Below are 768,666 nucleotides of genomic sequence, written 5' to 3'. Positions count from 1 at the left end.
CTCAAGCGCTACATCGCCCGCGACCTCTACCGCCTACTTGAGCACCCGTGGACTACTTGACACCCATAGGAGCGTCGTCACCGACGGGGCCGGGGGTGGGCGCGTCCGCGTCTAGGATCGTCTCTCGTGAGCAGTGTGTTGATCGTCGACGACCAGCGGCTGATCCGCGACGGCCTGAAGATGCTGCTCACCGCCGCCCCCGACTTCACCGTCGCGGGCGAGGCGACCAACGGCGACGAGGCCGCCCGCGCCTACCGCGAGCTCGCACCCGACGTCGTGCTCATGGACCTGCGGATGCCCGGTGCCGACGGGGTGCACGGCATCGAGCGGATCATCGCCGCGGACCCGTCCGCCCGGATCGTCGTGCTGACCACCTTCGACGACGACGATCACATGTATCCGGCGCTCGCCGCGGGCGCCGTGGGCTTCCTGGTCAAGGACATCGCCCCAGAAGCGCTGCTCGACGGCCTGCGGCGGGCGCTCGGCGGCGAGGTACCCATGTCGCCCGGCCCCGCGCGCCGGGTGCTCGACGAGGCCCTGCGCGCCCGCTCCGCCGCCGCGGAACCGTCGGGGGCGGAGCCCGCGGTGCCGCTCACCGACCGCGAGCGCGACGTGCTCGCGCTGGTCGCCGACGGGTTGGGCAACGCGGCCATCGCCGGTCGGCTGCACGTCGCCGAGTCGACGGTGAAGGCGCACATCGCGAACCTGCGGCAGAAGACGGGCGCGCGGTCCCGGGTCGAGCTGGCGCGCTTCGCCTCCGGGTAGCCGCAGCCTCCGTCGCGTCAGGCGGCGCGGATCGGCACGGACAGCGCGACCACCCACCGGTCACCGTCGGGTCCGGTGGTGATGGTGCCGCCGGCGAGCTCCGCGCGTTCGGCCATCCCGGTGAGCCCGTAGCCGTGCCCGCGGTGCCCGTGCGCGGGAAGCGGACTCGTCACCCGGGCCTCCCAGGCACCGTCGGCCGCGCCCACGTCGACGGTGACCGTCGCGCCGCGGGGCGCGTGCTTCATGACGTTCGTCAGCGCCTCCTGCACGACCCGCACCAGCGTCAGGGCGTCGATCGCGGCGGGGCCGGCCTCGCCCAGATCGATGCGCGCGCGGACGTCGAAGCCAGCGTCGACGGTGCGCTCCACCGCCCGCCGCAGTTCGGCGTCGGTGTCGTCGATCGTCCGGTCCTGCACGGGCTCCCGTGCCCGCATCGCGGCCAGCAGCCGCCGGATGTCGGCGAGGGAGTCCGTCGCCGTGCCGTGGATGTCCGCGAGGACCTCGTCGAGGCCGGGGTCGATGCCCGCGTAGACGGTGCGCGCGACGCCGACGCGCAGCGAGATCGCCGACATGTGGTGGGCGATCAGGTCGTGCAGCTCGCGGGCGAGGGCGGCGCGCTCGTCGCGGCGGGCCTGGAGCGCCTCCTCCGCGAGAGCTCGCCGCTCGCGTTCCGCCTGCGCGAACCGCTCCCGCATGTACAGCCCGCCCACGACGGGGAGCCCGACGAAGCTGAGCGTCTCGGCCAGCACCCGGATCAGCGTGTGCTGCTCGTTGTCGAACAGCGATCCGGTGATGTAGCAGGCCGCCCACACGAGCGTCGCCGTGACCACCTGCCACCGAGGCCGCTGCGAGGCCGCGAGCTCGGCGAGGGCGAGCGCGGCGAGGTAGGGCACGAGGCCCGCCGGCCCCCAGGCCTCCGCCGAGAGGAGGCCGCCGCACAGCACCGACAGGGCGAGCGAGACGGCGAACGGCGCGCGGCCCCCGAGGGCGAACAGCGCGGCGGCGAGCATCGATCCCGCGATGTACGCGGGCGAGGCGTGGAAGCGCCCGGGGTACACGCTCACCGCGAGCAGCACGGGCACCACCACGAGGGGAGCGACCCGCACCCCGACGGTCCATCTGGTGCGCGACATGGCAGCACCGTACGGCACCGCGGGGCCGGGGAGAAGCCGTGACCTGCGCACGTAGCGTCGGGTTGGGGGATTGTCAACCCCCTCCCGGCTAGTCCCGCGCCCGGTTTCCGTGTCCGAAGGGCGGAGTCGCGCGCGGGCGCCGCCGACGACGCTGGAGAGCATGATCACCGATACCGCCGCGCGGCCACGAGCCGTCGCCGGCACCAACCGCCGCCGCTTCCTCACCGCCCTGATCGCCGCCCCACTCGCGGGCGCCGCGGTCGCCGGATGCCGTGCGACGGCGGCACCGTCGGGCCCCGGCGCGCCCGTCCTGCCGGGCGGCCGCCGGGCCCTGCCGATCCCGCCGCTCGCGCGGTCCGTCGTGGGCGCCGACGGCGTGCGACGGTTCGATCTCGCCACGCAGGCCGGATCGACGGAGATCGTCGCCGGCCGCCGCAGCGCGACGTGGGGATTCAACGGCGACATCCTCGGCCCCACGCTGCGCGCCCGGGACGGCGAGAAGGTCGCGGTGACGGTGCGGAACGGTCTCGCCGAGGCGACCAGCGTGCACTGGCACGGCATGCACGTCCCCGCCCGCGCCGACGGCGGCCCGCACCAGATGGTCGAGCCGGGCGCCACGTGGAAGGCGGAATGGACGGTGCGGCAGCGCGCCTCGACGCTGTGGTACCACCCGCATCCGCACGGCGTCACCGAGAAGCACGTCTACCGCGGGCTCTCCGGCTTCTTCCTCGTCGACGACGATGCGCAGGACGCGCTGGGCCTGCCGTCCGACTACGGCGTCGACGACGTCCCCGTCGTCGTGCAGGACCGGAAGTTCACGCCCGCGGGCGAACTGGACGAAACGGCACCGGGCGAGACCGGGCTCATCGGCCCGACCGTCATCACCAACGGCATCGCCGGCGCGAGCCTCGTGGCGCGCCGCGACCGGATGCGGCTGCGCCTGCTCAACGGCGCGTCCGCGCGCTGCTTCGAGTTCGGCTTCGCGGACGGCCGCCGGTTCGAGATGATCGCCTCCGACGGCGGGCTGCTCGCCGCGCCGGTGTCCCTGGACCGCCTCATGCTCAGCCCGGGTGAGCGCGCCGAGATCGTGGTCCGCGTCGCCGCCGGCGAGCGCACGATGCTGCGCTCGTACCCGATCACGCAGCGCGGCAGGATCTCCGGCGAGACGGCGCGCGAGTACGGGCAGGAGGACACCCTCGACGTGCTCGAGCTGGTCGGGTCCGAGACCCTCGCCGCCGGGGCCGGCGCCGTGCCCCGCGACCTCGGCGCCATCGCGCCGCTCGCCGCGGGCGCGACGGCACCGTCGCCGGCGGCGCGGGCCTTCGACCTGCAGTGGTACATGATCAACGGCGAGCGGATGGACATGAGCCGCATCGATCTCGCGCCCGTCGTCGACACGACCGAGGTGTGGACGGTGCGCAACAAGGACAACTGGCCGCACAATTTCCACATCCACGACGTGCAGTTCCAGGTCGCGTCGTTCAACGGGAGGACCCCGCCCGCGCACCTGCGCGGCTGGAAGGACACCGTCTACCTCGCGCCCGGTGACAGCTGCGCCCTCGCCATGCGCTTCACCGACTACACCGACCTGACGATGCCGTACATGTACCACTGCCACCTGCTCTACCACGAGGACCGCGGCATGATGGGCCAGTTCGTGGTGGCGGGGAAGGGCCAGACCGCGCCCACCCGGCTGGAGATGGCGGGGATGCCGGGCATGTCGACGCCCTCGTCGTCGGCGGGGGGCTCCGCTCCCTCCGCGTCCGCGGGAGCGCACGGCGGGCATTGACCGGCGGGGCGCACGGCGACACCCGGTGTAACGATCGCAAGGACGGTGCCGACCTCACCGGTGAGGAACCCTCCGTGCCGCAACCCCCTGTGGCACGGACGAGTCGGAGGAGGACGCTCATGCTGAAGAAGACGCTCGTCACCGGAATCGCCACCGCGGGCCTGGTCGCCGGAATCGGCGCCGTGCCCGCGCAGGCCGCACCGCTCGCCGTGCCGCAGGTACCGCTGGCCGCCACCCAGGTCGCGGGCCTGGGCATCCCGCAGCCCTTCACCACCCGGATCGGCGCCGACACGACGGGCCGGCCGGGCGAGGTGCGCCTCGCCGCGCACAGCTCCGTCGGCTACAACTCGTACGGCTCGCTCGTGCGGATCGACTTCCGCAACGTGCGCACCGGCGCGCGGGGCTCGGTCACCGTCAAGCCCTTCGCCAACGGACAGGTGCCCACCACGGCCGTCGCGCACACGGGGACCGGCAGGGTCACCTACGCCGCCCGATTCGTCAGTTCCGGCACCGTGGCGGTCGTGCTGGCACCGACGCCGGGCAGCGGCTCCTTCGACGTCCGCTGAGTAGCGATCACGGCGCCAGCGCGGCGAGCGCGAGGTCGAGCACGGCGTCGAGCTCCGACGGCGGCGGCACCTCGCCGACGATCAGCCACCGGTAGACGGCTGGGCCGAACAACAGGTCGCGCACCTGCGCGTCGGAGACCCCGCCCCGGATCGCTCCCGCTTCCCGCGCCCGCGTGATGGCGTCCGCGAGGACCGCCGCGCGGGGTGCGAGGTAAGTCTCCTGCAGGGCCGCCCGAAGGTCCGGGCGGTGCGCCCCAGCGGCGTGCACCGCGAGCACGGCTCGGGCGGCGGGGGAGTGCGCGATCCCGGCGACGAAGGTCGCTGCGAGGCTCCGGAGGTCGGCGACCGGATCGTCGGTCGTCGGCGCCCGCAGCGGCGGCACCGTCGCGATCAGGGCGCCGACGACGAGGGCGTCGCGATCCGGCCACCGACGGTAGATCGTCGGCCTGCCCACGCCGGCGCGTTTCGCGACGGTCTCGATGGTCAGGCCCTGGTACCCGACGTCCTCGAGCTCGGCGAGCACGGCGTCGATGATGGCGCGTTCGGCCGCGGCGCTGCGCGGTCGTCCGGGGGTTGCTGCGGGCATGCGCCCAGTATAGTTTCGTTACATGACGGAACGTAATACAACGGTGCCGGTATCCGCGACGGCGGGCCTGTTCGCGGTCTGGGCGATCCACGACGCTGAGGAATGGGTCATGAACGGTCCGTGGGCGCGCGAGCGTGGACTACCGGTCTCGGACGAGCTGGCGCACACGGCGATCGGTGTCATGGGAGTCGTCGTCGGCGCGGCTGCGATCGACGGCCTTCGCAGCGGAGGTCGCTCAGCCTGGTACCAGACGGCGCTGCTGGCCTACGGCCTGCACGGCTTCTCGCACCTCGCGCTGGCGGCGCGGTTCGGCGGCTACGCGCCCGGCGTCGTCACCACGCCGATCACGGTGTTGCCCTTCTGGTGGTGGGCCTCGTCGCGGCTCGCACGCGCGGGGGTGCGGCGGTCCGCCGCCGGGCTGCTGCCTGGCGCCGTGGCGATGTTCGTCGGAGGCGTCGCGGGCTCCTACGGCATTGCGGCGCTAGTGCGTCGCGCCGGACACGACCGCGGATTCTGAACGGTTCGGGGCAGTTCTGCGGCCTTTCCGAGGTGGTGGCAGGACCTACGATGGGCGGAGCCGTGGGGCCCGGACGGGCGCCGCGGGCGACACGTCGAGGAGTTCAGATGGCCACCTCCGAGCTTTGTGAACCGCCGATCGCGACCGGAATGCGATGATGGCCGACCACGACGGCGAGTCTCCGCGCCTCGCGCTGGCATCGGCTTCCGGGCGCTGGCTGATCGCGGCCGCGGCCCTCGGCTCGGGCGTCGCCTTCCTCGACGGGTCCGTCGTGAACGTGGCCCTACCGGCGATCGGGCGGGACCTCGGCGGCGGACTGTCGGTGCTGCAGTGGGTGCTCGACGGCTACCTCCTCACCCTGAGCGCGCTGCTCCTGCTCGGCGGCGCGCTGGGAGACCGGTACGACCGGCGCTTCGTCTTCCTCGCCGGGCTGGTGGTGTTCACGATCGCCTCCGTCGGGTGCGGGCTCGCGCCGACCGGCGAGGTCCTGATCCTCGCGCGCATCGTCCAGGGCATCGGCGGCGCGCTGCTGGTGCCCAGCAGCCTCGCCATGATCGAGACGGTCATCCGCCCGGAGGATCGCGGCCGCGCGATCGGGCTGTGGGCCGGGCTCAGCGGCGTCTCGTCCGCGATCGGGCCCTTCGTCGGCGGCTGGCTGGTCGACGCCGCCTCGTGGCGCTGGGTGTTCCTCATCAACGTGCCCCTCGCCGCGGCGGCCCTGATCCTCACCGTCCACCACGTCCCGAGTATCCGCGACGCCCGGGTGCGGGGGCCGCTCGACGTGGCCGGCGCGGCCGCCGTGACGATCGGCCTCGGCGGGGTGACGTTCGCGCTGATCGAGGCGCCGGTCCAGGGCTGGACGCCCACCGTCGTGGGGGCGCTCGTCGTCGGGGTGCTCGCGGTCGCGGCCTTCCCGGTCATCGAGCACCGCGCCGCGGATCCGCTCGTCCCGCTGCGCCTGTTCCGCTCGCCGCAGTTCAGCGGCACGAACATCGTGACTCTCGCGGTGTACACCGGGCTCGGCGGCGCGCTGTTCCTGCTGTCGCTGCACCTGCAGGCGAACCTGGGCTACACGGCGCTGGAGGCCGGGCTGGCCTTCGCGCCGTTCACGGTCGTCATGCTGGTCCTGTCCGGACGGATGGGGGCGCTCGCGCAGCGGACCGGTCCCCGCGCCCTGATGACGCTGGGGCCCCTGGTCGCGGGCATCGGCCTCGCGCTCCTCGTCCGGGTGGTCCCCGGCGCGGGCTACTGGGACGGGGTGCTCCCCGGGATCCTCGTCTTCGGGCTGGGCATGGCCATGACGGTCGCGCCGCTCACGGCGACGGTGCTCGCGGCCGTGCCCGCCGAGTACGTCGGCGCCGCGTCGGGCGCGAACAACGCGATCTCGCGGTTCGCGAGCCTGCTCGCCGTGGCCGTCCTCCCACTCGCGGTGGGGATCACCGATCCGAGCGGGCCGTCGCTCGAGAGCGGCTTCGCCCGGGCGATGCTCGTCTCCGCCGCGCTGTGCGTGATCGGCGGCGCGGTGGCCTTCGCCACTGTGCGGAATCCGTCCGACTCGACTCAGGCCCGCGCGTAATCGGCACCGTCGGAGACGAACTCGGGGTGGCCGTAGGTGGCGAGGCGCCGCCGGACGAGGGCGGTGAGATAGCGGTCGATCGCGTCCCGCAGGAACGGGATCTTCCCGCCGCGCTCGCAGACGAGGAGTCGTCCCGCGAGGAACGGGTAGGTGAGCCCGACGATGCCGACGTCGACCGCCGAGAAGTCGACGCCCAGGCGGGCGGCCTCGGAGGGCTTGAAGTCGCAGAAGGCGATCGCGAAGGCGGTCTTGCTCCACGCCTTCTCCACGCGTTCCGCGACCCGGTCGAACGGGGTGTGCCCCGGCCGGAGGTAGGCCTCCATCGACGACCGGACCAGGGCGCCGCAGGTCTCGTCGTCGAAGTCGTCGCGCAGCAGGGCGGCCCGGCCGTTGAAGACGGCGACGATGCCCTCGGGGGTGGTCGGCAGCAGCTCCTCCGGGAGCCCGAGGAGGAAGCAGCGGTAGCGGTTGAATTCGACGATCGCGCGCTCGCCGGGGCCGAAGCCGCGCTTCGCGCGGAGCGCCTTGATCGCGATGAGGTAGCTGCCGACGGTGCCCGCCGGCATCTGGTCCACCTGCGGGATGGGGATGCCGTAGACCTCCCGGTTCCAGGCGCCCGGCCTGGTCAGCGCGTGGAAGCGCACCATCGAGTGCATGAGGCGCACCATCGCGGCGGCCTCGAAGCCCTCCCGGTGGCGCTGCAGGGCGCCGGGCAGCGTGGTCACGGCGAAGAAGTTCGAGGTCTCGTTGATCCGGCGCGCCGCGCGGGCGCCGGAGAGGGCGCCGGTGAGCGCCATCGGCAGCGCCGCGTAGGTGTTGAGGAAGGTGGCGAGGAAGACGCCGCGGGTGATGAACGGCGCGGTCAGGGCGGAGCCGATCCGCGCGAGGCGCGCGCCCTCCTCGACGAGGTCCATGTCGACCCAGGCGGGTGTGTCCTCCATCGCGGCGAGGAAGGCGCGGAGCTCCTCCGGGGCGTCCGGCACGGCGTCGATCCCGTCGTGGCAGGCGCGACGCAGCATCGCGACCAGCGTCCTCGTGCCGTAGCGCGGCTCGAGCGAGGCGTACGGATCGGCGACCACGTCGCCGAGGAGCGTGGTGGTCGCGATGAGTTCGACGGTTCGCTCGTCGTCGAGGGTCCGCGCGCGCCGCCCCAGCCGCGGGCGCAGGGTGGACCGGACCTCGGGGTCCGCGGTGTGGCGGAAGGGCGCCGCGGTGAAATCGATCGCGCCGTACAGGCCGGGCTGCAGGGCCGCCTGGGAACGCACCCGTTCGGCGAGTCCGGGGTAGTGCCGCATGGGAACGCTCCTTAACTTTCATTCCGTAAGTACGACGATGACAGGGTGTAAGTTATCCTGTCAAGGGAATGACGCGAACTCGTATGAGCGCCACCGAGCGGCGCGAGCAGATCCTCGACGTGGCGCACGACATCGTCGCCGCGGAGGGCTTCCACGCGGCCACGCCCAAGCGCATCGCCGACGAGGCCGGCGTCACGCGGACGGTGCTCTACCAACAGTTCGGTGATCTCGCGGGGCTGTTCGTCGCCCTCATAGACCGCGAGGCCGATCGGATCGGCGAGCAGTACCTCCGCGCCGTCGCCGAGGTGGCGCCCGACTCGGGCAATGATCCCTTCGTCTCGGCCTTCGAGGGTGCGGTGCGCGCCATCGACGAGAACCCCGCCGGCTGGCGGCTGTTCCTCCTGCCTCCCGAGGGGGCGCCGCCCGCCCTGCACGAGCGCCTCGCCGAATCGCGGGACGCGGTGGTCGCTTTCATGGAGCTGAGCCTGCGCAGCACTTTCCCGGGGATCGAGGATCCCGAGTATCTGGCGCGCGTGGTGCACGCGACCGCGCGGGAGCTGCTGTGCCTGCACCTGACCGATCCGGACAACGCCACCGTCGAGCGGCTCACCGGCCTCATCCGCCGGCTCCGCACCTTCGCGCCGCCGCCCGCGTAGCGGGCGTCCGGCTACTCCGGCTGGAGCCGGGCGAGCAGGCGGCGGAGCGTCGCGGCCTCCTCGTCGGACAGTCGGGCGGCGAGGAGTTCGTCCTCCGCGGCGCGGATCCGCTGCTTCGCCCGGGCCTGGACCGCCGCGCCGTCGGCGGTCGCCGCCACGGTGCGGCGGCGCGCGTCGTCCGCCTGTTCGCGCGCGACGAGGCCGCGCGATTCGAGGTCGCCCAGGTGCTTGCCGAGGCGGGTGGTGTCGCGGCCGGTCCGCCGCGACAGCTCGACCTGGGAGACCGCGCCGCCCCGGAGCAGCGTGGTGAGGATGGCGTACTCCCACATGGATACCCCGGTGTCGCGCAGGATCGGCTCCTCCAGCGCCAGCAGGCGGTGCCCGAGGACGCCGACCGCTTCGGCGAGGTCGGGTCCGGGGGTGGGGTCGTCTGTGACCACGATTCCTCCATGTCCTCTACCGCGGTGCACGAATATCGTCTACCGTGGTGCACGGTGCAGCTGCACCGTCGATCATTCGAACCTACGTGGAGGCCACATGGACACCGCGGATCTGGACCGCGCCGCGCGGGAGTACGCGGCCCTCCTTTCGGAGGCCGCGGCGGCGGACCTCGCCGCGTCCGTCGGGAAGAGCACCGTCGGCGGGCTGACCGACGACCTGATCGGCCGGGCCGCGCTCCTGGCCACGGCCCTCGGCGCGGGCCCGCCGCCGACGCCCGACGGCGCGGTCGGAGCGGAGTCCGGCGATGCGGGACCGCCGGACCTCTACGGCGGAGGCTTCGAGCTCCCCTTCCGCCGCGCGATCCGGCGCCTCGGCAGTGCCGCCCGCGGCGCACCGTCGGACCCGCGCGCGGCGGCGGACCTCGCGGCCCTGACCCGGGACATCGACGCCGGCGCGCGGGCGCTCGGGCGGGCACTGGGGCTCGCCTGAATCGGCCCGACCGAACCGGACATCGGCGCGGACGGGTCGGATACGGTGAGCGAATGTCTTCGAACATCGAATCTCCCGCGGCGCCGCCCCAGCCGAAGGACGCGGCCACCGTCGTCCTGGTCCGCGACGGGGCGGACGGCATCGAGGTCTTCCTGCAGCGCCGCGTGCAGCAGATGGCCTTCGCCGGCGGGATGACGGTCTTCCCCGGCGGGGGCGTGGACCCCCGGGACGGCGAGGCCGACCTCGCCTGCCAGGGGCCGGCCGCCCCGTGGTGGGCCGAACGCTTCGGCGCCACGGAGCGCGATGCGCGCCAGCTGGTCTGCGCCGCCGTGCGCGAGACCTTCGAGGAGTGCGGCGTCCTCCTCGTCTCCGCGGCCGACGGCGGCGCGCCCGACGTGGCGGCCCTCGCGCCCGCCCGCGCCCGGCTCGAGGCCAAGGAGCTCTCCCTCGCGCAGTTCCTCCGCGACGAGGGGCTCGTGCTGCGCGCCGACCTGCTGCGGCCGTTCGCGCACTGGATCACGCCGAAGAACGAGAAGCGCCGCTACGACACCCGGTTCTTCCTCGCGGCGCTGCCCGCCGGGCAGCGGGCCGACGACCGGACCAGCGAGGTGGAGGAGGCCGGCTGGCGGACCGCCGCGCAGGCGCTCGCGGACTGGTCCGCGGGCCGGTGCTTCCTGCTGCCGCCCACCTGGTCCCAGCTGCGGGCCGTGGCCGAGCACCGCACCGTCGCCGAGTTGCTCGCCGCCGAGCGGGCGATCGAACCCGTGGAGCCCGAGCTGCCGCTCGGCGGCGCGATCGACTCCCTGCAGTTCGCGGAGGCCGCCGAGTACGTCGCGTCGATGCCGTCGAACATCCCGCGCCCGACGCTGTGACGACGGGGCGCGGCACCGGGGCGTAGCCCGCTATTCACCCGCGTTCTCACAGGATTCACCGACCCGCTCGGTCGCGGTTCACCGGCAGGTCGCCTGACCGGCCCACTGTGAGGTCATGAGTACACCGGGAACACTGCTCATCGGCCGGACCCCCGCACGCGAGACCCTGATCCACGGCGCCGAGTACGAGGTGGTGCTCACCACCCGCGCCGACGACGTCGACACGGTGCAGCGGCTGCGCTACGAGGTCTTCGGCTCCGAGCCGGGCTTCGAGGCCTCGATGGCCGGGGTCTCCGACGGCCGCGACGCCGACCGCTTCGACGAGTTCTGCGACCACCTCGTGATCCGGCACAAGCCGAGCGACGCGATCGTCGGCTGCTACCGGATCCTCCCGCCGCCCGGCGCGATCGCCGCCGGCGGCCTCTACCTGGCCACCGAGTTCGAGCTCGGCGCCCTCGACCACATCCGGCCGGAGACGCTCGAGATGGGGCGGGCCTGCGTGCGCGCCGACCACCGCACCGGCGGCGTCCTATGCCTGATGTGGGCCGGCCTGCTCGCCTACAGCGACCTGCGCGGCATCCGCTACGCGATGGGCGCGGTCAGCGTCCCGATGCAGTACGAGGGGTACGGCCGCGGCGCGACGGTGCGTGCGGTCCGCGAGCTGGTCGACGCGAAGCACCGCGCTCAGTGGGTCGTCACCCCGCGCACCACGGTCGAGGAGATCACCGCGGAGCCCGCCTCCCGCCGGACCTTCCCGCCGCTCGTCACCGGCTACCTTCGGATGAACGCGGAGATCCTCGGCGCCCCGAGCTTCGACCCGGTCTTCGACGTCGCCGACTTCCCGATGATCATCGACCGCACCCGGTTCAACGTGCGGTACCTCGAACGCCTGCAGCAGGCGGCGGGAAGCCTCTAGCCGTGATCCCCGTCGCGGAACTGACCAGGCATCCCTGGCAGCAGGTCGCACCCTGCGACGCGGGCTGCTCCGCCGACGAGCCGCAGGAGGCCGCGGCCTGGCTGCGGGCGGTGCGGTGGGCCGCGCTCGTCACGGTGATGGTGATGGGCCTCCTCGCGCTCGGGCTCACCTACCCGTGCGGCGCCACCACGCGCCGTGTCGTGATCCGCGGCGGTGCGCGGGCGATGCTGTGGTCGCTCGGGATGCGCGTCGAGCCGGTCGGCAACGTGCCGCTGCGCGCCCTCGTGGCCGCGAACCATCAGTCGCTGCTCGACATCGTCGCCATCGCGTCGATCGCGCCCGCCGCGTTCGTGGCCAAGGCCGACATCTTCGACGTCCGCCCCGTCGCGGTGCTGATGCGCGCGTTCGGCGCGATCCCGCTGCGCCGCGAGCGCCTGCGCGAGCTCCCCGCCACCGTCGACCACGTCGCGGACCTGCTCCGCCGGGGCCACACCGTCGCCCTCTTCCCCGAGGGCACCACCTACTGCGGGGTCCACCGCGGCGACTTCCGCCCCGCCTTCTTCCAGGCCGCGATCGACGCCCATGCCGACGTGGTCCCCGTCTCGCTGCGCTACTCGATCCGGCTGCCCGGCCCCGCGCGCGGCGCGCGGCAGAGCACCGTCGCCGCCTACGTCGGCGCCGACACCGAGATCAGCACGCTCTCCCGCGTGATCGCCGCGCGCGGCGTCGCGGTGCGGGTGCACGCGACCGAGGTGATCGACGCCGGTCAGTGGGCCGCCGCGGGCCGCGGGGCGCTCGCGGCGCGGGCCGAGGCGGCCGTCTTCGCCGATGCCGAGTTCCTCGACGCCGCCGCACCGCTGCCGCTCGCGGCCTGAGCGCGGAAACGGGGAGGACCGCCGATATCGGCGGCGCCGCCGTCGCGCGTATTCTTGGGACGCGATGACTCCCGACCGCGAGAACCCCGTCTACCTCGACCACGCCGCGGACACCCCGATGGTGCCCGAGGCGCTGGCGGCGATGGCGCAGGCCGCGGCCCGCCCGGGCAACGCCTCCTCGCAGCACGGCTCCGGCCGTCGGGCCCGCCGCATCCTGGAGGAATCGCGCGAGTCCATCGCCCGCGACCTGGGCGCCCGCCCCTCCGAGGTGATCTTCACCGGCGGCGGCACCGAGGCGGTCAACCTCGCGGTCAAGGGCCTGTACTGGGCCCGCCGCGCCGAGAACCCCGCCGCGGTCACCGTGATCGCCTCCGCTATCGAGCACCACGCCGTGCTCGACGCGATCGAGTGGCTCGGCGAGCACGAGGGTGCCGTGGTGCGCCTGCTGCCCGTCGACCAGCGCGGGCTGGTCGACCCCGCCGACCTGCGCACCGCGCTCGACGAGGCCGCCGGCACCGTCGCGCTGGTCAGCGTGATGTGGGCCAACAACGAGGTCGGCACGCTGCAGCCGATCGAGGAACTGGCCGCCGAGTGCGCCCGCGACGGCGTGCCGATGCACTCCGACGCCACCCAGGCCACGGGCCACGTGGCCATCGACTTCGACGCCAGCGGCCTCGCCGTGCTGACCAATGCTGCGCACAAGTTCGGTGGGCCGCAGGGCGTGGGCACCATGCTCATCGGCCGCACCGTCGCCCTCGTGCCGCTGGCGCACGGCGGCGGCCACGAGCGGGACCTGCGTTCCGGCACGCCCAACGTCGCGGGCGCCGCCGGCATGGCGGCCGCGCTCACGGTGGCGATCAGCCGGATGGACGAGGAGTCGCCCCGCCGCGCCGCGCTGCGCGACCGTCTCATCGCGGGCGTCCGCGGCTTCGAGGGCGCCGTCATCAACGGCGGCGCCGCACACGGCATCCCCGCGCTGCCGGGCATCGCCCACGTCTCCTTCGCGGGCTGCGAGGGCGATTCGCTGCTCATGCTTCTCGACGCCCGCGGCATCGAGTGCGCCACCGGCTCCGCGTGCAGCGCAGGCGTCGCGCGGGTCAGCCACGTCCTCGAGGCCATGGGCGCGGATCCCGGCGTCGCGCGCGGCTCGCTGCGCTTCTCCTTCGGTCCCGAGAACACGGAGGCCGACGTCGACGCGGTGCTCGACGCGCTGGCCCAGGTCGTCGATCGCGCCCGCGCTGCGGGACTCAGCTTCACGGGGGCCCGCTGATGCGCGTACTGGCCGCGATGAGTGGCGGCGTCGACTCCGCCGTCGCCGCGGCGCGGGCCGTCGAGGCCGGGCACGACGTGGTCGGCGTGCACCTCGCGCTGTCCGAGGCCCCGGGCACCCTGCGCACCGGCTCGCGCGGCTGCTGCTCCAAGGAGGACGCGGGCGACGCCCGCCGCGCCGCCGACGTGCTGGGCATCCCGTTCTACGTCTGGGACTTCGCCGACCGCTTCCGCGAGGACGTGATCGACGACTTCGTCGCCGCCTACGCCGCGGGGGAGACGCCGAACCCGTGCCTGCGCTGCAACGAGAAGATCAAGTTCTCCGCGCTCGCGGAGCGGGCCTACGCCCTGGGCTTCGACGCCGTCGCCACGGGCCACTACGCGCGCCTTTCCGGCGGCGAGCTGCGCCGCGCCGTCGACGCCGACAAGGACCAGTCCTACGTGCTCGCGGTGCTCACCGCCGAGCAGCTCTCCCGCGCGCTGTTCCCGGTCGGCGACACCCCGAAGCCGCTGATCCGCGAGGAGGCCGCCCGCCGCGGCCTCGCCCTGGCGGACAAGCCCGACAGCCACGACATCTGCTTCATCCCGTCCGGCGACACCCAGGCCTTCCTCGGCGCCCGCATCGGCGTGCGGCCCGGTGCCGTCGTCGACGGCGAGACCGGCGAGCGCCTCGGCGAGCACGCCGGCGTCCACGAGTTCACCATCGGCCAGCGCAAGGGCCTCGGCCTGCCCGGGCCCGCCCGCGACGGCGAGCCGCGCTACGTGACCGGGATCGACGCCGCCACCGGCGAGGTCACGGTCGGGCGCGGCGAGCGCCTCGACGTCACGCGCATCGTCGCCGACGGTGCCGTGTGGACGTCCGGGAGCGCACCGTCGGGCCCGGTCGAGGCGATGGTGCAGGTCCGCGCGCACGGCGGGCTCGCCCCCGTCACCGTGTCCGCCGACGGCGACCGGCTGGTCATGGACCTGGCGACGCCGCTCCGCGGCGTGGCCCCCGGGCAGGCCGCGGTGCTGTACGCGCCGGACGCCGCGCGCGGCGACCTGGTCCTTGGGTCGGGCACGATCCGCTCGACCGCGCACGACGCCGCGCATGTCTGATCCCCTCGCGCCGCTGGTCGGGGGGGTGACGGGGATCGGCTCGGTCCCGGGCACGGACCCGCGCGAGGCGGCCGCCACCGTCGTGGGCGAGCTCGAGGTGCCCTTCCTGCCCGAGCTCCCGAACCGGGGGATCGGCGCCGACATGATCGGCCGCGCCGCCGGACTGCTCGTCGACATCGGGTTCGACGTCTCCACCACCGGCTACCGGATCGGCGTCCCCGACGGGCGCGTCGCGCGGCACACTGCCGACTACCTGGAACGGGACCTGGACGCCTTCGAAGAGGCCTACGAGATCGCTCGCAGGCGGGGTGGCGGCCTGGTCAAGGCCCAGGTCGCGGGCCCGCTGACCCTCGCGGCCGGGCTGGAGCTGCCGAACGGGCACCGCGTGGCCCGCGACCGCGGGGCGATGCGCGACGTCGCCGCCTCGCTCGCGGAGGGCCTGGTCCGGCATGTCGCCGACCTGCGTCGCCGCCTCGGCGCCGACGTCGTGCTGCAGCTCGACGAGCCCTCGCTGTGGTCCGTCGTGCACGGCACGGTCCCCGCGCTCACTAAGCTCGACCCGGTGCGCGCCGTCCCCGCGCCCGAGGCGGCCGAGATCCTCGCATCCGTCGTCGAGGCGGTCGACGCGCCCGTCCTTCTGCACCTGTGCGGCCCGATCGACTGGGGCGTCGTGCGGCGCGTCCCCGTCGAGGGTGCGCTGCTCGACGCGACCCGCCTGACGGTGGCCGACTACGAGGGCTTCGGCGAGCTGGCCGAGTCGCGCACCGTCGTGGGACTCGGCCTGGCACCCGCGGTGCCGGTGCCGCGGCGTCGCCCGCCCGCCGACCTGGCCGCCCCGGCGATCCGCCTCTACGACGAGGTCGGCTTGCCGCGCCGCGATCTGGCCCGCGCCACCGTCACTCCCGTGTGCGGTTCGCCCGGTTCGCCCGGAATTCGACCGATTCTCGACGCCTGCAAGGAGATTCGCGCCGTCTTGGCGGAGGCGTCGGCGGAGTAGCCCGCTACACTTCGGCGATGTTCCCGACCACCGGGGCAGTCGATGGTGCAGATACCGCCTGGCTGCTCGCCGCGTTCGCGCTCGTGCTGTTGATGACGCCGGGGCTCGCCCTGTTCTACGGCGGCATGGTCCGAAGCAAGAGCGTCCTCAACATGATGATGATGTGCCTCACCGCCATCCCGGTGGTGTGGCTCCTGTGGGTGGCCTTCGGCTACTCGATGACCTTCGGGCCCGACCGGGGCGGCGTCGTGGGCGACCCGACCATGTTCGCGGGCCTGCGCGGGCTGCTCGGCGCGTTCGGCGCCGACGGCTCGGACGCGGGCGCGGTGCCGCTGGTCGGGCAGGTTCCCGCGCTCCTGTTCGTCGCGTTCCAGGCGGGCTTCGCCATGGTCACCGTCGCCCTGATCGCCGGCGCGGTCGCGGACCGCATGCGGTTCGTCTCCTGGCTCGTCTTCGCCGCCCTCTGGGCGACGCTGGTCTACTTCCCGGTCGCGCACTGGGTGTTCTCGGTGCCGGGGCTGACCGCCGAGCACGGCGGCTGGATCGTCGAGAACCTCAAGGCGATCGACTTCGCGGGAGGTACCGCGGTCGAGATCAACTCCGGCGCGTCCGCGCTGGTCATGGCGCTCCTACTGGGGCGCCGCGCGGGCTGGCCGCGGGATCCGATGCGGCCGCACAACCTGCCCTTCGTCATGCTCGGGGCTGGTCTGCTGTGGTTCGGGTGGTTCGGCTTCAACGCCGGCTCGACGCTGGCGGCGAACGGCTCGGCGGCGCTGATCGTGGTGAACACCCTCGGGGCCGGCGCGGTGTCGATGGTCTCGTGGCTGATCGTCGAGAAGGTGCGGCATGGCAAGCCGACGTCCTTCGGCGCCGCGTCCGGCGTGGTGGCCGGGCTGGTGGCGATCACGCCGTCGTGCTCGGCGGTGACGCCGATCGGCGCGCTCGCGGTGGGCGCCGCCGCGGGCGCGATCAGCTCGTACGCGATCGAACTCAAGTACCGCTGGCGCTACGACGACTCGCTCGACGTGGTCGGCGTGCACCTGGTCAGTGGCGTCGTGGGCATGCTCATGATCGGTCTGGTCGGCAGCGCCTCCGCCCCGGCCGGGCGCGACGGCCTGCTATACGGCGGCGGCGTCGATCAGCTGTGGCGGCAGGCCGTGGCGGTGGTCGCGGTCCTCGGCTACGCCATGGTGGTCACGCTGGTCATCGGCCTGGTCCTCAAGGCGACCATCGGGCTGCGGGCCGATCCGCAGCACGAGGCCGACGGCCTCGACGACGGGCAGCACGCCGAATCCGCCTACGACCTGCACGTGCGCGGCGGACGGCTCGAACCCGGACGCTGATGCGGCCGCAAAGGTATCGTGCCGCTATGACCGGATCGCACCGTTTCTCCGCCCTCGTCGTCGCCCTGATCGCCGCGGGCGCGCTCGCCGGATGCTCGTCGAACTCGGGCTCGGACGCGGCCTCCACCCCGGCCCCCGCGTCCTCCTCCACCTCGGCGCCCCCGCAGTCGGCCGCGGCGATCCCCGCGCACGTCCCCGGCACGTACGCGAACGGCGACTGGGTCGTCCGGCTCGCCGCCGACGGGACGTGGGAGGAGGACCTGCGCGGCCAGGTCAACGCCTACGGCGGCACGTACACCGTCACCGGCGACCAGGTCCTGCTCCGCGATCGGGGCGGTTCGAGCGAAACCGCCACCCTGCAGGGCGACGAGCTGCGCCTGCCCTCGATCACCCTCACGCGCCGGTAGGCGCCTTCCGCTCTCGGCGATATCTCTCGACAGCCCCCGCGTCCTGCGTAATCATGTAATCATGTAATCAGGACCGACTGAGGAGGTCTCCCATGATGGCAGGACGAGGGCCGCGCGGAGCGGCGCCGGACGCGAAGGATGCGGGCGAATGGTTCGCCGGACGGCTCCCGGAGGGCTGGTTCGACGGTCCGCCGACGGTCACCGTCGACCGCGAGGAGATCGTCGTGGTCGGCGCGCTGCCGGCCGGCGGCGAGGATTCCACCGCGCAGCGGGAGGGCCGCGCCGCGCGGTTCCGCGAGGAGACGCGCGACGAGCGGATGCGGATCGCCGACGAGGCGCAGGAGCGGTACCAGCGGCGCGTCTCCTGGGGCGTGGACACCGGATCCGAGACGATCCTCTACACCCACCAGGCGGTGCCGGTGATGACCCGCCTGCGCCAGCCCGAGCGGCTGGTGCTGGACACGCTCGTCGACGCAGGGGTGGCGCGTTCGCGCGCCGACGCGCTGGCCTGGTGCGTGCGGCTCGTCGGCGAGCACACGGAGGACTGGCTCGGGCAGCTGCGGCAGGCCATGAAGGACGTCGACGACCTGCGGGAGCAGGGCCCGCAGCTCTGACCAGGGCTCAGGCCCTGTCGAGGGCGGCGATCGCGCGCTGCGGCGCGATCTGCCGGAAGCTGGCGTCCACCAGCTCGCGCACCTCGTCCCAGTCGACGACACCGATCGTCAGGTCCAGGCCGAGCCAGCCCGCGGACGCCATGTACGCGGGGAGGTAGAAGCGCTCGTCCTGTTCGAGCGCGGTGCGTTCGGCCGGATCGGCGATGAACAGCACGCTGGTGTTGCGCTGCTCGTGCGGCCGCGTGGCGGTCTTCTTGGTGCCGCCGCCGTACATCGCGAACATCTTGCCGCAGCGGAAGGTCGGGCGGCCGTGGGCGATCTTCTCGGTCGCCTCCGGGAACGCGAGCGCGATGTCCCGCACCCGGGCGAGCGCCGGATCGTCGTCGGAGAACATGATCGGATGGGGCATGCTCCCAACCTAACCGGGATCAGATGCCGAAGCGGTCCGTGAGTCGATCGACGGCCCATCCCGCCTCGAAGACCGGGGTGCTGAGAACGAAGGAGGGCAGGCGCGGCGGCCTGGAGCGCCACAGCGTCTGCAGGTCGTCGTGCGGGTGGTCCCCGGCGAGCCGATCGGCGAGGAGGGTGCCGAGGTACGGGGACTGGGCGAGGCCGTGGCCGTTGCAGCTGACGCCGTAGAAGACGTTCTTCGCGACCTCTCCCGCCACCGGGAGGAACGAGGTCATCGCGATCCACCCGCCCCACGCCCGCTGGGGTGCCAGGTAGTTCAGCGTGGGGAAGCGCTGGTGGAAGCCCTTGGTCAAGTCGTCGACGACCGCCGTGTCGGGAGCCTGCGCTCCCAGCGGACCGGCCGGTGCGCCGCGCAGGCGGCGCGTGCCGTACAGGAGCGTGCCGCGCGGGGTACGCCGGTAGTTCTCCAGGATCTGATGCGGGGTCACGATCCCGGCGCGGGTCGTCCACCCGATCGCTTCGAGCGCCTCGGGGTCGACGGGGTCGGTCTCGACGACGCTGGTGTACACCGGGCCGACTCCCGAGGGGCCGATCGCGAGCTCTCGCGTGTTCGCGTTCGTGGCGAGGACGACCCGCTCGGCGTCGACGCGACCGCTCGGTACCTCGACGGTGACGCGGGCTCCCGTCGGCTCCACGGAGCGCACCGTCGTCCGCTCGAAGACCCGCGCAGTGGACCTCAGGAGTGCGCTGCGGAAGCCGGCGCTGAACTTGCCGGGGTTCATCAGGCCGCCGCCGCGGATGGAGATGCCGCCGAGGAAGGTGCTGGGCAGGCCGAGGTCCGCGCCGTCGCCGAACTCGATGTTCGAGCCCGCCTCGCGCAGGATCTCCGCGTTCTTGCGCAGTCGCTTGAGCTGGGCCTGGCTGATCGCGGCCTTGATGTTGCCGGTGGCCTCGTAGTCGCAGTCGATGCCGAGCTGCTCGATGAGCCCCTCGGTGAACTGCGCGGAGTTCTCCGCGAACCGCGTCAGATTCTTCAGCTTGTTCCGGTAGAGGAACTGCAGGACCTCCGCCTCGCCCGCGAGCTCGTTCGACAGGTAGCCGGCGTTGCGCGAACTGGCGCCCCAACCGCAGTACCCCGCCTCGAGCAGGGCCACGTCGACCCCGCGTTCAGCGAGTCGCAGCGCGGTCGCCATGCCGGCGAGGCCGCCGCCCACCACCGCCACGTCGCACCGGATGTCACCCCGGAGCGGGGCGGCGATGTCCGTGGGCTCGTCGCTCCACCCGGTGAACGCCGAATAGGTCACTCCTGCAGATGCTTTCATGGGATGACGCCCTCCTTGGTCGTCCGGAGCCGCCCGCCGGGCAACATGGTCATATGACCAACTGTACGGGAGGCGATGCGGTCACGCGACCGTATTCGTGACTAACTCCTGCGCGCGACCTATGGAACATGTTCTACTTCGGGGGTGATCACGCAGGAAGTACGGGTCGGCATCGTCCAGTTCACCTCCGACCGGGGCCTGCCGCCCCAGCGGCTCGCGCCGCTGATCGAGGCGGCTGGTTTCGCCTCGTACTTCGTGCCGGAGCACGGGCACATCCCCACCCGGCGCGACGCGGCGCACCCGGGGACCGGTACGGCGGAGCTCCCCGACGACCGCTACCTCCGCACCCTCGATCCGTGGACCACCTTGGCGGCGGCCGCCGCGGTGACCGAGCGGATCGAGCTCGCGACCGCGGTCGCGCTGCCGGTGCAGGCCGACCCGATCACCCTGGCGAAGACGATCGCCACCGTCGACCACCTCTCCGGCGGGCGCGTCACGCTCGGCGTCGGTTTCGGCTGGAACCTCGACGAACTGGCCGACCACGGCGTCCCCGCGGGGCGCCGCCGGACGATGCTCCGCGAGTACCTCGAGTCGATGCGGGCGCTGTGGCGCGACGAGGAGGCGCAGTACGACGGCGAGTTCGTCTCCTTCGGCCCGAGCTGGGCATGGCCCAAGCCGCCGGGCGCGGTGCCGGTTCTGGTCGGCGCCGGCGGCACGGACAAGAACTTCACCTGGATCGCGAAGAACGCCGACGGCTGGATCACCACCCCGCAGGACCGGGGTATCACCGACGCCGCACGCCGGCTCGCCGAGGTCTGGCGGGACCACGGGCGCGACGGTGCGCCCCGCATCGTCGCGCTCGACGGACGCCCCGACCGGGACCGGCTGGCCCGCTGGGGCGAGGCCGGTGTCACCGACGTCCTGTACCCGGCGGTCGATTCCGACGAGGCCGCCGCCGGCGAGTACCTCCGACGGCTGGCCGACACCGTCGCGCCCGCGGACGCCTGACGACGGCGACCGACAGGGGGCGGATCGACGACCGGCGTGGAGCCGCCGCGACTCGTCAGTGCCAGCGACTAATCTTCAGGGCATGTCGAAGGAGCTGACCGAGGACGACCGCCGCGCGTGGCAGGAACTCGCGGAGGAGGTGCGCGGGCACCAGTTCCGGTACTACGTGCAGGACGCGCCCGTGCTCTCCGACGGGGAGTTCGACGCGCTGCTGCGCCGCCTGCAGGAGATGGAGACGGCGTTCCCGGAGCTCGCCGTCGCGGATTCGCCCACCAAGCTGGTGGGCGGCGGCTTCTCCACCGAGTTCACCGCGGTCGACCACCTCGAGCGGATGATGAGCCTCGACAACGTCTTCGACGAGGGCGAGCTGCGCGACTGGGTCGCGCGGGTGCAGAAGGACGTCGGTGGCGAGGTCGTCTTCCTCACCGAGCTCAAGATCGACGGCGTCGCCCTCAACCTGGTGTACGAGAATGGTTCCCTGGTGCGCGGGGCCACCCGTGGCGACGGCCGCACCGGCGAGGACGTCACGCTCAACGCGCGCACCCTGCGGGACGTGCCGCACGTGCTCACCCCGTCGGACGAGTTCCCGATCCCCGAGGTGCTCGAGGTGCGCGGGGAGGTCTTCTTCCGCCTCGCCGATTTCGAGGAGCTCAACGCCGGTCTCGTCGCGGAGGGCAAGGCGCCCTTCGCCAATCCCCGCAACTCCGCCGCCGGATCGCTGCGCCAGAAGAACCCGCAGATCACCTCCCGGCGCCGGCTCGGGATGATCTGCCACGGGCTGGGCCGGATCCAGGGGGAGTGGTCGCCGTCGTCGCTGCACGACGCCTACCGAGCGCTCGCGGCCTGGGGGCTGCCCGTCTCCGCCCATACGAAGCAGGTATCGGGGGCCGACGCGGTGGTGGACCGCGTCTTCTACTGGGGCGAGCACCGGCACGACCCGGAGCACGAGATCGACGGCCTCGTGGTGAAGGTCGACGAGATCACCCTGCAGCGCCGCCTCGGCGCCACCTCGCGCGCGCCGCGGTGGGCCATCGCCTACAAGTACCCGCCGGAGGAGGTGACCACGAAACTGCTCGACATCCGGGTCAACGTCGGGCGCACCGGCCGGGTCACGCCGTACGCCTACATGGCGCCGGTCACGGTCGCCGGCTCGACGGTCGAGTTCGCGACGCTGCACAACCCCTCCGAGGTCGAGCGCAAGGGCGTGCTCATCGGCGACACGGTCACCATCCGCAAGGCGGGCGACGTGATCCCCGAGGTCCTCGGCCCGGTCGTGGACCTGCGCGACGGCACGGAGCGGGCCTTCGTCATGCCCGTCACCTGCCCGGAGTGCGGGGCTACCCTCGCCCCGTCGAAGGAGGGCGACGCCGACATCCGCTGCCCCAACACGGAGACCTGCCCGGCCCAGCTCCGCGAGCGGCTCTTCTACCTCGCCGGGCGCACGTGCTTCGACATCGAGGGCCTGGGCTACGAGGCCGCCTCCGCGCTCACCGCCTCGCCGGTGCTGCACAACGAGGGCGACGTCTTCTCCCTCACGGAGACGGACCTGCTGCAGGTCCCGCTGTTCACGAACGACGGCGGCACGCTGTCGGCGAACGCGCTGCGCCTGCTCACCAATCTCGATGTGGCCAAGAACAAGCCGCTGTGGCGCGTCCTCGTGGGCCTGTCCATCCGGCACGTCGGGCCGTCGGCCGCCCGGGCCCTCGCGCAGGAGTTCGGCAGCCTCGACGCGATCGCTGAGGCCGACGTCGACCGGCTGGCGGAGGTCGACGGGGTGGGGCGCACGATCGCCGAGGCCGTGATCGACTGGTTCACCGTCGACTGGCACCGCGACATCGTCGAGAAGTGGCGCGCCGCCGGCGTGCGCCTCGAGGACGAGCGGGACGAGTCGGTGCAGCGCACCCTCGAGGGCCTGTCCATCGTGGTCACCGGGTCGCTCCAGAACTACTCGCGAGACGAGGCCAAAGAGGCGATCCTGGTGCGCGGCGGCAAGGCCGCGGGCAGCGTCTCGAAGAAGACGGCCTTCGTCGTGATCGGCGACGCGCCCGGTTCCAAGGCCGACAAGGCGGAGCAGCTGGGCGTGCAGATCCTCGACGAGGACGGCTTCACGACGCTCCTGGCGGAGGGCCCGGACGCGGTCCGACCGCCGGCGGCTGAGCCGGTCGCCGAGGAGCCGGCGGCCGAGTGAGCGCCGGGGCATGAGCGCCTCGCCCGCGGTGGGCCGCGCCCTCGACATCCTGCTGCTTCTGGCCGGGAAGCCGGGGCCGGTGTCGGCGGCCGTGCTGGCGCGGGAGCTCGACCTGCCGCGGTCGTCGGTGTACCACATCCTCACGGTCCTGCAGGACCGCGGTTTCGTGGTGCACCTGCCCGAGCAGCAGGGCTACGGCCTGGGCGTGACCGCCTTCGAGATCGGCTCGGCCTACCTGCGGCACGCGCCGCTGGAACGGCTCGCGCAGCCGATCCTGCACCGGCTGGCGATCCAGCTGGGGCAGGCCGTCCACCTCGGCGTGCTGCACGGCAACGAGACCCTGTACCTGCTCAAGGAGCGGCCCTCGTCCGGCCCGGCGGCCGAGGTCTCGCTCATCACCGACGTGGGTGTACGGCTGCCGGCGCACCTCACCGCCAACGGCCGCGCGATCCTCGCCGCCCTTCCGGACGCGCAGGTGGCGGCCCTGTACACCCGGTCGTCGGCGCTGGTGAGCCGCACCGGCCGCGGCCCCCGCACGCTCGCGGAGCTGCGCCGCCTCCTCGCGGAGACGGCGGAGCGCGGCTGGGCCGACGAGGTCGAGGACGTGACCGTGGGGCTGCGGTCGGTGGGCGCGGCGGTCTTCGACCACAGCGGGCACCCCGTCGCGGCGCTCTCGACCACGTGGCGACGGCACCTCGCGCTGCCCGAGCCCGGCACCGTCGGGCAGATCCTGCGCGACGGTGCCGCCCGCCTCACGGCCCGGATCTCCGGCCGCGCACCGGAATAGCCACTACGCGTCGAAGACGCCCTCGAGCCGGTACCGCGTTCCGGGGTGCAGGAGCCGGGCGACCGAGACGACGCGGTCGCGGGACCAGGTGCGCCGCCGGATCATCAGGCCCGCCTCGTTCTCGCCGAGCTGCAGCAGGCGGCGCTGTTCCGCGGTCGGCGTGACCGCCTCGACGACGTGCTCGCCGCGCATGAGCGGGGCGATCTCCATGAGGTAGTCGTGCGGGGTGCGGCGGGTGAAGTCCTGACGCAGGTAGTCGGGGGCCTCCGCGGCGACCACGAGGCGGTCCTCGAGCTGGATCGCGCGGTCGTCCTCGAAGTGCACCAGGACCGAGTGGAAGACGTCGGCGCCCTCGGGGACGTCGAGATCCGCCGCGGCGCGGGGATCCGCGGACTCCGCTGTCAGGGTGCGTACCTCGGCGCGGTGCCGGTGCCCGCGCGCCGCCACCTCGTCGGCGATCGAGTGCACCTCGAAGAGCGCGGAACTGGCCTTCGGTTTCGCCACGAAGGACCCGACGCCGGCGGTGCGCACCACGAGGCCCTCGGCCGTCAGCTCGCGCAGCGCGCGGTTCACCGTCATCCGGGACAGGCCGAGCGACGTGGCGAGCAGGGTCTCCGCGGGCAGCTGCTGGCCCTCGGTCCAGTGCCCGCTGGCGATCTGCTCCACGACGAGCTCCTTGAGGCGGCGGTACGCCGGTCCGGGGAGCCGCTGCGCACGATAGAGCGAAGCGACCTCCGTGTCCGCAATCGTCACCGTCGAACCTCCTCGGTGAGCACACTACCCGGCGGGCCACCCCGCAAATGATGTCTCGGATACGAGACATCACGGTGCCGTACCTGGCCGCAGCGGGTGGATGCCGTGTGTCATGGATCACGACAGCACTTCCGTCCCCTCGAGAGGACTCGCCCCATGACCCACGACTTCTCCGCCGGCGCCCGTCCCGTGCGCGCCCCGCACGGCCTCGAGCTCTCCTGCCGCGGCTGGCAGCAGGAGGGCGCGATGCGCATGCTCATGAACAACCTCGACCCCGAGGTGGCGGAGCGCCCGGACGATCTCGTGGTCTACGGCGGCACCGGCCGCGCCGCCCGCAGCTGGGCCGCCTACGACGCCATCGTCCGCACGCTGCAGACCCTCGCCGACGACGAGACCCTGCTCGTCCAGTCCGGCAAGCCCGTCGGCGTCTTCCGCACCAACGAGTGGGCGCCGCGCGTGCTGCTCGCGAACTCGAACCTGGTGGGCGACTGGGCGAATTGGGAGCACTTCCGGCACCTCGAGGCCGAGGGCCTGATGATGTACGGCCAGATGACGGCCGGCTCGTGGATCTACATCGGCAGCCAGGGCATCCTGCAGGGCACCTACGAGACGTTCGGCGCCGTCGCGAGGAAGCGCTTCGGCGGCACCCTCGCGGGCACCATCACCCTCACCGCCGGCGTGGGCGGCATGGGCGGCGCGCAGCCCCTCGCGGTCACCATGAACGACGGTGTCGCGATCTGCGTCGACGTCGACGAGTCGCGCATCGACCGCCGCATCGCCCACGGCTACCTCGATACCAAGGCCGCCACTCTGGACGAGGCGCTGGAGCTGGCGATCGCCAAGCGCGACGCCCGCGAGCCGCTGTCGATCGGCCTGGTGGGCAACGCCGCCGAGGTCTTCCCGGAGCTGCTCGCGCGCAAGGCCCCGATCGACATCGTCACCGACCAGACCTCGGCGCACGACCCGCTGTCCTACCTGCCCGTCGGCATCGCCGTCGAGGACTGGAAGAAGATGGCGGAGAAGGACGCGGCGTACTTCACCGAGGAGTCGCAGAAGTCGATGGCCGCGCACGTGGAGGCCATGGTGGGCTTCCAGGACGCCGGCGCCGAGGTCTTCGACTACGGCAACTCGATCCGCGACGAGGCCCGCAAGGGCGGGTATGACCGTGCTTTCGAGTTCCCCGGCTTCGTGCCCGCCTACATCCGCCCGCTGTTCGAGGAGGGCCTCGGGCCGTTCCGCTGGGCCGCGCTCTCGGGCGATCCGGAGGACATCGCCAAGACCGACAAGGCGATCCTCGAGCTCTTCCCCGAGAACGAGCACCTCAAGCGGTGGATCACGATGGCCGGCGAGAAGGTGCACTTCGAGGGCCTGCCCGCCCGCATCTGTTGGCTCGGCTACGGCGAGCGGCACCGTGCCGGCGTGAAGTTCAACGAGATGGTCGCCGCGGGCGAGATCGGCCCCCTGGCGATCGGCCGCGACCACCTCGACTCCGGCTCCGTCGCCTCGCCCTATCGCGAGACCGAGGCGATGGCCGACGGCACCGACGCGGTCGCCGACTGGCCGCTGCTGAACGCGCTGGTCAACACCTCGTCGGGCGCGTCGTGGGTGTCGATCCATCATGGCGGCGGCGTCGGCATGGGCCGCTCGATCCACGCCGGCCAGGTGTGCATCGCCGACGGCACCGAGCTCGCGGCGCGGAAGCTGGAGCGCGTGCTCACCAACGATCCGGGCATGGGCGTGATCCGTCACGCCGACGCGGGCTACGAGTACGCGAACGAGGTCGCCCGCGAGCGCGGCGTCCGCATCCCCATGCGGGAGAGCTGATGTCGGCCGACTGGACCCTCATCGACGGCATCGGCTCCCTCGTCACCAACGACCCCGAGGCGGGGGAGGGACGGCTCGGGCTGATCCGGGATGCCGCCGTCGTCATCGGCGACGGTGCCGTCCAGTGGGTCGGCCCGTCGGCCAGCGTCCCCGACGGTGCCGCCGGCGCGCGCATCGACGTCGAGGGTCGTGCCGTGCTGCCGGGATTCGTGGACAGTCACTCGCACACCGTCTTCGGCGGCGACCGTGCGGAGGAGTTCGCGGCGCGGATGACCGGTGCCGCGTACGGCGCCGGCGGCATCCGCACCACGATCGCCGCGACGCGCGCCGCCTCCGACGAGGCGCTGTCGGCCAACGCCGCCCGGCTCGCGGCAGAGGCGCGGGCGCAGGGCACGACCACGCTGGAGATCAAGACCGGGTACGGGCAGACGGTGCGCGACGAGTCCCGCAGCCTGGACGTCGCCGCGGGCGTCTCCGATGAGGTGACCCTGCTCGCCGCGCACGTCGCGCCGCCCGAATACGCCGGTCGGCAGGACGATTACGTCGCGATGGTCATCGACGAGATGATCCCCGCGTGCGCGCCGCGGGCGAAGTGGATCGACGTCTTCTGCGAAGAGGGCGCCTTCACGGAGGAGCAGTCCCGCGCGGTGCTCACGGCCGGCATGGCCGCGGGACTTGTGCCGCGCGTGCACGGCAACCAGCTCTCCTACGGCGCGGGCGTTCGGCTCGCGGTCGAGCTGGGCGCCGCCTCGGTGGACCACGTCACGTACACCACCGATGCCGATGTCGAGGCGCTCGCGAGCGGGAGCACCGTCGCCACGCTGTTGCCGGGCGCGGACTTCAGCACCCGCAACAAGTACCCCGACGCGCGGGCGCTGCTCGATGCGGGCGTCACCGTCGCCCTGGCGGCCGACTGCAACCCGGGCACGAGCTACACCACGAGCATCCCGTTCTGCATCGCGCTCGCGGTGCGGGAGATGCACATGAGCCCCGACGAGGCCGTGTGGGCCGCGACCGCCGGCGGCGCTGCGGCGTTGCGGCGCAGTGACGTCGGCGCGCTGCGCGTCGGTATGCGGGCCGACTTGGCGGTCCTCGACGCGCCGTCGCACCTGCACCTGGCCTACCGGCCCGGCGTGCCGCTGGTGTCCCGGGTGTTCTCGGCCGGAGTCGAGCGATGACGGATCGGGCACCGTCGGCCTGGACGGGGCGCGACGACGGTCCCGGCCCGGAGCACCTGCGCTGGCACTCCGCGATGTTTTCGGGCCCGGTCCCGGGCGCGACGGCGCTGATCGGCTTCGCGAGCGACGCCGGCGTGGTCCGCAACCTCGGCCGGCCCGGTGCCGCCGCGGGGCCGACCGCGCTGCGCGGCGCCCTCGGAACGCTGGCGCTCGCAGCCGATCTCGAGGTCACGGACCTCGGCGACGTCGTCGTGGCAGGAGACGAGGATCTCGAGGCGGGCCAGGAGCGGCTCGGCGCGGCCGTCACGGCCGTGCTCGACGCCGGCGGCCTTCCTGTGGTCCTCGGCGGCGGCCACGAGGTCGCCTACGGCAGCTACCTGGGCATCGCGGACTCGCGGCTCGTCGCCGACGGCGCGCGCCTCGGCGTCCTGAACCTGGATGCGCACTTCGACCTCCGCGTCGCGCCGCGCCCCAGCTCCGGCACGCCGTTCCGGCAGATGGCGGAGCGGGAGACGTTCCTCGGGCGACGGCTGGACTACGCCGTCGTGGGCATCTCGCAGCCGGGCAACACCCGCGCGCTGTTCGACGAGGCCGAGCGCCTCGGCGTGCGCTACCTCCTCGACGACGAGTGCGGCGTGTTGTCGATGCCCGCCGTGGAGCGGTTCGTGCAGGACTTCCTCGGCGGCGTCGACGCGCTGTACCTGACCATCGACCTCGACGTCCTGCCCGCGGCCGTCGCGCCCGGCGTCTCCGCGCCCGCGGGCCTGGGCGTGCCGCTCGAGGTGATCTCGCGGGTGTGCGACGTGGTGGCGGCGAGCGGCAAGCTCCGCGTCCTCGACATCGCCGAGCTGAACCCGTCCCTGGACATCGACAACCGCACCGCCCGTACCGCGGCACGCCTCATCCACCGCATCGTCACCCGCCGCTGAGAGCGGGGCTTCATTCAGGGCGCTGTCGCGCTCCGTGCTGGTGTGGTGGTCGATCGCGACAGCCATGCGTCGCGCGCGCATGGCGTGAAAGGTGCTGTTCAAAGGCCATTTCACCGAGTGAGGCTATGCGCCAGGCGCATAGCCTCACTCGAGCGTGCCGCGGATCTCGCCCGCAGCGGTAGTCGTCCCCCGCGCCGCACCGATTCCCCCGTGCGGCGTTTCGTCCCCCGCCGCACGACGCGCGTCCGGTGGGGGCTCGGCCGTCCCCCGCGCGGCGCCGATTCCCCCATCGAACGCCGGCCCTCCCACGCTGGACGCCGGATCCCTCGACGTACGCCTGCTCGCGCGGGGCGGCGGTGCCTCGCCGCAGACGAAGGGGGCCATGCGCCGCGCGCATGGCCCCACCCTCACATCATGGATCTCACCAGCGGGGACGCGGTCATGCGTGGCACGCATGACCGCCGCTAGCGACTACACCTTCATGCCGCCCGACACTCGCCGGTCAAGCGAGTTCGCCCGCGACCTGCTCCGCGGCGGCCACGAGCGCGCCGGACGCGGCGAGTTCGACGACGGCCTCGATCTCCGGGGCGAGGTAGCGGTCCGTACCGGGACCCTCGACGCGGCTGCGGATGAGGTCGCGGACGGCGCCGGTCGCGGCGGCGGGCTGCAGCGGCGCGCGCATGTCGATGGCACGGGCCGCGGTCAGCGCCTCGATCGCCAGGACGCGGGTCAGGCCGTCGATCGCGCGGCGCAGCTTGCGCGCACCGGACCAGCCCATCGACACGTGGTCCTCCTGCATCGCGGAGGAGGGGATCGAGTCCACCGACGACGGCGCCGCGAGCCGCTTGAGCTCGGAGACGATCGCCGCCTGCGTGTACTGGGCGATCATGTGGCCGGAGTCGACGCCCGGGTCGTCCGCGAGGAACGGGTTCAGCCCGTGGTTGCGGGCCTTGTCCAGGAACCGGTCCGTGCGCCGCTCGCTCATGGACGCCACGTCCGCGGCGACGATGGCGAGGAAGTCGAGCACGTAGGCGACCGGCGCGCCGTGGAAGTTGCCGTTCGACTCCACCCGGCCGTCGAGGGTGATGACGGGGTTGTCCACCGCGGCGGCCAGCTCGTACCCGGCCACGGTCTCCGCGTGCGCGACGGTGTCGCGGGCGGCGCCGGTGACGATCGGGGCGCAGCGCAGCGAGTAGGCGTCTTGCACCACGGTGGTGTCCTCGCGGTGGCTCGCGACGATCGGCGAGCCGTCGAGCAGGCGGGTCATGTTCGCGGCCGCGACGGCCTGGCCGGGCTGGGGCCGCAGGGCCTGCAGGTCGGCGGCGAAGACGCGGTTGGTGCCCATGAGGCCCTCGACGCTCATCGCCGCGCTGATGTCGGCGAGCTTGAGCAGGCCGCGCAGGTCGTGGCAGGCCATGACGAGCATCCCGAGCATGCCGTCGGTGCCGTTGATGAGAGCGAGGCCCTCCTTCTCCTCCAGCACCACGGGCTCGATCCCGGCGGCGGCCAGGGCCTCCGCGGCCGGGACGAGCGCACCGTCGGCCGTGCGGACCGTGCCCTCGCCGATGACGGCGAGCGCGCAGTGCGCCAGCGGCGCGAGGTCGCCCGAGCAGCCCAGGCTGCCGTACTCGTGCACGACCGGGGTGATGCCGGCGGTGAGCAGCGCGGCGTAGGCCTTCGCGACCTCCGGGCGGACGCCGGTGCGGGCGGTGGCCAGCGTCGAGAGGCGCAGCAGCATGAGGCCGCGGATGACCTCGCGCTCGACCTCGGGTCCGGAGCCGGCGGCGTGGGAGCGGATCAGGCTGCGCTGCAGCTGCTTGCGCAGTTCGGTGGGGATGTGTCGGGTGGCGAGCGCGCCGAATCCTGTGGACACCCCGTACACGGGCTCCGGGCTGTCGGCGAGCGCGCGGATGTGCGCGCGGGTCGCGGCCATCGCGTCGAGCGACTCCTGCGACAGCTCCACGGCGGCGCCCTCGCGGGCGACCCGCAGGACGTCCTCGGGGCTGACGGGGCCGAGGCCGACGGTGACGGTGCTCATCAGATCTTCTCCATTTCGATCTTCGGGGTGCGGGGGAGGAGGCGGAACGCGACGGCGAGGATGACCAGCCAGGCGGCGCCGACGTAGAGGGCCACGCGGGTGTCCGCGTGGAAGGCGAGCAGGACGGTGACGAAGACGAGGAAGGCCATCGTGATCAGCTGGCCGTAGGGCCACAGCGGTACGGGGAACTTCAGGCCCGCTTCCTGTTCGGGCGTCATCGAGCGGCGCGCCTTGTACTGTGCGGCCAGGATCATCAGCCAGACGAAGATGGTGGCGAAGGTGGCGATCGAGGCGATCACCGCGAAGACGTTCTCCGGGATCAGCCAGTTCAGGACGACGCCCACCAGCAGCGCGCCGGCCATGATGACCACGGTGAGATAGGGGACGCCGTTCCGCGAGACCTTGGTCAGTGCCTGCGGCGCCTGTCCGCGCTGCGCCATGCCGTAGAGCATGCGGCCGGCGCCGAAGACGTCGCTGTTGATCGCGGAGAGTGCCGCGGTGATGACGACGACGTTGAGCACCGCCGCCGCGGGGCCGACGCCCAGGGCCTCGAAGATCTGCACGAACGGGCTGCGGTCCTTGGTGATCTCGTTCCACGGGATGATCGCCATGATCACCGCGAGGGTGAGCACGTAGAACAGCAGGATGCGGATCGGCACCGTGTTCACCGCGCGGGGGATGGTCTTCTCCGGATCCTTCGCCTCACCTGCGGTGATGCCGATGATCTCGCTGCCGCCGAAGGCGAAGATGACGATCGCGAAACAGCCCAGGAAGCCGCCGAGTCCCGTGGCGAAGAAGCCGCCGTTCGACCAGAGGTTGGACACGCCCTGCGAGGTGTCGTGCAAGCCGAAGCCGAAGACGAGGACAGCGATGCCGCCGGCGATCATCGCGATGATCGCCGCGATCTTGATCAGGGTGAACCAGAACTCGAGCTCGCCGAACGTCTTGACGCCCACCAGGTTCACGGCGGCGATGAAGAAGATGATGGACAACACCCAGATCCAGCGCGGTACGTCGGGGAACCAGAAGCCCATGTACACGCCGAACGCGGTGACGTCGGCGAGCGCCACGACGATCATCTCGAAGATGTAGGTCCACCCCGTCATGAAGCCCGCGAGCGGGCCGAGGTTCGCGGAGGCGAACTCGCCGAACGAACCGGCGACGGGGTTGCGGACGGCCAGCTCGCCCAGGGCGCGCAACACGATGTAGATCGCGGCGCCACCGATGATGTACGCGACGAGGACCGCGGGACCGGCGGACTGGATGGCCGAGGCGGAGCCGTAGAACAGCCCGGTGCCGATCGCGGAGCCGAGTGCGATGAAGCGGATGTGGCGCGCGGACAGGCCGCGGACCAGAGTGGAGCCGAGATCGCTCACGGGGGACTCCTTAGCGGGCGGACGAAGGTGTGCGGCGGGTCACACCCGATATGTATAGCGCTGTCTATACAAATGCGCAAGACCTGCTCCGGTCGAATCCGGCACCGCGGGACTTAGCGGACCAGGACCGTCGCGACGATGCCCGCGAGATAGCCCAGCCGGGCCACCTCGGATGGGCGGAAGTCGGGGCCGCCGGGGCGCCCGACCAGCACGACCTTGCCGATCGCGCCCAGCGGGGCCGCGGCCAACTTGGTGTCGAGCTGCTGCCAGGCGTCCGGCACCCAGTCCGCCTCGGCGTCGAGGGCGACGGAGCCGCTGAGCGGCAGGAAGTCGAGGTGTGCAGGTGGCGTCTCCGGAAGGCCCGACGAGCCGAAGACCGGCCACTGCGTCTCCGGGGTGTTGCCCAGCACTGCGCACCAGCCCACCCGCAGCACCCGCGGCACCTGGTCCGCCAACATCTGCAGCTGGTCGTGGCCCGCCGCGGCGACGTGATCGATGAGCTCGAGCTCGCGGTGGGTGTCCAGCACGTCCGCGTACGGGCGGATCGAATCGACGGTGATCCCGTCCAGCGACTCCGCTGCGGTGATCAGGGTGTCCGGGAGCGACTGCGGACCCAGGTCCACGACGATGTCGTCCACTGCGAAGCCGTCGCCGCGCTCCACGACGTCGAGCGAGAGGATGTCGGCGCCCACCGAGCCGAGGGCCACGGCCAGGGAGCCGAGGCTGCCGGGACGGTCGGTGAGGCGGACGCGCAGGAGGTAGGACACGCTCCGATTGTGGCACCCGGCCCCGCGGCGCGCTGATCCTGCCCGGCCCCTGGGCGGTCGTCCCGAGCACCCCGAGCCGGACGTCGGCAAGATCACACCGTCCCGGTTGGTGTCCCGCGCTCTCGGCCCCGACACTGGTACGCATGCCCCACACCGAGACCCGGTCGGAGGCAGGAGCGGCCCACAAGGCCTCGCTGACCTCCGTCGCCCGACGTATCGCCCCCGGCCGCGAACACGAATTCCTGGCCTGGACCGACGCGGGGATCGCGCTGGCCCGTACCTACCGCGGCTTCCTGGGCGGCGGGTGGGTCCGTTCGGCGGACGACCCCGAGCTGTACTTCGTGATCTACCGCTTCGCCTCCGACGACGAGCTCGCGGAGTGGCAGGGCTCCCGGGTCCGCAAGCACTGGTTGGAGCGGTGCGAGGGCCTCGCCGTCGAGACCGCCACGCACCGGCTGTCCGGGATCGAGGGCTGGTTCGACCCGCAGGCCGACGGTGCCGGCCCCGTCGCGTCCCCGGTGACGGCCGTGCCGCCGCGCTGGAAGCAGGCCGTCGCCATCTGGCTCGGCTTCTTCCCGCTGTCGCTGCTCATCAACTTCCTGGTGTTGCCGCACCTGACGTTCCTGCCCGCGCACGGCTGGGGCCTCGTGGGCCGCACCCTGATCGCGACGCTGATCAACACCCCGCTCATGGTGTTCCTGGTCCTGCCGTGGGTGACGGCCAGGATCAAGCCGTGGCTGGAGCGGCGGTAGATCCGAGCTCGGCCAGCACCGCGAGGCCCGCCCGCTCGCCGGACGCGGCAGCGTCGGCCAGCGACGGGAGGTCCAGCTGGTAGTCGCCGGCGAAGTGGATCGCGCCCAGCGGGTCCCGGAGCACGGGCAGCGAGGTGCGCCGGCCCGGCGCCCAGAACGGGACCACGCGGCGGTGCCTGCGGAGAACGGGGTCCGCGCCGAGTTTGTCGCGCAGCTCGGGGAACACCGAGAGCAGGTCCTCGGAGAACCGCGCGATGATCTCCTCGTCCGGCAAGTCGAACAATGCGTCCGCCCGGGCTCCACCGGCGAAGCACGCGAGCGCACCGCCGGATGTACGAGGGCCATTGCGGCGTAGCGCCGCCGCGTGGTTGAACATCGCTTGGAAGGACAGCTGCGGCGCCGAGACGCCGAAGAAGTCGTCCCACCGCTGCGGCCCCTCCTCTTCGGTGAAGAATCCCACGATCACGTAGCGGCCGTACGTGATGTCGTTCAGGGCGTTCAACTGCTGTTGCGGCAGGCCGTCGACGATGCGTTCGGTGATGTCGGCGGGGGTGCTCACGATCGCCCGGCGGGCGCGCAGCCGACCCGGACGGTCACCGTCGAGGTAGTCGGCGACCACTCCGTCGCCGTCCTGCCGAACCTGCTGCACAACAGCGTTCAGACGGATCCGGTCGCCGAGGTCCTCGGTGAGCACGTCGGTGAGGGCCTGGTTACCGCCGTGCGGCAGCGTGAAGTTGGGGATCTTCTCCGGATCGGCGAGCGCGAGTCCCACCGAGGTGACGAACTGGGTTGCAGCGGTCTCCTCGGGCTCGCAGCCCATCCACTGAGCCGACCAGGATCGGACGATCTGGTCGGCCAGTTCGGAGTCCACGCCCTTGAGCAGGTACGAAGCCAAGCGCGTCTCCATCGTCGCGCGGACCTTCTGCGCGATCGCGCTCTGCGACTCGAGGAAGGGCATGGCTGCGATGATCCGGCTGCCGACCAGGGCCATGCCGAGCCGGTCTTTCATCGTCATCCTGGTCTTGAACATGAGCGCCAACGGGTTCGAGGTGTCGACCATGGAGCCGTTGAGATACAGCCCGAGGCTCGTGCCGGCGAGGGACCCCATCTCGATGCCGTGCCTGTTCAGCGCGTCGATGAGCGTGCCGTTGCCCTCGGTGAACTGCGTGCCCACGTTGACCCAGTAGTCGCCGCGGCGCACCGTCTCGACCCGGCCGCCGGCCCGGTCGGACGATTCGAGGACGACCACATCGGCCTCGGGTGCGAGGGTGGTGGCAGCCATCAGGCCGGACATGCCGGCGCCGATGACGACGACGTCGTGGACGGTCCCGTTCGTGCTCATGCGTGGGCTCCTGTCGTGTGCTGGCCGTTCTCCGCGTCGACGCGCTTGTTGTGGGCGTCGAACGCGTCGTAGGCGCGGTAGAAGACGAACATTTGCAGGCCCCAGGCCGCGAGAGCCAGGGTGTAGAAGATCGTGTGCTCGGCGTCGTCACCGGGGATGTGGACGAAGTCGTAGATCGCTGCGATGAGGAAGCTGCAGAAGGTCGAGATTCCCGCCCAGACGGCGTGCTTCTGCTCGCCGATCTGCCACAGTCGCATGCTGAAGTAGATCAGGAAGATGCTGGTCAGCACGTTGGCAACGATGAAGAAGATCGCGATGGGGGTCGCGTAGGCCGATTCCTGGTAGCCGACCAGGAGGGAGCCGACGACCGCGGCGAGCGCGAACGAGCCGATCTCGACCGCGAGGGTCGGCTTGTAGCGGTGGGTGACCTGGAGCAGACCGAGGACCAGGATCAGGGTGATGCCGACGGAGCGGGAGAACGCGTCGAAGAAGGAGGCGATGGTGTACAGCAGGCTGTCGTGACTCGACTTGGTGGCGGCGAAGATGAAGAAGTTGGTGCACGAGGTGGCGACCACGATCCACTCGAGCCCGAGCAGGTAGTTGTGGTGCTTCCGGATGAACTTGATGCCGTAGGTGAAGCCGACGACGATCGCCCAGAGATCGGCGATCAGGAACAGTATTTCTTTCATGATTCTTCCTTCGGATCAGTGAGTATCGGTTGCCGAGCGATGTCCGCTATGCGTCCTTGGGCAGCACGCCGGTGCCGCGGGCGCGGACGGCGATGATGGGTTCGTCGAGAACCCGGGAGCGCCCGGTGTCGTCGGCCGCGCGGCACGTGACCCGCAGCTCGAAATCGATGGTCCGGCTTCGGTTTCCCTTCGTGACGAGAGTCGCCTGGGCCTCGACGACATCGCCGCCGCGGATGGGAGCGAGGAACTCCACGGATGAATAGCCGGCGAACAGGCCCTCGTGGCCGTCCACCTCGATCGAGAGGTTCGTGCCCACGTCGCCGAACAGCTTGAGCGCGAAGGCGCCATCCACGAGGTTGCCCGCGTAGTGGGCGTCCGAGAACGCGACGTAGCGCCGGTGCACGACGGTGGCGTTCGTGGGGGTGTCGATGTTGGGGGTGGGGTTCATGGTGCTTTCCCGTGGTGGTTTCGAGTGAGATGACGGTCAATCGTCATGATCATGTGACAAACTGTGACGGTATGCGTGATCCCCATCACAGTCAAGAGGGGTGGGGGGTTTGCCTGGTTCTGCCCTGATCACATGGGGAGATCGGGCGAATCGACGCCGACCACACGGTCGCCGCAGAAGACGCGCACGGACTCGGCGGGGCCGTGGCCGCCGATCCCGGATGTGCCCCAGAAGCTCTGCGCCGAGCCGTCGGCGAGGTCCGCGACCTTCGCGCCGTTGATCCGCACCTCGCCGGACATCACCTTCGAGCCGATGTCGACGGCGCGGGTCAGGTCGGTGCCGAACACGTACGCGTCCAGGCCCGACGGTGCCGCGTTCGCGGCGCGCAGCGCGTCCTCGTCGGAGTCGACGGCGTGCACGCTGATGACGGGACCGAAGAGCTCCGCGTTCGCGTCGGCGGCGTCGAGGCCGGAGGCGACGGTGGGGGAGAGGAAGAAGCCGCTCAGGTCGGGTAGGACGCCGGGCTGGTGGATCGTGGCACCCTTGCCGCGCAGTTCGTCGATCCGCGCCGTCAAGGTGGCGAAGTGCGGCGCGTTGGAGATCGGGCCCACGTCGGCGGCCTCGTCGAGCGAGTGCCCGATCGTCAGAGCCGCGATCCGGTCGACGAGAGCGTCGATCAGCGGTGCCACCAGGTTGCGGTGCGCGAGCACCTTGCCCGGGCCCTCGCACCACTGCCCGTTGAGCTTGGTCATGCCCTCGATAAGTCCGTCGGCGGCCACGTCGACGTCGGCGTCCTCGAGCACGAGCGCGGGGTTGTTGCCGCCCAGTTCCAGTTGGATGGTCGTGAAGTTGTCCGCCGCCGCGTGCGCGATCGCACGCCCCGCGCCGGGGCCTCCCGTGAAGGAGATCGCCTTGATGCGGTGGTCGCCGGTGAGCGCGGCGCCCACGTCTCCCAGGCCGTGCACGAGTTGGAGTGCTCCCGTGGGCAGCCCGGCCTCGACGAAGGCCTCGACCACGATCTGGGCGCTGGTCGGTGCGTGTTCGGAGGGCTTGAGGATCACCGGGCAGCCGGCGGCCAGTGCGCTGACCGTCTTCGCGGCGGGAATGAAGCTCGGCCCGTTCCACGGTGTGAGGATCGCAGTGGGACCCAGCGGAACCTTGTACAGGCGGACGTCCCGCCCGTCGGCATCGAGCGGGGTGCGGCGCGGAATCGATCGGAGCTCGGCTGCGGCTCCGCGGATCCGGTGCGGAAGGAACGCGGCCACCTTGCGCGTGTTCGCGATGGTGGTGCCGCTGGTGAGGGCATCGGTACGGGCGATGTCCTCCAGGCGGGTCTCCAGGACGTCCGCCGCGCGGTCGATCACCTGCGCGCGCTCCTCGGCCGCGGCGTCCTCCCAGCGGTTGAAGCCGTACGACTTCTCGGCGTGAACGAGGGCGCGCTCGACATCGTCGGGACGCGTGGTGACGGTGCGGTGGATCGGCTCGCGGGTGTTGGGATCGAGGTTCCAGACGTCGGGGACGACCTCGGCCGCGACCCATTCGTCGGCGATGTAGTTGATCGGTTGGGGCAGTGTCGGGTTCGGCATGGCAGTGTCTCCTTGCGGGTGGTTGTCAGACGGTGAGGTCGGCGACGATGCGGGTCACGTCGCCCGACTTCATCGCCTCGAAGCCCTCGTTGATCTCGGCGAACGGGATGACCTTGGTGACCATCTCGTCGAGCAGCAAGCGGCCCTGCAGGTAGAGGCGGGCGAACTCGGCGATGTCCTCCTGCGCCTGGCCGGATCCCATGTAGGAGCCGATGAGCTTCTTCTCGCCGAAGAAGAAGTCCGACGCGGGGATCTGCAGGTCGGTGCCGTCGGGCGCGATGCCGACGAGCACCGCGGTGCCGGTGGCGCGGAGCGCGGCGAAGGCCGTCTGCGCGGTCCGCGCCGAGCCGACCGCCTCGAAGGCGTAGTCCACGCCGTCGCCGAGGATCTCGCGGATCGCCGCCGGAATGTCGGTGGCGCCGTTCACGACGTGGGTCGCGCCGTAGACCCGGGACGCCTCGAGGCGGGCGTCGTCGAGGTCGACGGCGATGATCGCCGAAGCGCCGGCCATGCGCGCGCCCTGGATGATCGCGGAACCGACGCCGCCGCAGCCGATCACGGCCACCGTCGAACCGGGGCGGATCTGCGCGCCGCGGAAGACCGCGCCCACGCCGGTGATGATGCAGCAGGACAGCAGGCAGCCCACGTGCAGGCCGACCTCGTCGGGCATCTTAACGAGAGTGTTCTCGCGCATGAGGATGTGCTTGGAGAAGGCGCCGACGCTGCCCAGGCGATCTACGACCGTCCCGTTGGGGAGCGTGAAGGCGGGCCTCTGCCGCACCCGGACCTCCGCCTGTCGTTGACACTGCGTCGAGTGGCCGGCCGCGCAGTTGCGGCACTTCCCGCACGACGGGGTCAGCGCGCCGACGACGCGGTCGCCGGGCGCGAAATCGGTCACCGCGGAGCCGACGGACTCGACGATGCCGGCGACCTCGTGGCCGACGACGACGGGGAGGTCCGCGCCGACGGTGCCGGTCATGTAGTGCAGGTCGCTGTGGCACAGGCCGACATGGGTGACGGCGAGTCGTACCTCGTGGGGCTCGGAGTCGTCGACCTGGATGTCCGTGAGGACGAGTGGCTCGTTGATAGCGGTGAGTACGGCGGCTTGCGTGGTGATCATCGTGGATGTCCTTCGTCGATGGGTGTTATCAGTTCGTCGTTGCGGTGTCGGTCGCGCGGCTCGCCCAGAAGCCCTCGACGCCGTCGGTGAATGCACCGGAGTCCCAGGCCTCCTGGGCGGCCTCGTCCTCGCGGGCGAACGCGGCCTCGATGTCCTCGGGGCGCGGGCGCAGTAGGCGAAGGTGGAGGCCCGTGATACGCGGGTCGGAGTTCCACTCGCGGGCGAGGGCGGTGGCGCGCTCGACGAGCGACTCGGCGGGAACGATCTCATCGAGCAGGCCGATGCGGAGGGCATCGTCGGCGTCGATCCGCTGGGAACCCAACACGATCCGCATCGCGTGGTTCCGCACCAGCCGGGTCATCAGGAAGCTCGAGGCGTTGGAGATGATGATGCCGCGATGGTTCTCGGGCTGGTAGTACTGGGTGTTCGGGGTCCCGATGCGGCCGTCGCAGCAGAGCGTGATCTCGGACGCGCCGCCCACCGCGATGCCGTTGACGGCGGCGATCACGGGAACCCTGGTCTCGAGGATCGCACGGGTGATGTCGTGGAAGGTGGCGAAGGCCTCGAGGATCTCGTCGTACGTGGTCGGCACAGCCGCGAGATCCTCGCCGGCGGAGAAGGCGCGCCCGGTGCCCGTGAGCACGATGCCGCGGACCAGGTCACCGGTGCCGAAGCGCCGGATCTCCTGTGCCAGCAGCACCCTGGTGGGCACGTTCATCACGTTGAGCTTCTCGGGACGGTTCAGCGTGAGGACGGCGACGTCGTCGTCGATGCGGACGTCGAGGTGGGTGTCGGTCATGGCTTCTCGTTCACTTTCCGGGCGCGGCGACGCGCGCCGGCTGCAGGTCGTAGGTGGTACCGGGGTGTTCCGCGGCGCGGGCCTTGAGGGCGGGCTTGGCGATTCGCTCCGACGGGGTGCGGGGGAAGTCCGCGACGAACTCGACGTAGCGGGGCACCTTGAACTTCGCCAACTGGGCTCGGGCACCGTCGACGAGGCGTTCCGCGGTGGCGCGGTCGGCGGCGACCCCGGGGGCGAGCTGGACGAAGGCCTTGACCTCCTCGCCGAACAGCTCGTCGGGTTCGGCGACGACGGCCGCGGCGACCACGGCCTCGTCGCGCTCGAGCGCCCGCTCGACCTCGCTGCTCGCGATGTTCTCGCCGCCGCGGCGGACCATGTCCTTGATGCGCCCGACGATGCGGTACGAGCCGTTCTCCCGGACGGCGACGTCGCCGGTGTGCAGCCAGCCGTCCACGATCGTCTCCGCCGTGGCGTCGGGGCGGTTCCAATAGCCCAGCATCATCGGCCGGCCGGAGGTGATCAGCTCGCCGGGCTCGCCGTCGGTCACGTCGGTGCCGTCGGGAGCGACGACGCGGACCGTCTTCCCGGGGACGGGGCGGCCCAGGCGCCCGCTGCCGACGTCGGCGGTGTCCGCGGGCAGGCTGGCCAGATCTGCACCGGATTCGGTCATCCCGAAGATCTCACGCCACGGTGCGCCCCAGCGCTCCTCGAGCTGGACGTGGAGGCCGGCGGGGATCGCCGAACACAGGATCAGGCGGAGTCGGTTGTCGCGGTCCTCGGCCGTCGGCGGCTGCTTGAACAGCAGCGTGGGCATGGAGCCGAGGACGTAGCAGAACGTGACGCCGTGGCGGCGCACGTCGGCCATGAAGCCGGAGGCGGAGAAGCGGGGGAGGACGACGAGCGGGGCGCCGATCGTCAACGCCAGCGCGGTGTTCCACTGCGGGTCCATATAGGAGTACGGCTGCGAGGTGAGGATCACGTCGCCGGCGCCGAGGCCCGCCGTCTCCGCGCAGATGGCGCCCAGACGGGTCCAGTAGTCGTGAGTCAGCATGCAGGCCTTGGGGAAACCGGTGGTCCCGGAGGTGTACTGCAGGTTCGCGAGGGTGTCGGAGCTGACGGTGACCTCCGGAGCGCTCGCGCGGAAGGCCGCGAGGGTCTCGGGCGTGCCGGCATCGATCACGCGGACGTCGAGTGGATCGCTTCCGGCCGAGGCGACTTCGGTGACGAGGGGCGCGTGCTCGTCGTCGGTCACCATCAGCCGGGCGCCGGAGTCTCGCAGCACGAAATCGAGGTCGGCGTGCTGGTACGACGAGTTGACGGGAACCACGACACCGCCGGCCTTGAGTACCGCGAGCCAGGAGATCGGCCAGGAGACGGTGTTGGGCAGCATGATCGCGACGCGATCGCCGGGGCGTACACGGTCGACCGTGATCAGCCGGTGCGCGAGGCGAGACGTCCAGTCGTCGACCTCGCCGAAGGTCCAGGAGCGCTCGGCGAACCGGAGGAACTCGCGGTCGCCGGCGTCTGTGGCGCGGAGCGCGAGAAGGTCGACGAGGGTGGGCTGGGCCATGGGATTCCCTTCGATGGCGATGTGATCCTGGTCATAGACGGTAGCCGAACATGATCAAACGATCAAGGCGTGTGACCAAGAAATCGTGATGGGTCCTGAACTGCGATCAAGCGCGTCACATGTCTGAATCCGCTGGTATCGTTCGCAGTGACTTGATCAGGCGTCAGGATCGGACTCAGGAGGTGTCAGGTGGCCCGGATCTCCGCGGTGGAGCGTCGGCAGGAGTTGATCGATGCGGCTGTGCTCGTGATCGCCGAGAACGGTGTGGACGGCGCGACGACGCGACGGATCGCGGATCGCGCGGGAGCACCCCTGGCGACGTTGCACTACTGCTTCGCGTCCAAGGAACTGCTGTTCGGCGCGGTGTACGAGCACATCGCCGGCCGGTACCGCGAGGTGATCACGGAGAGCGATGTGCACGGCGACGTCGCGACCACCGCGCGCGGGCTGATGCGCGGCCTGCTGACGTGGTACGTCGAGAACCCCGAGACCGCCTCAGCGATCTTCGAACTGATCAGCTGGGCGCAGCGGCAGGACGGCGCGAAGGCGACCGGGGTCTACGACGAGGCCATCAGCACCGTCCGGTCGATCCTCATCGCGGACGCCGCCGCGGCCGGCCAGTCGATCGACGAGGCCACCCTCGATCGGCTCGCCTACGTGGTCACAGTGATCTCCGACGGCTTCGCGATCAACTGGATGGTCTACCGGACCGCGGGCATGGAGCCCGAGATCGAATTGACCATCGGCCTCCTGGACTCCTGGCTCGCCGCCAACCTTCCGGGAGGGGAGCCGGTGCCACCGGCCGCGGCGGAACTCCGCTCGCGGCCGGAGGCGGCTGCGTCATCCGACCCGATCGCGGGCCTCGTCTCGTGGGTGGACGTGAGCTGAAGCCGCCCGCACGACCCACTCGAGCGCACCGTCAGGCGTCTCCATCCACTCGGGATGCCACTGCACCCCGAGCGCGTCGGCGCCCGGCAACTCGACGGCCTCGGCGACCCCGTCCGCGGTGCGGCCGGTGACCACGAGGTCGCGTCCGCACGTGTCGACGGCCTGGTGATGCCACGAATTGGTGCGCAGCCGGTCGCCGAACACGCTGTGCGCCAGGGTTCCCGGATCGAAGCGGACCTCGTGGTCGGCGTCGCCATCGGAGAGTGGACCGGTCTCCATCAGATGCCGGATCCCGTCGGTGGGAAGGTCGGGGACCAGGGTGCCGCCGAGAGTGACGTTGAGGACCTGCAGGCCCCGGCACACGCCGAGCAGGGGTAGGCCGGCGTCCAGGGCGGCTCGCACCATCGCCGTCTCGAACTCGTCGCGATGGGGGTCGTGGACGTTCGGGTCGGACTCGGGGGCGATGTCCTGCACAACGGATTCGTCGCCGCCCCAGTAACTCGGGTGCACGTCCTGGCCGCCAGTGATGACCACGCCGGAGAGCCATTTGCAGAGATCCGTCGGTTCGGAGTCATAGGGAAGCATCACCGGCACGCCCCCCGCACGGGTGATCCGGGAGGCGAAGTCCGTGAAGAAGCTATCGGTGAGGCGCTCTCCGTAGCCGGGGTGAGCGCCTTCGATCAGGCCCATCCGGAATCGCCGGCCGGTGAGGCCGATCAGTGGCTTGCGGGGTGAGTCCTCGACGAGTGCGCCGATTCGTTCGCCGGTCATGTCGATCCTTCTGTTCATGCTGGGGCAGATTGTCTAGGTCATGTGATCATGATCATGGGGGACGAGGTCTCGCCTGTCAATCGTCGTAACGGTGCACGTCGACCGGCTGCCGCAGGCGTGATCGGCCCCCTGGGAAGTGGGCGGCTGTGATGTGGTGCACTGTGCACCGCTAGGTGGCGAAGGTCGGAGCACTGTGATGTTGATCATATGACCGACTGTCGGGCAGTGTTGGGGCATATCACACGGCGACACCGAAAGGCCCCCCCCGATGAATGCACAGACCCCCCAGCCCGAAGAGTTCGACATCGTCATCATCGGGGCCGGCATCGCCGGCATCGGCGCCGCGAAGTACATCACCGAAGCCTTCCCGGGCAAGCGCGTGGTCGTCCTCGAGGGACGCCAGAACATCGGTGGTACGTGGGACCTGTTCAAGTACCCCGGGATCCGCTCCGACAACGGCCTGCACACCTACGGGTACGAGTTCAAGCCGTGGACGGACCCCGACGCCATCGCCGAGGCCCCGAAGATCCTGAACTACCTCCAGGAGACCGTCGACGAGTACGACCTGGGCCGGCTCATCCGGTTCGAGCACGCCGTGCAGCACGCCTCGTGGTCGTCCGCCGACGCGCGCTGGACCCTCGACCTGCAGACCCCTGACGGCGAGAAGAAGATCACGACCAGCTGGATCTTCGCCGGCACCGGCTACTACCGCTACGACGAGGGCTACACCCCGCACTTCGAGGGACGCGAGGACTTCGCCGGCGACATCCTGCATCCCCAGCACTGGCCCGAGGACTACGACTACGCCGGCAAGAAGGTCGTGGTTATCGGCAGTGGCGCCACCGCCGTGACGATGATCCCGTCGATGCTGAACCATGCGGCCGCCGCCTCGCACGTCACCATGCTCCAGCGCACTCCCACGTACGTGGTCGCCTGGCCGAAGGTCGATTCCACGGCGCTCCTCTTCACCAAGTGGTTCGGTGAGAAGCGGGGCTACGCCATCACCAGGTTCGCCAGCATCTGGGCCGAGCGCGGCCAGGTGAAGTTCATGCGCGCCTTCCCGAAGATCGCGCGGGCACTGGTCCGCAAGCAGAACACGTCGCGGCTGCCGGAGGGCTACGCCGTGGACACCCACTTCAACCCGCCGTACGACCCGTGGGACCAGCGCCTGTGCCTGTCGCCCGACGGTGACTTCTTCGAGGCGCTGAGCAGCGGTAACGCCTCCATCACGACCGACAGGATCGAGCGGTTCACCGAGACCGGTATCGCGCTCGAATCGGGTGCGCACCTCGATGCGGACATCATCGTCACCGCGACGGGCCTGAACATGCGGCTCCTCGGCGGGATCGAGTTCGATGTCGACGGCGAGCCGGTGAACATCCCGGACACCACCGCCTATCGTGGCACCCTGCTCACGGGGCTCCCCAACGTGTCCATCGCGATCGGCTACACCACGTCGGCGTGGACGCTGAAGATCGGCATCGTCGCCCGGTACCTCTGCAACCTCATCGATCACATGGACGCCTTCGGCTACGACAGCGTCCGGGTCGAAGCCGACCCCACGATGGAGCGCCGGCCGATCCTGGACCTCAGCTCGGGCTACGCCCAGCGCGCCAAGGACGTCATCCCGAAGCAGGGCACGGGCATGTTCCAGATGTCGATGTCCTACCAGCAGGACGCGAAGATCCTGCGCGGGCCGTTGCTCGACGACGCGCTGCAGTTCGGTTCCACCCGCGACGACGTGCGCGGCGCCGGGGCACAGGCGAAGGAGCGGGTCGATGCCTGAGGATCTGGACCGGTTCGCCGTGCTCCCCGGCGGCACGCGCGTCTGCTACCGGGTGGACGGTCCCGTCGACGGTGTCCCCGTCCTGCTCGTCGCAGGGCTCGCGGAGGACCTGACGACGTGGTCTGAGCGGTTCGTCTCGGCCCTGACGGCCACCGGATACCGGGTGATCCGGATGGACAATCGGGACTGCGGCCGGTCGACCTACGCCACGACCCCGGCGCCGAACACGCTGCGCCAGCTGCTCGCCCGACCCCGCAAGGACGCCTACACGCTCGCCGACATGGCGGCGGACACGGCGCAGCTGATCGAGCACCTGGGCATCGGGCCAGTGCACCTGGTCGGGCGGTCCATGGGCGGCATGATCGCCCAGACCGTGGCCGCCCGGTACCCGCACCTGGTCACGACGCTGACCTCGCTGTACTCCACGACGGGGGACACGAAGGTGGGGCAGCCGGCACCATCGACCTGGGTTCTGATCTCGGCGCCCCCGCCGAAGGACCGGGTGGGCGCCGTCCGCTCCCACCTGCGGATGACGGCGCACCTGTCCGGCACCGCGTACCCGATCGACGAGGCCGAGGAGTCCGCGCACGCCGTCGCCACCTACGAGCGCACCGCGGGCGACGCCGTCGCCGGCACCTCCCGGCAGCTCCAGGCCATCCAGGCCTCGGGGGACCGCACCGCCGAGATCGCCGGGATCACGGCGCCCACCCTCGTGATCAACGGCGATCGTGATCTCATCGTGGCGCCGTCCGGCGGCGACGCCACTGCGGCGGCCATCCCCGGCGCGCGCCACGTCGTCATCCCCGGTATGGGGCACCACCTTCCGGACGCCCTCGCGCTGCGCATCGCCGATCTCGTCGTCGGTCATCTCGAGCGGGCGGTCGCGCGATGACCACCGCCGAGGCACCGTCGACCGGGACCGGGCTGGAGCGGACCCTCGGGGTCCCGCAGATCGTCTTCATGGTCGTGGCGGTCGCGGCGCCCCTCACGGTGTTCGCCGGGCTGATCCCGCTCATGCTCGGGACCGGCAACGGCATCGGCACGCCCGTCGACTTCCTCATCGTGGGTGCGGTGCTCCTGCTGTTCACCGTCGGCTACTCGGCGATGACGCCCGAGGTCCGCAGCGCCGGCGCCTTCTACTCCTACGTCCAGCGCGGCCTCGGCACGACCGCGGGCCTGGGCGCGGCGGCGCTGGCGCTGGTCACCTACTCGGTCCTCATGATCGCGGTCACCGCGTACCTGGGCGCCGCGGCGGCCACCGTGGTCGAGAACTTCACCGGCGTCGCCATCCCGTGGTGGGTGCTCTCCGCGGTGGGGCTGGTGCTGATCGGTGTCCTCGGCTACCGCAATGTGGAGGTCAGCGCTCGCGTGCTGGGCGTGCTGCTCGTCGCCGAGATCGGCATCGTCGTCGTGGTCGACGCCGCGATCGTGGTGCACGGAGGCGCCGCCGGCCTGTCGGCGCAGCCACTCTCGTGGAGCGCCTTCACGAGCGGCGCGGTCGGCACCGGGATCATGTTCGCCGTCTTCGGTTTCGTCGGTTTCGAGGCGACGGCGGTGTTCCGGTCGGAGGCCGAGGATCCCGACCGCACGATCCCGCGGGCCACGTACATCGCTGTGCTCGTGATCGCGGTCGTCTACGCCGTCTCGTCGTGGGCCATGATCATCGGCCTGGGCGTCGACCGCGCCCCGGGCCTCGCCGCCGAGGACCCCGAGGGGCTCGCACCCGGGCTCGCGACGCGCTACATCTCGAGCGTCGCGCACGACGTGGTGCAGGTGCTGCTGGTCACCAGCTTCTTCGCCTGCATCCTCACCGCCCACAACGTGGTCTCGCGCTACCTGTTCGCCCTCGGGCGACAGGAGGCCGTGCCGAGCCGGCTCGGTGCCGTGCATCCGGTGCACCGGTCGCCGCACGCCGCATCGGTGCTGACCTCCGTGGTGATCGGGACTCTCGTCGCGTTCACCGCCCTCGCCGGGCTCCACCCCGTCACCGAGGTCTACGCCTGGTTCGGCGGCGCCGGGACCCTCGGCCTGGTCGCGCTGCTCACGCTGACCTCCGCCGCGGTGCTCGTGCACTTCGCGCGGCAGCGCACCGCGAGCCTGTGGCGCGGCACCGTCGCACCGGCTCTCGCCCTGCTGGCGCTCGGGGCGATCCTCGGGCTCGTCGTGAGCAACTTCGAGCTGCTGGTCGGCTCGCGGTCGCTGGCGAACGTCTTCCTCGGCGTGATCGCTGCCGCGTTCGTCACGGGCTTGCTCTGGGCCGCGGCGCTGCGCCGCCGCCGGCCCGACGTGTACGCCGCCTTCGAATGACACCCCGTCCGTGAACCCCCTGAAACAAGGAATTCCCATGAACACCACCACACTTGCGGCGACGGACGCCGCGACGCAGATCCGGATCGCGATCGACGACGATGCCACGCCCATCGTCCGGCTGATCGGCCGCACCCTCCGCGACGCGGACGGTTTCGGCCACGCCCCCGACGTCCTCGGGCGCGCCAGCGGCACCGTCGCCGTGCGCTCGCACGCCACGCCGCAGGCCGCCACCGTCACCTTCTCGGGCGGCGCCGTGACCGTCACGGGCGGCGTGTTCACCCCGACCGACGCGACCGTCGTCGTCGACCTCGACAACCGCCTCGCGTCCACGGGATCCGACGGTGACCCCGAGCTCGCCGACGCGATGCTCCGGGTGCTGCAGGTCCCGCTGCCCGAGTGGCGGGAGGCGGCCGCCCGGTTCTGGGACCTCACCCGCGGCGTCCCGGGCGTACCGGACGTGCTCGTCGCCGTGGCGACGGGACCGGACGGGCGGGAGGAGGCCCGGTTCGGATCGGGCCCCTCGGCCTACCGCATCGTCGGCACCCCCGACGCGCTCGCCGGTCTGTTCACCGGTACCGACTTCCTCCTCACCGCCCTGGAGCGCGGCCTGCGCGTCCAGGGGAGCATGGCCCAGCTCTCGACCATGACCGCCGCATCCTGGAAGGCCCGTTACGATGTCTGATCCCACCCGCGCCGTCACCCCCGCCGGCCCGCCGGTCAAGGCCTACCGCGTCGAGGCCACCAACCACGACGGCAGCTTCATGGGCAAGAACGTCACCCCCGCGAAGTTCGACTCCGGGTGCAAGTCCGGCTTCGCCTTCGCCGACGTGCTCTTCGCCATCGACATGGGCACCGACATCGTCTTCGGCGATCCCTACCCGGAGTGGCGGGGCAACCTCTACGACATCTCACTGCAGCCCGACATGAACACCCTGGTCGAGTGGAAGCCCGGCGTGCAGTCCGTGATCGGCGACTTCTGGCTCCGGGACGGCAGCCCCAACCCGATCTGCCCGCGGAACCTGATGCGCCGGCAGATCGACCGCCTCGCGGAGCTCGGGTACACCGCCACCGTCGCGGTGGAGATCGAGACCACCCTGTTCGAGGAGTCCATCCAGGAGGCTCGGGCGCGCGGTTACCGCGACCTCACGCCGCTGGGTGGCGAGACCGGCGCCACCTACAACCTCGCACGGTCGTCGGACTGGATCGACTACATGGAGGCCGTGACGGACCGGCTCGACGAGCTCGGCATCGTCTGGGAGGCATGGACGGACGAGGCCGCCCCGGGCCAGACCGAGCTGAACATCGCGCCCACCGACCCCCTCACGGTCGCCGATTCGTGGGTGCGCACCAAGCAGGTCATGCGTGAGATCGCCTGCGAGAAGGGGAAATCGGTCACGTTCATGGCCAAGCCGACCGCCGGTTTCGGACAGGGCGCACACCTGAACGTCTCGCTGCAGCGCGAGGGCGAGAATCAGTTCTACGCGCCAGACGGCCCCTCCGAGCTCATGCTCAACGCCGTCGGCGGACTCATGGCCACGATGGCGGGCAATACTCTCCTCGCGCTGCCCCAGATCACCTCGTACCGCCGCCTCGTCGATGTCTCCGGGCCGCCCACCACCATCACCTGGGGCGTGAACAACAAGACCGCGGCGCTGCGCGCCATCGCGGGCCACCCCAAGTACTCCCGGCTCGAGTACCGGGTTCCCGGCTCGGACGTCAATCCGTACTACGCGCTCGCCGGGCTGCTCGCCGGCATCGTGGCGGGGATCGAGAAGAAGCTGCAGGCGCCGCCGCAGGTCGATGAGATGGCGTGGTGCCTGCCCGACGACTGCGGTGTCGAGCGGATCCCCGATTCGATGACGAAGGCGATCGAGGCGCTGGATGCTGACTCGTTGCTGCGCGAGTACCTCGGCGACGAGTTCGTCGACTTCTGGACGGCGTCGCGACGATGGGAGTGGATGCAGTTCCACACCACCGGAGGCGACCCGTACGTGGACCTCTCCGAGTGGGAGTCCCGCCGGTACTTCGAGTTCTCCTGAACCTCAGTCGCGCAACTGCACCAGCATGAGCGCGGCGACGATGGAGGTGGCGTTGTCGGCCAGCGGTGCGGGCAGCAGCTGACCGGCGCGGGAGAGGCGCCGTTCGACCGTGTTGCGGTGCGTGTACAGGCGCTCCGCCGTGGCCGAGGCGTTGAACCGCTCCTGGACGTAGGTGAGCACGGTCTCCCGCAGCACCGCATCGGCGGCGGCGAAGTCGCCGAGGGTGTCGGTCACGAACTTGTCCGCCTGCGTCATGTCGGCGGTGAGTACGGAGACCAGCGCCACGTCCTCGTAGCGCACCACGGCTCGGGCGGAACCGACCCTCGCGAGCACGCGTTGTGCGGCAGCGGCATCGACATGGGTCCGGCGGAACCCCTCGATGTCGGTTCCCGGTCTGCCGAAGGCCACCCGGATCCCGGGCCGGTCGGCGAGCGCGATCCGCACCGCGTCCGCCTCGGGTACCGTCTCCGCCGGCATCCAGACCCACAGGGCGGAGGCGCTCGCGTTCAACGTGAGCCGCCGCCCCGCGCTGCAGACGCGCATGACCGTCTCGGCGGCCGCGTCGAGTTCCGCGGCCGTCTCGGCCGGCTCGCTCCAGATGATCGCCGCCACATGACTGCCGGTCAGCGAGTACCCCAGCTGGGCCTCGGCCCGCGCGCGACCTATCGGTGCACCCTCGAGGAGCAGCTGAACGGTCGCGTGCCGCTCGGCACTGGCGCCGCGAGCGAGTTCCGCACGCTCCTGTTCCACGTAGGCGTCGAGCGCCGCGATCGAATCGTCGATGAAGGTCGACATCGACCGCTCGGACACCTTCATGAGCTCGCGCAACTCGCCGAGATCGTCGGTGGCTCCGAAGCACTCGTCGACCCACGCCTCCCAGGCGCCGTGCTGCGCGCCCCGCCACGAGCCGAGGTCGTGCATGTCGAGGCCGCGGCGCACCACGTCGCGGGCGAACTGGAGGATCTCCGGGGCGAGGTTCGGCGGTACCCGAGTGCCGGGGGACTGGACGTTGGACATCAGCCAGTGCAGCATGTTGGCCCGGTTCATCTGCCGGTCGGCGGCGGCCAGCTGCGGATCCTCGATCAGGGTTCGGTAGTCCGCCGACTGCTGCGCGACCGCCGTCAGCTCCTCCACGGCCGCATCGGTGGAGAGCAGGAGGTGTTCCGCGACTTCCCGCATCAGGGCAGCGGTGCGCCCGTCCACGCGCGGCCACGACGATTCCACTGTCGGACTATAGCGCCGCGGGTGGAGCGCACTGCAACGAATCATCCCTGAACGACCGGCCCCACGTCCTGCGCAGACCGAGCAAGAACGGTCAAGCGGCGGCCGACCCGCACGGTCGATACTGGATCCATGTCCGAACCCGCCGACCCCCTGCGCCGACTCCTCGAGGCCGTCCTCGCCGACCCGCACGACGATCTCGACGCCATGGCCGTAGCTGCGCACAGCTCGCTGCATCACTTCGCCCGCCAGGTGCGAGCCGGAGCCGGCGAGTCGCCCGTCGCGCTGCGGCGACGCGTCCTGCTCGAGCGCGCAGCCTGGCAGTTGCAGCGCGGATCGACGGTGACCGACGCCGCCTTCGGCGCGGGGTACGAGTCCGTCGAGGGGTTCATCCGGGCCTTCGCCCGCGCCTACGGGCATTCGCCCTCGCAGCTCCCGGCCACCGTCGGGCACTGGCTGCCCTCGCCCAACGGCCTGCACTTCCATTCTCCGACGGTGCTGTACGTCGAGGACGGGCACGAGGAATCGACGGGTGACGTGCTCGCGCTGCAGGTGCAGCACGACGCCGCCGACATCGGCGCGCTCCTGGAGGCGGTCGCGGGACTCTCGCTCGAGGCGTACAGGAAGGTACGGCTCCCCGGATCGATACCGCGGCACTGGGACGGACCGGACGAGTCCCTCGCGCAGGTGATGTGGCACCTCGTGCACAGCACCGAGCCGTGGCTCGCGACGGTCGCAGGCGACCCGGAGCCCCAGCGTGACCCCGACGACGCGCCCGATGTCCTTCGCGCCTATCACGAGCGGCTCTCACCGCGGTGGCTCGGCCTGATCCGCGACATCGAGCGCCGCGGCGCATGGGGCGACCGGGTGATCGACGCGCTCTGCGACCCGCCCGAGTCCTTCCTGCTCTCGCAGATCGTGGTGCACGAGTTGACCTTCTCGGCGCACCGTCGACTGCTGGCGCGCTGGATGCTGGCCGGCGCCGGCGTCGCCGTCGACACCCCTGCACTGGACCCCGACCCCATCATCTGGCACCGACGCATCACCGGAGGACTCGCATGACCGCCTACTCGTACTACACCGCGTCCACCCTCGACGGCTTCCTCGCCGACGAGAACGACAGCCTGGACTGGTTGCTCAGTCAGCCGATCGACGACGGCGGGCCGATGAACATCGAGGAGTACATGGCGGGCGTGGGCGCGATCGTGATGGGCTACACCACCTACCAGTGGGTGGTCGATCGCGTCGAGGCCGGCGACGAACCGTGGTACTACGCCGACTACCCGGTGTTCGTGTTCACCCACCGGGAGCCGGCCCGGATCCATCCCGGCGTGCGCTTCGTCGCGGGCACCCCGGCCGAGCTCCGCGCGACGATCGAGGAGGCCGCGGGGGAGAAGGGTGTGTGGGTGGTGGGCGGTGGCGACCTGGCGGCGCAGTTCGCCGAGGCGGGAATGCTCGACGAGGTGGTCATCAGCTACGCGCCCGCCACCGTCGGGTCGGGGCGGCCGTTGTTCCCGCGTGCCTTCGACTTCGAGTTGGTCGAGTGGGCGCGCAACAAGGCCTTCCTCTGCGGCCGCTACCGCGTGGTGGGCGCGAGGGGCCGGGCGTCGTGACCGGCGCGGGGCCGGGCGCTCGCGGCCACGTCGTGACGGTGCCGTGACCGCCGTGTGCGGCCGGCGATCCGCGCCGCCTAGGATCTAGGGTATGTCTGCCATCTCCCGGGACGAGGTCGCCCACCTGGCGCGCCTGTCGCGCCTCGCCGTCACCGACGAAGAGCTCGACGTCTTCGCCACGCAGCTCGATTCGATCCTCGAGCACGTCAAGGTGGTGACGGAGGTCGGCGACGCGGACGTCGCGCCGCTCACCCTGCCGGAGGGCAACGTGAACGTGAACCGGGCGGACAGCCCCGTCGGGAGCCTGACCCCGGAGGAGGCGCTCTCGGGCGCCCCGAACCGCGAGGGCGACCGGTTCGCCGTGCCGCGCATCCTGGGGGAGGAGTGACCGTGACCGATCTGCGTGCATCGAACGAGATCACCGGCGCGAACGCCGCCGACCTGGCCGCGAAGATCGCTTCGGGCGACCTGAGCTCCGTCGAGGTCACCCAGGCCCACCTCGACCGGATCGCCGAGGTCGACGGCGAGCTGGGCGCCTTCCTGCACGTGTCCGGCGAGGAGGCCCTCGCGGCCGCCCGCGCCGTCGACGAGGCCCGCGCCAGCGGAGAGTGGCCCGCGTCCGCGCTCGCCGGCGTGCCGCTGGCGCTCAAGGACGTCTTCACCACGACCGATGCGCCCACCACCTGCGGCTCGAAGATCCTCGAGGGCTGGACCGCGCCGTACGACGCGACCGTCACCGCGAAGCTCCGTGCCGCGGGCATCCCGATCCTCGGCAAGACCAACATGGATGAGTTCGCCATGGGCTCGTCGACGGAGAACTCGGCGTACGGCGTCACCCGCAACCCGTGGGCGGCCGACCGCACTCCGGGCGGCTCCGGCGGCGGCAGCGCCGCGGCGCTCGCCTCCCACGAGGCGCCGCTCGCCATCGGCACGGACACCGGCGGGTCCATCCGCCAGCCCGCGTCGCTGACGGCCACGGTCGGCGTGCGCCCGACGTACGGCGCCGTCAGCCGGTACGGCCTGGTGGCCTGCGCCTCGTCGCTGGACCAGGGCGGGCCCTGCGCGCGCACCGTCCTCGACACCGCGCTCCTGCACGAGGTGATCGCCGGGCACGATCCGCGCGACTCGACGTCTCTCGACGCCCCGGTGCCCGACGTCGTGGCCGCCGCCCGCGCGGGCGCCTCCGGCGACCTCACGGGCGTCCGGGTGGGCCTGGTCAAGGAGTTCGGCGCCGACGGCACCGAGGCCGGCGTCCAGGCGTCCTTCGAGAAGGCCGTGCAGCAGCTGCGGGACCTGGGCGCCGAGACCGTCGAGGTCTCGCTGCCCACGCTCCAGTACTCGCTGGCCGCGTACTACCTGATCCTCCCGTCGGAGGTCTCGTCGAACCTCGCCCGGTTCGACGCCATGCGCTACGGCCTCCGGTCGGGCGATGACGGCACGCACTCCGCGGAGGAGGTCATGGCGCTCACCCGTGAGGCCGGCTTCGGCGCGGAGGTCAAGCGGCGCATCATGATCGGCACCTACGCGCTGAGCTCGGGCTACTACGACGCCTACTACGGCAGCGCGCAGAAGGTCCGCACCCTGCTCGCCGCGGACTTCGCGAAGGCCTACGAGCAGGTGGACGTCATCGTCTCGCCCACCACCCCCACCACGGCGTTCAAACTGGGGGAGAAGGTCGGCGATCCGCTGGCGATGTACCTGTTCGACCTGTTCACGCTGCCGACGAACCTCGCCGGTCACTGCGGCATGTCGGTGCCCTCGGGTCTGTCGACGGACGACGGTCTCCCCGTCGGCCTGCAGATCCTGGCGCCCGCGCAGGCGGACGACCGGCTGTACAAGGTCGGCGCCGCGTACGAGGCCGCCCGCGGCCCCGTCGCCTGACGTTCGGTCACCCGGTCGACTACGAGGCCGGGTGGAGGTGGGTGGTGATGCCCAGCATGTTCCAGGTGTTGATGGTGCCGACGGCGACGAGCAGGTCGGTGCGGCGCTCCTCGCCGAGGAGGCGGCCTGCCTCGTCCCACAGGGCGTCGTCGACCGCGTCGATGCCGCCGGTGAGGCGCTCCACGAAGGCCAGCGCCACGCGCTGCGTCTCGTCGAAGAAGGGGCTCTCCTCCCACGCGGCGACGCCGTAGATGGTGCGGGTCGGCGTGCCCAGCCGCTCGAGATCGCTCGCGTGCATGTCGACGCAGTAGGCGCAGCCGTTGATCTGCGAGGCGCGCAGCTTGACGATGTCGTACAGGACCTTGCCGAGCGACTTCGCCAGCCGGCCGTCCAGCGCGACCAGCGCCTTGTAAGTCTCGGGCGACGACGTGGCTCCAGGGGTGCGGCTCATGGGCGGATTCCTCTCAATGAATGGATATTGCATGTCCAGGTTTTGGGCCTGGGGTCTCGGGGCGGTTGCGAAGAGGCTTCAGGCGCCGCCGAAGTGGCGGCGGGCCGCGTCGGCGACCCGCCGCGGTGTTGCGTCCGACAGGTCGGCGATGGAGGTCGCGGCGAGCTCGCGCCGCCATGCCAGCTCGGCGCCGCGCATGGCGTGAGCGATGCCGCACGGTTGCGCGAACTCGCTGCGCGGCCTGCCCTCGTTCATGCCGCGCTGCCGGATCTCGGTGCATGCGAAGGCCGACGTGCCCCCCTCGATGGCCGCGACGACGTCCATCAGGGTGATCTCGGACGCGGGGCGGGCCAGCCGGATCCCGCCCCGACGGCCGGGGAGGGATTCGGTGATTCCGTTGCGCGCCAGGGCCTGCAGCTGCTTGCCGAGGTAGGCGGCGGGCAGGTCGTAGGATTCGGCGAGTCGCGAGGCCGGGACGGGGGTGATGCCGCCCTCGTCGAGCCAGTGCAGCAGCACGCACGCGTGCGCCGCCCACTCGACGCCTTCGCTCATCCGCATGCCGGCCTCCTTAACCTGGACACAAGATATCCGGTTAAGCTGCGGTGGGCAAGCCTTCCGGCGCGACGAGGTCCGCGACCAGCTCCGATCCCTGCCGCTCGTCGTAGCGGTGCCCCAGCCCGGGCGGCGGGGCGGTGGCGCCCAGCAGGTCGACGGTGGCCTGAACGAAGGAGATCACCGGTAGCCACGGCGGGCGCGGCGTGGCGCGGCCGGATCCGGAAGGGCCCCGAGCCGGGGGAGTCACGAGCAGTCGCGAAGACCAGATGCCCACCGGATCGGAGGCGTTGAGTTGTGCGGGACCTGTGACCGCGACGCCGGCGGGCGTGCCCACCTGGAGTGTCGCCGCGATCGGGGCGCGGAGCTCCGCCGCTCGCCGCTGCGCGGCGAGGACGCCCACGGTCCCGAGGCTCTGCCCGTACACCCGGACCGGTGTCGACGGTGCCCGCCGGTGCAGCTCGTCGATCAGCGCGGCCGTGCTCGCGGCGGCGGCGTCGCGGTGCAGGACGAAGGACTGCCAGCTCGGCATCTCCGTGTACTGCACCGCCAGGATCGCGCTGTCGCCGTGCAGCGACTCCTCGACGCCGCGCACGAAATGCGGGTCCACCCAGCCGGACCCGGTCGGCACCGCGATCACCACGGCCCGTCGGGCGAGGCCGCCGGCGGCGATGAGCCGGTCCACCGCCACTGCGGCCCGGGCGGCGGGGGAGGCGCCGTCGGCGAGCGAGGCGTACGCCCGCACCCCCGGCGACGACGACGAGATGCCGGCGAAGCGTTCCGCGTACGACGCGGTCTCCGCGGACGTCGCCGTCGCGGGCCAGGCGATCCCGGCGACGACCGCGACCGCCGCAAGGGCTCCCGCGGCGGCCCGCGCCCGGACGGGCCACAGCGCAGCGACCGCCACCGGCGCGGCCGCCACCGCGACCGCGAGCGCGGCGAAGGCCATCGGCCCCACGGGATCCGCGCCGGCGGCAGCCCTGAGGTGGTTCTGCCACAGCACCCATCCGACCAGCGCCGCCGACCCGAGGTACAGCGCGACGCGGACGCCACCGTCGGACACCGCACGCCGGCGGACGACCGCCCACCCGACCGATGCCCCGATCGCGCCGAACACCAGGCACACCACGAGTTGCACGACGACGATGCGCGGCAACTGGTTCGGGAACAGCGCGCACGCCACCCCGACCGCGTAGCCCGTGAGCACCCCGCCTCGGATGCGCGGCGGCGCGATCACAGCCGTTCCCCGCCCGTGAGCCAACTGGTGACGAGCTCGCCCGCGGACTCGGCGCGCGGCGGACCGTCGTGCTGGCGCCAGGTATTGGCCCGCACCGCCATCACCGTCAGCCCGGCGACCTCGGTGCAGTGGCGGCGCTGCGCGACGGGGCGTGCCGCGCACGCGGCGGCGAGCCGGTCGGCGAAGGCGTCATCGATCAGGCGACGCGCCCAGCCGTCCAGGGGCCGCCCGGCGGCGTCGGCGTGCCGTAGCAGGTCGTAGCCCAGGTCGTGCCCCTTGCACGGCGCGTCGAAGTCGGCCGGCAGGCGGACCACCGACGAGCAGTCGCCGTGCGGGTTCACCGCGTATCCCGGCCCGACGGCCGCCGCGTATCCCAGCGTGCGGGGAACGGTGCGTACTTGGTCGGCGGGGTCCAGCGCGGGATCGGTGATCGCGCGGACGGCGACGGCGGTCGCGGCGTCCTCGCGCTCGGCGGTGTCACCTGCGGCGGCGGGGAGGGAGATCCCGAACGAGAGGGGGACGGCGAGGACGGCTGCGGCGGCGAGCATGCGGCGGTTCATGACAGCGACGCTAGGAACGCCGAACGGACGCGCGGATCGGCTGCGCGAGGGGTCCGATATCACCCGGAAGTATGAGGACGCCGAGCGCGCGGTGCCCCTAGCGTTGTCTTCCATGAGAACGACGACGAAGAGGATCGAGCGGGTCGGACGCGCCACGGTGCGCGCCGGCCGGTACCTGGATCAGCAGAGCGCGCTGCACATCGCGGACCCGAACGGCTCCCTGCACGACACTCCGCTGGGGAACTTCCTGCGGCGCAAGATCAACTGGCTGTTCCTGGTGATCGCGCTCATCATGTGGGCGGTCGCCTGGCCCACGTTGAACGAGCAGTTCAACGTCCCCGCGATCTTCCTGCCCATCATCAGTGGGCTGTCGGTGCTGCCGCTGGCCCTGGTGTGGGCGCACCCGCGCGCTGCCTGGGCGATCATCGCCGCCACGGCCGCGGTCTTCCCGCTGTTCTTCTGGTTCACGCCGAAGAACGACTGGGAGTGGAACTGGCAGGTCTCGCTCATCATCGCCATGCTCGTCTCCACTGTCATGGTCTTCCTGCGGGCGAAGCCGCTCGACGCCATCGCGGTGTGGGTGGCCTCGTCGCTGTTGTTCTGGGTCAACGCGATTCCCGGAACGGGCGGCGGCTGGGTCGCGGGGCTCGGCGTCGCCCTGGCCGTGAGCCTGTTGCTGCGCCTGGCCCTGCAGTCCCGCTCGCAGCTGGAGGAGCAGACCGAGGTCAGTGAGCTCGAGCGCGGCCGCCGCGCCATCCTCGAGGAGCGCACCCGCATCGCCCGCGACCTGCACGACATCGTCGCGCACCGGATGTCGCTCGTGGTCGTGCAGGCCCAGACCGCGCAGTACCGCGTGCCCGACGTCTCCGAGCGCGCCCGCGCCGAGTTCGACGGGATCGCCGTCTCCGCCCGCGAGGCGCTCAACGAGGTCCGTGCGCTGCTCGGCGTGCTGCGGCTCGACGACGCCTCCGCCGATCTCGCTCCGGCGCCCGGCCTCGGCGGGGTCGACGAGCTCATCGACGGTGCCCGCGCGGCCGGGGTCGTGGTCGAATACCTGCCGCTGCCCGATCCGTCGGCGATCGGCGAGAGCACGGCCCTCGTCGCCTACCGCATCGTGCAGGAGTCGATCGCCAACGCCACCCGGCACGCGCAGGGCGCCGCGATCACCGTCGCGCTGACGCTCGACGCCGGCACGCTCAACCTGAGCATCGAGAACGGCCCGCGCACCTCCGACGCCGATCTCGGGGGACCGGGCCTGGGCCAGGGCATCCCCGGCATGACCGAGCGGGCCCGCACCGTCGGTGGCTCCCTGTCGGCCACGCCGACGGCGGGCGGCGGGTTCGCGGTGCGCGCCTCGTTCCCCGCCTGCCCCGACGGCGCCACCGCCTAGGCTGGGCGCGTGCCCATCACCGTGTTCATCGCCGACGATCAGGCCATGGTCCGGCAGGGCTTCGGCGCCCTGCTGGGCGCGCAGCCGGACATCTCCGTGCTCGGGGACGCCCCCGACGGGAAGGCCGCGGTGGCGGAGGTCGCGCGACTGCTGCCCGACGTGGTGCTCATGGACGTCCGCATGCCCGAGATGAACGGACTGCAGGCGGCCGCCGAGATCCTGCGCCGCCACGACGGCGTGCGGGTGCTCATGCTCACCACCTTCGACATCGACGACTACGTCTACGAGGCGCTGCGCGTCGGGGCGTCCGGCTTCATGCTCAAGGACGCGCCTGCGGAGGAACTCGTCCGCGCCGTCCGAGTGGTGCACGAGGGCCAGTCGCTGCTCGCCCCGTCGGTCACCCGGCGCATGATCGCCGAGGTCACCGCGGCCCGGGCGCACCGTCGAACCGCGCCGCCGGAACTCGCGACGCTCACGCCCCGCGAGCGCGAGGTGCTCGAGGCCGTCGCCGCCGGGCGGTCCAACGCCGAGATCGCCGCGGCCCTGTTCGTCTCCGACCAGACCGTGAAGACGCACGTCAGCAAGGTCCTGCAGAAGCTCGGCCTGCGCGACCGGGCGCAGGCCGTGGTCTACGCCTACGAGACCGGTGTCGTCACGCCCGGGTGAACTCCTCGCTGGTTGTCGGGACGGGCGCGCGCCCAGGCGGCAAGATCGACGCCATGAGCCTGCGCATCGGAGTGTTGACCGGTGGTGGTGACTGCCCGGGCCTGAACGCGGTGATCCGCGCGGTGGTCCGCACCAGCGACTCCCGCTACGGATCCGCCGTCGTCGGATTCCAGGACGGCTGGCGCGGCCTCCTCGAGGACCGCCGGATCCACCTGTCCAACGACGACCGCAACGACCGCCTGCTCACCAAGGGCGGCACGATGCTCGGCACCGCCCGCACCCACCCCGACGTCCTCAAAGCCGGCCTCGACCGCATCAAGGCCACCCTCGACGACAACGGCATCGACGTCCTCATCCCCATCGGCGGCGAAGGCACCCTCACCGCCGCCTCCTGGCTCGCCGACGAAGGTGTCCCCGTCGTCGGGGTCCCGAAGACCATCGACAACGACATCGACTGCACCGACGTCACCTTCGGCTTCGACACCGCCCTCACCATCGCCACCGACGCCATCGACCGCCTCCACTCCACCGCCGAATCACACCAACGCGTCATGATCGTCGAAGTCATGGGCCGCCACGCCGGCTGGATCGCTCTGAACTCCGGCCTCGCCTCCGGCGCCCACGCCGTCCTCATCCCCGAAGTCCCCTTCGACGTCGAAGAACTCTGCACCATGATCAAACGCCGCTTCCAACGCGGCCACGCCAGCTTCATCGTCGTCGTCGCCGAAGGCGCCAAACCCGCCGACGGCACCATGGAACTACGCCTCGGCGGCACCGACGAATTCGGCCACGAACGCTTCACCGGCGTCGCCCACCAACTCGGCGTCGAAATCGAAAAACGCATCAACAAAGAAGTCCGCACCACCGTCCTCGGCCACGTCCAACGCGGCGGCACCCCCACCCCCGCCGACCGGGTCCTCGCCACCCGCTACGGCGTCAACGCCGCCGACGCCGCCCACGCCGGCAAAACCGGACAGATGGTCTCCCTCCGCGGAACCCAGATCGGCCTCGTCCCCCTCGCCGAAGCAGTCAAACAACTCAAACGCGTCCCCCGCGACCGCTACGACGACGCCGCCGAATTCTTCGGCTGAACCGGCGAACCGCGTACAGGATTGGCCACCCTGAAGCGAACCTTAAGAGGCGTGGGACAGAATCCCCGGTATGAATCCGAATCCTCCCTCGAACCCGGGCGGCTACCCGGGCCAGGATCCGTCGAACCCGAACGAGCAGACCCAGTTGCGCCCCACCTGGCAGCCCGAGACCCCGATCGGCGGCGCGCCGTCGTACCCGCAGCAGGGCGGCGCACCGTCGTACCCCCAGTACCCCGCGGCGCAGGGCTTCCCCGCCCCCGGCCCGCAGGGTGGCGTGCCCCCGTTCCCGCCGGCACCCGGAGCGCCCGGGGCGCCCGGCGGGCCCGGTGCGCCGAAGAAGCCGCGCCCGGCCTGGCTGATCCCCGCCCTCATCGGCGGCGGCGCCATCGCCCTGGTGATCGTGTTGATCGCGGGCATCGCCATCGCCAAGAGCGTCGGCGGAGGGGGCGACACCGGCTCGCCCGGCGCTACCGTCAAGGCCTACTTCGCGGCCCTGCAGGCGGGCGACGCCAAGAAGGCGCTGAGCTACGGCAAGGAGGGTCCCGCCTCCACCGAGCTGCTCACCGACGAGATGCTGCGCAAGCAGCGCGAGCTCGCACCGATCAAGGACGTGAAGATCGTCAGCGAGACCGACGGCTTCATGGGCTCGGTGCACCTGACGGTGACGATCGGCGAGGTGTCCTACGACGAGAACCTCAACCTCGAGAAGGTCGGCGACGAGTGGAAGCTGCAGACCGCGGCGGTCCAGCTCAAGCCGTACTCGTCGTATGACTCGGACAAGAAGAACATCACCATTCTCGGCAAGCCCCTGCCCGCGTCGGGTGTCGTCTACGTCTTCCCCGGCGCGCTGGACCTCGGCTCCGCCAATAAGAACCTGGTGCCGCAGCAGGAGAAGATCAGCGTCGGCGACAACAAGGGGCAGGCCCCGGTCGACGGCCTGTCGCGCTACAGCGTGGGCAGCACGTTCAGCATCGCCTTCGGCCTGAGCGACGCCGCCAAGACCTCCGCGCGCGAGCAGATCGCGGCGAAGTACTCCGCCTGCGCCGCCTCGAAGGACCGGTACCCGTCCGGTTGCCCGCAGTCCGACTTCTCCGGCGAGAACGGCACCTACACCTGGACCGCGCCGAACGTCCAGGACATCGACCTCGGCGACACCGTCCGCGACGGGGAGGTCTCTTTCCGCGACAACCGTCCGTGGACCTTCACGGCGACCGGGCGCGACGGTGCGCCGCTCAGGGGATCCGATTCGGGCTACGTCTCGGGCACCGTCACTGTGACCGCCGACGCGGTGGCCGTCTCGGTCCGCTGACCGGCGCCCATTAGGCTGGGGGCATGAGTGCCGAGCTTGCCGATATCGACCTTCCCGAGTACGCGGACGTCGTCGCCCGCTACGAGCCCGTCATGGGCATGGAGGTCCACGTCGAGCTCGGCACGGCCACCAAGATGTTCTGCGGCTGCCGCACCGAGTTCGGCGCGGAGCCGAACACCCAGGTGTGCCCCACGTGCCTCGGCATGCCGGGCGCGCTGCCCGTGGTCAACAGCGAGGCGGTGCGCTCGGCCATCCGCATCGGCCTGGCCCTGAACTGCTCGATCCGGCCGAGCTCGGTGTTCGCGCGGAAGAACTACTTCTACCCGGACCAGCCGAAGAACTACCAGATCAGCCAGTACGAGGACCCGATCGCGTACGACGGCCACCTCGACGTCCCGCTGGAGGACGGCACCGTCTGGCGCGTGGAGATCGAGCGCGCGCACATGGAGGAGGACACCGGCAAGTCGACGCACATCGGGTCCGCGACCGGCCGGATCCACGGCGCCTCGCACTCGCTGCTCGACTTCAACCGCGCGGGTGTGCCGCTGGTGGAGATCGTCTCGCGCCCCATCGAGGGGGCGGGGGAGCGCGCGCCCGAGATCGCGCGGGCCTACGTGAGCGCGCTGCGCGACCTGCTCGCCTCGCTCGACGTCTCCGACGTCCGCATGGACCAGGGCTCCATGCGCTGCGATTCGAACGTCTCGCTCAAGCCCGTCGGTGCCACGGAGTTCGGCACCCGCACCGAGACCAAGAACGTCAACTCGCTGCGCTCGGTCGAGGTGGCCGTGCGCTACGAGATGCGGCGCCAGGCCGCGGTGCTCGACGCCGGCGGCGAGGTCGTCCTCGAGACGCGGCACTTCCAGGAGGGCGACGGCACCACCACCGCCGGCCGGCCCAAGGAGACCGCTGACGACTACCGGTACTTCCCGGATCCGGACCTCGGCCCCGTCGCGCCGCCGGCGGAGCTCGTCGAGGAACTGCGGGCGACGATCCCCGAGCTGCCGTGGCTGCGCCGCGCCCGGATCCAGTCCGATTGGGGCCTGTCCGACGAGGTCATGCGCGACCTGGTCAACCTCGGCGCCATCGACAAGATCATCGCCACCGTCGATGCCGGGGCCACCCCCGACGCGGCGCGGTCGTGGTGGGGCAGCTTCCTGCCGCAGCAGGCCAACACCCGCGACGTCGAGCTGGAGGCGCTGGCGATCTCGCCCGCGCAGGTCGCCCGCGTGATCGCGCTCGTCGACGAGGGCAAGCTCACCAGCAAGCTGGCGCAGCAGGTCATCGTCGGCGTGCTGGACGGGGAGGGCGAGCCCGACGAGGTCGTCGCCGCCCGCGGGCTCGAGGTGGTCCGCGACGACGGCGCGCTGCAGAAGGCCGTCGACGAGGCGCTCGCCGCCAACCCCGACATCGTCGACAAGATCAAGGCCGGCAAGGTCCAGGCCGCCGGCAAGATCGTCGGCGATGTCATGAAGGCGACCCGCGGCCAGGCCGACGCCGCCCGCGTCCGGGAGCTAGTCCTCGCCGCCTGCGAGTGACGTCGAACCGGTTCGCCGTATCGCGCCGGCGTCGCTGATCACGACGCCCCGGTCGATCGCGCGCTTCGCCGTGTACATCGCCCCGTCCGCCCGGGCGAGCAGCACGTCGACCGCGGTGCGGTCGTGGGCCGTCACCGTCGCGGTGGCGACGCCGATGCTCGCGGTCACGACGGCGCCCCCGGTGACGGGTATCGCCTCGATCGCGCGCCGGAAGCGGTCCGCCGTCGCGCGGTGCTCGGGGGCCGTCCCGCCCACTACCGCGACGGCGAACTCGTCGCCGCCGATCCGGGCGACGACCGCACCGTCGGACACCGTGCGCAGGACGTCGGCGACGCGGACGAGGACGGCATCGCCGGTGTCGTGACCGAGCTCGTCGTTGACCACCTTGAACTCGTCCACATCGATCAGCATGACGGCGATCGGGACGGGGCCGCGTCCCGTCGCGTGGTCGACGACGCGCCGCCGGCTCGCGCGGCCGAAACCCCGCCGGTTCAGTGCACCCGTCAGAGGGTCGGTGTCCGAATCGGCGGCGTCCTGGGACAGGAAAGCGATGCCGATCTGCACGCAGGCGGGCACCCAGACGGTGACGACCGCGAGCATCACCGCCTTGACCACGGCCATCACCCAGCCGTACTCGGCGACGATCGGCGGCACGAACAGAGCTATCGCCGCGGCGGACACGATCGAGTGGGCGACGAAGTGCCCGGGCGAGAGCATGAACGCTGTGAACACGGCGACCAGGACGATGGCGCTGAGCCCGGCCGCGCCCGCCATGGTCTCGGCATCGGTCCAGGAGACGGCGGCGATCGAGATCGTGGAACTGAGCACGAAGGCGAGTGCGGCATTCTCGCTCGGCGCTGCGCCGAGCTGCCAGCGGACGGCCCAGTACAGGCCCAGGACCGCGCCGGTCACGAGGATGGCCGCCGGTGCCGCGGGAAAGGCAGCGAACTCCCGGGTCTGGTCGTTGAGGAGGAGGGCTGCGGAGATCGATCCGAGCAGCGCGGCGCACACACTGACGACCACGCGGAAGCCGCGGAGCAGGCTTCGACTGGCGAAGTAGTCGATCCGGTCGTCGTAGTCGGGCCCGGAGCGCCACCACGTCGCGCGGACGTACGCGATCCACCGGGCCAGATCCCGCACGGCGACAGCCGTGCGCACCCCGCGGGGCGGCGATGTCTTCACCCAGTGCTCCTGCCGACCGAACGACCGATACCGAAGGGGTGATCGCGGAACAGGGGTTTTCGTTACCGGACGTTCGCGGCGCTCACGGAACTCAGTCGTCGGTGGCGTTCGGCTCGCCGTTCGGCGATCGCCGTCAGTCCGGTCCTTCGCTGGTCGAAGCGGGATCTGGGGGCGTTAGCAGCACTACTCGATCGTCGGTGGGGGAGGGCGCGCCCACCGACTTATTGATGGTGCCGGCGAGAACGGTCGTGGGGTCGGAGCCTCCCCCGATCCGGCCGAACGATCCGAAGGTCCGCCCCTGTTCGACGCTCATGCGGACGGGATCCTGCTCGGCGGTCGCAGATCCGGGCTTGATCTTGACCCAGTACACGTTGTCCGCGCCGCGCTGCGACACTCCGACCCAGTCGCCGGCGACTCCGCAGCCCAGAGCCCCCGGGCGGTCCGCCCACGTCCAGACGGTTTCAGCCGGACGCGCCGGGTATACCACCCGCAGGGTGTCGCCGGACCGACCGTTGTCATCCGCGACGTACAGCGGAGCATCGGAATCGCCCCACTGTTGGCAGAGTGAGGAGCGGACGCCGCCATTGTTGGCGAGGACCCGCGCTGTAGCGGGTTGGCTCGCCCCGTGGCCTTCGAGAAGGAAGACCTTCCCGGCGAGCGAGTTCGGATCCGCGGCGGCAGCCGGGTCGCCGGCATTGCCGGACGCCACCACCAGCCCTTGACGTGTCCACAGGAGTGATCCCATGTTGCCTGTGCGCCCCTTGGGAATGCCGGTGAAAATGACCTTCGGGACATCGCCCTGGGCGACGCGGACGACGCGGTTGTCGGTGGGGGTCGAGATGAGCGCGAAGATCAGTCGGTCCTCGTCGTACGTCGGGGACAACGCGATCGATGCGAGGCCGCCGTCGCCGGAGGTGTCCACCTCCAAGCGGAGCATTTCGCGGCTCGGCTGATCCGTCGTCGTGTACGTGATGAGGCCGTTCCTCTGGGCCACGATCGAGTGTTCAGCCGTATCGGTGGGAATGACGGTGGTCGGTGTGTCGAGGCACGTGGCCGTGACGGCCCGATCCATGTCGACGCACGGTCCGGGGAACTTCGGCTTCTGGCTCGGCGTCGTCGGGCGCTTCGTGGTGACCTGGCCCGTGGGCGGGCCGGTGAAGGGCGCGGCCTCGCTGCCGGAGAAGTCGGCGCACCCCGCCAGCAGCGCCGCGGCCGTCGCGACCACGACGGCACGACGCGCGCCGGAACGCGCGCGCCCGGTCCCCACACTCATGCCGCCACCCTACCGATCGGCCCCGGGCCGCGGTTCGCTCCCGGCCCGCGGCGCGTTCGCACTCTAGGGTGGATTCCGTGAGTGACAAGGACGGAACCGAGAACGCGACCAGCGAGGGTGCGGGCGAATCCCCTTTCGACTTCCGGCCGACGGGCGAGCTGCCCCGGTTCGGTGAGAAGCACCCCACCGGAGGGTTCATCCTGGACCCCCACGACGATTCGGACACGGGCATCGGGCCGGTGCTGCCGCGCTACCGCGACGAGCCGGTGGGCGCGACGCCCGCTTCCGAGCCCGCGGAGGCCCCGGCCGCCGCGGCGAGTGCGCCCACCGCGGCGGTGACCCCGGCACCGTCGGGCGCCGACGAGCCCACCACCTCCGTGCCGGACACCAGCGATCTCGCGGCCGCGATCGCCGCCGCGAACGCGGCCACCGCGGCGATCTCCACGTCCGGGACCCCGGACGCGGCGACGGAGCGCGCCGACCTCTCGAGCGACGAGCGGGACGAGTTCGGCAAGCGCTACAACCGCCGACGGGGCCGCGAGCGCGCCGCACAGGCCCGCGCCGAGGCCGAGGGCATCCCGCTGGACACCGCGGCCACCGAGCCGATCGCGCCGCCGCCCGGCCGCCGGTTCGGCAAGCCCGTCGCCGACGTCCCCGCCGAGCTGGAGGAGGCGCGCAAGGCCGCGCGCCGCGGCACCACCGACCTCGGGCTCCTCGTCCTGCGCGTGGCGGTCGGCGTGATCCTCGCCGCGCACGGCATCCAGAAGCTCTTCGGTATCTGGGGCGGCCCCGGTATCGACGGCTTCGCCTCCTACCTGCAGAACGGCAACGACCCGTCGCTCGGCTTCGAGCGCTTCACCAAGGTCATCTCCATCGCGACCGGCGTCGTCGAGCTGGGCGGCGGCGCGATGCTGGTCCTCGGCCTGCTCACCCCGATCGCGGCCGCCGGCGCGGTGGGCGTGATGCTCTCGGCGATCCTGTTCAAGCTGACCACCGCGGGCAACGGCTTCGTCTTCTTCGCCCAGGACAAGGGCGTCGAGTTCGAGCTCCTCCTCCTGTTCGCGTCGGTGGCGATCATCCTCACCGGCCCGGGCAAGATCTCGCTGGACTTCAACCGGGGGTGGGCACGGCGCCCGCACATCGGCTCGGTCGTGTGGCTGATCGTCGCGGTCGCCGCGGCGGTCACCGTGTGGATCCTGCTCAACGGCGCGAATCCGCTGGTCAAGCAATAGCCGCTCGAACGCCGAACGCCCGGCACTCCCTGAGGGGAGGCCGGGCGTTCGACGTTGCGACGGTGCTTACGGCACGTACCGGACCGCACCCTTGTCGGCAGACGTGGCCAGGGCCGCGTACGCCCGCAGCGCCGTGGTGACGGTGCGCTGACGATCCTTGGGCTGCCAGGGGCGCTCCGAGGCGTCCATCTTCGCGCGACGACGCGCCAGTTCCTCGTCGTCGACGAGCAGCTCGAGGGCGCGCGTGTGCACGTCGATGCGGATCCGGTCGCCGTCCTCGATCAGGCCGATGGCGCCGCCGGCCGCGGCCTCGGGGGAGATGTGGCCGATGGACAGGCCCGAGGTGCCGCCGGAGAACCGGCCATCGGTGATCAGGGCGCACACCTTGCCCAGGCCGCGGCCCTTGAGGAAGGACGTGGGGTGCAGCATCTCCTGCATGCCCGGCCCGCCCTTGGGACCCTCGTAGCGGATGACGACCACGTCGCCGGCCTTGATCTGCTTGCCCAGGATCTTCGAGACCGCGTCCTCCTGGGACTCGACCACCACGGCCGGGCCCTCGAAGGTGAACAGTTCCTCGTCGATGCCCGCGGTCTTGAGGATGGCACCGTCGACGGCGATGTTCCCGCGCAGCACGCAGAGCCCGCCCTCCACGGTGTAGGCGTGCTCGATGTCGCGGATGCAGCCGCCCGCCTGGTCGGTGTCGAGGCTCTCCCACTGGTTCTTGGTGGAGAAGGGCTGCGTGGTGCGGACGCCGCCGGGCGCCGCGTGGAAGAGCTCGAGCGCCTCGTCGGTGGCCTTGCCGGAGCGGATGTCCCAGTCGTCGAGCCACTTGTCGAAGGACTGCTCGTGCACGGTGTGCACGTCGGTCTCCAGCAGGCCGCCGCGACGCAGCTCGCCCAGGATGGCGGGGATGCCGCCGGCCCGGTGCACGTCCTCCATGTGGTAGTCGCTGTTCGGCGACACCTTGGACAGGCAGGGCACCTTGCGGCTGATCGCGTCGATGGTGCTGAGGTCGAAGTCGACCTCGCCCTCCTGCGCGGCGGCCAGCGTGTGCAGCACGGTGTTGGTGGAGCCGCCCATGGCCACGTCGAGCGCCATCGCGTTGCGGAACGCGGCGGGGGTGGCGACGTTGCGGGGGAGCACAGACTCGTCGCCGTCGCGGTAGTACCGCAGCGCGGCCTCGACGACGACGGTGCCCGCCCGCTCGAAGAGCGCGCGGCGGGCGGCGTGGGTCGCCAGCGTCGAACCGTTGCCCGGCAGCGCGAGGCCCAGGGCCTCGGTGAGGCAGTTCATGGAGTTGGCGGTGAACATGCCGGAACAGGAGCCGCAGGTGGGGCACGCGGAGCGCTCGACCTCGCTCAGGCCCGCCTCGTCGATCGCGTCGTTCGCGGACGCCGAGATCGCGGTGATGAGGTCGGTCGGGGCCTTGGCGACACCGTCGACGATGACCGCCTTGCCGGCCTCCATCGGGCCGCCGGAGACGAACACCGTGGGGATGTTCAGGCGCATCGCGGCGTTGAGCATGCCGGGCGTGATCTTGTCGCAGTTGGAGATGCACACCAGCGCGTCGGCGGTGTGGGCGTTCGCCATGTACTCCACGGAGTCGGCGATGATCTCGCGGCTGGGCAGGCTGTAGAGCATGCCGCCGTGGCCCATGGCGATGCCGTCGTCGACGGCGATGGTGTGGAACTCGCGGGCGACGCCGCCCGCGGCGCGCACGGACTCGGCGACGATCTCGCCCATGTCCTTGAGGTGCACGTGGCCGGGCACGAACTGCGTGTAGGAGTTCGCGATGGCCACGATCGGCTTGCCGAAATCGCTGTCCGTGAGGCCGGTGGCGCGCCAGAGCGAACGGGCGCCTGCGGCGTTACGGCCGACGGTGGTGGTGCGTGAGCGGAGCGGTGGCATGAGCTTCTCGCCTCGGATCTTCGTATCGTGCGGGCTGGTGGGAGACATGCTCCCCGTGAACAGGAGAAGGCCTGTTCGGCGGGATTTATTCCGCCGTGACGTCGGGGATCCGGCCGCCGGAGGCGACCGCGACGCGGGGGAGCTGGCTGATGGTGACGGCGGGTAGTCGCACCTCGGAACCGTCGGTGCGGACTGCGTACACCGCACCGTTGCGTCCGATTCTAATGCCTGCCAGTTCGTCCCAGCCGATCGTGGTGGCACTGAGGACCCGCACGGAGCGCACGCCGTCGGGTCCGATGACGGTGCGCACGCGCAGGATCCACAGCGCGAGCAGGATCGGGACGATCAGCAGCAGCCACCCGAGGATCGCGGCGCCGGTGCCGGCGGCGCTGCCGTCGATGGACCGGCCCACGGTCCAGGGGCCGACGATGGGCGCGAGACACACGGCGAACAGGGCGACGCCGAGCAGCGCGATGCGGGGATGCTTGAAGACGACCCGGTCGCCGGCCTCGATCGGCACGGAGGTGTCCGAGGTGTGGTCGGTGGTCACGGTGCGGGTCGTGCCCGTCGTGCTCGGCTGCTTCGCAGGGCTCTCGCTCATAACACGCATTGTCGCACGCGGCAGCAGAATCCCATCCTGTGAGACGGCGGTGCTCACTGGTTTGACGCGAATGCACACCGGGGCCTAGTTTCACTGGTGTGAAACACAGCAACCAGCTTCTCGTAATCGGTCGGCGCGTCAACGCCTGAACCGGTTATCACCGTTTCGCACCAGCATCGACGCGCTACCCTCGCTCAGCTACCGCTGACGGGGGTTTTTTGTTGCCCGGATAGTCTTCGGACGACGTACGCACGTCGATATGTCCATTGAGTAGAGCACCGCTAGAGCACGAGAAGGTCACGTCGTGAGCGCACCTACAGCCCGGCCCCACCCGGGGCAGAAGCCCGGGGCCCGCAAGCCCGGCGCCGGCATCCCCGGCCCGCATTCCGCCGCATCGAAGCAGCACGTCGCCGACGTCGCGCACAGCGCCCTCGAGGGCGCCCGTGTCGTGGCCCCCGAGCGGGTCACCGGCGCGCAGTCGGTGGTCCGGTCGCTCGAGGAGATCGGTGTGGACACGGTCTTCGGCATTCCCGGCGGTTGCATCCTCCCGGTCTACGACCCGCTCCTCGACTCCAAGAAGGTCCGCCACGTCCTGGTGCGCCACGAGCAGGGCGCCGGCCACGCCGCCACCGGCTACGCCCAGGCCACCGGCAAGGTCGGCGTGTGCATGGCGACGTCGGGCCCCGGCGCGACCAACCTGGTCACGCCCCTGGCCGACGCGCAGATGGACTCGGTCCCGATCGTCGCGATCACCGGCCAGGTCGGCCGCCCGCTGATCGGCACCGACGCCTTCCAGGAGGCCGACATCTCGGGCATCACGATGCCCGTGACCAAGCACAACTTCCTCGTCTACGACGCGGCCGACATCCCGCGCGTCATCGCCGAGGCCTTCTACCTGGCCCAGAGCGGCCGCCCCGGTGCCGTGCTCGTCGACATCCCCAAGGACGTGCTGCAGGAGGACACCGTCTTCTCGTGGCCGCCGCAGATCGACCTGCCCGGCTACCGGCCCGTCACCAAGCCGCACGGCAAGCAGATCCGGGAGGCCGCGCGCCTCATCGCCGCGGCCAAGTCGCCCGTGCTCTACGTCGGCGGCGGCGTGCTCAAGGCCGAGGCCTCGGACGAGTTGCTCAAGCTGGCCGAGCTGACCGGCATCCCGGTCGTGACCACCCTGATGGCGCGCGGCGTCTTCCCCGACAGCCACCAGCAGCACATGGGCATGCCCGGCATGCACGGCACCGTCGGCGCCGTCGCCGCGCTGCAGCGCTCCGACCTGCTCGTGACCCTGGGCGCGCGGTTCGACGACCGCGTGACCGGCAAGCTGGACTCCTTCGCGCCCGACGCGAAGGTCATCCACGCCGACATCGACCCGGCGGAGATCGGCAAGAACCGGTTCGCGGACGTCCCGATCGTGGGCGACTGCAAGGAGGTCATCGCCGAGCTCATCGCCGCGATCTCCGAGGACCGCGCCACCATCGCCGCCCCGGACCTCACCACGTGGTGGGAGTACCTGAACGGTATCCGCGCGACCTACCCGCTGGCCTACAACACCCCGTCCGACGGTGCGCTGAGCCCGGAGTACGTGATCGAGCGCCTCGGCGTCGCCGCGGGCCCGGACGCGGTCTACTGCGCGGGCGTCGGCCAGCACCAGATGTGGGCCGCGCAGTTCGTCAAGTACGAGAAGCCGCGCACCTGGCTGAACTCGGGCGGTCTCGGCACGATGGGCTACGCGGTCCCCGCGGCCCTCGGCGCCAAGATGGGCGCGCCCGAGAAGGAGGTCTGGGCGATCGACGGTGACGGCTGCTTCCAGATGACCAATCAGGAGCTCGCCACCGCCGCGATCGAGGGCGCGCCGATCAAGGTCGCCATCATCAACAACGGCAACCTGGGCATGGTCCGCCAGTGGCAGACGCTGTTCTACGACCAGCGCTACTCCAGCACCGACCTGTCCACGCACTCGATGCGGATCCCGGACTTCGTCAAGCTCGGTGAGGCGATGGGCTGCGTGTCCTTCCGCTGCGAGCGCGCCGAGGACGTCGACGCGATCATCGCGCAGGCGCGGGAGATCAACGACCGTCCGGTGGTCATCGACTTCATCGTGGGCGCCGACGCCCAGGTGTGGCCGATGGTCGCCGCCGGCACCAGCAACGACGAGATCATGGCGGCGCGGGACATCCGTCCGCTGTTCGACGAGGACGACGCGGCCGACGAGCCGGCCGTCATCCACGCCGCGATGGAGCGTTCGGAGGAGCAGAAGTGAGCACCACGCATACGCTGAGCGTCCTGGTCGAGGACCGCCCGGGCGTGCTCGCCCGCGTCTCGTCGCTGTTCTCCCGCCGCGGCTTCAACATCGAGTCGCTCGCGGTGGGCGGCACCGAGCTCAAGGGCGTCAGCCGCATGACGATCGTGGTCACGGTCGACGAGCTGCCCCTCGAGCAGGTCACCAAGCAGCTGAACAAGCTGGTCTCCGTGCTCAAGATCGTCGAACAGGATTCGACGACCTCCGTGGCGCGCGAGCTCATGCTCATCAAGGTGCGCGCGGACGCCACCTCGCGGGGCCAGGTCACCGACACCGTCGACCTGTTCCGTGCCAAGATCGTGGACGTCTCGCCCGACTCGGTGACCATCGAGGCCACCGGCACGCCGGACAAGCTCGACGCGCTGCTCGCCGTCCTGGATCCCTTCGGGATCCGTGAGATCGCGCAGTCCGGCGTCATCGCGCTGGGACGCGGTCCGAAGTCGATCACCGCGACCCGCTAACTTCACTACTGCAGAAAACCAAGAAGGGACACCGAACCACAGTGGCAATCGAACTGTTCTACGACGAGGACGCCGACCTCTCCATCATCCAGGGCAAGAAGGTCGCCGTCATCGGCTACGGCTCGCAGGGGCACGCGCACTCGCTGAGCCTGCGCGACTCCGGCGTCGACGTGCGGATCGGCCTCAAGGAGGGCTCGAAGTCGCGCGCCAAGGCCGAGGAGCAGGGCCTGACGGTCGGCACGCCCGCCGAGGTCGCCGCGTGGGCCGACGTGATCATGCTGCTCGCGCCCGACACCGCGCAGGCCGAGATCTTCAAGGCCGACATTGAGCCGAACCTCAAGGACGGCGACGCGCTGTTCTTCGGCCACGGCCTCAACATCCACTTCAAGCTGATCGAGGCCCCGGCCAACGTCACCGTCGCGATGGTCGCCCCGAAGGGCCCCGGCCACCTGGTGCGTCGTCAGTTCGTCGACGGCAAGGGCGTCCCCGCCCTCATCGCCGTGGACCAGGATCCGACCGGCAACGGCCAGGCGCTCGCCCTGAGCTACGCCGCCGCGATCGGTGGCGCCCGCGCCGGCGTCATCAAGACCACGTTCAAGGAGGAGACCGAGACGGATCTCTTCGGTGAGCAGGCCGTGCTCTGCGGCGGCACCGAGGAGCTCGTCAAGGTGGGCTTCGAGGTGCTGGTCGAGGCGGGCTACGCCCCCGAGATGGCCTACTTCGAGTGCCTGCACGAGCTCAAGCTCATCGTGGACCTCATGTACGAGGGCGGCATCGCCCGCATGAACTACTCGGTGTCCGACACCGCGGAGTTCGGCGGCTACCTCTCGGGCCCGCGCGTCATCGACGCCGACACCAAGAAGCGCATGCAGGACATCCTCACGGACATCCAGGACGGCACCTTCGTCAAGCGCCTCGTCGCGAACGTCGAGGGCGGCAACAAGGAGCTCGAGGCCCTCCGCAAGGAGAACGCCGAGCACCCGATCGAGGTCACCGGCAAGAAGCTGCGCGACCTGATGAGCTGGGTCGATCGCCCGATCACCGAGACCGCCTAGGTCTCACCCGCGTCACGTCGAGAGCCCCGTCGGACCCCGAGTCCGACGGGGCTCTTGCATGTCCGGAGATCCCGCGCTATCGTACTGAACATGTTCAATGAACACGTTCAGTCGAGGGCGGAGGCGAAGGCCGGCACCCGGGCGCGGGTACTCGCCGCGGCGGACCGGTCCTTTCGGGAGCACGGCTTCGCGGGCACGACGGTGCGCGGGATCGCCGCCGACGCCGGCGTCAGTATCGGCACGGTGATGGCGGTCGGCGACAAGGATGCGCTGCTCATCGCGATCGTCGACGACTGGATCGCGGCTGTGCACGCGCAGCGCGAGCCCTCGGAGCAACTGTCGCCGCTGACGCCGGGCGAGGCGACGGTGCGCCTCGTCGAGGTCGTCCGGCCGTTCGTCACCTACTTCAACGCCGACGGTGACCTCTCCCGCGAGTACGCCGCCGTCCTCGCGCGGGGCGAGCACCGCTCCCGCACCTTCGGCGACCTCGGCGACGAGCTGCAGGCCGACTTCGAGCAGGTCTTCGCCGCAGCCGGGTGCGCCGATCCCGGTGCGGCGGCCCGCTCCCTCTACTTCGTCTACATCGGCCTGCTGTTCGCCACCTCGGGCGGCGCGATCACACGTGAGGCCGCGGCGGAGCGCCTCGTCGAGGCGATCGGACAGATCCTCGGAGAAGGAGTTTCGCAATGACCACCGGTTTCATCGATACGCCGCACTGGCCGTGGCTCACCGTCGCGCTCGCCGCCGTGCTGCTGGGCGACGCGCTGATGTCCGTGCGCCCGCCCGCCTTCATCCGCGACTGCCTCGACGGTGTCCGGTTCCCGCGGGACTGGTGGTGGGCCCTCGTCGTGATCAAGCTGGTCGCGGTCGCGGGGCTGCTCGCCGGCCTGCACTATCCGGGCGTGGGGATCGCCGCCAACGCCGGCGTCGTCGCCTACTTCGTGTGCGCGGCGGTCGCGCACGTCCGGGCGGGTTTCCTCGGCTCGACCTTCTGGGTGAACTGCCTCGGCATGCTCGCCTTCTCGACGGGCGTGCTGATCCTGTCCTACGTCTAGCTCGTCGCCGAAGAAACCAGCACTGCTGATTGATAGTGATAGGGTAGGCCCGAACGGCTATCACGAAGGCGATGGCTGCGGACGGAAGCGAGACGTGGATGCGACTGGCCCTCACGCACATGGGACGCACGCAGGGGAACCCGTTCCCCGGCCAGGCCGAGTACGAGCAGGCGCTGACGGACCTCTCCGAGGCGTCGGTGCGCCGGAACTTCGACCCGTACATCGACATCGAGTGGGACGACCCGGAGCTGGCGATCGTCCCCGACGATCCGCGCTGGGTGTGCGACTCCCGCTTCGATCCGATCGGCCGGCATCCCTGGTATCAGGCGCAGCCGCTGGCGAAGCAGATCGAGATCGGCATGTGGCGCCAGGCGAACGTCGCGAAGGTGGGACTGCAGTTCGAGTCCATGTTGATCCGGGGCATCATGCAGTACACGGCGGCCCTGCCGAACAACTCGCCGGAGTTCCGCTACGCCACGCACGAGGCGAAGGAGGAGTGCCAGCACACGCTGATGTTCCAGGAGTTCGTCAATCGTGTGGGCATGGACGTCCCGGGCGGGAGCTGGTTCCTGCGCCGCATCTCACCGATCGTGCCGCTCTTCGCGACCATGACGCCGCTGTACTTCTACATGATGGTGCTGGGCGGTGAGGAGCCGATCGATCACCTGCAGAAGCAGTTCCTGCGCTCGGGCTCCGAGCAGCACCCGGCCATGAGCTCGATCATGCAGATCCACGTGGCGGAGGAGGCCCGGCACATCGGCTTCGCGCACCAGCTGCTCGAGCACCGGATCCCCGCCCGCGGCGCCTTCCCGCGGCTCGTGCTCTCGCTCATGCTGCCGATCACCATGCGCGTGATGGTCACGATGATCATGATGCCGCCCAAGGAGTTCTGGGAGACCTTCGACGTGCCGCGGTCGGTGAAGAAGGACATCTTCTGGCGCTCGCCCGAGTCGCAGCAGATGAAGCGCGACGTCTTCGGCGACGTGCGGATGATGGCGGAGAAGTGCGGCCTCATGAACCCGCTGAGCAAGCTCATGTGGCGGATCTGCGGCATCGACGGCCGCATCTCCCGGTTCCGCAGCGAGCCGGCCTACGCCGCGCAGTAGGCCGGTCGCCGCGGAGCGCTACGCCGGGCGGTAGAACAGGATCTCGGGCCGCGCGATGGTCCGGCTCATGTCCAGCGTGCCGTCGGTGAGCGCCGCGCCGAGCGCGGCCGCCGAGGCCGCGGGATCGTCGGTCTCGATGCGGTACTCGGCCAGGTAGGCGACGGGCAGCTTCTCCGCCGGGGTGAGCTGCGCGTCGGCGAGGCGGTAGCGCCGCGCCGAGGTCACGCCGGGCACGCGCTCGAGGATCTGCGGCACGTGCACCTCGTCGTACCAGGCGTTGTACTCGGCCTCCACTTCGGGCGACGCGGCGGCGGACCGCACCAGCAGCAGGATCTCGGTCATGTGATCTCCGTTCCGGGGCGACGGTGCCCCGATCGTAGGGACTTCTTGGCGCTCAGCGGCCGAGCCGGTCGAGCGCTCGCGACGCGGCGTGGTGCCCGCACATGCCGTGGGCGGCGGGGCCGGGCGGCGTGGCGGCGGAGCAGATGTACATGCCGGGCACGCCGAGGTCGTAGGGCTGCAGCGTGATGCGCGGCCCGAAGACGAGCTGGAGCGGGTCCTTGGAGCCGGTGTTGATGTCGCCGCCGACGAAGTTGGCGTTGTAGCGGGACATCTCGGTGGTGGAGCAGACGGCGGTGCCGACGATCCGGTCGCGGAAGCCGGGGGCGAAGCGTTCGATCTGCGCGATGATCGCCTCGGTGGCGTCGCCGGTGTAGCCGCTCGGCACGTGGGCGTAGGACCAGACGGGGTGGACGTCGCCGACGCTGCGCGAGGGGTCGGCGAGGTACTGCTGGCCGACCAGGACGAAGGGGTGCTCGGGCATCCGTCCCGCAGCGATGGCCTTCTCCGTCGCGGCGATCTCCGCGAACTCGCCGCCGAGGTGGACGGTGCTGGAGCGGCGGGCGTCGGGGTTGGTCCAGGGCACGCCGCGCTGGACGGCGAAGTCCACCTTGAACGCGCCCGGCCCGTACCGGAAGCGCCCGAAGGCGCGACGCACCCGGGTGGGCAGCCGGTCGCCGAGGACCGCCGCCACCTGGCGCGGGTCCAGGTCGAACAGCGTCACGTCGGTGGCGGGCAGGTTCGCCGCGGTCACCCGCACGCCGGTCTCCACCCGGCCGCCCAGGTCCTCGAACTCGGCGAGCAGCGCGGCGGCGATCGCTCCCGATCCGCCCTCGGCCACCTGCCAGCCGAAGGCGTGACCGGCCGTGAGCATGCCCTTCCCGATCGCCGAGCTCATCGGCTCGTGTAGCGGCCGGAAGGCGTGCGCCGCCACCCCGCCCCACAGTCCGCGCGCCTGCGGAGTGCGGAAGGCGCGGGCCAGCGCCGCCGCGGGCAGGGGAGTGGGTGCACCGAATCCGGCCAGCGCCACCGGGTGCCGCGGCACCCGCAGCAGTGGCCCCAGCATCGCCGGTCCGATCTTGTCGAAGTTCCGCACCGGCCGGCCGAACAGGGCCCGCCAGGCGGCACCGTCGGGCCCGAGCCCCTCGGCAGTGTCCCCGACGGTGCGCCGCAGCACCCCGGCCGTCCCGTCGTCGAGCGGGTGCACGCACTCGAGTTCGGCGGAGCGCCAGCGCAAGCCGCGCCGGACGAGATCGATCGTCGCGAGGAACGGGGAGCCGACGGCCATGGGGTGGATCGCCGCGCAGTGGTCGTGGATCAGGCCGGGCACGATGGCCTCGAAGGAGCGCAGGCCGCCGCCGACGGTGTCGCCGGCCTCCAGCAGCGTGGTCTCGACGCCCGCGCGGGCGAGGGTGATCGCGGCGGCGAGCCCGTTGGGTCCGCCGCCGACGACGGTGCCGGTGGTCATGCCCGCGAGCCTAGCCCGGTGCCGAGCGGGAAGCGGTCGTGGTCCGCTGACCAGGTGATCTCGCAGGCGACGGGGCCGTCCGGCAACCAGGGCTGCGTCGTGACGCACTCCGTCACGCTCCACCTGCCGCGCGCCACCACACCCAGGGCCGCGTCGATGATCTTGAAGTCCTGACTGAACCGGGTGATGGGCTGGGACTCGGCCCAGACCACGATCAGCTCGCCGGGCTCGAAGCCCGCCTGCTCCTGCACCGCGGCGATGAGCGTCTCGTCGTGCAGGTGGCCGTCGCCGAAGTTGAAGCCGATCATGGTGTTGCACACCAGCTCGCCCTCACGCAGCGTGCGCTGCTCGACGTCGGGCACGTGGCTCAGCAGCGTCGAGAACAGGCCGCGACCGTTGCTGTGCAGGGCCCGCCAGCCGAGGCCCATGTTCATGAGCGTCTCGGCCCACTCGCGGGTGACGCCGGTGGCGACGAACTGGTCGACGGTGTTCGTCGTCTGCCGCTGTACGCGGTTCAGCTTCTCCTCGGCGCCGGGCGCGAAGGCCCACATGCCCGTCGCCCAGTTGCCGGCGTACTGCCGGAGGGAGGGCAGGAACGACACCTTGTCGGGCCGGATGTTGCCGAGCACGGGGAAGAACAGGAGCGCCGCCAGCACGACGAGGATCAGCCACGACGGGGACATGTCGAGCACCGAATAGCCGTCCTCCGCAGGAAATCCGACGAACAGGAACAGCGCCGTGTAGGCGAAGAGCAGGTTCCACTCCAGCGGCACCGCCAGCGGGAAGGTGGAGATGATGAACAGGTGGTAGCAGACCATGAACACGGCGCACACCACGGTGAGCGTCCGATTCATCGAGAACAGAAGGATGAGCGGCGCGACGATCTCCACGAACGTGCCCAGCCCCTCCGCCATGAACCTGGCGAGCCGCGACGGCAGCAGGTCGTGCGGGGCGTTGCGGTAGTGGGCGCGCCGCAGGCCCGTGAAGGGCATGCAGGGGGAGTTGGACACCATGACGGGGATGACATTGATGAAGTGCTTGCCGATCTTCGACATCCCGGCGCCCACCCAGACCACGACGATGAGCAGCTTCAGTCCGACGATCATCGTGGCGAAGGAGAGCAGCGGCAGGAGCCCGAACATGATCAGCGCGGGCATGTACTGCTCGCCGCGCGCGGCCAGGAAGATCGTCTTGTCCCGCAGGCCGATCAGGACCAGCAGGGCGACGGGGGCGATCATCAGCCAGGGCGCCACCAGCTCGTACGGCGACGAGTCGGTCACGATCACGCCGGGGAGCGCGATGCCCAGCACCAGCGAGGCGAGCAGCAGCCAGTACAGGCCGACGTCGAGCGCGGTGCGCCGCGTCCCGGTGGTGCCCGGGACCCAGGTGTAGGGGCGCAGCCGGATCGTTCCGGTGCGGGCCCAGAACCGGATTCCACCGGTCATCGGCTTGATCTTGAAGGTCAGCGGGCCCCACGCGCCGGCGACGCCGATGGCCTCGAGCAGGGTGGTCCACAGCACCAGCTTCTGGTACACGATGGGCTGGTTCCACCAGGTCGAGACCTCCCAGAAGTGCAGGCCCGAGGTGGCGGTGGCGAAGAGCACGCCGCCGAAGGCGTACAGCACCAGCAGCTTCACGACGTAGATGACGAAGGCGACCTTCTGGGTGCCGAAGCCGTGGTCCACCCAGCGCTGGGTGGCGAAGCGGAGGCGGTCCTGGAGCGGGCGGGTGATGAACTCCGCCGGATCGACCTCGGGGAGGTCGGGTTTCATGAATCCCATGAGAGAAGTCCTTCCGGGGGAATCGGATCAGGCGGTGGGGGCGGCGGCGTCGAGGCGACGCAGGGCGGGCTTGTCGATCTTGCCGACGGGGTTCTTCGGCAGCGCGTCGAGCACGGTGATCGCGACGGGCTGCTTGTACTTCGCGAGCTGCTCGCGGGCGTGCGCGGCGAGGGCGTCGATGTCGAGCCGCACGCCCGGCGCGGCCGAGACGTAGAGCACGGGCAGTTCGCCGTACTTGGCGTCCGGCCGGCCGATCACCGCGGCCTCGGCGACTCCGGTCACGCCGTACACCGCGGTCTCGATCTCCTTGGGGTAGATGTTCTCCCCGCCGCGGATGATCATGTCCTTCGCTCGGTCCACGAGACGGAGGTAGCCGTCCTCGTCGAGGATGCCCACGTCGCCGGTGTGCAGCCACCCGTCGACGATCGTCTTCGCGGTCTCCTCGGGCCGGCCGAGGTAGCCGCGCATGATGTTCGGTCCCGCGAGCAGCACCTCGCCCGGCTCGCCGACGGGGACGTCGGCACCGTCGGGCCCGGCGATCCGGACCCGCTGGCCGGGCAGCGCCACCCCCACGCTGCCCACTTTGCGCACCCCGTCGAGCGGGTTGCACGTCGCGGCGCAGGTGCACTCGGACAGGCCGTAGCCCTCGATCAGGGGGAAGCCGAAGCGGGCCTCGAAGCCCTCCAACAGTTCCCGGCTCGCGGGCGCGGCCCCGCACACGCCGAAGCGCACCTTTGACAGGTCGGGCCGCACCTCGGGCGGCAGTCCCGCCAGCATCGTGTAGATCGTGGGAACCGCGGAGAAGTACGTCGCGCCGGTCTCCTCGAGAACCTGGAAGAAGGTGCGCGGGTCGAATCGGCCCGCGATGGTCACGCGACCGCCGCCGCGGAGGGGATTGAGCGTCGAGACCACGATGGCGTTGACGTGGAACAGCGGCAGGATCAGCAGGCTGTGATCGTCGGCGTCGAAGTCGAAGGCCGCGGAGGACATCTCGCTCATCGCGACCAGGTTCGCGTGGTCGAGCATCACGCCCTTCGGGCGCCCCGTCGTGCCGGAGGTGTAGATCAGCAGCGCGAGGTCCGACGGCGCGGCCACAGGCTCCGTGGTGTCGGGCGCGTGCCCGAGCAGCGCGTCGGCGGCGATCACCGCGACCCCGGCCGGCGCGCCGGTATCGGTGACCAGGACCGCCGCGCCCGCATCCTGCACCTGGTACTCGACCTCGGGCTGCGCGAGGTACGGATTGATCGGGGTCGCGGCCGCGCCCAGGTACCAGGACGCGAACAGCGTGACCACGAGCAGCGCCGTGTTCGGCAGCTTCACCGCGACCACGTCCCCGGGGCCGACGCCGGCCGCGCGCAGGGCGGCGGCGGCGCTCCGCACGGCACCGTCGAAGGCGGCGTTGTCGAGGTCGACGGCGTCGTCGGCGACCGCGGGCGCGTGCGGGCCCGCGGCGGCACGCGCCGCGGGCAGGTGGGCGAAGGTGGTGAAGTCGTGCGTCACGGTGGCTCCTAGTCCGGTGGGTGCATCCACGGTAGGTCGCCCGTGACCGGGGTCACATCGTCCACCGGCGACGAGATGTGACCGCACATTCGTCCTCACAGGACGAATTCGTCGATGACCGGGCCGGAATCGTCGCTAGGATTTGGTGATGGAACCCGACGCGCCGCGCAGGCTGATCGCCCGGCTGCTGAGCGCGGCGTCCCGGCGCGCGGTGTCGGACGCCATGACCGAGAGGATCGCCGCGGACCTCCCCGACCTGCGAGCCGACGACGCGATCCTCGGCGCGTTGGCCGCGAGCGTCGAGGCCAACGTCGAGAACGTGACCCACGCCATCGTGCTCGACGTCCCGGTGGAGCGGGTCGAGGTCCCGCTGGCCGCGCTCGAGTACCCGCGCCGCGTGGCGCAGCGCGGCATGGCCGCGACGTCTCTCGTCCGCGCCTACTACCTGGGCCAGCAGACGATGATCGCCCTCATCGGCGACGCCGTCGACGCGGAGGCCGGGGTGGAGCAGGACCTGCGTGAGGCAGCGATGCGCTGGCTGGTGGGTTGGTCCTTCGACTACAACGACGTCGTCACCCGCCGCGTCCTCGACGAGTACGAGACCGAGCGCGCGGCGTGGGTGGACGCCCGCAGCGGTGCGCGGACGGTGCGCGTCCTCGAGGTTCTCGACGGCGAGGTGCCGAGCGTGGCCGCGGCGTCCGCGAGCATCCGGTACCCCCTGCGCGCCACCCACATCGGGATGGTCGTCTGGTACGCCGAGGGCGTCGACGAGGTCGAGCGGATCGAGCGCTTCCTCCGCGAGCTCGGGGCGGCGGCGGGCGCCGCCGCGCCGCCGCTCACGGTCGCGGTCGACCGGCTCACCGCGTGGGCGTGGCTGCCGGTCGCCGACGGCGAGGCGGCGATCGGCGCCGCCCGGGCGTACGCCGCCGCCGATCCGGAGGCGCCGCGCGTCGTGTTCGGGCCGCCGCGGGAAGGGCTCGAGGGCTTCCGCGCGACGAACCGGGCGGCGCGCGAGGTGCGGCGGGTGGCGGACGCGACGGACGCGCGGCTGCTGGTCGCGACGGATCCCGGGGTCGGCCTGGCGGCCCTCGTCGCACACGACGTCGCCGCGGCGCGGGCCTGGGCCGACGGCGTGCTCGGGGAGCTGACCGGGGTGTCCGCCGCCGACGAGCGCCTGCGCAGCACGCTCGAGATCTTCCTGCGCACCGGCGGTAGCTTCAAGGCCACCGCAGAACAGCAGCTCCTGCACGCCAACTCGGTGAAGTACCGGGTGCGCCGCGCGGTGGCGCGGCGGGGCCGCGAGATCGGCGACGACCGGCTCGACGTCGAGGTGGCGCTCGCGGTGCGTCGGATCTTCGGAGCGGGCTAGGTGCGCGCCTGCACTCGGCGGTGCGGCACCGGGAGCCCCAGGTTGTCGCGCAGCGTGCTCGCCTCGGCGTAGTCGGCCCGCAGGACCCCGCGGTCCTGCAGCAGCGGCACGACGCGATCGACGAACTCGTCGAGCCCGGTCGGCACCAGGTGCGAGCCGAGGATGAAGCCGTCGGACCCGTCCTGCTGGACGAAATCGTCGATCTGCGCGGCGACCTGCTCCGGCGTGCCGATCAGCGGCCCGCGCTCGAACTGGTCGATCACCACCTCGCGCAGCGACAGCTTCTTCGCCTCGCCGACCTCGCGCAGCCGCTGCGCGGTCGCGAACCGGTCCTGGTGCACGAAGGCGCGCCCCTGGATGATCGGCGGCGCCTCCGGGTCGGGATCGATGGCGGGGACCGGGCCGTCGGGGTCGACGTCCGACAGGTCGCGGTTCCAGATCTGCTCCAACAGGATCAGGGCCGTCTGCCCGGTCACCTGACCGTGCACCACCTCGCGGTGCTTCTCGGCGGCGTCCGCCGGGGTGTCGCCGAGGACGAAGCTCGCGGACGGCAGGATCTTGATGTCGTCGGCGTTGCGGCCCGCGGCCACCGCGCGGGACTTGATGTCGCGGTAGAAATCCGCGGCCTCGGGGAGCTTGCCGTAGGGGGAGAAGATCGCGTCGGCGTTCGCGGCGGCGAACTGCCGGCCCTGCGGCGAGACGCCCGCCTGCAGGACCACCGGGCGGCCCTGCGGGCTGCGCGGCACGGTGAACGTGCCCTCGATGTCGAACTGCTCGCCGCGGATGCCGAAGTCGCCGGTGCCCGGATCGGCGACGAAGCGGCCGCCGGTCTTGTCCGCCAGGGGCTCGGCCTCGCCCCAGCTGTCCCACAGCGCCCGGACCGCCTCGAGGGTCTCCTCGGCGCGCACGTACCGGTCGGCCGGGTCCAGGTAGCCGCCGCGCCGGAAGTTCTGGCCGGTGAACGCGTCGAAGGAGGTCACCACGTTCCACGCGGCGCGGCCGCCGGAGAGCTGGTCCAGGCTCGCGAACCGGCGCGCCAGCTCATAGGGCTCGTTGAACGTCGCGTTGACGGTGCCGGCGAGGCCCAGGTGCTGCGTGACGGCGGCCAGCGACGCCAGCACGGTGAAGGTGTCGGGGCGTCCGATGATGTCCTGGTCGAAGACCTGCCCGGCGCGCTCGCGCAGGATCAGGCCCTCGGCGAGGAAGAAGAAGTCGAACCGGCCCCGCTCGGCGGTGCGCGCCGTGTGTTCGAAGCTGCTGAAGTCGATCTGGCTTCCCGCGTCCGGGTGCCACCACGCCGTGTGGTGGTTCACCCCGCCCAGGTAGGCGCCCAGGATGACGTGCTTCTTGTTCTCGCTCATGGCGTCTCCTCAGACGGTCGCGTAGCGGTTGGGGACGGTCGACGGCAGGCCCAGCAGGGCGCGGAGCGGACCGTCGGGGTACTCCGTGCGGAATCGGCCGCGCGCCTGCAGCGCGGGGACCAGGCGGCGGGTGATCGCGGTGAGGTCGTCGGGCAGCGCGCCGGGGCGCAGGCGCACCCCGTCCACGCCGGCTTCCGACCAGTCGAGGAGCAGGTCGGCGAGGTCGTCCGCGGAGCCGGCGAAGATCGCGGCGTCGGAGGTGAACGGGGATCCGGCGTCCGCGTCGAGCCGGGCCAGGCGCTCGGTGCCGGATTCGGTTCCGCTGTCGAGGAACACGACCACATCGGCGTACACCCGCAGCCGCTCCCCGTCGCGCCCCACGCGCCGGGCGGCCTCGTCGACCAGGGCGAGGACGGGGGCGGGCCCGTCCGCGAGGGTGGGGGTCACGAACAGTAGATCGGCGGCGCGGGCGGCGAACTCGTACGGAACCGGAGCGTGTCCCAGCGCCGCTACCACCGGCTGCCCCTGGGGCGGTCGCGGCGTGATCGACGGCCCGCGGACCGAGAAGAAGCGCCCGGAGAAGTCCGCGCGGTGCAGCTTGTCCCGGTCGATGAAGCGGCGCGTCGCGACGTCGCGGATCTCCGCGTCGTCCTCCCAGCTGTCCCACAGGCGGCGGGCGACCTCGACGGCGTCGGCGGCCTCGTCGAACAGGTCGACGAGGGCCTGCGACGGCTGCGATCCGGCGAGCTCGGCGGGCGTCGGGTCCGCGATGGTCCGGCGCCCGAAATGCGCCGCCTCGGCCGCGGTCGGCGAGATGCGCGGCTGCCAGCCCGCGCGGCCGCGCGAGGTGTAGTCGAGGGTCGCGATCGCGGTGGAGACGTGGAAGGGCTCGGTGTGCGTGGTCGTCACAGTCGGTATCAGGCCGATGTGGGAGGTCGACGGGGCGATCAGCGCGGCGATGAGGTGCGCGTCGACGCGACTGCGGACCCGGCCGACGTCGTGCGACGGCACGCGCAGGGTGTCCTCGATCGACACGAAGTCGAGCAGCCCGGTCTCCGCCTCGGTCGCGAGGTCGGTCCAGTACGCCGCCGAGCCGAGTTCCCGCGGCCGCGCATTGGGTTCGCGCCAGGCCGCCGGGTGCCATCCGGCGCCGTCCAGCGCGACGCCGAGATGCAGCTCCGGCGCCCCTCCCGTCGGCCGGTCCGCGGAGGAGGATGCGTTCTGCGCCATGTGGTTCCCGTCTCGTGGTGATCGGATCTGGACACTCACGTTCGTCCCGTGCCCGTCCGGCGTCAACGATTCGGATCATCCCGATCCGGGGGAAATGTCCACGGCCACCACGGGTTTGCATCCGTCGTGGAGACGTTGCGAAACGGGGGATCCGTGCGGGCGAGGCCGCGGGGCCGCTCCCGGTGGGAGGTACTGGTGTGCTGCCTCGCGGGGTTCGCGACGCTGCTCGATTCGGGTGCGGTGGCGGTCTCCCTCCCCGCGCTGCGCGCGCAGCTCGACGCCACCCCCGGGCAGACCCAATGGGTGCTCGCCGCCTACTCCCTGGGTTTCGGGCTGGCACTGGTTCCGGCGGGCCGACTCGGCGACGTGCTGGGCCGGCGCAGGCTGTTCCTGGGCGGGGTCGCGGTGTTCTCGTCGTCGGCGCTGGTCTCCGCCCTCGCGGACGGGGCCTGGCAGGTCGTCGCCGCGCGCATGCTGCAGGGCGTCGCCGCCGGCGTCATCAGCTCGCAGGTGCTGGGCATCATCGCCGATCGGTTCACCGGGGTGCTCCGGGCCCGCGCGCTCGCCGCCTACGGCGTGGCGATCGGGCTGGCGGGCGTGGCCGGGCCGGTGACCGGGGGCCTGGTGCTCGGCCTGGCGGGGGAGGAGACCGGCTGGCGGTGGGCGCTCGCGCTCAACGTCCCGTTCGGGGTGCTCGCGCTGGTGGGTGCCGCGGTGTTCCTGCGGCGCGACGGTGCGCCGCGCGGCGCGGCCCGGTTCGACCTCGTCGGGCTCGCGCTGCTGGCCGTCGCGGTGCTGCTGGTGCTGATCCCGCTCGTCGCCCGCCTCGGAGCGGCCGGAACGGGCGCCTGCGTCGTCGCGGCCGGAGCGGTCGTCGTGCTCCTCGTGCGCTGGGAGCGCGGCTACGCGCGCCGCGGCGGTACCCCGGTGCTCGTCCCCGAGCTCCTGGCCGCGCGCGGCTTCACCCTCGGTGCCGGTGTGGCGACCTTCTACTTCGGTGCGGCGCTGTCCGCGAACACCGTCCTCACGATGTACCTCATCGAGCGCGAGGGGCTCAGCGCGCTGCAGGCGGCCCTGGTGCTGGTGGGAGGCGGTCTGGCCATGGCGGCGTCCTCCGGGATCGGGTGGCGGGTCGCCGCGCGGTTAGGCCGGGCGACGGTGGTCTGGGCGCTGGTCGCCGAGGCCGTGATCGTCGTCGCCTACGTGAGCGCAGTCGGCGTGCTCAGCGGCCCGGGCGTGCTGATCGTGGTCGCGGCCCTGTCGACCGCCTTGGGCGTGGCGTCGGGCCTCGTCGACGCCCCCAACCGGGCCCTGACGCTGGAGTACGCCCCGCCCGCGGCGAACGGCGTGGCGGCGGGCTTCCTCCAGCTGGTCCAGCGGCTGTCGGCGACAGTGGCGCTCACCGCGACGTCGGGCCTGTACCTGGCCCGCCCGCACGACGCGGGCGGACTGGTTCTCGCGCTGGCGTTGTGCCTCGCGATGTTCGTCGCGGGGCTCGGCTGCGCGGTGCTCGATGCGCGGCGCCGCGCGACCCGCCCGAGTTCCGCCGAGCACCAGGTCACTAAGCTGACGGTGCAACCGGCACCGTGAATGAGGAGCGCAAGTGACCCGTCCCGTGGTATTGATCGCCGACAAGCTGGCACCGTCGACAGTGGAGGCGCTCGGTGACGACGTCGAGGTGAAGTGGGTCGACGGCCCCGACCGCCCCGCGCTGCTCGCCGCGGTCCCCGAGGCCGACGCGCTGCTCGTGCGCTCCGCGACCACCGTCGACGCGGAGGTCCTCGCCGCCGCCACCAAGCTCAAGATCGTCGCCCGCGCGGGCGTCGGTCTCGACAACGTGGACGTGCCCGCCGCCACCGAGCGCGGCGTCCTCGTGGTCAACGCGCCCACGTCGAACATCCACACCGCGGCCGAGCACGCCGTCGCGCTGATGCTCGCCACCGCCCGCCAGATCCCCGCCGCGGACAAGACCCTGCGCGAGCACACCTGGAAGCGCAGCGCCTTCAACGGCGTCGAGATCCTCGGCAAGACCGTCGGCGTCGTCGGCATGGGCCGCATCGGCCAGCTCGTCGCGCAGCGCCTCGCCGCCTTCGAGACCAAGATCGTGGCGTACGACCCCTACGTCAGCCCGGCCCGCGCCGCGCAGCTCGGCATCGAGCTGCTCACGCTGGACGAGCTGCTCGAGCGCGCCGACTTCATCTCGGTGCACCTCCCGAAGACCCCCGAGACCAAGGGCCTGATCGGCCGCGAGGCCCTCGCCCGGACCAAGAAGGGCGTCGTCATCGTCAACGCGGCCCGCGGCGGCCTCATCGACGAGCAGGCCCTCGCGGACGCCATCACCTCGGGTCACGTCTTCGGCGCCGGCCTCGACGTCTTCGAGACCGAGCCCTGCACCGACAGCCCGCTGTTCGAGCTGCCGCAGGTCGTCGTGACCCCGCACCTCGGCGCCTCGACCTCGGAGGCCCAGGACCGCGCCGGCACCGACGTCGCCAAGAGCGTCCGCCTGGCACTGGCCGGCGAGTTCGTCCCGGACGCCGTCAACGTCAAGGGCGGTGCCGTCGACGAGGAGGTCGCGCCCTGGCTCGAGCTCACCCGCAAGCTGGGTGTGCTGCTGGGCGGCCTGCCCGGGCAGCTGCCGGAGAAGATCGGCGTCACCGTCCGCGGCGAGCTGGCCAGCGAGAACGTCGACATCCTGCAGCTCTCGGCGCTGCGCGGCCTGTTCTCGGCCGTCATCGAGGACGCCGTCACCTTCGTCAACGCCCCCGCCCTCGCGGAGGAGCGCGGCGTCACCGTCGAGCTGGAGAAGGTCTCGGAGAGCCCCAACCACCGCAGCCTGGTCGACGTGCGCGCCGTGTACGGCGACGGCACCGTCCAGAACGTCGCGGGCACGCTCTCGGGCCTGAGCCGCGTCGAGAAGGTCACCAACATCAACGGCCGCAACTTCGACCTGCGCGCCGAGGGCCTGAACCTGTTCATCGCCTACGGCGATCAGCCGGGCTCGCTGGGCAAGATCGGCACGCTGCTCGGCGACGCCGGCATCGACATCCAGGCCGCGGCGCTGAGCCAAGACGCCGAGGGTGCGGGCGCGACGGTGCTGCTGCGCGTCAGCCAGCCCGTCTCGGCCGAGGTGCAGCAGGCCATCGGCGACGCGGTCGCCGCCACCACCATCGCGCAGGTGGACCTGTCGTGAAGCTCGCGGTGATCGGCGGGGACGGCATCGGCCCCGACGTGACGGCGGAGGCGCTCAAGGTGCTGCGCGCGGTGGTCGGCGAGATCGAGACCACCGACTACGACCTGGGCGCGCGCCGCTACGAGCGCAACGGCGAGCTGCTCACCGACGAGGACCTGGCGTCGCTGCGCGAGCACGACGCGATCCTGCTCGGCGCCATCGGCGACCCGCGCAAGGTCCCGCCGGGCGTGCTCGAGCGCGGCCTGCTGCTGAAGATGCGGTTCGCGCTGGATCACCACGTGAACCTGCGCCCGTCGAAGCTCTTCCCGGGCGTCGAGTCGCCGCTGAAGAACCCGGGCGAGATCGACTTCGTCGTGGTCCGCGAAGGCACCGAGGGCGCGTACACCGGTAACGGCGGCGCGATCCGCGTCGGCACCCCGCAGGAGGTCGCCAACGAGACCTCGGTCAACACCCGGTTCGGCGCGGAGCGCGTGGTGCGCTTCGCCTTCGAGCTGGCGCGCACCCGGCGGAAGAAGCTGACGCTGGTGCACAAGACCAACGTGCTCGTCTTCGGCGGCTCGCTGTGGCAGCGCACCGTCGACGAGGTGGCGACCGAGTTCCCCGACGTCGCCGTGGATTACAGCCACATCGACGCCGCCACGATCTACCTGGTCACGGACCCGTCGCGGTTCGACGTGATCGTCACCGACAACCTCTTCGGCGACATCCTCACCGACGAGGCCGGCGCGATCTCCGGCGGCATCGGCCTGGCGGCGTCGGGCAACATCGACGCGACGGGCACCAACCCGTCGATGTTCGAGCCCGTGCACGGCAGCGCCCCGGACATCGTCGGCCAGGGCGTCGCGGATCCCACCGCGGCCATCCTGTCGGCCGCGATGCTCCTGCGGCACCTCGGGAACGAGGACGGCGCGCAGCGCATCGAGGCCGCCGTGACGGCCGACCTCGCAGCCCGCGGCGACGCCCCGATCCGCACCACCGAGGTCGGCGACCGCATCGCCGCCGCGCTCACCGCGTAACCCGGCGGCCGCCTCCGCCGGGGGCATCGTCGCGCCCATCCCCGACGTAACAGCGTTAGCTGCAGGCGTTTCCCCAGGAAACGTCCTGGGCTAACGCTGTTAAGTCATTTCTGGGGCAACGACGGTGCTTCCGCCGGGAGTTCCGGCACGTCCGCGGGCTTCGCGTCGGAGGGGACGAGCGGATAGGCCAGCAGCGGGGCCAGGGCGACGATGGCGAAGGCGGCGCCGAAGCTCGTCGCGTGGATCAGGGCGCCGAGGATCGGCCCGGCCGCGGTCGTGGCGGCGAACTGGCCCGTGTTCTGGATCCCGAGGGCGCGCCCGCTGTAGAACGGCCCCGCCCTCTCGGCGATCGCGGTGAACGCGAGGCCGTTGTCGGCGACGGTGACCACCGAGGCGATCAGCAGGACGACGACGGCGAGGGGCGAGCCGATCGCGGCGAGCGCGCCGAGTCCGGCCATCGACGCTGCGGCGGCGAGGGCGATCCAGGTGATCGGCGCGGTCCGCGAGCCCAGCCGGTCCGACCACGCGCCCGCCGCGATCCGCCCGCCCGCGCCCAGCAGCTGGCTCGCCGAGATCAGGAGCCCCGCCGTCGCGGGCGCCCAGTGCAGTCCGACGATCAGCCACGTGATGCCCCAGGTCCAGATCGCGCCCTGCGGCAGCACCAGCAGCAGCGAGACCGCGTGGATGCGGACCAGGAAGGAGTCCTCGCGGTAGGGGTTCGACCGGGCGTCCGCGGCCGCGGGGCCGGTCTCGGGCCGGGGCGGATCGACGATGAACGCCCACACCAGCACCACGGAGACCACGGCGACGGCGAGCGGGACGAGCATCGCGGCGGTGAGTCCGGCGCGGCTCGCCAGCAGTGGCATCGTCAGCGACAGGAGCGCGATGCCCAGGGGCTGCGAGGTCTGCCGGATCCCCATCGCCGTCCCGCGACTGGACGCCGGGAACCAGCCGACGACGATGCGGCCGCTCGCTCCGTTGCCGCTCGCCGCCATGGCGGAGGCGCCGAAGAGCGCGACGGCCGCGACGTACAACGGGGCGTGCGCCGCGAACGCCGCGACGGCCGCCGCCAGGCCGACCACGGCTCCGGCCATGCTGATCAGCAGGACGCGGCGCTCGCCGTAGCGATCGATCATGACGCCCCACAGGATCGTGGTGAGCAGCAGGCCGGCGGGCGCGGCGGCCGCGAACAGCCCGGCGCGCTGCGGGCTCAGGCCGCCCTGGATGAGCTGGGGGAGGAGGAACGCGGTGCAGTTCACGGCGGCGGTGGTGGTGATCGCGGCGGTCATCGAGACCACCAGGATCCACCAGCGGCGGGCGGCGGACATCTCCATCGCTACTCCCAACTAGTGAGACGACATGCTTACTATTTGAGACGAAGCCTAGTGGATCGAAGTATCGGAGTCGAACGGTAGGCTCGCGACATGCGCCTTGCACGAATCGCCAGCAGTGACGGGGTCGCGTTCGCGGCCATCGAGGGTGACCCGGAGCACGGGGCCCGGGCCCGCGAGATCTCCGAGCACCCTTTCGGCACACCGGAGTTCACCGGCCGCAGTTGGGCGCTCGACGACGTGCGCCTGCTGGCGCCGATCCTCGCCAGCAAGGTGGTCTGCATCGGCAAGAACTATGCGGCGCACGCGGCGGAGATGGGCGGCGAGGCGCCCAAGGATCCCGTGATCTTCATCAAGCCCAACACGTCGATCATCGGCCCGCTGGCGCCGATCAAGCTGCCGCGCAGCTCCGAGCAGGTGGACTACGAGGGCGAGTTGGCCGTGGTCATCGGCCAGCCCTGCCGCGACGTCCCCGCCGCCCGCGCGAAGGACGTCATCCTCGGCTACACCGTGGCGAACGACGTGACCGCCCGCGATCAGCAGCGCCACGACGGCCAGTGGACCCGCGGTAAGGGCTACGACACCTTCTGCCCGCTCGGCCCGTGGATCGAGACGGAGTTCGACCCGTCGGACGCGCGGATCTACACCGAGCTCGACGGCCAGATCAAGCAGGACTCGCGCACGTCGCTGATGATCCACTCCATCGGCGACATCGTCGAGTGGATCTCGTCCGTGATGACTCTGCTGCCGGGCGACGTCATCCTCACCGGGACCCCGGAGGGCGTCGGCCCCATCACCGCCGGCCAGCACGTCGCCGTCACCGTCGAGGGCATCGGCACGCTGACCAGCCTCGCCGAGGACCGCTGACGCCGTTCAGTCGGCCTTGACGGCGAGCACGGGGATCGGCGAGTTCAGGATCAGCCGCTGACTGACGCTGCCGAGAACGGCCTTGCTCACCAGCGATCGGCGGCGGACCGCGATCACGAGGCGGGTCGCGCCGCGCTCGTCGATCTCGTCGAGCACGGCGTCGACGGGGTCGCGGTCGCCGCGCCCCGTCCGCTCCACGACGGTGATGGCGACGTCCCCGTCGACGCCCGAGACGTCGAGCTTGGCGATGCCGAGGTTTACGGCCACGAGATCGGTGCCGAGGGATCTCGCCTCCTCGATGCCGGCGCGCAGGGCGACGGGGCCTTCGGTGGTGCCGGGGACCGCGACGATGATGGTCATGATGCTCCTCGTGTCGAGAACGATCCGGTCAGCGGAAGTCGCCGCCGGAGAAGGACTCCTCCAAGTCCTCCAGGGAGCGGCCGCTGGTGTTGGGCAGGGTCTTGTAGATCAGGACGCCGAACAGGGCGCACACCACGAAGAACGTGCCGTACGTACCGACGATGCCACCGACCTTGATCAGGGTGGGGAAGAGCTGCCCGACGAGGGCGTTCGTCAGCCACAGGACCAGTACTGACAGGCCCATGCCGAAGCCGCGCAGCCGCAGCGGGAAGAGCTCGGACAGGCATACCCACACGGGCACGTTCAGCGCCGTCTGCATGGCGAGCACGAACAGGGCGACGAAGATCAGGACGGCGTAGGCCTGCACTTTGCCGTCGGGCAGGATCAGCGCCGACAGCACGGTGAGGCCGTGGCAGACGGTCACGCCGATCATGCCCGCGATGATGAGCGTGCGACGGGGGACGCGGTCGATGAGGAAGAACAGGCAGACCGCGCTGCCGACGACCGCGGAGACGCCCATGAAGATGTTCGCGATCGGCGCCGCGCTGTCGCTGAAGCCGGCGGTCTTGAGCATCTCGGTCCCGTAGTACATCACCGAGTTGATGCCGGTGAGCTGCTGGGCGATCGCGAGGATCACGGCGGCGAGCATGATGCGGCGGACCCACGGGATCGCCAGGTCGGCCCAGCCGCCGGTCTGCGCGGCCTCCTCCTCGCGGGCGAGCTCCTCGACCTCCGCCATCTCGGCCCGCGCGCGGTCCTCGGTGCGGACCTGCATGAGCACGGCGAGCGCCTCGTCGTCGCGGCCCTTCGAGATGTACCAGCGGGGCGATTCCGGCATCCGCAGCATGCCGAGGAACAGGAAGACGGCGGGCACGGCGCACACCGCGAGCATGATCCGCCACACCCCGGGATGGCCGTCGGGGTTGGCGTCGGTGAGCGGGGGCCACACGCGGGCGATGATCGCGTTGATCACGAAGGCCAGCAGCTGGCCGATCACGATGGCCAGCTCGTTGCGGCCGCCGAGGGTGCCGCGTCGCTCCGTGGGCGCCAGTTCCGACAGGTAGACGGGGACGACGACCGAGGCGCCGCCGACCGCGAGGCCGAGGACGAACCGGGCCGGCAGCATCACCGCCAGGTCGTTCGCGAAGACGGCGCCGAGCGTGCCGACGAAGAAGACCACCGCGAGGATGATCATGGTCTTCCTGCGCCCGATGGCGTCGGCGAGCCGGCCGCAGACCAGCGCCCCGACGGCGGCCCCGATGAGCAGGGTGCTGACCACCAGGCCCTCGGTCGTCGTGGTCAGCCCCAGGTCGTGCTTCATCGGCTCCAGCGCGCCGTTGAGCACGCCGGTGTCGTAGCCGAAGAGCAGCCCGCCGAAGGTCGCGACGACCGCGACCAGGTCCATCCGCCGCTGGTGGGGGCCGGGTCTGAGGGCCGGCAGGGCTGTTCGGTCCTCCGGCGTGCTGGTGCGTCCGTCCGTCATTCTGGAGTCCTTCCCGCTGTCCGCGTGAGGAACATCACAGCAGACCGCGAGCCTGTTTGACAAGTAATTCGACAAGATTGAAAGAATGTCATGACATGACTATCGAGCGTGTGGCATCCTGAAACCGTTCGCACGGCTGGAAACGACGGAGGTGGCACACGATGCACGACGGTACGCAGCAGGATCCGACCCCGGTGCGGGTGGCCGTGATCGGCATGGGCTGGATGGGCCGGGTGCACGCGCAGGCGTACGCCCGTGTGCCGCACCACTACCCGGACGGCGTCGCGGTGCCCGTCCTGGCCGCGGTGGCGGACGACGTCCCCGGGCGCGCGGAGGCCTTCGCCGCCCGGTTCGGGGCGGCCTCCGCGTACACCGACTGGCGCGACGTCCTCGGCGATCCGTCGATCGACGCCGTCTCGGTGACGGTGCCCAACTTCCTCCACCGCGAGATCGGCGTCGCGGTGCTCGACGCCGGCAAGCATCTGTGGATCGAGAAGCCCGTGGGCCTGACCGAGGCCGACGCGGCCGCGGTCGCGGAGGCCGCCGCTCGCAATGATCGCCGCACTGCCGTCGGCTTCAACTACCGCAACGCCCCCGCGGTGCAGGCGGCCCGGGCCATGGTCGCCGACGGCCGGCTCGGCACCGTCACGCACGCCCGGTTCCGGTTGTTCAGCGACTACGCCGCCCATCCCGACGGTGCCCTCACGTGGCGCTACCAGCGGGACCGCGGCGGCAACGGCGTCCTCGGCGACCTCGGCTCGCACGGCGTGGACCTGGTCTCCTACCTGCTCGGCGACATCGACGCGCTGGTCGCCGACACCGCGATCTTCATCCCCGAGCGGTCGGAGCCGACGGGTGCCACGTCGGGACACCAGCTCGCCACCTCGGGCGCGCGGGGCCCCGTCGAGAACGAGGACTACCTGTCGGCGCAACTGCGCCTGACGTCCGGGGCGCGCTGCGTTCTCGAGGCGAGCCGGGTCGCGGTGGGGGAGCAGAACTCCTACGGCTTCGAGATCCACGGCACGTCCGGCATGGTGCGCTGGGACTACCGGCGCATGGGCGAACTCGAGGCGTCGCTCGGCGATTCCTTCCAGGACCAGCCGGTGTCGACGGTGCACGTCGGGCCCGGTAGCGGCGACTACGCCGCCTTCCAGCCCGGCGCGGCGAATCCCATGGGTTACGACGACCTCAAGGTGATCGAGGCCCAGCACTTCCTGCGTTCCATCGTCACCGGCGTCCCGGAGGGTGCGACGGCCCTGGACGCCGTGCGCAGCGCCCGAGCGCTGGACGCCATGACCCGCTCGGTCGACGAGGGGCGCTGGGTGACGCTCGCGTGAACCCGCGCGCGGCGACGGTGCCGGCGGACCGCCGGCACCGTCGTCCGTCACGCGCTTGCGGACTCCGCGAGCAGGGACTCGGCCAGGGCGGCGTCGGCGGCGAGCAGGACCTCCGCCGCGACGGCGACGCCCTCCTCCCGTCCCAGCTCGGTGTCCTCGTGCTCGATGTTGACGAGCATGTCCGGATCCACGTCGTGCAGGGCGCGCAGGAACTCGGTCCAGTACGCGACGTCGTGGCCCTTGCCCAGCGCGACGAAGTCCCAGGCGGACTCCGTCGGCCACTCGTTGGCCCACTCGTCGCCGCCGAGGTTGGTGCGGGCCTCGTCGGGGCCCAGGCGGCGGAACGAGTTGTCCAGAACCCCGTTCAGCGCCGCGTACTCCGGGTTGATGCGGACGTCCTTGGCTGCGGCGTGCACCACCAGTTCGCCGAGGTGCCGGACCACCGCCACCGGGTCCATCTGCTGCCAGAACAGGTGCGAGGCGTCGAGCTCCACGCCGAGGTGTGTCGAGCCGGTGCGCTCGACCAGCTCGTGCACGGTCGCGCTGTTGAAGACGATGTTCTGCGGGTGCAGCTCGAGCGCGACCTTGACGCCGTGGTCGCGGGCGATGCGGTCGGTCTCGCGCCAGAAGTCGGTGGCGATCTCCCACTGGTGGTCCAGGACGTCGAGCGCGGCGGAGTTCCAGGCGTTGACCACCCAGTTCTGGTGCAGTGCACCGGGGTCACCGCCGGGCAGGCCCGACATGGTGACGACGCGGTCCTGGCCCAGGCGGGCCGCGAGCCGGATCGAGCGGCGGACGTCGTCGGCGTGCTTGCCGCCGATCGCGCGGTTCGGATGCAGCGGGTTGCCGTTGCAGTTGAGGCCGGCGATGGCGACGCCGGTGCCTTCGAAGATCCCGAGGTAGTCGTCGCGGGCCGTGTCGCTGACGAGTATGTCGGCGATGTTCGGCACGTGCACCGGCGGCAGGAAGCCACCGGTGTTGAGCTCGATTCCGGTGAGGCCCACCGCGGCGATGGCGCGGAGCGCGTCGGGCAGGGGGCGGTCGTGGTAGATGGCGTTGTACAGACCGAGTTTCATGGAGGCTCCGTCGGAGTTGGTCGGGACTGGGGTGATCAGGACTGGGGGAGGAGGGACGGCACGTCGACCGGCGTGCCACCCGCCACGGCGGATCGGGCGACGGCGTCGATGAGTTCCATGTTGTGCAGCCCGTCGACGAAGTCGGCGTTCCGCGGCAGCGATTCGTCCACAGGTAGGCCCGCGACCTCCTCGAGCATCGCGCGGGCCTGGAAGACGAAGCCGTCGTTCTGGCCGATCCCCACGCCGGGCGCGTCCATCGCGAGGCCGCCTCGCCAGTACGGGTGGTCGGGGCCGAGCGTCACCGTGCGCGGGCCGCCGAGCGCATGGCCCTCGTCGGTGAACAGGACCTGGACCCGGCCCGGGTTGCGGAAGTCGAACGCCGCCGATCCGCGCTCGCAGAAGACCTCGAACTTCAGGGTGTTGGGGTGCCCCGCGGCGACGCGGGAGACCTGCAGCGCCCCGGTCCCGCCGCCGGCGAAGTCGACGAAGAAGCCCGCCACGTCGTCGTTCTCGACGGTGTCGCGCTCGTCGCTGACGGCGCCGTGCTCGTGACCGATCACGCGGCCCAACGGCTTCGGCCGCGTCGGGAACGCGGTGTGCAGCGTCGCGCCGCGCACGGTGGCGACGGGGCCGCCGAAGAGCTCGGCGATGTAGGTGAGGTGGCTGCCGACGTCGGCGAGCGCGCCCGAACCCGCGGGGCCCTTGAAGCGCCAACTGATGGGACCGTCGGGGTCGCAGGCGTAGTCGGTCCAGTACGCGCCGTCGAAGTTGATGAGCCGGCCGAGGCGGCCGCTGCGCACCAGGTCGCCGAGCAGGGCGATCCCGGGGGAGCGGAGGTAGGTGAGGCCGATCCGGCCCAGGACGCCGCGCTCGGCCGCCGTGTCCGCGGCGGACACCATGGCGCGCGCGTCGTCGATGGTGTCGGACAGCGGCTTCTCGCAGAGCACGTGCTTGCCCGCGGCCAGAAGGGATTCGACGATCTCGCGGTGCAGCGCGTTGGCCACGACGACGCTCACCACGTCGATGTCGTCGGCGGCGACGATCGCCTGCCAGGAGGTGTCGTGCCGCACGAAGCCGAACCGACGGGCGGTGTCGTGCGCCAGCGGCTCGTACGCGTCGGCGATGGAGACCAGCCGCACGTCCGGCAGTCCGGGGCCGTAGACGGCGGTGGCGGCTCGATAGCCCGCGGCGTGCGCCTTGCCCGCCATGCCGGCGCCGATCACGGCGACGCCGATGCTGTTCCCGCTCATGTTCCCTCCTTCAGGTTGCTGTGCGCTCCATCTCGACCTAGTGTCGATGTGAATTGGAGCGCTCCAACAAGCATGAGCAATGTTCGTATGTCCTGTCAAGAGGGTGGCGCATGGAAGGTAAGCGACCGACGATCTACGACGTCGCGAGGCGGGCGGGGGTGTCGAAATCCCTGGTATCACTGGTCCTGCAGGGATCCCCGCGGGTCGGCGAGGCGTCTCGCCGGGCGGTGGAGGAGGCGATCGCGGACCTCGGGTACCGCCCCAGCCGGGCGGCGGCGAACCTCGCCGCGCGGCGCACGCGCACCGTCGGGGTGCTGATCGACGACTACACGAACCTGTGGTTCGTCGACCTCGTGCGCGGCCTGCACGCCGCGCTCGGCCCGGCCGGCTACCGGCTGGCGGTCGTGGACGTCGCGACCGCGGATCAGGCTGAGGATCCGGTCGAGTCCATGCTCGCCATGCGGGTCGACGGGCTCGTGCTCGGCATGGATCCACCGCAATCGCTGCTGGCCCGAGACGGTGCCGCGCTGCCGCCGGTCGTGGTCGCGGGCACGCGGGCGGCGCACGACGCGCGGTTCGACGCGGTCGCCAACGACGACGCCGAGGGGGCGCGCCTCGCCGCCCGGCACCTCGTCGAACTGGGGCATCGCACCCTCGGTCAGGTGTGCGCCGGCGGCGGCGCGGGTGAGGTGCGGCGCGCGGCGTTCTCCGTCGAGGCCTCGCGCCTCGGCGCGACCGTGGTGGACGCCTCCTGGCGCGGCGAGGCGTCGGACGAGGCCGGGTTCCGCGCCGCCGCCGAGCTGTTCGCCGCCGATCCCGGGGTCACCGCGGTGTTCGCGGCGAACGACGTGATGGCCGTCGGCGTGCTCGGAGCGGCGCGCGAACACGGGCGGGACGTTCCGCGCGATCTCTCCGTCGTCGGCTACGACGACACTTCGCTGGCGTCGACCCGGTTGGTGGGGCTGACGACGGTCGACGACCGCAGCTTCGACGTGGGGAACCGGGCGGGTGCGCTCCTGCGCGACCGGATGGGGGCGGACGGCGGCGCATCGTCGTCGGCGCGCGACAGCGAGAGGGATGTTCTCGCACCGCGACTGGTCGTCCGGGGGACCACGGGAGCACCCAGTTGAGCCACAAGATCGCGGCAATGTGCGTATGTCTGAACAAACACTAGGCAAGCGCTATGATCTGTACTACATTCAGCTCAGCGAGTGGGTCGTCTCACTCGGTGAGGTCGAAGGGACACAGCATGAAGAAGACCACGCAGCGGCCGCGAAGGCTCCGTACCCTGCTCGCCGCGACCGCGGCCGGCACGGCGGCGCTCATCACGGTGGTGGGTTGCTCGAGCACGGGCGGCGCTCCGCGGGACACCGGGGACGGTGGTGCCGGCGTCGGCTCGGCGGGCACGAAGCGCCTGACCATCGCCATGGTCACGCACCAGCAGCCCGGCGACACCTTCTGGGATCTCATCCGCAAGGGCGCGGAGATGGCGGCGAAGAAGGACAACGTCACCCTCCGGTACTCCAACGACCCGCAGGCGCCCAACCAGGCGAACCTGGTGCAGGCCGCGATCGACAGCAAGGTCGACGGGATCGCGCTCACGCTGTCCACACCCAATGCCTTCCAGGCCGTGGTGCAGAACGCGCAGAAGGCGGGGATCCCGGTCTCCGCGTTCAACGCCGGCTACAACGACTACGCGCGCATGGGGATCCAGCAGTACTTCGGCCAGGACGAGACCACCGCGGGCGTCGCGGTGGGCGAGCGCCTCTCCAAGGAGGGCGCGAAGAAGGCCATCTGCATCATCCAGCAGCAGGGCCAGGTCCAGCTCGAGTCGCGGTGCGCGGGGGTCCGGACCGGCCTTGCGGGCGGCACCGTCGAGAACCTCAACGTCAACGGCGAGGACATGACCGATGTGCAGTCCAAGGTCAACGCCAAGCTGCAGCAGGATCCGAGCATCGACACCGTCGTGGCTCTGGGTGCGCCGTTCGCGCTGACGGCGAGCAAGGCCCTGGAGGGCTCCGCGAGCAAACCCCGCATCGTCACCTTCGACACCAACGCGGCACTGGTCGGCGCGATCCAGAACGGGAAGGTCGCGTGGGCCGTCGACCAGCAGCCCTACCTCCAGGGCTACCTCGCCATCGACTCGCTCTGGCTGCAGATCATCAACGGCAACACCATCGGCGGCGGCCAGGCCGTGTTCACCGGTCCGGCGTTCATCGACAAGACCAACGTCGACAAGGTCGCCGAGCTCGCCAAGGGCGGTACCCGCTGATGACCACCGACGAGGCCCTCGACCTCAGCACGCACACGCCCGTCACCGACGAGCGCGTCAAGAAGCAGAAGCCCCTGCAGCGGTTGATCCTGCGCCCCGAGATGGGCGCGCTGATCGGCGCGATCGCGATCCTGATCTTCTTCCTGATCGTGGCGCCGCCCTTCCGCAGCCCGGAGGCCTTCGCCACCGTGCTGTACGCCAGTTCGACGATCGGCATCATGGCCTGCGGCGTCGCCGTGCTCATGATCGGCGGCGAGTTCGACCTGTCGACCGGTGTGGCCGTGACCTTCTCCTCGCTCGCGGCGTCGATGCTCGCCTACAACCTGCACCTGAACACGTGGGTGGGATCCCTGCTCGCCCTGGGGCTGTCGCTCACGGTAGGCGCCTTCAACGGCTACATGGTGATGCGCACCAAGATCCCCAGCTTCCTCATCACGCTGGCCACGTTCCTCATGCTCACCGGCATCAACCTCGCGGTCACCAAGATGGTCACCGGTCAGGTCGCCACCCCCACGATCGCGGACATGGAGGGCTTCCCGTCGGCGCAGGCCGTCTTCTCCTCGACGATCCACATCTTCGGCGTCGGCCTCAAGGTGACGGTCCTGTGGTGGATCCTGTTCACCGCGGTAGCCACGTACGTCCTCATGCGCACCCGCGTCGGCAACTGGATCTTCGCCGTCGGCGGCAACCAGGATTCCGCACGCGCCGTGGGCGTTCCCGTCACCAAGGTCAAGATCGGCCTGTTCATGTTCGTGGCCTTCTGCGCCTGGTTCGTCGGCCAGCACCTGCTGTACGCCTACGACACCGTCCAGTCCGGGCAGGGTGTCGGCAACGAGTTCCTGTACATCATCGGCGCCGTCATCGGCGGCTGCCTCCTCACGGGCGGCTACGGCACCGCGGTCGGGGCCATGATCGGCGCCTTCATCTTCGGCATGGTCAACCAGTGCATCGTCTACGCCGGCTGGAACCCCGACTGGTTCAAGTTCTTCCTCGGCATCATGCTGCTGTTCGCCGTGATCGCCAACAACGCATTCCGCAACTTCGCCGCGAAGAGGTGACCCGATGACCACGGACGATATCCAGGCCGAGACGCCCGAGACCGGCGACGACAAGGTCGCGCTGATCGAGTTCAAGGACGTCGGCAAGCAGTACGGCAACATCATCGCGCTCCAGGGGATCAACCTCCGCGTGTTCCCCGGCGAGGTCACCTGCGTGCTCGGCGACAACGGCGCGGGCAAGTCGACGCTGATCAAGACGATGGCGGGGCTGCACAAGCCCAGCGAGGGCGAGGTCCTCGTCGACGGCGAGGTCATCACCCTCGACTCGCCCAAGGACGCGCTCGAGAAGGGCGTCGCCACCGTCTACCAGGACCTCGCCGTCGTGGGGCTGATGCCGGTGTGGCGCAACTTCTTCCTCGGGCAGGAGCTGCGCTCGGGCTTCCTCAAGAGCCTCGACGTGCAGACCATGCGCGCCACGACGAAGGAGGAGCTGTTCAAGATGGGCATCGACCTCCCGGACGTGGACGCCCCGATCAGCTCCTTGTCGGGCGGCCAGCGGCAATGCGTCGCCATCGCCCGGGCGATCTACTTCGGGGCGCGCGTGCTCATCCTCGACGAGCCGACGGCCGCGCTGGGCGTCAAGCAGTCCGGCATGGTGCTGCGGTACATCACCGCGGCCCGGGACCAGGGCTTCGGCGTCGTTTTCATCACCCACAACCCGCACCACGCGTACATGGTGGGCGACCATTTCGTGCTGCTCAACCGCGGCCGGCAGAAGCTCGACTGCACGTACGACGAGATCAGCCTCGAGGAGCTGACCTCGCAGATGGCGGGCGGCGACGAGCTCGAGACCCTCAGCCACGAACTGCGCAGGTGATCCGGTGGCGGCGACCCTCTTCGAACGCTTCGGGCGCCGGCTTCGGGTCGCGATGGTCGGCGGCGGGATCGGCAGCTACATCGGCGAGACCCACGCCATCGCGCTCCGCGCCGACGGGCTGTGGGACCTCGTCGCGGGAGCCTTCTCCCGGAATCCGGAGACCAACGCGGCCACCGGGCGGTCGTGGCTCGTGCCACCGGACCGCACCTACGCCGATCACCGCGCCCTCATCGCGGGGGAGGCCGCGCGGGCGGACCCCGTCGACGCCGTGATCGTGGCGACCCGGCCGTCGAGCCACGCCGAGATCGCCTGCGACCTCCTCGAAGCCGGTTTCCACGTGATCTGCGAGAAGCCGCTCACCGATACCGCCGCCGACGCCCGCCGGGTCGCGGCGGCGGTCGCGGAGTCGGGCCGGCGGCTCATGCTGACGCACTGCTACAGCGGCTATCCCATGGTCCGGCAGGCCCGGGAGATGGTCGCTCGGGGCGACCTCGGGCGGATCACCCTGGTCGAGAGCAGGTTCGCGGGCGGGATGTACGCGGCGAACACACCGCCCGGCTCGTGGCGCGTGGACGGCACGGAGGGCGGCGTGACCGCGCTGATCGCCGATCTCGGCACGCACGCGCTGCACCTCTCGGAGTTCGTCGCCGGCAGGCGGATCACGACGGTCGCCGCGGACCTCGCACGGGTCGCCCCCGAGCACGTGGCCTTCGACAACGCCTACCTCGGCCTCGGATTCGAGGGCGGTGCCCGCGGCCGCTGCTGGAGCACGTCCCAGGCCGCCGGGGCCACGCACGGCGTCGCGGTCACCGTCTACGGCGACCGCGGCAGCGTGGCCTGGGACCACGACACCCCGGAGACGCTGTGGTGGCGTGCGGACGGCGAGCCCGATCGTCTGCTCACCATGGCCAGCCCCGGGGCGACACCGGCAGCGATCGCCGCGTCCCGGTTCACCGCAGGGCACCCGGACGGCTACGCGCTCGCGTTCGCGAACCTCTACCGCGACTTCGCCCGTGCGCTGGTCGCCGATGCGTTGGGCGAGGACCCCGTTCCGTACCTGGTTGATCTCCCCGACGTCGCCGACGGCGTCCGCACCCTCGCCGTCGTCGAGGCCGCCGTCCGGTCCGACGAGGCCGGTCGCCCCGTCTCCGTCGACACCTGACCACCACCGACCCGAATCGAGCACCGCATGACCGAGCCGATCCGCGTGGCCCTCGTGGGCTGCGGCAACATCGCCCTGGGTTTCCACATCCCCGCCTACCTCGCCGCGGACGACCGGTTCCGCATCGTCGGCATCGCCGATCCGACACCGGAACGGCTCGAGCTGGGGCGCGTCGCGGCCGGGCTCACGCCGGAGCAGGTACATGCGGACGTCGCCGACCTGCTGGCGCGCGACGACGTCGACGCGCTCGACCTGTGCACCCCGCAGCACCTGCATCGCGACGTCGCGAGCGCCGCGGCCCGCGCCGGCAAGCACGTGCTGTGCGAGAAGCCGATCGCCGCCGTCCCCGCGGACGCCGAGGCCATGCGCGTCGCGGCCGAGGAGGCGGGAACCGTCCTCGCCGTGGTCGCCAACTACCTGTTCTTCCCGGAGGTGGTGGCGCTCAAGGCGATCATCGACTCGGGCGAGCTCGGCGAGATCCGCACGGCGCGCGTCGACATGCTGGGTGTCCTGGACCTGCCGGGCGCGGCGGGCTATCGGCCCACGTGGCGGCACGATCCCGCGCAGGCGGGCGGGGGCGTCCTGGTCGACATGCTGCACGGGGTGTATCTCGCCGAGGCCCTCCTCGGCGCCCGCGCGGAGCGGGTCTCCGCGTTCGTGGACAGCGCGAGCGACGGCGACGCCGTCGACGGAATCGCATTGTGCCGCCTCGAGGCCGGCCGCCGCGTCGCGATGGTGAACATCGCGTGGGGCATGGGCCAGGGCGGTGTCGCGGTCGAGGGGGACCGGGGCCGCGCCGTCGCGCACTACCGCGCGGACGGGACGATGCCGTGGGCGCCGTTCGAATCCCTCACCGTCACCACGGAGTCCGGGACGCGCACCGTCGACCTCCCGGCGGGCGCCGAACTGGAGTCCCTCATCGCCGCGTCGATGCGCGACACGGTGCTCGACTTCGCCGATGCGATCGGCGGCGGCCGTGCGCCCGCCGTCGATGCCGCGACGGCCCGGCACATCCTCGAGATCACCGTGGCCGCGTACGCGTCGGGCGCCCTCGGCGCGACAGTGCCGCTGCCACTCGACGGCGCTCTGTTCACCTCCGGGGTCGCCGGTCTCGCGGAGATCGGCGTGCCCGACGACTCCTTCGTCCGTCGTCGTGGGCTGTTCGGTCTGACGGTGCCTGCGGCGTCCGGGATCGAGGGCTGACGTGCAGATCGGACTGCTCACCGACAGCCTCTCCGAGCTCACCCGCGCCGAGGCCCTCGACACGGCCGTGGACCTCGGCGTCGAGACCGTCGAGATCGGCCTGGGCGGTGTGCACGGCGGGTGGTCGCCCGCCCCGCACGCCGATCTGGCGGAACTGCTGGACGACGGTGCCGCCCGGGCCGCGCTGGCCCGGGACATCGGATCGCGCGGGCTGCGGCTCGAGGCCTTCAACGCCGCCGGGAATCCGCTCCATCCCCGGCACGGGGAGCGCGACGCCGCGGTCCTGCGCGGCGCGCTGCGGCTCGCGGAGGAGTTCGAGATCGGCACGGTCGTCACCATGTCCGGCCTTCCCGGCTATCCGGGCGATACCGTGCCCCCGTGGATCACGACGGTCTGGCCGCCCGAGAACCTGGAACTCCTGGATTACCAGTGGGAACGGGCCATCGACTGGTGGGGGCCGATCGCGGACGAGGCTCGCGCTCGCGGCGTACGGATCGCCGTCGAGATGCACGCCAACCAGCTCGTCTACAACGTGCCCGGTCTCCTGCGGCTGCGCGCCACCGTGGGTGATGTCGTGGGCGCGAACTTCCACCCCAGCCACCTCATCTGGATGGGCGCCGACCCGCTCGCCGCGATCCGCGCCCTGGACGGCGCGATCCATCACGTGCACGCCAAGGACACCCGCATCGAGGACCGGGCGGCGGTCGCCTCGCGGCTCGAGACCGTCCCGAATCCGCGCACCGGCGAGCGGGCGTGGAACTACGTCGCGGTCGGCACCGGCCACCCGGACGGGGTCGACTTCTGGGTGCGGTTCATCGCCGCGCTCCGGCACGCCGGGTACGACGGCCCGCTGTCCATCGAGAACGAGGACTACACGCTCGGCCAGCACGAATCCGTCGCCCTGGCCGTCGAGACGCTGCGCGCCGCGCAGAACCTGGAGGAGGTGCGGTGAGCAGGATCAGGATCGCGGTGCTGGGTTGCGGCCGGATCGGGCGCGTGCACGCCGATTCGGTCGCGGTGAGCGAGCGCGCCGAGCTGGCATGGGTCTTCGACCCGATCGAGGCGGCGGCGTCGGAGGTCGGCGAGCGCTTCGGCGCCGCATGGACGACCGACGTCGAGGAGGTCCTCGAGGCCCGTGACGTGGACGCCGTCGTGGTCGCCTCGCCGACGCCGACGCACGTCGATCTGCTCACCCGCGCCGTGCGAACGGGACGGACCGTGCTGTGTGAGAAGCCCATCGACCTCGACATCGCCCGGGTCGACGCCTGCCGCGCCGATCTGGGCGACCTCACCGACAGGGTGATGCTCGGCTTCAACCGCCGGTTCGACTCCTCCTTCGCCGAGGTCCGCCGTCGCGTCGACGCGGGCGAGATCGGCCCGCTGGAGCAGCTGACCATCGTCAGCCGCGATCCCGCGCCGCCGCCGGCGGACTACGTCGCTTCTTCGGGCGGGTTGTTCCGGGACATGATGATCCACGATCTCGATCTCGCCCGGTTCTTCCTCGGCGAGGTGGTGGCGGTGTCGGCGCTGGGATCGAACCTGGTCTCCGCGGAGATCCGCGCGGCCGGCGACATCGACGGCGCCATGGTCGTGCTGCGCGGCGCCGGCGGGCAGCTGGCGACCATCACCAACTCCCGGCGCTGCGCCTACGGTTACGACCAGCGGCTCGAGGCCTTCGGCGCGTTGGGTTCGCTCACCGCCGCCAACCAGCACGCGACGTCGGTGGCCTTCTCGGGCGCGGCTCACACCGGCGCCGCGGGGCCGGTCCTGAACTTCTTCCTGGATCGGTACACCCCGGCCTATCGCGCCGAGCTCGACGCCTTCGTGACGATGACGGAGACCGGCGGCGCGGCATCGCCCGGGTTCGTCGACGGCCGCGCGGCCCTGGTGCTCGCCGACGCCGCCGCCGAGTCCCTCCGCACCGGAGCCGTGGTCGAGGTCCGGGCGTGACGGTGCGTTGGGGCCTACTCGCCACCTCGGGGATCGGTCGCGTCGCCGCCCGCGCGATCGCCGCCGCTGGCGGCGCCGAGCTCGCCGCCGTCGCGGGTCGTGACACGGGGCGCGCCGCCGCCTACGCGGCCGAGGTGGGATCGCCCGCCGCGTACGGGAGTTACGAGGAGCTGCTCGCCGACAGCGGCATCGACGCGGTCTACGTGCCGCTGCCGATCACGCTCCACGGTGAGTGGGCGATCCGGGCGCTGGAGGCGGGAAAGCACGTGCTGTGCGAGAAGCCGCTCACCCTGGACCCGGACGAAGCGACGGCCGTCTTCGACGCCGCGGAGCGCGCGGGGCGGCACGCGATCGAGGGCTTCATGTGGCGGCTGCACCCGCAGACGCTGCTGGTCCGTCGACTGCTCGCGGAGGGCGCGATCGGTGAGCTCGCGCTCGTCCGCGCCGCGCTCAGCGTGAGCGCCCCCGCCGGCGACATCCGGCGCACGACCGATCTCGGCGGCGGCGCGTTGGCGGACCTCGGCGGGTACTGCGTCAGCGCGGTGCGGCTGTTCGGCGGCGAACCGGCGACGGTGCGCGCCGTGCGGGTCGCGGATCCGGCCGGTACCGGCGCGGGCCACGATCTGCGTGCCTCCGCGGTCCTCGAACTGGAGGGCGGCGTCCTCGGGCTGATCGACGTCGGACTGGACCTGGACCGGCGCGACCAGCTCGAGCTCGTCGGTACGGAGGGACGGATCGTCGTCGACGATCCGTGGCTGTGCCGGTTCGGCGCCGTCGAGCTGATCCGCGGGGAACGGGCGGAGCGGTTGCCGGCGGATCCGGGCGGCGCCTTCGGCCTGACGCCACCCGGGCCCGACAACGAGGACGCCTACCGGATCGAGTTCGAGGCGGCGAGCGCCGCCTTCGCCGGCGGGGCGGAGCCGGCCTTCGGCCGGAACGACGCGATCGCGCAGGCCCGTGCCCTCGCCGCCGCGCGGCGGTCCGCCGCGGAGGGCGTCACGATAGTCCTGTAGCCGCCTCCGATACCACCCGCCCGACGGTGCCCGTCACCGTCGGGCGGTGGCGTGTCCGCCGGCGTTCGCCGGGAGGCGCAGCGCTCCGAGGAGGGGGAGCAGGAGCAGCGCGGCGAAGGGGACGAACGCGACCCGGTAGCCCAGTTCGACCGGATCCGGCCCGGCCCATGACGTGCCGAGGCTCGCGGCTGCGGCGGCCGCAGCGATGCCGAGGGCGGTGCCCACCTGCTGCAGGGTGGCGGACAGACCGTTCGCGGCGGGGAGCAGGTCGCGGGGGACATCGGCGAACATGACGGTGTTGTAGGCGCTGAAGCCGATGGACCGGACCACCCCGGAGAACACCAGGAGCGCGGCGATCACCGGCGCGGGCGTCGACGCGTGCACCCACCCGAAGGCGAGCAGCGTCGCCGCGCCCGCGACGATCGACCAGACGAGGGTGCGTCGGAACCCCAGCACCCGGATGATCGGGGAGGTCAGCGGTTTGATCGCGAGGTTGCCGACGAAGACCGCCGTCACCATCGCGCCCGCCGCGGCCGCGCTCCATCCGAACCCGGCCTGGAAGAGCAGCACGAAGAGGAAAGGCGCGCCCGTGATCACGAGGCGGTAGATCGAACCGCTCACGTTGCCCACGCGGAAGGTCTGGATGCGCATGACCGCCGGATCGAACAGCGGGTGGGGGTGATGCGCCATCCCTCGTGCGGCCACCCAGGCGAGGAGCGTTGCGGCCACCAGCAGCGCGGCCACGACCCACGGCCGTCCGCCCCGCAGCAGTTCCACGCCACCCGTGAGGCAGACGACCGCACCCGCGGTGAGCAGGTGGCCCCAGCGGTCGAGCGGCGTTCGGAAGCTCGTGTCGTTCCGCGGGATCAGGAGTGCTCCGCTGATCGCCAGTGCGACGCCGATCGGAACGTTGAGCACGAAGATCCACCGCCACCCCGCGACGTCGGTGATGACGCCGCCGAGGAACGGAGCGACCACCGGCGCGACGAGGGACGGCCAGGTCAGGTAGGCCATCGCAGCGAGGAGGTCGACCGGCCGCACCGAGCGCAGCACAGCGATCCGTCCCACCGGGATCATCATGGCTCCGGCGGCGCCCTGGACGACGCGGAAGAGGCACAGCCACAGGAGGTCCGGTGCCAGCGCGCACGCGGCCGACGCCATCGTGAAACCGGCGACCGCCCACAGGAAGACGCGTCGCGTGCCGTACCGCTCCGCGACCCAGCCCGCGACGGGGACGGCCACCGCCACTGCGAGGAGGTAGCCGACGATGGCCGGACTCACGCCCGCCGGGGCGACCCCGAAGTCGCGGGCCACCGCCGGCGCTGCCGTCTGCAGCACCGCACCGTCGAGGTTCTCGAGGAACAGTGCTCCCGCGACGAGGAGCGCGAGCGGTCGGCTGAAGCTCGCGGCCTCGCGCGTGCGGATCAGCGCAGCGATGCGCGACATGTCGTTATGTTCGGTCAAATGGGCTCAAGGTGCAAGTCTTCAGTCGTAGGCGCCGCAGACCTGCTGGTCCCAGTCGATGATCGAGCCGGTGACCACGCCACTGCGGTCCGACAGCAGGAACACCACCGCCGCAGCCGCGTCCGCAGCGGAGGCGAGGCGGCCCGCGGGCAGCTCGCGCCCGGCGCGCTCGGCCCAGTCGTCAGGGGCGTCGTGGAACCGCTTCTGCACCAGGGCCTCGCCCTCCGTCTCGGTCCAGCCGATGTTGAGGCCGTTGATCCGGATCCGGTCGAACCGGTGCGCGTGGGCCGCGTTCTTCGTGAGCCCGATCAGCCCGGCCTTCGCGGCGACGTACGGCGCCAGGTAGGGCTGTCCGCCGTGTGCCGACATCGAGATGATGTTGACGACGGTTCCGGGGGCACGCCGTGCGCGCATGTCACGCACCGCGGCGGCCATCGTGAAGAAGGGCGCCCGGAGATTGATCGCGACGTGCTCGTCGAACAGCGCCGGCGTGGTCTCGGTGAGGGTGCCACGAGACGTGAGGCCCGCCGCGTTGCACAGGCAGTCGACCCGGCCGAGGGCCTCGACCACCGCCTCCACCGACCCCGTCGCCTGCGCGGGATCGGCGACGTCGGCCCGAACGAACAGCGCCTCCGTCCCCTCCGCCGCTAGGGCGGACCGCAACGTCTCCCCGGCGGCGGCATCCCGTCCGGAGAAGGCGACGCGGGCTCCGGCCGCGGCGGCCGCGCGGACGACGGCGGCGCCCACGCCCCGGCTGCCGCCCGACACGAACACGACCCTGTCCGCGAGATCGGCGGGCCGCCCGGTCACGGGCGGTGCCGCTCGTCGAGGGCGGCCAGTTCGGCGGCGAAGGCCTCCGGAGCCAGGCCGGACGCGAGCGCGCGGCGCGTCAGGTCCGCCTGGGTCTCGCCGTGCATGCCGCCGAGCGGCTGGTCCCGGTCCAGGTTCGACGGGAACGCGTACCCCTCGGCCGAGGCGGCGACGAGGTTCTCCACGGCGCGAGCGTCTCCGGCGGCGGCGAGCCCCTGCAGCTCGGGGTAGACGGCGCGGAGGATCGCGGACCGGTCCACCGCGTCCATCGCGCGTCCGAACGCCGAACTGATCTGCAGCAGGTTCGCCATCCGGCGGATGCCCGCCGATCGATTCGAGCCCGCGGCGTGGAACAGTGCCGGGTTGAAGAAGACGGCGTCTCCGGCGCGCAGCGGGAGCTGAACGTGGTTCGCCTCGAAGTAGTCCCGGAAGTCGGGGAGGTTGAAGGCGAGGTAGCCGGGCTCGTACCGCTGGGAGTACGGCAGGTACAGGGTGGGACCCGATGAGACGGGCATGTCGACCTGTGCGACGGCGCCCTGCAGCGTGAGCGCGGGGGAGAGCAGGTGCGTGTGCCGGGGGAAACGCTGCGCCGTCTCCGGCTCCATGAAGCCGAGGTGGTAGTCGCGGTGCGGGGACTGCGCCGTCCCGCCGGGGTTCACCACGTTGATCGCGGATGTCACCTGATACATCGGCCCCAGCCAGGCGGTCGCGACCAGCGCGAGCACGTCATTGGCGTAGTACCGGGCGAACGATGCCGGATCGCGCAGCGCGTGCTTGCTCAGGGCGTTCCAGATCCGGTCGTTCGCGCCCGGCGCGGCGAAGTGGTCGCCGCCGCCGGAGCCGTTCGCGCGCTGCTCGGCGATCATGGCGGTGAACAGCGCCGTCGACTCGTCGAGGCCGTGCCGGTCGTCGAAGGCACCGTCGAAGACGACGATGCCCGGGCCGGTCAGGAGCGCCCGCGCCAGCTCGTCGGACAGCTGCCCGCGCCTGTCCGGATCGGCCGCGGCCTCCGTGGCCGCGGCGCCGTAGAACAGGACCCCGCGTACCGCCCGATCCGCGTAGGGGTACCTGGTCAGGTCGGTCTCGAACTCGAGCTGCGCCGTGAAGTCCTCGAGGCGGCAGTCGGCCTCGCTGATCCGGCCCGTGCGGTCCGGCGCCCCGGTCCGGGCCGAGAAGGTGGTGGGCATATCGCTTTCCTGACGTCGATGCGAAGCGGGAGTGGGGAATCGGTGTCCGCCCCCGCATTCATCGTGGCAAGCTGTCGAGGTCCCGGGTAGCCCGGAAACCCTCAAGAATCCCTCAGCACGAGGAGGCCCGCGGTGGCGCACTCCCATCCGATCCGCGAGATCGCGCAGCAGGCGGGCGTCAGCGAGGCCACCGTCGACCGCGTGCTCCACGGCCGCGTCGGGGTGCGCGAGGGAACGGCGGCACAGGTCCGGCAGGCGATCGCCGATCTCGACCGGCAGCGCTCCCAACTGCGGCTGTCGGGTCGCCGGTTCATGGTCGATCTCGTCATGGAGACTCCGCGCCGCTTCTCGGACCTGACCCGGGCCGCGCTGGAGGCCGAGCTCCCCACTCTGCGCCCGGCGGTCTTCCGCGCGCGCTACCACGTGCGGGAGGCGTGGGAGCCGGAGGAACTGATCGCGGAGCTCGACGGCATCGCGCGCCGCGGTAGCCACGGCGTCGTCCTCAAGGCTCCGGATACGCCCGCAGTCGCGGCGGCGATCGCGCGCCTGACCGCGCGCCGCATCCCCGTCGTCACCGTGGTCACCGACGTTCCGCAGAGCGCCCGGATCGCGTACGTGGGCATGGACAACCGCGCCGCGGGCGTGACCGCGGCGCACCTCGTCACCCAGTGGGTCAGTGAGTCGCGCGGAGCCCTGCTCGTCGTCACCAGCGGCCGGCTCTTCCGGGGCGAGGAGGAACGGGAGACGGGGTTCCGCAGCGAGATCCACCGGTCCGATCCGGAGCGGCGGATCGTCGGCGTCGCCGATACGGGTGGCCTCGACGCGGTGTGCCGCCGGGAGGTCGCCGCGGTGCTCGCGAGCGACCCGGACATCGCCGCGGTCTACTCGCCGGGTGGCGGCAACCGGGGGATCATCGCGGCGTTCGACGAGGCGGGGAGGAGGTATCGCGGCTACATCGCACACGATCTCGCCGAATCGAACCGCGAACTGTTGCTGGCGGGTCGGATCTCGGCGGTGCTGCACCACGACCTGCGGGCGGATCTGCGCGGCGCCGCCCACGCGATCATGGCCTTCCACGGCGCGATCGACGGTCCGCACCGGCCGCGGCCCACCGCGATCCAGATCGTGGTGCCGCCGAACCTGGCCGGGGTCGACGGCTAGCGGCTGAACACCGAGACGTCGAAGAAGTACCGCGACGCCCGGTACACGTGGCGGCCCAGCTCGATCGCCGTGCCGGACTCGTTCAAGGCCACGCGCTGCATGGTGAGCACGGCGCCGCCCGCGGGCTCGTCGAGCAGCCGGGACTCCTCGTCGTCGGAGATGCGGGCGCCGATCCGCTGCTGCGCCTGGGCGATCGTGATGCCCCGCCCGCGCAGGCACTGGTACAGGCCCTTGCTCTGCAGCTCGTCGGGGGCGGGGGCGAGCTCGGCGGGGATGTAGTTGGTGAGGATCGCCAGCGGCACGTCGTCCGCGCTGCGCAGGCGCCGGATCGACACCACCTGGGCGTCGTGCTCGATGCCCAGCTCGTCTGCGATCTCCTCATCGGGCCGGCCGAGCCGGTAGTCGAGCAGCTCCGTCGACGGGGTCTGGCCCGCGGCGATCAGGTCCTCGTACAGGCTGGTGAGCTCGACCGCGCGGTGCACCTCGTTGCGCACCACCTGGGTGCCGACGCCGCGCTTGCGCACCAGGAGGCCCTTGTCCACGAGCGCCTGGATCGCCTGCCGCGCAGTCGGACGAGACAGGGTGAGCCGCTTGGCGAGGTCGATCTCGTTCTCGATCCGGTCGCCGGGCACCAGCTCGCCGTTCAGGATGGAACGTTCGAGGGCCTGCGCCAGCTGGTAGTACAGCGGCACTGGGCTGGTGCGGTCCAGTTCGACCGAGACCGGGGCGGGAGACATGCGATGCAGTCTAGTGCACCGAAGCGGGAAATGCGGGCGCTGATCAGCGTTTGTTCGTACAATCGCCCCTTGCGGCGCGATCAGGTCTATGTCCGCACATACGGCGCCCATGTCAGCCGGTCGCCGACGGCTCTATCGGATTCGCGATGCTGCGATGGGGTGGATCTCTGCAGCTAGGAGCCTATTGAAGAATGTCGCCCCCTTCTGTTAGATTGACAGGACAAACGAGCGGGAGTGATCCACGTCTCGTCCGGGACCAGGCTAAGGAGGGCCTCCCACATGACTGACGCCGGTACCCACGGTGCCCCGTTCGACCTGATCACCATCGGGCGGGTCGGGGTCGACATCTACCCCCTGCAGGACGGTGTCGGACTCGATCGCGTCGAGACCTTCGGCAAGTACCTCGGGGGCAGCGCGACCAACGTCGCCGTCGCCGCGGCCCGTCACGGCCGACGGTCCGCGGTCATCACGGCGACCGGCGCGGATCCGTTCGGGCGCTTCGTTCATCAGGAGCTGGTGCGCCTCGGCGTCGACGACCGGTACGTGGGCGAGGTCCGCGGCCTGAACACCCCCGTCACCTTCTGCGAGATCTTCCCGCCGGACGACTTCCCGCTCTACTTCTACCGCGACCCGATCGCGCCGGACCTCATGCTGGACGACGACGCGCTCGACCTCGACGCGATCCGCTCCGCGAAGATCTTCTGGGCCACCGTCACCGGGCTCTCCCGCGAGCCCAGCCGCTCCGCGCACCACACGGCGTGGAACGCCCGCGGCCGCGCCCCGCTGACCGTCCTCGACCTCGACTACCGGCCCATGTTCTGGGAGTCCGCCGAGGTCGCGAGCCAGGAGGTGGGCAAGGCCCTCGAGCACGTCACCGTCGCCATCGGCAACCGCGAGGAGTGCGAGGTCGCGGTCGGCGAGACAGAGCCCGGCCGCGCCGCCGACGCCCTGCTGGAGCGCGGCGTCGACCTCGCCGTGGTGAAGCAGGGCCCCAAGGGCGTCCTCGCGAAGACCCGGGACGAGAGTGTCGAGGTCGCACCGCACTTCGTCGACGTGATCAACGGTCTCGGCGCCGGTGACGGCTTCGGCGGCGCCGTCTGCCACGGCCTGCTCGCGGGCTGGCCGCTCGAGCGGGTTCTGCGCTTCGCCAACGTCGCCGGGGCCATCGTCGCCTCGCGCCGCGAATGCTCGACCGCCATGCCCACCACCGACGAGGTGGAGTCCGTCATCGAGGAACGGGACAACAACCATGTCTGACATTGCCCGCACCACCGGCCCGCTCACGGCGGGCGATTTCGACCGGCTGCGCGCCGCCCGGCACGAGAACCCCGACGCCATCGCCGATGTGCTCGGCGCACGGATCCGCCGCCCCCTCGTCCGCGGCGACCGCCGGCTGCTCATCGTGGCGGCGGACCACCCCGCCCGCGGCGCGCTCGGCGTCGGTTCCGACGCGATGGCCATGGCCGACCGGTACGACCTGCTGCAGCGGATGGCGCTCGCCCTCTCCCGCCCCGGGGTCGACGGGGTGCTCGGCACCCCCGACGTCATCGAGGACCTCGCGCTGCTGGGCCTACTCGACGACAAGATCGTGGTCGGCTCCATGAACCGCGGCGGCCTGCGCGGCGCGGCGTTCGAGATGGACGACCGGTACACCGCCTACGACGTTCCCTCGATGCGGCGCGGCGGCCTGGACTTCGGCAAGCTGCTCGTGCGCGTCGACCTCGAGGACCCCGGCACCGTCGTCACGCTCGAGGCCACGGCCCGCGCCGTCGACGCCGCGGCGGCCGCGAAGCTGCCGATCATGCTGGAGCCCTTCATGAGCCGCCGCACCGACGGGAGGATCGGCAACGACCTCTCGACGGAGGCCGTCATCAACTCGGTCGCCATCGCCTCCGGCCTCGGCAACACCTCCGCCTACAGCTGGCTCAAACTCCCCGTCGTCGACGACATGGAACGCGTCATGGCGGCGACCACGCTGCCCACGCTGCTCCTCGGCGGCGACCCGGGCGGCGACCCCGCTGCCGTCTACGCCTCGTGGGCCAAGGCGCTCGCCCTGCCCGGCGTGCACGGCCTCGTCGTCGGCCGCACTCTGCTCTATCCCCGCGACGGCGACGTGACCGCCGCCGTCGACACCGCCGCCGGCCTCGTGCACGGCGCCTGACCACCCGCATCCACCTCCGCGAAGGAGCCGCTCCATGACCACCACCGAGACCCTCACCGTCGTCCCGCACTGGATCGACGGCGCCGAGTACCCGTCCACCAGCGGCCGCACCGCCGACGTCTACGACCCCGCGCTCGGCGTCGTGACCAAGCGGGTCGCGCTCGCCGATCGCGCCGAGATCGACGCGGCCGTGGCCTCCGCCAAGAAGGCGTCGGAGGTCTGGGGGGACCTTTCCCTCGCCAAGCGCCAGTCGGTGCTGTTCGCCTTCCGCGAGCTGCTCAACACCCGCAAGGGGGAGCTCGCCGAGATCATCACGAGCGAGCACGGCAAGGTGCTCTCCGACGCGCTCGGCGAGATCAGCCGCGGCCAGGAGGTCGTCGAGTTCGCCTGCGGGATGGCGCATCACCTCAAGGGCGAGTACAGCGAGCAGGTCTCGTCCGGGATCGACGTCTACTCCACGCGCCAGCCGCTCGGCGTGGTCGCGGTGATCAGCCCGTTCAACTTCCCGGCGATGGTGCCCGCCTGGTTCTTCCCGATCGCGATCGCCGCCGGCAACGCCGTGGTGCTCAAGCCCAGCGAGAAGGACCCGTCGGCCGCGATCTGGATGGCGGAGCTGTGGCGCGAGGCGGGCCTGCCCGAAGGCGTGTTCACCGTGCTCAACGGCGACAAGGAGGCCGTCGACGGCCTGCTGACCCATCCGGACGTCGCCGCCGTCTCCTTCGTCGGTTCGACGCCCATCGCCCGGTACGTCTACGAGACCGCCACCGCGCACGGCAAGCGGGTCCAGGCCCTCGGCGGCGCCAAGAACCACATGCTGGTGCTGCCCGACGCCGACCTCGCTCTTACGGCCGACGCCGCGATCAACGCCGGGTTCGGTTCGGCCGGCGAGCGGTGCATGGCCATCTCGGTCGTCGTCGCCGTCGAGCCCGTCGCGGACGCGCTGATCGCGGAGATCACCGATCGCATGGCCGGGCTGCGCATCGGCGACGGCCGCCGCGGCTGCGACATGGGGCCGCTCGTCACGCAGGCGCACCGCGACAAGGTCGCCTCCTACATCGACGTCGCCGTCGCGGACGGCGCGAGCGTGGTCGTCGACGGTCGCGACGTGACCCCGGACGGCGATGCGGCGGGCTTCTGGCTCGGTCCGACCCTGATCGACCGCGTGCCCACCACCTCCCGGGTGTACACCGAGGAGATCTTCGGCCCCGTGCTCGCGATCGTGCGCGTCGCCTCGTACGAGGAGGGGGTCGATCTCATCAACGCCGGCGCCTTCGGCAACGGCACCGCGATCTTCACCAACGACGGCGGCGCCGCACGCCGGTTCCAGAAGGACATCCGCGTGGGCATGGTCGGCATCAACGTGCCGATCCCGGTCCCCGTGGCCACCTTCAGCTTCGGCGGCTGGAAGGACTCGATGTTCGGCGACACCAAGGCGCACGGCGCCGAGGGCGTGAAGTTCTTCACCCAGCTCAAGGCGATCACGAGCCGGTGGCTCGACCCCAGCCACGGCGGCGTCGACCTGGGATTCCCCCAGAACGACTGACGCGGACTTCATTCCGGCAGCACCATCGTCCGCGAGGACGGAAACAGGAGAGGACGGCGATGGCGACGACGCCCAACGAATGGTTCCACGCCCGAGGCGCGCTGGCGCGCGACGGGTGGGAATCGGTGGTCGACGGCTCCCTGCCCGGCTGGGCGCACACCGGGATCCGCGTCGCGGACCTCGGCGACGCGCCGGTCGTGCTGCCCGGCGGTGACATCGAGCGCATCGTCGTGCCGCTCTCGGGCGGGTGCCACGTCGAGCTCGACGGCGCCGCCGCCGCGAGCTTCGATGGTGCGCCGTCCGTGGCCCTCGCGGGCCGCGCGTCGGTCTTCGACGGGCCCACCGACGTCCTGTACGTCGGCGCCGGTGGGGGATTCACCGTGCGCGGAACCGCGCGCATCGCCATCGCCGAGGCGCCCACGTCGCAGCGCCGGCCCACGCGGTACATCCCCGCCACGGCGGTGCCCGTCGAGGTGCGCGGCGCCGGCCGGGACACCCGGCAGGTGCACAACTTCGGCACGCCCGGCGCGCTCGACGCAGCCGCCCTCATCGTGTGCGAGGTGATCACCCCCGGCGGCAATTGGAGCAGCCACCCCGCCCATAAGCACGACGAGCACATCGACGGCCACGAATCCCGGCTCGAGGAGATCTACTACTTCGAGGCGGCGCCCGCCCGCGGACTACCAGCAGGGACCGTGCCCGAGACGACCGACGCCTTCGGGAGTTTCGTCACCTACTCGTCCGCGGCGGGGGAGATCGACACCAACGCCCTCGTCCGCACCGGCGACATCGCCCTCGTGCCCTTCGGCTACCACGGCCCCGCGATGGCCGCCCCCGAGTACGACCTCTACTACCTCAACGTCATGGCGGGCCCCGACCCCGAACGGGTCTGGCTGATCAGCGACGACCCGCGCCAGGCCTGGCTGCGGGACACCTGGCCCACGCAGGCCACCGACCCGCGGCTGCCCTACGCGGCCGCACCGACCGAAGGAGACGAGCGATGAGCACCCGGCGGATGACCGTGGGCCAGGCCCTCATCGAGTTCCTGGCGCACCAGTGGACCGTGGACGAGATCGTCCTCGCCGACGGCACGGTGAGCACCGTGCGCGAGCGCACCGTCCCCGCGACCTTCGGCATCTTCGGCCACGGCAACGTCGCCGGCGTGGGCCAGGCCCTGCTGCAGTACGCGACCACCGATGCCGGGCTCATGCCCTACCACCAGGCCCGCAACGAGCAGGCCATGGTGCACCAGGCCGTCGGCTACGCCCGCATGCACCGCCGGCGCGGCACCTACGCGTGCACCGCCTCCGTGGGCCCGGGCGCCGCCAACATGCTGACGGGCGCCGCGCTCGCGACCGCCAATCGCCTGCCCGCACTGCTCCTGGTCTCCGACACCTTCGCCACCCGCGTTGCGGATCCGGTGCTGCAGCAGCTCGAGCACCCGCACGACATCGGGCTGCAGGTCTCCGACGCCTTCCGGCCCCTCTCGAAGTTCTTCGACCGCGTGCAGAGGCCGGAGCAGTTGTTCTCCATCGCGCTGGCCGCGATGCGGGTGCTGACCGACCCGGCGGAGACCGGTGCCGTGACCATCGCGCTGCCCGAGGACGTCCAGGCCGAGGCCGTCGACGTCCCCGAGGAGTTCCTCGCGGACCGCGAGTGGCACCTCCGCCGGCCCCTGCCCGAGCGCGGCCCGCTGGCCCGCGCCGTCGCGGCGATCCGGGAGGCGAAGCGCCCCTTCATCGTCGCCGGCGGCGGCGTCCTCTACGCGGGCGCCGAGGACGAGCTGCGCCGGTTCGCGGAGGCCACGTCGATCCCCGTCGGCACCACGCAGGCGGGCGGCGGCGCGCTGGCCTGGGACCACCCGCTGAACCTCGGCGGCGTGGGCGCCACCGGCACCGCGGCGGCGAACGCCATCGCCGCGCAGGCCGACGTGATCATCGGGATCGGCACCCGGTACAGCGATTTCACCACCGCCAGCCGCACGGCCTTCCAGGACGCGGGCGTGCGCTTCGTGAACCTCAACGTCGCCTCGTTCGACGCCTACAAGCACGGCTCGCAGCTGCCGCTCATCGCCGACGCCCGCGAGGGCCTCGCCGCGCTGCGCGCGGAGCTCGCCGACTACCGCGTTCCGCCGGAGTCCGTCGCCGCGGCCGCTGCGGCCAAGGCGGACTGGGACGCGGTCGTCGACGTCGCCCTCGCGCCCACCGGGGCCGACCTGCCGGGCCAGCCCGAGGTGATCGGTGCGGTGCACGCCGCGATGGACCCGGCCGACGTGATCATCCAGGCCGCGGGCTCCCTCCCGGGCGACTTGCAGAAGCTGTGGCGCGTGCGGGACCCGCTCGGCTATCACGTGGAGTACGCCTTCTCCTGCATGGGATACGAGATCGCGGGCGGGCTCGGCGCGAAGCGCGGGCTGCTCGCCCTCGGCGACGACCGCGACGTCGTCGTCATGGTCGGCGACGGCTCCTACCTCATGCTCAACAGCGAGCTCGTCACCGCCGTCGCCGAGGGGATCAAGCTCATCGTCGTCATCGTCGAGAACCAGGGCTACGCCTCGATCGGCCACCTCTCCGAGACCGTCGGCTCGCAGCGTTTCGGCACTCGGTACCGCACCGCGGACGAGTCGGGCGGCGTCCCCGCACCGGAACTCGATCGCGGCGCGTTCCTGCCCGTCGACCTGGCGGCCAACGCCCGCAGCTACGGCGCGCGGGTCATCGACATCGCGCCCGGACCGGACTCCGTCGCGGAGCTCTCCGAGGCCGTCCGCGCCGCCAAGGCGGCGACCGGCCCCACCGTCATCCAGATCCACAACGACCCGTTGGTCTACGCCCCCGAGGGCAACGGCTGGTGGGACGTCCCGGTCGCCGCGGTGTCGACGATCGACAGCACCGTCACCGCGCGCGCCGAGTACCTCGACCAGCAGAAGGCGCAGCGGCCGCTCCTCGGCTGACCTCCGCCCCCATCACTTCCACGATCCGACGTAAGGACCACCGTCATGACCGACACCCTGGGCACGACCGCCTCCACCGCCACCCACACCGAGGGCCTGCGCATCGGCACCGCCCCCGACTCGTGGGGCGTCTGGTTCGCCGAGCACCCGCGCCAGACCCCGTGGGACCGCTTCCTCGACGAGGTGGCCGAAGCCGGCTACCACTACATCGAGCTCGGCCCCTACGGCTACCTGCCGACCGACCCCGAACGCCTGCGCGACGAGCTCGCCGAGCGCGACCTCGAGCTGTCCGGCGGCACCATCTTCACCGGCTTCCACAAGGGCGCCGACCAGTGGGACCGCGCCTGGAAGCAGGTGAGCGACGTCGCCACCCTCGTCGGTGCCCTGGGCGCCGAGCACATCGTCGTCATCCCCGACCTGTGGCGCTCCGATCTCACCGGCGAGGCCCTCGAGTCCCGCACCCTCGACGACGAGCAATGGAAGGCGCTCGCCGCCGGCCACGACCGGCTCGGAAAGGCGCTCACGGAGGAGTACGGGATCAAGCAGCAGTTCCACTCCCACGCCGACAGCCACGTCGGCACCACCGGCGAGGTGGAGCGCCTCCTCGCCGAGACGGACCCGCGCTACGTCAACCTGTGCCTCGACACCGGCCACTTCGCCTACTACGGCGGCGACAACGTGGCCCTCATGCAGCGCCACCCCGAGCGCATCGGCTACCTGCACCTCAAGCAGATCGACCCGGCCCTGATCTGGGAGGTGCTCAAGAACGACACCCCGTTCGCCGACGCCGCCTCCGCCATCATGGTCGAGCCACCCAACGGGATCCCGGACTTCGCCCCCGTCATCGAGGCGGCGCTGCGCATCAACCCGGACCTGTTCGCCATCGTCGAGCAGGACATGCCCGGCTGCGACATCGACCTCCCCGCGGGCATCGCCACCCGGACCCGGCAGCACATCTTCGGCTGCCACCCGCTCACCCGCACCCGCTGATCCCGAACCCGGGCATCGAGCTCGGACCCCGAAGCCCCGCAAGGAGACACCCACAGATGACCAACGACTTCCGCGTCGCCGTGGTCGGCGCCGGCATGATGGGCGCCGACCACGTGCAGCGCATCGCCACCACCACCGCGGGGGCGTCCGTCTCCGCGGTCGTCGAGCCCGACGCGGCCCGCCGGGCCGCCGCCCTCCGACTAGCGCCCGGCGCCGCCGGTTTCGCCGACCTCGACGCCGCGCTCGCCTCGGGCGTCGTCGACGGCGTGCTCGTCGCCACCCCCGGCCAGTTCCACGAGGACGCGCTGCTGAAGGTCCTCGCCGCCGGCCTGCCTGTGCTCTGCGAGAAGCCGCTCACCCAGGATCCCGAGTCCTCCTGGCGCGTCGTCGAGGCCGAGATGGCCGGCGGCCGGCAGCTGATCCAGGTCGGTTTCATGCGCCGCTTCGATCGCGAGTACGAGGAGCTGCGGAAGGTGGTGGCCGCCAAACCCGCCGGCGAGCTCGTCATGCTGCACGCCCGCCACCGCAACGCCTCGGTGCCCGAGAGCTACGTGCAGACGATGCTCATCAACGACTCCGTGGTGCACGAGTTCGACGTCGTGCCGTGGCTGGCGGGCGGCGTCGTCACTTCGGTCGAGGTGAAGTACCCGCGCCGCAATTCGCGGAGCCCGGAGCACCTGCGCGAGCCGATCCTCGTCCTGATGGAGCTCGACAACGGGGTCCTCGTCGACGTCGAGATGAACGTCTCCATCGAGTTCGGCTACCAGGTCGAGACCGAGGCCGTCTTCGAGCAGGGCGTCGCCCGCATCGGCGAGCCCGCGGGCCTGCAGATGTGGCAGCAGGGCCGGTTCTCGGTCGCCGACCACGCCGACTTCACCACCCGGTTCCGCGACGCCTACGACCGCCAGGTGCAGGCCTGGGCCGACGCCGCGAAGGCGGGCACCATCGCCGGACCGTCGGCCTTCGACGGCTACAAGGTGGCCGTGTGCTGCGCCGCCGGCGTCAAGGCACTGGAGACGACCGGCCCCGTGCCCGTCGAGCTCCCCGAGATGCCGGCGTTCTACGCCGAGCGCGCCTAGGGGGCAGCGTGGTCCGCATCGCCCTCGATCCCACGCCGTACCACTCGACGCACGACTTCGAGGACTTCTTCGACGTGGCCGCCAAGGCCGGCTACGAGTGGATCCAGCTGACCCCGCACGCCGACTTCATCCCGTTCTTCGCGCACCCGCGCGTGGACCGGGCGCAGCTCGCGCGCGTGCGCAAGCGCGCCGCCGACGCGGGCGTCGCGATCACGTCGCTGCTCCCGGTGCAGCGCATCTCGTGGCCCGACGAACCGCAGCGCGAGGCGGCCGTGCGGAACTTCCGGCGCATCATCGCGATCGCCGCGGAGCTCGAGGCGCCCGTCATCAACACCGAGTTCAGCGGCCGGCCCGAGCGCGCCGAGGAGTCCGAGGCGGGCTTCTACCGCAGCATGGAGGAGCTCGTCCCGCTCCTCGAGCGGGAGGGCGTCACGCTCAACATCGACCCGCACCCCGACGACTTCGTCGAGGACGGGCTCGAGGCCTGGCGGATCATCCGCGGGCTGGACACCCCGGCCGTCGGCTTCGTGTACGTGGGCAGCCACACCTTCCACTACGGCGACCGCGCGGCCACGCTGATCCCGCAGCTGGGGGAGCGGCTCGGCGCCGTGTACGCCGCGGACAGCTTCGATCACCGGCGCTCGCACGGCCTGCGGTACATCACCAACCCGCCCGGCAACGCGGTCCGCGTGCACCAGCACCTCACCATCGGCGACGGCGATGTGGATTGGGACGAGCTGTTCGGCCACCTCGGCGCTTCCGGGTTCCTCGCCCGCGAGGACGCGATCATCTGCTCCAACGTCTTCGCCGAGGACGAGCGCGCCGACGAGGTGTCCGCGCTGCAACTCGAGAAGATCCGGTCGCTGGTCGCGGCGCACGCGTGAGCGGCCGCGTCGTGCGCGGCGACTACGCTGGACGTCGTGACTGAGTCTTCCGCCGCACCGTCGAACGCCGCCGCGCCCGGGTCCGTCCGCGTGCGCTTCTGCCCGTCGCCCACCGGCACGCCGCACGTCGGCATGGTGCGCACCGCGCTGTTCAACTTCGCTCACGCGCGACACACCGGGGGCACCTTCGTCTTCCGGATCGAGGACACGGACGCCGCCCGCGACAGCGAGGAGAGCTACGCCGCGATCCTCGAGTCGCTGCGCTGGCTCGGACTCGACTGGGACGAGGGGCCCGAGGTGGGCGGACCCTACGGCCCCTACCGCCAGTCCGAGCGCAAGGACCTGCACCTGGACGTCGTGCGCCGCCTCGTCGAGGGCGGCTACGCCTACGAGGCCTTCTCGACCCCGGAGGAGGTGGAGGCGCGGCACGTGGCCGCCGGCCGGAACCCGAAGCTGGGCTACGACAACTTCGACCGCGACCTCACCGACGAGCAGAAGGCCGGGTACGTCGCCGAGGGTCGCAGCCCCGTCGTGCGGCTGAAGATGCCCGACCACGACTTCACCTGGAACGACATGGTGCGCGGCGAGACCACCTTCGCCGCGGGCAGCGTCCCCGACTTCGCCCTCACGCGTGCGAACGGCGACCCGCTGTACACCCTGGTCAACCCCGTCGACGACGCGATGATGAAGATCACGCACGTCCTGCGCGGCGAAGACCTGCTCAGCTCCACCCCGCGGCAGATCGCGCTGTACGAGGCGCTGGAGGCGATCGGCGTCGCCGAGCGCACCCCTGAGTTCGGACACTTGCCCTTCGTGATGGGGGAGGGCAACAAGAAGCTCTCCAAGCGCGACCCCGAGTCCAACCTCTTCCACCACCGCGACCGCGGCTTCATTCCGGAGGGGCTGCTCAACTACCTCGCGCTGCTCGGCTGGGGCATCTCGGCCGACAACGACGTCTTCAGCCTCGACGAGATGATCGCCGCCTTCGACGTGCACCGGGTCAACTCGAACCCCGCGCGCTTCGACCAGAAGAAGGCCGACGCGATCAACGCCGAGCACATCCGCCTCCTCGCCTCCGAGGACTTCGAGGCGCGCCTGCGGGCCTTCCTCGTCGACCGGGGCTTCGTCGACGGTGCGCGCCTCGGCGCGGAGTTCCCGACCGCCGCCGAGCTCGTGCAGACCCGCATCGTGGTCCTCTCGGACGCCTGGGATCTGCTGAAGTTCCTCTACGTCGACGAGGCCGACTTCGAAGTCGATCCCGCGGCCGCCGCGAAGAACATCAAGGCCGACGCCGGCCAGGTGCTCGACGAGAGCATCGCCGCGCTCGACGGGCTCTCGGACTGGACCACCGACGCCATCGAGGGCGCTCTCAAGGGCCGGCTCATCGACGAGCTCGAGCTCAAGCCGCGCAAGGCCTACGCCCCGATCCGCGTGGGCGTCACGGGCTCGCCGATCAGCCCGCCGCTGTTCGAGTCGCTGGAGCTCCTCGGGCGGGAGCGGACGCTGAGCCGGCTCGTGGCCGCCCGCGCCCTGGTGCCCGCCGACGGTGCCGCCCCGCAGTAGGGGATGACCTGGCGATTTGGCGTTCCCAGTGCGGCTGGGTAAGCTGGATCGCGGCTCAAAACGAGGTCGGAAACGACTTCGAACTGAGTCAGTGGCCTATGGTGTAATTGGCAACACGGCTGATTCTGGTTCAGTTGTTCTAGGTTCGAGTCCTGGTAGGCCAGCGTGACAGCGCCCTCCGCGTGCGGAGTGCGCAGTCCTAGCCCCCGTCGTCTAGCGGCCTAGGACGCCGCCCTCTCACGGCGGTAGCGTGGGTTCGAATCCCATCGGGGGTACGTTCGATGCAGGTGTGCTACCTTCATCGACATCGTCGAGGCGCCTCGTGCGCGTCGGCAGCAGTTCTAGCCCCCGTCGTCTAGCGGCCTAGGACGCCGCCCTCTCACGGCGGTAGCGTGGGTTCGAATCCCATCGGGGGTACAACGGAAGGCCCGGATCATGCGATCCGGGCCTTCGTCGTTCCTCCCCGGAGCTATCCCACCGGCACGGCGCGCGGCGCTGCGGTGCGGTTCTCCTCGGCCAGCCCCGACGGCGTGAACGCCGCGGCCAGCCCGATCCCCAGCAGGGACACCACGATGCCGCTGATCGCCGCCCACGTCGCGTCCGTGCCGATGCCGTAGCCCTGCAGCACGGCCTGGAGTGCCGCGGTGGTCAGATAGACGGCGTTGCGCCAGCGGGACTCGCAGTTGACCACCGCGATGAGCAGTGTGACGGCTGCGAGCACCAGCGAGGTCCAGGCCGCGGCCTGGTTCCCCGGGATGAGGCCGCCCGCGGCCAACAGCGTGACGAGCGGGCCCGCGGTGGCGTACAGCGCGCGCCGGACCGATTCGGGGATCCTCCGCGGGAGGATCCGGCTCCTGTTCTCCTCCATGATCTCCACCTCTTCCGGTGTCAGGCGGCCGGCGCCGCGCCGGCCGCATCGGGTGCGCCGGCCGCGCCGACCACCGTGGTTCCGTCGGGCGACCAGTACAGCCGCCCGTGTTCGAAGTCCTGCCGCACGCCGCCGTCGGCGAGCCTCATCTCCGACGAGACGGGCCATCCCAGAGGCCCCTTCTCGTAGCCGTCGCGGGCCCAGCGGGCGCCGATCGTGCCCGCCACGAAGAAGCCCTGCGCCGCGTCGCGGCGCCGGTAGAGCACCCCGCGCTCGAAGGCCTCGACCTGCCCGTCCGGCAGCTCGGTGTGGTCGACCACCGGGTAGCCGAGGGGGCCGTTCTCCCGCTGGTAGGACGTGTAGGACTCCAGCAAGCGGGTCGGCACGGCGTGCGCCCCGGTGAGGGCGGTCCAATAGATCGTGCCGCCCCGGAAGGCCGCGAACCAGCCGCGCTCGTCGGGGCAGGCGACCGCGACGAGGTCCTTCCGCGGGCCGAGCCAGTCGGCGGCCCGGGCAGCGACGGCGCCGATCGCGGCCTCCGCCTGCGCCGCGGCGTCGATCGGCGGCGGGACGGGCACCGGGCCCGCGGCGGCCAGCGCTGCGGGAGCGCCGGCCTTGGCGGCGTCCGCGGGAGCCGCCGCGCCGCTGAACACGGCGACGTCCGCGGCGAAGACGTCCCAGGGGAAGCCGTCGCCCACGTCGGTGTGGTCGCCGATGCCCAGCGCGCGGGTGACGTACCGGTGATCGCTGATGCCGTCGGTGACCCGGTACGGCGGGGCGACGACGGTCGTGGCGAAGCCGTACTTGCGCGCGTCCGCCACCGCGAGCCACGCCGCGATCGTGAGGTCGGCGCGGCGCTCGAGCCAATCGGCGCGCGACCACCCGGCGTGACTGCCCGCGAAGCACAGATTGATCGTGTACGGGTTGGCGCTGAGCACGCTCCACGAGGCGAAGTCGGTGTCGACGACGTCGCACACGACCCCGTCCCGCACGGTGTAGTGGTAGCTGGCGCCGTGCGCCGCGTCGTTGCAGAAGGCGGCGAGGCGCTCGGCGGTGCTGTTCCCCTCCTCGGTGTGCAGGAGGAAGTTCCGGATCACCGCGCCGTTGCGCGACGAGCGGGAACCGCCCATCCGGTCGAGTTCGGTGTAGGCGGGTGCGGGGGACATCGCGACTCCGTTCGCGTCGTCGGGAAAGGGTGACGGGGCGGCCGCGGCCAAGCGGTCGTAGATCGCCTGCGCCTGCGCCATCCGCTCGTCGTAGCGGTCGGGGAAGGCCGAGCGCTGGACCTGCTGGGCGTACCAGCCGGGCGTGTGGGCGGGCGAGTCGAAGGGCTGCGCCTTGAGTGCCGTGTAGAACAGGCGCGAGCTCAGGGTGGGGTCCATGCGCTCCCGCGCGCTCGAGCCCCACCACGGCGCCCGCTGTTGCAGGGGCCCGACGCTGTTCGCGTCCGAGCCGACGGCGTCGTGGGGTTCCTTGAGGGAATCGGGGTCGGCGGCGTTGGCGTAGACGGTGAGGTTCGATTCGACGAGGCCGGTCGCCAGGCAGATCACGATCCCGCGCTCGGAGACGCCGGACCGGCGCCCCTCCGCGATGAACGCGGCTGCGACCGCATCGCGGGTGTACGCGCTCATACCGGCACCACCGACTTCTTCCAGCTGCAGACACGGGCGAGCAGGTCGATCCCGGAGACCGGCCGGTTCGCGCTGTCGCGCCACATGGGGAGGCCGTACGCGGTGGTGTGCTGTCCGCTCGCGAAGCCCGACAGATCTGCCGGCCAGGACCACCACCCCGGGTCGAACCAGTGCCCGACGTTCGCGAGATCGGAGACGACGTCCTCGATCCCGTCGTCGACGAGCTGCGCGATCAGGCGGTTCGGGTCGGTCAGGGTGAATGCCATCACCGGACCGGCGAAGGCGTGCAGGGGCGATACGGCGGGGCAGGAGGTCATCACGTCGCCGGGACTGGCGATCTCGAACAACGGCACCGGCGACCGCTGGTCGTTCGGCACGGTCCCGGTGCCGCCCGTCGCGTAGATGCCGAAGCGGTTCGGCGCGATCGGCAGCCCGTAGGAGACGCCCGCCCGCCGGCTGGGGTCGGCGATGGTGCCGACCATCAGGCAACCCGCCGTGTCAGCACTTGTCTTGAGCCACCGGTTCACGCCGACGGCGCCGAGCGAGTAGCCGAGAACGATGTAACGGTCCCCGGGGTGGAGCGCCGCGGTCCGGCTGCGGAGCCAGTCCACCACCTGCGTCGCGCTGTTGTCGCCCGACGGTGCCAGCGGATCGCGGGCGGCGTTGTCGAGGCTGATCGCGGCGCTGTAGATCACCTGTTCCACGGTGACCTCGCGCAATTGCCGGGTGACGTTGTCCAGCATGTTGCCCGAGACGGGTTCGCCGGTGCCCCGGGCGCAGAAGACGAAAACGGACATTCGCTCGCTCCTTCGGTGCGGAGATCGCCGGGGCGGGAGAGGGATTCCGCTGGTGCGTACGGCGATCTGAAGGAAAGTCTGCGCAGGAGCGACGCCGAGCACACGAGTAGCGCACTACCTGATTTCTCGCCGGCTCCGTGGACGGCGGTGCGAGATCAGCCGCGGCGGATCGCAAACATCGAATTTTCGACCATTAGTACCCGAATCAACGTGCCGGGCAGGAAAACCCGGGAGATTCGACCTGCGCAGTCGGGCCGCACCGGGACTAGGATAGGTGTTCATGCGACAGCAGTTGCGGATCGTCGAGCGGGGGCGCGAGTACGACGACGTCCGCGCGGCGCTCGATGCGGGGTCCGCGGGCTGTGGGGTCATCGTGACGGGGGACGCCGGCGTCGGCAAGACGACGCTCGCGCGGTCGGTCGCGGCGGATTCGAAGCTGCACGTGCAGTGGGTCGCGGGAACGGAATCCGCGCGCGGGATCCCCCTCGGGGTGTTCGCGCATCTCGTCGGCCCGGCCACCTCCACCGATCCGGTCACCTACCTGTCGGCGGCGCGGGAATCGCTGCTCGCGGACGGGCACCTCGTCGTCGGCGTGGACGATGCGCATCTGCTCGACGAGCTCTCGGCGACCCTGCTGCACCAACTCGCCATCGACCGCGCCGTCCACCTCATCGCGACGGTCCGCAGCGGCGAGGCGGTGCCCGACGCCATCACCAGCCTGTGGAAGGACGGCCACGTCGTCCGGATCGCGCTGGATCCCTTCACGCTGGAACAGAGCGTCGAGCTGGTCGAGGCGGCGGTCGGCGGCCGCCTCGAGGGCCTGTCCGCGCGCCTGATGTGGGAGGCCTCCGGTGGGAACGCGCTCTACCTCAAGCACCTCGTGCAGGGGGCGCTGGAATCGGGGGCGCTGCGCGAGGTCGGCGGCGTGTGGCAGATGCGCGGACGGGCGGCGGTGACCTCGGAGTTGGCCTCGCTCCTCGACGGGCGCGTCGATCACCTCGACGACGCCGTGCTGCACGTGCTGAAGCTGCTGACGCTCTGCGAGCCGATCGACCTCGACGTGCTGGCCGACCTCGGTGGGGACGACGCCGTGGAGAAGGCCGAGGCCGAGGGGCTGATCCGGATCGCCCGCGAGGGCCGCGCGCTCTCGGTCCGCTACGCGCATCCGCTCTTCGGCGAGGTGATCCGGGGCCGGCTGGGATTCGCCGCGTCGCGGCGGCTGCGCGGGGACCTCGTCGAGGCACTGGGGCGGCGCGAGGTCTCCTCGGCGTCGGACCGGATCCGGCTCGCGGGACTGGCTCTCGACAGCGACGCCGACCTCGAACCGGGCCTGCTGTGCGATGCCGCCCGCGACGCCCTGATGCTCGCGAACGTCCCGATGGGGGAGCGCTTCGCCCGCGCCGCACTGGACGGCGGGGCCGGGCTGCCCGCCGCGTGCCTCCTGGCGCGCGCGCTGATGTGGCAGGGCGAGGCGGCCGAGTCCGACCGGGTGCTCCGGGCCTTCGACCCCGACGATCTCGACGAGGTCGAGCTCGTGCTGTGGGGCGCGCAGCGGATCGGGAACCTGTTCTGGGCGGTCGGCGACGTGGCCGCCGCGAACGAGGTGCTAGCGCTGCTGGCCGAGCGCGTCGAGGCGCCCGTCCTCGCACTCATCGTGCAGGGCATCGGGGCGGCGTGCGCCGCGTTCACCGACGACCTGCCGCGGGCGCTGGAGCTGGCGGACGGCGTCATCGGGTCGCCCGCGGCAACGCCCTGGGCCGTGGAATGGGCCGTCTTCGCAGGCGGTTTCGCGCGGGCGCTGGCCGGCCGCGGCGACGACGTGGCGGCGCTCGCGGTGCGTGGCCGCGAGGCCGAACCGCACACGGACGGCGTGCTGCGGTTCCCCGCGGGCTACGGGGAGATCCTCGCGCTGACGCTCACCGGGGCCTTCGAGCGCGCCCGCGCCGCGGCGCAGCGCTACGTCGAGTTCCGTTCCGCGGGGCAGTTCCTCGCGTGGGCGCTCTCCGGCATCCATGTCAGCGCGGTCGACCTCGCGGAGGGGAACTACGCGCGGGTCGTCCAGCAGGCGGAGCAGACCCTGGCGACGGTCCGCGACCGCCCCGACGTCTCGTGGGTCTTCCCCGCGCGGTTCCAGCTGGCGCAGGCGTACGCCGCGCTCGGCGAGGCGGAGGCGGCGGCCGCGGCGATGCTCGACGCCCGCCGGCATTTCGGGGACAACGTGGCGGTGTTCGGCCACCAGCTCATGATCGCGCAGGCGTGGCAGGAGGCGGCGGCGGGGACCACGTCCGCGGCGATCGCCACCTCCCGAGCGGCGGCCGACGCCGCGGGGGTGAGCGGGCAGCACGCCCTCGAGGCGGAGGCGCTGCACACCGCCGCGCGGCTCGGTGACGCGGAGCCCGGGATCGCCGACCGCCTCGATGCGCTCGCGGAACGACTGGACGGCGTGCTGGTCCCGGTGTACGCCCGGCACGCCCGCGCGCTGGCCGACCGGGACGGTGCGGGCCTCGACGCCTGCGCGGCGGAGTTCGAGCGGATCGGCGCCCTGCCCTCGGCGGCGGATGCGGCCGCTGCGGCGGCGAGCATGCACGCACTGGCGGACGCACGGAGCGCGATGCACGCCTCCGCGGCCACCGCGGACCGTCTGGCCGCGGCCTGTGGCGGCCTGCGGACGCCCGCACTCGCGGAGTCCGCCCACCCGCTCCCGCTCACCACCCGGGAGCGGGAGATCGCGAATCTCATCGCCGCCGGACTCACGAACAAGGAGATCGCGGACCGGCTGTTCCTGTCGGTCCGGACGGTCGAGGGGCACATCTACCGCGCCTGCGCCAAGGTGGACGCGACCGATCGCGCGGGCCTCGCGTCCGCGCTCGTGCGGGGGCGCCGCGATGCGGCCCGAATCGAGTAGCCCACTACTCGTGACCGCTGTCCGCCCGCTTCGTACGGTCGGACCATGAACGCCATCCGGAAGCCGAAGACCCTGGTGATCTGCTGCGACGGCACGTGGCAGAAGCCCGACAACAAGCACGTCTCGAACGTGGAGAAGATCGCCCGCGGCGTGGCCCCCGTCGGGCACGACGGCGAGCCCCAGATCATCTACTACCAGCGCGGCGTGGGCTCCGCCGGCAGCCGGATCGAGCGCGTTCTCGCGGGTGCCTTCGGGTTCGGGCTCGACGCGAACATCCTCGACTGCTACTGCTTCCTGGCGCTCAACTACGAGCCGGGCGACCGGATCTCGGTGTTCGGCTTCAGCCGCGGCGCCTACACGGCGCGAAGCCTCATCGGGATGATCTCCCACGTCGGCCTGCTGACCCCGGACGGCGTCGCGCAGGACAAGCTGCCCGAGGCGATGTCCGTGTACCGGACGCGGCCGCCGGGCGAGAAGAAGGACCCGAAGCACGACGCGGACCTCGCGAGGCTGCAGCCGTACTGCTACGACGAGGGCGTCGTCACCATCGACAATCTGGGCGTCTTCGACACCGTCGGCGCCCTGGGCCTCCCCGGCATCGCCCGCGAGAAGTACCGGTTCCACGACGTCGAGCTCAGCCCGAAGGTGAACCGCGCCCGACAGGCCCTCGCGCTCGGCGAGCGCCGCCGGCCCTTCGCGCCCTGCCTGTGGGGCGGCGCGCACCGGGACATCCGGCAGGTGTGGTTCGACGGCGTCCACCTCGACGTGGGCGGAGGGTACGAGAACTCCTTCTACTCGGACCGGTCCCTGCTCTGGATGGTCGGCGAGGTGGCGCAACGCGGCCGGCTGCGGGAGTCCGTGCGGCCCAAGGCCGCCGTCCGGCCGGAGGACTACGACGACTATCCGGGGCTGCGCTTCGACTGGTCCATGCTCGGGCCGGGCCTGTGCTCCACAGGCCCCGTCGAGAACGATTCGCTGGGCTTCGGATATCGGATCGCCAACGCCCTCGCGGCGATCCGCGACCTGTGGCGCCGGCCCGGGCCCGGCGTCGTGCCGGTCTTCGCCGGCGGGTGGCGCACCATGGCGCCGACCGCGCCGAGCGTGAACGATCCGGACGGCCGCGCCTACGACGTCCACCTCGAACGCAGCGCCGCCCAGCGCGGGATCAACCCGAACACGGCGATCTGGGTGGCCGAGGTGCGCGGCACCCTCAGCCTGAAGCCCGACGGCTCTACCGGGCCGGCCGACGTGCACGCGCTGGACAATCTCTACACCGAGGTCCCCACCTTCGCGGCCCTCAGCGCGCCGCCCGCGAGTGGGACGCTCAGAGCTGGCTGATCACGTCGAAGTCGCAGCCCTCCGCGCGCGCCAGGTACATCCGCTGATGCGCGTGGCCGTCGCGGAGCGCCATGTTGCCGCGGGCCCCTTCGTAGTGCACGCCGCCGACCCCCGCCATGATGTCCCGGACGTCCGTGCTGCGCACCGTCGACAACAGGGACTCGAGCAGGAGCATGCCCTCGAAGCAGGACTCGCCCATCGACGTCGGGGTGCAGGCGTCGGGGCCGAAGCGGCCGAAGTAGCGGGCGCCGAACTCCATCGACTCGGACGTCACCACGGAGTCGAAGTAGCCCGCCGAGGCGAACAGGTCGCGCGTGGCGTCCGGGCCCGAGGCCATCAGCATGTGCTCGTCCATGAGCGGCGAATAGCGCACGAAGGCACCGTCGAGGCCGGCCGCCGCGAAGGCCCGGTTGAACTCGACCGCGTCCTGCCCGAGGAGGAGCATGAGCACGCCGTCGGCGTCGGAGCGCGCGATGTCGGTGACGACGGACGAGAAGTCCTCGGTGCCGACGGGGACGAAGCGCGCGCCCACGAGATCGTCGCCGAGGCGGCGCGCGAAGCGCACGCACGCCTTCGCGCTGTCGCGGGCCCAGAGGTAGTCGCTGCCGACGATCCACCACCGGCGCAGTCCGCGTTCCCGGCGGAGCCATTCGAGGGCGGGGAGGATCTGCTCCTCGGGCGTCTCGCCCGTGAGGAAGACGCCGGCCGTCGACTCGCCGCCCTCGTAGAGGGCGGTGTAGACGTAGGGCACTCGCAGGTCGAGCCGCGCGGAGAGCGCGCGCCGCACGTCGGAGGTGTGCCAGCCGACGATGGCGTCGATCTCGCCCGCCGCCAGCAGGGATTCGACCTCGCGCGTCACGTTCGCCACGCCGGTGGCGGAGTCGATGGGGCGCACGGTCAACTCGCGCCCGAGGATCCCGCCCCGGGTGTTGATGTCGTCGGCGGCCAGCGTCGTGCAACTGAGGCACGACGGTCCGAACAGCCCCGCGGGGCCACGTCGGGGGTACAACAACCCAACGGTGTACTCGCTCATGGACGTCCGCTCGTCTGAAGTCCTGCCCTACGGACCGGTGTGCAGACGAGCCTACGCGGAGCGCGCCCGCAGCCGGGGAAGAACGCGATACAGTGGTCGTGGATTGCGATGACACAGTCGAGGATCGGGGCGGACATGGACGCGAGCGCGGACCTGCGGGAGGCGCCGGCGCGCACCGCTTTCGCGGCCGTCTGCGAGGCCGACGATCTCGTCATGAACGTCCTCACTCCGGCCCTCGCGGAGCACGACCTCACCGTCGAGCACTTCCGCGCGCTGCGCCTGCTCGCCGCGGTCGAAGGTGCCACCGTCGGCGAGCTGGCGGCCCGGACCGGCACCACTCCGTCGTCCACCACCCGCCTGGTCGACCGCCTGGTCGAGCGCAACCTCGCGTACCGGCGACCCGCTCCGGGCGACCGGCGCAGTGTTCTGCTGACGCTCTCCGACACCGGCCGTGAGGTCTGGGAGTCGCTCGTCCTGCGCCTGTCGTAGCAACCCCTACCTGCGTTTTCACCGATTCCGCTGCGCACATCGAGCTGTCCGCGAATACTACCGATCAGAGATAGTGCCGAATCGGTAATAAATCGGGAGTCGCGATGACCACACTCGGATTGCTCTTCGTCGGAGCCGTTCTGTTCGTCAACGGGGCCTGGTTCCTCGGGGCGATCTCCGCCCGCGAGGCGGGCGTCTTCAACCTCTTCGTCGGGGCGATACAGGTCGTCCTACCGACGCTCGCGGTCGTCGCCGCCGACGGTGACCTCGGCGGGGTCTTCGGGGCGGGGTCGAGCTACCTGTTCGGCCTCACCTACCTCTACGTCGGCGTCAACAACCTCATGGGCAACGACGGCCGCGGCCTCGGCTGGTACTCGCTCTTCGTGTCCGCCATGGCGATCGTCTTCGGCGTCTTCTCCTTCTCGGCGGACCCCGTCTTCGGCGTCATCTGGTTCGTCTGGGCCGTGATGTGGCTGTTGTTCTTCCTCATCCTGGCCGTCGGGAAGACCTCGCTCATGTCCTTCACCGGCTGGCTGATCCTCGTCGGCTCGCACCTGACCGCGACGATCCCCGCGCTGCTGATCTGGCGGGGGAACTGGCCCACCAGTACGTCGGCGGCCCTGTGGGCGGTGGTGATCGCCGTCGCGCTCCTGGTGCTGAGCGCCGTGGCGGCGCGGGTGCTGCCGTCGCTGCCGGCTCCGGCGTCCGCGCTCCAGTCCGTGCCGGCGGCCGCCGCGCCCGAGGCCGCCTGATCCTGCAACCCCTGCCCTGCAACGACATCAACGAAATCAACGAAAGGTCCCACCATGCGTCACGGAGACATCTCCTCCAGCCCGGACACCGTCGGCGTCGCCGTCGTCAACTACAAGATGCCGCGCCTGCACGACCGTGCCGGGGTCATCGAGAACTGTCACAAGATCGCCGAGATGATCGTCGGCATGAAGGCCGGCCTGCCGGGCATGGACCTCGTCGTCTTCCCCGAGTACTCCACGCAGGGCATCATGTACGACCCCGACGAGATGTACGCCACCGCCGCCGCGATCCCCGGCGAGGAGACGAAGATCTTCTCCGACGCCTGCCGCAAGGCCGGCACCTGGGGCGTCTTCTCCATCACCGGTGAGCAGCACGAGGACCACCCGAACAAGCCGCCCTACAACACCCTGATCCTCATCAACGACCAGGGCGAGATCGTCCAGAAGTACCGCAAGATCATCCCGTGGGCCCCCATCGAGGGCTGGTACCCCGGCAGCTCCACCTATGTCGTGGACGGCCCCAAGGGGCTCAAGGTCTCGCTCATCGTCTGCGACGACGGCAATTACCCGGAGATCTGGCGCGACTGCGCCATGAAGGGCGCGGAGCTCGTGGTGCGCTGCCAGGGCTACATGTACCCGTCGAAGGATCAGCAGGTGCTCATGGCCAAGGCCATGGCCTGGGCCAACAACGTCTACGTCGCCGTCGCCAACGCCGCCGGCTTCGACGGCGTCTACTCCTACTTCGGCCACTCGGCGATCATCGGCTTCGACGGCCGCACGCTCGGCGAGACCGGCGAGGAGGAGTACGGCATCCAGTACGCGCAGCTCTCCGTCTCGACGATCCGCGACGCCCGCAAGCACGACCAGTCGCAGAACCACCTCTTCAAGATCCTCCACCGCGGCTACACGGGCATCCACGCCGCGGGCGAGGGCGACAAGGGCGTCGCCGAGTGCCCCTTCGACTTCTACAAGCTGTGGGTCACCGACGCCGAGGCCGCGCGGGAGCAGGTCGAATCCTTCACGCGCGACACGATCGGCGTCGCCGACTGCCCCGTCGGGACCCTGCCCACCGAGAAGACCCGCGAGGCGTAGACCGTGCCCTTCATCACCGATCGCCTGGCCGCCGAGGGCGTCGCCGTCGGCGGCCAGGCGTCCGGCCACTCCGAGTCCCGCCCCACCGACGCCGAGTTCGCCAAGGCGGCGGTCGGGCGGGTCGACGCGGCGCGGATCCTGGCGCAGCTGCGCGCCAACGTCTTCGGACAGGACCACGCGATCGAGTCGATCTTCAAGACCCTTTCGGTGGTGCAGGCGGGCCTCACGGACAAGACCCGTCCGCTCGCCAGTCACCTGCTGGTCGGCCCCACCGGGACCGGCAAGACCGAGATCGTCCGCCAGCTGGCCTCCGCGCTGCGGACGGGGCCGGACGACTTCTGCCAGGTGGACATGTCGGCCATGGCGCAGGAGCACTACGCCGCGTCCTTCGCCGGGGCGCCGCCCGGCTACTCCGGCTCGAAGGAGGGGCTCAGCGTCTTCGACCGCGACCGCATCGAGGGCACCGTCTCCATGCCCGGGATCGTGCTCTTCGACGAGGTGGAGAAGGCCCACACCACGGTGCTGCGGGCCCTGCTGCACGTGCTGGACCGGGGTCAGCTGACCCTGGCGAACGGGCAGCAGCGCTACGACTTCCGCAACTGCCTGGTGTTCATGACCTCCAACCTCGGCAGCCGCGAGCTGCGCGCCGAGCAGGAGCGTCCGTGGCACCGGGCCGGGCGCTCGGTCTCCCGGCTGCTGCCCGCGCCGGCGGGGGAGCGGGTGGACCGCGTCCTGGAGGGGCGCCTCGACCGGATCTCGGAGCAATCGATCGCCCGGTTCTTCGATCCCGAGTTCCTCAACCGGATCGACGAGGTGACGCTCTTCGAGGAGCTCTCCCAGGACACCGCGGTGGAGGTGGCCCGGCACGAGCTGGAGATGTTCGCGGACCGGGCCCGCGAGCGGGGCGTGGACCTGACGATCGACGACGCGGTCGCCGCCCATCTGGTGGAGACCGGCTTCGACCCGGTGTACGGGGCGCGCTCCGTCCGGCGCGCGATCCGGCACGACGTCTGGCCCATTGTGGCCGAGGCCGTGATCGCGCACCGCGCGGCGCGCATGGCGGACACGACGAGCCGCGTCTCCGCGGTCCTCGTGGTCGACGGTGCCGCGGTGCGCTGCCGGGTGGGCGGTCCGGCGGCGTAACGGCTCAGATCCGGCGCTGCAGCGCCTCCGCCGCCTGCAACAGGTCGGCGGCCCACCGGGCGCCGGGCCGCCGGCCCATGCGGTCGGTCGGGCCGGACACGGAGATCGCCGCGATCACCTCGCCGCGCGGATTGCGGACCGGCGCCGAGACGCTGGCGACGCCCGACTCGCGCTCGCCGGCGCTCTGCGCCCAGCCGCGCTTGCGGACCTCGGCGAGCGCGCGGTCGCTGAAGAAGGAGTCGGTCCGGGGATCCGCCCACGCCGCGAGCACCTTCGCGCCCGAGCCGGCGGTCATCGGGAGCCGGGATCCCACCGGTACGGTGTCGCGCAGGCCCGAGGGCGGCTCGGCGGCGGCGACGCACACCCGGTGATCGCCCTCGCGGCGGTAGAGCTGGACCGACTCCCCGGTGATCTCGCGGAGCCGGGGCAGGACCATCGCCGCCGTGTCGACGAGCGCGTCGGCGGTGCTGGCCGCGAGCTCGCGCAGCGCGGACCCGGGCCGCCACAGGCCGTCCCCGTCCCGAGTGAGCAGGCCGTGCAGCTCCAGCCCGACGGCCAGACGGTGCGCCGTCGCCCGCGGCAGGCCGGTGCGGCCGCACAGCTCGGCGAGGCTCGCCGGCTCCTCCGCGGCCGCGCGCAGCACGGCCACCGACTTGTCGAGCACGCCGATGCCGCTCACCGGGGTGAGGCTTTCGGGGGTGTCCGACGGTGCGGTATCATTTCCCATAGTTCGATACTAGGCTCTCGCATGGTGGGATTCAACGCGCAGCCCGCGTCCGCCGGCGGAGCGAAGATCATGGAGCAGGTGGGAAGCATGCAGCCGCGCACAATGGCCGAGAAGGTCTGGGATCAGCACGTCGTCGTCAAGGGGGAGGGCGAGGGCGCCTCGCGCGAGCCCGACCTCATCTACATCGACCTGCACCTCGTGCACGAGGTGACGAGCCCGCAGGCCTTCGACGGCCTGCGCCTGGCCGGCCGGCCGGTGCGGCGCCCCGACCTCACGATCGCCACCGAGGACCACAACGTGCCCACCGACACGCTGGTCCAACCCATCGCCGACGAGGTCTCCCGCACCCAGGTGGAGACCCTGCGCCGCAACTGCGCCGAGTTCGGCGTCCGCCTGCACTCCATGGGCGACGGCGAGCAGGGCATCGTCCACGTGATGGGACCGCAGCTCGGTCTCACCCAGCCGGGCATGACGGTCGTCTGCGGCGACAGCCACACGTCCACGCACGGAGCCTTCGGCGCCATCGCGATGGGTATCGGCACCTCGGAGGTCGAGCACGTGCTGGCCACCCAGACCCTGCCGCTCAAGCCGTTCAAGACCATGGCCATCAACGTCTCCGGCGAGCTGCAGCCCGGCGTCACCTCCAAGGATCTGATCCTGGCGATCATCGCCAAGATCGGCACCGGCGGCGGCCAGGGCTACGTCCTCGAGTACCGCGGCAGCGCCATCGAGAAGCTCTCGATGGAGGCGCGGATGACCATCTGCAACATGTCGATCGAGGCCGGCGCCCGCGCCGGCCTGATCGCGCCCGACCGGATCACCTACGACTATCTCGAGGGGCGCGACCACGCGCCGAAGGGCGCCGACTGGGACGCCGCGATCGAGGCCTGGGACGCCCTTCGCACCGACGAGGGCGCGGTTTTCGACGCCGAGGTCGACATCGACGGCAGCGCGCTCACTCCCTTCGTCACCTGGGGCACGAACCCCGGCCAGGGCCTGCCGTTGAGCGCCTCGGTGCCCGATCCCGAGTCCTTCGGCTCGGACGGCGAGAAGGAGACCGCCGCGAAGGCCCTGCAGTACATGGGCCTCGAGGCGGGCACCCCGCTGCGCGACATCGCCGTGGACGCCGTCTTCGTCGGCTCGTGCACCAACGGCCGGATCGAGGACCTGCGCGCCGTCGCCGAGATCCTCCGCGGCCGCAAGGTGGCAGAGGGCGTCCGCATGCTCGTCGTACCCGGGTCGATGCGCGTGCGCGCCCAGGCCGAGGAGGAGGGCCTGGGGCAGGTCTTCCTCGACGCCGGCGCCGAGTGGCGGCAGGCCGGCTGCTCGATGTGCCTGGGCATGAACCCGGATCAGCTCGCCGCCGGCGAGCGCTCCGCGTCCACGTCGAACCGCAACTTCGAGGGGCGCCAGGGCAAGGGCAGCCGCACGCACCTGGTCTCGCCGGCGGTCGCCGCCGCGACGGCCGTCCGCGGCACCCTCTCCGCCCCGGCCGATCTGGCCCCCGTCGCCGGCGCGTAGCGCCCGCCCGTCCGCATTCCAAGGAGAACGAGCATGGAAGCCATCGTCACCCACACCGGCATCGGCGTGCCGCTGCGCCGCACCAACGTCGACACCGACCAGATCATCCCCGCCGTCTACCTCAAGCGCGTGACCCGCACCGGATTCGAGGACGGGCTGTTCTCGGCCTGGCGCGGCGATCCGAACTTCATCCTCAACACCCCGCCCTACGACCGCGGCTCGGTGCTCGTCGCCGGACCGGATTTCGGCACCGGCAGCTCCCGCGAGCACGCCGTGTGGGCTCTCATGGACTACGGCTTCCGGGTGGTCATCTCGTCGCGGTTCGCGGACATCTTCCGCGGCAATTCGGGCAAGGCGGGTCTCGTGGCCGCTCTGGTCGAGCAGGAGAACGTCGAGCTGCTCTGGAAGGCCCTCGAGAACGATCCCGGGCTGGAGATCACCGTCGACCTCGAGGACAAGACGGTGACCGCCGGGGACTTGGTAGTTCCCTTCACGATCGACGACCCGGTCCGATACCGCTTGATGGCCGGTCTGGACGACATCGGCATCACTCTGCAGCAGGACGAGGCCATCGCCGAGTTTGAAAGCCGCAGGCCCGCATACAAACCCGTGACCCTGTAGGTCGAAAATCCGTCAGTGGCGGCACCGGATCGAACCGGTGCCGCCACTTGTCATTCCGACACATCTTCGATCAAATCTGGCGTGGCTCTTGGATTGAATGCAATTCTGCGTTTACGGTGTCCCTAGTTGGCTCAGCGGTGAGCCTCCGACCACAGAGGGAAGATCGTCCATGAACAAGGCAGAACTGATCGAGGCGCTCACCGAGAAGCTGGGCACCGACCGCCGGACCGCCGGCGCCGCCGTCGAGGCGATCGTGGACACGATCGTCCGTGCCGTCCACTCCGGTGAGTCGGTGACCATCACGGGCTTCGGCGTCTTCGAGCAGCGCAAGCGCGCCGCTCGCGTCGCCCGCAACCCCCGCACCGGCGAGACCGTCAAGGTCAAGCCCACGTCCGTGCCCGCGTTCCGTCCCGGTGCGCAGTTCAAGGCCGTGATCTCCGGCTCGGCCAAGCTGCCGGCCTCGGGTCCCGCCGTCCGCCGCAGCTCGGCCACGGCGGCCGCGCCCGCCAAGAAGACGGCGGCGAAGAAGGCTCCGGCGAAGGCCGCCAAGGCGGCCGCCACCAAGGCGGCCGCGAAGAAGGCTCCGGCGAAGGCGACCAAGGCCGCCCCCGCGAAGAAGGCTCCGGCGAAGACCACGCCGGCCAAGAAGGCCGCGACCAAGGCTCCCGCGAAGAAGGCTCCCGCGAAGACCACGCCGGCCAAGAAGGCCGCGACCAAGGCCCCCGCGAAGAAGGCCGCGACCAAGGCCCCCGCCAAGAAGGCTCCCGCGAAGGCCACCCCGGCCAAGAAGGCCGCGACCAAGGCCCCCGCCAAGAAGGCGCCGGCCAAGAAGGCTCCCGCCAAGAAGGCCGCCAAGAAGTAGACGCCGCCCGTCGAACCCCGCTGCCCCTGGAGCCTCAGTGCTCCAGGGGCAGTGGGCTGTCGATGTGGTCCATGGTCAGCAGGCGCCCGCCCTCGGTGGTGAGCACCCACACGCTGGCCTTGCGGTTGCGGGCCGCGGGCAGGCGCACGTCGTCCGCCCCCGCCCACCACGCGGTGAGGTCGGGGATCACGCCGCCCTGGCTGCACACCACGGGCACAGTGCCCGATTCCTCGCCCATCCGCGCGATCTCGCGGATCCGGCGACGGGCAGCCGCGGGATCGCGGGCGTAGGCCGTCTCCGACATCGTCGGCTCCTCCGCCAGAGGCAGGCCCGTCTCGGCCGCCAGCGGCTCCAGGGTCTGCGTGCACCGCACCGGCGGCGCCGAGAGTAGGCGGCCGGGCCCGAACGCCCCCAGGAGGTCCACGAGGGCCTCCGCCTGGGCCCGCCCGTTCCGGTCCAGGGGCCGCGCCAGGTCGTCGCCCTGATAGCCCTGCTTCCGACCGGCCTTGGCGTGCCGGACGATCAGCATCGTCGCTGTGGACCGCGGCTGCTTGCCGAAGGCCCGCAGGATCCGCCGGTCGATCGGATAGCTCAGCAGGGCGGTGGCGGCCCGCACGGACAGCCAGCGCAGCTCGTCGGTCTCCTCGTTCGGCGCGAAGACACCGGAACCCGCGAGGGCCGACCAGTATCCGACGCGCTTGCGCACCGTCGCCCCGCCCGGGCCGTGCCGTTTGCGCCGGGGCACGTCGTACGAGACCTGGCCGACGGCGCGCACGAACCGGGCGGAGAAGCCCGTCTCCTCGACGACCTCGCGCAGCCCGGCCACGACGGGGTTCTCGTCGGACTCCACATGCCCCTTGGGCAGCGACCAGTCGTCGTACCGCGGCCGGTGCACCACGGCCACTTCCGGACCGTCCGGGGTGGGGCGCCAGAGCACGCCCCCGGAGGCGCGGACGACCGCGCCCTCGCCTCCGCCGCTCACCGCAGGCTCGCGCGGTGCGCGCGCATCAGTTCCCGCTGGTGATCCCGGACGGCCTCGCCCGGGACGGGGGAGGCGTTCCAGTTCCCGTCACCGTCGAGCACCCAGCAGCGGGTGGCGGGATCGAGTGCGGAGTCGAACATCTCGCCCAGCTGCCGCGCGAGGCGAGGGTCCTTCACCTGCGCCATCACCTCGACGCGGCGATCCAGGTTGCGGTGCATCATGTCGGCGCTGCCGATCCAGAACTCGTCCGCGCCGCGGAAGTGCAGGATCCGGGAGTGCTCGAGGAACTGCCCGAGAATCGATCGGACGGTGATGTTCTCGCTCACCCCCGGGACGCCGGGCCGCAGCGCGCAGATGCCCCGGACGACGACCTCGACGGGCACGCCCGCCTGGCTCGCGCGGTACAGCGCGTCGATGATCTGCTCGTCCACCACGGCGTTCGCCTTGAGCTGCACGCCGGCCGGCTTGCCCGCGCGCTGCAGCTCGATCTCGCGATCGATCCGCTCCACGATGCCCGACCGGATGCCGTGCGGCGCCACCATCAGGTTGCGGTACTCCTCCTTGCGGGAGTAGCCCGTGAGCCGGTTGAACAGATCCGTCAGGTCCGCGCCCAGATCGGGATCGGCGGTGAACAGGCCGACGTCCTCGTACAGGCGCGCGGTCTTGGGGTTGTAGTTGCCCGTACCGATGTGGCAGTACCGGCGGATCGTCGAGCCCTCGCGGCGGACCACCAGGCAGGTCTTGCAGTGGGTCTTCAGGCCCACGAGGCCGTAGACCACGTGCACCCCGGCCTGCTCCAGCTTCCTGGCCCACTTGATGTTCGCCTGCTCGTCGAAGCGGGCCTTGATCTCGACCAGGGCCACGACCTGCTTGCCGGCCTCGGCGGCGTCGATCAGCGCGTCGACGATCGGCGAATCGCCCGAGGTGCGGTACAGGGTCTGCTTGATCGCCAGGACGTGCGGATCCGCCGCCGCCTGCTCGATGAACCGCTGCACGCTGGTCGAGAAGGAGTCGTACGGGTGGTGGACCAGGACGTCGCCCTCACGGAGCGTGGAGAAGACGCTCTTGGGCGTCTCCCGCTCGCCGAACGCGGGGTGGGTCACGGGGACGAAGGGCTTCTCCTTCAGGTCCGGACGGTCGACGCCGTACAGCTCGAACATGCAGTTCAGATCGAGCAGGCCGGGAACGGTGATGACGTCGGCCGGGTCCACGTCCATCTCGCGCAGCAGCAGCTCGAGCATGTGCTCGGACATGTCCTCCGCCACTTCGAGGCGGACCGGCGAGCCGAAGCGGCGCCGCGCGAGCTCCCGCTCGAGGGCCTGCAGCAGATCCTCGTCGCGGTCCTCCTCGACCTCGAAATCCGCGTTGCGCGTGATGCGGAAGACGTGATGCTCCGACACCGTCATCCCCGGGAAGAGGACGTCGAGGTGCGCGGAGATCAGGTCCTCGAGAGGGAGCACCGCGTGGTCCATCCGCTCGCTGCGGACCGAGACCATCCGGGCGACGTTGTCCGGCACCTTCACGCGCGCGAAATGCTCGCCGCCCGTGGCCGTGTCGACCACCGCCACTGCCAGGTTGAGCGAGAGGCCCGAGATGTACGGGAAGGGGTGCGCAGGGTCGACGGCGAGCGGCGTGAGCACGGGGAAGACCTGCGTGTGGAAGTACGCGGAGAGGTTCTCGCGTTCTGCGGGCGAGAGATCGGCCCAGCTGACCACCGAGATGCCCTGCGCCGCCAACTCCGGGCGCACGGCGTCGCTGAACACGAGGGCGTGCTTGTGCGAGAGTTCCTGGGTCCGCTGGGAGATCAGGCGCAGTTGCTCGCGGGGCGTGAGGCCGTCGGCGGATCGGACCGAGAGGCCCATCTGGTCGCGGCGCTTGAGCCCGGCCACCCGGACCATGAAGAACTCGTCGAGGTTCGAGGCGAAGATCGCCAGGAACTTCGCGCGGTCCAGCAGCGGCAGCGAGGCGTCCTCCGCCATCGCCAGCACCCGGGCGTTGAAGTCGAGCCAGCTCAGTTCCCGGTTGAGGTAGCGGTCCGCGGGCAGGTCGCTGGGGACCTCGGGCGGCGCTGCGGGCGGCGCCGTCGGGATCGCCGTCGGCCGTCCGGACGGCGGACCGGCCGGCTCGGCCACCGCGGTGCTCGGGACGGGGGTCGGTTCGGCGGAGGGGGCGGGGGGCTCGGTCGTCACCGCTCCATTCTGGCGTATCGGACGCACGCATTCGACGCGAAGTCCCGATCGGCCGCCGCGAGCACCGCCGCGGTGTGCTCCCCGAGGCGCCCAGCCTCGGTCAGGTCCCGCGGCGTATCGACGTCCGTGCGCAGGCCGGGCCAGGGGCCGTCGTGCCGCGCGGCGCCCCCGGACCGGTGCGCCGCCGCGGAATCCGGCCCGAAGGCGGCGCGCAGTTCGGTCCCCGGGGGCGCGTACAGCGCCGCCGTCCCGGTCCCCGCGTGATCGGGCACGAAGCCCCGCCTGCCCGCCGTCGCCGCGAGGAACTCCCCGAGCTCCGTGGCGGTGATCCCCGGTAGGTCCGCCTGCAGGGCCAGGACCGCGACCGCGGGGCCGTGCGCGGCCCGGGCGGCGCGGGCGCCCGCCTCGAGCGCGGCGTTCAGCCCGCCGGGCTCCGGCTCGTCGACGGTGCGCGCCCCGACGGCGATCGCCGCGGCGCGGACCTCGGGATCGGGGGAGACCACGTGCAGCCCGAGGACCCCGGGGGCGGCCGCCGCCGCGGCGAGGGTGTCCAACAGCATCGCCAGCACGAGCCCCGGGACGGCGTCCCGCAGGCCGTCGCCGGGCGCGGCGAAGCGGGACTTGGCGGCGTCGAGCGACTTCACGGCGGTCACCACCACGACGGCGGGGCGCTCGGCGGCCCCCTGCGGTGAGCTCATGGGCACCAATGTAGGCGTGCGGAACCGAACCCGCCGCCTGCGGGCGGGCGATAGGCTCGCCCCGGTGCCCACGAATCCGGTGGGACAGGTGCGATGCGAGGAGGGGCTCGGATGGTCGACGTTGCGGTGATGGGGGCTGGTTCGTTCGGAACCGCGATGGCGAAGGTCTTCGCGGAGGCCACCCGCCCGGAGCCGCACCGGGTGCGGATGTGGTGCCGGCGGCAGGAGGTCGCCGATCAGATCAACGAGACCCGGATCAACGCGCAGTACCTGCCCGAGGGCGTGCTCCCCGAGAACCTCTCCGCGACACACGATCCGGAGGAGGCGATGCGCGGTGCCGGGCTCGTCGTGCTCGCCGTCCCCTCGCAGTCGCTGCGGGCCAACCTGGGCGACTGGGGCCACCTGATCCCGCCGGACGTCACCGTCGTGAACCTGGCCAAGGGCATCGAGATCGGCACGCTCGACCGGATGAGCGAGGTCGTCGTCGACGCCGCGGGGATCGACCGGGATCGGATCGCCGTGCTGACGGGGCCGAACTTCGCGAAGGAGATCGCGAAGGGCCAACCGACCCTCGCCGTGGTCGCCTCGGACAACGCCGATCGCGCTTCCCGGACCCAGTACCTCGCGCGCACCGACTACTTCCGGCCGTACACGAGCGCCGACGTGGTCGGCTGCGAGATCGGCGGTGCCACCAAGAACGTGATCGCCCTGGTCTGCGGGATCGCGTCGGGCATCAACCTCGGCGAGAACTCGCGCGCCGCGATCATCACCCGCGGGCTGGCGGAGACGCTGCGCCTCGGCACGGCGCTCGGCGCGGAGCCGCTCACGCTGGCCGGCCTCGCCGGCGTCGGCGACCTCGTCGCCACGTGCAGCTCGCCGCAGTCCCGCAACTTCAGCTTCGGCGCGCGCCTCGGCCAGGGCATGACCGTCGAGCAGGCGCAGGCCGCCGCGCACGGGCAGGTCGCGGAGGGCGCCAAGTCGTGCATCTCCATCGCCGACCTGGCGCGACGCGTGGGCGTCGAAATGCCGCTCACCGAGGCCGTGCGCGCCGTCTGCTACGACGGGGTCCCCGTCTCCCGCGCCATGGACGACCTGCTCAACCGCGACGTCGGCGGCGAGTGGCGCCCCAAGGACGCCGACTAGTCCCACTGCCTTCCCCGCGGGTAACCGCGTGGCCCTCCGCACGGCCGACACGTAAGGTGGGCGACCGTGACGGAGCGAATCAGGGTGGCAGTGGTCTTCGGCGGGCGCAGCAGCGAGCACGCGGTCTCGTGCGTCTCGGCGGGCAGCATCCTCGCCCACCTCGACCCCGAGCGCTACCAGGTGGTCCCCGTCGGGATCACGCAGGCGGGCGCGTGGGTGCTCTCCGACGGTGACTCCAAGGCGCTGAGGTTCGCCGATCGGGCGCTCCCGAGTGTGGCCGACGCCCCGACGGATCTGGCGCTGTTGCCCGGCGCGGAACTCGTGTCGGTGCACGCGGATAGCGCAGGGGAGCTCCTCGGCGCCGTCGACGTCGTCTTCCCCGTCCTGCACGGCCCGTACGGCGAGGACGGCACCCTGCAGGGGCTGCTGGAGATGGTCGGTGTGCCCTACGTGGGTGCGGGCGTGCTCGCCTCCGCGGCGGGCATGGACAAGGAGTTCGCGAAGAAGCTGCTCGCCGCGGACGGCCTGCCCGTGGGTGACTTCCACGTGCTCCGCCAGCGCGACACCGAGGTCCCGTCGGACGTCCTGCACCGCCTGGGCCTGCCGCTGTTCGTCAAGCCCGCGCGCGGCGGATCGTCGATCGGCATCACCCGGGTCACGGACCTGACCGAGCTGCCCGCGGCGATCGCCGAGGCCCGGAAGTGGGATCCCAAGGTCATCATCGAGGCGGCCGTGATCGGCCGCGAGGTCGAGATCGGCGTGCTCGAGCGGCCCGACGGCAGCGTCGCCGCGTCGGCGATCGCCGAGATCGAGATGGCCGCCGACGCCGAGCACTCCTTCTACGACTTCGAGACCAAGTACCTCGACGACCGCGCGCAGTACACCGTGCCCGCGAACCTCACCGAGGAGCAGTCGGCGGCGATCCGCGACCTCGCGGTGCGCGCCTTCCACGCCTTCGACTGCCAGGGCCTCTCGCGCGTCGACTTCTTCCAGACCCCCGACGGCCCCGTCATCAACGAGGTCAACACCATGCCCGGCTTCACCTCGACGTCGATGTACCCGCGGATGTGGGCCGAGTCCGGCGTCGAGTACGCCGAGCTGCTCACGATCCTCATCGAGACGGCGCTCGCGCGCGGCACCGGCCTCCGGTAACCGCCGGCTACCGGCCCAGGTCGAGCGAGGCCGCCTGCAGGTGCTCCCGGATCGCGTCCGAGGTGGCCTGCACCGCGGAGGTGCCGGCACCGTCGGGCACCCAGAGGGTGACGTACGGGCGGTGGTCGACGGCCGTCCAGTAGCTGCCGCCGTCGGGGGCGGGCGCGCCCGCCGGTGTGGCCTGCAGCCACTGCACCCCGTTGATGATCTGCAGCTTCGCGGTCGCGGTCAGCTCGGCGGGACGGTCGGTGCCGCACCGCACCTCCACTGCGCCGGCCTTCTCGCTGGTCCACCGGGCGAAGCCGCCGGGCTCGGTGTCGTCGGTGCGCCGATAGCCGTCGAGGTCGGCGGGGATCGCGCCGAGGAGCTTCCCGCACGCCGCGTCGCCGGACGACGGTGCCGCCACCGACTTCAGGTGGCCGGCCTCCGCGGCGTCGCGGGCGTCGCCCTGCTTCTGCTGCGCCAGCACGAGGAAGGCGATGAAACACGCGACCACCGCGACCGGCAGGGCCACCGCCGTCGCGAGGAAGGCGGGGCTGCGGCGTTTCCCGGTGTCCGGGGCCGCGGTGGTCTCGTCGTCTGCATCGCTCACGTCCGATACGGTAGCCGCGATGACATCTGAGGAGCCGGAGAGCCCTGCGCAGCCCCGCGTGCGCACCGTGGCGGAGCTGGGGGAGGACGGCGTGATCGCGCTGGCCACCGGCGGTGTGCGGCCGGATCCGCGGATCCCGGTCGGCCCGGGCGACGACGCGGCGGTGGTGCTGGCCCCCGACGGCCGGACGGTGGTCTCGTCCGATGCGATCGTCGAGGGCCGGCACTTCCGGTTCGACCTCACCACCCCCGAGCACGTGGGCCGGCGCGCGATCGCGCAGAACGCGGCGGACGTCGCGGCCATGGGCGCCGTGTGCACCGCCTTCACCGTGACGCTGGGCTGCCCGCCCGAGACCGGCGAGGACGTCATCGCGGGCATCGCGCGCGGCACCACTCGCGGCGCGGCCGAGGCCGGCGGTGCGATCGCCGGCGGTGACGTGGTTCGCACCGATCAGGTACTGCTCGCCGTCACCGTGCTCGGCGACCTGCAGGGCAGGGAGCCGGTCCTGCTGTCCGGCGCGCGGCCGGGCGATCGGGTCGCGGTGTGCGGCACTCTCGGGCATTCGGCCGCGGGCCTGGACGTCCTGCTCGCGGGGCTCGACGGCTTCGACGGCCTGGTCGAGACCTACCGCTGCCCGGTGCCCCCGCTCGCCGCCGGGCCGAGCGCGGCCGACGCCGGCGCGACGGCACTCACCGACGTCTCCGACGGCCTCCTCCGCGACGCGCGGTCACTCGCCCGGGCCTCCGGCGTGACCATCGCGCTCGACGGTGCCCTGCTGGCCCCCGACGCCGAGCTGGTCGCCTGCGCCGAGGCGCTCGGCGCCGACGCCGAGCACTGGGTGCGGACGGGCGGCGAGGATCACGCCCTCCTGGCGACCTTCCCGGCCGCCGCGGAGCTCCCCGGAGGCTGGCGCGCGATCGGGGTGGTGTCCGCCCCGGCCGCGCTGCCCGCGGGCACCGTCACCGTCGACGGCGACGCCGGGCCGGCGGCCGGCGGCTGGAACACCTTCACCGAGACCGAGGAGACCGGGCGATGACGGCGAGACCACTGACCGACAGCGTCGAGGCCGGGTGGGCGCAGGCCCTCGCGCCGGTCGCCGACGAGATCACGGCGCTCGGCGAGTTCCTGCGCGCCGAGAACGCCTCCGGGGACGGATACCTGCCGGCCGGGGCCAACGTGCTGCGCGCCTTCCGGCAGCCCTTCGCCGACGTGCGGGTGCTCATCGTCGGCCAGGATCCGTACCCGACACCGGGGCACGCGGTGGGCCTCTCGTTCTCGGTGGACCCGTCGGTGCGGCCGATCCCGCGGAGTCTGCAGAACATCTACAAGGAGTACTGCGACGACCTCGAGCTGCCGATGCCCGCGAACGGCGATCTGTCGCCGTGGTCCGCGCAGGGCGTGCTCCTGCTGAACCGTGTCCTGACGGTGCGCCCGGGCACGCCCGCCTCACACCGCGGGAAGGGCTGGGAGAAGGTCACCGAGTGCGCCATCGACGCGCTCGTGGCGCGGGACGCGCCGCTCGTGGCGATCCTGTGGGGCCGCGACGCGGCCTCGCTCGGGCCGCGCCTCGGCGACACCCCGCGGATCGAGTCGGTGCATCCGTCGCCGCTGTCCGCGTCGCGCGGCTTCTTCGGCTCCAAGCCCTTCTCGAAGGCCAACGAGGCGCTGGTGGGACTCGGGGCGGAGCCCGTCGACTGGCGCTTGCCGCACCTCGCGCAGGTGCGCTGACGACCGTCGGAGCGAACGCCGAAGGCCCGTGACCTCGGGGAGGTCACGGGCCTTCGGAACAGCTGATGCGTACTAGCCGCGAACGACCTTGCCGGCCTTGATGCACGAGGTGCACACGTTCAGGCGGCGGGTCTGACCGGGCGCGACCTGGGCGCGGACGGTCTGGATGTTCGGGTTCCACCGGCGGTTGGTACGCCGGTGCGAGTGGGAGACCGACTTACCGAAGCCGGGGCCCTTGTCGCAGACGTCGCAGACGGCAGCCATAGTCGTGTACTCCTCGCAATAGTTGAAAACCTGTGCTTCGCCCCGCCGGTCGTAGACGCGAAGGACACGCTCGGACGCGAGGCAACCCTGCAATCATAGACCGATATGGGTCTACCGCCAAACCGCGGCGGGGCTCCTGCGCTGTGCGACGGCCCACTAGGCTGGCAGCTGTGACGGGACCGATTGCGGAGGACGGCCGCGTGGTGGTGGCCTGGCTGGGGCGTGCCGTCCTCGGACTCGAGCGTGCGGTCGACGAGATCAACACCCTCAACGTCTTCCCTGTCGCCGATGCGGACACCGGCACGAACATGCTGGTCACCCTGCGCGCGGCGGCGCGATCCGCCGACGTCGCGGACCGCACCGAGGGGCCGCACGCCGTCGCCCGCGCCACCGTCGCCGGCGCGGTCGCCGGGGCGCGGGGCAACTCGGGCGTCATCGTCTCGCAGATCATGCGCGGCCTCGCCGCGCAGCTCGGCCCCGACGCGGATCTCACGGCCGAGGGGCTCGCGACCGGCCTGCGGAACGCGACGGACCTGGTCACCAGCGCCGTCGCCGATCCGATCGAGGGCACCATCCTCTCCGTCCTGCGTGCCTCCGCCGACGGTGCCGGGGCCGCGCTCGTCGGCGGTGGGAACCTCGCGGCCTGTGCCCGGGCCGCCGCCGACGCGGCCTTCGACGCCCTGCTGCGCACCCGGGACCAGCTCGCCGACAACGCCGCCGCCGGCGTCGTCGACGCGGGCGGCCGCGGCCTCCTCGTCCTGCTCGACGCTCTCGTCGAGGTCACGACCGGGGCGGTGCCGGAGCGCCCGCGGTTCGGCCGGCAGATCGCGCCGCACGTCCAGGTGCACGTCGATCACGGCCACACCCACGATCACGCCGATCCGCCCCGCGGCCCGCACGCCGACTACGAGGTGATGTACCTCCTGCCCGCCGCCACCGAGGCCACGGCGAACAGGCTGCGCGCGGAGCTGCAGGCCTTCGGCGATTCGGTGGTGGTGGTCGCCGCGGCCGATCCCGACCCGGTCGCGACGTGGTCGGTCCACACGCACACCACCGAGCCCGGCGCGGCGATCCAGGCCGGTCTGCGGCACGGCAAGCTGCGCAGCATCGCCGTCAACGTGCTGCAGGAGGCGGGACACGGCGAGACGCCGCTGCAGGCGCTGCTCGACGCGCCGCGCGCCATCGTCGCGCTGGTCTCGGGCGACGGTGCCGCCGAGCTGTTCACGGAGGCGGGCGCGGAGGTGATCCGCTGCGACACGGGGATGACCCACGCCGAGCTGCTCGCCGCCCTGCATCGGTTCGAGGGCCGCGAGGTGCTGCTCATGCCCAACGGCGCGCTGCCCACTCCCGAGCTGCTGGCGGTGGCCGCGCGGTCCCGCGAATCCGGTGTGCTGGTGACGCTGCTGCCGACCTCGTCCATGGTGCAGGCGATCGCGGCACTCGCCGTGCACGAGCCGAACGGTCACGCCGCCGACGACACCTACTCGATGGCCGAGGCCGCGGCCGGAGCGCGGTGCGGATCCGTCGTCGCCGTCACGGAGGACGCGCTGACGATCCTCGGGCCCTGCGGCCCCGGCGACTACCTCGGCATGGTCGGCGGCGAGGTGGTGGTGCTAGAGGAGGACCAGTACTCCGCGGGTGAGGCGCTCGCCGAGCTGCTGTTGGCGACGGGCGGCGACATGGTGACGGTGCTCCTCGGCGAGGCGGGCGACGGCGACTTCCCCGACCGGGTCAGCGCCGCACTGCGGCCGGACCGTCCGGAGGTCGAGGTGGTCGGTTACGTCGGCGGGCAGAACGCGAGCGTGATGGAGATCGGCGTCGAATGACCTCAGCGCGCACCCTCACGCTGCAGACGCCCCTCGCCGAGGCCGTCGACCCCGAGATCGCCGATGCGGCGACCGCCGAACTCGGACTCGCCACCGTCGGGGACCTGCTGCGGCACTTCCCGTTCCGGTACGAAGGTGGGGCCGTCGAGGACGACGGGACCCGGCGGTCCGAGCCCCGCATCGGTGACGACGTGGTGGTGATCGGCACCGTCACCGCGATCACCCCGCCGCGGGCGCACCACCGCGGCAAGAAGATGTTCAAGGTGCAGGTGGTCAACAAGGTCCGCGCCTATGACGTGACCTTCTTCAACTACCTGCCCAAGCCGATCCAGCCCGACCGGCAGCTGCTGCTGATCGGCCGACTCGGCGAGTTCAACGGGAAGCTGCAGCTCACCCACCCCGAGTGGCTGGTCCTGCCGGACACCACGATCACCTCGGCCGAGGCGCTCGCCGCCAACGAGGCGGGCTCGACCAAGGCGGGGTCGAAGCGCCTCAAGTTCGCCGACCTGAGCCTGCTGATGCAGCCCACCGTGCCGATCTACCACGGCACCAAGAACATGCCCACGTGGCTGATCCTCTCGCTGGTGGACAGCGTGCTGAAAAGGCTCGCGCCGGTGCCCGAATCGCTGCCGGCCGACTTCCTCGCGCTCCACGCCCTGATGAGCCTCGACGACGCGGTGCGGGCCGCACACAAGCCCGACGGCCGCGCCCAGGCCGACCGGGCGCGCCGCCGCCTCGCCTTCGACGAGGCCGTCGCGATCGAGACCGCCCTCGCCCGTCGGGCGCACGACGTGGGCATCGTCGGCGCGCCGCCGTTGCGCGCGCCCGACGGTCCGCTGCAGGCGGGACTGCGGGAGCGGCTCCCGTTCTCGCTCACCGCGGGCCAGGAGGACGTGCTCGCCGAGATCCTCGACGACATGGGCCGCGACCACCCGATGACCCGCCTGCTGCAGGGCGAGGTCGGCTCCGGCAAGACGCTGGTCGCGCTGCTGGCGATGCTCGCCGCCGTCGACGCGGGACACCAGGCGGTGCTGCTCGCGCCCACGGAAGTGCTCGCGACGCAGCACCTGCTGTCGATCACCGCGATGCTCGGTGACCTGGCGGAGGCCGGTCAGCTGGGTGCGGCAGAGGCAGCCACGACGGTGACCCTGCTGACGGGCTCGATGACCGTCAAGCAGCGCCGGGCGGCGCTCCTGCGCATCGTGACCGGCGAGGCCGGCATCGTGATCGGAACGCACGCGCTGCTCGAGGACACCGTCGAGTTCTTCCGGCTGGGCCTGGTCGTGGTCGATGAGCAGCACCGGTTCGGCGTGGAGCAGCGCGACCGATTGCGGCGCAAGGGCACCGGCGAGAGCACCGACGACGATTCCATGCCGCACCTGCTCGTGATGACGGCGACGCCGATCCCGCGCACCGTCGCCCTCGCCCAGTTCGGCGACATGGCGACATCCGTGCTGCGGGAGCTGCCACGCGGGCGGCAGCCGATCCAGACCTCGGTGGTCCCCGAGGACCGGGAGGCATGGGTCGCGCGGGCCTGGGCGCGCGTGGACGAGGAGGTCCGCGCGGGGCGGCAGGTCTACGTCGTGTGCCCGCGGATCGGCGACGACGCGACCGGCGAGCAGGCCAAGGCCGGGTTCACCGACGAGGACTACGATTTCGAGGCGCCGGCGACGGAGGCGAAGACATCGGGGCGAGGCGCTTCACGTGGCGAGCCGGTTGCTGACGAGTCCGAGAAGCCGAAGACCGTCTCGGCGATCGAGATGTACGACCAGCTCTCCTCAGGGCCGCTCGGCGAGCACCGGATCGCGCTGCTGCACGGCCGCCTGCCCGCCGACGAGAAGTCCGAGATCATGGCGTCCTTCGCCGCGGGGGAGATCGACGTCCTGGTGGCGACCACGGTGATCGAGGTCGGCGTCGACGTGGCGAACGCCACCACGATGGTCGTACGCGATGCGGACCGGTTCGGCATCAGTCAGCTGCACCAGCTGCGCGGCCGCGTCGGTCGAGGCGGGCTGCCGGGGCTGTGCCTGCTCATCACCGCGACCGGCTCGGAACGCACCCTCGAGCGGCTGCAGAAGGTCGCGGAGACCGTCGACGGCTTCGCCCTCGCCCAGCTCGACCTCGAGTACCGCGGCTTCGGCGACATCCTGGGCGTCGACCAGTCGGGCCTCGCGCGGCGCCTGAGCTTCCTGGACCTCGCGCAGGACGGCGACGTGCTCGCCGCGGCCCGGGACCTCGCCTACGAGATCGTCGGCGAGGACCCGGATCTCGAGCGCCATGCGGCCCTGCGAGCCATGAACGAGGTCATCCTCGGCGGCGACCGCGGCGACTACCTCGACAAGGCATAGTCCGGAGGGAGTCTCGGATCAGCGCGCTGCGAAGACGGACGCCAGCTGCCGGCCCCAGAAGTCGACGACCTGCTCGCGGCGTGTCTCGTCGTCGGACAGCAGGTCGGCGAGGCCGAGGCCGCGGGCGAGGTCGAGTGTCGCCTGTACGGCTCGACGGGCCTCCTCGTCGTCCCGGTCCACGCCGAGCAGGCGCATGGCGAGGGCGAAGACCTCGCGCGAGTGCTTGTTCTCGAAGGGCAGCATGCGCTCGCGGAGCGCGTCGTCGCTCGCGGCGGCGGTCCACACGTGCAGCGCGGCCTTGAACAGGTCGTCCGTGTAGTACTCGACGATGAGCCGCGCCACGGCGTACGGGCGGTCGGGGCCCTCGGGCACCGCCGCGCCCGCCTGCGCCACCTGCGCGAGCCGCTGCTCGCCCATGTACTCGAGCGCGGCGCTGATCAGGTCCTCCCGCGTGGGGAAGTGGTGCTGCGCGGCGCCCCGCGAGACCCCCGCCTGCCGCGCCACGCTGCCCACCGTGGTGGCCGTCCAGCCGCGAGCGGCGAGCGACGCGATGGTGGTCTCCAGCAGGCGCTGCCGGGTCTCCCGGCTGCGGGACTGCTGGGGTGCGCGGATGGGCGGGCGGAGGGGAGTCATCGCGAACAGCCTATTCCGCCGGCACCGGTTCGGCCCAGCTCGGCGCGCGCTTCTGCAGGAACGCGGTGATCCCCTCGACCGACTCGGCGGAGCCGAACAGTCGCGCCGACTGCTCGCCGAGGGCGTCGGCCCGCTCGTCGAAGGAGCGGAGCACGTCGTGCCACAGGATCTGCTTGGTCTCGCGCAGGCCCTGGGGGCTGCACAGCTGAAGTTCGGCGAGCTGCTCCGCGACCGCGGCCGCCAGGTCGCCGACCGCCGCGGTGATCAAGCCGTACCCGGCGGCCTCGGCGGCGTCGAACTTGCGGCCCGTGAGCAGCAGCGTGGAGGCGACCCGCGAGGGCAGGTGCGGCAGCAGCACCAGCGAGACCATCGCCGGCGCGACGCCGATCCGCGTCTCCGTGACCGCGAACGACGCCCCGGGGCCGGCGAAGACGAAGTCGCACGAGCCGATGAGCCCGAAGCCCCCGGCCCGGACGTGCCCGTCGACCTGTGCGATCACCGGCTTGGGGCAGTCGATGATCCCGCGCATGGCGCCGATCATCGCCAGGGTGCGGGACTTCGGGTCCGAGCCGGCGCCGTTCGCCGCCGCCTCCTTGAGATCCGCGCCGGCGCAGAACGTCGTGCCGGCGTGGGTGAGCACCACGGCCCGCGCGGCGTCGTCCGCCGCCGCGCGCTCGAGGCCCGCGCTGAGGTCGGCGAGCAGGCGCTGCGAGATGGCGTTGCGGTTGTGCGGGCTGTCGATCGTGAGATACGCGGCGCCGCCGCGCGTCTCGTAGTGGACCAAGGAGTCGGTCATCGGGTCTCCTAGTAGCTCTTGGGCAGGCCGAGGCTGTGCTCGGAGATGAAGTTGAGCACCATCTCGCGGCTGACCGGGGCGATGCGGAACAGTCGCGAGGCCACCAGCATCTGCGCCAGGCCGTACTCGGTGGTGAGGCCGTTGCCGCCGAGCGAGTGGATCGCTCGGTCCACGGCCTTCGCTCCTGCCTCGCCGCCGGCGAACTTCGCCATGTTCGCGGCCTCGGCGGCGGCGAACTCCTCGCCGGCGTCGTACAGCGTTGCGGCCTTCTGCAGCATCAACTTCGCCAGCTCGGTCTCCACCTTGAGCTCGGCGAGCGGGTGGGCGATGGCCTGGTGCGCGCCGATCGGAACCTTGAAGACGGTGCGCTGCTTGGCGTAGTCCACCGCACGGTCGATCGCGTAGCGGGCCGAGCCCACGGAACCGGCCGCGGCCATGATGCGCTCGGGGTTGAGTCCCGCGAAGAGCTGCGCGATGGCGGCGTCGGGCTCGCCGACCAGTGCCTCGGCGGGCAGCCGGACGTCGTCGAAGAACAGCGTCCACTGCGACTCCGGCAGGCCGACCTCCATGGGGATCTTGGTCTTCTGCAGGCCGGGGGAGTCGGTGGGCATCAGGAACAGCGCGGGCCGCAGCTTGCCGGTCTTGGCGTCCTCGCTGCGGGAGACCACGAGGATCACGTCGGCCAGCTCGATGCCGGAGATGAAGGTCTTCTGGCCCGAGATGATCCAGTCGGAGCCGTCACGGCGGGCGGTGGTGGTGATCCGGTGGCTGTTGGAGCCCGCGTCGGGCTCGGTGATCGCGAAGGCCGCGATGGTCTCGCCCGACGCGATGCCCGGCAGCCAGCGCTGCTTCTGCTCCTCGGTGCCGAACCGGGAGATGATGGTGCCGTTGATCGCCGGGGAGACCACCAGCATGAGCAGCGACGAGCCGACCGCGGCGAGCTCCTCGCCGACGATGCCCAGCTCGTACATGCCGGCGCCGCCGCCGCCGTACTGCTCCGCGATGTTCACGCCGATCAGGCCGAGATCACCCGCGGCCTTCCACAGCTCGGTGGGGCCCTCGCCCGCCGCGATCTTCTCGCGCATGTACTCGGGGCCGAACTTGCGGCCCAGCTCGGAAACGGTCGCGCGGAGCGCCTGGCGCTCCTCGGACTCGATGACGTCCATGGAAATGCTCATGTGGGTTCCTACTCCGTATCTTCCAGCACGGCGACGACGGCGCCGGCATCGATGTTCTGGCCCACCTCGACGGCGATGGTCGTGATGACGCCGTCGGCGGGGGCGGAGATAGCGTGCTCCATCTTCATCGCCTCCATCCACAGGACGGGCTGTCCGACGGTGACCGAATCGCCCTCCTGGGCACCGATCCGGGTGATCACACCGGGCATCGGCGCGAGCAGCGAGCCCGCCGCCGCGGCGGCGTCCGCCGACGGGAGGGGATCGACGAGCGTCAGGGTCGCCGCGCCGCGCGCGGTCTCCACCTCGACGACGGTGCGATCGCCGGGGTACGCCGTCACGGCGACGGTGCGCCGGATACCGTCGCGCTCGACGGCGACGGTCGCCCGGTCACCGTCGTCGACCACGGTGGCGACCTGCCCACCGTCGGCGCGGAACTCGCGCTCGTCGGTGGTCCGGAACTCGGGAACCAGAGTACGCGAGCCGAGGTTGCGCCAGCCCGGCGCGACGTGCGGCAGCGGGCTCGCCGCGACGCCCCGTCGGTCCAGCACGGCGCCGGCGGCGGACGCGGCCTCCGCGAGCTCGGCCTCGTCGAGCAGCGGAGCGGCGAGGCGCTCGAGCCGCTCGCCGGTGAGGAAATCGGTCGCGAAGTCGCCGGCCTTGAAGTCGGCGTCGGCGAGGATCCGCACCAACAGGTCCCGGTTGGTGGTGATGCCGTGGACGACCGCCTTGCGCAGCGCCGCCTCGGTGATCGCGAGGGCCTGCGCGCGGGTCGGGGCGAAACCGATCACCTTCGCGAGCATCGGATCGTAGAAGACCTCGACGACGCTGCCCGCGGGCGCGAGGGCGCTGTCGAGCCGGATGCCCGGGCGGTCGGGCCCGGAGAACTCGCTCACCACGCCGGGCACCTCGAAGCGGTGCACGGTGCCGGCGGCGGGCCGCCAGTCGTTCGCGGGATCCTCGGCGTAGAGGCGGGCCTCGATGGCCCAGCCGCGGGTGGCGGGCGGCTCGGCCGACGGGAGTGGGAGCCCCGCGGCAACGTCGAACTGCAGGCCGACCAGGTCGAGCCCGGTGGTGGCCTCGGTGACCGGGTGCTCCACCTGGAGGCGCGTGTTGACCTCGAGGAAGAAGAACTCGCCGGCGTCGGTCGCGAGGAACTCCACGGTGCCCGCGCCGGTGTAGCCGATGGCCTTGGCGGCGTTGGCGGCCGCCTCGTACAGGGCGGTGCGCATCGCCGGGTGCCGCTCGACGAGGGGCGACGGGGCCTCCTCGAGGACCTTCTGGTGGCGGCGCTGGATCGAGCACTCGCGCTCGCCCACGGCCCAGACTGTGCCCTGGGAGTCGGCCATCACCTGGACCTCGATGTGGCGGCCGCGCTCGAGGTAGCGCTCGCAGAAGACGGTGCCGTCGCCGAAGGCCGACTTGGCCTCGCGCTCAGCGGTCTCCAGGTTCTCCTGCAACTCGGCGCGGGTGCGGACGACGCGCATGCCGCGGCCGCCGCCGCCGGCGGAGGCCTTCACCAGGACGGGGAAGTCGCTGTCGGAGACCTGGTCCGGGGTGAGGTTGGTGAGCATCGGGACACCGGCCTCGGCGAGGCGGGCCTTGGCCGCGACCTTGGAGCCCATCGCGGTGATGGCCTCGGGCGAGGGACCGATCCAGACGATGCCCGCGGCCTGGACCGCGGCGGCGAAGTCGGCGTTCTCGGAGAGGAAGCCGTAGCCGGGGTGGATCGCCTGTGCGCCGGTGGCCTTCGCCGCGGCGATGATCTTCTCGCCCTGCAGGTACGTGTCCGCCGGGGACTCGCCGGGCAGGCGAACGGCCTCGTCGGCCTCGGCGACGTGCGGCGCGTTCGCATCCGGGTCGGAGTAGACGGCTACGGCGCGCAGGCCACGGGCGTGGGCCGCGGCGATGACGCGGCGAGCGATCTCGCCGCGGTTGGCGACGAGGACGGAATCGAATGTCGTCATGGAGTTCCTCACATCCGGAAGACGCCGAAGGCGTCGGTGCCGTGGACGGGGCCGTTGTGGATGGCGGAGAGGGCCATGCCGAGCGCCGTGCGGGTGTCGCGGGGGTCGATGATGCCGTCGTCGTAGAGCATGCCGGACATGAAGGCGGGCAGGGACTCCTTGTCGATCTGCGTCTCGATGGCGGTACGCATGCCGTCGACGAAGGCGGGGTCCATGGCCTGGCCCCGGGAGGCGGCGGAGGCCGCGGCGACCTCGGTGACGACGTCGGCGAGCTGCTTGGCGCCCATGACGGCCGAGCGTGCGCTGGGCCAGGAGAACAGGAACCGCGGGTTGAAGGCGCGGCCCGCCATGCCGTAGTGGCCGGCGCCGTAGGAGGCGCCCGCGATGAGCGAGAGGTGCGGCACCTCCGAGTTGGAGACGGCGTTGATCATCATCGAGCCGTGCTTGATCATGCCGCCGCGCTCGTACTCCGCGCCCACCATGTAGCCGGTGGTGTTGTGGATGAACAGCAGTGGCGTGTCGTAGCGGTTCGCCAACTGGATGAACTGCGTGGCCTTCTGTGCCTCCTCGGAGAACAGGACGCCGCGGGCGTTGGCGAGGATGCCGATGGGGTAGCCGTGCAGGTTCGCCCAGCCCGTGGTGAGCGAGCCGCCGTAGAGGGGCTTGAACTCGTCGTAGTCGGAGTCGTCGACGATGTGGGCGATGATCTCCCGCGGGTCGAAGGGGATCTTGAGATCGTCCGGGACGATGTCGAGCAGGCCCTCGGCGTCGTAGCGCGGGGGCTTGACCACGGCCGACGGGGCCGTGCCCTGCTTGCGCCAGTTGAGCCGCTTGACGATCGATCGGGCGATGCGCGCCGCGTCCAGCTCGTCGCTGGCCATGTAGTCGCCGAGGCCCGAGGTGCGCGAGTGCATCTCGGCGCCGCCGAGGGTCTCGTCGTCGGAGATCTCGCCCGTCGCGGCCTTCACCAGGGGCGGCCCGGCGAGGAAGACCTTGGAGCGCTCCTTGATCATCACGACGTGATCGCTCATGCCGGGGATGTAGGCGCCGCCCGCGGTGGAGTTGCCGTAGACGACGGAGATCGTGGGGATCCCGGCCTTCGACAGCTGCGTGAGATTGCGGAACATCGCGCCGCCGGGGACGAAGACCTCCTTCTGTGTGGGGAGGTCGGCGCCGCCGGACTCGACGAGCGAGAGAACGGGGAGGCGGTTCTCGCGGGCGATGTCGTTGAGACGCAGCGACTTGCGCAGGGTCCACGGGTTGGAGGTACCGCCCTTGACGGTGGGGTCGTTCGCGACCACCATCACCTCGACGCCCTCGACCACGCCGATGCCGCCCACGAGGGAGGCGCCGACCTGGAAGTCGCTGCCCCACGCGGCCAGTGGCATCAGCTCGAGGAAGGGCGAGGCGGGATCCAGCACGCTGTCGATGCGCTCGCGGGCGGTGAGCTTGCCACGCCCCCGGTGCCGCTCGACGTACTTCTCACCGCCGCCGGCCAGGGCCTTGTCGAACTCGATCGTGAGGTCGGCCAGCTTGTCGAGCATGGTCTTGCGGTACGCGGCCGCGTCGGGGGCCGGGGTGCTGCGGAGCACCGTCATGAGTGGAGTCCTTTGCCCTTGTAGGTGTCGGAGTGGGTGCCTGGGTGGGGGATCACTTGTAGCCGAGGCGGTTGGCCGCGAGCGTGGTGAGGATCTGGGTGGTGCCGCCGCCGATGCCGAGGATGCGGACGTCGCGGTAGTGCCGCGACACCTCGTACTCGGACATGTAGCCGTGGCCGCCGAAGAGCTGCACCGCCTCGTTCGCGACCCACTCGCCGCACTCGACGGCGGTGTTCTTCGCGAAGCAGGCCTGGGGCACCAGTTCGGCAGCCGCGGCGGCACCGCCGGATTCCATCGCCTCCGCGTACTGGTCGGCGACGTGCCGGCTGTACACGCGGGCGACCTCGATGCGGCGCCGCATCTCGGTCACGGTGTTCTGCACGGCCTGGCGCTTGATCAGGGGCTGGCCGAAGGTCTCCCGGGTGCGGACCCAGTCGAGCGTGAGGTCGAGGCAGCGCTGCGCGTGCGAGTAGGCCTGCACCGCGAGGGCGAGGCGCTCGGTGACGAAGGCGGCGCCGATCAGCAGGAAGCCGCTGCCCTCGGGGCCGATGAGGTTCTCGGCGGGGACGCGGACGTCGGTGAAGGAGAGCTCGGCCGTGTCCGAGGCGTGCCAGCCCATCTTCTTCAGCGGGGCGCTCACCTCGAAGCCGTCCAGGCCCTTGGGGATCACCAGCAGGCTGATGCCGCTCGCGCCCTCGCCGCCGGTGCGGACGGCGGTCACCACCCAGTCGGCGCGAATGCCCGACGTGATGAAGGTCTTGGCGCCGTTGACGATGTAGTGATCGCCGTCCTTGCGGGCCGTCGTCGTGAGGTGGCTGAGATCCGAGCCGCCGCCGGGCTCGGTGAGTCCGAGGGAGCTGATCTTCTCGCCGGCGAGCACGGGCGCGACCCACCGCGCCTTCTGCTCGTCGGTGCCCGCGAGGATGATGTGCGGCACCGAGATCCCGCAGGTGAACAGCGAGGCGAACAGGCCGCCGGAGCCGCCGGCCTCGTGCATGGCCTCGCACACGATGAGGGCGTCGCGAGGGTCGCCGTCGCCGCCGCCGACCGACCCGGGGAAGGAGACGCCGAGCAGGCCGAGGTCGCCCGCCTTCTTGTGCAGCTCGCGGGGGAGCAGGCCGCCCGCCTCCCAGTCGTCGAGGTTCGGCAGGATCTCGCGCTCGGTGAACGCGGTCACCGTCTTGCGCAGCGCGATCCGCTCCTCGGACTCCCACAGGCTGGTCATGCGATCTCCTTCGTGGTGTGGCCCGCGGGGAGCAGGCCTGCGGGCAGGTCGATGTAGCGGCCCCGCAGCCACTCGCCGACGCCCTTGGCCTGCGGGTCGAACCGGTAGCCGTGGGCGACGCCCTTGCCCAGCAGGTCCTCGACGACGAAGTTGAGGGCCTTGAGGTTGGGCAGCTCGTAGCGGCGGACGGGGAGGTCCGCGGCCTCCGGAAGGAGTTCGCGCAGAGCCTGTTCGGTCAGATTACTGCGCAGCCATTCGAAGGCCGCGTCGGACTCCGCCCAGACGCCGACGTTGGCGCTGCCGCCCTTGTCGCCGCTGCGCGCGCCGAAGACGGTCCCGAGCGGGACGCGGACCGTCGGACCGGTGGGGCGCGGGTCGTCGCCGCCCGGTTGGGACGGATCGGCGGGGAGCTCCTGGACGACCGCCGGCGGGGCGATGTCGACGACGGTGCCGTCGGGCCGGTGGGCGCGGTGCGGGACGTCGCCGTTCGGCACGTACACGGCCTGGTACACCCCGTACGGGCCGCCGCTCGAGGGCGGCGCCATCGGGGAGGCGCCGGGGTAGGTGGCGAGCGCGAGTTCCACGGCGGCGGAGCTGAAGGCGCGGCCGACCCGGTTCGGGTCGGCGTCCCACGCCACCGCGGTGAGGGTGGCCGACGCGGCCGCCTCGGTGGGGGCGTCGGGATGGTCGGTGCGCGCCAGGCGGAACTGCAGGTCCGACGGTGCGCCGCCGCTCCGCTCGAGCGAATCGCGCAGCTGCGCCTCCAGCAGTGCTGCCTTGCGCTCGACGTCGATGCCGGTGAGCAGGAAGGCGATCTCGTTGCGGAAGCCGCCGAGCGTGGTGGTCGCGACCTTGGTGGTGGTCGACGGTGCCTCGCCGCGCACGCCGCTGACGGTGACGCGGTCCGGGCCGTCCTGGGCGAGGGTCATGGAGTCGAGTCGCAGCGTGACATCGGGGTTCGCGTAGCGCTGTCCGGTGACCTCGTAGAGCAGCTGCGCGGTGACGGTGCCCACTTCGACGACGCCGCCGGTGCCGGGCTGCTTGGTGATGGCGAAGGAGCCGTCGGCGGCGATCTCGGCGATGGGGAAACCGGGGTGGAGGAGCTGCTCGATGGGGTGGCGGTCGAAGAAGGCGTAGTTGCCGCCCGTGGCCTGCGTACCGCACTCGATGATGTGCCCCGCGGCGACGGCGCCGGCGAGGGCGTCGAAGTCGGTGCGCTGCCAGCCGAACTCGGCGATGGCGGGCCCCAGGATCACGGAAGCATCGGTGACGCGGCCGGTGATGACGATGTCGGCGCCGGCGGCGAGGCAATCGGCGATGCCGAAGGCGCCGAGGTAGGCGTTGGCGGTCACGGCCTTCGGCACGCCCAGGTCGGCGGACCGGGCGAGGAGATCGTCACCATCGACCCAGCCGACCTTGAGATCGGTGCCGGACTCGGCGACCGCCTTCTCCACGGCGGCGGCGAGGCCGCCCGGGTTGAGGCCACCGGCGTTGACGACGACCTTGGTGCCGCGTTCGGCGAGGAGGCCGAGGTGCGGGGTGAGGTGCCGCAGGAAGGTCTTGGCGTAGCCGAGATCCGCGTCCTTGAGGCGGTCGCGCCCGAGGATGAGCATGGTGAGCTCGGCGAGGTAGTCGCCGGTGATGTAGTCGACGCGGGGCCCGGCGAGCATCTCGCCGATCGCCGCGGCGCGGTCGCCGTAGAAGCCGGAGACGTTGGCGATGCTGATGGTGCGGGTCATGGACGTTCCTCCTGCGGGGCGCGGCCCGTGCCGGGGGCCCCGGCGAAGCACTGCGCGATGGTGAGCCAGTGGGCGGCGTCCTCGCCCGTGGCGACGAGATCGGTGTCGACGAGGTTGACGCGCTGGGTCGCGAGGCGGCAGAAGTCCTCGAGCGAGCCGGTGACGCGCTGTGCGGCGTCGCCGGGCCCGAACGTGATCTCGGCGCCGTCGGCGGCGACGAGGAAGACGTCGAAGGGCTCGGCGGGCGGGGTCTCGCCGTTGACGGTGTAGGCGAAGTCGCGGGTCTTGTAGGCGATCTTGGCGACGTGGGGGAGTGCCTCCGGGGCGTCCAGCTCGGTGCCCGCCGCGTCGGCGATGTCGAGGCCGTGCGCCCAGGTCTCCATGAGGCGGGCGTTGGCCATGGTGGCGGGCCGCATGGGCGGGCCGAACCAGGGGAGCGGCGTGCCGGGATCCGCCTCGCGGAGCGCGACAGCGAGGGCGGCGCGGGCGCGGTCCCAGCGGGCCCGCAGGTCCGGATCGGCGGCGAGCTCGGCGGCTCCGGCGTCGACGAAGCCCATCGGGTCCTGCATCGCGTCCTGGAGGATCGCGGCGAAGCCGTCGGGGTCGGTGGCGGCGACGAGGGAGACCTCGTCCGTCCAGGCCAGGTGGGCGACCTGGTGGGCGACGGTCCAGCCCTCGGCGGGCGTGGAGATCGACCAGTCGGGGAGCGAATCCGCGATGGCGGCGACGGCGTCCGAGGTGGACTCGAGCGCGTCGAACACGGGGGCTGAAGTGGGCACGCCCACACTCTGTCAGCCGGCGACGAAAAAAACAAGCAGCAATGCTTGTTTGCGGCGTCGGGTGGCCCGATGGGAATGCCACCGCGCATCGGGCGTCCCGATGGGAATGCCACCGCGTATCGGGCGTCCCGATTCGCCGTCCGGTCAGCCGAGCCGCGGAAAGACGCGTCGCGCGTTGCCGGCGTGGATAGCGGCCCTCTGCTCGGCCGTGAGGCCGGTGTCGGAGTCGAGGATCCGGTTGAAGCGGCGGGCGCCGGGTTCGGGGGCGTACGGGAAGTCGCTACCGAACAGGATGCGGGTCGGATCGGCGAACTCCTGGAAGCTCGCGAAGGCGAACCTCCCGGAGGAGAGCGCCGTGTCCCAGTAGAACTTCCTGAACGTTCCGAGGAGCTCCTCGGTCGCGGGGCCGCTCGGGTCGAGCGCCGGCTGCAGCTCGCAGAAGCGCAGGACCGAGTACGGGACGAAGCCTCCGGCGTGCGACAGGATGATCGTGACGTCCGGATAGCGGTCGAGTACGCCGTTGAATACCATGTGGACCGCGTTGCGCGTCGTGTCGAACGGGTAGTCCACCAGCGGGCCGGGCACCCCGCGCAGGAGCGGGAGGTTCGGGTGAGCCGGGTGGATGAAGACGACCGCACGATGGGCGTTCAGGGCTTCCCACACCGGGGCGAAGCGGGCGTCGCCCAGGTAGGCGCCGTCGTAGTTGGAGAGCAGCACCACTCCGTCGGCTCCGAGCTCGCCGAGCGCGTACTCGATCTCGGCGACTGCGCCGTCGACGTCCGGGAGGGGAACGGTGGCGAAGTTGCCGAATCGGGTGCCGTTCCTCGATGCGAGGTCGGCGACGTAGCCGTTCACCCGTCGCGCCATCTCCCGCCGCTCGGCGCCCTCCCAGCCGACGACGCTCGGCGCGGTCAGGGACAGCACGCTCGTCGCGATGCCGTTCTCGTCCATGTAGCGCAGGTGATCGCCCGCGCTCCAGGCGGGCAGTGCCCAGCCGGACGGATCGCCGCCGTGCGCCTCGAGCTGCTCGCCCCAGAACGGAGGAACGATGTGGGTGTGAACATCAATCTTGTTGGTATCAATCATGTATTCAGGCTATTTCGGGCGGCGAAGATTCGGCAGGGGAGAGATCGTTGCCCCCTCGCCGGAGTGATCGCGGCATGAGCCGCGATCCCCGGCTACGAGAGCTCGGCGCCTTCCTGCGCGCACGGCGAGGGGAGGTGGCGCCCGCGGCCGACTCCGGCGAGGCCGCCGGCCGTAGGCAGGTCGCGGGCCTCCGACGGGAAGAGGTCGCGGCCCTCGTCCACGTCACGCCGGAGTACTACACCCGGATCGAGCAGGGACGGATGGCGCCCGCGAAGGACCTCGTGCGACGGCTGGCCGTGGCCTTCGGTCTCGACGACGGGCAGCTCCGATACGCGCTCGCGCTGCTCGACGAGGCGGACGGCGTCTCGCCGTCGGAGAGTCCTGCGGTGGAGGGCGCGCTGTGGCGACTTCTGTCCCGGCTCATCGATGTTCCCGCGATCGTGATCGGACCGGGCACGTCGATCGTGTGGTGGAACTCCGCCGCCGCCGAGTGGTTCCTCGACTTCGCGCGGATCCCCGCGGCGGAGCGGACCTTCGTCCGAATGATGTTCTCCGAGCCTGAGTTCGAAGACAGGTTCTGCGACCCCGCGAGCATGCGGGAGACGGTCGTGGGGATCCTCCGTTCGGGTGCCCCGTCTGTTCTCAGCGCCGGCGGGGAGATGGCGCTGCCGCCGGACCTCCTCGGAATCCCGGACTTCCGCGCCATCTGGGAGCGACACGATGTGACTCAACCACGCGGGGCGATCGAGGTGGGCATCCGGCATCCCGCTCGTGGTGACCTGTGCGTGGACCTGATCGCGCTGAGTGTCGCTGACGATCCGACCCATCGGGTGCTCTTCTTCTGCGACCGATGATCGACTTTCGGTGGCGCAATCTCCGCGTCGATTGACGGCAGCGGCGATAATTCAACGTTGATGTTGACAGTGGTCTGGATCACTGCGATGCTTTGACGTGTATGTCGGAGGTTCGACGTGCATGCCAGACGCATCCTGTCTCGAGGAGACCCATGTCCAGTTCGCTTCCCGCCGATGGTCGCCGCCGATACGCGGTCGTCGCTGTCTGTTTCGCCGCGATCGTGTTCGACGGCTACGACCTGATCGTGTACGGATCGACCATCCCCGCGCTGTTGGCGTACGAGCCCTGGGGCCTCAGCCGCGCGGAGGCGGGTGCCATCGGGAGTTACGCGCTGATGGGCATGTTCTTCGGCGCGATCCTCGCCGGCACCCTGACCGATCGGTTCGGGAGGCGGAAGCTCTTCATCGGATGCCTGGTCTGGTACTCGGCGGCGATGATCGCGGTGGCGCTGGCTCCGACGCCGCTGCTCCTTGGGGTGTTCCGGTTCATCGCGGGGCTCGGCTTCGGAGGCGTGGCACCGGTCGCGATCGCGCTCGTCGTCGAGGTGGCGCGGCCGCGGGAGAAGAACCTACTCAACGCGTTGATGCTCGCGGGCCTGCCGGTGGGCGGGATCATCGCCGCCTTGTGCGCGCTGTGGTTCGGGGAGGTGCTCGGGTTCCGCGGACTGTGGGCGATCGGCGCCTCGGCACTGGTGCTCGTCGTGCCGGTGGCCTGGAAGGTGGTCCCGGAGACCACTCCTGCGACTGCCAACTCGGGGCCCGCGGGCGATGGATCGGGGGGAGAGCCCGGCGTGCTGCGGCGGCTCACGTCCGGGCCTGCGGTCGTTGCGCTGATCCTGTTCGCGGTCGCCAACTTCGCGGGTTTCCTGTTGGTGTTCGGGCTCAACACGTGGTTGCCCGAGATGATGCGCAAGGCGGGTTACAGCCTCGGCTCCGCCCTGACCTTCCAGGTGCTGCTCAACGTCGGGGCGGTCGTCGGCGGCGTCATCGGGGCCGTGCTGGCGGACCGGTACGGGAACCGGATCGTGGCCGCCGGGTACTTCGTCGTGGCCGCGTGTGCGATCGGCGGGATGGCGATGACGCCGAGCACCGCCGTGATGTACCTCGTCGTGCTGTTCGCGGGTGCCGGCTCGATCGGCACGCAGATCGTGCTCTTCGGCTATGTCGCCACCTACTACCCCGCGGAGGTGCGCGCTTCCGCGCTCGGGATCAGCACCGGGATCGGCCGGCTCGGCGCGGTGACGGGGCCGCTGGTGGGCGGTGTGCTGCTCACTGCCGGCGTCTCGTTCGCGGGGATCGCGGTCATGTTCGGAGCGGTCGCCGCCGCGGGCGGCGCGGCGTGCCTCCTGGTTCCCCGTCGCGCCGAGGAGGTCGGTGCGCAGGTCGTCCCCGCGCGCGCCGTCGGTGCGTAGGCAGGCGATCTGCCGTACGCGTCAGGAGCAGGTCTTCACGGACTGGTCGACGACGGCGGCGGAGGAGCGGTCGATGGACAGGCCGTACTCGCGGGCGACGAACGAGAACTGGCGGGCGTACTGGCAGTGGAAGCGCTCGTTCGAGGGCATCCACCGACCCGGGGGAGAGTCGCTCTTGTTCTCGTTCGCCGGCCCGTCGACGGCCACGAGGTTGCGCGGATCGTTCGCGAAGGCGGCGCGCTTCGCGTCGTCCCACGACCACGCGCCCATGTCCCAGGCATAGGCCAGCGCGACCACATGGTCGATCTGCACCTTGGCCGAGGTCTTCGCGCCGCGCTCGAAGCGGATGGTCGCGCCGCCGTACGGATCGGTCAGCACGCCCGTCGCGACGGCGCGGGGGCAGGCGGAGGTGCGGACATAGGTCTTGTCCTTGAGGTCCCGGTCCAGCACGTCGTTGCGGGTGTCGCAGCCGTTGTGCCCGAGCGGCGCCGACTGGTCGTCGGTCCACGCCTTCCCGAAGGCCGCGCGGCGGTAGGGCTGCGGGGCTCGCTCGCGCGCGGCGACGATCCGGACCCCGGCGAGCGGCGCACCGTCGGGCATGGTGGCGGTGGGCGCGGCCGAACCGGTGGTGGGCTCGGCCCCGGACCGGTCCCGGTAGGCCCCGATCGCGACGAAGACGGCGGTCGCCGTGACCAGGACGAGCGCGAGCCACGACCGCCGGGACAGGCTGCGGGCGGTTCTCCGGCGGGACACGTCGGCAACCTAGCACCGCGGACCGACAAGTCAGGCCCGCCACGTATTCTCGGACCATGAGCACGCCCACCGCCCAGGACGCCGAACTGCAGGCCGCGACCGCCGCGGTCGAGGAGGCGGCCCGCGCTGCCCGCGCCGCGTCGAAGCAGCTGATCACGCTGACCACCGAGCAGAAGAACGCCGCGCTGCATGCCGCCGCCGACGCGCTATTGGCGAACAAGGACCGGATCCTCGCGGCCAACGCTGAGGACGTCGAGCGGGCCCGCGCCGCCGGCACCGAGGAGTCGCTCATCGACCGGCTCGCGCTCAACGAGGCCCGGGTCGACGGCATCGCCTCAGGCCTGCGCCAGGTTGCCGGCCTGCCGGACCCCGTCGGGAACGTCCTGCGCGGATCGACCCTGCCCAACGGCCTCGAGCTGCGGCAGGTCGCCGTGCCGCTCGGCGTGGTCGGGATCGTCTACGAGGCCCGGCCGAACGTCACCGTCGACGCCTTCGGACTCACCCTCAAGTCGGGCAACGCCGTGCTGCTGCGCGGCTCCAGCTCGGCGGCCTCGTCGAACGCGGCCCTGGTGGCCGTACTGCGCGAGTCCCTGGAAGCGAGCGGCATCACGCCCGACGCGGTCGCGCTCCTCTCGGCCGATTCCCGGGCCAGCGTCACCGCCCTGATCCGCGCCCGCGGCCTCGTCGACGTGGTCATCCCGCGCGGCGGCGCCGGATTGATCGCGGCCGTCGTGCGCGACGCGACCGTGCCCACGATCGAGACCGGCACGGGCAACTGCCACATCTACGTCCACCCCGCGGCCGACCTCGACATGGCCGAGGAGATCGTGCTCAACGCCAAGACCCGCCGGCCCAGCGTGTGCAACACCGTCGAGACCGTGCTCGTGGACCGCGCGCTCGCCGACACCTTCCTGCCCCGCCTGCTCGGCACGTTCCAGGCCGAGGGCGTGGTCGTGCACGGCGACGAGACCGGGATGGTGCCCGCCACCGAGACCGACTGGGCCGACGAGTACCTCAGCCTCGACGTCGCGGTGAAGATCGTCGACGGGCTCGATCAGGCGATCGAGCACATCGACCGCTACGGCACCGGGCACACCGAGGCGATCGTCACCGGCGACCTCGCCGCCGCCCGCGCCTTCACCACCCGCGTCGACGCGGCCGCGGTGATGGTCAACGCCTCCACCGCCTTCACCGACGGCGAGCAGTTCGGGTTCGGCGCCGAGATCGGCATCTCGACGCAGAAACTCCACGCCCGCGGCCCGATGGGACTGCCCGAGCTCACCTCGACCAAGTGGATCGCGTGGGGCGACGGACACGTCCGTCCCCGGTAATCCCGACCCCGCTCATACCCGGCGCGCGGCCCGGTAGGTTGTCGCCATGGCAATCAACGAGTCCCTCGAATTCGACATCGACGCCCCCGTCAAGCTGGTCCTCGACACGCTCGCCGACGTCGACGCCCTGCCGGACTGGTCGTCGGCGCACAGCAACGTCAAGGTCGTCGAGCGCGACGCGAACGGCCGCCCCAGCGTGGTCGACGCCTCCGTCGGGCTGCTGATGTTCAGCGACAATCTCACCTTCGACTACGTCTTCACCGACGTGAGCTGCAAGTGGGACACCCGTAACGAGGGCACCGCCGTGCGCAGTCAGGGCGGCATCTACGAGCTCTCGCCCAAGGGCGACGACCAGACGCACGTCAAGGTCACGATGTACCTCGACCCCAAGGTCAAGGCGCCCGGCTTCGTGGTCAAGAAGGGCATCAAGCTCGCCATGGACATCATCAAGAACGGCCTCACCAAAGAGGTCATGAAGCGCAAGGCCGCAGCCTGACGGTCCGCCGCCGGGTTCCGTTCGGCGGGGCCCGGCGGCACCGCTAGATTGTTGCGATGGCAATCAACGAGAAGGTCGAGTTCGAGATCGACGCCCCCGCGGAGCTCGCCTACGCGACGCTGCTGGACGTCGAATCACTCCCCGCGTGGTCGTCCTCGCACAAGAGCGTGACCGTCGCCGAGCGCGATGCGGCGGGCAACCCCCGCCTCGTCGAGGTCGAGGCCGGCATGGTCGGCATCAGCGACACCATGCGCTTCCGCTACGAGTTCACCCCCGAGACCAGGGTCGCCTGGCAGTCCGAGGGCGAGGGCGTGGCCGTGCGCTCCCAGGGCGGGTACTACCAGCTCACGCCCGTCGGCGACGACAAGGTGCACGTGCTCTGCGACATGAACATCGACCTCAAGATCAAGCTGCCCGGCTTCGTCGTGCGCAAGGGTGTGAAGATGAGTGCAGAGATCGCGTCGAAGGGCTTCTCGAAGGAGGTCCTCAAACGGAAGGCCGCACGCTGAGCACCGACATCACGACCCCCGCTCCCACCGCGTTGTTCACCAGCGTCGACGACGTCGCCGCGGCACTGCGCGAGACCGGCTACATCCCGTCGGTCGCCACCGCAACGGCCGTCTTCCTCGCCGACAAGCTGGGCAAGCCGCTCCTCGTGGAGGGCCCCGCCGGCGTCGGCAAGACCGAGCTGGCCCGTGCCTGCTCGCAGGCCCGCGCCGCGCGCTTCGTCCGCCTGCAGTGCTACGAGGGCATCGACGAGGCCCGCGCCCTGTACGAGTGGAACCACGCCAAGCAGATCCTGCGCATCCAGTCCTCCGGTACCGACGGCGACTGGGACGACACCAAGCAGGACGTCTTCTCCGAGGAGTTCCTCCTGCCGCGGCCCCTCCTGCAGGCCGTGCGGGAGGGCGGACCGTCGGTCCTGCTGATCGACGAGGCCGACAAGGCCGACCTCGAGTTCGAGGGCCTGCTGCTCGAGGTCCTCTCCGACTACGCGGTGACGGTGCCCGAGCTGGGCACGATCACGGCCGTCCGCAAGCCGCTGGTCTTCCTCACCTCCAACGCCACCCGCGAGCTGTCGGAGGCTCTGAAGCGTCGCTGCCTCTACCTGCACATCGACTTCCCCGACGCCGAGCTGGAACTGTCGATCATCCGCAGCCGCGTCCCCGACCTGCCCACCGAGGTCGCGCAGCAGCTGCTCCGCGTCATCTCGACGCTGCGCGGCCTCGACCTGAAGAAGAAGCCGTCGGTCTCGGAGACGCTGGACTGGTGCCGCACCCTGCTCGCGCTCGGCATCACCGGCAGTGCCAGCGGCTCCATCGACAAGGCGGCGCTCCGCTCGACGCTCGGCGTGGTGCTCAAGCACCAGGTCGACATCGAGACCGCCGCCGCGGCGCTGGGCCTGTAAATGACCGCCCCCGTCGGAACCCCGCTCGATCAGCACCTGCACGCCTTCGTGCGGACGCTCCGCGAGCGCGGCATGGCGATCGGCCCGGGCGAGGCGATCACGGCTGCCGAGGTGCTGACGGTGCTCGACCTCACCGACCGCGGCCAGCTCCGCGAGGGCCTCGCCGCCGTGCTCCTGCGCGAGCAGATGCACCGCAAGACCTTCGACGTCATCTTCGACCTGTACTTCCCGGTGCGCGGCGGCTTCGGCGCCGTGACCGACGGTGCCGCGGGCGCCTCCGGCACGGGCGGGCAGGGCTGCTCCGGCGCGCCGGGGGAGCCCGACCCGCTGAAGATGCCCGGGTCCGACACCCCGCCCGATCCGGACGCGGTGCGCGAGGCGCTCCGCCAGGAGGCGATCGCCGCGCTCGTCGCCGGCGGCGACCACGACGGCATCGCCAGCCAGATCGTCGAGCAGCTCGGCGAGTACAACTCCGCCACCGGCACCGCCTTCTCGTCGTACCAGGCGCTCAAGGCCCTCAACCCGCAGACGCTCATCGCCGCCATCGCCAACGGCCTGCTCGCCGCCGCGGGCGAGGACGGCGCCGCGCCGGGCAGCTTCGAGTACGAGTCCGCCCGCCGCGTTGCGCGCTCGCGCGTCGCGGGGCTCACCGAGCGCGTCACCGAGCTCACGTCAGTCGCGATGGCCGCCCGACGGGGACCCGAGGCCGTCGCGCAGTACGCCGCGCCGCAGCTGCCGGAGAACGTCGCCTTCTTCGCCGCCACCCGGACCGAGCTGCACCGCATGGAGCAGACCGTCCGGCCCCTGGCCCGGCAGCTGTCCACGCGGCTGTTGGTGCGGCGGCGCCGCGCCCGTCGCGGCCCCATCGACCTGCGGCGCACGCTCCGCAAGTCGATGTCGACCGGCGGCGTGCCGATCGATCTGGCGCACCGTCGGCCCCGACCCACCAAGCCCGAGCTCGTGCTGCTGTGCGACCTCTCGGGCTCGGTCGCGGGCTTCTCCAACTTCACGCTGCTGCTCACGCACGCGCTCAGCGCCGAGTTCTCCAAGATCCGGGTGTTCGGCTTCGTCGATTCCGTGGACGAGATCACCGACTACATCGACCCGTCGCGCACGCTCACCGTCGACACCGTGGTGGACATGTTCGACCGGGTGATCCGGGAGACCAACGTCGCGCGGTTCGGCGGCTCCGACTACGGCAACATGCTGCGCACCTTCGTCCGCGACTTCCCCGACGCCGTGACCCACCGCGGCACGCTGCTCATCCTCGGCGACGCCCGGTCCAACCACACGGACCCCGCGCTCGCGGAGCTCGACGAGCTCGTCGAGAAAGCCCGGCACGCGTTCTGGCTCAACCCCGAGCGGAAGGCCGCGTGGGGGAGCGGCGACTCGGTCGCCGACAAGTACGGGCGGCTCATCGACATGTACGAGTGCCGCACCGCGGGGCAGCTGGCCGACGTCATCGGGCGACTGCTGCCCGTCTGACCCGGCGGCGGCATGCATAGGATGGTCCGTTATGCGTGAGTCCAGCACCGCCGGGCGCCGTCGCGTCGGCGTCATGGGTGGGACCTTCGACCCGATACACCACGGCCACCTCGTGGCCGCGAGCGAGGTGGCGGACCGGTTCGACCTCGACGAGGTGATCTTCGTCCCCACCGGCCGGCCGTGGCAGAAGAGCGAGGTCACGCCCGCCGAGGACCGGTATCTGATGACGGTGATCGCGACCGCCTCGAACCCGCGCTTCTCCGTCAGCCGCGTCGACATCGACCGCGGCGGCGACACCTACACCGTGGACACGCTGCGCGATCTGCACCGGCAGAATCCCGACACCGACCTGTTCTTCATCACGGGCGCCGACGCCCTCGCGTCGATCCTCAGTTGGCAGGACTGGGAGGAGCTGTTCGGCCTCGCGACCTTCGTGGGTGTCTCCCGTCCCGGCTATCAGCTGGCCGCGGATCACCTGTCGGACGTGCCGAAGGATAGATTGTTCCTCGTGGAGGTGCCCGCGCTGGCCATCTCGTCGACCGAATGTCGCGCGCGCGCCGACGCCGGACGGCCCGTCTGGTACCTCGTGCCCGACGGCGTGGTGCAGTACATCGCCAAGCGCGCTCTGTACCAGAGCCGCCCGGCACCGGACAAGACCGTGAACCCAGGAGGATCATGACCGCATCCGATCAGGCCCGTACCCTCGCCGCCATCGCGGCCCGTGCGGCCGACGACAAGCTCGCCACGAACGTCGTGGTGCTCGACGTCTCGGAGCAGCTCGTGCTGACCGAGGCCTTCGTCATCGCGTCGGCGGGCAACGAGCGGCAGGTGAACGCCATCGTCGAGGAGGTCGAGGACCAGCTCCGCGAGGCCGGCGTCAAGCCCACCCGCCGCGAGGGCGCCCGCGAGGGCCGCTGGGCCCTGCTGGACTTCCTCGACATCGTCGTGCACGTCTTCCACGAGGAGGAGCGGGAGTACTACGCCCTCGAGAAGCTGTGGAAGGACTGCCCGCGCATCGAGGTGGAGGGTCTGGGCGAGCACAGCACGGAGGGCTCGGACGGCACCGACGGGGACCGCGAGGGCGCCTGATGCATGTGGAGGACGGGCTCGACTCGTCGGTCGAGCGCCTGACCCCGACGGTGCGCCGACTCATCCTGCTCCGGCACGGCCAGACCGCGTCGAACGCCGAGGGCCGCATGCAGGGCCAGCTCGACACCGACCTCACCGACCTGGGGCGGCGGCAGGCCGCAGCGGCCGCCGACGCGCTCGGCGATCGCGATCCCATCGCCATCCTCAGCTCCGACCTGCGCCGCGCCCGCGACACCGCGGACGCGCTCGCGGCCGTCACCGGGGGCACCGTCGAGACCGACGTGCGGCTCCGGGAGACCATGCTGGGCGATTGGCAGGGGATGACCCACTACGAGGTCGACGCGTACATGCCCGGCGCACGCCGACGGTGGCGCGACGCCCCCGAGTGGGCGCCGCCCGGCGGCGAGGCCCGGGTGGACGTGGCCGCGCGGTCGTACCCGCTGGTGACGGAGCTCACCGAGCGGCTCGCCGAGTGGGGCTCGAGCGAGCGGCCCGTGATCCTGGTCGCGCACGGCGGACTGATCGCCGCCCTGACCGCCCGGTTGCTGGACCTGCCCGTCGACCACTGGCCGGTCCTCGGCGGCCTCGGCAACTGCAGCTGGGTGCAGCTCTCCGCGCACGGAGACGCGACGCGCTGGCGGCTCGACGTGTGGAACGCCTCGTCGGACGTGGCGCCCGAGGTCCAGTGAGCGATTCCCCGACCGGCACGCTGCTCGTCCTGAGTGACTCCCTGGGCTTCTACGGCCCCGAGGGCGCGCTGCCGACCTCCGACCCGCGGATCTGGCCCAACCTCGTGGCCGCCGAGCTGGGGCTGCGCTGCGAACTCTTCGCCCGCGTCGGGTGGACCACCCGCGACGGCTGGTGGTGCGTGACGCAGGACCCCCGCGTCTGGGCGGCCGTCCCCAGCGTCGAGGCCGCCGTGCTGGCCCTCGGTGGCATGGACTCGCTGCCCTCGCCGCTGCCCACCGCGGTGCGCGAGCAGATCCGCTACCTGCGCCCCGTCTCGCTGCGCGCCCGTGCCCGCGACGGCTACGCCACGATCCAGAAGGTCTTCTCGCCGGTCGGCTGGCCGATGGCGCTCCCGCCGAAGGTCACCGTGGACTACCTCGGCAAGACCTACGACTCGATCCATTCCCTGCGCCCCGCCGCCCCCGTCGCGGTGCTCGAGCCGCCGACGCACCGGGCACTCGCCTACTCCTTCGCGCACCCGGGGTGGGCGCGGACGCGACGGGCGATCCGCGCCTGGTCCGACGACGTCGGCGTGCCCGCCGTCCCCCTGCGTGACCTGTGCGAGTGGTCGTTCGACCTGGGGATCAATAACATCGACGGGATCCACTGGTCGTTCGAGATGCACGAGCAGGTGGCGCAGCGGGTGCTGCGCGCCCTGCGCGGTGAAGGAGGTGCGCGATGACCGTCGTCGTGGTGACCGACGCATCGGCCGCGATCGCGCCCGAGCGGGCCGCCGAGATGGGCATCCGCATCCTGCCCCTGCACGTGCTGTCGGGCGAGAGTGAGTACATCGACTACGGCACCGGCTACCAGGCGGAGCGTTTCGTCAAGGAGGGCGTGACGACGTCCGGCCCGTCCGTCGGCGAGGTCCGCGAGGTGCTCGCCGCCGCGGTCGCGGAGGCCGAGGGCGACGGGGTCGTCGTCATCACGATGAGCTCGCACCTGAGCTCCACCTACTCCACGTCGGTGGCGCAGGCGGGGCTCATGGACGCCGGGATCACGGTGATCGACTCGCGCAGCATCGACATGGCCATGGGCTTCGGCGTGCTGGAGGCGGCCCGTCTGGCCCGCGCCGGGGCGTCCGCCGACGAGGTCGCCGAGGCCGCGCGCCAGGTGCTCGACGGTGCCGAGGGCTTCTTCTGCGTCGCCACGCTCGACCACCTGAGAGCCGGCGGGCGCGTGAGCGCGCTGGCGAAGCTGCTCGGCGGCGCGCTGCAGATCGTGCCCGTGCTGCGGCTGCAGGACGGCCGGATCGTCTCCGAGCGCAAGACCCGCACCGTGTCCCGGGCGCGCGACCAGCTGGCGGCGCTCGCCTCCCAGCACCTCGGGAAACGGCCCGCGCGGGTCGCGGTGCACCACGTCGAGGCGCCCGACGCCGCGGAGCACGTGGCCGCGCTGGTCAAGGAGGAGTTCCCACAGCTCCAGGAGCTGGTGATCGGCCGGTTCGGCGGCACCATCGCCGCTCACCTCGGGCCCGGCGCGGTGGGTGTCGCGGTCGCCCCGGCGCTGGTCGACGAGGCGGATTCGGCCTAGCACACTCCTCCGACCGATTCGGTGCGGCAGGGCCCTTCCTCCACAGGTTCGGGGTTATCCACAGGCGCTCTGTTTCTCGGTTCTCTGCGGGCTTTCCGACGATGCCCGCGACCTAGGTTCGTCGCATGAACGGCGAACGAGAAGCGACGGCCGGGACCGGCGTCGCGGACGAGCAGATCTTCGCGCGGCCGGCGTGGCTGGAGGAGTTCGCGACGGCTCGGCGTGATCGTCCGGATCCGCGCGGCGGAGAGTGGGACGACCTCGGGCCCGACGGAGGGGTCGCTCCGTCGCGCAGGGTGCGCATGGAGGACGACGACTTCTGGGACGAGCAGGAACCCACGGGGTGGCGCTCCACCGTCGAGAGGGTGCGCACGACGCCCCGGGCCGCGGTGGCCCTCGTCGTGGTGGGGGTGATCGCCGCCGTCGTAGCGGCAGTGGCGGTGCTCGGACCGTCGCGCGAGGGCGGGGCAGGCGAGTACCCGGTGGTGGACTTCGCGGGGTCGTCGACGTCGGTGGAGCCGTCGGCGGCCGCGCCGTCGGCTGGGGCCGGCGCGGCGCCGAGTTCTGCGCCGGGCGCGACGCCGACGGAGCTGGTGGTGGCGGTCGTGGGGCTGGTCCGCGCGCCGGGGCTGCATCGCCTGCGGCCCGGCGCGCGGGTGGCCGACGCGCTGACCGCCGCCCGCGGCGCGCTCGGCGGCGCCGACACCGCGAGCCTGAACCTGGCCCAGCCGCTGCGCGACGGCGATCAGGTGGTCGTCGGCGTGGTCGATCCCAAGGCCGGCGTGACGCTGCGCAGCTCCGTGCGCTCGGGATCCGCGGTGGCCGCAGTGCCGTCGGGTACGCCAGGAGGGGCGGCGAGTGGCACCGGGGCTGCCGCGGCAGGTGCGGTGAACATCAACACCGCGAACGCCACCGAGCTCGACCGGCTGCCCGGGGTGGGCGCGGCGACCGCGGCGGCGATCATCGCCTACCGCGACAAGAACGGCCCATTCCGCACCGTCGACGACCTCGGGAAGGTCAGCGGAATCGGCGACGCGAAGCTCGCCAAAATCAAGCCGATGGCCACGGTGTGACGTGCGTGAGCGGCTGGACCTGCGCCTGCTCCCGGCGGCGATCGTCTGCTGGGCGGCGGCCGCGGTCGCCCTGATCTCGGCCGCGGCGGCGTGGTGGACGACGGCGGGCCTGGCGGTGGCGGCGGCGGGAGCGGTGGGGCTCCGACGGCGGGATCCGAGGCCCGTGGTTCAAATGGTCTGTGTCGCGGTAGCCGCGGCTGCCGGCCTGGGCGCGGGCGTGGCCGCCTCGGTGGCCGTGCGGGTGCACGACCGCGAGCGCGCGGCGATCGCGGATTTCGACGGCGCCGGAGCGGTCGAGGTCGTGCTCGAGATCGACGAGTGGCCGCGGCAGCGCTCCGGTGATCCCGGCGGGCACCTCGACGCGTCACGGGTCCTGGTGCCGGCGACGGCTCTGGCGGTCCGCACCGATGCCACGACGCCGGTCCGCGGGGGAGTGCTGCTGCTCGGTGCGACGCACGACCTCGGCGCGCTGGTCCCCGGCGAGCGCGTCGCGATCCGCGCGACAGTGCTGCGAAGCACGCGGCCGGGCCTGGTGGCTGCGGTCCTCGTCGGTTCGGGGGATCCGACGGTGCTCGGGCGCGCGCCGCCGTACTTCCGCGCCGCCGCCGCGGTCCGTCGCGCGCTCGCGGCGGTGGCCGCCGAGGCGCTGCCCGTGGACGCCGCCGGGCTCCTGCCGGCACTCGTGCTGGGCGACGAGTCCGCCACGCTGCCGACGGTGCGCGGCGACTTCCAGGACTCCGGCCTCACCCACCTGACGGCCGTCAGCGGCGCCAACTTCGCGATCATCGCGCTGTGCGTCCTCGGACTGTGCGCGGCGGCGGGCCTGCCGCTCGCGGCGCGGGCCGCGGTCACGACGGTGGCGATCGTCGCCTTCGTCGGGCTGGTGGGGCCCACCGGGTCCGTGGTGCGGGCCGCCGTGATGGGACTGGTCGGAGTGGCTGCGCTGGCGCTGCGTCGCGGCCGACAGCCGCTCGTCGCACTGTTCGCGGCGGTCATCGTCCTCATGCTGGTGCGGCCGGCGCTGGCGCGCGACATCGGCTTCGCTCTCTCGGTGGCGGCGACCGCCGGGCTGGTGCTGTGGTCGCCCGTCGTGCGCGACCGACTCGTGACCGCACGGGTGCCGGACACCCTCGCCGGGCTGCTCGCCGTGACGCTCGTGGCGCAGGTGGTCACGCTGCCGCTCGTCGTGGCCTTCTCGGGTCGCGTGCCGCTGGGCGGGGTGGTCGCGAATCTGCTGGCGGGCCCGGTGATCCCGATCATCACCGTGGTCGGAACACTCGCGGCCGTGGCTGCGCCGATCGCGGCGCCCGTGGCCGCGCTAGCGGTGCGGGCGACCGGCCCGGAGCTGTGGTGGGTGATCGCGGTCGCGCGATGGTGCGCGCGGATCGGCGTCGTCGAGGTGCCGGGCGGCGCGTTCACGAGTGTCGTGCTCGTCGTGGCGTGCGTCGTCGTCGGTGGGGTCTGGAAGTATGGGAGTCGTGGTGGACAGCGCGCGCGTACACGTGGTGGTGGGGACCGAGGGCCTCCTGGTGGAGCGGGCGGTCTCGGCGATCGTCGACTCGGCGCGCGCGGCGGCGGGCGACGGCGGGATGGGCCTCCCGGGCGGCGCAGGTGACGCCGTGCCGGTCACCCGGATCCGCGCCGGTGACGTCGACCAGTCCGAGCTGGTGGAGCTGCTGAGCCCGTCGCTGTTCGCCGAGGAGCGCATCGTCGTCCTCGAGTCCGCGGGTGAGGCGGGCAAGGCCCCCGTCGACCTCATCGTCGAGGCGGCGAAGAGCCCGCCGGACGGCATCACCCTGGTGATCGAGCACAGCGGCGGCGGCCGGGCGAAGTCCATGGTCGCCGCGCTGAAGAAGGCCGGCGCGGAGCTGGTCGAGGTGCCCACGATCACGTCCGCGCGCGACCGGGCGGATTTCGCCAAGTCGGAGTTCCGGGCGCAGAAGGTGCGCGTCTCCGACGAGCTGGTGGACCTGCTGGTGGATTCCGTCGGCAAGGACCTGCGGGAGCTCGCCGCGGCGATCGCGCAGCTCGTCTCGGACACGGGCGGTCGGGTGGACCTGGCCGCGGTGCACCGCTACTACGCGGGTCGCGCTGAGGTCACCGGCTTCGAGATCGCCGACAAGGCCGTCGCCGGGCAGGTCGCGGCCGCACTGGAGGCGCTGCGCTGGGCCCAGCACCGCGGCACGCCGCACGTGCTCATCGCCGACGCGCTCGCGGACGCGGTGCACTCCGTCGCGCGGATCCGCGGCCTGGGGCGCACCCCCGACCAGTACCGGGACGCGGGGGAGCTGGGCATGGCGCCGTGGAAGGTGAAGAAGATGACGCAGGTGGCGCGACGGTGGCGCGCCGAGAACGTGGCAGGAGCGCTGCAGGCCGTGGCCGCCGCGAACGCGGACGTGAAGGGCCAGGCCGCGGACCCGGACTACGCGCTGGAGATCGCGGTCCGCAAGGTCGCCACCCTCGCGGGCTGAACCCGGCGCCTGAGCGGCGGGGCGGGAGGAAGGCACCGTCGAACGGTGCCCGCACCCGGATACGCGAAAACCGCGCCGTACCAGTCCCGGCCCGCGTGGTGCCGGGGGGTGGTGCGGCGCGGTGATACGCGCGTCTAGCGGAAGATCAGAGCTTGTTCAGAGCGAGCGAGAGCGCCGACTTCTTGTTGGCGGCCTGGTTGGCGTGGATGACGCCGGCGCTGGCGGCCTTGTCGAGCTGGCGGCTGGTGCTCACGAGGAGCTCGCCGGCCTTGGCCTTGTCCCCGGAGTCGATGGCCTCGCGGAAGTGGCGGATGGCGGTACGCAGCGACGACTTCGCCGACTGGTTGCGCAGACGGTTGCGCTCGTTGGTCTTGATCCGCTTGATCTGGGACTTGATGTTGGCCACGCGTTCAAACTCTCTTGTCTCGAAAGGGCAGCCGGTGATGACTGCCGACGTACCAGGTTACCAGCGGCCCGGACACAACCCAAATCGCGGCACCGCCTGCGGGAACGGTGCTCGACATCAACATTGCCACGCCGTGAACGAGAGCGCTGCCGAAACGGCGCTGGTGCGGCACGATGGCCGGGTGACCCCGCAGAAACAGGCCAAGTCCGCGACCCGGAAGCAGGCCGCCGCACCCCGACTGTCCGACGAGGCGCCCCTCTTCGCGGGCTACGACGACGCACCGTCGTTCGGGCGGGCGTTCGACGAGATGTTCGCCGACGACGGCACCGTTCGCACCCCGTACAAGCGGATCTTCGGCGCTCTGTCCTCGGCCGACGAGTCGGACCTGGCGGCCCGGGTCGACGCGCTCGGCGCCGCCTTCATCGACCAGGGCATCACCTTCTCGCTGGAGGGCCGCGAGCGGCCCTTCCCGCTGGACCTCGTGCCGCGCGTCATCGCGGCCGCGGAGTGGAACCGTCTCGAGAAGGGCATCAAGCAGCGCGTGCAGGCGCTGGAGATGTTCCTCGACGACATCTACTCGGAGCAGGAGATCCTGCGCGACGGCGTCGTCCCCAAGCGGCTGGTCACCTCCTGCGCCCACTTCCACCGGCAGGCCGCGGGCATCCGCCCGCCCAACGGGGTGCGCATCCACGTCGCCGGCATCGACCTGATCCGGGACGCCGAGGGCACGTTCCGCGTCTTGGAGGACAATCTGCGGTCCCCGTCGGGCGTGAGCTACGTCATGGAGAACCGCCGGACCATGGCGCAGGTCTTCCCCGACCTGTTCCAGCGGCACCGCGTGCGCGCCGTCGCCGACTACAGCTCCCACCTGCTGCGCGCGCTGCGCCGCTCCGCTGCCTCCAACGAGGCCGACCCGACGGTCGTCGTGCTCACCCCGGGTATGGCCAATTCGGCCTACTTCGAGCACTCGCTGCTCGCCCGGCAGATGGGCGTCGAGTTGGTCGAGGGGCGGGACCTCTTCTGCCGCGACAACGTGGTCTACATGCGCACGACGAGCGGCGAGCAGCAGGTCGACGTGATCTACCGCCGCATCGACGACGAGTTCCTCGACCCGATGCAGTTCCTCCCGAACTCGGTGCTCGGCGTCGCGGGCCTGCTCAACGCCGCCCGCGCCGGCAATGTGGTGATCAGCTCCGCGGTCGGTAACGGCGTCGCCGACGACAAGCTGACCTACACCTACGTGCCCGACATCATCGACTACTACCTCGGTGAGAAGCCGCTGCTGCAGAACGTCGACACCCTGCGCTGCTGGCTCGACGACGAGTGCGAGGAGGTGCTCGACCGCATCGACGAGCTCGTCATCAAGCCCGTCGAGGGCTCGGGCGGCTACGGCATCGTCTTCGGCCCCGACGCGAGCGAGAAGGAGCTCGCGACCATCCGCCGCAAGGTCGTCGCGGATCCGCGCGGCTGGATCGCGCAGCCGGTCATGCAGTTGTCGACGGTGCCGACCAAGATCGGCGAGCAGGCCCGCCCGCGCCACGTCGACCTGCGGCCGTTCGCGGTCAACGACGGCGACGACGTCTGGGTTCTGCCCGGCGGCCTCACCCGCGTCGCGCTGCCCGAGGGCTCCCTCGTCGTGAACTCGAGCCAGGGCGGCGGCTCCAAGGACACCTGGGTCCTCGCGGCCCGGTCCTCCGCCGCCGAGGCGGAACTCGAAGGCGTGGAGGTGGTCCCGAGCCGGGACCTCGCCGAACAGCAGCAGGTGGAGCTCGGCCCCGAGCTCAGCTCGCAGGACCAACAACAGCAGCAGGCTCGAGAGGAGGTCCGTGATGCTCGCCCGTAACGCGGAGGCGCTGTACTGGATCGGACGGTACGCCGAACGCGCCGACGACACCGCCCGCATGCTCGACGTGACCGTGCACCAGTTCCTCGAGGACGCCACCGTCGACGAGGACCGGGTCTCCCGCCAGCTCGTCCGCGTCCTCGGCATCCCCGAGCCGCCGGCCGACCAGCCGCTCGACCTGCGCTCGGTCACCGAGGTCGTCGCCTACAACCGCGACCCGGGCAGTGGTTCGATCGCCGCCACCGTCGCCTCCGCCCGCGAGAACGCCCGCGGCGCACGGGAGGTCACGAGCTCCGAGATGTGGGAGTGCCTCAACTCCACGTACAACGGCCTCGCCGAGCGCGAGCGCGCGGCCCGTCGGCTCGGCCCGCACGAGTTCCTCAACTACATCAAGAACCGCGCGGCGATGTTCTCCGGCCTCACCGATTCGACGCTCTCGCGCGACGAGGGCTACCGCTTCCTGCTCCTGGGGCGCTCCATCGAGCGGATGGACATGGCGGTGCGCCTGCTCCTCTCGCGCGCCGGCGACCGGGCGAACGCCCCCACGTGGGTCACGGTGCTCCGCGCGACGGGCGCCCACGACACGTACCTGCGCACGCACCGCGGCGTGCTCGACGCCACTCGCGTGGTCGAGTTCATCCTCGTCGACCGGCTGTTCCCGCGGTCGGTGATCCACGCGCTCACCACGGCGGAGGACTGCCTCAACGCCATCGAGGGCGGGCGTGAGGGCCGTCTCGGCACCCGCACGGAGGCGCAGCGCCTCCTCGGCCGCGCCCGCGGCGAGCTCGAGTTCCTCGCCCCCGGCGAACTCCTCGAGGACCTGCAGCGGCGGCTCCTCGCGCTGCAGGAGCTCGGGCAGGCCGCCGGCGAGGCGGTCACCGCCCGCTACTTCCACGTGACGCCCTACGTCGCGTGGACCGACGCCCGCGCCCGGGGCGACATCGACACCATCCTGGAGGGGGAGCTGTGAGCTGGCGTCTTCGAGTCGTGCACTCCACCGGTTTCGGCTACAACGCGCCGGTCACCTCGTCGTACAACGAGGCCCGCCTGACGCCGCGCAGCGACCAACGGCAGAATGTCATCCTCAACCGCGTGGAGACGGTGCCCGCCACCCGCGCCTACCGGTACACCGACTACTGGGGAACCGCGGTCACCGCCTTCGACCTGCACGCCCCGCACACCGCGCTCGAGGTCACCGGCGCCTCCGTCGTGGAGACCGAGGCCGCCGACGACACCGGCGATGTGGTCGGCTGGGACGAGCTCGCGACCGACCGCGTGCGCGACCGGTTCGACGAGCTGCTCAGCTACACCGACTACGTGCCCAAGCACCGCAAGCTCACGGCGCAGGCCAAGAAGCTGGTCAAGGATCTGGAGCTCGACGAGGCCGTGCTCGCGGTGTGCCGCTGGGTGCACGAGGAGCTGGACTACGTGCCCGGCACGACGGGCGTGCACTCGTCGGCGATCGACGCATGGGACGAGCGCAAGGGCGTGTGCCAGGACTACGCGCACCTCACGCTGCTCCTGCTGCGCAGCGTCGGCATTCCCGCCCGGTACGTCTCGGGGTACCTGCACCCGCAGCGCGACGCGGAGGTCGGGTCGACGGTGGCGGGGGAGTCGCACGCCTGGATCGAGGCGTGGACGGGGCAGTGGCGCGGCTACGACCCCACCAACGACGTCCCCATCGGCGAGCGGCACGTCTCGGTCGGTGTGGGCCGCGACTACGCCGACGTTCCGCCCCTGCGCGGCGTGATCGCGGGCGGTGGCGCGTCCGACCTCGACGTGGTCGTGGAGATCACCCGCCTCGCATGATGATTCGCTGCGCATGACCGACGACACCCCGCTGTGGATCGCGGTCCGCGGGGCGCGGGTGCACAACCTGCGCTCCCTCGACGTCGACGTGCCGCTGCGCCGCCTCGTCGCGATCGCCGGCGTCTCCGGCAGCGGCAAGTCCTCGCTGGCCATGGGCGTGCTCTACGCCGAGGGCTCGCGCCGCTACCTGGAGGCGCTGTCGACGTACACGCGCCGCCGCATGGCGCAGGCGCCCCGCGCCGCCGTCGACTCCGTGGAGCACGTCCCCGCGGCGCTCGCGTTGCGGCAGCGGCCCGGCGTCCCAGGCGTCCGGAGCACCTTCGGTACCAGCACGGAGCTGCTGAACGTGCTGCGGCTCATGTTCTCCCGCCTCGCCTCCCACCGCTGCCCGAACGGCCACTACCTCGACCCGACCATCGACGTCGCCGCCGGCCACGACCTCACCTGCCCGCAGTGCGGCGCCGTCTTCTCCCCGCCCGGCGCGGAGGCGCTGGCCTTCAATTCCGACGGCGCCTGCCCTACGTGCTCGGGCACGGGCGTCGTCCGCGCGATCGACGGGGCCGCGCTGGTGCCGGACCCGTCGAAGACGATCGCCGACGGTGCCGTCGCGCCCTGGTCGATGTTCGGCTTCTCGTTCATGCCGCAGGTCGTCGCCGACCTCGGGGTCCGCATCGACGTGCCGTACGTCGAGCTGACCGACGCCGAGCGCGAGATCGTGCTGCACGGCCCCGCCGAGAAGCGCAAGGTCGCGGTTTCCAGCAAGAACGGCAAGCTCTTCGAGGTCAACTTCACCTACCGCAGCGCGAACGCCGCCGTGCAGGAGGCGCTCGACAAGGCGACCACGGAGGCGGGCCTCGGGCGGGTCAACCGGTTCGTGCACGCGGGCCCGTGCGGCGACTGCGACGGCACCCGGCTCGGCCCCGGGGCTCGGGCGCCGCGGATCGGCGGCCTCGGCCTCGCCGACGTCAGCGCCATGACGCTCGACGAGGTCGTGACGTGGGCGCCCGGCACCGTCGGGCCCCTTCCGGCGGACATGCGCGCGATGGCGGCGATCCTCGTCGACACCCTCGAGACGATCGCCCGGCGACTCCTGGAGCTCGGTCTCGGCTACCTCGGCCTGGACCGCGCCGCGGCGACGCTCTCCACGGGCGAGCGACAGCGAGTGCAGCTCGCGCGGGCGGTCCGCAACCGCACGACCGGGGTGCTCTACGTACTCGACGAGCCGTCGGTCGGGCTGCACCCCGCCAACGTGGAGGGACTGCTCGGCGTGGTCCGGGACCTGTTGCGGGACGGGAACTCCGTGATCGTCGTCGACCACGACCTCGACGTGCTGCGCGAGGCCGAGCACCTCATCGAGATCGGCCCCGGCTCGGGCGCCGAGGGCGGACGCCTCCTCGCGCAGGGCACCGTCGCCGAGATCGAGGCCGACGGCGCGTCCGTCCTCGGTCCCTTCCTGGCCGGCCGCGAACCCGTCCGCACCAGGCCCCGCACACCCGACGACGAGATCTTCGCGCGCGGCCGGATCCACCTGGAGACCGCGCCGATCCACACCGTGCACGCCCTCGCCGTCGACGTCCCCGTCGGACGGGTCACGGCGGTCACCGGGGTGTCCGGCTCCGGCAAGTCGACGCTTGTGCTGGAGGGCCTGGTCCCGGCACTCACCGCGGCCGCTGCGGGCGAGCAGCTCCCCGCGCACGTCATCACGCTCGACGCACCGGGGCTCGGGCGCGTCAACCTGGTGGACGCGACGCCGATCGGCCTCAACGTGCGCTCGACCGTCGCGACCTACAGCGGCGTGCTCGACGACCTGCGCCGCGAGTACGCGAAGACCGCCGCCGCGAAGGCCGCGGATCTGAAGGCGGGCGCGTTCTCGTACAACACGGGCTCGCTGCGCTGCCCGCGGTGCGACGGTACCGGACAGGTCTCGCTGGACGTGCAGTTCCTGCCGGACGTCGACATCGAATGCCCGGCCTGCCTGGGCCGACGGTACGCCCCCGAGGCCGCGTCGGTGCGGTGGCCGGAGCCCGACGGGCTGTCGATGCCGGACCTGCTCGCGCTCAGTGTCCGCGAGGCCGTCGACTTCGTGCCGGTGCCGCGGATCGCGAAGAAGCTGCGCACCCTGGCCGACCTCGGCCTCGGCTACCTCACGCTCGGCGAGGCGACCCCCGCCCTCTCCGGCGGCGAGGCGCAGCGCCTCAAGCTCGCCGGGGAGCTGGGCCGGGACCAGTCCGACGCGGTCTTCGTGCTCGACGAGCCCTCGGTGGGCCTGCACCCGCGCGACGTCCGCGTGCTGCTCGACGTGCTGCAGCGCCTCGTCGACCGCGGCGCAACGGTGATCGTCGTGGAGCACGATCTCGACATGATCGCCAACGCCGACCACGTGATCGACCTCGGCCCGGGTGGCGGCGCCGCGGGCGGCACCGTCGTCGCGGAGGGCACGCCGGAGGAGGTGGCCGCGTCGCCGGCGAGCGTGACGGGGCGGTTCCTGCGGGAGCATCTGGGCGTGTGAACGATGTATGCGTTGCTTACATGGCCCGGTCGCGCTAATGTAAGCAGTGTCAACTGCAGTCGTTCGCCGGGAGTCCCACCATGCCGAAGCGCATCCTGAACGTCGTCACCAACGTCGGCCATTACGACGACCCGTCGCACCAGACGGGCCTATGGCTCTCGGAGCTGACCCACGCCTGGCAGGTCTTCGAGGAGGCGGGTTTCGAGCAGGTGCTCGTGAGCCCGCAGGGCGGGGAGGTGCCGCTCGAGCCGCGGTCGCTGAAGTTCCCGAACTACGACAGGACGGCGAAGGCCTGGCGCGCGGACCCGTCGCGGATGGCCCTGCTGACGAGCACGAAGAGCCCGGACGAGATCGACTCCGCGGACTTCGACGCCATCTTCTTCACCGGCGGCCACGCCGTGATGTACGACTTCCCGGACAGCGAGGGGCTGCAGCGGATCAGCCGCGAGATCTTCGAGCGCGGCGGCGTCGTCTCCTCCGTCTGCCACGGCTACTGCGGGCTGCTCAACACCAGGCTCTCGAACGGCGAGTACCTCGTCGCCGGCCGCAAGGTCACGGGTTTCGCGTGGCAGGAGGAGGTGCTCGCCCGCGTCGACAAGCTGGTCCCGTACAACGCCGAGGACGAGATGAAGAAGCGGGGCGCGCTCTACGAGAAGGCCAGGCTCCCGTTCGTCTCGTACGCGATCTCCGACGGCAACCTCGTCACCGGCCAGAACCCCGGCTCCGCGAAGGCGACCGCGCGCAAGGTCGTCGAGGTGCTGGGCTGACTCAGCTCCAGCCGTACTCGTCGCGCAGGCGCTGCGCGACGGACTCGAAGCGCCGCCGGTCCAGCACGGCGCCCTCGCGACGGATGCCGTCCTCCGGCACGTCGAGGACGCGGTCGAGCCGCACCCAGGAGGGCCGCTGATCGGTGTCCCAGGGGCCGGACCCGATGCCGACCCAGTCCGGATCGCCCATGTGCCGTTCCTGGCTGGACAGCATCAGTCCGAGCAGGCTGTTCACCGAGCGCCCGACGACCAGTACGGGCCGGTCCTTGCCCTGGCCCGCGTTCGGCCCCGTCGTCTCCTCGAACTCGACCCAGGTCCACACGATCTCGCCCGGGTCGGCCTGCCCGTCGAGCTGCGGGGCGTAGAAGACGCCGCGCGCCATCAGTGCGGTCGGGGTGAACGTGCGGGTCACAGGCCTGCCGGGCGTGAACTCCTTGGGCTCCGCCGGAGCCTCCAGCCCGAGCGCCTGGTTCACGGTCTGCGTGACCACCTGGGTGATCGCGTCCCGGCCGGCGCGGACCGGGGGACTGTTCACGACCTGCGCGGCGAGGCGGGGGCCGTGCTCGCGTGCGAGCTTGGCCGCCACGGCCGCGAAGCGGGTGAAGTCGTTCGCCATACCCCTCAGGATAGGCCCGGACCGCCGATGGTCGCTCGCGCGACGAATTCCGGCGGCCCCGCTCGTATGCACCTGTGACGACCGATTCCGAGCACAGGAGACCGCCATGACCATCCGCACCGACACCGACCTGTACGACGCCACCGTCGCTGAGCGCGCCCGGATGGCCGCGCTGCTGGCGGACCTCACCCCTGCGCACTGGGCCGCCGACTCGCTCTGCGTGGGCTGGCGCGTGCGCGAGGTGGTCGCGCACCTGAACATGACCGACACCCAAACGCAGGAGCAGTTCGGCGCCGCCCTCGCCGAGGCGGGCGGCGACATCAACGCCGCGGTCGACCGCACCGCCCGCGACGACGTCGCCCGCTACTCCGACGCCGAGCTGCTGGCGATCCAGCAGGCGCGCGTCGCGAGCCGGTGGACGCCGGGGCCCGGCGCGACGCAGGGCGCGCTCGCCCACGAGGTGATCCACGGCCTCGACATCACCGTCCCGCTGGGCCTGCCCGGCCCGGCGCCCGAGGTGCTCGCGGCGACGGTCGCCGGGTCGACCGCGGAGGGCCTCGCCTTCTTCGGTGTCGACCTCACCGGCCTGCGCCTGACCGCCGTCGACTCCGACCTGGTCCTCGGCGACGGCCCCCAGGACGTCCCGCTGCCGACGGCCACGATCGTCCTGATCGCGACGGGCCGACGCCCGGTCCCGGACCCCGCCGCCGTGGGATGATCGCGACTGTGGCGGTGGTCGACGGGGCGGTGATCGACGAGGGACTCCTCGGCCAGCTGCGCCCCGAGCTGGTCCGCTACTGCTATCGGATGATCGGCGACGGTGCGGGCGCCGAGGATGCCGCGCAGGAGGTGCTCCTGCGGCTGTGGCGCACGCGGGAGACCTACGATCCGGCGCGTGCGAGCGTGCGGACCTGGGCGTACGCGATCGCGTCCCGGTACTGCATCGATCTGCTCCGCGCCGCTCCGCGCAAGGCGCTCCCGACCGACCTGTCGGAGCGGAACGGCGCGGGGGACCAGGCCTTCGCGGAGCTGCGGCCCGGCAGCTGGGTGACGCCCCTGCCGGACGCCGGCGGCGATCCGGCCGCCGCCGCCGAGCGGCACGAGACCATCCGGATGGCCTTCGTCGCCGCGCTGCAGCACCTCACGCCGTCGCAGCGCGCGGTCCTCGTCCTGCGCGACGTCTACCGGCACAGCGCCGCCGAGACCGCGTCGATGCTGGGGATCAGCGCGGCCGCCGCGCACTCCTCGCTGCAGCGCGCCCGGAAGTTGCTCGCGGGGGCGGAGCCGGCACCGTCGGACGTCCCGGCCCCCGCCGTGGACCAGCGGCTGCTCGACGGCTTCGTCCGCGCCTTCGAGCGCCACGACGTGGCAGGACTCGCCGCTCTGCTCGCCGAGGACGTCGTCTTCTCCATGCCGCCCGTCGCCTTCTGGCTGCGGGGTGCGGACGACTACGCGGCGCTGTTCGGCTCGGGCGACGCCTGCGTCGGGCACCGCCTCGTCGCGACGACCGCGAACGGCTGCCCGGCGTTCGGGCAGTACGCGCCGGGCGACGAGGACGGGATGCGCCCGTTCGCGCTCGTCGTCCTCGAGTCCGACGGTGCCCGGATCACCCGAGTGACCACGTGCTTGGACCAGGCGGACCGGTTCGAGGCCTTCGGCCTCCCGGCCCGCCTGCTCCCGTGACGAGACGGTTCAGCGGCTCGCGGCCACCAGCTCCGCGCAGCGTTCGCCAACCAGCATCACGGTGATGTTGGGATTGACGGTGGTGTGCTCGGGGAACACCGACGCGTCCGCCACCCGCAGGCCCGCGGTGCCCTTGACCCGCAGCTCGGGGTCCAGGGGAGACATCGGGTCGTCGACCGCGCCCATCCGCACCGATCCGGCGGGGTGATACACGGTGTTATGCGTGCGCCGGATGTAGTCGGCGAGCTCGGCGTCGGTCTGCGCGCCCGGTCCGGGGTACAGTTCCCGCTCGATCCAGTCCTTGAGCGGCCCCGCCTCGGCGATCTCCCGCGCCTTCCGGATGCCCGCGATCATCACCTTCATGTCGTGTCCCTCGGGGTCGGTGAAGTACCGCGGGTCCACCTTGGGCTTGTCCCGGAAGTCCCGCGACCGCAACCGGACGGTGCCGCGCGAGCGCGCGTGCGTGACGTTCGGCGTGAGGCAGAAGGTGTTCTCCGCCGTGGGGTAGCCCTGGCGCAGCGTGTGCATGTCGAAGGGCACGCTGCCGTAGTGCATCATCAGGTCGGGCCGGTCGAGGCCGTACTCCGTGGGAGTGAAGATTCCGATCTCCCACCACTGCGTCGACTCGCGCACCATGGGCCGTGAGGTCTCGAAGCCGATCACGCCCTCCGGGTGGTCCTGCAGGTGCGCGCCGACGCCGGGGGAGTCGACGAGCACGTCGACGCCGGTCTCGCGCAGGTGATCCGCGGGGCCGATCCCCGAGAGCATGAGCAGCTTCGGCGAATCGATGGCGCCCGCGCTGACGATCACCTCGCGGCGCGCTCCCACCCGGGTCGTCCGCCCGAAGGCGTTGTCGGTGATGTCCACCGCCACGGCGCGCGGCACCTCACCGCTCGTGTCGAAGACCACCTTCTTCGCCCACGCGCCGGTGCGGATCGTGAGGTTCTCCCGGTCCAGCACGGGGTGCAGGTAACTCACCGACGAGGACGACCGCGTCCCGTCGGCCCGGCGGTTGATCTGGAAGAAGCCGGCGCCGTTGGTCACCGTCGTCCCGGTGTTGAACTCGGCCCGCGGGATGCCCACCTCCTCGCAGGAATCCAGCAGGGCGACGCCGCACGGGTCCTTCGGCGGCACGGACATGATGTGCACGGGCCCGGACCGGCCGTGGTGCTCGCCGGGGGCGTCGTTGGTCTCGATCTTCGGGTACAAGCGGTACACCGAATCGGCGCCCCACCCGGCGGCGCCGTGGTCGCGCTCCCAGGAGTCCAGGTCCTCGCGCGGCGCCCAGAAGGCGATGCAGCTGTTGTGGGAACTGCAGCCGCCCAGCACCTTCGCGCGGGCGTGCCGCATGAAGGAGTTCCCGTTCTCCTGCGGCTCGATGGGGTAGTCCCAGTCGTAGCCGGACTCCAGCAGCTCCATCCACCGGTCCAGTTGCAGGATCGCCTCGTCGCCCACGTCCGACGGTCCCGCCTCCAGCAGGCAGACCGTCACCGTCGGGTCCTCGGACAGGCGTGCGGCGACGGCGGCCCCGGCAGATCCGGCGCCCACCAACACGTAGTCGAAGACGTCCTCGTCCCGTGCGTCCTCAGAGCTCACTTACGCGTCCTTCCGCTCGGCGAACCATCCGGTCACGGACGGCCGCAGGTTCTCGTACACGTGCTTGGCCTCGAGGTACTCGCCGAGGCCGGTGGGCCCGAGCTCGCGCCCGATGCCCGAGGCGCCGAAGCCGCCCCACTCGGCTTGAGGGAGGTAGGGGCCGAAGTCGTTGATCCAGACGGTGCCGTGCCGCAGGCGGCGCGCGACGCGCTTGGCCCGGCCGCCGTCGGCGGACCAGACGGCGCCGGCGAGGCCGTACTCGGTGTCGTTGGCGATGGCCACGGCCTCGTCCTCGGTCGTGAAGGTCTCGACGGTGACGGTGGGCCCGAAGGCCTCGTCGTGCACGCAGGCCATCGACGGGTCGCACTGGTCCAGCACCGTCGGGAGGTAGAAGAAGCCCCCGTCCAGGGAGCCCGAGCCCTGGTCGCCCGTGGCGAAGGCGCCGCCCGTGCGGACCACCGCCCCGTCCTCGCGGGCCTTCTCGACGTAGGCGTGCACCTTGTCGCGGTGCGCGGCGGAGATCAGCGGCCCGGTCTCCGTGCCCTCGGCGTAGGGCAGGCCCTGCCGGATGCCCTCGGCGCGGCGGACGAGCTCGTCGACGAAGGCGTCGTGCACGGACTCCTCGACCACTAGGCGCGCGCCCGCGGAGCACACCTGGCCCGAGTGCAGGAAGGCGGCGTTGAGCGCGTTGTCGACCGCGGCCGCAAGGCCTTCCGGCGTGGCGCAGGCGTCGGCGAAGATCACGTTGGGGTTCTTGCCGCCCAGCTCGAGCGCCACCTTCTTCACGGTCCCGGAGGCGTTCGCGGCGATGAGGCGGCCCGTCACGAGGCCGCCCGTGAACGAGACGAGGTCGACGTCGGGATGCGTGGACAACGGCGCGCCGGCCTGCGCTCCGGCGCCGAGGACGAGGTTGGCCACGCCGTCGGGCAGGCCCACCTCCTGCAGCACCTTCATCAGCAGGATCGAGGTGTGCGGGGTGAGCTCGGAGGGCTTGAGCACGAACGTGTCCCCGGCCGCCAGCGCCGGCGCGACCTTCCACGCGGCCTGCAACAGCGGGTAGTTCCAGGGGGTGATCATCGCGCACACGCCGACCGGCTCGTAGACGATCTGCGAGGCGACGTCGGCGGAGCCGGCGTCCACGATCCGCCCGCTGTCCTGGCCGGCGAGCTTGCCGAAATAGCGGAAGCAGGCGGCGATGTCGGCCATGTCGAGCTCGGACTCGTACAGCCGCTTGCCGGTGTCGGCGGTCTCGGCGCGCGCGAACTCGTCGCGGCGGCGGTCGATCGCGTCGGCGACGCGCAGCAGCAGATCGCCGCGCTCCGCGGCGGAGGTGAGCGGCCAGGGGCCGGTGTCGAAGGCCCGACGCGCCGCGGCGATCGCGGCCTCGGTGTCGGCGGCGGTCGCCTCGTCGACGACGCCGGCCTCGGAGCCGTCGGCGGGGCAGACGATCGTGCGGGTGCCGCCGCCCTCGCTGTGGCGCCAGGCGCCGTCGATGAACAGGGTGGGTTCGGTCATGCGGGTGTCCCTTCGGGTTCCGTGGACGCGTCGGCGTCGGGATCGGTGCGGGTGACGGCGGATTCGTCGTGGCCGTCGTGATGGTCGCCTGCGGCGCGCCGCAGGTGCAGGTAGCCGAGGTGTCGCTCGTACTGGTCGAGGATGTCGCCGATGATCTGCTCACGGGTGTAGCCGCCCAGCGTGTACCCCTGCGAGCCCTCGGCGAGATAGACCTCGCAGCGGAAGTAGCGGTCGTCGGAGCGCTGCGCGAGGATCGCGTAGCTCGGCGCCGGCGCCGAGACCGGCCACACGCAGTACTCGAAGTGCGGCTCGCCGGCCAGGTCGACCTTGAGCGTGGGGGAGGGGAGCGATTCACTGCGGCCGGACTCGTCGATCGTGGCGGAGACGCCCTCGGCGGCGAATTCGGCTGCCACGTCGCGCATCGCGGGCGCCACCGAGTTCTCGAGGAATCGCAGCGTCGCGGCGCGGCCCGGGTACTGGACCGTCGCGAGGAGCCGGCGACGCCAGCTGCCCGGCTCGCCGCCGCTGCGCCCGGCCGCGAGCGACTTCGGCAGCGCGGTGCGGTAGCTGTCGTGTTTGTAGGACTCGGTGTGCAGCGCCCGCAGCAGCGCGATGCCCACCAGGGCGAGCACGAAGGAGAAGGGCAGGCCCATGATGATGGTCGCCTTCTGCAACGTCACGATCGATCCCTCGTTGCCGGCGAACAGCATCGCTAGCGTGAGCAGGCCGATCGCGAAGGACCAGAAGATGCGGGTGCTCCGCGCGCAGTCCGCCATCGGGTCGTCGAGCTTGCTGGTGAAGTTGCCCATCACCAGGGAGCCGGAGTCGGCGCTGGTGACGTAGAACAGCAGCCCGGTGATGGTGGCGATCGCCAGGAGCAGTGGTGCGCCGGGGTACTTCTCGAGCAGCGAGTAGAAGCCCACCTCGGGCGTCGACGCGGTGGCCTCCGCGAAGCCCTTGTCGCCGCGGGCCACATCGAGGGCGCTGTTCCCGAACACCGAGATCCACACCAGGATGAAGCTGAACGGGACCACCAGCACGCCGAACACGAACTGGCGCAGGGTGCGGCCGCGCGAGATCCGCGCGAGGAACAGGCCCACGAACGGCGCCCACGCCACCCACCACGCCCAGAAGAACAGCGTCCACGCGTCGAGCCAGCCCGACGGGTCGTTGCCCGGGACCTCGGGGTTCACCTGGCCCCACGCGAAGGTGTCCATCGTGCGATCGAGGAAGGTCGAGACGTAGTCGCCGGTGTTCTGCACCAGGGCGTTGAGCAGGAAGTCGGACTTCCCGGCGACGAGGATGTACACCAGCATCAGGATCGCGAGGATCACGTTGAGCTCGCTGAGCCGGCGGATGCCCTTGTCGACGCCGGACGTCGCCGAGATCGTCGCGACGATGACCGACAGCACGATGAGCCCGATCTGCGCGGCCTTGCCCTGCGGTATGCCGAACAGCGTGTTGAGCCCGTAGTTGAGCTGCACGATGCCGATGCCGAGCGAGGTCGCGATGCCGAAGATGGTGCCGAGCACGGCGGCCACGTCGACCGCGTCGCCGAGCCGGCCGTGCACGCGCTTGCCGAGGATCGGGTACAGCGCCGCGCGGATCGTCAGCGGCAGGTTGTGCCGGAAGGCGAAGTAGGCCAGCGCCCCGCCCATGAGGGCGTACATCGCCCAGCCGGTGAGGCCGTAGTGGAAGACGGTCCAGGTCACCGCCTCGCGTGCGGCGTGGTTCGTCTCCCCGGTGCCGACCGGGGGATTCATGTAGTGGCTCACCGGTTCGGCGACGGAGAAGAACATCAGGTCGATGCCGATGCCCGCCGCGAAGAGCATCGACGTCCAGGTGAAGAGGCTGTACTCGGGGCGCGATTCCTCGGGACCGAGGCGGTACGTCCCGTAGCGGCTCAGGCCGATGAAGACGACCACGCCGACGATGGCCGTCGCGAGGAGGAAGTACCACCAGCCGAACCAGGTGGTGATGAAGTCGACCACGCCGCTGATCACGCTCTCCGCGGTCTCGGGAGAGGCGAGTGCCCACAGGGCGAGGGCGAGGACCGAGCCCGCGGCGGCGAAGAAGACTCGGTGGTTCAAGGAGCTCGTCGGTGTCGGTGTGTTCTCTACTGGTTTCGATGTTCGTGAGGATTCAGAATCACTCATATCGTTCGACGTTACCGTGGTGGGCGTGAAACCGGACGAGGTCGGTCATTACCCGGACGCGCCGCGGTGACGGTGATCCGCGCCTATCGCGCCGCCGACGCGGCCGCCCTGCGTGCTCTGTTCGTGCGCGCCGGCGCGGGCTCGCCGTCGGGGGAACTGTGGCGGCACCCGGCGTCGGAGAGGGCCGTCTACCTGGACCCCTACATCGAGCACTGCCCGGAATCGCTGTTCGTCGCCGAGCGCGACGGGGCGCTCGTCGGCTATCTCACGGGCTGCCCTCCGGGGTCGTCCCTGCCCTCGGAAGACGACCGGCTGGTCGCCGCGCTCCGTAGCCCGGCCGTGCTGCTGCGTCCGGCGACGGCGCGATTCCTCGGGCGCGCCGCGCTGGACCTCGCGACGGTGTGCCGCCGCGAACCGTCGGCCTCGGGAGAGCTGAAGGACGAGCGCTGGCCCGCCCACCTGCACATCGACGTCGCGCCGGAGGCGCGGGGGACCGGCGCGGCGTACGGACTCATGGAGGCGTGGACCGAGGCCCTGAACGGCGCCGGCTGCCACCTGCAGACGCTCGTAGAGAACGTCCGTGCGGTGCGGTTCTTCGAGCGCTGCGGGTTCGTCCCGCACGGCCCCAGCCCGACGGTGCCGGGCGTGCGGTACCGCGGCGCCCGGGTCCACCAGCTCACCATGGTGCGGCCTTGTCCGGCGGCATGAGAAACTGACAGGTGACGTGTGCCGGGAACCCGGCCAGCCGCCCGAGGAGTGAGACCGATTCCCAGCTTCGCCGATACCACCTTCACGGATCCCGCCCGGATCCGTAACTTCTGCATCATCGCGCACATCGACCACGGCAAGTCGACCCTGGCCGACCGGATGCTGCAGCTCACGGGTGTGGTCGAGGAGCGCGCCATGCGGGCGCAGTACCTCGACCGGATGGACATCGAGCGCGAGCGCGGCATCACTATCAAGGCGCAGAACGTGCGGTTGCCGTGGACGGTCAAGGGAGAGGACGGCTCCGACGAGGAGTACGTCCTGCACATGATCGACACGCCGGGCCACGTGGACTTCACCTACGAGGTCTCCCGCGCCCTGGAGGCCTGCGAGGGAGCGATCCTCCTGGTCGACGCCGCGCAGGGCATCGAGGCGCAGACGCTGGCGAACCTGTACCTGGCGATGGACAAGGACCTGGAGATCATCCCGGTCCTCAACAAGATCGACCTCCCCGCCGCCGATCCCGATCGCTACGCCGAGGAGATCGCGCACATCACCGGCTGCGAGCCGGAGGACGTGCTGCGGGTCTCGGGCAAGACCGGCGTCGGCGTCGACGCCCTGCTCGACCGCGTGATCGAGAAGGTCCCGCCGCCCGTCGGCGACGCCGACGCGCCCGCCCGCGCGATGATCTTCGACTCCGTCTACGACACCTACCGCGGCGTCGTCACCTACATCCGCGTGGTCGACGGGAAGATCGTCCCGCGCGAGAAGATCCAGATGATGTCGACCGGCGCCACCCACGAACTGCTCGAGGTCGGCATCGTCTCGCCCGAGCCGAAGCCCTCGAAGGGCCTGGGCGTGGGCGAGGTGGGCTACCTCATCACCGGCGTGAAGGACGTGCGCCAGTCGAAGGTCGGCGACACCGTGACCACCGCGCGCAAGGGCGCCGAGGAGCCGCTGACGGGCTACGAGGAGCCCCGGCCGATGGTCTACTCGGGCCTCTACCCGGTGGACGGATCGGACTACCCGGCGCTGCGTGAGGCGCTGGACAAGCTGCAGCTCAACGACGCCGCGCTGACCTACGAGCCGGAGACCTCCGTGGCGCTCGGCTTCGGCTTCCGCTGCGGCTTCCTCGGGCTGCTGCACATGGAGATCACCCGCGAGCGGCTGCAGCGCGAGTTCGGCCTCGACCTGATCTCCACGGCGCCCAACGTCGTTTACCGCGTGGTCGGCGAGGACGGCAAGGAGCTGATCGTCACCAACCCGTCGGACTGGCCCGACGGCAAGCTGCGCGAGACCTACGAGCCGATCACCAAGACCACGATCATCGCGCCGAGCGAGTTCGTCGGCACGATCATGGAGCTGTGCCAGTCGCGGCGCGGCGAGCTCGGCGGCATGGACTACCTGTCGGAGAGCCGCGTCGAGCTGCGCTACACGCTGCCGATGGCGGAGATCATCTTCGACTTCTTCGACTCGCTGAAGTCGCGGACCCGCGGCTACGCCTCGCTGGACTACGAGGAGGCCGGCGAGCAGCAGTCCGATCTGGTCAAGGTCGACATCCTGCTGCAGGGCGAGGCCGTCGACGCGTTCAGCGCGATCGTGCACCGCGACGGCGCCCAGGCCTACGGCAACAAGATGACCGTCAAGCTCAAGGAACTCATCCCGCGCCAGCAGTTCGAGGTGCCGGTGCAGGCCGCGATCGGCTCGAAGATCATCGCCCGCGAGAACATCCGCGCCATCCGCAAGGACGTGCTCGCCAAGTGCTACGGCGGCGACATCAGCCGTAAGCGCAAGCTGCTCGAGAAGCAGAAGGAGGGCAAGAAGCGCATGAAGACGATCGGTCGGGTCGACGTGCCGCAGGAGGCCTTCGTGGCAGCGCTGTCGTCCGACTCCTCGGCAGACAAGCCCAAGGGGAAGTAGGGGCCGGTCATGGGCGGTGGGCACGATCACGGGCCGAAGGCCCCGCTCCGCCCGGACCTGTCGAAGTACGCGCTGGTGGCGGTCGCCGCCGGCGTGCTCACCATCGGCCTGAAGGTCCTCGCCTGGCGGCTGACCGGCTCCGTCGGCCTGTTGTCGGACGCCGCCGAGTCCTCGGTGAACCTCGTGGCCGCGATCGCGGCCTACGTGGCGCTCAAGGTGGCCGCCCGGCCCGCCGACCGCGGCCACAACTTCGGGCACACCAAGGCCGAGTACTTCTCGGCGGTGCTCGAGGGCGTGATGATCGTGGTCGCGGCCGGGGTCATCATCGTCTCCGCGGTCAACCGCCTGTTCCACCCGCAGGAACTCGAGCAGGTGGGGACGGGCCTCGCGATCTCCGTCCTGGCCACGGCCATCAACGGAGCCGTCGGCCTGTACCTGCTCCGGGTGGGCCGGGCACATCGGTCCCTGGCGCTGCAGGCCGACGGCAAGCACCTCCTCACCGACGTCTGGACCACGGTCGGCGTGATCGCCGGCGTGCTCCTGGTGGCGCTCACCGGCTGGCTGCCGCTCGACCCGCTCATCGCCATCGCCGTCGCGGTGAACATCCTCGTCGTGGGCGTCCGCCTCGTGCTGGGCTCGGGCGCGGGCCTCATGGACGCGGCCATGCCCGACGAGGACCGGGCGCGCCTCGACGAGGTGCTCGACCGGCACCGCGCCGACGGCATCGAGTTCCACGACGTCAGGACCCGGGAATCCGGGCACGAGCGGTTCGCGCAGATGCACATGCTGGTCCCCGGGGAGTGGACCGTGGAGCGCGCGCACGACCTGTCGGAACAGGTGGAGCAGGAACTGGCGGAGCAGTTCGCGGACCTGCGCACCACGATCCACGTCGAGCCGATCGGCGATCCCCGGGCCTACGAGGACTGGCGCCTGAACTGACCCGGAGTCAGCGCCGGTCGATGGTGCCGCTCAATGCTTCCAGCCCGTCGCGGTAGATGCCCGCGAACAGGGTCTCGAGCTCGGCCTCGGTCCCCGTGCCGGGGAAGAACCTGCCCGACCACTGGACTTCGGCCTCGTCGGGACGGCTCGGGATCGAATGCACCCGAATCGTGGACTCGTAGGCGCTCACCGGGAAGGGCGAGTCGACGATCGTGTAGCTGTAGGACCGCCGGGCGGCGTCGAAGGAGGTCAATTCCTCGGTGACGGCGCCGCCGTCAGCGGTCGTGAGCCGTCGTACCCGGCCACCGCGCTCGAGTGTGCTCGCGGTGATGAACGGGAGCCAGTCCGGGAGGGAGCCGAATCCGCCGATGAGGTTCCAGACGACGTCGGGTGCGGCGGAGACGGTGCGGCTCAGGGAGATCGATGCCATGATGTGTTCCTTTCGAGGAGATCAGTGTCCGCCGGGGAGCGGTGCCGCGGCGTCCACGAGTCCCGAGGCTCGGAGGTCCGCCCAGAAGGCGTCGGGAACCGTCGTCGCGAGCGCGGCGACGTCCTCGGCGATCCGCGAGGGGCGGCTCGCCCCGGGGATGACGGCGGCAGAGACCGGATGCGCGAGGGAGAATTGGAGTGCGGCGGCCTTGATCGGGATGCCGTGGCGGTCGGTCAGCGCGCGGAGGCGGGTGACGCGCTCGAGGACGTGGTCGGGTGCCTGCTGGTACTCGAAGGTGGTGCCGCCCGCGAGGACTCCGGAGCTGTACGCGCCTCCGACCACCATGCTCACGCCCTGTTCCTCCGCCAGTGGCAGCAGGCGGGGGAGCGCGGCGCGGTGGTCGAGCAGCGTGTACCGGCCTGCGAGGAGGAACGCGTCGGGGCGCGGCTCGTCCAGCGCCAGGGTGAGCTCGATCGGCTCGACCTTGTTGACGCCCAGGCCCCACGTGGTGATGACGCCCTGCTCCCGCAGGTCCTGCAGGACGCGGAACGCCCCGGTGCGCGCGATCTCGAAGTGGTGCAGCCAGTCGTCGCCGTGGAAGTCCTGCGCGATGTCGTGCACCCAGACGGCGTCGATCCGGTCCACGCCCATGCGGGTGAGGCTGTCCTCGATCGATCGCTTGGTGGCGTCGGCGCTGTAGTCGTCGACCATCCGGTTCGGGAGGCCGTGCTCGAAGAGGCCGCCCTTCTCGCCCAGGTCGCGCGCGGAGGTGTCCTCGACGTCGTCGAGGATCACCCGCCCCACCTTCGTGGAGAGGACGTAGTCGTCCCGGTCGTGCTGCGAGAGCATCTCGCCGAGGCGGATCTCGGCGAGCCCCGCCCCGTAGAAGGGAGCGGTGTCGTAGTAACGGACGCCCTGGTTCCAGGCCGAATCGAGGGTGGTGCGGGCCTCCTCGTCGGGGATGGCGCGGAACATGTTGCCCATCGGGGCGGTGCCGAAGCCGAGCGGGCTCCGGAGAAGATCGTGGAAGCTCATGATGCCTTTCGGGTGTTCGAGTGTTCGGGTGTCGGAAGGTGGGGGATTCAGCCGTTGAAGGCGGCCGGGTGCGGGCCGGTGCGGCCGTCGGCCTCCAGCGCGTCGATGGCGGCGATCTCGGTGTCGTCGAGCGTGAAGCCGAACAGGTCGAGGTTCGCCGCGATGCGGCTGGGCGTCACCGACTTCGGGATGACGACGGTGCCGTGCTGCAGGTGCCAGCGCAGTACCACCTGCGCCGGCGTGACGCCGTGGCGCGCCGCGGCGGCGGTGACCGCGGGCGAGTCCAGGGCCGCGCCCTGGGCGAGCGGGCTCCAGGCCTCGGTCGCGATGCCGAGGCGGCGGTTCGCGGCCGTCGTCGCGCGGTTCTGCAGGGCCGGGTGCAGTTCGATCTGGTTGACGGCGGGCAGGATCCCGCCGAGCCCGGCGATCCGTTCGAGGTGCTCGGGCAGGAAGTTGGAGACCCCGATGGACCGGGTGCCCGCGCCGCGGAGCTCCTGCAGCTCGCGCCAGGTGTCGAGGTACGCGTCGGTGGCCGGCGCCGGCCAGTGGATGAGGTACAGGTCGACCTGGTCGAGCCCGAGCCGCTCGAGGCTCGCCTCGAGTGCGGGGCGCGCCCGGTCCGCGCCGAGGTCCGCGACCCACAGCTTGGTGGTGATGAAGAGCTCCTCGCGGGGGATCGCCGCGGCGGCGAGGGCGCGACCCACGCCGGCCTCGTTGCCGTAGATCATGGCGGTGTCGATGCTGCGGTAGCCGGCCTCGAGGGCCGCCTCGACGGCGCGCTGGGCCTCGTCGTCCGGTACCTGGAAGACGCCGAAGCCGACGTGGGGCATGAGGACGCCGTCGTTGAGCGTGACGGTCGGGATGGTGGTCATGGGGGTTCTCCTCGGTGTGTGAAGGGGGTGAACGTGAGTCACGCGGCGACGGGGACCGGCGCGGGTGCCGGGGCGGGGGCGTGCTCGCCGCCGGCGACGCGGGTGGCGACGACGTAGGCGAGGAGGCCCGCGAGGGTGATGCCGGCGCCCACCCAGAGCGGCGAGACGTAGCCGAGGCCGGCCGCGAGGGTGAGCCCGCCCGCCCAGGCGCCGAAGGCGTTGCCCAGGTTGAACGCGGCGATGTTGGCGCCGGAGGCGAGCGTGGGGGCGTCGGCGGCGTAGTTCATGATGCGCATCTGCAGGCCCGGCACCGTCGCGAAACCGAAGGCGCCCATCAGGACCAGGGCGACGACCGTCGCGACCTGGGACGTGGCGGTGAGGGCGAAGACGCCGAGCACGACGGTCAGGGCGGCGAGCAGGACGATGAGCGTCAGCGGCAGGTTCCGGTCGGCGGCACGACCACCGAGCAGGTTGCCGACGAACAGACCGACACCGAACAGGACGAGCAGCCACGGCACGGAGGACGACGCGAAGCCGCCGACCTCGGTCAGAGTGAAGGCGATGTAGGTGAAGGCGCCGAACATGCCGCCGTAGCCGAGCACGGTGACAAGCATCGACAGCCACACCTGGCGGCTGCGGAAGATCCGGAACTCGGCGAAGGGATTGGCGCCGGTCGTCGCAGCCGGGGTCGTGCGCACCAGCGCGGCGATGCCGGCGAGGGCGACGACGCCGATGGCGGTGATGGCCCAGAACGTCGAGCGCCAGCCCGCGGCCTGGCCGAGGAAGGTGCCGAGCGGGACGCCGAGGACGTTCGACACGGTGAGGCCCGCGAACATGATGGAAATGGCTGCGGCGCGCTTGTTCTCGGGAACGAGATCGGCGGCGACGACGGCGCCGATGCCGAAGAAGGCGCCGTGGCACAGCGCGGCGACGATGCGCCCGGCGAGCATGAACTCGTAGCTGTCGGCGAGGGCGGACATCATGTTGCCGACGATGAACAGGACCAGGAGGCCGAGGAGGGCGTGCTTGCGGTTGACCCGCCCGAGCGCCGCGGTGAGGATGATGCCGCCGATGGCTACGGACAGCGCGTATCCGGAGATGAGGTAGCCGGCGACGGTCTCGGTGACCCCGAAGTCGGCGGCGACCTCGGGGAGGAGGCCCATGATGACGAACTCGGTGAGTCCGATGCCGAAGCCGCCGAGGGCGAGCGCGAGGAGCGCGAGAGGCATGAGTGTTCCTTCGATGAGTGGAATCTATGAGCGCGTCTGCAATCACCGGCGTCTGCAGTAGTTGCACGCACAACGACTAGATAGTTGCACACGCGGGTAATCCTCGCAAGGTGCTATGCTCGTCGTCACGAAGAAAGGGGTGCCGACCATGGGTATCGCCGACGATGCGGTGGAGATCCGCGCGCAGGGCTGGCGCACGCTCGTGGCCCTGCACGCGCTCATCGAGAACGAACTGGAGCGGTCGCTGCAGTCGGGTCACGACCTCTCCGTGGTCGAGTACACCGTGCTCGATGCTCTGAGCCGCCAGGACGGCTGGCACATGCGCATGCGTCAACTCGCTCGTGCCGCGGCGTTGTCCAGTAGTGCGACGACGCGCCTCGTCACGCGCCTCGAGGATCGGGGGCTGCTCACTCGGATCCTGTGCGCCGACGATCGTCGCGGGATCTATACCGAGCTCACTCCGGCCGGCTGGGAGCTGCTCACGGCGGCGCGTCCGACGCACGAGCGGGTGCTGCGGGACGCCCTCGCCGAGGCTGCGGAGCAGCCCGAGCTGAGGCTCCTCGTCGACGCGGTTCACGTGAAGGCTCCTGAGGCGGCGCCCGCCTCCTGGCCGGCTCTGCGGTGAATCACGGGAAACTCCAGCAACTTCCGTCTCTCCAGTTGTCCGATATGTTGGTTTTCCCTACCTTTCGCGCGACAATGTGACCGGCGTCACACTGGCGCCGGGCCGCGTCGGCGGCCAGTCGTCGTTCGACGGAGGATTGGGGAGATCAACCATGAAGATGAGGACAACCGGAGTGCTCGGGCTCGCTGTCGCGGGCGTCGCATCGATGCTCTCGGTCGGTACGGCCGCCGCGGATCCCGCGCCGCCGTACGTGGATCTGCAGGCGTTCGGCTACGTCAGTTGCGGCGGTCCGCTGCCGGACAGGGCCGAGCCGAACTCGCTGACCGACCACGGCTGGGTCACCAACCACGGGCCGGGAACGGCCTACGACGTGCGGGTGTGGTTCAACGGCGGTGTCAGCAAGTCCGTCGGCATGTTGGCGCCGGGGCAGTCGCTCCAGATCGAGCAGGTCGTGCCGAGCTGGGGATGCCCGTTCCGCGCGATCCCCGTCAAGGCGTCGACGAGCACCTACGACATCAACAGCGGCAACAACTGGTGGGCGGCGCGCAACTGAGGGCGTGCCGGCTCACTCAGGCGAGCGTCGCCTCGAGGCCGAGGAACCGCCCGTAGTCGCGGACGGGGCCCGCGAGGCGGCGCTTCGCCGTGGCGGTGATCTTGGTGAAGGGCTCGACGGTCACGGTCACCGTCTTCGCGGTGGCCTTCTTGGACCACACGCCCACGATCTCGCCGTCGATCACGACCATCGGCTTGAAGACGCCGTTGCGCCCCGGCACGATCCGGCTGAGGTACGCCTCGTCGAGCTGGGCTGCGCGCGAACCGTATCCGATGATGTACTCGTCGAAGCCGGGGAGGAGCAGGGGGCGCGCGAGTGCTTCGTCGACCTCTGCGTCCGTCAGGTCGACGGTGCCGGGCGCGACCAGGTACCGCGTGCCCGCGAGCGTCACCTGTTCGACGGCGCCGTCCGCGGCCGCGATGCCCTCGTCGACGGCGCCCATCGGGAGATAGGCCCACTTCCCGATGTCCTGCCGGGTCACGGGGCCACGGCCGGCGACGAACCGGGAGACCGCCTCGCCGAGAGCATGTTCCGGATCCCGGCGCTCCGTCACCCAGTCGTCGGCCAGGGCGAAGACGTCGACCTTCGGCGCGGGATCGGCGAAGACGATCGCCATGAGCTCGGTGAGGTCCCTCAGGATGTGGCCGGTCTGCGAGTTGTCCAGCGGCAGGCCCGCATCCGCGCACGCGGCGACCAGCTCGGGCCGGGTGCGGGAGGCGCCGTCGGCGAGCTCCGCCCGGATGATCCGCTCGGCGTCCGCCATCATCGTCTCCGTGATCCCCAATTGGGGGCGGCGCTTCGCGGCCTCCGCGCGCGAGCGGACCGTGAGCGCGGCGCTGAGCCAGTGCAGGTCCTCCGGCGCGGTGATCTGCAGGGTGCCGCGCGCGGGACGGTTCCGGGTGATCCGCCCCGCGGCGAGGTCGCCCAGCACCGTCGCGTCGTCGGGGTGCTCGGACGCGCGCAGCGAGAGCGCGAACCGCGCCGCGGCACCGTCCTGCGCCTGAATCGCGAGCATGCCGCGCGCCGCGTCCGGGGCGGTGCGCCAGTCCCGCACGCCGGGCACGAGCCCCTGGGCGCGGAGGCGGAGCGCACGGATGCGGCGGATCTCGGGATCGACGGCGGCCATGGGCGGAATCCTGCCACGGGCGTAACCTCGTCGGTGTGTGGAACACCTGGCTGACGCGCACTCTGGACATCGACCTGCCGATCCTCGGCGCCCCGATGGGTGGCCGCGCCGGGGGTGAGCTCGCGGGACAGGTGACGGCCGCCGGCGGGCTGGGCATGATCGGCGCCGCCCGATACGCCACGCCCGAGTGGATCGATGAGCAGTTGCGGGTCATCCGGGCCGTCGCCGGCGCGGATGCGCCGCTCGCCTTCGGCCTGCAGACCTGGTCGCTCGCCGAGAGCCCGGAACTGCTCGACTCGGTGCTCGCCGCGCGGCCGAAGCTGGTGTCGTTGTCGTTCGGCGATCCCGCCCCGTTCGTGCAGCGGGTCAAGGACGCCGGGGCCGTGGTGATCTCGCAGATCAACTCCATCGAGGACCTGCACGAGGTCGAGGCCGCAGGGGTGGACGCCGTGGTCGCGCAGGGCGGCGAGGCGGGCGGACACACGGGACGGATCGCGACGCTGCCGCTCCTGCAGGAGGTGCTGCGTGCGACCGAGCTGCCCGTGCTCGCGGCGGGCGGCATCGGTACCGGCGCCGGTCTCGCGGCGGTTCTCGCCGCCGGTGCGCAGGGCGCGCTGATCGGCACCGCCCTGCTCGCGTCGCCGGAGACCGTCGGGCCCGACTACGCGATCCCGGCGCTGCTCAAGGCGCGGAGCGCCGACACCGTCTACACCGACGTCTTCGACAAGGCGCGCCACCAGCCCTGGCCCACACGATGGTTCGGGCGCGCGCTCACCAATGACTTCACCGACCGCTGGCACGACGGCGACGGTGCCGAGGCGTCTTCCGGCACGGAGGAGGCGGTGAGCGCCGCCTATGACGGTGGCCTGCCCGAGGTCGGCGTCGTCTATGCGGGGCAGGCCGCGGGGCTCGTCGATGAGGTCCGCCCCGCCCGCGAGGTGGTCACCTCCATCGCCGCCGACGCCGAGGCCCGGCTGCGGGCGGCCGCCGGCCTGCTCGGCTGACTTCGGCCCTCGGCCGGTCAGAAGGCCGTCCCGAGCACCAGTGCGAGACCGGCGACGATCGCCATCGACACGGCCGCCCGTTTCGCCCACGCCAGGAATCCCGGGCCCGCGCCTCGGTGCGCGCAGACCGAGGCGCCGATGAGGCAGATCAGGCAGGCCGCCGGAACGCCGAACCCGAGCAGGATCGCGGCGCCCTCTATGGTGAGCGGATCGCCGGACGGGTTCGCGTACAGGCTGGAGAGCATCAGCACGTAGCCGGCCGCCCACACGAAGGGCATCTCGATCAGGATCACGGCCAGCCAGGCGACGATGATCGCCGCCGTGCTGTGCGAGCCGTCCGGTCCGGACACGCCCTGCTCGGCGCGAGGCTGTTCGTCCTGACGGGGTGCGAGGTGCGCCATTGACCCAGTGTCGCCCCGTGCCGCGTCGATGGCATCGGTGGAACTACTCAGATCCGACGGCGTCCGCCGGTGCGCACGTCGCGCGGATCCCGTTCCGGACGTGGGATCCGGGCCCGGTGTCGGTGGTGGCGGGTAGTTTCGTCTGCGTGAACGTCGACGCCGCCATCGCAGCCAGGACCGCTTCGCCCGCCGGAAGGGTGATCGGCTGATGGCGGGCCTCGTCGCACCGAAGATCTCGCCGCTGCGGCTCGGCGACCTCGTGGACGGGAACAGCGATGAGCTGATGCCGGGCGACACGGAGGACCGTCGCCGTTTCGCCGGACCCACCGTGAAGGGACGCGATCTCAGCGGAATCACCTTCAGCGAGTGCGAGCTGGCGGGCTGGGAGGTCCGGGACGCGGTCTTCACCGAATCGGCGTTCCTCGAGACGCGGATCACCGCGCTGTTCGCCACGGGTTTCCGGGCGTCGCGCTCGACCTTCCGTCAGGTCGAGGTCGATGATGCCCGGATCGGCGCCGTGGAGCTCATGGACTCCAAGCTGCGTTCCGTGGTCTTCACCGACGTCCGGCTAGGCTTCGTGAACCTGCGCGGCGCCGGGCTCACCGACGTGATCTTCCGGGGCTGCATGCTCGACGGCATCGACGCCGGCGACGCGACCCTGAACCGGGTGTCCTTCGAGGACTGCACCGCCGGCGAGATCGACGTGACGCGGGCGAAGCTGCAGCACGTCGACCTGCGCGGCCTGCAGGTCGAGCGGATCCGCGGGCTCGAGGGCATCGCGGGCGCCACCATGTCGCACCTGCAGGCGGTCGGCCTGGCGGAGGTCTTCGCCGCCCATCTGGGCATCACCATCACGGACTGACGACCTCCCGGACGGGCGAGGCGAGCGCCACCCCGATGATGATGCTCACGACCACGACGGCGAATCCGAGGAACGGCCACAGGAGTGTGCTGCGGCGCCGGGCGAGCGCCGCGCCGTACCCGACACTCGCGGTGGCAGCACCGAGCGCCGAACCGATCCACAACGTGATCATCGCCGCCACGGCATGCCCCTCGGAACTGCAGTCCTCGTAGGCGCAGGGGTCGGACGCCATGGCGAATCCCAGCGGCAGGAACAACGCTGTGAGCGCGGTGAACGCCAGGAAGGCGACGAGCAGGAGTCCACCGGAGACCGCGTCGACGAGGCGGGCCCGGGAGTTCGGGGCGGCGGGGGCGGCGCGTTCCGGCGCGGTCATAGCGCGAACGCCGCATTCGCCATGCCGGCGGTGACGACGGTGCAGAGCACCACGAGGCCGATGCCGACGAGCGGCCAGTAGAACCAGTACCGCCCACGGCGGGCCTGCACGACGCTGCCGACGAAGATCGCTGCTATGCCTCCCCACTGCAAGTAGATCGCCCGCCCGGCCGCCTCCGCCGCGGCGCACGGGGCGTCGACCGGGCAGCCGTCGGCCGCCATCGCGTAGAACCCGGCGAACATCGCCGCGATGTACGCGATGCCCAGCAGAAGGATCCACAGCACGGCGCCTGCGGCGACGTCCGCCGCCGCGGACCGCTGCGTCCGCGGAGCGGGCTCAGTCGTGATCAGGGTGGGGAGGGCAATCGGATCGCTCATGGGAATGAGCATCGCGCGATGCCGCCCGCACGGAATCCGTGGAACTACTCAGGTCCCGTCCGTGATCTCCCTGATTCTCTCCGCGAGGGGACCCGGGCGGGGGCGGTAGGTTCGAGGGGTGACCGTCGATGCCGTTCTCGCCCCCAGCACCCTGCCCTTCGCCCTGCCGGACTTCGCCGCGTTCGCGGACGCGGATTACGAGGCCGCGTTCGCCGAGGGCTTCGCCCGGCACCGTCGGGACATCGCGGCGATCGCCGAGAATCCCGAGCCCGCCACGTTCGCGAACACCGTCGAGGCGATGGAGCGCGCGGGGCAGGACCTGGGTCGCGTCGCCGCGGTGTTCTTCTCGCTGACGTCCACCGACCGCACCGACGCGCTGGAGGCGGCACAGGCAGCGATCTCCCCACGGTGGTCGGCGCACTTCGACGCGATCCTCATGGACGCCGCGCTGTTCGCCCGCATCGCCGAGCTCCACACTCGGCGAGCGGCTCTCGGCCTCGACGCCGAGCAGCAGCGCCTCCTGGAGCGCTACCACCTGCGATTCACCCGCGCCGGCGCAGGACTGGACGCCGCGGCGCAGGACCGCCTGAAGGAGATCAACACCGAGCTCGCCGAGCTCACGACCGAGTTCTCCCGCCGCACCCTCGCCGAGACCAATGCGTCCGCGGTGCCCTTCGCGACGGAGGCCGAGCTCGACGGGCTGGAGGCCGACACCGTCGCCGCCGCCCGAACCGCGGCCGAGGATGCGGGGCGCGGGGGATACCTTCTGGCGCTGGGCTACCCGCTGAACCAGCCCAACGTCGCCCGGCTGACGAACCGCGAGTCGAGGCGGAAGGTCTACGAGGCGTCGTCCGGGCGGAACACGCGTGGCGGCGAGAATGACACCCGCGAGCTGATCGCCCGCGTCGCCGGCCTGCGCGCCGAGCGGGCCGCGCTGTTCGGCTACCCGCATCACGCGGCCTACCAGATCGCCGACCAGACGGCAGGCACCGCGGAGGCCGCCCTCGGGATGCTGCGGGACCTCGCAGTCCCGGCAGCGCGGAACGCCGCCGCCGAGCGCGCCGAGCTGGAGGAACTGGCCGGCCATCCGATCGAGGCCTGGGACTGGCCCTTCTACGCCCGCCTCGCCGAGCAACGTGCGCAGGCCGGGGACGGCCCCGACGACGGGCCCCGGCTCAGCGACTTCCTGGCGCTGGACGCGGTGATCGAGAAGGGCGCGTTCGAGGCCGCCTCCCGGATGTACGGGCTCGTCTTCACCGAGCGCACAGACCTCGCCCTGCACCATCCGGACGCGCGGGCGTGGCAGGTTTCGGGGCCCGACGGTGCGCCGCTCGGCCTGTTCATCGGGGACTACTTCGCGCGGCCGAGCAAGCGCGGCGGGGCGTGGATGACGAGTTTCGTCGACCAGTCCGGTCTGCTGGACGCGCAGCCCGTGATCATCAACGTGTGCAACTTCGTTCGCCCGCCCGCGGGTCGTCCCGCGCTGCTCAGCCGGGACGAGGTGACCACCGTCTTCCACGAGTTCGGGCATGCTCTGCACGGGCTGCTCTCGGACGTGACCTACCCGTACTTCTCGGGCACGAGCGTCCCGCGCGACTTCGTGGAGTTCCCGTCCCAGTTCAACGAGATGTTCGCCGCCTGGCCGACGATCCTCGACGGCTACGCCCGGCACCACGAGACGGGCGAGGCACTACCCGAAGGACTGCGACGCTCGGTCCTCGAGCCCAGCACTCGCGGTGAGGGTTTCGGCACCGTCGAGTACTTGGCGGCGGCGGTGATCGACCTGGCCTGGCACACGATCGAGCCGGGCACCGTCGTCGCCGACGTCGAGGCCTTCGAGGCGGCTGCCCTCGCCGACGCCGGGCTCGATGTGGCAGGCGTGCCGCCGCGCTACCGCGGGCCGTTCTTCAACCACATCTTCTCGGGCGGGTACAGCGCCGGGTACTACAGCTACATCTGGTCGGAGGTGCTCGACGCCGACGCCTCGGCCTGGTTCACCGCGCACGACGGCCCGACGCGGGAGAACGGCGAGAAGCTCCGAGCGGCTGTGCTATCCCGCGGCGGGAGTGTCGATGCGTCGCAGGCCTACCGTGACTTCAGGGGTGCCGACCCCGACATCGCTCCGCTCTTGGAGCGCCGCGGCCTGACTGCCTGACAGCTCGTCGAAACGCGGCTCGGCGCGGCCGCCTCCCGGCACCCGGCCAAGCGCTGACGCCGATCGTCGGCGGAGCGCCGCGTCGGAAGAAGTGTTCGAATCGTATGGCGCTATCGCAAATATGCGCGTAGGATGGCGCTATGGCGCTTCCGTCAGCATTGCGAGATCTACCTGGTGAAGTCATTCCCCAGGGACTCGGTCGTGCTGCCGATGAGCGCGGAGTCGTGCAGGTTTTGTTCGAACAACGGCGGTCCGAGAACATCGCCTTCTGCCGCACCATGGCGAGTGTGTACGCGCTGCACCGGGTGATGTACGCGGACGGCGAGGCGGAGTACCTGGCGCGACCGGGTGACTACGCGGAGGCGGTGCAAGCCCGGCGTCGGCTCTCCGCTGCGGCAGAGGCTGTGGAGGCGCAGGTCTCCACGTTGCTGCGCATCGGATCGGCTGCGGCGTCACACGCGATCGAGACCGCCGTGGGCTTCGTCGAGCGCATCCCGAAGGTGTTCGCGCTCATCGGTGAGGGCGTCATCGCGCCGAAGGCCGGCGAGGTCGCGCTGACCCGCTCGCGGGTGCTCACCGGCGACCAGGTGGTCGTCTTCGACCGCCTCCTCGCGGACCGCCTCACCGAGCAGTACGAAGTGCTCTCGCTCCCCGCGCTGCGTGAAGCGGCGGATCTTCTGGTGGAGCAGATCGATCCGGACGGTGTGGAGCGGCGTCGCCGGGCGGCCGAACAGGACCGCCGGGTGACGTTCCGTCCGGAGGAGGACGGGATGGCCGCGGCGTTCGCGTTGCTGCCGGCGCACGACGTGCAGGAGCTGTCGACGCGGGTCGACCACATTGCCGGGACCGTGTGTGCCGAGGACCCGCGCACGCAGCCCCAGCGGTACGCGGACGGGCTGATGCAATTGACGCGGGGCTATTCCACTCTCGGGTGTCAGTGTGAGGCAACGGAATGCCGGTACCGCGAGGCGCGGTTCCAGGGCGAGCCCGATGCCGACGGCGTGATCACCCGGTTCATCACGATGATCAACGTGGTGGTGAACGAGCGGGACCTCGCTGAGCCGGCGGGGGACGCGGAGCGGTTGGCGGAGCCCGAACCAGTGGGCGAAGCGCCACCGGCGCCCGCGGGGCTCGGCTATCTGGTGGGCCACGGGCCCATCACTGGCGCGCACGCACGCGATCTCGCCGCTCGCGACGACGCGAAGCTCCGACCGTTCGGGCAGCGGATCTCCGATGTCGAGGCTGACGACGCCACGCCGGAGGTGGCCGGAGCGGCGCGGTGTTCGCCGGGGGCGCAGGAAAAGATGTCGCGCGGATCGAGGGACTTCGTGTTCGCATGCGCGTTCGCCGAGATCATCGCCCATCTGGAGGGGCACTCCGGGCCGGGCGAAGGGGTCGGCGGCACAAGCCTCGACGACCCGGGCCCCGATGATTCAGGCCCTGATGATTCCGGTCCCGGCGATGGTGATCCGCCGCCCGGTGGCGGAGGTCTGCCCGGTGGCGGAGGTCTGCCCGGTGCACTGGTCACAGCGCGCGGTAGCGCCGGGTACCGGCCGTCGGCGGATCTGAGACGATACCTGCGGTTGGTGTTCCCGCGCTGCGTGTTTCCGTTCTGCAGCCGTCCGGCGTCGCGGGCGCAGATCGACCATCGCCGCGAGTACGACCACCGTGCGCCGGCATTGGGTGGTGGCACGACGGCGGAGCAGATCCAGCCGCTGTGCGTCGCCCGCCATCAGCTGAAGACCGCGGGCGAGTGGCTCGACGCGCGGTTGCCGGACGGACGGATCCTGTGGACCTCGCCGGAAGGCCGGCGCTACATCGTCGACCCCGCCGGCATCGTGCTCCAGCTCTTTCCGGACCTCGCTCGAGTCGAGTGGATCGTCCCCGAGGGTGCGCCTTCGCCGCCGGAGGCCGCGGCCGCGCCCGGCGGGCGCACCCGGCTGCAGCGCGAGCACGCGCGGCGGGAGAAGTTGCGCCGCCGCAACGTCGCGACGCTGGAGGCGGAGCGGGCCCGTGGAAACATCGCGCCGAGCGACGTCGAGGACGCGATCGCCGCCGCGCTCGGGGCGCCGCGGCCGCGGTTCCGCGCACCGTCGTTCGACGGCCCGCCGCCCTACTGACGTACCGAGAAGATCGACCGCAACGGCGCGCCATCACCCTCGAGATCGCCGTCGGCGATCGCCTCGTCCACGCTGACGGTCCCGGTGGACAGGCCGACGACGGTGTCGGGCGACGCGGTCAGGACCGTGCTCGGCCGCTCCGCCGGGACGAAGGCGGATGGCCCCGCCTCGTCGACGCGCACCACCATGAGGAAGCCCTCGACCTCGATTCCGGCCTCCACGGCATGGGAGGCGGTGCGACCGCGCAGCAGGGCGGGGACGGCGAGCGTGAGCCAGCGGGGTTGGAAGGCGTCGTCTCCACGGCCCGAGGCGAGCAGGGGGATGCCCCACCGCCCGAGTGCCTCCATCGGCTCGCGGAGCTCGGCGCCCCACGGCGTGAGTCGATAGACCACACCGGCACCGTCGAGGTGGCGTTCGACGATCCCGTTCGCTTCGAGGCTGCGCAGGCGATCCGCCAAGAGGTTCGTCGCGATCCCGGCGAGCGAGGTCTTCAGCTCGCCGTACCGCATCGCCCCGGGCAGCAGCTCGCGGACGATCAGGAGGGTCCATCGGTCGCCGATCACGTCCAGTGAGCGCGCGAGTGCGCAGAACTGACCGTACGAGCGGGCCGACACCGGAGGATTGACTTTTTCAACCATGCTTGATTGTATCAAGTCAATTCGCAGGATGGCGCGACCGAGGAGCGATTCGCATGGACATGACCATCAGCTGGCTCGCAGTACTCGCGGCGACCGTCGTCGGGTTCGTGATCGCCTTCGTCTGGTACAGCGACTGGGGTCTCGTGGGCGGAACGTGGCGCAAGCTGACCGGCGTCACGAAAGAGATCTCGGCCGGCGCGGGCAAGGGTCCGATGGTGATCTTCGTCGCCTCGCTGGTCTTGACGGCGATCGGCCTGGCGGCGGCGGACTCGCTCGCGGCCGGCTTCTTCGACTGCGATTCCCCGTGGCTCGGTGTCGCGGTCGGGGCAGCGGCGTGGGCGTGCTTCTCGTTGTCGACGCTGGCGCAGCACAACGGTTTCGAGATGAAGCCCACGCGACTGACCGTGATCAACTGCGCGTATCAGCTGGTCCTGTTCGTGGGCATGGGCCTGACCGTCGGGCTGCTCCGGTAGGCGCGCGGGGCGCGTCAGTCGGCCAGGCGTCGCAGGACGTCGAATTCGCACCCGGGTGCGGACGGGTCGTAGCCGTGCTCGATGAGCCAGCGTGAGACCAACAGGCAGCGCATGGACCACCATCCCCGCACGATGTCGCGATCGACCTCACCGCCGTAGCCGGTGAGCACGTCCTCCAGGCGATAGGGATGACCGAGAGTCATGGTCGCGAGGTCGTACGCGGGATCGCCCTGTGCGGCCTCGGACCAGTCGATGATGCCGGTCACGGCGCCGTCGGCGACGAAGACGTGCTCCACCTGGAGATCGCCGTGGATGAACGCCGGCTTCCAGGGGCGCAGAACGGATCGCGCGCTCTCGCGGTTCTGTGTGATGACCCGCTGGGGGAGCTCGCTGTGCTCGAGCAGCCACGCGCACTCGGCGTCGAGTTCTCGGCCGAGTCGCGCGGCCGACGGCCCGTGCCACGGTGGAAGCGGCGCATCGTGGAGGGCTCGGATCGCGGTTCCGGCGGCGATCCACGCCGACCTGGGAGCGGAATCCGGTCCGTCGAGCGAGCCGAGTGCCGTGCCGCGAACGGCTTTCACCGCAAGGACGGGTGGTTCGTGCCAGAGCACGTCCGGGGTGGGCACGGGCGCGAGCCGCATCGCGTCGATCTCTCGGCGCGCGTGCGTCGGATCGCCGTCGACTTTCAGGAAGGAGTCACCGACGCGCAGCGTCGCGCGCGAGCTGTGAGCGACGACCACGTCGACGGTGTCCACCTCGCGATCGTCGCGCACTCACCTGCTCGCGCGCCACGTGTTTCCGCGGCGTCAGGAGACGATCACACCGCGCGGGTCGGTGTGGCTGTCCCGGTCGGCGACGGCGCGACGGACGTCTCGCGCGCGGAAGTCCAGGCCGTCGTGGTCGCTCGTCAGCCAGACGAGGAAGACGATGAAAGTGATCAATGCCAGCACGCTGAGCATCTCGACCTCCTAGGTTCGAAGAGTCTCAATTGATAGTGACGATCCATCAAACTATCACCGGGACTCCGGTCGAACGAGGTGACGCTCAGCACGTCAGCGGCGGAAACGCAGCGTGACCAGCTGAAAGGGACGCAGAGTGAGGCGGACGTCACCGGCTGGCTCGGGAGCGTCGACAGGGCGTTCCAGCAGGTCGGTGCGGACGGCAGACTCGTGGGGGAAGTCGGCGCGTACGGTCGCGGACGCGCGAGTGCCGCGGGACTCGTAGAGGCGCACGACCACGTCGCCGCTGTCGTCCTCCGCGAGCTTGACCGCCTCGACGATCACGCCCGGGTGGTCGATCGCGACCAACGCGGGGACCGCCGCCGCGCCGGGGACGCTGCGCGGCGCGAGGTTCCGGCGGTAGCCCTCCTCGACGGCGTCGCCGATCGTCGCGCCCGGCCGCACCGAGACCGCGAGGCGGTGCCGGCCCTGGTCGGTCTCGGGATCGGGGTAGCGGGGCGCGCGGAGCAGCGAGAGCCGCACGACGGTGCCGGATGCGGCCGCGGTTGCGGTGCCGGAGGCGGCCTGGGTTGCGGTGCCGGGCGTCGCGCCGTCGGAATCGATGGGACGCCGCGTGATGTCGTGACCGTAGGTGGAGTCGTTCGCGACGGCGACGCCGTAATCGGGCTCGCCCACGTGCACCCAGCGGTGCGCGCAGATCTCGAACTTCGCGGCGTCCCACGACGTGTTGGCGTGCGTGGGCCGGAAGACGTGGCCGAACTGGGTCTCCGCGGCGCTGCGCTCGGCGTGGACGTCGAACGGGAAGGCCAGTTTGAGCAGCTTCTGCCGCTCGTGCCAGTCGATGTCGTTCTCGATGTCGAGGGCCGGGGAATCTGCTCGCAGGGAGATCCGCTGCGTGATCGTCGAGTCCCCGAAGGCGCGGCGCACCACGACGGCGTCGCGCTCGGCCGTCACCGCCTCCGCGTCGACGAGGTCCGTCACGTCGCGGCGGTAGAACGAGTCGATGTCCCACGCCTCCCAGTGGTTCGGGATGTCGCGGTGCAGCTGGAGCAGGTTACCGGGCGCCGCCATCGCCTCCCGGCCGGTCGCGGCGTCGACCAACGAGACGAGCAGGCCGCGGGCGTCGATCAGGGCGGAGACCACGCCGTTGTCCAGCCGGAAGCCCGATCCCTCGGGTGCCGGTGGGACGGACTCGGGCGCGTCGGCCACCGCCGCGCCCAAGGCGGGTACCCCGTCGCGGGCGTGCGGTGCGGCGTTGAACACCAGTCGGCGCTCGCCGGCATCCGCGACCCGCTGCGTCCGGGAGTCGCTGCCCGCCAGCGCCTCCAGTGCCGCCGCGATGATCCGTTCGAGCCGCCGCGCCACCGCGGCGTAGTTCCGTTCCGCGTCCTGGTGCACCCAGGCGATGGAGCTGCCGGGCAGGATGTCGTGGAACTGCTGGAGCAGCACCAGGTGCCAGATCTCCTCGAACTCCTCCAGCGGGTACGCGAATCCGGTGCGCACGGCGGCGGTCGCCGCCCACAGCTCGGCCTCGCGCAGGAGGTGTTCGCTGCGCCGATTGCCCTGCTTCGTGTTGGCCTGCGAGGTGTAGGTGCCGCGGTGGAACTCGAGGTACAGCTCGCCCACCCAGCGCGGCGGGTGCGGCAGCTCCGCGGCGGCGGCGTCGAAGAACTCCGCGGGCGAGGAGATCTCGACCGCGGGGGATCCCTCCAGCGACGCCGTGCGGGCGGCCGCGGCGAGCATCTCCCGGGTGGGGCCGCCGCCACCGTCGCCCCAGCCGAACGGGACGAGCGAGCGGGTGCCCGTGCCCTGCTCGCGGTAGTTCTTCTGCGCCCGAGCGAGATCCGCGCCGGACAGGTCCGAGTTGTACTTGTCGACGGGCGGGAAGTGTGTGAACAGCGCGGTGCCGTCGATGCCCTCCCACAGGAACGTCGAGTGCGGCATCCGGTTCGTCTGGTTCCACGAGAGCTTCTGCGTGAGGAAGTACTGCGAGCCCGCGGCGGCGACGATCTGCGGCATCGCCGCGGAGTAGCCGAAGGAGTCGGGCAGCCACGCCTCGGGAGTGTCGATCCCGAACTCGTGCAGGAAGAACCGCTTGCCCGCGACGAACTGCCGGGCCATCGCCTCGCCGCCGGGCATGTTGGTGTCGGCCTCGACCCACATGCCGCCCACCGGGATGAACTGCCCGGCCGCCACCTTGTCCTTGATCCGACCGAAGAGCTCGGGGTAGCGATCGCGCACCCACGCGAACTGCTGCGCGGAGGAGCAGGCGAAGCGGAACGAGGGATCGCGGTCCATGAGGTCCACGACGTTCGCGAAGGTTCGCGCGCACTTGCGGGCCGTCTCGCGGACCGGCCACAGCCACGCGGAATCGATGTGCGCGTGGCCGACCGCCGTGATCCGGTGCGCCGACCCGTAAGCCGGCGAGGCGAGCGCGGGCGCCAGCGCCGCCCTGCCCGCCGCCGCGGTGCCGGCGACGTCGTGCGGGTCCACCACGTCCAGCATCCGTTCCAGGGCGCGCAGCACCTCGTGCCGCCGGGGCAGGTCGAAGGGCAGCTCGTGCATGAGCCCGTTCAGCGTCCAGACGTCCTGCTGCAATTCCCACACCGTCAGGTCCCGCAGCGCGAGGTCGATCGTGCCGAGCCGGTACAGCGGACCGTCGCCGGCGGTCTCCCGGTCGCCCAGGTGGGTGGGGGAGACGAAGTCGCCGCCCAGGTCGGGGTTGGCGGCCGCCTCGATGTACAGGTCCACGGGCTCGCCGGGCTCCAGCGGGACGTAGGCGTTGAAGGGCGAGATCCCCTTCACGACGGTGCCGTCCGCGCGGTATACGAGGCCCTCGGCGTTGAAGCCGGGGCCGCCGGTGAAGCCGAGCTCGACGCGGAGCTCGAGCGCGCCGTCGACGTCCGACCACTCCGACGGCGGCGCTCCGGTCACGTGCAGCCACAGCGTGGACCAGGGGGCGCCCCACGGGGTGCCGGGCGTGATCGCCGTGTACTCCTGGGCCACCGCCTCCGCGAAGGGCATCGGCTCGCCCGGCGCCGGCCACGCGGTCACCGTGACCGGGGCCGAGTGCGAATACACAGCCCCGTTCAGGAACTCCCGCGTGAACCTGTCGAGCCGCTCTTCGGTCAGCCGCCGGTCGTCGTGCATGACTGCACGTTACGGCCTCAAGGCGTGTGATGTGCGGGGAGGAACGCGGAGGCGTCGTGCCCCGACTCCTCGGCCCGGATCACGTGCACCACCGCGTTGATCAGCGCCAGGTGAGTGAAGGCCTGGGGGAAGTTCCCGAAGTGCTTGCCCGACTTCGGGTCGATCTCCTCCGCGTACAGCTTCAGCGGCGACGAGTACGCGAGAAGCCGTTCGCACAGCGCCCGGGCGCGGGTGACCTCGCCGATCTCCACCAGCGCCGAGACCAGCCAGAACGAGCAGATCGTGAACGTGCCCTCCTCGCCGTGCAGGCCGTCGTCGGTCTCCTCGACGCGGTAGCGCAGCACGAGCCCGTCCTCGGTGAGCTCGTCGGCGATGGCGAGCACCGTCGCCTTCACCCGCGGGTCGTCGGACGGGAGGAACCGCAGCAGCGGCACCAGCAGCAGGGAGGCGTCGAGCGCGGGGGCGCCGTAGCGCTGGGTGAACACGCCGCGCGAATCCACGCCGTGCTCGAGGATGTCGGCCTTGATGACCTCGGCCTTCTCCGCCCACTCGCGGGCGTAGTCGTCCTCGCCGTGCATCGCCGCGAGCTTGGCCCCGCGGTCCAGCGCGACCCAGCACATGACCTTGGAACTGGTGAAGTGCTGCGGCTCGCCGCGCACCTCCCAGATGCCGCGGTCGGGCTCGCGCCAGTGCTTGAGCGCCTCCTCGACCTGCTCCTTGAGCACCGGCCACAGCGTCTCGGGGATCCGCTCGGAGGACTTGGTGTTCAGGTACACCGAGTCCAGCATCGTGCCCCAGATGTCGTGCTGGCGTTGGTCGAACGCCCCGTTGCCGATCCGGACGGGCCGCGCACCGTCGTACCCCGAGAGGTGCCCGAGCTCCTCCTCGAGGAGAGTGCGCTCCCCGCCGACCCCGTACATGACCTGCAGCGGGTGACGCTCGCCGTTGTTGGCACCGGAGACATCGGCGATGAAGGAGAAGAAGTCCTCGGCCTCGCGGTCGAGGCCCAGCGTGTACAGGCCCCAGAGCGCGAACGTGGAGTCGCGCACCCAGGCGTAGCGGTAGTCCCAGTTGCGGACGCCGCCCGGCGTCTCCGGGAGCGAGGTGGTCGACGCAGCCAGCAGCGCGCCCGTGGGGGAGTACGTCAGGCCCTTCAGGGTGAGCGCCGAACGCTGCAGGTAGGTGCGCCACGGGTGGTCGGGGAACTGGCCGCGGTTGATCCACTGCCGCCAGGACTCCGCGGTCGCCCACATCTTCTGCGTCGCCTCGGGGTAGGTCTGCGGCACGGGATGCTTGCTCCAGGACAGGGCGACGAAGACCTCATCGCCCTCCTTGAGGCGGGTGTGCGCCCGGGCCTCCCGGCCCTCCAGCCCCAGCCGCATGTTCGTCGTGAGCTTGAGCTCCGGGTTCTTCCCGAAGTCCGTGCGGGCCCGCGCGACGGCCTCGCCGTAGCCGTCCGCCGAGTAGGTCCACTCGGCGCCGGCCCGGTGGTAGTCGAAGGCCGGCTCGCAGTTGAGCTGCAGCTCGACGGTGCCGGACACGCACCGGGCCGTGCGGAGCAGGATGTGCTCGGCGTCCCAGTCCGTCGGGGTCCGACGGTGCGTCCGGGACCGGGTGCTCGTGTCGTGCCAGGGACCCATCACGAGGGCGTCGCGCACGATCAGCCAGCCGGTGGAGGTCTGCCACGTGGTCTCCAACATGAGGCTGCCGGGCAGGTAGCGCCGGTCGACGGGGACCTTCACGCCGTACGGCCCGAGCCGGAAGGAGCCGGCGCCGCGGTCGAGGATCGCGCCGAAGACGCTGGGGGAGTCGGGGCGGGGGATGCACATCCATTCGACGCTGCCGTCGCGCGCGATCAGGCAGGTGTTCTCGCAGTCCGAGAGGAAGGCGTAGTCGTGGATGGGCGGGAAGACCGCATCGCCGATCGACGGGGCGTCGGTCACGAGCGCATCGAGACCGAGCACATCGGGGCCGGGTGCGTCGGTGGTGGGGCCGTCGTTCTTCGCTGCCATGCACACCATGATGAGGCACGGTGGCGGGTTCGCGCACGGCGGTCGCTAGGCTGGTCGGGTGCATGCGATCGCGCAGTGGTGGGACTCGGTGGAGCTGTGGCTCACCGGACTGCCCTACGTACTGCAGGTCAGCCTCGTGATGGTTGTACTCGCAGTGATCGCAATGCTGGTGGTGCGCGTCCTCAGCGCCCTCATCGATCGCGTCGCCGACGCGCTCGACGCCCGCCTCGAGCGGTCAGGTCGCGCGGACATCGCAGGTCAGCGTGCCGGAGAAGGGAATGACGAGAGTGTCTGAGACAGGCGGCGGATGGCGGGCGCTCGTGCCCAAGTCGAAGGTGACCCTCGCGTTGATCGCGCTGCTGGTGCTCCTCGTCGTCGCGTGGGCCCTGCTGCGCTGACGGCTCTCCGTAGGATTCTCGCCTGACCTTGTCCCGAGGAGAACGGCGAGACGTGATCCGACCCAGCCTCCGCGGCCGTGCTGTGAGCATCGTCGCGATCGCCCTGACCGTGGTGCTCACGGCGTGCGGCGGCGGCTCCACCGACGACCCGCACGGCGTCGACATCTCCAGTGGCGACAAGCGGGTGAACCTCGTCGCCTTCGCGGCGCCCAAGCCCGCCTTCGACGTGGCCATCCCGCTGTTCCGCGAGACCAACCCCGACGTGGGCTTCTCGCAGTCCTACGGCGCCTCCGGCGATCAGTCCCGCAAGGTCGCGCGACACGTGCCCGCCGACGTGGTGAACATGTCCGTCGCGCCGGACGTGACCCGCATCGTCAAGGCCGGGCTCATCGACAAGGACTGGGAGAAGGCCTACCCGCGGCGCTCCGTGCCCTTCACGTCCCTCGTCGCCGTCGTGGTCCGGCCCGGCAACCCGAAGGGCATCCACGACTGGGCCGACCTGCTCAAGCCCGGCGTCGAGGTGGTCACCCCGAACCCGGCGAGCTCGGGCTCGGCCAAGTGGAACCTGCTCGCGCCCTACGCCGCGCTCACCAACGGCGGTCAGGAGCCGGCGAAGGGGCTGGCCTTCGTCAAGGAGCTCATCCGCGATCACACGACCGTGAGTCCCGGCTCCGGCCGCGACGCCACCTCCGCCTTCGAGTCCGGGCAGGGCGACGTGCTGCTCAGCTACGAGAGCGAGGCCGTGCTCCTGCAGCGGCAGAGTGAGAAGGACGGCAAGCCCAAGCCCGAGTACTTCATCCCGCCGCAGTCCTTCCGCATCGACCTGCCCGTCGCCGTCGTGAACACCGCGCAGTCCCTCGACGCGGCGAACCGCTTCGTCGGCTTCCTGTTCTCGCCTGAGGCGCAGCGCGCCATCCCGCGGTCGGGCTTCCGGGCCGGCGACCCCGCGATCGCCGCCGAGACCGCGCACCTGTTCCCCGCGCAGCCGCAGCGACTCTGGACGATCGACGAGCTCGGCGCGGTGCTGGGTAAGGGGACGGCCGCGAAGAACAACGGCAAGGACCTCACCGGCTGGGCCGCCGTCGACGCGGCGCTGTTCGGCGACAAGGGCGCCATCGCCGCGGCCTACAAGAACGGCGGCAAGTGATGCGGAGCCTGATCAACCCGCTGCGCATCGGCGTGGCCTGGCTGTGGATCTCGCTGATCGTGCTGCTGCCGATCGCGGCCATCACGACCAAGGCCTTCGACCACGGCTGGTCCGGGTTCTGGGAGGCGCTGACCGCGAAGAACGCGGTGTCCACCCTGGTCATCACCGTGTGGGTCTCGCTGCTGGTCACGCTGATCAACGTGGTGATGGGCACCGTCATCGCCTGGGTGCTCGTGCGCGACGACTTCCCCGGCAAGGGCGTCGTCAACGCCCTCATCGACCTGCCCTTCGCCCTGCCGACGATCGTTGCGTCGATCGTGCTGCTCTCGCTGTACGGGCCGGACAGCCCCGTCGGGCTGACGCTGAACGCGACCCAGCCGGCGATCGTCATCGCGCTGGCCTTCGTGACGCTGCCCTTCGTGGTGCGGCAGGTGCAGCCCGTGCTCATCGAGCTCGACCGCGAGGTCGAGGAGGCCGCGGCCTCCCTCGGCGCGCCCAACCGGGTGATCGCGGCGAAGATCGTCATCCCCACGCTGCTGCCCGCGATCCTCTCCGGCGCCGGCCTCGCCTTCACCCGCGCGATCGGCGAGTTCGGCTCGGTCGTGCTGGTCGGCGGCAACATCCCCGGCCAGACGCAGGTGGCCTCGCAGTACATCCAGCAGCAGCTCGAGGTCGACAACCAGGTGGCTGCGTCCGCCGTCTCGGTCGCGCTGCTCGCCATCGCCTTCGTGCTGCTGGCGGTGATGCGGTTCGTCGGGTCGAGGACCGCGAAGAGGGAGGAGCAGGAGTGAATCTCTCCAGGAAGACGGTGCTGAGCCTCCGGTCGGTCGCGCTGCTGCACCTGCTGGTGCTGCTGGTGCTGCCCATCGGCGTGATCCTGTACCGCTCGTTCGAGCGCGGCTTCGGCGAGTTCTGGGCCTGGATCACGACCCCGGCGGCGATCTCGGCGCTGCAGCTCTCGCTGCTCATCGTCGCGATCGTGGTGCCGCTCAACGTGATCTTCGGCGTGCTCGTCGCGCTGGCCCTGGCCCGTGGGAAGTTCCGCGGCAAGGCCGCGCTGCAGGCCGCGGTCGACCTGCCCTTCGCGGTCTCGCCGGTGGTGGTGGGCGTCGCGCTCATCATGTTGTGGGGCGTGGGCGGCTGGTTCGGCGGCATTGAATCCCTCGGCTTCCGGATCATCTTCGGGCTGCCCGGCATGGTGCTGGCGACGACCTTCGTGACGCTGCCCTTCGTGGTGCGCGAGGTGGAGCCGGTGCTGCACGAGATCGGGCAGGACCAGGAGCAGGCCGCCGCGACCCTGGGCGCGAGCGCCTGGCAGACCTTCTGGCGGATCACGCTGCCGGCGATCCGCTGGGGCCTGACCTACGGCGTGGTGCTCACGATCGCCCGAGCGCTGGGCGAGTACGGCGCCGTGCTCATGGTCTCGTCGAACTTCCCCGGCATCTCGCAGACGCTCACCCTGCTGGTGAGCTCGCGCAACCACGACGACTACAACACCTTCGGGGCGTACGCCGCCGCGACGCTGCTCATGCTGCTGGCGCTCGTCGCGCTGGTGGCGATGTCCCTGCTCGAAGCGACCCGCAGGAGGAACCGCGATGACGATTAACGTGGTGGGAGCCAACAAGCGCTACGGCGACTTCGCGGCCCTCGATGACGTCTCCCTGGAGATCCCGGACGGCTCGCTGACCGCGCTGCTCGGGCCCTCCGGATCCGGCAAGTCGACGCTGCTGCGCTCGATCGCCGGCCTCGACCGGCTCGACTCGGGCCTCGTCGAGATCAACGGCGTCGACGTCACGCACGCGACCCCGCAGCAGCGCGACATCGGCTTCGTCTTCCAGCACTACGCCGCGTTCAAGCACATGACGGTGCGGGAGAACGTCGCGTTCGGGCTCAAGATCCGCAAGCGCCCGGCGGCCGAGGTCAAGGCCAAGGTCGACGACCTGCTCGAGGTCGTCGGGCTCAGCGGCTTCCAGACCCGCTACCCCGCGCAGCTGTCGGGCGGCCAGCGCCAGCGCATGGCGCTCGCCCGCGCGCTGGCGGTGGACCCGCAGGTGCTGCTGCTCGACGAGCCCTTCGGCGCGCTGGACGCGAAGGTGCGCGACGAGCTGCGGTCCTGGCTGCGCCGGCTGCACGACGAGGTGCACGTGACCACCGTGATCGTGACCCACGACCAACAGGAGGCGCTCGACATCGCCGACCGGATCGCGGTCCTCAACAAGGGTCGCATCGAGCAGGTCGGCACCCCGTCGGACGTCTACGACCGGCCCGAGACCGAGTTCGTCATGTCCTTCCTCGGCTCCGTCGCGAAGCTCAACGGCGTGCTCGTACGCCCGCACGACATCCGCGTCGGCCGCACGCCCGAGTTGGCCCGCGCCGGCGGGCTGACCGCGGAGGAGGCGGGCGTGCTGCGCGCCGAGGTCGAGCGCGTGGTCTACCTCGGCTTCGAGGTGCGCGTCGAGCTGAAGAACGCCGCGACGGGGGAGCGCTTCCAGGCGCAGATCACCCGCGGCGACGCCACCGCGCTGGACCTCGCGGAGGGCGACGTCGTGTACGTACGCGCCACCCACGTGCCGGAGATCGCTGCGCCGAAGTAGCGATCGGCGCCTCGCCGTCGATGTACGGTCGTGAACATGGCGGCGCGGGATGAGCAACCGCGGGACCTGCGGGGAGCTGCGGACCTGCGGGCGCGGGACGTCGACCGGGTGTGGGTCATGGCCCGCGTCGACGAGGCCTTCACCGACGGGCAGCTGACGGTGGACGAACACCTCGACCGCCTCGCCGCTGCTCGCGCCGCGACGACCATTCGGGAGCTCGACCTCGTGCTGCGCGACCTCCAGGTTCCAGTGGCCCCGAGCGCGCACCGTCGGGGGGAACGGCGCGCGCGGGTGGCGGTCGTCGTGGTCGCGATCGCGGTCGTGGTCACGATTCTCGCGGTGGCGATCGCGTGGTTCTCGGCCGAGTCCGTCCCCGACCGGCCCGCGGCCGCCGACGACGGCCCCGGTGCCGCGGCGCAGGTGGCGGACCGCCTTGTGGGCGGGCCGATGTTCTCCGCCGCCGGCCTCGATGAGGTGGTGCGCGCGACCAGGGAGAAGTTCGGCACCACGGTGATCGAGGGCGTGCACTTCTACCGGGACAAGGCGGTGGTCAGGGTCCCGGAGGCGGTGTCGCCCACCGGTGCGGCGTGGTACACGTACTCCCTCGGAGGGGCGTTCCACGACCGCGAGGTCTACGGCGGCCAGGCGGTGTCGTCGGACGCGGCGCTCCGCGTCGACGTCGCGCGGCTCGACACGAGGCGCCTCGCGGAGCTGATCGCGTCCTCGCCCGAACGGCTCGGGCTCACGGGCGCCGCGAATCTGTCGCCGAACGTGCCCTTCCGCGTGACGGTCGGCGGCGACGACGGCGGCCAGGTCTGGATCGGCGTCAATGACATCGGTATCGACTCGCACCTCGTCGCGGGCCTGGATGGAGCGATCCTCGGCGTCCATCGCTGCGGGTGGGGCTGCTGAGCCGGAAACCCGGTTGTGTGCGTCGGTAATGTTGGCGGTATGACCGATTCGAGCGGTATCGACTTCCAGCGCGTCACCACCCGTGAGCAACTCCTCGGCTTCCAGGAGTGCGCGACCATCGGCTTCCAGAGCAAGATGCCCGACGCCGAGCAGTGGCTCGAAGCGGTATCCGCGCAGCTGGATTCGCTCGACCACCGCGTCGCGGTCGACGGCGGGCGCACCGTCGGGACCTTCCTCTCCTTCGACCAGGAGCTGACCGCCGTCGGCGGCGCGCGGGTGCCCGTGCGCGCGATCTCGGCGGTGACGGTGCTGCCCACGCACCGTCGCCGCGGCATCCTCGGCACGCACATGCGCGAGTGCCTCTCCGCAGCCCTCGCCGGCGGCGCGCCCGCGGCCACCCTGATCGCCGCCGAGCAGGCGATATACGGCCGCTACGGCTTCGGGCAGAGCACCGAGACCGTCGACGTCCGGGTCGCCGTGGACCGCGGCCGCCTGCCTGAGCCGCCCGTCGGCGAGGTGCGGTACGCCCGGAGCGAGGACTACCTCGCCGCGTCGATCCGCGTCCGCGAGGTGCTCGACTACCCCGGGCAGGTCTCGAAGCTCGACATCAACCTGCGCCGCACGGCCGGGGTGCTGCCGGGCGGCGGGCCCGACGAGACCCTGCGCGTGGTGCTGCGTCGCGGCGGCGACGTCGCGGGCGTGCTGGCCTACACGGTCTCGCCCAAGTGGACCGACAGCCGGCCCGACTCCACGCTCAAGGTCACCGAGCTGCTCGCCGTCGACGCGGCCGCCGAGCGCGACCTCTGGTCCTTCGCGATGAGCATCGACTGGGTGCTGTGGGTCGAGGCCTCGCAGCGGCCCCTGGACGACCTCGTGAGCACCGTCCCCGCCGACCCGCGCACCGTGCAGCTGTCGAACCGCACCGACTTCCTGTGGATCCGGCCCTTCGACGTACCCGCCCTGTTCTCGGCGCGCACCTACGCCGCGCCGGGCCGGCTCGTGCTCGACGTCACCGATCCGGGGTTCGACGGTGCCGGCCCCGGCCCCGCGCACGGGCGTTTCCTGATCTCCACCGACGGGGGAGCGGGCACCTGCTCGCCCACCGACGAGCCCGCGGACCTGGCCCTCGACATCGCCGACCTCGGCCGGCTGTGGCTCTCCGACGAGCCGATGTCGCGGCGCGTCGCGACCGGCGCGATCCGCGAGCTGTCCGACGGGGCCGCCGCCCGCGCCGACCTGATGCTGCTCAGCCCGCGCCGGGCCTGGGCCGTCGAGATGTTCTGACGCCGGCGGCGTCAGTCGGACGGGGCGGTCGCCGCGCGGTGGTCGCGGGACGCGGCGACGACGCGGGCGATGAGCGTGCGCAGCGTCTCCAGGTCCTGCGCGCCGACCGCCGCGCCCACGTGATCGGCCCACACGTGCTGTTCGGCGGCCATCGCCGACACGGCGCTGCGCCCGGCGTCCGTGGGGGCGAGCAGCTTCGCCCGACGGTGGTGCGGGTTGTCCGCCCACTCCGCCGAGCCGCGGTCCACTACGTCGTTCGCCACCCGCTGCACGCTCTGCCGGGTGAGTCCGAGGCCGATCCGTCGCGCGATCTCGGACACGGGCCGCGCCTCGTCGAGCGTCGCCCCCAGGACCTGCCACTGCGCGGGGGTGAGGGCGTGGGGGCCGGTGATCGCCGCCGCGGCGGCGAGGAACTCCCCGTTCAGCTCGAACGCGGGGAGGACCAGCGCGGTGAGGGCGTCGCCCTCAGGCGTTCTGCCAGGCACTCGTCGCCTCCATCAGCCGGTGGAAATGGCGGGTCTCGCCGGTGCGGAACAGCTGCTCCCAGGCGTCCGCCACGTCGTCGGGGTACAGGCCGGTGACCCGCATGACCTCGGCGGTGAACGGCACCGCGTGAATGCCGCTCGCCGTGGTGATCCCGCGGTCGGTGACCACGGGCGCGTCCGCGTAGAGCGCGCCGCCCGTGTAGCCGGTGAGCTGGAGGTAGCCGGGGTCGTTGGAGGTGTGGCGGCGGTCGTCGAGCAGGCCGGCGCGGGCGAGGAGGAAGGTGGCGCCGCAGATGGCGGCCACCGGAACGTCGCGCGCGAGGAGGCCCGTCACGGTCTCGAGCACTCGCTCGTGCCCCTCGTCGTAGTGCTCCCCGCCCGGAAGGACGAGCGCGGCGAGCGCACCGTCGGCGACGAGATCGGCGACGTCGCGTGTGGGGCGCACCGGCATCCCGCCGAGCGAGGTCACCTCGTCGAGTCCGTCGCCGACCAGCGTGAGGGTGAAGCGACCCGGCCGGGCCTGCTCGGCCTGCGCGATCTGGGTGGTGAGGTAGGCGTACTCCCAGTCGGCCATGGTGTCGGTGGCGTACAGGGCGATGGTGCGAGGGGACATCGGATGCTCCTAATGACAGTGTGCTGTCAGTATGACAGCACACTGTCAATAGGTCCAGGGGTGACGCAGAAACGACGCCGGCCGCGCCCCGAGAACGGGGCGCGGCCGGCGGACCGTCGAATTGCTCAGACCAGGTGGGCCAGGGCGTCCCCGACCAGGCCCGCGGCGAGCGTGTTGCCGCCCGCGGGGTCGATGAGCAGGAACGAGCCCATCTCCCGGTTCTTGTCGTAGTCGTCCGCGACGATCGGCTCCGCGGTCTGGACGGTGATGCGGCCGATCTGGTTCAGCTCCAGCGTGCTGCCCTCGCCGACAGTGAGGTTCTGCTCGTCGAAGACCGCGTCCAGCCCGCCGATGATGGCCTGCGTGGTCTTGGTGCCGTGCTTGAGCAGCAGCCGCGCACCGATGCGCAGCGGCTTCTCGGCCAGCCAGCACACCGTCGCTTCGAACTGCTGTCGCGCCTCGGGGGCATCCGCGGCGGAGACGATCACGTCGCCGCGGCTGACGTCCACGTCGTCGGCGAGGATCACCGTCACGGAGCGGCCGGTGTGCGCGGAGGCGAGCTCGCCGTCCGGGGTATCGATCCGCTCGACCCGGCTGCGGGTGCCGGCGGGCAGGACGAGCACCTCGTCGCCCACGTCGACGGTGCCGGCCGCCACCTGCCCGGCATACCCGCGGTAGTCCGGGTACTCGGGCGTGCGGGGCCGGATCACGTACTGCACGGGGAAGCGGAAGCCGATCGGCTTCGTGTCCGGGTCCGTGGGGATCGACTCGAGGTGCTCGATGAGCGACGGGCCGTCGTAGTACGGCGTCTGGTCCGACCGCGAGGCGACGTTGTCGCCGTGCAACGCCGAGACCGGGATGGCGTGGACGGACTCCTCGGCCCAGCCCAGCGAGCCGGTGAGCGCGCGGAATTCGGCGGAGATCTCCTGGAAGACCGACGCGGGGTCGTCCACCAGGTCGATCTTGTTGACCGCGAGCACGAGCCGCGGAACGCCCAGCAGCGACAGCACCGCAGCGTGCCGGCGGGTCTGCTCGATGACGCCCTTGCGCGCGTCGGTCAGCAGGATCACGACCTGTGCGGTCGACGCGCCGGACACCGTGTTGCGGGTGTACTGCACGTGGCCGGGGGTGTCGGCGAGGATGAAGGACCGGTTGGGCGTGGCGAAGTAGCGGTAGGCCACGTCGATCGTGATGCCCTGCTCGCGCTCGGCGCGCAGGCCGTCCACCAGGAGCGACAGGTCCGGGGTGTCGAGGCCCTTGTCGACCGACGCGCGGGTCACGGCGTCGATCTGGTCGGCGAGCACGGACTTCGTGTCGTAGAGCAGCCGCCCGACGAGGGTGGACTTGCCGTCGTCGACGGAGCCGGCGGTGGCCAGGCGCAGGAGCGCGGGAGCGGTGTTCACGGGTGCGCTCATCAGAAGTACCCCTCCTTCTTGCGGTCCTCCATGGCGGCCTCGGAGACGCGGTCGTCGCCACGGGTGGCGCCGCGCTCCGTGAGGCGCGACGCGGCGACCTCGGCCATGATCTGCTCGTTGTTCGACGCGGTCGACTCGATCGCGCCGGTGGTGGAGCCGTCGCCCACGGTGCGGTACCGCACCGACAGGGTCTGCACGTCCTCGCCCTCGCGGGGGCCGCCCCACACGCCGGAGGTCATCAGCATCCCGTCGCGCGAATAGACCTCGCGCTCGTGCGCGTAGTAGATCGACGCCAGCTCGATGTCCTCGCGGGCGATGTAGCGCCAGATGTCGAGCTCGGTGAAGTTGCTGATCGGGAACACCCGCACGTGCTCGCCGGGCGCGTGCCGGCCGTTGTACAGGTTCCACAGCTCCGGACGCTGCCGCTTCGGGTCCCACTGGCCGAAGGCGTTGCGCAGCGAGAAGATCCGCTCCTTGGCGCGGGCCCGCTCCTCGTCGCGCCGGCCGCCGCCGAAGACGGCGTCGAACCGGTTCTCCGAGATGGCATCGAGCAGCGGCACCGTCTGCAGCGGGTTGCGGATGCCGTCGGCGCGCTCCTCGAGCCGGCCGTCGGCGAGGTAGTCCTCGACCTTCGCCACGTGCAGGCGCAGGTTGTACTTCTCGACCATCCGGTCGCGGAAGTCCAGCACCTCCGGCAGGTTGTGGCCGGTGTCCACGTGCAGCAGCGCGAAGGGCAGCGGCGCCGGCCAGAAGGCCTTGACCGCGAGGTGCAGCAGCACCGTCGAGTCCTTGCCGCCCGAGAACAGGATGACGGGTCGCTCGAACTCGCCCGCGACCTCGCGGAAGATGTGGATGGCCTCGGACTCCAGTGCGTCGAGCGTGCTGAATTCCGTGGGGTCGCCAGTGGACACGATCGGCTCCGTGGGCTCTGTGATGGTCATGAGGCGTGCAGTCCGCATTCTGTCTTGGTCGAACCGGCCCAGCGGCCGCTTCGAGGATCGGAACCCGGGGCGGGCTTGTTCGTGCAGGGCTGGCAGCCGATCGACGGGTAGCCCTCGTCGACCAGCGGGTTCACCAGGATGCCGTTCTCCTCGATGAACTGCTGCATCTGCTCGTCGGACCAGTCGACGATGGGGTTCACCTTCAGCAGGCCGAAGCCCTCGTCGAAGGAGATGAACGGGGCGTTCGCGCGGGTGGGCGACTCCACCCGGCGGATGCCGGTGACCCAGGCGCGGAATCCCTTGAGCGATTCGCGCAGCGGCACGACCTTGCGCAGGTTGCAGCACTGTGCCGGGTCGGTCGCGAACAGGTCCTTGCCGACGGTGGCGTCCTGCTCGCCGACGCTCTGCGCGGGCGTCACGTTGAGCAGCTCCACCTCGTAGATCGCCTCGACCGCGTCGCGCATGCCGATCGTCTCGGGGAAGTGGTAGCCGGTGTCGAGGAACAGCACCTTCGGCCGGTCCTGCACCTGCTTGGCGAGGTGCACCAGCACCCCGTCCTGCATGTTCGACGCGACGATGAAGTCCTCGCCGAAGGTGTCCAGCGTCCACCGCAGCAGGGTGAGCGCATCCGCGCCCTCCAGCTCCTTCGACGCGCGTTCCGCGAGGGCGCGGAGCTCGTCCGCGTCGCGTCCGGTCAGGGGGTTCGACGGTGCGGTCATCGCAGGTCCTCCTCCGCGGCGCGGAGCGTCCACTGCGCGAAGCGCTCGTCGGCCTCGCGCTGCGACACGAAGTTCCGCACCACTCGCTCGATGTAGTCCCCGAGGTCCGTCGACAGCACCTTGTGCTGGCGCAGCTTGCGGCCGAACCCGCTGTCGAGCCCGAGGCTTCCACCAAGGTGAACCTGGAAGCCCTCGACTTGATTCCCCTCGTGGTCGTCCACGAGCTGGCCCTTGAAGCCGATGTCGGCGATCTGGGAGCGGCCGCAGGAGTTGGGGCAGCCGTTGATGTTCACCGTGATCGGCACGTCCAGCTGGGCGTTGATGTCGGCGAGCCGCTGCTCCAGGTCGGGCACCAGCACCTGCGAGCGCTTGCGGGTCTCCACGAAGGAGAGCTTGCAGAACTCGATGCCGCTGCAGGCGATGAGGTTGCGCCGCCAGATCGACGGACGGCCCTGCAGGCCCAGCGGAGCCAGCTCGTCGATCAGGGAGTCGACCTGATCATCGGGCACGTCGAGCACGATGAGCTTCTGGTACGGCGTGAACGAGGCGCGGTCCGAGCCCACCCGCTCCATGGCGTCGGCGACGCCGCTCAGGACCGTGCCCGAGACGCGGCCTGCGATGGGGGAGAAGCCGACGGCGTTGAGGCCGTTGCGCAGCTTCTGCACGCCGATGTGGTCGATCGGGCGCTCCGGCTGCTCCGGCGCGGGACCGTCGATCAGCTTGCGGCCGAGGTACTCGTCCTCGAGGATCTGGCGGAACTTCTCGATGCCCCAGTCCTTGACGAGGAACTTCAGCCGGGCCTTGCTGCGGAGGCGGCGGTAGCCGTAGTCGCGGAAGATCGAGACCACGCCCTCCCACACGTCGGGCACCTCGTCGAGCGGGATCCACGCGCCCACGCGCTGCGCGAGCATCGGGTTCGTCGAGAGGCCGCCGCCGACCCAGAGGTCGAGGCCGGGGCCGTGTTCGGGGTGCTCGACGCCGACGAAGGCCACGTCGTTGATCTCGTGGACCACGTCCTGCTGGCCCGAGATGGCGGTCTTGAACTTGCGCGGCAGGTTCGAGTACTTCGGGTCGCCGATGTAGCGGCGCACGATCTCGTCGATCGCGGGCGACGGGTCCAGGATCTCGCCGAAGGACTCGCCGGCCAGCGGGGAGCCGAGCACCACGCGGGGGCAGTCGCCGCAGGCCTCGGTGGTCTTGAGGCCGACGGCCTCGAGGCGCTTCCAGATCTCCGGGACGTTCTCGATCTCGATCCAGTGGAACTGGACGTTCTCGCGGTCCGAGAGGTCGGCGGTGTCGCGGCCGAATTCGGTGGAGAGCTCGCCGAGCGTGCGCATCTGCGCCGCGTCGAGCTTCCCGCCGTCGCAGCGCACCCGCATCATGAAGTACGGCGCCTCCAGCAGGTCGATGTTCTCGTCGCCGGTGAACGTGCCGTCGTAGCCCTGCTCGCGCTGCGTGTACAGGCCCCACCAGCGCATGCGGCCGCGGAGGTCGGCCTTGTCGATCGAGTCGAAGCCCTGCTTCGAGTAGATGTTCTCGATCCGGGCGCGCACGTTGAGCGGGTTGTCGTCGCGCTTGGTCTGCTCATTGGGGTTCAGCGGCGTGCGGTACCCGAGCTTCCACTGGCCCTCCGACTTGCGCTTGACGGGGCGCGTGCGCGCCGGCCGCGTGGGGGCGGCGTCAGCGGCGGAGGGGACAGGGGCGTCGGCGATCGACGTCATGGAGACTCCTGGGATTCATGGGATGGTGCGCCGGGCTGGTGGCGCTTCCGGGAATCGACGCGGGCAGAGGCGTCGCGAATCAGGCCCGACAGCCGCTGCTGCAGACCCGCAGGTAATCGATGTGCCGGCGCGACGCCAGCAGCTCACCCTGTCCATCCATCGAGATCATTGTGCCACCGGCTGGGCGGAAAAGAGGAATCGGGTTCCGCTCACCGGTGCACGAAATCCCGTGGTCGGCGCACCTGCCAGACTGGACCCGTGCCCGCGCCCTCGACCCCTGAGCTCAGCCGGCTCGACGGTGCCGCGACACCGTTCGGGCTGTACCTGCACGTTCCGTTCTGCGCGACGCGCTGCGGTTACTGCGACTTCAACACGTACACCGCCGGCGAACTGGGCGCGTCGACCTCGCCGCAGGCCTGGGCGGAGGCGATCGACGGGGAGCTGGCGCTGGCGCGCCGCGCGCTCGGCGACGCCGAAGTGTCGACGGTCTTCGTGGGCGGCGGCACCCCGTCGCTCCTGGGCGGCGTCGGCCTCGCGGCCCTGCTCGACACGGCCCGCCGGCACTTCACCTTCGCCGAGGACGCGGAGGTGACCACCGAGTCGAACCCCGAGTCCACCTCGCCGGAGTTCTTCGCGCGGCTGCGGGAGGCGGGCTTCACCCGGGTCTCGCTCGGCATGCAGTCGGCGGCCGCGCACGTGCTGCGCGTGCTGGACCGCACGCACACGCCCGGGCGGGCCGTGGCCGCGGCGAAGGAGGCCCGCGCCGCGGGCTTCGACCACGTGAACCTCGACCTCATCTACGGCACTCCGGGGGAGTCCGACGACGACCTGCGGGCCTCGCTCGACGCGGTGCTCGACGCGGGCGTCGACCACGTCTCCGCGTACGCGCTCATCGTCGAGGACGGCACGGCGCTGGCCCGGCGGATCCGGCGCGGCGAGCTGCCCGACACCGACGGCGACGTGCTCGCCCACCGCTACGAGATGCTCGACGACGCCCTGCAGGACGCGGGTTTCGATTGGTACGAAGTGTCGAACTGGGCCCGTTCGGACGCCGGGCGGTGCCGGCACAACGAGCTGTACTGGGAGGGCGCGGACTGGTGGGGCGCCGGGCCCGGCGCGCACGGGCACGTCGCCGGGACGCGGGTGTGGAACGTCAAGCACCCCGCCCGCTACGCCGAGGCCGTCGCGGGCGGCGCGCTGCCGATCGCCGGCCACGAGGTTCTCACCGACGACGACCGGCACCTCGAGGACGTGATGCTGCGCGTGCGCATGCGGTCCGGGATCCCCCTCGCCGTGCTGCGGCCCGACGAGGCCGCCCGGGCCGACGCGGAGGTCGTCGTCGGGAACCTCCGCCGCGAGGCCGACGCGTACGTGTTGACCGACGCCGGCCGCCTGCTGGCCGACGGGGTCGTGCGCCGGATCCTCGACTGAGCGGTGCGAGACCGGTCAGGACAGCGCGAAGACCACCGTCACCGTCACGGTGAGCGACTGCTCGCCGGACTCGATCGGCACGGGTGCGGCGGCGACGCCCGGAGCGGAGTCGGGGGCCGAGAACTGCCGGGTCGTGGTGGGCCGGGCGGACGCGCCCTCGGTGACCGTGCGGACCTCGCCGAGCTTGCCGCCCGAGAGCTTCGCGTACTGCTCGGCGCGGGACTTGGCCTCCGCGAAGGCCTTGTCGCGGGCCGTCGCCTTGAGGGCGGAGTCGTTCTCGATGTCGAAGCCGACCGAGCTGATCCGGGTCGCGTCGCCGCCTGCGGTCGCGAGGTCTCCGAGCAGCTTCGACGCGGTCTCCAGCTTGCGGACCTTCACCGTGAGCGACTGCGTCGCCTCGTAGGAGGTGATCTGCCGGTCGGTGCCGTAGCGGGGATTGACCCGCACGTTCGCGGTGGCGACGTCCTTCTTGTCGACGCCGTTGGCGCCGGCCGCGTCGATCACCTTCTGCGCGCTCGCCGAGGCGTCGTTGAGCGCGGTCGTCACGTCGCCCGCCTGGTGCTGGACCGCCAGCTCCACGGTGAGGACGTCCGGCTTGCCGGAGGCGTCGCCGGTGCCGACGGCCGTGATCTCACGCGGGGAGTCGTTGGAGGTGCTCGACGACCCGCACGCCGTCACTGACCCGACGGTGAGTGCGACCGCGACCGCGGCCGCCCCCGCGATGCGCGCGCGTCGTGCCACAGTGGATTTCGTCTTCGCCATGGTCCCCACGGTGCCAGGGCGCGACAGTGACCGCAGCGGATCGCCACTTACCGCAACGATCGGACGGTTAGACCAACTCCCATTCGACGGTGACCCGCGCGGTGACGTGGCGCTCGCCCGCCTCCATGGCGGGGCCGCCTGCGGGGGCCGCGGCGACGGACTTCGCCGCGAAGTGCACCTCGGCCCGCGGACCCGCCGGCGACGGGTCGTCGGAGATGGAGAGCACCGCGCCGAGGGCGTCGCCCGACAGCGCGGCGTACTGCTCGGCCTGCGCCCTCGCGTCCGCGAACGCGGCCTCGCGGGCCGCGGCGGCGGGGGCGGCACCGTCGGACAGGGCGAAGGTGACGGACTGGATCCGGGCCGCGTCGCCCGCGGCGGAGGCGGCGGCCTGCAGGACCGCGGCGGCGTCGCCGATGGTGCGGATGGTGACGGTGAGCGACTCGCTGGCGGCGTAGCCCTCCAGCCGGCGGTCCTCCCAGGGGCCCGTCTCGACGGCCTGCAGGCCCACGTTCGACGTGGCGACGTCGCCGTCGGCCACCCCGGCCCCGCGGACCGCGGAGACCACCGCGCGGGCGGCCTCGCCCGCACCGGAGAAGGCGCCGGCCACGTCGGCCGCGCGGAACTCCACGCCGATCCGGGCGATGACGACGTCGGGGGTCGCGGTGGCGATGCCGGACCCGGTCAGGCGGATGATGCGCGACATGGGGAGTCCTCTCAGTCCTGGCGGGCGTGCTTGCCGTGCCTCCCCGAGGATGCCGGACGCGGCGGAGTGCCGGGTGGGAGCGCGTGCACGCGGCAGTGCAACACCTCGCGGCCGCGCAGCGCGGACCGCACGGCGCGGTGCAACCCGTCCTCGAGGTAGAGGTCGCCGTTCCACTCGACCGCGTGCGGGAACAGGTCGCCGTAGAAGGTGGAGTCCTCGGAGAGCAGGCGGTCCAGCGCCAGCACCGTCGTGGTGGTGACGATCGCGCTCAGCCGCACCTGTTGCGGCGGGATCTGCGACCAGTCGCGGGCGGTGAGGCCGTGATCGGGGTACGGCTTCCCGTCGAGTACGCCCTTGAAGATCACGGCTCGACTCTAGCCCGCGTAAGCTGGACATTCGAAGTTCACACTCGAAAGGACGGCGCGATGTCGACGACGGAGGACCGGCGCTTCGAGGTACTCCGGGCGATCGTGGCCGACTACGTCGAGACGCAGGAGCCCGTCGGCTCGAAGGCCCTGGTGGACCGGCACCAGCTGGGCGTCTCCAGCGCGACGGTCCGCAACGACATGGCGGTCCTCGAGGCCGAGGGCTACATCACGCAGCAGCACACCAGCTCGGGGCGCATCCCCACCGAGAAGGGCTACCGGCAGTTCGTCGACCGGATCGCGCAGATCAAGCCGCTGTCCTCGGCCGAGCGCCGCGCCATCCTCCAGTTCCTGGAGACCGGCGTCGACCTCGACGACGTGCTGCAGCGGTCGGTGCGGCTGCTGGCCCAGCTCACCCGGCAGGTCGCGGTCATCCAGTACCCGGTGCTCAGCTCCGCGCGGGTGCGCCACCTCGAGGTCGTCGCGCTCGCGCCCACGCGCCTGCTGCTCGTGGTCATCCTCGACTCGGGCCGCGTCGAGCAGCGGCTCGTCGAGCTGGGCGGCCCCGCCTCCGACGAGGACCTCTCCCGGCTGCGCGAGCTGTTCGGCGCCGCCGTGCACGGCAAGCTGATCCCCGACGCCTCGATGGGCGTCGCCGACCTGGCGCCGCTCGCGCCGCGGGACCTGCGCGATGCCGTGATCCGGGTGTCGACGGTGCTCGTCGAGACCCTGGTCGAGCGCGCCGACGACCGGCTGGTGCTGGGCGGCACCGCGAACCTCACCCGGAACGCCTCGGACTTCGACGCCGTCTCCGGCTCCCTGCGCAGCGTGCTCGAGACGCTGGAGGAGCAGGTGGTGGTCCTCAAGCTGCTCACCGCGCGGCAGCAGCCGGGCATGGTCTCGGTGGCGATCGGCTCGGAGACGCAGGACGAGAACCTGCGGGGCGCGTCCGTCGTCTCCACCGGGTACGGCGCGCCCGGTGCGGTCTTCGGCGGGCTCGGCGTGCTGGGGCCCACCCGCATGGACTACCCGGGCACGATCGCCTCCGTCGCCGCGGTCGCGCGGTACGTCGGCGAGGTACTCGGGGAGCGCTGATGCCCGTCCGCGCATGATTCGCGGCGGGGTGACCTGCGCGAATGGTCCGATCGGGCGGTGTGGTGGAATCATGGGTTGAGCGCGGTCCGATCAGGTCCGCTGACTGTCGCCGATTTCGTTAGAGGGTTTCGCAGACGTGGCACGTGATTACTACCGCATCCTCGGGGTCGATTCGAAGGCCTCCGACCAGGAGATCAAGCGCGCGTACCGCAAGCTCGCCCGCGAGCTGCACCCCGACGTGAACCCCGACGACGCGGCGCAGGAGAAGTTCCGCGACGTCTCCGACGCCTACGAGGTGCTCAGCGACCCCGAGAAGCGGCGCGTCGTGGACATGGGCGGCGACCCGCTGGACAGCTCGCCCGGCGGCGGCGGCGGCTTCGGCGGCGGGGGCTTCAGCGGCTTCGGCGGTGGCGGCCTGGGCGACGTCTTCGAGGCCTTCTTCGGTGGCGGCATGGGCGGCGGACGGGGCCCGCGCGGCCGGGTCCGCGAGGGCAACGACGCGCTGATCCGCATGGAGTTGGACCTCGACGAGTGCGCGAACGGCGTGAGCCGCGAGCTGACCGTCGACACCGCGATCCTCTGCGACAAGTGCCAGGGCGCCGGTACCGAGGGCGACAGCAAGCCGTCGACGTGCCCCACCTGCCACGGCGCGGGCGAGGTCCAGTCCGTGCAGCGGTCCTTCCTCGGCCAGGTCATGACCTCGCGGCCGTGCCCCACCTGCTCGGGTGCCGGCGAGGTCATCGAGAACCCCTGCAGCAAGTGCAGCGGCGACGGCCGCGTGCGCACCCGCCGCAACCTCACCGTGAAGATCCCCGCCGGCGTCGGCGACGGCATGCGCGTGCGCCTCGCGGGGCAGGGCGAGGTCGGCCCCGGCGGCGGCCCCGCCGGCGACCTCTACGTCGAGGTCACCGAGACCGAGCACGAGTACCTCACCCGCGACGGCAGCACGCTGCACGTCACCGCGCGGGTGCCGATGTTCGACGCGGCGCTGGGCGCCGAGGTCACGGTGCCCACCGTCATCGACGGCGAGCTCACCGTGGACGTGCCCGCGGGGACCCAGACCGGCGACACCACGGTGCTGCGCGGCCACGGCATGCCCCAGGTCAACTCGCAGGTGCGCGGCAACCTCGTCGTCCACTTCGACGTGGCGATCCCGGCGCGGCTGGACAAGAAGCAGACCGAGAAGCTGCGCGAGCTCAAGGCGCTCTTCCCGGGCGAGGGCCCGCACGCCGCCCGTCGCGGCGGCCAGGACCAGGGCGGCGGCATCTTCTCCCGCCTGCGCGACACCTTCGCCGGACGGTAGCCGCAGGTGGCGGCCACCGTCTTCCTCGCGGAGTCGCTGCCCGCGCCGGGGGAGGAGTACCTCCTCGCCGGCGACGAGGGCCGGCACGCCGCGGCCGTGCGGCGCGTCCGCACGGGCGAGGAACTCGTCCTCTCCGACGGTGCCGGCGGCTTCGCCCGGTGCACCGCGATCGCGGTCGGCAAGGCCGACGTGACGGTGCGCTGCGCCGAGACCTGGACGGTGCCCCCCGCGTCGCCGCGCGTGGTGCTGGTGCAGGCGCTGCCGAAGTCCGATCGGTCCGAGCTGTCGGTCGAGCTCGCCACCGAGGCGGGGATCGACGCGATCATCCCGTGGCAGGCGTCCCGCTGCGTCTCCCGGTGGGACGGTGGCGGGTCCGGCGGCAAGGGCTCCGGCAAGGCCGAGAAGGGCGTCGCCCGGTGGCGCGCCGTGGCCCGCTCGGCCGCGAAACAAGCACGGCGAGCGTACGTTCCAGAGGTCCACGACCTGGTGACCACGCGGGAACTCGTTCCGTTACTCACCAGTATGGATGCGAATGTAGTTGTCTTGCACGAGGGTTCGGCGGTCCCTTTCGGTGAGGTTGACTTCTCAGTAACCGGAACCATCGTTATCGTGGTGGGGCCGGAGGGCGGAATCAGCCCCGAGGAACTGGATGCCCTGGTCGGGATGGGTGCGCAGCCCGCGCTCCTCGGCCCGACGGTGCTGCGGACCTCCACCGCGGCCGCCGTCGCCCTGGGTGCTCTGGGAGTGATGACCGACAGATGGTCCGGCACGCCGCCGGACTGATCGACCGGACCGGCGCGGTGCCGGCCGGCGGCTGGGACGAAGGAGTGCTCGGACACGATGGCGCGTCGCATCTTCTACGGCAGCGAGGAATCGCAGCACGGGCACTTCTACCCGGGCGACGCCGACAAGCCCCTGATCACCCTGGTGCACGGCGGCTACTGGCGGAACCTGTACTCGATGACGATGGAGTCGAAGGTCGCCAAGGACCTCAACGACCGCGGCTACCCGGTGTGGAACGTCGAGTACCGCCGCGTCGGCGAGCCGGGCGTGGTGTGGCCGATCCTCGGCGACGACGTGCTCGCGGCGATCGACTACGGCACCGACAAGCTGGCCAAGGGCGCCGGGCACATCGTGGCCGCCCACAGTGCCGGCGCCACCCTGGCCGTCTGGGCCGCCGCGCAGCGCCCCGACCTGCTCGGCGTGATCTCCCGCGGCGGCGTCCTCGACCTCATCGAGCGCGGCGACGGCGACCAGTCGATGCGCCTGCTCTTCGACCTCGCGCCCAACGCCAACCAGCGGCTCATCAAGCGGACCTTCGCGCAGGCCAGCCCCGTCGCGGCGATGCCCTTCACCACCCGTGTGCGCGCCCTGCACGGCCGGCTCGACGAGCAGGTGCCCTACCAGCTCTCCGAGTGGTTCCTCTCGCAGGCGCAGGAGAACGGCATGGACGCGACGCTCACGATGATCGAGGGCGAGGGCCACGACGACTTCCTCGAGCCCGGCTCGAAGGGGCACAAGGCGACGCTCGCGGCGATCGAGGAGCTCGCCGCGCGGTGACCCGCCGCGGTGCGCGATCCGCCCCCGGCGAAACCCACGGGCCTTCCGAGGGTGAGCGGTACTAAACTGGGCGTATCCGCACCGTCAGGCGCGGTCACCGCCGAGACAAGGATTGACGCACCGCGTGCCAGACCCCACCAGTTCCGACAGCCCCGCCCAGGCCGTGACGCCGGCGCGGTCCACCGTCGAGATCCCCATCGAGCTGACCTTCGGTCTTCTCGGCCCCGCGGACGCGAACCTCCGAGCGCTGGAGAACGTGCTCGACGCGGACGTCCACGCCCGCGGCAACGTGATCACCCTGTCCGGCCGCCCCGCGGATGTCGCGCTGGCCGAGCGGGTCCTCGCCGAGCTGCTCGCCGCCGTGCGCAGCGGCGTCGCCGTGAGCCCCGAGGAGGTGCGCCGGTCCGTCGGGATGATGACCGACGGTTCCGGCGAGTCGCCGGCCGAGGTGCTCACCCTCGACATCATCTCCCGCCGCGGGAAGACGGTGCGCCCCAAGACCGTCAACCAGAAGAAGTACGTCGACGCGATCGACGAGCACACCATCGTCTTCGGCGTCGGCCCCGCGGGCACCGGCAAGACGTACCTCGCGATGGCCAAGGCCGTGCAGGCGCTGCAGTCCAAGCAGGTCAGCCGCATCATCCTCACCCGCCCCGCGGTGGAGGCGGGCGAGCGGCTCGGCTTCCTGCCCGGCACGCTGAACGAGAAGATCGACCCGTACTTGCGCCCGCTCTACGACGCGCTGCACGACATGATGGACACCGAGTCGATCCCGAAACTCATGGAGGCTGGTGTCATCGAGGTCGCGCCGCTGGCGTTCATGCGAGGCCGCAGCCTGAACGACGCGTTCATCATCCTCGACGAGGCGCAGAACACCACCGCCGAGCAGATGAAGATGTTCCTCACCCGGCTCGGCTTCGGCTCCAAGATCGTCGTCACGGGCGACGCGTCGCAGGTGGACCTGCCGGGCGGCGCCACCAGCGGCCTGCGCGCCGCAGTGAACATCCTGCGCGACATCGACGACATCCACATCGCCGAGCTGACCAGTTCGGACGTGGTGCGGCACCGTCTCGTCGCCGAGATCGTCGACGCGTACGCCCAGTTCGAGGAACAGCTCGAAGCCACCAAGCGCCCGCAGCTGGGCGCGCGACGCATCCCGGGGCGCCGATGAGCATCGAATTCGCCAACGAGTCCGGCTTCGACGTCGATGAGGCGGAGGTCGTGGCGGTGGCCGCGTTCGCCATCGCCGCGATGGACGTGCACCCGGGTGCCGAGCTGAACATGCTCGCCGTCGACCTCGACACCATGGCCGACCTGCACGTGAAGTGGATGGACCTGCCCGGCCCCACCGACGTCATGAGCTTCCCGATGGACGAGCTGACCCCGGGAGGCCGCCCGGACATGGTCGAGGCCGGGCCCGCGACGCTCGGCGACATCGTGCTGTGCCCGCAGTTCGCCGCGGAGCAGGCGACCGCCGCCGGGCACTCCACCGGCCACGAGCTGAACGTTCTCACGGTGCACGGCGTGCTCCACCTGCTGGGCTTCGACCACGCCGAGCCCGACGAGGAGCGTGAGATGTTCGCGCTCCAGGACAGCATCCTCGCCGAGTACTACGCGCAGCAGCGCGACCAGGACCGTCGCGCCCGCCAGTCCGCGCGCGACGAGAAGCTGCTCGGCCGCACCGGCTTCCTGGGGCGGCGGGACTGAGCGTGTCCTCGTCGATCCTGCTGATCGTCGGCGTCGTCGCCCTGGTCTTCCTCGGCGGTCTGTTCGCGGCGGTCGATTCCGCCCTCCTGACGGTGTCCCCGGCGCGCGTCGAGGACCTCGTCGAGGACGGCCGGCCCGGCGCCAAGCGGCTGCAGCGCGTCCTCGTCAACCGGCCCCTCTACGTCAACCTCGTGGTGCTGCTGCGCACCGCGTGCGAGGTGCTGGCCACCGTCCTCGTCTTCCTCGTGCTCGACCGCTACCTGTCGACGGTGTCGACGGCCGTCGTCACCGCGGCCGTGATGACGGTGGTCAGCTACGTCCTGATCGGCGTCGGGCCGCGCACCCTCGGCCGGCAGCACGCGTACACGCTGGGCTGCTCGGCCGCGGTGGTGCTGCAGGCGATCGCGATCCTCATGGGCCCGATCACCCGCCTGCTGATCCTGCTCGGTAACGCCATCACGCCCGGCCGCGGCTACCGCAACGGCCCGTTCGCCACGGAGGTCGAGCTCCGCGAGCTCGTCGATCTCGCGCAGCAGCGCGGCGTGGTGGACGAGGACGAGGGCAAGATGATCCAGTCCGTCTTCGAGCTCGGCGACACCGCCGCGCGCGAGGTCATGGTGCCGCGGCCCGAGATGGTGTGGATCGAGGCCGACAAGTCCGTCTCGCAGGCCACCCGGCTCGCGGTCCGCTCCGGGCACTCCCGCATCCCCGTCATCGGGGAGAATGTCGACGACGTGCGGGGCGTCGTCTACCTCAAGGATCTCGTCGCCCTGCCCGACGGTGCCGATCGCCACGCCATCGAGGTGGGCCGCATGGCCCGCCCGGCGGTCTTCGTGCCCGACTCGAAGCCCGTCGACGCGCTGCTGCGCGAGATGCAGCACACCAACAACCACATGGCCGTCCTGGTCAACGAGTACGGCTCCATCGCCGGCCTCGTGACCATCGAGGACGTGCTGGAGGAGATCGTCGGCGAGATCACCGACGAGTACGATTCCGGCGAGGTCGCGCCGGTGGAGGAGCTCGGGGACGGGGTGTTCCGGGTGTCCGCCCGGCTCGACCTGGAGACGCTCGGCGAGCTCTTCGACAAGGAGATCGAGGAGGACGAGGTCGACACCGTCGGCGGCCTCCTCGGCCTGGCGCTGGGCCGCGTGCCCCTGCCGGGCTCGGAGGTCGAGGCGCACGGACTGCTGCTGGAGGCCGAGGGCGCCACCGATCGCCGCGGCCGGGTGCGGATCTCCACGGTCCTGGTGCGCAGCGCCGACGGCGAGGAGGCGGCACCGTCGGACGACGACGCGACCGCGAACGACGAGAAGGAGCCCGCGTGACCGAGACATCCGACGAGGACCGCAAGCTGGTGACCCTCGCGCGCGGCGCGATGGCCCGGGCGGGCGCCGCGCACGGCGCCGCGGTCCGGGACCTCGACGGGCGCACCTACGCCGGTGCCCCCGTCGCCCTGACGTCCCTGGCGCTGACGGGGCTGCAGGTGGCCGTCGCGACGGCGTTGAGCTCCGGGGCCGACGGCTTCGAGGCCGCCGTCCTGGTGGGCTCCGCCGACGGTGCCGACGCCGGCATCGTCACCCTGCACGAGGTGACGCCGGACGCTCCGGTGTCGCTGTTCGATGAGCGTGGAGAGGCCCGCCCGTGACCGAAGAGATCCAGACCCCCGAGGACTTCCGGTCCGGCTTCGTGTGTTTCGTGGGGCGGCCCAACACGGGCAAGTCCACGCTGACCAACGCGCTGGTCGGGACGAAGGTGGCGATCACCAGCTCGCGCCCGCAGACCACCCGCTCGACGATCCGCGGCATCGTCAACCGGCCGGACTGTCAGCTGGTGCTGGTGGACACCCCGGGCCTGCACCGCCCGCGCACCCTCCTCGGGCAGCGCCTCAACGACCTCGTGCGGGACACCTACTCCGAGGTCGACATGATCTGCCTGACGATCCCGGCGGACGAGAAGATCGGCCCCGGAGACAAGTACATCCTCGAGCAGGTGCGGCACATGGCGCCGCGCACGCCCCTGATGGGCGTGGTCACCAAGATCGACAAGGTGGGCCGCGACAAGGTCGCCGAGCAGCTCCTGGCCGTGTCGAAGTTCCTCGGCGAGAACAGCGACGTGATCCCGGTGTCGGCGACGTCGGGGGAACAGGTCGAGGACCTGGTGCAGCTGCTGGCGTCGAAGATGAAGCCCGGGCCCGCGTTCTACCCGGACGACGAGATCACCGACACCGACGACGATACGATGATGGCCGAGCTCATCCGCGAGGCCGCGCTCGAGGGCGTCCGCGACGAGCTGCCGCACTCGCTGGCCGTCGTGATCGAGGAGGTCGTGGAGCGGGAGAAGACGCCCGCCCAGGAGAAGACCGGCAAGCCCGGCCTGCTCGAGGTGCACGCCCTGCTCTACGTCGAGCGGAGCTCGCAGAAGGCGATCATCATCGGCAAGGGCGGCGTCCGCCTGAAGTCCGTCGGTACCGCCGCCCGCGGTGAGATCGAGAAGCTGCTGGGCCGGAAGGTCTTCCTGTCCCTGCACGTGAAGATCGCCAAGGACTGGCAGCGCGACCCGAAGCAACTGGGCCGCCTGGGCTTCTAGGCGCCCAGAAGGCGCCGCCACCAAGGCCGACGGTCCCGTACCGGGAACTCCAGATCCAGCTCGCCGGGATCGTCGGTGAGGCCGTTCGCGAAGGCTTCGAGGCGCTCGGGGACCGGGTCGCCCAGAACTCGGTACCCCACGACTGCAGTTCGGGCGGCTGCGCGACGCCGGAGCATGGCAAGATCGCTGGCCGACATGGTTCTCATCGCTCGCCTCCTGTCGACGGCTGATCTCCATCATTCATCAGGCTCGATCGCTGGGCAACGTAGAGGGCGAGTTTCCGTTCGGTCCGGGTGGCCAGACGGGATTGGAGCAGGTCTGCGATGACCACCCAGCCATCCAGTGGCTCGTTCGGATCCGAGCTGTACGTCGCCGATATCGCCCATTGGAACCGCGTCCACCACTCTTTTCGATTGTCGGCCAGCCGTTTCTGACCGATCGTCACGATCGCGATGACCGCGGCGGCCGTGCCCACGATGATCGTGGCCCATCCCGGTGTCATGACCTCTCCCCCCGAAGAAATCCGATGCTGCTGACATCGCGCACCGGACCGCCGACAGGTTTCAGGAATGTTCGTCGAGGAGTGCGGCGAGCGGGATCTCCTCGAGCTCCGAGTAGCCCGTGTCGCGCCACCAGTACAGGCCGGACCCGGTTGCGATAAGGAGCTCGCCGCCGTGGCGCGCGACCGACACCTGCGTGGTGTGGATCGGCGCGACGGCGACCGGTTCGAGGGTGTCGCCGTCCAGGCGGACGAGCAGCCAGAACTGCTCCGCGCTCCGGTACTCGCAGGGTCCGTCGAGCGGCCACCAGCCGTCGGCGCCGGTGCCGTCGGGCCGATGACAGACGACGAACAGGTCGTCTCCGACGGTCCGCATGCTTCCGAAGCGTGGGGCGGTACGGGCGCTGCGGGTGACGGTGAGGTCGGGGCGCACGTCGAGGGCGATCGGGTCGCCGATCATGCCCCCGGTGAAGACGCGCGGCGGCGCACCGCCGAAGCCGTCGGGGTTGGGGCCGACGTCGTCGAGCACGGGCCCGACGGTGACCTCGCCCGCCTCGCCCACGCGCACCAGACGGTGGGTCCGGTCCTCGGGCGCCATCTCGCCGTTGCAGGTCAGCAGGAGGAACCCGGTGTCGGTCGCGATACCCCAGCGCGGCGCATCTCCGGTGTGCACGGGCTCGCGGAGCGTGACGTCCCCGGGCTCGATCAGATGCAACCGCACGGTGTTTCCCTCCTCGTGGAAGGCGACCAGCGCGGTCCCGTCGCCGGGCACGACCGAGTCCACCGGCGACGTCGTCACCCGTGTGACCGAGCCGTCGGCGATGCGGAAGGCGCCATCCGAGCGGAACGCCCAACACGCGCCAGCGGCCGCCCACACGGTGGGGATCTCGTAGTCCTGCTTCGGCGTCACCGCGCCGGGCAGCAGATGCTCCTGGGGTGTCCGGTCGCCGGAGAGGTCGAGTTCCGCGACGATCGGCAGCGTGCTGTCGACGACCCAGGCCCGATCACCGTCGACTGCTACGGAATCCGGGCGGATGCGCGGCTGTGGTGCCGTGAGCGGCGCGTCCGCGAGGTCCAGGTCGACGACGGCCGCGAACTCGTACCGGTGCTCGTGGTCGTCACCGGCGGATGAATCGAGCCATTGCGGGCAGGCGGTGACATCGCGGTATTCGTACGTGCAGGGGACGTGGACGAAGGGCTCGGAGTCGGTGGTCCGTCGAGCCAGCACGGATGCGACCCGAACCCGGAGGATCCGGCCCCGTACTCGGATCGGATTCGGGTGGTAGACGTAGTCGGCGTAGACGGTGCCCCGCACGCGGACTGGCCCGATCATCGGGCGAGGAGCGCCCCATGACACCTCCCACCCCATGCCCCGCAGCGTGGTCGGCCACCTCATGCGCCGGTCATCGTCACGGCCGGTGACAGTCGGTGCACCGCGGGGAATCGCCTCGGCGGAGAGCTCTGTGACCCCCGCGTCGCTAGGGTCCGGAACCCCCTCCTCGCGGAAGCCGATCACGTACTCGCCGATCTCGCCGACCACCGGAGGTGGCGGTGATCCGTCGCCCAGCATCCAGCTCGCAATGCTGACGCGTAGCGGCACAGAGGCAGCGGGCTCCGTCACGACGCAGATCCGGATTCGCCGGGGTCGGTGAGTTCGAGGTCGACGATGACCGCCCAATCGACGCGCTTGCCGCGAGGAGTCGGGGACTCGCCGTCGTACTTCCGAGGCGCCGCCGCGACGTCGCGGTGGAGGATCGTCCCCGGAATCGGGCGCCAGGCCAGACTGCCTCCAGGATCTCTCGGCCAGGGTTCGAGGCGCATCTCGACCGACTCTATGCGGACCCGGATCACACGTCCCCGCACGTCGGGCGTGCCCATGTGATTGGCGTGGAATGTGCCGTGCAGCCGAACCGGGCCGTTCTCCGGAGCTGTTCCCTGCGCCTCGTACTTCCACCCGGCTCCCGAGTACACCGTCGGCCAGCGACGCAATCCGTCGACGGCGATGTAGGAGTTACCGACGACCGTTGCCGTTGCGTCGATGTCGACGACCGCGGTGTCGTCCAGGTGGGCGATGTCCTCGACGGCGAAGAAGATGAGCGGGTACTCGCCGATATCGCCGACGGTGGGAGGATCGATGCTGTCGTCCTCGATGTCCCACGTATTGATCACCACCGTCAGGGTGCTCGATGTTCGATCTACCACAGGACGAGTACACCATGGCGACGAGTTCTCACGAGCGTCGATGGCGCCAGATGTCGGGGCGGGGTGGGATGATGGAGGGTATGAGGTCGTACCGGGACAACGCTGTGGTGCTGCGGCAGCACAAGCTGGGGGAGGCCGACTACATCCTCACGCTGCTGACCCGGGACAACGGCCTGGTCCGCGCGGTCGCGAAGGGGGTGCGCCGGCCGCGCTCGCGGTTCGGCGCCCGGCTGGAGCTGTTCGCGCACGTCGACCTGCAGCTGCACCCCGGCCGCAACCTCGACATGGTGACGCAGGTGCACTCCATCGCCGCCTACTCGGGCGATCTCGCCGGCGACTACGGCCGCTACACCACGGCGTGCGCGGTGATCGAGACGGCGGAGCGGCTGGCGGGCGAGGAGCGCGCCCCGGCGCTGGAGCTGCACCGGCTCACCGTCGGCGCGCTGCGCGCCATCGCGGAGGGGACGCGCGACCGCGACCTGGTGCTCATCTCGTTCCTGCTGCGCGCGATGGAGTCGGCGGGCTGGGCGCCCACGCTCACGATCTGCGCCCGCTGCGGCGACGAGGGGCCGCACCGCGCCTTCCATGTGGCCGCGGGCGGCGCCGTCTGCGTGCACTGCCGCCCGTCGGGCTCGGCGGTGCCGGGGCAGGGCGTGCTGGACCTGATGGCGGCCCTCGCCCGGGCCGATTTCGACCTCGCCGAGACCACGGGCGAGCGGCTGCGCAGGCAGGCCAACGGGCTCGCCGCCGCGCACCTACAGTGGCACGTGGGACGGCAGCTGCGGTCGCTGCCCATGATCGAGCGGCACGCGCCGCACAGCCCGGCCCTCACGGCCGGTGAGAGGGAGGTCGACGGTGCCGGGACTGCGGCGGGGTAGGTCCAAGACGACGGTGCCGACGGCGCCGGTCACCGTCCGGCCCCCGGACCCGCACCCCTCCGGGGCGACGCCGCCGGAGATCCCCGCGGAGCTGGTGCCGAACCACGTCGCCCTCGTCATGGACGGCAACGGTCGGTGGGCCAAGGAGCGCGGGATGCCGCGCACCGAGGGGCACAAGCGCGGCGAGGCCGTGCTCATGGACACGGTCTGCGGCTGCATCGAGATCGGCGTGAAGCAGCTGTCGGCGTACGCCTTCTCCACGGAGAACTGGACGCGCAGCCCCGAGGAGGTGCGCTTCCTCATGGGCTTCAACCGCGACGTGATCCGGCGCCGCCGCGACGAGATGCACGAGATGGGCGTCCGGGTGAAGTGGGCCGGGCGGCGTCCCCGGCTGTGGGCCAGCGTGATCAAGGAGCTCGAGGTCGCGGAGGAGCTCACCAAGGACAACACCGTCATGACGCTCACGATGTGCGTCAACTACGGCGGCCGGGCCGAGATCGTCGACGCCGCAAGGGAGCTCGCGCGTCGCGCCGCTGCGGGGGAGATCAATCCGGACCGCATCACCGAGCAGTCCTTCCAGCAGTACCTGTACCAGCCCGACATGCCGGACGTGGACCTGTTCCTGCGGCCGTCGGGGGAGAAGCGCTCCTCGAACTTCCTGCTGTGGGAGAGCGCGTACGCCGAGTACGTCTACCAGGACACCCTGTTCCCCGACTTCGACCGGCGGAACCTGTGGGACGCGTGCCTCGAGTACGCCAAGCGCGACCGCCGGTTCGGCGGCGCGCAGTGACGGCGCAGGACCCCCGGCTCGACGCGCTGCGCTCCCGGCTCGAGTCCGCACTGGCCGACGGGGTGGTGCTGCGCCGTGACGAGAACCAGGCGGTGCTGGTCGATTTCGGCGAGACCCCGGCGTCCGTGCAGGTCTTCGCCCTCGCCCGCGACGTGGACGTCTACTCGCTGACCCAGGTGGTGGCGTGGGACCTCGCGCTCACCGACGAACTCCGCGCCGACGTGCGCGCCGTGGCGGACGGCGTGCAGTTCGGCTCGCTGCGGCTCATGGAGCGGGAGGTCTCGGCCGACCTGGTGCTGTCCTACTCGTTCCCCGCCGGCACACTCGCGGGCGACGCGCTGCGGGAGTTCGTGCTCTTCGTCCTGGCCCAGGGCGTCGACGCGCGCCGCCGCCTCGTCGGCTGAATGTGCGGTCATCCGTTCCAACGATCGCTCGAACGAATGACCGCACATCTCCGGCGGTGGTGATCAGGGGCGCAGGAGCACCTTGCCCACGCGGCCGGGGCGGCCGCTCGCCGCTGCGGCGGAGGAGATCTCGTCGAGCTGGTACACCCCGTCGACGGGCAGTGCGAGGGTGCCGGCGGCGACGCCGCGGACGACCTCGCCCATGAGCTCGGCCCGCTTGGCGGGCGCCATCTCCTGGCTCACGGTGCGTCCCCAGAAGCCCTTGACCACGATCTCCTTGAAGATCGCGACGTTGACGGGGATCTCCAGCATCGCGCCCTCGCCCGGGTTGGTGGCGCTCATCGCGCCGAACGAGACGAGCGTGCCGCGCTGGCCGAGCAGGAGGGCGAGCTGGGTGCTCGCCGCGCCACCGATCGAGTCGACGGCGGCCGCGTAGCCCGCGTCGCCGGCGAGCTCCTTGGCGCGGTCTCGCCAGCCCTCGCTGTCGGTGGCGATCACGTTGGTCACGCCGAAGGTCGCGAGCTCGTCGACGGCGGCGGACCGTCGTACCAGGCCCGTGACGTTGATGCCCCGGGCGGCCGCGAGCTGCGCCAGCAGGCGCCCGACCATGCCGTTGGCGGTGTTCTGCACGATCCACTGGCCGGGCTGGACGTTCAGGTAGTCGAGCAGGCTGATCGCGCTGAAGGGCATCGAGAAGAGCTGTGCGGCGGCCTCATCGGAGATCTCCCCGGGGACCGGAAGCAGACCGGCGGCGCCGGCGACGAAGTACTCCGCCCAGGTGCCGAAGGCCGAGCCGGTGGCGACGCGCTGGCCGACGGTGAAGCCCTCGACGCCCTCGCCGAGAGCGTCGATCACGCCGACGGCCTCGGAGCCGGAGGCGGCGGGGAGGGCGGGCTTGTAGCCGTAGTCGCCCTTCACGGTCCACAGGTCGTGGTTGTGGATCGGGGCGAGCAGAGTGCGGATCCGCACCTGGCCGGGCCGCGCCTCGGGCAACGGGACCTCGCGGACCGACAGGACGCTCGCGGGGTCGCCGAACTCGTCCTGGATGAGTGCACGCATGGATGTCTCCTTGTGAGAAGTGGTGGGGGAGTTCAGTCGTTCGCGACGGTCACGGTGACGTCGATGTTGCCGCGCACGGCGTTCGAGTACGGGCAGACCTGGTGGGCCGCGTCGGCGAGGGCCTGGGCGGCGTCGTGCTCGACGTCGGGGATGACGACCTCGAGTGCGACGGTGAGGCCGAAACCGCCGGATCCGTTGGGGCCGATGCCCACGCGGGCCCCGACGCTGGAGTCGCCGAGCGCGACCTTCTGCGTGCGGGCGACCATCTGGAGCGCGGAGTGGAAGCAGGCGGCGTAGCCGGCGGCGAAGAGCTGCTCGGGGTTGGCGCCGTCGCCGGATCCGCCCATCTCCTTCGGGATGGCCAGCTGCAGGTCGACGCGGCCGTCGTCGGTGCGGGTGCGGCCGTCGCGGCCGGCGCCGGTGGCGATGGCCTCGGCGGTGTACACGGTGCTCATGTCGGGGGTTCCTCCTGGAACGTCGGGGATGGTCAGGTGTGCGCGGCGCAGAAGCGGTTCGCCAGGTCGCGGAGCGCGACCGCGTCCTCGACGGGCAGGTTGAAGCCCTCGTAGACCCGGCTGCGGGCGGCGTCGACCCGGGGGCGCAGCGCATGCCCCGCGTCGGTGACGTGGACCGTGACCAGCCGTTCGTCGGCCTGGTCTCGGCGGCGCTCGACGAGGCCGGCGCCCTCGAGCCGCCGGATCAGCGGCGACAGGGTGCCGCTGTCGAGGCGCAGGCGTTCGCCCAGCGCCGAGACGGTGACGCCGTCGCGCTCCCACAGGGCGAGGAGCGTGACGTACTGGGTGTAGGTGAGGCCCAGCGTCGACAGCTCCTCGCGGTAGGCGTTCGACGCCACCCGCGCGGCGGAGTACAGCGCGAAGCACAGCTGCTCGTCCAGGGTCCGCTTCGCTTCCACTCCATGATGATGGCACGCAATTCGATTGTGCACAACTTAAAAAGGGAGAGCTTGACGAACCGGGCCGACCTGTCTACCTGGGGGTTTACATATCAGCGCGAACTGTCCACGAGTCGCTTGACAAATCGTCGGAACATGTCAAATACTGAGTCCAGAGCGTATGACCTCAGTCACAGCCCCTGCCGGGGGCGAACGGATTAAGGAGGCACCATGAAGGGCCTGGCTTACATCGATGCGGACGGCAAGGAAGCCGTCTGGACCGACCACAAGAAGCGACTCTGGCTGTGGGGCCTGTTCGTCCCCACCGCCCTGTTCTTCGCGGTGGGGCTCATCATGCTGCTGGGTATCGGCAGCACCCCGCTGATGTACCTCGCCCCGGTGCTGTGGTGGATCGGCCCGATCCTGCTGTACGTGATCCTCCCGATCGTCGACATCAAGGCCGGCGACGACGGCGAGAACCCGCCGGAGGAGGTGATGGAGGCGCTGGAGAACTCCAAGTACTACAAGTGGCTCACCTACGTCTTCCTGCCCTTCCAGCTCGCCTCGCTGGTGCTGATGTGCTACCTCCTCACCGCTGACAACCTCACCTGGCTGGGCGGCGTGTACGCGACCGGCGGCGGGCTCGGCCTGATCAGCCAGATCGGCCTCACCCTCAGCCTGGGCGTGGTCGCCGGCATCGCCATCAACACCGGTCACGAGCTGGGCCACAAGAAGCCCGAGAACGAGCGCTGGATCGCCAAGCTCACCCTGGCGCCCGCCATGTACGGCCACTTCTTCATCGAGCACAACCGCGGCCACCACGTGCGCGTCGCCACCCCGGAGGATCCCGCGTCCGGCCGCTTCGGCGAGACCTTCTGGGAGTTCCTGCCGCGCAGCGTGTGGGGCAGCCTCAAGTCCTCGTGGGAGCTGGAGAAGACCCGCCTCGAGCGACTCGGCAAGAGCCCGTGGACCCTGAAGAACGACGTGCTCAACGCCTGGCTCATGACCGTCGTGCTGTTCGGTGGCCTGACCGCGGTCTTCGGCTGGTACGTCCTGCCCTTCCTGATCATCCAGGGCGTCTACGGGTTCAGCCTGCTGGAGTCGGTGAACTACCTCGAGCACTACGGCCTGCTGCGTCAGAAGCTCGCCTCCGGCCGCTACGAGCGTTGCGCCCCGAAGCACTCCTGGAACTCGGATCGCATCATCACCAACGTCTTCCTGTACCACCTGCAGCGCCACAGCGATCACCACGCCAACCCCACGCGCCGCTACCAGACCCTCCGCTCGTTCGAGGAGGCCCCGTCGCTGCCCCAGGGCTACGCCACGCTGATCGGCCTGACCTACTTCCCGCCGCTGTGGCGCCGCCTGATGGACCACCGCGTCCTCGACCACTACGACGGCGACATCACCAAGGTCAACATCCACCCCCGCGTCCGCGACAAGGTCCTCGCCCAGTACGGCGCCACCGCGACCGGAGAGCAGGCCGCCGCATGAGCGCCTTCAAATGCCCCGTGTGCCAGTACGTCTACGACGAGGCGGCGGGCGCGCCCCGCGAGGGCTGGCCGGCCGGCACCCTCTGGGTTGATATTCCCGACGACTGGAACTGCCCCGACTGCGGGGTCCGCGACAAGATCGACTTCGAACCGGTCTGAGCCGGCGCGAATCCTCCCCTCCGAGAAAGGAACCGACAATGAGTGACGCACCCTTCAAGCTGTTCCGCTGCCTCCAGTGCGGCTTCGAGTACGACGAGGCCGAAGGCTGGCCCGAGGACGGCATCGAGCCCGGCACCCGCTGGGACGACATTCCGGACGACTGGTCCTGCCCCGACTGCGGCGCCGCCAAGGCCGACTTCGAGATGGTCGAGGTATCGCGGGCATGAGCACGGACAGCGTGGTGATCGTCGGCACGGGCGTCGCGGGCGCCACCGCGGCCCTGGCGCTGCGGACCGGCGGATACGACGGGGCCGTGACCCTCATCGGGCGCGACCCGCACCTCCCGTACCGGCGGCCCACCCTGTCGAAGGACGTGTTGCTGGCGGGGATGCCCGTCGAGAAGGCGCTCCTCAAGCCGGCCACGCACTGGGAGGACATCGACGTCACGGTCCGCACCGGGGTCACCGTGACGGGCGGCGACACCGCCGCCCGCACCCTGGAGCTGTCCGACGGTGCCGACCTCGCCTACGGCTCGCTAGTCCTCGCGACCGGCGGTGCGGCCCGGGAGCTGCCGGGCCTGCCGCCCGCGCCCCGCGTGAGGTACCTGAGGGACTTCGCCGACGCGACCGCGCTGCGCGACGAGCTGGGCCGCGCGGGCCGCGTCATCGTGCTCGGCGCCGGACTCATCGGCTCCGAGGTCGCCTCCGCCGCCGCGAAGCTGGGGGCCGCCGTCACCGTCGTCGAGCCGGCCGCCCTGCCGCTCGCCCGCGTCGTGCCCCCGTCGATCGGGGAGCGCCTCGCCGGCCTGCAGCGGGACGCCGGCGTCGACCTGCTGCTCGGCGTCCGGCCGGGGGAGATCACCGTCGACCCCGACCAGGTCTCCGTCGCGCTGCCCGGCGGCGGCGCCCTCGTGGCCGACCTGCTGGTGGTGGCCGTGGGCTCGAGCCCCGACACCGGCCTCGCCGAGCGTCTGGCCCTGCGCGTGGACGACGGTATCCTGGTGGACGAGCAGTACCGCACGTCCGCCGAGGGCGTCTACGCCATCGGCGACTGCGCGCGGGTGCCCCATCCGCTGGAAGGCGGCAGCTACCGGGCCGAGAACTGGTCGGCGGCGCAGGACCAGGGCACCGCGGTCGCGCAGGTGCTCCTCGGCGGCGCGCCCGCCCCCACGGTCCCGTGGGGCTGGTCGAACCAGTTCGGGGCGGTGCTGCAGTTCGCGGGATGGCCCGCGGCGGACGACGAGCTGGAGGTGGACGGTCCCATGGACACGGCGAGCGGTGATCCCTTCTTCGCGCGGTGCCACCGCGGCGGCAGCCTCGCCGGCGCCGTCGCGATGGGTCGGCCCAAGGAGCTCCGGGCGGTCCGTGGCGAGCTCTCCGAGCAGATCGCGGCGGCGGTCGCGCGATGACCGTCCTCGTCGGGCGCGATGCCGCTGATGCCGCGCCGAAACAAACGGTGCGGGATCAGGCGCTCGACGCGGTCAGCGGCGTCCTGAGCGGGCGGGAGTGGTCGGCGGTCACCATGGCCGCCGTCGCCCGCCAGGCGGGCGTCAGCCGGCAGACCCTGTACAACGAGTTCGGCTCCCGCAAGGGCATGGCCGTCGCCTACGTCACCCGGTTCGTCGACGGCCTCCTCGCCTACGTGCAGGAGCGGATCGACGCGCACCCGGGCGAGATCGACGCCGCCGTCGACGACGCCATGCGCGGCGTCTTCGAGATCGGGATGGGCGACCCCGTCGTCATCAACATCGTGGGACCGAACCCCCACCGCGACCTCATGGGGATCGTGACGATCGACGGCACGCCGATCATGCAGCGCGCCGCCGAGGGCCTCGCGGAGATCCTCGCCATGAGCTGGGCACAGGTCCGCCGGGCCGACGCGCAGATCGCGGCCGGCGTGCTCGTGCGGCTCGCGTTCAGCCACCTCACCATGCCGATCGAGGGCCCGGAGGAGGCGGCGCGCGAGGTGTCCGCGGTGCTCTCGCCGTTCCTCGCCCAGGCCGTTCGTAGCTGAACCGCGCCCGGATCGGGTCAGGGGCGGGAGCAGTCGGCGCAGCGGCCGAAGATCTCCAGCGTGTGGGTCACGTCGGTGAAGCCGTGCGCCGCGGCGGTCCGCGCCGACCACGCCTCGACGGCCCGATCCGTCACCTCGACGGTGCGCCCGCACTCGCGGCACACCAGGTGGTGATGGTGCTCGTCCGAGCACAGCCGGAACAGGGCCTCGCCGCTGTCCGTCCGCAGCGTGTCGACGGCGCCCGCGTCCGCCATCGCCTGGAGGTTCCGGTACACGGTGGTCAGGCCGATCGATTCGCCGTCCGCGCGGAGCCGCTCGTGCAGCTCCTGCGCCGACTTGAACTCCGAGACCGATCGCAGCGCCTGCGTGATCGCCCCGCGCTGTTTGGTCGCCCGGATTCCGGTTCCCTTGGCGGCGTGGACGGTCACCGTCACGCCCCCGGCCGCTCGGTGGCGTGGGCGACCGCGTCGACCACGATGTGCGCGAGGTGGTCGTCGACCAGGCGGTAGACGATCTCGCGACCGTTGCGCTCGCCGCGCACGACGCCGGCCGATTTGAGCACGCGCAGGTGCTGGCTGACGAGGGGCTGGGTCACGCCGAGGGCGTCGACCAGTTGATGCACGCAGAGCTCGGAGTGCATGAGCTCGAGCACGATGGAGATTCGGACCGGGGCGGCCAGGGCGCGCAGGAGGTCGCCCGTGGCGGTGAGTACCTCGGGATCGGGCTGGGTGCGCGGCGGGTCCTCGGGGTCGACGGGGCAGTCGGCGACGAGGGCGGTCGGGACGATGTCGGTGGGAATGGGGTGCCTCCTCTTATCAACAATCATTTTCATATGCGGGATCGGCCACGTCAAGCCGCCGGGCGGGAGGCGTCCCATCGCGCCGTGGTCCGGGGTGCGAACGGTAGAGTCGGTGCGTACGTTTTTCTTGTCTCACAACCCGTCGGAGATGAAGCGCGCCGTGGCCAAAGCAACCAAAGTCGATACCGTCGCCAACCTGTGCAAGCGCAGGGGACTGGTCTTCCAGTCGGGTGAGATCTACGGCGGAACGAAGTCGGCCTGGGATTACGGGCCGCTGGGCGTGGAGCTCAAGGAGAACATCAAGAAGCAGTGGTGGCGCAACATGATCACCTCGCGCGACGACGTGGTGGGTCTGGACAGCGCGATCATCCTGCCCCGCCAGGTGTGGGTCGCGTCCGGCCACGTCTCGGTGTTCAACGATCCGCTGGTCGAGTGCCTCAACTGCCACAAGCGGCACCGTCAGGACCACCTCCAGGAGGCGTTCGCCGAGAAGCGCGCCGCCAAGGGCGAAGAGGTCGACCCGGACGCCGTGCCGATGTCGGAGATCGTCTGCCCGGATTGCGGCACCAAGGGGCAGTGGACCGAGCCCCGCGACTTCAACATGATGCTCAAGACCTACCTCGGCCCGATCGAGTCGGAGGAGGGCCTGCACTACCTGCGGCCCGAGACCGCACAGGGCATCTTCGTGAACTTCAAGAACGTGATGACCACGGCGCGCAAGAAGCCGCCGTTCGGCATCGGCCAGATCGGCAAGAGCTTCCGCAACGAGATCACGCCCGGCAACTTCATCTTCCGGACCCGCGAGTTCGAGCAGATGGAGATGGAGTTCTTCGTCAAGCCGGGTGACGACGACGAGTGGCACCAGTACTGGATCGACTACCGCCTCAAGTGGTACACGGACCTCGGCATCGACCCGGAGAACCTGCGCCTGTTCACGCACCCGCAGGAGAAGCTGAGCCACTACTCCAAGGGCACCGTCGACATCGAGTACCGCTTCGAGTTCACCGGCAGCGAGTGGGGCGAGCTCGAGGGCATCGCCAACCGCACCGACTTCGACCTCGGCACCCACACGAAGCACTCGGGCGAGTCGCTGGAGTTCTTCGACCAGCAGTCGGGCGAGCGGTACACCCCGTACGTCATCGAGCCCGCTGCTGGCCTCACCCGCTCGCTGATGGCCTTCCTCGTGGACGCCTACACCGAGGAGGAGGTGCCGAAGGCCAACGGCGGCACCGACACCCGCGTCGTGCTCAAGCTCGACCGTCGCCTCGCCCCGGTGAAGGTCGCGGTGCTGCCCCTCTCGCGCGACGAGAAGCTCTCGCCCAAGGCGCGCGAGCTGTCCGCGCAGCTGCGGCAGTTCTGGAACGTCGACTTCGACGACGCCCAGGGCATCGGCAAGCGCTACCGCCGCCAGGACGAGATCGGCACCCCGTTCTGCGTCACCGTCGACTTCGACACGCTCGAGGACGAGTCCGTGACCGTGCGCGAGCGCGACACGATGGAGCAGGAGCGCGTGCCGCTCGCCGAGATCCAGCAGTACCTGGCCGCGCGCCTCGGCGGCTGCTGATCAGGTCGTGAGAACGGCGCCCCGGTGATGCACCGGGGCGCCGTTGTTTCTCTTCGCTCTCGGATCTTGTCCGATCTGGACAGTGCTAGCCGCAGGTGATCTCGACGCGGAACTTCTTGGTGCTCAGGTCGGCGGCGCGGGCCTCTCCGGTGATCGTGTACCGGTTGCCGGCCTTCGAGGCCTTGGCCGAGCCGACCTTCCCGACGGGCGTGTTCAGCACCGTCATCACGTTGCCGCCGGTGGCGATGAACAGGCTGTTCACCGTGGGCGGGTTGCCCTCGGTGAGCATGGCGCCGACGCCGCGGGCGGTCTGCACGCTGCCCGAGCCCACCGTGATGCTGTCGCCGTTGCGCGAGCATCCGGCGTTGACGTACTCGGCCGCGCTCTCGGCCTTCCCGTCGATCGCGACCACGGTGCTGGAGTCGGTGTTGGGGGAGGTGCACGCCGCGAGCGCCACGAGGGTGCAGCCCGCGAGGGTGACTGCCGCTTTCTTCATGGGCAATACGGTACCGGGGGATCGCCGCCGGTCCGGGTGCACCGCATCAAGCGGGTCGCCCCGTCTCACTATGGGATACTCGACGCATGACGAACGGCAAGGTGGTCCATTTCGACACGCAGCGCGGCTTCGGCTTCCTCGCGCCGGACGCGGGGGGCGAGGACGTCTTCCTCCACGTGAACGACATCGATTTCGACGAGTCGGCGCTGCGGCCGGGCACTGCGGTCACGTTCGAGGTGGAGAAGGGCGACAAGGGGCTCAAGGCCGTGAACGTCGCCGTCGTCGGCGGAGCTCCCGCCGCCGCGCCCCGTCGCGACAACCGGGACAGTCGCGATTCCCGCGATTCCCGCGGCGACCGGCGCGACCAGGCGCCCCGTCGGGACGCCGCACCGCGCGCGGCCGCCGGAGCGCTCGACATGCAGTCCTTCGTCGACGAGCTCACCGAGCTCCTGCTCGATTCCTCGGACGATCTGACCGCCGGCCAGATCATCGCGATCCGTCAGCGGATCGCAGACTTCGCCTTCGCGCGCGGTTGGGTCACCGAGTAGGTGCCGCTGCTGCCCGGGCCGGCCGCGTACCAGCCGGCCGACGTCGAACGCCTCGTCGCCGAGCAGCCCAAAACGGCGGGGCTCGAAGCGGATACGGAGCCCACGCTCTTCTCGGGCCCGCAGTGGGAGGCCCTGCGGTGGGAGGGGCACAGCTCCGCCTTCGCGCGGGATCGCGCGCGCGTGCTGCACAGCGCCGCGCTGCGCCGCCTCGCCGATAAGACGCAGGTCGTGGGCCCGCGCGAGGGCGATACGCCGCGCACCCGGCTCACCCACTCGCTGGAGGTCAGCCAGATCGGCCGGGGCATCGCCCTCGGCATCGGCTGCGATCCCGACCTCGTGGACCTCGCGGGCCTCGCCCACGACATCGGGCACCCGCCCTACGGGCACAACGGCGAGCGCGCCCTCGACGAGGTCGCGTCGAGCATCGGCGGCTTCGAGGGCAACGCGCAGAACCTGCGCATCCTCACTCGCCTCGAGCCCAAGGTGCTGAACGCCGCGGGGGAGTCGGCCGGTCTCAACCTCACCCGCGCCGCGCTCGACGCCGCCACCAAGTACCCGTGGCTCCGCCGCGAGCCGGGCGGCAAGTTCGGCGTCTACGACGACGACGCGTACGTCCTGGACTGGATGCGCGGCGGCGAGAACGGCCCGCACGGCACCCGGCAGTGCCTCGAATCGCAGGTCATGGACTGGTCCGACGACGTCGCCTACTCCGTGCACGACGTCGAGGACGGGGTCCTGTCGGGCCGCCTCGACCTGCGCGCCCTCTCCTCGCCCGCGGAGGTGCGCAGCCTCTCCGGCTTCGGCGCGAGCAGCTTCCGCGGCGCCGAGGCCGCCGAGCTGGAGGAGGCCGGCGCCCGCCTCGCCTCCTTCGAGGTGGTCGCCGCGGCCGCGAAGTACGACGGTGACCTCGCCTCCTCGGTGGCGCTCAAGCGTATGACGAGCGAGCTGGTGGGCCGCTTCGCCTCCGCCGCGATCGACGCGACCCGGGCCGCCACGGGCAACGAGCCGGTGTGCCGGTACGAGGCCGACGTCGAAGTGCCGCCGTCCGTGCGCGCCGAGGTGATCCTGCTGAAAACGATGGCGCTGCAGTACATCTACTCGAACCAGATGCACCTCGCCATTCAGCAGGGCCAGCGGGACCGGATCCTGCGCGTGGCCGACTACCTGATGGGCGCGTCACCGTCGAACATCGATCCGCTGTATTCCCCGGCCTACCTCGCCGCGGATTCCGACGCCGTCCGCCTGCGCGTCGTGGTCGACCAGATCGCGTCGATGACGGAGACGCGCCTGGAGCGGCTGGACGAGAAAGTGCTGGAGAGTTGAAAGATTGACACCTCTCCGCGCTCTGAGGGACATCGATTTCGATTGACCTGGGAAAACGCCGGATGCAGGTGTAGATCTTTCACGCCACGGGAGTCAGTAGACTGTTGCCGTGGTCGGCAGAATCCCGGAGCGTGACATCGCGGCGATCCGCGACCGTGCGCGCATCGAGGACGTGGTCGGCGAATACGTGGCGCTCCGCCCCGCCGGCGTCGGGTCGATGAAGGGCCTGTGCCCGTTCCACGACGAGAAGACCCCCAGCTTCCACGTGCGTCCCACGCAGGGCTTCTTCCACTGCTTCGGCTGCGGCGAGGGCGGCGACGTCATCTCCTTCCTGCAGAAGATCGAGCACGTGCCCTTCGTGGAGGCCGTCGAGCAGCTCGCCGACAAGGTGGGCATCCAGATCTCCTACGAGGGCGGCGCTCCCGGCCCCAAGCAGGACCGCGGCACCCGCATGCGGCTCGTCGCGGCCAATGCCGCCGCACAGAAGTTCTATGCCGAGCAACTGCGCACCCCGGAGGCGGAGATCGCCCGGACCTACCTCACCGAACGCGAGTTCACCGAGGAGGACGCTCGCTTCTACGGCTGCGGCTACGCCCCGTCGGGCTGGGACACCATGACGAAGGCGCTGCTGCGGCAGGGCTTCGACGTCAAGGAGCTCGAGGCGGCGGGCCTGTCCAAGCAGGGGCAGCGCGGCCCGATCGACCGGTTCCACCGCAGGCTGCTGTGGCCCATCAGGAACCTCGGCGGCGACGTGATCGGCTTCGGCGCGCGCAAGCTCTTCGACGACGACAACCTCGGCAAGTACATGAACACGCCGGAGACTATCCTCTACAAGAAGTCCCAGGTGCTGTTCGGTCTCGACCACGCGAAGAAGCACATCGCCAAGGGGCACCAGGTGGTGGTCGTCGAGGGCTACACCGACGTCATGGCCATGCACTCCGCCGGCGTGGAGACCGCCGTCGCGTCCTGTGGCACCGCCTTCGGCGAGGACCACGTCTCCCTCGTGCGGCGGCTCATGATGGACGACAGCTACTTCCGCGGCGAGGTGATCTACACCTTCGACGGTGATGCCGCCGGCCGCGCAGCCGCGATGAAGGCTTTCGACGGCGACCAGAAGATCGCCGGGCAGTCGTTCGTCGCCATCGCACCGGACGGCATGGACCCGTGCGAGCTGCGCCAGAAGCGCGGCGACGAGGCCGTGCGGGACCTCATCGCGCAGCGCGTGCCCATGTTCGAGTTCGTGGTGAAGACGCTGATCCAGGAGTTCGACCTCGACACCGCCGAGGGGCGCGTGCACGCGCTGCGCCGGTCGGTGCCCGTGGTCGCGCGGATCAAGGACATGGCACTGCGGGACGAGTACTCGCGCCAGCTCGCCGGGTGGGTCGGCTGGGAGGACGTCGCGCAGGTGTTGCGCCGCGTGCGGGAGGAGTCCGCCCGGATCCGCCGCGGCGAGGGGCGTCCCGGGCCCGGCGCGCCCGCACCGTCGACCAACCGGATCCGCGACGCGGTTCCCGAGGTCCCGGCACCCCGACCGACGGGGCCGCAGCGCCCCAACCCCGCCGACCCGGTGCTGTGGGTGCAGCGCGAGGTGCTCAAGGCCGCGCTGCAGGTGCCCGCGCTCGCGGGCATGGTCTTCGACGCGCTCTCCGACGACATGTTCACCGACCCCGCGTACCGCCAGGTGCGGCTGGCGATCGAGGCGGCGGGAGGCATCGCGGCGGGCCTGGGCGGCCCCGAATGGGTGGACACGGTGGTGCGCCACGTCGACGGTCCCGTGCTCGAGCCGCTGGTCACCGAGCTCGCGGTGGAGCCGATGCAGGTGGCGGGCGACCCGTCGCCGCGGTACGTCGAGTCGGTGATGGCGCGGCTGCAGGAGGTGTGGGTCGGGGCGCAGGTGGCCGACCTCAAGTCGAAGCTGCGCCGCATGTCGCCCAATTCCGACGGTGACTACAACCGCCTGTTCGGCGACCTCGTCGCGCTCGAGAGCTACCGGCAGAGCCTGCTCAAGATGGCCGTCGGCGACTCGGCGTTCTAGTCCGGTTCGGTCTAATCCAGGTCGGTCTTGGGGGAGTAGATCACCGTCTGCGCGTCGATCTCGCGCATCGTGCGCATCTTCGGATCGGGGTTGAGCTGCTCGGCGAGCTTGCGGCGCCCGATCTCCACGGCCTTCTTCGTCGCCGGGCTGGTGGCGATGGCCTTCGCGGTGCGGTTGATCTGCTCGTACCGGCGGCGTCCGGCCTTGGTGCCCAGCACGTAGCCGGCACCTGCGGCGATAACCAGTCGCATCATGCCGCCACTGTACCGGCCGCGGCCCCGCTCCGGCGGGCGGTCCCCGGCCGATAGGCTCGATCCATGAGCTCGTACCCGCCCGCCCAGACCGTCGCCGAGTTCGAGGCCGGGATCGCCGAGGTGATGCGCCGCATCGACGCCGCGGCGGCCCGGGCGGGGCGGTCACCGTCGGACGTGCGGCTGCTCCCCGTCAGCAAGACGGTGCCGCAGGAGCGGCTGCGGCTCGCCGTGGCTGCGGGTTGCCGGGAGCTGGGGGAGAACAAGCCGCAGGAGGCGAAGCGCAAGAGCGCCGAGATGGCCGACCTGGACGTCTCCTGGGCCGTGATCGGCCACCTGCAGACCAACAAGGCCAAGGACGTCGCCGCCGTCGCCGCCGAGTTCCAGGCACTCGACAGCGTCCGCGTCGCCGAGGCGCTCGACCGCCGGTTGCAGGCGCTCGGCCGCGGCCTCGATGTGTACGTGCAGGTCAACACGTCGGACGAGGAGCAGAAGTACGGGCTGCCGCCGGCCGAGGTGCCGGCCTTCCTCGCGGAACTGCCCGCGTTCGCTTCGCTGCGGGTGCGCGGCTTCATGACTCTCGCGGAGTTCGCCTCCGACGAGGAACGGGTGCGCGCCTGCTTCCGCCGGCTCCGGGACGTCCGGGACCGGGCCGTGCAGGACTGGCCCGAGGCGGTCGAGTTGTCGATGGGCATGTCGGGCGACTACGAGATCGCCGTGGAGGAGGGCTCGACCTGCGTGCGGGTGGGCCAGGCGATCTTCGGCTCTCGGGCGCTGCCCGACAGCCATTACTGGCCCGAGGGGCAGTAACCTTCCCCTCGTGCTGACCGATGACGAGGATCGCCAGTTCACCGTCGCCGACATCGCCGAGCTCCTGGCGGTCGTCGTGGCGCTCGGCCTGCTGTTCTGGCTGCTCGACCCCCTCAATCCGTGGTTGAAGTACCCCGCGATCCTGTTCGGCTCCGTCGCCGTGCTCGCGGTGTGGCGCGGCCTGCGGAGGGTGATCGCGAAGCGCAGCGGCGGCCGCGCCGGCGGGATCGCGCCCCTGCAACTGGTCGAGACGGTTCCGGGCGAGTACTCGCTGATCCTCCTGGCCGGCGGCACCCCGTCCGACGATGCCGTCGTCGCGCTCGGGCACGAGCCGAACGGCTACTTCTGGCAGGGCGTCGCCGAGCGGATCCTGCCCGAGCAGATGCGCGTGGGAATCCGGTTCGACAGCGAGGCGGGCATGTTCAGCGCGCGGAGCGACAAGGAGACCCTGGTGATCCTGGGCTCGGAGATGGCCCGGATCGCGACCGATCCCGCGCGTGTGCGCGAGGTGGTCGCCGCTGCGGAGGCCGACGGCTTCGTCTTCGACGACTGACGGCCCGGCGGGGGCGCGGCCCGGCACAATGGTCGGGTCCAGCGGTTGCAGACAGTGATCGGAGTCCCATCGTGCTCGGTCTCGTGCGCTCGTGTTCCACTCACCTCGATCCCGCGGTGCGGCGGCTCTGGCGCGCGCACCTGTGCGGGCTGTGCCTGATGCTGCGCGACACCGCGGGGCAGCCCGCGCGGGCGTTCACCAACACCGACGCCGCGCTGCTCTCGGCGCTCGTCGAGGCGCAGCAGCCGCGGCCGGCCGCCACCCGCACGGCCGGCCCGTGCGCGTTGCGCGGGATGCGGCGCGCCGAGGTGATCGCACCGGCGGAGCTCGGGGTACGGCTGGGCGCCACCGCCGCACTCACGTTGGCGTCGGCGAAGATCGGTGATCGCGCCGCCGAGCGGGAGGAGGGCCTGTGCGGCTCCGGTCCCGCGGGGCGCAGCACCGTCGGGCTGCTGCGGGTGACCGAGCGACGGCTCGGGCGTCGGGCCGGAGCCGACGCGCCGGTCGCCGCGGCGGCGCACGTTCCCGACGCCCTCGCCGGGCTCGCCGAGCAGGCGCGGATCGAGTCCCGCGCCACCGAGCTCGCCGAGGTGACCGCGCCGACGGCGTCGGCGGTCGGCGCGATGTTCGCGGCGTCGGCCGGGCTCGCCGGCTGCCCGGAGAACGAGGAGGCCCTCGGCGAGCTGGGCCGCGCCTACGGCGAGTTCGCGCACCTCGCGGACGCGCTGGAGGACTTGCCGCGCGACCGGGCGCGGGGCGACTACAACCCGCTCGACGCGACCGGCACGTCCGTGGACGCCGCCGTCGCGCGGCTGCAGGCGTTGCGCGACACCGTGATCGACAGGCTCGGCCGGGTCGAGCTGCGCGACGACCGGCTGGTGCGACCCCTGCTGCTCACCGCGATGGCCACGGTCCTCGCCGCCCAGCGCACGCCGATGACCAAGAAGTCGAAGAAGAAGCTGGGCAGGCGATCGGTCGAGGTGGGCGAGAACGCGGGCGACTGCTGCTGCGACGGCGACTGCTGTTGCGGCGACGGGTGCTGTTGCGACTGCTCGTGAGTCGGTCACGGTTTCGCCGGTCGATGATCAGGGGCGCGCGGTCCCGTGCCGACCTGGTGCGGTTCACGGGCGCGTGCCGGAGACGACGAGCATCTCGCACGGACCGACGAAACCGGTCGGATCGTCGAACTCGCCGAGTGCCTGCTCGATCCGTTCCCAGGTCCGACCGCGCGTCGATTCGTCGACCCCCGCGAGCATCTGGTGCAATGCGCCGAACGACTCCCGCTCGAACCGTGCGCACTCCGCCGAAGAGGAGAACCGGACGGGCGACGGAACGGCGGTCACGGCGACGTCCACGAGCCCGGCGTCGGCGAAGGCTGCGGCGGCGACGCCGTCGCCGGCGAGGCTGAACGGTCCGGGAAGGCCCGGCGCCGGCGCCGGCAGGCCGGCGGCCGCGCGGATGATGCCGACGGGTACCGCGAAGAAGCCGTTCCGCTCCGCAGCCGAGTACACCACGGTGGACACGCGGCCACCCGGTCGCAGCACGCGGCACATCTCCGACAGCGCGCGCCCGCGATCGGGGAAGTAGATCAGCCCCACCCGGGAGATCGCCGCGTCATAGGTCCCGTCGGGGATGGCGCGCAGGTCCTCCCCGTCGGCCTCCAGGGTCTCGATGTTCGTCAGGCCCGCGGCCGCGGCGGCCCGCGCTGCGAAGGAGAGGATCGCGGGCGAGATGTCGGTCGCGAGTACTCGTCCGGAGGTCCCCACTCGGTGTGCCGCGGCGAGGGTCTGGCCGCCGGCACCGGCGGCGATGTCGATCACGCGGGAGCCGGTGGTGACCCGCGCATCGTCGAGCATCCGCCCCGTGGATTCGCCGAGCCAGTCCTCGATCTGCGGGCCCCACCGATCCCAGGCCTCCGCGGCGGCCTGCCATTGCTCACGTGTGGTGGCCTTGAACACCGATGGATCGAAAGTGCTGGTCATGATCGTCCCTTCGTCGCTGATCTCCTCAGCATGCCGAGGGGCGCGATGCGCGGGCCAGTCCGAGAACTGGACCGCCCCGGGACTGATTCTGGACCTGCGGGCCGGGTGCGCTCACACTCGAAGGAGCGCCCGCACTCCGAGGAGGCTCGCCATGAAGGACTACAACCAGTACTGCCCGGTGGCCCTGGCAAGTTCGGTGATCGGGGAGCGGTGGACTCCGCTCATCGTCCGCGAGTTGATCCTCGGTGGCCGCAGGTTCAACGACATCGACCGTGGCCTTCCGGGGATCTCTCGATCGCTGCTCAAGGCTCGACTCACCTACCTGGAGCGCAAGGGCGTCGTCGAACGCGTCGCGTTGCCACGCGGAGGCGGGCACGAGTACGTGCTGACTCCCGCGGGCCGCGACCTCGAGCGGGTGATCATGGCGTTCGGTGAGTGGTCGGTGCGATGGATGTTCAGCGAACCCGAGCCGCGCGAGGTGGATCCGGTGACGTTGACCTGGTGGATGTCTCGGCGATTGGTGGCCGACGCACTGCCGGACAGGCGCACCGTCGTCGAATTCGACTACGTCGGCGACGAGCCGCTGCGGATCTGGCTCGTCATCGAGCGGCGGGAGTCATCGGTCTGTACGGATCCTCCGGGCTACGACACGGACCTCGTCGTCCGGACGGAGCCGGTGGCGTTGATGCGGGTGTTCTCCGGCATCACCGACTATCCGCGATCCGTCGCCACCGGGGGCGTCGTTCTGACCGGCCCCGCCGGCCTGATCCGGTCCTTCCCCACCTGGTTCGCGTGGAGCCCGTTCGCCCCCGCGGTACGGGAGCGACTCGCGGAGGCATGACGGGCCGGCGCTCGAGCGCCGGATACGACACCGCCCCGGAGGAAGCAACGGCTTCCACCGGGGCGGTGACGGATTCGGGTACTTAGGCCTCGACGCGGACGTCGGCGCGGGCCGGGATGACCACGGGGTGCACGCCGGACATGCGCTCGAGCACGCGGACCACCTGGCAGGAGTAGCCGTACTCGTTGTCGTACCAGACGTAGAGCACGAGGTCCTTGCCGTCGGCGATGGTCGCGAGACCGTCGACGATGCCGGCGCGGTGCGAGCCCACGAAGTCCGTGGACACGACCTCGGGCGACTCGATGTAGTCGACCTGCTGGCGCAGCTTCGAGTGCAGCGAGACGCGGCGGAGGTAGTCGTTGACCTCGTCCTTGCTGGTCGGCTTCTCGAGGGTGATATTGAGGATCGCCAGCGAGACGTCCGGGGTGGGGACGCGGATGGACGAGCCGGTGAGCTTGCCCTCGAGCTGCGGCAGCGCCTTCGAGACGGCCTTCGCGGCGCCCGTCTCGGTGATCACCATGTTGAGCACCGCCGAGCGGCCGCGGCGGTCGCCCTTGTGGAGGTTGTCGATCAGGTTCTGATCATTGGTGAACGAGTGCACCGTCTCGACGTGGCCGCGCTGGATGCCGTAGGCCTCGTCCAGGGCCGCGAGGACCGGGGTGATCGCGTTCGTGGTGCACGACGCGGCGGAGAGGATGTTGTCGGCGTCCTCGATCGTGCTGTCGTTGATGCCGTGCACGATGTTCTTCAGCGGCGCCTTGCCCGGCGCGGTGAGCAGCACGCGCTTGGCGCCCTTGCTCTTGAGGTGCAGGCCGAGGCCCTCCTCGTCGCGCCACTTGCCGGTGTTGTCGACGATCAGCGCGTCCTTGATGCCGTACGCGGTGTAGTCGATGGTCGACGGGTCGTCCGAGTAGATGACCTGGATCCGCGTGCCGTTGGCGATGATCACGTCGTTCTCGGCATCGATCGAGACCGAGCCGGCGAACGGGCCGTGCACGGAGTCGCGGGCCAGCAGGCTGGCGCGCTTCTCGAGGTCGTTCTTGACGCTGCGGCGCACGACGATCGCGCGCAGGCGCAGGCCGTGGCCGTTGCCGGCGTGGCTGATCAGGATGCGGGCCAGCAGGCGGCCGATGCGGCCGAAGCCGTACAGCACGACGTCGGCGCCGTCACCATCGGAGACCGGGACGTTGCGCTTGGCGATCTCGGCGCGCAGCAGCTCCTGCACGGCCTCGTCGGACTCGAGGTCCGCGGCGAGGACGGCCAGGCGCGCGATGTCGATCGACGCGGGCTCGGGCGCGATCTCCAGCAGGCCGCGCAGCACCTTCTCCGTCTGCGCCAGCGTGAGGGCCTGATGGCCCAGCTCCTCGGCGCGCTCGTGCGCCGAGATCACCGCGGAGGTGGAGAGGTTGATCAGGCGGTGCCCGTGGATCGACGACACCACACCGTGCTGGCGGTACAGCCGGCCGATGATGGGGATCAGGCGCTCGGCCTGCTCCTCACGGGCGACCCAGGCGTCGCGGTGGCTGTCGTACGCGCCGCGATGCCCATCGGCAGTCGCGGAGTTCGACGGGGACTCGGGCTCCAGCTGTTGCGTCACGCCCATCATTATGCAATGCGCTGACCGCGCCGCGAGCCACCGGGGCGATGGTGGGAGTGTGCAACCAATCGGCTCCGGAATGCCTGGTCACCGTGGTCGGTGCGGCGGAAGTGCGTTCACGCTCCACCGGGACGATCGCCGAGCGCGCGCTCGATCCGGTCGACGACGTCCGACGGTGCGCCCCTCGTGGCGTCGATCGCGACGTCGTGCGCGGGGGAGCGACGGAGGAGCGCCGCCTCGCGGTGGGCGCGATCGGCGAGAATCCGCTGGTGAGCAGGGTCGGCGCCGAGCAGTTCGTCGCCGGGGAGGCGTCCGGTGCTCTCCGCGGAGCGCAGTGCTACGCGGGCGGTGAGGGCCTCGTCCGAGGCGTCGAGCAGGACGCCGGCCAGCCCCTCGGGGTGCGCCTCGGCGACCAGGTCCGGGTCCCGGGTCACGACGATCAGGTCGTCTGCCCCGGCGTTCGCGTATCCCCGGGTCAGCGCCGCGTACGCGGCCGCGTGCACGTCGCGGTGGTATGCCGGGCCCTGGAAGCCGAGCTGTTCGACGTCGATGTATGCGGTCCCGCGCCCCGCCGCCCACCGGCGCCGGACCAGCTCCCAGCCCACGGTGGATTTGCCGGCGGCGGTCGCGCCGTGGAGCACCGTCGTCGGCAGCGGAGCGGCGCGCGCTCGGTGCCGTCGCCCAGGGCGCGGTCCGGGCGGTCGTCCGACGGGCGGCCAACTCGCGCGCCACGTCGTCGACATCGCGCGAGGTGGTGTCGACGGTGTCGGCCGCGCTGCGGTCGACCCGCGCGGCCAGCTCCTCGAGGTCGGCGAGCGCGTCCGGCGGCGAGCCGCGGTCCAGGTAGCGCCGCCGCAGCTCCGGCCACGCGCAGCGCAGCCGCACATGCGTGAGGTCGATGCCGGAATCCGCTGGGGCGTCGGCGAACACGGGGTCGCCGAGGTCCGGGTCGACGATGCCGGAGATCACCATCTGGCGGAGCCCGAGCCCCGCGAGGGTCCCGACCAGACGCCGGGCGTTCTCCGCCTTCACCACGTGCGGCGTGGCGCCCGAGAGGCGCTCGAAGGGGCCGAGCAGCCCGAGCTGATCGATGTCGACGTACGCGGCGTTCGCGCCCGCGGCGGTGAGCAGTTCGAACACCCGCCACCCGGTGGTGGTCTTGCCCGTCCCGGGCGTGCCGCTGATCCACAGCGCTGGCGTGGTCACGGATTCAACGTATCCGGGGTCGCAAGCGGATTTCCGTGACGATCCGCATGGTCCGTCGTGGTGGGGCAGGTGGGGCTCGAACCCACGACCAGCGGATTATGAGTCAGTAGTCCTCGATGCAGGCCAGCTCAGCTCGAATTCGGTCGGTCTCGTGACCTGCGAATAGTGGATGATTCAGTGCTGCACAGTCTCGGATAGTCCAGGTCTGTCGTACCGAGTTGAGGCACCGATGAGGCACTGAGCATCGAGGAAGTTTCACGCTGCGAGCTGTGGTCGAGGTTGTGAAGCTGTCGACTTCGCCAACAGGCCCCGTCGCCGATGCGGTGACGGGGCCTGTCCTTCGGTCATCGAGCGGTGGTGGACACGGACGCCCACGGGTCTGCGTTCGGGGCCAGCGCGACTCCTCCCGCGGGCACCGACTCCGCCTCGGTGAGCCACACGTTCGGCAGACTGAACACCGCCCCACCGGACACCTCGACTCGCACCACGGCGTGGCCGGAGTGGACCTCTCGCCACGCGTACGCGTGACCCGCGGCAACCGCCCGGGCAGCGTCTGCCCCGACATACGGAATGGGAGTCGGTGGCGGCAGCGGTGCCGACACGGCGTCGTGCGGGAGGACTTTCCCCGTGCCCACGCAACCCCAGAGGTTCTCATCGCCGCCGTCCGCGATCGTTCGCGCGGATTCGACAGGGGCACCCCACGCGTTCGGGTCGAGGTTGAAGACGGCTCCGGCGGGGCTGCGCAGGTAGACCTTGCAGGGAGTGTTCCACTCGTTCGGCTCCGCCCACAGATAGGCGTGTCCGCGCTCGGCTGCTTCGGTCGCTCGGACACGATCCGGGCCGATGAACCGGTCCGTCCACGGCCTCGCGGGCGGCGCCGCGAACGTGCTCGACGGTGTAGCGGTTTCGGTACCGCCGGTGCTGCATCCCGCGAACAGGATCGAGGTCGCCGCGAGTGCCGCTGCGGCGGCGTGCTTCCGGTTCATGATGCTGCGCTCCATCCATCAGTCTCGGACTCCGGCGAAGACACAGGATTGGGCTCCGGAAAGTGCTCCGACTCGGTCGAGTTCGAGGCCGCCTCGGTGGCATGTTCCTGCTCCACCTGCGGACCCAGGCCGAGCACGGTCTCGAGCTCGGCGAGCACGGCGAGGTGAGCCAGGGCGACGCGCTGCGCCTTCGGTGTCGAGGCGGCAGCGGCGGCGCGTCCGCAGCGTGCCCAGGCGTCGGGGAAGAAGGCGCGCAACTGCCCGACGTGCGGGCGGCCTTCCTCGACCGCGTCGATGATCCTTTCTGCGTCGGCGCGGCTGCGGTCGTCGAACCGGTCGAGGCGCCGGGTGAGGGCGAGTGCCAACTGGAACTTGTTGATGGACATCGGACTTCCTTTCAGTGGATGTTTCGGTGTGCGCGCCGGTGTACCGCACGCGAGATCAGGACGAAGAACGCGACGCGGTTTCGGACGACGCATCCGGCTGCGCGACGAGCCAGTTCCCGGGCCGATTCGGGTCGGGAAAGAGTTCGGTTCCGATGCGCGTTGCCCACGTTCTCGCGGCAGCGAGCCGGGCGCTCAACGTCTGCGGTCGGATGCCCAGCGCGGCGGCACATTCGGCGAGGGTTGCGCCGGCCAGGAGGAGCGTGCCTACGAGCTGGAGTTCGGCTTCGGCGACGGCGCCCTCCGCCGCGTGAAGCAGAGCGAGGGCGCGCAGCCCGTCGGCGGGTTCAACGTTGTCTCGGCCGGCGATCGCGGCGATGCCGGCGAGGGCCCGGATGTGAGCGTCCTTCAGATCGCGGGCGTAGTGCGACGTGAGCTCTCGGCCCGCGAGCAGGTTACTGGTGACGGGTGCTGGCGTTCGGCCCATGGTGAGACCTCCTGTGCTGGACGAGGGTTGGTCTATTCCGGGTTTGAGCCGTCCGTTGAGGCACGGATTGATGCGCGGATTGAGTCCGGGATTGATCGTCTATTGGCTCCGACCGTCCGTTCCAGAGGAAGCACACGGTGTGCGTCTGTTCGCGCGCGCGGGCGCGCGCCCGCGCATTGGGACACTCCCGGGGGCTTTCATGAACCGGCCTTCGGTGGAGGCCAATAGATCGAATTGGCCTGCACCGCATGTCGACCGGTTGATGGACTCGTTGACCAGACCCGTCCGCTCACTCCGGTTCGCTTTCGTCCGGGGCGGGTGCGGGCCGGTGCACGCTCGTACAGAACGGCGTGCGCGACCGCGCCCACCTGCGGGTACGCGTCGATCCGCTCGATGCCCCGGTGCTGGTTTCCGATCACGAGCTCGCGGCGGTTCCGGTGGAGGATCCAGATGCTCTTGCTGCCGTCCGCATGCGTGACGGTCCAGGTCCCGAAGGTCTTCGGTCCCAGCGCGTACGGCTCGTCCTCCCGCACTCGCTGCATCTCCGCGCGCATCTCCCGCTCCGGCATGGCGGCATGCACCGGGCACAGCGCCCAGATCCACCGGTGCGGCCGCGCCGGCCCGCCGGGCTCCCCGCACACTTCGCAGGTGCGGCTGGACACATCTCTCACCTGGCGGCACAGCTCCCGGATCTGCTCGAGCACAGGCGGATCGGCGTCGACGACGTCGGCGTCCAGGACTCCGAACTTGGACCGCGCGCTCACCTTGGCGTGCGGGTCGAGCGCAGCGACATCGCGCTGAAGTTGCAGGTACAGCCCGCGCCAGCCGGGCCCGCCGACATGCGCCGGCCACACCGTCGGTGTCCGATCGGTCTCGGCCGTCTCCTGGTGCTCCGGGCACGCCGCCGGCAGTGTTCCGTCCGGGCCGGGCAGCATCTGGCCCGGCTTGCCGCACACTGTGCAGGTCCTGATCGACGCGCCCTCGGCGGTGAAACAGGCTTCGCGAACCTGCTGCAGCACAAGGTCATCTGCGTGATCGACGTGGAGGTGCAGGTACGGTTCGACCTCGAGCACGCTCACCCGCGCGTACGGGTCGAGCTCGGCGACGTCGGCCTGCAGCTGCTGGTAGGGGGCGTGCCATCCGGGTACGTTCATCTCCGGCCACTCGGTCGGGGTGCGTTCCTGTTCACTCATCGCTTCCTCGTCTCGATTGTGAGTTCGTCTTCGCTGGCCGGCCGCACCGGTACGCAGGCGATGTCGATGCGTCCTTCCACTTCGACGACGACGCGATGATCGTCGCCGTGCATCGCTACGCCGAGCTTCCGGCAGCGGTCGATCACAGCCGTGACGCTCGGCACCGTGACCTCGAACTGCACCGGCCACGGCGTCGGGAACGCATCGGTGCGGAGCAGCTGGATCTCGCAGCCGTCGACCGTTCCGGTGACGACATCGTCACCGGCAGGAGTGAACTCGACGCCGAGAACCGCCGCGAGCTGCGCGCCTGTGACCTCCTTCGCGGGGTGAAGAGCGTGATGCCGCGGATCATGAGCGCTCGTCCGCGTCGAGTTCAGCTGCCCGCGCGGTCACTCGCCGCGCGAGGTCGTCGGCCTTGCTCTGGTGCAGGTCCGCGGTCGACGCCCACAGCGCCCGCGAGGTCAGCTGCGACAAGCGGTCGCGATCCTCGCCGGTCAGTCCGATGCGCGCGACGGCCTCGGCGGGCAGCGTGTCGAGCAGGTTCGCCAGCGCGGCGCCGCGCTGGACCACGCGATACAGCTGGGCCCTGCTCTCGACGTCGCGGCCGGGGCCGCTCGTTAGACGGGTGATGATGTTCTCGCTCACTTCTGCTCCTCCTCGATCTTCGTTGTCTCCGTACAGGTCAGGCCGCTGCCGTCCGCGAACTGGAACCGCGCCTTCTCGCCCACCTTCGGCCACGACAGGACCCACCGGAGCGCCCGCTCGACGCCGTCCTGCGGCATCACCGCACCGGCGCCGGCGTGGCAGGTGAGTGTCATCGCGTCGAGGTCCAGCATCAGGTGGGACCCGCAGCCGGTGCGGATCGTCCACCGTCCGCGCGAGTCGGGGAGCGGCTCGGCCGAGTCGACGACAGAGGTGGGTGCGGCCACTGCCTCGACTGCGGTGACCGCGACCGTCACCGTCTCGCCGGCGGTCACGGTGATCCGTCCGATCGGGCCGGTGCGCGGCTCGGAGCAAAATCCATGGCCGGCGTCGAGGAGGCGTTCACCAGCGGCTTCGAGGTCCGGGACCTGCAGAGTGAGAACGATGGGCGAGACGGGTTCGCCGATCGCGGCGAGTACGGACGCGAGGTACGCGGCGTCAGGGTCGTCGGGATCGGCGAGTACGCGGGCGAGAGTTACAGGCATCGTTTGCCTTTCAGGACAACGCCCCCGCAGCCCGGTCCTTCAGGCTGCGGGGCGGCGTTGCCTGCCCGTGGTGCTGCTCATGTGCTCCAAAATAGAGCACGACACCGACACGGAGCCACTGAGTTCCACGAACGCGCAGGTCAGCAGGTTCGCGGAAGGTGTGGACCGTCGCGGGGTGGAGGCTCAGATGATGAGCCCCGAACGCCGGAGTTGGGATTTCAGGTTGTCCGCGGCTCCCGGCAAGAAGCCCCTCGATGTGATCGCAAGTGAATGTGTCCGTCCTTCCTGTCACGATCCCCGCTATGACTCAATCGAACTCAGACCGCCCGTCAACGGGGGACCCCATCCGGCAGTGGGCAGCGATCGCAATCTCGATCGTGGCCATCGTGCTAACCGCGGCCGGGCTCTTCCTCTCTAACAAGAACTCGGTCGACGCGATCAAGGCTTCGGCCGACCAGAACTCTCGATCGATAGCGGCGGCATCTGCGCAATCTGTCGCTGACAAGAAGCTCACCGCCTATGTCGATTTCCTCGAGGCGACACGGATGGCAATCGGGGAGATCTCGTCGTTCGCCGGTCAGTACTACCTGGACGAGTATGGAGCAGTGCTGCCAACCGAGGCTGTCGGTTCCCGTCCACCGGAGAAGATGTTGGGCCCGCTCGTGAAAGCGGCGCAGGCCCAAGCAACGAGCGATTGGAAGCTCAACGCGTTCGACAAGGACGAACAAGCCCACCACACCGCATGGCGCATGTACGCCTACGTCGGTGGGGTGACGTCTGTCGTCAAGCTGTGGGACGACGAGGTCGTCAACGCGGCAGTCCGTGCTTCCGGGATGGGAGAGAACGTGACTGCCGATGGTTACGCGCGCTTGGCCCACCTCAACGCCGTGTCGGAGATCGAGCGGCGCGTGTTCGAGATACCCGTCTGCGAGATCGACGACTCCGCAGCGTGTGAGAGGAGCGTGCGACCGGAACGCAAGAGCTACGCGTACACCGGTGAGGCGATACCGGTCCCGGATTCGACTCGCTCGCCGAAGGTAATGGTCGCGACTTTGGAGAATCAGATCCGTGCCGTAGCGGGGGTGTCTGCTCCTGGACCGAGCGCGGTGCCGAAGTAGCGTGCGCAGATCGTTCGTGATCCTGGTTGTGGTGCGGAATTGGTGGGGTGAACCCGACCTCCGAAAGCGCGCCGCACCCGCTACTTAACCGCCAGGTTTGGTAGCACTGCAGGTCACAGCGTTTCGGGGCCTCGGGAGGCGGATCTTCATGAAACTGATCGGATACTTGCGAGTGTCAACAATCGAGCAGGCTGAGCACGGCTTCGGCCTAGATGCGCAGCGCGCCGCGATCAAGGCGGCAGCAAAGGCGGGCGGACACCGCATTGTTAGATGGACTACCGATGAGGGACTGTCGGGCGCGAAGCCCGCCGACGAGCGTCCCGGTCTCACTGAGGCGCTCGAAGCGATCGCGGCCAGCGACGCGGACGGACTCATCGTCCGCGACCTCGACCGACTCGCTCGATCGGTCACCGTGCAAGAGGCGGTGCTCGCAAGTCTGTGGCAGAAGCCCCGCAGTGAGGTGTTCACCGCGACCGGCCCTGTTCCCCGTGACGACCCCGACGACCCGATGCGCACCGCCTACCGCGAGATGACCGCCGTGTTCGCTGGCCTCGAGCGGCGGATGATCAGCAAGCGTCTCCGTGATGGCCGTAACGCGAAGGCCGCGAAGGGCGGATGGGCCGCGGGCCGCACGCCGTACGGGTATCACTCGGAGAAGAAGGGGGAGCGCAGCGCGGGCAACGCGCACGGCGCCTTGGTCGAGATCAACGATGAGCAGCGGGTCCTAGCGCAGATCCTCGAGCTGTCCGAAGGCGGCAAGAGCTCGCGGGAGATCGCGGCGATCCTGACGGCTCAAAAGGTGCCGACCAAGCGTCGCGGGCGGTGGCAGTCGGCGACGATCACGCGGATTCTGGCAAGGCGCCAGGAATCGGTGGTCCCGAAGGGTGTCGCTGCTTAGGGGTGCTGCTGAGCCACAACGCCGCGCTCGATGTGAGCCCACCGAGCTGTCCTCGCCATCATGTACTAGCCCCTGCCTCCTTCTCACTGCTGGCCGGTACTCGCTCACTGAGCGCAGGCGACGTCGGACGCGGAGGAGGCTCACCTGAGAGGCTTCTCGTCGATCGAATGGATCAGCGACGACAGCCCGATGCAGGAGTTGTGCGTGTCACTCATGATGTGCCGGCGCTACTACGTATCCGGCACCTGAAGCGCGAGGTGGCTGGTACCTCCGTCTAGGGCCGCCGCGGCAGCTTAGAGTTATGTCGTTCTGGGATGAGGAGGCTACGAAATGAACCAGGTCATGAGGGCGATGTTGGGGAACGTCGTGTACTTTGCCGGCTTCGCTGTCGGCGCGGCGATCTTCTACTACTTTGGCTTTGCTGAATGGCAGGATCGCGATGACGTTGTCCGGTGCGGCGGGGCTGGCGGCGCGGAGATGCACCCTGGCGACAGGTGCACCTACGGCACCGACGTCAAAACTTACGAGGAAGTCAAGAGCAGTACGCAGGCCGGGTGGGGGCCGCTCGGCGCGATGGCGCTCGGTACCGTCGTGATGGTTGGGTCTGTCGTGCAGTTCGTGAAGGAAGTGCGTGTCGAACTCCGTGACGATGCCAAGCTAGGCCTCCCCAGGAATGCGAGCAAGGCGGACTCTCCCTCATCGGGCGAGGCTGAGAGTGGTGCGAGCGTGGTCGACGGGGCGATTGGCGCATCGGATGTTGCCCGCACGGTACGGGAACTGGCCGGGCAGTCGGTGCTCGTTCGGGTTCATCCCGAGCCACCGTACGTGCACCTCGCTGTACCGGTTGACGGTGTCGACGGCTTCCTCCTTGTGCATACGTCGCCGGCGGCGGATCAGAGCTACATCTACAGCCGGATGCAGTGGGAGGCTGTGGTCGCGCTCGTCGTTCGGGTGTCGTCCTTCGGTGGTGCGCGGGTGTTCAACGCCACTGGAGAGTCCGTCGTGCTCACACGCGCGGATCTGGGTGCGCCGAGCGGCGCGTAGAAGGGGTACAACCGGTCGATCTCTGAGAGAAGGCGCTACCGCTCTTGCTCTTGACCGGGCTCACCGCCAACAGGATTCCCGCCGCGGCTCGTGAGAGTTAGGCGTTACGCCGCGATGCAAGGGCCGCCGTCACGAATGCCACAAGTGCGACTAGCGCGGCGCCGGTGACCACCCACAGGCCTGACATCACCGAATTGGTTACGCTGGTGCCGGGGTGGTCCGCCCAGCGATCCCAGAGCGCTGGCTTCGCGATAGCGGCGATCGCGACCACGGTGCCGATGGTGGCGAGCACGGCACCAGATACTGCGATGAACCGCCGCGGTACGGCTAACGTGACGAGTCCGATGAGAGCCAGGATGCCTCCGATCCAGAGCGTGGCTATCCCGAAATTTGACCAGGCGGACCCCCACAGTATGTCCGAAGGAGTCCCACCGGGGTAGATCGCTTGAATTTCAGGGATCCCGATCCCGCGAGCCCGTGCAATGTAGGAGTCGGGCCTACCCGGCTGCACGACCGTGCTCGGGTATGCGGACTGCATCCAGGGCATGAACGCCCCTGCTGCCATCGTGGCGCCGCCGGCCGCGGCAACGACACCTGATAGTCGCGCTGCGACCGCCTTGGATTTCGCCGGTTGTCGCGTCGCCTTGGACGGCGGCTGAGCGTCGGCACGTCGCTGCGTGGGATCGAACTCGCATGGTGGGCCGGGCGGGTTCGGGTGCACCTGAGCGCTGGTGCGGAGCTGGGTCGGATCGAACTCGTCGGGGACGGCTGGCAGGTTCGAGAACGCCGTGGGATCTCCCCGCACTACCGTGGGCTCGGTCACAGCTGCAGCCGCTGTGCGGGTTTCGGCGAGCGCGGCACTCAGTTCTGCAGCGAACGCGGCACTTGACGAAAAGCGGTCCGCAGGGGACTTTGCCATCGCTCGAGTGATCGCTGCATCCACGCGTGAACTTAGTTCCGGACGGGCGGCTTGCGCACTGGGTACCGGCGCGGTCACATGCGCCACGATGACCGCACCGACGTTGGTGTGCACGAACGGAACCGACCCCGTCAGCAGGTGGAACGCGGTCGCCGCCAGCGAATACTGGTCCGACCGCGGGTCCACCGGCTGCCCCCGCAACTGTTCGGGCGAGGCGTAGCTGATCGTGCCCAACGCCATCCCTGTTCCCGTCAGCTCCGAGTTGTCCACCCCCAGTGCAGCGATCCCGAGATCTGTCAGCAGCACCCGGCCCGTGGTGCTGATCATGATGTTCGCGGGCTTCACGTCCCGATGGATCAATCCCTGCGCTCCCGCGAAGTCCAGTGCGCCAGCCACGTTACCGACGACTCGCGCGACCTCGCCGGTATGCATTGGACCCCGCCGCACGTACTCGGACAGGTCTATGCCGTCGACATAGTCCCGCGTGATCCACAGCCGGCCGTCGGCCTCGCCCCGATCGTGCACCGTCACGATATTCGGGTGACTCAGCGACGCTGCGCGATCCACCTCGCGCTCGAACCTCGCACGAAGCTGCGGGTCATCAGCCGGGTGCGCGGCGAGGAGCTTCAACACCTCGCGACGCGGTAGCCGTGGGTGCCGGACGACATACGCTTCGCCCATCCCACCGGCGCCGAGCTGCCGCTCCACGGTGTATCCGGCGAATACTTCCCCTACCTGCAGCATCGCTCACCTCCCGAACGAAAGATGGCAGAAGAAGGCGCGATCCCTGATGGCCAGGAATCTCCGACTAGACCAGATTTCGGGCACTTTGTTTCGAAGACGCTGACAAATTGACGTATGGCCATGCTGAAGACCATTCACCATCCCGGTGTCGTGGGACGCGTGGCAATGGCAGGTCATTCTTCAGCTGCCGGTTCGCTGGTCAATGAATCGCACATGGGGCGCGATACGATCTATCAATACTGCGAGTTCCTCGATCGACGGGGACCAATCTGACCCGTAGTCGATGTAGTCGAATCCGAGAAAGCCGAATCGGAATGGAATGTGGTTTCCGGACGCGTCCTGCTTCGTCTGCAATATCGCCAGTCGCTGCTTTCGTCTAGTTGCGTCGCCAAAGCTTGTCTGGGTGGTGTGGACGTAGGTGTAAGCGATGACGGATGAGGTGTCCGCCCATCGAATTGTTGATCGCTCGTTGGTAAAGCCGTCGGTATCTAGTGAAGCACCGGTAGATCGACCGCTGCCGTTACGAATGGTGATCTTCCCGCTTTTCGCTAGTTCTTCCATCGACCGTTCCACCTGGTCGGCGCGAAGCGCGTAGTCAGCGCTACCAATTTCGGTTCTGAACTGGATCCGAGGGCAGTACCGCTGAGCGGCGGCCCGAAGTTCGTTGAAGTTGTCGGTGTAGTTGTTACCGAGAAGGGTGGTTCCGTACTGAAGAGGGCGACCGTTGTCGTCGCGATCGGTTGAGGTCACAACGAGAGAGTTGACAGCGCGATCGGTGGCTTTGGTCTTAGTAGGGGCATTGGGCAAGTACTGGGCCTTGGTGAACACGAATTCCATCGCGACGACGCGGTCCCACGGCAACGAGAATCCCTTCGATTGGATTCCCGAAGCGCTGACAGTGATCAGCGGCTCCCCAGCCGCCGTTTTAGCTCGAGCTAGCGAGATGAAATGAAGAACGCCGAGCCCAAGAATGACTAGCACGACAAGGAGTCCCCAGCCGATGCCCATCAGGTACACGATCACTCCAGCGGCCAATCCGATTGCGAGCAGTATCGCGTCCGTGGTTTGTGGCCTTTTCGATTTGGGTGCAGTGCGGACGATGGACACCGAGGAAGCGTTTGCGTCGTAGGGGCGGTCCTCGAAGGCCATCCTGTTGCCCCCTTCCGTGGGTCTTGATGTCTCGTTCTGTGCCTCGCTCGGGAATGCGTGGTCGGCGGAAGGCGGCGGAGGATCGTGTTTGTGCGCGTCCGCGTGCTTCTCGTTCAGACTTCCGCGGTTCGCGCGAATCGGCCAGATTGGTGCGCCGCGGTTGCTACCGGGCTTCATGATCAGTCGATCGTCATGTCCATGTTTTCGACATTCGTCCGCGAATGCAGTTGCTGCGTCGGTGTTGTTCATGAAGTGTCGATGCTCGTTTTCGGACAGGTAGTAGTACTCGTCGTAGTCGATCATCCCGGTTCCGACAGGAATGGAAAGATAGAAGCGCCCTGTCGGGACTTCGATCCCGATCTCGTAGCATTGTTCGCGTGTGGAGTATTCAGCGTGAAATCGTCTCATGCTCGAACTTTCTGAGTGTCTGTCTCGATCTGGGAGCCGGCGGGAGTGCAACGTCGTTAGAGGACCCGCTTGTTGTCGATGTAGACACCGCCCCCGTCGGCCGTGGCGGTTCCACCGAGGTTGATTGCCCACCAGTCCGCCAGTTGGTTCGGTGCAAGAGCGGCAAGTCGCTGCCTTCCCGCCGCCAGTCCTCGCGATCCATCAGTGCCGATCAGGTCGCCCGTCACGTTCAGCGCCCCGCCCTCAGCGGTGTATGCGTCCCACATCTCGGTCGGATACACCTGATTGTCTTCTGACGACGGTTGATAGAACTGGGCGACAGTTTTCGTGCCCACTCCTGACGCGCGAACAGTCCAGTCGTTCGTACGTCCCTTGTTGCGCATCGCGAACATGCTTCGGGTCCACAGCACATTGCCCGTCGCGGGATTGACGGTGCCGACGAGAATATTGTCGCCGACGCTCCTATATACCACTGGCAGCGGCGACGCCGGCTCGTCGCACCAGCAGTCGTCGGCGGGTGACCATTCTGCCGGAAGTGCCTTCACGGCGCCGTTGCGGTCCACTGCTTCGAACGGTCCCCTTGTGGTCTTCATGAGTAGCCCGGCGGCTGAACCGCTGATTGCGGTGGTCTCGAGGGTCGTCCGGTCACGTTGCAGGAGCACCCGGCCGTCGCCGGCGAGAATGCGTGTCTCACCTTTGGCGAAGGGGTCGGAAGGTGACGGCCTTGTAATGGCGATCGCCATTCCTGCTTCCGGGTAGACCTTCACCATTTCACCGGCGAGGCGCCAGGCCACGGATCCATCGGGGCGGTAACCTGCCGCGGCTTTCCCGCCACCGTGACTCGTGTAGGTCACCAGGATGTCCCCCAGGAAGGCGATGTCGCTTCCCGCAGGCTCGGAGAGACGCAACATCACTCCTGATACCAGGTCAAGCACGGTCACAAGCTGTGATTGCGCGCAGGCGAACTTCGAGCCGTGGACCGCGCACTGGAAGGTAGCGCCTCCGGCGTAGGGGATTGGCCCGCGCAGCGCTTTGCCGGTCGCTGCGTCGAGGGGAAGGATCTGAGGATTGATCTCGGCGGAGCGGACGAAGACTGCGGTCTTCTCATCGGCGGCCTTGAAAGTCAGGCCGGTCGCAACCTGCCAGCGCCAGCCATCGGGCTTACGCTCCAGCGACGGCAGCAACGGCGAGACCGACGTCCGCGATAGCGCAGCGGCCTCCGCCGTCGGATCCTGGATAGGCAGGTGCGCCTGGTTCGACGACAGCCACCACCGGTACCCCCCGTAGCCACCAGCAACGACCAGCAGAACTGCCACAATTGCAGCTGCCAGCACTACTGTCGGCGTTCGGCGACCTGCTGGTCGTGATTCCCCCGAAGCGACCTGTAGCTGATCTTGACCGCGCAGGTGCGTACTCTCCGGATCGCGTAGATCAGTGGGGTCCAGACCGTACCCCGCCGACCGTGGGTATGAGTGTGCTTCGGCCTGGATGGCACTGGACACTGTGGGCGGAGGCGGGTCGTCAAGAAGGGCTGCCTCCAGTGCGGTGGCGAACTCAACGCTGGAACCAAAACGGTGGGTGGGATCCTTGGCCATGGCTCGGCCCAGAACGGCATCCACAGCCGGGGTGAGGTCAGGCCGGGCGAGCCGGATGCTCGGCGGCGGTTCGACGAGATGACCTGTGATCACGCTCGCCGCGTTGCTGCTCGCGTACGGGGCGGTCCGAGCGAGAAGCTGGTAGGCGGTGCACGCCAGTGAGTACTGGTCAGATCGAGGTCCGACGGGGAGCCCGCGCAACTGCTCGGGCGACGCGTAGTTCAACGTCCCGACGGTGACACCAGTGCCGGTGAGGTCCGAGCTGACGTCGTCGCTCATCCGTGCAATGCCGAAGTCGGTGAGCAAGACGCGATGATCGGTGCTCACCAGAATGTTGGCAGGTTTGACATCGCGGTGTACGAGTCCGCGACCGCCGGCGTAGTCGAGCGAGTCCGCGACGGTGGCGATGATCTGTGTGACCGCGGGGTTGGAGAGCTGCTGCTCAGCAGAAATCTTCGCGACGTCTGCACCTTCGATGTAGGCGAGTGCTATCCAGAGCCGGCCGTCGTACTCACCTCGATCGTGCACGGTCACGATCGCAGGATGGGCCAGGCCAGCGGCAAGATCGGCCTCGCGCTCGAACCGAGCACGATAGTGATCATCCGTTGCCAACTGTGGTGCCAGCACCTTCAGTGCATCGGACCGCGGCAACCGCGGGTGGCGCGCGACGTACACCTCACCCATGCCGCCGGCGCCGAGTAGCCGCTCAATCCGGTACCCAGCGAAATCGTCACCTATTTGCAACATCACCCCTCCTCGCAAGTCATGCTGCCACGCCCTGGTTGGCGCTGGCTTGGATTATTCCGACACGCACGTCAGTCTGCACAGAGGCCGCAGGTGTCGGGCGTTCGAGCTGTGGGAGAGGACGTGAAATGAGGTTGGGTCTCTGCCCGCGTCCATTGGCTCTCTTCGACAGGTTCAGCGCGACGCCTCCCGCCGGGTGATCGCCGCTTGCGGTTCACGCTCAATCGAGACATCGGGTTCGGCACAAGCACAAGGCAAGCCGGAGCCAAGACCGCGCCCATAGTGTCCGCGATAGTAATCCGACCAGAGTGCCCGGCGGTGATATCTGGCACTTCCGCTCGGGAGCACATTCACCGGTGTTGTCCAGCCGACTCAAGACCTTGAGAACAAGAGGAGAACCAGATGAAGAGGTCGTTCCATATCGTCAGTGCAGCCACCACTGTGGCGGCGATTGCTGTCGTTCTGGTGGCGGGGTGCGGTAGCTCAGATTCCTCGACCGCCGACGGTGGCGGCACCAAGGATGCGCCGACCCCGGCCGTCAGCAGCAAGTCCGCGAAGGATGTGGTGCTGACCGCGGCGGAGCTTCCGGCCGGCATCGACGTGCTTCCGGTGACGGATGCGCAGTTGCAGTCGGCACTCGACCAGATCACCACCTCCGCCGATACGCTCAAGGCTGTTCCTGCGGAGTGCGGCTCAAAGACCGCGATCGTTGATGCCACGGCGCGGCTGGACGTTTCGAAGTTCGGGATGATCGCGGGCAGCTCGAAGTCCGGTCTGGTGTCGGAGTCCGTGCTCGTTGCCCACCCGGACATCGCCAAACTGCGGAGCGCCTTCACCGGCCCGTGCAAGACGATGACGGCGGACCTGACCTCCCAGGGCGTATCCGTGTCGTCGCAGATCACCAGGACCGTAATCGACACGCCGAAGGGCAGGGCGACCGACCTGCTAGTGGTGCGCGAGGATTCGACTTCGAACGCTGCTGGCCAGCGGGTCACGCAGCAGTCGTACCAGGGATACGCACAGGTCGGCGGCTATGCGGTAACGGTGAGTGTGAAAGTGATGACCGGCACTCCGGACAAGAAGCTCTTCGACGAGCTCCTCACCAAGTCGATCGATAAGGTCGCGCAGGCCTAAGTGGTCGTGCACACGTCGTAGGCGACCGACTCCGGTCTGAGGGCGGCGCAGCAGCTCATCCAGAATGCCGACCTCCCGGCTCTAGCTCCCCGGGCGGGATCTCAGTCTCCCCGACCGTCCGCGAACGAGTTGCGCTAGCTTTCACTACAGAAATGGGGAGGTTGCTGTGCTCGAACCTGGGACGACGTTTGCCGGATACGTGATCGAGCGTGCGCTCGGTGCTGGGGGCATGGGTGAGGTATACGTGGGCCGGCATCCTCGGCTACCGCGCAGCGACGCGCTGAAGGTGCTCGCGCCGCAGCTGGGTTCGGATCCGCAGTTCCGTGCTCGTTTCGAGCGGGAGGCTGATCTCGCTGCGTCGCTCTCACACCCGGCGATCGTGAAGGTGCACGACCGTGGTGAGTCGGAGGGGCGGCTGTGGATCGCGATGGAGCTGGTCGACGGTGTCGATCTTGCACAGCGCCTGCGGGAGACGGGGCCGTTCCCAGCCTCAGAGGTCGCGTCGGTGGTCTCGACGATCGCGGACGCCCTCGACCGTGCCGCCGGACGCGGCCTAGTACACCGCGACGTGAAGCCCGCCAACATCCTGCTGTCGACCGACGGTGACGTCCTGCTCACCGACTTCGGCATCGCACGGATGGGAGGGGAGGCATCCGAACTGACCGGTACAGGTGTGACCGTCGGAACGGTGAACTACGCCTCGCCAGAGCAGTTGCAGGGCCGGCCACTCGACGGCCGCTCGGACCAGTACTCGCTGGCGTGCACGGCGTTCCAGCTGCTCACAGGAGAGGCGCCGTATGCGGACTCGAACGCCGCGATCGTGATCGCCGGGCACCTCGGGCTGCCTCTACCGTCGGTCAGGGTGCGCCGCCCGGATCTGGCGCCGCAGCTCGACGAGGTGCTCGCCCGGGCGACCGCGAAGTCGCCCGACGCGCGGTACGCCTCGTCCGGCGAGTTCGCTGCCGCGTTCGCGCACGCGTGCGCCGCTTCCGTGCCCGGCCGCACTTTCGTCGTCCCGGCAGTGCCGCCCTCCGCGGATCCGGATCGCACGTTCATTCCCGGCGCCCCCGTAGCGGAACACGACGCCCCTACGCAGTTGCGTGCGGCGAACAGCTCGGCTCGGGCGAACGCGATCAAGTCCCACCGCGGCTTCGCCGTGGCCGCCGTCGCAGTCGTAGCGGTGATCGCTCTGGTCGCGGGTGTCGTCGTGTGGCGGTCGGTCAGTTCCCAGGGATTGGACGACAGCAGCGTTTCTCCCGAAGCGGCTGGTCTACCACGTGTGCTTGCGACGCCTGTGCTGGGGTCCGTGGCGCGGAAGCCGTCCGGTCCGAAGTGGACATACACACCGGCATCCGGACGGGCCTGGAAAGCTATCGGCGGTACCGCGGCTGTGACGCTCTTCGCTTCGTCCGTGGGGATGGACAAGGATTTCATTGACCTCGTTTCCACAGAGACCGGCACCCTCATCAACCGGATTGCGGTCGGAAAGGCGCCCGATGTCTGCGACGCGGACCCGCAGGGCTCGGTGGTGGTGTGCCGTATCCGGACGAGCACGTACGCCAAGATCGCGGTCGTCGACCTTGCAGCTGGCCGGATCAAAGTCATCGACACCGGGCTTGACAGTCCCGGAGTGCCGTACGCAGACGGCGGCCGATTTGTGGTCAGTGGACGCAAAGGGTCTCTCGGACGAAACATCGAGGTTCAGGTCTACGACTCCGATGGTTCGCAGGTGTGGCGTCAAGAGATGCCCTCTGCCCAGATGCTCCCCGGGGCGGGTGTCGTTGCCGCGACAATCACAACGAAGAGCCCGTTCGGTGACACGACAGTGCTCTCAGTGCGCCGGGTCTCCGATGGCAAGGAAGTACTGCGCCGCGACAACTACCGCCGCGCGGATCCGGATCTCGGCGGATTCTCGGGAGGGTTCGCGGTCGACAGCGACGGTGGCGAAGAGCTCTACTCCACTGACGGAACCAGGACCGGGGCTGCGCCCGCAGGATGGTCGATGCCCTTGATCGGCCGCGAGGACGTCGACGCGCCAGTCATCTACCGCGCGCCGTCGTTGCCAGTGCTCGTCCAGGACGGGACGCACCGTGTCGGGGCGTTTACCGTCCGTGGCGACCAGCTGTGGAGCCGCCCGGGAATCGACAGCACCTTCAGCATCGTCGGGCTCGGAACCACTGCCGTCCAACGATCCGTTCGGGACACGTCGAAAACAGCGAATCCCCCGGCGTATAAGTACAGTTGGTTCGACGTGTACAGCGGTGCATGGGGCACCTTTGAGGGCGGTCTCAGCAATAAGGACACCATGTTGCTCGGGACCGACGGTGAGCACATCGCGTACAAGGTACACGGCACCAACGGCGGCGACTCCAACTCTGATCTAGCGGTCGGCGGCAACGATGAGAACTGGAGTCTCACCTACACCTCGGATCAGGCAGACTGGGCCAGCATCACCGCCTACGGAGGCCGCTTGTACGCCGGAACCTCACGGCTGGTGTAGCGGACGGATGACATCAGCACCGGGGTGCCCGACTCTGCCAACCAGCACCCGGCGCGGCCCGAACGCTGCGCCGCACGCCGCGCAGCGCAGCGGCGGAACCTCACCTAAGTGCATCGGCGCCATCGCCTTACACCTTCATCATCCGACTCGAGCCGTCCTGCGATTCCGTGGCATCCGCGGGTTGGCGGGCGCCTTTACGGACCGTCGTGTCGCCGGTCTGGAAGAGCGGCAGCGTCAGCGCGCTGGGCGAGAGGCTCTCGCCTGAATTGCGTTCCGCGAGCGAAGCTCGTCACCGCGGTGGTGGCGGGCTTCACTGCTTCCTGCGCGCGGGGCGTTGGGCTACTCGGGTAGATCCTTTGTCTCGCGGCGGATCGCTTCTGCCTCTTCCGCCGCCGAGATCGCGCCGCCGTCGCGAAGCACGCGCCAGTAGTCGCGGCGGCGGGCGAGTTCGCGTTCAACCCAGTCGGGTAGGCGCTGCCCGCCCTGGATCGGCTCGTCGTCGGTCACGGACTGAGATTAGCTGCGACGCATGGTCGAGTGAGGCGTTCTCGAGCAACGTCGGGGGCGATCACAGTCCGTATCCGAGCTTGGCGGTGGCGGCCGCGGTGGTCACCGACATCCCGTGGATCACGGTCACGTCCTCGGCGGTGAGCGGTCGGGTGCGGTGCGCGATCACGTCGACGCGGTTGATGTGGCGGGTCTTCGATCCGAGCGCCTGGTGGTACGGCGCCACGGGTGTGCGGCCGGCGTGCAGGTCGAGCGCGGTGGGGCCGGTGATCACCTCGCGCAGGGTGCCGGCGCGCTCGTCCATCGGGGTGCGGGTGTCGGCGGCGTACCAGGCCGCGCGGAGCCGGTGCAGGCCGGTCAGTGCGTGGACGCGGGTGGTGTAGACGCCGCGGTTGGCGGTGCGGCGGATCAGTCCCTCGGCGACGAAGGTGCGCAGCTGTTGCGGGTTCACCCCGTGCCGGCCGACCTCCGCGGTGGTCACGAGCCCGTCGTGGGTGCGGGCGACCTCGGCGACGATGTCGCGGGGCCTCGTCGATCGCGGTGCCGGCGAGCGGCGTCGCGGCGGGTGCAGCCGCGGCCGCTCGAGCCGTCGTGGGGGAGTCGGGCGCGCGGAGCCGGATCCGTTCCTGGCGGGTGTCGTCGAAGAGCGCGATGCGGGCGCGGGTCGCGGCCGGGAACCGCTGCAGGTACGCCTCGGCCTCGAGGGCCGCGGTGATCCGGTCCGAGTTGGCCAGGGCCGCGCCTGCATGGGTGAGGGCGTCGACGAAGAGGTCGGTGACCGCGGTGCGGTTGTCGTCCTTGCTGATCTGGATGCGCCAGAACCCGATTCGGTGCCAGTCGACGCCGAGGACCGCGGACTAGGGCGGGGTTGGCGCCGGTGCGAGCGAACAGGTCGACGAGGACCTGCCGGGTGTCGTGCTTGGACCAGGGGTTGCCGAGCACGTAGCCCAGGCGCGCGGGGACGTCCTGCCAGTCGGCGCCGGCCGCGACGGTGGATGCGAGGAGACGCGACACTGCCTGCTCAGGGTGCGGACGGTAGGTGCTCATGAGGTCGACGATCGCGGTTCCGACGGTCTGCACCGGGAGACCGTCGACTTCGGTGAGCTCGTCGGGCTCGATGGGCTGGCGGTGGGCGATGATCCCGGGCCGGTTGATCAGGCGGCTGGTCGAGCCGAGGACGAACTCGAAGGGCTCAGCAGGTTGGCGGCCGGCATGCAGATCCAGCGCTGTGTGGTGGCTGACGATGTTCGCCGCCTGGTGCACCCGCTCCCACGGCGGCGAGGTGAGGTCGATCGAGACCCACGCCGCCTGGAGGCGGTCCCGGGCCGACAAGAGCTCCGGCGGTAAGACGGAGTACACGCCGCGGTAGTCGGTCGCGTGGACGGTGCCGCGCTTGCCGGCGCGGAAGAGCGCTTCAGGGTGGATGCCTGCGGCCGCGGCGGCGCGGGCGGTGAGGATGCCGCGGCCGCGGTAGGCGAGCCGGCGGATCGCGGCGTCCGTCGCGGCGACGGTCTCCTTCGATCCGGTCACGGCTCCTACCTTGGCGGAACGCCCGGATCAGGGGTTGGAGACGCGCTGAGCAGCAAGCGAGAGGCCCGCCACCACGGTGTGGTGGCGGGCCTCTCGGTCACAGGCTCAGCGACCAGCGGGCACCGGAGCCGCTGATGCCGTCGAGACGGGTTTCGCCGCAGGTACGGGCTTAGGTGCTGACGCCGCTGGCTTCGCGGGCGCGACTGGCTTTGTCTCAGGCTTGGCCGCGGCCTGCCCTGGGATCGGCGCCGGGTTCGGGTCTTCCTTGACCTTCACGGTCGGGGGCTTGCGGGCCGGGCCCGGGTTGTCGCGCTCGATGAAGATCGGCTTGCCGTAGGTGGTAGTGGCGGAGTCGCCGAGCTGGGTGGAGATGCTGGCGGTGGCGTACATGCGGACCTGGACGCCGCCCATGCAGCCGTCGACGGCGGCGCGGGTCTCGCGGGTGGTGACATACCCTGCGGTGCCCTCGAGGCTCTTCTTGGCGATCGGGAAGTCCTTGGCGGTGCCGGGAGCGAGGGTGCCGCTAATCGTGCCGCTGGTGGTGACGGTGTCACCGAGGGTGGCGGAGATACTGGGGGTGACCGACGCGGTGACCGAGCCGCCGCCGTTGCCGCCGTTCGAACCGCCTGAGCCCTGGCCGGTCCCGGAGAGGGTGCCGGAGACGCCGGGCGTGACGGAGCCGTTGACCGCGTTGCTCGCCGTCCCCGAGATCTGCAGGCTCTGAGGGTTCACGGGGCAGGCGAGCGTCATGCCGACGGTGATCGTGGCAGCCTTCACCTTGGTCTTAGGCGGCTTCTTCGGATCGACAGGGTCGATGGTGGCCTTGCCGGACACGCTCACGAAGCTCTCGTATGAGTTGAGCCCGCGCCCCAGGGGGATCACCGACCGCAGGTCCATCCCGTAGATGTACGCGCGGATGATCCAGCCGTCCGGGGTGGTGACCGCGCGGGTGGTGTCGGCGAACAGGCCGGTCTTCGTCTGCCCGAACTGCAGCGGCACGTCCGGTGCGGGCAAGGGAGCCGCAGCGACAGCGCCGCCAGCAAGCACGACGCCCGATGCCACGATCCCGACACCCGCACGGCGGAGACTGCGCCGGGCGACCCTCTCGCGGGATTTCTGCTCGAGGTTTCCGCGCCGAAGCGGGGGTCGGGTGGGTCGTCGGGTCATGTGGAGGCTCCTCATTGCTGGACGCCGATCGTCGGCTGACATCTGTGACTAATGTGACTAATGATGCAGATGTGACAGCGAGAGTCTGTAGGAAGTTTGTTGGATCCGTCAAGTAGATCCTGTGAAGACGCTGATCAGACGGTACGCACAAGTAACGAGACCGGGCTGTGCGACTGTGTACTTCCGACTCTTGAGGCCTGCTGCCCGAGCGGGATCACAGCAGGCAGAAGGGCTATTCATCTCCAGGTTCGCTAGCGCGAATCAGGAGCCCGTGTTAGTTTTCGATCGACGTTGACAAACTTCGGGTGCCGCTGGGCGGCTCCGCAGTCGCAGAGGTGTGGGGTATGAGAACGCTGTACGGCAGGAAACTCACGTTGTTGGAACGATGGTGCCGGGCGATCCTGGCCTTGGTTGTCGCCGTACTCGTGGGTGCGTCGGGGACGCTGGCCGGAAGTGACCTGCTTCCCGCTGCGACGGCGCTGCCGTGTCCAGACGGCTCACAGACCTGCGGCCCACAGCCGACGCAGGACCCGGGGCCGACACAGGGGAACCAGGTGCCGACCACGGCTCCGCAGGCGCCGCAGACGACGATCCCGCCGAACACGGACACCGGCGGCCCGACTCCGCCGACTAACGGGAACCCCGGCTTCCAGGGCACCGTGCAGGCGATGCCGACGCCGGACAACCCGAGCGGCTGCATCGTCAACTGCGGACCGACGCAGACTCAGGCGCCGACTGAGTCACCAACTCCGGCGCAGGCATCGCCGACAACGGGCGCGCAGACCACCATTCCAACGCGCAGGTCAACCGCGCCTCCAACATCGAGCACAACAACCGCGATCACCTTGCCGTCGACGACAGCCCCGGGATCAAAGCCAAGTCAGCGATCGGAAGATAGCAAATGTCTCGATCTGTTTAGGGAGGCGTACGCATCGGACTCGGCCGCCGACTACGGTTTGGACATCGCCACACTGCGCGGCGGCAGCGGGCGCTCCGTCCTTACTTGGGGCGGTGGCCAACGTTGGGTTCAGGACCCGACCGATGGTGATCGAAACATTCCCGATAACTGTTCGTGTCATGATATGCCCCGGGTGTCGATCTCCGGACCATCGAGCGGAGATGGATGCGAACATAAGGCGGTTGAGCGTGTCAACTGGGTCATTCCCGACTCAAAGACCGACGAAAAGGGTCGCAACATGCTCCAGCTTGTCCCCACTCAAGACCTTAGAAATGTTGCTCGAGCGACTCCGTGGCCTTCTCTGCTGGCGGTCGATGATCCGCTTGAACTTCGAAATTGGGCAAGCAGGCCAGCTGAGACGGTGCCATATCTAGCCTGGAGAGAATTTAAGTGTCAAGCGCTCGCGATGGGAGTTCCTGAAGATATCGTGAACACTAAGACGGTATTCCAGCAGTATCTGTGTCACTTCATTGGCGTCGAGAAATTGAAGCCCGGAAAGCAGAGTTGGAATTTCGAGCCACAGATGGTCGCGGCCGGCACCTACAAGACGTCGCTCGCGCGATGCAATCTATAGGCGGGCGGAACCTCATGCGCGCTATTGAAATCAAACTTTGGATATCCCTCGCTCTGGCTACGGCGACTCTGTACATTCAGATGGAATGGAGGCAGCTGGACTCTGCGTTCGCAAACGCATGGATCATTGTTGGAAGCCTTGTTGTTGCGTACCAAGCGGCGCTTCATTTGGCGCTAATATGGGTCGCGCGAACGACAAGGAGAACCGCGTTCCGCGATCGCAGGCAGATAGTATTTTTCGAGACGGCTCTCTGTGTCGGATCGCTTATTCCGATAGTCCTGGGTGCGAACATCGTTGCAATATACGCGTTCTTTATCGTGAGCGTTCCGCTTGGGCTGCTCGCACTTCCGATCGCATTCGCGGTCGAGCGGAGTGAGGGCTCTCGGGTAGCCGCCTCAAAGGTCGAGACTGCTGAAGGTGGTGACACCGAATAATGGATGTGCGATACGCCCTCCCCGTGTTCTTCGTGTCCGTGCTGGTGACTTCACTCTTCACGTACGTCATCAATCGCTTTCGCCGGCGTGGATTCGTGACAGAGTCGGACGTTGAATCACCGACTCCGAATTATGTTCGTGTACTTGTCAATATGCTTGTCGTGGTGGCGATTGCACTCACAGTCGTCGCGGTCATGTTTGGTCAGTCGATACACCCCGACCCTGTTCATGAATCGAGCGGCGGGGTTGTTCATGTATCTGCCGCTATTCCTGGGCAGATGCCGAACAGCCCGCAGAAGATCGGAGACTCGCCATCGACCGGCGATTGTCTTCGGATGGAGGGCGCCGACGACGACACGACCGTGGTCAATTTGGAATGCGGCCACCCAGACGCTGCATTCAAGGTGATCGGAGTCGTTTCGCGCCCTTCCGGATGTCCGCAGGACGCAGATCAGCGCTACTTCCAATCTAGGACGAGGCCGGCTTATGCGCTGTGTCTGGACTACAACTGGCAGACGGACCGCTGCATCTCAGTCGACTACACGACGGGCGTGGTTGCGAACGTCCCGTGCGATAGAAAGAGCGCTAAGAACGCGCGCACTTTCCGGCCGATCGAGATCTACTATGATGTCGAGGGTGGCCGGGCCCCGGAATGCAAGTATCCACAGATTCCTCATCAAGCCCGCAAGTACTCTGTTTGCGTTGCCGTAAGTTGACCGAGTTCTGCGTCGCTCGGATCCATTGCGGAAGATGCATCAACGTTCCCGTGTCCGCTCCAGGGGTTTCCCTCGGTCGAAATCGCAGGCGATTGGGCATGAGGCTGCAGGCAACTAGGGCGGACGGTGTCGTCTTCGATCCGGACCGGCGAGAAGAGGTGGTGCCGAACGTGCCGGCGCCCGAGCCTGAGACCGCGACCCTCTATGTGCGGTAGATCGATCGGAGAGCGCCCGTCACCGCGAAGGTGACGGGCGTTCAGGTGCCACTTGGCACCTGTCTACACGCCGGGTAGACGCCTCAGCGGGCGCGGTTGAGCTCGTCGACGTACTCGCCGACCCAGTAGAAGTCGCGGTTTCCGAGTTCCGGCCGGGCGCTGAACACCGGTCCGTCGTTCACGCGGACCCGCAGTGTGCGGTCCTTGGGCAGCTCGTCGGTATCGGTGTCGGTGCGGTGCCTGAACCCCGCCTGCACCATCGCGGCGTGCGGCGTCAGCTCGCCGGCGAGCACCCTCTCGTGCAGCTCCGGCGCGCCCGTGGGGAGCTTGCGCAGGGCACGGTCCTTCGAGGTCCCGTCGGGCCGATCGACCTTGTTGATGTTATCCACGAGGTCGGTCCGTTCGCCCTGCCGCCCTCGCAGAGCGTCATCAAGCATGTCTCGCAGGAGCAGGTCGTCGCCGATGATGGCGCGCAGGGTCTGCGGCGTCACGCGCGTGCGAATCGTGGACAGCCCGGCGGGGGAGAACGCGGCGATGCACTGCGCCGCCCGGAGGGCCGCCCGGGCCGCGGGGCGGCGTCGTCGCGGCGTGAGCGGCCGGCGCGTTTACCCCGCGCCAAGAGGTCTACTAGCACGCGGCGCGAGATTGGGGGCGAGGGCGCGGTCGGGCGCTCCCGATCACGCCGAAGGGATACGCGCTATGAATCGCTGGGGACGCCGCCTGTTGACCGCCGCTGTATCGACTGCCGCGGTCGTCACCGCCGTCCCCGGCGCTGCGCAGGCGGAGTGGAGCCTCGCGCCCGGCGACACGATCATGATCGCCGGCGACGGTGAGTGCTCGGTCGGCTACTTCGCGAGCGACTCCGACGGCTACTACATCGTCACCGCGGGGCACTGCGCGGACCACACGAACGTCGAGGTCACCGCTAGCGGCGTGGTGATCGGGAAGGTTGTCGCCGGGTTTCAGGAGTGCCAGGCCGCGGGCGGGAAATGCGCGCGCGGGAAGTACGGCATCACGATCATCGCGCTGTACGAGGACACGCGGCCGACGCTCAAGCACTGGTGGACCTCCGTCGGAGACGCGCGTGTGGACGACGAGGTCTGTATCAGCGGCTCGGGGGATCGGCGCACTCGCTGCGGGATCGTCGATACTGCGACGAGCACGCTGACTAACATCACCGGTGCGCAGTCGATCCCCGGTGACAGCGGATCGGGTGCGTGGGGCGGCCCCGACCACAAGCTGGTCGGCCTGGTGATCGCGAGCGATGTTGACGAGACGCAGATCCAGCCGATCTCGGACGCGCAGGCCAAGGCGCGCAAGCTCGGGTACGACCTGTCGATTCTGACCGCGTGAGATGAGATCGTCATCGTCGCACCTGGCGACCCCGCCGTGAGAGGCCTCCGCTGCGGTAGACCCCTCACCGGCACGGACAGCGTGCAGGTACGCAGGGACGACCAGGTTAGCGGCGGCCGGACGAGCGGCTGCTCGTGGACTTACCCGACGATGAGCTGCGAGGCTTCGTCTTCGAGGTCGACGTCCGCGTCTTTGATGGCTTCGACGTGCTGGTGCGGGGCTTCGTCGGCTTGGCCGAACTTGTTCGGGGCTTCGCCGTCGAGCCCCGGCCGCCGGTTCCGCCGTGCCGGGAGCAGGTGCCGGTCGCGGTCTGGCTGAACGAGTACGTGCCGTCCGCGCAGCGGACGCGGGATCCTGCGCTGCTCGCGGGGCCTGACGGGCGCTGGACGCAGTTGCCGGCGGCGTTCTCGTAGTAGTTCGAGCCGCATCGGTTCGGTACGGCCTGGCTGATGGCGACCGGTGCGACCCCGAGAACGAGGAGGGACTTGTGGACCCTGGCGCTGTACGGGCTGCGACGCGGCGAGATCGCGGGCCTGCGGTGGGAGAACGTGGACTTCAAGTCCGGCACCGTGACGATCGCCGAGACCCGCGTCGAGGGCGGCAAGGGGGTCGGCGTGATCGTTGAGACGCCGAAGTCCAAGACGTCCCGGCGTGTGCTGCCGCTGCCCGACGACGCCGTGGCGGCGCTCAAGTCCGCCAGGAAGCACCAACGTGCCGAGAAGTTGCTCCTGGGCTCTGACTACGGGCCGGGGGACTACGTCGCGTGTGACGAGGCGGGGGAGCCGCGTAGTCCGTCGTGGCTGACCGATGCCTGGGATCGCCTGCAGCGCGACCTAAAGATCGACCGGGTGCGGCTCCATGACGCGCGGCATTCCTGCGCGACGCTGATGCACATGCGGGGCGTGCCAATCGCGGTGATCGCTGCGTGGCTTGGGCACAGCTCGGCGGCGTTCACAATGGCCACCTACGCGCATTCGCAGGATGAGGCGCTGAAGGCGGCTGGACAGAGTTTCCGACCAGTTGAGGCAATCTGAGGCGCTGAGCCTCCAGAGAGGGCCGGTCTTGGTGGGGGTTATCGCTACGAACTGGCCTTTCCTGGTGGGGCAGGTGGGGCTCGAACCCACGACCAGCGGATTATGAGTCCGCGGCTCTAACCGACTGAGCTACTGCCCCCGAGCCGGTCGTCCTGATCATACGAAGCGTCTCGTCGATTACAGGCCCTGACCAGCGCGGATACAGTAGCACTGCGCGGCTTCGTCGTCTGCATCGGCCCGAGCGCGCGGGGATTGCGGGCGCAGCGAGTCATACGCCATCGGTGTTACGACTGTTGCAATTGTGGTTCAATGCTCTTCGATGGGCGGATGTGACTGAAGTGACTCAGTGACTTCCGACGATGCTTCAAGACAGCGAGCACCCCGAGGAGTCCGCCATGGCCAGGAGAAACTGGTCCTTCCGCATCACGATCGCCGCGCTCGTCGCGGCCCTGACCGCGACGTGCCTGGCCGCGACGGCGAGCGCGGACACCACCGTCGGCCCCTCGGGCATGACCGTGACCCCGTCCGGCGCCGGCGGCCAGGTCTCCGACTGGCGTGCCGGCACCGTCATGAAGATCTGGAGCAGCGGCGGCGTCTCGATCCCCGTCGTCACGGCGAACGCCGGCGGGAAGTTGGAGGTCCGCGCGCGCGGGGAGATCTGTCGCGGTGCGCCCGTGATGGCGGTCAAACGCGCGGGCGTCACCCTTGCCACGCTCACTCTCGCGTCCGGGTGGAACACCTACTCCGTCGGGCTCGGTGCCCAGACGGGCTCGAGTCCCGTGACCCTGGAGTTCACCAACGACTACCGGTGGTGGTTCTGCGATCGGAACCTGTACATCGCGAGCGTCGCGGTTCGCGACGGTGCGGTGACCCCGACTCCCACGCCCACCCCGACACCGACGACCACGGTGCCCACGACGACGGTGCCGACGACGACCGTCCCGACGACGACGGTGCCCACCACGACGGTCCCGACGACGACGGCGCCCACCACGACGGTCCCGACGACGACGGTGCCGACGACGACCGTCCCGCCGACCGGCTGCCCGGTCAACCAGTTCCAGGCGCGGTACTTCAACAACACCTCGGCGACCGGGACCCCGGTCGCGGTGCAGTGCGAGAACGCCCCCGGTGGCTCCTTCACCGGCCAGCCCCTCGCCGGCGTCAACGCCGACAACTTCTCCGTCGACTACAACGGCGTCCTCACCTTCCCGCAGACCACCACCTACATCGTGTCGGCGACGCTCGGCAACGTCGGCGCACGCGTCTGGCTCGACGACGCACTCGTCATCGACAGGGCGACTCCGCAATGGGGTACGACCAACGTCCCGCGCACGGTGTCCGCGGGACAGCACCGAGTGCGCGCGACCTACCTCAACACCTCGGGGATCGCGCACTTCGGCGCCTCGTTCTCCCGGGCGACGCCGAGCGCGCCGTCGAACAACGGCAACTACTTCGCGGCCGATTCCTTCTGGAACCAGCCCGTGCCGCCCAACGCCTCCGTCGATCCGCGGAGCCCCGGGTGGGTCGCCGCGGTGAACGCGAGTAGCAACGGCATCTCGGTGAACAGCCGGGACTGGACGACCACGGTCTACAACGCTCCGCCCGGAACGCCGACCACCGACATTCACGTGAGCAATTCCAATCGCCGACTCACGATTCCGTATCTGTCGTCGTATCGGCCCACCACGGACGGGGATGCGCACCTCGCGGTGATCGACGACGCCACCGGCTGCCTCTACGAGTTCCAGACCTTCAATCAGTGGAGCCGGACGGCCAACGCGTCGGCGACCTACCGGGTGTACACGGGATCCGGCGGTCACACCGCGGGGCCGAGTCACGCGGGCGGCGATCTGTCCTATCTCGCGGGGATGATCACGCCGCAGGACGTGCAGGCCGGCGTCATCGACCACGCACTGCGGTACGCATTGCCGGGCGGCTCTCCCACTTTCGTCTACCCGGGCACGCGGTCCGACGGCTCCGTGCTGGGCGGCGTGCCGCAGGGGACGCGCCTCCAGCTCGACCCGAGCCTCGATCTCACCCGGTTCGGGCTGACGCCCTTCCAGCTCATGGTCGCCCGCGCCCTACAGGTGTACGGCGGTTTCAACGCCGATCACGGGGACGTCTTCGCGTTGTACGCGCGCAGCACCCTCGACGGCACGACGTACGCCCAGGCACCCCAGGGGCTGCCGGACGCGCTGATCCAGCACATCCGGTTCCTCACGCCCACGATCTCGTCGCCCGACGTCTACCTCGACCGCGCCGACGACCCGGGCTGCAACCAGCAACGCTGACCGGGCCCGCCGATCGGCGCGTCGTGCGCCAATTCCTCCCGCCGCGTGAGAACGACGCCTAACCTGTGGCTCAGGTCACTCGAATCGAACGAGGGGGTCGGAGTGCTCGATCACTACGACGTGCGCAGCGGTGAGTTCAGTCTGGGAATCCGTCCGCCCGCGGGCCGGCGAGCAGGCCTGGGGGTGTGGCGCGTGATCAAGGCGGTGCTCAACTCCGCCGCCGAGCTCGACGTCTACGTCTGCGCCGCGCGACACGGAGCGCACGGCGAGCGCTGGGCACCGTCGTAGCACCGGGACCGCACGGCTAGTCTCGGTCGCATGGCCGACGACGCACGCCAGCTGCCCGACGACGACGGTGCCGCGGCCGACGCGGGTAAGGGGCGGAAGCTGCTGGCCAGGGGTGCGGAGGCCGCGCACCGCGCGAATCGCAGCGCGGCGATGACGGGCCTCGTGCGGGCCGCGCGGGAGAACCTGCCCGGCGGGCCCAAGAAGGACCTGTTCCAGCCCGATGCGCAGTCGACGGAACGGCTGGCGAGTCTGGTCGATCGCATCGTCGGCGACGAGCCGACGGTGACGCGCGAGCTCGGCAACCTGGCGACCGCGACGTGGCAGGCGATGATCAGCCGCCGCGACCGCGACTACCTGCCGCCGAAGCCCATCACGATCCTGTTCACCGACCTCGTGGCGTTCTCGACCTGGGCCCTGGATCGCACCGACGACGAGATCGTGCGGCTGTTGCACGCCGTCAACCGGACGACCGCGGAGATCGTCGGGCGGCACGGCGGCGTCGTGGTCAAGACCATGGGCGACGGTGCCCTGGTCGCCTTCGACGGCGAGACCGCGATCGAGGCGGCGTACGAGGCGATCGAGGCCGTCGGGGCCATCGAGGTGGCCGAGGGCTACCGACCGACACTGCGCGCGGGCCTGCACACCGGCACCCCGCGGCGGGTCAAGGGCGATCTCATCGGCGTCGACGTGAACATCGCGGCACGCGTCGCGGAGGCGGCGAACGGGGGCGAGGTACTGGCCTCGGAGACCGTCTTCACCATCGCCGATAAGGCCCACTACCAGGTACGACCGCGCCGATTCAAGGCCAAGGGCGCGCCCCAGAAGCTACAGGTCTTCTCTGTGCGCCCGCTGTACTGAACCTCCGGGATTTCCCTGAACTTCCCGAAATACCAGAGCCGGGCTGTAACGAACCGTGGCAAGGTCCCTATAGAGCGTGTGACTTGAGTCCTAGAGTCCAGCGGCGGCCTTCGTGCCCCGTCTCCATTTCCAAGGATGGGAACCAGATGAATACGAAGAAGATCGGAGCCGCGTCGTTCGCCGTCGTGGCCGCCGCCGGCCTCCTCGCCGGATGTGGCAAGTCGACCGAGGGCGACAGCCCCGTCGCCTTCTCGCCCGTGACGGGCGACCAGTTCACCGCGAACCCGGGCGCCTTCCAGACCGACGGCGTCGCCGTGCCGCCCAAGGAAGTGACGATGGTGGGTAACACCGTCGCCGCGCAGGCCGTGGCGAACTCCGGCCTGCCGCAGGGCACGATCACGTCGACCGCGAACAACACCACCGTGTACTACCCGCCGGCCCCGTCGATCCCCGGCCTGCGCGTCGCGCCCCAGCCGGCGCCCCCCGCGCCCATGGTGCGGCCGGCGAACTACAAGCCGTGGAACTACACCCCGGCGGAGATCGCCGTCTACCAGCAGATCTGTGAGACGGGCTCCTGGAAGCAGACCGCGTCCGGCCCGGGTGGCACCGTCAGCACCGAGGTGCAGACCCAGACCTGCTACACCCTCTACGGCCGCCAGCTCGGCGTGAAGCCGTGGCACCCGAGCCAGCCGCGTCCGTGGCAGCGCCCGGATTACCCGAAGCCGTGGTTCTCGGCCGACTTCAAGGTCGACGTGCCGGTCTTCTGGGTCTACCCCCAGAACTGGACCCAGCCGCGCCCGCAGCCGATCATCTCGGTGTCGATCAGCCTGAACCTGGGCAACAACCCGTACCGCCGCGTCAACCCGGCGTGGGATCAGCCGTACTACCCCGTGTGGGCGGTCACCCCCGGTCGCGTGATCGACGTGCGTGACCAGGCTCGCGTCGTGGCGCCGATCTACACCACCACGACCACCACGTCGACGACCACCACGACCACCACCACGACGGCGCCCGTCTTCCCGGGCACGGTTCTCGCCCCGCTGCCGACCTCGGCGACGGTGGTTCCCGTGACCGCGGTGCCCGGTGCGAAGGTGACCGGCAACGTGAACCTCGACGCGAACGTGACCGTTCCGACCGCCGCCGCGCTCAAGGGCGCGACGATCCAGGCCGGTACCACCGCCTCGCTGAACGCGGCCGTGGGCACCTCGGTCGAGGCGACCGTCGCGAAGCCCAGCTCCGACAACGGCAATCGCGTCGCGGTCGACGGCAACGCCGGCGCGACCGTCTCCGGCGGTGCGGGTGCGGGTGCGACCGTGACCGGCGGCGCCGGTGCGGGTAACGGCACCGTCACCGGCGGTGCGGGTGCCGGTGCGGGCGCCACGGTGCCCGGCGGTGCGGGTGCGACGGTGTCCGGCGGTGCGGGTGCGACCGTGACCGGCGGTGCCGGTGCGGCCACCACGACCACCACCAAGCCGGCCGAGCGCCCGGCGACCCCGACGCAGACGCAGACGCAGCAGCCCACGCAGACGCAGACGCAGACCCAGGAGCCGACGCAGACGCAGACGCAGCAGCCGACGCAGGCTCAGCCGACGACCACCACCCCGGCCGCGACCCCGCAGGCCGCGACCCGGACGCAGACCCAGGCGCCGACGGCCACCAAGCCGGCGACCGCTCCCACCTGCACCCCGGCTCAGGTCGAGGCGGGTACCTGCTCCACCGGTAACTGATCGCCGACGCCCTCGGGGAGACCTCCGGCAGGCCCTCTGACCTGCCGATTGGTCTCCCCGAGCGCGTATGCGCTAGAGTCTCTTCTCGGTCAAAGTTCAATCCCCCATAGCTCAATTGGCAGAGCATTCGACTGTTAATCGAAGGGTTACTGGTTCGAGTCCAGTTGGGGGAGCAAAGAAGCCCGCAGGTCACTGCGGGTTTTTCTGTATCTGGAATCGCTTGGGACCTTAGTGGGACCGCCGTGATGCAGTTTGAAGGCGCAGGGGCGCACGTGGGCTGTTGGGGTAGGGGAGGGGTCCTCGACGTGGTTGCACAGCTCATCGGCGCCATCTTTGTCGCGGCGCTTCTGCTATCCATAGCGCTCGAGGTTCGACGCCTCAGCCATGAGCCCCCCGGCCCCGGCGACTACCAGCTGGGTGGTGCAGGAGTGCGCGCGCGCAGCTTCGTCTCTGGCTCTGGTTTGCATCGTGGTCGGCGCACTGGCTGCGGACGAACTCCAGATTCCCCGTTGGTGGGTCTCGGTCCCAGCGTTGGGCGTGATCACCGTGGCAACGGCCGTCGACTGGGGGCTGCAGAAGCCTCTTCGTGTTAGTCGCCTACTCGTGATGTTCAGCACGACCTTCGTCCTAGGTGCCACGATCGCAGCGGTGACGGCGAAGGAAGGGGTCCGGTCGTTCGACTCCGCAATCGGATGGGTGTGCTTTGCAGTCGGGCTCCTGATCTGGCGCGAGATGTGGAATCGGTACCTAATGCCGACCGTCACTCGCCTGAAGGACGCGGACGGTGCTCGCGAGTTCTACGCGGTCGGCGAAGGTGCCGCGTCGGTCGCGGACCTCGCGCCCACTTTCGGACGACAGGCCGTTGGTCCGTTTGAGACCCGTTCGGACGCTGAGAAGTGGATCAAGCGCCAGCGAGGCGGCTCCTGGTCAATCGCCGGGACGGAGCAGGAGGTCTTCACTCCCGGGCGAGGGCGCGGCGCGCGGTGGACTCGCTGCATCCGAGGGACTCAGCGATGACCTTGTAGGGCTCCCCACCGGCGTGCAGGAGGCGACCGTGGCGAATCTGTTCGGCGGAGAGGCGCGGAGGGCGTCCAAGGCGCTGCCCACGCGCACGTGCGGCCTCCAGGCCGTCCCGGGTGCGCTCAGCGAGCTGTTCACGCGCCATGGTCGCCAGAGCCGCGAACACCGTGTAGGTGAACCGTCCCATCGGTGTACCGGTGTCGATGGCCTCGTTGAGTGACACGAGGTCCACGCCGCTACGGCTGAACCCTTCGGCCAACTCAAGAAGGTGAGTAGTCCCACGGGACAGCCGAGACAGGCTGTAGACCACCACTGTGTCGCCCTGCCTGAGATCTGTCAGCATGGCGTTGAGTCGGGGCCGGGAGACCGTGGCACCGCTGACACCGTGGTCCACGTAGACCGAGTCAACCCCGGCGGCATCGAGTGCACGAAGCTGCAAGCTCTCGTCCTGCTTGTCGGTGCATACGCGGGCGTAGCCAATCCGTCGGCCAGTCTGTTCGTTCATGGTTCAACGGTGTCGCAAACCTCTGACTCGGTGTTGTGACACGCATTCGCGCTCAAGACTTTTGACACCGGTATATGACAGTCCGCCACCTGGAGTCCAGGTCCTCGACGGCCTCTGTCAAAAACGGTCGTTTTTGCGATCGGGCACTTCGGCCAGGCTCAAGCGGAGCCATCGACGATGCTGTCTGCGTGGGCGCCGATCCACTCGACCAATGGCAGCATCCGTCGCATCAGATCCATGCCGAGCGGCGTGAGACTGTACTCGACGTGCGGAGGCACGGTCGGAAATGATTCGCGGCTCACGAGCCCATCGTCCGCAAGGGTCCGGAGTGTCGAGGCGAGCATCTTCTCGCTGATCCCGTCGACGGCGCGCCGAAGCTCGCCCCACCTGAGTGTTCCCGCTGAGAGTCGCATCAGCACCAGCACGCCCCATTTGCTCATGACGTGATCCAGCACCACACGGGTGTTGCAATCCTTGGCGAACGGCTCCATGAGATCAAATCCGCTGAACTGGACACTTTCTTCCATGTTGGTACCTTACATCAAAGTGGGTACCTGCAATCTGGAATGTTCTCTGGAGATGCGCAGTTGGTTCCCAAAGACCGACTGGGAAAGGGAACCTCATGACCATCCTCATAACAGGCGCAACTGGCCACCTCGGACGACTCGTGGTCGAGAATCTTCTGACACGAGGCGTTGACCCGCTACAGATCGTCGCCGGAGCGCGCGACACGACGAAGATCGCGGACCTCGTTGAACGCGGGGTCCGCAGCGTTCATCTCGACTATTCCGACTCTGCGAGCATCGCGGCAGCGCTCCGTGGAGCCGACACAGTCTTGCTGGTATCGAGTTCCGAGGTGGGCAAGCGCACCGAGCAGCACCGAGCGGTAGTTGACGCCGCCAAGGCCGCCGGAGTGTCGAAGTTCGTTTACACCAGCGCACCCCGTGCGACAACCTCAAACCTCGTTCTCGCGCCTGAGCACAAAGCCACCGAGGAAGCGGTTGCAGCGTCGGGATTGCCTGCTGTGATCTTGCGAAACAACTGGTACACGGAGAACTACGCAGCCGCGGTCGATCAGGCAGCTAAGACGGGAGTGCTCGTAGCGAGTGCGGGAGACGGGCGTGTTGCCTCGGCCAGCCGACGGGACTACGCCGACGCAGCAGCCACTGCGCTCCTTAGCGATGGCCACATCGGGGCTGTCTACGAACTCGGCGGGGACGTGGCATGGAACTACGCCGAGCTTGCTGCGGCGATCAGCGACGTTGTCGGTCGCAAAGTGGAGTATCGCGCGTTGTCTACCGACGAGCATGCCGCTGAACTCCGTGCCTCGGGGCTCGACGACCGCACCGCCACCTTCCTCACTGAGCTTGATGCGGGAATCCGAGATGGTGCTCTCGCGCATACCGACGGCACTCTCGCCCGCTTGATCGGGCGCCCAACTACCCCGTTGGTCGACGGGCTTCGTTCTCTCAGCTGAACGCCGAAGACCTACCGGCCCCACAACGACCCGCCAGCAACCCACAGAAGAGAGATCGCAATGCCCGAAATGCACGTTGCAAGCTTGGGACACTCAACAATCCGCCTAACAGCCACTGACCTCTCGATTGTTGTCGACCCAGGAACGATGGCCCCAAGTTCGGCGTTCCAGGACGTCGACGCATTCCTTGTGACCCATAACCACGCCGACCACTTCGACGCGAGTCGGGTCGCCGAGGCCCTGAGATCCGATAGCCGACTCCATGTCTGGGCGCCCGCCGACGCGTCTGAACAGCTGCGGAGCGAGAGTGTCCCAGCCAACCAGATCACGACCGTGACAAGGTCGGTCGAATTCGCAGTCGGTTCCCTACAGGTGTCCGCACTCGCTGGAGAGCACGCACCCATCTACCCGACCGTTCCAACCAGCGCGAACGTGGCCTACCTCGTTGACTCGCGCATTCTCCATCCTGGCGATGAGTACCCAGAGCTTCCTAACGGCACGACTCTTGATGCCCTCTTCCTTCCAATCAGTGGCCCCTGGATGCGACTGGCCGATGCACTGGACTATGTGAACAGCACGAAGCCGCGACTCGTGATCCCCATCCACGACGGCGATCTCAACGACGGAGGCCGCACCCTGACAGACCAGGTCACCGCCTCACTCCTGGGCGACCGCGAATACCGCCGGCTACCGAGTGACGACTCGGTAGCCCTCTAGTCTGGAGGGAGACGCCACAGCTGGTCGACAACCGTCCCAGGAGAACCCAGCCCGCGTGACCGCTGAATTCTCGCTCGCGGGAATCACTTGAACGACTCCCGCGAGCGAGGATCAGCACCGAAACAGGTGAGGTTTCTGGGAGCTCGACAGCGAGATCGCGATGCACCAAGGCGCGCCGTGATGATTGAGAACCACCTGGTTGAGGTGTGTAGTCGGCGGGACCCTGAGCTTGCCCGTCTCTAGGCGTCGGCGCAGTACCTCGAAGATGAAGTGGTCGGCTAGGCATATGAAGCCATGCTCATCGGGGAGTCCAGTTGTCACGATGAGGATCTCGTTTGAAGGGCGGTCCTTCTTCGTGATGCGCTTGAGGAACTCATCTTCAAGGAGCGCAATGTCTACGGTCACCTGTGCGGCGCCTGATGCCTCGGCCGGACGACGACGGCGACACGGACGACCTCCTCGATGGGGCTCCCCGTCGGCGCATCGAAGAGCCCGACGAGGACGAGAAGTGGTAGCGGCGTAGACCTGCTCCACCTGGACCCCCGGACCAAGGTCCGGGGGCATTCGTTTCAGATCCGATCTCGGAGGGTGCTTCTGCTCTGCCCCTACCCGTTTGCTCGGTGGCGTTCGGGTGCAGTGAGTTGGGTGAAAGCGAGTACGAGGGCGGCGAAGACAGCAGCGGATGGGGCGAGCCAGGTGGCGTCCGCGGTGGTGATGATGGCGCCGCCGGCGATGGCTCCGAGGGCGGTGCCGATGTAGCTCATGGAGCCGTTGATGCTCATGACGACGCTGATGTGGGTGCCCGCGGCGCTGACGAGGCGGTGTTGCTGGGGCACGAACAGAAGGGCGCCGGCGAACCCGATGATCAGCAGCACCATGAGCATCAGGACGAAGTGATGTTGTACGAAGGTGAGCAGGAGCGCGGCGAGGGCGCTCGCGGTCAGCCCCGTGGTCAGAACGGGACGTGCTCCGGCCTTGTCGGTGAGGGTTCCGACGACGCGGTTGCCCGCGACGAATCCGGCGCCGAAGACGAGGGAAGCGACGACGACGGCGTTCCCGTTCCGGGTGGAGAGGGCGGTGAGGACGCCGATGTAGGAGATGACGACGTAGACGGGGATGAGCACGAGGGCACTGGTCGAGAGAAGCAGCAGGATGCGGCGGTCGGTGAAGGTGGTGAGCGTCTCCCGTAGAGAGGCTGCGGGCAGTGTCATCACGGGCAGGACGAACACCAACAGGATGGCGATGAGGATCGCTGTTCCGGCAATGATGGCCATGACGCTCCGCCATCCCCACCATCCGCCGAGGACCAGGCCGAGGGGGACGCCGAGGAGGGTGGCCATGCTGGAGCCCGCGGCGATGAGAGCGAGCGAGCGGGCGCGGCGTTCGGGGGCGGTGAGGATGCCGGCGACCGCGAACGCTGTTGCTTGGAATGCGGCAGCACCCAGCGCGGAGACGATGCGCCCGGCCACGACGAGCGCAAAGGTGCCGCCGATGGCTTGGAGCAGCATTCCGGCGAGGAAGACGGTCATGCCCGCTACGGCGACGGTGCGACGATCGAGGCGGCGGGTGGTGGTGGCGATGATCGGGGAACCGATCGCGTAGGCGAGGGCGAACGCGGTCGTGAGCTGCCCGGCTTGGCCAAGGGAAACGTGCAGGTCGGCCGCGATCTCCGTGAGCATGCCGGGGACGATGAAGCCGACCACGCCCACGACGAACGTTCCCGCGGCGAGGACGGTGAGCTGCCACCGAGAAAGTGGAGCTGAAACCCCATTATTCGATGCATGTCGAATTATCACATGGTCGAGGCTAGGGTATTCTTCGATCTACGTCAAAGAGTTGGAGGGGAGTTGGCGATGTCGCGAGTGCTGCCGGAGCCGACGGTTGAGTCGTTTGATCTGACCGTGATCCTGAGTGCGCTGGCCGAGCCCGGGCGCCGCGCGTTGATGACGGCACTGTATCGGCGGGCGGCTCGCGACGAGCCGATCGACTGCATGGTAATAGCGCAGGAAGTGGATCTTGGGGTGAGCGCGCCGACGCTCTCGCACCACTACCGGGTGCTGCGCGAAGCCGGCCTGGTCCGCACCACCGCTGTCGGACGGAGCCGCGTCGTCACCGTGCGTATTACGGACGTGGAGTCCCGTTTCCCAGGGCTCCTGGATGCAACGCTCACGGCCACGTAGCCCGGGGACTACCGACGAAACTGCGGCGGAATTCGTAGAGGCGGTCGCGGGATTGAGTCTCACCGCCGATGCCGATGGGCCACCTGTGATGCTCTTCCGCGACGAGGACCCGTCGGACGCCCCGGATCGCCCCGGTGAGCCCGGGCGGCGCGAACTGTGGTGACGGCCTGACACCTGCTCCACCTGGATCCCGGACCACCTTTGGTTCGGGATTCTTTTGCTCCAACGACGATCTCGGAGGGCGCCTTGTGAGGGCAGCAGAGGCTACTTGGAGCAGAGATGGAGGCTCGCATCTGGGCCTCGACTCGGCTCATGAATCGTATTACAATTAATGCGTGAGGATCGAGATCAACCCCTTCGCGCTCCAGCACTCGATCACACCCGACGAGATCCGAACCGTGACCTCGTCACCGTCCGCGAGATACCGGGTCGAGAGCCCGACCAACCCGGACAAGGTGCTGATCCGGTCCATCGGGCGCATCGGCAACGAGCCGTGGATCGAGACCCTCGCAGAGGAGTACGAGTACGGCGAGCTGCTCCACGTCTTCCACTCGATGATCCTTCGGTACACGGTCTCGACGGAGGCGTACCACGCCACCGGCGGGGCTTTCGACGAGATCGAAGACGCACCCCAGCGGCCCATCGTCAGGCCCCAGTACACATCCGAGACCACACCACCCGAGGAGGGTAAATGAGCACCCGAAGGACCACGCAGGACGAGTACGCCGCCATCATCGAAGAGGACGCCCGCGGCGAGCTGCGCCCGGTCCCCGACGGGACCGCCGAGGTGGCCGACGACTACCTCAAGGTCAAGCGTGGGCGACCGGCGGCAGGAACGAAGCGCGAGCCCTTGATCAATCGGTCGATCAAGATGTCGAAGACGATGGACCGAGACATCGAGATCAAGGGCAAGAAGCTGGGCAAGGACAGGAGCTACGTGGTCCGCGCCGCGGTGGCCGAGTACCTCGACCGGCACCGCTGACCGCGACACCCGGGAGTTCCTCCGCGGTCAGATGACCTTCCAGGAGCTGCACACGCGGGCGCTACGGCGGATCCTGGGCCCCTGAACGCAACGGAGAGGCCCCCACTCCCGAGATTGGGGCGTGGGGGCCTCTGTCGGTCCTGGAGGCTCAGACCGTGATCAGACCCGGGCCGGAAGGGCTGGGGCCGGAGGGCGAAGCCGCGGGCGGCGGCGTGAGGTCCTGGGGTCCGAGGTCCTGCTGGTCGAGCTGGGCCTTGGTGTCCAAGGCGTTCTCCTCCTGCTCCTTTGTGGCCTCGTACATGCCGGACGTGGCCCTCGTCGCCTGGTTGAGCGCTTCGTTCGCCAGGTCCGCCTGAGCCGAGAGCGCCTTCCCGAACGCGCCGACGGTCGCCCGGAAGGGCTCTGCGACAGTGCTCGCCTCCGCCGAGGCCTGCCGCGAGAGGGTACGCAGCTCCTCGACCCGCACATTGCCGTAGCTGAGACGTTTGAACTGATCGACGGACTGCTCCTTCGACGCATCTCCTGTCACGATCTCATTATCGGGCATTTCATTTCCTTTCGAGTTACGGCGTGATCGAGTCGGGGCTGATCAGGGCGCCGGTGCTTTCCGGGGTCGCTAGCTCCGGCGGAAGGCGAGAACCGGGTAGATGGGGTCGGGCCGGTCGCCGGTGGCCTGTCCGACGCCGACGAACGAGGTCGCCGCCACCAGGTCCAGACCGTTTGCAGCGCAGTCCCGCACGAGGAGAGCAGGTCGATCCGCCGCGGTCCCGTCGTCGACGGAGGCGCCCCACGACAATCTGCTCGCCGCGCGCTTGTCCGCGGTCGTGACGAACACCCCGCCCGGCGCCAGTACGCGGGCTACCTCGTTCAGCACCGGCGTCGCATCGTCGAGCAGGTGCAGGAGCCAGATCGCCACCACTGCCGCGACGCTCCGGGCGCGCAGGGGGAGCTCTTCCGCGTCGGCTCGAGCGACCGATCCCGGAAGCCGGTTCGCGGCGTGCCGCAGCATGCCGTCGGAGACGTCGACGCCGACGACGGGTGTCCGAGACGGCGGAGCTCCAATGCGACGATGCCCGTGCCCGCGGCGGAGGCGCGGGGCATACCGCCGCGGGTTGGGTCGTAGTCGACGGCCTGCCGGTCGTAGGTGGACACAGCGCGACGATAGCTCGGGCGGCCGCTCAGGTGGTGCGCGCGCCCAGCGCCTCGCAGACTGCCGCGGCACCCAGGGCGGCCAGCAGGGCCACGTCGACCTGCTGTACCCGCCTCAGCTGCGCGCTGGGGGCCTCGGCGGCGGCCGCGAGGGCGAGGAAGGACCCGACGGACGCGGTCCCGGCGGCGATCGCCGGCCACCGGAACCGCTCGTCCGCGGCGCCGGCGAGCAGGGCGGTGCCCAGGATCCCGAAGAAGGTCGCGCGGTGCCGCAGCAGGAGCTCGGTGCCGGGGTCCGGCACCGTCACGCCCTAGGCGCGCTCGACGCGATCACGGGACAGGACGACGGTGGCGGGCAGCAGGTGCGCGACGCCCACAGCGGCGAGGAGTGGGCCGGCGATGCGGTGCGTGATCACGGGTGGAACCTCCGGTGGTCGGGGACTGATGCTCCTAGCATCGGTGAGGTGACCACCACCGCGCTTCCGGAAACGTGCGCAGTCCCGGGCGTGCTGTGGGTCTCGCCGGCGACCGCGCTGTACCTGGGGCCGTCGCTGGGGCTCGCGGCTCACTCGACGTCCGTCCACTGCCTCGTCGTCGGGGTCGACGGTCCGCTCGACGTGCAGGTGGGTTCCCGCACGGTGTCGGGCCGCAGCATCCTGGTGCCGCCGCGGACAGTGCACCGCGTGGTCGCCGAGCCCGGCGCCCGGATCCTGTTCTGTTACAACGACGCCACCGCGGTGCGCGCCCGGGACCTGGCGGCTCGGATGACCGTGCCGGGGGAGTTGGCGACGGGCCACCGCGCCGAGGCCGAGTTGCTGCGGTTGTGCGAGGAGCGCGATCCGTCGGGTGCGGCGCTGGTCGCGGCGGCGTTCGGCGCGGGGGCGCCGCTGGAGCCCAGGGTGCGGCGCTCCATCGAGCGGGTGCGGGCGGACCCGGCCGGCTGCTCCGCGAGCGCGCTGGCGCAGGCCGAGCACCTCTCCACGCCGTACTTCCTCCGCGTCTTCGGGAGGGAGACCGGAACGAGTTTCCGCCGGTACCGGCTGTGGGCGCGGATGCTGCGCGCCGCCGAGTCCATCGCTGCGGGGGCCGACCTGACGCGAGCCGCGGCGGACGCGGGCTTCGCCTCGCCGTCGCATTTCAGCGACGCCTTCCTCGCGATGTTCGGGCTCAGCGCCACGGCCCTGCTCCGCACCGGATCGCGCCTGGTCGTCGGTGCCGCACCCGGCGACTGGTCGTAGAAATCGATTGGGGTGACGGGGCCGCCGGCGCGATACTGGGGTGCATGGCGACGCAGTACGACCAGATCAGCGATCGGCTCCAGCAGTTCATCGAGGGGCAGCAGATGTTCTTCGTGGGCACCGCGGCGCCCGACGGGCGGGTCAACGTGTCCCCGAAGGGACTCGATTCTCTGCGCGTGCTCGGCCCGAACCGCGTGGCCTGGCTCAACGGCACGGGGAGCGGTAACGAGACCGCGGCACACCTGCTGCGGAACCCGCGGATCACCGTGATGTTCTGCGCCTTCGAGGGCAAACCACTCATCCTGCGCCTCTACGGCACGGCGCGGGCCGTCCACGACGGTGACGCGGACTGGGACGGGCTGATCGCGCTGTTCCCGCCGATGCGCGGCGCCCGCAACGTCTTCGACGTGACCGTCGACCTCGTGCAGACCTCGTGTGGCTTCGGTGTGCCGCTCTACGAGTACGACGGGCAACGCACGCTCATGGACTCGTGGGCCGAGAACAAGGGCGACGAGGGCATCGAGCGGTACCACCGCGAGCGCAACACCCACAGTATCGACGGCTTCCCGACCGGAATCCCCGTGCGGTAGAACGATCATCGGCCCGGAGGGACACCGGGCCGATGACCGAGTCCGCGGGTTACGCGGCCTTGTCCGCGCCAGCGTCGGTGCTGCCGGAGTCCTGGGTGCCCGAGTCCGAACTCGTCACCGTATCTGTGCTCGACGGTGCCGTCGCGGTTTCCGTCGCTGTCTCCGTGGTCGGCGCCTCGGGAGCCGTCACGGGGTCCGCTGCAGGAGGCTCGGGTGCCGGGTCCTCTGCCGATGGTGCGGGGTCGGGCGCCGGGGTCTGAGTGATCGGCGTGGACTTGCCGTCGTCACCCTTGTCCTTGCCCTTGTCGCCCTGGAGCCTTGCCAGCAGGTCGGGCAACGGCTCGCCGCCCTTGTCGAGGCTGTGGTCGCCGCCGGTCTCGGGCACGGTGACCTTCGACGAGGTGTCGGAGACCGCCTCCTGCCCGGTCGCGGCGAAGGTCGCCGACCGCGCAGCCGCATTCGAGTCCGCGGCGGACTGCGCAGGGGCACCGGGCAGACCCGCGGTCTGCTCGGACAGGGTCTTCGAGAAGTCCAGGAGCGACGACGCCGAACCATTGATGAACGGCCCGTACTGGCTGGTGGCGAAGTCGGACAGCGGCTGGAGCGTGACCGCCGAGATCGCCTGGTAGACGGGGCCGAACGCCGTCATCACGGGCTTGATGAAGGCGTCGATGCCGAGGAGCTGGGTCAGCGAGCTGACGCCGAGCGGCGAGGTGACGCCGGTGATGATCTGGCTCAGCGGATCCGTCGGCAGGATCCCGGGCGGGATCAGGCCCGCGCTGGAGTTGGGGCCGGTCTGGCTGCCGACCTGGAGGAGGTTGTCGGAGAAGAGTTTGACGCCGAAGAGCGACGGCGACGTGAGTCCGGCACCCTCGACGCCGAAGTTGAAGCCACCCAGGCCGTAGAGGATCGGGAGGGGAACGCCCAGTGGGTTCTGGAGCAGAAGCAGGTTCTGGCCGTTGTTGACGTTGATCCCGTTGGTGCCGACGTAGTTGCCCGTCGTCACGTTGATGTTGGTGAACCCGACCGGCAGGATCGTGTTGACGTTCGTCATTGTGAGGCCGATAGGGGAGTAGACGCCGTTCTGCGTGGGCAGCAGCACGTTCGCGCCGAGCACGCCGGCCTTCGCGAGGCCGAGCGGAAGCTCCACGCCGGCCGCACCGATCGGCACTGACACCACGGTCTCCGAGCCGCCGAGCCATCCCGGGATCTTCAGCGCCGCGGTGGGAGCTGCGCCCCAGAAGCCCGCCTTGGCGCCGAGGGGGAAGGTGTACGTGCCGTCGGCCTGTGGCAGCCAGACGGTGCCCGAGGGGAGGCTACCCTCGGGGAGGATGTTCACCGGCCCGAGCGTGAGGCCGGGCAGCCCGGGGAGCGTCGGAAGGGTGAACTCCTTGATGGCCAGCCCGCTCGGGGTCTGGACGAAGGTGTTGAGGACGTTGGTCGTGCCGCTCAGCTGCAGGAGTTTCCACGCGTAGGAGCTGGTGTACTTGCTCTGAGTGGCGGTGAGGCCGTCCACGATTTCGCTCAGCGCAGGGAGTCGGTCGATGTAGGGGCCGATGACCGGGAGGCCGAGCGCACCGTCGAGCACCGTCGCGGCGCCGTTGAGGAGCGCGCCGCCCGGCATCGATGTGGGCAGGATCTTCGACAGGTCGAGCTGCGAGCCGCCGGGGAGAACGACGTTCGGCACCACGCCGGGCACTCCGGTCGGCAGGTTCAGGCCCGCGATGTTGCGGAGGACGGCCGGAAGGCTCGAGATCTTGGTGACGTCGACCTTGTTGTACGACGAGCCGAAGGTCGGCAGGATGCCGCCGGTCTGGCCCGCGATCGGGTTCCAGACCGAGCCGGCGCTGTTGGTGACGTTGTTCGAGGCGTTGAGGAAGTTGTCCAGCGCGTGCGAGTAGTCGCTGATCGCCTTGCTGTAGTCGGGCGCGGCCGCCTGCGCCGGGGCGCTCATCAGGCCGACGGCCGCAGTGGCGCCGACGGCGGTCGCGGCGACGGCGGTGCGCTTGGCGGCCAGTTTCGAGGCCTTGCGATGCTTCGCACTCATGGTGGGAGGTTCCTCTCGGACGAAATGCAGATGCCGCAATCGCGCATCCACGGTGAGAATAAGAGTGTTGAAGCCTGAAAGAACTTCCTTTGCGCTACAGCAAATATCCGGAGTTCTGTGTCACCGATTCGACGCTCTGCTATTGACCGAATCTAAGGTCCTCGACGGCGTCGCGATAGGGTCTGGGGGAACGATCGAAGGGATTCGGATGAGCCTCGCGGAACTGTCGGAATGGCCGGTCGGCACGGCCGCCGGTGCGCTCCTGCGCACGGATGGGGCGGGCACCGTCGAGACCCATGGGGGCCTGGATCGGCAATACGAATTGGCTTCCGTCACCAAACTTCTCGTGGCCTACGGCGTCCTTGTCGCGATCGAGGAGGAGGCGATCGACCTCCGGCAGCCGGCCGGACCGGAGGGCAGCACCGTCGAGCATCTCCTGGCGCACGCGTCGGGCGTCGCGTTCGATTCCCCCGACGTCGTGGCTCCGCCGGCAACGCAGCGCATCTACAGCTCGTACGGATACGAGCTCCTGGCCGATCTGATCGAAAAGGAAGCCGGAATCGCATTTCCCGAGTACCTCGGCGAGGCCGTCTTCGAGCCCCTGGGGATGGTGAACTCGGAGCTCGCGGGGCCGGCCGGGCACGGCGCCCGGTCCACGGTGTCCGATCTGGCGCGGTTCGCCGCGGAGGTCGCCGCGCCCACGCTGCTCGACCCGGGCACCGTCGACCGTGCGCGCGGCGTCCACTTCCCGGGCCTGCCGGGCTTCGTGCCCGGCTACGGGAAGTTCGCGAACAACACCTGGGGGCTCGGCTTCGAGGTGAAGGGCGACAAGCGGGCGCACTGGACGGGTACGCGGAACTCGCCGCGGACCGTCGGGCACTTCGGACAGGCGGGAACCTTCCTGTGGATCGACCCCGATCTGCAGCTCGCCGCGGTCGTCCTCACCGACCGGCCCTTCGGCGCCTGGGCCAAGCCGCTGTGGTCCGAGTTCAACGATCGGCTGATTTCTCAGGAACTTCAAGGCGAGTAACTGGCGCAACACGCGCATCATGGTGCACAATGGCTTCATAACTACATCGATGTGATAAAGCGCAGCTGGTAGCCGGCACGTTTCGACAGGTGGCTTGGGGAAGACGTCCTCGTCGAAACGAAGAAGGTGGCAACCATGCAGCAGCTGAGTCAGTTTGCAGAGGTGACGACGGGAGTCGTGTGGATCCACGCCGCACCTGCTGCACTGTGCCCGCACGTGGAGTGGGCACTGTCGAGGACCCTCGACGCCCGGGCCACCCTCAAGTGGTCCGCGCAGGAGGCCGTCCCCGGCATGCAGCGTGCCGTCGTCGACTGGGTGGGCCCGGTCGGCAGCGGTGCGCGGATGGCGAACACCCTGAGGGAGTGGAACTCCCTCAGGTTCGAGGTCACCGAGGACCCCTCCGAGGGGGTCGACGGTGAGCGGTTCTGCTACGCCCCGGGTCTGGGGCTGTGGCGCGGCACCATGAGCGCGTCCGGCGACACCCTGCTGGGCGAGGCGCAGCTGCGCTCGATGATGCTCGACCAGGGTCCCGAGGGCCTGCAGACGTCCCTCGACTCGCTCCTGGGCACCGCCTGGGACGAGGCCCTCGAGCCCTTCCGCATGGGCGGCCAGGGCGCTGAGGTCACCTGGCTGTCCCAGGCCGTCGGCTGAGACCTGCCTGAAACCCGGCCCTGGCGGGCGAGCGCGGCGCTGTGGCGACGGCGCCCCGCCGGGACCGGGACACGGGTGAGGATTCCCCTGCGATTCCTCGAGCGCGAAAAGTTGTCGGCCCGATCTGCCACCATCGGGACATGGCACTCTCCACGTCTGAGAAGCAGGAATTCCTCGCACAACCTCACGTCGCGGCGTTCTCCGTCGCCGAACCCGGTCGCGGGCCGCTCACCGTGCCCGTCTGGTACGCCTACGAGCCGGGCGGAAAGCCCTGGATCACCATCGGTCCCGGGTCCCGCAAGGCGACGGCGCTCGCTGCGGCCGGCCGGTTCTCGCTGATGGTCGACACGGTCGAGCCGCGCACGATGTACGTGAGCGTCGAGGGAGCGGTCGCCGAATCGCGGCCGTCGACCGACGAGGAGGTCCGGGCGATGGCGGCCCGCTACCTCTCCGGCCCCGCGCTCGACGGCTACCTCGAGTTCGCCTTCGGCCAGCTGGGGGAGCACCTCACCGTGGTCCTCGAGCCCGAGCACTGGCTCGGCGCCGACCTCACGATGTGATCGCCCGACGGTGCCGGGGCCGCCGGCACCGTCGGTGCGTTCAGTACTTGACCCAGCGCGCCGTCGTGGGCGCGCTGCTGCAGGTGACCCGCACCCAGTACCACTTCCCGGTGGGCTGGGCGCCGGGCACGATCACCTCGCGAACCGCCTTGCCCGGCAGGGGGAACGGGATGTTGACGGTGTCGAAGTTCCAGCCGGACGGACGCGAGTGGTAGGTGCACCACCCGGCGTCGCCGTACGTCTGATTCCGGACGATCACCCGGGCGCCGGCCCACGTGGCGACCGGATTGCTGAACGTCACGGTCGTCCAGGCGTTGGCGACGCCGGAGCCGACGACGCCGGCGGCGGGAACGAGTGCGAGGGCGGCGGCCGTGGCGGCCAGACGCTTGGCGGAGGTGTTCATGGGCTTGTCCTTCTGATTCGGGGAGTGCTTGCCGGATCAGAATGGCGGTGCCCCAGGCGCGTTGACACGCGTAGCGGACTACTCGACCTGCAGGGACGGTGCCCTGCGGACTACTCGATCGGCACCGTCGGGACATGCGAAACCGGCCGCCGAGGAGATCCTCGACGACCGGCTTCTGGAGAGAAGTTTCAGTACTTGCCGAACGCCAGCGCCACGTTGTGGCCGCCGAATCCGAAGGAGTTGTTCAGCGCGTAGGAGATGTCGCCCGTGCGGGCGGAACCGTGGACCACGTCCAGCTCGATCTCCGGATCCTGGTTCTCCAGGTTCAGGGTGGGCGGGATGATCCCGTCGCGGATCGAGAGTACGGTCAGTGCGGCTTCGAGAGCACCCACGGCGCCGATGGAGTGGCCCAGCGCGCCCTTGGGCGCGTAGATCGCGGCGTCCGTGCCGACGACGGCGTTGATGGCCTTCGCCTCCGCGGCGTCGCCGATCGGCGTTGCCGTGGCGTGCGCGTTGATGAAGTCGATGTCGGAGCGGGACAGGCCGGCGGTCTCCATCGCCCTCTTCATCGCGCGGGCGGCGCCGCCGCCCTCCACGTCGGGGGAGACCATGTGATAGCCGTCGGAGGTGATGCCGGCGCCGAGCAGCCGCGCGATCGGCTTCGCGCCGCGCGCCAGGGCGTGCTCCTCGGTCTCGATGATCATGAGGGCCTGCGCCTCGCCGAAGACGAAGCCGTCGCGGTCCTTGTCGAACGGACGCGAAGCGGCCTGCGGGTCGTCGTTGCGGGTCGACAGTGCGCGCATCATCGCGAAGGACGCGATGGGCGGCGAGTCGATCCGGCCCTCCACGCCACCGCAGACCGCGATGTCGGCATCGCCGAGCACGATCTGGCGCCAGGCGTGCGCGATGGCCTCGTTGCCCGTCGAACAGGCCGAGACCGGCGCGATGGCACCCGCGCGGGCACCGATCTCCAATGCCGAGACGGCGCACGCGCCGTTCGGCATGGACATCTGCACGGCGAACGGCGAGACCTTGCGGACACCGTGATCGCGCAGCGCGTCCACGGCCTCCACCATCGTCTCGCCGCCGCCGAGCCCGGTGCCGACGACCGCCGCGAGGCGCGTCGGGTCGACATCCGGGCGTCCGGCGCCGTCCCACAGCCGCTTGGTCATCACGTGGGAGACCTGCTCGACGTAGGACATGCGCCGCTTCGACACATGCTGCTTGCTGATGTCCCCGGCGTACTGGCGGTCGGGCCGCTCCGGTACGTCGTCCGACGGGTCCGACAGCAGCTGGCCGCCGAACCGCACCGGCAGATCGGGGATCTGCACGCCGATGAAATCTCCCTCGAGCGGACGGATGCCGCTCTTACCCTCGAGCAGACCCTGCCAAGTGGAGTCGGTATCGACGCCGATCGACGTGGTCAGCTCGATGGCGGTGACGACGACACTCGGGAAGTCGCCACCGCGCGTCGAGAAATTCCTCAGCGAAGGCAAGGGCTTACTTGCCCTTCTCGGCCTCGTACTTGCCCTTGAGCTCGGCAGCGAGATCAGCGTTCTCGGCCTCGAGCTTCTGGATGTACGCGACGGCGTCGCCGACGGTCTTCAGGCCCGCGAGGTCCTCGTCCGGCACCTTGACGCCGTACTTGTCCTCGAGCTGCACGGCGATCTCGACCATCGACAGCGAGTCGATGTCCAGGTCGTCGATGAACGCCTTGTCCAGGGTGACCTCGGAGGGCTCGATGCCGGTGACCTCTTCGATGATCTCGGCGATGGCGGCGACGATTTCGTCCTGGCTGGTGGCCACAGTGGGTCCCTTTCCTTGTGTGACCCGACCCGCGATTTCGCGGAGACGGGAGTCTATCCGTGCGACGACGGGCGTCGCGGGGTTCGACGGTGCCGGGCGGCCCGTCGGGTGGTCTTCTCGCTACTGCGCGGGGGCGAGCAGCTCGGTGAGGTCGGCCGGGGTCTTGACGGCGACCTGCGGCACACCCTTGAGCTCGCGCTTGGCGATGCCCACGAGGGCCCCGGCCGGGGGCAGCTCCACGACCATCGAGACCTCGGCCTCGCGCATGGTGGCGGTGCACAGGTCCCAGCGGACCGGGCGGGTTACCTGCGCGACGATCTGCGCCAGGGCGGCCTCGCCGGACGTGACGGGCTTGCCGTCGCGGTTCGAGAGCAGCGTCAGCTGCGGGTCGCGCGGGGTGATGGCCTGCGCGGCGGCCGCAACGGCCTCCTGTGCGGGGGCCATGAACTCGGTGTGGAAGGCGCCGGCCACGGCGAGCGGGCGCAGGCGCGCCTTCTCGGGGGCGTTGTCGGCGAGCTTCTGCAGGTTCTCGACGGTGCCCGCGGCCACGATCTGCCCGGAGGCGTTCATGTTGGCGGGGATCAGGTCGAAGGACTCGAGCGTGGCGAGCACGTCCGCCTCGTCGCCGCCGAGGACGGCGGTCATCGAGGTGGGGACCAGGGCGCACGCGGCGGCCATGGCGCGGCCGCGGATGGCGGCCAGGCGCACGGCGTCGTCGGCCGTGATGACACCGGCGACGGCGGCGGCGGCGAGCTCACCGACGGAGTGGCCGGCGACGACCGTGTCCGAGGGCTGCGTGCCCATCTGCTCGAAGGCGAGCAGTGCGGCGGCGACCACGAGGGGCTGAGTCACGGCGGTGTCCGTGATCTCGTCGGCCTCGGCGATGGTGCCGAGGCGGACCAGGTCGAGATCGGCGATCTCGGACCAAGCGCGCAGGCGCTCCACGGCAGAAGGCTGATCGAGCCATGCGGTCAGCATGCCGGGCTTCTGGGAACCCTGTCCGGGTGCGAGCAGTGCAATCACGTGTACCAGGAAACACCCCGGGAACCTGAAAAGAAGGTGTTGGAGCCTGAGAACCTGGCTCAATGAATTTGTGGGGTTTCCACAAAAGTGCTGCTCAGCGAGTCCTGCCTGTTACCAGAGTGTTATGTGTGACTGGATTAGCTCAGCGAGATGTCTGTGATCCGCGTCATAGCGGCGGGGGTGAAGCGGTCAGGATTCGCTGCCGCGAGACGCCCGATCGTCGCTGCCACACGCAACACGAAGGCGTCGCGCGGGTCCTGCGGGTCCCGCCCGGTGATCTCGGCGATCTTCTTCAAGCGGTACCGCACCGTGTTGGGGTGGACGAACAGCTCGCGGGCGCACGATTCGACCGCGCCGCCGGAGTCCAGATAGGCGTCCAGCGTGTCCGACAGGGCGGATCCGGCCTCTTCGAGGGGTTTCACCAGGAGCTCGTAGAGGGTGCGGCCGGCGTGCGTGTCGCCGATCAGCGCGCGCTCGGGCAGGAGCTCCCAGCTGTGCACCGGACGCGGCGCGCCGGGCCAGCCGGCGACGGCGTTGACGCCCGCGATGGCCTCGACCGCCGAGGCGTGGGCGTCCTCCAGCGTCGGCGTGGTGTGGCCGATCACCACGGGACCGTCGGCGAAGTGGAGCATGAGGGCGTCCGCGAAGGGGTCCCCTGTCGTGACGGCACCGCTGACGATGACCACCAATTTGGTGCCTTGTACAACGGCGAGCGCCGACCGGCCGTGCGATCGGGCGGTGTCGTGGACCGATCCCGCGACGGAGACGTTCTGGTCCGGCGGCGGATTGCCGACGATGACGGTGGCCGACGCCACCGGGTCCCAGTTCAGCGCCGCGGCGCGGGAGAGCAGGTTGGCGCCGGTGTCGCCGCGGACCACCGCGTCGACCACCAGCGCCTCCATCCGCGAGTCCCACGCGCCCCGGGCCTCGGCGGCCGAGGCGTAGATCGACGCGGCGCCGAAGCCGATCTCCCGGCCGTACCGCAGGACGGCCTCGGTGAGCGCGATGAGCTGGTCCTCGTTGCGGGCCAGCAGCGGCAGCCAGCGCTCGAAGAACTCCATCGCCACGCGGACCATCTCCACGGTCTGCAGGAGCGAGACCTTGCGGGCCAGGTCCTGCGGCACCGTCTGGAAGGAGGCGACCGTGTACTCGACGTTGCTCGGGTTCTCGATCCACTCGGCGAAGTTGACCACCGCCGTCTGCACGACCAGCTGGATCGACGCCCGCTGACTGGCCTCCAGGTCCGCGAAGTACGGGAGCTGCTCCTCCATGGAGCGCACCGCCTCCGTCGCGACGCGGCCCGAGTACTGGCGAATCCTGGCGAGGATCGCTTCGGGCAGCACGTCGCGAGGCTCGGGACGCTTCCGGTTGAAGCTCCCCTTCCCCGGCTTCCCGGGGAGGGGGAACGAGCCCGTATCAGCGGTCATGAAGTCCTAGGCTACGCCGGGGTCCGACGTCTGCTTCGGGGCGGCGAGCACGTCGTCGATCCGGTACCGCTTCGCGGCGTCCGCGGCGACCGAGAAATCGAGTGCTCCGTCCCGGGCGAGCCCCAGGAGAACGCCCACGACGATCGACTCGGCGTCCACGTTGAAGTACCGCCGGGCCGCCGGGCGGGTGTCCGAGAAGCCGAAGCCGTCGGTGCCCAGGGTGACGTAGGTGCCGGGCACCCACTGCCGGATGAGGTCCTGCGTGCCGCGCATGAAGTCGGACGCCGCGATCGTCGGGCCCTCGGTGCCGCCGAGGATCTTGGTGACGTGCGGGGTGCGGAACTCGGCGCCCGGGTCGCGCAGCGCCGCCTTCTCCGACTCGATGCCGTCGCGCGACAGTTCGACCCAGCTGGTCACCGAGAACACCGATGCGGAGACGCCCCACTCCTCGGCCAGCATCTGCTGGGCCTTGAGCGCGTCGGGCATCGTGACGCCGGAGGCGAGGATGTTCGCCTTCTTCTCGTGCGCGGTGTCGGCGGGCTTGAACAGGTACAGGCCCTTGAGCAGACCGTCGACGTCCAGGTTCTCCGGCTCCGCCGGCTGGTGGATCGGCTCGTTGTAGACGGTGATGTAGTAGTAGATGTTCTCCGGGTTCTCCCCGTACATCCGCCGCAGGCCGTCGATCACGATGTGCGCCAGCTCGTAGGCGAACGCGGGGTCGTAGGCGACGACCGCCGGGTTGGTCGACGCGAGCACGTGGCTGTGGCCGTCGGCGTGCTGCAGGCCCTCACCGGTCAGTGTGGTGCGGCCGGCGGTGGCGCCGAGCACGAAGCCGCGGGCCATCTGGTCGGCGGCCGCCCACAGGCCGTCGCCCGTGCGCTGGAAGCCGAACATCGAGTAGAAGATGTACAGCGGGATCATCGGCACGTCGTGCGTGGCATATGAGGTACCCACCGCGGTGAACGACGCGGTCGAGCCGGCCTCGTTGATGCCCTCGTGCAGGATCACGCCCTGCGGGTTCTCCTTGTACGCGAGCATCAGCTGTGCGTCGACGGCCGTGTACGTCTGGCCGAGGCGGTTGTAGATCTTCAGCGTGGGGAACCAGCTGTCCATACCGAAGGTGCGCGCCTCGTCGGGGATGATCGGGACGATCCGCGGGCCCACCTCCTTATCGCGCAGCAGCTCCTTGAAGATGCGCACCACGGCCTGCGTGGTCGCGACCTCCTGCTTGCCCGAGCCCTTGAGCATCACCTTCACCGCGTCGATGCCGGGGGTCTGGAGAACCTGGGCCTGCGTGCGGCGGGTCGGCAGGAAGCCGCCGAGCTGCTTGCGGCGATCCAGCATGTACTGGATCTCCTTCGACTCCGGTCCCGGGTTGTAGTACGGCGGGAGGTAGGGGTCCTTCTCGAGCTCGGCGTCCGAGATCGGGATCCGCAGGTGATCGCGGAAGCCCTTGAGGTCGTCGAGGGTGAGCTTCTTCATCTGGTGCGTGGCGTTGCGGCCCTCGAAGTTGTGGCCCAGGCCGAAGCCCTTGACGGTGTGCGCCAGGATCACCGTCGGCTGGCCCTTGTGCTCCATCGCCGACTTGTAGGCCGCGTACAGCTTGCGGTAGTCGTGGCCGCCGCGGCGCAGGCCCCAGATCTGCTCGTCGGTCATGTCCTGGACCAGTTCCTTGGTCCGCGGGTCGCGGCCGAAGAAGTGCTCACGCACGAACGCGCCGTCGTTCGCCTTGAAGGTCTGGTAGTCACCGTCGGGCGTGTTGTTCATGATGTTGACGAGGGCGCCGTCGCGGTCCTTGTGCAGCAACTCGTCCCACTCGCGGCCCCAGATCACCTTGATCACGTTCCAGCCGGCGCCGCGGAAGAAGGACTCGAGCTCCTGGATGATCTTGCCGTTGCCGCGGACGGGCCCGTCGAGGCGCTGCAGGTTGCAGTTCACGACGAAGGTGAGGTTGTCGAGCCCCTCGGTCGCGGCGATCTGGATCTGGCCGCGCGATTCGGGCTCGTCCATCTCGCCGTCGCCGAGGAACGCCCAGACGTGCTGGTCGGACGTGTCCTTGATGCCGCGGTCGTGCAGGTAGTGGTTGAACCGCGCCTGCTGGATGGCGTTCATCGGGCCGAGGCCCATCGACACCGTCGGGAACTCCCAGAAGTTCGACAGCAGCCGGGGGTGCGGGTAGGAGGGGAGGCCCTTGCCTTTGTCCTCGTGCGACTTCTCCTGGCGGAAGCCGTCGAGGCGCTCCGCGGGGATGCGGCCCTCGAGGAAGGCGCGGGCGTAGATGCCGGGGGAGGCGTGGCCCTGGATGAAGACCTGGTCGCCGCCGCCGGGGTGCTCCTTGCCGCGGAAGAAGTGGTTGAAGCCCACCTCGTACAGCGACGCCGCGCCGGCGTACGTCGAGATGTGGCCGCCGACGCCGACGCCGGGCCGCTGCGCGCGGTGCACCATGATCGCGGCGTTCCACCGGATGTAGGCGCGGTAGCGGCGCTCGATCTCCTCGTCGCCCGGGAACCAGGGCTCGAGATCGGTGGGGATGGTGTTGACGTAGTCGGTCGACGTGAGCGACGGGATGGAGACGCGCTGCTCGCTCGCGCGCTCGAGCAGGCGCAGCATCAGGTAGCGGGCGCGGGCGGGGCCGTGGGTCGCGATCAGATCGTCGAAGGACTCGATCCACTCGCCGGTCTCGTCCGGATCGATGTCCGGGAGATACGACGCCACCCCCTCGCGAATCACGCGGACGCGGTCCGGGCGACCGTCGTTCGACGGTGCGGGACCCTCTCCTGAGGCGGGTGCCGGGGTGGTGGCGATCGAGTCTGTCACTGGTGCTCCTCACGGGTCGCGAAGGCGGTGCGTAGGTCTGCGGTGTGTCGCAGATCCCATCCTGCCGCATTCGAAAGTTACTCGACAGTCGTATTCCGCGTGGTGGAATTCGCCAGGTCTGCAGCGCGAGTTCGGCGTACCCCGCTTGCGCGCACGCGCAGGTGCCGTAAGTTGACACCGAACAGCTGTATGCGGGTGGCAACGGGCCGCCCGCGCTGACGCGAGGAGGCTCCCACCGGTGTCCACGAATGGGTCATTCGCCCAGAAGATGGGCCTGCAGCCCGGCAACATCGTGCAGGAGATCGGTTGGGACGACGACACCGACGACGACCTGCGCCTTGCCATCGAGGAGCTCACCGGCGCGGAGATGCTCGACGAGGACACCGATGAGGTGATCGACGTGGTCGTGCTGTGGTGGCGCGACGACGACGGGGACCTCGTCGACACCCTCATGGACGTGATCACCCCGCTCTCCGACGACGGCTACGTCTGGGTGCTCAGCCCCAAGACCGGTCAGCCGGGGCACGTGCAGCCCAGCGAGATCGCCGAGGCCGCGCCGACGGCCGGCCTCACGCAGACCTCGTCGACCAATCTCGGCTCCTGGATCGGCTCGCGGCTCGTGCAGCCGAAGTCCGGCCGCGTGGCCAAGAGGTGACATCTCCCCGGCTCGACGGTCCGCTGCAGGTCGGTGCCCAGGCGCCGTCGTTCACGCTGCGCGATCAGAACAACAGGCCCGTCTCGCTGGAGTCCTACCGCGGCCGCAAGAACGTGCTGCTCGTGTTCTTCCCGCTGGCCTTCACGGGCACCTGCGAGAGCGAGCTGGGCGGGATCCGCGATTCCCTCCCGTCGTTCGAGAACGACGATGCCGCCGTTCTCGCCGTCTCCGTGGGCCCGCCGCCCACGCACAAGGTGTGGTCCGGCTCGCAGGGCTACCTGTTCCCGATCCTCTCGGACTTCTGGCCGCACGGCGACGTCGCGAACGCGTACGGCGTGCTCAACGGCAAGAACGGCTACCCGAACCGCGGCACCTTCGTCATCGACCGCGAGGGCGTGATCCGGTTCTCCGAGATGAACGAGCCCGGCGTGCCCCGCGATCAGTCGCTTTGGGAAGACGCCCTCGCTGCGCTATCTTCGACCGGCAAGCGCACATAGCTCAGTTGGTTAGAGTCCCGGTCTTACACACCGGTTGTCGGGGGTTCGAGTCCCTCTGTGCGCACCACGGCCTCACCGGTCCCGGTACGCCTCCAGGAGTCGCAGCCACACCTCGCTGATCGTGGGGTAGGCGGGCACCGCGTGCCACAGCCGCGCGATCGGCACCTCTCCCACCACGGCGATCGTGGCCGCGTGCAGCAGTTCCGCGACCGCGGGACCCACCAGCGTCATGCCGATCACCACACCGCGGGCCTCGTCGACGACCATCCGCGCGCGGCCCGCGTAGCCGTCGGCGTACAGGGTTGCGCCGGCCACCCAGCCGAGGTCGTAGTCGACCACCGCCACGTCCGTGCCGGCCTTCCGCGCCTGCGCCTCCGTGACGCCGATGGCCGCGACCTCCGGCTCGGTGAAGATCACCTGCGGCACCGCGGTGTGGTCCGCCGTCGCGACGTGCGCGCCCCAGGGCGCGTCGTCCACGGCGGCTCCGCGCGCCCGGTCGGCGATCGCGTCGCCGACCGCCCGCGCCTGGTACTTGCCCTGGTGCGTGAGCAGCGCCCGGTGGTTCACATCGCCCGCCGCGTACAGCCAGTCGAAGCCCTCGACCCGCAGCGTGTCGTCCACGGCGAGCCACGACCCGGGCTCCAGCCCGACGGTCTCCAGCCCCAGGTCGACGGTCCGCGGCGTACGCCCGGTGGCCGCGAGCACCTCGTCGGCGACGACGGTCCGCCCGGCCGAGGTCTCGATCGTCACCTCGCCGTCCGCGTGGGTGACCCGGGTCGGGGACTCGCCGGTCACCACCTCCACGCCGAGCGCGCGGAGGCCGTCGCCGACCGCCTCGCCCGCGAAGGGCTCCAGGCCGGTGAGCAACCCGCTGCGCGCGAGCAGCGTCACCTCCGAGCCGAGAGACGCGTACGCCGTGGCCATTTCGGCGGCGACCACGCCGCCGCCGATCACCGCGAGCCGACGCGGAGCGGCCTTCGCGCTGGTGGCCTCGCGGCTGGTCCACGGGCGCGCGGCCCGCAGGCCCGGGATGTCGGGAACGGCCGCATCGGTGCCCGTCGCGAGGACGACGGCGTGCTTCGCGGACAGGGCGGTCTCGGCACCGTCGGGCCCGACGACGGTGACCCGGCGCGGCCCGGAGAGTCGCCCCTGGCCGCGGATCGCGGTGATCCCGGCGTTCGTCGCCCACCGCACCTGCCCGGCGTCGTCCCAGTTCCCGACCACGGCGTCCCGTCGGGCGAAGACCTCCGACGGGTCGAGCGAGGCCTCGCCGGCGAGCGCGCCGCGGACGTGCTGCGCCTCGCGCAGCGCCTGTCCCGGCCGAAGCAGCGCCTTCGACGGCATGCACGCCCAGTAGGAGCACTCACCGCCGAACTTCTCGCTCTCCACCAGCGCGGCGGTCAGCCCGCCCCGCACCGCGCGGTCGGCCACGTTCTCGCCCACCGGCCCGCCGCCGATCACGACCACGTCGAATTCGTCCATGGCGCACCTCCTTCGACCACCGTACGTCCGTCGGCGGCGGGCCCGCGAAAAGGGGATGCGGACGGTCTGGGCCGGCGGATACGCTGGGCGCAACCGTGACAGGACCTGAGGAGGTGAGACCCGTGAACGTTTCACGCATGTGGGTGCTCCCTCCGTTCTCACGGTCGACCTAGGTGTCGCCACCAGGAGCGCCGCACGCAGGCATTCCTGGAAGGCATCACCATGAACGATTCCCCTCTCACTCTCGTGCGCGCCGAGGACGGCGACTGGCTCGCCGTCGACGCCGAACAGCGCACCATCGGCCGGGGCGGCCCCTCGCGGCGGCCCGGACCGGGCACCTTCGTCAGCGTCGACGCCTGGACCGCAGCGGCTTTCGACCTGATCGCCTCCGCGCTCCTCGCCGAGCTGCCGCCACCGCTGCTGACCCTCGTGGCGGACGGCGATCACGACCTGCTCGCCGCGTGGCGCCGGCACGGCTTCGTCGTTCGCCGGCGCGAGACGCTGTATCGCATTCCCCTGGACCCGTCGCCCGCCGTGACCCCGCCCGGGGCGTGGCGGGTGCGCTCCAAGCCCGGGGTCGCCCCCTTCCTCGCGGCGCAGGCCGATCCCGCCGACGGTGCCGCCGTCGCCGTGATCGAGCAGGCCGGCGGTACCGCGGTCGAGACCACCGTCGAGCTGGTGCGGTCATGACCAAGACCTCGCGCGGCATCGAGGCCGCCGGCACCGTCATCGAGGGGCTCCGCGCCGCCACCTTCCGGGTGGAGCTCGACAACGGTCACGTCGTGCTGGCGCACATCAGCGGGAAGATCCGGAAGAACTACATCAAGATCGTCCCGCTCGATCGGGTGCTCGTGGAGATCAGCCCGTACGACCTCAGCCGGGGGCGCATCGTCTTCCGCTACCGGAACTGACGGGCCGGACCGGATCGGTCAGGAATCGAGAAGCAACCCGAATGCGCAGCTCATAGCGTTATCGGCATGACAACCTCGCTCACCACCCCGGTCCGGTCCCTCGCCCTGGAGGCGGCCGACCCGGCCACCGCCCAGGCCTTCTACGACGCCGCGTTCGGCCCCGACCCGCGGCTCCGATCAGCGCCCGCCGTCGGCCCGTCCGCCGGCTTCCGCGGCTTCGTGGTCTCCCTCGTCGTGGCCGATCCCGCCGTCGTGGACTCCTTCGTCGCACCCGCCCTCGCGGCGGGCGCGACGGAGATCAAGCCCGCGCGGAAGTCCTTCTGGGGCTACGGCGCCGTTTTCCGGGCGCCCGACGGCACCGTCTGGAAGATCGCCTCCTCGTCGAAGAAGAACACCGGGGCGCCGCTCCGCACCGTCGACGACGTGGTGCTCCTGCTGGGCGTCGCCGACGTCGCAGCCACCAAGGCCTACTACACCGAGCGCGGGCTCACCGTCGCGAAGAGCCTCGGCCGCAAGTACGTCGAATTCGACGCCGCGCCCGGCGCGGTGAAGCTCGCGCTCTACGGTCGGAAGGCGGCCGCCAAGGACGCAGGGGTCCCGCCCGAGGGGAGCGGCTCCCACCGCCTCCGCATCGACGGCGCCCTCGGCGAGCTCATCGATCCCGACGGCTTCGTCTGGCGGTGAGGTCACTCGGGGACGACGGTGCCCTGGTGGAACCGGAGGAGCGGCCGTGGCGCGGCGGTCTCCCACAGCGACGAATGCCGACTCGTGTGGGCGTCGAGCCGCAGCCGGTACATGACGAGGATCAGCGTGTCGCTCAGATCGCTGAACCGCCACTCGTCGGCAACGGGCGGTTCTGATCGCTCAGGGGATGCGGCGATCGACGCGGCGATGTCGTCGGCGGTCCAGAACCGTCCCGAGCGGCCGATCTCGGCGAAGTCCTCGTGGAGGTACGAACGTACGAGGGCGGCGTCCCGGCGGACGTCCGGCCAGTGCAATTCGACCTCCATCGACTGAATCTGCGCGTGCCGGTCCATCACCCGAGCGTATGCGCATCGAGCTTTCCGGCCGAGCTATGGTGATCCTCGTCGCGGCAGCGGTGGCTGCGAGGTCACTGCGGTCGAGATGTCGGGCCGGTGGGTCAGTCCTTGCCGAGACGCAACGAGCTCGGCCACCACACCGCGCGGCCGACGTCGTGGACGAGAGCCGGCACCAGCAGGGTGCGGACGATCAGGGCGTCGAGCAGGACGCCGAAGGCCACGATGAAGGCGATCTGGGCGAGGAAGATCAGCGGGATGACTGCCAGGGCCGAGAACGTCGCCGCGAGGACCACACCCGCCGAGGTGATGACGCCGCCCGTGACGGTGAGTGCGCGGAGCACGCCCGCCCGAGTTCCGATCGACAGCGCCTCCTCGCGTGCGCGGGTCATCAGGAAGATGTTGTAGTCGATCCCGAGGGCCACCAGGAAGACGAACGCGAACAGCGGCACGACCGGGTCCGCGCCGGGGAAGCCCAAGATGTGGTTGAAGACGATCGACGAGATGCCCAACGTGGCGGCGAACGAGACGATCACGGTGGCCATCAACAGGATCGGCGCGAGGATCGCCCGCAGGAGAAGGCACAGGATCAGCAGCACCACGAGAGTGACCACTGGGATGATCAGGTTGCGATCGTGCAGGGCAGTGGTCCGGGTGTCGAGGTCGACGGCGGTCGGCCCACCCACGAGCGCGTCGGCAGCGCCCACGCCCCGGACCGCGTCGCGCAGGCGCACCACCGTGTCCTCGGCCGCACGCGAATCGGCCGGGTCGCGCAGGGTCGCGCGGAGTGCGACCCGTCCGTCGACGGTCCTCGGGGCACCGTCGGTGCCGGGGACGACGGCGACGCCCGCGACGCCCTGCGTGCCCGTCGCCGCGGCGCGGACGGGCTCGAGCGCCGCCGCGTTCGCGATGATCACCGCGGGGGAGCCGTCGTCGGCGTCGAAGTGCTCCGACAGCACCTCCTGACCACGCTGCGAGTCGACGGTCACGAGGAATGTGTCCGACTGGGCGACGCCGTCGGCGCGGAACTGCGGCGCGAGGGCGGCGCCCACGAGGAGGAGCAGCGTCGTCGCGACCCAGAACCTCCGCGGATGGCGGCCGATCCGCTCGGCCAGCCCGGCCCAGAACCGGTGCGCCTGCTCGGGCGACTCGTCGGCGCCCTCGTGGAGAACGGGGCGGCGCGGCCAGAAGGCGCCCCGCCCGAGCAGTGCGAGCACCGCGGGTAGGAAGGTCATGGACGCGAGGAAGGACGCGGCGATGCCGATCGCCGCCACCGGCCCCAGGCCGCGGTTCGAGTTGAGGTCCGACAGCAGCAGGCACAGCACGCCCGCGATGACGGTGCCCGCCGACGCCGCGACGGGCTCGAGCGTCGCCCGCCACGCCGCACGCATCGCCGCGAATCTGTCGGCGGTCGTTCCGAGCTCCTCGCGGTAGCGCGCCACCAGGAGCAGTGCGTAGTCCGTGGCGGCGCCGAAGACGAGGATGAAGAGGATGCCCTGGCTCTGCCCGTTGAGGGTGATCGCGCCGTTCGCCGCGAGTGCGTAGATCACGGCGCTGGCGAGCGCGAGGGCGAGGACCGCCGAGACGATCACGACGAAGGGGAGCACGGGGCTGCGGTAGACCGCGACGAGGATGGCGATCACGACGGCCCCGGCGACGAGCAACAGCATGCCGTCGATCCCGCCGAAAGCCTCGGTGAGGTCGGCAGCGGTGCCCGCCGGCCCGGTGACGTAGACGGTCAATCCCTCGGGTACGCCCGTGGCGAGCGCCGCGCGCAGTGCGGTCACGCTATCCGCGACCTCGCCGCCCGCGTCGATGGGAACCACTACCTGGAGCGCACGACCGTCCTGGGAACGGACCGGCGGCGCGACCGCCCGGTCGATTCCGTCGGCGCCGGCGGCGCGGTCGATCGCGGTGGAGACGAGCGCGGTGTCGGCGTCGGTGATGCCGGACGTGCGTTCGACGGCGACGATCGCGGGGATCCGACTGCTGTCGACGAAGGAGGCCTCGAGCTCCGCCACCGCCGTCGTCTCGGCGGAGGCGGGGAGGAACGAGGTGTTGTCGTTCGCCTGGACGTCGCCGAGTTTGCCGGCGAAAGGTCCGCCGACCGAGCCGACGACGAGCCAACCGAGGATCAGGAGCGCCGGGACGAGCCACCGCCATCGCGGGGTCGAGCGGGCGGTGCGCGTCTTCGTCACGGTGACTCGTCTCTCTCGGAGTGCGGGGCATAACGTGTGCATCGGGGCGTGAGGGCGTGCCCGAAAAGCTCAGCCTGCTGATTAAAGCTCAGCCTGCTGAGTAAATGCAACTGTGCGAGGTGAACGAGGTGGCGGACGTGGACGACGGGATCGTGCAGTGGCCGACGGGCCGGCTGCTGTCGATGGCGGCGCGACTCGTCGAGCATGCCTGGGAGGGCGTGCTGCGCGAGTACGACATCTCCAGCGCGGGACTCGTTGTTCTGCACGTGGTCTCGACCGGCCCCGCATCGCAGCGCGACATCGCCCGCGTCGCGCGGGTGACGGATCAGACGGCGAGCCGCACCGTCGAGCGGCTCGAGCGGGTCGGCTACGTCGTCCGCGAGACCGATCCCGGTGACGAGCGACGGAAGGTCGTCACCGCGACCGAAGCGGGCCGCACGGTGTACCTCGAACTCGTGGAGCGAGAGCGCTCGGACCCGTCCCTCATCGCCGCGCTCGGCGAGTCCGAACCGGTCCTCCGCGAGCTTCTCCTCGAGCTCATCGGGAGCCAGCGGGGAACCGGCGGCCATTGATGCGCCGATCGACGGAACTGGGCCTCGGCGTCCTCGCCGACGAGGTGTTCGGCGACCCCCGCCGCTACCACCCCGTCGCGGGCTTCGGCACCGTCGCCGCTGCGCTCGAGCGGAGGATGTACGCGCCGTCGAAGCTGCAGGGCGCCGCCTACACCGCGATCCTCGTGGGTGGCGCCGCCGCGCTCGGGTACGCGGCGCGGAACGTGCCCGGCGCCACCGCCGTCGGCACATGGGCGGTGGTCGGGGGAGCGGGCCTGCGGAAGGTGGGCTCCACGCTGGGCGCCGACCTCGAGCACGGCGACATCGACGGCGCACGCATCCTGCTGCCCAGCCTGTGCGGTCGCGACCCGTCGGTTCTCGACACCGCGGGACTCGCCCGCGCGGCCACCGAGTCCGTCGCCGAGAACACCTCCGACGCGGCCGTCGCGCCGCTGTTCTGGGGCGCCGTCGCGGGCCTGCCCGGCCTGCTCGCGTACCGGGCGGCCAACACCCTCGACGCGATGGTCGGCTACCGCAACGACCGCTACGGCGACTTCGGCTGGGCGTCGGCGCGCCTCGACGACGTGCTCAACTACATCCCCGCGCGGCTCGCGGGCGCGGTCACCGTCGCCCTCGCTCCGGCCGTCGGCGGGGCACCGTCGGATGCGGTCCGGGCGTGGCGGCGGGACGCGGCGAAGCACCCCAGCCCCAACGCGGGGGTGGCGGAGGCGACCGCCGCGGGCGCGCTGGGCCTCCAGCTGGGCGGGCGCACGCAGTACGCGCACGGCGTGGAACTGCGCCCGACCCTCGGCGACGGCCGGGCGCCCGCGCCGCGCGACCTGGCCCGCGCGGCGCGCCTATCGCTCGCGGTGGAGCTGGGCGCCCTGGCCGCTACTGTCCTCGGCGTCCGTACCGGTCGGCGAGCCGCGCGGCGCGCGCGGCCTCGGGCGTGATCTTCGGCGACTCCTCGTCGCCCTCCGCCTCCCCGGGATCCGCCATGCCCGCGTCGAAGACCGCCTTGTCCTCGCGCCGGCGGCGCACCTCCGACCACACGAAGTAGCCGATCGCGAGCGGCGCCATGATGCCGAAGGCGAGCCACTGCAGGCCGTACGAGAGGTACGGGCCCGCGTCGAGCATCGGCAGCGGGATCGGGTCGAGGCCGCCGGGCTGCCCCTCGTCGAGATTGAGGTAGCCGGGCGCGAAGGCAATGCCCTGCGCGGGCCCGATCGCCCCCGGGTCGATGGCGAAGACCTGCAGGTAGCCGGCCTCCGTGCGGGGGCCGCGGGCCGGGTCCGTCTTCTCCGGGGCCCGCACGCGGGCCTGCACCGTCACGGTGCCCGACGGTGGCGGCGCGAACTCGGGCACCACGCCGCCGGTCGGGGTCTGCACGAAACCGCGATCGACGAGATAGGTCGCGCCGTCGTTCGCGGCGAAGGGCACCAGCACCTCGTACGCGGGCTTGCCGTCCTGGTTCCGCAGGCGGGCGAGCGACTGCTTATCGGCGACGTACTGCCCGGTGAGCACGACGCGCCGCCATTCGGCCTCCTTCGGGACCTCGGTGCGGCCGCCGAGGACCTGCGCGGCGGGTACGGGCTCGGCGTTCACCGAGTCGGCGATCTGCTGGTTGCGGTGGCTGGTGGAGGAGTTCTTGCCCAGCTGCCACGGCGCGAGCACCGACCAGCACAGCGCGGTGAAGGCGACGGCCGCGACGGCGAGGGCGATCCACCGCGGCTGGAAGATCACCTTGATCCAGCTAGGCAAGATTCGCTCGCGTCCACTCGAGAAGACCGGGCATCGCGCCCTCGACCTGCGCGAGGGTCGTTCGGAAGTCGTCGTGGTCGCCGTAGTACGGATCGGGCACGCTCTCGTGCGCGGCATCGGGGTCGAAGCTGCGCAGCAGTCGGATCCGCTCGGCGGGCACACCTCGCTGCCGCAGCGGCCCGACGTGGGAGCGGTGCAGCGCCACGACCAGGTCCGCGGCGAGGTGGTCGTCCGTGAGCTCCGCGGCGGTGTGCTCGGTGGGGTAGCCGGCCTCGGCGAGCACGTCCCGCGCGCGCCGGTCCGCGGAGCCGCCCTCGTGCCAGCCGTCGGTGCCGGCGCTGGTGACCCGCACCGCCTCGGCCAGTCCGGCATCGGCGACCGACTGCTCGTAGACGATCTTGGCGATCGGCGAACGGCAGATGTTGCCGGTGCACACGAACGTGACATGCAGCGGAGTACTCACCCCTCCATCTTGCCCGACACGGTGCGGACCAGGCCGCCGCACCCGGCGGACAGGGGCAGAGCGCAGGGCGGCCGCGTCCGGCTATGAAATCGTGTCACTGGCGGTCACGATTTCATAGCGCCTGAGCGGGCGGCCTCGGCTCCAGACGATCCGACGGATCTACGCTGACTGCCATGAAGCTGGCAGAGGTCATCGAGATGCTCGATCAGGCGTATCCGCCCCGGCTCGCGGAGGGGTGGGACAGCGTCGGGCTGGTGTGCGGCGACCCGGAATCCGAGGTCGCGAGCGTCGTGGTCTGCGTGGACGTCACCGCCGACGTGGTCGACGCCGCGCTCGCCCGCGGTGCGCAGCTCGTCATCGCCCACCACCCGCTGCTGTTGCGGGGCGTGGACACCGTCGCGGCGAGCACGCCAAAGGGCGCGTTGATCCACCGCCTCATCCGCGGCGGCTGCGCGCTGTTCACCGCGCACACGAACGCCGACCGCGCGCGGGGTGGCGTCAACGACGCCCTCGCCGCCGCGCTCGGCCTCGAGGTGACCGGCCCCGTCGAACACCTCGACGCGCCGCCGGCGCTCGACCGGTGGGGCGTGATGGTCCCGCCCGCCCATGCCGACGAGGTGCTCTCCGCGATGTTCGAGGCCGGGGCCGGCGAGGTCGGGGAGTACTCCGAGTGCGCCTGGCGGGTCGACGGTGTCGGCCAGTTCCGGCCCGGCGCCTCGGCGAGCCCGGCGATCGGGGAGAACGGCGAGCTGACGACGGTCGCCGAGACGCGGGCCGAGCTGGTGGCGGCCCGCGGCCGTCGCGCCGACGTCCTCGCCGCGCTGCGCAGCGCCCACCCGTACGAGGAGCCCGCTCATGACGTCGTCGAGCTCGTCGGCGGCGAGCGGGAATGGGGCCTCGGCCGCGTCGGCGCACTGCCCGAGCCGATGACCCTGGCGGCGTTCACCGCCCACGTCGCGTCGGCGCTCGGCGCGCCGGCCCGGGCCGCGGGCGACCCCGCCGCCGTGATCCGCACCGTCGCCGTCTGCGGGGGAGCGGGGGATTCGCTGCTGGGCACCGTCGCGCGCCTCGGCGTGGACGCCTACGTGACCGGCGACCTGCGACACCACCCCGTCGACGAGCACCTGCGCGCCGGCGGTCCCGCTGTCGTGGACGCCGGGCACTGGGGCACCGAGTTCCCCTGGTGCGCCGCCGTCGCCGAGCTGCTGTGGCCCTACCTCGACGTCGCCGTGCACGACGCCCCGACGGATCCGTTCACGGTGCGGGCCGCGCCCGCACCGGATGCGTAGAGTGGCGCAGATGAACGCTGATCCGGCCGCCCAACGCATCCTGCTGGACCTCGCCGAGGTCGACGCGGAGATCTCCCGCCTGGCCCACCGCGCCACCCACCTGCCCGAGGACGCCGAGATCGCCGAGCTCGAGAAGCGCGCGACCACCGAGCGCGACGAATCGGTGCGCGTCTCGATCCTGGTCGAGGACCTGGACCGCGACATCAGCAAGCTCGAGAAGGAGGTCGAGCAGACCCGCCTCCGTGAGCAGAAGGACCGCGAGCTGCTGGCCGCCGGCGCCGTCCCGGCGAAGCAGCTCACGGAGATCGAGCACGAGCTGCGCGGACTCGAGCGGCGCCAGTCGGTGCTGGAGGACGAGGAGCTCGAGCTCATGGAGAAGCGTGAGGCGGTCGAGCTCGATCAGCAGCGCGCCGAGGCCGTGGTGACCGCGACGAGCGACGAGATCGCCGCGGTGCAGCGTCGCCGCGAGGAGACCGTCAAGGACATCGACGTCGCGCGCAACCGCACGACCGCCACCCGTGAGGAGACCGTCGGGAAGCTGCCGGAGGACCTGTACGCCGAATACGAGCGGTGCCGCAAGAACTCCGGTGCCGGCGCGGGGCTCCTGCAGGCCCGACGGTGCGGCGCCTGCCGCCTGGAGCTCGACCGGGGCTTCCTCGACGGTGTGAACCGCAAGCCCGCCGATCTCGTGGTGCACTGCGACGAGTGCGGCGCGATCCTGGTGCGGACCAACGAGTCCGGGCTGCCCCAGCCCAAGCCCGAGGAGTGACGGGAGCGCAGCGCGGGGGCTGGACCGCCTCCGCGCACGAGCCCACCCGCGTGATCCTGTTGCGGCACGGGCAGACTCCGGCATCGGTGCGGCGGCTGTACTCGGGCCGCGGCAATCCGTCGCTCACCGACCTCGGGCGCGAGCAGGCCGCCGAGGCCGCGGAACTGCTGCGGCTCACGCCGATCGACGCCGTCCTCTCGTCGCCGCTCGACCGCGCGCGGCAGACCGCCGACGCCGTGGCCGTCGGCCGGGGGCTCACCGTCGAGATCGAGGACGCGCTGATCGAGACGGACTTCGGTGCGTGGGAGGGCCTCTCGTTCGGCGAGGCCCGGGACCGCGACCCGGAGCTGCACGCCCGATGGCTCGGCGACACCGCGGTGGCGGCGCCCGGCGGCGAGAGCTTCGACGAGGTGCACAGCCGCGTCGCGGCGCTGCTGGAGCGTGTCACCGCCGAGCACGCCGGCCGCACCGTGCTGATGGTCTCGCACGTCACGCCGATCAAGACGGCGCTGCGCATCGCCCTCGACGTCGGCCCGCAGCTGCTCTACCGGCTGCACCTCGACCTGGCCTCGATCTCGATCGCCGACTTCTACCCCGACGGCGGCGCCTCCGTGCGGCAGGTCAACCGGACCGCGGGGCTCTGAGGCTCGGGTACTCTGTACCGCGCGGACGAGCTGACCGGGCGGCCGCGGCGTCGGGAACGGCTGGGTGACCAGTACGCCCGCGTCGAGGAAAGTCCGGACTCCACAGGGCAGGGTGGTTGCTAACGGCAACCCGGGGTGACCCGCGGGACAGTGCCACAGAGAACAGACCGCCCGGGCTCCGGCCCGGGTAAGGGTGAAACGGTGCGGTAAGAGCGCACCAGCGCGGCGGGTGACCGTCGCGGCTCGGTAAACCCCACCCGGAGCAAGGTCGAAGGCGCCACCTCACGGTGGCGCTGCGCGCGTGATCGAGGGCTGCTCGCCCGAGCGCGCGGGTGGACCGCTCGAGGCACCCGGCGACGGTGTGTCCAGATGGATGGTCGCCACCCCGGCGCAGCGATGCGGCGGGGGACAGGATCCGGCTTACACGTCAGCTCGTCCGCCCCGACGTCCCGCCGCTGCCGGGCTTAACCTGGTCCGATGGACCTCTCCGTGCTGTCCTGCGGTCTCCGCGGTCACGTCACCTACGACCCCGACGAGGCGGATCTCCGCGCCCGGGTCCGGACGGACACCCCCGAGGGCGAGGCGTGGCGCTGCCTGCGCTGCGACGACTTCGTCGTCGGCCCGCCGCACGGTTCCGGACCGGCCGCGCACGCACCGTCGGTTCCCCGGGGCCGGGCGCTGCGCGACGAGCTGATCATGCGCTTCCTCGCGGTCGAGCGGTTGCTGCGCGGGATCGTCTTCGCGGCCGCCGGCGTCGTCGTGTGGCAGTTCCGCGGCACCCACGAGCACCTGCGCGAAGTGTTCCAGTCCAAGCTGCCGGTGCTGAGTCAGCTCGGCTTCAACGTGGGCGACTCGAGGATCGTGCAGACCGTGGACACGGCGCTGGGCCTGTCGAGTACGACGCTCGCCTGGATCGCCGCCGGCCTCGTCGCCTACGCCGTGATCGAGGTCGTCGAGGCGGTGGGGCTCTGGCTCGGCAAGCGCTGGGGCGAGTACTTCGCGGTGATCGCGACCTCCGCGTTCCTCCCGCTGGAGATCTACGAGATCACGGAGAAGGTGACCGCACTGCGCGCCGGCGCGCTGCTGATCAACGTCGCCGCCGTCGCGTGGCTCGTGTGGAGCAAGCGGCTGTTCGGGGTCAACGGCGGCGCGGCGGCGTACCGCGCCGAGCGGGAGTCCGACAGTGTCCTGACGGTCCGTCGCGCCGGCGAGTAGCGTGCAGAGGTGACCGATTCGAGCGCCCGCGACGCCGTCATCGCCCTCCTGCAGAGCCTCCCCGAATCCACCGTCGACACCATCGCGCCCGGCGCGATCGCCGCCGACGGGAAGACCCCCGTGCCCGAGATCGCCTGGGGCGACACCTTCGTCTACTCCACGCCGAACGGCGAGCCCGGCGTCATGCCGTACCTCACGATCATCACCAAGAACTACCCCGACGACGAGCAGTCCGGCCTGGACCGGCCCGGCGCCTTCCGGCTCAACGCCAACGTCGGGCGCGAGGCCTTCACCGAGCTGATCGGCTATCCGCCCGCGGAACACGCCGACCGCGCGGGCGAGTGGGACTACGCCGCCGACGGCGTCGTGATCCCGCACCCGCTGTACGCCAAGCTGGGCTGGGTGTCCGTGGTGAACCCCGGCACCGGGCCCGACGTGGTCGATCTCCTGGAGCGCGCCCGCGCCCACGTGCAAAAGTAGAAAGTCAAGCGGACAGGTGTCACCTATACGACCGGACCACCACCTGTAAGTACCGCCACCAGGGCACTGGAAGTCGACGGGCGACACCCCGGGGATTCTTGTCGGTCCGGGCTTCTAGCCTCCTCGGTAGTTCGTACGATATTGCTCGTTCAATCCCGAAGAAGGTGGGGACCGGTTGAAGACGCTCAAGTACACAGCGCTGCCTGACGGTGCAGTCCGGTGTGAGGTGCGATCGCTCCAGGGGAGGCTCCTGCGTCTCACCGGGAGCGTGGACGACGTGGAGCCCGAGCGCGCGGGCGACGAGGTGATGGTCGCCAACGTTGCGCTGGAGCACAACGCATGGGCGTACGCGAAGCTCTGTTACGCGGAGGAACTCACCGACGACACGAAGGAGATCGATGCGCTCCGCAAGCGGGCCCAAGGGCACGAGAAGGTCGTCGAGGACATCGCGGCCCTGATCGATGATTTGGGAGTGGAGTCGCGGGATGGCTGGTGCTCGGCGTGCTTCGAATTCGCTGGCCACCGAAAGGTCGAGCGCCCGGGCATGACGACACCCGCATACCTGTGCGCGTCGTGCGGCTCGCCCACGGCGAACTGTGTCGCGCCGAAGTGCGGCAACATGGCCGTGCGCCCGCGGGGTTCCGTGCGTGCGCCGCGGTTCTGTGCCGAGCACAAGCACGAGATCCCGAGCTTTGCGCGGGCGACCGACACGGTCGACGCGCTCGAGGCCTGGGAGAAGCTCTTCGTCTTTGAGAAGCCCAACCTCGCCAAGGGCGCGACGATCGCGGCCGCCGGGGTCGTCGCGGCGGGGTTCGCGACCGGTGCCGGAGTCGTGGCCGCGCCGCGCGATCGGCGGGGCCGTCGGAAGCACCTTCCTCGGGCTGAGCGGCGCCGCGGCCTCGAGCGCCGGCCTGGCGACCCTGGGTGGGGGCGCGGTCGCCGCGGGCGGCCTCGGGATGGTGGGCGGCACGTACGTCATCGCCGCGGTCGGTGGGGCACTCGGGTCGGCCGTGGGCATGCGGTTCACCAACGCCTATGTAGGGCAGGACAGGTCGTTCAAGATCGAGCTGTTTCGGCGCGGTGTGGGCACCCCGGTCATCCTCGCCCGCGGCTTTACCACGCAGAATTCGTCCGATTGGAGGGCGATGGTGGAACAGGTCGAGAAGCGCTACCCGGGTCAGCCGATCTACAAGCTGCACTGGGGCAGCAAGGAGCTCGCGTCGCTCGGATTCGTCCTCGCGAAGGGAGTCGGGGTCAAGCAGGGAGTTGGTGCAGCGGCGGTCGCCGCCGCGAGGGCAGGAAAGATGGCCGCCAAGAGGCTGGGGCCACTTGCGCCGATCCTCGTCGCCGTGGACTTGGCGAAGAACCCGTGGCACGTTGCGAAAGTCCGCGCCGATCGGACGGGCGTCGCGCTGGCGGGCATCATGGCGCGCACCGAGAGCGACGGCTTCGTCCTGGTTGGTCACAGCCTGGGCGCTCGAGCGATGATCGTCGCCGCGCAGACGTTGGCGGGAAAGGCGGGCGGCCCGCGGATCCGGGCCATGCACACCATGGGGGCCGCGATCGGACGCAAGCAGGATTGGCGAACGCTGAGTGAGGCCGTTGCTGGCGAGGTGCACAACTACCACTCGACCAACGACAAGGTGCTCCAGTATCTGTACACGGTGGCGCAGGCAGGGAGCGTCGCCGTGGGTCGTTTCGGGTTTGACGCGCCGTATGCCACCCTCGTGGATCACGACGTCTCCGCCATCGTTGGTGGTCACTCCGAATACACGGAAAACGTCGATCTCGCGTAACCCCGTTCCGCCCTGGACGGCGCAGGCGAGCCACAGGACCTGTGCTCAGTACCCGGAGTGCGCCCGCGCCCACGTGCAAAAGCAATAGAAACTTGTCGGCGGTCCCCACTACCGTGTGATCCATGACACAGGGTGAGAGCGGTGACTGGGCGATCGAAGCCATCGGCCTGGTGAAACGGTTCGGTGACTTCACGGCGGTGGACGGGGTCAGTTTCCAAGTCCCACGCGGTTCGGTGCTCGGCCTGCTCGGGCCCAACGGCGCCGGCAAGACGACCACGGTCCGCATGATGACCACCCTGTCGCCGCCCACCGAGGGCACGGCCCGCATCGCGGGGTACGACGTGCGGGAACACCCCATCGAGGTACGGCGCAACATGGGCCTCACCGGGCAGGCCGCCACGGTGGACGAGATCCTGACGGGGCGCGAGAACCTGGCGATGATCGGCGGCCTCTACGGCATCCCGCGGGCCGCGCTCAAGCGGCGCAGCGCGGAGCTGCTCGAACAGTTCTCGCTGACCGCGGCGGCGGACAAGCAGGTCAAGGCCTATTCGGGCGGCATGCGCCGCCGGCTCGACCTGGCCGTCAGCCTGCTCACCGCGCCGCCGGTGCTCTTCCTCGACGAGCCGACCACCGGCCTCGACCCGCGCGCCCGCTCCGAGCTGTGGGACGTGCTGCGCACGCTGGTGGCGAACGGCACCACGCTGCTGCTCACCACGCAGTACCTCGAGGAGGCCGATCAGCTGGCCGACGAGATCATCGTCATCGACAAGGGCCGGATCATCGCGCAGGGCACTCCGCTGCAGCTCAAGGAGCGCGCGGGCGCCGCCAGCCTGGTGCTGACGGTGTCCGACGCGGCCGACCTGCCTCGCGCCCGCGACATCCTGGCGCAGCTCGGCAGCGAGGTCTTCGTCGACGAGGGCGCGCGCCAGGTGAGCAGCCCGGCCAACGGGCTGGACGACCTCAACCGGGCCGGCGCGTTGCTGGGGGAGAGCGGGATCAAGGTCGACGACCTCGGCCTCTCCCGCCCCAGCCTCGACGACGTCTTCCTCTCCCTCACCGGGCACCGCACCGAAGCCGACGACAGCGCCGCCGAGGAGGCCTCCGCATGACCGCCACCACCGAGGCCGCCGGAGTGGGCGGCGTCGAGACGCATCAGACCAGCCTGTGGCAGCAGTCCTGGATCATGGTTCGCCGCAGCATGATCCACACCAAGCGCATGCCGGAGATGCTCTCCGACGTGACGATCCAGCCGATCATGTTCACGGTGCTGTTCGCGTTCGTCTTCGGCTCCGCGATCCCCACCGAAGGCGTCTCCTACCGCGAGTACCTGCTGCCCGGCATCCTGGGGCAGACGATGGTCTTCACCTGCTTCGTCGTGGCGGGCGGCCTGACGACCGACCTGGACAAGGGCGTCATCGACCGATTCCGGTCGCTGCCGATCAGCCGCGCCTCCGTGTTGATCGGGCGCAGCATCGCGAGCCTGCTGCACTCGTCGATCGGCATCGTCGTCATGTGCCTGACGGGCCTCGCCATCGGGTGGCGGATCCGCACGAACCCGGTGGACGCGGTCCTCGGCTTTCTCGTGCTCCTGGTCTTCGGCTTCGCCATGATCTGGTTCGGCATCCTCGTCGGCTGCATGATGCAGTCGATCGAGGCCGTGAACGGCTTCATGTTCGCGACGATGTTCCCGATCACCTTCCTCTCGAACGCCTTCGTCCCCACGGCGGGGATGGCGCCGTGGCTGCGGGCGATCGCGGAGTGGAACCCGGTTTCGTCGCTGGTCCAGTCCATGCGGGAGCTGTGGGGCAATGACCTGCCGCTGCGCGACGGCGCGCCGTGGTCCCTGCAGCACCCCGTGCTCGCGACCGTGATCTGGTCGATCGCACTCACCGCCGTATTCGCGCCGCTGGCCGTGCGCGCCTTCAACAAGCGCACCGTCGACTAGGCTCGGGCGGGTGATCGGAGACCCCCTGCCCCCGCGCATCACCGAGCCCGAGCGACGCCGCGAGCTGCTGGACAGCGGCGCCATCTACACGGCGCAGCGATCCGTGCGCGGCGACGCCGTCAGCCCCGACCGCCGCCTCAAGTTCGACGGGGTGGCCCGCTACCTGCAGGACACGGGGCAGGACCACCTGCGCCACGTCGACTACGAGGACATCCACCCGTACTGGGTGGTGCGGCGCACTGTGATCGAGATTCTCGAGGGCGGCGAGCAGCCCGACATCCTCACGGTCGAGCGCTGGGGCTCCAAGATGGGTTCGCGGTGGTGCAACGTGCGCATCGGCATCGACGGGCAGAAGGGCACCCGGATCGAGACCGAGGCCTTCTGGATCAACTTCAACATCGACACCCTCACCCCGTCGGCGCTGAGCGAGACCTTCCTCAGCACCTTCGGTGCGGCCGCCGAGCCGGGCGTGCTGCGCTGGAAGCAGTGGCTCGATCCCACGCCGCACCCCGACGCGGTCGAGGTGCCCTTCCTGCTGCGCGCCGCCGACCTCGACATCATCCAGCACGTCAACAACGCGGTGTACTGGACGGCGCTTGAGGAGGTGCTCGCCACCTACCCGGACCTGCGGGAACGCCTGCCGCTGCGCGGCGTCGTCGAGCACAACTCGGCGCTGCAGCTCGAGGACGAGCCGCGGCTGTTGGCGCACCGCGAGGGCGACGTCGTGCACGCCTGGCTCGTCGCGGGGGACCGCACCGCCGCGGCCATGAGCGTCGAGGCGCTGGCGGAGTAGGCGTGACCGGTATCCCGATGCGCGGCCCCGTTCCGTCCAGCGCGGTCGATTTCGGGGCCGTCCGCACCGAGTTCGAGCTCGTCGAGGACTTCCCGGCCGACGTGCTGGCCGAGGCGCAAGCGAGTGCCGACCGGTTCCCCGAGGGCCGCGAGGACCGCCGCGACATCGAGTTCGTCACCATCGACCCGCCCGGAGCGAAGGACCTCGACCAGGCGGTGCACATCGCCGCCGAGGGCGACGGCTACCTCGTGCGCTACGCGATCGCCGACGTCGGCGCGCTCGTCGCGCCGGGCGGCCCGCTCGAGGCGGAGACCCGCCGCCGAGGCCAGACGATGTACCTGCCCGACGGTTCCGTGCCGCTGCATCCCCGGCCGCTCTCCGAGGGCGCCGGCTCCCTGTTGCCCGGCGAGGATCGCGCGGCCGCCCTGTGGGAGATCCACCTCGACGCCGCGGGCGAGGTCACGTCGGCGACCGTGCGCCGCGCCCTGGTCCGCTCCCGCGCGCAGCTCGACTACGCGGGCGTGCAGGCCGACTTCGACGCCGGCCGCGTGCATCCCGCTATCGCGCTGCTGCCGGAGGTGGGGAAGCTCCGCGCCGCGTGGGGCCGCGCGCACGGCGCGATCGACCTGCGGCTTCCCGCGCAGGAGGCTGTGGAGGCTCCCGGCGGCTGGACCGTGCGGATCGAGCCGCGCACCGATTTCGACGCCCACAACGCGCAGATCTCCCTGCTCACCGGCGTCTGCGCCGCCGACATCATGCTCCGCGCGGGGGTGGGCCTGCTCCGCACCCTGCCGGCCGCCCCCGAGGACGCGGTCGCGGACCTGCGTCGCACCGCCGCGGCCCTCGGGCAGGACTGGTCGCGGGACGTCACCGTCGGCGACTTCCTCGCCGGCCTGGACGTCTCTACCCCGCAGGGCCTCGCCGTGATGACCGACGCCGCGCGACTGCTGCGCGGCTCGGGCTACGCCGCCTTCGGCACCGTCGCCGCGCCGGAGCCGCCCGCCGACCGCGGCCACGCCGGCGTCGGCGCGCCGTACGCCCACGTCACGGCGCCGCTGCGCCGCCTGGCCGACCGCTACGCCACCGAGGTGTGCCTCGCCGCGTGCGCGGGCACGCCGATCCCGGGCTGGGCCCGGGACGCGCTCGACGACGTCGCCGAGACGATGCGCCGCACCAATACCCTGGCGAACAAGGTGGACCGCGCGTGCATCGACGTCACCGAGGCCGTGATCCTCGCGGGCCGGGTGGGTGAGGAGTTCGCCGCCGTCACGATGCGCGCCGACCAGGTGCTCCTCGACGAGCCCGCGGTCATCGCGCCCTGCACGGGCGGCCCGCCCGAGGGCAGCCGAGTCACGGTGCGCCTCGAGACGGCCGACGTTGCGTCCCGAAAGGTGTCCTTCGCGTACGAGAAGGCGCTAGCGTGAGGCCATGAGCCGTCGCCCCGTCCTCATTCCCGCGCTGGCAGCCCTGCTCGCGCCCCTGATCCCGGCCCTCGCGGCACCCGCAACGGCCGCCCCGGAGTGCGCCGACTACACCTTCATCGGCGCCGCGGGCTCCGGCGAGGGGCGCTCCGCCGGCGGCCTCGGGGCCACCGTGAACTCCGCCGCGCAGGCCTTCGCCGGCCGGGCGCGCGCTGCGGGCAAGACGGTGGCGATCCGCCCGATCTACTACCCGGCCGCGGCCGTGCCCACCCGGGTGGACCAGTTCGGCGGCTTCCTCGCCAGCATGAACACCGGCGCCGCGAACACCCAGGGCGACGTCGACATCGTCCTCAAGGCGTGCCCGTCGACGAAGATCGTGCTCGCCGGGTACTCGCAGGGCGCGTCCGCGGTGCACCGAGCGCTGCAGCGGCTCGGCGACCGGAAGCAGATCACGGCGGCGGCGCTCATCGCCGACCCGGATCGGATCCCGAACGACACCACCCGCTACCTCGGCTCGGCGCCGCGCACACAGGGGATGGCGCAGGCCTCGGCGATGATCAGCGGTGCCAACCCCGCGCCGCTGGCCCCGCGCATCGGCGGTCGCACCCTGAGCATCTGCACCTCGGGCGACCCGGTGTGCCACTGGACCGGTGACCTCGCGAAGACGGTCCCGAACTCGCACGACTCCTACTCGGGAGCCGATATCGGCGGCCGGCTGGCCGGCATCGCCGGCCTCTGACGGCGGCCAGGCGAGCCCCCGGTCAGCGCAGCCCGCGCAGCATGCCGGGCAGGCTCGCGCGCGCCTGCGCGGCACGGAACTCCTCGACGGCGTCGAGGCGGCCGAGGCGGAAGGCGATGGCGGGATCGGTGGTCTCCGCCGCCAGGTCGGCCACCGCGTCCCGCGCGATCGCCGCGTCCTGGAACTCGCCGAGCCGGTTCTGCACCTTCGCGAGCGCCTTGACCTCGGCGCGCAGTTCGCCGCGCACCACGGGATCGACCACGGCGGAGGCGTAGCGCAGCCGCTTCGCGTGCTTGCGGATCGCGTGCACGTCGTGATCGGTGCACGCCGGGTCGGCGAGCAGCACCATCGACTGCCGGGCGAAGGAACGGATCCGCTTGTCCAGCAGCGGCGCCAGGCTCTTCACCGCCGGCCGGTCGGCCCGTTCCCGCAACGGCGGGTCGGCGAGGAAGGCGTCGATCGCGTCCAGCAGCACGAAGTACCGGTCCGAGTTCAGCGCGATGTCCACGCGCGTCCAGCCGCGTGCTTCCGCGGCGTGCTGCCGCTGCGCCAGGGCGGCGCCGGCGCCGCCGAGCTCGCCGTTCCCGTCGAACTCCGCGAACCGCTGCGCCAGCACTTCGGCGTCGCGCACGGCGCCCAGGATCGACGCGAGCAGCTTGAGCTCCGAACTCAGTGCGGCGCGGGCCGGCCCCTCGAAGAAACCGGAGAATTCGGTGAGCACGCTGCGCAGCTGCCGGGTGGCGACCCGCATCTGATGCACGGAGTCGTCGCCGCGGGACCGCACCCGCGGATCCTCGCGGAGCAGCTTGTCGCGGTACGCCGCGAGGGCTGCGGTCAACAGCTGCCCGGCCGTCGCGTGCGCGATCTTCTTCGGCAGGTCGACGGGACCTCGCGTCACCTCGGCGTCGATCGCGCGCGCGAGCTTCGAGGCCGCGTCCGGCTCGGCGCCGCCCGCCGCCCGTAGCGCCTTGTCCACCGCGATCGCCGTCCTGCGGCCCAGCGCGGTGTCCGGGACCTCGAACTCCCATTCGCGCCACTGCTTCTCGGGACCGTCGGGCAGGAGCGACACCGAATGCACGTGGTCGTCGACGAATTCGCCGAGGAGCTCTCCGTCGACCGCGTGGCAGTAGGTGGTGTGCCGCTCGTTCTCGACGATGGCGATGGGGGCGAGGGCGCGCCCGCGCACGACGGCGCGGACGCGCTCCACCAGCTCCTCGGGCACCTCGGAGGCGGCGCCCCCCGGCACGCCGTCCTCGTCGCCCAGCGGCACCGTCACCTCGCGGCGATCGGCACCGTCGGGCAGCTTGAGGTGCCACCCGTCGTCCTTGCCGCCGGTGCGGCGGCGCAGCGTGATCCGGTTCGCGGCGAGGTCCAGGGCGTCGGTGTCGTAGTACACCGCCACCAGGTGGAAGACGTCGTCGGTCGAGACGTGGTCGACGCCGGGGACGGCGGCCAGCGAGGGCGCCGCCGTCTCGGGGCCGACCTCGTACTTCGTCTCGATCTCACGCTGCTCGGACATGATCAGCCCTTCGCGAAGCGGTCGGTGGCCTCGATGAGCGCGGATCGGATCCCCGGCTCGAACGCGGAGTGACCGGCGTCGGGCACCATCACCAGGTCGGCCGTGGGCCAGGCGCGGTGCAGGTCCCAGGCGCTGCGCGCCGGGCACACCACGTCGTAGCGGCCCTGCACGATCACCCCGGGGATGTCGGCGAGGCGGCCGATGTCCCGCAGCAGCTGCCCCTCGTCGAGGAAGCCGCCGTTCACGAAGTAGTGGTTCTCGATCTGCGCGAACGGGATCGCGAACCGCGGGTCGTCCGCGTCGGCCGAGCTCTCCGGTGTGTTGATGAGGTGGCTCGTGCTGCGTTCCCACTTCGACCACGCCTTGGCGGCGGCCAGCGCCACCGCCTGATCGTCGCAGTGCAGGAGCCGGTGGTACGCCGCGATCTTGTCGGCCGACGGTGCGCGGTCCTCCTCGTCGAGCGGCGCCAGGTAGTCCTCCCAGTTGTCCGGGTAGACGTGGGAGGCGCCCTCGTTGTAGTACCAGTCCAATTCGCTGCGGCGCAGGAGGAAGATGCCACGCAGCACCAGCTCCGTCACCCGCTCGGGGTGGGTCTGGGCGTAGGCCAGGCCCAGGGTGGAGCCCCACGAGCCGCCGAACACCTGCCAGCGGTCGATGCCGAGGTGCCCCCGGATCCGCTCGATGTCGGCGATGAGGTGCGCGGTGGTGTTCACCGCGAGCCGGTCGGCGAGCGAATCGCCCTCGCCCGACGAGGGATCGGCGATGTGCGGCTTGGACTGCCCGCACCCGCGCTGGTCGAAGACGACGATGCGGTACGCCGCCGGGTCGAAGAAGCGCCGGCAGTCGGGGGAGGTGCCGCCGCCGGGGCCGCCGTGGATGAACACCACCGGCTTGCCCTCGGGGTTGCCGCTCTGCTCGACGTACAGGAGCTGTCCGTCGCCCACGTCCAGCAGTTCGGTGCTGTAGGCCTCGATCTCGGGATAGAACTCTCGCATCAGAATCCGTGCTCCGGTCCGGGGAACTCGCCCGAGGCGACCTCCGCCACGTACTCCTGGGCGCCGCGCAGCAGCTCGTCGCCGATGTTCGCGTACTTCTTGACGAACCGCGCGGTGCGGCCGCGGTTGAGGCCGGAGAAGTCCTGCCACACCAGGACCTGGCCGTCGCACTCCTTGCCGGCGCCGATCCCGATCGTCGGGATCGCGATCTCCGCCGTGACCTGCGCGGCCACGTCGGAGGGCACCATCTCCAGCACCACCGAGAAGGCGCCCGCCGCGTCCACGGCCTTCGCGTCCAGGCGGATCTTGTGGGCTGCGTCGTCGCCGCGGCCCTGAACCCGGTTGCCGCCCAGCGAGTTCACCGACTGTGGGGTGAAGCCGATGTGCGCCATCACCGGGATGCCGCGCCGCTGCAGGAACTCGATGGTGGGCGCCATGTGCTCGCCGCCCTCGAGCTTGACCGCCTCGGCGCCGGCCTTCATCAGTTTCGCGGCGCTGCGGTAGGCCTGCTCGGGGGACTCCTCGTAGCTGGCGAAGGGCATGTCCGCCACCACCAGCGCGTACTTCGTGCCGCGGCGCACCGCCGCGACCATCGCCGCCATCACGTCCAGCTCCATCGGCAGCGTGGAGTCGAACCCGTACACGGTGTTCGCTGCGCTGTCGCCGATCAGCAGGGCGGTGACGCCGGCCTCGTCGAAGATCGAGGCGGTCATGTAGTCGTAGCTGGTGAGCATCGCCCACTTCTCGCCGCGCTCCTTGAGCTCGGCCAGGTGGTGGATGCGCACCTTCTTGCGCGGGGGCTTCGCGGCGGTCTCGCCGCCCTCCCCAGTGGATCCGCCTCCGTACAACGGGGTCTCGCTCATCTCGTCACTCCATTTCAACAGTCCCAGCCGGTCTCTCCGGTCCGGGCAGTCTCTAGGCCGGGTCGTGCCAGCGGTTCGTGATCGGCATCCTGCGGTCGCGGCCGAAGGCCTTGGGCGTGATCTTCGGGCCGAGCGGGTACTGGCGCCGCTTGTACTCGGCGCGGTCCACCAGACGCGCGACCTTGCGGATGAGGTCCGGGTCGTAGCCGGCGCCGTTGTTCCCCTCCGCGGCGATCTCGGCGACGCCCTGGTCCTGCTCCACGTAGCGGCGCAGGATGTCGTCGAGGATCTCGTAGTCGGGCAGCGAATCGCTGTCCTTCTGGCCTGGGCGCAGCTCCGCCGAGGGCTCCTTGGTGATCGAGTTCTCCGGGATCGGCGGCGTCTCGCCGCGCTCGACCGCGACCTTGTTGCGCCACCGCGCCAGGTCCCAGACGAGCGACTTCTCCACGTCCCGGATGGGGGCGTAGGCGCCCACCGCGTCGCCGTAGATCGTCGAGTAGCCCACGGCCAGTTCGCTCTTGTTGCCGGTGGCCAGCACCAGGTGGCCGTCGAGGTTCGACAGCGACATCAGCGTCATGCCGCGGCAGCGGGCCTGGATGTTCTCCTCGGCCAGGCCGGTCAGGTGCAGCTGGCCGACGAACGACTCCACCATGTGCTCGATCGGCTCGAACCGGAAGTGGATGCCCATGCGCTGGGCCTGATCCGCGGCGTCGTCCTTGGAGTGGTCCGAGCTGTACTTCGAGGGCATGCCCACGCCGTAGACGTTGTCGGCGCCCACCGCGTCGGCGGCGATCACCGCGACCAGCGCCGAGTCGATACCGCCGGACATGCCCAGGCCGACGGTGCGCCCGCCCACCTTGTGCACGTAGTCCCGCGTGCCGGTGACCAGGGCCGCCCAGATCTGCGCGAGCTCGTCGAGCTCGGTCCAGGCGGTCGCGGGGTCGGCGAGGACGGTGGGACGGGCCGGCAGGGGCACCTCGGTCACGCTCCACCCGTCGACGGAGGTCGCCCGCTCGCCACCGAGCGGTGCGATATCGGTGAACTGCGTGTGCTCCACGAACTGCGGGCCGGGGGCCGTCGCACCGTCGATCCCGGCGACGAACGAGTCGCCGTCGAAGACGAGCTCGTCCTGCCCGCCGACCAGGTTGACGTAGATCACCGGCGCGCCGCCCTCGGCGACGCGGGCCGCGACCACCTCGCGCCGCTGCGCGGGCTTGCCCACCTCGAACGGGCTGGCGTTGAGGCACAGCACCGCGTCGACGCCGAGCTCGGCCAGCCCGGCCACGGGACCGTCGGGCCACCAGACGTCCTCGCAGATCGCGAGGCCGAGCCGCACCCCGTCGACGTCGAGGACCACCAGCCGGTCGCCGGGGGTGAACCAGCGCTTCTCGTCGAAGACGCCGTAGTTCGGCAGGAAGTGCTTGTCGTACCGCGCGACGAGCTCGCCGCCGTGCAGCACGCCCGCGGCGTTGCGGGCGCCGCCGGTGGGATTGGTGCTGGTCTCCGGGGCGTCCGGGTCGCGGTCGAGGAAGCCGACCACCACGACGAGGTCGCCGCAGCCGGCCGCGTCCAGGGAGCGCGCCAGCTCGTGCACGGCCTCGCGGGAGTCGACGGCGAAGGACCGGCGCAGCAGCAGGTCCTCGACCGGGTAGCCCGTGAGGGCCATCTCGCCGAAGACGGCGACCTGCGCGCCGCGCTGCGCGGCGTCCCGGGCGGCGGCGGTGATCCGAGCGACATTCGCGTCCAGGTCACCCACGACGGGGTTGATCTGGCACGCCGCGACACGAAGGGGCGTCATGGCTCAACCCTAGCGTCCCCGGAACCGGGAGCGCCGCGTGGCAGGATCGGGAGGATGAAGGCAGGCAAGCCCCTCCTGGCCGCGACCGCGGTCCTCGCCGCGGCGGTACTCGCGGGATGTTCGGTCCAGATCGGGGGGACCGCGGAACCGGCGGGCGGATCGTCCGCGCCGGGCAGCGCCACCCCCACCCGGACGTCGGGCGCGGGCGTGCCCGCGGTCCTCGGGAAGTACTACGGGCAGAAGGTCGAGTGGGGGTCCTGCGCCGCGATCGCCAAGGCCGACGACATCACCGAGTACGACAAGACGAAGCTCGAGTGCGGGCGCGTGACGGTGCCGATCGACTACGACGATCCGTCGGCGGGGGAGACGAAGCTCGCCGTCGCCCGGGTGAAGGCGACGGGGCAGCGGCGGGGTTCGCTGCTGATGAACCCCGGCGGTCCCGGCGGCTCCGGCGTGCAGCAGGTGGCGGGCAAGTCGATGGAGGCCGACAAGCTCGAGATCGCGCAGAGCTTCGACCTGGTCGGCTGGGACCCGCGCGGCGTGGGCGCCAGCTCGCCCGCCGTGAAGTGCTTCAGCGACAAGCAGCGCGACGAGAACCGCCTCTCCACCCTCGCCTTCGACAACTCCCCGGCGGGCATCGCGAAGCAGGAGGCGTTCAACAAGTCCCAGGCGGACCTGTGCGCCGAGAAGATGGGGAAGACCTTCCTCGCCAACGTCGGCACCGCGCAGACCGTGCGTGACCTGGACGTGCTGCGCGCGGTGCTCGGCGACGAGAAGCTCACCTACCTCGGCTACAGCTACGGCACCTTCATCGGCGCCATCTACGCGGAGACCTTCCCGGAGCGGGTCCGGGCCATGGTGCTCGACGGTGCCGTCGACCCCGCTCTCGACCAGATCACCGCGAACGTGCAGCAGATGGCCGGGTTCCAGACGGTCTTCGAGGACTGGGCGAAGGACTGCGCCAAGTACCCCACCTGCCCGGTGGGGACCGACCCGGCGCAGGCGACGGCGCGGTACCAGCAGCTGGTGCGCCCGCTGATCGACAAGACGGTGCGCGGCCAGGGCGGCCGGCAGCTCAGCTATAGCGACGCCACGACCGCCACCATCCAGGCCATGTACGCGCAGCAGCTGTGGGAGCCCCTGCGGCGGGCGCTGACCGGCCTGCAGCGCGGCGACGGCTCCCTGCTGCAGCGCATCGCCGACCTGTACCTCAACCGCGACGAGATCGGCCGATACTCGCCGATGATGGACGCCAACACCGCGATCAACTGCGTCGACGGCCCCGCCGTCACCGCACCCGCGGACCTGGCCCGGCTGGACACCGAGATCCGCAAGGCCGCGCCCTTCCTCGACGACGGCCGCGGCACCGGCCGCGGCGCGAAGGGCACCTGCGCGTTCTGGGCGGCCGCCCCCACCCTCAAGCCGCACGAGGTGAACGCCGTCGGCGCGCCGAAGCTGGTGGTCGTCTCGACCACGCACGACCCGGCGACCCCGTACGAGAACGGGGTGAACCTGGCCGAGCAGCTCGGAGCCTCCCTGATCAGCTTCGAGGGCAGCCAGCACACCGTCTCGCTCGAGGGCAACGCCTGCGTCGACGACGCCGTGACCGGCTACCTGCGCGACCTGACGACCCCGGCGGCGGACCTGCGCTGCACCGCCTGATCAGTTCGCGGCGAGCACGCGGATCGCGAAGATCAGGGTGTCGCCCGGCTCGACGCCGGCCTTCGGCTCGCCCTTCGGGTAGCCGTCGGCCGCGGTGATCGCGGTGACCACCGTCGTGCCGGATCGCTGCCCGACGAGCGCCGCACGGAATCCGGGGACCATGTCGGGGAGGGCGATCTCGGCCGACGTCGCGCGGCCGAAGGCATCGTCGAAGACCGTGCCCGTGCGGCCGTTCACGCCTTGGTAGCAGACGGTGACCACCGATCGCTCGGTCAGCTCCGCACCCGATCCGGCCTGCGCGACGACGGTCTGCGACCGGTCCACCCGGTACGGCGCCTCGACGGTGATCCGCGGCGCCGCGTGCTCGGTCGGCGGGACGATGACGGCCCGGCCGGTGACCCCGGTCAGGGTGACCGCCGTCGCATCCGCGGCCGGCGCCGCGGCGGGGCAGCTGTCGATCGTGCCGGTCGCACTGGACGGGGCGGGCGCCTCGGTCGACGCGCCGCATCCCGTGAGGGGGAGGGCGCAGGTCGCCGCGGCGGCGACGGCGAGGCGTGCGAACAGTGCATCCACGCCGGGGACGGTACCCGGTATCCCGTTCGCAGGTGCGAATCGGCCGGAACCGGCGGGAGGTATCCGGTGGCTCGGAACCTTCTGGGGTTGTAACACGCCGTTAACACCTCCTCGCCTAGGGTCGAGCCATGGACCGGCAGCAGGAGTTCGTGCTTCGCACCATCGAGGAACGGGACATCCGCTTCGTGCGGCTGTGGTTCACCGACGTCCTCGGCTTCCTCAAGTCCGTGGCGATCGCGCCCGCGGAGCTGGAGGGCGCGTTCACGGAGGGGATCGGCTTCGACGGCAGCTCCATCGAGGGCTTCTCGCGGGTCTCGGAGGCGGACACCGTCGCCAAGCCCGACCCGTCGACCTTCCAGGTGCTGCCCTGGACCAGCGGCGACGGGGAGATGCACTCCGTCCGGATGTTCTGCGACATCGCGATGCCCGACGGGACGCCGTCCTGGGGCGACAGCCGACACGTGCTGCGGCGCCAGCTCAACCGCGCCGCCGACCTCGGCTTCTCCTGCTACGTGCACCCGGAGATCGAGTTCTACCTCCTGAGCAAGGAGTCGGGGCCGCACGGGATGCCGATCCCCGCCGACAACGGCGGCTACTTCGACCAGGCCGTCCACGAGTCGGCGCCGAACTTCCGGCGCAAGGCGATCGAAGCGCTCGAGGCGATGGGGATCTCCGTCGAGTTCAGCCACCACGAGGCGGGGCCCGGCCAGCAGGAGATCGATCTGCGCTACGCGGACGCCCTCTCCATGGCCGACAACGTGATGACCTTCCGTTACCTGGTCAAGGAGGTCGCGATGACCGAGGGCGTGAAGGCCTCTTTCATGCCGAAGCCCTTCTCGACCCACCCGGGCTCGGGCATGCACACCCACATGAGCCTCTTCGAGGGCGACTCCAACGCCTTCCACGACCCCGACGACGAGCTGCAGCTCTCCGCCACCGGCAAGGCGTTCATCGCGGGCATCCTGCACCACGCGCCCGAGATCTCCGCCGTCACCAACCAGTGGGTCAACTCCTACAAGCGCCTGGTCACCGGCGACGAGGCGCCGACCGCGGCCACCTGGGGCGCCGCCAACCGGTCCGCGATGGTCCGAGTGCCCCTGTACACGCCGAACAAGGCGAGCAGCCGCCGCATCGAGGTGCGCTCGCCCGATTCGGCGTGCAATCCGTACCTGGCCTTCGCGGTCCTGTGCGCGGCCGGGCTCGCGGGGATCAAGGGCGGCTACGAGCTGCCCGAGGCCGCCGAGGACGACGTGCGGCAGATGACGGCGCGGGAGCGCCGGTCCATGGGCTTCAAGGACCTGCCCGCCAGCCTGGACGACGCGCTCGTGCTCATGGAGAAGAGCGAGCTGGTCGCGGAGACGCTGGGGGAGCACGTCTTCGAGTACTTCCTGCGCAACAAGTGGTCGGAGTGGAACGACTACCGCGCGGTGGTCACGCCGTTCGAGCTCGACCGCTTCCTCTCCCTGTAGGGCGGGGCCGACGGTGCCGCCCACGAACCGCGAGGTCCGCCGCCCGAGTGCGGGCCGGCTGGGCCTGCTCGAGCCGAACGCCGAGCCGAACCTCGAGTCCCTGGGGTGGGCGAACGCCGAGAGCGCCGACGTCCTGTGGGCGCTCTCCCGCGCGGCCGACCCGGACTGGACGCTGCGCGCCCTGGTGCGCCTGCGGGAGTCCGCGGCCGCCGACTGGGCGGAGATCGACGGCCTGATCCGCGGCGACACCACCTTTCGCGGCCGGCTGTTCGGGCTGCTCGGCGCGTCCGACGCCCTGGGAGACCACCTCATCAGTCACCCCGCGTCGTGGCGCCTGCTGCGCGACACGGCGCCGCTGCGCTCGCGCGACGACCTGATCGCCGCGATGCTCGCCACCGTCGACGCGGTGAAGGTCCCGGGACGCCGCGACGACGACCTGCTCTACCGCGCCGCGGTCACCGGCGGCGCCGCGATCGCCGCGCTGCGCGACGGCTACCGGGACCTAGTGATGGTGCTCGCGGCGCGGGACCTGGCAGAGCTGGTGGAGAACGAGCCCACCCTGCCCTTCGCGATCGTGGGCGCGCACCTCGCCGATCTCGCCGACGCCGCCCTCACCGCCGCGCTGGCGGTCGCCGTCGCGACCGTCCACCCCGACGCCGACCCGGAGGGCCGCCTCGCCGTGGTCGCGATGGGCAAGTGCGGCGCAAGGGAACTGAACTACGTCTCCGACGTGGACGTGATCTTCGTCGCCGAGCCCGCCGACGGCGCCTCCGCGCGGCTCGCCGGGGAGATGATGCGGATCGGCTCCGCGGCCTTCTTCGACGTGGACGCGGCGCTCCGCCCGGAGGGCAAGGCGGGCAGCCTCACCCGCACGCTGGATTCCCATGTGGCGTACTACAAGCGGTGGGCGAAGACGTGGGAGTTCCAGGCGCTCCTCAAGGCCCGCCCCCAGACCGGCGACCTGGGGCTGGGCCACGAGTACCTGGGCGCGCTCAGCCCCATGGTGTGGGAGGCCGCCGAGCGCGAGGACTTCGTGCAGGACGTGCAGGAGATGCGCCGCCGCGTCGAGGAGAACATCGCCCCCGACCTCCGCGAGCGCGAACTGAAGCTGGGCCGCGGCGGCCTGCGCGACGTCGAGTTCGCCGTCCAGCTGCTGCAACTGGTGCACGGCCGCACCGACGAGACCCTGCGGGAGCGGAGCACCGTCGACGCCCTGGAGGCGCTCACCGTCGGCGGCTACGTGGGCCGCGACGACGGCGCGAACTTCACGGCGTCGTACGAGTTCCTGCGCACCCTGGAGCACCGGCTGCAGCTGCGCCGGATGGAGCGCACGCACCTGTTGCCGCCGACCGACCACGAGGAGGCGTGGCGCTGGCTGGCCCGCGCCGCGCACATCCGGCCCGACGGGGACCGCGACGCGGCCGGGGTGCTGCGGGCGGAGCTCAAGCGGCAGTCGGCGCGGGTGCGCCGGCTGCACACCAAACTCTTCTACCGCCCGCTGCTGGACTCGATCGCGAACCTCGACGCGGACGCGGTGAGCCTGAGCGACGACGCGATCGTCGCGCGACTGGCGGCGCTCGGCTTCCTCCAGCCGCAGCACGCCCTGGCGCACCTGAAGGCCATGGCCGACTCGTCGCGGCGCGGCCGGATCCAGACCATCCTGCTGCCCACCCTCCTCGAATGGCTCAGCGAGACCCCGAATCCCGACGCCGGCCTGCTGAACTACCGCAAGCTCTCCGAGGACCTGCGCGACGTCGAGTGGTACCTGCGCGTGCTGCGCGACGAGTCGGTGGTCGCGCAGCGGCTCATGACGGTGCTGGGCTCATCGACCTTCGTCGCGGAGCTGCTGGGCCGCTCGCCCGACGTGATCCGGCTCTACGCGGACGGCGCCGCAGGACCGAAGCTCACGGAGCCCTCGCCGAAGTCGGTCTACGACGGCATGCTCGCGGCGGTGAGCCGTGCACCGCACCGCGATCGGGCGATCGCGGTGGCGCGAGCCATGCGGCGCAGCGAGATCGCCCGCGTCGCCTCGGCGGACATCCTCGGCATGATGACGGTGCCCGAGGTGTGTGCGGCGCTGTCGTCGGTCTGGGGTGCCGCCCTCGACGCCGCGCTCGTCTCCGAGGTCGCGACGTCCGTGGTCGAGCGCGAGTCCAGCCGCAGCGCCTACCAGCCCGGCGCGCCGGCGCGGATCGCGGTCATCGGCATGGGGCGGCTCGGCGGACACGAGATCGGTTACGGCTCCGACGCCGACGTGCTCTTCGTGTGCGTGCCCAACGATGGCTACGAGGACTCCGACGCGGTGCGGTGGGCGAACCACGTCGCCGATGCGGTGCGGACCCGGCTCGGCGCACCGTCGGTGGACCCGGGCCTCGAGGTCGACACGGGCCTGCGCCCCGAGGGCCGCAACGGGCCGGTCGTGCGGACCCTGGCCGCGTACCGGGCGTACTACCAGCAGTGGGCGCAGCCCTGGGAGGTGCAGGCGCTCCTGCGCGCCACCCACGTCGCCGGCGACGAGGGCATCGCCCGTGAATTCCTGCACATGGTGGACGAGACCCGGTACCCCGAGGGCGGCGTCTCGCCCGCGACGGTCAACGAGCTGCGGCGCATCAAGGCCCGCGTCGACTCCGAGCGGCTGCCCCGCGGCGCGGACCCCGCGACGCACACCAAGCTGGGCCGCGGCGGGCTCTCCGACGTCGAGTGGACGGTCCAGCTGGAGCAACTGCGGCACGCCAGTGCCGTTCCCGCGCTGCGCAACACCTCGACGCTCGAATCGCTCGACGCGATCGAGGCGAACGAGCTGCTCCCGGCGAGCGACGTCGAGCTGCTGCGGGCGGCGTGGCTCACCGCCACCCGCGCTCGCAACGCCCTGTTCCTGGTGCGCGGCAAGCCCGTCGACCAGCTGCCGGGCCCCGGCGCAGTGCTCTCCAACGTGGCCTACGTGGCCGGGTGGCGGGGCAGCTCGCTGGACTACCTCGACGACTACCTGCGCACCACGCGGCGCGGGCGCGCCGTGGTCGACCGGGTCTTCTGGGGCGAATAGCGCCGCAGCGGGCAGGATGTCCGCATGAGGATCTTCTTCCGGATGGCGGCGAGCATCGTCGGCACCGCGGCCCTGCTCGGCGCGCTCCTGGCGCTCGTGCTGCACTTCTGGCCCGGCACCGACAAGATCACGGTGGCCGCCGCCGCGGTCTCGCCGGTGCTCTGGGTCGCCTGCGTCGCGATCGCCCTGGTGTGTCTGCTGTACGTCCGCGCGCTGCTGCGCCTCGTGCTGGCGGTGGCCGTGGTGGCGGCCGGGATCTGGGTGCAGGCGCCGCTGTGGCGGGGTGAGCCGGCGCCCGCCGGCCCGACGCTCACCGTGCTCAGCGCGAACATCCAGGTGGGTGCGGGCGACGTGGACGCGCTCGCGACACTGGTCCGCGAGAACCGCGTCGACGTGCTCGCCGTGCTCGAGGTGACGGACGACGCCGCCCGGCGGATCGCCGCGTCGAGCATCGCCACGGACCTGCCGCACTCGATCGTCCGGCCCGCCGCTCTGGCCGACGGGACCGCGCTCTACAGCCGTCACCCCCTCAAGAGCACCGGCACCGTCCCCGGCTTCGTCATGAACGCGCTGACCGCCGTCGCCACCGTCCCCGGCCGCGGCGACGTGCAGTTGTTCGCGCTGCACCCGATGCCGCCCCTGGACCCCGAGACCTGGGACTCCGAGCTGCGCCGGATCGGTGCTCTGCTGCAGGGCGTGCCCGAGGGCCGTCCCGTCGTGGCCCTCGGCGACTACAACGCCACCTACGACCACGTGCGCTTCCGCAGCCTGCTCACCGGCGGCTACCGCGACGCGGGGCAACTCGCGGGCGCCGGCTGGCTGCCGACGTACCCGACGGACAAGGTCTACCCGCCCGTGGTGGGGATCGATCACGTGCTGCTGCGCGGGCTCGGGGCGGCCGAGGTCACCGGTCACGAGGTGCCCGGGGCGGATCACCGGGCGCTGCTCGCCCGGGTGGGCTGAGCCGCCGGCCGGCGATCAGGCCACGGTCAGTTCCAGGCAGTTCTCCACGCCGAACAGCCGCAGGGTGCGGCGCGCGCCCGCCGGGATCTCGTCGATGACATCGGTCGTCGCGACGACGCGGGGCTCCGTCGCGCTCAGCGTCGCGCCCTGCCGCAGGAGGTCGACGGTGCCGGCCGCGCGGATGTTGCGCACCCAGTCGGTGTCCGGCCCGTAGGGCAGCGCGATGACGAGCGTGCCGCGGTCGGTCGCGAACGCGTCGACCGGCGTCTCGTAGGCCGTGCCGCTGCGCCGCCCGACGTGCCGCACCACGGTGCGGGTCGAGTCGGGCGATTCGGCGTCGTGGACCGCGCGCGGGTTCGTGAAGTCCCGGTTGATCCGACGCACGACGTTCAGGACGGGGCGGATCCGGAACCGGATGCCCGCGAGGATCACGGCCAGCGCCGCGAGGGGGAGGAGCACCACGGCTCCGACGACGATGGACAGCTTCCGCATGACGCCTCCAGGGATCGGTGTGCTCCCAGTCTTGCCGCGACGCGCGGGCAGCACCTCCGGTGAATCCCTGAGATCCGTCAGGGGGCTCGCCAGGCGAGTGTGAACCGGAAAGGCACCCGTCGGTGCAGGACCGCACCCGGCAGTATCGCGGACGCCGCGGCTGCGACCTCGTCGAAGGACTCCTGGGGGTCGCGGGTCGGGAACGTCGGGCGCGGGGAAGGTTCGGCGACGGGGATGGGGTGCCGGAGGAAGCCCATGACGGGATTGGCCAGCGCGGACCGGCTGACCCACAGTGCGTCCGCGATCGTCTCGGGCCGAGCCAGTCCCACGACCGACAGTCGACCGCCCGGAGCGAGCAGGTCCGCGCACCGGGCCAGCGTCGACTCCAGGTCCAGGTGGTGCAGGGTGGCGATCATGGTCACCAGGTCGTACGGTCCCTCCGCTGCGTCGAACCCGTCGAGGACCCGGACGTTCTCGACGCCCCGCTCGGCGGTGGTCGCGCGCATCCCGGCATCGGCGTCCGCGGCGTCGACGGCGCGGAATCGCCTCGCCAAGCGCTCCGCGAGGAGTCCCTCGCCACAACCGACGTCGAGGGCCCGCCCGCGGTGCGTGGGCAGGTTGCGCAGGATCCATCCGTGGAAATGGTCGTTGTGGCTGAAAGGATGCCGGGCGTTGAACCAGTTGAGCGCACGTATGGGCGGCCCGAGAGCGGGGCTGGTGCGGATGTCCACCGCTCAGTTCGCGGAGAGGATCTTGATCGCGAAGATCAGCGTGTCGCCCGCCTGGATGCCGGCGGAGGGCTGTCCCGTCACGTAGCCGTCGGCGGGCGCGATCGCCACGCCCACCGAGGTGCCGACCTTCTGGCCCGCGATGGCCTTCTTGAAGCCGGGGATCACGCCGTCCAGCGAGAACGAGGCGGGCTTGCCGCGGTCGTAGGTGCTGTCGAAGCGCTCGCCGGTGCGGCCGTTCACACCGAGGTAGCAGACCGAGACCGTCGCGGTGTCGCCGACGACGGCGCCGTCGCCGGGCGGGTTGAAGGCCTGGACGTGCGTCTGCTCGACGGAGAAGGGCTTCTCGACGGTGATCTGTGGGGACGCGGTGTCCGAGGGCCCGGTGACCACGATGGAGCCGGTCTGTCCCTGGTAGGTCCAGTCGGGGGAGTTCGCCGTGCTCGGGGCGCCCGTGGGGCAGGCCGCGGAGGCCTCCGGCGTGCTGCAGGCGGTCAGGGACGCCGCCGCGAGGACGACGGAGGCGACGGCGAGGGTCGAACGGGAGGCACGCATGGTCTCGAACCTACCGCCTCGCCGGAGGTTCTCAGCAGCGTCCCAGGCGGACCGACCGGATCCGGGACTCCCCTTGGGTAGCGTGTGGCCGTGGGTACGCGCGGGACGGTGGCGGAGCTGGTGCGGATCGCGCGTCTGGACGGCGCCGCGCGGCGGGCCGTGGGCGCCGCGGAGCGGCTCCTCGGCGGCGTCGGGCGCGGCGAGATCATCTACCTCATCGGAGTCGCCGGGCATCCCAACCTGGGCGACGAACTGGTGCTGCGGATCTGGCTGCGCTACCTGGCCAGGGTCAGGCCCACGGCCACGGTCGTGGTGGACGTCGCCCACGTGGGCGAGGCCGCGTTGCTGTTCGCCGGCGACCATCCCCGCGCCGTCTTCGTGGACACGCTGTGGCGGCTCGCGCGCGCCGCCGACGAGAACCCGGACCTGCAGGAGGGCACCGCCGCGCAGGACTGGGTCGCGAGCGCCGCCACCGACCTGCGGATCGCCCCCGGCCTGGCCGAGGGCGTCGACCATCTGCTGCGCGCCTCCAGCATCCACGTCATCGGCGGTGGATACGTGAACCGGCAGTGGCCCCAGTGGTTCCCGGTGATCTCGGCGGTCGCCGCCGTCACGGCGCGCACCGGCGCGGCGGCCTACGCATCGGGGCTCGGTCTGCTCCCGCTGCCCGACGGTGCCGACCTCGACCGGTTCCTCGCGGACGCCGCGGCGTTCGCGGTGTTCGACGTGCGGGACCGCCCGTCCTATGCGGCACTGCGCGACGTGCCGGGCGCGTCGCTGACCGGCGACGACGTCTGGCTCGGGCTGGGCACCGCCGCGGGACGATCCGGCGCCGCATCGGGATTCGGTCGAGCGCCAGCGATTCCGGCGCGGCCCGGTGGGGTGGTGCTGTGCATGCAGGAGGACCTGTCCGAGGGCTTCGTCCGGGGCGGCCTGGTCGGTGCGCCGGCGCTGGCGGCCCTCGCTCGCGAGGTGCTCGACGCGTGGGACGTGCCGGGCGACCGGGTCACCGTCGTCGAGGGCATCCCCGGCCACGACTACACCGTCCCGAAGCTGTTGGGGGACAGGATCGACGGTGCGCGGATCATCCCGTTCCTCGACGTCTGGCGCGCGGGGCTGCCCGTCGGCGAGGGGCGCACCTGGATCAGCTCCCGGTTCCACCCGCACCTCCTTGCCGCCGCCGCGGGCGACAGCGGCGTCGCGGTGGTGCCCAAGCGGGAGTACTACGACATCAAGCACGGCTCACTGGTCGACGCCGGGTCGCGGTGGACCGTCGTCCACGACGACTCGCCCGTGCCGGCCCGACCCGATGCCGGAGGCTTTCCGGAAGCGGACCGTCGGGCCAATGTCGCGCGGAAGACGGCGCTGGCGGCGCGGTTGTACCCGTATGTCTGAGGAACGGGTTCGCGGCGCGCCTCCCGCTACCGTGGAGTCGTGATCATCTGGCTCAACGGCGGTTTCGGTGCCGGCAAGACGACCCTGGCGGGGGAGTTGCACCGTCGGCTGCCCGAGGCGGTCGTCTTCGACCCCGAGGAACTGGGCATCACCCTGTGGCGGTGGGTGCCGCGGAACGAGGACTTCCAAGACCTGGCCAGTTGGCGCGAACTGGTTGTGCACACCGCGCTGGCGCTGCGCCGACACCACGCGGAGGTCCTGATCGTCCCGATGGCGCTCGTGCGCGACGACTACCGCGAGGAGATCCTGGGCGAGCTGGCCGCCGCGGGGGAGGAGATCCTGCACGTCTTCCTGGATCTGGACCTCGCGGTACAGCGGGACCGGTTGCTGAGTCGCGCCCCCGAGGGCGAGGTGCCGCCCGGGGCGGAGGAGTGGGCCTTCAGCCGCCTCGAGCCCGACGCCGCGGCCCGGCAGCCCGAGGGAACCCTGATCCTGCGCTCCGATCGGCTCGGTCCGGGTGAACTCGCGGACCAGGTTCTGGCGGCCCTCCCCGGGTGAGGGCTAGGACGGATCGGGGCGGGCGGAGCTGCGCCCGAGTCGCTCGGCGTCGTGCTGCCGGCTCATGTCCGCGGTGGGGATGACGAGCACCTCGCCGTCGGGCAGCGTCGTGCTGATCTGCGGGCGCGCCGGGCCGGAACCGGCGCCCGACCGGTCGACCACGTCGTTCCCCTTGAGCTTCGTCTCGAACATCGTCGCCTCCTGTTCTCCACCGACGATACGCGCGTCGTGGCGGATTCGACGGGGCCGTTTCCGAGCCGGCGTCGAGCGTCAGGCGAGCCGGTCCATGAGGAGGGCGGTGCCGTCCTGCCGGCGGTGGGCGTCGATCTGCGGGACGAGCCTGCGAAAGTGCTCGGAGGCGCAGTGCGCGTCGAGGGCGTCCTGGTCGGGCCAGGTCTCGATGTAGACGAAGTGACCGGCGTCCTGGCGGTCGACGAACAGGTCGTAGCTGATGCAGAGCGGTTCCCGCCGGGTGAGGCGGACGAGCTCGTCGATCAGGGGCCGCACCTCGTCGACGGCGTCGAGTGGGATGAAGTCCTGCGCGATCACCTGCAACGTCACCGGTTCAGCGTAGCCGCACCACCCCCGCCTCGGAACGGGCTCGGCCCCGCACCTGGAGCAGGTGCGGGGCCGAACCGGGTGGAGCTCAGTCGATCACACGTCGTAGTAGAGCTGGAACTCGTACGGGTGCGGGCGCAGGTTGACCGGCGCGATCTCGTTCTCACGCTTGTAGGAGATCCACTCCTCGATGAGGTCCTCGGTGAAGACGCCACCGGCGGTGAGGTACTCGTGGTCCTCCTCGAGACGGTCGATCACGTCCGCGAGCTGCGTGGGGGCCTGCGGGATGCCCTTGGCCTCCTCGGGCGGCAGCTCGTAGAGGTCCTTGTCGACGGGGGCGTGCGGCTCGATCTTGTTCTTGATGCCGTCGAGGCCCGCCATCATCATGGCGGCGAAGGCCAGGTACGGGTTGCCCGAGGAATCGGGGCAACGGAACTCGATGCGCTTGGCCTTGGGGTTGTTGCCCGTGATCGGGATACGGACGCACGCCGAGCGGTTGCGCTGGCTGTACACCAGGTTGATCGGAGCCTCGTAGCCCGGCACCAGGCGCTTGTACGAGTTGATCGTCGGGTTGGTGAACGCGAGCAGCGACGGGGCGTGGTGCAGGATGCCGCCGATGTACCAGCGCGCCAGGTCCGACAGGCCGCCGTAGCCGGCCTCGTCGTAGAACAGCGGCTTGCCGTCCTTCCACAGCGACTGGTGGGCGTGCATGCCCGAGCCGTTGTCACCGAACAGCGGCTTCGGCATGAACGTGACGGTCTTGCCCTCCTGCCACGCGGTGTTCTTCACGATGTACTTGAAGAGCTGGACGTCGTCGGCCGCGTGCAGCAGCGTGTCGAACTTGTAGTTGATCTCGGCCTGGCCGCCGGTGCCCACCTCGTGGTGGCCGCGCTCGAGCGTGAAGCCGGCGTTCTGCAGGTTGGTCGAGATCTTGTCGCGCAGGTCCACGTAGTGGTCGTACGGCGCGACGGGGAAGTAGCCGCCCTTGGTCTTGACCTTGTAGCCGAGGTTCGGGGAGCCGTCCTCCTCGACCGCGCGGCCGGTGTTCCAGGAGCCCGAGATCGAGTCGACCTCGTAGAACGAGCCGTTGATGGTCGAGTCGAAGGAGACCGAGTCGAAGATGTAGAACTCGGCCTCGGCACCGAAGAAGCAGGTGTCGGCGATGCCGGTGCTCTGGAGGTACTCCTCCGCCTTACGCGCGATGTTGCGCGGGTCGCGGCTGTAGGCCTCGCGGGTGAACGGGTCGTGCACGAAGAACGAGATGTTCAGGGTCTTCGCCGCACGGAAGGGGTCGATGCGCGCCGTGGTGACGTCGGGCAGCAGCATCATGTCCGACTCGTCGATCGACTGGAAGCCGCGGATCGACGAACCGTCGAAGGCCAGGCCGTCCTCGAAGACGCTCTCGTCGAACGCCGAGGCGGGGATGCTGAAGTGCTGCATCGTGCCGGGCAGATCGCAGAAGCGGATGTCGACGTACTCGACGTTCTCCTTCTTCAGGTAGTCGAGAAGTTCCTCTTTGGTAGTGAACACCTGTTACTGGCTCCTTCGTCGTCCGGCGGTGACGGTCGCGGTCGTACCGTTCGCACCACCACCGAGGTTACGAGAATGAACGGTATGGACGAGGTGTTGCCCGAGAACTAACGCAATGTTTCATCGGTGTTACACATCGAGGGCCGTCCGGAAGGCCGCCGAATCGGACCCCACGTACCCTGAGTGCATGCGTCGAGAAACGGGATCATGGCTGTCCGGAGCCTCCGCGGCCCTGCCGGAGGGTTCCCACGGGGACTACCGCGGGCAGGCCCTCGGCCTGCCGCGCGACGGTGCCGGGTCCGCGGCGGGATCGGGCCGCCGCGTACTGGGGCTGTTCCTCGATTGGGTGCCGTCCGCGCTGATCGCGGTGGCGATCGTGGGGCCGAGCCGCGTCTTCGCGGGCGAGCCCACCGCCTTCGACACGCTCGCGCTGGGCATCTGGTTCGCCGTCGGCGTGCTGTCCGTGACTCTCTTCGGCTTCACGCCCGGCCAGTACTTCGCCGGGCTTCGCGTCGCGCGGATCGAGAACCCGCAGATGCGGGTGGGCTTCGTCCGCGCGCTGGCGCGCAACCTGCTCATCGTCTTCATCGTGCCGCCGCTGATCCAGGACGTGGACGGCCGCGGCATGCACGACCGCGCCACCGGCACGATCCTCGTCAAGGCCCGCTGAGTCCCGGGCCCCGCTGACGACTCAGGGCCCGCCGTGGCGGGCCCTGAGGGGCGGATCAGTTCGAGCCGGTCTTGCGCCGGACGGTGCGCTGCACGCTGCGCATCTTGGCGCCCTGCGGCAGCGGGCCGCGCGGCATCTGCGCGCCACCCGTGCGGGTGGAGAGCGCCGCGAGGCGGCCCTCGAGCTCGTCGATCTTCTTGCCGTTGATGTTCGACGGGAGCTTGTTCAGGGAGCGCTGCAGCTTCCGCAGCGGGACCTGTCCCTCCTCGTTGCCCACGGTGAACTCGTAGATCGGGGTCTGGCCCACGACGCGGGCCGTCTTCTTCTTCTCCTGCGCGAGCAGGCCCTTGATCCGGCCCTCGTTGCCCTCGGCCACGAGGATCACGCCGGGCTTGCCGATCACGCGGTGCACCGCGTCGGCGTGGGTGGTGCGGGCGACGGCCTGCGTCACGCGCCACGAACCCCGCATGTTGTCGAGCGCCCAGCCGGCAGCGCCGACCTGGCCCTCGTTCTTGGTGTACACGCTGCGCTCGAGGCGGCGGGTGAAGACGATGAACGCGCCGAGCGCGCCCAGCAGCACGCCGAGGATGAGGAACATCCACCACGTGCCGGCGAAGTAGCCGATCACCAGAGAGAGCGCCACGGCCGCGACGAAGACGCCGACCATGATCGGTACCAGCGCCTTGTCTTCCTTGCGCTGCATCTGGAACGCCTGCCACATCTGCTTGCGGCGGTCCTTCGAAGCGGCCCTGCGGGCGCGCTTCGCCTCGGCCTTCTGCGCCTTGAGCTTGTCGGCGGCTGCCTTGTCCTGTGCCATGTCTCCCAGCTTAATGTGCGATTACTTCACGCCGAACCGCTACTTCGCGGCGGCGGCCATCCGGCTCAGCACCGAGGTGGCCTCCTGCGCCGCGTCACCCTCGGCGGTCAGGTGCGCCATGTTCTCCGGGATGGGCCGGCCGTGGTGCGCCATCGCCTTCGCGTAGAGCTTGCCCGCGCGGTACGACGAGCGCACCAGCGGTCCGGCCATGACGCCGGCGAAGCCCATCTCCTCGGCGGCCGCGGTGTGCTCGACGAACTCCTCCGGCTTGACCCACCGCTCCACGGGGTGGTGCCGCGGCGACGGGCGCAGGTACTGCGTGATGGTGATGATGTCGCAGCCCGCGTCGTGCAGGTCGCGCATCGCCTCCGTCACCTCCTCGGGGGTCTCGCCCATGCCGAGGATGAGGTTCGACTTGGTGACCAGGCCGAAGTCGCGGGCCTGGCGGATCACGTCGAGCGAGCGGTCGTACCGGAACGCCGGGCGGATGCGCTTGAAGATGCGCGGCACCGTCTCCAGGTTGTGGGCCAGCACCTCGGGGCGCGACTCGAAGACCTCGGCCAGCAGCTCCGGCTTGGCGTGGAAATCGGGGATCAGGTTCTCGACGCCCGTGTTCGGGTTCAGCGCGTGGATCTGGCGCACCGTCTCCGCGTACAGCCAGACGCCCTCGTCGGGCAGGTCGTCGCGGGCGACGCCCGTGATGGTGGAGTAGCGCAGGCCCATCGCCTGCACCGACTCGGCGACGCGGCGCGGCTCGTCCCGATCCAACTCCGCGGGTTTGCCCGTGTCGATCTGGCAGAAGTCGCAGCGACGGGTGCACTGCTCACCGCCGATGAGGAAGGTGGCCTCGCGGTCCTCCCAGCACTCGTAGATGTTGGGGCAGCCCGCCTCCTCGCACACCGTGTGGAGGCCCTCACGCTTGACGAGGCCCTTGAGCTCGGTGAATTCAGGGCCCATCTTCGCGCGCGTGCGGATCCAGTTCGGCTTGCGCTCGATCGGGGTCTGTGCGTTACGGACCTCGAGGCGGAGTAGCTTGCGGGGGTTCTCCGGGGTACTCACTCGGTCCATGCTACGCCCGGTCCCGCGGTCCGACGGTGGCGCGGGTCACGGCCCGTCGCCCTTGATTGTTCGACCATCTAATCTGACTCGGGCAGGAGGTGTGGCGATGGCGCAGGGGCGGACCCCGTGGGGCACGTTCGTCGTGCTCTACCTGGTGTTCTTCCTCATGGGCGCGGAGATGAACCTCGTCGCGCCGCTGCTGCCGGACATCGCCCGGGCCTTCGACGCGTCGACCGGCGCGGCGGGCAACGTCGTCACCGCCTACGTCCTCTGCTACGCCGTCACCGGGCCCCTCTTCGGCCGGCTCTCGGACCGGCTCGCACGGCGGCACGCGATCGCCGCCGGGATGGCGGTCTTCGCCGTGGCGGACGTCCTCAGCTACCTCGCGCCGTCGCTGGAGCTGCTCGTCGCGGCGCGTGCGCTCTCCGGCCTCGGCGCGGCGCTCGGCGCACCGTCGATCTGGGCGTACCTGGCCGAGTACGCCGCGCCCGCCCAGCGCGGCCGGGCGGTCTCGCTGGGCGCCGCCGCGTACGCCGGCGGCCAGGTCCTGGGCGTCCCGCTGGGCGCGCTCCTGGCGACGGCGCTCGGCTGGCGCGCGCCGTACCTGCTGATCGGCGTGCCGATGCTGGTGGTGGCCGCGGTGACGGCCCTGCGCCTGCCGTCCGCGGGCCCGTCCGCTCCCGGCCCCGATCGGGGCGGCCTGTTCGCGCCCTGGCGGGATCGGCGGATCGCGCTGGCCTTCTCGTCGTCGCTGCTCCTCCAGGCCGGGCGGCTCGGCGCGTACACCTACGTCGGTGTCCTGCTCTCCCAGCGGTTCGGGTACGGCCTCACCGCCCTCGGCCTGGTGGGCCTCGTGGTCGGGATCGGCTCGATGGCCGGGTCCGTCAGCACGGGTGTGCTCGTCGACCGGCTGGCCCGGCGCGGCGTGCACCCGGCGTGGGTCCCGGCCGGGGCGGCCCTGGTCGTCGCCGCGGGGGTCGCGGTCGCCACGACGGCGACCGTCCCGGCGGTGGTCATCGCGGCCGTCGCGGTGTGGTGCGCGGGTGGCGGCGCCTTCTTCTCCGCGCAGCAGACCTACCTCTCGTCCGCCGACCCCGACAACCGCGCCGCCGTGCTGGGCTGGAACAACGCCTGCACGAACGCCGGGGTCGCGACGGGCACGTCGGTGCTGGGCGCGCTCGCGGTGGGTGGCCCGTGGTTCGCCGCCGCGGCGACGGCGTTCGCGGTGGCGGCCGCGCTGCTGTGCTTCGCCTCGGTGCGGCTCGGCGACGCCCCGGCCCGCGGGTAGCGGGCGCGGGGCGGGTCGCTCAGGGCTTCGACGGCCACCACACCCGGTCGCCGAGCGCGGTGATCGCCGCCGGCACGAACACAGTGCGGACCACCACGATGTCGATCAGCAGGCCGATGCCGATCGTCGATCCGATCTGCAGCAGGTTGATGACGCTGCCGCTCATCAGCGCGAACATCGTGATCGCGAAGACCAGTCCGGCCGTGGTGATCACGCTGCCCGTGGTGCCGAACGCGCGGAGCACGCCGCGGACCGTCGAATCCCCGGCGGCCTCCTCGCGGATGCGGTCCGCGAACAGCATGCTGTAGTCCGCGCCCACCGCGACCAGCGCCATGAAGGCGATGGGCAGCACCGACCAGTCGACGGGGATCCCCAGCCCGTGCTGCCAGAGCAGCACCGACGCGCCCGCCGCGGCGGCGAAGGACAGCACCACGGTGGCGACCATGAGGGCCGCCGCGATCACCGCGCGGAGCAGCACCAGGAGAACGAGGAAGACGCCGATCACGGCGACCAGGCCGAAGAGCAGGAAGTCGCGCAGCACCTGCTCGCGCATCTGCGCCGAGATCGACGCCAGGCCGAAGCCGTCCATCGTCGCGGGCTCGAGCACGGTGCCCTTCGCTGCAGCGCGCGCGGCGTCGGGGATCGACGCGGCGGTGTTGAGCGCCTCGTCCGAATACGGGTTGATGCCCCACACCACGAGCATGCGGGCCGACCGGCCGTCGGGCGACATGAGCACCCGCGAGCCGTCGACGAAGCGGTCCGACTGCAGCCCCTGCGCGGGCAGGTAGAAGCCGCGGCCCGGGCCGTTCGTGGTGCCGGCGCTGAGCCCGGTGAGGTAGTCGGTGGCGGTACCCAGCCCCTCCTGGAGGCGGCCCGTCATCTCCACGACCTGATCGGTGCCGGTCTTGACCTGACCGAGACCCGTGCTGAGCTGGGAGAGGCCGGTGGACAGCTGGGTGACGCCCGCGTTGAGCTCGGCGAGCTGCCCCTTGACCTGTTCCGGGCTGAGCCCGCCGAGACCCGTGAGGAGCCCCTGCAGGCGGGCGAGGGCGTCGTCGGCCTGGGCGAGCGCGGTCGCCGCGCGATCCGTCGTGCCGGCGGGCAGTACGACGGTGGCCGCGCGCACTGCCGTCGACGCCCGCCCGGAGGTGGCGCGATCGAGCTGCGCGAAGGCCTGGCGCGCCGCGACGCAGTTCGCGTCGGCGGTGCAGGCCGGGGAGGCCGGGCCGACCAGCGGGCCGAACACGTCGCCGATCCCGGCGTTCTGCCGCTGTGCGGTGCGTACCGCGTCGGCGGCGGTGGTCAGGGTGGATACGGCGCTGCGCAGCAGGGCGGTCGCGGCGTTCACGTCGACGGTGCCGCCGCTCGCGGTCGCCAGCGCCTGCTGCGCGGAGGTCAGCGCGTCGAGCACGCCCGACGCCAGCCCGGTCACGCGCTGCGTGCCGGCGACGAGCTCCGGGACCCGGCGCGACGCCTCGCTCGCGCCGGCGTTGAGCTGATCGACGCCGGAGGCGAGCGCCTTGAGCTGCGGCGAGGCCTCCTTGAGCTGGCGGTTCGCGTCGCCGAGGCCGTTCGCCACCTGCTGCGTCTGGTAGCCGACCGCCGACTCGGGGATCGGCTTCCCGTCGGGCCGGGTGATCGACCGGACGTAGGCCACCTGCGGGAGGTTCGACACCCCGATCGCGATGGCCTCGAGCGCCGCCAGGTCGTGGGTGTTGCGCATGTCGTGATCGGCGCGGATGAGCAGGAACTCGGGCACCGCCTCGTTGACGCCCCAGTGCTCCTGCACCGTCTCGTAGCCGTTGCGGGAATCCGTGGCCCGCAGCTGCATCCGGTTCTCGTCGAAGCCGATCACCATGCTCGGCAGTACCGCCGCGGCGGCGACCAGCACCACGAGCGCGGCGGCGGACAGCGGCACGGCGCGGCGCATCACCTTCGCGCCCGTGCGGCGCCACCGCTTCTCCGTGCCGGGCCGCGGCTCGACCCAGCCGCGCGCGCCCAGGAAGCGCAGCAGCGCGGGCGGCAGGGTGAGCGCGATGAGGCAGGTGACGATGATGGAGATCGTCGTGGGCAGCCCGGCGGTCACGAAGATGCCGACCTTGCAGAAGATCATGGCGCCGCTCGCCACAGCGATCGTGAGGGCGGAGGCGACGATGATGCGCCCGACGCGGGTCGACGCGGCGACCGCGGCCTCGTCGGACGGGATTCCGGCGCGGCGCGCCTCGTGGTACCCGGCGACGGCGAAGATCGCGTAGTCGGTCGCGGCGCCCAGCACCATCGCCGTCATGATCGCGATGGAGAAGTTGGACACGGGGATGACCTCGTGCTCGCCCAGCAGCGAGACGATGGGTCGCGACACCGCGAGCGAGAGCCCGATGGTCAGCAGCGGCACCATCGCCGCGCCGATCGACCGGTAGGTGATGAGCAGCAGCGCCATGATGAGCACCACCGAGACCGCGGTGATCACCAGCAGCGACGCGTCGATCGCGGTGAACAGGTCCGACAGGGTCGGCGCGGTGCCCGTGAACTCCACGGTCGTGCCCGCCGGCGCCGGGATCGAGCGGATCGTCGCCCGGATCGCCTCGGTGCTCGACTGCGCCCGGGTGGAACCGATGTCGCCCACCTCGGCCACGAGCAGGTTGATGGCCTTGCCGTCGGGGCTCAGGCCCACCTCGCGTGCGGCCGGCTTGCCGAAGGTGTCGATGACGTACGCGACGTGCTCCTTGTCGGCCTCGAGAGCCGCGGTGAGCGCGCGGTAGTACTGCTCCTGCTCGGGGCCGATCCTCCCCTCGGCGGCGACGATGACGTTGCCCTGCGCCGTCGACGACGGGGTGCCGAACTCCTCGGCCATGGCCCGCAGCCCGTCGACGCCGGGCAGGTCGCCCGGTATGAACGGCGCGGAGTGCTTGTGGACCGTGACCTCGAGCTGCGGCACGGCGACGTTGAGGACGCCGGCGAGGGCGACCCAGAACAGCAGGATCCAGGCGGCGTAGCGCACGCAGAGCCGGCCGAGCCGCGCGAAGAAGGGCTGCTTCGCGGCGGAATTACTATGGGCGTCGATCACGGTCACCTTCCGGTCCGCCGGAGGAGATCCGGGCGTGGTCCAAAAATCGAACTAGACTGATAGGTGTGAACCGTATCTCTATCGACGAGGCGCGCCTAGAGCCTCTCGGTGTGGGTTCCGACGCAGAGCGGCAGGGGGAGTGACATGGGTCACAATGACGGGGACGTCGACCGACCGCTACCCGGGCGGCCGGTCCGCGGGTCGGACACCGGGCGGCCGATGATGGCCGCGCTGGACCTGTTCGGCCGGCGGTGGGCGCTGCGGATCGTGTGGGAGCTGCGGTTCGGGAAGTCGCGGTTCTCCGACCTGCGCAACGAGATCGAGGGCATCTCGTCGAGCACGCTCTCGCAGCGGCTCTCGGAACTCACGGCGGCGCACATCGTGACGCAGACGTCCGACGGCGCCTACCGCCTCAGCTATCAGGGCAAGGCGCTGCTCATCGCCCTGGGGCCGCTGGAGCTGTGGGCCAAGACGTGGGCGAAGGGCGTCCGGGACGGAGTGGAGGAGGACCCGGCCGATCAGGCGTGATCGGCGGCGTGCAGGGTCTCGTCGGTGACGGGGAGGTCGCCGTCGAGCGCGCGCTGGACGGCGTCGACGACGGCGTCGCGCACCTCGCCGACGGTGACGTCGCGGCCCAGCTCGGAGCTCAGCGTGGTCACGCCCGCGTCGGGGATGCCGCAGGGGATGATCGCGTCGAAGCCGCCGAGCGTGTTGTCGCAGTTGAGGGCGAAGCCGTGCAGGGTCACGCCGCGCGCCACCCGGATGCCGATGGCGGCCACCTTGCGCTCGGGGCGCGCACCGTCGGCGGGGAACCAGACGCCCGAGCGGCCCTCGACGCGGCCGACCGCGAGCCCGAGGCCGCGGCAGACCTCGATGAGCGCCTGTTCGATCCGGCGGACGTAGTCGACCACGTCCATCGCGGAGCCGAGCTTGATGATCGGGTAGCCGACGAGCTGCCCCGGGCCGTGCCAGGTGATCTTGCCGCCGCGGTCCACGTCGATGACGGTGCTGCCGTCCGTCGGCAGGTCCTGCGGCTCCGTGCGCTTGCCCGCGGTGAACGTGGGCGGGTGCTCGAGGAGGAGCATCCGGTCGCCGATGGCGCCGTCGGCGCGCTGGTTCGCGAGGTCGTGCTGGAGGTCGAAGGCCTCCTGGTAGCCGATGGTGCCGAGGTCCTCGACCAGGATCGGGGCGGAATCGGCGCGGGCGGAGCGTGCGGGCATGGCCTCGACGCTACGCCTCGTCCACCATCGCCGCGGCGAGTGCGGCGGGAAGTGTGGTGTGCGCGAACCGGAATCCGCTCTCGTGGAGCACGCGCGGGACCGCGCGCTGCGACGTGAGCAGGCCCTCGTCGGCGATCTCGCCGACTGCGGTGCGCAGGGCGATCCGGGGCACCACCCAGCGTGCGGGGCGGTGCACCTCGCGGCCGAGCGCCTCGCTGAAGGCCTGCTGCCGCACGGGCGCCGGCGCGACGACGTTGACGGGCCCGGAAATCGTGCCGGCGAGGGCACCGTCGAGCACGTGCAGGACGGCGCGGGCGGCGTCGTCGCGCGAGATCCACGACATCCACTGGTGGCCGCTGCCGAGCCGGCCGCCCAATCCGAGCCGGTAGACGCGACGCAGCACGGGCAGGAGACCGGCGGCCGCGGAGAGGACGTGACCGAAGCGCAGGTGCGCCACCGTGACCCCGGCGGCACGGGCGGGGGCCGCGGCGGCCTCCCACTCGACGCACAGGCTCGCGAGGAAACCCGAACCCGGCGGGGTGCCGTCCGGTCCGTCGAGGCACTCCGTCTCGCCCGCGTCGCCGTAGACGCCGATCGCGCTCGCGCCCAGGAACACCGGCACGCGTGCGCGCGCGGCCGCGTCGGCGAGCGCGGCGGACCCCTCGATGCGGGAGTCGCGCAGGTCCTGTTTCACCGCGCCGGTCCAGCGGCGGCCCGCGATGGGGGAGCCGTTCAGCACGATCACTGCGTCGAAGCCGGCCAGGTCGGGGACCTCGCCGCGCGCCGGGTCCCACGGGAGCCCGCGTGCGGCATCGCCCCGAACGAGCGGAACGACGGTGTCGCCCCGCCGCGTCAGCGCTCGCGACACCGCAGTGCCGATGAGCCCCGACGATCCGGCGAGGGCGACCCGTCGTTCCATGAGATCGGGTGGTTCCGGGTTTACAGGCCCAGATCCGCCTCGAACGCGCCCTCCTCGAGACGGTGCTTGACCGTCGTGAGGAAGCGGCCCGCGTCGGCACCGTCGATGAGGCGGTGGTCGTAGGTCAGCGGGAGGAAGGCCATCGGGTGGATGCCGATGGACTCGGTGCCCGCGGCGTCCTTGACCACCACCGGGCGCTTGACGATCGCGCCGGTGCCCAGCATCGCCGCCTGCGGCGGGACCAGGATCGGGGTGTCGAAGAGCGCGCCCTCGCTGCCGATGTTGGTGATGGTGAAGGTGCCGCCGGACAGCTCGTCGGGCTTGAGGCCGCTGTTGCGGGTGCGCTCCGCGAGGTCGACGATCGCGCGGGCCAGGCCGGCCAGCGACAGGTCGTCGGCGTTCTTGATCACCGGCGAGAGCAGGCCCTGCGGGGTGTCGACGGCGATGCCCAGGTTCACCACACCGTGGTAGGTGATCTCCTTGAAATCGTCGCTGATCGACGCGTTGACGTTCGGGTGCACCTTGAGCGCCTCGATGACCGCCTTCGCGATGAAGGGCAGGTAGGTGAGGTTGACGCCCTCGTTCGCCTTGAACGCGGCCTTCGCCTGCGCGCGCAGCGCCACGATCTTGGAGAAGTCGACCTCGAAGACCTGGGTGAGCTGCGCGGAACCCTGCAGCGACTCCCGGGTGACCTTCGCCGTGATCTGGCGGATGCGGTTGGTCTTCTGCGAGGTGCCGCGGAGCGCCGCCAGCTCGGGGCGGGCGCCCTTCGGGGCCGACGGCGCCGGAGCCGCGGCGGCCGCGGGGGCGGCGGCGGCAGCCGGAGCGGCGGGGGCCTTGGCGGCCTCGGCCGCGGCGAGCACGTCCTGCTTGCGGATGCGGCCACCGACGCCGGTGCCCTTGACCGCGTTCAGGTCCACGTTGTTCTCCGCGGCCAGCTTGCGCACCAGCGGGGTGACGTACGGCGTCGAATCCGACGACGACGCGGCCGGGGCGGCGGGCGCCGCGGGGGCGGCCGGAGCAGCCGGGGCGGCAGGAGCGGCCGCAGCAGGAGCGGGGGTCGGCGCGGGCGCCGGGGCCGCGGGGGCGGCCGGAGCCGGGGCGGGCTCGGGGGCCGGTGCCGGTGCGGCGGGCGCGGCCGGCGCCGCGGGGGCGCCGGAGCCGACGACGGCGAGCACGCCGCCGACGGCGATCACGTCGTCCTCGTTCGCCTTGATCTCCAGCAGCGTGCCGGCGACCGGCGACGGGATCTCCGTGTCGACCTTGTCGGTGGACACCTCGAGCAGCGGCTCGTCGACGGCGATCTCATCGCCGACGCTCTTGAGCCAGCGGGTGACCGTGCCCTCGGTGACGGACTCGCCCAGCTCGGGCATCGTCACCTCGGTGCCCGACGCGGGCGCGGCGGGAGCCGCGGGCGCCGCCGGAGCCGCAGGAGCGGCGGGCTCGGCCGGAGCGGCGGCCGCGGGGGCCGGCTCGGGCTCGGCGGCGGGGGCAGGGGTGGACTCCGCGGGGGCGGACTCGCCCGCCTCGCCGATGGTGGCGAGATCGCCACCGACCTCGACGACGTCGTCCTCCTGCGCCAGGATCTTCAGCAGCACACCCGAAGCCGGAGCCGGGATCTCGGTGTCGACCTTGTCGGTCGAGACCTCGAGCAGGGGCTCGTCGACGGTGATCGTGTCGCCCTCCTGCTTGAGCCACCGGGTGACGGTGCCTTCGGTGACGCTCTCGCCGAGTGCCGGCATCTGGACGGAGAAGGCCATTTCCTCTGACTCCTCAGGTTCGGTTATCTGCTGTGATACGAGCTGAACGCGGGCTTCGGCTGGTGGCCTCCACCGACACCTGACCCTACCCTCAGGGGTCGGATCCGCGCGGCGGTTGGGGGCTTACTCGCCGGTAACTCCCAGGGGGCGGGACGTCAGCCCCGCTGCGCGATGTCGCGGAGCACCGCGAGCATCGTGCGGACCGGGACGCCCGTACCACCCTTGGTGATGTAGCCGAAGGGACCGCCGGTGTTGAACGCCGGACCCGCGACATCGACGTGCGCCCACTGCACCCCGTCGGCCACGAACTCCTTGAGGTACACCCCGGCGGTGAGCATGCCGCCCCACCGGTTGGGGCTCACGTTCGCCAGATCCGCGACGCGCGAGTTGATGTCGGCACGCAGCTCCTCCGGGAAGGGCATCGCCCACCCGTTCTCGCCGACGGAGCGGGAGAGCTCCGCGACGCGGTCGCGGAAGTCGTCGGTGCCCATGACGCCGGGCGTGCGGGTGCCGAGCGCGACCATCTGCGCGCCCGTCAGCGTCGCGGTGTCGATGAGGTAGTCGGGCTCGTCCTCGCAGGCGCGGACGATGGCGTCGGCCAGGATCAGGCGGCCCTCGGCGTCGGTGTTGATCACCTCGACGGTGATGCCGCCCTTCTCGGGGCCGGGGTACTGGGTGAGCACGTCGCCGGGGCGCTGCGCGGTGTGCGAGGGCATGTTCTCGGCCATCGGCACCGTCGCGGTCACGTCGACCGGCAGGCCGAGCTGCGCGGCCAGGATCACGGTGGCGATGACCGCCGCGGCGCCGCCCATGTCGGAGGTCATCTGCTCCATGCCCGCGGCCGGCTTGATGGAGATGCCGCCGGTGTCGAAGGTGATGCCCTTGCCGACCAGCGCGACGTGTTTGGCACCGTCGACGCCCGAGACGTGGCGCAGGCGCACGAGGCGCGGCGGGCGCGAGCTGCCCTTGCCGACCCCGACGATGCCGCCGTAGCCGTTCGCGTCCAGGTACTCCTCGTCGAAGACCTCGACCTCCAGCCCGGCCGCGGTGCCGAGCCGCTGGGCGCGGTCGGCGAACTCGCCGGGGGAGAGGACGTTCGGCGGGGTGTTGACGAAGTCGCGGGCCAGCGCCACCGCGCCGGCCGTCAGCCGGGCCTGCTCGACGGTGCCGCGCGCCTCGTCCGCGAGTGCGTCCGACGCGGGGGTCGAGAGGACCGCGAGCGCGCCGAGCGTCTCCTTCTTCGGCGCGGAGGTGGTGCGGAACTCGGCGTACCGGTACGCGCCGAGGATGCCGCCCTCGACGGTGGCCGCCAGGTCGATCGAGGAGAGGGTCGTCGCGGCCGCGGCGACGCCCTCGAGCGCGCGGCTCGCGACGCCCGCGGCGCGGCGCACCGCCTCCGGGGTCACCGCGGCCTCGGTGCCCAGGCCCACGCCCAGCACCGTCGCCGCGCCCAGGCCGGTCCCGGCCGGCGTGGCGATCCGGACGGTCTCGCCGGCCTTGCCCTCGGCGCCGAGGAGTGCGAGCGCCTCCGCGACCGGTCCGCGCGCGGCCGCCGGGACGCCGGCGTCGAGCGTGATCGGCCCGTCGCCCTCCGCGGAGTACACGCCCACGACGAGCGCGTCGGTCGCCGCCGCGAGATCGTCGGTCAGCGTGATGGCGGGTCCGGTGAACGGCGTGCTCAAGGGGTTTCCTCTCGTCGGGGCGGCGGGTGTGCTTGCCTGTACGGATGTTACGCCTGGGACTCTGGGGCGCGCCGCCGCCCGGGGCGGCCGGTTACGCGGTCGCGATGCCCGCGCCCGTCGTCGCGCACCTGATGGGGGCGCTGGGGCGGGAGGGGCACCCGGTGGCGGCGTGGGCGGCGCGTGCGGGGATCCGCCCGGCTGATTCCGCGGTCGACCTCGAGCTCACCCATCCACAGGTCGTGCGGTTCCTGACCGAGGTGGTGCACGCGCTACCCGATCGTCCCCTCGGGTTCGAGGCGGGCGCCCGCCCGCTGCTGCAGTCCTTCGGGATGCTCGGGGTGGCGGTGCAGACCGCCGATGATCTCGAGGGCGCCGTCGCCGTCGGCCTGCAGTACCACCAGGCGGCGGGCAGCCTCGTGGACTTCGACGTGGACGCCGACGGCGACGCCCTCCGCCTCGCCGTGGTGCCGCGCTCCGCGGACCCGGACCTGCTGCCCTTCCTCTGCGAGGAGACTCTGCTCAGCGTCACGACGCTGCTGCGCTCCGCGCTCGGGGACGAGCGCTGGTCGCCCGTACTGGTCGAGCTGCCGTATCCCGCGCCGCCGTACGCCGCCGAGTACCCGCGCTCCTTCGGCTGCCCCGTTCGGTTCGACGCCCCGTCCGGGCGGATGACGGTGCCGCGGAGCCTGCTCGGCACGCCGCTGCCCCGACGCGAGCCGGCGGTGCACGCCGCCGCGCTGGCGGCCTGCCGCGCGCTCACCGGGACGAGGGCGGAGGCGCGCGACCTCGACCACGTGTGGGCCGTCGAGCAGCTGCTCCGCTCCGACCTGCGCCGCCCGTTCACGATGGCCGGCGTCGCCCGACAGCTGAACACCACCGAGCGGACGCTGCGCCGGAGCCTCACGGAGGCGGGCGAGTCCTTCCGGTCGATCCACGCCCGGGTCCGGCGTGAGCGTGCCGAGACGCTGCTGCGGACCACGGACCTGCCGATGCGGGCGGTCGCCGAGGCCGTCGGCTTCGCCGATGCCCGCGACTTCCGGCGCGCCTTCGCGCAGTGGACCGGGAGCACTCCCGCCCAGGTCCGGGCCGCCGGGGAGATCCGGACGGGCGAGGGGGGATCTGCGGTCACGCCGAGCTGAGATGGCACCTGCGCCCGTACGATCGGTGCTCATGACGGGAAACGGCACGGGCGAGACCACGACCGGAGCGGGCGCACTGGACCTGGCGGCGGCACCGTCGTCCCTCGACCGGGACTGGGAGATCGACCCGGCCGCGTACTGGGCCACCATCGACGCCGCCACGCACGGACTCGACGCGCCGATCCTCGCCGCGGACCTCGATGCCTTGCGCTACAACGTGGCCGACATGCTGCGGCGCGCGGCCGGCAAGCCGATCCGCGTCGCCTCGAAGTCGATCCGCTCCCGGCCCGTGCTCGACGCGCTGCTGCGCGTGCCCGGCTACGCGGGCGTGCTCGCCTACGACGTGGCGGAGGCGCACTGGCTCGCGGCCGACGGGGTCGACCACGACGGCGCCGACCGGCCGGGGTGTACCGACGTGGTGGTCGCCTATCCGAGCGCGGACCTCGCCGCCATCGCCGCGCTGGCCGCCGATCCGGCCGCCGCGATGCGCGTGACCCTGATGATCGACGACGCCGAGCAGCTGGACCTCATCGACGCCGCGGTGCCGCCGAGCCGCCGCCCCGAGCTGCGGGTCTGCATCGACGTCGACGCGTCGTACCACGCCCCCGCGCTGGGCGCGATCGGCGCGCGCCGCTCCCCGATCCGCACCCGCGGCGAGGCCTCGGTCCTCGCGGCGACGGTGGCGGGCCGCAAGGGATTCCGGCTCGTCGGCGTGATGACCTACGACGCCCAGATCGCCGGAGTCGGCGACCTCAGCATCCGCCGGCCCGGTGCAGGCACGCTGCTGCGGACCATGCAACGCGCGTCCTGGGACGAGCTGGTGACGCGCCGCCGGGAGATCCTCACGGACCTGCGCCGGATCGCCGACCTCGAGTTCGTCAACGGCGGCGGCACCGGCTCCCTGGAGCGCAACGCCGAGGACCCCAACGTCACCGACATCGCCGCCGGCAGCGGCCTGTACGGGCCGCACCTCTTCGACGGCTACTCCCACTTCCGTCCGGCGCCGGCGATGGGCTTCGGCCTGGCGGTGGTGCGCCGCCCCGCGCCGGACACGGTGACCTGCCACGGCGGCGGCTGGATCGCCTCCGGTGCAGCGGGCGCCGACCGGCTGCCGCGGCCGGTGTGGCCCGAGGGGCTGAAACTGACGGGCCGCGAGGGCGCGGGCGAGGTGCAGACGCCGTTGACCGGCGAGCGCGCCGAGCGGATATCCCTCGGCGACCGGGTCTGGTTCCGGCACACCAAGGCCGGGGAGCCGGCCGAGCACGCCGACGACCTGGTGATCGTCTCCGACGGCGCCGTGCACGCCACGGTCCCGACCTACCGCGGCGAAGGGAAGTGCTTCCTGTGAACAAGTGGATCCCGAGCCTGGATCAGCTGACCGGCAACGTGGGCGAGTGGCGCAACTGGGGGCGCACCGCCTCCGCGTTCCCGTCGTACGTCTCGCGGCCCGCGAAGATCGAGGACGTGGTGCGCACCGTCGAGCGCGCCCGCGAGCGCGGTGGCACCGTCAAGGCGCTCGGCGCGGGGCACTCGTTCACCGCGATCTCCGCCCCGCGCGACGTGGCGCTGGCGCCCGACCACCAGGGCGGGCTCATCACCGTCGACGTGGACGCCAAGCGGGTGACGCTGCGGGCCGGTACCCGGTTGTACGACGTGCCCGCGCTGCTCGAGCCCTACGGCCTGGCCATGGCGAACCTGGGGGACATCGACCGGCAGACCGTCGCCGGGGCGATCTCGACCGGCACGCACGGCACAGGCCTGGGCTTCGGCGGCATCGCCACCCAGGTGGTCGGTGCGACCCTCGTCTCCGGGACCGGGGAGGTGGTCACCGTCGGCGAGCACGACCCGCGGCTGCAGGCCGTCGCGCTCGGGCTCGGCGCGTTGGGGATCCTGGTCGAGGTCACGCTGCAGTGCGTGGACCGGTTCGTGCTCGAGGCCACCGAGGCGCCGATGTCGCTGGCGGAGACGGTGGACGGCTTCGTCGAGCGGGTGCGCGGCGTGGACCACTTCGAGTTCTTCTGGTTCCCCGGTTCCGACGGCACGCTCACCAAATCGCAGCGCCGCCGCCCGGGCGACCACAAGCGCAAGCCGATCGGGACGGTGCGGCGGTTCGTCGACGACAAGGTGGTCGGCACCGGCGCGCTGATGGCCGTGTGCGAGGTGGGGCGCGCGGTCCCGTCGCTCACGCCCCGGCTGGTCTCGCTCGCCACGTCGATGCTCTCCGAGCACACCGAGATCGACTACTCCACGAACGTGCTCACGACCGATCGTTCCGTGCGCTTCCGCGAGACGGAATGGGCGGTGCCGCTGGAGAACACGATGCCGGCGTTCGCCGCGCTCAAGGCGGCGACCGAGAAGCACGACTGGAACCTCACCTTCCCGATCGAGGTCCGGGTCGCCGCCGACGACGACCTGATGCTCTCGACGGCCTCGGGCCGGCAGTCCGGGTACATCGCCGCGCACCGCTACATCCGGGACAAGCCCAGCGACTACTTCGCCGAGGTCGAGCGGATCATGATCGAGCACGGCGGCCGCCCGCACTGGGGCAAGATGCACACCCGCACCGCCGAGTTCTTTCGCGGCGCGTACCCCCGGTTCGACGAGTTCCTGGCCGTGCGCGACGAGCTCGACCCGGACCGCGTGTTCGCCAACGACCACCTGGACGCTGTGCTCGGCCGCTGACTCGTGCATGATTTCCCGCCATGAAGACATTCGGCTGGACGCCGACCACTGACGGTGCGGGCGTGGTGGGGCCCGGTGAACGGCTGAGCTGGCCCAAGACGTTGGGCATCGGCGTGCAGCACGTGGTGGCGATGTTCGGCTCCACGTTCCTGGTGCCGGTGCTCACCGGCTTCCCGCCCGCGACGACGCTGCTGTTCTCGGGCGTGGGCACCCTGCTGTTCCTGCTCATCACCGGCAACCGGCTGCCCAGCTACCTGGGGTCGAGCTTCGCGGTGATCTCGCCGATCACGGCGGCGACGGCCTCGCAGGGGATGGGGAGCGCGCTGGGCGGCATCGTCGCCGTGGGTGCGCTGTTGATCCTCGTGGGCGGCGTGGTGCACCTCGTGGGCACCGCGTGGATCGAGAAGCTGATGCCGCCCGTCGTGACGGGCGCGATAGTCGCGCTCATCGGCCTCAACCTGGCGCCCGCGGCGAAGGCGAACTACGAGAAGGCCGCCGTGACGGCCACGATCACGCTGGTCTGCCTCATCCTCTCCCTCGCCCTCTTCAAGGGCATGCTCGGTCGCCTTGCGATCTTCACCTCGGTGCTCATCGGCTACGCGGTCGCGTGGTTCCGCGGCGAGGTCGACTTCTCTAAGGTGTCCGCGGCGTCGTGGGTCGGCTTCCCGGAGTTCCACGCCCCGTCGTTCTCCTGGGCCGTGCTGCCGATGTTCCTGCCAGTGGTCCTCGTGCTCGTGGCCGAGAACGTCGGGCACGTGCGGTCCGTCGCGCAGATGACGGGGGAGGACTACGACCCGGTGATGGGCCGGGCGCTGGCCTCGGACGGCCTCGCGACGATGCTCGCCGGCGCGGGCGGCGGCTCCGCCACCACGACCTACGCGGAGAACATCGGCGTCATGGCCGCGACCCGCGTCTACTCGACGGCCGCGTACTGGGTGGCCGGCGTCGCCGCGATCCTGCTCGGCATGTCGCCGAAGGTCGGCGCCGTGATCGCGTCGATCCCGCCCGGCGTGCTCGGCGGCATCACGACGGCGCTGTACGGCCTCGTCGGCATCCTCGGCGTGCGGATCTGGGTCGAGGCGCGCGTCGATTTCAGCAAGCCCATCAACCAGCTCACCGCGGCGGTCCCGCTCATCATCGGCATCGCCGACTTCACCTGGTCCGTCGGCGACGTCACGTTCACCGGCATCGCGCTCGGCTCCGTCGCCGCGATCGTCATCTACCAGGGCATGCGCCTGTTGGGCCGGTCCGGCAGCGCGGCCCTCGACTAGAGTGCCGGGCATGAGTGAGACGCTGATCGAGGGCCCCCTGAACGCCGTGCACGTCGAGCTGGGGGCGGCGTTCGCGCCCTTCGGCGGCTGGTCGATGCCCGTCAAGTACGCGGGCACCGTCGGTGAGCACACCGCGGTCCGCGAGGCCGTGGGCATCTTCGACGTCAGCCACCTCGGCAAGGCCACCGTCGCCGGGCCCGGCTCCAAGGACTTCGTCAACCGCGTGCTCACCGCCGACCTCGGCAAGATCCACCCCGGCAAGGCGCAGTACACCCTGTGCACCAACGAAACCGGCGGCGTGATCGACGACCTCATCGTCTACTACGTCTCCGACGACGAGCTCTTCCTCGTGCCCAACGCCGCCAATACGGCCGCGGTGGTCGCGCACCTGCGCGAGCGTGCCCCCGAGGGCATCACCGTGACCGACCAGCACCGCGACTACGCCGTGCTCGCCGTGCAGGGCCCGAAGTCGGCGGAGGTCCTGCAGGCCGTCGGGCTGCCCACCGAGATGGAGTACATGGCCTACGAGGACGCGTCGCTGAACGGCACCCCCGTGCGCGTCTGCCGCACCGGCTACACCGGCGAGCACGGCTACGAGCTGATCCCCGCGTGGGGCGATGCCGAGACGGTCTTCCGCGCGCTGCTCCCGGAGATCACCTCGCGCGGCGGCCAGCCCGCCGGCCTCGGCGCTCGGGACACCCTGCGCACCGAGATGGGCTACCCGCTGCACGGCCACGAGCTCACCGTCGACATCACCCCGGTCCAGGCCCGGGCGGGCTGGGCCGTCGGGTGGAAGAAGCCCGAGTTCGTCGGCCGCGAGGCCCTCCTGGCCGAGAAGGAGGCGGGCCCGGCCCGCAAGCTGTGGGGCCTCCGCGCGACCGGCAAGGGCGTGCTGCGCGCCGACCTCACGGTGCTCTCCGCCGACGGTGCGCCGATCGGCACCACCACGTCGGGCACCTTCAGTCCCAGCCTGAAGACCGGAATCGCCCTGGCGCTCATCGATTCCGCGGCGGGCGTCGAGAAGGGGACGCCGGTGAGCGTGGACGTGCGCGGCCGCGCGATCGAGTGCGAGGTGGTCCTCCCGCCGTTCGTCGAGGCGAACACCAAGTAGTCCTGCGGAGGCCCCGGAAAAATACTCGGGGTTCCTACTGATTGGTACGGCCCGCGCCCGCGCGCGCGGGTCGTAGAATCTTGTCCCATGACAACTGGCACGGCCTTCGCCCTCACCCGCAACGACCACCCCCGCTCTGCGGCTGAGCGCTCCGAGATCCTGGCGAACCCGGGATTCGGCAGGTACTTCACCGACCACATGATCTCGCTCCGGTGGAGTGAGGCCGAGGGCTGGCACGCCCCCGAGGTGCTGCCCTACGGCCCCATCCCGATGGAGCCGTCGGCGTCGGTGCTGCACTACGCGCAGGAGATCTTCGAGGGCCTCAAGGCCTACCGCCAGCCCGACGGTTCCGTCGCCACGTTCCGGCCCGAGGCCAACGCCGCGCGCTTCCAGCGCTCCGCCGAGCGGCTCGCGATCCCGCCGCTGCCCGAGGACGTCTTCGTGGAGTCGCTCAAGCAGCTCGTCGCCATCGACGGCGAGTGGGTGCCCGCGGCCGGCGGCGAGGAGGCCCTGTACTTCCGGCCGTTCATCTTCGCCGACGAGGAGACCCTCGGCGTCAAGCCGTCCAACAGCTACCGCTTCCTGGTGATCGCCTCGCCCGCCGGCGCCTACTTCGCGGGCGGCGTGAAGCCCGTCTCCGTGTGGCTCTCGCGCGAGTACGTGCGCGCCGCGCCCGGCGGCACCGGCTTCGCCAAGTGCGGCGGCAACTACGCCGCGTCGCTCGTCGCGCAGGCGCAGGCCGCGCAGCAGGGCTGCGACCAGGTCGTGTGGCTCGACGCCATCGAGCACGAGGCGATCGAGGAGATGGGTGGCATGAACCTGTTCTTCGTCCTCGGCTCCGGCTCCTCGGCCCGGATCGTCACGCCGGAGCTGTCCGGTTCGCTGCTCCCCGGCGTGACCCGCAGCTCGCTGCTCCAGCTCGCCCGCGACGCCGGCTTCGAGACCGAGGAGCGTCGCATCACCGTCGATGAGCTCAAGGAGGGCGTCGCCTCCGGCGCCATCACCGAGGTCTTCGCCTGCGGCACCGCCGCCGTCATCACGCCCGTCGGACGCGTCAAGGGTGCGTCCGAGGACTTCACCATCGGCGACGGGCAGCCCGGCGAGATCACGATGGCGCTGCGCGAGACCCTTACCGGCATCCAGCGCGGCACGGTCCCCGACGCCCACGGCTGGATGACCAGCCTGAGCTGACGCACACCCCGACGCAGGCGGCCCCGCACCGGACATCGGTGCGGGGCCGCCCGCATTCAGGTACTCCGTCGGCGAAGGGTGTCGGCTAGGCGGTGACGTGCTGCGCCGAGTGGCCGACGGCGGCCTCTTCGTTCAGCGTGCGCATGAACTTCGCCTGGCCCACGTCGCCGCGGCGGGCGGCGCGTTCGCGACCGCCGGGGAGCTGGGTGAACACCGATTCGATCAGGTGGTACGGAATCCGGAGGGCCGGGTACCAGGGGAGGGTCGACGGGACGCCGAGCTCCTTCATCGCGCCCCGCCCCAGGTAGGCGGTCGCGATCGACAGGTGTTGCGAGCGGGCGATCCGGCGCCGCAGCCCCGTGAGGTTGCCGTACCGCCACAGCATCGGGTCGTCGGCCATCGGCTGCGCGAGCGCCTTGCTGGTCTCGTCGGGGGTCGACAGCGCCCGCGAGGTTTGGAACAGGATCCGCAGGCTGTCGCGGAAACTGTGCGGCAGGAAGTCGTCGTGCACGCCCATCAGCCGGCCGACGTACCGCGTCAGGTGTGCGGACGCCTCGTACTCGCGCGGATTCGCCAGCAGGCCGATGCCGATCCCGGTCGCGACGGGCGCGATGAGCGCACCGACGAGCGTCGCCGCCATGTCGGTCTGGTTGATCGGCAGGCCGTAGGTCTCGTAATCCCAGTCCGGCAGGGCCATGACGTGCCGGCGCACCATCGAGTGGATGAAACGGACATGGAGGGTCGACCGGTAGCCCGGCCCGCCCGGGCGCAGGCCGTCCGGCACGATCACATCGAGCGCCCACTGCGAGGTCTCCGCGAACCGCTTGTTCGAGCCCTTCTCCAGCGCGCCCGTGCGCAGCAGGGTCTGGTTGAAGCCCGAGAAGAGGTACCCGCCCATCAGGGCGACGTCGCGCGCGATCGAGAAGCCGTCCGCGCCGCCGCTGCGCATGAGCTGGCCGCCGAGGAGGATCTTGTCCCAGTCGACCCACTCCGGGGCGGTCTCCAGGTCCTCGAAGAACGCCCGCAGCATGCCGGGCGCCTCCGGGACGGACGCGATGCCCTCGTTCAGGGCGCGGTCGAACATCGGCTTGCGCGTCTCGCGGTCCTCGTAGATCCACTCGACGAGCTCGTCCATCGGCGCGTCCCCGACGGTGAGCAGCTCGCCGAACCGCCGGAACTCGGCGTCGGTGGGCTCGGGGAGGCGGAGCGCCGCGCTCACCATGCGGATACCCGGCGGCACCCGCCGCGGACGCGCGGGGTGGCGCGCGGGGATGGGCCTGGGAGTGTCCACTGTCGTCACACCACTGTGTCTACTCCTGACTACACGCGTTGTCGAGTCCCCGGTCGGCGGGTCCCGACGAATCAGCGCCGGCCTTTCCAGTGCGCGTAGAGCTCGTCGAGCACCGGCTCGACCGCGTTGTAGAGCAGCCACGTGTCCGGAGCGGCGTACATGCTGGCGGCCGACGCGACCGCGGGGATCCGCTCGTAGGCCTCAAGGTAGGCGTCGTACTCCGCCTCGACGAACGCGCAGCCCTCGGTGGTGAAGAAGCTCGGGTCGAGCTGGCCGTCGAGGTACTGGTCCAGGTACGCGCCGGGCGTGAGGGTGCGCTCGTCGAGCAGCGGAAGGGACTCGTCGGGCACCTCGCCGTCGACGCCGTGCTCCAGGTGCGTGCCGCTCGCCAGGCCGCGGGCGCGGGCCCACGCGTAGAACATGCCGATGTGCGTACCCGCCGCCTCCTCGGGCAGGCCCAGCTCGGCGATGGTGTCGGAGTGCCACCCGGCGTCGTCATAGGTCATGTCGTGAGCCTCGCTCACCGTGCTTGGCGGGCGCTTGCGGCCCGGTTGCGTGCGACCCCCCCGGGCCGCTCGGCTCAGACCGGGAAGTTGTCCCGCGGGTCCTCGCCGAGTCTCGGTGCGGCGGGGCCGAACCGCTCCATGTAGTCCAGGACCCGGGTGAGTGAGTCCATCGTGTACGGGCGGCCGCGCAGGTGCTTGCGCAGGATCGTCGAGCCGTCGGTGGTCCGTCGGGTGAAGTCCATCCCGGGGCGATCGAACAGGAGGTCGCGGAGCGGATCCCGTTCACTTCCGAAGGGGCCCCCGCGGCCCATGCCGAGCAGCTGGATCGCTCGGTCGCCACCCTTCACGACAGCCAGCGGATCGCTGCCCCCGTCCAGCAGGCGGGCCAGCAACGGCAATTCCAGCTCCGCATCGTGAACGTGGTGTTCGAACATGATCGCGAGGTCGATCCGGCCGACCTTCCACCCGGCGTTGAGCAGCGCCTCGGCGATCCGGACCCGGGCTTCGATCGAGTCGTTCCGGAGCGCCCCGTGCAGGACGTTGGTCCACCCGTTCTCCGGGGCGAGATCCAGGTCGTGCTGGAGGCGTACGACACGGGCAACGTCGACCTTCCGCACGAATTCCTCGTAGCTCGAATCCCGTGCCTGGTGGCGGTATTCCATCATGTCGCCGTGATCGGTCATCGGGTCGCCTCCTCGGAGCGCAGCAGCAGCCAGTCGGGAACGAACCGCAGGTCGCGCGGGTGCTGCCGCAGCTCGTCGGCGTAGTGGACCGCGGGAATCTCCGGGGCCCAGTGCGGTTCGTGGTCCCAGTTGAACCGGGGGTAGACGAAGGTCCCTCCCGACTGGCGCGGGTCGAACTCCGAGTACAACGAGAACCACGCGCCCACCGAATCGGCCGCCGTGCCGGTGCGGAGCCGGGCGGCCGAGGCCAGTGCGTCATCCGCGACCGGCTCGACGCGCGCAACGCCTTCCTGGTCGACGAAGGTCACCCGCCCCTGCGCCGCCGTGCCGGCGAAGCGCAACACGATCGACGCCTGCTCGGCGGTCGGATGCGCCGCGCGGAACGTCGAGGTGAACACCGCGAGCATCGCGAAGATCGAATCCTGGAAGTCCCTGAACTCCATCGGCGACAGGCCCCGGGGCACCGGAGACGTGAACCGCGTGCGGGACTGCCGGATCCGTTCGGCCGCCGAAGCTCGGACGTCGTCGACCGTCCCCGCGGCTGCACGCGAGACCCGGTCGCCGATCGTGAGCTCGATGCCCTGCCCGGGAGGTGCGAGCGTGAGGAACTCGCGACCGGTCATGCGCTCGAACCACGAACCCACCCGTGCGGTGGACCTCAGCTGCGCCTCGTCGAGGAAGACGCGGACGTGCGGAACCTTCGCCACCGACCGCGTGACGAAATCCCGTGGGCCCGCGCCGCGCTTGTTCAGACCGCGCAGGGGCACGTACACCACGCTGCGGAAGAACGCCGCTTCCAGCTCGTCCGCCGACGCGCTCGGTCCCAGCTCCCGCAATCTCGGGTCGATCACATCCATCCCTCCGTCACATTCAGCCCCACCAGGGCGCCCACCGTCGCGAGCTCGATGCCGAAACCCAGGACGTCGCCGCTCATCCCGCCGAACCGGCGCACGCAGTGCCGCATCGCGAGGGCCGCGACGAGCAGCCCCACCGCGACGGCGAGCGGGCCCTGCCACGGGCGTCCGGGCACCGCCGGGACGGCTGCGGCCAGCGCGGCCACGGCCCAGAATCCCTGCGTCGCAAGGCCTTGGGTGCCGGCCGTCAGGGCCCCGAAACCGTCGGGGTTCGACGGTGACCACCCGCGCCGACAACCGAGCACCGCGGCCACCCGGGCGGCGCCCACGGCGATGCCGATCGCGAGCCACGCCCCGCGGTCCGCGAGCCCGCCCACGGCGGCGGACCCCGCGATCAGCAGCAGCGCCAGCGCGGCGGCGCCGAACGGCCCGACGGTGCCCTGCCGCATGATCTCCCGCGCCCGCTCCGGCGATCCGTAACTGCCGAGACCGTCGACGCAGTCCGCGAAGCCGTCGAGGTGCATGCCGCGCGTCAGGAGCGCCCCGGCGCCGACGGCCAGGGCGCCGACGAGCACCGTCGGCAGGCCCGCGGCGTGGGCGACCCAGGCGACCGCGGCCACGACCGCGCCCACGAGCGCGCCGGCGAGGGGCACGAGGGCGATGATGCGGGCACCGTCGGACCGCGTGACAGGGCTCGGCTGCAGCGAGCCGGGCACGGGCAGCACCGTCATCCAGGCGATCGTCGCGAGCAGGTGCTTCACACCTGCGACACCCCGGCGGATTCGAACGTGGCCATCTCGCCGAGGACGGCCACGGCCGAGCGCACCAGGGGCAGCGCGAGCGCCGCGCCGCTGCCCTCGCCGAGCCGCAGCCCGAGGTCGAGCAGGGGCTCGAGGTCCAGGCGGTGCAGCGCGAGGGCGTGCGCGGGCTCGGGGCTCTTGTGCCCGGCGACCCACCAGCTCACCGCGCCGGGGGCGAGGTCGTTCGCGACCAGCGCGGCGGCCGTGACCACGACGCCGTCGAGGATCACCGGCGTGCGCCGCACCGCGGCCTGCGCCAGGAAGCCGGCCATCGCGGCCAGGTCGGCCCCGGCGACGGTGCGCAGCAGCGCCTTCGGGTTGCCGACGTGCGGGCGCGCGCGGTACATGCCGTCGCGGATCGCGGCGGCCTTGCGCATCCAGGCGTTGTCGTCGATGCCGGTACCGCGGCCCACGACGAGAACGGGCTCGGTGTCGGTGAGCGCGCCGACCAGCACCGCGGCGGGCGTCGTGTTGCCGATGCCCATGTCGCCGGCGATGAGCAGGTCCGCGCCGGAGTCGATCTCCTCGTCGGCGATCCGGCGGCCCGCGGCGATCGCGGCGATCGTCTCCTCGTCGGTGAGCGCGTCGGTCACGGCGATGTCGCCCGACGAGCGGCGGATCTTGTTGCGGCTCAGGTCCTCGCGGGTGTCGCCGGCGACGGCGATGTCCTCGACGCGGACCGTCGCGCCAGCCTGCGCGGCGAGGACGTTGATCGCGGCGCCGTCGGCGGCGAAATTCGCCACCATCTGCGCCGTGACCTCCGGCGGGTACGCCGAGACGCCGCCCGCCGCCACCCCGTGATCGCCGGCGAAGACGACGATGCGCGCGCGCTCGAACTGCTTCGGCGGGCACACGCCCTGGCACGCGGCGATCCACTCGCCGAGCTGCTCGAGGCGGCCCAGCGAGCCCGCGGGCTTGGTCAGCTCCAGCTGGCGGTCGCGGGCCTCGCGGCCGACGAACGGATCCGGCGGGGAGAGCTGCGGGAAGGCCAGCGGGTCGGCGCCCGGCTCGAACGGCGGGAGCACGATCGGCGGTGCGGGCGGCACCTCCGGCACGGGCTTGACCAGGCTCGCGGCCGGCGCCGCGGAGGGGGCGAGCGCGGGCGCACCGTCGAGCAGCACGGGAATCCCGGCGACGACGAGCTCGGCCCGGTCGGCGATCGCTGCGAGCCGGCCGTTGAGCGCGCCCAACAGGTCCTGGAAGACGCGGCCGGCGTGCGTCTCCGCGACGAGGGACAGGCCCACCTCGGGGCTGACGATCACCAGCTCGCCCGCGTAGGCCGCCGCGGCGGCGACGAGGCCGTCGAGATCGGGCTGGACGTTCTCGGGGGTCTCCCAGCCCGCCGCGTCGAGGCGCGCGGCGAGCCAGCCGCCCAGGTCGTCGATCAGCGTCGGGGCGGAACCCTCGGACAGAACCGTGCGGAGGTCCTGCGTCTCGACGGTGGACCAGGACGACGGGCGTCGCTCGCGGTGCGCGGCGACGCGCGCGGCGAGGTCGGGGTCACCGTCGGGCCGCGGCGCCGTGGCGACGTACCGGACGAGGGCGCCGGACCCGGCGATCAGCTGCTCGGCGCGCGCGGACTTGCCCGAGCGGACCCCGCCGAGAACGAGGGTGAGCGCCACGGGCTAGACCGCGTCGCCCGGCTTGACCTGCGGCCGCGGGATGCGCATGCGTCGCAGCTGCGTGGAGCGCATGAAGGCGTACCAGCCGAGGCGGAAACCCGTCTCGGTGGTGTCCGGCCAGCGCTCGCGGACGCGGTTGTTGACGCGGCGGCCGGTGAGGATGCCCTCGATCGCCATGACCGCGACCATGACCAGCAGGATGAGCATCGGGATGCCCGCGAGCTCCGGCCGGTTGACGGTGACGAACATGAAGACCATCACCGCGACCGCGAACGGGATGAACATGGTGGAGATGTGGCGCTTGGCGTCGACCAGATCGCGCACGTAGGCCTTGACGGGGCCCTTGTCTCGGACCGGCAGGTACCGCTCGTCGCCCTGCATCATGAGCTCGCGGCGCTCGTTGGCCTGCGTGCGACGATCCGCCGCGGCGGCCTTGCGCTCCTCCTTGCTCATGGAGTTGCGCAGCTCCTTCTTCCGCGCCCGGGCCTCGGCCCGCGTCATCGGCGCGGGAGCGACGGGGCCGCGCTTGCGGCCCTGCGCCTCGCGGCGGCTGGGCGTGGGGCGGCCCTTGCCCGCCGTCGGCGCGGGCTTGGCGAGCGGATCCGCAGCGGTCTCGTCGACGGTGTCGGCTGCCGCGGACTCCGCCGCCTCGGAGGTCGAATCGTCGGCCTTCTGCCAGGGGAGTTTCACGTCGTCCAGCCTATTCGATCCCACCGGGTGCGCGACGACGCGGGTGATGGTGACTCCCGGGAATGCGGGGCGGGGGAGTACCGTTGAACCAGACACCGACGTGCGTCTGTGAGGAGAACCTATGACTACTGCTGAGACCGAAACCACCGGTGTGGTGCTGACCGAGGCCGCTGCCTCGAAGGCGAAGGCGCTGCTGGACCAGGAGGGTCGTGACGACCTGGCGCTGCGCATCGAGGTGCAGCCCGGCGGATGCGCGGGCCTGCGGTACCAGCTGTACTTCGACGACCGGTCGCTCGACGGTGACGTGATGTCCGAGTTCGGCGGCGTCAAGCTGTCCGTCGACCGGATGAGCGTGCCGTTCCTGATCGGCGCGAAGATCGACTTCGTCGACTCGATCGAGAAGCAGGGTTTCACCATCGATAACCCGAACGCCACCGGCTCGTGCGCCTGCGGCGACTCGTTCAACTGACGCACGACTGACGCCCGCGAGGCGTCCGGAACCCTCTCGCGGTTAGGCTGACTGGATTCGTCCGTCGCCGACCACGGGAGGGTTTCGTCGTGTCGATCGCCGTTTCCGGTTCCATCGCCACCGATCATCTGATGCGTTTCGAGGGGAAGTTCTCCGAGCAGTTGCTCGCCGAACACCTCGCCCACGTCTCGTTGAGCTTCCTGGTGGAGGAGCTCGTGCTGCAACGCGGCGGCGTCGGCGCGAACATCAGCTTCGGCATGGCCCGGCTCGGCCGGCGGCCCGTACTCGTCGGCGCCGTGGGCGCCGATTTCGACGAGGGCTACCGCGCCTGGCTCGAGGACGCGGGCGTCGACACCCGCGCGGTCCGGGTCTCGCAGACCGCGCACACCGCGCGCTTCCAGTGCACCACCGACTCGGAGATGGCGCAGATCGCCTCCTTCTACTCGGGCGCGATGGCCGAGTCGCGGGAGATCGCGATCGCCGACGTGGCCGCCACCGTCGGCGAGCTCGACCTCGTGGTGATCGGTGCGAACGATCCCGCGGCCATGACCCTGCACAGCGCGCAGTGCCGCGAGGCGGGCATCCCCTTCGCGGCGGATCCGTCGCAGCAGCTCGCCCGCCTGAACGGCGAGGAGGCCCGCGACCTGGTCGAGGGCGCCAAGTTCCTGTTCACGAACGAGTACGAGTGGGGCCTGCTCCAGCAGAAGACCGGCGTGAGCGCGGAGCGGCTCACCGCGATGGTCGAGGTCCGCGTGACCACGCTCGCCGAGAAGGGCGCCGAGATCGTCGTCAACGGCGCGGACGGCGCCGTCGTGGAGCGCATTCACGTCGACGTGGTGCCCGATCGCGGCCGCGTCGACCCGACGGGCGTCGGCGACGCCTTCCGTGCGGGCTTCCTGGTGGGCCTCGACGCGGGCCTGAGCTACGAGCGCGCCGGCCAGCTCGGCTCGTACGTCGCGGTGAAGGTGCTCGAGACCGTGGGGCCGCAGGCGTGGGACTACGACGTCGAGGACGCCCGTGAGCGGCTGACCGAGGCGTACGGCGCCGACGTGGCCGCCGAGATCCTCGCTGCGCTGTAGGTCACAGTATCGATTACCCGCGAGTAACCTACGGTATCGTAGGTTTATGACGATCGCAGGTGTGCCCGAGGTCAAGCCGCGCCTGCGAGGCGTGATCCACCAGTTCGGGGCGCTCGGCGCCGCCGTCCTGGGGATCCCGCTCGTGATCGCGGGCTTCCGGGAGAGTCCGGCCGCCGGCCTCGCGCTGCTCGTGTACGCGATCACGGTGATCGGTGTGTTCGGGGTCAGTGCCGCCTACCACCGCGGGAAGTGGACCGATGCGCAGCGCATCTGGATGAAGCGCGCCGACCACTGCATGATCTTCGTCTTCATCGCCGGCAGCTACACGCCGATCGCCGTCCTCGCCCTGCCCTCCGGCGTCGCCCGGTGGGTGCTCGCCGTGGTCTGGGGCGGTGCTCTCGCCGGCGTCGCGCTCAAGCTGCTGTGGCCGCACGCGCCGCGCTGGGTGGGCGTGCCGCTGTACATCGCGCTCGGCTGGGTGGTCGTCGCCGTCGCCGGCGACCTGGTGCGCGGCGCCGGCTGGACCGCGTCGATCCTGCTCGCCGTCGGCGGCGTGCTCTACAGCGGGGGAGCGGTCCTCTACGCCACCCGCTGGCCGAATCCGTGGCCCGGCGTCTTCGGGCACCATGAGTTCTTCCACGCCGCCACCGTCGTCGCGGCGCTGTGTCATTACATCGCGATGTGGATTGTCCTCGCGGGCGCTTAGAATCTGTGCTCGCATTTCAAGGAGGCGCTGCCTACTATTCGTTCAATCCCTGACGGAGAAACGCTCGACCGGCCACAATGTAGGTGTGCAATTCGCGGGCGCCGATAGGGATCGATCCTTCCCCGCGTCGTTGTACTACGCTGAAGAACGCGTTCTGATACCGATCGCCTACGATTGCTCCACTCACAAGATATGGGATCATTTCGCTCGGTTGGCGAGGAATGTGGATTGCCAAGAATCCCGAATTTTCGTCCTTCTTGATGATATGGACTTGTAGGCCGCGAACAGCGGGAAAAACTCGTTCGTCGAGAACGTTTACGTACTGCTTCTCATTGAGCATATCGAGGGGGATCGGTCGGGCTCGATCGATTCGCAAATCGCCATCTCTCGCGGATTCAGAGAATCCGATGAGGAGAATGGACTCGGCCTCTCCGTTGACTAGACGTGCCACGTCTTCGGCGAGCTCCACCTTCTGGGCTATGCCCTCGTTTCCGGGAGCCTTGAGTCGGTACGGCGCCGACTTGACCTCTAGCCATTGACTCTCCTGTAGCCCCATTAGTAGCTCCTCATGGCCGGACCGCAGCCATGCGAGGATTGCGGATGGGCCGGGTGGCAGATTTCCATCCGTAACAGAAAGTAGCTCGGTCATGGCCTCTGCTGCCTGCACTAGATGAGCGATTGATTTGTCGCTCGCGCTTAGCTTCAGGAGAACCCCGACTGATCGAGTGCCGCCGTAGGACGTTGAGATGTCCTGTTTGAATCGAGCTCTCTCGACAGGGTCTGGGTCCTTGCTGTGGCGTCCGGAAGCGTCTTCCCAGGGGTATCCGAACTGACTGCCGTCGTACTCGAGGTAGGTGTTAATTCGAACGACTTCGACCCTGGTCCTCTCGGCTATTTCATGCAAGATTGAATCGAGGTCTAAGGGGGTTTTTGAGGCATCGGAGAGCTCGATCTCAATCACCGCTGCGAGGTGGTCGTCATTTATTGTTAGGTAATAGTTTTTGCTCCACGTCGCACCGGGGCGTGATGGCAGATATCCATCATTCTCAGCGATGAAAATGCGATCTGGTTCGTACTGAAATACTTCGGTCAGAGCGGTAACGAGCTGGTCGAGATCCGCACCAGCCAATGTGGATGAGTACGCCGCATACGGACAGTGCTTGTCGCGAGTGATCGAACCTTTGCCGACTACGTGCACCGTTGCACCGTAGTCACGCTCTACTCGCGTCCCCGCTGGATCGCGTAGGGCGTTGCCGCCGGAAATGTCGAAGTCTTCGTATCGAAGCACGACGACGTCGCCGGTCGTGCAAGAGTCGAGCTTTTCGTGCAACGGCGCTTCCTAAGCGTAAAAGAGGTGGGGCCTACAGGCGGACCGGGTAGACCGGCTCCTCGATGGCGGGGTGGATGCGGTCCTCGACGAAGATGCCGTGCCAGACCATGAACACCAGGACGGTCCAGATCCGGCGCGAGTGGTCGGTGCCGCCCGGCCAGCCCTCGGGGGCCTTGGCCTTGTGCTCGTCGAGCATGGCGAGCACCGCGCGCCGGTCGATCCACTCGTCGGTCTGCGACTCCTCGATGACGTTCCGGGCCCAGTCGTAGAGCTCCGGGCCGGCCAGCCAGTGCCGCAGCGGCACGGGGAAGCCCAGCTTCTTCCGGTGCAGCACGTGCGGCGGAATGATCTCCTCCAGCGCGCGGCGCAGCGCGTACTTCGACGTGCCGCCGGCCAGCTTGAGGTCGGCGGGCAGGGTCTCCGCGACGCGGAAGACCTCCTTGTCCAGGAAGGGCACGCGCAGCTCGAGCGAGTTGGCCATCGTCATCTTGTCGGCCTTGACCAGGATGTCGCCGCGGAGCCACGTGAACTGGTCCAGGTGCTGCATCCGCTCGACGGGGCCCCAGCCGCGGGTCTTGGCGTAGATGGGCGCGGTGACGTCGGTGTGCGTCCATTCCGGGCGGAAGTCGCGCAGCACGTAGTCCAGCTGGGCGTCGTTGAACGAGCGCGCGTTGCCGTAGTACCGCTCCTCGAGCGGCAGCGAGCCGCGCTGCAGCAGCGACTTGCCGCGCTTGCCCTCGGGCAACCGGTCGCCGATCCTCCCGGCGGTGCGGCGCGCCCACGCCGGCAGCTTGTCGAAGGGTGCGAGGGAGAGCGGCTCCTTGTAGATGGTGTAGCCACCGAACAGCTCGTCGGCGCCCTCGCCCGACAGCACGACCTTGACGTGCTTGCGGGCCTCGCGCGCGAGGTAGTAGAGGGGGACGAGCGACGGGTCGGCCACCGGATCGTCGAGGTACCAGACGATGGCCGGGATCGCGTCGCGGAACTCCTCGGGGGAGACGGTCTTGACCACGTGGCGGGCGCCGATCGCCTCGGCGGACTCGGCGGCGACGTCGACCTCGCTGTAGCCCTCGCGCTGGAAACCGGTGGTGATGGTGATCAGGTCGGGGTTGTGCTGGATCGCCAGCGCCGCGACGGCGGTCGAGTCGATGCCGCCGGAGAGGAAGGACCCGACGGTCACGTCGGCGCGCATATGCATCTTCACCGAGTCGCGCAGCGCATCGGCGATGTCGCGGTAGACGGCCTTCGCCTCGGCGGACTCCAGGCCGCCGGTGACGGGCTTCACGGGGAAGCGGGGCTCGAAGTAGCGCTGCCCGACGACCTCGCCGCCGGGGGAGAGGGTGGCGTAGCAGCCCGACTCGAGGCGGCGGATGCCCAGGTGCAGCGACTCGGGCTCGGGCACGTACTGGAGCACGGTGTAGTGCTGCACGGCGCGGGCGTCGAGGCCCGGCTTCAGGCCCGCCTCGTCGGCCAGCGCGAGCACGGACTTCTTCTCCGACGAGAAGACGGTGCCCTTCGAGCCGGTCGCGACGTACAGGGGCTTGATGCCGAACTGGTCGCGGGCGAGTGTCAGCTCCCGCTTCTCGGTGTCCCAGATCGCGAAGGCGAACATGCCGCGCAGCTCGGCGAGCACCCCGTCGATGCCCCAGTGGTGGAAGCCGGCGACGATCGGCTCGCCGTCGCCCTCGGTGCGGAACTCGGCGCCGAACTCGTCGGTCAGGCGCTGCCGCAGCTCGAGGTAGTTGTAGATCTCGCCGTTGAAGGTCAGCGCGTACCGGTCGGGGCTCTCGGGCGGGCCCCAGCGCAACGGCTGATGGGCGTGCTCGATGTCGATGAAGGCGAGGCGGTTGAAGCTCAGCGCCAGGTCGTCGTCGTGCCACGACCCGCCGAACTCGTCGGGGCCGCGGTGCCGCATGCACCGGCCGGCGGCGGTCACCGCGTCGACGACGTCGCCCGCGTGTCGATCGGCGGACAGGAATCCCAGGAGGCCACACACGGTTGACCAGTATGCCGGAACGGGGCCCCGCACCCGGAACGACGCAGGCCCGTGCGCCGGGCACGCGAAACGACGCGCCATTTGCCGACCCCGCAACGTGTACCCCGTCCCGTTGGTCTACGCTGCGTAGTACAAGGGGAACGTGCAGCCCCGGCCGTGAGTTCCCGGACTGGGAGACGGTCCGGAACGGGCCCCGTAGCACTGACCGTGTTTCAGCAGGAAGGCGCGACATTGGCACCCGGAAGTAACGCCCACGGTGGGGCCGCGTCCTGGCGTAAGCGCCTGGTTCTGGCCGCCGGGCTCGTCGCTGGCATGTTCGCTCTGGCGGGCTGCTCGGCCGACGAGGTGATGCGTTTCGGTTGGCCCGAGGGTGTTACCCCCGAGGCCCGTGACATGACTGAGCTGTGGAGCTGGTCCGTCGTCGCCGCCCTCATCATGGGTGTGCTCGTCTGGGCCCTCACGTTCTGGACCATCACGTTCCACCGGCGCAAGGCGGACTCGCCCGATTTCCCCCGGCAGACCGCGTACAACGTGCCGCTGGAGCTGCTGTACACCGCGATCCCGTTCCTCATCATCGCCGTCCTCTTCTACTTCACCGTGGTCGTGCAGACCAAGGTCGAGAAGATCGAGGACAACCCGGGCGTGACCGTCGACGTCACCGCCTTCCAGTGGAACTGGCGCTTCGCGTACCGCGAGGTCACCCTCAACGGCACCAAGATCAAGCTCGAGCGGGAGAACCCGTACGGCAAGCAGCCCGACATCGCGAAGCTCAACGAAGAAGCCGAGAAGATGAAGGAGCACGGGCACGTCGAGGCGCAGCCCGAGCGCGGCCCCAACCACGGCCGCTTCCAGGAGATCCGCGACTACCTGAAGTTCAGCACCGTCGAGGTGCAGGGCTCGTCCGCCGAGATCCCCGTCCTGGTGCTGCCGACCGACACCCGCATCCAGTTCGACCTGGCCTCGGCCGACGTCGTCCACTCCTTCTACGTCCCGCAGTTCGCCTTCAAGCGCGACGTGATGCCGAACCCGGTGCAGAACCACACCCAGAACAAGTTCCAGGTGTCCAGCATCGACCGGCCCGGCGCCTTCGTCGGCCGTTGCGCCGAGATGTGCGGCGACTACCACTCCATGATGAACTTCGAGATCCGCGCCGTGACGCCGGAGAACTTCAAGAAGTACATCGAGGCGCGTCAGGGCGGCAAGGACAACGTCGCCGCGCTGGAGTCGATCGGCGAGGTGGGCGTCTCCACGAGCACGTTCCCGTTCGACACCCGCCGCACCGGCCGCACCCCGTCGGGCAACAGCACCGCGCCCGTCAACGCAGAAGGAGCGAACTGACCCATGAAGGTCGAAGCGAAACTCTTCGAGTTCCTCACCGCGTTCTTCTTCCTCGCGGGCATCCTGTACACCGTCGCGACCGCGATCTGGGGCCCGGGCTACGGCTACGGCGCCGTGGAGTGGGTCGGCGTCACCGGCATGTTCCTCACCGGCGGCCTGACGCTGATCATCGGCACGTACTTCCGGTTCGTGTCCAACCGCGTCGACACCCGCCCCGAGGACTACGAGGACGCCGAGGTGTCCGACGGTGCCGGCGAGCTGGGCTTCTTCAGCCCGCACTCGTGGTGGCCCATCCTGCTCTCGGCCTCGGTCGCCGTGGTCGGCATCTCCGTCGCCCTCCAGCTCTACTGGCTCTGGTTCTTCGGCGGCCTGCTCGTCGTGGGCGCCGCGTGGGGCCTCGTCTTCGAGTACCACAAGGGTCCCGAGAAGCACTAGGACACGTTCTTTCAGCGACGCCCGCACCGGAATTCACCGGGGCGGGCGTCGTTCTTTCGTCCACGTTCACCGCGGCGCCGCCCACGGGTCGTCTCGGCCTGATTGCATGCACCCATGACGCAGGCCAGAGCCGGGCTGTCCGTACGCAAGCTCACCGCCGACGAGGTGCGCGGCCGGGGCGGCACCGTCGCTCCGCCGAAGACCAAGCTCGACTTCGCGGAGGCGGAGCCCGAGGCGTACGGCGACGGGGCCTACGGCACCGTCGGGCACACCGGCGTCGTCCACGCCCCCGAGCGCGCCTACCTGGCCGTGGACACGGTCGGCAGCCCCCGAACCTCGGAGGACTTCCGCCTGGCCGCGGAGGCCCTCTACGCGGCCGCGTACGGCGTCAAGGTGCGCAACAAGGCCCTCTACCGCCGCGGCACCCCCGGCGCCGACGACGCGGTCCGCAGCGACTTCCGGATGCCCCCGCTCGAGCGGCTCCGCGGCGACGTGGCGCCGCAGGACACCGGCGCGGCCCGCTGGACGCTGCTGCTGCGCCGACCCGCGTGGATCGACGAGGCCGAGGTGGGCGACGTGCTCGAACAGCTCGAGGTCAGCAAGGGGCTCAGTCTCGCCCGCGTGCACTGCCTGGACCTGCCGGCATCGTCGTACCTGCAGACCCGCGTCGACGGCCGGTGGTCGGCCGCCCTGACGCCGACCGCGAAGGCCTTCGCCGTGCAGCTGCGCGAGCGGGGCCTCACCGCCGTCGACGGTGCCTGGCACGAGGTCTGCCTCGGCGAGCCCGGCGCCCCGGTGGGGGAGAACAGCTACCTGCTGCGCCTGCGCCTGGCCTGAGTCAGCGGCGCTCGTCGCCGCGGGCGCGCGCCCACGTCACGTCGTCCCGGTTGCGCCGCTCCCGCGCGACCCCGGCGACCGTGCCCGGCGCGTGCGCCGCGACCCCGAAGGCCGTCATCGACGTCACCTCCCACTCCCGCGGTACCCCGAACTCGGCGGCGACGGCGTCGCGGTCGAACGCCCGGAACTGGTGTGCGTCGAAGCCGATGGAGAGGGCCTGCAGAGTCATGTGCGCCACGGCCTGGCCGAGGTCGTAGTGGGCGAACTCCGAGTACTCCCAGTCGGTGTCCTCGACGAGGACCCGGGCCAGGTTCACGACGATCGCGGAGGCGTCGGGCGCCCAGCGTGCCGAGCTTCCCGCGAGGTGCCGGACGATCCGTGCGTGCACGCCGTCGCCGCGGCGCCCCACGACGAACGCCCAGGGCTGTGAGTTCCCGGCCGAGGGTGCGAGGCGGCCGGCATCGAGGATCGTGTCGAGCGCGGCGTCGCCGATCTCCGCGTCGGCGTCGTACGCCATCGGGCTGTGGCGGCGCAGAACGGCGGGATGGACCTCCGGGACGACCGGGACCTCGCAGGTGCTCACGGCGTCCATTGTGGCGGACCGTCGGACCCGGAAACGACTGCGGCCCCTCCCCGGGTGGGGGAGGGGCCGCAGTGGCGTTGTCAGGAACTACTCGACGTCGAGCTTGCCGCCGTTGTCCTGGACCTTCTTGAGGGCCTCGAGCGCCTTGACCTCGTTCGCGTGATCGCGAGCGGCGTTGTCGCGCTGCTCCTCGGGCGAGTCCGCCCGCAGGAACGAGCCCGTGCCGGGCTGCCCGGCGGCGCCGAGCTGGTTGGCCTTGGTCGGGACGACCGCGCCCTCGTAGGGGAGCGGCACGGCGTGGCCGTGGTCGTCGACGGGGCCGAGCGGCTGGTGGAGCTCGATGAACTCACCGTTCGGGCGGCGCACGATGACGCCGGTCTCGATGCCGTGCTCCAGCACCGCGCGGTCGGCGCGCTGCAGGCCGATGCAGAACCGGTAGGTCAGCCAGTAGGCGACCGGCGGTGCCACGACCAGGCCGATGCGGCCGATCCACGTCATCGCGTTGAGCGAGATGTGGAACTTCAGCGCGATGACGTCGTTCACGCAGGAGAGCGTGAGCACGATGTAGAACGCGAGCGCCATGGCGCCGATCGCGGTGCGCACCGGCACGTCGCGAGGACGCTGCAGGATGTTGTGGTGCGCATCGTCGCCGGTGAGCTTCTTCTCGATCCACGGGTAGCCGATCATCAGGCCGATGATGACGCCGATGATGATCGCCACGAACGCGGCGCCCGGAACCGTGTGGCCCCAGATGTAGAGCTCCCACGCCGGCCACAGACGGGCCAGGCCGTCCGTCCACATCATGTAGACGTCGGGCTGCACGCCCGCGGAGACCTTCGCCGGGTCGTACGGGCCGATCGTCCACACCGGGTTGATCGTGAAGATGCCCGCCATGAGGGCGATGATGCCGAAGGTGGCGGCGAAGTAGGCGCCGGTCTTGACCGCGAAGACGGGGAGGATGCGGACACCCACCACGTTCTCCTCGGTGCGGCCGGGGCCCGCGAACTGGGTGTGCTTCTGGTACCAGACGAGGGCGAGGTGGCCCGCGATCAGCGCCAGGATGATGCCCGGGAACAGCAGGATGTGCAGCACGTACAGGCGCGGGATCAGCAGCTCGCCGGGGAAGTCCCCGCCGAACAGGGCCCAGTGGACCCAGGTGCCGACCACGGGGAGGCCGACGACGATGCCCGACATGGCGGCGCGGACGCCGGTGCCCGACAGCAGGTCGTCCGGGATCGAGTAGCCGAAGAAGCCCTCGAACATCGCGAGCAGCAGCAGCGCGCAGCCGATGACCCAGTTGGCCTCACGCGGGCGACGGAACGCGCCGGTGAAGAAGATGCGGGCCATGTGGATGATGATCGACGCGGCGAACATCAGGGCGGCCCAGTGGTGGATCTGGCGGACGAACAGGCCGCCGCGCACCTCGAACGAGATGTCCAGGGTGGTGGCGTAGGCGCGCGACATCGCGACGCCGTGCAGCGGCTCGTAGGCGCCCTCGTAGTGGACCTCCGACAGCGACGGGTCGAAGAACAGGGTGAGGTACACGCCCGACAGCAGCAGGATCACGAAGCTGTACAGCGCGATCTCGCCCAGCATGAACGACCAGTGCGTGGGGAAGACCTTGTTGATCTGGCGACGGATCCCGGGCGCGAAGTGGTACCGCGAATCCAGATCGTTGGCCTGGTGGCCGATCCGATCTCCGAGTGTGGTCATCAGTGCGTCGCCTCCCAGAAGGCCGGTCCGACCTGTTCGATGAAGTCGCCGTTGGCGACCATGTAACCCTGCTCGTTGACCGAGATCGGCAGCTGCGCGAGGGCACGGGCGGCGGGACCGAAGACCGGCTTGCCGTACTCGAGCGCGTTGAACTGCGACTGGTGGCAGGGGCAGAGGATGCGGTTGGTCTGCTGCTCGTACAGCGAGGTGGGGCAGCCGAAGTGGCTGCAGACCTTGGTGTAGGCCCAGTAGTCGCCGTAGTTGAAGCTCTCCTGGCCCTCACGCTTGATCGCGCGCACGGCGTCCTCGGGACGCAGGCGGATCAGCATGACGGGGTTGCGGATGCCCTTGAGGCCGTGGAGCAGCTTGAGCCGCGACTCCTCGGTCTCGCCGAAGCCGTCCGAGACGCGCCACGGGAAGACCGTCATCATGCCGCCGGCGTCGAGGTCCTCGGCGCGCACCAGCTTGACCTTGTAGGGGTCGCCCACGTCGTTGCGGAGGAACACGGCCTCGTGGTTGAGGTCGGACGAGAAGTCGTTCTCGAGCGAGTTCCAGTACGGGGACCAGCCGGTGTGCCACAGCGGCGATGCCTCGCGCTTGGCCCACGGGTTCTTGACGAGACCGCCGATGAAGCCGGCCGCGGCACCGAGGCCGAGGACGCCGACACCGAATCCGGCCGAGGCCATGATCATCTTGCGGCGGGGGAGCGTGGAGGTCTCCAGCGCGTCCTTGAAGAGGGCGGCCGTGGTGGCCTTGTCGACCTTGGACGAGCCGCCGGCGTCGTGCCGCTGCTGGACCGCGATCTCCTCGGGGATGAACTTCTTGGTGAACTGCACGGTGCCCGCGAAGACACAGAGCAGCGACAGCCCGAAGGTGATGCCCAGCATCGGGGTGTACAGCGTGTACCACCAGTAGTGGGCATCATCGATGCCCTGGTACTTCCACGGCCAGAACAGGAAGACTCCGAGCAGCGCCGCGCCGAAGACGCCGGCCAGGGCGAACCACAGGGCGACGGTGCGCTCGGCGCGCTTCTCGGCGCGGGTGCCGGGGACGGGCCAGCGCGGCTCGCGGTAGACCAGCTCGACGCCGTCGAGGTTGGTACCGAGCTTCACCAGCTCTTCGTGGGACAGGTTGTCCAGTTCGTCGTCCGACGGGACGTTGTTCAACGGCTTGGCGGTCAATTCCTGCTCCCAACCCACATCGCGGCGCCGACGACGGCGATCATCCCGGTCACCCACATCACCATGCCCTCGGACGCGGTACCGAAACCGCCGAGGCCGTGGCCGCCGGGGGACTGGGTCTCGCCGACGTTCTTGATGAAGCCGATGATGTTCTTCTTCTCTTCAGGCGACAGTGCACGGTCCGAGAACTTGGGCATGTTCTGCGGGCCGGTCAGCATCGCGGCGTAGATCTCCTGCTCGTTCGCGGGATCCAGCGGCGGCGCGAACTTGCCACCGGACAGGGCGCCGCCCCGGCCGGTGAAGTTGTGGCACGAGGCGCAGTTGAGGCGGAAGAGCTCGGCGCCGGCGCCGAGGTTCTTGCCGCGCAGCGACTCCTGCGCGATGACGCGGTTGCCGTTCTCGTCGCGCTTGATCGAGCCGTCCGGGTTGTACTCCCACACGATCGACGGTCCGCCGCCGATCGACTGGATGTACGCGCCCATGGCGTCGATCTGCTTCGCGTCGAACTTGGCGGGCTTGCGCACGATCTGCGAGGAGTTGACCGTCGCGGGCATGCGGCCCGAGTGCACCTGGAAGTACACGGCCGAATCGCCGACGCCGACGAGGCTCGGGCCGCGGTCCTTCACGCCCTCGAGGCTGGCGCCGTGGCAGCTGATGCACGAGGTCTCGTACAGGCGCTTGCCGTTCTCGACCTGCGCGGCGTCGAAGTCGTCGGCGATCGCGACCTGCGGGGTCGGGCTGGCGATCGTGGCGACACCGCCCGCGGCGAGGAGGCCGCCGACCAGCAGCGCCGCGCTCGCGAACTTGCGGCGGAGCTTGCGCTGCTTCCGGGCCTTCTGTGCCGAGGCGATGGACGCGCGCCCGGCACCGTCGGGCTCGCCTCCCTCGCCGGCGGGCTCAAAGTTGGCTGAACTCATCTGCTATCCCTCTGTGATGGCGACTGAGATAAACGTCTTTAGCGAATGATGTAAATGACGGCGAAGAGGCCGATCCACACCACGTCGACGAAGTGCCAGTAGTAGCTGACGACGATCGCCGAGGTCGCCTGGGCGGGCGTGAACTTCGAGGCGCGGCTGCGGGCCAGGATGAAGATGAAGGCCACGAGGCCGCCCATCACGTGCAGGCCGTGGAAGCCGGTGGCCATGTAGAACACCGAGCCGTACACCGAGGAGCTGAGCGTGAGGCCCTCGCCGATCAGGGTCTTGTACTCGTTGAGCTGGCCCGCGACGAACGCGGCACCCATCAGCAGCGAGATCAGGTACCAGATGCGGAACTTGAAGACATCGCCCTTCTCCGCGGCGAAGACGCCCAGCTGGCAGGTGACCGACGAGGCGATCAGCACGATGGTCGGCGGCAGCGCCGCGGCCAGGCTGATGTTCGTGTCGGCGGGGGGCCATCCGTTCTCCCCAGCTCCGGCCCGCGCCACGAAGTACATGGCGAAGAGCCCGGCGAAGAACATGAGCTCGCTCGACAGCCAGACGATGGTCCCGACGCTGACCATGTTGGGCCGGTTGAGTGAGTGCACGCGCTGGGTGATGGCTGTAGCTGAGGTCGGTGCGGCGCTAGTCACTCCGCAAGTATGACCGGTCGTAGTATCGAATGCCTACCCGGGTCGCAGATTGGGCGCGTCGAATATCGCGGGCAGGTTCAGGACCTCCCGCACGATGACTCGAAACGCCACGTCAACGGCCTGATCGGCACCGGCAGATAAGGCATACCTTGCCCTACGACCTCAATGGCAGACCCGAGGAGCGGACCCGTCTGGGCCGCCTTCTCGGACGCCTGTCCACGCGCACCGTCGAAGAGTTAACGCCCGGCGACCCCGGTTTGGTTCCCGTGGCCGAATCGGACGACGACGCGGCCGCCTCGTCGTCGGTCCTCGACGCCTCCCCGGGCTTCGATCCGGAGGTGCAGAGCGTGCTGCGGCACGTGCTCGAGCTACCGCCCGGAGAAGTCGATGAGGTGCTGCGCCTCGTCGCGCAGGACCGGTACGAGCGCGTGCCCGCCGGTGCGCCGTCCCGCGACGGCCTGGAGCCGGTGGCGGTGGCGCGGGTGCAGAAGGTCGATGCTCTGCACGTCTCGCAGGAGCGCTCGCGGATGGCGGGCGTCACCGCGCGGCACGGCGGGCGGGCCGTGCTGTGGCAGGTGCTCCAGATACCGGGTTGACCGCCCCGATTACAGTTGCGGCCATGGATTGGCCGACGGTTCTCACCGAGCTCACCTCCCAGCGCGACCTCAGCGCGGAGCAGGCGCGGTGGGCGATGTCCGAGATCATGAGCGACGGGGCGACCCCGTCGCAGATCTCCGCGTTCGGCGTCGCCATGAAGATGAAGGGGCCGTCGCCCGTCGAGGTGCGGGCGCTGGCCGACGTGATGCTCTCGCTCACCACCCCCGTGCCCTTCGACGCCCGCGCCGTCGACATCGTCGGCACTGGCGGCGACCGCTCGCACTCGGTGAACATCTCCACCATGAGCTCGATCGTCGTGGCGGCCGCTGGCGTGCCCGTGCTCAAGCATGGCAACCGGGCGGCATCGTCGAAGTCGGGCGGCGCGGACTGCCTCGAGGCGCTGGGCGTCGCGATCGGGCTGAACGCCGACGGTGTCGCGCGCACCACGACCGAGCTGGGCATCGGTTTCTGCCTCGCCTCCGTCTTCCACTCGGGCCTGCGCTTCGCCGGCGCGACCCGCAAGGAGATCGGCATCCCGACCGTCTTCAACGTGCTCGGCCCGCTGACCAACCCCGGCCGCCCCTCCGCCGGCCTCATCGGCTGCGCCTTCGCTGATCTGGCGCCCGTCGTGGCCCAGGCCTTCGCCGACCGCGGCGGCCAGGACCACGTGATCGTCGTCCGCGGCGACGACGGCCTCGACGAGCTGACCACCACGTCGACCTCCACCGTCTGGCGCGTGCAGGAGGACGGGGTGGGCGTCGAATCCGTCGACCCCCGCGAGCTCGGGCTGGCCCGGGTCGCGATGGAGGACCTGCGGGGCGGCGACGCGTCCGTCAACGCCGCGATCGCCCGGAGTTTCCTCGCCGGCGAGACCGGCCCGGTCCGTGACGCGGTGCTGCTCAATTCGGCGGGCGCCGTCGCCGCGTACGAGGGGTTGACCGCGGGGGAGTCCGTGCAGGACTCGATCGCGGCGCACCTGCCGCGGGTCGCCGAGGCCGTCGACTCGGGTGCTGCCGCCGCGCTGCTCGACCGCTGGGTCGCGCTGTCGCAGGAGATCGCGGGCGCGTGAGCGAGTCGGGGCTGGACCGGATGCGCGCGGACGCCGCAGCCCGGGGCCTGACGGTGACCGTCCGCGAGCGTCCCGCCGCGCGCAGCCTGGAGGAGGCGGCCGCGTTGATGGACCTGCCGCCGTCGCAGCTGGTGAAGTCGCTCGTCGTGCGCCGCGGCGAGGGGGCCTACCTGTTCGCGCTGGTCCCCGGCGATCGGTCGATCGCCTGGCCCAAGCTGCGCGCCGTCGTCGGCGTGAACCGGCTCGCGATGCCGCCGGCCGACGAGGCGCTCGAGGCCACGGGGTACGAGCGCGGCACGATCACGCCCGTCGGGGCGCGCGGCGACTGGCCGGTGTACGTCGACGAGCGGATCGTCGGCGCGACGGTGGCGCTCGGCGCCGGCGCGCACGGGCACAGCGCGATCGTCGACGCGGACGCGCTCATCGCGGCGTACGGCGCGACCGTCGCTGACATCTCCGACTAGGTGCCCGCGAACACAACGCACAAAATTCCATTCCGCGGAATTCAGTGTTCCACGCGCCTAATCTTGACGGCGTGAGTAAGCGCACCGTCTCCCCGCAGATCGCCCGTTCCTGGCTGCTCGTCCCGGCCTCCCATCCCGAGTCCTTCGCCGTCGCGCAGGCCAGCGAGGCCGACGCCGTGATCATCGACCTCGAGGACGCCGTCGCGGCGAAGGACAAGGAGCAGGCGCGGGCGGACACCGTCGAGTGGCTGTCGACCGGCCATCGTGCGTGGGTGCGCATCAACGACGCGGCGAGCGAGTACTGGAGCGCCGACTGCGCCGCGCTCAAGCAGTGCGCGGGGCTCGAGGGCGTCATGCTCGCGAAGTCCGAGGGGTCGAGCCACCTCGACGACACCGCGGACCGTCTCCCCGACGGCACGCCGATCCTCGCGCTCGTCGAGACCGCCCGCGGGATGCAGAACGTCGCGCGGATCGCCTCCGCGCCGTCGACCTTCCGGATCGCCTTCGGCACGGGAGATTTCAAGCGCGACACCGCGGTCGGCGAGGATCCGATCGCCCTCGCGTACGCGCGCTCGCAGCTGGTCATCGCGTCGCGCGCGGCCCGCCTGCCCGCGCCCATCGACGGGCCGACCCTGAACATCGCGCACCTGCCCACCGGGACCGCCCTGGCGAAGGAGATGGGCATGTCCGGGAAGCTGTGCCTCACCCCGGAGCACGCCGGCGTCATCAACAGCGGCCTCAGCCCGAGCGAGTCCGAGGTGGCGTGGGCGCACGGCTTCATCGACGCCTTCGAGAAGTCCGGCGGCAAGATCACCGACGGCTCCGACCTCCCGCGCCTCGCCCGCGCCCAGAAGATCGTGCAGCAGGCCGTCGACTTCGGTATCGAGGTCGAGGCCGCGGAGGTCAGCCACAGCGGCTACTGAGCGCGAGGCCTACTCTCGGGGGCATGGGGCTGTTCGGGAGGAAGAAGTCGGTCGAGGACCAGCCGGATCCGCACCTCTACCCGATGACGATCCGCGACGCTGACCGATTGCGGTCGCTCACGCGGACCGTGCTGGCGGAGAACGGGTTCGAGGCGGAGGTCCGCGGCGATCACGTGCTGACCGCGGATGGTCGCACGTTCGGGCTCGACAATCTCATGCGCAAGGTCCGCGGCGTGGGGCCCGCCGAGTGGGACGGAGTCGTCCGCGAGCACTTCAGCACGATGCTCCGACCGGTGGACGAGGGGCCGGACGAGGCGCAGATGCGCGAACGGATCATCGCGCGGCTGTGGGACGTGACCGCGACGGACGGTCGGATGAGCTTCGACTACGCCCTCGAATGGCAGTCCGGCGTGGCCGAGGTGCTCGCCGTCGACTACCCGGACCGGGTCAGCATCCTCAGCGACGGCTCCGTGCGGGAGATGGCGTCGCTCGGGCCGTGGTACGACCGCGCGCGGCGCAACCTGTGGCGTGAGCTCACCGAGACGGCGGAGATCCGGGTCGAGACCGTGGAGCACGACGGGCACCGATTCCTGTGCGCTCTCAGCGATTCCGTGTACACGGCCAGTGGCGCATTGCTCCTGACTGAACTGCTCCCGTGGTGGGTGCCGGGCATCGACCTGAGCGGTGGCGTGCTGTTCGCTGTGCCCTTCCGCAACCAGCTGGCGTTCGCGGCCTGCTCGAACGCGGAGGCCGCGCTCGGCGGCCTCATGCTGTTGCCGGTGTTCGCCGCCAACGGCTACTCCGACGGGGTGGGCCCGGTGTCGCCGAACGTGTACTACTGGCGCGACGGCACGGTGACGCAGATCAGCAGCATCGCCGATGACGCCCTGAACGTGACGCCGCCGCCGGAGCTGCTGGAGATCATCAACGGCGGCTGAGGCTCAGTTCCCGATGTCGAAGCCCGCGTCGACGTCCGCCGAGGCGTACTCGCGGAAGGCGATGTGGGTGGAGGTGCTCGCGACGCCGTCGATGCGGTTGATCTTCTCCGTGACCACCTCGGCGATCTGGTCGTGCTCGCGCACGCGGACCTTCGCGATGAGGTCGATGTCGCCGGCGCACGAGTACACCTCGGTGACGCCCTCGATGTTCGCGACGGCCTGCGCGGTCTCGGGGATGCGGTGCACGTCGGCGTTGATGAGGACGATCGCGGTGATCACTGCGGGGCCTTCCGGTCGATCTGGCGTTCACGCGGCGTGCGTGGCCTCCTCACTGTATTGCCTGGCGGTCCCGCGCGGATGCGCCGCCGCCGCACGGGCGTCGCGGCCCGCCTCGGAGGCGCGCCCGGCCCACTCGAGCCAGCGACCCGCGCCGGCCAGTGGCTCGCCCCACGTGCCCTGCACGTCCACGATGCGCGTCCCCGGCCGCAGCGCCCAGCGGCGCAGGAGCGCCGCCTCCTCGGGGCTCGCGCCGTGCAGGGTGTCGGCGGGGAAGAGGGTGTCGGGCACGTCCGGCGCGGCGAGGTCGCCGAACGCCTCGTAGACCGACTCGGCGCCCGCGCGCAGCCGGTCGAAGACGGGCATCGGCGGCACCCCGCGCGGCGCGACGCCGGCCGCGGCGAGGCGGCCGTGGCGCACGATCGACAGTTCCCAGCCGCCGGCCCCGTCCGGGTGCGCGATCGAGAGCTCGGGCACGTCCGCGAAGGCGACCAGCGCGTGCGAGCGGGCGACCGCGTCCACCAGGTGCGCGGCGCGGTCGCGCAGCCGGGCGGCGGACTCGAAGAACTCCCGCTCCGCGAGGGCGGCCAGACGCGCCTCCAGCGCCTCGAAGACCTCCGACGAGTGCCCGGTGAGCGCGGCGGCCGCCCGGTCGGCCCGCGGCCGGTACAGGGCCGCGGGCTCCGGCGCGACGGCCGACGCCTGGCAGCCGCCGAGCGGGCGGGCACCGTCGGGTCCCAGTGCGCAGGTGTGCGCCGCCCCGGCGCGCAGGCGGGTGGTGCACGTGCGGAGGCCGCACGCCTCGGCGAGCAGTTCCGCGAGATCGGCCGCGTCGGTGCGGGAGCGCACGGGCCCGATGCACGGGGTGCCCTGCGGCGCGGAGCGCTTCACCGCGAGCCGGGGGAAGGGCTCGGCGGTCAGACAGATCCACCAGCCGCGCTTCGGGTACTTCGACCGGCGGTTGTACGGGGGAGTGTGCGCGGCGATGAGGCGCAGCTCCCGCGCGGCCGCCTCCAGCGCGTGCGCGCACTCCACGTGGTCCACCCGTTCCGCGAGGCCCACCATCTCCTTGATCCGGCCCCGCGTCTCGCCGGCGGTGAAGTAGCTGCGCACGCGGCGGTGCAGGTTCCCCGACGTGCCGACGTAGAGCACCTCGTTCCCCGGGCCGCGGAACAGGTACACGCCGGGCCGCTCCGGCAGCGGATCGGCGAGATGGCGCTTCGCGCGCTGCTGCGGTGTGACGGAGGGGAGGTGCCCGCGGAGCTCCCCGAGGGTGTGGATGCCCAGGTTGCCCACGCGGCCGATCAGCCCGTGCAGCACCTCGACCGTGGCCCGTGCGTCGTCGAGCGCGCGGTGGTTGGGCGTGGTCTCGGTGCGGAACAGGCGCGCGAGCTCGCTGAGCTTGACCGACGGTGCCTCGTCCCGCGTGAGCACCCGGCGGGCGAGCTGCACCGTGCACAGCGACGCGGGCTTCGGCCACGGGGTGCCGGTGGCGGCCGCGGCCGCCTTGAGGAAGCCGAGGTCGAAGCGGGCGTTGTGCGCCACCAGGACGGCGCCGTGCGCGAACTCGAGGAAGGAGGGGAGCACCGACTCGATCCGCGGGGCGCCCGTGACCATCGCGGTGGTGATGCCGGTGAGGTGGGTGATGTGCGGGGAGATGCCGCATCCGGGATCGACCAGCGTCGCGAACTCGCCCAGCACCTCGCCGCCGCGCACCTTGACCGCGCCGATCTCGGTGATCGCGTCCCCGCCCTTGGGGGAGCCGCCCGTGGTCTCCAGGTCGACCACCACGAAGGTCACCTCCCGCAGGGGCGGGTCGACGGTGCCCGTCTCGCAATCGTCCAGGCTGAGCTGCATGGCGTGACGGTAGAACACCCCACCGACAGGTTTTCGCCGCCCGAACGCGCACTCGAAACTTGTCAGTCGCCGCGCCTAGCGTCGCCGGCATCGAGACCCCGTCAACGAAGGGACGCGCCATGACGCTGCACGTCGACTGCTCCACCTGCCCCGCGAAGCCGCGAGCCTGCGGCGACTGCGCCGTGGGCTTCCTCCTCGGACCGGTGGTCGTGGCCACGCCGCCCGTGCCGGGTTCCGGCGTCGGGGGTGCTTCGGTCACGGAACCGGGTCTGAGTGACGCAATCGCGGCCTTCGCGAACGAGGGAATGTTGCCGCGCCTCAGGGTGGTTCCTGACCAGGCGAAACAGGCCGGCTAGGGGAGGTCTCGGGGGTGTCTGGGGAGGCTCCCCCGGCGCGTCCGGCTAGACAGGCGCGTTTCCGTTTCGTAATCTTTCTGAGACCTTGCGGAGGAGCCCGGAGCGAAAATCGCCCCGTCTCCCGAGGTCACCGCCTAAGAGGCCGCGAGGCCTCGCCGGGGACCCACACGCGTTATCCGGGGTGAATCGCCGGAGGTTCGTAGAGCCTCCGGGGTAGGGCATCTTCCTCGCCCGAACCCGTCAGCTAACTCGGTCGGCGGTCGGGAAGAAACTTAGGAGAATCGCTTCGTGGCGAAACACCGACTTCAGCCGCAGCCCAGCCGCGGTGCCACCGTCGCCCGCGGTGCCCTCGCAGCGGGCGCCGTGACCCTCGGCACGCTCGCGGTGCCCACGGCCGCGTTCGCAGCGCCCGCCCCCGCGGCGCCGGCACCGGTCGCGCCGAAGGCGAAGCCCGCCCCCGCGCCCGGCGTGAAGCCCGCGGTCGCCGCAGGGAAGGCCAAGCCCGCCGCGAAGCCCGCGCAGACCGTCACCTCCCGCAACACCACCGCGCGCCCCAACGTCGTGAGCGGGGTCGCGATCGCCCCGAAGCCGGGCGTCACCACCGTCGCCGGAGCGCAGCCCGGCGGCGCGAAGGCCAAGGTCGTCCAGGCCGCGCTGTCGCGCACCGGCCTGCCCTACTCCTACGGCTCCGCCGGCCCCAACTCGTTCGACTGCTCGGGACTCGTCTACTGGTCCATGAAGCAGGCCGGCATCACCGTCCCGCGCGACAGCTACGGCCAGCTCGGCGGCGGTCGCTCGATCCCGATCTCGGACCTGCAGGCCGGCGATATCGTGATCTACAACGGCGGCAGCCACGCCGCGCTCTACATCGGCAACGGCAAGGTCGTGCACTCGGTGAATTACGGCATCCCGGTCAAGGTGAGCCCGCTCAACGAGATGTCGGTCTACTCCGCCCGTCGTTACTGACGTAACCTGGCAGTGATTGCGTTCGCAATCGTGCTCCAGCTTGGAAGGACCCGCTCGGCCGTGTCATCGACCTCCTCGTCCCGTTCGCTCGTGCTGCGCGGATCCGCTGCGTCCGCCGTGGTCGCCCTCGTGGCCGGCCTGACCGTCACCGGTAGCGCGACCGCGGATCCCGACACCGCCGACGCCGCGCTCAAGCAGTACGAGGCGCTCTCCGAGCAGGCCTCGGGCACCAACGAGGCAGCGAAGGCCGCACAGGAGGACGCCGAGAAGGCCACCGCCGCCAAGCGCGCCGCCGACGCCACGCTCGTGGCCGCCAAGCGCGAGGTCGCCGCGGTGCAGGCGCGGAAGGCCGCCCTGCAGCCCCAGATCGACGCGGTCGTCGTCGCCAACTACAAGGGCTCGCGCACCAACCGCACCTACGCGCTGCTCGTCAGCGACTCGCCGCAGCAGATGCTCGACCAGATGTCGACGCTCGACTTCGTCAACCGCGACGTCGTCGCCACCGTCGACGCCTACAAGAAGTCGAAGGCCGCGGCCGATTCCGCGGCCACCCGCGCCGCCGAGGCCGCCAAGTCGGCCGAGGACACCCGCACGGAGGCCGAGCGCAAGGCCGCGGATCTCCGGCAGAAGAAGTCGCGCCTGGCGCAGGAGATCGCGCGGATCAAGGCGATCTACGACCGGCTCACGGGCGCTCAGCGCCAGACGCTCATCGGCCCGCCCACCCCGTTCGACCCCAGCAAGGTGCCGCCGGGGAGCACCGCGGAGCTCGCCGCCGTCCGGGCCGCGCTCACCCGCGTCGGCAGCCCGTACGCCTGGGGCGGCACCGGCCCGGGCCAGTTCGACTGCTCGGGGCTCATGGTCTGGGCCTACCAGCAGTCCGGCAAGTCCCTGCCGCGCACCTCGCAGGCCCAGCTCAACGGCGGGCGCCCCGTCTCCCGCGGCGAGCTGCAGCCGGGCGACATCATCGTGTACTACTCCGCGGCCACCCACGTCGGCATGTACGTCGGCGACGGAAAGGTCGTGCACGCCTCCACCTTCGGCGTCCCGGTGCAGGTCGTGCCGATCGACGCCGCCGGCCCGTACAACTCGGCGGTCCGCTACTAGTCAACCGCGGTCCGGAGGGCATCCACGGCGCTACAGTGAGCCATGGCCGCTTTCCTGTTGAATCCGCAAACCGCCGACTACGCGCACTTCGACGAGGAGACCCGGCGACTGCTGCGGGCCACCGTCGACTTCTTCGAGTCGTACGGCAAACGACGGCTCCTGCAGGCGGATCTCGATGCCGACTGGGTGGCGGACTTCCTGGAGTTCGAGAAGCGCGAGAAGCTGTTCGCCACGTTCCTCACGCCCGCGGCCTACGCGGACGGGGATCCGAACCGCCGGTGGGACGGGGCCCGCAACGCTGCGCTCAGTGAGATCCTCGGCTTTTACGGCCTCTCGTACTGGTACGCCGAGCAGGTCACCATCCTCGGCCTGGGGCCGATCTGGATGAGCGCCAACGAGGAGGCCAAGCGGAAGGCCGCGCGCCAGTTGGCCGACGGCGGCGTCATGGCCTTCGGGCTCTCCGAGCGGGCGCACGGCGCCGACGTGTACGACACCGACATGATCCTTACCCCGACGGGCGACGGCGGTTTCACCGCCTCCGGCACCAAGTACTACATCGGCAACGGCAACGTCGCCGGCATGGTCTCGGTGTTCGGCCGGCGCGCGGACGTGGAAGGGCCGGAGGGCTACGTCTTCTTCGCCGCGGACAGCGGCCATCCGGCCTACGAGCTGATCGACAACGTCGTGCACTCGCAGATGTTCGTCTCGACGTTCGCCCTGCACGACTACCCGGTGGCTGCTGAGGACGTCCTGCACACCGGCCCCGACGCCTTCGCCGCCGCGCTGAACACCGTCAACGTCGGCAAGTTCAACCTGTGCCACGGCGCGATCGGCATCGGGGAGCACGCCTTGTACGAGGCGATCACCCACGCCAACAATCGAATCCTGTACGGCCACCCCGTCACCGACTTCAGCCACGTGCGCGCCAACTTCGTCGACGCCTACGCCCGGCTCGCCGCGATGAAGCTGTTCAGCGACCGCTCTGTCGACTACTTCCGCAGCGCCAGCCGGGAGGACCGGCGGTACCTGCTTTTCAACCCGATGACGAAGTCGAAGGTCACCTCCGAGGGGGAGAAGGTCGTGACCCTGCTGCTCGACGTCATCGCGGCGAAGGGCTACGAGAAGACGACGTACTTCCACCAGGCCAACCGGTACATCGGGTGGATGCCGCGGCTCGAGGGCACCGTGCACGTGAACGTGGCGCAGATCCTCAAGTACATGCCCAACTACCTCCTCAACCCGGCCGAGTACCCCGAGGTCGGCACCCGCCTCGACGCCGCCGACGACGCCTTCTTCTTCGCCCAGGGGCCGCTGGGCGGCGCGAGCAAGGTGCCGTTCGCGGACTGGACGACCGCCTACGAGGCCGCGGCGGACGAGCCCAACGTCGCGATCTTCTACGAGCAGGCGAAGGCGCTGCGCGAGCTCCTGCTGACCGCGGCGCCCGACAAGGCGCAGGCCGAGGACCTCGACTTCGTCCTCAACGTCGGGCATCTCTTCTCGCTCGTGGTCTACGGCCAGCTGATCCTGGAGCAGGCCGCCCTCATCGGGCTCGACCGCAGCCTGCTCAGCCGCATCTTCGACGTGCAGATCCGCGACTTCTCGGCGTACGCCATCGGCCTGTACGGCAAGCCCGGAGCCACTGCGGCCCAGCAGCAGTGGGCGCTGGACGCGGTGCGCCGGCCCGTCGCGGACCAGGCGACCTTCGATCGGGTGTGGGACCAGGTCGCGGCGTACGACGGCGCTTACGAGATGCGCCCCTGAGCGGTCGGGGAGGGGGCGCCCAGTACGGTTGACCCATGCCGCGCACGCTGCTGGTCACCAACGACTTCCCGCCCCGCCCCGGAGGCATCCAGACCTACCTCCAGGCCTTCGTCCGGCAACTGCCCGCCGACGAGCTCGTGGTGTACGCCTCGCGCTGGCGCGGCAGCGAGGAATACGACGCCGCACAGCCCTTCGAGGTGGTCCGCCACCCGACGACCCTGATGATCCCGACTCCCGACGCGTTCTCCCGCGCCCGGGACCTGGTGCGCTCCCGCGACATCGAGACCGTCTGGTTCGGCGCCGCGGCCCCGCTCGCGCTCCTGGGCGCCCCGCTCAAGGACGCCGGCGCGCTGCGCACCGTCGCCTCCACCCACGGCCACGAGGTGGGTTGGTCGATGCTGCCGCCGTCGCGCGCCTGCCTGCGCCGGATCGGCGACACCACGGACGTGACGACGTACGTCAGCAAGTACACACGCGGCCGGTTCGCCGCCGCGTTCGGCCCGCGCGCCGCGCTGGAGCACCTCCCGCCCGGCGTCGACAGCGACGTCTTCCGGCCCGACGATGCCGCCCGCTCGGCCCTGCGCGCCCGCTACGGCCTCGGCGAGGACGAGCCCGTCGTGCTGTGCCTCTCGCGGCTCGTGCCGCGCAAGGGACAGGACATGCTGATCCGCGCCCTGCCGCGCATCCGGACGCAGGTGCCCGGCGCCAAGCTGCTGATCGTGGGCGGCGGGCCCTACGCGGACACGCTGCACACGCTCGCGCGGGAGACCGGCGTCGAGGAGCAGGTCATCTTCACTGGGACGGTCCCGTTCGACGAGCTCGCCGCGCATCACAACGTGGGCGACGTCTTCGCCATGCCGTGCCGCACCCGCGGCGCCGGCCTCGACGTGGAGGGGCTCGGCATCGTCTTCCTCGAGGCCTCCGCGGCGGGGAAGCCCGTGGTGGCGGGCGATTCCGGCGGCGCGCCCGAGACCGTGTGGGAGGGAGAGTCGGGCCACGTCGTGCCCGGCCGCGACGTCGAGGCGATCGCCGACGCGGTCGCGGGCCTCCTCGCCGATCCCGATCGGGCCGCGAAGATGGGCGCCCGCGGGCGCGAGTTGGTGGCCGAGCACTTCGACTGGCGCCGCCTCGGCCACCGCCTCCAGACCCTGCTGAACCCGTACTGATCCACCTCTGAACTGACCGCCGAGCGATCTTCGGTGGGATCCTGCGGCCGCGGACCGGCGCGTCGCCGCCGACGTGCACCGAAGCTGCGCGGTCGCACCGTCGTCCCGGAGAACAGAACCGCCGCACCGGGATCCGGTGCGGCGGTTCGTTGTTCGAGGGACTACTTCGCGTACAGCTCGGCGATGTCGTCGGCGTACTTCTGCGAGACGACGTTCCGCTTGACCTTCATGGTCGGCGTCATCTCGCCGGTCTCCTCGGAGAAGTCCTCGGGCAGGATGCGGACCTTCTTGATGGCCTCGGCCTTGGAGACGGTCTCGTTGGCGGCCGCGACGGCCTTGTTGATCTCGGCCACCAGGTCGGGATCGTTGCGCAGGTCCGTGACGGTCGCCGACCCCGGCTTGCCGTTCGCGGCCTTCCACTGCGGGAAGGCCTCCGGGTCGATGGTGACCAGCGCCGCGATGTACGGCTGCGCGTCGCCCACGACCATGGCCTGCGAGATCAGCGGGTTGCTGCGCAGCGCGTCCTCGAGGCCGGCGGGGGAGACGTTCTTGCCGCCCGCGGTCACGATCAGCTCCTTCTTGCGGCCGGTGATCGACAGGTAGCCGTCGTCGTCGATCGAACCCAAGTCGCCGGTGTGGAACCAGCCGTCCTCGATCGAGGCCTTGGTGGCCTCCTCGTTGTGCCAGTAGCCTCGGAAGACCACGGAGCCCTTGAGCAGGATCTCGCCGTCCTCGGCGATCTTCGCGGCCTGCCCGGCCAGCGGCCGCCCGACGGTGCCGATCTTCTGCGCGCCCGCGACGTTCACGGTGATGGCCGCGGTGGTCTCGGTGAGGCCGTAGCCCTCCATGACGGTGACGCCCACGCCGCGGAAGAAGTGGCCGAGCCGCGCGCCCAGGGGAGCGCCGCCCGAGATCGCGACCTTGCAGTTCCCGCCGAGCGCGGCCTTGAGCTTGCCGTAGACCAGCTTGTCGAAGAGGGTGTGCTTCGCCTTGAGGATCAGGCCGGCGCCGCCGGTGTCCTGCGCCTGGCTGTACTCGATCGCGGTCTGTACGGCCGCGTCGAAGATCTTGCCCTTGCCGCCGTCCACGGCGCTCTGCTGCGCCGAGGCGTAGACCTTCTCGAAGACGCGCGGGACCGAGAGGATCAGCGTGGGCTGGAAGATGGAGAACTGCGGCACCAGGTTCTTGGTGTCGTTGAAGTGGCCGACCAGCGCGCCGCCCTTGAAGCAGGCGATGTTGACGGCGCGCGCCAGCACGTGGGCGAGCGGCAGGAACATCACGTTGGAGCCGCCGCGGATCGCGTCGCCGAACGGCGAGCTGAGGATCGCCTCGGCCTCGCTCATCAGGTTGGAGTGGGTCAGCTCGCAGCCCTTGGGCCGGCCGGTGGTGCCGGAGGTGTAGATCAGCGTCGCGAGGTCCTCGGCCTTCACGTCGGCGCGGCCGGCGTGGACCTGGTCCTCGGTGATCTCCGCGCCCTCGGCGGTGAGCGTCGCGACGGCGCCCGGGTCGCCGTCGGTGGGGTCGATCTGCAGCACGCGCTGCACATTGTGCAGGCCCGTCAGCTCCGCGACCTCGGCGGCCTGCTTGGCGCCCTCGATGATCATGAGGACCGCGTCGGAATCCTCGAGGATCCAGTCGATCTGGCCCGACGAGCTGGTCTCGTAGACGGGCACGGTGACCGCGCCGACGGCCCAGATCGCGAAGTCGATGAGCGGCCACTCGTACCGGGTGGACGAGACCAGCGCGACGCGGTCGCCCGGCTTCACGCCCTGCGCGACGAGGCCCTTGGCGACGCCGAGGATCTCCTGCTCGTACTGCTTCGAGGTCACCGGCTCCCAGGTACCCGCGACCAGGCGCTTGATCCGGACGCTGTCTGGGTCCGTGCGGGCCACATCGAAGACGACGTCGACCGTGGAGGCCGAGGGGTCGATGGTGTAGTTGGCGGGAACGCTGATCTCGCGCACGAATCCTCCGGGTCGCAAACGGTGGTGTTGTGGTGAACCTTACACCGCTGCTCGGGGTGCGTTCCGGGCCCGAACCGACCCGGCACCGTCCGCCCCGCGGCCGGATGTGTGAAGCTTAGGAGGTGAGCACCATCCAAGTGGCCGACGTCGCGTTCGTCGCCGCCCACCCGAGTGCCGTGGCCGCCGCGATGGCGGGCGCGCAGCGGTGGCGCGGCTGGTTCCCCGACCTGCGTATGACCGTCACCGAGGACCGGGGCGATCTCGGGATCCGCTGGAAGGTCGACGGTCCCGTCACCGGGACCTCGGAGTTCTGGATCGAGCCGCACCTCGACGGGAGCCTGCTGCACTACTTCCTGCACGCCGAGCCGAAGGCGCCCATGACCCCCGAGCAGATCGTCGCCGACGTGCGCGAGCGCCGGGTCCGCGGGCACGACGTCATGTTCGACGTGAAGTTCACCGCCGAGAACGGCCGCGTCCTGGGCGGCCCCGCCGTCGGGGAGGTGGAGCGTGTCTGACGCGGAGCGCACCCGCGAATCCATCGTCATCGCGGCGCCGCCGGAGCGGATCATGGCCGCGATCTCCGCCTTCGACCGCTACCCCGAGTGGGTCTCCGCGGCGCGCGAGGTCACCGTCCTCGAGACCACCCAGGACGGGCAGCCCCGGCGCGTGCGGTTCGTGCTGGAGGAGGGCTTCCTCCGCGACACCTACGAGCTCGAGTACCGGTGGGCGCCCGGCGGCCGGTCCGTCGAGTGGGACCTCGCGGCGAGCACGCTGCAGAGCACCCAGCACGGCCGGTACGACCTGACCCCGACCGCCGACGGTGCCGGCACCACCGTGACGTACACCCTTGAGGTGACGCTGCAGATCCCGATGCTCGGGATGCTCCGCCGCAAGGCGGAGAAGGCGATCACCGACACCGCCCTCAAGGAGCTCAAGCGCCACGTCGAGGGCGAGTCGGCGGCGCAATCCTGATGTCCGGGGAGGGCACCGCGCCCCGCCTGCTGCTGGTGTCCGGGGCCGGGGGAGCGGGCCGGACGGTCCTCGCGACGGCACTGGCCACCCGCGCCGCCGGCCACGGACGCACCCTGCTCGTCACCGTCGGGCGGGTCGTCGATCCGCTCCTGGCGGACGGGACGGGGCCGTTCGACCACGTCCATCTCAACCCCGTCGAACTGCTCGCGCAGTGGTGGGCGGGCCTGTCCGCCACCGTCCGCGCCGGTCGCGGGCTCGCCGACGGTGCCGACGCGGGCTCGTCCGGGTTCGACCCGTTCGCGCTCGAGCCGCCCGAGCTGACGGGCCTCGCCGACGCGGAGCACGTCCTCGTGCTCCGGGCGATCCGTGGGCACGTGGACTCCGGCGCGTACCGCACCGTCGTCGTCGACGGGCCGGCCTTCGACGGCCTCGTCTCGCTGCTCACCGCCCCGTCGTCGCTGGCCGCCTACCTGGAGCGGGTGTGGCCGCGGCACGTCCGGCTCTCCGGACCCACCTCCGGCCCCGCCGCGGGCGCGCTCGCCGCGCTGCTGCTCGCCGAGCCGCTTGCGGGCCTCGCCGACCAGCTGGCGGCGTTCGTCGCGGATCGGTCGGCGCTCGAGCTGGTGCACGTCGTGACCGGCGATTCCGGCCGCCCGGCCCGCGCCCGGGAGGAACTGGCCGCGCTGGAGGTGCTCGGGCTGCGTCCGGTGGCGCTCGTGCTCAACCGGCTGATCACGGTCGACGACCGGTTCGCGCTGGACCTGCCGCACCCGGCGGTGCGACTGGTCCGGTCCCGGGTGGCTGCGCAGGACGATGCGCGGGAGGCCCTCGCGGAGGTGGCGACGGTGCTCGACCGCCCCGTCGTCGAGGCCGCCGAGGCGCTCGAGCCCGTCCTGACGCCGGCCGCCACCGCCGCGGTGGAGTGGGACGCGGACGCGATCCTCGACGCCGCGCCCGCGGTCGTGCCCGTGCCGGAGGTGCGCTCGCTGGGCGGCGCGGGACTCGACGCGCGGTACGAGTGGGCCGTCGCGCTGCCGCTGGTCGACCCCGCGACGATCGGGCTGGGCCGCGTCGAGGAGGACGTCGTCGTCGAAGCCCAGGGTGTGCGGCGCCGGATCCGGCTACCGTCTGTGTTGCGCCGCTGCGTCGTTGCGGGCGCCACGTACGAGGAAGGGGAGTTGCGCGTGACCTTCGTCCCCGATCCGGAGGTGTGGCCCCGTGGCTGATCCGGCCCCCGATCCCTCCGAGGAGTTCCTCGCCTCCGCGGCCCGGCTGTTCGAGACCGCCCGCCCGTGGATCGCCGCGGCCCTCGCCGAGCACTCCGCGCACCCGGACGGCGAGCCCGGCGCGTGTCGGCTGTGCGCGCTCGGCGGCGCCGTCGGCCGGCACATCGAGCCCTTCGCCGCCGAGGCGTCGAAGTCCTTCGGCCAGTTCGCCGACGAGGTGCTCGCCGACCTGCTGCGGCTCGCCGAGGAACTGCTGGGCAGCGCGCGGATCGCCGCGGCGGCCGTGGCCGCCGACTACTTCGCCACCGTCGGGGGCGAGGCCCCCGTCGACCCCGAGGCGCCCACCGCCGAGGCCCCCGCTCCCTCGTCGCAGGCGAGCGGGTACGAGCGCATCGACGTCCGGCTCAACTCCTCCGAGGAGGACCCTCCCGCATGACGCTGACGATCGGCATCGACATCGGCGGCACCTCGGTCCGCGCGGGCGTCGTGACGGACGACGGCACCGTCGTCGACACGGCGCGGGCGGAGACCCCGCGCAGCGCCCGCGCCCTGGAACGCTGCCTGGACCGCGTGGTCCAGGAGCTGTGCGTGGAGCACGACGTGAAGGCCGTTGGCCTCGCCGTCGCCGGCTTCCTGGACCCCACGCGCCGGACGGTGGCGTTCGCCCCGCACCTGCCGTGGCGCGACGCGGCGGTGCCCGCCGAGATGACCGAACGGATCGGCCTGCCGGTGGTCATGGAGCACGACGCGAACTCCGCGGCGTGGGCCGAGTTCGTCCACGGTCCGGCCCGGCAGTCGCGCGTCACGTGCGTCGTCGCACTCGGCACCGGCATCGGCGCGGGCCTGCTCATCGACGGCGAGCTCTACCGCGGGGCCTACGGGGTCGCGCCGGAACTCGGCCACCTGCAGGTGGTGCCCGACGGTCGGCCGTGCGAGTGCGGCAAGCGCGGGTGCTGGGAGCGCTACTGCAGCGGAACCGCCCTGGTGGAGACCGCGATCGACCTGATGGGCGGGCAGGGCTCGCGGGGCGTGCTGCTCGCGCGGGAGCTCGCCGACGACCCGGGCTCGCTGACGGGGCGCAAGGTCGCGGCCGCCGCGGAGGCCGGCGACCCCGTCGCGCAGGAGGCGGTCGGGGAGTTGGCGCGCTGGCTCGGTGTGGGCCTGGCGATGGTCAGCGACGTCTTCGACCCGGACCTCATCGTGCTCTCCGGCGGCGTGGGCGCCTCGTCGCGACTGTTCCTCGACGACGCCCGGGACCACTACGCGCAGCAGCTCACCGGCGGTAGGTACCGCCGCAAGGCCCGCATCCGCGCGACGGAGCTGGGCGAACGTGCCGGAATGCTCGGCGCCGCCGCGCTCGCGCGGGACGCTGTCCGCGGCTGATCGCGCGGCGCCGTCCGCGCGGCCTCGGTAGAGTGAGACGCAGCACGTCGGGTCGGGGATCAGGAGCTGGTCACATGTGGTGGATGGTCTTCAAGTGGGTCCTGATCGGACCGGTACTGCGCCTGCTGGGGCGCCCGCGCGTGGTCGGCGTCGAGAACCTGCCGAAGGACGGCGCCGCGATCCTCGCGAGCAATCACCTCGCGGTGATGGACTCGTTCTTCCTGCCGCTCATGGTGCCCCGGCCCATCAAGTTCCTCGCGAAGAGTGAGTACTTCACCGGCAAGGGCCTCAAGGGCGCCTTCAAGAAGTGGTTCTTCTCCTCCGTCGGCTGCATCCCGATCAAGCGCGGCAGCGCGAGCGCGGCGCAGGACGCGCTCAACGCCGGCGTCGGCGCGCTCCAGGACGGCCAGCTCCTCGGGCTGTACCCGGAGGGCACGCGCAGCCCCGACGGCCGGCTGTACAAGGGCAAGACGGGCATGGCCCGCATGGCGCTGGACACCGGCGCCCCGATCATCCCCGTCGCGATGGTCGACACCGAGAAGTTCAACCCGCCCGGCTCCACGCTGCCGCATCCCACGAAGGTGCAGATCCGCATCGGTAAGCCGCTGGACTTCTCCCGGTTCGAGGGCATGTCCGGTAACCGGTTCATCGAGCGCGCCATCACCGACGAGGTGATGTACGAGCTGATGAAGCTCTCCGGCCAGCCGTACGTGGACGTCTACGCGCAGGACGTGAAGGACGGCGTCGTCGTCCCGGGCGAGGAGCGCGAGGCCGGCGCCGCGTAGCCTGACTGCCCATGCGCTACTTCTATGACCTGGAATTCATTGAGGACGGCAGGGTCATAGACCTGGTCTCGATCGGCATCGTCGGCGAGGACGGGCGCGAGTTCTACGCGGTCTCCACCGAGTTCGACCCGGAGCGCGCCGGGCCGTGGGTGCGCGCCAACGTACTGCCCAAGCTGCCGCCGCCCGCGAGCAAGTCGTGGCAGTCGCGCGCCGCGATCCGCGACGGTGTGCTCGACTTCCTCACCGCCGGCCCCGGCGACATCGAGCTGTGGGCCTGGGTCGCCGCCTACGATCACGTCGCGCTGTGCCAGCTCTGGGGGCCGATGACGGCGCTGCCCCGGTCCATGCCGCGGTTCACCCGCGAGCTCAAGCAGCTGTGGGACGAGCAAGGCCGGCCGCACCTGCCCGCCGCACCGTCGGACGCCCACGACGCCCTGGCCGACGCCCGGCACAACCTCGCCAAGTACCGGGCGATCACGGGCGGATAGACCCGGCGTAATCTTGCTCACGTGGCAGTGAACTGGACCGTCGACGTCCCCATCGATACCCTCCCCAAGCTCCCCGCTCTCCCGGGTGACCTGCGCGAGCGCCTCGACGACGCGCTGGCCAAGCCGGCGCTGCAACAGCCGAGCTGGCCGCGGGAGCAGGCGGACGCGATGCGCACGGTGCTGGAGTCGGTGCCGCCGATCACCGTGCCGCCGGAGATCCAGTCGCTGCAGGACCAGCTGGCCGAGGTCGCGCTGGGCCGCGCCTTCCTGCTGCAGGGCGGCGACTGCGCCGAGACCTTCGTCGACAACACCGAGCCGCACATCGCCGCGAACATCCGCACCCTGCTGCAGATGGCCGTCGCGCTGACTTACGGCGCGTCCATGCCGGTGGTCAAGGTCGCGCGCATCGCCGGCCAGTACGCCAAGCCGCGCTCCTCGGACACCGACGCCCTGGGCCTGACCAGCTACCGCGGCGACATGGTCAACGGCTTCCCGCCGGAGGAGGCCGTGCGCAAGCACGACCCGTCGCGCCTGATCCGCGCCTACGCCAACGCGAGCGCGGCGATGAACCTGGTGCGCGCCGTCACCGGATCCGGCATGGCCGACCTGCACAAGGTGCACGAGTGGAACCGTGAGTTCGTCGCGAACTCGCCCGCCGGCGCCCGGTACGAGGCGCTCGCCGCCGAGATCGACGGCGGGCTGCGGTTCATGGCCGCGTGCGGCGTCGAGGACCGGAACCTCAAGTCCGCCACCATCTTCTCCAGCCACGAGGCGCTGGTACTCGACTACGAGCGCGGCCTGCTGCGCCTGGCCGACGACCCGGAGGACCCCGAGGCCCAGCAAGTGCTCTACAACCTGTCGGCGCACTTCCTCTGGGTCGGGGAGCGCACCCGCCAGCTCGACGGTGCCCACATCGCCCTGATGGAGCTGATCCAGAACCCGATCGGCGTGAAGATCGGCCCGACGACCACGCCCGAGCTGGCGGTGGAGTACGTGAAGAAGCTCGACCCGCACAACAAGCCGGGCCGGCTCACCCTGATCTCCCGCATGGGCAACGGCAACGTGCGCACCGCGCTGCCGCCGATCGTCGAGGCCGTCGAGGCGACGGGCCACAAGGTGATCTGGCAGTGCGATCCGATGCACGGCAACACCCACGAGTCCTCGACGGGCTACAAGACCCGCCACTTCGACCGCATCGTCGACGAGGTGCAGGGCTTCTTCGAGGTGCACCGCGCGATCGGCTCGCACCCGGGCGGCGTCCACGTCGAGCTCACGGGCGAGAACGTCACCGAGTGCCTCGGCGGAGCGCAGGACATCTCCGATGCGGATCTCGCCGGCCGCTACGAGACCGCCTGCGACCCGCGCCTGAACACCCAGCAGTCGCTGGAGTTGGCGTTCCTGGTCGCGGAGATGCTCCGCGGCTGATCACACGAGGTAGCGGAGCTCCCGGACCGCGGACTCGCCCGCCGGGGGCCAGTCGCCGTCGCCGGGCGTCACGGTGAGGGACTCGCCGCGCGCGACGGCCATCCGGATGTCGGACATCTCCCGCCGCGACCACGGCTCGCGGCGGAAGAACATGTCGTCCAGGCCCTTGACGAACCACGACGCCGAGAACGCGAAGATGCCGACGACCTCGGCCACCCACAGCGGGCCGAAGTGCAGGGGCAGCGTCGTGCGGGTCCAGGAGGCGAGCAGGCACAGGCCGCCGATCACGACGATGGTCAGCGCGCACCCGAGGTGGAACCGCCAGTCGAGCCGGTTCGACACCTGCGCGAGGAGGCGAGTGAGCCGCCCGCTCCCGGCCGGCGCGACCGCCGGCCGCAGGAACGGGTTCCGGCGGTCGTGCAACGCCGTCAGCACGCACATGAGGACGAACATGCCGAACACCACGGCTGCGGCGCTCAAGTGCACGACCGACGTGTCGAAGGGCAGCCGCTGTTGGAGGGGCGTGGGCAGGGGGAATGCCGATCCCGCGCCGCATTCGCCGACGGGGATCGGGTCGGGCAGCTTCGTCGGGAAGACCGCCACGAGCACGGCCGCGACGCCGGCCACGGTGCTCGCCGCGTTCGCCACCGATCGCCGGTCGAGCTTGTACGAGAACAGCAGGAAGCCGACGATGCCGAGCCCGATGACGAAGACGTCGCGCGCGCCGGAGTGGTAGTACGCGCTCAGCGAGTCGCGCACGCGCAGGCAGCCTTCGCCGAGGGCCAGGAAGTCGACCGCGATCAGCGCCACCGGCAGGAGGACCCCCACCAGGCCGCCGTGGAACCGGATGGTCAGGAGCGAGCGGACCGAGTCGGACCGCTCGATGGCGCGGAGGTCCTCGGCGGGCATGACGTCCGCCGCGCACCGCCGGGGCGAAGGGGAATCGTTCTGTGTCATAGCATCATCCATTCCCAGGTGCACCCGGAACCACTGCTGCGTCGAGGCTAGCAAGGGCGGTGTGCCGGCGCTCGGGTTCCGGAGGCGCGGACGAGAGGGCGCGGGCCACAATCGGGGGAATCGCCTGACCGTGCGGCCCGGGTCCTGGGACCATGCGTACATGGGTGCCTACGCCGACGAGTACCGCCGCAGTATGTCCGATCCCGAGGGGTTCTGGGCCGAGCAGGCCGCCGCGATCGACTGGATCGTCCCGCCGTCGCGGGTCCTCGACGACGCGGACGCGCCGCTGTACCGGTGGTTCCCGGACGCGGAGCTGAACACCTGCGTGAACGCGGTGGACCGGCACGTCGCCGCCGGGCGCGGCGATCAGCCCGCGGTGATCCACGACTCCGCGATCACGGGCGAGGTGCACACGCTCACCTACGCGGAGTTGCTGGAGCGGGTCGCGAAGTTCGCGGGCGTGCTCGCCGGCCTCGGCGTGGGCAAGGGCGACCGGGTGGTGGTGTACCTGCCGATGATCACCGAGGCGGTGATCGCGATGCTCGCCTGCGCGCGGATCGGGGCGGTGCACTCGGTGGTCTTCGGCGGCTTCGCGGCGCCGGAACTGGCGGCGCGCCTGGACGATGCACAGCCGAAGGCGATCGTCACCGCGTCGTGCGGGCTCGAGGGCTCCAAGGTGCTGCCGTACCTGCCGATCGTGCACGCGGCCATCGATGCGGCGACGGCGAAGCCGGACGCCGTGGTGGTGTGGCAGCGCCCGCAGCTGACGGCGGAACTGGGCCCGCGCGACCACGATTGGGCCGCGGCGGAGGCGGCGGCGCAGCCCGCCGACCCGGTCGCGGTGAAGGCCACCGATCCGCTGTACATCCTCTACACCTCCGGCACCACCGGTAAGCCCAAGGGCGTCGTGCGCGACAACGGCGGACACGCGGTGGCGCTGGCCTATTCGATGCGGGCGATCTACGACGCGCACCCGGGCGAGGTGTGGTGGACGGCGTCGGACGTGGGCTGGGTCGTGGGCCACAGCTACATCGTGTACGCGCCGCTGCTGATCGGGGCGACAACCGTCGTCTACGAGGGCAAGCCCGTCGGCACCCCCGACGCGGGCGCCTTCTGGCGGGTGATCGAGCGGCACGGCGTGAGCAACCTGTTCACCGCGCCGACCGCGCTGCGCGCCATCCGCAAGGAGGACCCGGACGCCGAGTTCCTCACGCGCTCCGACGTCTCCGGCCTGCGGACGCTGTTCATGGCGGGGGAGCGGCTCGACCCGGACACGTACGAGTGGGCGGCGGCGAAGCTGGGCGTGCCGGTGATCGACCACTGGTGGCAGACCGAGACCGGCTGGCCGATCGCGGCCAACCTGCGCGGCGTGGAGCCCATGCCGGTCAAGCCGGGCAGCGCCACCGTCCCGGTGCCAGGGTTCGGGGTGCGGATCGTCGACGACGCCGGGCAGGACGTGCCCGCGGGCGCCGAAGGCGCCGTGGTGATCTCGCTGCCACTGCCGCCCGGCACGCTGCCGACGCTGTGGGGCGCCGACCACCGGTACATCGACTCGTACCTCTCGACGTTCCCCGGCAACTACCTCACCGGCGACGGCGGCTACCTCGACGAGGACGGCTACCTCTTCGTCATGGGCCGCACGGACGACGTGATCAACGTGGCGGGCCACCGCCTCTCGACCGGCGCGCTGGAGGCGGCGATCGCCGGGCACCCGGCGGTCGCGGAGTGCGCGGTGATCGGCGTGGCGGACCAGCTCAAGGGGCAGCTGCCGCGGGCGCTGGTGGCGCTCAAGGCCGGCGGCGACTGGGACCACGACGCGGTGCGCGCCGAGATCGTGCAGCAGGTGCGCGAGACGATCGGCGCCGTCGCCGCGCTCAAGGAGGTCGCGATCGTCGCGGCGCTGCCGAAGACGCGGTCGGGCAAGATCCTCCGCCGCAGCATGCGCGCCATCGCCGAGGGCCGCGACGAGGCGGTCCCGTCGACCATCGAGAACCCGGCGGTCCTCGACGACCTGCGGGGCGTACTCCGCGGGTGAGGCCTCAGCGCTGCAACAGCGGCGCGCTGCGGTAGCTCCACAGGCCGATCGTGCTCAGTGCGTCGCGGTAGATGCTGCGCAGCTCGTCCGTGGACGGTGTCACCAGGTCGGCGAGCGGCTTGTCCACGGCCGCCACGGAACTCGCCGTGAAGGTCGCGGGCAGGTTCTCCCGCGCAGCCAGGATCAGGTCGACGGTGCCGCGCCGCACGTGGCTCGCCGAGCTCACCACGATCGCGTGCTCGACCCTCTTCGTCGCGAGCGCGTACGAGCTGTACAGCGCGTTCTCGACGGTGGTGCGGGCGAAGTTCTCGTCCGTGATCCGCGCGGCGTCGACGCCGCGCTCGACGAGCCAGTCCTTCATCAGCGCGCCCTCGGTCTTGCCGGCCTGTTCCACGCCGCCGGTGACCACGATCGGCGCCGCGGGAAGGGCCCGCGCGACCTCCAGGGCCTTCTCCAGGCGCTGGATCAGCGGCGCGTCCATCGTGCCGTCCTTCTTCAGCGCGTAGCCGAGCACGACGATGCCGGTGGTCGGCGGCGCGATCCGTGGCGACGAGTCGGTCAGGGTGTACGCGACGGCCCACTCGATCGCGGCGAACAGCGCCTCGACCTCGGGAACCCGGTCGGGCGCGACCCGGCGCAGTTGCTCGACCTCGGCGGCCGAGCCCGCGGCGTCGCCGAGGAAGCGGTTCCATACCGCGAGGTAGGTGTGCGCGTCGTCGTCGTCCGGCGCGAAGGCCAGGACCTTGCGGTACAGCTCCAGGGCACCGGGGACGTTCTTCTGCGCGATCCGCGCCGAGGCGGCGCTGAAGAGGAGGTCGGCGCGGTAGGGCGCGAGCGCGGAGGCCTCGAGCAGCTTCTGCTCGACGACCGCCATGTTGTCGACGGTCTTGTCGGTGTTGCCCGCGGTGGACGTGCGGGTGGGATTGTCGAAGGCGTCCTTCGCCTCCGCGAGCAGCGCCGCCACCTGGCTCGCGACGCCGCGCGCCGCGGCGGACGAGGACGCCGCGGAGGACGTCGGCGCACCGTCGGAGGAGGTCGAGGTGCAGCCGGCGAGGGTGACTGCGCCGACTGCGGCGAGGGCGACCGCGCGGGTGAGGACGGAGGTCCGGTTCATGGCGCCCACGCTATCCGGCGGGCCGGGGCCGCGCCGGGGATCAGTCCTTCGCCGGCGCCTGCTGGGCGAGCTTGAGCAGGCGGCCGAGCAGCTCGTCGCCCGCGAGTTCGGTCTCCGCGGCGTCGCGGTCGGCCGCGACGGCGGCGTCGTGCTCGCCGTGCACTTGGGAGTGCAGCTGCTCCATGCGCCGGTCCAGCTGCTCGGCGATGGCCGCGGCCGCGGAAAGCTCGTCCTGCAGATGGGCGGGGACGGCACCGTCGTACTTGTAGAAGATCTTGTGCTCCAGGCTGGCCCAGAAGTCCATGGCGATGGTGCGGATCTGCAGCTCCACCGGCACGTGCACGGGGCCGGTGGAGAGGAAGACGGGGATCTCGATGATCGCGTGGAGGCTCTTGTAGCCGTTGGCCTTCGGCTCCGCGATGTAGTCCTTGACCACGACGACGCGCACGTCGTCCTGCGCGGTGATGGTCTCGAGGATCCGGTAGGTGTCGGCGATGAAGCTGCACGTGATCCGGATCCCCGCGATGTCGGTGATCGCCTCGCGGATCAGCGGCAGCTCGGGCGCGATGCCGCGGCGCGAGACCTTCTTGACGATGCTCTCGGGCTTCTTGATCCGCGAGGTGACGTGCTCGATCGGGTTGTACCGGTGCAGCTGCAGGAACTCCTCGCGGAGGATCGTCACCTTGGTGAGCACCTCCTTCACGGCGAACTGGTACTCCATGAGGAAGCGGGTCAGCTCGTCGCGCATGCGGCGCGCCTGCGCCAGCGTCGCGGCGTCGGGCACGAAGCCGGGATCGAACGGCGCGGGGCTGCTCATCGACGGTTCCCGGGCGTCACGGCAGGGCCGTGACGGTCACCGTCGAACCGGCCTGGACGCGCGTGCCCCCGCCCGGGTCCTGCCAGATGACCTGCGACTTGTCCGAGGCGAAGATGCCGTTGACCTTGACCTGCAAGCCGGCGTCGCGCAGGACGGAGCGCGCCTGGCCCACGTTCATCCCGGTCACCGAGGGGACCGTCACGCGGGAGGCCATGGTGACGGTGACGCGCTTGTTCGCCGGGTCGACGCGGCCGCCCGCGGACGGGCTCGTCGAGGTTACGACGGAGCCCGAGCCGGTCTCGCCCGTGAGCTCGGCGACCAGGCCCGCGCGCTGCAGCAGCTGCTGCGCCTCGGTGGACGTCTTGCCGATCACGTCGGGCACCGTCAGCGCGTTGGAGACGAGGAGCGTAACGCTGCCGCCCTTGTTCACCTGCCCCGACGGGTCCGTGCCGAAGACCTTCCCGGCCTCGGTCCCGGAGTCGAACTGCTGCTGGGTCTCCTTGACCGTGAGCCCCGCCGCGCGCAGCAGCGCCGTCGCCTCCTCGGGGGTCTTACCGCGCACGTCGGGGATGTCGACGGGCTGGTTGCCGGCGGAGGCGACGACGGTCACCGTCGCACCGACGGCGACGCGGGTGCCGGGCGTTGGCGAGAGGCCGATGACGCCGCCCTGCGCGATGTCACGGCTGAACTGCGCGGGGCCGCGCTTGGGCACGAGGCCGCTGTCGCGCAGTTGCTTCTCGACGTTCTCCGGGCTGTCGCCGGGGCGGAACTGGGGGACGGTCGGCCTGCCCCGCGAGTACTCGATGGTGACGGTGCCGAAGCGGCTGATCCGGCTGCCCGCGGACGGGTCGACGCGGGTGATCGTGTCCTCGGTGATGTCGTTGCTGTAGGTGCCCGCCAGCTCGACGTCGAGGCCGGCGTCCTTGATCGACTTCTCCGCCGCCGCGCGGTCCATGCCGGTCACGTTGGGCACCGTCGTGTACTGCCCGGACGCCAGCCACCAACCCCCGAACGCGAGCAGCAGCGAGACGACGGCGATGAGCGCGACGATGATCCACGACTTCGCGCGGTTCTTCCGCGGCGGCGTCCAGGGCTGCGACGCGGTCTCGGACGGCAGCGGCTCGTGCATGGTCTCGGCGCGGGTGTGCTGCACCGGGGTCGGCGGTACGGCGGGCTGGGAGAGGGTGGGCGCCGGCACCACGGGCGGGGCGCCCTGCGTCGCCTGGCCGGGCCGCGCGGGACCGGGCTGTCCGGAACCGGGCACCGGCTGGCCGGCGATGAGCGCACCGGTGGGCTCGGCCGCAGCAGGGATCAGGGGCTCGCCGCGCTGCGCGTACATCGCGGCGGCGGCGCGCTGCTCGGCGCTGGACTGCGGCGCGGGCACGGTGAACGGCGGCAGATCGAGGTCCTCGGCGATCGCGCTGAGCGCCTCGGCCATGGCGAAACCGTCGACGTAGCGGCGCGCCGGATCACGGTCGGTCGCGCGGGCGACGAACTCGTCGAACTCCGGCGGCACCCCGGCGATCGCGGCCCCGGGCCGCGGCACGTCGTTGTGCAGGCGCTGGTAGGCCAGCGAGATCGCGGTGTCGCCGGTGAAGGGCACCTGGCCGGTGAGCAACTCGTACACGAGGATGCCGCTGGAGTACACGTCGGAGCGGGCATCGGCGTTGCCGGACTCCACCTGCTCCGGCGAGAGGTAGGCCGCTGTGCCGAGGATCACCGACGAGCTGGTCACGGACGCGGCCGCGATGGCGCGGACGAGGCCGAAATCGGCGACCTTGACCTCGCCGCCGTCGGAGATGAGGACGTTCTCGGGCTTCACGTCGCGGTGCACCAGGCCGGCGCGGTGCGCGGTGCCCAGCGCGGTGAGCACGGGGCCCATGACGGCCGCCACCGCGTGCGGCGGCATCGGTCCGCGCTCGCCGAGCAGCTCGCGCAGGGTGCCGCCGGTGACCAGCTCCATCACGAGGAAGGCCAGCTCACCGTCGACGCCCTGGTCGTAGACGGCGACGAGGCCGGGGTCCTTGAGCTTGGCGACGGCGCGCGCCTCGAACTCGAAGCGCGAGACGAACTGGGCGTCGGCCGCGTATTTCGGGTCCATCACCTTGATCGCGATGGGCCGGTCGAGCCGCAGGTCGAGGCCCATGTAGACGGTGGACATGCCGCCACGCGCGATCACCGCATCGATGCGGTAGCGGCCCTCGATGCGGGCACCGATCAGCGGGTCGCGCGGGGTGTTCACCTTCTCGGGGTCCTCTCGGTGCGTGCGGTATCGACAGTTCAGCCTAGCGACCCCGGGGGTGGATGGGCCGAATCCGCGGGCTGGGTACAGTGTGACGGTGAGCTCCGTCCCCTATCTCAGCGACGATCTGCTGCCCGAGGGCACCGCGACCTACAACCTCGCCACGGTTGCGAAGGGTCTCGGCGTGTCGCAGTCGAAGGTTCTGCAGCTGCTGCGGGACGGGCAGCTGATCGCCGTCCGGCGCGGCGGCGACTTCCACGTCCCTCGGCTGTTCTTCGGCGAGGTCGACGGGCGCTTCTCCATCGCCAAGCACTTCACCGGTCTGCTCAGCGTGCTGCGCGACGGCGGCTTCGAGGAGGAGGAGATCCTGCGCTGGCTGTTCGAGCCGCAGGACGACCTGAACGACTGCCCCGCCGAGCTGCTGCACACGGACTCCGCGCGCGAGATGATCCGTCGCGCGCAGTCGATGGCGTTCTAGCGACGCCCGGATCCGGCCGGCGCGGGCGCGGCGGATCTCCGCGCTCCCGAGGAACGACGTCGAGTGTGCTCGTCCTTGCAGGGTATGCGGATGTTGCATACCCGGATATGTGCAGTTCAGGGTGCACTTCTGCTACGTAGGGTATGCCGAAACCGCATAGCTCTGGGGCTCATGACAAGTGGTCGACAACCGCGCGGGCCTGCGGCCTCACGTCCGGCCGGTTCAACAGTTCGACCCGCCGGCTCCGGGACCACACCCGCACTGGAACGGCCTCGAACCCGTCGAGTCGCGGCCCCGTCACCAGGGCGACGGCGAGATCGGACTCGCCGGAGCGCAGCGCCGCGACCGGGTCGTCCACGATGACCTGGTGGATCTGCAGCTCGCGCTCCCGGTTCCATCGCGTGATCTTGCCCTCCAGATGGTCGGGTAGGCCGATCTCGGCGGTACGGCTGATGGTGACGGACCGCCGCGCAGTGCCGCTCAGCGCGTTCAGTTCGTCGATGTCCGCGACGATCCGTTCGATGATCGCGAGCGCCGGGAGACCGGCCGGCGCCGGTGAGGCGCCGCCCGGCCCGCGCTCGAACAACGCGAACCCCAGCGTGCGTTCGGTCGCGGAGACGTACCGCGTCACGGTGGACTGCGCGATCCCGTGCGCGCGTGCGGCCATGTTCATGCTGCGCGTCCGGGCGAGTGTCGCGACCACCCGGAACCGCTCGATATCCGACATGTCCGGACGGTAGCCCCGAGCACCGACACGTCGGGGAACGACGTGTCGGGTGGGTGCGGCGATGCTCGGCGCGGGCGGGGCTGCGCGGAGGGCCGACGGGTGCCGCGCTCGGACCGCCGAGCGATGCTCGGTATGCCGAATCCGCATAGCTCCACGTCATCGCGACGCTCTGACCTGCGCATTCGCGGTATGCCGCATAGCCCGTTCCAGGCGACACGTCACCACTTCCGGCTGGGCAGGTCCGTTCCTACGCCTGCCCGCCCGCTCTCGCGGAGCTCGCGCCTACACCGCGGGTGCGAGGCCGAGCTTCGGCCGCACCTTGAGCGGGTCAGGGCCCAGCAGGGACCAGCCGGCCAGCGCGCCCAGCGCCACGGCCAGCGCGACGTTCCACAGCGAGTACAGGCCGATGGACCCCGTGGGCATGAAGACCACCATGAGCCACACGGACAGGCCCGCGATGATCGCCAGCGTGCGCCGCGACCAGGTGAACGCGCCCGCCACCGCCAGCGGCCACGTGTAGTACCAGGGCAGCGACGCGGGGGAGAGCACGCACACGGCCAGCAGGCCCAGCAGGATGCCCATCACGTTGCGCCGCTCGTTCTGCCGGAACCGCCACCACAGCACCACCAGGGTGAGCGCGAGCAGAACGATGCCGAGGGCGCGGGTCACCACCAGGATCGGCGCCAGGTGCAGGTCCGTGAACGGGGCCGCGAGGAAGGCCGTGATCTGCGCGAGCGCGGTCGGCAGGGTGATGTAGTTGATGATCTTGATCGAGCCGGCGAGCGCCGTCATCCACCCCAGCCCGACGCCGGCGATGACGGTGAACGCCGCGAACAGCGCGACGAAGGCACCCACCGAGGCGGCCAGCACCGCGCCGAAGGCCTTCGCGGGCGATTCCTGCGGGTTCGTCTCGCGTCGGTGGTGGAACCAGATCCACACAACGAAGGGCAGTGCGATCGCCGCGGTGCCCTTGACGGCGACCGCGGTCACGATCACCGCGACCCCGAACAGGTGCCGCCGGTCGAGGACGAGCGCGATCCCGGCCACCATGAGGCCCACCATGAGCGTCTCGTTGTGCACGCCGCCCACGAGATGCACGACGACCAGCGGGTTGAGCACCGCGAACCACAGCGAGACGGCGGGTTTGGCGCCGAAGTGCCGGGCCAGCTTCGTCACGCCCCATACCGAGAGGGCGATGCCCGGGAGCATGGCGAGCCGCAGCGCGATGACCCCGGCGAGCACGTTGTCGCCGCACAGCTGCGTGATCCACTTGGCGATGAGGATGAACAGTGGGCCGTAGGGTGCGGTGGTCGTGGTCCAGATGCCGCTCACGTCGTCGAGCAGGCCGTTCGGGTTCACGACGGGGCCGTCCACGTACGGGTCGAAGCCGTCGCGCAGCAGCGCGCCCTGCGCGAGGTAGGAGTAGGCGTCGCGCGAGTACAGGGGGACGGCCACAAGTAGTGGCACGATCCACAGGGCGACGGTGCCGGCGACCTGCGGGACCTGCAGCCGGCCGCCCAGCGCGGCGCGGCCCAGCCGGATCCACGCGATCACCAGCAGCGCGATCCCCGTCCAGAACAGGATCGAGCTCAGCACCAGGCCGTGGCCGAAGCGCAGCCACGACAGGTGCGCCGCCTCGAGGGTGGTGTCGTGCACACGGATCGCGCCGGCGCCGAAGCTGCCCACGGTCGTCAGGACGGCGCCGACGAGCCCGAGCAGGGCGGGGCGCCCCTCGGGCGAGCGGAGGAACGTGCTGTAGCCGCGCAGCGCGGACTGAACTGATCCGGACATCCCCGCCAGTCTAGTGAAGGGCCGGGCGTCAGCCCGCGCTTCGGTCGCGGCTCAGCGCGCCCAGCAGGTTCCAGGTGCGGCGTTGATCTTCGGGGCCGCCGAGATCGGTCTGCGTGGCGAAGATCTCGGTGGCGCCCGCGTCGACGTACTCGCTCAGCCGCCGCCCGACGTACTCCTCGTCGCCGATGACGGCGAGCTCGATCGGGTGGGCGATCCCCTCCGCCCCGAACACCGATCGGTACGACGGCACCGTCGCGTAGAAGTCGAGGGCCGGCCGCACGGCGTCCCGGACCCGGTCTGCCTCGTCGGTCACCACGACGACCACCCCGGCCACCACTCGGCGCGGGGCGCCGCCGGAGCCCTGGAGCAGCCCGGGGACGATGCGCTCCGCGATGGTCCGCGGCCCCGTGAGGAACGGGATCGTGCCGTCCGCGAGCTCGCCCGCCGCACGCAGGGACTGCTCGCCCAGGGCCGCCACGAGGAGCCCGAAGCCACCGCCGCCCGCGATCGCCGACGGTGCCGCGGTGCGCGCGATCACCTGATCGCCGGCGTGGTCGACGACGCCCGTCGCGCGGAAGTCGTCGAGCACGGCGAGCGCCTCGCGGAGGTGACCGATCGGGCGGTCCACGCCGACGCCGAAGGTCGGCCGGTCGCGGTCGGGTCCGGCGACCCCGACGCCGAGCGTGAACCGGCCTCCGCTCGCGGCGTTCGCGGTCTGCGCCTGGCCGGCCAGCACGAGCGGGTGACGTGGACCCAGCGGCACCACCGAGGTGCCGACCCGCAGGCCCGGAACCTGCGCGCCGACCACGGCCGCGAGCGTCGGCGCGTCGTGGTCCTGGCGCTGACCGAACCACACCGCGGGCACGCCGAGCCCGTGCACGGTGCGCGCCTGGTCGACGATGTCGCCGACGTGGTCGACCGCGTCCGCGCGCTGCCACAGCGCGACGCCCACGTCGACGGGGAGCCTGGAGACCATGCCAGCAGCCTGCCCCCGTCGCGCGCCCGCCGCCAGGGTTGCGACCCCGCTGATCCTGGGGATCCCGCGGCTACAGCCCCGCGTACACGGCCACGGGGCCGCCCTCCAGGACGTGCACGGCGACGGGGGTCTCGAAGATCTCGGTGAGCAGCTCGCCGGTCATGATCTCCGACGGTGCGCCCGACGCCGCGATGGTGCCGTTCTTCAGCGCCACGATGCGGTCCGAGTAGGCGGCCGCGAAGTTCAGGTCGTGCACCACCAGGATGATCGTCTTGCCCAGCTCGTCGGCCGCGCGGCGCAGGCGCCGCATCATGCCCACCTGGTGGCGCATGTCGAGGTTGTTGAGCGGCTCGTCGAGCAGGATCACGTCGGTGTCCTGCGCGAGGGTCATCGCGACGTAGGCGCGCTGGCGCTGGCCGCCCGAGAGCTCGTCGAGGAAGCGGTCCGAGAGCTCCGTCAGCCCCAGGAAGCCCAGGGCCTCGTCGACGTGCCGCACGTCCTCCGCCGTCATCCGGCCGCGGCTGTGCGGGAACCTGCCGAAGGCGACGAGGTCGCGCACCGTCAGGCGGGCGTTGACGCCGTTCTCCTGCCGGAGGATGGCGAGCTTGCGCGCTACCTCCGTCGGCTTCATGGTGCGGATGTCGGTGCCCTCGAGCAGCGCCGTGCCGGAGTCCGGCGTCAGCAGGCGGCCGAGGATGGTGAGCAGCGTCGACTTCCCGGCGCCGTTGGGCCCGACGAGCGCCGTGACGCCGCCGCGGGTGAACTCTCCGGAGACCGGGCCCAGCACGACGGTCTCGGCGTACGTCTTGGTGAGGTCCGTGAACGCGATCGCCGGGATCGTCTCGGTCAGATTCTGGGTGGTCACATCGTCCCCCTTCGGCGGAACAGCATGGCGAGGAACAGGATTCCGCCGACGAACTCGATGATCACCGTGAGCATCCCGTTGGCGTAGAAGATGTTGTGCAGGATGAACTGCCCGCCGGCGAGCAGGATCACGCCGAGCAGGAAGGCCATCGGCAGCGTCGCGCGGTGCCGCCAGTCGCCGGCCAGCTGGTAGGCGAGCGTGGCGATGATGAAGCCGAAGAACATCATCGGGCCGACGAGCGCGGTGCTGATCGACACCAGGACGGCGATGAGGACCAGCGCCAGCGTGAGCTCGCGCTGGTGGTTCACCCCCAGGCCCATCGCGGGATCGCGGCCCAGCAGCAGCACGTCGAGCACGCGGCGTCGCCGCCAGACGATGACGCCCACCACGATGCAGGTGACGGCGGCGATCGGCAGCAGGTCCGCGTTCACCGCGGTGAGCCGGCCGTACAGCTTGATCGAGAGCGCGTCGAACTCGGTGGGGGAGAGCAGGCGCTGCAGGAACTCGGCGAAGGCGCGGAAGGCAAGGCCCAGCACGACGCCCGCGAGGAGCAGCAGGAACAGGCTCGCGAAGCGGCCTGAGAACAGCCAGCCGTAGAGCACGGCGGCGAACATCACCATGGCCGCGGTCTGGGCGACGAACTGCGGCACCGAATCCCCGTTGTCGACGAACTTGCCGCCCACGATGTACACGCCCACCGTCTGGATCAGCACGTACAGCGAGTCCAGCCCGATGATCTGCGGCGTCAGGATCCGGTTGTGCGTCACGGTGTGGAAGAGCACCGTCGAGAGGGCGCCGCAGAAGGCGGCGATGAGGATGGCGGTGGCGGTGCGCAGGCGCCGCTCGAACGACAGCCCGAACTGGAAGTCCCAGCGCAGCACGTCGTCCGCGCCGGTGCGCATCAGCAGGTAGACGGCGAGGCACGCCGTGGCGAGCGTGGCGGCGATCGCCATCCGGGCGCGCCAGCCCACGCGGCTCGTACTCCCGGCCACCGCGGGGGCCGAGACGGCCTCAGAGAGCGACACGGTTCCTCCTCGTGAGCAGGATGGACAGGAACGTGACGGCGCCGACCACGCCCATGATCACGGACACGGGGATCTCCATGGGGCGCACCACGACCCGGCCGATGAGGTCGCAGCCCACGATGAGGACGGTGGCGAGCACGGCCACCCAGGGGAGTCCGCTGCGCACGTCGTCGCCGCGCAGCGCGCTGATGATGTTCGGCACCACGAGGCCGAGGAACGGGATGAAGCCGACGACCACGCTGGTGACGCCGGAGGCCAGCGCCACCATGGTGACGCCGATGCCCATCGTGAGCCCGTAGCGCAGCCCGAGCGACGTCGCCACGTCCTTGCCGAGCCCCGCGATGGTGAAGTAGTTCGCCAACAGGAAGGTCGCCACGGCGATGATCGCGACGGCCCACAGCGGCTCGTAGAAGCCGCGCACGATGTGCGCGAAACCGCCGGAGCGCCAGCTCACCACGGCCTGCAACAGGTTGGCGCCGATCGCCAGATAGGTGGTGATGGCGCTGACCACGGCGCCCAGCATGAGGCCCACCAGCGGCACGATCGCGGAGCGCCGGGCCCGGATCCGGGAGATGAAGCCGAGGAAGACGAGGGTGCCGAGGAACGCGGTCGCCGTGGCGGCGATCATCCGGACCATCGGCGATGCGCCGGGGATGTAGAGCATGCACAGCAGCACGCCCAGGCCCGCCCACTCGGCGGTGCCGGCGGTGGTCGGCTCGACGAACCGGTTCTGCGTGAGCCGCTGCATGATCACGCCGGAGAAGCTCATCGCGAGGCCCGCGAAGACCAGGGCCGCGGTGCGGGGGACGCGGGAGATGAAGAACATGCGCCACATCTCGTCGTCGCCGGCGAGGAGTCCGGCGAGGGTGATGTGGTACTCGCCGGTCATCAGCGAGGCGAACAGCAGTGCCACGCACGCGAGTGCGAGCAGGGGGAGCGTGACGCGACCCAGGCGGGTCCCCTTCCGGGGACCCGCCTGGGGAGGTGCGTCGGTGTGCGTCGCCGTCACTTCTTCGCGGCGATGGCCTCGGCCAGCTTGGCGTAGTTCTCGCCGTAGTCCTGGATGCCCTCGCGGATGTAGAAGTCGTTGTCCAGGTAGAAGATCCGGTCCTTCTGCTGGAACTCCACATTCGCGAAGGCCTGCTGCGCCTTGAAGGTCTCGGCCGCGGTCTGCGGCTTGCTGCCGTCGGTCGGCGGGACGGCGGCGTCACGGTCCATGACGATGACCCACTGCGGGTTCGCCTGGGCGATGGCCTCGGGCGTGAGGCCCGAGTTGGTGTGATGGTCGCCGGCCTGGCCGCCGAAGACGTCCTTGAGGTTCAGCGGGGCGATGAAGGGCTGCATGCGCTTGGCGCCGTTGTCGATCTTGCCGCCGTTGACGATCGAGAGGAAGACGCTCTGGCCGGTGGCCTGCGCCTTCGCCGCGTCGAGGCTCTTGTCGAAGTCGGCGACGATCTGCTTCGCCTGCTCGTCCTTGCCGAAGATCTTGCCCAGGGTGATCGTCGAATCGCGCATGGTCTCGACGCGGCCCTTGGGCGCGCCGTCCTCGGCGGCGATGTCGATGAAGGCGGCGCCGGTCTTCTCGGCGATCTTCTTGATGTCGCCCTCCGCCTTGGCGAACCGGTAGCCGCCGATGATCAGGTCGGGCTTGACGTCCTCGATGACGTCCAGCTTCGGCTCCGCGTGGGTACCCGTGTCCTTGATGTCCGCGTTGGAGATCCAGTCGCCCAGCACGCTCTTGGCGAACAGGCCCTTGGGGATCGCGACGGGGGTCACGCCCATGGCCTTGACGGTCTCCGCGCTCGTGTTGTCGAGGACGACGACCCGCTTCGGGTTCTTGGGGACCTGCACCTCGCCCTTGTTGGTGCTGACGGTGATCTTCTCGCCGGCGGCGGGCTTGTCCTCATCGGCGCTGGTGGTGGAGCAGCCGGCGAAGACGAGGCCGGTCGCCATCAGCGCGGCCGCGACGGGCGCGGCCTTGCGGAAGCGGGTGAACATGCGGGGTGACTCCTTCTCGTACTTGCTGCAAGACGGGCACCGTAAGCCATCAGTAAAGAGGCTTAGGTAAACGGAACCATACCCAGGGGTGGCTAGGTTTGCCTAACCCTGCTGACCGCGATCAGGCCGCGCGGTCGACGAGGACCGCCGCGAGCCGGGCCAGGACGGGCCGCGCACCGTCGTCGATGGGCGCCTCCGCCAGGGCGGACGTGGCCCGGGCCGTGAGCTCCTCCACCCGCGCCTGCATGGCCGACGGTGCCCCCGTCTCCCGCAGGGCGGCCCGGGCACGCTCGACGCCCGCGTCGTCGAGGTTGGTGCCGACGAGGGCGCGCAGCTCGGCCGCGGCGGCGCCGCCGGTCGCGAGGGCGTGCGCGAGCATGGGGGTGTGCTTGCCGGAGCGCAGGTCGTCGCCCGAGGGCTTGCCCGTGACGGCCGGGTCGCCGAAGGCTCCCAGCAGGTCGTCGCGCAGCTGGAAGGCGACGCCCAGGTCGACGCCGATCTCCCGCAGCGCCGCGATCGTCGCGTCGGACGCCCCGGCCAGCGCCGCGCCCACGTGCAGCGGCCGCTCCACCGTGTAGCCGGCGGTCTTGAACCGGACCACGCGCTCCGCGGCCTCCTCCGACTCGTCCCGCGAGGCCTCGCTGACGATGTCGAGCAGCTGGCCGCCGAGCACCTCGGTGCGCATCGCCGCCCACGCGCGCGCGGCCCGCAGGTAGCGCTCGGGGGCCAGGCCGGCGCCGAGGAACATGTCGTCGGCCCAGGCCAGCGCCAGGTCGCCCAGGAGGATCGCCGTCGCCTCGCCGAACTTCTCCGACGAGCCCGACCAGCCCCGCTCGGCGTGCAGCTGGGCGAACTCGCGGTGCGTCGTCGGGAAGCCGCGCCGGGTCAGCGAGGCGTCGATGATGTCGTCGTGGATGAGGGCGCACGCCTGCACGAACTCCAGCGACGCGCACGCCCGGAGCGCGGCCCGGGCGACGTCACCGTCGGCCTCCCCGCCGCCCGCCAGCCACCCCGCCCAGGCGAACGCGGGCCTAATACGCTTACCGCCGCGCAAAACGAAGCGCTCCAGCCCCGCGGTGGTCTCCACGAACACCGGGCCGACGGGTTCGACCAGGTCACGGCGCTCGTCGAGGAAGGATTCGAGGGCCGGCTGCACGGCCGCCGCGATGTCCGTCAGGGAGGTCTGGGGCGGGGCGACGGGCAGCGTCATACCTGGAAACCTATTCTTAAGGGCGTGAGTGAACAAAGCCGGACCGTACTCGACCGACTCGACGCCGTGCGCGCGAGCGGCCGAATGCCGTTCTCGGTCGAGTTCATGCCGCCGCGCGACGAGGAGGGCGAGGCCCGGCTGTGGCGCGCCGTCCGTACCTTCGAGCGGATGGACCCGGCGTTCGTCTCGATGACCTACGGCGCGGGCGGCTCGACGCGCGACCGCACCGTCCGCGTGACCGGCGAGATCGCGGAGACCACCACGCTGCTGCCGGTGGCGCACCTGACCGCCGTGAACCACAGCATCTCGGAGCTGCGCGCCCTCATGGGCTCGTACGCGGACCGCGACGTGCGCAACGTGCTCGTGCTGCGCGGCGACCCGCCCGGCGATCCGATGGGCAAGTGGGTGCGGCACCCCGAGGGGCTCAAGTACGCCAGCGAGGTCGTCGAGCTGGTGCGCGAGCTGGGCGACTTCCACGTGGGCGTGGCCGCCTTCCCGGAGGGGCACCACCGCTCGCCCGACCTGGACACCGACGTGCGGTACTTCGCGAACAAGCTGCGCGCGGGCGCCGACTACTCGATCACCCAGATGTTCTTCGACGTCGACGACTACCTGCGGCTGCGCGACGCCGTGGTGGCCGCCGACCCGGAGCAGGGCGCGAAGCCGCTGATCCCCGGGATCATGCCGATCACGTCGTTGAAGTCGGTGGTCCGCATGGCCGAGCTGTCGAACGCGAAGATCCCCGACGCGATGCGCGCCGAGCTGCGCGCCGCCGCGGGCGACGGGCCCGAGGAGGACCGCGCCGCCGTGCGCGCCGTCGGCATCGACATCGCCACCCGGATGGGGGAGCGGCTCATCGCCGAGGGCGCCCCGGCGCTGCACTTCTGCACCCTGAACTTCGCGAAGGCCACCTCCGAGGTGCTCGAGAACCTCGGGATGCTGCCGGTCGGCGTCTAGCGGTTGAGCTTCTCCCGCAGCCACTGGGGCAGCTCGATGAGCGACTCGGGCTCGTCGGACTCCTGACCGGGCTTCGGGCTGCGGTCGCGGCGCACGTAGGCGGCGCCGGCGACGATCGCGGCGGCGAGGAACGAGGTCAGGGCGGTGATCCACGCCCACGTGGTGAACGAGGCGATCGACGGGTCGGCGTACTCGGCCTCGGCGGTCAGCGCCGCGGACGTGCCGGCGTTGAGCGTCCAGGTCACCAGGTCGTCGGCCTCCTGTTGGCCGTTCGTGGCGGTCACCGGGCCGGGGAACTGCAGTTGGACGACGATGACCGCGGAGTTCGGCGCGAGCGACGACAGGTCGGCCGTGCCGGAGAGGATCACCGTGCCGCCGGTGCGCTGCACCCGCATCTTGATCGATGCCGCCGACGTGTCGAACGCCTGCGAGACCACGTCGCCGACCTGATTGAACTGGCCGAAGGTGATCTCCTGGAAGATCATCTGCGTTCCGACCTTGCCGTTCGAGTCGTACGCCTTGACCTCCGCGAGGCCCTTCAGCTCGCCCGGCGCCGCGATCTGCGGGCCCTGCGGGTTCGACGCCGGCGTCTGCGCGGCGACGATCTTGCCGGACATCCGGTCGCCCTTGCCGGGGCCGGCGCACGCCGCGGGGGCGGCGACCAGCAGCAGGACCGCCAGGGCAGCGAGCATCCTTCGGAGTATCACGGTCGCCATCGTGCCAGGTGTCCCAGGTCGCGGGCGAGCAGCCGCGCCGCGATCCGCCCGCTCGATCCGTTCACGCCGCCGCCCGGATGCATCGACGCGCCCGCCAGCGCCAGGCCCGGCGCGCCCGGCACGCGGCCGCCCGCCAGCTCGGGGACCGGCCGGAACAGCAGCATGTTGTGCAGCGCCATCTCCACGTGCATGACGTTCCCGCCGAGCAGCCCGAGCTCCGACTCGAGGCTCGCCGGGGTCTGCACGAAGCGGTGCTCGATCGAGTCGGCGAAGCCGGGCGCCCAGCGCTGCGTCTCGGCGACGATCCGGTCGGCCTCCGCCTCCGCGACGGCGGCCCACTCCTGCCCGCCGCTCAAGGCGTACGGGTACCACTGCGCCCACAGCGTGGTGTTGTGCCGGCCCGCCGGGGCGATGGACGGGTCGAGACCCGAGAAGGTCATCGCCAGCACCGCCGGCCGACGGGGTGCGTCGCCGGCCAGCATGTCGCCGCGGGCGCGCGCCAGGTGCCCGCGGTCGGCGGTCAGCAGGCCCAGCCCGGACTGGTCGGCGAGCTGCACCCCGTCGAAGGCGGGCGGCGCCGTGGTTCCCAGCCGCAGCACCATCCCCACGCCGGGGCCGACCTGGATGGTGCGGCGCCAGCCGGCGATCCGTCCGGCGTCGTAGCCGCCGCGCTCCAGCAGGCCGAGGGTGGTCAGGACGTGGCAGCCCGCGAGCACGGTGCGGGCCCGGACGGTCCGCGCACCGTCGGGCCCGCCGACGGTGACCTCCCACTCCCGGCCCGCACGGCGCAGGGCGGTGACGGGGGAGCCCAGCGCGACGGTGGCCCCGTCGGACGTCAGGCGGGAGAGGAGGGCGGCGGTGAGCGCGCCGCTGCCGCCGACCGCCCGGCCCGGCGGGAGGGTGTGCAGGAGGGCGGCGAAGCCGATCATGGGCGCGGTGCCGGGCTCGCTCATCGCGGGGCCGGACTGGGCGCCGAACCAGGCGAGCGCGGCCTTGAGGCGCTCGTCGTCGAAGTACTCGTCCAGCAGCTGATCGCCCGAGGCGAGGTAGGTGCGCGACATCTGTGTGAGGCTCGCGCGCCCCTTCGTGGGCCAGAACGCGCGGCCCAGCCGCGGGGCCGTGGGGGAGGAGCCGAAGGCGGCCATGGTCGCCTTCGCCCGGGGCGTCCACTCCGCGACGAACCGACGGTACGCCGCCGCCTCCCGGGCGCCGCAGGCCGCGGCGATGGACTCGGCGGTGGCGCCGAGGTCCCGCCGGAAGACGATCGGCGGGGCCAGCGTTCCGGGCGGGGTGGGCGCGAAGGCCCACGGGTCGCAGTCCAGGTAGCGCAGCCCGTGCGCCGCGAGGTCGAGCTCCTCCGCGATGCCGGTGTGCCGGAACATCAGGTGCGCCGACGAGCCGCGGTCCACGCGGTAGCCCGGGAACCGTTCGACGGTGCTGACCGCCCCGCCCGGCACGACATCGGCCTCGAAGACGGCCACGGACCGGCCCTGCGCCGCGAGGTACGCGGCGCCGACCAGCGCGTTGTGGCCGGACCCGACGACGGCGACGTCGACTTCGCGCGCGCTCACCGTGCCGGCGGCGGGGTGAAGGGCAGGTCGTGGCCCAGGACGGCGAACGGCCGCGGGTCTCCGGAGAAGCGGAAGTCGCGGAGCACGTCGTAGAAGCCGGTGCGGCGGTAGAGCCGCCAGGCGCGGTTCTGCTCGGCGGCCACCTCGGGGGTGGAGAGCAGGACCCGCGGCTCGGGCCGGTCGGCGAGCAGGGCGCCGAGCAGGGCCGAGCCGACGCCGTGCCCCTGCGCCGCGGGGTGCACGTGCAGCTCGGTGAGCTCGAAGTAGTCGGCGGCCACCGCCTCGATCTGCTGCTGCGTCAGCCCGCGCCTACCCAGCCCCACGCGGAGCTGCCGGTTCCACCACTGATCGCCCGCGCCGCTGTAGCCGTAGGCGATGCCCACCAGGTGGTCGACGATGCGGCCGTCCTCGGTGCGGAGCGCCTGGACCGCGCCGAACGCGGCGTAGCCGGGCCGGTTCAGGTGCTCGCGCCACATGGGAAGACGGTGCGATTCCGTGCCGGCCGGGTAGTCCATCGCGGCCACGTAGATCTGCAGGGCGGCGGGCAGCCACAGCGTGGCGTCCTGCGGCGACAGGACGTGGATCCGTGGTTGCTGCGTCGGCACTGCGGTCACGGCTTCCTCTCCCTTGACGTCTCGCACACTCACGCTATATTAGAGGTGATCGAATGATTGTTCGATCACGGACCATCGGATTGGCGCACACGTTCTGGCGCCGGGGCTTCGGTCGCCGATCCCGGTCCGCCGGGCGGGACTGGCGCGGAACGAGGGAAGCGTTACGTGTCAGTCCCGTCCGGTACAACTCGCGGTAACAGGGTGAGAAGGCCCACGGAGCAGGAGGAAGGTCATGGTCGAATCGAAGGCACGGATCGGTCACGTCGGTTCCGGTCGTCGCATGGGTGAGTCGGGCGCGGCCCGCATCCTCGATCGCGCGGACCAGTTCCTCGCCCGGGCCGGCGGCTCGCCGTCCCCGGCCGATCAGTACCGCGATATCTACCACGCCGCCCTGCGCGGCGCGGCCGCCCTGCTGGCCGAGCGGGAGACCGGTGTCCGGCGCCCCACGCGCAACGCCTGGCTTCGGCTCGCCAAGGCGGCCCCCGGCTACGCGGAGTGGGTCGCCTACTTCACGTCGGTCTCCGGGGTCGTCGCGGCGCTCGAGACCACGGCCCGCTCGGTGAGCGCCGAGGAGGTCGCGGTTCTCCACGGTCGCGTGCAGACCTTCCTGAATTCCGTCGAAGCGGATCTGTGCCGGGCTGCATGATTTCTCACAGCGAACGCTCATTCTTCGACGGATGGTGGTCGTGGGGTCGCAAGCCTCGTATCATGAAGGGAGGAGTTGGACCCCATGAGTGCTGAAGGAGGGGAACGTGCCACTCTCCGAGCACGAGCAGCGCATGCTCGACCAGATCGAGAGCGCGCTGTACGCAGAGGATCCGAAGTTCGCGTCGAACGTACGAGGCGGACGGTTCGGTGGCGCTTCGGGTAAGCGCCGCGTCATCGCCGCGATCGGCTTCGCGGTCGGATTGATGCTGCTCATCGCCGGGATGCTGCTGGGCAAGGTCGAGTACACCGTGATCGTCGGCCTCATCGGCTTCCTGCTGATGTTCGGTTCCGTGATCTACGCGCTGTGGTCCGGGCCGGCGTCCAAGGGCCCCCGCGGCACCGTCGATGAGGACGGATCCGTCCGCGCCCGATCGGGACGTGGTCGAGGCGCCCGCGCCTCCGGTCAGTCCTTCGTCGCCCGCATGGAAGAGCGTTTCCGCCGCCGCTTCCCCTGAGTTCGCAACGCTGAAAGAGCCGCCGACCTGATGGTCGGCGGCTTTTTCGTTGCGCTGTGAGCGAAATCAGCGACCGCGCCGCCGTGATCGCCTCGCGGAGTCCGCGCCGCAGCGGTCCGGCCCCGCCGGGCGCTCTGGCCGCGCCGTGTGCAGCGTGCGTGCGCCAGCCGTCGCCTCCGTAGTCGTTGCCGGCTCCTCGGCGAGGATCTGACACTCCCGCGGGCGTTTCTGTCTCGTCATGCCGCTGCAACGCAATGACGAGGCAGAAACACCCGCGGGAGCGGGAGTGATCCGATCGCGGGAGGAGCGTCGTAGCTCAGCCGCTCAGCCGCTCGGCCGACCGCGCAGCCGCTGTTCCGCCGGCAGCTCCGCCCGCCGGCCCGCTGTGAATCCACGGCTCACACGCACACGAGACCGAATCCGGTCTCGTGTGCGTGTGAGCCGTGGATTCACGGATCGGCCCGCGCTCCAGCGTCCCGGCGGGCCGCACCCCACTTCTCCCCACCCCGATTCCCCACATCTCCCCACGGCCCGCCCGCGGGTGATTTCTCATGCCTCATGAGTCCCAGCAGTCGCGCAGATCGCGCGCGATCTCGCGGGTGTGATGAAGTCCGCCACGCCGGGGCGCGCCGCGTCCCCCACTTCTTGCCACGCGACTGACCTGCGCTGTTTCTGAGAATCCGCCGCGAAACGCGCTGCGATGTGGTTGAAAGTGGTGAATGGTGGGGTAATGTGGGGCGCACTGGAGAAAGACGCGCTAGTCTGAAGTCTCGATCCAGTGACAACCCCTCGGGGTAGGCGGGAGGTGGCCGTGATGTTCACGGGTACCTACACGCCGAAGCTCGATGACAAGGGACGGCTCACCCTCCCCGCGAAGTACCGCGAGGAACTGGCGGGTGGGCTGACGATCACGAAAGGACAGGATCGAAGCCTCACGGTGTACCCGAAGGCGGAGTTCGAGCGCATCGCCGAGAAGGCGGATGCCATCGAATGGACCGACCCCGCGGGACGCGCCTTCTACCGCAACTTCTTCGCCAGCTCGGACGATCAGCGTCCCGACTCCCAGGGTCGGATCTCGCTCTCGGCCGATCACCGTCGCTACGCAGGCCTGACCAAGGAATGCGTCGTCGTCGGATCGCGGAGGTTCCTGGAGATCTGGGACGCGGAGGCGTGGGAGCACTACCAGGCACAGCACGAAGACGACTACGCACAGCCGCAGTCCGAATCGCTCAAGGCGATCTTCTGACAACCGCGCACTCGCGCGGCCCGGTCGAGGTGGACCGAGGCCTGCGCCCGAACCGGCCCTGACGTACTTCCCCAACGCCAGGTACGGGTCGGGCGGGGACCCCGCTCCATCCGCCAGAAACCATCGAACGCCATCGTGTGCCCTGGAGGAGTCATGTCCGACGAGTTCTTCGGTCACGTGCCGGTCCTCGCGACCCGCGTGCGTGAGCTCCTCGCCCCGGCGCTGCAGCACGACGGTGCCGTCTACGTCGACGCGACCCTCGGCGCCGGCGGTCACTCGGAGCTCATCCTCGAATCCTTCCCGCACGCCCGCGTCGTCGGCCTCGACCGCGACACCGACGCGCACGCCATCGCCGGCGAGCGACTGGCCCGGTTCGGCGATCGCTTCAACCCCGTCCACACCCGCTACGACGGGATGGCGGACGCCCTCGACGACCTGGGGCTCTCGCGGGCCGCGGGCGGCCCCGGCGTCGACGCGATCCTGTTCGACCTCGGCGTCTCGTCCATGCAGCTCGACCGGGCCGAGCGGGGCTTCGCCTACTCCGTCGACGCGCCCCTGGACATGCGGATGAACGTCGAGGACCCGCTCACCGCGGCCGACGTCCTCAACACCTACCCCCACGGCGACCTCGCGCGGATCCTGCAGCGCTACGGTGACGAGCGGTTCGCGGGCAAGATCGCCTCCGCCGTGCTCAAGGAGCGCGAGAAGGAGCCCTTCACCACCAGCGGCCGCCTCGTCGAACTGCTCTACGCCACGATCCCCGCGCCCGCGCGTCGCACCGGCGGGCATCCCGCCAAGCGCACCTTCCAGGCGCTGCGGATCGAGGTGAACGCCGAGCTCGCGTCCCTGGAGGCCGCGGTGCCGCAGGGTCTCGACGCGCTCGCCGCGGAGGGTCGCATCGTCTTCCTCAGCTATCAGTCGCTCGAGGACCGCATCGTCAAGACCGCGCTGGCCGAACGCACCCGGTCCACCAGTCCGGCGGGGCTGCCCGTCGAGTTGCCCGGCACCGGCGCGACCTTCGAACTGCTCACCCGCGGCGCCGAGCGCGCCACCGACGACGAGATCGCCGAGAACCAGCGGGCGGCGCCCGTGCGCATGCGCGCGGCCCGCCGCCTCGACACCCCCACCGACCGGACCCGCAGCACGAGGAGCGCGCGATGACCGCACCGAACGCGACCCAGGCACCGTCGACTCCGGACACCCGGACCCGGCGGGCGCCCGCGCGGCGCGACGACCGCGACACCTCGCGGCCCCGGTCGAGTTCGGCGCAGCGCGCGCTGGACCGGCGGCAGAAGCGCATCGAGCAGCAGCGGGCGGTCCTCGACGCGGGCGGCTCCCTGCGGGAGACGCCCGCCGAGCGCGCCCTGCGCCGGCACCGCGACGGCGCGGCCTCCGCGGGCCTGCTGGCCCGCCTGCCCCGGCCGGCCGGCGTGGTGCGCCGGGTGCCGTTCGTGCTGGCCTTGATCGCGCTTGTCTGCGCCGGACTGGGCCTGACGCTGTGGCTCTCGACCGGTAGCGCCGAGAACTCCTACGACCTCCGCAAGCGCGAGGCCGTGAACAACTCGCTGGCCGAGAAGAAGGCGGCCCTCGAGCGCGACGTGAAGTCGGGGGAGAGCGCCCCGGGCCTCGCCGAGCGCGCCACCGCGCTCGGCATGGTCCCCGCGGGGACCGTCCCGGTCCTGGTGGGCAAGGAGGGCGGCAAGGTCGTCGTGGTCGGCAAGCCCGCGCCCGCCACCGGCGCGGCCAAGCCCGCGCTCAACCCGCCCGCGCAGCGCACCGGCGACCCGAGCGGCGCCACGTCCGACGGTTCCGGCACGCCGGTCGCCGGGAATCCCGGGCCTGCCCCGGCGGGCGGGGAACAATTGGTCACCATGAACCCCGGCAGCCCGACCGTCGTGAACGCGCCGACGCCCGCACCGTCGGCGGCCACCCAGACACCCGCCCAGACTCCGGCGCAGACCCCCGCCCCTAGCCCGGCCGCGCAGGCGCCGGCCCAGGGGACGGCCCGGTGACGCGCGCCCAGCGCCAGCCGACGAAGACGCGGCCCGCCGCGCGCTCCGGGGCGCAGCGCGGCGCGGCCCCCAAGGCGGGCCACCAGTCCGCTCGCGCCCGCGTCAAGGGCGGTCGCGCCCCCGAGGTATCCACCGCCTTCACCGGTCGCGTCCGCATCGGCGGCTGGGTGATCGTCGCCGTCTTCACCGTCATCGCGGTGTGGCTGGGCGTCGTCCAGTTCGTGCAGGCGCCGGGCCTGTCCGCGAAGGCCGAGAGCCAGCGCCAGGTCAAGGAGGTGCTGCCGGCCGTCCGCGGGTCGATCACCGACCGCGCGGGGCAGCCGATCGCCTTCACCATGGAGGCCAAGTCGCTGACCCTGCAGCCCGTCGCCGTGCGCAAGCAGATCCAGGAGAAGTACGACAAGGACGTCGAGCTGGTCAAGGAGGGCGGCGACGCCGCGAAGGGCGTCACGCCCGTCGGCGTCGACGACCGGCTGCAGCAGATCGCCAAGAAGATCGTCTCCGTCCTCGGCGACGCGGTGAACGAGCAGAAGCTGCTCGAGCAGATGCGCGGCAACGACACCTTCGTCTACCTGGCCCGCGGCGTCGACCCGGCCAAGGCCTCGGCGATCACCGACGAGTACTCCGAGGTCGGCGCCGAGCGGCAGTCGATCCGCAACTACCCCGGCGGCTCGCTGGCCGCGAACATCGTGGGCACCACCGGTTTCGAGGGGCAGGGCCTGATCGGCCTCGAGTCCTCGCTGGATTCGATCCTCGCCGGCACGGACGGCTCGCGCACCTACGACCGCGGTTCCGACGGCGCCATCATCCCCGGCAGCACCCGCGACATCCACCCCGCCGCCAACGGCGCCCGCGTCGTGCTCACGCTCGACAACGACGTGCAGTTCTTCGTCCAGCAGGCCGTCGCGCAGGCGAAGGCGAAGTCCGGCGCGAAGAGCGTGCAGGCCGTCGTGCTCGACTCCAAGACCGGCCAGGTGCTGGCGATGGGCGTCGACAACACGTTCAACCCGTCGCACGGCATGAACAATCAGCCCGATTCGGCACGCACCGGCAATCTCGCGGTGACCACGCCCTTCGAGCCGGGCTCGGTGAACAAGCTGATCACCGCGGTGGCCGCGATCGACGGCGGCAAGACCAAGCCCGACGAGGTGCTGCAGGTCCCGGGGCAGATCCGGATGGCCGGCGTCACCGTCAAGGACGCGTGGGCGCACGGCACCGAGCCGTACACCACGACCGGCGTCTTCGGTAAGTCCTCGAACGTGGGCACGCTGATGCTCGCGCAGCGCGTCGGCGAGAACGCCTTCGCCGACTACGTCGACCGCTTCGGACTCGGCCGCTCCACCGGCGTCGGCCTGCCCGGCGAGTCCGGCGGCGCCGTGCCCGCGCGCAACCAGTGGTCGGGCGGCACCTTCGCCAACCTGCCGATCGGCCAGGGACTGTCGATGACGGTGCTGCAGATGGCCGGCATGTACCAGGCCCTCGCCAACGACGGGGTCCGGATCCCGCCGCGCATCATCAAGGAGGTCGACGGTGCCGCGAACCCCGCGTCCGGCGCCGAGCCGGTCCGCGTGATGAGCTCCGAGACCGCCCGCACCGTGCTCGACATGTTCCGCGCCGCGCTGCAGCGCGACCCGATGGGCTACCAGCAGGGCACCGGCGCGCCGGGCTCGGTCGAGGGCTACCAGATCAGCGGCAAGACCGGCACCGCGCAGCAGGTCGACCCGGTGACCAAGGCGTACTCCAACTCGCTGTACAACATCACCTTCGCGGGCGTCGCGCCCACGAACGATCCGCGCTTCGTCATCGGCCTGATGATGGACGCGCCCACCCGGAGCTCCGACGGCACCGGCGGCCAGTCCGCGGCGCCGCTGTTCCACGACATCGCCTCGTTCCTGCTGCAGAAGTACGGCGTCCCGCTCTCGCCGCCGTCGAAGCCGCTGACGCTGGTGGCCGGTAAGTAGTTAACCGGCGGGTAGGATCTACCGGTGTCCGAATCGACTCTCACCCGCCCCGCCCACCCCCGCGGAGCCACGCCGGCCGAGGTCGCGGCGCAGGTCCCGGGCGTCACCCTCGCGGGTGCCGACGCCGGGGATCTCCGGCTGACCGGGGCCACCGTCCGCGCCCAGGACGCGCGGCCCGGCGACCTGTTCTGCGCCGTCCCCGGCACCGCCACCCACGGCGCGCGGTTCGCCGCCGGCGCGATCGAGGCGGGGGCCGTCGCCGTCCTCACCGATCCCGACGGTGCCGCGCTCCTCGCGGAGGACGGCCACGACGTCCCCGTGCTCCTGCACGACGACCCGCGCCGCGTCCTCGGCCCCGTCGCGGCCGTGGTCTACGGCGCACCGTCGACCCGGATGACGCTCGTCGGCATCACCGGCACCTCCGGCAAGACCACCACCAGCTACCTCGTCGAGGCGGCGCTGGCCGCGGGCGGGAACCCGACGGGCCTGATCGGCACCGTCGGCACCCGGATCGCCGGCGTCGACGTCCCGACCACCCTCACCACGCCCGAGGGCTCCGCGCTGCAGGGGCTGTTCGCGTCGATGGTCGAGCGCGGCGTGACCGCCGCCGTGATGGAGGTCAGCTCGCACGCGCTGGCCCAGAACCGGGCGGGCGGCACCCGGTTCGCCGTCGGCGCCTTCACCAACCTCAGCCAGGACCACCTCGACTACCACCCGACGATGGAGGACTACTTCGCCGCGAAGTCGCTGCTCTTCCTCGGGCCGGGAGCCTGCGAGCGCGCCGTGATCTGCGTCGACGACGAGTGGGGCCACCGCATGGCCGAGCTGCGCCGCGCGTCCGGGCTGCCGCTGGTCACCGTCGCCACCACCGGGCCCGCCGACTGGACCGCGGGCGAGGTCGCCGCGTACTCCGACGGCACCCAGCGGTTCACCCTCAGCGGGCCGGACGGACAGACCTTCTCCGCCGTCGTCGGGCTGCCCGGCGCGTACAACGTCGCCAACGCCGCGCTGGCGCTGGTCATCGCCCACGAGGCGGGCGTCCCGCTCGCCGACGCGGCCCGCGGCATCGGCGCCGTCGCCGTGCCCGGCCGGGTGCAGCGCATCGACCGCGGGCAGGACTTCCTGGCCGTCGTGGACTACGCCCACAAGCCCGCCGCGCTCGACGCGGTGATCGCGACGCTCCGCGGCCAGACCGCCGGCCGGATCGTCGTGGTCGTCGGCGCGGGCGGCGACCGCGACCGCGGCAAGCGGCCGCTCATGGGCGAGGCGGCCGCGAGCGCCGCCGAGCTGGTCATCGTGACCGACGACAATCCCCGCACCGAGGATCCGGCCGCGATCCGCGCCGCCGTGGTGGCGGGCGCGCGCGCCGTGACCGGCGGCGGCGAGGTCCGCGAGATCGGCGACCGCCGCGCCGCCATCGTCGAGGCCGTGAACTGGGCCCGCACCGGCGACGTCGTGCTCGTCGCGGGCAAGGGCCACGAGGCCGGCCAGGAGATCAACGGCGTCAAGCACCCCTTCGACGACCGCGACGAAGTGGCCGCCGCGCTGGAGGCCCGCGCATGATCGAACTCACCCTCCGCGAGGTCGCCGCGATCGTCGGCGGCACCCTGCACGACGTGCCCGACCCCGAGGCCAACGTCACCGGCACCGTCGAATTCGACTCCCGCGAGATCGGCCCCGGCGGGCTGTTCCTCGCCCTGCCCGGCGCCCGCGTCGACGGCCACGAGTTCGCCGCGACCGCGATCGACAGGGGCGCGGTCGCCGTGCTCGGCGCCCGCCCCGTGGGCGTCCCCGCGATCGTCGTCCCGGTCTCCGGCGAAACCGACAACCGCGTCATGGCGCTGGAGAACGACACCGACGGCGCGGGCGCCGCGGTGCTGAAGGCCCTGGGCGACCTGGCCGCGCACTGCACGAAGGCCCTCGCCGCAGACGGGCTGACCGTCGTGGGCGTCACCGGCTCGGCTGGCAAGACATCGACGAAGGACCTCATCGCCGCCGTGCTGCGGCCGCTCGGCGAGACCGTCGCGCCGCCCGGCTCCTTCAACAACGAGATCGGCCACCCGTGGACCGCGCTGCGCGCGACCGCGTCGACGAAGTTCCTCGTCCTCGAGATGTCGGCCCGCGGCGAGGGCCACATCGCCGCCCTCGCGCGGGTCGCGCCGCCGCGCATCGGCGTCGAGCTCAACGTGGGCACCGCGCACCTCGGCGAGTTCGGCTCCCGCGAGGCCATCGCCCGCGCGAAGGGCGAGCTGGTCGAGGCGCTGCCCGCGGACGGGCTCGCGATCCTCAACGCCGACGACGCCGCGGTGGCCGCGATGGCCTCGCGGACCGGCGCGCGGGTGGTGTTCTACGGCACGGGCGAGGCGGAGGTCGCGGCGGCGGACGTGAAGATCGACGCCCAGGCCCGCGCGTCCTTCACCCTGCGCGCCCCGGCGGGCGCCGCGCCCGTCGCGCTCAAGGTCCACGGCGAGCACCAGGTGCACAACGCGTTGGCCGCTGCCGCGGTCGGTCTCGAGTGCGGCGCGACGGTCGCGCAGGTCGCCGAGGCGCTCTCGGGCGCCGGCGCCGCATCGCCGCGCCGGATGGACGTCTTCACCACTGACGACGGCGTCACCGTGGTCAACGACACCTACAACGCGAATCCCGACGCCATGCGGGCCGCGCTCCGCAGCCTCGTCCTCATGTCCGAGCACGACGAGGCGGGGGAGCGGCTGCCCGGCCGCGACCGTCGCCGCACCTTCGCGGTGCTCGGCGAGATGGGCGAGCTGGGCGAGGAGTCGATCGTCGAGCACGATCGGCTGGGCCGGTTCCTGGTGCGGCTCGACATCACGTCGACCATCTGCGTCGGCACCTCCCGCGCCGTGCACGCGCTGTGGCAGGGCGCCGTGATGGAGGGCTCCTGGGGCAGCGAGGCCGTGCGGGTCGACACCCGCGAGGAGGCCGTGGAGCGGCTGCGGGACGAGCTCCGGCCGGGCGACCTCGTTTTGGTCAAGGCGTCGAAGTCCGAGAAGATGTGGGAGGTCGCCGAGCACCTGGGCACGGCGAGCGCGGTCAACAACGAGAACGGGGAGTCACCGAAGTGATCCAGATCCTGTTCGCGGGCGGCATCTCGCTGGCCGTGGCGATCCTGCTCACGCCCGTCCTGATCCGGGTCTTCTCCCGGCAGGGCTTCGGTCAGGAGATCCGCGTCGAGGGGCCGCAGAGCCACCAGAAGAAGCGCGGCACCCCGTCGATGGGCGGCGTCGCGATCGTCGTGGCCCTGTGGGCCGGCTACCTCGGCGCACACCTGCTGGGCTGGAACTCCGGCCCCGGCCCCAGTGCCTCGGGCCTGCTGGTCCTCGGCCTCGCCACGTCGCTCGCGATCGTCGGCTTCCTCGACGACTTCATCAAGGTGCGCAAGCAGCGCAACCTGGGCCTGAACAAGACCGCGAAGACCGTCGGCCAGACCGTCGCGGCGCTGATCTTCGGCGTGCTCGTGCTGCAGTTCCCCAACGCCCAGGGGGTGCGCCCGGCCAGCGAGTTCCTCAGCTACACGCGCGACATCAACACCATCTCGATGGGCGCGATCGTCTTCGTGATCTTCTGCTGGTTCGTCGTCTCCGCGTGGTCGAACGCGGTGAACTTCACCGACGGTCTCGACGGCCTCGCCGCCGGTTCCATGGCGATGGTGCTCGGCAGCTACGTGCTCATCAGCTTCTGGCAGTTCCGCTACGCCTGCGAGACCAAGCAGGTCGCCGGCTGCTACGACGTGCGCGATCCGCTCGACCTGGCGCTCATCGCGGTCGCCGCGGGCGGCGCCTGCCTCGGCTTCCTCTGGTGGAACGCCGCGCCCGCGAAGATCTTCATGGGCGACACGGGCTCGCTGATGCTGGGCGGCCTGCTGGCCGGCCTGTCGATCACCACCCGCACCGAGCTGCTCGCCGTCGTGCTGGGCGCGCTGTTCGTGGCCGAGATGGTCTCGGTGGTCATCCAGATCGCGGTCTTCCGCTCGACGGGCCGCCGCGTCTTCCGGATGGCGCCCTTCCATCACCACTTCGAACTCTCCGGGTGGGCCGAAACCACGGTGATCATCCGGTTCTGGCTGCTCACGGCCATTTCGTGCGGCCTCGGCCTCGTTTTGTTCTACGCCGAGTTCCTCGGCTCCGGCGCGGTCGGCTAGATGGCGACGATCCCCGGCCCCGGCGCGCACGTCCTCGTCGCGGGCGGGGGCGTCACCGGCCCGGCCGTCGCCCGGGCCCTGCTCCGGCTCGGGTCCACGGTCACCGTCGCCGACGGCAAGCCCGCCGCGCGGGAGAAGATCGCGAGCGAGGTGCCGGGCATCGTCGTCGCCGATATCGACGGGCACGACCCGTCCGGCTACGACCTCGTCGTGGTCGCGCCCGGGTTCCGCCCCACCGCCCCCGTCGTGGTGGCCGCCGAGGCCGCGGGCGTCGAGGTGATCGGCGACGTGGAGCTGGCCTGGCGGATCGACCGCGCCGGCGCCTTCGGCGCGCCCCGCGACTGGCTCGTGGTGACCGGCACCAACGGCAAGACCACCACCACGCAGATGCTCGAGGCGATCCTGTTGCACGCCGGCGTGCGCGCCGTGGCCTGCGGCAACATCGGCCGACCCGTCATCGACGCGATCGGCGACGACGCCGATCCGCGCGTGCTCGCCGTCGAGCTCTCGTCCTTCCAGTTGCACTGGGCCCCGTCGGTGCGGCCGCGCGCGGGCGTCGTGCTCAACGTCGCGGAGGACCACCTCGACTGGCACGGCTCGATGGCGGCGTACACCGCCGACAAGGCGCGCGCCCTCGCCGGCGAGCTCGCCGTCATCGGCCTCGACGACCCCGTGGCGTCGGGCCTGCGCGGGGCGGTCACCGTCGGCTTCACCGCGGGAGAGCCCGGGCCGGGGCAGTACGGCGTGCGCGGGGGCTTCCTGGTCGACGGTTCCGGCGCGCCCGTCCTGCCCGCCGACGCGGTCTCGCCACCCGGACCCGCCGGGATCTCGGACGCCCTGGCCGCGACGGCGCTCGCGCAGGCGGTCGGCGTGACCGCCGCGCAGGCGGGGGAGGCCCTCGCCGCGTTCCGGGTGGGCGCGCACCGCGCCGAGCCCGTCGCGACCGTGCGCGGCATCACGTACGTCGACGACTCCAAGGCCACCAACCCGCACGCCGCGCTGAATTCCATCGAGGCGCACGAGCGGGTGGTGTGGGTCGCGGGAGGTCAGCTCAAGGGCGCCGACATCGGGCCGCTCGTGGCGCGCGTGGCGCCGCGGCTCGTGGGCGCCGTGCTGCTCGGACTGGATCGAGACGAAATCGCGGATTCACTCGCGCGACACGCACCGGATGTCCCCGTGGTTCGGGTGTCCTCGGGCGAACATAGTCCTGTGTCTCCTGTGACTAATGATGCGAATCGTTCTGTAGGGACGACTGGGGCTGGCGATGTGCGAGTGTCCGGCGATGCTGATGCGGTGATGGCCGCCGTCGTCGCCGAGGCCTCCCGGATCGCCGAAGCCGCAGCCCGCGACGGTGCGGCGCCGGTGGTGCTGCTCGCGCCCGCCGCGGCCTCGCTCGACATGTTCACGTCGTACGGGCACCGCGGCGACGCCTTCGCCGCCTCCGCCCGCGCGCTCGGAGGCGCCTCGTGAGCCGCGCCGGCAAGGCCGCCGCCGGTTCCGACACCGATTCCGATCTCGCCCCCGGAGGCGTCAACGCCCCCGAGAGCACCGAGTTCGACGCGCAGCCCCAGGAGACGGCCGCGCCGACGACGGGCTCCCGCGGCGCGTCCGCCGCGTCCGCGGCGCGCTCGGGCGCGGACGTCGCCCGCACCGGCGCCTCGCTGCTGCGGGGCGGCGCTGTCGGACTCGCGACGGCCCTGCGCCGCCCGCTCGCGTCCTTCCACCTGGTGCTCGGCCTCACCGCCGTCCTGACGGTGATGGGCCTGATCATGGTGCTCTCCGCGTCGTCCGTCGAGGACATCAGCGCTACCGGATCGCCCTGGGGCAAGTTCACCAGCCAGCTGATCTACGTCGCCCTCGGCGTGGTCGCCTTCGTCTTCGCCCTGTACCTGCGCCCCGCGCTGTTGCGCCGGGTGGCGCTCGGCGGCGTGCTCGTCTCCATCGCGCTGCTCGCGGCCGTGCTCGTACCCGGCGTCGGCACGATGGTCGGCGGCGCGCGCCGCTGGATCGACGTGGGCGGCTTCACCCTGCAGCCCTCGGAGATCGCGAAGGTCGCGCTCATCATCTGGGGTGCGCACCTGCTCGCGGACCGCGGGCGCAAGGGCAACATCAAGGAGCTGCTGCTGCCGCTCGGTCCCGTCGTGGTGCTGATGGCCGCGCTCGTCGTCGCCGAGCCCAACCAGTCGACGGCCATGATCATCGTCGCCATCGGCGCGATGCTGCTCTACTACGCCGGGCTGTCGTCGAAGCTGATCGCCTCGCTGCTGGTCGTCTTCGCCCTGCTCGGCATCTTCTTCGCGCTCGCGGAGGGCTACCGCTCGGCGCGCGTGCAGGCCTGGCTCGGCCGCACCGACGACGCGCTCGGCGCCAACTACCAGTCGAACCAGGCGCGGTACTCGCTCGCCGACGGCGGCCTGTTCGGCGTGGGCCTGGGCAATTCGACGGCCAAGTGGAGCTACCTGCCCAACGCGCACAACGACTTCATCTTCGCGATCATCGGCGAGGAGCTCGGCTACCTCGGCGCCGGCGTGGTCATCCTCATGTTCGGCATCCTCACCTGGGTGGGCATGCGGATCGCCGGCCGGGTCGCCGACCCCTTCCTGCGCCTCATGGCCGCCTCCATCACGACGCTCGTCGCGCTGCAGGCGATCATCAACATGGGCTACGTCGTGGGCCTGCTGCCGGTGACCGGCATCCAGCTGCCCCTGCTCTCCGCGGGCGGCAACTCGGTGATCCTCGTCTTGTTCATGATGGGCCTGCTGGCCAACGCCGCCCGGCACGAGCCGGAGGCGATCGCCGCGCTCGCCGGCGGCCGCGAGGGCCGTGCCGGCCGTCTCCTGCGCCTGCCCAAGCCGCTGCCCTACATCCCGCCGCGCCCCGAGCGCCCGGCCGGCCGCGGGCCGGCGCCCCGGCAGGGCCGTCCGGCGCCCGCCCGGCGTACGCCCGCGAAGGGGCGTACCGCGCCCGCGGCGCCGTCGCCGTACGATCGACACCCGTACGGTGACGAGAGCCTGGGCCGGCGCAGCGCGCTGCGGCGGGACCTCCCGCCGATGCGGCCGCAGGGCCGCGGCGGCGAGCCCTGGCGGGGCGATCGTGCCGGACAGCAGCGGAACGCGCCGCAGCAGCGGCGCCGAGGACAGGAAAAGGGCAGACGGGCGTGGTGAGTTCTTCTCGAGCGGTTTCGGTGGTGGTGGCCGGTGGCGGCACCGCAGGACACATCGAACCCGCACTGGCGGTGGCCGACGCCGTCCGGGCCCAGCGGCCCGACGCCGTGGTCACCGCCCTCGGCACGCCGAAGGGGCTGGAGGGCCGCCTCGTCCCGGAGCGCGGCTACCCGCTCGCCATGATCCCGCCCGTCCCGCTGCCGCGGAAGCCCGGCAAGGACCTGGCGAAGCTGCCCTTCACGCTGACCGGCGCGGTGCGCCGCACCCGGAAGGTGCTCCGCGAGACCGGCGCCGACGTGGTCGTCGGCTTCGGGGGCTACGTCGCCCTGCCCGCCTACCTCGCCGCCCGCAGCATGGGCGTGCCCATCGTCATCCACGAGGCCAACGCCAGCGCGGGCGTCGCGAACAAGGTCGGCGCGAAGCTCGCCACCAAGGTCTTCGCCGCGGTCCCCGGATCCGGCGTGCCCGCCGAGGTCGTCGGCATCCCCGTCCGCGCCTCCATCACCGGGCTCGACCGCGCGGCCCTGCGCGCCGAGGCCCGCGCGCACTTCGGGCTGCCCGCCGACGGGCCGGTCGTGCTCGTGTTCGGCGGCAGCCAGGGCGCCGTCCGGCTGAACGACGGTGTCGTCGGCGCCGCCCGGGACTTCGCCGACGCCGGCGTCGGCGTGCTGCACGCCTACGGCCCCAAGAACTCCGTCGAGGTGGACGTGCCCGGCTACGTCGCCGTGCCCTACCTGTCGCGGATGGACCTCGCCTACGCCGCCGCCGACCTCGCCGTGTGCCGGTCGGGCGCGATGACGGTGGCCGAGGTCGCCGCCGTCGGCCTCCCGGCGGTGTACGTGCCCCTCGCGCACGGCAACGGCGAGCAGGCGCTCAACGCGCAGCCCGTCGTCGCCGCGGGCGGGGGCCTGCTCGTCGACGACGCGGCATTCACCCCGGATCTCGTGCGGGAGACGGTGATCCCGCTCGCGGGAGACGCCGAGCGGCTCGCGGCCATGAGCGCCGCGGCCGGCGGCAGCGGGCACCGGGACGCCGCGGGCACCGTGGCGGCCGCGGCCCTCGCACTGGCACAGGAGAGGCGGACGTCGTGACCGAGTCGACGGGAGCGCTGCCCGAGCGGCTGCAGCGCGTCCACATGGTGGGCATCGGCGGCGCCGGCATGTCCGGCATCGCGCGGATCCTGCTGGCCCGCGGCGGCCAGGTGTCGGGCTCCGACGCCAAGGAGTCGCGCGGCGTCATCGCCCTGCGGGCCCGCGGGGCGCAGATCCAGGTGGGGCACAGCCCCGAGGCGCTCGACCTGCTGCCCGGCGGCCCGACGGTGGTCGTGACCACCCACGCCGCCATCCCCAAGGACAACCCCGAGCTGGTCGAGGCGCAGCGCCGCGGCATCCCGGTGATCCTGCGGCCCGAGGTTCTCGCCGACCTCATGGACGGCTACCGCACCCTGTTGGTCAGCGGCACCCACGGGAAGACCTCCACCACGTCGATGGCGGTCGTGGGCCTGCAGCACTGCGGCGCCAACCCGTCCTTCGCCGTGGGCGGCGAGCTCAACGAGTCCGGCACCAACGCCTTCCACGGCACGGGCGACGTCTTCGTGGCCGAGGCCGACGAGTCCGACGGCTCGCTGCTGCAGTACGCGCCCGACGTGGTGGTCGTCACCAACGTCGAGGCCGATCACCTGGACTTCTTCGGCTCCGAGGAGAAGTACGTCGCCGTCTTCGACGCCTTCACCGAGCGGATCCGCCCCGGCGGCACCCTCGTGGTGTGCCTCGACGACCCGGGCTCGGCGGCGCTGGCGCAGCGCACCCACGCCGCGCTGCGCGCCCGCGGCGTCCGCGTGCTGGGCTACGGCGAGGGCACTCACCGCGACCTCGCGCCCGACGTGACGCTGATCGCGGAGCTGTTGGACTACAAGCCCCGTGCCGAGGGCGGCATGCTCAAGGTCCGCTTCTCCGACGAGAACCGGAAGGTCACCGAGCGGGCGATCCTGCTCTCCGTGCCCGGGAAGCACATGGCGCTCAACGCCATCGCCGCGACGATCGCGGTCGTCAGCACGGGCCAGCCGACCGCGAAGGTGATCGAGGGAATCGAGGCCTTCGGCGGCGTGCACCGCCGGTTCCAACTGCGCGGCACCGAGCAGGGCGTGCGCGTCTTCGACGACTACGCGCACCATCCGACCGAGGTCCGCGCCGTTCTCACCGCCGCGGCGGAGATGGTCGCCAAGCAGGCCGAGCCGGGCCGCGTGATCGTCGCCTTCCAGCCCCACCTGTACTCGCGGACCGAGCAGTTCGCCGCCGAGTTCGCGCAGGCCCTCAGCCTCGCCGATGAGGTCGTGGTGCTCGACGTCTACGGCGCGCGCGAGGACCCGCTGCCGGGCGTCACGGGGGAGCGGATCGCCGAGAAGGTGACCGCCTCCGCGCACTACGTGCCGAGCCAGGCGGAGGTGGCCGGTGTGGTCGCCGGCCTCGCGCGACCCGGCGACGTCGTGATCACCATGGGCGCCGGTGACGTGACCATGCAGGGCCCGACGATCCTCAACACGCTGGCGCAGCGCGGCGCCGAGGCGGGCGCGTGAGTTCTCCCGCGACGCGCAGGCGCGTGCCGGGTCTGCGGCGGTTGCTGCTGATCCTGCTCGCGCTGGCAGTGGTGGCGGGACTCGCTGCGGCGGCGTACTTCTCGCCGGTGCTCTCGGCGCGCGACGTCTCCGTGACGGGCGCGACCAATGCGCCCGCCGATCAGGTCGCGAAGGTGGTGGAGCCGCTCAAGGGGCGTCCGCTGCTGCAGATCACGCCCGGACAGCGCGACGCCTACGCCGCGCAGGTGGTCGCGGTGAGCCCGTGGATCGACCGCGCCACGGTCACGGTCTCGTACCCGTCGACGCTCGTCGTCGAGGTCACCGAGCGCGAGGTCGTCGCCTACGCCCAGCGCCCCGCCGGGACGGTGCTCGTGGACGCCAAGGGCGTGCCCTTCATCAAGGTGGGGGAGCCGCCCATCCTCACGCCCAAGCTCGTCGTCGACGATCCGAAGTCCGACGATCCCGCGACGACGTCCGCGATCGCGGTGCTCCGGGCGCTGCCGCCGGACCTGCACGGACAGGTCGTCGAGATCGGGGCGGATTCCCCGGCGAACGTGCGCTTCGTGCTGCGCGACAAGCGGGTCGTGTACTGGGGCGACGACCAGCGGACGGCGGACAAGACCGCCGCGCTGCGGATGGTGCTGACCCGTCCGGGCAAGGAGTTCACCGTGATCAATCCGGACATGCCGACCACCCGCTGAGGGTGTTCTTCCCCTCACCGAGAACGTTTTTCCCGACACGCCCGCGCGCCTGCGGGGCAAGCGGTGCACTGCCCTCTACCTTGGTTTCAGACCAGCTACTTGACATAACTTTAAGCCTTCTGTTGAGGTTTAGGGTTCGTCTCAGAAGCAACAGACTTCACATCAGGGGAAAGGCGAAACATGACCGCCGCGCACAACTACCTCGCCGTAATCAAGGTCGTCGGCATCGGCGGCGGCGGCGTCAACGCCGTGAACCGGATGATCGAACAGGGGCTCAAGGGCGTCGAGTTCATCGCGATCAACACCGATGCCCAGGCGCTCATCATGAGCGACGCCGACGTCAAGCTCGACGTGGGTCGCGACTCGACCCGCGGCCTCGGCGCCGGCGCCGATCCCGAGGTGGGCCGCAAGGCCGCCGAGGACGCCAAGGACGAGATCGAGGAGCTCCTCAAGGGCGCCGACATGGTCTTCGTCACTGCGGGCGAGGGCGGCGGCACCGGCACCGGCGGCGCGCCCGTCGTCGCCAGCATCGCCCGCAAGCTGGGCGCACTCACCGTGGGTGTGGTCACCCGCCCGTTCACGTTCGAGGGTGCCCGCCGCGGCAAGCAGGCGGAGACCGGGATCGGCTCGCTGCGCGAGTCCTGCGACACCCTGATCGTGATCCCGAACGACCGGCTGCTGCAGCTGGGCGACGTGAACGTCTCCGCGCTGGACGCGTTCAAGAGCGCCGACGAGGTGCTCCTCAACGGCGTCCAGGGCATCACCGACCTGATCACCACGCCCGGCCTGATCAACGTCGACTTCGCGGACGTCAAGAGCGTCATGTCCGGCGCGGGCAGCGCCCTCATGGGCATCGGCTCCGCGCGGGGCGAGGGGCGCGCGATCAAGGCCGCCGAGGCCGCGGTGAACTCGCCGCTGCTGGAGACCTCGATGGAGGGCGCGCACGGCGTGCTCATGTCCATCGCCGGCGGCAGCGACCTGGGCCTGTTCGAGATCAACGAGGCCGCCTCGCTCGTGCAGGGCGCCTCGCACGAGGACGCGAACATCATCTTCGGCACCGTGATCGACGACAATCTCGGCGACGAGGTGCGGATCACCGTGATCGCCGCGGGCTTCGACGGTGCCGCGCCCGCGCGCCGTCCCGTGACCCGCATCGGCGGCCAGCACACCGCCGTCGAGCAGCCCGCCGCCGAGCCCGAGGACGCGCGTCGGGGCAATCCCTTCGACAGCCGCCCGCCGCGCTCGAACGACCCGTTCCCGGCCCGCTCCACCGGCCGCGAGACGCGCTCGGACGACGACTTCGACCTCGACGTCCCGTCGTTCCTGCAGAACCGCCGCTGAGGAATTCGACTCCGACGGCGCTCCCGGCTCTGCCGGGGGCGCCGTCCGTAGTCTTGAGCCATGACTGATCCCGCGAACGCTCCTGTCTCTGCGGCCCGTGTCCGGCGGGTGACCACCACCCGCGCGGGCGGCGCCTCGCAGGCCCCGTACGACACCTTCAACCTCGGCGATCACGTCGGTGACGACCCGGCGGCCGTCGCCGCGAACCGGCTCCGTCTTGAGCGGGAGATAGGCGTCGAGCCGGGCCACGTGGTCTGGATGGAGCAGATCCACAGCCGGACCGTCACCGTCGTCGACGGTCCGCGTGCGGAGCCCGTGGAGGCCACCGACGCGCTCGTCACGACGGTGCCCGGCCTCGCTCTCGCCGTCCTCACCGCGGACTGCGTCCCGCTCCTGCTCTCGGACGACGAGGCGGGCGTGCTCGCCGCGGTCCACGCGGGCCGCGTCGGCGCCCGGATCGGCATCGTGCCCGCCGTCGTCGAGGCGATGCGCGACCTGGGCGCCCGCCCGGAGCGGATCGGCGCCTTCCTGGGCCCCGCGGCCAGCGGTGCCAAGTACGAGGTCCCGGCATCAATGGCGGCCGACGTCGAGCAGCATCTGCCGGGCAGCCGGTGCCGCACCGAGAAGGGCACCGACGGGCTGGACCTGCGGGCGGGCATCCGTCGTCAGCTGCAGGGACTGGGCGTCGCGGCGGTCGCGCAGGACCCGCGGTGCACGATCAGCGACCCCACGCTGTTCTCGCATCGACGGGGCGCTCCGACAGGGCGCCTGGCCTCGGTGATCTGGATCGACACGGCGAAATGACATCGATGGGATTCGTGCGCGTGTCGGAACCACCATTCGCCCGTCTTCCCCACTAATCTCACTTCCATAACGACAGTCACAACCGTCACACCAGCCCATGCAGGCGCCGAGGAAGGGCAAAGATGAGCACTCTGCACAAGGTCAAGGCGTACTTCGGGATGGTTCCGCTGGATGCCTACGACGACGGATACGTCGACGAGGGCACCCCGCAGCCGCGCGGCCGCCGCAGCCTCGACGACGAGTTCGACGACTACCGCGGCGAGCGCGGATACGCCTACGACGGCCGCCGCGCGGACGAGTACGACGCGTACGAGCCCGCCTACGCGGATTCCTACGACGCCCGCGGCGCCTCCTACGACGACCGCTACGACGCCGGCTACGAGCGCGGCTACCGCGAGCCCGCCCGGGCGCCGCTGCCGCGCCTGGAGCCGCTGCGGGACGTCTCGCGCACCGCCGCCCCGTCCACCCGCGGCGCGCTGGCGATGGACACCCGCGCCGACGTGCTCAGCCAGGAGAACCCGATGTCGCGCATCACCACCCTGCGTCCCACCTCCTACGAGGAGGCGCGCACGATCGGTGAGCGGTTCCGCGAGGGCATCCCGGTGATCATGGACCTGACGGCGATGGACAACGCCGACGCCAAGCGTCTCGTCGACTTCGCGGCCGGCCTGACCTTCGCGCTGCACGGCTCCTTCGACCGGATCACCACCAAGGTGTTCATGCTGGCCACGGCCGATGTGGACGTCACGGCGGAGGACCGGGCGCGGATCGCGGAGACCGGTTTCTACAACCGCTGACGGATTCGGGCAGACTGGTACCCGTGCAAGCGTTCTGGCTGACCATCGTCGCCCTCCTGTCGATCTACTCCTTCCTCCTGCTGATCCGGCTCGTCATCGAGGTGGTGAAGTCCTTCGCGAGGGAGTGGTTCCCGACCGGGATCCTCGCGATCCTGTTGGAGGCGCTGTTCACCGTCACGGATCCGCCGCTCAAGCTGCTCCGCAAGCTGATCCCGCCGGTGACCCTGGGTCCGGTCCGCCTGGACCTGTCCTACATCGTCCTGTTCCTGCTGCTCTGGGTCGCGCGTGAGCTGATCTACGCCTTCGCTCTCTGACCCGGTCAACGGGGTGATCGCGCGCGTGATTTCGGACATTTCATCGCGTGATTGTTGGGTGATGAGGAACAAACGGGTCTGGTGTGACAGGATGTGCACTAGTTACAGTGTTGGTCCGAGTGACTTGAGATCTGTCGAGCAGCCGAATTGAGGGGAAACGACCTATGAAGCTGACACCCGCCGACGTGCGGAACGTCGCGTTCAGCAAGCCGCCGATCGGCAAGCGCGGCTACAACGAGGACGAGGTGGATCAGTTCCTCGACCTGGTCGAGACCGAGCTCGCTCGGCTGATCGACGAGAACAACGATCTGCAGCAGCGCAACGCCGAGCTCGAGCGCGAGCTGGCCGAGGCCCGCGCCGGTGGCGGCGAGCAGCCGTCCGCCGACAGCACCGTGGCCTTCGCGTCGCCCGCGCCGAACGCGCCCGCGCTCGCCGAGCCGGCTCCGGCCGCTGCTGCGGCGCCGGCGACCACCGAGGAGGCGCACGTGCGCGCCGCCAAGGTGCTGGGCCTCGCGCAGGAGACCGCCGACCGGCTCACCAACAACTCGCGGTCCGAGGCCGAGAAGCTCGTCTCGGACGCGCGCGCCCAGTCGGAGGCCATGGTCACCGACGCCCGGCAGAAGTCCGAGGCCATGGTGGCCGACGCGCGTCAGCGTTCGGACGCCCTGCTCGCCGACGCGCAGACCCGCTCGGAGAACCAGCTGCGTCAGGCGCAGGAGCGCTCCGACGCACTGCAGGCCGAGGCCGAGTCGAAGCACACCGAGATCATGACCACCATCAACCAGCAGCGCACCGTGCTGGAGGGTCGGATCGAGCAGCTCAAGACGTACGAGCGCGAGTACCGTACCCGCCTCAAGACGTACCTGGAGGGACAGCTCGAGGAGCTGCAGTCGCTGCGCAGCGCCGCCCCGGTCGATCACGGCCAGGGTCGCGGTGGCGACTTCAACGACCCCGGCAACGCCGCCGGCGGCAACCAGCAGTACAAGTAGCCGCTGGTACCAGCCGGTACTAGGGCGGAGTTCTCATGCTGCTAGCCGCACTGGGGGCGACGGTCATCGGGTTCATCCTGCTGATCGTCGCCCTGGTCACGTCCAATCTCTGGCTCGCGATCGCCTGCGTGGTGGTGTCCGTGATCGGCGTCGGCCTGCTGCTCGGCGACGTCCTCACCTACCGCCGCGGCGATCGGGACAAGGCGGATCGTGCCTCCGCGCAGTGGAGCCCGGGCGACCGGGACGACGACGCGGACGACGATGACGGGGCACCGTCGAACCGCCCCGCGCGCGCCGCTGCCACGTCGTCGGGGGACGACACCGAGGCGGAGAAGCCCGCGGCCGTAGACGACGCGACGCGCGAGGCGGGCACCGTCGGGCACGAGGAGTTCGGTCACCACGACGACGATGCGAACCCGACCACCCAGTTCGCGATGGGACCGCTCGGCGGTCCGACGGGGTGGGAGCACGAGTCGCCGGCCGACACGGATGACGACGCCACGCGCGGCCTGTTCGCGCCCGGGAAGTACGACCCGGACATGACCGATCAGATCCCGCAGATCCGGATCGATCAGGCGTGGGGCACGGAGTGGACTCCGCCCCAGGAGCCCGAGTCGGAAGATCCCGGCAAGAAATGACGTTGCATTGAGCGCTATCCTTGGTGATAGCACTGCGTTGATCCGGCCATCACCGGGGAGCATCCGGAAGAACGGGCCCGCCCTCGGGTCCCAGTAGAACCGGACGGGTGGGCCCGTCACAGCCCGGTTCAAGTGGCGTCGCCCCGGAAACACCGGGGAGGCGCAAGCGGGGTGGTACCGCGGAGTTCGGCTACAGGCCGGGCATCGTCCCCGTGCTGGTTGTCGACGGCACGAGGAGTACCCGTGAGTGAGAAGCGCCCCTATCCGCTGGTCGACATGACCCGCGACGACGACGGCCCCGCCAGGACGGGCGCACCGTCGTTCCCCGACCTCGAGGAGCGCGTTCTGGCCTACTGGGCCGAGAACGACACCTTCCGCCGGTCCATCGCGAACCGTGCCGAGGCCGACGAGTTCGTCTTCTACGACGGTCCGCCCTTCGCCAACGGCCTGCCGCACTACGGCCACCTGCTGACCGGCTACGTCAAGGACCTCGTCCCGCGCTACCAGACGATGCGCGGCAAGAAGGTCGACCGCCGCTTCGGCTGGGACACCCACGGCCTGCCCGCCGAGCTCGAGGCCGAGCGCCAGCTGGGGATCAAGGACAAGTCCGAGATCGAGACCATGGGCGTGGAGAAGTTCAACGACTACTGCCGCACCTCGGTGCTGCGGTACACCGAGGAGTGGCGCCAGTACGTCACCCGCCAGGCCCGCTGGGTGGACTTCGACAACGACTACAAGACGCTCGACCTGGACTTCATGGAGTCCGTCATGTGGGCGTTCAAGACCCTCCACGAGAAGGGCCTGATCTACCAGGGCTACCGCGTGCTGCCGTACTCCTGGTACGAGCAGACGCCGCTGTCGAATCAGGAGAGCAAGCTCGACGACGCGTACAAGATGCGCCAGGACCCGGCGGTCACCGTCGGGATGCCGTTGCGCACCAAGGGCACCCCGCTCGAGGCGCTCGACGGTGTCGAGGCGCTGATCTGGACCACCACGCCCTGGACGCTGCCGTCGAACCTCGCGATCGCCGTGCACCCGGACCTGGACTACGTGCACGTGACCGGCGCCGACGGCAAGGACTACCTGCTGGCCGAGGCGCGGCTGGGCCAGTACGCCCGCGAGCTGGGGGAGTCGCCGGAGGTCAAGGGGACGTACAAGGGGCGCGAGCTCGAGTTCGCCGCCTACGAGCCGCCCTTCGACTTCTTCGCCGGGCATCCCAAGGCGCACGTGACGCTGCTCGCCGACTACGTGACCACCGATTCCGGTACCGGCGTGGTGCACCTCGCGCCGGCCTTCGGTGAGGAGGACATGGACCTTGCCACCGGCAAGTACGGCATCGAGGTCGTGCAGCCGCTGGATCCGGGCGGGAAGTTCACCTCCGCCGTGCCGCCGTACGAGGGCCTGCAGGTCTTCGACGCGAACCCGGTCATCGCCAAGGATCTCAAGGCCAAGGGCCGGCTGCTGCGGCACGAGACCATCGAGCACAGCTACCCGCACTCCTGGCGCTCCGGTCAGCCGCTGATCTACATGGCCGTGCCGTCCTGGTTCGTCGAGGTCACCAAGATCATCCCGCGCATGCTGGAGTTGAACCAGGACATCACCTGGAACCCCGCGCACATCCGCGACGGCCAGTTCGGCAAGTGGGTCGAGGGCGCGCGCGACTGGAACATCAGCCGCAACCGCTATTGGGGCGCGCCCATCCCGGTGTGGGTGTCCGACGATCCCGCGTACCCGCGCGTCGACGTCTACGGCTCGCTGGACGAGCTGGAGCGCGACTTCGGCGTGCGCCCGACGAACCTGCACCGCCCGTACATCGACGAGCTGACCCGGCCGAATCCCGATGACCCGACCGGGAAGTCGACGATGCATCGCGTTCCCGAGGTGCTGGACTGCTGGTTCGAGTCGGGCTCGATGCCCTTCGCGCAGGTGCACTACCCGTTCGAGAACCGCGACTGGTTCGACACGCACTTCCCGGGCGACTTCATCGTCGAGTACAACGGCCAGACCAAGGGCTGGTTCTACAACCTGCACGTGCTGGCGACGGCGCTGTTCGACAGCGCCGCCTTCCGCACGGTCGCGGCGCACGGCATCGTCCTCGGCCACGACGGGCTGAAGATGTCGAAGTCGAAGCGGAACTACCCGGACGTCAACGAGGTCTTCAACCGCGACGGCTCCGACGCGATGCGCTGGTTCCTCATGGCCTCGCCCATCCTGCGCGGCGGCAACCTGGTGGTCACCGAGCAGGGCATCCGCGACGGCGTGCGGCAGACGCTGCTGCCGCTGTGGAACGCCTACTCGTTCCTGCAGCTGTACGCGGAGAAGTCGGCCGTGTGGCGCACCGATTCCGAGGACGTGCTGGACCGGTACATCCTCGCGAAGTTGGCGCAGACCCGCGACGCGATGACCGAGGCGCTCGACACCTGCAACATCGCCGACGCCTGCGAGGAGCTGCGGCTCTTCGTCGACGCGCTGACGAACTGGTACGTGCGCCGCTCGCGCGCGCGGTTCTGGGACGGCGCGGACTCCGGCGCCTTCGACACGCTGTACACCGTGCTGGAGACCGTGTGCCGGCTGGCGGCGCCGTTGCTCCCCATGGCGACCGAGGCCATGTGGCGCGGCCTCACCGGCGGCGAGTCCGTGCACCTCACGGACTGGCCTTCGGCGACGGACCTGCCCGCGGATCCGGAGCTGGTCGCGGCGATGGACGAGGTCCGCGATGTCTGCTCCGTGGCGTCGTCGGTGCGCAAGGCGAACAAGCTGCGTGTGCGGCTGCCGCTGCACACGCTCACCGTCGCCGGGCCCGGCGCGGAGAAGCTCGCGCCCTTCGCGTCGATCATCGCCGACGAGGTGAACGTCCGCGACGTGCAGGTCTCGCCCGACGCCGATCAGTACGGCCGGGTCGAGATCGCCGTGAACGCGCGCGCCGCGGGCCCGCGCCTGGGCAAGGACGTGCAGACGGTGATCAAGGCCGTGAAGTCCGGCGACTACACCGTCGCCGACGGGGTCGTGACCGCCGCGGGCATCGCCCTGCAGGACGGCGAGTACACGCGCAAGTTGGTCGCCGCCGCGCCCGACTCCACCGCGGAGCTGCCCGACGGTGCCGGGCTCGTCGTGCTCGACCTCACGGTCGACGCCGAGCTCGAGGCCGAGGGCTGGGCGAAGGACCGGATCCGTGAGCTGCAGGAGGCGCGACGGTCCGCCGGCCTCGACGTGAGCGACCGGATCTCCCTGGTGCTCGATGTGCCGGCCGAGCACCGGGCGGCCGCGGAGGCGCACCGGGACCTCATCGCGGGCGAGGTGCTGGCCACGTCGCTGGAGTTCGCGGCCGTGCCCGACGGGGTGGATCTGGGCGATGGTGTCCGAGGCCGACTCACCAAGGCCTGATCCCGGGGCGCCGTCGGACAGGAGCGCCCGCTGGGTGCTCCACTTCGACATGGACGCCTTCTTCGCGTCCTGCGAGCAGCTGACCCGGCCCACCCTGCGCGGGCGTCCCGTGCTGGTGGGCGGGCTCGGCGGCCGCGGCGTAGTGGCCGGGTGCTCGTACGAGGCGCGCGTCTTCGGCGCGCGCTCCGCCATGCCGATGCACCAGGCACGGCGGCTCGTGGGCACGGGCGCGGTGGTGCTGCCGCCGCGCGGCGCCCTGTACGGCACCGTCAGCCGGCGGGTCTTCGCGACCGTGCGGGAGCTCATTCCCGTGGTCGAGACCCTGTCCTTCGACGAGGCCTTCGGCGAGCCGGTCGAGCTCGCCGGGGCCTCTACCGACGAGGTGAAGGCCTTCGCCGAGGAGCTCCGCGCCCGGATCCGCGGGGCGACGGGGCTCGTCGCCTCCGTCGGCGCGGGGGCGGGGAAGCAGGCCGCCAAGATCGCCTCCGGGCTCGCCAAGCCGGACGGGGTGTCCGTCATCCCGCCCGCCGCGCAGGAGTCGATGCTGTACCCCCTGCCGGTGCGCAAGCTCTGGGGGATCGGCCCGGTGGCGGGGGAGCGGCTGTCCCGCTTGGGGATCGACACCATCGGCCAGTTCGCGGCGATGAGCGAGGTCGAGGTGGTGTCGGTGCTCGGCGTCACGCTGGGGCCGGCGCTGCACCGGCTCGCCCGCGGCGAGGACGACCGGCCGGTGGCGGTGAACGGCGAGGCGAAGTCGATCAGCGCGGAGCACACCCTCGAGACCGACGTGACGACCATGAACGCGCTGCGGCGGGAGATCGACCGGAGCGCCGAGCACGCGCTGCGGCGGCTGCGGCGGGACGGGCGCGGGGCGCGGACCGTCGTGCTGAAGCTCAAGCGGTCGGACATGTCCCTGCTCACCCGGTCCGCGACGCTGCCGTCCGCCACCACCGACGGTGCCGTGCTCACCGCGACCGCGCAGCGCCTCGCGCTCGACCCCATGGAGGTCGGCGGCCTGCGGCTGGTCGGGGTCGGTTTCACGGGCCTCAGCAGTGTCGAGCAGTTCACGCTGTTCGGCGAGGAGAGCGACAAGAGCGACGACGTCTCCGGGGAAGCCGACGAGGTCGCAGACGACGACGGCGGTGTGGACCCGGCCGAGGTCCAGGTACCTGTGGTGGGGTGGCGCCCCGGCATGGACGTGCGTCACCCCGAGTTCGGGCACGGCTGGGTGCAGGGCGCCGGCCACGGCGTGCTGTCGGTGCGCTTCGAGACCCGAACCTCCGGCGCCGGCCGCATGCGCAGCTTCAAGGCCGACGACCCCGACCTCCGCGAGGCCGACCCGCTGGACTCCCTCGACTGGCCCGCCGAGCACCTGCGCACCGACGAGGACGACGAGGACTGAGTCGCGCCGCACCGGGCGGAACCGGCGCACATTCCTGTCTCAGCTCGACGCTCCCCGGTGATGTGTCCGCGGTCATGGCTGGATGCTCGCCGTCAGGCGGCGGCGCGCAGGTCGGCGGGCATCTGGCAGTTCCACGGCTCGTCAGCGTCATGTTCGGCAAGGAGGGCTTCGAGGATGGGCGGGCCGTGGGGTCCATCGAGGATCGCGCCGATGTCGTCGTGGATCGTGCCGACGCACTTGCTGTGCTGGACACGCAGTTCCTCGCTGCGCCACAGGTTCCGAAGCTCCGCGCAGCGGGCGCGCCACCGTTCGAGTGCGTGCCGGTAGAGCTCGTCGGCGTGATGCTTGTGGTTCACCCGGTGCTCGTGCGACGGATCCGCGGTGCGTCGCCAGCCGGTGCGGCCCGCGTACTCGCCGCTGCGGACGGTGATCGTGTCCCATCCGCGCGGGTTCTCCGTGAGGTCGGGGACGACCTTGCCGTGGTGGGCGTCGCACGCGAGCGTGAGCGCGGTGACGTCGGTGGCGCCGCCGTGGGCCCACTCGGTGATGTGGTGGACCTGGCAGCGGGTGGCGGGCGCGTCGCATCCGGGTGCGGTGCATCCCTTCTCGGAGCCGTACAGCGCGATCCGCTGATCCGCGGACGCGAGGCGCTTCTCCCGCCCCAGGAACAGCGGCCGAGAGGCGAGGTCCAACACGAGGACGTACTTCGGATTGGCGCCCATCATGCGTAGCGCGTCGGCGACCGGGAGCCGGCCACCGGTGGCGGTGGTCGCGATGCCGGTCTCCGACTCGAGCTGATCGATGCCGAGCGTGATGATCGGGACGCAGGGCACTCCTCGGTGCTGCCCGAGCCCGCCCGACGCGATGGCGAGCCCCAGCGCGGTCACCAGCGCGTCGTGGTTGCGTTGCGGCGTGGTGCGCCGGTCGCGCTCGGCGGCCGCCCGCACCGCGTCCTGATCCGCCAGGTCCACGGGATCGTCTGCGTCTGCGGGGTTGTTCACGCCGGGCCGCGCGAGCTTCTCCAGGATCGTGTCCAGTAGCGCGCGGCCCTCGGGGGAGAGGTCACCGTCGAGCGCCGTCATCAGATCCTCGTCCTGCTTGCCCACGGTGAGCCCGCGGGCGCGATCGACGACATCGGAATCGGGCTCCGCCCCATCGGGATCGAGGTGTGCGAGCGCGCGGGCGCCGATGACGGCGAGGTCCTCCGGCGTGACGTCCGCGGCGGCGGTGACGAGCACGTCCTCGAGGATCGCGGCCTGGTCGGGGCGGATCGTCTTGCGACAGCTCGCGAAGACCCGCTCGATGGCGAGGGCATGCCGGTCCGAGATCGCCCCCTCCTGCTGCGCCTCGGCGACGAGCGGGTACCGGGGCTCGGGGCACACGCCGTGCCCGTGCTGGGGAGCGCGGTCCCGCGCGCCGTGGATCCGATCCCGCGCCTCGCCGCCCGCGAGACGGAGCCGCTGCACCAGCAGCTCCTTCATCCCGGTGTACCCCAGTTGCCCCGGCAGACCCTGTTCCACCGCGACCTGAGTGAGGAGGTGCTGGCCGAAGGGCACCATCCGAACCGCTGTCTCCAGCCGCTCCAGCGAGGCGAGAACGTCCTGTGAGTCGAGCATGACGGGGTCGGCCTGCGCGAGCCGCTCGGCCGCCTGTTCGAAGCAGACGAGCGCATCGAGATACTCCGCTGCTGTGCAGGTAGAAGTCTTCATCTCGCCCCCTCGAATACCTCGATTCTACCTCAGTGTTCGATGGGACTGCAATAACAATCGATAAAAAGTTCGATGAAGCGTGCGGTCGTCAGGGCGCGAGCATCACCGAGCGCAGCCGCTCGAGATCGGCGAGCACTGTCGCGCAGTCCCGGGTGAAGTCGGCGTCGCTCGCGCCCAGCCGCCGCACCGTGAACAGCACCTCCGCGCCGTCCGGGTACGCCAGCACGCGCAGGGGATTGTTAACGACGGTGCCGTCGGGCAGCGTCACGTCGTGGTCGAGGACGCCGAACGGATTGTCCGGCGCGAACCGCACCCGCACCTCGCCCATCGGCGAGTCCGTCAGCAGGTCGTCACCGTCGATCCGCACGCCGGTCGCGAGGCCGGCCGCCCAGCGGACGAGGTTCTGCGGATCGCGCGCGAAGGCGTACACCTCCTCCGCCGGACGGGGGATCACGACGCTGATGTGGCGGGACTCCTCGGTCATTCCGCCACGCTACCGAGGTTCGACGGGACGCGGCTAGGGTGCGAGGGCGACGTGCGGCTCGGCGCGAACGGATACCGGTCAGGCAGGGAGAGACGATGACATCGATACTCGACGGAATCGTGGTCGCGGACTTCAGTCGCGTGCTGGCGGGTCCCCTTGCGACGGTGATGCTCGCGGACCTCGGCGCCGACGTGATCAAGCTAGAACGTCCCGGCACCGGCGACGACACCCGGGCCTGGGGACCGCCCTGGACCGAGCGGACCAGCGCCTACTTCGAGTCGGCGAACCGCTCCAAGCGCAGCGTCGAGCTCGACCTCGACGATCCCGAGGACCGCGCCGCCGCCCGCGAACTGGCGCTCCGCGCCGACGTTCTCGTCGAGAACTTCCGCAGCGGGGCGCTCGAGAAGAAGGGCTTCGGCTACGAGGAGTTGGCCGCGGCCAACCCGCGCCTGATCTACTGCTCCGTCACCGGTTTCGGCTCCGGCGAGGGCGCCGCCCTGCCGGGCTACGACTTCCTCGTCCAGGCCGTCGGCGGGCTGATGAGCATCACGGGCGAGCCGGACGGCGATCCGATGAAGGTGGGCGTCGCCCTCGTCGACGTCGTCACCGCCAAGGACGCCGTCGCCGGGATCCTCGCCGCCCTCTACGAGCGGGAGCGCTCGGGCCTGGGGCAGCGCGTCGAGGTGAATCTGCTCTCGTCCCTTCTCGGTTCGCTCGCCAACCAGGGCGCGAACTTCCTCGCGACGGACACCGCCCCGGCACGGATGGGCAACACCCACCCGTCGATCTCGCCCTACGAGACCCTCCGATGCCGCGACGGCATCATCGCCGTGGCGTGCGGCAACGACGGTCAGTTCGCCCGGCTCGCGGGCACCGTCGGCGCCGCGGAACTGGCGGACGATCCGCGGTTCGCGACCAATCCCGACCGCGTGCGGCACCGCGCCGAGATGGTCGCGCTGCTCGAGGACCGCCTCGCGGCGCAGGACGCCGAGGAGTGGGCCCGCAGACTGACCGATGCCGGGGTCCCGGCCGGCACCGTCGGCGACGTCGCCTCGGGATTCGCGCTCGCCGACCGCCTCGGGCTGCGCCCGCGGGTCACCGTCGGCGACGGTGCGATGGACCAGGTGCGCAACCCGATCGCCTTCTCGCGCACCCCCGTCGCCGACTACCGCCGACCGCCGGCCCTGGGCGAGCACACCGACGCAGTCCGCGCCGCACTGAACTCTCCGAAGCAGTGCGACTGAAACGCCGTCAGTTCACGTCCGCGAACGCCTCGACGGCCTCGTTCCGGCCCGCCACGATCAACACGTCGCCGTCCTGGACGATCGTGTCGTAGTCGGCGTGCGTGAAATCCTCGCCGGGGTGCTTGATCGCGACCACGGTGATCCCGTACTTGTACCGCACGCCGGAATCCTTGAGCGCCTTCCCGACGATGCTGCGCGGCGCGTGCGCCTTGACCATCGCGTAGTCCTGCTCGAACTCCACGTAGTCGAGCATCTTCCCGCCCGTCACCAAATGCGCCACCCGCTCGCCCATCTCGTGCTCGGGGAGCACCACGTGGTGTGCGCCGACCCGCTCGAGGATCCTGCGGTGCTGATGGCTCGTGGCTTTCGCCCAGATGTTGGGGATCCGGAACTCGGCGAGCAGCGAGGTCGTGAGGATCCCGGCTTCGAGATCCGACCCGATGGCGACCACCGCGTGCTCGAAGTCGGGGACTCCCAACTGCTTCAGCGCCTCCTCGTCGGTGGAGTCGGCGACGGCGGCGTACGTCAGGTCGTCGGAGATGCGCTGGACCCGGCGCGGATCGGCGTCCAGCCCGAGTACTTCCGCGCCCTGCAGGATGAGCTCGTTCGCCAGGGACGTCCCGAACCGCCCCAGCCCGATCACGACGATGCGCATTCCGCTGCGTTTGAGTGACTTAGCCAACGATCGGACGCTCCTCCGGCAATTCGTAACGGCGTTCGCGCTCACGCAGGGCGAGCGCGGACGCCACGGTCACGGGACCGAGTCGGCCCGCGAACATCAGCACCACCAGCAGTATCCGCCCGCCGAGGGGCAGCTCGTCGGTGATTCCGGTGCTCAGGCCCACCGTCGAGAACGCCGACACCACCTCGAACAGCACCACGTCGAGGTCGAACCGCGTCATCTGCAGCATGATCAGCGTGCCCGTCATCACCGCGCCCACGCTCATCAGGGCCACCGTGATCGCCTGGCGCTGCACGTCCGCGCCGATGCGCCGGCCGAACGCGTGCACGGTGGGCTCGCCCCGGATCTCGGCCCAGATCACGAACGCCAGGATCGCGAACGTCGTCACCTTGATCCCGCCCGCCACACCGCCGCTGCCGCCGCCGATGAACATCAGGACGTCGGTCGTCAGCAGCGACGTCGGGTGCATCGCTCCCACGTCGATCGAGTTGAAACCGGCGGTCCGCGGCGAGACGCCCGCGAACGTGCCGGTGAGGATCTTGCCGGCGACGTCCCGCGGCCCCAGCGTGGCCGGGTTCGTCCACTCGAACGCGGTGATCATCGCGACGCCCACCACCGTGAGCGCGAAGTAGGTGACCAGTGTCAGCTTGGTGTGCAGCGACCATCGGGTGAGCGCGGTCTCGCGACCCACGCTGCGCCGCACCGCCCGCGTGACCTCGTAGATCACCGGGAAGCCGAGTCCGCCGATCACGATCGCGACCATGATCGGCACGATGATCATCGGGTCGGTGGCGAACCGCGTGAGGCTGTCGCCCCACAGCGCGATGCCCGCGTTGTTGTAGGCGGTGACGGCGTGGAACACGGCGAGGTACGCCGCCCGCCCGAGGGAGTGGTCGTAGGCGGTCGCGAACCGCGCGAACAGGAACAGCGCCGTCACCGCCTCCACTGCGAGGCTCATCCGGACCACACCGAGCACCACCCGTTTGCTCTCGCCGAGCTGCAGGCTCTTGTTCTCCGCCTGCGCCACGATCTGCAGCCGTAGCCCGATGTGCCGCGCCACGAGCAGCCCCAGCAGCGACGCCAGCGAGATGATCCCGAGGCCGCCCACCTGCACCAGCACCATGATCACCACCTCGCCGAAGGTGGACCAGTGCGATTCGGTGTCGACCACCGCGAGGCCGTTGACGCACACCGCCGACGTGGCGGTGAACAGGGCCGTACTCAGGCCGGTCCGCCGGCCGTCGGTCGACGCGATCGGCAGGGAGAGCAGGATGGTGCCGAGCACCGTCGTCAGGCCGAAACCGAGGACGATCAGGCGTGCCGGCTGGGTGGGGCCGGCCATTCCGCGGGCCATGAGCCGAACCTACCGCGCCCCCGGGCTACCGCCCCAGATACGCCCCGATCCACCGCGGGCCCACGCCGGCCGCCAGTAGCGCCAGCAGCACGATCCGCGCCTGGCCGGGCCGCAGGCGCCGCGACAGCAGCGCCCCGGCGGCGACGAGATCGGCCGCGCCGCCGCCCCCGCCGTACGCCGCGTCGACGGGTCCGGACGCGATCCGCGTGGAGACGACCACGACGACACCCGCGTCCAGGGCGCGCCGCACCGCGTCCGCCAGCGCCACCGTCGTGTTCCCGCTTCCGGTGCCCGCCAGCACGATCCCGCGCGCCCCGGCTTCGACGGCCGCGTCGACGAGCGCACCGTCGGCCCCCGGATACGACGCCACGACGTCCACCCGGACCCCCGCGACCGGCGCGGGCTTGGTCAGCAGCCGGTGCGGCGCGGTGCCGGCGAGCTCGGCCACGGGGAGGCCGCCGGCGAAGGGCTGCGGCGCGACCGTGGAGACCTTAGCGAGGCCACGCACCGTCTGGACCTGCCCGGCGAAGGAGAGCAGCACCCCGAGTCCGCGGTAGGCGGGGTCGGCGGCGACGGCGATCGCCTCCGCGAGGTTCGCGGGACCGTCGGCGGCGGGGGAGTCGGCGGGGTGCTGCGCGCCGGTGAAGACGACGGGCCGCGGGTCCGCATGCGTGAGATCGACCAGCAGTGAGGTCTCCTCCATGGTGTCCGTGCCGTGCGTCACCACGACGCCCGCCACGCCCGGGTCGCCGAGGGCGTCCGTGACCGCGGCGCGGATCTCGTCCAGCTGGTCGAGCGTCAGCGCGGACGAGTCCGCCGAGGTCACGTCGCGGACCGTCACGTCGACGCCGGGTACGGCCCCGGCGGTCGCGACCAGCGCCGCGCCCGCGTCGGCGGGGACCGCGGCGCCGGCGTCGTCGTAACGGCTGGCGATGGTGCCGCCCGTGGCGAGCACGATCACTTCAGGCATGCGAGCAGCATCGCATGCCGGACGCGGGCTGCGGTGGCGCACCGCGCCGCGTTTGGCATAGTGGAGGCGGCGAAGCAGCGGCCGGACGGAGGTGAACTTCTCGATGCGCGGACGGGTCTTCATGGCCCCCGTCGCGGTACTCGTGGGCCTGGCCTGCGGTGCCTGCAGCGGGGAGAGCACCGAATCGCGGTCGAGCACCCCCTCGGCCGTCTCCGCCCAGGTGACGGAGGCCCCGTCGAGCACGCCGGACCGCGCGCCGTCGACGCAGCAGCTCGAGGAGATGCTCTCCCGGGCCGTCGATCCGAAGGTCCCGCTCGAGGAGAAGGTGCAGCTGGTGCAGGGCGCCACCCCCGCCGACGCCCCGCTGTTCGACGAGCTGGTCAAGCTGCGCAGCGACAATCCTCAGGTCAGCTGGCACATCGGCCGACCGGTGCTGGAGCAGCCGGGCCTGGCGAAGGCGCAGTTCTCGGTGCTCATGGGCGGCACGAACCAGCTCGCCTACGCGTCCCTCGCCTTCGACGAGGGCCGGTGGAAGCTGCAGCGCTCCTACGCCTGCCAGATGATCGTCCAGGTCGGGCGCGACTCGCCCTCCTGCCACTGACCGCGGGATCCGGGCTACTTCGGCCCGAACCGGTAGACGCTGCCCGTCTTCTGCGTGAGCTTCTTCGCCGGATCGTCGCCGAGCAGCGTGCGGCCGCCCTCCAACTGCACGCCGCCCTGGCCGAAGGCCCGCGCCGGGTCGATCTCGATGGTGCCGTTGCCCTCGGAGGTGTAGCTCTCGATCGTCAGGGTGGTGCCGCTGCCGGGCACCCGGAAGACGGAGTCGTCGGGCGACTCGTCGACCTTCGCCTTCAGCTCGGGCCGCTCGACGGTGCCGCCGAGCGTCACCTGCATGGTCTGGGTGAGGGTGCTGTCGGCGCGGATGGACCGCGTGACGGTCCACGTCGCGCCCGGGGCGACCGGCTCGGCGGGCAGGGGAACGAGCCGCAGGAAGGTCTGCAGCAGGGCCTGCTCGAACGTGGACTGCGCCTCGGCGGAGACTCCGGGCGGGGCAGCGAGGGTGAACGCGCGCACCTCGCCGCTCGGGGCGAGCCGCACGCGGGCGACGGACCCGGCCTCGACCTCGAGGGCCTGCGTGGTGGCGGCGTCGGTGGACCGCGGCGCGGCGAAGAAGAGGTAGACGTCGAGCGGATCGGCGCAGGTCGGCTGCGCGACCATCGGCAGCGTGACGTCGCGGTTGCCACCCGACGGTGGCTCGGTCCCGACCTGGGAGACCTGCAGGGAGTTGGTGAACAGGGCGTACTCCGCGACCGCGGTCGGGCGCACCGTCAGCGCGCGCGGCGCACCGGTGCCGGGGGAGTCGAGCACCACCTTCGCCTGTGGCACGTCGACGGTGACCGCGTGGCTGGGGAGCGCCGGCGGGGTCGCGACGCAGCCCGCCGTCGCGGCCGGGGCCGCCACCGACTGCCGGGCGGGCGCCACCGACGAGGAGGCGCCGGCGCCGGCGGAGTCGCCGTCCCCGCATCCCGCGAGGGCGGTGACGAGCACCACCGTCGACGTCGCCACCACCGGGACCAGCCGCAACCGCTTGCCATGCACACCGCCACCGTAGTGGATGATGGAGCCATGGATTCCCCCGCAACTGCACGGCCGAGCTGGTATCGGAACCCGCGCATCCTCCTGGCGGTGGTCGCGGTCGCGGTCTTCCTCATCGACCTGGCCGCGAAGACCACGGTGGTCCGGCACATGACCTACGGCGAGAAGATCCACGTGCTCGGCCCGTTCAGCCTGCTGTTCGTGAAGAACCCGGGCGCCGCCTTCTCCATGGCCACCGGCTACACCTGGGTGCTCACGCTGATCGCCGTGGGCGTCGTCGTGTGGATCGTGCGGATGGGCTCCAAGCTCACGTCGCTGCCCTGGGCGCTCGGCCTCGGCCTGGTCCTCGGCGGCGCGCTGGGCAACCTCGCCGACCGGATCTTCCGCGCCCCCGGCGTCTTCCGGGGCCACGTGATCGACTTCTTCTCCGTCGGCGACTGGTTCCCCGTGTTCAACACCGCCGACTGCGCGATCAGCGTCGCCGCCGTGCTGCTCGTGGCGCTCACGCTGTTCGGGCGCGACCCCTACGAGGGCTTCGGCGAGAAGCGCACGCGCACACCGGAGACGACCACGGCCGAGAAGGCCGGCACCACCGGATCGGAGGCGACCGATGCGTGAATCGCGCACCATGCCCGTGCCCGACGGGCTCGACGGCCTGCGGGTCGACGCGGGTGTCGCCCGCCTGCTGGGGCTCTCGCGGACCGTCGTCTCCGAGTTGGCGGCGGAGGGCTCGGTCACGCTCGACGGGGTCGCGGTCGGCAAGTCCGACAAGCTGCACGCCGGGGCCCTGCTCGACGTGACGCTCCCCGAGCCTGCGCGGCCGCTGGAGATCGTCGCCGAGCCCGTGCCCGGGATGAACATCCTCTACTCCGACGCCGACATCGTCGTCGTCGACAAGCCCGTGGGCGTCGCCGCGCACGCCTCCGTCGGCTGGACCGGGCCGACGGTGATCGGCGGCCTCGCCGCCGCCGGCTTCAGGATCTCCACCTCGGGCGCGGCCGAGCGGCAGGGCATCGTGCACCGCCTCGACGTCGGCACCTCCGGCGTCATGGCCGTCGCCGTCTCCGAGCGCGCGTACACCGTGCTCAAGCGGGCGTTCAAGCAGCGCACCGTCGACAAGCGGTACCACGCGCTGGTGCAGGGCCATCCCGATCCGATGTCCGGCACCATCGACGCCCCGATCGGCCGGCACCGCAGCTCCGACTGGAAGTTCGCGGTCACCAAGGACGGCAAGCCCTCGATCACGCACTACGACACGATCGAGGCCTTCCAGGCTGCGACGCTGCTGGACGTGCACCTCGAGACCGGCCGCACGCACCAGATCCGCGTGCATTTCGCGGCGCTGCACCACCCGTGCTGCGGCGACCAGACCTACGGCTCCGACCCGGTTCTCGCCAAGCGGCTGGGCCTGGACCGGCAGTGGCTGCACGCCCGCACCCTGGGCTTCACGCACCCCACGCAGGGGGAGTACGTGGAGTTCACCTCGCCCTATCCCGACGATCTGCAGCACGCCCTGGACGTCCTGCGGGACGCGTGACCCGGACCCTCGCCGGCTGGGCCGCGCTGCTCGCCGTCGCCCTCGGCCTGGCCTTCTGGCTCGGCTCGGCGACGCCGGTGCGGGTCGCGCGGTCCGACGGTGACCGGCTCGGCCCGCAGTCCGGCCAGGCCGTCGCCGAGTACCTCGGCGAGGCGCGCGCGTCGCTGGCCGCGGCGCCCGCGGGGGAGCGGCGCTGGGCGCTGATCTCCCCGGCGACCGAGTGGACGCCCGACGAGGTGTGGACCCGTGCCGCGGGCCTGGACCGCGTGGGCCGCGTGCTGGTCCGGGTGCGCATCCCCGGCGTCCAGACCCCCACGGCGACGGTGCCGCCCGGCCAGAGCATCGAGGGCGTGCGGGCGGTGAACGAGCTGGCCGCCCTGGCGATGCCGGGACTCGTCGCCCCCGGGGCGCGGGGTGACGCGATCGCCCGTGTCACCGCCTCCCGCTTGCGCGCGGGTGTTCCCGCGGTGGTCGGCGTCGTGGTGTGGGGCACGGGCGAGGCGCTGCGCGCGGTGTCCGGCCGGCCCGGGGTGCGGTCCGTCCAGGTCCTCCCGCGCGACGGTGCCCGGTTCGGCGTCTCCGCCCTGCTCCCGTCGTCGGCGGTGACCGTCGTCCCCGGCCCCGATGACCGTCCGGTGCCGCCGCGATAGATTGGTGTTCTGGATCTGCATCGTGTTGATATGAATTCGTCGCGGGCGCGGCAGTCGGGATGCCTGGTCTCTGTCGTCGTGGCCATGGCGGTGTTGGCGACCTTCGTCTGCGTGGTCGCCTCGTGTGTGACTTTCGGTGACACGACGCGCGACCTCGACGCCGACGGTGTGCGGACGGTTGTGAAGAACTGGACGGGAGCCGTGCTGCCGGAGGGGATCGCCGTCGTGACGGCGCAGGAGTACGCGTCGCGGGATTCGTCGATGCACGCCGTCTTCGACGCCCCCTCCGGTGGTCTCGACGACTTCTTCGCGCAACTCGGCGAACGTAGTGTCCGCGAGCTCGCCCCGGACTGTCGCGACCTTGCGCAGCCGGTCGGGTTCAGTGAGGTGCCAGGTTCTGTACGCCTTCTCGACGCGGCGCCGGGATCCCGGTTCGAACGAGGCGGAAGTAGCTGGCAGTTCCTCGTGACGCAGGCGGTCGAACAGGGCCGCCTCGACAGGTGTCGCACTGTCGTCGCCGTGTCCGCGAGGCCGACCGACCCGTTCGTGGATGCCGCCGTCCAGGCCGGCGGTGCTGGGGTTAGTCGGGTGATCCTCAGCGTGGTGTACACCTGACTCGACAGGTGTCTCGCGTGGGACCCGGAGGTTTGCAATATAGATCAGGCTAACCTAAGTCCATGAAGAGGCAATGGGCGATGGTTCTGGTGGGTACGGCGCTGGCGGTCGCCGCGTGCTCCGGCGGTGGCGGGGGCGACGGTGCTCCATCGGATACCCGTACCGTGACCCACGCGCGGGGTACGACCCAGGTCGCGCAGCATCCGCAGCGGATCGTGACCCTGGAGCCGCTGGAGCTGGACACGGCGGTCGCGCTCGGGATCACGCCGGTCGGCGCGGCGGTCGCCAGCAACGTGACGACGATGCCGGCCTACCTCGGCGTCAGCGGCGTCGAGGCCGTGGGCACCGTGCCCGATCCGGACGTCGAGAAGATCGCCGCCCTCAAGCCCGATCTCATCCTCGGAACGGAGGCGCGCCACGCGGCGCTGTACGACCGGCTCAGCAAGGTCGCTCCGACGGTGTACATCAAGACCCAGGCGGATCCCTGGCAGGACAACGCGCGCGTGATCGGCGACGCGCTGAACCGCAGCGCCGACGTCGACAAGCTGCTCGCCGACTACAACGGGCGGTGCGCCGCGATCAAGGCGGAGTTCTCGCTCGACGGGAAGACGGCGCAGTTCATCCGGCCGCGCAGCTCGCAGCTGAGCCTGTACGGACCCACGTCCTTCGCCGGCAGCGCCCTGCAGTGCGTCGGCTTCACGATTCCCCCGCGCGACTGGGCCGACGGGATCCAGGCCGACATCTCCCTGGAGAACCTGTCGACCGCGCACGCCGACTACGTCTTCGTGCCGTCGCAGAAGCCGGGGGACGCGTCCACGATCCCCGCGGAGATCCGCGACAACCGCGCCTGGTTCCCGCGCGTGTCCGTCGTGGACACCGCCTACTGGGTCTCCGGCGTCGGGCCCAAGGGCGGCGGCATGGTCCTCGACGACATCGAGAAGATCCTGCGCGAACAGCGCTGACGACGCTGGCCGCTTCTCTGCTCGCTGGATCGGTACCGTGGTGAGATGACATCGCGGGGGCGGGTTTTCGTGGAGGTGGCACTGCTGGTGACGCTGACGGCCGGCGAGGCGCACGAGATTCATCTCACGATGTGAGAAAGCTCTCCGCGATCACACAGTGAATCCGCGTCATCGCGAACTAGCGTCGGAGGCATGGCCACCGTGCATCGCAGCAGCGGATTCATCGCCCTTCCGGCGCGTTCGTTGTGGGACGTCCTCGTCGACCTGGAACGCCTGCCGCAGTGGCAGCCCTTCGTCACCTCGGCAGCGCTGCGCGACCTGGTCGCCCTCGGCGCCCGCGTGGATTGGGTGCCGGATCTGCGCGCGGCGTGGGTCCATCGCCGGTTCGCGGAACCCGCCCGCGTGACCGAGTTCGCGCCGGAACGCGCCCTCGCGCTCACGCAGGAGGAGTCCGCGGGGACCACCGTCCTGCGCTGGGCGCTGCATCCGGTCGAGGGCGGCACCGTCGTCGAGCAGACCGTGACCTCCGACGGCCCGTCCGGGCCGTTCTTCGACCGCCTCGTCGCCCAGCGGTTCGCCGCCGACGCCGACACGAGTCTCGCGCGGCTGACGATGCTCGCGGGCCCGCCCCGCGCCGCGGAACCGCTCCACGTCGTCATCGCGGGCGGCACCGGGGCGCTGGGCCGCCGGGTGGCGGCCGACCTCGTCCGCCGCGGGCACGACGTCACGATCCTCACCCGCTCGATCCGCGACGACCTGCCGTACCCGCAGGTCGCGTGGGACGGGCGCACCGTCGGCGCGTGGGAGGCGGTGCTCGACGCGCCGAACGCCGCGGTGATCAACCTGGCCGGGAAACTGGTCGACTGCCGGCCCACCGCGGCGAACGTCGCCGCGCTCACCGCGAGCAGAGTGGACGCGACCCGCGCGCTCGTCGCGGCGGCCCGCGGTAAGGGCGTCCGCCGCTGGGTGCAGGCGAGCACGACGGCCATCTGGAGCGATGCCGGGGAGCGGTGGTGCACCGAGGACACTCCGTTGCCCGACCCGGGACTGTCGCAGATGACCGGCGTCGCCCGCCCGTGGGAGGATGCGGCGGCCGACGCGGACACCGAACACCTGACCGTGCTGCGCACCTCCATCGTGCTCGACACCGACTCGCCCGCCATGGCGAAGATGGTCGGCGTCACCAGGGCCTTCCTGGGCGGCCGCCTCGGCGACGGCCGGCAGGGGTTCAGCTGGATCCACCGGGACGACTGGCTGGCGATCGTTCGGGCGGGACTGGGGATCGAGCCGGGCGTCGACCTGCCCGACGGGGTAGTGGTCGCGGCCGCGCCGCACCCCGTGCGCAACGCCGACCTGATGGGTGCGCTGCGCCGGCACCTGCACCGGCCGCCCGCGCCGCCGACACCCGCGCCAGTCCTGGCGCTCGGCGCGATCGCGATGCGCAGCGATCCGGCCCTCGGCCTCACGGGGCGGCACGCCACGTCGACGGTGCTGCCGGCCGCGGGCTTCGCGTTCGCGTACCCGGATCTCGACGGGGCCCTGGTCGATCTCCTCGACTGACGGGGCTCGTCCGCAATCGACCGATTCGCCGGGGGCGAACGGAAAATCAATTGTGAGTGGGCGCTCACTTCTGTAGTCTCGAAGTCGTGCCCGCGGCTAACGAAACTCGAACCCGCGCGCCGCACCTGCCGCCCGACGAGCGGCGCGCGGCGCTGATCGCGGCCACGCGGGACGCCCTGCTCGAGCACGGCGCCGTGCCCACGACGAAGCAGATCGCCGCCGCCGCGGGGGTCGCCGAGGGCACCATCTTCCGCGTCTTCGACTCCAAGGAGGCCCTGCTCGACGCGGTGATGATCGAATCCTTCGACCCCGACGAGTTGCTCGCGCAGATCGACGGCATCGACCCCGCGCTGCCGCTGCGGGAACGGCTCTACCGGTTCACCGAGCTCGTCCAGGCCCGGTTCCAGCGGATCTTCGGCCTCATGGACGCGCTCGGCCTCGTCGCGCCGCCCCACACCCGCGACCGGGACGCGCACCGTCGGGCGAAGGACGGCGGCCCGGCGGTGATGGCCCGGCTCCACGACGTCATCGGCGACGACGCCGACCAGCTATCCGTCCCTCCGGAGGAGGCCATTCACCTCCTGCGCCTGCTCACCTTCTCCGGCAGCCACCCCCACATCAGCGACGGGCACGTCCTGTCGCCGCAACGCATCGTCGACGTCCTGCTCGACGGCATCTCAGCCCAGCCCACCACTCCCTCCGCGGGAAGGAACAGCCCCCAGTGACCCTTCTCAGACTCATCGCCGAGCACCTGCGGCCCTACCGGCCGTGGCTGCTCGCCGTGGCCGCCTTCCAACTCGTCAGCGTCGTCGCGAACCTGGTGCTGCCCAGCATCAACGCCAAGATCATCGACCTCGGCGTCACCCCGGGCGACACCGGCTACATCTGGCGCATGGGCGGAATCATGCTGGTGATCACGCTGTTCCAGGTGATCGCCGCGGGCGGCGCCACGTACTTCGCGTCCCGCAGCGCCATGGCCTTCGGCCGCGACACCCGGCGGTCCCTGTTCGGCCGCGTTCGCACCTTCTCCGGCCGCGAGGTCTCCGGCTTCGGCGCGGCCTCGCTCATCACGCGCACCACCAACGATGTGCAGCAGGTGCAGCTCCTCGTGCTGATGACGCTGTCGATGATGATCCAGGCCCCGTTCATGGCCGTCGGCGGCGTCTTCATGGCGCTGCGCGAGGAACCCGGACTCGCCTGGCTCATGGTGGTCGCCGTGCCCGTTCTCGGCGCGGTCCTCGGCGTGGTGATCGCCAAGATGATCCCCGGCTTCCGCGTGGTGCAGACCCGGCTCGACTCGGTCAATCAGGTGCTCCGCGAACAGCTCACGGGCGTCCGGGTGATCCGGGCCTTCGTCCGCGAGCCCGTCGAGCGCGAGCGGTTCGACGGTGCCAACACCGTCCTCACCGACGCCTCCGTCCGCGTGATGCGGCTGATGGCGGTCATGTTCCCGTGGGTGATGCTGGTGCTCAACCTCTCCACGGTCGCGGTCTGGTGGTTCGGGGCGCACCTCATCGCCGACGGCTCCGCCCAGATCGGCTCGGTCACCGCCTACATGCAGTACATGATGCAGATCCTCATGTCGGTGATGATGGCGACCTTCATGGTGATGATGGTGCCGCGCGCCTCCGTCGCGGCCGAGCGCATCACGGAGGTGCTCGACACGACCTCCACGGTCGGACCGCCGGAGCGCCCCGACGCGCTCCCCGCGATCACCGGCACCGTCGAGCTCGACGACGTCACGATGTGCTACCCCGGCGCCGCGAAACCGGTGCTGCAGAACGTGAACCTGTCGGCCCGCCCGGGCGAGACGGTCGCGATCATCGGGTCCACCGGTTCGGGGAAGTCGACGCTGATCAACCTGCTGGCGCGCCTCTTCGACGCCACCGCGGGGGCGGTGCGTTACGACGGCGTCGACGTCCGCGATCTCCGCGCCGACGCCCTGTGGGGGCACGTCGGGCTGGTGCCGCAGCGCGGCTACCTGTTCAGCGGCACCGTCGCGAGCAACCTGCGCTTCGGCAACCCGGACGCCACCGACGACGAGCTCGCGGAGGCGTTGCGGATCGCGCAGGCCGACGACTTCGTCGCCGAAATCGGCGGCCTGGACGCGCCGATCGCCCAGGGCGGCACCAACGTCTCCGGCGGGCAGCGGCAGCGACTCGCCATCGCACGAGCCCTCGTCGCCAAGCCCGCGGTCTACCTCTTCGACGACAGCTTCTCCGCGCTCGACCTCGCGACCGACGCGAAACTGCGTGCGGCCTTGCGGCCGTACACGCGGGACGCCACCGTCTTCATCGTCGGCCAGCGCATCTCGACGATCGCGGGCGCCGATCAGATCATCGTTCTCGAGGACGGCGAGGTGGTCGGCCACGGTACCCACGCCGAACTCCTCGAGACGTGTCCCACCTACCAGGAGATCGCCGGCAGCCAGGCGACGGCGGGGAGTGCAGCATGACCGGACCGGGAGCACGGGCGTCCGCCGCCGCGACGGCGGGCTCGCCCGCACAGAAGCCGATGACCTTCTGGCCCTCGCTGAAACGACTGTTGGGCCGGCTGCGGGAGCAGCGCTCGGCGATGACGGCCGCGGTGCTGCTGTCGGTCGGCTCGGTCACCGCCGCGGTGATCGCGCCGAAGGTGATCGGCAGCGCGGTCGACGCGATCTACGACGGCTTCCGCTCGCAACTGCAGCACGGGCCGGGCATCGACTTCCAGCACGTCGGCACCATCCTCGCGTGGGTGATCGGGTTGTTCGTGGCGAGCGCGCTGCTGCAGTACGCGCAGGGCTTCCTGCTCAACGGCGCGGTGCAGCGGGTCATGTACTCGCTGCGGCGCGAGGTCGAGGAGAAGCTGAACCGACTGCCGCTGAGCTACTTCGACAAGCAGCCCCGCGGCGAGTTGCTCTCCCGCGTGACCAACGACATCGACAACCTGGGCCAGTCGCTGACGCAGGCGCTGAGCCAGCTCATCGTCTCGGCGTTCACGGTGGTCGGGGTGCTGATCATGATGCTCGTCGTGTCGCCGCTGCTGACCGCTGTCGCGGTCGTCGTGATCCCGCTCATCGTGATCTTCGCGGGACAGATCATGAAGCGCAGCCAGAAGCACTTCGTCGCGCAATGGAAGTCGACGGGCTCGCTCAACGCGCAGGTCGAGGAGGCCTTCACCGGCCACGACCTGGTCACCGTCTACGGCCGCGGCGACGCGCTGCAGGAGCGCTTCGCGCAGGAGAACGACGCGCTCATGAACGCGAGCTACAAGGCGCAGTTCCTCTCCGGCCTCGTGATGCCGATCAGCATGTTCGTCGGCAACCTGCAGTACGTCGCCGTGTGCGTCGTGGGCGGGCTGCGGGTGGCCGCCGGCGGCATGAGCCTGGGCGACGTGATCGCCTTCATCCAGTACTCGCGGCAGTTCACCCAGCCCGTCACGCAGATGGCCTCGATGGTGAACATGCTGCAGTCGGGCGTCGCCTCCGCCGAGCGGGTCTTCGCTATCCTCGACGCCGACGAGCAGACCGCCGAGCTCGCCGGCGCGCTGCCCGTGCCCACGCGCGGCCGTGTCGCCTTCGAGGACGTCTCCTTCGGCTACAAGCCCGACGAACCGCTGATCGAGGGGCTGAACCTGGTCGCCGAGCCGGGCCGCACCGTCGCGATCGTGGGCCACACCGGCGCGGGCAAGACCACCCTGGTTAACCTGATCATGCGGTTCTACGAGCTCAGCGGCGGCCGGATCACCATCGACGGGGTCGACATCGCCGAGGTCGACCGCGCGGACCTGCGCCGACGGATGGGCATGGTGCTGCAGGACACCTGGCTGTTCGAGGGCACCATCCGCGAGAACATCCGGTACGGCCGCCTCGACGCGACCGACGAGGAGGTCTACGCCGCCGCGCGCGCCACCTTCGTCGACCGTTTCGCGCACTCCCTGCCCGACGGTTACGACACCGTGCTCGACGACGAGTCCGGCAGCGTCTCCGCGGGCGAGCGGCAGCTGATCACCATCGCGCGGGCCTTCCTCGCCGAGCCGGCCATCCTCATCCTCGACGAGGCGACCAGCTCGGTGGACACCCGCACCGAGGTGCTGCTGCAGCGGGCCATGCACGCGCTGCGGGCCGACCGGACCAGCTTCGTCATCGCGCACCGCCTGTCGACCATCCGCGACGCCGACGTCATCGTCGTGATGGACCACGGGCGGATCGTCGAGCAGGGCTCGCACGACGAGCTGCTCGCGGCCCGCGGCCACTACGCCGACCTGTACCGGGCCCAGTTCGAGGGCGTCGAGATCTGACGCGCGAGTCCGCGAACGGCTCGCCACCGGGGCGACGGTGCGCGGCCGGGTTACGCTGGTGTTCGACGGAACGGACGACATGGGGCAGAAGCGGCGGACATGAGTGACGAACTCGCACCCGGGACGGTGATCGGCGGTTATCGGATCGAGCGGCGCCTCGGATCCGGCGGCATGGGCTCCGTCTACCTCGCCAAGCACCCGGAGCTGCCCCGATACGACGCGCTCAAGGTGCTGGGCGCCGGCTACTCGGGCGACGAGGCCTTCCGCAAGCGCTTCCTGCGGGAGGCGGAGCTCGCCGCGCGCCTCGACCACCCGAACGTGGTCACCATCTACAACCGCGGCACCGAGGGCGCCCGGCTGTGGATCGCGATGCAGTACGTCGAGGGCGACGACTGCTCGGTGCTGCTCAAGCGCAGCCCGGGCGGGCTGGACCCCGCCGTCGCCGTGGAGATCATCGGCCAGATCGGCCGAGGCCTCGACCGCGCGCACCGCGCCGGCCTGCTCCACCGCGACATCAAGCCCGCCAACATCCTGGTGGCAGCCGTCGACGACGAGGACGACGGCGACGAGCGGCGCGCCCTGCTCACCGACTTCGGCGTGGCGAAGGGCGGCGAGGACACCTCGCAGCTCACGGCCGTCGGCACCGTCCTCGCGACGCTCGCCTACGCCTCCCCGGAGCAGCTGTGCGGCGAGGAACTCGACCCGCGCTCGGATCAGTACTCGCTGGCCGCGACGTTCTTCCACCTGGTCACCGGCAAGGTGCCCTACACGGGGGCGAGCACCGATGCGGTGATCGACGCGCACTTCAACGCGCCGCCGCCGCGGATCTCGCAGATCCGCCAGGGCGTGCCGCCCGCCGTCGACGCCGTGGTCGCGCGGGGGCTCGCCAAGACCCCGGCGGAGCGATTCGCGACGTGCAAGGAGTTCGCGACCGCGCTCAAGTCCGCGCTGACTGCGCCCGTCGGCCGCGCCGCGCCGCGCCCGGTGCCGCGACCCACGCCGCCCGGTTACGTGCCCGGTCCCGGGCATCCGTCCGGACCGCAGGCCCCCGCGACCGCGGGACGTCCGTCCCTGCCCGTGCAGCGGACCGTCGCCCCGGGGATCCGGGGGCAGGCGAACCGGCCGAGCTACCCGACGGGGCGCCCCCCGCAGCCCGCGGCTCCGCAGGCCGCAGCCCCGCAGCCGTTGTACGGGGCGACCGCGGGTGCCCAGTCCGGCGCGATGCCGCGCCCGCCGGCGCCGCGCGCGCAGCCCGCGAAGCCCTCGGCACCGGCAACGCCCTCGGCGCCGGGCGGGATGTCGCCCGCCGTGCTGGTGCTGGTGGGGGTGGCGGTGGCCGCGTTGCTGGTGTTGATCCTGGTCATCGCCTTCGGCTGACGATCCGCGGGACGTGTCGGTGGAGGGGCCTACACTGCCTAATGACAGCGATGAGATTCTTCACCGGAGGTGAGTAGCCCATGACGTCCGCCGCCGGCTCGTTCGTCCATCTGCACAACCACACCGAGTACTCGATGCTCGACGGTGCGGCCAAGGTCGACCCGTTGTTCGCCGAGGCGAAGCGGCTGGGCATGACGGCGGTGGGCATGTCCGACCACGGCAACATGTTCGGCGCGTCGGACTTCTACAACACCGCGGTGAAGTACGAGATCAAGCCGATCATCGGTATCGAGGCGTACATCGCGCCGGAGTCGCGGTTCAACACCAAGCGGGTGAAGTGGGGCGATCCGTCGCAGAAGAGCGACGACGTCTCGGGCTCGGGCGCGTACACCCATATGACGATGGTGGCGGAGAACGCCACGGGGCTGCGGAACCTGTTCAAGCTCAGCTCGCTGGCCTCGCTCGAGGGGCAGCTGGGCAAGTGGTCCCGCATGGACGCCGAGATCATCGCCGAGCACGCCGAGGGGATCATCGCCACCACGGGCTGCCCGTCGGGCGAGGTGCAGACACGGCTGCGGCTGGGGCACGAGCAGGAGGCCCTGGAGGCCGCGGCGAAGTGGCAGGAGATCTTCGGCAAGGAGAACTTCTACCTGGAGCTGATGGACCACGGCATCGACATCGAGCGCCGGGTCCGCGAGGGCCTTCTCGACATCGGCCGCAAGCTCGGGATCAAGCCGCTGGCCACCAACGACTGCCACTACGTCACGAAGGACAAGGCCGAGTCGCACGGCGCGCTGCTGTGCATTCAGACCGGCAAGACCCTGTCCGATCCCACGCGGTTCCAGTTCGACGGTGACGGCTACTACCTGAAGTCGGCGCAGGAGATGCGTGACCTGTGGGATTCGCAGGTGCCCGGCGCGTGCGATTCGACCGTGGAGATCGGCGAGCGCGTCCAGTCCTACAAGGAGGTCTGGGAGCACAAGGACCGCATGCCGCGGTTCCCGGTCCCGGAGCACCACACCCAGGAGTCGTTCCTCGAGTCCGAGGTCATGGACGGCCTGAACCGCCGGTTCCCGGACGGCCCGCCGGCGGACTACATCGAGCGCGCGAAGTACGAGCTCTCGGTGATCAACGAGATGGGCTTCCCCGCGTACTTCCTCGTGGTCGGCGACCTGATCGCGCACGCGCACGAGGTCGGCATCCGCGTGGGCCCGGGCCGTGGCTCCGCGGCCGGCTCGCTCGTCGCGTGGGCGCTGGGCATCACCAACATCGACCCGATCCCGCACGGCCTGCTGTTCGAGCGGTTCCTCAACCCCGAGCGCGTGTCGATGCCCGATATCGATATCGACTTCGATGATCGCCGGCGTGGGGAGATGATCACCTACGCCTCGGAGAAGTGGGGCTCGGACAAGGTGGCCCAGGTCATCACGTTCGGCACCATCAAGACCAAGGCCGCCATCAAGGACTCGGCCCGCGTCATCTACGGTCAGCCCGGCTACTCGATCGCCGACCGCATCACCAAGGCGCTGCCGCCGCCCATCATGGCCAAGGACATCTCGGTCAAGGGCATCACGGACCCCTCGCACGAGCGGTACAAAGAGGCCGTCGAGGTCCGGCAGCTCATCGAGACGGACCCGGACGTCAAGAAGATCTACGACATGGCGCTCGGGCTCGAGGGCCTGATCCGCAACGCCGGCGTGCACGCCTGCGCGGTGATCATGTCCTGTGATCCGCTCACCGACGCGATCCCGGTGTGGAAGCGCGCGCAGGACGGCGCCATCATCACCGGCTGGGACTACCCGTCGTGCGAGGCCATCGGCCTGCTGAAGATGGACTTCCTGGGCCTGCGCAACCTCACCGTGATCGGTGACGCCCTGGAGAACATCAAGGCCAACCGCGGCATCGAGCTCGACATGGACGAGCTGCCGCTCGACGACGAGACCACGTACCAGTTGCTGCAGAAGGGCAACACCCTCGGCGTCTTCCAGCTCGACGGCGGCCCGATGCGGGATCTGCTGCGCCGCATGCAGCCCACCAAGTTCGAGGACATCGTCGCCGTCGGCGCCCTGTACCGCCCCGGCCCGATGGGCATGAACGCGCACAACGACTACGCGGACCGGAAGAACGGGCGGCAGGACGTCAAGCCGATCCACCCGGAGCTGGAGGAGCCCCTCAAGGAGATCCTCGCGGACACGTTCGGCCTGATCGTGTACCAGGAGCAGATCATGCACATCGCGCAGAAGGTCGCCGGGTACAGCCTGGGCCAGGCCGACATCCTGCGCCGCGCGATGGGTAAGAAGAAGAAGTCGGTGCTGGACGAGGCCTACGGCGGCTTCCAGCAGGGCATGCTCGACAACGGCTTCTCGCAGGCCGCGATCACCGCGCTCTGGGACACCGTGCTGCCCTTCGCCGGGTACGCGTTCAACAAGTCGCACGCCGCCGCGTACGGCCTGGTCTCGTACTGGACCGCGTACCTCAAGGCGAACTACCCGGCCGAGTACATGGCCGGGCTGCTCACGTCGGTCGGTGACGACAAGGACAAGGCCGCCATCTACCTCGGCGACTGCCGCCGCCTCGGGGTCACGGTGCTCCCGCCCGACGTCAACGAGTCGCACCTGCAGTTCACCTCGGTCGGCGAGGACATCCGGTTCGGCCTCGGCTCGGTGCGCAACGTCGGTGAGGGCGTCGTCGCGTCCATCGTGCGCAGCCGCGCCGAGAAGGGGAACTTCACCTCCTTCTCCGACTACCTCGCCAAGATCGAGGTCGCGGCCTGTTCCAAGAAGGTCACGGAATCGCTCATCAAGGCGGGCGGTTTCGACTCCCTCGAGCACCCGCGCAAGGGCCTGTTCCTGGTGCACAGCGACGCCATCGAATCGGTGCTGTCCACCAAGAAGGCCGAGGCCGTGGGCCAGTTCGATCTCTTCGGATCCATGGGAGAGGAGGAGGGCGCCGCCGGTCCCATCGACGACGTCTTCACCATCAAGGTGCCCGAGGAGGAGTGGGACGGCAAGCACAAGCTCGCCCTCGAACGCGAGATGCTCGGCCTGTACGTCTCCGCGCACCCGCTCGACGGGGTGGAGCACGTGATCGCCGCGCAGACCGACACCCCCATCCCCGCGATCGTCGAGGGCGACGTCAAGGACGGCACCCAGGTCACCGTCGGCGGCATCCTGCAGTCGGTGAACCGGCGCGTGAACAAGAACGGCGCCCCGTTCGCGTCGGCGCAGCTCGAGGACCTCTCCGGCGGTATCGAGGTCTTCTTCTTCCCGCAGGCCTACGCCGCGTTCGGCGCCGAGGTGGTCGAGGACGCGGTGGTGCTGATCAAGGCCCGCGTGAACTTCCGCGACGACAAGGTCACACTGATCGCGAACGACATCGCGCCCATCGACCTCTCCCAGATCGGGGTCGCGAAGCCGCTGTCGCTCACGATGCAGACGCGGGTGTGCACGCAGGACAAGGTCTCCGCGCTCAAGCAGGTGCTGCAGCGCCACCCGGGCGTCTCCGACGTGCACGTCAAGCTCGTCAGCGGCGACAAGGCCACCACGCTCCGGCTCGACGACACCCTGCGGGTGAACCAGTCGTCGTCGCTGATGGGTGACCTGAAGGCGCTGCTGGGGCCCAACTGCCTCTCGTGACCCTCTCCTGACGTGGACGCGGCCGCGCTCGCCGCGTCAGACTCCCGCTCCGGCGCCGAAGATCCGCTGGAACAGGTCCTCTCCGTGACTGGTCGGGAGGGGGCGGCCGGGTAGCACCCGGAAGGTGCGGTCGCCGGAGTCGAGGCGTTCGGCGCGGAGGAAGGCGTGCCGCGGATCTGCCGCGTCGGCGAGACCGCGCGCGAGCTCGTACATGTGGGTCACGTACACGACGGTGATCCCGCAGTCCCGCATGGTCTCGACGATCTGCCGCGCCAGCGCCGCGCCCTCGCGTTCGTTCGTCGACGCGAGCGACTCGTTGCAGAGCAGCAGCGCGCCGGGGCGGATCACGTCGGCGATCGCGCTCATGCGCCCCAGCTCCTCCTCGAGCCGCCCCGCGGTGTCTCCGCCCTCGCGCTCCTCGCCGCCGAAATGGGTGAGCACCTGGGGGTGGACGGCGCCGCGGTACTCGCGCGCGGGGACCGGCATGCCGCAGCGCAGTATGAGCTGCGCCGTCCCGATGCTCCGCAGCAGCGTGGTCTTCCCGCCGTGATTCGCGCCGGTGATCATCGTGACCGCCGCGTCCTCGGTGTCGATGTCGTTCCCGACCGCCGGCTCCCGGGCCTCGAGGGCGAGCACGGGGTGGTAGAGCCCGCGGCAGGTCAGGCCCCGCGCCGCCGGCTCGGGCAGGCACCAGGGCGCGCCGCGCTCGTCGAGGGCGGCGACGAGGTTCATGACGGCGCGGTAGAAGCCGAGCTCGTCGGCGATGGTCCGGAAGTACGCGGCCACGTGTTCCGCCGCCTGCGCGACGGCGTCCGCGGCCGTCCGGATGCCGCGGCCCGCCAGCACGGCCAGGGCCTCCGCGGCGGCGGGGTCGTCGACGTCGAGGTCGATCGTTCCGTCCCGTCCGCGCAGGCGGCGCCACGTCGAGTGGTCCGGGTGGCGCAGCACGTGATCCGTTCCGTGCGCCCCGGCCCCGAGGCGCACGCTGATCAGTTCTCCCTTCGCGAACCGGAGCTCCTTGAGGTGCGCCCGCACCGTCGCCAGGTACTCGTCGTCGAGCTCGGTCGCGATGCACGTGAAGAAGGCGTCGAAGCCCGCCGAGGAGAAGTCGCCGCGCCACCGGTCGCAGGCCGCCCGCAGCTCGGCGAACGCGTCCACGAACATGTCCAGCACGTCGAGGGAGCGGTAGAGCACCTTGTCGGGCGTCGCGCGGGTGAAGAGCCCGAAGTAGTTGTGCCGCTCCCGTTCGACCGCGGCTGCTGCGATCCGGCGCAGCTCGTCGACCGCGTCGGGGTGGACGAGGCAGTCCCGCAGGACCTCGTGCCGGTAGCGGATGTCCGCCGCGGAGGCGACGTCGCCGAGCAACAGGCTCTCCGCGACGCGGTACAGCGCGTCGTCGCCGGCGGCCATGACCGGAAGCAGGCGGTCCAGCCCGAGGTTGCGGCGCAGCTCCTCGGAGCGCGGAGGCGCCGCCGGGGTGTCGTGCAGATCCCGGTCGCGGTACAGCAGGCGCGTCCTCATGACGCGATCCTGCGGCGCAGGGTCTCGGCGTCGAGGCCGTGCCGGCGGGCGAGGGCCGCGGCGTGGGCGAGCCCCTGCGGCCGGCCCCGTCGTACCCGGTAGGTGCGCTCTGCGGGATCGGCGGGGACGTCGGCGGTCATGCTCACCACCCCGTCGCCGAGCAGGGCGATCTCGTCGACGAAGGTGACGTAGACGCAGCGCGCCCCGGTCGACACCAGTCCGCGGACGACGGCGGAGCCGAGGCGGATCCCGTCCTCCAGGGAGGTCGACGCGAAGGTCTCGTTCATCACCACGACGCTCCGATCGGTGGCCGCGGTGAGGATCTCGCGCATACCCGCGATGTCGGACTCCAGCCTGCCGTGCCGGTCGTCGGCGGATTCGGGGCGCTCGAACTGCGTGAACAGCGCGTCGAAGAGCCCGATCTCGGCCGCGGTGCCGGGCACGGGCAGGCCGAGCGCCGCCAGGTGGTGGATCTGGCCGAAGGCCCGCGCGAGCGCCGTCTTCCCGCCGTGGTTGGGGCCGGTCACCACGAGGACGCGCTCGTCCGCGTCGAGCCGGAGGTCGTTGCCGACGACGGGCGTTCCGCGGCGGTGCAGGTCGATCGCCATCGCGAGGTCGACGATGCCGCGCGCGGCGAGGACGGGATCGTCGGCGATGGTCGGGAGCGTGAACGGTGTTCCGGCGGCCTCCGAGCGGGCTGCGAAGTCCAGATAGCCGAGGTACCAGCGGATCTCGAGGTCGGCCGCGGTCACGACCGGGTCGCCGTAGCCGGAGTGCCGGTCCCGGAACCGGGCGAGGGCGGCGAACGTCTCGGGGAACAGGGCGGTGACGTCCGTGAGGATGGCGGCCTCGACGCCGTCGAGTCCGGGGCGGACGGGGGCGTCCTCCGCGCGGCGGGTGGCACCGTCGACCCGGAACCGTTCGAAGACGGCGGCGACCTCGGCGCCGTAGTCCGGTTCCCCGTGGTAGCGGCCCACGCGGACGTCGGACTTCTTGATCCGGACGGTGTACTCGACCGCATCCATCAGCGCCGTGACCTCCGCCGCATCGTGCGAGAGCCGTCGGTGTTCGGGCGAGTCCGACAGCGTGTCGAGGTGGGCCAGCAGGTCGCTTACGGCCGCGGGTGGGTCCGTCGTCTCGGCGAGGGCCGCGCGGAGGTCGGCGACGGCGGCGAGGTAGCGGCGGGCACCGTCGAGCGCCCAGGCGTCGCGCTCGGGGCGCAGCCGCAGGCGCTCGGCGTTCGACGCGGCCTCGCGCATCCCGGCCATCGTGGCGCAGAACCCGCGCAGCGCTGTGGTGAGGCGCGCGTCCCGGCGCAGCACCCGGCATACGTCCTGCCGGTACCGCGCGGCGGCCACCGTCGGGGCCGGGGCGCGGAACAGGGGCGCGATGCCCGAGTCGTGCGCCGCGGCCTCGGCGATGATGCGGTCCAGTCCCAGATCGGCGAAGTACGCGGGGTCCCGGACGGGGGCCTCGACGGCGGGCGCGCCCAAGAGGGAGGGGGAGTCCACGGCGCACCTCCGCTCTCGTCCGTGTCGTCACGGGCCGACCGGCGGGTGTGGCGGCGGCGCCTCACGAGGTCCGCCGGTTCTTCGACCGTACGTCCGCGGCGAACGCGGGGGCAAGGGCCGTGCTGGGCGGCGTGACCGCGGTCTACAGGCCCGCGCGCTCCATCTCCTGGTCCCACGCCTCGATGAGATCCTGGCCGGACAGGCCGGCGGCCTCGAGGGCGTCCCGTCGTCGACGGAGGCCGGGCCTCGCCGGCTCGTACCGCTGCAGCCACGCCTCCTTCTGCGTGCGCCAATAGCCGATCACGGTCATCGCCGCGTTCGGCAGGCCGCGCTCGTGCCGCAGGTGCTTGCGGATCGCGCGCGTGGCCGATGTCTCCGCGGCAGCCCAGACGTACACCCCGTCGCCGGGGAGCGCGAGGTTCCGGACCGCATCGGGGAGGCCCGACGGTGCGCGGCCCATCCCGCTGCCCGTCAGCCACGTGGTCGTGAGGTCCGCCGCCGACGGCAGGTCCTGGACGTCGTCGTCGGAGGCGACCTCGACGATCGCGTGGGCGCGGACGTCAGCGGGGAGTTCCTCGGCGATCCGGCCGATCGCGGGGAGCGCGGTCGCGTCGCCGACCAGGAAGACGGACGTGACGCCGGCGGGGCGGCGGTACCAGCCTCCCGCCTGGGAGAGTCCGACCGCGTCGCCCGGCCCGGCTCGCATAGCCCACTCGGCGGCGACGCCGCCCTCGTGCACCACGAAGTCCACGTCGAGCGTTCCCGTTCCGACCCGGCGGACCGTGTAGCTGCGCTGTTCGGGCGCGGCGGCGTCGTCGAAGTGCCAGGCGCCGCCGGCGATCCGGGGGCGCGGGGGCGTACGCCTGCCCGGACTGGGGAACGCGATGGTCAGGCGTTCGTCGGGGTCGCCGCTGCTGACCCACTGCGCGAGCTCCGGCCCACCGAACCGCACGCGGACCATGTTCGGTGTCACGCGGTGCGCCGCGACGACCTCCGCCTGGTAGTACCCGTCGAATCGGGCCATCGGTCCGGATCTCCTTTCAGCGTAGCGACTGCGCGGCCGCGGCCAGGTCGTCGACCAGCGCGGACGCGGTCAGGACGAGGCCGTTGTTGTACTGCGGGTTCAGCTTCGCCACGCGGCCCGCCTGGACCGCGGGGAGCGTGCGCCAGGTCTGGACGTCCGCGATGGATCCGTCGGTGTCCTGGTGGAGGATCAGGTCGGCGCCGGCGAGCACGTCGAGGTTCTCGAGGCTCGCCTCGAAGGAGCCCTTCGACGGGTCGACCTGCCGGTCGCCGAAGAGGACGTCCATGCCGATCTCGCGCCCGATCGCGGTACCGAAGGTCTGCGCCCACACCAGGACGGTGCCGCGGGCCTTGCTCCCGGTCGTGGTCACCATCGCGATCCGCTTGCCCGCGAGCGTCCCGGCGAGGTCCCGCTTGGTCGCCGCGACCTTCGCGTCGTAGTCGGCGACGTACTGCTGCGCGTTCGCCGTGCGACCGACGGCGGCGAGCTGTGCGTTCATGTCCTCGCGCCACTGCGGGCGGTTCACCTCGACGGCCAGGATCGCGGTGGCGCCGGAGAGCTGGGAGTTGTTGTACCAGTCGCCGCGGTAGGCGTTGGCGCGCATCACCACCAGGTCCGGCGCGTGGATCAGCACCTCTTCGGCCTTGGGACGCGCCCCGGCGGCGGGGGAGAGGATCGTCACGTCGTCGCCGAGCCTGCCGGCGAACTGCCCCGACGGCCGCTTCCCCTGGTCGTAGGCGTTCGCGGTGGCCACGACGGGATAGCCCGCGAGCAGGGCGAACTCCAGGTCGCCGCGGCCCTCCATGACCACGACCCGCTTCGGCTCGCGAGGGACGGCGAAGGACAGGTCGAGGTACCGGACGTCGACGGTCGGCGCCCCGGACCCCGACGAGTCAGTGCTCCCGCAGGCGGCGGTGCCCAGCGTCGCTGCGACGGCGCCCGCCCCCGCGAAGTGCAGGAAGGAGCGGCGGCTGCGCAGCGTTCGTGGCACGACGACTCCCGTGATGAGGACCGGTTTGGTTAGGCGATCCTAGGGGGGAGGCGGTCGAGGCGCAAGGCGCCGGAGGTGCAGTTACGCGCGGGCGTGGACTGCGCGCGCCGCCCACCACACCGCGACGCCGACTCCGGCCGCGGCGAGCACGGCGGGCGCGAATGAGGCCGCACCCGTGGCGAGCGTGAGCACGACGCCCAGGGCGAGCACGACCAGCGCGGCGACCAGCGCCTCGGCCTTGTAGCGGGGCCACGCGACACCGAAAACGTCGACGGTGGACCGCTGTGCTGCTGCACGGCGGTCGGAAGTCGAGGATGCGGCGACTGTGGTCATGGAGTTCACTCTACCCTGCGACCGAGATTTCGGCCACCCGAACTCACGGTCCGGCGGGTCGATCTGGGATGATGGGACGCGTGTTGCGCTGGATAACCGCAGGAGAATCGCACGGCCCCGCCCTCGTGGCCCTCATGGAGGGCATGGTCGCGGGCGTCGAGGTCACGTCGTCGGACATCGCCGCCCAGTTGGCGCGGCGACGCCTCGGCTACGGCCGGGGTGCGCGGATGAAGTTCGAGGCCGACAAGGTCACCATCCTCGGTGGTGTCCGGCACGGCCGTACCCAGGCGGGTCCCGTCGCCATCGAGATCGGCAACACCGAGTGGCCAAAGTGGGAGCAGGTCATGTCGGCCGACCCCGTCGACCAGGAGCTGCTCGACGGCATGGCCCGCAACGCGCCGCTCACCCGGCCGCGCCCCGGTCACGCCGACTACTCGGGGATGCTGAAGTACGGCTTCGACGACGCCCGTCCCGTCCTCGAGCGCGCCAGCGCCCGCGAGACGGCCGCCCGCGTCGCCGCCGGTACCGTCGCCCGGAACTTCCTGCGCCAGGCCTTCGGCGCCGAGGTGGTCAGCCACGTCATCTCCATCGGAGCGTCCGAGCCCTACGTCGGGCCGACCCCGTCGGGCGACGACCTCGAGAAGATCGACGCCTCGCCCGTGCGGGCCTTCGACGAGGCCGCCGAGCAGTCGATGATCGCCGAGATCGAGGCCGCCAAGAAGGACGGCGACACCCTCGGCGGCGTCGTCGAGGTCGTGGTCACGGGCCTGCCGGTGGGCATCGGCTCCGTCGCGTCCGGGGAGAGCCGCCTCGACGCGCGCCTCGCGGCCGCGCTCATGGGCATCCAGGCGATCAAGGGCGTCGAGGTCGGCGACGGCTTCGAGACCGCCCGCCGCCGCGGCAGCGCCGCGCACGACGAGATGCTGCCCGACAAGGGCGGCGTGCTCCGCTCGACCAACCGCGCGGGCGGCGTCGAGGGCGGCATGACCAACGGTGAGGAGCTGCGCGTCCGCGCGGCGATGAAGCCGATCTCCACGGTGCCGCGCGCGCTGCGCACCATCGACATGCAGACCGGTACCGAGGCCGTGGCGATCCACCAGCGCAGCGACGTCTGCGCCGTGCCCGCCGCCGGCGTCGTGGCCGAGGCCATGGTGGCGCTCGTCGTGGCCCAGGCGGCGCTCGAGAAGTTCGGCGGCGACAGCCTCGACGAGACCCGCAGCAACTTCGAGCGGTACTCCGAGCAGGTGGCGGCGCGGTTGCAGCGGGTGACGCCCGAGGCGATCTGATGGGCACCGCGCCCGGCCGCGAGCCGGGGCCCGCGGCGATCCTGATCGGCCCGCCCGGGGCGGGGAAGACGACCATCGGCCGTCGGCTCGCGCGCGCCCTCCGGGTGGAGTTCCTCGACATCGACGAGGAGATCGAGCGCCGCGAGGGCCGCACCATTCCGCAGATCTTCGCCGGCGACGGCGAGCCCGCCTTCCGCGCCATCGAGGAGGAGGTCGTGGCCGACGTGGTCGCGCACCATCCCGGCGTCGTCTCGCTCGGCGGCGGCGCCGTTCTCTCCGAGACCACCCGTACGCTGCTGCGCCGGCACCAGGTGGTCTACCTCGAACTGACCGAGGAGGAGGGGATCCGGCGGACCGTCAGCCCGGCCGCGTCGAACCGCCCGCTCCTCAAGGGCGACGACCCCGCCGCGGCGTACCGCGCCCTGATGGCGCGGCGCACGCCGATCTACCGTGAACTCGCGACGATCCGCGTCTCCACCGTGGGGCGCGCACCGTCGTCCGTCGTCCGGCAGGTGCAGCGGCGCCTCAAGGACACCGCACCCGGGCGGGAACGCCGCGGCCCCTGGCCGAAGCTGCCCACCGTCCTCCGCACGTCCGCCAAGAATCGATCGGAGTAGTAGATGAGCGAGAATCCGGTGAAGGTCCGCGTCGACGCGGGCAGCCCCTACGACGTGGTGATCGGTCGCGGGCTCCTCGACGAGACCGTCGCCGCGGCCGGCGAGGCGACCACGGCCGCGATCTTCTACCAGCCGACCCTCGCCGAGACCGCCGAGGTACTGCGGCAGGCCCTGGCGGACAAGGGGATCGATGCGCACCGCATCGAGCTGCCCGACGCCGAGGCCGGCAAGGACCTCCAGGTCGCCGGGTTCTGCTGGGAGGTGCTCGGCCGCATCGGCCTCAGCCGCCAGGACGTGATCTACAGCCTCGGCGGCGGCGCCGCGACCGACGTCACCGGCTTCGTGGCGGCCACCTGGATGCGCGGCGTGCCGGTGGTGCACGTCCCCACCACGCTGCTCGCGATGGTCGACGCGGCCGTCGGCGGCAAGACAGGCATCAACACCGACGCCGGCAAGAACCTGGTCGGCTCCTTCCACGAGCCGCGGGCCGTGATCGTCGACCTGGTGACGCTGGAGACGGTGCCGCGCAACGAGATCGTCGCCGGCATGGCCGAGGTCATCAAGACCGGCTTCATCGCCGACCCGGTGATCCTCGAGCTGATAGAGAAGGACCCCGAGGCCGCGCTCGATCCCACCGGCGACGTGCTGCCCGAGCTGGTCCGCCGCTCCATCGAGGTCAAGGCGAAAGTGGTCTCCGCCGACCTCAAGGAGTCCTCGCTGCGCGAGATCCTCAACTACGGCCACACTCTCGCACATGCGCTGGAGCGCCGCGAGCGCTACCGCTGGCGCCACGGCGCGGCCGTCTCCGTCGGCTTGATCTACGCCGCCGAGCTCGGCCGCCTCGCCGGCCGCCTCGACGACGAGACCGCCGACCGGCACCGTCGGGTCCTCGAATCCGTCGGCCTGCCCACGAGTTACGACGCCGACGCCTTCGGGCAGCTGCTCGAGTACATGGGAAAGGACAAGAAGAACCGTGCGGGCCTGCTCCGGTTCGTCGTGCTCGACGGCTTGGCCCGTCCCGGCCGGCTCGAGGGCCCGGACCCGTCCCTGCTGGTCGCCGCCTACTCCGCCGTCGCCAAGGAGGGGACGCAGCCCGCGGGCGCCGTGCTCCTCTGAGCGCTGCTGCGCAGTTGACCTCAACCGTCGTTGTGGTCTTAGCGTGGCCGCATGACGGATGTCGCACCGGCGCGAGCGGGGCGGAAGCAGTGGGCGGGGCTCGCGGTGCTGGTCCTGCCGACGTCGGTGGCGTCGCTCGAGCTCACCCTGCCCAATCTCGCCCTGCCGGCGATCGCGCGGGATCTCGGCCCTTCGGCCTCTCAGTCCCTCTGGCTCGTGGACGTCTACGGTTTCCTGCTCGCGGGGTCGTTGATGGCCATGGGGGCATTGGGTGACCGGGTCGGTCGTCGTCGGCTGCTCCTGTTCGGTGCCGCGGGATTCGGAGCGGTATCGGTCCTCGCCGCGTACGCGCCGAGTGTTGAGGCGCTCATCGCCGGCAGGGCGCTGCTCGGGGTGATGGGCGCGACTCTGATGCCGACGGCGCTCGCACTCGTCGCGACGATGTTCGCTGATCCACGCCAACGGACGTCGGCCGTGGGCGCCGTGATCGCGAGCGTCGCCGGAGGCACCGCGGTGGGTCCCCTGATCGGCGGTTGGGTTCTCGAGCACTTCTGGTGGGGTGCGACCTTCCTGACCGTGGTGCCGTTGGTGCTCGCCCTCCTCGTGATCGGCCCGTTCGTCCTTCCCGAAGGACGCTCGCAGGGGGCGGGGCGCGTGGATCTCCTCAGTGTCGCGTTCTCTCTGGTCGCCGTCCTGTCGGTCATTCTCGGTCTGAAGGAGATGGCGGAGAACGGTATCCGTCTGCCGGCGACCGTGACGCTCGGCCTCGGCGTGGTCGCGGCCGGAGTCTTCCTCCGGCGCCAGCGGCGAATCGACGATCCGCTGGTGGATCTGACCCTGTTCCGTTCCAGGCGGTTCCGGCTCGCGATCGTCACCCTGCTGCTCGGAATCTTCGCCCTGTTCGGCACGAACTTCCTCCTCGCCCAGTATCTGCAACTGGTCCTCGGGCTTTCCCCGCTCGCCGCCGGGCTCTGGACCGTCCCCGCCGCGCTCGGGGTGCTCGCAGCGGCGACGGCCGCGCCGGTCGCGGCACGACGTTGGCCGCCCGGCAACGTCGTGGTCGCCGGGCTCCTCGTCGCCGCCGGGGGCTTCGCGGTGCTGATGCGCGTGGACCCCGCTGGCGGAGTGATGCTTCCGGTCGTCGGTTCGGTGATCGTCTCACTGGGCCTGGGGGCGATGATGACACTGTCCACCGACCTCGTCGTCGGAGCCGTGCCCGTCGCCCGTGCGGGGCAGGCTTCCGCGCTGTCCGAGACGGCGCCGGAACTGGGTGGAGCGCTGGGCGTCGCGATCCTCGGCAGTGCCGCTGCGGTCGTCTACCGCGGCCGCCTGTCCGACGTGTCGGTGACGGAGGTCCCGGCCGAGGTGGCAGCACGTGCTTCGGAGACTCTGTCCGGTGCGTTTGTGGCAGCCGATCTCATGCCGCCCGCCGCCGGCGGCGAGCTGATCGCGGCAGCGCGCGAGGCGTTCACGGCGGGCTTGCACACGGTCGCGACCATCGATCTCGTGCTCATGTCGGTTCTGGCACTGCTCATCGCAGTCGTGATCCGCCGCTGAGGCGGAGGGCGCCTCGCCCCATCGATCAGTCCAGCCCGAGTAGGTCCGCGGTCCGCTCCAGGGTGTAGTCGAACAGCGCGTCGGCGGGCTCGAAGGTGTTCGCGTACTGGCCGAACAGCTCGAAGCTCACGGCGCCGAAGAGCTGCGTCCAGGCGAGCACGCCCAGTGCGAGCTGGGCTCGATCGGCGTCCGGGGCCACGACCTCCGCCGCGGCGCGCAGCTGCTCGTCGAGCCCGCCCGACGGTGCCGGGCCACCGCCCTTCCCGCACACCGCGATCCGCGCGAAGGCGCCTGACGTGCGGATCGCGGCGGCGGTCGTCTCCGCCGGCGCGTGGTAGCCGGGCACCGGCGAGCCGTAGAGCAGCGTGTATTCGTGCGGGTTCGCCAGGGCCCAGGCGCGCAGGGCCCGTCCCGCGGCGAGCCACCGCGCCCGCGGGGCTTCGGCGCTCGCGTCCGCCGCCTCCACCGCGTCACCGAGCGCCGTGTAGGCGTCCGTGATCAGCGCGGTGAGCAGCGCGTCGCGGCTGGAGAAGTAGCGGTACACCGCCGACGAGGCCAGGCCCAGGTCGCGGGCGACCGCGCGCAGCGACAGCGCGGCGGCGCCGACCTCGCGGAGCTGGTCCCGCGCGCTGCGGGTGATCTCGGCGGTGAGTTCGGCGCGGGCGCGCTCGCGGGCGGTCAGGGAGGCGTTCACCCCTCGATCATTGCACTGATCCGAAACAAGAGCGCTGCTCTTGACAACGGCGCGTCGAAGACGGAGCATGGAATCGAAACGAGAGCAGTGCTCACACTTTGGAGGATCTCATGACCGCACCCGCCGCCGACCACGTCCGCCCCGGCCGCACCGCGACCGCGTTCAACACCACCGTCGCCTGGCTCGCCCGGCGCGGCGTCTCCCTCTACGGCAGCAGGGAACTCGCGGTCCGCGGGCGCACCTCGGGGGAGTGGCGCACCACCCCCGTCAACGTCCTCGCGGTCGACGGCGGCGAGTACCTTGTCGCCGCGCGCGGCGTCACCCAGTGGGTGCGGAACATGCGCGTGGCGGGCTCGGGCGAGCTCCGGCTCGGGCGGAACGCCGATTCCTTCACCGCCACCGAGGTCACGGATCCGGCCGCCAAGGTGCCAGTGCTGCGCGCCTACCTGCGCAAGTGGGCCTGGGAGGTGGGCGCCTTCTTCCCCGGCCTCTCCGCCGACAGTTCCGACGACGAGCTCGCCGCCGCCGCGGTCCGCTACCCGGTCTTCGTGCTCCACCGTCCCTGAGGCGACCCCGGCGGCGCGCCTGCCCAGCTAGGGTGGCCGCGTGGCGCTGGTGGGCAGGGACGACGAGCGCGCGCGGATCGACCGGCTGCTCGCCGGGGCGCGCGCCGACCGCGGCGGGGCTCTCGTCGTGCGCGGCGAACCGGGCATCGGCAAGACCGCCCTCCTTGATCATGCGGTGGGGCTCGCGTCCGACGCCGGCATGCGGGTCGTCCGCGGGGCGGGCATCGAGTCCGATTCCGAACTCGCGCACGGCGGCCTGCACCAGCTCCTGCACCCGTATCTGAACCGGCTCGACGGACTGCCGGTCCCGCAGGCCGCGGCACTGCGCACCGCGTTCGGCCTCGCCGAGGGGTCTGCTCCGAATCGCTTCCTGGTGTCCGCGGGCGTGCTGGCACTGCTCTCCGACCTCGCCGACGAGGCGCCACTGCTGTGCGTGGTCGACGACCTGCAGTGGCTCGATCGAGGATCGGCGGAGGCGCTGCAGTTCGCGGCGCGCCGGTTCGCCGCCGATCCGATCGCGCTGCTGTTCGCGGTGCGCGAGACGTCGATGCCCTTCGCCACCCCCGGAATCGACACCCTGCACCTGGACGGCCTCGAGGCGCACGCCGCGGCCCGCATCCTCGACGCGCACGCGCCGGGGATCGACGACGCCCTGCGCGCCCGGGTGCTCGAGGAATCGGCGGGCAATCCGCTCGCGCTCATCGAACTCGGTGCGGTGCCGCGGTCGGGCGGCGGAGAACCGTCGGACCCCGTCGGCCCCGTGGGCGCGCTGGCCGCGCCGTTGCGCGTCCAGGAGGCCTTCCGCGGACAGATCGCGGCCCTGCCGGAGCCGACGCGCCGCGCCCTGCTCGTGGCCGCGGCGGACTCCGCGGCCCCGCTGGCGACGATCGTGCGCGCCGTCGAGGGGCTCGGCGGCGCGGTCGCGGACCTGGCGCCCGCGGAACGCGCCGGCTTGATCGGGATCGGGGACCGCGTCTCCTTCCGGCATCCGCTGGTGCGGTCCGCGGCGTACCGGGGCGAGCCCCTGCCGCACCGGCTCGAGGTGCACCGGGTCCTCGCGCGCGTTTGCGAGGCCGATTCGGACCGGCGCGCGTGGCATCTCGCCGCGGGAACACCGACGCCGTCCGAGTCGGTCGCCGTCGCGCTCGACGGGGTCGCGGAGCGCGCCCGGCATCGCGGCGGGGCCATGGCGGTGTCGATCGCGTACGACCGCGCGGCGCGACTCAGCGAGGACGATCCGCGCCGAGCCGCGCGGATCGCGCGCGCCGCCCAGGCCGCCTACGACGGCGGGCGGCCCGACCGTGCACAGCGGCTCGCTGCGGAGACCCTGTCGCTCAGCAGCGACCCTGGGGTCCGCGCCGACGCGGTCTACGTGCTCGGCGCCGTCGCCTACGAGCGCGACTCTCCGCGCGCCGACGCCGAGCTCACCCTCGATGCGGCCGCGTCGACGAAGGACGGCGACCCCGAGCGGACCGCGCTCGCCCTGTACGAGGCGGGGCACGCAGCCCGGCACGGCGCGGAGGTCGATCTGCTCGGCCGGGTCTCCGCGATGCTGTGCGACTTCGCGCCGCCGGTGGGGTGGGCGCTCGTGATCGACGCGATCCGGGGCTGGGCCGAGCTCGCCGACGGGCGACCGGGACCGGCAGTCGCCCGGATGCGTCCGCTCGCGGCGGGGGCGGACGCCCCGTTGACTCACGCGATCACCGCCGCCATCAGCGGGCTGCTCACCGCCCGGGAGGACGAGGTCGTCGGCCTCGTCGCCGACATGCTGGACGCCGCGCGCGCGGAGGGCGCCCTGGGCTGGATCCCGTACTGCCTCGGCGTCCTGGCGGTGGCCCGGCTGCTCCGCGGGGAGTTCGCGGACGCCCGCGTGTGCGTCGCGGAGGGTGCGGCGGTCAGCGAGGAACTGGGGAACCGGACGGAGTACCTCGCGCACAGGTCGCTCGAGGTGTGGCTGCTCGCGGTGGCGGGCGAGCAGGACGCGTGTCGCGCCCTCGCCGAACGGACTCTGCCCGATGCCCGGAACCGGCATCGCGTCGACGCCGAGATCGGGGCGTGGGGGACCGGTCTACTGGATCTCGCCGCGGCGCGATACGCGGACGCGCTGACCGTGCTGGAGTCGGTGTGCACCGGACCCGCAGGGCGCGACGTCCTCCTGCGCGCAGTCCCCGACCTGGTCGAGGCCGCCGCGCGGGGCGGGGTGCCCGAGCGGGCGGCCGCGCCGTTCGCGGGCTTCGTGGAGTGGGCGGAGGTGGTCGATCGTCCCGTGACCAGCGGCCTCGTGCTGCGCTGCCGTGCCCTCCTCGCCCCCGACGACGAGGGCGAGGACCTGTACCGCGCCGCGCTGCGGCTGCACGAGGAGGCCGCCGGCGGTTACGACCTGGCCCGCACCCGACTGGTGCACGGGGAGTGGCTCCGCCGCCGGCGCCGGCGGACGGAGGCGCGGGCGCAGCTCGCGGCCGCGCTCGCCGGGTTCGAGGACGTCGGCGCCGCGCTGTGGGCGGACCGCGCCCGCGCCGAGCTCGTGGCGCTCGGGGGCGCGGATGCGGGCCGGAGCAGCGCGGGCCCGCTCAATCGGCTCACCCCGCAGGAACTGCAGGTGGTGCAGCTCGCGGCGGCCGGCTGCACCAACAAGGAGATCGCGGCCCGCCTCTTCCTCAGCCCGCGCACGGTCGGCTACCACCTCTACAACGCGTATCCCAAGCTCGGCGTCGCCGCCCGAGGCGACTTGGCGGCCCTCGTCGCGCAGGGAAGCGGTACCGGTACGTCGCACCCGGAACCCGGTCATCGTGACTGATCCGCCCGCCGCTGTGCGCTCGTAGCGTTCTCCGTAGGGCATTCGGCCCCACACCGGACAACCGCACCAAGGAGCGATCATGACGCAGTACTTCCTCAGCCTTCCCCACGACTCCGCGGAGGAGACGACGATGGCCGACATCGACCCCGCCGAGCTGGAGGCGCTCTTCGCCGAGGTGGGGGCGTTCAACGACGAGCTCCAGTCGACGGGCGCGTTCGTCTTCGCCGGCGGCCTGCAGCCGCCGTCGACCGCGACCACCGTCGACGCCTCGGGCGACGCGCCGGTGTTCACCCCGGGCCCGTTCGTGGAGGCGCCCGAGTACCTCGGCGGCTTCTGGGTGATCGAGGCCGACAACGACGACGACGCGATCGAGTGGGCCAAGAAGGCGTCCCGCGCGCTGCGCAGCCGGGTGGAGGTCCGCGCGCTGCAGGAAGCGCCCGCGTGACCGGTGCCGGCGCTCGACCGCCGGTACATTCGGGTCTGTGACCGAGACCAGGACCATCGATCAGTCCAGCGGCGTGCTGGAGGTGCACACCGGCGTGGCCGGGCGGTCGGCCCGGCTGGGGCACCGCCTGGTGCTCGCGCCGACGACGTGGCGGGCGGCGATCGAGGTCGACGGCGAGCAGCCGGTCTCCCTCGTCGTCACCGTCGACGCGGACTCCCTGGAGGTCGTCTCCGGCGAGGGCGGGCTCACGCCGCTGACCTCGCCGGAGCGGGCGGTGGCCACCGCCAACGCGCACCGCTCGCTCAAGGTCAAGGCGAACCCGACGATCGAGTACCGGTCCGCGGCGATCGAGGCCACGGAGAACGGCTTCCGCGTGCGCGGCGACCTGACGATCTGCGGCACCACCCGCCCGTGCGACTTCGCCCTCGCGTACGAGGAGGCCGAGCCGGCTCCCGCGCTGGCCACGGCCGTCCCGGTGCGGCAGACGGACTTCGGGATCAAGCCCTTCTCGCTCATGATGGGCACCCTGCAGGTGGCCGACGAGGTCACGGTCGTCGCGCGCGCGACGGTCTGACGCAGCGGGACGGTCCGACGCCGCGCGGCGGCGCGCGACCGTCGCGCCGCGATACCGTGGCAGGATGCCGCAGACGATCACCGACCACGCCCGCCGGCGCGACACCCTCCGCGCCGCGCTCGCGAGCCACGACCCCGCCCTCGACGCACTGCTCGTCACCGATCTCGACAACGTGCGCTACCTCGCGGGCTTCACCGGCTCCAACGGCGCGCTGCTCGTGGCCTCGGATCCCGCCGCCGACGCCATCGCCACCGACGGCCGCTACCTCACCCAGGTCGCGGAGCAGTCCGGCGACCTGCGCGCGATCATCGAGCGCGACGTCGCGAAGGCCCTCCTGGCGGAGGCGAACGGCACCGTCGGCTTCGAGGCGACGGCCCTGAGCTACGCCGACCACGCCCGGCTCGCGCCGGAGGCGCGCCTGGTCCCGACGACCCGGCTCGTCGAGAAGCTCCGCGAGGTCAAGGACGACGGTGAGATCGACCTTCTGCGCCGCGCCTGCGCGATCAGCGATCAGGCCCTCGCCTCGCTGGTGGAGGAGGGCGCGATCCGCCCCGGGGCCACGGAGGCGCAGGTCGCGCGGCGCCTCGAGCACCTGATGTACGAGTTCGGCGCCGAGGCGGTCGCCTTCGAGACCATCGTCGCCGCCGGGCCGAACTCGGCGATCCCGCACCACCGGCCCACCGACGCGGTGCTCGCGGCCGGCGACTTCGTCAAGATCGACTTCGGCGCGCGGTTCCGCGGCTACCACGCGGACGAGACGCGCACCTTCGTCCTCGGCGAGCCGGCGGCCTGGCAGCGGGAGATCTACGACGTGGTCCGGGCGGCGCAGACCGCCGGGCGGGAGGCCCTCGTGCCGGGCGCCGACGTCCGCGCGATCGACGGCGCGGCCCGCGCGGTGATCGAGGCCGCGGGCTACGGCGAGCAGTTCCTGCACGGCCTCGGTCACGGCGTCGGTGTGCAGATCCACGAAGCCCCGACGCTGGGCAAACTCGGCAGCGGTACACTGTCCGACGGTGCTGTGGTCACCGTGGAGCCGGGTGTGTACCTCCCGGGTCGTGGTGGAGTCCGCATCGAGGACACCCTCGTGGTCCGTGCGGACGGACCGGAACTGCTGACGCGCACCACCAAAGACTTGATCGCACTCTAGGAGAATCGACACAACGTGGCATCGACTGCTGATTTCAAGAACGGCCTGGTCCTCAACCAGGAGGGCCAGCTGTGGCAGATCATCGAGTTCCAGCACGTGAAGCCGGGCAAGGGCCCCGCCTTCGTGCGGACCAAGCTGAAGAACGTCGTGTCGGGCAAGACCGTCGACAAGACCTTCAACGCGGGCGTCAAGGTCGAGGTCGCCACCGTCGACCGGCGTGACTTCGACTACCTGTACCACGACGGCTCGGACTACGTCTTCATGGACGCCGAGACCTACGACCAGATCAACCTGGACGACGCCAAGGTCGGCGACGGCGCGAAGTTCCTGCTCGAGAGCATGCGCGTGCAGATCTCGATGCACGAGGGCGAGGCGCTCTTCGTCGAGCTGCCCCTGTCGGCCGAGTACGTCGTGCAGCACACCGACCCGGGCCTGCAGGGCGACCGCTCCACCGGCGGCACCAAGCCCGCCACCCTGGAGACCGGCGCCGAGATCAACGTCCCGCTGTTCATCAACACCGGCGACAAGCTCAAGGTCGACACCCGTGACGGCGGCTACCTGGGGCGCGTGAACTCCTAAGTGCCCGAGCAGTCTGACAACCGGCGCCCGAAGAAGTCGGGCGCCCGACACCGGGCGCGCAAGCGCGCCGTCGACCTGCTGTTCGAGGCGGAGGCCCGCGGGGTCACCGACCTCGACGGCCTGCTCGCGGAGCGCCGGCAGCTCGCCGCCGACGACGCCTCCGTCGCCCCGGTGTCCGAGTACACGGCGACCCTGGTCACCGGCGTCGGCCTCGACGGCGCCCAGGTCGACTCGGTGATCTCCTCGCACCTGACGGGCTGGACGCTCACGCGCCTGCCCGCCGTCGACCGGGCGATCCTGCGGATCGCCGTCTGGGAGCTCTTCAACGCCGTCGACGTGCCTCCCGCCGTCGTGGTCGACGAGGCCGTCGAGCTCGCCAAGGAGCTCTCGACCGACGATTCGCCGACCTACCTCAACGGGGTGCTCGGCAAGGTCGCGGCGCTCGCGCCGCAGGTCCGGGCCGCAGCCGCCGCCCAGCCGGCCGACCGCCCGGAATAACCGCTCAGCCCTTGAGGCGCTCCGCGAGGGCGCGGGCGTTGCGCAGCGCGAGGGCCTGCACCACACCGATGGGGTGCACGCCGCTCGCGGTCGGCAGGGCCGAGGCGTCGGCGATCACCACGTTCGGCACGTCCCACAGCGCGCCCTCCGGGTTCGCCGCGCCGCGCCGCTCCGAGGACGCCATCCGGACGGTGCTCATCGGGTCCTGCGCGCCGAGCGCGATCTCGCCGACGCCGTACCCGGCCGCGTGCGACTGTTCCAGGAACCGCTCGACGGGGCGGTCGCCGGGAACGTGATCGCCCCCGCGCTGCTGGCCGGTGAAGATCCGCCGCGCCCCCGCGGCCTCGAGGATGCGGACCGCGGTGTCCACGCCCGTCCGCAGGTTCGTCCGATCGGCCTCCGCCAGGTCGTACCGCACGGAGGGCTCGCCGGAGACGTCCATCACTACCTCGCCCGCGCCCCGGTCGCGCAGCACCACGCGCACGATCGACAGGTGCGGGAACTGCCGCATCACGTTGAGGTGTTCGACGGGGTTGCGCCAGGGCACGAAGCTCGACGCCAGCGCGGGGGTGAGTGGCGCGGTCTCGTAGCGCACGCCGAAGCCGTTGCCGTCGAGGTTCGCGTGCGCGTCGCTGAACCGGGTCGACGGTGCGCCCAGCCACGGGTCGACGGTCTCGCCGAACAGGCCGACCGCGGTGGCGGTGGGGTGCAGGTGCAGGTGCTTGCCCACGTGCTGCCCGCCGATGCCCGAGCGGGAGAGCAGCGCCGGCGTCTCGAAGCCGCCCGCGGCCACCACGACGGCGCTGCAGCGCACCGTGAGCCACGAGCCGCCCGAGGTCCGCGCGATGACCGTGCGGGCGCGCCCGCCCTGCGTCTCGATCGACCGGGCCTGTGCGCCGGTCACGATGCGGGCGCCCTTCTTCTCGGCGTCGCGCAGCCACGTACGGCCGGCGTCCTGCTTGGCCGCGACCCGGCTGGACGGGCCCCACCGGCCCTCGGACTCGAAGTCGTCCGCCAGGCTCACGGGCCGTACCGGCAGGTCGAGCGCGCGGCAGCCCTTCTCCAGGATCACGTCCCGCGCGGAGGGGGTGCCGGCGCCGTCGGTCACGCCCGAGCGCTGCCACACCTCCGCGAGGGCGGCGTCCAGTGCGGGCCCGGTGTCGATGCCGCGCGCCGCCCAGTCGGCGCGCACCTCCTCGGGCGGGAGGAAGTAGCCGCCGTGCGAGACGGTCGTGCCCCCGCCGAGGCAGCGCGAGGTCAGGAGGTAGGACTGCGCGTTCTCGGTCCAGAACGGTCCCGGCGCGTACAGCTGCGCCAGGTTGTCGAGGTCGGAGTCGCCCACCTCCGTGGGCGCGACGTAGTCGCCGCGCTCGAGGACCAGCACGTCGAGCCCCGCCTCGGCGAGCGCCGCCGCGGCCACCGCGCCGCCCGCGCCGGAGCCGATCACCACCACGTCGCACGCGGTCGAGGCGTCGATCTCGTAGCGCGCGGGGGAGAGCGGGCGCTGCGCGCGCAGGGCGCGGGCCCGCGGCTTCTTCATGGGCGCCTGCCGCGGGTAGCCGATCGCGGCCATCAGCTCGGCACCCGGGCCGTGCTCGCCGTCGGCCCCGCCCGCGGCGTAGTAGGCGAGCAGCGCGATGTTGCGCAGGCGCTTGAACAACATCCGCTTCTGGACGAACCGCGACCGGGACAGATCGATCAGCACCCGCTCGCGTTCGGCGGCCGAGAGGTCGGCGAAGCGCTGCCCCCGGGTCCCCAACACAGTGGTGCAGAACACGCGGTTGTCGAAGAGTGACAGGGACTGCGCGAGCGTCACGCCGTCGCTGTCGCGCGGACTGCGGTCGGCGTAGGAAACGGCCAGGTCACCGGCCCGGAGGTCGCTCGCGGAGGGGATCGCCACCCCGTCCCCCGGGGCGAAGGAGTCGACGATCGCGGACAGCGTCGTGCGTTGCCTGGTCGACAATTCCATGACCTGAACGTACTGGTATGCTTCGTGTCGCATCAAGGCATCCTTTTCAGTCCGTCCAGTGAGGCGGAGCGAGCCGTCCGGAGAGGCGGAGAAGGGGGTCACGTGGCTCGGGAACTCATGTCCGCGGCCGATGTCACCCGAACGGTGGCTCGGATCGCGCATCAGATCATCGAGAAGACGGCCTTAGACACCAGGGCCGCGGGTGATGAATCGCATCCCCGCGTCGTCATCTTCGGCATCCCTACGCGCGGTGCGGTTCTCGCCGCCCGGCTGGCGGCCGACATCGAGGAGTTCTCGGGCGTGGCGGTGCCCGTCGGTCACCTCGACATCACCCTCTACCGCGACGATCTGCGGCACAAGCCGCACCGTCCCCTCGAGCGCACCACGGTGCCGCCGCAGGGGGTCGACGGTGCGCTGGTCATCCTCGTCGACGACGTCCTGTTCTCGGGCCGGACGGTGCGCGCCGCGCTCGACTCGCTGCGCGACATCGGGCGCCCCGCGGCGGTCCAGCTCGCGGTCCTCGTCGATCGCGGTCACCGGCAGCTGCCGATCCGCGCCGACTACGTGGGCAAGAACATCCCCACCTCCCGGCAGGAGGACGTGCAGGTGCGGCTGCAGGAGAAGGACGGCGAGGACGCCGTGGTGATCTCCGAGCTGCCCGCACCGGAGACGACGGAGGACGCGCTGTGACCAGGCACCTGCTCTCCGCCGCGGACCTGAGCCGCGCCGAGGCCGAGGAGATCCTCGACGAGGCGGACCGGCTGCAGCAGGCGCTGATGGGCCGCGAGGTCAAGAAACTGCCCACGCTGCGCGGCCGCACCGTGATGACGGTCTTCTACGAGAACTCCACCCGCACCCGCGTCTCCTTCGAGGTCGCGGGCAAGTGGATGAGCGCCGACGTGATCAACGTCTCCGCGTCCGGCAGCTCCGTCGCGAAGGGCGAGTCGCTGCGCGACACCGCGCTCACCCTGCACGCCGCCGGCGCCGACGCGCTGATCGTCCGGCACCCGGCATCCGGTGCGGCGCAACAGATCGCGGCCTGGACCCACTCGGCCGCCGCGCTCGACGGCCTGCCCGGGCCCGTGGTGATCAACGCCGGCGACGGCATGCACGAGCACCCCACCCAGGCCCTGCTCGACGCGCTGACCCTGCGGCAGCGGCTCGGCGGCATCGAGGGCCGGCGCATCGTCATCGTCGGCGACGTGCTGCACAGCCGGGTCGCCCGGTCGAACGCGCTGCTGCTGTCCACGCTGGGTGCCGAGGTCGTCCTGGTGGCGCCGCGCACGCTGCTGCCGGTCGGCGTCGAGACGTGGCCGGTCACGGTCGCCGATTCGCTCGAGGCCGAGCTCCCCGGGGCGGACGCGGTGATGATGCTGCGCGTGCAGGCCGAGCGCATGAACGGCGGCTTCTTCCCCAGCGAGCGCGAGTACTCGGTGCGCTTCGGCCTCAACCCGCAGCGCGCGGCCATGCTGCCCGATCACGCCGTCGTACTGCACCCCGGACCGATGCTGCGCGGCATGGAGATCGGCTACTCGGTCGCGGACTCCGCGCAGGCCGCGATCCTGCAGCAGGTCAACAACGGCGTGCACGTCCGCATGGCGGTCCTCTTCCATCTTCTCGCCACTGAGGGAGGCCCTGAATGAGTGTGCTGCTCACTGATGTCCGGCCGTACGGCGAAGGCGATCCGGTCGACGTCGCGATCGCCGGCGGCGAGATCACCGCCATCGGTGCCGGTCTCACGCCCGCCGAGGGCGCCGAGGTGATCGACGGCGGCGGCAAGGTCCTGCTGCCGGGCTTCGTCGACCTGCACACGCACCTGCGCGAGCCCGGCCGTGAGGACACCGAGACCATCGAGTCCGGTTCCGCCGCCGCCGCGCTCGGCGGCTACACCGCCGTCTTCGCCATGGCCAACACCAGTCCGGTCGCCGACTCTGCCGTGGTCACCGACCACGTCTACCGCCGGGGCCAGGAGGTCGGCCTCGTCGACGTGCACCCCGTGGGCGCCGTCACCGTCGGCCTGAAGGGCGAGAAGCTCGCCGAGATGGGCATGATGGCCGCCGGCCCCGGTCGGGTGCGGGTGTTCTCCGACGACGGTGTCTGCGTGTCGGATCCGCTGCTCATGCGCCGCGCGCTGGAGTACTCCGCGTCGCTGGGCGTGGTCATCGCGCAGCACGCCGAGGAGCCGCGCCTGACCAAGGGGGCCGTGGCGCACGAGGGACCCGAAGCCGCCCGCCTGGGCCTCGCCGGCTGGCCGCGCGCCGCCGAGGAGGCGATCGTCGCCCGCGACGCGCTGCTGGCCCGCGACGCCGGTGCGCGCGTGCACATCTGCCACGCCTCCACGGCGGGCACCGTCGAACTGCTGAAGTGGGCCAAGGGGCAGGGCATCGCGATCACCGCCGAGGTGACGCCGCACCACCTGCTGCTCGACGACTCGCGGCTGCAGACCTACGACGCGGTGAACCGGGTGAACCCGCCGCTGCGCGAAGCGTCCGACGTGGCCGCCCTGCGGAAGGCGCTGCGGGACGGCGTGATCGACTGCGTCGCCACCGACCACGCACCGCACGCCGAGCAGGACAAGTGCTGCGAGTTCGCGGCCGCCCGCCCCGGCATGCTGGGACTGGAGACGGCGCTGGCGATCGTCGCGCAGGTCTCGGTGGAGACCGGCGACCTCGACTGGCGCGACGTGGCGCGGGTGATGAGTGAGAAGCCCGCGCAGATCGCGCGCCTGGACGATCAGGGCCGGCCGATCGGCGTCGGCGAGCCCGCGAACCTGACGCTGGTCGACCCCGACCTGGGGTGGACGGTGCGCGCGGACGAGCTCGCCAGCCGCTCGCGCAACACCCCGTTCGCGGAGCTGAGCTTCCGGGCCAAGCCCGTGCTCACGCTGCTCCGCGGCCGGGTCACCGCCCGCGACGGCGCGGCCGCGCAGCCCGGGACCGGGGTGCGGGCGTGAGCGTCAGCGACTTCGCCACGCTGCTGCTCGTGCTCGTGGTGCTGGCCGCCCTGTTCGCGCTGATGGCGCTGGGCTGGCGCCGCCGCGGGCAGCGCCAGGCCGCGTCGGTGGGCGAGATCCCCAGCACGCCCGAGCAGCTCAGCGAGCTGGTCTTCGGCCCGGTCTCCGGCGTGTACGTCGGCAGCACCGTGGCGCCGCACTGGCAGGACCGGGTGGCGGTGGGGGACTGGGGCTACCGCGCCACCGTGAACCTGAGCCGCTACGCCGACGGCTACCTGATGGAGCGCGGCAGGGGCAACCCGATGTGGATCGCCGACGAGCACCTGGTGGAGGTGCGGCGAGCCTCCAAGCTGGCCGGCAAGGTGATGCCCGGCGACGGACTGTTGGTGTTCCGCTGGGAGCTCCCCACCGGCACCGTCGTGGACACGGGCTTCCGCGCCGACGACAAGACGACGTATCGAAAACTGATGGACGTGAGGGAAAGTTAGATGGCTGCCGACAACAAAGCACTGCTGGTCCTCGAGGACGGAACCGTGCACCGCGGAGTCGAGTTCGGCGCCGTCGGGCAGACCCTCGGCGAGGCCGTCTTCTGCACCGCGATGACCGGCTACCAGGAGACGCTGACCGACCCGTCGTACGCGCGACAGATCGTGGTGGCGACCGCCCCGCAGATCGGCAACACGGGCTGGAACGACGAGGACGACGAGTCCCGCGGCGACAAGATCTGGGTCGCCGGCTACGCCGTGCGCAACCCCACCCGCCGGGTGAGCAACTGGCGCGCCAGCGGCACCCTCGAGGGCGAGCTGGTGGACCAGGGCGTCGTCGGTATCGCCGGCATCGACACCCGCGCGCTGGTGCGCCGCCTCCGCGACAACGGCTCCATGCGCGCCGGTGTGTTCTCCGGCGAGGCGCTCGCTCCCGAGGCCGAGCTCCTCGACCGGGTGCGGGAGCAGCCGTCGATGAAGGGGCAGAACCTGATCGGCGAGGTCTCGACCACCGAGTCCTACACCATCGAGCCGGAGGGCGAGGCCCGCTTCACCGTGGTCGCCGTCGACCTCGGCATCAAGACCAACACGCCGCGGATGTTCGCCGAGCGCGGCATGCGGGTGCACGTGGTGCCCTCGACCATCACGCTCGACGAGGTGCGCTCGTTCAACCCGGACGGCTTCTTCCTCTCCAACGGCCCCGGCGACCCCGCCACCGCCGCGCACGAGGTGGAGCTGACCCGCGGCGTCCTGGACGCCGGGCTGCCGCTGTTCGGCATCTGCCTGGGCAACCAGCTGCTGGGCCGTGCCTTCGGCCTGGAGACCTACAAGATGAAGTTCGGCCACCGCGGCATCAACATCCCCGTCGTGGAGCACGCCACCGGCCGGATCTCGATCACCGCGCAGAACCACGGCTTCGCCCTCGAGGGCGAGCGCGGCGCCGAGTTCGACACCCCGTTCGGCCGCGGCCGCGTCAGCCACGTGTGCGCCAACGACGGGGTCGTGGAGGGCGTCGAGCTGCTCGACGGCCGCGCCTTCTCGGTCCAGTACCACCCGGAGGCCGCGGCGGGTCCGCACGACGCCGCCTACCTCTTCGACAAGTTCGCGACTGTTATGGGAGACAAGTAATGCCACGGCGCACCGACATCCAGCACGTCCTGGTGATCGGCTCGGGCCCGATCGTGATCGGCCAGGCCTGCGAGTTCGACTACTCCGGCACCCAGGCCTGCCGCGTGCTGCGCGCCGAGGGCCTGCGCGTCTCGCTGGTGAACTCGAACCCGGCGACGATCATGACGGACCCCGAGTTCGCGGACGCCACCTACATCGAGCCCATCACCCCCGAGTACATCGAGAAGGTGATCGTCGCCGAGCGCGACAAGGGCTTCCCGATCGACGCCGTGCTCGCCACCCTCGGCGGCCAGACCGCGCTCAACGCCGCGGTCGGCCTGCACGAGCAGGGCATCCTCGAGAAGTACGGCATCAACCTCATCGGCGCCGACTTCGACGCCATCCAGCGCGGTGAGGACCGGCAGAAGTTCAAGGACATCGTCGCCAAGATCGGTGGCGAGTCCGCGCGGTCCAAGGTCTGCTTCACCCTGGACGAGTGCAAGGAGACCGTCGCCGACCTGGGCTACCCGGTCGTCGTGCGGCCGTCGTTCACCATGGGCGGCCTCGGCTCGGGCATGGCCTACGACGAGGCCGACCTGATCCGCATCGCCGGTGCGGGCCTCGCCGCCTCGCCGACCGCGAACGTGCTCATCGAGGAGTCGATCCTCGGCTGGAAGGAGTACGAGCTCGAGCTCATGCGCGACGGCCGCGACAACGTGGTGGTCGTCTGCTCCATCGAGAACGTCGACCCCGTCGGCGTGCACACCGGCGACTCGGTCACCGTGGCCCCGGCGATGACGCTCACCGACCGCGAGTACCAGATCATGCGCGACCAGTCGATCGCCATCCTCCGCGAGGTGGGCGTCGACACGGGCGGCTGCAACATCCAGTTCGCGCAGGACCCGCGCGACGGCCGCCTCGTCACCATCGAGATGAACCCGCGCGTCTCGCGCTCCTCGGCGCTCGCCTCGAAGGCCACCGGCTTCCCGATCGCCAAGATCGCCGCGAAGCTCGCCGTGGGCTACACGCTCGACGAGATCCTCAACGACATCACCGGCGAGACCCCGGCGTGCTTCGAGCCCACGCTCGACTACGTCGTGGTCAAGGCCCCGCGCTTCGCCTTCGAGAAGTTCCCCGGCGCCGACGACACCCTCACCACCACGATGAAGTCGGTGGGCGAGGCCATGAGCCTGGGCCGCAGCTTCGCCGAGGCCTTCGGCAAGGTGATGCGTTCCCTGGAGACCAAGCGCCACGGCTTCTGGACGGGTGCGCCCGTCGAGGGCACGCTCGAGGAGCTGCTGCAGGAGATCACCGTCCCCAAGGACGGCCGGTTCTACCTGATCGGCCGGGCCTTCGAGCTGGGCGCCACCGTGGAGCAGGTCTTCGACGCCACGGCGATCGATCCCTGGTTCCTCGAGGAGATCAAGGCGGTCATCGACCTCGGCACGCAGGTCCGCGACGCGGACCTGACGCCGGACCTGGTGCGGCTGGCCAAGACCCACGGCTTCTCCGACCTGCAGATCGCCGAGCTGCGCGGGGTGGGTGAGGACGAGATCCGCGCCTTCCGGCACGAGCACGACGTGCGCCCGGTCTACAAGACCGTCGACACCTGCGCCGCCGAGTTCGAGGCGAAGACCCCCTACCACTACAGCAGCTACGAGCTGGACCCGTCGGCCACCGGCGAGGTGGCCCCGCAGACGGAGCGGCCCAAGGTGCTCATCCTCGGCTCGGGCCCGAACCGCATCGGCCAGGGCATCGAGTTCGACTACTCGTGCGTCCACGCCGCGCTCACCCTGAGCGAGGCCGGCTACGAGACCGTGATGATCAACTGCAACCCGGAGACGGTCTCCACCGACTACGACACCGCCGACCGGCTCTACTTCGAGCCGCTGACCTTCGAGGACGTGCTCGAGGTCTACCACTCGGAGCAGCGCTCCGGCGAGGGCGGCCCGGGCGTCGTCGGCGTCATCGTGCAGCTCGGCGGGCAGACGCCGCTGGGCCTGGCCGCGCGCCTCAAGGCCGCGGGCCTGCCCATCGTCGGCACCTCGCCCGAGGCCATCGACCTCGCCGAGGACCGCGGCGAGTTCGGCCGCGTGCTCACCGAGGCCGGGCTGCCGGCGCCGAAGTTCGGCACCGCCACCACCGCCGAGGGCGCCCGCGAGGTCGCCGCCGGGATCGGCTACCCCGTGCTCGTGCGCCCGTCGTACGTGCTCGGCGGCCGCGGCATGGAGATCGTCTACGACGAGCAGGCGCTCCTCGACTACATCTCCCGCGCCACGGAGCTCGCGCCCGATCGCCCGGTGCTGGTGGACCGGTTCCTCGAGGACGCCGTGGAGATCGACGTCGACGCGCTGTGCGACGCCACGGGCGAGGTCTTCATCGGCGGCATCATGGAGCACATCGAGGAGGCCGGCATCCACTCCGGCGACTCGGCCTGCACCCTGCCGCCCACCACGCTCGGCCGCGCCGACATCGACGCGGTGCGCGCCGCCACCGAGGCACTCGCCCGCGGTATCGGCGTGCACGGCCTGATGAACGTGCAGTACGCGCTCAAGGACGACGTGCTCTACGTCCTCGAAGCCAACCCCCGCGCCTCGCGGACCGTGCCCTTCGTCTCGAAGGCCACCGCGGTCCAGCTCGCGAAGGCCTGTGCCCGGGTCATGCTCGGCCAGACCATCGCCGAGCTGCGCGAGCAGCAGATCCTGCCCGCGGAGGGCGACGGCTCGCAGATGCCGATCGACGCGCCGGTCTCCGTCAAGGAGGCGGTGCTGCCGTTCAACCGCTTCCGGCGCGCGGACGGCACCGGCGTCGACTCGCTGCTCTCGCCCGAGATGAAGTCCACCGGCGAGGTGATGGGCGTCGACCGCGACTTCGGCACCGCCTTCGCCAAGTCGCAGACGGCGATCAGCGGCTCGCTGCCCGCCACCGGCAACGTCTTCGTCTCCGTCGCGAACAAGGACAAGCGGGCCCTGATCTTCCCGATCAAGCGCCTGGCCGACCTCGGCTTCTCCATCCTCGCCACCGAGGGCACCGCGGACGTGCTGCGGCGCAACGGGGTCCAGGTGGAGACGGTGCTCAAGCACTCGGACGTCATCCCCGAGGGTGAGCAGTCCATCGTCGAGAAGATCAAGGCCGGCGACGTGGGCCTGATCATCAACACTCCGTTCGGCAACGCCGGCCCTCGCGTCGACGGCTACGAGATCCGCACCGCCGCGGTGCAGGCCTCCGTGCCGTGCGTGACCACGGTGCAGGGCGCCTCGGCGGCCGTGCAGGGCATCGAGGCGGCGCTGCGCGGCGGCATCGGCGTCAAGAGCCTGCAGGACATGCACGCGGCACTGGTGAACCGGTGACCTTCGCCGCGCGCGTCGCCACCGCCGTCGCCGACCGGGGGCGGCTGGTCGTGGGCATCGACCCGCACCCGCCGCTGCTCGCCGCGTGGGGCCTGTCCGACGACGCCGCCGGCGTGCGGGCCTTCGGGCTGCGCTGCGCCGAGGCCTTCGCCGGCGAGGTCGGCTTCGTCAAGCCGCAGGTGGCCTTCTTCGAGCAGTTCGGCGCCGCCGGGATGCTCGCGCTGGAGGAGGTCATGGCCGCGTGCCGCGAGGCGGGCGCGGTCGTGATCGCCGACGCCAAGCGCGGCGACATCGGCTCCACCATGGCCGGCTACGCGCGCGCCTGGCTCGGCGACTCGCCCCTGTCCGCCGACGCGGTGACGCTCTCGCCCTACCTCGGCTACGGCTCGCTGCGACCGGCGATCGACGCGGCCCGCGCCGCCGGGCGCGGCGTCTTCGTCCTCGCCCGCACCTCCAACCCCGAGGGCGCGCAGGTGCAGGCCGACGGCGTCGGGCAGCGGATCGTCGACGACGCCCGGGCCGACAACGCCGATGGGACCGGCACCGTCGGCCTCGTGGTGGGTGCCACCCGCGAGCACGGCCTGGACCTGGACGGCCTGGCCGGGCCGATCCTCGCGCCGGGACTGGGCGCGCAGGGCGCCACTCCGGCGGACCTCGCGGCGATCTTCGGCACGGGTGCGACGGTGCTGCCCAACTCGTCGCGGCAGGTGCTCGGGGCGGGCCCCGAGGCCGCGGCGCTGCGGTCCGCGGCGCTGGCCGTGCGGGACGAGGTCGAGCGCGCGCTCGGCTGATCCGTCCTCGCCCGATCCGATCCTCGCCCGATCCGCCGCGGCTATCGTCGACGGGGTGAACGTCGATGTGACACCGCTCCCCGGCATCGGAGTGCGCAAGGACTTCGAGCTCGCCACCGGCCGCCGCGTGGGGGTCGTGGCGCACCGCGACGGCACCGTCGAACTGTTCCTCTCGGAACGCGACGATCCCGACGCGAGCGCCGCCCAGGTGCCCCTGTCCGGCGAGGAGGCCGGCGTGCTCGCCAACCTCCTCGGCGCGCCGCAGCTGGTCAACCAGTTGCGTGCCGACCAGCGCGGACTCGAGGGCATCAACACGCGGCAGCTGCCGATCCTCGCCGGCTCGCCGTACGACGGGCGGACCCTGGGGGAGACCCAGATGCGGACCCGGACCAAGGTCTCGCTCGTGGCGGTGATGCGGGCGGGCGAGGTGCAGCCCTCGCCCGGCCCCGAGTTCGTCTTCACCGCGGGCGATCTGCTGGTGGTCGTCGGGACGGCCGAGGGGCTCGACGCCGCCGCGCAGATCCTGACGAACGGGTGACCCTCCACCTCGACGAGAACACGGTCGCGCTGATCGAACTCGGCGCCATCTTCTTCGTCCTGGGCTTCCTCGGCCGCGCCGCCAGCAAGGTGGGGGTCTCGCCCATCCCGCTGTACCTGATCGGCGGCCTGGCCTTCGGGGTCGGCGGCGTGATCCCGCTCGGCGAGGCCTCGGAGTTCAGCCACACCGCCGGCGAGATCGGCGTGATCCTGCTGCTGCTCATGCTGGGCCTCGAGTACACCGCGGCGGAGCTCACCACCGGCCTGCGGCAGTCCTGGCTCGCCGGTGTGGCCGACATCGTGCTCAACGCCACCCCGGGCGCCGTCGTCGCGCTCGTCCTCGGCTGGGGGCCGACCGGCGCCCTCGTACTCGCGGGCGTCACCTACATCTCGTCGTCGGGCATCGCCGCGAAGGTGCTCAGCGACCTCGGCCGGCTCGGCAACCGCGAGACGCCCGTCGTGCTCTCGGTGCTGGTCTTCGAGGACCTGGCGATGGCGATCTACCTCCCGATCCTCACGGCGATCCTGGCCGGTCTCGGACTCGCGGGCGAGGTCTCCGCGGTGACGATCGCGGTGGTGGTGGTCAGCGTCGTGCTGATCTCGGCGGTCAAGTACGGCCACCGGGTATCGGCGCTGGTCTACAGCGACGACCGCGAGGTCTTCCTGCTCAAACTCATCGGCGCCGCCCTGCTGGTGGCGGGTGTGGCGTCGGCGCTGCAGGTCTCGGCGGCCGTGGGCGCCTTCCTGCTCGGCATCGCCATCTCCGGGTCGATCGCGCACGAGGCGACGCGCCTGCTGGAGCCGCTGCGCGACCTCTTCGCGGCCCTGTTCTTCGTGGTCTTCGGGCTGAACACCGATCCGCGGGCCATCCCGCCCGTGCTCGGCTGGGCGGTCCTGCTCGCCGTCGTGACCACCGCGACGAAGCTCGCGACCGGGTGGTGGGCGGCGAAGCGGGTCGGCGTGAAGCGGATGGGCCGGGCCCGCGCCGGCGCGGCCCTCGTGGCGCGCGGGGAGTTCTCCATCGTCATCGCCGGACTGGCGGTCACGGCGGGGGCCGTGGACGGCCGCGTCGCCGCGCTCGCCACCACGTACGTCCTGATCATGGCCGTGGTGGGGCCGATCATCGCCCGGGTCGTCGAGCCCGTGGTCCGGGCGGGGGAGCGGACGGTGCGGCGCGTGCGTTCCGGCGCATCGCCCTCGGCGGGGTGACGGCGGGCCCTCGTCGACGGCGAACGGGGCGCCGACACGCCCGGGCCCGCCGCGAAGTGCAGGTATTTTCGCAGGTCACTTGAGTTTCACCTGTCACATCGGTCGGTCGCTCGTCGCGAGGTTCTACCGATCTGAAAGCATTGTGGTGCAACGGTTCTCGATTGCAACGCACACTGTGTGCAGCTGTTCGGGTCGTCGCCCGGCCGGGACGCCTACAACACCGCCAAACCGCAGGTGAGAGGGGGGTGGGGTTCCCATCCCGCGCGAAACGTGGGTACCGTCGCAGGAGTCGCAAGTACGCGGCAAAGACCTAAGTACATCGAAGACGGAGGAATCGTGGCCCTTCCCCAGTTGACCGACGAGCAGCGCGCCGCTGCTCTGGAGAAGGCAGCTGCCGCTCGTCGTGCACGCGCCGAGCTGAAGAACCGGCTCAAGGGCGGCACCACCACCCTGCAGCAGGTGCTCAAGGACGCGGAGACCGACGAGGTCATCGGCAAGATGAAGGTCTCGGCACTGCTCGAGGCGCTTCCCAAGGTGGGCAAGGTCAAGGCGCAGGAGCTGATGACCGAGCTCGAGATCGCCCCCACCCGCCGCGTGCGGGGTCTGGGCGACCGGCAGCGCAAGGCGCTGCTCGAGAAGTTCTCCGCCTGACACGTAGTGTCCGGAGAAGTTCCCGCGGGCCGGAGGGGCCGACTGGTTGTACTGGTCGGCCCCTCCGCCGTCGGTAAGTCGTCTGTGGTCGGCAAGCTCCGCTCGGAGGTTCCCGACCTGTTCTTCTCGGTGTCCGCCACCACGCGCGATCCGCGCCCCGGTGAGGTGGACGGCCGGGACTACCACTTCGTCGGCGACGGAGGTTTCGACCGCCTGATCGCCGACGGTGCGCTCCTCGAGTGGGCGGAGATCCACGGCGGCCTGCAGCGGTCGGGGACGCCCGCGCAGCCCGTGTACGCGGCGCTCGAGGCCGGGCGGCCCGTGCTGGTCGAGGTGGACCTCGCCGGCGCGGCCAGCGTCAAGGCCGCGCTGCCCGAGGCGGTCACCGTCTTCCTGAGCCCCCCGAGCTGGGACGAGCTGGAGCGCCGGCTCCGCGGCCGGGGCACCGAGAGCGCCGAGAAGATCGAGCGCCGACTCGAGACCGCGCGGGCCGAGATGGCCACGCGGGACGACTACGACGCGGTGGTCGTGAACGACGACTTGGACCGCGCCGTGTCGGATTTGGTATCCTTGCTGGTCGGCGCCGGCGACCCGACGGCCTAGCCCTGCCGCCTTGCGGGCGTAGACTGGGCGGACCAGCGATAATCGTGAAGTTTGTGACGTAGGAGAAGCGTGAGCACCACCACTGAGACCGTGTACGACCAGCCGCTCGGCATCACCAACCCGCCGATCGACGAGCTGCTCGAGCGCACCTCCTCGAAGTACGCCCTGGTGATCTACGCGGCCAAGCGCGCGCGTCAGATCAACGACTACTACAACAGCCTGTCCGACGGCATCCTCGAGTACGTCGGCCCGCTCGTCGAGCCGGGCCTGCACGAGAAGCCGCTGTCGATCGCCATGCGCGAGATCCACGAGGATCTCCTGGAGCACACCGAGGGCGAGTAGAGCTGACGCGCCCATGATCATCGTCGGCGTCGGCGGCGGTATCGCCGCCTACAAGGCGTGCGCTCTGGTCCGGCACTTCACCGAACGCGGGCACGAGGTGCGGGTGATCCCCACCGAGTCCGCGCTCAAGTTCGTCGGTGCCGCGACCTTCGAGGCGCTGTCGGGCAACCCCGTCCAGACGGGGGTCTTCGAGTCGATCCCCGAGGTGCCGCACGTGCGCCTCGGGCAGTCGGCCGACCTCGTCGTCATCGCCCCGGCGACCGCCGACCTGATGGCGCGCGCCGCCCAGGGCCGCGCCGACGACCTGCTGACCGGCACCCTCCTCACCGCCCGCTGCCCGGTCGTCTTCGCTCCGGCGATGCACACCGAGATGTGGGAGCACCCCGCCACCCGGGCCAACGTCGCGACTCTGCGCGAGCGCGGCGCCGTCGTCATCGAGCCCGCCTCGGGCCGGCTCACCGGGAAGGACACCGGCGCCGGCCGGCTGCCCGAGCCCGACGAGATCGGCGCCCTCGCCGACGTCCTGCTGGAGCACCCGGGAGCACTGAACCGCGACCTCGAGGGCCGGAAGGTCGTCGTCTCCGCGGGCGGTACCAAGGAGGCGCTCGACCCGGTCCGCTACCTCACCAACCGCAGCTCCGGGAAGCAGGGCTACGCCCTCGCCCGGCTCGCCGCGCAGCGCGGCGCGCAGGTGACGCTGGTCGCGGGGAACACCGTCGGCCTGGCCGACCCGTCGGCCGTCGAGGTCGTGCGCATCGCCTCCGCGCTGGACCTCCAGGCCGCCATGGCCGAGCACGCCGCCGACGCCGATCTCGCGATCATGGCCGCCGCGGTCGCGGACTACCGGCCCGCCGAGGTCGCCACCACCAAGCTCAAGAAGGGCGCCGACGGCAAGAGCGAGGCCCTCGAATCGATCACCATGATCGAAAACCCCGACGTGCTCGCCGGGCTCGTGGCCGCGCGCCGCGAGGGCTCCCTGCGCTCCGACGCCGTCATCGTCGGCTTCGCCGCGGAGACGGGCGACGCCAACGGCTCCGTCCTCGACTACGGCCGGGCCAAGCTGCGCCGCAAGGGCTGCGACCTGTTGGTGCTCAACGCGGTCGGCGACGGCCGCGCCTTCGAGGTCGACGAGAACTCCGGCTGGCTGCTGGGTGCGGACGGCGGCGAGACCGCCCTGCCCCTCGGCTCGAAGGCCGCCATGGCCGCGCGCATACTGGATGCCGCGGTCTCCCGCGTGCCGGCAGCGCGCTAGCATTTCCAATCGCAAACATCATCGAGAGGACGTCCGAAGTGGTTTCCGGTTTCGCCAGTTCCGCCCACCGCCTGTTCACCAGCGAGTCGGTCACCGAGGGCCACCCGGACAAGATCTGTGACGCCATCTCGGACTCGATCCTCGACGCCCTCCTCGCGGAGGATCCGACCTCGCGCGTCGCGGTCGAGACCCTGGTCACCACCGGCCAGGTCCACGTCGCCGGTGAGGTGACCACCTCCGCCTACGCCGACATCCCGCACATCGTGCGCGACAAGGTGCTCGAGATCGGCTACGACAGCTCCGCCAAGGGCTTCGACGGCAACTCCTGCGGCGTGAACATCGCCATCGGCGCGCAGAGCCCCGAGATCGCCCAGGGCGTCGACCGGGCCTACGAGCACCGCGTCGACGGCGCGCAGGACGAGATCGACGCCCAGGGCGCCGGCGACCAGGGCCTGATGTTCGGCTACGCCTGCTCGGACACCCCCGAGCTCATGCCGCTGCCGATCTCGCTGGCCCACCGCCTCTCGCGCCGCCTCACCGAGGTGCGGAAGAACGGCACCCTGCCCTACCTGCGCCCGGACGGCAAGACCCAGGTCACCATCGAGTACGCGGGCGAGCAGCCCGTCCGCCTCGACACCGTGGTCATCTCCAGCCAGCACGCCGCCGACATCGACATCGACGGCATGCTCGCCCCCGACCTGCGCACCCATGTGCTGAACACCGTGATCGCCGACCTGAACCTGCCCAGCCTCGACACCTCCGCGGTGCGGCTGCTGGTGAACCCGACGGGCAAGTTCGTGCTCGGCGGGCCGATGGGCGACGCGGGCCTGACCGGCCGCAAGATCATCGTCGACACCTACGGCGGCATGGCCCGCCACGGCGGCGGCGCCTTCTCCGGCAAGGACCCGTCGAAGGTGGACCGCTCGGCCGCGTACGCGATGCGCTGGGTCGCGAAGAACGCCGTCGCCGCGGGCCTCGCGGAGCGGATCGAGGTCCAGGTCGCCTACGCCATCGGCAAGGCCTCGCCCGTCGGCCTGTTCGTCGAGACCTTCGGCACCGAGCAGCTCGACCCGATCAAGATCCAGCAGGCCATCGCCCAGGTCTTCGACCTGCGTCCCCGCGCGATCATCAACGACCTCGACCTGCTCCGGCCGATCTACGCGCCCACCGCGGCGTACGGCCACTTCGGGCGCACCGACATCGACCTGCCGTGGGAGCGCACCGACCGCGTGGACGCCCTGCGCTCCGCGGCCGGCCTCTGACACCCGCCCCGACCGGTGTGACCGCACCCGGCCCCGCCGAGGCCGCGCAAGCGGCCGTCGAACTCCCGATCGCCCGCGTCCTGCCGCTGCTGCAGGTCAGCCACCTCGATCGGGAGTTCGACTATCTCGTCCCGCCCGAGCTGGACGAGCAGGCCCGGCCCGGCGTCCGGGTCCGGATCCGGTTCTCCGGCCGGCTCGTCGACGGCTATCTCCTCGAGCGGCTCCCGCGCACCGAGCACGAGGGCAAGCTCGCGCCGCTGCAGCGCGTCGTCTCCCCGCTGCCGGTCCTCACCCCGCCGGTGCTCAAGCTCGTCACCGAGGTCGCCGCACGCTACGCCGGAACCCGGGCCGACGTGCTGCGGCTCGCGATCCCGCCGCGACACGCCCGCGTCGAGAAGTCCCTGCTGGAGCAGGAACCCGCCGAACCCGCGCCGCCGGAGGCGCCCCCGGCGGCCCTCGCCGAGTACACCCACGGCACCCAGTTCGCGGCGGCGGCGGTCGCCGGACGGTCGCCGCGCGCGGTCTGGCAGGCCCTCCCGGGCGAGGACTGGGCGGCGCGCCTGGCCGAGCTCGCGGCCACCGTCGTCGCGGCCGGACGCACGGCGCTGCTCATCGTCCCCGATCAGGCCGATCTCGACCGGCTCGCCGCGGCGTGCGCCCACCTCGACCCCGCGGTGCTGGCCGCCGGCCTGGGGCCCTCCGCCCGGTACCGGCGGTGGCTGCTCGCGCTGCTCGGGCGGACCCGGGTCGTGATCGGCACGCGGAGCGCCGCGTTCGCGCCGCTGCCCGACCTCGGTCTCGTGGCCGTGTGGGACGACGGTGACGAGTCCTTCGTGGAGCCGCGCGCCCCGTACCCGCACACGCGGGAGGTGCTCGCGCTGCGGGCGCACCAGGAGGGCGCGGCGCTGGTCATCGGCGGTTTCGCCCGCACCCCCGAAGCGCAGGCCCTCGTCGAGGCGGGGTGGGCCGCGGAGATCGCGGCGCCCCGCGAGCTGGTCCGCAGCCGCTCGCCCCGCATCTCCGGGACCGCGGACTCGGACATCGCGCTGGCCCGCGACCCGCTCGCGCGCTCGGCCCGGCTGCCCGCCGCGGCCTTCGCCGCCGCGCGGGAGGCGCTCGACGCCGAACGCCCCGTGCTCGTCCAGGTCCCGCGCCGCGGGTACGCGCCCGCGCTGTCGTGCGAGCGCTGCCGCACACCGGCCCGGTGCCGGCGCTGTCACGGCCCGCTCGAGCAGGCCGGCGGAGTCGTCCTGCGCTGCCGGTGGTGCGCGCAGGACGACCCCGGGTACCGATGCCCCGCCTGCGGCGGCACCGCGATGCGCGCGGTGATCGTGGGCGCGATGCGCACCGCCGAGGAACTCGGCCGGGCCTTCCCCGGGGCGGCCGTCACGGTCTCCGGCGGCGAGACGGTGCACGCCGAGGCGCCCGCGGGCCGGCGGATCGTGGTCGCCACGCCCGGCGCGGAGCCCGTGGTCGACGGCGGCTACGGCGCGGCGCTGCTGCTCGACGGCTGGCTGCTGCTCGGCCGAGCGGACCTGCGGGCCGCGGAGGAGACCTTCCGCCGCTGGATGAACGCGACCGCGCTGGTCGCCGCCGACGGTGCCGTGGTCTGCGGCGCGGATGCGGGTATCCGCGCGGTGCAGGCGCTGATCCGGTGGGACGCGGCCGGTTTCGCCGCCGCGGAGCTCGCCGAGCGGGCCGAGGTGGGGTTCCCGCCGGCCACGCACCTCGCCGCGCTCGACGGTGCCGAGGCCGACATCCGGGCCGTCGCGGACGCCGCGACGCTGCCCGACGGTGCCGAGGTGCTCGGCCCCGTCGACCTGCCGCCCGGGGTGCGGATCCCCGGCGCACCCGACGAGGGACCGCCGCCGCAGCGGCTCCTGGTGCGCGTCGCGCGCCGGGACGGTCGCGCCCTGGCGCGGGCGCTGTTCCTGGCGCAGGTGGGCCGGAGCCTGCGGCGCGAGGGCAACCCCGTCCGCATCCAGATCGACCCGCTGCGGATCGGGTGACCGGAGGCGGCTACGGGGCCTGCCGCAGGATCAGATACTCGGCGGCGGTGGCCTGTTGGGCCTGCGTGAGCGTGGGCATAGTGATGGTCGCGACGTAACTTTCGACCTGAACCCCGCACCGGTACTGGGGCGTCCGGGTCCCGCGCTCGTCGACGAAGTTGTCGATGAACGCGCACCGTGCGACGTCGGGTGCCAGTCCCGGTACCCCGCTCGCGCGGGCCTCGTCGGTGGGCGCGACGAACTTCAGGAGGAACAGGCGCGCGGCCGCCGTGTCGCGGGTCCGGACGACCGTGGTCAGACGGGTACTTGCAGTTGCCTGGATCCCGTACTCTGCCGCCGTTTGCGCGACACGGGAGTGCGAAATGGGGTAGCGAACGCCCTGCGCTGCCATGGACCTGTACCCGTCGCCGAGCGACACGCCCGGAGACAGTCCGGCTCGCTGGTCGTTGCTATCGGACGTGGTTGTTGCGGGAATCGTCAGCGACATCAGCCCGTCAGAGTCCATCGGTACCGGCGGGATCGTGATGTTCGCGCCGCCCGCCGACGTCTGTCGGTACGACGGTGCTTTTGCGGACTGCTTCCTTAGGGCGGTGGCGGACAGAGTCTCTGCTCGTCTTGGTTCGTGCGCATCGGTCGATGCGACGATCAGGAGGTTGCCCTGCGGTACCACAGCGGTGACACGGGTTGCGTCGCGGATTGTCCCGCTGAAGACGAGCCGCGCGCCGGCGATGCCGTCGAATGCGGCTGGAGGCTTCCCTTCGCTGCCCGCAAGGATGGCAGTCAGTCCCCGAGTCGCGGCGCCCGGGTCCTCGTACCGGAGGATGCCGACGCGCAGGATCGCGGTCGTGGGATCGGTGTCGCCGGCGATGGAGATGAATCCCGCCTGGAACGGCGCTCCACGCATCGCTGTGACCTGGGCGGAGGTGAATAGGCCAGGACCGTCGGCCTCCGGCGCGAGTTGTGCAACGGACACCAATGGATCGCCGGATTCACCCGCAACGGATCGGAACAACTTGGGATCGACCTCCCACGGCCCGATCACCGCGTCCGCGATCCGCCAGGCCTCCTGCTGCCAGGCGTCGGCGGCGCGAAGGGCGGTCACACTCCGGGGTGCGGTCGGGTAGTTGCCCGTGGCCAGCCGCTGTGTGCTCGTCCCGGCGATCGGCGTTCCCTCGATACTTGTGGAGCAGGACGTCACGAGCGCTGTTGCGATCAGGACCGTCAGGCCCCGACGAATGATCCGATCCCCCATGGTCGCCGACAGTAGCCGAAGCGTGGTGTACTGCGAGCCAGTCCCGATTCGGTCAGCGATGCGGCAGCCGGGCCTCGACGGCGCTGATCGACAGACCGATCATGTACTCGAACTCGGCGTCCGCGTCGAACCGCGCGAGGTCGGGAGCCACCGACTCGACGGCCGGCAGGCCGCACGCGGCGAGCCCCGCCCGGCGGCGCTCGATGGCCTCGGCGTCCGTCATCCCGAAGGTCGGCGCCGCCTCGAACTCGCGGAGCAGCGTGCCGATGAGGGAGGCGAGCAGGGAGCGCATCAGGTGCACGGCCTCCGCGGGGGCGAATCCCGCACTGAGCAGGACGTCCAGGATCGACTGCGTCGGCGCCAGTGCGGCGACGGACTGCACCTGGCGGGTCAGCACGAGCGTGGCGGCCCGGGGGTGTGCCTGGGCCGCGGTGCGGAAGGCGCGCGCCACGCCGGCGAGATCGGCGCCCAGGTCACCGGTCGGCACGTGCACGACGATCGAGCGGAGCAGGTGCTCGGTGACCGCGTCGAGCAGGTCGTCCTTGTCGCGGACGTGGTTGTAGAGGCTCTTCGCGTCCACGGACAGGTGCCGCGCGATCGCGCGCATCCCGACCTCGGTGACGCCGTCGCGGTCGATGAGCGCGAGGGCCGCCTCGACGACCGCGGCGCGCGACAGCCTGGGTGCTCCGAGGGCGGGGCGCCCCCGTCGGGGCCGCGGCGTGGTCATGAACCCCATCATCCCCTACATTCGGCACCCGAAAATATCCACGCTGTGGGTAATATGGCGGGATGATCGCCCACACCTCCCGCTTCGTCATGCCGCCCGCGTCCGTCCTCCGGGCGCGCGAGAAGCTGGTGCTCGACCACTTCCACGACGAGGTGCGCCAGGACTGGGACGCGACCCTGGCGACCTTCCCGCATCCGCACTACGAGCTCGTCGCGCAGATGACCGTGCACGACGGCGACGACGAGGTGCGCGGCTACTACGCGGACACCAGGGTCGCCTTCCCCGACCAGGACCACGAGCTCATCGCGCTGCGGCACAGCGTGGACGCCGTGATCGTCGAGTTCTGGCTGCTCGGGACCCATCGCGGGCCGCTCGGCGCGATCCCGCCCACCGGGAGCCGCCACCGCACGCGGATGACGGCGTACTTCGTCTTCGACGAGGAGGAGCGCCTCGTCGCCGAGCGGATCTACTTCGACCAGCTGACCATCCTGCGGCAGCTCATCGGGGGCCTGAACCTGCGCAGCCCGAAGGGTCTGCTGACGCTCGGACGGGTCCTGGTCGGCGCCCTCCGGATGCAGAGCGGCCCGCCGGATCCGAGGCTCACGCGGACCGCGCCGCCCCGGCTGGACGACTGACCCCTCGGGTCACTCCTCCTCGTCGGCCGCGGTGGCCTCGATCAGCTCGTCCGCCGTCGCCGCCTCGGGGTCCGGGCGCGGCTCGTCGGCGGATTCCGGTTCGGCGACGGGCTCGATGGGGTCGGAGGCGGATTCGGGCTCGGCGGCCGATTCGATGATGCCGGGCGACTCGGCCGGCGTGCCGACCTCGCGGGGTGCGTTCCCGGTGTCGATGGTCGCAGTGGACGGCTTGTCGGTCTCCTCGTCGGCGGCGGACGCGATCCCGGCTCCGGAGAAGGTGATGGCTGCGGCGGCGACGATTGCTGCGAGAGTGCGCATGTCGGTGTCCTGGTGTCGGCTGCGGTGGCTGGCGACCGTTCCTTCATCGCGCGACCGACCCTACGCCGGTCGACGGCGACGCGCAGGGGAGGTTCTAACCTCGAAGCCGTGACTACGACGGGGTGGCGGGCCGGATGGGCGAAGACGGACATCACGGGGGAGCCCTGGGGCGTGGGGCTGATGGGCTACGGCATGCCCGGCCAGCGCGGCCGCGGCCTGCTCACCCGGCAGTGGGCCCGTGCCTTCGTCGTCGCCACCCCCTCGCACCGGGTGGCCTACGTGGTCGCCGACATCGGGATGTTCTTCCAGGCCGCCGTCGACGAGATCACCGATCGGCTGGCCGCCGCGACCGCCGGCCGGCTGTCGGCCGAGAACGTCGTGCTCACCGCCACCCACACCCACTGCGGCCCCGGCGGCCACGGCCGCCACCGCCTCTACAACATCACCACCCTGGGGCACCACCGCCGCACCTTCTACCGCCTGGTCGACGGGGTCGTCCGCGCCGTCCTCGACGCCGAGGCCGCCCTCGCGCCCACCGCGCTGTCGTCGGCCCGCGGCGAGCTGCACGACGCCTCCGTCAACCGCAGCGCGAGCTCCTTCGACCGCAATCCGGACCGCGACCGGCTGCCCGGGCGCATCGATCCCGCGGTCTCCCTGCTCCGCTACGAGCGCGACGGCGAGCTCCGCGCCGCGATCGACTGGTTCGCCGTGCACTGCACGTCGATGGGCAACGGCAACCGCCTCGTCAGCTCCGACAACAAGGGCTGGGCCGCGGCCGCCTGGGAGACCGCCGAGCGCGACGTTCATCCCGACTTCGTGAGCGCCTTCGCTCAGACCAACTCCGGCGACATGTCGCCCAATCTCGGGGGCGCCGCCGGCCACGGCCCCACGGACGACGAGCGGGCCAATACCGCCGAGATCGGCAGGCGCCAGCTCGACGCCGCCCGGCGGCTCGCCGACGGACCCGGCCGCCCGCTGTCGCCGGTCATCGGCCACCGCCTCACCCACGTCGACTTCGGCGCGGCGCAGACGGCGACGGGGCCCACCGGCCGCGCCGTGCTCGGCGCCGCCTTCGCCGCCGGCACGACCGACGGGATCGGGTCACCGGCGTTCCACCAGGGCCTGGGCAACCGCATCGGCCTGATCAGCCGGGCGCTGTACCGCCGCCGCCCGGTGCTCGCGGCGCAGCAGGCGCCGAAGGAGCTGTTCTTGCCCGCCGGCGCGCTCGGCTGGGTGCAGGAGGTGCTCCCGGTCCAGCTGATCCGGCTGGGGGAGCTGCACCTGCTCTGCCTGCCCGTCGAGGTCACCGTCACGGCGGGCGCTCGCCTCCGGGACGCGGTCGCCGCGGCGGCGGGGATCGACCCGCACGACGTGCTGGTCCAGGGCTACGCCAACGGCTACGCGCACTACCTCACCACGCCCGAGGAGTACGACGCGCAGCGCTACGAGGCCGGGAGCACCGTCTTCGGGCGCAATCAGCTGGCCGCCTTCACGGAGGCCGCACAGCGACTCGCCGCCGACCTCGCCGCGGGGCGCCCCTCGGAGCCGGGCACGCCCCCGCCGCGGCAGCGCGCCCCACGGATCGGGTCGCCGTCGGGCTCGACGATGCTGAGCCGGCCCCGCCCGGTCCGCGTGGCGGCCGTGCGGACGCCGGTCGACGGGGGCCGGCTCGCCGTCGACTTCGACTGCCCGCACCCGAACCGCGTGATCCCCGACAGCTACGCGCGGGTCGAGCGGCGCGAGGGTGACCGCTGGGTGCCCGTCGCCGACGACGACGCCCCATCGACCGAGATCACCTGGCGTCGACGAGGATCCGCGTTCACGGCGACGGTCACCGTCGACCTCGGTGGAGTTCCCGGCGAGTACCGCGTCGGCTACGCCGAGGCCGTGCCGGGCCGGTACGCCTGGGCCACTGTCCGGGTGGCCTAGGCGCGTCTCCGCTCAGAGGTGCGCGAGCGCCCGGACGGGGTCCTCGACGTAGTCGGCGAACAGCCGGAGGAAGCCGCCCGCCTCGCCGCCGTCGCACACGCGGTGATCGAACGCGAGCGACACCTGGGCGACCTTGCGGACGACGATCGCACCGTCGACCACCCAGGGCCGGTCGATGATCCGCCCGATCCCGAGGATCGCGGCCTCGGGGTGGTTGATGATCGGCGCGGAGCCGTCGACGCCGAAGACGCCGTAGTTGTTGAGCGTGAACGTGCCCCCCGTGAGCCGGGCGGGTGGCAGCGCGCCGTCCCGCGCGAGCGCGGTGGTCTCGGCCAGCCGTCGTGCGAGCTCGACCGTGGTCAGGGTGGCGGCGTCCGCGACCACCGGCACGACGAGGCCCCGCGGCGTCTGCGCCGCGATCCCGAGGTGCACCCGACCGTGCTGGACGATCTGCCGGCGATCGGCGTCGACGGAGGAGTTGAGCTGGGGGAACCGCCGCAGCGCCGCGACCGCGAGGCGCGCCAGCAGCGCGAGCAGGCTCACCCGATCCGCGTCGGGGAGCGTCGCGTTCATCGCGGCCCGGGCCGCGAGGAGCTCCGTGGCGTCGACGTCGACCCACGTGGTGGCCTCCGGGATCTCGCGCCGGCTCGTGGTCAGCTTGTCCGCCACGGCCTTCCGGATGCCGTTGAGCGGGATCCGGACGTCGCTCCTGCCCGCGATCGGTTGCTCCGGCACGGGCGGGGCCGTGCGAGCGGCGAGGGCCGCGTCGACATCCGCGCGGCGGATGACGCCGCCCACGCCCGAGGGGCGCACCGTCGACAGGTCCAGCCCGCGCTCGCGGGCGAGGTCGCGGACCACCGGGGAGATGACCCGCGTGACGGCCGGCGCCGCCTGCTCGCGGGCCGGAGCCTGCGCGGGTGCGGCCGTCGGGGCCACCGTCTTCGGGGCCGCGGCGCGTCGGCGGCGGGTGGGCCTGTCCGCGCTCGTCCCGTAGCCGATGAGCACGTTCCCGGACGGGCCGTCGGCGGGTGGGCCGTCGAGCGGCGGACCGTCGAGGGGCGGGGCGGCGGTGGTGGTCGGGGTCAGGACGCCGACCGAGATGAGCGGCGCGCCGACGCGCAGCGTCTCGCCCGGCTCGCCGTGGAGTGCGATGACGGTGCCCGCGAACGGGACCGGCACCTCGACGGCAGCCTTGGCGGTCTCCACCTCGACGACCACCTGGTCGACGGTCACGGTGTCGCCGACGCCGACGCGCCACGACAGGATGTCGGCCTCGGTCAGTCCCTCGCCGAGGTCGGGGAGCAGGAAGACCTGGTCGTTCATGCCGTCACCGCCCAGCGCGCGTCGACGCGGTCGTCCCACTGCAGCCGGTCGACGGTGTCCAGGATCCGGTCCACGCCGGGCAGGTGCAGCCGCTCGAGCTTCGGTGGGGGATAGGGGATGTCGAGGCCGCTCACCCGCAGCACGGGCGCGTGCAGGTGGTGGAAGCAGCGCTCCTGCACGCGGGCCGCGATCTCGGCGCCGACGCCGGCGAAGCCCTGCGCCTCCTGCACCACCACGCACCGCCCGGTGCGCCGCACCGACGCCGCCACCGTCTCGTCGTCGAACGGGACGAGTGTGCGCAGATCCACCACCTCGAGCGAGATCCCGTCCTCGGCCGCGGCCGCCGCGGCGTCGAGCGCGACGCCGACCGACGGGCCGTACGCGACCAGCGTCGCGTCCGTGCCCTCGCGCCGCACGACGGCCCGCCCCATCGGCGCGCCGACCGTCAGATCCGCCTCCGCGGAGGCGAAGTAGAGGCGCTTGGGCTCCAGGAGGACGACGGGGTCGGGATCGTCGATCGCGCGCCGCAGCAGGGTGTACGCGTCGTCGACGGTGGCGGGGGCCGCGACTTTCAAACCGGGCGTGTGGACGTAGTAGGCCTCGCTCGAATCGCAGTGGTGCTCCACGCCGCCGATGCCCCCGGCGTAGGGCACGCGGATCACCATCGGCACCGCGAGCGCGCCGCGGGTGCGATTGCGGAGCTTGGCGACGTGGGAGACGATCTGCTCGAACGCGGGGTACGCGAAGGCGTCGAACTGCATCTCGACCACGGGCTTGAAGCCCGCCATGGTCATGCCGACGGCGAAGCCGACGATCCCCGACTCCGCGAGTGGCGTGTCGAAGCAGCGGTCGGCCCCGAACTCGCGGGTCAGGCCGTCGGTGACGCGGAAGACGCCGCCGAGCGTGCCGACGTCCTCGCCGAAGACGACCACGTCGGGATCCGCCGCGAGCGCGTCGCGCAGCGCGGTGTTCAGGGCCTGGGCCATGGTGTGTCGCGACATCTCTCAGTCCTCCTGGGCGTCCGACGCGGCGGCCAGTTCGGCCTCGACCTGCGCCTGCTGCTCGCGTAGCTGCGGGGTGGGTTCGGCGTAGACGTGCCGGAACAGGTCGGCGGGGTCGACGGGGCGGTCGGCGTTCATCTTCGAGCGCAGGTCCGCGGCGGCGGCCTCGGCCTCGTCGGCGACCGCGGCGACGGCGGCGTCGTCGATCCGGCCTCGCGCCCGGAGATGGGTCTCCAGCCGGGTGATCGGGTCGCGACGGATCCACTCCTCGACCTCCGCCGCGGAGCGGTAGCGGGTGGCGTCGTCGGCGTTGGTGTGCGCGTCGATCCGATAGGTGTGCGCCTCGACGATCACCGGCCCGTTTCCCGAGCGGACGAAGTGGGCGGCCTCCTGCATCACACCCAGCATGGCGATCGGGTCGTTGCCGTCGACCTGCTCGGATCCGATGCCGTAGCCGACGCCCTTGTGCGCCAGGCTCGGGGCGGCGGTCTGCCGGGAGAGCGGCACGCTGATCGCGAAGCCGTTGTTCTGCACCAGGAAGACCACGGGCGCGTGGAAGACCGCGGCGAAGTTGAGCGCCTCGTGGAAGTCGCCCTCGCTGGTGCCGCCGTCGCCGCACAGGGCGAGCGCGATGGTGTCGGTGCCGCGCAGGTCCTCGCCGTGCGCCACGCCCGCCGCGTGCAGCAGCTGCGTGGCGAGCGGGGTGCACTGCGGCGCGGTGCGCAGGGCCGCCGGGTCGTAGCCGCAGTGCCAGTCGCCGGCCAGCAGCGTCAGCACCTGCACCGGATCCACGCCGCGGGCGGCCAGCGCGACCGAATCGCGGTACGTCGGGAACATCCAGTCCGTGGGGCGCAGGCACATCGCCGCGGCGATCTGGCACGCGTCCTGCCCGTGCGAGGACGGGTAGACGGCGAGCCGGCCCTGCTTCGTCAGCGCGGTGGCCTGCGCGTCGAAACGCCTGCCCAGCACCATGAGCCGGTACATCTCGACCAGGCGGTCGTCGTCGGGATGGGGGTAGCGGGCGTGCGAGTCGGTGAGCTCGCCCGCCTCGTCGAGGTACTGCACGGGCGTGTCGGCCGGAAGGAACTTCCGGTACGTCGGCTCGCTCGTGAGATCGCTGGTCGTGGTCACGTCGTCCTCCCTGGTCGGCTGCTCGTCGAGAGTCGCACCGCGCGGACGGGATTCCTACGGAACCGGTGAGTAGCGAGACGATCGTCGTAGGATTGGATGAATCATGAGCAGATCATCCGGAATCGATGCGGGACGCGGGACGGAGCTGGACGGATGGCGGATGGCACCGAGCACCCCGCTCTGGACGGTTTCGATCGCCGGATCCTGCAGGTGCTGGCGGAGGACGGCCGGATCTCGATGCGTGCGCTCGCCGAGCGCGTGCACGTCTCGCGGGCCAACGCCTACGTGCGGGTGGAGCGGCTGGAGCGCAGCGGGGTGATCCGCGGCTACGCGGCGCGTGTGGACCACGAGCGCGCCGGCTTCGGCACCTCGGCGTACATCGGGCTGTCGATTCGCCAGGACGCGTGGAAGGACGTCGCCGAGCACCTGCGTGAGCTGCCCTACGTGGAGCACTTCGCCCTGGTCGGCGGCGATTTCGACGTGCTTCTCCTGGTGCGGACGCCGGACAACGCCGCCCTGCGCGACGTGGTGCTCGTCAGTCTGCAGGCGCTGGAGGGCGTGCGGTCCACCCGCACGTGGCTGATCTTCGACGAGGCTGACGGCCCGGGCGCGCTCGGCCCGCCCGATCCGGGCACCGTCGGATAGCGCGAACGACCCGGCCCCCTGGAGGTGGGCCGGGTCGTTCGTCGTGCGCGTGCTGCGGGCTAGACGACGCCGAGCGCGAGCATCGCGTTCGCGACGCGGATGAAGCCGGCGATGTTCGCGCCGGTCACGTAGTCGCCGGGGCTGCCGTACTCGTCGGCGGTCTCCAGGCAGCGGTCGTGGATGCCCCGCATGATGTCGGCGAGCCGGTCCTCGGTGTAGTCGAAGGACCAGGAGTCGCGGGAGGCGTTCTGCTGCATCTCCAGCGCGCTGGTGGCCACGCCACCGGCGTTGGCCGCCTTGCCCGGCGCGAAGGAGACCTTCGCCTCGGCGAAGAGCTTCACTGCCTCCGGGGTGCACGGCATGTTGGCGCCCTCGGCGACGAAGTTCGTGCCGTTCTTGATCAGCCGGTCGGCGGCGTCGCCGTCGAGCTCGTTCTGGGTGGCGCAGGGGAGCGCGATGTCGCACGGCACGTCCCAGACGGACCCGCCGGGAACGAAGATCGCGCCGCGCTCGGCCGCGTAGACGTCGATGCGCGCGCGGCGGCGCTCCTTGACGTCCTTGAGCAGCTCCAGGTCGATGCCCTTCTCGTCCACCACGTAGCCCGACGAATCGGAGCACGCGATGACGGTGCCGCCCAGCTGCTCGACCTTCTCCGTCGCGTACACGGCCACGTTGCCGGAGCCGGAGACGACGACCCGCTTGCCCTCGAAGGAGTCGCCCTGCGTCTTGAGCATCTCGTTGAGGAAGAACACCGCGCCGTAGCCGGTCGCCTCGGTGCGCACCTGCGAGCCGCCCCAGGTGAGGCCCTTGCCGGTGAGGACGCCCGACTCGTAGCGGTTGGTGATCCGCTTGTACTGGCCGAACAGGTAGCCGATCTCGCGGCCGCCCACACCGATGTCGCCCGCGGGGACGTCGGTGTACTCGCCGATGTGGCGGTAGAGCTCCGTCATGAAGGACTGGCAGAACCGCATGATCTCGCCGTCGCTGCGGCCCTTGGGGTCGAAGTCCGAGCCGCCCTTGCCGCCGCCGATGGGCAGGCCGGTCAGCGAGTTCTTGAAGATCTGCTCGAAGCCGAGGAACTTCACGATGCCCAGGTACACCGACGGGTGGAACCGCAGGCCGCCCTTGAAGGGGCCGAGCGCGGAGTTGAACTCGACGCGGAAGCCGCGGTTGAGCTGCACGTTGCCGTTGTCGTCCTGCCACGGCACGCGGAAGATGATCTGGCGCTCCGGCTCGCAGAGGCGGCGGATGACGGCCGCGTCGACGTACTCGGGGTGCTTGCTGACCACCGGCGCGAGCGAATCGAGGACCTCTTTTGCGGCCTGGTGGAACTCGGTCTCCCCGGGGTTCCGCCGGAGGACCTCGTCGTACAGCGTCCCCAGCGTGCCCTCAACGTGCGCCATTGCACAGTCCCTTCTGTCCGTAATGACCGTCAGGGGCACATTACGGTGTAAGCGATTGCAGCAGGCTCGCGCCCTGCGCCCGGCGGGACCGCGGTCCCGCCGCCGTCATCCGCGCGGCCGGAACTCGTCGACGTAGCCCAGGATCGCCTTCTGCACGACGGGCCAGTACCGGTTCTGCGACTGCGACGGCTGGTAGATGTTGTGGCCCGCGCCGGGCAGCAGCACCGTCTCGCCGCGGCCGCCCTTGGCCTTCAGCGCGGCGACGAAGGCCTCGCAGCCGGCGGGCCGGACGATGCGGTCCGCGGTGCCGTTGAAGCACGTCACGGGGACCTTGGGGTTGATGTTCTGGATCGGGTCGGCGACGGCGAACTGCTGCGGGAACTCGTCCGGCAGGCCCAGGAAGAGCCGGGTGTTGACGTTGCCGTCGGCGACCGCGCGGCGCATGTCGAGGACGCCGCCCATCGAGACGACCGCGGCGGGCGTCACCGCCGGCACGCTGCCCATCGCCCCGGGCGTGAGCATCGAGCGCGCGGACGCCCACACGGCGAGCTGACCGCCCGCGGAGTGCCCGGCGACGACGACGTCGTTCAGGTCCAGGTTCGGTGCGTACTGCGCCTTCACCGTCTGCAGGAAGTCGATCGCCGCGGCGGTGTCGGTGAGCGTGGTGGGGTAGCCGCCACCGGCGCCGATCCGCCGGTACTCGACGTTCCACACCGCGACCCCGTGGCTGACCAGCGACCGCGCCATCTCCGACATCGATCCCGCCGCCGAGGGCGTGCGCCAGCCGCCGCCGTGCAGCAGCACAACGACGGGGATCTGCGCGGGCAGCTGGATCGTGGTGCGGGCGCTGAGCGGGCCGCCCGACGGGTTCTGCTGGAGCGCCGGATTGGCGGGCAGGTACAGCTCGCCGTAGTTCTGCTCGGGATCCGGGACCCCGTCCGGGACGGGGTAGACGATGCGCTGCGGCTGCGTGACCGGGAACTTTCCGACCAGCGAGGCCGGGTTCATCGGGGGATAGGACGCCGACGGGGACGCCGGTGCCGACGACGAAGGAGCACCCTTGCCACCGGTGACGGTGGTGGTGCACCCCGTGCCGAAGAGCACGGAAAGGCAGACGACGGCGCCGATCAGCGGCCGCCGGGCGCGCGCGAACTGCACGTCGACCCTCTCTCGCCCGGCGGGGCGGTTCATGGCGTTTCCGTCCGGAATCCTAAGGCAACCCTGGCTCGAACTGCTAGTGCGGGCGCGCCGCTGTGACAGGTGCCGCTGCCCCGTGTTCGGTCCGGGCTGGATAATGGGGGGATGAGTGTGCTCCCCGTTCGCATCTATCCGGACCCCGTACTGCGCACCCCCGCGGGTGAGGTGACGGTCTTCGACGCCGATCTCGCGCGGCTGGTCGACGACATGATCGACACGATGCACCACCACAACGGCGCCGGCCTGGCGGCGCCGCAGGTGGGCGTGAGCAAGCGGGTCTTCGTGTACGGCTGCGGCGGCCGCGAGGGCCACCTGATCAACCCGGTGTGGCGCGCCGTCGGCGACGAGCTGCAGACCGCGGCCGAGGGCTGCCTGTCGATCCCGGAGGTGCGCGGCGAGTGCACCCGCCACATGAACGTCGTGGCCGAGGGCGTCGACGTCACGGGCGCCCCCGTCACCCTCGAGGCCACCGAGATCCTGGCCCGCTGCATCCAGCACGAGAGCGACCACCTCGACGGCGTGCTCTACCTGAGCCGCCTCGACCCCGAGGAGCGCAAGGCCGTGATGCGGGTGATCCGCAGCTCTCCGTGGTTCACCGATCCGGCCGCCACCCTGGCCGCCGGTGCCGGTGGCGCGGGCGGACGCGCCTGATGCGGCTGCTGTTCGCGGGCACCCCCGAGCCCGCCGTCCCGGCGCTTCGCGCCCTCCTCGCCTCGGACCACGAGGTCGTGGGCGTGCTCACCCGCCCCGACGCCCGCTCGGGCCGCGGCCGCGGCGTGCGCCGCTCGCCCGTCGGGCAGGTGGCCGACGAGGCCGGGATCCCCGTGCTCACGCCCGCCACACTGCGGGACCCGGAGGCGCGGGCGGCGATCGTAGACCTGGCGCCGGACTGCTGCCCGGTCGTCGCCTACGGCGGAATGATCCCGCCCGATCTCCTGGACGTCCCCGTCCACGGGTGGATCAACCTGCACTTCTCGCTGCTCCCCGCGTGGCGGGGCGCCGCCCCGGTGCAGGCCGCGCTGGAGGCCGGCGACGAGGTCACCGGCGCGTCCACCTTCCGCATCGAGGCGGGCCTCGACACCGGCCCGGTGTTCGGCGTGCTCACCGAGCGGATCCGGCCCGACGACACCGCGACGGTGCTGCTCGACCGGCTCGCCGAGCACGGCGCCGAGCTGCTGACGCGCACCGTCGACGGGGTGGAGGCCGGCGCGCTGCAGGCCCAGCCCCAGTCCGCCGATGGCGTCTCGCACGCGCCGAAGGTCACCGTCGACGCCGCGCGGGTGCGCTTCGACCTGCCCGCGGGCGCCGTCGACCGGCACATCCGCGCCATGACCGACGCGCCGGGCGCGTGGGTGCCGCTGGGCGAGGCGCGGCTCAAGCTCGGGCCCGCCGTCGTCGCCCCCGAGGCGGAGCGCCTGGCCCCGGGCGAGTTGCGGGTCACCAAGCGCGACGTCCTCGTGGGCACCGCCACGGCGCCCCTGCGGCTCGGCACCGTCCAGCCGCCCGGCAAGAAGCCCATGCCCGCCGCCGACTGGGCGCGCGGCGCCCGGGTCGAGTCCGGCACGATCCTCGGAGGCGACCAGTGACCGATCCCGCGCGCAGCGCAGCACTCGAGACCCTCGCCGCCGTCCGCGAGCGGGGCGCCTACGCCAACCTCGTGCTGCCCGGCCTGCTCCGGGACAAGCGGCTCAAGGGCCGCGACGCGGCGTTCGCCACCGAGCTCACCTACGGCACGTGCCGCGCCCAGGGCCTGCTCGACGCGGTGATCGAGAACGCTTCCGGGCGCCCGGTCGCCGAGATCGACGGGCCCGTGCTCGACGCGCTGCGCCTGGGCGTCTACCAGCTGCTGCGCACCCGGGTGGGGGCGCACGCCGCCGTCTCCGAGACCGTGGACGCCGTGAAGGCGACCGCCGGCCGCGGCGCCTCCGGTTTCGCCAATGCGGTCTTGCGGAAGGTGTCCAAGGACGACGAGGACACCTGGGTCTCCCGCGTCGCCCCGCCCGCCGCGGACGACCTGCTCGGGCATCTGGCCATGCAGTACGCGCACCCGCGGTGGATCGCCGAGGCGTTCTGGGAGTCACTGCGCGCCAACGGCATCAACTCGATGGGGCAGCTGCAGGCGCTGCTCGCCTCCGACGATTCCAGGCCGCCCGTGCACCTCGTCGCGCGACCGGGGGAGATCTCCGCCGAGGAGCTGGCGCTCATCGTCGAGGGGGAGACCGGCCGGCTCTCGCCCTACGCGGTGTACCTTCCCGGCGGCGATCCCGGCGCGCTGGACCCCGTCCGCGACGGCCTCGCCGGCGTGCAGGACGAGGGTTCGCAGCTGGTGGCCCGGGCGGCGGCGGTCGCGCCGCTCGAGGGGCCCGACGGTGGCCGCTGGCTCGACCTGTGCGCCGGGCCGGGCGGGAAGGCCGCGCTGCTCGGCTCGCTCGCCTCGATCGACGGCGCGCGGGTCGACGCCGTCGAACCCGCCGAGCACCGGGCTGAGCTTGTGCACAAGGCGGTTCGCGGGCTCCCCGTGGATGTGCACGTGGCCGACGGCCGCGCGTCGGGGCTGGAGCCGGGCTACGACCGGGTGCTGGTCGACGCCCCGTGTTCGGGCATCGGCGCCCTACGCCGGCGGCCCGAGGCGCGCTGGCGCAAGCAGCCCTCCGACGTCGCGGGCCTGACGGTGCTGCAGCGCGAGCTGCTCACCGCCGCTGCCGAGCTCACCCGCCCGGGCGGCGTGGTGCTCTACGCGACCTGCTCCCCGCACGTCGCCGAGACGCTCGGCATCGTCGGCGACGAGGACCTGCTCGCGGCCGCCGGGCTGGAGCGGATCGACACCCGCCCGCTGGTCCCCGAGACGGACCTCCCGCTGGGCGACGGCCCGCACGTGCAGCTCTGGCCCCACCTCCACGGCACCGACGGCATGTTCTTCCAGGCCCTCCGCAAGCTCCCCTAATCCGATTGAACGACGTTCTGGAGACTATGACCTGCGCTTTTGCTCTCCGGAACGTCGTTCAATCGGTGGATCTTGGGGAGTTTGAGGGGCGGGTTCGTGGGCGACGGTCCGCTCCAGCCCCGCGTCCGTAGCTCGCGGGCGACGCGTTCGAGGAACGCAGAGCGGCCGCTGAGGTGCATCGGTGAGGTGACGCGGATGATGATCCATTTCTGGTCGGTGATGGCGTTCCAGCGGGCGATGTCGATGCGTTGTTGCTCTGTCGAGCGGTGGTAGTCGCCGTCGTACTCGATGGCGATGCGGTACTTGCCGGAACCGAGGTCGACGTGGAAGGGCGTACTGGGGACCGGTTGCTGCGGCCGGAAGAAGTCGAGGCCGGATCGATGAACGACGAGGCGTGAGTAGGTCTCCCAAGGGGACTGCGCGCGATTGCTGGCCTCGGCGATGACGTCGCGCACCCGATTCGCCCCGTACAGACCGGGATGCGTGTCGAGATAGGCGAGAATGGCGGCCTTCGTGGTCAGGGATCTGCCGAGCCGATCGACGCGGATGAACTGATCGACCCCAGCGATCTTCTCGTCACCCTCGGCGAAGCGCGCCAGGTCGACGGCGGTGCGAACGATCGAGGTCGCGACGTGTCCGGACACGGTGACGACGTCCTCAGCCGGAAGGTGACCGCAGCGCATCACCACGCCGTGTCGCCTCCCCTGCGCGGGAAGCCAGATCTCCGGTCTGTGGCCGGCGGCGTACTCGGCACCGTGCAGAGCCGCAGCGCTCCAGCAGACGAACACGAGATCGGGGTAGGCGGACTCGAGTGCATCGAGAACGTCGTCGTTCGACGGCGTCGCAGCGCCGTCGTGGCGAATGCCGTGGATGACGGGGGTCGATTCCTGCCGGAGCGCATGCTCGGTCCGCCCGCCGAGGAGTTCCCGCCTGCGTCCCATCACATCAATTGGACGCACCAGCCCTGCGATCGGATCCCTACGAGACCAATTGAACGACGTTCTGGAGAGTCCGACGTGCGATTTTACTCTCCAGAACGTCGTTCAATTGGGGAGGGGGTCAGCCCTTGAGGACGCCGCCCTTGGTGAACTCCTGGGTGAGGACGCCGCCGGGGCCGGGCTTCGCGTCGCCCTTGGGGTAGCCCATGCCGAAGGCACCGCCGCCCTTGACCCACTGGTCCTTGATCTTGCCGGAGACGACGTGCGCGCCGTTCTCGGGCGACCAGACGATCGAGCCGTTCTGGAAGTCGTTGTAGGCGCCCGCGACGGACCCCGCGGTGGGGCCGCCGACGGAGAGCTCGCTCATCAGCGGGAAGCCCAGCTTGCCGGTGGGGCCGCCCTGCTTGAGGTAGAAGTCGCGGATCGCGCCCGACACGCCGGCCGCCTTGCCGCCGTTGACCTTCGGGTTCCAGTAGATGGTGCCGTTGGTGAACTCCTGCACCTTGGAGCCGCCTGCGACGTCCTTCTCGACGCCGAGGGGCTGGCCGTACTTCTTCTGGCCGCCGTCCTTGGTGAAGGTGTCGTTGATCGCTCCGGTGACCGCGAACTTCAGCGGCTCGTCGGGCTTGGTGTCGGCGGCGGGCGTGGTGGCCGCGGCCTGGCCGGCGAGGAGCTGGCCGAGGAGCTTCTGCGCGTTCGGGTCGCTGCCGAACATCTTCACCAGCGTCGCCACGTCGGTGGTGGGCAGCTGCCCGGTCGCGAGGATCTGCTGCACGCCCGGGATCTTCGCCAGCTCGGTCAGCGCGGGCTGCGCCGAGGCGGGCACCGCGTTCGCGGTGGAGACCAGCGGGGTGCCGGCTGCGGCGGGCGCGGCGGCCGGGGCCGCAGCGGCGGGAGCAGCCGCCGCCGGAGCAGCCGGGACTGCCGGTGCGGCGGCCGGCGCCGGCGCGGGGGCGACGGGGACCGCGGGCACGGCGGGTGCCGCGGGATCTGCCATGGCGGGCGCCGCGGCAACGAGTGCGGCCGCGGCGACCGCCACGAACGTGGTCAAGGTGGTGCGTGCGATCCGCATGACGACCTCTCAACAATCGACGACACGAGAGTTACCCGTGTGATTAGTGGTGCTGACGTTACTAGAGTGACAAATGAAACACAACGACGTCGCGGTCCGCGCCCGTGAATCCGCGGCCGAACGGCCTCGCGACGCCGAATCCGGCCTCGTGTGTGCGCAGCGCCGCGGAATCGCAGACGTAGAATCCGACGCATGTCTTCGCCGATGATCGCGCCGTCCATCCTCTCCGCCGACTTCGCCCGGCTCGGGGCGGAAGTGGAGGCCGTGGGCGGACCGGAGGGCGCCGACTGGGTGCACGTCGACGTCATGGACAACCACTTCGTGCCGAACCTCACCCTCGGGCTGCCCGTGGTCGAGAGCCTGCTCAAGGCGACGACGATCCCGCTCGACTGCCACCTGATGATCGACGACCCGGGCCGCTGGGCGCCCCCGTACGCCGAGGCCGGCGCCTACAACGTCACCTTCCACGCCGAGGCCACCAACGACCCGGTCGCCGTTGCCAAGGACATCCGCGCCGCGGGTGGCAAGGCGGGACTCGCGATCAAGCCCGGCACCGCCTTCGAGCCCTACATCGAGATCCTCAAGAGCTTCGACACGCTGCTGGTCATGAGCGTCGAGCCCGGCTTCGGCGGGCAGTCCTTCATCGCCGACGTGCTGGAGAAGGCGCGCGCCGCCCGCCGCCTCGTCGACTCGGGCGAGCTGCGCCTGCTCGTGGAGATCGACGGCGGTATCAACGCCGGCACCATCGAGCAGGCCGCCGCCGCAGGCGTCGACTGCTTCGTGGCGGGCTCCGCCGTCTATAACGCCGCCGACCCGGCCGAGGCGCTGCGAAAGCTCCGCACCCAGGCCGCCGCCGTCCCGCGCCCCTGACGGTGGACCTGCAGGCCGCGCTCGCGCTGGCCGTCGAGGAATCGGCGGCCGCCCGCGGGATCAGCACCCCCAACCCGCCCGTCGGTGCGGTCATCCTCGCGGCCGACGGCACCGTCGCCGGACGGGGCCGCACCGCCCCCGCCGGCGGGCCGCACGCCGAGGTCGTGGCGCTCGCCGAGGCCGGGGAGGCCGCGCGCGGCGGTACCGCCGTCGTGACCCTCGAGCCGTGCGACCACACCGGCCGCACCGGGCCCTGCACGCAGGCCCTGATCGCCGCCGGGGTCGCGCGCGTCGCCTACGCAGCCGCCGACCCGAACCCGCTCGCCGCCGGGGGAGCCCACACCCTGCGCGCGGCCGGGGTGGAGGTGGAGCACCTCGCCGTCGAACCGTGGCCGCTCACCGAGTGGCTGTTCCGGCAGCGGCACGGCCGCCCGATGGTCACCGTCAAGCTGGCGGTCACCGTCGACGGCCGGATGGCCGCCCCCGACGGCACCAGTCAGTGGATCACCGGACCCGCCGCCCGACGACGCGCGCACGCCGAACGGACCCAGCTCGACGCGATCATCGTGGGCACCGGCACCGTCCTCGCCGACGACCCGGCGCTCACCGCCCGCGATGCCGACGGCGAGCCGCTGGCGCACCAGCCGATCCGGATCGTCCTGGGGGAGCGGGAGATCCCCGCCGGCGCGAAGGTACTCACCGGTCCCGGGGAGGCGCGCGTCGTCCGCAGCCGCGACCCGCGCGCCGCGCTCGACGCCGCCGGCGACGCCGTGCACGTGCAGGTCGAGGGCGGCGCGACGGTGATCGGCGCCTTCGTCGCCGCCGGCCTCGTGGACCGCGTCCAGGCCTACATCGCCCCCGTGCTGCTCGGCGCCGGGCTGCCCGCCCTGACGGTGCCCGGCGTGGGCACCCTGACCGACGCGACGCGGCTGCGCCTGGACACCGTCGAGCGGCTCGGCGACGACCTGCTGGTCACCCTGTTGCGTTCTGCGTGAGCCCAACACTTGGGGCCGCGGCCGGTGAGTGCTACCTTCGGAAGCGGAAGTTCTCAGGGCGGGGTGCGATTCCCCACCGGCGGTGATGGACTCCGGGCGATCCCGGTGTTCGAGCCCGCGAGCGCCCCACCGCGAGGTGGGGGTCAGCAGATTCCGGTGCGATCCCGGAGCCGACGGTCATAGTCCGGATGAAAGAGAACTACGCGGGTGTACCCCGCGTCGTCGTGCCGCCCTGAGGCCGAAGTGGCAGGAGCGGCGGATGTTCACCGGCATCGTCGAAGAGTTGGGCGTGATCACCGCCCGCGAGGACCTCCCGGATGCGGCCCGTTTCACGGTCCAGGGCGATCTCGTCACCTCCGATGCGAAACACGGCGATTCGATCGCGGTCAACGGCGTCTGCCTCACGGTCGTCACCGTCGAGGGCGGCGCCTTCACCGCCGACGTCATGGAGGAGTCCCTCCGTCGCAGCTCGCTGAGCAAGCTCGGCCCGGGCGATCGCGTCAACCTCGAGCGCGCCGCCGCCATCAACTCCCGGCTCGGCGGCCACATCGTGCAGGGCCACGTCGACGGCACCGGTTCCGTCCTGAGCCTCAGCCCGTCCGAGCACTGGACCGTCGTGCGGCTCGCCCTCCCGGAACAGCTCGCCCGCTACGTCGTCGAGAAGGGCTCCATCACCATCGACGGGGTCTCGCTCACCGTCTCCGCCCTCGGGCAGGGGGTGACCGGCGACGACGCGCAGCACTGGTTCGAGGTCTCGCTCATCCCCACCACCCTCGAGCTCACCAACCTCGGCGGGGCCGAGCCCGGCACCGTCGTCAACCTCGAAGTGGACATCGTCGCGAAGTACGTCGAGCGCCTGACCGGATTCGCCGGGCGCGAGGAGGAGAAGTAGCCATGACGAGAATGGATTCGATCGAGCGCGCCATCGCGGACATCGCCGCCGGCAAGGCCGTCGTCGTGGTCGACGACGAGGATCGGGAGAACGAGGGCGACCTCATCTTCGCCGCCGAGAAGGCGACGCCCGAGCTGGTGGCCTTCATGGTCCGCTACACCTCCGGCTACCTGTGCGTGCCGCTCGACGGCGCCACCTGCGACAAGCTGGGCCTCCCGCCCATGTACTCCACCAACCAGGACAAGCACGGCACCGCCTACACGGTCACCGTCGACGCCAAGGAGGGCGTGGGCACCGGCATCTCCGCCGCCGACCGCGCCACCACCATGCTGAAGCTGGCCGACCCGAGCTCGACGGTCGACGACTTCACCCGGCCCGGGCACGTCGTGCCGCTGCGCGCCAAGGACGGCGGCGTGCTGCGCCGCCCCGGCCACACCGAGGCCGCCGTCGACCTCGCCACCCTGGCCGGGCTCGCCCCCGCTGGCGTGATCTGCGAGATCGTCTCGGAGAAGGACCCGGGCGGCATGGCCAAGTCCGACGAGCTGCGGGTCTTCGCCGACGACCACGGCCTCGCCATGATCTCCATCGCCGACTTGATCGCCTGGCGCCGCAAGAACGAGAAGCACGTTGTGCAGGTCGCCTCCGCGCGCATCCCCACCCGCTACGGCGACTTCCAGGCCGTCGGCTACACCTCGATCCACGACGACGTCGAGCACGTCGCGCTGGTCAAGGGCGACATCACCGCGGACGACGGTGCCGACGTGCTCGTTCGCGTGCACAGCGAGTGCCTCACCGGCGACGTCTTCGGCTCGTTGCGGTGCGACTGCGGACCCCAGCTGGACGCCGCCATGGAGATGGTGGCGCAGGAGGGCCGCGGCGTGGTGCTCTACATGCGCGGGCACGAGGGCCGAGGGATCGGCCTCATGCACAAGCTGCAGGCGTACCAGCTACAGGACGGCGGCGCCGACACCGTCGACGCGAATCTGCAGCTCGGCCTGCCCGCCGACGCCCGCGACTACGGCCTCGGCGCGCAGATCCTCGTCGATCTCGGCATCACGTCGATGCGCCTGCTCACCAACAACCCGGCCAAGCGCGTGGGCCTCGACGGCTACGGACTACAGATCACCGAGCGGGTCGCCATGCCGCTGCGCGCCAACGCCGAGAACATCCACTACCTGCGCACCAAGCGCGACCGGATGGGCCACGACCTGCGCGACCTCGACCACTTCGACCAGGGAGGTACCGCGTGAGCGGCGCTGGAATCCCCGACATCGCCCTCGACGGTGCCGCCGACCTGCGGCTCGCGATCGTCGCCTCCCGCTGGCACGACACCGTCTGCGAGGCGCTGCTCGCGGGCGCCGTGCGGACCGCGGAGTCGGCAGGCGTACGGCACGTCACCGTCGAGCGGGTCGCGGGGGCCGTCGAGCTGCCGGTCGTCGCACAGGAGCTCACCAAGAACCACGACGCGGTCGTGGCGCTCGGCGTCGTGATCCGCGGCGGCACCCCCCACTTCGAGTACGTCTGCGATGCGCTCACCGCGGGCCTGCTGCGCGTGTCCCTCGACGCCGGCGTGCCCGTCGGGAACGGCGTGCTCACCACGAACACCGAGGCCGAGGCCCTCGACCGCGCGGGCCTGCCCGGCTCGGCCGAGGACAAGGGCGAGCAGGCCGCGTCGGCCGCGCTCGACACCGCGCTCACGTTGCGCAGGCTGCGGGCGGTCCGATGAGCCGCATCGCCCTGGTCCAGGCCACCTGGCACCGCAACATCGTCGACCGGGCCCGCGACGGCTTCGTCGAGGAGTGGCAGCGCCTCGGCCATGACGGTGCCGAGGTCGACGTCTTCGAGGTGCCCGGCGCCTACGAGATCCCGCTCACCGCGAAGCGGCTCGCCACCACCGGGCGCTACGCGGCCGTCGTGGCCGCCGGCCTCGTCGTTGACGGCGGCATCTACCGGCACGAGTTCGTCGCGACTGCCGTGATCGACGGCCTGATGCGCGTGCAGCTCGACACCGACGTGCCCGTGTTCTCGGTGGTGCTCACCCCGCACCACTTCCACGAGCACGACGAGCACACGGCCCACTTCGAGCGGCACTTCGTGGGCAAGGGGGCCGAGGCCGCCCGCGCCGTCGACACCACCCTGACGGTGCACGCCGCCCTGCCGACCGCGTAGCCGCGGCCGCGGGCGACGGCCCGCTGTCCGCTTTCCGTAGAATGGCGCCCGTGATGACCGACGCGACCACGCAGCCCGTGCTCGAAGTGACCCCGCGCAAGATCAAGATCTACGCCTGGTCGTTCGCCGTGGTGCTGGTCCTGGGCCACGCCTTCGTCGCCTGGCTGCTCAAGGCCGGCGGCGACTCGGGGATCGCCTTCAAGACCGGTGATCAGGCGGGCATGGTGGGCATCGGGATCATCCTGGCCTGCGGCGCGCTGCTCTTCGCCCGTCCCCGGCTGCGCCTCGGCCCCGACGGGGTAACGGTGCGGAACCTGCTCAACGAGAACACGTACCCGTGGGACGTCGTCGAGGGCTTCTCGTTCCCCGAGGGCGCGCAGTTCGCGCACCTCGAACTGCCGCGCGACGAGTTCGTCGCGGTCTGGGCCATCCAGGCCCGCGACGGCGAGCTCGCGGTGCAGTCCTTGGATCGCGCCCGCGAGGTCGCCGCCGTCTACCAGCGCTGAACCGCTACTTGATCGTGCCTCCGCGCCCGTGCAGGATCGTCATCAGCTGCGTGAGCTGACCCTCCTGCGCCGCGGTGCGCGCGAAGCTCGTCAGGTTGAGTAGCGGGTTGAAGCGCTTGCGGGCGATGCCCTTGGCGTAGGTGAACTCGCGCAGGCCGTCGGGGCCGTGGATGCGGCCGAAGCCCGACTCGCCGACGCCGCCGAAGGGCAGGTTCGGCACGCCGGCGAACGTGATGATGCCGTTCACCGCCGCCATGCCGGAGCGGATCCGGTCCGCCAGCTCCATGCCGCGGGCCTTGGAGAAGACCGTCGCCGCGAGGCCGTACTTCGTGGCGTTGGCGAGCTCCACCGCCTCGTCCATGGTGTCCACCTTGGCGACGGTCACCGTCGGGCCGAAGGTCTCCTGGGTGACGGCGATCGAGTCCTCGGGGACGTCGACGAGCACCGTCGGCTGGACGAAGCGCTCGCCGACCGCGTCGACGCCGCCGACGAGGGCGTGGCCGCCGCGGGCGAGGGCGTCCTCGATGTGCGACTTGATGATCGCCAGCTGGCTCGGCATGGTGATCGGGCCGATCTTGGAGTCCTCGGAGTCGTTCGCCGTGACCTCGCGGGCCTTGGCGACGAGCTTCTCGAGGAACGGGTCGTAGACGTCCTTGTGCACGTAGACGCGCTCCACGCCGACGCAGGTCTGGCCGGCGTTGGCGAAGGCGCCCCAGGCCGCGGCATCGGCGGCGGCGTCGAGGTCGGCGTCGCGGTCGACGAGGAAGGCGTCCTTGCCGCCGGCCTCGATCACCACCGGCGTCAGCGTCTCCGCGCACGCGGCCATGACCTTCTTGCCGGTGTTGCTGGAGCCGGTGAAGGCCACCTTGTTCACGCCCGAGGTGCACAACGCGTTGCCGGTCTCGCCGAGGCCCGTGACGGCCTGCAGCACGGGACGGCCGACGGCCTCCTCGAACGTGCGGGCCAGCCACACGCCGACGCCGGGCGTGTACTCCGAGGGCTTGAAGACGACGGCGTTGCCGGCGGCGAGCGCGTAGGCGATCGAGCCCATCGGGGTGAAGACGGGGTAGTTCCACGGGCCGATGACGCCGACGACGCCGAGCGGGTGGTAGCGCACCGTCGCCGACTGGTTGGCCATGACCAGGCCCGAGCCGACGCGCCGCGGCCCGAGGACCTTCTTCGCGTGGTTGGCGGCGTAGGCCAGGTGGTCGATGCCGAGGGCGGCCTCGAGCAGGGCGTCGCCGTGCGGTTTGCCCGTCTCGTCGTGCACGATCTGCGCCAGCTGGTTGATCCGCCGGGTGATCACGCCCTTCCACGTGTTGAGGGCCTGCTTGCGGCCGTCGAAGCCGATCTCCTGCCACCAGTCGGCCTGCTCGCGGGCCCGCGCCACGACGGCGTGCACGTGGTCGGCGGAGTGGATCGGGTACGTCTCGACCACGTCGCCCGTGCGGGGGTTGAGGGAGTCGAAGGTCTTCGTGTTCGCTGCGGTCATGCTGACTTCCTGATCTCGTCGGCCGCCTTCTCGGCGATCATGATGGTGGGGGCGTTCGTGTTGCCGCGCGTGATCATCGGCATCACCGAGGCGTCGACCACGCGCAGTCCCTCGGTGCCGCGGACGCGCAGGTGCGGGTCCACCACGGAGTCCTCGCCGGACCCCATCGCGCAGGTGCCCACCGGATGGAACAGGGTCTGGGCGTAGGTCCGGATCAGGGCGAGGAAGTCGTCGTCCGACGGATCCTCGGGCACGTGCCAGGGCTTGCCCAGGTTGCGCGCGAGCGGCCCCTGGCGGCACAGCTCGAAGCCGGCGCGCGTGCCCGCGAGGAGGGCCTCGAGGTCGGCCTGCTGATCGAAGTAGTTCGGCTCGAGCGACGGGTGCCAGTCGGGATTCGCGGAGCGCAGCCGCACCTGACCTCGGCTGGCGACGTTGACCAGCGTGGGGCCGCAGATGAATCCGCGCTTCGTCGGCTCGTGCAGCATGTTGTCGTAGAAGCCCGATCCCATGACGTGGTACTGCAGATCCGGGTGTTCGAGATCGTCGCGGGAGCGGAAGAAGCCGCCCGCCTCACCGCCGTTGGACGCCAGCGGGCCGGTGCCGAGCAGCTTCCAGCGCAGGAGGTTCTGCAGGTTCTGCGCCTCCATGAGGTCGCTCGCGCCGTGGGTGTCGAAGATGATCGGCACGATCGGATGATCGTGCAGGTTGGCGCCGACCCCGGCGAGGGCGACCCGGGTGTCGATGCCGAACTCGGCCAGGTGCTCGGCCGGGCCGATCCCCGAGAGCATCAGCAGCTGCGGTGAGTTGATCGCGCCCCCGGACAGGATCACCTCGCGGCGCGCCTTCGCGGTGTGCTCCGCGGCCTGCTGCTTGAAGGTCACGCCCGTGGCGCGGTCACCGTCGAACTCGATCCTCCGGGCGGTGGCGCCCAGTGCGACCGTGAGGTTCGGTCGCGAGCGCGCCGGTTCGATGTAGGCCTTGTCGGTCGACCAGCGCCGACCTCCCTTGCAGGTGACCTGGTACAGGCCGGCGCCGTCTTGGGTGGCGCCGTTGAAGTCGTCGTTCCGTTTCAGTCCGGAGCTGACGGCGCTGTCCACCCACGCGTTGACGAGCGGGTGCGTGTACACCCGGTCCTCGACGTTGAGGGGGCCGTGGGTGCCGTGGAACTCGTCGCGGCGGGCGGCGTTGCCCTCGGCCTTCTTGAAGTAGGGCAGCACGTCGTCGTGCGACCAGCCGGTGGCGCCGTACTCCGATTCCCAGGCGTCGAAGTCCGCACGGTTGCCGCGGATGTAGATCATCGCGTTCATCGACGAGCAGCCGCCGAGCGCCTTCATCCGCGGCCAGTACGTCGGCCGGTCGTCGAGGTGCTTCTGCGGGGTGGTGGTGTAGTTCCAATCCCACTTCGTCTTGAACAGCGCGGAGAAGGCGAGCGGGATGTGGATCTCGTCCGCATCCGCCTCGCCGCCCGCCTCGAGGAGCAGGACGGAGACGCCCGGATCCTCCGACAGGCGCGCCGCCATGACGGCGCCCGCGCTGCCGGCCCCCACCACGATGTAGTCGTACTCGTCCGCCGGCAAACCCGCTCCTCGCGTCGTTCCAGTGCTTGGTGACGAAGTTACTCGGAAGTCTCGTGGGCGTGAAGGGATTGGACAGGTTCGACGGTGCCCTGAGGTCACCCTCAGGCGACGGCGGGGGCGAGGCGCTTGATCATCGGGGTCAGGGCCACGACGACCAGGCCGATGGCGATGGCGGTGCCGCCCAGGATCAGGAAGTACGGCGCCTCGTCGTCCTGGTCGTAGAACGTCGCGAGGCGGCCGGCGAGGGCGGTGCCGAGGCTGATGGACAGGAAGTTCAGCGCCACCATCTGCGCTGCGAAGGCGCGCGGCGCGAGCTTCGTGGAGACGCTGAGGCCGACGGGGGAGATGCACAGCTCGGCGAGCGCGAAGATCAGCATGATCCCGAGCAGGCCGATCAGCGGCGCCGTGTTCACGCCCGCGGGCATGAGCAGGAAGGCGAGGAAGGCGACGCCGATGCCCATGGTGCCGATGGCGAACTTGATCGGCGTGCTGGGCTGGCGCGGGCCGAGCTTCGTCCACAGCGCCGCGAAGATCGGGGCGAAGATGAGGATGTAGACCGGATCGACGGACTGGATCCAGGAGGCGGGGAACTCCCAGCCGCCGAGGGTGCGGTCGAGGCGCTCGTCGGCGTAGACCGCGACGAACGTGAACATCTGCTGGAACAGCGCCCAGAAGGCGACCTGGGAGAGGAAGAGGGGGATGAAGGCCTTGACGCCGTTGCGTTCGGCATCGTCGACCCGGTTGCTGCGGAGGAGGAAGACGAAGTAGGCGAGGGAGATCGCGGCGACGGTGATGATCACAGCGTCCACCAGGTTCTTCGCGGTGATCACGCCGGTCAGGATGAGGCCCACGACGATCGCGATCGCGACCACGGCGCCTGTGGCGACGCGCTGGATATCGGTGCGCGAGGCGGGGTTCGGCACTTCCTGGCTGATCCGGGGGAGCATCTTGCGGGTGAGCCCGTACTGGAGGAGGCCGAGCGCCATGCCGACCGCTGCCAGGCCGAAGCCCCAGTGGAAGCCGACGTTGTCCTGCAGGTAGCCGGTGAGCAGGGGGCCGACGAAGGCGCCCAGGTTGACGCCCATGTAGAAGAGCGAGAAGCCGGCGTCGCGGCGGGTGTCACCCGCCGGGTAGAGGTCGCCGACGACCTTGGTGGCGTTGCCCTTCACGCCGCCGGAACCGACCGCCACGAGCACCAGGCCGATCGCGACGCCGGTCGCGCCCGGGATGGCCGCGAGGGCGATGTGGCCCGCCATCACCAGGCACGCGGAGTAGAAGAGCGTGCGCTCCGCGCCCAGGAGACGGTCCGAGACCCAGGCGCCCGCGATCGTCGAGAGGTAGACGAATCCGCCGTAGGCGCCGACGATTCCGAGCGAGGTGGTCTTGTCGAAGCCGAGGCCGCCCTCGGACGCCGAGTAGTACAGGTAGTACGCGAGGATCGCCTGCATCCCGTAGAACGAGAAGCGCTCCCACATCTCGACGCCGAACAGGTTCACCAGCGGCCAGGGATGTCCGAAGAAGCGGGTGTCGGGTTTGTAACCGGGGGTGGTGGTCATTCGTCGATGTAATCACGCCCGGGGCGCCCGGCGTGGCACCTCAGCGCAGGAGTCGCTCCGCCTCCGGCTGGTACGCGTGCTCGGCCCACTCGCGCGGGGTGGTGCCGTATCGCAGGTCGGTGACGGTGCGGTCGGCTCCGGCGGCGAGGAGCGTGCGGATCAGGTCGAGATCGCCCGCCCACGCGGCGTGATGCAGCGGCGTCGCGCCCTCGTCGTCCCTCGCGTTCGGGTCGTCGGGGACGGTCGGAACGGTGACGGTGACTCCCGCGACGTCGATGCCGTGCTCGGCGAGGAGGTTCAGGCGCGCGGCGAAGCCGTGCTGCGCCGCCCAGTCGACCTGGCGGCGCCAGACCTGCGCGCGGTTCTCCGTCTCGGCGCCGGCGCGGGTCTCCCACGGACTCGGCCCGGCGTCGGCGAGGCCGTGCGCGAAGAGCAGCTCGAGGTGCGTGTCGTCGGGCCGGAACATGCGGTTGTAGAGGGTCTGCTGGTCGACGGGGTGCGCGCCGCGGTCCAACAGGAGGGCCGCCAATTCCGGGGCCCGAGGATGTCGAGGCTGGCGGCCGGCGCCCTGCTCGCCCTCGCCGAAGACACCGGTGAGGGCGGTGAACGGGGTGGGCAGCCCGGAGTGCAGGAAGCCGGTGTTCGGGTCGGCGCCCGCGTCGAGGAGCAGCGCGGCGGCCTCCAGCGCGGTGTCCTGTGCGCTCGGGAGCGGGACCCGCGAGTAGCAGAGGTGGGTGAGGGGGTGCCAGCCGAACGGGCCGCCGGCGGTGGTCGCGAGGGACGGATCGGCGCGCAGGTGCGCGGCGAGCGCGTCCGTGTCAGCCGCGGTGGCCGCGGCCCAGATACTTCGGTCGACGATGCCGGGGTCGCGCGCGAGCAGGGCGGCGCCGTCGCGCCAGCGGGGCGGCTCGTCCGAGGCGCCGTAGCGCAGGCACGCCAGTGAGGAGAACAGGTCCTCGGGCGGGAGCGCGGCCTCGTCCACGGCGCACGGGTCCACGGTGAGGTCGGCGTTCGACGCGGCGGGGGAGCCGCTGCGTGCTCGCTCGATCATGGCGCCTCTCAGTGGGGTCGGCGTGCGGTCAGCGCAGCAGGTTGGTGCGGGTCACCTGCTCGCGCAGGAAGTGGAACTGGGCGTCGAGGCTGGCCTGCAGGTCGCGCAGCTCGTTCGCGTGGCTCTGGAAGCGCAGCGCGTCGGCCTCGTTGCCCACCGCGTCGCGGTACAGCTGGTCGAGCAGCTCGCGGTGGGCGCTGCTGTTGGTCCGGTCCAGGATCTGGAGGTCGCCGAGCAGCCGTTCGACGGGCCGCAGTTCACCCAGGTACTCGGCGAGGGCCGCCACGTGGTCGCGGAGGGCGTCCTCGGCCATGCGTGCGGCGTGCGTGTACTCGTCGATGTGCTGGGCCAGCGCGGGCGCTGCCGGCGAGGCGCCCGACGGGCGTGGAGTGTCGGTGCGCATGCGCCACACGCGGTGGGCGCGGTGGCTGATGTCCTGCAGCGTGGCGTCGAGGTTGATCCGGACGCGGTGCTGGTCGAGGAGCGGGTTGTTCCAGGCGGGAGAGCGCCGGATCTCCTCGGTGAGCAGGACCGCGACGCCCAGGAGGCGGGTCTCCACGCGGGTCTGGCCCGGTTCGGCGTCGGGGTTGTACGCGGGGGTGCGCTCGGCGCGGAACGGCCACGGATTCGCGGCGAGGCGGGCCTGCTCCCGCTCGGCGAGCGCCCGACGGTGTCTGCTCACCCGCCAGCGGTGAACGCCCACCACTCCCACCAGAGCGAGCAGCAGTACGAGGAAGGCCCCGACGCCGACTGTCGCGATCGCATCGCTGACCAGGAAGGCTCCGACGAGCATCGCGATCGCGACGACAGCGCCCTTCTTGATCTGCGGCGGCGGCCCGTACTGCAGATGCGCCAGGTAGCCGGGGCTGTTGCTCGCGGTGAAGCGCCGATAGGCGTCGTCGATCGCGGTCGCGCGCAGGTTCTGCAGGTAGTGGGCGGCGTCATGCGCCGCGGCCTGTGCCTGCTCCCGCCCGACCGGAACTGCATCCGCCGCCGTGGTCACCCGGCGGGCGATCTCCTGGGGCACCGTCTCCGCCATCTCGAACCTCCTCCAGATCCCTACCTCGAATGTACCGGCGTCTCGTAGCGCTGAGATTTTCGTTGGCTCGGCAGCGTCGACGCGGATGACCATTGTCAATCGTCCGAAAGGACGACCTCCGTGCCATCGGGGTGGTGTTCGACGAGGCGGCCCTGGTCGTCCAGGACAACTGTGACGACTCCCTCCGCGGCCAAGATCTCGCCGAAATCGGTCTCGTGCAGCTTCTGCTGGAGTTCCATTCGGAAGAGTGCGCCGTACAGCCGCGCTTCTTCGCGGGTGAGAGCACTGATGGGAACGGTTCCAGCACGAGCAGACTCGACACGGCGTCGTGAGGGAGTGTCGTGCGTTATCTCTCGACCGATCCTGACCCAATGATCGATCTGGTCGGCAACGGATCGGCCACGTCGAGCGGCTTCGGCGTGGGCGTGTTCGACGATGTCGTCGGCGATTCGGACTGTGTGCGACATCGTGGTTCTCCTCCGTCGACCAGATCGATGCGATAACACAATGCTAGGCGCCGTCGTGGCGCTCCGGCCACCGCCGAGACGGTGGTCCGGAGCTCCTGTCGACTACTTCAGGGCGACCGTCGCGCCGCCGGAGAACATCGAGTCATGCAGCTCGATGGTGGCGGGCTCGGCGTCCTTGGGCATGTCGAAGACGACCTTGATCTGCACCGTGTTGCCGGGGTTGATGTTGTCCCACACCGGCACGTCGGAGTCGCCGAGCGCGATCTGCGCCATGGAGTCCGATTCGAACGAGCGGCCCTGCGCATCCTTGACCTTCTGCGACGACGGGCTGAAGTCCTGCGGTTTGGTGCCGATGTTCTTCACCGTCATCGCGACGACCACGAACTGGCCCTGGGCCTTCTTCGCGAGATACGGGTTGTCGCCCACCTCGGCGAGCCCGGGCTGGACACCGGTCACCACGAACTCGAACTTCCCGTCGCGGACGGGGGTGTTCAGGCCCACGGCCTTCGGGTCCGCCTTCTCGGTGGCGGCAATGCCGGCCGTGGTGCCGCCGGCGGCGGTCGCCTCGTCCTTGTCGCCGCCGCCGGTCGCGACCGAGATGACACCCAGGAAGGCGATCACCGCGAGCACGATCCACGGCCACTTGCGCTTCTTCTTGGGGGGGAGCGGGCGGAGCGCCGTAGGGCGCGGGCTGGCCCGGGTACGGCTGGCCGGCGTAGGGCTGACCGGGCTGCTCGGGCTGGCCGGGCTGCAGCGGGAAGGGCTGCTGAGGCATGACGAATCCTCGATTCTTGGGATCTGTGAAGTCGACCTGAGGCGGGAAGTGCCTCACGTCGTGAGTGGAGCCCTCGGCTCCGTTGGATCAGGCCGACGGTGCGCGGACCGCGCCCGTCAGAAGTGATGACTGTTAGTTCAAGTCAGAATGCTTGTGCGTGTGGTCATTTCATCCTCCCCAGGACCTGATGGAAGGAGCATCGCACCGCCCACTGACAAGTTTCTGCTGGCGGTCTTCGGCATCGCGGTAGTCTCAGGTCAGCGGTTCGACGGAACTCCCGCCCAGGGCAGATCCCCTCCGCACGATCATTCGTGCTGCCCTGGGGGATTCTGGCGTGACGTTGTTGCGGGTCACCGCGAACCGACTGCTCGAGGAGTACACCTCGGAGTCGCTCGTGGAGAAGCTGCTGGAGCGCATGTTGTTCGAACGCGGAATCACCGTCGCCCGCGCCGAGCAGCGGTCGTGGGGGAACAGCCTCCCGTCGTTCGCCGCGGACCTGCGGCACGGTGGCCTCGGCGACGTCGAGATGCTGATCGAGTACAAGCTGCCGCTGTCCTCGCGACGCGCCGACGTCGTGCTCGCGGGTGTCCACCCCGAGACGGGCGCACCGTCGTACGTGGTGGTCGAGCTGAAGCAGTGGTCGTCCGCTGCCTTGTTCGAGGACGATCCGGGCATGGTGACCGTCCCGCACCTCGGTGGTCCGGTGCTACACCCTGTCGCCCAGGTGGCCGGCTATTGCGAGTACATCGGGGACTTCGCCCGAGCGTTGCGCGGTCAGGATGATCCGCTGGCAGGTATCGCGTACCTGCACAACGTCCACGATCCCGGCGAAGTCGCCGACCTCAGTGCCTACCCCGCAACGGCTGAGGGGCGTCTGTTCACCGGGGCTGACACCGACGCCATGCTCGCGTACCTCCGCACTCGGCTCAAGCCCGGTGCGCCGTCCGGCTACGCAGCCGATGCCCTGCTGAACTCGCCCGCCGCACCGTCGCAGCAACTGCTCGCGGTCGCTGCGGAGGAGGTGCGCGAGCGGCAGGTCTTCCACCTGATCGGCAACCAGAAGCTCGCGGTCGACCTGGTGCTGCACGACGTGGAGCGGGCCCGGGCAGCCGATACGAAGCGGGTGCTCGTGGTGACGGGCGGCCCAGGAAGCGGCAAGAGCGCGATCGCACTCGCCCTGCTCGGTGACCTGGCCCGACGGGGTCGGACGGTGCTGCACGCCACCGGGTCCCGGTCGTTCACCACGACCCTGCGCCAGGTCGCGGGTGCCCGGGCACCCCGGGTCAAAGCGATGTTCAAGTATTTCAACCAGTTCGTCACCGCTGACCGCAACGGGCTCGACGTGCTCATCCTCGATGAGGCGCACCGGATCCGAGAGACCTCTGCCAACAGGTACACGCGCGCGGCCGACCGGACCGGGCGTCCGCAGGTGGACGAGCTCATCGCAGCCGCTCGAGTTCCGCTGTTCCTGCTCGACGAGCACCAGGTGGTGCGCCCCGGAGAACTGGGTTCGCTGCCTCAGATCCGTGCCTACGCCGCCTCGCTCGGACTCGAGACGTTGCACATCGCGCTCGACGACCAGTTCCGCTGCGGGGGAAGTGAACGGTACGTCGAATGGGTACTGGACCTCGTCGGACTCGGTGAGCGGGCGCCGTGGACATGGACGGGATACGACGGCTTCGAGGTGCGGATCGCGGAGACGCCGTGGGACTTCGAGCGGATCCTCGGCGAGCAGCGGGACAAGGGCTACTCCGCGCGTATGACCGCCGGCTATTGCTGGCCGTGGAGCGATCCCACACCCGAACGGACGCTGGTACCCGATGTCGTGATCGACGATTGGGCCAGGCCGTGGAACTCCAAGTCTGACCGACGGATGGGCGACGTTCCGCCCTCGCAGCTGTGGGCCACCGAGGACGGCGGCTTCGGGCAGGTCGGATGCGTGTACACGGCGCAGGGCTTCGAATACGACTGGAGTGGCGTAATCCTCGGGCCGGATCTCGTCTGGCGCGACGGCCGATTCGCCGTGCGCCGTGCTGAGAATCGCGATCCCAGCCTCAAGTCGAAAAAGAACCTCACGGACGTGCGGTTCGACCTGCTGATCCGCAACACCTACAAGGTGCTGCTCACCCGCGGCATGGTCGGCACCGTCCTGTACTCGACCGACGAAGAGACCCGCGAAGCGCTCCGGCGCCTCGTGCAGCAGTAGCAATGAAACGAGCTCGGCCCGACAGGCTTCCGTTTGAGGACATGCCTCCACCCGACGCGAACCCTGAAGGGCGCACGGGCGATGGCAGTATGGGTGATTTCGGTGATCGCAGACCGACCCGGCAACATTCCGCAAGCGGTCGCGAACGGCTTCTGGGACATGACGAGTAACCAGAAGATCATGCCGGGAGACGACCTGATCTTCTGGCAGCTCGGTGGCCCGGGCGCGGACCCCGGACCCAGAGTGCTCGGAGTCGCGACGAGTGTTCCGACTCTGATCCGGCCCGGAGACCCCTCCGGGAACTGGGGGCAGCCGGACGAGCGGGTCTACACGCACAGGTTCACCTTCGACGTGGTGACGGACGAGGTCACCCAGGGCCTCCTGTGGGGAGCGGTACAGGTAGCCATGGAGAAGCGGCTGCCTCAACGTGCGGTGGTAGAGATTCACCAGACGGCCGCGATCGACCTTGTCCTGGCGCAGTTCACGCCTAGCTGGAGCGTCATTGATCGCTCCGTTTCGGTATCGCCGAAGCAGCAACATTCGCTCTACGAGGACCGCCGGAGGTTCGCAATGCAGCGTCTCGCGATCCGGCAAGGACAGCAGGCGTTCCGCGCGGAGCTCATGCGGGCATACGGCCGGCAGTGCGCGTTCTCCCGTACGACGACCGAGATTGTGCTTGAGGCGGCGCACATCCACTGCTATCGAGGGCAGCACAGCAATCTGGTGTCGAACGGGATTCTCCTTCGTTCCGACCTGCACTCGCTGTTCGATGCGCTTCTGATCGCGGTGGATAGCGCGTACCGAATTCGGGTGTCTCCGCTGGTCACCGAGACTCGCTATCGCGATCTCGACTATCGACGGATGGATCTGCCCTCCGACCCGGCGGCGTGGCCGTCGCCGGATGGTCTTGCTGACCACTGGAGGGACTGTAAATCCCTTATCGCCAGGGAGTTCCGGGCTCTTGGCGTCACTCCGCCTCAATCAGGTTCTTCGGCGGCGCAGGCGAGGCAAGTATGAGCGGGGCCACTCGCCGATTCAGCAGAAGATCACGACCGTTGCGCCCTTCGCGGTCACTGTTGAGCCGACCCACCTGATGTAGACGCACCGCCGCGCTACCGCGGGCGACCGCCGGGTGCGGTCCGCGTGTCGACACCCACCGGGAGCGAGACCCGGTAGCCGGCGCGTATGTCACCGGCGACGGTCGCCGACTGATGCTCGGCGCTGTCCTCACGGAAGACGCTGTCGGAGGCCAGCGAGACGCGACTGAAGGTCCGGATTGACGACTCGTAGCCGGAAGTGGCGTACACCGTGTCGCAGACCTCCTCCGGGAAGGCGAGCTGCGAGGTGGCGATGGCCTTCGCTGCGTCGGTGATGTCGGCCCGGTCGCGGTAGACCTCGAAATGGACGTGCGGCCAACGGCCCTCGTAGCACGCGGGGAAGACGCTGGTGAAGCGCACGACGCCGGCCGCATCGGCGATCTGTACGCCGCGAAAGCAGTTCTGGTCCGTCGCGCCCGCGGTGTAGAGCGAATAGCGGCCCTCGCGGTCGCAGTGCCACACGTAGACGGCGGCGCCGGCGAAGGGCGCACCGTCGCGCGCGAGATCGCGCACCGTCAGCTCGAGCGTGACCGGCACGCCCTCCGCGGTGCCGGACATCGCGCCGAAGCTCGACCGGATGTCGCTGCGCACCACGCCGTCGAGCTCCAGCACGTCGGGCCCGTTCGACCCGTCGCCCGGGTACGGGCCCGCCGTCTCCTCGGGGATCTCAGCGAGAGTCCCCGGAGTCGGAACCGCACCGGCCGAGGTCGTCGAAGCCGCGGCCGACGATGGCGATCCGGCCGGGGAACTCGTTCCGCACGCGGCCACGCCGAGCCCGAGCGTGCCGATCCCGAGGAGGGACAGCATCCGGCGACGGGTGGTCATCGTGCCGAGATCGAACCCGAGGCCCTGGTCGACGAGTTCCTCGTCCTGGCGAGGCAGGTCACGGCCCTCATAGGTGCGGCGCACGATTTTCCTCTCGTCCGGGACGTGAGCGAGCCTATCCGCCCGCGGGCGTCTCGAGGGCAGCGATCGCCGCGGCGTACTTGGCGCGCAGCCGCTCCTGCGTCGCGGGATCCAGGAGCGCGAGCCGCTGCGGATCGGTGTTGTCCGCGATGTCGGCGCGCTTCACCGCGAGGGCGATCGGGTCGGCGCGGATCGCCGCGTAGTAGGCCTCGCTCGGTACGTCGGCGCGGCGGGTGAGCAGATCGACCGCCCGCACGACCGGCGCGGGGATCCCGGCCGAAGCGAGCTCGTGGGCCGTCACGCTCGTGTCCTCCAGGACGTCGTGCAGCAGCGCGGCGGCGCGGTTCTCCGCGGTCTGCGGCGTCACCAGTCCCGCGACGCGACGCGGGTGGGTGATGTAGTCGTTGCCGGCCTTGTCGGTCTGTCCCGCGTGCGCGGCCTCCGCGAGGGAATCGGCGATCGCATCGATGGTCATGGGTCCTCCTCCGGGTACGGCACCAGCGTCGCACGACCCACCGACAGAACCGGAAGACCGAACCTGTCGGTGCTCGGCGCTAGCGTTCGGACATCGTCGAAGGGGGCACCGATGTCGGACCTGGAGCCACTGCTCACCGCGCAGATCGTCCCGCCCGAACGGGCGGCGGACTTCCTGCGCGCCATGGACATCGAGATCGAGGACCTGTACGCCGCGGTGGCGGCGGGGGAGCGGGCCGCGGGGGCGCTCGACCACTTCGCCCCGCCCATGGCGCCGGGCTTCGTGCGCTGGGTCGAACTCGTCGCGGAGCTGCGCCGGCGGCTCGCGGCGACGGAACGATGGTTCCCGGACAACAGGCGCGGCCAGCCCGCCAGCCGCCACATCGCCAGCCGCCGCACGCTCGCGGTGATGAGCGGCGACGCGGCCACCGGCAGCGCCGGGTCCATACACGGACCGCACGTCGTCCGGCGCAAGGGGATGGCCACCGCCGACTCCTTCCGGCCCGACGAGGTGCTGTTCCCGCTCTCGGCCCTCCGCCCCGCGGCCCGGTCCGGCGGTGCGCTCGCCGGCACCTGGGTGCTCCTCTACTGCGACGACGGCGCCGCGGTTCGCCTGGAGGTCTCCCAGCCGTCCGGCTTCGACGAGGACTCTGGGCAGTTCACGGGCTGGATGGTGCGGGTCCTCCTCGACGACTGGCGCCCGGGCGACCGGCGGCCCGGCGACCGGCGGGGCCCGGAATCGGGACTCGAGTCGGGGCTCGGCGCCGCGACGGACCTGCAACTGTTCCGGTCGGTCGCCTGAGCCGTCCCGTGAGCTGGCCGAAACCGGGCCGCGCACCGTCGGCCATGCGGTACGCATGCCCTATGACCGAGCGGATCCTGCCCCTGGCCTCCACGATGCAAGACGAGCACCTGTCGCTGGCGACGCTGCTCCGCCACGCCACCACCTGGTACGCGGACGCCGGCGAGGTCGCCACGTGGACACCCGAGAAGACCACCCGGATGAGCTTCGGCGAGCTGGGGCGCGAGGCCGCGCGGCTCGCGAACGCGCTGACGGCGCTGGGCGTCGTCCCGGGCGATCGCGTCGGCACCTTCCAGTGGAACAACAACGAGCACATGACGGCGTACGTCGCGATCCCCGCGATGGGCAGCGTCCTGCACACCATCAACATCCGGCTCTTCCCGGACCAGATCACCTACATCGCCAACCACGCCGCCGACCGCGTGATCATCACCGACGGCAGCCTGATTCCGCAGCTCAACGCCGCGATCGGCGGCATGACCACCATCGAGCACGTGATCGTGGTGGACGGGAACAAGGACGAGGTGGAGGCACCGTCGGGCGTGCAGCTGCACGACTACCGCGACCTGCTCGACGCGCAGGCCGACGAGTACGACTGGCCCGAGATCGACGAACGCGCGGCGGCGGCCGCCTGCTACACCTCGGGCACCACCGGCGACCCCAAGGGCGTCATGTACAGCCACCGCAGCATCTGGCTCCACTCCACCGCGGTGTGCGCGAGCTACGGCCTCGGCATGGGCCCGAACGACACCGTGCTGCCGATCGTGCCGATGTTCCACGCCATGAGCTGGGGCACGCCGTTCGGGGCGCTCATGTCGGGCGCCTCGCTGATCCTGCCGGACCGCTACCTGCAGCCGGAGCCGATGGCCCGCCTCCTCGCCGAGGAGAGGCCGACCATCTCCGCCGCGGTGCCGGCGGTGTGGATCGGCATCGTCAACCACCTGGACGCGCACCCCCAGGACATCAGCCATCTGCGACACATCGCGTGCGGCGGGTCGGCGGTCCCGCTGAGCCTCGCGAAGGCCCTCGATCGGCACGGCGTGCAGGTGGTCCAGGCCTGGGGCATGACGGAGACCTCGCCGCTCGCGAGCATCGCGTGGCCGCCGCGCGGCGTGACGGGCGAGGAGGCCTGGGCCTACCGGAACACGCAGGGCAGGTTCTTCCCGGGCGTCCAGGGCCGTCTGGTCGACGACCTCGGCGAGGTCGTCCCGGCGGGCGGGGAGCAGGGCGAGGTGCAGGTCCGCGGGCCCTGGGTCACCGGCAGCTACTACAGCCCGGAGGGGTCCGAGCCCGTCGGCGCCGACAAGTTCGAGGGCGGGTGGCTGCGCACCGGCGACATCGGCAAGCTCACAGCGGACGGCTACGTGACCCTCGTCGACCGCTCGAAGGACGTCATCAAGTCCGGCGGCGAGTGGATCAGCTCGGTCGAGCTCGAGAACGAGGTGATGGCGCACCCGGCGGTGCTCGAGGCGGTGGCGATCGGCGTGCCCGACCCCAAGTGGGACGAGCGCCCGCTGGTGGCGGTCGTGCTCCAGCCGGGCGCCGAGGTCACCATCGTTGAGCTGCAGGAACACCTCGGCGGCAAGTTCGCGAAGTGGCAGATCCCCGACAACTGGGCCTTCATCGCGGAGGTCCCGAAGACCTCCGTCGGCAAGTTCGACAAGAAGGTCCTGCGGGCGCAGCACGCCGCAGGAGACCTGTCCGTCGTCCACGAATAAGGAACCGGACGGGCGTGTCAGAACATCTGGGGTTGACACGATGATGCATTCTGAAAGGCATGCCCGAGCAGTCTCACGATCCGCGCTGGGTCGCCGCTGCTAATTGGGCGGCGGCCGGCGGCTTCGGCGTGGGCGCGATCGCGCAGCGCGAAGGAGTCACCCGGATCGATGCTCTGCTGGCCATCGCCGACGAGTGGATGAGGTTCCCCGACCTGTTCACCCGGCCGCCCGCCACCGTGCCGCCGGTCGGCGTCGAGCAGTGCCCCGAGTGCGGGATCTGGTTCTCGGACGTCGAGGCGCACCGGGTCGTGCACCGGCGGGGCCGTCAGCGCTCCACAACGCCCCGCCCTCGGCGCGCCAACCGGCAGCGGACCGTCGACCCGGCGCGGCAGAGCGGTCGACCCGTACGTCCACGTGCCTCTCCGAGCACCCTGGAAGGCTCGCTGGAGGCCCCGCCGCCGGGGCGGGGAGTCCCGTTGACCGAGCTGCCCCCGGACGCGCCCTGGGACAGCTGGGCGGAGGCGGCCAACTGGGCCGCCGCCAACGGCCTCGGTCCGAGCCGGCTCGCGGACCGGGTGGGCACCGACGCCGCGTCGGTGACGGTCGCGATCATCGACGCGTGGAGTCACGACCCCACGGCGTTCACCGTGCCCTCCGCCGTCAACGCCCCCGGCGGCGCGCTCAAACAGTGCCCGGCGTGCGGACTGTGGTTCGCGAGCGTCGACAACCACGTCGCGGCGCACGGTCGGATCAGCGGGCGGCGACGGGGCTCGACCCGCACGCAGGCGCGGTGGGGAGCCCGGACCGAGCACGACGGGCACGCCGCCCCGCGCACCGCCTTCGAGCACGCGATGGAGCGCGAGGGGCTGCTCGACCACTACCTCGAACTGCGCCGATGCGTCCTCGAGCACCTGAGCCCGCCGCAGTTCCGCTCCCGCATCGACGCCACGGACCAGCGGGTCGCCGAGCTCTTGGAGCGGATGCCGGCGCACGGCGACTACGCCGACGCCCTCGGCGACCTGCTGCGCTCCCGCTCGGGACGGCTGGAGGACGATGGCGACCGGGTGCAGTGCCACCTGTGCGGCTTATGGATGGCGATGCTCGTCCCGCACCTCGGGGTGCACGACATCGACGCGGAGGCCTACCGCCGCCGGTTCGGCCTGGCCGCCGACGACCCGCTCGCCTCGCGCAGCATGGTCCCGCGGCGTCCCCGCGCGCCCCGTCGTCCTGCCGGGAGCGCGGTCGAGCCCACGGTGACCGCCTGACGAGTCCCAGCGAACGCCCAGGTCGTCCCCCGCTCGCGCGCAGGACGGGCGGTCACCCTTCTCGTATGACCACGATGAAGAAGATGATCGGATCCACGCTCCTGGGTGCCACCGCGATCGGCGGCCTCGCCACCGTCGGCGCCGGCGCCGCGGCCGCAACGCCGAACCCCGGCCAGCCCGGTGCCCCGGGTGTCGGGCAGGGCGCGCGCCCCGCCGCGAAGCCCGCGCCGAAGCCTGCCGCCCGGCCGGCGCCGAACCAGGTGCCCCGCCAGGTCGCACCGCGGCCGAACGGGCAGAACCCGAACTGGCGGCCCGGACCGGTGTACCGCGAGGGCGCCTGGCACACCCCGGTCTGGGATCAGGGCCGCAATCACTGGGGCTTCTGGCTCGGCCCGATCTGGATCCCCATCGGCTGACCTCCGCCCCGCCCGCGCCCGAACCTGTCGGCCACCCGTCCTAATCTGGACGGGTGGCCGATCCGCAGAGTTACCGTCCCGCACCGGGCACCATCCCCACGCAGCCCGGCGTGTACAAGTTCCGGGACAAGCACGGCCGCGTCATCTACGTCGGCAAGGCGAAGTCGCTGCGCAGCCGCCTCAACTCCTACTTCGCCGACGTCTTCGGCCTGCACCCGCGGACCTACCAGATGGTCACCACCGCCGCGTCCGTCGAATGGACCGTGGTGGGCACCGAGGTCGAGGCGCTGCAGCTCGAATACAACTGGATCAAGGAGTTCGACCCGCAGTTCAACGTCCGCTACCGGGACGACAAGACGTACCCGATGCTCGCGGTCACCCTCAACGAGGAGTACCCGCGGCTGTACGTCTACCGCGGCCCCCGGCGCAAGGGCGTGCGCTACTTCGGCCCCTACAGCCACGCCTGGGCCATCCGCGAGACCCTCGACCTGCTCCTGCGGGTCTTCCCCGCCCGCACCTGCTCGGCGGGGGTCTTCAAGCGGCACAACCAGATGGGCCGCCCGTGCCTGCTGGGCTACATCGACAAGTGCTCCGCGCCGTGCGTCGGGCGGGTCACCGCCGCGGAGCACCGGCAGATCGTCGAGGACTTCTGCGACTTCCTCGCCGGCAAGACCGACAACCTCGTCAAACAGCTCGAGAATGACATGCTCGCCGCCAGCGAGGACCTGGACTTCGAGCGCGCCGCGCGGCTGCGCGACGACGTGGCGGCCCTGCGCAAGGCCGTCGAGAAGCAGGCCGTGGTGCTCGGCGACGGCACCGACGCCGATGTCATCGCCTTCTCCGCCGACGAGCTCGAGGCCGCCGTCCAGATCTTCCACGTCCGCGGCGGCCGCGTCCGCGGCCAGCGCGGCTGGGTGGTCGAGAAGCCGGGCGACGCGGAGCAGAACGAGCACGCCGAGCTGCTGGAGCAGTTCGTCACCCAGTTCTACGGCGAGGAGGTCGAGCGCGCCGAGCAGTCGGGCGACGGCGCGGTCAATCCCGTGCCGCGCGAGGTCCTCGTGCCGGTGCTGCCGGACGATGCGGACGAGCTGCAGGACTGGCTGTCGGGGCTCCGCGGCGCCCGGGTGTCCTTGCGCATCCCGCAGCGCGGCGACAAGCGCACCCTCATGGAGACGGTGGAGCGCAACGCCGTCGAGGCGCTGCACCAGCACAAGCTCAAGCGCTCGGGCGACCTCACGGCCCGCTCGGCGGCGCTGCAGGGCCTGCAGGACGCGCTGGACCTCGACGAGGCGCCGCTGCGCATCGAGTGCGTCGACATCAGCCACATCCAGGGCTCCGACGTGGTGGCCTCGCTGGTGGTCTTCGAGGACGGCCTGGCGAAGAAGTCCGACTACCGGCACTACGGGATCAAGGAGGCCGCGGGCGACGGCCACAGCGACGACGTCGCGTCCATCGCCGAGGTCACCCGTCGCCGCTTCCTGCGCCACCGCGCGGACGCCCGGCAGACCGAGGACGCCGGCGGCGCGGAGGCAGGGCAGCAGGGCGACGACAACGGGGGAGATCTCGCCCCGGAGGCCGCGCTCGACCCGCAGACGGGGCGCCCGCGCCGGTTCGCGTACCCGCCCAACCTCTTCGTGGTCGACGGTGGCGCGCCGCAGGCCGCCGCCGCGCAGGAGGTGCTGGACGAACTGGGCGTCACCGACGTGGCCGTGGTGGGCCTCGCGAAGCGGCTCGAGGAGGTGTGGGTCCCCGGCGACGAGGACCCGGTGATCCTTCCCCGCAGCTCGGATGCGCTGTTCCTGCTGCAGCGGGTGCGCGACGAGGCGCACCGGTTCGCCATCTCCTTCCACCGCAGCAAGCGGTCCAAGCGGATGACCGCGAGCGCGCTCGACGCGATCCCCGGCCTCGGCGACACCCGCAAGACCGCGCTGCTGCAGCACTTCGGTTCGGTGACCAAGCTCCGCGAGGCCAGCCTCGAGGAGATCGTGGAGGTGCCCGGAATCGGGATGACCACCGCCCGCACCGTGCTCGACGGCCTGCGCACCGACGGCGCGTGAACGCGGCCGACGTGGCGGCGCAGGTCGCGCCGGTTCTCGTCTTCCTTCTCGCGATCACCGTGGTCGCCGAGATCGCGCAGCTGGCAGGGGTGTTCGACGCCCTCGGCGTGCTCGCGGCGCGCCTCGGCCGGGGCCGGGTGCCGCTCATGTGGCTGTGCACGGTTGCGGCCGCCTGCGCGGCGACGATCGTGCTGAGCCTCGACACCACCGCGGTGCTGCTGACACCCGTCGTGCTGGCCGCGGCGTCGCGACTCGGGCTGGCGCCCCTGCCCTTCGCGATGACCACGGTCTGGCTCGCGAACACGGCCTCGCTACTGCTGCCGGTCTCGAACCTCACCAACCTGCTCGCCGTCTACCACCTCGACGGCGGCGTGCGGGCGTACGTCGCGCTGTCCTGGCGGCCCGCGATCGCGGCGATCGCGGTCACCGTCGTCGTGCTGTGGCTGCTGCACCGCCGGGACCTGCGCGGCCGGTACGAGATCCCCGACTTCGAGGCGCCCGCCGATCGGGTCCTGTTCGGCGTCGCCGCGGCCGTCTGCCTCGCCCTGGGGCCGGCCTTCGCGCTCGGTGTCCCGCCCGCCGCGGCGTCGACGGTGGCCGCGCTCGTCCTGGCCGGGGCGGTGGCCGTTCGCGCGCCGGAGCGGCTCCGCGAGATCGTGGTGCCGTGGCGGATGGTGCTGATCCTGGCGGCCGTCTTCGCCGGGGTGCAGGTGCTCCTCGTGGTGGGCCTCGAGGGTGTTCTGCGCGACGTCGCGGGGGCGGGCACGGCACCGTCGGACCTGCTGCGGGTGGCGGGCGTCGGGGCCCTGGCCGCGAACGGAGTGAACAACCTGCCCGCGTACCTGGCCCTCGAACCGGTCGCCGACGGCGATCCCGTACGCCTCATGGCGCTGCTCATCGGGGTGGGGGTGGCGCCGATCGTGACGCTGTGGGCCTCGCTGGCGACGCTGCTCTGGCGGGAGCGGTGCGCACGCGCGGGAGTGCGGATCTCCGCCCGCCGGTTCGCGTTCCACGGCCTGCTGCTCGCCGTTCCCGCGACGGTCGTCGCGGTTCTGGTTCTCTGACGCGTCAGGTATGTCCGGTTGCTCCCCATCTCGGCGGGCTTAGTGTAGCGTCGCCTTACTCTCGCCCGTCGTGAGTGATTTCGTTGCTCAAGAAAAGGATTCGACGATGTCGTTGCGCAAGCGCTCCACTCTGGCCGCCGCCCTGGTGGCGGTGGCCTCCCTCACGATCACGGCCTGCGGGTCGAGCGGCGACGGTGCGGCACCGTCGAGCTCGGGCTCGGCGGGCGGCGAGCTGACGCTCTACAACGCCCAGCACGACACCCTCGCCAAGGAGTGGGTGGAGAAGTTCACCGCGGAGACCGGCATCAAGGTCACGATCCGCCAGGGCAAGGATTCCGAACTGGCGCAGCAGATCATCGCCGAGGGCGAGCGCTCGCCCGCCGACGTCTTCCTCACCGAGAACTCGCCCGCGATGACCCAGGTCGAGAACAAGGGCCTGTTCGCCGACGTCGACCCGGCGACGCTCGCGCAGGTGAACAACGGCCTCAAGCCGTCCACGGGCAAGTGGACGGGCATCGCGGCTCGCTCGACGGTGCTCGTCTACGACAAGCGCAAGGTGACGCCCGAGCAGCTCCCGAAGTCGATGGCCGACCTCGCGACGCCGGAGTGGAAGGGCCGCTGGAGCGCGTCGCCGTCCGGCGCGGACTTCCAGGCGATCGTCTCGGCCTACCTGCAGCTCAAGGGCGAGCAGGCCACGAAGGACTGGCTGAAGGCGATGAAGGAGAACGCCAAGGAGTACAAGGGCAACGGCGCCGCGATGAAGGCCGTCAACGCCGGCGAGGTCGACACCGCCCTCATCTACCACTACTACTTCTACGGCGACCAGGCGAAGACCGGCGAGAACTCGGGCAACGTGGGCACCCACTACTTCAAGAACCAGGACGCGGGCGCCTTCGTCTCGATCTCCGGCGGCGGCGTGCTGAAGTCGTCGAAGAAGCAGGCGCAGGCCCAGCAGCTGCTCAAGTTCATCACCTCCAAGGCGGGCCAGGAGGTGCTCGAGAAGGGCACGTCCTTCGAGTACCCGGTGGCCTCCGGCGTCCCGGCCAACGCGAAGCTCGTCCCGATGGCGGACCTGCAGGCGCCGACCGTCGACCCGGCCACCCTCAACGGCCCGCAGGTCGTGACCCTGATGACCGAGGCGGGCCTGCTCTGAGGCTGCTCACCCTCGCGGCCGCCGCCATCGCGGCGGTCGCGGCGGTGCCGCTGGGCTTCGTCGTCTACACGACGATCGACACCGGCTGGGCGGAATCCGTCCGGCTCGTCTTCCGGCCCCGCGTCGCCGAGCTCCTCATCAACACCGTGCTTCTCACGGTGATCGCGGTGCCGCTCAGCGTGATCCTCGGCGTCGGCGGCGCTTGGCTGGTCGAGCGGACCACGCTCTGGGGCCGCCGGGCGTGGTCGCTGCTCCTTGCGGCGCCGCTCGCGATACCCGCGTTCGTCGGCAGCTACGGCTGGGTCTCGGCGATCCCGTCGCTCGGCGGACTGTGGTCGGGCGTGCTGATCGCGGTGCTGTTCTACTACCCGCTCGTCTACATCCCGGTCGCGGCGGCGCTGAGCCGGCTCGACCCCGCGCTCGAGGAGTCCGCGGCCGCGCTCGGCCTCGGGCGGTGGGCGGTCTTCGCGCGGGTGGTGCTCCCACAGTTGCGGCTCGCCGCCCTGGGCGGCGCGGTGCTCGTGGCGCTGCACCTGCTCGCCGAGTACGGCGCCTTCGCCATGATCCGGTTCGACACCTTCACCACTGCGATCATGGTCCAGTACCAGTCGACCTTCAACGGGGCCGCGGGGTCGATGCTCGCCGGGGTGCTGGCGCTGCTGTGCCTGCTCCTGCTCGTCGCCGAGGTCGCCGCCCGCGGCCGCGCTAGGTACGCCCGGGTGGGGTCGGGCGCGGTCGCGACGCCGGAGCGGATCCCGTTGGGCGGCTACCAGGCCGGCGCACAGGTCGCGCTCCTGGCGCTCGTCGGGGCCGCCCTCGGGCTCCCGCTGTGGTTCGTCGTCCGCTGGACCGTGCGCGGGGCCGCGCAGACGGTGCCGGCCGACCTCCTCGAGGCGCTCGGCACGTCGCTCGGCTACGGCGCGGCGACCGCCGTCCTCACCGTCGCCGCCGCCTTCCCGCTCGCGTACCTCGCCGTGCGCCGGCCGAACCGCATCACCCGGACGCTCGAGGCCTCGACCTACGTCAGCAGCGCGATGCCCGGCATCGTCATCGGCCTGGCGCTGGTCACCGTCTCGATCCGGGCGGTACCGGACCTGTACCAGAGCGCGACGGTGCTGATCCTCGCCTACGTGCTGCTCTTCCTGCCGCGCGCCGCCGTGGGCCTGCGGGCGGGCCTGGCCCAGGCGCCGGTCTCGCTGGAGGAGGCGGCCCGCGCCCTCGGCGCGCCGCCCCCGATCGCCTTCGCGCGCATCACCCTCCGCCTCACCGCGCCCGCGTCGGCGGCGGGCGCGGCCCTCGTCTTCCTCGCCGTCACCAACGAACTGACGGCGACGCTGATCCTGGCGCCCAACGGAACCCGCACCCTCGCGACCGAGTTCTGGGCGCGCAGCAGCGAGATCGACTATCCCGGCGCCGCGCCCTACGCCATGGCGATGGTGCTCCTGTCGCTGCCCACCACCTACCTGCTGTTCCGCCAGTCCCGACGGGCCGCCGGACGCACCACCCGGACGAGAGGAGCCGCATGAGCGCCGAACTCGCCCTGCGCGGTCTCACCAAGCGCTACGGCGCCGACACCGTGCTGCGCGACGTCGACCTGACGGTGGCGGCGGGCTCGATCACCGCCGTCGTCGGGCCCTCCGGTTCCGGGAAGACGACGCTGCTCCGGCTCGTCGCGGGCTTCGCTCGGCCCGACGCCGGGAGCGTTCGGCTCGGCGACCGCGAGCTCGCCTCGGACACCGCGTGGGTCGCCGCGCACCGGCGGGGCGTCGGCTACGTCGCGCAGGACGGCGCGCTCTTCCCGCATCTCTCGGTCGCGCGCAACATCGCCTTCGGTCTCGGTGCCTCGCTGCCCGTACGCCGGCGCGCCGCGGCCGGACGGGTCGCGGAGTTGTTGGAGACGGTCTCGCTGGATCCCGCTCTGGCCCGGCGCTATCCGCACGAGCTGTCCGGCGGTCAGCAGCAGCGCGTGGCGCTGGCGCGGGCGCTGGCCGGGGCGCCGCGGATCATGCTCCTGGACGAATCCTTCTCCGCTCTCGACGCGGGCCTCCGGGTCGCGACCCGCGCCGCCGTCGCCGAGGTGCTCGGCGCGACTGGCATCACGACGGTGCTGGTCACCCACGACCAGTCCGAGGCGCTGTCCTTCGCCGACCAGGTCGCGGTGCTCCGCGGCGGTGCCCTGGAACAGGTCGGTCCGCCGGCGCGGGTCTACGCGCGGCCCGCCTCAGAGTCCGTCGCGCGGTTCCTCGGCGACGTCGTCGTGCTCGACGGTGCGCTCGACGGCGCGGTGGCCGAGACGGTGCTGGGGCGGATCCCCGTCGCCGGGACCGACGGTGCCGCCCCGCGCGGGTCAGTGCCACTCCTGTTGCGCCCCGAGCAGATCCGGATCGCGGGGGAGGGTGTGCCCGCCACCGTCATCCGGGTCGAGTTCTTCGGTCCGGACGCCACCGTGGAGCTGAGTCTCGCCGACGGGACCGGCATCGAGATCCGACACCCCAGCACCGAGCTGCCCGCGCCCGGCGCGGAAGTGCGGCTGCAGGTGGTGGGGGAGGCCGTGATCCTCGAATCGCCCGCGGCTCAGCGGTAGACGAGGAGCGGCACCGTCGCCGGATCGATGTTGTCCGCGGAGTACGGACCTTCGTAGCAGTACCCGAGGCGGTCGAGGATGGCGTTCTCGGTGATCCAGCCGAAATCGTCGTCCTCACCGTGGAGGTCGCGTTCGAACGGCAGCCTTCCGCCCTCGTCGACGATCACCCCGTCGTCACTCGAGCCGGCGAACGACCGGATCAGTTCTCCGCCGCGCCAGGCGGCGAAGCATCCCATGTCGACGACGGAATGGAGTACGAACACGTCCGCGTCGTAGTCGTCGATCAGCGCCACGCCCCAGCCCTCGACGGTCTGCTCGAACCAGGACAGCACGTCGTCGCTGGCGACGATGACGAGGTCGCCGTAGACCGCCACCGCGATCTCGCCGTCCTTCGGGTAGACGTCGACCGAGAGATCACCTGTCCGGTGCGATCGACGCGATCGGCCCCAGGAACGCTTGCCGAGGACCGCGGTCGCCAAGGCGTCGCTCGCGTCGACGTCCAGCGGCGGCAGGTTCCGAAGGCTTTCCGCCGGATCGGATCGGCACGCGATGACGAAGTTGCACTTCATTCCCATGCCGAGATCGTAAGCGCGGCGCCTTGCGTGGCGCTTGGACCGGGCCAGTGAGCTCCGGGGTTCGGATCAGCTGCCGCCGAGCACGACCCCCTCGCGGCGCGGATCGACGCCGCCCGCGTAGACGTCGCCCTGCTTGACGATCGCCGAGAGCCCCGACACCTGTGGCGCGAGGTTGAGCTGGTGGCCGAGCGCCTGGAGCTGCTCGACGACCTTGCGCCCCTCGTCGGTGTTGAGCGTCGGGTGCGCGCTGTCCACGTTCGTCTTCGCCGTGTTCGCCGCGCCGAAGTTCGCGACGCCGACGGCCTGCTGCGGGTTCAGCTTCCAGTCGGTGAGGCCGATGATCGTCTTGATCACGTACTGGATGATGACCGCGCCGCCGGGGGAGCCCAGCGCGCCGATCGCGTCGCCGCGCGCGCCGTCCGCGCCGCGGCCGAACAGGATCGTCGGCGACATCGAGCTGCGCGGGCGCTTGTTCGGCTGCACCCGGTTCGCCACCGGCAGGCCCGCGGAATCGGCGGGCTCCGCGGAGAAGTCGGTGAGTTGGTTGTTCAGCAGGAAGCCGTCGACCATGTGGTACGAGCCGAAAGCCGACTCGATCGTGGTGGTCATCGACGCGACGTTGCCGGCCTTGTCGAGCACGGTGATGTGGCTGGTGCCGTGTTCGGGCGTCGTCGTGACGCCGGGTGTGGCGGTGGCGAACTCGCCGGGCTTCGCGGTGCCCATGGTCTTGTTCCGGTCGATGAGCTTGGCGCGGCCCTCGAGATAGGCGGGATCCACCAGAGCGGCGGGGGAGCCGCCGGGCAGCGGGATGAAGTCGGGATCGGCGATGTACTTGTCGCGGTCCGCGTAGGCGAGGCGCTCGGCCTCGGAGATCAGGTGGATGGCCTCCGCGGTGGGGATGCCGCCGTCGGGTCCGGGGTCGCCGCCGTGCACCGCGTCGGGCCCGAGCTTCGACAGGTCGAAGGAGTTGAGGATGCCTAGCGCCTGCGCCACGGTGATCCCGCCCGACGAGGGTGCGGGCATGCCGCACAGCTCGCGGTCGCGATAGGGCGTGCACACCGCCTCGCGGGTCTTCACGGCGTACTGCTCGAGGTCCTGCACCGTCATCGTCCCGGCCGTGCGGCCGCCGGTGGTGTCGCGCACGGAGGCGACGATCGCCTCGGCGATCGGCCCGGTGTAGAAGGCCTTGGCGCCCTCGGAGGCGATGGCGCCCAGGGTCTTCGCGTACGCCGGGTTGGTGAGCTTGACGCCGGCCTTCTTCGGCGCACCGTCGGGCTCGAGGAAGTACGCCCGGAGGTCGGCGTCGTTGGCGAAGTTCTTCGCCTCGTCGGCGATCGCGCCGGCGAGGCGCGGGCTGATCTCGAAGCCGTCGTCGGCGATCCTCACCGCGGGGTCGAAGAGCTCGCGCCACGTCTTGCTGCCGTGCTCCCCGTGAACGGCCTCCAGCAGCCGCAGCGCGCCGGGGACGCCGACGGCGCGCCCGGACGAGCGGGCGTCGGGCTGGGGTGCCGTCCGGTCCTCGGGGGAGACCCACCGGAGGTAGTTCTCGTCGGCGCTCGCGGGCGCCGTCTCGCGACCGTCGTACGCCTGCACCTTCTTCGACTTCGCGTCGTAGTACAGCAGGAAGGCGCCGCCGGCGATGCCGGAGGACTGTGGCTCGACGAGGCCGAGCACCGTCTGCGCCGCCACGAGCGCGTCGGCCGCGCTGCCGCCCTGCTCGAGCACCTCGCACGCCGCCTTCGTGGCGATCGGGTTCGCGGTGGCCACGCCGTAGTCCTTGGTGTGCGTGACGGGCAGGCCGGAGCGGTACCCGGACGCGCCCTCCGGATTGGTGCTGATGTCGCGCGGCCCGGTCGGCGACGCCGTGGCCGAGGGCCGGTACATCGTGCCCGTCGGGCTGGTGGCGTCGCATCCGCCCGCCGCGATCGTCACGGACGACGGTGCGCCGGAGGGGCCACCGTCCGATCCGGACGTCCCGCACGCGGTGAGCGTGAGGGGAATGACGAATGCGGCCGCGGCCGCCGACCTGAGACGGAGCATGACGTCCTCCACGAGAATCGGGTCATCGAAACCTAACACCGGCCCGTGAGCCGCGCGAAGGGTTCGGCGAGACGTCAGCGGTAGGAGGCGTCGGGCACCGTCGGCGGGCAGGCTCCGCCCGGGGAGGCGACGAGTTCGAAGTGCCACCACTCGTTGTCGAAGGTGTGGCACAGGCCCCACCGGTTCCCGTTCGCCTGCAGCCACGCGGCGCCCTGCCACGGGCCGACGTCGACCGCCTCGCCGCCGACGTGCGTGGACTCGGCGGGCGGGAGCACCCAGCGGCGCGCGGCCGCGGGCGAGCCGTATCGGGCGAGGCCGTCCTCCCACAGCCACTGCTGCTGGTCCCACGAGCGCTTGCCCGACGTGATGCTGAGCACCACGCCGTTCGCGGCGGCGGCGCGGTACGCCGCCGAGTAGGCCTCCGCGAGGGCCGGATCGAGACCCGCGGTGCCGGGCACCGTGTCCGCCGACGCCGCGGGAGCCACCAGCACGGACGCCGCCACGGCGAGGGCTGCGGCGGTCACGGAGGCGGCGCGGGAGACGGACACGACGACGACTCTAGGCGGTCGGCGATCCCGGTGAACGGGCCGCCGAGACCACCGCGGGAAACGGCCGCGATGGCTAGGCTGACGGGGTACCGACGACCGAGGAGGAGGGTCCGTGCGCCCGACCGGGAATCCGGACGACCGAGCCGAGGAGCGGACCGTCGGCGAACACCGCAGCGACGGCCCCATGGACGTGCTCCTGGTGACCGGCCTGTCCGGCGCCGGCCGCGGCACGGCGGCCAAGGTGCTGGAGGACCTCGGCTGGTACGTCGCCGACAACCTGCCGCCCGCGCTGATCAGCAACATGGTGGACATCTCGCTGGCCGACGAGTCGCGGATCCATCGGCTGTGCATCGTGACCGACGTGCGCAGCCGCACCTTCACGGGCGACTTCGCGAACATCCGGCGGGAGTTGGCGGAGAAGGACATCGAGCCCCGCGTGCTGTTCCTCGATGCCTCCGACGAGACCCTCATCCGCCGGTTCGAGCAGGTGCGCCGCAAGCACCCGCTGCAGGGCAGCGGCACGCTCGCCGAGGGCATCGCCGCGGAGCGCCGCATCCTGCAGCCCATCCGGTCGACCGCGGACCTCGTCCTCGAAACCTCCACCCTCTCCGTGGCCCGGCTGCGCGAGACGATCGAGAATTCCTTCCGCACGCTCCGCTCCGGCACCATCACCGTCACCGTCGAGTCCTTCGGCTTCAAGAACGGCATCCTGCTGGACGCCGACATGGTGCTCGACGTGCGCTTCCTCCCGAATCCGTTCTGGGTGCCGGAGCTGCGCCCGCTCAACGGGCTCACCGAGGAGGTCTCGGGGTACGTGCTGGGGCAGCCCGGGGCGTCCGACTTCCTCGACACCTACGCGCAGCTGCTCGACCCGCTGCTCGCCGGGTACCGGCGCGAGGGCAAGACCTACCTCACAGTGGGCATCGGCTGCACCGGCGGCAAGCACCGCAGCGTCGCGATGACCGAGGAGCTGGTGCGCCGGCTCGCGGGCCGGCCGGGCATCGAAGTCCGTGCCGCGCACCGGGATCTGGGGCTCGAATGACGGCCCTCAAACTGGCCTCCCTCGGCGGCGGCCACGGACTGTTCGCGACCCTGCGCGCGGGCCGCGCCCTGGGCGCGGAGATCACCGCCATCGTGACCGTGGCCGACGACGGGGGATCCTCCGGCCGCTTGCGGAGCGAGCTCGGCATCATCCCGCCCGGCGATCTGCGCATGGCGCTGGCGGCCCTCATGCCCGACGACGACCGCGGTGAGTTCTGGGCCGGGATCCTGCAGCACCGCTTCGGCGGGGGCGGCGCGATGGCCGGGCACCCCGTCGGGAACCTGCTGCTGGCCGGGCTCTGCGAGGTCCTGGGTGACCCCGTCGACGCCCTGGACGCGATCGCCGACCGGTTCGGCGTTCAGGGCCGGGTGTTGCCGATGGTGCCGGGGCCCTTGCGGATCGAGGCCGACGTGACCGGGCTCGAGGACGACCCCAGACTGTCCCGCGTGATCCGCGGGCAGGTCGCCGTGGCCGTGACGCCGGGCCAGGTGCGCCGCGTCCGGCTGCTGCCCCCGCACCCCGAGGCGTGCGCCGACGCGGTCGAGGCGATCCTCGCCGCCGACGTCGTGACGCTCGGCCCCGGCTCGTGGTTCAGCTCCGTCATCCCGCACGTCCTCGTGCCCGAGCAGGTGGACGCGCTGCGGCGCACGTCGGCCCGTCGGGTGCTGATCCTGAACCTGGCTCCCGAGCCCGAGGAGACCGGGGGCTACTCGCCCGAGCGGCACCTGCACGTGCTCGCGGCCCACGCCGACGGGTTGCGGTTCGACGACGTCCTCGTCGACGCCCGGACGGTGCCCCCGGGCACCGAGCGCGAGCACCTCATCCGCGCCACCGCGCTGCTGGGTGCGACGCCCCACTTCGTGGACGTCGGCGTCCCCGGGACGCACCAGCACGACCCCGAGGCACTGGCAGCCGCGATCGCGAAAGTGGCCTACAGTGAACTCTCGGACCGCGAATAGTCAACCTTTCCCGTTTCCCCATCCGATGTAGTCGACGTTTCCCTAGGAGGGTCCAGCTGTGGCGCTGACATCCCAGGTCAAGGACGAGCTGAGCAGGCTGTCCATCACCCAGGTGAGTGCGCGCCGCGCCGAGGTCGCCTCGTTGCTGCGGTTCGCGGGCGGCCTCCACATCCAGGGCGGCCGCGTGATCGTCGAGGCCGAGGTCGACACGGGGATCACCGCCCGGCGGCTCCGCAAGGAGATCCTCGACCTGTACGGCTACAACTCGGACGTGCACGTGCTCAGCGCGGGCGGCCTGCGCAAGGCGGCGCGCTACATCGTCCGGGTGGTCAAGGACGGGGAGGCGCTCGCGCGGCAGACGGGGCTGCTCGACATGCGCGGCCGGCCCGTCGTCGGGCTGCCCTCGCAGATCGTCGGCGGCTCGGTGCACGACGCCGAGGCCGCGTGGCGCGGCGCCTTCCTGGCGCACGGCTCGCTCACCGAGCCCGGCCGCTCCAGCGCGCTCGAGGTCTCCTGCCCGGGCCCCGAGGTGGCGCTCGCGCTCGTGGGCTGTGCGCGCCGGCTCGGCGTGACCGCCAAGGCCCGCGAGGTGCGCGGCGCCGACCGCGTCGTCGTCCGCGACGGCGAGGCCATCGGCGCGCTGCTCACCCGCATGGGTGCCAACGACACCCGCCTCGTCTGGGAGGAGCGCCGCATGCGGCGCGAGGTCCGGGCGACGGCGAACCGCCTCGCCAACTTCGACGACGCCAACCTCCGCCGCTCCGCCCGGGCCGCCGTCGCGGCCGCCGCGCGCGTCGAGCGGGCGCTCGAGATCCTGGGCGCCGACGTGCCCGACCACCTGGCGCAGGCGGGCTCGCTGCGCGTGCAGCACCGTCAGGCGTCCCTCGAGGAACTGGGGCAGCTCGCCGACCCGCCCATGACCAAGGACGCCGTGGCGGGACGGATCCGCCGCCTGCTGTCCATGGCGGACAAGCGCGCCGCCACCGACGGGGTGCCGGACACCGAGTCCGCGGTCACCGCGGACATGCTCGACGAGGGCTGAGCGTCTCTGTAACGCCGAGCGCGCGGGGTGTTCCGGGGCTACCGTTGACGGGCAGGTATTCCTGACCCGAAGGAGCACTACAGTGACGGTTCGCGTAGGTGTCAACGGATTCGGTCGGATCGGCCGCAACTTCTTCCGGGCGGTCGCCGCCCAGAAGGCCCTGGGGACCACGGACGTGGAGATCGTGGCGGTCAACGACCTGACCGACAACGCGATGCTGGCGCACCTCCTCAAATTCGACTCGATCCTCGGCCGCCTCGACGCGGACGTGGTCGCCGACGGCGACACGATCCGCGTGGGCGATCAGGTGATCAAGGCCCTCGAGGTCCGCGAGGGGCCGTCAGCGCTGCCCTGGGGCGACCTCGGCGTGGACGTCGTCATCGAGTCGACGGGCATCTTCACCGCCCGCGACAAAGCGCAGGGCCACCTCGACTCCGGCGCCAAGAAGGTGATCGTCTCGGCCCCCGCCGCCGGCGCCGACCTCACCGTCGTGATGGGCGTCAACGACGACAAGTACGACGGCAGCCAGCACGTCATCTCCAACGCCTCGTGCACCACGAACTGCCTCGGACCGCTGGCGAAGGTGGTCAACGACGAGTTCGGCATCGTCAAGGGCCTGATGACCACGGTCCACGCCTACACGCAGGACCAGAACCTGCAGGACGGCCCGCACAAGGACCCGCGCCGCGCTCGTGCCGCGGCGATCAACGTGGTGCCCACCTCGACCGGCGCGGCCAAGGCCATCGGGCTCGTGCTGCCCGAGCTGGAGGGCAAGCTCGACGGCTATGCGCTGCGGGTGCCGATCCCCACGGGCTCGGTCACCGACCTCACCGTGCAGCTCGCGAAGAAGGCGACCGTGGAGGAGATCAACGCCGCGATGAAGGCCGCGGCCGAGGGGAAGCTCAAGGGCATCCTCAAGTACTACGACGCTCCGATCGTCTCGTCGGACATCGTCACCGACCCGCACAGCTCGCTCTTCGACGCGGGTCTGACCAAGGTGATCGACGATCAGGCTAAGGTCGTGTCCTGGTATGACAACGAATGGGGCTACAGCAATCGCCTCGTCGACGTGACTGATCTGGTAGGTAAATCGCTCTGATGACCGTTTCCACTCTTTCCGACCTGCTGTCCGAGGGCGTCGAGGGACGCACCGTGCTGGTCCGCAGCGACCTCAACGTGCCGCTCGACGATGCCGGCGCCATCACCGACGCGGGCCGCATCATCGCCTCGGTGCCCACGCTGAAGGCGCTCGCCGAGGCCGGCGCCAAGGTGATCGTGACCGCGCACCTCGGCCGCCCGAAGGGCGCACCCGACCCGAAGTTCTCCCTCGCGCCCGTCGCGGCGGAGCTGGCGGAGCGCCTGGGCCGCAACGTCCAGCTCGCGGGCGACGTCGTGGGCCAGGACGCGCTCGCGCGCGCCGAGGGCCTCACCGACGGTGACGTCCTCCTGCTGGAGAACGTGCGCTTCGATCCGCGCGAGACCAGCAAGGACGACACCGAGCGCGAGGCGCTCGCCCGTGACCTGGCCGAGCTCGTCGACGTCTCCTCGCACGCCGGTGAGGGCGCCTTCGTCTCCGACGGCTTCGGCGTCGTGCACCGCAAGCAGGCCTCCGTCTTCGACGTCGCGAAGCTGCTCCCGGCCTACGCCGGCCGCCTCGTCGACGCCGAGGTCAAGGTGCTGGCGCAGCTGACCGAGAACCCGTCGCGGCCCTACGCCGTGGTGCTCGGCGGCTCCAAGGTCTCCGACAAGCTGGGTGTGATCCGGGCGCTGGCACCCAAGGTCGACACCCTGGTGATCGGCGGCGGCATGGCCTTCACCTTCCTCGCCGCGCAGGGCTACTCCGTGGGCACCTCGCTGCTGCAGGAGGACCAGATCGACACCTGCAAGCAGCTGCTGGAGGAGTTCGGCGACGTGCTGCACCTGCCGGTCGACGTCGTGGTCGCCGACGCCTTCGCCGCCGACGCCGCGTCGAAGACCGTCGCCGCCGACGCCATCGAGGACGGCTGGATGGGCCTCGACATCGGTCCCGAGTCCGCACAGCGCTTCGGCGCCGTGCTCACCCAGGCCAAGACGGTCTTCTGGAACGGCCCCATGGGCGTCTTCGAGTTCCCGGCCTTCGCGGCCGGCACGAAGGCCGTCGCGGAGTCGGTCATCAAGGCCACCGGCAACGGCGCCTTCACCGTGGTGGGCGGCGGCGACTCGGCCGCGGCCGTGCGCACGCTGGGCCTCGACGAGGACGGCTTCAGCCACATCTCCACCGGTGGCGGCGCCTCGCTGGAGTACCTCGAGGGCAAGGAGCTCCCGGGGCTGAAGGTGCTCGAAAGGGGTGACGCATGAGCCGTAAGCCGCTCATCGCCGGCAACTGGAAGATGAACCTCAACCACCTCGAGGCGATCGCGGTGGTGCAGAAGCTGGCCTTCGCGCTGCCCGACAAGTACTTCGCGCACGTCGACGTGACAGTCATCCCGCCGTTCACCGACCTGCGCTCGGTGCAGACGGCCGTCGACGGTGACGACCTGAAGATCACCTACGGCGCGCAGGACCTCTCGCCGCACGACTCCGGCGCCTACACCGGCGACATCTCCGGCGCCTTCCTCGCCAAGCTCGGCTGCACCTACGTGGTGGTCGGGCACAGCGAGCGCCGCACCATCCACGGCGAGACGAACGAGATCGTGCTCGCCAAGACCAAGGCGGCGCTCCGGCACGGCCTCACCCCGATCGTCTGCATCGGGGAGGGGCTCGACATCCGCGAGCAGGGCACGCAGGTCGAGTACAACGTCGAGCAGCTCAAGGGCTCGCTCGCCGGGCTGACCGCCGAGGAGCTGTCCAAGACGGTCATCGCGTACGAGCCCGTCTGGGCGATCGGCACCGGCAAGGTGGCGACCCCGCAGGACGCGCAGGAGGTGTGCGCCGCGGTGCGGGCCACCATCGCCGAGCTCGGCGGTGCCGAGGTGGCCGCGGGGATCCGCGTGCTCTACGGCGGCTCGGTGTCCAGCAAGAACGTCGGCGAGCTCGTCGCGCAGCCCGACGTGGATGGCGGCCTCGTGGGCGGCGCCTCGCTCAAGCCCGACGAGTTCGCCGCGCTCAGCGCCATCGCCGCGGGCGGGCCGCTCTGATCCGGAGCCGGCCGCTGTAGGCCGACGCGCCTGCCACGCCCTGAACGACCGACGTCGACCGGAAGGTACACTGGATCCTCGTGGAAACATTGCAGCTGGTGCTGAAGATCGCCATCCTCGTGCTGAGCCTGCTGCTGGTGGTGCTCGTCCTGCTCCACCGCGGTAAGGGCGGCGGCCTGTCGTCGCTGTTCGGTGGCGGTGTGCAGTCGTCGCTCTCGGGCTCGTCGGTGGTGGAGAAGAACCTCGACCGGGTGACGATCTTCGTCGGCATCATCTGGACGGTGTGCATCGTCGGCGTGACGCTGAGCATCAAGCTGACGTCCTAGACGTCGCCCCGAAGACTTCGGCGAGGCGCCTCGAACCCGCAGGGTTCGGGGCGCCTTCGTCGTCGGCGGGGTGCTGCCGAGCAGGGCGCCCATATGGGCGCTGGCCTCGAAATCTGAGCAGGCGGTAGGAATACTGCCGAGCATGACCAGTGAGCCAGCGCGCGCCGCCACCGAACCCCTCCGTGACGACATCCGGCTGCTGGGCGGGATTCTCGGCGACACCGTCCGCGAGCAGGCCGGGCCGCAGATCTTCGACCTCGTCGAACGCGCCCGGCGGGAGTCCTTCGCCGTGCGCCGCTCCGAGTTGGACCGCGGGCAGCTCGCCGCGCTGTTCGCCGACGTCCCCACCGGCGAGGCGATCCCGGTCATCCGCGCCTTCTCGCACTTCGCGCTGCTCGCCAACCTCGCCGAGGACCTCCACCGCGAGCGCCGGCGCGCCATCCACGTCCGCGCGGGAGAGCCGCCGCAGGCCTCGTCCCTCGCGCACGCCTATGGCCTCTTGGAGGACGCGGGGCTCGACGGTGCGGACGTCGCCGCAGCGCTCCGGCACGCGCTCGTCGTGCCCGTGATCACCGCCCATCCGACCGAGACCCGGCGGCGCACCGTCTTCGACACGCAGCACCGGATCACCGAGCTCATGCGCTACCGCGACCGGACCCAGCTGGATGCGCGTGAGGAGGAGCAGACCCAGGTCGCGCTCCGGCGCCAGATCCTCACCCTGTGGGACACCGCGCTGGTGCGGCTCGAGCGGCTGCGCATCCAGGACGAGATCGAGAACGGCCTGCGCTACTTCGATTCCGCCTTCCTCCAGGTGATGCCCGCGATCAACCGCGAGGCCCGGATCCGGCTGCGCGAGCTGTACCCCGGGACCGCCCTGCTGTCCGAGCCCATCGTGCGCCCCGGATCGTGGATCGGCGGCGACCGCGACGGCAACCCGTACGTCACCGACGAGGTGGTCACGATGGCCTCGCGGCGGGCCGCGGCCACCGCCATCGGGCACTACCTGCGCGAGCTGCTGCAGCTGGAGCAGGAGCTCGCGCTCAGCTCCCGCCTGACCACCGTCGCCGACGCGCTGCTGGACCTCGCCGCCTGGGACGACTCTCCCCGCCGCGCCGATGAGCCCTATCGCCGCGCGCTGCACGGCATCCGCGGCCGCCTCACCGCCACCGCGGACCGCCTGCTCGACGAGAAGCTGGACGCGCGCACCGACATCGGTGCCGAGCCCTACGGCGGACCGTCGGAACTGCTCGCGGACCTGGGCGTCGTGGACGCCTCCCTGCGGGCCGGCGGCGACGGCCTCATCGCGGACGACCGCCTGCAGTCGCTGCGGGAGGCCGTGAACACCTTCGGCTTCCACCTCTCCGGCCTCGACATGCGGCAGAACTCCGACGTGCACGAGGAGACCGTCGCGGAGCTCTTCGCGTGGGCCGGCGTGCACGCCGACTACGCGGCGCTCGACGAGGAGGAGCGGGTGCGACTGCTCACCGCCGAGCTCCGCCTGCGGCGGCCGCTCGTGGGACCGGGGGCGGAGTTCTCCGACCAGACGGCGAAGGAGCTCGGGGTGCTCCGCGCCGCGGCGCGCGCCGTGGAATCGCTGGGCGCCAAGGCGATCCCGAACTACATCATCTCGATGTGCACGTCGGTCTCCGACCTGCTCGAGGCCGCGGTGCTGCTCAAGGAGGTGGGGCTGCTGCGGCCCGACACCGACGGCGGCGCCGAGTGCCCGGTCAACATCGTCCCGCTCTTCGAGACCATCGAGGACCTCCAGCAGGGCGCCGCGACGATGCGCGCCGCGTTCGCTGTGCCGGCCTACCGCTCGCTGGTCGACGGCAAGGGCGGGCTGCAGGAGATCATGCTGGGCTACAGCGATTCCAATAAGGACGGCGGCTACCTCGCGGCCAACTGGGCGCTCTACCGCGCCGAGCTGGACCTCGTCGCGATGGCGCGTGAGGCCGGGATCACGCTGCGGCTCTTCCACGGGCGTGGCGGCACCGTCGGCCGCGGCGGCGGTCCGAGTTACGACGCGATCCTCGCGCAGCCGCCCGGCGCGGTCCGCGGCTCGCTGCGGCTGACCGAGCAGGGCGAGATCATCGCCGCGAAGTACGCCGAACCCGCACTGGCCGTGCGGAACCTGGAGTCGCTCGTCGCGGCGACGCTGGAGTCGTCGCTGCTCGACGTGGAGGGCCTCGGCGACGACGCCGACGAGGCCTACGCGGTGCTCGACGAGCTCGCCGCCCTCGCGCGCGACGCCTACGGCGACCTCGTGCACCGCACCGAGGGCTTCGTCGAGTACTTCACCACCGCCACGCCGGTGGAGGAGATCGGCTCGCTGAACATCGGATCGCGGCCCAGCTCGCGCAAGCAGACGTCGAAGATCTCCGACCTGCGCGCCATCCCGTGGGTCATGGCGTGGTCGCTGTCGCGGGTCATGCTGCCCGGCTTCTACGGCACGGGAACGGCGTTCGAGACGTGGATCGGGGGAGACCCGGACCGCCTCGAGCAGCTGCGCGCGCTGTACCGGCGCTGGCCCTTCTTCCGGTCGGTGCTCTCCAACATGGCACAGGTCCTCGCCAAGTCCGACCTCGGCCTCGCCGCCCGCTACGCCGACCTCGTGCCCGACGCCGACCTGCGTGAGCGCGTCTTCGGCAAGATCGCCGACGAGCACCGCCGCACCATCGAGACGTACTTCGCGATCACCGAGACCGACGACCTGCTCGCCGACAACCACGCCCTCAAGCGTTCGGTGTTCAACCGCTTCCCGTACCTCGAGCCGCTCAACCACCTGCAGGTGGAGCTGCTGCGCCGGTACCGCTCCGGCGACGAGGACCCGCTGGTGCAGCGCGGCATCCTGCTGACCATGAACGGCCTCGCCACGGCGCTGCGCAACTCCGGCTAGCTCCTCCGCCCCCCGGATTCTCCGCCCCAGGGCGGAGGACGGGACGACCCGGCGCCGGTACTGTCGGCCGCATGACTGACGTAGTGGTGCAGGACGAACAGGCGACGGTGCTGACCTTCCTCGCCGATATGCAGGACGGCCGGGCGGAGGAGGCGGTCGCCGCCTTCGACGAGGACGTGGTCTACACGAACGTGGGCCTCGCGACCCTGCGCGGTCGCAACCGCGCGGGTCGCGTGATCCGGCTGCTCGCGCAGCCCGCCCTCGGCTTCGGCGTCGAGGTCACGTCCATCGCGTCCGACGGTGCCGTCGTCCTCACCGAGCGCATCGACGAGCTGCGGGTGGGCCCGCTGCGCGTGCGGTTCTGGGTGTGCGGTCGGTTCGACGTGCACGACGGCCGGATCGTGCTGTGGCGCGACTACTTCGACAACCTGGACATCGCCAAGGGCGTCGTGCGCGGCGTGCTCGCGCTGGCGGTCCCCGCCGCGCAGCGGAAGATGACGCCCCTGCAGCGCTGACCTACTTGTTGTACCGGGTGCTGATCTCGGGCCGGATCGTGTCGGAGACGAACTTCGCGGCGCAGTGTTTCCCGTCGTAGTTCTGCTGCAGGCACCACGCCAATGCGGGCTCGTAGGTGTCCCAGCTGGCTCCGGCGTACACCGGCACCCAGGAGTCGTCGCGGTCGAAGACCGGCCAGCCGCCGCTCTGCAGGAGACGGACGCTCCCGTGGCGCTGGTCGAAGTACGCGACCTCGCCGAGGATGTCCGCCTCGAACCAGGTCTTGCCGTCGTCGAACGCGCCGGGGTACTTCGAGGCGAGTTGCGCCACCCACCGGTTGTTGAGCGTCGCCAGCACCACGGGCCGGTCCGCCGCGGCGCGGGTCTGCAGGGCGGCCAGCGGGTTCGGTGCAGCGGTGGTCGTCGTGGTGGGCGGCGCGTCGGTGGTGGTCGGCGCGGCCGCCGTCGCGGTGACGGTCGCCGTGGCGGTGGCGCCGCCGGTCTGTGCGACCGGTGAGCTCTGGCGGTCCGACAGTGCGACGTAGCCCAGGACGGCGGTGGCGCCCACCAGCACGGCGGCGACCACCGCGAGGATGGGCACCGCGCGGCTCTTCGCGGGCGGCGGTGCTTGCTGGTAGGCCGGTGCCATCGGGTACGACGGCGCGACCGGGTACGAGGGAGCGGCCGGATACGACGGAGCCTGCGGAAAGGACACCGCGCGTGGGTACGACGCGGGCGGCGACGGCTGGGAGACCACGGTGAGGTCGGAATCCGCGGGTGGATACGGCTGCGAGATCACGGTGGGATCGGACGGCTCCGCGAGCGGCCGGATCAGCGTGCGGTCGTAGGCGGGGGAGGGCAACGGCACGTCCACGCTGTGGCCGGCGAGGGCCTCGCGCGCGGCGGTCGCCAGCTCGCCGCAGCCGGCGAACCGGTCGGCGGGGTCCTTCGCCATGCCCCGCGCGATCACGGTGTCCATCGCCGCCGGGACCGGAGCCTCCTCGCTCACCCGGGGAATCGGGGCGGTGACGTGCTGCTTGAGCATGGATCCCAGGCTCGCGCCGCGGTAGGGAGCGTGCCCCGTGAGCGCCTCGAACAGGACGCACGCCAGCGAGTACACGTCGCTCGCGACGGTGGCCGAGTCACCGTCGAACCGCTCGGGTGCCGCGTAGGCCTGCGAGCCGACGAACAGCCCCGCCGAGGTCATCCGGGACTGCGTATCGGCCACCGCGAGTCCGAAGTCGAGCAGGTACGGGAAGCCCGACTCGGTGAGCTCGATGTTGGCGGGCTTGACGTCCCGGTGCACGAGGCCCTTGGCGTGCGCCGCATCGAGCGCGCCGGCCACCTGCTCGACGAGGGCGACGGCGCGCTCCGGGGGCAGCGGACCGTCGCGCAGGGCCTCCGCGAGGTTGCGACCCTCGACGAGGCGCATGTCGATGAACAGCACCCCGTCGATCTCGCCGAAGTCGTGGATCGGGATGACGTGCGGGTCCGCGAGGCGCGCCACCGTCTGCGATTCGCGGGAGAACCGCTCGCGGAACTGCGGGTCCTCGGCCGCCGAGGCGTGCAGCAGCTTCAGCGCGACGTCCCGGTCGCGCTGCGCGTCGTGCGCGAGGTACACCTCGCCCATCCCGCCCCGGCCGAGCAGGCGCCCGATCTCGTACGGCCCCAGCGTGCTCCCGCTGCGCGTGCCCTCGCTCATGGACGTCCCCTCCCGCTGGGTGCTGCGCCGATCGTAGCGGGATCGACCGACAGGAACGGCCGTGATGAGTCAGACTCCGGAGACGGGAACGCCCGGGTGCCATCCGAACGGATGGCACCCGGGCGCCGGGGATCTCGTGCGCTCAGAGCGTGCGCGCGATGATCTCCTTCATGATCTCGTTGGTGCCGGCGTAGATCATCTGCACACGGTTGTCGACCCAGAAGCGCGCGGCGGGGTACTCGGCCATGTAGCCGTAGCCGCCGAACAGCTGCAGGCACTCGGATGCGACCTCCTGGGCGCGGTCCGAGGTCCACCACTTCGCCATCGCGACGGTCGGGATGTCGAGCTCGCCCTTGACGTGCTTCTCGATGCAGTCGTCCACGAAGACGCGGGCGATGGTGGTCTCGGTGAGCGCCTCGGCGAGCTTGAACTTGGTGTTCTGGAAACCGAAGATGGGGCGGCCGAAGGCCTCCCGCTCCTTGGTGTAGCGGAGGGTCTCCTCGAAGATGACCTCCATGCCCGCGACGCAGGCCTGGCCGATGATGAGGCGCTCCTGCGGCAGCTGCTGCATGAGCTGGTAGAAGCCCTGCCCCTCCTGGGTGCCGAGGAGGTTCTCGACGGGCACGTGCACGTCGTCGAAGAAGAGCTCGGAGGTGTCCTGGCCCTTCTGGCCGATCTTGTTGAGGATGTTGCCCTTGCGGAAGCCCTCGCGGTCGGCCTCGACCAGGATGAGCGAGATGCCGGCGGCGCCCTCGTCCGGGTTGGTCTTGCAGACCAGGACCACGATGTCGGCCTGCTGGCCGTTCGTGATGAAGGTCTTGCTGCCGTTGATCACGTACTCGCCGCCGGTCTTGATGGCGCGGGTCTTCACGTTCTGCAGGTCCGAGCCGGTGCCGGGCTCGGTCATCGCGATGGCGCCGACGGCCTCGCCGGAGGCCATCTTCGGCAGCCAGGCCTGCTTCTGCTCCTCGGTGCCGTACGCGAGGATGTAGTGCGCGACGATGCCGTTGTGCAGCGAGACGCCCCAGCTGGTGTCGAACGCCTGCGCCTGCGCGGCGATGAGCACCGACTCGTGGCGGAAGTCGCCGCCACCGCCGCCGTACTCCTCGGGGATCGACAGGCACAGCAGGCCCAGCTCGCCGGCCTTGTTCCACAGGTCGCGGTCGACGTGGTGCTGCTCGGCGAACTTCTCGATGTTGGGGGTGAGTTCCTTCGCCAGGAACTTGTCCGCGAGGTCGCGGAGGGCGTCGAGCTCTTCGTTCATCCAGCTCGAGCGGCGGCGTGCGGCCATGGGGTGACCACCTTTCTGCGGAGGGTTGCCGCACCACTTAATCAGAACCGGATCGACGAAAACAAGCACGGGTGCAGGATTCGGGGAATAGGTGCAGGTCGGAGCGGGAGATTCGCCCGGACGCGGCGTGTTCGGATGCGCCGAAGTCGCCTCCCCGCGGTCGTAACGTTCGACAGCGCGAGCACGATGATGCAGCGAGCGGATTCCGGTCGTGCGGGTTCGTGCCGAACGACCGAAGGAGTGCGTGTCGTGCGCCCTGATCCGCTACTGACCGATGCCCTGTATCAGCAGGTCTTCCTGCGGGCCGGTCTCCCGATGGCGCTGCACAGCGCGGACCGTCGCTTTGTGCACGCGAACGACGCGATGGTCGACCTGCTCGGCTACTCGCTCGAGGAGCTCCAGGTGATGACGGTGATGGACGTCGTCCATCCCGAGGAACGCGACACCAGCGCGCGGTTCGCGGCGCAGTGGCTCGCCGGGATCGGCAGGGAATCCCGGCTGTTCGGACGGATCGTCCGCAAGGACGGCGGGGTCGTCAGCGCCCGGATCCGCAAGTACGTCCTCGACCCGGGCGGCCCCGACGGTGCCCTGGTCGCGCTCGCAGTGATCGACCGGATCGACGAGGAGCACACGTCGGAGCACGCCTCGCGCCACGACGACCTGACGGGCCTGCTGAACAGGCGCGGCTTCCGGGAGGCCCTGGCCGTCTCCTACCCGGAGAACCTCCCGTCCGTGCTGGCGATGCTCGACGTGGACCACCTCAAGTGCGTCAACGACCGCTTCGGTCACGCCGCGGGTGACGAGGTGATCGTCGCGGTCGCGAGGACCCTGGCGCTCGCGCTGCCGGACGACGGCGTGCTGTGCCGCTGGTCCGGCGACGAGTTCGTCGCCTTCGTACCGCGGCCCACCGCGGACGACTTCGCTCCCGCGCTCCTCCGCGCGCTCGCCTACCGGGCCCGCGTGCCCGTGTCGGGCGGATTCGTCGTGCCGGAGGTGTCCGTGGGGATCACGCGGTTCGACCCCGGAACCGACCGGCTCGATGACGCCCTGCGGCGCGCGGACGCCGAGATGTACCGCGCCAAGCAGGGCGCGAGGGCGGCCGGCGATGCGTGCGCGGAAGGTCTGCCCACGGCGCCGTGAGTAGCGGGAGATATCGCCTGTGAACTGCGGAAACAGAAAGTTGGAACCATTCGTCGCGTTGGTGCGTCTAATTCATGCGGAGGAAAAACCAACGAGATCGGGGGAACGAGTTGGACACGACACCGCAGGTCTGGTCGGACGTCGCTCACGCGGAGAAGACGTTCGAGCAGGCGCACGAGGTCCGTGAGCGATTGGCCCGAGTTTCGGGCATGGGGACGGCCGCACGGGGGGATGTGCGGGTCACCGTCGGGATGGGGGGACGACTCACGGGGGTGGTGATCGCGGGACGCGCGATGGAGTACTCGGGGGAGGCTCTGAGCGCGGAGATCATGACGGCGGCCTCCCTGGCCGAGAAGGCAGCGGCCAGGGAGGTCCACTCGATCGCCACCGAGTTCTATCCGGGGCTCGACTTCTGGGATCAGTACACGGGGGAGGTGGACCGGTGACGGACTGTGTGATCACGCCGGCCACCGCTGTCGCTCATGAGCAGGCGCTCACGACGATCGCGACGACCGTGAGTACGGCCGGGACGACGTCGTCGTCGAACCGTGTGGGCGACGGTGACTACGGCGCCCTCTTCGGGTGGCTGGCCACCCGGGTGAACTCCGCTCTTGACGACCTCACGGAATCGGTCTCCACGCATAGCGGCGAACTCGAGACGCACCGTACCGAGTTCCGGCGGAACATCACGGTGAACCAGGAGACGGATCAGGGCGGCGCCACCGCGTTGACGGAAACCGGGCGACGATGAGCGGCGACGGCGTGATCGGCACCGTCGGCGACGCCGTCGCCGGTGTACCGCTCGCCGAAGCCGTGGTCGACGCCGCGGAGGCCGTGGTCGAGGATCAGAGCGCGATGGGGCTTCTCGCCGCGGTCGTGAGCATCGGCTCCGAAGTGAGCAGCGCGGTGCAGGATCCGATCGGCACCTTCTTCGCCTCCGGCGTGGGCTGGGTCATCGAGGCGATCCCGGCGCTGAAGTCCTCTCTGGACGCCGTGTCCGGAAATCCGGACAAGATCGAGGACCTGAGCGAAATCTGGACCGAGAAGGTCGCCACTCCTCTCGCGGGTGTGGCCGACGCCGTGCGGACGGCCTCGTCCGCCACGTCGTCCGGGTGGTCCGGTGTGGACGCCGATGCGTATCGCACGGCCACGACGGCCCTTGCTGAACACAGCGAAGCCCTCGGGACCGCGGCCAGGTCTACGGCGACCGGCTTGAGCATCGCGGGTGCCCTCGTCGTTGAGGTCCGCAACTTCATCCGCGACGAGTTGGCGAAGCTCGCGGTCTGGGCCGGCGCGACCTATGCACTGGCCACGGCGACATCGGTCCCCACCGGAGGAGCGTCGGTCGTCACGGCGACCAACACGATCCTGCTGCGCGGAGCAGCGTTGGCCCAGCGCTTCGCCGGAGTGCTTCGGAAGCTCACCACCAAGCTCGAGGGGCTCGCGGACAAGTTCGCCGCCCTCGGCACGGCCGCGCGGGCGCTGCGCCGCACGAGCACCGGCATCGACAACGTTGCCGCGGCGACGACGCGCGCCGTCGACGACGGTGTCGTCGTCCAGACAGCGTTCCATCTCGCGGGAAACAGCCCGATCTCCTCGGTCGGTGAGGTCGCCGTGTCGGCGGGCACCAGCGGGATCAAGGCCATGGGTGACGGGTGGACCACCTGGACCGGCACGCAGCCCGCGTGAATCCCATGCGGCAGGATGACGGGGTGACTTCCGCAGCTGCACGTGACCTGGTCATCCTCGACGTCCCGGCCGAGGCGCGGGCCGCCCACGCGCGGCTCCTCGGCGCCGATCCGGCCGAGATCCACACCGCGGGCGCCATCGACGTCGCTGTCGGCGCACCGTCGTGGGCGGGCGCCTCGGGCCTCCTCGTCGCGGCGGACGACGCCGCCATGGCCGCGAAGCTGGCCGAACGCCGAGGGCTGCCCCTGACGGACGTCGGCACCGGATTCGCCGGACCCGCAGACGGACTCGCCCTCGGTTACGCCGGCGCGACGGTGCCCGGCGCCGCGCCCGGCGCGGAGATCACCGGCGTCGACCACGTCGTGCTCACCTCGCCGAACCGCGACCGCATCATCGCCACCCTGTGCGGCCGGCTCGACTTCGACCTGCGCCTGGACCGGGTGCAGTCGTGGGGCGTGCACCAGCTGTTCCTCCGCCGCGGCGACCTGCTCGTCGAGGTGGTCCTGCAGGAGGGCGAGGGCGTCGACCCCGCCGGCCCGGACGCGCTGTGGGGACTCGCTTGGCGCACCGTCGACGCCGATGCGACGCACGCCCGCCTGACCGAGCAGGGGGTCACCGTGAGCGACGTGCGGCGCGGCGCGAAGCCGGGTACGCGAGTCGCGACGGTTAAGGACCCCGCACTGGGCGTCCCGACGATCGTGCTGGAGCAGTCCTAGCCGAGCCGGGAGGCGGCGGCACCGTCGAGGTACCAGACGGTCTCCTCGGAGCCGTGCGCGCCGGCGCAGGGCCAGTCCTCGGGCGACGCCCCGCCGACACCCGCGGCCACGGCCTCGGCCTTCTCGGCGCCGGAGACGAGCAGCCACACGCGGCGCGCGGCGGCGACCGCCGGCAGCGTCAGCGTGAGGCGCCGCGGCGGCGGCTTGGGGGAGTCGCGCACCGACACCACGACGGCCTCCGTCTCGCGGACGGCGGCGGTGTCGGGGAAGAGCGAGTTGATGTGGCCCTCGCCGCCCATGCCGAGCAGGTGCACGTCGAAGCGGGGGACCGTACCCTCGCCCGCCGTCACGGCGTTGCCGCGGGCGGCGGCGTTGTCGGCCAGGCGCTTCGCGTACACGCGGGCGGCCAGCTCGCCGTCGCCGCTGAACTCGTCCGAGGCGGGGAAGCGGTAGACGTTCGCGTCGGGGATCGGTACGTGCCCGAGGAGCGCGTCCTCGGCCTGCAGCACGTTGCGGTCGGGGTCGTCGCCCGCGACGAAGCGCTCGTCGCCGAAGAAGACGTCGATCCGCGACCAGTCGATCACCCGCTCCCGCAGCGCCGCCGAGAGCGCGTTGCCGTTGGTGCCGCCGGTCAGCACGATCGAGGCGAAGCCCCGCTCGGCCTGCGCCTGCTCGATCACCGCGACCAGGTCGTCGGCGGCCGCCGCGACGAGGGCGTCGGCATCGTCGAACGTGCGGACGGTGGGCTCGGTCATCAGGGCATCTCCGATCGGTCCACGTCGGACACGCCGCCCAACGCCGTGTAGTAGATGTCGTCGTCGTCGAGGCGGCGCAGTTCCTCCGCGAGGCAGTCCGCCACGTCGCGCCGGCGGATCGCGACGCGACCGTCGGGCTGACCAGGCCGCACGAGGACGGCGGTGGAGTTCTGGTCGAACTCCAGGCGCAGCGGACCGCTCGCGCGGTCGAGCTGCACTTCGAAGCTGCCGGCCCGGCGCCGCACGGGCACGCCGAGCTGGGCCCGCAGCCAGCCCGCGAGCAGGTCGATGCCGGGGCTGTTCGACGGTCCCGTCACCACCGCGGACGTGATCGGCTCGAACGGCGGCTGGTCCAACGCCGATGCCAGGAGCGCACGCCACGGGGTGATCCGCGACCACGCGAGGTCCGAATCGCCCGGCGCGAAGCCGTCGCGGCGCCGCGCGAGCACGGCGACGGAATCGTCGGACGCGGTGGCATCGGTGATGCGGCGGGTCGCGAGCGCGCCCACCTTGTCGGCGGAGGGCACCGCGGGCGCGGCGCCGGGCCACCAGGCGACGACGGGCGTGTCCGGGAGCAGGAACGGCACGATGACCGAGGCGCCGTGGTCGGCCAGCTCGCCGAACAGGCGCAGCACCACGACCTCCGACGCGCCGGCGTCGCCGCCGACGCGGATCTGCGCGTCGAGCCGGGTCCGCTCCGCGCGCGGACCGCGGGCCACGACGATCACGCGGCACGGATGCTCGCGCGATGCGGCGTTGGTGGCCTCGATGGCGCTCTCGGTGGGCTCGCCCTCCTCGGCGGAGATGATGAGCGTGAGCACGCGGCCCAGGGTGACCGCGCCGCCCGATTCGCGCAGGCGCACGAGCTTCTTCGAGACGTCCTGGGTGGAGGTGTCCGGCAGATCGAGAATCATGGGCGCCGCCACGTCCTTCCGGTCCGGTCCAGCATCGCGTCGGCCGACGCCGGGCCCCACGTCCCGGACTCGTACTCCTCGGGCCTGCCGCCCTCGGCCCACAGCGCGAGCACCGGGTCGAGGATCTTCCACGACAGCTCGACCTCGGCGTTCACCGGGAACAGCGAGGGCTCGCCGAGCAGCACGTCGAGGATCAGCCGCTCGTAGGCCTCGGGGGAGCTCACCGTGAAGGCCTCGCCGTAGCTGAAGTCCATGTTGACGTCGCGGACCTCCATCGAGCTGCCCGGCACCTTGGAACCGAACCGGAGGGTCACGCCCTCGTCGGGCTGCACGCGGATGACGAGCGCGTTCTGGCCCAGCTCCTCGGTCATGGTGTCGTCGAAGGGCAGGTGCGGCGCGCGCTTGAACATCAGCGCGATCTCCGTGACGCGGCGCCCCAGCCGCTTGCCGGTGCGCAGGTAGAAGGGCACGCCCGCCCACCGCCGGGAGGCGATCTCGACGGTGATCGCGGCGTAGGTCTCCGTGGTGGAGGTCTCGCTGAAACCCTCCTCCTGGAGCAGGCCCACGACCTTCTCGCTGCCCTGCCAGCCCGGGCCGTACTGGCCTCGCGCGGAGGTCTCGGCGAGCGGCTCGACGGGGGAGGTGGCCGAGAGCACCTTGATCTTCTCGGCCTGCAGCTCCGCCGGGTGGAAGCTGGTGGGCTCCTCCATCGCGATGAGCGCCATGAGCTGCAGCAGGTGGTTCTGGATCACGTCGCGGGCGGCGCCGATGCCGTCGTAGTAGCCGGCGCGGCCGCCGAGGCCGATGTCCTCGGCCATGGTGATCTGGACGCTGTCCACGTAGTGGCTGTTCCACGTCGGCTCGAACAGCTGGTTCGCGAAGCGCAGAGCCAGGATGTTCTGCACCGTCTCCTTGCCGAGGTAGTGATCGATCCGGAAGACCGACTGCTCGGAGAAGACGTCGTTGACCACGGCGTTGAGCTTCTGCGCGGACTCGAGGTCGTGCCCGAAGGGCTTCTCGATCACCACGCGCCGCCAGCCCTCGGACTGGTCCGCCAGACCCGAGCGCTTGAGCTGCTCGCACACCGTGGGGAAGGCGTCCGGGGGGATGGAGAGGTAGAACGCGGTATTGCCGCCCGTGCCCCGTTCGGCGTCCAGGTCGGCCAGCGCCGCCGAGAGCCGGTCGAAGGAGTCGTCGTCGTCGAAGGCGCCCTGGACGAACCGGATGCCCTCGGCCAGGCGCTCCCAGACGTCGTCGCGGAACTCGGTGCGCGAGTGGGCCTTCGCGGCCTCCCGGACCGTCGCCGCGAAGTCCTCGTCGGTCCACGGGCGGCGGCCGAAGCCCACCAGCGAGAAGCCGGGCGGGAGCAGCCCGCGGTTGGCCAGGTCGTACACGGCGGGCATCAGCTTGCGCCGGGACAGGTCGCCGGTGACGCCGAAGATCACCAGGGACGAGGGCCCCGCGATCCTCGGCAGTCGACGATCGCGGGGATCCCTGAGCGGGTTGGTCCAGGTCACCGGGTGTTAGGCCCCGGTCTTGAGCTGCTCGGCGGTCGCGTCGAGCAGCTGCTGCCAGGCCTGCTCGAACTTCTCCACGCCCTCGGTCTCGAGGAGCTCGAAGACGGCCGACAGGTCGACGCCCGCGCCCTGCAGGTCGGAGAAGACCTGCGCCGACTCCTCCGCGCGGCCGATGATCGTGCCGTCGGTGACCGTGCCGTGGTCGGCGAAGGCCGCCATCGTGGCGCCGGGCATGGTGTTGACGGTGTTCGGGGCGATCAGCTCCGCGACGTACAGGGTGTCCTTGTACGCCGGGTTCTTCACGCCCGTCGACGCCCACAGCGGGCGCTGCACGTTCGCGCCCTCGATCGCGGCGAACCGGGCCGCGCCGAAGATCTCCTCGTACGCGGCGTAGGCCAGGCGCGCGTTGGCGAGGCCGGCCTTGCCGCGCAGCGCGAGCGCCGCGTCGGTGCCGATCGCGTCGAGCCGCTTGTCGATCTCGGTGTCCACGCGGGAGACGAAGAACGAGGCGACCGAGTAGATGTCGGCCACGTTCCGGCCGGCGGCGGCCGCCGCCTCGATGCCGTCGAGGTAGGCGTCCATGACCTGGCGGTGGCGCTCCACCGAGAAGATCAGCGTCACGTTCACCGAGATGCCCTCGGCGATCACGCGGGCGATTGCGGGCAGGCCGGCGAGCGTCGCGGGGATCTTGATGAGCACGTTCGGCCGGTCGACGATCTTGTGCAGCTCGATCGCCTGGGCGACGGTGCCCTCGGTGTCGTGCGCGAGGCGCGGGTCGACCTCGATCGAGACCCGGCCGTCGACGCCGCCGGTCTTCTCGAAGACGGGGGCGAGCACGTCGCTCGCCGCGCGCACGTCGTCGGTGGTGACGGTGCGGATCGTCTCGTCCACCCCGGCGCCGCGGGCGGCGAGCTCGGCGACCTGCGCCGCGTACTCGGTGCCCTTGGACAGTGCCGCCTGGAAGATCGCCGGGTTCGTGGTGACGCCGGTGACGGAGTCCGTCTCCGGGAGCTCCGCGAGCTTGCCGGACTGGATCAGGCCGCGCGAGAGGTCGTCGAGCCAGACGGAGACGCCGGCCTCGTACAGGGCGGCGAGATTCGGGTTCTGAGCCATGGTGTGGTTATCCCTTCAGGTTGGCGAGGGACTGCTCGGCCTTCTGGGCCACGTTCTCGCCGGTGAATCCGTACTTAGCGAACAGGACCTTGTCGGAGGCGGACTCGCCGAAGTGCTCGAGCGAGACGACCTCGCCGAAGCCGCCGACGATGCGCCACCAGGACTGGGCGATGCCGGCCTCGACGGCGACGCGCGCCTTGACCGACGGCGGCAGGACGCTGTCCTGGTACGCCTGATCCTGGGCGTGGAACCACTCGACCGACGGCATGGAGACGACGCGCGCCTTGATGCCCTTGGCCGCGAGCAGGTCGGCGGCCTGCAGGGCCAGCTGCACCTCCGAGCCGGTGCCGATGATGATCACGTCGGGGGCGGCACCGTCGGCCTCCTTGAGGACGTAACCGCCCCGCGCGACGCCCTCGGCGGACGTGCCGGGCAGGATCGGCACGCCCTGGCGGGTGAGGATCAGGCCCGTGGGGCCGTTGCCGCCGGTGCGCTCGAGGGTGGCCTTCCACGCCGCGACGGTCTCGTTCGCGTCGGCCGGGCGGACCACGTTCAGGCCCGGGATCGCGCGCAGCGCGGCGAGGTGCTCGACCGGCTGGTGCGTGGGGCCGTCCTCGCCGAGGCCGACCGAGTCGTGCGTCCACACGTAGATCGGATCGATGTCCATGAGGGCCGCGAGGCGGACGGCGGGGCGCATGTAGTCCGCGAACTGCAGGAAGGTGCCGGCGTAGGGACGGGTCTTCCCGTGCAGCACGATGCCGTTGAGGATCGAGCCCATCGCGTGCTCGCGGATGCCGAAGTGCAGCGTGCGGCCGTAGGGCTGCGCGTTCCAGTCCTCGGTCGAGATCGACGTGGGACCGAAGGAGTCGGCGCCCTTGATCGTGGTGTTGTTCGAGCCCGCGAGGTCGGCGGAGCCGCCCCACAGCTCGGGCAGGGTCTGGCCGGCGGCCGCGAGGAAGGCGCCGGACGCGGCGCGGGTCGCGATGGCCTTGTCGTCGACCGACCAGGTCGGCAGCTCGGCGTCCCAGCCCGCGGGCAGGGTTCCGGCCTCGAGCCGGTCGAGCAGCGCCTTGCGCTCCGGGTTGGCGGCGGCCCAGGCGTCGAAGCGCACGTTCCACGCCTCGTGCTCGGCCTGGCCGCGCTTGATCAGCTCGCGCGAGTGCGCGATGACCTCGGGGGCGACGTCGAAGCTCTTCGCCGGGTCGAAGCCCAGGATCTCCTTGACCGCGGCCACCTCGTCGGCGCCGAGCGCCGAGCCGTGCACGCCGCCCGTGTTCATCTTGTTCGGGGCGGGGAAGCCGATGACGGTGCGCACGATGATGATCGACGGCTTGTCGGTGACGGCCTTGGCGGCCGCGGTGGCCTCCTCGATCGCCGTGACGTTCTCGCCTCCCTCGACGTACTGCACGTGCCAGCCGTAGGCCTCGTACCGCTTCGCCACGTCCTCGGAGAGCGCGATGTCGGTGTTGTGCTCGATGGAGATCTTGTTGTCGTCGTAGAAGAGGACGAGGTTGCCCAGCTGCTGGGTGCCGGCGAGCGAGGACGCCTCGGAGGTGACGCCCTCCTCGATGTCGCCGTCGGAGGCGATGACGTAGATGAAGTGGTCGAACGGGCTCTGCCCCGGCGCGGCCTCCGGGTCGAACAGCCCGCGCTCGTAGCGTGAGGCCATCGCCATGCCCACCGCGGACGCGAGGCCCTGGCCCAGCGGGCCGGTGGTGATCTCGACGCCCTTTGTGTGCCGGTACTCGGGGTGGCCGGGGGTCAGCGAGCCCTCGGTGCGCAGCGCCTCGAGGTCGCCCAGCTCCAGGCCGAAGCCGCCCAGGTACAGCTGGGTGTAGAGCGTGAGGCTCGAGTGACCGCAGGACAGCACGAACCGGTCGCGGCCGATCCAGTGGGTGTCCGACGGGTCGTGGACCATGAGCTTCTGGAACAACGTGTAGGCCAGGGGAGCGAGGCTCATCGCGGTGCCGGGGTGGCCGTTGCCGACCTTCTGCACCGCGTCGGCCGCCAGCACCCGGGCGGTATCCACCGCGCGCGTGTCGAGATCGGTCCAGTCGGCGGGGTGATGCGGAGTGGTGAGGGTGTGGATCTCGGCGGTGCTGGTCACGGCTGGCGGACTCTCCTGGTCGTGGGGGGCGTGCGTGCTCAAGTGTGAACCCTACTCGGCGGCGACGCACGGTCTGCGGAAACTACCGGGTAGGGCGACGGGTGGCCACCGCCACGGTTCGCGGCGGCGATCCCGATTCGGCGCCGGGGAGTCGGAGGACTACCATGGCTCGTAGTAGATGGGGTCGGCGCCGGTCGCGGGCCCGCGGCGGGGCAGCTGCCCCACCGCCCGCGGTCGGTCAGCCCCGGCCGCGGAAGAAACGTCACGTCCGGTCGCGTCCGGACACGGCAGAAGAGAGTGCGGCACAGATGGTTTTCAAGGGCGGGCACGGGACGAACACCCCAGACGCTCGCTCGGCGGCCGCGCCGGTCCCCGCATCCTTCGCCGGCCGCGTCGGGCAGACGGTGCTCGCGTACATCGCGCTGACCAAGCCGAAGGTGATCGAGCTGCTGCTCGTCGCCACCATCCCCGTGATGCTGCTGGCCGACCGCGGCCACGTGAACCTGCCGCTCATCCTGTCGACGCTGTTCGGCGGCTGGCTCGGCGCCGCGTCGGCGAACACGCTCAACATGGTCGCGGACGCCGACATCGATCAGAAGATGAAGCGCACCGAGCGGCGCCCGCTCGCGCGGCACGCGGTGCCCGTCCGGCACGCGCTGATCTTCGGCCTCGTCCTGGCCGCGGCCTCGTTCGTGTGGCTGTGGCAGATGGCGAACCTGCTGTCCGCGGTGCTGGTGCTGGTCACGATCGCGTTCTACCTGTTCGTGTACACGATGCTGCTCAAGCGGCGCACCTCCCAGAACGTGGTCTGGGGCGGGGCCGCGGGCTGCATGCCCACGCTCGTCGGCTGGGCCGCCGCGACCGGCACCATCGAGTGGCCGGCGATCGTGCTGTTCCTGGTGATCTTCTTCTGGACGCCGCCGCACACCTGGGCGCTCGCGATGCGCTACAAGGAGGACTACAAGGCGGCCGGCGTCCCGATGCTGCCCGTCGTCGCGCCGGAGACCGTCGTCGCGCGACAGATGGTCTGGTACACGTGGGCCACCGTCATCACGACGCTGGTGCTGATCCCCGCCGCCGGTCTGGTCTACGCGATCGCCGCGGCGCTGTGCGGTGCGTGGTTCCTCTACGCGGTGCACAAGCTGTACTCGCAGACCAAGGCGGGCCAGGAGATCAAGCCGCTCAAGGTCTTCCTGCAGTCCAACAACTACCTCGCGGTGCTGTTCTGCGCGCTCTCGGTGGACTCGATCCTCAACTACAGCACCGTCTGGCAGCTGCTCGGTCACTGATGGCCGCCTCCGACCGCGACCTCTGGACGCTGATCTTCGCCGAACGCGCCGCGCTGGCCGAGGATCTCGGCGCCCTGACGGACGAGCGGTGGGGCACCCCGTCGCTCTGCGCGGGTCTGACGGTCCGCGAGGTCCTGGCCCACCTCACCGCCGGGGCGTCCGACAATCCCGTCGTCTGGTTCGCGGGCGTCCTGCGCAACCGCTTCGACTTCGACGCCAACGTCGCGCAGCGGCTCGCCAAACGGCTGGGCGGCGCCCCCGCGGACACGCTGCGGCAGTTCCGCGGCGTGTGCACCAGCCGGACGAAGGCGCCCATCCCCGTCGCCGCCATGCTCGGGGAGATCGTGGTGCACGGCGAGGACATCCGTCGCCCGCTCGGCATCGTGCGCGCGTACCCGGCGGGCGTGCTCGAGCGCGTCGCGGCGTTCTACGCCGGCTCGGACCTGATGCTGCCGTCGGCGACCCGGGCCCGGGGCCTGGCGCTGCGCGCGACCGACGGCGCCTTCGCCGTCGGCGACGGCCCGGAGGTCGCCGGGCCCACCGTCGCGCTGGTCATGGCGCTCACCGGGCGCGACGACTACCTCGCCGAGCTGAGCGGCCCGGGCCTGGCGGAGTTCGCCTCCCGCTGAGCCGCCCGGCGATCAGGCCTGCGCGATCCCGAGCGCCGCGGTCACCGTCGCGCGGACGCGCCGGTGCACCTCCTCCGGCGACGATGCATCGAGCTTGCCGTCGAGGTGCAGGAACGCCAGCCCGTGCACGAGGGCCCAGACGGCCGTCGCGGTGTCCTCGGAATCCGACGCGGCGCCCTGCAGGGTCTGCCCGATCAGGCCCGTCAGGTACGCCTTGATCAGCTCCACCGCCTCGACGCGGTCGGGGTCGGTGCCGCAGGGCTCGGCGAACATGGCGCGGAAGAGGCCGGTGCGCTGCAGGGCGAAGTCCACGTAGGCGATCGCGATGTCGGCCAGGTCGTCCGGGCCCGACGGTGCCGGCGACGCGGCGGTCAGGGCGGCCGCGAGCTCGCGGTATCCGACGGCCGCGACGGCCGAGATCAGGGCGCCGCGGTCGGGGAAGTGCCGGTAGGGCGCGGCGGTCGAGACCCCCGCCCGCCGGGCGACGGCGCGCAGCGACAGGTCGGTGGCGCCGCCCTCCTCGTCGAGGATCTCGACGGCGGCGCCGACGAGCGCGCCGGGCAGGTCGCCGTGGTGGTAGGTGGTGCTCATGCTGATCAATCTACCCCAGTGTTGACACCGCTTACATGTGGATCTAGTGTAAGCACCGCTCACACGATGTGAGCGATGCTTACACCGTCGCGAAAGGCGCCCGATGTCCGACCTGTTCTCCCCGCTCACGCTCCGCTCCGGCGCCGTCCTGCCCAACCGCATCGCGAAGGCCGCGATGGAGGAGGGCCTCGCGGGCGCGGAGCAGGCGCCCGACGGGCGCACCGTCGAGCTGTACCGCCGCTGGGGCGCCGGCGGCACCGGCCTGCTCATCACCGGCAACGTCATGGTCCACGCCGAGGCGCTCACCGGGCCCGGCGCGATCGTCCTCGACGCGCGCTCGCCGCTCGCGCCGTTCCGGGCCTGGGCCGCGGCCGCCACGGAGAACGGGGCGAGCATCTGGATGCAGATCAGCCACCCGGGCCGGCAGATCCAGAAGGACATGCCCGGCGTCGTCTGGGGGCCGTCCGCGAAGTCCGTCGACCTCGGCAGCGCCCTCTCGAGCCGGTTCGCCACGCCGACCGCGATGACCGAGGCGCAGATCCGCGCCACCGTCGCCCGCTTCGCCACGACCGCCCGTCGCGCGGAGGAGGCCGGATTCGACGGGGTCGAGGTGCACGCCGCGCACGGCTACCTGCTCTCCCAGTTCCTCTCGCCGCTGGTCAACACCCGCACCGACCAGTGGGGTGGCTCGCTGGAGAACCGCGCCCGTCTCCTGGTCGACGTCGTCCGGGCGATCCGGGCCGAGGTCTCGCCCGGATTCGCCGTCGCCGTGAAGCTCAACTCGGCCGACTTCCAGCGCGGCGGCTTCGACGCCACCGACGCGCAGGCCGTGATCGCCATGCTCGCGCCGCTCGGCGTCGACCTCGTGGAGATCTCGGGCGGCAGCTACGAGAGCCCCGCCATGACCGGCCGCGCGACCGGCCCCGCGGCCGACGGCCGCCCCGGCGACGCCCGCAGCGTCGCGCGCGAGGCCTACTTCCTCGAGCTCGCCGCCGACCTCGCGGTCACCAGCGAGATCCCGCTCATGCTCACCGGCGGCATCACCCGCCGCGAGACCGCCGAGGCCGTCCTCGCGGAGAACGTCGCCGTCGTGGGCATTGGGACCGCGCTGTCCGTGACCCCGGACCTGCCCGCCCGGTGGCGCGCGGGCGACGGCACCGTCGGCGCCCTGCGGCCCGTGACGTGGAAGAACAAGCCCCTCGCGTCCATGGCCTCGATGGCGCAGGTCCGCCACCAGCTGCGGCGCATGGCCGCCGGGAAGGACCCGCGCCCCGGCGTCCTGCCGTTGCTCGCGCTGGTCCGCGACCTCGCCGTCGTGCGGCGGGCCCTCGGGCGGTACCGCCGCTGGCTCGCCGCGCGCCCGGCCGACGGTGCCGCGCTCACCGCCGCTGCGATGTCAGGGGAGTAGCGCCACCGAGCCCGTGGTCCGGCGCGCCTGGAGGTCCGTGTGGGCGCGTCCGGCCTCGGAGAGCGGGTACGTCGCGCCGACGGTGAACCGCAGCGAGCCCTCGCGCAGGCCGTCGAGCACCGCGCCGCTGCGGCGGGCGAAATCCTCCGGCGTCGCGACGTGGTGCGCCAGCGTGGGGCGCTGCACGAACAGCGAGCCCAACGGGTTGAGGCGCTGCAGGTCGAAGGGCGGCACGGGGCCGGACGCGGCGCCGAACAGCACGACGATGCCCTTGTGCCGGGTGGCGAGCAACGAGGCCTCGAAGGTGTCCTTGCCCACGCCGTCGTACACCGCGGCGACGCCCGCGCCGTCCGTCAGCTCGCGCACCCGGGCGGCGACGTCCTCGTCGTAGCGCAGCACCTGCCAGGCGCCCGCCTCGCGCGAGAGGCGCTCCTTCTCGTCGGTCGACACCGTCGTGATCACGCGGGCGCCCAGCGCGGTCGCCATCTGGGTCACGAGCAGGCCGGTGCCGCCCGCGCCGGCGTGCACCAGCACGGTGTCGCCCGCCTGCACGGGGTGCGAGTCGTGGGTCAGGTAGTGGGCCGTCATGCCCTGCAACAGGACCGACGCCGCGACCTCGGGCGCCACCCCGTCGGGCACCGCGACGGTGCGCTCCGCCGGCACCGTCACGAGCTCCGCGTAGGAGCCGGGCCCGTCGCACCAGGCGACCACGTCGCCCACGGCGCGGTTCGTGACGCCCTCGCCGAGCGCGACGACGGTGCCGGAGCCCTCGCTGCCCGGGACGTACGGCAGCGCGGTGGGGTACATGCCCTCGCGGAAGTAGGTGTCGATGAAGTTGACGCCGATGGCGCTGGTGCGGACCAGCACCTGGCCCGGTCCGGGCGCCGGGTCCGGAACCTCGCCGTAGGTCAGGACTTCCGGGCCGCCGTGTTCTGTCACCGTGATCGCGCGCATGACTCATCTCTACCGCACGCGGTGTGGCAGGGTCGACGGGGCTGCAGAATCCGGCCCGCGCTCATCCCGTCGATCGAGGAGTCCTCGCTTGCGTTCACTCGTGTACTACGTCGCCGTCTCGCTCGACGGCAGGATCGCCGGCCCCGAGGGCCAGTACGACTTCTACCCCGTCGACGAGGAGTACTCGCGGCAGATGAACGAGGAGTGGGGCGACGGGCTGCCGACGGGGCTGCACGAGGCGCTGGGCATCACGCCGCCGCTCACCAAGTGGGACACCGTGGTGATGGGGCGCGCGACGTACGCGCTGGGCACCGACATGGGCGTGAACGACCCGTACTCGCACCTGCGCACGATCGTCTACTCGCGGTCGCTGGCCGCCGCGGACTTCCCGGAGGTCGAGGTAGTCGCCGAGGACCCCGTCGCGCACATGCGCGCGCTCAAGCAGGAGGACGGCAGCGACATCTGGCTGTGCGGCGGCGGAAAGCTCGCCGCGACCCTCGCGCCCGAGGTCGACAGGCTGGCGCTGAAGATCTACCCGGTGACCGCGGGCGACGGCATCCCGCTGTTCGCGGGCGGCTTCGCCCCGCAGCAGTGGAAGCTCGTCTCGCACCGCGCGTTCGACATCGGGGTGATCCTGGCGCAGTACGAGCGCGCCTGAGTCGCGCTCGGCGGCCGGATCGCGCGGGTACTAGCGGGACGACGCCCGGTAGCCGGCCATCCGCTCGTGGTGGCCGGGCTCCGTGGTGGCCTTGCTGACCAGCTCGCGGTCCCAGTCGGAGGTGTCGAGGCCGGCCTTCTCGGCCGCGTCCTTCGCCTGCGCGGGGTTCGCGACGATCTGGTCGCCCATGATCCCGTCGCCGCCGACGAGCGTGATGCGCACGCCCTCCTCGCCCATGTTCTGCAGCACGGCGGTCGCCCCGTCGTGCTGGGCGGCGAAGCGCTTCAGGCGGGAGACGACGTTGCCGGGGGCCTGCTCAGTCATGCCGCCAGCTTATCGGGCGTGACGTCGGAGGCGCGCAGCACCCGCGCCCGCATCAGCCGGTAGAGGATCGCGGTCTCGGTGATCACCGACATCGCGCCCGCCACGTGCAGCACCACCAGCAGCGCGGGGACGCCGGTGAAGTACTGGACCACGCCGATGAGCGACTGCGCCGCGACCACCGCGAAGACGATCTTCAGGCGACGCCGGACGGCCTCGCTCGACGGCCCGCGCACGATGAGCACGGCCGCCCAGATCAGGATCGCGACGTACGCCGCCACCAGCAGGCCGTGGGTCAGCGACAGGAGCGGGATCGACACGTCGAGGCGGTCGATGGCCTTCGGATTGGTGCGGTCGCCCGCGTGCGGGCCGGCGGCCGTGACCACGACGCCCGCCGCGAGCACGAAGGACATGACCACCGCGGAGACGGCGACCAGCCGCCGGGCGCCGGAGGGCGCCGCCTCGATCTCGACGCCGTCATCGGGTTCGCCGACCTTGGCGTACAGCGTCGCGGCGATCCACACCATCGCGCAGGAGACCAGCATGTGCGCGCCCACGACCCACCATCGCAGCCCGGTGAGCACGGTGACGCCGCCGAGGATGCCCTGGGCGAACGTCGAGAAGGGCAGGATCCACGCGTAGACCAGGATCTCGCGGCGCCGCCGGGCCCGCGTCACCGCTAGCACGATCGCGATCGACGTGGTGACCACGATCCACACCGCGATCTGCCGGTTGCCGAACTCGATGGCCTGGTGCCACCACGGGACCTCGTCCTGCGGGATCGGGAGCAGGGAATCGTCGAAGCACTTGGGCCAGGTGGGGCAGCCCAGCCCGGAGCCGGTCACGCGCACCACCGATCCGGTGACGGCGATCAGCGCCTGGGCGAGCAGAGCGGCGAGCGCGATCCGCTGCTGCGCCTTCACGCTGGGGAGCGGCAGGCGGTCGACGAGGCGCAGGAAGAGCTGGTACACGCCGATCATCGTACGTGGGTGCCGCGCGGCTACTACGACCTGTAGTGGTTAACCGGTGAAGCGGAACAGGCGGACGGCCAGAGCGGAGCCGACGACGCCCCACGCGGCGAGCACCGCCAGGCCGAACCAGTCGACGGCGCCGAGCGTCGCCGCCCGGGTCAGCGCCTCGGTCAGCGCGCCCGACGGGGACAGTCGCGCGAGAAGCAGCACCGCGTCCGGGACGTGCTCGCGCACGACGACGAGAGAGGCGATCGCGCCCATGACGAACCACAGCAGGTTCGCCAGCGCGAGCACGATCTCGGCCTTGAGCGTGCCGCCCAGCAGCAGGCCCAGCGAGGCGAAGGCGAAGACGCCCAGCGCGAGGATCGGCACCCACAGCAGCAGCCCGACGGGCTCCGGGCGCCAGCCCAGCGCGAGGCCGATCCCGCCGAGGATCACGGCCTGCAGTATCACCACGATCACCACGGCGAGCGTCTTGCCGCCGATGACGCCCCACCGCGGCAGCGGCGTCGCGCCGAGCCGCTTGAGCGCACCGTAGCGCCGGTCGAAGCCCACGGCGATGGCCTGGCCGGTGAACGCGGTCGACATCACCGCCACGGCCATCACGGCCGGGACGAGGGAGTCGATGCGGGTGGCGTCGCCGCCGATGGGCAGCACGGCGAAGCCGACGAGCAGCGCGATCGGGATGAACATGGTGAGCAGCAGCTGCTCGCCGTTGCGCAGCAGGAGCGTGAGCTCCATGCGCGTCTGCGCGGCGAGCATCGCCGTGGGGCGCGCCGCCTCGGGGTTCGGCAGGAAGGTGCCGGGGGCGAATCGGGGCTCGGTTCGGGTCACGTCATCCCCTCAGGTCGCGGCCGGTGAGATCGAGGAAGACGTCCTGCAGGGTCCGCGTGCCCACCCGCAGGTCCGTCAGCAGGGCGCCCTGCGCCGCGAAGTGCGCCGCCGCGTCGGCGATCACCGCGGGGGTCACCTCGGCGCCGCGCACCACGTAGACGGAGCCGTGCGCGTCGGTGCTGTCCACCGTCGCGGTGAAGCCCGTGCCCAGCCGGGCGGCCAGGGCCGCGGGGTCCAGGCCCGACGGTGCCGTCACCCGCAGCTCGTGCTCGGCACCGTGGCGCGTGAGCTCCTCGGGCGTCCCGTCGGCCACCGCGCGGCCGCGGTCCATGATGACGACCCGGTCGGCGAGGGCCTCCGCCTCATCGAGCAGGTGCGTCGTGAGCAGGACGGTGACGCCGTCGCGGCGCAGCGCGGAGACGAGGTCCCACACGAGCAGCCGCGCCTGCGCGTCGAGGCCGGCGGTGGGCTCGTCGAGGAAGACCAGCTCGGGGCGCCCGACGAGCGCGCACGCGAGGGACAGCCGCTGCTGCTGGCCGCCGGAGAGCCGGCGGTAGCTGACGTTCACCACGTCGGTCAGGCCGAGCGTGGAGAGCAGCCAGTCGGGATCGAGGGGATTGGCGGCGTAGGCGGCCACGAGCCGCAGCATCTCGCCGGTCTTCGCGCCGGGGTAGGCGCCGCCGCCCTGCAGCATGACGCCGATCCGGGGCTTGAGGCGCGCGGCGTCGGCCACCGGGTCGAGGCCGAGAACCTCGATGCTGCCGGAGTCGGGGGAGCCGAAGCCCTCGCACATCTCGACGGTGGTGGTCTTGCCGGCGCCGTTGGGCCCGAGCAGGGCGAGGACGCTGCCGCGCTCCACGGTGAGGTCGAGTCCGTCGACGGCGACGACGTCGCCGAATCGCTTGGTGACGGAGGTCGCGGACAGTGCGGGCACGGGAAGTCAGACTACCCGGCTGCGCCGGCGGCGCCGTTCGCGGTGGCGGGGCAGCTCGAACGCCAGGTAGACGGCCAGCGCGACGATGACGACCGTCGACATGCCCGCCTTGGCGATCACGTAGGGCTCGATCTCGCCGCCGTTGGGCATGAGCATCACCGAGATCACGCTGGAGACGATCACGGCGGCCAGGCGGAAGCCGGGCGCGGTGGCCCACGCCGCGAGCGGCACGATCGCCCACAGCAGGTACCAGGGCTGCACGACGGGGAACAGCAGCACCAGCGCGGCCATCGAGATGCCGAGCGACCCGACGGGGTGGATGCGGCCCGACAGGGTGGCGATGAGCATGCGCAGCACGATCACCGCGGCGAGCGCGGCGGCGATCGGCCTGGTGATGGCGAGGATCGCCGTGGTGTGGTCGCCGAGGCCCAGGAGCACCCCGACCTGCCCGGTCCCGAGGCCGAGCACCGTCGGGATGGAGAGCCAGGAGCGGACCTTGTTGGCCGTGCCGAGGGTGCCGGCGTCGAGCCAGCCGTAGCCGAGGCCCGTCGCCTGGCAGACCACGACCACCACGACCACCAGCACGACCACCAGGAAGCCCGCGGACGTCGCGAGCGCGACGAGGGTGCGGCCGGCGTTCGGTCTCCACTCCGCCAGGGCGGTGCGCCAGTCGCGCAGCCGGCCGCCGATGTTGGGGAAGCTGCCGCCGAGGCGGCGCGCGAGGGCCATGCCGATGAAGCCGAGCGCGAGCACGGAGGTGATCTTGATCAGTCCGGACAGGGCGATCATCGCGGCCCCCGCCGTGAGCAGGCCGCCCGCTCGGGTGGGGCTGAAGCCGTTCAGGAACGGAAGTCCGGAGTCGATCGCGCGCAGCGCCCACTCCATGCCGACGAGCATCATGCCGAGCATGAGCGCCTCGTTGTGGATGCCCGCGATGAGATGGAAGATGACCAGCGGATTCGCGGCGCCGAGCCACAGCGCGGCTACCTCGTTCACACCGCAGCGGCGCGCGAGCCGGGGGAGCGCCCACACGATCATCGCCACGCCGGCCAGGGCGAGCACGCGGTGCAGCACCACCCCGGCGACCACGTTCTCGCCGGTCAGCCAGGTGATGCCGCGACCGAGGTAGAGGAACAGCGGCCCGTACGGGGCCGGGGTGTCGCGCCAGATGTTCGGCACCGAGCGGGTGAAGACGTGGTCGATGCCCAGCGCCGCGGCGGGGCCGATCTTGTACGGGTCCAGCCCGCGCGCGGTGATCTCCGACTGCGCCAGATAGGAGTACACGTCCTTGCTGAACATCGGGGGCGCGAACAGGAACGGCAGCACCCACAGCGCGAGGATCCGGTCGAAGCCGCGGCGGGTGAGCCGGCGCGGCGGCGCGGGCTCGGCGTGCGCGTTCGGGTTGAGGTAGCCGATCGTGTACCTGCGAAGCAGCACCCACGCGATCATCAGCATCGCGGTGCCGACCATCGTCACCGTCAAAGCCGTCGACTGCATGCGGAACATGAGACCGATGAGCCGGCGCCCGGCGATGGGGTTCTGCACCACCGGGAACGCGCCCACGCCCAGCGCGCCGAAGGCGATGAGCACGGCGCCGACGCCGCCGAAGGTCGCGATCGTGCGGACCGTCCGCTTCTCCTGGGCGTTGAGGTCCGGGTACTGCTGCTCGTCGGTGTGCAGGCGGTTCACCGTGCCGCCGGGGCCGCTCGCCGCGATGCCCGACGGTGCCCCACCGGGCTTGGTCAGGCCGAGGTAGTCCGCGAACGTGCGCACGGGAGCCGGGAGAGAGGGGGTAGCGCGCACGTCCGCAAGAGTAGACGGTGCCCGGGCCCGCGCGGCCCGGTGCGCCGCGTCAGTCGATGTTCTGGTCGATCGTCGTCGCGCCTTCGGGCCGCGCGGCGAAGCGCCGGAGCAGGTCGGCGCGCACCTCCGGGTCGCGCGCGACGTCGACGAGGGTGCCGGCCAGGATCGTGGCTCCGTCGAGCACCGCGGCGTCGGCCTGCGGGGTGCGCGCCGCCGCGGCGAACTCGATCGTGTGCGGCGGCCCGCCCGCGTCGGCGATGGAGATCACCGGGTGGATGCTGGGCACCACGCGGCTGACGTTGCCCATGTCGGTGGAGCCCCCGCCGCCGTCCGCGGGATGTCGCGCGACGTCGCGCCCGGAGCGCGTCAGGTTCGCGTCCCAGGCGGCCGCCAGGGCGGCGTCGGGGGTGATCGAGAGGTACCGCGGCTCGGCGCGGTGCTGCTCCCAGGTGCAGCCGGTCGCGATGGCGGCGCCCTCGAAGCAGGCCAGCATCCGCTGCTTGATCGCGAGCATCTGCTCCAGGTCCGCCGACCGGACCTCGGCCGACAGGCGCGCCTCGGCGGGCACGATGTTGGTGACCCGGCCGGCGGCGTTGCCCACCACCGACAGGCGCATGCCGTCGGGGACGTGCTGGCGGAGCAGGCCGATCGCGACCTGGGCCAGGGCCGCCGCCGATTCGGCGTTGATCGCCTGGTCCGGAGCCGCCGCGGCGTGCGCGGACCGGCCGCGGAAGACGACGTCGAACCGGTCGACGCACTGCATGGTGACGTCCGCGGCGGAGACCTCCGCGGCCGCGTCGCCGTTGATGGGGTGCACCATCGCCGACAGCACGGCCGATTCGAAGGCGCCGGCCCGGAGCAGCTCGACCTTGCCTCCTCCGTGCTCCTCGGCGGGCGTGCCGAGCACGGTGAGGGTGAGGCCGAGCTCGTCGACGAGCGGCGCGAGGGCGAGGGCCGCGCCCGTGGTGATCCCGGCGATGACGTTGTGGCCGCACGCGTGGCCGAGGCCGGGGAGCGCGTCGTACTCGGCGCAGAGGACGGCGTGCAGGTCCCCGGTGCCGGTGGTCGCGGTGAAGGACGTGTCCAGGCCGTACGCGCCCCGCTCGACGGCGAAGCCGCGGGATTCGAAGAGGTCGGCGAGGACTTCGGCGGCGTGTTGCTCCTCGAAGGCGAGCTCGGGGTGCTCGTGCAGGTCGTGCGACAGGACGATGAGGGTGGCTGCGTCCTCGGCGACGGCGGCCGCGACGGCGGCGTGCAGGTCGGTTCCGGCGGTGACGGTCATGGGGTTCTCCTTCGGTGTGCGGTCGGAGGTCAGTGCCACAGGCCGAGGGCGAACTCGGCGATGACGGTGGCGAGGAGGAACGAGGCGATGATGGCGACGATCCCGACGGGGACGATCCGCCAGCCGATGCGGCGCAGGGCGGGCAGGTTCTGGGCCATGGCAAGGCCGCCGCACGTCAGCACGACGCAGCAGAGCGAGAGGAAGTTGATCGACGCGCCGGCCTTGACGATGGACGCCTGCACGGGGGACCACGGGCTCGAGAGGGCGGTGCCGATGACGCTGGCCCAGATGATCATCGGAATCCGGTCCCGTACGGCCCGGCCGAGGCCGATCGCCGCGAGGGTCACCACGGCGACCAGGGCGTAGCCGAGGAGGATCCACGGGTCGAACCGCTTCGCGGCGATGGTGGCGGTGACGACGCCGAGCACCAGGACGATCGGCATCGCGACCTTGAGCGGGACGTTCACGGCGACGTCGGTGGATTCCGCCTGGATGGGCGCTCCGGCTTCCCGGGCCGCGACCACCTCGGCGGTCACCTTCGTGGCGTGCTCGGGGCGCTTGCGGGTCAGGAAGCGGTACACCTTGTCGGCGAGCGGGAGCGCGATCCACACTCCGACGTAGGTGCCCAGGATCATCGTGATCATGTTCGACGTGGTGGCGAGCGCCTTGACCTGATCGGCCATCTCCGGGTGCGCGGAGGTGATCGCGGCCAGGCCGGCCGCCATCATCGAGGTGGAACCGACGCCGACGCCCATCGCGAGCGCTTGCGGGTCGAAGATGTTCAGCGAGGTCACGGTGGACGCCGCGAGCGCGACGACGATGGCGCCGAACATGGTGCCGAAGACGTACATCGACATCACGCCCCGGTACTCCTCGGAGTCCGTGCCGTACTTCCCGCCGACGATCGCGAAGCTCGCCTCGCGGTCGATGGCGAACGTCGCGCCGACCGTCGCGCGGCCCATGCGCAGCAACACCGCGATCGGCAGCGCCAGGGCGATGGTGCCGAAGAGGTGGCCGACCTCCTGCAGCAGCAGGGCAGGTCCGGCCTTGGCCAGCGTCGGCAGGTTCGGCCCGATGGTGAAGCCCAGCAGGGTGACCAGCATGGCGACGGCGGTCGCCATGAGGCGGTCGGCCACCTTCCACATGCGCGGGGTGAAGGGGACGAGCCGCTGCGCGGAGACGATCGCGCCCGCGATCAGGCCCCAGACCATCGGGTAGACGGTCATCTTCGCGAATCCGAGGCTGATGGTCCACGGTCCGATGAACTGGAAGACCGCGGTGATGACGAGTGCCGCGAGTGCGGGGAGCCACAGGTCGCGCGCGGTGAACCCGGTGCGGTGGTCGGAGCGGGCCGTGGTGATCGGCTGTGCCATGGGTGAGGTCTTTCGGGCGGTGGGCTGGGGTGCGAAGAATGATCCGGCTTTCGGATGGTTTCCCCGCACCAGTGCAGGAACCGGTGAGAATTGATCGATGAACGCAGTTTCCTCCGCGCAAGGTCCGTTTCCGAGCGCCGGAGTGATCCAGGACACGTCTGCGGGGCATGACGGTCTGAGCACCGACGACCTGCGGTTGATCCACGCGCTGCAGGTGGTGCCGCGCGCGCCATGGTCGCGGATCGGCGCCGTTCTGGGTTGCGATCCGGTGACCGCGGCGCGGCGGTGGGCGCGCCTGCGCGACGGCGGCTACGCGTGGGTCACGGCCTATCGGTTCTCGCGGCGCACCGTGCTCGCGCTGGTCGAGCTCTCGTGCGAGCCCGGGCGGACCCTCGAGGTGGCCGCCGAGCTGGCGGGGGACGCCGAGGCGATCACGATCGACGTCACCGCGGGCGGCCGCGACCTGGTGATCACCGTCGCCGTCGAGGGCGACGACCGCCTCGGCGAGTACCTGCTCGACCGGCTCGGCGGCGTGCGCGGAGTGATGAGCTCGCGGACCCACGTCTGCACCACGATCGCCTCCGACGCCCGGTCGTGGCGGCTGCGCACCCTCTCCGACGAGGAGCTCGCCGCGCTCGAGGCGGTACCGCGGTCGCACGGACGGCAGCGGGCGGGCCTGTCGGGGGCGGAGTTCGACGGTGTGCTGTCGGCGCTCGCCGCCGACGGGCGGATCCGCGCCGCCGATCTCGCGGAGCGAGCCGGCATCGGCGTGGACCGGGCGCGGGCCGCTCTGAACACGGTCCTGGCGGCGGACGGCGTGGTGGTCCGTACCGAGGTGGCCCGACGGTATTCGGAGCGGCCGGTCTACGCATGGTTCTTCCTGCGGGCCCCGGCGCGGTCCACCGACCGCGTGCTGCGCCGTCTCGGGACACTGCGGGACGTGCGGCTGCTCGCCACGTCGATCGGAACGTGCAACATCGTGCTGGCGATGTGGCTGCCGGGGCTCGACGACGTGGCGCGGGTGGAGGCGGTGATCGAGCAGTCGGACGCGGAGGTCGCGATCGTCGACCGGTCGCTGGTGCTGCGCACCACGAAGCACCTCGGGAGGCGGCTGACGCCCGACGGGCGGTCGGTCGGCGGGGGCTGAGCTTAGCCTGACCTTGCTGGAAGTGCTGGGCGAATTAGGAAACAATCGTGTTGTGAAATACGAGCAGCACGAGGCGCACGCCTCATCGGCCCAGCGTGACGGGGACACCCGTGACGCCGTGGTCGGGCTGCTCATGAACCGGGGCCAGGCCACCGCGGCCGATATCGGCGAGGCCCTGGGGATCACGACCACCGCCGTGCGCCGCCATCTCGACAATCTGCTCGAGGCGGGCGACGTGACGGTCGCGCCACCGTCGGGCCTGGGCGGCCGGGGGCGGGGACGTCCCGCGAAGGAGTTCCTGCTCACGCCCTCCGGGCGGCGGCGCCTCGGCCAGGGCTACGACGCCCTGGCGGTCGACGCCCTTCGCGCTCTGCGCGAGGTCGGCGGCGAGGAGGCGGTGCGCACCTTCGCGCGGCGCCGGGCCGAGCAGGCCATCGGCACCATCAGCCCCACCGAGTCCGCGGACCCGGTGGACGGTGCCCGTAGGATCGCGGCGGCCCTCTCGGACGCCGGATTCTCCGCCGATGCCCGAGAAGTGGGCAACGGCGTCCAGATCTGCCAACACCACTGCCCGGTGTCGGAGGTCGCATCCGAGTTCCCCGAACTGTGCGAGGCCGAAATTTCGGCGATCGAGCAGGCGTTGGGAACTCATGTACAGCGTTTGGCCACCATCGCCAATGGTGACCGCGCATGCACCACCCACGTGCCCCTTGAGCGCGTGGTCCGCGAGCAACCCGCTAAGGAGCTTCGATGACAACGGTCGAGAACGGCCCGCTGTCCCAGGAGGAGACCATCGCCTCCCTGGGCACCTACGGCTACGGCTGGCACGATTCCGACGCCGCCGGCGCCTCGGCGCAGCGCGGCCTCTCCGAGGCCGTGGTCGCCGACATCTCCGGCAAGAAGAACGAGTCGGAGTGGATGCTGAACCAGCGCCTCAAGGCCCTGAGCATCTTCGAGAAGAAGCCGATGCCCTCCTGGGGCAGTGACCTCGACGGCATCGACTTCGACAACATCAAGTACTTCGTGCGCTCCTCGGAGAAGCAGGCCGAGTCCTGGGAGGACCTGCCCGAGGACATCAAGAACACCTACGACAAGCTCGGCATCCCCGAGGCGGAGAAGCAGCGCCTCGTCGCCGGCGTCGCCGCCCAGTACGAGTCCGAGGTCGTCTACCACTCGATCCGCGCCGACCTGGAGGAGAAGGGTGTCATCTTCATGGACACCGACACCGGTCTGCGCGAGCACCCGGAGCTCTTCGAGGAGTACTTCGGCTCGGTGATCCCCGCGGGCGACAACAAGTTCTCCGCGCTGAACACGGCCGTGTGGTCGGGCGGCTCGTTCATCTACGTGCCCAAGGGCGTCCACGTGGACATCCCGCTGCAGGCCTACTTCCGGATCAACACCGAGAACATGGGCCAGTTCGAGCGCACCCTGATCATCGTCGACGAGGACGCCTACGTGCACTACGTCGAGGGCTGCACCGCGCCGATCTACAAGTCGGACTCGCTGCATTCCGCGGTCGTCGAGATCATCGTCAAGAAGGGCGGCCGCTGCCGCTACACGACCATCCAGAACTGGTCGAACAACGTCTACAACCTGGTCACCAAGCGGGCCAAGGCCGAGGCCGGCGCCACCATGGAGTGGATCGACGGCAACATCGGCTCCAAGGTCACCATGAAGTACCCGGCCGTGTGGATGATGGGCGAGCACGCCAAGGGTGAGGTGCTCTCCGTCGCCTTCGCCGGCGAGGGCCAGCACCAGGACACCGGCTCCAAGATGGTGCACTTCGCGCCGAACACGTCGAGCAACATCGTCAGCAAGTCGGTCGCCCGCGGCGGCGGCCGGGCGAGCTACCGCGGCCTGATCCAGATCAACAAGGGCGCGCACGGCAGCAAGTCCACCGTGAAGTGCGACGCGCTGCTGGTCGACACGATCTCCCGCTCGGACACCTACCCGTACGTCGACATCCGCGAGGACGACGTGACGATGGGCCACGAGGCCACCGTCTCGAAGGTCTCCGACGACCAGCTCTTCTACCTGATGAGCCGCGGCCTCACCGAGGACGAGGCCATGGCCATGGTGGTGCGCGGCTTCGTCGAGCCCATCGCCAAGGAGCTGCCGATGGAGTACGCGCTCGAGCTGAACCGCCTGATCGAACTGCAGATGGAAGGGTCCGTGGGCTAGTGAGCAACACTCTCAACGAGGCCGTCGAGGCCCACCCCGTCGCCAACAAGGGCGAGCTGTTCACGTCCTTCGACGCGGCCGCCTTCGAGATCCCCAGCCACCGCGACGAGGCCTGGCGGTTCACGCCGCTGCGCCGCCTCAAGGGGCTGCACGACGGTTCCGCCCAGGCCGACGGGGCCGTGACCGCCACCGTCGACGCCACGCCCGAGGGCGTGACCTTCGAGACCGTCGCCAAGGGCGACGAGCGCCTCGGCCAGGGCGGCACGCCCTTCGACCGCGTCGCGGCGCAGGCCTTCACCTCCATGACGGAGGCCTTCGTGCTGACCGTCGCCAAGGAGGCCGAGGTCGCGGAGCCCGTCTTCGTGCGGATCGCCGGACCGGGCGAGGGCAAGACGGCCTTCACCCACGTCCAGGTGCGGCTCGAGCGGCACGCCCGCGCCGTGGTCGTGCTCGATCACACCGGTTCGGGCACGGTCGCCGAGAACATCGAGATCATCCTCGGCGACGGTGCGGCGCTGCAGATCATCGACGCGCAGGACTTCGCCGACGACGCCGTGTGGGTCACCCAGCACCACGTGCGCGTGGGCCGCGACGCCCACGTCCGGCACTTCGCGGTGCAGCTCGGCGGCGAGCTCGTCCGCATGACCCCGCGAGTGCAGTTCGACGCCCCCGGCGGCAACGCCGAGCTGTTCGGCCTCTACTTCGCCGACGACGGGCAGCACCTCGAGCAGCGCCTGCTGGTCGACCACTCGGTGCCGAACTGCAAGTCGAACGTGGTCTACAAGGGCGCGCTGCAGGGCGATCCGTCCTCGAAGCGGCCTGACGCGCACACCGTGTGGGTCGGCGACGTGCTGATCCGCGCCGAGGCCGAGGGCACCGACACCTTCGAGCTCAACCGCAACCTGGTCCTCACCGACGGTGCCCGCGCTGACTCGGTGCCGAACCTGGAGATCGAGACCGGCGAGATCGAGGGCGCGGGCCACGCCAGCGCCACCGGCCGGTTCGACGACGAGCAGCTGTTCTACCTGCGCTCGCGCGGCATCCCCGAGGACGAGGCCCGCCGCCTGGTCGTGCGCGGCTTCTTCCAGGAGCTGATCGACCGGATCTCCGTCCCCGAGCTGCGTGAGCGGCTCTCCGCAGCCATCGAGAACGAACTCGCCACCGCCGGCGTCTAAGACTGATAGGGAATCATTTTGTCCACTCTGGAAATCCGTGACCTGCACGTCAACGTCGTGCAGGCCGACGAGAACGCCGAGCCGATCCAGATCCTCAAGGGCGTCGACCTGACGATCAACTCGGGCGAGACCCACGCGATCATGGGCCCCAACGGCTCCGGCAAGTCCACGCTGAGCTACGCCATCGCCGGCCACCCGAAGTACGAGGTGACCAAGGGCTCCATCACCCTCGACGGCGAGGACGTCCTCGCGATGACCGTCGACGAGCGTGCCCGCGCCGGCCTGTTCCTGGCCATGCAGTACCCCGTCGAGGTGCCCGGCGTCTCCATGTCGAACTTCCTCCGCTCGGCCGCCACCGCGGTCCGCGGCGAGGCCCCCAAGCTGCGGCACTGGGTCAAGGAGGTCAAGGAGGCGATGGGCGAGCTGTCCATCGACGCGCAGTTCGGCGAGCGCTCGGTCAACGAGGGCTTCTCGGGCGGCGAGAAGAAGCGCCACGAGATCCTGCAGCTGGGCCTGCTCAAGCCGAAGTTCGCCATCCTCGACGAGACCGACTCCGGCCTGGACGTCGACGCCCTGCGCGTCGTCTCCGAGGGCGTGAACCGCTACGCCGAGCGCGAGCACGGCGGCGTCCTGCTCATCACGCACTACACCCGCATCCTGCGGTACATCCACCCCGAGTTCGTGCACGTCTTCGTGAACGGCCGGATCGTGGAGTCGGGCGGCTCCGAGCTGGCCGACGAGCTGGAGGAGAACGGCTACGTGAAGTTCACCGAGGCCGTCGGAGCATGACCGCCTCGGTGAAGTCCGCCCTGGACATCGACGCGATCCGCGCCGACTTCCCGATCCTGTCCCGCACGGTCCGCGACGAGAAGCCGCTGGTCTACCTGGATTCCGGTGCCACCTCGCAGCGGCCGCGCCCGGTGCTCGACGCCGAGTGGGAGTTCCTCACCACGCACAACGCCGCCGTGCACCGCGGCGCGCACCAGCTGGCGGAGGAGGCCACCGACGCCTACGAGGACGCGCGCGCCGCGATCGCGGAGTTCGTGCGGGTCTCGCCGGACGAGCTGGTGTTCACCAAGAACGCGACCGAGTCGCTGAACCTGGTGGCGTACACGCTCGGCGACGATCGCTCGGCCGCCGTCCTCGGTGGGCACCGCCTGCGCGAGGGCGACACCGTCGTCGTCTCCGAGCTGGAGCACCACGCGAACCTCGTGCCCTGGCAGGAGCTGTGCCGCCGCACCGGCGCCACGCTCAAGTGGTACGGCGTCACCGGCGAGGGCCGCATCGACCTGGACTCGCTGGAACTCGACGACTCGGTGAAGATCGTCGCGTTCACGCACGCCTCCAACGTGACCGGCGCGATCGCGCCGGTGCCGGAGCTCGTGGCGCGGGCCCGCGCGGTCGGCGCCCTCGTGGTGCTCGACGCGTGCCAGTCGGTGCCGCACAGCCCCGTCGACTTCGCGGACCTCGACGTGGACTTCGCGGCCTTCTCCGGCCACAAGATGTACGGCCCGTCCGGCGTCGGCGTGCTCTACGGCAAGCGCGAGCTGCTGGCGCAGCTGCCGCCCTTCATCACCGGCGGCTCGATGATCGAGACCGTCACCATGGAGGGCTCGACCTACGCCGCGCCGCCGCAGCGCTTCGAGGCGGGCGTGCCGATGACCTCGCAGGTCGTGGGCCTCGGTGCCGCCGTGAAGTACCTCGGAGGCCTCAGCATGGCCGACGTCGCCGCGCACGAGCACGCGCTCGTGGGCGCCGCGCTCGACCGACTCGACGCCATCGAGGGGCTGCGGATCGTCGGCCCGACCGAGAACCGGGACCGGGGGAGCGCCGTCTCCTTCGTGGTCGACGGCATCCACGCGCACGACCTCGGGCAGGTGCTCGACGACGAGGGCGTCGCCATCCGCGTCGGCCACCACTGCGCGTGGCCGCTGCACCGCCGGTTCGGCGTGGCCGCCACGGCCCGCGCCTCCTTCGGCGTCTACAACACGCCCGCCGAGGTGGACGTGCTCGCGGACGCGATCGTCAAGGCCCAGAAGTTCTTCGGGGTGATCTGATGCGCATGGAGCAGATGTACCAGGACGTGATCCTGGACCACTACAAGCACCCGCACGGCCGCGGGCTGCGCGAGCCCTTCGAGGCCGAGGTCCACCACGTCAACCCCACCTGCGGCGACGAGGTGACCCTGCGGGTGCACCTGTCCGACGACCACGAGACCGTGGTCGACGTCTCCTACGACGGACAGGGCTGCTCGATCTCGCAGGCCTCCACCTCGGTCCTCACCGACCAGGTGATCGGCGAGCCCGTCGGCGAGGCCCTGAAGATGCTGCAGTCCTACACGGAGATGCTGCAGTCCCGGGGCCAGGTCGAGGGCGACGAGGACCTCATCGGTGACGGCATCGCGTTCGCCGGCGTCGCGAAGTACCCCGCGCGCGTCAAGTGCGCACTGCTCGGCTGGATGGCGTTCAAGGACGCGCTGTCCCAGATCATCGACTCGGAGGAGAAGACGGCATGAGCGAGAACACTGCTGAGGCCGCCGGCACCGCGGCCGACCCGGCGCAGGCCGGCGACAACCCGCTGAACCTGCCTACCCTGTTCGACGTCGAGGAGGCCATGCGTGACGTGGTCGACCCCGAGCTGGGCATCAACGTGGTCGACCTGGGCCTCGTCTACGACCTGCGGGTCGACGACGACGCCGCGGTCACCATCGACATGACCCTGACCTCGGCGGCCTGCCCGCTGACCGACGTCATCGAGGACCAGACCCGCGCCGCGCTGGTCTCGTCCGGCCTCGCCACCGACGCCAAGATCAACTGGGTCTGGATGCCCCCGTGGGGCCCGGACAAGATCACCGACGACGGCCGCGAGCAGCTGCGCGCCCTGGGCTTCACCGTCTAGAGACCGCCGGCGATGCCGCTGCGCAACAGGATCGACCCGTGGGGCCGGATCGTCGCCGATCCGGCCCGCGGTGCTTTCCTGGGCAACCGCGGGATCCTGCACGACGAGACCGGCACCGTTGTCCGTGAGCACGCGAACGCCATGTGGATCGCGTGCCGGCTCGACGTCAACGGCCGGTACCGCTCGCCGCGGGAACCCGAGCCCCGCAAGTACACCCAGCTCTTCCTCTTCGACGAGGCCACCGCCTACGCCGCCGGCCACCGCCCGTGCGGCGAGTGCCGCAACGCCGACTACCGCGAGTTCAAGCGGCTCTGGGCCGTCGCGAACCCCGACGTCGAGAACACGCCGAAGGCGATGGACCGGGCGCTGCGCGCGGAACGCCGGGCCGGGAACGAGCCCGTCACCGCGACGCCGCCCGACGGTGCCGTGGTCACCGACGGCACGCACGCATACCTCCGGTGGCACGACGCCTGGCTGCGCTGGAGCTTCGAGGGCTACACCCCGGCCGAACCGCCGGGGGAGCTGCGCCTGCTCACCCCGCCGTCGATCGTCCGCATGCTGGCGATCGGCCTGCCCGTGACCGCGCACCCCTCTGCGGGCTGAGCGCGCGTCACACTGCCGCGAGCGCCAGCCGCGCGTGCGCGCGGACGTCGGCGTCGGAGTCCTCCAGCGCGGCGGTGAGTGCGGCGGCGACCGCCGGCACCTCCGGCCACGTTCGGAGCGTCACGACGGCCGCCTTGCGCACGTCCAGGTGCGGGTCGCCGAGGGCGGACTCGAGTGCGGCGACGGCACCGTCGGGCCCCAGCGCGACGGTGCCCCGCGCCGCCCCCTGCCGCACCTGCCACGCGCGATCGGCGAGGCCGGCACCGAGCAGGTCGAGGTCGGTCGCATCGCCGAGCACGCCCAGGGCCTCGAAAGCCGCTGCCCGGACCAGCGGGTCGTGGTCGGTGGCCAGGGCGCGCACCGCGTCGACACCGCCGCGACCCACGGTCGCCAGGCCCGCGGCCACGGCGATCCGCACCTCCCGGTTGGCGTCGTCGGTCGCGGGTGCCAGCGCGGCCCAATCGTCGTGGGAGACCAGCCCGCTCACGCCCACCACGCGCACGCGATGGTCGCCGTCGCCGAGCAGGGCGGCGAACTGCTCCGCCGTCCCGGCCTTGAGCGAGCGCAGGAGGTTGCCGACGGCCGCCCGCACCACGGCGTCCGCCGAGCCGAGGAACTCGGCGAGCCCGTCCGCCGACGGCAGCACCTCCACCAACTCGATCAGACCCGCGGCGGCCGCGCGCCGGACCGCGGCGTCCGCGTCGCCGAGCGCAGCGACGAGGGGAGCGAGGAAGCCGTCGGGCGCGCCCTCGACGAGGAAGGACACCGCGCTGCGCCGCACCGTCGTGTCCGGATCGGACAGGAACGGAGAGAGTTCCGCGACGGAGGGGCCGTCCAACACGAGCAGCTCGCGCAGCCGTGGCGATACCCCGGGCACCGATGCCGGCCGTTCGGCCGCGGCGGGGATCGCGCCGATCGGCGCCACCGCCAGCGGCCCCAGCACCTCGACGGAGGCCGACGACCCCGGGATGTGGTCGAACTCGTCGACCGCCACGACGTACGGCGACACCGGGCGCGTCAGGAACTCCATCTCGCCGTCGGCGCCCAACCGCAGGTTCAGGTGCCGACCCCACCGCTCGTCGTCGCGCTCCGGCAGATCCGGGCGGTCGTGGTAGAGCCCCCACCGGGATTCGGTGCGCGCCAGCGACGCCTTCGCCGCCATCTCCGCGCAGTCGCGGATGAACGAGACCTCCACGCAGCGCATCAGCTCGTGTGGCGTCCGCGCCCCGAGGCCGTCCACCTCGCCGCGCATCCGCTCGAAGGTCTCGATCGCGATGGTCAGCTTCGGCGCGGTCTTCGGCGGCGCGATGTAGTCGTTCACGAAGCGGCGCAGCTTGTACTCGACCTGGGGCTGCGGCGGACCGTCGGGCCTGCGCGCCGGGCCGTAGATCAGCGCGTGCGCCCCCGCGATCTGTTCGTCCAGCCCGTCCGCGGCCGCCGGCAACAGCGACCGCGCATGCCGCACCGCGTCCGCACCCGCCAGCTCGCCGAAGACGAAGGCCCCGATCATGTAATTGTGCGGCACGCACGCCAGGTCGCCCGCCGCGTACAGGCCGGGCACGGTGGTGCGGGCGTTCTCGTCGACCCACACGCCGGATGCGGAATGCCCGCCGCACAGCCCGATCTCGGAGACGTGCATCTCGATGTCGTGCGTGCGGTAGTCGTGGCCGCGGTTCGCGTGGAAGGTGCCGCGCGTCGGGCGCTCGGTGGTGTGCAGGATCGACTCCAGCTCGCCGAGCGTCTCCTCCGGCAGATGCGAGACCTTGAGGTAGATCGGCCCACGAGCGGAATCGATCTCGGACTTCACCTCGGCGATCATCTGGCCGGACCAGTAATCCGAATCCACGAAGCGCTCGCCCTGGGCGTTCACCTGGTAGCCGCCGAACGGGTTCGCCACGTAGGCGCACGCGGGCCCGTTGTAGTCCTTGATCAGCGGGTTGATCTGGAAGCACTCGATGCCGCTGAGCTCGGCGCCCGCGTGATAGGCCATCGCGTAACCGTCGCCGGCGTTCGCCGGGTTCTCGTAGGTGCCGTAGAGATATCCCGACGCGGGCAGGCCCAGCCGGCCGCACGGCCCCGTCGCCAGCACCACGGCGCCGGCACGGATCTCGACGAATTCGCCCGTCCGCGTGTTGAAGGCGACCGCGCCCACGGCCCGCCGATCGGACCCGCTGCCGGTGGTCAGCACCCGCACCGGCATGACGCGGTTCTCGATCCGGATGCGCTCGCGCATCTTCTTCTGGCGGAGCACCCGGTACAGCGCCTTCTTCACGTCCTTGCCCTCGGGCATCGGCAGCACGTACGAGCCGGACCGGTGCACGCGACGCACGGCGTACTCGCCGTACTCGTCCTTCTCGAACTTCACGCCGTACCGCTCGAGGCGCTGGATCATCGCGAAACCACGGGTCGCCGTCTGGTAGACGGTGCTCTGGTTGACGATGCCGTCGTTGGCGCGGGTGATCTCGGCGACGTAGTCCTCGGGCGCGGCCTTGCCGGGGATGACGGCGTTGTTCACGCCGTCCATGCCCATCGCCAGCGCGCCGGAGTGCCGCACGTGCGACTTGTCGAGCAGCAGCACGTCGGCGCCGGCCTCGGCCGCGGTGAGCGCCGCCATCGTGCCGGCGGTCCCGCCGCCGATCACGAGCACGTCGCAGTCCAGGCGGGTGCGGTCGGCGATCTCGGGGATGTCCATGGAACTCCTGATGCTGGTCAGCGGTCGGTGAGGGCGTCGACGACGCCCGCGCGCAGGGCGGAGGCCGACGGTGCGCGGCGCACGTCGAAGGACGCGCGGACGGGTTCGCCGCGGCGGCCGAGGACGACGATGCGGTCGCCGAGCAGGATCGCCTCGTCCACGTCGTGGGTGACGAAGACTACGGTGGCGGGGTGGGCGTCGAGCGTGCGCAGCAGCAGCCGCTGCATGTCGCCGCGGGTCTGCGCGTCGAGCGCGCCGAAGGGCTCGTCCATGAGTACGGCGCGGGGCGCACCCGCGAGGCCGCGGGCGAGCTGGACCCGCTGCCGCATGCCGCCGGACAGCTCGCGGGGCAGGTGCTTCGCGTAGGCGGTCAGCCCGACCTCGGCGAGCCACCGCCGGGCCTCGTCGGCGCGACGGTGCCGGGCCACGCCCCGCAGCGCGAGCGCGAGCCGCACGTTGTTCTCGACGGTGCGCCAGGGCAGGAGGGCGTCCTCCTGGAAGACCATGGCGCGGTCGCGATCCGGGCCGGTCACGGGGGCACCGTCGGCGAGGACGACACCGGCGTCGGTGCGGAGCAGCCCGGCGAGCGCGCGCAGCACGGTCGACTTGCCGCAGCCCGACGGGCCCGTCAGAACCAGGCGTTCGCCGGGCTCGACGGTGAGGTCGAGCGCGCGCACGGCGGTCGCGCCGCGGTAGCCGAGGTCGACGGTGTCGAGTTTGAGTCGCAGCCCGTCGCGCTGCGCGGGCGGGCTGACCGCCGGGGCGCTCATCGGTCGCCCCGCGGCAGCCAGCGGGTGACCCGGCGGCCGGCCAGCTCGATGACGGCGGAGGTGAGGAAGCCGAGCACGCCGATCGTCAGCATGCCGACGAAGACCGCGGGGTAGTCGACGAGCGTGTACGACTGCCACGTGCGGTAGCCGACTCCGAGGCGCCCGGAGATCATCTCGGCGGAGACGAGGCAGATCCACGCGACGCCGACGCCCACCGACAGCCCGGAGAAGACGCCGGGCAGCGATCCGGGGAGCACGACGCGCCACAGCACGGCGAGGTCGCCGCCGCCCTGGGTGCGCACGGAGTCCTCCCACACGGTCGGGAGGGCGCGGACGGCGTGCCGCACGCTCACCGCGATGGGGAAGAACGCGGCCGTCGCGGTGATCGCGACCATGCCCGCCTCGGACGACGGGAGCAGCAGGATCATCACCGGGACCAGCGCGATCGCGGGGATGGGCCGGACGAGCTCGATGAGGGTGCCGAAGGTCAGCTCGGCGGCGCGGGAGCGGCCGAGCGCGACGCCCGCGGCGATCCCGAGCGCCGCGGCGACCGCGAAGCCGGTGCCGATCCGGATCAGGGACTGCGCGAGGTCCAGCCAGTACTCGCCGGTGCGGACCGACTGCGCGAACCGCTCGGCGACGGCGCTCGCCGACGGGAGCGTGTCGAACCGGATCCAGCCGAGCGCGACGTGCTGCGTGGTGAGCAGTTGCCAGACGCCGATCGCCGCGGCGACGACGGCCACCCGCACCGGCCAGGCCGGGAGCACGGCGCGGCGGGCGGGAGCGGCGGCCGGTCGCCGGAGCGCCGCGGCGGGGAGCGAGTCGAGGGCGGTCACCGTCGGGCCTCCTCGAGGAGGGCGCGGTACTCGACGGGGACTGCGCCGGGGTGCTCCGCGCGGTAGCGGTCACGGGCGTCGGGGCCGGCGAAGGGCACGAGCGTCGCGCCGTCGCGCAGCCACAGTGATTGGTCGGCGTACCAGCGGGTTCCGGTGAGCGCGTCGGAGACGTAGGCGGCGCGGACCTTCCGGTCGGTCGTGGCGAGCGTGCGGATCAGTGCGGTCGCGTCGGGGACGGTCTCGGTGGCGTCGGCGCCGTCGAACCAGATCTCCGCGGTGGGCTTCGGCGCGGGAGTGCCTGCGTCGTACTGGAATCCGCCGCGCGCCGCCTGCGCGTCGGCGAGGGGCTTCGGGTCGACGAACCGGTCGACGTCGAGCGGTGTGCCGAATTGGCCGATCGACTGCAGGTACCCGATGTCGCCCTTGAGCGCTCCGAGGAGTGGGGCGGCGAGCGTCGGGTTGGGGTCGGTGCCGCCCGGGCCGTTGTACTGGTAGACGACCTCGGCCGGGAGGCCGCTGGCCTGCGCGACGTCCTGCGCGGCCTGCAGGGGGTGCTCCCGCTGGAAGTCGGTGGCGTCGAGCTGCGCCTCGAGGAAGGCGCGCACCACGTCCGGGTGCGACGCCGCGTACTTCTTGTTGGCGACGACCCCGTGCAGCGTGGGCGTGTTCAGCTCGCCGCCGTCGTAGAGGAGGCGGGCCTTGCCCTGGCGAACGAGGAGTCCGGGCCAGGCGACGAACTGCGCCAGCGCCTGGACCTGGCCGGATTCGAGCGCGCTCGCCCCGACCTGCGGCTGCTGGTTCACGACGGTGACGTCGCCGGCGGCGATGCCCGCGCGGCTCAGCGCGGCGACGAGGGTGCCGTGCCCGGCGGAGCCGACCGACGCGGAGACCTGCTTGCCCCGCAGGTCCGCGAGCGAGCGCAGCGGCGAGCCGGGGGAGACCACCACCGAGTTGAGGGCGCCCCGCGCGCTCGACCCGGTCACCGAGAGCATCGCGGTCTCGGTGTCGGGGCTCGACTGCGCGCGGGATCCGTTGATCAGCAGCGGGTAGTCGCCCATGGAGCCGATCTGGATCTTGCCGGCGAGCATGCCGCTCGTGATCGGGGCGCCGGTGTCGAAGTCCTGCCAGTCGACGCGGAACTTGCCGATCCCGGCGAGGCGCTTCTCGAGGAAGCCCTTGGCGCGCAGCAGGGTTCCCGCGGTCACGGTGTTGATGGTCTTGGACTGGTAGCCCACCACGAGGGTCTGGGTGGACTCGTCGGCCGCGGGCTCGAGGGAGCAGGACGCGAGGGCGGCGGTGGCGGCGACGACGGCGATCGCGCGCAGGGTGGATGTCATGGCTGGGTTCTCCGGGCTGGGACGGGCTATCGCAGGAGGTAGGGCATGTTGACGGTGACGGCGCCGGTCGGGCAGCGCGCGGCGCAGGGCCCGCAGTACCAGCACTCGTCGACGTACATGTGGGCGCGGTTGGTGCTCGGGTCGAGGGCCAGCGAGTCGAGGGGGCAGGCCTCGATGCAGATGTTGCAGCCCTCGATGCAGAGGGAGGCGTCGATGGTGACGGGGACGTCGACGCGCTGTTCGACCTGTGCCATGGGGGTGTTCCTCCGTGTCGGTGCGGTCAGTCGCGGTGCAGGGTGCCGCGCAGGGTGATCCGGTCGGATCGGATGCGGATGTACTCGAGGTCGACGGGGCGTCCGCCCTCGAGGTGGGTGAGGCGCTCGTAGAGCAGGAGCGGCGAGCCGGTGGCGATCTCGAGGTTCGCGGCGGTGTGCGGATCGGCCGCCGCGGCGGTCAGGCAGTAGTCGCTGGTGCCCAGGCGACGGCCCGTGACCGCTTCGATCAGGGGGAAGACGTCCTCGTTCTCCAGGTCCTGTTCCAGCAGCAGGTCGCCGATGTCGGCGACGAGGTACGTCAGGTCGAGGCTCACGGGCTCGTCGTTGAGGAACCGCAGCCGCTCGAGGTACACCGCCTCGTCGCCCGCGGGGATCCCCAGCTTCTCCGCCACGATCGGTGGCGGGACCAGCCGCGTCGCCGCGCGCACCCGGTTGCGGATCTCGCCGTGCAGCGAGAGGGTCTCGCGGAGCCCGCGCAGGCTGTCGAGCCCGTGGTCGACGGTGCGGGCGATCACCTCGGTGCCCACTCGGGGGCCCCGCCGGATCCAGCCCTCGGAGCGCAGGATCGCCAGGGCCTCGCGCACGGTGCCCCGGGAGACGGAGAACTGGTCGCCGAGGTCGTCCTCGCCGGGCAGGGTCCCGCGGTAGGTGCCGTCGTGGATCGCCTGGCGCAGGACGTCGGCGACGATGCGCGCGGAATCGGCGCGGATCGGTCGTTCGGTCGCTGGCATGCGGCAACGATAGGAACAGGTCGGGCCGTGTCGGCCGTCCTCAGGTGTGTGCCCCGGCGAAGGACCGGGGCGGGCGTCGCATTCCGCCGGTCGGGTCGCGCGCGCGGGCCTCCTCACCTGCTGTTTCGTCCTCGCGGGTGGCTAATGCGCGACCCGCGCGGGAGCCTCGCGGATTTGAATCTTGCTGATCGACTGGTTTCGTGCCCGGCCCGTCGCGGGTCTGCGAGCGCGGTTCACAGGTCCTTGGCGAACCAGTGGTGCGCGTACGGGTTGTCGTTGTACCGCTCGACCTCGCGGTATCCGAGCTTGCGGTACAGCGCGATCGCCTCGGTGAGGTTGCCGTTGGTGTCCAGCCGCACGGTCCGCACGCCGGCCTCGCGGGCCCGGTCCTCCAGGTCGGCCATGATCCGCCGGCCGAGTCCGAGGCCGCGCACCGACGGTGCCGCCCACACGCGCTTGACCTCGGCGAAGCCGCCGTCCTGGAAGGCGAGGGCCCCGCAGCCGACGGTCTCCTCGCGCAGCGTCGCCACCAGCAGCAGACCCGCGGGCGGCGTGATCGCCGCGTCCCGGACCGCGCCGCCGACGCCCGGATCGAAGCCGTCCTGCAGCCGCTCGCCGAGCTCGGCGTAGTACGCCCGGGCCGCGAAGCGCGCCGCCGCCGACATCGCGTCCGCCTCGTCGACCCGCACCAGCGAGGCGACCAGCAGCCGCTCCACCTCGGCCATCGCCGCGACGAGCCGCCCCCGCTGGCCGGCCGAGAGCGGATCGAGCAGCGCGTGCGCGGCGTCCTCGGATCGGGACTCGAGCTCGGCGTACTCCGCCGCGCCCGCGGGGGTGACCCGCGCGGTCCGGACGCGGCCGTCACCGTCGTCCTGCCCGACGGTGACCAGCCCGTCCGACTCGAGCGCGCGCAGGAGACGGCTGAGGTAGCCGGAGTCGAGGTCGAGGCGGGTGCGCAGGTCCCGGATGTCGACGCCGCCGTCGGCACGGCCGATCTCCCAGAGGAGCCGTGCCTGCCCCAGCGGGCGGTCCCGCGCGAGGTACTGGTCCTGCAGCACGCCGAGCCGCTGCGTGACCGCCCGGTTGAACCGTCGTACCTGCGCCACGTCCTCCGTCATATCTCTGACTCTAGTCAGAGATATGACGGGGCGGCAACGGCCCGGCCGGAACTGCGTACCGTGGTCGGCGTGCGCTATCGACCCCTCGGAACCAGCGGCCTCATCGTCTCGACGCTCGGCGTGGGCTGCAACGCCTTCGGCCGCCGCATCGACCAGCGCGCCACCGACGAGGTGGTGAGCGCGGCCATCGACGCCGGCATCACGCTGTTCGACACCGCCGACAGCTACGGCTCCGGCGCCAGCGAGGAACTGCTCGGGCGGGCCCTCGGATCGCGCCGCGACCAGGTGGTCGTCGCGACCAAGTTCGGCATGGACACCCAGGGCCTCTACGGCGAGGACCACGGCGTCCGCGCGAGCCGCAACTACATCCACAAGGCGGTCGAGGGCAGCCTGCGGCGCCTCGGCACCGACTACATCGACCTCTACCAGCTGCACACGCCCGACCGGGTCACGCCGCTCGAGGAGACCCTCGAGACGCTCTCCGGCCTGGTGGCGTCCGGCAAGGTCCGCTACATCGGCTGCTCGAACTTCACGGCCTGGGAGGTCGTGGGCGCCGACTGGCTGGCCGAGACCCTGGGGACGCCCCACTTCATCACCGCCCAGAACGAGTACTCGCTCTACAACCGCAGCGCCGAGACGGAGCTCGTGCCCGCGCTCGACAGCCTGGGCATGAGCCTGCTGCCCTACTTCCCCCTGGCCTACGGCCTGCTCACCGGCAAGTACAAGCGCGACCAGGCCGCCCCCGCGGGAACGCGTCTCGCCCAGGAGACGCACCGGCTCGAGGGCGCCGACTTCGACATCATCGAGGGCCTCCAGGCGTTCGCGGACGACCGCGGCGTCTCGCTGCTCGACGTCGCGATCGGCGGCCTCGCGGCGCAGCCCGCCGTCGGATCCGTGATCTCCGGAGTCAGCCGCGCCGAGCAGATCGCCGCGAACGTCGCGGCCTCCGAGTGGGAACCGACGATCGAGGATCTCGCCGCGATCGACGAGATCGTCGCCGCCCGCCCCACCGGCTACACCACCTTCGCGTTCTGACCCCTCGTCGTCGGGCCCGCACGTAGCCTGACGGCATGTTCGTCAATCTGGGTGTACGCGACTTCCTGAACCGGGCCGAGATCGTCTATCCCGACCGCATCGGCATGGTCGACGAGCCGGACCAGCCGGCACCGTCGTGGGGCGAGAAGACCTACGCCGAGATGGCGGCCCTGGCCCGCGGGCAGGCCGCGCGCCTCGATGAGCTGGGCATCCCCGTGGGCGGCCGCGTCGCGATCGTCTCCCAGAACGCCGCGCGGCTGCTGACCTCGTTCTTCGGCGTCTCCGGGTGGGGCCGGATCCTCGTCCCGGTGAACTTCCGGCTCGCGCCCGCGGAGGTCGAGTACATCGTGGAGGACTCGGGCGCCGACGTGCTGTTGCTCGATCCCGAGGTCGAGCACCTCGCCGAGACCGTCACGGCGAAGCACGTCTTCGTCCTCGGCCGCGACGACGAGCGGATCTTCGGCCCGGCGGGTGCACCGTCGGAGCCGAAGCCGTGGGCCGGCGACGAGACCGCCACCGCCACCATCAATTACACCTCCGGTACCACCGCCCGGCCCAAGGGCGTGCAGCTCACGCACCGCAACCTGTGGCTCAACGCCACGGTCTTCGGGCTGCACGTCGCCCTCACGGACAACGACGTGCTGCTGCACACCCTGCCGATGTTCCACGCCAACGGCTGGGGCATGCCGTTCGCCGCCACGGGGGTCGGGATCAAGCACGTCGTCCTCCGCAAGGTCGACGGTGCCGAGATCCTCCGCCGCGTCCGCGACCAGGGCGTCACGATCATGTGCGCCGCGCCCGCCGTGGTGACCGCGGCGCTGGACGCCGCCGCCGAGTGGGACGGCCCGATCCCGGGCGCGGGCACCGTCCGCGTCATCTGCGCGGGCGCGCCGCCGCCCACGCGCGTGATCCACCGGGTGCGCTTCGAGCTGGGCTGGGAGTTCATCCAGATCTACGGCCTCACGGAGACGTCGCCGCTGATCACGGTGAACCGCGAGCGCGCCGAGTGGGCGGGCGACGACCCGATGGAGGTCGCCCGCCGGCTCGGGCGCGCCGGCGCACCCGCCCTCGGCGTGGAGTTGCGGATCGACGAGGACGGCGAGATCCTCACCCGGACCAACCACGCGCTCACGGCGTACTGGAACAAGCCCGTCGAGACCGCCGCGGCGCTCGAGGGCGACTGGTTCCACACCGGGGACCGGGGGACCTTCGAGGGCGGCTACCTCACCATCGCCGACCGGAAGAAGGACGTGATCATCTCCGGTGGCGAGAACGTCACGTCGATCGAGGTCGAGGACGCGCTGGCCCTGCACCCCGCGGTGCGCGAGGTCGCGGTGATCGGCATCCCCGACGAGAAGTGGGGCGAGTTGGTCACGGCGATCGTCGTGGCCGACGGGGTGACCGCGGAGGAACTCATCGCGCACACCCGCGAGCACCTCGCCGGCTACAAGTGTCCCAAGCGGATCGACTTCGTCGAGTCCCTCCCGCGGACCGCCACCGGCAAGATCCAGAAGTTCGTGCTCCGCGCCCCGTTCTGGGACGCGTTGGAGCGCAAGGTGAACTGACTCAGGCGTGCCAGGCGGTCGCGCCGACGTTGTCGATCATCCGCTGTAGGGTGCGGATCGTGGTGATGAACTCCTCGTCGGTGACGCCCTCACGGATCGCGGCGAGGGTGGCGTGGACGTCGGGCCAGGTCTCCGCGCGCCGCCGCTCGCCGGCCGGGCTGACGGTGAGCGCGCCGTCCGCCTCGTCGAGCAGCCCCGTCGCGACCAGGCACGCCACGTCGGGGCGCAGTGCGTCGCCGGTGTCGACGAAGCCGCGGTGGAACTCGACCACCTCGTCGAGCGGCACCCCGTCGGGGCGGACCGCGATGTAGTTGAGGGCCCACCACTGCGGCTGCGTCAGCCCGTGGCCCTCCAGCGTCGCGCGGATACGGGTCACTACCGCGCGGCTCGCCGTGCCGGCCCAGTACCCGATCGGCTGCGTGAGGATGCGGGCGTCCGTGTAGCTCTCCATGCCCCGAGGCTATTTCCTCGACGATGGTTGAGGTCAAGGCCTTCCCGGGGGTTCGCGCTCCGTCGGGCGGCGCGAGGTGCGAGGATGGACCCCAATATGTAGAACACGTTCTATTGATGGAGGTTGCGGTGTTCGAGTGGTCCGACGAAGACCTGATGGTGCGGGACGCCCTGCGGGCGTTCATCGACAAGGAGGTGCGCCCGCACGTCGACGAGCTGGAGACCGGCGCGCTGCCGCCGTACGACATCACCCGCAAAATGCTCCAGACCTTCGGCATCGACCAGGTCAACCGCGAGAACCTCGAGGCCGAGCTGGCCGCCGAGGAGGCGGGGGAGAAGTCCAAGGCCGGCGGCTCCAGCACGCTCAGCTCGTCGATGTTCCTCATCCTCAACGTCGAGATGGCGGGCGTCAGCCTCGGCCTCATCGGCTCGATGGGCGTCTCCATGGGGCTGACGGTGTCCACCATCAAGTCCCGCGGCACGCTCGCGCAGAAGAAGCGCTGGCTGCCCGAGTTGGTCACCATGGAGAAGGTCGGCGCGTGGGCGATCACCGAGCCCGACAGCGGCTCCGACGCCCTCGGCGGCATGAAGACGACGGTGCGCCGCGACGGCTCCGGCGGGTACATCCTCAAGGGGCAGAAGACCTTCATCACCAACGGCCCGCACGCCGACACCATCGTCGTCTTCGCCAAGCTCGACGAGGGCGACGGCACGCCGATCCGCGACCGCAAGGTGCTCACGTTCGTGCTGGACACGGGCATGGAGGGGCTCACGCAGGGCAAGGCGTTCAAGAAGATGGGCATGATGAGCTCGCCCACCGGCGAGCTGTTCTTCGACGACGTGCGCCTCGGCCCCGACCGGCTGCTCGGCGAGACGGAGGAGACGCCGGGCGGCGGCGGGGCGTCCGCGAAGGCGGGCTTCACCGCCGAGCGCATCGGCATCGCGGCGCTGAGCCTGGGCATCATCAACGAGGCGCAGCGCCTGTCGATCGACTACGCGCGCTCGCGCACCCTGTGGGGCCAGGAGATCGGGAAGTTCCAGCTCATCCAGCTCAAGCTGGCGGAGATGGAGATCGCGCGGATCAACGTGCAGAACATGCTGTTCACCGCCATCGAGGCCTCGCGCGCCGGCAAGCCGCCGACGCTGGCGCAGGCCTCGGCCATGAAGCTGTACAGCTCGCGCGCCGCGACCGAGGTGGCGATGGAGGCCGTGCAGCTCTTCGGCGGCAACGGCTACATGGCGGAGTACCGGGTGGAGCAGCTCGCGCGCGACGCGAAGTCGCTGATGATCTACGCCGGCAGCAACGAGATCCAGGTGACGCACGTGGCGAAGGGGCTGTTGCGCGGCGAATGACGGTTAGCGTGACCGATACGCGGTCTTAACGCGACAAGCGTTGCCCCGCTCGGTGGTTCGGTTCGATACTCGGTGGATCACGCTTCACCGATCCGCCGAGAAGGAACCGCACCATGTACGCATTCGCCCGTCGTCTGCACGCCCGTTGGACGATGACGCCGCAGGAGCGCCACAACCTCCGGCTGGCGAGCACGCCGCTCGCCGTCGTCTCCGCGTCCCTCGGCTGCCATCCCCGCCACCGCTGATCTTGGCCGCGCGGCCCCGACACGACGAAACCGGCCTGCACTCGCTGAGCGAGTGCAGGCCGGTTTCGTGATTCAGAGCGTGATCTTCGGCGATCAGGGGATGGTGATGACCTGGCCCACGTTGATCAGGTCCGGGTTCGCGATGCCGTTGAGCTGCGCGATCTCGGTGTAGCGGTTGCCGTCGCCCAGGTACTGCTCGGCGATGGCCCACAGGGTGTCGCCGGAGGCGACGGTGTGGGTGCGCGGCGCGGGAGCGGCTGGCGCCTCGGCGGCGACGGGCTCGGGCTCCGGAGCGGCCTGACGAGCCGGGGCGGGCTGGTCGGTGGCGGTGTTGGAGGCCCACTTGTCGGCGTCGCCGGCGTAGACCACGAGGTTGCGGTCGTCCTGCAGGACGATGCGGTCGGCGCCCGAGCCCTCGGTGTTGGTCGACCAGACGCCCTCACCGGCGCCGTTGTACAGCACGAAGTTGCCGTCGGTCTGGAAGTTGGCCCGCTCGACGCCCTTGCCGTCGGTCGCGCTGGCCCACACCACGGTGCCGGTGCCCTCGGTGAGCACGAGGTTGCCATCGCTCTGCAGGGTCAGCGTGTAGCCGCCGTTGGCGGAGTCCAGGGTCTCCCCGAGGCCGAGCTGGTTTCCTGCGCGAAGCACGTCGGTCATGTGTATCCCCTTAGTAGATGTACTCGGTGTACATGCGGCGCGCGGGTGCGCGCCCGAGTAGACAATAGCGATCCCATCCGACATTTTGGCGAATGGGAATCATGGAGTCGGCAAAATCGTTGGAGGGGGTATGGCGACAGTTGAATTGACCGCAGACAAGTTCGATCAGACCGTGACCGGCAACGATATCGTGCTGGTCGACTTCTGGGCCTCCTGGTGCGGGCCCTGCCGCGCGTTCGCGCCGACCTTTGAGAAGGCATCGGAGACCCATCCCGATGTGGTTTTCGCGAAGGTGGACACCGAGGCCGAGCAGAGCCTGGCGGCTGCCGCGAACATCCGGTCGATCCCCACCCTCATGGTCTTCAAGAAGGGCAACCTCGTCTACAACGAGGCCGGTGCGCTCCCGCCCGCCGCGCTCGAGGACCTCATCGGCCAGGCCAAGGCGCTCGACATCGAGCAGGCCGAGGTCAACGCCGCAGGCGAGAAGCCCGCGGAGTAACCACAGGAGCAACCCCCCGCGCCAAGCGCCGGCGCAGCCCCCACGGCGCCGCCGCGAACGCCGCAGCCATCGCTGCGGCGTTCGTCGTCGCCGGGGAGCGCGGCGAGAGGAACGCCCGCACCCGCCGGTCCGGGAGCCCGAAGAAGACCTCGAAGAAGTCGCGCTGCTCCGCCGGGGACATCCCCAGCAGCGCGCGCAGCGCGGCCGCCCGCAGGCGGTGCGCGGCCACCGCGTCCGTGGTCACCGGATTCCGGCCGGTGCTCAGCGCCGAGACGGCGTCATCGGCGAACGCCAGCGACCCCGCCACCGAGTACCCCGTTGCGGGGTGCAGCGTCGTCCCGCGCACGCCCGCCCCGCACCAGCCGCGCCCGCGCCGCGGCCCGGCGTGCAGCAGCGGGAAGTCCACCCGCTCGTGCAGCTCGCCCGCGGTGACGCCGCGCTCCGCCAGCCGCGCCCGCAGCCGTTCCTCCAACTCGTCGACGGTGACCGCCGGCGCGCCCGCGAGGCAGGTCTCCTCCAGCAGCACCGCATCGGTCGACACCCGGACCGCGTAGAGGAACGACGCAGGTGCGTCGTTGGGCACGCCGGGCGCCGGACGCCAGTCCATCCACAGCTCCTCGTGCGCGCCCGCCGGGACCAATACTCCCGCCGCGGTCTGCCGGGGCACGTCCGCGGAGGTCGACGGTGCCGGCCCCCGCGCGTCGATCACGAACGCCGCGCCGTGCCCGTCGCGGCCCGCGCGCTCGGCGCGGACGTCCACCCCGTCCAGCGGCAGCGCGCCCTGCAGCGCGTCCACGTCGAGCATCGCGTACTCGCGCCGCAGGTCGTGCCGGGTCCGCGCGATCACCTGCGGCGACGACACCGCCGCGACCACGTCGGTGGGGAGCCAGGACGGCAGCTCGTCGGCCCACAGCCCGAAGGTGCGCCGCCAGCGCGCGTCCGGCGCGGGATCGAAGGCCCGCACTCGGAAGCCCGCCGCCGCGGCGCGATGCGCGACCGCGCGCCCCGCCGGCCCGAGGCCCAGCACCACCAGGTCGGGCGCGCTCACAGCGCCGTCCCGAGCAGCGCGAGCTGCGTGCGGTTCGCGCAGTCCAGGCGCGTCATCAGCGCGGAGACGTAGCCCTTCACCGTGGACTCGGCGAGGAACAGGCGCGCCGCGATCTCCGCGTTCGAGGCGCCCGTCGCCAGCTCGCGCAGCACGTCGCGGTCCCGCTCGCCGAGCGCGTCGATGCGCGGGTCGCGGCGCGGCCGGTCGCCGGCGAGGCGCACGAGGCGCGCCAGGGCGTCGGGGGAGAGCAGCGAGCCGCCCGCCGCCGCGGTGCGCACCGCCGACGCCAGCAGCGCCGGCTCGGCGGTCTTCACCACGAAGCCCGCCGCGCCCGCGGCCAGACCGTCGACCAACACCGCGTCGGTGTCGAGGGTGGTGATGAGCACGACCGCGACCGGCGGATCGAGGTCCCGCAGCGCCCGGGTCGCGACGATCCCGTCGACGCCGGGCATCCGCACGTCGAGCAGCGCGACCTGCGGCGCGTGGGCGATGCCCGCCTCCACCGCGGCGGCGCCGTCGGCCGCGGTCGCGACCACGTCGAGGTCCGGCTCCGCGGACAGCGTCGAGCGCAGGTACTCCCGCACGAGCGGATCGTCGTCGGCCACCAGGACGCGCACCGTCGTCACCGGGCGGCCGCCGGGAAATCGGCCTGCAGGGTCCAGCCGCCGTCGGGCGAGGGGCCGTGCCGGAGCGTGCCGCCGACGAGCGCGGTGCGGGCCGCGAGGCCCCGCAGTCCCGTGCCGCTCCCGGTCGCGGCGAGCGCGGGATCGGGGGCGGCCGACGGATTGTGCACGCGGACACCGCGGTCCGTGACCTCCACCTCGACCGGGGCGCCGGCCGCGTGCTTGCGCGCGTTCGCCAGGCCCTCCTCGAGGACGCGGGCCAGGCAGTCGGCGCTCGCGCGGGGGAGCGGCGCGGCGACGCTCCCGCTCAGGTCGACGCGCTGGCCCGTGTCCCGGGCCCGGTCCACCGCGTCCGTGATGGTGCCGTCGAGATCCGCCGGGGCGACGACCCCGCCGACCGCCAGCGGGGCGGGCGGGGCGTCGGCGGTCTGCAGCCCGACCACCACCCGGCGCAGGTCGGCGAGCGCGGCCTGCGCGTCCTCCTCGATCCCCGGCTGCCCCGTCGCGCGCGCCGCGAGCACGATCCGGGTCAGCCGCGCCGTCGCGAGGTCGTGCAGCTGGGCCGCCAGCGCGAGCCGCTCGTCGGCGCGGGCCTGCCGCGCGGCGAGGGCCCGCCGCTCCCGCTGGGCGTCGCGCAGCCGCAGCCCCAGCCCGAAGGTCGTGCCGCCGAACACCGGGGCCAGCGAGCCGAGCGCGCCCCACACGGAGTGCGAGGACGCCGCCACCGCGGCCGCGAAGACCACGAACGGGGCGAAGGCGATCACCGCCTCGCGGCGGCTCCGGGCCGTCTGCGCCGCCGCCGAGGCGACGAGGGAGGCCGCCACCGCGACCCAGATCGCCGCACCCGAGGCGGTCGCCTCGGCCCACGGGCCGAGCACGAGGTAGCAGCAGGCGGCCGCGACGACGGGCGCCGCGAGCACGGGGCGCAGCAGCCCGACCGCCGCGGACGCCGCGAGCATCGCGGCCGCGCCCAGCCACAGGCCGGCGCCCCGCAGTGCGGGGAACAGCGCCATCACCAGCGCGACGGTCCCGGCCGCCGACACCACGAGCAGCGCCGCGTGGGCGGCGCGCGTGCGGACGTCGGGTGCGAGGGGCATGCAGCCATCGTAGGGAGGGGCCCGACGGTGCCGGTACCTCCTTTCGTCGGTCGACGGGCCGCCGAACGGCGCTACCGGCGTCGCGCCCGATCGGCGACGGTCGAAGGCATGACATCGCAGGTCATCACCCCCGACACCGCTCCGACCGCCGGACCGCGCGGCGCGCTCCCGCCGATCGCGCGGCTGCCGCTCGCCCTCGTGGGCGCCGTCGTGCTCGCCGTCATGCTGCTCGGCAGCCGCAACTACGGCTACTTCTTCGACGAGGCCTACTTCGTCGTCGCCGGGCGCGACCATCCCGCCGCCGGGTACTTCGACCAGCCGCCGCTCGTGCCCCTCCTCGCCGCCGGCCTCGATCACCTCGCGCACGGGAACCTCGTCGTGCTGCGCCTGCCCGCGACGCTCGCGGTCGTGGCGATCACGCTGCTCGCCGGGCTCCTCGCCCGCGAGCTCGGCGGCCGCGCCGGCGCGCAGGCCTTCGCTGCGGCGGCGGTCGCGATGTCGCTGGTCAGCTCCGTCGGACATTGGCTCGCGACCTACTCGCTCGACCCGCTGTGGTGGACGATCCTCGTGTACCTGCTGGTCCGCTGGGTGCGCACCCGCGACGACCGCCTGCTGCTCCTCGCGGGCGCCGTCACGGCGCTCTCCCTGCTCACGAAGTTCCTCGTTCCCGCGCTGTGGATCGCGGTGGCGCTCGCCGCCCTGGCCTGCGGGCCCCGTCGGCTGCTCACCCGGCCCGCGCTCTGGGCGGGCGGCGCCCTCGCGGTGGTCGCGATCGCCCCGACGCTGTGGTGGCAGGCCGGGCACGACTGGGCGTACACCCGGATGGGGGCCGTCGTGCGGGCGGAGTGGCCGGGCGGCGCCGGGTTCGCGCTCGTCGGGCTGTTCGGAGCGGGCCTGCTCATCGGGCTGCCGCTGCTGCTCGCCGGCGTCGTCGCGCTGCTGCGCTCGCGCGACCTGCGCCCGTACCGCTTCCTCGGCGTCGCCCTGGTGTTGGTCGTGGTCGCGATCGTGCTGACGCACGGCCGTTCGTACTACCTGGCCTCGGTCTACGCGCTGCCGATGGCCGCGGGCGCCGTCGTCGCCGAGCGATGGCTGGCACGGCGTGGGCGCCGGACCGGCGGCGTGCTCCGCGCGATCGCGGTCCTCGCGCTCCTCGGCTCCACCGCCAGCTGGATCGCGGCGTCGCCGGTGTGGTCGTCGGCCGTCGCGGAGCGGATCGGCACGCCCCCGCTGCGAGCGCCCGCGACGATGCTCGTCGAGGGGGACACGATGCTCCGCGGCCTGTCCGACACCGTCGTCGCCGCGTACCGGACGCTGCCGCCCGCGGAGCGCGACGGCACCGTCATCGTGGCCGAGAGCTACCCCTTCGCCGCGGCCGTCGACTTCTTCGGCCGCGACGAGGGTCTTCCCCGCGCGTACAGCGGGCACCGGGCGTACTACTACTTCGGCAGCCCGCCCGAGGACGCCCGCGCGGTGCTCTGGATCGGCGACCCGTCGCCCGTGCTCGACGGGGCCTTCGCGCACCGTCGGGCCGTGCCGGCCCCCGGCGAGACGGGGGATCCCGTGGTGCAGCTCTACACCGGACGGACCGTCGCCTGGCCCGAGCTGTGGGAGCAGCTGCGCTCGCAGTGACGGCCCGCGCGAGCGGTCAGTAGGGTGACGGGCGTGATCCTCGCGAGCATCCCGAGTCCCCCGCAGGGCGTCTGGCACCTCGGGCCCGTCCCGATCCGCGCCTACGCGCTGTGCATCATCATCGGCATCGTCGTCGCCTGCTGGTGGGGCGACCGCCGCTGGGTGGCCCGCGGCGGTAAGCCCGGCCAGGTCCTCGACGTGGCGGTCTGGGCCGTCCCGTTCGGCCTCATCGGCGGCCGGCTCTACCACGTGCTGACCGACTTCAGCACCTACTTCGGCCCGAACGGCCGCGGCCTCGGCGCCGTGTTCCGTATCTGGGACGGCGGCCTCGGCATCTGGGGCGCCGTCGCCCTCGGCGGCGTCGGCGCCGCCATCGGCTGCCGGCAGATGGGCATCAAGCTCGGCCCGTTCGCCGACGCGATCGCACCCGCGATCATCGTGGCGCAGGCCATCGGCCGGCTCGGCAACTGGTTCAACCAGGAGCTCTACGGCGGCCCCACCACGCTGCCCTGGGGCCTGGAGATCTACGAGCGCGCGAACGACGTGGGCCAGCGCGGCCCCGACGTGCTCGACGGGCACAGCACCGGCGTCGTCCTGGCGGTCGTGCAGCCCACGTTCCTCTACGAGCTCATCTGGAACCTGCTGGTCGCGGCCTTCCTCGTGATCGTCGACCGCCGCTTCCGCATCGGCCACGGCCGCCTCTTCGCGCTGTACGTCGCGGGCTACTGCCTCGGCCGGTTCTTCATCGAGCTGATGCGCGACGACCACGCCACCCTGATCTTCGGTGTCCGGATCAACGTCTTCACCGCGGCGCTCGTCTTCGCCGGCGCCATCGCCTACTTCCTCCTCGCCCCGAAGGGGCGCGAGGAGTCGGTGTTCGTCGACGACCCGGCGGCGGCACCGTCGGAAACCGCCCCCGAGCAGGACGGACCGGCGAAGGACGACGCGCCCGTCGCCCTCGGGAAGGCCGACGAGGAGGCCGAAGCGGAGGCTGATGTTCGCCAGATGGATACCGGCGGGTTAGCGGGAGACTCCACAGAGCGGAATAAGGAGGACTAACGTGGACGCCGTGACTCGTCGAACCAAGATCGTCTGCACCCTGGGCCCCGCTGTCGGAACCGATGAGAAGGTTCTTGCTCTCGTCGAGGAGGGCATGGACGTTGCGCGCCTGAATTTCAGCCATGGCGAGCACGCCGATCACGGCGTGAACTACAACCGGGTCCGTGCCGCCTCGGATAAGACCGGCCGTGCGGTCGGGATCCTCGCGGATCTGCAGGGCCCGAAGATCCGGCTGGGCCGGTTCGCCGGCGACGGCCGCACCGTGTGGGAGACGGGTGAGACGGTGCGGATCACCGTCGAGGATGTGGTCGGCACCCATGATCGGGTCTCCACCACCTACAAGGAGTTGGCGCAGGACGCCCGCCCGGGCGACCGGCTGCTGGTCGATGACGGCAAGGTCGGCCTGAAGGTCACCTCGGTCGACGGCAACGACGTGGTGTGTGAGGTCACCGAGGGCGGCCCGGTCTCGAACAACAAGGGTGTCTCGCTGCCGGGGATGAACGTCTCGGTTCCGGCGCTGTCGGAGAAGGACATCGAGGATCTGGAGTTCGCGCTCGAGCTGGGGGTGGATTTCATCGCCTTGTCGTTCGTGCGGGCTCCGGCGGATATCGAGCGGGTGCATGCGGTGATGGACCGTGTGGGCCGCCGGATTCCGGTGATTGCGAAGCTGGAGAAGCCGGAGGCGATCGAGAACCTGGAGGCGGTGATTCTGGCGTTCGATGCGGTGATGGTCGCCCGCGGTGATCTGGGTGTGGAGTTGCCGCTGGAGGAGGTGCCGCTGGTGCAGAAGCGGGCGATTCAGATCGCCCGGGAGAACGCGAAGCCGGTGATCGTGGCGACGCAGATGCTGGAGTCGATGATCGAGAACAGCCGTCCGACCCGGGCGGAGGCCTCCGACGTGGCGAACGCCGTCCTCGACGGTGCGGATGCGGTGATGCTCTCCGGTGAGGTGTCGGTGGGCAAGTACCCGATCGAGACCGTGCGCACCATGGCCAAGATCGTGCAGGCAGTGGAGGACGGCGGACCGTCCGTGCCGCCGCTGAACCACGTGCCCCGTACCAAGCGCGGCATCATCTCCTACGCCGCCCGCGACATCGGCGAGCGGCTCAACGCCAAGGCCCTCGTCGCGTTCACCCAGTCGGGTGACACCGTGCGCCGCCTGGCCCGCCTGCACACCCGCCTGCCGCTGCTGGCGTTCACCCCGCTGCCGGAGGTGCGCAGCCAACTCGCCCTGTCCTGGGGCACGGAGACCTTCCTGGTCGACGGCGCCGACAGCACCGACGCGATGATCAAGCAGGTCGACCACTCGCTCGAGGGAATCGGCCGCTACTCGAAGGGCGACCAGGTCGTCATCGTCGCCGGCGCGCCCCCCGGGACCATCGGCTCGACCAACCTGATCCAGGTGCACCGGATCGGCGAGGACGACCACTGACATACGCTCGTCGTATGACGGAGACACTCACCGATTTCGACGAGTTCCTCGGCACCCTGGATCTCGCGGAGGCGGGGGAGGACCGGTATCTTGGTCGTCACCCCGCCAAGACCGCGTCCCGCACGTTCGGCGGGCAGATCCTCTCGCAGGCGATCGTGGCCTCGGGCAACACCGTTCCGGGGGCTCGGGATTCGCTGTTCCTGCACGCCGCGCACACGCACTTCATCAACGGCGGCGAGACGAACGCCGACCTGGAGTTCGTGGTGCGGCGCCTGCGGGACACCCGCAACGTCGCGAACCGGCTGGTCTCGGTGGAGCAGGGCGGCACCGTCCTCGCGCTGATGCAGCTCGCCTACCAGACCGACGGCCGGAACCCGCTCGTGCACGGGGATCCCGCGCCCGCGGTGCCGGGCCCCGACGGCCTGCCGAACATCCAGGACACGCTCCAGGGCTACGAGGACGTCGTCACGATGTTCGTCGACGCGCCGCAGCCGATGGACATGCGCTTCACCAACGATCCGGCCTGGATCGCCAAGGGCAAGGGCCTGATCCAGCAGGACAACAACGTCTGGATCCGGACCGCCGGCCCGCTGCCCGACGATCAGGTGATCCACGACGCGGCGCTCGCCTACGCCTCGGACACCACGATCCTCGACTCGATCATCACCCGGCACGGACTGTCGTGGGGATTCGACCGGATCATGGCGGTCACGCTCAACCAGTCGCTGTGGTTCCACCGTCGCGTCCGGTTCGACCAGTACAACCTGTACTCGTCGCATTCGACGGTGGCCGACGGCGGCCGCGGAATGTCCAACGGGCAATTCTTCGATTCGAAGGGCATTCTGGTAGCAAGCACGACCCAGGAGGGCGTGCTCAAGTACTTCCCGTCGAAGGGGGCGAAGTGACCAGCCAGGACACGCAGCAGCGTCCGATCCCGAACGTGCCGCAGGGCACGCCCGGCCGCGATTGGCGTGCGGAGCTGCCCCAGGCGCTCCCGCAGGGCCCGCAGCAGCCGTGGCGCCGCCACGGCCCCGGTTCCCGCACCTGGGTCGGCGTCCTCACCGCGATCGTGCTCGTGGTCATGGCGGGGGCCGGCATCTTCGCCGTCTCCTTCGGCTTCGCGACCACCGCCTTCGAGCGGCAGGGCGTCGTGGTGCTGACGCCGTCCGAATACATGGCGACGACCACCACGTGCTCCGGCGCCCGCGACGCGGAGGGGGTGAAGGAGGGGGCTCGCATCGTCTTCAAGAGCGGCTCCGACACCTTCGACACCGAGCTCGGCGAGGGTGTGCTGCGCTCCGGCCGGTGCGTCTTCCCGTTCACGCTCTCGTCGGTGCACGCGGACCCGGACGTGAATTACGCGGTGACCGTCGGCGGCGCCCAGGCCACTCCGGTCGCTGGTAGCGAGCTCGCCTCCACGTCGGGCACCCTCATGGTCTCGCTCGCGGGCTAGCCGCCGGTGACCGCACTCGGAACGACGGTCCGCCGCGACTGGCAGCCCGTCGTGACCTACTCGCTGATCGCGGTCAACGTGATCGTCTTCGCGTTCAGCGCGAAGCAGACCGGCAGCATCGAGAACAACATGGCCTCGTACGAGGTCGCGCGGTTCGCCCTGTCCGAGCAGGCCACCGCGAACGGCTGGTGGTGGACGGCCGTCACCTCGGGATTCCTGCACTTCGGGCCGATCCACCTGCTGGTCAACATGTTCACGCTGTACGTCTTCGGGCGGGGCGTCGAGCAGCAACTCGGGCGGGCGCGGTTCGGCGCGATCTACGGCATCGCGCTGCTCGGCGGCAGCGCGGCGGTGCTGTGGTTCGGGCTGGAGAACACGATCACCGTGGGCGCCTCCGGCGCGATCTTCGGCCTCATCGGGGCGGAACTGGTGCTCTTCCTCCGGCTGAAGCTGAACCCGACCTCGCTGCTGATGATCATCGGCGTGAACGTCGTCGCGTCGTTCACGATCTCGGGCATCTCCTGGCTCGGCCACCTCGGCGGCTTCGTCATCGGGGCTCTCGTGGCCGCGGGCTTCGTCTACGCGCCCGAGTTGCTTCTCCGGGACAAGCGCACCCGGCAGCAGGTCGAGGGCCTCGGCTGGGCGTGCGCCGGCGTCATCGCCGCGGTCGTCGTCGCGGCGATCGCCGTCCGCTTCGGCACCTTCCCGGGTGCGGACGTGTACACGCTGCGCTGAGGCCGAGCCGATCCGACGGGCCGTGGGCGGGGCGGTGCGAGCCGGCGGACGGGCCGTCAGTGGCCCCGGTTCATCTCCCGCAGGCGCGCGTTGTAGGCGGCCAGGGCGGCCTCGTCGTCGTCGACGTCCACGTCCTCGCCGCCCTCGCCCATGAGCTGCCCGCGGCGCGCGGAATCGAGCCAGGAGCCCATGCCGCCGCCGCGCTTGCCGGTGGCCTCCGCGGTGATCCACTGGAAGGCCACGACGAGCAGCAGGATCATCATGAGGCCGTCGCCGCCGAACCACATGATGGCGCCGGCCGCCGACTGGTCCTCGAGGCCGGTCGGGCCCCAGCCCAGGCGCGACGCCGAGTAGCCGGGCGCCAGCTCGGTGGTGGTCATCATGAGCGTGACGCCGACCAGGGTGTCGGGGCCCATGGCCAGCAGGAAGGACGCGAAGCGCAGCGGGTGCGAGAGTTTGGTGGGCCCGCACAGCTCGTTGCCGATGAGCGGCAGCATGAAGATCCAGCCGATCACGAAGTAGCCGGCGTACTCGAGCTGCTTGAGCCACGGATTGTCGAGCGCGAGGTCCTGGAAGCCCGTGAGGTGCGTGCTGATCAGCGCGAACGCGTACAGCGGCAGGCCGACGATCGGGCTGGTGACCAGCCGGACCACCCGATTGCCGAGGAACGCCCGCACCCGGCGGTCGCCGGCCTCGCCCGTCGCCGTCGCGAGCAGGCGGATCGGCTCCGCGAGCACGAGAAACATCGGCACGACCGTGATCAGCACGAGGTGCACCACCATGTGCGCCCAGAACAGGTGCTTGGCCAGCTCGGCCATCACGCTGTTGACCGCGAGCACCAGGAGCGCCATCGCGACGAACCACGACAGGATGCGCGAGATCGGCCAGGCGACTCCGGCGCGCCGCGCCCGGACGGTGCCGTACACGTAGAGAATGGAAGCGACGACCATGAGGCTCGTCACCACGGGGGTGAAGACCCACGTGTGGAGCACGTCCGGCGACTGGGTCGCCACTGCTGAGGGATACATCGATGCCCGTTGTACCACCCCTGGCAAACTAATCCAACCGGCGTGTAACAAAGCGCGGCGGAGGATCGATGAAGGGACGAACGTCCCTGTCAGATTGCCTGGGTACCCGCCCCGGGCTCGAACGCACGGAGTAGAGATGCCGAAGGTCCCCGAGCCCACGCCTCAAGAGGTCCGCGACTTCCTCAGCCCCATTTCGCACTGGTCCCACCTCAAGGCCAACGCGGAGGAGCAGTACCGCAAGACGATCCTCGCCGCCTACGCCGCGCGGATCCCGATCGTGCACATCGCCCGCTACACGGGCACGTCGCCGCAGGCCGTCAAGAAGGTCATCGACCGCCAGAACGACAAGGCCACGGGCGACGCGCCCGCGTTCCAGAACATGCCGCGCACCGGGTACTACCGGGGCCAGCAGCTGCCGCCGTCGCGGTCCGTCCGCGCGGTCTAGCCGACCGTCAGGGCGCTCCCGCCGCGTCGGTAGGGGTGGTGGGGGTGCCCAGCGTGTCGATCACCAGGTGCGCGACGGTGCGCATGTCGGTGCGGCGGTCCATGGCGGTCCGCTGAATCCAGCGGAACGCCTCCGGCTCCGAGACGCCGTGCGCCTGCATCAGGATGCTCTTCGCCCGGTCCACCAGCTTGCGGGTCTCGAGCTGGCCGGAGAGCGTCGTCACTTCCTTCTCGAGCGCCTTGAGCTCGGCGAACCGGCTGATGGCGATCTCGATCGCGGGCACCAGGTCGGCCTTCGTGAAGGGCTTGACCAGATACGCCATCGCGCCCGCCTCGCGGGCCTTCTCGACGAACTCGCGCTGGCCGAAGGCGGTCAGCATCACGACGGGGGCGATCCGCTCACGGGCGATGTCCTGCGCGGCCTCCAGGCCGTTGAGGACCGGCATCTTGACGTCCATGATCACCAGGTCGGGCTGGAGTTCGCGGGCCATCTCCAGGGCGACCTGGCCGTTCTCGGCCTCGCCGACCACGTCGTAGCCCTCTTCCCGAAGCATCTCGGACAGGTCCATGCGAATGATCGCCTCGTCCTCGGCGACGAGCACGCGGTGCGGGGTGGGCTCGGTGTCCTTCATCAGGGGGTACGTTACCGGGCGGCGGAAATCGGGCCCGCCGCGCGCGGTACCGTAGGCCCATGAACGTATTGAGCCTGACTCAATTGCGCGAGCGCGCCGGCAACCTCTGGGCGTTGACTCTGGGGGAGGGCATCCGCCCCGTCGAGCGCACCCCGCACGTCGTCGTCGCCGACGGTGACCACCGCACCCTCCGCCGGTTCGCCTCGGATTCCGACCGTGCCGCGGCCGCCGTGCCCGGCGCCGCACCGGTGCTGCTGGTGCCGCCGATCGCCGCGCCCGCCACCTGCTACGACCTCTCGCCCGAGACCTCCGTCGTCGCGCACCTCGCGTCGACGGGGCGCGTTCCCTACGTCATCGACTTCGGCGAGATGGGCTACGGCGACCGCGGTCTCGGCTTCGAGGACTTCGCCCTCGACATCATCCCGCAGGCCATCACGCGCGCCCTGGAGGACTTCTGGGGCGGGGACGTGCCCGACGGTGCCGGCGTCGACCTGTACGGCTGGAGCCTGGGCGGCACGCTGTCCTTCCTCGCCGCCGGCGCGTCGACGGAGTCCATCCGCTCGATCGTCTCGATCGCGACGCCCCTGAAGTACGCCGCGCAGCCGCCGTACCCGCTGGTGACCTCGCTGATGAAGCCGATCGACGGTTTCGGCCCCGGCGCGCTGATCGCGCTCATGGGCGGCATCCCCGCCCCGATCGTGCAGGTCGCCTACCGCGCCACGTCGTGGGACCGGGAGCTCAAGAAGCCCAAGTTCGTGCTGGAGAACCTCGGCGAGCCCGAGAAGCTCGCGCGCATGGAGGTCATCGACCGCTTCCAGCGCACCTTCCCCGGGTACCCCGGCAAGCTCGCGACGCAGCTGTGGGAGCGGCTGATCTTCCGCGGCGAGCTCGCCGCCGGTGAGGTGCAGCTGGGGGAGCGGACCATCGACCTGCACTCCATCGACGTGCCCATCCAGCTCTTCGGATCGCACCGGGACGCCCTGTGCGCGTGGGAGACCGCGCGCCACGGCGTGGATCTGTTCACCGGCTCGCCGCGCGTCGAGTTCGCGACCGTCGAGTCCAGCCACCTCGGCCTCGTCGCCGGCCCCGACGCCGTCCGCGAGACCTGGCCCGTGATCGACGCCTTCCTCGCGTCCGTGGACGCCGAGTCCGACGCCGCCGACCCCGCCCGGTAAGCTTGGTCGGCTGGCCGTCTCCGACGGTCCGCCGGACGCCCCCGTAGCCCAATTGGCAGAGGCAACGGATTCAAAACCCGTCCAGTGTGAGTTCGAGTCTCACCGGGGGCACCACATCGCCGCAGGTAGGCGGCTTGCCACGCAACTTCTACCGCCCGTTGGCCTCGTCCGTGCTACCCCCGTGCTACCCAACCGACGCGGATCAGGGGTATTACGTCCGGAACCTGTCGGAGCCGCGTGGGATGATCTGACCGTGGATGAGGACGAAGATCGGGCACTTCTGGAAGAGTGGGTGGGACGGATCGCCGCCCTACTCGCTGAGGTTGATCACCTGCCTGGTGAGGATCCGTTTGACTTCACCGAGAACGCCATGGATAGCTGGCTCAAGGTGATGTCGTCTGTGGGCTCAGTTCCCCCGAAGAGCGCTGCTGCGCTCGTTGTGGTTGAGACATGCTTGGCTATCGCCGAGGCCACGAGCGCAGCAGTCGTGGACTACTATGACACCCCGGATGCACGAGACAGGATGGATCACGTGCGCGCGCGACGGCTCGTCGTGGAAAACCTTGAAAAAGTGCTGGATAAGTCCCGTGATTGGCTCGCAAGAAAGTATCCGCCGTTAGATGAGGTGACACGGCTGATTGCCGTTGCTGCGGATAGGTTTAATGAACTAAACGAATCCGCGCAGAAGCAGATGGCGACTGATGCCGAAGAGGATGCGGCTGCGGCCGCGGATCCGTACGGCGCGGTATTAGGATACTACGATCCGAAACGAGATGCGGCTATCATTTTCACCAAAGTTTGCTCGTTTACAGAAGATGAGGACAAGCGTTACCGTGAGGCTCACGAGCGACTCAGAAAGATGATCGACAGTGAGCTTTTGCAGCACGTGTCGGACGAGAGTGACAGGCTATGTGACCTCGTGATCGCGGTCCTCAACGACATAATTGAGAAACGGATCCCTCTAAGCGACCAAGACGCCTTCGATGAGCGCCGACGGAAGATTCGGTCGGCCCTGATCTCTTTCACGAGCGCGATCCACAGTCATCGGGAGCAGTCGGTGCGGATGGCGAGGGATCGGTTCGGGCGCAAAACCCCCGAGTTGGCGAAGGTCGAAGGGTTGTTCGACGATCTGCTTAAATCCTCGTTTGACTATGGGTGGTTGAACAAGATGCGTGACGCTCTTCTTCACGGGGATATCAATGCCTTCAAGATTGAACTGCATGCAAGTTTGGATGGCGAAAGCAAAGCGGACGTTCTCATGGATCGCGATTACATGTTGAAATTCAACAAGGAAGCGCGAGAGAAGTGGTTGATGCGCGAGGAATTGGAAGGATTGGATACTGATCCGAGTGTCTTCGAGATGATCAAATCAGTTCAGCCGCTCCTGAGCGATCTGCAGGTCCAATTAGACGCTGTCCTGTATCCGGAGGTTGAGAAGGATGTCGAAATCGTGCGCGAACTGATCGCGCGCTTCGAAGGTAGACAGGGGCTACATGCCATGCAGTCGGGCCCAGGATTCACCAGGCGGGTAGGGATTCCTCCATACAACCAGCTTGCCCCACGGGTTTTGGCATACGCTGCTGCCTACACCACTGAAAGTGATATGGAGAATGATTCAGCGGCCGAATAGTTGGATCACCGGGGCGAGGTCTGTTGCCTCTGTCAATTGGGCTACGGGAGCTGGGGCGGGCAGCGTGTTGAGCGCGCCGCCGTCCTGGCTGGGAATCCAGTCGCCGTATGTGTCGAGCGTGAGGGTGTATTGCGCGTGGCCCATCCATGCGGAAACCTGCATGAAATGAGTGCCCGCCGACAGCTGCATCGTCGCGAACGTGTACCGCAGGTCGTGAAGCCGCACGCCTCGGATTGCTGGCTGCGCGGGGACTGCCGGGGCGGTCTCGGCAGCGGGCTTCGCGGCGCGGGCGGGTCGGCTCACCGGTAGTCCGGCCTCTACGAGCGCCGGGGCGAGGATGGTCTCGAACCAGGTTCCCAGCTCGGGTGGCTGGGACCAATCCAGGGGCATCACGGTGCGCTCGCCCTTGACGCGGTGCCCGCCGTTGGTGCGGCTCGGCCACAGGGGAGCGGTGGGCTCGTCTGCGTGGGGATGGACGTCGCGGAGATACGCGTGCAGCCGCTCTGCGAGCCAGGGCGGTAGCGGTACCGACCGGCGGGACTTTCGGCTCTTAGGCGTGCTGGTGACCCACTCGCCGCCCTTGCGGTCCTTGGTTTGGCGGACATGCACGACGCACTGGACAGAGGAGTCGGCGCCGTGGTTCGCCGCGCTCGCTGGCCGGGTGGTGAACTCCAGGTCTTGAATCTCCAGTCCCGCACATTCGGCCTTCCGGAGGCCCGAGTAGGGGAGGAAGTACGCCAGCAGCTCGTAGACGGGGTACAGCTTGCCGACGATCTGCGCGGTGGCGGCTACCTGCTCGGCGGTGAGCGGGTGATGCTGGAACTTCTCTCGGTCTCCCACGGCGCGGCCTGTGTTGAAGTCCACCTGATCGCACGGGTTCGCGGGAATCGCGCCGTAGCGGGTGGCGTACGTGAGGACGTTCTTCAGTCCGAGCCAGGCGTGATTGACCGTCTTTGGTGCGAGCTTGCGCGCTGCCAGGTCCGCGAGGAACACCTCGCAGTCTCGCGGGGTGATGCTGGCGACCGCTTTGGCCGCGAACCGGTCGAGGGCGTACCGCTTGACGACGCGCTCGTAGTCGTCCAGGGTCCGCTGCTTTAGTCGGCCCTGCGCCACCTTCAGCGCCTGGCTCTCGATCCACGCCTGCGCGTAGTGCCCGAACGGTAGATCGCCGGCGATTCGCTGATCGGCCAGGGCGGAGGTGCCGTTGGAGTGGCGGGCAGCGTTCAACTGGTCGCGGCGGGCCTCGGCCAACTCCCGGGTCGAGAAGGTCTCTTGCCGGTTCGTCGTCTTCTTGCGACCGTTCGGCTTCGCGGGGTCAGCGGGAATCGGCAGCCCGTAGTCGTCGCGCTCGGTCTCCTTCCAGATCACTAGGTATGCCTTCACGGGCTTGCCGCGATGCCGCGCCGCTGTGTCCCTCGTTTTGATCCAGGCCATGTCAGGCTGCCTTTCGTTCGATGCGAGCCAGGGCTCGGCGGACGGTCGAGTACGACCAGGTGTCGCCGCCCTTAGCGGTGGGGATTCCCTCGGCGGTGAGAGTGCTGGCGATAGCCTTAGCGCCGAGGCCCTGCGCTGCGAGCACCTGGATACGGCGCTGCGCGGAGACGCTGATCAGGCCGGGGTCGCCCTTGCTGCGCTTCTGGTCCAGAGCTTCGCGGGTGCGGGTGCCGATCTTGCGGCGTTCCTCCGCGGCGACGGCCAGGCGGACGTCCGCGACGAGCCGCTGGTTCGGGTCGCCGCTGTCTGCGCCCTCGCAGTCCAAGAGTCGCCAGCCGTAATCGTTGGCGCGCTTCATGATCTGCGCGGCGTCGAGTTGGTCGCGGGTGACTCGATCCAGGGCGCGGACGAGAAGCCCTTGCGCCACTCCGCTTTCCACTGCGGCGACGGCGACCTCGCGGCCGAACATCGCGTCGTTCTTGGCTCCGCTGACCACGTCGGTGGTGACCGTGAGCAGTTCGTGCCCGCGCGCTGCGCACCACTGCGCCAGGGCGTCGCGTTGCGCTTCCAGGCCGAGGCCACTCTCGCCTTGTCTGTCCGTGCTCACTCGCACGTACCCGATGACTCTCATCCGTTGTCTCCCTTGCTGTGTGGTCCAGGGGGTGCGGCCCCGAGTGCACCCCTCGCACCCCACGGTAACACCCTGTGATGTAGCTCACTTGTCCGAATATCCCTGTCCTGCTGAATGATTCGGCGTGTGCTGTGCTCTCGTGTGCCGTTGACGCGGAGCTTGCCTAGCCCGCGTGCCAGCGGGGCGGGGTTGGCCCCGCTGGCGAGAGCTGGGGCCGCTGCGACACGGCGCTACCGGCGCGGCTGCCGCATGGCCCTGCGGTTGGCCGGGGCTGCTGGTGGCGGCTGCACGCTCCGCAGCTGTTCGAGCGCTTCTTCCATCGTGAGCATCCCCGTCCCGTTCGCCGGCTCGGGATCGGGCAGAGGCTCAGGCCGCGAAGGAACCGGCACCGGCCGAGCGTCGTCCTCGTCGTCGGCCTGCGCTTCGACGATCTCCGCTTCCAGCCAGTCGTCGGGCTCGGCGGGGTCGGTTCCGTCCTCGACACCGCGTGCGATGCGAGACGCGGCACGGCTACCTCCACTAACTCCGGCGAGCCCAGATAGCAACTGCTCGAATGGCTTTGGATCGACCGAGACTTCGACAGCCGTCTTGCTAGTGAGGCCAGCGCGGTCCAGCGCGTCCTTGATCGCGGCCAGCTTCACGTTGTCCGGGGCGTCGTCGCTGACGGCCAGCTTCTGTAGCTCCTTGGCGACGCGATCGGCGGCCATCTCCAGGCGGACGCGAGCAGCCCTACGCACATGGCCAGACGCACCGCCATGAGCCCGACACACCGTCGCCCCTTGGATAGCTAGCCTCCTGCATCGCTCGCCGTTCTTTCGATGTGCCACACAGCGAGCGGCGTCGTTCTTCGCGAGCATCGCGTCCCACTCGGCTGCCGACTCGGGCGTTGTCCTCGGTGGCAGTTCCTCCCACACCTCCTGCTCGGGGTCGTCCGGGTCTGGCACCCATCGCCCTCTCACTCCGTCGAACACTTCTTCTTCGGGAGAAACGAGCTCCCCTTGACGGTGGTTGGTCTCGCTCATCTTGGTGTCCTTTCACGCTGGATTCTGTTGCTGTCGAGTGCTCGTGGAGCCCTCGGAAGTGCCTTGTAGGCAAAACGGCCCCAAAAACGGCCCCTTATAGGCCGGGGCCGTGGGGCCTTTTTGGCCCCCACGGCCCGCCCCGGTGCCTCGCTGGTGGGCTGGGGCCTTTCGGGGCCTTTCTCGGGCCGATCTGAAAACACGTCGCTACCTGCACATATGTGCCGTCAAGCCAGATGGAACGGCCCCGAACGGCCCCAACGGGGCCGAGAAAACAGAACGGCCCCCGAACGGCCCCGCCCTGTAGCCGGTTGGCCGCCGCGCACCGCCTCACCGCGCGTCTCCCATCTGAAATGTCAGCGGCCCGGCCCACAGCTTCCGCCCTTCACTTCGCAGGGTCCCGGATTCGAGCAACCGGTCCACCTCTGCGGCGATGGCCTCCTTGCGGCCTTTCACGTGCCCGCTCTCTTTCACGCCGGTCTTGGTGAGCTGTCCCGGCTGCGCCTTGACCAGGTTGTAGATCTGCATCGTCAACGACGCCCGTTCAGCCTCTGGACTCGACGTGCCGCCGGACCTGTGGATGGCCCACCGGATGCTGTCGTCGTCGCTGTGTTCGCCCGCGCCGACGTGCGATCCGGTCTCGGGGTCAAACCGGCCCAGGGACCAGTCGATGTCGAGCTCGCGTCCACCCCACTGCCGCGACCCGAATGCCACCCGCAGCCGGAACTCGCCGTTCTCCACGTCAGCTTCAGCGCGGTGGTAGCGGGTGATCCACGAGTCCGCGACTTCCGCCTGACCTGCCATCGCGATCATGTCCAGGTCGGTGCCCTTGTTTCCGGTGGAGCGGTAGTGGTCCGTCATCAAAGACGTGGCCCCGGTGCATTCGCCCCGAACGAATTTGTGGAAGCTATCGATGGCCTGCCCGCGCTGATACAGGTTTCCGGTCTCTACGCCCTCGGGATGGAAGTTGTAGAAGCTCTCGATCAGCACCAAGTCGGGCTGCGTGGCGTCGAGCATCGCCTTCAGTTCGTCCTGGAACCTAGGGTCGTTCATCGACGTCGCGCCGAACGCCACGTGCAACGGAAACTGCTCATCCTCCGCGACGTCGCGCGGGTCAACCCCGTAGGTACGGCACATCCGCTGAAGCTTGCGCTGCACGTCGCCCTGACCACCCTCGCCCACGATATAGAGCACGCGGCCAGCCTTCGGCACCGCGAACGGCGCGTGGTTGTAGAGCGGCTGCCCGGTGGCGACCGCCAACGCGAGAGCATGGTTCTCGTGCGTCTTGAGCGACTTCTTCGGCCCGGCGATCACGCCGAACGTATCGCGTACCAGCACGCCCTTCACCAGGAACTCGGGCGGGGCCACGGGCTGCGCCCAGGCGTCCGGTCCCATCAGCTTGAACACCGCCCCCGCGCCCTCGGGGGTGCCTGGCCGCGACCTGGCCGCAGCGAACGAACGCCCCAGAGCCGACGCAGGATCGAGCGAGCCGTCGGGCAGCCACACCCTCGCCCCAGAGCCGTAGTCGAGCGGGCGATAGTCGGGGTCGCCGGCGACTTGTCGTAACGCACCGTCGAGCGAGCGCTGGAACTCGCGGGGATCGTGTCCAGCGGAGCCGGCGAGTTCGCTGAACAATGCCTCAACGGCGGTCAGGGCAGTACGCACGCCGGGTTCGCCTTTGACGCCGAGACCGACCAGCCCCATCGTGACGCGATTCATCGCGGCGTGTCGATCAGCTCCGTCGCTCATAGCCTTTTCGACGTCATGAACCTTCGCCGCGACCTTCGCGCTCATGGGGCCACTGCGAAAGGTCGCCAAGACCGCCTCTCCCGCTTCGAGGGTGGCCTTCTGATGCACCGGAGCCGCAGCATCAGCGTCAGGCAAGGTGGCACTGAGCTCCGCGACGTCCAGCCAACCTGCGCCGGAACTCACGTAACACCGAACGGGCACCGGCTCGTCCGGGAACTTCCAATTGGTCGATCCAGGGCACCGCAGCACGCGGTCGATGTTGAAGACCGAGTCCACATGCGCGTCAGGATTCACGGTGGCGGCAGTCTGGCGGACCAGAGCTTCCCATCGCGCGCTGATCGTTTTCCAGGCCACCGCTCTGTCGGTGATGAGAGGCGCGTCTCGCACCCGCCATATCGGTTGGAGGCCGTGCCCGCTCTCGATCACCACAGCAGGCGCGCATCCCAGCGCAGCAGTCAACTTCTCGATCACCTGTCCGCACTCCGCGAGCGACGCGAGGCCCTTGTCCTTCAGGCCCGGAATGACGACGTCCAGATCGGCCCAGAGCGCGACACCGCGCTCGACGTCCGCCTCGCCACCTTTACGCGAGAGCCCTGATTCCAGACTCAGCGGATTCGGCGAAAACCACACGTCGGCATCGGCTGGCATCGAGACCCCACGGACCTCACCGACTGAGCATGTCACCGCGTGGAAGCGCTCACCCGGTGATCGAGTTGCGACGCTGACAACCGCCTCATCGGCGTGGCCGAGGGTTTGAAGAACCTCGTAGAGACTCTCCGAGGGTTCTCCAAAGTGGTTCGGCGGCAGTTGATTAGCGTGATCATCTCCGCCATCGGGCGAGGTAGTATGTGGGTGCATGAGTTTGCTGCTCCTGTGCGCTGAGAAATCGCCCGCTGCGTCCGCTGACATTCGCAGCGGGCGTTCTCGTCTAGAGGGGTGGAAGATGCTGTGCGGTAAGCTGTTCAGGCCGTCAGTCCCGACGGACGGCAAGGAGAATCCGCTCTCCGATCAAGTAACAGCAGTCGGAAAATGTGGCGCGACCTTCGCTTCCACAGGGGAGCCCTTTTCGGGTACGAGGGCTCCCCGTTCCGGCTGATCCCCATCTCCGTCTTTCGAGCAGACGCAGAAGTACGCCAGGCTCGGACATGCGGTTGAGATGCACACGGTGCGCCCGTTACCGCCGCGCCCGCTGTTGCATCCGACCCGGACCGCGCTCGGCCGTAGCGAACTAGCAACCCGCACAGCCGCGTACACCGCCCAAAAGGCCAGCCAGACCAGCGCGGCCACTTCGAAGGCGCTCATCGTCACCACCACCGCTCGTCGGGCCACCCGACGCTCGCGTACCAGCGGTCTTCGGGGAAGGTCATTCGCGGCCAGATCGGGAACGGACTGTCGGCAACGGCGTGCCTGATCTCTTCTTCGCAGTCGTAGCAGAGCCCAGCGACCAACTCCATTCCTCCACAAGGGATGTGAAGATAGAAGCTCGCCTTTTTGTTGTCGGCGCTCGCGTGGGCACAGCTGGCGGCGTGTCCGCAGCCATAGCAATCGGGGACCAGAGCGCTGTACGGCGCTATCGTGCCCAAACGCATTTGAGTCCAGCCGGGGGTTACGTCGTAGCTCCGGTTGCCCTGGCGCGGACACAGCAGCACCACCGTTTGCAGCGGCATCGCGCTATCCGCCACCGCCAACACAGCCGCCAGATATTCCTCGTCGGCCAGCTCCAGTCGTCCGCGGATTTCGCTCTGCGTCTCGTCGGAGCCTTCGTCCTTGGCGATCTGGATAGCCCACTTCAGGTCGGCTTCCCGCAAGGACGACGCGCCGTATCCGCCGTTCGGCAGCAGGCCGCGCCCGGTGTTGGAGTATTCACGCGGCCAAGGCATCCCTTTGTGTTGCTGTACGCCTTGACGGTGGAACCGCTCCACGATCCCCGCAACTAGAGGGATCTCGATCACGCGAGCACGCCGCTCTTCGCTTAGAGCGGTCGCCTTGAGACTGCTGAATCCCTCCGCCGCCCTTAGATACTGATCCACGATCGGGTTGGCGTCGTAGTTGCGTGGATCGTCGGGGTCTACCCCGGGGAACTCTTGCCCACCGAAGGTCGCCGCGCTCATGCCGGACCCGCCTGCTCGGCGGCGGGACGCTGCATCCCGAGAATCCAGTCGTACAGGTCCCTCGGTGCGATTCCGTTGCGCCCCTGAATCTTCGCGACCGGAAGCTCCCGCCGCTCCATGCCTCGGCGCATTCTCGTAGGGGTGATCGGTACGCCCAGAACGTCGTTGCAGTACCGGACCGCAGCCTCGCGGCCGATGATCGTGGGTAGCAACTCCAGGTCTTCGCGGACGACAGGGCGGCGGACGGGCCGTGCGCCTGCGTTGGGCTGCGCGACCGCAGGCCGCGATTGGGTGAGCTGACTCATTTCTTGTGTCTCCTTGGATCGGTCTCAGACGGCTAGAGCGATCTGCTTCGTTCGAAATTGAGAGACGGGGAGCGATGACGCTCGACCCGCATTTCCGTGCGCAGATGTGTTTACTCAGCCCGAAACCAAATCCAAGGGGTCCGATGTGTGCTCTTCACCGCAGAGGTTTCCCTGCGAGGCTCCTACGCGAACCGGGTTATGACGGTCAAACCACACCGCTTGGCCGGTGCGCTACCCAGTATGCCACAGGGGGCCAGCGGTAGCCAAGGGGACGCTGGGCCTAACTCGTTGGAGGGCAACAACTCCCGGTTCTATGCCGCGAGAACACTCACTAACTGAATTTCGCCCACGCTAGAGCGTGGCTTCCTGGGGTCTAGAAGCTCCGCAGGCGTGCTCGCAGCGCGTGAAGGCATGGCGGTACGCCGCCGAGAAGTCAACTGACAACCCTGGTTGATTAGTCGGAATCGATCGGAAGCCCGTCGAGTAGCTCGCCGGGTGTAGTCTCCAGCCCCGCCGCGAGCCGCATGACCGTCTCGATCCTGCTGCTGCGCTGACCCCGCTCCGCTCTCGCGTAGTACGAGCTATGCACGCCGCAGCGGATCGCCGCAGCCTCCTGACTGAGGCCGAGTTCGGTCCGCCGCGCCCGCAGGCGTGCGCCGAACGTCGCCAGGGTTTCGTTCAGTGCTTGCTTCGGTTCGTTCGCGGGGCTCATAGCGCCGTCAAGTCCATACGGGATAGGCCATGTGGACCAGAGCCACCTGGAACGGGCCAAATGGTTTAGGCTTCCGGCGAGCGCGACCAGACGGTCGTACGTCTAGAAGGAGGCAGCCGTGAAGGTTGGGAAGCTGGCCGGGATCGGCCTGGTGGCGGGGATGGTCGTACTGACAGGGTGCGGTGATCGTGGCGACGAGGCCAACGCGAAGGTCGGGCCGACCGGCGTGCAGACCGGCACCACAGTGGGGCCGAACGGGTCGACGTTCACGTTCACCTACACACTGACACCCGCGCCCGTGACAACCACGCAGCCGCCGTCGTCGGCGTCTCCGGAGCAGAAGTATCCCGACGCGGACTGGTACGGAGCGACGCAGGAAGTGCGAGCGTCGAACAAGGAGCTCGCCAACGCTGACATCAAGGCGCTCGGCACCTGGATCTGTGATCAGCGCGCCTCGGGGGTGTCACTCCGCGACGCCAATCAACAGCTTGCGAACTACCTGAATACCAACTTCCCGAAGCAACTGCTTCCGTGGAGCGCAGACTCGGCCGGGGTATATGTGACTGCCCCTCTCTTGAGGAACATCTGCCCGCGCTACCTGAAGTAGCGCCACCCCAGTCAGAAGCCCCGTCAAGGTCAGGTCGTGACCTTGACGGGGCTTCGTCGTGGAAGGGAACGCCGAGCAGTCGAGTTCCCTCCCAGCACCGGACAAGTCAACGGTGCAGTCGGTGAAACCTTGGGGAGCCATCACCGAGTCTGCGTGGCCGGTTGCCCGGCCAGCTGTGCAGTTGAGGAGCTCAGACGGCTATCGCTGCCCGCTGCGCTCTCGTGCCTCGCCCTGGCGGTGGCTACCGGTTACCGGCGTACCCCCGGACCCGTCTCAGACCGCTGGTCCGAGCTGAGAGGGCGTCGCCGGCGATCATCGCCGGACCTTCCGGCCGGTGGTCTTCCTGAAGCCGGGGCCTGGCTTCGCGGAGACGGTGAGCTTGCGCTGCGCCTTGTCGAGCGAGGGCTCGATGTCGATCTTGCGGTTCGGCTTGCCGTGATAGCCGACGATGCCCTTGACCAAGACGCCGCGCCCTTTCGGCGTCTTGAACTCAGCTCCCACCTTCGCGCCGCGATACGCGCCGCCCTGGCCGACAACGAGATGCTTCTCGAAGCTCCCCCTGACGTACGCGTTGCCGACCGACCGCCCCGCCTTGCGCGCGCTCGACTTGGACGCCGCGGACGCCGCCCGACGGGCGCTCTTGGCTCCGCCGGCGATCTTCGATCCGCTGCCAGCAAATCGGCCCAGACGGTCGCGGCGCTGATTGCGAGCTCCCCGTCCTCGTCGGCTCATCGTCGGCTCCGTCGCTCGCGCATCTCGGCCAGCTCGTCGATAAAGCCCGAACCCGGCGCGTTCATCGCGGGCGAGAGACCCGTGTATGCGGCGGGCGGGACACCGCGCGTCAGGTACCGATCTACCTCGTCGGCGGGGGTACTCGGCCTGCCGCCCGGATACTCAGGCGCGACCAAGCCGGGGCCGTGGCTGAACTCCGACGGCAACGCCTCGGCCGCGACCACCGCCGGATTCTCTCGTGTCCGCTTCTCGGTCATCGTGGGCTACTTCCACGACCAGGTCGGGGCCTCGTACGGTCCCGACGCCTTGATCTGGGTGATACATGCCGCGCCCCGGTAGCGAACGCCGGTCCCGTAACCCCTGGCAAAGAACGAATCCTGCAGCGGGTATCGCTGGTCACGGCCGGGGATGATCCGCAGCCCCTGGTAGGCCGGGTTGACGTGCTGGCGGAACGCGACGGGGTTGCTCGGGCTGTTCGGCCCGCCCGTGGCGACCACCGCGATGTAGCCAGCGGGCAAGTAGTGAGACTCGATCACCCACGCGGGTCCGTACGAGCCACTGACCGGCAGGCCCGCGAACTCGGCCGGGGCTACCTGGCCCACGACGTTCTCCGTCGTGAGGAACGCGGGAGCAGAAGCACTGGCGATCCAGTCGTACTTCGACTCGACTCCGTTGAGCTCGTAGCCCGCGCGCATCTGCGCGATGATCTCACCCTCCTGCGGGTTGCACAGAATGATCAGGCGCGAATTGCCGTCGATCCCGAATCCCTTGCTGGTGACCTGCCGCATCGCGATCGAGAGGTCGCCCGGATCGAGCGAGGTCTGCTCGCTGACGAGGTAGTGATTCGTGGTCGGGTCGAACGTCTGCCCCGCGAACGGAGGCGGAGTGTGGCCGTCGGTTCCGGTGTACAGACCGTAGACCGGGGTACCGAACTCGTTCGCGCCCTGCGTGGGGTCGAAGAGACGCCGCAGAATCGCGCCGGTGGTCTGGCGATTGTCGGCCTCGAGTACGCGGTCGATCACGCTCCGAACCTGCTCGGCGCTGGCGTCGCGGAGGAAGCGCCATGAAAAACGGCTTGCCACATCGTAATCCGTAAAAGTGTATCCGAGAACCAATGCGTCAGGTTCGGCGCGGAGTCCGGTGGGCTCGCCGAACTCGGAAGCCTCTTCAAAGTGATCGCCGCCGATTCCCTGCGGGATCGCGTCACCGGGATTGGTCGTCTGGTAGCTGATGAGCGAGGCCAGGGCGGAGCGCTTGGAATTCCACGCCGCCATGACGGCCTGCGCTTGCTGCCAGATCGTGGAGAGGTCGACGCCGTCCGATGTCTGATTGACGAGGACGTCGCCCTCGGTGCTGTAGCCGGTAGCGCCGTCGCCACCCCAGGCGAAGAAGTCGCTCAGGTCGTGCGAGGTGCGGGACTCCCGCATTTCGCGGGGACTGATGATCGTGTTCATTGTTTCTCCGTTCGGATTGGTCTGTGGGATTCGTCGGGGCGACTCGCTCCGACGTCCGATCTCTGACCGAACGGTGTTCTTTTGCCGCGATGCGCAATGCGACCGAGGGTCGCCGCCGCTGCGTAAGGCACTGCCCCTGCTACGGCGCGCTGGCTACCGCCACCGTACGCCCACCCTCCGACGCCCCGGTAGCTCAAGCAACAGAGCCGGCGAATCCCTGACGGAGCGGTGCCGTGCTACCCCCCGTGCTACCCACCGGCGCTAGTTTGGCGGTGGTTGGCGGATGGCCGCTACTGCTCAACCGGTGCGCAAATAGCTGCCCTCACCTGCGTGTCTATGGAATCACCAATCGCATCATGCCTGGTGGCGTATCTCGGAGAACGGCACACCGCAGGTTTTCAAAACCCGTCCAGTGTCAGTTCGAGTCTGACCGGGGGCACCACGAGCACTACCAGGCGATGTCGCCGACGCTCAAGAGCGGCTGATGCTCGGCGAGACTCTCCGGCGCGTTGTAGGTGTCACCGCCGTGGAGCTCGTCCGGGAAGCGCAGCTTGGTCCGCTCCTCGATGGTCGCCAGGCTCACCTGGTAGGCGCGGAACTCGTCGAGATCGAGCGCTTCGAGCCGGTCGAGGTTCTGAGTGAGCAGAAACCCGCGGGCGATGAGTTTCCCGTCGCCGACGAATGCGACCACCTTGAAGAACTCGCGGGGGAGCGCGATGCCCCGGTACGTGCGGTCGTCGTCGCCGAAGACGGGTCCGCCGAAGACGCTGACCTTGAGGTTCTCCGCCTCGGCGTCGGTGAGGACAGCGTTCTCGATCAGGCCCCAGATGCCTTGGCGGGCACTCTGGTTGAAGTCCTCGACCTGCGGGGAGATGTTGGTGTAGTAGAACGAATCGGCGTTGGCCTGCTCGGCCTCGGGCCGGCTGCCCCAGGTGAGGTCTGCTCGGCGGGCGACGTGCCCGCGGTCGATCCGGTTACCGGAGTACAACTCGTTCCCGACCTGCGTGTCCGCGGGGAGGCGGGGATCGAGGACGAACTTCGATCCGGCGCGGTCGATGCTCGTCAGAGTGGTGCCGTCGATGTTCCAGGCGACCCAGCGGGTGAGGCGCCGCGATCGGCTCTGCGTCAGCGAGAAGTGCGTGTAGTCGATGACCGGGCTGCCGTCGACGTCGACCGCGTCGTCGGAAAGGCTCGCATCCACCGTGGGCACCGGCGCCGAGGCGCTCAGGAAATCGGGGTCGTATCCGGCGCCGATCCGCGCCGCCGGGGCGGCTTGAGCGGTGGGAGCGCCGTCCGGTGGAGTGAGTGTGATGCCGAGCTTGGTGAACACGGAGTTGCCGAGGCACGCGAGTGCGTGGTCGTCGGGGCTGCCGGCGGCTTCCCCGCCGAAGTGCAGGCCGGCGAAGACTCCTGTGGGGCGGCCGTTGGCGGCTTTGAACAGCCACACGGCTCCGGAGTCGCCGCCTTCACTGATCTGGTTGTCGGGGGCCGGGTTCCGCGGGTCCGGACCGATCTCGAAGCCGCCGATCTGCTGTTCGCCGACGCTGCCGCCGTAATCGATCTTCACGACGACGTCGATGCGGCGCACGAGGCCGTGGGTGACGCCGGTGGTGCGGCCGCTCTTGATCACTTTGTCGCCGAGTTCGGGCTCGCCGAGCTCGGTGGGCGCGACGGTCAGTCCGAGGGGTTCGGGAGAGTAGCCGCGATCCTCGATGGTCGCCACGGCGCAATCGCCGGCGGCGCCGAGATGCGAGCGGTGCAGCACCCCGAGGCGATTGTCGTCGAACCGGTCGTCGTCGTACGCGCCCGGCTGGACGACGGTGTCGCCGATCTTCCCGTCGGGGCCGTTGAGGACGTGCCAGTTCGACAGGATCAGGGGCGTGTCGTCGGTGCGGTCGTAGACGATCGCGCCGATGGTGCCGGCGGAGACCTTCACGTTGCCGACGCTGATGCCCGGCCGAATCGGATCCAGGCGGGCCTTGGCCTCTGCCGGCGCCGCCTCGGGTTCCGCGATCACCCGGTACGAGGCCTCGTAACTGCGCTCGAGCACATCCGTCGGCACCGCGACACCGTCGACCTCGACGGATTCCGGCAGCAACGAGGTGCCCAGGCTCTCGAGTGCCTCGGGCGCTACCTTCCGGCGCACGGTGAACTGCACCGCGACGGTGTCGGTCGGCTTGCCGTCGACGATCTTGTAGCCGATCCCCATCGACGTCACGTTCGGATCGGCCAGGTAGTCGGACGCTCGTGCGCGGACGAACCTCCGCAGCGCCTCCGTAGACGCGGGAGGCGCACCCTTGGCCTGTTCGGTCGACGGTGCTGTGGGCTTCCGTTTGTTACCGGCCATAACTTCAACGGTAGGCGAAATCACGGATGGCGGCCGGGTGAGCGAGAATACGAGCCCACCCGGGGCGGCCTCAGCGGGATGGGCACTCGCCCCCGTTGACGGCGAACGTCTGCGCGGTGATCTGGCGCGAGTCCGGGTGTGCGAGGAATGCGACCATGTTCGCGATGTCCGTCGGAGCGCCGGCGCGCTTGGTCATCGCTGCGTCGATCAAGGAATCGCGGCGGGCGTCGGTGAGGGCGTCCCGGAAGAACTCGGTGCGCGCGATGTAGCCGGGAGAGACCACATTGGCGGTGATCCCGCGCTCCCCGACGCGTCGCGCGAGGCCGATGTTCCACGACGCGAGACCCGCTTTGGCGGCTCCGTACGACTCAGCTCCCTTTTCGGCGGCGATCGAACCGATGGAGATGATCGCGCCGCCGCCGGTCATGGTGGGTAGCACCGCCTCGGTCATCAGGACGGCGCTGACGAGGTTGCTCTCGAGGTTGCGCCGCCACGATGCTGCGAGCGCGGAGAGATCACCCGGTTCGGGGTGGTCGAAATCGGTGTTTCCACCCGCGTTGTTGACCAAGACGGTCGTCTCGGTGATCTCGCGGTCGACGAAGGCCTGGATCGCCTCGGGGTCGGTGCCGTCGAGAGTCACGGCTCGGACGGTGCCATCGATCTCAGCAGCCGCGGCCGACAGGACCTCGGCGCGGCGGCCGGTGATGACCACCTCGGCCCCCTCGGCGGCGAGTCGCTCGGCGATCGCCCGGCCGATGCCGGTTCCGCCGCCCGTGACGATTGCGATGTTGGACATGTCGATCCTCCTGCACTAGATTACGTTTAGACCTAAACATAGAGAGAGTGATGCCCTGTGGCAAGGGAATTGAGTGAGTCCGATCCGGTCGACGCGATCGCCCTCGCGTGGCGGCGTGAGCGCCCGGACCTCCCTGTCGACTCGATCGGCGTCGTCACGCGGATCTGGCAAGCCGCCAAGATCTTCGGCGATGATCGGGCGCGGCTGCTGCGCGAGCACGGAGCCGACACGGCGACGCTGGATCTGCTGTCGACCCTCCGGCGATCGGGGCAGCCCTATCGGCTGACGACTCGAGAACTCGGGCAGGCCGCCATGGTGACGGCGGGCGCGATCTCGCAGAGGATCGAGCGCGCCGAACGCGCGGGTCTCGTGCGTCGAGCGAACAGACCCGGAAGCCGCACAGTCGACGTGGAGCTCACCGAGGCGGGCCACCGCGAGGTGGACCGACTCGTCACGGAGGTTCTCACGCGCGAACAGGCCCTCCTCGCGGGGGTGCCACCGGACCGCATGAGTGGCCTCGCCGAGTCTCTTCAGGACCTGCTGGAGCACTTGCACGGCGAGCTGGGCCGGACGAGGCCGAGCCAGGTCGGAGACAGGTAGGCAACCGCGAGGTGGGTGGGCGGTCGACGCACGAGGTGTACGTATCGACGTACTCCTGGCAGGCGACTCCCGTACGTGCTGCATCGTCGTATCCGTCGCGCGACGGATCCCGCGCTCATCGATCAGTCGAATCGCGTCGATGGGGCCGCCGAATCGGATCTCGACCCATCCGCCGGCTCGCCGTGTGCAGGTCGGCCAAGGTGTTCGAGACGCGACGTGGCTGCTTTCAGCTTTCGCTGAGTCCTTTGAGGAATGCGGCTAGTACGGGGCGGATCGGCGCATCCGTGTCGACCGCTGTGCGGTGGAAGGTCAGTGAGTCCGCGAGGCGGATCACTGCGTCGACGTCGCTGCTCGACGTGGGGAGCCCGGCGAGGTCCAGTGCCGAGGAGGCGATGGCGCGAGCCGTTCTGTGGACTTCGGACTCCGTCGTTAGCTTCGCGTGCAGCGCGGGCGAGTCGTGGACTTCGAGGATCAGTGCGTACCGCGCGCGCATGTCGTCGCGCCGGGACGCGAGCGATTCAACGAGCGCCGTGAGTAGATCGGCGAGCTCGTCGATCGAGAACTCGCCACGATCGGCGAGGCGTGCCAACGACGCTGCGGTGTCATCGGAATCGGTAAGAGTCCGTTCGGAGAGTGTGTCCACGACCAGCGTCAACAGTGCTTCGCGGGTCCGTGCCACATGGGAAGTAGACCCTGGCGGCAACCCGGCGGCAGCGTCGACCGCGCGATGGGTCAGCGCGCGGACACCGTCTCGGGCAAGTATCCGGATCGCGGTAGCGCTGACCAGATCGCGCCGGCCCTTGATCGCTGGTGCTTCGCTGACTTCATCGACCACGATATCGATGCTACAGGTGTAGCCTCAGTGGAGGCTACGCCTGTAGCGCTTCGTCGAGGAGGTTGCGCCATGTTCATCGATTTCATACCCGACCGCGATCTCTTCCCGTTCGAGGCGCATTGGTTCACGACGAGCGCGGGCGCGATGCACTACGTGGACGAAGGCTGCGGCCCCGTCCTCCTCTTCTGCCACGGGACGCCGACGTGGAGTTTCCTCTACCGCAGAATCATCGGCTCACTGCGGAGTCGCTACCGCTGTATTGCGGTCGATCACCTCGGATTCGGGCTGTCTGAGCGGCAGGACGGATGCGGCTACACCATCCCCGAGCTCTCGGTCGCTCTCGGGGAACTGATCGATCATCTGGGATTGAGTGACTTCGTCGTCGTCGGACACGATTGGGGCGGACCGATTGCGCTGAGTGCAGCGGTGGAGCGCTGCGACCGGGTGCGCGGGACCGTGCTGGCGAACACGACCTACTGGCCGAATACGGCTCTGGCGAAACGACTCTTCAGCGCGGTCATGAGCTCCCGCGCGATGCAACGTCGCATCGTCGAGAAGAACCTGATGGTCGATCGGATCCTCGTATCCGAGCTGGGCGCGATCCTGACGCATGAGGAGATCGAGCACTATCGCGCAGTGCAGCGGACCCCGGAGGCGCGGGCCGCTTTGGCTGTCATGCCCCGTGAGATCCGTGATGCGGAGCCACTCCTTGCTGCACTGGCGAAGTCCGTTCCGGCGATGCTGGGGGACAAACCCGCGCTCGCGATCTGGGGTATGCGCGACAAGGTCTTCAGGCCGCAGGACTACTTGCCGGGGATCGAACGCGATTTCGCCGACGTCGATGTCGTGGAGATCGCGGGTGCCGGGCATGCGGTGCAGGAGTTTGCGCCGGAGGAGTTCGCCTCAGCCGTCGCCAACCGATTCCCGGCGTAGGCCGAAGGAACCGTCGGAAACGACAGAACCGGCGGCCGGGAAGAATTCCCGACCGCCGGTCCTGGTGAAGAAGATCAGTACTTGCCGAAGGCGAGCGCCACGTCGTGGCCGCCGAAGCCGAACGAGTTGTTCAGCGCGTACTTGTAGTCGCCCTTGCGCGCCTCGCCGTGCACCACGTCGAGCTCGATCTCGGGGTCCTGGTTGTCCAGGTTGAGGGTCGGCGGGATGATGCCGTCGCGCAGCGACAGCACGGTCAGCGCGGCCTCGAGGGCACCCACGGCGCCGATGGAGTGGCCCAGCGCGCCCTTGGGGGCGTAGATCGCCGCGTCGGTGCCGACGACCGCGTTGATGGCCTTGGCCTCGGCGGTGTCGCCGATCGGGGTCGCGGTGGCGTGCGCGTTGATGTAGTCGATGTCCTCGCGCTTGAGGCCGGCCGTCTCCATGGCGCGCTTCATGGCGCGAGCGGCGCCGCCGCCCTCCACGTCGGGGGAGACCATGTGGTAGCCGTCGGAGGTGATGCCGGCGCCGAGCAGGCGCGCGATGGGCTTCGCGCCGCGGGCGAGGGCGTGCTCCTCGGTCTCGATGATCATCAGGCACTGCGCCTCGCCGAAGACGAAGCCGTCGCGGTCCTTGTCGAACGGACGCGAGGCGTGCAGCGGATCGTCGTTGCGGGTCGAGAGGGCGCGCATCATGGCGAACGGGGCGATGACGGGGCTGTCGATCTTGCCCTCGATGCCGCCGCAGACCGCGATGTCGGCGTCGCCCATGACGATCTGGCGCCAGGCGTGGGCGATGGCCTCGTTGCCGGTCGAGCAGGCCGAGACGGGGGCGATGGCGCCGGCGCGGGCGCCGATCTCCAGTGCCGAGACGGCGCAGGCGCCGTTCGGCATGGCCATCTGCACGGTGAACGGCGAGACCTTGCGGACGCCGTGATCGCGCAGCGCGTCGACGGCCTCGACCATCGACTCGCCGCCGCCGAGACCGGTGCCGACGACCGCCGCGAGGCGGTTGTGGTCGACGTCGGGGCGGCCGGCGTTGTCCCACAGGCGCTTGGTGATGACGTGCGCGGCCTGCTCCACGTAGGACATGCGGCGCTTGCTGACGTGCTGCTTGCTGATGTCGCCCGCGTACTTGCGGTCGGGGCGCTCGGGGACCTCGGAGGTGGGGTCCTCGAGGAGCTGGCCGCCGAAGCGGACCGGGAGGTCGGCGATGTCGACGCCGATGAAATCGCCCTTGAGCTCGCGAATGCCGCTCTTGCCGGCCAGGAGGCCCGCCCACGTGGACTCGGTGTCGGTGCCGATCGAGGTGGTCATCTCGATCGCGGTGACCACGACGTTGGGGAACTGTCCACCGAGCGTGCTGAAACTCCGGATGTCTGCCATGCCCTCTATGAAACAGGATCGGACCGCCCAACCGGCTGTCCTCAGGTGAGAACTTCACCCCCGTGTCTTGTGGGATCGTCACGAACCGTTCGGTTCACCCCTGTTCCAGGCCGTGTGACGGCAGTCACGACCCCGATCGCGATCAGGAAACAGAGCGCGGTGAAGGGCAGGTTCCCGACGGGGTCACCGGCCGCCGTCACACCGTCCTTCGCGCCGAAGAAGGCGGGGAGCGCCGTCGCCCACAGCAGGGCGAAGACCGCCAGGTACGCCACCGCGTAGGCCTGGACCTGGCGGTTGCGGTGCGCCGGGATCGACGGCGCGCCGGCCCCGGGGGCCAGGCACCGTCGGATCGCGTACAGGGCGGCCCCGGCCATCAGGGCCAGCTCCAGGGCGTAGACGGTGCCGCGCACCGAATCGCCCGCCAGGCCCAGGATCGTGGCGGGAAGGGGCAGGACGAACGTGCCGACGGAGGCCGCGAGCCCGATCACGACGGTGCGCCACACCAGCTGCGGCCCGGTGAACCGCGCGCCCGCGTCGACGTGCCGCCCGACCATGAACTGCACGCACAGCGCCAGCGACATCGGCCACAGCGCCGCGAACACGACCACCGAGCCCATCGGGACCGAGGCGAAGAACGGCAGGTTGATGGGATTCTCCGGCGCCCACTCCCACCAGCGCAGCTGCGGGCCGAGGTGGTCGAAGATCTCGTAGAAGGCGCCGTGCACCAGCCCGACGGTGCACGCACCGAGGACGATCCCGCACCGTCGGAAGACGCCGAGCATGCGGACGATCTCGAACGACATCGTCGCCATCATCGGGTAGATCGCCACGATGTACAGCGGCAGCCGGCCCCACAGGAACTCGACCGTGAAGAGGTTGTGCGCGAACATCGTGTCCACGTAGCCGTCGATGCCGAAGGCGCCGGGGAAGTAGAGCGGCGGCTCGATGACGAACAGGTACGCGGTCGCGCCGAACCACACCGCCAGGTTCGTCGCGTCGCCGGCGCGCCACCGCCGGAAGGCGTGGACCAGCATGAGGATCGAGCCGGCGATGATCGTCAGCTCCAGTACCGGCAGCGTCCAGTTCTCCAGCTCGAACGGGCTGCGGACGGAGACGAGCCCGCCGGTGTCGTCGCAGGTGAAGCCCATCCGGCGCGCGAGCGCGTCGAAGGTCGGCGTGCACAGATCCATCGGTCAGGCCCCGATCGCCGCGTCCGAGGCGTACCAGCGCGTGCAATCGACGCCGCTGTCGTAGCGGCGCAGCCACTCGCCGGCGAGAACCGGCAGGTTCTCGTGCGCCGGATCGTGCAGCGGCATCTGGCTGCGGATGATGCCCTTCATCGCGACGGCCTGCTCGGCCTTCGGCAGCACGTCGAAGGCGCGCGGCATGGCGCCCTTCGTCAGGTGCGGAGCCACCGCGACCAGCATCTTCTGCTTGAGCCGGTACCGGCCGAACATCGACAGGGCGTCGACCTTCCGGTCCCTGAGCGGCACATGCTGGTTGAATCCCGCGCACGCGATCCGGATCACCTTGAGCACGTGCGCGAAGATCGACGGCGCCATCCGCATCCGGTACACCTCGCTGCCCACGATCGCGTTGTAGATGATCAGCGCGGAGCTGCGGTGCTCCACCTCCTCCACGAAGTGCCACAGGAACATCGATGCCACCCGGTCGTCGCCGGGCCGGAACAGCGCCGCCTCGTTGTCGAGCATGAGCTTGAAGACGGGGGTGAACGTCGCCTCCAGGTCGGCGGTGTACGCGAGCCGGTAGTCGGCGGAGGTCGCCTCGGTGAGCAGGTCGAACTCGCCGATCACCGCGTCGAGGGTGTTCTCCAGGCCGGGGTACTGGGCGATCAGGGCCTGGACGTGCCGACGGTGCGCGGTCGAGTGGTGCCCCTCCTGCTGCATGAAGGCCGTCGCCTCCGCGGCGACCTCGGGGTCGGCGAACTCCTTGCGCAGCTGCAGGATCAGCTTGACGATCATCTTCTCGAAGCCGACGGCGAGGAAGCTGACCGCGTTCATCATCGACGAGAAGGCGGGGTTGTCCGGGTTCCACAGGAAGGGCACGGGCGCCTCATCGAAGTGGAAGTCCATCTTGCGGGGGTGCAGGTCCGTCATGGACCGAACATACACATAGAACACGTTCTGTATGTTGATAACGCGCGAAGCTGTAGCCTGGGGCGATGGCACGCAGGGGATGGGGTGGTTCGCCGCCCGCCGGCGACGAGGAGGCCGCCGCGCGCATCGTTGCCGCCGCTGTCGAGCTCATCGGTGAGCGCGGCACCACGTCGATCGCGGAGGTCGCCGACGCGCTCGGCGTGATCCGGCAGACGGTCTACCGGTACTTTCCGACGGTCGACGCCCTGCTCCAGGCCGCGGCCGTCCAGGCCGTCGGCGCCTTCCTCGACCGGCTCGCCGCGCACCTGCGCGGCATCGGTGATCCGGCCGAAGCGGTCGTCGAGGGCATCGTCTTCACCCTCGATCAGGTGCCGCGCGCCCCGCATCTGCGGCTCATGCTGGCGGGGGAGCACTCGCACGCCGAGGCGATCGCCTCCGGTCAGGCCATGGCGTTCGGGATGACCATGATCCAACGCTTCGACGTCGACTGGCCTGCCCACGGCTACGACGAGCAGCGGCTGCGTGAGCTCGTCGAATTCCAACTGCGCATCATGCAGTCCTTCTTCATCTCCCCTGGCGACCCGCCTCGCACGCAGGACGAACTGCGCGCGTACCTGCAGCGCTGGGTGGCCCCCGCGGTCCTCGACCTGCGCTGCAACCCCGCTGCAACTCTTGACTCGTAGTGTTCCAGATCACACCGACAAGACCCGTCGGTGAAACACGCCGATCCGATTCCGGAAACACGCCGGGAACAGGATCGACCGTGATCAGGAAGGCCCACATGAGTAACGAGCGCCAGGCGCCGAACCAGCTCCACCACGACGGGGTGGACGCCACCATCGAGTCCGACGACTACCTCGCCAAACGCACCCTCCGGTCGGGTTCCGCCGGCTGGGTGCTGCTGGCGGGACTGGGCGTGAGCTACGTGATCTCCGGCGACTACGCCGGCTGGAACAACGGGCTCGCGCAGGGCGGCTGGGCGGCCTCGCCATCGCCGCGGTCGTCATCGCCGGGATGTACCTCGCGATGGTGCTCGGCATGGCAGAGATGTCCTCGGCACTGCCCGCGGCCGGTGGCGGCTACACCTTCGCCCGCCGCGCGATGGGGCCCTGGGGCGGTTACGCCACCGGCATCGCGATCCTCATCGAGTACTCCATCGCGCCCGCCGCGATCGCCACGTTCATCGGCGCTTATGTGCAATCCCTGAACCTGTTCGGGATCACCGACGGCTGGTGGGTGTACCTGTTCGTCTACGCGCTCTTCATCGGCATCCACCTCACCGGCGCGGGCGAGGCGCTCAAGGCGATGTTCGTCATCACCGCGATCGCCCTGGTCGGCCTCGTGATCTTCGCGGTCTTCGCCATCGGGAAGTTCGACGCCCACAACCTCACCGACATCGCGGTCACCGACGCCGCGGGCGCCTCGAGCTGGCTTCCGCACGGCTACCTCGGCATCTGGGCAGCCGTGCCCTTCGCGATCTGGTTCTTCCTCGCCATCGAGGGCGTCCCGCTCGCCGCGGAGGAGGCGCGCGAGCCCGAGAAGAACGTGCCGCGCGGCATCATCGTCGCGATGCTCATCCTGGTGGTCACCGGCGCGACGGTCTTCCTGCTCGCACCCGGCGCCGTCGGCGCCAACGCCATGGCCGCGTCGGGCAACCCGCTCGTGGAAGCACTGGGTGACGGTACCGCCGCGAAGGTGGTCAACTACATCGGCCTCGCCGGCCTGGTCGCGAGCTTCTTCTCCATCATGTACGCCTACTCGCGCCAGACCTTCGCGCTCTCGCGCGCCGGCTACCTGCCGAAGAGCCTCTCGGTCACCAACGCCCGCAAGGCGCCGGTGCTCGCGCTGATCGTCCCCGGCGTCATCGGCTTCGCCCTGTCGCTCACGGGCGAGGGCGCGATGCTCCTCAACATGGCCGTCTTCGGCGCCGCCGTCAGCTACGTGCTCATGATGATCAGCCACATCGTGCTGCGCCGCCGCGAGCCCGACATGCCGCGCCCGTACCGCACGCCCGGCGGCATCGTGACCACCTCGTTCGCGCTCGTCATCGCGTGCATCGCCGTCGTCGCGACGTTCCTCGTCGACCCGACGGCGGCCGGCCTGACCCTCGCGGCGTTCGCTGCCTTCCTCGTCTACTTCGGCGTGTACAGCCGCCATCACCTGGTGGCCAACTCGCCCGACGAGGAGTTCGCCGCCCTCGCCGACGCCGAACGGGACCTGAAGTGAGGCGGATCCGCGCGGCCGTCACCGCCGTCGCCCTCCTGGCGCTCGCCCCGATCGCGGCCTGCACGACGAACGACGCGCAGGACAAGGCCGCCGAGTGCCGCACCCTGGCCCCGGACGCGGGCTGGTACGGCGACAACCACGACCGCCTCCAGAAGCTGATCGCCGAGCGCGGCCACTGCGGCACCGGCCACGACGGCGCCGCCCCGGTCGCCCTGTTCGACTGGGACAACACAGTGGTGCGCAACGACATCGGCTCCGCGACCGCTTACTGGATGATCCGCACCGGCAAGATTCGGCAGCCGGCGAACGGCGACTGGCGCACGACCAGCCGCTACCTGGTCCCCGAGGCGGCGCAGGCGCTCGCGGAGGCGTGCCCGACCGCGCTCGCGGCCCCGGGCGCCCCGCTGCCCACCGACCGCGACACCCGCTGTGCCGACGCTCTCGTCGCGGTGGTCGACGATGCCGAGATCGGCGGGAAGCCCGCCTTCGCCGGCTTCGACCATCGCCGCATGGAGCCCGCGTACGCATGGGTGGTCCAGCTCATGGCCGGCTACACCGAGGCCGAGATCGAGGACTTCGCGAAGACCGCCCGCACCGAGGCGCTGGCCGCTCCCGAGGGCGCGAAGCAGCGGGTCGGCACCACCGAGGTCGCCGCTTGGGTCCGCTACTACAGCCAGATCAAAGACCTCATCGGGACGCTCGCCGCCAACGGCTTCGACGTCCGGATCATCTCCGCGTCGGCGCAGCCGGTGGTCCGGGCCTGGGCGCCCGAGGTGGGCCTCGCCCCGGACAAGCTGATCGGCATCCGCCCCGTCGTCGCGGACGGGAAGATCGCCCCGCATCTGCGCGGCTGCGGAGACGTCCCCGACGGCGACGACTCGATGATCAACTACATCGACGGCAAGCGCTGCCTGGTCAACCAGGAGGTCCTGGGCATCACCGGGGCGGCGGCCTGGCAGCAGGCGCCCGCGGACCGTCGGCAGGTGCTCTCCGCCGGCGACTCGGTCACCGACATCACTTTCCTCGGCGACGCGACCGGCCTGCGCCTGGTGATCAACCGCAACGTCCCCGAGCTCATGTGCACGGCGTACGCCGACGCGGACGGCAAGTGGCTGGTGAACCCCATGTTCATCGAGCCCAAGCCGCAGGCGAAGCCCTACGCGTGCGCGACCGCGGGCACCGACGCCGCCGGGGCGAAGGTGCCGGTCCGCGGCCCCGACGGCGCCCCGCTGGGCTCCGTCGCGGATACCGTCTACTAGAAGCCACCTCTCGAACGGAGCAATCATGATCCGCAGCCAATCCGTGCGCGGGGAGACCTTCACCTTCACCTCGATGGCCGACCTGCTGGCCAAGGCCACGCCGCTGCGCTCCGGCGACCAGCTCGCCGGCTGCGCGGCGGCCTCCGACGCCGAGCGGGCCGCCGCGAAGTGGTCCCTCGCCGACGTCCCGCTCACGGCACTCCTCGAGGAGCTCGTCGTGCCGTACGAGTCCGACGAGGTCACGCGCCTCATCATCGACAGCCACGACCGGGCGGCCTTCGCGCCGATCGCGCACCTCACCGTCGGAGACCTCCGGGACCTCCTCCTGCGGATCTCCGTGGCCGACGATGCCGGTGCCCGGCTCGCCGCGCTCGGCCCGGCCCTCACCCCGGAGATGGTGGCGGCGGTGAGCAAGCTGATGCGCAACCAGGACCTCATCGCCGTGGCACGGGCGGTCCGCGTGACCGCCGGCTTCCGCACCACCGTCGGGCTGCCGGGCACGCTCGCGACCCGCCTGCAGCCGAACCACCCGACCGACGATCCGCGGGGGATCGCCGCCGCCACCCTCGACGGCCTGCTGCTCGGCTGCGGCGACGCGGTGATCGGCATCAACCCCGCCACCGACTCGCCGCACGCGACGTCCGACCTGCTGCACCTGCTCGACGAGGTGCGCACCCGCTTCGACATCCCGACCCAGTCGTGCGTGCTCAGCCACGTCACCACCACGCTCGGGCTCATCGAGCAGGGCGCGCCCGTGGACCTGGTGTTCCAGTCGATCGCCGGCACGGAGGGCGCGAACTCCGCGTTCGGCGTGACGATCTCGCTGTTGGACGAGGCGAACGCCGCGGCGCGCGAGCTGGGTCGCGGCACCGTCGGGAACAACGTCATGTACCTGGAGACCGGGCAGGGTTCGGCGCTCTCGTCCGGCACGCACCTCGGCACCGACGGCGCGCCCGTCGACCAGCAGACCCTCGAGACCCGGGCCTACGCCGTGGCTCGGCACTTGGACCCGCTGCTGGTCAACACCGTGGTCGGCTTCATCGGTCCCGAGTACCTCTACGACGGCAAGCAGATCACCCGCGCCGGCCTCGAGGACCACTTCTGCGGCAAGCTCCTGGGCCTGCCGATGGGCGTCGACGTGTGTTACACCAACCACGCCGAGGCCGACCAGGACGACATGGACGACCTGCTCACGCTGCTCGCCGTCGCGGGGGTGTCGTTCGTCATCACGGTGCCCGGCGCCGACGACGTGATGCTCGGCTACCAGTCGCTCGCCTTCCACGACGCGCTCTACGTGCGCCGGGCGCTCGGGCTGCGGCCCGCGCCGGAGTTCGACGCCTGGCTGGCACGGCAGGGCATGACCGACGAGGCCGGCGGCCTGCGCGACGTGGCCGTCGAGGCGTCGCCGCTGCGCGAGCTCGCGGCGGGGGTCTCGCGGTGAGCGCGCCCCAGCGGTCCGACGAGCCGTTCTGGGACGCCCTGCGCACGACGACCCAGTCGCGGATCGGGCTGGGGCGCACCGGCGATGCGCTGCCCACGCGCCGCGTCCTCGAGTTCGCCGCCGCCCACGCCGCGGCACGCGACGCCGTCCACCAACCCCTCGACGCCGACGACCTCGTCGCCCGCGCCCGCGACCTGGGGCTCGGCGTCCCCGTCGTCGTGACGAGCCGCGCCGCCGACCGCGGCGAGTACCTGCGTCGGCCCGACTTGGGCCGGGAGCCCGCCGACCTGTCCGGCCTCGGTCCGCTGCCCGACGGTGCCGCCGACGTCGCGCTCGTCCTCGCGGACGGGCTCTCGCCCCGCGCGCTCACCGACCACGGCGTCGCGCTGGCCGCGGCGATCCTCGACGCCCTCCCACCCGACGTGATCGTCGCGCCGCCGGTCGTCGCGACGCAGTCGCGCGTCGCGCTGGGGGATTACGTCGCGCGGGCGCTCGGGGTGCGCACTCTGCTCGTGCTCATCGGCGAGCGGCCGGGCCTGTCCGTCGCCGACAGCCTCGGCATCTACCTGACGCACCGCGCCGACCCCGAGGACTTCGGGGCCGGCGTCACCGACGCGCACCGCAACTGCATCTCCAACATCCACCCGCCCGAGGGCCTCGGCTACGCGGACGCCGCCCGCATCGCGGCCGGTCTGGTCGTGGGGGCCCGGCGTCTCGGCCGGTCCGGCGTCGACCTCAAGGACACCTCCCGTGCGGAACTGGAAGGCGCTGACCTGCGCGGACTAGACTGAGCGCAGCAGCGGCGAAGGAGAATCGATGATCGGCAAGCGGATCCAGGACAACATCGAGGCGGTCACCAAGATCGCGGCGGACTCGGTCCGCAAGTCCGGCGAGATCGTCGAGGGCGCGGGCGAGGTGCTCAAGGGCGACCTGAAGGGCGGCATCAGCCGGATGGCCACCAGCGCGGCGGACATCGCGACGGAGGCGACCGTGGAGGGCGTCAAGCTGGCGAGCGAGAACCTCGACACGGCGCGCGAGGCGTCGGATGGAGTCGCCGACAGGGTGACCCGCAAGGACTGATCACTGCGCGGTCCGGCGGTACCCGCCGGGCGTGAATCCGAGGACCTTGCGGAAGTCCCGCACCAGGTGCGACTGGTCGGCGTAGCCCAGCTCGGCGGCGATGTCGGCCACCGCGGTGCCCGGCTCCGTGCTCAGCAGGTGCGCCGCGTGCTGCAGCCGGCGGCGGTGGATCAGCGCGAGGGGAGTGAGCCCGACGAATCGCCGGGTGAGGCGCTGCGCGGTCCGCGGTGAGACCCCGATCGTGGCCGCCGCGTCCTCGACGGTGAGGATCTCCTCGTCCTCCTCGATGGCCACGACCAGGCGATTGGCGAGCTCGGCGTCGTCGGACACCGTCGGAACCCGTGCGGTGAGCCAGGATTCGACCGCGACGCACGCGCCTGCGAGGTCCCCGCGGCGCATCGCCGCGGCGACGGCCTCTTGCAACTCCGGAGCGTCGACGGCGGGATAGGCGTCCAGGATTGCGCGCGCGTCGTCGGTGACCGCCGGCGTCGCCGCGGGCCGCAGCAGCGCGCCGACGGCCCAGCCGGTGCCGACGAGGTCGCGGTGCGAGCGCTCCGTGGTCGCGCCCGCGAGCCCGACGAGGTCGGGCTCGACCACGAGGTTGAGGGCGGGGAAGGCCAGCACGTCCTGCCGGGACGTGCGGCCGGGTGCGATCTCCCACTGGGAGATCCAGAACCACCGCACCAGCGGGTCCGCAGCGGGGGAGGCCGCCCGGCGCTCGAAGGTGGGCAGCTGTGCCGGGTAGAGGATGCCGCGGGGGTTCACGGATCGATCGTAGGCCCGAGGTCTGTCGCGAATGTTCAATCGACGGGGCGGCCGCCGCTCGTAGCGTTACCGGCATGACAGAGAACATCACCGCCGCGAGCGGCGCACACACCACCGACGGCGTCCCGCACTCCTTCTCCTCGCTGACGCCCTTCCTCGCGATCCCGAACGCCAAGGCGGCCATCGACTTCTACACCTCGGTCTTCGGGGCCCGCTCGCTCGGCGTCACCGAGATGGGCGGCGTCGTCGTCCACGCCGAACTCGACTTCGGGAATGGGCGACTCCAGCTCGGCGAGCCCAACCCGCAGTTCGGCCTCGTCCCCATGCCCGACGGTGACGCCGACTGCTACTCGCTGGGGCTGTACTGCAGCAGCGTCGACGACGTGGTCGCGCGCGCCGAGGCCGCGGGCGCGACGGTCCGGGAGCCGGTGGCGAACTTCGTCTCCGGCGACCGGTTCGCCAGCATCCGCGACCCGTTCGGAGTGCGCTGGTCGATCTTGACCCGCGTCGAGGACCTCAGCGACGAGGAGAGCGCCGCCCGTGTCGAGGAGTGGGCCGCGGCGCAGGCCTGACGTCAGTCCGCGACCTGCGCGGGAATCGGGTCGAGGGGCCGGGGCGGCGACTGCGGCATCGTCTGGAATCGGACGTCGGCCGAGCCCGACGGGGCGGCGTTCGCGTCGTTCGGACCCAGCCACTTGAACCGGATGGTGATCTGGCCGGGCCCATTGCTGCCGACGACCGAGGTGAAGGCGTCGCCCTTCGGCGTCGGGGTACCGGCGAACTTCTTGTGGTCGAAGAGCAGGATCTGCACGGGCGAGCTGCCGGTGCCGCGGTCCGTGTCGAGGCGCACCCAGTTCAGGGTGCAGTCGACGGAGCCGCCCATGCCGGTCACGCGCCAGGGGACGCCGGGCATCGGCGGTGCGATCGAGCGGATCGCGCCGTCGATGCGGTCCTGCGGGAGCTCGGGGCAGGCGATCGGCGAGGCACCGGCGGCGCCCGTCCCGGCGACGACCGATCCGGCGACGGAGGCGGCGGCCGCTGCGGAGAGGGCGAGGGCGATCAGAGGCTTGCGCATGGCTTCGGTCCTTCCATGACGGGAGGTCGACGCGGGCTCCATCGACGGGCACTGCTTGTATCGGGTAACGATCACTCGACGTTACCCCGCGGGCGTCACTAACCTTGATGCCATGAGCGAGGAACAGGGCAGCTACGTCACCGAGAACAAGCCGTACGAGCGCGACACCCGGTACATCGAGACCCGCATCACCCGCGACGGGCGCGACGGCTATCCCGTGGAGCCGGGCCGGTACCGCCTGGTCGCCTCGTACGCCTGCCCGTGGGCCACCCGCACCATCATCGTGCGGCGGCTGCTGGGCCTCGAGGACGCGATCTCCCTCGGCATCGCCGGCCCCACGCACGACAAGCGGTCGTGGACCTTCGACCTCGACCCCGGCGGCCTCGATCCGGTGCTGCAGATCCCGCGTCTGCAGGATGCCTATTTCGCGCGCGTCCCCGACTACCCGAAGGGCATCACGGTGCCTGCGATCGTCGACGTGCCGACAGGTGCCGTCGTCACGAACGACTTCCCGCAGATCACGATCGACTTCTCGCTCGAGTGGACGGATTTCCACCGACCCGGCGCGCCGCAGCTCTACCCGGAGGACCTGCGCGGCGAGATCGACGAGGTGAACAAGCTGGTCTACCGCGACGTCAACAACGGCGTCTACCGATGCGGCTTCGCCGGCTCGCAGGAGTCCTACGACGCCGCGTACGACCAGCTCTTCTCCCGGCTCGACTGGCTCTCCGAGCGCCTCGCCACGCAGCGGTACCTGGTGGGCGACACCATCACCGAAGCCGACGTGCGCCTGTTCACCACGCTGGCCCGGTTCGACCCGGTGTACCACGGCCACTTCAAGTGCAATCGGGAGAAGCTCAGCGAGATGCCCGTGCTGTGGGCGTACGCGCGCGATCTGTTCCAGACCCCGGGGTTCGGCGACTCGACGCACTTCGACCACATCAAGCGGCACTACTACGAGGTGCACCGCGACATCAACCCGTCGGGCATCGTGCCGAAGGGGCCGGACCTGCAGAACTGGTTCACCCCGCACGGCCGGGAGGCGCTGGGCGGCAGCCCCTTCGGCGCCGGAACCGCGCCCGCACCGCTACCGATCCCCGCCGGCTGAGACCGCGGCGCACGGGTAGTCGGAGTAGCCCTCCGCGGTACGGCCGTAGAGCACGTCCTCGCGGATCGCCGACAACGGCAGGGCTCGCCGGATCCGTTCCACCAGGTCGGGTTTGGCGATGAACGCGCGGCCGAAGGAGACCAGGTCGGCACCGTCGGCCAGTGCCCGCTCGGCGGCGGGCGCCGACGTGGGAACACGGTTCTCGCCCACGTTCGCGATGACGGTGCCGTCGAAACGCGGTCGCAGGTCCGCCAGCGCGGGGTAGTCGTCGTTGTCGGTCAGGTGCAGGTACATCAGGCCGCGGCGGTTCAGCTCGTCGACGAGGCCGCGGTACAGCTCGGCGGGATCGCGCTCGATCATGGAGAACTGCGGGTTCCCGGGCGAGAGCCGGACGGCCGTGCGCTCGGCGCCGATGGCGTCGGTCACGGCGTCGACCACTTCGAGCGGGAAGCGCATCCGGTTCGCGACCGATCCGCCGTAGCGGTCGTCGCGCAGGTTCGTGTTGTCCGCGAGGAACTGGTGGACCAGGTAACTGTTGGCGCCGTGCAGCTCGACGCCGTCGAAGCCCGCCGCCACGGCCCGCCGCGCGGAGGCCGCGTACTGCTCGACCGCGGCCTCGATCTCGGCGATCGACATCGCTGCGGGGCGCGGCCACGTCGCCTTGGAGCCGTCGAGCAGGTGCAGCACGTCGCCGTCGGGCACCGCCGACGGTCCGGCGGGCACCGAACCGTCGATCCGGGCGGCGGGGTGACCCTTGCGCCCGCCGTGCATGAGCTGCGCGACGATGCGGCCGCCCTCGGCGTGCACGGCGTCGACGACTCGGGCCCACGCGCGCTCGTGACGGTCCGTCGCGAGCCCGGGTACCCGGGCTTCGCTCTGCCCGGAGGAGTGGGGCCACATGCCCTCGGTGATGATCAGGCCCGCGCCGGCCCGTTGGCGGTAGTAGTCGGCGACGTCCGCGGTCGGGGAGCCGTCGGGCTCGGACCGCAGGCGCGTCATCGGCGCCATGACGATGCGATTCGGGAGGTCGAGGGTTCGACTGCGGTAGGGCGTGAGGAGTGACATGTCCGTACGCTAGAACCTGACACTGATGTGAGGGGCAAGCGATGCGGATCGGCGAACTCGCGGAGCGCACCGGGGTGAGCGTGCGCTCGCTGCGGTACTACGAGGAGAAGGGCCTGCTCGCGTCGACGCGGACCGCGGCCGGGCAGCGCGTCTATCCCGAGCGGGCCGTCGACCGGGTGGTGCGCATCCAGGAGCTGTTCGCCGCCGGGCTCGCGAGCGGCGTGATCGCCCAGCTGCTGCCGTGCATCCACGACGAGGACGGATCGCCGAACGCGACCGCGACGCCCTGGCTCGCCGCCACCCTGCGCGCGGAGCGCGACCGGATCGATGAGGGCATCCGCGACCTGCAGCGGGCGCGGGAGGTGCTCGACGAGGTGATCGACACCGCCGGTTCCGTCACCGATCCCCGTGCCGCCGCAGGAAATCGATGACGACCGTCGCGGTCCGCTCGGGCTCCTGCTCCGCCGGGTAATGGCCGGAGTCGTCCAGCACCACGCCGCGGACGTCGGCCGCCACCGGCCGTAGGCCCTCCGCGACCGCGGCGCCCATCGCGTACCGTCCGCCGACGGCCAGTACCGGCGTCCGGATCGGGTCGGCGCGCAGTGCCGCGATGTCGGCGAGATCGTCCGCCCGGGTGCGGTAGTGCGCGAGCCCCGCGACGTGGACGTCGGTGGGGCGGTACGCATCGACGTACGCGCCCAGGACCGCAGGATCGAGTCCGGCGGGTCCGGCGCTCTGCTGCAGGAAGGCGCCGTAGAAGTCGTCCTCCCGCCCGGGGACGAGGCTCTCGGCCAGGCCCGGCGCGCGGTTGAACGCGCCGTGCCAGTCCGGATAGTGCTCGCGCCCCGGCGATGGGACCGCCACGTCGATCCCGGGCAGGATCTCCTCCTCGACGACGAGCGCGGCGACGATCTCGGGCGCCGAGGCCGCCAGGTGCACCGCGACCGTCCCGCCCCAGTCGTGGCCGATCACCGCGCACTGCGCGATCCCGTCCGCGGCGAGCCGATCCCGCACCCGCGCCGCCAGCGCGCTCTTCCGGAAGTCGCCCGTTCCGTCGTCGCCGGACCCGAGGCCGGGCAGCGTGATCGGGAGCGGTTCGAACCCGGCGTCTCTCAGCCGCGGGGTCAGGTGTCGCCAGTGCAGGTCGGTGACGGGCCAGCCGTGGAGCAGGACGACCGGCAGGCCGCCGGTCACGGCGTCGCCCCCGCGAGGTGCGCGGCGGCGAGATCCGCGACCGCGAAGTCCCGCTCCCGCTCCTCGGCCTCATCGTCCTCGTCGAACCACGCGGCCGACAGCCCCGCGAAGGCGAGCACCCACCGCAGCAGGCGTTCCCGAGGCAGTCGCGCCTCTGCAGCGATCACGTCGAGCCGCCGGGCGAAGCGGACCGGATCCGCCGCGGTCGGCAGGTCCGGGTTGGTCAGCAGGTTGGCGTAGTCGTAGCCGCGCTCGCCGACGACGCACTTCGGGTCGATCGCGAGCCAGCCGCGATCGCCGAAGTCGAGCACGTTGTCGTGGTGCACGTCGCCGTGCAGGACCACCTCGTCGCGCGGGTCCGCGAGGAGGGCGTCCGCCGCCGCCCAGGACCGGGAGTACCGCGGGTCGTCGCCACGGACCGCCGCGAGCGAGGAGAACCAGTCCCGCAGGGGGACCAACTCGGTCGCGGGGGCTCCGGGGCGCGGCCGGTGCAGGTGCTCGACGGTGACGCACAGGATCCGGGTGGCCTCGTCGTCCCGGCCCTCCAGCGCCATCGCCATGAGATCGCCGGTGCCCGTCGCCCGCTCCATCAGCACGGTGTCGCCCTCGTCCGCGAAGACCTCCGCGGCCCCGTCGCCGCCCCACCAGCGGAGCACCGCGGCGCCGGCGCGCTCCTCAGGGGTGTTGGCGCGCTTGAGCATCGCGGCGCGGCCCCGCCACCGCACCGGCAGCAGATCGCTGCCGGGGGTGGCGAAGGGCGCACCGTCGGGGGAGAGGTCCCAGCGTTCGAGGGGCCCGCGCCACGCATCGAGGGGTTGCACAGCATCCGACCCTACTGGGGCGCATGATGGTCCGATGAGCGACGGCACGGATCAGCCCTCGGTGGCGATGGCGCGGGTGCGGGCGCATGATGAAGCCGTGAGCGACTTCAATCAGGGCATCATCGACGAGTTCCGCGCCAACAACGGCACCGTGACCGCCATGGGCTTCGGCCGGGCGCTCGCGCTCGTCCACAGTACGGGCGCCAAATCCGGCGAGCCGCGGGTGAATCCGCTGGCCGCGATCCACGACGACGAGGGCTGGCTGCTGCCGGCGTCCGCGGGCGGCTCGCCGAAGAACCCCGCCTGGTACCACAACCTCAAGGCCCACCCGGGCATCGAGATCGAGTACCCGAACGACGAGGGCGGGATCTCCACCGCGGAGGTCACCGCGCAGGAGTTGACCGGAGCCGCGCGCGACGAGGCGTGGGCCCGCTTCGTCGCGCGGTCGAGTGGGTTCGCCGAGTACGAGGAGGCGGCGCAGGGGCGCGTGATCCCGGTCTTCCGGCTGACCCCGCGCTGACCCGCAGGGGCAGGTGACGAGCACGTCCCGGGGCGGATCAGCGGCGCGTAGGTCTCGGTCACCTCCGGTAGAGGGCCGCGGTCGCCGCCCCCAGGGCCACGTCGACGTGGTCGCCCGGCAACAGCTTCCGCAGGTGCGCCTCATCCAGGTACTCGCCGGCGTCGACGGCGGCCTGCGCGTCGGCCTCCTCGGCCGAGTACTCGTCGTCATCGTCGTCGGCTTCCGCGTCGTAGCTCTCCTGCGCGTAGTCCAGGACCCACGACGCGCTGTCGATGTAGTGTTCGTCGATCGTCAGGCCGTCGACGTGACCGACGACGGTCCAGACATCCCCGTCGTAGCCGTAGGCGAAGTTCGCGTGGCCGATATCGGGGTCCGGCGCGACGAACCACCACTCCAGCGCTCCGGCGGCGATCAGATCGTCGCGGCCCTGGAGATCGATGGCGCCCACATCGCGGTCGAAGCCGACGATCGACGCGCGACCGTCGGGAAGCAGGGCCAGATCGAACCAGGATCCGCCGCCGTCCTCTCGGTGCGCGATCCCGGCCGCGACGGGGCCGAGGCCCGTTTCTCGGAAGACTGCGGCCTGCAGGGCCGCCCATACCGCGGTGGTCGACCAGAGCGCAGCCGGCGGACCGAGATCGATGGGGGAGCGGGTCATTCCACGACGATAGCGTCTGCGGATCCCGTCGCCCTACGCCCCGCCGGCTGCGGCTCCGAGGTCCGGTCGCGCATCACGATGAAGGCGGCGATCGCGGTCGCGACCAGGATCACGCTCGAGACGCCGACGGTCGTGGTGACCGCGTCGACCCAGGCCGAGCGGGCGGCGTCGGCGAGCGCGGCACCGTCCGGCCCCGCGATCCCGTCCGCGCGCGACAGGGTGTCGCCGAGCGTGCGCGACATGCCGTCGTGCCGGGTGAAGACCGCCGTCGCCACGGAGCCGAGCACGGCGAGACCGAGCGCGGTCCCGAGCTCGAAGCTCATCTCCGACATCGACGAGGCCTGCCCGGCGCGCTCCGGCGGCGCCGCGGCGAGCGCCACCGAGGAGACGAAGGTGAACAGGGTGCCGTAGCCGACGCCCGCGACCACCGTCCCGAGCACGTACAGCCAGGCGGGACCGTCGGTGCCGAGCCGCACCAGCAGGAGCTGACCCGCGGCGGAGAACAGGAGCGCGGCGACGAACGTGCTGCGCCGGCCGAGGTACTGCTCGATCCAGGGCGCTCGCATGGAGAAGTACGCCACCACGGCGGCCGCGGGCAGGCCGAGCAGGGCCGCCGCGAGCACGTCGAAGCCCACGACCGACTGCAGGTAGATGCCCGTGAGGTACGACATCGAGCTCAGCGTCGAGACCGCCAGGATCGTGCCGGCGATGGCCATCGCGAAGTACCGGTTGCGGAACAGGTCGAACGGGATCAGCGGGTGGTCCGTGCGGCGCTGCTGCACGACGAACGCGATCAGCATGATCGCGCCGGCGCCGCCGACCGCCAGCGTGGTTCCGTCCACGCCGTGCCCGGCGGCCGCCTTCACCGCGTAGACCAGCGGGAAGATCGCGGCCATCGACAGCGCGACGCCCACCAGGTCGAAGCGCGCCGCGGAGTCGCTGCGGAACTCGGGGATCAGCAGCGGGCCCGCCACGAGGAAGGCCAGGAAGACCGGCGCGTTGATGAGGAAGACCGAGCCCCACCAGAAGTGGTGCAGCAGCACGCCGCCGATGACCGGGCCGACCGCCATGCCGAAGGAGAACGCCGCGGTCCACACGCCGATCGCGATGCCGCGGGCCTTCGGGTCGCGGAAGATGTTGGCGATCAGCGCGAGGCTGGCCGGCAGCAGGGTCGCGCCGCCGACGCCCATGAGGGCGCGGGCGGCGATGAGCAGAGCCGGGGACGGCGCGAAGGCGGCGATCACCGAGGCGACGCCGAACAGCCCGGCACCCCAGGTCATGAGGCGGCGACGGCCCCAGCGGTCGCCGAGGTTGCCCATCGTGATGAGCAGGCCGGCCAGCATGAACGGGTAGATGTCCAGGATCCACAGCTGCTCGGCCGACGTCGGATGGAGCGCGGCGCTGAGGTGCGGCATCGCGAGGTACAGCACCGACGCGTCCATCGAAACCAGGAACACCGGCAGGAGCAGCGCGGCGAGACCGGCCCAGGCGCGGCGCGGGGTGGTGGACACGAAGAACTCCTCAGAATGTTCACGGCAGGCGCGTACGGCGTACGCAGGATGACTGGGTACACTGTACGCAGCATCGTCGATCCCGGTCAACGGAGAAAGGACGCTGGTGTCCGAGACCACTCTGACCCGCGAGGCCATCGTGGCCGAGGCCGTCCGCCTCGCCGACGAGGGCGGCCTCGAGAAGGTGTCCATGCGCCGCATCGCGGACGCGCTCGGCGCCGGTGCCATGTCCCTCTACCGCCACGTTCCCGACAAGGACACGCTGGTCCGCGATATGGCCGCGGCCGTGGGCGCGGAGTACCTGTACCCGCCGGAACTGATGGGGGATCCGGACTGGCGGATGCGGACCCACGTCGCCGCCGAGGCGGACATGCGGCTCTACCTGCATCACCCGTGGGTGCTGCTGGCGCACTCGATGCCCCGGGCCGCGATGGCCCCGTCGGCGGTCTCCTGCTTCCACTGGCTCGTCGAGGCGTTCACCCACCTCACCGGTACTGTCGCCGACTCCGCCGAGCTCACACTGCACGTGTGGAATCACGTGCAGGGCGCGGGCATCGGCGCGGTCGGCCGGCTCCTGCTCGCCCCGGGATCGTCGCTCGAGGGAGCGGGCTTCGTCGCAGACCTGGCGGACAATCCCCTCATCGAGGAACTGCCGCTGCTCAAGGAGCTGGTGGAAGTGGACCGTCCCGACCTGTGCGCGGCGATGCCGCTACTGCACTCCGGGGTCGACGCGCTGTGCACGGGCTTCGCGGAGCGCTACCGGCGCTGAACCGTCGACGTCCGTTCAGGGCGTCTCCACCGCCGATTCAACCGGATCCGTCAGCGTGGAATCGTGAGCACTGCGAATCGGCGCACGTTCCTCAGGGGAGCCCTCACGGGCGGTATCGTCGCGGGCATGGGCCTGCTCCCGTCGTCGCTGACCGAGGTGCTGGCGCAGCCGGCCCCGTCGGGCGGGCTCGACGGCCTGGAGCACGTGATCTTCCTGATGCAGGAGAACCGCTCCTTCGACCACTACTACGGCGCGCTCCGCGGCGTGCGCGGCTTCGCCGACCCCGCCGCGATCCGCCTGCGCTCCGGTCACGACGTCTTCCTGCAGCCCACTCGATCGGGGCTGACGGTGCCGCCCTTCCCCGTCCGGGGCGCGGCGGACCGCCAGCGCATGGACGCCGAGAACATCGACGCCCTCGATCACACGTGGAAGGGCGGGCACGCCGCGCTCGCGGACGGCTGGCACGACGGATGGATCGCAGCGAAGACCGACTCGACGATGGCCTACTACGACCGCGCGGACATCCCGTTCCACTACGCGCTCGCCGACGCCTTCACCATCTGCGACCACTACTACTGCAGCTCGCCGACCTCAACCTCGCCCAACCGCAACTTCTTCTTCTCCGGCACCACCGGCTACGAACCCGGAACGGGGGAGCGCGCCGTCGAGAACACCGCCTACGACCGTGGCCACCCTGGCTACGACTGGCCGTGCATCGGCGAGATCCTGCAGCGGGCGGGGATCTCCTGGCAGGTGTACCAGGAGTGGGACAACTTCACCGACAACAACATCGAGTTCTTCCACCGGTTCAAGACGGTGTCGAAGGCGGTGTTCTCGGACTTCGGCACGGAGATCGACGACTTCTACCAGGGCCTCCGGCGCCTGCCCGCCGACGAGGCGCACCGTCGGTCGGAGGAGGTGGACGCGCGGGCCCGGACGTTGGGAGCCGAGGACCGCGACCTGTTCTTCCGAGGCCTGCGCCGCACGGCCACCGGCACGCTCACCGACCGGATCGGCGCCGACATCGCCGCCGGCACCCTGCCGACGGTCAGTTACGTCGTGGCCTCCGAGCGGGAGTCGGAGCACCCCAGCGGCTCCTCGCCGCGGGCGTCGGCGAATCTGGTGCACCGCGTCCTCGACGTGCTCGGGCGCAATCCCGAGGTGTGGCGGAAGACGGCGCTGTTCCTGCTCTACGACGAGAACGACGGCTACTTCGACCACGTCCCGCCGCCGCGACCGCCCCGCGACCGGACCGACGAGTGGGTCGGCGACCTGCCGCTCGGTCTCGGCGACCGCGTGCCGATGACAGTGGTCTCGCCGTGGACCGTCGGCGGGCACGTGGCCTCGGAGACCTTCGACCACACCTCCACGCTGCGCTTCCTCGAGCGCTGGCTGGGAATCTCCGTCCCGGCGATCTCCGGCTGGCGGCGCACCGTCTGCGGCGACCTCTCCAGCGCCTTCGACTTCCGTACACCGCAGGCGCTTCCGGCGCGGTCGCGTCCGCAGTCGGTGGGGTCGCTCAGCCCGCGCTGGAAGCCGCACGCGCCGGCGGTCGGTCGTCGGCCCGGCCAGGAGCCGGGCGAGCGCCCGGCCCGGCCCGTGCCCTACGTCCCCGGGGCCACCGCGAGTCCCGGGCCCGACGGTGTCCGCGTCCGCCTGTCCAACGCGGGGACGAGGTCCGCGCACTTCACGCTCTTCCCCTACCACGCACCGGATTCCGTGCCGCTGCACGCCGACGTGCTCGGCGAGCACGAGTTGGTGGTGCCCGCACCGGGCGGGCACTACGACCTTCTGGTCCTCGGCCCCGCGGGCGAGCACTGGAAGTTCGTCAGCGAGCCGTCCGCCGCAGGATGAACGCGGCGGTGCCCGCGATCCGCGCGTCGGCGTCGCAGGCGAGTTCGCGCAGCGCCTCCTCGGCACCGGCCGTGGGGATCTCGGCGAGGGCCTGCACCGCTCGCTGGCGCACCGGGTAGTCGCCCGAATCCCGGGCGAGCGCCCCGAGCTCGGCGCTGATCGTCTCCCCGGCGGGATCCGCGGCCGCGATCACCCCGAGGGACTCCGCCGCGTCGACGTCCTTCTCGCCGTCCCGCACCATGCGCAGCAACTGCGGTGCGGCCGCGGCGTCGCCGCGGCCCCCCAGGGCGACGGCGGCGACGATGCGCACCGCACCGTCGTCGTGGTCGAGCGCGGCCCGCAGTGGCCCGTCCTGCCCGGGAACCTCGGCGAGGGCCAGGGCGGCGCGGTGCCGCACGGCCGGATCGGCGGAGTCGAGCGCCTCGACGAGGGGAGCGAGGTCCTCGCCGTCGGCCTGCGCGAGCGCCCAGCGCAGGGCGCCCGCCACGTTGGTGCTCTCCTCCTTCAGCAGGGCCTGGGCCAGCGCGTCGGCGGGAGCCCGCCCCGCGCCGGTGAGCGCGGCGAGCTGCCGCGCGGCGGGCGCGACGCTGTCGAGCCGGGAGAGCAGGCCCACGACGCCGAGGACCTGCTCCCAGTCGGTCGGGCCGGCGGCGGCGACCTGGCGCAGCCGCTCCAGCAGCTCCGTCTCCAGTCGGATCCGCTCCCGGCTCCGCGCGATCATGTCGGCGACCAGCCGTTCCGGCGCGAACGACGGGTCGTCGAGCGCGCGCCCGATCTCCTTGAGCGACAACCCGAGCGAACGGAGGCTCTCGACGTGGAAGATCCGGCGGATGTCGTCGTCGGAGTACTCGCGGTACCCCGACGACGACCGCTGGGACGGCCGGACCAGGCCCAGCGCGTCGTAGTGCCGCAGCATCCGCGCGCTGACGCCCGAGCGCCGCGCCACCTCGCCGATCTGCATCGCCCCGTCCGTCCCGTCGGTCATTCCGGGCGGCCGAGGGCCGCCACGCGCTGCGCCTCGTGCACCGAGCCCGCGAACCCGGAGTCCGGGTCCTCGAGCAGCTGCAGGGTCTGCGCCACGTGCTCCCGCGCGGCGTCCGTCGTCGTGGGTGCGCCTCCCAGCTCGGCGACGCCCTCGTCGCCGAGCGCGAGGATCGCCCGGCTCAGGCTGCGGCGGGTCTCCGCGCCGCCGCGCCCCAGCTGCCCGAGCAGGGCGCGGGCGGCGGACCGTCGGGCTTCGGCGTCCGGGGCCAGCGACCCGGCCGTGCGCCATGCCGCCTTCGCGACCTCGTCGTCGGCGTCGCCCGCGAGGGCCGTGACCTCACCGAACGCGGCCGCGGACTCGGCGCCGCCGATCTTCGACAGCGAGTGCAGCGCCTGGCTCCGGGCCTGCGCGACCGGGGAGGCGAGCTCCGCGCGGAGCAGCGGCACCGTCGACGCGGCGGGCAGCCGGGTCAGGGCCCAGGTGAGCATGTCGCGGACGAAGAAGTCGGGCTCGACCGCGCAGCGCGCGACGAGCGCCGCGGCGTCGACGCTCCCGGGGGAGGTCCCGGCGTCGAGGGCCGCGCGCAGGCGGATCGAGGCGTTCTGATGATCGAGCAGGGTCCGGGCCATGGTGGCCACCTCCTTGAATCGTCGGTGGCTCGATTCCAGACCCTGTCACGATGTCAAGGTCAAGCGCCGCAGGTCAGCGGCTCACTCCTTGTCGACGTCGACCACCTTCGCGCCCTCGGCGGCACGCGCGACCGCGGCGGCACCGTCGTGGGCGCCCTTGCGCGAGGCGTAGGCCTGGCCCGAGGCCACGACCTCTCCGTTGCCGGCCTTCAGCCGGAACCGGAACTTGCCGGCGTTGTCCTCGTACACCTCGAACTTGCCTGCCATCTGGAGCGCCTTTCTCGTGGTGATCCCCGTCGTCGGGGCCGGATGCAGCGTATGACGTCGCCCACGGGAATGTGAGGCGAAGCGACCGACACGCCGGATCAGGATCGCCCCGATCCGAACCGGCATCAGCGAGCGCTCAGCCGATGCCAAGGAGCGTGGCTATCGTGGAATCCGAACGGCAACGACGACAGGGGTGGCAGCGCAGATGGGGATCATGGACCGGGTCCGGGGCGAACTCGTCGACATCATCGAGTGGCTGGAGGACAACCGCTCGACGATGGCGTGGCGGTTCCCGCGCTACAACAACGAGATCAAGAACGGCGCGCAGCTCATCGTGCGCGAGGGCCAGGAGGCGCTGTTCGTCTACCGGGGGCAGCTCGCCGACCGGTACGGCCCCGGCAACTACCAGTTGGTCTCCGAGAACATGCCGATCATGTCCACCCTGCAGGGCTGGCCGCACGGCTTCAAGAGCCCGTTCCGCAGCGAGGTCTACTTCGTCAACACCAGGCCCATCACCGACCTGCGGTGGGGCACAGCGAACCCGATCACCATCCGGGACCAGGACTTCGGCATGGTCCAGGTGCGCGCCAACGGGCTCTGCGTCGTGCGGGTGGTCGACTCGCCGACCTTCCTGCGCCAGGTGATCGGCACCGACTCCAACGTCGACTCGGACGAGATCGCCGAGCTGCTGCGGCGCACCATCACCACGGCCTTCTCCGAGATGCTCATCGAGACCGGCGTGGGCGCGATCGACCTGCAGGCCCGGCAGCGGGAGCTCGCCGCGAAACTGCAGGAGTACGTGCAGTCGAAGATCAACCAGCAGTACGGGCTCGCGTGCGAGGCCATCGAGCTGAACATCTCCCTGCCCGACGAGATCACGCAGGCCATGACCCGCGGCGTCGCCCGCGGCGTGGAGGAGACGGGCTACTACGGCAACGTCGGTGACATGAACCGCTTCCAGCAGGGCCGCGCCGCCGACGCGATGCTCGGCGCCGCCACCAACGAGGGCGGGGGCGGGGCGGGCGACTTCCTCGGCGCCGGCATGGGGATGGCGATGGGGCAGCAATTCGCCCAGAACTTCCAGAACCAGCAGGCACCCGCTCAGGGCGCGCAGCAGGGTGCGGCCCAGCCGGCGCCGGGCGCTGCACAGCCCGGGCCGCCGCCGTTGCCGAACGCGCAGGTCTTCCACGTGGAGCAGAACGGGCAGTCCGCCGGCCCGTTCCCGGTGGAGCAGCTCCGCGCCATGAACCTCACCCCGCAGACGCTCGTGTGGTCGCCCGCGCTCACCGGCTGGACCCCGGCCGGACAGGTGCCCGCCCTGGCGTCGCTGTTCGGGCAGACGCCGCCGCCCCTGCCGCCCCGGTCGTAGTCATGACGACGCCGCCCCCGCTGCCCGGCCCCGCCGGGCGGCCACCGGAGCAGCCGCGCCCGCCGCAGCTGCCGGGCCCGCCACAGCCGCCACGTCCGCCGCGACCCGCCGCGCCGGCGGACGTGCGGCCCCAGCAGCTCGTGCCGGGCGTCCCGTCGGCCAACGACCGCGAGATGCTGCAGGTCACCGAGCAGACCCGCACGTACCCGTGCGGGAACTGCGGCGACGCCCTCGTCTACGACCCGGCGATCGGGAAGCTGCGCTCGCCGAGCTGCGGCAGCACCTATCCGGTGATGCTCGACACGAGCAAGGCCCTGATCCCGCATCCGTTGGGGCCCACCATGAACGCGCTCTACGCGCGTGCCGCGTCGGCGGAGCAGGTGCGCGTCGTCGACCACGAGGTGGTCTGCCAGAACTGCGGCGGCCACACCCTGTTCAGCGGCACCCTCACCGCCGTGCGGTGCCCGTACTGCAACACCCCGATCCAGCGGACCGACGTGCAGGTCGCGCCCGCGCGGCTGCCCGTCGACGGCATCCTCCCGCTGCGGGTCGGCGAGGATCAGGCCCGGCAGAACATCGAATCCTGGGTCGACAGCCGCTGGTTCGCGCCGCGCGAGTTCAAGAAGTACCGCGTGCTCGGCTCGTTCACCAGCGTCTACCTCTCGTACTACAGCTACGACGCCGAGGTCACCACCGACTACTCGGGGGCACGAGGCGAGCGCCGGACCCGGCGCGACCGGGACGGGAACATCGAGACCTACACCGACTGGTACCCGGCGAGCGGGCGGGTGCACGACAGCATCCGGCAGCTCGCCGAGTCCGCCAACACGGGTCTGGACTCCGACCGGGTCCGCGAGCTCGAGCCCTGGCCCACCGAGCAATCCGTCACCTACACGCCGGAGTTCGTGGCGGGCCACCTGGCGCGCACCTACGACGGTGACGCGGCGCAGGTCTTCGAGGCGCAGGCGCGGCCGCGGATCGAGCGCATCGTCGAGAACACGGTGCGCCGCGACATCGGCGGCGACGAGCAGCGGATCACCCGGATGAACCCGATGTACCAGTCGATCGACTTCCTCTACCTGCTCATGCCGGTGTGGCTGCTCACCGTCACCTTCGGAGGCAAGCCCTTCCAGGTCTTCGTCAACGGCGTGACCGGCGAAGTGCAAGGTCAGCGACCGTGGAGCGCGATCAAGATCGCCTTCGCCGTCACCCTCGGGTTGCTGCTCGTCGGGCTGGCGGTGTACCTGTACATGCAGGCCCGCGGCGGGTAGCCGCCGCGGCGGCGAGGAGGAACGTCATGTCGTGGATCATCGTTGCGGTGCTCGCGGTCGTCGTGCTGGCCGTGCTCGCGGCCACCGGCTTCGCGATCGCGCTGGTGCGCAACAGTCGCCGGCAGCAGCAGGCCGAGGCCGCCATGCCCTTCCCGTCGCGCGCCCCGTTGTCCTGGTCCGGCTCGCACGTCCCCGAGGCGCGCCTGCACCGCCGCATCCGGAAGGCGCTGCGCGCCTTCGATCAGCCCGCTGGCGTGCTGTCCGCGGCGCAGCTGGACGCGCAGGTGACGCTCACCGTCGCCGCCCAGGAGCTCGACGACCGGCTCGTGACGATCGCCGCGCTGCCCGAGGCGGAGAAGGCCCCGGCGGTCGAGGCGGCCACCGCGGACGTCGCCGACCTGGAGCGACGCATCGCGGACACGGTCGTCGTGCGGCCCCAACTGCCGCCCACGACGACCTGACGAAAGCTGTCGGGGGCGATCACTAGACTGCCGGTGTGACTTCAGCGAACTCCTCGACCAAGCCCACGATGCTGCTGATCGACGGGCACTCGATGGCGTTCCGCGCCTTCTTCGCGCTCCCGCTCGACGGTGGCCGCTTCCGCACGAAGTCGGGGCAGCCGACCAACGCGGTGTACGGCTTCACGTCGATGCTGATCAAGCTGCTCAAGGAGGAGGCGCCCGGCTACGTCGCCGCGGCCTTCGACGTCTCCCGGCAGACCTTCCGCGCCGAGATGTTCCCCGAGTACAAGGCGCAGCGCAGCTCCGCGCCGGACGACTTCCGCGGCCAGGTGGACGTGGTGAAGGACGTTCTCGGCGCCATGGGCATCCCCACCATGGCGCAGGAGGGCTTCGAGGCGGACGACATCATCGCCACGATGACCACCCGGGCCCAGGAGCAGGGCTTCAAGGTCCTCATCGTCACGGGTGACCGCGACGCGCTGCAGCTCGTGAACGACGACGTCACCGTCCTCTATCCGCGCAAGGGCGTCTCGGACCTCACCAGGTTCACCCCCGAGGAGGTGGAGGCCAAGTACGGCCTCACCCCGGCGCAGTACCCGGATTACGCCGCGCTGCGGGGAGACCCGTCGGACAACCTGCCCGGCATCCCGGGCGTCGGCGAGAAGACCGCCGCCAAGTGGATCCGCGAGTACGGGAACCTCGAGGGCCTGGTCACGAACGTCGACAAGGTCAAGGGCAAGGTCGGCGACTCGCTGCGGGAGAACCTCGCAACCGTCCAGCTCAACCGACAGATCACCGAGATGGTGCGGGACATGACGCTGCCCTACACCCCGGAGGAGCTGGAGCTGCAGCCGTGGAACCGCGAGGCCATCCACCAGCTCTTCGACGACCTCGAGTTCCGGGTGCTGCGCGAGCGGATCTTCACCGAGCTCGCCAGCACGGAGCCGGAGGCCGACGAGGGTTTCGAGATCTCCGGCGGCATCGTCGCGGCCGGCACCGTCGCCGAGTGGCTCGCGGAGCACGGCGCCTCGGGCGCGCGGTCCGGGCTCGGCGTCGTCGGCCCGGAGGTCGTGGTCGACGGTGACGCGGAGGCCGTCGTGATCGCGGCCCCCGACGGCGAGGGCGGGTACATCGAGCTCTCCTCGCTGACCCCGCACGACGAGGCCGCGCTCGGCGCCTGGTTGGCCGACGAGGCGCAGCCCAAGGCCGCGCACGAGGCCAAGTGGGCCATGCACGCGCTGTCCAGCCGCGGCTGGACGCTCGGCGGCCTCACGTCGGACACCGCGATCGCCGCGTACCTGGTGCGCCCCGGCCAGCGCACCTTCAACCTCGACGACCTCTCGGTGCGGTACCTGCACCGCGAGCTGCGGGTCGAGACCGCGGGCGACGACTCGCAGCTCTCGCTCCTCGACGATCCGGACGATTCGGCGGGAGAGAAGGCGCAGCAGGCAATCCTGCGGGCCCGCGCCGTCGCCGACCTGGCGGACGCGCTCGACGGCGAGCTCGACAACATCGAGTCGCGACCGCTGCTCGCGGAGATGGAGCTGCCGCTGCTCCGCGTGCTCGACGTCATGGAATCCACCGGCATCGCGGTCGACACCGCGCACCTCGAGTCGCTGCACAGCGAGTTCAGCGAGCGGATCCGCGCGGCCGAGGCCTCCGCGTTCGAGGAGATCGGGGAGCAGATCAACCTGGGCTCGCCCAAGCAGCTGCAGGTGATCCTGTTCGAGAAGCTGGGCCTGCCGAAGACGAAGAAGACCAAGACCGGGTACACCACCGACGCGGCGGCGCTCGAGGCGCTGTACGAGAAGGAGCCGCACCCGTTCCTGCAGTACCTGCTGGAGCACCGCGACGCGACGCGGCTCAAGGTCACCGTCGAGGGCCTGCTCAAGACGGTCGCCTCGGACGGCCGGATCCACTCCACGTTCAATCAGACGGTGGCCGCCACCGGCCGGCTCTCGTCGACCGATCCGAACCTGCAGAACATCCCCGTGCGCACGGAGGCGGGCCGGCAGATCCGGCACGCCTTCGTCGCGGGCGAGGGCTTCGAAACGCTGATGACGGCCGACTACAGCCAGATCGAGATGCGGATCATGGCGCACCTCTCCGGCGACGAGGGGCTGATCGAGGCCTTCAACACCGGCGAGGACCTGCACAACTTCGTCGGCTCGAAGGCCTTCGGCGTCCCGATCGACGAGGTCACGCCCGACATGCGGCGCCGGGTCAAGGCGATGTCCTACGGCCTGGCCTACGGGCTCTCGGCGTTCGGCCTCGCCGCGCAGCTGAAGATCTCGCGCGACGAGGCGAAGGACCAGATGGAGGCGTACTTCTCCCGGTTCGGCGGGGTGCGGGACTACCTCCAGGACGTGGTCACGGAGGCCACGCGCAACGAGTACACGGAGACCATCTACGGCCGCCGCCGGTACCTGCCGGATCTCACGTCGACCAACCGGATGCGCCGCGAGGCCGCCGAGCGGATGGCCCTCAACGCTCCGATCCAGGGCAGCGCCGCCGACATCATCAAGGTCGCGATGATCCGGCTGCAGGAGAGGATCGCCGCCGCCGGCCTGACGTCGCGCATGTTGCTGCAGGTGCACGACGAGCTCGTGCTCGAGGTGGCCGCGGGCGAGCGGGAGCAGCTCGAAGCGCTGGTCCGCGACACGATGGGCGGCGCCGCGGAGCTCTCGGTGCCGCTGGAGGTCTCGGTCGGCTACGGCCGCAGCTGGGACGACGCCGCGCACTAGGCGCGGCGAGGTACCGCGCCTCGCGGGCGGTAGGCGCCGCCCGCGAGGGGTCTCGGGGATCAGTGCTCGGCGCGGCCCTGCACGGCGGAGGAGCCGAGGTCGCTCTTCTCCAACGGGCGTCCCGCCGCGACCGCGTCGATCCACGCGTCGGTGTCGGCGACCGCCGCCCAGTTCGAGTGGAGCAGCACCATGAGCGTCTCGTGGACCTGCTGCGCCGAGGCGCTGCCGGCGGCGTTCGCGAGGTGGATCGCGCCGGTGGCGTCCGAGAGCACCTCGACGGCGAGGCCCTCGGGTTCCGCCCCGGCGGCGCTGGCCAGGACGCAGTTGTTCGTCATGTAGCCGACGAGGGTCAGCGTGTCGATGGCGTTCTTGCGCAGCCACTCCGGCAGGCCCTCGGAGGTGAGCACGCTCGAGCGCTGCTTCACGACGTGCGCGGCCACCGCGTCGCTGCGGGCGGCGACGTCCGGGTGCAGGCGGGTCTCCTCGGCGCCCTCCGCGAAGACGGGTGAACCCGCGGGCCAGACGTGCGCGACGGTCACCACGGGAACGCCCGCGTCGCGCGCGGCGTCCATCGCGGTGAGGACCCGCTTGAGCGATTCGTCGCGAGGCGGGTACGCCACGGCGAGCGGGCGGTCCGCGTCGAAGTACTCGTTCTGCACGTCGATGACGATGAGGGCGCGGCGGGGTGCGGTCATGGGATCTGCTCCTGTCCATGGGAATCGGATGCGTGGGCGGGTGGTGCTGTTCCGCTCGGATTCCATACTCGCGCCCTGCCGCGGGGTAGTGTGAGTGGCAGAATTACTCATCTTCGATGGATTCAGGACAACCGCCGGTGCAGATCGCAGTCCACGCCTTCGACGGCATCTCGATGTTCCACCTGTCCACGCCCCTCATCGCCTTCGGCGAGGTGGGGCGCCTGGGACTCGCCTCCGACTGGGACGCCGGCATCTGGAGCACGGGCGGAGGCCCCGTCCGCGGGCTCGACGGCGTCACCATCGCCACCGCGGACCGGGCGGCGGCCCACGCGGCCGACCTCCTCGTCTTCCCCTCCTGGCCGACCGATCTGCCGGAGCCCTCCACGGACCTGCTCGAGGAGATCCGCACAGCGCACGCCCGGGGCGCGATGATCGCCGGCCTCTGCCTCGGCGCCTTCCCGGTCGTCGCCTCGGGCATCCTCGACGGCCGCACCGCGACCACCCACTGGGCCTCGGAGACCGAGCTCGCGCAGCGGTATCCGGCGGTCACGGTGCGGGCGGAGGGCCTCTACGTGGACCACGGCGACGTCCTCACCTCGGCCGGTACCGCCTCGGCGCTGGACGCGTGCCTGCACGTGGTGCGGACGAGGCTCGGATCGACGGCGGCGACGGCGCTGGCCCGGTACCTGGTGATCGCGCCGCACCGGGACGGCGACCAGGCGCAGTACATCGACCGCCCCGTGCCCGCCGCGGGTGAGGGACCCATCGGGATCGCGACGACCTGGGCGCTGGCGAACCTCGACGCCCCGCTCACGGTCGACGATCTCGCGGCGCGGGTGAACATGAGCCCGCGGAACTTCGCGCGCAGGTTCCAGGAGAGTGTGGGTGTGAGCCCCGCGAAGTGGGTACTCAGCCGTCGCCTCGACGAGTCGCGGCGCCTGCTCGAGAACACCGCCTGGAGCATCGACCGGATCGCCCGGGCCAGCGGCTTCGCCAGCACGGTGACCTTCCGGCAGAACTTCGTCCGGCGTTACTCGACCACGCCGACGTCCTACCGCCACCGGTTCACCGAGTCGCACTGAGCGGGCCTGTCGACGTCCGGAACTGTGCATCACCACGGCCGGGTGTGGCACTCTGGATTCATGCGACGCCGCTCGGGCGAGGAGGGATCCTCGCGATCCGTCCCAGCGGTAACCGCTGGGGGCACCGCACAGTCACACCCTGCGTCCCACGCCGGCGCGTGCGCTGCGCGCACCACACGGCGCTCCGGGACCTTGTTCCAGGTCACCCGAGCGGCGTTCGCATCCCGGGCATGACGGGCGTCGAGCTCTCGCGGCGTCTGCCGCGCGCGTGGCGGTACGCGATCGCCGACCGCGTCGAGTTCTTCACTGCGGCGCAGTGGACCGAGGAGTTCGTCGCCGCGGCCGTCGCGGACCTCGTGCCCGTCGATCACGCGGTGCCCGTCGCGCGGACGCTCCTGGCAGAGCATCCGGCGCCGCCGCTCAGCATCGTCGACGACCTCCCCGTCGCGGCGGACCGCAACGTACTCCTCTCGGCGCTCGAGGCGCACCGCACCGTCCAACTGCTCGAATCGAAGGGGTCCGGAACTCCTCCAGGGATCGCTCTGCCCGACGTCGCGTCGATCGCCCGCATGCTGGACCTGACCATCCCGGAGCTCGAGTGGTTCGCCGATCATGGGCAATGGCTCCGGCACGCGGGTCGGCCGCTGCGGCACTATCGGGTTCGGCGGATCGCCAAGCCCGCCGGGGGAGTCCGTGTGATCGAAGCGCCCAAGCCGCGACTCGCCGAGGCCCAGCGCCGGATCCTCCGCCGCGTCCTCGACGACGCCGGCGCCCATCCCGCGGCCCGCGGCTTCCGGCCCGGCGGATCGGTCCTCGCCTACGCCGCCCCGCACGTCGGCACGCGGTCCGTCGTCCGGCTCGACCTCCACGACTGCTTCCCGACGGTGACCGCTCCCCGCGTCCGGGCCGCCTTCCGCCGCCTCGGTCACCCGGCGCCGGTGGCAGCGGTCCTCGCGGACCTGTGCACCGTCGCCACGCCCGGCGACGAGCTCCGCGGCCTCGACCCGTGGCAGGCGGCGGCGCTGCGCGGCCGGCATCTGCCGCAGGGCGCGCCCACCTCGCCCGCGCTGGTGAACCTCGTGCTCCGGCGACTGGACGCCCGACTGACCGGACTCGCGCGGTCGCAGGGCGCGCGGTACACCCGATACGGCGACGACCTCGCCTTCTCCGGCGCACTGGATTCGTCGCTGATCGCCGGGGTGGTGCCGAAGATCGTGGCGTCGGAGGGGCTCTCGGTGAACCCGCGGAAGACCCGGATCATGCGCGCCGGCGCCCGGCAGGAGCTCGCCGGCGTGGTTGTCAACGCGCGTGCCCAGATCCCGCGGGGCGAGTACGACGATCTCCGCGCCCTGCTGCACAACGCGGCAAGGTTCGGCGCCGCGAGCCAGAACCGCGACGGCCATGCCGACTTCCGCGCCCACGTCTACGGCCGGATCGCCTGGGTCGCACAGGGGAACGAGCACAGGCGCGAGCGCCTCCTGAACCTGGCCGCGCGCGTGTACTGGTGACATCGACCGGGGCGTAGCGTGGATGACCGTGTTCACCATCGGCTTCGACCTCGACCTCACGCTGATCGACTCACGGCAGCGCATCCTCACCGCGGCGCAGCGCGCCTTCGCGGATCTCGGTCATGCGGTGGACGACGAGGTGCTCCTGCCGCACATGGGCGTCCCCATCGACGACGTCGCGCGCGAGGTGGTTCCGGGGATCGATGCGGACCGGTTCCTGCGGCGCTACCGGCAGCACTACGACACGGATTCGACGACGCCGGTCCCCGTTCTGCCGGGCGCGGAGGAACTCCTCGCGGCGATCCGGGCGGCGGGCGGTGCGTCGGTCGTCGTGTCCGCGAAGCAGCAGGCCGCCGCGGAGCGCGCCGTCGCAGACGCGGGCCTCGACGTCAGCGCCGTCGTGGGCGGGCACTTCGGGGAGCAGAAGGGGGAGGCGCTGCGCCGATTCGGGAACGTCCGCGCCTACCTCGGTGATCACGTGGAGGACGCGGCGGCGGCGCGGTCGGCCGGGTGCCCGTTCATCGGCGTCACCACCGGCGAGTTCGACGACGACGCGCTTCTGCGGGCCGGGGCGGCGCGCACCGTCGGCCATCTGGCCGAGGTCGTCGCGCTGCTGCCCGACTACGCGGCCACCTGAAAACGTCCGAGAACTGGACATTCGCCCCAGGGTTTGATATTGCATAACCTATGGGGCAGACAATCGGGGGAGCATCGGACACCGTATATCCGATGAAGGCGCGGAAGATCGAGTGGAACACCTACGGGGACTCGCTGGCTCGCCGTTTGGTGACGCTGCGCAAGTCGCGCGGGCTGTCGCAGGAGAAGCTCGCCGAGTCGGCGGGGCTGCATCGGAATCAGATCTCGAACATCGAGCGCAACGTGAGCTCGAACGACGGGGTCTCGGACCCGCACATGTCCACGGTCTACCGGCTGGCGGCGGCGCTGGACGTGCCGCCGGCTCTCCTGATGCCGGATCTCGACCGTCGGGTCGCGAGCCGTTCGCCGGAACAGGCGTCGGGCAAGGCGATCGCGGCGGTCGAGGCGACGCTGCGGTCAGCCCTCGACGAGGGCTGACCGTCGAGGGGCTACTTGGCCTTCGCGGAGCCGCAAGTGCGGTAGGCGTCGGCGACGGCGCGCTGCACGTTCGCCTGCTCGCCGGCCAGGCTCATGGCCGAGCCGGTGCCGCGGAAGGCGAGGGCGGCAACGCGGAGCTGGCGGGTCAGCCCGTCCGAGGCGGCGATGTCCGCGAACTCCTGCGGGCCGCCGGCGGCCTCCTCGAGGCGCTTGGCCAGGCCGGGGGACGAACGGTCGATCGCGGCCCGCAGCTGGCCGACCGTGCACGAGGTGCCGGGCACTGCGCGCGCCGACGCGGCGTTCGGCTTGGGCGCGGGCTTCGGCGTCGGAGCGGCGGCGGCGAGCGGCGCGCCGGCCAGGGCGATCGCGCCGAGGACGGCGGCAGTGGCGGCGGTGCGGCGGAAGGTCATGCGGGTGGTGCCTTTCGGTGGCGGCGTTCGGAGGTGAAGGGTCAGTACTTGTCGCAGGTCGCGATGACCTTGGCGATCTTCGCGTCGATGTCGGTGCGGTTGGCCTTGTAGTAGGCGGCCGCGGCCGGGTTGTCCTTGGTCAGCCGGTCGATGATCGCTTGGCGATCCTCGGGCTTGGCGGTGAGGAGTTCGGTCGCCTGGTCGCGGCCGCCCGGGGTGGCGTCCATGACCGCGATCGCCTCGGGGGCGATGACCTGGGTGGCGCGTTCGACCTGCGCGACGGTGCACTTGGTGCCGGGGACCTTGTCGGTCGGAGCGGCGGATGCGACGGCGGGGACCACGGCGAGGGCTCCGGCGAGGGCTGCGACCGCGGCGGCGATGCGGATCCGGTTCATGACTGTCTCCTGTTCGGGGCGGTGACGACTGCCCCGCGAGACTACCGGTTCGCCGGGGGCCGCGAAAGCACGGCGAGGGGCAAAACCAACCCGGTGGGGTCCGACTGAAACCCGGGTAAGTGCTGTCGTTGGCGGGCGCATCCACGGCGTGGATGACGTCGTTGACCTGGCTGTTCGACGGTCCGGTCCAGTGTCGGCAGGGAGCCGCGGGTCCGTGCGGTAATCGCAACGAATCAGTGGGGCTTCACGCACACGAAGATCGCCGTACCGGGGAACATCTCGCCGCGCAGGGGACTCCACTGGCCCCACTCCCGGGTGAAGCCCTCGGGCCACTCCGGCTCGATCACGTCCACCACCTGCAGGCCCGCGCCGACGATCTCCCGGATCCGGTCGCCCATCGTCCGGTGGTGTTCGACGTACGTGGGGAGGCTGGCGTCGTCCGTCTCGACGTACGGCGACCGGTCGAAGTAGGACAGGGTCGCGACGAGGCCGTCCGGCCCCGGATCGTCGAGGAACATCCAGCGCATCGGGTGGTTCACGGAGAAGACGAAGCGGCCGCCGGGGCGCAGCACGCGGTGCGCCTCCGTCATCACCCGTGCGGAGTCGGCGACGAAGGGGATCGCGCCGAAGGCCGAGCAGACGACGTCGGCGGCACCGTCGGCGACGGGGAGATTCTCGGCCCCGGCTTGGACCAGGAGGGGATTGCCGCCGCGCACGTGCGGCATCCCGCGCCGGAGCATGCCGGCCGAGATGTCGATCCCGACCACCGTCGCGCCCTGCGCGGCGAGCCATCGGGCGCACGGGGCGCTGCCGCAGCCGATCTCCACCGCCGTGGTCCCGGGCCCGACGGTGCCGAGCAGCCCGGCGTCGGACTCGCGCACGCCCTCGGGGCACCAGACGAACTCGCCGTCGGCGGCGTCCACGCCCAGGAAGGCGGCGTGCTCAGCGTGGTAGGCCTCGGCGTCCGAGTCCCACCAGGAACGGTTCGTGGCCTCGGAACCGGCACTGTCGCGGCGCATGTCCGGTTTGGGGCGGTGAGACACGGGAGTGAACCTCTCGGCGGCGGGTGCGGCGAGGGCGGTTTGCCCAGGTTGCGCGCGGTGGAGTAGCCTAGTCCACGCGTGTGCCCATGCGTGCGCGATCTCGACCAAACTACTAGCACCCTGTCCGGAGCAACTTACCCAATGCCCACCACCACCGTTACGTCCCCGCAGGTCGCCGTCAACGACATCGGCACCGCGGAGGATTTCCTCGCCGCGATCGACGCCACGATCAAGTACTTCAACGATGGCGACATCGTCGAGGGCACCATCGTCAAGGTCGACCGTGACGAGGTCCTGCTCGACATCGGTTACAAGACCGAGGGCGTCATCCCCTCCCGCGAGCTGAGCATCAAGCACGACGTCGACCCGTCCGAGGTCGTCAACGTCGGCGATGCCGTCGAGGCTCTCGTCCTCACCAAGGAGGACAAGGAAGGCCGCTTGATCCTGTCCAAGAAGCGTGCGCAGTACGAGCGCGCCTGGGGCACGATCGAGGAGCTCAAGGAGAAGGACGAGGCCGTCAAGGGCACCGTCATCGAGGTGGTCAAGGGTGGTCTCATCCTGGACATCGGCCTCCGCGGCTTCCTCCCGGCCTCGCTGGTCGAGATGCGTCGTGTGCGCGACCTCCAGCCGTACATCGGCAAGGAGATCGAGGCGAAGATCATCGAGCTCGACAAGAACCGCAACAACGTGGTCCTGTCGCGTCGTGCGTGGCTCGAGCAGACCCAGTCCGAGGTCCGCAGCGAGTTCCTGCACCAGCTCCAGAAGGGCCAGGTCCGCAAGGGCGTCGTGTCCTCCATCGTCAACTTCGGTGCCTTCGTGGACCTGGGCGGCGTCGACGGCCTCGTCCACGTCTCCGAGCTCTCCTGGAAGCACATCGATCACCCGTCCGAGGTGGTCACCGTGGGCGACGAGGTCACCGTCGAGGTCCTCGACGTCGACCTGGACCGCGAGCGCGTCTCGCTGTCGCTCAAGGCGACCCAGGAGGATCCGTGGCGTCAGTTCGCCCGGACCCACGCCATCGGCCAGATCGTGCCCGGCAAGGTCACCAAGCTCGTCCCGTTCGGCGCCTTCGTCCGCGTCGAGGAGGGCATCGAGGGCCTCGTCCACATCTCGGAGCTGGCCGAGCGCCACGTCGAGGTCCCGGACCAGGTCGTCTCGGTCGGCGACGACGCCATGGTGCGCGTCATCGACATCGACCTCGAGCGTCGTCGTATCTCGCTGAGCCTCAAGCAGGCCAACGAGGACTACGCGGAGGAGTTCGACCCGTCGAAGTACGGCATGGCCGACAGCTACGACGAGAACGGCGAGTACATCTTCCCCGAGGGCTTCGATCCCGAGACCAACGAGTGGCTCGAGGGCTTCGACAAGCAGCGCGAGGAGTGGGAGGGTCGCTACGCCGAGGCGGAGCGCCGCCACAAGATGCACACCGCGCAGATGGAGAAGTTCGCGGCCGACGAGGCCGCCGAGGCCGCTGCCGGTGGTCCGGCCGCGGGTGGCGCGAACTACTCGAGCGAGTCGTCCTCGAACGACCGTGGTGGCAACGAGGCCCCGCAGAGCACCGGCGGTTCGCTGGCCAGCGATGCGCAGCTCGCTGCTCTCCGCGAGAAGCTGTCGGGCAACGCCTGATCCGCTTCACCGCATCGACGCTGAACGCCCCGCATCCTTCGCAGGATGCGGGGCGTTCCCCGTTTCCGGGCTCCTAATTGAGGCGGTCGCCGGTGTCCGGATGGAACAGGTGCACCGCGGGCTCGATCTGGGCGAGCCGCACGCCGTCGCCGATCCGGGCCGCCGTGCGCCGCGGGCACCGCGCCACCAGCGTGACGGGCGCGCCGTCGACGCCGGCCACGCCGGGATCCTCCACACTCGCGTAGACGAAGGTGTCGCTCCCGAGGTCCTCCATGATCGCGACGGTTCCGGCCACGCCCGCGTCCGGTCCCGCGAGGCCGAGGCTCTCGGGGCGGATGCCGACGGTCACGCGGTCCAGGCCGGAGGTGCGGAGCGCGGCCCGCGCTTCCGCATCCAGGTCGACGGTGCCGCCCGCCACGACGATCGCCCCGTCGCGGACGGGCGCCGTGAACAGGTTCATCGCCGGTGAGCCGATGAAGCCGGCCACGAAGGCGTTCGTGGGGCGGTCGTAGAGCTCGGCGGGCGTCGCGAACTGCTGGAGCACCCCGAACTTGAGCACGGCGACGCGGTCGCCCATCGTCATCGCCTCGACCTGGTCGTGCGTGACGTAGACGGTGGTCGTGCCCAGGCGGCGCTGGAGCGCGGCGATCTGCGTGCGGGTCTGCACCCGGAGCTTGGCGTCGAGGTTCGACAGCGGCTCGTCCATGCAGAAGACCTGCGGCTCGCGGACGATCGCGCGGCCCATCGCGACGCGCTGGCGCTGACCGCCGGAGAGGCGGGCCGGCTTGCGGTCGAGGTAGTCGGTGAGGTCGAGCAGCTTCGCGGCCTCGGCGACCTTCTGCTTGCGCTCGTCGAGCGGGACGCCGCGCATCTTCAGCGCGAAGCCCATGTTCTCGCCGACCGTCTTGTTCGGGTACAGGGCGTAGTTCTGGAAGACCATCGCGATGTCGCGGTCCTTGGGCGCGACGCCCACCATGCTGCGGCCGCCGATGGAGATCGCGCCGGAGTCGATCTCCTCCAGGCCGGCGAGCATGCGCAGCGCGGTCGACTTGCCGGAGCCGGACGGCCCGACCAGGACGACGAACTCGCCGTCGGCGATGTCGAGGTCGAGGGAGTCGACGGCGAGGGTCTCGGCGCCGGGGTAGACGCAGCAGGCCTTGTCGTAGGTGATGGAAGCCATGGTTCCTCCTGGGGATCCGAGGGGGCGAGAGGTGGTGGCGGCTACTTGATGGCGCCGAAGGACAGGCCGCGGACCAGTTTGTTCTGGGCGATCCACCCGCAGATGACCACGGGGAGGGCGGCCAGCACGGAGGCGGCGGACAGCTTGGCCCAGAACAGGCCCTGCCCGGACATGAATCCGGTGAGGGCCACCGGCATGGTCTGGGCGTTGACCGCGGTGAGGTTCACCGCGAAGAAGAATTCGTTCCACGAGAAGATCACGCAGATCAGGGCGGTGGCCGCGATGCCGGGCGAGATGATCGGGAGGATCACCTCGCGCACCGAGGTCCAGAGGCCCGCGCCGTCCATCCCGGCGGCCTCGAGCAGTTCGCTCGGGACCTCGAGGAAGAAGGACCGCATCATCCACACGGCGATCGGCAGGTTCATCGCGGTGTAGAGGATGACCAGCGTCCAGATGTTGTCGAGCATCCCGATCCGGCCGACGATGACGTACAGCGGGATGATCGCAGCCACGATCGGCAGCATCTTCGTGCTGATGAAGAAGAACAGCGCATCCTGCGTCTTGCGGACGGGCCGCAGCGAGAGGGCGAACGCTGCGGGCACGCCGAGCACCAGCACGAGGGTCGTCGAGATGACCGTCGCGAAGACGGAGTTGAGCAGTGGGACGCCGATGCCGGAGTCGAACACCGCCCTGAACTGGTCCAGGGTCGGCACGAAGAACAGGGTCGGCGGCCGCGTGGCCGCGTCGCTCTCCTGCTTGAACGCGGTGAGCACCATCCACAGCACGGGGAAGAAGAAGCCGATGGCGATGATCCAGGTGATCGCGGTGAGCGCGCCGCCCTTGGGATCGCGCCGCCGGCGGGGAACGATGGTCGTGGACATCAGGCTGCTTCCTTTCCGGCGCCGAAGCTCTTGAAGATCAGTCGGATCGCGAGCGTCGAGACGACGATCGTGCCGATCACGGTGACGACGCCCATGGCCGCGGCCTGGCCGATGTCGAAGCCGAGGAAGGCACGCTGATAGATGTAGAAGGGCAGGTTGGAGCTGGCGACGCCCGGGCCGCCCGAGGTCATCATGTAGACCGCGTCGAAGGTGTTCACCAGGTAGATGGCGCCCAGCACCGCGCCCAGCTCGATGAACCGCCGCAGGTGCGGCAGCGTCAGCTCGCGGAACAGCCGCACGCTGGTGGCGCCGTCGACCCGCGCGGCCTCCTGCACGTCCCGGGGCATGGACTGCAGGCCCGCGAGGATGAGCAGCATCATGAACGGCGTCCACTGCCAGACGAGTTCGGCGACGACGGAGGCGAGCGGGTACTCGCTGAGCCAGTCGACGTGGATGCCGAGCGGACCGAGCGCCCAGGCGAGTAGGCCGTTGGTGGGGGAGAGCAGGCTCGTCTTCCACAGCAGCGCCGCGGCGACCGGCGTGACCAGGAACGGCGTGATGAGCAGGGTGCGGACGACGCCGCGCCCCAGGAACTTCCGGTCCAGCAGCAGGGCCAGGATCAGGCCGAGGATCACCGACAGCACGACGGTGCCGACGATGAGCAGCACGGTGTTGAGCGTGACCGTCCAGAACTGGGTGTCTCGGAACACCTCGACGTAGTTGCCCAGCCAGTTGAACTTCCGCGACCCGGGCCGCACCAGGTTCCACGACTGGGTGGAGTAGTACAGCGTCACCAGGAACGGGATCTGGGTGACGATCACCATGAAGATCAGCGCGGGCAGCAGCGGCCCGCGGCGGCGCCACGCCTCGGCGCGGGTGATCCGGTCGCGCTTGGAGCGCAACGGCGCCGCGGGACGTACCTCGGTCGTGGTCATCGGGCCTCTCCCGTCCTTTCCTGGCCGTCGCGGTAGCTCTTCCCGACGACCTCGGCGTACTTCTGCGACTGGGCCAGCGCGTCGTCGACGGAGATCTGGCCGGCGATGGCGGCGCTGATCTGCTGGCTCACGCGGGTGCCCAGATCCTGGAACTCGGGAATCGCGAGGAACTGGATCCCGGTGTAGGGCACCGGCTCCAGCGTCGGGCGGGACTGGTCGGCGGCGAGCATGGAGTCGAGCGTCTGCTTCGCGAAGGTCGACGAGAGCTCCTTGTAGGCGGGCAGCTCGTAGGTCGACAGCCGGCTGCCCGGCGGGACGCGGCTCGGCCCGAGCTTGTCGGCGACCCCGGCGATGTACTGCTTGCTCGTCATCCAGGAGACGAACTTCCACGCGTCGCCGGCGCGCGTGCTCTTCGCCGGGATGCCGAGCGACCAGGTGTAGAGCCAGCCGTTGCCGGACTTGGCCATCTTCGGCGCGGGGAGGTACCCGACCTGCCCGGCGATCTTCGAGGTCTCGGGGCTCTCCAGCGAGGAGACGGCGGCCGTGGAGTCGTACCACATCGCGGCCTGCCCCTGCGCCAACAGGTTTCCGCACTCCTGGAAGCCGGTGGACGCGGCGCCGGCCTCGCCGTAGTTCCGCACGGTGTCGACGTAGAACCGCACCGCGTCGCGCATCTGCTGCGAGTCGAACTGCGGGTTCCACTGCTCGTCGAACCAGCGGCCGCCGAAGGCGTTGATCACGGTGTTCAGCGGCGCGAGCACCTCGCCCCAGCCGGGCTTGCCGCGCAGGCAGATCCCCGCCACGTCGCGCGAGTGCAGCTTGCGGGCCGCGTCGGCGACCTCGGGCCAGGTCGGCTCGGCGGGCAGCGTGATGCCCGCCTTCGCGAACATCTGCTTGTTGTACATGAGGAACGAGGACTCGCCGTAGAACGGCACGGAGTACATCCGGCCCTGGTACGAGAGCGCGTCGCGCAGCGTCGGGATGAAGTCGCCCGGGTCGTACGACGGGTCGCGGTCCATCAGCGAGGAGAGGTCCGTGAGCCAGCCGTTCTGGGCCCACATCCGGGTCTCGTAGTTGCTGATCATCACCACGTCGAACTCGCCCCCGCCGGTTGAGACGGAGGCGGTGATCTTGGCCCGCGCCTCGTTCTCCGAGAGCGTGACGAACTTGAGCTTCACGCCGGGGTTGGCGCGTTCGAACTCGGGGGCCAGGCCCACCGCGTCCGTCATCTGCGAGTTCGACACCATGGCCACGGTGACGGCGGAGCCGCCCCCGTCGGTGAAGACACCCGCGCCGGAGCAGCCGGCGAGCAGTGCCGTCGCGGCGGCGAGGCCACCGGCGGCCGCGGCGCGGCGTCGTGCGGATCTGCGGATCACGGTCATCCCTTCTGTTCTGCGAGCAGCCACTGCGCGGTGGGACGGTCCGTGACCAGGGTGGTCGCGAAGCGGCCGCGCAGGGCGCCCAGGATCGATTCCCGGCGGTGCTCGCCGCCGGAGGTGAGAATCGCTGTGGGGCAGCGCCGGATGTCCTCCAGCGGTACCGAGACGGTGCGGTCGACGAGCGAGGACGCGACGGGCGCACCGTCGATCCCGTAGAAGCGCCCTCCGATCTCGCCGACGGCCCCGAGCGCGTGCAGCTCGCCGAGGACCTCGGTGTCGATGTACGCGCCCTCGAAGAGGGTGGTCGAGGTGGAGACGGAACCGACGCCGAAGAGCATCACCTCTGCGGAGCGGGCGGCCGCGAGCGCTTGGGAGACGATGGAATCGCGCTCGAGCGCGCGCACCGTGTCGGGGTCGGCGAACAGCGGTGCCACGAGCCGGACCGGCCGCGCGCCGAGGCGTTCGGAGAAGCGGGCGAGGGCGTGGTCGACGCCGGTGTGGTACTCGACGGAGGTCATCGAGCCGTCCATCTGCACCACGCGGGCGCAGGCCGCCGCGCCGCCGAGCGCGTCCGCCACCGCCACCTGCTCGGGGCCCCAGGTGAAGCCGAAGGTGTCCGTGGGCTGCAGGCGGCGGGCGAGCAGGGAGGCGCCCGCCCGGCCCAGCGCGGCGTCGCCCGACGGTGTCCCGTCGGCGTCCTCCGCGATGATCAGCGCCTCGGTGAGCCCGAAGGCGGCCTCCAGGTCGCGCTCGAGGTCGGGGTGGATGGAATCCGCGAGGTGCGCGGGGGCCGCGACGGTGACGGTGACCAATCCCTGTGCCCGGGCCCGGGCGACCAGGCGGCCGGCCGTGGGGCGGGAGACCCCCAGCCGCTCCGCGATCTGCGCCTGGGTGAGGCCCTCGAGGTGGTACATGGTGGCCGCGCGCACCAGCAGGCGCAGATCGTGGCCGGGTTCCCCGGGAGTGCGCTGCGGTGATGTCACGCGATGCTCCGTCGATAGCGTGAGCAAATGCTCACTAGCGGTGATTCTGCTCACTACGCTAACATCGGTGATGTGACCCAGGCAACAGTTTCGAAGGAAATGCGCGCCAGCGTGCTGCACCCCGGGGGTCGGATGACCCTCGAGTCGAGGCCCGTCCCGACGCCCGACCCCGGCGACGTGCTGGTCGAGGTCGCGGCCGTCGGCGTGTGCGGCTCCGACACCCACTACCTGCGCCACGGCCGCATCGGCGAGTTCGTGGTGACCGCCCCGATCGTGCTCGGGCACGAGGCGTGCGGGCGGATCGTGGCGGTCGGCGCGGGTGTGCCCGTGGAGAGGGTCGGCGAGCGCGTCTCCATCGAGCCGCAGCGGCCCGACCCGCTCAGTCCGGAGTCCCTCCGCGGCGAGTACAACCTCTGCCCGGCCATGCGGTTCTACGCCACGCCGCCGGTCGACGGCGCCCTCGCCGAGTACGTGACCATCGGATCGGCGTTCGCGCACGCCGTCCCGGATTCGGTGTCCGACGAGGCGGCGGCGCTGTTCGAGCCGCTCTCCGTGGGGATCGCCGCGCTGCGCAAGGCGGCGGTCGGCCTCGGAGGATCTGTCCTCATCGCCGGCGCGGGTCCGATCGGCCTCCTCTGCGCGCAGGTCGCGCGCGCGTCCGGTCTCACCCGGATCGTGGTGACCGACCCCGATCCGGTGCGGCGCGCGGCCGCGGAGCGCTTCGGCGCCACGCGCGTCGTCGACCCCGGCGTGGACGGGGCCGCGGTGGGCGACGGCTTCGATGCCTTCGTCGACGCGTCCGGCGCGCCGCCCGCGATCCGCGCGGGCATCCCCGCCGTCCGCCCCGGCGGCCGGATCGTGCTGGTGGGCATGGGGGCCGACGATCTCGAGCTGCCCGTCTCGCTGATCCAGTCCAGGGAGCTCGTGCTCACCGGCGTCTTCCGCTACGCGAACACGTGGCCCACGGCCATCGCGCTGGCGGCCGAGGGGCGCGTCGACCTCGACGGCATGGTCACCGGGCGCTTCCCGCTCGAGCGCGCCGAGGACGCCCTCAACGCCGACCGGGAGCCGGGCAGCATCAAGGCCGTCGTCCATCCCGGCCGCGCCGGGACCGAACCGCACACCGAGGAGCTGTGATGACCGCACCGATCGACCTGAACCCGGCCGCCCTGCCCGCGATCACGGGCGCCTCCGTGCCGGCCTACGACCGCCCCGCGGTGCGGACCGGCATCGTCCACTTCGGCGTCGGCGGCTTCCATCGCGCCCACCAGGCCGTCTACGTCGACCGGCTGCTCGCGGCCGGCCCCGCCGCGGCGGACTGGGGCATCTGCGGCGTCGGGCTCCGGCCCGCCGACGCCGCGATGCGCGACGCCCTCGTGCCGCAGGGTGGGCTATACACGCTCACCCTCAAACATCCCGACGGTGCCGTCGAGACCTCGGTCGTCGGGTCGATCGTCGACCACCTGTACGCCCCAGACGATCCCGAGTCGGTGATCGAGCGGCTCGCAGCGCCGGAGACGCGCATCGTCTCCCTCACCATCACCGAGGGCGGCTACAACTTCTCCGCGACCACCGGCGAATTCGACGCCGGGAACCCGGACGTCCGGCACGACCTGGAGCCCGGCGCGGCGCCCCGCACCGTCTTCGGATACGTCGTTGAGGCACTGCGGCGTCGGCGCGACCGCGGCGTCCCGGCCTTCACGGTCATGTCCTGCGACAACATCGAGGGCAACGGGCACGTCGCGCAGCGCACCTTCACCGCCTTCGCCCGCCTGGCCGATCCGGACCTCGCGGACTGGATCGCCGAGCACGTGCGCTTCCCCAATTCGATGGTGGACCGGATCACGCCCGCGACCCCCGACGGGCTGCGCGCCGAGGTCGCGGAGCGGGCGGGCGTCGACGACCGGTGGCCCGTGGTCGCCGAGCCCTACACCCAGTGGGTGCTCGAGGACGCCTTCGGCGCGGGCCGCCCGCGGTTCGAGGACGTCGGCGTGCAGGTGGTCGACGACGTCGCGCCCTACGAGCTCATGAAGCTGCGCCTGCTCAACGCGGGGCACCAGGCCCTCGGGCACTTCGCCCGCCTGCTGGGCTACGCGTACGTCCACGACGCCGCGGCCGACCCGGACGTGCGGGAGCTGCTCCGGCGGTACATGCAGGGCGAGGGGCGGCCCACGCTGCGCCCCGTCCCCGGCATCGACCTCGACGACTACATCGAGACCCTGCTCGAGCGGTTCTCCAACCCCGCGATCGCCGACACCGTCGCGCGGCTGTGCCAGGACGCCTCCGACCGCATCCCGAAATGGCTCGTGCCCGTGATCGTCTCGCGCCTCGACGCCGGCGGCGCGGCGCCCCTCGCTGCCGCCGTCGTCGCCGCGTGGACTCGCGGCTGCGAGGGTGTCGACGACGCCGGGGCGCCGATCGTGCAGGGCGACCGCGAGGCGGACGCCCTCACGGAGCGGGCCCTCCGGTCCAGGACCGAGCCGCTCGCCTTCGTGACCGCGCCGGACCTCTTCGGCGATCTCGCCGACCGCCCCGGATTCATGGAGCCCTACCTGGCGGCACTCACCGTATTGCGCGACGGGGGAGCGCGGGCCCTGCTGCGGGAGCTGCTCGCGCGCTAAGCGCCACGGACTTAGCGGCGGTCGAGCACCAGCGCGGCCGCCTCGCGGTAGCGCGCGTAGACCTCCGGCGTGGCTGCGGCCGTGCGCGATTCGGCGACCGGACGCTGCCACGTGGGCGCCGAACCGTCGCCCCGGAGCGCCCACGCCGCTTGCCGGGCGGCCCCGCGGGCGACGTACTCGCCGTCGGCGGGGAAGTCGACGGCGCGACCGAAGATCGCGGGCGCGATGTCGCGCACCGCGCCCGATCGGCCGCCGCCGCCGACCACCAGGATCCGCTCGACCGCCGTGCCCTGCTCGGCGATCGCGTCGAGGCAGAACTGGAGCGAGCAGAGCAGGCCCTCGACGGCGGCGCGCGCGATGTTCTCGCGGGTGAGGTTGGCGCCGGTCAACCCCTGCAGCGATCCGGTGGCGTTCGGCAGGTTGGGGGAGCGCTCACCCGCGAAGAACGGGACCAGGACCAGGCCCTCCGCGCCGGGAGGCGCTGTCAGCGCGAGTCGCGCGAACTCCTCGAGGTCCGCTCCGAGCATCCGCGCGGTCGCCGCCAGAACGGGGGCGCCGTTGAGGGTGCAGACCAGCGGCAGCTGGTGCCCGGTGGCGTCGGCGAACCCGGCGACGATGCCCGACGGGTCGCGCGGCGCTGTCGCCGTCACGGCGCTGACCACGCCCGACGTCCCGAGGGAGACGATGCAGTCCCCGGGCCGGGCGTCGAGGCCGAGGGCGGCGCCGGCGTTGTCGCCCGCGCCCGCGCCGAGCGGGGTGCCCCGGCGGAGCGGGCCGTCGTCGGCGACGACGGGTGTCGACTCCGCGGGGCCGAGTACGCGGGGGAGTGCGGGCCGCCGCCCGCGCAGCGCGAGTTCGAGGAGGTCCGAGCGGTACTCGCCCGTCGCCGCGCTGAAGTAGCCGGTGCCGGAGGCGTCCGAGCGGTCCGTCGCGAGGGTGTCGAGCCCGCCCCCGCCGAGCCTCCACGTGAGCCAGTCGTGCGGGAGGCAGACCGCGGCCGTCGCGTCCGCGTGCGCCGGTTCCGCGTCGGCGAGCCAGCGGAGCTTCGCGGCGGTGACGGCGGCGACGGGGACCACGCCCACCGCGTCGGCCCACCGGTCCGGGCCGTCGAGGTCCGCGACGAGCTGCTCCGCCGCGGCGGCCGATCGGGTGTCGTTCCACAGCAGGGCGTCCCGCACCACGGCGCCGTCCCGGTCCAGGCACACCATGCCGTGCTGCTGCGCCCCGACCGAGGCGGCGGCGACGTCGTCGAGCCCGCCCGCCGCGCGGGCCGCGGCGGAGAACGCATCGAGCCACGCGGCGGGCGCGACTTCGGTGCCCGGCGGGTGCGGAGCGGAACCGGATCGGACGACCTCGCCCGAATCCGCATCGCACACGACGACCTTGCAGGACTGGGTGGACGAATCGATTCCGGCGACGAGGGGCACGGTGGCGATCCTCCCAGACCGCCCCGTCGTCCATGCACGTATCGCCATGGTGATCTTTGACAATGATTTTCATCAACGATTACACCTGTCCTCATGCCCAAGCACCTGCACCTCGCCGCGCCCCTCCTCGCCGCCGCCCTCCTGGCCGCCGGATGCGGCTCCGCCCAGCCGGATCCGGCACCGTCGTCGGCGAAGGCCTCCGGATCGGATGCCGACGCGCCCGGCGGCGCGACCGAACAGCGCCGCGCGGCGCCGCGGCTCGCCATCACCTACGAGGGCGGGGTGCAGGTCCTCGACGCCACCACGTTCGAGCGTGTCGCGGACTTCCCCGGCGCGGGCTACCTCCGGGTGAACCCCGCCGGCGACGGCCGCCACGCCGTGCTCTCCGAGGGCGACGGCTTCCGCCTGCTGGACCTCGGCGCCTGGTCCGTTCCGCACGGCGACCATCAGCACTTCTACACCGCCGCGCCGCGGCGCACCGAGATCACGATCCAGGCACCCGAGCCCGGCCACGTGGTCCGCCACGACGGCCGCACCGTGTTCTTCTCCGACGGCACCGGCGCCGTCACGTCGATCGCCTCGGACAAGGTGGGCGACCCCGACGCGCCCCGCGCGACCTACACCGCCCCGAAGCCGCACCACGGCGTCGCGGTCGAGCGGGCGGACGGCTCGATGCTCATCACGCTCGGCGACGAGAAGACCCGCACCGGCGTCGCGATCCTCGACAAGGACCGGAAGGAGATCGCGCGCAACGAGCAGTGCCCGGGCGTGCACGGCGAGGGCGCCGCCGAGGGCGGCGTCGTGCTCTTCGGCTGCGAGGACGGCGTGCTGGTGGTGCGCGGCAACGAGATCGTGAAGACCGCGGCCCCCACGCCCGGCTACGCGCGCACCGGCAACGTCGCCGCGACCGAGGCGCACGCCGTCGTCCTGGGAGACTACAAGGTGGACAAGGCCGCCAAGCCCGAGCGGCCCACCCGGGTCAGCCTCATCGACACCCGTACCGGCGCGGTGAAGCTCGTCGACCTGCCCGCCTCCTACAGCTTCCGCTCGCTGGCGCGGGGCCAGTTCGGCGAGGCGCTCGTGCTCGGCACCGACGGCGTGCTCCGAGTCCTCGACCCCAACACCGGCGCCGTCGTCCGCGAAGTCAAGGCCGCGGCGCCCTGGACTGAGGACGCGAACTGGCAGGAGCCGCGCCCCGCGGTCTACACCCTGGGATCGACCGCCTACGTCACCGACCCGTCGGCCAAGTCGATCGTCGCGATCGACGTCCCCACCGGCAAGGAGCTGCGCCGCGGCACCCTCGAGCACACGCCCGACGAGGTGTCGGGCGTCACCGGGGTCGGCACCACTCACTAGTCTGAGGGCATGTTGCGGATCGGACTGACGGGCGGCATCGGCGCGGGCAAGTCGACGGTGGCGAAGGAACTCGCCGCCCTCGGTGCGGTGATCGTGGACGGCGACAAGATCGCCCGCGAGGTCGTCGAGCCCGGGACACCCGGGCTCGCCGCCCTCGCCGAGGCGTTCGGGAAGGGCATCCTCGCCGAGGACGGCAGCCTCGACCGGCCCGCCCTCGCCGCGATCGCCTTCTCCGACGACGAGTCCCGCGCCAAGCTCAACGCGATCACCCACCCGCTGGTGGGCGCGCGGTCCGCGGAGCTGATCGAGGCGGCCGGCCCCGATGCCGTGATCGTGCAGGACATCCCGCTCCTCGTGGAGAACAAGGTGGCGCCGATGTTCCACCTCGTGATCATCGTCTGGGTCGACGCCGAGGAGCGGGTCCGCCGGCTCGTGGGCTCGCGCGGCATGGCCGAGGACGACGCCCGCGCCCGCATCGCCGCCCAGGCCACCGACGAGCAGCGTCGCGCCGTCGCCGACGTCTGGCTGGAGAACACCGGCACCGAGGACGCGACGCGCGCCGCCGTCCGGGCGCTGTGGGCGGATCGCATCGCCCCGTTCGCCGCGAACGTCGCCGCGCACCGTCCGGCCACCGGCGCCCCGCGGGTGGACGACCCGGCCTACGACGAGCGGCTCGTCGGGCGGCTCTGGGTCACCTTCGGTGCCGACGCCTCCGCGGTCACGGCCGACGGTGCCGAGGCGCTCGTCGTGCTCGCCGACGGCGTGGCCGTCGACGCGGTCGCGGCGAAGCTGGCGGCGGCGGGCTTCGCGCCCACGGGGCCGGGGGAGTTCGCGAGCTCCGATCCGGGCCGCGCGGCGGCGGTGCGGGTCACGACTCAGGGCACCGCGTAGTAGTCCCGCACGTGCAGCGCGGCGAGCGGCGTCCACCGCGGCGCCGGCCGGTCGTCCTCGTCGTCACCCGCGGGCGCAGAGGTGCCGTACGCCTGGATCGTCAGCGCGGTCACGGGCTCGTGGTCGACGAGCGTCGCGAGCGCGTACACCGCGGCGAGCACGTGCACGCACATCGTGCTGCGCGCCTTGCAGGAACAGTCGGCGGCGTCGAGGACGGGCGCGGGTCGTAGCCCGCGGGCGAGCAGCGCCGCGTGGATCGCGTCGTCGGGCTCGGTGCGGGAGCCCAGCTCCTCCCGCAGGGCCGTCGCGGTCGCCGGCGCCATCGCGGCGAACTCGAGGTGCGCCGCGGACGCGCTCGCGCCGCTGTGCACGAGAGCGGTGACCCGGCCACCGTCGAACTGCAGCGTGACGCCGCCGTTGCGGGCGAGCATCCGGGCCCGCGGGGCGTGCGTGTTCGGGGTGCTCGCGGTGGTCGGCTCGGCGATGCGGACGAGGTCGGCGCCCCAGGTGGTGAATCCGAAGGGGTTGGTGGCCATGTCAGTTCTCCCGGTTCCGGCGCAGGACGTCCATCAGGCGCTCGTCGTCGAGCGAAGCGAGTTCGGTCACGATCGATCCGTCGTCGGCGTGCACGCCGAGAAGTGCCTTGCGGCGGTGCATCTCGTCGATGTGCTCCTCGATCGTGGTCGCCGTCGTCAGGGTGGTCACCGTGACCGGACGGCTCTGCCCGATGCGGTGGGCGCGGTCCGTGGCCTGCGTCTCGACCGCCGGGTTCCACCAGCGGTCGTAATGCAGCACCTCACTCGCGCGGGTGAGGGTGAGGCCGGTGCCGCCCGCCTTGAGGCTCATGACCAGGACCTCCGGGCCGGTGCCCGCTTGGAAGGCGTCGGCGATCGCGGACCGCTCGGCGACCGGCATCCCGCCGTGGAAGAACGGGACCGCGCGGCCTAGGAGCGACGAGGCCGCCGCGGCGAGCAACTCGCCCGTGTCCCGGTACTGGGTGAACACGAGGGTCGGCCGGTGCGCGGCGACGTTCGCCTCGAGGATCTCCATCGCCACGTCGAGCTTGCCGGACCTGCCCGGCTCCCAGGAGGGCGCGGCACCGTCGGCCAGGCCCGGGTGGTTGCAGATCTGCTTGAGTGCGGTGAGCACCGCGAGCAGCCGGCCGTGCCGCTCCAGCCCGCTGCCGAAGCCGTCGTCCGCGGCCCGGGCGAGGCAGGCGTCGTAGCGGCGGGCCTGCTCGTCGGTGAGGTCGCACAGCACCGGGTTGTCGATCTTCGGCGGCAGCGCCCCGGCCGCCCGGTCCTTGGTGCGGGCCAGCATCACCGGCGCGACGGCCGCGCGCAGGCGGCGCAGCGCACCGTCGTCCCCGGACTCGACGGCCCGGGTGAATCGGCGGCGGAAGACCGCCTTCACCGGGAACATCCGCGGCGCGACCACGCGCAGGATCGCCCAGAGGTCGTCGAGCGAGTTCTCGATCGGCGTGCCGGTGAGAGCGATGCGGAAGTCCGCGTCGAGCTCGCGCGCGGCGCGGGAGACCTGGGTCCGCGGGTTCTTCAGCGCGTGCGCCTCGTCGAAGACGACGGCGGTCCACCGGGTCCGGCCGAGCTCCGCCGCCGAGAGGCGGAGCCGGGCGTAGGAGACGACGGTGACCTCGTCCTGGAGGGCCGGCGCGAACCGGGCGATCTCGCGTCGCCAGTTGGTGGCGAGGCTGGTGGGGCACACGACGAGGTGCGGGCCCGGGCCGAGCCGGGTGAGGGCGGCGATCGCCTGCAGCGTCTTGCCGAGGCCCATCTCGTCGGCGAGCAACGCCCCGCCGTGATCGTGCAGGGTGCGGAGCAGCCAGGCCACGCCGGCCGCCTGGTACGGCCGCGGGTTCGCGTCCAGGGTGCCGTCGAGGGACGCGGCCGTCGCGACGGTGTCGGCGAAGGCGGTGGTCGCGTAGGCGGCGGAGGTGACGGCGGTCCCCGTCGGATCCGGCTCGGCGTGGGCGGCGATCGGCAGCGGCGCCTCCTCGCCCCGGGCCCGATCGGACCAGGCGGTGAGCGAGGCGGACGGCCGCGCGGCGCCGGGCAGGGCCGTGACGTCGACGACGTCGCAGCGCACGTCCGCGACGGCGAGTGCACCGTCGACCGGAACGACGAGCGGGAGAACCGTGGCGCGGGCGGGGTCGTCGAGGTCGTGAGACGACCAGAGGGCGAACTGGTGGAGGTCGGGGAGGTACGTGGCTTCGAGGCTCAGGGCGCGTCCTTCGCGGGAGTCGAATAGGGTACGTTGTACGGAGTACTCGAACAGTGTACACAGTACGGAGAAAAATGTCGATGAATCCCGAGGACGAGGGCCGCGCGCTGGTCCGCCTGCTGTGGCGCGCCGAGGCCGGGGATCCGGCGCCGGGGCGCAAGGGACCCAAGCAGCGGCTCACCGTCGACGAGGTGGTCGCGTCCGCGATCGAACTCGCCGATGCGGAGGGCCTCGCGGCGGTGACCATGCGGGCGCTCGCCGCGCGCCTCGGCGTCGGGCCGATGAGCGTGTACACCTACGTGCCGACCCGCGACGTGCTGGTCGCGCTCATGGTCGACGCGGTCGCGCTCGCGCAGCCGCCGGCAGAGCGGCTCGCCACGCTGCGCGCCTCCCTGGTCGCGGCCGTCCGCGCGCGCCGCGACGAGTACCTCGCGCACACGTGGCTGCTCGACGCGCCCTCGTGGCGGGACGTGCTCGGGCCGGGGAGGATCGGGCAGTACGAGGCGCAGCTCGCGCTCCTCGAGGACCTGCCGATCGGCGACCTCGAGCGGGACTGGCTGATCGTGCTGTTGGAGAGCTTCGCCGCGGGCGCCGCCCGCAGTTCCGGGGCGCGCGGCGCCGCGTCGCGGCCGATGACCGACGCGCAGTGGTGGGAGGTCGTCGGGCCGGAGCTCGCCGCGCTCATGCCGCCCGGGAAGTACCCGATCGCGGGCCGCGTCGGCACCGTCGTCGGCGAGTACTACAGCGCGCCCGGCGATCCCGACGCCGGCTTCGAGCTGGGCCTGCAGGTGCTGCTCGACGGCCTGGAATCGCGGATCCCCGGTCTGCGGGACGGGTAGCGGTCAGCGCCAGGTGATCGGCGCGCCCTCCGCGGCCAGCCAGGCGTCCACGCTGTGTCCGTGCGTCGCCGTGCCGGTGACGGCGCGGACGGCCGCGTGCAGTGCCCGCTCGGCGTCCGCAGCGCTGAGCAGGTCCGCCGCGGAGGCGGCGAGCAGCTCGTCGACGTCGATCAGCTCGATCGGCCTGCCCGGGTGCTCGACGAGGTCGAGGTACCAGTCCTCGGTGTGCCAGACGTTCCCGTCCCGGTGGATCCGGGCGACGTCGAGGTACACGCGCTGATCGCGCTCGTGGCCCGGCGTGAAGTGGAAGATCGTCGCGCGCAGGTCGAACGCGGGGAGCAGCCACGACTCGACCGCGTCGAACTTCGGGTGGTCCGCGCCCCGGAAGACGTACAGCCCGAAGGGCGTCTCCCGGAACTCCTCGACCTCGCGGACGAAGCCCTTGGGGTCGGTGTTGGTCATCGCCGGCGGATCGAAGACCTCGCGCTTGGGCGGGTGCACGGCGCCGTCGTCGACCGCGGCATCGGCGGCGAGGCGCAGCACCAGCGTGACCTCGGTGTGCCCCCGGGGTCGGCCGGCGACCGCGCCGGAGGGTCGGAAGCCGTGGCGCCGCAGCAGCGCGCCGAGCGCGTCGTCGTGGGTGCGGACGAGGATCCCGTCGAGCCCTGACGCCCGCTCGCGGGCCGCTCCGAGCAGGGCGGGCACGGCGTCCTCCGCCGCGTCGAGCACCGTCAGGTCCAGCCAGCCGCCGCCCACCGCGCCGATCGCCGCCGCCCCGTCGACGGTGAGCTCGAAAGTCACGTCCGCGTCCATTCGTCCACGATACGACGCTTCGTCAGGATTCCCGGGGGGCAGCGTCACCTGGACCACGTGGGGCGTTCGGTCCGGACACCCCACGTACGATCTCTGCCGTGCCCCAGTACCTGCTCCTCCCCGCCCCCGCCGCCAACCGCGTCTACGCGGAGGCCGCCGCGTCGATGGTGCGCGCCGAGCTGACGGTGCTCAGCCGCGCCGCCCTCGCGGGGCGGGTCGGCCCTGTCGAGACCGCGACGGTCGCGGGCGTCGAGTACCTCGCCTTCGAGGCCGATCCGCTGACCGAGCGCGACCTGGCCTTCCTCGGCCTCACCTCCGCGTTCTACGCGCTCTTCGAGGCCGACGGCGACCTGCTGCGGCCCGTGACGGTGCCCTCGCCCGACCGCTACCCGTCCGACCTGCTGACGATCCTCAAGTACCAGGGCAAGACGAACGAGCAGTTCACGCGGCTCGTGCTCAACATCACCGCGGCGTCGACCGCGCGCCCCGACGGTGTGCTCGACCGGACGCTGCGCGTGCTCGACCCGGTGTGCGGGCGCGGCACCACGCTGAGCCAGGCCGTCATGTACGGCCTCGACGCGGTGGGCATCGACGTGGACACCAAGGACTTCGAGCTCTACAGCTCCTTCTTCACCACCTGGCTCAAGGACCACCGGTTCAAGCACGCCGCCGCGACCACCCCGGTGCGCCGCGAGAAGTCGGTGATCGCCAAGAAGTACGAGGCCGCCTTCGCCGCCGAGAAGGCCGACTACCTGGCAGGGGAGAAGCAGACCCTCACCTGCTACGCCGCCGACACCCTGCTCACCTCCCAGCTGATCAAGCCCGGCACCGTCGACGTGGTGGTCGGCGACCTGCCCTACGGGGTGCAGCACGGCAGCCGCGGCCCGCGGGGCCTGGTGCGCGACCCCCTCGACCTGCTGAACGCCGCCCTCCCCGGCTGGGCCACGCGGCTCCGCACAGGCGGCGCGATGGGGCTCGCGTGGAACACCCGGGTCGCGCCCCGGGCGCGGGTCGCGGAGGTCCTGGAGTCCGCCGGCCTGACGGTGCTCGACGGGCCGGGGTACGACGACCTGCGGCACCGAGTGGACCGGGCGATCACGCGGGACGTGATCGTGGCGCGCAGGGACTGAGCCCCGCCGGTCCGCTCGCGGAAAACTTGTCGGTGGGTCGGCCTAGGCTGGTCCCATGGCATTCGCGGCAGAACAACCGGTGGTGGCGCACTCCGAGCACCGGCCCATCGGGGAGATCGAGCGGGCCCCTGCGGAGTTCACGGTGGTCAGCGAGTACGAGCCGGCGGGCGATCAGCCCACCGCCATCGCCGACCTCGAGCGCAGGCTGCGCTCCGGCGAGCGGGACGTGGTGCTCCTCGGCGCCACCGGTACCGGCAAGTCGGCCACCACGGCCTGGCTGATCGAGAAGGTGCAGCGGCCCACGCTCATCATGGCCCCGAACAAGACGCTGGCCGCGCAGCTCGCCAACGAGCTGCGGGCGATGCTGCCGCACAACGCGGTCGAGTACTTCGTCTCGTACTACGACTACTACCAGCCCGAGGCGTACATCGCGCAGTCCGATACGTACATCGAGAAGGACTCGTCGATCAACGACGACGTGGAGCGGCTGCGGCATTCGGCGACCTCGTCGCTGCTGTCGCGGCGGGACGTCGTGGTGGTCGCGTCCGTCTCGTGCATCTACGGCCTCGGCACCCCGCAGAGCTACCTCGACCGTTCGGTGCAGCTCGAGGTGGGTATGGAGGTCGACCGGGACGCCCTGCTGCGGCTGCTCGTCGACGTGCAGTACACCCGCAACGACATGGCCTTCACCCGCGGCTCGTTCCGGGTCCGCGGCGACACCGTCGAGATCATCCCGTCCTACGAGGAGCTCGCCATCCGGATCGAGTTCTTCGGCGACGAGATCGAGGCCCTGTACTACCTGCACCCGCTCACCGGCGACATCGTGCGCCAGGTCGAGGATCTGCGGATCTTCCCCGCCACGCACTACGTCGCGGGGCCCGAGCGGATGGCCCGCGCCATCGAGGGGATCGAGGCCGAGCTGGAGGAGCGGCTGGCGGAGTTCGAGCGGCAGGGGAAGCTGCTCGAGGCCCAGCGGCTGCGGATGCGCACGCAGTACGACCTGGAGATGATGCGGCAGGTCGGCTTCTGCTCCGGCATCGAGAACTACAGCCGCCACATCGACGGGCGCGCCGCGGGCTCGGCGCCCGCCACCCTCATCGACTACTTCCCGGAGGACTTCCTCCTGGTGATCGACGAGTCGCACGTGACCGTCCCGCAGATCGGCGCGATGTTCGAGGGCGACGCCTCGCGCAAGCGCAACCTCGTGGACTTCGGCTTCCGGCTCCCGTCGGCGGTCGACAACCGCCCGCTCACCTGGGAGGAGTTCGCGGGGCGCATCGGGCAGACGGTGTACCTCTCGGCCACCCCCGGCCAGTACGAGCTGGGGCAGACCGGCGGCGAGTTCGTCGAGCAGGTGATCCGCCCCACCGGGCTGGTGGACCCGCAGGTCGTGATCAAGCCGACCAAGGGGCAGATCGACGACCTGATCCACGAGATCCGCGACCGCACGGAGCGCGACGAGCGCGTCCTCGTCACCACCCTCACCAAGAAGATGGCGGAGGACCTCACCGACTACCTGCTCGAGGCGGGCATCCGGGTCCGGTACCTGCACAGCGACATCGACACCCTGCGCCGCGTGGAGCTGCTCCGGCAGCTGCGGCTCGGCGAGTACGACGTGCTGGTCGGCATCAACCTGCTCCGCGAGGGCCTCGACCTGCCGGAGGTCTCACTCGTGGCCATCCTGGACGCCGACAAGGAGGGCTTCCTCCGGTCGACCACCTCCCTCATCCAGACGATCGGCCGCGCGGCCCGCAACGTCTCCGGCGAGGTGCACATGTACGCCGACAAGGTGACCGAGTCGATGCGGGTGGCGATCGAGGAGACGGACCGTCGCCGCGAGAAGCAGATCGCCTACAACACGAAGATGGGCGTCGATCCGAAGCCCTTGCGCAAGAAGATCGCCGACATCCTCGACCAGGTGTACACGGAGGCGGACGACACGGAGCAGGCCATCGGCGGCTCCGGCCGCAACGCCTCCCGGGGCCGCCGGGCCCAGGGGGAGCTGCGGTCGGCGTCGGCGGTGAGCGCCGGGATGTACGAGGGCGAGGACGTGAAATCGATGCCGCGCGCCGAGCTCGCGGACCTGATCTCCGAACTCACGGACCAGATGATGAATGCGGCGCGGGAGCTGCAGTTCGAGCTCGCGGGCCGGATCCGGGACGAGATCGCCGACCTGAAGAAGGAGCTTCGCGGCATGGACGCCGCCGGTTTGCAATGACCTGCGAAGGCCTGCGAATCGGGTGACATCGGTTGATCCGGTGTGTTCCCCGCCGCAAACGGCCTGTTCCCGGGGACGATGAGGCTATTGTGTCGGAGAAGTAATGCTAGGGCGTTCCCATGGCAGACCTCCGCTGGAGAAACGTAGAGAAAGAGGAGACTCGATGAGTGGCTACAGCACGATCGTCGTCGGCACCGACGGCTCGGAGTCGTCGCTGCGCGCCGTGGAGCGCGCCGCTGCGCTGACCGGCGACGGCAAGCTGGTGATCGCCTGCGCCTTCCTGCCGAGCGAGGGCGCCGATCCGGCCGCCTCCGACATCCTGGGCGCCGACGCGTACCAGCTGCAGGGTGCGAACCCCGTCAACGACATGCTCCGCACCGCCGAGGGCCGCGCGGTCGCCGCCGGCGCGAAGAACGTCGAGAAGCGGGCCATCAAGGGCCAGCCGGTCGACGCGCTGCTGGACCTGGTCAAGTCGCTGCCCGAGCCGGCCCTGCTGGTCGTGGGCAACAAGGGCATGAACTCCCTCACCGGCCGGCTGCTGGGCTCGGTGCCCTCCGACGCGGCCCGCAAGACCTCCGTGGACATCCTGATCGTCCACACCACGTAGTACCGGAGGCCGTCAGGCCTCCAGAGCGCGCAGCGCGCGCGGCAGCGACCCGGACGTGACCACGGTCAACGTCTGGGTCGCTCGCGTCAGGGCCACGTACAGATCCCGCAGCCCCCGGTCGAACTCGACCTCGGCGGGCTCGCCCACGATCAGGCCCGGCTCCACCACGATCACGTGGTCGAACTCCAGCCCCTTCGCATCGCGGACGCTCATCACGCGCACGTTCGGGGCCGTCAGGCGCCGCAGCGGGGCCACCAGGCCCGACGGTGCCAGCACCGCCGTCAGGCGGTCCTCGTCGCGCGGCAGCTCCGCGCGCACGGCCTCGACGAGCGGCCGGTCCCGGTCGACCCGCACCAGGCGCGGGGGCTCCGCGCCCGCCCGCACCGATGCCGGCGGCGATAGCGCGGGATCGATCTCGGCCAGCACGTCGGCCGCGAGATCCATGATCTCCTCGGGCGTGCGGTAGTTCACCGTCAGCTCGGCCACCGTGAACCGCCCGGGGACGTACGGGTCCAGGGCCTCGCCCCAGCTGGTCATCCCGGCGGCGTCACCGGTCTGCGCGGTGTCGCCCACGAGCGTCATCCACCGGTTGGGGCTGCGCCGCATCAGCATTCGCCAGGCCATCGCCGAGAGCTCCTGCGCCTCATCGACGATGACGTGCCCGAACGTCCACGTGCGGTCGTCGCGGGCGCGGTCGGCGGTGGAGTTGAACTCGCGCACCGTCTGTCGCTGCGCGAGTTGCTCCGCGTCGATCAGGTCGTAGGCCATGAGGATCTCGGCGTCGAACTCGTCGTCCAGATCCTGTGGCGCGGAACCGGTCAGGATGTCGAGCGCCTCCTGCGCCTCCTCGAGGCGCTGCCGCCACTGGCGCTCCGCCTCGTCCGCGTCCGGGTCGTCGTCGCCCAGCAGCTCGGCGATCTCGTCGAGCAGCGGCGCGTCGGCGGGGGAGAAGGCGGGTTTGCCGTCCGCGCCCGTGACCGCGTCCCGGCGCAACTCGGCGCGCTCCGCATCGGTGAGGTCGGGCGCGGCCTCGGCCAGCCGGTCCTCGTCGCGCAGGAGCTCGGTCAGCACCCGCTGCGGCGTCAGCGCCGGCCACAGCTGATCGAGCGCGCCGAGCACCTCGCGGTCCTGCGCCAGCTCATCGCGGATGTCGGAGATGTCGGTGCGGGAGAGCAGCATCGTGTTGTCCACCACCGACGAGCCGATCGTCGCCGCGTGCTGCGCGGCCAGGGCGTCGAGCGCGGACTGCCGGAAGATCGCGCGGGCCGTGTTGTGCGCTCGCCGCGAGGAGCGGGCGCGGCCCCGGGCGCGGGTGGCGAGCTTCTTGTCGATCGTCAGGGGGTAGCCGTCGAACTTCAGCACGATCGGCTCGTCCGGCACCGTCTGCCAGCCCCGGACCGCCTGCTTGACGACCTCGACCATGGCGGTCGAGCCCTTGAGCCGCGCGGCCGCCGCGGTGTCCTCCAGCGTGGCGATGACGCCGGGGAACAGGTCGCCGATCGTGCTCAGGAGGACGCCGGTCTCGCCGAGGCTGGGGAGCACCTGGCTGATGTAGTTGAGGAAGGTCTCGTTGGGGCCCACGATGAGCACGCCCGTGCGGGAGAGGTTCTGCCGGTACGTGTACAGGAGGTACGCGGCGCGGTGCAGGGCCACGGCGGTCTTGCCGGTGCCGGGGCCGCCCTGCACCACGAGGACGCCGCGGTGCTCCGACCGGATGATCGCGTCCTGCTCGCGCTGGATCGTCTCCACGATGTCGGCCATGTGCCCGGTGCGGGCCCGGTTCAGGGCATCCACCAGCGCGGACTCCCCGGCGACGTTGGAGCCCAGGCCCTGCCCGGCCTCGGCACCGTCGAACCCCTCACCGGTGAGGGTGAGGCGCTCGGCGACCACGCCCGTGAGGTCGCGGCCGCGGGTGCGGACGTGCCGGCGCACCGCGACGCCCTCCGGCTGCGCGGGCGTGGCGAGGTAGAACGGGCGGGCGAGCGGCGCGCGCCAGTCCAGCAGGAGGGTGCTCAGGTCCTCGTCGTCGTCGAGGACGCCGATCCGGCCGATGCGGCGCACCGCGTCGGGCGAGCCCGCGTCTCCGTCGGTCATGTCGAGGCGGCCGAAGTAGAGGTTCTGCTCGGCGGCGTCGTACTTCGCGATGTCGTCGGTGTAGAGCTGGTGGTACGAGTCCCGCTCGGAGATCTCCTGCGGGTTCTCGCCCACCTCCTGCAGGTTGTCGGCCCGGCGCCGGTTCGCGGTGGTGCGCATGGCGTCGATCCGGGCGTACACGCGATCGAGGTGGGCCTGCTCCTCGGCGAGCAGGGGATCGACGGCGTCGGTGGTCACGGGACTCCTCGTGTGCGGCGGCGATGAATCAGACCGTCCATTGTCCACGATCCGCGGGCTCGGCGCCGCCGCCACCCGGCCACGGTCAGTAGTCGGGCAGGTCGATGCCGTTGATCGCGCGCTCGATGACGGCCATGTCCCAGTCCTCGGGCGAGGTGGCGGGTGGCTCGCCGGGGGCGGGGACGGTGCGGCTGGCAGCGTTCCACTGTCCGACCTGTTGGTTGGCCTCGACCATCGGCCGCAGCAGGCGCTCGTACGAGGCGAACGCCGGCTCCGGCCGCCAGTCCGCGGCGGCGAGCTCGCCGGCGAGCACGTAGGCGCCCACCAGTGCGAGGCTGGTGCCCTGCCCGGACATCGGTGACGAGCAGAACGCCGCATCGCCCAGGAGCGCCACGCGCCCCGTCGACCAGGCGTCCATCACGACCTGCGCGACGGCGTCGAGGTAGAAGTCGTCGGCGGCGTCGGCATGGGCGAGGATCCGCGGGGTGAGCCACCCGAGGCCGGCCATCTTGTCGCGGAGCAACGCCTTCTGGGCGTCGGCGTCGCGGACCGCGAGCTCGGCCTCGGTGGCGGCGAACGAGAACAGGGCCATCCCGAGCGCGGCGTCGCGGATCGGGCGCAGGCCCGCCGACCGCCCCGGGACCACGCAGTCGAGCAGCCAGCGGTCCAGCCCGAACTCGTTGGGCACGGTGTAGAAGGCCATCGCGTGCCCGAGGTGGCGCAGGTAGCGCTCGTGCGGCCCGAAGGCGAGCGCGCGGAGCGAGGAGTGCAGGCCGTCGGCACCGATGACCAGGTCGAATCGGCGCTCGGAGCCGCCCGCGAAGGTGACGTCGACCCCGTCCGGATCCTGGGTGAGCGTCGCGATCCGGTCGCCGAACAGGTACTCCACCCGGTCGCGGGTGGCGTCGTGCAGTACCTCGGACAGGTCGCCGCGGAGGATCTCGATGTCGGCGATGAATCCGTCGCCGCCGTCGTCCTCCGCGCCGAAGGTCTGGAGGACGGTGCCGTCCTCGTCCACGAGGTGCGCCCCCGCGGTCTCCGTGCGCGCTGCGCGGACGGTCCCGTCGAGCCCCATCCGGCGGATCACCTCCCGCGCCACCCCGCGCGCGTCCACCGCCTGCCCGCCCGGCCGGAGACCCGGAGCCCGTTCGACGACGGTGACCTCCGCGCCGTAGTGCGCGAGCCAGTGCGCGAGAGCGGGTCCGGCGATGCTCGCGCCGGCGATCAACACCCTGGGTGCGGCCATGGGGGCTCCTCGGTCGTTCGCGGAAACAACGTGTCGATCGTAGTGGTGCGCGTGCGGGAGCGACGTGGAACCGCGTTCGGCGCGCACCGATTCGAGTACGCCGGTGGGGGATTCGGGTACTCCGCTACTCGTGTGGTGCGCCGGCGCCGACCGTAGCGTGACTCGGACCCTCCCACCCTCTGAGAAAGGGGCCGATCGTGGACGATCTGTTCCGCTTCGTACTGCTGCGTCCCGCCGATGCCCCGGATGCCACGGAGATCAAGACCTTGGCGCCGCCGTCCCTCGACACCGCGCGCGGCGCCGGCGTCGCGCGCCGCCGGGCCGTCCAACTCCTGCGCCGAGACGATGCGCTGCGTCGCACCGACGACCTCGCCCACGCGGGCGCCGCCCTCGCCGTCGCCGCCGAGCTGGCCCGCGGCCCGCGGCCGGCGGAAGCCGTCCGCGCCGTCGTCGAGGCGATCACCGGAACCCCGGTGTCCGAGATCGTCGCCGACGACGCCTTCGCCCGCGACGAGGGCCGTCTCGCCGACGTCCTGGTCGCGACGAAGCTCGTCTCGGACTCCTCGGGGACCGATGCGCGGGCCCTCGCCACCGCCGCCCGCGGCTACGACGCCCTCCGCGCGCTGGCCGACGGCGCGGACCCGGTGGCGCTGCGGCCCTTGGCGATGCCGGCCTGGGGCGAACGGAATCACACTGACCCCGGCGAGCGCGAACCGGCGACCCCGGTCGACCGACCGCACGCCGCGACGACGGGGCCCGCCGCACCCGCCAGCCCCCCTGCGCCCACCGCGCCGTCGGTGACCGAACCCGACCCGGCGACCGCGGAGGTCCAGCGCCTGGACGCGGCGCTGGCCGAGTTGGGGCGCCTGCGTGCGGGCGACTTCCTCGTCGAGCGCGAGGTACCCGATGACGCCCCCGCGACGGGTGACGTCCGCGAGGCGCGTGCCGCGCGGCCCGAGACCCGCGAGGGCAGAGAGCCCACACGGGAGCAGGTCAACCGACCGTCCCCACGGTCCGCGGAGCTGCGGTCCCCGTGGCAGCTGTCGGAGACCACCGTCGGGCGGATCTCGTCCGCCGCCCGCGCGACGATCGCGAGCCTGGACCTGGACCTCGCCACGGACGCGCTGCCGGCGGTGATGAGCAGGCTGCACGAGGCCCGCACCGAGCTGCTGACCGCCGCGGACGTCCGCATGACCACGGCGTCGAAGACGATCGTCGCGATCGGATCGTCGCTCCTCGGGACCGCGGCGTCGTCCGACTACGTCGGGGCGCCCGCCACCGCGATGCCGACCGGGCACGGCTCCATCCGGCCCGTCGGCATCGGCGACCTGCTCCTGGTCCGCCAGCACGTCCTGCGGTACGAGGGCGGCGAGGTCGGCCACATCGAGAACGTCCTCAAGACGGAGCGCCTCAACCGCGAGACGCGCCGCCTGGACCGCACCGAGACGACGATCCTCACCGAGTCGGAGACCACCCGGGAGGACGAGCGCGACGTGCAGTCGACGGACCGGTTCTCCCTCAAGCGTGAGACCAGCCAGACGCTCAAGCAGGACACAGAGTTCAAGGCCGGGGTCTCCGTCGACGCGAAGTACGGCCCGTTCGTCGAGGTCAAGGCCAACGCCGACTACAGCACCAAGAGTTCCAGCGAGGAGTCCGCCAAGCAGGCGTCCGAGTTCAGCAAGGACGTCGTCGCCCGGTCGGTGAGCAAGGTGATCGAGCGGGTGCTCGAGCGCCGTTCCACGACGACGATCAACGAGTTCGAGGAGAAGTACAGCCACGGCTTCGACAACACGACCGGCGGCGGCAACGTCAGCGGTGTGTACCAGTGGGTCGACAAGGTGATGCAGGCCCAGGTCTACAACTACGGCAAGCGCCTGTTGTTCGACGTGACGGTGCCGGAGCCGGGGACCGCTTTCATCACCGCGCAGAACGCGAACCCCGCGGAGGGGGAGCAGCTCAGCAAGCCCGTCCCGTTCACCCTCACCGCGGACCAGATCACCGAGGCCAACTACACGACATGGGCGCACCGGTACGACGTGACCGGCCTGGAGGCGCCGCCCCCGCCGATCCGCACCGTGGCCAAGGCCTTCGACGCCGTGGTCAACCAGTCGCCGTACGAGAGCTCCAAGTCCCAGGACCTGGCCATCGACGACGGCTACGTCGCCAAGTACGCGCTGTTCCAGTGCGGCTTCTGGTACTACCCGAACTCGGCGGCGTGGCACGTCATGATCGGCAGCAACTGGGTCGACGCCATCAACGGCGTCGGCTACGTCGACATGGCGGGCGAGGTCGGCTCGGTCTCGGTCGCCTACTTCGGCCACGGCATGCGGAACCTGGCCGCCACCGTCGAGATCTTCTGCGAGCGGACGCCGCGCGCCTACAAGGCGTGGCAGCTCAAGGCCCACGCGGCCATCACCCAGGGCTATCTCGCGAAGGTGCAGGCGTACGAGTCCGCGCTCGCGGAGGCGGCGGCCAAGGCCGGCGTGGTCATCTCCGGCCGCAACCCCGGGTGGAACCAGCGCATCACGACCACGGAACTGCGCAAGCAGTGCCTGACCATGATCACCGCGCAGCACTTCGACGCGTTCGGCGCGCTGAGCCTCTCCGCCGAGGGCTATCCCCAGCCGCACCTCGCGCGGGCCGCCGCGCAGATGCCGTACGTGCGGTTCTTCGAGCAGGCCTTCGAGTGGGAGCACCTCGTGTACTTCTTCTACCCGTACTTCTGGGGCTGGAAGCCCGGCTGGTCGCACCGCATGCTGCTCGACGACGTCGATCCGCTCTTCGCGGACTTCCTCCGGGCCGGCGCCGCGCGCGTGGTCTTCCCCGTCCGCCCCGGTTTCGAGGCGGCGGTGCTCCACTACCTGGAGACCGGCGAGATCTGGAGCGGCGGACCGGCGCCCGACGTCACCGATCCGCTGTACGTCCCGATCATCAAGGAGATCCAGGAGGCCACCGGCGCGCCCGGCAACGAGGTGCCCCAGGGCGAGCCGTGGCTCGTGCACCTCCCGACGACCCTCGCCAAGCTCCGTCCGAACGACGACCTGCCGTCGTGGACGAAGGTCGGCGAGGACTGGCAGCCGGTCGACTGAGCGGGCGGGAGCGCCGAGATGAAACAGGTCGTGTTGGTCGCGGGGGTCGACTACGAGTTCAAGGGCGTCGACTTCCGCCAACTGGCGGACAACCGTCGCCGCCTCCTCGAGCGCCGCAACACCGCGCGGGCCGACCTGCGCTTCGTGACGATGGACGTGCGGGCGGGGGAGATCGAGGTCCGCGACATCACGTTCCCCGGCGGCAAGCGCACGGAGGCCGTCACCAGCGCGAAGCCCTTCACCCCGGTGGGCCGCGCGAGCTACACGACGGTCGGCGGGCACACGCGGTTCAAGCCCGGGCAGTGGACCGTGATGGGCATGCCCGAGGTGTACCGACGGGTGCAGGACATCGGTGCCGCCGCTCCCGGCACGCTGACCGAGCTGAGCAGCTTCAGCCACGGTTGGATGGGCGGCCCGATCCTGGTCAACAGCGACGACGACCGCACCATCGAGCTGACCATCCCGAACCTGTTCGGCGCACCGTCGACGATGACGGTGCCGCTGACGGGCACGATGCGGGACCCGGACGACAGGGACGCCCGGCCCCGGCTGGACTTCCAGCCCCCGACGATGGAGGCGACGCAGCTCGACCTGTTCCGCAAGGCCTTCGCCGCGGACGGGGTGTCGTGGTTGTGGGGCTGCGCCTTCCCGAAGGTGGTGCACCACACCTTGTGGGCCGTCGAGCAGGCCAAGGGCTACACCGGATCCGGGCTCGGCGGCGATGTGGTGCTCAGGCTCGACGCGGTGGTGGACGAGGACGTGGACCTGCTCAACCAACTCCTCACCGGGGTCGCCGGGTTCACGCCGTTCCGGCCCCGCAGCTCGACGGTGTCGATCGCCTTCAAGTTCCTCAAGCACGCCTTCTGCCGCGCCAACCAGGCGTCCTACGCCGCGGCGCTCGCGGACGCGTCCCAGGCGGCGGTGCACGCCGCGCCGCTGGGGACGTACTCGGAGTACGACGTCGGCGGGGACAAGCTGATGAACGTCCACCGGGGGTTCACCGCGCACTTCACCTTCTACAAGAACTACCTCGGCTTCGCCCTCGACCCCGAGGGCCGGCGGTACGCCGTCTACCGGCCGGGGCTCGCGTGTCCGGCCCCCTGAGCGTGCGAATCGTGCGCGGCGCTGAAGCGCGCCTTCTTCTCCTTGTTGCCGCAGGTGTTCATCTCGCACCAGCGGCGGCTACGACTGCGGCTGGTGTCGAAGAACGCCGCCCGGCAGGTCGGCGAGGCGCACAGCGCCCAGCGACCGGGCCGCTCGCCGGCGAGGAGCGTGATCGCGTCGCGGGCGATCACCCCGAGGGCGTCCGTGGTCTCGTCACCCGCGGTGAGGTCCCATCGTCCCTGCCGCTGCGGGGTCAGGACCAGCGCGGCCCGGCCCCGCGCGCTGCAGTCGTTGAGGACGCGGACTGCGCGCGGCGGGAGGGGCTCGTCGCGGGCGGCGGCGGTCGCGGCGCGGTGGATCGCCTCGCGCAGCTCGACGGCGCGGGCGAGGTCGTCGTCCGTGCACGCGAAGACGGCGAGCCCGACGACGGTGAGCCAGTCAGCGAGGCGCTGCGGCGTGGGGATCCGCTCGACCGGATCGCCGCAGCGTTCCGTGAGCGTCGCGGTGAAGCCGGTGGCGAGCTCGCTGCCGAGGCGGAAGTCGGGGAACAGTCCCATGGAACCAGCATAGCCGGTTGTCACTCGGGGGCCGGCCGTGATAGAACCGGCATAGCCGGTTCAGAAGGAAGCCGGGTCGGGCAACGGTCAGGAGGTCTGTCATGCCCCGCTCCGACGGAATCGAATCCTTCGACACGCGCGCCGACGAGGCCGAGCTCGGCGACCTCCGCGCCCGACTCGCCGCGGCGCGGCTCCCGGAGCCGGAGACCGTCCGCGGCGCACCGCCGGGGCGCGGCCGGTGGGCTCAGGGGGTCCCGCTCGCCGACCTCGTGGACCTCGTCGACTACTGGCGCACCGAGTACGACTGGCGGTCCTTCGAGGACCGCCTCCGCTGCATCGGTCAGTTCCGCACGATCGTCGACGGCCTCGGAATCCACTTCCTGCACCGGCGGTCCGCGCGGCCGGACGCGACACCGCTGATCCTGACCCACGGCTGGCCGGGCAGCGTCGCGGAGTTCGTCGACGTCGTGGCCGCACTGACCGACCCCGTCGACGACGGGGCGCCCGCGTTCCACGTCGTGATCCCGTCGCTTCCGGGGTTCGGCTTCAGCGACAAGCCCTCGGCGCCCGGGTGGGGGACCGAGCGGATCGCGGCCGCATGGGTCGAGCTCATGGGCCGGCTCGGGTACCCGCGGTTCCTGGCGCACGGCGGGGACTGGGGCGGGAACATCACGACGGTGCTCGCGGGCCGCTTCCCGGACCACGTCCTCGGCATCCACACCACCTTCGCGGAGGGCCCGCCCGGCCTGACCACCGACGGCCTCACGCCGGTGGAGCGCGCGTGGGCCGCGGAGACCGCGGACTTCTGGTCGAATCGCGCCGGCTACGCGAAACAGCAGGCCACGCGCCCGCAGACCATCGGATACTCGCTCGTCGACTCCCCGGTGGGGCTCCTCGCGTGGATCCTCGACAAGTTCGCCGAATGGTCCGACACCGAGGACAGCCCGTTCGAGACGATCTCGCGCGACCGGGTGCTCGACGACGTCACCCTGTACTGGCTCACCCGCTCCGGCGCCTCCGCCGCGCGCATCTACGCCGAGAGCCACGCGGCGCTCGATCCGGCGCTCCGCGTCGACGTACCGGCGGCGATCACGATCTATCCCCGCGACATCGAGAAGTACCCGCGCCCGTGGTCGGAGCAGCGCTACCGGCGCATCGTCGATGGCGGTCACCGGATCGCGGAGGGCACTTCCCTTCCCTCGAGGTGCCCGATCTGTACGTTCGGGACCTGCGGGAGGGGCTCGCCGCAGTGCTCGCGGCGCACGGTGATCGCGTGGCGTGACGTCGGGGGATCTCGGGGCGGTTCACCGCGGCCGCGCTGCACACTGGACGCATGACACGGTGGGTGCTGCACGTCGACATGGACCAGTTCCTGGCCGCGATCGAGATGCAGCGCCGCCCCGAGCTGGTGGGCCTCCCCGTGGTCGTCGGCGGACGCGGCGACCCGACCGAACGGGCCGTGGTGTCTACGGCGTCGTACGAGGCCCGCGCGTTCGGCGTCCGGTCCGGCATGCCGCTGCGCACCGCGGCCAAGCGATGTCCCGACGCCGTCTTCCTCCCCGTGGACTTCCCGGTCTACGAACAGGTGTCCGCCGAGGTGGTGCGCACGCTACGGGCCCTCCCCGACGCGTCCGTGCAGGTCCTGGGATGGGACGAGGCCTTCGTCGGGCTGGACACGGAGGACCCGGCCGCGGCGGCCGCCGCCATCCAGCGCGCGGTGCTCGGCGCGACCGGCCTGCACTGCTCGATCGGGATCGGCGACACCACCGTGCGTGCGAAGAACGCCACCGACCTCGGCAAGCCGCGCGGCGTCTTCCGGCTCACCAAGGAGAACTGGCTCGCGGTGATGGGCGAGCGGCCCACGCGCGAGCTGTGGGGGATCGGATCGCGGTTGTCCCAGCGGCTGGCGGGCTTGGGCATCGGCACGGTCGCGGACCTGGCCGCCGCCGACGAGGCAGCCTTGGCCGCAGAGTTCGGGCCGCGCACCGGCCCCTATCTGCTGGGGTTGGGGCGTGGTGCGGGGCCCGACCGGGTGGACGAGACGCCGTGGGTCGCCCGCGCCCACGGGCACGAGCGGACCTTTCAGGAGGATCTCGTGACACCCGAGCAGGTCCGCGGCGCGCTGGACGAGCTGGCGGGCGCAGTCGTGGCGGACCTGCGAGCGGAGGCCCGCCCCTGCATGCGCGTGCACGTGAAGGTGAGGTTCGCGCCCTTCTTCACCGTCAACCGCGTGCGCAAGCTGCCCGAGCCGACGTACGACCCGGCGCGCATCGCCGACACCGCCGAGGCGCTGTACCGAGCCCTCGACGACGATCGCCCGGTGCGGCTGCTGGGCGTGCGTGGCGAGATGGTGCCGCCGGAGGGCGGCTACCCCTGATCGGCTACCAGCCGCGCTCGCGCCATTCGGCGAGATGCGGGCGCTCGGCCCCGATCGTCGTGCCCTTGCCGTGGCCGGGGTGCACGACGGTGTCGTCGTCGAAGCGGTCGAAGAGCTTGGTGGTCACGTCGGCGTAGAGGCGGTCGAAGTCCTCGGGCGAGCCGGTCTTGCCGACGCCGCCCGGGAACAGGCTGTCGCCGGTGAACAGGTGGACGGGCGCGCCGTCGAACTCCGGACGCAGGGCGAGCGCGATCGAGCCGGGGGTGTGGCCGACGAGCTCGATGACGTCGAACGTGAGGTCGCCCACGGTGAGCACTTCGCCGTCGGAGAGCGTGCGGTCGGTGGGCGCGTCGATGCCCTCGGCGTCGTTGACGCCGGCCGCCGCGGGCACGCCGAGTCCCGAGCGGACGTCGGCCAGTGCGTACCAATGGTCCAGGTGGCGGTGGGTGGTGACGATGAGCTCGACGCCGCCGGTCTCCCGCGCGACCTCGAGGATCCGCTCGGCCTCGTTGGCGGCGTCGATGAGGAGCGTGCGCCCGGCGGAATCACTCACCAGGTACACGTTGTTGTCCATACCGCCGACGGAAATCTGCTTGATCGTGGTGGTCACGGCCCCGACGCTACCTCGCGGCGAAAACTTGTCAGTGCGGTTGCCTAGCATTGACGAGGGCCCGCGCTGTGGGCCTGCAATGAGTCTGAAGAGGGGATCACGGTGGTCGATCGTTTGATCGTGCGCGGCGCGCGCGAGCACAACCTGCGGGGTATCGATGTGGATCTCCCGCGCGACAGCCTGATCGTGTTCACGGGGCTCTCGGGCTCCGGCAAGTCCAGCCTCGCGTTCGACACGATCTTCGCGGAGGGGCAGCGGCGCTACGTCGAGTCGCTGTCGGCGTACGCGCGCCAGTTCCTGGGGCAGATGGACAAGCCCGATGTCGACTTCATCGAGGGCCTCTCGCCCGCGGTGTCGATCGACCAGAAGTCGACCAACCGCAACCCGCGGTCGACCGTCGGCACCATCACCGAGGTGTACGACTACCTGCGACTCCTCTATGCGCGCGCGGGCACGCCGCACTGTCCCGAGTGCGGCTCGGTGATCGCGCGGCAGACGCCGCAGCAGATCGTCGACCAGGTGCTCGACATGGAGCAGGGCACGCGCTTCCAGGTGCTCGCGCCCGTCGTCCGCACCCGGAAGGGCGAGTTCGTCGACCTGTTCAACCAGCTGCAGACGCAGGGCTACTCCCGCGCCCGGATCGACGGGGTGGTGTACCAGCTCGCGGAGCCGCCGAAGCTGAAGAAGCAGGAGAAGCACGACATCGAGGTGGTGATCGACCGCCTCGCGGTGAAGACGACGGCCAAGCAGCGTCTCACCGACTCCATCGAGACCGCCCTGCGGCTGGCCGACGGCATCGTCGTTCTCGATTTCGTGGACCGGGAGGAGAACGACCCCGAGCGCGAGCGGCGCTTCTCCGAGAAGATGGCGTGCCCGAACGGCCACCCCATCGCCGTCGACGACCTCGAGCCGCGCTCCTTCTCCTTCAACTCGCCCTACGGCGCGTGCCCGGAATGCGACGGCCTGGGCGTCCGCAAGGAGGTCGACCCGGAGCTCGTGATCCAGGACCCCACGATGACGCTCAACGAGGGCGCGATCGCACCGTGGTCGGTGGGGCAGAGCGCCGAGTACTTCCTCCGCCTGTTGTGCGGACTGGGCGATGCGATGGGCTTCGACCTGGACACCCCCTGGAAGGACCTGCCGGCGAAGGCCCGCAAGGCGGTGATGGAGGGCTCCGAGCATCAGGTGCACGTGAAGTACCGCAACCGGTACGGCCGCACCCGCTCCTACTACGCCGAGTTCGAGGGCGTGATGCCGTTCCTGCACCGCCGCCTCGAGTCCACCGAGTCGGAGCAGATGAAGGAGCGGTACGAGGGCTACATGCGCGACGTGCCGTGTCCGGCATGTTCCGGCGCGCGGCTGCGGCCCGAGATCCTCGCGGTGACGCTCGACCACCCGCGGTTCGGCGAGAAGTCGATCGCGGACGTCGCGGCGATGTCCGTGGGGGAGTGCTCGGACTACCTCTCCGACCTCAAGCTCGGCGCGCGCGAGGCCGCGATCGCCGGCCGCGTGCTCAAGGAGGTGCAGGCCCGCATCGCGTTCCTGCTGGACGTGGGCCTGGAGTACCTCTCCTTGTCGCGCGCCGCAGGCTCGCTGTCGGGCGGCGAGGCGCAGCGCATCCGGCTCGCCACGCAGATCGGCTCCGGGCTCGCCGGCGTGCTGTACGTGCTCGACGAGCCGTCGATCGGCCTGCACCAGCGCGACAACCGCCGGTTGATCGACACCCTCGTGCGGCTGCGCGACCTGGGCAACACGCTCATCGTCGTCGAGCACGACGAGGACACGATCCGCACCGCCGACTGGGTAGTCGACATCGGCCCATACGCGGGCGAGCACGGCGGCAAGGTCGTGCACAGCGGCACCTACAAGGCGCTGCTCAAGAACAAGGACTCGCTGACCGGCGCCTACCTCTCGGGCCGGCGCGCGCTGCCCGTGCCGGCGGTGCGCCGTCCGATCGACAAGAAGCGCCAGCTCAAGGTCGTCGGGGCGCGCGAACACAACCTCAAGAACATCGACGTCGCCTTCCCTCTGGGCGTGCTGACGGCGGTCACCGGCGTCTCGGGTTCGGGCAAGTCGACCCTCGTCAACGACATCCTCGCGACGGTGCTCGCGAACAAGCTCAACGGCGCGCGCCAGGTGCCGGGGCGCCACAGCCGCGTCACCGGGCTCGACGACCTCGACAAGCTGGTGCAGGTCGACCAGTCGCCGATCGGCCGCACGCCGCGGTCCAACCCCGCCACGTACACGGGCGTCTTCGACAAGATCCGCACGCTGTTCGCCGCCACCACCGAGGCGAAGGTGCGCGGCTACCAGCCCGGGCGCTTCTCGTTCAACGTCAAGGGCGGCCGGTGCGAGGCGTGCTCGGGCGACGGCACCATCAAGATCGAGATGAACTTCCTGCCGGACGTCTACGTCCCGTGCGAGGTGTGCCACGGCGCGCGCTACAACCGCGAGACCCTGGAAGTGCACTACAAGGGCAAGAACATCGCCGAGGTGCTGGACATGCCGATCGAGGAGGCCGCGGAGTTCTTCGAGGCGGTCACGTCGATCCACCGCTACCTCAAGACGCTCGTCGAGGTCGGCCTCGGTTACGTCCGGTTGGGCCAGCCGGCCACCACGCTGTCGGGCGGCGAGGCGCAGCGCGTGAAGCTCGCGGCCGAGCTGCAGAAGCGGTCCAACGGCCGCACCGTCTACATCCTCGACGAGCCGACCACCGGCCTGCACTTCGAGGACATCGCGAAGCTGCTGCAGGTGATCGATGGGTTGGTCGACAAGGGCAACTCGGTGCTCGTGATCGAGCACAACCTGGACGTCATCAAGACCGCCGACTGGGTCATCGACATGGGGCCGGAGGGCGGTCACGGGGGCGGCACCGTCGTCGCCCAGGGCACCCCCGAGGACGTGGCCGCGGTGCCGGATTCCTACACAGGAACCTTCCTCAAGGAGGTTCTGGCCACGTAGGAGGGCCGCCGCCCTGGGGATGCGGCTGTGGACGGACGGTGGATCGCCTGGGGACGGCTGTGGAGCGCAATCCACAGTATCTTGTGTAAATTGCATGCGTGTGACACTAGATGTAGTATTGAGAGCATGAGCAGCAACGTGATCGTCTACACCAAGCCCGCGTGCGTGCAGTGCACGGCGACCTACCGTGCGCTCGACAAGGCGGGCGTCGAGTACACCTCGGTCGACATCAGCCTCGACGAGGAGGCGCGGGAGTACGTCCTGGCGCTCGGCTACCTCCAGGCGCCTGTCGTCGTGGTCGACGGCGCCGACCACTGGTCCGGCTTCCGTCCCGACCGGATCAAGTCGCTGGCGTCGGCGGCCGTCGCCAGCGCGTAGCGCGAAGCACGGACACGGCCGAACGGGCCCTCAGTCGCGGGGATGCGACTGAGGGCCCGTCCGCGTCTTCGGGTGACGTGGTGAAAGCCGAACGGACCCCCAGCCGCGGGGAAGCGGCTGCGGGCCCGTTCGTTCGGCCGTGGAGGGTTGTTCGATTATCGACTCAGCGGTGCGGGTAGCAGCGGCCGGGCTCCCACCGGCCGGGAACCCACCGGCCCTGCTCGTACCAGCCGTTGTGCCAGCGCGGCTGGACCCAGTAGCCCGGGTGCCAGCCCCACCGATCCACCCAGCCCGGCCGCCAGTAGCCGCGCTCCCACCAGCCCGGGTGCCAGCGGCCCTGGGTCCAGTAGCCGCCCACCCAGCGGCCCGGTTCGCACCATCCGTGCCCGGGGTGCGATACCGCGGGGGTCGGAGCGGCGGCCGCCGTCGTGGCGGCCACCGTTCCCAGGGGTGCCATTACTCCTGCAGCGACCAGTACGCCGGCCGCAAGCGCTCTCATCCTTGTCATGCCGTGACGGTACGCCTCGTGTGACCTGGAACACTAGACCTATTTACACAGGTCAGGGTGTTTTTGGGGGATAACCCTGAGGGTTAGCTGTACACCGGTCCCGTGTACTTCTCGCCCGGACCGTGGCCCGGTTCGTCAGGGTAACTACTGTATTCACGGAAGGCGAGCTGCAGCGACTTCAGTCCGTCGCGGTAGGGGCCCGCGTGCGGACCGAGATATTCGACGGACGCCGTGGTCAGGCCGGCGAGCGCGGTGATCAGTCGCCGGGCCTCGTCGAGGTCGAAGTGCGGGCTCTCGCGCGGGTCGAAGGCCGTCGTCGCGTCGCCGTCCGCGCCCGTCAGGCCCAGCTTCTCGGCCGCGGCGCTCATCAGCAGCATCCAGGCGCTGGAGATGACCTCGATCGACGGCGAGTCCGCGACCAGGCGTTCCAGTGTGTCGGGCTCGGGGGACGAATTCGGATTCTCACTCACGACTGCTACACTGTCATGTGCGACCGCTCCGGCTATGTCCGGGGCAGCAAGTGGAGTCCACTCCCACCACGCCGACTCATGGTCGGCTGGTCCGGTCGCCGCCGCGGATTCCGTGAGGAATTTCCGCTGCGGTCTCCTCGTTGGAGGAGGGGTCGATCGTCGGCGTACGCCGTCGGGGCCCGAATCGGTCGGTGTGGGCCCCGTCAGGCGAAAAGCCTGGTCGGGGCCTTTTCGCTGTGGGAACTGGGTGGGCCTCGTCGGCTGCGCGGCGGTCAACGAGTGAAGACCGCTCGCAACGAGACACGAGCACCTATTCAAGGAGGCCCCATCAGCACTGAGACACGCACCAACGGTCAGATCCGCGTTCCCGAGGTCCGACTCGTCGGCCCCGGCGGCGAGCAGGTCGGGATCGTGCGAGTTGAGGATGCGCTCAAGCTGGCGTACGAGGCGGATCTCGACCTGGTCGAGGTCGCGCCGAACGCCCGCCCGCCCGTGTGCAAGATCATGGACTACGGCAAGTTCAAGTACGAGGCCGCACAGAAGCTGCGCGAGTCCCGGAAGAACCAGCAACTGACCGTGATCAAGGAGCAGAAGCTCCGCCCGAAGATCGACGACCACGACTACGAGACCAAGAAGGGTCACGTCGTCCGGTTCCTGGAGCAGGGCTCCAAGGTCAAGGTCACGATCATGTTCCGCGGTCGCGAGCAGTCGCGTCCGGAGCTGGGTTTCCGTCTTCTGCAGCGCCTGGGCGCCGACGTCGCCGAGTACGGCTTCGTCGAGACGTCCGCGAAGCAGGACGGCCGCAACATGACCATGGTCCTCGCCCCGCACAAGGGCGCGAAGACCCGCGCCAAGGCGCAGCAGGACAAGGAAGCCCCGGTCGCGCGCCCCGCCGCGCCCGAGGCTCCGGCCGAGTAGCGAGTTCCTCGCGCCCGGCCTGAACACAACGATAGAGAGACGAACATGCCGAAGAACAAGACCCACAGCGGTACCTCGAAGCGCTTCAAGATCTCGGGCAGCGGCAAGGTGCTGCGCCAGAAGGCCGGCCGTCGCCACCTCCTGGAGCACAAGAGCTCGCGCGTGACCCGTCGCCTCGACGGTGTGGCCGAGGTCGCGCCCGCCGACGTGCGTCGCATCAAGAAGCTGCTCGGCAAGTAAGCCGCTCCCGGTACCCGCTAGAACTTTTCACACGTAAGGACGAAGACTTATGGCACGCGTCAAGCGCGCAGTAAACGCTCAGAAGAAGCGTCGTTCCATCCTCGAGGCGTCGAAGGGCTACCGCGGCCAGCGGTCGCGCCTGTACCGCAAGGCCAAGGAGCAGCAGCTTCACTCGCTCACCTACGCGTACCGCGACCGCCGTGCGCGCAAGGGCGACTTCCGCAAGCTGTGGATCACCCGCATCAACGCTGCGGCGCGGGCCAACGACCTCACCTACAACCGCCTGATCCAGGGCCTGAGCCTGGCCGGCGTCGAGGTGGACCGCAAGAACCTCGCCGAGATCGCCGTCTCCGATCCGGCCGCCTTCACCGCGCTCGTCGAGGTCGCCCGCAAGGCGCTCCCCGCCGACGTGAACGCGCCCGTCGCGTAATTTGACGCAGCACTCGCAACGACCCGCGGACCAGCTCTTCACGGAGCGGACCCCGCGGGTCGTTGCTGCTTCCAAGCTCCTCCGCGCCGCCGGTCGCCGGAAGGCGGGCCTGTTCCTCGCGGAGGGGTCGAACGCCGTCACCTCCGCGCTCGAGGCCGGGCTCGTCGACGAACTCTTCGTCACCGTGGAGGGCGCCGCGCGCTACCCCGAGCTGCTCACGGGCCGCGAGGCGTACGTGACGGAGCGGGCCATGCGGGGCCTCTCGGACACCGTCACCCCGCCCGGCATCGTCGCCGTCTGCCGGGCCCTACCCGAGGCCTCCGTGCCCGACGGTGCGCGGCTGGTCGCCGTGCCCGTCGACGTCGCGGAGCCCGGCAACGCCGGCACCGTCATCCGCGTTGCCGATGCGGTCGGCGCCGACGCCGTGCTCCTCGCCGGCGACGCCGTCGACCCGATGAACGGCAAGGTCGTGCGCGCCTCCGCCGGATCCGTCTTCCACCTGCCCGTCGTGCAGGAGCGCGATCCCGCCGCGGCGATCGCGCAGCTCAAGGGCGCGGGCCTGACGGTGCTGGCCACCGCCGCCGACGGAGAGGTCTCGCTCGACGACGCCGACGAGCTGCTCGCCGGCCCCACGGCCTGGCTGTTCGGCAACGAGGCCCACGGCCTGCCGCGCGCGCTGCAGGAGCTCGCGGACCACCGCGTGGCCATCCCGATCCGTGGTCGCGCCGAATCGCTCAACCTCGCCACCGCCGCGTCGATCTGCCTGTACGCGAGCTCGCGCGTGCAGAATCGGGGATAGGTCCTCACCGGTTCCGGGTAGGACTACTCATCCCTGACGGCGCCCGCGCCGGAAGCATGGTGATCATGAGATTCCTGCCCGCCCGCTCCGCCGTCCTCGACGGCACCCCGGACGCCCGCGACCGCGCGATCGACGTCGCCCGCCTCGCGAGCCTGGTGGTCGTCATGGTCGGCCACTGCGTGCTCCTCCTCGCCACCATCACCCCGTCGGGCGTATGGGTCGGCAATACCCTCGGCGCGCAGCCCTCGCTGCAGCCGATCACGTGGGTGCTGCAGGTCATGCCCCTGTTCTTCCTCGCCGGAGCGGCTTCGTCCGCCTACGGACTGAACCAAGGGACCGCGTGGGGCGGGTGGCTGCTCGGCCGGGCGCAGCGGCTCGCCCGCCCGGTGTTCTGGTACCTGGCGTTCTGGTCGCTCGCGCTGGGCGCGACGCGGGTCCTGCTGGGGGAGTCGAGCGCCGAGCGGCTCGGCGGCGAGTCCGTCGCGCTGCTGTGGTTCATCGGCGTGTACCTGCTGGTCCTGGCGTTCGTGCCCGCGCTGATGCGCTGCGGCGCCGCCGCGCTCGCCGGGATCGTCGTCGCGCTCTTGGCCGCGTCCGCGCTGTTCGACGGTGCGCGCCTCGCCTCGGGATCGATCGAGTGGGGCTTTCCGAACTTCCTCGTGGTGTGGCTGATCCCCGTGGTGATCGGCGTGGCCTACGCCCGCCGGTTGATCCCGGCCCGGTTCGCGCTCGGCGTGGCCGGGCTCGCGTTCGCGGCGGCGGTCGCCGCCGTCGTGCTCGGCCCCTACGACGTGCCGCTCGTCGTGACCGGCGCGGAGACCTTCTCGAACACCACGCCGCCGACGTTCCTGCTGGGCCTGCACTGCGTGGGGGTGAGCCTGCTGTTCGTCATGGCGGCGCCCGCGATCGGCCGCTGGGCCCGGCGCCCGCGGGTCTGGTACCCGGTGGCGGTGGGCAACGGCGGCGCGATGACGCTCTACCTCTGGCACATCCCCGCGATCGCCGTCGCTGCCTTCGCGCTGCACGCGGTCGGGGTCGACGCGGTCGATCCCGCGCAGCCCGGCTTCTGGGGGCTCATGGCGCTGCGGGCGGCGGTCTTCGCGGTGGTGATGTTCGCGCTGTTCGTCCTGCTGTCGCCGCTGGAGCACCGGCGTCTGCCCTGGTGGGACGCGCGCGTGACGGCCCGCGGTGCGCGAGGTGCCGGCGCGGGGGTGCTGGTGTGCGTCGCCGGGGCGGCGGTGTTGCTCATGGCGAAGGAGGGCCTCGGCTCGTCGACGGGGTGGTGGGCGCTCGCCGTGTTCGTGGTCGCGCTCCTCGGCGCGCGGGCCTCGTGCGGGCCGGAGGCGGTGGTCGTCGAGCACGGGAACGATGCGATCGACGCCGGAGCCTCCGCCGCGCTCACGCGTTCGCGGGCTGCAGGCCGGGGCTGAGTGGCCGGGGCTTCACCGGGCTGGAGAAGACCACGTTCGTGGTGATGTGGCCGTAGGTGGCCAGTCCGCTCGCCAGCTGCTCGAGGTGATCCATCGACCCCGCGACCACCTTGATCAGGTAGCAGTCCTCGCCGGTCACGTGATGCGCCTCGAGGACCTGCGGAACTCCGGCGAGGTACTCGTGGAACGCGGCGGTCCGTCCGGGGCCGAAGCGCAGCCGGATGTACGCGGTCACGTCGTGGCCGAGAGCCGCGGGCTCCACGACGGCCGTGTAGCCACCGATCACGCCGGCGTCGGTGAGGCGGCGGACGCGATCGGCGGTCGCGGACGGCGACAGGCCGACCCCTCGCGCCAGGTTCGCGGTCGTCGTACGGCCGTCCTCGAGGAGGAGCGCGAGGATCGCGCGATCGGTGCCGTCGAGGGTGATCCGTGGAATGCTCGTCACTTCACTGAATCTACGCGGGAATCACTGGCGGCTTTGCGACATGACCGTGGATCATCGGTTCCACTGGGCGTTCGACGCTCTTATCGTCGTAGCGTGCCTGCATTCGGAGAATTCGACCGTCGCGCGACGGCCACCCTTGCCGCGGTCTGCCTCGCCGCCATGATGAGCGGTTTCGAGATCTCGAGCGTCCCCGTGATCCTCCCCACCCTCGAGGCGAGTATCGGCGCCGATGCCGTTGCCCAGCAATGGATCGCCGACGGATACACCGTCGCCGTCGCGAGCGTGCTGATGGCCACGGGATCGCTCGCCGACAGGTTCGGGCGGCGCCGCGCCTTCGTCGCCGCGACCGTGTTGTTCACCGCCGCCACCCTGTTGTGCGGCCTCGTCACCGCGCCGGGGCCGCTGATCGCCGCGCGCGTCGTGCAGGGCGTCGGCGGCGGCGCGATGCTGACGACCCTCGTGGCGGTCCTGGCGCACGCCTTCCCCGCCGGACGCCCGCGTACCGTCGCCTTCGGGGTCTGGGGCGTCGTCTTCGGCGCGGGCCTCGGTTTCGGGCCCATCCTCGGCGGCCTGATCTCCGCGGCGTTCGGCTGGCAGTGGGTGTTCCTGGTGAACGTTCCGGTCGGTGCGGTCACCGTGGTGTTGATCCTGGTGGCGGTCCGCGAGTCGCGGGACACCGGCTCCGCGCGGGTCGACGTGCCCGGCGTGATCAGCCTGAGCGTGGCGGTCGCGGCCTGCGCCTTCGGCGTCACCGAGGGGGTCTCCGGTGGGCTCACGAGCGCGTCCGCCCTCACGGCCTTCGGTCTCTGCGCGATCGCCGCCGCCGTGTTCGTCGCCGTCGAGCGGCGGAGTACGCATCCGATGGTGGACTTCGCGATCTTCGGCCACCGCGACTTCTCCGGGGCGCTCCTCGGTTCGGCCGGGATGAACTTCGCGTTCTGGCCCGCGATCGTCTACCTGCCGGCCTATCTGCAGGCGGGGCGCGGGTATTCGGTCGCCGGGGCCGGCCTACTCCTGCTGGGCTACACCCTCCCGACCTTGCTGCTGCCGCCGATCGCCGAACGCCTCGCCGTCCGGTACGGCGCGCGGCGCACCATTCCGGCGGGGCTCGCGACGATCGCCGCCGGGCTGTTCCTGGTGTGCGCCGGTGGGGCCGTCGTCGATGCGCCCGCCGTGCTCCTGGCCGGCTTCGTGGTGGCCGGCATCGGTCTCGGACTCACGAACACGCCGGTCACGAACACGACCACCGGGTCGGTGAGCGCCGACCGCGCGGGCATGGCCTCGGGGCTGGACATGAGCGCCCGGATGGTCTCGCTGGCCGTGAACATCGCGGTGATGGGGGTGCTCTACAACGCGGCCCCGTCTCCCACGGACGGACTGGCCCGCTTCACGTTGTACGGGGGCATCGCGGCGGTGTTCTTCGCCGCCGCGAGCGTGCTGGTCTTCCGCCGCCCGACGAGGGCCGTCGCCAGGACGGATCAGGCGGACGCGCGCGTGCCCTGCTCCTGCGTGGCCGACGGTGCCGCGACGGCACCGTCGGACGCCTGACCGGAGCTTCCGACCTCGTCGGGGACCCCGATCGCGGGGCCGGCCGCCACGATCGACGGCTGTGCGGGCGCACCCGGGAGGAGGACGTTGAACAGCAGGTTGAGCAGCACCGCCACGATCGCCGCCGCGCTGATGCCGGAATGGAAGATCACCACGAACCAGGCGGGGAACGCGTGCCAGAAGTCGGTCGAGACGACGGGGATGAGCCCGAAGGCGATCGCCGCCGCGACGATGAGCAGGTTGTTGTTGCCCTGGTAGTCGACCTTCGCGAGGGTGCGGATCCCGCTGGCCGCGACCGTGCCGAACAAGACGATCCCGGCGCCTCCGAGCACCGGCCCGGGGATCACGCTGAACGCGGCCGCCGCCATCGGCGAGAGCCCGAGGAGCAGGAGGATCGCGCCACCGGCCGCCACGGCGAACCTGCTCTTGATCCCGGTCAGGGCGACCAGCCCGACGTTCTGCGCGAACGCGGTGGCGGGGAAGGAGTTGAACACCGGCGCCAGCAGCGAGGACGCCATGTCGGCCCGCAGCCCGTCCGCGACCCGCCGCGCGTCGACCTTCGTGCCCACGACCTCGCCGACCGCCAGGATGTCCGCCGTGGTCTCGACCATCGTCACCAGGATCACCACGGTGAGCGAGACGATCGCGCCGATCTCGAACATCGGCCCGCCGAAGGCGAAGGGGTGGGGGAGCGAGAACACCGACGCGGATCCCACGGCGCCGACGTCGGCGCGACCGAAGATCAGGGCGACGACGGTGCCGACCGCCAGCCCCAGCAGTACCGACAGCCGGGAGAGCACGCGCACCTTGCTGAGCAGGATGACCGCGAGGAACGTGAACATCGCCAGCCCGATTCCGGGGAGCCCGGCGAAGTCCGGATTGGCGACCTTCTGCCCGTCGACGGTGAGCGTCGGCTGCCCCGTGATCCACCCCGCCGCGACCGGCATGAGCGACAGGCCGATCACCGTGATGATCGATCCGGTCACGACGGGCGGGAAGAAGCGGATCACGCGCGCGAAGAACGGCGTGATGGCCAGGCCGATCGCCGCAGCGACCAGGAGGGATCCGAAGACGACTTGCAAGCCGTGCTCGGGGTCGCCGGCGAGGATCGTGAGGATGGTCGAGACGGTCGCGAAGCTGGTGCCCTGCACCAGCGGCAACCGGCTGCCGAAGTACGGCACGGCGAGGGTCTGCAGCATCGTCGCCAGGCCGCTGACGAACAGCCCGCTCGCGACGAGGAGCGCCTTCTGTGCCGTATCCAGCCCGGCGGCGCCGCCCACGATCAACGGGACGGCGATGACACCGCCGAACATCGCGAGGATGTGCTGCATCCCGTAGCCGAGAGTCCTTCCGACGCCCAGGTACTCGTCCTCCGGTCGCGTGTGCGGCGTGCCGCCGTCCGTCGTCGTGATCGCCATGGCCCGACGGTAGGCAGCCCGATCTGTCGTTCGATTGCCTCGGTGTGACGACGGTGTTGCATCATGCGAGCGCGATGTTGCCCGACGCGGTGCCGTCCGCGTTCTTGCTCGCCTGGTACGTCCGGGACAGCTCGTCGTAGGCAGCGATCAGGCGTTCCAGGAGACCGGGGCACTCCTTCTGCGCGAGCGGCATGAGGTCGGTCGCGCGGAAGAACGCGTTGCTCCGGTTGTACAGGTCGCGCCCCGGCGCGGGCGCCGAGCGGTCCGGGTCGGGTACCGCGTACACCTCGGTCAGGATCCTGATGTCGTGCGGGATCGCGAAGGACCGCTCGGAGTCGCTGTGGCTGAAGAGGTAGGAGAAATTGTCGAAGCCGGACCAGGCGATGCCCGACAGGCACAGCGAGCACGGTTCGTGCGTGGCGAGGAAGACGCAATCGGCCGGCGCAGGGCGGTCGTCGAGCTCGTAGAACTGTTTGATCGCGTGGATCTCGCCGTGCCAGAGCGGGTTCGCCGTCTCGTCGTTGGTCGCCGCGATCACGGTGCTCAGGTCGCTCTTGCGGAGGATCGCCGCACCGAACAGTTTGTTCCCCGCCGCGACGCCGGCGCGGGTCAGCGGCACGATCTCGTCGGCGATCACGGTCAGCAGGCGGTTCACGTCCGTCATCCGCTCATCACACAACAAGAGTGTTCCGCGCGCGCGACGACCGCCGGCAGTGTGATGTGATAAAGAATAGATATCGAATAATGTGGAGGAGTCGATATGAAGTGCATCGTCGTCGCGGGAATCGTCGGACTGGGCGTGGTCGCAGCACCCGCCGCGGTGGTACAGGCCGCACCCGGCGCGCCCGTCACCGTCACCTGCGACGTCTATGCGCAGCAGTTCGGCAACCAGTTCTCGTCGTTCGCGGGCACGGTGCACGGAACCGGACCGAATCGCTCCGCGGCGCGCGCCAATGCCGAATCGAAGATGTGGGGTCCGTACGGTTCGATGCCGTACGTCGCGAACTGCCGCTGAGCGGGCGTACCGTCGGACCCGTGGCGAGAGCGGCGCGGGTCGAGGACGTGGCCGCGCTCGCGCTCGCCCTGCCTCGCGTCGTGGAGGTGGCGGCGTGGGGTGGTCGTCCGGCGTGGCAGGTGAGTACGAAGGTGTTCTGCGGCAATCGGTCGCCGCGGCCCCGACGCGGTCGATGCCGACGGCGTCCGGCTCGACGACGTGATCCTGATCCGCACGCCCGACGAATCCGACAAGCTCGCGCTGGTCCAGGCCGACGGGCCGTTCTTCACCACGCCGCACTTCGACGGCTACAACGCCGTCCTGATCCGGGCGTCCCGCCTCGGGGAGATCGGCCGGGATGAGCTGGCCGAGGTCATCGAGGACGCGTGGTGCGCCTGTGCCCCGAAGACAGTGGTCAGGGCGTGGCTCGCGGAGCGCGTTCGCTGACCTCGGAAGGAGTCCGGGCGAGGTCGGCGACGACGATCACCGCCACCACCATCAGGCCGATGTTCGGCCCCCACCAGGCGAGGTCGACGTCACCCGCGAACGCCCAGAACGAGATCGCCATCAGGCCCGCGCAGAAGGTCAGAGTGCAACCGATGGTGAGCACGATCCGGCCGGTCTCGGGTCGGGTGCGGACGAGCCGCAGGCCCGCTGTGCCGAATCCGACGGCGAGCACGTCGAGCGGGAGGAACGACCAGTTCCACGCCTGGACCACGGGGTTCGTGTAGTCGCGAAAACGCCACTGCTCAGGGATCGCGCCGGCGATGATCGCCGCCCAGTATGCGGTGAGGGCGACGTCGACGAGGAGTAGGAGCGCCTTCGCGCCCCTCATTCGGCTGCCGTCGACAGGTTGATGATCGCCGCGAGTAGGAGAACTGCGGTGCGGGACATTCCACCTCCAAAGAATCAGACCGGTTGGTATGTTTCACGGAGTGGGTGCGCACTGTCAAGAGGGGGAGCCATGCAGGAACGGGCCGCACGGACGCGGGAGGCGCTCCTCGACGCGGTGGCGGAGATCGTGGACGCCCGCGGATACGACGGGGCCTCGCTCGCCGACGTCCTCGGGCGTGCCGGCGTCACCAAGGGGGCGATGTACCACCACTTCCCCTCCAAAGCGGCGCTCGTGGGCGCCCTGGTCGAGGAGCAGTTCGCGCCGACCCTCGCGTCGCCGACGATCCCGGGGATGCCTGTCCTGCACGCGGCCGAGATCACGCTGCAGGCGCTCGCGGCCACCGTCGACGACGTGCGGTTCCGTGCCGCCTTCGGCGTTGTCGTCGACCGCCCCCATCCCGAACTGGCGCCGTGGTCGCGACCCGTCACCGAGTGGAGCGAGGTCTTCGCGGCGCTGTTCGCCGCCGCGCGGGACGCGGGTGACCTCGGGGACGGCGTCGACGTCGACGTCGCAGCCGAGGGTGAGGCCGTCGTCGCGACGACGATCGGGTGTTTCTGTATGGCGCGCGCCGCCGGTGAGCCCGGTCGCGCTGTCGAGGCCGTCGCGACGGCCTGGGGGATGGTCGTCGACCGCGCCGTCGCCGCGGACCGCCGTGCCGCGCACCGTCGGGCGCTGACCGACCTGGTGGGCGCGTACCAGCGGTAATGCGATTCCGCCCGCGGAATCCCGTCGACTAGTCTGGTCGGGTACCGTCCCACCCTCACCGAGGAGCCCAGAGCAGTGTCGGAAGACCAGATCGCCCCCGTCGACGACCTCAGCGAAGCCGCGCTCGACGCGTTCGCCGCGGAGGCCGCGCAGGCGTTCGACGCCGCGGCCGACCTGGAGGCTCTGAACACCGCCCGCCTGGCGCACCTGGGGGAGAAGTCGCCGCTCGCGCTGAGCAAGCGCGCCCTCGGGTCCATCCCCAAGGAGGAGCGCAAGGACGCCGGCAAGCGGGTCAACGTCGCGCAGGGCCGGGCGCGCGCCGCCTACGAGCAGCGCAAGGCCGTCCTCGACGCCGAGCGCGACGCCGCGGTGCTCGTCTCCGAGTCGATCGACGTGACGCTGCCGTCGGCGCGTGCGCCGCAGGGCGCCCGCCACCCCGTCAGCATCATCGCCGACGAGGTGGCCGACTTCTTCGTGGGCATCGGCTGGGAGATCGCCGAGGGCCCCGAGGTGGAGACCGAGCACTTCAACTTCGACGCGCTCAACTTCCTCCCGGATCACCCGGCCCGCTCCATGCAGGACACCTTCTACGTCGCGCCCGAGGGCTCGCGGCAGGTGCTGCGCACCCACACCTCCCCGGTGCAGGTGCGCTCGATGCTCACGCGCGACGTGCCGATCTACGTGGCCTGCCCCGGCCGCACCTTCCGCACCGACGAGCTGGACGCCACCCACACCCCGGTGTTCAGCCAGGTCGAGGGCCTCGCGGTCGACAAGGGCCTGACGATGGCGCACCTGCGCGGCACCCTCGAGGCCTTCGCCAAGGCGATGTTCGGCCCCGAGACCACCACCCGCATGCGGCCGAACTACTTCCCCTTCACGGAGCCGTCGGCCGAGGTCGACGTGTGGTTCCCGAACAAGAAGGGCGGCGCCGGCTGGATCGAGTGGGGCGGCTGCGGCATGGTCAACCCGAACGTGCTGCGCGCCTGCGGCATCGACCCGGAGGAGTACTCGGGCTTCGCCTTCGGCATGGGCCTCGAGCGCACCCTCCAATTCCGCACCGGCCTCTCGGACATGCGCGACATCGTCGAGGGCGACGTCCGCTTCACCCTGCCCTTCGGCGTCCGCGGCTAGCGCCGCCCACCGCTTCCACAGCCACACCAGGAGAAGGACTTCCACCGTGCGCGTTGCACAGTCATGGCTCACCGAGATCCTCCGCCGCGACACCCCGGACTGGGGCGTCACCGCCGACGAGCTGGACGCGGGGTTCGTCCGCGTCGGCTTCGAGGTCGAGGAGCTCGACTCGCTCGACACCGTGACCGGCCCGCTGAAGATCGGCCGCGTCGTGGCGATCGAGGAGCTCACGAACTTCCGCAAGCCGATCCGGTTCTGCCAGGTCGACGTCGGCGAGGCCGAGCCGCGCGACATCGTCTGCGGCGCCCGCAACTTCGCCGAGGGTGATCTCATCGTCGCGGCGCTGCCCGGCGCCGTGCTGCCCGGCGGCTTCGCGATCGCCACGCGCCAGACGTACGACCACACCTCCGACGGCATGATCTGCTCGGTTTCCGAGCTCGGTCTCGGCACCGACCACTCGGGCATCCTCGTGCTGCCCGCGGGGACCGCGGAGCCCGGCGACGACGCCAAGCAGGTGCTCGGCATGGACGACACCGTCATCGAGCTCAACGTGACGCCCGACCGCGGCTACGCCTTCTCGGTGCGCGGCCTGGCCCGTGAGCTGGCCTGCGGCTACGACCTCCCCTTCACCGACATCACCACCCCGTCGGAGAAGGCCGGGCGCGGCGCCGGCGGCGTGGACGTCACCGTCGAGCCCGAGTCGGGCTGCACCCGCTTCACCGCGCTGCGCGTCGAAGGCATCGACCCGAAGGCCGTCAGCCCGTGGTGGCTGCAGCGCCGCCTGCTCACCTCCGGCGTGCGCCCGATCAGCGCCGCGGTGGACGTGACCAACTACCTCATGCTGCTCAGCGGCCAGCCGCTGCACGCCTTCGACGCCGACAAGGTGCGCGGCGGCCTCGTCGTGCGCGCGTCGCGCCCCGGCGAGACCCTGGAGACCCTCGACCACGTCGAGCGGAAGCTCGATCCCGAGGACGCGGTCATCGTCGACGACTCCGGTCCCGTCTCGCTCGCGGGCGTCATGGGCGGCGCCACCACCGAGGTGGGTGACGACACCGTCAACGTGATCCTCGAGGGCGCCATCTGGAACCCCGTCAAGGTGTTCCGCACCGGCAAGCGGCACAAGCTCAGCTCGGACGCCGCCAAGCGCTACGAGCGCACCGTCGACCCCGCGATCTCCGTGTGGACGGTCCGCGAGGCGGCCCGCCTGCTCACCGAGATCGCCGGCGGCACCGTCGTGGGCGAGCTCACCGACCTCGGCGGCTACTCCGAGCGCCCGCAGGTGACGATCGCCGCGGACCGCCCGGACCGCGTCGCGGGCATCACCTACGCCCCGGGCACGACGGTGCGCCGCCTCACCCAGATCGGCTGCGAGGTCGAGGGGGAGAGCAGCCTGACGGTGACCCCGCCGACGTGGCGGCCGGACCTGAACATGGTCGCCGACCTGGTCGAGGAGGTCCTGCGGCTCGAGGGGCTGGAGCAGATCCCGCCCGTGCTGCCCGCCGCGCCCGGCGGCCGGGGGCTCAGCGCCCGGCAGCGTCGCCGCCGCACCGTGAGTCGCTCGCTCGCACACACCGGCCACGTCGAGGTCCTCACCAGCCCGTTCCTGCCCGCCGGCGTCTTCGACACCTGGGGGCTGGAGGCCGACGACCCGCGCCGGAACACGACGAAGGTGCTCAACCCGCTGGAGGCCGACCGGCCGTCGCTCGCCACCACGCTGCTGCCCGGCCTGCTGGAGATCCTGGCGCGCAACGTCTCCCGCGGTCAGCGCGACCTCGCGCTGTACACGATCGCCCAGGTGGTGCTGCCGTCGGCGGCGACCGTCGCCGTCGACCCGATCCCCGTCGACCGGCGCCCGACCGCCGAGCAGGTCGCCGAGCTCGACGCCTCGCTGCCGAGCCAGCCCGAGCACATCGCGCTCGTCTTCACCGGCCAGCGGATCCTCGCCGGGCCGTCGGGACCGGGCCGCGCCGCCGACGCGGCGGACGCCTTCGAGGCGGTCCGCGAGATCGGCCGCGCGAGCAACGTCGAGCTGACCCTGCGGTCCGCGCAGTTCGCGCCCTTCCACCCCGGCCGCTGCGCCGAGGTTCTGGTCGGCGACACGGTCGTCGGGCACGCGGGCGAGCTGCATCCCGCGGTGCTGGAGCGCGCGGGCCTGCCCGAGCGCACCAACGCCGTCGAGCTCGACCTCGACGCGATCCCGTTGGCTGAGAACCTCCCCGCGCCGGTGATCTCGCCGTTCCCGGCGGTCCTGCAGGACGTCGCCGTCGTGGTCGACGCCGCCGTCCCCGCCGAGGACGTCAGGGCCGCCCTGGCGGACGGTGCCGGCGAGCTGCTGGAGGCGATCGCGCTGTTCGACGTCTTCACCGGCGCGCAGGTGGGGGAGGGCCGCAAGTCGATGGCCTTCTCGCTGCGCTTCCGCGCGGGCGACCGCACGCTGACCGAGGACGAGGCCTCCGCCGCCCGCGCCGCCGCGGTGGCGAACGCCTCGAAGGTCCTGGGCGCGGTCCTGCGGTAGTCAGGCCAGGCTGCGCCGGAAGAACGCGGTCAGCCGGTCGAACGGGATCACGTCGACGCGGTCGTACAGGTCGACGTGTCCCGCACCCGGAACCACGACCAGTTCCTTCGGCTGGGCGGCCCGGCGGTAGGCGTCCTCGGCGAACTCCCTGGAGTGCGCTTGCTCGCCGGTGACGATCAGGATCGGCCGCGGTGAGATGGTCTCGATCTCCTCGAGCGGGAAGTAGTTGAGGAATCGCGCATTGCTGGTGAGCGTCGGGTGCGTCGTGGTACGGGGCGTCGCCCCCTCTGGGGTGAACCCGCCGCGGGAGGTCCGGTAGAAGTCGTAGAACTCGCGCTCGACATCGGACGACGACGCGGTCAGTTCGTGGATGGTGCCGCTCGTGTATTCGGGGGCGGCCCCGCCGAACTCGGCGTCGCGTTGCGCGGCCACCTGCGCGAGGACGGCCCGACGCTGCTCCAGGGTCACCGATCGACCGAGCCCGAAGCGGTTGGCCGCGCCCATGTCGTACATGCTCACCGTGGCGACGGACTTGATCCGCGGGTCGATCTTGGCGGCGCTGATCACGAAACTGCCACTTCCGCAGATGCCGAGCGCTCCGATCCGTTCGGGGTCGACGTGCTCCAGGGTGCGCAGATAGTCGGTGGCGGCATTGTAGGTCTCGGCGTAATTGTCAGGGGCCACCAGGTTTCGGGGCTCGCCCTCGCTCGAGCCCCAATACGCGTGATCCACGGAGAGCGTGACGAAGCCCTCCTCTGCCAGCTTCTGCGCGTACAGGTTCGCCGACTGCTCCTTGGTCGCGCCCATCGGGTGACTGACGACGACCGTGGGGTGGCGGCCGTCCCGGCTCAGGTTCTTCGGAGTGAACAGGTTCGCCGTGATCCGCTGTCCGAACTGGTTGCGGAAGGTCACGCTCTCGGCGTCGAGTCGCTCGCTGATGAAGAAGTTGTCGGCGCCGCGGGAGGTGTCGCCCGACGGAAGGCCGACGTCCGGCCTCGGGACGTTCGCAGGCCCGGCTGTCGGGTCGCCAGCGGTCGCCCGGGTCGACGATGGTCCGCCCGCGAGGGATCCGGATCCGGTGTCGTCCCCTGACGAGCAGGCCACGACACCGGTGAGTCCGGCGGTGGCCGCGCCGATCCCGGCCAGGCGGATCATGCCGCGCCGGTTCAATCGCAGGGTGGATGGATGGTTCCTGGGGGTGCTTCGCGTCATACATCCATGCTCACGTGGTCGGCTCGCGTGGGGGAGTCCCGGATGTTGGAGGTACTCCCGGGGCCTCCCACAACGGCGCGCGGCTGGCTAGGTTGAATGCATGGACAATCGAGCTGAGGTGCGCGAATTCCTCACCTCACGTCGAGCCAAGGTGACACCCGACGAGGTAGGACTGCCCGCAGGGAGCAACCGGCGGGTGCAGGGCCTGCGCCGCAGCGAGGTCGCGGCTCTGGCGGGCGTCAGCGTCGAGTACTACACGAAGCTGGAGCGAGGCGGGATCAGTGGCGCGTCGCCGGAGGTGCTCAGCGCGCTCGCCCGGGCTCTGCGCCTCGACGATGCCGAGCGTGCCCACCTGTTCGACCTGGCACACGCCGCAAGCCCGGTCGCCCGGCCGCCGCGTCGGCGAAGCCATCGATCCTGGACACCCCACCCGAGCCTGCAGTGGGCCCTCGACGCCGTCACCGCGGGGCCCGCGTTCGTGCGGAACGGCCGGATGGACCTGCTCGCCGGCAATCTCCTCGCGCGGGCCTTCTACAGCCCCGTCTACGAGATGCCCGGTACCCCGCCGAACCTCGCGAAGTTCGTGTTCCTGGACGAGCGGGCCCCGGACTTCCACCCGGATTGGGAGGCGTTCGCCGAGGTGACCGTGGCCATTCTGCGCACTGAGGCCGGCCGCGACCCGCACAACAAGGACCTGCACGACCTGATCGGTGAGCTCTCGACCCGATCGACGGACTTCCGGCGACGGTGGGGCCAACACGACGTGCGCCATCACGGAACGGGATTCAAGACATTCCGCCATCCGGTGGTGGGCGAGATGACCCTCGCCTTCGAGGGGCTCGAGATGGCAGCCGAACCGGGTCTCACGCTGACGATCTACTCGGCGGAGCCCGGCTCACCGTCCGCCGAACGCATGCAGGTCCTCTCGTCCTGGGCGGCCTCGGAGTACGGCTCCGTCACTTCGCGCGTGCGACGGTGACCGGCGTTCCGTCCGGTGCGTCGGCGACTACCGACAGGTCCCCGTCGATCCGCCCGATCCGCGCGATTCCCGCCCAGTACGGGGCATCTCGGTAGTACAGGACGAGGTCAGTCGACGGAGCGAAGTACCCGAGATCGCCGGTCTGGGGGTCGGCACCCGTCGGCATGCCGTCGGTTTCCAGTGGTGCGGGCAATGCTCCGCCCTTCTCCTGGCCGCGGTGGTCGGCCAGCCGTACCGTCACCGGGAGCCGGGCGAGCAGCGATCGGCCGGTCGGGTTGTGCCAGACGGTGCCGCGCACCGCGCGGTCGCCGACCACGATACGAATCGGCGTCTCCCCGTTCGTCTCCGCCGGCACCACCGCGCTGCTCGCGCCGTCGCCCGGCACGGGTACCTCGGCGGGGGCGCAGGCGGCCACGGTGATGATCAGCACGGACGTGGCGGCTGTACGGACCCGTCGGGTGGATGTGTTCATGAGCGTTCCTTCGCGGTCGTCGTCCGGAACAGCGTGACGTACGCCGCAGTGGTGAGGGAGTCCCTGCGGGTACCACCACGAAGCGGGACTGTTCGCTCGCGCCGTCCGTTGGTCTAGTAGTGGATGTGTCGATCTCCGCCGAACCCAGTACCCCCACCAGCACCCGCCTCCCCCCTGTCGTCTTCGTCCTCGCGGCAGGGACGTTCCTCATGGGAACCACGGAGTTCGTGGTCGCCGGAATCCTGCCCGAGATCGCGGCGGATCTGGGGATCACGGTGTCCCATGCCGGGCTGATGATCACCGTGTTCGCGATCGGGATGATCGTCGGAACACCACTGATGGCGGTCATCACGCTGAAGCTGCCCCGCCGAGTGACCCTGAGCCTGTCGCTGCTGATCTACGCGGTCGGGCACGCCATTGTGGCGCTCACGTCGAGCTACCCGCTGATCCTGGGCGCCCGGTTCCTCACGGCGCTGGCCACCGGCGCCTTCTGGGCGGTGGCCGCGGTCGTCGGCGCGCAGGCGGCGGGCCCGCGGGCGGCCTCGCGTGCGCTGGGGGTCGTGCTCGGCGGCGGAATGCTCGCCAACGTTCTGGGCGTCCCGCTCGGCGCGTTCGCCGGCCAGGCACTCGGGTGGCGCGGACCCTTCTGGGCGTTGGCGGTTCTCGCCGCCGTCGGCTCGGTCGTCGTGTACCGCACCGTCGGTGACGATCCCGGGACCGCGCCGGCTCCGTCGATCCGCAGCGAACTCGCGGCGCTCAAGGACGTTCGGGTGTGGCTGGCGTTGGCCGGATGTGCGATCGTCTGCGGCTCGTCGCTGTCGGTCTACAGCTACATCGCGCCGCTCATCACCGAGAACACCGGCTTGGCGAGCGGCGCCGTGCCCGCCCTGCTGGTGGTCTACGGCGTCGGTGCTCTGGCCGGTTCGTACTTCGGCGGAAGGTTCGGCGCAGAGCACCCGTACCGCGTCCTGTTCGTCTCCGCATCGATGACTTTCGTGGTCCTGGGCGGACTGCTACTCCTCTCCCACTCCGCGGTGCCCACGGTCATTCTGATCGCGCTCCTCGGCCTCTTCGGGATGTCCACCAATCCCGTCCTGATCGGCACGGTGGTCGGGTTCGCCTCTGCGGCTCCCACACTCGCGTCGGCGCTGAGTACCTCGGCGTTCAACGTCGGCACCGCGATCGGATCGTCGATCGCGGGAGTCGCGCTGGCGTCCCCGCTGGGTCCTTCCGGACCGGTGGTCGTCGGTACCGTCGTCGCGGCCATGTACTTCGCCCCGCTGCTGTTGCTACGAGCCCGCGACTGACGGATGGAGCCGGCCCCGCCGACCTGGTAGCAGGTCGACGGGGCCGGGGTCTGTTGCGTGCCTAGCTGGTGTGATGCACCTCGGCCAGCTGGTAGACGGGGGTGTCGATGCCCTCGTAGCGGGCCTTGAGCTGCAGCGCCAGGTACAGCGAGTAGTGCCGCGACTGGTGCAGGTTGCCGCCCATCATCCAGAGGCCGGGCACCTGCGTCGGCTTCCACATGTTGCGCTGCTCGCCTTCCCAGGGCCCGGGGTCCTTGGTGGTCGCGGAGCCGAGGCCCCAGCACTTGCCCAACGTGTCGGCGGTCTCCTGGCCCATCAGATCGGCTGCCCAGCCGTTCATCGAGCCGTAGCCGGTCGCGTAGACCACCAGGTCGGCGGGCAGCACCGTGCCGTCCTTGAGCACGACGGCGTCCTCCGTCAGGTGGTCCACGCCGCCCTTGGCCAGCTTGATCGAGCCGTCAATGATGAGCCCCGCGGCGCCGACGTCGATGTAGTAGCCCGAGCCGCGGCGCAGGTACTTCATGAACAGGCCCGAGTCGTCGTCGCCGAAGTCGAGCTCGTAGCCCGCGTCCTCGAGGCCCTGGTAGAAGTCGGCGTCGATCTCGCGGACCTTGTCGTAGATCGGCTTCTGGAACTCGTTCATGATCTTGTACGGCAGCGAGGCGAAGATCATGTCCGCCTTGTCGGTGGTCACGCCGTTGGCCAGAGCGCGCTCGCTGTACAGGTCGCCGAGGCCGTGCTCCATGAGCGACTCGGACTTGATGATGTGGGTGGAGCTGCGCTGCACCATGGTCACCTCGGCGCCGGCCTCGATGAGGGCCTTGCTGATGTCGAGCGCTGAGTTGTTGGCGCCGATCACCACGACCTTCTTGCCCGCGTAGGCGTCCGGGCCCGGGTGCTTCGACGAGTGGTGCTGCTCGCCCTGGAAGACGTCCATCCCCTCGAAGTCGGGGATGTTCGGCTTGCCGGACATGCCCGTGGCGAGCACCAGCTGCTTGGGGTGCAGGGTCAGGCGCTCGCCGTCCTTGTTCACCTCGACGGTCCACTCGCTCTTCGCCTCGTCGTACGACGCGGACAGCGCCTCGGTGCGCGACCAGTACGGCACCTCCATGACGCGGGTGTACATCTCCAGCCAGTCGCCGATCTTGTCCTTCGGGGCGAAGACGGGCCAGTTGGCGGGGAACGGCAGGTACGGCAGGTGGTCGTACCAGACGGGGTCGTGCAGGCACAGCGACTTGTACCGGCCGCGCCACTGGTCGCCGGGGCGGTCGTACTTGTCGACGACGAGCGCGGGCACGCCGAGCTGCCGCAGGCGGGCGCCGAGGGCGATGCCGCCCTGGCCGCCGCCGATGACGAGGGTGTCGGGCTGGATCGAGCGGCCCAGCTCGGCCTCCTCCCGCTCGCGGCGCTCGGCCCAGGTCGGGGCCTGGACGTGGGCGCCGTGCACCGCGCCCATCGGGCGGCGGGTGCCGAAGGACTCCTCGTGGCCCTTCAGCTCGCGCAGCGTGGTGAGCAGCGTCCAAGCGCGGTCGACGCCGTCCTCGTCCCGCCGGATCCGGACGTGGCCCTTGCCGCGGCCGACCCCGGTCTCGAAGCCGATGAACGCCTCGGCCACGTCGTCGCCAGAAGCGGGGTCGGTGGTCGCGAAGGCGCTGGGCGCCGTCCCGTCCAGGCGCTCGGTGAGCATCGCCGCGATCTGGTCGCGGCCCTCGCTGGTGTTCAGGTTCCAGGTGAACGACACCAGGTCGCGCCAGAAGCCGCCGGGCTCGAACAGGTCCGCCGCCGCGGCGACGTCACGGGCGGCGAGCGCCGCCTCGAACTTCGCGAGCCAGGCGTCGACCCGGTCCTGGGGGCCGGTGGCGACGTCCTGTGCCGATTCCGCGATCGCGGTCATGTGGTGCTCCTTCACGTTCGGTGTGGTGCTGTGGTGTGAATCACACGCCTCGTGTGACGGGGGTTACAAGGGTTGCGTCCCGTTGCACCGTTCTGGGCGATCGCCCCTGCCGCGACGGGCGGCGATGCAGAATCGAGGGGTGGCACACGCAGTGGAGCCGGCGGTGGCGCACGGAGAGGACCCCCGGACCTACGCGCGCCTGCTGGCCGAGGTGTACGACGCGACGATGGCCGGGGAGCGGCCGCCCGCGCGTCCGCGCGAGGTGATCGGCGACTCCTGGGAACGCGTCATCGCCGCAGGCCTGCGCCCCGATTCCGGCGCGGGCCCTGCGATCCACTCCGCCGACCTGTCCCGGCTGCGCCGCGAGTCCGGGCTCGCGGGCCTCATCGACGACTTCACGGCGGGCCTCGCGCCGATCACCGACGCCGGATCGAGCATCATGGTCGTCTCCGACGCCGACGGACGGCTGCTGTGGCGCAGCGGCTCGACGCGGGTGCTCCGCGAGGCCGACCGGCTAGGTTTCGTCGAGGGCGCCGCCTGGTCCGAGAGCGACGTGGGAACCAACGCCATCGGCACCGCGCTGGCCTCTCGCGCCGCCGTGCAGACCTTCTCGGCCGAGCACTTCGCCCGCAATCAGCACCCCTGGACCTGCTCGGCCGCACCGATCCGCGACCGTCGCACGGGTCGCGTGCTCGGCGTCGTCGACGTCAGCGGGCCGGCGTCGACGGTGCATCCCACGACGCTCGCGCTGGTCGCGGCCGTCGCCGGCCTCGCCGAGGCGACGCTGCGCGAGTCCCACCTGGCCGGACTCGACCAGCTGCGCACCGTCGCCGCCCCGCTGCTCGCGGGCCTCTCCGGCCCCGGCCTGGTCGTCGACTCCCACGGCTGGGTCGCCGCCGTCGGGCAGCTCGCGCCCTGCACCCGGGTCACCCTCCCGAGCGCCGTGGACTCGGCGCACCTGTGGCTGCCGGAGCTGGGGCAGTGCACCGTCGAACCCCTGCCCGGCGGGTGGCTGCTGCGGCCCGTCGCCGACGAGCCCCGCGACGGCGCCACCCGGGTGACGCTCGACCTGCGGTCCGGGAAGGCCCCGTCGGTCACCGTCGCGGGGGCGACGGGGGAGTGGCGGCACCAGCTGACGCCGCGGCACGCCCAGATCCTCGAGCTGCTGGCCGACGGTCGCGGGCACACCGCCGCGCAGGTCGCGGCGTCGTTGTTCGGCGACCCCGCGCGCGTGGTCACGGTGCGCGCGGAGATCTCGCGGCTGCGCCGGGTGCTGTCCGGGCTGATCGCCGCCCAGCCCTACCGCTTCGCCGACGCGGTGGTGCTCGAGACCCTGCGCTGAGCCCGTCGCAGGGCCGCAACCCCGCGCAACCTTTGCCGCGTGTGTCCCGGGTCACATAGACCGGAGTCCGACCACGTCGACGAAGGGACACACGATGGCGCGCATGGCACTGGTGACGGGAGCGGGACGAGGGATCGGCGCGGGCATCGCGCGGCGACTCGCCGCGGACGGTCTCGACCTGGCCCTGGTCGACCTCACCGCCGACGGCGTCGAGGCCGTCGCGGAGGAGATCCGGTCGACGGGCCGCCGCGCCGTCGCGCTCACTGCCGACGTCGCCGACCGCGACGCGGTGTTCGGCGTCGTCGCCGCGACCGTCGAAACGCTGGGCGGGCTCGACGTGATGATCAACAACGCCGGCGTGGCACTCGTCGGGCCCGTCGCGGACGTCACCCCCGAGGAGCTGCGGCGGCTGTTCTCGGTCAACGTCGACGGTGTGCTCTGGGGCATCCAGGCGGCCGCGGAATCGTTCATCGAGCGCGGCGTGCGCGGCAAGATCGTCAACGCCGCCTCGATCGCCGGGCACGAGGGCTTCGCCATGCTCGGCGCCTACAGCGCCACCAAGTTCGCGGTCCGCGGCTTCACACAGGCCGCCGCGAAGGAGTACGCGACGCACGGCATCACCGTCAACGCCTACTGTCCCGGCGTGGTGGGCACGGACATGTGGGTCGAGATCGACCGCCGCTTCGCCGACCTGACCGGCGCCGAGGTCGGCGCGACGTACGACCAGTTCGTCGGCGGCATCGCCCTCGGCCGGGCGCAGACGCCCGAGGACGTCGCCGCGTTCGTCTCCCACCTCGCCTCGCCCGACTCCGACTACATGACGGGGCAGGCCGTGCTCATCGACGGCGGCCTGGTCTACCGCTGATCCGGGCGCGGAAGGGGACGAGCGTGAGCGTACCGGCGATGTCGGCGGGCGAGGACCCCCGGCGCTACGCGCGCCTGCTGTCCGAGGTGTACGACGCGACCATGAGCGGCTCGCGCCCACCGGCCCGGCCGCGCGGCGTGATCGGCGACTCCTGGGAGCGAGTGCGCGCCGCGGGGCTCGCGCCCGACGCCGACGCCGGGCCGGCGCTCGGCTGGATGGACGTCGAGCTGGGCCGACAGGAATCGGGGCTCGGCCCCGTGCTCGAGGAGCTCACCGCGGGCCTCGCGCCGCTCACCGCCGACGGCGACAACATCCTCGTGGTCGCCGACCGGTTCGGGCGGGTGCTGTGGCGCTCCGGTTCGACGCGGGTGCTCTCGCACGCCGATCGGCTGGGCTTCGTCGAGGGCGCGGGCTGGGCCGAGGATCAGGTGGGGACCAACGCCATCGGCACGGCGATCGCCTCCCGCACGCCCGTGCAGATCTTCTCCGCGGAGCACTTCGCCCGCAGCCACCACGCGTGGACCTGCGCCGGTGCGCCGATCCGCGACGTGCACACGGGCCACATCCTGGGCGTGGTCGACGTCTCCGGTCCGGCCGCGACGGTGCATCCGACGACGCTGGCGCTGGTCTCCACCGTGGCCAAGCTCGCCGAGGCCCGGCTGCGCGAGGTGCACCTCGCCGGGCTCGAGCGCTTGCGGTCCGTGGCCGCACCGATGCTCGCGGGCCTCGGCCGCCCGGGTCTCGCCGTCGACGTCAACGGCTGGGTCGCCGCCGTCGGCGACCTGCCGGCGCGCTCGCGCATCGCGCTGCCCGCCGACCTGACCGGGCCGTCGGTCCGGCTCCCCGAGCTGGGGCCGTGCACCGTCGACCCGCTGCCCGGCGGCTGGCTGCTGCAACCGGACCCGGGTGACGGTCCGGACACCGTCACCCGGGTGACCCTGGACCTGCGGCCCGGCCGTGCACCGGAGGTCGCGGTCGCGGGCGGCGGGGGATCGTGGCGGTACCAGCCCTCGCCCCGGCACGCGCAGATCCTCGCGCTCCTCGCCGACGGTGCCGGGCACTCCGCCGCGCAGCTCGCCGACGCGTTGTTCGGCGATCCCGGCCGGGTGGTCACCGTGCGCGCGGAGATCTCGCGGCTGCGCCGGGTGCTGTCGGGGGTGATCGCGGCGCAGCCCTACCGGTTCGCCGACGGCGTGTCGGTCGAGTTGCTGCGCTGACCCGTCCCGGCCTCTAGCGTGGACTCCGTGAGCGAGCCGCAGATCTTCCCCGAGGACTGGACCACGGCGCTCGTCCTGGTGGCGCACCCGGACGACCCCGAGTACGGGATGGCGGCGGCCGTCGCGCGCTGGACCTCCCAGGGCAGGACGGTGGCCTACGGTCTCGCGACGTCCGGTGAGGCCGGGATCGAGGGCATGTCGCCCGGCACCGCGGGGCCCGTGCGCGAGGAGGAGCAACGGCGGTCCGCCGCCGTCGTCGGTGTCGACGAGGTCAGGTTCTGGGGCTACCCGGACTCGCAGGTCACCAACACGCCCGAACTGCGGGAGTCGATCCGCAAGTCCATCGCCCGGTACGAGCCCGACATCGTGCTCACGCTGTGGGGCGGGCCCGAGTGGGCGCCCGGCGCACCGAACCAGAGCGATCACATGGAGTTCACCCGCGCGGTCGCCGAGGCGGCCGCGGCCGCGGGCGTCACCGCCTACCAGACCGCCCCGGAGCCGCAGTACATCGTCGACGTCACCGGCTACACCGAGCGGGCTGTCGAATCGCTCGCCGAGCACCGCCAGTACCTCTCGGTGCTCGACCCGGTCACGCCCGTCATCGAACAGGCCCGCGTGCAGGTCGGCTCCGCGTGCCTACCGCGGGGCGAGTTCCGGCACACCGTGGGCTTCCGCGACCTGGCTTAACCCAGCCGCTGCACCGCGCGCCGCAGGAGCGGGACCTGTGCGGTCCGCTCCGCCAGCCGCTGCTCGCGCGCGTTCCGCCCCGGCGCCGCCCGCAGCAGCTCCCGGGTCTCCCGGACGGCGACGGCGTCGTGCGCCGTGAGCGCTCCGACGAGCGCGGCGAGGGCGTCGTCGACCTCCGCCGCGGGCACGCACTGCTGGACGAGGCCGAGGGCCAGGGCCTCGTCGGCCTCGACGGTGCGCGCGGTCGCGCAGATCTCCAGGGCCCGCGCGTACCCCACGGCCTCGACCAGCGGCTTCGTCCCGGCCAGGTCGGGCACCAGGCCGAGCGCGGGCTCCTTCATGCAGAACCGCGCGGTGTCGGCGGCGAGGCGCAGGTCGCAGGCGAGTGCCAGCTGGAAGCCCGCGCCGATCGCGTGGCCCTCCACGACGGCGATCGTGAGGAAGGGGCCGTCGGCGAGGAGCGCGAAGGGCTCCTGGAAGACGCCGATCGCGTGCCGGGCGCCCTCGTCGGACAGGGCGACGACGTCCACCAGGTTGCCGGGCTCACCGGTGCGCGCCGGGTCGAGCAGGCGCAGGTTCAGGCCGGCGGAGAAGGTCCCGCCCGCGCCGCGCACGACGACCACGCGGACGTCGTCGCCGAAGGAACGTATAGCCTCCGCCATCGCGGCCCACAGGACGGGATCCTGCGCGTTGCGGATCTCGGGCCGGTCGAGGGTGAGGGTGGCGACGGCGCCGTCGACGGTGACGCGGACACCGGAGTCTTCGTGGGTCATGCACGAACTCTCGCACGCGAGCGGCCGGCGCCATCGGCGCTGTGAGAATCTGGGTGCGAACGGTTCTCAGGACGGAAGAAGGATCCAGTGGCGGATGACATCGGCAGCGGCGCGGCGGCGGACGACGCGGGGCTGGGATTCGGCGTCGACGAGCGGGGCGTCGCCACGATCACCCTGCGGCGGCCCGACGCCGCGAACGCGCTGAGCCAGCCGCTGGCGGACGCGCTCGTCGGGGTCGTGGAGTCCATCGCCGCGAGCGACGACGTGCGCGTCGTCGTCCTGCGCGCCGAGGGGCGGTTCTTCTGCGCCGGCGGCGACGTCAAGGCGATGGTCGTGGCCGAGGATCGCGGCGCGATGCTCGATCGCCTCGCCGGCACGATCCACGCCTCACTCGAGGCGCTGAACGGCCTCGCGGTGCCGGTGGTCGCGGCGATCCAGGGCCCCGTCGCCGGCGGCGGCCTCGGGCTGGTGCTCGCGGCCGACGTCGCGATCGCGACCGAGTCCGCGCACTTCTCCACCGCGTACGCGGGCGTCGGGCTGAGCCCGGACTGCGGCGTCTCCGCCCTCCTGCCGAAGGCGGTCGGGATGCGGCGCGCGCTGCGGATGCTCCTGCACGGCGAGCGGATCGATGCGCCGACCGCCGCCGCGTGGGACCTGATCGATCGGGCCGTCCCCGGCGAGGAGCTGGAGGCCGAGGTCGCCGCAGCGGTCGAGCGGCTCCTCGCGGGCCCGCACCCGGCCCTCGGTGAGGCCCGCAGACTGGTGCGCGCGTCGTACGCGCGGAGCTACGGCGAGCAGCTCGACGACGAGCGGCGGACCATCGCGCGCATGGGCGGGACCGACGCCGCCGCGGCGCGGCTCGCGCGGTTCGCCTGACCGATCCCGGGCGGACCGTCGGGTCAGCCCAGGTGGAAGGCCTGCGTGATGTGGTTGCCGCGCCGGTGATCGCCCACCAGGCTGGGGCGGCCGCGGCCCATCTTCACCAGCATGGCGCGGTTCTCCACCCGCGGCGCGAAGCCGTCGAGGACGCGGTTGACGGTGCCCCGCACGCCGCGGTCGCGGCGAGGCAGCGACAGCGGCTGCGTCAGGGCGTCGGGGTTCGAGGTCGGAAGTTCGTTGCGCATATGAGGTCTTTCGGGTGCCGGGATCGGTTCGTTACTGCTACCCAGGGTGCCCACGGCTCCTGATGAGCGGCTGGGCGGAACCTGTGGGTGTTCGTGCGCGGATTTCCGGACACCGCGTGAATAGGCTTGCATGATGGCGCATAATCATCGCATGACTGTTTCCGTGGCGATCGCGGGCGCCAGTGGCTACGCCGGGGGAGAGATCCTCCGGCTGCTGCTCGGCCACCCGCAGTACCTCTCCGGCGAGCTGACGATCGGCGCGCTCACCGCCGGCGGCAACGCCGGCAGCACGCTCTTCGAGCACCACCCGCACCTGCTGCCGCTGGCGGACCGGGTCCTGCAGGAGACCACCCCGGACACGCTGCGCGGCCACGACGTCGTCTTCCTCGGCCTGCCGCACGGCAAGTCCGCTGAGATCGCCGAAGCGCTGCCCCCGTCGACCCTCATCATCGACTGCGGCGCCGACTACCGGCTCAAGGACGCCGCCGAGTGGGAGCACTACTACGGCAGCGCCCACGCCGGCACCTGGCCCTACGGCCTGCCGGAGCTCCCGGGCAACCGCGATGTGCTCGCCGGCGCGTCCCGGATCGCCGTCCCGGGCTGCTACCCGACGGTGTCGACCCTCGCCTTCCTGCCCGCCGTCGCGGCCGGCATCGTCGCGCCCGAGGTCACCGTCGTGGCCGTGAGCGGCACGTCCGGCGCCGGGAAGTCGCTGCGGACCGACCTGCTCGCCTCCGAGGCCATCGGCTCCGCGCGGGCCTACGGCGTGACCACCCACCGGCACACCCCGGAGATCACCCAGAACCTCTCGGCGGCCGCGAATTCGCCGGTGACGGTGTCGTTCACGCCGATCCTCGTGCCCATGGCCCGGGGCATCCTCGCCACCGTCTCCGCCCCGACGACGGTGACCGCGGCGCGGGCCCGGGAGGTCTACGCGCGGGCCTACGCCGACGAGCCCTTCGTGCACCTGCTGCCCGAAGGTCTGCAGCCGCAGACCAAGTCGGTGGTCGGCAGCAACGCAGTGCAGGTGCAGGTGGCCGTCGACGAGCGCGCCGGGCGCCTCATCGCCACCGCGGCGATCGACAACCTGACCAAGGGGACCGGCGGCGCCGCCGTCCAGTCCATGAACCTCGCGCTCGGCTTCCCCGAGACCGCCGGCCTGTCCACCGTAGGAGTCGCACCGTGAGCGAAGCGAACACGTCCAACACAGCGAGCTTCAAACTCGTTCGGAACCAGGGCGTCACGGCGCCGCTGGGCTTCAAGGCCGCGGGTATCGCGGCGGGGATCAAGGCCTCCGGCAAGCCGGATCTGGCCCTGGTCTTCAACGAGGGACCGCACTACGCGGCGGCGGCCGTGTTCACCCGCAACAAGGTCAGGGCCGCGCCGGTGCTCTGGAGCGAGCAGGTGATCAAGGACGGACACCTGCGCGCGGTGATCCTCAACTCGGGCGGCGCCAACGCCTGCACCGGCCCCGGCGGCTTCCAGGACACCCACGCCACGGCCGAGAAGGTCGCGGAGACGCTGAGCCACTGGGGGACCGCGACCGGTGCCGGTGAGGTCGCCGTGTGCTCGACCGGCCTCATCGGCGACCGCCTGCCGATGGACAAGCTGCTCGCCGGCGTCACCGAGATCGTGCACGAGATGGGCGGCGGCCTCACCGGCGGCACCGACGCCGCGCACGCCATCATGACCACCGACACGGTGCCCAAGGAGACCGCCCTGCACCACTCCGGCGGCTGGAACGTGGGCGGCATGGCCAAGGGCGCCGGCATGATGGCACCCTCGCTCGCGACGATGCTCGTCGTGCTCACCACGGACGTGCACGCCACCCCGGAGCAGCTCGACGAGGCCCTGCGGTACGCCACGAGCTACACCTTCGACCGGCTCGACGTCGACGGCTCCACCTCGACGAACGACACCGTGCTCCTGCTCAGCAGCGGCGCCAGCGAGAAGACCTGCACGCAGGAGGAACTCAACGCCGCCGTGCGCGAGGTCTGCGACGACCTCGCCGCCCAGCTGCAGGGCGACGCCGAGGGCGTCACCAAGCGGATCCTCATCACCGTGACCGGCGCCGCCTCGGAGGAGGAGGCGCTCATCGGCGCCCGCGCCATCGCCCGCGACAGCCTGGTCAAGACCGCGCTGTTCGGCAGCGACCCCAACTGGGGCCGCGTCATGGCCGCGATCGGCATCGCGCCCATCGAGCTGGTGCACGACAAACTGACGGTCTCGTTCAACGGGCAGCCCATCGCCGAGAACGGCTGCGGCGTACCGGGTGCGCGCGACGTGGACCTCTCCGGGCCGGAGATCGACGTCACCGTCGACCTGGGCCTCGGGCGGGGCACGGCGACCATCCGCACCACGGACCTCTCGCACGCCTACGTCGAAGAGAACTCGGCGTACTCCTCATGAGCGCACCCGATCTCACGCCGCTCGACAAGGCGGGCGTGCTCGCCGAGGCGCTGCCCTGGCTGCTGGACTTCCACGGCAAGACCGTCGTGGTCAAGTACGGCGGCAACGCCATGATCGACGACGAGCTCAAGCGCTCCTTCGCGCAGGACATGGTCTTCCTGCGGACCTGCGGCCTGCACCCCGTCGTGGTGCACGGCGGCGGCCCGCAGATCAACGCCATGCTCAAGCGGCTCGGCATGGAGGGCGAGTTCCGCGGCGGCTTCCGGGTGACCACGCCCGAGGTGATGGACGTCGTGCGGATGGTGCTCTTCGGTCAGGTCGGGCGCGAGTTGGTCGGCCTGATCAACTCGTACGGGCCCTTCGCCGTCGGCATGTCCGGCGAGGACGCCCACCTGTTCACCGCGACGCGGCGGCAGGTCGTCGTCGACGGTGCGCCGACCGACATCGGCCTCGTCGGCGACGTGACCGCGGTGAACCCGGAGGCGGTCAACGATCTCATCGCCGCCGGCCGCATCCCCGTGATCTCGACGATCGCGCCGGATGCCGAGGGGGTGGTGCACAACATCAACGCCGACACCGCCGCGGCCGCCCTCGCCGAGGCGCTCGGCGCCGAGAAGCTGGTGGTGCTCACCGACGTCGAGGGGCTGTACACGAATTGGCCCGACCGCGATTCGCTCACCTCCGAGATCGACACCGACGCGCTGACCGCGCTGCTGCCGAGCCTCGACTCCGGCATGGTCCCCAAGATGGAGGCCTGCCTGCGAGCCGTGCACGGGGGCGTCCCCACCGCGCACGTCATCGACGGGCGGGTGCCGCACTCCGTGCTTCTCGAGCTGTTCACGAGCAAGGGCATCGGCACCATGGTGACCCCGCCGCAATCTCCGACAGAGACCTGGATCTGAATCACATGAGCAACGAAGCAATGCAGTCGCGGTGGAACGCCGCGGTGATGGACACCTACGGCACCCCGCCCATCGCGCTGGTGTCCGGCCGCGGCGCGACGGTGACCGACGCCGACGGCAAGGAGTACGTCGACCTGCTCGGCGGCATCGCCGTCAACGCCCTCGGCCACGCCCACCCGAAGATCGTCGAGGCGGTGACGCAGCAGGTCTCGACGCTGGGGCACGTCTCGAACCTCTACATCAGCGAGCCCGTCGTGCGCCTCGCCGAGCGGCTCACCGAGGCCGTCGGCGTGCCCGGAACCCGCGTCTTCTTCAGCAACTCGGGTGCCGAGGCCAACGAGGCCGCCATCAAGATCGGCCGGCGCACCGGCCGCACCGCGATGGTCGCCGCCGAGGGCGCCTTCCACGGCCGCACCATGGGCTCGCTGGCGCTGACCGGCCAGCCCGCCAAGCGGGAGCCCTTCGCGCCGCTCATCGAGTCGGTCACCCACGTGCCCTACGGCGACAACGCCGCCCTGCGCGCCGCGGCCGAGGGTGCGGCCGCGATCTTCCTCGAGCCGATCATGGGGGAGGGCGGCGTCGTCGTCCCGCCCGAGGGCTACCTCGCGGAGGCCCGCGCCGCCGCGACCGACGCCGGCGCGCTCCTCGTCTTCGACGAGGTGCAGACCGGGATCGCCCGCACCGGAACGCTCTTCGCGTACCAGCGGGCCGGCGTCACGCCCGACGTCTTCACGCTCGCCAAGGGCCTCGGCGGCGGCCTGCCCATCGGCGCGACGGTTGCCGTCGGCGCCGCCGGCGAGCTGCTGACCCCCGGCCAGCACGGCACCACCTTCGGCGGCAACCCCGTCGCCGCGGCCGCCGCGAACGCCGTGCTCGACGTGATCGAGGCCGAGGGGCTCGCCGAGCGCGCCGACGCGCTCGGCAAGCACATCGCGGCCACCGTCGAGGGGTACGGCCACCCGCTCGTCACCGGCGTCCGCGGCTCCGGCCTGCTCCTCGGGATCACCCTCGCCCGGCCGGCCGCCAAGGCGATCGAGACCGGCGCCCGGGCCGCCGGATTCCTGCTCAACGCCGCTCAGCCCGACGTGGTCCGCCTGGCCCCGCCCCTCGTCCTCACCGACGAGCAGGCCGACCGCTTCCTCACCGCACTGCCCGCCCTCCTCGATGCAGCCCAGGAGAACTCATGACCCGCCACTTCCTCCGCGATGACGACCTCAGCCCGGCCGAACAGCGCGAAGTCCTCGCTCTCGCAGCGGAACTGAAGGCGGCCCCCTTCTCGCGGCACCCGCTGGAGGGCCCGAAGGGCGTGGCGGTGCTGTTCGACAAGAACTCCACCCGCACCCGGTTCAGCTTCGACGTCGGCATCGCGCAGCTCGGCGGCCACGCCGTCGTCGTGGACACCAAGTCCACCCAGATGGGCCGCGACGAGTCCCTCGCCGACACCGCCCGCGTGCTGTCGCGGTTCGTCGACGCCATCGTCTGGCGCACCTACGCGCAGGACGGGCTCGAGGAGCTCGCCCGGTATTCGACGGTGCCCGTCGTCAACGCGCTCTCCGACGACTTCCACCCCTGCCAGATCCTCGCCGACCTGCAGACCATCGTCGAGCGCAAGGGCGCCGAGGGCACCGGGTCCGTCGCCGGCCTCAAGCTCACCTACCTCGGCGACGGCGCCAACAACATGGCTCACAGCTACATGCTCGGCTGCGTCACGGCCGGGATCGACGTGACCATCAGCGCACCGTCGGGCTTCCAGCCGGACGAGCGGTTCGTGGAGGCGGCCCGGGCCCGGGGCAAGGAGACCGGCGCGGAGGTCAGCGTCATCTCCGATCCCGTGCTCGCCGTGGCCGGCGTCGACGTGGTGGTCACCGACACCTGGGTGTCGATGGGGCAGGAGGACGACGGCGTCGACCGCAACGCGCCGTTCCGGCCGTACCAGATCAACGCCGAGCTGCTCGCGCACGCCGACCCGGACGCGATCGTGCTGCACTGCCTGCCCGCGCATCGCGGCGACGAGATCACCGACGACGTGATCGACGGTCCGCAGTCCGCGGTGTTCGACGAGGCCGAGAACCGCCTGCACGCGCAGAAGGCGCTGCTCACCTGGCTGCTGGAGCGGTCGTGAGCGAGCAGCCGCTCGCCACCCGCGCCGGGCGGCAGGCGGCCATCGTCGAGATCCTGGCGAACCACCAGGTGCGCAGCCAGGCCGAGCTGCAGGCGCTGCTCGTGCGCGGCGGCTACGAGGCCACGCAGGCCACCATCTCCCGTGACCTCGACGAGCTGGGCGCCGTGAAGCTGCGCGGCGCCGACGGTGGCACCGGCGTGTACGTGGTGCCCGAGGACGGCTCGCCCGTGCGGGGCGTCTCCGGCGGCACCGAGCGACTCTCCCGCCTCCTGGGCGAGTTGCTCGTCTCCACCGACCACAGCGGCAACATCTGCGTCCTGCGCACCCCGCCGGGCGCGGCGAACTTCCTCGCCAGCGCCCTCGACCGCTCGTCGCTGCCCGAGGTGGTCGGCACCGTCGCCGGCGACGACACCGTCCTCGTCGTCGCGCGCGAGCCCCTGACCGGCAAGGACCTCGCCGAGCGCCTCGTGGCGCTCGCCTGAATCCGCACACTCACCACCAGATAGGCTTATCGACCATGTCCAAGGTCCTCTCCACCCTGCCCATCGGCGAGCGCGTCGGCATCGCTTTCTCCGGCGGCCTCGACACCTCCGTGGCCGTCGCCTGGATGCGCGACAAGGGCGCCGTGCCCTGCACCTACACCGCCAACATCGGCCAGCCCGACGAGCCCGACATCGACGCGGTGCCGGACCGCGCCAAGGAGTACGGCGCCGAGATCGCGCGCCTCGTCGACGTGCAGCCGCTGCTGGTGCAGGAGGGCATCGCCGCCCTGCAGACCGGCGCCTTCCACATCCGCTCGGGCGGCAAGACCTACTTCAACACCACCCCGATCGGCCGCGTCGTGACCGGCACCATGCTGGTGCGGGCCATGAAGGAGGACGGCGTCGACATCTGGGGCGACGGCTCCACCTACAAGGGCAACGACATCGAGCGGTTCTACCGCTACGGCCTCATGGCCAACCCGGCGCTGCGCATCTACAAGCCGTGGCTGGACTCGCAGTTCGTCACCGAGCTCGGCGGCCGCAAGGAGATGAGCGAGTGGCTCGTCGCGCACGGCTTTCCGTACCGCGACTCCACCGAGAAGGCCTACTCCACCGACGCCAACATCTGGGGCGCCACGCACGAGGCCAAGGACCTGGAGTACCTCAACACCGGCGTCGTCATCGTCGAGCCGATCATGGGCGTCGCCCCGTGGGACGAGTCCGTCGAGATCACGACCGAGGACGTCACCGTCACCTTCGAGGCCGGCGTCCCGGTCGCGATCAACGGCGTCGAGTACTCCGACCCGGTCGAGCTGGTCCGCGAGGCCAACCGCATCGGCGGCCGCCACGGCCTGGGCATCTCCGACCAGATCGAGAACCGCATCATCGAGGCCAAGTCGCGCGGCATCTACGAGGCGCCCGGCATGGCGCTGCTGCACGCCACCTACGAGCGCCTGGTGAACGCGATCCACAACGAGGACACCATCGCCACGTACCACAACGAGGGTCGCCGCCTGGGCCGCCTGATGTACGAGGGCCGCTGGCTGGACCCGCAGTCGCTCATGCAGCGCGAGGCCATCATCCGCTGGGTCGCGTCCGCCGTCACCGGCTCCGTCACCCTGCGCCTGCGCCGCGGCGACGACTACTCGATCATCGACACCACCGGCCCGAACCTCTCGTACCACCCCGAGAAGCTCTCGATGGAGCGCGTCGGCGACGCCGCCTTCGGCCCCGACGAGCGCATCGGCCAGCTGACCATGCGCAACCTCGACATCGCGGACTCGCGGTCGCGGCTCGAGCAGTACGCGGTCCAGGGCATCGTCGCGGGCGAGACCGCCGCGCTGGTCGGCGAGCTGGAGCAGGGCGGCGCCGACGCCATCGTCGCGGGCGGCGAGAAGACCCCGTCGAACTTCGACGAGGTCGGCAACCACGCCGCGTTCGACCTCGGCACCGACTAGGAGATCCGTTGAGCGAGAACGCCGAGAAGCACGGCACCAACGAGGGCAGCCTCTGGGGCGGCCGGTTCGCGTCCGGTCCCGCCGAGGCGATGGCAGCGCTGAGCAAGTCGACGCATTTCGACTGGGCGCTCGCGCCCTACGACGTGCGCGCGTCGAAGGCGCACGCCCGCGTGCTCAACCGCGCGGGGCTCCTGTCCGACGCGGACCTGGAGGCCATGCTCGCGGCGCTCACCCGGCTCGGGGACGACGTCGCTTCCGGCGCCTTCCAGCCGGCCGAGTCCGACGAGGACGTGCACGGCGCGCTGGAGCGCGGGCTCATCGAGCGCGCGGGCCCCGAGGTCGGCGGCCGCTTGCGTGCGGGCCGGTCGCGGAACGACCAGGTGGCCACGCTCTTCCGGATGTGGCTGCGCGACGCGGTACGGCTCGTCGCCGTCGGCGTGCTCGACGTGGTGGACGCGTTCGTCGCGCAGGCGCAGGCGAACCCCGACGTGATCCTGCCCGGTAAGACGCACCTGCAGGCGGCGCAGCCGATCCTGCTGTCGCACCACCTGCTGGCGTACACGCACCCGCTGCTGCGGGACGTGCAGCGACTGCAGGACCTGGACAAGCGGATCGCGATCTCGCCGTACGGTTCCGGCGCGCTGGCGGGATCGTCGCTGGGGCTCGACCCCGACGCGATCGCGGCCGATCTCGGCTTCGACTCCGCGGCGGACAACAGCCTCGACGCCACGGCGTCGCGCGACTTCGCGGCCGAGGCCGCGTACGTCTTCGCGCAGATCGCCGTCGACCTCTCGCGCTGGTCGGAGGACGTGATCCTGTGGAGCACGGCCGAGTTCGGCTACGTGACCCTCGCCGACGCGTGGTCCACGGGCAGCTCGATCATGCCGCAGAAGAAGAACCCCGACGTCGCGGAGCTCTCCCGCGGCAAGGCCGGCCGGCTCATCGGCAACCTGTCGGGCCTGCTGGCGACGCTCAAGGCGCAGCCGCTCGCGTACAACCGCGACCTGCAGGAGGACAAGGAGCCGGTCTTCGACTCGGTCGAGCAGCTGCGGCTGCTGCTGCCGGCCGTCGCCGGGCTCACCGCCACCCTGACCTTCCACCCGGAGCGCATGGGCGCGCTGGCCCCGGCCGGCTTCACCCTCGCGACCGACGTCGCCGAGTGGATGGTGCGGCAGGGCGTGCCCTTCCGCGTCGCGCACGAGGCGGCCGGCGAGTGCGTCCGCGCCGCGGAGACCCGCGGTGTCGGCCTCGACGGTCTCACCGACCAGGAGTTCGCCGCGATCCACCCGGCGCTCTCCCCGCAGGTCCGCGAGGTGCTGACGGTGCGCGGCTCCGTCTCCTCCCGCGACGCCCGCGGCGGCACGGCCCCGTCGGCGGTGGCGAGGCAACTCGAGGCAGTGACCGCACCCCTGCCCGCCCTCCGCACCTGGGCCACCACCACCGCCTGACCCGATTGAACGACGTTCTGGAGAGTCTGACCTGCGGTTTTACTCTCCAGAACGTCGTTCAATCGCGGGGTAGGGGACCGGTGATGACCTGCTGGAGCGGGGGAGCGGCGAGGTCGACGAGCTCGTCGACGGTGAGCGATGCCAGGGGCTCGAAGCCGACGACGTAGCGCGCGACGAGCAGCCCGAAGACCTGGCCCACCATGAGATTCGCGCGGAGCACCCCGTCGCCCGGGCCCGCGTCCATGCGGTCGACCAGCTCGCCCAGCGCGATCTCCAGCAGGAAGCCGCGGACGATCGCGGGGTCGCCGTCGTTGCCGAGGTTGGTGCGGATCACCGCGACGCCCACGTCGCGCAGCGGCCCGTCCCACATCGTCAGGAGCGCGCGGAGCAGGGCGCGCGCGGCGTCGTCGAGAGGGGCGTCCCGGAGCGGCGCCCGCACGAACTCCGGGTCGACGGGGATCGCCAGCGCGGCGAGGTAGAGCTGCTGCTTGGTGCCGAAGTAGTGGTGCACCAGCGCCGGATCGACGCCCGCTGCCTCCGCGATCGAGCGCACCGTCGTGCCGGCCAGGCCGCCGCGGGCGAACGCGGCCCGCGCCGCGCCGAGGATCTCGGCCCGGGTATCGGGGCTGCCGCTGCGCCGGCCCGACCTGCGGCCCGGACCGCTCACGCGACCTTCCGCGGAAGGGTGGCGGCCGCGAGCGCGAGCGCCGCGATCGCGAAGCCCGCGACGACCGCGAGCGAGGTCCACATCGTCGTCGTCGCGGAACCGTGGGCGCCCACCTCCTGAAGCGCCTTCACCGCGTAGGTCATCGGCAGCACGTCGGCGATGCCCTGCAGCCAGCCCGGCATCGCGTCGTGCGGAACGAGTAGGCCGCACAGGAAGATCTGCGGCACCACGACGACCGGCATGAACTGCACCGCCTGGAACTCCGTGCGGGCGAAGGCACTGAAGAGCAGCCCGAGCGCCACGCCCAGCCAGGCGTCGACGACGGCGATGAGCACCACGAGCCAGACGCTGCCGGCCGTCTCCATGCCGAGCAGGTACGCCGCCACCGTGGTCGCGACCGCCGCCTGGGCCGTGGCCGCGACGGAGAACGCCACCGCGTAGCCGAGGAGCAGGTCGGCCTTGGCGAGCGGTGTGGTGAGCAGCCGCTCGAGCGTGCCCGAGACCCGTTCGCGCTGCATCGCGATCGAGGTCACGATGAACATCAGCGCGAACGGCAGCACGCCCAGCAGGACGAGCGCGATCCGGCTGAACAGCGCTGTGCCGCCGGGGGAGTCGCGGTAGAGGAAGTACATGAGCGTAAGCAGCGCCGTCGGCACCACCACGATCATGGCGATGGTCCGCGGGTCGGCGCGGAGCTGACGCAGCACGCGGAGCGTGGTCGCGCGAGTGATGCTCGGGTTCAGGACGGTGCTCATGCCGTCGCCTCCTGTTCGCGGACGAGCGCGAGGAAGGCGTCGTCCAGGCCGGTCGCTCCGGTGCGGGTCAGCAGTTCCGATGGTGCGAGGGCGGCGACGAGGCGGCCCTCGCGCAGCAGGAGGAGGCGGGCGCAGTGGGCCGCCTCGTCCATGACGTGGCTCGAGACGAGCAGCGTGGTCCCGGCGGCCGCCATCGCGGCGAACCGCTCCCACAGCTCGGCGCGCAGCAGCGGGTCGAGGCCGACGGTCGGCTCGTCAAGGATGAGCAGCTCGGGGTGGGCGACGAGCGCGCACGCGATGCTGACGCGCGAGCGCTGGCCGCCGGAGAGCGCGTCGGCGCGGCGGTCGGCGAAGGCGCCGAGCCCGACGGCGTCGATCGCCTCCGCGACGTCGGCCTTCGCGGTCGAGCGGCGCGCGGGGTACAGCGCGCCGAAGTACTCGACGTTCTGCGCCACGGTGAGGTCGCCGTACACGGCGGGGGACTGCGTAGTGTACCCGACCCGGGCGCGCAGGTCGGGGCTGCCCGCGGGGCGGCCCAACACCGTCGCGCTGCCATCGGTGATCCGCTGCGCGCCGACGATCACCCGCATCAGGGTCGTCTTGCCGGAGCCCGACGGGCCGAGCAGTCCGGTGATGGCGCCCGCGGGGATCGCGGCGTCGAGGTGATCGAGGACGGTGGTGTCCGAGCGGACGACGGTGAGCTCGGATAGGACGATCGCGCTGGTCATGGCGCCTCCAAAGAATTCACTCGACGATGAATTCATCGTCGAGTGAATTGTGCACCCGGCGGAACCGGGGCGTCAAGAGGCGGTCAGTCGCGCTGCCGCCGGTCACCGAGGCGCCGCATCGCGCTCAGCACGGGCAGCCCTACGGACGGCGCCAGATCGGAGGACCGCGCGAGGGCGCCGCGCCACCGCGGCACGACGCGGAAGATCTGGCGCGACTGCAGGAGCCGCAGCCCGGCGGCCGCGACGTCGTCCGCGTCGAGGGGTTTCGGTCCGGCGAAGAGCAGGGCGGCGCCGGCGTCCTTCTCGCGGTCGGTGACCATCGTCGTGCGGACCACGTCCGGGCACAGGGCGCGGGCGTGGATCGGGAGGCCGGCGTGGTCGAGGTCGCCCTGGAGCGAAGTCGTGTAGGAGAGGACGGCGGCCTTGGTCGCGGCGTAGAGCGCGAGCCCGGGGACGGGGGAGAGTGCGGAGATCGAGGCGACGTTGAGGATCGCGCCGCCGCGGGCGCCCATGGCGTTGACGGCCGCCGCGGAGCCGCCGATCGGGCCGCGCAGATTCACGTCGAGGATCGCCCGCACCTGATCGTCGTCGTGGTCCCAGCTGTCGCCCGCGATGAGGATGCCTGCGTTGTTCACCCACACGGCGAGTCGGCCGAGCTCCTGCGCACGCTCAGCGACGTCGCGGTGGGAGGCGAGGTCCCGCACGTCCTGGGCGAGACCGACGGCGTCCCGCCCGACCTCCGCGGCCGCACGCTCCGCGGCCGGGCCGTCGACGTCCGTGAGGATCACGCGATGGCCCCGATCCGCGAGCCGGTGGGCGAACCGGAGGCCGATACCGCGGCCGGCTCCGGTGACTACTGCGATGGATGTCATGTCGACGAACCTATGCCCTGGGGCGGGGCGGGGCGTCGTCCTCGGGCGACGAGATCTCTCGGCGATCCTGCGCTCCGCGGCCATCCGCCCGCTCGCCCGGTGCTGGGTGCGCACACGCACCCGTTCCCGGGTGGGGCTGTGCGGCTACGCGCGGGCACCCAACTTCGCGCTGACGTCTTCCGGGTTCGCTTGCGCCGGAGCAGCATCGAAGGTGCATCTGCACGACGACGCGAAGGAGGTCGACATGAGCGGCAAGGCGGTGGTCTCGCTGACCACGGGACTCGAGGACACGGAGAAGGTGACGGTGGCGCTTCTCGTCGCCGTCGGCGCGGCGGAGTCGGGCCGGCCCACGCTGATGTTCCTCACCAAGGAGGCGGTGCGCCTCGCGACGGCCGGCGTCGCCACCGGCGTCGCGTACACGGGGTGCCCGCCGATCCCCGACCTGATCGCGCGGTACACGGCGGCCGGAGGAACGTTCCTCGTGTGCCCGATCTGCGTCGACGCGAAGGGGCTGCGGGAGCAACCGCTCATCGGCGGCGCCTCCCTGGGCGGGACCGTGCCCATGTGGGAGTGGATCGGCGACGGGGCCACGGCGTTCAGTTACTGAAACGTGTTCCCGTTCCCGGTCGTCCCGCGGAGAACATCGGATAACATCACGGCATGACCGCAGAGCGCACCGTCCGCGGGCTCATCGATGAGCCGCGCCACTCCGAACCCGCCAAACTCGCGGGGCTGTTCGCGCAGCTCGAGCCCGTCTCGATCGAGTTCCTGCTCGGGGACTGGCACGGCGGCGAGCTGCCGTCGGGCCACCCGATGGACGGCGCCCTCGGCAAGGCACGGTGGTACGGCAAGACCTTCGTCTCGGCGAACGACGTGCAGCCGTTGGTCTGCCTGGACCAGCAGGGCGAGAAGTTCTCCAACGTCGCCCTCGGCAAGGGGGAGGCGACGCTGCGCCTGATCGACTTCGGCGGGACCGTGACCGCGTCGATGGTCTACGACGGGCAGCCGGTGATCGATCACTTCGCCAAGGTCGACGACGACACCGTCATGGGCGTCATGACCGGGAAGAAGCTGGTCGCCCCGTACTTCTATTTCTACCTCGAGCGCGACTCACGCCCCGCGGCGTCCGGCGGCTGCCTGGCGGACCGGTGACGGGCACCGTCGCGCGGGTCGTCGCCGCGCCGGGCGAGGCACCGTCGCCCCTCGAGATCCGGATCCCCGCGCCCACCGGCAACCAGATCCTGGTGCGGATCCACGCGGTCGGGGTCTGCCACACCGACCTGACCCTCGCGGCGCAGTGGCCCGAACAGGGCCTGCCGGTGATCTTGGGCCACGAGGGCGCGGGCGTCGTGGAGGCCCTCGGCCCCGATGCGCGCGGCCTGGCCGTGGGCGACCGGGTCTCGCTCACCTTCGACAGCTGCGGCACCTGCGAGTTCTGCGCGGCCGGCACGCCCGGCTACTGCGAGCAGGCGATCACCCGCAACTACCTCGGGCTCCCGGGGATCCGCTCGGGGGAAACGGCCGTGACCGGCGGCTTCTTCGGTCAGTCGAGCTTCGCGGGCCTCGCGCTCGCGACCGATCGGAACACGATTCCCATCGGCGATCTGCCCTTCGAGCTCGCGGCGCCGCTCGGCTGCAGCGTCCAGACCGGCGTCGGCACCGTGACCCGCGCGCTGAAGGTGGAACCGGGGCAGTCCGTGGTGGTCTTCGGGACCGGCGCGGTGGGTCTCGCCGCGATCATGGGGGCGAAGCTCGCCGGCGCCACGACGATCGTCGCGGTCGACCCGCGCGAGGACCGCCGCGCGCTCGCCCTCGACCTGGGCGCGACGCACGCCGTCGAGGCCGGGGCGCAGGCCGCGCAGCAGGTCATCGAGGCGACGGGCGGCGGCGCGCACGCCGCCGTCGACACCACGGCCCGCGCGGACGTCCTGAGCCAGGCGATCCTGGCGCTCCGACCGCGCGGCACCCTCGCGGTGGTCGGGCTCGGTGCCCCGTCGGCCGACCTCCCCGTCATGCTCATCATGGCCCGCGGCCTGCGCGTGATCGGCGTGATCGAGGGCGATTCGGAACCGTCCGAATTCCTGCCCGAGCTCGCCGTGGCCGCGGCCGAGGGGCGACTGCCCGTGGAGCGGCTGGTGACCACGTTCGCCGACTTCGACGAGGCCTGGGCCGCGGCCCGCGAGGGCACCGCGGTCAAGCCGGTGTGGCTCCCCGCTGGGTAGCATGGCGGCATGGCCATCGACGCGACGCTGCTGAAGATCCTCGCCTGCCCGCAGGACAAGGGGCCGCTGCTGTACGTGCCGGACGAGCTGTTCTACAACCCGCGCCTGCGCCGCGCCTACCCGATCGAGGACGGGCTGCCCGTGCTGCTGATCGGCGAGGCCCGCGACGTCGACGACGCCGAGCACGAGTCGATTCTGGCCCGCGCCGCCCAGTGACCCGGTTCGGGTGACCGGGTCCCTGCGGGACCGGCTCGCGGTCCATCCGCTCTCGGCGGCCCGTCTCGTCCTCGGCTCCGTCCTCGTCGTCGACGGGGTCCGGGCCCGGATCGTCGAGGTGGAGGCCTACGGCTCACCCGAGAACGGCCCCTGGCCCGACCCCGCCGCGCACACTTATCCCGGTCCGACGCCGCGCAACGACGTGATGTTCGGGCCGGCGGGCCACCTGTACGTCTACCTGTCGTACGGCATCCATCAGTGCGTGAACATCACCGCCGGCCCGGACGGTGTCGGCTCCGGGGTGCTGCTCCGCGCGGCCGCCATCGAGAGTGGTCTGGACCGAGTGCGCGAGCGCCGCGCCGTGCGCGACCCCGACCCGCGGCTCGCGGCCGGCCCGGGACGTCTCGGCCAGGCGCTGGGGATCACCGTGGCCGACAAGGGGATCGACGTGCTCGATCCGTCCTCGGCGGTCCGCCTCGAGATCGCCGCCCGACGGGGCCCGGTCGCCGCCGGTCCGCGGATCGGGATCAGCAAGGCGGTCGAGAAGCCCTGGCGCCTGTGGCTGGAGGGGCATCCGTCGGTGAGCCGCTGAGGCGGCCGGCACGACCAGCGCCCGTCCCACCCCAGGGCGGGGACCTCGGCGATGGGGCCGTTCGTTCACAATGGACGGGTGAGCACTGACATCCTCGAGGAACTGTCCTGGCGCGGCCTGATCGCGCAGTCCACCGATCTCGACGCGCTGCGCGAGCGCCTCGCCGCGGGGCAGATCACCCTCTACGCCGGGTTCGACCCCACCGCCTCGTCGCTGCACGCGGGCCACCTCGTCCAGCTGCTCACCCTGCGTCGCTTCCAGGAGGCGGGACACCGCCCGATCGTCCTGGGCGGCGGCGCGACGGGCCAGGTCGGCGACCCCCGGGACGTCGGCGAGCGCGTCATGAACTCCGTCGACACCGTCGCCGAGTGGGCCGCGAAGATCGACACCCAGCTCCAGCGCTTCGTCGCCTTCGACGGCGAGAACGCGGCGATCCTGGTCAACAACCTGGACTGGCACGGGCAGATGAACGTGCCCACCTTCCTGCGCGACGTGGGCAAGCACTTCTCCATCAACGTGATGCTCGCGCGCGAGACGGTCAAGCGCCGGCTCGAGTCGGACGGGATCAGCTACACCGAGTTCAGCTACATGCTGCTCCAGGCGTACGACTACGTGGAACTCGCGCGCCGCTACGACGCCGCGCTGCAGATCGGCGGCTCCGATCAGTGGGGCAACATCGTGGCCGGCGTGGACCTGAACCGGAAGATCGACGGGCGGCACGTGCACGCCCTGACCACGCAGCTGGTGACGTCGTCGGACGGCAAGAAGTTCGGCAAGTCCACGGGCGGCGGCTCCCTGTGGCTCGACCCGGAGCAGACCAGCCCCTACGCCTGGTACCAGTACTTCGTGAACACGGCCGACGCCGACGTGGTCCGCTACCTGCGCTGGTTCACCTTCCTCACACAGGAGGAGATCGCCGAGCTGGAGCGCGAGACGGCCGAGGCCCCGCAGAAGCGCACCGCCCAGAAGAGGCTGGCCGCCGAGATGACCTCGCTGGTCCACGGCGAGGAGCACACCCGCGCCGCGGAGCTGGCCGCGCAGGCGCTGTTCGGTCGCGGCGATCTGGCGGATCTTCCCGAGGGCACCCTCGCGGCGGCGCTCGAGGAGGCGTCCGTCGTCGAGGTGGCGGCGGGGGAGCCGCGGACGATCGTCGACCTGCTCACCGCGTCGGGTCTGTGCGAGTCGAAGGGCGCCGCACGTCGGGCGGTGAAGGAGGGCGGTGCCTACGCCAACAACGTGAAGGTGGAGACCGAGGAGTGGGAGCCGGCCGCCGGCGACCTGCTCCATGGGCGGTGGCTGGTCCTCCGCCGCGGCAAGAAGACCTTCGCGGGCGCTCGTTTCGCCTGAAACTGCTGGTCATGACCACTGAGGCCGTCCCGCCATCAAGCGCGGGGCGGCCTTTGTGCTGCAGGTCACAAACGTGTGATTCGACGGTCCGCCGCGACCCGCAAGTCTCTGACCAGGTCAGATGAACAACGCGTTACGCGTTGACCTGGGGATTTGTGCTTCCGTTCCACGGTGCGTAACTTATTCGAAGTCAGAGCGACACCGACCAGGACGGGGCCGAAAAGCCCAGGTCAAGCGGTAGAAACGCTGACACCTTGAAAACATGGAGCCGAGCCCGGTTTGACACCGAGATCGACTCCGACATAAGCTGGAACGGTTGCTCCGAGCAGCCAGCCACAACGGAGAGACTGACTCTCGAACGTGTTACACGGTCGAGGGCGTCGAAACGTGCGGTTGAGCGGTTCGAAGCAGTTCCGAGAGTGACTCGCGAGAGCGAGTTGCACACGGAAATCCGCTCTGCTAAGCTTGAACGGTTGCTTCGAGCGGGTCGCCTTGACAGGCGGGACGCAAGAACGTAACCTGGAACGGCTGCCTGCGAAGGTTTCCACTCCACCGTTAAGACCTCGTTGTGCGGGGTTGTGGTGAAGTGAGCCGCGTTTGGCGTGTTCTTTGAGAACTCAACAGTGTGTCGATGAAATTGTCAGTGCCAAAATTTTTTGGCACGCAT

The 768,666-nt window shown here is 71.1% G+C and carries 740 protein-coding genes, 7 tRNA genes, 1 other RNA gene, 2 pseudogenes and 2 riboswitches; of the genes and pseudogenes, 438 read left to right on the top strand and 312 right to left on the bottom strand.

Translation table 11 applies throughout. From position 1 onward, the window contains the following. Positions 1-126: 126 nt before the first annotated feature. Positions 127-765, top strand: coding sequence for a response regulator (locus tag ACLQ3K_RS03750; protein ID WP_224648335.1), 639 nt, complete (start codon positions 127-129; stop codon positions 763-765). Positions 766-782: 17 nt separating this feature from the next. Here the strand turns inward: ACLQ3K_RS03750 and ACLQ3K_RS03745 are convergent, their stop codons facing one another. Continuing rightward, positions 783-1,898 (bottom strand): sensor histidine kinase, encoded by a 1,116-nt coding sequence (locus ACLQ3K_RS03745; RefSeq protein WP_425997090.1) that lies wholly within the window; start codon positions 1,896-1,898, stop codon positions 783-785. Between the two features lie 160 nt (positions 1,899-2,058). Between ACLQ3K_RS03745 and ACLQ3K_RS03740 the strand changes: the two genes are divergently transcribed. Together ACLQ3K_RS03740 and ACLQ3K_RS03735 are read left to right on the top strand one after the other, a co-directional pair. Continuing rightward, entirely contained in the window at positions 2,059-3,687 is a 1,629-nt protein-coding gene (locus tag ACLQ3K_RS03740) for a multicopper oxidase family protein (protein ID WP_425997088.1), read from the top strand. Positions 3,688-3,806: 119 nt separating this feature from the next. Next, a complete protein-coding gene (locus ACLQ3K_RS03735; protein WP_224648328.1) occupies positions 3,807-4,253 on the top strand; it encodes a hypothetical protein in 447 nt (148 codons plus the stop codon). Positions 4,254-4,260: 7 nt separating this feature from the next. Here the strand turns inward: ACLQ3K_RS03735 and ACLQ3K_RS03730 are convergent, their stop codons facing one another. Beyond that, complete coding sequence (locus ACLQ3K_RS03730; protein ID WP_224648326.1) at positions 4,261-4,839, bottom strand: TetR/AcrR family transcriptional regulator; 579 nt, start codon at positions 4,837-4,839, stop codon at positions 4,261-4,263. Between the two features lie 22 nt (positions 4,840-4,861). On the opposite strand from ACLQ3K_RS03730, the gene ACLQ3K_RS03725 reads away from it, so the two are divergent. Beyond that, a complete protein-coding gene (locus ACLQ3K_RS03725; RefSeq protein ID WP_224648323.1) occupies positions 4,862-5,356 on the top strand; it encodes an HXXEE domain-containing protein in 495 nt (164 codons plus the stop codon). Positions 5,357-5,513: 157 nt separating this feature from the next. Further along, the gene (locus ACLQ3K_RS03720; RefSeq protein WP_425997085.1) at positions 5,514-6,932 is read left to right on the top strand and encodes an MFS transporter; all 1,419 of its coding nucleotides are present in this window, start codon (positions 5,514-5,516) and stop codon (positions 6,930-6,932) included. On the opposite strand, the gene ACLQ3K_RS03715 is transcribed toward ACLQ3K_RS03720, so the two are convergent. After that, a complete protein-coding gene (locus ACLQ3K_RS03715) occupies positions 6,917-8,227 on the bottom strand; it encodes an oxygenase MpaB family protein (protein ID WP_425997083.1) in 1,311 nt (436 codons plus the stop codon). The two genes, ACLQ3K_RS03720 and ACLQ3K_RS03715, sit on opposite strands and share 16 nt — an antisense overlap. Positions 8,228-8,310: 83 nt before the next feature. Here ACLQ3K_RS03715 and ACLQ3K_RS03710 point away from each other — a divergent pair, with 83 nt between their 5' ends. After that, positions 8,311-8,883 (top strand): TetR/AcrR family transcriptional regulator, encoded by a 573-nt coding sequence (locus ACLQ3K_RS03710; RefSeq protein ID WP_425997081.1) that lies wholly within the window; start codon positions 8,311-8,313, stop codon positions 8,881-8,883. Between the two features lie 11 nt (positions 8,884-8,894). Here the strand turns inward: ACLQ3K_RS03710 and ACLQ3K_RS03705 are convergent, their stop codons facing one another. Beyond that, positions 8,895-9,323: a MarR family winged helix-turn-helix transcriptional regulator gene (locus ACLQ3K_RS03705; RefSeq protein WP_425997079.1), complete on the bottom strand. Its 429-nt coding sequence runs from the start codon at positions 9,321-9,323 to the stop codon at positions 8,895-8,897. Positions 9,324-9,420: 97 nt separating this feature from the next. Between ACLQ3K_RS03705 and ACLQ3K_RS03700 the strand changes: the two genes are divergently transcribed. The 10 genes from ACLQ3K_RS03700 to ACLQ3K_RS03655 all read left to right on the top strand — a co-directional run bounded on the left by ACLQ3K_RS03700 (position 9,421) and on the right by ACLQ3K_RS03655 (position 18,204). Then, the gene (locus tag ACLQ3K_RS03700) at positions 9,421-9,813 is read left to right on the top strand and encodes a hypothetical protein (RefSeq protein ID WP_425997077.1); all 393 of its coding nucleotides are present in this window, start codon (positions 9,421-9,423) and stop codon (positions 9,811-9,813) included. A 53-nt stretch (positions 9,814-9,866) separates the two neighbouring features. Beyond that, positions 9,867-10,685 (top strand): NUDIX hydrolase, encoded by an 819-nt coding sequence (locus ACLQ3K_RS03695; RefSeq protein WP_425997075.1) that lies wholly within the window; start codon positions 9,867-9,869, stop codon positions 10,683-10,685. A gap of 115 nt (positions 10,686-10,800) precedes the next feature. Further along, positions 10,801-11,601 (top strand): GNAT family N-acetyltransferase, encoded by an 801-nt coding sequence (locus tag ACLQ3K_RS03690; RefSeq protein ID WP_224648298.1) that lies wholly within the window; start codon positions 10,801-10,803, stop codon positions 11,599-11,601. Positions 11,602-11,603: 2 nt separating this feature from the next. Then, complete coding sequence (locus tag ACLQ3K_RS03685; RefSeq protein WP_425997073.1) at positions 11,604-12,476, top strand: lysophospholipid acyltransferase family protein; 873 nt, start codon at positions 11,604-11,606, stop codon at positions 12,474-12,476. A 64-nt stretch (positions 12,477-12,540) separates the two neighbouring features. Continuing rightward, complete coding sequence (locus ACLQ3K_RS03680; protein WP_425997071.1) at positions 12,541-13,746, top strand: cysteine desulfurase family protein; 1,206 nt, start codon at positions 12,541-12,543, stop codon at positions 13,744-13,746. Next, on the top strand, positions 13,746-14,843 hold the full coding sequence (gene mnmA / locus ACLQ3K_RS03675) for a tRNA 2-thiouridine(34) synthase MnmA (protein ID WP_425997069.1): 1,098 nt from the start codon (positions 13,746-13,748) through the stop codon (positions 14,841-14,843). Before ACLQ3K_RS03680 ends, mnmA begins: the two co-directional genes overlap by 1 nt. Beyond that, positions 14,836-15,840, top strand: coding sequence for a methionine synthase (locus ACLQ3K_RS03670; RefSeq protein WP_425997067.1), 1,005 nt, complete (start codon positions 14,836-14,838; stop codon positions 15,838-15,840). Before mnmA ends, ACLQ3K_RS03670 begins: the two co-directional genes overlap by 8 nt. Before the next feature lie 17 nt (positions 15,841-15,857). After that, positions 15,858-17,183, top strand: a complete 1,326-nt coding sequence (locus ACLQ3K_RS03665) for an ammonium transporter (RefSeq protein ID WP_425997065.1) — start codon at positions 15,858-15,860, stop codon at positions 17,181-17,183. A gap of 26 nt (positions 17,184-17,209) precedes the next feature. Continuing rightward, positions 17,210-17,590 (top strand): hypothetical protein, encoded by a 381-nt coding sequence (locus ACLQ3K_RS03660; protein ID WP_336672143.1) that lies wholly within the window; start codon positions 17,210-17,212, stop codon positions 17,588-17,590. A 92-nt stretch (positions 17,591-17,682) separates the two neighbouring features. After that, complete coding sequence (locus ACLQ3K_RS03655; RefSeq protein ID WP_425997063.1) at positions 17,683-18,204, top strand: hypothetical protein; 522 nt, start codon at positions 17,683-17,685, stop codon at positions 18,202-18,204. A 7-nt stretch (positions 18,205-18,211) separates the two neighbouring features. Here ACLQ3K_RS03655 and ACLQ3K_RS03650 read toward each other — a convergent pair whose 3' ends face one another. Then, positions 18,212-18,613 carry an MmcQ/YjbR family DNA-binding protein gene (locus ACLQ3K_RS03650; protein ID WP_425997061.1) on the bottom strand — a complete coding sequence of 134 codons (402 nt, stop codon included), beginning with the start codon at positions 18,611-18,613 and terminating at the stop codon, positions 18,212-18,214. Positions 18,614-18,632: 19 nt separating this feature from the next. After that, positions 18,633-19,937: an NAD(P)/FAD-dependent oxidoreductase gene (locus ACLQ3K_RS03645; protein ID WP_425997059.1), complete on the bottom strand. Its 1,305-nt coding sequence runs from the start codon at positions 19,935-19,937 to the stop codon at positions 18,633-18,635. Positions 19,938-20,081: 144 nt separating this feature from the next. On the opposite strand from ACLQ3K_RS03645, the gene ACLQ3K_RS03640 reads away from it, so the two are divergent. The 3 genes from ACLQ3K_RS03640 (at position 20,082) to ACLQ3K_RS03630 (ending at position 23,920) form a co-directional block, all read left to right on the top strand. Further along, positions 20,082-20,945 (top strand): TIGR03619 family F420-dependent LLM class oxidoreductase, encoded by an 864-nt coding sequence (locus ACLQ3K_RS03640; RefSeq protein ID WP_425997057.1) that lies wholly within the window; start codon positions 20,082-20,084, stop codon positions 20,943-20,945. Positions 20,946-21,027: 82 nt separating this feature from the next. Further along, positions 21,028-23,133, top strand: a complete 2,106-nt coding sequence (gene ligA / locus ACLQ3K_RS03635) for an NAD-dependent DNA ligase LigA (RefSeq protein WP_425997055.1) — start codon at positions 21,028-21,030, stop codon at positions 23,131-23,133. Positions 23,134-23,143: 10 nt separating this feature from the next. Next, a complete protein-coding gene (locus tag ACLQ3K_RS03630; RefSeq protein WP_425997053.1) occupies positions 23,144-23,920 on the top strand; it encodes an IclR family transcriptional regulator in 777 nt (258 codons plus the stop codon). Between the two features lie 3 nt (positions 23,921-23,923). Here ACLQ3K_RS03630 and hutC read toward each other — a convergent pair whose 3' ends face one another. Next, positions 23,924-24,673, bottom strand: a complete 750-nt coding sequence (gene hutC, locus ACLQ3K_RS03625; protein ID WP_425997051.1) for a histidine utilization repressor — start codon at positions 24,671-24,673, stop codon at positions 23,924-23,926. A gap of 156 nt (positions 24,674-24,829) precedes the next feature. Between hutC and hutU the strand changes: the two genes are divergently transcribed. The 3 genes from hutU to hutG are packed head-to-tail and all read left to right on the top strand — an operon-like array spanning position 24,830 to position 28,604. After that, positions 24,830-26,497: a urocanate hydratase gene (hutU, locus tag ACLQ3K_RS03620; RefSeq protein ID WP_425997049.1), complete on the top strand. Its 1,668-nt coding sequence runs from the start codon at positions 24,830-24,832 to the stop codon at positions 26,495-26,497. After that, positions 26,497-27,675, top strand: a complete 1,179-nt coding sequence (hutI, locus tag ACLQ3K_RS03615; protein ID WP_425997047.1) for an imidazolonepropionase — start codon at positions 26,497-26,499, stop codon at positions 27,673-27,675. The genes hutU and hutI overlap by 1 nt, the downstream gene beginning before the upstream one ends. Next, a complete protein-coding gene (gene hutG / locus ACLQ3K_RS03610; protein ID WP_425997045.1) occupies positions 27,672-28,604 on the top strand; it encodes a formimidoylglutamase in 933 nt (310 codons plus the stop codon). The genes hutI and hutG overlap by 4 nt, the downstream gene beginning before the upstream one ends. A 502-nt stretch (positions 28,605-29,106) precedes the next feature. Here hutG and hutH read toward each other — a convergent pair. The 3 genes from hutH to ACLQ3K_RS03595 all read right to left on the bottom strand — a co-directional run bounded on the left by hutH (position 29,107) and on the right by ACLQ3K_RS03595 (position 32,785). Beyond that, a complete protein-coding gene (hutH, locus tag ACLQ3K_RS03605) occupies positions 29,107-30,642 on the bottom strand; it encodes a histidine ammonia-lyase (protein ID WP_425997043.1) in 1,536 nt (511 codons plus the stop codon). Continuing rightward, positions 30,642-32,018, bottom strand: coding sequence for an amino acid permease (locus tag ACLQ3K_RS03600; RefSeq protein WP_425997041.1), 1,377 nt, complete (start codon positions 32,016-32,018; stop codon positions 30,642-30,644). Before ACLQ3K_RS03600 ends, hutH begins: the two co-directional genes overlap by 1 nt. Positions 32,019-32,131: 113 nt before the next feature. Continuing rightward, positions 32,132-32,785, bottom strand: a complete 654-nt coding sequence (locus ACLQ3K_RS03595) for an amino acid-binding protein (protein ID WP_425997039.1) — start codon at positions 32,783-32,785, stop codon at positions 32,132-32,134. A 143-nt stretch (positions 32,786-32,928) separates the two neighbouring features. Between ACLQ3K_RS03595 and ACLQ3K_RS03590 the strand changes: the two genes are divergently transcribed. Continuing rightward, positions 32,929-33,537 carry an antibiotic biosynthesis monooxygenase gene (locus ACLQ3K_RS03590; RefSeq protein WP_425997037.1) on the top strand — a complete coding sequence of 203 codons (609 nt, stop codon included), beginning with the start codon at positions 32,929-32,931 and terminating at the stop codon, positions 33,535-33,537. Here ACLQ3K_RS03590 and ACLQ3K_RS03585 read toward each other — a convergent pair. The 7 genes from ACLQ3K_RS03585 to ACLQ3K_RS03555 form a co-directional block, all read right to left on the bottom strand. Continuing rightward, positions 33,512-34,879 (bottom strand): flavin monoamine oxidase family protein, encoded by a 1,368-nt coding sequence (locus ACLQ3K_RS03585; protein WP_425997035.1) that lies wholly within the window; start codon positions 34,877-34,879, stop codon positions 33,512-33,514. The two genes, ACLQ3K_RS03590 and ACLQ3K_RS03585, sit on opposite strands and share 26 nt — an antisense overlap. Further along, a complete protein-coding gene (locus tag ACLQ3K_RS03580) occupies positions 34,876-35,568 on the bottom strand; it encodes a transporter (protein WP_425997033.1) in 693 nt (230 codons plus the stop codon). Before ACLQ3K_RS03580 ends, ACLQ3K_RS03585 begins: the two co-directional genes overlap by 4 nt. A gap of 46 nt (positions 35,569-35,614) precedes the next feature. Then, positions 35,615-36,016, bottom strand: a complete 402-nt coding sequence (locus tag ACLQ3K_RS03575; protein WP_425997031.1) for a hotdog domain-containing protein — start codon at positions 36,014-36,016, stop codon at positions 35,615-35,617. 128 nt (positions 36,017-36,144) lie between these two features. Further along, positions 36,145-37,602, bottom strand: coding sequence for an aldehyde dehydrogenase family protein (locus ACLQ3K_RS03570; protein WP_425997029.1), 1,458 nt, complete (start codon positions 37,600-37,602; stop codon positions 36,145-36,147). A gap of 25 nt (positions 37,603-37,627) precedes the next feature. After that, a complete protein-coding gene (locus ACLQ3K_RS03565) occupies positions 37,628-38,722 on the bottom strand; it encodes a Zn-dependent alcohol dehydrogenase (protein ID WP_425997027.1) in 1,095 nt (364 codons plus the stop codon). A 28-nt stretch (positions 38,723-38,750) separates the two neighbouring features. Further along, complete coding sequence (locus ACLQ3K_RS03560; protein ID WP_425997025.1) at positions 38,751-39,521, bottom strand: enoyl-CoA hydratase/isomerase family protein; 771 nt, start codon at positions 39,519-39,521, stop codon at positions 38,751-38,753. A gap of 10 nt (positions 39,522-39,531) precedes the next feature. Further along, on the bottom strand, positions 39,532-41,091 hold the full coding sequence (locus tag ACLQ3K_RS03555; RefSeq protein WP_425997023.1) for a class I adenylate-forming enzyme family protein: 1,560 nt from the start codon (positions 41,089-41,091) through the stop codon (positions 39,532-39,534). A gap of 189 nt (positions 41,092-41,280) precedes the next feature. Between ACLQ3K_RS03555 and ACLQ3K_RS03550 the strand changes: the two genes are divergently transcribed. Next, positions 41,281-41,979: a TetR/AcrR family transcriptional regulator gene (locus tag ACLQ3K_RS03550; RefSeq protein ID WP_425997021.1), complete on the top strand. Its 699-nt coding sequence runs from the start codon at positions 41,281-41,283 to the stop codon at positions 41,977-41,979. Here ACLQ3K_RS03550 and ACLQ3K_RS03545 read toward each other — a convergent pair. Beyond that, entirely contained in the window at positions 41,932-42,750 is an 819-nt protein-coding gene (locus ACLQ3K_RS03545; protein WP_425997019.1) for a gamma-glutamyl-gamma-aminobutyrate hydrolase family protein, read from the bottom strand. The genes ACLQ3K_RS03550 and ACLQ3K_RS03545 overlap by 48 nt on opposite strands. A 268-nt stretch (positions 42,751-43,018) precedes the next feature. Between ACLQ3K_RS03545 and ACLQ3K_RS03540 the strand changes: the two genes are divergently transcribed. Genes ACLQ3K_RS03540 through ACLQ3K_RS03520 form a run of 5 tightly spaced genes read left to right on the top strand, consistent with a single transcriptional unit; the run spans position 43,019 to position 48,885 of the window. After that, positions 43,019-44,536 carry a flavin-containing monooxygenase gene (locus ACLQ3K_RS03540; protein WP_425997017.1) on the top strand — a complete coding sequence of 506 codons (1,518 nt, stop codon included), beginning with the start codon at positions 43,019-43,021 and terminating at the stop codon, positions 44,534-44,536. Further along, positions 44,529-45,428: an alpha/beta fold hydrolase gene (locus tag ACLQ3K_RS03535; protein ID WP_425997015.1), complete on the top strand. Its 900-nt coding sequence runs from the start codon at positions 44,529-44,531 to the stop codon at positions 45,426-45,428. Before ACLQ3K_RS03540 ends, ACLQ3K_RS03535 begins: the two co-directional genes overlap by 8 nt. Next, the gene (locus tag ACLQ3K_RS03530; protein WP_425997013.1) at positions 45,425-46,843 is read left to right on the top strand and encodes an APC family permease; all 1,419 of its coding nucleotides are present in this window, start codon (positions 45,425-45,427) and stop codon (positions 46,841-46,843) included. The genes ACLQ3K_RS03535 and ACLQ3K_RS03530 overlap by 4 nt, the downstream gene beginning before the upstream one ends. A 37-nt stretch (positions 46,844-46,880) precedes the next feature. Then, positions 46,881-47,528, top strand: coding sequence for a hypothetical protein (locus ACLQ3K_RS03525; protein WP_425997011.1), 648 nt, complete (start codon positions 46,881-46,883; stop codon positions 47,526-47,528). Next, positions 47,521-48,885 (top strand): glutamine synthetase family protein, encoded by a 1,365-nt coding sequence (locus tag ACLQ3K_RS03520; protein ID WP_425997009.1) that lies wholly within the window; start codon positions 47,521-47,523, stop codon positions 48,883-48,885. Before ACLQ3K_RS03525 ends, ACLQ3K_RS03520 begins: the two co-directional genes overlap by 8 nt. Positions 48,886-48,888: 3 nt before the next feature. Here ACLQ3K_RS03520 and ACLQ3K_RS03515 read toward each other — a convergent pair whose 3' ends face one another. Continuing rightward, entirely contained in the window at positions 48,889-50,109 is a 1,221-nt protein-coding gene (locus ACLQ3K_RS03515) for a PucR family transcriptional regulator (protein WP_425997007.1), read from the bottom strand. Between the two features lie 129 nt (positions 50,110-50,238). On the opposite strand from ACLQ3K_RS03515, the gene ACLQ3K_RS03510 reads away from it, so the two are divergent. The 4 genes from ACLQ3K_RS03510 to gatA all read left to right on the top strand — a co-directional run bounded on the left by ACLQ3K_RS03510 (position 50,239) and on the right by gatA (position 53,600). Then, positions 50,239-51,168, top strand: a complete 930-nt coding sequence (locus ACLQ3K_RS03510; RefSeq protein ID WP_425997005.1) for a helix-turn-helix domain-containing protein — start codon at positions 50,239-50,241, stop codon at positions 51,166-51,168. Then, complete coding sequence (locus tag ACLQ3K_RS03505; RefSeq protein WP_425997003.1) at positions 51,165-51,719, top strand: dihydrofolate reductase family protein; 555 nt, start codon at positions 51,165-51,167, stop codon at positions 51,717-51,719. Before ACLQ3K_RS03510 ends, ACLQ3K_RS03505 begins: the two co-directional genes overlap by 4 nt. A gap of 91 nt (positions 51,720-51,810) precedes the next feature. Next, a complete protein-coding gene (gene gatC / locus ACLQ3K_RS03500; protein ID WP_068521571.1) occupies positions 51,811-52,107 on the top strand; it encodes an Asp-tRNA(Asn)/Glu-tRNA(Gln) amidotransferase subunit GatC in 297 nt (98 codons plus the stop codon). Then, entirely contained in the window at positions 52,104-53,600 is a 1,497-nt protein-coding gene (gatA, locus tag ACLQ3K_RS03495; RefSeq protein WP_425997001.1) for an Asp-tRNA(Asn)/Glu-tRNA(Gln) amidotransferase subunit GatA, read from the top strand. Before gatC ends, gatA begins: the two co-directional genes overlap by 4 nt. Positions 53,601-53,619: 19 nt before the next feature. Here gatA and ACLQ3K_RS03490 read toward each other — a convergent pair whose 3' ends face one another. The 4 genes from ACLQ3K_RS03490 to ACLQ3K_RS03475 form a co-directional block, all read right to left on the bottom strand. Continuing rightward, complete coding sequence (locus tag ACLQ3K_RS03490; protein ID WP_425996999.1) at positions 53,620-54,051, bottom strand: carboxymuconolactone decarboxylase family protein; 432 nt, start codon at positions 54,049-54,051, stop codon at positions 53,620-53,622. 78 nt (positions 54,052-54,129) lie between these two features. Continuing rightward, positions 54,130-54,609: an RrF2 family transcriptional regulator gene (locus ACLQ3K_RS03485; protein ID WP_425996997.1), complete on the bottom strand. Its 480-nt coding sequence runs from the start codon at positions 54,607-54,609 to the stop codon at positions 54,130-54,132. A 34-nt stretch (positions 54,610-54,643) separates the two neighbouring features. Then, positions 54,644-55,840: an alpha/beta-hydrolase family protein gene (locus ACLQ3K_RS03480; RefSeq protein ID WP_425996995.1), complete on the bottom strand. Its 1,197-nt coding sequence runs from the start codon at positions 55,838-55,840 to the stop codon at positions 54,644-54,646. After that, positions 55,837-56,400, bottom strand: coding sequence for a hypothetical protein (locus ACLQ3K_RS03475; protein WP_425996993.1), 564 nt, complete (start codon positions 56,398-56,400; stop codon positions 55,837-55,839). The genes ACLQ3K_RS03480 and ACLQ3K_RS03475 overlap by 4 nt, the downstream gene beginning before the upstream one ends. Before the next feature lie 112 nt (positions 56,401-56,512). Here ACLQ3K_RS03475 and ACLQ3K_RS03470 point away from each other — a divergent pair, with 112 nt between their 5' ends. The 5 genes from ACLQ3K_RS03470 to gatB all read left to right on the top strand — a co-directional run bounded on the left by ACLQ3K_RS03470 (position 56,513) and on the right by gatB (position 62,391). Beyond that, positions 56,513-57,790 carry a sensor histidine kinase gene (locus tag ACLQ3K_RS03470; RefSeq protein WP_425996991.1) on the top strand — a complete coding sequence of 426 codons (1,278 nt, stop codon included), beginning with the start codon at positions 56,513-56,515 and terminating at the stop codon, positions 57,788-57,790. A gap of 9 nt (positions 57,791-57,799) precedes the next feature. Continuing rightward, positions 57,800-58,456: a response regulator gene (locus tag ACLQ3K_RS03465; RefSeq protein WP_425996989.1), complete on the top strand. Its 657-nt coding sequence runs from the start codon at positions 57,800-57,802 to the stop codon at positions 58,454-58,456. 59 nt (positions 58,457-58,515) lie between these two features. Further along, on the top strand, positions 58,516-59,547 hold the full coding sequence (locus ACLQ3K_RS03460; RefSeq protein ID WP_425997127.1) for an ATP-dependent 6-phosphofructokinase: 1,032 nt from the start codon (positions 58,516-58,518) through the stop codon (positions 59,545-59,547). A 70-nt stretch (positions 59,548-59,617) separates the two neighbouring features. Next, on the top strand, positions 59,618-60,856 hold the full coding sequence (locus tag ACLQ3K_RS03455) for a hypothetical protein (RefSeq protein WP_425996987.1): 1,239 nt from the start codon (positions 59,618-59,620) through the stop codon (positions 60,854-60,856). Between the two features lie 23 nt (positions 60,857-60,879). Then, the gene (gatB, locus tag ACLQ3K_RS03450) at positions 60,880-62,391 is read left to right on the top strand and encodes an Asp-tRNA(Asn)/Glu-tRNA(Gln) amidotransferase subunit GatB (RefSeq protein WP_425996985.1); all 1,512 of its coding nucleotides are present in this window, start codon (positions 60,880-60,882) and stop codon (positions 62,389-62,391) included. On the opposite strand, the gene ACLQ3K_RS03445 is transcribed toward gatB, so the two are convergent. Both ACLQ3K_RS03445 and ACLQ3K_RS03440 read right to left on the bottom strand, forming a co-directional pair. After that, positions 62,368-63,573: a diguanylate cyclase gene (locus ACLQ3K_RS03445; protein ID WP_425996983.1), complete on the bottom strand. Its 1,206-nt coding sequence runs from the start codon at positions 63,571-63,573 to the stop codon at positions 62,368-62,370. The two genes, gatB and ACLQ3K_RS03445, sit on opposite strands and share 24 nt — an antisense overlap. A gap of 133 nt (positions 63,574-63,706) precedes the next feature. Further along, on the bottom strand, positions 63,707-64,645 hold the full coding sequence (locus ACLQ3K_RS03440) for a PQQ-dependent sugar dehydrogenase (protein ID WP_425996981.1): 939 nt from the start codon (positions 64,643-64,645) through the stop codon (positions 63,707-63,709). Between ACLQ3K_RS03440 and ACLQ3K_RS03435 the strand changes: the two genes are divergently transcribed. Then, on the top strand, positions 64,629-64,913 hold the full coding sequence (locus tag ACLQ3K_RS03435; protein WP_425996979.1) for a hypothetical protein: 285 nt from the start codon (positions 64,629-64,631) through the stop codon (positions 64,911-64,913). The genes ACLQ3K_RS03440 and ACLQ3K_RS03435 overlap by 17 nt on opposite strands. A 10-nt stretch (positions 64,914-64,923) precedes the next feature. Next, positions 64,924-66,078, top strand: a complete 1,155-nt coding sequence (locus ACLQ3K_RS03430; protein WP_425996977.1) for a DoxX family protein — start codon at positions 64,924-64,926, stop codon at positions 66,076-66,078. Positions 66,079-66,144: 66 nt separating this feature from the next. Here ACLQ3K_RS03430 and ilvD read toward each other — a convergent pair whose 3' ends face one another. Further along, on the bottom strand, positions 66,145-67,986 hold the full coding sequence (ilvD, locus tag ACLQ3K_RS03425; protein WP_425996975.1) for a dihydroxy-acid dehydratase: 1,842 nt from the start codon (positions 67,984-67,986) through the stop codon (positions 66,145-66,147). Between the two features lie 85 nt (positions 67,987-68,071). Continuing rightward, positions 68,072-68,587, bottom strand: a complete 516-nt coding sequence (locus tag ACLQ3K_RS03420) for a PH domain-containing protein (RefSeq protein ID WP_425996973.1) — start codon at positions 68,585-68,587, stop codon at positions 68,072-68,074. Between the two features lie 304 nt (positions 68,588-68,891). On the opposite strand from ACLQ3K_RS03420, the gene ACLQ3K_RS03415 reads away from it, so the two are divergent. The 6 genes from ACLQ3K_RS03415 to ACLQ3K_RS03390 all read left to right on the top strand — a co-directional run bounded on the left by ACLQ3K_RS03415 (position 68,892) and on the right by ACLQ3K_RS03390 (position 74,560). Continuing rightward, complete coding sequence (locus ACLQ3K_RS03415) at positions 68,892-70,844, top strand: acetolactate synthase large subunit (RefSeq protein ID WP_425996971.1); 1,953 nt, start codon at positions 68,892-68,894, stop codon at positions 70,842-70,844. Next, on the top strand, positions 70,841-71,344 hold the full coding sequence (gene ilvN, locus ACLQ3K_RS03410; RefSeq protein ID WP_013127475.1) for an acetolactate synthase small subunit: 504 nt from the start codon (positions 70,841-70,843) through the stop codon (positions 71,342-71,344). Before ACLQ3K_RS03415 ends, ilvN begins: the two co-directional genes overlap by 4 nt. An 8-nt stretch (positions 71,345-71,352) precedes the next feature. After that, entirely contained in the window at positions 71,353-72,399 is a 1,047-nt protein-coding gene (gene ilvC / locus ACLQ3K_RS03405; protein WP_224646823.1) for a ketol-acid reductoisomerase, read from the top strand. A 90-nt stretch (positions 72,400-72,489) separates the two neighbouring features. Beyond that, positions 72,490-73,089: a TetR/AcrR family transcriptional regulator gene (locus ACLQ3K_RS03400; RefSeq protein WP_425996969.1), complete on the top strand. Its 600-nt coding sequence runs from the start codon at positions 72,490-72,492 to the stop codon at positions 73,087-73,089. Then, the gene (locus ACLQ3K_RS03395) at positions 73,086-73,454 is read left to right on the top strand and encodes a DoxX family protein (RefSeq protein WP_425996967.1); all 369 of its coding nucleotides are present in this window, start codon (positions 73,086-73,088) and stop codon (positions 73,452-73,454) included. Before ACLQ3K_RS03400 ends, ACLQ3K_RS03395 begins: the two co-directional genes overlap by 4 nt. A 98-nt stretch (positions 73,455-73,552) precedes the next feature. Beyond that, positions 73,553-74,560, top strand: coding sequence for an AurF N-oxygenase family protein (locus tag ACLQ3K_RS03390; protein ID WP_425997125.1), 1,008 nt, complete (start codon positions 73,553-73,555; stop codon positions 74,558-74,560). A gap of 18 nt (positions 74,561-74,578) precedes the next feature. Here ACLQ3K_RS03390 and ACLQ3K_RS03385 read toward each other — a convergent pair whose 3' ends face one another. From ACLQ3K_RS03385 to ACLQ3K_RS03370, 4 genes are read right to left on the bottom strand one after another with little or no spacing between them, the layout of a single operon-like run. Beyond that, positions 74,579-74,902 carry a hypothetical protein gene (locus ACLQ3K_RS03385; RefSeq protein WP_425996965.1) on the bottom strand — a complete coding sequence of 108 codons (324 nt, stop codon included), beginning with the start codon at positions 74,900-74,902 and terminating at the stop codon, positions 74,579-74,581. Positions 74,903-74,954: 52 nt separating this feature from the next. Then, the gene (locus tag ACLQ3K_RS03380) at positions 74,955-76,367 is read right to left on the bottom strand and encodes a phytoene desaturase family protein (RefSeq protein WP_425996963.1); all 1,413 of its coding nucleotides are present in this window, start codon (positions 76,365-76,367) and stop codon (positions 74,955-74,957) included. Then, the gene (locus ACLQ3K_RS03375) at positions 76,364-78,148 is read right to left on the bottom strand and encodes a DUF3556 domain-containing protein (RefSeq protein WP_425996962.1); all 1,785 of its coding nucleotides are present in this window, start codon (positions 78,146-78,148) and stop codon (positions 76,364-76,366) included. Before ACLQ3K_RS03375 ends, ACLQ3K_RS03380 begins: the two co-directional genes overlap by 4 nt. Before the next feature lie 27 nt (positions 78,149-78,175). Then, entirely contained in the window at positions 78,176-79,648 is a 1,473-nt protein-coding gene (locus ACLQ3K_RS03370) for a class I adenylate-forming enzyme family protein (RefSeq protein ID WP_425996960.1), read from the bottom strand. A gap of 148 nt (positions 79,649-79,796) precedes the next feature. Between ACLQ3K_RS03370 and ACLQ3K_RS03365 the strand changes: the two genes are divergently transcribed. After that, positions 79,797-81,017: a helix-turn-helix domain-containing protein gene (locus ACLQ3K_RS03365; RefSeq protein ID WP_425996958.1), complete on the top strand. Its 1,221-nt coding sequence runs from the start codon at positions 79,797-79,799 to the stop codon at positions 81,015-81,017. Here the strand turns inward: ACLQ3K_RS03365 and ACLQ3K_RS03360 are convergent. Together ACLQ3K_RS03360 and ACLQ3K_RS03355 are read right to left on the bottom strand one after the other, a co-directional pair. Next, positions 81,014-82,378 (bottom strand): NtaA/DmoA family FMN-dependent monooxygenase, encoded by a 1,365-nt coding sequence (locus tag ACLQ3K_RS03360; RefSeq protein ID WP_425996956.1) that lies wholly within the window; start codon positions 82,376-82,378, stop codon positions 81,014-81,016. The genes ACLQ3K_RS03365 and ACLQ3K_RS03360 overlap by 4 nt on opposite strands. A 9-nt stretch (positions 82,379-82,387) precedes the next feature. Further along, a complete protein-coding gene (locus tag ACLQ3K_RS03355; protein WP_425996954.1) occupies positions 82,388-83,608 on the bottom strand; it encodes an LLM class flavin-dependent oxidoreductase in 1,221 nt (406 codons plus the stop codon). Positions 83,609-83,761: 153 nt separating this feature from the next. On the opposite strand from ACLQ3K_RS03355, the gene ACLQ3K_RS03350 reads away from it, so the two are divergent. The 3 genes from ACLQ3K_RS03350 to ACLQ3K_RS03340 are packed head-to-tail and all read left to right on the top strand — an operon-like array spanning position 83,762 to position 87,814. After that, complete coding sequence (locus tag ACLQ3K_RS03350; protein ID WP_425996952.1) at positions 83,762-85,198, top strand: MFS transporter; 1,437 nt, start codon at positions 83,762-83,764, stop codon at positions 85,196-85,198. Between the two features lie 13 nt (positions 85,199-85,211). Continuing rightward, on the top strand, positions 85,212-86,798 hold the full coding sequence (serA, locus tag ACLQ3K_RS03345; protein ID WP_224646762.1) for a phosphoglycerate dehydrogenase: 1,587 nt from the start codon (positions 85,212-85,214) through the stop codon (positions 86,796-86,798). Further along, positions 86,795-87,814, top strand: a complete 1,020-nt coding sequence (locus tag ACLQ3K_RS03340) for a 3-isopropylmalate dehydrogenase (RefSeq protein ID WP_425996950.1) — start codon at positions 86,795-86,797, stop codon at positions 87,812-87,814. Before serA ends, ACLQ3K_RS03340 begins: the two co-directional genes overlap by 4 nt. Before the next feature lie 104 nt (positions 87,815-87,918). Here the strand turns inward: ACLQ3K_RS03340 and ACLQ3K_RS03335 are convergent, their stop codons facing one another. Further along, positions 87,919-89,148 carry an MFS transporter gene (locus ACLQ3K_RS03335; RefSeq protein WP_425996948.1) on the bottom strand — a complete coding sequence of 410 codons (1,230 nt, stop codon included), beginning with the start codon at positions 89,146-89,148 and terminating at the stop codon, positions 87,919-87,921. A gap of 90 nt (positions 89,149-89,238) precedes the next feature. Between ACLQ3K_RS03335 and ACLQ3K_RS03330 the strand changes: the two genes are divergently transcribed. Further along, on the top strand, positions 89,239-90,012 hold the full coding sequence (locus ACLQ3K_RS03330) for a fumarylacetoacetate hydrolase family protein (protein WP_425996946.1): 774 nt from the start codon (positions 89,239-89,241) through the stop codon (positions 90,010-90,012). A 6-nt stretch (positions 90,013-90,018) separates the two neighbouring features. Here the strand turns inward: ACLQ3K_RS03330 and ACLQ3K_RS03325 are convergent, their stop codons facing one another. Then, on the bottom strand, positions 90,019-90,372 hold the full coding sequence (locus ACLQ3K_RS03325; RefSeq protein ID WP_336672111.1) for a universal stress protein: 354 nt from the start codon (positions 90,370-90,372) through the stop codon (positions 90,019-90,021). Between the two features lie 28 nt (positions 90,373-90,400). After that, positions 90,401-91,855 (bottom strand): sugar porter family MFS transporter, encoded by a 1,455-nt coding sequence (locus ACLQ3K_RS03320; protein WP_425996944.1) that lies wholly within the window; start codon positions 91,853-91,855, stop codon positions 90,401-90,403. A gap of 161 nt (positions 91,856-92,016) precedes the next feature. Here ACLQ3K_RS03320 and ACLQ3K_RS03315 point away from each other — a divergent pair, with 161 nt between their 5' ends. Beyond that, positions 92,017-93,192, top strand: coding sequence for a Gfo/Idh/MocA family protein (locus tag ACLQ3K_RS03315; RefSeq protein WP_425996942.1), 1,176 nt, complete (start codon positions 92,017-92,019; stop codon positions 93,190-93,192). A gap of 47 nt (positions 93,193-93,239) precedes the next feature. Here ACLQ3K_RS03315 and ACLQ3K_RS03310 read toward each other — a convergent pair whose 3' ends face one another. Continuing rightward, positions 93,240-94,268: a sugar phosphate isomerase/epimerase family protein gene (locus tag ACLQ3K_RS03310; RefSeq protein WP_425996940.1), complete on the bottom strand. Its 1,029-nt coding sequence runs from the start codon at positions 94,266-94,268 to the stop codon at positions 93,240-93,242. 35 nt (positions 94,269-94,303) lie between these two features. Beyond that, positions 94,304-95,518 (bottom strand): Gfo/Idh/MocA family protein, encoded by a 1,215-nt coding sequence (locus ACLQ3K_RS03305; protein ID WP_425996938.1) that lies wholly within the window; start codon positions 95,516-95,518, stop codon positions 94,304-94,306. Positions 95,519-95,628: 110 nt separating this feature from the next. Here ACLQ3K_RS03305 and ACLQ3K_RS03300 point away from each other — a divergent pair, with 110 nt between their 5' ends. The 9 genes from ACLQ3K_RS03300 to ACLQ3K_RS03260 all read left to right on the top strand — a co-directional run bounded on the left by ACLQ3K_RS03300 (position 95,629) and on the right by ACLQ3K_RS03260 (position 104,993). Further along, positions 95,629-96,648 carry a LacI family DNA-binding transcriptional regulator gene (locus ACLQ3K_RS03300; protein WP_224646775.1) on the top strand — a complete coding sequence of 340 codons (1,020 nt, stop codon included), beginning with the start codon at positions 95,629-95,631 and terminating at the stop codon, positions 96,646-96,648. A gap of 119 nt (positions 96,649-96,767) precedes the next feature. Continuing rightward, positions 96,768-97,790, top strand: coding sequence for a substrate-binding domain-containing protein (locus ACLQ3K_RS03295; protein WP_224646777.1), 1,023 nt, complete (start codon positions 96,768-96,770; stop codon positions 97,788-97,790). Continuing rightward, positions 97,790-98,848, top strand: coding sequence for an ABC transporter permease (locus ACLQ3K_RS03290; protein ID WP_425996935.1), 1,059 nt, complete (start codon positions 97,790-97,792; stop codon positions 98,846-98,848). The genes ACLQ3K_RS03295 and ACLQ3K_RS03290 overlap by 1 nt, the downstream gene beginning before the upstream one ends. A gap of 4 nt (positions 98,849-98,852) precedes the next feature. Next, on the top strand, positions 98,853-99,665 hold the full coding sequence (locus tag ACLQ3K_RS03285) for an ATP-binding cassette domain-containing protein (protein WP_425996933.1): 813 nt from the start codon (positions 98,853-98,855) through the stop codon (positions 99,663-99,665). A 4-nt stretch (positions 99,666-99,669) separates the two neighbouring features. Then, the gene (locus ACLQ3K_RS03280; RefSeq protein ID WP_425996931.1) at positions 99,670-100,827 is read left to right on the top strand and encodes a Gfo/Idh/MocA family protein; all 1,158 of its coding nucleotides are present in this window, start codon (positions 99,670-99,672) and stop codon (positions 100,825-100,827) included. Positions 100,828-100,854: 27 nt separating this feature from the next. Then, positions 100,855-102,030 (top strand): Gfo/Idh/MocA family protein, encoded by a 1,176-nt coding sequence (locus ACLQ3K_RS03275; protein ID WP_425996929.1) that lies wholly within the window; start codon positions 100,855-100,857, stop codon positions 102,028-102,030. A gap of 1 nt (position 102,031) precedes the next feature. Continuing rightward, on the top strand, positions 102,032-102,982 hold the full coding sequence (locus ACLQ3K_RS03270) for a sugar phosphate isomerase/epimerase family protein (RefSeq protein ID WP_425996927.1): 951 nt from the start codon (positions 102,032-102,034) through the stop codon (positions 102,980-102,982). Continuing rightward, the gene (iolG, locus tag ACLQ3K_RS03265) at positions 102,979-103,980 is read left to right on the top strand and encodes an inositol 2-dehydrogenase (protein WP_224646785.1); all 1,002 of its coding nucleotides are present in this window, start codon (positions 102,979-102,981) and stop codon (positions 103,978-103,980) included. The genes ACLQ3K_RS03270 and iolG overlap by 4 nt, the downstream gene beginning before the upstream one ends. Beyond that, positions 103,977-104,993: a Gfo/Idh/MocA family protein gene (locus ACLQ3K_RS03260; protein ID WP_224646787.1), complete on the top strand. Its 1,017-nt coding sequence runs from the start codon at positions 103,977-103,979 to the stop codon at positions 104,991-104,993. Before iolG ends, ACLQ3K_RS03260 begins: the two co-directional genes overlap by 4 nt. A gap of 33 nt (positions 104,994-105,026) precedes the next feature. Here ACLQ3K_RS03260 and ACLQ3K_RS03255 read toward each other — a convergent pair whose 3' ends face one another. From ACLQ3K_RS03255 to ACLQ3K_RS03245, 3 genes are read right to left on the bottom strand one after another with little or no spacing between them, the layout of a single operon-like run. Beyond that, the gene (locus ACLQ3K_RS03255) at positions 105,027-106,439 is read right to left on the bottom strand and encodes an MFS transporter (protein ID WP_425996925.1); all 1,413 of its coding nucleotides are present in this window, start codon (positions 106,437-106,439) and stop codon (positions 105,027-105,029) included. Between the two features lie 39 nt (positions 106,440-106,478). Then, on the bottom strand, positions 106,479-107,267 hold the full coding sequence (locus ACLQ3K_RS03250; RefSeq protein WP_224646791.1) for an SDR family oxidoreductase: 789 nt from the start codon (positions 107,265-107,267) through the stop codon (positions 106,479-106,481). Next, a complete protein-coding gene (locus ACLQ3K_RS03245) occupies positions 107,264-108,454 on the bottom strand; it encodes a phytanoyl-CoA dioxygenase family protein (RefSeq protein WP_425996923.1) in 1,191 nt (396 codons plus the stop codon). Before ACLQ3K_RS03245 ends, ACLQ3K_RS03250 begins: the two co-directional genes overlap by 4 nt. A gap of 132 nt (positions 108,455-108,586) precedes the next feature. Here ACLQ3K_RS03245 and ACLQ3K_RS03240 point away from each other — a divergent pair, with 132 nt between their 5' ends. After that, positions 108,587-109,615, top strand: coding sequence for a LacI family DNA-binding transcriptional regulator (locus ACLQ3K_RS03240; protein ID WP_425996921.1), 1,029 nt, complete (start codon positions 108,587-108,589; stop codon positions 109,613-109,615). Here the strand turns inward: ACLQ3K_RS03240 and ACLQ3K_RS03235 are convergent. Continuing rightward, positions 109,612-110,352: a GntR family transcriptional regulator gene (locus tag ACLQ3K_RS03235; RefSeq protein WP_224646795.1), complete on the bottom strand. Its 741-nt coding sequence runs from the start codon at positions 110,350-110,352 to the stop codon at positions 109,612-109,614. The two genes, ACLQ3K_RS03240 and ACLQ3K_RS03235, sit on opposite strands and share 4 nt — an antisense overlap. Positions 110,353-110,631: 279 nt before the next feature. Here ACLQ3K_RS03235 and iolC point away from each other — a divergent pair, with 279 nt between their 5' ends. The 12 genes from iolC to ACLQ3K_RS03175 all read left to right on the top strand — a co-directional run bounded on the left by iolC (position 110,632) and on the right by ACLQ3K_RS03175 (position 121,939). Next, the gene (iolC, locus tag ACLQ3K_RS03230; protein ID WP_425996919.1) at positions 110,632-111,609 is read left to right on the top strand and encodes a 5-dehydro-2-deoxygluconokinase; all 978 of its coding nucleotides are present in this window, start codon (positions 110,632-110,634) and stop codon (positions 111,607-111,609) included. Next, positions 111,602-112,513 carry a Cgl0159 family (beta/alpha)8-fold protein gene (locus tag ACLQ3K_RS03225; RefSeq protein ID WP_425996917.1) on the top strand — a complete coding sequence of 304 codons (912 nt, stop codon included), beginning with the start codon at positions 111,602-111,604 and terminating at the stop codon, positions 112,511-112,513. The genes iolC and ACLQ3K_RS03225 overlap by 8 nt, the downstream gene beginning before the upstream one ends. A 34-nt stretch (positions 112,514-112,547) precedes the next feature. Beyond that, complete coding sequence (locus ACLQ3K_RS03220; RefSeq protein ID WP_425996915.1) at positions 112,548-114,056, top strand: CoA-acylating methylmalonate-semialdehyde dehydrogenase; 1,509 nt, start codon at positions 112,548-112,550, stop codon at positions 114,054-114,056. 59 nt (positions 114,057-114,115) lie between these two features. Next, a complete protein-coding gene (gene iolB / locus ACLQ3K_RS03215) occupies positions 114,116-115,060 on the top strand; it encodes a 5-deoxy-glucuronate isomerase (protein WP_425996913.1) in 945 nt (314 codons plus the stop codon). After that, a complete protein-coding gene (iolD, locus tag ACLQ3K_RS03210) occupies positions 115,057-117,006 on the top strand; it encodes a 3D-(3,5/4)-trihydroxycyclohexane-1,2-dione acylhydrolase (decyclizing) (RefSeq protein WP_425996911.1) in 1,950 nt (649 codons plus the stop codon). Before iolB ends, iolD begins: the two co-directional genes overlap by 4 nt. Positions 117,007-117,051: 45 nt before the next feature. After that, on the top strand, positions 117,052-117,996 hold the full coding sequence (locus ACLQ3K_RS03205) for a sugar phosphate isomerase/epimerase family protein (protein WP_425996909.1): 945 nt from the start codon (positions 117,052-117,054) through the stop codon (positions 117,994-117,996). Positions 117,997-118,052: 56 nt separating this feature from the next. Continuing rightward, positions 118,053-119,075: a Gfo/Idh/MocA family protein gene (locus ACLQ3K_RS03200; RefSeq protein WP_425996907.1), complete on the top strand. Its 1,023-nt coding sequence runs from the start codon at positions 118,053-118,055 to the stop codon at positions 119,073-119,075. An 8-nt stretch (positions 119,076-119,083) separates the two neighbouring features. Beyond that, positions 119,084-119,959, top strand: coding sequence for a sugar phosphate isomerase/epimerase family protein (locus tag ACLQ3K_RS03195; RefSeq protein WP_425996905.1), 876 nt, complete (start codon positions 119,084-119,086; stop codon positions 119,957-119,959). Positions 119,960-119,995: 36 nt separating this feature from the next. Next, positions 119,996-121,522, top strand: a complete 1,527-nt coding sequence (gene gltX, locus ACLQ3K_RS03190) for a glutamate--tRNA ligase (RefSeq protein WP_425996903.1) — start codon at positions 119,996-119,998, stop codon at positions 121,520-121,522. Between the two features lie 92 nt (positions 121,523-121,614). Continuing rightward, positions 121,615-121,686 (top strand) — tRNA-Gln (locus tag ACLQ3K_RS03185). A 38-nt stretch (positions 121,687-121,724) separates the two neighbouring features. Next, positions 121,725-121,797, top strand: a tRNA-Glu gene (locus tag ACLQ3K_RS03180). Between the two features lie 69 nt (positions 121,798-121,866). Then, positions 121,867-121,939 (top strand) — tRNA-Glu (locus tag ACLQ3K_RS03175). Between the two features lie 52 nt (positions 121,940-121,991). Here the strand turns inward: ACLQ3K_RS03175 and ACLQ3K_RS03170 are convergent. From ACLQ3K_RS03170 to ACLQ3K_RS03160, 3 genes are read right to left on the bottom strand one after another with little or no spacing between them, the layout of a single operon-like run. Next, positions 121,992-122,390 (bottom strand): phage holin, encoded by a 399-nt coding sequence (locus ACLQ3K_RS03170; RefSeq protein ID WP_425996901.1) that lies wholly within the window; start codon positions 122,388-122,390, stop codon positions 121,992-121,994. Positions 122,391-122,410: 20 nt separating this feature from the next. Next, positions 122,411-124,021, bottom strand: coding sequence for an N-acetylmuramoyl-L-alanine amidase (locus ACLQ3K_RS03165; RefSeq protein WP_425996899.1), 1,611 nt, complete (start codon positions 124,019-124,021; stop codon positions 122,411-122,413). Beyond that, the gene (locus ACLQ3K_RS03160) at positions 124,018-124,818 is read right to left on the bottom strand and encodes a hypothetical protein (protein WP_224646808.1); all 801 of its coding nucleotides are present in this window, start codon (positions 124,816-124,818) and stop codon (positions 124,018-124,020) included. The genes ACLQ3K_RS03165 and ACLQ3K_RS03160 overlap by 4 nt, the downstream gene beginning before the upstream one ends. 280 nt (positions 124,819-125,098) lie before the next feature. On the opposite strand from ACLQ3K_RS03160, the gene ACLQ3K_RS03155 reads away from it, so the two are divergent. Then, entirely contained in the window at positions 125,099-127,723 is a 2,625-nt protein-coding gene (locus tag ACLQ3K_RS03155; protein WP_425996897.1) for a LuxR C-terminal-related transcriptional regulator, read from the top strand. A 45-nt stretch (positions 127,724-127,768) separates the two neighbouring features. Then, positions 127,769-129,061 carry a DUF2235 domain-containing protein gene (locus ACLQ3K_RS03150; protein ID WP_425996895.1) on the top strand — a complete coding sequence of 431 codons (1,293 nt, stop codon included), beginning with the start codon at positions 127,769-127,771 and terminating at the stop codon, positions 129,059-129,061. On the opposite strand, the gene ACLQ3K_RS03145 is transcribed toward ACLQ3K_RS03150, so the two are convergent. Further along, positions 129,048-130,094, bottom strand: coding sequence for a substrate-binding domain-containing protein (locus tag ACLQ3K_RS03145; RefSeq protein WP_224646811.1), 1,047 nt, complete (start codon positions 130,092-130,094; stop codon positions 129,048-129,050). The two genes, ACLQ3K_RS03150 and ACLQ3K_RS03145, sit on opposite strands and share 14 nt — an antisense overlap. 108 nt (positions 130,095-130,202) lie before the next feature. Between ACLQ3K_RS03145 and ACLQ3K_RS03140 the strand changes: the two genes are divergently transcribed. From ACLQ3K_RS03140 to ACLQ3K_RS03125, 4 genes are all read left to right on the top strand, one after another. Then, the gene (locus tag ACLQ3K_RS03140; RefSeq protein WP_224646812.1) at positions 130,203-130,583 is read left to right on the top strand and encodes a MarR family transcriptional regulator; all 381 of its coding nucleotides are present in this window, start codon (positions 130,203-130,205) and stop codon (positions 130,581-130,583) included. 104 nt (positions 130,584-130,687) lie between these two features. Further along, positions 130,688-131,335, top strand: a complete 648-nt coding sequence (locus ACLQ3K_RS03135; protein WP_425996893.1) for an AmiS/UreI family transporter — start codon at positions 130,688-130,690, stop codon at positions 131,333-131,335. Between the two features lie 54 nt (positions 131,336-131,389). After that, entirely contained in the window at positions 131,390-132,427 is a 1,038-nt protein-coding gene (locus ACLQ3K_RS03130) for an aliphatic amidase (protein ID WP_068521441.1), read from the top strand. A gap of 3 nt (positions 132,428-132,430) precedes the next feature. Further along, positions 132,431-133,570: an AAA family ATPase gene (locus tag ACLQ3K_RS03125; protein ID WP_425996891.1), complete on the top strand. Its 1,140-nt coding sequence runs from the start codon at positions 132,431-132,433 to the stop codon at positions 133,568-133,570. Between the two features lie 4 nt (positions 133,571-133,574). Here the strand turns inward: ACLQ3K_RS03125 and ACLQ3K_RS03120 are convergent, their stop codons facing one another. After that, positions 133,575-134,297 carry an IclR family transcriptional regulator gene (locus ACLQ3K_RS03120; protein ID WP_224646815.1) on the bottom strand — a complete coding sequence of 241 codons (723 nt, stop codon included), beginning with the start codon at positions 134,295-134,297 and terminating at the stop codon, positions 133,575-133,577. Positions 134,298-134,384: 87 nt separating this feature from the next. Here ACLQ3K_RS03120 and leuC point away from each other — a divergent pair, with 87 nt between their 5' ends. The 3 genes from leuC (at position 134,385) to ACLQ3K_RS03105 (ending at position 137,301) form a co-directional block, all read left to right on the top strand. Beyond that, on the top strand, positions 134,385-135,818 hold the full coding sequence (leuC, locus tag ACLQ3K_RS03115) for a 3-isopropylmalate dehydratase large subunit (RefSeq protein ID WP_224646824.1): 1,434 nt from the start codon (positions 134,385-134,387) through the stop codon (positions 135,816-135,818). A 33-nt stretch (positions 135,819-135,851) separates the two neighbouring features. Beyond that, positions 135,852-136,439, top strand: coding sequence for a 3-isopropylmalate dehydratase small subunit (leuD, locus tag ACLQ3K_RS03110; protein ID WP_224646818.1), 588 nt, complete (start codon positions 135,852-135,854; stop codon positions 136,437-136,439). Positions 136,440-136,608: 169 nt separating this feature from the next. Beyond that, positions 136,609-137,301: an HU family DNA-binding protein gene (locus ACLQ3K_RS03105; RefSeq protein ID WP_425996889.1), complete on the top strand. Its 693-nt coding sequence runs from the start codon at positions 136,609-136,611 to the stop codon at positions 137,299-137,301. Positions 137,302-137,335: 34 nt separating this feature from the next. Here the strand turns inward: ACLQ3K_RS03105 and ACLQ3K_RS03100 are convergent, their stop codons facing one another. The 3 genes from ACLQ3K_RS03100 to cofC are packed head-to-tail and all read right to left on the bottom strand — an operon-like array spanning position 137,336 to position 141,170. Beyond that, the gene (locus ACLQ3K_RS03100; protein ID WP_336671557.1) at positions 137,336-138,283 is read right to left on the bottom strand and encodes an NUDIX hydrolase; all 948 of its coding nucleotides are present in this window, start codon (positions 138,281-138,283) and stop codon (positions 137,336-137,338) included. Beyond that, entirely contained in the window at positions 138,280-140,415 is a 2,136-nt protein-coding gene (locus ACLQ3K_RS03095) for an RNA degradosome polyphosphate kinase (protein ID WP_425997123.1), read from the bottom strand. Before ACLQ3K_RS03095 ends, ACLQ3K_RS03100 begins: the two co-directional genes overlap by 4 nt. 53 nt (positions 140,416-140,468) lie before the next feature. Next, a complete protein-coding gene (gene cofC / locus ACLQ3K_RS03090; RefSeq protein ID WP_255604166.1) occupies positions 140,469-141,170 on the bottom strand; it encodes a 2-phospho-L-lactate guanylyltransferase in 702 nt (233 codons plus the stop codon). Positions 141,171-141,281: 111 nt separating this feature from the next. Here cofC and ACLQ3K_RS03085 point away from each other — a divergent pair, with 111 nt between their 5' ends. Next, positions 141,282-142,313, top strand: coding sequence for an NAD(P)H-dependent glycerol-3-phosphate dehydrogenase (locus ACLQ3K_RS03085; protein ID WP_224650958.1), 1,032 nt, complete (start codon positions 141,282-141,284; stop codon positions 142,311-142,313). A 66-nt stretch (positions 142,314-142,379) separates the two neighbouring features. Then, entirely contained in the window at positions 142,380-143,465 is a 1,086-nt protein-coding gene (locus ACLQ3K_RS03080) for a D-alanine--D-alanine ligase family protein (protein WP_336671555.1), read from the top strand. Positions 143,466-143,472: 7 nt separating this feature from the next. On the opposite strand, the gene ACLQ3K_RS03075 is transcribed toward ACLQ3K_RS03080, so the two are convergent. Further along, positions 143,473-144,057: a DUF3515 domain-containing protein gene (locus ACLQ3K_RS03075; protein WP_336671554.1), complete on the bottom strand. Its 585-nt coding sequence runs from the start codon at positions 144,055-144,057 to the stop codon at positions 143,473-143,475. A gap of 19 nt (positions 144,058-144,076) precedes the next feature. Between ACLQ3K_RS03075 and ACLQ3K_RS03070 the strand changes: the two genes are divergently transcribed. Both ACLQ3K_RS03070 and ACLQ3K_RS03065 read left to right on the top strand, forming a co-directional pair. Beyond that, positions 144,077-145,093, top strand: a complete 1,017-nt coding sequence (locus ACLQ3K_RS03070; RefSeq protein WP_425996886.1) for a thiamine-phosphate kinase — start codon at positions 144,077-144,079, stop codon at positions 145,091-145,093. Then, positions 145,090-145,785, top strand: a complete 696-nt coding sequence (locus ACLQ3K_RS03065; protein WP_336671552.1) for a uracil-DNA glycosylase — start codon at positions 145,090-145,092, stop codon at positions 145,783-145,785. Before ACLQ3K_RS03070 ends, ACLQ3K_RS03065 begins: the two co-directional genes overlap by 4 nt. A 72-nt stretch (positions 145,786-145,857) precedes the next feature. Here the strand turns inward: ACLQ3K_RS03065 and rpmB are convergent, their stop codons facing one another. Further along, positions 145,858-146,049 (bottom strand): 50S ribosomal protein L28, encoded by a 192-nt coding sequence (gene rpmB, locus ACLQ3K_RS03060; protein WP_068521417.1) that lies wholly within the window; start codon positions 146,047-146,049, stop codon positions 145,858-145,860. A 170-nt stretch (positions 146,050-146,219) separates the two neighbouring features. Between rpmB and ACLQ3K_RS03055 the strand changes: the two genes are divergently transcribed. Further along, positions 146,220-147,875, top strand: a complete 1,656-nt coding sequence (locus ACLQ3K_RS03055; protein WP_425996883.1) for a DAK2 domain-containing protein — start codon at positions 146,220-146,222, stop codon at positions 147,873-147,875. Further along, complete coding sequence (locus ACLQ3K_RS03050; protein WP_425996881.1) at positions 147,872-150,223, top strand: ATP-dependent DNA helicase RecG; 2,352 nt, start codon at positions 147,872-147,874, stop codon at positions 150,221-150,223. Before ACLQ3K_RS03055 ends, ACLQ3K_RS03050 begins: the two co-directional genes overlap by 4 nt. 18 nt (positions 150,224-150,241) lie before the next feature. On the opposite strand, the gene ACLQ3K_RS03045 is transcribed toward ACLQ3K_RS03050, so the two are convergent. The 9 genes from ACLQ3K_RS03045 to ACLQ3K_RS03005 form a co-directional block, all read right to left on the bottom strand. Further along, complete coding sequence (locus ACLQ3K_RS03045) at positions 150,242-150,856, bottom strand: TetR/AcrR family transcriptional regulator (RefSeq protein ID WP_224650982.1); 615 nt, start codon at positions 150,854-150,856, stop codon at positions 150,242-150,244. 10 nt (positions 150,857-150,866) lie between these two features. Further along, complete coding sequence (locus ACLQ3K_RS03040) at positions 150,867-151,652, bottom strand: enoyl-CoA hydratase family protein (RefSeq protein WP_425996879.1); 786 nt, start codon at positions 151,650-151,652, stop codon at positions 150,867-150,869. Between the two features lie 8 nt (positions 151,653-151,660). After that, the gene (locus ACLQ3K_RS03035) at positions 151,661-152,830 is read right to left on the bottom strand and encodes an acyl-CoA dehydrogenase family protein (protein ID WP_102102332.1); all 1,170 of its coding nucleotides are present in this window, start codon (positions 152,828-152,830) and stop codon (positions 151,661-151,663) included. 8 nt (positions 152,831-152,838) lie between these two features. Further along, on the bottom strand, positions 152,839-154,794 hold the full coding sequence (locus tag ACLQ3K_RS03030) for an acetyl/propionyl/methylcrotonyl-CoA carboxylase subunit alpha (RefSeq protein WP_224650990.1): 1,956 nt from the start codon (positions 154,792-154,794) through the stop codon (positions 152,839-152,841). 8 nt (positions 154,795-154,802) lie between these two features. Continuing rightward, on the bottom strand, positions 154,803-156,392 hold the full coding sequence (locus tag ACLQ3K_RS03025; RefSeq protein WP_425996876.1) for an acyl-CoA carboxylase subunit beta: 1,590 nt from the start codon (positions 156,390-156,392) through the stop codon (positions 154,803-154,805). A 52-nt stretch (positions 156,393-156,444) separates the two neighbouring features. Beyond that, a complete protein-coding gene (locus tag ACLQ3K_RS03020; RefSeq protein ID WP_224650996.1) occupies positions 156,445-157,617 on the bottom strand; it encodes an acyl-CoA dehydrogenase family protein in 1,173 nt (390 codons plus the stop codon). After that, entirely contained in the window at positions 157,614-159,356 is a 1,743-nt protein-coding gene (locus tag ACLQ3K_RS03015; protein WP_425996873.1) for an acyclic terpene utilization AtuA family protein, read from the bottom strand. The genes ACLQ3K_RS03020 and ACLQ3K_RS03015 overlap by 4 nt, the downstream gene beginning before the upstream one ends. Then, complete coding sequence (locus ACLQ3K_RS03010) at positions 159,353-160,135, bottom strand: TIGR03084 family metal-binding protein (protein ID WP_425996871.1); 783 nt, start codon at positions 160,133-160,135, stop codon at positions 159,353-159,355. Before ACLQ3K_RS03010 ends, ACLQ3K_RS03015 begins: the two co-directional genes overlap by 4 nt. A gap of 144 nt (positions 160,136-160,279) precedes the next feature. Next, on the bottom strand, positions 160,280-161,221 hold the full coding sequence (locus ACLQ3K_RS03005; protein ID WP_425996869.1) for an amidohydrolase family protein: 942 nt from the start codon (positions 161,219-161,221) through the stop codon (positions 160,280-160,282). A 74-nt stretch (positions 161,222-161,295) separates the two neighbouring features. Here ACLQ3K_RS03005 and ACLQ3K_RS03000 point away from each other — a divergent pair, with 74 nt between their 5' ends. Then, positions 161,296-162,075 (top strand): helix-turn-helix domain-containing protein, encoded by a 780-nt coding sequence (locus ACLQ3K_RS03000; protein ID WP_425996867.1) that lies wholly within the window; start codon positions 161,296-161,298, stop codon positions 162,073-162,075. A 152-nt stretch (positions 162,076-162,227) separates the two neighbouring features. Continuing rightward, positions 162,228-163,487 (top strand): MFS transporter, encoded by a 1,260-nt coding sequence (locus tag ACLQ3K_RS02995; RefSeq protein ID WP_425996865.1) that lies wholly within the window; start codon positions 162,228-162,230, stop codon positions 163,485-163,487. Between the two features lie 21 nt (positions 163,488-163,508). On the opposite strand, the gene ACLQ3K_RS02990 is transcribed toward ACLQ3K_RS02995, so the two are convergent. Then, the gene (locus tag ACLQ3K_RS02990; protein WP_425997121.1) at positions 163,509-164,213 is read right to left on the bottom strand and encodes an HNH endonuclease family protein; all 705 of its coding nucleotides are present in this window, start codon (positions 164,211-164,213) and stop codon (positions 163,509-163,511) included. A gap of 83 nt (positions 164,214-164,296) precedes the next feature. Between ACLQ3K_RS02990 and ACLQ3K_RS02985 the strand changes: the two genes are divergently transcribed. The 13 genes from ACLQ3K_RS02985 to holA all read left to right on the top strand — a co-directional run bounded on the left by ACLQ3K_RS02985 (position 164,297) and on the right by holA (position 175,855). Then, positions 164,297-165,571 carry a glutamate-5-semialdehyde dehydrogenase gene (locus ACLQ3K_RS02985; RefSeq protein ID WP_425996863.1) on the top strand — a complete coding sequence of 425 codons (1,275 nt, stop codon included), beginning with the start codon at positions 164,297-164,299 and terminating at the stop codon, positions 165,569-165,571. A 46-nt stretch (positions 165,572-165,617) separates the two neighbouring features. Further along, positions 165,618-166,067, top strand: a complete 450-nt coding sequence (locus ACLQ3K_RS02980; protein WP_224651013.1) for an SRPBCC family protein — start codon at positions 165,618-165,620, stop codon at positions 166,065-166,067. A gap of 56 nt (positions 166,068-166,123) precedes the next feature. Continuing rightward, positions 166,124-166,576, top strand: coding sequence for an SRPBCC family protein (locus ACLQ3K_RS02975; RefSeq protein ID WP_425996861.1), 453 nt, complete (start codon positions 166,124-166,126; stop codon positions 166,574-166,576). Between the two features lie 8 nt (positions 166,577-166,584). Then, a complete protein-coding gene (locus ACLQ3K_RS02970; RefSeq protein ID WP_224651045.1) occupies positions 166,585-167,475 on the top strand; it encodes an AAA family ATPase in 891 nt (296 codons plus the stop codon). Beyond that, positions 167,476-168,960: a vWA domain-containing protein gene (locus ACLQ3K_RS02965; protein ID WP_425996859.1), complete on the top strand. Its 1,485-nt coding sequence runs from the start codon at positions 167,476-167,478 to the stop codon at positions 168,958-168,960. A gap of 31 nt (positions 168,961-168,991) precedes the next feature. Further along, the gene (gene nadD, locus ACLQ3K_RS02960) at positions 168,992-169,639 is read left to right on the top strand and encodes a nicotinate-nucleotide adenylyltransferase (RefSeq protein ID WP_224651024.1); all 648 of its coding nucleotides are present in this window, start codon (positions 168,992-168,994) and stop codon (positions 169,637-169,639) included. Next, on the top strand, positions 169,636-170,049 hold the full coding sequence (rsfS, locus tag ACLQ3K_RS02955) for a ribosome silencing factor (RefSeq protein WP_425996857.1): 414 nt from the start codon (positions 169,636-169,638) through the stop codon (positions 170,047-170,049). The genes nadD and rsfS overlap by 4 nt, the downstream gene beginning before the upstream one ends. Then, the gene (locus tag ACLQ3K_RS02950; RefSeq protein ID WP_425996856.1) at positions 170,049-170,738 is read left to right on the top strand and encodes a histidine phosphatase family protein; all 690 of its coding nucleotides are present in this window, start codon (positions 170,049-170,051) and stop codon (positions 170,736-170,738) included. Before rsfS ends, ACLQ3K_RS02950 begins: the two co-directional genes overlap by 1 nt. Further along, positions 170,735-171,460 (top strand): diglucosylglycerate octanoyltransferase, encoded by a 726-nt coding sequence (gene octT, locus ACLQ3K_RS02945; protein ID WP_425996854.1) that lies wholly within the window; start codon positions 170,735-170,737, stop codon positions 171,458-171,460. Before ACLQ3K_RS02950 ends, octT begins: the two co-directional genes overlap by 4 nt. Continuing rightward, positions 171,457-172,311 (top strand): DegV family protein, encoded by an 855-nt coding sequence (locus ACLQ3K_RS02940; protein ID WP_224651036.1) that lies wholly within the window; start codon positions 171,457-171,459, stop codon positions 172,309-172,311. The genes octT and ACLQ3K_RS02940 overlap by 4 nt, the downstream gene beginning before the upstream one ends. Positions 172,312-172,436: 125 nt before the next feature. Beyond that, the gene (locus tag ACLQ3K_RS02935; RefSeq protein WP_425996852.1) at positions 172,437-173,384 is read left to right on the top strand and encodes a helix-hairpin-helix domain-containing protein; all 948 of its coding nucleotides are present in this window, start codon (positions 172,437-172,439) and stop codon (positions 173,382-173,384) included. Between the two features lies 1 nt (position 173,385). Continuing rightward, on the top strand, positions 173,386-174,999 hold the full coding sequence (locus ACLQ3K_RS02930) for a ComEC/Rec2 family competence protein (protein WP_425996850.1): 1,614 nt from the start codon (positions 173,386-173,388) through the stop codon (positions 174,997-174,999). Beyond that, positions 174,914-175,855 (top strand): DNA polymerase III subunit delta, encoded by a 942-nt coding sequence (gene holA, locus ACLQ3K_RS02925; protein WP_425996848.1) that lies wholly within the window; start codon positions 174,914-174,916, stop codon positions 175,853-175,855. The genes ACLQ3K_RS02930 and holA overlap by 86 nt, the downstream gene beginning before the upstream one ends. A 145-nt stretch (positions 175,856-176,000) precedes the next feature. Here holA and rpsT read toward each other — a convergent pair whose 3' ends face one another. Beyond that, positions 176,001-176,261 carry a 30S ribosomal protein S20 gene (gene rpsT, locus ACLQ3K_RS02920; RefSeq protein ID WP_224646417.1) on the bottom strand — a complete coding sequence of 87 codons (261 nt, stop codon included), beginning with the start codon at positions 176,259-176,261 and terminating at the stop codon, positions 176,001-176,003. Positions 176,262-176,568: 307 nt separating this feature from the next. On the opposite strand from rpsT, the gene ACLQ3K_RS02915 reads away from it, so the two are divergent. The 5 genes from ACLQ3K_RS02915 (at position 176,569) to ACLQ3K_RS02895 (ending at position 183,189) form a co-directional block, all read left to right on the top strand. Beyond that, on the top strand, positions 176,569-178,104 hold the full coding sequence (locus tag ACLQ3K_RS02915) for a circularly permuted type 2 ATP-grasp protein (protein ID WP_224646543.1): 1,536 nt from the start codon (positions 176,569-176,571) through the stop codon (positions 178,102-178,104). Next, on the top strand, positions 178,091-179,074 hold the full coding sequence (locus ACLQ3K_RS02910) for an alpha-E domain-containing protein (RefSeq protein ID WP_336671533.1): 984 nt from the start codon (positions 178,091-178,093) through the stop codon (positions 179,072-179,074). Before ACLQ3K_RS02915 ends, ACLQ3K_RS02910 begins: the two co-directional genes overlap by 14 nt. After that, positions 179,071-179,913, top strand: coding sequence for a transglutaminase family protein (locus tag ACLQ3K_RS02905; protein WP_224646419.1), 843 nt, complete (start codon positions 179,071-179,073; stop codon positions 179,911-179,913). The genes ACLQ3K_RS02910 and ACLQ3K_RS02905 overlap by 4 nt, the downstream gene beginning before the upstream one ends. A 13-nt stretch (positions 179,914-179,926) precedes the next feature. After that, on the top strand, positions 179,927-182,422 hold the full coding sequence (locus tag ACLQ3K_RS02900) for an excinuclease ABC subunit UvrA (protein ID WP_425996845.1): 2,496 nt from the start codon (positions 179,927-179,929) through the stop codon (positions 182,420-182,422). A gap of 80 nt (positions 182,423-182,502) precedes the next feature. Continuing rightward, a complete protein-coding gene (locus tag ACLQ3K_RS02895; RefSeq protein WP_425996843.1) occupies positions 182,503-183,189 on the top strand; it encodes a type 1 glutamine amidotransferase domain-containing protein in 687 nt (228 codons plus the stop codon). Between the two features lies 1 nt (position 183,190). Here ACLQ3K_RS02895 and ACLQ3K_RS02890 read toward each other — a convergent pair whose 3' ends face one another. Continuing rightward, positions 183,191-183,805 carry a type II toxin-antitoxin system PemK/MazF family toxin gene (locus ACLQ3K_RS02890; protein ID WP_224646426.1) on the bottom strand — a complete coding sequence of 205 codons (615 nt, stop codon included), beginning with the start codon at positions 183,803-183,805 and terminating at the stop codon, positions 183,191-183,193. A 106-nt stretch (positions 183,806-183,911) separates the two neighbouring features. On the opposite strand from ACLQ3K_RS02890, the gene ACLQ3K_RS02885 reads away from it, so the two are divergent. Together ACLQ3K_RS02885 and ACLQ3K_RS02880 are read left to right on the top strand one after the other, a co-directional pair. Beyond that, a complete protein-coding gene (locus ACLQ3K_RS02885; protein WP_425996841.1) occupies positions 183,912-184,523 on the top strand; it encodes a maleylpyruvate isomerase family mycothiol-dependent enzyme in 612 nt (203 codons plus the stop codon). 8 nt (positions 184,524-184,531) lie between these two features. Then, complete coding sequence (locus ACLQ3K_RS02880; protein WP_425996839.1) at positions 184,532-185,488, top strand: RNA polymerase subunit sigma-70; 957 nt, start codon at positions 184,532-184,534, stop codon at positions 185,486-185,488. Positions 185,489-185,497: 9 nt separating this feature from the next. On the opposite strand, the gene ACLQ3K_RS02875 is transcribed toward ACLQ3K_RS02880, so the two are convergent. Genes ACLQ3K_RS02875 through betT form a run of 3 tightly spaced genes read right to left on the bottom strand, consistent with a single transcriptional unit; the run spans position 185,498 to position 190,755 of the window. Next, positions 185,498-187,084 (bottom strand): GMC family oxidoreductase, encoded by a 1,587-nt coding sequence (locus ACLQ3K_RS02875; RefSeq protein WP_425996837.1) that lies wholly within the window; start codon positions 187,082-187,084, stop codon positions 185,498-185,500. After that, positions 187,085-188,599, bottom strand: a complete 1,515-nt coding sequence (locus ACLQ3K_RS02870; RefSeq protein WP_425996835.1) for an aldehyde dehydrogenase family protein — start codon at positions 188,597-188,599, stop codon at positions 187,085-187,087. It abuts the gene before it with no gap. Then, positions 188,596-190,755 carry a choline BCCT transporter BetT gene (gene betT / locus ACLQ3K_RS02865; RefSeq protein WP_425996833.1) on the bottom strand — a complete coding sequence of 720 codons (2,160 nt, stop codon included), beginning with the start codon at positions 190,753-190,755 and terminating at the stop codon, positions 188,596-188,598. The genes ACLQ3K_RS02870 and betT overlap by 4 nt, the downstream gene beginning before the upstream one ends. A 66-nt stretch (positions 190,756-190,821) precedes the next feature. On the opposite strand from betT, the gene ACLQ3K_RS02860 reads away from it, so the two are divergent. The 3 genes from ACLQ3K_RS02860 to ACLQ3K_RS02850 are packed head-to-tail and all read left to right on the top strand — an operon-like array spanning position 190,822 to position 194,319. Further along, positions 190,822-191,463, top strand: a complete 642-nt coding sequence (locus ACLQ3K_RS02860) for a GNAT family N-acetyltransferase (RefSeq protein WP_336671526.1) — start codon at positions 190,822-190,824, stop codon at positions 191,461-191,463. Between the two features lie 48 nt (positions 191,464-191,511). Then, positions 191,512-193,380 (top strand): translation elongation factor 4, encoded by a 1,869-nt coding sequence (gene lepA / locus ACLQ3K_RS02855; protein ID WP_224646439.1) that lies wholly within the window; start codon positions 191,512-191,514, stop codon positions 193,378-193,380. 9 nt (positions 193,381-193,389) lie between these two features. Then, positions 193,390-194,319, top strand: coding sequence for a cation diffusion facilitator family transporter (locus tag ACLQ3K_RS02850; protein ID WP_425996830.1), 930 nt, complete (start codon positions 193,390-193,392; stop codon positions 194,317-194,319). A 7-nt stretch (positions 194,320-194,326) separates the two neighbouring features. On the opposite strand, the gene ACLQ3K_RS02845 is transcribed toward ACLQ3K_RS02850, so the two are convergent. From ACLQ3K_RS02845 to ACLQ3K_RS02830, 4 genes are read right to left on the bottom strand one after another with little or no spacing between them, the layout of a single operon-like run. Continuing rightward, positions 194,327-194,749 carry an SRPBCC family protein gene (locus ACLQ3K_RS02845; RefSeq protein ID WP_425996828.1) on the bottom strand — a complete coding sequence of 141 codons (423 nt, stop codon included), beginning with the start codon at positions 194,747-194,749 and terminating at the stop codon, positions 194,327-194,329. A 21-nt stretch (positions 194,750-194,770) separates the two neighbouring features. Next, positions 194,771-195,784 (bottom strand): aldo/keto reductase, encoded by a 1,014-nt coding sequence (locus tag ACLQ3K_RS02840; RefSeq protein ID WP_425996826.1) that lies wholly within the window; start codon positions 195,782-195,784, stop codon positions 194,771-194,773. Positions 195,785-195,831: 47 nt separating this feature from the next. Beyond that, complete coding sequence (locus ACLQ3K_RS02835; RefSeq protein ID WP_336671522.1) at positions 195,832-196,656, bottom strand: aldo/keto reductase; 825 nt, start codon at positions 196,654-196,656, stop codon at positions 195,832-195,834. Between the two features lie 38 nt (positions 196,657-196,694). Then, positions 196,695-197,885 carry an MFS transporter gene (locus ACLQ3K_RS02830; protein WP_224646448.1) on the bottom strand — a complete coding sequence of 397 codons (1,191 nt, stop codon included), beginning with the start codon at positions 197,883-197,885 and terminating at the stop codon, positions 196,695-196,697. 148 nt (positions 197,886-198,033) lie between these two features. Here ACLQ3K_RS02830 and ACLQ3K_RS02825 point away from each other — a divergent pair, with 148 nt between their 5' ends. After that, complete coding sequence (locus ACLQ3K_RS02825) at positions 198,034-198,510, top strand: MarR family winged helix-turn-helix transcriptional regulator (RefSeq protein ID WP_425996824.1); 477 nt, start codon at positions 198,034-198,036, stop codon at positions 198,508-198,510. Between the two features lie 151 nt (positions 198,511-198,661). Further along, a complete protein-coding gene (locus ACLQ3K_RS02820; RefSeq protein WP_224646450.1) occupies positions 198,662-199,063 on the top strand; it encodes a hypothetical protein in 402 nt (133 codons plus the stop codon). Between the two features lie 16 nt (positions 199,064-199,079). Here the strand turns inward: ACLQ3K_RS02820 and ACLQ3K_RS02815 are convergent, their stop codons facing one another. Continuing rightward, positions 199,080-200,189, bottom strand: coding sequence for a winged helix DNA-binding domain-containing protein (locus tag ACLQ3K_RS02815; RefSeq protein ID WP_224646451.1), 1,110 nt, complete (start codon positions 200,187-200,189; stop codon positions 199,080-199,082). Positions 200,190-200,224: 35 nt separating this feature from the next. Here ACLQ3K_RS02815 and ACLQ3K_RS02810 point away from each other — a divergent pair, with 35 nt between their 5' ends. Beyond that, positions 200,225-201,193 carry an NAD(P)H-dependent flavin oxidoreductase gene (locus tag ACLQ3K_RS02810; protein WP_425996821.1) on the top strand — a complete coding sequence of 323 codons (969 nt, stop codon included), beginning with the start codon at positions 200,225-200,227 and terminating at the stop codon, positions 201,191-201,193. A 17-nt stretch (positions 201,194-201,210) separates the two neighbouring features. Here ACLQ3K_RS02810 and ACLQ3K_RS02805 read toward each other — a convergent pair whose 3' ends face one another. Continuing rightward, positions 201,211-201,594 carry a hypothetical protein gene (locus ACLQ3K_RS02805; RefSeq protein WP_224646453.1) on the bottom strand — a complete coding sequence of 128 codons (384 nt, stop codon included), beginning with the start codon at positions 201,592-201,594 and terminating at the stop codon, positions 201,211-201,213. A gap of 208 nt (positions 201,595-201,802) precedes the next feature. Here ACLQ3K_RS02805 and ACLQ3K_RS02800 point away from each other — a divergent pair, with 208 nt between their 5' ends. After that, positions 201,803-202,456 (top strand): pentapeptide repeat-containing protein, encoded by a 654-nt coding sequence (locus ACLQ3K_RS02800; RefSeq protein ID WP_224646454.1) that lies wholly within the window; start codon positions 201,803-201,805, stop codon positions 202,454-202,456. On the opposite strand, the gene ACLQ3K_RS02795 is transcribed toward ACLQ3K_RS02800, so the two are convergent. Then, entirely contained in the window at positions 202,446-202,829 is a 384-nt protein-coding gene (locus tag ACLQ3K_RS02795) for a hypothetical protein (RefSeq protein WP_425996818.1), read from the bottom strand. The genes ACLQ3K_RS02800 and ACLQ3K_RS02795 overlap by 11 nt on opposite strands. Then, positions 202,826-203,206, bottom strand: a complete 381-nt coding sequence (locus ACLQ3K_RS02790; RefSeq protein ID WP_425996816.1) for a hypothetical protein — start codon at positions 203,204-203,206, stop codon at positions 202,826-202,828. Before ACLQ3K_RS02790 ends, ACLQ3K_RS02795 begins: the two co-directional genes overlap by 4 nt. A 118-nt stretch (positions 203,207-203,324) precedes the next feature. On the opposite strand from ACLQ3K_RS02790, the gene ACLQ3K_RS02785 reads away from it, so the two are divergent. Next, on the top strand, positions 203,325-205,361 hold the full coding sequence (locus ACLQ3K_RS02785) for a M3 family metallopeptidase (protein WP_425996814.1): 2,037 nt from the start codon (positions 203,325-203,327) through the stop codon (positions 205,359-205,361). A gap of 140 nt (positions 205,362-205,501) precedes the next feature. Beyond that, positions 205,502-207,481 (top strand): DUF222 domain-containing protein, encoded by a 1,980-nt coding sequence (locus tag ACLQ3K_RS02780; RefSeq protein ID WP_425996812.1) that lies wholly within the window; start codon positions 205,502-205,504, stop codon positions 207,479-207,481. On the opposite strand, the gene ACLQ3K_RS02775 is transcribed toward ACLQ3K_RS02780, so the two are convergent. Then, a complete protein-coding gene (locus tag ACLQ3K_RS02775; protein ID WP_425996810.1) occupies positions 207,475-208,119 on the bottom strand; it encodes a winged helix-turn-helix transcriptional regulator in 645 nt (214 codons plus the stop codon). The genes ACLQ3K_RS02780 and ACLQ3K_RS02775 overlap by 7 nt on opposite strands. A 53-nt stretch (positions 208,120-208,172) precedes the next feature. Between ACLQ3K_RS02775 and ACLQ3K_RS02770 the strand changes: the two genes are divergently transcribed. After that, positions 208,173-208,592 (top strand): DUF1761 domain-containing protein, encoded by a 420-nt coding sequence (locus tag ACLQ3K_RS02770; RefSeq protein ID WP_425996808.1) that lies wholly within the window; start codon positions 208,173-208,175, stop codon positions 208,590-208,592. Positions 208,593-208,606: 14 nt separating this feature from the next. Here ACLQ3K_RS02770 and ACLQ3K_RS02765 read toward each other — a convergent pair whose 3' ends face one another. The 4 genes from ACLQ3K_RS02765 to ACLQ3K_RS02750 all read right to left on the bottom strand — a co-directional run bounded on the left by ACLQ3K_RS02765 (position 208,607) and on the right by ACLQ3K_RS02750 (position 214,722). Continuing rightward, the gene (locus ACLQ3K_RS02765; RefSeq protein WP_425996806.1) at positions 208,607-209,365 is read right to left on the bottom strand and encodes a phosphotransferase family protein; all 759 of its coding nucleotides are present in this window, start codon (positions 209,363-209,365) and stop codon (positions 208,607-208,609) included. Positions 209,366-209,398: 33 nt separating this feature from the next. Further along, positions 209,399-209,551 carry a hypothetical protein gene (locus tag ACLQ3K_RS02760; protein WP_224646465.1) on the bottom strand — a complete coding sequence of 51 codons (153 nt, stop codon included), beginning with the start codon at positions 209,549-209,551 and terminating at the stop codon, positions 209,399-209,401. A 93-nt stretch (positions 209,552-209,644) separates the two neighbouring features. After that, positions 209,645-212,701 carry an alpha-mannosidase gene (locus tag ACLQ3K_RS02755; RefSeq protein WP_425996804.1) on the bottom strand — a complete coding sequence of 1,019 codons (3,057 nt, stop codon included), beginning with the start codon at positions 212,699-212,701 and terminating at the stop codon, positions 209,645-209,647. A 17-nt stretch (positions 212,702-212,718) separates the two neighbouring features. After that, positions 212,719-214,722, bottom strand: a complete 2,004-nt coding sequence (locus ACLQ3K_RS02750) for a glycoside hydrolase family 15 protein (protein ID WP_425996802.1) — start codon at positions 214,720-214,722, stop codon at positions 212,719-212,721. Positions 214,723-214,771: 49 nt separating this feature from the next. Here ACLQ3K_RS02750 and ACLQ3K_RS02745 point away from each other — a divergent pair, with 49 nt between their 5' ends. From ACLQ3K_RS02745 to ACLQ3K_RS02715, 7 genes are all read left to right on the top strand, one after another. Further along, on the top strand, positions 214,772-215,008 hold the full coding sequence (locus ACLQ3K_RS02745; RefSeq protein WP_224646468.1) for a hypothetical protein: 237 nt from the start codon (positions 214,772-214,774) through the stop codon (positions 215,006-215,008). A gap of 155 nt (positions 215,009-215,163) precedes the next feature. Further along, positions 215,164-216,258, top strand: coding sequence for a sulfate ABC transporter substrate-binding protein (locus ACLQ3K_RS02740; RefSeq protein ID WP_425996800.1), 1,095 nt, complete (start codon positions 215,164-215,166; stop codon positions 216,256-216,258). Next, the gene (cysT, locus tag ACLQ3K_RS02735; RefSeq protein WP_336671511.1) at positions 216,258-217,049 is read left to right on the top strand and encodes a sulfate ABC transporter permease subunit CysT; all 792 of its coding nucleotides are present in this window, start codon (positions 216,258-216,260) and stop codon (positions 217,047-217,049) included. The genes ACLQ3K_RS02740 and cysT overlap by 1 nt, the downstream gene beginning before the upstream one ends. Further along, the gene (cysW, locus tag ACLQ3K_RS02730; RefSeq protein WP_425996798.1) at positions 217,046-217,864 is read left to right on the top strand and encodes a sulfate ABC transporter permease subunit CysW; all 819 of its coding nucleotides are present in this window, start codon (positions 217,046-217,048) and stop codon (positions 217,862-217,864) included. The genes cysT and cysW overlap by 4 nt, the downstream gene beginning before the upstream one ends. Beyond that, positions 217,854-218,852, top strand: a complete 999-nt coding sequence (locus ACLQ3K_RS02725) for a sulfate/molybdate ABC transporter ATP-binding protein (RefSeq protein WP_224646471.1) — start codon at positions 217,854-217,856, stop codon at positions 218,850-218,852. The genes cysW and ACLQ3K_RS02725 overlap by 11 nt, the downstream gene beginning before the upstream one ends. 36 nt (positions 218,853-218,888) lie before the next feature. After that, positions 218,889-219,764, top strand: coding sequence for a DUF1707 SHOCT-like domain-containing protein (locus ACLQ3K_RS02720; protein WP_425996796.1), 876 nt, complete (start codon positions 218,889-218,891; stop codon positions 219,762-219,764). A 39-nt stretch (positions 219,765-219,803) separates the two neighbouring features. Then, positions 219,804-221,048: a GNAT family N-acetyltransferase gene (locus ACLQ3K_RS02715; RefSeq protein ID WP_425996795.1), complete on the top strand. Its 1,245-nt coding sequence runs from the start codon at positions 219,804-219,806 to the stop codon at positions 221,046-221,048. Between the two features lie 11 nt (positions 221,049-221,059). Here ACLQ3K_RS02715 and ACLQ3K_RS02710 read toward each other — a convergent pair whose 3' ends face one another. The 6 genes from ACLQ3K_RS02710 to ACLQ3K_RS02685 all read right to left on the bottom strand — a co-directional run bounded on the left by ACLQ3K_RS02710 (position 221,060) and on the right by ACLQ3K_RS02685 (position 226,942). Then, positions 221,060-221,533 (bottom strand): MarR family winged helix-turn-helix transcriptional regulator, encoded by a 474-nt coding sequence (locus ACLQ3K_RS02710; RefSeq protein WP_425996793.1) that lies wholly within the window; start codon positions 221,531-221,533, stop codon positions 221,060-221,062. Continuing rightward, positions 221,514-222,146 (bottom strand): DJ-1/PfpI family protein, encoded by a 633-nt coding sequence (locus tag ACLQ3K_RS02705; RefSeq protein ID WP_425996791.1) that lies wholly within the window; start codon positions 222,144-222,146, stop codon positions 221,514-221,516. The genes ACLQ3K_RS02710 and ACLQ3K_RS02705 overlap by 20 nt, the downstream gene beginning before the upstream one ends. Before the next feature lie 125 nt (positions 222,147-222,271). After that, positions 222,272-223,549, bottom strand: coding sequence for a sulfate adenylyltransferase subunit 1 (locus ACLQ3K_RS02700; RefSeq protein WP_336671566.1), 1,278 nt, complete (start codon positions 223,547-223,549; stop codon positions 222,272-222,274). 11 nt (positions 223,550-223,560) lie between these two features. Then, positions 223,561-224,502: a sulfate adenylyltransferase subunit CysD gene (gene cysD, locus ACLQ3K_RS02695; protein WP_224646480.1), complete on the bottom strand. Its 942-nt coding sequence runs from the start codon at positions 224,500-224,502 to the stop codon at positions 223,561-223,563. Beyond that, the gene (locus ACLQ3K_RS02690; RefSeq protein ID WP_425996789.1) at positions 224,499-225,221 is read right to left on the bottom strand and encodes a phosphoadenylyl-sulfate reductase; all 723 of its coding nucleotides are present in this window, start codon (positions 225,219-225,221) and stop codon (positions 224,499-224,501) included. Before ACLQ3K_RS02690 ends, cysD begins: the two co-directional genes overlap by 4 nt. Then, a complete protein-coding gene (locus tag ACLQ3K_RS02685) occupies positions 225,218-226,942 on the bottom strand; it encodes a nitrite/sulfite reductase (protein WP_425996787.1) in 1,725 nt (574 codons plus the stop codon). The genes ACLQ3K_RS02690 and ACLQ3K_RS02685 overlap by 4 nt, the downstream gene beginning before the upstream one ends. 258 nt (positions 226,943-227,200) lie before the next feature. On the opposite strand from ACLQ3K_RS02685, the gene hemW reads away from it, so the two are divergent. Further along, entirely contained in the window at positions 227,201-228,373 is a 1,173-nt protein-coding gene (gene hemW, locus ACLQ3K_RS02680) for a radical SAM family heme chaperone HemW (protein ID WP_425996785.1), read from the top strand. A 15-nt stretch (positions 228,374-228,388) separates the two neighbouring features. Here hemW and ACLQ3K_RS02675 read toward each other — a convergent pair whose 3' ends face one another. The 3 genes from ACLQ3K_RS02675 to ACLQ3K_RS02665 all read right to left on the bottom strand — a co-directional run bounded on the left by ACLQ3K_RS02675 (position 228,389) and on the right by ACLQ3K_RS02665 (position 230,203). Continuing rightward, a complete protein-coding gene (locus tag ACLQ3K_RS02675; protein WP_224646484.1) occupies positions 228,389-229,135 on the bottom strand; it encodes an SIMPL domain-containing protein in 747 nt (248 codons plus the stop codon). 67 nt (positions 229,136-229,202) lie between these two features. Next, complete coding sequence (locus ACLQ3K_RS02670) at positions 229,203-229,838, bottom strand: SIMPL domain-containing protein (RefSeq protein WP_425996782.1); 636 nt, start codon at positions 229,836-229,838, stop codon at positions 229,203-229,205. An 11-nt stretch (positions 229,839-229,849) separates the two neighbouring features. Beyond that, complete coding sequence (locus ACLQ3K_RS02665; RefSeq protein WP_224646486.1) at positions 229,850-230,203, bottom strand: type II toxin-antitoxin system VapB family antitoxin; 354 nt, start codon at positions 230,201-230,203, stop codon at positions 229,850-229,852. Between the two features lie 60 nt (positions 230,204-230,263). Here ACLQ3K_RS02665 and hrcA point away from each other — a divergent pair, with 60 nt between their 5' ends. The 9 genes from hrcA (at position 230,264) to era (ending at position 238,454) form a co-directional block, all read left to right on the top strand. Continuing rightward, entirely contained in the window at positions 230,264-231,298 is a 1,035-nt protein-coding gene (hrcA, locus tag ACLQ3K_RS02660; protein WP_224646487.1) for a heat-inducible transcriptional repressor HrcA, read from the top strand. 136 nt (positions 231,299-231,434) lie between these two features. Beyond that, on the top strand, positions 231,435-232,601 hold the full coding sequence (gene dnaJ / locus ACLQ3K_RS02655) for a molecular chaperone DnaJ (RefSeq protein ID WP_425996780.1): 1,167 nt from the start codon (positions 231,435-231,437) through the stop codon (positions 232,599-232,601). Positions 232,602-232,607: 6 nt separating this feature from the next. Beyond that, positions 232,608-233,384, top strand: coding sequence for a 16S rRNA (uracil(1498)-N(3))-methyltransferase (locus ACLQ3K_RS02650; RefSeq protein WP_425996778.1), 777 nt, complete (start codon positions 232,608-232,610; stop codon positions 233,382-233,384). A gap of 57 nt (positions 233,385-233,441) precedes the next feature. Continuing rightward, a complete protein-coding gene (locus ACLQ3K_RS02645; protein WP_224646492.1) occupies positions 233,442-234,161 on the top strand; it encodes an alpha/beta hydrolase family protein in 720 nt (239 codons plus the stop codon). A 112-nt stretch (positions 234,162-234,273) separates the two neighbouring features. After that, positions 234,274-235,332 carry a PhoH family protein gene (locus ACLQ3K_RS02640; RefSeq protein ID WP_374758802.1) on the top strand — a complete coding sequence of 353 codons (1,059 nt, stop codon included), beginning with the start codon at positions 234,274-234,276 and terminating at the stop codon, positions 235,330-235,332. Beyond that, positions 235,329-235,868, top strand: coding sequence for an rRNA maturation RNase YbeY (ybeY, locus tag ACLQ3K_RS02635; protein ID WP_425996776.1), 540 nt, complete (start codon positions 235,329-235,331; stop codon positions 235,866-235,868). The genes ACLQ3K_RS02640 and ybeY overlap by 4 nt, the downstream gene beginning before the upstream one ends. Positions 235,869-235,870: 2 nt before the next feature. Continuing rightward, positions 235,871-237,193, top strand: coding sequence for a hemolysin family protein (locus ACLQ3K_RS02630; RefSeq protein ID WP_425996774.1), 1,323 nt, complete (start codon positions 235,871-235,873; stop codon positions 237,191-237,193). Further along, positions 237,190-237,513: a cytidine deaminase gene (locus ACLQ3K_RS02625; RefSeq protein ID WP_425996772.1), complete on the top strand. Its 324-nt coding sequence runs from the start codon at positions 237,190-237,192 to the stop codon at positions 237,511-237,513. The genes ACLQ3K_RS02630 and ACLQ3K_RS02625 overlap by 4 nt, the downstream gene beginning before the upstream one ends. Then, entirely contained in the window at positions 237,510-238,454 is a 945-nt protein-coding gene (era, locus tag ACLQ3K_RS02620) for a GTPase Era (protein WP_425996770.1), read from the top strand. The genes ACLQ3K_RS02625 and era overlap by 4 nt, the downstream gene beginning before the upstream one ends. Here era and ACLQ3K_RS02615 read toward each other — a convergent pair. From ACLQ3K_RS02615 to ACLQ3K_RS02600, 4 genes are all read right to left on the bottom strand, one after another. Further along, positions 238,451-238,594, bottom strand: a complete 144-nt coding sequence (locus ACLQ3K_RS02615; RefSeq protein ID WP_425996768.1) for a hypothetical protein — start codon at positions 238,592-238,594, stop codon at positions 238,451-238,453. The genes era and ACLQ3K_RS02615 overlap by 4 nt on opposite strands. Before the next feature lie 62 nt (positions 238,595-238,656). Further along, positions 238,657-238,956 carry a hypothetical protein gene (locus ACLQ3K_RS02610; RefSeq protein WP_425996766.1) on the bottom strand — a complete coding sequence of 100 codons (300 nt, stop codon included), beginning with the start codon at positions 238,954-238,956 and terminating at the stop codon, positions 238,657-238,659. A gap of 61 nt (positions 238,957-239,017) precedes the next feature. Continuing rightward, a complete protein-coding gene (locus ACLQ3K_RS02605; protein WP_425996764.1) occupies positions 239,018-240,286 on the bottom strand; it encodes a hypothetical protein in 1,269 nt (422 codons plus the stop codon). A gap of 284 nt (positions 240,287-240,570) precedes the next feature. Beyond that, entirely contained in the window at positions 240,571-241,122 is a 552-nt protein-coding gene (locus ACLQ3K_RS02600; protein ID WP_425996762.1) for a hypothetical protein, read from the bottom strand. Positions 241,123-241,235: 113 nt separating this feature from the next. On the opposite strand from ACLQ3K_RS02600, the gene recO reads away from it, so the two are divergent. The 3 genes from recO to ACLQ3K_RS02585 are packed head-to-tail and all read left to right on the top strand — an operon-like array spanning position 241,236 to position 243,227. Continuing rightward, entirely contained in the window at positions 241,236-242,033 is a 798-nt protein-coding gene (gene recO, locus ACLQ3K_RS02595; protein ID WP_425996760.1) for a DNA repair protein RecO, read from the top strand. After that, a complete protein-coding gene (locus ACLQ3K_RS02590) occupies positions 242,011-242,823 on the top strand; it encodes an isoprenyl transferase (RefSeq protein ID WP_425996758.1) in 813 nt (270 codons plus the stop codon). Before recO ends, ACLQ3K_RS02590 begins: the two co-directional genes overlap by 23 nt. Continuing rightward, a complete protein-coding gene (locus tag ACLQ3K_RS02585) occupies positions 242,820-243,227 on the top strand; it encodes a hypothetical protein (RefSeq protein WP_224646506.1) in 408 nt (135 codons plus the stop codon). Before ACLQ3K_RS02590 ends, ACLQ3K_RS02585 begins: the two co-directional genes overlap by 4 nt. A gap of 63 nt (positions 243,228-243,290) precedes the next feature. On the opposite strand, the gene ACLQ3K_RS02580 is transcribed toward ACLQ3K_RS02585, so the two are convergent. Genes ACLQ3K_RS02580 through ACLQ3K_RS02570 form a run of 3 tightly spaced genes read right to left on the bottom strand, consistent with a single transcriptional unit; the run spans position 243,291 to position 245,199 of the window. Further along, positions 243,291-244,286, bottom strand: a complete 996-nt coding sequence (locus ACLQ3K_RS02580; protein WP_425996756.1) for a zinc-binding dehydrogenase — start codon at positions 244,284-244,286, stop codon at positions 243,291-243,293. 32 nt (positions 244,287-244,318) lie between these two features. Beyond that, positions 244,319-244,741, bottom strand: coding sequence for an organic hydroperoxide resistance protein (locus ACLQ3K_RS02575; protein ID WP_224646510.1), 423 nt, complete (start codon positions 244,739-244,741; stop codon positions 244,319-244,321). A gap of 32 nt (positions 244,742-244,773) precedes the next feature. Then, on the bottom strand, positions 244,774-245,199 hold the full coding sequence (locus tag ACLQ3K_RS02570; protein WP_425996754.1) for a MarR family winged helix-turn-helix transcriptional regulator: 426 nt from the start codon (positions 245,197-245,199) through the stop codon (positions 244,774-244,776). Between the two features lie 210 nt (positions 245,200-245,409). Between ACLQ3K_RS02570 and ACLQ3K_RS02565 the strand changes: the two genes are divergently transcribed. The 5 genes from ACLQ3K_RS02565 to ACLQ3K_RS02545 are packed head-to-tail and all read left to right on the top strand — an operon-like array spanning position 245,410 to position 248,843. Further along, positions 245,410-246,672 (top strand): alkane 1-monooxygenase, encoded by a 1,263-nt coding sequence (locus ACLQ3K_RS02565; RefSeq protein ID WP_224646513.1) that lies wholly within the window; start codon positions 245,410-245,412, stop codon positions 246,670-246,672. Continuing rightward, the gene (locus ACLQ3K_RS02560) at positions 246,669-246,830 is read left to right on the top strand and encodes a rubredoxin (RefSeq protein WP_224646514.1); all 162 of its coding nucleotides are present in this window, start codon (positions 246,669-246,671) and stop codon (positions 246,828-246,830) included. The genes ACLQ3K_RS02565 and ACLQ3K_RS02560 overlap by 4 nt, the downstream gene beginning before the upstream one ends. A gap of 38 nt (positions 246,831-246,868) precedes the next feature. Beyond that, positions 246,869-247,057, top strand: coding sequence for a rubredoxin (locus tag ACLQ3K_RS02555; RefSeq protein ID WP_068521261.1), 189 nt, complete (start codon positions 246,869-246,871; stop codon positions 247,055-247,057). Further along, positions 247,054-248,238: an NAD(P)/FAD-dependent oxidoreductase gene (locus ACLQ3K_RS02550; RefSeq protein WP_425996751.1), complete on the top strand. Its 1,185-nt coding sequence runs from the start codon at positions 247,054-247,056 to the stop codon at positions 248,236-248,238. The genes ACLQ3K_RS02555 and ACLQ3K_RS02550 overlap by 4 nt, the downstream gene beginning before the upstream one ends. After that, positions 248,235-248,843: a TetR/AcrR family transcriptional regulator gene (locus ACLQ3K_RS02545; RefSeq protein ID WP_224646518.1), complete on the top strand. Its 609-nt coding sequence runs from the start codon at positions 248,235-248,237 to the stop codon at positions 248,841-248,843. The genes ACLQ3K_RS02550 and ACLQ3K_RS02545 overlap by 4 nt, the downstream gene beginning before the upstream one ends. 17 nt (positions 248,844-248,860) lie before the next feature. Here ACLQ3K_RS02545 and ACLQ3K_RS02540 read toward each other — a convergent pair whose 3' ends face one another. After that, a complete protein-coding gene (locus tag ACLQ3K_RS02540) occupies positions 248,861-249,277 on the bottom strand; it encodes a Fur family transcriptional regulator (protein WP_224646519.1) in 417 nt (138 codons plus the stop codon). Continuing rightward, positions 249,274-249,675, bottom strand: a complete 402-nt coding sequence (locus ACLQ3K_RS02535; RefSeq protein ID WP_224646520.1) for an ArsR/SmtB family transcription factor — start codon at positions 249,673-249,675, stop codon at positions 249,274-249,276. The genes ACLQ3K_RS02540 and ACLQ3K_RS02535 overlap by 4 nt, the downstream gene beginning before the upstream one ends. A gap of 127 nt (positions 249,676-249,802) precedes the next feature. On the opposite strand from ACLQ3K_RS02535, the gene ACLQ3K_RS02530 reads away from it, so the two are divergent. Beyond that, entirely contained in the window at positions 249,803-251,206 is a 1,404-nt protein-coding gene (locus ACLQ3K_RS02530) for a glycine--tRNA ligase (protein ID WP_425996748.1), read from the top strand. 85 nt (positions 251,207-251,291) lie between these two features. Here the strand turns inward: ACLQ3K_RS02530 and ACLQ3K_RS02525 are convergent, their stop codons facing one another. Then, complete coding sequence (locus ACLQ3K_RS02525) at positions 251,292-251,702, bottom strand: lipoprotein LpqH (protein WP_425996746.1); 411 nt, start codon at positions 251,700-251,702, stop codon at positions 251,292-251,294. Between the two features lie 86 nt (positions 251,703-251,788). On the opposite strand from ACLQ3K_RS02525, the gene ACLQ3K_RS02520 reads away from it, so the two are divergent. The 3 genes from ACLQ3K_RS02520 (at position 251,789) to dnaG (ending at position 255,608) form a co-directional block, all read left to right on the top strand. Next, a complete protein-coding gene (locus ACLQ3K_RS02520; RefSeq protein ID WP_425996744.1) occupies positions 251,789-252,250 on the top strand; it encodes a cold-shock protein in 462 nt (153 codons plus the stop codon). Beyond that, a complete protein-coding gene (locus ACLQ3K_RS02515; protein WP_425996742.1) occupies positions 252,251-253,573 on the top strand; it encodes a deoxyguanosinetriphosphate triphosphohydrolase in 1,323 nt (440 codons plus the stop codon). It begins immediately after the preceding gene. A 109-nt stretch (positions 253,574-253,682) separates the two neighbouring features. Beyond that, entirely contained in the window at positions 253,683-255,608 is a 1,926-nt protein-coding gene (dnaG, locus tag ACLQ3K_RS02510; protein ID WP_224646526.1) for a DNA primase, read from the top strand. Between the two features lie 11 nt (positions 255,609-255,619). Here dnaG and ACLQ3K_RS02505 read toward each other — a convergent pair whose 3' ends face one another. Next, on the bottom strand, positions 255,620-255,862 hold the full coding sequence (locus ACLQ3K_RS02505; RefSeq protein ID WP_068521248.1) for a hypothetical protein: 243 nt from the start codon (positions 255,860-255,862) through the stop codon (positions 255,620-255,622). 63 nt (positions 255,863-255,925) lie between these two features. Here ACLQ3K_RS02505 and ACLQ3K_RS02500 point away from each other — a divergent pair, with 63 nt between their 5' ends. The 3 genes from ACLQ3K_RS02500 to ACLQ3K_RS02490 all read left to right on the top strand — a co-directional run bounded on the left by ACLQ3K_RS02500 (position 255,926) and on the right by ACLQ3K_RS02490 (position 258,280). After that, positions 255,926-256,669 carry a YggS family pyridoxal phosphate-dependent enzyme gene (locus ACLQ3K_RS02500; RefSeq protein WP_425996740.1) on the top strand — a complete coding sequence of 248 codons (744 nt, stop codon included), beginning with the start codon at positions 255,926-255,928 and terminating at the stop codon, positions 256,667-256,669. Between the two features lie 10 nt (positions 256,670-256,679). Further along, on the top strand, positions 256,680-257,222 hold the full coding sequence (locus ACLQ3K_RS02495; protein ID WP_336671490.1) for an Imm51 family immunity protein: 543 nt from the start codon (positions 256,680-256,682) through the stop codon (positions 257,220-257,222). Between the two features lie 71 nt (positions 257,223-257,293). Further along, the gene (locus tag ACLQ3K_RS02490) at positions 257,294-258,280 is read left to right on the top strand and encodes a DUF5685 family protein (RefSeq protein WP_425996737.1); all 987 of its coding nucleotides are present in this window, start codon (positions 257,294-257,296) and stop codon (positions 258,278-258,280) included. A gap of 63 nt (positions 258,281-258,343) precedes the next feature. On the opposite strand, the gene ACLQ3K_RS02485 is transcribed toward ACLQ3K_RS02490, so the two are convergent. Beyond that, positions 258,344-259,204, bottom strand: a complete 861-nt coding sequence (locus tag ACLQ3K_RS02485; RefSeq protein WP_425996735.1) for a class I SAM-dependent methyltransferase — start codon at positions 259,202-259,204, stop codon at positions 258,344-258,346. A 151-nt stretch (positions 259,205-259,355) separates the two neighbouring features. On the opposite strand from ACLQ3K_RS02485, the gene ACLQ3K_RS02480 reads away from it, so the two are divergent. Next, complete coding sequence (locus ACLQ3K_RS02480) at positions 259,356-260,045, top strand: winged helix-turn-helix transcriptional regulator (RefSeq protein WP_224646536.1); 690 nt, start codon at positions 259,356-259,358, stop codon at positions 260,043-260,045. A gap of 82 nt (positions 260,046-260,127) precedes the next feature. Here ACLQ3K_RS02480 and ACLQ3K_RS02475 read toward each other — a convergent pair whose 3' ends face one another. Continuing rightward, complete coding sequence (locus ACLQ3K_RS02475) at positions 260,128-261,642, bottom strand: glyceraldehyde-3-phosphate dehydrogenase (protein ID WP_224646538.1); 1,515 nt, start codon at positions 261,640-261,642, stop codon at positions 260,128-260,130. A 116-nt stretch (positions 261,643-261,758) separates the two neighbouring features. After that, the gene (locus tag ACLQ3K_RS02470) at positions 261,759-262,283 is read right to left on the bottom strand and encodes a hypothetical protein (protein WP_425996733.1); all 525 of its coding nucleotides are present in this window, start codon (positions 262,281-262,283) and stop codon (positions 261,759-261,761) included. A gap of 244 nt (positions 262,284-262,527) precedes the next feature. Here ACLQ3K_RS02470 and ACLQ3K_RS02465 point away from each other — a divergent pair, with 244 nt between their 5' ends. Continuing rightward, positions 262,528-262,887 carry a hypothetical protein gene (locus ACLQ3K_RS02465; protein WP_425996731.1) on the top strand — a complete coding sequence of 120 codons (360 nt, stop codon included), beginning with the start codon at positions 262,528-262,530 and terminating at the stop codon, positions 262,885-262,887. Between the two features lie 305 nt (positions 262,888-263,192). Here the strand turns inward: ACLQ3K_RS02465 and ACLQ3K_RS02460 are convergent, their stop codons facing one another. From ACLQ3K_RS02460 to ACLQ3K_RS02430, 7 genes are all read right to left on the bottom strand, one after another. Next, complete coding sequence (locus tag ACLQ3K_RS02460; RefSeq protein ID WP_425996729.1) at positions 263,193-263,834, bottom strand: hypothetical protein; 642 nt, start codon at positions 263,832-263,834, stop codon at positions 263,193-263,195. Then, entirely contained in the window at positions 263,831-264,220 is a 390-nt protein-coding gene (locus ACLQ3K_RS02455) for a hypothetical protein (protein WP_425996727.1), read from the bottom strand. The genes ACLQ3K_RS02460 and ACLQ3K_RS02455 overlap by 4 nt, the downstream gene beginning before the upstream one ends. Before the next feature lie 55 nt (positions 264,221-264,275). After that, entirely contained in the window at positions 264,276-264,704 is a 429-nt protein-coding gene (locus ACLQ3K_RS02450) for a hypothetical protein (protein WP_425996725.1), read from the bottom strand. A 197-nt stretch (positions 264,705-264,901) separates the two neighbouring features. Then, positions 264,902-265,897 carry a hypothetical protein gene (locus tag ACLQ3K_RS02445; RefSeq protein ID WP_425996723.1) on the bottom strand — a complete coding sequence of 332 codons (996 nt, stop codon included), beginning with the start codon at positions 265,895-265,897 and terminating at the stop codon, positions 264,902-264,904. Further along, a complete protein-coding gene (locus ACLQ3K_RS02440; RefSeq protein WP_425996721.1) occupies positions 265,894-266,079 on the bottom strand; it encodes a hypothetical protein in 186 nt (61 codons plus the stop codon). The genes ACLQ3K_RS02445 and ACLQ3K_RS02440 overlap by 4 nt, the downstream gene beginning before the upstream one ends. A gap of 166 nt (positions 266,080-266,245) precedes the next feature. Beyond that, a complete protein-coding gene (locus ACLQ3K_RS02435; protein ID WP_425996719.1) occupies positions 266,246-266,542 on the bottom strand; it encodes a hypothetical protein in 297 nt (98 codons plus the stop codon). Beyond that, positions 266,539-267,084: a hypothetical protein gene (locus tag ACLQ3K_RS02430; protein ID WP_425996717.1), complete on the bottom strand. Its 546-nt coding sequence runs from the start codon at positions 267,082-267,084 to the stop codon at positions 266,539-266,541. The genes ACLQ3K_RS02435 and ACLQ3K_RS02430 overlap by 4 nt, the downstream gene beginning before the upstream one ends. A gap of 302 nt (positions 267,085-267,386) precedes the next feature. Here ACLQ3K_RS02430 and ACLQ3K_RS02425 point away from each other — a divergent pair, with 302 nt between their 5' ends. The 3 genes from ACLQ3K_RS02425 to ACLQ3K_RS02415 all read left to right on the top strand — a co-directional run bounded on the left by ACLQ3K_RS02425 (position 267,387) and on the right by ACLQ3K_RS02415 (position 270,144). Then, positions 267,387-268,202, top strand: a complete 816-nt coding sequence (locus ACLQ3K_RS02425; RefSeq protein WP_425996715.1) for a hypothetical protein — start codon at positions 267,387-267,389, stop codon at positions 268,200-268,202. Between the two features lie 148 nt (positions 268,203-268,350). After that, positions 268,351-269,100, top strand: a complete 750-nt coding sequence (locus ACLQ3K_RS02420) for a recombinase family protein (protein ID WP_425996713.1) — start codon at positions 268,351-268,353, stop codon at positions 269,098-269,100. 330 nt (positions 269,101-269,430) lie between these two features. Next, on the top strand, positions 269,431-270,144 hold the full coding sequence (locus ACLQ3K_RS02415; protein WP_425996711.1) for a hypothetical protein: 714 nt from the start codon (positions 269,431-269,433) through the stop codon (positions 270,142-270,144). Positions 270,145-270,241: 97 nt separating this feature from the next. Here ACLQ3K_RS02415 and ACLQ3K_RS02410 read toward each other — a convergent pair whose 3' ends face one another. The 3 genes from ACLQ3K_RS02410 to ACLQ3K_RS02400 form a co-directional block, all read right to left on the bottom strand. Continuing rightward, the gene (locus ACLQ3K_RS02410; RefSeq protein WP_425996709.1) at positions 270,242-271,807 is read right to left on the bottom strand and encodes a serine/threonine-protein kinase; all 1,566 of its coding nucleotides are present in this window, start codon (positions 271,805-271,807) and stop codon (positions 270,242-270,244) included. A gap of 180 nt (positions 271,808-271,987) precedes the next feature. Then, positions 271,988-273,364, bottom strand: a complete 1,377-nt coding sequence (locus ACLQ3K_RS02405) for a hypothetical protein (protein WP_425996707.1) — start codon at positions 273,362-273,364, stop codon at positions 271,988-271,990. A 56-nt stretch (positions 273,365-273,420) separates the two neighbouring features. Further along, a complete protein-coding gene (locus tag ACLQ3K_RS02400; protein ID WP_425996705.1) occupies positions 273,421-275,706 on the bottom strand; it encodes a protein kinase domain-containing protein in 2,286 nt (761 codons plus the stop codon). Positions 275,707-276,105: 399 nt separating this feature from the next. Between ACLQ3K_RS02400 and ACLQ3K_RS02395 the strand changes: the two genes are divergently transcribed. Together ACLQ3K_RS02395 and ACLQ3K_RS02390 are read left to right on the top strand one after the other, a co-directional pair. Next, on the top strand, positions 276,106-276,837 hold the full coding sequence (locus ACLQ3K_RS02395) for a hypothetical protein (RefSeq protein ID WP_425996703.1): 732 nt from the start codon (positions 276,106-276,108) through the stop codon (positions 276,835-276,837). 166 nt (positions 276,838-277,003) lie between these two features. Continuing rightward, positions 277,004-279,337 (top strand): serine/threonine-protein kinase, encoded by a 2,334-nt coding sequence (locus tag ACLQ3K_RS02390; RefSeq protein WP_425996701.1) that lies wholly within the window; start codon positions 277,004-277,006, stop codon positions 279,335-279,337. Between the two features lie 339 nt (positions 279,338-279,676). Here the strand turns inward: ACLQ3K_RS02390 and ACLQ3K_RS02385 are convergent, their stop codons facing one another. From ACLQ3K_RS02385 to ACLQ3K_RS02370, 4 genes are all read right to left on the bottom strand, one after another. Further along, positions 279,677-279,844 carry a hypothetical protein gene (locus ACLQ3K_RS02385; protein ID WP_425996699.1) on the bottom strand — a complete coding sequence of 56 codons (168 nt, stop codon included), beginning with the start codon at positions 279,842-279,844 and terminating at the stop codon, positions 279,677-279,679. A gap of 61 nt (positions 279,845-279,905) precedes the next feature. Beyond that, positions 279,906-280,325, bottom strand: coding sequence for a type IV toxin-antitoxin system AbiEi family antitoxin domain-containing protein (locus ACLQ3K_RS02380; RefSeq protein ID WP_425996697.1), 420 nt, complete (start codon positions 280,323-280,325; stop codon positions 279,906-279,908). Then, positions 280,322-281,374 (bottom strand): hypothetical protein, encoded by a 1,053-nt coding sequence (locus ACLQ3K_RS02375; RefSeq protein ID WP_425996695.1) that lies wholly within the window; start codon positions 281,372-281,374, stop codon positions 280,322-280,324. The genes ACLQ3K_RS02380 and ACLQ3K_RS02375 overlap by 4 nt, the downstream gene beginning before the upstream one ends. A 105-nt stretch (positions 281,375-281,479) precedes the next feature. Continuing rightward, the gene (locus tag ACLQ3K_RS02370; RefSeq protein ID WP_425996693.1) at positions 281,480-282,388 is read right to left on the bottom strand and encodes an MspA family porin; all 909 of its coding nucleotides are present in this window, start codon (positions 282,386-282,388) and stop codon (positions 281,480-281,482) included. A 497-nt stretch (positions 282,389-282,885) separates the two neighbouring features. Here ACLQ3K_RS02370 and ACLQ3K_RS02365 point away from each other — a divergent pair, with 497 nt between their 5' ends. Together ACLQ3K_RS02365 and ACLQ3K_RS02360 are read left to right on the top strand one after the other, a co-directional pair. Further along, on the top strand, positions 282,886-284,073 hold the full coding sequence (locus ACLQ3K_RS02365; RefSeq protein WP_425996691.1) for a DUF2599 domain-containing protein: 1,188 nt from the start codon (positions 282,886-282,888) through the stop codon (positions 284,071-284,073). A 457-nt stretch (positions 284,074-284,530) separates the two neighbouring features. Then, complete coding sequence (locus ACLQ3K_RS02360) at positions 284,531-285,223, top strand: LppU/SCO3897 family protein (protein ID WP_425996689.1); 693 nt, start codon at positions 284,531-284,533, stop codon at positions 285,221-285,223. A 298-nt stretch (positions 285,224-285,521) separates the two neighbouring features. Here the strand turns inward: ACLQ3K_RS02360 and ACLQ3K_RS02355 are convergent, their stop codons facing one another. Further along, positions 285,522-285,929 (bottom strand): hypothetical protein, encoded by a 408-nt coding sequence (locus ACLQ3K_RS02355; protein ID WP_425996687.1) that lies wholly within the window; start codon positions 285,927-285,929, stop codon positions 285,522-285,524. A 208-nt stretch (positions 285,930-286,137) separates the two neighbouring features. Between ACLQ3K_RS02355 and ACLQ3K_RS02350 the strand changes: the two genes are divergently transcribed. Beyond that, the gene (locus tag ACLQ3K_RS02350) at positions 286,138-286,791 is read left to right on the top strand and encodes a hypothetical protein (RefSeq protein WP_425996685.1); all 654 of its coding nucleotides are present in this window, start codon (positions 286,138-286,140) and stop codon (positions 286,789-286,791) included. Positions 286,792-286,897: 106 nt separating this feature from the next. Here the strand turns inward: ACLQ3K_RS02350 and ACLQ3K_RS02345 are convergent, their stop codons facing one another. Then, on the bottom strand, positions 286,898-287,359 hold the full coding sequence (locus ACLQ3K_RS02345; protein WP_425996683.1) for a DUF3761 domain-containing protein: 462 nt from the start codon (positions 287,357-287,359) through the stop codon (positions 286,898-286,900). Between ACLQ3K_RS02345 and ACLQ3K_RS02340 the strand changes: the two genes are divergently transcribed. Beyond that, on the top strand, positions 287,277-287,825 hold the full coding sequence (locus ACLQ3K_RS02340; RefSeq protein ID WP_425996681.1) for a site-specific integrase: 549 nt from the start codon (positions 287,277-287,279) through the stop codon (positions 287,823-287,825). The genes ACLQ3K_RS02345 and ACLQ3K_RS02340 overlap by 83 nt on opposite strands. A gap of 62 nt (positions 287,826-287,887) precedes the next feature. Here ACLQ3K_RS02340 and ACLQ3K_RS02335 read toward each other — a convergent pair. Continuing rightward, a tRNA-Ile gene (locus ACLQ3K_RS02335) sits at positions 287,888-287,964 on the bottom strand. Positions 287,965-288,220: 256 nt separating this feature from the next. Here ACLQ3K_RS02335 and ACLQ3K_RS02330 point away from each other — a divergent pair. The 5 genes from ACLQ3K_RS02330 to ACLQ3K_RS02310 all read left to right on the top strand — a co-directional run bounded on the left by ACLQ3K_RS02330 (position 288,221) and on the right by ACLQ3K_RS02310 (position 293,165). Continuing rightward, positions 288,221-290,119: a carbohydrate-binding domain-containing protein gene (locus tag ACLQ3K_RS02330; protein WP_425996679.1), complete on the top strand. Its 1,899-nt coding sequence runs from the start codon at positions 288,221-288,223 to the stop codon at positions 290,117-290,119. Between the two features lie 102 nt (positions 290,120-290,221). Then, positions 290,222-290,407: a hypothetical protein gene (locus ACLQ3K_RS02325; protein ID WP_224647665.1), complete on the top strand. Its 186-nt coding sequence runs from the start codon at positions 290,222-290,224 to the stop codon at positions 290,405-290,407. A 30-nt stretch (positions 290,408-290,437) separates the two neighbouring features. Next, positions 290,438-291,265, top strand: a complete 828-nt coding sequence (locus ACLQ3K_RS02320) for an adenylate/guanylate cyclase domain-containing protein (RefSeq protein WP_425996677.1) — start codon at positions 290,438-290,440, stop codon at positions 291,263-291,265. A gap of 146 nt (positions 291,266-291,411) precedes the next feature. After that, positions 291,412-292,992, top strand: coding sequence for a hypothetical protein (locus tag ACLQ3K_RS02315; RefSeq protein ID WP_425996675.1), 1,581 nt, complete (start codon positions 291,412-291,414; stop codon positions 292,990-292,992). Positions 292,993-293,092: 100 nt separating this feature from the next. Beyond that, positions 293,093-293,165: transfer RNA gene (locus ACLQ3K_RS02310), tRNA-Asn, on the top strand. A 782-nt stretch (positions 293,166-293,947) separates the two neighbouring features. On the opposite strand, the gene ACLQ3K_RS02305 is transcribed toward ACLQ3K_RS02310, so the two are convergent. After that, positions 293,948-294,517 (bottom strand): recombinase family protein, encoded by a 570-nt coding sequence (locus tag ACLQ3K_RS02305; protein ID WP_425996673.1) that lies wholly within the window; start codon positions 294,515-294,517, stop codon positions 293,948-293,950. A gap of 158 nt (positions 294,518-294,675) precedes the next feature. Next, entirely contained in the window at positions 294,676-295,044 is a 369-nt protein-coding gene (locus tag ACLQ3K_RS02300) for a winged helix-turn-helix transcriptional regulator (protein ID WP_425996671.1), read from the bottom strand. 95 nt (positions 295,045-295,139) lie between these two features. Between ACLQ3K_RS02300 and ACLQ3K_RS02295 the strand changes: the two genes are divergently transcribed. Beyond that, complete coding sequence (locus ACLQ3K_RS02295) at positions 295,140-295,994, top strand: SDR family oxidoreductase (protein WP_425996669.1); 855 nt, start codon at positions 295,140-295,142, stop codon at positions 295,992-295,994. Positions 295,995-296,054: 60 nt separating this feature from the next. After that, a complete protein-coding gene (locus ACLQ3K_RS02290) occupies positions 296,055-296,711 on the top strand; it encodes an MBL fold metallo-hydrolase (RefSeq protein ID WP_425996667.1) in 657 nt (218 codons plus the stop codon). Between the two features lie 111 nt (positions 296,712-296,822). On the opposite strand, the gene ACLQ3K_RS02285 is transcribed toward ACLQ3K_RS02290, so the two are convergent. Continuing rightward, positions 296,823-297,116: a hypothetical protein gene (locus ACLQ3K_RS02285; RefSeq protein WP_425996665.1), complete on the bottom strand. Its 294-nt coding sequence runs from the start codon at positions 297,114-297,116 to the stop codon at positions 296,823-296,825. 200 nt (positions 297,117-297,316) lie between these two features. Further along, the gene (locus tag ACLQ3K_RS02280) at positions 297,317-298,507 is read right to left on the bottom strand and encodes an MFS transporter (RefSeq protein ID WP_425996663.1); all 1,191 of its coding nucleotides are present in this window, start codon (positions 298,505-298,507) and stop codon (positions 297,317-297,319) included. Between ACLQ3K_RS02280 and ACLQ3K_RS02275 the strand changes: the two genes are divergently transcribed. The 3 genes from ACLQ3K_RS02275 to ACLQ3K_RS02265 all read left to right on the top strand — a co-directional run bounded on the left by ACLQ3K_RS02275 (position 298,493) and on the right by ACLQ3K_RS02265 (position 299,873). After that, on the top strand, positions 298,493-298,891 hold the full coding sequence (locus ACLQ3K_RS02275; protein WP_425996661.1) for an ArsR/SmtB family transcription factor: 399 nt from the start codon (positions 298,493-298,495) through the stop codon (positions 298,889-298,891). The genes ACLQ3K_RS02280 and ACLQ3K_RS02275 overlap by 15 nt on opposite strands. A 335-nt stretch (positions 298,892-299,226) precedes the next feature. Beyond that, positions 299,227-299,586 carry a hypothetical protein gene (locus tag ACLQ3K_RS02270; RefSeq protein WP_425996659.1) on the top strand — a complete coding sequence of 120 codons (360 nt, stop codon included), beginning with the start codon at positions 299,227-299,229 and terminating at the stop codon, positions 299,584-299,586. Continuing rightward, the gene (locus ACLQ3K_RS02265; RefSeq protein ID WP_425996657.1) at positions 299,583-299,873 is read left to right on the top strand and encodes a hypothetical protein; all 291 of its coding nucleotides are present in this window, start codon (positions 299,583-299,585) and stop codon (positions 299,871-299,873) included. The genes ACLQ3K_RS02270 and ACLQ3K_RS02265 overlap by 4 nt, the downstream gene beginning before the upstream one ends. A gap of 148 nt (positions 299,874-300,021) precedes the next feature. Here ACLQ3K_RS02265 and ACLQ3K_RS02260 read toward each other — a convergent pair whose 3' ends face one another. The 3 genes from ACLQ3K_RS02260 to ACLQ3K_RS02250 form a co-directional block, all read right to left on the bottom strand. Continuing rightward, entirely contained in the window at positions 300,022-300,420 is a 399-nt protein-coding gene (locus tag ACLQ3K_RS02260; RefSeq protein WP_425996655.1) for a hypothetical protein, read from the bottom strand. A gap of 69 nt (positions 300,421-300,489) precedes the next feature. Next, positions 300,490-301,095, bottom strand: coding sequence for a class I SAM-dependent methyltransferase (locus ACLQ3K_RS02255; protein WP_425996653.1), 606 nt, complete (start codon positions 301,093-301,095; stop codon positions 300,490-300,492). After that, positions 301,052-301,330, bottom strand: a complete 279-nt coding sequence (locus ACLQ3K_RS02250; protein WP_425996651.1) for a hypothetical protein — start codon at positions 301,328-301,330, stop codon at positions 301,052-301,054. Before ACLQ3K_RS02250 ends, ACLQ3K_RS02255 begins: the two co-directional genes overlap by 44 nt. 156 nt (positions 301,331-301,486) lie before the next feature. On the opposite strand from ACLQ3K_RS02250, the gene ACLQ3K_RS02245 reads away from it, so the two are divergent. Continuing rightward, entirely contained in the window at positions 301,487-302,260 is a 774-nt protein-coding gene (locus ACLQ3K_RS02245; RefSeq protein ID WP_425996649.1) for a helix-turn-helix domain-containing protein, read from the top strand. A 44-nt stretch (positions 302,261-302,304) separates the two neighbouring features. After that, positions 302,305-302,850, top strand: a complete 546-nt coding sequence (locus tag ACLQ3K_RS02240; RefSeq protein WP_425996647.1) for a pyridoxamine 5'-phosphate oxidase family protein — start codon at positions 302,305-302,307, stop codon at positions 302,848-302,850. A 49-nt stretch (positions 302,851-302,899) separates the two neighbouring features. Here ACLQ3K_RS02240 and ACLQ3K_RS02235 read toward each other — a convergent pair whose 3' ends face one another. After that, the gene (locus ACLQ3K_RS02235) at positions 302,900-304,897 is read right to left on the bottom strand and encodes a hypothetical protein (RefSeq protein WP_425996645.1); all 1,998 of its coding nucleotides are present in this window, start codon (positions 304,895-304,897) and stop codon (positions 302,900-302,902) included. 208 nt (positions 304,898-305,105) lie between these two features. Between ACLQ3K_RS02235 and ACLQ3K_RS02230 the strand changes: the two genes are divergently transcribed. From ACLQ3K_RS02230 to ACLQ3K_RS02220, 3 genes are all read left to right on the top strand, one after another. Next, positions 305,106-305,927 carry a serine hydrolase domain-containing protein gene (locus ACLQ3K_RS02230; RefSeq protein ID WP_336671462.1) on the top strand — a complete coding sequence of 274 codons (822 nt, stop codon included), beginning with the start codon at positions 305,106-305,108 and terminating at the stop codon, positions 305,925-305,927. A 135-nt stretch (positions 305,928-306,062) separates the two neighbouring features. Beyond that, positions 306,063-306,578: a DUF3145 domain-containing protein gene (locus ACLQ3K_RS02225; RefSeq protein WP_068521214.1), complete on the top strand. Its 516-nt coding sequence runs from the start codon at positions 306,063-306,065 to the stop codon at positions 306,576-306,578. Positions 306,579-306,718: 140 nt separating this feature from the next. Continuing rightward, positions 306,719-307,138, top strand: a complete 420-nt coding sequence (locus tag ACLQ3K_RS02220; RefSeq protein ID WP_336671461.1) for a pyridoxamine 5'-phosphate oxidase family protein — start codon at positions 306,719-306,721, stop codon at positions 307,136-307,138. Positions 307,139-307,178: 40 nt separating this feature from the next. On the opposite strand, the gene ACLQ3K_RS02215 is transcribed toward ACLQ3K_RS02220, so the two are convergent. The 6 genes from ACLQ3K_RS02215 to aceE all read right to left on the bottom strand — a co-directional run bounded on the left by ACLQ3K_RS02215 (position 307,179) and on the right by aceE (position 314,614). After that, positions 307,179-307,541, bottom strand: a complete 363-nt coding sequence (locus ACLQ3K_RS02215; RefSeq protein WP_224647671.1) for a hypothetical protein — start codon at positions 307,539-307,541, stop codon at positions 307,179-307,181. Between the two features lie 188 nt (positions 307,542-307,729). After that, positions 307,730-309,037: a KasA/KasB family beta-ketoacyl-ACP synthase gene (locus tag ACLQ3K_RS02210; protein WP_374201317.1), complete on the bottom strand. Its 1,308-nt coding sequence runs from the start codon at positions 309,035-309,037 to the stop codon at positions 307,730-307,732. 4 nt (positions 309,038-309,041) lie between these two features. Further along, positions 309,042-309,347, bottom strand: coding sequence for a meromycolate extension acyl carrier protein AcpM (gene acpM, locus ACLQ3K_RS02205; RefSeq protein ID WP_068530048.1), 306 nt, complete (start codon positions 309,345-309,347; stop codon positions 309,042-309,044). A 120-nt stretch (positions 309,348-309,467) separates the two neighbouring features. After that, positions 309,468-310,370 (bottom strand): ACP S-malonyltransferase, encoded by a 903-nt coding sequence (locus tag ACLQ3K_RS02200; protein WP_336671460.1) that lies wholly within the window; start codon positions 310,368-310,370, stop codon positions 309,468-309,470. A gap of 137 nt (positions 310,371-310,507) precedes the next feature. Then, positions 310,508-311,797 (bottom strand): PucR family transcriptional regulator, encoded by a 1,290-nt coding sequence (locus ACLQ3K_RS02195; RefSeq protein WP_336671459.1) that lies wholly within the window; start codon positions 311,795-311,797, stop codon positions 310,508-310,510. 6 nt (positions 311,798-311,803) lie between these two features. After that, positions 311,804-314,614: a pyruvate dehydrogenase (acetyl-transferring), homodimeric type gene (gene aceE, locus ACLQ3K_RS02190; protein ID WP_224647653.1), complete on the bottom strand. Its 2,811-nt coding sequence runs from the start codon at positions 314,612-314,614 to the stop codon at positions 311,804-311,806. A gap of 268 nt (positions 314,615-314,882) precedes the next feature. Between aceE and ACLQ3K_RS02185 the strand changes: the two genes are divergently transcribed. From ACLQ3K_RS02185 to ACLQ3K_RS02175, 3 genes are all read left to right on the top strand, one after another. Beyond that, complete coding sequence (locus ACLQ3K_RS02185; protein ID WP_224647669.1) at positions 314,883-315,269, top strand: DUF3052 domain-containing protein; 387 nt, start codon at positions 314,883-314,885, stop codon at positions 315,267-315,269. Beyond that, complete coding sequence (locus ACLQ3K_RS02180; RefSeq protein ID WP_425996639.1) at positions 315,266-315,766, top strand: peroxiredoxin; 501 nt, start codon at positions 315,266-315,268, stop codon at positions 315,764-315,766. Before ACLQ3K_RS02185 ends, ACLQ3K_RS02180 begins: the two co-directional genes overlap by 4 nt. Continuing rightward, positions 315,757-315,833, top strand: a tRNA-Val gene (locus ACLQ3K_RS02175). Before ACLQ3K_RS02180 ends, ACLQ3K_RS02175 begins: the two co-directional genes overlap by 10 nt. Before the next feature lie 5 nt (positions 315,834-315,838). On the opposite strand, the gene ACLQ3K_RS02170 is transcribed toward ACLQ3K_RS02175, so the two are convergent. Then, entirely contained in the window at positions 315,839-317,248 is a 1,410-nt protein-coding gene (locus ACLQ3K_RS02170; protein WP_425996637.1) for a dihydrolipoyl dehydrogenase family protein, read from the bottom strand. 222 nt (positions 317,249-317,470) lie between these two features. Here ACLQ3K_RS02170 and ACLQ3K_RS02165 point away from each other — a divergent pair, with 222 nt between their 5' ends. The 3 genes from ACLQ3K_RS02165 to ACLQ3K_RS02155 all read left to right on the top strand — a co-directional run bounded on the left by ACLQ3K_RS02165 (position 317,471) and on the right by ACLQ3K_RS02155 (position 318,843). Then, the gene (locus ACLQ3K_RS02165; RefSeq protein WP_425996635.1) at positions 317,471-317,938 is read left to right on the top strand and encodes a hypothetical protein; all 468 of its coding nucleotides are present in this window, start codon (positions 317,471-317,473) and stop codon (positions 317,936-317,938) included. After that, on the top strand, positions 317,935-318,159 hold the full coding sequence (infA, locus tag ACLQ3K_RS02160; protein WP_224647649.1) for a translation initiation factor IF-1: 225 nt from the start codon (positions 317,935-317,937) through the stop codon (positions 318,157-318,159). The genes ACLQ3K_RS02165 and infA overlap by 4 nt, the downstream gene beginning before the upstream one ends. 66 nt (positions 318,160-318,225) lie before the next feature. Continuing rightward, entirely contained in the window at positions 318,226-318,843 is a 618-nt protein-coding gene (locus tag ACLQ3K_RS02155) for a glyoxalase (protein WP_425996633.1), read from the top strand. A gap of 2 nt (positions 318,844-318,845) precedes the next feature. Here ACLQ3K_RS02155 and ACLQ3K_RS02150 read toward each other — a convergent pair whose 3' ends face one another. Beyond that, on the bottom strand, positions 318,846-319,196 hold the full coding sequence (locus ACLQ3K_RS02150) for a DUF4440 domain-containing protein (RefSeq protein WP_425996631.1): 351 nt from the start codon (positions 319,194-319,196) through the stop codon (positions 318,846-318,848). Positions 319,197-319,300: 104 nt separating this feature from the next. Beyond that, positions 319,301-321,394, bottom strand: coding sequence for an MMPL family transporter (locus tag ACLQ3K_RS02145; protein WP_425996629.1), 2,094 nt, complete (start codon positions 321,392-321,394; stop codon positions 319,301-319,303). 104 nt (positions 321,395-321,498) lie between these two features. Between ACLQ3K_RS02145 and ACLQ3K_RS02140 the strand changes: the two genes are divergently transcribed. Both ACLQ3K_RS02140 and ACLQ3K_RS02135 read left to right on the top strand, forming a co-directional pair. Next, positions 321,499-321,966 carry a MarR family winged helix-turn-helix transcriptional regulator gene (locus ACLQ3K_RS02140; RefSeq protein ID WP_068521185.1) on the top strand — a complete coding sequence of 156 codons (468 nt, stop codon included), beginning with the start codon at positions 321,499-321,501 and terminating at the stop codon, positions 321,964-321,966. Further along, positions 321,966-322,898: a cobalamin biosynthesis protein gene (locus ACLQ3K_RS02135; RefSeq protein WP_425996627.1), complete on the top strand. Its 933-nt coding sequence runs from the start codon at positions 321,966-321,968 to the stop codon at positions 322,896-322,898. The genes ACLQ3K_RS02140 and ACLQ3K_RS02135 overlap by 1 nt, the downstream gene beginning before the upstream one ends. On the opposite strand, the gene ACLQ3K_RS02130 is transcribed toward ACLQ3K_RS02135, so the two are convergent. Both ACLQ3K_RS02130 and ACLQ3K_RS02125 read right to left on the bottom strand, forming a co-directional pair. After that, positions 322,837-323,706, bottom strand: coding sequence for an SURF1 family protein (locus tag ACLQ3K_RS02130; protein WP_425996625.1), 870 nt, complete (start codon positions 323,704-323,706; stop codon positions 322,837-322,839). The genes ACLQ3K_RS02135 and ACLQ3K_RS02130 overlap by 62 nt on opposite strands. After that, positions 323,699-324,169 (bottom strand): low molecular weight protein-tyrosine-phosphatase, encoded by a 471-nt coding sequence (locus tag ACLQ3K_RS02125; protein WP_425996623.1) that lies wholly within the window; start codon positions 324,167-324,169, stop codon positions 323,699-323,701. Before ACLQ3K_RS02125 ends, ACLQ3K_RS02130 begins: the two co-directional genes overlap by 8 nt. A 173-nt stretch (positions 324,170-324,342) precedes the next feature. Here ACLQ3K_RS02125 and ACLQ3K_RS02120 point away from each other — a divergent pair, with 173 nt between their 5' ends. The 12 genes from ACLQ3K_RS02120 (at position 324,343) to ACLQ3K_RS02065 (ending at position 335,260) form a co-directional block, all read left to right on the top strand. Next, on the top strand, positions 324,343-325,458 hold the full coding sequence (locus ACLQ3K_RS02120) for a Nif3-like dinuclear metal center hexameric protein (RefSeq protein WP_425996620.1): 1,116 nt from the start codon (positions 324,343-324,345) through the stop codon (positions 325,456-325,458). 10 nt (positions 325,459-325,468) lie between these two features. After that, positions 325,469-326,227, top strand: a complete 759-nt coding sequence (locus ACLQ3K_RS02115) for a zinc ribbon domain-containing protein (protein WP_425996618.1) — start codon at positions 325,469-325,471, stop codon at positions 326,225-326,227. Next, a complete protein-coding gene (locus ACLQ3K_RS02110) occupies positions 326,224-326,871 on the top strand; it encodes a histidine phosphatase family protein (RefSeq protein ID WP_425996616.1) in 648 nt (215 codons plus the stop codon). The genes ACLQ3K_RS02115 and ACLQ3K_RS02110 overlap by 4 nt, the downstream gene beginning before the upstream one ends. Before the next feature lie 26 nt (positions 326,872-326,897). Then, positions 326,898-327,310: RNase P RNA component class A (gene rnpB / locus ACLQ3K_RS02105), an RNA gene on the top strand. 38 nt (positions 327,311-327,348) lie between these two features. After that, positions 327,349-328,086 (top strand): DUF2127 domain-containing protein, encoded by a 738-nt coding sequence (locus ACLQ3K_RS02100; protein WP_224647642.1) that lies wholly within the window; start codon positions 327,349-327,351, stop codon positions 328,084-328,086. Between the two features lie 9 nt (positions 328,087-328,095). After that, positions 328,096-328,566 (top strand): DUF6194 family protein, encoded by a 471-nt coding sequence (locus ACLQ3K_RS02095; protein WP_425996614.1) that lies wholly within the window; start codon positions 328,096-328,098, stop codon positions 328,564-328,566. 821 nt (positions 328,567-329,387) lie between these two features. Then, positions 329,388-330,362: a DUF726 domain-containing protein gene (locus tag ACLQ3K_RS02090; RefSeq protein WP_425996612.1), complete on the top strand. Its 975-nt coding sequence runs from the start codon at positions 329,388-329,390 to the stop codon at positions 330,360-330,362. 122 nt (positions 330,363-330,484) lie between these two features. Continuing rightward, the gene (locus ACLQ3K_RS02085) at positions 330,485-331,471 is read left to right on the top strand and encodes an ATP-binding cassette domain-containing protein (RefSeq protein ID WP_224647640.1); all 987 of its coding nucleotides are present in this window, start codon (positions 330,485-330,487) and stop codon (positions 331,469-331,471) included. Beyond that, complete coding sequence (locus tag ACLQ3K_RS02080; RefSeq protein ID WP_224647639.1) at positions 331,468-332,307, top strand: ABC transporter permease; 840 nt, start codon at positions 331,468-331,470, stop codon at positions 332,305-332,307. Before ACLQ3K_RS02085 ends, ACLQ3K_RS02080 begins: the two co-directional genes overlap by 4 nt. A gap of 10 nt (positions 332,308-332,317) precedes the next feature. After that, complete coding sequence (locus ACLQ3K_RS02075) at positions 332,318-333,100, top strand: acyl-[acyl-carrier-protein] thioesterase (RefSeq protein ID WP_224647638.1); 783 nt, start codon at positions 332,318-332,320, stop codon at positions 333,098-333,100. A 17-nt stretch (positions 333,101-333,117) separates the two neighbouring features. Then, on the top strand, positions 333,118-334,524 hold the full coding sequence (locus ACLQ3K_RS02070; protein ID WP_425997118.1) for an RNB domain-containing ribonuclease: 1,407 nt from the start codon (positions 333,118-333,120) through the stop codon (positions 334,522-334,524). 4 nt (positions 334,525-334,528) lie between these two features. Continuing rightward, positions 334,529-335,260, top strand: coding sequence for a cutinase family protein (locus ACLQ3K_RS02065; RefSeq protein ID WP_425996609.1), 732 nt, complete (start codon positions 334,529-334,531; stop codon positions 335,258-335,260). Between the two features lie 22 nt (positions 335,261-335,282). On the opposite strand, the gene ACLQ3K_RS02060 is transcribed toward ACLQ3K_RS02065, so the two are convergent. The 4 genes from ACLQ3K_RS02060 to ACLQ3K_RS02045 are packed head-to-tail and all read right to left on the bottom strand — an operon-like array spanning position 335,283 to position 340,435. Further along, positions 335,283-336,779: a CHAD domain-containing protein gene (locus tag ACLQ3K_RS02060; protein WP_425996607.1), complete on the bottom strand. Its 1,497-nt coding sequence runs from the start codon at positions 336,777-336,779 to the stop codon at positions 335,283-335,285. A gap of 2 nt (positions 336,780-336,781) precedes the next feature. Further along, on the bottom strand, positions 336,782-337,774 hold the full coding sequence (gene pip / locus ACLQ3K_RS02055) for a prolyl aminopeptidase (protein WP_425996605.1): 993 nt from the start codon (positions 337,772-337,774) through the stop codon (positions 336,782-336,784). After that, positions 337,774-338,637, bottom strand: a complete 864-nt coding sequence (gene panB, locus ACLQ3K_RS02050) for a 3-methyl-2-oxobutanoate hydroxymethyltransferase (protein WP_425996603.1) — start codon at positions 338,635-338,637, stop codon at positions 337,774-337,776. Before panB ends, pip begins: the two co-directional genes overlap by 1 nt. A 52-nt stretch (positions 338,638-338,689) precedes the next feature. Further along, positions 338,690-340,435 carry an NAD+ synthase gene (locus ACLQ3K_RS02045; RefSeq protein WP_425996601.1) on the bottom strand — a complete coding sequence of 582 codons (1,746 nt, stop codon included), beginning with the start codon at positions 340,433-340,435 and terminating at the stop codon, positions 338,690-338,692. A gap of 54 nt (positions 340,436-340,489) precedes the next feature. Here ACLQ3K_RS02045 and ACLQ3K_RS02040 point away from each other — a divergent pair, with 54 nt between their 5' ends. Continuing rightward, entirely contained in the window at positions 340,490-342,097 is a 1,608-nt protein-coding gene (locus ACLQ3K_RS02040) for an alpha/beta hydrolase (protein ID WP_425996599.1), read from the top strand. Here ACLQ3K_RS02040 and ACLQ3K_RS02035 read toward each other — a convergent pair whose 3' ends face one another. Beyond that, the gene (locus tag ACLQ3K_RS02035; protein WP_425996597.1) at positions 342,098-342,670 is read right to left on the bottom strand and encodes an FKBP-type peptidyl-prolyl cis-trans isomerase; all 573 of its coding nucleotides are present in this window, start codon (positions 342,668-342,670) and stop codon (positions 342,098-342,100) included. A 128-nt stretch (positions 342,671-342,798) separates the two neighbouring features. Between ACLQ3K_RS02035 and glnA (ACLQ3K_RS02030) the strand changes: the two genes are divergently transcribed. The 3 genes from glnA (ACLQ3K_RS02030) to ACLQ3K_RS02020 are packed head-to-tail and all read left to right on the top strand — an operon-like array spanning position 342,799 to position 348,145. Further along, positions 342,799-344,139, top strand: coding sequence for a type I glutamate--ammonia ligase (gene glnA, locus ACLQ3K_RS02030; RefSeq protein WP_425996595.1), 1,341 nt, complete (start codon positions 342,799-342,801; stop codon positions 344,137-344,139). A gap of 13 nt (positions 344,140-344,152) precedes the next feature. Next, a complete protein-coding gene (locus ACLQ3K_RS02025; protein WP_425996593.1) occupies positions 344,153-347,182 on the top strand; it encodes a bifunctional [glutamine synthetase] adenylyltransferase/[glutamine synthetase]-adenylyl-L-tyrosine phosphorylase in 3,030 nt (1,009 codons plus the stop codon). A gap of 24 nt (positions 347,183-347,206) precedes the next feature. After that, complete coding sequence (locus ACLQ3K_RS02020) at positions 347,207-348,145, top strand: endonuclease/exonuclease/phosphatase family protein (protein WP_224647628.1); 939 nt, start codon at positions 347,207-347,209, stop codon at positions 348,143-348,145. A 15-nt stretch (positions 348,146-348,160) separates the two neighbouring features. Here ACLQ3K_RS02020 and ACLQ3K_RS02015 read toward each other — a convergent pair whose 3' ends face one another. The 3 genes from ACLQ3K_RS02015 to ACLQ3K_RS02005 all read right to left on the bottom strand — a co-directional run bounded on the left by ACLQ3K_RS02015 (position 348,161) and on the right by ACLQ3K_RS02005 (position 349,920). Next, positions 348,161-348,637, bottom strand: coding sequence for a nitroreductase family deazaflavin-dependent oxidoreductase (locus tag ACLQ3K_RS02015; RefSeq protein WP_425996590.1), 477 nt, complete (start codon positions 348,635-348,637; stop codon positions 348,161-348,163). 77 nt (positions 348,638-348,714) lie between these two features. Beyond that, positions 348,715-349,368, bottom strand: a complete 654-nt coding sequence (locus tag ACLQ3K_RS02010) for a class I SAM-dependent methyltransferase (protein ID WP_425996588.1) — start codon at positions 349,366-349,368, stop codon at positions 348,715-348,717. A gap of 3 nt (positions 349,369-349,371) precedes the next feature. After that, positions 349,372-349,920, bottom strand: a complete 549-nt coding sequence (locus tag ACLQ3K_RS02005) for an FKBP-type peptidyl-prolyl cis-trans isomerase (protein WP_224647625.1) — start codon at positions 349,918-349,920, stop codon at positions 349,372-349,374. A 90-nt stretch (positions 349,921-350,010) separates the two neighbouring features. On the opposite strand from ACLQ3K_RS02005, the gene ACLQ3K_RS02000 reads away from it, so the two are divergent. Continuing rightward, positions 350,011-351,315: a polysaccharide pyruvyl transferase family protein gene (locus ACLQ3K_RS02000; RefSeq protein ID WP_425996586.1), complete on the top strand. Its 1,305-nt coding sequence runs from the start codon at positions 350,011-350,013 to the stop codon at positions 351,313-351,315. A 39-nt stretch (positions 351,316-351,354) separates the two neighbouring features. Further along, the gene (locus tag ACLQ3K_RS01995) at positions 351,355-351,873 is read left to right on the top strand and encodes an AAA family ATPase (protein WP_425996584.1); all 519 of its coding nucleotides are present in this window, start codon (positions 351,355-351,357) and stop codon (positions 351,871-351,873) included. Between the two features lie 3 nt (positions 351,874-351,876). On the opposite strand, the gene ACLQ3K_RS01990 is transcribed toward ACLQ3K_RS01995, so the two are convergent. From ACLQ3K_RS01990 to glnA (ACLQ3K_RS01980), 3 genes are all read right to left on the bottom strand, one after another. Then, the gene (locus ACLQ3K_RS01990; protein WP_425996582.1) at positions 351,877-352,065 is read right to left on the bottom strand and encodes a hypothetical protein; all 189 of its coding nucleotides are present in this window, start codon (positions 352,063-352,065) and stop codon (positions 351,877-351,879) included. A 78-nt stretch (positions 352,066-352,143) separates the two neighbouring features. Further along, complete coding sequence (locus ACLQ3K_RS01985; protein WP_425996580.1) at positions 352,144-352,434, bottom strand: putative quinol monooxygenase; 291 nt, start codon at positions 352,432-352,434, stop codon at positions 352,144-352,146. Positions 352,435-352,527: 93 nt separating this feature from the next. Continuing rightward, positions 352,528-353,961, bottom strand: a complete 1,434-nt coding sequence (glnA, locus tag ACLQ3K_RS01980) for a type I glutamate--ammonia ligase (protein WP_336671431.1) — start codon at positions 353,959-353,961, stop codon at positions 352,528-352,530. Positions 353,962-354,148: 187 nt separating this feature from the next. Between glnA (ACLQ3K_RS01980) and ACLQ3K_RS01975 the strand changes: the two genes are divergently transcribed. After that, complete coding sequence (locus ACLQ3K_RS01975; protein WP_425996578.1) at positions 354,149-354,631, top strand: RDD family protein; 483 nt, start codon at positions 354,149-354,151, stop codon at positions 354,629-354,631. A gap of 55 nt (positions 354,632-354,686) precedes the next feature. Here ACLQ3K_RS01975 and ACLQ3K_RS01970 read toward each other — a convergent pair whose 3' ends face one another. After that, positions 354,687-355,448, bottom strand: a complete 762-nt coding sequence (locus tag ACLQ3K_RS01970; protein WP_336671429.1) for a DUF4191 domain-containing protein — start codon at positions 355,446-355,448, stop codon at positions 354,687-354,689. 39 nt (positions 355,449-355,487) lie between these two features. Then, on the bottom strand, positions 355,488-356,516 hold the full coding sequence (gene lipA, locus ACLQ3K_RS01965) for a lipoyl synthase (RefSeq protein ID WP_259144332.1): 1,029 nt from the start codon (positions 356,514-356,516) through the stop codon (positions 355,488-355,490). 97 nt (positions 356,517-356,613) lie between these two features. Here lipA and ACLQ3K_RS01960 point away from each other — a divergent pair, with 97 nt between their 5' ends. Further along, positions 356,614-357,795 carry an MFS transporter gene (locus ACLQ3K_RS01960; RefSeq protein WP_425996575.1) on the top strand — a complete coding sequence of 394 codons (1,182 nt, stop codon included), beginning with the start codon at positions 356,614-356,616 and terminating at the stop codon, positions 357,793-357,795. A 19-nt stretch (positions 357,796-357,814) separates the two neighbouring features. Here the strand turns inward: ACLQ3K_RS01960 and ACLQ3K_RS01955 are convergent, their stop codons facing one another. After that, positions 357,815-360,865 (bottom strand): MMPL family transporter, encoded by a 3,051-nt coding sequence (locus ACLQ3K_RS01955; RefSeq protein ID WP_425996573.1) that lies wholly within the window; start codon positions 360,863-360,865, stop codon positions 357,815-357,817. A 138-nt stretch (positions 360,866-361,003) separates the two neighbouring features. Here ACLQ3K_RS01955 and ACLQ3K_RS01950 point away from each other — a divergent pair, with 138 nt between their 5' ends. Beyond that, the gene (locus ACLQ3K_RS01950) at positions 361,004-361,387 is read left to right on the top strand and encodes a helix-turn-helix domain-containing protein (RefSeq protein WP_336671425.1); all 384 of its coding nucleotides are present in this window, start codon (positions 361,004-361,006) and stop codon (positions 361,385-361,387) included. Here the strand turns inward: ACLQ3K_RS01950 and lipB are convergent. The 4 genes from lipB to ACLQ3K_RS01930 form a co-directional block, all read right to left on the bottom strand. Then, on the bottom strand, positions 361,378-362,079 hold the full coding sequence (gene lipB, locus ACLQ3K_RS01945; RefSeq protein WP_336671424.1) for a lipoyl(octanoyl) transferase LipB: 702 nt from the start codon (positions 362,077-362,079) through the stop codon (positions 361,378-361,380). The two genes, ACLQ3K_RS01950 and lipB, sit on opposite strands and share 10 nt — an antisense overlap. A 10-nt stretch (positions 362,080-362,089) precedes the next feature. After that, entirely contained in the window at positions 362,090-362,998 is a 909-nt protein-coding gene (locus ACLQ3K_RS01940) for a TIGR01777 family oxidoreductase (RefSeq protein WP_425996570.1), read from the bottom strand. A 20-nt stretch (positions 362,999-363,018) separates the two neighbouring features. Then, positions 363,019-364,758 carry a 2-oxoglutarate dehydrogenase, E2 component, dihydrolipoamide succinyltransferase gene (gene sucB / locus ACLQ3K_RS01935; protein WP_425996568.1) on the bottom strand — a complete coding sequence of 580 codons (1,740 nt, stop codon included), beginning with the start codon at positions 364,756-364,758 and terminating at the stop codon, positions 363,019-363,021. A 155-nt stretch (positions 364,759-364,913) separates the two neighbouring features. After that, positions 364,914-366,440 carry a leucyl aminopeptidase gene (locus tag ACLQ3K_RS01930; protein WP_425996566.1) on the bottom strand — a complete coding sequence of 509 codons (1,527 nt, stop codon included), beginning with the start codon at positions 366,438-366,440 and terminating at the stop codon, positions 364,914-364,916. Positions 366,441-366,484: 44 nt separating this feature from the next. Here ACLQ3K_RS01930 and ACLQ3K_RS01925 point away from each other — a divergent pair, with 44 nt between their 5' ends. From ACLQ3K_RS01925 to ACLQ3K_RS01900, 6 genes are all read left to right on the top strand, one after another. Further along, the gene (locus tag ACLQ3K_RS01925) at positions 366,485-367,579 is read left to right on the top strand and encodes an AraC family transcriptional regulator (RefSeq protein WP_425996564.1); all 1,095 of its coding nucleotides are present in this window, start codon (positions 366,485-366,487) and stop codon (positions 367,577-367,579) included. Positions 367,580-367,610: 31 nt separating this feature from the next. Beyond that, positions 367,611-368,927 (top strand): alanine racemase, encoded by a 1,317-nt coding sequence (locus tag ACLQ3K_RS01920; RefSeq protein ID WP_336671419.1) that lies wholly within the window; start codon positions 367,611-367,613, stop codon positions 368,925-368,927. Beyond that, positions 368,924-370,261 (top strand): D-arabinono-1,4-lactone oxidase, encoded by a 1,338-nt coding sequence (locus tag ACLQ3K_RS01915; RefSeq protein WP_425996561.1) that lies wholly within the window; start codon positions 368,924-368,926, stop codon positions 370,259-370,261. Before ACLQ3K_RS01920 ends, ACLQ3K_RS01915 begins: the two co-directional genes overlap by 4 nt. 20 nt (positions 370,262-370,281) lie before the next feature. Next, complete coding sequence (locus tag ACLQ3K_RS01910; protein WP_425996559.1) at positions 370,282-371,532, top strand: uracil-xanthine permease family protein; 1,251 nt, start codon at positions 370,282-370,284, stop codon at positions 371,530-371,532. A 10-nt stretch (positions 371,533-371,542) separates the two neighbouring features. Further along, positions 371,543-372,643, top strand: coding sequence for a glycine cleavage system aminomethyltransferase GcvT (gene gcvT / locus ACLQ3K_RS01905; protein WP_425996557.1), 1,101 nt, complete (start codon positions 371,543-371,545; stop codon positions 372,641-372,643). An 87-nt stretch (positions 372,644-372,730) separates the two neighbouring features. After that, positions 372,731-373,834, top strand: coding sequence for a branched-chain amino acid aminotransferase (locus ACLQ3K_RS01900; RefSeq protein WP_425996555.1), 1,104 nt, complete (start codon positions 372,731-372,733; stop codon positions 373,832-373,834). An 85-nt stretch (positions 373,835-373,919) separates the two neighbouring features. Here the strand turns inward: ACLQ3K_RS01900 and ACLQ3K_RS01895 are convergent, their stop codons facing one another. The 7 genes from ACLQ3K_RS01895 to ACLQ3K_RS01865 form a co-directional block, all read right to left on the bottom strand. Next, positions 373,920-375,134 carry an oxygenase MpaB family protein gene (locus ACLQ3K_RS01895; protein ID WP_425996553.1) on the bottom strand — a complete coding sequence of 405 codons (1,215 nt, stop codon included), beginning with the start codon at positions 375,132-375,134 and terminating at the stop codon, positions 373,920-373,922. Positions 375,135-375,196: 62 nt separating this feature from the next. After that, positions 375,197-375,631 carry a hypothetical protein gene (locus ACLQ3K_RS01890; protein WP_425996551.1) on the bottom strand — a complete coding sequence of 145 codons (435 nt, stop codon included), beginning with the start codon at positions 375,629-375,631 and terminating at the stop codon, positions 375,197-375,199. Between the two features lie 74 nt (positions 375,632-375,705). Next, the gene (locus ACLQ3K_RS01885) at positions 375,706-376,314 is read right to left on the bottom strand and encodes a hypothetical protein (protein ID WP_425996549.1); all 609 of its coding nucleotides are present in this window, start codon (positions 376,312-376,314) and stop codon (positions 375,706-375,708) included. Continuing rightward, a complete protein-coding gene (locus ACLQ3K_RS01880; protein ID WP_425996547.1) occupies positions 376,311-377,165 on the bottom strand; it encodes a hypothetical protein in 855 nt (284 codons plus the stop codon). The genes ACLQ3K_RS01885 and ACLQ3K_RS01880 overlap by 4 nt, the downstream gene beginning before the upstream one ends. Beyond that, positions 377,162-377,929 carry an adenosylcobinamide-GDP ribazoletransferase gene (locus tag ACLQ3K_RS01875; protein WP_425996545.1) on the bottom strand — a complete coding sequence of 256 codons (768 nt, stop codon included), beginning with the start codon at positions 377,927-377,929 and terminating at the stop codon, positions 377,162-377,164. The genes ACLQ3K_RS01880 and ACLQ3K_RS01875 overlap by 4 nt, the downstream gene beginning before the upstream one ends. Continuing rightward, positions 377,926-379,590 (bottom strand): nicotinate-nucleotide--dimethylbenzimidazole phosphoribosyltransferase, encoded by a 1,665-nt coding sequence (gene cobT, locus ACLQ3K_RS01870; RefSeq protein WP_425996543.1) that lies wholly within the window; start codon positions 379,588-379,590, stop codon positions 377,926-377,928. Before cobT ends, ACLQ3K_RS01875 begins: the two co-directional genes overlap by 4 nt. Before the next feature lie 3 nt (positions 379,591-379,593). Next, positions 379,594-380,280, bottom strand: coding sequence for a DUF3043 domain-containing protein (locus ACLQ3K_RS01865; RefSeq protein ID WP_336671409.1), 687 nt, complete (start codon positions 380,278-380,280; stop codon positions 379,594-379,596). A 121-nt stretch (positions 380,281-380,401) separates the two neighbouring features. Between ACLQ3K_RS01865 and ACLQ3K_RS01860 the strand changes: the two genes are divergently transcribed. From ACLQ3K_RS01860 to trhA, 3 genes are all read left to right on the top strand, one after another. Beyond that, entirely contained in the window at positions 380,402-380,749 is a 348-nt protein-coding gene (locus tag ACLQ3K_RS01860; protein ID WP_336671408.1) for an iron-sulfur cluster assembly accessory protein, read from the top strand. 89 nt (positions 380,750-380,838) lie between these two features. After that, positions 380,839-381,828 (top strand): carbohydrate kinase family protein, encoded by a 990-nt coding sequence (locus ACLQ3K_RS01855; protein WP_336671407.1) that lies wholly within the window; start codon positions 380,839-380,841, stop codon positions 381,826-381,828. 46 nt (positions 381,829-381,874) lie between these two features. After that, positions 381,875-382,534: a PAQR family membrane homeostasis protein TrhA gene (trhA, locus tag ACLQ3K_RS01850; RefSeq protein WP_336671406.1), complete on the top strand. Its 660-nt coding sequence runs from the start codon at positions 381,875-381,877 to the stop codon at positions 382,532-382,534. Between the two features lie 34 nt (positions 382,535-382,568). On the opposite strand, the gene ACLQ3K_RS01845 is transcribed toward trhA, so the two are convergent. Continuing rightward, the gene (locus tag ACLQ3K_RS01845; protein ID WP_336671405.1) at positions 382,569-383,864 is read right to left on the bottom strand and encodes a hypothetical protein; all 1,296 of its coding nucleotides are present in this window, start codon (positions 383,862-383,864) and stop codon (positions 382,569-382,571) included. Positions 383,865-383,895: 31 nt separating this feature from the next. Continuing rightward, a complete protein-coding gene (gene asnB / locus ACLQ3K_RS01840; RefSeq protein WP_336671404.1) occupies positions 383,896-385,860 on the bottom strand; it encodes an asparagine synthase (glutamine-hydrolyzing) in 1,965 nt (654 codons plus the stop codon). A gap of 312 nt (positions 385,861-386,172) precedes the next feature. Between asnB and ACLQ3K_RS01835 the strand changes: the two genes are divergently transcribed. The 3 genes from ACLQ3K_RS01835 to ACLQ3K_RS01825 all read left to right on the top strand — a co-directional run bounded on the left by ACLQ3K_RS01835 (position 386,173) and on the right by ACLQ3K_RS01825 (position 388,470). Beyond that, positions 386,173-387,198, top strand: a complete 1,026-nt coding sequence (locus ACLQ3K_RS01835; protein WP_224648083.1) for an aa3-type cytochrome oxidase subunit II — start codon at positions 386,173-386,175, stop codon at positions 387,196-387,198. Between the two features lie 3 nt (positions 387,199-387,201). After that, complete coding sequence (locus ACLQ3K_RS01830; RefSeq protein ID WP_068521058.1) at positions 387,202-387,633, top strand: cytochrome c oxidase subunit 4; 432 nt, start codon at positions 387,202-387,204, stop codon at positions 387,631-387,633. A 114-nt stretch (positions 387,634-387,747) separates the two neighbouring features. After that, positions 387,748-388,470 carry a hypothetical protein gene (locus ACLQ3K_RS01825; protein WP_336671402.1) on the top strand — a complete coding sequence of 241 codons (723 nt, stop codon included), beginning with the start codon at positions 387,748-387,750 and terminating at the stop codon, positions 388,468-388,470. A 1-nt stretch (position 388,471) separates the two neighbouring features. Here the strand turns inward: ACLQ3K_RS01825 and ACLQ3K_RS01820 are convergent, their stop codons facing one another. The 5 genes from ACLQ3K_RS01820 to ACLQ3K_RS01800 all read right to left on the bottom strand — a co-directional run bounded on the left by ACLQ3K_RS01820 (position 388,472) and on the right by ACLQ3K_RS01800 (position 393,517). Continuing rightward, positions 388,472-389,062: a nitroreductase family protein gene (locus tag ACLQ3K_RS01820; RefSeq protein ID WP_425996538.1), complete on the bottom strand. Its 591-nt coding sequence runs from the start codon at positions 389,060-389,062 to the stop codon at positions 388,472-388,474. Positions 389,063-389,140: 78 nt separating this feature from the next. Next, positions 389,141-390,766: a cytochrome b gene (locus ACLQ3K_RS01815; RefSeq protein ID WP_425996536.1), complete on the bottom strand. Its 1,626-nt coding sequence runs from the start codon at positions 390,764-390,766 to the stop codon at positions 389,141-389,143. Next, positions 390,766-391,947 carry a cytochrome bc1 complex Rieske iron-sulfur subunit gene (locus ACLQ3K_RS01810; RefSeq protein ID WP_336671399.1) on the bottom strand — a complete coding sequence of 394 codons (1,182 nt, stop codon included), beginning with the start codon at positions 391,945-391,947 and terminating at the stop codon, positions 390,766-390,768. The genes ACLQ3K_RS01815 and ACLQ3K_RS01810 overlap by 1 nt, the downstream gene beginning before the upstream one ends. Beyond that, a complete protein-coding gene (locus ACLQ3K_RS01805) occupies positions 391,944-392,864 on the bottom strand; it encodes a c-type cytochrome (RefSeq protein ID WP_425996534.1) in 921 nt (306 codons plus the stop codon). Before ACLQ3K_RS01805 ends, ACLQ3K_RS01810 begins: the two co-directional genes overlap by 4 nt. A 38-nt stretch (positions 392,865-392,902) precedes the next feature. After that, complete coding sequence (locus ACLQ3K_RS01800) at positions 392,903-393,517, bottom strand: aa3-type cytochrome oxidase subunit III (protein ID WP_336671397.1); 615 nt, start codon at positions 393,515-393,517, stop codon at positions 392,903-392,905. Between the two features lie 266 nt (positions 393,518-393,783). Here ACLQ3K_RS01800 and ACLQ3K_RS01795 point away from each other — a divergent pair, with 266 nt between their 5' ends. The 5 genes from ACLQ3K_RS01795 to ACLQ3K_RS01775 all read left to right on the top strand — a co-directional run bounded on the left by ACLQ3K_RS01795 (position 393,784) and on the right by ACLQ3K_RS01775 (position 397,508). Beyond that, the gene (locus ACLQ3K_RS01795) at positions 393,784-394,113 is read left to right on the top strand and encodes a hypothetical protein (RefSeq protein WP_425996531.1); all 330 of its coding nucleotides are present in this window, start codon (positions 393,784-393,786) and stop codon (positions 394,111-394,113) included. Between the two features lie 23 nt (positions 394,114-394,136). After that, the gene (gene trpD / locus ACLQ3K_RS01790; protein WP_336671395.1) at positions 394,137-395,183 is read left to right on the top strand and encodes an anthranilate phosphoribosyltransferase; all 1,047 of its coding nucleotides are present in this window, start codon (positions 394,137-394,139) and stop codon (positions 395,181-395,183) included. Continuing rightward, on the top strand, positions 395,180-395,647 hold the full coding sequence (locus ACLQ3K_RS01785) for an aminoacyl-tRNA deacylase (RefSeq protein ID WP_425996529.1): 468 nt from the start codon (positions 395,180-395,182) through the stop codon (positions 395,645-395,647). Before trpD ends, ACLQ3K_RS01785 begins: the two co-directional genes overlap by 4 nt. A gap of 71 nt (positions 395,648-395,718) precedes the next feature. Next, positions 395,719-396,570, top strand: a complete 852-nt coding sequence (locus tag ACLQ3K_RS01780) for an HpcH/HpaI aldolase/citrate lyase family protein (RefSeq protein ID WP_068521038.1) — start codon at positions 395,719-395,721, stop codon at positions 396,568-396,570. Positions 396,571-396,593: 23 nt separating this feature from the next. Then, complete coding sequence (locus ACLQ3K_RS01775; RefSeq protein WP_425996527.1) at positions 396,594-397,508, top strand: hypothetical protein; 915 nt, start codon at positions 396,594-396,596, stop codon at positions 397,506-397,508. Between the two features lie 3 nt (positions 397,509-397,511). Here the strand turns inward: ACLQ3K_RS01775 and ACLQ3K_RS01770 are convergent, their stop codons facing one another. Both ACLQ3K_RS01770 and ACLQ3K_RS01765 read right to left on the bottom strand, forming a co-directional pair. Beyond that, positions 397,512-397,787: an Lrp/AsnC family transcriptional regulator gene (locus tag ACLQ3K_RS01770; RefSeq protein WP_068521033.1), complete on the bottom strand. Its 276-nt coding sequence runs from the start codon at positions 397,785-397,787 to the stop codon at positions 397,512-397,514. Between the two features lie 27 nt (positions 397,788-397,814). Beyond that, the gene (locus ACLQ3K_RS01765; protein ID WP_336671392.1) at positions 397,815-399,641 is read right to left on the bottom strand and encodes a DEDD exonuclease domain-containing protein; all 1,827 of its coding nucleotides are present in this window, start codon (positions 399,639-399,641) and stop codon (positions 397,815-397,817) included. 119 nt (positions 399,642-399,760) lie between these two features. Here ACLQ3K_RS01765 and ACLQ3K_RS01760 point away from each other — a divergent pair, with 119 nt between their 5' ends. From ACLQ3K_RS01760 to ACLQ3K_RS01740, 5 genes are all read left to right on the top strand, one after another. Further along, positions 399,761-399,997, top strand: coding sequence for a hypothetical protein (locus ACLQ3K_RS01760; RefSeq protein ID WP_336671391.1), 237 nt, complete (start codon positions 399,761-399,763; stop codon positions 399,995-399,997). Positions 399,998-400,118: 121 nt separating this feature from the next. Beyond that, positions 400,119-400,271: riboswitch (cyclic di-AMP (ydaO/yuaA leader) on the top strand. A 14-nt stretch (positions 400,272-400,285) separates the two neighbouring features. Next, entirely contained in the window at positions 400,286-400,963 is a 678-nt protein-coding gene (locus ACLQ3K_RS01755; protein ID WP_336671390.1) for a C40 family peptidase, read from the top strand. A gap of 90 nt (positions 400,964-401,053) precedes the next feature. Further along, the gene (locus ACLQ3K_RS01750) at positions 401,054-402,067 is read left to right on the top strand and encodes an NlpC/P60 family protein (protein WP_336671389.1); all 1,014 of its coding nucleotides are present in this window, start codon (positions 401,054-401,056) and stop codon (positions 402,065-402,067) included. A gap of 42 nt (positions 402,068-402,109) precedes the next feature. Beyond that, positions 402,110-403,828 carry an acyl-CoA dehydrogenase family protein gene (locus ACLQ3K_RS01745; protein ID WP_336671388.1) on the top strand — a complete coding sequence of 573 codons (1,719 nt, stop codon included), beginning with the start codon at positions 402,110-402,112 and terminating at the stop codon, positions 403,826-403,828. A gap of 35 nt (positions 403,829-403,863) precedes the next feature. Further along, positions 403,864-404,994 (top strand): glycosyltransferase family 4 protein, encoded by a 1,131-nt coding sequence (locus tag ACLQ3K_RS01740; protein WP_336671387.1) that lies wholly within the window; start codon positions 403,864-403,866, stop codon positions 404,992-404,994. 161 nt (positions 404,995-405,155) lie between these two features. Here ACLQ3K_RS01740 and ACLQ3K_RS01735 read toward each other — a convergent pair whose 3' ends face one another. Further along, positions 405,156-406,958, bottom strand: a complete 1,803-nt coding sequence (locus tag ACLQ3K_RS01735; protein WP_425996522.1) for an AMP-dependent synthetase/ligase — start codon at positions 406,956-406,958, stop codon at positions 405,156-405,158. 122 nt (positions 406,959-407,080) lie between these two features. On the opposite strand from ACLQ3K_RS01735, the gene ACLQ3K_RS01730 reads away from it, so the two are divergent. The 8 genes from ACLQ3K_RS01730 (at position 407,081) to ACLQ3K_RS01695 (ending at position 413,237) form a co-directional block, all read left to right on the top strand. Beyond that, positions 407,081-407,473 (top strand): hypothetical protein, encoded by a 393-nt coding sequence (locus tag ACLQ3K_RS01730; RefSeq protein WP_425996520.1) that lies wholly within the window; start codon positions 407,081-407,083, stop codon positions 407,471-407,473. Beyond that, a complete protein-coding gene (locus ACLQ3K_RS01725) occupies positions 407,466-407,930 on the top strand; it encodes an SRPBCC family protein (RefSeq protein WP_336671384.1) in 465 nt (154 codons plus the stop codon). Before ACLQ3K_RS01730 ends, ACLQ3K_RS01725 begins: the two co-directional genes overlap by 8 nt. Continuing rightward, entirely contained in the window at positions 407,930-409,156 is a 1,227-nt protein-coding gene (locus ACLQ3K_RS01720; protein ID WP_425996518.1) for a hypothetical protein, read from the top strand. The genes ACLQ3K_RS01725 and ACLQ3K_RS01720 overlap by 1 nt, the downstream gene beginning before the upstream one ends. Then, positions 409,149-409,592 (top strand): hypothetical protein, encoded by a 444-nt coding sequence (locus ACLQ3K_RS01715; RefSeq protein ID WP_425996516.1) that lies wholly within the window; start codon positions 409,149-409,151, stop codon positions 409,590-409,592. The genes ACLQ3K_RS01720 and ACLQ3K_RS01715 overlap by 8 nt, the downstream gene beginning before the upstream one ends. Further along, positions 409,589-410,539 carry an ROK family protein gene (locus tag ACLQ3K_RS01710; RefSeq protein WP_336671381.1) on the top strand — a complete coding sequence of 317 codons (951 nt, stop codon included), beginning with the start codon at positions 409,589-409,591 and terminating at the stop codon, positions 410,537-410,539. The genes ACLQ3K_RS01715 and ACLQ3K_RS01710 overlap by 4 nt, the downstream gene beginning before the upstream one ends. Positions 410,540-410,613: 74 nt before the next feature. Next, positions 410,614-411,324, top strand: a complete 711-nt coding sequence (locus tag ACLQ3K_RS01705; RefSeq protein ID WP_425996514.1) for a lysophospholipid acyltransferase family protein — start codon at positions 410,614-410,616, stop codon at positions 411,322-411,324. A gap of 11 nt (positions 411,325-411,335) precedes the next feature. Further along, positions 411,336-411,812, top strand: coding sequence for a polyadenylate-specific 3'-exoribonuclease AS (locus ACLQ3K_RS01700; protein WP_259144395.1), 477 nt, complete (start codon positions 411,336-411,338; stop codon positions 411,810-411,812). 27 nt (positions 411,813-411,839) lie between these two features. Further along, the gene (locus ACLQ3K_RS01695) at positions 411,840-413,237 is read left to right on the top strand and encodes a class II 3-deoxy-7-phosphoheptulonate synthase (protein ID WP_336671560.1); all 1,398 of its coding nucleotides are present in this window, start codon (positions 411,840-411,842) and stop codon (positions 413,235-413,237) included. Here the strand turns inward: ACLQ3K_RS01695 and ACLQ3K_RS01690 are convergent, their stop codons facing one another. After that, positions 413,238-414,194, bottom strand: coding sequence for a hypothetical protein (locus ACLQ3K_RS01690; protein WP_425996511.1), 957 nt, complete (start codon positions 414,192-414,194; stop codon positions 413,238-413,240). 160 nt (positions 414,195-414,354) lie between these two features. Here ACLQ3K_RS01690 and ACLQ3K_RS01685 point away from each other — a divergent pair, with 160 nt between their 5' ends. Then, positions 414,355-416,229, top strand: coding sequence for an acetate--CoA ligase (locus ACLQ3K_RS01685; RefSeq protein WP_425996509.1), 1,875 nt, complete (start codon positions 414,355-414,357; stop codon positions 416,227-416,229). Positions 416,230-416,233: 4 nt separating this feature from the next. Here ACLQ3K_RS01685 and ACLQ3K_RS01680 read toward each other — a convergent pair whose 3' ends face one another. The 3 genes from ACLQ3K_RS01680 to pknB are packed head-to-tail and all read right to left on the bottom strand — an operon-like array spanning position 416,234 to position 420,402. Further along, on the bottom strand, positions 416,234-417,343 hold the full coding sequence (locus ACLQ3K_RS01680) for an ElyC/SanA/YdcF family protein (protein ID WP_425996507.1): 1,110 nt from the start codon (positions 417,341-417,343) through the stop codon (positions 416,234-416,236). A gap of 40 nt (positions 417,344-417,383) precedes the next feature. Continuing rightward, the gene (locus ACLQ3K_RS01675) at positions 417,384-418,160 is read right to left on the bottom strand and encodes a GTP pyrophosphokinase family protein (RefSeq protein WP_336671376.1); all 777 of its coding nucleotides are present in this window, start codon (positions 418,158-418,160) and stop codon (positions 417,384-417,386) included. A 16-nt stretch (positions 418,161-418,176) separates the two neighbouring features. Beyond that, a complete protein-coding gene (pknB, locus tag ACLQ3K_RS01670; protein WP_425996505.1) occupies positions 418,177-420,402 on the bottom strand; it encodes a Stk1 family PASTA domain-containing Ser/Thr kinase in 2,226 nt (741 codons plus the stop codon). A gap of 97 nt (positions 420,403-420,499) precedes the next feature. Here pknB and ACLQ3K_RS01665 point away from each other — a divergent pair, with 97 nt between their 5' ends. After that, positions 420,500-420,880 carry an Rv2175c family DNA-binding protein gene (locus ACLQ3K_RS01665; RefSeq protein ID WP_224651903.1) on the top strand — a complete coding sequence of 127 codons (381 nt, stop codon included), beginning with the start codon at positions 420,500-420,502 and terminating at the stop codon, positions 420,878-420,880. A 169-nt stretch (positions 420,881-421,049) separates the two neighbouring features. Here the strand turns inward: ACLQ3K_RS01665 and ACLQ3K_RS01660 are convergent, their stop codons facing one another. The 8 genes from ACLQ3K_RS01660 to ACLQ3K_RS01625 form a co-directional block, all read right to left on the bottom strand. Then, a complete protein-coding gene (locus ACLQ3K_RS01660) occupies positions 421,050-421,607 on the bottom strand; it encodes a LysR family transcriptional regulator (RefSeq protein ID WP_336671374.1) in 558 nt (185 codons plus the stop codon). A gap of 282 nt (positions 421,608-421,889) precedes the next feature. After that, a complete protein-coding gene (locus tag ACLQ3K_RS01655) occupies positions 421,890-423,398 on the bottom strand; it encodes an alpha-(1->6)-mannopyranosyltransferase A (protein ID WP_224651900.1) in 1,509 nt (502 codons plus the stop codon). 28 nt (positions 423,399-423,426) lie between these two features. Next, on the bottom strand, positions 423,427-424,374 hold the full coding sequence (locus ACLQ3K_RS01650) for a TIGR03564 family F420-dependent LLM class oxidoreductase (RefSeq protein WP_224651897.1): 948 nt from the start codon (positions 424,372-424,374) through the stop codon (positions 423,427-423,429). A gap of 70 nt (positions 424,375-424,444) precedes the next feature. After that, complete coding sequence (locus tag ACLQ3K_RS01645) at positions 424,445-425,239, bottom strand: ABC transporter ATP-binding protein (RefSeq protein WP_224651895.1); 795 nt, start codon at positions 425,237-425,239, stop codon at positions 424,445-424,447. After that, positions 425,236-426,264 carry an iron chelate uptake ABC transporter family permease subunit gene (locus ACLQ3K_RS01640; protein ID WP_224651893.1) on the bottom strand — a complete coding sequence of 343 codons (1,029 nt, stop codon included), beginning with the start codon at positions 426,262-426,264 and terminating at the stop codon, positions 425,236-425,238. The genes ACLQ3K_RS01645 and ACLQ3K_RS01640 overlap by 4 nt, the downstream gene beginning before the upstream one ends. Continuing rightward, entirely contained in the window at positions 426,251-427,177 is a 927-nt protein-coding gene (locus ACLQ3K_RS01635; protein WP_308011492.1) for an ABC transporter permease, read from the bottom strand. The genes ACLQ3K_RS01640 and ACLQ3K_RS01635 overlap by 14 nt, the downstream gene beginning before the upstream one ends. A 92-nt stretch (positions 427,178-427,269) precedes the next feature. Next, complete coding sequence (locus ACLQ3K_RS01630) at positions 427,270-428,262, bottom strand: ABC transporter substrate-binding protein (RefSeq protein WP_224651890.1); 993 nt, start codon at positions 428,260-428,262, stop codon at positions 427,270-427,272. Between the two features lie 121 nt (positions 428,263-428,383). Beyond that, positions 428,384-429,472 (bottom strand): polyprenyl synthetase family protein, encoded by a 1,089-nt coding sequence (locus ACLQ3K_RS01625; RefSeq protein ID WP_224651888.1) that lies wholly within the window; start codon positions 429,470-429,472, stop codon positions 428,384-428,386. A gap of 24 nt (positions 429,473-429,496) precedes the next feature. On the opposite strand from ACLQ3K_RS01625, the gene metF reads away from it, so the two are divergent. After that, positions 429,497-430,429 (top strand): methylenetetrahydrofolate reductase [NAD(P)H], encoded by a 933-nt coding sequence (gene metF, locus ACLQ3K_RS01620; RefSeq protein ID WP_224651886.1) that lies wholly within the window; start codon positions 429,497-429,499, stop codon positions 430,427-430,429. On the opposite strand, the gene ACLQ3K_RS01615 is transcribed toward metF, so the two are convergent. Genes ACLQ3K_RS01615 through ACLQ3K_RS01605 form a run of 3 tightly spaced genes read right to left on the bottom strand, consistent with a single transcriptional unit; the run spans position 430,426 to position 433,330 of the window. Next, the gene (locus ACLQ3K_RS01615; protein ID WP_224651884.1) at positions 430,426-431,121 is read right to left on the bottom strand and encodes an LppM family (lipo)protein; all 696 of its coding nucleotides are present in this window, start codon (positions 431,119-431,121) and stop codon (positions 430,426-430,428) included. The two genes, metF and ACLQ3K_RS01615, sit on opposite strands and share 4 nt — an antisense overlap. An 11-nt stretch (positions 431,122-431,132) precedes the next feature. After that, positions 431,133-432,716 carry an NAD(P)/FAD-dependent oxidoreductase gene (locus ACLQ3K_RS01610; protein ID WP_336671371.1) on the bottom strand — a complete coding sequence of 528 codons (1,584 nt, stop codon included), beginning with the start codon at positions 432,714-432,716 and terminating at the stop codon, positions 431,133-431,135. Next, positions 432,713-433,330: a GNAT family N-acetyltransferase gene (locus ACLQ3K_RS01605; RefSeq protein WP_224651880.1), complete on the bottom strand. Its 618-nt coding sequence runs from the start codon at positions 433,328-433,330 to the stop codon at positions 432,713-432,715. Before ACLQ3K_RS01605 ends, ACLQ3K_RS01610 begins: the two co-directional genes overlap by 4 nt. A 232-nt stretch (positions 433,331-433,562) precedes the next feature. Between ACLQ3K_RS01605 and ACLQ3K_RS01600 the strand changes: the two genes are divergently transcribed. The 22 genes from ACLQ3K_RS01600 to ACLQ3K_RS01495 all read left to right on the top strand — a co-directional run bounded on the left by ACLQ3K_RS01600 (position 433,563) and on the right by ACLQ3K_RS01495 (position 459,980). Further along, positions 433,563-433,976: an SAV_6107 family HEPN domain-containing protein gene (locus tag ACLQ3K_RS01600; RefSeq protein ID WP_425996498.1), complete on the top strand. Its 414-nt coding sequence runs from the start codon at positions 433,563-433,565 to the stop codon at positions 433,974-433,976. Positions 433,977-434,082: 106 nt separating this feature from the next. Beyond that, entirely contained in the window at positions 434,083-434,493 is a 411-nt protein-coding gene (locus tag ACLQ3K_RS01595) for a DUF3040 domain-containing protein (protein WP_224651877.1), read from the top strand. A gap of 814 nt (positions 434,494-435,307) precedes the next feature. Continuing rightward, positions 435,308-435,739: a division/cell wall cluster transcriptional repressor MraZ gene (mraZ, locus tag ACLQ3K_RS01590; protein WP_068523171.1), complete on the top strand. Its 432-nt coding sequence runs from the start codon at positions 435,308-435,310 to the stop codon at positions 435,737-435,739. A 153-nt stretch (positions 435,740-435,892) separates the two neighbouring features. Beyond that, positions 435,893-436,900, top strand: a complete 1,008-nt coding sequence (gene rsmH / locus ACLQ3K_RS01585; protein ID WP_425996495.1) for a 16S rRNA (cytosine(1402)-N(4))-methyltransferase RsmH — start codon at positions 435,893-435,895, stop codon at positions 436,898-436,900. Next, positions 436,897-437,751, top strand: coding sequence for a hypothetical protein (locus ACLQ3K_RS01580; protein ID WP_224652143.1), 855 nt, complete (start codon positions 436,897-436,899; stop codon positions 437,749-437,751). The genes rsmH and ACLQ3K_RS01580 overlap by 4 nt, the downstream gene beginning before the upstream one ends. Then, entirely contained in the window at positions 437,748-439,712 is a 1,965-nt protein-coding gene (locus tag ACLQ3K_RS01575; RefSeq protein ID WP_224652142.1) for a peptidoglycan D,D-transpeptidase FtsI family protein, read from the top strand. Before ACLQ3K_RS01580 ends, ACLQ3K_RS01575 begins: the two co-directional genes overlap by 4 nt. A gap of 24 nt (positions 439,713-439,736) precedes the next feature. Continuing rightward, the gene (locus ACLQ3K_RS01570; protein WP_425996492.1) at positions 439,737-441,275 is read left to right on the top strand and encodes a UDP-N-acetylmuramoyl-L-alanyl-D-glutamate--2,6-diaminopimelate ligase; all 1,539 of its coding nucleotides are present in this window, start codon (positions 439,737-439,739) and stop codon (positions 441,273-441,275) included. Next, positions 441,272-442,795, top strand: coding sequence for a UDP-N-acetylmuramoyl-tripeptide--D-alanyl-D-alanine ligase (locus ACLQ3K_RS01565; RefSeq protein ID WP_425996490.1), 1,524 nt, complete (start codon positions 441,272-441,274; stop codon positions 442,793-442,795). Before ACLQ3K_RS01570 ends, ACLQ3K_RS01565 begins: the two co-directional genes overlap by 4 nt. Then, positions 442,792-443,871, top strand: coding sequence for a phospho-N-acetylmuramoyl-pentapeptide-transferase (gene mraY / locus ACLQ3K_RS01560; RefSeq protein WP_224646646.1), 1,080 nt, complete (start codon positions 442,792-442,794; stop codon positions 443,869-443,871). The genes ACLQ3K_RS01565 and mraY overlap by 4 nt, the downstream gene beginning before the upstream one ends. Continuing rightward, a complete protein-coding gene (gene murD, locus ACLQ3K_RS01555; protein WP_425996488.1) occupies positions 443,872-445,341 on the top strand; it encodes a UDP-N-acetylmuramoyl-L-alanine--D-glutamate ligase in 1,470 nt (489 codons plus the stop codon). Then, positions 445,338-447,035 carry a putative lipid II flippase FtsW gene (gene ftsW, locus ACLQ3K_RS01550; protein ID WP_425996486.1) on the top strand — a complete coding sequence of 566 codons (1,698 nt, stop codon included), beginning with the start codon at positions 445,338-445,340 and terminating at the stop codon, positions 447,033-447,035. The genes murD and ftsW overlap by 4 nt, the downstream gene beginning before the upstream one ends. After that, the gene (gene murG, locus ACLQ3K_RS01545; RefSeq protein WP_425996484.1) at positions 447,029-448,126 is read left to right on the top strand and encodes an undecaprenyldiphospho-muramoylpentapeptide beta-N-acetylglucosaminyltransferase; all 1,098 of its coding nucleotides are present in this window, start codon (positions 447,029-447,031) and stop codon (positions 448,124-448,126) included. Before ftsW ends, murG begins: the two co-directional genes overlap by 7 nt. Positions 448,127-448,170: 44 nt before the next feature. Further along, positions 448,171-449,610 carry a UDP-N-acetylmuramate--L-alanine ligase gene (murC, locus tag ACLQ3K_RS01540; RefSeq protein ID WP_224646650.1) on the top strand — a complete coding sequence of 480 codons (1,440 nt, stop codon included), beginning with the start codon at positions 448,171-448,173 and terminating at the stop codon, positions 449,608-449,610. Then, positions 449,607-450,311 carry a cell division protein FtsQ/DivIB gene (locus ACLQ3K_RS01535; protein ID WP_224646642.1) on the top strand — a complete coding sequence of 235 codons (705 nt, stop codon included), beginning with the start codon at positions 449,607-449,609 and terminating at the stop codon, positions 450,309-450,311. Before murC ends, ACLQ3K_RS01535 begins: the two co-directional genes overlap by 4 nt. Positions 450,312-450,491: 180 nt before the next feature. Next, the gene (gene ftsZ, locus ACLQ3K_RS01530; RefSeq protein WP_224646641.1) at positions 450,492-451,652 is read left to right on the top strand and encodes a cell division protein FtsZ; all 1,161 of its coding nucleotides are present in this window, start codon (positions 450,492-450,494) and stop codon (positions 451,650-451,652) included. A 60-nt stretch (positions 451,653-451,712) separates the two neighbouring features. Beyond that, positions 451,713-452,456 (top strand): peptidoglycan editing factor PgeF, encoded by a 744-nt coding sequence (pgeF, locus tag ACLQ3K_RS01525; RefSeq protein WP_425996481.1) that lies wholly within the window; start codon positions 451,713-451,715, stop codon positions 452,454-452,456. Positions 452,457-452,578: 122 nt separating this feature from the next. After that, positions 452,579-453,253, top strand: coding sequence for a cell division protein SepF (locus ACLQ3K_RS01520; protein WP_425996479.1), 675 nt, complete (start codon positions 452,579-452,581; stop codon positions 453,251-453,253). Between the two features lie 23 nt (positions 453,254-453,276). Continuing rightward, a complete protein-coding gene (locus tag ACLQ3K_RS01515) occupies positions 453,277-453,567 on the top strand; it encodes a YggT family protein (protein ID WP_224646635.1) in 291 nt (96 codons plus the stop codon). Positions 453,568-453,731: 164 nt separating this feature from the next. Continuing rightward, positions 453,732-454,556, top strand: a complete 825-nt coding sequence (locus ACLQ3K_RS01510; RefSeq protein ID WP_224646633.1) for a DivIVA-like cell division protein Wag31 — start codon at positions 453,732-453,734, stop codon at positions 454,554-454,556. 35 nt (positions 454,557-454,591) lie between these two features. Further along, the gene (locus ACLQ3K_RS01505) at positions 454,592-455,194 is read left to right on the top strand and encodes a hypothetical protein (RefSeq protein WP_425996476.1); all 603 of its coding nucleotides are present in this window, start codon (positions 454,592-454,594) and stop codon (positions 455,192-455,194) included. Between the two features lie 276 nt (positions 455,195-455,470). Then, complete coding sequence (ileS, locus tag ACLQ3K_RS01500) at positions 455,471-458,578, top strand: isoleucine--tRNA ligase (RefSeq protein ID WP_425997115.1); 3,108 nt, start codon at positions 455,471-455,473, stop codon at positions 458,576-458,578. Further along, positions 458,547-459,980, top strand: coding sequence for a DNA polymerase IV (locus ACLQ3K_RS01495; protein ID WP_425996474.1), 1,434 nt, complete (start codon positions 458,547-458,549; stop codon positions 459,978-459,980). The genes ileS and ACLQ3K_RS01495 overlap by 32 nt, the downstream gene beginning before the upstream one ends. A 92-nt stretch (positions 459,981-460,072) precedes the next feature. Here ACLQ3K_RS01495 and ACLQ3K_RS01490 read toward each other — a convergent pair whose 3' ends face one another. Then, positions 460,073-461,689: a DUF222 domain-containing protein gene (locus ACLQ3K_RS01490; protein ID WP_425996472.1), complete on the bottom strand. Its 1,617-nt coding sequence runs from the start codon at positions 461,687-461,689 to the stop codon at positions 460,073-460,075. An 88-nt stretch (positions 461,690-461,777) separates the two neighbouring features. Further along, on the bottom strand, positions 461,778-462,173 hold the full coding sequence (locus tag ACLQ3K_RS01485) for an SRPBCC family protein (protein ID WP_425996470.1): 396 nt from the start codon (positions 462,171-462,173) through the stop codon (positions 461,778-461,780). Positions 462,174-462,268: 95 nt separating this feature from the next. Between ACLQ3K_RS01485 and ACLQ3K_RS01480 the strand changes: the two genes are divergently transcribed. After that, positions 462,269-463,417: a CaiB/BaiF CoA transferase family protein gene (locus tag ACLQ3K_RS01480; protein WP_224646624.1), complete on the top strand. Its 1,149-nt coding sequence runs from the start codon at positions 462,269-462,271 to the stop codon at positions 463,415-463,417. 7 nt (positions 463,418-463,424) lie between these two features. Here ACLQ3K_RS01480 and ACLQ3K_RS01475 read toward each other — a convergent pair whose 3' ends face one another. Genes ACLQ3K_RS01475 through ACLQ3K_RS01465 form a run of 3 tightly spaced genes read right to left on the bottom strand, consistent with a single transcriptional unit; the run spans position 463,425 to position 466,423 of the window. Further along, positions 463,425-464,072 (bottom strand): potassium channel family protein, encoded by a 648-nt coding sequence (locus ACLQ3K_RS01475; protein ID WP_224646623.1) that lies wholly within the window; start codon positions 464,070-464,072, stop codon positions 463,425-463,427. A 19-nt stretch (positions 464,073-464,091) separates the two neighbouring features. Next, positions 464,092-465,453, bottom strand: coding sequence for a TrkH family potassium uptake protein (locus tag ACLQ3K_RS01470; RefSeq protein ID WP_224646622.1), 1,362 nt, complete (start codon positions 465,451-465,453; stop codon positions 464,092-464,094). A 25-nt stretch (positions 465,454-465,478) separates the two neighbouring features. Next, a complete protein-coding gene (locus tag ACLQ3K_RS01465; protein ID WP_224646621.1) occupies positions 465,479-466,423 on the bottom strand; it encodes an asparaginase in 945 nt (314 codons plus the stop codon). Between the two features lie 103 nt (positions 466,424-466,526). Here ACLQ3K_RS01465 and ACLQ3K_RS01460 point away from each other — a divergent pair, with 103 nt between their 5' ends. Beyond that, on the top strand, positions 466,527-467,024 hold the full coding sequence (locus tag ACLQ3K_RS01460) for a hypothetical protein (protein ID WP_224646620.1): 498 nt from the start codon (positions 466,527-466,529) through the stop codon (positions 467,022-467,024). Positions 467,025-467,038: 14 nt separating this feature from the next. Here ACLQ3K_RS01460 and ACLQ3K_RS01455 read toward each other — a convergent pair whose 3' ends face one another. Then, the gene (locus ACLQ3K_RS01455; protein ID WP_425996466.1) at positions 467,039-468,022 is read right to left on the bottom strand and encodes a hypothetical protein; all 984 of its coding nucleotides are present in this window, start codon (positions 468,020-468,022) and stop codon (positions 467,039-467,041) included. Positions 468,023-468,049: 27 nt separating this feature from the next. Here ACLQ3K_RS01455 and lspA point away from each other — a divergent pair, with 27 nt between their 5' ends. The 11 genes from lspA (at position 468,050) to dnaE (ending at position 482,636) form a co-directional block, all read left to right on the top strand. Beyond that, positions 468,050-468,637 (top strand): signal peptidase II, encoded by a 588-nt coding sequence (gene lspA / locus ACLQ3K_RS01450; protein ID WP_425996464.1) that lies wholly within the window; start codon positions 468,050-468,052, stop codon positions 468,635-468,637. Continuing rightward, on the top strand, positions 468,630-469,556 hold the full coding sequence (locus ACLQ3K_RS01445) for an RluA family pseudouridine synthase (protein WP_224646617.1): 927 nt from the start codon (positions 468,630-468,632) through the stop codon (positions 469,554-469,556). Before lspA ends, ACLQ3K_RS01445 begins: the two co-directional genes overlap by 8 nt. Continuing rightward, positions 469,553-470,206, top strand: coding sequence for a hypothetical protein (locus ACLQ3K_RS01440; RefSeq protein ID WP_425996462.1), 654 nt, complete (start codon positions 469,553-469,555; stop codon positions 470,204-470,206). The genes ACLQ3K_RS01445 and ACLQ3K_RS01440 overlap by 4 nt, the downstream gene beginning before the upstream one ends. Positions 470,207-470,284: 78 nt before the next feature. Continuing rightward, the gene (locus ACLQ3K_RS01435) at positions 470,285-470,821 is read left to right on the top strand and encodes a hypothetical protein (protein WP_336671360.1); all 537 of its coding nucleotides are present in this window, start codon (positions 470,285-470,287) and stop codon (positions 470,819-470,821) included. A 62-nt stretch (positions 470,822-470,883) separates the two neighbouring features. Then, positions 470,884-471,783 (top strand): ABC transporter substrate-binding protein, encoded by a 900-nt coding sequence (locus tag ACLQ3K_RS01430; RefSeq protein ID WP_425996460.1) that lies wholly within the window; start codon positions 470,884-470,886, stop codon positions 471,781-471,783. A gap of 192 nt (positions 471,784-471,975) precedes the next feature. Next, complete coding sequence (locus tag ACLQ3K_RS01425) at positions 471,976-473,343, top strand: DUF1731 domain-containing protein (RefSeq protein ID WP_425996458.1); 1,368 nt, start codon at positions 471,976-471,978, stop codon at positions 473,341-473,343. 86 nt (positions 473,344-473,429) lie between these two features. Beyond that, a complete protein-coding gene (locus ACLQ3K_RS01420) occupies positions 473,430-474,068 on the top strand; it encodes a TetR/AcrR family transcriptional regulator (protein WP_425996456.1) in 639 nt (212 codons plus the stop codon). Next, entirely contained in the window at positions 474,065-475,798 is a 1,734-nt protein-coding gene (locus tag ACLQ3K_RS01415) for an ABC transporter ATP-binding protein (protein ID WP_425996454.1), read from the top strand. Before ACLQ3K_RS01420 ends, ACLQ3K_RS01415 begins: the two co-directional genes overlap by 4 nt. Next, the gene (locus tag ACLQ3K_RS01410; protein WP_425996452.1) at positions 475,795-477,624 is read left to right on the top strand and encodes an ABC transporter ATP-binding protein; all 1,830 of its coding nucleotides are present in this window, start codon (positions 475,795-475,797) and stop codon (positions 477,622-477,624) included. The genes ACLQ3K_RS01415 and ACLQ3K_RS01410 overlap by 4 nt, the downstream gene beginning before the upstream one ends. Before the next feature lie 99 nt (positions 477,625-477,723). Next, entirely contained in the window at positions 477,724-479,001 is a 1,278-nt protein-coding gene (locus ACLQ3K_RS01405) for a serine/threonine-protein kinase (protein ID WP_425996450.1), read from the top strand. An 80-nt stretch (positions 479,002-479,081) separates the two neighbouring features. Beyond that, positions 479,082-482,636 carry a DNA polymerase III subunit alpha gene (gene dnaE / locus ACLQ3K_RS01400; RefSeq protein WP_425996448.1) on the top strand — a complete coding sequence of 1,185 codons (3,555 nt, stop codon included), beginning with the start codon at positions 479,082-479,084 and terminating at the stop codon, positions 482,634-482,636. 36 nt (positions 482,637-482,672) lie between these two features. Here the strand turns inward: dnaE and ACLQ3K_RS01395 are convergent, their stop codons facing one another. The 5 genes from ACLQ3K_RS01395 to ACLQ3K_RS01375 all read right to left on the bottom strand — a co-directional run bounded on the left by ACLQ3K_RS01395 (position 482,673) and on the right by ACLQ3K_RS01375 (position 488,016). Further along, a complete protein-coding gene (locus ACLQ3K_RS01395) occupies positions 482,673-484,157 on the bottom strand; it encodes a MutS-related protein (RefSeq protein ID WP_425996446.1) in 1,485 nt (494 codons plus the stop codon). Continuing rightward, positions 484,154-485,668 (bottom strand): MutS-related protein, encoded by a 1,515-nt coding sequence (locus ACLQ3K_RS01390; protein ID WP_425996443.1) that lies wholly within the window; start codon positions 485,666-485,668, stop codon positions 484,154-484,156. Before ACLQ3K_RS01390 ends, ACLQ3K_RS01395 begins: the two co-directional genes overlap by 4 nt. Positions 485,669-485,810: 142 nt before the next feature. Then, positions 485,811-486,692, bottom strand: a complete 882-nt coding sequence (locus ACLQ3K_RS01385; protein ID WP_224646600.1) for a siderophore-interacting protein — start codon at positions 486,690-486,692, stop codon at positions 485,811-485,813. 16 nt (positions 486,693-486,708) lie between these two features. After that, positions 486,709-487,683, bottom strand: coding sequence for an ABC transporter substrate-binding protein (locus tag ACLQ3K_RS01380; protein ID WP_425996441.1), 975 nt, complete (start codon positions 487,681-487,683; stop codon positions 486,709-486,711). Between the two features lie 81 nt (positions 487,684-487,764). Continuing rightward, positions 487,765-488,016 carry a hypothetical protein gene (locus ACLQ3K_RS01375; protein WP_336671350.1) on the bottom strand — a complete coding sequence of 84 codons (252 nt, stop codon included), beginning with the start codon at positions 488,014-488,016 and terminating at the stop codon, positions 487,765-487,767. Between the two features lie 80 nt (positions 488,017-488,096). On the opposite strand from ACLQ3K_RS01375, the gene aroC reads away from it, so the two are divergent. Genes aroC through ACLQ3K_RS01355 form a run of 4 tightly spaced genes read left to right on the top strand, consistent with a single transcriptional unit; the run spans position 488,097 to position 492,592 of the window. Next, positions 488,097-489,302, top strand: a complete 1,206-nt coding sequence (gene aroC, locus ACLQ3K_RS01370) for a chorismate synthase (RefSeq protein WP_308011432.1) — start codon at positions 488,097-488,099, stop codon at positions 489,300-489,302. After that, positions 489,302-489,919 carry a shikimate kinase gene (locus tag ACLQ3K_RS01365; protein WP_224646596.1) on the top strand — a complete coding sequence of 206 codons (618 nt, stop codon included), beginning with the start codon at positions 489,302-489,304 and terminating at the stop codon, positions 489,917-489,919. The genes aroC and ACLQ3K_RS01365 overlap by 1 nt, the downstream gene beginning before the upstream one ends. Positions 489,920-489,922: 3 nt before the next feature. Then, positions 489,923-491,035, top strand: coding sequence for a 3-dehydroquinate synthase (gene aroB, locus ACLQ3K_RS01360; protein ID WP_224646595.1), 1,113 nt, complete (start codon positions 489,923-489,925; stop codon positions 491,033-491,035). Positions 491,036-491,086: 51 nt separating this feature from the next. Next, complete coding sequence (locus tag ACLQ3K_RS01355; protein ID WP_425996437.1) at positions 491,087-492,592, top strand: MFS transporter; 1,506 nt, start codon at positions 491,087-491,089, stop codon at positions 492,590-492,592. Positions 492,593-492,617: 25 nt separating this feature from the next. On the opposite strand, the gene ACLQ3K_RS01350 is transcribed toward ACLQ3K_RS01355, so the two are convergent. Then, positions 492,618-493,286: a TetR/AcrR family transcriptional regulator gene (locus tag ACLQ3K_RS01350; RefSeq protein WP_425996435.1), complete on the bottom strand. Its 669-nt coding sequence runs from the start codon at positions 493,284-493,286 to the stop codon at positions 492,618-492,620. Positions 493,287-493,396: 110 nt separating this feature from the next. Between ACLQ3K_RS01350 and ACLQ3K_RS01345 the strand changes: the two genes are divergently transcribed. The 7 genes from ACLQ3K_RS01345 (at position 493,397) to nusB (ending at position 499,892) form a co-directional block, all read left to right on the top strand. Continuing rightward, positions 493,397-493,852 (top strand): nitroreductase/quinone reductase family protein, encoded by a 456-nt coding sequence (locus tag ACLQ3K_RS01345; protein ID WP_425996433.1) that lies wholly within the window; start codon positions 493,397-493,399, stop codon positions 493,850-493,852. Between the two features lie 40 nt (positions 493,853-493,892). Further along, complete coding sequence (locus tag ACLQ3K_RS01340) at positions 493,893-496,649, top strand: ATP-binding protein (RefSeq protein ID WP_425996431.1); 2,757 nt, start codon at positions 493,893-493,895, stop codon at positions 496,647-496,649. Positions 496,650-496,728: 79 nt separating this feature from the next. Continuing rightward, a complete protein-coding gene (locus tag ACLQ3K_RS01335; protein WP_224646588.1) occupies positions 496,729-497,094 on the top strand; it encodes a YciI family protein in 366 nt (121 codons plus the stop codon). Between the two features lie 37 nt (positions 497,095-497,131). Continuing rightward, a complete protein-coding gene (locus ACLQ3K_RS01330) occupies positions 497,132-497,668 on the top strand; it encodes a YceI family protein (RefSeq protein ID WP_425996429.1) in 537 nt (178 codons plus the stop codon). Positions 497,669-497,732: 64 nt separating this feature from the next. Next, positions 497,733-498,815, top strand: a complete 1,083-nt coding sequence (locus ACLQ3K_RS01325) for a M24 family metallopeptidase (RefSeq protein ID WP_425996427.1) — start codon at positions 497,733-497,735, stop codon at positions 498,813-498,815. Positions 498,816-498,830: 15 nt separating this feature from the next. Next, positions 498,831-499,394: an elongation factor P gene (gene efp, locus ACLQ3K_RS01320; protein WP_224646583.1), complete on the top strand. Its 564-nt coding sequence runs from the start codon at positions 498,831-498,833 to the stop codon at positions 499,392-499,394. Then, positions 499,395-499,892 carry a transcription antitermination factor NusB gene (gene nusB / locus ACLQ3K_RS01315; protein ID WP_425996425.1) on the top strand — a complete coding sequence of 166 codons (498 nt, stop codon included), beginning with the start codon at positions 499,395-499,397 and terminating at the stop codon, positions 499,890-499,892. A 4-nt stretch (positions 499,893-499,896) separates the two neighbouring features. Here nusB and ACLQ3K_RS01310 read toward each other — a convergent pair whose 3' ends face one another. Beyond that, positions 499,897-501,894: an FAD-dependent oxidoreductase gene (locus tag ACLQ3K_RS01310; protein WP_425996423.1), complete on the bottom strand. Its 1,998-nt coding sequence runs from the start codon at positions 501,892-501,894 to the stop codon at positions 499,897-499,899. 69 nt (positions 501,895-501,963) lie between these two features. Between ACLQ3K_RS01310 and pyrR the strand changes: the two genes are divergently transcribed. The 15 genes from pyrR (at position 501,964) to ACLQ3K_RS01235 (ending at position 518,412) form a co-directional block, all read left to right on the top strand. Then, positions 501,964-502,551, top strand: coding sequence for a bifunctional pyr operon transcriptional regulator/uracil phosphoribosyltransferase PyrR (gene pyrR, locus ACLQ3K_RS01305; protein WP_224646578.1), 588 nt, complete (start codon positions 501,964-501,966; stop codon positions 502,549-502,551). After that, positions 502,548-503,504: an aspartate carbamoyltransferase catalytic subunit gene (locus ACLQ3K_RS01300; RefSeq protein ID WP_425996421.1), complete on the top strand. Its 957-nt coding sequence runs from the start codon at positions 502,548-502,550 to the stop codon at positions 503,502-503,504. The genes pyrR and ACLQ3K_RS01300 overlap by 4 nt, the downstream gene beginning before the upstream one ends. Continuing rightward, positions 503,501-504,814, top strand: a complete 1,314-nt coding sequence (locus ACLQ3K_RS01295; RefSeq protein ID WP_224646576.1) for a dihydroorotase — start codon at positions 503,501-503,503, stop codon at positions 504,812-504,814. Before ACLQ3K_RS01300 ends, ACLQ3K_RS01295 begins: the two co-directional genes overlap by 4 nt. Next, positions 504,811-505,302 carry a transporter gene (locus ACLQ3K_RS01290; protein WP_224646575.1) on the top strand — a complete coding sequence of 164 codons (492 nt, stop codon included), beginning with the start codon at positions 504,811-504,813 and terminating at the stop codon, positions 505,300-505,302. Before ACLQ3K_RS01295 ends, ACLQ3K_RS01290 begins: the two co-directional genes overlap by 4 nt. Further along, positions 505,303-506,427 carry a glutamine-hydrolyzing carbamoyl-phosphate synthase small subunit gene (gene carA / locus ACLQ3K_RS01285; protein ID WP_224646574.1) on the top strand — a complete coding sequence of 375 codons (1,125 nt, stop codon included), beginning with the start codon at positions 505,303-505,305 and terminating at the stop codon, positions 506,425-506,427. Continuing rightward, positions 506,427-509,756 carry a carbamoyl-phosphate synthase large subunit gene (gene carB, locus ACLQ3K_RS01280; RefSeq protein WP_425996418.1) on the top strand — a complete coding sequence of 1,110 codons (3,330 nt, stop codon included), beginning with the start codon at positions 506,427-506,429 and terminating at the stop codon, positions 509,754-509,756. Before carA ends, carB begins: the two co-directional genes overlap by 1 nt. Then, complete coding sequence (gene pyrF, locus ACLQ3K_RS01275) at positions 509,753-510,547, top strand: orotidine-5'-phosphate decarboxylase (RefSeq protein ID WP_224646569.1); 795 nt, start codon at positions 509,753-509,755, stop codon at positions 510,545-510,547. Before carB ends, pyrF begins: the two co-directional genes overlap by 4 nt. Positions 510,548-510,602: 55 nt before the next feature. Next, positions 510,603-511,085 carry a cation:proton antiporter regulatory subunit gene (locus tag ACLQ3K_RS01270; RefSeq protein WP_224646567.1) on the top strand — a complete coding sequence of 161 codons (483 nt, stop codon included), beginning with the start codon at positions 510,603-510,605 and terminating at the stop codon, positions 511,083-511,085. Continuing rightward, positions 511,082-512,293, top strand: coding sequence for a cation:proton antiporter (locus ACLQ3K_RS01265; RefSeq protein WP_224646566.1), 1,212 nt, complete (start codon positions 511,082-511,084; stop codon positions 512,291-512,293). The genes ACLQ3K_RS01270 and ACLQ3K_RS01265 overlap by 4 nt, the downstream gene beginning before the upstream one ends. Before the next feature lie 336 nt (positions 512,294-512,629). Beyond that, on the top strand, positions 512,630-512,944 hold the full coding sequence (gene mihF, locus ACLQ3K_RS01260; protein ID WP_224646564.1) for an integration host factor, actinobacterial type: 315 nt from the start codon (positions 512,630-512,632) through the stop codon (positions 512,942-512,944). A gap of 6 nt (positions 512,945-512,950) precedes the next feature. After that, entirely contained in the window at positions 512,951-513,547 is a 597-nt protein-coding gene (gmk, locus tag ACLQ3K_RS01255) for a guanylate kinase (protein WP_224646562.1), read from the top strand. Between the two features lie 69 nt (positions 513,548-513,616). Next, on the top strand, positions 513,617-513,889 hold the full coding sequence (rpoZ, locus tag ACLQ3K_RS01250; RefSeq protein WP_068520856.1) for a DNA-directed RNA polymerase subunit omega: 273 nt from the start codon (positions 513,617-513,619) through the stop codon (positions 513,887-513,889). Between the two features lie 13 nt (positions 513,890-513,902). Continuing rightward, complete coding sequence (gene coaBC / locus ACLQ3K_RS01245) at positions 513,903-515,141, top strand: bifunctional phosphopantothenoylcysteine decarboxylase/phosphopantothenate--cysteine ligase CoaBC (RefSeq protein ID WP_425996413.1); 1,239 nt, start codon at positions 513,903-513,905, stop codon at positions 515,139-515,141. 38 nt (positions 515,142-515,179) lie between these two features. After that, positions 515,180-516,403, top strand: a complete 1,224-nt coding sequence (gene metK, locus ACLQ3K_RS01240; protein WP_425996411.1) for a methionine adenosyltransferase — start codon at positions 515,180-515,182, stop codon at positions 516,401-516,403. 17 nt (positions 516,404-516,420) lie between these two features. Then, positions 516,421-518,412, top strand: coding sequence for a primosomal protein N' (locus tag ACLQ3K_RS01235; protein WP_425996409.1), 1,992 nt, complete (start codon positions 516,421-516,423; stop codon positions 518,410-518,412). Positions 518,413-518,422: 10 nt separating this feature from the next. On the opposite strand, the gene ACLQ3K_RS01230 is transcribed toward ACLQ3K_RS01235, so the two are convergent. Continuing rightward, entirely contained in the window at positions 518,423-519,664 is a 1,242-nt protein-coding gene (locus ACLQ3K_RS01230; protein WP_425996407.1) for a DUF7373 family lipoprotein, read from the bottom strand. A gap of 52 nt (positions 519,665-519,716) precedes the next feature. Continuing rightward, positions 519,717-520,391: a TetR/AcrR family transcriptional regulator gene (locus tag ACLQ3K_RS01225; protein ID WP_425996405.1), complete on the bottom strand. Its 675-nt coding sequence runs from the start codon at positions 520,389-520,391 to the stop codon at positions 519,717-519,719. A 62-nt stretch (positions 520,392-520,453) separates the two neighbouring features. Between ACLQ3K_RS01225 and ACLQ3K_RS01220 the strand changes: the two genes are divergently transcribed. Next, positions 520,454-521,026, top strand: coding sequence for an ester cyclase (locus ACLQ3K_RS01220; RefSeq protein WP_425996403.1), 573 nt, complete (start codon positions 520,454-520,456; stop codon positions 521,024-521,026). Positions 521,027-521,035: 9 nt separating this feature from the next. Here the strand turns inward: ACLQ3K_RS01220 and ACLQ3K_RS01215 are convergent, their stop codons facing one another. Continuing rightward, positions 521,036-521,344, bottom strand: coding sequence for a hypothetical protein (locus ACLQ3K_RS01215; protein WP_425996401.1), 309 nt, complete (start codon positions 521,342-521,344; stop codon positions 521,036-521,038). Positions 521,345-521,452: 108 nt separating this feature from the next. On the opposite strand from ACLQ3K_RS01215, the gene ACLQ3K_RS01210 reads away from it, so the two are divergent. Then, positions 521,453-523,273, top strand: a complete 1,821-nt coding sequence (locus ACLQ3K_RS01210; RefSeq protein ID WP_425996399.1) for a neutral/alkaline non-lysosomal ceramidase N-terminal domain-containing protein — start codon at positions 521,453-521,455, stop codon at positions 523,271-523,273. Between the two features lie 12 nt (positions 523,274-523,285). Here the strand turns inward: ACLQ3K_RS01210 and ACLQ3K_RS01205 are convergent, their stop codons facing one another. From ACLQ3K_RS01205 to pdhA, 3 genes are read right to left on the bottom strand one after another with little or no spacing between them, the layout of a single operon-like run. Then, a complete protein-coding gene (locus ACLQ3K_RS01205; RefSeq protein WP_425996397.1) occupies positions 523,286-524,596 on the bottom strand; it encodes a dihydrolipoamide acetyltransferase family protein in 1,311 nt (436 codons plus the stop codon). Continuing rightward, positions 524,593-525,597: an alpha-ketoacid dehydrogenase subunit beta gene (locus ACLQ3K_RS01200; protein ID WP_425996395.1), complete on the bottom strand. Its 1,005-nt coding sequence runs from the start codon at positions 525,595-525,597 to the stop codon at positions 524,593-524,595. The genes ACLQ3K_RS01205 and ACLQ3K_RS01200 overlap by 4 nt, the downstream gene beginning before the upstream one ends. A 3-nt stretch (positions 525,598-525,600) precedes the next feature. Beyond that, positions 525,601-526,728 carry a pyruvate dehydrogenase (acetyl-transferring) E1 component subunit alpha gene (gene pdhA, locus ACLQ3K_RS01195; RefSeq protein WP_425996393.1) on the bottom strand — a complete coding sequence of 376 codons (1,128 nt, stop codon included), beginning with the start codon at positions 526,726-526,728 and terminating at the stop codon, positions 525,601-525,603. A 153-nt stretch (positions 526,729-526,881) separates the two neighbouring features. On the opposite strand from pdhA, the gene ACLQ3K_RS01190 reads away from it, so the two are divergent. Then, complete coding sequence (locus tag ACLQ3K_RS01190; RefSeq protein ID WP_425996391.1) at positions 526,882-527,373, top strand: Lrp/AsnC family transcriptional regulator; 492 nt, start codon at positions 526,882-526,884, stop codon at positions 527,371-527,373. 59 nt (positions 527,374-527,432) lie between these two features. On the opposite strand, the gene gdhA is transcribed toward ACLQ3K_RS01190, so the two are convergent. Next, positions 527,433-528,776 carry an NADP-specific glutamate dehydrogenase gene (gdhA, locus tag ACLQ3K_RS01185; RefSeq protein ID WP_224646718.1) on the bottom strand — a complete coding sequence of 448 codons (1,344 nt, stop codon included), beginning with the start codon at positions 528,774-528,776 and terminating at the stop codon, positions 527,433-527,435. A gap of 105 nt (positions 528,777-528,881) precedes the next feature. Beyond that, positions 528,882-529,967: an alpha/beta hydrolase family protein gene (locus ACLQ3K_RS01180; RefSeq protein WP_425996389.1), complete on the bottom strand. Its 1,086-nt coding sequence runs from the start codon at positions 529,965-529,967 to the stop codon at positions 528,882-528,884. 111 nt (positions 529,968-530,078) lie between these two features. Here ACLQ3K_RS01180 and def point away from each other — a divergent pair, with 111 nt between their 5' ends. Genes def through ACLQ3K_RS01165 form a run of 3 tightly spaced genes read left to right on the top strand, consistent with a single transcriptional unit; the run spans position 530,079 to position 532,917 of the window. Further along, positions 530,079-530,624 (top strand): peptide deformylase, encoded by a 546-nt coding sequence (gene def, locus ACLQ3K_RS01175; RefSeq protein ID WP_425996387.1) that lies wholly within the window; start codon positions 530,079-530,081, stop codon positions 530,622-530,624. Continuing rightward, positions 530,624-531,559 carry a methionyl-tRNA formyltransferase gene (locus ACLQ3K_RS01170; RefSeq protein ID WP_425996385.1) on the top strand — a complete coding sequence of 312 codons (936 nt, stop codon included), beginning with the start codon at positions 530,624-530,626 and terminating at the stop codon, positions 531,557-531,559. The genes def and ACLQ3K_RS01170 overlap by 1 nt, the downstream gene beginning before the upstream one ends. Beyond that, positions 531,505-532,917 carry an RsmB/NOP family class I SAM-dependent RNA methyltransferase gene (locus tag ACLQ3K_RS01165; RefSeq protein WP_425997113.1) on the top strand — a complete coding sequence of 471 codons (1,413 nt, stop codon included), beginning with the start codon at positions 531,505-531,507 and terminating at the stop codon, positions 532,915-532,917. Before ACLQ3K_RS01170 ends, ACLQ3K_RS01165 begins: the two co-directional genes overlap by 55 nt. Here ACLQ3K_RS01165 and ACLQ3K_RS01160 read toward each other — a convergent pair. Both ACLQ3K_RS01160 and ACLQ3K_RS01155 read right to left on the bottom strand, forming a co-directional pair. Further along, positions 532,914-533,858 carry an endonuclease domain-containing protein gene (locus ACLQ3K_RS01160; protein ID WP_425996383.1) on the bottom strand — a complete coding sequence of 315 codons (945 nt, stop codon included), beginning with the start codon at positions 533,856-533,858 and terminating at the stop codon, positions 532,914-532,916. The genes ACLQ3K_RS01165 and ACLQ3K_RS01160 overlap by 4 nt on opposite strands. A 118-nt stretch (positions 533,859-533,976) precedes the next feature. Beyond that, positions 533,977-534,927 (bottom strand): LGFP repeat-containing protein, encoded by a 951-nt coding sequence (locus tag ACLQ3K_RS01155; RefSeq protein ID WP_425996381.1) that lies wholly within the window; start codon positions 534,925-534,927, stop codon positions 533,977-533,979. Between the two features lie 192 nt (positions 534,928-535,119). On the opposite strand from ACLQ3K_RS01155, the gene rpe reads away from it, so the two are divergent. The 7 genes from rpe to ACLQ3K_RS01120 all read left to right on the top strand — a co-directional run bounded on the left by rpe (position 535,120) and on the right by ACLQ3K_RS01120 (position 540,359). After that, on the top strand, positions 535,120-535,797 hold the full coding sequence (rpe, locus tag ACLQ3K_RS01150) for a ribulose-phosphate 3-epimerase (protein WP_425996379.1): 678 nt from the start codon (positions 535,120-535,122) through the stop codon (positions 535,795-535,797). Positions 535,798-535,799: 2 nt separating this feature from the next. Next, the gene (ribD, locus tag ACLQ3K_RS01145) at positions 535,800-536,792 is read left to right on the top strand and encodes a bifunctional diaminohydroxyphosphoribosylaminopyrimidine deaminase/5-amino-6-(5-phosphoribosylamino)uracil reductase RibD (protein ID WP_425996377.1); all 993 of its coding nucleotides are present in this window, start codon (positions 535,800-535,802) and stop codon (positions 536,790-536,792) included. Between the two features lie 45 nt (positions 536,793-536,837). Further along, positions 536,838-536,996: riboswitch (FMN riboswitch) on the top strand. 55 nt (positions 536,997-537,051) lie between these two features. After that, the gene (locus tag ACLQ3K_RS01140; protein WP_425996375.1) at positions 537,052-537,684 is read left to right on the top strand and encodes a riboflavin synthase; all 633 of its coding nucleotides are present in this window, start codon (positions 537,052-537,054) and stop codon (positions 537,682-537,684) included. A 2-nt stretch (positions 537,685-537,686) separates the two neighbouring features. Then, complete coding sequence (locus ACLQ3K_RS01135) at positions 537,687-538,934, top strand: bifunctional 3,4-dihydroxy-2-butanone-4-phosphate synthase/GTP cyclohydrolase II (RefSeq protein ID WP_425996373.1); 1,248 nt, start codon at positions 537,687-537,689, stop codon at positions 538,932-538,934. Next, positions 538,931-539,410: a 6,7-dimethyl-8-ribityllumazine synthase gene (ribH, locus tag ACLQ3K_RS01130; RefSeq protein WP_224646704.1), complete on the top strand. Its 480-nt coding sequence runs from the start codon at positions 538,931-538,933 to the stop codon at positions 539,408-539,410. Before ACLQ3K_RS01135 ends, ribH begins: the two co-directional genes overlap by 4 nt. Further along, complete coding sequence (locus ACLQ3K_RS01125) at positions 539,407-539,853, top strand: 6,7-dimethyl-8-ribityllumazine synthase (RefSeq protein WP_425996371.1); 447 nt, start codon at positions 539,407-539,409, stop codon at positions 539,851-539,853. The genes ribH and ACLQ3K_RS01125 overlap by 4 nt, the downstream gene beginning before the upstream one ends. 53 nt (positions 539,854-539,906) lie before the next feature. Beyond that, on the top strand, positions 539,907-540,359 hold the full coding sequence (locus ACLQ3K_RS01120) for a PH domain-containing protein (RefSeq protein ID WP_224646727.1): 453 nt from the start codon (positions 539,907-539,909) through the stop codon (positions 540,357-540,359). Positions 540,360-540,363: 4 nt separating this feature from the next. On the opposite strand, the gene ACLQ3K_RS01115 is transcribed toward ACLQ3K_RS01120, so the two are convergent. From ACLQ3K_RS01115 to ACLQ3K_RS01085, 7 genes are all read right to left on the bottom strand, one after another. Next, on the bottom strand, positions 540,364-541,851 hold the full coding sequence (locus tag ACLQ3K_RS01115; protein ID WP_425996369.1) for an aldehyde dehydrogenase family protein: 1,488 nt from the start codon (positions 541,849-541,851) through the stop codon (positions 540,364-540,366). Further along, positions 541,848-543,428: a GMC family oxidoreductase gene (locus tag ACLQ3K_RS01110; protein ID WP_425996366.1), complete on the bottom strand. Its 1,581-nt coding sequence runs from the start codon at positions 543,426-543,428 to the stop codon at positions 541,848-541,850. The genes ACLQ3K_RS01115 and ACLQ3K_RS01110 overlap by 4 nt, the downstream gene beginning before the upstream one ends. Positions 543,429-543,529: 101 nt before the next feature. Next, on the bottom strand, positions 543,530-544,984 hold the full coding sequence (locus ACLQ3K_RS01105) for a peptide MFS transporter (protein WP_425996364.1): 1,455 nt from the start codon (positions 544,982-544,984) through the stop codon (positions 543,530-543,532). A 40-nt stretch (positions 544,985-545,024) separates the two neighbouring features. Then, positions 545,025-546,035 (bottom strand): ankyrin repeat domain-containing protein, encoded by a 1,011-nt coding sequence (locus tag ACLQ3K_RS01100; RefSeq protein ID WP_425996362.1) that lies wholly within the window; start codon positions 546,033-546,035, stop codon positions 545,025-545,027. A gap of 28 nt (positions 546,036-546,063) precedes the next feature. Next, positions 546,064-547,074, bottom strand: coding sequence for a hypothetical protein (locus ACLQ3K_RS01095; RefSeq protein ID WP_425996360.1), 1,011 nt, complete (start codon positions 547,072-547,074; stop codon positions 546,064-546,066). A 95-nt stretch (positions 547,075-547,169) separates the two neighbouring features. After that, on the bottom strand, positions 547,170-547,541 hold the full coding sequence (locus tag ACLQ3K_RS01090) for a TA system antitoxin ParD family protein (protein ID WP_336671321.1): 372 nt from the start codon (positions 547,539-547,541) through the stop codon (positions 547,170-547,172). A gap of 102 nt (positions 547,542-547,643) precedes the next feature. Beyond that, entirely contained in the window at positions 547,644-548,162 is a 519-nt protein-coding gene (locus ACLQ3K_RS01085; protein WP_425996358.1) for a DUF4352 domain-containing protein, read from the bottom strand. 488 nt (positions 548,163-548,650) lie between these two features. On the opposite strand from ACLQ3K_RS01085, the gene ACLQ3K_RS01080 reads away from it, so the two are divergent. Together ACLQ3K_RS01080 and ACLQ3K_RS01075 are read left to right on the top strand one after the other, a co-directional pair. Beyond that, positions 548,651-550,522 (top strand): DNA/RNA helicase domain-containing protein, encoded by a 1,872-nt coding sequence (locus tag ACLQ3K_RS01080; RefSeq protein WP_425996356.1) that lies wholly within the window; start codon positions 548,651-548,653, stop codon positions 550,520-550,522. Positions 550,523-550,615: 93 nt separating this feature from the next. Further along, entirely contained in the window at positions 550,616-551,539 is a 924-nt protein-coding gene (locus ACLQ3K_RS01075; RefSeq protein WP_425996354.1) for an HNH endonuclease, read from the top strand. 95 nt (positions 551,540-551,634) lie between these two features. Here ACLQ3K_RS01075 and ACLQ3K_RS01070 read toward each other — a convergent pair whose 3' ends face one another. Together ACLQ3K_RS01070 and ACLQ3K_RS01065 are read right to left on the bottom strand one after the other, a co-directional pair. After that, on the bottom strand, positions 551,635-552,528 hold the full coding sequence (locus ACLQ3K_RS01070) for an intradiol ring-cleavage dioxygenase (protein WP_425996352.1): 894 nt from the start codon (positions 552,526-552,528) through the stop codon (positions 551,635-551,637). Positions 552,529-552,559: 31 nt separating this feature from the next. Continuing rightward, on the bottom strand, positions 552,560-553,000 hold the full coding sequence (locus ACLQ3K_RS01065; protein WP_425996350.1) for an HD domain-containing protein: 441 nt from the start codon (positions 552,998-553,000) through the stop codon (positions 552,560-552,562). A gap of 111 nt (positions 553,001-553,111) precedes the next feature. On the opposite strand from ACLQ3K_RS01065, the gene ACLQ3K_RS01060 reads away from it, so the two are divergent. The 9 genes from ACLQ3K_RS01060 (at position 553,112) to ACLQ3K_RS01020 (ending at position 564,058) form a co-directional block, all read left to right on the top strand. Continuing rightward, positions 553,112-553,801, top strand: a complete 690-nt coding sequence (locus ACLQ3K_RS01060; RefSeq protein WP_425996348.1) for a hypothetical protein — start codon at positions 553,112-553,114, stop codon at positions 553,799-553,801. Positions 553,802-553,863: 62 nt separating this feature from the next. Next, positions 553,864-555,519 (top strand): long-chain fatty acid--CoA ligase, encoded by a 1,656-nt coding sequence (locus tag ACLQ3K_RS01055; protein WP_425996345.1) that lies wholly within the window; start codon positions 553,864-553,866, stop codon positions 555,517-555,519. A gap of 59 nt (positions 555,520-555,578) precedes the next feature. Continuing rightward, positions 555,579-556,784: a MucR family transcriptional regulator gene (locus ACLQ3K_RS01050; protein ID WP_425996343.1), complete on the top strand. Its 1,206-nt coding sequence runs from the start codon at positions 555,579-555,581 to the stop codon at positions 556,782-556,784. A gap of 65 nt (positions 556,785-556,849) precedes the next feature. After that, on the top strand, positions 556,850-557,200 hold the full coding sequence (locus ACLQ3K_RS01045) for a hypothetical protein (protein ID WP_425996341.1): 351 nt from the start codon (positions 556,850-556,852) through the stop codon (positions 557,198-557,200). 53 nt (positions 557,201-557,253) lie between these two features. Next, entirely contained in the window at positions 557,254-559,257 is a 2,004-nt protein-coding gene (gene uvrC / locus ACLQ3K_RS01040) for an excinuclease ABC subunit UvrC (RefSeq protein WP_224646670.1), read from the top strand. After that, positions 559,254-560,321, top strand: a complete 1,068-nt coding sequence (locus tag ACLQ3K_RS01035; protein WP_425996339.1) for an SLC13 family permease — start codon at positions 559,254-559,256, stop codon at positions 560,319-560,321. Before uvrC ends, ACLQ3K_RS01035 begins: the two co-directional genes overlap by 4 nt. Before the next feature lie 106 nt (positions 560,322-560,427). Next, on the top strand, positions 560,428-561,474 hold the full coding sequence (locus tag ACLQ3K_RS01030; RefSeq protein WP_425996337.1) for an iron ABC transporter substrate-binding protein: 1,047 nt from the start codon (positions 560,428-560,430) through the stop codon (positions 561,472-561,474). After that, entirely contained in the window at positions 561,471-563,000 is a 1,530-nt protein-coding gene (locus tag ACLQ3K_RS01025) for an ABC transporter permease (protein WP_425997111.1), read from the top strand. Before ACLQ3K_RS01030 ends, ACLQ3K_RS01025 begins: the two co-directional genes overlap by 4 nt. Next, positions 562,997-564,058 carry an ABC transporter ATP-binding protein gene (locus ACLQ3K_RS01020; protein ID WP_425996334.1) on the top strand — a complete coding sequence of 354 codons (1,062 nt, stop codon included), beginning with the start codon at positions 562,997-562,999 and terminating at the stop codon, positions 564,056-564,058. The genes ACLQ3K_RS01025 and ACLQ3K_RS01020 overlap by 4 nt, the downstream gene beginning before the upstream one ends. Here ACLQ3K_RS01020 and ACLQ3K_RS01015 read toward each other — a convergent pair. From ACLQ3K_RS01015 to ACLQ3K_RS01005, 3 genes are all read right to left on the bottom strand, one after another. Further along, positions 564,049-564,633, bottom strand: coding sequence for a DUF6928 family protein (locus tag ACLQ3K_RS01015; protein ID WP_425996332.1), 585 nt, complete (start codon positions 564,631-564,633; stop codon positions 564,049-564,051). The genes ACLQ3K_RS01020 and ACLQ3K_RS01015 overlap by 10 nt on opposite strands. 66 nt (positions 564,634-564,699) lie before the next feature. After that, a complete protein-coding gene (gene ggt / locus ACLQ3K_RS01010) occupies positions 564,700-566,673 on the bottom strand; it encodes a gamma-glutamyltransferase (RefSeq protein ID WP_425996330.1) in 1,974 nt (657 codons plus the stop codon). 74 nt (positions 566,674-566,747) lie between these two features. Then, the gene (locus tag ACLQ3K_RS01005) at positions 566,748-567,221 is read right to left on the bottom strand and encodes a M15 family metallopeptidase (RefSeq protein ID WP_425996328.1); all 474 of its coding nucleotides are present in this window, start codon (positions 567,219-567,221) and stop codon (positions 566,748-566,750) included. A gap of 184 nt (positions 567,222-567,405) precedes the next feature. On the opposite strand from ACLQ3K_RS01005, the gene rapZ reads away from it, so the two are divergent. From rapZ to ACLQ3K_RS00960, 9 genes are all read left to right on the top strand, one after another. After that, on the top strand, positions 567,406-568,263 hold the full coding sequence (rapZ, locus tag ACLQ3K_RS01000) for an RNase adapter RapZ (protein ID WP_425997109.1): 858 nt from the start codon (positions 567,406-567,408) through the stop codon (positions 568,261-568,263). Further along, positions 568,260-569,222, top strand: coding sequence for a gluconeogenesis factor YvcK family protein (locus ACLQ3K_RS00995; RefSeq protein WP_224646660.1), 963 nt, complete (start codon positions 568,260-568,262; stop codon positions 569,220-569,222). Before rapZ ends, ACLQ3K_RS00995 begins: the two co-directional genes overlap by 4 nt. 64 nt (positions 569,223-569,286) lie before the next feature. After that, positions 569,287-570,264: a DNA-binding protein WhiA gene (whiA, locus tag ACLQ3K_RS00990; RefSeq protein ID WP_224646723.1), complete on the top strand. Its 978-nt coding sequence runs from the start codon at positions 569,287-569,289 to the stop codon at positions 570,262-570,264. 82 nt (positions 570,265-570,346) lie between these two features. After that, positions 570,347-571,363: a type I glyceraldehyde-3-phosphate dehydrogenase gene (gap, locus tag ACLQ3K_RS00985; protein ID WP_336671831.1), complete on the top strand. Its 1,017-nt coding sequence runs from the start codon at positions 570,347-570,349 to the stop codon at positions 571,361-571,363. Beyond that, positions 571,363-572,601, top strand: a complete 1,239-nt coding sequence (locus tag ACLQ3K_RS00980) for a phosphoglycerate kinase (protein WP_425996325.1) — start codon at positions 571,363-571,365, stop codon at positions 572,599-572,601. Before gap ends, ACLQ3K_RS00980 begins: the two co-directional genes overlap by 1 nt. After that, positions 572,598-573,380, top strand: coding sequence for a triose-phosphate isomerase (tpiA, locus tag ACLQ3K_RS00975; protein WP_224646657.1), 783 nt, complete (start codon positions 572,598-572,600; stop codon positions 573,378-573,380). Before ACLQ3K_RS00980 ends, tpiA begins: the two co-directional genes overlap by 4 nt. A gap of 89 nt (positions 573,381-573,469) precedes the next feature. Then, positions 573,470-573,706, top strand: a complete 237-nt coding sequence (gene secG, locus ACLQ3K_RS00970) for a preprotein translocase subunit SecG (protein ID WP_068520767.1) — start codon at positions 573,470-573,472, stop codon at positions 573,704-573,706. A 142-nt stretch (positions 573,707-573,848) separates the two neighbouring features. Next, positions 573,849-576,602 (top strand): phosphoenolpyruvate carboxylase, encoded by a 2,754-nt coding sequence (gene ppc / locus ACLQ3K_RS00965; RefSeq protein ID WP_425996322.1) that lies wholly within the window; start codon positions 573,849-573,851, stop codon positions 576,600-576,602. Between the two features lie 71 nt (positions 576,603-576,673). Continuing rightward, a complete protein-coding gene (locus tag ACLQ3K_RS00960) occupies positions 576,674-577,117 on the top strand; it encodes a limonene-1,2-epoxide hydrolase family protein (protein ID WP_415675583.1) in 444 nt (147 codons plus the stop codon). Position 577,118: 1 nt separating this feature from the next. On the opposite strand, the gene ACLQ3K_RS00955 is transcribed toward ACLQ3K_RS00960, so the two are convergent. Together ACLQ3K_RS00955 and ACLQ3K_RS00950 are read right to left on the bottom strand one after the other, a co-directional pair. Next, complete coding sequence (locus ACLQ3K_RS00955) at positions 577,119-578,798, bottom strand: protein kinase domain-containing protein (RefSeq protein ID WP_425996320.1); 1,680 nt, start codon at positions 578,796-578,798, stop codon at positions 577,119-577,121. A gap of 142 nt (positions 578,799-578,940) precedes the next feature. After that, positions 578,941-580,089, bottom strand: a complete 1,149-nt coding sequence (locus ACLQ3K_RS00950; protein ID WP_224646653.1) for an acyl-CoA dehydrogenase family protein — start codon at positions 580,087-580,089, stop codon at positions 578,941-578,943. Between the two features lie 249 nt (positions 580,090-580,338). Between ACLQ3K_RS00950 and ACLQ3K_RS00945 the strand changes: the two genes are divergently transcribed. From ACLQ3K_RS00945 to ACLQ3K_RS00925, 5 genes are all read left to right on the top strand, one after another. Next, positions 580,339-581,229, top strand: a complete 891-nt coding sequence (locus tag ACLQ3K_RS00945; RefSeq protein WP_425996316.1) for a GGDEF domain-containing protein — start codon at positions 580,339-580,341, stop codon at positions 581,227-581,229. Positions 581,230-581,303: 74 nt separating this feature from the next. Next, positions 581,304-581,675, top strand: a complete 372-nt coding sequence (locus tag ACLQ3K_RS00940; RefSeq protein ID WP_425996314.1) for a YbaB/EbfC family nucleoid-associated protein — start codon at positions 581,304-581,306, stop codon at positions 581,673-581,675. After that, complete coding sequence (locus ACLQ3K_RS00935; protein WP_224648707.1) at positions 581,672-581,980, top strand: hypothetical protein; 309 nt, start codon at positions 581,672-581,674, stop codon at positions 581,978-581,980. Before ACLQ3K_RS00940 ends, ACLQ3K_RS00935 begins: the two co-directional genes overlap by 4 nt. After that, positions 581,977-582,918: a hypothetical protein gene (locus ACLQ3K_RS00930; protein ID WP_425996312.1), complete on the top strand. Its 942-nt coding sequence runs from the start codon at positions 581,977-581,979 to the stop codon at positions 582,916-582,918. The genes ACLQ3K_RS00935 and ACLQ3K_RS00930 overlap by 4 nt, the downstream gene beginning before the upstream one ends. 23 nt (positions 582,919-582,941) lie before the next feature. Beyond that, positions 582,942-583,634, top strand: a complete 693-nt coding sequence (locus ACLQ3K_RS00925) for a VOC family protein (RefSeq protein ID WP_425996310.1) — start codon at positions 582,942-582,944, stop codon at positions 583,632-583,634. On the opposite strand, the gene pgl is transcribed toward ACLQ3K_RS00925, so the two are convergent. From pgl to tkt, 5 genes are read right to left on the bottom strand one after another with little or no spacing between them, the layout of a single operon-like run. After that, positions 583,631-584,389 (bottom strand): 6-phosphogluconolactonase, encoded by a 759-nt coding sequence (gene pgl, locus ACLQ3K_RS00920; protein WP_425996308.1) that lies wholly within the window; start codon positions 584,387-584,389, stop codon positions 583,631-583,633. The genes ACLQ3K_RS00925 and pgl overlap by 4 nt on opposite strands. Then, complete coding sequence (gene opcA, locus ACLQ3K_RS00915; RefSeq protein WP_224648698.1) at positions 584,389-585,303, bottom strand: glucose-6-phosphate dehydrogenase assembly protein OpcA; 915 nt, start codon at positions 585,301-585,303, stop codon at positions 584,389-584,391. Before opcA ends, pgl begins: the two co-directional genes overlap by 1 nt. Beyond that, positions 585,300-586,820 (bottom strand): glucose-6-phosphate dehydrogenase, encoded by a 1,521-nt coding sequence (gene zwf / locus ACLQ3K_RS00910; RefSeq protein ID WP_425996305.1) that lies wholly within the window; start codon positions 586,818-586,820, stop codon positions 585,300-585,302. Before zwf ends, opcA begins: the two co-directional genes overlap by 4 nt. Positions 586,821-586,826: 6 nt before the next feature. Continuing rightward, complete coding sequence (gene tal, locus ACLQ3K_RS00905; protein ID WP_425996303.1) at positions 586,827-587,933, bottom strand: transaldolase; 1,107 nt, start codon at positions 587,931-587,933, stop codon at positions 586,827-586,829. A gap of 7 nt (positions 587,934-587,940) precedes the next feature. Next, complete coding sequence (gene tkt / locus ACLQ3K_RS00900; protein WP_425997106.1) at positions 587,941-590,040, bottom strand: transketolase; 2,100 nt, start codon at positions 590,038-590,040, stop codon at positions 587,941-587,943. Between the two features lie 308 nt (positions 590,041-590,348). Between tkt and ACLQ3K_RS00895 the strand changes: the two genes are divergently transcribed. Next, the gene (locus ACLQ3K_RS00895) at positions 590,349-591,329 is read left to right on the top strand and encodes a heme o synthase (RefSeq protein WP_224648679.1); all 981 of its coding nucleotides are present in this window, start codon (positions 590,349-590,351) and stop codon (positions 591,327-591,329) included. Further along, positions 591,329-591,958: a maleylpyruvate isomerase family mycothiol-dependent enzyme gene (locus ACLQ3K_RS00890; RefSeq protein ID WP_425996301.1), complete on the top strand. Its 630-nt coding sequence runs from the start codon at positions 591,329-591,331 to the stop codon at positions 591,956-591,958. The genes ACLQ3K_RS00895 and ACLQ3K_RS00890 overlap by 1 nt, the downstream gene beginning before the upstream one ends. Before the next feature lie 12 nt (positions 591,959-591,970). Here the strand turns inward: ACLQ3K_RS00890 and ACLQ3K_RS00885 are convergent, their stop codons facing one another. Further along, the gene (locus ACLQ3K_RS00885; RefSeq protein ID WP_425996299.1) at positions 591,971-592,549 is read right to left on the bottom strand and encodes a TetR/AcrR family transcriptional regulator; all 579 of its coding nucleotides are present in this window, start codon (positions 592,547-592,549) and stop codon (positions 591,971-591,973) included. Between the two features lie 103 nt (positions 592,550-592,652). On the opposite strand from ACLQ3K_RS00885, the gene ACLQ3K_RS00880 reads away from it, so the two are divergent. Then, positions 592,653-593,957: an NADH:flavin oxidoreductase/NADH oxidase family protein gene (locus tag ACLQ3K_RS00880; protein ID WP_425996297.1), complete on the top strand. Its 1,305-nt coding sequence runs from the start codon at positions 592,653-592,655 to the stop codon at positions 593,955-593,957. Here ACLQ3K_RS00880 and ACLQ3K_RS00875 read toward each other — a convergent pair. Beyond that, a complete protein-coding gene (locus tag ACLQ3K_RS00875) occupies positions 593,946-594,911 on the bottom strand; it encodes a quinone oxidoreductase family protein (RefSeq protein WP_425996294.1) in 966 nt (321 codons plus the stop codon). The genes ACLQ3K_RS00880 and ACLQ3K_RS00875 overlap by 12 nt on opposite strands. An 88-nt stretch (positions 594,912-594,999) precedes the next feature. Here ACLQ3K_RS00875 and ACLQ3K_RS00870 point away from each other — a divergent pair, with 88 nt between their 5' ends. Beyond that, positions 595,000-595,569 carry a dihydrofolate reductase family protein gene (locus tag ACLQ3K_RS00870; protein ID WP_425996292.1) on the top strand — a complete coding sequence of 190 codons (570 nt, stop codon included), beginning with the start codon at positions 595,000-595,002 and terminating at the stop codon, positions 595,567-595,569. A 30-nt stretch (positions 595,570-595,599) separates the two neighbouring features. Here the strand turns inward: ACLQ3K_RS00870 and ACLQ3K_RS00865 are convergent, their stop codons facing one another. From ACLQ3K_RS00865 to ACLQ3K_RS00835, 7 genes are read right to left on the bottom strand one after another with little or no spacing between them, the layout of a single operon-like run. Next, positions 595,600-595,893, bottom strand: coding sequence for a hypothetical protein (locus ACLQ3K_RS00865; protein WP_224648657.1), 294 nt, complete (start codon positions 595,891-595,893; stop codon positions 595,600-595,602). Next, a complete protein-coding gene (locus tag ACLQ3K_RS00860) occupies positions 595,890-596,870 on the bottom strand; it encodes a COX15/CtaA family protein (protein WP_425996290.1) in 981 nt (326 codons plus the stop codon). The genes ACLQ3K_RS00865 and ACLQ3K_RS00860 overlap by 4 nt, the downstream gene beginning before the upstream one ends. Positions 596,871-596,909: 39 nt before the next feature. Then, a complete protein-coding gene (locus ACLQ3K_RS00855; protein WP_425996288.1) occupies positions 596,910-597,695 on the bottom strand; it encodes an ABC transporter permease in 786 nt (261 codons plus the stop codon). A gap of 1 nt (position 597,696) precedes the next feature. Next, a complete protein-coding gene (locus ACLQ3K_RS00850; RefSeq protein ID WP_425996286.1) occupies positions 597,697-598,629 on the bottom strand; it encodes an ABC transporter ATP-binding protein in 933 nt (310 codons plus the stop codon). Positions 598,630-598,635: 6 nt separating this feature from the next. Beyond that, positions 598,636-600,432 carry a polyprenol phosphomannose-dependent alpha 1,6 mannosyltransferase MptB gene (mptB, locus tag ACLQ3K_RS00845; RefSeq protein ID WP_374201339.1) on the bottom strand — a complete coding sequence of 599 codons (1,797 nt, stop codon included), beginning with the start codon at positions 600,430-600,432 and terminating at the stop codon, positions 598,636-598,638. Between the two features lie 49 nt (positions 600,433-600,481). Beyond that, the gene (locus tag ACLQ3K_RS00840; RefSeq protein WP_425996284.1) at positions 600,482-601,714 is read right to left on the bottom strand and encodes an amidohydrolase; all 1,233 of its coding nucleotides are present in this window, start codon (positions 601,712-601,714) and stop codon (positions 600,482-600,484) included. Between the two features lie 29 nt (positions 601,715-601,743). Further along, positions 601,744-603,087, bottom strand: a complete 1,344-nt coding sequence (locus ACLQ3K_RS00835; protein WP_425996282.1) for a DUF3100 domain-containing protein — start codon at positions 603,085-603,087, stop codon at positions 601,744-601,746. Between the two features lie 97 nt (positions 603,088-603,184). On the opposite strand from ACLQ3K_RS00835, the gene ACLQ3K_RS00830 reads away from it, so the two are divergent. Genes ACLQ3K_RS00830 through ACLQ3K_RS00790 form a run of 9 tightly spaced genes read left to right on the top strand, consistent with a single transcriptional unit; the run spans position 603,185 to position 611,091 of the window. Continuing rightward, the gene (locus ACLQ3K_RS00830) at positions 603,185-604,234 is read left to right on the top strand and encodes an AsnC family transcriptional regulator (protein ID WP_425996280.1); all 1,050 of its coding nucleotides are present in this window, start codon (positions 603,185-603,187) and stop codon (positions 604,232-604,234) included. Positions 604,235-604,247: 13 nt separating this feature from the next. Then, positions 604,248-604,988, top strand: coding sequence for a helix-turn-helix transcriptional regulator (locus ACLQ3K_RS00825; RefSeq protein WP_255603815.1), 741 nt, complete (start codon positions 604,248-604,250; stop codon positions 604,986-604,988). Next, a complete protein-coding gene (gene sufB / locus ACLQ3K_RS00820) occupies positions 604,985-606,415 on the top strand; it encodes a Fe-S cluster assembly protein SufB (protein ID WP_224648631.1) in 1,431 nt (476 codons plus the stop codon). Before ACLQ3K_RS00825 ends, sufB begins: the two co-directional genes overlap by 4 nt. Beyond that, positions 606,415-607,590, top strand: coding sequence for a Fe-S cluster assembly protein SufD (gene sufD, locus ACLQ3K_RS00815; RefSeq protein ID WP_224648629.1), 1,176 nt, complete (start codon positions 606,415-606,417; stop codon positions 607,588-607,590). Before sufB ends, sufD begins: the two co-directional genes overlap by 1 nt. Before the next feature lie 18 nt (positions 607,591-607,608). After that, complete coding sequence (sufC, locus tag ACLQ3K_RS00810) at positions 607,609-608,379, top strand: Fe-S cluster assembly ATPase SufC (protein ID WP_224648627.1); 771 nt, start codon at positions 607,609-607,611, stop codon at positions 608,377-608,379. Further along, positions 608,376-609,647, top strand: a complete 1,272-nt coding sequence (locus ACLQ3K_RS00805) for a cysteine desulfurase (protein WP_425996277.1) — start codon at positions 608,376-608,378, stop codon at positions 609,645-609,647. The genes sufC and ACLQ3K_RS00805 overlap by 4 nt, the downstream gene beginning before the upstream one ends. Beyond that, positions 609,647-610,105, top strand: coding sequence for a Fe-S cluster assembly sulfur transfer protein SufU (gene sufU, locus ACLQ3K_RS00800; RefSeq protein ID WP_259144566.1), 459 nt, complete (start codon positions 609,647-609,649; stop codon positions 610,103-610,105). The genes ACLQ3K_RS00805 and sufU overlap by 1 nt, the downstream gene beginning before the upstream one ends. After that, positions 610,102-610,488, top strand: coding sequence for a metal-sulfur cluster assembly factor (locus tag ACLQ3K_RS00795; protein WP_224648620.1), 387 nt, complete (start codon positions 610,102-610,104; stop codon positions 610,486-610,488). The genes sufU and ACLQ3K_RS00795 overlap by 4 nt, the downstream gene beginning before the upstream one ends. A gap of 12 nt (positions 610,489-610,500) precedes the next feature. Next, positions 610,501-611,091 carry a hypothetical protein gene (locus ACLQ3K_RS00790; protein WP_425996274.1) on the top strand — a complete coding sequence of 197 codons (591 nt, stop codon included), beginning with the start codon at positions 610,501-610,503 and terminating at the stop codon, positions 611,089-611,091. Positions 611,092-611,098: 7 nt separating this feature from the next. On the opposite strand, the gene ACLQ3K_RS00785 is transcribed toward ACLQ3K_RS00790, so the two are convergent. From ACLQ3K_RS00785 to ACLQ3K_RS00755, 7 genes are all read right to left on the bottom strand, one after another. After that, positions 611,099-613,783: a fumarate reductase/succinate dehydrogenase flavoprotein subunit gene (locus tag ACLQ3K_RS00785; protein ID WP_425996272.1), complete on the bottom strand. Its 2,685-nt coding sequence runs from the start codon at positions 613,781-613,783 to the stop codon at positions 611,099-611,101. 17 nt (positions 613,784-613,800) lie between these two features. After that, positions 613,801-614,553 (bottom strand): ABC transporter ATP-binding protein, encoded by a 753-nt coding sequence (locus tag ACLQ3K_RS00780; RefSeq protein ID WP_224648604.1) that lies wholly within the window; start codon positions 614,551-614,553, stop codon positions 613,801-613,803. Beyond that, on the bottom strand, positions 614,550-615,389 hold the full coding sequence (locus ACLQ3K_RS00775; RefSeq protein ID WP_224648602.1) for an ABC transporter permease: 840 nt from the start codon (positions 615,387-615,389) through the stop codon (positions 614,550-614,552). Before ACLQ3K_RS00775 ends, ACLQ3K_RS00780 begins: the two co-directional genes overlap by 4 nt. Continuing rightward, positions 615,386-616,726 (bottom strand): ABC transporter substrate-binding protein, encoded by a 1,341-nt coding sequence (locus ACLQ3K_RS00770; RefSeq protein WP_425996269.1) that lies wholly within the window; start codon positions 616,724-616,726, stop codon positions 615,386-615,388. The genes ACLQ3K_RS00775 and ACLQ3K_RS00770 overlap by 4 nt, the downstream gene beginning before the upstream one ends. Positions 616,727-616,752: 26 nt before the next feature. Further along, positions 616,753-616,980 carry a 4Fe-4S dicluster domain-containing protein gene (locus ACLQ3K_RS00765; protein ID WP_068520690.1) on the bottom strand — a complete coding sequence of 76 codons (228 nt, stop codon included), beginning with the start codon at positions 616,978-616,980 and terminating at the stop codon, positions 616,753-616,755. A gap of 26 nt (positions 616,981-617,006) precedes the next feature. Continuing rightward, positions 617,007-617,732, bottom strand: a complete 726-nt coding sequence (locus ACLQ3K_RS00760) for a GntR family transcriptional regulator (protein ID WP_224648598.1) — start codon at positions 617,730-617,732, stop codon at positions 617,007-617,009. A 233-nt stretch (positions 617,733-617,965) separates the two neighbouring features. Continuing rightward, positions 617,966-618,850: a bifunctional helix-turn-helix transcriptional regulator/GNAT family N-acetyltransferase gene (locus ACLQ3K_RS00755; protein WP_425996266.1), complete on the bottom strand. Its 885-nt coding sequence runs from the start codon at positions 618,848-618,850 to the stop codon at positions 617,966-617,968. 69 nt (positions 618,851-618,919) lie between these two features. On the opposite strand from ACLQ3K_RS00755, the gene ACLQ3K_RS00750 reads away from it, so the two are divergent. Continuing rightward, positions 618,920-619,885 carry an aldo/keto reductase gene (locus ACLQ3K_RS00750; RefSeq protein WP_224648594.1) on the top strand — a complete coding sequence of 322 codons (966 nt, stop codon included), beginning with the start codon at positions 618,920-618,922 and terminating at the stop codon, positions 619,883-619,885. A gap of 35 nt (positions 619,886-619,920) precedes the next feature. Beyond that, positions 619,921-621,450 (top strand): AMP-binding protein, encoded by a 1,530-nt coding sequence (locus ACLQ3K_RS00745; protein ID WP_425996263.1) that lies wholly within the window; start codon positions 619,921-619,923, stop codon positions 621,448-621,450. A 1-nt stretch (position 621,451) separates the two neighbouring features. Here ACLQ3K_RS00745 and ACLQ3K_RS00740 read toward each other — a convergent pair whose 3' ends face one another. Further along, positions 621,452-621,901: a MarR family winged helix-turn-helix transcriptional regulator gene (locus ACLQ3K_RS00740; RefSeq protein ID WP_224648590.1), complete on the bottom strand. Its 450-nt coding sequence runs from the start codon at positions 621,899-621,901 to the stop codon at positions 621,452-621,454. A 128-nt stretch (positions 621,902-622,029) separates the two neighbouring features. Between ACLQ3K_RS00740 and ACLQ3K_RS00735 the strand changes: the two genes are divergently transcribed. Then, complete coding sequence (locus ACLQ3K_RS00735) at positions 622,030-623,253, top strand: acyl-CoA dehydrogenase family protein (protein WP_336671851.1); 1,224 nt, start codon at positions 622,030-622,032, stop codon at positions 623,251-623,253. A 113-nt stretch (positions 623,254-623,366) separates the two neighbouring features. Further along, positions 623,367-623,498, top strand: a complete 132-nt coding sequence (locus ACLQ3K_RS00730; RefSeq protein ID WP_255304290.1) for a hypothetical protein — start codon at positions 623,367-623,369, stop codon at positions 623,496-623,498. Positions 623,499-623,591: 93 nt separating this feature from the next. Here ACLQ3K_RS00730 and ACLQ3K_RS00725 read toward each other — a convergent pair whose 3' ends face one another. Continuing rightward, the gene (locus tag ACLQ3K_RS00725; protein ID WP_224648588.1) at positions 623,592-624,155 is read right to left on the bottom strand and encodes a LysM peptidoglycan-binding domain-containing protein; all 564 of its coding nucleotides are present in this window, start codon (positions 624,153-624,155) and stop codon (positions 623,592-623,594) included. Positions 624,156-624,285: 130 nt separating this feature from the next. On the opposite strand from ACLQ3K_RS00725, the gene trxA reads away from it, so the two are divergent. Further along, positions 624,286-624,654, top strand: a complete 369-nt coding sequence (trxA, locus tag ACLQ3K_RS00720; RefSeq protein WP_224648586.1) for a thioredoxin — start codon at positions 624,286-624,288, stop codon at positions 624,652-624,654. Here trxA and ACLQ3K_RS00715 read toward each other — a convergent pair. Genes ACLQ3K_RS00715 through ACLQ3K_RS00705 form a run of 3 tightly spaced genes read right to left on the bottom strand, consistent with a single transcriptional unit; the run spans position 624,623 to position 627,422 of the window. After that, complete coding sequence (locus ACLQ3K_RS00715) at positions 624,623-625,702, bottom strand: lycopene cyclase family protein (RefSeq protein WP_425996260.1); 1,080 nt, start codon at positions 625,700-625,702, stop codon at positions 624,623-624,625. The genes trxA and ACLQ3K_RS00715 overlap by 32 nt on opposite strands. Next, positions 625,699-626,328 carry a response regulator gene (locus ACLQ3K_RS00710; RefSeq protein ID WP_425996258.1) on the bottom strand — a complete coding sequence of 210 codons (630 nt, stop codon included), beginning with the start codon at positions 626,326-626,328 and terminating at the stop codon, positions 625,699-625,701. Before ACLQ3K_RS00710 ends, ACLQ3K_RS00715 begins: the two co-directional genes overlap by 4 nt. Beyond that, on the bottom strand, positions 626,325-627,422 hold the full coding sequence (locus ACLQ3K_RS00705; protein ID WP_425996256.1) for a sensor histidine kinase: 1,098 nt from the start codon (positions 627,420-627,422) through the stop codon (positions 626,325-626,327). The genes ACLQ3K_RS00710 and ACLQ3K_RS00705 overlap by 4 nt, the downstream gene beginning before the upstream one ends. Positions 627,423-627,530: 108 nt before the next feature. Here ACLQ3K_RS00705 and ACLQ3K_RS00700 point away from each other — a divergent pair, with 108 nt between their 5' ends. From ACLQ3K_RS00700 to ACLQ3K_RS00675, 6 genes are read left to right on the top strand one after another with little or no spacing between them, the layout of a single operon-like run. Then, on the top strand, positions 627,531-629,054 hold the full coding sequence (locus tag ACLQ3K_RS00700) for an ArnT family glycosyltransferase (RefSeq protein WP_425996254.1): 1,524 nt from the start codon (positions 627,531-627,533) through the stop codon (positions 629,052-629,054). Between the two features lie 33 nt (positions 629,055-629,087). Further along, on the top strand, positions 629,088-630,113 hold the full coding sequence (gene lgt, locus ACLQ3K_RS00695; RefSeq protein ID WP_425996252.1) for a prolipoprotein diacylglyceryl transferase: 1,026 nt from the start codon (positions 629,088-629,090) through the stop codon (positions 630,111-630,113). A 10-nt stretch (positions 630,114-630,123) separates the two neighbouring features. Continuing rightward, a complete protein-coding gene (gene pyk, locus ACLQ3K_RS00690; RefSeq protein ID WP_336671799.1) occupies positions 630,124-631,545 on the top strand; it encodes a pyruvate kinase in 1,422 nt (473 codons plus the stop codon). A gap of 14 nt (positions 631,546-631,559) precedes the next feature. Continuing rightward, positions 631,560-632,450, top strand: coding sequence for an acyl-CoA thioesterase (locus ACLQ3K_RS00685; protein WP_425996250.1), 891 nt, complete (start codon positions 631,560-631,562; stop codon positions 632,448-632,450). Further along, positions 632,447-632,998, top strand: a complete 552-nt coding sequence (locus ACLQ3K_RS00680; protein ID WP_425996248.1) for a hypothetical protein — start codon at positions 632,447-632,449, stop codon at positions 632,996-632,998. The genes ACLQ3K_RS00685 and ACLQ3K_RS00680 overlap by 4 nt, the downstream gene beginning before the upstream one ends. Positions 632,999-633,004: 6 nt before the next feature. Then, complete coding sequence (locus ACLQ3K_RS00675) at positions 633,005-633,733, top strand: rhomboid family intramembrane serine protease (RefSeq protein WP_425996246.1); 729 nt, start codon at positions 633,005-633,007, stop codon at positions 633,731-633,733. Between the two features lie 56 nt (positions 633,734-633,789). On the opposite strand, the gene ACLQ3K_RS00670 is transcribed toward ACLQ3K_RS00675, so the two are convergent. Continuing rightward, positions 633,790-634,746 carry a cytochrome c oxidase assembly protein gene (locus ACLQ3K_RS00670; protein ID WP_425996244.1) on the bottom strand — a complete coding sequence of 319 codons (957 nt, stop codon included), beginning with the start codon at positions 634,744-634,746 and terminating at the stop codon, positions 633,790-633,792. 151 nt (positions 634,747-634,897) lie between these two features. On the opposite strand from ACLQ3K_RS00670, the gene ACLQ3K_RS00665 reads away from it, so the two are divergent. Next, positions 634,898-635,206, top strand: a complete 309-nt coding sequence (locus tag ACLQ3K_RS00665) for a helix-turn-helix domain-containing protein (protein ID WP_068533852.1) — start codon at positions 634,898-634,900, stop codon at positions 635,204-635,206. Between the two features lie 7 nt (positions 635,207-635,213). Here the strand turns inward: ACLQ3K_RS00665 and ACLQ3K_RS00660 are convergent, their stop codons facing one another. Next, on the bottom strand, positions 635,214-635,837 hold the full coding sequence (locus ACLQ3K_RS00660) for an ANTAR domain-containing response regulator (RefSeq protein WP_336671795.1): 624 nt from the start codon (positions 635,835-635,837) through the stop codon (positions 635,214-635,216). Positions 635,838-635,896: 59 nt separating this feature from the next. Here ACLQ3K_RS00660 and ACLQ3K_RS00655 point away from each other — a divergent pair, with 59 nt between their 5' ends. From ACLQ3K_RS00655 to ACLQ3K_RS00645, 3 genes are all read left to right on the top strand, one after another. Further along, on the top strand, positions 635,897-637,012 hold the full coding sequence (locus ACLQ3K_RS00655; protein WP_425996241.1) for an alpha/beta hydrolase: 1,116 nt from the start codon (positions 635,897-635,899) through the stop codon (positions 637,010-637,012). Positions 637,013-637,049: 37 nt separating this feature from the next. Next, positions 637,050-637,126: transfer RNA gene (locus ACLQ3K_RS00650), tRNA-Leu, on the top strand. A 139-nt stretch (positions 637,127-637,265) separates the two neighbouring features. Beyond that, positions 637,266-638,642, top strand: coding sequence for a hypothetical protein (locus ACLQ3K_RS00645; RefSeq protein WP_425996239.1), 1,377 nt, complete (start codon positions 637,266-637,268; stop codon positions 638,640-638,642). On the opposite strand, the gene ACLQ3K_RS00640 is transcribed toward ACLQ3K_RS00645, so the two are convergent. The 7 genes from ACLQ3K_RS00640 to ACLQ3K_RS00610 form a co-directional block, all read right to left on the bottom strand. Beyond that, complete coding sequence (locus tag ACLQ3K_RS00640; protein ID WP_425996237.1) at positions 638,628-640,076, bottom strand: tyrosine-type recombinase/integrase; 1,449 nt, start codon at positions 640,074-640,076, stop codon at positions 638,628-638,630. The genes ACLQ3K_RS00645 and ACLQ3K_RS00640 overlap by 15 nt on opposite strands. Position 640,077: 1 nt before the next feature. After that, positions 640,078-640,707 (bottom strand): recombinase family protein, encoded by a 630-nt coding sequence (locus ACLQ3K_RS00635; RefSeq protein ID WP_425996235.1) that lies wholly within the window; start codon positions 640,705-640,707, stop codon positions 640,078-640,080. Positions 640,708-640,937: 230 nt separating this feature from the next. Continuing rightward, complete coding sequence (locus ACLQ3K_RS00630; RefSeq protein ID WP_425996233.1) at positions 640,938-641,729, bottom strand: hypothetical protein; 792 nt, start codon at positions 641,727-641,729, stop codon at positions 640,938-640,940. Between the two features lie 327 nt (positions 641,730-642,056). Further along, a complete protein-coding gene (locus tag ACLQ3K_RS00625; protein ID WP_425996231.1) occupies positions 642,057-644,123 on the bottom strand; it encodes an AAA family ATPase in 2,067 nt (688 codons plus the stop codon). A gap of 656 nt (positions 644,124-644,779) precedes the next feature. Beyond that, positions 644,780-645,586, bottom strand: a complete 807-nt coding sequence (locus ACLQ3K_RS00620) for a hypothetical protein (RefSeq protein WP_425996229.1) — start codon at positions 645,584-645,586, stop codon at positions 644,780-644,782. Beyond that, positions 645,583-645,891, bottom strand: a complete 309-nt coding sequence (locus ACLQ3K_RS00615; protein WP_425996227.1) for a hypothetical protein — start codon at positions 645,889-645,891, stop codon at positions 645,583-645,585. The genes ACLQ3K_RS00620 and ACLQ3K_RS00615 overlap by 4 nt, the downstream gene beginning before the upstream one ends. A gap of 454 nt (positions 645,892-646,345) precedes the next feature. Then, positions 646,346-646,603: a helix-turn-helix domain-containing protein gene (locus ACLQ3K_RS00610; protein WP_425996225.1), complete on the bottom strand. Its 258-nt coding sequence runs from the start codon at positions 646,601-646,603 to the stop codon at positions 646,346-646,348. Between the two features lie 118 nt (positions 646,604-646,721). Here ACLQ3K_RS00610 and ACLQ3K_RS00605 point away from each other — a divergent pair, with 118 nt between their 5' ends. After that, positions 646,722-647,210: a hypothetical protein gene (locus tag ACLQ3K_RS00605; protein WP_425996223.1), complete on the top strand. Its 489-nt coding sequence runs from the start codon at positions 646,722-646,724 to the stop codon at positions 647,208-647,210. A 312-nt stretch (positions 647,211-647,522) separates the two neighbouring features. On the opposite strand, the gene ACLQ3K_RS00600 is transcribed toward ACLQ3K_RS00605, so the two are convergent. From ACLQ3K_RS00600 to ACLQ3K_RS00580, 5 genes are all read right to left on the bottom strand, one after another. Then, positions 647,523-647,942, bottom strand: a complete 420-nt coding sequence (locus ACLQ3K_RS00600; RefSeq protein ID WP_425996221.1) for a hypothetical protein — start codon at positions 647,940-647,942, stop codon at positions 647,523-647,525. Then, a complete protein-coding gene (locus tag ACLQ3K_RS00595) occupies positions 647,939-648,199 on the bottom strand; it encodes a hypothetical protein (protein ID WP_425996219.1) in 261 nt (86 codons plus the stop codon). The genes ACLQ3K_RS00600 and ACLQ3K_RS00595 overlap by 4 nt, the downstream gene beginning before the upstream one ends. A 6-nt stretch (positions 648,200-648,205) precedes the next feature. After that, entirely contained in the window at positions 648,206-649,396 is a 1,191-nt protein-coding gene (locus ACLQ3K_RS00590) for a hypothetical protein (protein ID WP_425996217.1), read from the bottom strand. A 448-nt stretch (positions 649,397-649,844) separates the two neighbouring features. Continuing rightward, positions 649,845-651,743, bottom strand: coding sequence for a DNA/RNA non-specific endonuclease (locus ACLQ3K_RS00585; protein ID WP_425996215.1), 1,899 nt, complete (start codon positions 651,741-651,743; stop codon positions 649,845-649,847). A 70-nt stretch (positions 651,744-651,813) separates the two neighbouring features. Next, on the bottom strand, positions 651,814-652,539 hold the full coding sequence (locus ACLQ3K_RS00580) for an SDR family NAD(P)-dependent oxidoreductase (RefSeq protein ID WP_425996213.1): 726 nt from the start codon (positions 652,537-652,539) through the stop codon (positions 651,814-651,816). A gap of 69 nt (positions 652,540-652,608) precedes the next feature. Between ACLQ3K_RS00580 and ACLQ3K_RS00575 the strand changes: the two genes are divergently transcribed. Next, the gene (locus ACLQ3K_RS00575) at positions 652,609-653,139 is read left to right on the top strand and encodes a MarR family winged helix-turn-helix transcriptional regulator (RefSeq protein WP_425996211.1); all 531 of its coding nucleotides are present in this window, start codon (positions 652,609-652,611) and stop codon (positions 653,137-653,139) included. 226 nt (positions 653,140-653,365) lie between these two features. Here ACLQ3K_RS00575 and ACLQ3K_RS00570 read toward each other — a convergent pair whose 3' ends face one another. Further along, positions 653,366-653,974 carry a TetR/AcrR family transcriptional regulator gene (locus ACLQ3K_RS00570; protein WP_425996209.1) on the bottom strand — a complete coding sequence of 203 codons (609 nt, stop codon included), beginning with the start codon at positions 653,972-653,974 and terminating at the stop codon, positions 653,366-653,368. 69 nt (positions 653,975-654,043) lie between these two features. On the opposite strand from ACLQ3K_RS00570, the gene ACLQ3K_RS00565 reads away from it, so the two are divergent. Continuing rightward, entirely contained in the window at positions 654,044-654,907 is an 864-nt protein-coding gene (locus tag ACLQ3K_RS00565) for an alpha/beta fold hydrolase (protein WP_425996207.1), read from the top strand. Between the two features lie 74 nt (positions 654,908-654,981). Here ACLQ3K_RS00565 and ACLQ3K_RS00560 read toward each other — a convergent pair whose 3' ends face one another. Genes ACLQ3K_RS00560 through ACLQ3K_RS00550 form a run of 3 tightly spaced genes read right to left on the bottom strand, consistent with a single transcriptional unit; the run spans position 654,982 to position 658,406 of the window. After that, the gene (locus tag ACLQ3K_RS00560; protein WP_224650933.1) at positions 654,982-656,289 is read right to left on the bottom strand and encodes a KasA/KasB family beta-ketoacyl-ACP synthase; all 1,308 of its coding nucleotides are present in this window, start codon (positions 656,287-656,289) and stop codon (positions 654,982-654,984) included. A gap of 41 nt (positions 656,290-656,330) precedes the next feature. Further along, positions 656,331-657,479, bottom strand: a complete 1,149-nt coding sequence (locus ACLQ3K_RS00555; RefSeq protein WP_425996205.1) for a hypothetical protein — start codon at positions 657,477-657,479, stop codon at positions 656,331-656,333. Between the two features lie 3 nt (positions 657,480-657,482). Then, positions 657,483-658,406, bottom strand: coding sequence for a metal-dependent hydrolase (locus tag ACLQ3K_RS00550; protein ID WP_425996203.1), 924 nt, complete (start codon positions 658,404-658,406; stop codon positions 657,483-657,485). Positions 658,407-658,471: 65 nt separating this feature from the next. Between ACLQ3K_RS00550 and ACLQ3K_RS00545 the strand changes: the two genes are divergently transcribed. The 6 genes and pseudogenes from ACLQ3K_RS00545 to ACLQ3K_RS00520 all read left to right on the top strand — a co-directional run bounded on the left by ACLQ3K_RS00545 (position 658,472) and on the right by ACLQ3K_RS00520 (position 664,412). Continuing rightward, the gene (locus ACLQ3K_RS00545; RefSeq protein WP_425996201.1) at positions 658,472-659,089 is read left to right on the top strand and encodes a TetR/AcrR family transcriptional regulator; all 618 of its coding nucleotides are present in this window, start codon (positions 658,472-658,474) and stop codon (positions 659,087-659,089) included. A 98-nt stretch (positions 659,090-659,187) separates the two neighbouring features. Then, positions 659,188-660,632, top strand: a pseudogene (gene eat, locus ACLQ3K_RS00540) (ethanolamine permease). Beyond that, on the top strand, positions 660,629-661,891 hold the full coding sequence (locus ACLQ3K_RS00535; RefSeq protein WP_336671770.1) for a haloacid dehalogenase-like hydrolase: 1,263 nt from the start codon (positions 660,629-660,631) through the stop codon (positions 661,889-661,891). The pseudogene eat and the gene ACLQ3K_RS00535 overlap by 4 nt, the downstream one beginning before the upstream one ends. Positions 661,892-661,916: 25 nt before the next feature. Further along, positions 661,917-663,332: an ethanolamine ammonia-lyase subunit EutB gene (locus ACLQ3K_RS00530; RefSeq protein ID WP_336671769.1), complete on the top strand. Its 1,416-nt coding sequence runs from the start codon at positions 661,917-661,919 to the stop codon at positions 663,330-663,332. Continuing rightward, positions 663,329-664,123, top strand: a complete 795-nt coding sequence (gene eutC / locus ACLQ3K_RS00525) for an ethanolamine ammonia-lyase subunit EutC (RefSeq protein ID WP_425996198.1) — start codon at positions 663,329-663,331, stop codon at positions 664,121-664,123. The genes ACLQ3K_RS00530 and eutC overlap by 4 nt, the downstream gene beginning before the upstream one ends. A 25-nt stretch (positions 664,124-664,148) precedes the next feature. Then, positions 664,149-664,412, top strand: coding sequence for a hypothetical protein (locus tag ACLQ3K_RS00520; RefSeq protein ID WP_425996196.1), 264 nt, complete (start codon positions 664,149-664,151; stop codon positions 664,410-664,412). Here ACLQ3K_RS00520 and ACLQ3K_RS00515 read toward each other — a convergent pair whose 3' ends face one another. Next, a complete protein-coding gene (locus tag ACLQ3K_RS00515) occupies positions 664,413-665,177 on the bottom strand; it encodes a helix-turn-helix transcriptional regulator (RefSeq protein ID WP_425996194.1) in 765 nt (254 codons plus the stop codon). 74 nt (positions 665,178-665,251) lie between these two features. On the opposite strand from ACLQ3K_RS00515, the gene ACLQ3K_RS00510 reads away from it, so the two are divergent. Then, the gene (locus ACLQ3K_RS00510; protein ID WP_425996192.1) at positions 665,252-665,749 is read left to right on the top strand and encodes a VOC family protein; all 498 of its coding nucleotides are present in this window, start codon (positions 665,252-665,254) and stop codon (positions 665,747-665,749) included. 2 nt (positions 665,750-665,751) lie between these two features. Here the strand turns inward: ACLQ3K_RS00510 and ACLQ3K_RS00505 are convergent, their stop codons facing one another. Then, on the bottom strand, positions 665,752-666,252 hold the full coding sequence (locus ACLQ3K_RS00505) for an LppP/LprE family lipoprotein (RefSeq protein ID WP_425996190.1): 501 nt from the start codon (positions 666,250-666,252) through the stop codon (positions 665,752-665,754). A gap of 112 nt (positions 666,253-666,364) precedes the next feature. On the opposite strand from ACLQ3K_RS00505, the gene ACLQ3K_RS00500 reads away from it, so the two are divergent. Beyond that, the gene (locus ACLQ3K_RS00500; protein ID WP_224650895.1) at positions 666,365-667,360 is read left to right on the top strand and encodes a glutathione S-transferase family protein; all 996 of its coding nucleotides are present in this window, start codon (positions 666,365-666,367) and stop codon (positions 667,358-667,360) included. On the opposite strand, the gene ACLQ3K_RS00495 is transcribed toward ACLQ3K_RS00500, so the two are convergent. Continuing rightward, positions 667,340-668,425 (bottom strand): alkene reductase, encoded by a 1,086-nt coding sequence (locus ACLQ3K_RS00495; RefSeq protein WP_425996188.1) that lies wholly within the window; start codon positions 668,423-668,425, stop codon positions 667,340-667,342. The two genes, ACLQ3K_RS00500 and ACLQ3K_RS00495, sit on opposite strands and share 21 nt — an antisense overlap. Positions 668,426-668,466: 41 nt before the next feature. Between ACLQ3K_RS00495 and ACLQ3K_RS00490 the strand changes: the two genes are divergently transcribed. Continuing rightward, on the top strand, positions 668,467-668,856 hold the full coding sequence (locus ACLQ3K_RS00490) for a MerR family transcriptional regulator (protein ID WP_425996186.1): 390 nt from the start codon (positions 668,467-668,469) through the stop codon (positions 668,854-668,856). Here ACLQ3K_RS00490 and ACLQ3K_RS00485 read toward each other — a convergent pair. Further along, positions 668,822-669,619 (bottom strand): alpha/beta fold hydrolase, encoded by a 798-nt coding sequence (locus tag ACLQ3K_RS00485; protein WP_425996184.1) that lies wholly within the window; start codon positions 669,617-669,619, stop codon positions 668,822-668,824. The genes ACLQ3K_RS00490 and ACLQ3K_RS00485 overlap by 35 nt on opposite strands. Further along, entirely contained in the window at positions 669,616-670,440 is an 825-nt protein-coding gene (locus ACLQ3K_RS00480; protein WP_425996182.1) for an aminoglycoside phosphotransferase family protein, read from the bottom strand. Before ACLQ3K_RS00480 ends, ACLQ3K_RS00485 begins: the two co-directional genes overlap by 4 nt. Positions 670,441-670,537: 97 nt before the next feature. Between ACLQ3K_RS00480 and ACLQ3K_RS00475 the strand changes: the two genes are divergently transcribed. Next, entirely contained in the window at positions 670,538-670,960 is a 423-nt protein-coding gene (locus ACLQ3K_RS00475; protein WP_425997103.1) for a nitroreductase family deazaflavin-dependent oxidoreductase, read from the top strand. A gap of 58 nt (positions 670,961-671,018) precedes the next feature. On the opposite strand, the gene ACLQ3K_RS00470 is transcribed toward ACLQ3K_RS00475, so the two are convergent. Together ACLQ3K_RS00470 and ACLQ3K_RS00465 are read right to left on the bottom strand one after the other, a co-directional pair. Beyond that, positions 671,019-671,618, bottom strand: a complete 600-nt coding sequence (locus ACLQ3K_RS00470) for a hypothetical protein (RefSeq protein ID WP_224650885.1) — start codon at positions 671,616-671,618, stop codon at positions 671,019-671,021. Beyond that, positions 671,615-673,129, bottom strand: coding sequence for an MFS transporter (locus ACLQ3K_RS00465; RefSeq protein ID WP_425996180.1), 1,515 nt, complete (start codon positions 673,127-673,129; stop codon positions 671,615-671,617). The genes ACLQ3K_RS00470 and ACLQ3K_RS00465 overlap by 4 nt, the downstream gene beginning before the upstream one ends. A 106-nt stretch (positions 673,130-673,235) precedes the next feature. Here ACLQ3K_RS00465 and ACLQ3K_RS00460 point away from each other — a divergent pair, with 106 nt between their 5' ends. Both ACLQ3K_RS00460 and ACLQ3K_RS00455 read left to right on the top strand, forming a co-directional pair. After that, the gene (locus ACLQ3K_RS00460; protein WP_425996178.1) at positions 673,236-673,898 is read left to right on the top strand and encodes a TetR/AcrR family transcriptional regulator; all 663 of its coding nucleotides are present in this window, start codon (positions 673,236-673,238) and stop codon (positions 673,896-673,898) included. Positions 673,899-673,961: 63 nt separating this feature from the next. Next, positions 673,962-675,752, top strand: coding sequence for a phosphocholine-specific phospholipase C (locus tag ACLQ3K_RS00455; RefSeq protein WP_425996176.1), 1,791 nt, complete (start codon positions 673,962-673,964; stop codon positions 675,750-675,752). Here ACLQ3K_RS00455 and ACLQ3K_RS00450 read toward each other — a convergent pair. The 3 genes from ACLQ3K_RS00450 to ACLQ3K_RS00440 all read right to left on the bottom strand — a co-directional run bounded on the left by ACLQ3K_RS00450 (position 675,727) and on the right by ACLQ3K_RS00440 (position 677,633). Next, positions 675,727-676,713, bottom strand: a complete 987-nt coding sequence (locus ACLQ3K_RS00450; RefSeq protein ID WP_425997101.1) for a HEAT repeat domain-containing protein — start codon at positions 676,711-676,713, stop codon at positions 675,727-675,729. The genes ACLQ3K_RS00455 and ACLQ3K_RS00450 overlap by 26 nt on opposite strands. 20 nt (positions 676,714-676,733) lie before the next feature. Next, a complete protein-coding gene (locus tag ACLQ3K_RS00445) occupies positions 676,734-677,366 on the bottom strand; it encodes a HEAT repeat domain-containing protein (protein WP_224650864.1) in 633 nt (210 codons plus the stop codon). 81 nt (positions 677,367-677,447) lie between these two features. After that, the gene (locus ACLQ3K_RS00440) at positions 677,448-677,633 is read right to left on the bottom strand and encodes a YegP family protein (protein ID WP_224650862.1); all 186 of its coding nucleotides are present in this window, start codon (positions 677,631-677,633) and stop codon (positions 677,448-677,450) included. Positions 677,634-677,826: 193 nt separating this feature from the next. Between ACLQ3K_RS00440 and ACLQ3K_RS00435 the strand changes: the two genes are divergently transcribed. The 4 genes from ACLQ3K_RS00435 to polA all read left to right on the top strand — a co-directional run bounded on the left by ACLQ3K_RS00435 (position 677,827) and on the right by polA (position 683,478). Further along, on the top strand, positions 677,827-679,002 hold the full coding sequence (locus tag ACLQ3K_RS00435) for an SPFH domain-containing protein (RefSeq protein WP_425996174.1): 1,176 nt from the start codon (positions 677,827-677,829) through the stop codon (positions 679,000-679,002). A 2-nt stretch (positions 679,003-679,004) separates the two neighbouring features. Then, entirely contained in the window at positions 679,005-680,273 is a 1,269-nt protein-coding gene (locus ACLQ3K_RS00430; RefSeq protein ID WP_425996172.1) for a hypothetical protein, read from the top strand. A gap of 26 nt (positions 680,274-680,299) precedes the next feature. Next, positions 680,300-680,734: a hypothetical protein gene (locus tag ACLQ3K_RS00425; RefSeq protein ID WP_336671752.1), complete on the top strand. Its 435-nt coding sequence runs from the start codon at positions 680,300-680,302 to the stop codon at positions 680,732-680,734. Between the two features lie 68 nt (positions 680,735-680,802). Then, entirely contained in the window at positions 680,803-683,478 is a 2,676-nt protein-coding gene (gene polA / locus ACLQ3K_RS00420) for a DNA polymerase I (RefSeq protein WP_425997099.1), read from the top strand. Positions 683,479-683,537: 59 nt separating this feature from the next. Here the strand turns inward: polA and ACLQ3K_RS00415 are convergent, their stop codons facing one another. Further along, the gene (locus ACLQ3K_RS00415) at positions 683,538-684,173 is read right to left on the bottom strand and encodes an isochorismatase family protein (protein ID WP_336671751.1); all 636 of its coding nucleotides are present in this window, start codon (positions 684,171-684,173) and stop codon (positions 683,538-683,540) included. Between the two features lie 137 nt (positions 684,174-684,310). On the opposite strand from ACLQ3K_RS00415, the gene ACLQ3K_RS00410 reads away from it, so the two are divergent. From ACLQ3K_RS00410 to ACLQ3K_RS00395, 4 genes are all read left to right on the top strand, one after another. Beyond that, positions 684,311-685,255: a GlxA family transcriptional regulator gene (locus ACLQ3K_RS00410; RefSeq protein ID WP_425996169.1), complete on the top strand. Its 945-nt coding sequence runs from the start codon at positions 684,311-684,313 to the stop codon at positions 685,253-685,255. Positions 685,256-685,485: 230 nt separating this feature from the next. Then, positions 685,486-686,763 (top strand): reverse transcriptase family protein, encoded by a 1,278-nt coding sequence (locus ACLQ3K_RS00405; RefSeq protein ID WP_425996167.1) that lies wholly within the window; start codon positions 685,486-685,488, stop codon positions 686,761-686,763. A gap of 22 nt (positions 686,764-686,785) precedes the next feature. After that, positions 686,786-687,400, top strand: coding sequence for an HAD family hydrolase (locus tag ACLQ3K_RS00400; protein WP_425996165.1), 615 nt, complete (start codon positions 686,786-686,788; stop codon positions 687,398-687,400). A 92-nt stretch (positions 687,401-687,492) separates the two neighbouring features. Continuing rightward, positions 687,493-687,837, top strand: coding sequence for a helix-turn-helix transcriptional regulator (locus tag ACLQ3K_RS00395; RefSeq protein ID WP_336671748.1), 345 nt, complete (start codon positions 687,493-687,495; stop codon positions 687,835-687,837). 11 nt (positions 687,838-687,848) lie between these two features. Here the strand turns inward: ACLQ3K_RS00395 and ACLQ3K_RS00390 are convergent, their stop codons facing one another. The 3 genes from ACLQ3K_RS00390 to ACLQ3K_RS00380 all read right to left on the bottom strand — a co-directional run bounded on the left by ACLQ3K_RS00390 (position 687,849) and on the right by ACLQ3K_RS00380 (position 689,661). Further along, positions 687,849-688,247, bottom strand: coding sequence for a hemophore-related protein (locus ACLQ3K_RS00390; protein ID WP_336671747.1), 399 nt, complete (start codon positions 688,245-688,247; stop codon positions 687,849-687,851). Between the two features lie 41 nt (positions 688,248-688,288). Continuing rightward, positions 688,289-688,642: a hemophore-related protein gene (locus ACLQ3K_RS00385; RefSeq protein ID WP_224651789.1), complete on the bottom strand. Its 354-nt coding sequence runs from the start codon at positions 688,640-688,642 to the stop codon at positions 688,289-688,291. 233 nt (positions 688,643-688,875) lie between these two features. Continuing rightward, the gene (locus ACLQ3K_RS00380; RefSeq protein ID WP_425997097.1) at positions 688,876-689,661 is read right to left on the bottom strand and encodes a class I SAM-dependent methyltransferase; all 786 of its coding nucleotides are present in this window, start codon (positions 689,659-689,661) and stop codon (positions 688,876-688,878) included. A 165-nt stretch (positions 689,662-689,826) separates the two neighbouring features. On the opposite strand from ACLQ3K_RS00380, the gene rpsA reads away from it, so the two are divergent. Continuing rightward, the gene (gene rpsA, locus ACLQ3K_RS00375) at positions 689,827-691,311 is read left to right on the top strand and encodes a 30S ribosomal protein S1 (RefSeq protein WP_259144692.1); all 1,485 of its coding nucleotides are present in this window, start codon (positions 689,827-689,829) and stop codon (positions 691,309-691,311) included. A 73-nt stretch (positions 691,312-691,384) separates the two neighbouring features. Here the strand turns inward: rpsA and ACLQ3K_RS00370 are convergent, their stop codons facing one another. Genes ACLQ3K_RS00370 through ACLQ3K_RS00350 form a run of 5 tightly spaced genes read right to left on the bottom strand, consistent with a single transcriptional unit; the run spans position 691,385 to position 696,669 of the window. After that, complete coding sequence (locus ACLQ3K_RS00370; protein ID WP_425996161.1) at positions 691,385-692,491, bottom strand: ABC transporter ATP-binding protein; 1,107 nt, start codon at positions 692,489-692,491, stop codon at positions 691,385-691,387. A gap of 41 nt (positions 692,492-692,532) precedes the next feature. Further along, a complete protein-coding gene (locus ACLQ3K_RS00365; RefSeq protein ID WP_336671745.1) occupies positions 692,533-693,372 on the bottom strand; it encodes a carbohydrate ABC transporter permease in 840 nt (279 codons plus the stop codon). Beyond that, the gene (locus ACLQ3K_RS00360; RefSeq protein ID WP_425996159.1) at positions 693,372-694,307 is read right to left on the bottom strand and encodes a carbohydrate ABC transporter permease; all 936 of its coding nucleotides are present in this window, start codon (positions 694,305-694,307) and stop codon (positions 693,372-693,374) included. Before ACLQ3K_RS00360 ends, ACLQ3K_RS00365 begins: the two co-directional genes overlap by 1 nt. After that, the gene (locus ACLQ3K_RS00355; RefSeq protein ID WP_425996157.1) at positions 694,304-695,689 is read right to left on the bottom strand and encodes an ABC transporter substrate-binding protein; all 1,386 of its coding nucleotides are present in this window, start codon (positions 695,687-695,689) and stop codon (positions 694,304-694,306) included. Before ACLQ3K_RS00355 ends, ACLQ3K_RS00360 begins: the two co-directional genes overlap by 4 nt. Then, complete coding sequence (locus ACLQ3K_RS00350) at positions 695,686-696,669, bottom strand: sugar-binding transcriptional regulator (RefSeq protein ID WP_425996155.1); 984 nt, start codon at positions 696,667-696,669, stop codon at positions 695,686-695,688. Before ACLQ3K_RS00350 ends, ACLQ3K_RS00355 begins: the two co-directional genes overlap by 4 nt. A 99-nt stretch (positions 696,670-696,768) precedes the next feature. Here ACLQ3K_RS00350 and ACLQ3K_RS00345 point away from each other — a divergent pair, with 99 nt between their 5' ends. Both ACLQ3K_RS00345 and ACLQ3K_RS00340 read left to right on the top strand, forming a co-directional pair. Beyond that, positions 696,769-697,806: an NAD(P)-dependent alcohol dehydrogenase gene (locus ACLQ3K_RS00345; protein ID WP_425996154.1), complete on the top strand. Its 1,038-nt coding sequence runs from the start codon at positions 696,769-696,771 to the stop codon at positions 697,804-697,806. Continuing rightward, the gene (locus ACLQ3K_RS00340) at positions 697,806-699,290 is read left to right on the top strand and encodes a mannitol dehydrogenase family protein (RefSeq protein WP_425996152.1); all 1,485 of its coding nucleotides are present in this window, start codon (positions 697,806-697,808) and stop codon (positions 699,288-699,290) included. The genes ACLQ3K_RS00345 and ACLQ3K_RS00340 overlap by 1 nt, the downstream gene beginning before the upstream one ends. 11 nt (positions 699,291-699,301) lie before the next feature. Here the strand turns inward: ACLQ3K_RS00340 and ACLQ3K_RS00335 are convergent, their stop codons facing one another. Beyond that, positions 699,302-700,717 carry an FGGY family carbohydrate kinase gene (locus ACLQ3K_RS00335; RefSeq protein ID WP_425996150.1) on the bottom strand — a complete coding sequence of 472 codons (1,416 nt, stop codon included), beginning with the start codon at positions 700,715-700,717 and terminating at the stop codon, positions 699,302-699,304. A gap of 93 nt (positions 700,718-700,810) precedes the next feature. Here ACLQ3K_RS00335 and ACLQ3K_RS00330 point away from each other — a divergent pair, with 93 nt between their 5' ends. Both ACLQ3K_RS00330 and coaE read left to right on the top strand, forming a co-directional pair. Then, a complete protein-coding gene (locus tag ACLQ3K_RS00330; RefSeq protein WP_425996148.1) occupies positions 700,811-702,073 on the top strand; it encodes a hypothetical protein in 1,263 nt (420 codons plus the stop codon). Between the two features lie 9 nt (positions 702,074-702,082). After that, positions 702,083-702,964: a dephospho-CoA kinase gene (gene coaE, locus ACLQ3K_RS00325; RefSeq protein ID WP_425996146.1), complete on the top strand. Its 882-nt coding sequence runs from the start codon at positions 702,083-702,085 to the stop codon at positions 702,962-702,964. On the opposite strand, the gene ACLQ3K_RS00320 is transcribed toward coaE, so the two are convergent. Both ACLQ3K_RS00320 and ACLQ3K_RS00315 read right to left on the bottom strand, forming a co-directional pair. Further along, positions 702,949-703,500 carry an SWIM zinc finger family protein gene (locus ACLQ3K_RS00320; protein ID WP_425996144.1) on the bottom strand — a complete coding sequence of 184 codons (552 nt, stop codon included), beginning with the start codon at positions 703,498-703,500 and terminating at the stop codon, positions 702,949-702,951. The genes coaE and ACLQ3K_RS00320 overlap by 16 nt on opposite strands. 1 nt (position 703,501) lies before the next feature. After that, the gene (locus tag ACLQ3K_RS00315; RefSeq protein WP_425996142.1) at positions 703,502-705,067 is read right to left on the bottom strand and encodes a DEAD/DEAH box helicase; all 1,566 of its coding nucleotides are present in this window, start codon (positions 705,065-705,067) and stop codon (positions 703,502-703,504) included. 215 nt (positions 705,068-705,282) lie between these two features. Between ACLQ3K_RS00315 and ACLQ3K_RS00310 the strand changes: the two genes are divergently transcribed. Continuing rightward, positions 705,283-706,041, top strand: coding sequence for a TetR/AcrR family transcriptional regulator (locus ACLQ3K_RS00310; protein ID WP_425996140.1), 759 nt, complete (start codon positions 705,283-705,285; stop codon positions 706,039-706,041). A gap of 3 nt (positions 706,042-706,044) precedes the next feature. Here ACLQ3K_RS00310 and ACLQ3K_RS00305 read toward each other — a convergent pair whose 3' ends face one another. Further along, positions 706,045-706,503 (bottom strand): DUF402 domain-containing protein, encoded by a 459-nt coding sequence (locus ACLQ3K_RS00305; RefSeq protein WP_224647509.1) that lies wholly within the window; start codon positions 706,501-706,503, stop codon positions 706,045-706,047. Between the two features lie 449 nt (positions 706,504-706,952). On the opposite strand from ACLQ3K_RS00305, the gene ACLQ3K_RS00300 reads away from it, so the two are divergent. The 3 genes from ACLQ3K_RS00300 (at position 706,953) to ACLQ3K_RS00290 (ending at position 710,809) form a co-directional block, all read left to right on the top strand. Continuing rightward, positions 706,953-707,984 carry an SAM-dependent methyltransferase gene (locus ACLQ3K_RS00300; RefSeq protein ID WP_336671733.1) on the top strand — a complete coding sequence of 344 codons (1,032 nt, stop codon included), beginning with the start codon at positions 706,953-706,955 and terminating at the stop codon, positions 707,982-707,984. A 55-nt stretch (positions 707,985-708,039) separates the two neighbouring features. Further along, positions 708,040-710,202, top strand: a complete 2,163-nt coding sequence (gene uvrB / locus ACLQ3K_RS00295; RefSeq protein WP_336671732.1) for an excinuclease ABC subunit UvrB — start codon at positions 708,040-708,042, stop codon at positions 710,200-710,202. Between the two features lie 163 nt (positions 710,203-710,365). Next, positions 710,366-710,809 carry a universal stress protein gene (locus tag ACLQ3K_RS00290; protein ID WP_224647414.1) on the top strand — a complete coding sequence of 148 codons (444 nt, stop codon included), beginning with the start codon at positions 710,366-710,368 and terminating at the stop codon, positions 710,807-710,809. Positions 710,810-710,821: 12 nt separating this feature from the next. On the opposite strand, the gene ACLQ3K_RS00285 is transcribed toward ACLQ3K_RS00290, so the two are convergent. Both ACLQ3K_RS00285 and ACLQ3K_RS00280 read right to left on the bottom strand, forming a co-directional pair. Then, positions 710,822-713,062, bottom strand: a complete 2,241-nt coding sequence (locus tag ACLQ3K_RS00285) for a HelD family protein (protein WP_425997095.1) — start codon at positions 713,060-713,062, stop codon at positions 710,822-710,824. Positions 713,063-713,225: 163 nt separating this feature from the next. Next, positions 713,226-714,386, bottom strand: coding sequence for an FAD-dependent monooxygenase (locus tag ACLQ3K_RS00280; RefSeq protein ID WP_425996137.1), 1,161 nt, complete (start codon positions 714,384-714,386; stop codon positions 713,226-713,228). 197 nt (positions 714,387-714,583) lie between these two features. Between ACLQ3K_RS00280 and ACLQ3K_RS00275 the strand changes: the two genes are divergently transcribed. Together ACLQ3K_RS00275 and ACLQ3K_RS00270 are read left to right on the top strand one after the other, a co-directional pair. Next, on the top strand, positions 714,584-717,475 hold the full coding sequence (locus tag ACLQ3K_RS00275; protein WP_425996135.1) for a hypothetical protein: 2,892 nt from the start codon (positions 714,584-714,586) through the stop codon (positions 717,473-717,475). Between the two features lie 18 nt (positions 717,476-717,493). Continuing rightward, positions 717,494-718,579, top strand: a complete 1,086-nt coding sequence (locus ACLQ3K_RS00270) for a hypothetical protein (RefSeq protein WP_425996133.1) — start codon at positions 717,494-717,496, stop codon at positions 718,577-718,579. On the opposite strand, the gene ACLQ3K_RS00265 is transcribed toward ACLQ3K_RS00270, so the two are convergent. Next, positions 718,546-719,136: a CGNR zinc finger domain-containing protein gene (locus tag ACLQ3K_RS00265; protein ID WP_425996131.1), complete on the bottom strand. Its 591-nt coding sequence runs from the start codon at positions 719,134-719,136 to the stop codon at positions 718,546-718,548. The genes ACLQ3K_RS00270 and ACLQ3K_RS00265 overlap by 34 nt on opposite strands. 101 nt (positions 719,137-719,237) lie before the next feature. On the opposite strand from ACLQ3K_RS00265, the pseudogene ACLQ3K_RS00260 reads away from it, so the two are divergent. Continuing rightward, a pseudogene (locus tag ACLQ3K_RS00260) lies at positions 719,238-720,418 on the top strand (epoxide hydrolase family protein). 51 nt (positions 720,419-720,469) lie between these two features. Next, positions 720,470-721,513 carry a DNA polymerase IV gene (locus ACLQ3K_RS00255; RefSeq protein WP_425996129.1) on the top strand — a complete coding sequence of 348 codons (1,044 nt, stop codon included), beginning with the start codon at positions 720,470-720,472 and terminating at the stop codon, positions 721,511-721,513. 4 nt (positions 721,514-721,517) lie between these two features. Here the strand turns inward: ACLQ3K_RS00255 and ACLQ3K_RS00250 are convergent, their stop codons facing one another. Beyond that, a complete protein-coding gene (locus tag ACLQ3K_RS00250; protein ID WP_425996127.1) occupies positions 721,518-722,174 on the bottom strand; it encodes an MBL fold metallo-hydrolase in 657 nt (218 codons plus the stop codon). Positions 722,175-722,225: 51 nt separating this feature from the next. Between ACLQ3K_RS00250 and uvrA the strand changes: the two genes are divergently transcribed. Both uvrA and nrdH read left to right on the top strand, forming a co-directional pair. After that, positions 722,226-725,084, top strand: coding sequence for an excinuclease ABC subunit UvrA (gene uvrA / locus ACLQ3K_RS00245; RefSeq protein WP_425996125.1), 2,859 nt, complete (start codon positions 722,226-722,228; stop codon positions 725,082-725,084). Positions 725,085-725,210: 126 nt separating this feature from the next. Then, complete coding sequence (nrdH, locus tag ACLQ3K_RS00240) at positions 725,211-725,462, top strand: glutaredoxin-like protein NrdH (RefSeq protein ID WP_224647435.1); 252 nt, start codon at positions 725,211-725,213, stop codon at positions 725,460-725,462. 163 nt (positions 725,463-725,625) lie between these two features. Here nrdH and ACLQ3K_RS00235 read toward each other — a convergent pair whose 3' ends face one another. After that, positions 725,626-725,919, bottom strand: a complete 294-nt coding sequence (locus ACLQ3K_RS00235; RefSeq protein WP_336671723.1) for a hypothetical protein — start codon at positions 725,917-725,919, stop codon at positions 725,626-725,628. Between the two features lie 134 nt (positions 725,920-726,053). Further along, complete coding sequence (locus ACLQ3K_RS00230) at positions 726,054-726,440, bottom strand: recombinase RecA (RefSeq protein ID WP_224647440.1); 387 nt, start codon at positions 726,438-726,440, stop codon at positions 726,054-726,056. Between the two features lie 279 nt (positions 726,441-726,719). Here ACLQ3K_RS00230 and infC point away from each other — a divergent pair, with 279 nt between their 5' ends. The 5 genes from infC to ACLQ3K_RS00205 are packed head-to-tail and all read left to right on the top strand — an operon-like array spanning position 726,720 to position 730,257. Then, positions 726,720-727,358, top strand: coding sequence for a translation initiation factor IF-3 (infC, locus tag ACLQ3K_RS00225; protein WP_146437343.1), 639 nt, complete (start codon positions 726,720-726,722; stop codon positions 727,356-727,358). A 45-nt stretch (positions 727,359-727,403) separates the two neighbouring features. After that, complete coding sequence (rpmI, locus tag ACLQ3K_RS00220; RefSeq protein WP_224647442.1) at positions 727,404-727,598, top strand: 50S ribosomal protein L35; 195 nt, start codon at positions 727,404-727,406, stop codon at positions 727,596-727,598. Positions 727,599-727,647: 49 nt separating this feature from the next. Then, entirely contained in the window at positions 727,648-728,028 is a 381-nt protein-coding gene (gene rplT, locus ACLQ3K_RS00215; protein WP_224647444.1) for a 50S ribosomal protein L20, read from the top strand. A gap of 1 nt (position 728,029) precedes the next feature. Next, the gene (locus ACLQ3K_RS00210) at positions 728,030-728,827 is read left to right on the top strand and encodes a TrmH family RNA methyltransferase (protein ID WP_425996121.1); all 798 of its coding nucleotides are present in this window, start codon (positions 728,030-728,032) and stop codon (positions 728,825-728,827) included. Between the two features lie 56 nt (positions 728,828-728,883). Then, entirely contained in the window at positions 728,884-730,257 is a 1,374-nt protein-coding gene (locus ACLQ3K_RS00205; protein WP_425996119.1) for an acyltransferase family protein, read from the top strand. On the opposite strand, the gene ACLQ3K_RS00200 is transcribed toward ACLQ3K_RS00205, so the two are convergent. Then, positions 730,226-730,702 (bottom strand): Lrp/AsnC family transcriptional regulator, encoded by a 477-nt coding sequence (locus ACLQ3K_RS00200; protein ID WP_425996117.1) that lies wholly within the window; start codon positions 730,700-730,702, stop codon positions 730,226-730,228. The two genes, ACLQ3K_RS00205 and ACLQ3K_RS00200, sit on opposite strands and share 32 nt — an antisense overlap. Positions 730,703-730,795: 93 nt before the next feature. Between ACLQ3K_RS00200 and ACLQ3K_RS00195 the strand changes: the two genes are divergently transcribed. Next, positions 730,796-732,250 carry an MFS transporter gene (locus tag ACLQ3K_RS00195; protein ID WP_425996115.1) on the top strand — a complete coding sequence of 485 codons (1,455 nt, stop codon included), beginning with the start codon at positions 730,796-730,798 and terminating at the stop codon, positions 732,248-732,250. On the opposite strand, the gene ACLQ3K_RS00190 is transcribed toward ACLQ3K_RS00195, so the two are convergent. Beyond that, a complete protein-coding gene (locus tag ACLQ3K_RS00190; protein WP_425996113.1) occupies positions 732,181-733,668 on the bottom strand; it encodes a nucleobase:cation symporter-2 family protein in 1,488 nt (495 codons plus the stop codon). The two genes, ACLQ3K_RS00195 and ACLQ3K_RS00190, sit on opposite strands and share 70 nt — an antisense overlap. 61 nt (positions 733,669-733,729) lie before the next feature. Continuing rightward, on the bottom strand, positions 733,730-734,332 hold the full coding sequence (locus ACLQ3K_RS00185; protein WP_425996111.1) for a nucleoside deaminase: 603 nt from the start codon (positions 734,330-734,332) through the stop codon (positions 733,730-733,732). Positions 734,333-734,428: 96 nt separating this feature from the next. Between ACLQ3K_RS00185 and ACLQ3K_RS00180 the strand changes: the two genes are divergently transcribed. Both ACLQ3K_RS00180 and ACLQ3K_RS00175 read left to right on the top strand, forming a co-directional pair. After that, positions 734,429-734,683: a hypothetical protein gene (locus ACLQ3K_RS00180; RefSeq protein ID WP_425996109.1), complete on the top strand. Its 255-nt coding sequence runs from the start codon at positions 734,429-734,431 to the stop codon at positions 734,681-734,683. A 198-nt stretch (positions 734,684-734,881) separates the two neighbouring features. Further along, positions 734,882-735,109: a hypothetical protein gene (locus ACLQ3K_RS00175; protein ID WP_425996107.1), complete on the top strand. Its 228-nt coding sequence runs from the start codon at positions 734,882-734,884 to the stop codon at positions 735,107-735,109. On the opposite strand, the gene ACLQ3K_RS00170 is transcribed toward ACLQ3K_RS00175, so the two are convergent. Beyond that, positions 735,078-735,497 carry a DUF5360 family protein gene (locus tag ACLQ3K_RS00170; RefSeq protein ID WP_425996105.1) on the bottom strand — a complete coding sequence of 140 codons (420 nt, stop codon included), beginning with the start codon at positions 735,495-735,497 and terminating at the stop codon, positions 735,078-735,080. The genes ACLQ3K_RS00175 and ACLQ3K_RS00170 overlap by 32 nt on opposite strands. A 129-nt stretch (positions 735,498-735,626) precedes the next feature. On the opposite strand from ACLQ3K_RS00170, the gene ACLQ3K_RS00165 reads away from it, so the two are divergent. The 3 genes from ACLQ3K_RS00165 to pheT all read left to right on the top strand — a co-directional run bounded on the left by ACLQ3K_RS00165 (position 735,627) and on the right by pheT (position 739,908). Next, positions 735,627-736,262 carry a TetR family transcriptional regulator gene (locus ACLQ3K_RS00165; RefSeq protein WP_425996103.1) on the top strand — a complete coding sequence of 212 codons (636 nt, stop codon included), beginning with the start codon at positions 735,627-735,629 and terminating at the stop codon, positions 736,260-736,262. Between the two features lie 75 nt (positions 736,263-736,337). Further along, positions 736,338-737,393, top strand: coding sequence for a phenylalanine--tRNA ligase subunit alpha (gene pheS, locus ACLQ3K_RS00160; protein ID WP_224647463.1), 1,056 nt, complete (start codon positions 736,338-736,340; stop codon positions 737,391-737,393). Positions 737,394-737,439: 46 nt separating this feature from the next. Beyond that, positions 737,440-739,908 (top strand): phenylalanine--tRNA ligase subunit beta, encoded by a 2,469-nt coding sequence (pheT, locus tag ACLQ3K_RS00155; RefSeq protein ID WP_425996101.1) that lies wholly within the window; start codon positions 737,440-737,442, stop codon positions 739,906-739,908. Here pheT and ACLQ3K_RS00150 read toward each other — a convergent pair whose 3' ends face one another. Then, entirely contained in the window at positions 739,909-741,063 is a 1,155-nt protein-coding gene (locus tag ACLQ3K_RS00150) for an alpha/beta hydrolase (protein ID WP_425996099.1), read from the bottom strand. Between the two features lie 157 nt (positions 741,064-741,220). Here ACLQ3K_RS00150 and ACLQ3K_RS00145 point away from each other — a divergent pair, with 157 nt between their 5' ends. Then, on the top strand, positions 741,221-742,099 hold the full coding sequence (locus tag ACLQ3K_RS00145) for a helix-turn-helix domain-containing protein (protein ID WP_425996097.1): 879 nt from the start codon (positions 741,221-741,223) through the stop codon (positions 742,097-742,099). Here the strand turns inward: ACLQ3K_RS00145 and ACLQ3K_RS00140 are convergent. Then, positions 742,077-742,571 carry a cyclophilin-like fold protein gene (locus tag ACLQ3K_RS00140; protein ID WP_425996095.1) on the bottom strand — a complete coding sequence of 165 codons (495 nt, stop codon included), beginning with the start codon at positions 742,569-742,571 and terminating at the stop codon, positions 742,077-742,079. The genes ACLQ3K_RS00145 and ACLQ3K_RS00140 overlap by 23 nt on opposite strands. A 119-nt stretch (positions 742,572-742,690) precedes the next feature. Between ACLQ3K_RS00140 and ACLQ3K_RS00135 the strand changes: the two genes are divergently transcribed. Continuing rightward, positions 742,691-743,878: an MFS transporter gene (locus ACLQ3K_RS00135; RefSeq protein ID WP_425996093.1), complete on the top strand. Its 1,188-nt coding sequence runs from the start codon at positions 742,691-742,693 to the stop codon at positions 743,876-743,878. A gap of 61 nt (positions 743,879-743,939) precedes the next feature. Here the strand turns inward: ACLQ3K_RS00135 and ACLQ3K_RS00130 are convergent, their stop codons facing one another. Further along, entirely contained in the window at positions 743,940-745,772 is a 1,833-nt protein-coding gene (locus tag ACLQ3K_RS00130; RefSeq protein WP_425996091.1) for a flavin-containing monooxygenase, read from the bottom strand. 139 nt (positions 745,773-745,911) lie between these two features. Here ACLQ3K_RS00130 and ACLQ3K_RS00125 point away from each other — a divergent pair, with 139 nt between their 5' ends. From ACLQ3K_RS00125 to ACLQ3K_RS00110, 4 genes are all read left to right on the top strand, one after another. Further along, entirely contained in the window at positions 745,912-747,114 is a 1,203-nt protein-coding gene (locus tag ACLQ3K_RS00125; RefSeq protein ID WP_425996089.1) for a GAF domain-containing protein, read from the top strand. A 94-nt stretch (positions 747,115-747,208) separates the two neighbouring features. Continuing rightward, positions 747,209-747,979 carry an acetoin reductase gene (locus tag ACLQ3K_RS00120; protein WP_425996087.1) on the top strand — a complete coding sequence of 257 codons (771 nt, stop codon included), beginning with the start codon at positions 747,209-747,211 and terminating at the stop codon, positions 747,977-747,979. 23 nt (positions 747,980-748,002) lie between these two features. Continuing rightward, complete coding sequence (locus ACLQ3K_RS00115; RefSeq protein ID WP_425996085.1) at positions 748,003-749,196, top strand: GAF domain-containing protein; 1,194 nt, start codon at positions 748,003-748,005, stop codon at positions 749,194-749,196. Positions 749,197-749,223: 27 nt separating this feature from the next. Continuing rightward, positions 749,224-749,883, top strand: a complete 660-nt coding sequence (locus ACLQ3K_RS00110) for a PIG-L deacetylase family protein (protein ID WP_224647473.1) — start codon at positions 749,224-749,226, stop codon at positions 749,881-749,883. Here the strand turns inward: ACLQ3K_RS00110 and ACLQ3K_RS00105 are convergent. Next, entirely contained in the window at positions 749,880-750,656 is a 777-nt protein-coding gene (locus ACLQ3K_RS00105; RefSeq protein WP_425996082.1) for an enoyl-CoA hydratase/isomerase family protein, read from the bottom strand. The two genes, ACLQ3K_RS00110 and ACLQ3K_RS00105, sit on opposite strands and share 4 nt — an antisense overlap. 87 nt (positions 750,657-750,743) lie before the next feature. Between ACLQ3K_RS00105 and ACLQ3K_RS00100 the strand changes: the two genes are divergently transcribed. After that, entirely contained in the window at positions 750,744-751,532 is a 789-nt protein-coding gene (locus tag ACLQ3K_RS00100) for an enoyl-CoA hydratase/isomerase family protein (protein WP_425996080.1), read from the top strand. A gap of 23 nt (positions 751,533-751,555) precedes the next feature. Here ACLQ3K_RS00100 and ACLQ3K_RS00095 read toward each other — a convergent pair whose 3' ends face one another. Beyond that, entirely contained in the window at positions 751,556-751,780 is a 225-nt protein-coding gene (locus ACLQ3K_RS00095) for a hypothetical protein (protein WP_224647478.1), read from the bottom strand. Positions 751,781-751,931: 151 nt separating this feature from the next. Between ACLQ3K_RS00095 and argC the strand changes: the two genes are divergently transcribed. The 8 genes from argC to argH are packed head-to-tail and all read left to right on the top strand — an operon-like array spanning position 751,932 to position 760,600. Further along, positions 751,932-752,966, top strand: a complete 1,035-nt coding sequence (argC, locus tag ACLQ3K_RS00090; protein ID WP_425996078.1) for an N-acetyl-gamma-glutamyl-phosphate reductase — start codon at positions 751,932-751,934, stop codon at positions 752,964-752,966. Next, on the top strand, positions 752,963-754,189 hold the full coding sequence (gene argJ / locus ACLQ3K_RS00085) for a bifunctional glutamate N-acetyltransferase/amino-acid acetyltransferase ArgJ (RefSeq protein WP_425996076.1): 1,227 nt from the start codon (positions 752,963-752,965) through the stop codon (positions 754,187-754,189). The genes argC and argJ overlap by 4 nt, the downstream gene beginning before the upstream one ends. Then, positions 754,186-755,091 carry an acetylglutamate kinase gene (gene argB, locus ACLQ3K_RS00080; protein WP_425996074.1) on the top strand — a complete coding sequence of 302 codons (906 nt, stop codon included), beginning with the start codon at positions 754,186-754,188 and terminating at the stop codon, positions 755,089-755,091. The genes argJ and argB overlap by 4 nt, the downstream gene beginning before the upstream one ends. A gap of 5 nt (positions 755,092-755,096) precedes the next feature. Further along, a complete protein-coding gene (locus ACLQ3K_RS00075; RefSeq protein ID WP_425996072.1) occupies positions 755,097-756,278 on the top strand; it encodes an acetylornithine transaminase in 1,182 nt (393 codons plus the stop codon). After that, a complete protein-coding gene (gene argF, locus ACLQ3K_RS00070; RefSeq protein WP_425996070.1) occupies positions 756,275-757,213 on the top strand; it encodes an ornithine carbamoyltransferase in 939 nt (312 codons plus the stop codon). Before ACLQ3K_RS00075 ends, argF begins: the two co-directional genes overlap by 4 nt. After that, positions 757,192-757,695 carry an arginine repressor gene (locus ACLQ3K_RS00065; RefSeq protein ID WP_068520415.1) on the top strand — a complete coding sequence of 168 codons (504 nt, stop codon included), beginning with the start codon at positions 757,192-757,194 and terminating at the stop codon, positions 757,693-757,695. Before argF ends, ACLQ3K_RS00065 begins: the two co-directional genes overlap by 22 nt. Before the next feature lie 35 nt (positions 757,696-757,730). Further along, on the top strand, positions 757,731-759,152 hold the full coding sequence (gene argG / locus ACLQ3K_RS00060) for an argininosuccinate synthase (protein ID WP_425996068.1): 1,422 nt from the start codon (positions 757,731-757,733) through the stop codon (positions 759,150-759,152). Positions 759,153-759,160: 8 nt separating this feature from the next. Beyond that, positions 759,161-760,600, top strand: a complete 1,440-nt coding sequence (gene argH / locus ACLQ3K_RS00055; protein WP_425996066.1) for an argininosuccinate lyase — start codon at positions 759,161-759,163, stop codon at positions 760,598-760,600. A gap of 58 nt (positions 760,601-760,658) precedes the next feature. On the opposite strand, the gene ACLQ3K_RS00050 is transcribed toward argH, so the two are convergent. The 4 genes from ACLQ3K_RS00050 to ACLQ3K_RS00035 form a co-directional block, all read right to left on the bottom strand. After that, complete coding sequence (locus ACLQ3K_RS00050; protein WP_425996064.1) at positions 760,659-761,267, bottom strand: TetR family transcriptional regulator; 609 nt, start codon at positions 761,265-761,267, stop codon at positions 760,659-760,661. Further along, complete coding sequence (locus tag ACLQ3K_RS00045) at positions 761,264-762,022, bottom strand: ABC transporter permease (RefSeq protein ID WP_425996062.1); 759 nt, start codon at positions 762,020-762,022, stop codon at positions 761,264-761,266. Before ACLQ3K_RS00045 ends, ACLQ3K_RS00050 begins: the two co-directional genes overlap by 4 nt. Next, a complete protein-coding gene (locus ACLQ3K_RS00040; RefSeq protein ID WP_425996060.1) occupies positions 762,019-762,750 on the bottom strand; it encodes an ABC transporter ATP-binding protein in 732 nt (243 codons plus the stop codon). Before ACLQ3K_RS00040 ends, ACLQ3K_RS00045 begins: the two co-directional genes overlap by 4 nt. 83 nt (positions 762,751-762,833) lie before the next feature. After that, the gene (locus ACLQ3K_RS00035) at positions 762,834-763,622 is read right to left on the bottom strand and encodes an SDR family NAD(P)-dependent oxidoreductase (protein WP_425996058.1); all 789 of its coding nucleotides are present in this window, start codon (positions 763,620-763,622) and stop codon (positions 762,834-762,836) included. A gap of 244 nt (positions 763,623-763,866) precedes the next feature. Between ACLQ3K_RS00035 and ACLQ3K_RS00030 the strand changes: the two genes are divergently transcribed. The 6 genes from ACLQ3K_RS00030 to tyrS are packed head-to-tail and all read left to right on the top strand — an operon-like array spanning position 763,867 to position 767,999. Then, complete coding sequence (locus ACLQ3K_RS00030) at positions 763,867-764,229, top strand: DsrE family protein (RefSeq protein WP_425997093.1); 363 nt, start codon at positions 763,867-763,869, stop codon at positions 764,227-764,229. Positions 764,230-764,282: 53 nt separating this feature from the next. After that, positions 764,283-764,774: a DUF4334 domain-containing protein gene (locus ACLQ3K_RS00025; RefSeq protein ID WP_425996056.1), complete on the top strand. Its 492-nt coding sequence runs from the start codon at positions 764,283-764,285 to the stop codon at positions 764,772-764,774. Beyond that, entirely contained in the window at positions 764,771-765,844 is a 1,074-nt protein-coding gene (locus tag ACLQ3K_RS00020) for an NAD(P)-dependent alcohol dehydrogenase (protein WP_425996054.1), read from the top strand. Before ACLQ3K_RS00025 ends, ACLQ3K_RS00020 begins: the two co-directional genes overlap by 4 nt. Positions 765,845-765,853: 9 nt before the next feature. Beyond that, a complete protein-coding gene (locus ACLQ3K_RS00015; protein WP_102102028.1) occupies positions 765,854-766,060 on the top strand; it encodes a Trm112 family protein in 207 nt (68 codons plus the stop codon). 10 nt (positions 766,061-766,070) lie between these two features. After that, positions 766,071-766,652: a DNA-3-methyladenine glycosylase gene (locus ACLQ3K_RS00010; RefSeq protein WP_425996052.1), complete on the top strand. Its 582-nt coding sequence runs from the start codon at positions 766,071-766,073 to the stop codon at positions 766,650-766,652. 51 nt (positions 766,653-766,703) lie between these two features. Then, entirely contained in the window at positions 766,704-767,999 is a 1,296-nt protein-coding gene (gene tyrS, locus ACLQ3K_RS00005; RefSeq protein ID WP_425996050.1) for a tyrosine--tRNA ligase, read from the top strand. The last annotated feature ends 667 nt before the right edge of the window (positions 768,000-768,666 follow it).

Source organism: Tsukamurella sp. DT100, assembly GCF_049844855.1.
Lineage (GTDB): Bacteria > Actinomycetota > Actinomycetes > Mycobacteriales > Mycobacteriaceae > Tsukamurella.
Note: the sequence above shows the minus strand (reverse complement) of the source record. Positions and strands in the feature narration are given on the sequence as shown.

Coding starts and splice junctions, on each gene's coding strand:
- ACLQ3K_RS03745 (WP_425997090.1), bottom strand. CDS start 1,898: ATGTCGCGCACCAGATGGACCGTCGGGGTGCGGGTCGCTCCCCTCGTG.
- ACLQ3K_RS03740 (WP_425997088.1), top strand. CDS start 2,059: ATGATCACCGATACCGCCGCGCGGCCACGAGCCGTCGCCGGCACCAAC.
- ACLQ3K_RS03735 (WP_224648328.1), top strand. CDS start 3,807: ATGCTGAAGAAGACGCTCGTCACCGGAATCGCCACCGCGGGCCTGGTC.
- ACLQ3K_RS03730 (WP_224648326.1), bottom strand. CDS start 4,839: ATGCCCGCAGCAACCCCCGGACGACCGCGCAGCGCCGCGGCCGAACGC.
- ACLQ3K_RS03725 (WP_224648323.1), top strand. CDS start 4,862: ATGACGGAACGTAATACAACGGTGCCGGTATCCGCGACGGCGGGCCTG.
- ACLQ3K_RS03720 (WP_425997085.1), top strand. CDS start 5,514: ATGGCCGACCACGACGGCGAGTCTCCGCGCCTCGCGCTGGCATCGGCT.
- ACLQ3K_RS03715 (WP_425997083.1), bottom strand. CDS start 8,227: ATGCGGCACTACCCCGGACTCGCCGAACGGGTGCGTTCCCAGGCGGCC.
- ACLQ3K_RS03710 (WP_425997081.1), top strand. CDS start 8,311: ATGAGCGCCACCGAGCGGCGCGAGCAGATCCTCGACGTGGCGCACGAC.
- ACLQ3K_RS03700 (WP_425997077.1), top strand. CDS start 9,421: ATGGACACCGCGGATCTGGACCGCGCCGCGCGGGAGTACGCGGCCCTC.
- ACLQ3K_RS03695 (WP_425997075.1), top strand. CDS start 9,867: ATGTCTTCGAACATCGAATCTCCCGCGGCGCCGCCCCAGCCGAAGGAC.
- ACLQ3K_RS03690 (WP_224648298.1), top strand. CDS start 10,801: ATGAGTACACCGGGAACACTGCTCATCGGCCGGACCCCCGCACGCGAG.
- ACLQ3K_RS03680 (WP_425997071.1), top strand. CDS start 12,541: ATGACTCCCGACCGCGAGAACCCCGTCTACCTCGACCACGCCGCGGAC.
- mnmA (WP_425997069.1), top strand. CDS start 13,746: ATGCGCGTACTGGCCGCGATGAGTGGCGGCGTCGACTCCGCCGTCGCC.
- ACLQ3K_RS03670 (WP_425997067.1), top strand. CDS start 14,836: ATGTCTGATCCCCTCGCGCCGCTGGTCGGGGGGGTGACGGGGATCGGC.
- ACLQ3K_RS03665 (WP_425997065.1), top strand. CDS start 15,858: ATGTTCCCGACCACCGGGGCAGTCGATGGTGCAGATACCGCCTGGCTG.
- ACLQ3K_RS03660 (WP_336672143.1), top strand. CDS start 17,210: ATGACCGGATCGCACCGTTTCTCCGCCCTCGTCGTCGCCCTGATCGCC.
- ACLQ3K_RS03655 (WP_425997063.1), top strand. CDS start 17,683: ATGATGGCAGGACGAGGGCCGCGCGGAGCGGCGCCGGACGCGAAGGAT.
- ACLQ3K_RS03650 (WP_425997061.1), bottom strand. CDS start 18,613: ATGCCCCATCCGATCATGTTCTCCGACGACGATCCGGCGCTCGCCCGG.
- ACLQ3K_RS03645 (WP_425997059.1), bottom strand. CDS start 19,937: ATGAAAGCATCTGCAGGAGTGACCTATTCGGCGTTCACCGGGTGGAGC.
- ligA (WP_425997055.1), top strand. CDS start 21,028: ATGTCGAAGGAGCTGACCGAGGACGACCGCCGCGCGTGGCAGGAACTC.
- ACLQ3K_RS03630 (WP_425997053.1), top strand. CDS start 23,144: ATGAGCGCCTCGCCCGCGGTGGGCCGCGCCCTCGACATCCTGCTGCTT.
- hutU (WP_425997049.1), top strand. CDS start 24,830: ATGACCCACGACTTCTCCGCCGGCGCCCGTCCCGTGCGCGCCCCGCAC.
- hutI (WP_425997047.1), top strand. CDS start 26,497: ATGTCGGCCGACTGGACCCTCATCGACGGCATCGGCTCCCTCGTCACC.
- hutG (WP_425997045.1), top strand. CDS start 27,672: ATGACGGATCGGGCACCGTCGGCCTGGACGGGGCGCGACGACGGTCCC.
- hutH (WP_425997043.1), bottom strand. CDS start 30,642: ATGAGCACCGTCACCGTCGGCCTCGGCCCCGTCAGCCCCGAGGACGTC.
- ACLQ3K_RS03590 (WP_425997037.1), top strand. CDS start 32,929: ATGCCCCACACCGAGACCCGGTCGGAGGCAGGAGCGGCCCACAAGGCC.
- ACLQ3K_RS03585 (WP_425997035.1), bottom strand. CDS start 34,879: ATGAGCACGAACGGGACCGTCCACGACGTCGTCGTCATCGGCGCCGGC.
- ACLQ3K_RS03580 (WP_425997033.1), bottom strand. CDS start 35,568: ATGAAAGAAATACTGTTCCTGATCGCCGATCTCTGGGCGATCGTCGTC.
- ACLQ3K_RS03575 (WP_425997031.1), bottom strand. CDS start 36,016: ATGAACCCCACCCCCAACATCGACACCCCCACGAACGCCACCGTCGTG.
- ACLQ3K_RS03570 (WP_425997029.1), bottom strand. CDS start 37,602: ATGCCGAACCCGACACTGCCCCAACCGATCAACTACATCGCCGACGAA.
- ACLQ3K_RS03565 (WP_425997027.1), bottom strand. CDS start 38,722: ATGATCACCACGCAAGCCGCCGTACTCACCGCTATCAACGAGCCACTC.
- ACLQ3K_RS03560 (WP_425997025.1), bottom strand. CDS start 39,521: ATGACCGACACCCACCTCGACGTCCGCATCGACGACGACGTCGCCGTC.
- ACLQ3K_RS03555 (WP_425997023.1), bottom strand. CDS start 41,091: ATGGCCCAGCCCACCCTCGTCGACCTTCTCGCGCTCCGCGCCACAGAC.
- ACLQ3K_RS03545 (WP_425997019.1), bottom strand. CDS start 42,750: ATGACCGGCGAACGAATCGGCGCACTCGTCGAGGACTCACCCCGCAAG.
- ACLQ3K_RS03540 (WP_425997017.1), top strand. CDS start 43,019: ATGAATGCACAGACCCCCCAGCCCGAAGAGTTCGACATCGTCATCATC.
- ACLQ3K_RS03535 (WP_425997015.1), top strand. CDS start 44,529: ATGCCTGAGGATCTGGACCGGTTCGCCGTGCTCCCCGGCGGCACGCGC.
- ACLQ3K_RS03530 (WP_425997013.1), top strand. CDS start 45,425: ATGACCACCGCCGAGGCACCGTCGACCGGGACCGGGCTGGAGCGGACC.
- ACLQ3K_RS03525 (WP_425997011.1), top strand. CDS start 46,881: ATGAACACCACCACACTTGCGGCGACGGACGCCGCGACGCAGATCCGG.
- ACLQ3K_RS03520 (WP_425997009.1), top strand. CDS start 47,521: ATGTCTGATCCCACCCGCGCCGTCACCCCCGCCGGCCCGCCGGTCAAG.
- ACLQ3K_RS03510 (WP_425997005.1), top strand. CDS start 50,239: ATGTCCGAACCCGCCGACCCCCTGCGCCGACTCCTCGAGGCCGTCCTC.
- ACLQ3K_RS03505 (WP_425997003.1), top strand. CDS start 51,165: ATGACCGCCTACTCGTACTACACCGCGTCCACCCTCGACGGCTTCCTC.
- gatC (WP_068521571.1), top strand. CDS start 51,811: ATGTCTGCCATCTCCCGGGACGAGGTCGCCCACCTGGCGCGCCTGTCG.
- ACLQ3K_RS03490 (WP_425996999.1), bottom strand. CDS start 54,051: ATGAGCCGCACCCCTGGAGCCACGTCGTCGCCCGAGACTTACAAGGCG.
- ACLQ3K_RS03485 (WP_425996997.1), bottom strand. CDS start 54,609: ATGCGGATGAGCGAAGGCGTCGAGTGGGCGGCGCACGCGTGCGTGCTG.
- ACLQ3K_RS03475 (WP_425996993.1), bottom strand. CDS start 56,400: ATGAACCGCCGCATGCTCGCCGCCGCAGCCGTCCTCGCCGTCCCCCTC.
- ACLQ3K_RS03470 (WP_425996991.1), top strand. CDS start 56,513: ATGAGAACGACGACGAAGAGGATCGAGCGGGTCGGACGCGCCACGGTG.
- ACLQ3K_RS03455 (WP_425996987.1), top strand. CDS start 59,618: ATGAATCCGAATCCTCCCTCGAACCCGGGCGGCTACCCGGGCCAGGAT.
- gatB (WP_425996985.1), top strand. CDS start 60,880: ATGAGTGCCGAGCTTGCCGATATCGACCTTCCCGAGTACGCGGACGTC.
- ACLQ3K_RS03440 (WP_425996981.1), bottom strand. CDS start 64,645: ATGGATCGGGCCGTCACGGCCACGTGCCTCGACACACCGACCACCGTC.
- ilvD (WP_425996975.1), bottom strand. CDS start 67,986: ATGCCACCGCTCCGCTCACGCACCACCACCGTCGGCCGTAACGCCGCA.
- ACLQ3K_RS03420 (WP_425996973.1), bottom strand. CDS start 68,587: ATGAGCGAGAGCCCTGCGAAGCAGCCGAGCACGACGGGCACGACCCGC.
- ACLQ3K_RS03400 (WP_425996969.1), top strand. CDS start 72,490: ATGTTCAATGAACACGTTCAGTCGAGGGCGGAGGCGAAGGCCGGCACC.
- ACLQ3K_RS03395 (WP_425996967.1), top strand. CDS start 73,086: ATGACCACCGGTTTCATCGATACGCCGCACTGGCCGTGGCTCACCGTC.
- ACLQ3K_RS03390 (WP_425997125.1), top strand. CDS start 73,553: ATGCGACTGGCCCTCACGCACATGGGACGCACGCAGGGGAACCCGTTC.
- ACLQ3K_RS03385 (WP_425996965.1), bottom strand. CDS start 74,902: ATGACCGAGATCCTGCTGCTGGTGCGGTCCGCCGCCGCGTCGCCCGAA.
- ACLQ3K_RS03380 (WP_425996963.1), bottom strand. CDS start 76,367: ATGACCACCGGCACCGTCGTCGGCGGCGGACCCAACGGGCTCGCCGCC.
- ACLQ3K_RS03375 (WP_425996962.1), bottom strand. CDS start 78,148: ATGGGATTCATGAAACCCGACCTCCCCGAGGTCGATCCGGCGGAGTTC.
- ACLQ3K_RS03365 (WP_425996958.1), top strand. CDS start 79,797: ATGGAACCCGACGCGCCGCGCAGGCTGATCGCCCGGCTGCTGAGCGCG.
- ACLQ3K_RS03360 (WP_425996956.1), bottom strand. CDS start 82,378: ATGAGCGAGAACAAGAAGCACGTCATCCTGGGCGCCTACCTGGGCGGG.
- ACLQ3K_RS03355 (WP_425996954.1), bottom strand. CDS start 83,608: ATGGCGCAGAACGCATCCTCCTCCGCGGACCGGCCGACGGGAGGGGCG.
- ACLQ3K_RS03335 (WP_425996948.1), bottom strand. CDS start 89,148: ATGGAGATGTCCGCCGCCCGCCGCTGGTGGATCCTGGTGGTCTCGATG.
- ACLQ3K_RS03330 (WP_425996946.1), top strand. CDS start 89,239: ATGCGCCTTGCACGAATCGCCAGCAGTGACGGGGTCGCGTTCGCGGCC.
- ACLQ3K_RS03325 (WP_336672111.1), bottom strand. CDS start 90,372: ATGACCATCATCGTCGCGGTCCCCGGCACCACCGAAGGCCCCGTCGCC.
- ACLQ3K_RS03320 (WP_425996944.1), bottom strand. CDS start 91,855: ATGACGGACGGACGCACCAGCACGCCGGAGGACCGAACAGCCCTGCCG.
- ACLQ3K_RS03315 (WP_425996942.1), top strand. CDS start 92,017: ATGCACGACGGTACGCAGCAGGATCCGACCCCGGTGCGGGTGGCCGTG.
- ACLQ3K_RS03310 (WP_425996940.1), bottom strand. CDS start 94,268: ATGAAACTCGGTCTGTACAACGCCATCTACCACGACCGCCCCCTGCCC.
- ACLQ3K_RS03305 (WP_425996938.1), bottom strand. CDS start 95,518: ATGAGCGGGAACAGCATCGGCGTCGCCGTGATCGGCGCCGGCATGGCG.
- ACLQ3K_RS03300 (WP_224646775.1), top strand. CDS start 95,629: ATGGAAGGTAAGCGACCGACGATCTACGACGTCGCGAGGCGGGCGGGG.
- ACLQ3K_RS03295 (WP_224646777.1), top strand. CDS start 96,768: ATGAAGAAGACCACGCAGCGGCCGCGAAGGCTCCGTACCCTGCTCGCC.
- ACLQ3K_RS03290 (WP_425996935.1), top strand. CDS start 97,790: ATGACCACCGACGAGGCCCTCGACCTCAGCACGCACACGCCCGTCACC.
- ACLQ3K_RS03285 (WP_425996933.1), top strand. CDS start 98,853: ATGACCACGGACGATATCCAGGCCGAGACGCCCGAGACCGGCGACGAC.
- ACLQ3K_RS03275 (WP_425996929.1), top strand. CDS start 100,855: ATGACCGAGCCGATCCGCGTGGCCCTCGTGGGCTGCGGCAACATCGCC.
- ACLQ3K_RS03255 (WP_425996925.1), bottom strand. CDS start 106,439: ATGTCGCGCATCGCTGCGCTGATCCGCACGCGCGAGGCCGCGAGCTTC.
- ACLQ3K_RS03245 (WP_425996923.1), bottom strand. CDS start 108,454: ATGCCCACCACCTTCTCGGCCCGGACCGGGGCGCCGGACCGCACGGGC.
- ACLQ3K_RS03235 (WP_224646795.1), bottom strand. CDS start 110,352: ATGTCTCCCGCCCCGGTCTCGGTCGAACTGGACCGCACCAGCCCAGTG.
- iolC (WP_425996919.1), top strand. CDS start 110,632: ATGACTGACGCCGGTACCCACGGTGCCCCGTTCGACCTGATCACCATC.
- ACLQ3K_RS03225 (WP_425996917.1), top strand. CDS start 111,602: ATGTCTGACATTGCCCGCACCACCGGCCCGCTCACGGCGGGCGATTTC.
- ACLQ3K_RS03220 (WP_425996915.1), top strand. CDS start 112,548: ATGACCACCACCGAGACCCTCACCGTCGTCCCGCACTGGATCGACGGC.
- iolB (WP_425996913.1), top strand. CDS start 114,116: ATGGCGACGACGCCCAACGAATGGTTCCACGCCCGAGGCGCGCTGGCG.
- iolD (WP_425996911.1), top strand. CDS start 115,057: ATGAGCACCCGGCGGATGACCGTGGGCCAGGCCCTCATCGAGTTCCTG.
- ACLQ3K_RS03205 (WP_425996909.1), top strand. CDS start 117,052: ATGACCGACACCCTGGGCACGACCGCCTCCACCGCCACCCACACCGAG.
- ACLQ3K_RS03200 (WP_425996907.1), top strand. CDS start 118,053: ATGACCAACGACTTCCGCGTCGCCGTGGTCGGCGCCGGCATGATGGGC.
- ACLQ3K_RS03170 (WP_425996901.1), bottom strand. CDS start 122,390: ATGGAGGAGAACAGGAGCCGGATCCTCCCGCGGAGGATCCCCGAATCG.
- ACLQ3K_RS03165 (WP_425996899.1), bottom strand. CDS start 124,021: ATGAGCGCGTACACCCGCGATGCGGTCGCAGCCGCGTTCATCGCGGAG.
- ACLQ3K_RS03160 (WP_224646808.1), bottom strand. CDS start 124,818: ATGTCCGTTTTCGTCTTCTGCGCCCGGGGCACCGGCGAACCCGTCTCG.
- ACLQ3K_RS03155 (WP_425996897.1), top strand. CDS start 125,099: ATGCGACAGCAGTTGCGGATCGTCGAGCGGGGGCGCGAGTACGACGAC.
- ACLQ3K_RS03150 (WP_425996895.1), top strand. CDS start 127,769: ATGAACGCCATCCGGAAGCCGAAGACCCTGGTGATCTGCTGCGACGGC.
- ACLQ3K_RS03145 (WP_224646811.1), bottom strand. CDS start 130,094: ATGAGCGAGTACACCGTTGGGTTGTTGTACCCCCGACGTGGCCCCGCG.
- ACLQ3K_RS03140 (WP_224646812.1), top strand. CDS start 130,203: ATGACACAGTCGAGGATCGGGGCGGACATGGACGCGAGCGCGGACCTG.
- ACLQ3K_RS03135 (WP_425996893.1), top strand. CDS start 130,688: ATGACCACACTCGGATTGCTCTTCGTCGGAGCCGTTCTGTTCGTCAAC.
- ACLQ3K_RS03130 (WP_068521441.1), top strand. CDS start 131,390: ATGCGTCACGGAGACATCTCCTCCAGCCCGGACACCGTCGGCGTCGCC.
- ACLQ3K_RS03120 (WP_224646815.1), bottom strand. CDS start 134,297: ATGGGAAATGATACCGCACCGTCGGACACCCCCGAAAGCCTCACCCCG.
- leuC (WP_224646824.1), top strand. CDS start 134,385: ATGCAGCCGCGCACAATGGCCGAGAAGGTCTGGGATCAGCACGTCGTC.
- leuD (WP_224646818.1), top strand. CDS start 135,852: ATGGAAGCCATCGTCACCCACACCGGCATCGGCGTGCCGCTGCGCCGC.
- ACLQ3K_RS03105 (WP_425996889.1), top strand. CDS start 136,609: ATGAACAAGGCAGAACTGATCGAGGCGCTCACCGAGAAGCTGGGCACC.
- cofC (WP_255604166.1), bottom strand. CDS start 141,170: ATGAGCTCACCGCAGGGGGCCGCCGAGCGCCCCGCCGTCGTGGTGGTG.
- ACLQ3K_RS03085 (WP_224650958.1), top strand. CDS start 141,282: ATGGTCGACGTTGCGGTGATGGGGGCTGGTTCGTTCGGAACCGCGATG.
- ACLQ3K_RS03070 (WP_425996886.1), top strand. CDS start 144,077: ATGACATCTGAGGAGCCGGAGAGCCCTGCGCAGCCCCGCGTGCGCACC.
- ACLQ3K_RS03065 (WP_336671552.1), top strand. CDS start 145,090: ATGACGGCGAGACCACTGACCGACAGCGTCGAGGCCGGGTGGGCGCAG.
- rpmB (WP_068521417.1), bottom strand. CDS start 146,049: ATGGCTGCCGTCTGCGACGTCTGCGACAAGGGCCCCGGCTTCGGTAAG.
- ACLQ3K_RS03050 (WP_425996881.1), top strand. CDS start 147,872: ATGACCTCAGCGCGCACCCTCACGCTGCAGACGCCCCTCGCCGAGGCC.
- ACLQ3K_RS03045 (WP_224650982.1), bottom strand. CDS start 150,856: ATGACTCCCCTCCGCCCGCCCATCCGCGCACCCCAGCAGTCCCGCAGC.
- ACLQ3K_RS03040 (WP_425996879.1), bottom strand. CDS start 151,652: ATGACCGACTCCTTGGTCCACTACGAGACGCGCGGCGGCGCCGCGTAT.
- ACLQ3K_RS03035 (WP_102102332.1), bottom strand. CDS start 152,830: ATGAGCATTTCCATGGACGTCATCGAGTCCGAGGAGCGCCAGGCGCTC.
- ACLQ3K_RS03030 (WP_224650990.1), bottom strand. CDS start 154,794: ATGACGACATTCGATTCCGTCCTCGTCGCCAACCGCGGCGAGATCGCT.
- ACLQ3K_RS03025 (WP_425996876.1), bottom strand. CDS start 156,392: ATGACGGTGCTCCGCAGCACCCCGGCCCCCGACGCGGCCGCGTACCGC.
- ACLQ3K_RS03020 (WP_224650996.1), bottom strand. CDS start 157,617: ATGACCAGCCTGTGGGAGTCCGAGGAGCGGATCGCGCTGCGCAAGACG.
- ACLQ3K_RS03015 (WP_425996873.1), bottom strand. CDS start 159,356: ATGACCCGCACCATCAGCATCGCCAACGTCTCCGGCTTCTACGGCGAC.
- ACLQ3K_RS03005 (WP_425996869.1), bottom strand. CDS start 161,221: ATGATTGATACCAACAAGATTGATGTTCACACCCACATCGTTCCTCCG.
- ACLQ3K_RS03000 (WP_425996867.1), top strand. CDS start 161,296: ATGAGCCGCGATCCCCGGCTACGAGAGCTCGGCGCCTTCCTGCGCGCA.
- ACLQ3K_RS02995 (WP_425996865.1), top strand. CDS start 162,228: ATGTCCAGTTCGCTTCCCGCCGATGGTCGCCGCCGATACGCGGTCGTC.
- ACLQ3K_RS02985 (WP_425996863.1), top strand. CDS start 164,297: ATGAGCACGCCCACCGCCCAGGACGCCGAACTGCAGGCCGCGACCGCC.
- ACLQ3K_RS02980 (WP_224651013.1), top strand. CDS start 165,618: ATGGCAATCAACGAGTCCCTCGAATTCGACATCGACGCCCCCGTCAAG.
- ACLQ3K_RS02975 (WP_425996861.1), top strand. CDS start 166,124: ATGGCAATCAACGAGAAGGTCGAGTTCGAGATCGACGCCCCCGCGGAG.
- ACLQ3K_RS02965 (WP_425996859.1), top strand. CDS start 167,476: ATGACCGCCCCCGTCGGAACCCCGCTCGATCAGCACCTGCACGCCTTC.
- nadD (WP_224651024.1), top strand. CDS start 168,992: ATGCGTGAGTCCAGCACCGCCGGGCGCCGTCGCGTCGGCGTCATGGGT.
- rsfS (WP_425996857.1), top strand. CDS start 169,636: ATGACCGCATCCGATCAGGCCCGTACCCTCGCCGCCATCGCGGCCCGT.
- ACLQ3K_RS02950 (WP_425996856.1), top strand. CDS start 170,049: ATGCATGTGGAGGACGGGCTCGACTCGTCGGTCGAGCGCCTGACCCCG.
- ACLQ3K_RS02940 (WP_224651036.1), top strand. CDS start 171,457: ATGACCGTCGTCGTGGTGACCGACGCATCGGCCGCGATCGCGCCCGAG.
- ACLQ3K_RS02935 (WP_425996852.1), top strand. CDS start 172,437: ATGAACGGCGAACGAGAAGCGACGGCCGGGACCGGCGTCGCGGACGAG.
- ACLQ3K_RS02915 (WP_224646543.1), top strand. CDS start 176,569: ATGTTCGCCGACGACGGCACCGTTCGCACCCCGTACAAGCGGATCTTC.
- ACLQ3K_RS02910 (WP_336671533.1), top strand. CDS start 178,091: ATGCTCGCCCGTAACGCGGAGGCGCTGTACTGGATCGGACGGTACGCC.
- ACLQ3K_RS02900 (WP_425996845.1), top strand. CDS start 179,927: ATGACCGACGACACCCCGCTGTGGATCGCGGTCCGCGGGGCGCGGGTG.
- ACLQ3K_RS02895 (WP_425996843.1), top strand. CDS start 182,503: ATGCCGAAGCGCATCCTGAACGTCGTCACCAACGTCGGCCATTACGAC.
- ACLQ3K_RS02890 (WP_224646426.1), bottom strand. CDS start 183,805: ATGGCGAACGACTTCACCCGCTTCGCGGCCGTGGCGGCCAAGCTCGCA.
- ACLQ3K_RS02885 (WP_425996841.1), top strand. CDS start 183,912: ATGACCATCCGCACCGACACCGACCTGTACGACGCCACCGTCGCTGAG.
- ACLQ3K_RS02870 (WP_425996835.1), bottom strand. CDS start 188,599: ATGACCGAACCCACCCTGTTCATCGACGGCGCCTGGCGCCACAGCGAG.
- betT (WP_425996833.1), bottom strand. CDS start 190,755: ATGAGTGATTCTGAATCCTCACGAACATCGAAACCAGTAGAGAACACA.
- ACLQ3K_RS02850 (WP_425996830.1), top strand. CDS start 193,390: ATGGGCGGTGGGCACGATCACGGGCCGAAGGCCCCGCTCCGCCCGGAC.
- ACLQ3K_RS02845 (WP_425996828.1), bottom strand. CDS start 194,749: ATGGCATCGATCTCCCTGAGCCGCACCGTCTCCGCCGCACCCGACGTC.
- ACLQ3K_RS02840 (WP_425996826.1), bottom strand. CDS start 195,784: ATGAGCTTCCACGATCTTCTCCGGAGCCCGCTCGGCTTCGGCACCGCC.
- ACLQ3K_RS02835 (WP_336671522.1), bottom strand. CDS start 196,656: ATGACCACCATCCCGACCGTCACGCTCAACGACGGCGTCCTCATGCCC.
- ACLQ3K_RS02830 (WP_224646448.1), bottom strand. CDS start 197,885: ATGCCTCTCGCGCTCCTCGCGCTCGCCCTCGGCGGCTTCGGCATCGGA.
- ACLQ3K_RS02825 (WP_425996824.1), top strand. CDS start 198,034: ATGGGTATCGCCGACGATGCGGTGGAGATCCGCGCGCAGGGCTGGCGC.
- ACLQ3K_RS02820 (WP_224646450.1), top strand. CDS start 198,662: ATGAAGATGAGGACAACCGGAGTGCTCGGGCTCGCTGTCGCGGGCGTC.
- ACLQ3K_RS02815 (WP_224646451.1), bottom strand. CDS start 200,189: ATGGCCGCCGTCGATCCCGAGATCCGCCGCATCCGTGCGCTCCGCCTC.
- ACLQ3K_RS02805 (WP_224646453.1), bottom strand. CDS start 201,594: ATGGCGCACCTCGCACCCCGTCAGGACGAACAGCCTCGCGCCGAGCAG.
- ACLQ3K_RS02800 (WP_224646454.1), top strand. CDS start 201,803: ATGGCGGGCCTCGTCGCACCGAAGATCTCGCCGCTGCGGCTCGGCGAC.
- ACLQ3K_RS02795 (WP_425996818.1), bottom strand. CDS start 202,829: ATGACCGCGCCGGAACGCGCCGCCCCCGCCGCCCCGAACTCCCGGGCC.
- ACLQ3K_RS02790 (WP_425996816.1), bottom strand. CDS start 203,206: ATGAGCGATCCGATTGCCCTCCCCACCCTGATCACGACTGAGCCCGCT.
- ACLQ3K_RS02780 (WP_425996812.1), top strand. CDS start 205,502: ATGGCGCTTCCGTCAGCATTGCGAGATCTACCTGGTGAAGTCATTCCC.
- ACLQ3K_RS02775 (WP_425996810.1), bottom strand. CDS start 208,119: ATGGTTGAAAAAGTCAATCCTCCGGTGTCGGCCCGCTCGTACGGTCAG.
- ACLQ3K_RS02770 (WP_425996808.1), top strand. CDS start 208,173: ATGGACATGACCATCAGCTGGCTCGCAGTACTCGCGGCGACCGTCGTC.
- ACLQ3K_RS02760 (WP_224646465.1), bottom strand. CDS start 209,551: ATGCTCAGCGTGCTGGCATTGATCACTTTCATCGTCTTCCTCGTCTGG.
- ACLQ3K_RS02755 (WP_425996804.1), bottom strand. CDS start 212,701: ATGCACGACGACCGGCGGCTGACCGAAGAGCGGCTCGACAGGTTCACG.
- ACLQ3K_RS02750 (WP_425996802.1), bottom strand. CDS start 214,722: ATGGTGTGCATGGCAGCGAAGAACGACGGCCCCACCACCGACGCACCC.
- cysT (WP_336671511.1), top strand. CDS start 216,258: ATGCGGAGCCTGATCAACCCGCTGCGCATCGGCGTGGCCTGGCTGTGG.
- ACLQ3K_RS02725 (WP_224646471.1), top strand. CDS start 217,854: ATGACGATTAACGTGGTGGGAGCCAACAAGCGCTACGGCGACTTCGCG.
- ACLQ3K_RS02720 (WP_425996796.1), top strand. CDS start 218,889: ATGGCGGCGCGGGATGAGCAACCGCGGGACCTGCGGGGAGCTGCGGAC.
- ACLQ3K_RS02715 (WP_425996795.1), top strand. CDS start 219,804: ATGACCGATTCGAGCGGTATCGACTTCCAGCGCGTCACCACCCGTGAG.
- ACLQ3K_RS02705 (WP_425996791.1), bottom strand. CDS start 222,146: ATGTCCCCTCGCACCATCGCCCTGTACGCCACCGACACCATGGCCGAC.
- cysD (WP_224646480.1), bottom strand. CDS start 224,502: ATGACCATCACAGAGCCCACGGAGCCGATCGTGTCCACTGGCGACCCC.
- ACLQ3K_RS02690 (WP_425996789.1), bottom strand. CDS start 225,221: ATGACCGCACCGTCGAACCCCCTGACCGGACGCGACGCGGACGAGCTC.
- ACLQ3K_RS02685 (WP_425996787.1), bottom strand. CDS start 226,942: ATGACGTCGATCGCCGACGCCCCTGTCCCCTCCGCCGCTGACGCCGCC.
- ACLQ3K_RS02675 (WP_224646484.1), bottom strand. CDS start 229,135: ATGGCGAAGACGAAATCCACTGTGGCACGACGCGCGCGCATCGCGGGG.
- ACLQ3K_RS02670 (WP_425996782.1), bottom strand. CDS start 229,838: ATGTCGCGCATCATCCGCCTGACCGGGTCCGGCATCGCCACCGCGACC.
- hrcA (WP_224646487.1), top strand. CDS start 230,264: ATGTCGACGACGGAGGACCGGCGCTTCGAGGTACTCCGGGCGATCGTG.
- ACLQ3K_RS02645 (WP_224646492.1), top strand. CDS start 233,442: ATGGCGCGTCGCATCTTCTACGGCAGCGAGGAATCGCAGCACGGGCAC.
- ybeY (WP_425996776.1), top strand. CDS start 235,329: ATGAGCATCGAATTCGCCAACGAGTCCGGCTTCGACGTCGATGAGGCG.
- ACLQ3K_RS02610 (WP_425996766.1), bottom strand. CDS start 238,956: ATGACACCGGGATGGGCCACGATCATCGTGGGCACGGCCGCCGCGGTC.
- ACLQ3K_RS02605 (WP_425996764.1), bottom strand. CDS start 240,286: ATGATCGGGCCAGTCCGCGTGCGGGGCACCGTCTACGCCGACTACGTC.
- recO (WP_425996760.1), top strand. CDS start 241,236: ATGAGGTCGTACCGGGACAACGCTGTGGTGCTGCGGCAGCACAAGCTG.
- ACLQ3K_RS02580 (WP_425996756.1), bottom strand. CDS start 244,286: ATGCGTGCACTCATCCAGGACGAGTTCGGCGACCCCGCGAGCGTCCTG.
- ACLQ3K_RS02575 (WP_224646510.1), bottom strand. CDS start 244,741: ATGAGCACCGTGTACACCGCCGAGGCCATCGCCACCGGCGCCGGCCGC.
- ACLQ3K_RS02565 (WP_224646513.1), top strand. CDS start 245,410: ATGAAGGGCCTGGCTTACATCGATGCGGACGGCAAGGAAGCCGTCTGG.
- ACLQ3K_RS02560 (WP_224646514.1), top strand. CDS start 246,669: ATGAGCGCCTTCAAATGCCCCGTGTGCCAGTACGTCTACGACGAGGCG.
- ACLQ3K_RS02555 (WP_068521261.1), top strand. CDS start 246,869: ATGAGTGACGCACCCTTCAAGCTGTTCCGCTGCCTCCAGTGCGGCTTC.
- ACLQ3K_RS02550 (WP_425996751.1), top strand. CDS start 247,054: ATGAGCACGGACAGCGTGGTGATCGTCGGCACGGGCGTCGCGGGCGCC.
- ACLQ3K_RS02545 (WP_224646518.1), top strand. CDS start 248,235: ATGACCGTCCTCGTCGGGCGCGATGCCGCTGATGCCGCGCCGAAACAA.
- ACLQ3K_RS02535 (WP_224646520.1), bottom strand. CDS start 249,675: ATGAAAATGATTGTTGATAAGAGGAGGCACCCCATTCCCACCGACATC.
- ACLQ3K_RS02525 (WP_425996746.1), bottom strand. CDS start 251,702: ATGAAGAAAGCGGCAGTCACCCTCGCGGGCTGCACCCTCGTGGCGCTC.
- ACLQ3K_RS02520 (WP_425996744.1), top strand. CDS start 251,789: ATGACGAACGGCAAGGTGGTCCATTTCGACACGCAGCGCGGCTTCGGC.
- ACLQ3K_RS02505 (WP_068521248.1), bottom strand. CDS start 255,862: ATGATGCGACTGGTTATCGCCGCAGGTGCCGGCTACGTGCTGGGCACC.
- ACLQ3K_RS02500 (WP_425996740.1), top strand. CDS start 255,926: ATGAGCTCGTACCCGCCCGCCCAGACCGTCGCCGAGTTCGAGGCCGGG.
- ACLQ3K_RS02485 (WP_425996735.1), bottom strand. CDS start 259,204: ATGACCAGCACTTTCGATCCATCGGTGTTCAAGGCCACCACACGTGAG.
- ACLQ3K_RS02480 (WP_224646536.1), top strand. CDS start 259,356: ATGAAGGACTACAACCAGTACTGCCCGGTGGCCCTGGCAAGTTCGGTG.
- ACLQ3K_RS02465 (WP_425996731.1), top strand. CDS start 262,528: ATGCGTGAGGTCGATGCCGGAATCCGCTGGGGCGTCGGCGAACACGGG.
- ACLQ3K_RS02460 (WP_425996729.1), bottom strand. CDS start 263,834: ATGAACCGGAAGCACGCCGCCGCAGCGGCACTCGCGGCGACCTCGATC.
- ACLQ3K_RS02455 (WP_425996727.1), bottom strand. CDS start 264,220: ATGTCCATCAACAAGTTCCAGTTGGCACTCGCCCTCACCCGGCGCCTC.
- ACLQ3K_RS02450 (WP_425996725.1), bottom strand. CDS start 264,704: ATGGGCCGAACGCCAGCACCCGTCACCAGTAACCTGCTCGCGGGCCGA.
- ACLQ3K_RS02445 (WP_425996723.1), bottom strand. CDS start 265,897: ATGAGTGAACAGGAACGCACCCCGACCGAGTGGCCGGAGATGAACGTA.
- ACLQ3K_RS02430 (WP_425996717.1), bottom strand. CDS start 267,084: ATGCCTGTAACTCTCGCCCGCGTACTCGCCGATCCCGACGACCCTGAC.
- ACLQ3K_RS02425 (WP_425996715.1), top strand. CDS start 267,387: ATGACTCAATCGAACTCAGACCGCCCGTCAACGGGGGACCCCATCCGG.
- ACLQ3K_RS02420 (WP_425996713.1), top strand. CDS start 268,351: ATGAAACTGATCGGATACTTGCGAGTGTCAACAATCGAGCAGGCTGAG.
- ACLQ3K_RS02415 (WP_425996711.1), top strand. CDS start 269,431: ATGAACCAGGTCATGAGGGCGATGTTGGGGAACGTCGTGTACTTTGCC.
- ACLQ3K_RS02410 (WP_425996709.1), bottom strand. CDS start 271,807: ATGCTGCAGGTAGGGGAAGTATTCGCCGGATACACCGTGGAGCGGCAG.
- ACLQ3K_RS02405 (WP_425996707.1), bottom strand. CDS start 273,364: ATGAGACGATTTCACGCTGAATACTCCACACGCGAACAATGCTACGAG.
- ACLQ3K_RS02400 (WP_425996705.1), bottom strand. CDS start 275,706: ATGTTGCAAATAGGTGACGATTTCGCTGGGTACCGGATTGAGCGGCTA.
- ACLQ3K_RS02395 (WP_425996703.1), top strand. CDS start 276,106: ATGAAGAGGTCGTTCCATATCGTCAGTGCAGCCACCACTGTGGCGGCG.
- ACLQ3K_RS02365 (WP_425996691.1), top strand. CDS start 282,886: ATGAGAACGCTGTACGGCAGGAAACTCACGTTGTTGGAACGATGGTGC.
- ACLQ3K_RS02350 (WP_425996685.1), top strand. CDS start 286,138: ATGAATCGCTGGGGACGCCGCCTGTTGACCGCCGCTGTATCGACTGCC.
- ACLQ3K_RS02330 (WP_425996679.1), top strand. CDS start 288,221: ATGGCCAGGAGAAACTGGTCCTTCCGCATCACGATCGCCGCGCTCGTC.
- ACLQ3K_RS02320 (WP_425996677.1), top strand. CDS start 290,438: ATGGCCGACGACGCACGCCAGCTGCCCGACGACGACGGTGCCGCGGCC.
- ACLQ3K_RS02315 (WP_425996675.1), top strand. CDS start 291,412: ATGAATACGAAGAAGATCGGAGCCGCGTCGTTCGCCGTCGTGGCCGCC.
- ACLQ3K_RS02305 (WP_425996673.1), bottom strand. CDS start 294,517: ATGAACGAACAGACTGGCCGACGGATTGGCTACGCCCGCGTATGCACC.
- ACLQ3K_RS02300 (WP_425996671.1), bottom strand. CDS start 295,044: ATGGAAGAAAGTGTCCAGTTCAGCGGATTTGATCTCATGGAGCCGTTC.
- ACLQ3K_RS02295 (WP_425996669.1), top strand. CDS start 295,140: ATGACCATCCTCATAACAGGCGCAACTGGCCACCTCGGACGACTCGTG.
- ACLQ3K_RS02290 (WP_425996667.1), top strand. CDS start 296,055: ATGCCCGAAATGCACGTTGCAAGCTTGGGACACTCAACAATCCGCCTA.
- ACLQ3K_RS02275 (WP_425996661.1), top strand. CDS start 298,493: ATGTCGAATTATCACATGGTCGAGGCTAGGGTATTCTTCGATCTACGT.
- ACLQ3K_RS02265 (WP_425996657.1), top strand. CDS start 299,583: ATGAGCACCCGAAGGACCACGCAGGACGAGTACGCCGCCATCATCGAA.
- ACLQ3K_RS02260 (WP_425996655.1), bottom strand. CDS start 300,420: ATGCCCGATAATGAGATCGTGACAGGAGATGCGTCGAAGGAGCAGTCC.
- ACLQ3K_RS02240 (WP_425996647.1), top strand. CDS start 302,305: ATGGCGACGCAGTACGACCAGATCAGCGATCGGCTCCAGCAGTTCATC.
- ACLQ3K_RS02235 (WP_425996645.1), bottom strand. CDS start 304,897: ATGAGTGCGAAGCATCGCAAGGCCTCGAAACTGGCCGCCAAGCGCACC.
- ACLQ3K_RS02230 (WP_336671462.1), top strand. CDS start 305,106: ATGAGCCTCGCGGAACTGTCGGAATGGCCGGTCGGCACGGCCGCCGGT.
- ACLQ3K_RS02225 (WP_068521214.1), top strand. CDS start 306,063: ATGCAGCAGCTGAGTCAGTTTGCAGAGGTGACGACGGGAGTCGTGTGG.
- ACLQ3K_RS02220 (WP_336671461.1), top strand. CDS start 306,719: ATGGCACTCTCCACGTCTGAGAAGCAGGAATTCCTCGCACAACCTCAC.
- ACLQ3K_RS02215 (WP_224647671.1), bottom strand. CDS start 307,541: ATGAACACCTCCGCCAAGCGTCTGGCCGCCACGGCCGCCGCCCTCGCA.
- ACLQ3K_RS02195 (WP_336671459.1), bottom strand. CDS start 311,797: ATGACCGCTGATACGGGCTCGTTCCCCCTCCCCGGGAAGCCGGGGAAG.
- ACLQ3K_RS02185 (WP_224647669.1), top strand. CDS start 314,883: ATGGGCCTGCAGCCCGGCAACATCGTGCAGGAGATCGGTTGGGACGAC.
- ACLQ3K_RS02170 (WP_425996637.1), bottom strand. CDS start 317,248: ATGGACGAATTCGACGTGGTCGTGATCGGCGGCGGGCCGGTGGGCGAG.
- ACLQ3K_RS02165 (WP_425996635.1), top strand. CDS start 317,471: ATGAACGATTCCCCTCTCACTCTCGTGCGCGCCGAGGACGGCGACTGG.
- infA (WP_224647649.1), top strand. CDS start 317,935: ATGACCAAGACCTCGCGCGGCATCGAGGCCGCCGGCACCGTCATCGAG.
- ACLQ3K_RS02155 (WP_425996633.1), top strand. CDS start 318,226: ATGACAACCTCGCTCACCACCCCGGTCCGGTCCCTCGCCCTGGAGGCG.
- ACLQ3K_RS02150 (WP_425996631.1), bottom strand. CDS start 319,196: ATGGACCGGCACGCGCAGATTCAGTCGATGGAGGTCGAATTGCACTGG.
- ACLQ3K_RS02140 (WP_068521185.1), top strand. CDS start 321,499: ATGCAACTGTGCGAGGTGAACGAGGTGGCGGACGTGGACGACGGGATC.
- ACLQ3K_RS02135 (WP_425996627.1), top strand. CDS start 321,966: ATGCGCCGATCGACGGAACTGGGCCTCGGCGTCCTCGCCGACGAGGTG.
- ACLQ3K_RS02120 (WP_425996620.1), top strand. CDS start 324,343: ATGAAGCTGGCAGAGGTCATCGAGATGCTCGATCAGGCGTATCCGCCC.
- ACLQ3K_RS02115 (WP_425996618.1), top strand. CDS start 325,469: ATGAACGCTGATCCGGCCGCCCAACGCATCCTGCTGGACCTCGCCGAG.
- ACLQ3K_RS02100 (WP_224647642.1), top strand. CDS start 327,349: ATGGACCTCTCCGTGCTGTCCTGCGGTCTCCGCGGTCACGTCACCTAC.
- ACLQ3K_RS02085 (WP_224647640.1), top strand. CDS start 330,485: ATGACACAGGGTGAGAGCGGTGACTGGGCGATCGAAGCCATCGGCCTG.
- ACLQ3K_RS02080 (WP_224647639.1), top strand. CDS start 331,468: ATGACCGCCACCACCGAGGCCGCCGGAGTGGGCGGCGTCGAGACGCAT.
- ACLQ3K_RS02070 (WP_425997118.1), top strand. CDS start 333,118: ATGCGCGGCCCCGTTCCGTCCAGCGCGGTCGATTTCGGGGCCGTCCGC.
- ACLQ3K_RS02065 (WP_425996609.1), top strand. CDS start 334,529: ATGAGCCGTCGCCCCGTCCTCATTCCCGCGCTGGCAGCCCTGCTCGCG.
- ACLQ3K_RS02060 (WP_425996607.1), bottom strand. CDS start 336,779: ATGTCCGAGCAGCGTGAGATCGAGACGAAGTACGAGGTCGGCCCCGAG.
- pip (WP_425996605.1), bottom strand. CDS start 337,774: ATGCGAGAGTTCTATCCCGAGATCGAGGCCTACAGCACCGAACTGCTG.
- panB (WP_425996603.1), bottom strand. CDS start 338,637: ATGAGCGAGACCCCGTTGTACGGAGGCGGATCCACTGGGGAGGGCGGC.
- ACLQ3K_RS02045 (WP_425996601.1), bottom strand. CDS start 340,435: ATGACGCCCCTTCGTGTCGCGGCGTGCCAGATCAACCCCGTCGTGGGT.
- ACLQ3K_RS02040 (WP_425996599.1), top strand. CDS start 340,490: ATGAAGGCAGGCAAGCCCCTCCTGGCCGCGACCGCGGTCCTCGCCGCG.
- glnA (WP_425996595.1), top strand. CDS start 342,799: ATGGACCGGCAGCAGGAGTTCGTGCTTCGCACCATCGAGGAACGGGAC.
- ACLQ3K_RS02020 (WP_224647628.1), top strand. CDS start 347,207: ATGAGGATCTTCTTCCGGATGGCGGCGAGCATCGTCGGCACCGCGGCC.
- ACLQ3K_RS02015 (WP_425996590.1), bottom strand. CDS start 348,637: ATGCGGAAGCTGTCCATCGTCGTCGGAGCCGTGGTGCTCCTCCCCCTC.
- ACLQ3K_RS02005 (WP_224647625.1), bottom strand. CDS start 349,920: ATGCGTGCCTCCCGTTCGACCCTCGCCGTCGCCTCCGTCGTCCTCGCG.
- ACLQ3K_RS01990 (WP_425996582.1), bottom strand. CDS start 352,065: ATGTTCGAGACGAAGCTCAAGGGGAACGACGTGGTCGACCGGTCGGGC.
- ACLQ3K_RS01975 (WP_425996578.1), top strand. CDS start 354,149: ATGCGTCGAGAAACGGGATCATGGCTGTCCGGAGCCTCCGCGGCCCTG.
- ACLQ3K_RS01970 (WP_336671429.1), bottom strand. CDS start 355,448: ATGGCACAGGACAAGGCAGCCGCCGACAAGCTCAAGGCGCAGAAGGCC.
- lipA (WP_259144332.1), bottom strand. CDS start 356,516: ATGGACCGAGTGAGTACCCCGGAGAACCCCCGCAAGCTACTCCGCCTC.
- ACLQ3K_RS01960 (WP_425996575.1), top strand. CDS start 356,614: ATGGCGCAGGGGCGGACCCCGTGGGGCACGTTCGTCGTGCTCTACCTG.
- ACLQ3K_RS01950 (WP_336671425.1), top strand. CDS start 361,004: ATGGGTCACAATGACGGGGACGTCGACCGACCGCTACCCGGGCGGCCG.
- lipB (WP_336671424.1), bottom strand. CDS start 362,079: ATGCCCGCACGCTCCGCCCGCGCCGATTCCGCCCCGATCCTGGTCGAG.
- ACLQ3K_RS01940 (WP_425996570.1), bottom strand. CDS start 362,998: ATGGAACGACGGGTCGCCCTCGCCGGATCGTCGGGGCTCATCGGCACT.
- sucB (WP_425996568.1), bottom strand. CDS start 364,758: ATGGCCTTCTCCGTCCAGATGCCGGCACTCGGCGAGAGCGTCACCGAA.
- ACLQ3K_RS01925 (WP_425996564.1), top strand. CDS start 366,485: ATGTTACGCCTGGGACTCTGGGGCGCGCCGCCGCCCGGGGCGGCCGGT.
- ACLQ3K_RS01920 (WP_336671419.1), top strand. CDS start 367,611: ATGACGGGAAACGGCACGGGCGAGACCACGACCGGAGCGGGCGCACTG.
- ACLQ3K_RS01910 (WP_425996559.1), top strand. CDS start 370,282: ATGAAGACATTCGGCTGGACGCCGACCACTGACGGTGCGGGCGTGGTG.
- gcvT (WP_425996557.1), top strand. CDS start 371,543: ATGAGTGAGACGCTGATCGAGGGCCCCCTGAACGCCGTGCACGTCGAG.
- ACLQ3K_RS01900 (WP_425996555.1), top strand. CDS start 372,731: ATGACAACTGGCACGGCCTTCGCCCTCACCCGCAACGACCACCCCCGC.
- ACLQ3K_RS01890 (WP_425996551.1), bottom strand. CDS start 375,631: ATGACCTATGACGACGCCGGGTGGCACTCCGACACCATCGCCGAGCTG.
- ACLQ3K_RS01885 (WP_425996549.1), bottom strand. CDS start 376,314: ATGACCGATCACGGCGACATGATGGAATACCGCCACCAGGCACGGGAT.
- ACLQ3K_RS01860 (WP_336671408.1), top strand. CDS start 380,402: ATGACTACTGCTGAGACCGAAACCACCGGTGTGGTGCTGACCGAGGCC.
- trhA (WP_336671406.1), top strand. CDS start 381,875: ATGACGATCGCAGGTGTGCCCGAGGTCAAGCCGCGCCTGCGAGGCGTG.
- ACLQ3K_RS01835 (WP_224648083.1), top strand. CDS start 386,173: ATGTTCGCTCTGGCGGGCTGCTCGGCCGACGAGGTGATGCGTTTCGGT.
- ACLQ3K_RS01830 (WP_068521058.1), top strand. CDS start 387,202: ATGAAGGTCGAAGCGAAACTCTTCGAGTTCCTCACCGCGTTCTTCTTC.
- ACLQ3K_RS01825 (WP_336671402.1), top strand. CDS start 387,748: ATGACGCAGGCCAGAGCCGGGCTGTCCGTACGCAAGCTCACCGCCGAC.
- ACLQ3K_RS01820 (WP_425996538.1), bottom strand. CDS start 389,062: ATGGACGCCGTGAGCACCTGCGAGGTCCCGGTCGTCCCGGAGGTCCAT.
- ACLQ3K_RS01815 (WP_425996536.1), bottom strand. CDS start 390,766: ATGACCACACTCGGAGATCGGATCGGCCACCAGGCCAACGATCTGGAT.
- ACLQ3K_RS01805 (WP_425996534.1), bottom strand. CDS start 392,864: ATGAGTTCAGCCAACTTTGAGCCCGCCGGCGAGGGAGGCGAGCCCGAC.
- trpD (WP_336671395.1), top strand. CDS start 394,137: ATGGATTGGCCGACGGTTCTCACCGAGCTCACCTCCCAGCGCGACCTC.
- ACLQ3K_RS01775 (WP_425996527.1), top strand. CDS start 396,594: ATGGGGCTGTTCGGGAGGAAGAAGTCGGTCGAGGACCAGCCGGATCCG.
- ACLQ3K_RS01765 (WP_336671392.1), bottom strand. CDS start 399,641: ATGCAGCTCAGCCTGGACGATTGCGAGACGGGCACCGTCGACCCGCCC.
- ACLQ3K_RS01760 (WP_336671391.1), top strand. CDS start 399,761: ATGACGCTGCACGTCGACTGCTCCACCTGCCCCGCGAAGCCGCGAGCC.
- ACLQ3K_RS01745 (WP_336671388.1), top strand. CDS start 402,110: ATGGCCGCTTTCCTGTTGAATCCGCAAACCGCCGACTACGCGCACTTC.
- ACLQ3K_RS01740 (WP_336671387.1), top strand. CDS start 403,864: ATGCCGCGCACGCTGCTGGTCACCAACGACTTCCCGCCCCGCCCCGGA.
- ACLQ3K_RS01720 (WP_425996518.1), top strand. CDS start 407,930: ATGTCCGGGGAGGGCACCGCGCCCCGCCTGCTGCTGGTGTCCGGGGCC.
- ACLQ3K_RS01710 (WP_336671381.1), top strand. CDS start 409,589: ATGACGCTGACGATCGGCATCGACATCGGCGGCACCTCGGTCCGCGCG.
- ACLQ3K_RS01705 (WP_425996514.1), top strand. CDS start 410,614: ATGTGGTGGATGGTCTTCAAGTGGGTCCTGATCGGACCGGTACTGCGC.
- ACLQ3K_RS01700 (WP_259144395.1), top strand. CDS start 411,336: ATGCGCTACTTCTATGACCTGGAATTCATTGAGGACGGCAGGGTCATA.
- ACLQ3K_RS01690 (WP_425996511.1), bottom strand. CDS start 414,194: ATGACACAGAACGATTCCCCTTCGCCCCGGCGGTGCGCGGCGGACGTC.
- ACLQ3K_RS01685 (WP_425996509.1), top strand. CDS start 414,355: ATGGGTGCCTACGCCGACGAGTACCGCCGCAGTATGTCCGATCCCGAG.
- ACLQ3K_RS01680 (WP_425996507.1), bottom strand. CDS start 417,343: ATGAACCGGACCTCCGTCCTCACCCGCGCGGTCGCCCTCGCCGCAGTC.
- ACLQ3K_RS01675 (WP_336671376.1), bottom strand. CDS start 418,160: ATGAGCAGCCCCGCGCCGTTCGATCCCGGCTTCGTGCCCGACGCCGCG.
- ACLQ3K_RS01660 (WP_336671374.1), bottom strand. CDS start 421,607: ATGTCGGATATCGAGCGGTTCCGGGTGGTCGCGACACTCGCCCGGACG.
- ACLQ3K_RS01655 (WP_224651900.1), bottom strand. CDS start 423,398: ATGTCCGGATCAGTTCAGTCCGCGCTGCGCGGCTACAGCACGTTCCTC.
- ACLQ3K_RS01650 (WP_224651897.1), bottom strand. CDS start 424,374: ATGGTCTCCAGGCTCCCCGTCGACGTGGGCGTCGCGCTGTGGCAGCGC.
- ACLQ3K_RS01630 (WP_224651890.1), bottom strand. CDS start 428,262: ATGTTCACCCGCTTCCGCAAGGCCGCGCCCGTCGCGGCCGCGCTGATG.
- ACLQ3K_RS01625 (WP_224651888.1), bottom strand. CDS start 429,472: ATGACGCTGCCCGTCGCCCCGCCCCAGACCTCCCTGACGGACATCGCG.
- ACLQ3K_RS01615 (WP_224651884.1), bottom strand. CDS start 431,121: ATGCTCGCTGCCCTGGCGGTCCTGCTGCTGGTCGCCGCCCCCGCGGCG.
- ACLQ3K_RS01600 (WP_425996498.1), top strand. CDS start 433,563: ATGGTCGAATCGAAGGCACGGATCGGTCACGTCGGTTCCGGTCGTCGC.
- mraZ (WP_068523171.1), top strand. CDS start 435,308: ATGTTCACGGGTACCTACACGCCGAAGCTCGATGACAAGGGACGGCTC.
- rsmH (WP_425996495.1), top strand. CDS start 435,893: ATGTCCGACGAGTTCTTCGGTCACGTGCCGGTCCTCGCGACCCGCGTG.
- ACLQ3K_RS01580 (WP_224652143.1), top strand. CDS start 436,897: ATGACCGCACCGAACGCGACCCAGGCACCGTCGACTCCGGACACCCGG.
- ACLQ3K_RS01565 (WP_425996490.1), top strand. CDS start 441,272: ATGATCGAACTCACCCTCCGCGAGGTCGCCGCGATCGTCGGCGGCACC.
- murD (WP_425996488.1), top strand. CDS start 443,872: ATGGCGACGATCCCCGGCCCCGGCGCGCACGTCCTCGTCGCGGGCGGG.
- murC (WP_224646650.1), top strand. CDS start 448,171: ATGGTGGGCATCGGCGGCGCCGGCATGTCCGGCATCGCGCGGATCCTG.
- ftsZ (WP_224646641.1), top strand. CDS start 450,492: ATGACCGCCGCGCACAACTACCTCGCCGTAATCAAGGTCGTCGGCATC.
- pgeF (WP_425996481.1), top strand. CDS start 451,713: ATGACTGATCCCGCGAACGCTCCTGTCTCTGCGGCCCGTGTCCGGCGG.
- ACLQ3K_RS01520 (WP_425996479.1), top strand. CDS start 452,579: ATGAGCACTCTGCACAAGGTCAAGGCGTACTTCGGGATGGTTCCGCTG.
- ACLQ3K_RS01510 (WP_224646633.1), top strand. CDS start 453,732: ATGAAGCTGACACCCGCCGACGTGCGGAACGTCGCGTTCAGCAAGCCG.
- ACLQ3K_RS01505 (WP_425996476.1), top strand. CDS start 454,592: ATGCTGCTAGCCGCACTGGGGGCGACGGTCATCGGGTTCATCCTGCTG.
- ileS (WP_425997115.1), top strand. CDS start 455,471: ATGACCCGCGACGACGACGGCCCCGCCAGGACGGGCGCACCGTCGTTC.
- ACLQ3K_RS01495 (WP_425996474.1), top strand. CDS start 458,547: ATGGTGTCCGAGGCCGACTCACCAAGGCCTGATCCCGGGGCGCCGTCG.
- ACLQ3K_RS01490 (WP_425996472.1), bottom strand. CDS start 461,689: ATGAAGACTTCTACCTGCACAGCAGCGGAGTATCTCGATGCGCTCGTC.
- ACLQ3K_RS01485 (WP_425996470.1), bottom strand. CDS start 462,173: ATGACCGAGGAGTCCCGCCACATCAGCGTCGTGATCCCCCGTCCGGCG.
- ACLQ3K_RS01480 (WP_224646624.1), top strand. CDS start 462,269: ATGACATCGATACTCGACGGAATCGTGGTCGCGGACTTCAGTCGCGTG.
- ACLQ3K_RS01475 (WP_224646623.1), bottom strand. CDS start 464,072: ATGCGCATCGTCGTGATCGGGCTGGGGCGGTTCGGGACGTCCCTGGCG.
- ACLQ3K_RS01470 (WP_224646622.1), bottom strand. CDS start 465,453: ATGGCCCGCGGAATGGCCGGCCCCACCCAGCCGGCACGCCTGATCGTC.
- ACLQ3K_RS01465 (WP_224646621.1), bottom strand. CDS start 466,423: ATGCCTGAAGTGATCGTGCTCGCCACGGGCGGCACCATCGCCAGCCGT.
- ACLQ3K_RS01460 (WP_224646620.1), top strand. CDS start 466,527: ATGCGCGGACGGGTCTTCATGGCCCCCGTCGCGGTACTCGTGGGCCTG.
- lspA (WP_425996464.1), top strand. CDS start 468,050: ATGGATTCCCCCGCAACTGCACGGCCGAGCTGGTATCGGAACCCGCGC.
- ACLQ3K_RS01445 (WP_224646617.1), top strand. CDS start 468,630: ATGCGTGAATCGCGCACCATGCCCGTGCCCGACGGGCTCGACGGCCTG.
- ACLQ3K_RS01430 (WP_425996460.1), top strand. CDS start 470,884: ATGAAGAGGCAATGGGCGATGGTTCTGGTGGGTACGGCGCTGGCGGTC.
- ACLQ3K_RS01425 (WP_425996458.1), top strand. CDS start 471,976: ATGGCCACCGTGCATCGCAGCAGCGGATTCATCGCCCTTCCGGCGCGT.
- ACLQ3K_RS01410 (WP_425996452.1), top strand. CDS start 475,795: ATGACCGGACCGGGAGCACGGGCGTCCGCCGCCGCGACGGCGGGCTCG.
- ACLQ3K_RS01405 (WP_425996450.1), top strand. CDS start 477,724: ATGAGTGACGAACTCGCACCCGGGACGGTGATCGGCGGTTATCGGATC.
- dnaE (WP_425996448.1), top strand. CDS start 479,082: ATGACGTCCGCCGCCGGCTCGTTCGTCCATCTGCACAACCACACCGAG.
- ACLQ3K_RS01395 (WP_425996446.1), bottom strand. CDS start 484,157: ATGAGGACGCGCCTGCTGTACCGCGACCGGGATCTGCACGACACCCCG.
- ACLQ3K_RS01385 (WP_224646600.1), bottom strand. CDS start 486,692: ATGGCCCGATTCGACGGGTACTACCAGGCGGAGGTCGTCGCGGCGCAC.
- ACLQ3K_RS01375 (WP_336671350.1), bottom strand. CDS start 488,016: ATGACCACAGTCGCCGCATCCTCGACTTCCGACCGCCGTGCAGCAGCA.
- ACLQ3K_RS01365 (WP_224646596.1), top strand. CDS start 489,302: ATGGGCACCGCGCCCGGCCGCGAGCCGGGGCCCGCGGCGATCCTGATC.
- aroB (WP_224646595.1), top strand. CDS start 489,923: ATGAGCGAGAATCCGGTGAAGGTCCGCGTCGACGCGGGCAGCCCCTAC.
- ACLQ3K_RS01355 (WP_425996437.1), top strand. CDS start 491,087: ATGACGGATGTCGCACCGGCGCGAGCGGGGCGGAAGCAGTGGGCGGGG.
- ACLQ3K_RS01345 (WP_425996433.1), top strand. CDS start 493,397: ATGACCGCACCCGCCGCCGACCACGTCCGCCCCGGCCGCACCGCGACC.
- ACLQ3K_RS01335 (WP_224646588.1), top strand. CDS start 496,729: ATGACGCAGTACTTCCTCAGCCTTCCCCACGACTCCGCGGAGGAGACG.
- ACLQ3K_RS01325 (WP_425996427.1), top strand. CDS start 497,733: ATGCCGCAGACGATCACCGACCACGCCCGCCGGCGCGACACCCTCCGC.
- ACLQ3K_RS01310 (WP_425996423.1), bottom strand. CDS start 501,894: ATGCGACACGAAGCATACCAGTACGTTCAGGTCATGGAATTGTCGACC.
- ACLQ3K_RS01295 (WP_224646576.1), top strand. CDS start 503,501: ATGAGTGTGCTGCTCACTGATGTCCGGCCGTACGGCGAAGGCGATCCG.
- carA (WP_224646574.1), top strand. CDS start 505,303: ATGGCTGCCGACAACAAAGCACTGCTGGTCCTCGAGGACGGAACCGTG.
- carB (WP_425996418.1), top strand. CDS start 506,427: ATGCCACGGCGCACCGACATCCAGCACGTCCTGGTGATCGGCTCGGGC.
- coaBC (WP_425996413.1), top strand. CDS start 513,903: ATGATCATCGTCGGCGTCGGCGGCGGTATCGCCGCCTACAAGGCGTGC.
- ACLQ3K_RS01230 (WP_425996407.1), bottom strand. CDS start 519,664: ATGGGGGATCGGATCATTCGTCGGGGCCTGACGGTCCTGATCGCAACA.
- ACLQ3K_RS01225 (WP_425996405.1), bottom strand. CDS start 520,391: ATGACCACGCCGCGGCCCCGACGGGGGCGCCCCGCCCTCGGAGCACCC.
- ACLQ3K_RS01220 (WP_425996403.1), top strand. CDS start 520,454: ATGATCGCCCACACCTCCCGCTTCGTCATGCCGCCCGCGTCCGTCCTC.
- ACLQ3K_RS01215 (WP_425996401.1), bottom strand. CDS start 521,344: ATGCGCACTCTCGCAGCAATCGTCGCCGCCGCAGCCATCACCTTCTCC.
- ACLQ3K_RS01205 (WP_425996397.1), bottom strand. CDS start 524,596: ATGAACGACCAGGTCTTCCTGCTCCCCGACCTCGGCGAGGGACTGACC.
- ACLQ3K_RS01200 (WP_425996395.1), bottom strand. CDS start 525,597: ATGTCGCGACACACCATGGCCCAGGCCCTGAACACCGCGCTGCGCGAC.
- ACLQ3K_RS01190 (WP_425996391.1), top strand. CDS start 526,882: ATGGCGGATGGCACCGAGCACCCCGCTCTGGACGGTTTCGATCGCCGG.
- gdhA (WP_224646718.1), bottom strand. CDS start 528,776: ATGGCGCACGTTGAGGGCACGCTGGGGACGCTGTACGACGAGGTCCTC.
- ACLQ3K_RS01180 (WP_425996389.1), bottom strand. CDS start 529,967: ATGAACCGCCCCGCCGGGCGAGAGAGGGTCGACGTGCAGTTCGCGCGC.
- def (WP_425996387.1), top strand. CDS start 530,079: ATGAGTGTGCTCCCCGTTCGCATCTATCCGGACCCCGTACTGCGCACC.
- ACLQ3K_RS01170 (WP_425996385.1), top strand. CDS start 530,624: ATGCGGCTGCTGTTCGCGGGCACCCCCGAGCCCGCCGTCCCGGCGCTT.
- ACLQ3K_RS01160 (WP_425996383.1), bottom strand. CDS start 533,858: ATGGGACGCAGGCGGGAACTCCTCGGCGGGCGGACCGAGCATGCGCTC.
- ACLQ3K_RS01155 (WP_425996381.1), bottom strand. CDS start 534,927: ATGCGGATCGCACGCACCACCTTGACCACGTTCGTGGCGGTCGCCGCG.
- rpe (WP_425996379.1), top strand. CDS start 535,120: ATGTCTTCGCCGATGATCGCGCCGTCCATCCTCTCCGCCGACTTCGCC.
- ACLQ3K_RS01140 (WP_425996375.1), top strand. CDS start 537,052: ATGTTCACCGGCATCGTCGAAGAGTTGGGCGTGATCACCGCCCGCGAG.
- ACLQ3K_RS01135 (WP_425996373.1), top strand. CDS start 537,687: ATGACGAGAATGGATTCGATCGAGCGCGCCATCGCGGACATCGCCGCC.
- ACLQ3K_RS01125 (WP_425996371.1), top strand. CDS start 539,407: ATGAGCCGCATCGCCCTGGTCCAGGCCACCTGGCACCGCAACATCGTC.
- ACLQ3K_RS01120 (WP_224646727.1), top strand. CDS start 539,907: ATGACCGACGCGACCACGCAGCCCGTGCTCGAAGTGACCCCGCGCAAG.
- ACLQ3K_RS01115 (WP_425996369.1), bottom strand. CDS start 541,851: ATGACCGCAGCGAACACGAAGACCTTCGACTCCCTCAACCCCCGCACG.
- ACLQ3K_RS01105 (WP_425996364.1), bottom strand. CDS start 544,984: ATGACCACCACCCCCGGTTACAAACCCGACACCCGCTTCTTCGGACAT.
- ACLQ3K_RS01100 (WP_425996362.1), bottom strand. CDS start 546,035: ATGATCGAGCGAGCACGCAGCGGCTCCCCCGCCGCGTCGAACGCCGAC.
- ACLQ3K_RS01095 (WP_425996360.1), bottom strand. CDS start 547,074: ATGGCGGAGACGGTGCCCCAGGAGATCGCCCGCCGGGTGACCACGGCG.
- ACLQ3K_RS01090 (WP_336671321.1), bottom strand. CDS start 547,541: ATGTCGCACACAGTCCGAATCGCCGACGACATCGTCGAACACGCCCAC.
- ACLQ3K_RS01065 (WP_425996350.1), bottom strand. CDS start 553,000: ATGACCATCGATGCGATCGCCGATTCCCTCGCGGAGGCCGCGCACGCG.
- ACLQ3K_RS01060 (WP_425996348.1), top strand. CDS start 553,112: ATGTCGGACCTGGAGCCACTGCTCACCGCGCAGATCGTCCCGCCCGAA.
- ACLQ3K_RS01055 (WP_425996345.1), top strand. CDS start 553,864: ATGACCGAGCGGATCCTGCCCCTGGCCTCCACGATGCAAGACGAGCAC.
- ACLQ3K_RS01050 (WP_425996343.1), top strand. CDS start 555,579: ATGCCCGAGCAGTCTCACGATCCGCGCTGGGTCGCCGCTGCTAATTGG.
- ACLQ3K_RS01045 (WP_425996341.1), top strand. CDS start 556,850: ATGACCACGATGAAGAAGATGATCGGATCCACGCTCCTGGGTGCCACC.
- ACLQ3K_RS01030 (WP_425996337.1), top strand. CDS start 560,428: ATGTCGTTGCGCAAGCGCTCCACTCTGGCCGCCGCCCTGGTGGCGGTG.
- ACLQ3K_RS01020 (WP_425996334.1), top strand. CDS start 562,997: ATGAGCGCCGAACTCGCCCTGCGCGGTCTCACCAAGCGCTACGGCGCC.
- ACLQ3K_RS01015 (WP_425996332.1), bottom strand. CDS start 564,633: ATGGGAATGAAGTGCAACTTCGTCATCGCGTGCCGATCCGATCCGGCG.
- ggt (WP_425996330.1), bottom strand. CDS start 566,673: ATGCTCCGTCTCAGGTCGGCGGCCGCGGCCGCATTCGTCATTCCCCTC.
- rapZ (WP_425997109.1), top strand. CDS start 567,406: ATGGACGTGCTCCTGGTGACCGGCCTGTCCGGCGCCGGCCGCGGCACG.
- ACLQ3K_RS00995 (WP_224646660.1), top strand. CDS start 568,260: ATGACGGCCCTCAAACTGGCCTCCCTCGGCGGCGGCCACGGACTGTTC.
- ACLQ3K_RS00980 (WP_425996325.1), top strand. CDS start 571,363: ATGACCGTTTCCACTCTTTCCGACCTGCTGTCCGAGGGCGTCGAGGGA.
- tpiA (WP_224646657.1), top strand. CDS start 572,598: ATGAGCCGTAAGCCGCTCATCGCCGGCAACTGGAAGATGAACCTCAAC.
- ppc (WP_425996322.1), top strand. CDS start 573,849: ATGACCAGTGAGCCAGCGCGCGCCGCCACCGAACCCCTCCGTGACGAC.
- ACLQ3K_RS00960 (WP_415675583.1), top strand. CDS start 576,674: ATGACTGACGTAGTGGTGCAGGACGAACAGGCGACGGTGCTGACCTTC.
- ACLQ3K_RS00955 (WP_425996320.1), bottom strand. CDS start 578,798: ATGAGCGAGGGCACGCGCAGCGGGAGCACGCTGGGGCCGTACGAGATC.
- ACLQ3K_RS00950 (WP_224646653.1), bottom strand. CDS start 580,089: ATGGCCGCACGCCGCCGCTCGAGCTGGATGAACGAAGAGCTCGACGCC.
- ACLQ3K_RS00940 (WP_425996314.1), top strand. CDS start 581,304: ATGCGGAGGAAAAACCAACGAGATCGGGGGAACGAGTTGGACACGACA.
- ACLQ3K_RS00930 (WP_425996312.1), top strand. CDS start 581,977: ATGAGCGGCGACGGCGTGATCGGCACCGTCGGCGACGCCGTCGCCGGT.
- pgl (WP_425996308.1), bottom strand. CDS start 584,389: ATGACCGAGCCCACCGTCCGCACGTTCGACGATGCCGACGCCCTCGTC.
- opcA (WP_224648698.1), bottom strand. CDS start 585,303: ATGATTCTCGATCTGCCGGACACCTCCACCCAGGACGTCTCGAAGAAG.
- tal (WP_425996303.1), bottom strand. CDS start 587,933: ATGGCTCAGAACCCGAATCTCGCCGCCCTGTACGAGGCCGGCGTCTCC.
- ACLQ3K_RS00895 (WP_224648679.1), top strand. CDS start 590,349: ATGGTTTTCAAGGGCGGGCACGGGACGAACACCCCAGACGCTCGCTCG.
- ACLQ3K_RS00890 (WP_425996301.1), top strand. CDS start 591,329: ATGGCCGCCTCCGACCGCGACCTCTGGACGCTGATCTTCGCCGAACGC.
- ACLQ3K_RS00885 (WP_425996299.1), bottom strand. CDS start 592,549: ATGAGCACCACCTACCACCACGGCGACCTGCCCGGCGCGCTCGTCGGC.
- ACLQ3K_RS00880 (WP_425996297.1), top strand. CDS start 592,653: ATGTCCGACCTGTTCTCCCCGCTCACGCTCCGCTCCGGCGCCGTCCTG.
- ACLQ3K_RS00875 (WP_425996294.1), bottom strand. CDS start 594,911: ATGCGCGCGATCACGGTGACAGAACACGGCGGCCCGGAAGTCCTGACC.
- ACLQ3K_RS00865 (WP_224648657.1), bottom strand. CDS start 595,893: ATGACTGAGCAGGCCCCCGGCAACGTCGTCTCCCGCCTGAAGCGCTTC.
- ACLQ3K_RS00860 (WP_425996290.1), bottom strand. CDS start 596,870: ATGATCGGCGTGTACCAGCTCTTCCTGCGCCTCGTCGACCGCCTGCCG.
- ACLQ3K_RS00840 (WP_425996284.1), bottom strand. CDS start 601,714: ATGACCGTCACCGCCGGAACCGACCTGCACGCCGCCGTCGCGGCCGCC.
- ACLQ3K_RS00835 (WP_425996282.1), bottom strand. CDS start 603,087: ATGGCACAGCCGATCACCACGGCCCGCTCCGACCACCGCACCGGGTTC.
- ACLQ3K_RS00830 (WP_425996280.1), top strand. CDS start 603,185: ATGAACGCAGTTTCCTCCGCGCAAGGTCCGTTTCCGAGCGCCGGAGTG.
- sufB (WP_224648631.1), top strand. CDS start 604,985: ATGACAACGGTCGAGAACGGCCCGCTGTCCCAGGAGGAGACCATCGCC.
- ACLQ3K_RS00805 (WP_425996277.1), top strand. CDS start 608,376: ATGACCGCCTCGGTGAAGTCCGCCCTGGACATCGACGCGATCCGCGCC.
- sufU (WP_259144566.1), top strand. CDS start 609,647: ATGCGCATGGAGCAGATGTACCAGGACGTGATCCTGGACCACTACAAG.
- ACLQ3K_RS00795 (WP_224648620.1), top strand. CDS start 610,102: ATGAGCGAGAACACTGCTGAGGCCGCCGGCACCGCGGCCGACCCGGCG.
- ACLQ3K_RS00790 (WP_425996274.1), top strand. CDS start 610,501: ATGCCGCTGCGCAACAGGATCGACCCGTGGGGCCGGATCGTCGCCGAT.
- ACLQ3K_RS00785 (WP_425996272.1), bottom strand. CDS start 613,783: ATGGACATCCCCGAGATCGCCGACCGCACCCGCCTGGACTGCGACGTG.
- ACLQ3K_RS00780 (WP_224648604.1), bottom strand. CDS start 614,553: ATGAGCGCCCCGGCGGTCAGCCCGCCCGCGCAGCGCGACGGGCTGCGA.
- ACLQ3K_RS00770 (WP_425996269.1), bottom strand. CDS start 616,726: ATGACATCCACCCTGCGCGCGATCGCCGTCGTCGCCGCCACCGCCGCC.
- ACLQ3K_RS00765 (WP_068520690.1), bottom strand. CDS start 616,980: ATGGCACAGGTCGAACAGCGCGTCGACGTCCCCGTCACCATCGACGCC.
- ACLQ3K_RS00760 (WP_224648598.1), bottom strand. CDS start 617,732: ATGCCAGCGACCGAACGACCGATCCGCGCCGATTCCGCGCGCATCGTC.
- ACLQ3K_RS00755 (WP_425996266.1), bottom strand. CDS start 618,850: ATGACGGAGGACGTGGCGCAGGTACGACGGTTCAACCGGGCGGTCACG.
- ACLQ3K_RS00745 (WP_425996263.1), top strand. CDS start 619,921: ATGTTCGTCAATCTGGGTGTACGCGACTTCCTGAACCGGGCCGAGATC.
- ACLQ3K_RS00740 (WP_224648590.1), bottom strand. CDS start 621,901: ATGGAGAGCTACACGGACGCCCGCATCCTCACGCAGCCGATCGGGTAC.
- ACLQ3K_RS00730 (WP_255304290.1), top strand. CDS start 623,367: ATGTACGCATTCGCCCGTCGTCTGCACGCCCGTTGGACGATGACGCCG.
- ACLQ3K_RS00725 (WP_224648588.1), bottom strand. CDS start 624,155: ATGACCGACGTGCTTCGCGCAGGAAACCAGCTCGGCCTCGGGGAGACC.
- trxA (WP_224648586.1), top strand. CDS start 624,286: ATGGCGACAGTTGAATTGACCGCAGACAAGTTCGATCAGACCGTGACC.
- ACLQ3K_RS00705 (WP_425996256.1), bottom strand. CDS start 627,422: ATGCCCCTCGCACCCGACGTCCGCACGCGCGCCGCCCACGCGGCGCTG.
- ACLQ3K_RS00700 (WP_425996254.1), top strand. CDS start 627,531: ATGACATCGCAGGTCATCACCCCCGACACCGCTCCGACCGCCGGACCG.
- ACLQ3K_RS00685 (WP_425996250.1), top strand. CDS start 631,560: ATGACGGAGACACTCACCGATTTCGACGAGTTCCTCGGCACCCTGGAT.
- ACLQ3K_RS00665 (WP_068533852.1), top strand. CDS start 634,898: ATGCCGAAGGTCCCCGAGCCCACGCCTCAAGAGGTCCGCGACTTCCTC.
- ACLQ3K_RS00660 (WP_336671795.1), bottom strand. CDS start 635,837: ATGAAGGACACCGAGCCCACCCCGCACCGCGTGCTCGTCGCCGAGGAC.
- ACLQ3K_RS00655 (WP_425996241.1), top strand. CDS start 635,897: ATGAACGTATTGAGCCTGACTCAATTGCGCGAGCGCGCCGGCAACCTC.
- ACLQ3K_RS00640 (WP_425996237.1), bottom strand. CDS start 640,076: ATGGCCTGGATCAAAACGAGGGACACAGCGGCGCGGCATCGCGGCAAG.
- ACLQ3K_RS00635 (WP_425996235.1), bottom strand. CDS start 640,707: ATGAGAGTCATCGGGTACGTGCGAGTGAGCACGGACAGACAAGGCGAG.
- ACLQ3K_RS00630 (WP_425996233.1), bottom strand. CDS start 641,729: ATGAGCGAGACCAACCACCGTCAAGGGGAGCTCGTTTCTCCCGAAGAA.
- ACLQ3K_RS00625 (WP_425996231.1), bottom strand. CDS start 644,123: ATGCCAGCCGATGCCGACGTGTGGTTTTCGCCGAATCCGCTGAGTCTG.
- ACLQ3K_RS00620 (WP_425996229.1), bottom strand. CDS start 645,586: ATGAGCGCGGCGACCTTCGGTGGGCAAGAGTTCCCCGGGGTAGACCCC.
- ACLQ3K_RS00615 (WP_425996227.1), bottom strand. CDS start 645,891: ATGAGTCAGCTCACCCAATCGCGGCCTGCGGTCGCGCAGCCCAACGCA.
- ACLQ3K_RS00610 (WP_425996225.1), bottom strand. CDS start 646,603: ATGAGCCCCGCGAACGAACCGAAGCAAGCACTGAACGAAACCCTGGCG.
- ACLQ3K_RS00600 (WP_425996221.1), bottom strand. CDS start 647,942: ATGAGCCGACGAGGACGGGGAGCTCGCAATCAGCGCCGCGACCGTCTG.
- ACLQ3K_RS00595 (WP_425996219.1), bottom strand. CDS start 648,199: ATGACCGAGAAGCGGACACGAGAGAATCCGGCGGTGGTCGCGGCCGAG.
- ACLQ3K_RS00590 (WP_425996217.1), bottom strand. CDS start 649,396: ATGAACACGATCATCAGTCCCCGCGAAATGCGGGAGTCCCGCACCTCG.
- ACLQ3K_RS00585 (WP_425996215.1), bottom strand. CDS start 651,743: ATGGCCGGTAACAAACGGAAGCCCACAGCACCGTCGACCGAACAGGCC.
- ACLQ3K_RS00580 (WP_425996213.1), bottom strand. CDS start 652,539: ATGTCCAACATCGCAATCGTCACGGGCGGCGGAACCGGCATCGGCCGG.
- ACLQ3K_RS00565 (WP_425996207.1), top strand. CDS start 654,044: ATGTTCATCGATTTCATACCCGACCGCGATCTCTTCCCGTTCGAGGCG.
- ACLQ3K_RS00560 (WP_224650933.1), bottom strand. CDS start 656,289: ATGGCAGACATCCGGAGTTTCAGCACGCTCGGTGGACAGTTCCCCAAC.
- ACLQ3K_RS00555 (WP_425996205.1), bottom strand. CDS start 657,479: ATGGATCTGTGCACGCCGACCTTCGACGCGCTCGCGCGCCGGATGGGC.
- ACLQ3K_RS00550 (WP_425996203.1), bottom strand. CDS start 658,406: ATGACGGACCTGCACCCCCGCAAGATGGACTTCCACTTCGATGAGGCG.
- ACLQ3K_RS00545 (WP_425996201.1), top strand. CDS start 658,472: ATGGCACGCAGGGGATGGGGTGGTTCGCCGCCCGCCGGCGACGAGGAG.
- ACLQ3K_RS00530 (WP_336671769.1), top strand. CDS start 661,917: ATGATCCGCAGCCAATCCGTGCGCGGGGAGACCTTCACCTTCACCTCG.
- ACLQ3K_RS00520 (WP_425996196.1), top strand. CDS start 664,149: ATGATCGGCAAGCGGATCCAGGACAACATCGAGGCGGTCACCAAGATC.
- ACLQ3K_RS00510 (WP_425996192.1), top strand. CDS start 665,252: ATGACAGAGAACATCACCGCCGCGAGCGGCGCACACACCACCGACGGC.
- ACLQ3K_RS00505 (WP_425996190.1), bottom strand. CDS start 666,252: ATGCGCAAGCCTCTGATCGCCCTCGCCCTCTCCGCAGCGGCCGCCGCC.
- ACLQ3K_RS00500 (WP_224650895.1), top strand. CDS start 666,365: ATGAGCGAGGAACAGGGCAGCTACGTCACCGAGAACAAGCCGTACGAG.
- ACLQ3K_RS00495 (WP_425996188.1), bottom strand. CDS start 668,425: ATGTCACTCCTCACGCCCTACCGCAGTCGAACCCTCGACCTCCCGAAT.
- ACLQ3K_RS00490 (WP_425996186.1), top strand. CDS start 668,467: ATGCGGATCGGCGAACTCGCGGAGCGCACCGGGGTGAGCGTGCGCTCG.
- ACLQ3K_RS00470 (WP_224650885.1), bottom strand. CDS start 671,618: ATGACCCGCTCCCCCATCGATCTCGGTCCGCCGGCTGCGCTCTGGTCG.
- ACLQ3K_RS00450 (WP_425997101.1), bottom strand. CDS start 676,713: ATGCAGATCGGCGAGGTGGCGCGGCGCTCGGGCGTCAGCGCGCGGATG.
- ACLQ3K_RS00445 (WP_224650864.1), bottom strand. CDS start 677,366: ATGGCCCGGACCCTGCTCGATCATCAGAACGCCTCGATCCGCCTGCGC.
- ACLQ3K_RS00440 (WP_224650862.1), bottom strand. CDS start 677,633: ATGGCAGGCAAGTTCGAGGTGTACGAGGACAACGCCGGCAAGTTCCGG.
- ACLQ3K_RS00430 (WP_425996172.1), top strand. CDS start 679,005: ATGACGACGCCGCCCCCGCTGCCCGGCCCCGCCGGGCGGCCACCGGAG.
- ACLQ3K_RS00425 (WP_336671752.1), top strand. CDS start 680,300: ATGTCGTGGATCATCGTTGCGGTGCTCGCGGTCGTCGTGCTGGCCGTG.
- polA (WP_425997099.1), top strand. CDS start 680,803: ATGCTGCTGATCGACGGGCACTCGATGGCGTTCCGCGCCTTCTTCGCG.
- ACLQ3K_RS00415 (WP_336671751.1), bottom strand. CDS start 684,173: ATGACCGCACCCCGCCGCGCCCTCATCGTCATCGACGTGCAGAACGAG.
- ACLQ3K_RS00405 (WP_425996167.1), top strand. CDS start 685,486: ATGACGGGCGTCGAGCTCTCGCGGCGTCTGCCGCGCGCGTGGCGGTAC.
- ACLQ3K_RS00400 (WP_425996165.1), top strand. CDS start 686,786: ATGACCGTGTTCACCATCGGCTTCGACCTCGACCTCACGCTGATCGAC.
- ACLQ3K_RS00395 (WP_336671748.1), top strand. CDS start 687,493: ATGAAGGCGCGGAAGATCGAGTGGAACACCTACGGGGACTCGCTGGCT.
- ACLQ3K_RS00390 (WP_336671747.1), bottom strand. CDS start 688,247: ATGACCTTCCGCCGCACCGCCGCCACTGCCGCCGTCCTCGGCGCGATC.
- ACLQ3K_RS00385 (WP_224651789.1), bottom strand. CDS start 688,642: ATGAACCGGATCCGCATCGCCGCCGCGGTCGCAGCCCTCGCCGGAGCC.
- ACLQ3K_RS00380 (WP_425997097.1), bottom strand. CDS start 689,661: ATGCGCCGCGACAGTGCCGGTTCCGAGGCCACGAACCGTTCCTGGTGG.
- rpsA (WP_259144692.1), top strand. CDS start 689,827: ATGCCCACCACCACCGTTACGTCCCCGCAGGTCGCCGTCAACGACATC.
- ACLQ3K_RS00370 (WP_425996161.1), bottom strand. CDS start 692,491: ATGGCTTCCATCACCTACGACAAGGCCTGCTGCGTCTACCCCGGCGCC.
- ACLQ3K_RS00365 (WP_336671745.1), bottom strand. CDS start 693,372: ATGTCCACGACCATCGTTCCCCGCCGGCGGCGCGATCCCAAGGGCGGC.
- ACLQ3K_RS00360 (WP_425996159.1), bottom strand. CDS start 694,307: ATGACCACGACCGAGGTACGTCCCGCGGCGCCGTTGCGCTCCAAGCGC.
- ACLQ3K_RS00355 (WP_425996157.1), bottom strand. CDS start 695,689: ATGACCGTGATCCGCAGATCCGCACGACGCCGCGCCGCGGCCGCCGGT.
- ACLQ3K_RS00345 (WP_425996154.1), top strand. CDS start 696,769: ATGCGCGCCAGCGTGCTGCACCCCGGGGGTCGGATGACCCTCGAGTCG.
- ACLQ3K_RS00340 (WP_425996152.1), top strand. CDS start 697,806: ATGACCGCACCGATCGACCTGAACCCGGCCGCCCTGCCCGCGATCACG.
- ACLQ3K_RS00330 (WP_425996148.1), top strand. CDS start 700,811: ATGCCCAAGCACCTGCACCTCGCCGCGCCCCTCCTCGCCGCCGCCCTC.
- coaE (WP_425996146.1), top strand. CDS start 702,083: ATGTTGCGGATCGGACTGACGGGCGGCATCGGCGCGGGCAAGTCGACG.
- ACLQ3K_RS00320 (WP_425996144.1), bottom strand. CDS start 703,500: ATGGCCACCAACCCCTTCGGATTCACCACCTGGGGCGCCGACCTCGTC.
- ACLQ3K_RS00310 (WP_425996140.1), top strand. CDS start 705,283: ATGAATCCCGAGGACGAGGGCCGCGCGCTGGTCCGCCTGCTGTGGCGC.
- ACLQ3K_RS00305 (WP_224647509.1), bottom strand. CDS start 706,503: ATGACCAACACCGACCCCAAGGGCTTCGTCCGCGAGGTCGAGGAGTTC.
- uvrB (WP_336671732.1), top strand. CDS start 708,040: ATGGCATTCGCGGCAGAACAACCGGTGGTGGCGCACTCCGAGCACCGG.
- ACLQ3K_RS00290 (WP_224647414.1), top strand. CDS start 710,366: ATGAGTGGCTACAGCACGATCGTCGTCGGCACCGACGGCTCGGAGTCG.
- ACLQ3K_RS00285 (WP_425997095.1), bottom strand. CDS start 713,062: ATGCGCACCACCGCGAACCGGCGCCGGGCCGACAACCTGCAGGAGGTG.
- ACLQ3K_RS00280 (WP_425996137.1), bottom strand. CDS start 714,386: ATGGCCGCACCCAGGGTGTTGATCGCCGGCGCGAGCATCGCCGGACCC.
- ACLQ3K_RS00270 (WP_425996133.1), top strand. CDS start 717,494: ATGAAACAGGTCGTGTTGGTCGCGGGGGTCGACTACGAGTTCAAGGGC.
- ACLQ3K_RS00265 (WP_425996131.1), bottom strand. CDS start 719,136: ATGGGACTGTTCCCCGACTTCCGCCTCGGCAGCGAGCTCGCCACCGGC.
- ACLQ3K_RS00255 (WP_425996129.1), top strand. CDS start 720,470: ATGACACGGTGGGTGCTGCACGTCGACATGGACCAGTTCCTGGCCGCG.
- ACLQ3K_RS00250 (WP_425996127.1), bottom strand. CDS start 722,174: ATGCTAGGCAACCGCACTGACAAGTTTTCGCCGCGAGGTAGCGTCGGG.
- nrdH (WP_224647435.1), top strand. CDS start 725,211: ATGAGCAGCAACGTGATCGTCTACACCAAGCCCGCGTGCGTGCAGTGC.
- ACLQ3K_RS00235 (WP_336671723.1), bottom strand. CDS start 725,919: ATGGCACCCCTGGGAACGGTGGCCGCCACGACGGCGGCCGCCGCTCCG.
- rpmI (WP_224647442.1), top strand. CDS start 727,404: ATGCCGAAGAACAAGACCCACAGCGGTACCTCGAAGCGCTTCAAGATC.
- rplT (WP_224647444.1), top strand. CDS start 727,648: ATGGCACGCGTCAAGCGCGCAGTAAACGCTCAGAAGAAGCGTCGTTCC.
- ACLQ3K_RS00205 (WP_425996119.1), top strand. CDS start 728,884: ATGGTGATCATGAGATTCCTGCCCGCCCGCTCCGCCGTCCTCGACGGC.
- ACLQ3K_RS00190 (WP_425996113.1), bottom strand. CDS start 733,668: ATGGCGATCACGACGACGGACGGCGGCACGCCGCACACGCGACCGGAG.
- ACLQ3K_RS00185 (WP_425996111.1), bottom strand. CDS start 734,332: ATGACGGACGTGAACCGCCTGCTGACCGTGATCGCCGACGAGATCGTG.
- ACLQ3K_RS00180 (WP_425996109.1), top strand. CDS start 734,429: ATGAAGTGCATCGTCGTCGCGGGAATCGTCGGACTGGGCGTGGTCGCA.
- ACLQ3K_RS00170 (WP_425996105.1), bottom strand. CDS start 735,497: ATGAGGGGCGCGAAGGCGCTCCTACTCCTCGTCGACGTCGCCCTCACC.
- ACLQ3K_RS00165 (WP_425996103.1), top strand. CDS start 735,627: ATGCAGGAACGGGCCGCACGGACGCGGGAGGCGCTCCTCGACGCGGTG.
- ACLQ3K_RS00150 (WP_425996099.1), bottom strand. CDS start 741,063: ATGATCCGCCTGGCCGGGATCGGCGCGGCCACCGCCGGACTCACCGGT.
- ACLQ3K_RS00145 (WP_425996097.1), top strand. CDS start 741,221: ATGGACAATCGAGCTGAGGTGCGCGAATTCCTCACCTCACGTCGAGCC.
- ACLQ3K_RS00140 (WP_425996095.1), bottom strand. CDS start 742,571: ATGAACACATCCACCCGACGGGTCCGTACAGCCGCCACGTCCGTGCTG.
- ACLQ3K_RS00130 (WP_425996091.1), bottom strand. CDS start 745,772: ATGACCGCGATCGCGGAATCGGCACAGGACGTCGCCACCGGCCCCCAG.
- ACLQ3K_RS00120 (WP_425996087.1), top strand. CDS start 747,209: ATGGCGCGCATGGCACTGGTGACGGGAGCGGGACGAGGGATCGGCGCG.
- ACLQ3K_RS00105 (WP_425996082.1), bottom strand. CDS start 750,656: ATGACCCACGAAGACTCCGGTGTCCGCGTCACCGTCGACGGCGCCGTC.
- ACLQ3K_RS00095 (WP_224647478.1), bottom strand. CDS start 751,780: ATGCGCAACGAACTTCCGACCTCGAACCCCGACGCCCTGACGCAGCCG.
- argC (WP_425996078.1), top strand. CDS start 751,932: ATGACTGTTTCCGTGGCGATCGCGGGCGCCAGTGGCTACGCCGGGGGA.
- argB (WP_425996074.1), top strand. CDS start 754,186: ATGAGCGCACCCGATCTCACGCCGCTCGACAAGGCGGGCGTGCTCGCC.
- ACLQ3K_RS00075 (WP_425996072.1), top strand. CDS start 755,097: ATGAGCAACGAAGCAATGCAGTCGCGGTGGAACGCCGCGGTGATGGAC.
- argF (WP_425996070.1), top strand. CDS start 756,275: ATGACCCGCCACTTCCTCCGCGATGACGACCTCAGCCCGGCCGAACAG.
- argG (WP_425996068.1), top strand. CDS start 757,731: ATGTCCAAGGTCCTCTCCACCCTGCCCATCGGCGAGCGCGTCGGCATC.
- ACLQ3K_RS00045 (WP_425996062.1), bottom strand. CDS start 762,022: ATGAGCACCGTCCTGAACCCGAGCATCACTCGCGCGACCACGCTCCGC.
- ACLQ3K_RS00040 (WP_425996060.1), bottom strand. CDS start 762,750: ATGACCAGCGCGATCGTCCTATCCGAGCTCACCGTCGTCCGCTCGGAC.
- ACLQ3K_RS00035 (WP_425996058.1), bottom strand. CDS start 763,622: ATGACATCCATCGCAGTAGTCACCGGAGCCGGCCGCGGTATCGGCCTC.
- ACLQ3K_RS00030 (WP_425997093.1), top strand. CDS start 763,867: ATGAGCGGCAAGGCGGTGGTCTCGCTGACCACGGGACTCGAGGACACG.
- ACLQ3K_RS00025 (WP_425996056.1), top strand. CDS start 764,283: ATGACCGCAGAGCGCACCGTCCGCGGGCTCATCGATGAGCCGCGCCAC.
- ACLQ3K_RS00015 (WP_102102028.1), top strand. CDS start 765,854: ATGGCCATCGACGCGACGCTGCTGAAGATCCTCGCCTGCCCGCAGGAC.
- tyrS (WP_425996050.1), top strand. CDS start 766,704: ATGGGGCCGTTCGTTCACAATGGACGGGTGAGCACTGACATCCTCGAG.